Below are 909,014 nucleotides of genomic sequence, written 5' to 3'. Positions count from 1 at the left end.
TCCTGCACAGCCCGTACACCGTGCTGCTGCGCGGCGAAACCGGCACCGGCAAGGAAGTAGTCGCACGGGCGATTCACGACTGCGGCCCGCGCCGTTCCCAGGCGTTCATCGTGCAGAACTGCGCGGCGTTCCCCGAGAACCTGCTGGAAAGCGAACTGTTCGGCTACCGCAAAGGTGCGTTCACCGGTGCTGATCGCGACCGTGCCGGGCTGTTCGATGCGGCCAACGGCGGCACCTTGTTGCTCGATGAAATCGGCGACATGCCGCTGTCCCTGCAAGCCAAGCTGCTGCGCGTGTTGCAGGAAGGCGAGATTCGTCCGCTGGGTTCCAACGACACCCACAAGATCGACGTGCGCATCATCGCCGCGACGCACCGGGATTTGTCGGTGCTGGTCAGCGAAGGCAAATTCCGCGAGGACTTGTACTACCGCCTCGCGCAATTCCCGATCGAGTTGCCGGCCCTGCGTCAGCGCGAAGGCGACATCCTCGACCTGGCCCGCCACTTCGCCGACAAGGCCTGCTCGTTCTTGCAGCGCGATGCGGTGCGCTGGTCCGATGCGGCGCTGGATCACCTGTCCGGTTATGCCTTTCCCGGCAACGTGCGCGAACTCAAAGGCCTGGTCGAACGTGCTGTTCTGCTGTGCGAGGGCGGCGAGTTGCTGGCCGAACATTTCTCCCTGCGCATGGAAGCCATGCCGGAAGACAACAGCCTGAACCTGCGCGAACGCCTGGAGCAGGTCGAGCGCAGCCTGCTGCTCGATTGCCTGCGCAAAAACGACGGCAACCAGACCCTCGCCGCCCGCGAACTCGGCCTGCCGCGCCGCACGCTGCTGTATCGCCTCGGGCGCTTGAATATCAACCTGGGTGATTTCGATGGGTAGGCAAATGACCGTCGATTTCACCTCATCCGCTTCTAACAGCGCCGCCCAACCGGGTCGGCGCTTTGTGCTTTGTCTACCCATGGAGACCCTCTGATGCCTGTTCGTCACTGGCAAGCCGTCCTGCTGACCCTCGTCGTTCTATGCGGCCTCGGCGGCTGTAGCGGCAATTACAAATTCAACGACAACACCTATCGCCCCTTGGGTGATCCGCAGGCGGTCAATCGCGGCAAGTGACCGCAAGGAGTATCACCATGGAACTGGTTTTCGAAATGCTGAACACCAAGCAGTTCGTGCCCACGGATTTGTGCCAGAAGACCTTCAAACAGGCCGGTGGCGTGATCGGGCGGGGCGAGGACTGCGACTGGATCATTCCCGACCGCAAGCGTCACCTGTCCAACCACCACGCGGTGATCAGCTACCGCGAAGGCACGTTTTTCCTGACCGATACCAGCAGCAACGGTATCCAGGACAGCGAAAGCGGCGCGCGCCTGCGCAAGGGCGAAGCGATGCGCATCGAACACGGCAGCGTGTACGTGCTGGGTGATTTCGAGATCCGTGCGCGTCTGGTGCGCGACCCGGCGACCTTCGACGTGGAAGTCGGCCGTCCGCAAGCGGCCGGCAGCATCATTCCGGACGATGCGTTCCTCGACCTCGATCCGCTGAACGCCCTCGATCAGCAGGAGCGCGTGTACTCGGAAATCGACGAGCTGATCTCGCCAAACAACGCTCCACAGGACACCCGTCAGCGCGCCGATTACGCCCGCATCGACATGGAAAGCCTGATGGTCCCGGAGCTGATCAACGCCCCGGCAGAACCGGAGCCAGCACCGGCACCGAAAGCGGTCGAGCGTCAGAGCGACGGTTTCTGGGAGCACTTCGGCGCGGCACTGGGCGTGGACCTCAAAGGCCTCGACCACGACGCCCGCGAAGCCCTGGCGCTGAACGCGGCACGCCTGCTCAAGCAGAGCGTCGGCGGTTTGCAGCAGAGCCTGCGTACCCGCAGCGAACTGAAAAACGAACTGCGCCTGGCCCAGACCATCGTTCAAGGCACAAACAAAAACCCGCTGAAATTCGCCGTTGATGCCGGTGAAGCGCTGGGCATTTTGTTGCAGCCGAACAAGCCGGGCCAGTTGCCGGCCGAGCAGGCGATCTCTCGCTCGTTCCGTGATTTGCAGGCGCATCAGGTGGCCTTGCTCACCGCCAGCCGCGCCGCCGTTCGCGGCACGCTGGAACACTTCTCGCCAGAGCAATTGACCCTGCGTTTCGAGCGCGACAACAAGCCGATCATGGCCACGTCCGGCAGCCGCTGGAGAGCGTACGGCCGTTATCACCAGGCTCTGCGCCAGGACGATGACTGGAGCGAACGCTTGCTGGCACGCGACTTTGCCCAGGCTTACGAAGAACAGATCCGCCTGATTTCCACCCTTCACACCGACCACCAAGGATGATGCGCATGTCTCGCTGCTCGACCGCTTTTTTCAAGACGCTGACGGCGTTCGCGGCCCTGGTGCTGCTGGCCGGCTGCTCGTCGTTGTCGCCGTATTCCCACGTTACCAAGCTCAACCTGAAGCTCACCGCCAGCGATCAGCTGAACCCGGACCTCAACGGGCGTCCGTCGCCGATTGTCGTGCGTCTGTTCGAGCTCAAGCACCCGGTGACCTTCGAGAACGCCGACTTCTTCAGCCTGTACGAGCGCGCCAAGGAATCCCTGGCCCCGGACCTGGTGGCCAGCGAAGAACTCGAGCTGCGCCCGGGTGAAACCGTCGAGCTCAAGCTCAGCGTGGAGGAGGGCAGCCGCTACGTCGGCATCCTCGCCGCCTACCGCGACCTGCCGGAAACCAAGTGGCGCTACACGGTGCAGATCACTCCGGTGGAAGTCACCGACGCAGACCTGACCCTCGATCAGGCCGGTATTCGCAACAGCAACGAAACGCTCGCCAAGGCGGATGACTGAACATGAATTCCCATAAAGTCATTTGGCAGGAAGGCATGCTGCTGCGTCCGCAGCACTTCCAGCATAACGACCGCTATTACGACCACCAGATGAAGACCCGCACCCAGTTGCTGGGCAGCTACACCTGGGGCTTCCTGAACCTGGACATCGACTTGCAGTTCCTCAACATGGGCAAACTGGTGATCAGCCAGGCCTCGGGGATTCTGCCGGACGGCAGCCTTTTTGAACTCGGCGGCAACACCGAGCCGCTGGCCCTCGACGTACCGCCGAACACCGGTAACACGCCGATCTACCTGGCGCTGCCGCTGGTCACCGGCAACCACATCGAGGCCCGTCGCCCGGAGCAATCCGACGTGCTGGCGCGCTACACCGCGTACGAAGCGGAAGTGGCCGACTCCAACGCCGGCGACGATTCGGCCAGCCAGGTCAGCTGTGGTCGCCCGGACTTCAAACTGTTGCTCGGCGAGCAGCAGAGCGACCAGGCCTACGTGAAGCTGAAAGTCTGCGACGTGCTCGACACCACGCCCGATGGCGTGATCAGCCTCGATCCGGATTTCGTGCCGACCTACATTCAGGCGCATGCCTCCAGCTACTTGCTGTCGTGTCTGAAAGAAGTGATCAGCATGCTCGGTCACCGGGGCGACACCATCGCCGAGCGCATCCGTTCCAACGGCAAGGTCGGTGGTGCGGAAGTCGGCGACTTCATGATGCTGCAACTGATCAACCGCACCGAACTGCTGCTGCGCCATTACCTCGGCCTGGAGCAGGTTCACCCGGAAGAGTTGTACCGCACGCTGCTGACCATGCTCGGCGATCTGGCGACCTTCTCCAGCGACAGCAAACGCCCGCGTCTGGACAGCCGTTACCAGCACAGCGACCAGGGCGCGAGCTTCCGCAAACTGATGGAAGCGATTCGTCAGGTGCTGTCGATGGTGCTCGAACAGCACGCCATCGAACTGGTTCTGCAAGCGCGTCAGTACGGCATCATTGTTTCGCCGTTGCACGACCACAAACTGCTGGGCTCGGCCTCGTTCGTGCTCGCCGCCAGTGCCAACTGCGACTCCGAAGAACTGCGCCATCGCTTGCCGGCGCACCTCAAGGTCGGCCCGGTGGAGCGCATCCGCCAACTGGTCAACCTGCATCTGCCGGGCATCAAGGTCAAACCGTTGCCGGTGGCGCCTCGGCAGATCGCGTTCCACTCCAACAAAACCTATTTCATTCTCGAACTCAGTTCCGAAGACCTGGCACAACTCGAGCGCTCCGGCGGCTTCGCGTTCCACGTGTCCGGCGAATTCGCCGAGCTTGAACTGAAATTCTGGGCCATCAGGAACTGACCGACATGATCAAGGACATGGAACACAACCAGGACGATAAAACCGTCCTGCTCGACCGCCAGGGCCACGGCCCGGCGCAGAGTCCGCTCACCGATTTCGCTGCACCGCCGCGTTTCGAACAGCTTGAAGAACGGATGATCTACGCCGCGCGATTGCGCCCGGCGGAATCCTTCAACATCAGCCTCAATTCGCTGGTGGCTGCCGCGTCCGATCTGTTGTCGGAAGTGGTACGCCTCAAGCACAGCGACACCCGCGAAGACATGTACGCGCTCAACGAGCGACTGACCGCCGGGCTGAAACTGTTTGAAGTGCGCGCGCTGCACAACGGCGCCGAAAGCAGCCAGGTGATGGCCGCGCGTTACGTGCTCTGCACCGTGGTCGACGAAGCCGTCGTGACCACGCCGTGGGGCAACGAAAGCGAGTGGTCGCAGATGAGCCTGCTCAGCAGCTTCCACAACGAAACCTTCGGCGGCGAGAAGTTCTTCCAGCTGCTGGATCGCCTGTCGAAAAACCCGGTCAAGCACCTGCCGATGCTGGAGCTGATGTACCTGTGCCTGTCCCTCGGTTTCGAAGGCAAGTACCGCGTGCAAGCCCGCGGCATGCTCGAACTCGAAGGCATCCGCGACGCCTTGTATCGCCAGATTCGTCAGTTGCGCGGCGACGTGCCTCGCGAATTGTCGCCGCACTGGGAAGGCTTGAACGATCAGCGCCGCAGCCTGGTGCGCATCGTGCCGGCGTGGATGGTGGTGCTGTTCACCGTGGTCTGCCTGGTGGTGATGTATTCGGGTTTCGCCTGGGTGTTGGGCGAGCAACGCGAAACCGTTCTGCAACCTTTTCAGCAGCTAGATCCGGCCGCGGTCCAGCCGCAGTCGCAGCCGTAAACAGGGACGTGTGATGAAAAAGTTTTTCAAGAAAGTCGGCGCATTCTTGCGCAAGACCTGGGTCTGGACCTTGTTGGTGGTGCTGTTTCTGGCGCTGTTGGTGTGGTTCGTCGGGCCGCTGCTGGCGGTGGATGACTACAAGTTCTGGGAAGGTTCGACCTCCCGTCTGCTGACCATCAGTGTGCTGTTCCTGATCTGGGGCCTGACGATGGTCTTCGTCAGCTGGCGCGCTGGCGTACGCAAGAAAGCCATCGAAGACACCGAAGACGGCCAGGATCGTATCCGCCGTGACGAGCTGATCGACGAAGAGCAGAAAGAGCTTCGCGTGCGCTTCAAGGATGCGTTGAAAACCCTGAAGACCTCCAGCCTGTATCGTGGTCGCAGCGAGCGCTGGCGCAGTGACTTGCCGTGGTACTTGCTGATCGGCCCGCAGAGCAGCGGCAAGACCAGCCTGCTGGACTTCTCGGGCCTTGAGTTTCCGATCAACAAGATCGACCGCAAACTGACCCGCGACACTCTCGGCACCCGTCATTGCGACTGGTATTTCGCCGACCACGGTGTGCTGATCGACACCGCCGGGCGCTACTTGACCCAGCCGGATGCCGAAGTCGATGGCAGCGCCTGGAGCACCTTGCTCGACCTGCTGCGCAAGCGTCGTCGCAACCGCCCGTTGAACGGCGTGCTGGTGACCATCCCGGTTGAATTGCTGCTGGGCAACACCGAACAGGATCTCGACACCCTGGCTCGCCAAGTGCGTGCGCGTCTGCAAGACGTGCATCAGAAACTGCACGTCGATGTGCCGGTGTATCTGGTGCTGAGCAAGGCCGACAAGCTGCTCGGTTTCGACGAGTTCTTCGATCAGCTGACCCGCGAAGAAAGCGATCAGGTGCTCGGCACCAGCTTCCGCAAAGAGCAGAGCGGCACCGACGTCGCCGTCCTGCGCGCCGAGTTCGAAGAGCTGCTGCGTCGCCTCAACAGCCAAGTCATCATGCGCATGCACCAAGAGCGCGACACCCAGCGCCGTGGCCGCATCCTCGACTTCCCGCATCAACTGGGGCAGATCGGCGAGCGCCTGTGCCTGTTCGTCGACATGGCGTTCACCGGCAACCGCTACCAGCGTGTCAGCCAGCTGCGCGGTTTCTACCTGACCAGCGCTCCGCACCTGACTCAAGAGATGGACCAGACCACCGCCGGCATCGGCGCCAGTCTGGGCATGAGCGCCGGCATGCTGCCGACCTTGCGCAGTGGCCGCTCGCGGTTCATTCACCATTTGCTCAGCCGGGTGATTTTCCCCGAGGCCGACCTGGCCGGTCTGGACAAGCGCGAACGCAGCCGCATCCATTGGGGCCAACGTGCGCTGTACGTCGGCGCTCTGGCGGCACTGGCGTTGTTCGGCATGCTCTGGGCGGGCGGTTTCTCTGCCAACTACGAGCGTCTGGAAAACCTGCGCAACCTGGCCACTAACTGGACGCAGCAACGCTCGGCCCTGACCGCGCGTGATGATTCCATGGCGGTGCTCAAACCCCTCGATAGCAGCTACGCGGCGACCCAGGTCTTCCCGAAAAAAGGTGACGTGTCGTACCACGAGCGCGGCGGCCTGTACCAAGGTGAAGAGGTCAACCCGGTGGTCAGGGACGCGTACGAGCGTGAGCTCGAAGCGCAATTGCTGCCGAAAGTCGCGACGCTGCTGGAAGGGCAGATCCGCGCCAACATGAAGGACCGCGAACGCCTGATCAACAGCCTGCGCGCGTACCTGATGCTGAACATGAAGGATCGCCGCGACGGTCCGTGGCTCAAGGATTGGGTCGCCACCGAATGGTCCCAGCGCTACGCCGGCAACACCGCGGTGCAGAACGGTTTGAACACGCACTTCGAGCGTTTGCTCAAGCAGCCGTTTATCTACCCGCTGAACGATCAACTGGTGGCGCAGGCGCGTCAGGTGCTGCGCAGTGAGTCTCTGGCCAACGTGGTTTACCGGATGCTGCGCGAGCAGGCCCGCAACCTGCCGGAATACCGTCTGAGCCAACACATGGGGCCGCAGGCTTCACTGTTTGTCGGCACTGATTACGTGATCCCGGGCTTCTACACCCAACAGGGTTATCAGCAGTATTTCTCGGTCCAGGGCAGTGCGCTGGTCACCGATATCCTGCGTGACAACTGGGTGCTGGGCGAAGGCGCGGGCATCAGCGGCATGGACTTGCGCCGCCTGATGGTCGAGCTGGAGCAACTGTACTTCCGCGACTACGCCAACTTCTGGAGTGAAGCGGTCGGCCAGGTGGCCCTGCCACCGATCAACGATGCGGGCGAGGGCGCCGAGCAACTGGCGGGCCTGACTTCTGCCAATTCCCCGGTGCTGCAACTGCTGGTGGAAGTGCGCGAGAACACCCGGTTCCCGGCAGACGCCGAACCGGTTGATCAAGCCGCTGACGCCGCAGCAGCGCTGGGCGAGCAGAAAGGCAAGCTGGGCAAGCTGGGCAAACTGGCGTCTGCTGCAGCGGACCAGGCTGCGGACATGGCAGCGATGAAAAACCTGCCGGACACCGCGAAGAAATCCCTGCAACGTCGCTTCGAACCGCTGCACCGTCTGCTGGATGACAACAACGGCCCGGCCGCTGATTTGACCCCGGCACTCGCCGCGCTCAACGACCTGCAACTGCAACTGGCGAGCCTCGCGCGTGCCAGTTCCCCGGATCAGGCCGCGTTCGAAATGGCCAAGACCCGCATGAGCGGCCAGCGTGATGCGCTGAGCGCCCTGCGCAATGCTTCCAATCGTCTGCCGCGTCCGGTCAGCGTGTGGTTCAACGTGTTGGCCGAAGACACCTGGCGACTGGTGCTCAACGATTCCTACCAGTACCTGAACCAGCGTTATCAGAGCGAGCTGTACAGCTTCTACGGCAAGGCGATCAACAAGCGTTATCCGTTCAGCGCCCACAGCACCAGCGACGTCGCGATCAGCGATTTCCGCGAGTTCTTCAAGGCGCAGGGCATCAACGATCGCTTCTTCGAGACCTACATGCGTCCGTTCGTCAGTGGCGACCCAGGCAACTACCGCCTGCGCACCATCGACGGTCACAGCATGCCGATCTCCAAGGTCTACCTCGACCAGATGGCCGCCGCCCAAGTGATCCGCCAGAGCTTCTTCTCGGTCAACCCGGCCGAGCCGCAAGTGCAGTTCAAACTGGAGCCGTACACCCTCGACCCGGCCGTCAGCCGTTCCGAGTTCAAGTTTGGCGACAAGACCATCGAGTACCGCCACGGCCCGATCGTGCCGGTGTCGTTCAAATGGCCGACCGACGCTGAAGACGGTCGCACCAGCCTGGTCCTCGACAAAATGGCCGGCCGCCCGATCGGTATCGAAAAGAACACTGGCCCCTGGTCGCTGTTCCGTCTGTTCGACCTGATGCAGACCGAGTACCTGAGCGGTCGCGACGTGCTGGTGCTGAAAGCTGACGTGGGTGGCCTGCGCGCCAATTACCTGCTCAGCAGTCAGCGCACGCCGAACCCGTTCGACATGGGCGTGCTGCGCACCTTCCGTATGCCGGTGCAGCTCTGATGCTGGTTGCCAGTCCCTGGCGCAGCGCTGCGCGTACCGATGCCGGCAAGGTTCGGGCGCGCAACGAAGATGCTTTTCTCGACTGTCCACAGCAGGGGCTGTGGGTGGTCGCGGACGGCATGGGCGGTCATCAGGGTGGCGACATCGCAAGCCAGTTGATCGTCGCCAGCCTGGCGGAATTGCCGGTGCAGGATGACTTCGACGAACGACTCAAAGGCATTCGCCAGTGCCTGCACTGGTTGAATCGCCGCCTGGGTCAGGAGTTGACCGTCACCGCCGGGCGCCACGACAGCATCATGGGCAGCACCGTGGTGGCGCTGCTGGTGGAAGGCAACCGCGCGGCCTGCATCTGGGCCGGCGACAGCCGTTGCTACCTGTGGCGCGGCCAGCGTTTGTATCAGCTGTCCAAGGACCATTCGCTGCAACAGCAACTGATCGACGAGCAAAACATGAGCATCGAAGACGCCCGTGCGCATCCATCGGCCCATGCCCTGACCCGTGCGGTCGGCGCGGCTGATGTGTTGACGCTGGACGTGCTCGAACTCGAGGTTTACCCCGGCGATACGTTTCTGTTGTGCAGCGACGGTTTGTACCAAGGGCTCAGCAGCGATGCCTTGGGCAATGCCCTGAGCCTGACCGCGCCGCACGTTGCGCTGGAGCGTCTGTTCGACGGCGCCCTGCGTGGCTCGGCCCGGGACAACCTGACTGCCGTGGTGATCCGACAATGAACCAACTCATGCCGCCGCTCGACGACCTGCTGGTGACCGACGAGGAAGCCAATAACCTGACTTACTTTGCGTTTGCCAAATCTCATCAGGCGGAACCTGCACTGGCGCCAACCAAGGCCAGCATCGGCGCAATGCCCGACGTGCTTGCAGGCCGTTATCGCATCGAGCGTCTGCTCGGTGCCGGTGGCATGGGTGCGGTCTACCGCGCACGGGACTTGCTGAGCGAACAGTTCGGCGATCCCGATCCTTACATCGCGCTGAAAATCCTCAGCGAAGAATTTGCCGAATCGCCGGATGCCAGCGCCTTGCTCTACAGCGAGTTCGCCCTGACCCGACGCTTGCGCCACGACAACGTGCTGCGCTTTCACACCTTTGAAGTGGACACCGACTGCCAGCGCGCCTTCATCACCATGGAACTCATGCGTGGGCTGACCCTGGATAAATTACTCTGCGAGCGGCCCTTGGGCCTGCCGTGGAAAGAACTGCGCGACATCGCGCTGCCGCTGCTCGACGCGCTGGCCTACGCCCACGCTCGCGGCGTGCTGCACGGTGACATGAAGCCGAGCAACGTGATGCTCAGCGAAGAAGGCGTGCGCCTGTTCGACTTCGGCCTCGGCCAGGCCGAAGAAGGCATCTTGCCTGGCCTGCCACACCTGAGCCGCGACCGCTTCAACGCCTGGACCCCGGGCTACGCCGCCGCGGAACTGCTCGAAGGCCAACCGCTGTCGGCCAGTGCCGATGTGTACGGCGTGGCCTGTGTGCTCTACGAGTTGGCGGGCGGCAAACACCCGTTCCGCCGCTTGTCGTCGATCGAGGCCCGCGACGCGCACCTCGACCGCGAGCTCCACGCGCCACGGAATCTACCGAAACACTGCTGGCCAGCCCTGCGAACGGCGCTGGCTTTCGATGCGGCCAAGCGCACCATCACCGCCGCCCAACTGCGTGACGCCTTGGGCGCCACTTCGTCTTTGCTGCAACGCCTGCGACTGCGGGCGTAACGGATGACTACCGAACAGGGAGCAAGCAATGTTCAACTCCGCTAACGAAACGCATTTCAGCCTCACAGTCGAAGACTATGCCGGCGACCTGCAAGTGCTGTCGTTCACCGGCACCGAAGGCATCAGCCAGCCGTATCGCTTCGACCTCGAACTGGTCAGCGAAAACCCCGATCTGGACCTGGAAAAACTCCTGCACAAACAGGCGTTCCTGGCGTTCGATCCGCAGGGCTCCGGCATCCACGGCCAGATCTACCGCGTCGCCCAAGGCGATGCCGGCAAACGCCTGACCCGCTACAAAGTCTCCCTGGTGCCGCAACTGCAATACCTGCATCACCGCACCAACCAGCGCATCTACCAACAGATGTCCGCGCCGAAAATCATCGCGCTGATCCTCGACGAGCACGGCATCAAGGGCAACGCCTACCGCTTCCAGCTCAGCCAGCCCTGCCCGGACCGCGACTACTGCGTGCAATACGACGAAACCGACCTGCACTTCGTCCAGCGCCTGTGCGAAGAGGAAGGCATTCACTACCACTTCCAGCACAGCGCCAAAGGTCATCTACTGGTCTTCGGCGACGACCAAACGGTGTTCCCGAAACTAGGCCAGCCAACGGCGTACGTGCAAGGCAGCGGCATGGTCGCCGACGAACCCGTCATCAAAGGCTTCAAACTGCGCCTCGAAACCCGCACCGGCCGCGTCACCCGCCGCGACTACGACTTCGAAAAACCACGCCTGCAACTCGAAGCGGCGTACAAACCCGACGGCGAAAGCACCGAACCGGATCTGGAAGATTACGACTACCCCGGCCGCTTCCTCGACCGCGCGCGCGGCAAATTCCTCAGCCAGCGCGCGCTCGAACGCCACCGCGCCGACTACCAGCAAGCCGAAGGCCACGGCGACCAGACCAGGCTGATCAGCGGCCACTTCCTGGAAATGTCCGACCACCCGCGTACCGAGTGGAACGACCTCTGGCTGCTCACCGAAATCGTCCACGAAGGCAAACAACCGCAAGTCCTCGAAGAGTCCGTGACCAGCGACACCACCGACAACAAAGACGACTTCCACCAGGGCTACCGCAACCGCTTCCTCGCCACCCCGTGGACCGTGTTCTACCGCCCCGCGTTGCAACACCCCAAACCCCGCGTCCTCGGCAGCCAGACCGCCATGGTCACCGGCCCCAAAGGCGAAGAAATCCACTGCGACCAATACGGCCGCATCAAAGTGCAATTCCACTGGGACCGCGAAGGCTTGGCGGATGACAAAACCAGCTGCTGGATGCGCGTGTCTTCGAGTTGGGCCGGGGATCGGTATGGCGCAATTGTCATTCCGCGTATCGGCATGGAAGTGCTGGTGACGTTCCTTGAAGGCGACCCCGATCAGCCACTGGTGACCGGTTGCCTGTACCACAAGGAAAACCGGGTTCCCTACGAACTGCCGGCGAACAAGACTCGCACCGTTTTCAAAACCCTGAGTTCACCGGGGGGCGGCGGGTTCAATGAACTGCGCATTGAAGACAAGAAAGGGGCGGAGCAGATCTTTATTCATGCCCAGCGGGATTGGGATGAAAACATTGAGCATGATCAGAAAATTCGCGTCGGCAATGAGCGGCATGACACGGTGGTGAAGAACACCTACACCGAGCTCAAGGCTGAAGAACATCGCACGACGATTGCTGATCGTAAGGTTGAAACGCGGCTGGATGATCACCTGACAATTGGGCAGAGCCAGCATGTGAAGCTGGGGACTGCGCAGCTGACCAGCGTTGGGAAAGAGATTCATCTGAAGGCTGGGGCGAAGATTGTTATCGAGGCTGGCAGCGAACTCACCATTTTGGGTGGCGGGAGTTTTATCAAGCTGGATGCGGGTGGGGTGACGGTTGTTGGGCCGGTGGTGAAGATTAATGCGGGTGGATCGGCGGGGAATGGGGCGGGGATCGGGATTAAGCCACCGGTGTTGCCGGGGGCTGCGGATAAGGATAAGGCGGGGAGTTTGATGGATCAGGCGTTGGGGAATGCGGTGCCTGAGCAGGTTAAACCGAAGGCTTTTTTTGTGTTTTCTGAGTAAGAAAAAATTAAATCAAGGGTTTAAAAAATGAAAGCTCAGCAACGTTTCAGTTTTTTTATTTTGGCCATAGTGCTTGGTTTGTTCTCCGTCAGTGTTCAGGCGGCTAGCAGTGGTGCAACTTTATGCCCCTCAAGGGAATTCACTCAATTTTTAGCTGCATTTGCTGAGAGCTCTTCAGTTCAGGAAGAGTTTACCAATTTACCGCTTAAGAAAATTATCACTGTAGATGCGGAGCCCGAGCCTAAACAAGAAGCCATACTCATTGAAAAGACAAAAATGGTATTTCCTGTAATGCCTGACAAGAAACGCCAGGAGGCGAGTGGTCTTGAATTGCAGGTTCTAGATAGTACAAGTGAAGTGGCCACAGTAAAATTAGAAAAGCCTGATACAGACTACCAGGTCATTTACGTATTTAAGCTCAGCTCGTGTTGGTTTTTGGACGAAGTCAAAGATTATTCACTTTGATTGCCATTTGAAAAGGAAGTTTTATGTCTTTCGCTGAAGTGATGCTTCGTGTTTTACCACCCGTAAATGGTCAGCAACCACATATAACGGGTCATTATGGTGAACAACGCCCTAGTGGCCCCCATGGTGGTACCGATTTTAATTATATCGGCGGGCAGGCCGGTATAAATTTGCAGTATCCGAAGGTCTATGCACCAATAGCTGGTGTAGTCACATTTACAGGCGGAACATACGGCACGATTAAAATCAAGGATGCAGAGGGTAATAGCCACGAGATCCTGCATACAAGCAGCCACATAGTAAGCGTGGGCGCAACTGTTGCTGCGGGGGATGAAATTGGCGCTATGGGTGGGCAAGGGCCAAATGGTGCTGCCCAGTACCCTCGTCACGTTCATTATCAAATGAAAAGTCCCACCAACGCGTTGATTAGTCCTGAAATATGGTGGAATGAACAGTCGGTCCCACCGACCACCCCCACAACTGCTCCTGGACCAGTTACATTCAGCCCTTTGAATTTTCAGTTTCCAATACGAAAAACAGGCGGCGCTCAGTATAAAGATGTAGACGAAATTTTTACTGCCATCCAAGCTGAAAATTCTGGGCACTATCTACTGGGGAATCACAAGTTTTGGCACGGTGGAATACATATAAGCAATTTAAGCGCTCCCCAATGCATTAGTGATGAACCGGTCCGATGCATGGCTGATGGTGTCGTCGTGGCCTATAGATTGAATAAAGACTATCTGGAATCGACATTCGAAGGTGGTGGCGGTGCAGAAGTGCTTAAGTATTCAAGCTCTTTTTGCTTGGTGCGACATGACTACAAATCCCCACCCAACACTCAGGTGACTCCGAATACGAGTAATACACTGACTTTTTATAGTTTATATATGCATTTGCTGCCATTTAATCGCTACCCCCTCGAACCCGGTGACGGAACGAAAGCTCGGTCAAGGCCTGGCTATTGGCAGGGCAAAGTACGGGCAAAAGTAGTTGGTAGTGGATTAACGCTTAGAAATGCTCCAGCGAGTTTGACTCATGGAGCTAATGCAGGAACAAAAAAAGGTAGTTCTATGGTCCTGTGCACCAATAGTATTATCGAGTTCGATAGCGCGAAGGTGCTCAATCTAAAGTTAAACGGCAAATTGCTCCGAATGGCGGAGTGTATATTCATTCCGAGTTCTTCAAATCCGCCAACGGGGCTCAAGAACCTAAATACGCCAGTACCATCTTCATTTTGGGCTTGCGTAGAGGATGTGAGCCCTAACCGAGTAGTTGAATGGCAAGAGTTAATACCTGCAAGTTTTGATATCGTCGTCCCAATGAACATGAAGATTAAAGCGGGCGACACAGTGGGGTATTTGGGTCTAAACGAAGTCCTGGCTACCCCCAATGGAGGAGTGGTCCGTAAGCATCAAGTGCATCTAGAGATTTTTACAACAGATCAAAAAATCAACGACTTTCTGATAAACCATGCTGGTGTGAAAAAAGGTAAGCGATATCTCTATTTAGCGAGCGGAACACTATTGACGAAAAAAGCTCCAGAGACAGGAGAAGTGGCACTGTCGGCAGACCACAGTGTTGAATTAAGCAAAGCTCCAATATTCAAAAACCCTACTGAATGGTATGAGGTCTCTGTAAAGGAAAACAATCAGACAATCACCGGGTTAGTAAAAAAAACGGAATCTAAAATTATCAGTCAGCATGATTGGGAAAAATTGGGTTTTCGTATAGTTAAAGAAGTAAATCCTAACGCCGATGGTTTTTTAGATCCGGATGATATGCCGCCTTTCTTTAAAAAACTATATGATGATTTGGACGCGTTGGGCAACCATGATCAAACAGTAACACCTGAAGATTTTCCAGAGGCTTTGAAGGACGTAGAATTCAGAGATCACTGGTCAAAACTAATTGCGTTTCATCCTACAGAATGGAAGGAAAAATCAAATTCGACTAAGTGGAGTCGACTAAGTCAAATTCTTGAGAGCTCTCCGGTTGTTCTTAAGCATGAAAAAGATCGAATTGATAAGCTTGTTTTTTGGGAGGATCCTGTAATTCAAGATGCAGGGCTGGGCGACGGCAATATTTGGCACTTCCATCCAGTTGCTATGGTCGGTAATTTTTTGGCCAAGGAGTCGTCGAAAGCGGGGCAAATAACTTACGACGCAGAAGGCAATGATATTCCGGGGTCGCCTTATTTTAGTCGTCATATCCATTGGCCAGGAAATGACTTATCAGGTGTTACTTTAGGTCGCGGTTACGATATGGGCTCAAGAACCGAAACAGAAATATACAATCATATGATTGCCGCTGGAGTTGACTCGGCTCAGGCAACGAAGATATCCAAAGCGCATGGATTAAAGGGGTCTAGTGCTAGTAACTTTGTAACGCATAATCGTGCCGATATTGGAAATATTACGCTTGACCAGCAAGAGGCGTTATTTGACTTAATTTATCCGGACTATGTTGCTAAAGCGATTGTCAATTACAATCACTGGACAGCTTCTCTTTCTGAACGTCTGGAATGGGATGCCTTGAGTTCTATCGTTAAAGATATTTTGGTGGATTTTGTGTACCAAGGGTTCACAAAAGGCGCAAATCCTATGAAGGCGGGAATGAAGGACGATGTCGATCAATTGATTAGCTATATCGAAAATACTCCCGCTATAAGCCAATATGAGCAGGGTAGAAAACGGGCTGCATACTTGAGAAAAAATCGCTAGGAGATAAGCATGAAACAATTTCTATTGCTGGTTGCTCTGTTAATCCCTCTGTCAGTAGTTGCAGCACAAAATGATTGCGGAAACATTTCTACAAGTCGACAAGTGGATGCTTGCGCAAAACTGGCAAAAGAGTCAGCAGATGCTAACCTTAATGCTAGTTATAAGCAGCTAATAAGTAGAGTGAAATCTCAGTACCAAGCCGATCCAGCTCTTGGCGAAAATTTCATGGCTAAGCTTAAAGACTCTCAGCGTGCTTGGTTGAAGTTGCGTGATGCGAACTGTGCTCTCGAAGCATTTGAGATTGACGTAGGGCAACCCGCCTATTTGACTACAGTGAATAATTGTATCGCGCGAATGAGCTTGGAGCGTTCAGGTTATTTAGATAAGACACTACCAGATCTTTAAAGAAAATGGGGCGGATTTATTTAAGGTGGATTAGGTTTTGGTAAATGAGTCTGTCCCCATTTTCTGAATAAGCGGTGTTGTAAACGAGAAGACTAGAATAGCCATTGAGCATTGGTTGGATAATGATTACAGGTGCCCAGTTGTGTTTGAAGCATGGGCGATGAGTCAGAGTGTAAGAAGTAACTTGGCCCAGGCGGGGTGTAATATATGGGCTCATGATAGTTTCACTCCCGGAGCGCCCATAATTCTAGTTAGAGATTTTTCAGATTATTTCGAGTTTCCTGCCGAGCGAACTCAAGTCGATTATCAGTCCGTAGGGTATTACCAGTCAGGTAGCTTTGGCGGACCCAATGCTACTAAGGCACATAGTTGGTCCCCTGAAGCTGATATGTCGGTTAAAAATATAACGGGCGCAGCAATCAACCCTTCTCAGCTTAATACTCCTGCGTTATCAACATATCGCACGACCCGAGTGGTAGCAGAGGCAGAATGCTTTGGACGTTTTGATGTGTTGAACGCGTGGGATAATGCTTTGATCTCCGCAGGGCCATGCCACTGGACTATGGGGCTTTTTAACAATGGAAAGTATGGGAAAGGGGAGTTTGTTGGATTTATTGCGTATTTAAAGCATAAAAGCAACGAGACGTTCAATAAGGTTTTTGGAAATTTTGGCTTGTATCCGATATATGATTGGGGCGACTCCAGATTGTACGCGGATGATTTGAAGACTTATTCTGGGTGGGTTAAGCTGACGAATGACACTTTTGTTCAGGCCCAACAAAGTCATGCAGATACAGAGTTTGATGAATTGTTGAAAACCAAGGAAGAAGCACATTATTTAAAAACATGGCACTGGTTTTATAGAATGGGCATGGCCGGCAGAACATTACAAGATTACAAAACCACTATGTGGTCGATGGCCAGGGTCAGGGTTGCAGATATCATGAAAAAAGAAATCACTTTTCATGTTGGAGCCGCGACCGTAACCAGTACCTTAGGTAAAGTCTTTACTTCGGAGAAATCGGTAGCAATTCTTCTAAGGTGGCATGTCTATCGCCCATCTCATGTCGTAAATGATGACTATGAGAAAATCACGCCAATCGTACAGCAGGCGGTAAATGGAACAGTCGGTGTAAACTGGCAGTCTGCGGTGGCTAGTTGGGGGGACGCGCATGAGGTGGCGCTGACAGAAAAATTGTTGTCGGCTGCTGCTGCCATCAACTCGACGATTACCACAAGTATCGCTTTTGGTGCAACTCAGCCTCAGGGCTCAGTTAGAACTGGTAGAAATACCTTTGTCTTGGAAGTTTAACTATGAAATACATTTTTGCTTTTGTAGTGTTTTCTCCTTTGGCTAGCGCCGCCACTGTAGATGTTTGTGATACGTCTGGAGGGGCGAAGCACTTTATTTCAAAATGGTCCGAAGACGGGGATTCGATCGACACGTTATCGAGGCTGACCGGCGATAAATTTTCAGTTCAAGAAGGAGAAGTAGTTTACAACGGTGATCTCAACGGCGATGGCATAAAAGATTTTATCTTTACTTCCTATGGTAGTGAAGGCTCTAGCAAAGATAAAACATACGGCTTTCTAATTCAGTGCAAAGGTTATTTGAAGTTTGTGGGTGGCGACTATTTTGCTAAAGTTGAGGTTTTAGACAAATCTCCTGAAACTATAAGTGGTTTCAAAGATATAAAAGTTTACTCCTATCAGAGAGATGGTGATGGGAATGTTCGTTATAAGGGAAAAGACGCTTTGACCTCGCCTCACAAGTGGAGCTTTAATCCGGAATCAAAAAAGTATGAGGGGGAGTCCGAGTAAGCTATTTCGAAGAGGGATGGATTTAATTATTTGGCGCATTCGCTATCGATAAATAAATCTGTCCCCTTTTCACTTTATGAGGAGGACGAAGCCGAAGAGTATTCGTATTTGTATAAAGAAGGTACTGCACGCTACAAAGCTATGTTTATCGGGCCAAACAAACCGATATCGGGGCAGGAAAGTATTGTTGCGCTGTTTGATGATCAGGTTCATGACTCTCGTGCATGGTTTATGAATACCTCTGCTATTGGTCCGCGCGAGCCATTTACTGACTACTTCCGTATTCGCTTGGTGCACTTCGACAACGAGTCCAACAAGCAGCTGTCCCTGCTAGCAACTGCCGGTCGAGTTATCGGAGTTGGCATCGCCTTGGCCAGCGTTGGATTGAGTATTAAGAAAAAAGACCCACGTATGCTATTGGGGCTGTTCCTACCATCGTTAGCTCGTCCTGTACTCAGCGGAAAAGTTGGGCTTCCAGAAATCAGTGCCTTCGATCCGATCACGGGTATAGCACTACCGATGCTCAACAACCTCGATTCTCTGAGGACATTCACCAAAGAACCAGGCGACTTGGTGGCCAAAGCCGCTGCCTTACCACCGCTGAAGCCATTGACTGCAGCCACCGCTAACACCCCGGCTCTGCAGAAAATTCTGGTAGCCCATCAGGCGCTTGAAGCAGTGGAAGCTGCTCGCAAGAAGGATGCTGGTGCTTTGGCCAGTATGGTGGCGAAAGCGGCTAACGATGAGGACAAGCCCGGTGGTTGGCTTGACTTGGTGGCCGATCAGGCGAGTAACTTGAAGTCTTCTGAAAAGAACGTGTAACTGCAAAACGATAAAAGGGCGGCTCTGAATGAGCCGCCCTTTTTCGTGCGCTACACCTTCGCCCGATGCTCCGCCGGATCCGGCGAATCAATGTGATCCAGCGCTCGCTCCACCAACAACCGAACCCCATCCGCCAGTCTGCTTAGTGCCAAGGCTAAGGAACGTCGTGCGCCGTCCACGTCGTCGGCCAGGTTGGCGGCGATGGCGCTGATGGACAGCAGGTCTTCAGAGGCGTTGGCCAGGAGGGCTTCGGTGTCGATATCGGGGGAGACGGCGAAGAGGTTGCCTTTGCGAGGCTTGGGTTTATCGCCGGGTGGTGGGGCGAAATGGTGGTTGAGCGCGCGTTCGGCGGCTTCGTGGAGTTTCTTCGAATCTAGGGATTCGTAGGGGGATGTGGCTTCGTTTTGTGGTGGATTGGGTGTTGGCTTGATCATAAGTGTTATCCCGTAATTATGGTGCCGACACCGTTTCGCTTGCACTTCGAAAGAGGTGGCAGCTGTGCATAGGTGTGCAAGACCGGCGGGATTACCCGGCAGACCCGAAGGTCTCCCATACACAACTGCCATAACGGTTCGCGAGCATAGGAAAATGCTCGATGAATTGCCATAACCATTGTGTATCCCGCCGGACTTGCACGTCCGTGTCACCGATTTTGCGGCGACGAACAAAGACTATCGGCGAAGCCAAAGGCTGCCTAGTTCACGAACAGCACCGCGTGTTGAAGGAAATCTCCGATGGGGTTGAGTGTAGAAAGATCAAAAGATCGCAGCCTCGTTTCACTCGACAGCTCCTACAGGGGTGGGGTTTGTTTCACAGATTGCATTCCAATGGGAGCATCTGGATTGCGTGACTTGGTAGTCATTGGCGTCAAAAAGATGGGCATCTTCTTCTATCGCTGCACAACAGTGGCGTTCTCGCTTGAAGCCGCTACACTGCGCCGGCCGTTCACTTTTCTCTTGAGGCTGTGCGCATGAAATTTCGTTTTCTTCTGTGGATGCTGGGTTTGTTGATGGGTAAGGCCAGTCGGACTAATCCTGCGTTTCAGCAGCAGTTGGGTGACAAGGAATTGGTGTTCCAGCTACAGACCCTGGACGGGAAAGTGGCGCGGCATTTCTTTGTGAAGGATCAGCGCATTACCAGTAAGTCGGGCGTGTATGCCGAGCCGGCGTTCGCGATTGCGTTCAAGGATGCGGCGTATGGCTTTGCCACGATGCAGGCGAAGAACAAGCAGTTGGCGTTTATGACGGGGATTCAGGACAAGTCGATTCAGATCAAGGGCAATCCGGCGCTGGTGATCTGGTTTCAGGGGTTGACCAAGTATTTGAAGCCGCGGAAGGCGAAGGCTAAAGCCAAGGTTTGAAGTCTTTCAGGTAGACCGAGTTGGATTCATCGCGAGCAGGCTCGCTCCTACAGGGATCACTTAAACCCTGTGGGAGCGAGCCTGCTCGCGATTGCTTTTAGGCCTGGCTGAACTGTGAAGCCAGTTCGCGCAGCAGCACTTCAGCCTCAAGCACTTTGCTGACGACGTCGTTGGCTTTCTCGCGGGTCAAGCCTACACGCTCCAGCAAGGCGTCGGGGATGTCTTCGTCGGGGCCGGAGCCGATGCCGCGGCTGCGCAGCAGGCGTACGGCCAGGCAGACGAGGTTCGGGTACTCGGCATAGGCACCGTCGTAGGTTGGGTCGTGCTGGAAGCGCAGCGCGGTGGCGAGTTCGTCGGGCATGTCCCAGTAGCGCATCAGCCAGGAGCCGATCTGTTCGCGGCTGATGCCGAGCAGGTGTTGCTCGACGTAGCTGTGGCACAGGTGCGGGTTAACTTCCAGGTGACGGCAGATCAGCGAGAAGTGCGGCGGGAACACGTGGGCCAGCAGCAGGTAGCCGAAGTTGTGCAGCAGGCCGGCGAGGTAGGTCAGGCCGGCTTCCGGGCGCTGGGCGCGGGGCATGGCGCGGGTCAGGCCTTCGATGACGGCGGCGGTGTAGATCGATTGCTGCCAGTACGGCGTGGTGTGTTGCGGGTGGTCTTTGGGCAGGCTCAGGGTTTTGCCCAGGGCCAGGCCCAACGCGAGGTTGATCACCAGGTCGAAACCCAGCACGCGCACGATCGCGTCTTCCACTGAACGGATCTTGCCCGGCGACGCGTAGTACGGCGACGCCGCCCAGCTGACGACTTGAGCGGCCAGCGCCGGGTCGGTTTCGACCACACCGGTGATGTCGTCGATGGTGGCGTTGGGGTCGACACGCAGTTTGATGATTTTCTGCGCGGTCTCGGCCAGAGGCGGAATTTCGATGGTCGCTTCCAGGCGTTGCTGGATGCGTCGCGCGGTGAACGCCTGGACGGCCTGGGTGATTTCCTCGCGGTCATCGTCGGGGCGGTCGAGGTTCGGGCGGATGCTGGTCAGGTTCTCGCCGAAGTTGGCGGCGCTGGCCTTGGTCAGCATGGTCTTGAAATCTTCGCTGGTGATTTCCAGCAGCAGGCCCGGCTCGCCCGAGTTGATCAGCAACTTCGGTTCGCGCAGCAGGCTTTCTTCGTACAGGCACGGCGAACTGGTCAGCGCCGGCAGGCCGGGCAGCAGGCTCAGGTTGTGCTTGCCGAGCATTTTGATCAGGCGTTCGGTGGGCACGGCGGTGAGGCGGCGACCGGTCAGTTCGGCGAGTCGATTAAGGTCCAGCAACTGGCTTTGCGGGAATAGCACCATCAAGGCGCCGACCGCGTCGTCCACCAGCACCGCCTGCACTTTGCGCGAGGCGTTGAGGCCGTGGTGATCGAGCACTTCTTCGTAGGCAATGCCCAATTTGCCCAGCAGCAGCCGAATAACAGACGGAGCGTGCAGGGTGTCGGGGGCGAGGGCAGCTTCTGTCATGGTCTGTATCCGTATTCAAACAATTGCAGGAGTATAACCAGCTTGTTTAAAAGCATCGCCGACAAACTGCGACGGTGCTCACACTTGGCCGTATTGCTGCCCATGGCGCAGCCAGCGGTCCAGCAACGGGCTGACGTGATCCGGCCAGCGCTCCAGCAACGCCTGGGCGGCGTCGCGCACGGCGGGCAGCAAATCGGCATCGCGCATCAGGTCGGCGACCTTGAATTGCAGTAGGCCGGTCTGGCGCGTGCCAAGCATTTCGCCGGGGCCGCGCAGTTCGAGGTCTTTTTCGGCGATGACAAAACCGTCGTTGGTTTCGCGCATGATGCCCAGGCGCTGACGGCCAATCTGCGACAGCGGCGGATGGTAGAGCAGCACGCAATGGCTGGCGGCGCTGCCTCGACCGACACGGCCGCGCAATTGGTGCAGCTGCGCGAGGCCGAGGCGTTCGGGGTTTTCGATAATCATCAGGCTGGCGTTCGGGACGTCAACGCCGACTTCGATCACCGTGGTGGCGACCAGCAGTTGCAGATTGCCGGCCTTGAATTCAGCCATGACGGCGGCTTTTTCGGCGGGCTTCATACGGCCGTGAATCAAGCCGACCTTCAACTCGCCGAGCGCGGCGGTGAGGTCTTCGTAAGTGGTTTCGGCGGCCTGGCAAGTCAGCTCTTCTGACTCTTCAATCAGCGTGCACACCCAATAGGCCTGACGCCCTTCGGCACAGGCACCGCGTACGCGTTCGATGACTTCAACGCGCCGTGTATCAGTGACCAATACCGTGTTGACCGGGGTTCGGCCGGGCGGCAGTTCGTCGAGGATCGAGGTGTCGAGGTCGGCGTAAGCGCTCATGGCCAGCGTCCGCGGAATCGGCGTGGCGGTCATGATCAGCTGATGCGGACACATCCGCCCGCCGACGCCTTTCTGCCGCAATGCCAAGCGCTGCTGCACGCCAAAGCGGTGCTGTTCATCGATGATCGCCAGTGCGAGGTTTTTGAACTTCACTTCGTCCTGGAACAGCGCGTGCGTGCCGACCACCATCGGAGCGCCGTTGGCGATCTGTTCAAGCGCGGCCACGCGGTTCTTGCCCTTGAGCTTGCCGGCCAGCCACGCGACTTCGATGCCCAGCGGTTCGAGCCAGCGTTTGAAGGTGATGAAGTGCTGCTCGGCGAGGATTTCCGTGGGCGCCATCAGCGCGACCTGATAACCGGCCTCCAGCGCCTGAAGCGCGGCAAGGGCAGCGACCACAGTTTTTCCTGCGCCGACGTCACCCTGAATCAGGCGCAACATCGGTTCGTGCTGGCTGAGGTCGTAGGCGATTTCGTTGCCGACCCGTTGCTGTGCGCCGGTTGGCGTAAAGCCCAGATTGGCCAGGTATTGCGCCGGCAGTTTGGTGGCTTTGGGCATCGCCGGCGCGCGCAGGGAACGCATGCTCTCGCGCAGACGCTGCTGGGACAGCTGATGGGTCAGCAGTTCTTCGAAGGCCAAACGGTGCTGCGCCCAGTGATGACCGAGGGCGAGTTCGTCGACGTCGGCATCGGCGGGCGGGTGATGCAGGTAGCGGATCGCATCGGCCAGCGGCGCGAGTTGATAGTCCCGGGCCAGTTCGGTCGGCAGCCAGTCGGGCAGGCTGGTCGGGCCGAGCATCGTCAGGGTTTGCATGCACAACTGGCGCAAGCGCTGCTGGGTCAGGCCTTCGGTGAGCGGGTAGACCGGGGTCAGGGTTTCATCCACGGGCGGCGGTTCGTCACCGGTGATGGCGCGGTATTCCGGGTGGTAGATTTCAAGTCCGGAAGCACCGGGCCGCGCTTCGCCGTAGCAGCGAATCCGCGTGCCGCGTTTGAGGCCTTCTTTCTGGGCGTTGCTGAAATGGTAGAAGCGCAGGCTGAGCCCGCCGGTGCCGTCCTGCAGACGCACGACGAGGCTGCGGCGACGGCCCATGACCACGTCGGCGCCGCTGACGGTGCCTTCGATCACGGCGTCTTGCCCCGGTCGCAAATGGCCGATCGGGACTACACGAGTGCGGTCCTGATACCGCAGCGGCAGGTGAAACAGCACGTCCTGGAGATTCTCCAGGCCGACCTTGGCCAGTTTCTCGGCCATGGCCTCGCCGACACCCTTGAGTGCCGTGACCGACACTTGCGACAACTCGGTCATGACAGCAACTTACGCTGCAACCACCGGCACCGGCGGCTTGGCCACCGAGCACAGGCGAATGGAGTCAGCGAGGATTTCAATTGCCTTCGGCCGCGGGAAGCTCGCACGCCACGCAATGGCCACGGTGCGGAATGGCACCGGCGGCGACAGCGGGCGCACTTCGATCACGCCGGGGGCGTAGTGATGGCTGTCGACGGCCGACAGCGGCAGGATCGAAATGCCGAGGCCGGACGCGACCATGTGGCGGATGGTTTCCAGCGAGCTGGATTCCACCGTCGTGTGCTTGGCGCCGTCGTTGCCTTTGGCCAGGGTCGGGCAGGCTTCCAGCACTTGATCGCGGAAGCAGTGGCCTTCGCCGAGCAGCAGCAGGCTCTTGTCGTTGAGCAGGGCGGCGTCGATGGATTCTTTTTGCGTCCACGGGTGCTGGGCCGGCATCAGGACGTAGAACGGCTCGTCGTAGAGCTGCAGGGTCAGGACGTCGGCTTCGTTGAACGGCAGGGCGATGATGATCGCGTCGAGCTCGCCGTTGCGCAGTTTGTCGCGCAGCACGTGGGTGAAGTTTTCTTCGATGTACAACGGCATCTGCGGGGCGACCCGGTGCAGTTGCGGAATCAGGTGCGGAAACAGGTACGGGCCGACGGTGTAGATCGCGCCGACTTTCAGCGGGGCGGTCAGCTGGTTTTTGCCAGCCTGGGCCAGTTCGCGAATGCCTTGGGCCTGTTCCAGGACTTTCTGTGCCTGGGCAACGATGCCTTCGCCAACCGGAGTCAGGCGCACGGCACTCTTGCTGCGCTCGAAAATCAGCACACCGAGTTCGTCTTCAAGCTTTTTCACACCCACCGACAGGGTCGGCTGGCTGACATGGCAACGCTCGGCCGCGTGGCCGAAATGCTGCTCTTGGGCGAGGGTAACGATGTAGCGTAATTCTGTGAGAGTCATAGCAAGCGTCCATGAAGTTGCGAGCCAAGCATACCGGCTGCAATCGATAGACGCACGTTATCAGACTGCATGTGTTGAGTGACACCGGGTAATGCCGGTTTGCCGCTGGCGGATACGCAAAAGGCACCTTTCGGCGCCTCTTTGGCTGGAATCTTCCGGCTGGTGGATTACCTTGTGGGAGCGGGCTTGCTCGCGAATAGGGTGTGTCAGTCAAAGTTGTGGCGACTGTCACACCGCTTTCGCGAGCAAGCCCGCTCCCACAGGTGGTTTTGTGTGCGAGCTAGCGGCGGCGTTTTTCCAGGGAATAGAGGAACGGCGCCGTGATTTCGATGGTGCCATTGGTCAGCATGTCGGCCGGCGGCTTGGGCAGCGGTTGGGCGCGGCGGATCATTTCCAGGGTGGCCCGGTCCAGATCGGCAGTGCCGGAGCGGCCCACCAGTTCGAACGACAGCACATTGCCTTCGGCATCAACGACGAAGCGCAGACGGTTGGTGCCTTCCTTGCCCCGATTCTGCGCGCTCGCCGGATACTTCTTGTACTTGCCCAAGTGCGCGAGCAGGGTGCCTTCCCAACTGGCTTTGGCCGCCTGTTGCGCGGGCGATGGACCTGGTGCCGGTTGCGCGGATTTCTCCGTCGGCGCCTGGGTCGGTTGCGCGTCGCTAGGCTTCTCCTCGGACGGCTTCTCCTTCGGCGGCTCCGGCTTTTTCTCCACAGGCTTGGGCGGTTGCGGCTTCGGCTTGGGTTTGACCGGTTTCGGCACAACGATCTCGGCCTTCGGCACTTCAGCCAGTTTCGGGATCGGCAGTTCTTCCACCGGGGCCGGTGGCTGTGGCGGCGTTATCACCTTCGGCGGGGCCGGCGGTGGCGGGGCCGGAACCGGTGCCAGCTCGACCATCATCGCCTGCGGAGGCAGCTCGATGGGTGGGCGCGCGGTCCAGTTCATCGCCAGCGCAATGGCCAGCGCATGGACGCCCAGCACCACGGCCAGGCTCCCGCTGTAACGCGTCAGCTTATGGCGCGTCGTGATCATTTCTTGACTGCCGTCTCGAGCCCGACCAGACCGACCTTCAGGTAACCGGCGGAGCGCAGGTTGTCCATCACGCTCATCAGGTCGCCGTAATCCACGCCTTTGTCGGCCTGGAAGAAGATCGTCGTGTCTTTCTTGCCCTGAGTCCTGGCGTCGAGGGTGGCGCCGAGTGCTTCGGCCTTCACTTCTTCTTCACCGAGGTACAGGCGCTGGTCAGCCTTGACGCTGAGGAACACCGGTTTCTCTGGCCGCGGCGCCGGTTTGGCGCTGGAGGCGGGCAGGTCGACCTTGATGTCCACGGTGGCCAACGGAGCGGCCACCATAAAGATGATCAACAGCACCAGCATCACGTCGATGAACGGCGTGACGTTGATTTCGTGGTTCTCGGCCAGATCGTCGTCTGCGCCTTCTTTCAAATGCAAGCCCATGGCTGATTACCCTACTTTGACCACGTGGGGTTGCGCAGAGCGCTCGGCGGTCGGCAGGTGATCGAGGTCACGGCTGACCAGCAGCAGGACTTCAGCCGAAGCATCGGACACTTGCGCCTTGTAGCCGGCGATGGAGCGAGCGAAGACGTTGTAGATCACAACAGCAGGAATCGCCGCAACCAGACCCAGCGCGGTCGCCAGCAGGGCTTCGGCGATGCCGGGCGCTACGACGGCGAGGTTGGTGGTCTGGGTTTTGGCGATGCCGATGAAGCTGTTCATGATGCCCCACACGGTGCCGAACAGGCCCACGAACGGCGCGGTGGAACCGATGGTGGCGAGGACGCCGGTGCCGCTGCTCATGTTGCGACCGCAGGCAGCCACCAGGCGCTCGAGACGGAAGGCAACACGTTCCTTGATGCCTTCTTTTTCGCGGCTGTTGACCGACAGACGCATCTCTTCCAGGGCGTCATGCACCAGCAGGTTGGCGAGGGTGCCTTGCTTGGTCGCCGTCGCGCTGGCTTCTTTAAGGGTGGTGGCTTTTTTCAGGTGGACGATTTCAGTGCGCAGACGACGCTTGGCGCCCATCAGCTCGAAGCCCTTGGCGATCCAGATGGTCCAGGTGATGATCGAGGCGATGGCCAGACCGATCATCACGATTTTCACGATGATGTCGGCGTTCTGGTACATGCCCCAAGGCGACAGGTCGTGGGCCATGCCCAGGGTATTGTCGGCTTCGAGAACTTCAGGAACGTCTTCAGCGTCTACTGCCTGGGCCGGGTCGGTTGCGGCTGGCGCTACGGCGGGGGCGGCATGATCAGCCGGGGCTGGCGCAGCGGCAGCGGCCGGAGTAGTTGGTGTGGCTGGCGCTTGTGCGTCAGCGAAAGCGGCGGTTGGTGCCAGCATCAGGCTGAACAGCAGGGCGGCCACTGCGCTCCAGGCGCGAGGTCGTTTGGTTGGCGAAGCGGGGAATTGATTGCGTGTCATGCTGGCCGGACCTGAAATAGAAAAACGGTAAATGCTCTTCCAGGCCTCGTAAGGCCGAGAACAAAAGTGGCGTGCATTATTGCAAGTAATTCTTGTTAACAAAAGTAATAGAGTATCTTTTTTTCCTTCATTGCTAGCCGCTCGTCCATTGCCGGCGCTAGTCTGTGCCTTTCTGATGGGAGTTTTCTGATGTCTGCGCCTTCTGTTTTGATTGCCGGTTGTGGTGATGTCGGCAGTCGTCTGGCCACGCAATTGGTGGCTTCCGGGTGGGAAGTTCATGGCCTGAGGCGTGACGTTTCGCGCCTGCCCGAGGGAGTCATTGGCGTTGCCGGCGACTTGTTCAATAAGGACTGTCCTGAGACGTGGCCCATCGGTGCGGTGGATTACCTCGTGTATTGCGCGGCCGCTACCGATCATGATGAAGCCGGTTATCGCGCTGCTTATGTCGAGGGCTTGCAGCATGTATTGGAATGGCTGAACGACTATGGCCAGGTGCCCAATCGCTTGCTGTTCGTTTCCAGCAGCAGTGTGTATGGGCAGCAGGAGGGTGAGTGGGTCGACGAGACTTCGCCGACCATTGCATCAGGCTATTCGGGCCGATTGATGCTCGAGGCCGAGCAAGTGGCACTCCAGAGCGGCATCCCGGCGAGCATCGTGCGTTTGACCGGCATTTACGGCCCCGGCCGCGAATGGCTGCTGACCCAAGTGCGTCGCGGCTATCGCGTGGCCGTTGACCCGCCGCTGTATGGCAACCGTATCCACGCTGACGATGCGGCGGGGCTGATGGCGTTTCTGCTTGAAGCGGATCGGCGCGGCGTGGCGCTGGATGACGTCTATATCGGTGTCGACGACGCGCCCGCGCCGCTGGCCGAAGTGGTGGGCTGGTTGCGCGAGTATCTGGGTGTCACTGAATGGGCTGAAGATCAGAGCGTGCGTCGCACGGGTAGCAAGCAATGCAGCAATGCCCGGGCAAAGGCCTTGGGCTGGACGCTGAAGTACCCGACCTATCGCGAAGGCTACGCCGCGATTCTCGAAGGCCGCGGCTGACTTCCATACACCCAAAACAACTGTAGGAGCGAGGCTTGCCCGCGAAGGCGTCATAACTTTCAACATCTCTGTTGACTGTTACGTTGCCTTCGCGGGCAAGCCTCGCTCCTACAATTGGTTTTGTGTTGGCTTTTAAAAGCGGGTTACTGCTTTTCCAGTAACCACTTACGCTCGCCCGGCGTGAACTGAGGCATCTCGTCCGCCTGAGCCGTGTTCACCGCCTGCACAATCTCCAGTTCCTTGCCCTTGCGCGCAAAGATCCAGGTATTGCCCTGGCCGTTCACTTGCAGCCACATATTGTCATTGCCGCCGCTCATCGACGCGCAATCGCCCGCCAGGCACAGGGCATAACGATCGGCCCCCGGCAAACCGGCAACCTGGCCATCGGCCTGGAATTGCACGGAATTGCCTTCGCCCGGACCGCTGACAATTTTCCAGCTGCCGCCCATGTAGGCGGTGTACAGCGCGCGTTCGAAGCTCGCGCCAATCGGTGCGCCGTCCGGCACTGGAATCAGCGCGCGGTCAAAGACCTGCTCCGGCTCGTTTTCGCTGGCAGCCTGGCTCAGTTGTTTGCCGTCACGCTTCAGCTCACTGGCGGAGCTGCCATAAAAGTCGACTTTCCAGGCGCCGGACTCTTCGCCCAGCAGCTTGCCGTCCACGTTTTCAAAACCGTTGGTGTAGCGGGCCTGGCCGGCCTTGGTGTTGACGTCCCATTCCAGGTTCGGGCCGTAAGCCTGGAGCGCTTCACGCAGGGGGCCGCCTTTGGACGCAGCGTCGATCGCCACCTGATTGATCCAGGTGCCGCTGATATCACGATCGGCAGGGTTGCTGGCACAACCGCCCAAGAGAAGGGCGACCAGCGAGAGAGCTAGCGCATGGCGCATGGTGGAATCCTTTCAGAACGAAGTCGGCGCAGCCTCGAAAAGCTGCGCCGGATGTATTACTCGATGACCAGGATGGCATCCATTTCAACCTGCGAACCCTTTGGCAGGGCAGCTACGCCGATGGCGGCGCGGGCAGGGTATGGCTGGTCAAAGTACTTGCCCATGATCTCGTTGACCTTGGCGAAGTGGCTCAGGTCGGTGAGGAAGATGTTCAGTTTGACGATGTCCTTGAACGAACCGCCAGCCGCTTCGGCGACGGCTTTGAGGTTCTCGAACACCTGGACGGTCTGGGCTTCGAAGCCTTCAACCAGTTCCATGGTTTTTGGGTCCAGAGGAATCTGACCCGACATGTAGACGGTGTTGCCAGCCTTGATCGCCTGGGAATAAGTACCGATAGCGGCCGGGGCCTTGTCGCTGGTAATAACAGTCTTGGTCATGAATGACTCCTTGTAAGGGTGGGCTTAGGCGCGCATGCGGGTGATGCGAATCACCCCGGTCAGTGCGCGCAGTTTCTTGATCACGCGGGCCAGGTGCACACGGTCGTGCACGCTGACCACCAGTTGGACCACGCTGATGCGACCATCGCGCTCGTCCATGCTGATTTTCTCGATATTGCCGTCGGCCGCGTTGACGCTGCTGGCCAGCAGGGCGATCAGGCCGCGCTGGTGTTCCAGTTCGACGCGCAGCTCGACGTTGAATTCGCCGGTGACATCCTTGGCCCACGAGAGCTGGATGCATTTTTCCGGGTTGTGACGGATTTCGCTGATGTTGCGGCAGTTGTCCAGGTGCACAACCATGCCTTTGCCCGCCGAAAGGTGACCGACAATCGGGTCGCCCGGGATCGGTGTGCAGCACTTGGCGTAGCTGAGGACCAGGCCTTCGGTGCCACGAATCGCCAGCGGGCCTTCCGGACTGGGCAGCTGTTCGCCTTCGCCGAGCAGGCGGCGGGCGACCACGTAGGCCATGCGATTGCCCAGGCCGATGTCTTCCAGCAAGTCTTCAATCAGTTCGAGACGGTATTCGGTGAGCATCGCCTTGACGCGGTCGCCCGGTACTTTTTCCAGCGAGCTGTCGAAACCGTTGAGCACTTTGTTCAGCAGGCGTTCGCCGAGGCTGATGGATTCGGAGCGGCGTTGCAGTTTCAGCGCATGGCGGATGTGGGTCCGCGCCTTGCCGGTGACCACGAAGTTGAGCCACGCCGGGTTCGGACGCGCACCGGGAGCGCTGACGATCTCGACCGTGGAGCCGCTTTGCAGCGGTTCGGACAGCGGTGCGAGACGACGATTGATCCGGCAGGCGATGCAGCTGTTGCCCACGTCGGTGTGTACCGCGTAGGCGAAGTCGACCGCCGTGGAGCCTTTGGGCAGCTCCATGATTCGGCCTTTGGGCGTGAATACGTAGACCTCGTCCGGGAACAGGTCGATCTTCACGCTCTCGATGAATTCCAGCGAGTTGCCGGCGCGTTGCTGCATCTCCAGCACGCCTTTGACCCACTGGCGCGCGCGGGCGTGGGTGCCTTTTGGCTGCTCGTCGCCGCTGGATTTGTACAGCCAATGGGCGGCGATGCCGTTGTTGGCCATCTCTTCCATTTCACGGGTGCGGATCTGGATCTCGATCGGAACACCGTGCATGCCGAACAGCGTGGTGTGCAGCGACTGGTAGCCGTTGGCCTTGGGGATCGCGATGTAATCCTTGAAGCGTCCCGGCAACGGTTTGTACAAATTATGCACAGCACCCAGCACGCGGTAGCAGGTATCGACCTTGTCGACGATGATCCGGAACGCGTAGACGTCCATGATCTCGTTGAAGGCCCGACGCTTGCCGCGCATTTTCTTGTAGATGCCGTAGAGGTGTTTCTGGCGACCGCTGACCTCGCCCTGAATGCCATCGATGGCCAGGCAGTGGCTGAGGGACTCTTCGATCTTGTTGACGATTTCCTTGCGATTGCCCCGGGCGCGCTTGACCGCCTGGTTGATCCGCGCGGAACGCATCGGGTGCATGGCCTTGAAGCCGAGGTCTTCGAATTCTATGCGGATGGCGTGCATGCCCAGCCGGTTGGCGATGGGCGCATAGATTTCCAGGGTTTCCTTGGCGATCCGCCGGCGCTTTTCACCGGACAGGACTTCCAGCGTGCGCATGTTGTGCAGGCGGTCGGCGAGCTTGACCAGGATCACGCGAATGTCGCGCGCCATGGCCATGGCCATTTTCTGGAAGTTTTCGGCTTGGGCTTCGGCTTTGGTCTCGAAGTTCATCTGGGTCAGTTTGCTGACCCCGTCGACCAGCTCGGCCACGGTTTCGCCGAACTGCGCTTGCAGCGCTTCCTTGGCAATGCCGGTGTCTTCGATCACGTCATGCAGCATTGCAGCCATCAGGCTCTGATGGTCCATGTGCATGTCGGCAAGAATATTCGCCACTGCAAGAGGATGCGTGACGTACGCCTCACCGCTGCGGCGGCGTTGGCCGTCGTGGGCTTGTTCGGCGTAGAAGTACGCTCGGCGGACCAGGTTAACCTGGTCTTTGCCGAGGTAGGTCGATAAGCGATCGGCGAGGGCGTCTATGCTCGGCATGATGACTCCTGCCGTTCGCTGTGACCCCGCGCCGTGCTACGTCGACCAGGCATAGGCTTAGACGGCCTCGTTGGACTCGTCCTCGAACGCTGCGAACAGCGGTTCGTCTTCGACGATTTCAGCATTGGCGATGAACTCGTAGCTCATCAGGCCTTCAGCGATTTCACGCAAGGCTACAACGGTAGGCTTGTCGTTTTCCCACTGTACCAGTGGCTCTTTGCCGCCGGTGGCCAGTTGACGGGCACGCTTGGTGGACAGCATGACCAGCTCAAAACGGTTTTCCACGTGGTTCAGGCAGTCTTCAACGGTTACGCGGGCCATGGTATTCCTCGGAGCGAATGCAATATGCGCGCTGCCCGGGTGGGCGAGCGGACTCAACAGTTTAAAAAATCACCAGCGATTAGGGAAGCGCTGATTTTTTGACCAAGCCCTTCAACGCGCTGCAAGTGCCAATGTAAAGCCCTTGCAGCGGTTTTGGGAAGGGCTCTTTAGCCGAGCAATTCAGCCAAAAGTTTTCCGTTACGCTGCTGCTGACGCTTCTGATGCAGCTGATTGGCACGGAAAATCGCCTGCAAATCCTTCAGCGCGTGGGCGAAATCGTCGTTGATGATCAGGTAGTCGTAGTCGACGTAGTGGCTCATTTCGCTGACGGCTTCGCGCATCCGGCCTTCAATGACTTCGTCGCTGTCCTGGCCGCGATTGTTCAGGCGCTGGTGCAAGGCTTGCAACGACGGCGGCAGAATGAAGATCGAGCGAGCCTGGGGCATCAACTTGCGCACCTGCTCGGCGCCCTGCCAGTCGATTTCCAGAATCAGGTCGTGGCCTTCATCCAGAGTCTGCTGCAGGTGGCTTTGCGAGGTGCCGTAGAGGTTGCCGAACACTTCGGCGCGCTCAAGGAAATCCCCGTGCTCGATCATCTTCACGAATTCGCCGCGTTCGACGAAGTGATAGTTCACGCCGTTCACTTCACCGGGACGCATGGCGCGGGTGGTGTGGGAGACCGAGACGCGGATCTCCTGATCAGCGTCGGTCAGGGCCTTGACCAGGCTGCTCTTGCCCGCGCCCGAGGGGGCGGAAATGATGTACAGGGTGCCGGTGCTGTGGGTCATGTCAGGTTTGCCTTACTCAATATTCTGCACTTGTTCGCGCATCTGCTCGATCAACACTTTGAGGTTGACCGCTGCCTGGGTGCTGCGCGGGTCGAAGGCTTTGGAGCCCAGTGTGTTGGCTTCGCGGTTGAGTTCCTGCATCAGGAAGTCCAGGCGCCTACCGGCAGCACCACCGGATTTGAGCACCCGGCGAACTTCAATGATGTGAGTGCTCAAGCGATCCAGTTCTTCGGCGACGTCGCTCTTTTGCGCGAGCATGACCATTTCCTGTTCCAGGCGCTGCGGGTCCATCTCGGCTTTCATGTCGGCAAACCGATCGAGGACTTTCTGGCGCTGGGTGGCGAGCATCTGCGGGACCAGTTCGCGCAGGGTCACTACGTCTTCTTCAATGGAGGTCAGGCGATCGTTGATCAACCGCGCCAGCTCCGCGCCTTCGCGCTCGCGGCCGGCCTTGAGTTCTTTCAAGCCTTCATTGAACAGCGCCAGTGCTTCGGCATTCAGGGCTTGCGGATCGGTGGCGTCGCCCACCAGCACGCCGGGCCAGGCCAGGACTTCCAGCGGGTTCAGCGCAGCCGGATTCTTGATCAGGCTGGCGATGGTCTCGGCGGCAGCAACCAATTGCGCGGCGCGCTCGCGGTCCACTTGCAGGGGTTTGTCGGTGTTTTCTTCGGTGAAGCGCAGGGTGCATTCGAGCTTGCCCCGGGAGATCCCCTGGCGCAGCGCTTCGCGGACCGCACCTTCGAGGTCGCGAAACGACTCCGGCAGGCGCAGGTGGGGTTCCAGGTAGCGGCTGTTGACCGAGCGCAATTCCCAGCTCAGGGTGCCTTGGGCGCCGGCTTTTTCAACGCGGGCGAAGGCGGTCATGCTGTGCACCATGGAGGTACCTCGCAATTCAGGTTTGCGTTACCAAAGGTTTCGCGGGACCTGATATCTGTGAATTAAAGCCGACAGGCAGCAAAGGCGCAGGATTGTAGCGCAGTGGGGCGGATGCGCCCAAACACACGGTGTGACAAAGGGCTGCAGGCCGTCGGTAAAGCGCTGTTCTAAGCTCTAGTCAGCGCCTTCAATCGTCGGGTGGATTTTTTAGAAGTGCCCAGTCTTGGCGCGCGGCTCTATAATGCTCGGCAGTTTTCCGTCCCCCGTACAGGTATTCCCTATGAAACGTCCAAGTGGTCGCGCTGCCGATCAGCTCCGCTCGATCCGCATTACCCGCAACTACACCAAACACGCCGAGGGATCCGTACTGGTCGAGTTCGGTGATACCAAAGTCATCTGCACCGTCAGCGTCGAGAACGGCGTGCCGCGTTTCCTGAAAGGCCAGGGCCAGGGCTGGTTGACCGCCGAATACGGCATGCTGCCGCGTGCCACTGGCGAGCGTAACCAGCGTGAAGCGAGCCGCGGCAAGCAAGGCGGTCGCACTCTGGAAATCCAGCGTCTGATCGGTCGTTCCCTGCGTGCTTCGCTGGACATGTCCAAGCTGGGCGACGTCACCCTGTACGTCGACTGCGACGTGATCCAGGCTGACGGCGGCACCCGCACCGCGTCCATCACCGGCGCCATGGTTGCACTGGTCGATGCCTTGAAAGTGATCAAGAAGCGTGGCGGCCTGAAAGGCGGCGACCCGCTCAAGCAAATGATCGCTGCTGTTTCCGTTGGCATGTACCAGGGCGAGCCGGTGCTCGACCTCGACTACCTGGAAGACTCGGCTGCCGAGACGGACCTGAACGTGGTGATGACCAGCACTGGCGGCTTCATCGAAGTTCAGGGCACGGCCGAAGGCGCACCATTCCAGCCGGAAGAGCTGAACGCTATGCTTGAACTGGCGAAGAAAGGCATGACCGAGATCTTCGAACTGCAAAAGGCCGCACTGGCCGACTGATCGGATGTTCCACGCAAGGAGGACACCATGAGTGACGAGCAGCAGTTACTTCCCATCCCGAGCAAAGAGGTTCGGCAATGGGCAATGTTTTGTCACTTGTCCGCCTTGCTGGGGATATGGATTCCGTTCGGCACGTTGATCGGCCCGCTGATCCTCTGGCAGATGAAGCGCGAGATGGACCCGTTTGTCGATGCGCAGGGCAAGGAGGCGCTGAATTTTCAGATCACCGTCGCCATTGCCTCTGCGATCTGCTTCTTGTTGATGGTAGTGATTGTCGGGTTCTTCCTGTTTGGTCTGGTGGCGATTGGTGCGTTGGTGCTGACGATCATCGGTGGCGTGAAAGCCAATGAAGGGGTGCCTTACCGGTATCCGTTCACCTGGCGCTTGATCAAATAAACACCGCGTCCCTGTAGGAGCGAGGCTTGCCCGCGAAGAGGCCGGCACATTCAGCATCCGTGTTGGCTGTTAGATCGCTTTCGCGGGCAAGCCTCGCTCCTACAGAAAATCATTGCGCACAAAAAAGCCGACAGCGATGTCGGCTTTTTTGTGTCTGCGAAAAGACGCTTAGATGGTTAGCGTCCAGTCGTAGTCCACGATCAGCGGTGCGTGTTGCGAGAACCGTGGCTGGCGTGGCAGGCGTGCGCTGCGAACAAAGCGGCGCAGGCCTGGGGTCAGCAACTGGTAGTCGAAACGCCAACCGAGGTTGAGCATTTCCGCCTGTTCGTTGTCCGGCCACCAGCTGTACTGGTCGCCTTCACGGCTGACTTCACGCAGGGCATCGACATAACCCATGTTGCCGACAATCTCGTCCATCCAGGCACGTTCAGGTGCCAGGAAGCCCGGGGATTGCTGGCTGTCGCGCCAGTTCTTGATATCCAGCTTCTGTTGCGCCACGTACAGCGAGCCACAGTAAATGTACTCGCGACGTTTGCGTCGCTGTTTATCCAGATAACGGGCGAAATCGTCCATTAGCTTGAACTTCTGGTTCAAGTCTTCATCGCCGTTCTGCCCCGAAGGGAGCAGCAAGGTCGCGATGCTGACCTTGTCGAAATCGGCTTGCAGGTAGCGCCCGTAGCGGTCGGCCGTCTCGAAGCCGAGACCGCTGATGACTGCCTTCGGTTGCAACCGCGAATACAAAGCCACGCCACCCTGGGCGGGAACTTCGGCTTCGCAGGCATAAAGGAAGTAGCCATCCAGTTGGAAGGCTGGATCGTCCAGTTCAAAGGCGGAGGCGCGGGTGTCCTGCAGGCAGATGACGTCGGCATTCTGTGCTTGCAGCCAACTGAGCAAACCTCGCTCCACTGCAGCCTGAATACCATTGACGTTCACACTGATGATCCGCATAAATGGCCCCAAAAATCGCGTGCGTGTATGATACACGGCGTCAACCTAATTAGCTAAATCCGTGGTATTTGGGGTTTTTTTCATGCAAGCGTATCAGCGCGATTTCATTCGTTTTGCCATCGATCGCGGCGTTTTGCGCTTCGGCGAGTTCACCCTGAAGTCCGGGCGCACCAGTCCTTACTTCTTTAATGCCGGGCTGTTCAACTCGGGTTCGGCCCTTGCGCAGCTGGGTCGTTTCTACGCGGCAGCCATCGTCGAGAGCGGTATTTCGTTCGACGTTCTGTTTGGCCCTGCGTACAAAGGCATCCCGTTGGCGGCAACCACTGCAGTGGCCCTGGCCGAACATCACGACCGTGACCTGCCGTGGTGCTTCAACCGCAAGGAAGCCAAGGCCCACGGCGAAGGCGGCAGTCTCGTTGGCGCGCCGTTGACCGGCGAAGTGCTGATCATCGACGACGTGATCACCGCTGGCACCGCCATCCGCGAAGTGATGCAGATCATCGCTTCCCAGGACGGTGCCAAGGCCGCAGGCGTGCTGATTGCCTTGAACCGTCAGGAGCGCGGCAACGGTGAGTTGTCGGCGATCCAGGAAGTGGAGCGTGACTTCGGCATTCCGGTGATCAGCATCGTTTCGTTGAACCAGGTGCTGGAATTCCTGGCTGACGATCCGCAGCTCAAGCAGCATCTGCCTGCCGTAGAAGCCTACCGCGCCCAGTTCGGCGTCTGAAGAAAAGGCCCTGTGAAAACAGGGCCTTTTTTGTGAGTGTCGGTGTCAAGGTGACCGTTACTCCCGAAGGTGCAAGGCGCGCAATAAGGCATCAATCTGCCCGAAAGCGTCTTGTTGCCACTGATCTGCTGTGCGATCTCCCAGGATTTGGCTGTCTTCGACGAAACGTCTTACTGAGGTCGGGCCGTAGCCCTCGACGATATCAAACTTGTCGCAAATAAACTGAAAACCCTGTTCGCCACTTCCCGTTTCAAGTACTGGCCGACACTCTTCTGCAAGCGCTTCTATGCCTCCGGGATAATTACGAACGCAATAGTAGATGTCGTAGGCGTCCTTCTGTTTATGCCTCCCGTTCAGGGCATATCCCTTCATTGCAAGCAGTGCGGGGACCGAGCACACAGCGACCTCGACACGATTTTTGCCGCCCGTAGGCATGGGGCCTTCAATCGCAACCATCTGATAGAAACGCGTGGCCAAGTCGGCACCGTCGGCGCGTTGAACTGCAAAGTCGTTGAGAATGGGTGGCTTGTTTTGGATTATTTCAGCGTCGCGTGGCATTAAGAAGTCCACGATCACATCTATTGCAGCTCCACCATCCTGTACGGGAACCTGACGAACGAGTTGGAATCGCCGAAGTTCTCCTCTTTGCTCGTATCCATTGCCCATCAGTGCTTCGATCAATGTCGCGTATTCGCCATCACCGAGAGCCTCTGCGTCCAGGCTCAAATCGACATCAAGGGTACCAACGTGTTGCATATCGTCATTCGCAAGCAGAAGCCACGGCACCGCTCCACCAATCACTGCAAATTTGCCTCTGAAGGAGCCTAAAATTTGACCCATTTCGATTAATACCGCTTTCACTGCATTCGTCGTTCTGTCGTCATAATCTGAAGCGGATTGAGGGTCTAGCGGAGCCATGTCAATTTTTCCTGTCGTAGATACTCGGCGGCTTCCTTTCCGCGCTCCCCTGCAACCGATAGATCCAGATAGGTCTGAACTGGACTGGTGCATATGGCGCCTGGCGCTGCTTCAACGGTATCCAATAGAAGTCCTTCGTCCTTGGGTAAAGTGATCACTACGTTTTCTCCCTTTGATGCGGGAACCAACTGTAATGCTTTGACCAATTTATCTAGACCTTGAATGTCCGCATAAAAGTAATTCGTGCTGACTCGAGCATAGGGCGCGAGCCATTGAGCGGCAGAAAATGACGAAAAAAGCGCGTGTCCGTTGCTACTTTCTCCGATAGCGTTCCGCGCCGCATTTTCCAATGCGCTGCCATGTAAGGTGGTATAGAACTTTTTACGGTCCCCTGATGGAGATTCGTATGTTTCGGCCCATGCATCCAAAAGGGCTTGAGGATCGGATAGACATACACCCTCGTTTGTTGCTCTTGCCCACTCTCGATTCAGCAGCGCTGTACGGACATTGCTGACTTGACCCAGACTCGCTCCGGCAGCTTCGGAAAGTTCCATCACCCGCCAAGCTCGGTCCGGCTCCCGAAGCATCATACGAATGATCTGAGCTGATTTTGGTTTGAAGAGAGACTTCAGCTCCCTGTTCTCCGAGGGAGGCCTGTCAGCAACTTGGTGGTCAATGAATATGCCATCGAATGAAATCCAGGAATTACCCTCCAGGTCCAGATATCCCACACCTTTTTCCCGGCACGCTTGTCTGGCAACGGGTGAAAGATAAGGTGCGACCACGATAGGCGTAGCCTCGGTGTTCCGCTCGTTCACGTAGTCGCGAAGCTGCAGTATGGCTGCGTTTATGAATCTGGGCTGGCCACTAGCTTTCACCTCGCAGACCAGAGAGTGCGATTTTCCTGATGTGTTTACCTCGACAATGAAGTCGGGAGTCCAGGCTTTTGAAAGCGGTGCGGATTTCAGGCTTTTAATTTCGAGGATCGGTATTTTACCCAGGAGGTTTCGCAGTGCGTCTCTTGAGTGAATTTCGAGCTCTTTCATTGATTAGACCCTTTTCAGCGAATGCTGAAAATAACTATTCTGGTGAAAGCTGTCGAGGAATTTTCACCCAATATGATGATTTCAACGAATGTTGAAAATTGGGTAAATATTGAAATATGTAAAACGGATGTGCTGCTAGCCCAGCTTCCGCCATTTATTGATGAGCCGCGCAGCGAGCCAAACATTGAAGAGCGCAAACAGCAGCAACGCCAGGACGACGAACACATAAAGCGTGCGATCGACGTCGAAATCCCACAAATCCAGCGTGCTGCTGCCCAAGATTTTCACAGCGGCAGGCAAGTTGACGTAAAACAGCGCCAGGAAGGCGCTGGTCAGAGGGAGGGCGCAGGCGAACAAAACGTTCATTACCTTCTTCCGGCTACGTTTTCTGGCGAGCGGACCTGCCTGCTTTTCATCCAGCTCCAGCGCTTCATCCAACTTGGGCCAGGCCAGATTGAACATGAAGGTGGTCAGGGTCAGCAGCAAGCCACTGACCGCGACGATGTCACTGAACGGCATTCAGGCCCAGTGTCCGGCACAACAGCGCGTGGGAGTCTTCGCTGATCTCGAATTGCCCGGCACTGCCTTTGCGTTTGGTGATGGGTTTGAAGGTCGGCTCGTTCTGTGTGATCAGCATGTTCAGTTCATCGCGGATGACATCCGAGCTGATTACCACCAGATACACGGTCTGAGCGTGTTCCGCAGACTCGATCACGGCTCGCATGCTATGTCGCAAGATCTCGTCCAACTGGTTGCGAAAGCGTGAAACCGTGTTTTTCAGCAAGGTTTTGCTTTGGCTTTGGGTCAGCTGGAAAATCGTCGAAATCTGCGATTCAGTCGGCAACGTTTGCCCGAAGTAGCTTTGAATCAGGTACAGCAAGCGATCTTGCTTGGCCTCATCCGCTCTGCTGGGCATGCCACCTTCGACCAGCATTTTTAGATATTCGGTCAGACTCGCCTTGGCTATTCGCTGTAGGGCGTGAGCGATTTCGTTGTCGGAAATCCTCAAGGTCTTTTTGACCGGTTCCTTTTGCTCCTGCTCGAAAGCCTGGGCGTCGATCGTGAACGAGATCTGCATGGCTCAGTCCTCCGGCGCTATTTTTTGCTGGCAGGGCTGGAGGTTTCGACCTGTTTGATCCCGGCGGGTTTGTCGGTTTTCTTCGGGTATGGATCGATCACGGCGTCGCCCTGGCCGGTCAGAACTTTCCAGCCTTTGCGCGTGTGCGTGTCTTTTTTGAAATAGGGGCAGGGCGGGATCGAGGTTTTTGCCTGATTCGAATACGGATGTCCGCAGTCCACGCATTCAAAGGTGCCTGCTGAAACATCGCTGCCGTAAGGGACGTAGTCTTTTTGCATGAGGTCTTTCTCCTGTGGATACAGGGAAGATCCTAAGCGGATGGATGCCGGCAGGATGTCGGACGTTTCGCTGAGTCAGGTCGGACGTTTCCTGCGCGCATAAAAAAGATCGCAGACTTCGTCAGCTCCTACAGAATTTTCGTACATTCGTAGGTGCCGGCGAAGGCTGCGATCTTTTGCCGTGCTTGAATCAGTGACGCTTGCGATTGCTGATCAAAGTACCCACACCGGTGTCGGTGAAGATCTCCAGCAGAATCGCATTTGGTACGCGACCATCAATGATCAGCGAGCTGCCGACGCCGCCCTGAACCGCTTCCAGTGCGCAACGGATCTTCGGCAGCATGCCGCCGTAGATGGTGCCGTCAGCGATCAGGTCGTCGACCTGTTGAGTCGTCAGGCCGGTGAGGACCGTTCCTGACTTGTCCATCAGGCCGGCGATGTTGGTCAGCAGCATCAGCTTTTCGGCTTTCAGTGCTTCGGCCACTTTACCGGCCACCAGGTCGGCGTTGATGTTGTACGACTCACCGTTGGCGCCGACGCCGATTGGCGCGATCACCGGGATGAAATCGCCTTTGACCAGCAGGTTCAGCAGGTCGGTGTTGATGCCGACCACTTCGCCCACCTGGCCGATGTCGATGATTTCCGGCTGGGTCATCTCCGGCGTCTGGCGGGTCACGGTGAGCTTCTTCGCACGAATCAGCTCGGCGTCTTTACCGGTCAGGCCGATGGCGCTGCCGCCATGACGGTTGATCAGGTTGACGATGTCCTTGTTGACCTGGCCGCCGAGGACCATTTCCACCACGTCCATGGTCTGCGCATCAGTGACGCGCATGCCGTCGATGAAGTGGCTCTCGATCGACAGACGCTTGAGCAGGTCGCCGATTTGCGGGCCGCCGCCGTGAACCACCACCGGGTTGATGCCGACAGCTTTCATCAGCACGATGTCGCGGGCGAAGCCGGTTTTCAGCTCCTCGCTTTCCATCGCGTTGCCGCCGTATTTAATCACCAGCGTCTTGCCGACATAGCGGCGGATGTAAGGCAACGCTTCGGAAAGGACCTTGGCGGTGTTGGCGGCGGCTTCGCGTTCGAGGGTCATTCAGGGCTCCGGCACTTCGATAAAAGGCGCTTCAATAAATCAAAACGGTAGTTGGAGATCAGGTGCAACACGCTTCAACTGGACTTTGAACACGTCCTTGATGCGCTGCAATTCCGCCTCGTCATCAGCCTCGAAGCGCAGCACCAGCACCGGTGTGGTGTTGGACGCGCGCACCAGGCCCCAGCCTTTGGCGTAGTCGACTCGCACGCCGTCAATGGTGGTCAGGTCGGCGCCTTCGCCCCACTTCGCGTCGTGCAATGCATCAATGATGCTGAATTTGCTCTCTTCGGTCACATGGATATTGATTTCCGGCGTAGAAATATCGTTCGGGAAGGTCGCAAACAGCTCTTCCGCGGTGGATTTTTCTTTGCTGAGGATCTCCAGCAGACGCGCAGCGCTGTAAATGCCGTCGTCAAAACCGAACCAGCGCTCCTTGAAGAAGATGTGCCCGCTCATTTCGCCGGCCAACAGGGCGCCGGTTTGTTTCATTTTCTTTTTGATCAACGAATGACCGGTCTTCCACATTAGCGGACGGCCGCCGTATTCCTTGATCAGCGGTGTCAGGCGACGGGTGCATTTGACGTCGAAGATGATTTCCGCGTCAGCGTTGCGCGCCAGTACGTCGCGGGCGAACAGCATCAGCAGGCGGTCCGGGTAGACGATGCTGCCGGTGTTGGTCACCACGCCGACGCGGTCGCCGTCGCCGTCGAAGGCCAGGCCGAGGTCAGCGTTGGTTTCCTTGACCTTGGCGATCAGGTCCACGAGGTTTTCAGGCTTGCCCGGATCCGGGTGGTGGTTCGGGAAGTTGCCGTCGACGTCGCAGAACAGCGGGATGACTTCGCAGTTCAATGCTTCGATCAGTTGCGGAGCGATCACGCCGGCCGCGCCGTTGCCGCAGTCGACCACGACTTTGAGGCGGCGAGCCAGTTTGATGTCCTGGACAATTTCGGTGTTGTAGCGGTCGAGGATCTCGACCTGGGTGACGCTGCCCTTGCCGCTGCTCAGGTTGTTGGTCTTGAGGCGGTCGTGCAGGGCCTGGATCTGTTCGTTGGCCAGGGTGTCGCCGGCGATCACGATCTTGAAACCGTTGTAGTTCGACGGGTTGTGGCTACCGGTCAGCATCACGCCGGATTTGCCGGCCAGGACGTTGGCGGCGTAGTACAAGGCCGGGGTTGGCACCAGGCCGACGTCGCTGACGTGGCAACCGCTGTCGGCCAGACCTTTGATCAGTTGCTCGACCAGTTCCGGGCCGGAGAGTCGGCCGTCGCGGCCAACGGAAACGTTCGGTTCGTCCTGGGCCAGGCTCTGGGCACCGATGGCGCGACCGAGCCAATAAGCGGTTTCAGCGTTCAAGAATTCCGGGACGGTGCCGCGAATGTCATAGGCGCGGAAAATGCTGTCGGGGAACTTGGGTGCGACTTGGGCTGGGGTGCTCATTACTGGAAATGCTCCATCTCGAAGGTGGCTGGACCTGTCTGCGAAGAACTCGTCAGCAGGCGCAAACTGAAGGGTATGACGGCGTTTTCCACTGAGAGTTCGTGGTGTGTAAAGGCCATGACCCCGGTTTCAGCGAGCATTTGGCCGGCCAATCCCCTGATTTTCGAAGCTAAAACGATCGCTGATGCTGACGCAATTTTTGTGGCAAGAGAGCGTCCCCTGTAGGAGCTGCCGAAGGCTGCGATCTTTTGATCTTGAAATCGAAAATCAAAAGATCGCAGCCTTCGGCAGCTCCTACAGGGAGGACATCTATCGGATCAATGGCTGCCGGAATGCCCGAAACCACCCGCGCCGCGTTCGGTTTCTACGAACTCTTCGACCATCTCGAAGTGCGCTTGAACCACCGGCACCAGCACCAGCTGGGCCAAACGTTCGCCAACGACCATGGTGAATTCGGTCTGGCCACGGTTCCAGCACGAGACCATCAGCGGGCCCTGGTAATCCGAGTCGATCAAACCGACCAGATTGCCCAGCACGATGCCGTGTTTATGGCCCAGGCCGGAGCGCGGCAGGATCAGCGCGGCCAGACCCGGATCGCCAATGTAGACGGACAGGCCGGTCGGGATCAGCACGGTTTCACCCGGTTTGATGACAGTGTCTTTTTCCAGCATGGCGCGCAGGTCGAGGCCGGCGGAGCCTGGCGTGGCGTACTGCGGCAGCGGGAATTCGGTACCGATGCGGGGATCGAGGATCTTGGCTTGCAAAGCGTGCATGTAAATTAAACCTGGTTCAGACGTTCGGCGATAAAAGTGATCAGCTGGCGAGCGATTTTGCTCTTGCTGGTCTGGGCGAAAAGTGTGGCGTGCAGTTCACGGTCGATCACGCTGCAGGCGTTTTCTTCGCTGTTGAAGCCAATGCTCGGGTTCGCAACGTCGTTGGCGACGATCAAATCGAGGTTCTTGTCTTTCAACTTGCGTGCAGCGTAGTCGAGCAGATGTTCGGTTTCGGCGGCGAAACCGACACTGAACGGACGGTCGGGGCGTGTGGCGATGGTGGCCAGGATGTCCGGGTTGCGCACCATCTGTAGCAACAAGCCGTCGCCGTTCGTAGGGTCTTTCTTGAGTTTCTGTGGGGCGACGACTTCCGGGCGGTAGTCCGCGACCGCTGCCGAGGCGATGAACAGGTCGCAGGGGATCGCGGCTTCGCAGGCGGCGAGCATGTCGCGGGCGCTGACCACGTCGATGCGCGTGACGCGATCCGGAGTCGGCAGGTGCACCGGGCCGGTGATCAGGGTTACGCGGGCGCCGGCTTCCACCGCGGCTTCGGCCAGGGCAAAGCCCATTTTCCCGGAGCTGTGGTTGGTGATGTAGCGCACCGGGTCGATGTTTTCCTGGGTCGGGCCGGCGGTGATCAGTACGTGTTTGCCGGTCAATGCCTGACGCTTGAAGCAGTCCGCCGCGCATTGGGCGAGTTCGACGGCTTCGAGCATGCGGCCCAGGCCGACGTCACCGCAGGCTTGGCTGCCGGAGGCCGGGCCGAAGGCTTTGATGTCGCGGCTTTCGAGGATTTGCAGGTTGGCCTGGGTCGCCGGGTCGCGCCACATGGCCTGGTTCATCGCCGGGGCAACGGCGACCACGGCATCGGTGGCCAGCACCAGCGTGGTCAGCAGATCGTCGGCAATGCCCTGGGCCAGACGGGCGATCAGGTCCGCCGTAGCAGGAGCGATCAGCACCATGTCGGCCCACTTGGCCAGCTCGATATGGCCCATGGCAGCTTCAGCCGCCGGGTCCAGCAGGTCGAGGTGGACCGGGTGCCCGGACAAGGCCTGCATGGTCAGCGGGGTAATGAACTCGCTGCCGCCACGGGTCATGACCACGCGCACTTCGGCGCCTTGGTCGATCAGGCGGCGAACCAGGTCGGCGCTCTTGTAGGCAGCAATGCCGCCGCCGACGCCCAGAACGATGCGTTTCCGATACAGCCGCTGCATAGGTCTGCCTTTCATTTCGTTGATGACTGCGTGGCGATACCCCCTCCCCAGGAGTGAAATCGCTCGCAAAAAAGATGGGCTACGATATCACAGCGACCGCTATGGAACAGCGGCGCCCACAGACCATGGAGGTGCTATGAGTATTCGGGATTGGCCGGCGGCGGAACGGCCGCGGGAGAGGTTGCTTGAGTTGGGCTCGGGGAGCCTCTCGGACGCCGAGTTGCTGGCGATTTTTTTACGAACCGGCGTGGCGGGTAAAAGCGCGGTGGATCTGGCGCGGCACCTGTTGAATCAGTTTGGCAGCCTGCGTTCATTACTTGAGGCCGATCAAGCCGCGTTCAGCAGTCAGTTGGGGCTCGGGCCCGCGAAATTTGCGCAGTTGCAAGCGGCCCAGGAAATGGGCCGACGGCATTTGGCCGAGCGTGCGCGGCAAAAATCGGCGCTGGAAAATCCACAGGCCGTTCGGGATTACCTGAAATCAATGTTGCGCCACGAGCCTCACGAGGTGTTCGGCTGTCTGTTTCTGGATTCAAAGCATCAAGTACTGACCTTTGAAGTGCTGTTTCGCGGCTCCATCGACAATACCAGTGTCTACCCGAGGCAAGTGGTCAAACGGGCATTGGCCCACAACGCTGCAGCGTTGATCCTCTGTCACAACCATCCGTCGGGTAATACCAACCCCAGTCAAGCCGACCGAACGCTGACCAAGCGCCTGCAAGAAGCGCTGGATCTGATCGATGTGCGAGTGCTTGACCATTTCATCATCGGTGATGGCGATCCGCTGTCGATGGCCGAGTATGGGTGGATGTAGCGGGGCGAACACAAATCCACTGTGGGAGCGGGCTTGCTCGCGAAGGGGCAGTGTCAGTCGACATCAATGTTGAATGTCACACCGCATTCGCGAGCAAGCCCGCTCCCACAGGTTTTGTGTAGGGCGGGCTACTTGAGGTTTACCTTGGAGTAGTCCTGGCGGCCGAATGGGCTCACCGAGTAACCCTCGACGTCTTTACGCGTCAGCGCAAAAGCAGTCGGATGCGCCAGCGGCAGCCACAACGCCTGCTGCTGGATCTGCGCCTGGGCTTGTTCATAGAGCTTGGTGCGCACCCCTTGCTCGCCGGTGGTCTTGCCGGCGCTGATCAGCTTGTCCAGCTCCTGGTTGCAGTAGCGGGCGAAGTTGGTGCCGGATTTAACTGCGGCGCAGGAAAACTGCGGCGTGAGGAAGTTGTCCGGGTCGCCGTTGTCACCGGCCCAGCCCATGAACAGCAGGTCGTGCTCGCCGGCCTTGGCGCGGCGGATCAGTTCGCCCCATTCGATCACCCGGATTTCAGCCTGAATGCCGATTTCCGCGAGGTCGGCTTGCAGCATCTGCGCGCTGAGGCTCGGGTTCGGGTTGAGCAGGCTGCCGGAAGGTCGGGTCCAGATGGTGGTCTGGAAACCGTCCTTGAGCCCGGCCTTGGCCATCAAGGCTTTGGCTTTTTCAACGTCATGGGGGTAGCCCGGCAAGCCTTTGGCGTAGCTCCAGGTGTTCGGCGGGTACGGGCCGTTGGCGGGCTCGGCGGTGTCTTCGAACACGGCTTTGACGTAGTTGGTCTTGTCGAACGCGAGGTTGATGGCCTGCCGCACTTCGGGTTTATCCAGCGGTGGGTGCTGGCTGTTGATGCCGACGAACGCGGTCATGAAGGCGTCAGTCTTTTCCACTTTCAGGGTCGGTTCTTTCAGTGCTGCCTGTACGTCCAGAGGTTTGGGTGACAGGGCAATCTGGCACTCGTTGCGGCGCAATTTCTGCAAGCGCACGTTGGCATCCGGGGTAATAGCGAAGATCAGCGGGTCCACCGACGGTTTGCCACGGAAGTAGTCCGGGTTGGCCTTGTAGCGAATCGACGCGTCTTTCTGGAAGCGCGTGAACACGAACGGGCCACTGCCGATCGGCTGGCTGTTGAGCTTCTCGGGCGTGCCGGCCTTCAACAGCTTGTCGGCGTATTCGGCTGAATAGATCGAGGCGAAGCCCATGCTCAGGGTCGCGAGGAAGGTCGAGTCCGGGTGATCGAGGGTGAAACGCACGGTCAGCGGGTCCAGGGCGTCGATCTTCTTGATCAGCGCCGGCAACTGCATCGACTGAGCGTGCGGGAAGCCGCTCTGGGCGACTTTGTGCCAAGGGTGAGCCGGGTCAAGCATACGGTCGAAGCTGAATTTCACGTCTTCGGCGGTCAGTTCACGCGTCGGGCTGAAATACTCAGTGCGATGGAATTTCACCTGCGGGTGCAGCTTGAACACGTAGGTCAGGCCGTCGGGCGTAACTTCCCAGCTGTCCGCGAGGCCGGCGACCACTTTGCCGCTGGCCGTGTCGAAGTCCACCAAACGGTTCATCAGCACATCGGCTGAGGCGTTGGTGGTGGTCAGCGAGTTGTATTGCACCACGTCGAACCCTTCCGGGCTGGCCTCAGTGCAGACGGTCAGGCCGGCGGCATGGGCCATCGGGCTCAGCAGTAGTGGGGCAAGCAACAGCGGTAGGGCAGCGAGGCGCATGGTCGGATTCCTTTACACATCGAAGGCCCATCTGCAAGTGCAGTCTGGAAAAGGCTTACCCTAGTGGGCTCTTTTGCAAATGACTATCCCCTTTTTCATTTTAAGGGGACTATGTGCGCTTGTTTTCGGTGATGCGGGCCGAAGAAAACCCGGAATCGGTCGATTGGCCGATTCTCTGCGACGAGCGGTCTTAATCGACGACAGCCTTTATCCAAGGCGCTCGGCGCCGGAAAAACGGGGAATTTATCAAGTCCGCGCACACGGAATGTTGTTGCTCTTCAGTCTTTCTGGTATAAAGCAGCGCTCTTTTCTAGGGGCCCGGTTCCTTCACTGTAGGTGTAGCCGGTAAGACCTCTAAAGAAACGCGGCGCCTGGCGCCAAATGACTGAGAGATTAAGCGGCCAACCCATGCCGGGTTGGGCATGTGGTTTTAGAGGGCTGAGGCATGTCGAGAGTATGTCAAGTTACCGGTAAGGGTCCGGTGACTGGGAATAACATTTCCCACGCAAACAACAAAACCCGTCGTCGTTTCCTGCCGAACCTGCAGCATCACCGCTTCTGGGTTGAAGAAGAGAAACGTTTCGTGCGTCTGCGCGTATCTGCCAAAGGCATGCGTATCATCGACAAGCGTGGCATCACTGTCGTGCTGGCCGAAATCCGCAAAGCCGGCAAGATCTAAGGGAGCTAATCATGCGTGAATTGATTCGTTTGATTTCGAGCGCCGGTACTGGTCACTTCTACACTACCGACAAGAACAAGCGTACTACCCCGGACAAAATCGAGATCAAGAAATTTGATCCGGTTGTTCGCAAGCACGTGATCTACAAAGAAGGCAAAATCAAGTAATTGATTTTTCCTCCTTACGAAAAAGGCCCGTATCGCGAGATACGGGCCTTTTTTGTTGCCTGCGATTTGTGTTGCCTTCCAGGACGCCTTCGCGGGCAAGCCTCGCTCCTACAGGATGGACGCAATCCACTGTAGGAGCGAGGCTTGCCCGCGAAGAGGCCGGCCCGGCTGATACAAATCCTCAGGCCTTCTGTTCAAACGCCACATAAATCTTGCGGCACGTTTCCAGCACTTCCCAGGTGCCGCGGAACCCGGCCGGAATCACGAAGCGATCGCCTGCGCGCAAGGTCTTGCCGTTGCCTTCGTTGTCGCGCAGTACTGAAACGCCCTGAATGATTTCGCAGTACTCATGCTCGGTGAAGTTCACGTGCCACTGGCCAACAGCGCCTTCCCACACGCCCGCATTCAACTGGCCGCAAGGGCTGTTGTAGTGGTTGTAAACGACTTGTTCGGGATCGCCCTTCAGGATTTTCGCCTGATCCGGTTTGTAGCGCTCGGGCTCGGTAGTGGCGAGGCTGAAGTCGACGACATCCTGGATATTCATTGTTGTAATTCCCCGTGATTGCGGCGCGATGGCTGAAAAGACCCAAAGTCTATGTTTATTAAAATGAACATCGCAAGGCCGTTTGCCGGCCTTGTGTCAAATATATTGAAACTACACCGGCCGCTGGTTTAGGGTGGCGGTTGCCTTGGGCCGAAAAATCAGGCTGGCTGGGCAGAATTCCTGACAGCGCCCGCGAAGACCGCGGGGCGCTCGTATTCAATAAGAGGAGGACACTCGAATGACCACCCTGACTCGTGCCGATTGGGAACAACGGGCTCGCGATCTGAAGATCGAAGGCCGCGCCTACATCAATGGTGAATACACCGATGCCGTCTCCGCCGAGACCTTCGAGTGCATCAGCCCGGTCGATGGCCGTCTGCTGGGCAAGATCGCCAGCTGTGACGCCGCCGACGCCCAGCGCGCTGTTGAAAACGCCCGCGCCACGTTCAATTCCGGCGTCTGGTCGCGCCTGGCGCCGACCAAACGCAAAGCCACCATGATCCGTTTCGCCGGCCTGCTGAAGCAGCACGCCGAAGAGCTGGCCCTGCTTGAAACCCTGGACATGGGCAAGCCGATCAGCGATTCCCTGTACATCGACGTTCCTGGCGCGGCGCAAGCCCTGAGCTGGAGCGGTGAAGCCATCGATAAGATCTACGACGAAGTCGCCGCGACCCCGCACGATCAGCTGGGTCTGGTGACTCGCGAGCCGGTTGGTGTTGTCGGCGCCATCGTGCCGTGGAACTTCCCGTTGATGATGGCCTGCTGGAAACTCGGCCCGGCGCTGTCCACCGGTAACTCGGTGATCCTCAAGCCGTCCGAAAAATCCCCGCTAACGGCTATCCGCATCGCCGCACTGGCCGTTGAAGCCGGCATCCCGAAAGGCGTGCTCAACGTTCTGCCGGGTTACGGTCACACCGTCGGCAAGGCCCTGGCCCTGCACAACGATGTCGACACACTGGTGTTCACCGGTTCGACCAAGATCGCCAAACAACTGCTGATCTACTCCGGCGAATCGAACATGAAGCGCGTCTGGCTCGAAGCCGGCGGCAAGAGCCCGAACATCGTGTTCGCCGATGCCCCGGACCTGCAAGCCGCAGCCGAAGCGGCGGCGGGTGCCATCGCCTTCAACCAGGGCGAAGTCTGCACCGCCGGTTCGCGTCTGCTGGTCGAGCGTTCGATCAAGGACACCTTCCTGCCGCTGGTGATCGAAGCGCTGAAAACCTGGAAGCCGGGCAACCCGCTGGACCCTGCGACCAACGTCGGCGCACTGGTGGATACCCAGCAGATGAACACCGTGCTGTCCTACATCGAATCCGGCCATACCGATGGCGCCAAACTGGTGGCTGGCGGCAAGCGCACGCTCCAGGAATCTGGTGGCACCTACGTTGAGCCAACGATTTTCGACGGCGTGACCAACGCGATGAAAATCGCCCAGGAAGAGATCTTTGGCCCAGTGCTGTCGGTGATTACTTTCGACACCGCCGAAGAGGCCGTTGCGATTGCCAACGACACGCCATACGGCCTGGCCGCTGCGGTGTGGACCAAGGACATCTCCAAGGCGCACCTGACTGCTCGCGCGTTGCGTGCCGGTAGCGTTTGGGTCAATCAATACGATGGCGGCGACATGACCGCACCGTTTGGCGGCTTCAAGCAGTCGGGTAACGGCCGCGACAAGTCGCTGCATGCGTTCGACAAGTACACCGAGCTGAAGGCGACCTGGATCAAGTTGTAAGCCAGTGACGGAGCCCGGTAACCAACCGGGCTCCTGAGCGACGCAGATCCCCTGTGGGAGCGGGCTTGCTCGCGAAGGCGCCGTAACAGCCAACGATGATGTTGGATGTGATGGCCTCTTCGCGAGCAAGCCCGCTCCCACATTTGTTTTGTGTCATCTGTGAAAAAAATATCCACAGGAGCGTGGGAAATGCGTTGGGCGACTTATTTCGCCGTGTTGGCGTCGGTCTTGAGTGTCGGCCTGGCCCTGGGTGTCAGCATGCCGCTGGTGTCGTTTCGCCTGGAAGGCTGGGGTTACGGTTCGTTTGCCATCGGCGTAATGGCTGCCATGCCAGCGATTGGCGTATTGCTGGGGGCGAAGATCTCCAGCCATCTGGCCTCGCGTCTTGGCACGGCCAATCTGATGCGCCTGTGTCTGTGGGCCGGGGCGGTGTCGATCGGTTTGCTGGCGCTGTTGCCGAGTTACCCGATCTGGCTGCTGTTGCGCCTGATGATCGGGGTGATCCTGACCCTGGTTTTCATCCTCGGCGAAAGCTGGATCAACCAACTTGTGGTCGAACAATGGCGCGGGCGTTTGGTGGCGCTGTACGGCAGCAGCTATGCGCTGAGTCAGCTCGCCGGGCCGTTGTTGCTGGGCGTTGTGGGCACCGAGCACGATTACGGCTTCTGGGTTGGCGTGGGTTTGCTCACGGCGGCACCGTTCCTGTTGCTGGGCCGTAGCGGCGCACCGTCCAGTGAGGCTGCCGGTGTGACCTTCAGCGACTTGTGGAGCTTCTGCCGAGGTCTGCCGGCGATTGCCTGGGCGGTGTCGCTGTTCGCGGCGTTCGAAGCGATGATCCTGACCTTGTTGCCGGTTTACTGCCTGCGCCAAGGCTTCACCACGGAAATCGCGCTGGCGATGGTCAGCACCGTGGTGGTGGGGGATGCCTTGCTGCAACTGCCGATTGGCGCCTTGGCGGATCGCTTGTCGCGTCGCACGCTGTTCACCGGTTGTGCGGTGGTGTTGCTGGTCTCGAGCCTGGCAATCCCGTTGCTCATCGACACGTTGTTGATCTGGCCGTTGTGGGTGCTGTTTGGCGCCAGCGCCGGAGGGTTGTTCACCTTGTCGCTGATCCTGATCGGCGAACGCTATCGCGACGATGCGCTGGTGCGAGCCAACGCGCACATTGCGCAGCTGTGGGGCATTGGTTGCCTGATCGGGCCGTTGGCTGCGGGTGCCGGCAGCCAGTGGATCAGCGGGCATGCGTTGCCGCTGCTGATGGCGGCGGGGGCGTTCGGGTTGGTGATTCTGCTGATGCGTCAGGGCGCGTTTGGCACGGTTGCTGAACCTGCTTAAATCCAAACTGCCAACCAACCACATACCCCCTGTGGGAGCGGGCTTGCTCGCGAAAGCGGTGCATCATCCGACGATGATGTCGACTGACCCACCGCTTTCGCGAGCAAGCCCGCTCCCACAGGGGATATATGGCGGGTATTACAACATCCGCTCCAGGCCGACCGCCGTGCTGAACCAGGAATTGAAGCGGCGCCACAGGCTCCCGGGCTCCTTGGTCAGCACGTGCATTTTGCCGTTGTCTTCGGTCTCCCAGACGATCCGGTCATTTTCCAGTTTCACCTGATAACTCAAGGGTGGCGCCATACCCTCCATCGCCGCTCTGCGCACATGCGCGGCGAGTTCGGGGCTGTCGACCAGAACCCCGACTTCGGTGTTCCACAGCACCGAGCGCGGGTCGAAGTTGAACGAGCCGATGAAGGATTTCTGCTGGTCGAAGATCATCGCCTTGCTGTGCAGGCTGGAATCGGAACCCCGGTAAGACTTGCTGTAGAAAATATGCGGCCCGCTGCCGCCACCTTCGCCGGGTTGGCGGCGCAATTCGTACAACTTCACGCCATGTTCCAGCAGCGCCCGGCGATAAGGCGCATAACCACCGTGCACCGCCGGCACGTCCGTGGCTTCCAGCGAGTTGGTCAACAAACTCACCGACACCCCGGCGTCGGCCCGGCCGGTGAGGTACACCAGCCCCGGCTGCCCCGGTACGAAGTAAGCCGAGATCATGATCAGTTCTTTACTGACGCCGGTGAGCTCAGGCGCCAGTTGCGTGGTCAGCAGCAGATGCGGGTCTGGTTCGCCGTCCGACAAGACCTTGCTCGGCGCATCCCACAACGCCTGGTTCCACGCCCAGATCAGCTCCCGGCGCCAGATGTCCAGGCGTGGCCTGGTGGTGTAAGTCATCAACTGCTGATACAGCGCGTGATTCTGCTTGCGCGTCTCTTCCAGCGATTCTTCCAGGCGCGTGCGGGTGTTTTGCAGGTCCTTTTGCGTCGGTTTGCTCGACAGGAATTCGTCGATCGGCTTGCTCAGCGCGCTGTTCCAGTACTGGTCGAAGCTGTGGCCAAGCTGCTCGGCCACCGGCCCGACGCTGAGCATGTCGATGTCGGTGAAATTCAGGTTGGGCTCGGCATCGAAGTATTCGTCTCCCAGATTACGACCGCCGACGATGGCTGCGCTGTTGTCTGCCAGCCACAGCTTGTTGTGCATGCGCCGGTGTTGCAGCGACAGGTTGAACAAGCGGCCCATGGTACGCGTCACGCCGGTGGCGCGGCCCAAGTGCAGTGGGTTGAACAGGCGGATCTGGATCTGCGGGTGTGCGGCGAGGGTAGCGATGATCCAGTCCAGGCCGTCGCTGGTGGTGTCATCGAGCAGGATTCTCACCCGCACGCCGCGATCCGCCGCTTTGAGCAATTCGTCCACCAGCATCCGCGTGCTGATGCCGTCGTGCACGATGTAGTACTGCAAGTCGAGGCTGCTTTGGGCGTTGCGGATCAGCTCGGCGCGGGCCATGAAGGCTTCGCTGCTATTAGACAGCAATCGAAAGCCGGATTTGCCCTCATGGGGCGCGGCCTGGGCCTGGATTGAACGACCGAAGGCCGAGTCGCTGGCGGGCAGCGCCTGGCTCGGTTCGCGCTGAACATCGAAGTTGGCGCAACCGCCGAGGAACGAGGCGAGTAGCAGAAGAGCGAGCAGGGGCTGTCTGACTCTCACGTGGGATCGTTCCGATTGGCGGCAAATGTCGGCATATGGACGCTGGATTCCTGAGAAAGGTCAGTCGGTGCTGTAATCCGATTCCGCCAGCAGTTTGATCGCCGCGGCGCCGACTTTGCGCACCGCCTCTTCGATCAGCGGTGTTGGCTTGGCAGCGTAGTTCATCCGTAGGCAGTTACGGTACTTGCCCGAGGCGGAAAAAATGCTGCCGACGGCAATCTGTACGCCTTGGTCGTGCAGGGCGCGATTCAGTTTCAAGGTGTCGAAGCCGTCCGGCAGTTCAACCCACAGCATGAAGCTGCCTTGCGGGCGGCTGGCGCGGGTGCCGGCGGGGAAGTAGCGCGTGACCCAGTCAATCATCAGGTCGCGACTGCGCTGGTATTGCGTGCGCATCCGTCGCAAATGCGGTTCGAAATGCCCGGCCTTGAGGAATTCGGCGATCGCAATTTGCGGTTGCGGCGCCGTGGAGCCGGTGCTGATGTATTTCATGTGCAGCACCCGTTCCAGATAACGTCCCGGCGCGACCCAGCCAATGCGCAGGCCAGGCGCCAGGGTCTTGGAAAAGGAACTGCACAGCAGGACGCGGCCGTCTTCGTCGAAGGATTTGATCGTGCGCGGGCGCGGGTAGCTGTAGGAAAGTTCGCCATACACATCGTCTTCGATAATCGCCACGTCGAAACGCTGTGCCAGCGTCAACAACGCGCGTTTGCGCGATTCCGGCATGATGTAGCCCAGCGGGTTGTTGCAGTTGGGCGTCAACTGTATGGCCTTGATCGGCCACTGCTCCAGGGCCAGTTCGAGTGCGTCGAGGCTGATCCCGGTGATCGGGTCGGTAGGGATTTCCAGTGCTTTCATGCCCAGGCCCTTGAGGGTCTGCATGGCGCCGTGAAAGCTCGGCGAGTCCACCGCCACGATATCCCCCGGCTCGCAGATGGCACGAATGCTGGTGGACAGCGCTTCGTGGCAACCGGTGGTCACCACCAGATCGTGGGCCGTCAATTGGCAACCGGAATCGAGCATCAGGCGGGCAATCTGTTCGCGCAGTTCAAGGGTGCCGTAGATGTTGTCGTAATACAGGCCGGGCATGTCCTGCCGACGGCTGATCCGCGCCAAGTTGCGCAGCAGCGGTTTCATGGTCGGCGTGGTGATGTCTGGCATGCCGCGCCCGAGTTGCACGACATCTTTGCGTGGGACGGCTCGGATCAGCTCCAGCACTTGATCCCACTGGGAAATATCGACTGGGCGCTGGGCCGGGCGGCCAATAGCCGGCAGCTCCGGCAGTTCGCGACCCACCGGCACGAAGTAGCCGGACTTGGGTTTGGGCGTCGCCAGCCCACTGTCTTCCAGCACGCGATACGCTTGCTGCACCGTGCTCAGGCTGACTCCGTGCTCGACACTCAACGCCCGTACCGACGGCAGCCGGTCACCGGGGCGATAGAAGCCCTGTTCGATACGCGTGCCGAGCAATTCGGCGAGGTTGACGTAAAGGGTCATGGCGCAGCCTCGGTGTGGGTGATTCAGTTAACCAATACAGATCGGGCGTAATTATAGGATTCAGACGCTAAATCGGTAAATCTGTATGGAGTTAATACAGTCTCGTTGAATCTGTAATGCTTTTTGCCGTCCGCGCATCATGAAAGCTCTGGCTACCCAAGTAAACAGGAGCAATCAAAATGAACGGCTTGAGCGATGTGCGGCTGACGATACACAGTCAGGAACTGGCGGCAGGGCAAATCAACGGCGCACGCGAGGCGGTCATGCGCAACGCACCGACCGGCCTGAGTCGCTGGGGTCTGTTCTGGCATCGTCTGCACACGCGCAAGGCGTTGCTGACGCTCACGCCGGAGCAGCTCAGGGATGTCGGATTGAGTCGGGAGCAGGCGCGGGAGGAGGGGCTCAAGCCTTTCTGGCGGATCTGAGTCTTGTGGTGTTTTTGCGGGCCTCTTCGCGGGCAAGCCTCGCTCCTACAGGGTTAGCGTTGATTTTCCGACCGACACTTGTAGGAGCGAGGCTTGCCCGCGAAGGCGTCCGCAAGACCGCAACAAATACCTCAGACCAACTCTTTAAGCCGATGCCAAAGCATCCCCAACGCCAGCAACGGCGAACGCAAATGCTTGCCCCCGGGGAAGGTGATATGCGGGACCTTGGCAAACAGATCAAACCCGCCTCCCTGCTGCCCGCTGATCGCCTCGGCCAGCAACTTGCCCGCCAGATGCGTGGCATTCACGCCATGACCGGAATAAGCCTGGGCGTAATACACATTCGGCTGATCCTTTAACCGCCCGATCTGCGGCAGGCGATTAGCGCCGATGCCGATCATCCCGCCCCATTGATAGTCAATCTTCACCCCGCCCAGTTGCGGGAAGACTTCCAGCATCTTCGGCCGCATGTACGCGCCGATGTCCTTCGGGTCGCGACCTGAATAGTGGCAAGCGCCGCCAAACAGCAAGCGTCGATCCGCCGAAAGTCGGTAGTAATCCAGGGCCACCCGTTGATCGCAGGCCGCCATGTTCTGCGGCAGCAGTGAGTGCGCCAGTTCTTCACTCAAGGGTTCGGTGGCAATGATGTAGCTGCCGGCGGGCAGCACTTTGCCGCTGAGCTCGGGGTTGAGTTCGTTGAGGTAGGCGTTGCAGCCCAGCACCAGCGTCTTGGCGCGAACCGAGCCTTGGGCGGTATGGACGGTGACTTCGGTGCCGTAGTCGATGCGAGTTACCGCTGATTGTTCGAACAGCTTCGCCCCCAACTGCTGCGCGGCGGCGGCTTCGCCCAGGGCCAGGTTAAGCGGGTGAAGATGGCCCGAACCCATGTCGATCAGGCCGCCGACGTAGCGGTCCGACCCCACCACCGTGTGCATTTCACTGGCTTGAAGCAGTCGGGTTTCGTAGCGGTAACCGAGGCCGCGCAGCTCTTCGGCATCTTCAGCGAAACCTTCGAGGTCGCTGGGCTTGTTCGCCAGGTCGCAGTAACCCCAGGTCAGGTCGCACGGGATTTGAAAACGCTCAACGCGCTGGCGGACGATTTCTACCGCTTCCAGGCCCATGAATTTCATCTGGCGCACGCCGTCCGCACCGATCACGTTGGTGAATTGATCGAGGCCGTGGCCGACACCGCGAATCAACTGCCCGCCGTTGCGACCGCTGGCACCCCAGCCAATCTTGTGCGCTTCCAGCAGCACCACGCTGAAACCGCGTTCGGCCAGCTCCAGCGCGGTGTTCAACCCGGAAAACCCGCCGCCGACCACGCACACGTCCGCCACCAGGTCGCCTTGCAGCACCGGATGGTCGGGCTGCGACAGGCTGCTGGCGGCGTAGTAAGAGGCGGTGTGCTGGGCACGGGCATTCATGTGAGCGTCCCTGATTCGTGTGTCTGGAAAATGTGACGGAGCATAAGCCGGACCTTCCGGCACGGGCAACATTGGTCGGTTGATGCTGTCTGGATCGCGGCTTTTGCGTCAGACTCCCGGTCTATTCCGCTTTTGGTTACCGCTTCGATGAGCTGCAACAGTCAGAAAATCCGCACGTTGCGCCAGCAGATCCCCTCGTTCGAGTGCGTGCCCGGCTGCCATGACTGCTGTGGGCCGGTGACCACCTCCCCGGAAGAAATGTCGCGCCTGCCGCGCAAGACCCGGGCCGAGCAGGATGCGGCGATGGACGAGCTCAACTGTGTGCACCTTGGGCCCAACGGCTGCACGGTGTATGACGAGCGGCCGCTGATCTGTCGGCTGTTTGGCACCACCAAGACCTTGCCATGCCCCAATGGGCGGGGGCCGGTGGAGCTGATTCATCCGCGGGTGGAGAAGCAGATTCATGAGTACATGGCCAGTACTCGGCAGGTGTTGGTCTAGAGGTGTTGATTCAGGTGGACCGAGTCGCGGCCTTCGCGAGCAAGCCCGCTCCCACATTTGAGCTTCAGTGAACATAACTCCTGCGTAACGGAGATCCCCTGTGGGAGCGGGCTTGCTCGCGAAGAGGCCAGCACAGGCAACAAATATCTCAATCCGGAATCGGCAGGCACAAACTCTCCTTCACCTCTTCCATCACGATATAGCTCTTGGATTCCCGCACATGCGGCAGCTTGAGCAAAATGTCGCCCAGCAACTTGCGGTACGACGCCATCTCGGAAATCCGTGCCTTCACCAGGTAGTCGAAATCCCCTGACACCAAATGGCACTCCAGCACGTGGGGCAGTTTCAGGACCGCGCGTCGGAACTCTTCGAAAGTATCGCCGGATTTGTAGTCGAGGCTGATCTCGACGAACACCAGGAGACTACCCTTGAGGTGCTGCGGATTTAGCCGGGCGTTGTAGCCCATGATGATCCCTTCGCGCTCCAGGCGCCGGACCCGCTCGGTACACGGCGTGGTCGAGAGCCCGACCTTTTCCCCAAGCTCGGTGAAGGAGATACGCCCGTCCGCTTGCAGGATCCGCAGGATGTTGCGGTCAATCTTGTCCAGCTCACGTTTGGTCTGAGTGTTGGTACGCATAGGGGATGCGCCTCCGTGAAAAGGGTTTTTGCCGAGAATTCTCGCCAAATATAAGCAGTTATATAGTGAAAAGCACTGCCTAATCTTTTTTACACTGCGCACATCAGTGCTCTACAACTACGAACGTCAGCGGCGAGCCGCGATGAGGGATATGAAAATGCGCGTTATGGTCTTGGGTAGCGGCGTCATCGGTACCACCAGTGCTTATTATCTGGCGCGTGCCGGGTTCGAAGTGGTGGTGGTGGACCGTCAGCCAGCCGCTGCCATGGAGACCAGTTTCGCCAACGCCGGGCAGGTATCGCCGGGTTATGCCTCGCCGTGGGCCGCGCCAGGTGTGCCGCTCAAGGCCATCAAGTGGCTGCTGCAGCGCCACGCACCGCTGGCGATCAAGGCCACCGCCGACATCGACCAGTACCTGTGGATGGCGCAGATGCTGCGCAACTGCACCGCCAGCCGTTACGCCGTGAACAAGGAGCGCATGGTCCGTCTGTCCGAGTACAGCCGTGACTGCCTCGACGAATTGCGCGCTGAAACCGGCATTGCCTACGAAGGCCGCAGCCTCGGTACTACCCAACTGTTCCGCACCCAGGCTCAGCTGGACGGCGCCGCGAAAGACATTTCCGTACTGAAAGAGTCCGGCGTGCCGTTCGAACTGCTCGACCGCGCCGGCATTGCCCGCGTTGAGCCGGCCCTGGCCAGCGTCACCGATATCCTCGCCGGCGCCCTGCGCCTGCCGAATGACCAGACTGGCGACTGCCAGATGTTCACCGTTCGCCTGGCCGAAATGGCCGTGAAACTGGGCGTGGAATTCCGCTTCGGTCAGGACATTCAGAAACTCGACTACGCCGGTGATCGCATCAACGGCGTGTGGATCGACGGCAAGCTGGAAACCGCTGACCGCTACGTGCTGGCCCTCGGCAGCTATTCGCCGCAACTGCTCAAGCCGCTGGGCATCAAGGCCCCGGTGTATCCGCTCAAGGGTTACTCCCTGACCGTGCCAATCACCAACCCGGCGATGGCTCCGACTTCGACCATTCTCGACGAGACCTACAAGGTCGCGATCACCCGTTTCGACAACCGCATCCGCGTCGGCGGCATGGCTGAGATAGCCGGTTTTGACCTGTCGCTGAACCCGCGTCGGCGCGAAACCCTGGAGATGATCGTCAACGACCTTTATCCTCAGGGCGGCGATCTGGCCCAGGCGAGCTTCTGGACCGGTCTGCGTCCGACCACCCCGGACGGTACGCCAATCGTTGGCGCTACGCCGTTCAGCAACCTGTTCCTGAACACCGGTCACGGCACGCTCGGCTGGACCATGGCGTGCGGCTCCGGCCGTTTGCTGGCGGACCTGATGGCGAAGAAAACGCCGCAAATCAGCGCCGAAGGCCTCGATATTTCCCGTTACGGCACCAAACTTCAGGAGTCCGCAAAACATGTCAATCCAGCGCCAGCTCACCAATGAGCGCATGAGCCAGATCGTTGTCCACAGCGGCACCGTTTATCTGGCAGGGCAAGTCGGCGACGACATGAGTGCCGGGATTGAACAGCAGACCCGCGAAACCCTGGCCAATATCGAGCGTTTGCTCGATCTGGCAGGCACCGACAAGAGCCGTTTGCTGTCGGTGACGATTTACCTGAAAGACATCGACGCGCATTTCGAAGGCATGAACGCGGTGTGGGACAAGTGGCTGCCAAAAGGCGTCGCCCCGGCCCGCGCAACCGTTGAGTCGAAACTGTGCGAACCGGAAATCCTGGTTGAGCTGTCGGTTGTAGCCGCTCTGCCATAAGCCTGTCAGAAAGATCCCTCTCCCGGTGCTGTTGGCGGTTCACGCCGTCAGCCAGCGCCGGTTTTTATTCCCATGACCGCCTAGAAGTCTGCCGCCATGCGTCCAGCCCGTGCCCTGATCGACCTTCAAGCCCTGCGTCACAACTACCAGATCGCCCGTGAAGTGACGGGGGCCAAGGCCCTCGCCGTTATCAAGGCCGATGCCTACGGCCATGGCGCGGTGCGTTGCGCCCAGGCGCTGGAAGCCGAGGCGGACGGGTTTGCCGTCGCCTGTATCGAAGAGGCTTTGGAGCTGCGGGCCGCCGGTATTCGTGCGCCGGTGTTGTTGCTGGAAGGTTTTTTCGAGGCCGATGAGCTGTCGCTGATCGTCGAGCATGATTTCTGGTGCGTGGTGCATTCGTTGTGGCAGCTCGAAGTCATCGAGCAAGCCGCATTGAGCAAGCCGATCACGGTCTGGCTCAAACTCGATTCGGGCATGCACCGGGTGGGTCTGCATCCAAAGGATTACCAGGCGGCCTATCAACGGCTGCTGGCCAGCGGCAAAGTCGCGAAGATTGTCTTGATGAGCCACTTCGCCCGCGCTGATGAGCTGCACGATCAGAGCAGTGCCGAGCAGGTCGCTGTTTTTGAAGCGGCACGTAAAGGTTTGTCCGCCGAGATCAGTCTGCGCAATTCGCCGGCAGTACTGGGTTGGCCACAGATCCCGAGTGATTGGGTGCGCCCGGGCATCATGCTCTACGGCGCCACGCCGTTTGAAGAGGCCAACGCCGTGGCTTCCCGTCTGCAACCGGTGATGACCCTGGAATCGAAAGTGATTTGCGTGCGTGAACTGCCGGCCGGCGAGCCGATCGGTTACGGCGCCAGGTTCATCACTCCCAAGCCAATGCGCGTTGGCGTGGTGGCCATGGGTTACGCCGATGGCTACCCGCGTCAGGCACCGACCGGCACGCCAGTGTTGGTCGCCGGGCAGCGCAGCCAGTTGATCGGCCGCGTGTCGATGGACATGCTCTGCATCGATCTGACCGATGTGCCGCAGGCTGGCCTGGGTTCGACCGTCGAGTTGTGGGGCAAGAACATCCTCGCCAGCGAGGTGGCTGCCGCCGCTGACACGATTCCCTATCAGATCTTCTGCAACCTGCGCCGGGTGCCAAAGCTCTATTCCGAGGGTTAGCGGTCAGCGGTCCGTGCCGGAAGTCGCCTGGCTGAACAGGATTCAGGCCAAAGTGTTGTAAATACTGAACGCTGTCGCCATGATAACGCTCAATATTTCTACAACCTGAATCCCTGGAGGCTCCAGCATTGGACGTCGGTGAACGACTGCAATCCATCCGTAAGCTCAAAGGTCTTTCCCAGCGTGAGCTCGCCAAGCGCGCGGGCGTCACCAACAGCACGATTTCCATGATCGAGAAGAACAGCGTCAGCCCCTCGATCAGTTCGCTGAGGAAGGTACTGGGCGGGATTCCCATGTCCATGGTCGAGTTCTTTTCCGAAGAAATCCTGCAGGAAAAACCGACGCAGATCGTCTACAAAGCCAACGAGCTGATCGATATTTCCGATGGCGCAGTGACCATGAAACTGGTCGGCCGGGCGCACCCGAGCCGGGCTATCGCATTCCTCAATGAAATCTACCCGCCTGGCGCCGACACCGGTGACGAGATGCTCACCCATGAGGGCGAGGAAACCGGCATTTTGGTGGAAGGACGACTGGAACTGGTGGTCGGGCTCGAAACTTTTGTGCTCGAAGCCGGCGACAGCTACTACTTTGAAAGTACCAAGCCACACCGTTTCCGTAATCCGTTCGATGCGCCGGCGCGACTAATCAGCGCAGCCACGCCCGCGAATTTCTAAGAGAAGAGGCGTCCTGCCAGCACGGCAGCGGCACCCGAAGCGTTTTTCCGCCGCGCAACAAGACCCCTTCGACTTTGGGGTTGTTTCAGTGCGGCGGGCTTACCGTTATACTTGCGCCCGCCTGCGAACCGTGGCCGTGGGCGTGACTAGCCACCATTGAGGGTGAACGCGTGAATCTAATTATGAAAATGCTGGCTGCACCAGCAACCGTATTGGCCCTATGGGCTGTCAGCGCTCAAGCTGCGACGAACGACGATATTGCAAAACGCCTTGAGCCCGTCGGCCAGGTCTGTGTGACGGGTCAAGAGTGCAAGGGGATGGAAGTCGCTGCTTCGGCGGGTGGCGGTGATGCCAAGACCCCTGACTCTGTGATTGCCAAACATTGCAACGCTTGCCACGGTACCGGCCTGCTGGGCGCGCCGAAAATCGGTGATGGCGCTGCGTGGGGCGAGCGTTCCAAGAAGGAAGGTGGTGTTGACGGTCTGCTCGCCAAGGCGATCTCCGGCATCAACGCCATGCCGCCGAAAGGCACCTGTGCCGATTGCACCGACGCCGATCTCAAAGGCGCCATCCAGAAGATGTCCGGCCTGAAATAAGCCTGCATCTCCAGCGAAAAAGCCGCTTGCGAGCGGCTTTTTTGTGCCTGCGATTTGCCCCGTGGGACTATTCTTTGCAGCAAAGGCCCGGCAAGCTCGGTCCAACCCCAATTCACGGAATGTAAGGGAGGATCAGATGGTGCAGCTGTGTTCTATCGAGCAAGCGGTCGATGACGTATTGGCGCGGTTGCCGGCGCATATCCACATGGGCTTGCCCCTCGGCCTGGGCAAACCCAACCACTTCGTCAACGCGTTGTTCCAGCGCATCGCGCAATTGCCCGAACGGCAGCTGACGATTTACACCGCCCTGTGCCTGGGCCGTCCAGCCTTGGGCGATGGTTTGCAAAAGCGCTTTCTCGAACCCTTTATCGAGCGGGTCTTTGGCGATTATCCGGAACTGGATTTCCTCGCCGGCCTGCACAAGGACAGCCTGCCGGCGAACATCCATATCCAGCAATTTTTCATGCAGCCCGGCAGCCTGCTTCACAGCGCGTCGGCCCAGCAGGATTACGTGAGCAGCAACTACAGCCACGCCGCGCGGGACATCAATGCCGCTGGCTTGAATATCGTGGCGCAACTGGTGGCCAGCCACTCCGAGCATCCGGATCGACTGAGCCTGAGTTGCAACCCGGACATCACCCTCGACCTGTTTCCGATGATCGCCAAACGGCGGGCGGCGGGGGAGACGATCCTGTTGGTGGGCCAAGTCCACAACGACTTGCCCTACATGCCCGGTGACGCCGAAATCGGCATCGATGCGTTCGACCTGCTGATCGACGAAAAGGACAACACCACGCTGTTCTCCACGCCGAACATGCCGGTGGGTTTCCAGGATCACTTCATCGGCCTGCACGCCAGTACGCTGGTGCGCGACGGCGGCACCTTGCAGATCGGCATCGGCGCCATGGGCGATGCCCTGACCGCCGCGTTGCTGGCGCGCCAGGCCGACAATGACGGTTACAAGGCGTTGCTGGCGGAGATCAATCTCAGCCAGTGGGCGCAGTTGATTGACCGCGAAGGCGGCATCGAACCGTTCGCCAAGGGCCTTTACGGTTGCAGCGAGATGTTCGTCAACGGCTTGCTGGTGCTGGCCGACGCCGGGATCATTCGGCGCAAGGTCTACCCGGACGTGCCGACCCAGCAACAGGCGAATGCCGGCACCCTCGACGAAGCCGCGCAAACCGACGGCATCAGCGTGCATGGCGGGTTTTTCCTTGGGCCGCGCAGTTTCTACGAGCGCCTGCGCGAGCTGCCGCAAAGCAAGCGCCTCGAGTTCAACATGACCCGCATCAGCTACATCAACGAGCTCTACGGTCAGGAAGAACTCAAACGCTTGCAGCGCCTGGATGCGCGCTTCATCAACACCGTGTTCACCATGACCCTGCTCGGTGCGGGCGTGGCCGATCAGCTGGAGAGCGGGCGGGTACTCAGCGGCGTTGGCGGGCAATACAACTTCGTCGCCCAGGGCCATGCCCTGGAAGGCGCGCGGTCGGTGCTGCTGCTGCGCAGCTGGCGCGAGGCGGGCGGTGAGGTCAGTTCGAACATCGTCTGGGAGTACGGCCACTGCACGATCCCGCGGCATTTGCGCGATATCGTGGTCACCGAATACGGCATCGCCGATCTGCGCGGCAAGACCGACGCGGCAGTGATCGAGGCGTTGCTGAACATCAGCGACTCACGGTTCCAGTCGGGGCTGATCGAGCAGGCGCAGAACGCTGGCAAGTTGCCGAAGAATTTCCGCATCGATCCGCGTTTTGCCGACAACAGCCCGGAGCGCTTGCAGGCGATTCAGGCGCGGCATGCGAAGTTGTTTCCGGAGTATCCGCTGGGGTGTGATTTCACCGCTGAAGAGCGGGACTTGTTGCGGGCGCTGAACTGGTTGAAGAGCAAGTTCAAGCTGACGGAGATTCTGGAGCTGGGCAAGGCCGCGCTGGACGCGCCCGAGGCTTCGGAGTTTCCCGAGCATTTGGAACGCATGCAGCTGACCAACCCTGAGGGGTTGAAAGAGGATCTGTTTCAGCGCTTGTTGCTCACCGGCCTCAAGGCCACCGCTATTTAACCGCCAACAGAGATCAAATGTGGGAGCGGGCTTGCTCGCGAAGGCGGTGTGTCAGTCGACATCATCATTGACTGACACACCGTATTCGCGAGCAAGCCCGCTCCCACAGTGGTATTGCGGTGTGGCTTTATTCGATGAACGTCACAACGCCGCCAACCAGCGACTGCACCCGAGCCAACGACTCAACCCGATAACCCTGCGCATCCAGCTCGGCACGCCCGCCCTGGAACGACTTCTCGATCACGATCCCCAAACCAGCCACGGTCGCACCGGCCTGTTTGATGATCGAGATCAGCGCTTGCGACGCCTTACCGTTGGCCAGGAAGTCATCGATGATCAGCACGCGGTCGCTGCTGGTCAGGTGGCGCGGGGAAATGGCCACGGTGCTTTCGGTCTGCTTGGTGAACGAGTAAACGGTCGCCGACAGCAGGTTTTCAGTCAGGGTCAGGGACTGATGCTTGCGCGCGAAGATCACCGGTACGCCGAGGTTCAGGCCGGTCATGATCGCCGGGGCGATGCCCGAGGCTTCGATGGTGACGATCTTGGTGATGCCCGAGTCCTTGAACAACGCAGCGAACTCGTCGCCGATCAGCTTCATCAGGGCCGGGTCGATCTGGTGGTTCAAAAAGGCGTCGACCTTCAGGACCTGATCGGAAAGCACGATGCCTTGTTCGCGGATTTTCTGGTGCAGTGCTTCCATGAAGCGTTCCTCTACTGACGCCTTATGCGCCTAGCTTGTCAAAAATGCTTGGTTAGAAAGTATTCGGTTAAAAAGTGCTCAATTCTAGCGCTTTAACATCGCCCGTATATCGGCCAATGCGGTATTGCCGCGAACGGCTTTGACTTCAACAGGCGTGTCGTCGGTGCCTTCCCACGCCAGGTCGTCCGGCGGCAGCTCGTCAAGGAAGCGGCTCGGGGCGCAATCGATGCTCTCGCCGTATTGCTTGCGCTTGGCGGCGAAGGTAAAGGCCAGGGTCTGACGCGCCCGGGTAATCCCGACGTAGGCCAGCCGGCGTTCTTCTTCGATGGTGTCGGCTTCGATGCTGGAACGGTGCGGGAGGATTTCCTCTTCCATGCCCATGATGAACACGTAGGGGAATTCCAGGCCCTTGGAGGCGTGCAAGGTCATCATCTGCACGCCTTCGGCGCCGTCTTCCTCTTCCTGCTGACGTTCCAGCATGTCGCGCAAAACGAGTTTGCCGATGGCGTCTTCGACGGTCATCTCGCCTTCTTCGTCTTTTTCGAGGGTGTTTTTCAATGCCTCGATCAGAAACCACACGTTGCCCATGCGGTAATCGGCAGCCTTGTCGCTGGAGCTGTTGGTGCGCAGCCAGTTCTCGTAGTCGATGTCCATGACCATGCTGCGCAGCGCGGAGATCGGGTCTTCGCCGGCGCACTGCTCGCGGACCTTGTCCATGAAGCGCTTGAAGCGCGACAAGCGATCGGTGAAGCGTGCATCCAGGTGCTCGCCCAGGCCGATTTCGTCGGTGGCGGCGTACATCGAGATTTTGCGCTCGGTGGCGTAGTTGCCCAGCTTCTCCAGCGTGGTCGAACCAATCTCCCGGCGTGGGACGTTGATTACGCGCAGGAAGGCGTTGTCGTCGTCAGGGTTCACGATCAGGCGGAAGTAGGCCATCAGGTCTTTCACTTCCTGACGTCCGAAGAAGCTGTTGCCGCCGGACAAGCGATACGGAATCTGGTGGTGCTGCAGCTTCAGCTCGATCAACTTGGCCTGGTAGTTACCGCGATACAGGATCGCGAAATCGCTGTACGGCCGGTCGGTGCGCAAGTGCAGGGTCAGCAGTTCCACGGCCACGCGCTCGGCTTCGGCGTCTTCGTTGCGGCAGCGGATCACGCGGATTTCGTCACCGTGGCCCATCTCGCTCCACAGCTGCTTCTCGAATTCGTGCGGGTTGTTCGAGATCAGCACGTTGGCGCAGCGCAGGATGCGGCTGGTGGAGCGGTAGTTTTGCTCGAGCATGACGACTTTCAGGGACGGGTAATCGTCCTTGAGCAGCATCAGGTTTTCCGGACGGGCGCCACGCCAGGCGTAGATCGACTGGTCATCGTCGCCCACCACGGTGAACTGGTTGCGCGTGCCGATCAGCAACTTCACCAGCAAATACTGGCTGGCGTTGGTGTCCTGGTATTCGTCCACCAGCAAATAGCGGACCTTGTTCTGCCACTTTTCGAGGATGTCGGCGTGTTCCTGGAACAGCTTCACCGGCAGCAGGATCAGGTCGTCGAAGTCGACCGCGTTGAACGCCTTGAGCGTGCGCTGATAGTGGGTGTAGACGATGGCGGCGGTCTGTTCCTTGGGGTTGCGCGCATTTTCCAGGGCTTCGGGCGGAAGGATCAGGTCGTTCTTCCACGAGCCGATCATGTTCTTGATCTCGTCGACGCCATCGTCGCCCGAGTATTCCTTCTGCATGATGTCGGTCATCAGGGCTTTGACGTCGGTTTCGTCAAAGATCGAAAAACCCGGTTTGTAACCCAGGCGAACATGTTCCTTGCGGATGATGTTCAAGCCCAGGTTGTGGAAGGTGCACACCGTCAGGCCACGGCCTTCGCCGCCCTTGAGCAGGGTGCCGACCCGTTCCTTCATCTCGCGCGCGGCCTTGTTGGTAAAGGTCATGGCGACGATGTACTGGGCGCGGATGCCGCAGTTTTGGATCAGGTGCGCGATTTTGCGGGTGATCACGCTGGTCTTGCCGGAGCCTGCACCGGCGAGCACCAAAAGAGGGCCGCCGACGTAGCTCACGGCTTCTTGCTGCCGGGGATTGAGTCGGGACATACGAAATCAGGGAGTCATTTGTGAAATGGGCCGGCATTTTAACAGGCTCAGCGAATTGTGCTGCTCTCTCCGACTTGTGACGCAACACGCTATCTCTAATTGCCGGTTTTGATACTTTCAAGCAGGATGCGCGGTGAATGTGCGGCTAATGTTCGTATTCCAGACACAAAGCCACATCTGATAACTGATGTCATTTGGTCATTGGTTGATGGCGCGGCATAATGCCTGCCGCCTACATCTTTGCAGAGTCTAGGGAGCTAGCTTGTCTACGCCTGTCGAACCCTTGCGTTTGCTGCTACTGGCTGAAGAGCCGGCGTGGACAGCGTTGTTGCGCGAGTGTCTGGCTCCGATGGGGAGCTCGGCCGTGCTCATCAGCGCGCCGAGCTGGGAGTCGGTCAGCAGTCTGTTCGATGACAACCGCAGCGCGGTGTTGTTGACGATTCCTGCGCTTCAGCCGCTTCCTGGTCGTTGCAGCTTGCCGACGGTGTTGCTGCTGGAGTACGAGCCACTGGCGCCGCCCGATGGCGTGAGCGACTGGCTGGTGCGCGATCATCTCGATCCCGGCATGCTGCGCCGCTGCCTGCGCCATGTGCGCGAACGCGGCTTGCTGGAACACACTCTGCAACGCCTGGCCGAGCAAGATCCGCTGACCGGCATCGCTAACCGCCAGGGTTTCCAGACCTTGCTCGCCGCGCGCCTGGCGGAAAACGACGGTCGCGGACTGGCCCTCGGTCACCTGGACCTCGACAACTTCCGTCACGCCAACGATGCCCTCGGCCACCAGGCTGGCGACCGCTTGATCCTGCAAGTGGTCGCGCGCCTGAAAAGCCAGCTTGAGGCCGGCGATCAACTGGCGCGTCTGGGCAGCGATGAATTCGCCCTGCTGATCGACACCCGCCGTGCGCCTCAACGCGCCGAATGGATGGCTGAACGCATCACCGAAGCCCTGGCCGAGCCTTACTGGGTCGACGGTGAAAGCCTGTTGATCGGTTCCAGCCTTGGCATTGCGCACGCCCGGGCCCAGGCCGGCGCCGACCCGCTGATGTGGCACGCGCACATCGCCATGCAGCAAGCCAAAAGCACTCAAGGCTGCACCTTTCACATCTTCAACGAACGTATCAACCGCAATGCCCGCAGCATGGCTGATCTCGAAAGCGAGCTGCGCCGGGCTTTGCGCCGTGATGAACTGGAGTTGCATTACCAGCCACGCCTGAACCTTGAAGACGGCCAGATCGTCGGCCTCGAAGCCCTGGTGCGCTGGCGGCATGCCGAACGCGGCTTGCTGGCGCCCAGCGAGTTCGTGCCACTGGCCGAGCAAAGCGGCTTGATCGTGCCGCTCGGCTACTGGGTGATTTCCCGGGCCTTGCGGGACATGCAGGCGCTGCGCGAACGCGGTTTGCCGGCGCTGCACATGGCGATCAACTTGTCGTTCCGGCAGTTTCAGGACAGCCAATTGCTGTCGACCCTGAGCCGGCTGATTGCCGAGCGCGGTGTCGAGGCGCAATGGTTGGAATTCGAGCTGACCGAAACCGCCGTGATGCGCCGCAGCGACCTGGTGAAGCAGACCATGGACGCCCTCGGGCGCCTGGGCGTGCGCTTCTCGCTGGATGACTTCGGCACCGGGTTCTCATCCTTCGTGCACCTCAACAGCCTGCCGATTGCCTTGCTGAAGGTCGACAAGAGCTTTGTCGGCGGCATGGAAGAGCGCGAAGAGAATCGCAAACTGGTGCACGCGATGATCAACCTGGCGCACAACCTCAATCTTGAGGTGGTGGCTGAAGGCGTGGAGACGGCGGAGCAACTGGATTTGTTGCGCGGGTTTGGCTGCGATCAGGTGCAGGGGTATCTGATCAGCAAGCCGTTGCCGTTGACGGAGTTGGTTGAGTATCTGACGTTTGGCAGCAACCAGCAGCCTTCACTGGAAGTCGTGGTTTAAGACGGTTTGCACAAAACCTGTGGGAGCGGGCTTGCTCGCGAAAGCGGTGTGTCAGTTAACGTAGATGTCGACTGACACGGCCCCTTCGCGAGCAAGCCCGCTCCCACAAGGGGATCTCAGTCTGGCTGTGCGATTTGGAAACTTGTTCCTGACGCCGGCTCCCGCCGAATCATCCGCTTCATTTTCCACTCAAACGCCAGCGTCAAACTCACCGCCGCGCACGCCAGCCCCAGCGCCAACCCCCACCAGACGCCCGTCGGCCCCCAGTTCAGGTTGAACGCCATCCACCACGCCGCCGGCGCGCCGATCAGCCAATAGCAAGCCAGCCCGACCAGGAACGTGGTCTTGGCGTCCTTGAGCCCGCGAATGCAGCCCATGGCGATGGTTTGCGTGCCGTCGAACAGCTCGAACCACGCCGCCACCGCCAGCAGGCTCACAGCCAGGTTGATGACCTCTCGAAACGCCGGATCGTTATGGTCGAGGAACAAGCCGATCAGCTGATTCGGCAGGAACCAGAAGACCATCGCAAAACCCAGCATCGCCGCCGCGCCAAAGGCAATCCCGACCCGTCCGGCCAACCGCGCATCCAGCAACTGCCCGGCGCCGTAATGCTGGCCGATGCGCATGGTGATCGCATAGGAAATGCCCGCCGGGATCATGAACGCCACCGAAACAATCTGCAGGGCGATCTGGTGCGCCGCCAGTTGCGTACTGCCCATGGTGCCCATGCACAGCGCGGCGAACGCAAACAAGCCGACTTCCACCGCGTAGGTGCCGCCGATGGGCAGGCCGAGGCGCCACAGCTCTTTCAGGTACTGACGGTTTGGCCGCGACAGACCCTGGCGCAGCGGATACGCGTCGTACGCCGGATGCCGACGGATGTGCAACGCCAGCGCCACCGCCATCAGGTTGGCGACAATCGCCGTGACCAGCCCGATGCCCACCAAGCCCATTTTCGGCAGGCCGAACATCCCGGTGATCAACGCATAGTTGAGCAGGAAGTTGGCCACGGTGCCGCCGAGGCTGATGACCATCACCGGGGTCGCCCGGCCGATGGCGCTGGTGAAGCCGCGCAGGGCCATGAAACTCAGATAGCCGGGCAGGGCGAACGGCAGGATCAGCAGGAACTGTCCGGCGGCCTGGACGTTGGTTTCGGTCTGGCCAAACAGCAGCAGCACCGGTTTGAGGTTCCACAGCAGCAGGCCGGCCACCAGCGCCATCAACCACGCCAGCCATAACCCGGCCTGGGTCAGCCTGGCGGCGCCGACGATATCGCCCGCGCCCTGACGGATCGCCACCAGGGTGCCGACCGCCGCGATCACGCCGATGCAGAAGATCGACACGAACGAATACGTCGCCGCGCCCAGGCCGCCACCGGCCAGTGCTTCCGGGCTCAGGCGCGCCATCATCAAGGTGTCGGTGAGGACCATCAGCATGTGCGCCAACTGCGAGGCAATCAACGGCCCCGCCAGCCGCAGGATGGCCCAGAGTTCGGTACGCGCTGGATGCTGCATGGTCATCACGCCTCGATTTCAGTGTTAACAGGAGAGAGCCGATTCTCGGCGCTCTGCGGGCTTTTCACAAAGGGATAAAAAGGATGGGTGGCATGAGTCAAACTCATGCTGGCGAGTTTCTGCTACCGTGGCGTGACCGCGCTATAGGAGCTTTCCGAATGTCTCGTCGTCTTCCTCCCTTGTATGCCCTGCGCGCATTCGAAGCGGCGGCGCGGCATAGCTCGTTTACCCGCGCCGCTGAAGAATTGTCGATCACCCAGAGCGCGGTCAGCCGACACATTCGTACCCTCGAAGAGCATTTTGCCTGCCGACTGTTTCACCGCAGCGGGCGCAACCTGCAACTCACCGAGTCGGCGCGGCTGATTCTGCCCGGCATCCGTGAAGGTTTCACCGCGCTCGAACGCGCCTGCAATACGTTACGCGCCGAAGACGACATCCTGCGCATGAAAGCCCCGTCGACGTTGACCATGCGCTGGCTGTTGGCGCGCCTGAGCCGCTTCCGCCACTTGCAACCGGGCAACGAAGTGCAATTGACCAGTGCCTGGATGGACATCGACACCGTGGACTTCAACCACGAACCCTTCGACTGCGCCGTCATCCTCAGCAACGGGCATTTCCCGCCGGATTGGGAGGCGACGCTGTTGTTTCCAGAGGAGCTGATTCCAGTGGGCGCGCCGAACCTGCTGAAGGATCAGCCGTGGGACGTGGCGCGTCTGGCGAGTACCGAACTGCTGCACCCGACGCCGGACCGCCGGGATTGGCGAACATGGCTGGCGCGCATGGGGCTGGACGATCAGGTGTCGCTCAAGGGTGGCCAGGTGTTCGACACGCTGGAGCTGGGCATGATTGCCGCTGCGCGGGGCTACGGCGTGTCCATGGGCGATTTGCTGATGGTCGCGGAGGATGTCGCGCAGGGTCGCCTGAGTTTGCCGTGGCCGACGGCTGTCGCCAGCGGAGAGCATTATTACCTCGTCTGGCCGAAAACCCGTCCGGGAGGTGAACGTTTGCGCCGTCTCAGCGATTTCCTGCAAGGCGAGGTCCGGGTCATGGAATTACCGGATGTCGAGCGCTTGAGCTGAATCGTTAGAGCCCCTGCAATAGAGGCCTTGCGCCATATCCCCGCTAATTACTCAAGTATTCAGGTTTGCCGCCGAAAATCTGCAGGTGGAACCTTCGTGCAGGTTCGTCGCAATTCCCATTTGAATTTTTGCCGAGTGCGCATCGTGATCAGGATGATCCGGTCACTCGGCCAGGAGCTGTCATGTCTCAACCTCGTGCCCGGATCGCCTCACAGCTTGGTCTTGCGCTTGCCGTGATACTGGCGATTGTCATCACTGGCAGTACCGTGTTCGCCCTGCGTTCGCTGGATACCGCCAACCTCGCCACCCGCGAAGAGCACCTGGCCAGTGAAGCCCGGCTGCTGGCCGATCAGTTGAGCACCTTTCACGGCACGTTGCGTGAAAGCACCCAGCGCCTGGCCGGCCTGTTCGAGAAGCGCTTCAGCGCGGGCCTGAGCGTGCATCCGGACGAACCGGTGGCCGTGGCCGGCACCCAGACCCCGGGCCTGCACCTGGGCAGCGAAGTGCTGAACAACAACTTCAAGGAAGTGGACGAGTTCAAGCAAATGACCGCGGGCGTTGCGACGGTGTTTGTGCGCAGTGGCGAAGACTTCGTGCGGGTCAGTACTTCCCTGACCAAGCAGGATGGCAACCGTGCCATCGGCACCTTGCTGGATCACGCTAACCCGGCCTACTCGCGCTTGATGGCGGGGCAGAGCTATGTCGGCCGCGCCTTGCTGTTCGATCGCTCCTACATGACGCAGTACACGCCTGTACGCGACAGCAGCGGCAAGGTGATTGCCGTGTTGTTCGTGGGATTCGATTACACCGACGCGCAGAACGCTCAGTTCGAGAATCTCAAGCGCTTCCGCATCGGCCAGACCGGCTCGCTTGCGTTGCTGGATGAACAGCGCAAATGGCTGGTGCCGATCGCCGGCGTACAAGCGCTGGATCAAGCAGTCCCGGCCATCGTCGATCTGGCGAAAACCCCGGGCAAGGGCGATTTCTGGAGCGACAAGTCCGAAGACTTCTACAGCGTGGCCGTGCCGTTCGATGGCGGCCCGTGGTCGGTGGTGGCGAGCATGCCAAAAGCCGAAATCAGCGCCGTGACCTGGAGTGTCGGCATTCAGTTGGCAATCGGCAGCCTGCTGGCGATGTTGATTGCGGTCGGTTCGGCAGTTTGGCTGCTGCGCAGCAAACTTGCGCCGCTGGGTGATCTGGTGCGTCAAGCAGAAGCCTTGGGTGCCGGTGATTTGAGCGTGCGCCTGAGCGTGTCGAGCAATGATGAAATCGGTCAGTTGGCCCGCGCCTTCAACCAGATGAGCCAGGCCTTGTCGACCATGGTCGAGCACATCCGCAAGGCCTCGGGCGAGGTCAACAGCCGCGCTCAGGCGTTGTCCGGCCTGTCCGGTGGTGCCTATGAAGGGATGGAGCAGCAGTCGGGCGAAATCACCAGCATGGCCGGCGCCGTGGAAGAATTCAGCGCGACCTCGCTGAACATTGCCGACAACATGGGCAGCACCCAGCGCCTGGCGCAGGAAAACGCACAGCAAACCCAGATCGGTCGTACGTCGATGGACGAGGCTTCCTCGTCGCTGGAGCAAATCGCTGGCGCCTTGAACAGCACGGCAACAGTGATCAATACCCTGGGTCAGCGCTCCCAGGAAATCGGCGGCATCGTCGGGGTGATTACTTCGATCGCCGATCAAACCAACTTGCTGGCGCTCAACGCGGCCATCGAAGCGGCCCGTGCCGGTGAGCAGGGTCGTGGTTTTGCGGTGGTCGCCGATGAGGTGCGTAACCTGGCTTCGCGCACGCGTCAGGCCACTGACGAAATCTCCGGGATGATTCAAAGCATCCAGCAGGAAACCGGCAACGCCATCAGCACCATGGAACAGGGCAATGTGCTGATGCAGGAAGGCTTGTCGCGTAATGCCAATGTGGCCTCGGCCCTGGCGCGGATCGATGAGCAGAGCCGTTCGGCGGGCCAGCAATTTGCGGCGATCACCACCGCGACTCAGGAGCAGAGCAGCACCGCGACGTTGCTCAGTAGCAACCTGCAAAGCATTGCGTTGGCGAACAGTGAGCAGCGGGAAGTGGTGTCGAACCTGGCCGTGACCGCCAAAGAGCTGGAGAAGCTGGCGGCGGACTTGCGCCAAGAGGTTGACCGGTTTCGTTGAGTCGTCGCTGAAATAGCTTTCGCGGGCAAGCCTCGCTCCTACAGGTTTTGTGTCGTTCACAAAAGAGTGGAATGACACAAAACTTGTAGGAGCGAGGCTTGCCCGCGATGGGCTCACCTCAATTTCTGATCAGACGATCAGTCGCACTTGGCATTGCTCGACACTTCCTTGCTCGCCAGTTTCAACTGCTTGCCCAATTCCGCCGCGTTGGTGCTGCTGTAAACCCGGCCGCCGGTGTTTTCCGCGATGCAGCGTGACGGGCCACCGGCGCCGATTTTCACCACGTTGACCCGCAGGCGCGGTTGGTCTCTGGCGATTTGACGGGAGACTGCGCACACGTCTTTCTGGCAACCGTCCTCACCGTCGACGAACATCACGATCACCGCATCGTTATTGCGCCCGTCCACGGTGCTTGCCGCGTGGGCCAGGCTGTCGGCCAGCGGTGTGCCGTCGTTGGGCACCAGGCCTCGAATCCCGTTGATAAGCCGCTGACGGTCGCCAAACTTGAACACGCCCTGGTCCGGTGTGGCGTTGCAGCCAGCGAAGGTGATGAGGCGCGTGTCGATCTTCGGGTCCAGCCCGTTGATCATGCCGGCCAGCGAGTCCTTGGCGACGTCCATGCGGCTGGGCTTGGCGAAGATCTGCATGGTGCGGTTCGCGTCCAGGTACTTGTTCAGCTCATTGCCGAAGAACCAGTCCTCATCGGCTTTCACGGACTTGATGTTCAAATCCATCGAGCCCGAGGTGTCGAGCACCACCACGAATTGCGGGATCTCTGCGTTTGGCGCTTTTTTACGGCACGCGAAGTTGTCCAGCGTCGGCGCCGGTGGCGGGGCGACGACCACAGGTTTTGGTGGCGGGACTGGTTTGGGTTCCGGCACTGGCACCGGTTCTGGCACGGGTTCCGGTTCTGGTTCTGGAACGGGTTCAGGTTCCACGACAGGCTCGGGCACCGGCTCAACCGGTTTCTCGATCGGTGTTACAACGGGCGCGACAGGCGGAACCACGACGACGGGTTCACGGTGCATGAACCACCAGTAAGCCCAAAGCGCCAGAAGCAGCAACAGCAACGCCAGCAAGGCCGCGGCGATCCACCAGCCACGGCGCGACGGCGGTACGACCGGCACCACCGGAACAACCGGCGGCACGATCGGTTTCGGCGGACGCTGATTCCAGCGCACCACCAGCGGCTCGCCGTTGAGGCTGTAGAGTTTGTCCAGCTCGGGCGTGCCGAGCAGGCTGCGCAGGTCATCCGCTACTGTGGGCTGACCGCGTTTTTGCAGTTCGTCCGCCAGCTGTCCGAGGGACGTCTGACGCACTTCATAGGTTTCCAGCAAACGTCGCTGCGCGTCCTCATTGAGGTCGGCATAGGGCGTGGGTTGGCCACCCAGTTCGGTCCACCATTCCAGCACGTCACCGCTGCCCATTCGCGGGATCGCGAAGAGGCTGGCGACGGTCGGCGGAAAGTGTTTCTGGATGAGGGCGACTTTGGCTTGCAGCGCACTCATCCCCTCCGGTGTGGCTTGCGCATCCCTGATAACCCGCTGCATGACGACGATTCCTGAAAAGGGTGCGGGCCTCCATCGGGAGGCCTGCGGGGTGAAAAGTTACTCTTCGTAACCGAGGCTGAATTGCAGCTGATTCACTTTCTTCTGCAAGGCCTTCAGTTGTTCCTGCTTGGCAGCCAGCGTCGCTGGAGACGCCTTGGTCACGGGCGCCGCCTGCGAGGCCTTGAGCTGCTGCTCAAGCCCGGCAATCTGCTTCTGCACTTGGCTTTGATTGCCATGTCGGGCCTTGAGCGAGGACAGCAACTGACTCAGCGACTGGTTCAGCGCCGCCTGGGATTTCTGCTGGCTGGCCAGGTCGGTTTTGGTGCTGAGCTGCTGGGCCTGAATGTTCTCGTACACCTGGCGGAACATCGCGTTTTCCTGACGGGACGCGGTCAGGGCCAATTCCTTTTGCTTGACCTGATCGCTGTAACCACCGGAGTAGTCACAGTTCATCTTGGTCAACATGCTGCTGTCGCGATTGGTCGCATCGCATTCGCCGGGCTTGGTCGCGCAACCGCTCAAGGCCAGGACGGCGGTGAGGACCGCAAGCGTTCGTAGAGTCATGTGCTTAGCCCAGGGTGATCGCGGAGCGCTGGCTGTACAGACCGTCGACTTCCTTCTGCAGGGCGGCGACTTTCTGGTTCATTTTCATAATGTTCATGTCCACCTGCTTGATCTCGGCACCGGCGGCACCTTGGGCGCGCTCGGCATCGGCCACTTTGGTGTACTCGGTGACCTTGGTGCGCATGTTGCCCAGGTCTTTACGCAGGCGCGCGATGTTCTGGTCGATCTCGGCGATTTGCACTTGGGCCTTGGCTTTGTCGACCTTCTTGTTGGCGATGTCTTTCTTGATCTGGGCGATCTGCGCCTGATCATCATTGATCACTTGCTGAGCGGTCGCGGTACGGGCGATCACGTTCTGGGTGTCTTGCTCGACGTCGCTGTTCATCTTCGCCAGGCGGGTGGTGGTGTCGGAGTATTCGCTGCGACGCTGATCCAGATAGTAGTTCGCGCCCATGGCCACGCCACACGCGGTAATACCGGCGGCGATGGCGCACACGGCCTTGTTGCTGCTGTTGGACAGCGCGCAACCAAGGATGCCGACACCGGCACCGACCGCGCAGGCCTGGTAGCCGGACTTGCTGAAGAACTCCGCGTCATTACCCTGGGTCAGGCGCGGGTCGGCACCTTCGCTGCCACCGAGCATCGAGCTGCCGGTGTTGGCGCAACCGGTCAGCAACAGGCTGCCGGCGACGACGAATGCGATCTGTAGCTTGAAGCGAGTCCAAAGGCTGCGCGACATGGTGAAACTCCTTGGTGACGGTGTTGGCTGTTTTTGTTGAGGTGAGTTATTGAGTGACGGTTTTGCAACTGGTCAGCCAGGCCTCAGTGTCGATCTTCTGTTTTTGCAGGAAGGTCTTCTGATTCGCCCAGTGAGTGCGCAAATAGGGTTTGAGTTCTTGCAGCTGTTTGTTGCGGGTGATGATTTCTTCCATCACCGGCACCTGCGCTTCCAGCAGTGGCTGACCGTACAAAGTTGCGGACTCCACCAGGCTGCTGGCGTAGTAACGGCTGAGTTTGTGCAGGCGATCCTTCTGCTCGTCGAGCTTGCCTTTGCGCATGTCGCAGCTGGCGTCTTTTTCTGCGCTTTCGCAGTTGAGCTTGTAGTTCTTTTGCAGGAAGTCCACGTACTGGCCGTCGTCGAGCATCTTGGTGCAGAGGAACGCACCGAGGTTGAGGCTGGCGCGAATCGCCTGATCGCGGGTTTCTTCCTGCTGCTGGTTGCTGGCGCGCAATTGGTTTTCCAACGCCTGAAGCTTTTCCTTGAGGGCTTTGTCTTCGACACCCGAGGCCAACGTGCTCAGGGATTGCACCGTGCCTTTGTCGGCAGATTCGGTTTCCTTGCTGCCGGTGCCGAGTTTCTTCCAGCTGCTTTCAATGCTGGCGACACGTTCGCGTGAAGTCAGGGTCGGCGAGACCAGGACCAGTCGCATACCGGTGGTTTTGTTTTTCACCTGGCCTTCGGCGTTGTAGTACGGCTCTTCCTTGCGCAGCGCGGTGCGCAGGTCGGCTTGAGCGGTCAGGTAGTTGCCGCCACGGACCACGTAGCCGCCGGCCTGGCCGTGCTGGCGGTCGAGTTTGTTCAGGCGAAACGGCTCGAACATCATCTCGTCGACGTTGCCGAGCATGTCGTGCAAGCCCAGCGGGTTGGGTTTTTGCAGGCCGGACAATTGCAGCTTGCCGTTGGACGATTGCGCCCCCGCGAACCATTCGTAAGCGTTGATGCCCTCGGCCATCGGATAACGCGTGTCGCGGAATTCCGCCGCGCCGACTTCCAGGCCACCGCGCGCTGCGAACTCCCACTCGACTTCCGTCGGCAGGCGCAGGAAGCCCAGCGCGCCGTCTTCTTTCGGCAGCTTGGCCGCGGCATTTTTGCGCAGCCACAGGTTGTACTTGTCAGCCGCTTCGACGGCTTGCACCCAGCTCACGGACACTTGCGGCAGGCGCATTTTTGTCGCGGCAGTGGGGCAGGTTTCGTCGGTCAACGCCGCGTATTGGAGCTGACTCATCTCGTACTTTGCCATCAAGTAGTAGCGGGATTTGTCGTTCTTCGCGCCGGTGAAACTGCCTGCAATGAACGTCGGTCGAGTCTGTTCGACATAGCCGTATTCCGCGCCGTCCTGACCGATGTTGATCGGATAGTCGTCAAGCGGCCCGGCGACCGGAATGAACACCTTGCGAAACACCATCGAGCCTTCGCAGGGCATCGGCAACACAACGTCGCTGGCCTCGGGCATCGGGTTGTAATACTTCTCTTCCCAGCCCGCCGCCGAGGCGTCGAGCAGGTAGCCGAGGCTCAGGGGCAACAGCAAGCCCAAACGTTTATAGCTCACGCAGACTCTCCGCAGGTTGGATGTTGATCGCTCGCACAGCGCCGATCACGGCCACCAGTGCAGCGACCAGAAAGGTCAGGAGCAGGGCGGCGAGGCCGTGCCAGAGTGTGATGTGGCAGACAAAGGTGCCGGTGGCCTGGCTGCTGCCGAGCAGGTAGTCGAACAAATGACTGCCGACGGCATAAAACCCCAACCCGCCGAGGTAGCCGGCGAGGCTCAGCACCAGCGCTTGCAGGACCACGAAACCGCCGACCGCCGTGCGTTTGAAACCCAGCAAACGCAGGACCGCGAGGCTTTTGCGCTTGCGGTCGATGTTGGCCAGGAACGCACCGACCATCGACGCCACACAACCGATCAGCGCCGCCAGGGCAATCACCCCGAAGATCAGCCCCAGCACATGGTTGATGGCTTTGACGTTGTCGATGTCGGCCAGTCGGCTTGAGGTCTCGATGTGTTGTTCGTTGAGCCAGCGTTCCAGCGGTGCAACCTGGTCGATGTCACGGGCATAGAGGCGGGCGCGGGCGTACAGCGGTTGCAGATCGCCCAGAGGCTTGCCGGTTTCAATGCCGAATGCGCTGACCTGATAACCGTCGCGAAAGCGCTCCAGGTCCAGCAACAACGGTGGGGCGACGAACCCGGCCGCGCGACCGAAACGTGCACCATCGAGGACCGCCAACACCGTCAGCGTCATCTCGCCACGCTCATTGACGCCCTCCAGACGGCGCAATACGCGCATTTGCACGCGGTCGCCGACCTTGGCCTGCAAGCGTTGCGCGGCGCGCTCGCTGAGTATCACTTGGTTGCCGGTGGGATTGAGTTGCGGCAGGTTCAGTTGCGGGTCGCCGGGTTCGGTGGCGATGATTTCCGCACCTTCGACAAACCGTTGCATGCCGATCAACAAATCGGCCTGAGTGTTGAGCGAGCGGGTCTGGCCGAGAGCAAAACCGGTCTCGGGACGCTGGCGCACACGTTCGATCCAGGCGCTGTCGTAGTTGCCGTTGCTGAGCATCTTCACTTCAAGGTTGCGCGGGTCGCGCAGCAATTCGTCCTGCAACTGGCTGACCACGCCGTGCTTGAGGCCGAACAACAGCAACAGCGGCGCGATCACCGCCACCAGCGAGGCGGCGATGCACAACGACACCTTGCGGTCGTGCCAGAGGTCTTGCAGGGCCAGCGTTCCGAGCAGGCTCAAGCGGTCAGTCCATCGGTTCAAACAGAGTCTCTCCCTGACGGCTGATAGCGCCGAGTCGCGGCAAGCCGAAATCCTTCAGCAAGGCCCAGTCATGGGAGACCACCAAGGCACTCAGGCCCATGTTGGATACCAGACTCAGCAGCAATTCGAACAAACGCCGGGCGCTGTGCGGATCGAGCGCTGCGGTTGGCTCGTCGGCCAACAGCAGCAGTGGTTCATGGGCAATCGCCCGAACGCAGGCAACGCGCTGGCGTTCGCCGATCGACAGCGCCTGCGGTTGTTTGTCCAGCAAGCCTTGCAGGCGCAGCACCTCGACCGCGTGATCGACATGCGCGCTCTTGACCGGCATGCCGAGCAAGCGACGCGGCAGGCTGATGTTGTCGCGCACGCTCAGAAACGGCAGCAACCCGCCGCTCTGCAAAATGAACCCCAAGTGCCGCGAACGCACCGCCGCCAAGGCGTGCTGGTCGTCGCTGGCAAGCAGTTGGGCGATGTCCTGATCCTGCGCTGCACCCAGCCGAAAGCGCTCGAGTTCGACCGGCGCGAGCAACAGGCCGATGGCTTCGAGCAACGTGCTTTTACCGCTGCCGCTCTCGCCCGTGATGGCGAGGATTTCCCCAGCACCGACCTGCAAGCGCGGCAGGCGCACGTGATGGGCCAGCGCGCCTTCACCACGGCGCACCAGCAGGTTCTTGATATCGAGCATCGGCGTCTCGTTAAGGCATCATTTCCAGTGGCACGGGATAGACGTTGTCCCGTGCATCGCTGTCCTTGGCTAAAGCCACCCAGCGGTCGACGTCAGCGTTGTAACGCTGGTAGTGCCGCAGTTTGGTATTGAGCGTGCGGATGAATTTCTCCTGCGCCAGGCCATCCCAGCTCTTCCAGGTTTCTTCGTCCAGGTTCAGCACTTCGCTCTGGTACGGCAGGTCTTCGAGGTACTCGCCGAGTACGCCCATGTCCGCCAGTTTGGCGTTGCCGTTCTGCTTGAGCTGGTTCGGGTCGGCGCCCATGGTCGCGGCCACCGAGCGCAGGCGCTCGAACATTTCCGTCGGCGAGATCAGGCCTTCGTTGGCCGCGTCGAGGATCTTCTTCATCACGTCGCTCAAGTCACTGAGCTGGGACTTGGTCAGCAGCACCCGCACATCGGTGGTCGGGATGTTCTGCTTGATCAGGTCACGGTCGGTGATCCACGCCTTGAATACCGGCGGGGCCTTGCTGTTGGTCTTCTCGCCCAGATAAGCGAGCTGCATCGCGTGGCCGATCAGTGCCGCGTCTTCGAGCATTTTCTTCTCGGCCGGGTCCTGCTTGGCGTTCACCGCGCTGCCGATGGCGTCTTCGCCCATGTAGGCGGCTTTCACCTGGGAGGTGATTGCGGTGGCCAGGGAGTCAACCTTGCGCCCGAACTCCTGAATGTCGCCCGCGTTCACCGGGTAATACAGTGAAGTGTTGGTGCCCGGGTAGGTCGACAGGTCCTGGTACTGCGCTTCGGCCTTGGCGTGGTCCTTGGCCCCGGCTGGGGTTTTCAAGTGCAGGGTGTAAATCGCCACGCCCGGGTTGGCGGCTTCCATACGCACCTGCGCGGCGCTCAAGCCCGTCTTTGACAGCTTGTCGTCGCCTTCGATGGCGCCCGCATCGGTGATCAACACCACGTAACGCGCGCCGAACTGGCTCCAGTCGACCTTGTCGATGCTGTCCATGACGCCGGCAAACGAGTCTTCATCGAAGCTGCTGCTGGAGACTTTGGCTTGTTTGAGGTCAGCGATCTTGGCGAAAAAGTCGGCGCTGTCTTTCACCTTGGTAGGGTCGGCGTACATCTTGGTGGTGTATTCCAACCCCGGCACCGCTTGGGTGTTGGAGCGGAAAGCGACCATGCCGAACTTGACCTGCTTGCCGAGGTTCTGCGATTCGATCTGCTGATAGACCTTGCGGATCGCCTCACGGGTGCGGTCGATGTACGGGTCCATCGAGATCGTCGAGTCGATGACAAACACCACCGCCGCGCTGAATTCCTTCAGCTGGCTGGCCGCTTTGTCTTCGGCTGCCTTGCTGCCTGCCGCGCCGCTTGCAGCACCGCCCTTGGCATTCTTGTCATCGGGCTTGCTGACCGACGCGACGTTGAGCAACCGCGTGCGGAAACCGCCTTCGGTCATCACTTCTTCGCCGCTCAGTACCGGCAGCAGGTAGAACTGCTTTTGCAGGTCGACGAAGTATTCAGGTTCTTCGGCGAGCACGCCGGGGGCTTGCTTGCCCTTTTTCAGCGTGGCACGCAGCGGCGCGACCTTACTGACCGGGTCCGGCGCATCGAGGATGCCTTCGACCGTGGCGCGTTCCTTGAAGAACAGCAGTCGGTCGCGGTTGGCCGGGTTGGTGAAGGCCAGTGTCAGCTGCATTTTCCAGTCGGTGGTGCAGCTCGCCGGCAACCAGCCAATGGTTTTGCCAAAACTGTCCGGGCCGACTTTCAGCCATTCGGCATTAGCCGCTTGCGCGCGTTCGTACACATAGAAGCGGCTGAACACCGGTTGCTCATCGCCTGCGGCGCCACCCGCTGTCGGGCTGATCTTGCAGCCCGGGGTGGTCAGCACGCGCTGGAACAAGGTTTTTTTACCGGCCTGGATCAGCGGCTTGTCATCGGCCTGGGACAACGGGCTGATGCACAGCGCCAACAGCGCGGCGCCGCTCAGCAGGAAACGACTCACGGAAGAGCGCATCACTTCTGCAACTCCTCAAACCGCTGCTTGGCTTCGGCGTTGTTCGGGTCCTGGGTCAGGATCGTTTCATACCAGTAGGCGGCGGTGGCGTTGTCCGCAGTCGGGAAGCACTCGCTGGCCTTCAGGTATTTAGGGTCGTATTCGCGGGCGTAGGCGTTGGCGATCAACGCGTCACCGGCCTGGGCACGGTTGGCGTACAGGCGCTGGGCGACACCGCAATGCTTGCCGGCCTTGGCTTCGTTGATGATTTCCAGCAGCTTGGCGCTGTCCGGCGCGGCCTTGATGCAGGTCTGGACGAAGGTCAGCTCGGGCAGGCTGTTCATGCTGTCGAGTGTGCAGGCTTGGGCGTCGGCACCGGCCGGTGCGGCGGCAGCAACCGCCGGGACAGGCGCCGGAGTGCGTTTGTAAAACCAGAATCCGGCCGCTGCGGCCACCAGCAACAGCACGACCAGTGCGAGGCCGATGAGGCCTTTGTTGCTTTTCTTCACCGGAGGCGGAGGAGGGGTGTAGGCGGGTTCGTTGGGCACCGATTCCAGTTCGATTTCTGGCTCGGCGGTGTTCAGGACCAATTCCGGCAGCTCTGGAATTTCGGGTTCCGGTGCAGCAGGTGCGGTCAGCTCCGCGCCACCGTAAGTCGAACGCGTCTGGCCCCCCGCAGTCGACGGCAACAGGCCCACGCCGGGGCGAACCACGCCTTTATCGCTATGATCGAGGCTTTGCTCACGCAGTTCGATCTGGAATTGCGAATTGGCGCCGCCTTCGAGCAACGGATCGACCACTTCCGGGCCGACCTGGGCTTCAAGGGCTTCACCACTGGCTGCAACGCTGAAGCGCGAAACCTTGAACCAGAACGGATTGTTGCTCCAGGCCTTCTGGTCCTGGAGGTAGAAACCGTCCTGGTTACGCTGAATGGAGAACTCCAGCTGTTCTTCGCCACCCTGCCATTTCTTCACAGTGAGGCACGCCTGGCCGGGCACGTTGGGTTCTAAGGCGAGCAGGTCGACACGAATTGGCATTGCTTATCTCGCTGTGAAGGCTGTGAGCACATGGCCCAGCCGTTCATTCTGTTCAGGGGTGATTTCGCGACCGGCACCATGGCCGGCGTTGTCCTGCGTGATGTACGCCAGGCCCGAAAGCCAGTCGCCCAGATACCGCTGCGCCTGGTTCGCCGGTTGCGGCGGCAGCACCGGCACTTGTCCCGGACCGATGTCGGTGTAGAACGAGAACAACGGCGCCTTGGCACCCGCACGACTATTCGGGCGCTCGTTGACCGGTTTCTGCAGGTAGCCGAACCAGGACACGAAATCGCGCAGCACGCGTTGCACTTCCAGCACTTGGCGCTCGACCAATTGATCGCGCCGCGCGCCACTTTGCGCACGCTTGAGCACCGCGCGGCTCAGTTGGCCGGGCAAGTCCTGGCGGTAACCGGCGGTGATCAGTTCGTCGACCACGGCTTCGATCAACGCCTTCTCCAGCCCCAACAGGTTGAGCAGGCTTTGCCGGGTGGTCAGCTCGCGCAGGTGCGCAATCCAGGCCTTGAACGCGGCTTTGGCAAAACGGTGTTCGTTGCTTTGCAGTTCCGGCACCGGGGTGTTGGTTTTGCTGCTGACCGGCGCTTCGTGGCTTAGGTCGTCGCCGAAATCGAAGTCGAAACCGGCGTCGTTGCCGTACAGGCTCTGACTCGGTGTCGGGGCGGCTGGCTCATCGCTGGCGGCGGGCGCGTCATCGGTTTCGTACACACCGCTGAGGTACAGGTCGCGCACCGATTCGCTCGGCATGTCGAGTTCATCGATGAACTCGCCGAGTACGGCCGGGCGACGGCCCAGACCGGTCAGAATCATCTGCGCCTGAGCTTTCTTGGCGGCTGCGGCGCCGTCACCGTCGGCGTGATACCAGGTGCTCAGGCCGTGAGTGGTCAGGCCTTCAAGGCATTCGTTCAGCTGCTCGCGGATGCGTTGCAGTTTGAATTCGATGTTGGCCACGCCTTTGAAGCTGCCGCTGAAGTGGCTGATGCCACCGTCATCGTTGCGCAGCATTTCTTTCCAGGCATTGGCAGGACTGTTGATGTGTTTGCACACCAGCTCGTTGCCGGCAAAGCTTGCGCCCAGGGCGTCGACGCGCTCCTGGTAGCTGGCGTTGAGGCCGGTTTCGGCGCCGCTGGCGTCTTGCACGATGAACGCCGCATCCATGCGCGGTTTGCGCACCAGGAAGGTGTTCTGGAACGGCGTGCCGGCCCAGTCGTTCATCCAGCTCAGGCTGCCAAAGCGCTCGAGCATGGTCAGCTTGACCATACCGTTCCAGCTCTCGTCGTACTGATCAGGCGTCAGGCTCAGGGAGTTGGTGATGCGCAGGTCGAGCATGGTCAGCGCCCAGATCAGGCCGGTGTCGCGTTTGCTGCGGGCGGCCGCGTCGGCGCCCTGGGTCTTTTCGATCCAGCGCGTCAGCACCGGGCCGACGTCATTGACGTCGCTCTGTTTGGTCGAGCCGGTGCAGACCACCAGCGCGTTCATTTCCTGGTTGTCGGTGTAGCGTTCGAACAGGTACGCGACCTTGCCGCGCAGGATCAGCTGCGAGACGGAGTTGTCCTTGGTGGCGGATTCCGGGTCGCTGGAATTGGCGATCTCGTGCAGTTTTTTGCGTCCGCGATAACCGGGGAAGTCGAGCAAGTCGACTTGATTGACGATGTCGTCCGCCGGGGCTTCGATCAGGCCGAAGGTCATCTCGGCAGTCAGTGCCGCCAGTTGCGCGACCGGGATACCCTGACTGTTTTGCAGGCGTCCGTCGACCTGGGGCCGCACGTCGATCGGCAGATCACGCGGGCTGCCGAAGCGCTCGAGGATGTCGACGTTCATGATGCTGTCGCGCTGGCTGTAGGTGTCGTTTTCGAAACTCACCAACGCTTGCAATGGCGCGAACACGGTCTCGGGCAAGCCGAGCTTGTGCAGTGCGCCGGCCAGTTGCTGGTACACGCGCGTCAGCTCGCCTTGCTCACCCCACAGAATGGAAAACAGCTCGGCACGTTCCTGGAAATTCAGGCGCGGCGCCAGTTGCAACGCTGTCGGCCAATACAGGTGTTCGAGTTTCTTCACCGAGTTGCGGAAGTTGTCACGCAGGTAATCCCACAGCGACACCAGATCATCGGCGCTGACGCCCGGTTGCATCGGCCCGGTCTCGCGGCCTTCAAACGGTTTCAGCACGCGCTGGATGCGCTCTTCGTCGATCTCGTAGGAGATCCGTTCAAGGTCGAAGTCCTTGAACCAGGAGTTGGCGAGAATCTTCGCCAGCTCGATTTCCTTGAACAGCGTCAGCTCGACCGGGAACTGCGGATCCTGGCTCGGCGTGGCGCGGCGACTGAAGCGCGTCACCAGGCCGGTGGCCTCCTTGCCGCCACCCACCGGATTGATGTGCTTGATGAAGTCCAGGCGCTGGCCACCGAAATCGGTTTCCAGTTTGCCGTTCTGACCCGCCGCAAGCGCCGAAATCAGATAGGACTTGCCGGCCTGTGACAGGCCGAAAAAGCCAATGGTCATCGGCGTGCAGGCCACGCGACCGAGGCTGTGAGCCAGGTTGCGGGCGCGGTGCAGGCGAATGTTCAGGTTGTCGGCTTCGCTGTCCAGACGTGGCGCGTTGCCGCGCGTCTGGCCAATCCATTCCAGCGCCTGACCGGCACCTTCATAAACAGCGGCCCAACTGGCGGATAGCTGAGTTTGTTCGGGGGTCAGGTCATTCATTTGCGTTTCACACTTCCACTGTCGAGCCAGTACTTGGTCTCGCTCAGGCCGGCGTCGAGCATGGTGTTGAGTTCCAGCTCGAGGTCGCTGCGCGGGTTGAAGTTGACGTTGTTACTGTTGGATTCGATATCGCGTACCGAGAGACGGTCGCTGACCAGATCCTGTTTGCGCGTGTACTTGTCGGCTGCTTTCACCTCGAAGCGCACCTTGAGCAGCGGCGCACTGCCGTTTTCACCGATCGCACGGGAGAACTTCTCCCGACCGGCCTTGGTAAACCGCAGGGTGTACAGCGGCGAGGCAGCCCAGCGATCGGCCGCCAACTGGCGGAAACCGAGGCGCAGGTCGCCGCGCATTTCCAGTTGCGGCGTGTCGGCGTCATCGCCGGTGCCGATTTCCGGCAGCTTGATTTTGTAGTCTTCGGACTGGATGTCGCGGTACAGCACGTCGGCATCCTTGATCACGTTGTTCAGGTCGATCACGCCGATGTGCTTGACCGTCGAATACGGCTTGAGCGCCGAAGAGCGGAAATAGAAGTTCGGCACGCTGTGGTTGGCGCACAACAGGCACAGCATCGCACCCACCGAAGCGGTGCTTTTCGGGTCGTCGATGCGGCCATTCTTGTGGAACGGATACCAGCCGCCGGTGCGGTAGTTTTGCAGCGCCAGAATGCGTCCCGGTGGCAGCGGCAGCACCTTGCGAATGAACGCCTGGATGCCGGGCAGGCGCGAAGGGCGGCCGGTCAGCAGCAGAACGTCACACGGGTAATGCGCGACCACTTCACACAACGCGCCGAGGATCTTGGTGATGTTGATCTGGTCGTTGAGGAACGCGGCGTGGAGCTTTTGCAGGTCGAAGCCGATCTGCGCTTCGTACAGGTCGAAACCGCTCTGGCCACCGACATCGCGGCGCACGGCGGCGTTGACGTAGTCGAGCACGGTCTGGCTGATCGCATTGTCGCCCAGCAACTGGCGATAGCTTTGCGGGCTGACTTCCTGCGGGACTTGCGGGTCGTAATGTTCGTAAGCCTTGAGCAGCGCCAGGCCCAGTGGTGCGAACACCTGCAGGTTCAATTGCTGGCGCAGGATCATGTCCTGGGCGCTGACCGATTCATCGCCGCACAGCCGCGACATCAGCGAATCCGGGGCTTTCACCCCGGCGTTCTGCAAGGCTTTCTCGAAGCTTGGCAGGATGAAGTCCTGAATCACGTCCAGCAGGATGTCGTCGCCGGCCACTTTGAAGCCATCGCGAAAACGCTGCTCGGGCACGATGTGCACGTTGCTGCCGCTGCCGGTGTTGCCGGCGCGGTCGAGGCGATAGTCAGTGATGACCAGGTCGGTGGTGCCGCCGCCGATGTCGATGGTCGCCAGGGTGATGCGTTCGCGGTCGGTTTTGTCCGGCCGGGCGATGGTGTCGAAAAACTCTTCCGGGTGGCCGGCAAAGTTCTCGTTGACCTCGGTGTACAAGTACACCAACTGGCCGCAGGAGGCTTCGTCCCATTCCACGCGAATGCTCGGAATCGGCGTGCGCGGGCTGACAGCCTGGTCCTGATGCGGATCTTCCTCACCGGCATGCCAGCCGAGGCTTTTCCACACCAGGCCGATGGCTTGCTGCATGCGTTCGTTGAGAATGCTGCGCTCGGCCTGGGGCATGCCCGGCGGCACGGTCAGGGTGATGCTGTTGAGCTGGCGCGGCACGCGGGTGTGACCCTGACGCGAACGCTGGGCCGGGCTGTTGATTTGTGACAGTGCCTGGGCCAGCACCTCAGCGAGCATGAAGGTCATCAGCGAGCTGCGCGAGTAACGCGGCATGAACACGGGCAGACGATCGTCTTCTTCGAGGCTGTAAAGCGCCTCGCCGGTTTCATTGATCAGGTGCGAGAACGGCGCGGCGGTGGCGTACGGCTCGTTGTCGGTCTTGATGTAGGAGCAGTTGAAACGCCAGCCGTGGCCGTAGGCGTTTTCATCCCACAGGTAACGTTTCGGGCTGGACAAGCCAGTGGAGCCTTCGGTGCCGCGACGACGGCTGGCCAAGCGGCTGGCCTCGTTGCCGACGCGGGCAATCGTTGCCCACTGGAAGGCATCGTGACGACCGCTCTTGACCGAGCAGTGGTCCTTGCCGAAATACGCCTGGGCGAATTCGACGCGGCTTTCGAAGGGCAGGTTGTAGGTGTGTTCGGGGGTGATCAGGTCGCGCAGTTCCAGCACGTAGTTCTGCTTCAGCCCGGAGCCGGCCTGACCGTGGTTTTCGATCAGGATGCCGCAGGTGCGCGAGTTGCCGACGTCCAGCACCAGGTCCACCGGAATCGGTTTGACCAGGCCATTGCTGTCGTTGGCGACCACTTTCAGTTCAGGGATTTCTACCTTGGGCCGGGCGGTCGACTGCGCTGCCGCCGACGGCGTACTCAACAGACTCAGCAGGTTGAGGTAGTGCGCCAGGTGATGGTTGGCGCGGATGTCGATGTCCAGCTCTTCGCGCGAACGATGGCTATTGCCCTCGTTGAACACTTCCAGCAGCCATTCATTGACCCATGGCTGGGCGAGGAACCAACGGGTTTCGCTGGCCTTGGTCGCCAGTTTGAAGGACACGCCGGAGCTGATGTCCTCTTCGTTCGGCGCCAGGTAGGCGGTGCCGTCACGCTTGGGCATGACGCGGCTGTCGAACGCCATCGTCAGGCGGTGGGTGTTGCCGTCGATGTCTGGCGTGGCCAGTTTCACCAGGCGCATGCGCGACCAGTTGGTCGGGCCTTCGTCGAAGCGGTGCGGCGGCATGAAACGGAAAAACGGCGTCGGCAGCCAGACACCGTCCAGCAGTTCGAGGCTGCTTTTCATGTCGACGCTGAACGCCGGCTTGGCCTTCTCGACCTTTTCCGGTTCCGGCTCGTAGAAGTAGAAGTCTTTCTCTTCGTTGTACATCAGCCGGCAGATCAGCCCGCTGATCATCGGCGCGAACTCGCCCGCCGCTTCCTTGCGGGGATCCAGGCGCAGGGCGAAATCCATGAACTGGATACCGGTGTCACTGACGAGCGTGACGGTGTCTTCGAATTGGGTGACTTCAGGCAACATGTCGGGTTATTCCAGTCTTATTCGCCCATCTGCCGCATGGACATGGGGAATTGATCTTTTCCGTAACCGCCGGTGCAGTCCGCGACCGTGGTCGCCCCTTTGCGGCAGTTGACCTTGGGCATGTCGTACGTGCTGCCATCGCCGCACACGGCCTGGCCCTGGCTGTCGATGGCGAGGCTGCCGCCCTTCATGGTGGCGCTGACCGGGCCGCTGCATTTCGAGCCGTCGGCCTGATGCACGGTGACTTCGCCTTTGCCGTCCTTCAACTGGTATTCCAGACGCAGCGGCTTGCCGGTCCGGCGATCCTGAATGCCGGCACCGGCGCGGTACTGGCCGTCGAGGAACTTGGCGGCGCCGTCGGCGGCGTCAGGTGGAATGCTCAGGGCCGGGCCCGGTTTTGTGGCTGCGGCTGCGGACTTTTGTGCGTCGGGTGGAGTGACGGCAGGCGCCTCGGTTTTGTTTTCGGGTGGAGCGGTTGGCGTAGTTGGCGCGTTGGGTGATTCGGCGGCCGGGTCTTGGGTGACGTCGGCGGTCGCGGCGTCCGCTTCGTTACCGGCAACGGCTGGGGCTTCTACACCATGAGTGCCGGTTACGGCTGCGCCAGTGGTGGAACCTGCGACGGTACCGGTCACTGGAACGCCATTCAGTGTTGTGGCATTGCCGGTCAGTTGCGGTTCTTCCAGGTGGTTTTCCACCGGCACGATGCCCTCAGGCAGCAAGTCCACCGCGACTAGAGGAATCGGCACGCAACCGCGCAGGCCGAGCAACAGCCACAACAGCAGCAACAGGAACGGCAGCAGCAACAGCCACCACCAGCGCCGCCACCACGGACGAGCCACCACCGGCACGACGGGTGCCACAACCGGTTCTTCGACCACGGGTGGCAGCGTGAATACGGGCGGAACCTGATAAAGGCAGTGCAGGGGATCGCGATTGCCGGTGCCGGCGTGCTCGAAACCCCAGAAGGTCAGGACCGGTTTGCCTTGCACCAGGTAGACGAAGTTTTCGTCAGGGAAATGAATGACGCGCTTGAGCAGCTTGCCGAACACGGCTTTGTCGCCTTGCTGCTGTTCGCCCGGATCCGTGCCCAGGAAACGCTGGCTCAATTCTTCGAGCGCAGTCTTCAGGGCTTCAAGTTGGCGACGGGCCGGCGCGCGTTCTTCTTCGGTCGCGCTGCTCCACGGGATGACATCGCCGTCGAGGCCGCTGTACCAATCGATCTGGTTGCCAAGTTCGTCGCTTTGAGGAATGGCCAGGTGATCGACCATGTCGGGGTTCTTGCGGCGAATGGCTTCGCGCAATTGCAGGGCAGCCCGGTAGACCGGTTGACCTGTTTCGCCCAGGGCTGTGAATGACCCGCTCTTACCGCTGCGTAATAGTGCCCCGCGCATCCAAACTCCATATGATCCGTTGCGCAAATGACAGGCAAAAGTGCCTGTTCTTGCTCCTGCATTTAGCTGGCGACCTTAATGTCATAATGATGTCGCCGTCAATCGGCCGTTAGGCCAAAACCGTATGAGATTAGCGTAACAAAGCGGGCGTTGCTTGGGGTCGTTGAGTATTTGCGAGGGACGGTTGGTGCGTGTGCATTTTTTAATCTTGCTGAAACGTTTCATCAGCGCTATAAAAAAAGCACAACTCCAAGAAAGGCTTCCCTCATGACCCCGCTCAAACTCGTCATCGCCCTCGGCGCGCTGACCACTGCCTCTCACGCCATGGCCTGGGATTATGTGCTGCTCGACACCGACAAGGCCGCCCAGAACTGGCGGATCACCAGCCAGCAACTCGGCGTGAAAACCGACAAACCTTTCTCCGTGACCCTGCGCACCTTGCACGGCGGCAGGCAGGAGGGCGTCAGCATTGTCGACATCGATAACGGCACAATGAAACTCTCGGTGGTGCCGACTCGCGGGATGAACGTCCTGCAGGCGTCGGTCGGTGATGTGCGCATGGGCTGGGATTCGCCGGTCAAGGACGTGGTCAATCCGTCCTTCATCGAACTCAACGGTCGTGGCGGACTGGGCTGGCTCGAAGGCTTCAACGAACTGGTCGCCCGCTGCGGCTACGAATGGGTCGGCCACCCCGGCATGGACAACGGCGAACTGCTGACCCTGCACGGCCGCGCCGCCAACATCCCGGCCAGCAAAGTCACCCTGCACATCGACGAAAAACCGCCTTACGCCATCAGCCTGCGCGGCGAGCTTAAAGAGCAGGCGTTCAAGAAAGTCGACTTCTCGGTGGTGACCGAACTGGTCACTGAGCCCGGCAGCGTAGCGTTTGCCCTGAACGACACATTGACCAACAACGGCGACTATCCGAAGGAATACCAGGCGCTGTACCACAGCAACTTCAGCACGCCATTCCTGGAGCAGGGCGCGCGTTTTGCGGCGCCGGTTAAACAGGTGTCGCCGTTCAACGACAAGGCCAAAGGTGACTTGCCGGATTGGCAGACCTACCGTGCGCCGACCAAGGACTACGACGAAACGGTTTACAACGTCGTCCCTTATGGCGATGCCAAGGGCGATACGCTGACCGTGCTGCATAACAAGGCCGGGAGCCTTGGGGTGTCGGTCGGATTCAATACGCAGCAGTTGCCGGTGTTTTCGTTGTGGAAGAACACGGATACGCAAGGGCAGGGGTATGTGACCGGGTTGGAGCCGGGGACAAGTTTTTCCTACAACCGTCGGTATCAGCGGCCGATTGGATTGGTGCCGATGATTGGGGTTAAAGAGCAGAAGCAGTTTCAGATCCATTACAGTTTGCTGGCGGATAAAGGGGCTGTGGATAAGGCTTTGAAGCGGGTTAGTGAGATTCAGGGTGGGCGGGAGACTGAGGTAAGGCAGGCGCCGTTGGTGGATTTGACCAAGGAGTAGTCCATCGACAATGCGAGATGAGCAGTGGACGTTTGCGTTCACCGCTCATCAAAAGGCTAAAAAGGAAGTCTCATTTCTGAGGCTTGTGCCGCATCAAACAGACGCCGGATGAAATCGAAGTCGTTCCAGGTTTGGTTGGTATAAAACCGATGCTCCTTATTTCCGATCTCATCGATGTAATAGATAACGTACTCCGCATATTTCTCGTCGGCGTTGAAGCTGTAACGCAATGAAAGAGAAAAGTCATTTTCCTTAAGTTTCACAAAAGAGTTGTTGTCGTCATAACTCCAAGAGAATTCGCCTCTCTCCGTTCTCGCGGTGAGTGCTTTGATGAAATCGAGAAATCTAGGCGGTAGCATATTGACGCCCTCTGGCCTCTTAATAGTGATCTGAATGATTTGCTGTGATGGTCATCAATTACGCTGAGGCCGGCCGATATTGCAGCGCTTCCGCCAAATGCTCGCGTGTAATTGCATTTACCTGTTCAAGGTCTGCCAATGTGCGGGCAACCTTGAGCAGTCGGTGGGCCGACCGGAGTGACAAGGTCAAACGCTCGCAAGCAGTTTCCAGCCACGCCTCGTCGGTTGTGGATAACTTGCAGTGTCGACGCAGCCCTGGCAAATCAAGGAAGGCATTGGCGCAACCTTGACGTTTGTGTTGCCGCTCCCGGGCGTCGGCGACCAGCACCGCAGCAGTGGCAGTGTCATCACCGGGTTTGAGCGCAGGATTCAACGCCGTGGCTTCCCGAGCGACGGTCAGATGCAGATCGATCCGATCCAGCAGTGGCCCCGACAATTTGTTGCGATAACGTTGAACCATGTCCGGTGTACAACTGCATTTACCGCTGGGTTCGCCAAGATATCCACAGGGACACGGGTTCATCGCGGCCACCAATTGAAAGCGCGCCGGAAACCTCACGCGATCCTTGGCGCGAGAAATCACGATGTGGCCGGACTCCAGTGGTTCCCTTAAAACCTCCAATACCTTGCGATCGAATTCCGGGAGTTCGTCGAGGAACAGCACACCATGATGGGCGAGGGTGATTTCGCCGGGTTGTGGCTTTGAACCACCACCCACCAACGCCGGGCCGGAGGCCGAGTGATGGGGCTGGCGGAATGGTCGTTGCGGCCAGTGGCTCAAGGGCACGCAACTGGTGACGGATTGAATGGCGGCGACTTCCAGCGCCTCGTTTTCGGCGAGCGGTGGAAGCAAACCCGGCAAACGGCTCGCCAACAACGTTTTTCCGGTCCCCGGCGGTCCGCTAAATAGCAAGTTATGAGCCCCAGCCGCCGCAATCAGCAATGCGCGCTTGGCCGAGATTTGCCCCTGCACCTCATTCAAGTCCGGATAGGGTTTGCTGGCGTAGAGCAAGCCATTGGAAACGTAGGGTTCAACCGGTGTATGTCCATTGAAGTGCGCAACGGCTTCCAGCAAGTGATCCACGGCAAACACCTTCAGCCCCGACGCCAGGCAGGCTTCCTCGGCATTCGCCCGCGGCACCATCAGCGAGCGCCCGGCCTTGCGCGCGGCCAGCGCAGCCGGCAACACGCCTCTCACGGCACGTACCGCGCCTGACAGCGCCAATTCTCCAAGGCATTCAATGTCATCCAGCGTCAACGTCGGCACCTGCACGCTGGCGGACAGAATCCCCAGGGCAATCGCCAGATCAAACCGGCCGCCGTCCTTCGGTAAGTCAGCGGGAGCGAGATTCAGCGTGATACGCCGCGCCGGAAATTGCAGGCCTGAATTGATGATCGCGCTGCGTACCCGGTCCTTGCTTTCCTTCACTGCCGCCTCGGGTAAGCCGACCATCGTCAATGACGGCAGACCGTTGGCCAGATGGACTTCTACGGTAACGGCGGGCGCATCCACGCCAATCTGGGCGCGGCTGTGAACGATGGAGAGGGACATGGTCGTTCCTTGAGCTAAACGAGAGGCCGCTTCCTGCGGGTTTTTTAAGGGTAGACGGGGAGAGGAAATTGGTAGGGCGGTTACGCGAGCAAACTTTCGCGGGATGTTACGGCTACGAACAAGAGCATCGGCGAGGTACAAAAAAACCGCCACTAGACGGTTTCTTTCTCGAAAAAATTCAGCTTCGTCCACCGGCCAACCAACCGCTTGGCTCAAGTTCTTTGCCATACGCGATGGCGACTTCAATAAAGCGTCGTTGATTGGCCGATAAATTTCCAGCCAAGCGACGTGCTTCGGCGTGAAACTCGGCAATTTGTAACAGCTTCGCCTTTCGCTTTTTCGGGCTCATTAGCACCTCCTGGGATTGGATGTTTGTTTGGCGGAAAGCGTAGAGGAACGGGTGCGAACTATTAAATCAGGCTGGAGAGCTGCTTTTTGTAGGACCGTGCCTAAAAAGTTGAAGGACGACGGTGAAAGAGCGTGGATGGTCTTGCGATCAGAAGGTTGCTGCTTATGATCTCGCTGAAACAGCCGTGGAAGACGCGAATGAAAAGGAATGGAATGCGCCCGATTCATCCAGGTGAAATTCTCAGCGAAGAGTTTTTGAAGCCGCTGCATATAGCAACCGAGGTTTTGGCTCGATTGCTGAACGAGCCAGAGGCGGAAATAGGCGATGTTGTGAGTCAGCAGGTCGGTGTCAGTGCAGGTCTGGCGAAGACGCTATCCATCCACCTGAACACCACGCCCGAGTTCTGGCTGAACTTGCAATCGACTTACGATCTGCGTAAAGCCGAAATCGAACGTGGTAGTGATTTAAGTACTTAAAGCGATTGCAGCACCTGTGACGCGCGCTTCCACCACGGCGTATTGACCGCTCGCTTTGGCCGTTCACCATCCGCAAGCATGTGCGGAACATCCTGCAACCGAATCCACGGCTGATTATTCCAGTGCAGCAAACTCAATGACATCTCCGGCCAGTTCAACAGACTCAGGACCGGGCGTTCGCTTGACGTCGGTTGTTGGGCGTCTCTGAGGGCTGGCACTACGTCGTGTGTTAGCCACTCGCGCAGACCTCGGTATTCGGGGCAGTAGTGGTAGACCAGCAGGGCGTAGACGCCGGATTCGCTGATCAGCAGGGTGTTTTCGAGGGTGCCGTGGATGACGACTCGCGCGGATTGATGTTGATCGGGATCGAGTTTTCGGACGGCGCGTTCGTCGAGGAAAAGGCGAAGCAGACGGCCCAGGTCTCGGGCGCTGAACCAAGGCTGGTTTTCGATCAACAGCGCGTGGAGGTGGAGTTTGTGGCGGGTGAAGACGTGAGGGATTAGATAGTTTTCATTCATGGTGCATTCTCGGGGTCGAGTGAAGAAAACTGCTTCTGATCGTCGCCAAACGAAAAGGGTGGCAGCTATGCGCGGGTTGGCGAACCGGTGACACCCGAGAACCGGCAGACCCGAGGGTCTCCCACGCATAGCCGCCATAATTCGTGATGGGAATAAATTCCTCGGTCGAATGTGGTCGCGGTGCGTCGGGGTCTTCCAGGTCGCCAAACCCAGTGCTGAATATTCAGCTGGGGATGAGCTTAGGAACCTAGGCTTCGCGGCGCTATCGGACGGCGGTGGTGATCTTTGTAGGACGTTGCCGAGATGGTGGCGGGGCGGAAGATCAAAAGATCGCAGCCTGCGGCAGCTCCTACAGGGGAGTGGTCTGTCCAGTGTGGGATGGCTGGACGACCGAGGTGACTTCATTCGCGAGCAAGCCCGCTCCCACATTGGATCCGGTTTCAAAGTGGGAATTGCGGGGTTACTCGGTGGGCGGGTTCAGCTTCGCTTCCAGCTCGGCGACCTTTGCTTCGAGGCTTTCCAGCCGTGCCCGGGTCCGTGCGAGGACAACCATCTGGCTATCAAACTCTTCACGACTCACCAGGTCCAGCTTGCTGAAGCCGCTCTGCAGCAGCGCCTTGAACTGGCTTTCGATTTCGCTTTTCGGCAATGGGGTTTCGCCGCTGAAGAGGCGGGAGGCGGTGCCGGTCAGGGCGTCGAGGAAATCTTTGGGTGCGAGCATGGGAAATGTCCTGTCAACAATGGCGGGCAGTGTATCACGCAGTGTCTATAGTCAATTCCGACAGCAGGGATGCACGCTTTTCGCGCATGTGGGTGGACGGCCGCGCACTGTTGTTGTGCGTAACCGTCGGGCCGTTTGAGGGAAGTGGCTGTCGGAATCGGTCAAGGGATTGAATTCAGTGGGTTTTGGCGAGATGGCAAGCTTTCTGCTTAGTCGGTAGTGACCCATGCACTGATGCAGTCGCTGTGACGAATGCAGTGCGCCAAGCGGAACGGGGGAAGTGTTTCGTGCGGAGTGGTAGCAGGCGTCGGACGGGCAATCAAAGGCCGACGATGCGTTACAAAGCCAGGCACTGCGCTTAGACTTGAGACGGGTTTGTTTTCCTGGGGCAAGTCCACCAATTCGGGAGAGAGTTTTCATGAAGCTAGTCACTGCCATCATCAAGCCGTTCAAGTTGGACGACGTGCGCGAGTCGCTGTCCGAGATCGGCGTGCAGGGCATTACCGTTACTGAAGTCAAAGGCTTCGGTCGGCAGAAGGGTCACACCGAGCTGTATCGCGGCGCGGAGTACGTGGTCGATTTTCTGCCCAAGGTGAAGATCGATGTCGCCATTGACGACAAGGATCTGGACCGGGTTATCGAGGCGATAACCAAGGCTGCCAACACCGGCAAGATCGGTGACGGCAAGATCTTCGTGGTCAATCTGGAACAGGCGATTCGCATCCGTACCGGCGAAACCGATACCGACGCGATTTAAACGCCGCCACAAACCCAACGCCCCAGGAGAAAACAATATGACTCTGCGTAAATTCGCAGGGCTAGGAGCCCTGTTGTCCCTCGTAATGCCCAGCCTGGCTATGGCGGCAGACGAAGTGGCGGCCCCAGTCCTCAATTCCGGCGATACCGCCTGGATGCTGACCTCGACAGCCCTCGTGCTGTTCATGACCATTCCCGGCCTCGCGCTGTTCTACGGCGGCATGGTTCGCTCCAAAAACATTCTTTCCGTGATGATGCAGTGCTTCGCCATTACCGGTCTGATCAGCATTCTGTGGGTCATTTATGGCTACAGCATCGCGTTCGACACCACCGGCATGGAGCAGGGCGTCGTCAACTTCAACTCGTTCTTCGGCGGCATGGGCAAGGCATTCCTCGCCGGTGTCACGCCTTCGAGCCTGACCGGCCCCGCGGCGCTGTTCCCTGAGGCGGTGTTCATCACCTTCCAGATGACCTTCGCCATCATCACCCCTGCGCTGATCGTCGGTGCCTTCGCCGAGCGGATGAAGTTCTCCGCCATGCTGATCTTCATGGGCGTGTGGTTCACACTGGTTTACGCACCGATTGCGCACATGGTCTGGTCCGGCAACGGCGGCCTGATGTGGGACTGGGGCGTGCTCGACTTCGCTGGTGGCACCGTGGTGCACATCAACGCCGGTGTGGCCGGTCTGGTTGCGTGCATCGTGCTCGGCAAGCGCAAAGGCTTCCCGACCACGCCGATGGCGCCGCACAACCTCGGTTACACCCTGATGGGCGCCGCAATGCTGTGGGTGGGCTGGTTCGGTTTCAACGCCGGTTCCGCTGCTGCGGCCAACGGCACCGCCGGTATGGCGATGCTGGTCACCCAGATCGCAACCGCCGCTGCTGCACTGGGCTGGATGTTCGCCGAGTGGATCACCCACGGCAAACCAAGTGCACTGGGTATCGCTTCGGGTGTCGTGGCCGGTCTGGTCGCCATCACCCCGGCCGCTGGCACCGTGGGCCCGATGGGCGCGCTGGTCATCGGCCTGGCAGCGGGCGTGGTGTGCTTCTTCTGCGCCACCACCCTGAAACGCAAACTCGGCTATGACGATTCCCTGGACGCCTTCGGTGTGCACGGTATCGGCGGTATCCTCGGCGCGATCCTGACCGGTGTGTTCGCCGCACCGTCCCTGGGTGGCTTCGGCACCGTTACCGACATCGCCGCTCAAGTCTGGATTCAGTGCAAAGGTGTGGGCTTCACGGTGATCTACACCGCGATCGTCACCTACGTCATTCTCAAGGTCCTGGACGCTGTCATGGGCTTGCGTATCACGGAAGAAGAAGAGGCCGTCGGTATCGACCTGGCACTCCACAACGAACGCGGCTACAACTTGTAAGCACGCGCATAAAAAACTTGCCCGGCTTGCCGGGCATTTTTTTGTCTGGAGTTTGTCAGTGAAGCGACTGCTGAAAGGTTTTTTCGTACACGTTTAGTGGCGTTTACGACGGGCGTTTTTCTACGGCCAATGGCTTACATGATTGAAGGAATATTAGGGCCTTTGTTTTTTCCCAGAGCGCGCTAGAATGCGCCCCGAACGTGCGGAGAACTGTATGTGGCAACAGACTCTGATTACCCTGCGGGCAAGGCCCCGGGGCTTTCATCTGGTAACGGACGAGTTACTCGCCGGCCTGCCTGAACTCAAGGCGTGTCGGGTCGGTCTGTTGCATCTGTGGCTGCAGCATACCTCGGCGTCGTTGACCATCAACGAGAACGCCGATCCGGCGGTACGTCGCGACTTCGAACGATTTTTCAATCGTCTGATCCCACAAGGAGCAGACGGCTATGAGCATAACGACGAAGGCCTGGACGACCTCCCGGCGCACTTCAAGGCCAGCGTGCTTGGCTGTCAGCTCAGTTTGCCGATTTCGGCAGGCCGACTTGCGCTGGGGACCTGGCAAGGCGTTTATCTGGGCGAGCACCGTGATTTTGGCGGTGCCCGTAAAGTCCTCGCCACCGTGCACGGTGAAGAGGCATGAACCGCTGGTCACCAGTGGTTATTGAATTTTTCCGGCAGCTGTCGACAGACGGTAAAGCTGGGCTATAACTAATCTGCTTTTCGCAAGTCATGAGGTAGAACATGAGCGACGATGATCTGGAAAACGACGACCTCGAAGTAGGCGACGAAGACGAGGCTGAAGAAGGTCTGGAAGCAGCAGCGGAAGACGTTGCTGACGACGATGGCGGTGAAACGCCCGTTCCGACCGCCAAAGGTAAAGCCAAGGCTGCGGTGTCGGTTGACGAGCTGCCGAGCGTCGAAGCCAAGAACAAGGAACGCGACGCCCTGGCTAAGGCCATGGAAGAGTTTCTGGCACGGGGCGGCAAGGTGCAGGAAGTGGAGGCCAATGTGGTCGCCGATCCTCCCAAGAAGCCTGACAACAAGTACGGCAGCCGGCCTATCTAAGCGTCTGCCCTTGCTTGCTGAAAAAGCCCGCCGTCGCTGCGGGCTTTTTCATGGCAGAAATAAAAGTCTGGGGCGTGACGCGATTCAATGTGGGAGCGGGCTTGCTCGCGAAAGCGTAGTGTCAGTCGACATCAATGCTGTCTGACACGCCCCCTTCGCGAGCAAGCCCGCTCCCACAGGGTTTTTGTGTGTTCTCAGGATCAGTGTCGGGAATTCCACCGCGCCAACAACGCCGGCAATTCGGTCAGGCTGCGAATCTCGGCATCCGGCGCCTTCTGCGCTTCCCACAATTTACCTTGCGGGTTAAACCAGATCGCGCGCAACCCAGCCTGCTGCGCCCCGGCAATGTCATCCCCCGGATGATCGCCGATATGCACCGCTGTCTCCGCTGTCGCCCCGCCACGTTGCAATGCCTCATGAAACAGCCGCGCATCGGGCTTGGCGATGCCGATGTCTTCGGCGCACAACGCAAACTTGAAGTAATCCGCCAGCCCCAGCCGGCGTACATCGGCGTTGCCGTTAGTGACCACGCCCAAGGCGTAATGCTTGGCCAGTGTCTCCAGCGTCGGTTCGACTTCGGGGAACACTTCGATTTGATGCCGCGCGTGCAGAAACACTTCAAAACCCTTGTCAGCCAGGTCTGAAGCCTCGCCATGGTCGTAACCGGATTCTTCAAGCGCCTGGAAAAGCACCCGGCGCCGCAGCGCGCTGATGCGGTGCTTGAGGCTCGGTTCGCTGGTCAGGATCCGCTCACGAATGGCCCACAGATGCTCCACCGGCACCGCGCCCAGGTTCGGTGCATGCTCGGTCAGCCATTCACGCAGTATGGCTTCGGCGCTGACGATCACCGGGGCGGTATCCCACAGGGTGTCGTCGAGGTCGAAGGTGATCAATTGGATGGTCATGAATCATCGCCCTTAATGCGTTTGGCCCGTGGATGGGCGCTGTCGTAGACCGTGGCCAGGTGCTGGAAGTCCAGGTGGGTGTAGATCTGGGTGGTCTTGATGTCCGAGTGGCCGAGCAATTCCTGGACGGCGCGCAAGTCTTGTGAGGATTCCAGCAAATGGCTGGCAAAGGAGTGTCGCAGCATGTGCGGGTGCAGGTTCTGCCCCAGCTCACGCTCGCCAGCGGCCTTGACCCGCACCTGAATTGCCCGGGGGCCAAGGCGCCGGCCTTGCTGGCTGACAAACACCGCGTCATCCGCCGGGTTGGTCATGGCCCGCAGCGGCAGCCACAGTTCCAAGGCTTCGCGGGCCTTTTTGCCCACCGGCAGCAGTCGAGTCTTGCTGCCCTTGCCGAGTACTTGGACCATGCCGTCGGCCAGGTCCAGCTGATCCAGATTGAGTCCGGTCAGCTCCGAAAGACGCAAGCCCGAGGAATAGAACAGCTCCAGAATCGCCTGATCCCGACGCGCCAGGAAATCATCCTCCACCGCGCCTTCCAGCAGTTGCAGCGCACGGTCGGTGTCGAGGGTTTTTGGCAGTCGACGTTCGCCCTTCGGCGGCGCCAGGCCATTGGCCGGATCGTGATCGCACAGGCCTTCGCGGTTCAGATAGTGATAAAGCCCGCGCACTGCTGACAGCAGGCGCGCCAGGCTACGGGACGATTGACCCTGTGAATGCAGGCGTGCGATCAGGCTGCGCAGGCGCTGGATATCAAGCGCGGCCCAGCTGCTGATGTTCTGTTTGACGCACCAGCCCAGCACTTTGTCGAGGTCGCGGCGGTAGGCGTACAGCGTGTGGGGCGACACCTGCCGCTCACTGCGCAGGTGTTCGCAGTAAGCGTCCAGTTGCCGTTCCATGGTCAGCGTACCGAGCGCAGGGAGTTGTTGACCCGTGGCAATACCCGGCCCATGACTTCGGCGATGTAGCTAAGGAACAGGGTGCCGACCGAGCTCTTGTAGTGCTGCGGGTCGCGACTGGCGATGGCCAGGACGCCGTGGATGCCTTGAAAGCTGATGGCGACGACGGCGGTGGAGCCGATCTGCTTGCGCTGTTCTTCGCCGAACAGGAAGTCCAGCTCATGCTCACGCAGGCTGCCGCTGACGCTTTTGTCTTCCGAGAGCAAGCCGCCAATGGCTGTTTGCGCCTCGGCATGGGTGACCCAGCGACCGACCGGCATCGGGTTGTCGCCCAGTAGGATGAGGCTGACGAAAGGCACCTGGAAGTCCTGGCGCAGACTGTCTTCGACGCTGATCACCACGTCTTCCAGGCTGTTGGCATCCATCAGCGCGAGAATCAGGCGGCGGGTCTTGTCGAAAAGGCGGTCGTTGTCGCGGGCCACGTCCATCAAATGCGAAAGGCGATGACGCAACTCGATGTTGCGGTCGCGCAGGATCTTCATCTGACGCTCGACCAGCGAGACGGTATCGCCGCGCTGGTGCGGAATGCGCAAGGCCGGGAGCAGTTCTTCGTGTTCGACGAAGAAATCCGGATGAGCCTCCAGGTACGCGGCAATCGCCGCCGCCTCAAGGCTTTCGGAAGGGGATTCGTCGGGCTGTGGGGCGGGAACCTGGGGCTTATCTTTCATGGATTCGACTCTCTCAAAGACGCACTTGTCCTTCATAAACGCGTACTGCCGGACCGGTCATCATGACCGGGTGGCCAGGGCCTGCCCATTCAATGGACAGACGCCCGCCGGGCAGGTCGATCAATAGCGGCGAATCCATCCACCCCTGGCTGATCGCGGCCACTGCGGCAGCGCACGCGCCGGTGCCGCAGGCCTGGGTTTCCCCGGCACCACGTTCCCAGACGCGCAACTGCGCACGGTTCCGGTCGATGACCTGGAGAAAACCGACATTGACCCGCGCCGGGAAGCGCGGGTGATGTTCGATTTTCGGCCCCAGTTCATGCACCGGTGCGTTGTTGATGTCGCTGACCCGCAGCACGGCATGGGGGTTGCCCATGGACACGGCGGCCAGTTCGACCGGGGTGCCATCGACGTCGAGCGTATAGCTCAAGGCCTGTTCTGGCGCCTCGAATGGAATCTCGGTCGGCATCAGACGCGGAGCGCCCATGTTGACGCCGATCTGGCCGTCGCTGCGGATATCCAGTTCGATGATGCCGCTTTTGGTCTCGACGCGAATCTGCCGCTTGGCGGTCAGGCGCTTGTCGAGTACGAAGCGGGCGAAACAGCGCGCACCGTTGCCGCACTGTTCCACTTCGGAACCGTCGGAGTTGAAGATCCGGTAACGGAAATCCACGTCCGGGTTGCTCGGCGCTTCGACGATCAGCAACTGGTCGAAACCGATGCCGGTGTGCCGATCGCCCCATTGCTTGGCATGTTTGGGCAGGATGTGCGCGTGCTGGCTGACCAGGTCGAGGACCATGAAGTCATTGCCCAGGCCGTGCATCTTGGTAAAACGCAGCAGCATGGGATTACTCCGGCAGCAGGCTTTCGCCAGCAAACAACTCGGCTACCGTCTCACGGCGACGCACTTCAAATGCCTGATCACCGTCCACCAACACTTCAGCGGCGCGGCCGCGGGTGTTGTAGTTGGAACTCATGACAAACCCATAGGCGCCGGCCGAATGCACGGCCAGCAGGTCGCCTTCTTCCAGAGCCAGTTCACGATCCTTGGCCAGGAAGTCGCCGGTTTCGCAGATCGGGCCGACGATGTCGTAGGCGCGAGCGGCGGTAGTGCGCGGGCGCACGGCGGTGACGTCCATCCAGGCCTGGTACAGCGCCGGGCGGATCAAGTCGTTCATGGCCGCATCGACGATGGCGAAGTCTTTGTGTTCGGTGTGCTTGAGGTACTCGACCTGGGTCAGCAGCACGCCGGCGTTGGCGACGATGAAGCGGCCCGGCTCGAACACCAGCGCCAGGTCACGACCGTCGAGACGCTCGCGCACGGCTTTGATGTAGTCGGCAGCCAATGGCGGCTCTTCATCGCGATAACGCACGCCCAAACCACCACCGAGATCGATGTGGCGCAGGTAAATGCCGCAATCGCCGAGGCGGTCGACCAGGCCCAGCAGACGGTCGAGGGCATCAATGAACGGCGGCAGGGTGGTCAGTTGCGAACCGATGTGGCAATCGACGCCGACCACTTCCAGGTTTGGCAGCTGCGCGGCGCGGATGTACACGTCTTCGGCGTCGGCGATGGCGATACCGAACTTGTTCTCTTTGAGACCGGTGGAAATGTACGGGTGCGTGCCGGCATCGACGTCCGGGTTCACGCGCAGCGAGATCGGTGCGCGAACGCCCAGCTCGGCGGCGACCACTTGCAGGCGTTCCAGCTCATCGGTGGATTCGACGTTGAAGCAATGGACGCCAACTTCCAGGGCGCGACGCATGTCGTCACGGGTCTTGCCGACACCGGAGAACACAATCTTGTCGGCGCTGCCGCCAGCGGCCAGTACGCGTTCCAGCTCGCCACGGGAAACGATGTCAAAACCGGCGCCGAGACGCGCCAGGACATTCAATACACCCAGGTTGGAGTTGGCCTTGACCGCAAAGCACACCAGATGCGGCATGCCGGCCAGCGCATCGGCGTAAGCCAGGTACTGGGCTTCGATGTGGGCGCGTGAGTAGACGTAAGTCGGTGTGCCAAAGCGCTCGGCGATGGCGGACAGGGCAACCCCTTCCGCGAACAGCTCACCGTCACGGTAGTTAAAAGCGTCCATGGCGTTCCCTTATTGGTAGACGTCGTGCTTGTGAGCTTTGGACGGCTGCTTTTGCGAGGACTGGGCCTGCTCGGCAGGGTCCTGGGAATCGTCAGGCAGGTACAACGGGCCTTTTTGACCACAAGCCGACACAAGACAGGCAACCGCGAGGAGCGCGGCAAGGGAAGAGATCAGGCGCTTCATGGCGAAATCCTTGAAAATGCGTTAATTGCGCCGGAGTATACCGGCCACCCGGCGGATTGCCTATGCGACGGGGCTCCCGTCCGGCGGGGCTTGGCTCGATGCCAGTCGGTTATGTGCAATCCACTGTGGGAGCGGGCTTGCTCGCGAAAGCGGTGTGTCATTCGACATTAATGCTGACTGACACACCGTTTTCGCGAGCAAGCCCGCTCCCACAGGTGTACCTATATCGATGCCTGATCGTTATCCTTTGCAATCACCGGGGCTCGCCCGTATCTTGCGGCGCTTGAGCGTGAACAGACACTTTTTGAGGTTGCCGCAATGAGTTTGACCGAAGCCCGTTTCCACGACCTGGTCGATGCCACCCAGCAAACGCTGGAAGATGTTTTCGATGACAGCGACCTGGATATTGATCTGGAGAGCTCGGCCGGTGTGCTCACCGTCAAGTTCGAAAACGGCAGCCAGTTGATCTTCAGTCGCCAGGAGCCGCTGCGTCAGCTGTGGCTCGCGGCCGTCTCGGGTGGTTTCCACTTCGATTACGACGCCGAGAGCGAGCGCTGGATGTGCGACAAGAGCGAAGAGCAGTTGGGCGAAATGCTTGAGCGCATCGTCAAGCAGCAGGCTGGCGTCGAACTCGATTTCGAAGGTCTGTGAGATCGTGACGCAACCTGCGCCTGCTCGTGCGCCCAAACCGCTCTACAGCAACGTCAGCCCGGCGGTGCCTTCGCCGTGCAGCGGTGTGTGTCGGCTGGACGAGCAGAAAGTCTGCCTCGGGTGTTTTCGCCATGTCGAAGACATCCGCGAATGGCGCTCGGCCGACGATGATCGCCGCCGTGTGATCTGCGCCCAGGCAGTCCAGCGCAAAACCTTGGCCTGATACACAAACCTGTAGGAGCAGAGCTTGCTCGCGAAAGCGGCGTGTCAGTCGATTCCCATGTTGATTGACACACCGCCTTCGCGAGCAAGCTTTGCTCCTACAGGTTTCATCGGAGTTACCGAAAGTCGGGTCCGTCGCCCCTGACTTGTATATTTATTGAGCTGTGATAGTGTCCAGAAACGCCTCAACCCATCGAGGCTCGTGAAAACCCCGCCTTTTTCTGGCGGGGTTTTGCTTTTTCTGTGCAGAAGAAAGGAGTCTGCCTCTATCATGACCGCACCTTCCATCACCCTTACCCGTCTGGACGTGCAACGTCTGGAGCGCCTGATCGACAGCCTGGATGACACGCTGCCGGGCGTTATCGCGCTGCAAACCGAACTGGATCGCGCCGATACCCTGGTCGGTCACGATGAAGTGCCCGCCGACGTCGTCACCATGAATTCCCGTGTGCATTGCCGCGAAGAAGGCAGTGGCAAGGACTATCACCTGACGCTGGTTTACCCCAAGGATGCCAACGCCGACGAAGGCAAGATTTCCATTCTGGCGCCGGTCGGCAGTGCGTTGCTCGGTCTGAAAGTCGGCCAGCACATCGACTGGCCGGCCCCGGGCGGCAAAACCCTCAAACTGACCCTGCTGGAAGTCGAATCGCAGCCGGCCGAGGGCGGCCACTTTCCGGAATAAACCGCTTAGACCTGCTCGAGCGCCTCATTCAACGCGCGCTCCAGGTCGGCCTTGTAGCGCAAATACAGATTGCTTGAACTCTGACCATCACCGAGCAGGCCCGACAGGTCCAGGTCGGTGATGTAGCAGCGATAGCGCTCGGTTTCCCGGCGCTGCTCGACGATCTCCTGAGCGACCACGCTGAACAACTGGTCGCCATGTTCCAGCTCTGAAAACTCCCGCTGATTGCAATACAACGTGACCTGCACCTGTCCCGGCGCGGCTTTGCCGATGATCGCCTGCACGTCGTAGAACGGTTTGTTGATCGGGGTTTGTGGCGCCGGCCGGGGTTCGACCCGACGCGCCCGGCCGGAACCTGACGGCAATAGCTGGTAATACAACGTGTCCAGGTTCAGCGGCTGGGTGGTGTTCATCGGCAGCAAGGCGTCGCGTCGGTACTGGATCGATTGCAGGAACCGTTGCAGCGGCACCAGCAGGCTTTGCTCGTCGTGATAGGGCAAACGCTGCTGCCACAGGGCATTGAACTCATCGAGCACGTACAGATCCGCCTGCTGTTCGGTGATGCGATAGAACACCTGGATGCATTCGGGCTGGCCCATGGGCAGGAGCAGCGCCAGGTCGTGGTCTTCCAGCGCCATCGGGTCCAGGTGCAGCGGGCTGTAGCTCGCCAGTTCTTCACCCAGGTAATCGAATAACGCAGGCAGCGTGGCGAGGGCGACGTGATTGACGTGGCCGGGTACCAGCTCCAACACGTGATAATGCTGCTGGACCTGAACCAGGTAGCGATGATTGAGCTTGCTCAGCAGCAGGTTCTGCGCGGTATCGAGGACCTCTTCGACTCGCCGGGCGATGAATTGCGCGCGGTTGTGGCAGAAACAGCGAACCCGCAGCTTGGGCTGTTGGGCGCCGCTCGGCAGGTTGTTGAGGTAATCGCGCAGGCAGTCGAGCAAGGCGTGCGGGCCGTCGTAGCGGTTGACCAGCACTTCGTTCCAGCTGTTGAGCGTGACCTGGTCCAGGGTCAGCACCAGGTTTTCCCGCACCCCGGCGTAACTCAGGGAATCGGTGCGCTCGGTGGTCATCAGGATGTTCAGGTCGCGATGGTGCTTGAGCGGATCGACGCCGACGTTCACCAGAATCAGCACTTCACTTGGCACACTGGCGCGCAGCAACGGCTCTTCAGCGACGGTCGTCAACGGCAGGGCGATGCTTTGTTGCAGGCTGCCGAGCAGGTTGAACAGTTCAAATTCGCTCAAGTCGCTGGTGCCGGGGTGCAAGGCGAGGCGGGTGCTGCTGTCGATCACGCCGTTGCGGTGGCACCAGGTCAGCAGTTCCAGCAATTGGCGGCTGCGCTTGATCGGCGCGAAATGCTCCCACTCGTGGGCCGTCAGGCTGCCGTTGTACAAGCCCCACTGAGTTTGCCCGGGTTCTTTCTTGTTCGGCGCTTGCACCAGAGTCAGGGTGTCTTCGGCCAGATCCGGGGCGATGCCGGGGTTGATGAACTCGACTTTGTCCGCTTTGCGCTCAAAGGCTGCATACAGCCGTCGACCCAGGACGTTGAGGTCGCGTTTGTTGATCAGGCTGACGGTTTGCTCGTTGCGGGCGAACTGGGTCAGGAACCGGTAGCTGTGATTAAGCTCGTTGACCAAGGCTCGGCGTTCGGTACTGACCTGGCGGACTTTCCATTGGCTGCGGCTGTCGAGCAGCGCCAGTTGCCGCGGATCCCAGTTCCATTCGTGAGCCAGCCGCTCGAGCAGTGAACGTTGCCAGCTCTGGGTGCGGCTGCTGCCGGTGAGCTTGCGGTTGACCTTCAGGTACAACGCGCGGCGCACCAGCTCCAGGCGCTCTGGCTCGCCACGCGCGGTGAGGTATTCCTCAATGCGTCGGTAAACCACGATGTAGGGGTCGAGCTCGTCGAGGTCCAGTTGATTGGCAAACACCGCTTGCTTGAAGCGCAAGCTCAGGCAATGAACCTTCGGATGTTCGCTGGCGTAAACCTCGATCAGCAGGAGTTTGAGTACGGACTTGTAAGGCGACTCGATGCCCTTGAACAACTGCCAGAGCCCGGCGCCGATGAATTCGCCGGGCGGGATGTAGGCCAGATGCCCCAGGTCCAGCGCCTCGTCAGCGCGGATGAAGCGCTTGGACAGCAGCGTGTGGGTGTAACGGTCGTAGGCGGCTTCTTCGTAGACCGGCACCAGCCACCAGATCGGCGTGCGACCGGCCAGCCAGATCGCGGTGCGGTAGAACTCATCCAGCAGCAGGTAGTGCTGGGTGGTGCCACAGTCTTCAGAGCTCAATTGCGTATCGCGTTCACCGAGCACGAAGCGGGCCGGGTCGATCAGGAAAAAATGCGCTTCGGCGCCCTGGCTGGCGGCCCAGACCTCGAGCAACTGGCACTTTTTACGCAGCTCGGCGAGTTCGGTCTCGCTCAAGTCCGGCCTGTGACAGACCCACACATCCATGTCGCTTTGATCAGCCTGGGCCAGCGTGCCGAGGCTGCCCATCAGGAACAGGCCGTGAATCGGTCGCGGTGGATTGCTGCCGTGGCGCGGCTTGTAGGAGAACGATCGGGTCAGGCGCTGGGCTTCGGCGAGGGCGTTGGCGTCGGGCTCGAAATTCGACAGCCCGGCCGGCGTGCTGCCCGACACATAGCCGGGCAACAGCGGGTGATTCACGTGGAAAAACAGCGGCAGCAGCGTCAACACTGTTTGCTGGCGGGTCGACAGCCCCTCCATGGCACGGGCCATGCGGCCTTCGTTGAGCTTGAGAAAACGTGCGCGCAGCTGGCCGAGAACCTTGCGGTCGATTCCCTCGTCCAGATCGGGGCGGATTTCATGGGTGCGGGTCATGTCAGCTCAAACCGGCTCGCGAGGCTCGGACGTGGGGTCTGCGGATGAGGGGCAGTTTAGCGCCTCGGGCCCGGGACTTTTAAGCTGATTTTGTTTTTTGACGCCAGATTTCTACCGTGCGGCGACCGCAGGTCACAAAGTGTGCCCGCGGAAATCCCGTAGCAGGGGTTTCCGTGGGCGATGCACTGATACTCAGGCTGTTTCCTGGACGCTCAGAATCGTCAGAACGGTTTGTACATTTTGCGCGGCGTCACGACCCAGACTGGTCAGATAACCGCCATCGGGCTGGTCGATCAGGTCTTTTTCGAAAAGGCGTTTGGCGGCGGCGATGTGTTTCGGGGCAGCGGTCTGATGAATTTTCAAACCTTCCTGGGAACTGTCCAGGTTGAAGAGTGCGAGGACTTCCAGTTCGGCAACCAACTCAGGGGTAAGCGACATAAGGACTCCAGACTTTCTAGGAATTGGACGACAGCGCCCCTAAGGTGAGCCGACTCGTGCGGCATGTCCAGTGCCTGCATCAGGGTTTTTTCACCACGGGATGCGTTCCCCGGCGGGAGGTGCGGCAGCGGGGTGCGTAGGAGCGAGGCTGCCCGCGAAGAACGATGACACGGTTTGTATGGAAAAACCTCAGTGCGCCCTTCGCGGGCAAGCCTCGCTCCTACGGATCGGGGTTATTTCTTTTCCGGCGGCAGCTCTGGCAGCGCACGCAACGCTGTTTCGTACCACTCGGTGTTGAACGCGCGGTCTTCTTCGAGGATCGCGTCGATTTCTACCGCCAACACGTGGGCCATCAGGTTGAGGATTTCTTCACGCTCGTAACCCACCAGGGTCAGCTTGTTGAACGTCGCCTTGGCCGCAGGCGGGTTGTCGCTTTCGATCTGGTTTTCGATGGCTTCAATCAGGGTGGTTTCGGTGAATTCTTCTTCGTCGCTATCGATGTCGGTTGGCTCGCTCATGGCAGGCTCCTCAAGTTTAAGGCGGCCAGTTTACCTGCATTCAGCGCTGTGATGCTGCTGGCAGGAATCGCCCCGGCGTTCTATAAACAGGCACTGCCAACCCCGCACGGCCTGGAGGCTATGTGATGCTCAAGCTTTATGGATTTTCCGTCAGTAACTACTACAACATGGTGAAACTGTCGCTGCTCGAGAAGGGCGTGCCGTTCGAAGAAGTACCGTTTTACGCCGGTACAAGCCCGGAGGCGTTGGCCATCAGCCCACGCGGCAAGGTGCCGGTGCTGGGCGTCGAACAAGGCTTTATCAACGAAACCGCCGTGATTCTTGAGTACATCGAGCAAAGCCAGAAAGGCACGCCGCTATTGCCGAGCGATCCATTTGAGCGGGCGCAGGTGTTGGCGCTGGCCAAGGAAATCGAGCTGTACATCGAGTTGCCGGCTCGCGCCTGTTATCCCCAGGCATTTTTCGGCATGCAGGTGCCGGACGCGATCAAGGACAAGACCAAGGCTGAACTGTTGCTGGGGTTTGCGGCCCTGGGCAGGCACGGCAAGTTCTCCCCTTATGTGGCGGGGGACAGTCTGAGCATTGCGGATTTGTATTTCCTGTACAGCGTGCCGTTAGCCTGTGCGGTGGCGCAGAAGCTGTTCGACCTGGACTTGCTGGCAGAAATGCCGGCGGCCAAGGCGCTGTTGGAGCGTCTGGAGCAGAATCCGAACGTGCAGCGGATTGCAGCGGACAAGGACGCGGCGATGCCGGCGTTTATGGCGATGGTCGCGTCCAAGAAGTAGGGTTTTATAGCGTTCTTGAGTCAGTCTTCGCGGGCAAGCCTCGCTCCTACGGGATCTGTGTCGTTCGAATTGCAGGACGACACATAACCTGTAGGAGCGAGGCTTGCTCGCGAAGCTTTTAACGGCTGGCGAGCAATGCCTGACCGCGCGCCACAGCCTGCTTGACCTGCGCCGGCGCAGTCCCGCCGATATGGTCACGGGCGTTCACCGAGCCTTCCAGGGTCAGCACGGCAAACACGTCCTGATCGATCTGGTCGCTGAACTTGCGCAGCTCTTCCAGGCTCATTTCCGCCAGGTCCTTGCCGCTTTCCACGCCGTACTTCACGGCATGGCCAACGATTTCGTGGCAGTCGCGGAATGGCAGGCCACGGCGTACCAGATAGTCAGCCAGGTCGGTCGCGGTGGAGAAACCCCGCAGCGCCGCTTCGCGCATCATCGCGTGCTTGGGCTTGATCGCCGGGATCATGTCGGCAAAGGCACGCAGCGAATCGCGCAAGGTGTCGGCGGCGTCGAACAGCGGTTCCTTGTCTTCCTGATTGTCCTTGTTGTAGGCCAGTGGCTGGCCTTTCATCAAGGTCAGCAGGCCCATCAGCGCGCCGAAGACGCGGCCGGTCTTGCCGCGAACCAGCTCGGGCACGTCCGGGTTTTTCTTTTGCGGCATGATCGAGCTGCCGGTGCAGAAACGGTCCGGCAGATCGATGAACTGGAACTGCGCGCTGGTCCACAGCACCAGCTCCTCGGAGAAGCGCGACAAGTGCATCATCGCGATGCTCGCGGCCGAGCAGAATTCGATGGCGAAGTCGCGATCGGACACGTTGTCCAGCGAGTTGCCGCCGACGGCGTCGAAGCCCAGCAGCTGCGCGGTGAATTCGCGGTCGATCGGGTAGGTGGTGCCCGCCAGTGCGGCGCTGCCCAGTGGCATGCGGTTGGTGCGCTTGCGGCAGTCGACCAGACGCTCGTAGTCGCGGCTGAGCATTTCGAACCAGGCCAGCATGTGGTGCCCGAAGGTCACCGGCTGCGCGGTCTGCAGGTGGGTGAAGCCCGGCATGATGCTGCCGGCTTCGCGCTCGGCCTGTTCCAGCAAGCCTTTTTGCAGGCGGGTGATTTCGCCCAGGATCAGGTCGATCTCGTCACGCAGCCACAGGCGGATGTCGGTGGCGACCTGGTCGTTACGGCTGCGGCCGGTGTGGAGCTTTTTACCGGTCACGCCGATGCGGTCGGTCAGACGCGCCTCGATGTTCATGTGCACGTCTTCGAGGTCGATGCGCCAGTCGAACTGGCCGGCCTCGATTTCACCCTGGATGGTCTTCAGGCCATCGGTGATGCTGTCGCGTTCGGCGTCGGTCAGCACGCCGACCTTGGCCAGCATAGTGGCGTGTGCGATCGAGCCCATGATGTCGTGGCGATACAGGCGCTGGTCGAAAGTGACGGAGGCGGTGAAGCGGGCGACGAAGGCGTCGACGGGTTCACTGAAGCGGCCGCCCCAGGACTGATTGGTCTTGTCAGTGCTCATGAATTCGCTCGTGTCGGCTGAAGAAAAAATGACGGTGGAAGCTGTCGCGGATAATAACAGGGTTGCCAATCCTGTCGCTGACGCTGGTCGACAGGTTTTTTTCGCGGGGCGCGGTCCATACTCAGGACATGCCTTGTGGGGAAATTGCGCAACGATATTTTTCAATTGAGCAATATCGTCCCGGCAACCGTCTACAGTTGGACAGTAGGATCAGCGCACTTCCTGGCGCTGCGGCTGACTATAAGAAGAGGGGGTGTTCATATTGTGTATCGGCAAACCCTATGGCGATACCTCGCTTACGCGGGCCAGAGCCTCCAATCACTCGGCAGATGAAAATTTAGCCGCCGGTCTCGCGGCACTTTTTGGCCCTCGCGCTAGTCTTAGCGTGGATCGCGGTGACGGACGTCACTTCACCTGTCTACGCTATCCTTGTGCGAGACTCACGCAGGAATCCAGCGCAATATGAATGTCCTGATCGTTGATGACGAACCCCTAGCCCGCGAGCGCCTGAGCCGAATGGTTGGCGAACTCGAGGGATACAGTGTCCTGGAGCCCAGCGCCACGAACGGCGAAGAGGCGTTGGCGCTGATCGACAGCCACAAGCCGGATATCGTGTTACTCGATATCGGTATGCCAGGCCTTGATGGCCTGCAAGTGGCTGCCCGGTTGTGCGAACGCGAAACCCCGCCCGCCGTGGTGTTTTGCACCGGGCCCGATGAATTTGCCGTGGAAGCCCTGCAGGCCAGCGCCGTGGGCTATCTGGTGAAGCCTGTGCGAACTGAACATTTACATGATGCATTGAAAAAAGCTGAGCGGCCCAACCGCGTCCAGCTCGCCGCCCTGACCCGTCCCGCCGCCGAAAGCGGCAGCGGCCCACGCAGCCACATCAGTGCCCGAACACGTAAAGGCATTGAGCTGATCCCGTTGGGTCAGGTGGTGTATTTCATTGCCGATCACAAATACGTGACCTTGCGCCATGAAGGCGGCGAAGTGCTGCTGGATGAACCGCTAAAGGCCCTCGAAGATGAATTCGGCGACCGTTTCGTGCGCATCCACCGCAACGCTCTGGTCGCGCGCGAACGCATCGAACGTCTGCAACGTACGCCTCTGGGGCATTTTCAGCTGTTCCTCAAAGGCCTCAATGGCGACGCCCTGATCGTCAGCCGTCGCCACGTAGCCGGCGTGCGCAAGATGATGCAACAGCTTTGATTCGCTGATTACAGGCGAACTTCACCCCCGTTTGCTGGACGTTCGAGGCCAGGGAGGCCACGCGGTTTCTGATACAAGTCAAAGTGGATTTGGCTGAGCTGTTATTATCCGCCGTATCTATTCAGTACGGATTGATCCATGTCCTCTCGCGAAATCCGCATCGCCACCCGCAAAAGTGCTCTCGCCCTGTGGCAGGCCGAATACGTCAAGACCCGTCTGGAACAGGCCCATCCGGGTCTTCTCGTGACGCTGGTGCCCATGGTCAGTCGTGGCGACAAGCTGCTCGACTCACCCCTGTCGAAAATCGGTGGCAAGGGCCTGTTCGTCAAGGAACTGGAAACCGCGCTGCTGGAAAACGAAGCCGACATCGCCGTGCACTCGATGAAAGACGTGCCGATGGACTTCCCTGAAGGTCTCGGTCTGTTTTGCATCTGCGAGCGCGAAGATCCGCGCGATGCCTTCGTTTCCAATACCTACACCAGCCTGGATGAGTTGCCCCAAGGCAGCATCGTCGGCACGTCCAGCCTGCGCCGTCAGGCTCAGTTGTTGACCCGTCGTCCGGACCTCGAAATCCGCTTCCTGCGCGGCAATGTCAACACGCGCCTGGCCAAGCTTGATGCCGGCGAATACGACGCCATCATCCTCGCTGCCGCCGGCCTGATTCGTCTGGGTTTTGAAGATCGCATCACCTCGGCAATCAGCGTCGACGACAGCCTGCCGGCTGGTGGCCAAGGCGCAGTCGGCATCGAATGTCGCAGCGTTGACAGCGAAATTCACGCGCTGCTGGCGCCGTTGCATCACCAGGACACCGCCACCCGCGTGACCGCCGAACGCTCCCTCAACAAACACCTGAATGGCGGCTGCCAAGTGCCGATCGCCTGCTACGCCGTGCTTGAAGGCGAGCAGATCTGGTTGCGCGGTCTGGTGGGCGATCCGAGCGGCGGCTTGCTGCTCAGCGCCGAGGCCCGTGCGCCACGGGGCGATGCAGAAGCCTTGGGCGTGCAAGTGGCTGAAGACCTGCTGAGCCAGGGCGCCAACGATATTCTCAAGGCAGTCTATGGCGAGGCAGGTCACGAGTGACGGGCTGGCGCCTGCTGCTGACGCGCCCTGCGGATGAGTCAGCGGCGTTGAGCGGTGTTTTGTCGCAAGCGGGGATTTTCAGCAGCAGCTTGCCGCTTTTGGAGATCGAGCCGATTGCAGCCTCTGACACAATGCGCGAGGTGATTCAGGGCCTGGATCATTACTGTGCGGTGATTGTGGTCAGTAAACCGGCCGCCAGAATCGGCGTGGACCTGCTCAATCAGCATTGGCCGCAGCCACCATCCACACGCTGGTTCAGCGTGGGGGCGGCGACTGCGCAGATCCTCGCGGATAACGGACTGAACGTGAGTTTCCCCGCAGAGGGCGATGACAGCGAAGCATTGCTTGAGCTTCCCTCGTTGCGCGAGGCTGTTGCCCGACCCGATCCGCGGGTGTTGATCCTGCGCGGGGAGGGCGGGCGCGAGTTGCTGGCTGAGCGTTTGCGCGAGCTAGGTGCTAGTGTCGAGTATCTGGAGTTATACCGTCGCGGCCTGCCTCAATACCCGTCGACGGTGCTGCCTGAGCGGATCGAAGCGGAACGCTTGAACGGGCTGGTGGTCAGCAGTGGACAGGGTTTCGAGCACCTGCGCCAATTGGCGGGCGATGCCTGGCCTGCGCTTGCGCAGTTGCCGTTGTTTGTTCCAAGCCCCAGGGTCGCCGAGTTGGCACGTGCCGCCGGGGCCCAAACAGTTGTGGATTGTCGTGGCGCCAGTGCCGCGGCTTTGCTGACGGCGTTACGGGAGCATCCCGAACCCGTTCTCTAATGCAAAGGATGGATACGTGAGCGAAACAGCCTTGCCAAAAGAAGACGTGCTGCCGGTGCTTGAAGCGCCGGTTGAAACTCCACCCGCTGTTGAAGTGCAGCGCCGAGGTAATGGGCTGGCAATCGTCGCGCTGCTGTTGGGCGCCGCCGGTGTTGCCGTCGGCGGTTGGGGTGTCTGGCAGGTGCGTCACCTGCAAGCCAACAACCAGCAGCAGTTGAGTCAGGTCCAGGCGTTGAACGATCAGGCGCAAAGTCTGAAGCTTAACGAACAGCGTCTTAGCGCGCGCCTCGAGCAAATGCCTGCGGCTGAAGAACTGGACGCTCGCAGCCGTTTGGTGACGCAGTTGCAAGGCGATCAGCAACGCTTGAATCAGCGTCTGGAAACTGTCCTCGGCGCGAGCCGCAAGGACTGGCGCCTGGCCGAAGCCGAGCATTTGTTGCGTCTGGCCAGCCTGCGCCTTTCTGCGTTGCAGGACATCAGCAGTGCTCAGGCCCTGGTGCAGGGCGCCGATGAAATTCTGCGCGAACAGAACGACCCGGGTTCCTTTGCCGCTCGCGAGCAAGTGGCCAAAACCCTGGTGGCGCTGCGCAGCACTGAACAACCGGATCGCACCGGGTTGTTCCTGCGCCTGGGTGCCTTGCGCGATCAGGTCATCAACCTCACCGAACTGGCGCCCGAGTACAAGGATCGCGGCGAATCGCTGTTGGGCCTGACGGCCGACGGTGACGGTGCCAGCCGTTGGGCGCAGTGGTGGGACCAGATTTCGCGCTACATCCGCATCGATTTCAATGCTGACAAGAATGTGCGCCCATTGCTGGCGGGGCAGAGCTTGAGCCAAGTGCGTCTGGCCCTGAGCCTCGCTTTGGAGCAGGCGCAATGGGCCGCGCTTAATGGTCAGGCGGCGGTTTACACCCAGGCGCTGGCGGAGGCGCGGGATGTACTGACGGGCAACTTCAACCCGGACAACCCTCAGAGCAAAGTCATGCTTGAGCAGGTGGGCGAGTTGAGCAAGCAGCCGGTGACGGTAGTCACGCCGGACCTGACCGGCACATTGAGTGCGGTTCAGGGGTATCTGGAGCGGCGTAACGTCAACGCCGAAGACTCGATCAAACCCATGGCAAAACCGGCCGCGAACACCGTGCAGGAGGCCACGCCATGAAACGCCTCTATGTGATCGTGTTCCTGGTCATCGCCGCGGCCGCCGCATTGGGCCTGGCGATTGCCGAGCATTCCGGTTACGTGCTGATCGCCTACAAGACGTTCCGTTATGAAGCGAGCCTGTGGGCCACCCTGGCGTTGGTCGCGGTGCTCTGGCTGGTGTTCTGGGGCATCAAGGCGTTGATCGAGCTGGTGACGACGTCCAGTGGCGTGGTCAATCCCTGGTCGCGGCGCAATCGCAGCCGCCGGGTGCAAGTGGCGATCGAACACGGTCAGCTGGACCTGGCGGAGGGTCGCTGGGCCAGTGCGCAGCGTCACCTGCATCGCGCTGCCGAAGCCGAGCGCCAGCCACTGCTCTACTACCTCGGCGCTGCGCGCGCCGCGAATGAACAGGGTCACTACGAGGAATGCGACAACTTGCTGGAGCGCGCCCTCGAGCGCCAGCCCCAGGCCGAGTTGGCGATTGCCTTGAGTCACGCTCAATTGCAGAACGACCGTGGCGACACGGAAGGCGCCCTGGTGACGCTGCAAGCCATGCATGAGCGTCATCCTCATAACGTCCAGACCTTGCGCCAGTTGCAGCGTCTGCATCAGCAGCGCGGCGACTGGTCGGCCGTGATTCGCCTGCTGCCGGAGCTGCGCAAGGATAAAGTCTTGCCGCCCGCCGAGCTGGCCGATCTGGAACGCCGGGCGTGGGGTGAAAACCTTTCCCTGGCGGCGCATCAGGAAGCCGATGGCACGGTCGGTTTGCAGTCGCTCAATCGCGCCTGGCAGCAACTCACCTCGGCTCAGCGCCAGGAACCTCAGCTGGTGCTGGCCTATGCCGAGCAGCTGCGGCAACTGGGCGCGCAGGTTGAAGCGGAAGAAGTGCTGCGCACCGCGCTCAAGCGCAAGTACGACAGTCATCTGGCGCGTCTCTACGGACTGGTGCGCGGTAGCGATCCGGCTCGTCAACTGCAAACGGCCGAGGGTTGGCTCAAGGATCATCCGGCGGACCCAAGCCTTTTGCTGACACTGGGCCGTCTGTGCCTGCAAAGCAGTCTGTGGGGCAAGGCGCGGGACTATCTGGAAAGCAGCTTGCGGGTGCAGCGCAATCCGGAAGCCTGTGCGGAACTGGCGCGGTTGCTCGCGCAGCTCGGCGACACAGAGCGCAGCAATCAGTTGTTCCAGGAAGGTCTGGGGCTGCTGGACGAGCGCCTGCTGGCGGCCCCACTCCCAGCACCCGTTTACGCCTGACGCGCTGCTTTTGTAGCAGCGGGCGCAGCCTGCGGCTACAGGGGCGGGAGCCGTTCCTGAGCGCGATCCGGCCGCTCGAATTTCGTTGAATGTTTAGCGTTGTAGTCCCTGATCGGCTTTGTCCTACAGGGGACTACATCAAGTCCTCTCGACGCTGTCGGGAATTCCCTACACTTCTGGTGAAGTGTCCGTGCCGGCCTGCCTTGAAAGGCTGGCGCGCTTTCCTCTACCGTAACCGCCTGTCTCCACTGTTACGGATAAGCCATGTTTTTGGCCTGCTCACGCTCTTTGTTTTTCATGGCTTTTATTGCAGGTGCCCTCGCCTTGGGCGTTTCCTATTACCTGGAATATGCAGTCGGCCTCAAGCCTTGCGGGTTATGCCTGCTGCAGCGAGTCTGCCTGGCGTTGTTTGCCGGAGTCTGCCTGACGGCTTCGGTGCATGGCCCCGGCCGCTTCGGGACTTTTCTTTATTGGCTGCTCGGTCTGTCATGCAGTCTCGCGGGTATGGTCATGGCGTGGCGGCAGGTCTTGTTGCAAAGCGATCCGGCGCATCAGCTATCGACCTGCTCAGCCCATCCGGAGGCTTTGTACGAGAACCTGCCCTGGCTGTGCCAGGTGACGCGGATGTTCAAAGGGGACGAAGACTGCGCAGAAATTTCCTGGACGCTGTTCGACCTGAGCCTCCCGGAATGGAGTCTGCTGCTCTTCGTGGCGCTGACGATTCTGGGTGTTTATCAGCTGCTGCGCGTTGTCTGGCTGGCGTGCGAGCGACCGCTCAGCGGCGTGTCGTCGCACCGGGGGCTGGCGGGTGATTAAACACTTGTATGAACTTTATCTCCTGCGTACCTTGAAGCCATTGTCGCGCGGGCATAATCTGGCCCGCACGTGTCATTGGAATTATGTTGCTCGATGACGCTCTGCCTGGCCGATTCTTGGTTTTCAAGTCTGCGACAGGTGTAGGGCAGCATGACCCACAAGGGAAGAGAGATCACCATGCTCGAAAGTTGTCAGAATGCTCAGGAACGTTGGGGTGGAGTGCATCTGCTGATCGATCGCTGGTTGCAGGAGCGTCACGAACTGGTTCGGGCCTATGATGATCTCGGCGCCAAGCCTGAGTCTCTGGGCGAGAACCGCAAGCCGTTGCAGGAATTCTGCGGCGTGCTGGTCGATTACGTGTCTGCGGGGCACTTCGAGATCTACGAACAGCTGACCGGCGAAGCCAAGGCTTTTGGCGATACTCGCGGGCTGGAGCTGGCGGAGACGATTTACCCGCGCATCGACGTCATCACCGAGAAGCTGCTGGCGTTCAACGACCTGTGTGATGCAGGCAAGTGCGTCGCGGAGAAGTTCAAGGAGTTGGGCGGGTTGTTGCACGAACGTTTCGAACTGGAAGATTGCCTGATCGAAGTGCTGCACACGGCTCACAAGGAAGAGGATTCGGTTCAGGCCTGAACCTCTCCTGCAAGACTAAAAAACGGTGCGCTTTGCGCGCCGTTTTTCGTTTCCGGTTTTCAGCTGGTGGCACCACGCAATTCGACTTCGAACACCAGCGGCGTGAACGGGGCGATCAGGTCGCCGGCACCGTCCGCGCCATAGGCTTGAGACGATGGAATCACCAGGCGCCATTTCGCACCGACCGGCATGTTTTGCAATGCGCTGCGCCAGCCACTGATCACGCTGTCGAGACTGAACCACTGCGGCTTGCTGTTCTGATCGAACACGGTGCCGTCGGGAAGGCGTCCGACATACAAAACTTCGACCTTGCCATTAGGGCCTGCCTTGGCACCCGTACCCGGTGCCAACTCGGTCAGCAGAATTCCATCTGCCAATTCTCGAACACCCGGTTTGGCTTTTTCCTCGGTGAGAAAACGCTGCTCTTTTTCCAGCGCGACTTCACTTTGCGCGATAGCGGGTTGCTCGGCGACCTGGGCTTCGTGCTCGGCCAGAATCTGTTCGATCTGCTCGTCTTTCAGGGCCAGTGGCTTGCCTTGATAGGCTTGTTGCAAACCTTCGAGCAATGCCTGGAGTTCCAGGTCCGGCACTTCCTGACGCAAGCGTTCACCCAGGCTCGCGCCCAGGCTGTAAGCAAGATCGTGAGCCTCATTTGGGGTGGTTTTTTCGGCGGCCTGAGCCACGGAAAAACACACACACAACGATAAAAAAAAGTAGCGCGACATGGGCACACTCCGATCTGAGATGCGGTGGATTATGCCAGTGTGGATGCGCTCAAAGGTGAACTGGTTTTGCGCCAGCGCAGAAGAATTTCAATCTGTTGCAACGCAGCGCTTTCGATACTGTCAACATGCGCTAGCGGCGGTGTCAGCAGAGGTCTAGTATGAGCCGCACCCACGTCAGCCAGGAGGTAAACCATGTCGGCCACCAAGAAGCCTGTAAATACCCCGTTGCACTTACTCCAACAACTCTCGGGCAGCCTGCTCGAGCATTTGGAAAACGCTTGTTCGCAAGCCTTGGCTGATGCTGAAAAACTGCTCGCCAAACTGGAAAAACAGCGCGGAAAAGCGCAGGAAAAATTGCACAAGTCCCGTACCAAATTGCAGGACGCTGCGGCAGCCGGTAAAGCCAAGGCACAAACCAAAGCGAAGGGTGCGGTGAAAGAACTTGAGGACTTGCTCGATGCCCTCAAGGATCGTCAATCCGAAACGCGCAGCTACATTCTGCAACTCAAGCGCGACGCTCAAGAAAGCCTGAAACTGGCCCAGGGTGTCGGTCGTGTACAAGAGGCTGTCGGCAAGGCGTTGTCCCTGCGTTCGGCCAAGCCTGCTGCGGCTCCAGCCAAGAAAGCCGCTGCCAAACCGGCTGCTGCAAAAGCACCGGCCAAGCCTGCTGCCAAGGCTCCAGTGAAAGCTGCCGCCAAGCCTGTCGCCAAACCTGCAGCGAAAAAACCGGTTGCTGCCAGCGCTGCAAAACCGGCGGCTAAAACGACGGCTGCCAAGCCTGCCGCCAAGCCAGTTGCTGCAAGAACAGCGGCCGCTAAACCTGCTGCAAAAACCGCTGCTGCGAAACCGGCTGTGGCGAAAACCACAGCGGCAAAACCCGCTGCAAAATCGGCAGCAAAACCAGCTGCTAAAACGGCCGCTGCAAAACCTGCTGCCAAGCCAGCTGCAAAACCTGCCGCTGCAAAAACCGCTGCAGCCAAGCCAGCTGCAAAACCTGCCGCTGCTAAAGCCGCTGCCGCCAAACCAGCCGCAAAACCCGCTGCAAAAGCTGCGGCGAAACCAGCTGCTAAACCCGCTGCCAAAACTGCCGCCGCGAAACCTGCTGCCGCCGCGAAGCCAGCCGCTGCCGCCAAAGCAGCTGCAGCGAAACCAGCAGCCAAACCAGCCGCAGCCAAACCTGCTGCCGCGAAGCCAGCTGCAAAACCTGCTGCCAAGCCAGCCGTGAAAAAACCGGCCGCTACTGCCAAGCCAGCGACTGCACCCGTTGCCAAGCCAGCGACTCCAACTCCGTCGCCAGCTGCATCGGCTTCGCCTGCTCCAGCAGCCACCACCTCGACCCCATCGTCTGCGCCAACGCCAGCCGCATCGTCGAGCACCAGCACCACCCCAACCAGCGCTTCCTAAGTGCCGGTTGCCGCGACGCGCAGCTGATGCAGCGCGTCGCGGTCCAAGTGGGCGGCGCCTGCCGCCACACCTTCCAGCCAGGCCGTTGAGTCGGTCACCTCACACTGCGGCCAACTCTGCGCCGATCGCTCCAGCCGCAACAACAGATGTCGCTCGGCTTCCAGCTCAAGCTTCTTCACTTGTTCGCGCAACGTCTTCAATTCGGCGTCCTCAGTCGCGACGGCTTTCCATTGCATGCGCAATGCGCGCAACGGTCGCACGACATCGGCATCCCAAGGCTCGGCCACGTCGCGAAGCAGCTGCAAGCGTTGCTCATTGCAGGTGACGCCTCGGTCTCCCAGCCATAACCCACAGAGCAGCAGGCACACATTCACGCCTGCCGACTGCAATTGCAGGCAGGCATCCTCAACGCCAGGACGCGCGTAGGTGGTAAGGGAAAAGCTCCACAGGTCAGAGGACATAGTGCTACTCGCGCCAGTTGCGAGCGAAGCTGGTAGACTCCGCCGCCATTATGATTCGACTTCAGAACCTGACTTTACAGCGTGGCCCTCAACGTCTGCTAGAAGACGCTGAGCTGACCCTGCACGCCGGCCACAAAGCCGGCCTCATCGGTGCCAACGGCGCCGGCAAATCGAGCCTGTTCGCCTTGATCCGTGGCGAACTGCACCCGGACTCGGGTGACTGCTTCCTGCCGGCCGACTGGCGCATCGCCCACATGCGCCAGGAAATCGAGACCCTCGAACGCCTGGCGGTCGACTACGTGCTCGATGGTGACCTGCGCCTGCGTGAGGTGCAACGCGACCTCGCCGCAGCCGAAGCGGCGCATGACGGTGCGGCTCAGGCCCGCCTGCACTCGGAACTCGACAGCGCCGACGGTTACACCGCCGACGCCCGCGCCCGCAAGTTGCTGGCCGGCCTTGGGTTCACCAACGAGCAGATGGATCGTCCGGTAGGAGATTTCTCTGGTGGCTGGAGGATGCGTCTGAATCTGGCGCAGGCTTTGATGTGCCCCTCGGACCTGTTGCTGCTCGATGAACCGACCAACCACTTGGACCTCGACGCCATCATCTGGCTCGAAGAGTGGCTGAAAAGCTATCCGGGCACCTTGTTGCTGATTTCCCACGACCGGGACTTCCTCGATGCTGTGGTCGATCACGTGGCCCACGTCGATCAGCGCAAGATCACCCTGTACCGCGGTGGTTACAGCGCCTTCGAACGCGCGCGTGCCGAACGTCTGGCCCAGCAACAACAGGCCTACGAGAAGCAGCAGGCGCAACGTGCGCACATGGAAAGCTACATCGCCCGTTTCAAGGCCCAGGCCACCAAGGCCCGTCAGGCCCAGAGCCGGATCAAGGCGCTGGAGCGGATGGAAGAGCTGTCTGCCGCCCACGTCGACTCGCCGTTCGACTTCGTCTTCCGCGAATCGCAGAAAATCTCCAGCCCGCTGATCGATCTGTCAGACGCTCGTCTGGGTTACGGCGACAAAGCCGTGCTGGAGAAGGTCAAGCTGCAACTGACCCCTGGCGCGCGGATCGGTTTGCTCGGCCCGAACGGCGCCGGTAAATCGACCCTGATCAAAAACCTCGCCGGTGAACTGTCGCCGCTGGCCGGTCGCCTGACCCGTGGCGAGAACACCGTCGTGGGCTATTTTGCCCAGCATCAGCTGGACTCCCTGGATTCCAAGGCCAGCCCGTTGCTGCACTTGCAGCGCCTGGCACCGACCGAGCGCGAGCAGACTCTGCGCGACTTCCTTGGCGGTTTCGACTTCCGTGGCGCGCGTATCGATGAGCCGGTACTGAATTTCTCCGGTGGCGAAAAGGCCCGCCTGGCCCTGGCGTTGATTGCCTGGGACCGGCCGAACCTGTTGCTGCTCGACGAACCGACCAACCACCTCGACCTGGAAATGCGCCTGGCGCTGACCATGGCCCTGCAGGAATTCAGTGGCGCTGTGCTGGTGGTCTCCCACGATCGTCATCTGCTCAAAAGCACCACTGACAATTTCTATCTGGTGGCGGACGGCAAGGTCGAGGAGTTCGACGGCGACCTCGAAGACTATGCCCGTTGGCTGGTCGACTACCGTCAGCGCAATGCCCCGGTCAGCAACACCCCGGTCAATCCGGACAAGACCGACAAGAAGGCCCAGCGCCAGGCCGCTGCTGCGTTGCGTCAGCAACTGGCACCGCACAAGCGTGAGGCGGACAAGCTCGAAGCCGAGTTGGGCAAGCTGCACGAGAAACTGGCGAAGATCGATACCAGCCTCGGCGACAGCGACATTTACGAACCGATGCGCAAGAACGATTTGCGTGATCTGCTGGCTGAACAGGCCAAGCTGAAGGTGCGTGAGGCCGAACTCGAAGAAGCGTGGATGGAAGCTCTGGAACTGCTCGAAAGCATGCAGGCGGAGCTGGAGGCGCTGTCCTGATGGAAGCGTTCAAGCTACCGCTGCCGGCAGGGTGGGGCGAGCCGATCTGGTTCGCCGCGCAAATCCTGCTGATCCTGTTGGCCGGTTACTTCGCCCAACGCTTCGTTGCCAAATGCCTGACTCGCCTGGGCGAGCGCTATCCGTTTCCACCGCAGCTGCTGATGCCGCTGCGTGGCGGTTTGCGCTGGCTGATCATGGGCAGTGCGCTGATTTTCGTGCTGGAACGCCTCGGCGTCTCGGCCACCGTACTCTGGACCGCGTTGTCCGGTTTTGTCGCGGTGGCGGCCGTGGCGTTCTTCGCCATGTGGAGCGTGCTCTCCAATCTGCTCTGCGCGATTCTGATCTTCACCGTCGGCCCGTTCCGCATCGGTGACGTCGTGGAGTTGGTGGACACCACCGACAAGCCCGGCGTCAAAGGTCGGGTGGTGGCGATTAATCTGCTTTACACCACGTTGATCGAAGCGGAAGAACTCGGGACCGGCAGTGCGATGGTGCAGGTGCCCAATAGCCTGTTCTTCCAGCGCTCGGTTCGACGCTGGCGCGGCACGGATGTGTTTCCGTTGAGCGGGATCGAAAAGTAAGCCCTCTTTCGCCTGGCAGTCCGCCTTCGCGAGCAAGCCCGCTCCCACAGTAGACCGAGTCTCTCAACAAGAACCCGGTCACCTGTGGGAGCGGGCTTGCTCGCGAAGGGGCCCTAAAGTCATAAAACGCTGGTCGGCAGTCGCTCTGTCCGACAAAAAACCAGTAGTCATGCGCCCAAAGCCGCATTAGCTTAGACGTCTGTCACGAATCTGAGTCGAGGTGTGCAATGGAGCTTCAAACATGGCTGGCGTTTTTTGCCGCCTGCTGGGTGATCAGCCTGTCTCCCGGTGCCGGCGCCATTGCGTCGATGTCCAGTGGTCTGCAATACGGTTTCTGGCGCGGTTACTGGAACGCCCTGGGCCTGCAATTGGGCCTGGCGGTACAGATCGCGATTGTCGGCGCCGGTGTGGGCGCGATTCTCACGGCATCGGCCACGGCTTTCTACGCGATCAAATGGTTCGGCGTGGCGTACCTGGTTTACCTCGCGATCAAGCAATGGCGTGCGCTGCCCAGCGACATGAGCGACGACGCCGCCGTGCGTCAAATCGGCAAGCCGATGGCTTTGGTGTTCCGCGGGTTCCTGGTCAACATCAGCAACCCCAAGGCCCTGGTGTTCATGCTGGCGGTGTTGCCGCAGTTCATTGATCCACACGCGCCGTTGCTGGCCCAGTACCTGATCATTGGCGTGACCATGGTCTGCGTCGACCTGATCGTCATGGCCGGCTACACCGGGTTGGCGTCGAAGGTGCTGCGTCTGTTGCGCACGCCCAAGCAGCAAAAACGCATGAACCGCACGTTTGCCGGGCTGTTCATCGGTGCTGCGGCGTTTATGGCGACATTGCGCAAAGCCGCAGCGTAAAAACGGTCAGGCACAAAAAAGGCGACCTTTGCAGGTCGCCTTTTTCGTTTCAGGGGTCAGCGCAAGATGACCGGCGCGGTATCCGGCGGCAGGTCGTTGCGCGGCTGCGGTTGTCCTGACGGCACATAACTGCCATCCCCGAGCTGTTCGCTCAGCTGACGCGCCACGTCCTCGCCCAACGACCTCGACACGTCCCGCACCACCCGTGGCCGGTTCAATGAAACGTGGATATCACGATCATTCACCAGTTTGGTGTCCTGAGCTTCGCCCATGGCCGTGAACGCCGAGGTGATCTCGTAGGTCTTGGTGTTGATCAGGCTGAAGTCCGCCACCAGCGTCAGTGCCAGCACCGCCGAGTAGCTGTCGGTGTTGGCCAGCTCATTCATGTCCTGGGTGAAATCGATGTCCGACAGCGTGCCGAACAGCACATAGTCGGCACCTTTGAAGTGGCCAGCCTTGATGCGTTTTATCACGTCGTACACATCGCTTTTGGCGCTGGCGGTGTAGGGCGTGCCCTGAATCAGTTGGAACATGCCGGTCTTGAGCATCTGTCCTTTGATGTCACCACTGAAACGGCGAATTTCGGTCTGCTCCAGGTAGCTGTTCTGCGTCGTGTATTCATCATAACTGGACGAGCCACTGGCGCCGTAATAGTCCTGCTGATGATTGTCCCGGGCCGAAATTACGTGAACGTATTGATCCACGCTGGCCTCGTAGGCAAGGTCGGTGACGGCGATTTTCGGGGCCGCCTGCACGCCAACGGCGCAGGCCAGGGTCAAGATGCCAATCCATGCACGCATTGCTCAGCGCTCCGTAGTCTTGCGGATTTCTTTCTCGTCCATCCACTCGGCCAGCCCGCTTTCGACATCGACCAACTGCAGGCTGAATTTGTAGAAGACGTCCTTGTAATCGTTGCTGCGCTTGACGATGGAGCTGATCGAACCTTCCAGGCGATAACGCGCGGCGATCATGTTGCCGGTCTTGGCCACCGTGCTTTTCTTGTACAGGCCGCTCTGGTTTTGCAGCTTGAGGTGGTCAACCTGGCTCTGCATGTCGGTGTTGTCGCTGGCAAAGCGCGCGGTGCCGGTGCGCATCAGTTGGGTCTTGATCGACGTAGTGATCTCGCGGGTGTCGATGTACTCGCTGGTCTTGTTCATCACGTCGTACACCTGAACCACCGGACGGCCTTTCAGAACGCCGGACTGGGCGAGGGAGCGGGTCATGCTTTCCGCGATCATCTGCAGGTCGGTCGAACCGAATTCGTTGGTGACCAGTTCCACGGCTTTCGGGTCGCCATAGCTGATGTTGCCGCTGCCCAATACCGGCGAGCGATTTTCGGCGCAGCCACCCATCAGCAGCGTAGCCAGGGCAAGGAACGAAACGCGTGCAAACATGGGCAAAGTCTCAAGTGGGCGGTTCACGGCGTATTGATCTCCAGGCGGAAATCCACGGCTTGGGGCACGGGAGCGATGGCCGGCAGAAAACTCGTCTGCTCGGCATACAGGGTCAGGTTTTTCCAGGTGTCGGCTTCGGCCACGGGGAAGCCTTCCGGTCCCAGCCACAGATAGCGGTAGTAGAGCGTTCGGTTGTGGGTGTCGGTGTTGCTCAGCTGCGTGTTGACCGTCAGGAAACCGTTTTCCCTGGCCATGCGCATCGGGCCGATGGCCACGTTCTCGATCGGTCCGGTGGCCAGGACTTTGCTGGCGGCACTGCCCGGTTCTGGCGGAGGTGGCGGGGTGGCGCAACCGGCCAACAAGGCCAGCGCGACAACGGCGAAGCATTTCAATCCCATGAAAATCTCCGTTCAGGGTTGGGCAGGGCTGATTGCAGCCTGCGGTGCGGGAACAGTGTCGAGTTGCAGGGCGACATCGGCGGCGAATCGGCGGTCACCCACGGCGCGCAGGCTGAAGGCCTGATGGGTCTGATCCACCTTGAACCTGACCGGTGCTGCGTCCGGCGCGTTGGGCAGCGTCACTTGGTGCTGGCCTTTCTTGAGCCGTATGCGGGCAACCAGCGTCTTGTCCGGCAAGGTACGCCAGACGCGGGTATCGGCATCCTCGCGTTGAAGTTGCTGCAGGATCGTTTCCTCAAGCTTCTCGGGTCTGTGCTTTTTCAGATAGGCCAGGTATTCGACATTGGACCGGGCGCGATGGAGCGTGCGCTGGATGATACCCGGCATGTCATCACGCAAAGTGCGCCGCGACATGTCGCCAAAGCTGTTGAGCAACGTCAGTTTCTGTTTTTTGCCATCCACCATGACGAAGTCCACTGGTGGCGTGGACGTGTCGGGGATGAGGATCGGGAACGACATATTGGTGATGTAGGTTTCACCTTCGACGTCCACCGAAATCGGCACGCGCACTGAACTGCGCGCCGGCGCCAGGCCGGTTTGCACGATCAGCAAAACGTCGACCTCGCCGGCCTTCAGCGGGGATTTGGCGAGGTTGCGCAAGGCTTGTTCGAGCAGTGGCGTATTGGGGCGCAGTTCGATGGCCTGGCGATAGCCCGGCGCGGCGAGGTCTTTCTCGTTCAGCGATTCATAAATGAAACCAGCGAGGTAATGGCTGAACGCACTCTGGTAGCTGTTCTTCAGGGCGATCACTTCGGGGGCGTCGAGGGTCGCTACCGGGTAGCCCTGAAGGTCCTGGAATTTCATCGCGACCCCTTCGTCCTTCGCCTGGTTTTCCAGTTCCAGGTATTGCTTGTCACGCTTGTCGGCAATGGTTGCTTCGCGCTCGTGGGTTTTCTTGATCATCACGCGCGCCAGTTCCGTTTCAGAGCCGGACAGCAGCATCAGGGCCATTTGCGTGGTCAGGGCGACTCTCTCGAAGTCGTAGCCATCGTATAAGCGCACCTTGTCGTTGGCGCTGTAACTGTTGAACTCGGTAAATTTTTTGAAGGGGACGAACAGGGGCGAATTGTCCCACCCTTCGATCAGCCGGTCGGCGTAGTCCCAATGTTGATAACTGTCGGGGAAATTACCTGTGAGGCGCAGCAATTCGCCTTTTTCGAAGTGGTAAAGGAGGTCGCCCGGGGGAATAGGGTTGTTGCGGTCGAGTACGGCAACCGCGCCGTCGAGCTGCCCGGCCTTGAAATAGTCGAGTGTCTCGTTCAACTCCGCGTTGTAGTCACGCATCGTGGGACAGCCGCTCAGTAGCAGGCATGCACTGAGTACAAAAATGAAGCGCAGGCGGGTGGCCATTTGCTGTGTGTCTTCCTTGAAAATAAGCCGCCATGAGGCGGCAATTTATAGACTTGGATGATGGCACTTTGTTCCTGTGCTCCAGCGGCCTTCGCAGACAAAGCTTGAGTGAACGTCACTGGAAGTGAACAATGTGTTACTTCGTATTTCCAATTGAGATTCATTCATGACTGCCCCGTCCCGTTTCCTGGCCTGGCTGGTGTTGCCGCTGTTTGCCTTGTGCAGTTTCAATCTGCTGGCCGACACCGTGGAAGGCGCGCCGCAAGCCCTGCATTTGCTCGACTACATCGGCGCGGACTACCCGCAAACGGTGCAAGGGGGCAAGGTCATCGACGAGTCCGAATACCGCGAGCAGCTGGAATTCATCAAGGTGTTGCAAGGCTTGATCGCCGCAATGCCGGCCAAACTGGAAAAAGCCGGGTTGGAGCAGGGCGTCAGCACGTTGCGCAACGCCATCGCTGCCCGTCAGGACGGCGCGGACGTGGCCCGTCAGGCGCGGCAACTCGGCGCGAAACTGGCCGTGACTTATGAAGTCAGCCAGGCGCCGATCATTACCCCGGACCCGACTCGTGGTGCGCCGCTGTACGCCCAGCATTGCTCGGTTTGCCATGGCGATACGGGGGCCGGCGACGGCCCGGCGGGTGTCGGTCTGACGCCGCCGCCGGCCAACCTGCGTGACACGGCGCGTCTGGATCACCTGAGCCTCTACGCGATCTACAGCACCTTGGGCCTGGGCGTCGAAGGCACGGACATGCCGGCCTTCGCCGATCAGCTGGATGATCGTCAGCGTTGGGACCTGGCGACCTACATCGCCAGTTTCAGCGCCGACCCGGCCGCAGCCACCTCCGAAAAGACCTACAACATCGCCGACCTGGCGCGTCAGACGCCGGCCGAAGTGCAGGCCGCCGATGGCCCGCAAGCCGCCGCGACGTTCCGTGCGCAGCGGGCGCAACCGCCGCAGGTCAAGCGCGGCCCGGCGCAGTTGCTCGACTACACCGCTGCAACCCTGGACAAGAGCATCGCCGCCTACCGGGCCGGCGATCACGATCAAGCCTATGACTTGTCGGTGGCGGCCTATCTGGAAGGCTTCGAACTCGTCGAGAGTTCGCTGGACAACGTCGACGCCAACGTGCGCAAGGACACCGAAAAATCCCTGATGGCTTACCGTCAGTCGTTGCAGGACAGCCTGCCGGTGGCCCAGGCCCAGGAACGCCTGGACGCGGCCAAGGCCAAGTTGAAAGAGTCCGCCGGGTTGCTGGGCAGCGATGGCTTGAGCTGGTCCTTGAGCTACATCTCCGGATTGCTGATTTTGCTGCGCGAAGGCCTGGAAGCGATTCTGGTGCTGGCGGCGATCCTGGCGTTCCTGCGCAACACCGGCCAGCAGTCGGCGGTGCGCAGCGTCAACGTCGGTTGGGGCCTGGCGTTGTTGGCCGGTCTGGCAACCTGGGGTTTGGCGGCGTATGTGATCGATGTCAGCGGTTCGCAACGTGAACTGCTGGAAGGTGCGACGGCACTGTTTGCCGCGGTCATGGTGCTTTGGCTTGGCGTGTGGATGCACGATCGTCGCCATGCGGCGGTGTGGCAGGATTACATCAAGAGCAGCCTGGTGGGCGGCGGTGGACGCTTCGGCTTTGCGACACTGGCGTTTTTCTCGGTGTATCGCGAGTTGTTTGAAGTGATTCTGTTCTACGAAACCCTGTGGCTGCAGGCAGGTCCTGCGGGGCATAACGCGGTGTTGGCCGGTGGTGCCACGGCGCTGGTGTTGCTGGTCGGGTTGGCGTGGGTGATCCTGCGCGGCTCGCAGAAACTGCCGCTGTCGTTGTTCTTCAGCATCAACGCCGGTCTGCTGTGCGCGTTGTCGGTGGTGTTCGCCGGACATGGCGTGAAGGCGTTGCAGGAAGCCGGGATCTTCGGCACGCGGCCGGTGCCGTTCTTTGACTTCGACTGGCTGGGGATTCACGCGGATGCGTATTCGCTGAGTGCACAGGCGGTGGCGATCATTGCGATTATTGTGTTGTATGGCCGTAGCTGGATCGCAGAGAAGCGGCGGGTGCAGGTTTCTTAAGAGCATTCGCTACGCTCATATTCGCGGGCAAGCCTCGCTCCTACAGGTTATACGCGGCCCCATATAACGCGCGAATCCTGTAGGAGCGAGGCTTGCCCGCGAAGCTTTTAACGGAGGGAAACACAATGCGTGTCTGGATCGATGCCGACGCTTGCCCACGGGCGGCCAAGGATCTGGTGGTGAAGTTCGCCCTCAAGCGCCAGTTCGAAGTGGTGCTGGTGGCTGGGCAACCGCAGATCAAACCGGGGCTGGCCCTGGTGAAGCTGATCGTGGTGCCCAGCGGTCCGGATGCCGCTGATGATTACCTGGTGGAGCACGCGGTGCCGGGTGAGCTGGTGATTTGCAGCGATGTGCCGCTGGCCGATCGGCTGGTGAAGAAGGGCGTTGCCGCGCTGGACCCACGGGGCAAGGAGTTCGATGCGCAAAACATGGGCGATCGCTTGGCGGTGCGAAACCTGTTCACCGATCTGCGTGAACAGGGCCAGATGAGCGGCGGGCCGGCGCCGTTTGGTGAGCGCGAGAAGCAGGCGTTTGCCAATGCGCTGGACCGGATACTCACGCGGCTGACCCGCAAAGCCTGAGCCTTGCATAGAACCCTGTGGGAGCGGGCTTGCTCGCGAAGGCGGTGTGTCATTCAGCATTAATGTCGATTGATACACCGCCTTCGCGAGCAAGCCCGCTCCCACATTAGTCAGTGTCAGGCGTCGTTTTCGTGGGTCAGTTCGAGCACGCGGTCGACCAGTTTGTTGATCCCCGATGCAGCCTCACTGATGCTCTGCGCCAGCATGTAAGCCGGGGTGCAGACCAGTTTGCGCGCCTTGTCTTCGACGATGTCGCTCACCGCGCAATCCTGGTGGGTGGCGCCCATCTTGTTCATGGCGGCGGCGGTATCGGCGTCGTTGCCGATGGTGCAGGTCACGCCCGGTCCATAGATTTTCGCCGCCAGTGCCGGCGAAATGCAGATCAACCCCACCGGTTTGCCCGCTTCGGCAAACGCTTCGGTCAGCGCCAGGACGTCCGGTTGAACCGTGCAGCCGGCGCCTTCGATGGCGAAGTTCGACAGGTTCTTGGCCGCGCCGAAACCGCCGGGCACGATCAGGGCGTCGAAGTCTTCGACGCTGGCCTCACGAATATCCTTGATGTTGCCGCGGGCGATCCGCGCCGATTCCACCAGCACATTACGTGACTCGGGCATTTCGTCGCCGGTCAGGTGATTGATCACATGCAATTGCGCGATGTTGGGGGCAAAGCACTGCACCTCGGCGCCACGCTGGTCCAGACGCAGCAAGGTAATCACACTTTCGTGGATCTCGGCGCCGTCATACACGCCACAGCCGGAAAGGATCACTGCAATTTTTTTGCTCATGGGTTTTTCTCCAGATTCATGGCGTTAAATGTCCACTAATTTGTCACTCGTTGCCATAGGGTTAATTCGCGGCTACACCTAGCATCTGTCCTCAAGATTCCGATCCGGGCGCGTCAATGGACTTCATTCTGTATGCGGTGCCGTTTTTCTTTGCGCTGATTGCCGTCGAGCTGCTGGCTGACCGTTGGCGCGGGGTCAGAAATTATCGGGTGGCGGACGCGATCAACAGCATCAGCACCGGGGTGTTGTCGACCACCACGGGCCTGCTGACCAAAGGCGTCGGCCTGGTGACCTATGCCTTTGCCCTCAAGCATGTGTCGCTGTTCGAGCTGTCGGCCGACAGCGTCTGGGTCTGGGTGTTTGCCTTCGTCCTCTATGACTTTTGCTACTACTGGCTGCATCGCATGGGCCACGAGCGCAACATCCTTTGGGCCGCGCATTCGGTGCATCACCAGAGCGAGGACTACAACCTCTCCACGGCCCTGCGCCAGACCAGCACCGGCTTCCTGCTGAGCTGGATTTTCTACCTGCCGATGGCGGTACTCGGCGTGCCGCTGCTGGTGTTCATCAGCGTCGCCGCGCTGAACCTGCTGTATCAATTCTGGGTGCATACCCGGCACATTCCCAAGCTCGGCTGGTTCGAGTGGTTCTTTGTCACGCCGTCCAATCATCGGGCTCACCATGCACAGAACGCTCTCTACATGGATCGCAACTACGGCGGGGTGTTCATTATTTGGGACCGTCTATTTGGCTCGTTCCAGGAAGAGGACGACAACGAGCCGGTGATTTTCGGCGTGACGACACCGTTGGCGAGCTGGAATCCGTTGTGGGCGAACGTGCAGTTTTACGCACAGCTGTGGGATGACGCGCGGCGGGCTGAAAGCAAATGGGACAAGCTGCGGATCTGGTTCATGCGCACCGGTTGGCGGCCGGCGGACGTGGCGGCCAAGTACCCGATGAACAAACCGGACCTGAGTCAGTTCCGCAAATTCGAGGTGCCGCTGGACGGACGCCAGCAGTTGTACGTGGCGTTGCAGTTCTGCGTCTACATTGCGCTGGGCAGCTACTTGATGAACCTGGAATCGCGTTTGCCGAGCGCCGCGCTGGTGTTGGGTTGGGGCGCGGTAGCGTTGGGCTTGTTCACGTTGGGCATGGCCCTGGAGAATCGCCCGCAGGCATTGAAGCTGGAGCTGCTGCGGCTGGCATCGAATGTGCCGCTGGTGTGGCTGGCGCCGGTGGTCGGGCTGTGGCCGGCCAGCGCGGTGGGCTGGATCGGCCTGCTCAGTTACAGCCTGCTGAGTGGCATCGGTCTCTACTGTTGCAGGGACCGTTTCACTCGATTGGCGTCTTAGTCTCGGCGGCCTTGGCCAGTTCGGCTTGCTCGTCGGCGTAGATCTTCTTCGCCAGACGAGCATTCTTGAAGCGCCGACGCAGCCACAGGCCCAGGCCCAGTATCAGCAGGGCGCCGAGCACCCACAGCTCGTACTTCTTGACGCTGCCCAGCATGCCCTCGAGCACCGCGCCAAAGTGATACGCCGCCGCAGCCAGTGCGGCCGCCCAGATCGCGGCACCAATCCCGTTCAGCAGCAAATAACGTCCCGGCGGATAACCCGACAGGCCGATCGCCACCGGCATGACCGTGCGCAACCCATAGACGAAGCGGAAGCTCAGCACCCAGATGTCCGGGTGTTTGCGGATGTGTTCCAGCGCCCGATCACCCATCAATTGCCAGCGCGGTTTGCGCGCGAGCAATTTGCGGCCGTGTTTGCGCCCGAGGAAATACCACAGCTGATCGCCGGCATAACTGCCGCAGAACGCCACGATCGTGACGATCTTGATGTCCATGTATCCGCGGAACGCGAGGAAGCCTGCGAGCACCAGGATGGTTTCGCCTTCGAAGAACGTGCCGAGAAAGAGGGCGAAGTAGCCGAATTCCTGAAGAAATTGTTGGAGCATTGTCTGGATGCTGGCGAAATGAACGCGCAGCCTAACCCTTCGAGCACATTCATGAAAGTGTCCAAATGTGTCTCGACGTGAACAATTCCTACAAGGACAATGGAATGCGGCTACGTGTCACAGGGCTAAGCACAACTGTCATCTGTTCGTCATAATGGCCGCTTATAACTGTCACGCTCGCCTGCCAGCGCGGGCTCAGGAGTCTGCCGTGAGCTTTACCCCCGCCAACCGTTTGTTTCCTGCAACCCGCCTGCGTCGTAACCGCCGTGATGATTTCTCGCGTCGACTGGTCCGTGAAAACGTTCTGACCGTCGATGACTTGATCCTGCCGGTGTTCGTGCTGGACGGTGAAAACCGTCGCGAAGCGGTGGCGTCGATGCCGGGCGTAGAGCGCCTGACCATCGATCTGTTGCTCGAAGAAGCGGCCAAGTGGGTCGAACTGGGGATTCCAGCGTTGGCACTGTTCCCGGTGACGCCGCCGGAGCTCAAGTCCCTGGACGCCGCTGAAGCCTGGAACCCGAACGGCATCGCCCAGCGCGCCACCCGCGCCTTGCGTGCGCAGTTCCCTGAACTGGGGGTGATCACCGACGTCGCCCTGGACCCGTTCACCACCCACGGTCAGGACGGTATCCTCGACGAAGAAGGCTACGTGCAGAACGACATTACCGTCGACGCACTGGTCAAGCAGGCCTTGTCCCACGCCGAGGCCGGCGCTCAGGTGGTGGCCCCGTCGGACATGATGGACGGTCGCATCCAGGCGATCCGCGAAGCGTTGGAGCTGGCCGATCACGTCAACGTGCGGATCATGGCCTACTCGGCCAAGTACGCCAGCGCCTATTACGGCCCGTTCCGCGACGCGGTGGGTTCGGCGCTGAACCTGGGCAAGGCCAACAAGGCCTCCTATCAGATGGACCCGGCCAACAGCAACGAAGCCCTGCACGAAGTGGCGGCGGACTTGTCAGAAGGCGCGGACATGGTCATGGTCAAGCCAGGCATGCCGTATCTGGACATCCTTTACCGGGTCAAAGAAGAATTTAAAGTGCCGACCTTTGTTTATCAGGTCAGCGGTGAATACGCCATGCACATGGCGGCCATCCAGAATGGCTGGTTGAGTGAAGGGGTTATCCTCGAATCCCTGACCGCTTTTAAACGTGCAGGGGCCGATGGCATCCTGACTTACTTTGCCGTGCGTGCCGCTCAATTGTTACGAGAGCAGAAATAGCCCTCCCAGGAACATTCCATGAATACCGAAGGACTCACTGAAGTTGCCGTAAAAGAAGCTCAACCCGTGGTCGAGCAAATCGCCGAGACCCCGCCGGAGCTGGAGCCCGCTCCACCTGCGGCGGTCACCGAACCCGCGACAGCGGCGCCGGCGATTGCCATTCCCGGCCTGGATGACAGCAGCCTGTATATCCATCGCGAGCTATCGCAACTGCAGTTCAACATTCGCGTGCTGGAGCAGGCGCTGGATGAGTCCTACCCGTTGCTGGAGCGGCTGAAGTTTCTGCTGATCTTCTCCAGCAACCTGGACGAGTTCTTCGAAATTCGCGTGGCCGGCCTGAAGAAGCAGATCACCTTCGCCCGTGAACAGGCCGGCGCCGATGGCCTGCAACCGCATCAGGCCCTGGCCCGCATCAGCGAGCTGGTGCACGGTCACGTCGACCGCCAGTACGCGATCCTCAATGACATTCTGTTGCCGGAACTGGAAAAACATCAGGTCCGCTTCATCCGTCGGCGTCACTGGACCACCAAGATCAAAACCTGGGTGCGCCGCTATTTCCGCGACGAGATCGCGCCGATCATCACCCCGATCGGCCTCGACCCGACGCACCCGTTCCCGTTGCTGGTGAACAAGAGCCTGAACTTCATCGTCGAGCTCGAAGGCATTGACGCCTTCGGTCGCGATTCCGGTCTGGCGATCATCCCGGCGCCACGCCTGTTGCCGCGCGTCATCAAGTTGCCGGAAGAAGTGGGCGGCGCGGGCGACAACTATGTGTTCCTGTCGTCGATGATCCACGCGCACGCCGATGACCTGTTCCAGGGCATGAAGGTCAAGGGCTGCTACCAGTTCCGCCTGACCCGAAACGCCGACCTCGCGGTCGATACCGAAGACGTGGAAGACCTGGCTCGCGCCCTGCGCGGCGAGTTGTTCTCCCGTCGCTACGGGGACGCGGTGCGTCTGGAAGTCGCCGACACGTGCCCGAAACACTTGTCCGACTACTTGCTCAAGCAGTTCAACCTGCACGAGACCGAGCTGTATCAGGTCAACGGCCCGGTCAACTTGACTCGCCTGTTCAGCATTACCGGCCTGGACAGTCAGCGCGCGCTGCAATACATGCCGTTCACGCCGCAGATCCCGAAACTGCTGCAGAACAGCGAGAACATCTTCAGCGTGATCAGCAAGCAGGACATCCTGCTGCTGCACCCGTTCGAGTCGTTTACCCCGGTGGTCGACCTGCTGCGCCAGGCCGCGAAGGACCCGCATGTCTTGGCGGTCCGCCAGACGTTGTACCGCTCCGGCGCCAACTCGGAAATCGTCGATGCGCTGGTCGATGCCGCGCGTAACGGCAAGGAAGTCACTGCGGTGATCGAATTGCGCGCGCGGTTCGATGAAGAGTCCAACCTGCAACTGGCCAGCCGTCTGCAAGCGGCCGGTGCGGTGGTGATTTACGGCGTGGTCGGCTTCAAGACCCACGCCAAGATGATGCTGATTCTGCGTCGCGAGGCCGGCGAGATCGTGCGTTACGCGCATTTGGGCACGGGCAACTACCACGCGGCCAACGCCCGCCTGTACACCGACTACAGCTTGCTGACCTCGGACGACGCCTTGTGCGAAGACGTCGGCAAACTGTTCAGCCAGCTGATCGGCATGGGTAAAACCCTGCGCATGAAGAAGCTGCTGCACGCGCCGTTCACGTTGAAGAAGGGCATGCTCGACATGATTGCCCGCGAAACCCAGTTCGCCCTCGACGGCAAACCGGCGCACATCATCGCCAAGTTCAACTCGCTGACCGATCCGAAGATCATCCGCGCGCTGTACAAGGCCAGCCAGTCTGGCGTGCGCATTGATCTGGTGGTGCGCGGCATGTGCTGCCTGCGGCCGGGCATCGCCGGGGTTTCGCACAATATCCATGTGCGCTCGATCATCGGTCGCTTCCTGGAACACACCCGGGTCTTCTACTTCCTCAATGGCGGCGAAGAGCAGATGTTCCTGTCCAGTGCCGACTGGATGGAGCGCAACCTCGACAAGCGTGTCGAGACTTGCTTCCCGGTCGAAGGCAAGAAGCTGATCATGCGGGTCAAGAAAGAGCTGGAGCTGTATCTGACCGACAACACTCACAGCTGGAGCCTGCAGGCGGACGGTCGCTACATCCGCAACACCCCGACCGGCAACCAGAACCCGCGCAGTGCGCAGGCGACGTTGCTGGAGCGGTTGGGTAGCCCGATTTTGACAGTTCGTTAACGCAGATTCGGCTGGGCAAAAAAAGGGCGATCCATATGGATCGCCCTTTTTTTCATGTCGAACCGCGTTCCCTGTAGGAGCTGTCGAGTGAAACGAGGCTGCGATCTTTTGATCTTGTTCTTTATAAAAGCAAGATCAAAAGATCGCAGCCTCGTTTCACTCGACAGCTCCTACAGGTGACTTAGCGGACGTTTAGCACAAAGCCGACGCGAGTCAGCCATTCCGCCTCGAGGGCGAAGTCGGCCTGGGTCAGTTGGTTTTCGTCCAGCCAGTTTTCCGGGAACAACACATCGAGGCTGTCGCGGCTGGCGTGCAATACCACCTGCGGCATTTCCTGGGTGCCACGGATGTGATGGAACAGGATCGCAAAGCGCAGCAGCACGCACAGGCGGATCAGCTTGACGCCTTCATCGCCAAAATCGGCAAACCGGTCCTTGGGAATATTGCGCCGGTGACCACGCACCAGCAGCGCGAGCATCAGTTGGTCTTCCCGGGAGAACCCGGCCAGGTCCGAGTGTTCGATCAGGTAGGATCCGTGCTTGTGGTACTGATAGTGAGCGATGTCCAGGCCCACTTCATGGACCTTGGCAGCCCAGCCGAGCAGTTCGCGCCAGACGCCGTCGTCCAGATCCCAATCCTTGGCCACTTGATCGAAGGCATGCAGGGCTTTGCGCTCGACGCGTGCCGCTTGTTCCAGATCGACGTGGTAACGCTCCATCAGCGAGCTGAGGGTGCGCTCACGGACGTCTTCATGATGATGACGGCCGAGCAGGTCATAGAGCACGCCTTCGCGCAGGGCGCCTTCACAGTGGTCCATGCGTTGCAGTTCGAGGGCGTCGAAGATCGCTTCGAGAATCGCCAGGCCAGCGGGGAAGATCGCGCGGCGGTCGGGCTTGATGCCCTCGAAGTCGATTTTCTCGACATCGCCCAGCTTCATCAGTTTGCGCTTGAGCCAGGCCAGGCCTTCGGCATTCACCTCGCCCGCGCCATGACCGCCGGCCTTCAGCGCCAGACCGATGGCGCGGATGGTGCCCGAAGAGCCGATGGCTTCATCCCAGGTCAGGCGATGCAGGGCGTGTTCGATGCTCATGATCTCCAGCCGCGCCGCGGTGTACGCCTGGGCGTAGCGGGCCGGGGTGATCTTGCCGTCCTTGAAATAACGCTGGGTGTAGCTGACGCAGCCCATCTGCAGGCTTTCGCGCAGCAGCGGTTCGAAGCGCTGGCCGATGATGAATTCGGTACTGCCGCCGCCGATGTCGGCTACCAGGCGTTTGCCCGGGGTGTCGGCGAGGGTGTGGGAGACACCGAGGTAGATCAGGCGCGCTTCTTCACGGCCGGAGATGACTTCCACCGGGTGGCCAAGGATTTCTTCGGCGCGGCGGATGAATTCGTTGCGATTGCGGGCTTCACGCAGGGCGTTGGTGCCGACGATCCGTACGGCGCCGGATGGCATACCGTTGATCAGTTGGGCAAAACGCTTCAGGCAATCGAGCCCGCGCTGCATGGATTCTTCGTTGAGCTTGCGCTCTTCGTCGATGCCGGCGGCCAGCTGAACCTTCTCCCCGAGACGTTCGAGAATACGGATTTCGCCGTTCTGGGCCTTGGCCACGACCATGTGAAAGCTGTTGGAGCCCAGGTCGATTGCGGCGATCAAGGACAGATTCTTGGCTTGGGATTGCGGCATGGTCATGGGGTCTCGGTCGATAACCTCGACATCGTGCCACGATCAAACGCTGACGCCAACGCGCAGGAGCTGTCGAAGGCTGCGATCTTCTGCCGCGGGAATGTTTGCGGTGCTGCTGATGGCCTCTTCGCGAGCAAGCCCGCTCCCACATTTAACCGCGTACCTCAGTAACGACGCGGTCAACTGTGGGAGCGGGCTTGCTCGCGAAGGCGGCCTTCCGGTCAACAAAGATCTATCAGACCGCCGCTTCTACCGTCCCGATGAAATTCGCCAACTCCGCCGTCTGCGGATTCGCAAACAAAACCTTCGGATCCCCCACCTCATGCACCTTGCCCTGATGCATGAACACCAACTTATCCCCAACCTCCCGGGCAAAGCGCATTTCATGGGTGACCATGATCAGCGTCATGCCTTCTTTGGCCAGTTGCCGAACCACGCTCAGCACTTCATTGACCAGTTCCGGGTCCAGCGCCGAGGTGATCTCGTCGCACAGCAAGACTTTGGGCGACATCGCCAACGCCCGGGCAATCGCCACGCGCTGTTGCTGTCCGCCTGACAATCGATCCGGGAAGGCATCAAACTTCTCGCCCAGCCCGACCCGTTCCAGCATCTCCCGCGCCAGCTCGACCGCTTTGGCCTTCGGCACTTTCTGCACCACTTGCGGCGCGAGCATCACGTTCTCGCCGACGGTCAGGTGCGGGAACAGGTTGAACTGCTGGAACACCATCCCGACTTTCTGCCGCAGGCTGCGCAAGTCAGCGCGGGCGGCGTCGAGGTATTCGCCGTCGACTTCGATCACGCCGTCGTTGATCGACTCCAGGCCATTGAGGGTGCGCAGCAAAGTGGATTTACCCGAGCCGCTGCGGCCGATGATCGCCACCACCTGGCCTTCCTCGACGCTCAGGTCGATGCCTTTGAGTACGTGGTGGTCGCCGTAATATTTATGCAGGGCGGAAATTCTAAGCAGAGGCATGCAGTCTCCTTTCCAGGTAGCGCGCGCTGAGGGACAAGGGGTAGCAGAGCAGGAAGTAACCGAGGGCGACGAGGCCGTAGACCATGAACGGTTCGAAGGTCGCGTTGGCGAGCATGCCGCCGGTCTTGGTCAGTTCGGTGAAGCCGATGATCGAAGTCACGGCGGTGCCTTTGACCACTTGCACCGAGAAGCCCACGGTCGGCGCCACGGCAATCCGCAGCGCTTGCGGCAGGATCACGTAGCGCAGCTGCTCCAGCGGATTCAGCGCCAGGCTCGACGAGGCTTCCCACTGGCCGTTGGGAATTGAATCGACGCAGCCGCGCCAGATCTCCGCCAGATAGGCGCTGGTGAACAGCGTCAGCGCCAGCGCTGCGGCCATCCACGGCGAAATCTCCACGCCAGCCAATGCCACGCCGAAGAACACCAGAAACAGCTGCATCAACAGCGGCGTACCCTGGAACAGCTCGATGTAGGTACGGGCAAGGTTGCGCGGCAGGGGCTTTTTCGAGATGCGCATGACCATGATCAGCAAACCGATCAACCCGCCACCGATAAACGCCACCAGCGACAGCGCCAGCGTCCATTGCAGGCCGGTGAGCAGGTTGCGCACCACGTCCCAGAACGTGAAATCGCTCATTGGCTGCTCCTCGAAATGTAGCGGCGACCGATCCAGTTCAACAACTGGCGGATCAGCAACGCCATGCACAGATAAAGCAGCGTGGTCAGCGCATAGGTTTCAAAGGCGCGGAAGTTGCGCGACTGAATGAAGTTGGCGGCAAAGCTCAGCTCTTCGGTGGCGATCTGCGAGCAGACCGCCGAGCCGAGCATGACGATGATGATCTGGCTGCTCAGGGCCGGCCAGACCTTGCCCAGCGCCGGCAGCAGGATCACGTGGCGGAACGCTTCGAATCGGCTCATCGCCAAGGCTGCTGCGGCTTCCAGCTGTCCTCGGGGAATTGCCTGGATGCCGGCGCGGATGATTTCAGTCGAGTAGGCGCCGAGGTTGATCACCATCGCCAGCACCGCCGCCTGCCATTCGGAAATCTGCACGCCCAGCGACGGCAAGCCAAAGAAGATGAAAAACAGCTGCACGAGGAACGGCGTATTGCGGATCAACTCGACGTAGACCCCGAAAATCGCCGAGAACGGACGAATGTTCCACGCCCGCACCAGCGCCCCGACAATGCCCAGACCCACGCCGAGTACGGCGCCGATGGCCGTCAGTTCAAGGGTGAACAGCGCCCCGCGCAGCAGCAGGTCAGTGTTTTGCACCACCGGCAGAAAGTCGAACTGATAGGCCATATCAAGTCTCCCGGGCGACGATCAGAGATCGGCCGGCAATGGCTCTTTCAGCCAGGTCTGGGAGTTTTTTTCCAGCGCACCGTCGGTCTTGGCGGTGGCGAGGATCTGATTGACCTTGCCCAGCAGCGCCGGCTCGTTCTTGTTCACGCCGACATAGACCGGCGAGTCCTTGAGCTTCACTTTCAGCGCAGGCACGCGTTTCGGGTTTTTCTCGCTGATCGCCACCATCACCACGTTGCCGCTGGCGATCAGGTCGACTTGCCCGGCGAGGTACGCGGCGATGGTCGAGTTGTTGTCTTCGAAGCGTTTGATGGTCACGCCTTCGAGCGCGACTTTGGTCAGCTCGATGTCTTCAATGGCGCCCCGGGTGACGCTGACGGTTTTGCCCTTGAGGTCGTCCAGGCCTTTGATGTCGGCGTCTGGTGGACCGAAAACAGCGAGGTAGAACGGCGCATAAGCGCTGGAGAAGTCGATGACTTTCTCGCGCTCGGGGTTCTTGCCCAGGCTGGAGATCACCAGGTCAACCTTGCCGGTGGTCAGGAACGGGATGCGGTTGGTGCTGTTGACCGGGGTCAGTTCGAGTTTGACCTTGAGCTGGTCGGCCAGCAGTTTGGCGGTGTCGATATCGAGGCCGCGAGGTTTCATGTCCGGGCCGACCGAGCCGAACGGCGGAAAGTCTTGAGGCACGGCCACCTTGAGGACGCCGCGTTTGACCACCTCCTCCAGGCCGTCGGCGTGAGCGGGCGCCTGGGTCAGCATCAGGCTGGCAAACAGGGCGGTGAGAAGGGCGCTGTAACGCAGGGTCATGGCGAATCTCCGGATCGGCGAGGAATGAATGCTGCGGATCGACAGAGCATGGGCCATGCCAAGAAGCGGTTTTGGATGGTGCAGGCCCCGGTTTTACTGGGTCCGTTCGGTCTTACTGGTCTGAACAGTGGCGGGACGTTTCGCACCCTCATGGCGCATCTGTGAAGGGTGCCGAACCCCCATGGGGCACGACTTGCCGGGCGCTGCGAATAGCTTTACAACTAGCCGCTCATTGTCCTGGTTCGTCTGAAAAACCATGAATTCGATCTCTCGTGCCGTACCTGAAGTGGCGCTGCAAGCCATCCGTAAACTGATCACCGAGCAGGGTTTTGCGCCGGGCGATGCCTTGCCATCGCAGCGGGATCTGGCGGTGCAATTGGGGGTCAGTCGGGCATCGCTGCGTGAGGCGCTGTCGTCGTTGAGTGCGCTGGGCGTGATCAGCATCCAGCCGGGCAAGGGCGTGTTCGTGCAGTCGCCGGTCGATTTGCCGCGCGGCGATGGGGCGCTGAGCTGGCCATTCGCGGCCCAGGCATCGCCGTTGGATATTTTCCAGTTGCGCTACGCCCTGGAAGGCTTTGCCGCCGGTTTGGCCGCGGTCACTCTGAGCACGCACGAGCTCGATACGCTGGAAGACAATGTGGCCGCCATGCGCAATGAATTGAAGGCGGGCGACTTCGAAGCGGCGGCGCGACTGGATTTCGATTTTCACCGACGCATCCTGCTGGCCAGCGGCAATCAGGCGATGCTGAGCATCCTCACGGCCAGCGCCGACATCTTTCTGGAGAGCCAGAAGCTACCGTTCATCCGGGCCGAACGCGCCATGGAAACCTGGCAGGAACACCGCAAGATCCTCCGCGCGCTGGCCCGTCGCTCGTCCGGTGCGGCGCAGAAGGCCTTGCAGGAACATGTGCGCAACGCGGCCCTTCGTACTGGAATTGCCTTCGTCGCTCCCGCCACCCCGTGACTTGAGCTATACCCAAACTCATGCGGCACCATAGCGAGACTCAATCAACTGCACCTTCCTGAACGAGGGAAGGGCGGCTATGATGGGCCACGTTTTTTTGCTTACAACCTGGAGACTTCCATGAGCAGCGATCTTATCAAACACGTCACCGACGCTAGCTTCGACGTCGACGTCCTCAAGGCCGAAGGCGCTGTACTGGTCGACTACTGGGCTGAATGGTGCGGCCCTTGCAAAATGATCGCTCCTGTCCTGGACGAAATTGCTGAAACCTACAAAGGCAAACTGACCGTTGCCAAGCTGAACATCGACGAGAACCAGGAAACCCCGGCCAAGCATGGCGTGCGTGGTATCCCGACTCTGATGCTGTTCAAGAACGGCAACGTTGAAGCGACCAAGGTCGGCGCACTGTCGAAGTCGCAACTGGCTGCTTTCCTCGACGCCAACATTTAAGCGTTGTTATAAAGCGTCATGAAAAGGCCCCGCATATTGCGGGGCCTTTTCGTTATTGAGGGCTAGACGCTCCGAAACTCAGGTGGTACATTCGGCCCCGCACTGGTTTCTCCATTGCCCCCTGCTAGCCGTCGCCGACGCACTCCTTTTCGAATAAGTACGCGATCCTGTCGCCTTCTCTGCGGCGCGGCCTCATTAAGCCAAAAGCTTAATTTCCCCCCCTCCATAAATGATTACGTCATTCCTATATGAATCTGACTGAACTCAAGCAAAAGCCGATTACCGAACTGCTCGAATTGGCCGAACAGATGGGCATAGAAAATATGGCCCGTTCGCGCAAGCAGGACGTGATTTTCTCCCTGCTCAAAAAGCACGCGAAAAGCGGCGAGGAAATCTCCGGTGATGGCGTGCTGGAGATTCTCCAGGACGGCTTCGGCTTCCTGCGCTCCGCTGACGCTTCCTATCTCGCCGGCCCGGACGATATCTACGTCTCGCCGAGCCAGATCCGCCGATTCAACTTGCGCACCGGTGACACCATCGTTGGCAAGATCCGCCCTCCGAAGGAAGGCGAGCGTTATTTCGCGCTGCTCAAGGTCGACACGATCAACTACGATCGTCCCGAGAACGCGAAAAACAAGATTCTCTTCGAGAACCTGACCCCGCTGTTCCCGACCGTGCGCATGAAGATGGAAGCCGGCAACGGTTCCACCGAAGACTTGACCGGTCGTGTCATCGACCTGTGCGCCCCGATCGGCAAAGGCCAGCGCGGTCTGATCGTTGCACCGCCGAAAGCCGGCAAGACGATCATGCTGCAAAACATCGCAGCCAACATCGCGCGTAACAACCCTGAAGTTCATCTGATCGTATTGCTGATCGATGAGCGTCCGGAAGAAGTAACCGAAATGCAGCGCACCGTGCGCGGCGAAGTGGTTGCCTCGACGTTCGACGAGCCGCCAACCCGCCACGTGCAGGTTGCCGAAATGGTGATCGAGAAGGCCAAGCGCCTGGTCGAACACAAGAAAGACGTGGTGATCCTGCTCGACTCCATCACCCGTCTGGCTCGCGCCTACAACACCGTGATCCCGAGCTCCGGCAAAGTACTCACCGGTGGTGTCGATGCCCACGCCCTGGAGAAACCGAAACGTTTCTTCGGCGCCGCGCGGAACATCGAAGAAGGCGGTTCGCTGACCATCATCGCCACCGCGCTGGTTGAAACCGGCTCGAAGATGGACGAAGTGATCTACGAAGAATTCAAAGGCACCGGCAACATGGAACTGCCTCTGGACCGTCGTATCGCTGAAAAACGCGTCTTCCCGGCCATCAACATCAACCGTTCCGGCACCCGCCGCGAAGAGTTGCTGACCGCCGATGACGAGTTGCAGCGCATGTGGATCCTGCGCAAGCTGCTGCACCCGATGGATGAAATCGCTGCCATCGAGTTCCTGGTCGACAAGCTGAAAACGACCAAGACCAACGACGAGTTCTTCTTGTCGATGAAGCGTAAGTAAGACGGTTTTCAAACCGCTAAAAATGGCGTCCTTCGGGGCGCCATTTTTTTTGCGTAAAAAAAATGGAAGGTTTGAGATTAATTCCGGTCAGTTAGAAAACAAAAAACGATCGTAAAAACAATCAACTGACTGGCCATACTGTTTATGAGCACGCTTGCTTATCGAAGGGACATTGACGGCTTACGCGCAATCGCCGTGATTGCCGTGGTGCTGTTCCATTTTGGTGTTCCGGGGTTTACCGGCGGATTCGTCGGCGTAGACATTTTCTTTGTGATTTCCGGCTACCTGATCACCTCGATCATCTGGAACCAGCGTCAGGCCGGGCGCTTCAGCTTTGTCGATTTCTGGGCCCGTCGCGCCCGGCGCATTCTCCCCGCGCTGTTTGCGATGATCATTGCCGTGCTGGCGGTGGGCTGGTTCCTGCTGGCACCCAAGGACTATGAAGAGCTGGGGCGCTCGGTGCGTTACCAGGTGATGTTTGTTTCCAACATCCTGTTCATGCGTCAGGACGGCTACTTCGACGTTGCTTCCGATCTCAAGCCGTTGCTGCATACCTGGTCACTGGCGGTTGAAGAGCAGTTCTATATCGTCTTCCCGCTGTTGCTGACGCTGTTGTCGAGCCGCCTCAAGCATTGGCGTCTGGCGCTGTTCGCGGTGTTGCTGGTGTCCTTCGGGCTCAGCGTCTGGGCCGTTGCGCATCACCCTGAGAAAGCGTTTTTCCTGTTGCCGATGCGTGCCTGGGAGCTGTTGGCCGGCGCGATGCTGGCTGTTGCGCCCAGAAGCCAATGGCGCCTGACCACCGCTGGCGCACAAATGGTCAGCCTGGCCGGGTTCGGGATGATCTTGCTGGCGGTCGTGGGCTACGACAGAAGCACGCCATTCCCCGGTGCAGCCGCGTTGCTGCCGACCCTGGGCGTGGTTGCGTTGATCTGGGCCAACGGCCATCGGCAGACCCTGGTGGGTGGGCTGCTGGCCAGTCGCGTGCTGGTCGGCCTCGGGCTGATTTCCTATTCCTGGTACCTGTGGCATTGGCCGGTGTTTGTTTTTTCCAGTTACGCCAGTGTCGAGGAGCCTGGTCCGTTTGATATTGCCGGCTTGATTCTGCTCAGCCTGGTGCTGGGTTACTTGTCGTGGAAGTTCGTCGAGACGCCGTTCCGCGAGCGGCGGCTGTTGGCGGGGCGTCGGCAGATTCTGCTGGCGGCAGGTGTCGGGGTGGTGGTGTTGGGGCTGGCCGGTCAAGCGCTCCGCTGGACCGATGGCTTGCCCTCGCGCCTGTCCGATCAAGCGTTGCAGTACGCCAAGGCGAAGGAATGGCGACCGGAACTGATGCGTTGCCTGGCGGACGACAAGACCCCTGACGACAAACTTTTCTGTCATTACGGGGCGCCAGCACTGTCGTCACGGGTGCTGGTCTGGGGCGACAGTCATGCCACCGCGCTGATCCCGGTGTTCGATGACGGGGCGCAAAAGCATGGCGTCAGCGTCATTCTCACCAGTTCCCCGGGCTGCATTCCGGTGGAAGGGCTTGAGCACGATCAACGGTGCGTCCGTTTCAATCGTCGGGTCGAGCAGGCCTTGAAGCCACAAGCGGTGGGCGACGTGGTGCTGGTCGCGCGCTGGAGCCTGTATCTCTATGGCGATGCGAAGGGTGATCTCGGGCATGCCCTGAAGGATTCCCGCGGACATTACGACCGGGCCAACGCTGAGCAGCAACTCGCCGAAGGATTACAGGCGACCGTCCAGCAATTGCGCAATGGCGGGCACCGCGTCTGGTTGATCAAGGAAGCGCCGCTGCAACAGTTCAGCACGCCGTACCGTCTCAGCCGCCTGGCCATGATGCATCGCCCGACCGATGACGTCGGGCTGGCAGTAGCTGAGCACTTCAAGCGCCAGGCCTTCATCAGCCAACTGTTTGCGAAAATAGCGGCCGCCAACCCGGGCGTGACCGTGGTGGATCCGGCGCCTTTGCTGTGCGATCAAGCGGGCCTGTGCCGCGCCGAACTCGACGGCCACTCGCTGTATACCGACGACAATCACCTGTCGGAGGTCGGTGCGCGCTTCATCGCGCCGGTGCTTGAGCCGCTGTTCAACCACTTGCAAGCCCGGACGACACTGGGCAATGGCAACGTAAATGCGGCCAAGTAAGCAGCGATAAGCTGCCAGCGGACGGCAGAGCAGGTAGGATGTACGCCTATTTTAGGGGTGCCATCGTCAATGAAATTCAAGGATCTTCGGGATTTCGTGCAGCAGCTTGAGCAGCGCGGAGAGTTGAAACGCATCCAGATCCCCGTCTCTCCAGTGCTGGAGATGACCGAGGTCTGTGATCGCACGCTGCGGGCAAAGGGCCCGGCGCTGCTGTTCGAAAACCCGACCGGCTACGACATTCCGGTACTCGGCAACCTGTTCGGCACCCCCGAGCGGGTTGCCATGGGCATGGGCGCCGAGGCGGTCAGCGAACTGCGCGAGATCGGCAAGCTGCTGGCCTTCCTCAAAGAGCCTGAGCCGCCGAAGGGCTTGAAAGACGCCTGGTCCAAGCTGCCGATCTTCCGCAAGATCATTGCGATGGCCCCCAAAGTCGTCAAAGACGCGGTGTGCCAGGAAGTGGTCATCGAAGGTGACGATGTCGACCTGGCGATGTTGCCGGTGCAAACCTGCTGGCCCGGCGACGTCGGCCCGCTGATCACCTGGGGCCTGACCGTCACCAAAGGTCCGAACAAGGACCGCCAGAACCTCGGCATCTACCGTCAGCAAGTGATTGGCCGCAATAAAGTCATCATGCGCTGGCTGAGCCACCGTGGCGGCGCGCTGGATTATCGCGAATGGTGCGAGAAGCATCCTGGCCAGCCGTTCCCGGTCTCCGTGGCATTGGGTGCTGATCCGGCGACCATTCTTGGCGCCGTGACGCCGGTACCGGACAGCCTCTCCGAATACGCCTTCGCCGGTCTGCTGCGCGGCAACCGCACCGAGCTGGTGAAATGCCGCGGCAACGACCTGCAAGTGCCGGCCACTGCCGAGATCATCCTTGAAGGCGTGATTCATCCGGGCGAAATGGCTGATGAAGGCCCGTACGGCGACCATACCGGTTACTACAACGAAGTCGACAGCTTCCCGGTGTTCACCGTCGAGCGCATCACCCACCGGATCAAACCGATCTACCACAGCACCTACACCGGCCGTCCGCCGGATGAGCCGGCGATTCTCGGCGTGGCGCTGAACGAAGTGTTCGTGCCGATCCTGCAGAAGCAGTTCCCGGAAATCACCGACTTCTACCTGCCGCCGGAAGGTTGCTCGTACCGCATGGCCATCGTGACCATGAAGAAGTCGTATCCGGGCCACGCCAAGCGGGTAATGCTTGGTGTGTGGTCGTTTTTGCGACAGTTCATGTACACCAAGTTCGTTATCGTCACTGACGACGATATCAATGCGCGGGACTGGAACGACGTGATCTGGGCCATCACCACGCGCATGGACCCCAAGCGCGACACGGTGATGATCGACAACACGCCGATCGACTACCTCGACTTCGCCTCGCCGGTCTCCGGCCTAGGCTCGAAGATGGGCCTGGATGCCACGCATAAATGGCCCGGCGAAACCACTCGCGAGTGGGGCCGGGTGATCGTCAAGGACGACGCCGTGACCCAGCGGATCGATGCCATCTGGAATCAGTTAGGAATAGATTGATGCGTGTAACCTTGCAGCCGTCCGGAGCAGTGCTAGAGATTCTGCCCGGCGAGCGGATTCTCGATGGCGCGCGGCGTCTGGGCTTTGAATGCCCGCAAAGCTGCCGCAACGGTAACTGCCACGTGTGCGCGGCGTTGCTGGTGGAAGGTCGGGTCGAACAGGCCGGGCATGTGCGCGACCATGGCGAGTTCTACACTTGCATAGCAGAGCCGCTGGAAGACTGCATCGTGCTGTGGGATGGCGTGCTCGCGCTGGGAGAATTGCCGGTGCGCAGCTTGTCGTGTCAGGTCATTGAATGCAGGGACGTGGGCGGCGATACCTTTCGCGTGCATCTGCGAGCGCCGGCCGGCAAGCCGCCGCGTTATCACGCCGGCCAGTATTTGATGATCGAACGCGAGAACGGCGAGAAATCCGCCTTCTCCCTGGCCTCGGCACCCCATGCCGGGCGCGACCTGGAAATCCATGTGCTGGCGCGCGAAAGCAGTGCGCTAAACCTGATCGAGCAACTGCAGCGCAACCCGATGGTGCGCATCGAGATGCCGTTCGGCGATACCCATCTGGCGGAACTGCCGGACGGTCCGCTGGTGCTGATCGCCGCGGGTACGGGCATGGGTCAGATCCACAGCCTGATCGAACATTGCCGGGCGACCGGGTTCAAGCATCCGGTGCATCTGTATTGGGGCGTGCGTCGGCCGGAAGACTTTTATGAAATCGAGCATTGGGATGAATGGCTGAAACTGCCCAATCTGTTCCTGCATAAGGTCGTCAGCGATCAATGCGGCTGGCAGGGGCGTTGCGGGATGCTGCATGAGGCGGTGTGTGAGGATTTCCCGGATCTGAAATCCTTGCATGTGTATGCCAGCGGCTCACCGGCCATGGTCTACGGCACGCTGGATGCGCTTGTTGAAGCAGGGATGGATGCTCATCAGATGCGTGCGGATGTGTTTGCGTACGCGCCGCGCTCTTAATCGTTATAACTTCCCATATAGCCGATCGGTATTTATAAATTTATATAAATGCCGGTAGGTTATATCTCAACAAGGCAATTATTTAAGAACTGTGCCATGGCACTTAAATTGCCTTAAAACATATGTGCCTTATTGTTACAGCGGTGCGTTCTATTAAGTAATTCTTTATCCGCGGGGAGCTGAACGCTATTCGCCATGAGCGCCATTGAATCTGCAATTTTGAATCTGGCTTACCCTCCGCGGCTCGATCTGGGGCCGCAGCTTACGCACGAACAATTGCTCAGCTCGATGCAGTCGACCATGGCGCGTCACAAGGGCGGGCCGGTCTGGTTGTTCGCTTATGGTTCGCTGATCTGGCGCCCTGAATGCCCGGCGGTGGAGCGAGTGCGCGGTCGCGTGCATGGTTACCATCGCGGCTTGTACCTGTGGTCCCACGAACATCGCGGCACGCCGGAAGTCCCTGGTCTGGTCTTTGGCCTGGATCGCGGCGGTTCTTGCAGCGGTTTCGCCTATCGATTGCCCGAAGAACAACTGGAAGCTTCGCTGTATGCGCTTTGGCAGCGCGAAATGCCGTTCCCGTCCTATCGCCCACACTGGCTCAACTGCCGTCTCGAAGACGGAAGCCAGGTTCAGGCATTGGGATTTGTCCTGGAGCGGCACCTGCCCAGCTATGCCGGCAACTTGCCGGATCATGTGCTGAGCCATGTGTTCGAAAACGCTTGCGGGCGTTACGGCACCACTCGCGATTATGTCGAGCAGACCGCCAACGCCCTGCGTAGCCACGCCATGCCAGACCGGAATCTGGAGGCGCGGCTCAAGCGCTGCCAATCAAAAGACGATCAGGCGATCGCTTCGCGGCTCTGACTGGCGACGTTCTTGTGACCCAGCGTGGGTGCCAGGAACGCCATCGCCAGCAGGCAGGCAACGACCAGCAGGATGAAACCGCCATCCCAGCCGAAATAGTCCACGGTGTAACCCATCAGGGCACTGGCCGCGACTGAACCACCCAGATAACCGAACAGACCGGTAAAGCCCGCGGCGGTACCGGCGGCTTTCTTCGGTACCAGCTCCAGCGCCTGCAAGCCCACCAGCATCACCGGGCCGTAGATCAGGAAGCCGATCGCGAACAGCGAGATCATGTCGACCATCGGGTTGCCCGGCGGATTCAGCCAGTACACGATCGTCGCAACGGTCACCAACGCCATGAACACCATGCCGGTCAGGCCACGATTGCCGCGGAAGATCTTGTCCGACATCCAGCCGCACAGCAGCGTGCCGGGAATGCCCGCCCACTCGTACAGGAAGTACGCCCACGACGTCTTGTCGAAGTCGAAGTGCTTGACCTCTTTGAGGTAGGTCGGCGCCCAATCCAGAATGCCGTAGCGCAGCAAGTAGACGAAGACGTTTGCCAGGGCGATGAACCAGAGCATTTTGTTGCGCAGCACGTATTTGACGAAGATGTCCTTGGCGCTGAATTCTTCTTCGTGGCTGGCGTCGTAGCCTTCCGGGTAATCGTTTTTGTACTTCTCGATCGGCGGCAGGCCGGTCGATTGCGGCGTGTCGCGCATCACAATGAACGCAAAGACAGCGACCAGCAGCGCCACGGCGGCAGGGACGTAGAACTTGCTGTGCCAGTCGTTGAACCAGCCCATGCCGAGAATCGCCAACGGGCCGATCAAGCCACCGCCGACGTTATGCGCGGTGTTCCAGACCGACACCACACCGCCGCGTTCTTTCTGCGACCACCAGTGCACCATGGTCCGGCCACTTGGCGGCCAGCCCATGCCTTGTGCCCAACCGTTGATGAACAACAGGATGAACATCATGGTCACGCTGGACGTCGCCCATGGCGCGAAACCGAACACGAACATCACCCCGGCGGAGACCACCAGGCCGAAGGGCAGGAAGTAGCGCGGATTGGAGCGGTCGGACACGATGCCCATCAGGAACTTGGACAGACCGTAGGCGATGGCAATCGCCGACATGGCCACACCCAGTTGACCCTTTGTATAGCCTTGGGCGATCAGATCGGGGAACGCCAGGGTGAAGTTCTTGCGCAGCAGGTAGTAACCCGCGTAGCCAATGAAAATACCGGCGAAGATCTGCCAACGGAGTCGTCGGTAGGTGCTGTCTATTTTTTCTTCAGGCAATGGAGCCTGATGTGCGGCAGGACGAAAGAAAGCAAACATTCAAGAGCTCCAGATTTCTTGTTTTGACTGCGGATGCGAATGTTACAGTTTCGTTACCGAAAATAGCACCGGTTCGCATCGACCAAACAGCGGAAATGTGGGAGATCGCGTGTTCCTTTATGAACATGTCGCACAGGTATAAGTGAAGGGCGTTGTGGGAAACGTCCCGAGTGGTCATTGATGACGCATTTAGGTCCGAGGTAGGACGCGGCTTTGGGAAATGTCCTGCGAATGAATGGGAAGGGGCGACGTTCTGTTTTGAGTCGCTGATCCATAACCTGTGTGCAGGTGCCAGGCCTGGCATTTCGAAAGCAGCGGGGAGTGGGTATGCGGTGGGTTGCGTTGGTGTTTTTGCTGGTTGCGTCTGTCTGTGTATGGGCGGAGGAGGTGTTTCTGATACCCGAAAATAATCCGAAGCCGATCTACCCCAGCAAGCTTTTCAGGGAAGGGATTACCGGTGAAGTTCGGGTCAGGTTCACCGTGAGTGCCGATGGTTCGGTCAACAAGGTGAGCATTCTGCAAAGCGACCATCCTGATCTGGCCGAAGCGTCCCGGGAGGCAATCGCGCAGTGGCGTTTCAAACCGTGGGTGGTCGAAGGTGGCCTGCCCGCCGAGCAGGAGGTGACGGCCCCCATAGTTTTCCGGCTGGATCTGGACACGCCCATTCACGCTAACCAGTGGCTCAAGAGGTTGAGGTGCCGGGACGTCAATGAGGCGATGGGCGACACCCCGGAACACTCATGGGTTGATGCAGCCTTGTTTGCTTACACGCGGGCCTATTTGTCGAACGTGATTTATACGGAGCAGTTGGAAAATGAGCAGCGCCTGGCGCTGATCGCAAAACTCAACAAGCGAGTGCCGAGAATAGTCAGGGAGTGTCGGGCGGGCCCGGTTCGCAAATACATAAGCGTACTGCCGGAAGAGATTCGCAAGTTGATTTGACTCCGGACAATAAAAAAGCGGCCTGGATAATCCAGACCGCTTTTTTTTCAGGCTCAGCGAACCTGAACCACCACTTTCCCGACCGCCTTGCGCTGGCCAAGATCATTGATCGCCTGTGCCGCATTGTTTAGCGGATACACCTGCGACACGAGCGGCTTCAACTTGCCTTCGGCAAACCAGCCAAACAATTGCTGGAAGTTTGATGCGTTGTCTTGAGGCTGACGCTGGGCGAACGAGCCCCAGAACACACCGACCACTGCCGCCCCTTTGAGCAGAGCGAGGTTCACCGGCAGTTCCGGAATGCGTCCACTGGCGAACCCGACCACCAGCAAGCGGCCGTTCCAGGCGATGGCGCGGACGGCCTGGTCGAACAGATCACCGCCGACCGGGTCGTAAATCACGTCGGCACCCTGGCCGTCGGTCAGGCGTTTGATCTCGTCCTTGAGGCTGGTTTCGCTGTAGTTGATCAGTTCATCGGCGCCGGCCGCCTTGGCCACGGCGAGTTTTTCGGCGCTGCTGGCGGCGGCGATGACGCGGGCGCCCATGGCTTTGCCGATTTCCACCGCGGCCAGGCCGACGCCGCCGGAAGCGCCCAGCACCAGCAGGGTTTCGCCCGGTTGCAGGTTGCCCCGTTGCTTGAGTGCGTGCATCGACGTGCCGTAGGTCATGCTGAACGCGGCGGCGGTGTTGAAGTCCATCGATGGCGGGATCGGCAGCACGTTGTAGCCCGGGACCGCGACCTGTTCGGCAAAACTGCCCCAGCCGGTCAGGGCCATGACCCGGTCTCCGACCTTGAGGTGGCTGACCTTTTCACCCACCGCACTGACCACGCCGGCCGCTTCGCCGCCCGGAGAAAACGGGAAGGGCGGCTTGAACTGGTATTTGCCCTCGATGATCAGCGTGTCAGGGAAATTCACCCCGGCGGCATGCACGTCCAGCAGGATTTCATTCTTCTTCGCGACAGGACTGGCGACGTCTTCCAGCACCAGCGATTCGGCAGGGCCGAAGGCTTTGCACAGCACGGCTTTCATCAGGGCTATTCCTTTGGGAGTGATGGCCGATAAGTGTAGGTGTGTGAGTCGATGGGTCAACGAGCATGCCCGACCCTGATAGCCAGCCATAAGCTTGTGCTTGAGCGGCGGGTCGTTATGCTAGGCCGCAAACCGGATAAGGAGCGAATTGTGAAAGCGTGGATCATGTTGTTGCTGGCCCTCTCTCTGCCCGTGGCAGCGATGGCCGAAGAAGCCAAAGAAGGTGAAGCTCCGAAGGTCAATTACATCACCCTGAGCCCGCCATTCGTGGGCAACTACGGGCTGGACGGCACGCCCAAGCTCAAGGTCTACAAGGCCGATGTGGCATTGCGTGTGACCGGTGACGAGGCGACCAAAGCGGTGAAGGCCAACGAGCCGTTGATCCGTAATCAGCTGGTGGCGTTGTTTGCGCAGCAGACGACCGAAACCATGAGCAACGTTGAAGCCAAGGAAAAGCTGCGTCAGGAAGCCCTGAAACAGACCCAGCAAGTGATGAACGATGAGACCGGCAAGCCGGTGGTTGAGGATTTGTTGTTCAACAACCTCATCATTCAATAAGATTTTTGTTGGCCGCAATGGCCCCTTCGCGAGCAAGCCCGCTCCCACATTTGATCTCGGTCTAATGAGGGAGCGGGCTTGCTCGCGAAGGCGGACTTTCAGGCACCGCATGGCTCAAGGCCTCAGTGCAATCACCGCCGCCCACTGCTCAGCAGTAACCGGCATCACCGAAAGCCGCGACCCCTTCTGCACCAACGGCATCTCGGCCAACGCCGTCTGCTGCTTCAAATAATCCAGCTTCAATACCTTCGCAAACGTCTCGACATGCGCCACATCAATCGCGCTCCAGGCGTTTTTCTCCGCTGTGGCCTTTGGATCGTAGTAATGACTTTCCGGCTCCAGGGCCGTCGGGTCCGGATACGCCGCTTCAACAATTTTTCCAATCCCGGCAATCCCGGGCTCAGGGCAGCTGGAGTGATAGAAGAAGAACTCGTCGCCCACCGCCATCGCCCGCAAAAAGTTACGTGCCTGATAGTTGCGAACCCCGTCCCAGCGCGCTTTGCCAAGCTTCGCAAGGTCTTTGATCGAGAGTTCATCGGGCTCGGATTTCATCAGCCAATAGGCCATGGTTTTTGCTCCTTGCGAGGTGAGTGGGCAAGTTGTCGGGCAATTTTATGACAAACCGACAGTCGGTTGACGCCAGCGTTTGCGTGTCAGTTCACGTTGTCGCAAAATGCCGGCCTTCTAAGCTTGACGCTGCTGCACGGCCTACACCTACAACGGAAACCGCTGCTGTCATCGTGTTGATGTGCCTTTGGGGGGCAATCGATGAAACGCAAACCGGATTTACTATGGATTTTGGTTATTTTGTTCGGCCTCGGCGTCGTGACCACCGGCTATGCCCAAAGCCTGTGGAACAACAAGACCGACGCGCCGATCGAAATCGCGCAGCAACAACAGCCGTCGGCCTTCAAGCGCTGATCCTGGCTTTCGGACGCCGCTGATTGCGGTGGCGTCTAACCTGCGAAATACCACGCCTTGTCTGTAACCGTTCCTTGCAACGGCACATCCCAGCTCGCCTGAGCCAATCGTTCTACTTTCTGACATTCATGGGCCAGCCCCAGCAACGTCGGCTTGCGCCAGTTTTTTCGGCGCGCCAGGTAGGCGAGGCTTCGATCGTAGAAACCGCCGCCCATTCCCAGGCGTCCGCCGACATCGTCAAACCCCACCAATGGCAACAGCACCAGGTCCAGCGCCCAGACTTTGCGCTGGCGGGCGAGGTTATGCCGGGGTTCGAGAATACGAAAGCGGTTGGGTTTCAGCTTTTCACCGGGACGAATCCGTTGGAACACCATCTTGGTTCGCGGCCAGGCACTGAGCACCGGTAGATACGTCGCCTTGCCCCGACGTTGCGCCGCGCGCAGCAAAACACGCGGGTCGATTTCACCGTCGGTGGGCAGATAAAGAGAAATGTGTTTTGCCCGGCGGAACAGCGGCTGCTGGGCCAATTGCTTGTATAGCCCGCGAGCAGCCTGGCGCTGTTGACTGGGTGTCAATGCGCGGCGTGCCTTGCGCAGCATGCGTCGAAGTTGCGGGCGGGGCAGCAGCGCAGGTTCGGTCATGGATTCAGGCTTCGACAGGACGGATACATAAAGCGTACCCGTAAAAAAGCCGATGCCGGTATTTAAACCCTCATCGGACTGGAATCAGGCTCCCCGGATGAACCGCTGCTGACTTAGCCCTTGAACCCGAAAGTTCAAGGTGGAAGATGCAGTAGGCTTTAAGGCTTTCCGTCTAGCGGACATGCACACCAGCCCAACGTGCAGCCTCCAGGGTAGTGCGAATCGGCTCAGGGACGTGGTCAACTGGCAAGCACCCCAGGGAGTGTTGCGAGTATACCCCAAGCGGTTTCGTGTTTCAGCCCTTGGTGACGTCCGGATCGGTAGCGAGTACCAGATCGACGCGATCCAGCAGGTCGCGAACCTGCTCGCGCGTCGAGCCGCTGGCCTGCACATCCGGGCGTTCTTCCTTGTGCAGAAGATCGTGGGTGATGTTCAGCGCGGCCATCACGGCGATACGGTCGGCACCGATGACTTTGCCGCTGCTGCGGATCTCGCGCATCTTGCCGTCCAGGTAACGGGCGGCGCTCACCAGGTTGCTGCGCTCTTCCTGGGGGCAGATGATCGAATACTCTTTATCGAGGATCTGCACGGTAACGCTATTGCTTGAACTCATGAGTCTTGCTCCAGGGCCTTGAGGCGCGAAATCATTGATTCGACCTTACGCCGGGCGATTTCGTTCTTTTCAATGAGGTGAGCGCGTTCCTCGCGCCAGGTTTTTTCCTGAGCTAATAGGAGTCCGTTTTGACTCTTAAGTTGCTCGACTCGGCTAATTAGCAGTTCGAGTCTGGCCATCAGCGCTTGCAGGTCGGTGTCTTCCATTATGTCCACTGAAAATTGAGTCTGATGAGTGGTAGCTGGCGGACAGCCTTTAATAGTCTTGGCGAGTCTGTCGATGTAGGATACAAGGCCTTCATTCTAGACATAGCGCCGTCTGGCGCCTAGCTGCCCATGCCCATTCAGAATTCCCCGTACCAAGCTTTCGCCACCCTGCTGACTTCCAGCGGTCATAACGTCTCGCCTGCCGAACTGCATGGCCTGCTGCTCGGCCGCAGTTGCGCCGGTGCCGGCTTCACTGCAGAAGAATGGTTGATCGATGCCGCCGAGCTGCTCGAAACCGAGCCACAGGATAATGTCCGCAACGCCTTGATCGGCTTGCAGGAGATGGTCAAGGGCGAGCTCACCGGCGACGACGTGACCGTCGTTCTGCTGCTGCCGACCGATGACGAGCCACTGGCTGACCGTGCCGCCGCACTGGGCCAATGGTGCCAGGGTTTCCTCAGCGGTTTCGGCCTGAACTGCCGTGACAGCAGCATGCTGAGCACCGAAGCCACCGAAGTGTTGCAGGATCTGGCCGCTATTTCCCAGGTGCAAGACGCCCTGGAAGAGTCCGAAGACGGCGAAAGCGACTACATGGAAGTGATGGAATACCTGCGCGTTGCGCCGCTGCTGCTGTTCTCCGAAACCAAAAAAGCAGATGCGCCGGCTGCGGCCAAGCCGTCGCTGCATTAATCGTTTGCCAGGGAAAGCCATCTGCCCATGATTCATATCCCGAAATCGGAATACAGCCGTCGCCGCAAGGCCCTGATGGCGCAGATGGAACCCAACAGCATCGCCATCCTGCCCGCCGCCGCGGTCGCCATTCGCAACCGTGACGTCGAGCACGTCTACCGCCAGGACAGCGATTTCCAGTACCTGAGCGGCTTCCCCGAACCGCAAGCCGTCATCGTGCTGATGCCCGGTCGCGAACATGGCGAATACATTCTGTTCTGCCGTGAGCGCAATGCCGAGCGCGAGTTGTGGGACGGCCTGCGCGCCGGCCAGGAAGGTGCGATCCGCGACTTCGGCGCCGACGATGCGTTTCCGATCACCGACATCGACGACATCCTGCCGGGCCTGATCGAAGGCCGCGATCGGGTGTATTCGGCCATGGGCAGCAACCCGGAATTCGACCGGCACCTGATGGAGTGGATCAACGTGATCCGCTCTAAAGCGCACCTCGGCGCCCAGCCGCCGAACGAATACGTTGCTCTGGATCATCTGCTGCACGACATGCGTCTGTATAAATCGGCGGCAGAAGTGAAGGTGATGCGCGAGGCCGCGCGGATTTCCGCCCAGGCGCACATCCGCGCGATGCAGGCCAGCCGGGCCGGGTTGCACGAATTCAGCCTCGAAGCCGAACTCGACTACGAGTTCCGCAAGGGCGGGGCGAAGATGCCGGCTTACGGTTCGATCGTCGCCGCCGGGCGCAACAGCTGCATCCTGCATTACCAGCAGAATGACGCGGTGCTCAAGGACGGCGACCTGGTGTTGATTGACGCCGGTTGCGAGATCGACTGCTACGCCAGCGACATCACCCGCACCTGGCCGGTCAACGGCAAATATTCAGCGGAGCAGAAAGCGATTTACGAGTTGGTGCTGGCCTCGCAAGAAGCCGCATTCGCCGAAATCGCCCCGAACAAACACTGGAATCAGGCGCACGAAGCCACGGTCCGGGTGATTACCACCGGGCTGGTGAAGTTGGGCCTGTTGCAGGGCGACGTCGACGAGTTGATCGCCAGCGAAGCCTATAAGGCGTTTTACATGCACCGCGCCGGCCATTGGCTGGGCATGGATGTGCATGACGTCGGCGAATACAAGGTTGGCGGCGAATGGCGTGTGCTGGAGGTCGGCATGGCGCTGACTGTCGAACCGGGGATCTACATCTCCCCGGACAACCAGAACGTAGCGAAGAAATGGCGCGGCATTGGCGTGCGCATTGAGGACGACGTGGTGGTCACCAAAACCGGTTGTGAAATCCTGACCCAAGGCGTGCCGAAAACGGTCGCCGAGATCGAGGCCTTGATGGCCGCCGCGCGGACACAAGCGGCATGAGTCGAGTCAATCTGGCCATTATTGGTGGCGGTCTGGTCGGTGCCAGCCTGGCATTGGCGTTGCAAGCCGGGGCCAAGGCTCGTGGCTGGAAGATCGTGTTGATCGAACCGTTTGCCCCCGGCCACACCTATCAACCGAGCTACGATGCCCGTTCTTCGGCGTTGTCCTACGGTGCCAAGCAGATTTATCAACGGTTGGGCGTGTGGCAGGAGATCTCCCGTCGTGCCGAGCCGATCAAGCAGATTCATGTCTCCGACCGTGGACGTTTCTCCACCGCGCGATTGTCGGCGATGGAAGAGGGCGTTCCGGCGCTGGGTTATGTGGTGGAAAACGCCTGGCTTGGCCAATCTCTCTGGCAAGGCCTGGACAAGGATGTAGTCACATGGCGTTGCCCGGCGGAAGTCACGCGCATGGAGCCGCTGACCGATGGCTATCGCCTGACCCTCAACGACGAAACCACCCTGGAGTGCGACCTTGCGGTACTCGCCGATGGCGGCCGATCCGGTCTGCGCGAGCAATTGGGCATCGGCATCATAAAGCGTCCGTACAACCAGAGCGCCTTGATCGCGAACATCACCCCGAGCGAAGCGCACAACGGCATGGCCTTCGAGCGCTTCACCGACGACGGCCCGATGGCGTTGTTGCCGCTGCCGGAAAACCGCTGCGCCCTGGTCTGGACCCGACTGGGCATGGACGCGCAACGGCTGGCGGCACTGGATGAACGCAGCTTCCTCAGCGAGTTGCAGGGCGTGTTCGGTTATCGCCTTGGCACCCTGAAACAAGTGGGCGCGCGGCATCTTTACCCGTTGACGCTGATCGAAGCCGAAGAGCAAGTGCGACCGCATCTGGCGATTCTCGGCAACGCAGCCCACAGCCTGCACCCGATTGCCGGCCAGGGTTTCAACCTGTCGTTGCGTGATGCACAGGCTCTGGCCGATGCGCTGCTGGCGAGCGAGACCTCGCCCGGCGATTTCGCGACCTTGCAGGCCTATCGCGAACGTCAGCGCATGGATCAGAACCTGACCGTGGGCTTCTCCGATCAGGTCACCCGTTTGTTCGGCAGCACGCAGCCACTGGTTTCGCTGGGCCGCAACATTGGCCTGCTCGGCCTCGATCTGTTGCCGCCGGCCAAGCGCTGGTTCGCCCGACAGGCCATGGGACTGGGTACGCGTCCCGATGCTTAAGTGGCTGGTTGGCACGTTCGGCAAAGCGCGGTTGATGCGTTGGTTCATGTCCTTCTATCCGCCGTACTTCGGTGCCGGGGTTCGGGTGCGGCACATCAGCGATGACTTCCGGGACATCCAGGTGTCCATGGGCCTGAGCTGGTACAACCGCAATTACGTCGGCACCCAGTTTGGCGGCAGCCTGTATTCGATGGTCGACCCGTTCTACATGCTGATGCTGATGGAAAACCTCGGGCGTCGATACATCGTCTGGGACAAGGCCGCTGACATCGATTTCATCGCGCCGGGCAAAGGCCCGGTGTTCGCCCGTTTCAGCATCGACGAGACTTTGCTCGACGAGATCCGCCGGCAGACAGCAAACGGCGAAAAATACCTGCCGCAGTTGCAGGTCGATGTTCATGACGGTGCCGGCGCCTTGGTGGCGCGGGTGCGGAAAACCCTTTACGTGCGGCTCAAGCCGCAAGCGAGACAGGCTTAAAGCATGGAATTGCGCGCAGATCTGCTGATTGTCGGGGCCGGAATGGTCGGCAGCGCCCTGGCGCTGGCGTTGCAGGACAGCGGGCTGGAAGTCCTGTTGCTGGACGGCAGCCCGATGAGCGTCAAACCCTTCGATGGCCAGGCGCCGTTCGAGCCGCGGGTGAGCGCGCTGTCGGCCGCCAGCCAGCGGATTCTCGAGCGCCTCGGCGTGTGGGACGGCATCGCCAATCGGCGCAGCAGCCCTTACACCGAAATGCAGGTCTGGGACGGCAGCGGCACGGGGCAGATCCATTTCTCGGCGGCCAGTGTGCATGCCGATGTGCTGGGCCATATCGTCGAGAACCGCGTGGTACAGGATGCCTTGCTCGACCGCTTGCACGACTGTGACCTGGGGATGTTGGCCAATGCGCGCCTGGAGCAGATGCGGCGCTCCGGCGATGACTGGCTGCTGACCCTGGCCGATGGCCGCACCTTGCGCGCGCCGCTGGTGATTGCGGCGGATGGCGCCAACTCGGCGGTGCGGCGTCTGACCGGCGTGGCCACGCGCGAGTGGGATTATCTGCACCACGCGATCGTCACCAGCGTGCGCAGTGCCAAACCTCATCAAATGACTGCTTGGCAGCGCTTTACCGACAACGGTCCACTGGCATTCCTGCCGCTGGAACGCGACGGTCAGCAGGATTGGTGTTCGATCGTCTGGTCGACCACGCCAAGCGAAGCCGAACGGCTGATGGCGCTGGACGACGCCGGTTTTTGTCTCGAATTGGAGCGCGCCTTTGAAGGCCGGCTCGGCACGGTGCTCAGCGCCGATCCGCGCGTGTGTGTGCCACTGCGTCAGCGCCATGCCAAGCGTTATGTGGCGGAAGGCCTGGCGTTAATCGGCGATGCGGCGCACACCATTCACCCGTTGGCCGGGCAGGGCGTGAACCTGGGTTTCCTCGATGCTGCCGTGCTGGCCGAAGTGTTGCTGCAAGCGGCGGAGCGCGGTGAGCGGTTGGCGGACGTGAAGGTGCTCAGTCGTTATGAGCGTCGGCGCATGCCGCACAACCTGGCGTTGATGGCGGCGATGGAAGGTTTCGAGCGCTTGTTCCAGGCCGATCCGTTGCCGGTGCGCTGGTTGCGTAATGCCGGGTTGAAGATGGTCGACCAGATGCCGGAGGCCAAAGCGTTGTTCGTGCGCGAGGCGTTGGGGTTGATCGGGGATTTGCCGGCGCTCGCCAAGGCCTGAATTTTGCGGTGAGGCTTAAGGCCTCTTCGCGGGCAAGCCTCGCTCCTACAGGTTTAGTGTCATTCTCTAATGTTGCGATTGACTCCATACCTGTAGGAGCGAGTCTTGCCCGCGAAGGGGCCGGTACATCCGCCACATATCTCACACTGTGCAACATCTGGTAACTCCTCCGCCAACTGATCGATTGAGATGGTAAATGTGAGTCCTTATCATTTGGCCTCACTTTTTCAATCGAGAGACCGCTCCCATGTTGGCACCGAAGCGTCTACTGACCGCACTCGCCCTGACCCTGATCGGCAGCACCGCTGCCCAGGCCGCCGACGAGGTGGTGGTTTACTCCTCGCGTATCGACGAGCTGATCAAACCGGTCTTCGATGCCTACACCGCCAAAACCGGCGTGCAGGTGAAGTTCATCACCGACAAGGAAGCGCCGCTGATGCAGCGGATCAAGGCCGAGGGCGAAAACGCCACCGCCGATCTGCTGCTGACCGTCGATGCCGGCAACCTCTGGCAGGCCGAGCAGATGGGCATCCTGCAACCGTTCACCTCCAAGGTGATCGACGCCAACATCCCGCTGCAATACCGCTCCTCCGCTCACGCCTGGACGGGCCTGAGCCTGCGGGCGCGGACCATCGCCTACTCCACCGACCGGGTGAAGCCGGGCGAGCTGACCACCTATGAAGGGCTGGCTGATAAAAACTGGGAAGGTCGCCTGTGCCTGCGCACCGCGAAGAAGGTCTACAACCAGTCCCTCACCGCCACCATGATCGAAGTGCACGGCGCTGACAAAACCGAGAAGATCCTCAAGGGCTGGGTGAATAACCTGTCCACCGATGTGTTCTCCGATGACATCGCGGTACTGGAAGCGATCAACGCCGGTCAATGCGACGTGGGCATCGTCAACACTTACTACTATGGCCGCCTGCACAAGCAGAAGCCTGACCTGGCGGTGAAGCTGTTCTGGCCGAACCAGGGCGACCGTGGCGTACACGTCAACCTGTCGGGCATCGGTTTGACCAAGCATGCACCGCACCCGGAAGCGGCCAAGGCCCTGGTTGAATGGATGACCACCCCTGAAGCGCAGAAGATCTTCGCTGACGTGAACCAGGAGTTCCCGGCCAACCCTGCGGTTCAGCCGTCTGCTGAAGTGGCGAGTTGGGGCAAGTTTGTGGCGGATACATTGCCGGTGGAGATTGCCGGCAAGCGTCAGGCTGAAGCGATTCGCATGATGGATCGCGCTGGCTGGAACTGAAGATCAAAAGATCGCAGCCTCGTTTCACGACAGCTCCTACAGGGGGCCAATGTAGGAGCTGTCGAGTGAAACGAGGCTGCGATCTTTTTGCGTTTTCCCTAAACTTCACGATTTTTCCGTGAGAGACCTTTCTTGGCCCACCCCGCCCAACGCCGCTGGTATCCCCTGGTCTTCGCCATCGCCGCGCTGGTCCTGCTGCCCCTGAGCGTTCTGTTTTTCTCCTGGCAAACCATCGATCACCAAATCTGGTCCCACCTCTGGGACACCCAGATGCCGCGCCTGCTGGGCAACACGCTGACGTTGGTACTCGGCGTCGGTATCGGCGTCACGCTTCTGGGCGTGAGCCTCGCCTGGCTGACCAGCCTCTGCGAATTCCCCGGTCGGCGCTGGCTGGACTGGGCGCTGATGCTGCCGTTCGCCATTCCCGCCTACGTGCTGGCCTTCGTCTTCGTCGGTCTGCTGGATTTCGCTGGCCCCGTGCAAACCCTGCTGCGCGAATGGTTCGGCAGCGGCCTCAGGTTGCCGAGAGTGCGTTCCACCGGCGGCGTCATCCTGGTTCTGGTGCTGGTGTTCTATCCCTACGTTTACCTGTTGGCACGCACCGCGTTCCTGGCCCAGGGCAAAGGCCTGATGGAAGCGGCGCGCGTGCTGGGGCAATCGCCGTGGCAGGCGTTCTGGCGCGTTGCCTTGCCGATGGCGCGGCCGGCGATTGGTGCCGGTGTGGCGTTGGCGCTGATGGAAACTCTGGCGGATTTCGGTGCGGTGTCGGTGTTCAACTTCGACACGTTCACCACGGCCATCTACAAAACCTGGTACGGATTTTTCAGCCTCTCCACCGCCGCGCAACTGGCCAGCCTGTTGCTGCTGGTGGTGATGGTCGTGTTGTACGGCGAACGTCGTGCGCGCGGGGCCAACCGCACGAGCAATGAGCGACCCCGGGTCAAGGCGCTTTATCACCTGCGGGGGTTCAAGGCGTTGGCGGCCATGAGTTGGTGTGGGCTAGTGTTCGCCTGTGCCTTTGTCATTCCGATGCTGCAACTGGTGGTGTGGTTCTGGCAGCGTGGACGCTTCGATCTGGATGAGCGTTACGCCGGGCTGATCGTCCACACCCTTTACCTGGGCGGCATGGCGGCCTTGATCACCGTCGGCGTTGCCCTGGTGCTGGCGTTTGCCCGGCGACTGGCGCCGACCCGGGCGATCCGTTCCGGTGTCAGCCTGGCCAATCTCGGCTACGCCCTGCCGGGTTCGGTGCTGGCGGTGTCGATCATGCTGGCGTTCAGTTATCTGGATCGCGAGCTGGTCATCCCGTTGTCGGGCTGGCTCGGCGGCGCGGGCAAGCCATTGCTGCTGGGCAGTCTGTCGGCGTTGTTGCTGGCCTATCTGGTGCGTTTCATCGCAGTGGCTTACGGGCCGCTGGAAAGCAGCCTGGCGCGAATACGGCCTTCTTTGCCCGAAGCGGCACGTAGCCTTGGCGTCAGTGGGCCACGACTGTTTTTCAAAGTGTATCTGCCGTTATTGCTGCCCGGCACGTTGAGCGCCGCGTTGCTGGTGTTCGTCGATGTGCTCAAGGAAATGCCCGCAACCCTGCTGATGCGCCCGTTTGGCTGGGACACGCTGGCCGTACGGATCTTTGAAATGACCAGCGAAGGCGAGTGGGCGAGGGCCTCGCTGCCGGCCCTGACTCTGGTTTTAGTCGGACTATTACCGGTCATCGGATTGATTCGACGTTCGGCGCATCGAAACGCCTAGGTGTCAGTCCTACACCTTGAGGCTACAATGCGCGGCATTCGGTGCGGTCCGTCCTACGGACTCGGTAGCTGAAAGCGGCTGTAAGCCTTCTATATCAAGGCTTTCACCCGTGAAGCACTTGCCCGCACCTTCGCCACGCCCGGAAGGAGAAACCCATGGGACAGCGTACGCCTCTGTATGACCTTCATCTCGCCCTCGGCGCGAAGATGGTCGATTTTGGCGGTTGGGATATGCCTCTGCATTACGGCTCGCAGGTCGAGGAACACCATCAGGTGCGCCGCGATTGCGGGGTTTTCGATGTATCCCACATGACCGTGATCGATGTCAGCGGCCCTCAGGCGAAAGCCTGGCTCCAGCATTTGCTGGCCAATGACGTCGAGCGCCTGCACAGCCCCGGCCGTGCCTTGTACAGCACCATGCTCAACGAGCGCGGCGGCATCGTCGACGACATGATCGTCTACCGTCTCGAGGAAGGATATCGGCTGGTGGTCAACGCCTCCACACGCAATCAGGACCTCGCCTGGATGCAGGCCCACATCGATGGTTTCGATGTGCAGCTCAACGAGCGCTCCGAACTGGCGATGCTGGCGATTCAAGGCCCGCATGCCCGGCACAAGATTTCCGAACTGGTGACCCAGTCCCGCGGCAACCTGATCCAGATGCTCAAGCCTTTTGAAGGCCAGCCTGACGGCGACTGGTTCATCGCGCGCACCGGTTATACCGGTGAAGATGGCCTGGAAATCGTGCTGCCGGCCAATCAGGCCCCAGGGTTTTTCAACGACCTGGTGGGCGCGGGCATTTCTCCTATCGGCCTGGGCGCCCGGGATACCTTGCGTGTCGAAGCCGGCATGAACCTGTACGGCCAGGACATTCACCAAGACGTTTCACCACTGGCCTCGAACATGGCCTGGAGCATTGCCTGGGAACCGGCCACTCGCCAGTTCATCGGTCGCAGCGCCCTGGAAGCCGAGCGGGCGGGTGGTGTGCAGCACAAACTGGTCGGTCTGGTCCTTGAGGAGCGTGGGGTTTTGCGCGCTCATCAAGTGGTCCGGATCGCCAATGTTGGCGAAGGAGAGATCACCAGTGGTAGTTTCTCTCCTACGCTTAGCAAGTCGATAGCACTGGCGCGCGTGCCGATGGCGACAGCCGACCGCGCAGAAGTGGAAATCCGTGGCAAGTGGTACCCGGTCCGAGTGGTCAAACCGACCTTCGTACGCCATGGCAAAACCTTGATCTAACCTTTTTGGCGGGCAACGACCGCTGACAATTCTCTTGAGGACACAGAACATGAGCGATATTCCTGCCGACCTGCGTTTTGCCGAAAGTCACGAATGGGCCCGCCTGGAAGCCGATGGCACCGTCACCGTGGGCATCAGCGATCACGCTCAGGAAGCCTTGGGCGATGTGGTGTTCGTTGAGCTGACCGAAGTCGGAAAAGTCTTCGCTGCCGGTGATCAATCCGGTGTCGTTGAGTCGGTTAAAGCCGCTTCCGACATTTATTCCCCGGTTTCCGGTGAAGTGATCGCGATCAACGAAGACCTGGGCGCTTCGCCTGAGCTGCTCAACACCGACCCGTACGGCGCGTGGATCTTCAAGCTCAAGCCAAGCAACCCGGCCGAGCTGGACAAGCTGCTTGATGCAGCTGGTTACAAGGCCGCCATCGGCGAGTAAGCCTTAAGCTTCATCCCAAAGCCCCGACTTGTCGGGGCTTTTTATTGCCCGATGATAATCCCTGTAGGAGCGAGGCTTACCCGCGAAGGCGGTGTGTCAGTCGATAGCTGATTGGCTGACACGCCGCCTTCGCGGGCAAGCCTCGCTCCTACAAGGGATCGCTGTCGGCAGCGGCTGCTATGCTGGTTTGACCGTGTTGCATCGACGTTGAGCGCCAGTCAAGAGAGAGCCCGTCATGTCCCAGTTGCCGTCCTTGAGCCAGTTACGCGACCCCAATGCCTTTCTTCGCCGCCACCTCGGGCCCGATGCCGCCGAGCAGCAGGCGATGCTCGACAGCCTCGGCCTCGGCAGTCGGGTTGAGCTGATCGAGCAGACAGTGCCGCCGGGAATCCGCCTGAACCGGGCGCTCGATTTACCACCCGCCCTTGACGAAGAAGCCGCGCTGGCCAAGCTGCGTGGGTACGCCGAGCAGAACCAGGTCTGGACCAGCCTGATCGGCATGGGCTACCACGGCACGCTCACACCGACCGTCATTCTGCGCAACGTGCTGGAAAATCCCGGTTGGTACACCGCCTACACGCCTTATCAACCGGAGATCGCCCAAGGCCGGCTCGAAGCACTGCTGAATTTCCAACAATTGACCATCGACCTGACAGGTCTGGAGCTGGCCAACGCATCGCTGCTCGATGAAGCCACGGCGGCGGCGGAAGCCATGGCGTTGGCCAAGCGGGTCGCCAAGTCCAGAAGCAATCTGTTCTTCGTCGATGAGAACTGCCATCCACAAACCATTTCCGTGGTGCAGACCCGCGCTGAAGGCTTCGGTTTCGAGCTGATTATCGACGCTGTGGATAACTTGAAGCAGCACCAGGTGTTTGGCGCGTTGCTGCAGTATCCCGACACACACGGCGAGATCCGCGATCTGCGCCCATTGATCGATCACCTGCATGCCCAGCAAGCGCTGGCCTGTGTCGCGACGGATCTGCTGAGCCTACTGTTGTTGACCCCGCCGGGGGAGCTGGGCGCCGACGTGGTGTTCGGCTCATCCCAGCGTTTTGGCGTGCCGATGGGTTACGGCGGACCGCACGCGGCGTTTTTTGCCAGCCGCGATGAGTACAAACGGGCGATTCCCGGGCGGATCATCGGCGTCTCGAAAGACGCTCGCGGCAACACCGCGTTGCGCATGGCCCTGCAAACCCGCGAACAACATATCCGCCGGGAGAAGGCCAACTCGAACATCTGCACCGCCCAAGTGTTGCTGGCCAACATCGCCAGTTTCTATGCGGTCTACCACGGTCCGGAAGGGTTGAAGCAGATTGCCCAGCGCGTCCATCGACTGACCTGCATCCTCGCCACTGGCCTGGAGCGTCACGGCATCACCCGCCTCAACACACACTTTTTCGACACGCTGACGCTGGAGGTCGGTGGCACACAGACGGCAATCATCGAAAGTGCCCAGGCCGCACAGATCAATTTGCGCATTCTCGGGCGCGGGAAACTGGGGCTGAGCCTCGACGAAACCTCCGACGAAACCACGGTGGCGAAACTGTTCGATGTGTTCCTCGGTTCCGATCATGGGCTGAACGTCGACGAACTGGATGCTGAAGTGCTGTCTTCCGGCATTCCCGCAGGTCTGCTGCGCACCTCGCCTTATCTGCGTCATCCGGTGTTCAGCGCCCATCACAGCGAAACCGAGATGCTGCGCTACCTCAAGCAACTGGAAAACAAGGACCTGGCGCTCAATCAATCGATGATCCCGCTGGGCTCCTGCACCATGAAACTCAATGCCACCAGCGAGATGATCCCCATTACCTGGCCGCAATTCGCCCATCTGCACCCGTTTGTGCCAAAAGAGCAGGCGGTGGGTTATTCACTGATGATCGAGGAGCTGGAGCGCTGGCTCTGCGCGATTACCGGTTTTGACGCGATCTGCATGCAACCCAACTCCGGCGCGCAAGGCGAGTACGCCGGGTTGCTGGCGATCCGCAAATACCACGAGAGCCGTCATGAAGGGGCGCGAGACATCTGCCTGATCCCGTCCTCGGCCCACGGCACCAACCCGGCCTCGGCGCAGATGGCCGGGATGCGCGTGGTGATCGTCGAGTGCGATGAGGCGGGCAACGTCGATCTGGATGACCTCAAAGGCAAGGCTGCGGACGCGGGCGACAAACTCGCGTGTCTGATGGCGACGTATCCGTCGACTCACGGCGTGTATGAAGAAGGCATCAGCGAAATCTGTGAAGTTATCCACAGCCACGGCGGCCAGGTGTACATGGATGGCGCCAACCTCAACGCGCAAGTCGGATTGGCGCGGCCGGCGGATATTGGCGCCGACGTGTCCCACATGAACCTGCACAAGACCTTCTGCATTCCCCATGGCGGCGGAGGGCCGGGCATGGGCCCGATTGGTGTGCGTGCGCACTTGGCGCCGTTCGTCGCCAATCATCCGGTGATGCCGATTGAAGGACCGCTGGCACAAAACGGCGCAGTCAGTGCGGCGCCTTGGGGCAGCGCGAGTATTTTGCCAATCAGCTGGATGTACATCGCGATGATGGGGCCGCAATTGGCGGATGCCAGCGAGGTGGCGATCCTCGCCGCTAATTACCTCGCGCAGCATTTATCCGGGGCGTTCCCCGTGCTCTATACCGGGCGCAACGAGCGGGTAGCGCACGAATGCATTCTGGATTTGCGACCACTCAAGGCGCTGACCGGGATCAGTGAAGAAGACGTGGCCAAGCGCCTGATGGATTACGGTTTCCATGCGCCGACCATGTCATTCCCGGTGCCGGGTACGCTGATGGTCGAGCCGACCGAGAGTGAGTCAAAGGCCGAGCTGGACCGGTTTATCGGCGCAATGCTGAGCATTCGCGCGGAAATCACCGAGGTGCAGAACGGTAACTGGCCAGCTGAGGACAACCCGCTGAAGCGAGCGCCGCATACCCTGGCCGACATCACCGGGATTTGGGAACGGCCTTACAGCATCGAGCAAGCAGTGACGCCGGATGCGCACACCAAGGCGCACAAGTATTGGCCGGTGGTGAATCGGGTGGATAACGTCTATGGCGACCGGAACCTGTTCTGCGCCTGCGTGCCGGTCGACGATTACCGCTAATAATACCGACCCCTGTAGGAGCGAGGCTTGCCCGCGAAAGCAGTGTGTCAGTTGACGTAAATGTTGAGTGTTAAATCGCTTTCGCGGGCAAGCCTCGCTCCTACAGGGGTTTTGTGTTGGGCGAAAAAATACCGCTCATGTGAGCGGCATTTTTTGTTCGGCTGAAATGCTTACTCCGAAGCCACGGCGTTCTTCGCCAGGATCGCATTCGCCAGTTCCATGTCCGTCGCCTGCAGGCCCGGATTGTCGGCGCGGACTTTCTGCATTGCTGCTTCCAGGTAAGGGCCGCGAATGCCGCCGTCACTGGCGACGAAGCTGCCGGCATCGTCCTGCGCGGCAACGATCAGCTTGTGATCCTTGAAGGTCAGGTAGGTCGAACCGGTGGTCGCACCGGACGAAATGACGTTACGCCAAAAGCTATCGGCCATCGCCGAACCGACTGGAAGGGACAACAAGGCGATGGTAGCGACAGCAAGTTTGAGACGCATGATGGGTGACTCCACTGGTTAACTACGGGGTTGGATCGCCATTTCCCCAATCCAGTTCCATGACGGCCGCGCCTACTTTTGTTCGCTCTGCGGCGTTACTCGCAATACCTCCTCGATCGTCGTCAACCCGGCGGCCACTTTCTGCGCCCCCGACAACCGCAAACTGCGCATGCCTTCCTTGAACGCCTGACGCCGCACCGCGAGCAAATCGGTGTCGGGGTTGATCAGTGCTTTGACCCCATCCGTCAGCTGCATGATTTCGTAGACCCCGGCGCGGCCGCGATAGCCGGTGTCGCGACATTCCAGGCAACCGATGGCGCGCTGGGCATTGGTGGGCAGCGGCGCTTGCCAGGGTTTGGTCAGGGTTTGCCAGTCTTCTTCACCCAACGTCAGCGGTGCCTTGCAGTGCGGGCACAAAGTCCGGACGAGGCGCTGGGCCATGACGCCGAGCACCGTGGCCTTGATCAGGTAATGCGGCACGCCGAGTTCCAGCAGGCGGCTGATGGCGCTGGGCGCATCGTTGGTGTGCAGCGTCGATAGCACCAAGTGACCGGTGAGCGCAGCCTGAATCGCCATTTCGGCGGTTTCGAGGTCGCGGATCTCGCCGATCATGATGATGTCCGGATCCTGTCGCATCAGCGCGCGCACGCCGGCGGCGAAAGTCAGGTCGATGTTGTGCTGGACCTGCATCTGGTTGAACGCCGGTTCGACCATTTCAATCGGGTCTTCGATGGTGCAGAGGTTGACCTCCGGCGTCGCCAGTTTCTTGAGCGTGGTGTACAGCGTGGTGGTTTTGCCGGAACCGGTCGGCCCTGTCACCAGAATGATGCCGTTGGGCTGGCGGGTCATGTCCTGCCAGCGGCGCAGGTCTTCGGCGGAGAAACCCAGCTGGTCGAAGTCCTTGAGCAGTACTTCCGGGTCGAAGATCCGCATGACCATTTTTTCGCCGAACGCCGTCGGCAAGGTCGACAGCCGCAACTCGACTTCGCCGCCGTCCGGGGTCTTGGTCTTTACCCGGCCGTCCTGGGGTTTGCGTTTTTCCGCGACGTTCATCCGCCCGAGGCTTTTCAGGCGGCTGACGATGGCCATCGTCACTTGCGGCGGGAATTGATAGACGTTGTGCAGCACGCCGTCGATGCGAAAGCGCACTGTGCCTTGCTCGCGTCGGGGTTCGATGTGGATATCACTGGCGCGCTGCTGGAAGGCGTACTGGAACAACCAGTCGACGATGTTGACGATGTGCGCGTCGTTGGCGTCCGGTTCCTGGTCGCTGGCGCCGAGGTTGAGCAGTTGCTCGAAGTTGCCCAGGGAGCTGGTTTGCTGATCGGCATTGGTCGCACCGCTGACCGATTTGGCCAGGCGGAAAAACTCGACGCTGAAGCGCTGAATGTCCACCGGGTTGGCCACTACGCGTTTGATTGGCAGCTTCAACACGTGGGTCAGGTCAGCTTCCCAGCCGTTGACGTAAGGCTGGGCGCTGGCCACGGTCACCGCGTCGCGGTCGATGGACACCGCCAGGATCTTGTGGCGCTGGGCGAAGGCGTAGGACATCAGCGGGGTGATGGCCGCGACGTTGATTTTCAGCGGATCGATGCGCAAGTAAGGCTGACCGGCCTGTTGTGACAGCCACAGGGTCAGGCTTTCCAGGTCGAGGTGTTTGCCCGGACGGCTGAGGTCGTCCAGGTGCTGGCTGGCGATGAACTCCAGGGGATGCATCTGGCCATTGGCGGCATGCCGGCGGCGGGCATTGAGCGCGTGTTCGGCCGAGTCCTGGCTGATAAAGCCTTGGGCGACCAGTTCACGCAGCAAATCATTGAGATCCAGCCAGCGGTCCTGAATGGCAAGTTGAACGGACATGCGGGCTCCTTATGAACAACAGTTCGCAAAGGATAGTCGCGGACCCGCCGACCGTTGGGCCACTACCCGACGAAGCCGTGTCGAGGTTTGTCAGCCAGCCGCCTGAGCCGGCTCATTCCATGCCGAATCAGCGGCTTGCAGCTCGACCGAGCACACGCTGATCAGGTTACGTAATTTGTCCGCAATCACTTCGGCGCGATGCCAGCTCAGCCCTTCCATGACGATGTCGATCGACATCAAATCGTCCATCCGCTGCGCATTGACCCGTTGCGGCGTCAGTAACTGTAAAGCGAAAAAGTTGAGCGCCCGGCACAGCAGGTCCGGCTCTGCTTCGGCCAGCAGTTGGTAATGAACGCGGCAGTGCGCGTTGCCGGCGCTCCAGACATCGGCGCGGGTGGGCGAGGTGTTCACGGCTTCCAGGTGCGGCATGGTCGGTCTCCAAATCAATGGAGAAATTTTTACATTCGGTGCGGGGCATTTCTTATCTATGATTGGGCTTATTGGCTGTTTTTCGAATTGTTTGATTCGGTTGGTTATTAATCACGGGTTTATTTATGCACAACGAGCTGGATGGCTACGACCGCAAGATTCTCGCGTTGCTTCAAGAAGACTCTTCGCTCTCCAGCGCGCAGATCGCCGAGCAGGTGGGGCTGTCCCAATCGCCATGCTGGCGACGGATTCAGCGAATGAAGGAGGAGGGGATTATTCGGGGGCAGGTGACGTTGCTTGACCGGAAGAAGATTGGCCTTAACACGCAGATCTTTGCCGAGATCAAACTCAACGCGCACGGGCGCTCGAACTTCACCGAATTCACCGAGGCGATTCGTGGTTTTCCCGAAGTACTGGAATGTTATGTGTTGATGGGGTCAGTGGATTTCTTGCTGCGGATTGTTACGGCGGACATCGAGGCGTATGAGCGGTTTTTCTTTGAGAAGCTGTCGATGGTGCCGGGGATTCAGGAAGTGAACTCGATTGTGGCGTTGTCGGAGATCAAGTCGACGACGAGTTTGCCGGTCTAGGGTATACGGTGAATGTGCGGGCCTCTTCGCGGGCAAGCCTCGCTCCTACAGGGATTGCATAAAACCTGTAGGAGCGAGGCTTGCCCGCGAAGGCGTCATCACATACGCAGCAGCATTTTCCAGGCACGATTCTGATAAACCGCAATCGCCTGCTGCTTGCGCGCATCCAGCGATTCATCGGTGATCGGTTCGTTAGCCAATTGCGCCAGTTGCTTCAGCTCGCCGTACAGGCGATCCATTTCCGGGATGTCCAGCACGCCACGGGCATGGTGCAGCCAGGCCTGGATGCGCTCGATGCGCGGCAGTTGCTCGGCCAAATCTTCCGGCTGTTGCTGATAACGCTGCAATTGCAGGGACGTCGCTTCTTCACCCAGCAAACGCGGCAACCAACTACCCAACTGCGCAGCGCCCTGGCGATTGCCACGAACGTTGCGATCAGCCGCCCAGGTGCGGGCCAGCAACCAACGGGAAGTGTTCAGCGAGAACAAGCCCCAACGCGGGTCTTCCAGTTCTTCGAGGAACTGCTCCGGCGCGGCTTTGCGTACGTCTTCGTCGTCGATACCGGCTTGCACCAGCGGACGCCAGTCTTCGAGCAAGGCATCCAGTGCGACGCGCAGATCGTGAGTCGACTGACGCGGTGCGGCTTGACCCAGGCTACTGAGCAAGGCGCGCAACTCAGCGAGGTTCTCGACCCAGTCCAGCAACAGGCGCCAGTGGCCGTTGAAGCGATACTGCTCGGCCAGACGCTGGCTGCTGCTCAGCAAATGCCAGCTCAGCGCGGCGAATGCGTCATCCAGCGGCGTCTCAGCGGTGATTTGTGGCGCCGGCAGGCTCAACGAATAGCTGTTGGCGTCGTACAAACGATAACCACGCTCGGCCTTGCTGATGTCACACGGCATCAGGGCCAGGGTCGCGGCCAGTTCGGCGGCCAGTTCCAGCAGGGCAGCCGGCTCGCCTTCGCGCAGTTCCAGTTCCAGCTCGCAGATTTCTTCTTTCTGCTTGCCGACCACCACGTGGCCCAGGTCCAGCGCGGCTTCGATGACCACTTTGGTCTTGCCACGGCCCCAGGCGATTTCGGCGCGTTCGCGAACGAAATCGGTGGTGAAGATCGGTTTCAGGGTCTTCTTGTCCAGCTCGGCCAATTCTTCTGGCCAGCATTCGCCGTCGAGTTTTTTCACGTCGAGCTTGGCTTTGGGCAGGTTCCAGTCGTATTCGTTACGCTCGGACAGACCGGCGACGCTCTGGCCGCGGGTCTTCAGCGTTTGAATCACTTCTTCGCCATCCTTGCGCAGGCGCAGGGCAACCTTGGCGCGGGCCAGGTCGCGCTCAGGCGTGTCGAAGTATTGGTTCATCAACTCACGGCGTTCCCAGCCACTTTTGTTGCGTTTTTTCAGGAGCGGGTGCTCGCGCAGGGCAGCGAGGGTTTCGCGGCTGACGCGGAGTTTGATTTCGGTTTCTTTCTGCATGGCCGGAAAATCCAAGATCGGGAGCGCAGCCGGGGGGAATGTGTGGCTGCCAAGGTCGTGCAGTGTACAGGACTGGCCGACTCTACGCGCCGCAGCGGTTTATTCCTGTCGCCAGATGGTTCTATGATGGTCTTCAATTCGCGAGTGGGAGTCAGCGATGCCTTTGCCGTCCATGAAAGATCAGTTCGCTGCGCTGATTGCCGCGCCATCGGTCAGCTGCACCCAGCCCAGCCTTGATCAATCCAATCGTCCGGTCATCGACTTGCTGGCGACGTGGCTCGGTGATCTGGGTTTTTCCTGCGACATCCAGCAGGTCAGCCCCGGCAAGTTCAACTTGCTCGCCAGTTTCGGTTCCGGCCCCGGTGGCCTGGTTCTGGCCGGTCATAGCGATACGGTGCCGTTCGATGAGGCGCTGTGGCAGACCGATCCGCTGAAACTGACCGAAGTCGATGGCCGCTGGGTGGGCCTGGGCAGTTGCGACATGAAAGGCTTTTTCGCCCTGGCCATCGAAGCGGTGATTCCGTTGCTGGATCAGCCGTTCAAACAGCCGCTGCTGATCCTCGCCACCTGCGATGAAGAAAGCTCGATGTCCGGTGCTCGTGCTCTGGCAGAAGCCGGCCGACCGCTGGGGCGTGCGGCAGTGATTGGCGAACCGACCGGGCTGAAGCCGATCCGCATGCACAAAGGCATCATGATGGAGCGCATCGACATCCTCGGGCAGAGCGGCCATTCCTCGGACCCACGCCTGGGCCACAGCGCCCTCGAAGCCATGCACGATGCCATCGGCGAACTGCGTGGCCTGCGCCTGTTGTGGCAGCGCGAATTCCGCAATCCACAGTTTGGTGTGCCGACGCCGACCATGAACTTCGGCTGCATCCATGGCGGCGACAACCCCAACCGCATCTGCGGCCAATGTTCGCTGGAGTTCGACTTGCGGCCGTTGCCGGGCATGGACCCCAAGGCGCTGCGTGCCGAGATTCTGCAGAGGCTCAAGCCGGTTGCCGAACGCCATCAGGTGAAGATCAATTACGCGCCGCTGTTCCCCGAAGTGCCGCCGTTCGAGCAAGACGAGGACGCCGAACTGGTCCGGGTTGCTGAAAAGCTGACCGGGCATCTTGCCGAAGCAGTGGCGTTCGGCACCGAAGCGCCTTATCTTCAGCGTCTTGGCTGCGAAACACTGGTGCTGGGCCCGGGCGATATCGCCTGTGCGCACCAACCGGGGGAATACCTCGAAATGTCACGTTTGCAGCCTACCGTGCATCTATTACGACAATTGATTGAACATTACTGCCTGACACCGGCCAAACCGCCAATGCCAGTCGGTTAAGACGCAGAACCCTGTGGGAGCGGGCTTGCTCGCGATGAGGCCAGATCAGTCAACATTGATGTTGAATGTAAGACCGCTTTCGCGAGCAAGCCCGCTCCCACAGGTTCTGTGTATTGGCTGACTAAACGGTTTAAATCGTCAGTGTCCCAACCCGTATTCATGAGGAGAGCGCGCGTGTCGCCAAGCCTGTTCCGACGATAACCATCAGCCCGCTGTGCGTTTTCAGTTTCGCCCATTTTTTGGCTGCTATTTATTACAGGCCCAGGTTCATGCCCGAATACGTTAATTGGCTTCGTCACGCTTCGCCGTACATCAATGCCCACCGCGATTGCACCTTTGTCGTCATGCTGCCCGGCGACGGCGTTGAGCACCCGAATTTCGGCAATATCGTCCACGACCTGGTGCTGTTGCACAGCCTCGGCGTGCGGCTGGTGCTGGTTCACGGTTCCCGTCCGCAAATCGAAACCCGCCTCGCGGCGCGCGGCCTGACCCCGCATTACCACCACGGCATGCGCATCACCGATGCCGCGACCCTGGAGTGTGTGATCGATGCGGTCGGCCAACTGCGCATCGCCATCGAAGCGCGGTTGTCGATGGACATGGCCTCGTCGCCAATGCAGGGCTCGCGCCTGCGTGTTGCCGGCGGCAACCTGGTGACGGCACGGCCGATCGGCGTGCTGGAAGGCGTCGATTATCACCACACCGGCGAAGTGCGCCGGGTCGACCGCAAAGGCATCAATCGCCTGCTGGACGAGCGCTCCATCGTGCTGCTGTCGCCGTTGGGTTACTCGCCGACCGGTGAGATCTTCAACCTCGCCTGCGAAGACGTCGCCACGCGCGCGGCCATCGACTTGGGCGCGGACAAACTGCTGCTGTTCGGCGCGGACCTGGGCTTGATCGATGAAAACGGTCGACTGGTGCGTGAGCTGCGTCCGCAACAAGTGCCGGCGCATCTGCAGCGTCTGGGCAGCAACTATCAGGCGGAACTGCTGGATGCGGCGGCTGAAGCCTGCCGGGGCGGCGTGGCGCGCAGCCATATCGTCAGCTACGCCGAAGACGGCGCGCTGCTGACCGAACTGTTCACCCGTGACGGTGGCGGTACGCTGGTGGCCCAGGAACAATTCGAGATCGTGCGCGAAGCGGCCATTGAAGACGTCGGTGGTTTGCTGGACTTGATCAGCCCGCTGGAAGAGCAGGGCATTCTGGTGCGTCGTTCCCGCGAGGTATTGGAGCGTGAGATCGAGCAGTTCAGCGTGGTTGAGCGCGAAGGCATGATCATCGCCTGTGCGGCGCTGTATCAGATTGCCGATTCGGACGCTGGCGAGCTGGCCTGTCTGGCGGTGAATCCGGAGTATCGCCATGGCGGTCGCGGTGACGAGCTGCTGGAGCGCATCGAGACCCGCGCCAAGGCGCAGGGCCTGAAAACCTTGTTCGTGCTGACGACCCGGACCGCTCACTGGTTCCGCGAGCGTGGGTTCGTACCGAGCAGCGTTGAACGCCTGCCATCGGCGCGAGCGTCGCTGTACAACTATCAGCGTAATTCGAAGATCTTCGAAAAAGCTCTGTAAGCGGAGTGCTTCCTGCAGAAGCTGTGTAGGAGCTGTCGAGTGAAACGAGGCTGCGATCTTTTGATCTTGATCCTTAAAAAAGCAAGATCAAAAGATCGCAGCCTCGTTTCACTCGACAGCTCCTACAGGGGTTTTGAGTGTTACTGCTGTACGAATTTCGCGCTGACATACGGCGAATAATCCGGCAGCACTGTCTCTACCTTCCCTTGCTCCTTCAAGAACTTCGCCGTCTCGCCAATCGCCTTGGCCGTGCCGCCGTCCAGCAGCGCGGTGGTCTGTTGGGCCTTGGCATCCGGGAACGCGGAACCGGCCAGTAATTCGGGCACGTCAGCGGCATTGGCACCGGTCAATTTGGCGATTTTCTGCACCGGCACCGAGTCCGCCGTCCAGCTGTCTTTATGCGCAGCATAGTCAGCGAACGAGTCCAAAGTGACCTTGGCGAATTTCGCCACCACGTCTGGATGCTTCTCCGCGTAATCCTTACGCGCCACCCATACCTCGAACGTCGGAGCGCCCCACTGACCCACTTGTGCGGCGTCGGTCAAGGTCTTGCCCGTCTTGCGTATTTCCCCCAGTGCCGGCGACCAGACAAACGCGCCATCGATGTCGCCGCGCTTCCAGGCAGCAGCGATTTCCGCCGGTTGCAGGTTCACCACTTTGACTTTCGAGGCGTCCAGGCCCCAGTGCTTCAGCGCGCCGAGCAAGCTGTAGTGGGAGGTTGAAACGAAGGGGGTGGCGATCGTCTTGCCGATCAGATCTTCCGGTTTATTGATGCCGCTGCCGTTACGCACTACCAGCGCTTCGGCGGCGTTGATCTGGGCGGAAACAATGAACGCCACGATCGGCAGATTGCGCGAAGCGGCGGCTGCCAGCGGGCTTGAGCCGAGGTTGCCGATCTGCACGTCGCCGGAGGCAATGGCCGTCACCACTTCCGGGCCGCTGTTGAAACGACGCCAGTCGATTTTCTCGCCGATGGTCTTTTCGTAAACGCCGTCAGCCTGAGGGACTTTGCTCGGATCGATGCCGGTTTGATAACCGACCGTGAGGTTCGCCGCTTGCGCGCTGAGGGAAAATAAAACCGATACACAAACTGTAACAATTGGTCTGGATAGTGCGCGTTTGGTCGTCATGGCATCGCATTCCGGTGGGGTTTGTTTCCGAATTGCGTCAAAGCTAATCGATCTAAAAAAAGGCTAGCAAATACCTTTTAGGAATTAGCTTATGAGCCAGCCGCTCTGGCACGGGACGGCAAATGGACCTGAGCTAAATTCCTAAAAGGTATGAAAAAAGAACTGAACAATTCTTTTTGGGTTTATGACGAACTCATGACCCCGCAAGGACCAAAAAACCGGGGATTAGACCATGGTCGTAGACACACATAGTTACGATTGACTTGTGGGTCACGGTCTGGCGCTAATCGCGCATCTTAGGATCCGAGGCAATTGACCCCGGACCAGGAACACAAGAATTAGAAACGATAGGAGCGAAGCAATGTACAAGTCCACCTTGGCTTTGGCCGTGGCTGTTGGGGTTTTGGCGCAGCAGGCAGGCGCCGCGGGTTTCATCGAAGACAGCAAGGCTTCTGTTAGTTCTCGTACCTTTTACTACGACGCCGACAACCGCGAAGGTGCCAAGACTCCTGCTAACCGGCAGCGAGAGGCTGCCGAGGGCCTGAAGTTCGATTACAAGTCGGGCTTCACTCAAGGTGTCGTAGGTTTCGGTATCGACGCCCAGGCAATGGTCGGTATCCATCTGGACGGTGGCAAGGGCCATCACCCGGACAATAACTCCTTCAGCCCTAGCGACTCCGATGGTTCGGCAGAGAGCTCGTGGACCCGTGCGGCGGGCAACGTCAAGGCACGATTCTCGAAGACAGAGGCCCACTACGGTGGCGCTCTGCAACCAAACATGCCGATCCTGATTGCGAACGATAGCCGCGTGCTGCCACAGACCTTTGAAGGTGGCACCATCACCTCGAAGGAAATCGACAACTTCACCTTTAACGTAGGTCAGTTGGAACACGCGACAGGTCGTGCATCCTCCAACAGCACTGGCCTGGCCGTGGCGGGTGGCACTGAGGACAGTAACCAGTTCCGCTACGCCGGTGTTGACTGGGCGGTCACCAAAGAGCTGACGCTGCAGTACTACTACGCGAACCTGGAAAACTACTACAAGCAGAATTTCCTCGGCCTGGTGCACGTCTACCCGATCGCTCCGAACCAGTCGTTCAAGACCGATCTTCGTTACTTCGACAGCAGCTCCGACGGCAAGAACGGCGACGCCGGCTACCAGTTCAACAACAACAGCGGCTACGCCAAGGAAAGGGGCGTGGTCGATAACAAGACCTGGAGCGCCACATTCACCTATACCCTGGGTGGCAGCGCGTTTCTGCTCGGGCATCAGCGTGTCAGCGATGACGGCGGCTTCGTTTTCCTGAACCAGGGCAACGTGGTTGATGGCAGAGGGCGCAACGAAGGTGCTGGCGGCGCCAGCTTCTACTCGTTCACCGACGCCACGGTCGGCAGCTTTATCCGTGCCGGTGAAAATACCTCGTATGGCCAGTATTCCTATGACTTCGCTTCGTTGGGTGTGCCAGGCTTGAAAGCTTCGGCTGCTTACTTGTATGGTCAGGACATCAAGGCCACCAGCGGTGTGGGTAAGGACCTGAACGAGCGCGAAACCGACCTGCGTGTGGATTACGTGATTCAAACGGGTCCGCTTAAAGGGTTTGGCACGACGCTGCGTCACGGTATGTATCGCGGCAACACCAGCACCCTTGATCAGGATCAGACCCGTCTGATCTTCAACTACACTTACAGCTTCATGTAACAAGTCGTCAGAAAAAGCCTTGCCGGCAGGCGAGGCTTTTTTTTTGTCTCTATATATTCCAAAAACAACAGTATTGATTATTTTTTATTCTTTTTAGTTTTTTTTGCCAGCGCCTAAAGTAGGCCCCGTCCGGTACTCAGCACGGAGCCCGGCGTTAAGCAAAATAATCCCCCGTTAGAAGAACAGGTTAAGGAATCGGCTTTTTAGCCGATACCTCGGATCTGTGCTGCCCAGGCATATTCCGTATCGCTATGAAAAAGAATCCCACAATTCTTTTTGGCTTTATGACGATGTATCCTGCGCGGCCAAAACGACCGGGCTAGAGAGTTCGGCAAAAATTGCGCGTCTTAGGATCCAGGGCATTCGACCCAGGACCAGGAACACAAGAATTAGAAACGATAGGAGCGAAACAAATGAACAAGTCCACCTTGGCCCTGGCTGTGGCCGTAGGGGTTTTGGCGCAGCAGGCAAGCGCCGCCGGTTTCATCGAAGACAGCAAGGCCACTCTGGGTCTGCGTAACTTCTACATCAACACCGATAACCGTGATGGTCCGGGCGCGAACAAGAACGAAGAATGGGGCCAAGGCTTCGATCTGCGCTTCATCTCCGGTTACACCCAAGGCACTGTCGGCTTCGGTATCGATGCCATCGGCCTGCTGGGCGTGCGTCTGGATTCGGGCGGCGGCACCAATGGTGCAGCCAACGGCGCGGCTTATGGCGGCACTGTGTTCCCAAGCAAATCGAACGGCGAAGCGGTTGATAACTTCTCCAGCCTGGGCCTGACTGCAAAAGCCAAGATCTCCCAGACTGAATTGAAGCTGGGTACTCTGCAGCCAAAAAACCCGGTCATCGTCACCAACGACGGTCGTCTGTTGCCACAAACATGGCAGGGTGGCCAGATCACTTCCGGCGAGATCAAGGACCTGACTCTGGTCGGTGGTCAGATCGAACACGTGAAAGGTCGTAACTCCAGCAACAACGAGCAACTGTCGATCGGTGGTGCAAACCCTCGTATCGCCAACAGCAACAAGTTCATCTACGCCGGTGGTGACTACAAAATCACCAAAGACCTGACTGCCCAGTACTACTACGGCAACCTGGAAGACTTCTACAAGCAGCACTTCCTGGGTCTGGTTCACAACTGGGCTATCGGCCCGGGCGTTCTCAAATCTGACCTGCGTTATTTCAACAGCTCGGATGACGGTGCCAACTCCAACACCGCTGCTTACTTCAGCAACGGTAACTACAGTGGCGTGCCAAGCGGTAAAGGCCAGGTCGACAACAATCTGTACAGCGGCCTGTTCCTGTACACCGTTGCCGGTCACACCTTCGGCGGCGGTTATCAGGTCAGCAATGGCAGCAGCGACTTCCCTTGGCTGAACCAGGGCGACGGTTCGTCGAACTACACCATCACCGACATGCAAATCCAGAAGTTCGGCCGTGCCGGCGAACGCACCTGGCAAGCACGCTACTCGTTTGACTTCGCCAAAGTCGGCGTTCCAGGCCTGACCGCAGGCATGGTTTACCTGCGTGGTGATGACATCGATACCGTTGGCACCCGTGGCGCACAAGTGGCTAACAACGCTTCCGAGTGGGAACGCGACCTGACTGTCGGTTACGTCGTACCGGAAGGCCCGTTGAAGAACGTTGGCTTCATGTGGAAGAACGCTACCTGGCGCACCAACATCCCGGGCGTTCGCTCCCAGGACGAAAACCGCCTGATCCTCAGCTACTCGATCCCGCTGTTGTAATAGCGCTCGCGTAACCGAGGTAAAAAAAGCCCCGCCCGGCATCTCGCCGGGCGGGGCTTTTGCGTTTTCAAGGCGGAGTCACCCCCGTAATCCCGCCTTGAACATTTCCCTCTTTGCAGCAACTCAAGGCCTTCTCGAACCTTGTCGGCGATGTTCGTCGTGATGGGCTCGCAGGTCCAGTGAACAGATATTTAATATTCACTTATGATCTAAACAAATCGATATTTATTCTTTTTAATCTATAAGGAACGCAGGCACAGTTGAGCTCAACAAGCACTCATCAGGAGCAGCACCATGAGCCTCAGACTGGGCGATATCGCCCCCGACTTCGAACAGGATTCCAGCGCCGGCACCATCCGTTTCCACGAATGGCTGGGCGATAGCTGGGGCGTGCTGTTTTCCCATCCGGCAGACTTCACGCCGGTGTGCACCACCGAACTGGGCTTCACCGCAAAGCTCAAGGATGAATTCGCCAATCGCGGTGTGAAAGCCATCGCCCTGTCCGTCGACCCGGTGGACTCGCACCACAAGTGGATCGAAGACATCAATGAAACCCAGAACGCGGTCGTCAATTTCCCGATCCTGGCGGATGCCGATCGCAAGGTCTCGGACCTCTACGACCTGATTCACCCGAACGCCAATGACACCCTGACCGTGCGCTCGCTATTCGTGATCGACCCGAACAAAAAGGTTCGGCTGACCATCACTTACCCGGCGAGTACCGGTCGTAATTTTCACGAGATCCTGCGGGTGATCGACTCGCTGCAACTCACCGACAACTACAAGGTGGCCACCCCGGCCAACTGGCAGGACGGCGATGAAGTGGTGATCGTGCCGTCGCTCAAGGACGAAGACGAAATCAAGAAACGCTTTCCCAAGGGTTATCGCGCGGTGAAGCCGTACCTGCGCCTGACGCCTCAGCCCAACCGTTGAGTGAAAACTGTTCCCTGTAGGAGCGAGGCTTGCCCGCGAAGAGGCCATCACATCCAACAATGATAGTGGCTGTGGCGTTGCCTTCGCGGGCAAGCCTCGCTCCTACAGGAGAGCGATGCAAATTCCATAAAGCAGGGGATTTCAGGCCGTTTCTACGGCCTTTTTTTTGTCTGGAAAAAGGCTTTTCGTATAGATCTACAAAGAATAACCAAATGAATAAATATGATTTATGGATATAACAATCACCTGTTAAGGTCACTTCCATCAAAGCGAGATCGCAAACCGCGAATCGCCAACACCGTTCAAGGAATCATCTGAATGCTGGTCGTCTCACTCGGTGGAAGTCCCAGCCAACGCTCCCGTTCCGGGGTGCTGCTGGAGCGCTCCCAACGCTGGTTGCAAGCGCAAGGTGTGGAAGTGGTGAGTTACCAGGTGCGGGACTTCCCGGCCGAAGACTTGCTGCACGCACGCTTCGACAGCCCGAAGGTGATTGACCTGCTGCAACAGATTGAAAACGCCGACGGCCTGCTGATCGCCACCCCGGTCTACAAGGCGTCGTTCTCCGGTGCGCTGAAAACCGTGCTGGACCTGCTGCCCGAGCGCGCGTTGGACCACAAGGTGGTTCTGCCCATGGCTACTGGCGGCAGCATCGCGCACATGCTGGCGGTGGATTACGCGCTCAAGCCGGTGCTGTCGGCGCTGAAAGCCCAAGAGATGTTGCATGGGATTTTCGCGGTAGACAGCCAGATCGCTTACGGCGAAGGCAGTGCCCAGGCGCAGTTGGCGCCGGAGCTGGAACAACGACTGAATGAATCGCTGGAGCTGTTTTTCAGCGCCATGGCTCGACGGCCCAAGCCGCTCGATCCAAACCTGTTGAATGAACGTTTGTTGAGTGCTCGCTGGAGCATTTAAGCCTCACCCGAATTAGCTTTACTCCACCTTACTCAGCCGCCAACGGCCAAGCAGGTGCAGCCAAAACCCAACTGCAAAAAGGAGAGCGCCATGCGCACTGTCATTTTGCGTCGTGGTCTGGTCGCTCTGTTTGCAGCGGCTGTCACCTTCGGCGCCATTACTCAAGCTCAAGCCGAGACTCTGCGAATCGGTTATCAGAAATACGGCACCCTGGTGTTGCTCAAAGCCAAAGGCACCCTCGAGAAACGCCTCGCCGCTCAAGGCGTGGATGTGCAATGGACTGAATTCCCCGGCGGCCCGCAGCTGCTCGAAGGCCTGAACGTCGGCTCCATCGACTTCGGTGTCACTGGCGAAACCCCGCCGGTATTCGCTCAAGCCGCCGGCGCCGATTTGCTCTACGTCGCCTACGAACCGCCAGCGCCGCACAGCGAAGCGATCCTGGTGCCGAAGGACTCGCCGATCAAATCGGTGCAGGACCTCAAGGGCAAAAAAGTCGTCCTGAACAAAGGCTCCAACGTTCACTACTTGCTGGTGCGCGCACTGGAAGACGCCGGCCTCAAATACACCGACATTCAGACCGTCTTCCTGCCGCCGGCCGATGCCCGCGCCGCGTTCGAACGTGGCAGCGTCGATGCCTGGGTCATCTGGGACCCGTACCAGGCTGCCGCCGAACAGCAACTGCAAGCGCGCACTCTGCGCGACGGGCAGGGCATCGTCGACAACCACCAGTTCTACCTCGCGACCAAGCCTTACGCACAGAAAAATCCTGAGGTGATCAAGACCCTCGTGGAAGAAGTGCGCGCCGTCGGCGAGTGGTCCAAAGCCAATCCTGAAGACGTGACCAAACAGGTTTCGCCACTGCTCGGCCTGCCAGCGGACATCACCCTGACGTCGGTGAAACGCCAAGGCTACGGCGCGCTGTTTCTAACGCCTGAAGTGGTCGCCGCCCAACAGAAAATCGCCGACAGCTTCTACCAGCTCAAGCTGATCCCGAAACAGCTGAGCATCAAAGACGTGATCTGGACGCCACCGGCAGCCGTTGCCAAAGCGCAGTAATTCGATTCCCCAAGGAGACCACTCCATGAGCCTCAACATTTTCTGGTTCCTGCCTACCCACGGCGACGGCCATTACCTTGGCACCGCCGAAGGCGCCCGCGCCGTCGACCACGGTTACCTGCAACAAATCGCCCAGGCGGCGGATCGCCTGGGCTTCGGCGGGGTGTTGATTCCCACCGGTCGTTCCTGCGAAGACTCGTGGTTGGTCGCTGCATCGCTGATCCCGGTGACCCAGCGTTTGAAATTCCTTGTCGCGCTGCGCCCCGGGATCATTTCCCCGACGGTGGCCGCGCGTCAGGCCGCGACCCTGGATCGACTGTCCGGCGGCCGTGCGCTGTTCAACCTGGTGACCGGCGGTGATCCGGAAGAATTGGCCGGCGACGGTTTGTTCCTGACCCACGAAGAACGCTATCAAGCCTCGGTGGAATTCACCCGCATCTGGCGCCGCGTGCTGGAAGGCGAAACCGTTGATTACGACGGTCAACACATCAGCGTGAAGGGTGCCAAGTTGCTCTATCCGCCGATCCAGCAACCGCGTCCGCCGCTGTACTTCGGTGGCTCGTCGGAAGCGGCGCAAGACCTCGCGGCAGAGCAGGTCGAAATGGTCCTGACCTGGGGCGAACCGCCGGCCGCCGTTGCCGAGAAGATTGAACAAGTGCGTGCCAAAGCCGCGAAGCTCGGTCGTACCGTGCGCTTCGGCATTCGCTTGCATGTGATCGTGCGCGAAACCAATGACGAAGCCTGGCAAGCAGCGGATCGGCTGATCTCCCATCTCGACGACGAAACCATCGCCCGCGCCCAGGCGTCTCTGGCGCGCTTCGATTCGGTCGGCCAGCAACGCATGGCCGCGCTGCATGGCGGCAGCCGCGACAACCTGGAAGTCAGCCCCAATCTGTGGGCCGGTGTCGGCCTGGTGCGTGGCGGTGCCGGTACGGCGCTGGTGGGCGATGGTCCGACCGTGGCTGCTCGCGTGAAGGAATACGCAGACCTGGGCATCGATACTTTCATCTTCTCCGGTTATCCACACTTGGAAGAGTCGTACCGGGTTGCGGAATTGCTGTTCCCGCACCTCGACATCGAACGTCCGCAGCTGCCCCAAGGCGCCAATTACGTCAGTCCGTTTGGCGAGATGGTCGCCAACGATATTCTTCCCAAAGCTGCGTCCCAGAGCTGAGGCGCGCCATGAAGAGAATTATCCACACCCTCGCGCCCTGGGCGTTGCCGGTGTTGCTGCTGGCGGTGTGGCAGTTGTCGGTGTCGGCGGGCTGGTTGTCGACACGGATTCTGCCGGCGCCCATCGCCGTCATCGAGGCCGGCGTGAGCCTGGTGCGCAGCGGTGAAATCTGGACGCACCTGGCGATCAGCGGCTGGCGTGCCGCGTTGGGCTTCACCATCGGCGGCAGCATCGGCCTGGCGTTGGGCTTCATCACCGGGCTGTCGAAATGGGGCGAACGCCTGCTCGACAGTTCGGTGCAGATGATCCGTAACGTGCCGCACCTGGCGCTGATTCCACTGGTGATCCTGTGGTTCGGCATCGACGAGTCGGCGAAGATTTTCCTGGTGGCGCTGGGCACGTTGTTCCCGATCTACCTGAACACCTATCACGGCATCCGCAATGTCGACCCGGCGTTGGTGGAAATGTCGCGCAGTTATGGCTTGTCCGGTTTCAGCCTGTTTCGTCAGGTGATCCTGCCGGGTGCGTTGCCTTCGATTCTGGTCGGCGTGCGTTTCGCACTGGGCTTCATGTGGCTGACGCTGATCGTCGCGGAAACCATTTCCGCCAGCTCCGGCATTGGCTATCTGGCGATGAATGCCCGGGAATTCTTGCAGACTGACGTGGTGGTGCTGGCGATCCTGATGTACGCGGTGCTCGGCAAACTCGCCGACCTCGCGGCCCGTGGACTTGAACGGGTGTGGCTGCGCTGGCATCCGGCGTATCAGGTTGCCAAAGGAGGTGCCGCATGACCGCTCAACAACCTCCACGCCTGCTGCGCGGAATTCCGCTGGTGGTGCGCAAGCTGCAAAAGACCTTTGGTTCGCGGCAAGTTTTGCGTGAGATCGATCTGCACATTCCGGCGGGTCAGTTTGTTGCCGTGGTCGGTCGCAGTGGCTGTGGCAAAAGTACCTTGCTGCGCTTGCTCGCCGGTCTCGACAAACCCACCGGCGGTGAATTGCTCGCCGGCTCCGCGCCGCTGAGCGATGCTCGGGAAGACACCCGGTTGATGTTCCAGGAAGCGCGTTTGCTGCCATGGAAAAAGGTCATCGACAACGTCGGTCTCGGGCTCAAGGGCAACTGGCGGCCTCAAGCGCTGGAAGCCTTGGAATCGGTGGGCCTGGCGGATCGCGCCAACGAATGGCCGGCGGCCCTGTCCGGTGGCCAGAAGCAACGCGTAGCCCTGGCCCGCGCGCTGATCCATCAACCGCGCTTGCTGTTGCTCGACGAACCGCTGGGCGCGCTGGATGCCCTGACCCGAATTGAAATGCAGCAACTGATCGAACGGCTCTGGCAGAAGCACGGTTTCACCGTGTTGCTGGTGACCCACGACGTCAGTGAAGCGGTAGCGATTGCCGATCGGGTGATCCTGATCGAAGAGGGCGAAGTCGGCCTCGACTTGCACGTTGAGTTGCCACGCCCTCGGGTCCGTGGCTCCCATCGGCTGGCGGCGCTGGAAACCGAAGTACTCAATCGCGTACTCGCACTGCCCGGCCAACCGCCGGAGCCGGAACCTGTTTCACCCTTGCCTACGCAGTTGCGTTGGGCGCAATAACTCAAGCCTTATCCAACGACAGGAATCAACATCATGACTATCAAAGCCATCAACGTTCGTAACCAGTTCAAAGGCTCGATCAAGGAAATCGTATTGGGCGACGTGCTGTCGGAAATCGACGTTCAGACCGCTTCCGGCATCGTCACTTCGGTGATCACCACGCGTTCAGTGAAAGAGCTGGAACTGGTGGTCGGCAGCGAAGTGATTGCGTTTGTGAAATCCACCGAGGTGTCGATCGCCAAGTTGTAGTCAGTGACATCGGCGGTGCGGCCTTCGCGAGCAAGCCCGCTCCCACATTTAATCCTCAGTGAACACAGAAAGTGCGCACAAACGGGTCGAATGTGGGAGCGGGCTTGCTCGCGAAGAGGCCCGCACAGCCAATAAAGAAATCAGGCTGGAATGACGCGCTTGGGCAAATACGGCGGCAAGTACAGCCCCAGATACGCATCAAACACCCGCATGCCTTCCTCCGCCATGCGCGGCGTGATCTGCCCATGCTGCTGCACCGAACGCGCGTACACCCGATCCCCCAGCTCCATCGCCAGCGCAAAGACATCGACATCGCCCGGCAACTTCGGCAGCTCGAAGTGATGATCGAACAGCTTGTGCATCAGGTCACCAAGCTCGATGTCGTGCTGGCGGTCGGCCTGGGTGACTTCGGTCAGCCCGTGCTGGGCGAGGATCAGTTGACGGGCAGCGGCATCTTCGTCGTAGATGTCGAGCATGCGCTGCTCGACGATTCGCGACAGGTCGCGCCAGCCGCTGAGGGCGTTGTGGTCGATGGGTGCTTGCAGGCAGGCGCGGAACGCGGCGTGGACGTCGGCCGTCAGGGCTTCGAGCAGCGCAGGGACGCTGGCGAAGAAATGGTAGACGGAGGAGGGCGGGATCTCCGCGCGCTCGGCGACGCTGTAGATCGACAGACTGGCCACGCCTTCGGCAGCCAGCAGCGTGCGGGCGGCATCGAGTATCGAATCGATCCGGGCCTGGCTGCGGGCGCGGGGTTTGCGAACGGTGGCGGTGCGCGTCATTGGAGTCCTCCTGCGGGGCAGGGGGCATTGTACGAGCAGGGTTGTGTGTTGTCTTCTCGGCCGCCTTCGCGAGCAAGCCCGCTCCCACATTTGATTGGTGTCGAACACAAATTTTATGTTCACAGAAAATCCAGTGGAGCGGGCTTGCTCGCGAAGCAGTCGCCTCGGTCCAACTGAATGAACCCATAAAAAAACGCCGCAAGCTGTAAGGCTTGCGGCGTTTCTTTTTACTGCAACCGCTTAAACGGTATGCAGGTACCAGTTGTACTCAAGGTCGGAGATGGAGTGTTCAAACTCCTCCAGCTCGCTTTCCTTACAAGCCACGAAGATATCGATGTATTTCGGATCGATGTACTTGGCCATGACTTCGCTGTCGTCCAGCTCACGCAATGCATCGCGCAGATTGTTCGGCAGGCTTTGCTCGTTCTGCTCGTAGGAGTTGCCTTCCACGGGAGCGCCCGGCTCGATCTTGTTAGTCAGGCCGTGATGCACGCCTGCCAGAACCGAAGCCATCAGCAGATACGGGTTGGCGTCGGCGCCGGCCACACGGTGTTCGATGCGCACGGCATCGGCGGCACCGGTTGGAACGCGGATCGCCACGGTACGGTTGTCCAGGCCCCAGCACGGCGAGTTCGGCACGTAGAACTGTGCGCCGAAACGACGGTAGGAGTTGACGTTCGGGCAGAGGAAAGCCATCTGCGCCGGTAGGGTCTCGAGCACACCGCCGATCGCGTGACGCAGTGCGGCGTTCTGCTCGGGATCCTCGCTGGCAAAAATGTTTTTGCCTTCTTTATCAAGAATCGAAATGTGCACGTGCAGACCATTACCCGCCTGGCCTGGGTAAGGCTTGGCCATGAAGGTGGTGTCCATCTCATGGTCGTAGGCGATGTTCTTGATCAGGCGCTTGAGCAGGACCGCGTAGTCGCAGGCCTTGATCGGGTCGGCCACGTGGTGCAGGTTCACTTCGAACTGCGCCGGGGCACTTTCCTTGACGATTGCATCGGCAGGAATGCCTTGCTCCTTCGCACCTTCCAGAATGTCCTGGAGGCAGTCGACGTATTCGTCGAGGTCGTCGATCAGGTACACCTGAGTCGAATGCGGGCGTTTGCCGGACACCGGCGAGCGTGGCGGTTGCGGACGACCGTTCACGTTCTCCTGGTCGATCAGGTAGAACTCCAGTTCGAACGCGGCACAGATGGTCAGGCCCATCTCGTCGAACTTGCGAACCACATTGGCCAGCACTTCTCGCGGGTCGGCAAAGAACGGCTGGCCTTCGAGTTCGTGCATGGTCATCAGCAGTTGCGCAGTAGGGCGCTTCTGCCAGGGTTCATTGCACAGGGTGTCAGGGATTGGATAGCAGATTCGGTCAGCATCGCCGATGTCCAGGCCCAGGCCGGTGCTTTCCACCGTCGAGCCATTGATATCCAGAGCAAATAGAGAGGCCGGCAGGTTGATGCCTTTCTCGTAAACCTTGTGGAGACTGGTGCGTTCAATGCGCTTGCCGCGCACCACACCATTCATATCCGCAATCAGAAGGTCAACGTACAGAACCTCAGGATGTTCCTTAAGGAACGCGTTCGCTTCGTTAAGCTGAACGGCACGCGGGGGTACCGACATGATGCAACACCTTTGTTGTTAAAAATATCAATCATTGATCTCTTCGGGTTTCAGTCAACCCGAACGGCATGCCGAAGTCAAGCGAGGCCTTTTTTGCCCTAAAAAAGCGCTCGTAGGGCTTTTTTGAGGCAGTTTGGGGCGTTTTTATGCCTTTGAGCGCTTTAGCGCCCGCGGGCTTGAGCGGGCCGTGTTGTATTTTTTACGGGGGTGTTGTGTAAAAAAATGAACAAGGCTAAGCTCGATTCAAACCCATAACAGCAATAATACCGGGGTGCTTCATGTCTCGCCTGCCGTTAATCGGCGTCGCCATCTGCTCAAGGCAGATCGGTCTGCATGCTTATCCCATCAGTGGCGATCGTTGCGTTCACGCCAAGGCAAGCGTTGCCAACGGCGTGGCGTCGACTCTTCCTTCCCCGGTGAATCTGCTGTCCCCGTCCGATATTCTGGACGGTCTGCACGACATTCTCTTTACTGGCTCTCTTTCCAATATAGAACCGTTTCACCTTGGCAGCCCGACCAACGCGTCGGCTTCTGCTCATGATTCTGCACGTTCCACTACGCTCTCGCTGACCCGCGCCATTACCCGAGTGGGTAGTTGCGCGCGGCCATTGCAGTGGCAATCTGTATCACGCGACGCCCATGCGTCAAACAACGCCTGACTTACAAGAGTCAGGAAACTCAGCCTAAGAGGCATTTATGAGTAACAACCTCGACCAGCTCACCGATTGGTTGAAAGACCACAAGATCACAGAAGTCGAATGCATGATCGCCGACTTGACCGGGATCACCCGGGGCAAGATTTCGCCGACCAACAAGTTCATTGCCGAAAAAGGCATGCGCCTGCCCGAGAGCGTTCTGTTGCAGACCGTGACCGGCGACTATGTCGAAGACGACATCTATTACGAACTGCTCGACCCGGCCGACATCGACATGATCTGCCGCCCTGACCAGAACGCCGTTTACCTGGTGCCCTGGTCGATCGAGCCGACTGCCCAGGTGATCCACGACACCTACGACAAGCAGGGCAACCCGATCGAGCTGTCGCCACGCAACGTGCTCAAGAAGGTTCTGAAACTCTATGCCGACAAAGGCTGGCAGCCCATTGTGGCGCCGGAAATGGAGTTCTACCTGACCAAGCGCAGTGACGACCCGGACTACCCGTTGCAACCGCCGATTGGCCGTTCCGGGCGCCCGGAAATCGGTCGTCAGTCGTTCTCCATTGAAGCGGCGAACGAATTCGATCCGCTGTTCGAGGACGTCTACGACTGGTGCGAATTGCAGGAACTGGACCTCGACACGTTGATCCATGAGGACGGCACAGCGCAGATGGAAATCAACTTCCGTCACGGTGATGCCCTGTCCCTGGCCGACCAGATCCTGATCTTCAAACGCACCATGCGTGAAGCCGCACTCAAGCACGACGTGGCCGCCACTTTCATGGCCAAGCCTATGACCGGCGAGCCGGGCAGTGCGATGCACTTGCACCAGAGCATCATCGACATCGAAACCGGCAAGAACGTCTTCTCCAATGAAGACGGGACCATGAGCCAACTGTTCCTGCACCACATCGGTGGCCTGCAGAAGCTGATTCCCGAGTTGTTGCCGCTGTTCGCGCCCAACGTCAACTCGTTCCGCCGCTTCCTGCCGGACACCTCGGCGCCGGTGAACGTGGAATGGGGCGAAGAGAACCGCACCGTGGGCCTGCGGGTTCCGGATGCCGGGCCGCAAAACCGTCGGGTGGAAAACCGCCTGCCGGGCGCAGACGCCAACCCGTACCTGGCGATCGCCGCGAGCCTGCTCTGCGGTTACATCGGCATGGTCGAAGGCTTGAACCCGAGTGCGCCGGTGGTGGGGCGCGGCTATGAGCGCCGCAACCTGCGCCTGCCACTGACCATCGAAGACGCGCTGGAACGCATGGAAAACAGCGCGACCATCGAGAAATACCTGGGCAAGAAATTCATCACTGGCTACGTCGCGGTCAAGCGGGCCGAGCATGAAAACTTCAAGCGCGTGATCAGTTCGTGGGAGCGGGAATTCCTGCTCTTCGCCGTCTGATGCGCCGGGCGCTGCCGTTGTCGGGCGGCGTCCTCACCTGATTTTTTTAGGAGATTTGTATGACCAGCAACAATCCGCAAACCCGTGAATGGCAAACCCTGAGCAACGATCACCACCTGGCCCCGTTCAGCGACTTCAAGCAGCTGAAAGAGAAAGGCCCGCGGATCATCACCAGCGCCAAGGGCGTTTACCTCTGGGACAGCGAAGGCAACAAGATCCTCGACGGCATGGCCGGCCTGTGGTGCGTGGCGATCGGCTACGGTCGCGATGAACTGGCCGATGCCGCCAGCAAACAAATGCGCGAACTGCCTTACTACAACCTGTTCTTCCAGACCGCTCACCCGCCGGTACTCGAACTGGCCAAGGCCATCGCCGACATCGCACCGGAAGGCATGAACCACGTGTTCTTCACCGGTTCCGGTTCCGAAGGCAACGACACCATGCTGCGGATGGTCCGCCACTATTGGGCGATCAAGGGCCAACCGAAGAAGAAAGTCATCATCAGCCGCAAGAACGGCTATCACGGTTCCACCGTGGCCGGCGCGAGCCTGGGTGGCATGACCTACATGCACGAACAAGGCGACTTGCCGATCCCGGGCATCGTCCACATTGCCCAGCCGTACTGGTTCAGCGAAGGCGGCGACATGACACCGGAAGAGTTCGGCGTGTGGGCAGCGAATCAGCTGGAAGAGAAGATTCTGGAAATCGGCGTGGACAACGTCGGTGCCTTTATTGCCGAGCCGATCCAGGGCGCCGGCGGCGTGATCATTCCGCCAGACACCTACTGGCCGCGCATCAAGGAAATCCTCGCCAAGTACGACATCCTGTTCGTGGCGGACGAAGTGATCTGCGGTTTCGGCCGCACCGGTGAGTGGTTCGGTACCGATTTCTACGGCCTCAAGCCCGACATGATGACCATCGCCAAAGGCCTGACTTCCGGCTACATCCCGATGGGTGGCCTGATCGTGCGTGACGAAGTCGTCGCCGTGCTCAACGAAGGTGGCGATTTCAACCACGGTTTCACTTATTCGGGTCACCCGGTGGCCGCTGCGGTGGCGCTGGAAAACATCCGCATCCTGCGCGAAGAGAAAATTATCGAGCGCGTTCATGCCGAAACGGCACCGTATTTGCAGAAACGCTTACGGGAACTGAACGATCACCCGTTGGTGGGGGAAGTGCGTGGGGTCGGTCTGCTGGGGGCGATCGAACTGGTTCAGGACAAGGCCACTCGCAAGCGTTACGAAGGCAAGGGCGTCGGCATGATCTGCCGCACGTTCTGCTTCGACAACGGCCTGATCATGCGTGCCGTGGGGGACACCATGATCATTGCTCCGCCGCTGGTGATTACCAAGGCTGAAATCGATGAACTGGTGACCAAGGCACGCAAGTGCCTGGACCTGACCCTGAGTGCGTTGCAGGGCTAAGTGCTAGGCTCTGGGCGGGAGTCATGAAACTTTCGCTCAGAGCAGTTCTAAAGGGTGGCCTTTCCTTGAAAGACCGCCTCGGATCTTGCCAGACTAGCCGCGGTTCCAGTTGTCCGTGTTCGGCCGCTGAACAAAGTGGTTCAAAAAAGAAAAATTTGGAGCATTACGCATGAAGGCATTAGGAAAAAAGCTTGCTGGCAAGACACTTCTCGCCATGTCCCTGATGGGCATAATGGCGGGTGCGGTACAGGCGGACGACAAGGTGTTGCACGTCTATAACTGGTCCGACTACATCGCTCCGGACACCATCAAGAAGTTCGAAACCGAGTCCGGTATCAAAGTCGTCTACGACGTATTCGACAGTAACGAAACCCTGGAAGCCAAGTTGCTGGCAGGCAAGTCCGGCTACGACATCGTCGTGCCGTCGAACAACTTCCTGGCCAAGCAGATCAAGGCCGGCGTTTACCAGAAGCTGGACAAGTCCAAGCTGCCTAACTGGAAAAACCTGAACACTGACCTGCTTAAAGCAGTATCGGTGAGCGACCCGGGCAACGAACACGCTTTCCCTTACATGTGGGGTTCGATCGGTATCGGCTTCAACGCCGAGAAGGTCAAGGCTGCACTGGGTGCCGACGCGCCAACCAATTCCTGGGACCTGCTGTTCAAACCTGAAAACGCCGCCAAGTTGAAGTCGTGCGGTATCAGTTTCCTCGATTCGCCAACCGAGATGATTCCGGTGGCGTTGCACTACCTGGGCTATCCAACCGACAGCCAGGACAAAAAACAACTGGCCGAAGCCGAAGCACTGTTCCTGAAGATTCGTCCTTCGGTGGGCTACTTCCACTCGTCCAAGTACATCTCCGACCTGGCCAACGGCAACATCTGCGTAGCCGTGGGTTACTCGGGTGACATCTACCAGGCCAAGTCCCGCGCGGCTGAAGCCGGTGACAAGGTGAAAGTCAGCTACAACATTCCGAAAGAAGGTGCCGGCAGCTTCTACGACATGGTCGCCATCCCTAAAGATGCCGAAAACGTCGAAGGCGCCTACAAGTTCATGACCTTCCTGCAGAAGCCGGAAATCATGGCTGAAATCACCAACGCCGTACGCTTCCCGAACGGAAACCAGGCAGCCACCGCATTGGTTGATAAAGAAATCACCGCCGACCCGGGCATCTACCCGCCGGCAGACGTGCTGGCCAAGCTGTACGCGATTGCCGACTTGCCGGCCGCGACCCAGCGGATCATGACCCGCAGCTGGACCAAGATCAAATCGGGTAAATAAGCCGGTTTGAGGCAATAACCTGTTGCCGTTGCCTGCGCGGTGACGGCAACAGGTGTAATTAAATGACAGAAAGTTTTGCTGGAACGGTTTTTCGAGGGTAAGTTGCGCGCCGGTTTTGTTGCTGGGCAGCCATGCCTGTCATGTAACGCGGGGCAACTTGGGCCCAACTAATTTTAGAGGACCTCCACTTGCCTATTTTTTCTTTGTTGCGCAATGCCATGCTGGTCGGCGCCGGGCTGACACTCGCTGTCAGTGTCCAGGCCGCCGGCACTGTGCATATTTATAACTGGTCGGACTACATCGGTGCGACCACCCTGGCCGACTTCCAGAAAGAGACCGGCATCAAACCGGTTTACGACGTCTTCGACTCCAACGAAACCCTGGAAGGCAAGTTGCTGGCCGGGCGTACCGGTTACGACGTGGTCGTGCCGTCCAACCACTTCCTCGGCAAGCAGATCAAGGCCGGCGCTTTTCAGAAGCTCGACAAGAAGTTGCTGACCAACTATTCCAACCTCGATCCGGTATTGCTCAAGCGTCTTGAGCAAAACGATCCGGGTAATCAATACGCCGTGCCGTACCTGTGGGGCACCAACGGCATCGGTTACAACGTCGACAAGATCAAGGAAGTGCTGGGTGTCGACAAGATCGATTCCTGGAGCGCGGTGTTCGAACCGGAGAACATCAAGAAACTGCACGCTTGCGGCGTTGCATTCCTCGATTCCGCCGATGAAATGATGCCCACTGTCCTCAACTACATGGGCCTCAACGCCAACAGCACAGATCCCAAGGACTACGAAAAGGCCACGGCCAAGTTGCTCGCGGTGCGTCCGTACGTCACGTACTTCCATTCGTCCAAGTACATCGCGGACCTCGCCAATGGCGACATCTGCATCGCCATCGGTTTCTCCGGTGACATGTTCCAGGCCAAGGCCCGTGCGGAAGAAGCCGGCAAGGGCATGAACATCGCCTACTCGATTCCCAAAGAGGGCGGCGCGCTCTGGTTCGACATGTTGGCGATCCCCAAGGATGCGGCCAACGTCAAAGAGGCCCACGCCTTCATCAACTATCTGTTGAAACCCGAGGTGATCGCACAGGTCAGTGATTCTGTTGGCTATGCGAACCCCAACCCTGGCTCGGACAAGTTGATGGAGCAGTCCATCCGCACCGACGAGTCGGTTTATCCACCGCAAGCGGTACTCGACAAGACCTACGTATCCGTCGAATTACCACCAAACATTCAACGTTTGATGACCCGCAGCTGGACCAAGGTCAAGTCGGGTAAATAGCTTCAAGGCTCAAACTATCCAAGGTTGGCTCACCTTGAGCGAACTGCACTCTTTTTTCTGGGAGTTTCGTAAATGGCAGTTGCCTCCGGCGCCTATAAGAAAGCCCTCGAGGGCGACCAGACACCTAAACAGGTGCTGGTCAAAATCGACCGGGTCACGAAGAAGTTCGACGAGACGATTGCCGTGGACGATGTGTCCCTGGAAATCAAGAAAGGCGAGATTTTCGCCCTGCTCGGCGGTTCGGGATCGGGCAAATCCACGTTGCTGCGCATGCTCGCAGGCTTCGAACGGCCCACGGAGGGGCGCATTTTCCTCGATGGCGTAGACATCACTGACATGCCGCCCTACGAGCGGCCGATCAACATGATGTTCCAGTCCTACGCGTTGTTCCCGCACATGACCGTGGCGCAGAACATCGCCTTCGGCCTCAAGCAGGACAAGCTGCCCGCCGCTGAAGTCGATGCCCGCGTGGCGGACATGCTCAAGCTCGTTCAGATGAGCCAGTACGCCAAGCGCAAGCCGCATCAGTTGTCCGGTGGCCAGCGTCAGCGTGTGGCCCTGGCGCGGTCTTTGGCCAAGCGGCCGAAGCTGTTGCTGCTCGACGAGCCGATGGGTGCGTTGGACAAGAAGCTGCGTTCGCAAATGCAGCTGGAGCTGGTCGAGATCATCGAGCGCGTCGGCGTAACCTGCGTCATGGTGACCCACGACCAGGAAGAGGCCATGACCATGGCCGAGCGCATTGCGATCATGCACCTGGGCTGGATCGCCCAGATCGGCAGCCCGATCGACATCTACGAAACCCCGACCAGCCGCCTGGTCTGCGAATTCATAGGCAACGTCAACATCTTCGACGGTGAAGTGATCGACGACGCCGAAGGCCACGCGACCATCACCTGCAAGGACCTGGACCGTCAGATCTATGTGGGCCACGGCATCAGTACGTCGGTGCAGGACAAGTCCGTGACCTATGCGATCCGTCCGGAAAAACTGCTGGTGACGCCGACCATGCCGACCTGCGAATACAACTGGTCCAGCGGCAAGGTGCACGACATCGCCTACCTGGGCGGCCACTCGGTGTTCTACGTCGAGCTGCCGAGCGGCAAGATCGTCCAGTCGTTCGTCGCCAACGCCGAGCGTCGTGGCCAACGCCCAACCTGGGGTGATCAGGTTTACGTGTGGTGGGAAGACGACAGCGGCGTGGTACTTCGCTCATGAACATGCGCAAATTCAAACGCCGCCTCAATCGAATAATTCCCGGTGGCCGCCAACTGGTCATCGGGGTTCCGTTCATCTGGCTGTTCCTGTTCTTCATGTTGCCGTTCTTCATCGTCCTGAAGATCAGCTTCGCCGAAGCCGATGTGGCCATTCCGCCGTACACCGAGATCTACAGCTTCATCGACCAGAAGCTCCAGGTGCTGTTGAACCTGGGCAACTACGCGATGCTGGCCGGCGACGAGTTGTACATCGCCGCCTACCTTGGCTCGCTGAAGATGGCGCTGATCAGCACCATCCTCTGTCTGCTGATCGGCTATCCGATGGCCTACGCCATTGCCAGTGCCCGTAAAGAGCTGCAAACGGTGCTGGTGCTGCTGATCATGATGCCGACCTGGACCGCGATCCTGATCCGCGTGTATGCGTGGATGGGCATCCTCAGCAACAACGGTCTGCTCAATGGCTTCCTGATGACCATGGGCTGGATCGATGAACCGCTGCAGATCCTCAACACCAACCTCGCCGTCTACATTGGTGTCGTTTACTCCTATCTGCCGTTCATGATCCTGCCGCTGTACGCCAACCTGGTGAAACACGACAACAGCCTGCTGGAAGCCGCGTCCGACCTCGGTTCGAGCACCTTCAACAGCTTCTGGAAGATCACCATCCCGCTGTCCAAGAACGGCATCGTCGCCGGCTGCATGCTGGTGTTCATCCCGGTGGTTGGCGAGTTCGTGATCCCGGAACTGCTCGGCGGTCCGGAAACCCTGATGATCGGTAAAGTGCTCTGGCAAGAGTTCTTCAACAACCGTGACTGGCCGGTGGCGTCTGCCCTGGCGGTGGTGATGCTGGCGATCCTGATTGTGCCGATCATCCTGTTCAACCGTAGTCAGGCCAAGGAAATGGAGGGTAAAGAATGAAGCGCTTCCGTTTCTCGAGTTTCATGCTGATCGCGGGCTTGCTGTTCATCTACGCGCCGATGCTGATCCTGGTGATCTACTCGTTCAACGCCTCGAAACTGGTGACGGTGTGGGGCGGCTGGTCGATCAAGTGGTACGTCGGCCTGATGGACAACACGCAACTGATGGGCTCGGTGGTGCGCTCGCTGGAAATCGCCTGCTACACGGCGGTGGCGGCGGTGGCACTGGGTACGTTGGCGGCATTCGTCCTGACACGCATCACCCACTTCAAGGGTCGCACGCTGTTCGGTGGCCTGGTCACCGCGCCGCTGGTGATGCCCGAAGTGATCACCGGTCTGTCGCTGTTGCTGCTGTTCGTGGCGATGGCGCAGATGATCGGCTGGCCGCAGGAACGCGGCATCGTCACCATCTGGATCGCTCACACCACGTTCTGTGCGGCGTATGTGGCGGTGGTGGTGTCGGCGCGCTTGCGTGAGCTGGACTTGTCCATCGAAGAGGCGGCCATGGACCTCGGTGCGCGGCCGTGGAAGGTGTTCTTCCTGATCACCATCCCGATGATCGCGCCATCGTTGGGCGCGGGCGGCATGATGTCGTTCGCCTTGTCGCTGGATGACCTGGTGTTGGCGAGCTTCGTGTCGGGCCCGGGTTCCACGACCCTGCCGATGGAAGTGTTCTCGGCGGTGCGTCTGGGGGTTAAACCCGAGATCAACGCCGTGGCCAGCCTGATTCTGCTGGCGGTATCGCTGATGACCTTCCTGGTCTGGTTCTTCAGCCGCCGTGCCGAAGAAGCGCGCAAGCGTGCGATCCAGCAGGCGATCGAAGAAAGCGCTGCCGATTCCTGGAAACAACCGGACGTGCGTCGCGCCCAGGCGCCGGAAGCGGCTTAAAAGTTGTCCACGGATTCGTGGCCAACCCAAATCCCATGTGGGAGCGGGCTTGCTCGCGAAGAGGCCGTGTCAGTCGATAGAGATGTCGACTGACAGACCGCTTTCGCGAGCAAGCCCGCTCCCACAGGTTTTTTTGGTAGTCAGGAAACCCAAGGGGATTTGCGGATGATCTCGACGAAGTTCATCGGCTTGAACCCCGGCTCGCTGTCCACCAGCACATCGGCGTTCACCGTGCCGAACGTGGTGTCCGGTTTGTGTTTGAAGCCATTGGCGAACGCACACAGGATGCACTCCTTGAACCCTTCACCCCGTGGGTGCGCATGCACCACCGCCTCACGCTGCACGGTGGGGAATGCGGCGTAGTCGATACCCAGCACATCCATTTCCACACCGGCCGTGACCAGTGCCACGTTGGGCCGCAAGTGTTGCGGCACGCCCGGCGTGGTGTGCAGGGCAATCGACAGCCACACCTGCTCGATATCGCCATCCGACAAACCATACGGCTTGAGGAACGCCTTGGCGGCGTTGGCGCTGTCGACTTCGAAACGCTCGTCGTCGGTGCGATGACCTTCCACCAGGCCCAAGTCATGGAACATGGCGCCGACATAGAGCATTTCCGGATCGTAGGCCAACTGCTTGCGCTCACCGCTCAGGGCGCCGAACAGAAACACCCGGCGTGAGTGGTGGTAAAGCAGGTCGGACTCGGCGTCACGGATGTATTCAGTGGTGGCCCGGGCCAACGCGCTGTCAGGGATTTTGATACCGGCAATGATGCTGCTCATGGTGCTTTCCTCGTGGGGAACGCCGTGGCGGCGCTGATGGAACAAGTCTGTTCCCGCCTCCCAAACCGGACAATCGATCCATGGCTGCGATCCCGGCCAATGAGCATGCATATCGCGCCAACCTCGCTTGTTGCGCCTGGATTGGCTAGGGTTGACGCAGGTAACCCGGGTTGTATGCATGCCCTGTAGCAGCTGCCGAGCCTGCGAGGCTGCGTTCGGCTGCGAAGCAGTCGTAAACCCTGTATACGCGGTTCACCTGGATGATCGAGTTGCCTGATTTCACGACTGCTTCGCAGCCGAACGCAGCCTCGCAGGCTCGGCAGCTGCTACAGGTCGTGTGATGGCTCACAATTGAGGCGATTCCTGCCATGAGTAAAACCGTTGCCATCGTGGTATTCGCAGGCGTCCAGTCGCTGGACGTCACCGGTCCCATGGATGTGTTTTCCGAAGCCAATCGTTTCCTCGAGCCGCACGACCATTACCGGTTGGAGGTCATTGGTGTCGAGCGCGGGGTGATGCCGTGTTCCAACGGTTTGTCGCTCAACGCCCATCGGCATTTCAGTGAAGCGCTGGAGGCTTATGACTTGCTGCTGGTGGCCGGCGGGCCGCAGTTGCCGTTCCTGGATTTTGGCGCGGCCTTCGATGCCTGGTTGCGTGATGCCTGTGCGCGTTCGCAACGGTTTGGCTCGATTTGCAACGGCGCGTTCATGCTGGCCCGGGCCAGATTGCTCGAAGGGCGAACCGTCACCACCCACTGGGATGATGCAGCGGCGCTGGCTACGTTATGCCCGTCGACCCAGGTGGATGCCGATCGCCTCTACGTGCAGGACGGCGAGCTCTTTACCTCGGCCGGGGTGACGGCGGGGATCGATTTGTCGCTGTATCTGCTGGCGCAAGACCACGGGCCGGAAGTGGCGCTGAGCGTGGCCAAGCGCCTGGTGGTGTTCACCCAGCGTTCGGGCGGGCAATCGCAGTTCAGTCCGTTCCTCACGCCCCACGCCGAACCGACGTCGGCGGTGGCGTTGGTGCAGCTCTACGTCCTGGCCAACCTTACCGGCGACTTGACCATTGCCGATCTGGCGAACGCGGCCAACATGAGCGCGCGCAATTTTTCCCGGGTGTTCGCCAAGGAAGCGAAAATCACCCCAGCGGAATTCGTCGAGCGGGCGAGGGTGGATGCGGCGCGGGTGTTGCTGGAAAGCACTCATTCACCGCTCAAGACCGTGGCGTATCAATGCGGGTTTCGCGATGCCCAGCATATGCGCACGGTGTTCAATCGCCGGCTGGGGGTGACGCCGCAGCAGTTCAGGCAGAATTTTGCGGCGATGGTTTAGCTGACATTTGTGTTGCCTGTGAGGGCCTCTTCGCGAGCAAGCCCGCTCCCACATTGGAATGCATTTCAACTGTGGGAGCGGGCTTGCTCGCGAAGGCGTCAGCCCAGACAACAAAAATCTAAGGCGCAGCCCGCGCCGGCAAAAACTTCAACGTACTGCGCGTATTGGCCGTGACTTCTTCGTTATTGAAATGCGCCTCGTAGTAAATCCCTTCGACATACGCCTCAGCCTGGTCATCGTAATGGCTGTCGAACGGCACGCCGCTCTGGCCGACCGGGTTGATGGTCAGGCTGTGGGCCGGGTCGGCAAAGTCCACCAGGCGCCGGGTCGACGGGCCATACGTCACCGGCCACGGCGCCGGGCCGATCTTGGCCGAAAGATTGTTCGGCACTTCATGGGTGCCGGGCGCCGCGAACGGGCCGACGTTGAAGATCCGGTCCAGCGGCTTCTGCACGCCCAACGGGTGGCCGTGAGTCAGGGTGTGCGCCTTGCCCCACTGCCATTGCGCGAAATCAGCGCCAAGGGTGGTCTTGAGATGAGCGATGCTCGCTTGCCACGCCACCTTCACCGTGTCGGCGCGGGTTTCCTTGCCGAGGGTGTTGCGGTTGTCCCACCACGGCGAGTCGGCAGTCGCAGCGAGGCGCGGCAGCGCGGCGTCGATCACGCGAGTCGAGAGCAGGGTTTCGAAAAAGTCATCGCCCAGCTCATCGTGCATCGTCGCGTCGGCCAGGTTGAACAGGAACTGGTTGAACAGCGTGGCGCTGGTGGAATCCAGCGGGTAATCGCCTTTCCATTGCGCCAGTTGCTCGACCAGTTTCAGCTCGGCCGGATCGCTCACCACTTCACGCAATACCGGCAACAGCGGCGCCAACAGACGCGGGCCGTACGCGGTGGTGGTACCCAGTTGCAGCTTCTGGTTGGCCTCGTTGTCCCACTTCACATTCTTGTCGCTGAGCTGGCGATTGAGTTGCTGGCCGCGATCGGCAAGGTTGTAGTAACCGGGAATCTCCATGCCGGTCGGCGAGACAGGCTGGAAGTTGGCCGAAACGATGTAGCCGCGCGCCGGGTTCTCTTCCTGCGGGTTGGCGCTGAATGGGTAGAAACCTTCCTTGTCCGCCTGGTTGGTGCTGCCGTCGAGGATGAAGCCGGGCTTCACTCCGGCCGCGCGTTTGGGCAGCAGCGCCGAGGCCCACCAGCCGATGTCACCCTTGGCGTTGGCGTAGACGATATTCAAGCCCGGCGCCTGAACCTTGGCCGCTGCGGCGCGGGCCTTGGCCAGGGTGTCGGCGCGGTTGAGCTGGTAGAAGCCGTCGAGGATCGGGTTCGGCGTTTCCAGGAACGCCCACCACATGGCCACCGGCGTCTTGCCGGCGGCGGTGCCGAGTGCATCGTTGATGATCGGGCCGTGGGGCGACTGGCGCAGCGTCAGCGTGACTGGCGCCTGGCCCTTCACCGCGATCTGTTGCTCGGTGTTGAGCATGTCGACCCATTTGCCGCGATACCAGACCTGGTTCGGGTTGTCCGGATTGACCTTCTCGGCGATCAGGTCGAGGTCGTCGTTCTGGAACATCGTCAGGCTCCAGCCGAAATCCAGGTTGTGACCGAGAAAGGCAAACGGCACCAGCGCCTGATGGTGGCCGTAGAGCTCGAAGCCCGGCGCCGACAGTTGCGCCTCGTACCACACCGACGGCACCGAGAAGCGAATGTGCGGGTCACCGGCCAGCAGCGGCTTGGTACTTTTGCTGCGGCTACCGGAGATCACCCAGGCATTGCTGCCTTCGAATTGCGGCAGGCCGTTGTCGGCCAAGGCCTGTTCGCTCAAACGGGCGAGGGCGTTCAGGTCTTTCCAGTCACCGGCGGCGAGGGCGGGGCCAGGCGTTGAGCGCGTCTTGGCCAACACGCCTTTGGGCTGCCAGTCGAGTTCGAAAACGTTCAGGTACTCGGCGCCCAGTTGGTCGCGCACAAATGTCAGCAAAGGTTCGGTGCGAAACGCGGCGGCAAAGCTGTAAGCCATGTAACCGGCGACGCTGATGCTGTCTTCAGCCGTGAAAGGGCGCTTGTGGATGCCCAGCACGTCGAACTCCATGGGCGCCGCGTGAGTGTCCTGATATTGATTGATGCCATCCAGATAGGCTTCCAGCGCCTTCCACGCCGGTGACTGACGATCCAGCGCGGCCACGTAGCTCTCGGCGCGTTCACGGATGCGCAGGCTGCGGAACAGTTTGTCGGTGTCGATCAGTTTCGGTCCGAGGATTTCAGCCAGCTCACCCCGGGCGAGGCGGCGCATGGCTTCCATCTGGAACAAGCGGTCCTGGGCCTGCACGTAGCCGAGGGTGCGGTAGAGGTCGGTTTCGTTTTCGGCGCGGATGTGCGGCACGCCGCGCTCGTCGTAGCGCACGGTCACCGAGCCCTGGAGATGCTGCAACTCCACCTGGCCCTGGCGCGTCGGCTGCTTGATGTACACGTACCCGCCGACCCCGATGACGAGCGTGACGATCAGCAATACAAGTACGGTCAGGACGCGTTTCATGGTGACTCCTTGTTCTTCGGGATTGCCGCCCGTGCGGGCTGCAAACATGTAGCACAGACCTTCTGTGCCGGGCATCGCGGTCCTGGAAAAGTCAGGATTGCCTTACTTCACTTCCTCCGGCCAAGGGCAATAGCAACCGACCGCCAGCGTATGGGTGGCGCCCACCGCGCGACCTTCGCTGAGTGCTTGCAGGATGGGTTCAATGAAGCTGTTGTTCGAATTGCAGGTCAGGCCTTCACTGTACGGGCCGAAATACGCCAGTTTGCCGCTGCGGTCCCAGATCGCCACCGCCGGGCTGGCGGGGATCTGTTCGGAACCCGGAAGCACGGTGATGCTTTTCAGGCTGCTCAAGGTGCTGGGCAACTGACCGTGACTACCGGGTTTTTGAACCGCGTAAAATTCCACGCCCTGCGGTACGTAGTGCTCAACCAGTTCGGTCAGGTGTTGTTGGTTGCCGACATTGCACGGGCAGGCCGGGTCCCAGAAATGCACCAGGCGAATGGCGCCGGGGCCGGCGAGGTCGTCGGGCAGGCGCAGCGGATCGCCGGAAAATACCGCGGTGTGCGAACTGAAGGCGCGCAGGTAGCGACCCTGAAACCAGTCATACGCCGCCCACAACACGCCGGCACACACGAGGGCGAGCAGGCTGGCAAGCAGTGTGGTGCGGTAGGCCGGACGCATGGGTTTCAATCCTCGAAGGTCGGCTAGCTTGCCATGCTTGCCGCGACAGATGAATATCGCAGACCCATAAAGTCTGTTTAGCGCTCTGGAATCGTTCATGCCTGCCACTTTCGACCCCGATCATTTGCGTGCCAGCCTGCGGCCATTGGCCGAGTGGCAGCCGCTTTCGGTGGAGGCGCTGGCCTATCAGCGGTTCTACGGGCTGGATTTTCCGGGGCGAACGCAGCGCAGCGGGTTGGGGCGTTTCGAGGTCGATGGCTATGAGGTGGTCAGCCAGGTCTGGTGGCCCGAGCGGGCGAAGGCGACGCTGTTTCTGTTCCACGGTTTCTACGACCACACCGGGCTTTACCGGCATGTGATCGAGTGGGCGCTGGATCAGGGTTTCGCGGTGATTGCCTGCGACTTGCCGGGGCATGGTCTGTCCAGCGGCGAGCGGGCGAGCATCAAGGATTTCGCCGAGTATCAGCACACGCTGCAAGGGATGTTTGCCGAGGCGCAGTCGCTGGACCTTCCGCAGCCGTGGCACCTGTGCGGGCAGAGTACCGGCGGGGCGATTGTGATCGATCATGTGCTCAACCAGGGCGCGAACAGTCCAGCCCAGGGGCAGGTAATTCTGTTGTCACCGCTGGTTCGACCGCGCGCCTGGGGTTGGTCGCAGCTCAGTTATTACTTGCTCAAACCCTTCGTCAAAGCCATCGCCCGGCGCTTCAGCGAGAATTCCAACGACCCTGACTTCTTGCCGTTCCTGCAAGCTGATCCGCTGCAACCGCTGCGACTGCCAACGGCTTGGGTGGGTGCGCTGGCGCGGTGGATCAAGCGGATCGAGGCCGCACCGAACAGTCCACGGCGCCCGCTGATTGTGCAGGGGCAGGCGGACATGACGGTGGATTGGGAGCATAACCTTGAAGTGTTGAAAGCCAAGTTTGATCGGCCGCAGGTATTGATGCTGGCGGAGGCGCGGCATCATTTGGCGAATGAAACTCTGGCGATGCGGGAGGAGTATTTCGGGTTTTTGACGAAGCGGATCAAGGGTCGGAATCTTTAGCGGCAGATAGGGCCTCTTCGCGGGCAAGCCTCGCTCCTACACGGGTATGTGGTCATCTGTAGGAGCGAGGCTTGCCCGCGAAGGCGGTGTATCAGGTGCCGAAGATTACTGGCTGAGGCTCGCCGGATTCTGCCCCACCGCCAACCCCGCCCGAATCGCCGCCAACGCGGCCTGGTAGTACGCCTTGCCTTCAGTGGACTCGGCAAACGTGGCGAACTCTTCCAGTTCTTCATCCGACAAATCGCGATAGACATACAACAGCGTGTTGTTCAGATCGGCCCCGATCTGATCCATCAACCGCTGGCGCTGTCCGTTCAACATCCCCTGCGCCTGACCACCACCGAGCAAACCCGGAATCATCGAACTCAGGCTGTCGGCTGCGACGCCGGCAATCGCCAGGCTGACCTCGGCGCCGGCTTCGCGAGCGGGCAGGGCCTGGGCCAGGTGGCCGATGATCAGCATGCGGCTGTCGCTGGCTTGAATCTTCGGCAGGCCCTTGGCATTTTTCGCCAGCTGATCGCGACGGGTCGCCAGCAATTCGGCGGCGACGATTTTCTTGCCCAGGGGCGATTGAAAGAAAGTCAGTGCGGGTTTCGGATCGGCGAGGCTTTTGCGCAGTTGCGCTTCGGCGCGCTGGTCCACGGCCTGGGGGGCGAAGCGTTGATTGCTGTTGTTGACCAAGGCTTGAAACACCGCCGGTGGCAGGCTGTTCTGGTAACGCTGCTGAGCGGCTGAGAGGGCGTCGTTAAAATGCGCGCGCTGATCTGGCCAACCGGCGACCTTGTACAACTGGTCGTGGCCGTCTGCCCAAGCGGGCAACACACAGAGCATCAGCAATGAAAAAAGCAAACGGCGCATAGGGACTCCTGTCAGCAGGCGACTATTCTCCGTGCGGCTTGGGTACTTGTCGAGAATTCGTATCAGTAATCCGACAAATCCTCCGCCGCGCGGCTCTGTCGGATTTGCAGGCACAGGAATACTATGCGCGCCATGCAAATATCCTCTGATCACCCGCTGCTGTTACGTATCGTCGACGACCTGGCCGAGCGCGGCTGGTCGCAGCAGAATATTTTCCTGCCTCTGGGTCTGACCCGGGAACTGGCGGCTGAGTGCCGTAAACGTGCAGCCGAGGGTGAACTGGCCCCAGCGGCGGTGGGGCGCGGGCCGACGTCGGAGATTCGCGAGGGGATTCGCGGCGACCACATCCAGTGGCTCGAGCCCGGCCAGGCCGTGGCGTGCGACAGTTACCTGGGCTTGATGGACAGCCTGCGCGAGGCAATGAATCGCGGGCTCTTCCTGGGCCTGGAAGATTTCGAAAGCCATTTCGCCCTGTACCCGCCCGGTGCGTTTTACCTCAAGCATGTCGATCGTTTTCGTGATGATGACCGACGCATGGTCTCGGCAGTGATCTATCTCAATGACGCCTGGCTGCCCGAACACGGCGGCCAGTTGCGCATGTACCTGGAGGGCGGCGTCGAACACGATGTGGTGCCCACCGGCGGATGCCTGGTGGTGTTCCTGTCGGGCGAAGTGCCCCACGAAGTCCTGCCCGCGACCCGGGATCGCCTGTCGTTGACGGGTTGGTTCCGCCGTCGTGGTAACGAGCCGTTCTGATCATGCAGAAAATCCTGGTAAGCCGCTGCCTGCTGGGTCACCGCGTCCGCTACGACGGCGGGGCGAGCGGGCCGTTTGATCAGCTGCAACAGTGGCTCGATGAAGGTCGAGTGGTGCCGCTGTGCCCGGAAGTGGCCGGTGGCTTGCCGACACCCAGGGCCGCAGCGGAAATTCCGGGCGGGCAGGGGAGTGAAGTGCTGGATGGCCACGCCTCTGTGATCACCACCGAGGGTGAGGACGTCAGCGCCGAGTTTCTTTCGGGGGCTTATCAGGCGTTGGAACTGGTGCAAAAGCACGGCATCAGGATCGCCGTGCTCAAGGCTAACAGCCCTTCGTGCGGGAATCTGTTGACGTATGACGGGAGCTTCAGCGGCGTGAAGGTCAGTGGTGAAGGCGTCACCGCTGCGTTGCTCAAACGCAATGGCGTTCAAGTCTTCAGTGAGTTGGAGTTACCTCAAGCGGCAGCAGCATTGACCGCACAAGACTAACGCCCCCACACAAAACCCCTGTAGGAGCTGTCGAGTGAAACGAGGCTGCGATCTTTTGATTTTGCCTTTTAAAGACAAGATCAAAAGATCGCAGCCTCGTTTCACTCGACAGCTCCTACAGGGTTATTCATCAGTCTGGGATCAGGGTTTCGGCGCCGCACTCGCATCCGCCCCAAACCACTTCTGCTCCAGCGCCCCCAGTCGCCCATCCGCCTTGATCCGCTTCAACGCAGCTTCCAGGCTGGCGTGAAATGCCGGGTTACCCTTCTGAAACGGAATCGCCAGGTCCACGGCCGGGGCGGCTTTTGGCTTTTCTTCCGTCAGCGACTGCACCAGCAGGATCGAACGCGGCTCTTCTTCTTTCTGCGCGATCAATTGCGCGTTGGTGCGAGCGTAAGGCTCGGTGAAGTCGAAACGATCCTTCAGTTCCGGGGTCATTGCTATGTGGTTGATGGCGATGTCGTACTTGCCGGTTTCAACACCGGGCAACAGATCATTGGAATCAGTGACGACAAAGTCGGCCCGCACATCCAGCTCATTGGCCAGCAGTTGGCCTAATTCGACTTCGAAACCAGTGAGTTTGCCGTCGTCCTTGAAATTGAAGGGCGGTGTATTAGCCTCAAGAGCAATGCGCAATTCGCCGCGGTCGAAAACATCGTCAATCAGTTCGGCATGAGCCAAAGGGCTCAAAAGGGGTAGCAGGCAGATCAGGCCAGGCAAAAAACGCATGGTCACTCCTTTGAATTCATTATTGCGACGCGCTGGTTCAGGCTCGCTTTGCTATGGTTGTCGAGATCCTTCGACAACGAATGGCCGTGAAGTTGTCTCGGCCACGCGGATTTTACGGAAAAACTGGAGAAGAGAATGAAAACGTTTATGTCACGAGCAGCATTGGCTGGCCTATTGATGGGCGTTTCGGTACTGGCCAGTGCGGCTACGCCGGCACCCAAGGGTGCTGAAGTGTCCATTGTTTCTCCTGAAGATGGTGGGACTGTTCCGCAAACTTTCAAAGTCAAATTCGCTGTTGAGAACGTTGCGTTGGCGCCAGCAGGCGATGCCACCAAGAATACTGGCCACCACCATTTGCTGGTCGATGCCAAGGAAATAGTTGCGGCTGGGGCGGTCATCCCGGCAGATGCCAATCACGTTCATTTCGGCAAGGCGCAGACAGAAACCGAGCTGACGCTGACACCTGGCAAGCACACCTTGCAGTTGGAGTTGGGCGACATGAACCATATGGCCTTCGATCCACCGGTCGTCTCCGAAAAGATCACCGTCAACGTTAAGTAACGTTAGTAGCGCCCATGAAAAAGGGAGCCCTTAGGCTCCCTTTTTTTGTCGCTCAAGTCGCTATCAGAACAACACGCGGCAACGAATGGTGCCGTTGATGTGCTGCAGCTTCTCTTGGGCAATTTCCGAGTAATCGGCGTCGACGTCGATCACCACGTAGCCGACTTTCTCGTTGGTCTGCAGGAACTGACCGGAGATGTTGATGCCGTTTTCGGCGAAGACCTTGTTGATCTCGCTCATCACACCCGGGATGTTTTCGTGGATGTGCAGCAGGCGGTGCTTGCCAGGGTGAGCCGGCAGGGCCACTTCCGGGAAGTTCACGGACGATACCGACGTACCGTTGTCGCTGTACTTGACCAGTTTCTCTGCCACTTCCAGACCGATGTTGGCTTGCGCTTCAGCGGTGGAACCGCCGATGTGCGGGGTCAGGATCACGTTGTCCAGGCCACGCAGCGGGCTTTCGAACTCTTCGTCGTTGGAGCGAGGCTCTACCGGGAATACGTCGATGGCCGCGCCGATCAGGTGCTTGTCCTTGATCGCGTCCGCCAGAGCGTCCAGTTCGACCACAGTGCCGCGAGCCGCGTTGATCAGGATGCCGCCCTTCTTGATGGCGCGGATTTCCTTCTTGCCGATCATCCACTGGGTCGCCGCGGTTTCCGGAACGTGCAGGGTGACGATGTCGGACATGCCCAGCAGCTCGGTCAGGTTACCGACCTGAGTCGCGTTGCCCAATGGTAGCTTGGTCACGGTGTCGTAGAAGTACACCTGCATGCCCAGGCCTTCAGCCAGGACCGACAATTGAGTACCGATCGAGCCGTAACCGACGATGCCCAGCTTCTTGCCGCGGATCTCGAAGGAGTTGGCCGCGCTCTTGATCCAGCCGCCACGGTGGCAGGAAGCGTTTTTCTCAGGAATGCCGCGCAGCAACAGGATCGCTTCGGCCAGCACCAGCTCGGCAACGGAGCGAGTGTTGGAGTACGGAGCGTTGAACACCGCGATACCGCGTTCGCGAGCCGCGTTCAGGTCGACCTGGTTGGTGCCGATGCAGAAACAGCCGACAGCCACCAGTTTCTTCGCGTGATCGAAGATCTCTTCGGTCAGTTGAGTGCGGGAGCGAATGCCGATGAAGTGCGCATCAGCGATCTTTTCCTTCAGCTGGGCTTCCGGCAGAGAACCAGTGAGGTACTCGATGCTGGTGTAGCCCGCCGACTTGAGAACGTCGACAGCCGATTGGTGGACGCCTTCGAGAAGAAGGAACTTGATCTTGCTCTTATCGAGAGAAGTCTTGCTCATCTGCGTAAACCTGTATCCCGGAGAAAAATGGCAGGAAATGGTCAACAGACGCTGACCCCGACGGCAAGAAAGCCGTCGCCACAGAATAGCCGTTGGGCACTACCCTGCGGGGTCGGTATGCTAGCATACGCACCCCGCTAAACACTCATTCCTGCGACGTGAAGCGTTCTCAGGATGACCATGAATTGTTCGAGAGTTCTGTCGATGACCAATCCTGCCCTGATTGATGAGCTGAAGACCCTGGTTGAGCCTGGCAAGGTGCTGACCGACGCCGACTCCCTGAATGCTTATGGCAAGGATTGGACCAAGCATTTCGCCCCGGCTCCCACGGCCATCGTGTTTCCCAAGACCACCGAGCAGGTCCAGGCCATTGTTCGTTGGGCCAACACGCACAAGGTGGCGCTGGTGCCGTCCGGCGGTCGCACCGGACTGTCCGCCGCTGCCGTGGCGGCCAACGGCGAAGTGGTTGTGTCGTTCGACTACATGAACCAGATTCTCGACGTGAACCTCACCGACCGCACAGCCGTGTGCCAGCCAGGCGTGGTCACCGAGCATCTGCAGAACGTTGCCGAAGAAAAAGGCCTGTATTACCCGGTCGACTTCGCCTCTGCAGGTTCAAGCCAGATTGGCGGCAATATCGGCACCAATGCCGGCGGGATCAAGGTGATTCGCTACGGCATGACTCGCAACTGGGTGGCCGGCATGAAAGTCGTCACCGGCAAGGGCGACCTGCTGGAACTGAACCGCGACCTGATCAAGAACGCCACCGGCTACGACCTGCGTCAGCTGTTCATCGGCGCCGAAGGCACCCTCGGTTTTGTGGTCGAAGCGACCATGCGTCTGGATCGGGCGCCGAAAAACCTCACTGCGATGGTCCTCGGCACCGCCGATTTCGACTCGATCATGCCGGTGCTGCACGCATTCCAGAGCAAACTCGACCTGACCGCCTTCGAATTCTTCTCCGACAAAGCCCTCGCCAAGGTCATGGCCCGCGGTGACGTGCCGGCAGCGTTTGAAACCGATTGCCCGTTCTACGCGCTGCTGGAATTCGAAGCGACCACCGAAGAAGTGGCCAACCACGCCCTGGAAACCTTCGAACACTGCGTCGAGCAGGGCTGGGTGCTGGACGGCGTGATGAGCCAGAGCGAAACCCAGCTGCAGAATCTGTGGAAGCTGCGCGAATACATCTCCGAAACCATCTCCCACTGGACGCCGTACAAGAACGACATTTCGGTCACCGTATCGAAAGTCCCGGCGTTCCTGAAGGAAATTGACGCGATCGTCGGCGAACACTACCCGGACTTCGAAATCGTCTGGTTCGGCCACATCGGCGACGGCAATCTGCACTTGAACATCCTCAAGCCGGATAACCTGAGCAAGGACGAGTTCTTCGCCAAGTGCGCCACCGTCAACAAGTGGGTGTTCGAAACCGTCGAGAAGTACAACGGCTCGATTTCCGCCGAACATGGCGTGGGCATGACCAAACGTGATTACTTGACCTACAGCCGCTCGCCGGTCGAAATCGAGTACATGAAAGCGGTCAAAGCGGTGTTCGACCCGAACGGCATCATGAACCCGGGCAAAATCTTCGCTGTTTGACTTTCGAACTTACGAGCTACGAAACAGGAGTCGGAAATGAGCTATCAGCACCAGTATGTCGACGGTACGCGTATTCATTTCCCGCTGGGGAAAGTGGTGTGCATCGGCCGTAACTATGCCGAACACGCCAAGGAACTGGACAACCCGGTGCCTACAGAGCCGCTGCTGTTCATCAAGCCAGGCAGTTGCGTAGTGCCGCTGGAAGGCGGTTTCAGCATTCCGACCGAGCGCGGTTCGGTGCATTACGAAGCGGAAATCGCGGTGTTGATCGGCAAGCCGTTGTCGACCAAGCCAAGCCGTGAAGAAGTGCTGGATGCGATCTCCGGCTTCGCCCCGGCACTGGACCTGACCTTGCGCGATAAGCAGGCCGAGCTGAAATCCAAGGGCCTGCCGTGGGAAATCGCCAAGTCTTTCGACGGCGCGGCGGTGATTGCGCCGTTCGTGTCCGGCAGCACCTTTGCCGACCTGACCGACATCGGCATCCGCCTGACCATCAATGGCGAAGTGCGCCAGGACGGCAACAGCAGCGCGATGCTCAACCCGATCGTGCCGATGATCCAGCACATGGCCGGCTGCTTCTCGCTACAGGCCGGTGACGTGATCCTGACCGGCACGCCAGTGGGCGTCGGCCCGCTGAATGTCGGTGATGAACTGGTGATCGAATTGCCCGGCGCCAGCAGCTTCACCAGCAGCGTGCGCTAACCGCAACACCGCAAACCCTCTGTGGGAGCGGGCTTGCTCGCGAATTCGGTATGTCAGGCAACTCATACGTCGGCTGACACACCGCATTCGCGAGCAAGTCGAATCGTCGCACCGCCGCTCCCACATTTGTTTTGTGGTTTTCCGGAAGGGCAATCCCGCCATTTCCCGTTTTTTTCACATCTTGTCTGGATAATTCCGCGGATTCTGGCGTCTGAGCCGGTCCCAATTGTGCTATTACCCGTAGCCTGAATTTCTGGAACGCATCCTGAATGGCCACCCGACCGCTGCCCACTGTCAAAACTGCCCGTCGCTCGCGCTTCGTCATGCGTTGGTATTCCTGGCTTTTGCTGGTGGCGGCCGCCGCTTATGGCCTCGCCTTTGCGATGCATTGGGACGATCGTGGTGTGCTCTGGCTGCGTGAGCGTTTTGAAAGCCCGGCCGAGCGTCAGGAAAGTATCTGGCTGCCGGATTACCGCGCAGTGATCGACGCCAAGTTGCTGCCGGGCATGGAGAAGGACGAAGCGTCGGACCTGGCCTACGACCCGCAAACCAAAACCCTGTTTTCGGTCATGGGCAAGAACCCGTTCCTCGTTGAGCTGAGCTTGCAGGGCGACGTCCTGCGCAAAATGCCGCTGGTGGGCTGGAGCAACCCGGAAGGCCTGACCGTAATGGGCAATGGTCTGCTGGCCATCGTCGATGAGCGTGAACACATGCTTTCCATCGTCAAGGTCGATGCCGACACGCGCGAGCTGAACATCGCCAACTTCCCGAAATACGACCTCGGCCCTTCGAAAGACCAGAACAAGGCCTTCGAAGCCATCGTCTATGACCCGCGCAATCAGCAAATCCTCCTGGGTGAGGAGCGTCCGCCGGCGCTGTTCAGCTGGAAAAGCGACGGCAGCCAGATCCTCAAGGGGGACAAGCAGAAACTCGCCGATGATGAGCTGGACATCCGCAACCTGTCGGGGCTGGCCGTCGATCCGCGCACGGGCCATACCCTGGCGCTGTCCGCCGACTCCCACTTGTTGCTGGAGCTGGACGAGAAGGGCGAGCAGGTCAGCTTCATGACCTTGCTGGGCGGCTTCAACGGCTTGAAGAAGACCATTCCCCGTGCCGAAGGCGTGACCATGGACGATGCGGGCAACCTGTACATGGTGAGTGAGCCGAACCTGTTCTACCGTTTCGAAAAGCAGAAGTAGGCGCTCCGAATCCAGCAGTTGTGGTCAAAGGCAACTGGCCATTAAGCTTGAATTCATACAGGCGTGATATTTCATCCGCCTGTTTCTGTTTCCGAGCTCGCCTTAATGCGCCGACTTGCCCGTCCCAAACCCCTTATTTTGATCCTGACAGTGATTGCACTGGTCGTGCTGGTTGCGATCGGTCAATACATGCGTCTGTTCGAGCGCGCCTGGTTCAACCTGCACACCCTCTGGCAACCGTTAAGCAGCGAGTCCATCGGCCTGGACCAATATCGGGTGGAAATCGAAGCCCGGGTCATCGACGGGCTGAACGACGACGTTTCCGCGCTGACCTTCGATCCGGTGCGCAAAAGCCTGTTCACCGTCACCAACAAAAACGCCGAGCTGATCGAGCTGTCGCTGGACGGCCAGATCATTCGACGCATTCCGCTGGTGGGCTTCGGTGATCCTGAGGCGGTTGAGTTCATCAGCGCCGACACTTATGTGATTACCGATGAGCGCGAGCAGCGGCTGATCAAGATTCATCTGGAGAAGGACACAACCTTCCTCGACGCGGCGGATGCCGAGCAGATGACCCTCGGTGTGCACATGAGCGGCAACAAGGGTTTCGAAGGCCTGGCTTACGATTCGGTGGGCAAGCGCCTGTTTGTCGCCAAGGAGCGCGACCCGATGCTGATCTACGAAGTGCAGGGCTTCCCGCATTACAACCCGGAGAAATCCTACGCGGTGCACGTGGTCAACAACCCCAAGCGCGATGCCGGGATGTTCGTGCGAGACCTGTCGAGCCTGCAATACGACGAGCGCAGCGGCCATTTACTGGCACTGTCCGACGAGTCGCGGCTGATTCTGGAACTGGATGTGGACGGGCGACCGCTGAGCACCATGTCATTGAGCAAAGGGCGCCAAGGGTTGCAAAAGACTGTGCCGCAAGCGGAGGGCATCGCCATGGATGACGACGGCACGATGTACCTGGTCAGCGAACCCAACCTTTTCTACGTCTTCAAAAAACCAGCACAACCCTGACCAACACCGCAAAACCAATGTGGGAGCGGGCTTGCTCGCGAATGCGGTGTGTCAGTCGACATCTCTATCAACTGACACACCGCATTCGCGAGCAAGCCCGCTCCCACAGGTTTTGCGTTTGGCTTACTGAGCGCGCAGGGTTTTAACGCCTTCACTGGTGCCCAGCAGCAGCAAATCCGCCGGACGCGCCGCGAACAAGCCATTGGTGACCACGCCCACAATCGCGTTGATCTGCGTTTCCAGCTCCACCGGGTTGGTGATCTGCATGTTGAACACGTCGAGGATGATGTTGCCGTTGTCGGTCAGCACGCCTTCACGGTAAACCGGGTCGCCGCCCAGTTTCACCAGCTCGCGCGCCACGTGGCTGCGGGCCATCGGGATCACTTCGACCGGCAGCGGGAACGCGCCAAGTACTGGCACCAGCTTGCTGCCGTCAGCGATGCAGATGAAGGTCTTGGCCACGGCCGCGACAATCTTCTCGCGGGTCAGGGCCGCGCCGCCGCCCTTGATCAGGTTCAGGTGCTCGTCGCTTTCATCGGCGCCATCGACGTAGAACTCCAGATCGCTGACAGTGTTGAGCTCATACACCGGAATGCCGTGGCCCTTGAGGCGGGCGGCGGTGGCTTCGGAACTGGCGACTGCGCCATCGAATGCGCCTTTGTGCTTGGCCAGGGCGTCGATGAAGCAGTTGGCGGTGGAGCCGGTGCCGACCCCGACGACGCTCTTGTCGTCGAGTTTCGGGAGGATGAAGTCGACGGCGGCCTGAGCCACTGCCTGTTTGAGTTGATCCTGGGTCATGCGGGCTCCGAGGTGCCGAAGGAGGGAACGAAAGGCCGGCATTATAGGCTTCGGGGCAGGGAAGGTCATTGCCCGATTGGCAGGCTGTGACCGTTACCGGCACCCCCAACCGTGACCGTGACCCGTAGGAGCGAGGCTTGCCCGCGAAGAGGTCGTTACATGCAGCGTAAATGTTGGCAGTCAGATCGCTTTCGCGGGCAAGCCTCGCTCCTACAAGTGTGGTCGTCCGGCCGAAAGCCGGGTTAGACTCCTTGGCCCTGCCCAACCCGCTCAGTGATGCTTTCCGATGCTCGAACAGTACGTCAAAAAGATCCTCACCTCGCGCGTTTATGACGTTGCCGTGGAAACCCCATTGCAGACTGCCCGCCAGCTCTCCGAGCGGCTGGGCAACTCCATTTTGCTTAAGCGCGAAGACTTGCAGCCGGTGTTCTCGTTCAAGATTCGCGGCGCCTACAACAAGCTGACGCAGTTGAGCGATGAAGAGCGCGCTCGTGGCGTGGTCACCGCCTCGGCGGGCAACCACGCGCAGGGCCTGGCCCTGGCGGCGAAAGTGTTGGGAGTGAAAGCCACCATCGTCATGCCCAAGACCACCCCGGAAATCAAAGTCGAAGGCGTGCGTTCACGTGGCGGCAAAGTGGTGCTGCACGGGGATTCGTTCCCGGAAGCGCTGGCCTACTCGCTGAAACTGGTCGACGAAAAAGGCTACGTCTACATCCACCCCTACGACGATCCCCACACCATTGCCGGGCAGGGCACGGTGGCGATGGAGATTCTGCGCCAGCACCCGGGGCGTCTGGACGCGATCTTCGTTCCGGTGGGCGGCGGCGGGCTGATCGCCGGGATCGCGGCGTACGTGAAATACCTGCGCCCGGAAATCAAGATCATCGGCGTCGAGCCGGACGATTCCAACTGCCTGCAAGCAGCCATGGCGGCCGGCGAGCGCGTGGTGCTGCCGACCGTGGGCCTGTTCGCCGATGGCGTGGCGGTGGCGCAGATCGGTCAGCACACCTTCGACATCTGCAAAGACTACGTCGATGAAGTGATCACCGTGAGTACCGATGAAATCTGCGCGGCGATCAAGGACATCTACGACGATACCCGCTCGATCACCGAGCCTGCCGGCGCCTTGGGCGTGGCGGGGATCAAGAAGTACGTCGAGCAGCGCGGCGTCACCGGGCACACTTTTGTGGCCATCGACTCCGGCGCCAACGTCAACTTCGACCGCCTGCGCCATGTCGCCGAACGCGCCGAGCTGGGCGAAGGTCGCGAGGCGATCATCGCCGTGACCATCCCCGAGAAACCGGGCAGTTTCAAGGCGTTCTGCGAAGCCATCGGCAAACGCCAGATCACCGAATTCAACTATCGCTACAACACCGGCAGCGAAGCGCACATCTTCGTCGGCGTGCAGACGCATCCGGAAACCGACCCGCGCAGTGCGCTGATCGCCAGCCTCGGCGAGCAGGGTTTCCCGGTGCTGGACCTCACCGATAACGAACTGGCCAAGCTGCACATTCGCCACATGGTGGGCGGTCGCGCGGCCCACGTGGTCGATGAAGTGATTCTGCGCTTCGAATTCCCGGAGCGTCCGGGTGCGCTGTTCAACTTCCTCAACAAACTTGGCGGGCGCTGGAACATCTCGATGTTCCACTACCGCAACCACGGCGCAGCGGATGGCCGTGTGGTCGCGGGCCTGCAAGTGCCTCACGACGAACGTCATCTGGTTCCTGCAGCACTTGAGGAAATCGGCTACCCGTACTGGGATGAAAGCGACAACCCGGCCTATCAGCTGTTTCTTGGCTGAGCGGCTACGCTGATCGACAGGTCATAAGGAAATCGAACCATGGATACGTTAACCGCCCTGAAAATCTCACACATGGTGGCGACGGTCGTGTTGCTGGTGTGCGCGCTGGGTCTGGGTATCTGGGTGTGGCGCACGCGGCGTAATGGCGATGCGACGGCACCTGCCCGCACGTTACAGCGGCCGCGGGTGCTGATCTGGCTGTTGATGGGGCTGGCGCTGGTGAGCATGCCGTTCACGGGGTGGTGGATGGTGCATCTGGTGGGCTGGCCGCTCGGGCAGACGTGGTTGCTGGCGTCGAGTGTGCTTTACACCTTGGCGGCGTTGGCGTGGTTCTGGCTGTTGGTGCGGTTGAATCGGCTACGAACTGCTCCGGGAAGCAATGGCAAGTTCACCTTTGCCCTCGCACTGTTCAGCTTCGTCTGTTTCATCGCGATTGCCGGGTTGATGGGTGCCAAGCCGGTTTAAGGCGTTGGACCGCGTTGACCCATTCGCGGGCAAGCCTCGCTCCTACAGGATTTAGGTTATCCGTAGGAGCGAGGCTTGCCCGCGAAGGCGATATCAGTCGCGCAGAGTCATCACCGGCCAGCCACGCTTCTCGGCTTCGGCGCGCAAATTCGGATCAGGATCGACCGCCACCGGATTCGCCACTTGCTCCAGCAACGGCAAATCATTCATCGAGTCGCTGTAGAAATAGCTGTCCTCCAGCGAATACCCGGTCTCTTCCAGCCAACGATTCAACCGCGTGACCTTGCCTTCGCGAAAGCACGGAACATCGGTGCTGCGCCCGGTATACCGGCCGTCAACCATCTCGCATTCCGTGGCGATCAGGGTTTCAACCCCCAGACGCTGGGCAATCGGCCCGGTGACGAAGCGGTTGGTCGCGGTGATGATCACCAGTTTGTCGCCAGCTTCACGGTGCCTGGCCAGCAGTTCAATCGCCTTGGGCAGCACGATCGGCTCGATGCAATCGCGCATGTAATCGCGGTGCCATTGATCCAGCGTGGCCATCTCGGTGCGGCCGAGGACTTCCAGGCAGAAGTTCAGGTAAGCGTCGTTATCCAGCTTGCCGGCCAGGTAGTCCTGATAAAACTCGTCGTTGCGTGCCTTGTAGGCGACGGCGTCGAGGAAACCGCGCTCGCACAGGTAATCGCCCCAGGCGTGGTCACTGTCACCGCCCAAAAGCGTGTTGTCCAAGTCGAATAAAGCCAGCCGCATTGCAGTTACTCGCTGAAAAGTCTGTAGAAAGGCGTCCAGAATACGGACTTTTCACAAGAGTGCACATAAGGTAGGTCGGCTCGTTGCTGCCTTCACAACCTTTGTGGAACAATGCGGCGACATGCGTTTGCGAGGTTGTTGCCGTGATCGACCCCGATGGTTTCCGCCCCAATGTCGGGATCATTCTCACGAATGATGCCGGACAGGTGCTATGGGCTCGCCGTATCAATCAAGATGCCTGGCAGTTTCCACAGGGCGGGATCAACCCCCAGGAGACGCCGGAAGACGCCTTGTATCGCGAGTTGAACGAAGAAGTGGGTCTTGAGCGCGAAGATGTTGAAATTCTCGCCTGCACCCGGGGCTGGTTGCGCTATCGTTTGCCGCAACGTCTGGTCAGGACGCACAGCCAACCGCTGTGCATCGGCCAGAAACAGAAATGGTTTCTCCTGCGCCTGATCTCCAACGAGCAGCGGGTGCGGATGGATTTGACCGGTAAACCGGAGTTCGATGGCTGGCGCTGGGTCAGTTATTGGTATCCGTTGGGCCAGGTGGTGACATTCAAGCGCGAGGTGTATCGACGCGCTCTCAAAGAGCTTGCCCCGCGCCTTTTAACGCGCGACTGACGACGGAGTTCGACCCCGAGCCATGCTCAATACGCTGCGCAAGATCGTCCAGGAAGTTAACTCCGCCAAGGATCTCAAGGCGGCGTTGGGGATTATTGTGTTGCGCGTCAAAGAGGCCATGGGCAGCCAGGTCTGCTCGGTCTACCTGCTTGACCCTGAGACCAACCGCTTCGTGCTGATGGCCACCGAGGGCTTGAACAAGCGCTCGATCGGCAAAGTCAGCATGGCACCCAACGAAGGTCTGGTCGGCCTGGTCGGCACGCGTGAAGAACCCCTGAACCTCGAAAATGCCGCGGATCACCCGCGCTACCGTTACTTCGCCGAGACCGGTGAAGAACGCTACGCCTCCTTCCTCGGGGCGCCGATCATTCACCACCGCCGCGTTGTCGGCGTGTTGGTCATCCAGCAAAAAGAACGCCGTCAGTTCGATGAAGGTGAAGAAGCCTTCCTCGTGACCATGAGCGCGCAGCTTGCCGGCGTTATCGCCCACGCCGAAGCCACCGGTTCGATTCGTGGCCTGGGCCGTCAAGGCAAAGGCATCCAGGAAGCCAAGTTCGTCGGCGTACCGGGTTCGCCGGGCGCGGCGGTCGGGACCGCGGTGGTCATGCTGCCGCCGGCCGATCTGGACGTGGTGCCCGACAAGACCATCACCGACATCGAAGCCGAACTCGGCCTGTTCAAGACCGCCATCGAAGGCGTGCGCGCCGACATGCGCGCCCTGTCCGCCAAATTGGCCTCGCAGCTGCGGCCCGAAGAGCGGGCCTTGTTCGATGTCTATCTGATGATGCTCGCCGACGAGGCGCTGGGCAACGAAGTGACCACGGTGATCAAGACCGGCCAGTGGGCCCAGGGTGCGTTGCGCCAGGTGGTCACTGAGCACGTCAACCGTTTCGAACTGATGGACGACGCCTATCTGCGTGAGCGCGCCTCGGACGTCAAAGACCTCGGCCGCCGTTTGCTCGCCTATTTGCAGGAAGAGCGTCAGCAGAACCTGGTCTACCCGGAAAAAACCATTCTGGTCAGCGAAGAGCTGACGCCGGCGATGCTCGGCGAGGTGCCGGAAGGCACGCTGGTCGGTCTGGTCTCGGTCCTCGGTTCAGGCAACTCCCACGTCGCGATCCTCGCCCGGGCGATGGGCATCCCGACGGTGATGGGCCTGGTCGACTTGCCGTATGCCAAGGTCGACGGCATCGAACTGATCGTCGATGGTAATCGCGGCGAGGTCTACACCAACCCCAGCGACGTGCTGCGCAAGCAGTTCGCCGAAGTGGTGGAAGAAGAGAAACAACTGGCGCTCGGTCTCGACTCCTTGCGCGACCTGCCGTGCGTGACCCTCGATGGTCACCGCATGCCGCTGTGGGTCAACACCGGTCTGCTGGCGGACGTGGCGCGAGCGCAGAAGCGTGGCGCCGAAGGCGTCGGCCTGTACCGCACCGAAGTGCCGTTCATGATCAACCAGAGGTTCCCGAGCGAAAAGGAGCAGCTGGCGATTTATCGCGAGCAGCTCGCCGCGTTCCATCCTCAACCGGTCACCATGCGCAGCCTGGACATCGGCGGTGACAAGTCGCTGTCGTACTTCCCGATCAAGGAAGACAACCCGTTCCTCGGCTGGCGCGGCATTCGCGTCACCCTCGACCACCCGGAAATCTTCCTGGTGCAGACCCGCGCGATGCTCAAGGCCAGCGAAGGCCTTAACAATCTGCGGATTCTGTTGCCGATGATCTCCGGCACCCACGAACTCGAAGAAGCCCTGCACCTGATTCACCGGGCCTGGGGCGAAGTCCGCGACGAAGGCACCGACGTGCCGATGCCGCCGATTGGCGTGATGATCGAGATTCCGGCGGCTGTGTATCAGACCAAGGAACTGGCGCGGCAAGTGGACTTCCTGTCGGTCGGCTCCAACGACTTGACTCAGTACCTGTTGGCGGTGGACCGCAACAACCCGCGAGTGGCCGACCTTTACGACTACCTGCACCCGGCAGTGCTGCAAGCGTTGCAGAACGTGGTGCGTGATGCCCACGCCGAAGGCAAGCCTGTGAGTATCTGTGGTGAAATGGCCGGTGACCCGGCGGCAGCGGTGCTGTTGATGGCGATGGGCTTCGACAGCCTGTCGATGAACGCCACCAACCTGCCGAAAGTGAAGTGGATGCTGCGTCAGATCAACCTGAGCAAGGCCAAGGAATTGCTGGCCGAGCTGATGACCATCGACAACCCGCAAGTTATCCACAGCTCGCTGCAATTGGCGCTGAAGAACCTTGGGTTGGCGAAGATGGTCAATCCGGCTGTGGTCAAGGCGCTCTAAAAGGCTAATGGCCCCTTCGCGGGCAAGCCTCGCTCCTACAAGGGTCAGGTAATCCCTGTAGGAGCGAGGCTTGCCCGCGAAGACATCCTCAAACACCCCACAAATCTAAACCCTGATCTCCACTTCCCCAAGATGCCCGCCATACGGCCCGAAACTCCGTTCGACCATATGCCGCGTCCCGTCCGCCTGCACAATCAACGCCGTACTCGCCCGCGTCCCGTACGTGGGGCTGGCAATAAACACGCTCGACAACAACGTCTCGGTCGCCAGCCCGACCCCGGTGTCCGGCAACTCGGCAAACGGGGCGGTCTGCGGATCATTCAGCAACGCCAGTAATGCCTCCGGCTGCGGATCCTCCAACACTCCCTCCAGCGCCAACCGCGCCTTGAGCAGTTTTGGCCAGGGCGTATCCAGCCCTGCATTCGATAACCCGTAAACCCCGGGCGCCAGCATCACCGCCTCAGACTCCCGCGCATTGAAGTACCACAGTTCGTTGGTATTGCCGATCAGCAGATTAAAGCCGGCATATTCCAGCGAACGTCCGACAACGTCGCTCAAATAATCATCTATCGGCATGTCGCCTAAAAGAAAACCGGCCACCAGCTCACCCCGGGATTTTCGCGAAGGAGACTGGTGCGGATCACGAATGTTGGTCAGCGCCGCAAAGCGCCCGTTGGCCCCGATACCCAGCCAGGTGCCGCCCGCTTCCAGATCCCGGCCGGCGTAAACGTTCGGGGCGTGTGGCCATTGCGCCAGGGGCAGGCTGGGCCGGGCATAGAATTCGTCGCGGTTGGCCGCGACGATCAGCGGCTGGGCGTGGCCCGGTCGCCAGGCAAAAACAATCAGGCACATAAGGTGGTCCTTGTGTGTTTTTTGCCCACTCTACGCAGTCGTCGCCTGTCGATCCATCGCCTTGCACAGTGGAGCGCGAGCCCCTGCATCCGTTACCATGCGGCACTTATTTGGGGATGCGGTCATGGAATTTCTGCTCTATCTGGCGCTGGGCGCCTGCGCAGGCGTGCTGGCCGGGCTGTTCGGGGTTGGCGGCGGGATCATCATCGTCCCGGTGCTGGTGTTCAGTTTCACCTTGCAGGGCTTCGACGCTTCGATCCTGACCCACCTGGCGGTCGGCACATCCCTGGCGACGATTATCTTTACGTCGGTCAATGCGGTCCGCGAACATCACCGTCGCGGCGCCGTGCGTTGGCCGATTTTCGTGTGGATGACCGTGGGCATTCTGATGGGCGCCGGTTTTGGGGCGCTGACGGCCGAGGCGATTTCCGGGCCGAACCTGCAGAAAATCATTGGTGTATTTGCGCTGATCATTGCCGCGCAACTGGCGCTGGACGTCAAACCCAAGGCCAGCCGAACGGTGCCCGGCAAACTCGGTCTCACCGTGGCCGGCAGCGTGATTGGCTGGGCCTCGGCGATTTTCGGCATTGGCGGTGGCTCGTTGACCGTGCCGTTCCTGACCTGGCGCAGCGTGCCGATGCAGCAAGCCGTAGCGACTTCGTCGGCGTGCGGTCTGCCCATCGCCTTGGCCAGTGCATTAAGTTTCATGATTCTGGGCTGGCACGATCCGCTGCTGCCGGCCCATAGTCTCGGTTTTATCTATTTGCCGGCGTTGCTGGGGATTGCCCTGACCAGCATGGTGTTCGCCCGTCTCGGTGCGCGACTGGCCCACAGACTGTCGCCGAAGTTGCTGAAAAGGCTGTTTGCCGCTTTGCTGTTCTGCGTAGGCCTGAGCTTCCTTCTCTAGCCCGAAATGCTGGCTTAATCCTGAGGTGGCAGCGTCGCCCGGGAATTCTGGTTTCAACTTTTAACAAGGAGTCGCAATGCTGCCTTACCCGCAGATCGACCCGGTGGCCCTGGCCATCGGTCCGCTGAAAATCCACTGGTACGGTCTGATGTACCTGATCGGCATCGGCGGTGCGTGGCTGCTGGCATCGCGCCGGCTCAACCGTTTTGACCCGACCTGGACCAAGGAGAAACTCTCCGACATGGTCTTCTGGATGTCGATGGGCGTTATCGTCGGCGGACGCCTGGGCTATGTGCTGTTCTACGATCTGCACGCTTACCTGGCCAACCCGACGCTGATTTTCGAGGTGTGGAAGGGCGGCATGTCGTTCCACGGCGGCTTCATCGGCGTGATGCTGGCGGCGTTGTGGTTCGGCAAGAAGAACAACAAGTCGTTCTTCCAGCTGATGGACTTTGTTGCGCCGATGGTGCCGATCGGCCTAGGCGCCGGGCGCATCGGCAACTTCATCAACGCCGAGTTGTGGGGCAAGGCGACCGACGTGCCATGGGCCATGATCTTCCCGCCGTTCAGCGACCCGGCGCAGCTGCCGCGTCACCCGTCGCAGCTGTATCAGTTCGCCCTCGAAGGCGTGGCGCTGTTCGCCATTCTCTGGTTGTTCTCGCGCAAGCCGCGGCCGACCATGGCGGTGTCCGGGATGTTCGCGCTGTTCTACGGCATCTTCCGTTTCATCGTCGAATTCGTCCGCGTACCGGACGCGCAACTGGGCTATCTGGCCTGGAACTGGCTGACCATGGGTCAGGTACTTTGCGTACCGATGATCGTCGGCGGGCTGTTCCTGATCTGGCTGGCGTATCACCGCGCCCCGGCGACACCAGCGGCCGCCGTATAAATTCGAATCCCGGGGTGACGACCCCGGGTTCAAGGACACAGGTAACTCATGAAGCAATATCTCGAACTGGTCGCCCACGTCATCAAGAACGGCACCAAACAGGCCAACCGTACAGGCGTGAACACCATCAGCTTTCCGGGCGCGATGCTGCGTTATGACCTGAAAGAAGGTTTCCCGGCGATCACCACACGCAAGATGGCCTTCAAATCGGCCATCGGCGAAATGTGCGGTTTCCTGCGTGGCGTGAACAATGCCGCCGAATTCCGTGCGCTGGGCTGCAAGGTCTGGGATCAGAACGCCAACGAAAACGCCCAGTGGCTGGCCAACCCGTTCCGCCAGGGCGAAGACGACCTCGGCGAGATCTACGGCGTGCAATGGCGCAAATGGCCGGCGTACAAGCAGATCCCGGTCAGCAACAAAGCCGCCATCGAGCAGACCCTGAGCCAGGGTTATCGCCAGATCGCCGAAGGCGAAGAAGACGGTCAGGCCTACGTCGTTCTGTACAAGGCGATCGACCAGATCCGCCAGTGCGTCGACACCATCATCAAAGACCCAGGCAGCCGCCGCATCCTGTTCCACGGCTGGAACGTCGCCCAGCTCGATGAAATGGCCTTGCCGCCGTGCCATTTGCTGTACCAGTTCCACCCGAATGTAGAGACCAAAGAGATTTCTTTGACCCTCTACATCCGCTCCAACGACCTGGGCCTGGGCACACCGTTCAACCTCACCGAAGGCGCCGCGCTGCTGAGCCTGATCGGCCGCCTGACCGGTTACACACCGCGCTGGTTCACCTATTTCATCGGTGATGCCCACGTTTACGAGAACCACCTGGACATGCTGAACGAACAGCTCAAGCGCGAGCCGTTCCCGATGCCGAAGCTGGTGATCAGTGACCGAGTGCCGGAGTTTGCCAAGACCGGTGAGTATCAGCCGGAGTGGCTGGAGTTGATCGAGCCGAGCGATTTTTCGCTGGAAGGCTACGAGCATCACCCACCGATGACCGCGCCGATGGCGGTCTAAGCTCCACCGCCGGCCAACTGTGGGAGCGGGCTTGCTCGCGAAGAGGGAGTGTCAGTCGACAGAAGTGTTGTCTGACACACCGCATTCGCGAGCAAGCCCGCTCCCACATTGGGTTTTGGGGTGTGCTTAATGGCCGTGACTTCGGCCGACATGGGAATGCTCCACATCCGTCGCCACAACCCCGCCACTCACTTCCAGCCTTTGCAAAATCCCGCACTGCTCAATATCCGGCCCTTCGCCACAGCGTTGGCGCAGGTCGAGCAGTTGCGTCTGCAACGCCATCAGCCCATCGATCCGCGCTTTCACGTGATGAATGTGCTCGTCGATCAACGCATTCACGCTTTCACACTGATCCTGCGGACTGTCGCGCAGGGCCAGCAGGCTGCGGATCTCTTCGAGGGTCATGTCGAGGGTGCGGCAGTTGCGGATGAAGGTCAGGCGTTCGGCGTGGGCCTGGGTGTAGACGCGGTAGTTGCCGTCGCTGCGGGCCGGTTCCGGCAGCAGGTTTTCGCGTTCGTAGTAGCGGATGGTTTCGACGGCGCAGTCAGTGAGTTTCGCCAGTTCTCCGATCTTCATGACGACAATCTCCAAATAGGTGCTTGACCCTATAGTGGCTACAGGGTCTTTACTTGGCAACAGGCACCTTCATGGACGCAACCAATGAGCGATTCCCTTCACACCCACAAACCCGAGGCTGATCACGATCACGATCACGATCACGATCACAGCCACAAGCTGCAGCCTGTGCAAAAGCATGACCATGGCGGGCACGGCGATTCCTGCTGCTCCTCAAAAGTCGCAGCGCCTTCGCTGATCAAGTTGAGCGACAAGCCGACCGACGGCGCACGGCTGAGCAGTTTCCGCATCGACGCCATGGACTGCCCGACTGAGCAGACGCTGATCCAGAACAAACTGGGCAAGCTCGCGGGTGTGCAACAACTGGAATTCAACCTGATCAATCGGGTGCTGGGCGTGACCCATGACCTGCCGAGTACGGCGCCGATCATCGAGGCGATCAAGTCGTTGGGCATGGTGGCCGAGCCGATGGAGCAGGGCAGCGAAGCGCCAGCGCCGATCCCCGAGAAAAAACACTGGTGGCCCCTGGCGCTGTCCGGCGTAGGTGCGTTGGCCGCAGAAGTGATTCACTTCACCGACGCCGCACCGACGTGGGTGGTGGCAATCATCGCGCTGGTTTCGATCCTCAGTGGTGGCCTCACCACTTACAAGAAAGGCTGGATCGCACTCAAGAACCTCAACCTGAACATCAACGCGCTGATGAGCATCGCGGTGACTGGCGCGATCCTGATCGGCCAATGGCCGGAAGCGGCGATGGTGATGTTCCTGTTCACCGTGGCCGAGTTGATCGAAGCCAAGTCGCTGGACCGGGCGCGCAACGCCATTGGCGGCCTGATGCAGATGACCCCGGAACAGGCCACGGTGCAACTGGCTGACGGCAGCTGGGTCGAGCAAGACGTCAAAACCATCGAGCTCGGTGCGCGTGTACGGGTGCGTCCCGGCGAGCGGATTGGCCTGGACGGTGAAGTGGTGTCGGGCAGTTCGACCATCGATCAGGCGCCGATCACCGGCGAAAGCCTGCCGATCGAGAAGAGCGTGGGCGATAAAGTTTTCGCCGGCACCATCAACCAGGCGGGCTCGCTGGAATACACCGTGACCGCCGCGGCCAATAACTCGACCCTGGCGCGGATCATCCATGCCGTGGAACAGGCTCAGGGCGCACGGGCACCGACCCAGCGCTTCGTCGATCAGTTCTCGAAAATCTATACCCCGGCGGTGTTTCTGCTGGCCCTCGCCGTGGCCGTGATCCCGCCGCTGTTCATGGGCGCTGTCTGGTTTGACTGGATCTACCGGGCACTGGTCTTGCTGGTCGTCGCTTGCCCGTGTGCGTTGGTGATCTCCACCCCGGTGACCATCGTCAGCGGCCTTGCGGCAGCGGCGCGCAAAGGCATTCTGGTGAAGGGCGGTGTTTACCTGGAGGGCGGTTACAAGCTCGATTATCTGGCCCTGGACAAGACCGGCACCATCACCCACGGAAAACCGGTGCAGACCGATTATTTGTCGCTGGATCCCACCGCTGACGTAACGGCCCCGGCAATTGCGGCAGCGCTGGCCGGTCGCTCTGATCACCCGGTGTCACTGGCCATTGCCAATGCGGCTGTGGATAAACAATTCGCGCCGCGGGTTGTGGATAACTTCGAAGCCCTGGCCGGTCGCGGCGTTCGCGGTGACATCAACGGTCAGACCTACCACTTGGGCAACCATCGCCTGGTGGAAGATCTTGGCCTGTGTTCGCCGGCGCTGGAAGAGAAGCTGTTCGCGCTGGAAAAACAGGGTAAATCGGTGGTGTTGTTGCTCGACAAGACCGGCCCGTTGGCGCTGTTCGCCGTGGCCGACACGGTCAAGGAATCCAGCCGCGAAGCGATCCAGCAACTGCACGATCTGGGCATCAAAACCCTGATGCTGACCGGCGACAACGTCCACACCGCTCAGGCGATTGCTGCGCAAGTCGGCATCGACGAGGCCAAGGGCGACCTGCTGCCGACCGACAAGCTGCAGGCCATCGAAGCACTTTATGCACAGGGGCATCACGTCGGCATGGTCGGCGACGGCATCAACGATGCGCCGGCACTGGCCCGGGCCGAGATCGGTTTTGCGATGGCCGCCGCCGGCACCGATACCGCCATCGAGACCGCCGATGTCGCCCTGATGGACGACGATCTGCGCAAGATCCCTGCGTTCATCCGTCTGTCGCGGCAAACGTCGAGCATCCTCAAACAGAACATCGCCCTCGCTTTGGTCATCAAGGCGATCTTTCTTGGGGTAACCTTCGCCGGGATCGCCACCATGTGGATGGCGGTGTTTGCCGACATGGGCGTGAGCCTGTTGGTGGTGTTCAACGGTTTGCGCTTGTTGCGCAAATAGACGATGAGGGACGGGTGTGCTGAGTGCCGAGCTGAAGGCGTTTTACATGGTGGCCCGCTTGGGCAGCATTACCCTGGCGGCGAAAAAGCTCGGCCTGAGCCAGCCCACGGTGACCACGCAGATCCGCAATCTGGAAAGCCAGTACTCGGTTGAACTGTTCTACCGTGGCGGCCGCCGCCTCAGCGTCAGCGATGAAGGCGCGCGGTTGCTGCCGATGGTCAAGGCGCTGTTGCAGCAGGAAGCCGACATCGAGTTTTTCCTGCGCAACAGCGGCCAGGTCGAGGGCACATTGCGCATCGCCGCCACCGCGCCGTATTACATCCTCGACCTGGTGAAGACCTTTCGCGAGCGCTTGCCGCAGGTGGAAGTCTCGGTGGAAATTGGCAACTCCCAGCAGGTGCTGGAGGCGCTGGAGGATTACCGGGTGGATGTCGCGGCGTCATCGCAGTTGCTCGACGATGCGCGGCTGATTCGCCGGGTACTCGGCAGCGATCCGCTGGTGCTGGCGGTGCATCGCAATCATCCGCTGGCGGCGCATGACCATGTGCCGCTCAGCGCATTGGCCGGGCATACGTTGTTGATGCGCGAGTCGGGCTCGACCACACGCCGATTGACTGAGGAATTGCTGGCCAGCGCCGGGGTGAGTTTCGGGCCGTTGCTGGAAATTGGCAGCCGAGAATCGATTCGTGAGGCGGTGCTGCGCAACATTGGGATCAGCATCATTGCCAGGCAGGAAGTGCCGCATGATCCGCAGTTGCGGGTGCTGACGATTGAGAATGCCCCGCAGATTCCGGAGTATTTGTACTGCCTCAAGGAGCGCAAAGGCGCGCGGTTGCCGGCGGCGTTTCTGGGGTTGGCGCAGGAAATGGCGCCGGCCTGAGATTTGTGTTGAATGTGAGGGCACCTTCGCGGGCAAGCCTCGCTCCTACAGGTGATCGCATTCCCCTGTAGGAGCGAGGCTTGCCCGCGAAGGCGTCCGTCAGTGCACCAACGTATCCAACCCAAATCCCTGAATACCACTATCAGCCGTTTTTGCCTCACTGCCACATGACCGACGCATTACAAACCTAGGATGGCTCTCATCTGCTTGATGAGGTCTGTCCATGAACCACTCGATCGCAACTGCCCTGACCAACCCCGGCGCCCCGATGAAAGTGCGCGGCGTGCAGAAGCGCTTTGGCGCTTTCACCGCGCTGGATAATGTTTCCCTCGACGTGGCGGCCGGTGAACTGGTGTGCCTGCTGGGCCCGTCGGGTTGTGGCAAAACCACCTTGCTGCGCTGCATCGCCGGCCTGGAGAAACAAGACAGCGGCGAGTTGTACCTCGGCGATCGCGACGTTTCCCACCTGGCGCCTCAGGCACGGGACTACGGCATTCTCTTCCAGTCCTACGCGCTGTTCCCCAATCTCACCGTCGAAGCGAACATTGCCTACGGCCTTACCGGCAGTGGTCGCGATGAAGTGCGCAAGCGTGTGGGTCAGATGCTGGAACTGGTCGGCCTGACCGGCAGCGAGAAAAAGTACCCCGGCCAATTGTCCGGCGGCCAACAGCAACGTGTGGCACTGGCTCGCGCGTTGGCGCCGGCGCCATCGTTGTTGTTGCTGGACGAACCGATGTCGGCCCTCGACGCCCGGGTTCGCGAGCACCTGTGCACCGAGCTGCGTCAACTGCAACGCAACCTCGGCGTCACCACCCTGATGGTCACGCACAATCAGGACGAGGCCATGTTGATGGCCGACCGCATCGCCGTAATGAACAACGGCAAGGTCGAGCAGTACGCCACGCCGCAGGAAATCTACGACCGCCCGGCCACACCGTTTGTGGCGGAGTTTGTCGGCCAGGGCAACTGGCTGCCGTTCAGCCGCAGCAGCGACAGCCACGCCCAGGTCGGCGGGATGAGCATGCGCCTGGCGGATGGCAGCGCTAAAACCACGTCGGGTCGGCTGTTCTGCCGCCCCGAAGCGATCAACGTCAACCCGCCGGTACACGAAGAAAACCTGTTCCCGGCCAAGGTTCGCGAGATCACCTTCCTCGGCAACCGCTGCCGCATGAGTTTCGAACTCGATCAACTGCCGGGCCACGCTTTGCTGGCGGAACTGGCGCCGGAAGCCATGCCGCGCCTTGGCGCGCAGCAAATCATGGTCGCCTTGCCGCCACGCAGCCTGCAGGTGTTTGCCTGATGAGCGCGAACATCGCGCTGCCGATACCGCACAAGCAGGTTCGGCAGACCTCCCGTGCCGAGATCGGCGACCGGGTGTTCGTGGTTGGCGGCAAAGTCCTTTTGCTGGTGTTGCTCGCCATCGCGGTGCTGATGCCGTTGCTGGCGATCTTCTGGCGCGGTTTCAGTTCGGAGGCGGGGCAGGGCGGTGGCGTGGTCGCGGCTCGCGAACTGGTGACCAGTGCGAATTTCCACTGGTTGTTGGGCAATAGTTTGAAAGTTTCCCTCAGCGTCGCAGCGATTGTCGTACCGCTGGCCTACCTGTTTGCCTACGCGCTGCAACGCACGTTGATTCCCGGCAAAGGCATCTGGCGCGGCATGTCGCTATTGCCGTTGATGGCGCCGTCGATGTTGCCGGGCATTGCGCTGGTTTACCTGTTCGGCAATCAGGGCATGTTGCGCGGTTTGCTCTCGGACAATATCTACGGCTTCTGGGGCATTGTTCTGGGCGAGGTGATCTACACCTTCCCACACGCCTTGATGATTTTGCTGTCAGCCCTGTCCCTGGCGGATGCGCGGCTGTTCGATGCCGCCTCCAGCATGGGCGCCAGTCCGGCCAAAGCCTTTCGCAGCATCACCTGGCCGGCGACCCGTCAGGCGGTGTTCGCGGCGTTCTGTCTGGTGTTCACCCTGACCATCACCGACTTCGGTGTGCCCGTGGTGGTCGGTGGCGATTATCAAGTGCTGGCGCTGGAAGCTTACAAAGCGGTGGTCGGCCAACAACAGTTCGGTCGCGGCGCGTTGATCGGCATGGTGCTGTTGCTGCCGGCGCTGTTCAGTTTCGGGGTTGATGCCTGGCTGCGTCGGCGTCACGGCGATTCCATGAGCGGTCGGGCTCAGGTGTTTCAACCGGCACCGTCGAAACTGCGGGACGGTTGCTACCTGGCGATCGTGCTGCTGATCTGCGCGGTGTTGCTGCTGGTGTTCGGCATGGCGGTGTATTCGTCGCTGGTGAAATTCTGGCCGTACAACCTGTCGCTGTCGCTCAATCACTACCAGTTCAACGACACGGCGGGCGGTGGCTGGCTGGCCTACGGCAACAGCGTGAAGATGGCCTTGTGCACGGCGCTGATCGGCAGCGTGCTGATCTTCACCGGCGCCTACCTGATGGAAAAAACCAAGGGCCAGCGCGGACTGAACTTGACCCTGCGCATGCTCAGTTTTGTGCCGATGGCGGTGCCGGGTCTGGTGCTGGGCCTGGGTTATGTCTTCTTTTTCAACCTGACCGGCAACCCGCTGCATGTGCTGTACGGGACCATGACGCTGCTGGTGGTCTGCACCATTGCTCACTATTTGACCACCGCGCAAATGACCGCGACCACGGCATTGCGTCAACTCGACGCCGAGTTCGAAGCCGCCGCACTGTCGCTCAAGGCGCCGCTGTATCGGCATTACCTGCGGGTCACCGTGCCGATCTGCCTGCCGGCGTTGCTGGACATCGTGCGCTACCTGTTCGTCTCGGCCATGACCACCGTGTCGGCGGCGATCTTCCTCTACAGCCCCGACACCATCCTCGCGGCGGTGGCGGTGCTGAACATGGATGACGCCGGCAACGTGGGCGGTGCGGCGGCGATGTCGACCCTGATTCTGTTCACCTCGGCGGGCGTGTCCCTGCTGCTGGCCTGGGCTTCGCGCGGTTTGCTGCGCCGTTCCCAGGCCTGGCGGCAGACCGCGCCCGGCAACTGATTCTGTACACCCCCCTCAACTCACAACAGGAAAAGATCATGTTCAAGCCCCTGGCCCTGGCCGCTGCTGTCCTCACCGCTTTCAGCCTGAACGCCTTCGCGGCGCAAACCGAGTTGACGGTGTACACCGCCCTCGAAGCCGAGCAACTGAAGACCTACAAAGAAGCCTTCGAAAAAGCCAACCCGGACATCGAGATCAAGTGGGTGCGCGATTCCACCGGGATCATCACCGCCAAACTGCTGGCCGAAAAAGCCCGCCCGCAGGCTGACGCGGTTTGGGGCCTGGCGGCGTCGAGCCTGGCGATCCTCGATCAGCAAGGCATGCTGCAAAGCTACGCGCCGAAAGACCTGGGCAAGATCGGCGGCAACTACCGCGATGCCGCCAACCCGCCCGCCTGGGTTGGTATGGATGTCTGGGCCGCGACCATTTGCTTCAACACCGTCGAAGCCGAGAAGCAGGGGTTGACCAAACCCGTGAGCTGGCAGGACCTGACCAAGCCTGAGTACAGAGGCAAGATCGTCATGCCCAACCCAGCCTCGTCCGGCACCGGTTTCCTCGACGTCAGCGCCTGGCTGCAGACCTTCGGCGAGAAGCAGGGCTGGGCGTACATGGACGACCTGCACCAGAACATCGGCCAGTACGTTCACTCCGGTTCCAAGCCTTGCAAACTGGCGGCGGCGGGTGAGTTCCCGATCGGTATTTCCTTTGAATACCCGGCGGTTCAGCTGAAGCGCCAAGGCGCGCCGCTGGACATCATCCTGCCGAAGGAAGGCCTGGGCTGGGAGATTGAAGCGACGGCTGTGATCAAGGGCACACCGCATGAAGACGCGGCGAAGAAACTCGCTGACTTCTCGGCCAGCCCGGCGGCGATGGAGCTTTATAAAGAGAACTTCGCGGTGCTCGCGCAGCCGGGTATCGCCAAGCCGCAGACCGAATTGCCAGCGGATTATGAGCAGCGTTTGATCAAGAACGACTTTGCCTGGGCGTCGAAGAATCGCGACGAGATCCTGACCGAGTGGCGCAAGCGCTATGACGGCAAGTCCGAGAAAGTGGCTGCCAAGTAAGATCTTCATCCGCTGTGAGGGCCCCTTCGCGGGCAAGCCTCGCTCCTACAAGGAACGCGTATGCCTGTAGGAGCGAGGCTTGCCCGCGAAGGCGGCTTCGAATTCAGGACAAAACTCCATGACACAACACCAAGACATGCTCATCGTCGGCGCCGACATCCTGGGCCTGTCCCACGCCGCCGCCAGACGCGGTCACTGGCGTCGGCATGAGTGTCTGGCCGGCGATGGCCGAACGTAATGTCGCTTAACTGTTGGGGGAAAACTGATGGTGCGTCATGAACAAGTGATTGCCGAGGTGTTCGGTCTGTACGAGCGCTTTGGCGACAGTGATTACATCGGCGAGCCGGTGTCGCAGATCGAACACATGTCCCAGGCTGCCGAACTGGCCATGGCCGAAGGCTTTGATGATGAAGTGGTGCTGGCCGCGTTTTTCCACGACATCGGGCATATCTGCGGCGAGAGCGCCGAGAACATGGGTGGCTTCGGCGTGGTCAGCCACGAGCGTCTGGGCGCCGATTATTTGCGTCGGGCTGGTTTCAGCGAGCGCCTGGCGCGGCTGGTGGAATACCACGTTCAGGCCAAGCGTTATCTGACACTCAAAGAGCCCGGGTACTACGAGCGATTGAGCGAAGCCAGCCGCCGGACCCTGGAATATCAGGGTGGGGTGATGACGCCTGTCGAGGCTGAAGCTTTCGAGCAGGACCCTTTGTGTGAAGTCAGTTTGCGCATGCGGCAGTGGGATGAGCTGGCCAAGGAGCAGTGGGTGCCGGTGATGGATCTCGAGGTGTTGAAGCGCAAGGCGGCAAAGCTCTTGTCCGGCGAGTTGCGTTGAGTTGTCTCACAGGCAATAGCGAAATGGCGGATCGATTACCTTGCGGCAACAGCTCAGTCTGGGCTTTTGGCAAGGAAGCGCACGGATGCGTTATTTGGAAGTGATTGCACAGGATCGAAGCGGGGCTGGGGCGGCGGACACGGTTCGTTTCCGGTTTCATGAAGAGCAGCAGGTGCCGCGTGAGGCGACAGTGACTGACCGACAGCGTCTCAAGGCGTTGGGCAACACCTATTTGAAGTGCGCCTGGTTCAACGCCGGCGAGCGCGAGGATCGGCATCTGCGGATATTTGCTGAAAACACGACCGGCGACGGCACGCCGGAAACGGTACGGCTGCACTTTCATGACGGGCCGGTGATTGCCTATAAAGCCGCCGCCCGTGATCTGGATAACGACGGCGTGTTCGAGCTGATATTGGTTTCGGATGTGGACAATGATGGGCGGGCGGATCGCACGGATCGGCGACGAGTTGTGTCGCTGGCGAGGGAGTTTTTGAAGATCAGCGTATAACCGCGGAACCGAGTCGCGGCCTTCGCGAGCAAGCCCGCTCCCACAGGTTTTGTGGTGGACACAGATTTTGTGAACACCGCCGACCCTGTGGGAGCGAGCTTGCTCGCGATGGGGCCGCTTCCGACACCACAGAGCTAAAGCTGCTGCGCCAACGCCTCTATCTGCTCCTGCCTTTCTGCCTGACTCAACTTGGGATGCGGGTTCAGCGACGACCACTGCGGATGCGCCCGGGCCTTGTTCAGGGCTTCGGGCAGTTTGCCTTCGCGCCAGGTCTTGTCCTGCGGCGTGGCCACCTGGATGCTGTCCATCGCCGCATGCCCGCGCACGTTCAACGCTTGCAGCAACTGCCGCTGACGCAAGGCCAACAACCGCAGCACACTGTCGTCGACCGTCAATTCTCGCTGGCCTTTGATCTTGCCCATCAACCGGCTGCCATAACTGCGCGCGGTTTGCAGGGCGCCGCCGGCAATCGCGCCGGCCAGTGCCGCCGCGCCGAGGGTCAGGCCACCGACCAGCAAGTCGACCCCGGCACCGGCAGCCGCGCCAGCCGCGATACCGCCACCAACCCGAACACCGAGTTGCTTGAGGGTTTCCGGGTTGAACAAATCATCGCCCCAGCGGCCATCGAGCAGCGGCAGATCACTGGCCGCCGCGTCTTGTGGGCGGAAGGCATAAAGCTTGAGCAAGCCTTCAACGCAGCGCTGCTCACGTTGCCGAACGGCTTTGCGCAGCTCGCTGATGGCCTGCTGTTCCTGCGCCGCATCGCTGACCACGCTGCGCCGGCACGCGGCGCAATCGATCAGCAATTCGGCAATCAGCCGCGCTGCACTTTGCTGGCGAGCCAGGCGCTGGGCCTGTTGATCGGCGATCAAGCGCTCCAGTTGTTCGCGGGAGCTTTCCAGCAGCAAGGCGAGGCTTTCGTAGAGTCGACGCTCGCCATCCTCGGGCGGTGCAACGCTGTCGAAACGCACCAGGGCATGCAAGCCCAAGCGTGCCAGGGCTTCACGCCAATCCGGCTCGCGATGGTTGGCGCTGCTGACGAAATTCAGCACTGGCAGCAGCGGTTTGCCGCAGCTGGCCAGCACTTCCAGTTCGTCGCGGTACTTGGCCAGGACCGGCTCCCGGGCGTCGATCACATAGAGGCCGGCGTCCGAGGCGAGCAATTGCCGCAGCACTTTGGCTTCCTGTTCAAAGCGCTGCCGGGCTTCGCTGCTGTCGAGGAATCGGGCCAACCGCGCCGGACCGTCGAGGCGCTCGCCCGGACGTTCCAGGCGTTCGAGGTAGTCGAGCAGGGCGATGGCGTCTTCAAGGCCGGGCGTGTCGTAGAGATCGAGCAACGGCTCGCCGTCCACCGACAACCGCGCGCCTTCGACATGGCGGGTAGTGCTGGGGCGATGGGACACTTCGCCGAAACCGACATCGCGGGTGAGGGTGCGCAGCAACGAGGTTTTACCGACGTTGGTGTGGCCGACCACCGCCAGTTTCAAGGGCGCTTTCCAGGTATTAGTCATGGCCGGTCTCCAGCCAGTTCACGGGCACGCAATCGGCGAACGGCAGGTCCAGCTGTTGCAGCGCCACATGCCAGTCGCCGAGGCGTTCGGCATCCAGTGCTTCGCCGGGAGGCGCTTGCAGCAACCAGACACGGGTGGCGGCGGCATTGCGCGCCAGTTCGGCGATCAGCGCCAGGCTGCCACGGTCCGGTGAGCGTCGCGGATCGCAGGCAATCGCCAGGCGTGCCGGGGGGAAGCGACTCAGCTGTTCGAGCAGTTTGTTGCGCGACTCGCGACTGTCGAGAATGCCGGCGTTGTTCACGGTTTTCGGCAGTGGTGGCGGCCACGGGCGTTGATCGTCCAGCTCGATGGCCACCAGCAGCGCGCCGTCGCTTTGCTGTTCACTGACGCCGCTTTCGACACGATGCAGTTGCGCAGGTGCGGCATCGCTGATGCCGAGGCGTTCGCTGGTGGGCATCAGGCGCTCGCGCAACTGGGCATAACCGGGCAGGTTCAGATCCAGGCGCAAAGCCGCTTGGCCGGATGACCAGCGCCAGCGGCAGAACAGCGCCAGCAACAGGCGCGGCAATACGCCGTAGACCAACATCACACCCACCAGCCACGCGGCCCAGGCCTGACGGGCGCTTTCGATGTTCAGCGCGGCATCGCCACTGGCGCGGATCATCTCCACGCTCGGCACACTGAAACCGAGCAAGGCCGGCAGGGCACCAAGAGCCTGGGTCATGGCGACGAAGGTGTCGCCGCGCAGAATGGTGGTTTCCCAGACGAAGCCGTAACGCCGGGTGGCCATCAACGTCAGCAAGATTGCCAGGGCGCTGAGCATCGCCAGCAACCACAAGCCGTTGACCAGCACGCCGATTGCCCAGCGATTGAGTTTGCGGCGCTGCAATAACAGCAGCAGGGCCGGCGCCAGTTGTGCGGCTTTGGCATCGCGAGCGAGTTTTTCGCTGAGCCACAACCACAAGCGTCCGAGGCTGGCGCCGTGTTCACCGGCAAACACCAGGCCCAACGCCCAGCTCAACAACAGAATCAGATCGAGCCCCAGCAGACTGCCCAGGGCCCAGAACACATTCACCGGAGTCTGGCCGTCACCCAGTGCGGCAAACGCCAGGCCCGCGCCGCTGACGATGGCCAGCACCGCCATGACGATCAGCGCCAGTCGCGCGCCTTGCAGCCAATGTTTGAGGGCGTCGGCCAAGCCATCGCGCTCGGCCAGCCACACCGCCCGGCGCTGAATCCGTGTCGGCAGGTCGCCGCCTGCGCTGCGGGCCAGTCGGTTGGCTTCCAGATCATCCAGGGGGCCGGCGTGTTCTTCACGCAGGCGCACCGTCTCGGTCAGCCAGAGGTTTTGCAGTGGAGTCAGTTCCGTCACGCGGCATCCCGTCGCTCAATTGAGCTGTGAGCATAACCGCTGTGGCGCTTATCGGGGTACGGGAGGCTCTGGTATCCTCGCCGGCATGACTAAATCACTCCCCCTCAGCCTGATCGCAGCCCTCGGTGAAAACCGTGTGATCGGCGTCGACAACAGCATGCCCTGGCACTTGCCGGGGGACTTCAAATACTTCAAGGCCACCACCTTGGGCAAGCCGATCATCATGGGGCGCAAGACCTGGGATTCCCTCGGTCGTCCGCTGCCGGGCCGGTTGAACATCGTGGTCAGCCGTCAGGCGGATCTGGTGCTGGAAGGCGCGGAAGTTTATCCGTCGCTGGAGGCGGCCGTGGTTCGCGCGCAGGAATGGGCGAACGAGCAGGGCGTCGATGAGGTGATGCTGATTGGCGGCGCGCAGTTGTATGCGCAAGGGATGGCGCAGGCTGATCGGTTGTATTTGACGCGCGTGGCGTTGAGCCCGGAGGGGGATGCGTGGTTTCCGGAGTTTGATTTGAAACAGTGGAAACTGGTGTCGGAAGTGCCGAATCCTGCCGAAGGGGATAAGCCAGCGTACAGCTTCGAGATCTGGGAAAAAGCCTAAAAGCTTCGCGGGCAAGCCTCGCTCCTACAGGATTTGTGTCGATCGCGAAAATTGCGTGCGACACAAATCCTGTAGGAGCGAGGCTTGCCCGCGAAGAGGCCAGCTCAGACGCTAAAGAACTTAAGCGTGCGCCAACTCCGCATGCTCATCCGCCTCCAGCAGCTCTTTATCCGTCTGCTGCATCATCTGGCTGGTAATCGCCCCGGCCGTGATCGAACCACTCACGTTCAACGCCGTGCGGCCCATATCGATCAGCGGCTCAACCGAAATCAGCAACGCCACCAATGACACCGGCAAACCCATCGCCGGCAGCACGATCAACGCGGCAAACGTCGCGCCACCGCCCACGCCCGCCACACCGGCCGAACTCAAGGTCACAATCGCCACCAGCGTCGCGATCCACAGCGGGTCCAGCGGGTTGATGCCGACAGTCGGCGCCACCATCACCGCCAACATCGCCGGGTAAAGACCGGCACAGCCGTTCTGGCCAATGGTCGCGCCGAACGAAGCAGCGAAACTGGCGATGGACTGCGGGATGCCCAAACGGCTGGTCTGCGCTTCGATGCTCAGTGGAATCGTCGCCGCGCTCGAACGGCTGGTGAAGGCAAACGTCAGCACCGGCCAGATCTTGCGGAAGAACCGCAGCGGGTTGATCCCGGCCGCCGAGACCAGCAGGCCATGGACCACAAACATCAGGCCCAGACCGATGTAGGAAACCACCACAAAACTGCCGAGCTTGATGATGTCTTGCAGGTTGGAACCGGCGACCACTTTGGTCATCAGCGCCAGGACGCCGTACGGGGTCAACTTCATCACCAGACGCACCAGACGCATCACCCAGGCTTGCAGCGTGTCGATGGCGTTGATCACTTTCTGACCTTTCTCGACATCGTCCTTGAGCAGTTGCAGCGCCGCGACACCGAGGAACGCCGCGAAGATCACCACGCTGATGATCGAAGTCGGCTTGGCGCGAGCGAGGTCGGCGAACGGGTTTTGCGGAATGAACGACAGCAGCAACTGCGGCACATTCAGGTCAGCGACCTTGCCCGCATAGTCGTTCTGAATGGTTTGCAGACGGGCCATTTCCTGCGTCCCGGCGACCAGGCCTTCGGCGGTCAGGCCGAACAGGTTGGTCAAGCCGATGCCGATCAGCGCCGCGATGGCGGTGGTGAACAGCAGCGTGCCGATGGTCAGGAAGCTGATCTTGCCCAGCGACGACGCGTTGTGCAGACGGGCCACGGCGCTGAGGATCGAGGCGAACACCAGCGGGATGACGATCATTTGCAGTAACTGCACGTAACCGTTGCCCACCAGATCGAACCAGCCGATCGAGGCTTTCAGCACCGGGTTGCCGGCACCGTAAATCGTGTGCAGCGCCACACCGAACGCCACGCCCAACACCAGTGCGAGCAGAACTTTCTTAGCTAAGCTCCACGTCGTATGACGGGTTTGCGCCAAGCCAAAGAGCAGGGCGAGGAATACCAGCAGATTGAGGATCAGCGGCAGATTCATGTGAACTCCGAGAGAGACTTGTGCCAGCCACCTTCCGGGGCAGCTGCGAACCGGCAAGCCTAACAGCTTGAAAACTAATGAATTAATATCAAAAAAGTCTGTTAACTGTCGTTTTTGGAATAAGAGGGTGTCGTTGTCGGGGATGCAGCTGACGCGGAAGGGACGCGGGCGGTCGCAGGCAGACGAGGACTGTCACACTAATTTGATAGCGTCGATATCTTTGAATCAGGGAGAAATACAGATGAAGTTCGCACCAAAATTTCTGGTTGCTGCACTCTGTCTTGGCCTCGCCGGCCAGGTACTCGCCACGGATCTGAAGCATTGGCCCGCCGATCAGGCCAAGGCGCTGGACGCGATGATTGCGGCCAACGCCAACAAAGGTAACTACGCGGTGTTCGACATGGACAACACCAGTTACCGTTACGACCTCGAAGAGTCGTTGCTGCCGTACATGGAAAACAAGGGCCTGATCACCCGCGACAAGCTCGACCCCTCCCTGAAACTGATCCCGTTCAAAGACACCGCCGACCACAAGGAAAGCCTGTTCAGTTACTACTACCGCCTCTGCGAAATCGACGACATGGTGTGCTACCCATGGGTCGCGCAGGTGTTCTCCGGTTTCACCCTCCAGGAACTCAAAGGCTACGTTGATGAGCTGATGGCTTCGGGCAAACCGGTGCCGGCCACTTATTACGAAGGCGACGTGGTGAAGAACCTCGACGTCAATCCGCCGAAAATCTTCACTGGTCAGAAAGAGCTCTACAACAAACTGATGGAGAACGGCATCGAGGTCTACGTGATGACCGCTGCCTCCGAAGAGCTGGTGCGCATGGTCGCTTCCGATCCGAAGTACGGCTACAACGTCAAACCGCAAAACGTCATTGGCGTGAGCCTGTTGCTCAAGGACCCGAAATCCGGAGAACTGACCACGGCGCGCAAGCAAATCACCGCCGGCAAGTATGACGAGAAGGCCAACCTCGGCCTTGAGCTGACCCCGTACCTGTGGACCCCGGCGACCTGGATGGCGGGTAAACAAGCGGCGATCCTGACTTACATCGATGAATGGAAAAAACCGGTGCTCGTGGGCGGCGACACACCGACCAGCGACGGTTTCATGCTGTTCCACAGCGTCGACGTGGCCAAGGGCGGCATCCACTTGTGGGTCAACCGCAAGGACAAATACATGACCCAGATTAACGGCATGATGGCCAAGCACGCAGCGGCCCAGGCCAAGGAAGGGTTGCCGGTGACGGCGGACAAGAACTGGGTGATCGTCAAGCCTGAAGAGATTCAGTAACACCGAGGCGCATCAATCGCGGGCAAGCCTCGCTCCTACAGGATCACCGCTGACCCGTAGGAGCGAGGCTTGCCCGCGAATGCCATCACTCGATCCTTCAGAATAATCTCAGAAAAGATATCAATTGCGAATCACTCGCATCTTCTGCTAGCGTGCGCGCTCCTGAACGACCCCCGATCAAGGTAGTGCTGTGCCCTCCTGGAATACGCAGATTGCTCGCCTGTTCGCCGAACAAAAGAAAGCCCTGGAAGCGTTCGTCACCCGCCGCACCGGCAGCGCTCAGGTGGCGGCCGATCTGACCCAGGAGTCTTTCCTGCGCCTGGCGCGCCTTGAATCCGGCGAGAAAATCGACAACCTCCCCGCGTTTCTTTTCACCATCGCCAGCAATCTGGTGCGCGATCATCAGCGCCAGACCATTCGCCGCGAGCGCATGGAAATCGGCGAGCCCAGCGAAGATTTGCCTTGCTCCAGCCCGTCGGTGGTCGAGCAATTGTCTGCCTGTCAGGACGAATCCCTGATGCGCGATGCCATTTCGGCGTTGCCAGAGGCGACCCGCCAGATTTTCCTGCTCTATCATGTCGACGAACATTCCTACCGGGAGATTGCCGAGCGTCTGGCTATCAGCCCGCGTAGTGTCGAATACCAATTGCGTCGAGCGCTCATCGATTGCCGGGCCTTCATCCAGGTGCGGCTGGCGAGCGATGACCGAGGATCGCGGCCATGACTCGCGAACCCGTAGCCGTGGAACCCCTGATGATTGAACCCAATGCAACGGCCCCGGCCGATGACCTGTTCGCCGAGGCGTCCGGCTGGTATTTCCGCCTTCAGGCCGAAGACGTAAGTGCCGCTGAACTCGACGCATTCGCCACATGGCTGGCTCAGGGTCAGGCGCAGGACGATGCCTGGCAGGAAGTTCAGGCGCTGCTCGGTGCCTTGCGCCAACCCGCCCGGGCCGTACGCGAACTGGAACAGCAGCAGGCACGCTGGCGTAAATCGCGTACTCGCCAATGGCTGGAGTGGTCGTGTGCTGCTGCGATATTTTTGATGGTCGGGCTGGTGGCGCTGCAAACACCCTTGATCGATCGCTTGCGCGCCGACTATGCGACCGGCACCGGCGAAATGCGCCGGGTTGAACTGGCCGATGGATCACAACTGCAACTCAACACTGACACTGCCGTGCAGATCCGCATGAGCGCCGGCGAACGGCATGTGCGTCTGCTGCGGGGTGAGGCCTGGTTCGTGGTGACCAAGGATGCCGCGCGGCCGTTTATCGTCGAGTCTGGCGATGGGCAGGTGAAGGTAGTCGGTACGCAATTCAGTGTTGCTCAACGCAATGACCAGACACGCGTACAGGTCGCCGAAGGGCGCGTCGAAGTGAATGCCGGGAGCGGTGATCCGGTCTATCTGGAGCCCGGTCGAGCGGTCGAGTATCAGGATCGTACTTTAGCGGCGGTTCATGGTTTCGACCCGGCGGCCGGGTTTGCCTGGCGTCAGCGACAACTGGTGTTTCGCCAGCAACCGCTTTCCGAAGTGGTCGACGAGTTGAACCGCTACTGGCCTGGACGCACGGTGGTGTTGGGTGATGGCTTGCGCGATCGGCGTGTTTCCGGGGTGTTCGATATCGACAAACCCGACTCCGTGATCAAGGCGCTGGTCTACACCCTTCATCTGCGTGCCGACCATTACACCCCGTATTTGCGAGTCCTGCGCGAAGGCTGAGGGTGGTGTTTCGCAAGTAGCTGCAAATAATTCTCAAATAGTTTCAGGGTTTTCTCTTGGGTCGTCGTCCTTGAACACTGAGGCGTAAACAATAAGCACTCTCAAGTAGTGCCGCGCCGCAACACCGACTTCGATCATTGGGGAAACATCCATGGGACATCCGATTGCTGCCCGGCACCTGCCGACTGTGTTGACGCTGGCGCTCGGCCTGGCGGTGACGACTGCGCAGGTTCACGCGCAGACCGCGCCGGCCGCACAGGTCCAGACCTATCGCTTTGAAATTCCGGCCCAGTCGCTGGATGCCGCGCTCGCCGCGTTCTCGGCAGTGACCCGGGTTCAGGTGCTGGTCTCGGCGGACGTGACCCAGGGCGTGCAATCCCCCGGCCTGCGCGGCAGCTACGCCAAGGATGAAGCGCTGGCGCGGCTGCTGGCGGGCACGGGGCTGGAAGCGAGTTTCATCGACAGTGACAGCGTGACCGTGGAACGGCGCCTGGCCTCGGGTTCGGCGCTGGAATTGGGCGCCACCAATGTCAGTGCCCAGCGGTTGGGAACCACGACCGAGGGGACGGGCTCCTACACCACCGGCCTGGTCACCCTGGGCCGGGGAGAGCAAAAACTCAAAGACATTCCCCAGTCGGTCAGTGTGATGACCCGTCAGCAGATGGACGATCAGAACACCACCAAATTATCCGAAGTGGTGAAGCGCACCCCAGGCCTGACGGCCACCAAATCGCCGGGCCCCGGGATGTTTATTTACTCGCGCGGTTTTGAAGTCGGCACCTTGCAATACGATGGCGTGCCCATCCCGCGCAACACCTATGCGCTGGGCAGCTACCTGACGGAAAACATGGCGATTTACGACCGTGTCGAAACCCTGCGTGGCCCCGCCGCCCTGTTGCAAGGTGCAAACAGTCCGGGCGGCACGATGAACCTGGTGCGTAAACGCGGCCAGCAGACGCCCACCGTCACCCTCACCGGCAAGGCCGGTTCCTGGGATCATTACGGTACTCAGGTCGATGCCGGCGGCCCGCTCAATTCCGAAGGAACCCTGCGTGGCCGCGCCGTTGTCGACTACGACACCACCAACTCCTTCGTCGATTACGCCGGTGGCTGGAACCAGACTGTCTACGCGGCCGTCGATTACGACTTCACCCCAGATACCACCGTTGGCATCGGCATCAGTAACCAGAAAGGGCATTCGCGGCCCAACTTCATGTCGCTGCCGCGTTATGCCAGTGGCGCCGACATCGGCCTGCCGCGCTCCACGTTCGTCGGCGCGAGCTGGAACCGTAACGTCAACAACCAGACCATGGTCTTTGCCGATCTGGAACACCGTTTTAATGACGACTGGAAACTGAAAGCCGCCGCTATCTCGACGAGTGAACACAACGACGCCACCTATCAGGCGACATGGGATGAAATCCCTGACCCTGGCACCACAGGCAACGTGCGCTACGTGGATTGGGTGACTGACTTCAACACTGAAAGCCGCGGGCTGGATATCTACGTCAACGGTAAGTTCGAGGTGCTGAACTTCGAGCAGGAGTTGGTGCTGGGGGCTAACTATTCCAAGCTCACCACCGATGATTTGTATGCGCGGGATGCGACCGATGGCGCCGACATCTTCAACATTGACCACCACCGCGTACAGCGTGACAAAAACGAACTGCTGGCGGACGGAAGCGGTGCGAAATCCTGGTACGACATTCGCCAGAAAGGCATTTACGGCACCTGGCGGGTAAAGCTGCTCGACCCGTTGACCCTGATTCTCGGGGCGCGAACCAGTTGGTATGACTTTTCCTACAAGGACCAAAGCGGCTTCCAGGGTGTTTACGATCCGGTCACCGAAAGTACGACGCAGACCACCGGGCGCGTTACGCCCTACGCCGGTCTGGTCTATGCCCTTAATGATCAGTGGTCCGCGTATGCCAGTTACGCCGACGCTTTCGAACCTCAGACCAACATCACCGTCTCCGGGACGATGCTGAAGCCGATCGAAGGCAGCAATTACGAACTCGGCATCAAGGGTGAATTGGCCGATGGTCGCCTGAACACAGCCTTCGCGGTGTTCCGATATGACCAGGAAAACCGGGCGGCCCAGGACCTTCAAGGCGGCATGAATTGCAATGGCTGGTATTGCTCGGTGGCCTCGGGAAAGGTGCGTAGCCAGGGTTTCGAAGCTGAACTCAGCGGCGAGCTGCTGCCCGGCCTGCAAGTGGCTTCGAGCTATACCTACAACACCACCAAGTTCCTCAAGGATGACACCTACGAAGGCAAAGTCTTCAGTACCTGGACGCCCAAGCACATGGTGAAAGTCTGGGCCGATTACAAGCTGCCGGGTGACTGGGAACGCGTCAGCGTCGGTGGTGGCGTGACCAGCCAGAGCAGCACCGAGTCATACGACCGCAAATTCAGTGTGCCGGGCAATGCAATCTGGGATTCACGGGTGGCCTACAAGATCAGCGATGAAGTCACCGTCGCTGCGAACCTGAACAACGTGTTCGACAAAAAGTATTACATCCCTGCGTATAACGCGATCTGGGGCAGTAACTACTACGGCGATCCACGCAATGTGATGTTTAGCGTCACATACAAACCTGAATTCTGACGCGGTCCTGTGGGAGCGGGCTTGCTCGCGAATGGGGCATCACATTCACCATTGATGTTGAATGACACACCACTTTCGCGAGCAAGCCCGCTCCCACATTGACCGAGGTCGCCACAAAAAAAATGCCCCGCACTTGGCGGGGCATTTTTATTTCTGCGACTGACGCTTACAGCCCGTCGAGCATCGCCTTGTTACGCACAGCACCTTTATCGGCGCTGGTTGCCAGCAGGGCGTAGGCCTTCAGTGCGGTGGTCACTTTACGTGGACGTTTTTCCACAGGCTTCCAGCCTTTTTGGTCTTGCTCGACACGGCGGCCAGCCATTTCCTCGTCGCTGATCAACAGGTTGATCGAGCGGTTCGGAATGTCGATCAGCACTTTGTCGCCGTCCTGCACCAGACCAATCGCGCCGCCCGCTGCTGCTTCCGGGGAAGCGTGGCCGATGGACAGGCCGGAGGTGCCGCCGGAGAAACGGCCGTCGGTGAGCAGGGCGCAGGCTTTGCCCAGACCTTTGGATTTCAGGTACGACGTCGGGTAGAGCATTTCCTGCATGCCCGGGCCGCCTTTCGGGCCTTCGTAACGGATGATCACGATGTCGCCGGCCTTCACTTCGTCAGCGAGGATGCCGCGTACGGCACTGTCCTGGCTTTCGAAGATTTTTGCGTTGCCTTCAAACACGTGGATCGACTCGTCAACGCCCGCGGTTTTCACCACACAGCCGTCCAGCGCGATGTTGCCGTAGAGAACGGCCAGGCCGCCTTCTTTCGAGTAAGCGTGTTCGACACTGCGGATGCAGCCGTTTTCACGGTCGTCGTCCAGGGTTTCCCAACGGGTCGACTGGCTGAACGCGGTTTGCGTCGGGATGCCCGCAGGGCCGGCCTTGAAGAAGTGATGCACGGCTTCATCGTCGGTCTGGGTGATGTCCCACTTGGCGATGCCTTCGGCCAGGGTCTTGCTGTGCACGGTCGGCAGGTCAGTGTGCAGCAGACCGCCGCGAGCCAGGGAACCGAGGATGCTGAAGATCCCGCCGGCACGGTGCACGTCTTCCATGTGGTACTTCTGGATGTTCGGCGCGACTTTGCACAGTTGCGGTACGTGGCGGGAGAGACGGTCGATGTCGCGCAGGTCGAAATCGATCTCGGCTTCCTGGGCCGCGGCCAGCAAGTGCAGGATGGTGTTGGTGGAACCGCCCATGGCGATGTCCAGGGTCATGGCGTTTTCGAACGCCTTGAAGTTGGCGATGTTGCGCGGCAATACCGACTCGTCGTTCTCGGTGTAGTAACGCTTGCACAGCTCGACGATGGTGCGGCCAGCCTGCAGGAACAGCTGTTCGCGGTCGCTGTGGGTGGCGAGGGTCGAACCGTTGCCCGGCAATGCCAGACCCAGGGCTTCAACCAGGCAGTTCATCGAGTTGGCGGTGAACATGCCGGAGCACGAACCGCAGGTCGGGCAGGCGCTGCGCTCGTACTCAGCGACTTTCTCGTCAGAAGCGCTGGAGTCGGCGGCAATCACCATGGCGTCGACGAGGTCGAGACCGTGGCTGGCCAGTTTGGTCTTGCCGGCTTCCATCGGGCCGCCGGAGACGAAGATCACCGGGATGTTCAGGCGCAGGGACGCCATCAACATGCCAGGGGTGATCTTGTCGCAGTTGGAGATGCAGACAATGGCGTCGGCGCAGTGGGCGTTGACCATGTATTCGACGGAGTCGGCGATGATCTCGCGGCTCGGCAGCGAATAGAGCATGCCGTCGTGGCCCATGGCGATGCCGTCATCCACGGCAATGGTGTTGAATTCTTTCGCTACACCGCCGGCGCGTTCGATTTCGCGGGCGACCAGTTGGCCCAGGTCCTTGAGGTGGACGTGGCCCGGTACGAATTGGGTGAACGAGTTGGCGATGGCGATGATCGGCTTTTTGAAGTCGTCATCTTTCATCCCCGTGGCGCGCCACAGTGCGCGGGCGCCGGCCATGTTGCGGCCATGGGTGGATGTTTTCGAGCGGTAATCAGGCATGAAGCACTCCGGGCGGCTAATCAGGTATCAAAAGGGAAGTGAGCTTCTATTGACGTCTGGAACACCCAGAAATGGCCGTGTGTCCGGAAGTTGCCGATAACTTTGCGGGATCGCCGCGCGCTTCAGCTTGAGCTCATAAACCCGCCGGGGGATGACTGGCGATGAATGTCGCGATTCTACACGGCTGGCGTCAGGAGGGAATGCCGGGAAGCGTTGATCCAGCGCTGACACAACGTGCGGGATGACGACTGGCAGGTTTCATCCGGCACTCAGCGCCTGATGCCGACGGATGATCAGTACATTGAGGCCGGCGCCAAAGGTGCTCAATATCAGGAAACTTAATCCAAGCGTGATTTGCAAATGACTCCCGCTCAAATTGATGAGGGCACTGATAACCCCACCGAAGATAAACACCAGGGTGTTGCCGACGGAGGCCGACGTGCCAGCGTAGTCCGGGAATATATCCATGGCTTTGGAGGTGGCCACCGGGCGGGCGATGGTCGTGCCGGCGGTGCAGATGATCATCGGGACCAGCACCGTCAGGATTGAAAGCCCCATCAGGGTGGACAGCAACAGCATGACCAGCCCCGAAAAAAAGATCAGGCCCAGCCCCACGACAATTTGAGTGTCGGGCGTTACCCGGTTGGCGAGTAACCTGGCGACGACCCCACCAAAAAGGTAGGCCGCACCATAAGACAGCAGGGTCAGGGAGAATTCGTACGGCGACAGTTGCAACTGCTCCATGAAGATCAGGGGCGAGACGACAATGAAGGAGAAGTGGCAGGTGAAGGCAATGGCGGCGATCAGCCAATAGCCGAGGAAACCTGCGTCGCGACAGATCATCCGGTACGACTGGACGATGCCCAGGCGCGCAGCTGTAACAGGGCGCAGGTTTTCAAGAAAGAAACAGGCCTTCACAAACACCGCGGCGGCCAAGGCAATAAAGACAATAAAGCTGCCGGGCCAGTCCATGGCGTGTTGCAGCAACGTGCCCGCCAGTGGCGAAACCGAGATGAAAATCCCGCTGGCGGTGACCATCAGGATCCGCAATTGTTCGCGATCCTTGCCGTGGAACAGATCCTGGACCAGCGCCTGTGAGAGCACAAAACAGCCGCAGCCAATGGCCTGGATCACCCGGAACATCAGGAACCAGGCGTACTCGCTCGACAGGACACAACCTATGGCGCCGATCATCGAGACGGCCATGCCGGCCAACAGCAAACCCTTGCGCCCGATGGCATCCGACAGCGGCCCGATCAGCAACTGAGAAACGGAAATGCCGATGGCAAACAGGCTGATGGAGAACGCGATGTTGGCCGGTGTGGTCTGGAAGTGTTCGGCCAGGGCCGGGAAGGACGGCAGCAGGACATCAAGGGGAAAGACGCCGAGCAGCACCATCGTCATCAACAGAATCACCGCGGACTGACGTTTTTTGGCGTCGACTGCATTGTTTCCTTCATTCATCGAGAAGCCCTGCCCTGGAGAAAAGTTGCCGATTGGCAGGCAGATCGAAGAACCCGGCTTTTTTCATGGCGTCGAGCGTGGCGCCGGCACCCGACCGTGCACGCAGACGCTGTGCTTGCGGGCCGGTCAGGTCGCAAAGAATTTGCGCGACAGACGTTTCACTCAGGCCGGCGCTGCGCAGGCTTTCGCCAAGCCAGCGGTCATCGACTTCAAAGAAAATCAGCAGGATCTCCAGAAGCAATCTGGCGGTGAACGTGCGTTGGCCACAGCTCAGTTGCAGCCACAGGAAATGAAACACCTCGCAAAAGTAGCGACTGTGTCGGGCCTCGTCGGCAAGGTGATCCCTGAGCATTTCCTGAACGCTGCTCACCAATGTGTCGCGGCAAACGTCGAGCAATTCCTTGGCGATTATCGTCTCCGAGACGAAGCCGGCAAGAAACCACGCCAGTGCTTTGTGCCTGTCCGGTGTGCGATCGAGCAGGGCGTTCAGCCGGCTTATCCGCTGGGGCATCACCGGGCGATCAGTCATGCCGTAAATATCAGCAATCTGCTCGGCGAGGCTGTTGGAGAACAGCGCGTGATAAGCCTCGTCTGTGTAGAGCTGCAGCGCGGCGGTTTTCATCCGTTGAGGGATGGAAACACCCAGTTCGTTGTGGACGATGGTTTCCACGGATCGGTTGACGATACGGTGTTCGAGCAGGGTGGTGTAGTCGAGGAAATGCACCAAATGGTTGGCGGACAGGCGATGAACGATCGCTCTGCCTGCTGCCTTGATCGCCGGGTGATTCAGGTAAGGCAGAAAAGCCGGTGGAAACCAGTGGCGGGTTTCCAGTTGCCGTTGCAGGTCCGAAGACAATTGATAGGCGTGTTCGCTGCTGCGCACCGAGGCTCGGGTATTCCAGTCTCCAAGGGTGAAGCGATTGGCCCATGAAGCGGGGGCGGACGCAGTGTCGATGGGGGATTCGGTCATTGTTGCTGCCCCCGATTGCTCAGCAGCGCTTTCAGCTCCTTGCACATCACTTGCCCGTCACTCTGTCCGCAGCCGACAAAAAACAACGGTTGCTCTGCGCTGTCTTCCAGTCCCAACAGTGCTTCGACCCGATCATCCGTCAAGGCGCCGGTCAGCCAGGTGTTCAATCCCAGCGAAGTGGCCGCCAGTTGAAAGGTCTGGGAAATATGGCCGGCCTCGACGTAGGCCATTCGGTAGGCCCGGGAGTGTTCATATTTCCACCACAGCTTGTCGAATCGACTGGTGATGAACAGGCCTGCGGGCAGGTTATCGATGAAATGTTGCCCACACATCAATTGCCCCAAAGGCTCACTTGGCAACGGATTAACGAAACTCAGTGCGTGCCCGATGGGGTGATAGGCGTAGAGGCCGGGTTGCAGGCCGATGACGTTTTGCACCAGCAGAAAGCCTTCGCAGGCATTCAGTCCGCCCCCGGACGGGCTGCTTCGTCGGGCGCCGAGGCCTTCGACAATGCTGTCGTCGACGTCGTTTTCGCGTTCATGCAGGTAGCCGAGGGACAGGTACAGCAATGTACTGACCGCTTTGAGGGAAACCGCTTCACCCGTGAAGGTGCGGCAGGTTTTCCGGTTCACCAAGGCGTTTGCCAGGGAGCCTTGCGGCAGGCAGGACGGTTTTGGCAGGACAATCAGCTCGCCTTCCAGGCGTTCCGAGCGCCTGGCTTTCGGCGAGGGAGTACTCAGCACATCGGCGCAATGATCAAGATATTGTTTTGACCATTCATTAATATTTTGCGGAATGTGTTCGCAAGGAATGTTCTTGGTGCCGATATGAAATATCTTCGACAGTTCGTCCCAACCCCACTCAATATTGTCGGTTGTTGCTGTTGTCAGTATTCCAGCGCTCAGTAGCTGGGTGTCAATTGTATTGCGTTCGTTGAACTTGTCGGGGTTGTCGATAAGTTCGGCCAGGCGAGTGGAGTATTTGAGGTTCAGTTCAAACTGTTTGTGGTTCTTGTAATCCCAAACTATTTGACCGGGCGTACGAGGAAGTATGAATAGATGAGGGCTGATCTGCATGATGGGCGGTTCGCTCTGGGCAATGCCATGGAAAACGCTGGGTAGCCGGCACTCCCCAGCGCCTCATTTACTTAACGGGCTTTAGGGGCAACCAGAAAAGCCAGGTTCGCGATGTTGTTAGCTTCCAGAGTAATTGCTTTCATTTGGAACTCCTTGTAATTGAAAGTGAGTGTCACTTCGTTGTGACACGCTTAATCATAGAGTGAAACGAGCGCTTATCAAGGCGATATTGGGTAGGAAACTTCCAGTAATTTTGTCGGAACGATCTTTGGTATGAACAAGTTTTGTCAGTCGTATTCTTTTTAATAAGAAACACAGAGAAACGTCCTGCAAGTTCACAGGAACGCAAGCGTAGGAAGTTTGAAGGGGATTCAATAACAGATAATAAAACGGGGAGCCCATCGGCTCCCCGTCAAACCGGTGTCATCAGCTGTTTGGCAGCAACCGGCAGGTGATGCTCTTGATGTAGCGGGTTTCGGCGATGGCCGGGTGAACCGGGTGATCCGGGCCCTGACCGCCGCGTTCGAGCATCTGGATGTTGCGGTCCAGGTGACGGGCGCTGGTCAGCAGAATGTTCTGCAGATCGTCTTCCGGCAGGTGCATCGAGCACGATGCGCTGACCAGGATGCCGTCCTTGCTGAGCAGGCGCATGGCTTGCTCGTTCAGGCGACGGTAGGCGCCTTCACCGTTCTTCATGTCTTTCTTGCGTTTGATGAAGGCGGGCGGATCGGCAACGATCACGTCGAAGCGTTCTTCGCTGGCTTTCAGCTCTTTGAGGGCTTCGAACACGTCGCCTTCGATGCAGGTCATTTTCTCGGCAAAACCGTTCAGCGCGGCGTTGCGCTCGACGCCGTCGAGGGCGAAGGCCGACGCATCGACGCAAAACACTTCACTGGCGCCGAAAGCGGCAGCCTGCACACCCCAGCCGCCGATGTAGCTGTACAGATCCAGCACGCGTTTGCCTTTGGCGTAAGGGGCCAGGCGCGCGCGGTTCATGCGGTGGTCGTAGAACCAACCGGTTTTCTGACCCTGGATGACCGGTGCTTCGAATTTCACGCCGTTCTCTTCCAGCGCGACCCACTCCGGCACCAGGCCGAATACGGTTTCGACGTAGCGGTTGAGGCCTTCGGCATCACGGGCAGCGGAGTCGTTCTTGAACAGAATGCCGCTTGGCTTGAGCACTTGGGTCAGCGCGGCGATCACGTCTTCTTTATGGGCTTCCATGGTCGCCGAAGCGATCTGCACCACGAGGATGTCGCCGAAGCGGTCGACCACCAGGCCTGGCAGCAGGTCGGAGTCGCCGTAGACCAGGCGATAGAACGGCTTGTCGAACAGGCGATCGCGCAGGGACAGCGCAACGTTCAGGCGATGGACCAGCAGCGACTTGTCCAGCGGCAACTTGATGTCGCGCGACAGCAGGCGAGCGCAAATCAGGTTGTTCGGGCTCATGGCCACGATGCCCAGCGTCTTGCCGCCGGCGGCTTCGAGGATCGCCTGGTCGCCGGCTTGGAAACCGTGCAAAGGGGTCGCCGCTACATCGATTTCGTTGCTGTAGACCCACAAGTGGCCGTTTCGCAGGCGACGATCGGCGTTGGCTTTAAGGCGCAGGCTAGGCAGGGACATGACGTCGCTCCGGAAAAAAGAGCGGGAGTATAGCGTGTTGAGGGTTGTGGCGGGCCGGGCGGGCGATGAAACGCTGATGGCCTCTTCGCGGGCAAGCCTCGCTCCTGCCGGATCGTGTAAATCTGTAGGAGCGAGGCTTGCCCGCGAAAGCGATTTCGATGGCTATGCAGAAATGAAACTTTGGCCGATGTGCAGGCCGGTGTGTCGGATCCAACTTTATAAAGGTTAGAATCGCCACCTGGCCCAGAGTGTGTACTTATGTCCCAAGAGCTGACTTCCGAACAGATTCAACAGTCCCTGCAAGGCATCAGCGTGCCTGCTCAGCCGCAAATCATGGTGGATTTGCAGATGGAGCAGTACATGCCCGACCCGGACCTGGAAACGATCGCGAAGCTGATCTCCCAGGACCCGGGGCTCTCCGGCGCCTTGCTGAAGATCGTCAACTCGCCGTATTACGGCTTGAGCAACAAGATCGCCTCGATCCAGCGTGCGGTGAATCTGCTGGGCAGCCGTTCGATCATCAACTTGATCAATGCGCAGTCGATCAAGGGCGAGATGAACGACGACACCATCGTCACCTTGAACCGGTTCTGGGATACCGCTCAGGACGTGGCAATGACCTGCCTGACACTGGCCAAGCGCATCGGCGCCCAGGCCGGCGATGAAGCGTACGCGCTGGGGCTGTTCCACGACTGCGGCGTGCCGCTGATGTTGCAGCGTTTTCCCAACTACATGACCGTTCTGGAAGAGGCCTACGCCAACGCCAGCGCCGAATGCCGGGTGGTCGACACCGAGAACCGGGTGTTCAACACCAACCACGCGGTGGTCGGTTATTACACGGCCAAGTCCTGGCGCCTGCCGGAACACGTGACCGCCGCGATCGCCAATCACCACAACGCCCTGGCGATTTTCAGCGATGAGTCTTCGCGCAACGCTCAGCTCAAGAACCTGCTGGCGATCCTGAAAATGGCCGAGCACATTTGTGCGTCCTACCGGGTGCTGGGTAATCAGACCGAAGACCACGAATGGAACAGCATCGGGCATCTGGTGCTCGATTATGTCGGCCTTTCGGACTACGACTTCGAGACCCTCAAGCAAACGATTCGTGACCTCGGCGCTCATCGCTGAGTAGCGGCTGCTTCATTTATTCGAGAGCTCTGATTCGAGAACACCATGCCTGAACTGCCAGAAGTCGAAACCACCCGCCGCGGGATTGCGCCGCACCTGGAGGGCCAGCGCGTCAGCCGGGTGATCGTGCGTGACCGTCGCTTGCGCTGGCCGATTCCTGAAGACCTCGATGTGCGCCTGTCCGGCCAGCGCATCGTGCTGGTGGAGCGGCGCGCCAAGTACCTGTTGATCAATGCCGAAGTCGGCACGCTGATCAGCCATTTGGGCATGTCGGGCAACCTGCGGCTGGTGGAAGTCGGTATGCCGGCGGCCAAGCATGAGCATGTGGACATCGAACTCGAATCCGGCCTGGCCCTGCGCTATACCGACCCGCGTCGGTTTGGCGCGATGCTCTGGAGCCTCGACCCGCTCAACCACGAACTGCTGATTCGCCTGGGGCCGGAGCCGCTGACTGACCTGTTTGATGGCGATCGCTTGTTCCAGCAGTCCCGCGGGCGATCCATGGCAGTCAAGCCGTTCATCATGGATAACGCGGTGGTGGTTGGCGTCGGCAATATCTATGCGACCGAAGCCTTGTTCGCCGCCGGCATCGACCCGCGACGCGAGGCCAAGAGCATTTCCCGGGCGCGCTATTTGAAGCTGGCGATCGAGATCAAACGCATTCTGGCTGCCGCCATTGAACGTGGCGGCACGACATTGCGGGACTTTATCGGCGGTGACGGTCAGCCGGGGTATTTCCAGCAGGAATTGTTCGTCTACGGACGTGGCAGTCAACCGTGCAAAGTCTGTGGCACCGAGCTGCGGGAAGTGAAGCTGGGGCAGCGCGCCAGCGTCTTTTGCCCACGCTGCCAGAGCTGATACGTCCTACGGTCTATAGTCAGTGTTCTCACTGCCAGCCGAAGGACCGTGCCATGAATTCGTTTCGAACCCTTGTTGTTGCGCTGCTGCTGAGCGTCGGTGCGCCCGCGCTGGCGGCAAGCAGCGGCAGCGGTGACCCGCGCTACACCATCCAGAATCCCCCGGCCTACGCCATGCTCGGCGACTTGCTGATCGCCCGACCCTTGTTGGTCGTGGCGACGGTGATCGGTGCCGGGGCGTTTGTGGTGTCGTTGCCTTTTACTGCCTTGGGCGGCGGTATTGGCGATGCGGGTCAGGCGCTGGTGGTTGATCCAGCGAAAGCGGCGTTTGTGCGGTGCCTGGGGTGTATCGGGGAGGGGTTTGAGCAGCGGGAGTGAAGCCTTGAAAGCTTCGCGGGCAAGCCTCGCTCCTACAGGTTATGCGCCATTTGCACTAATCCTGTAGGAGCGAGGCTTGCCCGCGAAGGCGTCCTCACAGACGCCAAGGAATCAAGCCTTGCCGGTAATGATCCGATACTTCGCCATCAACTGCTCTTCGGTCTCCGGATGCGCTTCATCCAGCGGAATGCAATCCACCGGGCACACTTGCTGGCACTGAGGTTCGTCGTAGTGGCCGACACACTGCGTGCACAGGTTGGGGTCGATCACGTAGATCTCTTCGCCTTGGGAAATGGCGGCGTTCGGGCACTCGGGTTCGCAGACGTCGCAGTTGATGCAATCGTCGGTGATGATCAGGGACATGCTAACTCCAGCCGGGGCGCAAGGCCCGGGCGCAATAAACCAATGCGCGCAATTGTGCCGCATTGGCGCCCGCAGTGCACGCGGGCGCCGCTTGAGCGGTCGTTACTTCTTGAAGCGTTCGGTAAGGGCATCCGCCACCGCAGGGTGGACGAACTTGGTGATATCGCCGCTCAACGCTGCGATTTCACGGACCAGCGTCGAGGAAATGAACGAATAACGCTCGGACGGTGTAAGAAACAGACTTTCCACATCCGGCGCCAGTTGGCGGTTCATGTTGGCCAGCTGGAACTCGTATTCGAAGTCCGACACCGCGCGCAAACCACGCAGGAACACGTTGGCGTTCTTCTCTTTGGCAAAATGCGCCAGCAACGTCGAGAAGCCGACGACTTCCACGTTCGGCAGATGTTTAGTGACCTCGCGGGCCAGCGCCACACGTTGTTCCAGGGGAAACAACGGGTTTTTCTTCGGGCTGGCAGCGACGGCGATGATCACATGATCGAACAGGCGCGCGGCGCGTTCGACCAAGTCGCCATGGCCCTTTGTAATAGGGTCGAAGGTACCTGGGTACAACACTCGGTTCATCGCGTCGTCCTGGCGGGAGTCCGTTGGGGAGTCGGATGGTATCGCAGCCTTCCCGGTCGGCCAAGTCGCCTTTTGGGTAAGAAAGCACTATAGACGATAGGAATATTCTCGCTTTTCATGGGTTTTTCAAACGATCAGCGAGTGAAGTCGCCAGTTGCGCCGTCAGTCCGTAGACCGACAATTGCGGGTTTGCGCCAATGCTGGTGGGGAACAGCGAGCCATCGTGGATCGACAGGTTGCTGATCTGGTGATGCCTGCCGAGGCTGTCGGTCACGGCGTTTTTCGGGTCTTCACCCATGGCACAACCGCCCATCACATGAGCGCTGCCCAGGCGGGTGCGATACAACTCAAGGCTCAAGCCGTCGATCAACGTGCGCGCTTCGGCCAGGGTTTTCACATATCTCGCGTCGGCGTGCATCGGCATCACGGCCTTGGCGCCACCGGCGAACTGGATCTCGGCCATGCTGTGGAACGCCCGACGCAGGCCATCCCAGGCATAGGGTGACACCTGATAGTCGAGCACCGGCGTGTTGTCGCCGCGTAACTCGACACTGCCGCCGGGGCTGTCCGGGTGGAAACCGTCGCGCAACAACGCCAGCATTGCGTGGGTGTGGGGCAGATTTTCCATGTGCCCGGCGTTTTCCTGGCCGAAGCCCCCGAGCAGGGTCGTGGCCAGCGCCGGGTGCAGCGGCGGCACTTCGAGTTTGTAAGACATCTTGCCGGTGGTGCCGTCCTGCCATTGGAAATGGTCGGAGTAGATCGACTGCGGCGCGCCATAGAACGGGTTGATCACCTCGTCGAACAGCCCGGCGGACATGTTCACCAAGTGCAGGAACGTGCGCTTGCCCAGCCGCTGGTGCGGATCGGGCGCCTCCGAGCGCAGGAGCAGCGCCGGGCTGTTGATCCCGCCGCCCGCCAGCACGTAATGCCGTGCCTTGACCGTAATCGTCTTGCCCGTCGGAGCGACGCAACGGTCGTCCATCGCCACGCATTGCAGGCCCGTGACCTTACCGTCCTTGATCGAAAGCTTTTCGGCGCGGGCCAGATAAAGCAGCTCGCCACCTTTTTCCAGGGTCGCGGGAATGGTCGTGACCATCATCGATTGCTTGGCGTTGGTCGGGCAGCCCATGCCGCAATAGCCAAGGTTCCAGCAACCGCGCACGTTGCGCGGTATCACATGCCAGGAATATCCGAGTTTTTCGCAGCCTTTGCGGATCACGTCGTTGTTGGCGTTGGGCGGCACCATCCAGGGCGCGACGCCCAGGCGTTGTTCCATTTTCTCAAACCACGGCGCCATCTCGGCCGGGCTGTGGCCTTTGACGTCATGCTCCCTGGCCCAATGCTCGAGCGTCGGGTCGGGGGTGCGAAAGCTCGATGTCCAGTTGATCAGCGTGGTGCCACCCACTGCGCGGCCCTGGAGGATGGTGATCGCGCCGTCCTTGCTCATCCGACCGATACCCTCCTGATAGAGGCTGGTGTAGGCCTGGTCTTCGAGCATCTTGAAGTCGCTGCTGGTCTTGAGCGGGCCTTCTTCGATCAGCAGCACCTTGTAGCCGGCGGCGCTGAGGATTTCGGCGGTGGTGCCGCCGCCCGCGCCGCTGCCGATGATCGCCACGTCCGCTTCGAGGGTCAGGTCCTGGGTCAGTTGCGAGCCGTTGTGGGTTTTCCAGCCACGGGCCATGCCTTCGCGGAACGGGTCGGGTACGGGCATCTTCGGGTTCTCTTGTTGTTATGGTTTTGGATACGGTGGTGAGGCGGCTGACGTCTTCGCGGGCAAGCCTCGCTCCTACAGGATCGAGTAAGCCCTTGTAGGAGCGAGGCTTGCCCGCGAAGGGGGCGACTCGGTCTCAGACAGTAGGCGGCCCGGGATACCCGCAATGCGCCCACGATTCCGCCCGGCTGTACCACGCCATCATCACCAGTTGCAGCAACGAGCTATGCCCCATGCGCAACAGGCTCAACGAACTGTTTTCCCACCGATCGAGAAAATGCCGGATCTCATCGGCGCTGGCGTTTTCCCAGCTTCCCCAAATCCCGGTCAGCGGCCCACGGGTCACCGCCATCCCCAGCACGTCGAACAATTGCTGAGTGAGCTTGAGCATTTCCGGCGACAGGTGATTCAGGCTGTTATCCAGGCAGTGCAGGGTTTGATCGACGGCTGTCGGCATCTTTTCGGCCGCCACGGCGCCCTCGAGCATCACCGGGATCAGCGCCCGCAGAAACAGCAGATCGCCGCTGCGCAGAATCGCGAAACCACTGGCCGGAATGCTCGATGAGCAACCGCTGAGGCTCGCGCCCAATCCGGCCGTGGCCAGGAAAGCACTCGCGCCGAGGCTGAATTTAAGCAGGCCGCGCCGTGACAGCGCGGGTGTATCGGACAGGCTTGGGCTCATTATTGTTATTACCCGACGGTGTGATCGTTAGCGGATAAACAGCTTCTGGATCAGTTTCTGAATGGATTTTCCGTACGGCGGGTAAATCAGTTTCGCCGCGTTGAAGCGTTGCTTGATCAGCACGCCTTTGGCCTTGCTGAAGGTCAGGAAGCCCTCATGGCCGTGGTAATGGCCCATGCCCGAGGCGCCGATGCCGCCGAAAGGCATATCGTCCTGCGCCACGTGCAGCAAGGTGTCGTTGAGGCAAACGCCGCCGGAATGGGTTTCGTGAAGGACGCGGTTTTGTTCGCGCTTGTCGTAGCCGAAGTAATACAGCGCCAGCGGACGAGGTCGTTGATTGATGTAGGCAAACGCCTCATCAAGATTTTTGTACGGCACGATCGGCAGCAGCGGGCCGAAGATTTCGTCCTGCATCACCGTCATGTCGTCGCTGACGTTAAGCAGCACGCTATGACCCATGCGCCGGCCCTGGCCCTGATCGAACAGCGGAATCAGCAGCGCACCCTTGCTGGTGGCATCGCTGATGTAGTCATTGAGCCGCGCCAGTTGCCGGTCATTGATGATTGCCGTGTAGTCCGGGTTGTCGGCCAGTGTCGGATAGAACCCGCGAACCGCGTGGCGATAGGCTTCGACGAAAGCGCCTACGCGGTCTTCCGGCACCAGCACGTAGTCCGGGGCCACGCAGGTTTGTCCAGCATTGAGCGTCTTGCCGAAAGCGATGCGTTCGGCGGCGTCCTTGAGCGGTACGTCGAGGGACACGATGGCCGGGGATTTGCCGCCCAGCTCAAGGGTCACCGGCGTGAGGTTCTCGGCCGCCGCGCGCATCACGTGTTTGCCGATGCTGGTGGCGCCGGTGAACAGCAGGTGATCAAAGCGCAATCGGGAAAACGCGACACCGATATCCGCTTCGCCCAGCACCACGCAGACAAAGTCTTGCGGGAAGATCCGACCCAGCAACTCCTTGAGCAACAAACCGGTGGCGGGGGTCGACTCGCTGAGTTTGAGCATCACCCGATTGCCCGCCGACAACGCACCCACCAACGGCCCGATGGCCAGGTACAGCGGGTAGTTCCAGGGCACGATCACACCGACCACGCCCAGCGGTTGGTAAACCACTTTGGCCGACGCCGGCTGAAACGCGATACCGACCTTGCGCCGCGAGGCTTTCATCCAGCCTTTGAGGTGCTGACTGGCGTAGTGAATGCCGTGCAGGCTGGGCATCAGTTCGGCGAGCAGGGTTTCATCGGCGCTGCGGTGGCTGAAATCCTGGCTGATGGCATCGATCAAGGCCTGGCGTTCATTGCTCAGCAGATCCCGCAGGGCTTTGAGCCATTGCTGGCGCTGGGCGGCCGGTGGCATCGGGTTGGCTGCATACGCCGCACGCTGTGCATCGAACAGGTCCTGGAGCTCGTCCAGAGGCTGTTGCAGGTTCTGCAGGTAAGCGATGTCGGCGGTCATGATCGGCTCCGGTTTTTGTTGTATTGAGGCACTTTTTAGAGTCTATGCTCTAGAAAGTCAAATGGCATCCTGAGTACAGCATGGTTTTATCCACTCGCCGATAGGTCGTAAGATGCCCGCCAACGCACTCTGAATTAAAGCTCAAGCCATGGCCCCTCGGATCAAAACCAGCGAGCGCATCGTGCAGAACAGCCTGGAGCTGTTTAATCAACAGGGCGAGCGCAGCATCAGCACCAACCACATTGCTGCCCACATGGAGATTTCTCCGGGCAACCTGTACTACCACTTCCCCAACAAGCAGGCGATTATCGCCGTGCTGTTCAGTGAGTACGAAAGCCTGGTGGACAGCTTCCTGCGCCCGCCCCAGGGCCGCGCGTCCACGGTGGAAGACAAGCGCTTCTACCTTCAGGAATTGCTGGCGGCGATGTGGCGCTACCGGTTTTTGCATCGTGATCTTGAGCATTTGCTCGACAGCGACCCCGAGCTCGCCGCCCGTTATCGGCGTTTCTCCCAGCGCTGCCTGATCCATGGCACCCACATCTACGCCGCCTTCGTCGACGCTGGCATCCTGCAAATGGACAAGGTCCAGATCGAATCCCTGACGCTCAATGCCTGGATCATCCTGACGTCCTGGGTGCGTTTTCTGTGTACCACTCGGGAAAATTCCAATCACCTGAGCGAGCAGGCGATTAAACGCGGGGTGTATCAGGTGCTGGTGCTTGAGGCCGGTTTCGTCACGGACCAGTCTCGTGACGCGGTCAACGCGCTGTACGAAGAGTTTTACGTGCCACTGGCCCAGGCCCTCGAAGAAGTGCAGTAGGATTCAAGACCGACTTAATCACAGGAGCCCTTTATGCCCATTGCGCAACTGATCAGCCCGCAAGCGTTGGACCTGAAAAAGGATGTGCCCGGGCTGGTGATTCTGGATTGTCGTTTTGCCCTCGAAGACCCCGACTACGGCCAGCGCAGCTATGCCGAAGGGCATATCGCCGGGTCGAGCTTTGCCGACCTTGAGCGTGATTTGAGTGGAACCGTGGTCAAGGGCGTGACCGGGCGCCATCCGTTGCCTGAACCTGAAGACTTGATCGAGCGCCTGCAAGCCTGGGGCATCAACGCCGACAGCGAAGTGGTTTTGTACGATGACGGCCCCGGAGCCTACGCGGCGCGGGCCTGGTGGTTGCTGGCCTGGCTGGGCAAGCGAGACGGCGTGTTCATCCTCGATGGCGGGCTCAAGGCCTGGCACGCGGCCGGTTTGCCGCTGAGTCTGGATGCGTGCGACATCGAGCGTGGCACCTTCAGCGGCAAGCCGGACAACTCGCTGTTGTTGAGCGCCGAGCAACTGCAACAACGTCTCGGCCAGCCGGCGCTGACCTTGCTCGATGCCCGCGCCTTGCCGCGCTTCAAGGGCGAAGTCGAACCGATCGATCCAGTTGCCGGGCACATTCCCAGCGCGCAATGTGCGGCGTTCACCGAGAACCTGGGCAGTGACGGGCGTTTCCTGCCGGCTGAGCAACTCAAGCAGCGGTTTGCCGCGAAACTCGGCGATCGCTCGCCGACTGATCTGGTGGCGTATTGCGGTTCCGGCGTGACGGCTTGCCATAACCTGTTCGCACTGTGCCTCGCGGGTTATCCATTGGGCTCGTTGTACGCCGGGTCGTGGAGCGAGTGGATCAACGATCCTCAACGCGGCATCGCCACCGGCGAGTAAACGCTGATCCCCTGTGGGAGCGGGCTTGCTCGCGAATGCGGAGTGTCATTCAGCATTGATGTTGTCTGACACACCGCATTCGCGAGCAAGCCCGCTCCCACAGGGATCGCCGTCGTTATCAGGATTTATGTGAATGCCGGGCACTTCGATACGCCCCCGGACCCACCCCGTAAACCTGCTTGAACTGCCGACTCAGATGGCTCTGGTCGGCAAATCCCAGCTGCATCGCGACTTCCAGCGGCAAACAACCGTTCTGTAACAACGCCCGTGCCTGGGCGATGCGTTGCTGCATCAACCAGGTGTGCGGTGGCATGCCCGTGGCGCGGCGGAAAACCCGGGCGAAGTGGAACGGTGACAGGTTGACCGCTGCCGCCAATTCTTCCAGCGAAGGCGGCGCGGCCAACTGTGCTTGCAGCACATCCTTGGCCAGCGTCACCGCCCGGTGTTCCTTGCCGGGTTTGCCGGCAACCGGCACGGCGGCATGACGTTGCAGCAACAACAGCATCATCTCGCGCCAGACCGTCTGCTGTTGCAGGGCCGTGGACGGACTTTCCAGCAAGCGATGCAATTGACAGAAACCCTTCACCAGGTCCGGATCGCGATACAGCGTCGCGCCAAACCCCGGCAGGTTGCTGGTCGGCAGCTCCAGCTCGTCCAGCAGCGAGAGAATCTGCCCGCTGTCCGGATAAAACGCCCGGTACAACCAACCATCCTCCGTGCCTTTGTGGCCGGTGTGCAGCTCATCGGGGTTGATCAACACCAGCGTGCCGCTGCCGGCCAGGTGTTCGGCGCCGCGATAGCGATAACGCTGGGCGCCGGCCATGATCATGCCGATCACATAACCGTCATGCACGTGGGGCGCGAAGCGGTGTTCGATGTAGCGTGCGGACAATAACTCGACGCCGGCCAACGGTGCCGTTTGCCAGAAACGGATCGACTCGCCTTGGTCGGCGTCCATGGCTTACCTGCGACCCACGGCGCTCAGCCACTGCGGAATACGGCGTTCCAGGTAATAACCCGGTTGCCGGAACGAGCCATCGACAAAACCGACATGCCCACCCTTGGCTTGTAGCTCGAATTGCGTGGAGGCGGACAATTCCGACGCGTGCGGCAGGCTATGGGGGAATACGAAAGGATCGTCGGCCGCCTGGATGATCAGGGTCGGCGTACGGATCTCTCCGAGGAAATACCGGCTCGACGCGCGGCGATAGTAATCCTCGGCATCGACAAAACCATTGAGCGGCGCCGTGACCCGGCCATCGAAATCCCAGAAGGTGCGCATGTTCTCCAGCGAGCCCAGCGCCGCCAATGCCGCCAGTCCATCCTCGCGGCCGTCGTGCTGGAACTGGCGCTCTTTGTTCCTGATGTAGGCGACCATCTCGCGCATGAAATGCGCCTGATAGACCTTCGAGAAACCCTGGCCGATGCGATCGGCACATTGATCGAGGCGAAAGGGCACCGACACCGCCACCGCACCCGACACGCCGCTGTCACTGCCGGTTTCGCCCAAATGTTTAAGCAAGATATTGCCGCCCAGGGAATAGCCGACCACATACAGCGGTGCGAGAGGGCGCTTGGCCCGCAGGTGTTTGATGGCTTCGGCCAGGTCTTCGCTGGCGCCGGAATGGTAGCTGCGCGGCAACAAATTCGGCTCGCCCGAGCAGCCGCGCCAGTTCAACGCGACGCTGGCCCAGCCCTGGGCACCTAGCGCTTTCTGCACCCCGGCCACGTAAGGCGAGTTCGAAGAACCGGTCAACCCGTGCAACACCAGCACCAGCGGCGCATCAGCGGTGTGCGGGCCGTGCCAGTCCATGTCGAGAAAGTCGCCATCCTCAAGCCACAAGCGTTCGCGCTCGCGTTCGATGTGCGTGGTTTTGCGCCACAGCGGTCCCCACAAGGTTTGCAGGTGCGGGTTGCCGAGGCCGAAGGCGGGGGTGAAACGTTCTGACGGAAAGGACACGATTGCTCTCGATGCAGCGGTGCGCAACCGGTGCGCACCTTTTTCAGGCCGGTCGATTAACCGGCGATCTCTGCCATACGTTGCCACAACGCGTAATACACCCGCCCGGATTTCTGCTCCCGGTGCAGGCGCCAGTTGCCTGGCAAGCCAAGGCTCGACGGCGCGTTTTCGCTTTCAGTGTAGATCCAGGCTTCATTGGCCAGCCACTGACGCTCTTCAAGCAGCGTGCAGACGGTCGGCAACAGATCCTGGTTGAACGGAGGGTCGAGGAACACCAGGTCGTAAGCGGTCGCGGTCTGGGTTTCCAGGTAGCGCAGCGCATCGGCCGTCTGGATCTGGCCGGTGGTGCAGCGCAACGTGCCCAAGTGTTCCTTGATGCTGGCGACCGCGATGTTGCTGGCGTCCAGCGCCTGACCCATCGCCGCGCCACGGGACAGGGCCTCGAGGAACAACGCGCCGCTGCCGGCGAACGGGTCAAACACTTTGGCCCCGGCCACGTACGGCGCGAGCCAGTTGAACAGGGTTTCGCGCACCCGGTCCGGGGTCGGACGCAGGCCCGGGGCGTCCGGGAAGCTCAGCTTCCGGCTGCCCCATTCGCCGCCGATGATGCGCAGTTGGTTCACGCCGTTGTGTACGTTGTGAACGGGTTTTTTAGGACGAGTGGCCATTAATGCTCCGGAACCCCGAGCGGCTGCTCGGCAGGTTTATCAGTTGGGGCCGGTAACGGCTTTTGCGGCACGGTCGGGCCAGCGCTGACGATGACCATTTTGTCCGTGCTCAAGTGTTTGTTCAGTGCGGCTTTGACCTGCTCGACGGTCAGGCTCTGGGACTGGCGCATGAAGTCATCCAGGTAGGTCAGAGGCAGGTTGTAGAACCCCATCGCACCCAGTTGGCCGACGATATCGGCGTTGCTGGCGGTGGACAACGGGAAGCTGCCGGCCAGTTCACGCTTGGCGTCGTCGAGTTCTTTCTCGGTCGGGCCGGTTTTAAGGTAGTCGGCGAGGACGTCCTGCACCAGTTTCAGCGTGCCTTCGCTCATCTCGGCGCGGGTTTGCAGGTTGATCATGAACGGGCCGCGCGCCTGCATCGGGGTGAAGCCCGAATAAACGCCGTACGCCAGGCCACGCTTCTCGCGCACTTCGCTCATCAAGCGGGTGCCGAAACCACCGCCGCCGAGGATCTGGTTGCCCATGGACAGCGCCGCATAGTCCGGATCGTCACGGTCGATGCCCAGTTGCGCAAGCATCAGGTTGGTCTGCTTGGACGGGAACTCGATGTGGCCGATGCTGGCTTTCGGTTCTTCAGGCTGCGGGATCTTCGCCAGCGCCGGGCCTTTGGGCAGCGCGCTGGAGACTTGCGCGGCAATCGCCTCGGCTTCAGCGCGGGACAAATCGCCCACCAGCGCAATCACCACGTTGCCGGCGGCGTAGGCTTTCTCATGGAACGCCTTGAGTTGCGCTGCGGTAATCGCCGGAACGGTTTTCGCTGTGCCATCACTGGAATGCGCGTACGGATGATCGCCGTACAAGCGGTTCATCAGCTCCAGGCTCGCCAGTTTGCCCGGGTTCTGCTTCTGGTATTCGAAACCGGCGAGCATCTGGTTCTTGATGCGCGCAAAGGAGTCGGCAGGGAAGGTCGGCTTACCGACGACTTCAGAGAACAGCTTCAGCGCAGGTTCACGCTTGTCGGGGGCGCTCAGGCTGCGCAGCGAAGCCAGTGCCATGTCCTTGAACGCGCCGTTGCCGAAATCTGCGCCCAGGCCTTCGAAGCCTTGGGCGATGGCGCCAACATCTTTACCGGCCACACCTTCGTTTAGCATCGCGTTGGTCAGCATCGAGAGACCCGGAGCGTTACCGTCCTGGCTGCTGCCAGCGGCGAAGATCAGGCGCAGGTCGAACATCGGCAGCTCACGGGCTTCGACGAACATCACCTTGGCGCCTTCGGCGGTGTTCCAGGTCTGTACGTCGAGCGAACGGTGGCTCGGGGCCTTGCCGTCGAGTTCGGTCAGCGATTGCAGCTTCTGGCTGGACTTGGCCTTGTCGAGTGCTTCGCTGGCCTTGGAATCATCGCTTTTCGACAGATAAAACGCAGCGGAGCCAATCAATACGGCGGCGATCAGGCCGATCAGGGCCAGACGGGGTTTTTTACGCTCACTCATGAGTCGTCTCCAGTGGCAGTACATGGGCGACGCTGAGACGTTCGCGGGTGAAATACAGCTTGGCGGCTTTCTGGATGTCTTCCGGTGTCACGCTTTCGAGGTCGGCGAGTTCGGTGTCCATGAGCTTCCACGACAGACCGACAGTTTCCAGTTGGCCAATGGAGGTGGCCTGGCTGGTGATCGAGTCACGCTCGTAGACCAGGCCGGCGATGACCTGGGCGCGGACGCGTTCCAGCTCTTCGGCGGACGGCGCCGTGGTTTTCAGCTGTTCGAGCAGTTTCCACAGACCGGCTTCGGTCTGGGCCATGGTTTTCTTTTTCTGGATATTCGGCGTGGCCGACAAGGTGAACAGGCTGTCGCCGCGGGTGTAGGCGTCGTAACTCGACGAACCGCCGGACACCAGCTCTTCGCCGCGTTCCAGTTGCGTCGGGATGCGTCCGCTGTAGCCGCCGTCGAGCAGGGCCGAGATCAGGCGCAAAGCGTTCACCGAGCGTTTGTCTTCGGCGGTGGCGATGCTCGGCACGTTGAAGCCCAGCATCAGGCTCGGCAATTGGGTCTGCACGTGCAGGGTGATCTGGCGTTCGCCGGGCTCGGCCAGTTCCAGCGGGATTTTCGCCGGTGGCACGTCACGTTTGGCGATCGGGCCGAAATAGCGCTGGGCCAGGGTCTTGACCTCGTCCGGGGTCACGTCGCCGACCACCACCAGCGTGGCGTTGTTCGGCACGTACCAGGATTGGTACCAGTGGCGCAGCTCTTCGACTTTCATGCGGTCCAGGTCAGCCATCCAGCCGATGGTCGGCGTGTGGTAACCGCTGGCCGGGTAGGCCATGGCCTTGAAGCGTTCGTAGGCCTTGGACATTGGCTTGTCGTCAGTGCGCAGGCGACGTTCTTCTTTAATGACTTCGATCTCGCGAGCGAACTCGTCGGCCGGCAGGCGCAGGCTGGCCATGCGGTCGGCTTCCAGTTCGAAGGCCACGCCGAGGCGGTCGCGGGCCAGCACCTGGTAATAAGCGGTGAAGTCATCGCTGGTGAACGCGTTCTCTTCGGCGCCGAGGTCGCGCAGGATCAGCGAAGCTTCACCGGGGCCGACTTTCTCGCTGCCCTTGAACATCATGTGTTCCAGGGCGTGGGACAAACCGGTCTGGCCCGGCGTCTCGTAACTTGAGCCGACCTTGTACCAGACTTGGGAAACCACCACTGGCGCACGATGGTCTTCGCGCACAACGACCTTCAGGCCGTTATCCAGAGTGAATTCGTGGGTGGGTTGTGGATCGGCAGCCAGGGCCGAGAGGGGCAGACAAACTGTGCTGAGCAGCAGGCCTGCAGCGCGGCGGGCTAAAGCATTCATTCGTTTTTAAACCTTTGGGACTGCCCGCTAGGTCTTAGCGTCGGCGGGCGAGAGGGTGCTAGGATACTGGTCCGTTTTACTGGCGGCCACGCCTATCAGGCCTTTGATCGGCCGGAAGGTTGCATGGGTTACCTGCGGAAGCTTTGAGTTTGTCAGCTAAACTCTGCGTTTTCGCCGACGATGCCGTTCCAGTCCTTCGTATTAGTCAACCTTTGAGGTGCAGTTTGCACCTCGACAAAATGTTGCGCGTGAACAAGCTGGGTCAATCGCAGTCTGTTCTGCATTGAATATTTATTTGCCGGGGCGCCCTTAGGCGCGTCGCTACCGTGAGATAGCCGTCCTCCATGTTTGGTTCCAACGACGACAAGAAGACCCCAGCTGCGGCTGGCGAGAAGAAAAGCCTGTTCGGATGGCTGCGCAAAAAGCCGCAGGAACCCGTCGTCGAACAGCCACAACCACTTCCTGAGCCAATACCTGCGCCGGAAATAGAAGAAGAACCTGCGCCGGTTGTCCTGCCGATGGCCGAACCGGTGCTGCAACCGGTCGCTGAGGCTGAACCCGACGTTGTTGCCGAGCAACCGCTGGCACCCGCTCCAGAGCCTTGGCTGACGTTGCCGGTGGCGGAAGAGCCGGTGGCCTTGGTCGAAGATGAGCTGGCGCCGCATGTGACGCCGCCGATTCCTGCGCCGACTGCCTTTGCCTCTGAGCCCGTTCAAGCGCCGGTTATCGAGCCTGTCGTTGCACCAGTTGTCGTGGCCGAGCCTGAGCCGGTAGTTCCGGAACCTGTGATTCCTGCGTTCGTCGCTCCTGTGGTTGAAACGCCTGCGCCTGCTCCCGTGGTTGCTCCGGCAGTCGCTGCGCCCGTCGTTCCCGTCGCTCCTGTCATTCCCGTCGAAGCCCCGGTCGAGCCACCGCGTACCGAAGAAACCAAAGCCGGTTTCTTCGCCCGCCTGAAGCAAGGCCTGTCCAAGACCAGCGCCAGTATCGGCGAAGGCATGGCCAGCCTGTTCCTCGGCAAGAAAATCATCGATGACGAGCTGCTCGAAGACATCGAAACCCGTCTTCTTACCGCCGACGTTGGCGTCGAGGCGACCTCGGTAATCATCCAGCGCCTGACCCAGAAGGTCGCGCGCAAAGAGCTGGCCGACGCCGACGCGCTGTACAAATCCCTGCAGGCGGAACTCGCCGCGATGCTCAAGCCTGTCGAGCAGCCGCTGAAAATCACCTCGCAGAACAAGCCCTTCGTGATTCTGGTGGTTGGCGTCAACGGCGCCGGCAAGACCACCACCATCGGCAAACTGGCGAAGAAACTGCAACTCGAAGGCAAGAAAGTCATGCTGGCGGCCGGTGATACCTTCCGCGCCGCCGCTGTCGAGCAATTGCAGGTCTGGGGCGAGCGCAACAAGATCCCGGTCATCGCCCAGCACACCGGCGCCGACTCGGCTTCGGTTATCTTCGATGCCGTGCAAGCCGCCAAGGCCCGTGGCATTGACGTGCTGATCGCCGACACCGCCGGTCGCCTGCACACCAAAGACAACCTGATGGAAGAGTTGAAGAAGGTTCGCCGGGTCATCAGCAAGCTCGACGCCGACGCGCCGCACGAAGTGCTGCTGGTGCTTGATGCCGGTACTGGCCAGAACGCCATCAGCCAGGCCAAGCAATTCAACCAGACCGTCGAACTGACCGGCCTGGCGCTGACCAAGCTCGACGGCACCGCCAAGGGCGGGGTGATTTTCGCCCTGGCCAAGCAGTTTGGCCTGCCGATTCGCTACATCGGCGTCGGTGAAGGCATCGATGACTTGCGTACTTTTGAAGCAGAACCCTTTGTCCAGGCATTGTTTGCCGAGCGGGAGCGTTCATGATTCGTTTCGAACAGGTCGGTAAACGCTACCCGAACGGTCACGTCGGCTTGCATGAGCTGAGCTTTCGAGTCCGCCGGGGCGAGTTTTTGTTTGTCACCGGCCATTCCGGCGCCGGTAAAAGCACCTTGCTGCGCCTGCTGTTGGCGATGGAGCGTCCGACCACCGGCAAATTGCTGCTGGCCGGCCAGGACCTCGCCACCATCAGCAACGCGCAGATTCCTTACCTGCGCCGGCAGATCGGTGTGGTGTTCCAGAATCACCAGTTGCTGTTCGATCGCACGGTGTTCAACAACGTCGCGCTGCCGTTGCAGATTCTTGGTCTGTCGAAGGCCGAGATCGTCAAACGCGTGGATTCGGCGCTGGAGCGCGTGGCGCTGTCGGATAAAACCGATCTGTACCCCGGCGACCTGTCCACCGGTCAGCAACAGCGTGTCGGCATCGCCCGCGCCATCGTCCACCGTCCGGCCTTGCTGCTGGCGGACGAACCGACCGGTAACCTCGACCCGCGCCTGGCGGCCGAGATCATGGGCGTGTTCGAAGACATCAATCGTCTGGGCACCAGCGTGCTGATCGCCAGTCACGACCTGGCGCTGATCGCGCGCATGCGTCATCGCATGCTGACCCTGCAACGCGGCCGATTGATCGGTGACGGGGAGGCGGGCGTATGAGTGCGACGCGCAGCCCCAAGGTTTCCGAGCGAGTGGCGCCAAAAGCCGCCGATCCGCAACCACAGAAGAAAAAACGCGACGATGACGACGGTCCGGACTTCGCCACGCTATTCCGCGCCTGGGTTGAAAGCCATCGCGCCAGTTTGCTGGACAGTCTGCGTCGGTTGGGCAAACAGCCGATCGGCAGCTTTTTCACCTGCATGGTGATGGCGGTTGCCCTGAGTTTGCCGATGGGCCTGTCACTTTTGCTAAGCAACGTCGAACGTCTGGGTGGTTCGTGGCAACGTGCGGCGCAGATCTCCCTGTACTTGCAACTCGAGGCCAGCCCTGCTGAAGGCGAGTCGTTGCGCGAGCAGATCAAAGGCATGCCCGGTGTGGCTGATGCGGAATACGTGGGTCGTGATCAGGCGCTGGAAGAGTTCCAGCAGCAGTCCGGCCTGGGCGAGGCGCTCAAGGAGTTGCCGGAAAACCCGCTGCCAGGCGTGGTTCTGGTAACCCCGAACGAGGTCGACAAGCCTGCGCTTGAAGCATTACGACAAAAACTTTCCGAGCTGCCGAAGGTACAACAGGCGCAACTTGATCTAGTCTGGGTCGAGCGTCTGGCAGCGATCCTCAAGCTGGGTGACCGATTTGTCTTCGGTCTGACCGTGCTTCTGGTTTCTGCATTACTTTTGGTGATAGGCAATACCATTCGTCTTCATATTGAAAACCGCCGCACAGAGATAGAAGTGATTAAACTCGTCGGCGGCACGGACAGCTATGTGCGCAGGCCCTTTCTGTATATGGGCGCGTTGTATGGCTTCGGTGCGGGGATACTTTCCTGGGGCTTATTGGCGTTTGGCCTTGATTGGCTGAACGATGCAGTAGTCGGGCTGGCCGGTTTGTACGGCAGTGATTTCGCGCTGGCCGGAGTGCCAGTGGCCGATGGTCTGTCTCTCTTGCTTGGCGCGGTGCTGTTGGGGTATATCGGTGCATGGATTGCAGTCGCACGCCACCTGAGGGAGCTTGCGCCTAAGTAGTATCATTTTGCTCGTATTGACCTTTCAGCGTTTATGGGAACTTGTCTTTCGGTTTCCGGTCAATTTTCGCAGTGCTGAACTGCACGAGTTATGTAAGTCGGAGGTTTTTTCGTATGACCAATTCTTTGCAACCTGCATATGCTCTGGTCCCGGGTGCGAACCTGGAGGCCTATGTGCACACCGTGAACAGCATTCCATTGCTGACGCCGGAGCAGGAGCGTGAACTGGCCGAGAGTCTCTATTATGAGCAGGATTTGGGGGCGGCTCGGCAGATGGTGCTCGCCCACCTGCGTTTTGTCGTACATATCGCCCGTAGCTATTCCGGCTACGGCCTGGCTCAGGCTGACCTGATCCAGGAAGGCAACGTCGGCCTGATGAAAGCCGTGAAGCGCTTCAACCCGGAAATGGGTGTGCGTCTGGTTTCGTTCGCTGTGCACTGGATCAAGGCGGAAATTCACGAGTTCATCCTGCGCAACTGGCGCATTGTGAAAGTCGCGACCACCAAGGCCCAGCGCAAGCTGTTCTTCAACCTGCGCAGCCAGAAGAAACGCCTGGCGTGGCTGAACAACGAGGAAGTCCACCGTGTGGCGGAAAGCCTAGGCGTAGAGCCGCGGGAAGTGCGCGAGATGGAAAGTCGCCTGACCGGCCATGACATGGCCTTCGACCCGGCCGCGGAAGCGGACGACGACAGTGCTTTCCAGTCGCCGGCCAACTATCTGGAAGACCACCGGTATGACCCGGCCCGTCAACTGGAAGATGCTGACTGGAGCGACAACTCCAACCACAACCTGCACGAAGCGCTGGAAGTGCTGGACGACCGCAGCCGTGACATCCTTTACCAGCGCTGGCTGGCGGAAGAGAAGGCCACGCTGCACGACCTGGCGCAGAAGTACAACGTGTCGGCCGAGCGTATTCGTCAGCTCGAGAAGAGCGCGATGAACAAGCTCAAGTTGTCGATCGCTGCTTAACGCAGCGAACAGGCAATAAAAAACGCCCCGATCATTGATCGGGGCGTTTTTGTTTGTGCCCGCTTTTCCAGAATCACCATAAATCAATGTGGGAGCGGGCTTGCTCGCGAATGCGGTGTATCAGTCAACATCATTGCTGAATGACACACCGCATTCGCGAGCAAGCCCGCTCCCACAGGGGACCTTCAGTGATCAGACAATCGTGATCGGTTACTGGGACCAAGGCGCCCGGCGATCATTGATGCCAACCAGATAGCTATCGCCCCCCAATTGACTCATCTGCTGCCGAATCCACCCGGCCCGTCGCGCAACATAGTTGGTCGGATGACTCGCACTCCAAACCCGTGGGTTCGGTAATACGGCGGCCAGCAGGCTCGATTGTTGACGGCTGAGTCCTTTAGCGCTCACGCCAAAGTGATGCCGGGCCGCCGCTTCCGCGCCAAACACCCCTTCATCCCACTCGACGCTGTTCAGGTACACCTCAAGAATCCGCTGCTTGGGCCAGAGCACCTCGATCAACCCGGTGAACCAGGCTTCCAAGCCTTTACGCAGCCAGCTGCGCCCGGACCACAAAAACAGATTCTTCGAGACTTGTTGGCTCAATGTGCTGGCACCGCGAATCGAACCACCGAGTTCGTTATGGGCCAAGGCCTTCTGGATCGCCCCAAAGTCAAAACCCCAATGCTCCGGGAATTTCTGATCCTCGCCCGCAATCACCGCGACTTTCAGGTCGTCAGAGATTTCATCCCAGGGTTTCCAGGTGCGTTGCAGGTCAATCGGCTCGCCGTCGAACCAGGATTCGACCTTGCGCTCGACCATCAGCGCCGTTCCCGGTGGCGGGACCACGCGAAAAATCAGCACCAGCAATACGCTGCCGCCCGCGAACCAGAGCAGGGCCTTTGTGAATCGTCGCAAAAATATACGCAGCATAGAGATGGCTTGGCCGAACCCGTTGAGCGGGCCATTATACAGACCCTGTTGATCGAGTCTGACTGGAGTTCTTCATGCTGCGTGGCTTTCTGATGCTGGCCGCTTTCTTCGGCTTCACTGGCGTTGCCCTTGGCGCGTTCGCCGCCCACGGCCTGAAAAACCGTCTGACGCCCGAATACCTGGCAATTTTCCACACCGGCGTCACTTATCAACTGGTACACACCCTGGCGCTGCTGGGCGTGGCGCTGCTGGCCACGCAGATTCCGGGACGTCTGATGACGTGGGCCGGCGCCTCGTTTGCGATCGGCATCCTGCTGTTTTCCGGCAGTCTGTACCTGCTGACCCTGACCGGCATCAGCAAGCTCGGGATCGTCACACCCTTCGGCGGCCTGGCATTTCTGGTCGGCTGGTTCTGCCTGGGGCTTGCCGCCTGGCGGCTGTAGGAACGAGGCTTGCCCGCGAAGGCGTCAAGTCAGCCAGCATCTCCTTCGACTGACACTACGCGTTCGCGGGCAAGCTTCTCTCCTGCGGGGATCGTGTTTCAAGACGAATGGCTTGGGTCGCCAAGACTGATCGGGCTAGAATGCCAGCCCCTAAAAATGATGGCGGCTTCTTGCATGCGCATTCAGTTGAACGGCGAATCCCTTGAACTGCCCGACGGTGAAACCGTTGCGGCCCTGCTGACCCGTCTGGAACTGACCGGACGCCGGGTGGCGGTCGAACTCAATCTGGATATCGTCCCGCGCAGCCAGCATGCGGACACCACGCTGAACGACGGCGATTCCGTCGAAGTGGTTCACGCCATCGGCGGCGGCTAGTCGCCCGGCCCAGAAGGGCACAGAATTCTGCAAGAACCTCACCCCTACAGAGGATTTCCCATGAGCATCGTTCGTAGCGACAAGCCCTTCGTCCTGGCCGGTCGTACTTACCAGTCGCGTTTGCTGGTAGGCACCGGCAAGTACCGCGACATGGAAGAAACCCGTCTGGCCATCGAAGCCTCGGGTGCCGAGATCGTCACCTTTGCCGTGCGCCGCACCAACCTCGGCCAGAACCCGGGCGAACCGAACCTGCTCGAAGTCCTGTCGCCGGATCGCTACACCTTCCTGCCGAACACTGCCGGTTGCTTCGACGCGACCGAGGCCGTGCGCACCTGCCGCCTGGCCCGTGAGCTGCTCGGTGGCCACAACCTGGTGAAGCTGGAAGTGCTGGCGGACCAGAAGACCCTGTTCCCCAACGTGATCGAAACCCTCAAGGCCGCCGAAGTGCTGGTCAAGGAAGGCTTCGACGTGATGGTCTACACCAGCGATGACCCGATCATCGCCCGTCAACTGGCGGAGATCGGCGTTATCGCGGTCATGCCGCTGGCCGGTCTGATCGGCACGGGCCTGGGGATCTGCAACCCGTACAACCTGCAGATCATCCTCGAAGAAGCCAAGATTCCCGTATTGGTGGATGCCGGTGTCGGTACGGCTTCCGACGCCACCATCGCCATGGAGCTGGGTTGCGAAGCGGTACTGATGAACTCGGCCATCGCCCACGCCCAGCAGCCGATCATGATGGCTGAAGCCATGAAACATGCGATCGTCGCGGGCCGTCTGGCCTACCTCGCCGGCCGTATGCCGAAAAAACTCTATGCCAGCGCCTCTTCGCCGCTGGATGGTCTGATCAAGTAAGAGCCATTGATGACTGAATCAAACGACACGCCAATCCAGACGGAAGAAGGCGACGAGCGCCAACACCGCCGCATCAAGAGTTTCGTGATGCGCGCCGGGCGCATGACCGAAGGCCAGCAACGCGGCCTGGACCAGGGCACGCCGCTGTTCGTGCTGCCATTGGCCGACGCGCCGGTGGACTTCGACCAGGTGTTCGGTCGCTCGGCACCGCGCTCGCTGGAAATCGGTTTCGGCATGGGCCATTCGCTGCTGGAAATGGCCGCGGCCTCGCCGGAGCAGGATTTCATTGGCGTGGAAGTGCACCGTCCGGGTGTCGGCGCGCTGCTCAATGGCGTGCTGACACAGGGCCTGACCAACCTGCGGGTCTACGATTGCGACGCGATCGAAGTGCTCAACCGTTGCGTGGCCGACAACAGCCTCGATCGCCTGATGCTGTTTTTCCCGGACCCGTGGCACAAGAGCCGTCACCACAAGCGCCGTATCGTTCAAGCATCGTTTGCTGAACTGGTGCGCAGCAAGTTGAAGGTCGGCGGCATCCTGCACATGGCCACCGACTGGGAACCGTACGCCGAGTACATGCTGGAAGTCATGAACGTCGCACCGGGTTATCGCAACCTGGCCGAAGACGGCAAATGCGTCCCGCGCCCGACCGAGCGCCCGATCACCAAGTTCGAACGCCGCGGCGAACGTCTTGGGCATGGCGTGTGGGACCTGAAGTTCGAAAAACAGTCCTGATCGACCCGAAACCTGTAGGAGCGAGGCTTGCCCGCGAAGGCGTCATATCAGTCACCATCATCGTTGACTGACACGACGCCTTCGCGGGCAAGCCTCGCTCCTACGGGTTTTTTTGTGCCTGTGATTCAGCGGCGGTCGGCGACTACGCCGATCAGCACCAGCACCACCAACAACACCGGCGCCAGGCTGTAGTTGTTGAACTGGCTCAGGCCTTTGATGATCCATGGCGTGGCGTAGATCAGTGCCACGCCGCTGCCGATCATGCACACCAGAGCGAGCAACGGCACGCGCAGGGCGCCGGCGATGCTGCCCAGGCGTTGGTCGACCCAGCCTTTGATATCGGCGCCAAACAGCACCAGCAGACAGCCCACCAGTGCCAGAGAAATCTCCGACAGGTTGCTGCGGCTCCAGCGGGAGACGGTGGCGAGCAGGTCGAGTATCAAATCCATTCGTTTTCCCCTAAAGCTGAAATCAGCTCAAAAATGTTTGCAGCAAGTCGTTGAGAAACAGCTGTCCGCGATCGGTTGCCGCCAGACGTGACGGTTCGACCTGCAACAGGCCGCTTTGTTCGGCTTCCCGGCGGCCTTCGGCGAGGCTGTCCAGGCTCAGCCCGGTGCGTTCCGGGTACAGCCGCGACTCGACGCCCTCGGTCAGGCGCAAGGCATTCATCAGGAATTCGAACGGCAGCTCTTCGTTGGTCAGCGCTTTCTCGCCGGCCTTGAAGCTTTTCGCCGGGTTCAGGTAATCCTTCGGCAGACGCGTCTTCCAGGTGCGCACGATGCGCCCGTCCGGATGACTGAGCTTGCCGTGGGCGCCGGCACCGATGCCGATGAAGTCGCCGAAACTCCAGTAATTGAGGTTGTGCCGCGCCGGGCGACCCGGTTGCGCATAGGCTGAGACTTCGTATTGCGCGTAACCGTGTTCGGCGAGCAGCGCCTGGCCGGCTTCCTGAATGTCCCACAGGGTGTCGTCTTCTGGCAGCGTCGGCGGCTGGTTCCAGAACACCGTGTTTGGCTCCAGCGTCAGCTGATACCAGGACAGATGTGTCGGCTTCAGGGCGATGGCCTGGCGCAGGTCACTCAACGCATCGTCCAGCGACTGATCCGGCAAGCCGTGCATCAAGTCCAGGTTGAAGTTATCGAACCCGGCCTGACGCGCCATGCCGGCGGCTCGCACCGCTTCGTCGCCGTTGTGAATCCGCCCCAGGGCCTTGAGTTTCTCTTCCTGGAAACTCTGGATGCCAATCGACAGGCGATTGATGCCCAGCGCGCGGTAGGCGATGAATTTCTCTTGCTCGAACGTGCCCGGATTGGCTTCCAGGGTGATTTCGATGTCGCTGGCAAACGGAATGCGTTGCTCGACGCCTTTGAGCAAACGGCCCAAGGCCTCGGCGCTGAACAGGCTTGGCGTGCCGCCACCAAAAAAGATCGAGCTCAGCTCGCGACCGTAAACGGCGTGCAGGTCCTGATCGAGGTCGGCCAGCAACGCGTCGACGTACTCCTCTTCCGGCAGCACCGGGCTGGCGGTGTGGGAGTTGAAGTCGCAATAAGGGCATTTGCGCACACACCACGGGATGTGGATGTACAGCGCCAGGGGCGGCAGCATGGGGAGCGCGGCCCGAGGCGATGAGGCGGCACCGCCGAAGATCAGCGGTGACGCGGATGATTCAAGGGTCATATCAGGCCTAGACGCTGGCGCAGCAGATCCATTGCACGGGCGCGGTGGCTGATGAGGTTCTTCTCGCTCGGGCTCAACTCGGCGCTGGAGCAATCACGCGACGGCACCCAGAACAGCGGATCGTAGCCGAACCCGTGCTCACCACTGGCGGCATGCAGAATTCGTCCGTGCCACAGGCCTTCGCAGAGGATCGGCAGCGGATCGTCGGCATGACGCACCAACGCCAGCACACAAACGAACTGTGCGCCGCGCTCGGCTTCCGGCACGTCTTTCATGGCGTCGAGCAGCTTGGCGTTGTTCGCCGCATCGCCCTGGCCATCCGCGTAGCGGGCCGAGTAGATGCCCGGCGCACCGCCAAGGAAATCCACCGCCAGCCCGGAATCGTCGGCCAGCGCCGGCAGGCCGGAGATGCGCGCGGCATTGCGGGCCTTGAGGATGGCGTTTTCGACGAACGACAGGCCGGTTTCTTCAGGCTCGACGCTGCTGAACTCGCCGATCGAGCGCAGTGTCGCCGACCCGCCGAGCATGGCCTGGAGTTCCTTGAGTTTGCCGGCGTTGTGGCTGGCGAGTACGAGTTGCGTGAAGTTGTTCATTCGCCGGGGAAAAGCTCTTGGTTGAAATTGATGGTGTTGGTTTTGTCGCCGCTCTGCACCTTGATCTCGAAGGTGCGGACTTCTTGCTGATCGACCGGGAACTGGGCGATGTAGTAGATCGCGCCTTGTTCGGTGATCTGTTTGAATTTCAGCGGCACGCTTTGGCTGGTCAGGTCTTTGACCGTACCGCTGACTTGAGCCATCAGTGGCTTGCCTTCCTTGATCACCGAAACGTTGATCACGCCTTGGTTCTTGCTGCGGGTGAGCTCCGCGGCTTTAGCGATATCAGGGGTCAGGAAGGTGGAGTTGAAGGTGTTGTAATGCACCGTCACATCGCCAAACTTTTCCTGACGATCACCTTTGATGACGTCGGCGGCCATCGCAGTAACGCTCAGGCAGGCAGTAAGTACAAACAGCGCTAGACGACCCATGATCGTTCTCCTTGGAATGTCGTGGTTCAGACCGCGATCTTGTGATCCTGCAGCCCGGGGCTGCTGACGCGGTAAATACCGATTTCACCTAATAGATTAGGCCATAGCTTACTGGCCCACCCGTGGCGGTGCTGTTGATCCACGGCAAGCCGATCAATGACCTTCGCTTCACGTTCGCGGCACAACGCTTCAAAGTCTTCGAAGGTGCAAAAGTGGATGTTCGGCGTGTTGTACCAGGTGTACGGCAGAAAATCGGATACCGGCATCCGGCCCTTGCTCGCCAGGTACCAGCGGCAGCGCCAGTGACCGAAGTTGGGGAAGGTGATGATGCATTGGCGGCCGACCCGCAGCATTTCGTCGAGGATCTTGTCCGGGTAGTGCACGGCTTGCAGCGCCTGGGTCATGACCACGACGTCGAAGCTGTTGCTGGCAAAGTTGCCCAGGCCCTTGTCCAGGTCCTGCTCAATGACGTTGATGCCCTTGGCCACGCATTCGGCGATGTTGTCCGGGTCATTTTCCAGGCCATAGCCGGTGACTTGCTTGTGGTCGCGCAACCAGGTCAGCAACTCGCCATCGCCGCAACCGAGGTCGAGCACGCGGCTGCCGGCGGGGATCCATTCCTGGATGATTTCCAGATCAGCTCTCATGGCTTTCTCACAACGTAATGCGGTTCATGTAATTGCTGAAGGCCTGCAGGTAACGCGGGATCGGAATCAGGAAGGCGTCGTGGCCTTGCGGAGCATCGATCTCGAGGTAGCAGACGTCTTTCTTGGCTGCCATCAACGCGTCCACCAATTCCCGCGAGCGGGCAGGGGAGAAGCGCCAGTCGGTGGTGAACGACATCACGCAGAACTTGGCTTGGGCGTTGGCGAAGGTTTTCGCCAGGTCATCGTCAAAGTTCGCCGCCGGATCGAAGTAATCCAGCGCCTTGGTCATCAGCAGGTACGTGTTGGCGTCGAAACGCCCGGAGAACTCCTCGCCCTGATAACGCAGGTAGCTTTCAACCTGAAACTCGACGCTGTGGAAGTCGTAGTTGAGCTTTTCGCTCTTGAGGCCACGGCCGAATTTTTCGCCCATCGAGTCATCGGACAGGTAGGTGATGTGCCCGACCATCCGCGCCAGCATCAAGCCGCGCTTGGGGATCACGCCCGCTTCCTGGAAGGAGCCGCCGTGGAATTCCGGGTCGGTGAGGATCGCCTGGCGCGCCACTTCGTTGAAGGCAATGTTCTGCGCCGACAGCTTGGGGGCCGATGCGATGGCCAGGCAATGGCGAATTCGATCAGGGTAGGTGATGCTCCATTGCATCGCTTGCATGCCGCCGAGACTGCCGCCGATCACGGCGGCCCATTGGTTGATGCCGAGCAGGTCAGCCAGACGCGCCTGGCTGTGCACCCAATCTTCCACGGTCAGCACCGGGAAGTCGGCGCCGAAGGGCTTGCCGGTCTCCGGGTTGACGCTGCTCGGGCCGGTGGAGCCGTTGCAGCCGCCGAGGTTGTTCAGGCTGACCACGAAGAACTTGTGGGTGTCGATCGGCTTGCCGGGGCCGATGCAGCTGTCCCACCAACCGGGTTTGCGGTCGTCGGGGCTGTGGAAGCCGGCAGCGTGATGGTGACCCGACAAGGCGTGGCAGATCAGCACGGCGTTGCTCGCCGTGGCGTTCAGCGTGCCGTAGGTTTCGTAAATGAGGTCATAAGCTGGGAGCGAACGGCCGCAGGCCAGGGCCAGGGGTTCACTGAAGTGCGCCACTTGCGGCGTCACCAGACCAACAGAATCGGCGGGAAAGGCAGTTGGCATCGACCCTGCTCTCGTTGAAATGAGGCGTAAGTCTAAAGACCGGTGGGGTTAGCGGCAAGCAAAGGGCGGGGCTGATTTCATTCAGCTGGACCGAGGTGCGGCATTCGCGGGCAAGCCTCGCTCCTACAGGGATTTCGTAATCTTGTAGGAGCGAGGCTTGCCCGCGAAGAACGATGACGCGGTGAGCGTGCCGATCAGATCAGGCCGAGCAGCCCCATTGGCATGAGGGCGAGGTTCGCAAGGCGCGGGATCAGCCAGCTTTGCAGCAACTGGATCACGATGAACGCGAAGATCGGCGAGATATCGAGGCCGCCCAGGTTCGGAATGATCCGACGGAACGGCGCGAGTACCGGTTCAGTGATCTGCGCGACCAGCTCTGCACCCGGATTGTGGCTCCCCGGGGCAACCCAGGACAGGATCACGCTGATGATCATCGCCCAGAAAATGATATTCAAAAACAGCGAAAAGAGCGCGATCAGCGCCCACGGCACCAGGAACAGCCAGTCGACCATGAAGCCTTTGAGCAGCAGGATCACCGCAATCAGCAGCATCTGAATGATCAGCGCCAATACCAGTGACGACATGTCCAGCCCGAACATGCTCGGGATGACCCGGCGCAGCGGCTTGAGCAGCGGTTGAGTGGCTTTCACGATGAACTGGCAGAGCGGGTTGTAAAAATTCGCCCGAACCAGTTGCAGGATGAAGCGCATCAGCACGATCAGCAGGTACAGGCTGCCCAGGGTTTTGATGATGAAAATGGCAGCGTCATTGAGTCCAAGCATCATTGATTCCTTTGTAAGAGCTGATTAGCGGCCAAGTTGCTCAGCCATCTCGGCCGAGCGGTGCGCAGCGGCGCCGAGTGCTTTTTCGACCAGCGCTTCGAAGCCGCCGGCCTGGAACGATTTGATTGCCGCTTCCGTGGTGCCCGCAGGGGACGTCACGCGACGACGCAATTCAGCCGCGTCGACATCGCTGGCAACCGCCATGTGTGCGGCGCCCAATGCGGTTTGCACTGTCAGTTGGGCGGCGATGTCCGCTGGCAGGCCGAGCTTCACGCCAGCAGCGGTCATGGCTTCGATCAGCAGAAAGAAGTACGCCGGGCCGGAGCCGGAGACGGCGGTGACCGCGTCCAGTTGTTGCTCTTCGTTCAGCCACAGGGCAATGCCGACAGCCGACAACAGCTCTTCAGCTTGCTGGCGTTGCTCAGCGTTCACTTCGGCCGTGGCAAACAAACCGCTCACGCCCTGACGCAGCAGCGCCGGGGTGTTGGGCATGCAGCGCACGATCGGCTGGGCGCCGAGCCAGTTGTTCATGCTGGCGCAGGTGATGCCGGCCGCAATCGAAACCACCAGTTGATTCGGTTTCAGGCTCGGGCGAATCGCTTCGCACACGGCTTTCATCGCTTGGGGTTTGACTGCCAGCACAACGACGTCTGCACCTTGAATGGCATCGGCGTTGTCGGCGAATACTTCAATGCCGTGTTCGGCCTGCACCTTGGCGCGGGTTTCGGCGCCGGGGTCGCTGGCGCGGATCTGTGCAGCGTCCAGGCCTTTGGCGCGCAGGCCGCCGATCAGGCTGGCAGCCATGTTTCCGGCACCGATAAAGGCAATGCGTGTCTTGCTCATGTCAGGTCCTTATAGAGAGGTGTGTCAGCCATGGCTCAAGGCTGACTGTAGTCGCGAGCGCCGAAAAGGGCCGTACCGATGCGGACCCAAGTGGCGCCCATGGCAATGGCCGACTCGAGGTCGTGGCTCATGCCCATGGAAAGTGTGTCGAGCGGCAGGTTCAGGCTGGCTTGCAGGCTTTGCACGGCAGCAAAAGCGGCGTCCTGGGCGGCGCGATCTTCAGTCGGCTCAGGGATCGCCATCAACCCGCGCAGCTTGATGCGCGGCAATTCGCTGATGGCCTTGGCCAGGGCCGGCAGGTCGGCCGGGGTGCAGCCGGATTTACTGGCTTCACCGCTGACGTTGACCTGGATGCAGATGTTCAAGGGAGGCAGATCGGCAGGACGTTGTTCGGACAGGCGTTGTGCGATTTTCAAGCGATCCACGGAGTGCACCCAGGCGAAGTGCTCGGCGATAGCACGAGTCTTGTTCGATTGAATGGGGCCGATGAAGTGCCAGATCAAGGGCAGGTCGGCCAATTCGAGCTGTTTGCCCAAGGCTTCCTGCAAGTAATTCTCGCCAAAATCGCGCACGCCGGCGGCATACGCTTCGCGCACGGCCTCGGCAGGCTTGGTCTTGCTCACCGCCAGCAGTTGAACGCTGTGTTCGTCGCGGTGGGCGGCGAGGGCGGCAGCACGGATGCGCGAACTAACCAGTGCAATGTTGTCTGCTATCGTGGACATTCAAGAGGCGCCAGCGGTTCTGAGGTTGGCGGCATTCTACTGGAATTGAGGAGCGCTATGGATATCACTGAGCTGCTGGCCTTCAGCGCTAAACAGGGCGCGTCCGACTTGCACCTGTCTGCCGGCCTGCCCCCGATGATTCGCGTTGACGGCGATGTGCGGCGCATCAACCTGCCGGCCCTGGACCACAAACAGGTGCATGAGCTGATCTACGACATCATGAACGACACCCAACGGGTGGACTTCGAGAAACACCTGGAAACTGATTTTTCCTTCGAAGTGCCCGGTGTGGCGCGCTTTCGGGTCAACGCGTTCAATCAGAACCGGGGGGCGGGCGCGGTGTTCCGGACCATTCCGTCGAAGGTCCTGAGCATGGACGACCTCGGCATGGGCGAGGTGTTTCGCAAGATCACCGAGGCCCCGCGCGGCCTGGTGCTGGTGACGGGCCCGACCGGTTCCGGCAAGTCCACCACCCTGGCGGCGATGATCGATTACCTGAACAACCATCGCCATCACCACATCCTCACCATCGAAGACCCGATCGAATTCGTCCACGAATCGCGCAAATGCCTGATCAACCAGCGCGAAGTCCATCGCGACACCCGCAGCTTCGCCACGGCCCTGCGCTCGGCGCTGCGGGAAGACCCGGACGTGATTCTGGTGGGGGAGATGCGCGACCTGGAGACCATTCGCCTGGCGCTGACCGCCGCCGAGACGGGTCACCTGGTGTTCGGTACGCTGCACACCACGTCGGCGGCAAAGACCATCGACCGGGTGGTGGACGTGTTTCCGGGGGACGAGAAGTCGATGGTGCGTTCGATGCTGTCCGAGTCGTTACTGGCGGTGGTATCGCAGACACTGATCAAGAAGATCGGCGGCGGGCGGATTGCGGCGCACGAGATCATGCTCGGCACGTCGGCGATCCGTAACCTGATCCGCGAAGACAAGGTCGCGCAGATGTATTCGTCGATTCAGACCGGGGGCAACCTGGGGATGCAGACGCTGGACATGTGCTTGAAGGACTTGGTGACCAAGGGCTTGATCAGTCGGGAGCATGCGCGGGAGAAAGCGCGGTCGCCGGATAATTTCTGACTGCTTCAGAAATGTCTTCGCGGGCAAGCCTCGCTCCTACAGGTCATGCGCCATTTTTGCGGCACATGCTTAACCTGTAGGAGCGAGGCTTGCCCGCGAAGGGGACTTCAAATCAGCGCTGAACCACCTGAAGGGTGTTCTTCTCTTTCGGCAGAACCCGCTTGGCAACCACGTAGTGGCTTTCCCAGTACGGTTTCTTCAGGGTGTCGATGGTCACCGACTTGCCACGACGCGGTGCGTGGATAAAGCGGTCGTTGCCCAGGTAGATGGCAACGTGATTGACCCGACGGCTCTTGATGTTGAAGAAAATCAGGTCGCCCGGCTTCAGATCCTTGCGATCGACTTTCTCGCCATGACCGCTGGCCATCGCGTTGGACGTGCGTGGCAGGTCAAACGTGGCGTCGTTGAACGCGTATTTCACCAGGCCGCTGCAATCGAACCCTTTACTTGGGCTGCTGCCGCCCCAACGGTAAGGTGTACCGAGGACGTTGACGGCGCGACTTAGCACGTTGCTGCTTTCCTTGGTCGCCATCGGCGGAACAAGGCTGCTTTTGCTAGCCAGCTGTGGAACACGTTTTTCGGATTTCTTGTTTTTGCTCGTAGGAGCAGAAACATGGGATTTTTGGGTGTAACCATTAACGTTTGGAAGACGTTGCTCACGATTGGTGGCGTGGGCGGCCAGTGGCATCAAAAGGCAAATGGTTAGCCATGTCTTGAAAAATGGACGCATTAGGCAAGGCTCATATGGGTTAGCGCGCAACTTTATAACAGAGTTTTTTGCCCTTCCGAGGCCGTTGGTCGATTCAAGTTGTGGTCAACGGAACCAAATAAGCGGCAAATGGACGCAATTGTCGGACAGAACACAGGTGGTATAAGGCTTTGACGGAACCCACGTTAACATTTGCCATACGTCGGCAACCTGTAAAAAAGTCACAAAGAATTCAAGAATATTTATCTATCGCGTGAATCGAGGACCCTCATGAACACCTATCAACAGGCTGGCCAGCAGCAAGACACGCACAGCAAAGTGATCGGCTACCTGCTGTGGATTTTTGGTTTTACCGGGGCTCACCGCTTCTATTACGGCAAGCCGGTGACCGGGACGATCTGGTTTTTCACCTTTGGATTGTTGGGTATTGGCTGGCTGATCGACGTCTTCCTGATCCCGGCCATGGACCGTGAAGCGGACCTGCGTTTTACCGCCGGGCCTATCGAGTACAACGTGGCGTGGATTCTGCTGACGTTTCTCGGGGTATTCGGCGTACACCGGATGTATCAGGGGAAGTGGATCAGCGGATTACTGTACCTGGTGACGGGCGGGTTGTTCTTTCTGGGGGTTTTGTATGACTTCTGGACGCTGAATGACCAAGTGTGTGTGCGCAACGCTCAGAATCGCGGCACCTTCCAGTAAGTCTTCGCGAGCAAGCCCGCTCCCACATTTGACCGAGTTCCCTCCAGAGGAATGCGGTCGAATGTGGGAGCGGGCTTGCTCGCGAATGCAGGCGACGCGGCTTTACGCCTGGTGGCTAATCCGCCCATCCACCAGGGTGTAGCGCACGACGCCCGGCAGGGTATGCCCAATAAACGGGCAGTTCTCACCTTTGGACAGCCAGGTCTCACCGGCCACGGTCGAAGCCGCCGGATCAAACAGCACGATATCCGCCGGTCCGCCTACGGCCAGCTTACCGGCCGGCAGGCGCAGCGCCTCGGCAGGCCCTGTGCTGAGTCGAGCCAACAACGTCGGCAGATCCAGCAACCCATCCTCCACCAGCGTCATCGCCAGCGGCAGCAGCAGTTCAACACTGCTGATGCCCGGCTCGGTTGCGCCAAACGGCGCCAGTTTGGCGTCCCGCTCGTGCGGCTGGTGATGGCTGGAGATAGACGAGACCACGCCCGACTTCACCGCCGCACGCAAGCCATCGCGGTCGGCGCGGGTGCGCAGTGGCGGCTGGACGTGATAGAGGCTGCTGAAGTCGATCAGCGCTTCGTCGGTCAGGATCAGTTGATACAACGCCACATCGGCGGTGACGGGCAGGCCGCGAGCCTGAGCTTGAGCGATCAACGCCACGCCGCGAGCGCTGGTGAGCTGGCTGAAGTGCGCACGCACGCCGCTTTGCTCGACCAGCAACAGGTCCCGGGCCAACGCCACGGTTTCAGCGGTTTCCGGAATGCCCGGCAAGCCGAGGAAACTCGCGGTCGGGCCTTCGTGGGCCAAGCCACCTTCGGCTAGGTCATGGTCCTGCGAATTGAAAATCACCGTCAGGTCGAAGGTCGCCGCGTATTCCAGCGCCCGGCACAGCGTGCGGGTGTTGCGGAAGCTCTCCAGACCGTTGCCGAAGGCCACGCAGCCGGCATCGCGCAAGGCGACCAACTCAGCCAGCTGTTCACCGTCCAGGCCTTTGCTCAGGGCGCCGATCGGAAAAACCTTGGTGTTGCCGGCCTCGCGGGCGCGGTCGAGGATCAGCTCGGCCACGGCCGAGGTGTCCAGCACCGGTTTGGTTTTCGGCGGGCAGCACAGGCTGGTCACGCCACCAGCTGCAGCGGCGCGGGTTTCACTGACGATCGAGCCTTTGCGGCTATAACCTGGTTCGCGCAGGGCGACGTTCAGGTCAACCAGGCCAGGGGCGGCCACCAGGCCTTTGGCGTCGAGGGTGTCGACGGGTACAAAACCGGCGGGCGCGGCGCCAAGGGCAACGACCTTGCAGGCTTCAATATGAATGTCGGTAACTTTATCCAGGCCGCTGGCTGGATCGATAACGCGTGCGCCGAGAATGCTGAGCTTCACTGGGCGTTCTCCTGCTCGAATTGACGTTGCGCAGTCTGCCCGCTCATGGCCATGGACAACACAGCCATACGAATGGCGATGCCGTAAGTGACCTGGTTGAGGATCACCGAATGCGGTCCGTCGGCCACCGCCGACTCAATTTCCACTCCACGGTTGATCGGCCCCGGGTGCATGACGATGCAATCGGGTTTGGCCCCGGCCAGACGCGCGGTGGTCAGGCCGAACAGGCGGTAGAACTCACCCTCGCTCGGCAGCAGGCCGCCGGTCATGCGTTCGCGTTGCAGGCGCAGCATGATCACCACATCGACGTCTTTCAGGCCTTCGGTCATGTCGGTGTAAACCTTCACGCCGTATTGCTCGATGCCGATCGGCAGCAGGGTTTTCGGCGCGATGACGCGGATGTCCGGGCAGCCGAGGGTTTTCAGCGCGAGCATGTTCGACCGCGCGACCCGCGAGTGCAGGATGTCGCCGACGATGGCCACCGAGAGGTTTTCGAAGCCGCCCTTGTGCCGACGGATCGTCAGCATGTCGAGCATGCCTTGGGTCGGGTGCGCGTGACGGCCGTCGCCGCCGTTGATGATCGCCACTTGCGGGCAGACATGTTCGGCGATGAAGTGTGCTGCGCCGGAATCACCGTGACGCACGACGAACATGTCGGCGGCCATGGCTTCCAGGTTGCGCAGGGTGTCGAGCAGGGTTTCTCCCTTGCTCGCCGACGATGTCGACACGTTCAGCGTGATCACGTCGGCCGACAGGCGCTGGGCCGCCAGTTCGAAGGTGGTGCGGGTGCGGGTGGAGTTCTCGAAGAACACGTTGCACACGGTCTTGCCGCGCAGCAGCGGGACTTTCTTCACCGCCCGGGCGCCGACTTCGAGGAACGAGTCGGCGGTGTCGAGGATTTCCGTCAGCAACTCGCGGCGCAAACCGTCGAGCGAGAGGAAGTGGCGCAGCTGGCCCTGATCATTGAGCTGCAGCGGGCGCTTGGTTTCTAGAGGCGTCATCGCGAGGGGGACTCTCAATAGGGCGAATTAAAGGGCGAGGTCTTGCAGTTCGAGCTTGAGCTCCGGGCCGGACAGCTTCACCCGTTCGTGGGCAGCCAGTTCCAGCGTCGCGCCGACCACGTTCGGGCGGATCGGCAGCTCACCGGCATCCAGGTCCAGCAGGCAAACCAGCGTCACGCTGGCCGGGCGGCCGTAGTCGAACAGTTCATTCATGGCGGCGCGGATGGTCCGACCGCTCATCAGCACGTCGTCGATCAGCACCAGGTGCTGGCCTTCGATTTCGAATGGCAGGGCGGACGGGCGCACTTGCGGGTGCAGGCCGTTCTGGCTGAAATCGTCGCGGTAGAAGGACACGTCCAGGGTGCCGAGCGGCGAGTCGCTGCCCAGCTCCTCGAGCAACGCCTGGGCGACCCAGACGCCGCCGGTACGAATGCCGATGTAGCGCGGTTCGCTGATGCCACGGTGTTCCAGATGTGCCTTGAGACGGATCGCCATCTGGCTGATCAGTTCGGCGGGATTGGGCAGGCTCATGGTTGCTCCTTCTTGGGCCCGAGCCCTGCCTTTGAGTAAGGCTGCGGGGTTTGGCTCGGGTTGTAGCTAAGAGAGACGCTATGACGGCTCTTCAGGATTCGAACAGTGCGGTGTTTTCGTCGAGCCAGCCTTGCAGCAGCAGGGCGGCGGCGATGGCGTCGACCGGGTTGTCGCGGTAGCTGCCCTTTTGTCCGCCACGATCACGCCGTTCACCCTTGGCTTCGAAGGTGGTCAGGCGTTCGTCATGGGTATAGAAGGGCAGGTTGTAGCGGCCATTGAGGCGACGGGCGAATTTCTCTGCGCGCAGGCACATGTCGCTTGGCGTGCCATCCATGTTCAGCGGCAGGCCGACCACCACCGCGTCGGGCTTCCACTCTTTAATGAGGGCTTCAACCTGATTCCAGTCAGGAACACCGTTTTGCGCTTTCAAGGTACACAGCTCGCGGGCCTGGCCGGTAATCACCTGGCCGACCGCAACGCCGATCTGTTTGGTGCCGTAGTCAAAACCCAGAATCAGTCGCAGGGCCATCAGGCGTGGCCCGCCTGGCTGGTCAGCAGGCTGAGATTGACCCCGAGGTGCTTGGCCGCCGCTTCCAGGCGCAGTTCGCTGCTGGTGTTGAACAGGATGTCGGCGTCGAACGGGCAGGTCAGCCAGGCGTTCTGCGCCAATTCGGCTTCGAGCTGCCCGGCTTCCCAGCCAGCGTAACCGAGGGCGATCACGCTTTTGGCCGGGCCGACGCCGTCGGCGATGGCGAACAGCACATCCTGGGAGGTGGACAAGGAAAGGTCGCCTTCCAGATCAACGGTGGCCTGAAAGGTCTTGCCCGAGGGGTGCAGGACAAAACCGCGATCAGTCTGCACCGGGCCGCCGATAAAGATCGGCACATGCTGGCAGAGCACGGGCGGTTCGATGTCGGGGCGCAATTGCTCGAGGATATCGGCCAGATTCAGGTCTTGCGGGCGGTTGACCACCAGCCCCATGGCACCATTGGCCGTGTGCTCGACGATGTAGGTCAAGGTGTGCGCAAAGTTCGGGTCGGCCATGTGAGGCATGGCGATCAGGAAGTGATGCTTGAGGTAGCTGGGGCTGACGTTCTTCATGAGCGCTAGTGTGGCGTTGGAGGGGCGAACTGACAAGCTGGGGATGCCGCAATTTGCCAGTCGACACAGTTCAAATGTGGGAGCGGGCTTGCTCGCGAAAGCGGTTAATCATTCAACATTGATGTTGACTGACACGACGCCTTCGCGAGCAAGCCCGCTCCCACAGGGGATTTGTGGGGTGTCAGTTGCTGGAAAGTCTGTCGCCGCGGGCGAATTTCCAGGTGCGGATGATTTCCAGCCGGTCAATGTCCGACAAATCCCCGGTAAACGGTGAAAACGGTGCCGCCAGTCGCACAATGCGCTGCGCCGCCTGATCCAGCAGCGGTTGCCCGGACGATTCCAGCACCAACACCTCGTACAGCGAGCCATCGCGGTTGATCGAGACCATCAGGCGCAAATTGCCGTAGATCTGCTTGCGCCGCGCTTCGTCGGGGTAATTCAGGTTGCCGATGCGCTCGACCTTCTTGCGCCACTCGTCCTTATACCAGGCGCCCTTGTCTTTCATGGTCGAAGCAGCGCTCAGGCGGTGGATGCGCGGGCGCTTGGCGTACAGCTGTTGTTCGTTGGCCAGTTCCGCTTCCAGGCTGGCGATGTCGCTGGACAGCTGCTCAGTGTCGAACGTCGGCGCCGCCACGGCGGGTTTGGTGATTGGTTTGACCTCTTCGTTCTTGGCCGGGGCTTTTTTCGGCTTCGGCGCAACGGTGGTCACGGCAGCCTTGGGCGCGGCTTCCGGCACTGGCGGCTTGGCGGCCGGCGGTGGCGTGACTTTCTGCACCTTGTTGTCCTGGAACGGCGCGACCTCGGTGGTCTTGGGAATCGCCTTTTTATCCAGGGTGCCGCTGCCTTCCTGATTTTCCTGGGCGAGGAAATCAGCTTTCGCAGGCTTCTTTTCGCTCTTGAAGGTGGCGAGGGTGATTTCCAGGGTTTTGCTGATCTGCTGGGGTTCGACCATCGTGAACCCGACGCCCAACAGCAAGGCCAGGTGAATCAACGCCGCCAGAAACAGGGTAAATCCGAGGCGATCGGCCGGGCGCACGCCACGATGGGCGAGTTCAGCGGGCAAATCGGACGGGAGCGTCATGACAAAAAAACCAACATCGCGTTTTTCACAGGCCGCGGATGATAACGCAATGTTGGTCGTTTCTTGGCTGTTCTATATCAACGAGCCTTTAGCTTCTGATCGATGGCATCCATCAGCAGGCCGCCGATGTCGGTGCCGAACGCATTATCAATCTCGCGAATGCAGGTCGGGCTGGTGACGTTGATTTCCGTCAGGTGCTCGCCGATCACGTCCAGGCCTACGAACAACAGGCCTTTTTCACGCAGTGTCGGGCCGACTTGTGCCGCGATCCAGCGATCCTTGTCGCTCAGCGGACGGGCTTCGCCACGACCACCGGCCGCGAGGTTGCCACGGGTTTCACCGGCAGCCGGGATCCGCGCCAGGCAATAATCCACCGGCTCGCCGTCGATCATCAGGATGCGTTTGTCGCCGTCCTTGATCGCCGGCAGGTAGGCCTGGCCCATGATCTGCTGGGTGCCCAGCGCGGTCAGGGTTTCCAGAATCACCGACAGGTTCGGATCGCCCGCGCGATGACGGAAAATCGAAGTGCCACCCATGCCGTCCAGCGGCTTGAGGATCACGTCACCGTGCTTGTCGGCGAATTCACGCAGCACGTCGGCACGGCGGCTGACCACGGTCGGCGGCGTGCACTGCGGGAACAGCGTGGCAAACAGTTTTTCGTTGCAGTCACGCAGGCTTTGCGGCTTGTTGACCACCAGCACGCCCGCGCGCTCGGCTTGTTCCAGCAGGTACGTGGAGTAGACGAACTCCATGTCGAACGGCGGATCCTTGCGCATCAGGATCACGTCCAGATCGCTCAGCAGCGTGTCGGTCTCGGCTTCCAGCTCAAACCATTTTTCCGGGTTGGCGAACACTTTCAGTGGACGCATCCGCGCCCGGGCTTCGCCTTCGCCCTGATACAAATCGCGCTGTTCCATATAGAACAGTTCCCAGCCGCGCTTCTGTGCGGCCAGCAGCATGGCCAGCGAGCTATCCTTTTTATAGGAAATGCTGGCAATAGGATCCATGACAATCCCGACGCGAACGCTCATGGGTTTTTCCTCGAATTTGGGGGCCGGAGCGGCTTTTAAAAAGTGGCGTCAGAGTGGCGCTGAGTGTGTTCCCGGTCAAGGAAAAACCACTGCACCAGTCGCCCGATAGATTGGTTTTAGAGACTGTGCTAAAAAGGCTGCCATATCGTTCTGGCCCTTAAACATCAAGGGTTTCGAGCCTCCGGTTATCGGAAATGGACAATTTGATTCGCAAAGGCGACGGCAGAGCATTTATGGACCAGCATTCCAGCGCCTTGAAGGTCATGGTGATCGACGATTCGAAGACGATTCGCCGCACCGCCGAAACGCTGTTGAAGAACGTGGGGTGTGAAGTCATCACGGCCATCGACGGTTTCGATGCCCTGGCGAAGATTGCCGACAATCACCCCGGGATCATCTTTGTCGACATCATGATGCCGCGCCTGGATGGCTATCAGACCTGCGCGTTGATCAAGAACCACAGTGCGTTCAAGTCCACGCCAGTGATTATGCTGTCGTCCAAGGACGGGCTGTTCGACAAGGCCAAGGGGCGCATCGTCGGCTCCGACCAGTTTTTGACCAAGCCTTTCAGCAAGGAAGAACTGCTGAACGCGATCCAGGCCCATGTACCGGGCTTCGCCGCCGTTTTGCCGCAGTAGGACACGCACAGTGACGCTCGGCCAGCGGGCCCGGCGTCGACAAGAATGGGGAAGACCATGGCACGTATTCTGATCGTCGATGACTCGCCGACCGAAATGTACAAACTGACCGGCATGCTGGAAAAGCACGGTCATGAAGTGTTGAAAGCCGAAAACGGCGCCGACGGCGTGGCCCTGGCCCGCCAGGAAAAACCCGACGCCGTGCTGATGGACATCGTCATGCCTGGCCTCAACGGTTTCCAGGCGACCCGCCAGCTGACCAAAGACCCGGACACCGGGCACATCCCGGTGATCATCATCACCACCAAGGATCAGGAAACCGACAAGGTCTGGGGCACGCGCCAGGGCGCCAAGGATTACCTGACCAAACCGGTCGATGAAGAAACCCTGATCAAGACCCTGAACACCGTGCTGGCCGGTTGATCGTCCGGCCATGACCGAGTCGCTGACGGCTTTCGAACTGCTGCTGCAGATCGACCAGCGCTGTCGTCTGCTGGCGGCGGATCTGCCGTCCCAGCCGACCCGGCAGGATCGCTGGAGCGGCATCGGTTTTCGCCTGGGCGAGCACTGGTACGTCGCGCCCATGGGCGAAGTCAGCGAGGTCCTGCACGAACCGCGCTTCACTCAGTTGCCGGGCGTCAAACCCTGGGTCAAGGGCGTGGCCAACCTGCGTGGGCGATTGCTGCCGATCATGGATTTGTGCAGTTTCTTCGGTCATGAACAGTCGACCCTGCGCAAACAGCGGCGGGTGTTGGTGGTGGAGCACAACGAGGTGTTTGCCGGGTTGATGGTCGATGAAGTCTTTGGCTTGCAGCACTTTGCCCAGGACAGTCTGGAACCGGTGTCGACGGCCGATCTGCATGGGCCGATTGCAGCGTTCGTCCAGGGCCGGTTTCAGCGTGAGCAGACGTGGCAAATATTCAGCCCGTTCACGCTGGCGCAGTCACAAAGCTTCATGCATGTAGCGCTGTAATCAAGGCAACGCCGCAATCCTGTAGGAGCGAGGCTTGCCCGCGAAGAACGAAAACGCGGTGTTCCTGTAAGACCGTAGCGCCTGCTTCGCGGGCAAGCCTCGCTCCTACAAGGGCGTCGTTGAATTGGGCAGTACAGGCGAGGACCGATGATAAAAACTAAAACAGGCAAGCCGGAAGGATCGCGCAGCCGTTCGCAGATCATCGTGCTGTTTATCGCGCTGATCATCTTCATCATGCTGCTGTTCGCCAACTTCGCTTACCTCAACACCCAAGCCACGTACGACAAACAGTACATCGGCCACGCCGGCGAGCTGCGCGTGCTGTCCCAGCGCATCGCCAAAAACGCCACCGAAGCCGCTGCCGGCAAGGCTGCCGCGTTCAAGCTGCTGAGCGATGCGCGCAACGATTTCGCCCAGCGCTGGGGTTACCTGAAGAAAGGCGACCCGGCCACCGGTCTGCCGCCGGCGCCGTCCACCGTGCGCCCGGAAATGCGCGCGGTGCAGCTGGACTGGGAACGCCTGCTGAAAAACACCGACGCGATTCTCTCCAGTGAGCAGACCGTTTTGTCGCTGCATCAGGTCGCCGCAACCCTGGCTGAAACCGTGCCGCAGTTGCAGGTCGAATACGAAAAAGTCGTCGAGATCCTCTTGCAGCGTGGCGCCCCTGCCGCTCAGGTCGCCATGGCCCAGCGTCAGTCGCTGCTGGCCGAACGCATCCTGGGCGCGGTGAACACCGTGTTGTCCGGCGATGAAAACTCGCAACAGGCCGCCGACGCGTTTGGTCGTGACGCCGCGCGGTTCGGTCAGGTGCTCAACGGCATGCTCCAGGGCAATACGTCGCTGCGGGTCAGCCAGGTCGAAGACCGCGATGCGCGTGCTCGGTTGACCGAGATTTCCGAGCTGTTCGAATTCGTCTCCGGCTCTGTGGATGAAATCCTCGAAACCTCGCCCGAACTGTTCAAGGTTCGCGAATCGGCGACCAACATTTTCACCCTGTCGCAAACCCTGCTCGACGAAGCCTCACACCTGGCCACCGGGTTCGAAAATCTTGCCGGCGGGCGCGACACCGACACCATCGGCGGCTATGTGCTGGGCCTGCTGGCGTTGATGTCGATCATCCTCATCGGCCTGGTGATGGTGCGCGAAACCAATCGCCAGCTGCGTGAAACCGCCGAGAAGAACGAGCGCAACCAGAACGCGATCATGCGCCTGCTCGACGAGATCGAAGATCTGGCCGACGGTGACCTCACCGTGACCGCTTCGGTGACCGAAGACTTCACCGGGACCATCGCCGACTCGATCAACTATTCCGTCGACCAACTGCGCGACCTGGTGGCAACCATCAACCTCACCGCCGGCCAGGTTGCCGCCGCCGTGCAGGAAACCCAGGCCACCGCGATGCACCTGGCGCAGGCTTCGGAGCATCAGGCGCAACAGATCAGCGAAGCCTCCACCGCGATCAACGACATGGCCCAATCCATTGACCAAGTGTCCGCCAACGCCGCCGAATCTTCGGCGGTGGCCGAACGTTCGGTGGAAATTGCCAACAAGGGCAACGAGGTGGTGCACAACACCATCCACGGCATGGACAACATTCGTGAGCAGATCCAGGACACGGCCAAGCGCATCAAGCGCCTGGGCGAGTCTTCTCAGGAAATCGGCGACATAGTCAGCCTGATCGATGACATTGCCGACCAGACCAACATCCTCGCCCTCAACGCGGCCATTCAGGCCTCGATGGCTGGTGACGCCGGGCGCGGTTTTGCGGTGGTAGCTGACGAGGTGCAGCGTCTGGCCGAACGTTCGTCCGCCGCCACCCGGCAGATCGAAACCCTGGTGCGGGCGATCCAGACCGACACCAACGAAGCCGTGATTTCCATGGAACAGACCACCACCGAAGTGGTGCGCGGCGCGCGTCTGGCGCAGGATGCCGGAGTGGCCCTGGAAGAAATCGAAGGCGTGTCGAAGACCCTGGCGGCGCTGATCCAGAGCATTTCCAACGCCGCGCAGCAGCAGACGTCTTCGGCCGGTCAGATTTCTCTGACGATGAACGTGATCCAGCAGATCACCACGCAGACTTCATCGGGCTCCACCGCCACCGCCGAGAGCATCGGCAACCTGGCGAAAATGGCCAGCCAGCTGCGGCGTTCGGTGTCCGGTTTCACCTTGCCGGCGGCCAAGGCGCAGGCGGCGGATAAAGTGTGAAGCGCCCGCAGGCGTACGGGTTTTTTTGAGTAGAGCAGTGATTTGGAGTGGTTATGGGTGATCGGCACGACTATGTGGCCCTCGAGTGGGTCAAAGGCGAGATTGCCGAAACGCTGAAAGTGGCTCATCAAGCAATCGAAACCCTGCTTGATGACCCCCAGGCGACGCACGCCCTCAGCGAATGCCTGGCGTGCATCCATCAGGTTCACGGCAGTTTGCAGATGGTCGAATTCTACGGCGCGGCCCTGCTCGCCGAAGAAATGGAACACCTGGCCACCGCCTTGCAACAGAACCGCGTCAGCCATCGCGACGAGGCGCTTCACCTGTTGCTGCAAGCCCTCGGGCAACTGCCGATCTACCTCGACCGGGTGCAAGGCGCGCGCCGTGACCTACCCTTGGTGGTGCTGCCGTTGATCAACGATTTGCGCAGTGCCCGCGGCGACAGCCTGTTGTCGGAAACCAGCCTGTTCAGTCCGCAATTGCTCGACCTTCCGGCGCTGGACGAAGAATCGCTGGCCCTGCTTGAACCGACGGATTTACCCAATGTGCTGCGCAAGCTGCGGCAGATGCTGCAAATGGCATTGGTCGGGTTGCTGCGCGAACAGGATGACGACACTAACCTGGGTTATCTGACCAAGGTTTTTTCACGCCTTGAAGGGTTGTGCGGCAATGCGCCCCTGAGCCCGTTGTGGCAAGTCGCCTCGGCGCTGGTCGAAGGCATGCGCGGTGGCTCGATTGCCAACAGCCCGGCGCTACGCAGCCTGTTCAAGGACGCCGACAAAGAACTCAAACGCCTGCTCGAACAGGGCATTCGCGGCATCAATCAGCCGGCACCGCCGGAGTTGCTCAAGAGTTTGCTGTTCTACATTGCCAAGGCCGAACATCCCACCGGGCAGATGCTGACCATGAAAGATCGTTACTCACTGGACGACGCGCTGCCTGACAGCGCAATGGTCGACGAAGAACGCGCCCGCCTGGCCGGCCCCGACCGTGACGCCATGCGCTCGGTGCTGGCCGCGCTCTGTGAAGAACTGGTGCGGGTCAAGGAGCGCCTCGACCTGTTCGTACGCAGTGACCGCCAGCACACCTCGGACCTCGAAACCCTGCTGGCGCCGCTGCGGCAAATCGCCGACACCCTCGCGGTGCTGGGTTTCGGCCAGCCGCGCAAAGTCATCATCGATCAACTGGCGGTGGTGCTGAGCCTTGCCCAGGGCCAGCGCGAACCCAACGACGCCATTCTGATGGACGTCGCCGGGGCCTTGCTCTACGTCGAAGCGACGCTGGCCGGCATGGTCGGCACCGTGGAGCCGGAGAGCCAGGAAGAAAGCCACCTGCCGACCACCGACCTGACGCAGATCCATCAGATCGTGATCAAGGAAGCGCGCATCTGCCTGCAACAGGCCAAGGACATGGTCGTCGACTACATCGACGCCGACTGGGATCGCCAGCATTTGCAGGCCTTGCCGGCGTTGCTGACCCAGGTGCGCGGCGCGCTGTCGATGATTCCGTTGAACCGTGCGGCGAGCCTGATCGAAACCTGCAACCACTTCATTCGCGAGCATCTGTTGCTCGATCCGGGCCAGCCCGGCTGGCAGGAACTGGACAACCTGGCCGACGTCATCACCAGCATCGAATATTACCTGGAGCGCCTCAGCGACGACCCCGAGGCACCGGGCGAACAATTGCTCGACGTGGCGGAAAAGAGCCTGGCGACACTCGGGTTTTTCCCCAGCGAACAGCATGTGCCGATGCTCGAGGATGTGCTCAGCCCGAGCGAAGCCCAGGTGATGCAAGACCTGCAGGAACTCGATGACCCGGACACCGTGCAGTCGCTGGCCGACGTGTTGGCCAGCCCGGTGTCTTCGGTCAATCCGCCGGCCTTGACCACCCCGGGCAGCCTGTTGCCACCACCCGCCGATGAAGAACCGGTGGACGATGAGCTGCGGGAAGTCTTCCTCGAAGAAACCGATGAAGTTCTGGAAATCCTCCGCGAATACTTGCCGCGCTGGACGGCCAATCCGGACGATAAAGCCGCGTTGAGTGAACTGCGCCGAGCGTTCCACACCTTGAAAGGCAGTGGCCGGATGGTCCGCGCGCTGGTGCTGGGTGAGTTGGCGTGGGCCGTAGAAAACCTGCTCAATCGCGTGCTGGAACACAGCGTTGCGCCTGGGGCGGCGGTGCAACAATTGCTCCGCGAAGCACTGGACCTGCTGCCGGGACTGGTGGCTGAATTTGCCGCCAATGCCCAGCGCCAATGCAACCAGGTCGACCAACTGGCCGCTCGCGCCCATGCCCTCGCCAAGGGTGATTTACCGGCCAGCGATGAAGACACCCAGGACGTCGCGGCCCTCGATCCGCTGTTGCTGGAGATCTTCCGCAAGGAGGCCGAGACCCATCTCGCCAGCCTCAACCGTTTCCTCGATCAAGCTGCCGAGCATGTGCCGTTGCAGGCCAGTGACGAGTTGCAGCGGGCATTGCACACCTTGAAGGGCAGCGCCTCGATGGCCGGCGTGTTGCCAATCGCCGAGCTGGCGACGCCACTGGATCAACTCGCCCGCGAATACAAGGCACACCTGATCGCCCTCGACCTCGACGAAGTCGAACTGCTGCTGGAAGCCGAAGGTCTGTTCCGTCTCGGGCTGCGGCAACTCAAGGATGATCCGCTGGCTGAGATACCGGATGCTGATTTGCTGATCGAGCGCACCAAGGCGCTGCTCGCCGAGCGTCTCGACTCGCTGCTGAAAGCGCCGAACACCGCGCTGCGAATCAAGCGTGATCCGCAGCTGATCAACAACTTCCTGGCCCAGGGCATGGACATCCTGCTCGACGCCGAAAGTCTGTTGCAGCGCTGGCAGCAGCACCCGGGCGAGCGTCAGGAACTCAGCGCGTTGCTGGATGAGTTGACCACTCTGGGCGAAGGCGCGCACCTCGCCGATCTGCACCCGGTGGATGAACTCTGCGAAGCGTTGCTCGACTTGTATGGCGCGGTGGAAGAAAGCAGTCTGGCGGTCAGCGACCGGTTTTTCCATGAAGCGCAAAGTGCCCACGAAGCGCTGATCAACATGCTCGACGAACTGGCTGCCGGCCAGGAAGTCAGCCCGCAACCGGAACGCATCCGGGCCTTGCGTGGCTTGCTCGATGAAAGCCTGGATCCGTCGTCCATGGGCCTGATTCGCAGCGACGGCAGCCGCACCCTGAGCATCCGCGAGCTGGGCAGCGCCACCGCGGAACTGGAGCAGACTGCGACTCAGGTCGAGCTCGACGATGAAATCGTTTCGATCTTCCTCGAAGAAGCGGTGGATATTCTCGAGAGCGCCGGCCAGGCCTTGCAGCGCTGGCTGAGCGACCCGGACAACGCCGCGCCGCTGTCGTCCTTGCAGCGCGATTTGCACACGCTCAAGGGCGGCGCGCGGATGGCCGAGGTCGAGCCGGTCGGCGACCTCGCCCATGAATTGGAAAGTCTTTACGAAGGTCTGGTGGACCGCCGTTACAGCCACAGCGAAACCCTGGCGCAGCTGCTGCAACAGAGCCATGACCGCCTCGCGGTGCTGCTTGAACAGTTGCAGAACCAGCACGCCCTGAGTGCCCCGAACGAGTTGATCGAAGCGATTCGCGAGTTCCGCCAGGGCAACACCCACACCGTCGAAGCGGCAGAACCCGTGCCGGCCAATGATTCGCCGGGCCATGACCCCGAGCTGCTGGACATCTTCCTTGAGGAAGGTTTCGACATCATCGAAAACTCCGGCGCGGCCCTTGTGCGCTGGCAAGCCGAGCCGTCGAACCGTCAGGAAGTGGAAACCCTGCTGCGCGACCTGCACACGCTCAAGGGCGGCGCGCGGATGGTGGAAATCGCCCCCATCGGCGACCTCGCCCATGAGCTGGAATTTCTCTACGAAGGCTTGTCAGCGGGCGTGCTGCAACCGACCCCGGCGCTGTTCGCGCTGCTGCAAAGCAGTCACGACCGACTGGCGCAAATGCTCGATGCCAGCCGCGCAGGCCAGCCGTTGCCGTCGGCCGATCGCTTGATCGACGCGATCAAGAATTTCAGTCATCCATCGGTTCCCGATACGCCGGTGGTGGTGCCCGCCACGCCGAAACCCGACACCGCGGCGCCGCAAGTCGAAGTGGGCGCCGACATGGTCAAGGTCTCGGCGGAACTGCTCGACGATCTAGTCAACCTGGCCGGCGAAACGTCGATCTTCCGTGGCCGTATCGAGCAACAGGTCAACGATGCGCAGGTGGCCCTGAGCGAGATGGAAACCACCATCGAACGCATGCGCGATCAGTTGCGCCGGCTCGACACCGAAACCCAGGGGCGGATTCTCAGCCGCCAGCAAGTCGACGCCGAGCGCCTCGGTTACGAAGAATTCGATCCGCTGGAAATGGACCGTCACTCGCAGTTGCAGCAGTTGTCGCGGGCGCTGTTCGAGTCCGCCTCCGACCTGCTCGACCTCAAGGAAACCCTCGACCGGCGTAATCAGGACGCGGAAAACCTGCTGCAACAGCAGGGCCGCATCAACACCGAATTGCAGGAAGGCCTGATGCGTACGCGCATGGTGCCGTTCGAGCGCATGCTGCCGCGCTTGAAACGCATCGTCCGCCAGGTCTCCAGTGAGCTGGGCAAAGACGTCGAGTTCGTGGTCGGCAACGCCGAAGGCGAGATGGATCGCAACGTGCTTGAGCGCATGGCGGCTCCGCTGGAACACATGTTGCGCAACGCTGTGGACCATGGCCTGGAATCGACCGAGGTGCGTATCGCGGCGGGCAAACCGGCTCAAGGGCGGATCACCCTCGACCTGTCCCGCGAGGGCGGCGACATCATTTTCGACATCCGCGACGACGGCGCGGGCGTGCCGCTGGAAGCGGTGCGGCGCAAGGCGATCAAGCGCGGCTTGCTGGCCCCGGACGCCGACATCAGCGACCGCGACGTGCTGCAATTCATCCTGCAACCGGGGTTCTCCACCGCCGAGAAAATCACCCAGATTTCCGGGCGTGGCGTGGGCATGGACGTGGTTCACGAAGAGGTCCGGCAGCTCGGCGGCACCATGGTCATCGACTCGGTGCCGGGGCAGGGCGTGCACTTCCGGATCCGCTTGCCATTCACCGTGTCGGTCAACCGCGCGCTGATGGTGCAGTGCCTGGAGGATCAATACGCGATACCGCTGAACACCATCGATGGCATCGTTCGCGTGCTGCCCAACGAACTTGAAGGGCATTACCGGCTCGATCCGCCGACCTACGAATACGCCGGGCAGCGTTATGAGCTGTGTTATCTGGGCGAGTTGCTCAAAACCAGCACCCGTCCGAAACTGTTGGGTCAGAGCCTGCCGCTGCCGGTCTTGCTGGTGCAATGCAACGAGCGGCACATTGCCGTGCAAGTCGATTCGATGGCCGGCACCCGCGAGATTGTGGTCAAAAGCCTCGGTCCGCAGTTTGCGTCGGTGCAGGGATTGTCCGGGGCGACGATTCTGGGCGATGGCCGGGTGGTGCTGATTCTCGATTTGCTCGCGCCGATCCGCGCCATGCAGGCCCGTGTACCGCAACAGCCGGCGACACAGGACGTTGAGGTCGAGCCGCATAAACCGCTGCTGGTGCTGGTGGTCGACGATTCGGTCACCGTGCGCAAGGTCACCAGCCGTCTGCTGGAGCGCCACGGCATGAACGTGCTGACCGCCAAGGATGGGGTCGACGCCATGCTGCTGCTTGAAGACCACCTGCCCGACGTGATGCTGCTGGACATCGAAATGCCGCGCATGGACGGCTTCGAAGTGGCGACTCAAGTGCGCAGCGACGAACGTTTGCAGCACTTGCCGATCATCATGATCACCTCCCGCACCGGCCAGAAACACCGCGACCGCGCCATGGCCATCGGCGTCAACGACTACCTCGGCAAGCCGTACCAGGAATCGGTGCTGCTCGACAGCATCGCGTTGTGGAGCAAAACCCATGCTTGAGCATCGCACCAGTAACCTCACCGGCCTGCTGCTGCCCCTGGCCGACCGCAACCTGATCCTGCCCAACGTCGCGGTCGCGGAGCTGATTGACTATCAACCGGGTGCGTTCGATCTGGATACGCCACCGTGGTACCTGGGGCTGGTAACGTGGCGGGACCGGCAGATTCCGTTGCTGAGTTTCGAATCGGCGTGCGGCCAGAAGATCGTCATCGGTGAGCGGGCGCGGATCGTCATTCTCAATGCCCTTGGCGGGCGACCGGAGCTGAAGTTCATTGCGCTGCTGGTGCAGGGGATTCCTCGCTCCTACAAGCTCGACAGTCAGTTGAGTTACGTCGATGTGCCGTTGTGTCCGCTGGAGCAGGCGGCGGTGCAGGTGGGGGAGCAGGTGGCGAAGGTGCCGGATTTGCTCGCGTTGGAGGAGTTGTTGGTGAGTGCCGGGCTAGTCTGACGGGCCCCTTCGCGGGCAAGCCTCGCTCCTACAGGTTTCGCGTGGTCCTTGTAGGAGCGAGGCTTGCCCGCGAAGGCGGCCTTCAATTCACCGCAAAACGAACGGCTAAACCTTGGCCTGAGCCCGCAACTGCATCTGCAACGCCTCGTTATGATCCAGCGCCCGCTCCACCAACAACTGCACGCCATCAGCCATTCGGCTGAGCGCCAAGGCGACCGAACGGCGTGAGCCTTCCACATCGTCCGCCAGATCGGCCGCAATGGCGCTGATGGAAAGCAAATCTTCGGAGGCGTTGGCCAGAAGGGCTTCGGTGTCAATATCGGGGGAGACGGTGAAGAGAGGGTGTTTACGGCGTTTGGCCGGTTTTTCCTGGGCTGGCGGGAAGTAATGGGCGAAGGCGCGGTCGGCAGCTTCCTTGAGTTTTTCGGCTTCGAGAGATGCGTCGGAGTCGGCGTCGGTTTCCGGGGGATTGGGAGTGGCTTTGAACATTGTGAATCTCCGTACAGGGGTGAAGCTGACCCATTCGGTTTCCGAGCGAATGGTGGCAGCTGTACGCGGTTGGAAACCCGGGGTACGGCCCGGCAGACCCTAAGGTCTTCCGCGCACAGCCGCCATAACGGAATGCACACTTTGAAGGTGCGCAAGCATACGTTATGAAGGACGCTTTTGCGCCCCGTACTCATGGGGTTTCCAGCCCCGGTCGCTGAATTGTCAGCGACCCCCAAACAATAAAGCTCAGCACAAAACCCCACCAGTCAGCGGCTTCCGGCATTGCTGTAGGTGGCGACGTCACACCGTGTAGCCTTTCACCCTTGCAGCGGACAAACTTTTAAACACAAACCTCCAATCGGCTGGCGAAGGTTGAAGATTCCCAAAAAGGGACCTATCGTTCCCTTTTTGGGACTCATCGGTTGTCACTGTGAAAAACCTCTCCCTCAGCGAAGCCTTGTTCACCACCACTCAGCAAAAAGTGCTGGGCTTGTTGTTCGGTAAACCCGATCGAAGTTTTTACGCCAACGAAATCGCCCGCTGGGCTCAAGTGGGTAAAGGCAGCCTCATGCGCGAGCTGGATCGATTGCAACAGGCAGGCGTGTTGACCCTGAGCCGCCAGGGCAACCAGACCCACTATCAAGCCAATCCGCAGTGCCCGATCTATGCCGAGCTGTTGGGCATCGCCCGCAAAACCTTTGGCATCGCCGAGCCTCTGCGTCAGGCTCTCCACCCCTTTGTCGAGCAGATCACCTGGGCATTTGTGTACGGTTCAATCGCCAAGGATTCGGCAAGCGCATCCAGTGACATTGATCTCATGCTGATCGGCGAAGGCCTGCACTACAGTGAAGTGATGGAGCGGCTTATGCCTCTGGAAGAGCAATTGGGCCGCGTCCTCAACCCGACGCTCTACACCCCCGACGACTGGGCCGCAAAACTGGCGGCTGAAAACAGCTTCGTCGTGCGGGTAGCGCAGCAGGACAAGATCAACCTGATGGGGGGAAACCCTTTGGAGTTCAAGGATGGGCAGCGTGTGCAGCAGATAGCCGGGCCGCAATTCCCTCATTAAGAACTGCGGTGATCGATCTGGCCCCTTCGCGAGCAAGCCCGCTCCCACATTGATTTTCTGTCGTCCATAAATGTTGTGTTCACTGAATTCTAATGTGGGAGCGGGCTTGCTCGCGAAGGGGCCGGTACAGTCACTGCAACTCTTCGCGACCATTACCCTGACCGTAACGATCCGTCTCTCTGCTTGATTGATGCCCCCCACCCAACGCTCCTAAGGTGACTCCCACGACAGCGAACCCGTGGAGTGGTCATGACAACAACAATATCCCCCGACTCGCGATGGACGCGGCGGCGCAGCGAAAAGCAGCGGCGTCTCGAACTGGTGCGAGGCCTGGCCGACGGTGTGGTGCTGCCCACCGACAACATCGTCGCGGCGCTGGAGGCCTTGATCCTGCCTGGCGACCGCGTGGTGCTGGAAGGCAACAACCAGAAGCAGGCGGATTTCCTCTCCCGTTCCCTGGCCAAGGCCGATCCCGCCAAGCTGCATGACTTGCACATGATCATGCCCAGCGTCGGCCGTTCCGAGCACCTGGACCTGTTCGAACGCGGCATCGCCCGCAAGCTCGACTTCTCCTTCGCCGGCACCCAGAGCCTGCGCATCAGCCAATTGCTGGAAGACGGTCTGCTGGAAATCGGCGCGATCCACACCTACATCGAGCTCTATGCACGGCTGGTGGTCGACCTGATTCCCAACGTCGTGCTCTCGGCCGGTTTCATGGCCGACCGCGCCGGCAACATCTACACCGGCCCCAGCACCGAAGACACCCCCGCATTGATCGAACCGGCCGCGTTCAGCGACGGCATCGTCATCGTCCAGGTCAATCAACTGGTGGACGATGTCAGCGACCTGCCACGCGTCGACATCCCCGCGTCCTGGGTCGATTTCGTGGTGGTGGCCGACAAGCCGTTCTACATCGAACCGCTGTTCACCCGCGACCCGCGTCATATCAAGCCTGTGCACGTGTTGATGGCGATGATGGCGATCCGCGGGATCTACGAGAAACACAACGTCCAGTCCTTGAACCACGGCATTGGTTTCAACACCGCCGCCATCGAATTGATCCTGCCGACCTACGGCGAATCCCTCGGCCTCAAAGGCAAGATCTGCCGCAACTGGACGCTCAATCCGCACCCGACCTTGATCCCCGCGATTGAAAGCGGTTGGGTCGAAAGCGTGCATTGCTTCGGCACCGAACTGGGCATGGAAAACTACATCGCCGCGCGGCCGGACGTGTTCTTCACCGGGCGCGACGGATCACTGCGTTCCAACCGAATGTTCTGCCAGCTCGCCGGGCAATACGCGGTGGACCTGTTCATCGGCGCGACCCTGCAAGTCGATGGCGATGGCCATTCTTCCACCGTAACTCGCGGACGCCTCGCCGGTTTCGGCGGCGCGCCGAACATGGGCCACGACCCGCGCGGTCGCCGGCACAGCACGCCAGCCTGGCTCGACATGCGCCATGACGATGCACCCGAAGCCTTGCTCGAACGCGGCAAAAAACTCGTGGTGCAAATGGTCGAGACCTTCCAGGAGGGCGGAAAACCGACCTTCGTCGAAACCCTCGACGCCATAGAGGTGGCGAAGAAAAGCGGCATGCCGCTGGCGCCGATCATGGTCTACGGCGATGACGTCACCCACCTGCTGACTGAAGAAGGCATCGCCTATCTGTACAAGGCCCGTTCGATGGAAGAACGTCAGGCGATGATCGCCGCCGTCGCCGGAGTGACCGCCATCGGGTTGCGCCACAACCCGAAAGACACCGCACGCATGCGCCGCGAAGGCCTGATCGCCTTGCCCGAAGACCTGGGCATCCGTCGCACCGACGCCACCCGCGAATTGCTCGCCGCCAAAAGCGTGGCCGATCTGGTCGAGTGGTCCGGTGGCCTCTACAACCCGCCCGCCAAGTTCAGGAGCTGGTAATGCACGCATTCAACCTGCAACCGAAAACCCTGTCCCTGGCTGAACGGCTGGCGGACCTGGCCGTGGACGCGCTGATCGACGAAGCGGACCTGTCGCCGAAACCGGCGCTGGTCGACCGTCGTGGCAACGGCGCGCATACCGATTTGCACCTGGGGCTGATGCACGCCTCGGCGCTGTCCCTTTGGCCTGCGTTCAAGGAAATGGCGGAAGCGGCCATTGAGTGTGGCGAAGTCGGCGTGCCGTTGCGCGAAGCCATCGGGCGCATTGGTCGGGAAGGGGAGCAAGCGATGCTCGCCACCACTGGCGGCGTGAATACGCATCGCGGGGCGATCTGGGCCTTGGGGCTTTTGGTCACTGCCTGCGCGCTTGAGCCTGAATCCAGTGCCGCAGGCTCAATGGCTTTGCGCGCAGCACGCCTCGCGTTACTCGAAGACCGTTACGCGCCACGTCCACTCAGTCACGGTGCCCAAGTTGCCCAACGCTACGGCGCTCGCGGCGCCCGTGAAGAAGCCCAACTGGGTTTTCCTTCGGTGCTGCAACGCGCGCTGCCACAACTCAAGCGCAGCCGCGCCGTTGGCCATGGCGAGCAGAACGCCCGGCTCGATGCCTTGCTGGCGATCATGACGAACCTGGCGGACACCTGCGTTCTGTACCGCGCTGGCGAACAAGGCTTGCAGACCATGCAACTCGGCGCCCAAGCGGTACTCGACGCGGGCGGCAGTGCCAGCCTCGCCGGTCGCCGCCGTTTGCACGAGCTGGACGAACAATTAATCGCATTGAATGCGTCGCCCGGCGGTGCTGCGGATTTGCTCGCCGCCTGCCTGTTTATCGACCGCATCGAGTCCGGAGCTTTCTGATGGAAACCTTATCCTTTGAATTTCCCGCCGGGCAGCCGCCCCGGGGCCGTACGCTGGTGGGCTGTGTCGGCTCGGGCGATCTGGAAGTGCTGATCGAACCGGGTCAGGCCGGCAAACTGACGATCAAGGTGCAGACCTCGGTCAATGGCGCCGAGCAACGCTGGCAGCATCTGTTTGCACGGATGTTCGACGGCCAGACTCCGCCAGCGATGGCCATCGATATCCACGATTTCGGCGCGACACCGGGCGTGGTGCGCTTGCGTCTGGAACAAGGCTTTGAGGAGATCGGCCATGACTGATCTCCTCAAGAAACATAGTTTCGTCGAACTCGGCGCCCGGCAACGGGCGAAAGCCTTGCTCGACGCCGGCACCTTCCGCGAATTGCTCGACCCGTTTCAACGCGTCATGTCGCCGTGGCTGTCGCGTCAGGGCGTGGTGCCGCAAGCCGATGACGGCGTGGTGATCGCCAAGGGCAGCATCGGTGGGTTGCCGGTGGTCATCGCCGCCATTGAAGGTGCGTTTCAGGGCGGCAGCCTCGGCGAAGTCGGCGGGGCGAAAATGGCCGGCGCGCTGGAACTGGCCGCGGAAGATAACCGCAACGGTATCCCGACCCGCGCCGTGTTGCTGCTGGAAACCGGCGGCGTACGTTTGCAGGAAGCCAACCTCGGGCTGGCGGCGATTGCCGATATTCATGCGGCGATTGTCGATCTGCGCCAATACCAGCCGGTGGTTGGCGTCGTGGCCGGCAGCGTGGGTTGCTTTGGCGGGATGTCGATTGCCGCCGGGTTGTGCAGCTATTTGCTGGTGACCCAGGAAGCACGGCTTGGCCTGAACGGTCCGCAAGTGATCGAGCAGGAAGCAGGGCTTGAGGAATACGACTCCCGTGATCGTCCTTTCATCTGGAGCCTGACCGGTGGTGAGCAGCGTTTCGCCAGCGGTTTGGTGGACCGTTACGTTGCCGATGATGTGGCGCAGATTCAGCAGCAGGTCGGCGAATTGCTCAAGCAAGGTTTGCCGGAACAACAACGCAGCCGTCAGGCCGATCTGTTCCTGCAACGGCTCGCCCGATTGGACGCCGAGCCGCAAATCGAGCCGTCAGTGGTTCGCGATCTGTATCAAGGAGAGCGCTCATGAGCACGTATTCCCTGAGAGGTTTGAACTGGTTCAACGCCTTGAGCGCGGGCGCGAAACCGGTCGAAAGTTTGCCCGCTTCATTGAAAGTAGCCGACGGTGTATTGGGTGATCAGCCGGCGCGGTTTATCGCTGTGGTGGCTGATCCCGACAACCGTTTCGTCCGCGCCCGCAATGGCGAAGTCGGTTTGCTGGAAGGCTGGGGTCTGGCCAAGGCTGTGGATGAAGTCATCGCCGCCGATCTGGATAAACCGCACAAGCGCGCCTTGATCGCCATCGTCGATGTGCCGAGTCAGGCTTATGGTCGGCGCGAAGAAGCGCTCGGCATTCATCAGGCTCTGGCCGGTGCGGCGGACAGTTATGCCCGCGCCCGGTTGGCCGGCCATGCGGTGATTGGTTTGCTGGTGGGCAAGGCGATGTCCGGGGCGTTTCTGGCTCATGGGTATCAGGCCAATCGCTTGATTGCCCTGCGTGATCCCGGCGTGATGGTGCATGCGATGGGCAAGGCGTCGGCGGCGCGGGTGACGTTGCGCAGTGTCGAGGAGCTTGAAGCTTTGGCCGCCAGCGTGCCGCCGATGGCCTATGACATCGACAGCTACGCGAGCCTGGGATTGCTGTGGGAAACCTTGTCGGTCGAGCAGATTGAACGGCCAACCGCAGCCGACCTGGCGCGAGTCACTGAATGCCTGAATCAGGCAATCGGCGATGTTGCCGCGACGGGGCGCGACCTGAGCGGCCGGTTGGGCGCGAGCAACCGCGCAGCATCGAGCAAGGTGCGTGAACTGCTGAGAGCGCAGTGGTGAATACCTTTCTGGCCCACGACCTGCTCTGGGGCATGACGCCAGAGCAGCTGCCGGTGGACGCGCCTGCGTGGGTGATCGAGTCGATCAGTGCAGGGCAACCGGTGGTGGTTCGGCGTGCGTTGAGTGCGCCGGATCACATCGCGGTCGGGGTGCGTGGGCGGTTGCGTGAACAGCGCTTTGCAACGGTGATGTCGATCGATGCGATTTCGCGTCGCGTAACACCCGAAGAGCTTTGTCATGTCTCGATTGACCGGGATTTGCCGGCAGTCCACGCCCTCAATCAACTGCGGCCAATGCTTGATGATTGTGGTTGGGTGTGGGGTGTCAGCGGCAGTGCCGGGTTCGAATTGGGCAGCGGTTTTCAGGCGTTGCACGAGGGCAGTGATCTCGACTTGATCCTGCGCATGCCGCAACCGCTGGATCGATTGAAAGCGCAGGCGCTGGTGAAGATTCTGGACACGGCTGCCTGCCAGGTAGACATGCAATTGCAGACACCTTTCGGCGCCGTCGCCCTGCGCGAATGGGCCGGTCCTGTCCGTCGGGTTTTGCTGAAAAACGCCCGTGAAGCCTGCCTGGTCATTGATCCTTGGGAGCAAGCAGCGTGAGCAGCTTGCTGGTGTTCCCAGGGCAAGGCGCGCAGCAGCCGGGCATGCTCCATCGTTTGCCTCGCGAAACCGTCATCGAGGCGAGTGATGTGCTGGGTGAAGATACTTTGCTGCTGGATTCCGCCGAGGCGTTGAAATCGACACGGGCCGTTCAGCTTTGCCTGCTGATTGCCGGCGTCGCGGCTTCACGCCAGTTATCAATGGCGCCGGATTACGTGGCGGGATTGTCCATCGGCGCCTACCCGGCCGCGGTGGTGGCGGGTGCGCTGGGCTTCAGCGATGCGCTGCATCTGGTCAGCCTGCGTGGCGAGCTGATGCAACAAGCTTATCCACAGGGCTACGGCATGACCGCGATCATCGGCCTGGAGCTGGCGACGGTGGAAGGGTTGTTGGCGCAGGTTCACAGCGTCGATACGCCGGTTTATCTGGCCAATATCAATGCCGATAACCAGATGGTCATCGCTGGCAGCGATGCGGCGATGAAAGCCGTCGCTGAGCTGGCTCGAGGCTGCGGTGCCGGGTTGGCCAAACGCCTGGCCGTCAGCGTGCCGTCGCACTGTCCTTTATTGGAAGCCCCCGCTAAAACCCTGGCCGAAGCCTTCGCCAAGGTGCAACTGAAAACACCGACGTTGGGTTACCTGAGCGGCAGTCGCGCCCGGCCCATCATCAACACCGAAGCCTTGCGCGACGACCTGGCGTTCAACATGTGCCGCGTGGTGGATTGGCGCGGCACGGTGCAAAGCGCCTACGAGCGTGGCGTACGTCTACAGATCGAACTGCCGCCCGGTGCGGTGCTGACCGGGCTGGCGCGCCGGGTGTTCGAGCAGGGCACCGTCATTGCCTTCGACGGTGCGCGACTCGACACCTTGCAGGCGCTGTTGCGTGAGGAGGGAAGCCGCCAACCCTAGACCACCGACTCAGGCCTTCGAACAACAAAAACAACATTCGACGATGCACTTTGAGGACAACAACAATGATTATTTACGGTGTGGCGCTGTTGGCGATCTGTACGCTGGCAGGGGTGATCATGGGTGACATGCTCGGCGTGTTGCTGGGGGTGAAATCCAACGTCGGCGGGGTCGGGATCGCGATGATCCTGCTGATCTGCGCGCGGTTGTGGATGCACAGGCGCGGCGGCATGACCAAGGAGTGCGAGATGGGCGTCGGCTTCTGGGGCGCGATGTACATTCCGGTGGTGGTCGCAATGGCCGCGCAACAGAACGTCGTGACGGCGCTGCACGGTGGCCCGGTGGCGGTGCTGGCGGCGATTGGTTCGGTGGTGATCTGCGGCTGCACGATTGCGCTGATCAGCCGCACTCACAAAGGCGAACCCTTGCCCGATGAGCCCGAGGAAATCACGCCAGTCGGCACGCCAGTAGGAGGTCGCTGATATGTGGGATCTCATCGAGAAAGGCCTGGAACATAACGGCTTGGTTACGGCGTTCGCCTTTGTTGGCGTGATCATGTGGGTGTCGGTGGTGTTGTCCAAACGGCTGACGTACGGGCGGATTCACGGCTCGGCGATTGCCATTGTCATCGGGCTTGTTCTGGCCTGGGTCGGCGGCACCATGACTGGCGGGCAAAAAGGCCTGGCGGATTTGTCGCTGTTCTCTGGCATCGGCTTGATGGGCGGCGCGATGCTGCGGGACTTCGCCATCGTTGCCACGGCGTTCGAAGTGCAGGCCACCGAAGCGAAAAAGGCTGGTTTGATTGGCGTGATTGCGCTGCTGCTGGGCACGATCCTGCCGTTCATTGTCGGTGCGAGCATGGCTTGGGTATTCGGTTATCGCGATGCGATCAGCATGACCACCATCGGTGCGGGTGCAGTGACGTACATCGTCGGGCCGGTGACCGGGGCGGCGATTGGTGCGAGTTCGGATGTGGTGGCGTTGTCGATTGCCACCGGGTTGATCAAGGCGATTTTCGTGATGGTCGGCACGCCGATGGCCGCGAAATGGATGGGCCTGGATAACCCGCGCTCGGCGATGGTGTTTGGCGGGTTGGCCGGCACTGTCAGCGGTGTGACCGCCGGGTTGGCGGCGACGGATCGGCGGTTGGTGCCTTATGGCGCGTTGACCGCGACGTTCCACACCGGGCTTGGGTGTCTGCTGGGGCCTTCGTTGTTGTACTTCATTGTTCGCGGGATTGTGGGTTAAGCCGCGGGATCTTCGCTGGCTGTTCTGGCGCTTTCGCGGGCAAGCCTCGCTCCTACAGGATTTGTGTCGTGGCCCAATCCATGGCGCACGCACATCCTGTAGGAGCGAGGCTTGCCCGCGAAGGGCGCGGCGCGGTATCAGGCCTGGCGATTGGCATACATCCGACACTCCGCCAGCAACGCCAACAGATTCGGATCGCGCTCCTTGGCCTTCAAAAACACCACGCCAATGTGCTGCTGCAACCGATACTTTTCCTGCAACGGGATCAGCTTCACCCGGTTCTCATACACCGCCGCAATCCGCCCCGGCAGCAGCGCATAACCCACCCCCGAGCTGACCATGCTCAGCAGGGTGAAGATGTCGTTGACCTGCATCGCCACCTTCGGCTCGAACCCCGCCTGCTTGAACACCCGATTGCCGTCCTGGTGCGTGGCGAAGCCTTGGGTCAGGGTGATGAAGGTTTCGTCGCGCACTTCGGCCAGGTCAACTTCCGCCCGTTGGGCAAACTTCGAATCTGCCGGCGTGGCCAGGAAAATGTCATCGGAAAACAGCGGAATCTGCTCGCAGTCCGGGTCGTTGACGCTGTCGTCGAGAGACACCAGGATCGCGTCGACTTCCATGTTCTTGAGCTTGTACAGAAGGTCGAAATTCGAACCGAGGATCAGGTCGATGTTCAGTTCGCTGCGGCGGATCTTCAGGCCCATGATCAACTGCGGTACGGTCTTCACCGTCAGCGAATACAGCGAGCCGAGCTTGAAGCGTTCAGCCGAGAACCCGGCCGCTTCACGGGTCAGGCGCACGGTTTCGACCACGTCCTGAATCAGCTTCTGCGCGCGTTCTTCCAGCACATAGGCGCTCTCCAGCGGTGTCAGATTGCGGCCTTCGTGTTTGAACAGCGGGCAGCGCAGGGCGCTTTCCAGGGAGTGAATGGCACGGTGCACGCTGACGTTGCTGGTCTGCAACTCGGCAGCCGCCCGGGCCAGGTTGCCGGTGCGCATGAAGGCGAGGAACACCTCGAGCTTTTTCAGGGTCAACTCTTCGTCGATCAGCATGGCGTGGACTCTTATTCGAATGGCTCGATTGTGCACGCATGCAGGTACGTGTGGGAGCTGTGTAGGAGCTGTCGAGTGAAACGAGGCTGCGATCTTTTGATCTTGCTCTTAAAAACAACATCAAAAGATCGCAGCCTCGTTTCACTCGACAGCTCCTACAGGGGGATTTGTGGTTTGAAACATTGCGCTTTTACACTCGAGGCCTGAGCCTTGCGCGATGTTGCAGTGAATTTTGAGGTGGGCACTACATGTATCACGGGGAAAGATTGAACGCCTGGACGCATCTGGTCGGGGCAGTGGCGGCGACGGTCGGGGTGGTGTGGATGCTGGTGATCGCCAGCATGGACGGCAGCCCGTGGAAGATCGTCAGCGTGGCGATTTACGGATTTACCTTGATGGTGCTGTACAGCGCGTCGACCGTGTACCACAGCGTGCGCGGGCGCAAGAAAGCGATCATGCAGAAGGTCGATCACTTTTCGATCTACCTGCTGATTGCCGGCAGCTACACGCCGTTTTGCCTGGTGACCCTGCGCGGGCCGTGGGGCTGGACGCTGTTCGGGATTGTCTGGGGGCTGGCGCTGATCGGCATCCTGCAAGAGATCAAGCCGCGGTCGGAAGCGCGGGTTCTGTCGATCGTGATTTATGCGGTGATGGGCTGGATCGTGCTGGTGGCGGTCAAGCCACTGCTCGCGGCGCTGGGCAGCACCGGTTTTGCCTGGCTGGCGTCAGGTGGGGTGTTGTACACCGTGGGGATTGTCTTTTTTGCCCTGGATCATCGGCTGCGGCATGCGCACGGGATCTGGCATCTGTTCGTGATCGCGGGGAGTTTGCTGCACTTTGTGGCGATTTTGTTTTATGTCTTGTGAGGCGGAAGATCAAAAGATCGCAGCCTCGTTTTACTCGACAGCTCCTACATTGAAATGCGATCTCCTGTAGGAGCTGTCGAGTGAAACGAGGCTGCGATCTTTCAAGATTTAGAAGTCACCCCAAAGCTGCTGGGCCACCGCCAACGCCACAACCGGCGCAGTCTCGGTGCGTAACACCCGCGGGCCGAGGCGGGCGGCGTGGAAGCCACTGGCCTTGGCCTGATCGACTTCGGCATCCGACAACCCACCCTCAGGCCCGATCAGAAACGCCAGCGTCGCCGGCTTCTCATGACTCACCAACGGCTCAGCCACCGGATGCAGCACCAACTTCAATTCCGCCTCGGTCTGCTTCAACCAGTCCGCCAGCAACAGCGGCGGATGAATCACCGGCACTCGTGAACGCCCGCATTGCTCGCACGCGCTGATCGCCACCTGGCGCCAGTGCATCAGACGCTTATCGGCGCGCTCGTCCTTCAGGCGGACTTCACAACGGTCACTGAAGATCGGGGTGATTTCAGTGACGCCCAATTCAGTGGCTTTCTGAATCGCCCAATCCATGCGCTCGCCACGGGACAAGCCTTGGCCGAGATGGATCGCCAGCGGCGATTCGACCTGCCCGGCGAAGCTTTCGTCGATCTGCACGACAACGCGCTTCTTGCCGACCTCCACCAGCGTGGCGCGAAACTCATGGCCCGAGCCGTCGAACAGTTGCAGCGCATCGCCCTCGGCCATGCGCAGCACGCGGCTGATGTAATGGGCCTGGGCCTCGGGCAACTCGTGTTCGCCGGTGCTCAAGGGGGCGTCGATAAAGAAGCGGGACAGTCTCATGCGGGTTCTCTTTGATTTGATCGTTCCCACGCTCTGCGTGGGAATGCCTCACCGGACGCTCTGCGTCCGCTTTTGGGACGCGGAGCGTCCCGGGCTGCATTCCCACGCGGAGCGTGGGAGCGAGCACTATACAATCAGCCCGGATCGCGGAAGCCGGGGTGGAAGTCTTTCGGCACCGACACGCTGACGCTGTCACGGGTCGCGATGTCGATGCCTTCACTGGCCACTTTCGCCAGAAAATCGATCTGCTCCGGCGTAATCACATACGGCGGCAGGAAATACACGACGCTGCCCAACGGTCGAAGTAAAGCACCGCGCTCCAACGCATGCTGGAACACCTTCAAACCGCGACGTTCCTGCCACGGATAAGCTTCCTTGGTGGCCTTGTCCTTGACCATCTCGATGGCCAGCACCATGCCGGTCTGGCGCACTTCCGAAACGTTCGGGTGATCGACCAGGTGCGCGGTGGCGCTGGCCATGCGCTGCGCCAGGGCCTTGTTGTTTTCGATGACGTTGTCTTCTTCGAAGATATCCAGCGTCGCCAAGGCTGCCGCGCACGCCAGCGGGTTGCCGGTGTAGCTGTGCGAGTGCAGGAAGGCGCGCAGGGTCGGGTAGTCGTCGTAGAAAGCGCTGTAGACATCTTCGGTCGTCACGCAGGCCGCCAGCGGCAGGTAGCCGCCGGTCAGGGCCTTGGACAGGCAGAGGAAGTCCGGGCGGATGCCGGCCTGTTCACAGGCGAACATCGTCCCGGTGCGGCCGAAGCCGACGGCGATTTCGTCGTGGATCAGGTGCACGCCGTAGCGGTCGCAGGCTTCACGCAGCAATTTGAGATACACCGGGTGATACATGCGCATGCCGCCAGCGCCCTGGATCAGCGGCTCGACAATCACTGCCGCGACGGTGTCGTGATTCTCGGCCAGGGTCTGTTCCATGGCAGCGAACATGTTGCGCGAGTGTTCCTCCCAGCTCATGCCTTCCGGGCGCAGGTAGCAATCGGGGCTCGGCACCTTGATGGTGTCCAGCAGCAGCGCCTTGTAGGTTTCGGTAAACAGCGGCACGTCGCCCACCGACATCGCCGCCATGGTTTCGCCGTGGTAGCTGTTGGTCAGGGTGACGAAGCGCTTCTTGTTCGGCTGGCCGCGGTTGAGCCAGTAGTGAAAGCTCATCTTCAGCGCGACTTCGATGCAGGACGAACCGTTATCGGCGTAGAAGCACCGCGTCAGGCCTTCCGGCGTCATCTTCACCAGACGCTCGGACAACTCGATCACCGGTTGATGGCTGAACCCGGCGAGGATCACGTGCTCCAGTTGATCAACCTGGTCCTTGATGCGCTGGTTGATGCGCGGATTAGCGTGACCGAACACGTTGACCCACCAGGAGCTGACGGCGTCGAGGTAGCGTTTGCCTTCGAAGTCTTCAAGCCAAACGCCTTCACCGCGCTTGATCGGAATCAGCGGCAGCTGTTCGTGGTCTTTCATCTGGGTGCAGGGATGCCATAACACCGCGAGATCGCGTTGCATCCACTGGTTATTCAGGCCCATGTTCAGTCTCCTCGAGGCGGCTCGCTGGTTTCGCGGGCAAACAATCGCGCAAGCCTATGCAATGCATCGCACCGGGACAACCCATTGTGTCGATTGAGCTACTTTGTATAGGTCGATAGACGTTGCTGGCGGCCTTTTGATGGCTGACGTATTCTTCGCGGTTCTTTGAGTCGTCTGACTCGTGAAACCGCTATTTCCTCGTGTATTTCCGGAGTTCGCTGAATGTCTGCTGGTTGGCTGCGCGCCTGTGCGCTGGTGATGTTGGGGCTGTTCAGCGTGTCTGCGCTGGCCAAGGATAAAACGGCGATCGTGATCGGCGGCGGGCTCTCGGGCCTGACAGCGGCTTACGAACTGCAGAACAAAGGCTGGCAGGTCACTCTGCTGGAAGCCAAACCGAGCCTGGGCGGTCGCTCCGGCATGGCCACCAGTGAGTGGATCGGCAACGACAAGACCCAGCCGGTGCTGAACAAATACGTCTCGACCTTCAAGCTGAGCACCACGCCAGCTCCTGAATTCGTGCGTGTCCCGAGCTACCTGATCGATGGCGTGTATTACACCGCTGCCGATCTGGCCACCAAGGAACCGGCCACCGCCGAAGCGCTCAAGCGTTACGAAAAGACCGTGGATGACTTGGCGCGATCGATCGAAGATCCACTGAACCCGGCGGCCAACAACACGCTGCATGCTCTGGATCAGATCAACGTCTCCAACTGGCTCGACCGTCTGAGCCTGCCGGCCACTGCACGTCAGTTGGTGAACCAGCAGATTCGTACCCGCTACGACGAACCTTCGCGCCTGTCGCTGCTGTACTTCGCACAGCAGAGCCGTGTTTACCGTGGCGTTTCCGACCGTGACCTGCGCGCTTCGCGCCTGCTCGGCGGTAGCCCGGTGCTGGCCCAGGCCTTCGTCAAACAGCTGAAAACCATCAAGACCAGTTCCCCGGTGTCGTCCATCACCCAGGACAAGGACGGCGTGACCGTCAAAGTCGGCAGCGTGGGCTATCAGGCTGACTACGTGGTTGTCGCGGTGCCGTTGCGCGCACTGAACAAGATTGTCATGACCCCGTCCCTGGATGCCCAGCACATGGGCGCGATCAAAGGCACCAACTACGGCTGGCGTGACCAGATCATGCTGAAGTTCAAGACGCCGGTATGGGAAAGCAAGGCGCGCATGTCCGGCGAGATCTACAGCAACACCGGCCTGGGCATGTTGTGGGTCGAGCCGGCACTGAAGGGCGGCGCCAACGTGGTGATCAACCTGTCCGGCGACAACGCACGCGTCATGCAGGCATTCGGCGACAAGCAGATGGTCGATCAGGTGCTGATTCGTCTGCACGCGTTTTATCCACAGGCGCGCGGCTCGTTCACCGGTTATGAAATCCGCCGCTACAGCACCGACCCTTCGATGGGCGGCGCTTACCTGGCGTTCGGCCCGGGCCAGATCAGCAAATACTGGCGCCTGTGGGAACGTCCGCTGCAGCGCGTGGCGTTCGCTGGCGAACACACCGACACCTTGTACCCGGGCACCCTGGAAGGCGCATTGCGCACCGGTCAGCGCGCGGCCAGCCAGGTTGAAGACCTGGCAGCGGGCAAATCGTTTGAACCGGCGAAGGTTGTACCGGCAGCGACCGCTGTAGCGGCCGGTGCAGTGGCGGCGAAGAAAGGTAACTTCTTCACCAACCTGTTCGGTGGTTCGTCCGATGACGACAAGAAACCGGAACCGGTCAAGGCACCAGAACCCGCGGCTCCGGTAGCACCGGTTCCTGCTCCAGCGCCAACTCCGGCCCCTGCACCGGTTGAAGCGCCGAAGCCAGTGGTTCCGGTGAAAGCCGAGCCGGCCAAGAAAGCCCCGGTGAAAAAGCCTGCTGCCAAGACCGAAGCCAAAAAAGCGCCGGCCAAAGCCCCGGCTAAGAAAGCTGAACCGGCGAAAAAAGCTGCGGCCAAACCCGCTGCGACCCCGGCAACGGAAACCAAAGCGCAGTAAGCTTTTGGCACTCAAAGAAACGCGGCAGAAATGCCGCGTTTTTTTATGCCTGGAAGAAACCCGTATCAAGCATCGAATAAATCCTGTGGCGCAGGTGTTCCTTGTTTGGGCTTCATTTTTTCTCACACATTGGTCTTTAATCTTTCCTTAACGGATCCATTTCAGACTCTTGATCGTATTTCTCGATATTTCAAAGCAAAATTTTCCGCTTTAATTCGATAGATAAGTGGATAGTCTTGGTCGCAGTTCTCACAGGATTTGGGCAATGCAGCTACGTAACTCTTCTTCCCGCTACGGTTGGGTCAGCATCTTCATGCATTGGGGCGTGGCGCTGGCGGTCTTTGGTTTGTTCGCGCTGGGCTTGTGGATGGTCGGTCTCGACTACTACAGCACCTGGCGCAAAGACGCGCCGGAATTGCACAAGAGCATTGGCCTGGTGTTGTTGGCCGTCATGGTGCTGCGGGTGCTGTGGCGCGTTGTCAGCCCGCCACCGCCGGCACTGGATACGTACAGCCGCATGACGCGGCTAGGCGCCAAGTTCGGTCATTCGTTCCTGTACTTCGGTCTGTTTGCTGTGATGATTGCCGGATACCTGATTTCCACCGCAGACGGTGTCGGGATTTCGGTGTTTGGCCTGTTTGAAGTTCCTGCGCTGCTTTCCGGACTACCGGACCAGGCAGACACCGCCGGTGTGATCCATCTGTATCTGGCGTGGGTGCTGGTAATTTTTTCCGGTCTCCATGCGTTGGCAGCATTGAAGCACCACTTTATCGATCGTGATGCGACCCTCACTCGTATGCTGGGCCGCAAAGCCTGAAGTTCAACCTCGACTCCAAAGGAATAGAAAGCATGTTGAAAAAAACACTCGCTGCTCTGGCAATCGGTTCGGCTCTGCTGTCCGCCAACGTGATGGCGGCTGACTACGTCGTCGACAAAGAAGGCCAACATGCCTTCGTTGACTTCAAGATCAGCCACCTGGGCTACAGCTACATCACCGGTACCTTCAAGGACATCGACGGCAAGTTCAGCTTCGACGCTGCCAAGCCAGAAGACAGCAAGATCTCGTTCAACGTGAACACCGCCAGCGTGTTTACCAACAACGCTGAGCGCGACAAGCACATCTCCAGCAAAGACTTCCTGAACGGGTCTAAAGCCACGTTCGTTTCCACCAGCGTCAAATCCACCGGCAAAAACGCGGCTGGCAAAGACACTGCTGACGTGACCGGCGACCTGACTATCCTGGGCGTGACCAAGCCAGTGGTGGTCAAGGCTACCTTCCTGGGCGAAGGCAAGGATCCATGGGGCGGCTACCGTGCCGGCTTCGAAGGCACCACCAGCATCAAGCGCTCCGATTTCGGCAAGCAGAAAGACCTGGGCCCATCGTCCGACGCGGTCGAGCTGTACGTGACGTTTGAAGGTGTGAAAGCGAAATAATTTTCGCGCCTGACACAAAACGCCCCCGGCCTCACGGTCGGGGGCGTTTTTTATTGCCGAACATAATCTTCATGGGCGCCACAAACCCCCTGTAGGAGCGAGGCTTGCCCGCGAAGGCTTCACCTCGGTTTCCGTGGTGTCGCAGATGACGCTTTCGCGGGCAAGCCTCGCTCCTACAGGAATTGTGGTGAAGCATAAAAAATGCCCCGGATCGTGAGATCAGGGGCATTTTTCATTGCAGCGCTAAATCAGCGATTGCGTGTCAGCAACGCTGGCTTCTCACCGCGTGGACGGCCTGGCAATTGATCCAGTTGCTCAGGAGTCGGGAACCGATCGGTTTTCGACTCTTTATGGATAATCTTCGGTGCCGGACCGCGCGGGTTCTGCACGGCAGGTTCCGAACGCGGCTGGTCGTCGGTGCGAGCCGGACGACGGTTGCGCGACTCTTCGCGACGGGCCTGGCCGTCACGTGGAGCACCGTTGCGTGGACCGCTGCGCTTGGCTGGCGGTGTGCCGGTGGTGGCGCCATCGCTGCTGCGTGGACCGCTTTGGCGACCCTGAGGCTTGCCGCCGGTGCGCGGAGCACCAGCACCAGCGCCAGCGCCCGCTGCCGTGCCTTGTGCCGGAGCACCCGGACGGCGGCCACGGCCCTGGGCCGGTTTGGCTTGAGGCACGTAGTCGACGCGGTTACCGAAGTTGTCGATATCGTCGTCCAGGAACTCGTCTGGAGCACGATCAGCGGCAGCGCGTGGCGCCGGGCGCTGTTGCTCGCGAGCCGGGGTGCCTTCGCGTGGCTTGTGTTCACGGGCCGGGCGATCACCACGGCCAGTGGCAGGCGCTTTTTCCTTGCCGCCCTTGTCCTTGCCCTTGTCTTTACGACCGCCGCCTCCGCCAGTGCCGTTCGGACCGTCGCCGCGTGGGCCGCGTGGGTTGCGCGGGTTACGCACATCCGGACGCTCGCGGACTTCTGGTTTCTCGGCTTCTACAGCGCTGGAGTCGAAGCCCATCAGGTTGCCATCGGCAATCTTCTGCTTGGTCATGCGCTCGATGCTTTTCAGCAGCTTTTCTTCGTCCGGAGCGACCAGCGAGATCGCCTCGCCCGAACGACCGGCGCGGCCGGTACGACCGATACGGTGCACGTAATCTTCGTCGACGTTCGGCAGTTCGAAGTTGACCACGTGTGGCAACTGGTCGATGTCGAGGCCGCGAGCGGCGATGTCGGTGGCGACGAGGATGCGCACTTCACCGGCCTTGAAGTCGGCGAGGGCTTTGGTGCGGGCGTTCTGGCTCTTGTTGCCGTGGATCGCGACGGCGCTGAGGCCGTGTTTGTCCAGGTACTCGGCCAGGCGGTTGGCGCCGTGCTTGGTGCGGGTGAACACCAGGACCTGTTCCCAGGCGCCAGCGGTGATCAAATGCGCCAGCAGCGAACGCTTGTGGTTGGCTGGCAGGCGGAAGACGCGTTGCTCGATACGCTCGACCGTGGTGTTCGGCGGCGTGACTTCGATGCGTTCCGGATTGTGCAGCAGCTTGCCGGCAAGGTCGGTGATGTCTTTGGAGAAGGTCGCCGAGAACAGCAGGTTCTGACGTTTGCTCGGCAGACGAGCCAGGACCTTCTTCACGTCATGGACAAAGCCCATGTCGAGCATGCGGTCGGCTTCGTCCAGCACGAGGATTTCCACGTGGGACAGATCGACGCTGCCTTGGCCGGCGAGATCGAGCAGGCGGCCGGGGCAGGCCACCAGCACGTCAACACCGCGGGACATGGCCTGAACCTGAGGGTTCATGCCGACGCCGCCGAAGATGCAGGCACTGACGAACTTCAGGTCACGAGCGTAGACCTTGAAGCTTTCGTGGACTTGAGCCGCGAGTTCGCGAGTAGGGGTCAGGACCAGTACGCGCGGTTGGCGCGGGCCGTGACGCTGGGATTTGTCCGGGTGACCGTTAGGGAACAACCGCTCCAGAATCGGAAGGGCGAAGCCGCCGGTTTTACCAGTACCTGTCTGTGCCGCGACCATCAGGTCGCGACCTTGCAACACGGCGGGAATAGCCCGCTGTTGCACCGGAGTAGGCTCGGTATAGCCCGCTGCCTCGATGGCGCGGACTAAAGCCTCGGAGAGACCGAGGGAAGCAAAGGACATGAGTAATCCTGTTTTAGTTAGGGCTTGGCCCAATGGGAGTCTTGCCTGGCGCGAATGGCGTTTAAGAGGAACGCAATCCCGTCCGGTCCTGCTGGGCCTTGAAAGCTCGTCTGGAGTGCTCGCGCGGGCTGAAAAGCTGCGCTGTAGCGGATCGAGATGCCTTGAACAAGTCCGAGCGTCCGGGCGTGAGCCTGGCGGGAACGCCGGAGTATAACAGAGCAATCACTGCGCGCCGCTTTCCTGCTGCTCAACGGTTTTTACCGTGGCGGTGGTGGCGGTGGTGGGTTGCCCTCCGGTGCCGGGACCCGCGCCATACCGGGCGCTGAGTTCAGCGTAGGCGGGCTCGCGCTTGAAGCGCTTGAGTTCGGCACCGAAGCGCTGCACCAGTAAATCCATGCCGGCATTGCGCCGTACCGCCAAATACTGGCTCTGATGGCTGATGACGGTGGGGTTTTCGGTGATCTTGTCGCGGATGCCTAATTCGTCGAGCAAATGCTGACCGACCCGGCGATCGGTGATCAGCAGGTCGATCCGTCCGCGCACCAGTTTGCCGAAGTTGGCTTCATGGGTCGGCGCCGGCTCGCGGGTGAACTGGGTCGATTCGCTGAAATCCTTGCTGTAGAGATAGCCCGGCGAGGTGCCGACGGTCAGGCCTTTCAGGTCTTGCAGCGTGCGGAAGGGATGGGGGCGTTCGTTGGCGTAAAACATCACGAACTCGACTTCCGACAGCGGTTCGCTGGGGTAGAGCAAAGTGGCGTCGCGTTCATCGCTGTGAAAAATGTCCAGCGCGCCATCCGCCTGGCCTGTTTCAAGCATCGACAGACAGCGTTTCCATGGCAGGAACTGCCAGTCCACTTCGATCCCGAGGCGCTTGAACACGATCGCCGTGGTTTCGTAATCCAGGCCCAGGGATTTGCCGTTTTCCTCATAGACATAAGGCGCCCACGGCTCGGTGACAATGCGCAGCTTCTCGCCCCGGGCGGCGAAGCTCAGGCAAGAGAAAAGAAACACGGTGAGTAACTGTGCGATCAGAGGCATGGCTTGAGATTACGACGAGATGTCATAAAGAGCCAGAAACCGGGTCCAGAAGCTCTGGTTCGGGCGTTAAACGCAAGAGATCGCAGCCTCGTTTCACTCGACAGCTCCTACATAAATCTTTGTAGGAGCTGTCGAGTGAAACGAGGCTGCGATCTCTTGATCCTGCTTTTAACGAGGCAACTTCAGGTTGTTCCACACCGCCAGGCTCGCTTCAGCCTGATTCAGTGTGTAGAAGTGCAGCCCCGGTGCGCCACCTTGCAGCAGGCGTTCGCACATTTCGGTGATGACTTGCTCACCAAAGCCTTGAATGCTCTGGGTGTCGTCGCCGTAGGCTTCCAGCTGCTTGCGGATCCAGCGCGGGATTTCCGCACCGCAGGCGTCGGAGAAGCGCGCGAGCTTGCTGTAGTTGGTGATCGGCATGATGCCGGGCACGATCGGGATGTTCACGCCCATCGCCCGTACACGCTCGACGAAGTAGAAGTAGCTGTCGGCGTTGAAGAAGTACTGGGTGATCGCACTGTTGGCGCCAGCATTGGCCTTGCGCACGAAGTTGTTCAGATCGTCTTCGAAATTGCGCGCTTGCGGATGCATCTCCGGATAAGCGGCGACTTCGATGTGGAAATGATCGCCGGTTTCTTCACGAATGAATTGAACCAGGTCGTTGGCGTGGCGCAACTCACCGCTGGCCATGCCCATGCCCGAAGGCAGGTCACCGCGCAGGGCAACGATACGCTTGATGCCGGCTGCCTTGTATTGAGTCAGCAGGCCGCGCAGGTCGTCCTTGCTGTCGCCAACGCAGGACAGATGCGGTGCAGCCGGAACTTTGACTTCGCTTTCGAGCTGCAACACGGTGTTGAGCGTGCGATCACGGGTCGAACCACCAGCGCCGTAGGTGCAGGAGAAGAAATCGGGGTTGTACGTAGCCAGCTGACGGGCAGTGGCGAGCAGCTTTTCATGCCCAGCGTCGGTCTTCGTAGGGAAGAACTCGAAGCTGTAGCGACGGTCTTGGGACATGGGAATACCCTTGAAAACGCGTAAGCCTTGCAATCGTCACGCTGACTGTAGGAGCGAAGCTCACTCGCGAAGAGCGCGACGCAGTGCTTCAGAAACAGCGCGGTGTCGCGTTCGCGAGCAAGCTTCGCTCCTACAGGAGAGCGTGGGTTCTGCATAAGTCCGCTCCCATGGGGAGCGGACAGCAGGTCAATCAGTAGCGGTAAGCGTGCGGCTTGAACGGGCCTTCGACGGTCACGCCGATGTAGTCGGCCTGGGTCTTGGTCAGTTGAGTCACAACGCCGCCGAAACCGCGGACCATTTCCAGGGCCACTTCTTCGTCGAGTTTCTTCGGCAGTACTTCAACAGTCAGGCGCTCGGCTTTCTGGGCTGGCGACAGGTCGGCGTACTTCTGGCCGAACAGGAAGATCTGCGCCAGCACCTGGTTGGCGAACGAACCGTCCATGATGCGGCTTGGGTGACCGGTGGCGTTACCCAGGTTAACCAGACGGCCTTCGGCCAGCAGGATCAGGTAGTCGTCATTCTGGGCATCGAATGCGCCAGGACCGGTACGGTGGATCTTGTGAACCTGTGGCTTCACTTCTTCCCATGCCCAGTTCTTGCGCATGAAAGCAGTGTCGATTTCGTTGTCGAAGTGGCCGATGTTGCAGACAACAGCGCGCTTCTTCAGGGCTTTGAGCATGTTTGCGTCGCAAACATTGACGTTACCGGTGGTGGTCACGATCAGGTCGATCTTGCCCAGCAGGGCTTTGTCGATGCTCGCTTCGGTGCCGTCGTTGATGCCGTCGATGAACGGCGAAACCAGCTCGTAGCCGTCCATGCAGGCTTGCATGGCGCAGATCGGGTCGACTTCGGAAACTTTAACGATCATGCCTTCCTGACGCAGGGACTGAGCGGAGCCCTTGCCCACGTCACCGTAACCGATGACCAGCGCTTGCTTGCCGGACAACAGGTGGTCGGTACCGCGCTTGATCGCGTCGTTCAGGCTGTGACGGCAGCCGTACTTGTTGTCGTTCTTGCTCTTGGTCACCGAGTCGTTGACGTTGATGGCCGGGATTTTCAGCTCGCCCTTGGCCAGCATGTCCAGCAGGCGGTGAACGCCAGTGGTGGTTTCTTCGGTGACGCCGTGGACGCGGTCCAGGATCGCCGGGTATTTCTTGTGCAGCAGCTCGGTCAGGTCGCCGCCGTCGTCGAGGATCATGTTGGCATCCCAAGGCGCGCCATCTTTCAGGATGGTTTGCTCCAGGCACCACTCGTACTCTTCTTCAGTCTCGCCTTTCCAGGCGAAAACCGGGATACCGGCAGCGGCGATAGCGGCAGCGGCCTGGTCTTGAGTCGAGAAGATGTTGCAGGACGACCAGCGCACTTCGGCACCCAGGGCAACCAGGGTTTCGATCAGCACGGCAGTCTGAATGGTCATGTGGATGCAGCCGAGGATTTTCGCGCCTTTGAGTGGCTGCTCACCGGCGTACTTGCGGCGCAGACCCATCAGGGCTGGCATTTCGGATTCGGCGATGATGGTTTCGCGACGGCCCCAGGCAGCCAGGGACATGTCGGCCACTTTGTAATCGTTAAAATCTGCAGGCGTGATAACAGCGCTCATGAAGAGCCTCCATTCGTAATGTATGCGAATGGGCGCCGTTGTGCGTTTAGTGTCCGGCCGATCTTGGCCAGTCAACGCCCCATCCGAGCCTGACAGGTCGAACCTGCTGCAGCGCCCCTCGGACAGGTGGCGGGAAAACGGTATCAATCGAAGATGACCGTTTTGAAACGGTGGCGATTATAGCGGGCTATTCTTATCTTCCAAAGCGTTTCTGTTGATGAATGTCCGAACGGTAATCGAGGCCATAGTCGATGCCCAATAGAGCTCTAGGCCGGGCTCTGCCATGATGCCCCCCATCATTCGGCAAGACGCTCAGGAGTGAATATGAATTTCCACACCCGCAAATGGGTAAAACCCGAAGACCTCAACCCCAACGGCACACTGTTCGGCGGCAGCCTGCTGCGCTGGCTCGACGAAGAAGCGGCGATCTATGCCATCGTTCAATTGGGCAATCAGCGTGTGGTCACCAAGTACATTTCCGAGATCAACTTCGTCAGCGCCTCGCGCCAGGGCGACATCATCGAACTGGGCATCACCGCCACCGAGTTCGGTCGCACCTCGATCACCCTGAAGTGCGAAGTGCGCAACAAGATCACTCGCAAAAGCATCCTGACGGTCGACAAGATTGTCTTCGTCAATCTGGGTGAAGACGGCTTGCCTGCGCCGCATGGCCAGACCGAGATCAAGTACGTCAAAGACCAGTTCAAGGATGATATCGCCAGCGAGTAGTTCGAGCCCCGTAGGAGCGAAGCTTGCTCGCGAAGGCGTCATTTGCGTCACCACCAACACCGAGGTGAACCCTTCGCGGGCAAGCCTCGCTCCTACAGACCCGGTTTCGTTTTAACGGGTCAGTGAACAGCTCCGAACGGCGCGTGTCGTACCTACATGACACACCACCGGTTCCGGAGCTTTATGGACGCCAAGAAAGAAGGCAAGACCCCAAACCTGTCGCCGGAAGAACAGCACGACGTCGACAAGAACCAGCCACCGCGCGCCGCGGTGCTGCACGAAATCATCCGCACCCAGGGCGATCAGGAACTCGAGCGCAGTGTCGCCGCCTTGTGGTGGTCGGCCTTGGCCGCCGGCCTGACCATGGGCTTGTCGCTGATGGCCATGGGTCTGCTCAATTCCCGACTGCCGGACGGTGAAGGCTTCAAGGTCATCGCCAGTTTCGGCTACTGCGCAGGTTTTCTCGCGGTGATCCTCGCCCGTCAGCAGTTGTTCACCGAGAACACCCTGACGGCCGTGCTGCCGATCATGACCAAACCGACACTGAACAACTTCGGCCGGTTGCTGCGGCTGTGGTCGGTGGTGCTCATCGGCAACCTCTGCGGCACATTGCTGGTGGCCTACGTCATGTTGAATCTGCCGATCTTCGACAGCAAGACCGACCTGGCCTTCCTCGACATCGGCCGCAAGATCATGGAGAACGATGCCAGCCAGATGTTCGCCAAAGGCATCGTTTCAGGCTGGATGATCGCCACCATGGTCTGGATGATCCCGTCCATGGAGAGCGCCAAGATGTGGATCATCATCCTCATCACCTACCTGATGGCGCTGGGGGATTTCACTCACATCGTGGTCGGTTCGGCCGAGGTCTCGTACCTGGTGTTTGCCGGCGAGTTGCCGTGGAAGGATTTCTGGCTGGTGTTCGCCGGGCCGACGCTGGCGGGGAACATCATCGGCGGCAGCTTCATCTTCGCGCTGATCAGCCATGCGCAGATCCGCAGCGAGAGCGGGCCGCCGAAGAAGTCGGCGGATCAGGGTTCGGAACCCGATCCGCAGAAGAGCAAAAAATAATCAGTGATGCTCAGCCTGTGCCGCTGGCGCAGGCTCATCCCGGGTCACGTGCTTGACCAGTTTGCCGATGCTCAGACCCTGCAACAGGATCGAGGACAGCACCACGATGTAGGTGATGCTCAGTAGCAAGTCACGCTCCGGGCCCAGCGGCAGGGCCAGGGCCAGCGCCACCGAAACACCGCCGCGCAAACCACCCCAGGTCAGAATCCGGATCGTCCCGCGCGGGACTGTGCGCCAGCGCCGCAGGAGCAGGATGGCCGGTGCGACTGTCAGCAGGCGCGAAAGCAGAATCGCCAGTGCCAGCAAACTCGCCGCCAGCACGTGCAGCCAGTTGAACGGCAGGAGCAACAGCTCCATGCCGATCAGCGCGAACAGCAGGGCGTTGAGCATGTCGTCGAGCAGTTCCCAGAAACCGTCTAGGTACTTTCGGGTCATGTCGTTCATCGCCAGGTTGCGGCCCAGGTTGCCGATGATCAGACCGGCCACGACCATCGCGATCGGTGCGGAGACGTGCAGCTCCGACGCCATGGCCGAGCCGCCGATCACCAGCGCCAGGGTCAGCATGACCTCGATCTGATGCTGCTCGATGCTCTTGATCATCAGGTACACCAGATAACCGATCAGCCCGCCAAACAGCACGCCGCCAATCGCCTCGTGGGCGAACAGCATGGCAGTGGCGCCAACGGTCGGGGTTTCGCCGAGTTGCGCGATGCCCAGCAAAACGGTGAAGACCACCACGGCCGTGCCGTCGTTGAACAGCGACTCACCGACGATAGTGGTTTTCAACGGCTTGGAGGCATTGGCAGTCCGCAGCACGCCGAGGACCGCGATCGGGTCGGTGGGGGATATCAGCGCGCCGAAGAGCAGGCAATAGAGGAAGCTCACGTGCCAGCCGAACAGGGCAAAAATGTACCAGGCGAGGCTGCCGATCACCGCGGTCGCGATCAATACGCCGACAGTCGCCAGCAGGCCGATGGGCCAGCGATAGCTGCGCAGGTCATTCAGGTTGACGTGCAGGGCGCCGGCGAACAGCAGAAAGGACAGCATCCAGTTCATCAGCAGGTCGCCGAAGTCGATCTGGCCGATCAGCTGTTGGATACGTTCTTCGAGGCCGGGGTAGCCGAGGAAGCTCAGGCCTTGCAGCAGCAGGGAAAACATCAGCGCCGTGACCATGACCCCGATGGTCGGGGGCAGGCCGATGAAACGGAAATTTACGTAGGTGAGGAGGGTGGTGAGGCAGATAAAGGCAGCGACAAGTTCGAGCATCCGGGGTCCTTGGATGGAGAGGTGGGGAACGGGAGTTCAGTGTTGGGCAGTTACACCGCGTCAACTTCTTCGCGAGCAAGCCCGCTCCCACAGGGATCTGTAAACGACGCAAATCCAATGTGGGAGCGGGCTTGCTCGCGAATGCGTTTTCATGAGCGACACAGCAACTCAGCCGGACACATTGACCGCAGCCGCGCCGCGACGTTGCAGATAGATGAAGAACAGCGCCGTCAGCACCGTCAGGCCACTGACCAGTGCACCGGTCCACGGCAGGTGCGCCAGATCGGCACCGCTGGCAACCACCAACCCGCCAATCCACGCACCGGCCGCGTTGCCGAGGTTGAAGGCGCTCTGGTTCAACGTCGAACCGAGGTTCGGCGCTTCATGCGCCTGATCGATGATCAGTAGTTGCAGGATCGGGCACAGGGCAAACGCGAAAATCCCCCACAGCACCAGCGTGATCGCCGCCGGAATTACCGAGTGACTGGTCTGGCTGAACGCAGCCAATACCACCGCGACGGCCAGCGCCATGCCGACCAGGGAAGGCAACAAACGGCTGTCCGCCAGACGACCACCGAGCATGCTGCCTGCCGTCAGGCCGACGCCAAACAACAGCAGCATGATCGTCACGCCATGCGGGCTGACACCGGTGATGTCCTGCAGGATCGGCGCGATGTAGGTGAACACGCTGAACAGGCTGGTCGACGCCAGCACGCTCATGCCCAACGCCAACAGCACATTGACCTTGCCCAGAACCTTGAACTCGCTGGCGAGGTTGGCCTTGTCCATCGCGATGTCCTTCGGCAGCCAAAGCCACTGTGCGAGTGCTGCAATGACGCCGATCACCGACACCGCCCAGAACGTCGAACGCCAACCGGCGTATTGCCCGAGCGCGGTGCCCAACGGCACGCCGAGCACGTTGGCCAGCGTCAGGCCGGTGAACATCATGGCAATGGCCTGCGCCCGTTTGTTCGGTGCGACCAGCCCGGCAGCGACCACCGAGCCGATGCCGAAGAACGCGCCATGGCACAGCGCGGTGACCACTCGCGCGGCCATCAACGTGGCGTAGTTTGGCGCCAGTGCGCACAGCACGTTGCCGAGGATGAACATCAGCGTCATGCCCAGCAATGTGGCTTTGCGCGGCATGTTGGCGGTGCCGATCGCGAGGATCGGCGCGCCGAACACCACGCCCAGGGCGTAGCCGGTGATTAGCAGGCCGGCGTGGGGAATGCTCACGGAGAGGTCGCGGGCGACGTCGGGCAGCAAGCCCATGATGACGAATTCAGTGGTGCCGATGCCGAACGCGGCAACAGCGAGGGCAAGCAAAGCGAGTGGCATGCGCAAGGTCTCTGTCGGTAGTCTTGACGCTCTGATCAGGCATACGCATGCCGATGACCGCGCTCGATGAGTGCGGGCAGGGCAGAAATTATTGGAATTAGTCTGTGCGCAACTGAGTGCGGCGTGGTCGCTTGCAGTATAAACAGCTGCTGACCTATGGCGAATCAATTATCCCGCCGGATTCTGTAGCCGGATTCTGTAGGAGCTGTCGAGTGAAACGAGGCTGCGATCTTTTGACTTTGATCTTTTAAAAAGCAAGATCAAAAGATCGCAGCCTCGTTTCACTCGACAGCTCCTACACAGCTCCTACAGGGAGGCGGGACAAAATAAGGAGTGTGCCGTGCTTGCGACGGCTCTGGTGTTGGTGGCGGCGCTGTTGCATGCGGCGTGGAATACCCTGATCAAGTTCAGCGCAGAACGGCTGCTGGTGGTGGCCTGCATGGACAGCGTCGCGATGCTGTTTGTCGCCCTGATGCTGCCATTCGTGGCGCTGCCGCCGACTGAAATCTGGCCGTGGATCCTGGCGTCGGCGGCGTTCGAATTGCTCTATCGCTATCTGCTGATCCAGGCCTATCGGGTCGGCGACCTCGGGTTGGTCTATCCGCTGATGCGTGGGTTGTCGCCACTGGTGGTGCTGGCGCTGACGCTGATCTTCGCCGGGGAAGTGCTGACGAACCAGCAGATCTTCGGAATCCTGTTGATCCCGTTTGGCATGCTGTGCCTGCTCTGGCAGGGCGGCGGCGGGGCGCGCCTGCCGTGGTCGATGTTGCCGGTGGTGGCGCTGATCGGCCTGTGCATCGGCTGCTACACCTTCATCGATGGCCAGGCGTTACGGCGCTGGTCGCACCCACTGGACTATCTGGTCTGGGTCACGTTGCTCAGCGCCTGGCCGTTCCCGTTGCTGGCGCTGGTGCGCAAACGCCCGGCGTTCATGCTGTTCTGGCGTGAACAGTGGCGGCTGGGGCTGGCGGTCGGATTCTGCGTGTTGTTCAGCTACGCTCTGGTGCTGTGGGCGATGCAGCTGGGGTCGATTGCCGAAGCGGCGGCGTTGCGCGAGATCAGCGTGATCCTGGTGGTGCTGTTCGGCATGCGGTTCCTGAAAGAACCTTTCGGCCGGCCAAGGCTCTTAGCCTGTGGGTTGGTGCTGGTCGGTATCTTGGTAATGAAGTTCTGACGGGTATTCAACATTCTAAAACTGAAGAAAGGACTGCTTTATGACGGTTGCTCTGTGGTGCATTTTGATCGCGCTTTTCCTGCCTTATCTCTGCACCGGCATCGCCAAGGCCAGTGGCGGGTACCGTCTGAAAGACAACCATGACCCGCGGGACTTTCTCGAATCGCTGAATGGTTTGGCTCGACGCGCGCATGCGGCGCAACTGAACAGTTTTGAAGTGACCCCGGCGTTCGCGGCGGCGGTGATTGTGGCGCACCTGGTGGGCACGGCGCAGTTGGTGACGGTCAACGTGCTGGCGGTGCTGTTTATCACCAGTCGGCTGCTGTACATCATTTGCTACCTGGCGGACTGGGCGATTTTGCGTTCGTTGGTGTGGTTTGTGGGGATGGGCTTGATTGTCAGTTTCTTTGTGGTGTCGGTCTGAAAATTCTTCGGTGATTGTGCTGGCCCCTTCGCGAGCAAGCCCGCTCCCACATTTGATCTTCAGTGCACATTTGATTGGTGTGCAACCTGTATTAAATGTGGGAGCGGGCTTGCTCGCGAAGGCTATGCATCAGCCACCGCAGAATTCAAGGTTTGTCTTTAACCGCATCGGCAACTTGAGGTACCTGCGGCAACGCCGCGCCTTTAGGCCAGAGCATCCAGATCTGCCCTTGCTGCTTCATGTCCCCGGCCAATTGCCCGGCCGCCTCGCCGGTGCCCCAGAACAGATCCGCACGCACTTCGCCGGCAATTGCGCCGCCGGTGTCTTGCGCCGCCACGGGTCGTACCAGCGCGGTGCCGTCCGGTTTAGTGGTGGATAACCACAGCAGACTGCCCAGCGGAATCACCTTGCGGTCCACTGCTGCGCTGTAACCGGCCGTCAGCGGAACGTTCAGCGAGCCGCGTGGCCCTTCGTTGCTGTCCGGGTTGCGGGTGAAGAACACATAACTCGGGTTGCTGCCCAGCAGTTCCGGAATGCGCGACGGGTTGGCCTTGGCCCACGAGCTGATGGCGCCCATGGTCACGTCTTCTTTCTTCAGCTCGCCTTGCTCCACCAGCCAGCGCCCGATTGGCCGATACGGATGGCCGTTCTGGTCGGCGTAAGCGATGCGCAGCTGGCGGCCGTCGTCGAGCTGGATGCGACCCGAACCCTGGATTTGCAGGAATTGCAGGTTCATCGGATCGGTCAGCCAGGCAACCACTGGCGCCTTGACCCCTTTGGTCTCGATTGTTGCCGCATCGTCGTAAGGCTTGAGCACGCGACCTTCGAGGCGGCCGCGCAGGCGTTTGCCTTTGAGTTCCGGGTAGAGGCTGTCCAGGGAGACGATGATCATGTCCTCGGGCACGCCGTACACCGGAATGTTCGCCACTTCGGTCTGGGTCAGGCTGCCGGGGTAGACCGGCTCGTAATAGCCGGTAATCAAGCCGTTGGGATTGTCATTGGCGGCGCGCAGGCCATAGACGTCGAGGTTCTGTTTGAGGAAGCCGCGGATGTCATTGGCGGTTTGCGGCACATTGGCCGAAGCCGCGCAGGTCGAACCCCAGACCGGGTCAGCCTTGAGTCGGGTGCAGGCGCTGCGCCACGAACCGAAGCCGGCGACCAGATCGTCGTCGGACACGGCCGGCAACGCTTCCCAGGTGGCGCTGGAGTAGGTCGCCAGTGCGTGGGTTTTAGGCGTGTTTTTATCGCCGCCGGTGCAGCCTGCGAGCAGGGCCACCATTGGAAGAGTCCACACGAGGGGGTGACGCCATGCCTTGAAACGGCTGTTCATGGAGTAATTCCTTTGCCGGTTGCCTGAGTGCTCCATGCGCTCAAACAACCCGTATTGATAATAGGGCTATTGGTCTTTGCCGATGACGCGAGGATACTGGCCGCCGTTTCCCGTGACCTGAAGCCACCATGACTCTTAAAAGACTTTCTGTTGTATTGCTGGCCTGCCTGACCTTGTCTGCCTGCGGTGGTGTCGACCCGAATTCGCCGCTGGGCCAACGCAAGGCGATCTTCAAACAGATGCTCAAGACTGGCGAAGACCTGGGCGGCATGTTGCGTGGTCGTATCCCGTTCGACGGTCCGAAATTCGAGGAAGGCGCCGTGAAACTCGACACCTTGTCCCGTGAGCCGTGGAAACATTTTCCACAGGTGCGCGAAGAGGATCACACCAGCGCCAAGGACAATGTGTGGCAGCAGCAGACACGCTTCCAGGAAATGGCCCGCACCCTTGAAGCCGCCACCGGTGAATTGGTGATTGCCAGCAAGGTTCAGCCTTACAAGGCCAGTAACCTCGGCCCGGCGGTGCAGAAAGTCGAAGATGCCTGCAGTGCCTGCCATAAAGAGTTTCGGGATCATTGATTGGAGGTGCTCTGGCTGACGCTTTCGCGAGCAAGCCCGCTCCCACAATGGAATGAGGTCAAATGTGGGAGCGGGCTTGCTCGCGATGGCTGCCTCAAGATCAACACAAATCCTGGGCTTTTACCTTTTCTTACTTATCCAGCTCATCGAGCGCGTCCTGCAATTCCTTGCGGGACTCGGCGAGTTTGTCTTTGCGCTTGTTGATCTTCTCCGGATCGCCTTTCTTCATGGCTTTGTCCAGATCGGCCTGACGCTTGCTGACTTCATGCTTGGCGTCGAGCACCTTGTTTTCCCGTTCTTTCTTCAGCGAGGCGTCGGTGCAATGGGTGGTGACTTCGCTCAGGGCCGTTTCGAGGCCGGCCTGCTGTTCGGCGTTGCCGTGGGATTTGGCCAGTTCGATCTGATTGATGATCCCCTGTTTCTTGGCGGCGCAGCCGGTCAGTTCCGGGGCTTCTTCGGCGGCCATCAGGGGAGCGGCCATCACGCTGCAAAGGGTCAGCAAGGCGAGCGGTGAAAGAAATTTCATAAAAGCTCCATGTGCAAAGACAATCGGGTCGATGTGGCGATGGGCGTTTGAGCCCGTCGGCACCTTTGGGTTCCCGGGCTGCCGGGTGTCTCGGCGTTTAAAAGCCGTCAATCCCGGCCATGCGTAATGTTTGGCTCAGAGCCAGGACGTGCGGGTCGCGAAAAAAGGCGTTCAGTTGCGCCGCGCGTCCTGGGCCGATACCTGCTTCTGCCTGCCATTGTTCGGTGTTTCGATTCGCCAGTTCCTGCCATGAATCGGCAAGCCGTGCCTGGCCGGTCGGTGGTAACCCCAAGGCTTTGAGCCAGCGAGCGAAAGGGCGTTGCCGGGCGCTATTGAAGCTGTTTAACAAACGAGCCGCGCTGCGTTCGCCGAAGCCATCAATGTTAGCAAGCTCTTGAGCATCGAGGGTCAACCAATCCAGCAGGCTGTTGAGGTGGCCTGTTTCGAAAAGTTTCTCCCAGGTGCCTGGGCCGAGATGGGGTAAAGCCAGTCCCTGCTTGCTGCTGAGCCAGGTCAGGCGTGCAAGGAATTGGCTCTCGCAGCCTGTTGTCGGTTGCCAGCAACTCAATTGATGAAAGTCTGCCGCCGACGGCACGTTCAATTCAGTGCGTTCGGTACTGCGCAGCACGACGCCATCGAGCCTCGGAATGGTCAGGCCCGCCAGGCTGATGGACACCTGATCCCCGGGGCGGATATCCAGCGCCTCCCAGCGTCGTAGGGAGCTGACGCTCACACGCTTGATCTGCCGGTCATCGAGCTTCACTGGCGTTAGATCCAGCACCGGTGTAATCCGGCCCGTGCGGCCGATTTTGAAATGGACCTTGCGCACTTCGGCCAGTGCCTGGGCGAAGGGGTACTTCCAGGCAACACTCCAGAATGACGGACGCGCCTGCCAGCGCTCGGCCGGTGGACGTTGGCTCTGACGCAAAACCACGCCATCACTGGCAAAGGGCAAGGGCGTGCGATACCAGTGATCGCGCCATCGTTGCGCGTCGGCGAATCCCTTGATCGGCTGACTGTAAGGTGCCGTACTCGGGAAGCCCATTTCTTCGAGCGCCGCCACCCGGGCCGGCAGACTTGCCGGGCCTTGCGGCCAATCCCAGACAAACAACCCGATACCACCGGCCTGTTCGGCATTCAGCTCCTTGCGGGCCATCAGCCCGGCTACCGTGGAGCGGGCGTTGAGGCTGCCTGCTTTGCTTTGCACATGGTCGGTCAGGCGCCAATAGAGTTCGCCTTGCACCAGTAAATCCAGTGGTTGTGGCAGTTGCCGGGGGATGGAATCGATCAGTCGGGCTGAAGTGGTCCAGTCCTGGCCGTTTACTCCGTCGCCTCGACTGATCGCCTGATGCAGGACGCCGTTGCGATAGGTCAACGTCACGGCCACACCGTCGACCTTGGGTTGTATCCAGAGGTCATTGCGCTCGCGTAGCCAATCCTCGACCGCCGGACCATCACGCAGTTTTTCCAGGCCGGTGTGGGCGATGGGGTGGGCAATCTTGCCGCCCGCCGTGCGCAAGGGGGCTGGCGCCAGGCTCAAATCAAAACACTCACGCCATTCGCTCAATCGCGCGCGGGATTGATCATAGATTTCGTCGGCGATCAGTGAGCGGCCGTTGCGGTGATAGTGGTCGTCCCAGAAATCGATCTGTTGTTGCAGGGCCGTGATTTCGTCCAGGGCTCGGGCGGGTGACCAGTCGGGGCAGTCGTTGGCCGTTGAGTTCAGGCAAAACAAGGTCAGGCACAAAGCGGAAAACAGGCGCAGCAGCATCGTGAGCGTCCTTGCTCGGGGGGAATGCTTTGAAGGGTAGTCAGCTTTCGGGCGTCGGATGCGAGGATGTTTTTCGGTGTGTTTCTGGATGGGAAGATCAAAAGATCGCAGCCTCGTGTCACTCGACAGCTCCTACATTGGAATGCGTATTCCTGTAGGAGCTGTCGAGTGACACGAGGCTGCGATCTTTTGATCTTCGGGCAATAAAAAGCCCCGCACGGCGAACCGTGCGGGGCTTTTGGTACCGCCAGGAAAGTCTTACAGGCCGGCTGCAGTACGCAGGTCGTCGGCGCGGTCGGTCTTTTCCCAGGTGAAGGTGGTGAAAGTATCTTCGCCCACAGTCTTGGTCGCCGGGGTGCGACCGAAGTGGCCGTACGCAGCGGTTTCCTGGTACATCGGGTGCAGCAGGTCGAGCATGGTGGTGATTGCGTATGGACGCAGGTCGAAAATTTCGCGAACCAGTTTGACGATCTTGTCGTCGCTGATCTTGCCGGTGCCGAAGGTGTTCAAAGAGATCGACGTAGGCTGGGCAACACCGATGGCGTACGAAACCTGGATCTCGCAGCGCTCGGCCAGGCCGGCAGCAACGATGTTCTTGGCCACGTAACGACCGGCGTAGGCTGCCGAACGGTCAACCTTCGATGGATCTTTACCGGAGAACGCGCCGCCGCCGTGACGGGCCATGCCGCCGTAGCTGTCGACGATGATCTTGCGACCGGTCAGGCCGCAGTCGCCAACCGGGCCACCGATGATGAACTGGCCAGTCGGGTTGATGTGGAACTGGGTGTCTTTGGTCAGCAGTTCGGCAGGCAGCACGTGCTTGACGATCAGCTCCATCACACCTTCGCGCAGGTCTTTGTACGACACTTCAGGGTTGTGCTGGGTCGACAGAACAACAGCGTCGATACCGACAACCTTGCCGCCTTCGTAACGGCAAGTCACTTGCGACTTGGCATCCGGGCGCAGCCAAGGCAGCAGGCCGGATTTACGGGCTTCGGCCTGGCGCTGCACCAGCTGGTGCGAGAAGGTGATCGGTGCTGGCATCAGCACGTCGGTTTCGTTGCTGGCGTAGCCGAACATCAGGCCCTGGTCGCCGGCGCCCTGATCTTCAGGCTTGGCACGGTCGACACCCTGGTTGATGTCAGGGGATTGCTTGCCGATGATGTTCATCACGCCGCAAGTGGCACCGTCGAAGCCGACATCGGAGCTGTTGTAGCCGATGTCCAGAATGACGTTACGCACGATTTCTTCCAAGTCGACCCAGGCCGACGTGGTGACTTCACCTGCAATGATTGCCACGCCGGTTTTAACCAGGGTTTCGCACGCTACGCGGGCGAACTTGTCTTCAGCAATGATGGCGTCCAGCACCGCATCGGAAATCTGGTCGGCGATTTTGTCCGGATGCCCTTCGGACACGGACTCGGAGGTGAAGAGGGAGTATTCGCTCATCTCGATTTTTTCCTGAATTTACCGATGGTGAGTGTCGCCAGCCGGTCGCTGAAAATGGCGGACCTGGATCTGGAAACCATTACGTAAGCCTACATAGAGGCTTTCCCCGGGAACGAGTCCCGCAGCGGTGGCCCAACGGGCCAAATCGTCCTGTTCAAACCCCAACCACAGATCACCGCAGGCCTCCCTGGCCCAACTCTGGTTGTGGCTACATAACTCTGTCACGAGCAGGCTACCGCCCGGTTGCAGCAAGTCGGCCATGTGCTTGAGCGCTTCGGCCGGCGCGGCGAAATGATGCAGCACCATGTTCAGTACAACGCAATCGGCCTGAAGGCTCACACCATTCAATGCATCGGCCAGTTGCAGGCTGACGTTAGCCAGCGTTTCACGTTCGCAGACCTGGCGCGCCAGTTCGAGCATCGCCGGGCTGTTGTCCAGCGCCGTCACCTGAGTGAAGCGGCGCGCCAGTTCCGGCAGGAATTCACCGTCGCCGGGGCCGACTTCGATGGCTGTCGCGCCGTCACTGAAACTCAGCTTGTCGAGCAGCGCCACCACGCTTTCGCGGTATTGCGGCAGGCCGGCGATCAAGTCTTGCTGGGCGCGAAATTTCTCCGCCACCCGTGAGAAAAAGTCCTGGCTGGCCGCCGCTCGTTGCCCGTGGACCTGAGCGATCCGCGACTGCACATCGGCCGGAAGGGTCAGGTTGTCCACTTCTTCAAGCAAGGCGGCGTGCAGCTTGCCGCCCAGCTGGTCGGTGTGGGGCAGGGCGCGACGGTAGAAAATCGCGTTGCCTTCACGGCGGGTCGCCACCAGGTCGGCCTGGGCCAATACCTTGAGGTGGTGACTCATGCCCGACTGACCCATCCCGAAGATCTGCGCCAGTTCCAGTACGCCAAACGAATCGTTGGCCAGTGCGCGCAATACATTCAGCCGCAGAGGATCGCCGCCGGCTTTGCACAGGGCCGCCAGCTCATCGCAATCGTCATGTTGAATGGAAGGCACGCGTAAATTCATAAGGCCAGCAGTCTAGTGACGGTCAGAAATCACCGCAAGAGCAATATCAAAAAGTTTTGATATTGGTCGATAGATGGCACTTCCAGACGTTAGGTTCAGTCAACAAACGAACTGCAGAAAGGTTTCATCAGTCGAAACCGCTGTTAACAATTGGAAAAACGCCTCCAGATGACTATCTGTCATTGCCCCGAGGCGGCCCGGTGAGGGAAAATGCTCGCCTTTTTTCCGTTTCGTTTTATTCAAACCCTAGGAGATCAGCGATGCCCAGCCGTCGTGAGCGTGCCAACGCCATTCGTGCCCTCAGCATGGATGCCGTGCAAAAAGCCAACAGCGGCCATCCCGGTGCCCCGATGGGTATGGCGGATATCGCCGAAGTACTTTGGCGTGACTACCTGAAGCACAACCCGAGCAATCCATCGTTCGCCGACCGTGACCGCTTCGTGCTGTCCAACGGTCACGGCTCGATGTTGATCTACTCGCTGCTGCACCTGACCGGCTACGACCTGTCGATCGATGACCTGAAAAACTTCCGCCAGCTGCACAGCCGCACCCCGGGCCACCCGGAATTCGGTTACACCCCGGGCGTTGAAACCACCACCGGTCCTCTGGGCCAAGGCCTGGCCAACGCCGTAGGTTTCGCCCTGGCTGAAAAAGTCCTGGCGGCGCAGTTCAACCGTCCAGGCCACAACGTTGTCGATCACCACACCTACGTGTTCCTGGGTGATGGCTGCATGATGGAAGGCATTTCCCACGAAGTCGGCTCCCTGGCCGGTACGTTGGGCCTGGGCAAACTGATCGCCTTCTACGATGACAACGGCATCTCCATCGACGGCGAAGTCGAAGGCTGGTTCACCGATGACACCCCGAAGCGTTTCGAAGCCTACAACTGGCAAGTGATCCGCAACGTCGACGGTCACGACCCGGAAGAGATCAAGACTGCAATCGAAACCGCGCGCAAAAGCGATCAGCCAACCCTGATCTGCTGCAAGACCACCATCGGTTTCGGTTCGCCGAACAAGCAAGGTAAAGAAGACTGCCACGGCGCCCCACTGGGCGACGCTGAAATCGCGCTGACCCGTGCTGCGCTGAAATGGAGCCACGGTCCGTTCGAAATCCCGGCTGACATCTATGCCGAGTGGGACGCCAAGGAAGCCGGCCGCGCCGCCGAAGCCGAGTGGGATCAGCGTTTCGCTGCCTATTCCGCGGCTTTCCCTGAGCTGGCCAATGAACTGGTCCGTCGCCTGGGCGGCGACCTGCCGGAAGACTTCGCCGAAAAAGCCTCGGCTTATATCGCTGAAGTCGCGGCCAAGGGCGAAACCATCGCCAGCCGTAAAGCCAGCCAGAACGCACTGAATGCCTACGGCCCGCTGCTGCCTGAACTGCTGGGCGGCTCCGCTGACCTGGCCGGTTCCAACCTGACCCTGTGGAAAGGTTGCAAAGGTGTTTCGGCTGAAGACGCCAGCGGCAACTACATGTACTACGGCGTTCGCGAATTCGGCATGAGCGCGATCATGAACGGCGTGGCCTTGCACGGCGGTCTGGTGCCTTACGGCGCGACCTTCCTGATGTTCATGGAATACGCCCGCAACGCCGTGCGCATGGCCTCGCTGATGAAGAAGCGCGTGGTGTTCGTCTACACCCACGACTCCATCGGCCTGGGCGAAGACGGCCCGACTCACCAGCCGATCGAGCAACTGACCAGCCTGCGCAGCACGCCGAACCTCGACACCTGGCGTCCAGCCGATGCCGTCGAATCGGCGGTTTGCTGGAAAGCAGCCATCGAGCGCAAGGACGGCCCTTCGGCGCTGATCTTCTCGCGTCAGAACCTGCAGCATCAGGACCGCAGCGCGCTGCAGATCGCCGACATCGCCCGTGGCGGTTACGTGTTGAAGGATTGCGAAGGCGAGCCTGAGCTGATCCTGATCTCTACCGGTTCGGAAGTGGGCCTGGCGGTTCAGGCTTACGACAAGCTGACCGAGCAAGGCCGCAAGGTTCGCGTCGTTTCGATGCCGTGCACCAGCGTGTTCGATGCCCAGGACGCCGGCTACAAGCAAGCGGTTCTGCCGTTGCAGGTCAGTGCCCGTATCGCCATCGAAGCCGCACACGCGGACTACTGGTACAAGTACGTGGGCCTGGAAGGCCGCGTGATCGGCATGACCACCTACGGCGAGTCGGCGCCTGCGCCAGCCTTGTTCGAAGAGTTCGGCTTCACCCTGGAAAACATCCTGGGTCAGGCTGAAGAGCTGCTGGAAGACTGATCCAGAAGTTGCGCCATCGGGGCTGACGTCTTCGCGGGCAAGCCTCGCTCCTACAAGGGATTGCGTTGTTTTGGAGGATTGGGATTACCCCGATTCCCTAAACAACCGAAGACCTGTAGGAGCGAGGCTTGCCCGCGAAGGCGGCAGACCTGGCGACTACATTCCCAAGCTGCATCGAGAACCCCATGCCTCAACCGCGTCCTTACAAAGTTGCACTCAACGGCTACGGCCGGATTGGTCGTTGCGTCTTGCGTGCGTTGTTTGAGCGAGGCTCGGCGGCCGGGTTTGAAATTGTCGCGATCAACGATCTGGCTGACATGGCCAGCATCGAATACCTGACACGCTTCGACTCCACTCACGGGCGTTTTCCCGGTGAAGTGAAGGTCGACGGCGATTGTCTGCATATTAATGGCGACTGCGTGAAGGTCCTGCGCAGTGCCACCCCCGAAGGCATTGATTGGGCGTCGCTGGGCGTCGATCTGGTGCTGGAATGCTCCGGCGCTTACCACACGCGTGCCGATGGCCAGCGGTTCCTCGACGCCGGCGCGCCCCGTGTGCTGTTTTCCCAGCCGATGGCCAGCGAGGCGGATGTCGACGCCACCATCGTCTATGGCGTGAACCAGGATTGCCTGACCGGCGACGAGTTGCTGGTGTCCAACGCGTCCTGCACCACCAACTGCGGCGTGCCGCTGTTGCGCCTGCTGGATCAGGCCATTGGTCTGGAATACGTGTCGATCACCACCATTCACTCGGCCATGAACGATCAGCCGGTCATCGACGCCTATCATCACGAAGACCTGCGCCGCACGCGTTCGGCATTCCAGTCGGTGATTCCGGTGTCCACTGGTCTGGCGCGAGGCATCGAACGCCTGCTGCCGGAACTTGCCGGGCGAATTCAGGCCAAAGCCGTGCGGGTGCCGACGGTTAACGTGTCGTGCCTCGACATTACGATGCAGACCGTCAGCGACACCGACGCCACCGAGGTCAACCGGATTCTGCGTGAGGCCGCCACCAGCGGCCCGCTCAAAGGCCTTCTGGCCTACACCGAGCTTCCCCATGCAAGCTGTGATTTCAACCATGACCCACATTCGGCCATCGTCGATGCCAGTCAGACCCGAGTTTCCGGCCCACGGCTGGTGAACATCCTGGCCTGGTTCGACAACGAATGGGGTTTTGCCAACCGAATGCTGGATGTTGCTGCACACTATCTGCAGTCAGCTGGCTCTCCAAAACACTGCTCCCAAAAACAGTAGGAAATGCGACCCATGACCGTGTTGAAGATGACCGACCTCGATCTGCAAGGTAAGCGCGTACTGATCCGCGAAGACCTCAACGTCCCAGTCAAGGACGGTGTAGTCACCAGCGATGCGCGAATCCTGGCCTCGCTGCCGACCATCAAGCTGGCCCTGGAAAAAGGCGCGGCCGTGATGGTCTGCTCGCACCTTGGCCGTCCGACCGAAGGCGAGTTCTCGGCCGAGAACAGCCTCAAGCCTGTTGCTGACTACCTGAGCAAGGCCCTGGGCCGTGAAGTGCCGCTGGTCGCCGATTACCTGGGCGGCGTCGACGTGAAAGCGGGCGACATCGTGCTGTTCGAAAACGTGCGCTTCAACAAAGGCGAGAAAAAGAACGCTGACGAACTGGCCCAGCAATACGCTGCCCTGTGCGACGTGTTCGTGATGGACGCCTTCGGCACCGCTCACCGCGCCGAGGGTTCGACCCATGGCGTGGCCAAGTTCGCCAAAGTCGCCGCTGCCGGCCCGCTGCTGGCCGCTGAACTGGACGCATTGGGCAAAGCGCTCGGCGCCCCGGCCCAGCCAATGGCTGCCATCGTTGCCGGCTCCAAGGTCTCGACCAAACTCGACGTACTGAACAGCCTGAGCCAGATCTGCAACCAACTGATCGTTGGCGGCGGCATTGCCAACACCTTCCTGGCCGCTGCCGGTCACCCGGTCGGCAAGTCCCTGTACGAACCGGACCTGCTGGACACCGCGCGCGAAATCGCTGCGAAAGTCAGCGTGCCATTGCCGGTGGACGTTGTGGTTGCCAAGGAATTCGCTGAAAGCGCGACCGCTACCGTCAAGCTGATTGCTGACGTGGCCGCCGACGACATGATCCTGGACATCGGCCCGCAGACCGCGGCGAATTTCGCCGAGCTGCTGAAGTCGTCCAAGACCATCCTGTGGAACGGCCCGGTCGGCGTGTTCGAGTTCGACCAGTTCGGTAACGGCACCAAAGTCCTGGCCCAGGCCATCGCGGAAAGCTCGGCGTTCTCGATCGCTGGCGGCGGCGACACCCTGGCGGCCATCGATAAATATGGCGTTGCCGATCAGATCTCCTACATTTCTACCGGTGGCGGTGCGTTCCTCGAGTTCGTGGAAGGCAAAGTGTTGCCAGCCGTTGAAGTCCTGGAAAGCCGGGCCAAGGCTTGAGGTCGTCCATTTGACCACGCAACGGAGTGTTCCCATGGTCAAGACGTTAGCGCTGTTGATCGCTGCGGGTATGCTGGTGGCTTGCGGGAGTAACCCGAAAGCCAAGCCGGAACCTGCGCCGCAGTCGGTGGAAAAAGGCTGCTACCAGGCCGACTGGCAAGCGGAAACCAACCCGGTGATCAACAAGCGTTCCGGGCCTGATGGCCTGGAGAAATACGAGACACAGACACCGGCCAAGGAACATGGTTGCCCTTGACGGGTCTGACACATTACTCAGGGCTGGCGGCGTGCGCCGTCAGTCGAGGAACATGGATGAAAGGTTTTATCGCCGTTATGGCGTTGGCACTGCTGGCAGGTTGCTCGAATTTCAACCTGTTCAAGCCTGCCGAATCGACGGACAACTGGACCACCTGGACCTGCGACAGCCAGGCAAAAGTGCTCTGGCGCTACACCGACGACACCCGCAAGGAAGTCGACGTGCGCCTCGGCGGGGCCGATCAGGTCTACCGCTTGAAGCTTGAACCGGGCGCCGAAGGTTCGCTGTACAGCAACGACATGCTGGCGTTTCACGTAAAAGGTGAGGAAGGCCTGGTTTACTGGGTCGCCACCAATGATTTGATTGGCCGCGGTTGTAAAGCGCAGTAATTGAAGGCTTGTGCGAAACCTGTAGGAGCGAAGCTTGCTCGCGAAGACGTCATCACATTCAACACATGTGTTGCCCGTAAAACCGCTTTCGCGAGCAAGCTTCGCTCCTACGGGAATTCGATGGCTTATAGAGATTTTGGCAACACCGAATTCGCAGCCCGGGCCAACCCCCGATCTGCAATAACTTGAATAGCCGCCGCCGCTACGGCAGGCTGGCACGATTAACGACCCAAACCGGGAGAGAGACACACAATGGCACTTATCAGCATGCGCCAGATGCTGGACCACGCAGCCGAGTTCGGCTACGGCGTTCCAGCCTTCAACGTCAACAACCTTGAGCAGATGCGCGCCATCATGGAAGCCGCTGACAAGACTGACTCCCCGGTGATCGTCCAGGCTTCGGCCGGTGCTCGCAAATACGCCGGTGCACCGTTCCTGCGTCACCTGATCCTGGCCGCCATCGAAGAATTCCCGCACATCCCGGTGTGCATGCACCAGGACCACGGCACCAGCCCTGATGTCTGCCAGCGCTCCATCCAACTGGGCTTCAGCTCGGTGATGATGGACGGTTCCCTGGGCGAAGACGGCAAGACCCCGACCGACTACGACTACAACGTGCGTGTCACCCAACAAACCGTGGCCATGGCTCACGCCTGCGGCGTCTCGGTAGAAGGCGAGCTGGGCTGCCTGGGTTCGCTGGAAACCGGCATGGCCGGTGAAGAAGACGGCATCGGCGCCGAAGGCGTTCTGGATCACAGCCAAATGCTGACCGACCCGGAAGAAGCCGCTGACTTCGTCAAACGCACCCAGGTCGACGCCCTGGCCATCGCCATCGGCACCAGCCACGGCGCGTACAAGTTCACCAAGCCACCTACCGGCGACGTGCTGGCCATCGACCGCATCAAAGAGATCCACAAACGCATTCCGAACACCCACCTGGTGATGCACGGTTCGTCTTCGGTTCCGCAAGACTGGCTGGCGATCATCAACCAGTACGGCGGCGACATCAAAGAAACCTACGGCGTTCCGGTTGAAGAGATTGTCGAAGGCATCAAGCACGGCGTGCGCAAGGTCAACATCGACACTGACCTGCGTCTGGCATCCACCGGTGCGATGCGTCGCCTGATGGCCACCAACCCAAGCGAGTTCGACCCGCGTAAATTCTTCGGCGCGACTGTGACGGCGATGCGTGATGTGTGTATCGCTCGTTATGAGGCTTTCGGTACTGCCGGTAATGCTTCGAAGATCAAGCCGATCTCGCTGGAAGGGATGTATCAGCGTTATTTGAAGGGTGAGTTGAACGCTAAGGTTAACTAAGTTTTCAGCGTTTTAGTCGCATAAAAAACCCGCCGAGAGGCGGGTTTTTTTGTGGGCGATCATTTCAGACTGCTCCCATGCTCTGGATAAATAAATCTGTCCTCTTTGTTCCAACACGCCATTCTGGGCATTTAGCTTCCTGCTTACTTGTAGTAAAGGGTGAAGCATAGTAGTAGGCAATCGATTAAATAAATCTGCCTCAATTTTAGACAATATTTTTTCGAAAAAACTGTATTTTTATAGCGAAAAGATATTGATGACTGTCATTTATTACAGGTGACCGTTTACATTTATCGAGCTAGCCTTGTCTACGAAAAACAAAAAAAGAATAGAGACCATAAATAAATCTGTCCCCTTTTTTCTTTTTTCGCTTTATTAAATAAACCTGTCTCAATCCACCAGAAAGGGAATTACACATCATGTCTGCAACCATCGACTTAGTCAAAAGTAGCCCGGGCGCGATCATTGTATCTGGACGAGCTTCTAAAGGGTATAGAGTGTATTTACACAAAGCGCATACAGGCGAACAGCTTGGTTCTGGCGTCGCTGACGGCACGGGGAAGTATGACTTTGTCACGTACGAACAGATTATCCAAAACTTCAAAGATCAAGTAATTCCGGTTTGCGTGCGACAAACACTAGACAATATGACGTATTCCGATTGGAGCCTTGCAAAAGATGTATATATCCACCCGCCTACCGGTATCCATGATGCATAATCAAGGATCAAATTGTGGCGTGGGTCAAGTATAATTGTCTGATCTTTTCTCTGTTTTTTCGTTTGTTGCGCTAGTCGCTGGCGGATCTGTTTGATCAATAGATCCGTCACTTTTTGTTGGACGCTTTTTTCGTGAGTGAATGACAAAAGGGGAATTTATTTAATCGTCCTCCTTTAGTGCCTACATTCGGTTTACTTCGCAGGCCGGCCTCGCGTGCGATGCGATATTCGCGTCCCAGTGATTTGTTCTATCTCATCTGTGAATCGTGGGCTCCCCGTCAATTGTCCGCGCTGAAGGGCGCCTCTGATTAACTGCGTTCGGAGGAAATAATCGTTTGTTCCAGAAAAAGGTGCAGCGGGCAAGGCGCCAGGTATGGTTCCTTTGGTTATCAAATTATCGCGAAAATGTATTAAAAACTGTCATGTTTTACAGGTGAGCTTTTGAGTTCTACAGCCTATCGTTTATCGCATGGCGGGAAGATGGAGAGGATATGTCGATAAATGGATTTGTTCCTCTTCTTTTTCTTTTTTTTCAGTCTCGCGTTATAAGAGTGAGAGGGTTATATATTATGAGTAATGCGATATCTCAGCGGATAGAAGAATCAACTATTGGAAAGCCTATATATGTGAAGGCTAACGTTTATGATTCAGATTTAAATAGCTATGTGCTTCGAGAGTTTAACAGCATACTTCGATCGGTAGATGCGTCAATGATTACAATCTCTACCGAGGAAAATCCCTATGAGCTGAATATTCTTCGTCGGAATATTTTGAGTCTAAAAGGGACCCGGACTACGGTGTTTGGCGTGGAGTGTATTCACATCGAGCTTCATGGTGGGGAGGTATTTGATGTGTTCGCTGATTCCTCGGACTCCATTGAGAATATAAAGTCGAAGATACAAGATAAAAAGGGATTTCCGCCTGATAAGATTAGATTGATTTATGAAGGCAAACAGCTTGAGGACGGGAGGACATTGTCGGATTACGGCGTTGGAGACCACTCAACCATACACCTTGAAATGAGGTCGGTATAGAAGTGGATTTCTAGAGTACTGGCACATTAGAGTCGATATTGGGTCAGTGCGAAAATTAGAAAGTGGGCAGATTTGTTTAATCATCCTTAATAAAACCCGCATTGCTGCGGGTTTTTATTGCCTGTCTGTGAATCGGCTATTGAGCTTTCGTTACGTCAAACCCACGCTGCTCAATCACTCCAAACACGTCAGCAATGTCCTGAACCATGATCCGGGCGATGTTGGTGACGGTGTTGATGTCGTTCTCAGCGTAGTCCGGCAGGCTGGTGCAGGCCATGAGGTTCAGATATTTGAGGACGGCGTTGAGGCGTTCGCTGAGGCAGTTGTGCAGTTCGCGGATCGGGGCGTCGCTGTCGATGAGCAGGACGGGGTAATCGGTGGCGAATTGGGACATTGGGGTGAAGCGGCGTGGCGGATTGTTCATTGGCATTAGTAAATCTTCCTCGTATCTGAAAGAAGAGCTACTACCGTTCGCTGCGAAACGATTGGGGTGGTAGCTATGTGCGGGTTCGCAGACCAGGGATACGAGGAACCCGGCAGACCCGAAGGTCTCCCACACACAGCCACCATGAAAAGGAGGACGGGTGCTGATGCACCTCTCTTTTTCGAGGCGCTAGGTTACTACACGTATCACGAGGGCTGCGAAACCCTATCGCCGACGGTGTCAGCGACAGGCCAACTTTAGGCAGCGATTCGGGTAGCCGCAACCGGGCTGTAGGACGTGCAGGTGGGCATTGTGGCGAGGTAGCTCGCTATCGTTCGGCGGCGCAGGCGCCGTAAATCGGGGGTGTGGTGTGTCTATGGGAATCGGGTGGCAGGATTTTGGGCTACTTCGTAGCCCTGCGGGAGCAAACCCCCTCACCATGGTCGGAGGCGTCCTACGCGTTTTTAGGACGCTGTAGCAGCTGTCGAGCCTGCGAGGCTGCGTCCGGCCGCGAAGCGGTCGCAATCCGGTAAACACGTTGTTCCTGAAGAAACGCGTCAGCCGGTTTGCGACTGCTGTGCAGTCGGACGCAGCCTCGCGCTGCTCGTCAGCTGCTACAGAGGTTGCGGGCTGCGGGGGTTACTTATCGTGATCAATATCCAGCTTGCTGAACGTCACTTTCCCACCTTCACTCTTGTACCCGGTGTGGTCCTGCACATAAACCCCAGCCTTGAAGTACAGCGGCTTGTCGCGCCAGGTCTTGCTGATGTCGGTGTCCCACTGATAACCCGCCGCGCTGATGCCCAATGCACCGCCAGGGCTCAGGTGGATGAGGTAGGAAAACTCGCGGTCAAGTTTCACCCCAGTGGCGATGGTGATGACCCGACCTTCGCCGTCATCCGGGTGCATGCGCACCTTGGCGACGATGTTGCCGGTAGAGGTGCTGGTCTTGTACTGGTATTCGAGCTTCACCAAGGGTTTCTGGCTTTCATAGGCGTGGATCTGGCCGATGACGATTTTGCCTGAACTTGGTACCTGGTTGACCGCGAGGGTGGCGCGCAGGGAGTTGTCGGCGTCCGGGTAGAGCCAGTTTTTCAGGGTGCCGTTGCTGTAGGTTTCGCGAAGTTCGGTGCGGGGGTATTTTGCATTTTCAGTTTTGGAACCGGTGACCGGAGCCCAGAAAAACAGAGTGCCGGTGTCGGAGTGGAAGTATTGATCCTTGAAGCCTTTCACCAGTTTGGCGGTTTCAACGGTGTAAGGCGGGTTGCCGACAGGAACACTGAGGTTCCAGGTTGCGAGATCAATCATAGACAAAAGCTTCCACGTTTTTTTACTGCACGCACGTTCCAGAAGCTCTGGCACGCGCCTTGGGGCCATCCTTATAAGCGCAGAAGTTCAATTTGTTAATGAGTAAATGACAAACGGATGGCGTCAAAATCCTGTTAAAAGGCCATCTTTCCCGGTTTCAGGGGGCTGTAGAAGCGACCGTTAGTCGGCAAATGTACGTGATGGTTAAATGATGGCGCACGGACAGCTTCTGCTTTTGTGGATCCCGGTCTAGAGTGAAGTCTCAGTATTTGTCCGGTTTTCACGAGAAACCGGCCTGACGCCCCGAATAAGAGAAGCAGCATGGAATGCGCGCAACCCACGCCAGCCGAAGGCAGCTCGATCCTTTTAATTGTCGATGATTACCCTGAAAACCTGATCAGCATGCGCGCCTTGCTCCAGCGCCAGGATTGGCAGGTCATTACTGCGGCGTCCGGTTTTGAAGCCCTCAGTCTTTTACTCGAACACGACGTCGACCTGGTGCTGCTGGACGTGCAGATGCCGGGCATGGACGGTTTCGAAGTCGCACGCCTGATGCGCGGCAGTCAGCGAACCCGTCTCACACCGATTATTTTCCTCACCGCCAACGAACAGTCCCAGGACGCCGTGATCAAGGGCTATGCCAGTGGCGCGGTGGATTACCTGTTCAAGCCGTTCGACCCGCAAATCCTCAAGCCCAAAGTCCAGGCGTTGCTCGAGCATCAGCGCAATCGCCGTGCGTTGCAGCGCCTGAGCCGCGATCTGGAGGTCGCTCGCGCGTTTAACGCCTCGGTGCTGGACAACGCCGCCGAAGGCATCCTGGTGGTGGGTGAGGACGGCCTGATCCGCTTTGCCAACCCGGCGATGTCGCGGTTGCTCAACGCCACGGTGAAGGACCTGCAAGGCAGAGAGTTTCTGGATTTCCTGCAAAAGCCACATATCCCGGTCTGGGCGGATTCTGACCTTTACACCGGTTACAAACGTGGCGAAACCCTGCGACTGCACGACGCGCTGCTGCGAACGGCGCCCGGCCAGCAAGTGCCGGTGGCGCTGTCTTGCGCGCCGTTGCCCAGCGAGCAACATGCGATGGTGGTGACGGTGCTGGACATGTCGGTGGTGCGCCATCTGCATCAGCAACTGGAATTCCAGGCGGTGACGGATCCGCTGACCGGGCTGCTCAACCGTCGTGGTTTTTATCAGACGGTTGAAAATCTGCTGCTGCGCGGCGAACGCTCTGACAGTGCCTGGGTGCTGTTGTACCTGGACCTCGACGGCTTCAAGCGCGTCAACGATTCCCTCGGTCACGATGCCGGCGATCGGGTGCTGCGCTGGGTGTCCGAGCAATTGAAAGCCTGTCTGCGGCCCTTCGACATTCTGGCGCGCATGGGCGGCGACGAGTTCACGGCGCTGCTGGATCTGGAATTCCCGGAGCAAGCGGCGAAGATTGCCGAGAAGCTCATTGAGCGCGTGTCGATCTGTCAGCAGATTGATGGCCTGGATATCGCCTTGGGCGCCAGCATCGGCATCGCCACGTACCCGGATTGCGGCTCAAATCTCGATGGCTTGCTGCGTGCCTCGGACATCGCCATGTACGAAGCCAAGCGTGCGGGCCGGCAACAATATCGTTTCTACGACCACGACATGAATGGTCGGGCGCGCTCGCGGCTGATGCTCGAAGAAAGCGTGCGTGCCGCCATTGAGAACCGTGATTTCAACCTCGTGTATCAGCCGCAGGTGGCCATTGGCAGCGGGCAGATTCGTGGCTTTGAAGCGTTGCTGCGCTGGCAGCACCCGAGCGTCGGCGACGTACCGCCGGGGCTGTTTTTGCCATTGCTGGAAGAGGCGCGGCTGATCAGTCGTCTGGGCAGCTGGATTTACCACCGCGGGGCGGGCCAGCGCAAAGCCTGGGAAACTTTGTTCGCCGAGGATCTGGTGCTGGGCGTCAGTTTGAGCAGCACCCAGTTCGGCATGCCCAATCTGGTCACTGAATTGCGTCAGGTGCTGGAACGTCACGGTTTGCAGCCGCGTCATCTGGAAGTCGAAGTGACGGAAGAAGCGTTGATGCAAAACCCCGAAGAAACCCGCAAGACCCTGCGCCTGCTGCGCAATCTCGGGGTGCGGGTAGCGCTGGATGATTTCGGTTCCGGGCCGTGCTCACTGGCGCATCTGCGCGACCTGGAGCTGGACACGCTCAAGCTTGATCGGCATCTGATCGCCCGATTGCCGGAGTCCGCACGGGATGCGGCACTGGTGCGCAATGTGATCGACCTGTGCAAGCAATACGGCATGCTGGTGATTGCCGAAGGGGTCGAAACCGTCTCGCAATATGAATGGCTGCAAGCCAATGGTTGCCAGTACGTACAAGGTTTTCTGGTGGGGCGGCCGATGATGGCCGAGGACGCTGGCGACTTTGTGGAGCCGTTTGACTGGAGCGCGCTGACCGGCTGAATTCGCTACACTGGCGACCTTTTCCGTGATTGTGTTGCCGCCCCTGATGACCGCGTTGAAATACCTCCAGGCCTATCCCGCTGCGTTGCAAGACCAGGTGCGCCAGTTGATCGTCGAAGATCGGCTCGGCGACTACCTGAGCCAGCGCTACCCGGAAAAACACGCGGTGCAGAGCGACAAGGCGCTGTACACCTACGCGCTGGACCTCAAGCAGGAATACCTGCGCAATGCGCCGGCCATCGACAAGGTGCTGTTCGACAACCGTCTCGACCTGACCCATCGCGCCCTCGGTTTGCACACGACGATCTCGCGGGTGCAGGGCGGAAAGCTCAAGTCGAAAAAAGAAATCCGCGTGGCCTCGCTGTTCAAGGAAGCGCCTTCCGAGTTTCTGAAAATGATCGTGGTGCATGAGTTGGCGCATTTTAAGGAATCGGATCACAACAAAGCGTTCTACAAACTCTGCGAACACATGTTGCCGGGGTATCACCAGGTGGAGTTTGATCTTCGGGTGTACCTGACGTGGCGGGATATGCAGTAAAGGGAGTGTCTGGATGGATGTCAGCAAGACCAAGAGCAGTTTCTATCGCCGGTTGTACGTGGCGTACTTGATCGACAGCGGGTTGGCGAGCAGCGTCCCGGCGCTGACCGACGTGACGGGCATGCCCCGGCGCACGGCGCAGGACACGATTGCGGCGTTGGCGGACCTGGACATCATTTGCGAGTTCGAACAGGAAGAGGGCGCGCGCAATCATGCGGGGCGCTATCGGATTCGTGAGTGGGGGGCGATTGATCGGGGGTGGATCGAGCGCAATTTGCGGCAGATAAAAGCGGTGTTGGAATACCCGTGATTTGTGGCGATGCAGCTGACGCCTTCGAGGGCAAGCCTCGCGCCTACAGGTGCGGTGAAATCCCTGTAGGAGCGAGGCTTGCCCGCGAAGAGGCTCTCAGGAACGACGCATCCCGATATGCGGAATGTCATCCTCCAGAAACTCCTCTCCCGACACCACAAACCCGTACCGCCCGTAATACCCCTGCAAATGCGATTGCGCCGAGAGATAGATCGGCATTTCGGGCCAATGCTTCCCGGCCTGCTTCAATGCCTGGGCCATCAACTCATGTCCCAGCCCGGTGCCGCGGGCGCCAGGGGCAATAATCACGCGCCCGATCACCACGTCGCCGCCCTGCGTTTCCGGGTCGAGCAAACGCAGGTAGGCCACCAGCCGATCCCCGTCCCACGCCATCAAATGGCAGGTGTCACCTTCCAGATCCTGGCCATCGACATCCTGATAAGCGCATTTCTGTTCGACGACGAACACTTCCGCGCGCAACTGCAGAATGGCGTACAGCTGCTCTTTCCCCAGATCGCTGTGGTGTTTGCAGACCCAATCGATTGTCATCTTCACTTTCCTTGAGCAACGTCGTTCCGATACTAAGCGTCCCGGCGGTATATGTCTTTATGGCGAAGAAATCTGTGACAAAGGCCAAAATGCCACCATTCATTTCGCGCGGCGCTGTCTTCTTTGTGTAATCTGCGATGAAGCGCTGTGCAGTGGCTCCAATGAGCTAATGTTGAGTACCTGAGTGTCGGTACATGGTTCTTGGAGTTTTGGCAGAAAAATACGCCGGGCAGCCCGCCCGCTAAGGATTTTCTAGCATGCCGCGATTGCATCGAGCGTTTGCTTTGATTGGATTGCTGTTGCTGACACAGAGCGCGGCAGCAGAAAGGCTGCGTCTGGTCGCCGACGCCTGGCCACCCTTTACCGACGCCACGCTGGTCAATGGCGGGCTGGCCACGGACATCGTCAGCACCGCGCTGGCCCGGGCCGGTTACGCCAGCGATTTTGAACAAGTGCCGTGGGCGCGAGCGTTGCTCGGGGTGGGCGAGGGCCGTTACGACGTGCTGGTCAACGCCTGGTACACCGAGGAACGCACAAAACTGGGCCAGTTCTCCGGCGAGTATCTGCTCAATCGCGTGCGCTTTCTCAAGCGCAAAGACGCGCCCATCGAATACAACAACTTGCAGCAATTGCACACTTACCCGATTGCGGTGGTGCGCGGTTATGCCTATTCATCGGAATTCGATGAAGACGTGTCGTTGCAGAAAGTCCCTGTGCATAACTTCGCGATGGCCGTGCGCATGGTTGCGGCGGATCGGGTCAAGTTGACGCTGGAAGACGAATACGTCGCCCGTTATTACCTGGCTCGGGAATCTTCCAAGGTGCGTAATTCAGTGGAGTTCCTGCCCAAGGCGTTGAGTGAGAACAGCCTGCACATATTGGTCAGCCTGAAAAATCCGCAGCATGAACAGATCGTCGCCAGTTTCGATCGCGAGATTGCGGAGATGAAGGCTGATGGGAGTTATGAGCGGTTGATGAAGCAGCATGGGATGTGATGGTCGGTTTTTGTGGTGAGGCGGATGGCCCCTTCGCGAGCAAGCCCGCTCCCACATTTGATCGCGGTCCCCTGTGGGAGCGGGCTTGCCCGCGAAGAGGCCCGCCCAGCCACCACAGATCTCAGGCCTCGCTGGTGTCCTTGATCAGATGCGCCGCCAACGTCCGCAACGGCCCCAACTGCCGGCAAATCAACGCCAACTGCGTCTGCACCAGCCGCTGCCCTTCATCGATCTCATCCGGCATCTGCTCAAGCGTATTGGCCAGCGCCTCTTCCGCATCGCTCTGAATCGCAATCGGCTGTTTGCTCGCCAGCCCTTGGGCGATCTCGTCGATGCTGGCCGCCAGGCTCACGCCCGCGCCGTCGATCAAATGCTCGCGCACATCCGCCGGTAGCTGGGTTTCACGGTGTGCACCCAGGCCCGACAAGTAGCTGAGCAAGGTGTGCGACAGCACCAGGAAACGAAACCCGACATCCGCTTCCTTACGGAAATGCCCCGGCTCCATAAGCATGTTGGCCAGGGTCGTCGACAATGCCGCGTCAGCGTTGTGCGCGTTGCGTCGGGCCAGGCGATAGGCGAGGTCGTCGCTTTTGCCGGCGGCGTATTGCTGCATGATCTGGCGCAGGTAAATGCTGTTGCAGGTCAGGGTGTTCGCCAGCACTTTGTTCAGGCGTCGGCCCTGCCAGTCCGGCAGGAACAGGAACACCGCCAACCCGGCGATCAGGCTGCCGAGCAAGGTATCGAACAGCCGCGGCAGGAACAGTCCGTAACCATCCCCGACCTGATTGAAGCAGAACAGCACCATCAGGGTGATCGCGGCCGTGGCCAAGGTGTAACGGGTGGTGCGGTTGATAAAGAACACCACGCCGGCAGCAATCGCGAAGCACGACTGGACCAGCGGATTGGGAAACAGATCGAACAACGCCCACGCCACCGTCAGGCCAATCGCGGTGCCGATGATCCGCTGGCCGAGTTTGCGCCGAGTGGCGCCGTAGTTCGGCTGGCAAACGAAGAGCGTGGTAAGGATGATCCAGTAACCCTGCGACGGGTGAATCAAATGCACCATGCCGTAGCCGATGCTCAGCGCCAGGGGCAGGCGCAGTGCATGACGGAACAGCAGCGAGGTCGGCGTCAGCTGCGTGCGCAAGCGAATCCACACATCCTTGAGGTTGCGCGGCGAGCGGTCGAGCAGGCTGCTGTCGGTGGCGTCGGCGAGGGCGTCGGGGTTGCTGGCGTCGCTGAGCAAGCGGTCGAGGGTGCCGAGGTTGGCGGCCAAGGCTCGTAAGGAACGCAGCAAGCCGCGCCAGGCCGGGTTGCTCTGGAAGCGCAGGTGTTCGATGGACGCGTGCAGGTCGCTCAATGCTTCGGCGAAGCTGGCGTCATAGATGAACGGCTGGCGCATCTGGATCGATTCCGCCAGCGCCCGGCAAGCCTTGCCTTGCTGTCGCAGCAGGCGCTGACAGCGGAAGAGTACGTCGCTGTGGAAGAACGCCTCGGCCAGTGCGTTATAAGGGTAGTGCGAAGAGCTGGCGCGCTCGTGGATGTCCTGGGCGAGGAAATACAGCTTGAGGTAGCGGCTGACTTTCGAGCCCGGCCGACCGTTGCCGACCCGGTGCAGGATGATTTCCTTGGCGGCGTTGAGTGCCGCCACCACCCGACCGTTTTGCTGGGCCAGTTCCAGGCGGCGCGCTTCTACGTCCATCTGCCGGATCGGCTCGAACAGCGATGCTTTGAGTTTCAGGTAATAACCCAACTCGCGGAACAACCGCGCCAGGCTCTGCTGCACCGGCTGGTTGGAAAACATCGCCTGCCACAGCACCGAGAGCAAGCCGTACCAGGCCGCACCGGCCACCAGCAGCACCGGTTCGTGCCAGAAATCGGTGACTGCGCCGCCGCGCTGGTCCACGCCGATCATGGTATAGACCGACAGAATCAACGTCGCCGAGGCAATCGCGCCATAACGTTCGCCGAGGGCGCCGAGCATGGTCAGGCAGAAGGCGGCGAGGGCGAAGGCGATGATGAAAAAGACGGGATAAGGGAACAGCAATTCGACCGACAGCGCCGCGACCAGAAAACACACCAGCGTCACGGCCAGCGCGTTGAGGCGGCCCTGCCAACTGTCGTCGGTCTCGGCCAGGGCGCTGGCGATGATCCCGAGGAACAACGGGATCAGCAGTCCCATTTCATCCTGATACCAACAGACGGCCATGCTGCCGGTCAGGGCGATGAACACCCGCACGCTGTAGCTGAATTTATCCAGCGCCCAGAGACGGCGCAAAGACTGACGAAATGAGGTCGATGACATGAAGTGCGAAGGCCTTCCGAGGCAATGCCGCTAAATTGAGCCAGTAATGACGCCGACGCAATGGCGCCGATCACATCTGACAGCAAAATCTGTTCCTTCCCTGGCGAACATCACCTTGAAATGTATTCCCCTGTAGGAGCTGTCGAGTGAAGCGAGGCTGCGATCTTTTGATCTTGTTTTTTGGCAATTTCAAAATTGCCGAAGATCAAAAGATCGCAGCCTCGTTTCACTCGACAGCTCCTACAGGGAGCGGGGTTAGGCAAATTGTGCAGCCGCGTAACCCGAGGCCCAGGCCCACTGGAAGTTGAAACCGCCCAGATGCCCGGTGACATCGAGGACTTCGCCGATGAAGTACAAGCCAGGGCTTTTCAGCGATTCCATGGTCTTGGACGACACTTCCCGTGTATCCACGCCGCCCAGGGTTACTTCAGCGGTGCGATAGCCTTCAGTGCCGGCAGGAACCACTTTCCAGCTCGCCAGTTTTTCGCCGATGTCGGCGATTTCCGCGTGGGTGTATTGCTTCATCGGCTTGGAGACGAACCAGTTGTCCGCCAGCAGGTTGGCCATCTTCTTGGTGAAGATTTCACCGAGCAGGGTTTTCAACTCGCTGTTCGGGCGGTCGGCTTGCTGTTGTTGCAGCCAGCTCGGCACGTCGTGGTCCGGCATCAGGTTGATCTCGACGGTGTCGCCGGATTCCCAGAACGAGGAAATCTGCAAAATCGCCGGACCGCTGAGGCCGCGGTGGGTGAACAGGATGTTTTCGCGAAAGCTCTGATCGTTGCAGCTGACCAGGCAATCCACCGAGGTGCCGGACAGCTCGGTGCACAATTCCTTGAGCTGATCGGTGATGGTGAACGGCACAAGGCCGGCGCGGGTCGGCAGCAAGTCGTGGCCGAACTGCTTGGCCACTTGATAACCAAAACCGGTGGCGCCCAGGGTCGGGATCGACAGACCGCCGGTGGCGATCACCAGGGATTCACAGGTGATCTGGCCCAGCGTGGTGTCGAGCAAGTAACCGCTTTCGAGCTTCTCGATGGTCTGGATCGAGGTGTCCAGGTGCAGGCTCACGCCGACCTGATCGCACTCATTGAGTAGCATCTCGAGGATGTCGCTGGATTTGTTATCGCAGAACAACTGGCCGAGTTTCTTCTCGTGGTACGGCACGCCATGCTTGGCGACCATGCCGATGAAATCCCACTGGGTGTAGCGCGCCAGTGCGGATTTGCAGAAGTGTTCGTTTTGCGAGAGAAAATTGCCCGGTTCGGTGTACATGTTGGTGAAATTGCAGCGGCCACCGCCCGACATCAGGATTTTCTTGCCGGCCTTGTTCGCATGGTCGAGCAACATCACCTTGCGCCCACGCCCGGCGGCGGTCAGCGCACACATCAACCCTGCGGCGCCAGCGCCAATGATCACGACTTCGGTAGAGCGCAAAACGGTGTCCTCACACAAATCTCAGGGTTTACCCCGATCCCTGTAGGAGCGAGGCTTGCCCGCGAAGCTTTTGGCGGCCTCGCGGTCCCCTTCGCGGGCAAGCCTCGCTCCTACGGGGGGCAGCGGTGTTCTTACAGGATACGCACGCGCAGCGAACGGCCTTTGATCTTGCCGTCGTTCAGGCGCTGCAAGGCTTGCTTGGCGATCCCGCGTTCCACGGCCACATAGGCCTGGAAGTCGAAAATCGCGATCTTGCCGACCTGAGCGCCCGGAATACCGGCATCGCCCGTGAGTGCACCCAGAATGTCGCCCGGACGAACCTTGTCTTTACGGCCGGCGCCGATGACCAGCGTGCTCATCACCGGCAGCAGCGGTGCGCCGCCCTGGGACTTGAGGTTTTCCAGCTGATCCCAGCTCAACGGCGAGTTCTGCAGTAGCTCGATGGCTTGGGCGCGGTGGGCTTCGGACGGTGCGACCAGGCTGATCGCAATCCCTTTCTCGCCCGCACGACCGGTACGGCCGACACGGTGGATGTGGATTTCCGAATCACGGGCCAGTTCGACGTTGATCACCATGTCCAGCGCATCGATGTCCAGACCGCGCGCGGCGACGTCGGTGGCAACCAGCACCGAGGTGCTGCGGTTGGCGAACATGGCCAGTACCTGGTCACGGTCACGCTGTTCCAGATCGCCGTGCAGGCCGACGGCGGAGATGCCTTTGGAGGTCAGGTGGTCGACGGTTTCCTGAACCTGCTGCTTGGTGAAGCAGAAGGCGACGCAGGACGCCGGACGATGATGTGCGAGGACTTTGACCACGGCGTCCATGCGCTCTTCCGGGGAAATCTCGTAGAAACGCTGTTCGATCTGCGTGTCGTCGTGGAACGCCTCGGCCTTCACGATCTGAGGGTTGCGCATGAACTTCGCGGCCAACTGCTTGATGCCCGTCGGGTAGGTGGCGGAGAACAGCAGGGTCTGGCGACGCTCCGGGCACTGGGCGATGATTTCTTCGATGGAATCGTAGAAGCCCATGTCGAGCATGCGGTCGGCTTCGTCGAGGATCAGCGTGTTCAGGCCATGGAGCACCAGCGAACCTTTGCGCAAATGCTGCTGAAGGCGGCCCGGGGTGCCGACGATGATGTGCGCGCCGTGCTCCAGAGAGCCGATCTGTGGGCCGAAGGACACGCCGCCGCACAGTGTCAGGATCTTGATGTTGTCTTCGGCGCGGGCCAGACGACGGAGTTCCTTGGCGACCTGGTCGGCCAGCTCACGCGTCGGGCAGATGACCAGCGCCTGGCAACCAAAGAAGCGCGGATTGATCGGGTTCAGCAGGCCGATACCGAAGGCCGCGGTCTTGCCGCTGCCGGTCTTGGCCTGGGCGATCAGGTCCATCCCTTTCAGGATCACCGGCAAGCTTTGCGCCTGGATCGGCGTCATCTGGGCATAACCGAGGGAGTCGAGGTTAGCCAGCATGGCGGCGGACAGCGGCAAAGTATTAAAAGCGGTGGCGATGGTGGTCACGGGACTGGCCTGCAAAACAAAATGTCGCGCAGTGTATCAGTCCCGTGGCCATTCGCCCGTAGTTTCCAGACGAGAAGTCGCCGAGCGAAGGCCAGGCAAGGCGAAAACAGGCGAGCAAGCGGAGTTGGCTTTAGCCAATGAGCATTGCGAGCCTGTTTTCAACGCAGCATGGTCGAGCGCAGGCACTTATCGTCTGGAAACTAAGGTTCTATGTGTTCTTCCGGACTTCTGACGCGCCGTCCGTCTTCCTTTGAAAGCTGCGAGAAGATCGTCGCGGCCAGCATCGCCATGATCCCGACCGTCACAAAGGTCAGCTGGAACGCGCCCAGCACCGTGTCCACACCGTCGTTGCCGATCTCTGCGGTAAAGCCGCCGAGCAAGGCGCCGGCGCAGGCAACGCCGAGGCTCAGGGACAATTGCGCAACCACCGACAGCAGGCTGTTGCCGCTGCTGGCGCTGGCGTCGTCGAGGTCGATCAGGGTCACGGTGTTCATGGCGGTGAACTGCAAGGAGTTGATCGCCCCCAGAATCGACAGCATCACCAACAGCAGCCAGTACGGCGTCTGCTCGCTGACCAGGCCCATACTCGCGAGCATCAGCCCCAGCGCCAACGTGTTGCCGGTCAGCACGATGCGATAGCCCAGACGCTCAATCAGCGGGCGCGCCACCGACTTGGCGACCATTGCCGCAGCCGCCAGCGGCAACATGCTCATCCCGGCCTGGGACGGTGAATAACCCAGCGCCACTTGCAGCAGCAACGGCACGAGAAACGGCAGGGCGCCGCTGCCAAGTCGGGCGAACAGGTTGCCGAGGATGCCCACGGCAAATGTCCGGGTCTTGAACAACGACGGCGCAAACAACGGATTATCGATGTGCCCGGCCCGCAACCAATACGCCGCCAGGCAGGCCATGCCGCCGAACAGCAGCAACATCACGCGCAAGTGCGGCAGGTGCAGTTCGCCGAGGCCTTCCATGGCGATGGTGATCAGCACCATCGCCGCGCCAAACAGCAAGAAGCCGAGGCTGTCGAAACGCGTGCGTTCGCTGCCACGCAGGTCGGGGATGAACCGCCACACGGCGTAGCAACCGATGGCGCCCACCGGCAGGTTGATCAGGAAGATCCAGTGCCAGGTCAGGTATTCGACCATCCAGCCGCCCATGGTCGGGCCGATCAACGGGCCGAGCAGGCCGGGAATGGTGATGAAGCCCATGATCCGCACCAGCTCCGAGCGCGGGTAGGCGCGCAGCACCACCAGTCGCCCGACCGGCAGCATCAGCGCACCGCCCAGGCCCTGAATCACCCGGGCACCGATCAGCATGCTCAAGGTGCTGGACAAGGCGCAGAGCAACGAGCCGAGGCTGAACAGCAGGATCGCGCCGAAGAAAATCTTCTTGGTGCCGAAGCGGTCGGCGATCCAGCCCGAGGCGGGGATCAGCAAGGCGACGGTGAGCATGTAGGCAATGATCACGCCCTGCATGCGCAGCGGATCTTCGGCCAGGTCGCGGGCCATGGCGGGCAGGGCGGTGTTGAGGATGGTCCCGTCGAGGGATTGCATGAAGAAAGCGATGGCGACGACCCACGGCACCCAGCGGGCGGTGACAGCGTCGAGAGGCGGGCGGTTGGGCATGGGACCTCTTGTCAGTGTGCGTCAGATAATCCGTGGTGACTTTCTTCGCGGGCAAGCCGCGCTCCTACAGGTTCAGCATCGGCCGAGAAACCTGCGGCAATCCCCGATCCCGTAGGAGCGAGGCTTGCCCGCGAAGCTTTTATAGGGTCAAGGTCAGCTTGCTGACGAGCGCACCCGGCAACAACGCCGAGGCCGTGGCCCGCTGGCTATAGGTGCTGGCCGACAGCATCAACTCACGCTCCTCGGTCAACGCTTCCAGCTGCGAACCAAGCAAGCTGTAAGCGCTGTCATCAAAGCGCATGGTGCTCACCGGCGCCTGAATCTCGCCGTTCTCGACCCAGAACGTCGCAAACCGCGTCATGCCGGTCAGGCGCGCTGCCGGTTGGTCCGAGTAGTTCAGGTACCAGAGGTTGCTGATGTACAGGCCCGTGCCCAGTTGCTTGAGAATCTCTGCGTCAGGCAACGTACCGGCCGCCATGTTCACGGCACTCGGCATTTCACCGCCGCTGGCGCCGTTGGCGGTCAAGCCGTACTCGGCTGCGCTGCGCGAGCTGACCATCTGCGCGCCCGCCTTGCCTTCGACGATCAAGCCAAGATCGCTGCGTGGATAACCTTCGCCGGAAAACGCCGGGCTCAATGAGCCACTGACTTTTTCATCGACCGACACCAGCGCGCTGAACGAACTGTCGCCCGCATACAGCTTCTGCAGCGGACTGTGTTTGCTGGCAATCGACTGCGCCGAGAAACCGCCCCAGCCCAGCATATCCATGATTTCCCCCAGCGCTGCCGGCGCCAGGTAGGCGCGGTACTGACCCGGCGCCAGAGTGCGTTGCGGTCGGCCGAGGAACGCCAACTGCTCGCGCGCCTGTGCAAAGCGTTTGGCAAACCCTTCGCTGCTCCAGTCGTGCCCGGCGTAGCTGGCTTTTACCGCTTGGCCATTGTCATGGAACAGGCTGAAATCGAAATTGAAGCTGTTGGCCTGATGCCAGCCAAACGCGCCCGAAGAACTGGCGAAGCCACGACTGATCGGCCCGGCGGCGTAGAAACCCACCAGATCCAGACCCTCGGCCGCCTGAGTGATTTCGGCCACCACCTGCTCGGTGTCCGGCAGCGGATGCGCCTGCACGTTTTTGCTCTGCCAGCCATTGTGGTTGAGCAGCAGGTACGGATCCTGGGGCAGCAGCGGCAAGGTTTCGCGCAGCTGTTGCAGGCCTTCGGCCAACCGCTGACGGTCGACTTCCGGGTCACCGGCCAGCGTGATGTTGAGGTCGGCATGCCGGCCTTCGTTGATCAGTTTGAAACCGACGCTCGCTTGTTGCACCTGACCGGCCTGACGCACCTTGGCGTGATTGAAACGCACGAAGGCCGACGACTCGGCGGCGTAGCTGAGGGTGAATTGCTCCGGCTCGCGAATCGCATCGCGCAGCCAGTTGACCAAAGCCTTGAACGACTCGGCCTGAGTGTTTGAAGTACTCATCAGGCGTCTCCCCCAAATACATCGACGTTGCTGAACACGCAGGCCGGCGAGGCATGGCCGACGCGGATCACCTGATTCGGTTCGCCCTTGCCGCAGTTCGGCGTGCCCAAGACCTTGAAGGTGCTGGCATCGCCGACGGCGCTGAGGCTCTTCCAGAAGTGCGCGGAAATCGCCCGGTAGTTAGGGTTTTTCACCACGCCTTTAAGCTCGCCGTTTTCGATCAACTGCGCCCATTCGCAACCGAACTGGAATTTGTTGCGCGCATCGTCGATGGACCACGAGCGGTTGGTCGACATCATGATGCCGTGCTCGATGTTGCCGATCAGTTGTGCCAGCGGTTGATCGCCGGGCTCGATATTCAGGTTGGCCATGCGGTCGATTGGCGGACGGTTCCAGCCGCAGGCGCGGCTGTTGGCGACGCCATCCATGCCTGCACGAAATTGCGACAGCGCGCCGCCCAATGGACGCAGCAGCAGGCCTTCTTTGATCAGGAATTGCTTGCTCGCGGCAGTGCCGTCGTCGTCATGGCCGTAGCTGGCGAGCTGTTCCGGGATGTCCGGGTCGAAGGTCACGTTGAGCAGTTTCGAGCCGTATTGCAGATGACCGAAGTCTTCTGCCTTGACGAAACTGGTGCCAGCGTAATTGCGCTCGTCGCCGAGGATGCGGTCCAGTTCCAGCGGGTGACCGATGGATTCGTGGATCTGCAGCATCATCTGATCCGGCATCAGCAACAGGTCGCGCGGCCCTTGCGGGGTGTTCGGCGCCAGCAGCAATTGCAGCGCTTGATCGGCGACTTTTGGGCCGGCACCGACCAGACCGCAGCGGCTGATGACGTCGGCACTGCCTTGCTGTCCGAAGTTCTCGCGGCCCAGGCTGCGGGTCTGGCTGTCGCTGCCGTCGTAGGCGGTGACGTCGAGGCCAGGGTAGACGAAACGTTGGGCCTGACGCAGTTCCGCGCCGGCGCTGTTGAGGTAGATCTGCTCGACGTGGGTGATGCCGATGCTCACCTGCCAGTTCACCAGGCGCTCGTCCTTGGGCACGGACGCGGATTCGGCGCCGAGCAGTTGATAGCAATCGCTCAGGGACGGGAAGGGCTGGTCGAGGTTTGGCGAAAAGTAGTCGGCGCGGTCGCTGGAGACGGCTTGCTCGCGCAGGTCGAGTAGCGCGTGGGGCTTGAGTCGACGGGCTTGTTGCTCGGCTCGTTCCAGCGCGGCTTGCAGGCCTTGTTGCGACAGGTCGTTGGTCGCGGCGTAGGCTTCGACGCCGTTGACGCGCACGGTCAGCATCGCGCCTTCGTCACGGCTCAGGCTTGGAGGTTCGGCGACATTCTTGCGCACCGACAGGTACTGGCCGGACTCGCGCACATAACGCAGCGAAAAGAATTCAGCGCCCGTGCGCAAGGCAGCGAAGCGCTGCTTGAGCTGGGGGTGGAAATCGAACATTCGGGAACCTCCTTGGTCTGGAGTGGCGGTGCAGCGGTGTTGCGAAGGGGGGGTGAAACGATTGCGTGGCGCTAGATTAGGCCTGCGCGGGGGGTAGGATCAAGCTTGGATCGGTGTAGGAAGGGATTGCCGGGGTGTGTCAGAAAGAGATGTGTTGTTGGGTCGGGCCTCTTCGCGAGCAAGCCCGCTCCCACAATGGATCTTCAGTGAACACAAACTTTGTGCACACCTGAGATCCAATGTGGGAGCGGGCTTGCTCGCGAAGGCAGCACCGCGGTGTTACGACTTACTGAGCGGTAAGGCTCACATCCCGCAACGGCTTGCCACGCACCGGCGCATCGCCGGCCACGAAGTAATCAGCCGTGCTACGCGGCAATGGCTGGCGACCACGGATCTTGTCGGCGATTTTCTCGGCGATCATGATCGTTGGCGCGTTCAGGTTGCCGGTGGTGATGATCGGCATGATCGAAGCATCGACCACGCGCAGGGCTTGCATGCCGTGCACACGACCTTCGCCATCGACCACGGCCATTTCGTCGGTGCCCATCTTGCACGAGCAGGACGGGTGGAACGCGGTTTCGGCGTGCTCGCGGATGAACTTGTCGAGCTGCTCATCGGTTTGCACGTCGATGCCCGGGCTGATTTCGCGGCCACGGAAAGCGTCCAGTGCAGGCTGTTGCATGATTTCACGGGTCAGGCGGATGCCGTCGCGGAATTCCTGCCAGTCCTGCTCGGTGGCCATGTAGTTGAACAGGATGCTTGGGTACTCGCGCGGATCCTTGGACTTGGCCTGGATGCGACCACGGCTCGGCGAACGCATGGAACCCATGTGCGCCTGGAAACCGTGCTCTTTCACGCCGTTGCTGCCGTTGTAGTTAATCGCGACCGGCAGGAAGTGGTACTGGATGTTCGGCCAATCAAATTCTTCGCGGGTACGGATGAAACCGCCGGCCTCGAACTGGTTGCTGGCGCCGATGCCGGTGCCGTTGAACAGCCATTCGGCACCGATGGCCGGCTGGTTGTACCAGAGCAGCGACGGGTACAGCGAGACCGGTTGGGTGCAAGCGTATTGCAGGTACAACTCGAGGTGATCCTGCAGGTTTTCGCCGACGCCTGGCAGGTCATGGACCACCGGGATGTCGAGCTTGTTCAGCAGTTCGGCCGGGCCGACACCGGAGCGTTGCAGAATCTGCGGCGAAGCGATGGCGCCGGAGCACAGCAGCACTTCTTTGCGGGCACGGGCTTCAACGCGCTCTTCAGCGGCGCCAATCAGGTAACGCACGCCAACGGCACGCTTGCCTTCGAACAGGATCTTGTCGGTCAGGGCGTGGGTGACGATGGTCAGGGTCGAACGCTTCTTGGCGACGTCCAGGTAACCGCGAGCGGTGCTGGCGCGACGACCGTTCGGCGTCACGGTACGGTCCATCGGGCCGAAGCCTTCTTGCTGGTAACCGTTCAAGTCTTCGGTGCGCGGGTAACCGGCTTGCACGCCTGCCTCAACCATCGCGTGGAACAGCGGGTTGTTACCGGCTTTCGGCGTGGTCACGCTGACCGGACCGTCGCCACCGTGGTAGTCGTTCGGGCCGATGTCGCGGGTTTCGGCCTTGCGGAAATACGGCAGGCAGTTCAGGTAATCCCAGTCTTCAAGACCCGGAAGCTTGGCCCAGTTGTCGTAGTCCATCGCGTTGCCGCGGATGTAGCACATGCCGTTGATCAGCGATGAACCGCCGAGGCCTTTGCCGCGACCGCATTCCATCCGGCGACCGTCCATGTGTGGCTCTGGATCGGTTTCGTAGGCCCAGTTGTAGCGACGACCTTGCAGCGGGAACGCCAAAGCGGCCGGCATTTGCGTGCGGAAGTCCAGACGGTAGTCCGGGCCGCCTGCTTCGAGCAGCAGGACGGTGACGCCTTCGTCTTCAGTCAGACGGGTCGCCAGGGTGTTACCGGCCGAGCCGGCACCGATGATGATGTAATCGAATTCTTGGGACATTGAATGCACCCTCTTTGAAAGTGGTCAGGTCATGGCCATCGCGAGTGCTACGCACTCGATTCGCGGGCAAGCCTCGCTCCTACAGGTTCGGCGTCGTGCACAAAATCTGCGGCAAACCCCGATCCTGTAGGAGCGAGGCTTGCCCGCGAAGACGGCCTCGCGGGCAATTCAAGGCTCGCGCTTAGAACACCGAGGCGTAATCGCCCAGTTCGACCTGTACCGATTTGATGCGTGTGAAGTTGTTCAGCGAGCTGATGCCGTTCTCACGGCCCACGCCCGACTGCTTGTAGCCGCCGACCGGCATCTTGGCGTCGGATTCGCCCCAGGCGTTGATCCAGCAGATACCGGCTTCCAGTTGATGAATCACGCGGTGAGCGCGGTTCAGGTCCTTGGTGACGATACCGGCAGCCAGGCCGAAGTCGGTGTCGTTGGCACGACGGATCACTTCTTCTTCGGTGTCGTAAGTCAGGATCGCCATGACCGGGCCGAAGATTTCTTCGCGAACGATGGTCATCTCGTCGGTGCAGTCGGTGAACACAGTCGGTGCCACGAACGCGCCTTTGGCGAATTCGCCGTCGGTCAGACGACCGCCGCCGCACAGCACGCGAGCGCCTTCTTCCTTACCTTTGGCGATGTAGCCCAGCACGCTTTCCATGTGGGCGAAGCTGACCAGCGGGCCGAAGTTGGTGTTCTCGTCTTCCGGGTTGCCGATGCGGATGCGCGCAACGCGCTCAGCGATCTTGGCTTCGAAAGCGGCTTTCAGGTGAGTCGGTACGAACACGCGAGTGCCGTTGGTGCAGACCTGACCGGAGCTGTAGAAGTTGGCCATCATCGCGGTGTCGGCGGCGCGATCGAGGTCGGCGTCATCGAAGATGATCAGCGGGGATTTGCCGCCCAGTTCCATGGTCACGTCTTTGAGCGACGAAGCGGAGGCGCTGGCCATGACCTTCTTGCCGGTGTCGGTGCCGCCGGTGAAGGAGATTTTTTCGATGCGCGGGTGCTCGGTCAACCAGGTGCCGACTTCACGGCCGCTGCCGGTCAGTACGTTGAACACGCCGGCTGGCAGGCCTGCTTCGGTGTAGATCTCGGCCAGTTTCAGCGTGGTCAGGGAAGTGACTTCGCTTGGCTTGAAGATCATCGCGTTACCGGCCGCCAGGGCAGGAGCGGATTTCCACAGGGCGATCTGGATCGGGTAGTTCCACGCGCCGATACCGGCGACGACGCCCAGCGGCTCGCGACGGGTGTAGACGAACGACGTGGTGCGCAGCGGGATCTGCTCGCCTTCGATGGCCGGAACCAGACCTGCGTAGTATTCCAGCACGTCAGCGCCGGTGACGATGTCGACGTACTTGGTTTCGGAGAACGATTTGCCGGTGTCCAGGGTTTCCAGGGCGGCCAGTTCATCGTTGCGCTCGCGCAGGATGTCGACGGCGCGACGCAGGATGCGCGAACGCTCCATGGCGGTCATCGCGGCCCAGATTTTCTGGCCCTTTTCTGCACTGACCACAGCGCGTTCGACGTCTTCCTTGGTCGCACGTTGTACTTTTGCGAGGACTTCACCGTTAGCCGGGTTGATGGCTTCGAAAGTGGCGTCGCTGCTGGCGTCGGAGTAGCCGCCATCGATGTAGAGTTTTTGCAGTTCGAAACGGGCCATAAAGTCCTCGCAAGTGCATAAGTGGTTGGCGTTGACCACTGCGGTGAAGCCATATAGGTGTGGCAACACCGATCAGTAGCAGTTCAGGGGTTGAGCGGTTATGTGTGCTCTAACTCACCTGCTTGGCCAATTGGAAATCCATGTATTCGTAAGCGATGCGGTGCGCTTGCTCAGTGTCGAAAGCATCTCCCGACAGCGCGCCGCGCAACCACAAACCGTCAATGAGGGCTGCCAGGCCTCGTGCTGCGCTGCGTGCATCATCCAGCGGCAGTACACGGCGGAACTGGCAGCACAGGTTGGAATACAGGCGGTGATCGTTGATCCGCTGCAACCTGTGCAAAGACGGGTGGTGCATGCTGGTGGCCCAGAAGGCCAGCCAGGTTTTCATTGCCGGGCCATTGACCTGGCTGGCGTCGAAGTTGCCTTCGATGATCACCTGCAGATGCGCCCGTGGGCTGTCATCTGTCAGCGCCTGACGGCGCGCGGTGACGTTCTCGCTGAGGACGCTCATCAGATACTGCGCCGTGGCAGCAATCAGGCCGTTCTTGTCCTGAAAATAGTGACTGATGATGCCATTCGAGACACCGGCCAAACGGGCGATCAGCGCAATGCTGGCGTCCCCCATTCCGACCTGATCTACGGCCTGCAATGTGGCTTCGATCAACTGCTGGCGGCGGATGGGTTGCATACCGACCTTGGGCATCTTGCACATCTCCTTAGGCCTTCCGATGGACGTCAAACGTCTATCGGATTGAAGGCCAGTCTATTTTGTTTTGATTGAACGTTCAATCAACAAAGAATAAGATCTGCGACAAATCGTCGCTGCCTACAGGTTTTTCCTACGTGTAGTTGGCGGAAAAACGACATCCGAAAACGCTCGAAACCCACGCGCACTGGCGCTCCCGGGCTTCGGGCTTTTTTCGGGGTGTCTTTATATCACCCGTCGGTCGGCTGCCAACTAACCGATTAGTCGGGTAACGCGTTGCCTTGTGTTCTTCTCTCGCACTGCCTGGAGCATCTGTGCCATGAGTTCTGCCTCTCTTATAAAGACCCCACCCGAGAAGGTGACGGTCAACGGTTGGGTGTTCTACACCTCTACCGCGTTGATTCTGTTGTTGACCGCCATTCTGATCATCGCCCCGCAAGAGGCCGGCAGATTGCTCGGCATCGCCCAGGCCTGGTTGTCCCGCAGCTTCGGCTGGTACTACATGGTGGTGATCGCCGCCTATCTGGTATTCGTCGTTGGCCTGGCGTTTTCGTCCTACGGCAAACTCAAGCTCGGCAGCAAGGACGACACTCCGGACTTCAGCTACGGCGCCTGGGCGGGGATGCTGTTCTCGTCGGGTATCGGCATTTCGTTGCTGTATTTCGGTGCTTCCGAGCCGCTGGACCACTACTTCAATCCGCCGGAAGGCGTGGCCGCCAGCAACATGGCCGCGCGTCAGGCGGTGCAGCTGACATTCCTGCACTGGGGCCTGCATGGCTGGGCGATCTATGCCTTGGTCGGCCTGGCCGTTGCGTACTTTGCCTACCGTCATAACCAACCGCTGGCGTTGCGTTCGGCGCTGTATCCGCTGGTCGGTGAGCGTTGGGTCAAAGGCGCGGCCGGTCACGCGGTGGACGGCTTCGGCATGTTCGTGACCCTGCTGGGTCTGGTGACGAACCTGGGGATTGGTTCGCTGCAAGTGTCGTCGGGGCTGGAAAACCTGTTCGGCATGGAACACAGCAACACCAACCTGCTGATCGTGATCATCGTCATGAGCACCGTGGCGACCATCGCCGCCGTGTCCGGCGTGGAAAACGGCATTCGTCGTCTGTCCAACCTGAACATCGTGCTGTTCAGCGGCCTGCTGATTTTCGTGCTGCTGTTCGGCCCGACATTGCATCTGCTGAACGGTTTCGTGCAGAACGTCGGCGACTACCTGAACGGTGTGGTGCTGAAGACCTTCGACCTCTACGTGTACGAAGGCGACAGTGAGAAGTCTGACCGCTGGTTGGGCCTGTGGACCCTGTTCTACTGGGCGTGGTGGATTTCCTGGGCCCCATTCGTGGGCATGTTCATCGCGCGTATTTCCCGTGGTCGCACGGTGCGTGAACTGGTAGCTGGCGTGCTGCTGATCCCGCTGGGTTTCACCCTGGCGTGGCTGTCGATCTTCGGTAACTCGGCCCTGGACCTGGTGATGAACCATGGGGCGGTGGAGCTCGGCAAGACGGCGCTCGAACAGCCGTCGATGGCGATCTACCAGCTGCTTGAGCATTACCCGGCGTCGAAAATCGTGATCGGCGTGTCGATCTTCGTCGGTTTCGTGCTGTTCCTGACCCCGGCGGATTCCGGCGCGGTGATGATGGCCAACCTTTCCTGCAAGGGCGGCAACGTCGACGAAGACGCCCCGCACTGGCTGCGGATCTTCTGGTCGGCGGTGATCACCCTGGTGACCATCGGCCTGCTGTTCGCCGGTAACTTCGAAGCCATGCAAACCATGGTGGTGCTGGCCGGTCTGCCGTTCTCGGTGGTGCTGGTGTTCTTCATGTTCGGCTTGCACAAGGCCATGCGCCAGGACGTGCAGATCGAACAGGAGCAGGCGGAACTCGCCGCGCGCGGTCGTCGTGGTTTCAGTGAGCGTCTGACGCAGCTGGACCTGCAACCGAACCAGTCGATCGTTCAGCGTTTCATGGACAAGCAAGTCAGCCCGGCGCTGGAAGAGGCGGCGGTGCAATTGCGCGGTCAAGGCCTGGAAGTGCAAACGCTGTTGGGTAAATCCAAGCGCTGCATGGGCGTGCGCATCGAGATGGAAGAGGGCAACCCTTTTGTCTACGAAGTGAGCCTGGACGGCTATCTGGCGGCGGCGAGCGACACGGTCTCGGCTGAAAGTGCTGATGAACCGCGTGCGCGTTATTACCGCGCCGAGGTGTACCTGCACAACGGCAGCCAGGACTATGACTTGATGGGCTTCACTCAAGATCAGATCACCCGTGACGTGCTCGATCAGTTTGAAAGCCATCGGCAACTCCTTGGCCGGGTTTATAGCTAAATGCTGAGGGCGCGGTGCATCAGATGCACCGCGTTGCATTCTTCGCGGGCAAGCCTCGCTCCTACAGGTTTCGCGTTGTCCTTGTAGGAGCGAGGCTTGCCCGCGAAGGGGCCATCCGCCGCAACACTGAATGACCCGATATCCGCGTAAACAAAAACGCCGCGATCCTCTCGCGGCGTTTTTGTGTCTGCTGTCTTAGCCCAGGTTCTTGCCGAGCAGCGCGTGATACAGCTCGCTGTCGCCCAGAATCCCGACAACCTTGTTGTTGTCGTGCAGCACAAGCTTGTTGCCCGTCTGATAACGAATCTGCAGCGCATCGCGCATGCCGATGTTGGAGTCCACCAGCGTTGGCCGACGACCCAGGCCCTCAACTGCTTGCCCGGGAATCCAGTTCTGCAGGTCCAGGCTCGCACCGTTCTGGCGGGCGCCTTTGATGGTGTTGCCTTCGGCCAGGTCCAGCCACGAATCGCCGCCCGGATCGAGGCACACCGAACCGTTGATGCGTTTGCAGTTGTCCAGGGTGCGCATCAGGCTGCGACCGCACAGAACGTTCAGCGGATTGGTGTGCGCGACGAAGGTCCGCACATAGTCGTCCGCCGGGTTCAGCACGATTTCTTCAGGCTTGCTGTACTGTACAATCCGACCGTCTTTCATGATCGCGATACGGCTGCCGAGCTTCAGGGCTTCATCGAGGTCGTGGCTCACGAACACGATGGTTTTGTTCAGCTTGCTTTGCAGCTCCAGCAGTTCGTCTTGCAGGCCTTGGCGGATCAGCGGGTCGAGTGCCGAGAACGGTTCGTCCATCAGCAGAATGTCGGCGTCCATCGCCAGCGCACGGGCCAGGCCCACACGTTGCTGCATACCGCCGGAGAGTTCGTCGGGCTTCTTGTTGCGCCACTGGGTCAGGCCCACCAGCTCAAGCTTGTCGTCCACCAGTTTGCGTCGTTCCTTTTCCGGGCGACCCTGCATTTCCAGACCGAAACTGATGTTCTCGCGCACCGTCAGCCAAGGCATCAGGGCGAACTTCTGGAACACCATCGCAATGCGCTTGGTGCGCATCATTTTCAGCTCTGCCGGGGTGCAGGAAGCGATATCGATCTGCCGGCCTTCGTGCTCGACGAACAGCTTGCCGCGACTGACGGTGTTGAGGCCGTTGATGCAGCGCAGCAGGCTGGATTTACCGGAGCCGGACAACCCCATCAAAACGCAGATTTCACCTTTTTCGACGTCCAGGCTGGCTTTTTCAACGCCAACAATCTGCCCGGTCTTTTTCAGGATCTGGTCGCGGGTCATGCCCTGGTCTAGAAGCTTGAGCGCTTCACGCGGGTCTTTGGAAAAGATTACGTCGACGTCTTCGAAGCGAATAATGCTCATGCGTCACCCCCTACTTTAGCGTCGGGTTGTTTGCAGATACGGTCGAGCATGATCGCCAGCAATACGATCGCCAGGCCGGCTTCGAAGCCCAGGGCGATATCAGCAGTGTTCAGTGCGTTGACCACGGGTTTGCCCAGGCCGTCGGCGCCCACCAGTGCCGCGATCACCACCATCGACAGCGACAGCATGATGCACTGGGTGATACCGGCCGCGATGCTTGGCATGGCGTAGGGCAGTTCGATGCGTGCGAGCAGTTGACGGCGCGAGCAGCCGAAGGCTTTGCCGGCGTCCATCAATTCTGCGGGAACATCGCGGATACCCAGGTAGGTCAGGCGGATAGGCGCGGCAATCGCGAACACTACCGTGGAGATCAGGCCCGGGACCACACCCAGACCGAAGAGGGTCAGGGTAGGAATGAGGTACACGAAGGTCGGCACGGTCTGCATCAGATCGAGCACCGGCCGCATCAGTGTGTAGAACATCGGTTTGTGCGCGGCGACGATGCCCAACGGCACGCCGATGACCACGCAGACCAGGGTGGCGAACAACACCTGGGCAAGGGTTTCCATGGTTTCCTGCCAGTACCCCAGATTGAGGATCAGCAGGAAGGAGGCGATGACAAAAACGGTCAGCCCCCACTTTCGTTGAATGAAGTGTGCCAGTAGCGCGATGAGGCCGATCAATGCCAGCGGGTTGAACCAGGTCAGCGCAAAAGTCACGCCGTGGATCATCGTTTCCAGTGACACGGCGATTGCGTCGAAGGTGTTGGCGCCGTGTTGCGTCAACCATTCAACGAAGCCCGCGATGTACTGGCCTAGAGGTATTTTCTGATCAATCAGCATGGTAGTGAACGTCCGCATGCAAGGAAATAAACAGCCCGGGCGAGCAAGCTCGCCCGGCGTAAGCGATTACTGCGCGAGCTTGGCTTTCACGGCCTCCAGGCCTGGTTTACCGTCAATGGTGGTCACGCCAGCGAGCCAGGTATCGAGCACCTGTGGATTCTTTTTCAGCCAGGCCTTGGCGGCCGCGTCAGGCTTCATTTTGTCGTCCAGGACGTTGCCCATCAGCGTGCTTTCCATGTCGAGGGTGAACACCAGGTTTTTCAGCAACTGACCCACGTTGCTGCATTCCTGCGCGTAGCCCTTGCGGGTGTTGGTGAAGATGGTCGCCTGACCGAAGTTCGGGCCGAAAAAGTCGTCGCCGCCCGTCAGGTACTTCATCTTGAAACGTGTGTTCATCGGGTGCGGTTCCCAGCCCAGGAACACCACGGCGGTGTTGCGGCGCTGGGCGCGATCGACTTGCGAGAGCATGCCTGCCTCGCTGGACTCGACCACCTTGAAGCCGGCGTCTTTCAAGCCGAAGGCGTTCTTGTCGATCATGCTCTGGATCAGGCGGTTGCCGTCGTTGCCTGGTTCGATGCCGTAGATCTTGCCGTCGAGTTCTTTCTTGAACTTGGCGATGTCGGCGAAATCCTTCAGACCCTTGTTATACAACTCTTCGGGCACGGCGAGTGTGTATTTTGCGTTTTCGAGGTTGGCGCGCAGGGTGTCCACGGTGCCGGCATCGCGGTAGGCCTTGATGTCGTTTTCCATGGTCGGCATCCAGTTACCCAGGAACACGTCCATGTTCTTGCCGTCGGCCAGGGACTTGTAGGTCACCGGAACGGAAATCATCGTGGTTTTGGTTTTGTAGCCCAGGGCATCGAGAACGACGCTGGTGGTGGCGGTGGTGACGGTAATGTCAGTCCAGCCGACATCGGAGAAGTTTACGGTGCTGCACTGAGCGGGTTCTGCGGCTTGAGCCAGTAACGGCAGACTCAGCATGGCGGCCAACAACAACGACGGGGAACCTTTCATGGATGGACTCCTTGGTGTTTTTTTTGGCAGTGTTCCGACTGGACCACCGCACTTATAGGTTGCGGTTGGATGGCGTTTTGGAGACAGCTCTACCACGGCGCCTTGCAATCGAGTCGATACGATCATGTACCAGTGAAAATCTGACGCCTACAGGGTGCGTCGTAACCAGTACAGGGATGGTCGCATCCAGTGTCGGTGACGTCGTTTACAGCTTTTTTCAGCCCCCTTTACCCCTCTGATCCGCAAAAAAACGGCGAAAACGCAGCGTAAAACGCCCGCGGCGTTGGTGAGCATGAGTGCGTCGGTGTGAGACGTCGAACGACACGGCAAAAGCCTGATGATGCGGCCATCTCGGCGGATTGCAGCTTGAGCGTAGCAGCTCCGTCACTGGGCGCTTTTGCGCCCGGAGTTGGCACATCCAGGAGTTCGGCAGTAATGGCTATCAGTGTTTTCGACCTGTTCAAAATCGGCATCGGCCCTTCCAGTTCGCACACCGTGGGGCCTATGCGGGCCGCCGCGTTGTTCGTGCAAGGTTTGCGTGAGCAGGGTCTTTTGGAACAAGTGCGGCGCGTCGAAGTTCAGCTTTATGGGTCGCTGTCGGCCACCGGCATCGGTCACGGCAGCGACAACGCAGTGATCATGGGCCTGATGGGCGAGTGGCCGGATGCGATCGATCCGTCGCAAATCGGCATCCGTATCGCCACCTTGCGCGAGACCCACACGCTGTTGCTCGACGGTCGACTGTCGGTGCCGTTTATCTGGGCTCGCGACATGCGCCTGATCGACGAAAACCTGCCTTTCCACCCCAACGCCATGACCCTGGTTGCCGAAGGCGATAACGGCGAGCTGCATCGCGACACCTACTATTCCATCGGCGGCGGTTTTGTCGTGGACGAAGCCCAGGCTTCAAGCGGCGTGGTCGATCTGGATCGCACCGTGTTGCCGTACGACTTCTCCAGCGCTGTCGAACTGCTCAGCCTCTGCAAGCAGCACAACCTGCGCGTCGCCGAATTGATGATGGCTAACGAGAAGGTCTGGCGCAGCGAGGATGAAATCCGCAGCGGCCTGATGAAGCTCTGGCGCGCCATGCAGGATTGCGTCGACCAGGGCCTGAAACACGAAGGCATCCTGCCCGGCGGGCTGAATGTGCGTCGTCGTGCGGCCAAGTTGCACCGCAGCTTGCAGGAACTGGGCAAACCCAACGTCATCGGCTCGACCTTGAGCGCCATGGAATGGGTCAACCTGTTCGCCCTGGCGGTCAACGAAGAGAACGCTGCCGGCGGGCGCATGGTCACGGCACCGACCAACGGTGCGGCGGGGATCATTCCGGCGGTGTTGCACTACTTCATGAAGTTCAGCGAGGCGGTGACAGACGCCAACGTGGTCGACTATTTCCTCAGTGCCGCGGCGGTGGGGATTCTGTGCAAGAAGAACGCTTCGATTTCCGGTGCGGAAGTCGGTTGTCAGGGCGAAGTCGGTTCAGCCTGCGCGATGGCGGCGGCCGGGTTGGCGGAGATCCTTGGCGCCACGCCCGAGCAGCTGTGCAACGCGGCGGAAATCGGTCTGGAACATAACCTCGGCCTGACCTGCGACCCGGTGGGCGGGCTGGTTCAAGTGCCGTGCATCGAGCGCAATGCGATTGCGGCGGTGAAAGCGATCAACGCGGCGCAGATGGCGTTGCGCGGGGATGGTCAGCACTTTATCTCGCTGGATCGGGTGATCCGCACCATGCGTGATACCGGCGCGGACATGCATGACAAATACAAAGAGACTTCGCGGGGTGGGTTGGCGGTTAGCGCGGTTGAGTGTTGAAACCGAGTTGACCCCGTTCGCGGGCAAGCCTCGCTCCTACAGAATCACGCGATCCCTGTAGGAGCGAGGCTTGCTCGCGAAGGCGCCAGACCAGTCAAAACTGCGCGCTAAGTGAACACATAATCCCAAACGCGCCACCTTTTAGCGCGTCGCTTACAGATAAGCGACTCCACCCGGATCAGGGATCCAACCTGGCCATTACCGCCTGTCACCTGTGCTTGCGGTGACACTCTCCATCAGGTCGCCGTAGCCCTGTTCCCACAAGTGCTACCGATTTGCTCAAGCCCAACGAGGCAGAGCGCCTCCAGCCGATCATGGCACTTATAACCCCTACTCGCGGCACGGCTTATATAGACACGCCGCGACGTCGTTTTCAGGAGTTATTGAATGACCATTCAACTTTAGGCATGGCAATTGCTCTGTCATTACAAAGCCCGTCTCCCACGCGAGAACGATGGCAATAACAAGAGCCTCCGCCTGAGGCCATCACCCGCTTTGTGTGAGGAGATACCGCGATGACGACGTTCAACTCCGGGGCCCAACCCCAGAACCGTGCGCCTCAATCCATCGGCTTTTTGCTGCTGGACAATTTCACGCTTATTTCTCTGGCCTCCGCAGTAGAACCCCTGCGCATGGCCAACCAATTGTCCGGTCGCGAGCTGTATCGCTGGACTACGCTCACCGTCGACGGCGGTCAGGTCTGGGCCAGTGACGGCCTGCAGATCACCCCCGATTGCTCCATGCACAAAGCCCCTCCAATGGACACCATCATTGTCTGCGGCGGCATCGGCATCCAGCGCACCGTTACCCGCGAACACGTGTCGTGGCTGCAAAGCCAGGCGCGTCAGTCCCGCCGTCTCGGCGCGGTCTGCACCGGCAGCTGGGCCCTGGCCTGCGCCGGCCTGCTGGACGGTTTTGATTGCAGCGTGCACTGGGAATGCCTGGCCTCGATGCAGGAAGCGTTTCCGCGTGTGGCCATGAGCACTCGCCTGTTCACCCTCGACCGTAACCGTTTCACCAGCTCCGGCGGCACCGCGCCGCTGGACATGATGCTGCACCTGATCAGCCGCGATCATGGCCGTGAACTGTCGGCTGCGATCTCGGAAATGTTCGTCTACGAGCGCATCCGCAACGAGCAGGACCACCAGCGCGTGCCGCTCAAGCACATGCTCGGCACCAACCAGCCGAAGTTGCAGGAAATCGTCGCGCTGATGGAAGCCAATCTGGAAGAGCCGATCGACCTCGACGAACTGGCGGTGTACGTCGCCGTTTCCCGTCGTCAGCTGGAGCGCCTGTTCCAGAAATACCTGCACTGCTCGCCGTCGCGTTACTACCTGAAACTACGGCTGATCCGTGCCCGGCAGTTGCTCAAGCAAACGCCGATGTCGATCATCGAAGTGGCGTCGGTGTGTGGCTTCGTGTCCACGCCGCACTTTTCCAAGTGCTACCGCGAATACTTCGGCATTCCGCCGCGTGACGAACGCGTAGGTTCCAACACCACACAACAGGTGGCGATGATGCCGCTGCCGCAAGCGCTGGTGCTGTCGCCGCTGTCCGGGCCGTTGTCGGCGCTGAGTCAGGCACGTAATGAGTCGACGTTCGCTAGCGTAAGGCTCTAGACCGAGGCGCTCCATTCGCGAGCAAGCCCGCTCCCACATTCGACCGAGCTCTCTCAGGGGAACGCGGTCGAATGTGGGAGCGGGCTTGCTCGCGAAGGCGATTTATCAGGCGCTACGGCTCTGCTGATACTCCGCAAGCGCGGGCAGCAATTGCCTGTCGATGGCCTGGCGCACCGCCGGCAGGATGGTCGCGCTGCTGGTGTACATCTGCTTGACCATCGTGCGCAGTTCCGTTGCCCGTTCGTTGTTCAAACCCCGTACCGCGCATTCGCACGCCTGCTCGGCGGTTGCACCGGGAGGCACGGCAAATCCCAACGCCTTGAGCTGGCCCAACAGGTCTTCCTGGTCAATCAAATCGGCGTACATCATGACGCAATCCTTCTTCAGGGAACGGTGTCGTGGCTCGATTCTCGTAGGGGTACGGAATGGCGGCAAGGACGATTTGTCGCAATGGCCGCGATACCTATGAACAGGTCGTTTTCGGCTAACTTGCCAGAGGGGAGAGTGGGCACACTGGATTCAGCTGGCTTCACGAAGGTTTGGTCACCCTCGCGCAACGGCTCCTCAACAGTACCCTCCTCAGCTCCGATCTTGTCACGGCTTGATCGGGGTTTTTTTTGCCTGTGAATCAGGGAGGGGGTAGGTGTCTGGGCTGATGCTTTCGCGGGCAAGCCTCGCTCCTACAGAGGTATACGATCCCCTGTAGGAGCGAGGCTTGCCCGCGATGAACGATGACGCGGTTTACCGTTGCAATACCAAAATCCGCGACAGCAATTCATCCCGATCGACATAGCAACCCTGAAAATGCCGGGCGCCGCTGGCGGGGTCGAAAGCGTTGCGGGCGTGAAGGGTGCGGCGGTTGTCGAAGCACCACAACTCGCCGGGATTGAGCCGCGTCATCAGCCGAAACCGCGCTTCACGGGTCATCGCAATAAACCGTCGATAAGCCCGGTATAGCGTGGGCATGTCTTCGATCGACGCATCAAACGGCCCGCGCAGAAAGTTTGCCATGCGGATCTCCGATACCTGCCCCAACGCATCCAGGGCAATGATCGGTGCCAGGCAACGGTAATCGCTGTGGCGGTCCTTGTTGCGAAACTCCACGGGGATTTCACACAGCGCTTTGAACGACTCGGGATCTTCCTCCCGCAACGCGTGGGCGATGGCAAAGCCGTCGACAAAAATACTCTCGCCACCGTCCGCGTCATTGACCAGGCAATGCAGAAATTGCAGCCCCGGTTGCAACTCTCGGGTCGGCAAATCGCTGTGCAGCGGCAGGTTGAACGCGGTGTAGGCATTGCTGTCCGCATCGGCCTTGGATTGCACGTTGAACAGCACGCCGAAATTGCTCTCGCGGATGAAGGAAATGCGCTGGGCAATCAGCTTCAGCGAACCGGGTTCGGTGGGCACGCCACGCACTTGCGACAGGCCGATATCGCGCACCGCCAGCAGCCATCGCAGCAAGGCGTCGTTGTCGTTCATCAGCGCCTGGTAGTCGAATACCGGCAGCTGCAAGTCGCTTTTCCACAACCTGGATTTTGGCTTGCCGGCCCGGCGTTCGGCGCGGGATTCATCGTCATAGGCGTGAGCCCGCAGCCAGCCCGGATCGAAGCGGCTGAGGTGGCCGTCCTGCCATTCGACGCTGAGGCAACCTTCGGCATCGACGTTTGCCGCTGTCGGCGCCAAGTCTTCTGCGACGTCGACGATTTCCAGCACTTGCTCGCGGGTCACGGTGTAGACGCATTGCGGGCACGGGCAGTTGTCGCGAAGCCATTGATGATGAAACGGGCTGACCCGGCCGTCAGCCCACTGCACTTGAATGCGATCCGCCAGGGTTTGCACGGCGGTCAACGCGCTGATCAACGGGTAGGTACGGAAGTCGGCAAAAGCGGCGGTGTTCAATGGCGATCTCCTTGTTATTTTTTAGGGGGTAATGCGATCACTCGGCCAATGTACTCGGGGGCGGGCAGGTCGGTTTGCTCGGCGACGATGGCTTGCAGCTTGCTCAGGGTGTCTTCGCTGAACGGTGCGGAGCGAGGGCCGGCGAGGTCGACGTGCAGGAGCATTTGTTCGTTGCCCGCCAGTTCCTTGTCGTCGCCGACCAGATGCAGGCTGTGATAGAGGTGCAGGCGTTTGCTGTCGTGGCCGATGATGTGGGTGCGCACTTCAACGTCGGCGTCGAGCTTCACTTCGTGCAGGTAATTGAGGTGCAGTTCGAGGGTGAACAGTGAATTGCCGCTGGCTTCGCGGTTGTTGCTGTCCATGCCCAGGCGATCCATCAGCGCGTCCGTGGCGTAGCTGAAAATCAGCAGGTAGAAGGCATCGCGCAGGTGGCCGTTGTAGTCGACCCAGTCGGGGATGATTTTGGTTTGGTAGGTGGTTAGAGCGGGCATGTCGTCACATCCGAAATGGTTGAGGCCTGTAGGAGCGAGGCTTGCCCGCGAAGAGGCCGGTACATTCGACGGATCTCTTGCGGCAGGGAAATCGCCTTCGCGGGCAAGCCTCGCTCCTAAAGGGGGTGGGGTGTTTAGTCAGCGAACGCCATCCCATGCTTCTCTTTGGTGGTCTTCACCGCTTCGAGCACTGCCAGCAAGCAATCATCACGATAGCGCTCCAGCGCGGAAATGCTGTGCTTGCCGAGCTGATCACTGGTCCCGTCCACCACATCATCGATCAACTTGTCGGTCAGTTCCGGCGCTGGCAGGTAAGTCCACGGCAACTGCAACGCCGGACCGAACTGCGCCATGAAGTGGCGCATCCCCGCATCGCCACCCGCCAGGGTGTAGGTCAGGAACGTGCCCATGAATGACCAGCGCAGACCTGCACCAAAGCGGATTGCATCGTCGATCTCGCCAGTAGTCGCCACACCGTCGTTGACCAGGTGCAGCGCCTCGCGCCACAGCGCTTCGAGCAAGCGGTCGGCGATAAACCCCGGCACTTCCTTGCGCACATGCAGCGGACGCATGCCCAGGGATTCATACACTTTCATTGCCGCTTGAACCGCTTCAGGCGCGGTGTTTTTGCCACCGACCACTTCCACCAATGGCAGCAAGTAAACCGGGTTGAACGGGTGCCCGACCACGCAGCGTTCCGGGTGGGTCGAGCTCTCGTAAAACTCGCTCGGCAACAGGCCGGAAGTGCTGGAGCCGATCAAGGCATTGGGCTTGGCTGCCGCGCTGATTTTGCTGTGCAGTTCCAGTTTCAGATCGAGGCGCTCGGGGGCGCTTTCCTGAATGAAATCTGCGTCGCGCACGCACTCTTCAATCGTCGCGACGAAGCGCAACCGGTCCTGCGAGGCGCCGGGCGCCAGGCCTTGTTTCTCCAGCGCACCCCAAGCGTTGGCAACTCGCTTGCGCAGCGCGGCTTCTGCACCGGGCGCGGGGTCCCAGGCGACAACGTCGAGGCCGTGGGCCAGGGCCCGGGACACCCAACCGCTGCCGATGACACCGCTGCCCAGTGCGGCGAAGGTTTTGATATCAGTGATAAAGCTCATGGCGACTTCCTGAATGAATTCGGTGATCCCCTGTGGGAGCGGGCTTGCTCGCGAAAGCGGAGTTTCAGTCGACAGAGATGTCGGATGTAACGGCCTCTTCGCGAGCAAGCCCGCTCCCACAGTTGGAAAGAGTTGTCAGCAGTTAACCGCGCTTGGTCAGGCCCATTTTTGCCCGGCCTTCCGCTGGGGTCAGGACACGGGCGCCGAGGCGGCTGAGGATTTCCGAGGCGCGTTCGACCAGTTGGCCGTTGGTCGCCAGCACACCCTTGTCCAGCCAGATGTTGTCTTCCAGACCGACCCGCACATTGCCGCCGAGCAGCACTGCTTGCGCCGCCATCGGCATTTGCATGCGACCGATGCCGAACCCGGCCCACACGGCATTGGCCGGCAGGTTGTCGACCATGGCTTTCATGGTGGTGGTGTCGGCCGGTGCGCCCCACGGGATGCCCAGGCAGAGCTGGAACAGCGGGTCGTCGAGCAGGCCTTCCTTGATCAACTGTTTGGCAAACCACAGGTGACCGGTGTCGAAGATTTCCAGCTCGGCCTTCACGCCCAGCTCTTGAATGCGTTTGGCGCCAGCGCGCAGCTGCGCCGGGGTGGACACGTAAATGGTGTCGCCGTCGCCGAAGTTCAGGGTGCCGCAATCGAGGGTGCAGATTTCCGGCAGCAGTTCTTCAACGTGCGCCAGACGGGTCAGCGGGCCGACCAGGTCAGTGTTCGGGCCGAACTCCATCGGGTTCTCGCCTGCGCCGATTTCCAGGTCGCCGCCCATGCCGGCGGTGAGGTTGACGATGATGTCGACGTCGGCCTCGCGGATACGCTCCATCACTTCGCGGTACAGCGCCACGTCACGGCTGAACTTGCCGGTTTCAGGGTTGCGAACGTGGCAGTGAACGACAGTGGCGCCGGCCTTGGCGGCTTCGACGGCGGCAGCGGCGATTTGTTTCGGGGTGACCGGCACGTGCGGGCTCTTGCTGGTCGTGTCGCCAGCACCGGTAAGTGCGCAGGTGATGATGACGTCGTGGTTCATGAGGCGGGTTCCTTGCAGGCGTGATGATTCCGTTCGCAGCCCGGTCGGGCTGCGAGTCGGTGGTTCAATCGGGGTTTATTTGCTGGTCAGTTTCAAATTGTCAGCGGCCGGTTTGCCATCGAAGGTGGTCACGCCTTCGAGCCAGCGTTGCTTGTCTTGCGGGTGATCTTTCAGCCATTGCTTGGCCGATTCGAAAGCGTCTTTGTGATCGAGCAGCGGTTGCATCATCCGGCTCTCGTCTTCGGCGGTGTAGGTCAGGTTGCTCAGCAACTTGCCGATGTTCGGGCATTGCTCGGCGTATTTCGGCGCGGTGACGGTCCAGACCGTGGCCATGCCTTCGTTCGGGCCGAGAGCATCTTCGCTGCCGGTAAGGTAAGTCATCTGCACGTTGACGTTCATCGGGTGTGGCGCCCAGCCGAAGAACACCACGGCTTCCTTGCGGCGCACGGCGCGATCCACCGCCGCGAGCATGCCGGCCTCGCTGGATTCGACCAGCTGGAACTTGCCGAGGCCAAACTGGTTCTTGGCGATCATCGCCTTGATCTGGGTGTTGGCGCCCGAGCCTGGCTCGATGCCGTAGATCTTGCCGCCCAGTTCTTTTTCGAACTTGGCGATGTCGGCGAAGGTTTTCAGACCCTTGTTGGCGAGGTAGGTCGGTACGGCGAGAGTGGCGCGGGCGTCTTTCAGGCTTGGCGCTTCAAGCACCTTGACCTGATTGGCGTCGACGAAAGGCGTGATGGTCTGGGTCATCAGCGGGTTCCAGTAACCCAGGAACAAGTCCAGGCGCTGGTCGCGGATGCCGGCGAAGATAATTTGCTGGGACGCACTGGTTTGTTTGGTGTTGTAGCCGAGGCCATCGAGCAGGACTTGGGTCATGGCGCTGGTGGCGATCACGTCGGTCCAGTTCACGACGCCCATGCGCACGTTCTGGCATGAAGCAGGTTCGGCCGCCATGACACTGGCGCTCAGGAAAGCGGTACCGCTGAGTGCAAGAACACAGCTGCTGATCAGTCGTTTCATCTCAGGTTTCCTCGGCAGTTCGTTATTGTGGGTCCGGGCGTCTTCGTGCGCCGGTGATGCCAAGTTACGCAGCTTGAGGCCCGTCAAAGCGCACTACGGCGACCAGCTCTTGCACTGCAGCGACCTGACCTCTTGAATGCTATCGGCAAGTGGCGTATCAACGTCCACACGCTACCCGCCCTCACGTTACCCGCCAATCGAGTGCGCTCCATGTCCCAGGATTTCTACTTCATGTTGATGCCGGGTTTCTCGGCCATCGGGTTCATCTCGGCGATCGAGCCGCTGCGGGTCGCCAATCGCTTTCGCGGCGAGTTGTATCGCTGGCACGTGCTGAGTGCCGATGGTGGGGCGGTTCTGGCCAGTAATGGCATGTCGGTCAACGCCGACGCGGCGCTGGAACCGTTGAAGAAAGGTGCAACCCTGTTGGTGGTCGCCGGTTTCGAACCGTTGAAATTCGCCACGCCCGCGCTGGAACACTGGCTGCGCCGCCTGGACAACGAAGGCGTGACCCTCGGCGCCATCGACACCGGCAGCTTCGTCCTCGCCGAAGCCGGCCTGCTCGAGGGCCATCGCCTGACCCTGCATTGGGAAGCCATCGACGCTTTCAAGGAATCCTATCCACAGCTCAGCGTCACCCAGGAGCTGTTCGAGATCGATCGCCGCCGCATCACCTCAGCCGGCGGCACCGCGTCCATCGACCTGATGCTCGACCTCATCGCCCAATCCCACGGCCCGGAACTGGCGATCCAGGTCAGCGAACAATTCGTACTCGGGCGCATCCGCCCGCGCAAAGACCACCAGCGCATGGAAGTCGCCACGCGGTATGGCATCAGCAACAAGAAACTTGTTCATGTGATTGGCGAGATGGAACAACACAGCGAGCCGCCCCTGAGTACGCTGGAACTGGCGGAATCGATCAAGGTGACACGGCGGCAGCTGGAGCGATTGTTTCGGTTGCACCTGAACGACACACCGAGCAATTTCTATCTGCGATTACGGCTGGAGAAGGCACGGCAGTTACTGCGGCAGACGGACATGAGCGTGCTGGAAGTGAGCATTGCGTGCGGGTTTGAATCGCCGTCGTATTTCACCCGCAGTTATCGGGCACGGTTCGAGCGGTGTCCGCGGGAAGATCGCCGACTAACCCAGAAGGCCTGAGCGAAACCGTACCTGTAGGAGCGAGGCTTGCCCGCGAATGCGGTGTGTCAGGCAACTGTAATTTTGAATGTGCCGGCCTCTTCGCGGGCAAGCCTCGCTCCTACAAGTGGTATGCCGTTACTTCTTCATCAGGGCGGAACATGCCGCTTTGTATGCCTCATGCTGATACTTGTTCAGCGTCTCCGGCAGTGCAAAATCAAACTTCTTGTTCTGCGCATTGATCGTCTGCGGTGACAGCAATGTCACCTCGCAACTCTCCAGCAACTGAAAAACGCCCTCGATCTTGAACGTGGTCGGCCCGCCGGCAAACTCACCTTTCTTGCTGCGCTTCTTGATCGCGATCCTGTCGACGGAATTCTCACGCACAAACGACGCCACCTGAGCGGCAAACACTTTGACGTTCGCGGCCTCGTCGTCATCGTCGAGGGCGATTTTCTTGGTGGCCAGGGCGACGTGGCTCAGCGTCTGGCCGTCCAGCGAGGCCACGGCGATGATCGCTTCGCTGCCTTTGATTTCAATGCCGCAGATTTTCATGTGAATTCCTTAACTGGCTGATGGCGTGCAGCTTACAGCTCAAAACGACTGGCGTTCGCCTTCACTCCTGCCCAATCGACTCCAAAAACTCCGACCGCTCATCACTCATCCGCGCCACGCAATCATTCTGCGCGATGGTGAACGCCTTGCTACCGCTGGTCGCCGGGAACGCTTCAACCGCGCAATCCGCATCCCGGGTCTTCAGCCATTGCTGCTGCGCGGCTTTGAGCTTGGCGGTGATGTCGGTCAGTTGCGCCGGGTTCTTGCCGTAGGCGGTTTGCATGCGCTCGTTCAGGCTTTGGTAGTTGTCTTTGAGCAGGTCTTCGGCGGTGGTTCTGCTGTAGGCGGAGCATTCCAGGGTCTGGACGTCGTTTTCGACCTTGTCACAGGGGTTGTCGTCGGCCTCTTCAGCCGCGTGTACGCCGGTCGCTATCAGTGCCAAAGCCAGGAAGATCGTTCTCATTGCGACGCAGCCCCTATTTTTCAGTGCCTATTCGGTAATGCAGCGAATTCTGGCCCAAGCGGCGGCCCTTGAACAGGTGGGCGATTGCGTCCATCAACGACCCTTTGTCGCGGATTGACGCTTTCGGCAAACCCCCTGTCGTTTTTGCACCCGGCTACCCCGTCCCTCAGGCATATGCTGGCCCCAAAGCGCCGGCACACGATTCGGCGCATGAATCGCTAATAGGGGACAGCCTGATGAGCCCAGCCGAATTGCACGCCGACAGCATCGTTATCGACGGGCTGATTATTGCCAAGTGGAACCGTGAGCTGTTCGAAGACATGCGCAAGGGCGGTCTGACCGCGGCCAACTGCACCGTGTCGGTGTGGGAGGGCTTCCAGGCCACCGTCAACAATATCGCTGCCAGCCAGAAACTGATCCGCGAGAACAGCGACCTGGTAATTCCGGTGCGCACCACCGCCGACATTCGCAAAGCCAAGGAGCAGGGCAAGACCGGCATCCTCTTCGGTTTCCAGAATGCTCATGCGTTTGAAGACCAGATCGGCTATGTCGAAGTGTTCAAGCAGCTGGGCGTCGGTATCGTGCAGATGTGCTACAACACCCAGAACCTGGTGGGCACCGGTTGCTACGAGCGCGATGGCGGCCTGTCGGGTTTCGGTCGTGAAATCGTCGCCGAGATGAACCGCGTCGGCGTCATGTGCGACCTGTCCCACGTTGGCTCCAAGACTTCCGAAGAAGTCATCCTCGAATCGAAGAAACCGGTGTGCTACTCCCATTGCCTGCCGTCGGGCCTGAAAATTCACCCGCGCAACAAGTCCGATGAAGAACTGAAGTTCATCGCCGACCACGGCGGTTTCGTCGGCGTGACCATGTTTGCGCCATTCCTGGCCAAGGGCATCGATTCGACCATCGACGATTACGCCGAAGCCATCGAATACACCATGAACATTGTCGGCGAAGACGCCATCGGCATCGGCACCGACTTCACCCAGGGCCATGGCCAGGACTTCTTCGAATACCTGACCCATGACAAAGGCTACGCCCGCCGCCTGACCAGCTTCGGCAAGATCATCAACCCGCTGGGCATCCGCACCGTCGGCGAGTTCCCGAACCTGACCGAAACCCTGCTCAAACGCGGCCATTCCGAGCGCGTGGTCCGCAAGATCATGGGCGAGAACTGGGTCAACGTCTTGAAAGACGTTTGGGGCGAATAAGCCGCCGCACCTGATGAATCTTTTCCCCCGGCCGTCCGCGCCGGGGGCAACACCCAAAATTTTCTGGAGTTAAGTTTCCATGGCCAAGATCGCCCCGCAATTGCCAATCGAAGTCGACAGCGAAACCGGTGTCTGGACCTCCGACGCCCTGCCAATGCTGTACGTGCCGCGTCACTTCTTCGTCAACAACCACATGGGCATCGAAGAGGTTTTGGGCGCCGAAGCCTACGCCGAAATCCTCTACAAGGCCGGCTACAAATCCGCCTGGCACTGGTGTGAAAAAGAAGCCGAATGCCACGGCCTGGAAGGCGTTGCAGTGTTCGAACACTACATGAAGCGTCTGTCGCAACGCGGCTGGGGCCTGTTCAAGATCCAGGACATCGACCTCGACAAAGGCACCGCCAGCGTCAAGCTCGAACACTCGGCGTTCGTCTACGTGTACGGCAAAGTCGGGCGCAAGGTCGACTACATGTTCACTGGCTGGTTTGCCGGTGCCATGGACCAGATTCTGCAGGCCCGCGGCAGCAAGATCCGCACCGTTGCCGAACAGGTTTACGGTGGCTCCGAAGAAGGCCACGACGACGGTTTGTTCACCGTCAAGCCGTTGTAAGTCGAGGAACCCGCCATGGCTTTCGAAGCAATGTTCCAGCCGATCCAGATCGGCAAACTGACCATCCGCAACCGCGTGCTCAGCACCGCGCACGCCGAGGTCTACGCGACCGACGGCGGCATGACCACCGACCGGTACGTCAAGTATTACGAAGAGAAAGCCAAGGGCGGGATCGGCCTGGCGATTTGCGGCGGTTCCTCCAGCGTGGCCATCGACAGCCCGCAAGGCTGGTGGAAGTCGGTCAACCTGGCCGACGACCGGATCATTCCGCACTTCCAGAACCTGGCCGATGCCATGCACAAGCATGGCGCCAAGATCATGATCCAGATTACCCACATGGGCCGTCGTTCCCGCTGGGACGGCGAGCACTGGCCAACCCTGCTGTCGCCGTCGGGCATCCGTGAACCGGTGCACCGCGCGACCTGCAAAACCATCGAGCCGGAAGAAATCTGGCGGGTGATCGGCAACTACGCCAGCGCCGCCGCGCGAGCCAAGGCCGGTGGCCTGGACGGCGTCGAGCTGTCCGCCGTGCACCAGCACATGATCGACCAGTTCTGGAGCCCGCGCGTCAACAAACGTACCGACGAATGGGGCGGCAGCTTCGAGAACCGCATGCGTTTCGGCCTGGAAGTGATCAAGGCTGTGCGGGCTGAAGTCGGCCCCGATTTCTGCGTCGGCATCCGTCTGTGCGGTGACGAGTTCCACCCGGATGGCTTGTCTCACGAAGACATGAAGCAGATCGCCAAGTACTACGACGACACCGGCATGATCGACTTCATCGGCGTGGTCGGCTCGGGTTGCGACACCCACAACACCCTGGCCAACGTTATCCCGAACATGAGTTATCCACCGGAGCCATTCCTGCACTTGGCCGCCGGTATCAAGGAAGTGGTGAAGGCCCCGGTTTTGCACGCGCAGAACATCAAGGACCCGAATCAGGCGACCCGTATTCTGGAAGGCGGTTACGTGGACATGGTCGGCATGACCCGCGCCCACATCGCCGACCCGCACCTGATCGCCAAGATCAAAATGGGCCAGGTTGACCAGATCAAACAATGCGTCGGCGCCAACTATTGCATCGACCGTCAGTACCAAGGTCTGGACGTGCTGTGCATCCAGAACGCCGCGACGTCCCGTGAATACATGGGGGTGCCGCACATCATCGAGAAGTCGACCGGTGTGAAGCGCAAGGTAGTTGTTGTCGGAGCCGGCCCTGCCGGGATGGAAGCCGCTCGCGTCTCCGCCGAACGTGGCCACGACGTGACCCTGTTCGAGAAGAAAGAATTCATCGGCGGGCAAATCACCACCGCGTCGAAAGCCCCACAACGGGACCAGATCGCCGGTATCACCCGCTGGTTCCAGCTGGAACTGGCACGTCTGAAAGTCGACCTGCGCCTGGGCGTGGCGGCCGATGCGGCAACCATTCTCGACCTGCGTCCGGACGTGGTGGTACTCGCCGTTGGCGGTCATCCATTCCTGGAGCAGAACGAGCACTGGGGTGCGGCTGAAGGCCTCGTCGTCAGTAGCTGGGACATCCTCGACGGCAAGGTTGCGCCGGGCAAGAACGTGCTGGTCTACGACACCATTTGCGAGTTCACCGGGATGTCGACTGCGGACTTCCTCGCCGACAAGGGCAGCCAGGTCGAGATCGTCACCGACGACATCAAGCCAGGCGTAGCGATTGGCGGCACCTCGTTCCCGACTTACTACCGCAGCATGTACCCGAAAGAAGTGATCATGACCGGGGACATGATGCTGGAGAAGGTTTACCGCGAAGGCGACAAGCTGGTGGCGGTGCTGGAAAACGAATACACCGGCGCCAAAGAGGAGCGGGTGGTGGACCAGGTCGTCGTCGAAAACGGCGTGCGTCCGGACGAAGAAATCTACTACGCCATGAAGGAAGGCTCGCGCAACAAAGGCCAGATGGACATCGAGGCCCTGTTCGCAATCAAGCCGCAACCTTCGCTGAGCCAGGCGGGCGACGGCTACTTGCTGTTCCGCATCGGCGACTGCGTGGCGCAGCGCAACACCCACGCGGCGATCTATGACGCGTTGCGGTTGTGCAAGGATTTCTAAGAGCTTGTGGATAACCCCTGTAGGAGCGAGGCTTGCCCGCGAAGGCGTCCTGACATTCAACATTGATGTCGGCTGATCCATCGCCTTCGCGGGCAAGCCTCGCTCCTACAGGGAATCGAGCAAGGCATCCAGGTAGTTTGGCCTGCAAGACCCTGCGGTCTTTGGGAGCTCCACCATGTTGAACACCCTTCTTCCAATCCTGTTGTTCGCAGCCCTGGGCCTTGCTGTCCTGGGCGCGTTGCGGCGGGTGGCTATGTGGCGCCGAGGTCGAGCCTCCAAGGTCGACCTGATCGGCGGCCTGTTCGCCATGCCCAAGCGCTACATGGTCGACTTGCACCACGTCGTCGCGCGGGACAAATACATCGCCAACACCCACGTGGCCACGGCTGGTGGTGCGGTGGCGTCCATTGTGCTGGCGATTCTGGTGCACGGTTTTGGCCTGCATAACCGCATCCTCGGCTATGCACTGCTGTTGATGACGGTGGTGATGTTCGTCGGCGCGATTTTCGTTTACCTGCGTCGTCGCAACCCACCGGCTCGCCTGTCCAAAGGGCCGTGGATGCGCCTGCCAAAAAGCCTGTTGGCGTTCTCGGCGAGTTTCTTCCTGTTGACCCTGCCGGTCGCCGGCATCCTTCCGGAAAATTTCGGTGGTTGGGTGGTGGCAGCGATCCTCGGCGTCGGCGTGCTGTGGGGCGTCTCGGAATTGTTCTTCGGCATGACCTGGGGCGGGCCGATGAAGCACGCCTTCGCTGGTGCCTTGCACCTGGCTTGGCACCGTCGCGCCGAGCGCTTTGGCGGCGGCCGCTCCACCGGTTTGAAACCGCTGGACCTGAACGATCCGACTGCGCCACTGGGCGTGGAAAAACCCAAGGATTTCACCTGGAACCAACTGCTCGGCTTCGACGCCTGCGTCCAGTGCGGTAAATGCGAAGCTGCGTGCCCGGCGTTCGCCGCCGGCCAGCCGCTGAACCCGAAAAAACTGATTCAGGACATGGTCGTCGGCCTGGCCGGTGGCACCGACGCCAAGTTCGCCGGCAGCCCCTATCCGGGCAAGGCGATTGGTGAACACGCGGGTAATCCTCATCAACCAATCGTCAACGGTCTGGTCGACGCCGAGACCCTGTGGTCCTGCACCACTTGCCGTGCCTGCGTCGAGGAGTGCCCGATGATGATCGAGCACGTCGATGCCATCGTCGACATGCGCCGCCATCTGACCCTGGAAAAAGGCGCGACCCCGAACAAGGGTGCCGAAGTCCTGGAAAACCTGATCGCCACCGACAACCCGGGCGGCTTTGCGCCGGGTGGACGGATGAACTGGGCGGCAGATTTGAACCTCAATCTGATGAGCGAGAAGAAGTCGGTCGACGTGCTGTTCTGGGTCGGCGACGGCGCCTTCGACATGCGCAACCAGCGCACCTTGCGCGCGTTCGTCAAAGTGCTGAAAGCGGCCAAGGTCGACTTCGCGGTACTGGGCCTGGAAGAACGCGACAGCGGTGACGTGGCCCGACGCCTGGGCGACGAAGCCACCTTCCAGCTGTTGGCCAAACGCAACATCCAGACCCTGGCCAAGTACAGCTTCAACCGCATCGTCACCTGCGACCCGCACAGCTTCCATGTGCTGAAAAACGAGTACGGCGCCTTCGACGGCAACTACCTCGTGCAGCACCACAGCACCTACATGGCGGAAATCATCGGCGCTGGCGCCCTGAACCTCGGCCAGCACAAAGGCAGCAGCGTGACTTATCACGATCCGTGCTACCTCGGCCGCTACAACGGCGAATACGAGGCGCCGCGTGAAGTGCTGCGCGCCCTCGGCATTGAAGTCAAAGAGATGCAACGATCCGGTTTCCGCTCGCGCTGCTGCGGCGGCGGCGGCGGTGCGCCGATCACCGACATTCCGGGCAAGCAACGGATCCCCGACATGCGCATGGAAGACATCCGCGAAACCGGCGCCGAACTGGTGGCTGTGGGTTGTCCACAGTGCACCGCTATGCTCGAAGGCGTGGTCGAACCGCGACCGCTGATCAAGGACATCGCCGAATTGGTGGCCGACGCGTTGCTCGAAGACGCCGCCCCAAGCAAGCCGACCACACCGGCCCAACGTGAACCTGCGGAGGCTCACTGATGAGCGACATTATCCGCCGCGACCCTCGCGCTGAATGGATCGCCCGTAACCGCTTGCACCCGCTTCACGCGGCCATGCAACCGGCACAACACAGTTGGATGGGCCCCAACGGCGTCATCCGCAAGAATCTGCACGGCATCGGTTTTATCGGCCCCAACGGCATCAAGCGCATCGACCGCAGCGGTGCTCAACAGGGCGGGGCGACCAAACGTTCGGCAGCTGTTGAAGTGCAATTGCCGCTGCATCAAGTGCCTGCACCTGCGTTTTACATCAGCGTGGTGCCGGACATGGTCGGCGGCCGCTTGAGCAGCCACGACCGCGACTTGCTCGGTCTGGCGCATCAACTGGCCGGCAAGGATGGCGCGGTGTTGGCCGTGGTTTTCGGCGAACACAAGGAAAACGCTTTCGCCACTGCGGGCGTCGATCGCTTGCTGGTCCTGGAAGGCGAGGAATTCAGCGGTTATGCACCGGAACAAAGAGTCCAGGGCCTGCGGGCTGTGGATAACCAGTTCAGCCCGCGTCACTGGTTGCTGCCGGACAGCCGCAGCGGCGGTGGTGAACTCGGTCGGCGCTTTGCCGCCGCACTGGGCGAACGCCCGGCCACGCGGGTCTGGCAGGTCAAGGATCAGGATTGTATCGGCCGCGCCGGCGCTGGGTTACAAGACCTTGCGCGCCCGGTTGCTCGCTTGATTCTGGCCGCCGTCGAATGCGCCGAACCGGTGAGCGAAACCCGTCACGAAGCCTTGCCGGTGGAGTTATCCACAGCCGTCGCGCGCAGCTTGTCGCGCATCGAAGATTTGGGTGCAGTGGCGGTCGATCCGGCGGCGATTCCGATGGCCGAAGCCGAGTTCATCTTCTCCGGCGGTAACGGCGTCAAGGACTGGGGACTTTTCCACAGGACCGCCGAAGCGTTGGGCGCCACCGAAGGCGCCTCCCGGGTGGCGGTGGACGATGGCTTCATGGCCCGCGACCGTCAGGTCGGTGCATCCGGCACCTGGGTCACCGCGCGGGTTTACGTGGCGGTGGGGATTTCCGGGGCGATCCAGCACCTGCAAGGCATCGGCGCCTGCGACAAGGTGGTGGCGATCAACCTTGACCCTGGCTGCGACATGATCAAACGGGCTGACTTGTCGGTGATCGGCGAGAGCGCCGAGATTCTTCAAGCCTTGATCGCGGCGGTAGAGGCTTACCGCAACGAAGCCAAGCGCGATGCGGCTTAAGGAAAGGAAAGGGTTATGAGCACGAAAATCATCAGCCTGGTGTCCATCGGCGCCCACCCGACCTCCGGCCGGCCACGTCGCGCGGAGCAGGATGCGCGGGCGGTGGAACTGGGCCTGCAACTCGCTGGGGATAACTTGCAAGTGCTGCATGCCGGCGATGTTGCGGAACCGGCGCTGCGCGCTTATCTGGGCATGGGCCTGGAACAACTGCATGTGCTCGAACAACCGGAAGGCGCCGATGCCTTGCCGGCGTTGACCGCGTATCTGCGTGACGCCGGGGCTCAGGTCGTACTGACCGGCAGTCAGGCGGAAACCGGTGAAGGCTCGGGCATGTTGCCGTTCCTGCTGGCGGAAAGCCTCGGCTGGCCGCTGGTGGTCGGGCTGGCTCAGGTGGAATCCATCGATGGCAGTTCGGCGCTGGTGCTGCAGGCGTTGCCTCGTGGTCAACGTCGTCGCTTGAAAGTGCGCCTGCCGTTTCTCGCCACTGTGGATAACGCGGCACCGAAGCCTCGGCAGAGCGCTTACGGCCCGGCACGGCGCGGTGTGCTGCAGGCCGATGAAGTCGAAGTGATCGACGATGAGCTGCTGGCCGTCGCCACCCTGCAACCGGCCAAGCCACGGCCCAAACGCTTGAAGGTGATCAAGGCCAAGAGCGGCGCCGACCGGATGAAAGCCGCAACGGCCAAGGCCAGTGGCGGGGGTGGGCAAGTGCTCAAAGGCGTGACGGCGCAGGCCGGTGCCGAAGCCATTCTCAAGTTACTGATCGAAGAAGGCGTGGTCCGCTAATTCAATTTCACCACTATCCACTGTGGGAGCGGGCTTGCTCGCGAATGCAATCTGTCAGTCGGTACATAGGCTGACTGATGCACCGCCTTCGTCGGAACGCCGCCCGGAGCAAGCCCGCTCCCACAGGACGTTCGTGTCACCAACATTTACGGGGAAACAATGGCCGTTGAATTTCGTTCGGCAGTGCGCGCCGATGCGCGGGAGATTGCGCGTCTGTTTCAAATCACATCGGAAGGAGCTGCTGATTATATCTGGAGCCAACTGGCGCAACCCGGTCAGGATCTGCTGGACGTCGGCGCCGTTCGTTACGCCCGTGACGACGTGGATTTCTCCTGGCAGAACTGCCTGATTGCCGAAGCCGATGGCAACGTCATCGGCATGATGCACAGCTACGTCATGCGTCACGATCCGCTGGCAGAGCCGACGACCGATCCGGTCCTGGCGCCCTACGCGACGATGGAAATCCCCGACACCCTCTACATCTCCAGCCTCGCGCTGCATGAAGGCTGGCGCAACCTGGGCCTGGGCAAGCAATTCCTCGCCTACGCCTACGACCGCGCCAACCAGCTCGGGCTCAATGGCTTGAGCCTGATCGACTACGCCGCCAACACTGGCGCTCGGCGGTTTTACGAACGCCACGGCTTCCGTATCGTCGACACCTGCCAGATCACGCCCCACCCGATGATTCGGGTCACGGGGGAGGCCTACCTGATGTATCGGCCCTAGTGAGCTACATTTCTCTATGAGCGGCCCAACGTGGCAGCAGCGCTAATTCATACAACGCGTTTTCAACAATGGGTTGAACATGAACGCGGTCAGTCGGCGTGAGACATGTCTGATCTGTGCCGTGATGGTGTTGTTGGCGGTGTCCACGTTTTCAACGGCTGATACCAGCAAAGAACCGGATTTTTACCAGTGGCTGGCGTCAGAACCGGGACGAAAAGCCTCTTTAGCGCAAATGCAGCAGCAGTGCGACAAGGTGCTGGCGGCTGATGACAACCTCAATTGCTCAGTGACCGTGCTTGCCCGAATCTTCGAGCTGAAAGCCGCCAACCAGCTTCCCGATTACTACCTGGCGATCAAGCGTCGTCATGCCCGCGCCATCGCGAGCGACCCTGAACTCAACGTGTTGTTTTCCATGTTCGGCAGCCAGTCGATCGCGACTTTGCGCACGGTCGCCGATTTTTCCGTGGAAAGGACCAGGCGCCGCGAAGTCCTCGCGATTTACCCCTACACCACTGACGATGTCGTGATTGACGAAGTGCTGCCCTATATCGATGTCACCGCGGCCAACGGCGTCTCGTCACGCTTCATTCTGGATACCGGAGCCCCGCAAACCCGGGTCAATACCGTCACCGCGAAGCAGATGGGGATCAAGCTGTTAACCGACTCCCACTATGGTTACAGCACGTTTTACGGTGAGCGCGACCTGTCGGCCAAACTCGGGATCCTCAAGTCGTTGAAGATCGGCGCAAGCGAATTCAGGAATGTGCTGGTGTTTGTCAGCGACCGGGACAACCTCTTGGGGCTGGACCTGATCGGCAAGTTGGGGCGCCTGAAAGTCACGAAGAAAACCCTGGAGCTCAACGCCCGACCTCCCGCCCGATGCGATTCACCGATCACCTATACGCGCATGGACATCAATCAACGATTGACCATTGCCGCACGGCTGGATCGTCGGGCAACCCTGGGGATTATCGACACCGGCAATGTGGATTACCTGACGTCCGCGGCGCCGGGCAGCGCTCCCGTTCACGTCGCCGCCAAGCCTGACTACCAAACCTTCCAGGGCGAGTTGAATCTCTCGGGTCATACCGCGCCGGTCACTTATAAACACTACCCGAGCTTTACGATTCCGCCGTCGTTACTGGCGGGGCGGTACGTGCCTTCGATTTTGTTCGGGTGGCGCGCATTTGATGACTATGAGCTCAATCTGGACATTGACGCTGGCTTGTCGTGTTTCAACAGGCGCTGATCGGTTTTACCCACAATCCCTGTTAGCGCTTCTGTGGATAACATGTTCGCGCTTCGCTACACCCCATACAAAACAAGCCCTGCAACCCTTCGTACAAAAAACAACCAGGCTAACTTGCGGTTTTTTCACGCTTTTTCCAGAGGATAACTTTGTACGCGCGCCAATACTTGCCCCCAATCTCTGTTAGCGCATCTGTGGATAAGATGTTTGCTGTCCTCTACAGGCTATATAAACCGGGCTTATCCGGTATTTGATCAAAAAACGATCAAATCAGCGTTTTGGCGCGACAAACTGGCCGTAAACCTTGATTTACCGTGGTTTGCGCGGGTTTTCCACAGATCCGTGAAAGTTGCCCCCAAAGTCTGTTGGCGCTTCTGTGGATAAGGTGTTCGCCATCCTCTGTACGCCACGTATAACGTGCCTTTCAGGCTTTCGATCAAAAAACAGCCAATCGCTGTTCAAAACCCTGCTTCTGGATAAGTCACGGTTTTTATTCACTTTGTGAGACGAAAGTTTTCCGTAAAAACAGACTTGTCCCCATTAGCTGTGGGTGGAGGTGTGGATAAGTTGTTTGCGGAAGGCTGGGAGCCACGTCGCGCATAGGCCTGAACGGAATAGATCATATTTCGTACAGTTATGAAAGGAGGGAGTTAAGCAGAGAGAAATGTTGTGTCGGGGAGGGCGCTTTCGCGAGCAAGCCCGCTCCCACACTTGAGCGTGGTGTTCACAAGGTCTGTGAACGCCGTCGATCTAATGTGGGAGCGGGCTTGCTCGCGAAGCTTTTGACGTCAGCCTTGAACCGGCACGCCTTTGAGGTAAGGCGCAGGCTCGGCACCGAGGTTGTTCAGCAGACGCTCGCTGTACCAGTCCACAAAATTCACCACGCCAAACTCATAGGTCTTGGAGTAAGGCCCAGGCTGGTACGCCGTGGAGTTGATCCCGCGCTGGTTCTCTTCGGCCAGGCGACGGTCCTGGTCGTTGGTAGCGTCCCAGACCTGACGCATGCGATCCACGTCGTAGTCCACGCCTTCAACCGCATCCTTGTGGACGATCCACTTGGTGGTGACCATGGTTTCCTGAGCGCTGATCGGCCACACGGTGAAGACGATGATGTGGTCGCCCATGCAGTGGTTCCACGAGTGCGGCAGGTGCAGGATGCGCATCGAACCGAGGTCCGGGTTCTTGATGCGGCCCATGAGTTTGGCGCAGCCCTGTTTGCCGTCCAGGGTCATCGACACGGTGCCCTTGAGCAGCGGCATGCGCACGATGCGGTTACGCAGGCCGAAGCTGGCGTGGGCGTATGGAATCTTCTCGGCTTCCCAGGCAGCGGCGGAGGCGGCGACGTGGTCCTTGAAGGCCTGGTCGGCGCGCGGGTCGGTGACGTCGTCCCATTCCAGCAGGGTTTTCAACAATTCCGGGTGCGACGCGTTGCAGTGGTAGCACTCGCGGTTGTTTTCCAGCACCAGTTTCCAGTTGGCCTTTTCCATCAAGGTGGTGGTAATCGCCACCTTGGTGTTCTCCATGTCGTACGGTTCCATGTAATGGTTCAGCGTCGACAGGAAGTCATCAATGGCTGGCGGATTCTCCGACAGACTGATGAAGATGTAGCCGCCGGCGGTCTTCACGTTCACCGGTTTGAGGCCGTACTGCTTCATGTCGAAATCGGCGCCCATCTCGGTGCCGGCGAACAGCAGGCGACCGTCCAGCTCGTAGGTCCACTGGTGGTAGTGGCAGACCAGCTTGGCAACCTTGCCTTTTTCGCTGGTGCACAGCCGCGAACCGCGGTGACGGCAGACGTTGTGGAACGCATGGATCACGCCTTCGGCGCCGCGGATCACGATGATCGGGTTCTTGCCGACTTGCAGGGTCAGGTAGTTGCCCTTGGTCGGGATTTCGCAGGCCATGCCGGCGATCAACCACTCTTTCTGGAAGATTTCCTGCATGTCGATATCAAACAGCCGCTCGTCAGAGTAAAACGGCTGCGGCAGCGAGAAAGTGCGCTCGCGCTCTTGCAGCATCTGCGCGGTGGCCTTGCGTGCGGGTTCCAGCGGATCGCCCAGGCTGATTTTTGCGGTGACGTCCATCGATTTGATCCTCAAGGCCTTTCTGTGAGGCCGGCGAAAAGTGGCTAATCAGGTTTGCTACGCAAGGTGTAAAGAATTTGTCGTTGTGTGGAGCGAGTGTGGGGCCGGCGCACGCCAGAACCTTATCCATGGGCGACATGGCCCAATCTGTTCCCGACGCGCAACCCCCGGTAGTTGGGGGCTGGTCGCGATAAGTATGTGAATGTCGCAGATAGGTAAATGGGTGGCTCGCGCTATACGCAGAATCGCCAACATAAGGCCGACCATCGGCGGTGGAGAACAGCATGTCCAACAGCTTCCTGAATCCGGTAACCACCCAGACCTGGGCCAACGGTCGACACATCGTCCGTTGCGTCAAAGTCATCCAGGAAACCTGGGATGTGCGCACCTTCTGCTTTATGGCTGACCAGCCAATCCTGTTCTTCTTTAAACCGGGGCAGTTCGTCACCCTGGAGCTGGAAATCGAAGGCGTGCCGATCATGCGCTCCTACACCATTTCCAGCTCGCCGTCGGTGCCGTACAGCTTCTCGGTAACGATCAAACGTGTGCCGGGCGGCAAGGTGTCGAACTGGTTGCACGACACGCTGCATGAAGGCCAGGAGCTGGCGGTGCACGGGCCGGTCGGGCTGTTCAACGCCATGGACTTCACCGCGCCGAAGGTTTTGTACCTCAGTGGCGGCGTCGGTATCACGCCGGTCATGTCGATGGCGCGTTGGTTTTACGACACCAACGGCAACGTCGACATGGTGTTTATCCACAGCGCCCGTTCGCCAAAAGACATCATTTACCATCGCGAGCTGGAACACATGGCGTCGCGGATCGATAACTTCAGCCTGCACCTGATCTGCGAGAAGCATGGTCTGGGCGAGCCGTGGGCCGGTTATCGCGGCTACCTGAACCACAAGATGCTCGAACTGATGTCCCCAGACTTCATGGAGCGCGAAGTGTTCTGCTGCGGCCCGACGCCGTACATGAACGCGGTCAAGCGCATGCTCGAAGCGGTCGGCTTCGACATGTCGCGTTATCACGAGGAATCGTTCGGTGCCACACCGCCGGAAGCCCGCGCGGATGCGGTGGAGCAGGCCGAAATTGCTGCGGATGCGCCGGAAGTCGATCTGGCGGACCTGCATCAAGTCGAATTTATCTCCTCCGGCAAGAGCATTCGCGTGGCCCCGGGTGAAACCGTGCATGCGGCGGCGGCCAAGCTCGGCCTGCTGATTCCGAAGGCCTGCGGGATGGGTATTTGCGGCACGTGCAAAGTTCTGAAGCTGGGGGGCGAGGTCGACATGGACCACAACGGCGGGATTACCGAGGAAGACGAAGCCGAGGGCTACATCCTGTCGTGCTGCAGCGTGCCGAAGGGCGACGTGCGGATCGAGTTCTAACGGCTACCCAATAACCCTGCAATCCTGCAATCCTGTAGGAGCTGTCGAGTGAAACGAGGCTGCGATCTTTTGATCTTGCTTTTAAAAGATCACGATCAAAAGATCACAGCCTCGTTTCACTCGACAGCTCCTACAGGGGTTGTGGGTGACTCAATCGATAAACAAGTCCGGCATCAGTTTGTCGGTTGAGTCGGGCTCGAAGCGGTAATGATCGAATTCGGTCATGCCATGCTCCCGCAGAATCTCCTCATCAATCAGCAACCGCCCGGTAATGCGGCGACCGCTGCTGTCCAGAATGACGTGAGCCGCATCCGCCATGATCGCGGGCGTGCGCGCATGCTTGAACGACTCCCGTGACCCCAGCTGAAACTCGATGGCCGCCGTGGCAATCATCGTCTGCGGCCACAGCGAGTTGACGCTGATACCGTAACTGGCAAATTCCTCGCTCATGCCCACCGTCAGCATGCTCATGCCGTATTTGGTCACGGTATAGGGGCTGTACTGGGCGAACCATTTGCTCGCCAGATTCAGGGGTGGCGACAGGTTGAGGATGTGGCCGCTGCTCTTCTTCAGGTAAGGCAGCGCAGCCTGGCTGCACAGCAATACGGCGCGGGTGTTGATCTGATGCATCAGGTCGAAGCGCTTGAGCTCAATGTGTTGCACCCCGGTCAACTTGATCGCCCCGGCATTGTTGATCAGCGCATCGATACCGCCGAAATGTTCGTTGGCCTGGGCCAGTGCGTCACGCACCGCGACCTCATCGCGCACATCCACCTGCAAAGCCAGCGCCTTGCCGCCCGCCGCTTCAACTTCCTGCGCCACGCTGAAAATCGTCCCCGGCAATTTGGGGTGGGGCGCAGCGCTTTTCGCGGCAATCACAATATTGGCCCCGTCCCGCGCGGCCCGCAGCGCGATCTCACGACCAATCCCACGGCTGGCGCCGGTGATAAACAGGGTTTTTCCTTTCAGTGACATGCGTGCGCTCCTGATTATTGTTTTCTGAGCGGAGGCTCGACACACACTGTAGACGTGTAGGAGCTGTCGAGTGAAACGAGGCTGCGATCTTTTGATTTTGTTTTTAAAGCAAGATCAAAAGATCGCAGCCTCGTTTCTCTCGACAGCTCCTACAGGGGCAGGATCAGGCGCTCATGACTTCGCGGATATCCCGCGCCAGTTCCCGGACGCGTTCTTCTTCGGTGTCCCACGAGCACATGAAGCGTGCGCCGCCGTTGCCGATGAAGGTGTAGAAGCGCCAGCCCTTGGCCGTCAGTGCGGCGATGGCCGGTTCCGAGAGTTGCAGGAACACGCCGTTGGCCTGCACCGGGAACATCAGTTCCACGCCTGGAATGTCGCTCACCAGCTCAGCGAGCAGCTGCGCGCAATGGTTGGCGTGGCGGGCGTATTTGAGCCAGGCGTCGTTTTCCAGGATCCCGACCCATGGCGCGGAGAGGAAGCGCATTTTCGAGGCGAGTTGCCCGGCCTGTTTGCAGCGGTAGTCGAAGTCTTCGGCCAGTTTGTGGTTGAAGAACAGAATCGCTTCACCCACCGCCATGCCGTTTTTCGTGCCGCCGAAGCACAGCACGTCGACGCCGGCCTTCCAGGTCAGGTCTGCCGGCGAGCAGCCGAGGAACGCGCAAGCGTTGGAGAAGCGCGCGCCGTCCATGTGCAGGTTCAGGCCCAGCTCTTTGCAGGTGGCGCTGATGGCGCGGATTTCTTCCGGGGTGTAGACGCTGCCGACTTCGGTCGCCTGGGTCAGGGTCACCACACGAGGTTTCGGGTAGTGGATGTCCTGGCGCTTGAGGGCGACTTCGCGGATCGATTCCGGGGTCAGCTTGCCGTTTTCGGTGCGGGCAATCAGCAGCTTGGAACCGTTGGAGAAGAATTCCGGTGCGCCGCATTCGTCGGTTTCGACGTGGGCGGTTTCCGAGCAGATCACGCTGTGGTAACTCTGGCACAGCGACGACAGCGCCAGCGAGTTGGCCGCGGTGCCGTTGAAGGCGAAGAACACTTCGCAGTCGGTTTCAAACAGTTTGCGGAAATCATCGGACGCGCGAGCGGTCCATTCATCGTCGCCGTAAGCGCGTTGGTGGCCGTGGTTGGCCTGTTCCATGGCAGCCCAGGCTTCAGGGCAGATACCGGAATAGTTGTCGCTGGCGAATTGTTGGCTCTTATCGGTCATGGCCCTGCTTTCCGTGGTCGGGACGCTTATGGTGAAGCGCCTCGTGGTCAATGATGGTGCGCACTGTACCGAAGATCATCCGGTGAACACACGCGCTGTGTCTGACAGAAAAATACAAAGAAGACGGGCAATTATGCACATGACGCAAAGGGATGGGGCACTGGATCTGCTCAAGTGGCTGGCGCTATTGAGCATGGTGCTCGATCACCTGCGATATGTCGGTTATTCCGTTGATCTGCTGTATGTGCCGGGACGACTGGCGTTCCCGTGGTTCTGCCTGGCGATGGCGGCAAATCTGTCACGCGCCCGGACAGTGTCGACCGACGGCCAGTGGCGTTATCTGGGCTGGTTGCTGTTGTTCAGCGCCATCAGTGAAATTCCGTACCGGCTGTTCATTCCTGATCCCGACACGTTGAACGTGATGCCCACACTGGCGCTTGGGTTGTTGGTCGCGCGTGGCTGGCAGGATCGAAGCCTGCAATCGCGACTGCTTGCGGTTGGCGCCCTGGTGCTGGCGGCGCTGTTTGCGCAGTGGCTGATGTTCGGTTTCTTCGGCGTGCTGCTGCCGCTGGTGATGTTGCTGGTGATCACGCGGCCCTGGTATTTCAGCGTGTTGCCGGGGCTGGTGTGCCTGGCGGCGAATCAATGGGAGGTGCTGTTTTACTCCGCTCGGTTCGGTAATGGAGCCGCCATCCTTGGCATCGCCGCTTGTCTGATTGCGCCATTGCTGGGGCTGGTCTTGTTGCGACATGCCAGACACCTAAAGCCACCGCCGATGCGGCGCTGGGCGTATGCGCTCTATCCGCTGCATTTTTGCCTGCTGTTACTCGTCCGGCATATCGCCGCCTAACCCTGTGGGAGCAGGCTTGCTCGCGAATGCGGTGTGTCATTCAGCATTGTTGTCGACTGGCACACCGCATTCGCGAGCAAGCCCGCTCCCACAAGGGATCCCTGCTGGTTTCGAGATCGTGTCCGGTCAGCCATTTCGCGCCATGTCGTAAACGCACCTTTGCGTGGCGTCCGTAGGCATTTGGCCTGTCTGCGCCGGTCATACCATCGCATCAAAGGGCACTGTCGAAACACCGGTGCCTTACCGAGACGAATGGCGCATAGATGCCGCTGGGAGAGACGCGATGTTCAGCAAGCAAGACCAGATCCAGGGTTACGACGATGCACTGCTGGCGGCGATGAATGCCGAGGAGCAACGCCAGGAAGATCACATCGAGCTGATCGCGTCAGAGAACTACACCAGCAAACGCGTCATGGAAGCGCAAGGCAGTGGCCTGACCAACAAATACGCCGAAGGTTATCCGGGCAAGCGCTACTACGGTGGCTGCGAGCACGTCGACAAGGTTGAAGCCCTGGCCATCGAACGCGCCAAGCAACTGTTCGGCGCCGACTACGCCAACGTTCAGCCGCACTCCGGTTCTTCGGCCAACAGCGCCGTGTATCTGGCCCTGATCCAGCCTGGCGACACCATTCTCGGCATGAGCCTGGCCCACGGTGGTCACCTGACCCACGGTGCCAAAGTGTCGTCCTCGGGCAAGCTGTACAACGCCGTTCAGTACGGCATCGACACCAAGACCGGGCTGATCGACTACGACGAAGTCGAGCGTCTGGCGGTCGAATGCAAGCCGAAGATGATCGTCGCCGGCTTCTCGGCTTACTCCAAGACCCTCGACTTCCCGCGTTTCCGTCAGATCGCCGACAAGGTCGGTGCGCTGCTGTTCGTCGACATGGCTCACGTTGCCGGTCTGGTTGCTGCCGGCCTGTATCCGAATCCGCTGCCGTACGCCGATGTGGTCACCACCACCACTCACAAGACCCTGCGCGGTCCGCGTGGCGGCCTGATCCTGGCCAAGGCCAACGAAGAAATCGAGAAAAAGCTCAACGCCGCCGTGTTCCCGGGTGCCCAGGGCGGCCCGCTGATGCACGTCATCGCGGGTAAAGCGGTGTGCTTCAAGGAGGCGCTGGAGCCGAGCTTCAAGGCTTACCAACAACAAGTGATCGACAACGCCCAGGCCATGGCCGGCGTGTTTATCAAACGCGGCTACGATGTAGTGTCCGGCGGCACCGATAACCACCTGTTCCTGGTCAGCCTGATCCGTCAGGGCCTTACCGGCAAAGAGGCGGATGCAGCACTCGGTCGCGCCCACATCACCGTGAACAAGAACGCTGTCCCGAACGATCCACAGTCGCCGTTCGTCACCTCCGGCCTGCGCATCGGCACCCCGGCGGTGACCACCCGCGGCTTCAAGGTTACCCAGTGCGTCACGCTGGCCGGCTGGATCTGCGACATCCTCGACAACCTCGGCGACGCCGACGTGGAAGCGAATGTTGCCCAGCAAGTGTCGGCACTGTGCGCGGACTTCCCGGTTTATCGCTGAGCGCGGTTTTGGAGTAAATGACTATGCAACGCTACTCAGGCTTCGGCCTCTTCAAACACTCCCTCAGCCATCACGAAAACTGGCAGAAAATGTGGCGCACGCCGACCCCTAAAAAGGTCTATGACGTGGTCATCGTCGGCGGTGGCGGGCATGGTCTGGCGACCGCCTACTACCTGGCCAAGGAACACGGCATCACCAACGTGGCCGTGGTCGAGAAAGGCTGGCTGGGCGGCGGTAACACCGCGCGCAACACCACCATCGTTCGCTCCAACTACCTGTGGGACGAGTCGGCGCACCTGTACGAACACGCGATGAAATTGTGGGAAGGCCTGTCCCAGGACCTGAACTACAACGTGATGTTCTCCCAGCGTGGCGTTTACAACCTGTGCCACACCCTGCAAGACATCCGTGATTCCGAGCGTCGGGTCAGCGCCAACCGCCTCAACGGCGTGGACGGCGAACTGCTCGATGCCAAGCAGGTTGCCGACGAGATTCCGTACCTCGACTGCTCCAAGAACACCCGCTACCCGGTGATGGGCGCAACCGTCCAGCGTCGCGGCGGCGTGGCCCGTCACGATGCCGTGGCCTGGGGCTTTGCCCGTGCTGCTGACGCACTGGGCGTAGACCTGATCCAACAGACCGAAGTGATCGGTTTCCGCAAGGAAAACGGCGTGTGCATCGGTGTTGAAACCAACAAGGGCTTCATCGGCGCCAAGCGCGTCGGTGTGGTGACCGCCGGTAACTCCGGGCACATGGCCAAACTCGCCGGTTTCCGTCTGCCGATCGAATCCCACCCGCTGCAAGCGCTGGTGTCCGAGCCGATCAAGCCGATTATCGACAGCGTGATCATGTCCAACGCCGTACACGGTTACATCAGCCAGTCCGACAAGGGCGACCTGGTGATCGGCGCCGGTATCGACGGCTACAACGGCTACGGCCAGCGTGGTTCGTACCCGGTGATCGAACACACCATCCAGGCCATCGTCGAGATGTTCCCGGTGCTGTCCCGCGTACGCATGAACCGTCAGTGGGGCGGCATCGTCGACACCACGCCGGATGCCTGCCCGATCATCTCGAAAACCCCGGTCCCGAACATGTTCTTCAACTGCGGTTGGGGCACCGGCGGCTTCAAGGCAACACCTGGCTCGGGCAACGTGTTTGCCGCAAGCCTGGCCAAGGGTGAAATGCACCCACTGGCCGCACCCTTCTCCATCGACCGTTTCCACAACGGTGCGTTGATCGATGAACACGGCGCTGCTGCGGTTGCCCACTAACAGGAGAAATCCCCATGTTGCATATCTTCTGTCCTCACTGCGGCGAACTGCGCTCCGAAGAGGAATTCCACGCATCCGGCCAGGCGCACATCCCGCGTCCACTGGATCCGAACACCTGCACCGACGAGGAGTGGGGCGACTATATGTTCTTCCGCGATAACCCTCGCGGTCTGCACCACGAGTTGTGGGATCACGTCGCCGGTTGCCGTCAGTATTTCAACGCCACCCGCGACACCGTGACCTACGAGATTCTCGAGACCTACAAGATCGGCACCAAGCCGCAGTTCACCGACAAGACCGATAGCCCGAAAGCGGCCACGACGGCTCTGGGAGAGAAGGTATGAGCCAGATCAATCGCCTGTCCAACGGTGGACGGATCGACCGCAACAAAGTGCTGAGCTTCACCTTCAACGGCCAGGTCTACAAAGGCTTCGAAGGTGACTCGCTGGCCGCTGCCCTGCTGGCCAACGGTGTCGACATCATCGGTCGCAGCTTCAAGTATTCCCGCCCGCGCGGCATCTTTGCCGCAGGTGCTGAAGAGCCGAACGCCGTGCTGCAGATCGGCGCGACCGAAGCCACCCAGATTCCGAACGTCCGCGCCACGCAACAAGCGCTGTATCAAGGCCTGGTCGCCACCAGCACCAATGGCTGGCCGAGCGTGAACAACGACATGATGGGGATTCTCGGCAAGGTCGGCGGCAAGCTGATGCCGCCGGGTTTCTACTACAAAACCTTTATGTACCCACAATCGTTCTGGATGACTTACGAGAAGTACATTCGTAAGGCTGCCGGACTTGGCCGCTCGCCGACCGAGAACGATCCGGACACCTACGACTACATGAACCAGCACTGCGACGTGCTGATCGTCGGCGGTGGTCCTGCTGGCCTGGCCGCTGCATTGGCCGCTGCGCGCAGCGGTGCTCGTGTAATTCTCGCCGATGAGCAGGAAGAGTTCGGCGGCAGCCTGCTCGACTCCCGCGAAAGCCTCGACGGCAAACCGGCCGCTGAATGGGTCGCCAGCGTCATCGCCGAACTGAAAGACACCCCGGACGTGCTGCTGTTGCCGCGCGCCACGGTCAACGGTTACCACGACCATAACTTCCTGACCATTCACGAGCGCCTGACCGATCACCTCGGCGACCGCGCACCGATTGGCCAGGTGCGTCAGCGTATCCACCGGGTCCGCGCCAAGCGTGTAGTTCTGGCGACCGGCGCTCACGAGCGTCCATTGGTCTACGGCAACAACGACGTGCCGGGCAACATGCTCGCCGGCGCTGTGTCGACTTACGTTCGCCGTTACGGCGTGGCACCGGGCAAAAAACTGGTGCTGTCGACCAACAACGATCACGCCTACCGCGTAGCGCTGGATTGGCTCGATGCCAGCCTGCAAGTCGTGGCCATCGCCGACGCCCGCAGCAATCCGCGTGGTGCGCTGGTTGAAGAAGCACGCGCCAAAGGCATCCGCATCCTGACCGGCAGCGCCGTGATCGAGGCCCGTGGCAGCAAGCACGTGACCGCCGCTCGCGTTGCCGCGATCGATGTCAAAGCACACGCCGTGACCAGTCCTGGCGAGTGGCTCGATTGCGATTTGATCGCCAGTTCCGGCGGTTACAGCCCGGTGGTTCACTTGGCTTCGCACTTGGGTGGCAAGCCGACCTGGCGTGAAGACATCCTCGGTTTCGTGCCGGGCGAAGCACCGCAGAAACGCGTGTGCGTCGGTGGCATCAACGGCGTCTATGGCCTTGGCGATTCGTTGGCCGATGGTTTTGAAGGCGGCGCTCGCGCAGCCAGCGAAGCCGGTTTCAGTGTGGTCGAAGGCACGTTGCCGAAAGCCTTGAGCCGTCTCGAGGAGCCAACCCTGGCGCTGTTCCAGGTGCCGCACGAAAAAGGCACCTCACGCGGGCCGAAGCAATTCGTCGACCTGCAAAACGACGTCACCGCCGCCGCCATCGAACTGGCGACCCGCGAAGGCTTCGAGTCGGTCGAGCACGTCAAACGCTACACCGCACTGGGCTTCGGTACGGACCAGGGCAAACTCGGCAACGTCAACGGTCTGGCCATCGCTGCCCGCTCGCTGAACGTGACCATCCCGCAGATGGGCACCACCATGTTCCGTCCGAACTACACGCCGGTAACTTTCGGCGCCGTGGCCGGCCGTCACTGTGGGCACATTTTCGAACCTGTCCGCCACACCGCGCTGCATCACTGGCACGTGAAAAACGGCGCCGAGTTTGAAGACGTCGGTCAGTGGAAGCGTCCTTGGTACTTCCCGAAAAACGGTGAAGACATTCACGCTGCCGTAAAACGCGAATGCAAAGCCGTGCGCGACAGCGTCGGCCTGCTGGACGCCTCGACCCTGGGCAAGATCGACATCCAGGGCCCGGACACCCGCGAGTTCCTCAACCGCATCTACACCAACGCCTGGACCAAGCTCGATGTGGGCAAGGCCCGCTACGGCCTGATGTGTAAAGAAGACGGCATGGTCTTCGACGACGGCGTAACTGCCTGTCTCGCCGACAACCATTTCGTGATGACCACCACCACCGGCGGCGCTGCACGCGTGCTGCAATGGCTGGAAATCTACCATCAGACCGAATGGCCAGACTTGAAGGTGTACTTCACGTCCGTGACGGATCACTGGGCAACCATGACCCTGTCCGGGCCGAACAGCCGCAAGCTGCTCAGCGAAGTGACCGACGCCGATCTGAGCAACGAAGCCTTCCCGTTCATGACCTGGAAAGAAGCGCTGGTCGGCGGTGTGCCGGCGCGGATTTTCCGGATTTCGTTTACCGGTGAACTGTCGTACGAAGTCAACGTGCAAGCCGACTATGCGATGGGCGTTCTCGAGAAAATCGTCGAGGCCGGCAAGCAGTACAACCTGACCCCGTACGGCACCGAAACCATGCACATTCTGCGGGCCGAGAAAGGCTTCATCATCGTCGGTCAAGACACCGACGGCTCGATGACCCCGGACGACCTGAACATGGGCTGGTGTGTCGGTCGCACCAAACCGTTCTCATGGATCGGCCAGCGTGGCATGAACCGCGAAGACTGCGTGCGTGATCAGCGCAAACAGTTGGTCGGCCTGAAGCCGATTGATCCGACCAAATGGCTGCCGGAAGGCGCGCAACTGGTGTTCAACACCAAGCAGACGATTCCGATGACGATGGTCGGTCACGTCACTTCCAGCTACTTGCACAACTCCCTCGGCTATTCGTTTGCCATGGGCGTAGTGAAGGGCGGCTTGAAGCGCATCGGTGAGCGGGTGTTCGCACCGCTGGCGGATGGCAGCGTGATCGAGGCGGAAATCGTTTCTTCGGTGTTCTTCGATCCGAAGGGTGATCGCCAGAACATCTAGTGGCCCTAGATCTTGTGGATGGGCAATGACACCGCGTCGGCCCATTCGCGAGCAAGCCCGCTCCCACAGGGGAACGCGGTCTAAATGTGGGAGCGGGCTTGCTCGCGAAGGCGCCAGACCAGCCACCACGAAGGCCGGAACATACAGAATTCAGGAACAGGTGCTTTATGACCGCAGCCAATGTGTACCAACAACGCCCAACCACCGGGGCCAAGGCCGAGTCGTCGCTGCATCATGCCGACCTCGCCAGCCTGGTGGGCAAGGGCCGCAAAAGCGCCGGCGTGATCGTGCGTGAGAAAAAACTCCTCGGCCACCTGACCATTCGTGGCGATGGCCACGATGCGGCTTTCGCTGCCGGTGTGCACAAGGCCCTCGGCATCGAGCTGCCGGCTGCGTTGACCGTCGTCGTCAAAGGCGAAACCAGCCTGCAATGGATGGGGCCGGATGAATGGCTGCTGATCGTGCCTACCGGTGAAGAATTCGCCGCCGAGCAAAAACTGCGCGAAGCGCTGGGCGATCTGCACATCGCGATCACCAACGTCAGCGGCGGCCAGCAGCTCCTCGAACTGAGCGGCCCGAACGTGCGTCAGGTGCTGATGAAATCCACCAGCTACGACGTGCACCCCAACAGCTTCCCGGTGGGCAAGGCCGTTGGCACCGTGTTCGCCAAGTCGCAACTGGTGATCCGCCACACCGCCGAAGACACTTGGGAGCTGCTGATCCGTCGCAGCTTCTCGGATTACTGGTGGTTGTGGTTGCAGGATGCAGCGGCCGAGTACGGGCTTAGCGTCCAGGCTTGAGATTGCCTTCGCGGGCAAGCCTCGCTCCTACAGAGGAATGTATTCCAAATGTAGGCGCGAGGCTTGCCCGCGATCAACCGCGTAGCGGTTGCCCATAACAACAGGAGTCACCGCACTATGAGCCGCGCCCCAGACACATGGATTCTGACCGCCGACTGCCCAAGCGTTCTCGGCACCGTGGACGCGGTGACCCGCTTTTTGTTCGAGCAGGGCTGCTACGTCACCGAGCACCATTCCTTCGATGATCGGCTTTCGGGCCGTTTCTTCATTCGCGTGGAATTCCGCCAGCCCGATGGCTTCGACGAACAAGCCTTCCGCGCTGGATTGGCGGAACGCGGTCAAGCCTTCGGCATGGTCTTCGAGCTGACCGAGCCGAACTACCGGCCAAAAGTGGTGATCATGGTCTCGAAGGCCGATCACTGCCTCAACGATTTGCTCTACCGCCAGCGCATCGGCCAATTGTCGATGGACGTCGCCGCTGTGGTCTCCAACCACCCGGACCTCAAGCCGTTGGCAGACTGGCACCAGATTCCGTACTACCACTTCCCGCTGGACCCGAACGACAAGCCGTCGCAAGAGCGTCAGGTCTGGCAGGTGATCGAAGAGTCCGGCGCCGAACTGGTGATTCTTGCCCGCTACATGCAAGTCCTGTCGCCGGAGCTGTGCCGCAAACTCGACGGCAAGGCGATCAATATCCATCACTCCCTGCTGCCGGGTTTCAAGGGCGCCAAGCCTTATCACCAGGCCTACAACAAGGGCGTGAAACTGGTCGGCGCCACGGCGCACTACATCAACAACGACCTGGACGAAGGCCCGATCATTGCCCAGGGCGTAGAGGCCGTGGACCACAGTCATTACCCGGAAGACTTGATCGCCAAGGGGCGGGATATCGAGGGGCTGACGTTGGCGCGGGCGGTTGGATATCACATTGAAAGACGCGTGTTCCTCAACGCCAATCGCACCGTCGTTCTTTAGATCGCTTTCGCGGGCAAGCCTCGCTCCTACAAGTGATCGAGTACCTCTGTAGGAGCGAGGCTTGCCCGCGAAGAGGCCCTGACAAACAACGCAAAAAGACACAGGCAATAACCCGAGCAATCAACGCGCCGCCGCTCCATGGCGACGCGACCGCTACATAAAAACAACAGCGAGGTGAAAGCATGTCTGGCAATCGTGGTGTGGTGTATCTCGGCAATGGCAAGGTCGAAATACAGAAAATCGACTATCCGAAAATGCAGGATCCGCGCGGCAGGAAGATTAATCACGCTGTCATCCTGCGCGTGGTTTCCACCAACATCTGTGGTTCCGACCAGCACATGGTGCGCGGTCGTACCACCGCTCAGACCGGTCTGGTGCTGGGCCACGAGATCACTGGCGAAGTGATCGAGAAGGGCAGCGACGTCGAAAACCTGCAAATCGGCGACCTGGTATCCGTTCCATTTAACGTGGCTTGCGGGCGCTGCCGTTCCTGCAAAGAGATGCACACCGGTGTCTGCCTGAGCGTTAACCCGGCGCGTCCGGGCGGTGCTTACGGTTATGTCGACATGGGCGACTGGACCGGCGGCCAGGCCGAATACGCGATGGTGCCGTACGCCGACTTCAACCTGCTGAAACTGCCTGATCGCGATCGCGCGATGGAAAAAATCCGCGACCTGACCTGCCTTTCCGACATCTTGCCTACCGGTTACCACGGCGCAGTCACCGCCGGCGTTGGCCCAGGCAGCACCGTGTACATCGCAGGTGCCGGCCCGGTTGGCCTGGCCGCTGCCGCTTCCGCTCGCCTGTTGGGCGCTGCGGTAGTGATCATCGGCGACGTCAACACCGTTCGCCTGGCACACGCCAAGGCGCAGGGTTTCGAAATCGCCGACCTGTCCCTGGACACCCCGCTGCACGAACAAATCGCTGCGTTGCTGGGCGAGCCAGAAGTGGATTGCGCCGTCGACGCCGTAGGCTTCGAAGCGCGCGGCCACGGGCATGACGGCGTGAAACACGAGGCCCCGGCCACCGTGCTCAACTCGCTGATGGGTGTTGTGCGGGTTGCCGGCAAAATCGGTATCCCGGGCCTGTACGTGACCGAAGATCCAGGTGCCGTCGATGCCGCCGCAAAAATGGGCAGCCTGAGCATCCGCTTCGGCCTGGGCTGGGCCAAATCCCACAGCTTCCACACTGGCCAGACGCCTGTGATGAAGTACAACCGCCAGCTGATGCAGGCGATCATGTGGGACCGCATCCATATTGCCGACATCGTGGGCGTGGAAGTCATCAGCCTGGATGATGCGCCACGCGGGTATGGCGAGTTCGATGCGGGCGTGCCGAAGAAATTTGTGATCGATCCGCACAAACTGTTCAGCGCGGCGTAAGCCTTCAAGCAATACAAAACGGCGACCCAAGGGTCGCCGTTTTTGTTTATGTTTCACATCAAGCCTGTGGCGAGGGAGCTTGCTCCCGTTGGGCTGCGCAGCGGCCCCAAACGCTGCGATTTCGATCTGTAAGACACAACGTGTCTGGCGATTTCGCGAGGGCTTACCCGCCAAACGGGGACGAACCCCTCGCCACAGGTGCGTGAACGGCGTAAAAATGCCTGCCTCAGCAAGGAACAACACCCACCAAACCCCGGTCAAACCGGCAGTTTCCCCGCCCCCTCACGGGCGGTTTTCATGGCGCTAGAGGATGTCTGGATGAAGATTTCACGCGGTTTTGTACTGGCTTCGCTGATGACCCTCGCGGCCAGCCCGGTCTTCGCCGGTTTCAGCCTGGATGATGTGACCAAAGCGGCCTCGAGCATGCAGGGCGGTAATGCAGCCACTGCCGCCGCACCGACGAACGAAACCGCCGCGCTGCTAGGCACACTGACTTCGCAGTTGAACGTCAAACCCGAGCAAGCCGTCGGTGGCACCGCGGCGATGCTGGGGTTGGCCAAGAATCAGTTGAGCTCGACTGACTATTCGGAATTGGCGAAAAGCGTACCGGGTATCGACAAGCTTTCCGGCGGCGGTCAACTGGGTGCCCTCGCTGGTTTGCTCGGCTCGTCCGGCAAGTCGGCCGGTCTGGAAAACGCGCTGGGCAATGTGAAGAACACCAACGATCTGAACAACGCTTTCAGCGCGTTGGGCATGGACAGCGGGATGATCGGTCAGTTTGCCCCGGTGCTTTTGCAATACCTGGGGCAGCAGGGCGTCGGCGGTTCGCTGCTGGAAAGCCTGGGCGGGATCTGGGGTGCCGGCACCGGTAGTTGATTCAGTGGCGTTCGGCGCGCAAGGCGTCGATGCGTTGATCCTTCTCGATCCAGAGCTGGTTGACCCAGTTCTGGATCGTTTCGCGAAACACCGGATCGTTCTCGTAATCGCCTTGCCACAGGGCCGGGTCGAGTTCGCGGGTCTTGATATCGATGATGACCCTTGGCACGTTGCCGCTGATCAAATCCCAAAAACCCGGAATCTGCTGCTGCGGATACACCACCGTCACATCGAGAACGGCGTCCAGCTGTTCGCCCATCGCCGCCAGTACAAACGCCACGCCGCCAGCCTTGGGCTTGAGCAGGTGAGTGAACGGTGACTGCTGCTGAGCGCTTTTCGCCGCCGTGTATCGGGTGCCTTCCAGGTAATTGACCACGGTGACCGGCTGACGCTTGTACAACTCGCACGCCGCTTTGGTGATTTCCAGATCCTTGCCGGCCAGCTCCGGGTGTTTAGCCAGGAATGCCTTGGTGTAGCGCTTCATGAACGGGTAGTCCAGCGCCCACCACGCCAGCCCCAGAAACGGCACCCAGATCAGTTCTCTCTTGAGGAAGAACTTGAAGAACGGTGTACGGCGATTCAAGGTCTGGATCAGCGCCGGGATATCGACCCAGGATTGATGGTTGCTGATCACCAGGTATGAGGTGTCGCGGCGCAGGTCATCGCCGCCGCGGATGTCCCATTGGGTGGGGATGCACAGGCGGAAAATCAGCTTGTCGATTTCGGCCCAGGTTTCGGCGATCCACATGACGGCCCATGAGGCATCGTCGCGAAAGCGCCCGGGCAGGATCAGTTTGAGCAGGGCAAACACCATCAGCGGCCCGAACAGGACCAGGGTGTTGAGCAACAGCAGCAGGGTAACGAAACAGCCGGTGAGCAGGCGGCGCATAAGTAACTCTTGAAAGCCTTTGGGCGCGCCATGATATGCAGCTTCGGGCGACAGGCCAAATCGGCGGTGACGAATGTTTCACTTTTGCAGCGCTATGCTTGTGCGAATTTGAACTTGTCAGGCTCTTGTGGTGATTGATTTGGCCTCTTCGCGGGCAAGCCTCGCTCCTACAGAGGATTGAGGTGTACTCAAGGTTTGTGAACGACACGAAACCCTGTGGGAGCGTGGCTTGCCCGCGATGCGATTTCAAGAACGAACGAATTGCTCACTGACGGTCTAAAATCCCGCTGCCCACTCCTTATGGATGCCCATTACGTGAAATCCCTCCTTGCACTGCTTTCCCTCGTGGCCTTGCCCGTCCTGGCCGCTGAGCCGACGCTGTACGGGCGTTACGAATACATCGCGCTGCCGGAAATCGGCGGCGAAGTGCTCAAGGCCAAAATGGACACCGGTGCCCTGACGGCATCGCTGTCGGCCAAGGACATCGAAACCTTCACCCGCGACGGCGACGAGTGGGTACGTTTCCGCCTCGCCACCAAAGACGCGAGCAACAAGGTCTACGAGCACAAGGTCGCGCGGATCAGCAAGATCAAGACCCGCTCCGAAGAAGACGAAGATGACAAGGAAGCCATCGAGCCGACAAAGCGCCCGGTGGTCGATCTGGAACTGTGCCTGGGCAACGTCAAGCGCACCGTTGAGGTCAACCTGACCGACCGCAGCAGCTTCAATTACCCACTGTTGATCGGTGCCAAAGCCTTGCGTGAATTCGGCGCAGCGGTGAACCCGGCGCGACGATTCACCGCTGACAAACCCGACTGCTGATTGACGGAATGTGAGGCTTGGGGCACCGTTCGCCCACTTAACTGCCGGGCTCGGACGCCATGCCTCATATCCTGATTGTCGAAGACGAAGCGGCGATTGCCGACACCCTGATATTCGCGTTGCAGGGCGAGGGGTTCACCACCACCTGGTTGAGCCTCGGCGCGGTGGCGCTGGAGCATCAGCGCCAGACCCCGGCCGACCTGATCATTCTCGACATCGGCCTGCCGGACATCAGCGGCTTCGAGACCTGCAAGCAACTGCGGCGTTTCAGCGAAGTGCCGGTGATCTTCCTCAGCGCCCGTGATGCGGAAATCGACCGCGTGGTGGGCCTGGAAATCGGTGCCGACGACTACGTGGTCAAACCGTTCAGCCCACGGGAAGTCGCGGCGAGGGTCCGGGCGATTCTCAAACGTATGGCGCCGCGACCGGTGACTGACGTCTCGACGGCGTTGTTTCGGATCGACAGCGAACGCGTGCAGATTAACTATCGCAATCAGCCATTGAGCCTCACACGGCACGAATTCCGTCTGCTGCAATGCCTGCTGGAACAACCCGAACGGGTCTTCAGTCGCGAGCAACTGCTTGATGCGCTGGGTGTTGCGGCCGATGCCGGTTACGAGCGCAGCATCGACAGCCACATCAAAAGCGTGCGCGCCAAATTGCGTCTGGTGAAGGCCGACGCCGAGCCGATCCAGACTCATCGCGGCCTCGGTTACAGCTACAGCCCGGGGCACAGCTGATGCCGTTGGGGATCCGGATCTTCCTGGTCTACGTGCTGTTCATCGGCCTGACCGGTTACTTCGTACTCAACACGGTGATGGAAGAAATCCGTCCCGGGGTGCGTCAGTCCACCGAAGAAACGTTGGTGGACACCGCCAACCTGATGGCCGAGATCCTGCGCGACGACTTCAAGGCCGGCACCCTCAATCAGAACCGCTGGCCCGAACTGCTCAAGGCCTACGGCGAACGGCAGCCGAAGGCGAGCATCTGGGGCTTGCCGAAGAACCAGGTCAACCACCGTATCTACGTCAGCGACGCCAAAGGCATTGTGGTGCTGGACTCCAGTGGCGCAGCGATGGGGCAGGATTACTCGCGCTGGAACGACGTCTACCTGACGCTACGCGGTGAATACGGCGCGCGTTCCACCCGCAGCGATCCGAACGATGCGACCTCCTCGGTGATGCACGTCGGCGCGCCGATTCGCGACAACGGCCGGATCATCGGCGTGGTCACCGTGGCCAAGCCCAACAGTTCGTTGCAGCCTTATGTGGATCGTACTGAACGACGATTGCTCGCCTATGGCGCCGGCCTGATCGGCCTGGGTCTGCTGTTCGGCGCGCTATTGTCGTGGTGGTTGAGCGCGGCTTTGCGACGGTTGACGGCTTATGCGCAGGCAGTGAGTGAAGGGCGGCGCGTCGAGGTGCCGCATTATCGCGGCGGTGAGCTGGAGCAACTGGCGACGGCAGTGGAACAGATGCGAACGCAGCTGGAAGGCAAAGCCTACGTCGAGCGTTATGTGCACACGTTGACCCATGAATTGAAGAGCCCGCTGGCGGCGATTCGCGGAGCGGCGGAGTTGCTGCAAGGTGAAATGCCGTTGGCTCAGCGCCGGCGTTTTGTCAGCAACATCGACAGCGAAAGTGTGCGCATGCAGCAGTTGATTGAGCGGCTGCTGAACCTGGCCCAGGTTGAACAGCGCCAAGGGCTGGAAGAGCGGGTGGCGGTGCCGTTGGCGGATTTGGTGGAGGAGTTGCTCAACGCCCAGGCCGCGCGGATCGAAGGCAAAAAGTTACGCGTGGAACAGCAGATTGCCCCGGACATGAACCTGCATGGCGAGCCGTTTCTGTTGCGTCAGGCGTTGGGGAATCTGCTGGAGAATGCGCTGGATTTCACTGCGCCTCAGGGTGTGCTGCGATTCAGCGCCGAGAGGGTCGGTGAGCAGATCGAGTTCAGGCTGTTCAACCAGGCCGAGGCGATTCCTGACTATGCGTTGCCGCGTTTGAGTGAGCGTTTCTATTCCTTGCCGCGCCCGGACAGTGGGCGCAAGAGCACCGGGTTGGGGCTTAACTTTGTGGAAGAAGTGGTCAAGTTGCATGGCGGGTCGTTGAGCATTGGCAATGTCGAGGGTGGGGTGGAAGTCGTGTTGCGTCTGGCTTAGGACCGAGTTGCGGCCTTCGCGAGCAAGCCCGCTCCCACAGGAGATTGCGGTCTAATGTGGGAGCGGGCTTGCTCGCGAAGAGGCCGGCCCAGACTCCACACAAACTCCATATTCGCCCCATAAAGCCCCCACATACCCATTCCAGACTCTGCCCATCCAAACAGGGAGAGTCCCATGAACCGCAGCCTGACCATAAAACTCGGGGCCATTGCCCTTCTGATTCTGTTATTGCTCATCCCGTTGCTGATGATCAACGGCGTCATCCAGGACCGTCAGCAATTACGCGACGGTGTGCTCGAAGACATCGCCCGCAGTTCCAGCTACAGCCAGCAACTCAGCGGGCCGCTGATGGTGGTGCCCTATCGCAAAGTGGTGCGCACCTGGAAACTCAACGAGAAAACCAACGAGCGCTACCAGGAAGTCGGTGAAGAACGCGGTCGTTTGTATTTCCTCCCGGAGCGCTTCGAACTCGACGGCCAGGTGCAGACCGAGCTGCGTTCCCGAGGCATTTACGAGGCGCGACTGTTCCACGCCGACAACCGCATCAGCGGGCATTTCTCCGTCCCGGCGCAACTGGGCATCAAGGAAGACTTCGCCGATTACCAGTTCGACCAGCCGTTCCTGGCCGTCGGCATCAGCGATATTCGCGGTATCGAAAACGCCCTGAAACTCGAACTCAATGACCAGCGTCTGGACTTTGTTCCCGGCACCCAGGTGGGCTGGTTAGGCGAAGGTGTCCACGTGACGTTGCCGGCGCTGGATGCGAAGCAAGCCACGGAGTTGACCTTCGGTTTCGACTTGCGGCTGCAAGGCACCGGTCAGTTGCAAATCCTTCCGGTGGGCAAGACCAGCAAAGTGTCGTTGAGCGCCAACTGGCCGCACCCAAGCTTCATCGGCAACTACCTGCCGGCCCAGCGTGAGGTTACCGATCAAGGGTTTACCGCCAATTGGCAGACCTCGTTTTTCTCCACCAACCTGCAGGAAGCGCTGAGCAGTTGTGTGTCCGGCGGTGGTTGTGAGGCGTACAACGGCCGCAGCTTTGGCGTGAGTTTCATCGATCCGGTAGACCAATACCTGAAGAGTGATCGGGCGATCAAATACGCACTGTTGTTCATCGTGCTGACCTTCGCCGGATTCTTCCTCTTCGAAGTGCTGAAAAGCCTGGCGGTGCACCCGGTGCAATATGCATTGGTGGGCGTGGCGCTGGCGTTCTTCTATCTGTTGCTGCTGTCGTTGTCGGAGCACATTGGTTTTGCCTTGGCCTATCTGTTGTCGGCGGGCGGCTGTGTGTTGCTGATCGGCTTCTATGTTTGCCATGTACTGCGCAGCGTGCGTCACGGCTTGAGCTTTTCGGCGGGGTTGGCAGCGTTGTATGGCTTGCTCTACGGTTTGTTGAGTGCCGAGGATTACGCGCTGTTGATGGGCTCGTTGTTGCTGTTCGGCTTGCTCGGTGTATTCATGGTGCTGACCCGCAAGCTGGATTGGTACGGGATCGGGCAGAAGTCGGCCAAGCCGCTGGCGTTTGATATCGGGGCAGTGGAATGAGCCGGTCGCTGGGGTTGCGTGAGGATCAGCGGGAAGGGGAGGTGTTGGCGACGCTGATTGCGGTGTTGTTTTCTGTTGATCCGGTGGGGTGCATTCGCGAGCAAGTCGAATCGTCGCACCGCCGCTCCCACAGGGGATCTCCAGTGGACGCAAAATATGTATGCATCACAGATCAAAGTGTGGGAGCGGGCTTGCTCGCGAAGAGGCCGGAACAGTCAGCGAAGATCTAAACCTTCGGCATAGTCGCCACCATCGAAGGCCGCTGGCTCACTTCAAAATACCAGGCCGCCAACTGCGGATTCGCCTCGCGCCAGTCCAGATCCGGATGGCGCAAGTCGAGGTAACCCAACGCGCACGCCACGCTGATCGCCGCCACATCAAAATGGCTGGTCAGCTCGGCGATCGCGTCCTTCTCCAACAGTGCCAGCGCACGACGAATCTTGTCGCGCTGGCCATCGAGCCATTCGTCCCAATGCTTCTCGGGGGCGCGCAGGGCCACTTCATACCGAACCATCACCGAGGCATCCATGATCCCGTCGGCCAGGGAGGCCAGGGTCAAACGGCGCCAGCGGGCAGAGCCATCGCGGGGGATCAGCGGGTTGCCGACGTGTTGATGGTCGAGGTAATCGAGGATCACCCGGCTGTCATGGATGACGTTGCCGTCGGCCAGGCGCAGGGCCGGGATCTTGCCCAGCGGGTTGTCTTCGTTGAGCGCTTGATCCGGGTTCACTGGCGTGAGCACGCAGTCTTGCAGCGCCACGCGGTCGGTCTGACCGGTTTCGTGCAACAGCACCATGACTTTGCGAACGAAGGGCGATAACGAATTGTGGAACAGGGTCATGCTGGGGGCGGACATGGCAGCGTCTCGGTCGGTGGCAGTGTCGGGCAGCATAGCGTGTTGGTCCGATTGCTCAAGCCAGGGTTTAACTGTGGGAGCGGGCTTGCTCTCGAATGCGGTGTGTCAGTAACGTAAATGCCATCTGACACACCGCATTCGCGAGCAAGCCCGCTCCCACATGGGTTCAGGTTCAGGCGGCCGGTTGCAATGCGGCTTGCGACTCCGGAGCAGTCTGTTGTGGCTTCAGCTCACGCGCCACGGTCCAGACGATGAACGCGGCCACGATGTCGAAAATCGCCAGCACCACGAACAGCGGGCTGTAACCGATCTTGGTCACCATCACGCCAAACACCAGGGTGAAAGCCGCAGCGCCCAGGTAACCGAACATCCCGCCCATGCCGGTGGCCGTGGCCACTTCATTCTTGCCGAACGAGTCGGAGGTGATCGCATACAACGCACCCGACAATGTCTGGTGTGCGAAGCCGCCAATGCACAGCAGCGCGATCGCCGTGTACGGACTGGCCACGAGGCCGATGCAGGCCGGGCCGATCATGCACGAGGCGCCGAACAACAGGACCATTTTGCGCGAGGTGAACAGCGACACTTTGCAATGTTTGTGGAAGAACGGACTCAGGTAACCGCCGAGTACGCAGCCGAGGTCGGCGGCCAGAAACGGCAGCCACGCGAACATCGCGATCTCTTTGATGTTCATGTGCCGTTCGGTCATCAGGTACAGCGGAATCCAGGCATTGAAGGTCTGCCAGGCAGGCTCGGAGAGCATCCGCGCACTGGCGATGGCGTAGAAGTTGCGGCTGCCGATGATCTTCTTCCAGCTGCCCTTTTTCGGCGTCGGGTCTTTGAAGTGGTCTTCCTGGCCGCTGAGGATGTAGTCGCGTTCTTCATCGCTCAGGCGCTTTTGATCGCGAGGGTGTTTGTAGAGGATCAGCCAGAGGAAGCTCCAGACAATGCCCAGCCCCCCGACGATCAGGAACGCCAGTTCCCAGCCACTGTTTAGAATCGCCCAGACCACCAGCGGAGGTGCCAGCAGCGCACCGATTGATGAGCCGATGTTGAACCAGCCGATCGCGACCGAACGTTCCTTGGCCGGAAACCATTCGGTGGAGGCTTTGACCGCCGCCGGCAAACCGGCCGCTTCCGTCAGACCCAACAGGCCCCGAACGAACGCCAGCCCTTGCCAGCCTGACGCCATTGCCGCTGCCGCACAGGCAATCGACCAGGCGAAGGCGAAGATCGCAAAGCCCATTTTTGTGCCGATGGCATCGATGATGTAGCCCGCCACCGGTTGCATCAGCGCGTAGCAAACCTGCCACGCGACCACGATGTGCGAATACTGCTCGGTGGAGATGTTCATTTCGCTCATCAGGGTCGGAGCGGCCACTGACAGGGTATTGCGAGCCAGGTAGTTGACCATCAGCCCGGCCGTCACCAGGCCGACCATCCACCAGCGGATGCCTTTGACTTTCATTGTTTCACCATGATTATTTTTGGAGTTTGGTGTCGAACAGGTTTGTTGTAGGTTGTCGTACAACATGCGCCTTTATAGAAGTGCAAGGGCAAAACTGTCAATAAATATGTCAGGGAATTTGCAGGGTGAGGCGACGGGCGGGAGGGGGTGTCGTCGTATGACTCCTGAGCGTAGGAACTGTCGAGTGAAACGAGGCTGCGATCTTTTGACTTTGATTTTTTAAAAACAAGATCAAAAGATCGCAGCCTCGTTTCACTCGACAGCTCCTACGGAGGGGAGGTGGCGATTCATATGGGATCAGTGGCGTGGCAGCAGGCCGCGCAGGGCAAGGATGGCGGGAACGCCCAGGCCCAGCCAGCTCAAGGCATCCCACACGCCATCGCCCAGCAACGCGGCGAACAATCCCGCAGCGCTGAGCAGGGCGATCACGGTGGGCGTGGCGAAGACCTTCCAGAAGTTCGACTGTCGCGGCCTCATGCTTGAGCCTCCGCTTGCTCGAGCACCGGTTTTTTCGCCGCCCTGCGCCGCACTACCCACAGATAAACCCCGCTGCCCAGCACGATGATGGTCAGCACATCGAGGGTCGCCCAGAGGATTTTCATCGGCATGCCGCCGTAATCACCGAAGTGCAGGGGTTGCGACATGCCCATGGCGTCCATGTACCACGGTCGTTCGGCCACCGCGGTGACTTGCAGGGTACTGGCGTCGATCAGCACCGGGGTCAGCAGGTGCGACGTCAGGTGGGTGCTGCCCTTCATGAACACCGCGTAATGATGTTCGCTGGAAAACCGTGTGCCGGGGAAGGCGATGAAATCCGGTTGCATGCCCGGCGCGACTTCCTTGGCGATGTCGAGCAAACGGGTCGCCGGCGCCAGTTGCGTCAGCGGTGGCGCGTCGCGGTATGGCGCGATCATCGCGCTCAAGGCGTCGTTGCGCCATGCGGCGATCAGTAGGTCGGCGCAGGCACTGATCACGCCAGTGACACCGACCACCAGCGCCCAGGTCAGGGTGACCACGCCGATCAGGTTGTGCAGGTCGAGCCAGCGCAGACGGGTGGATTTGTCCTGGCGCACGGTGGCGAATTTCAAGCGGCGCATGAACGGCAGGTACAGCACCGTCCCGGAAACAATCGCCACGACAAACATCAACCCCATGAACGCCAGCAGTAATTTGCCTGGCAGACCGGCAAACATGTCCACGTGCAGGCGCAGCATCACCATCATGAAACCGCCGTTGGCCGACGGCATCTCCAGTGCTTCACCGGTGCGGGCATCGAGCATGAAGGTGTGCGACGAGTTCGGCTCGGTGCCGGCGGTGGCCGCCATGATGGCGATCGCGGCGTTGGGCTCTTCTTCGTCGAAGCCGAAATACTGCATGACTTCACCGGGGCGATGTTTTTCAGCCGCCTGCACCAACTGCTGCAAATTCAGCTGCGGGGTGTCCGCCGGCATCTGCTTCAACTCGGCGGCATCGCCCAGCAGATGGTCGATCTCGTGGTGAAAGATCAGCGGCAGGCCGGTCAGTGCCAGCATCAGCAGAAACACCGTGCAGATCAGGCTGGTCCAGGTGTGGACGCACGACCAGCGGCGAATTGTTTTACTTTTCATTTCATGGCCCTTAGAAATACCAAAGCCGTCCTCGAGGGACGGCTTGGGTCTTGGAGCGTTTCAGCTCAGGCAATTACCACTTGTAAGTTGCACTGGCGACGACGCTGCGCTGGTCGCCGTAGTAGCAGTAGAAACTGTCACAGGTGGAAATGTAGTCCTTGTCCAGCAGGTTGGTCGCGTTGAGCTGCAGGGATGCACCTTTCAGGCTGTTGTCCAGACGGCCGAGGTCGTAATGGACCGCCGCGTCGAACACGGTGTAGGCATCGGCCTTGCCCAGCCAAGTGTTGCCCTGATCGCCGTAGGTGTTGCCGGTGTAGCGAGCGCCGGCGCCAATGCCGAAGCCGTCCAGCACGCCGGCGTGCCAGGTGTAATCGGCCCACAGCGAAGCCTGTTGGTTAGGCATCAATTGCAGACGGTTGCCCTTGTTGTCGCCTTTCTGCACTTCGGATTTGGCCAAGGTGTAGGCGGCGATGATTTTCAGGTTTTCGGTAACGTCGGACACCGCTTCCAGCTCCAGGCCCTTGACCTTCACTTCGCCGGTCTGGCTGGTGATCGGTGTGGCGCCGACGGTGGTGGTGACCGAGACGTTTTTCTGGGTCAGGTCATACACCGCCGCGCTGAGCAGGGTGTTGCTGCCCGGTGGCTGGTACTTGATGCCCAATTCCCACTGCTTGCCTTCGGTCGGCTTGAACGAGTCGGTGGCCGTGGCCGAAGCACCCATGGTTGGCTGGAAGGATTCGGCGTACGACAGGTACGGCACGAAGCCCGAATCAAACACATAGCTGATCGCCGCGTTGCCGCTGAAGTTCTTGTCGCGCTGGGTGTTGGTGGCGTCGCCCTTGTTGAAGAACTCGGTGCTGGTGTGGACCCAATCCTCACGTCCGCCGACGGTCAGGCGCCATTGGTCGAGGGCCATCTGGTCCTGCACGTACAGGCCGGTCTGGTAGGTCTTCTGGTTGTAGTCGTAGAACGCGGTGGAGCGCGGCGGACGAACGATCGGCTGGCCATAGATCGGGTTGTTGACGTTGGTGGTCAGCCCGTCGCCGAAAATCGAGGTGTAGTTGGTGTTGCTGCGCTGGTGGTCGAGGCCCAGCAGCACGGTGTGACGGACATCGCCGGTGGCGAAGTCGGCCTGGAAATTGTTGTCCACGGCGAACTGGCTGATGTCTTCATCGACGATGGTGCTGGTGCGCCCGACGTTGCCTTCGTTATCCACCTGGGTGAACGGATACGAGCCGACCGTGAGCCCCTGGAACGACAGGTCGGATTTGGTGTAACGCAGGTTCTGCTTGAACTGCCAGACATCGTTCAAACGGTGTTCGAACGCATAACCCAGCGCGTAGTAGGTGCGGTCGTAGTATTCCCAGTCCGGGTCGCCGAGGTTTTTGTGATGGGAAACCTTGCCGAACGGCATGTCGATCTTGGTGCCCTGCACCGGCAGGAACTGGCTGGTGATGCCGGTATCGTCGCGGGTGAATTGCGTGAGCAAGGTGAACGAGGTGTCGTCGTTGATGTTCCAGGTCAGGCTCGGTGCGATGTTGTAGCGCTTGTTGTCGACGTGGTCGATCTGCGTGCCGCTGTCGCGCACCACGCCGCTCAGGCTGTAGAGAAACTGGCCTTCATCATCGATCTTGCCGGTGCTGGCGAAGTTGATCTGGCGCTGGTTGTCGCTGCCGTATTGCAGCTGGATCTCGTGGCTGTCTTCAGCGGTAGGACGGCGGCTGACCATATCCAGCAGGCCGCCCGGCGGGGTCTGGCCGTAGACCGACGACGCCGGGCCACGCAGCAGGGAGAGGCGATCGAGGTTCCAGGTTTCCTGTTTCGGGTTGGCATAGGTGCCTTTCGGCAGCGGCAGGCCATCGAGGAACTGGGTCGGTTCAAAACCCCGTACCCGCAGCCAGTCGGCGCGGGTGTCGCTGCCGTAGCTGCTGGCGACGATGCCGGGCATGTAGCGCACGGCGTCGTCGAGGTTCTGCACATTGCGATCCTCCATTTGCTGGCGGGTCGCGACCGAAATCGAGCGTGGCACTTCGACCAGCGCGGTGTCGGTCTTGGTGCCGGCAGCGGTGCGCTTGGCGACGTAGCCTTCCACCGGGCCCCAGGCGCTTTCAGTATTTTCGACACCGATGACGGCGGTTTCCGGCAGGGCCAGCGTGCCTTCGGGAATGGCGACCAGGCTGTAGGTGCCGGCGCTGCTTTGTTCCAGTTGCAGACCGGTGCCGCGCAAGGCTTCACGCAGGGCGCCGGCGGCGTCGAACTGACCCTTGACCGGGGACGAGGTTTTCCCGGCCGCCAGCGAAGGATTCAACGCCAGCGCGAGGCCCGCCTGGCTGGCGATTTGGTTCAGGGTGCTGGCCAGCGGTGCCGCCGGCAGGTTGTAGGCGCGAACGCTGGACGCTTGTTCAGCGGCGATCAGCTGAGTGCTGGCCAAGGGCGTGCAAAGGGCAATGGCGACTGCCAGCAAGCTGGGGCGCAACAAGGTGTCTAGCGAACGGGACATACAGCGGCTCCTGAATGGAAATATTTCTCAATTGCCTAGGTGCCGAACGAGAATCCAAAAGTGATAGGGCTGGATGAAAATAATTTAGATTCAGATTGGTGGGTGCTCTGTAGGAGCGGTGTAGGAGCTGTCGAGTGAAACGAGGCTGCGATCTTTTGACTTTGTTTTTTTACAATCAAGATCAAAAGATCGCAGCCTCGTTTCACTCGACAGCTCCTACACCGCGCCTATTCGGGCTTGGTGTCGGCCTTCGCCACGGTCACCCACCACGGCGTGTGCTGTTCGATCTGCACGGGCAGGGTTGGCAGCAGCGCACTCAAGGCCTTGTCGGTGTCGTGCAGCGGGAAGCTGCCGGTGATCCGCAGGTCAGCAACCTCCAGCGCAACACCCAGATGCCCGCGTCGATAGCGACCGAGTTCGTGCACCAGGTCTTCCAGTCGAGCGTTGTCCACCACCAGCATGCCGCGGGTCCAGGCATCGGCGCCGAGGTTCAGCGCGAGGATTGGGCCCAGGCCATTGCTGCGCATCAGCACTTGCTGGCCTTCACGCAGGATCTGTTCCTCAGGACTCGACTGCGGATGGGCGGCGACAGCGGACTGCAACACGCTCAGTCGCGTGCCGTCCTCCTCGCGCTTGACCAGGAACCGCGTACCCAGCGCGCGCATGCTGCCTTCACGGGTTTCGACGATAAACGGCCGGGCATCGCCATGACCGGTTTCGACGAGGATTTCCCCTTCCTGAAGGATGATCAGCCGTTGCTTCTCATCGAAGCGCACGTCTACGGCGCTGTGGGTGTTGAGGTTGATCAGCGTGCCGTCGGTCAGGCGCAGGGTGCGCTGCTCTCCGGTGGCAGTGCGCTGGTCGGCCAGCCAATAGTCGATGGGCAGATAACGATCACCGGCAAACAGCGCCAGCCCGATCACCGCGACGACACTGGCCAGGCCACTGCCGAGCTTGCGTACCCGCCGGCGAATGCTTTCGCGCGATTTCAGTAATGCCGTGCGCGCGGGGCCGCTGGCGACGCTGAAACGCTGGTCGAGCATGCCCAGTTGGCGCCAGGCCCGGGCGTGTTCTTCGTGGGCGGCGTGCCATTTGGCGAATTCTTCGCGTTCCACCGGGTTGCCGGAATCCAGCGACAATTGCCAGGCAATCGCGGCATCCAGCACGTGGGCGGATACCGGTTTGGAGCTGACCGGGCTCATACCGGCTCACCGTACAGCGCGACGTAGCACTGACGAATGCCTTGGGCCAGGTACTGGCGAACCCGGGGCACCGACACGCCCAGGCGCTCGGCGATTTCCGCATGGCCGAGGCCGTCGAGACGGTTATAGAGAAACGCCGTCCGGGCCTTGGTTGAAAGCTTGCCCAGCAGGCGGTCGATGTTTTTCAGGTCTTCGAGGATCAGTTGCTGTTCTTCCAGCGACGGTTGTTCGCCTTCGGGGATCAGCATCAGTTCGGTGAGGTAGGCCTGTTCCAGCGCTGCACGGCGGAAATAGTCGAACAGCAAGCCTTTGGCGATCGCCACCAGAAACGCCCGCGGTTCGCGAGGCTCCTTCAGCTCACCACGGCCCAGCAAGCGCACGAAGGTGTCCTGACTCAGGTCTTCGGCCCGTTGCGGGCAGGCCACATTACGTCGCAGCCAAGCCAATAGCCAACCGCGATGGTCGCGATACAACGCACCAACGAGCTCACTTTGGGGGCTTTGGACTGACGACACGCAGCATCACCGATTGGGAAGTGTTAACTAACGAGAATTGTTCGCGATTGTGGCAGAGGCGGGGGAGGTAAGCAATTGGCCACTGGTCAGGTGGTTTTTGATGGGGGGGCTTCGGTTCGACCGCGTTATCGTTCTTCGCGGGCAAGCCTCGCTCCTACAGGTTTTGTGCCGATCTGTGGAACGACGACATCCTGTAGGAGCGAGGCTTGCCCGCGAAGAGGACAGAACAGCCACCGAAAATCTAAAAGGACGGCGCCCGCTGCCTGCGTTTCCACTGGCTCACCCGCTGTTGCAGGTTCAATGGACTGTGAATCTGCTGCTGCCGCGCGCGGCTGAACAGAATCAACGCCAGCTCTGCCGTGGCCAACGCATCGGCGCTGGCGTTGTGGCGTTCGAACACCTCCAGCTTGAACCAGTCGATCCACTCATCCAGCCCGGCTTCGCGAATGTGCGCCTGCGGACACAGCAGCGGTGCGATGTCGGCCACATCCAGGAATGGATGCTGCAATTTGTAGCCCAGATGATCTTTCAATGAGCGCCCAAGCATGTGCTGATCGAACGGCGCATGAAACGCCAGCACCGGACTGTCACCCACGAATTCCATGAAATCGAGCAGCGCCAGCCCCGGATCGCTGCCGGCGGCAATCGCACTTGGCCCCAAGCCATGAATCAACACGCTGGGCCCCACCTTCATATCGACGCATTGCAGCGTGCGTTCGAACTGCTGGCTGAAATCGATCGCGCCGTCCTCGATCACCACCGCACCGATGGACAGCACCCGGTCCTTGTTCAGGTTCAGGCCGGTGGTTTCCAGATCGAGCACCACCCAACGCTGTTCACGCAGGCTGCATTCGCTCAGCTCTGCCGCCGAGGGCAAGCGTTGCAGACGTTGCTGGAGTTCGCCGGTCAGGCTTGGGCCTGCCGGGCGCAGCCATGAAAACAGGCTCATAGCTGATACCGCAGGGCCAGGCTGCTTTGCAGGCGTTGAGCCTGGCGCAGGGATTCACGCAAGATCCGTCGATCCAGGTGATTGAGGCTGTCCGGATCGACCCGGTTGGAGTAGGGCAAGTTCTCCCGGGTCTGTAGCTGATGTTGCTGCATGCGGGTTTGCTGGATGAAGTGATACGCCTCTTCATACGCGGCGCCATCCAGCCGTTCAATGACGTCTTTGGCCACCAGTTCGCGAAAGCGCTCCAGGGTGTTGTTGGACTCGATGCCATGGGCCAGGGCCAGCAATCGGGCGCCGTCGACGAAAGGCGTCAGCCCCTGAACCTTGAGATCCAGCGTGGCCTTCTCGCCATTCTTGCGCGCCAGCACGAACTCACGGAAACGTCCTACGGGCGGACGGTTGCGCAAGGCGTTTTCGGCCATCATCCGCTGAAACAGCCGGTTGTCGTTCACCTGATCGAGAATGCCTTGGCGCAGCTGATCGCAGCCTTGTTCGTCACCCCAGACCACGCGCAGGTCGAAATAAATGCTCGAACCCAGCAGATTCTCCGGCGTTGCCTCACGAATAAACGCCGCAAAACGCCGTGCCCATTCGCCCCGGGACAAACACAGTTCGGGGTTGCCGGCCATGATGTTGCCCTTGCACAGCGTGAAACCGCAGAGCGCCAGGCTCTGGTTGATGTGCTGGGCGATGGGCAGTAATCGACCACGGATTTCAGCGGCATGCGCCGCGTCCCGGGCTTCGAACAGAATGCCGTTGTCCTGATCGGTGTGCAGCGTCTGTTCGCGGCGGCCTTCGCTACCGAAGCACAGCCAGCTGAATGGAATGCCGGGATCACCTTTTTCGGCGAGGGTCAGTTCGATCACCCGGCACACCGTGTGATCGTTGAGCAGGGTGATGATGTGGGTGATCTGGGTCGAAGAGGCTCCGTGCGCCAGCATGCGCTCGACCAGTTGACCGATCTCGCCGCGCATCGCCACCAGGTTTTCCAGTTTCTGGGCGCTGCGAATGGTCCGCGCCAGGTGCACCAGATCGACCCGTTGCAGGGAAAACAGATCCCGCTCGGACACCACGCCACACAGACGATGGTCTTTGACCAGGCAGACGTGAGCGATGTGGCGCTCGGTCATGGCGATCGCCGCATCGAAGGCGCTGTGGTCCGGTGACAGGAAAAACGGCGCCTGGGTCATGTGGCTTTCGATGGCTTCGTTGAAGTCGTCAGTGCCTTCGGCCACCACATGGCGCAGGTCGCGCAGGGTGAAAATGCCCAGCGGGGCTTTGTGTTCGTCGACGATCACGATGCTGCCGACCTGCTGCTCATGCATCAGGGTCACGGCTTCACGCAATGGCGTGGCGGGGCTGCAAGTCACCGGATGGCGCATGGCCAATTCGCCCAGCCGCGTGTTCAGCGAGTATTGGGTGCCGAGGGTTTCCACGGCTTTTTGCTGGACTTGCTGATTGACTTGATCCAGCAGGCTGCTGACACCGCGTAGGGCAAAGTCGCGAAACGTGGTGGAAAGTGCGAACAACTTGATGAACGCCAGCTTGTTCAGCTGTAGGCAAAAGGTGTCTTCGGCGGCCAGGTGCTCGGTGCGGGTCGCACGCTCACCCAGCAGCGCGGCGAGGGGGAAACACTCGCCAGTGGTGATTTCGAAGGTGGTTTCGGTGCCGCCCTTGGCCGTATGCGGGCGTTCGCCCACGACCCGACCTTGCTTGACGATGTAGAAGTGCTCAACCGGCCCATCGGCGGGTTTGATAATGCTTTCGCCAGGGGCGTAGAAACGCATCTGGCATTGTTCAACCAGGTACGCCAGGTGCGCGTGTTCCATTTGATTGAAGGGCGGGAAGCGCTGAAGGAATTGCAAAGTGCCCTGGATGTTCTGCAACACCGCGGTTTTCCCTGCCTGTGTGAAGGCGTCCGCTTTACTCATAACCATGACCGCAGTCTTTTTTTGAATTGTTGTTGTCGGATGACCCGGTCATGGTCGGCCCCTGCGGGCGGGGTGCCCATTGGACGTAAGTCTAGGTCGGGCGTTGCAGGCGTCGGAAGTTAGGAAATGTCTGACGCAAATGCGGGAAAAACCTCCTACATTGGCTATAGGAAAAGTTTCCGACGAAGTGCACATTGAAGGTCTGCTTAGCGATGTCTGACGAAAGTGCTAGGGGATTGAATAGAAAACGTAGAGAAAGCCATGTCCGACCACGATATTTTGAGTGACGCCGAGCGCGAGGCGCTGAGTGCCGTCATGCTGGAACCTGACTTGCCGCCGCAGCGGGTGCTGATCGTCGATGACGATAAAGACGCGCGGGAGCTGTTGTCGGAGATTCTTGCGTTGGACGGTATTCGTTGCATGACCGCGGCCAGTGGTGAAACCGCACTCAAAATGGTGATCGAGAAACCAACGATTGGCCTGGTGATTACCGATTTGCGAATGGGCCACATCGATGGCCTGGACCTGATCCGCCAGGTGCGCGAGTCGGTCAGGGCGGCAATGCCGTTCATCATCGTTTCCGGCGATGCCGACGTGAAAGATGCAATCGCCGCGATGCATCTAAGCGTGGTCGACTTCTTGCTCAAACCTGTCGATACCGGCAAGTTGTTGGAGCTGGTCAAGCATGAGTTGGGAATAATGGATGAGCAAAACCCGATTTGAAACAAAAAGGCCCTGATCTTTCGATCAGGGCCTTTTTTTGTCCGGCGTCAGCGCTCAGTTACAGGCCATTGGCAGCCTTGAACTCGCGACGACGACGGTGCAGAACCGGCTCGGTGTAGCCGTTCGGCTGTTTGGTGCCCTCAACCACCAGTTCGACCGCCGCCTGGAAGGCGATGTTGCTGTCGAAGTTCGGTGCCAGCGGGCGATACAACGCGTCGTTGGCGTTCTGACGGTCAACCACTGGCGCCATGCGCTTGAGGCTTTCCATCACTTGCTCTTCGGTGACGATGCCATGACGCAGCCAGTTGGCGATGTGCTGGCTGGAAATACGCAGCGTCGCACGGTCTTCCATCAGGCCGATGTCATTGATGTCCGGCACCTTCGAGCAACCCACGCCCTGGTCGATCCAGCGCACTACGTAACCGAGAATGCCCTGGGCGTTGTTGTCCAGTTCGTTCTTGATCTGTTCCGCGGTCCAGCTCGGATTCACGGCCAGCGGGATAGCCAGGATGTCGTCCACCGACGCACGCGCCCGTTTGGCCAGCTCGGCCTGGCGGGCGAATACGTCGACCTTGTGATAATGCAGCGCGTGCAGCGCAGCGGCGGTCGGCGATGGAACCCAGGCGGTGTTGGCGCCGGCCAGAGGGTGAGCGATCTTCTGTTCGAGCATCGCGGCCATCAGGTCGGGCATCGCCCACATGCCTTTACCGATCTGGGCGCGACCTTGCAGGCCGGTGCTCAAGCCGATATCGACGTTCCAGTTCTCGTAGGCGCCGATCCACTTCTCAGCCTTCATGTCGGCCTTGCGCACCATCGGGCCGGCTTCCATGGAGGTGTGGATTTCATCGCCGGTGCGGTCGAGGAAACCGGTGTTGATGAACACCACACGTTCGCTGGCGGCCTTGATGCAAGCCTTGAGGTTGACCGTGGTCCGGCGCTCCTCGTCCATGATCCCGACTTTCAGCGTGTTGCGCGGCAAACCGAGGACTTCTTCGATGCGGCCGAACAGCTCGTTGGTGAACGCGGCTTCTTCCGGACCGTGCATCTTCGGCTTCACGATGTAGACCGAACCGGTGCGGCTGTTCTTGCGCGAGCTGTTGCCGTTGAGGCTGTGGATCGCGGCGAGGCTGGTAATCAGGCCATCGAGAATGCCTTCCGGCACTTCGTTGCCGTCTTTGTCGATGATCGCATCGATGGTCATCAGGTGACCGACGTTGCGCACGAACAACAGCGAGCGACCGTGCAGGCTCAGCTCTTTACCGTCGACACCGGTGTAGGTGCGATCAGCGTTCATGGTGCGGGTAAAGGTCTGACCGCCCTTGGAGACTTCTTCCGACAGGTCGCCCTTCATCAGGCCGAGCCAGTTGCGGTAGATCACCACTTTGTCATCGGCATCGACAGCGGCGACGGAGTCTTCGCAGTCCATGATGGTGGTCAGCGCGGCTTCCATCAGGATGTCTTTGATGCCGGCAGCGTCGGTCTGGCCGACCGGGGTACTGGCGTCGACCTGGATTTCGAAATGCAGGCCATTGTTCTTCAACAGGATCGCGGTCGGTGCAGCCGCATCGCCGTGGAAACCGATCAGCTGAGCGTCATTGCGCAGGCCGGTGTTGCTGCCGCCTTTAAGGGCGACCACCAGTTTGCCGTCGACGATCTTGTAGCCGGTGGAGTCGACGTGAGTGCCGGCCGCCAAGGGCGCGGCTTCGTCGAGGAAGGCGCGGGCGAAGGCAATGACCTTGTCGCCACGGACCTTGTTGTAGCCTTTGCCTTTTTCCGCGCCGTCGGCTTCGCTGATGGCGTCGGTGCCGTAGAGCGCGTCGTACAGCGAACCCCAGCGGGCGTTCGAGGCGTTGAGCGCGAAGCGGGCATTCATCACCGGCACCACGAGTTGTGGGCCGGCCATGCGGGCGATTTCGTCATCGACGTTTTGCGTCGTTGCCTGGAAATCGGCCGCTTCTGGCAGCAGATAACCGATGTCTTGCAAGAAGGCTTTATAAGCCACGGCATCGTGCGCCAGGCCGGCACGGGATTGGTGCCAGCCATCGATACGAGCCTGGAAATCATCGCGTTTGGCGAGTAGGGCTTTGTTCTTCGGCGCCAGGTCATGAATGACCTTGTCGGCACCGGCCCAGAACTTATCGGCTGTGAGGCCGGTACCGGGAATGGCTTCGTTGTTCACGAAGTCGAACAGGACTTTGGCGACCTGCAGGCCACCGACTTGAACGTGTTCAGTCATTGCTTGCCTCACTCTGCTCAGCTATTTCGCTTTTCAGCTCTTCAAATTAACAATGAAGCCTCTGGCTATTTAAACCACAAACCCCCTCCACCAGTACATGCCATTTCGGGCGGCTGGAATGGAACCGATCAACGGCGTTGAGGCCTTGCTGATAGGGCTTTCAGGGCTGCGACTGTGCCGGTGGCAGACATCGATCCAACGTTATGTAGTGCGCGCTGCGGCATACTACATGATGAATTGCGCTTGTGAAAATTAGACTAATTACGTCGTTCTGCGACCCCATGACGCATTGCAGTCACGTCGGGGATCCGGATGTTCTCAAAAAAGTATGAGATTGTTCCAGTTAAATATATGAAGTTGTACACGATTTGTTGTTCGCAGGTTCGTCGGTGGTGCTCCATTCGCGGGCAAGCCTCGCTCCTACAGGGGTTGCGTGGTTCCTTGCAGGAGCGAGGCTTGCCCGCGAAGCCGTCAGTCGATTCAGCGCAGGATCAACCCTTGCCTATACTTGCTTTTCTATAACAAAAGTCATGACTAGAGGGCTGCGCCATGGACCACCTCGTACTCACTGTTTTCGCTCCGGACAAGCCAGGGCAGGTCGAGCGCATTGCCCAATGCATTGCCGAGCATGGCGGAAACTGGCTGGAGAGCCGCATGTCGCGCATGGCGGGGCAGTTCGCGGGGATTCTTCGGGTGGGCGTGCCGGCCGAGGCTTACGATGAACTGGTCGATGCCCTGAAAGCGTTGTCCGCTCACGGCATTCGCGTGCTGATTGCCGAAAGTGGCATCGAGCAATCCTGCACCTGGAAGCCGATTGCGATGGAGTTGGTGGGCAATGACCGCCCTGGGATTGTCCGCGACATCACCCGCCTGCTGAGTGAGCAAGGGGTGAACCTGGAACGACTGGTGACTGAAGTGCGTCCGGCGCCAATGAGCAGCGAGCCGCTGTTTCACGCCGAAGCGATTCTGGCGGTACCGCTTACTCTTTCTCTGGACGTATTGCAGTCACGACTGGAAACACTGGCCGACGATCTGATGGTGGAGTTGGTGCTGCGCAGCGAACCCTGACAGGGTTATCCAAGTTATACGTGCACCTGCCTGTGGATAACCTGTAGAGACAGCCCGCCAGCCCACGCCGGCCGGGCTTCTTCAGGATCTGATCAAAAAACCATCAGTTTCAACAAGTTGCGCACAAACGGCGGGGATCACGCTGTGGATAACCTTGGGAAGGATCAACGCAGGCCACGAAGGGCGTGGCCTGTAGAGGTTTGTATGTTTTTTGATCAGCTGCGGCGGCGCATGCTGATCACCGCATCGACGCTGTAAATCGCCAAGCCGGCCCAGATAAAGATAAACGCGACCAGCGTGCTGGAAGACAAGTGCTCGCCAAACAGCAGCACGGCTTGCAACAGCACCAGCGTCGGCGCCAGGTACTGGAGAAATCCCAGCGTCGTGTAGGGCAAATGCCGTGCGGCGGCGTTGAAACACACCAGCGGCACCAGCGTCACCGGACCGGCCGCCACCAGCCACCAGGCTTCGGACGTGGTCCAGAATTCGGGCTGAGCGCTCATGGCCGTCTGATTGAAAAGCAGCCAGGCTATGGCAATCGGCACCAGCATCCAGGTTTCCACTACAAGACCGGGCAGTGCTTTTACGGGCGCTTGCTTGCGGATCAAGCCGTAGAAGCCAAACGTCAGCGCCAGCACCAGCGACACCCACGGCAGACTGCCGACTTGCCACACCTGTTGCGCCACGCCGACCGCCGCCAGTCCCACTGCGATCCACTGCATGCGCCGTAGCCGTTCGCCGAGGATCAACATCCCCAGCAGCACATTCACCAAGGGGTTGATGTAGTAACCGAGGCTCGCTTCGAGCATGCGTCCGTTATTCACCGACCAGACGTAAGTCAGCCAGTTGGCCGCAATCAGCGTGCCGCTCAGGGCCAGAATCGCCAGCCGTTTCGGGTTGTCACGCAACTCACGCCACCAGCCCGGATGCTTCCACACCATGAGCAGCAAGGCACCGAACAGCGCCGACCACAGCACGCGGTGGATGATGATCTCCACGGAGGGCACGTTGGCGATGGCTTTGAAGTAGATCGGGAACAGGCCCCAGATGATGTAGGCACTCAGGCCCAGGATGTACCCGCGACGCGGGTTGGCAGCTTGCATGCAGAATCCTTGCTTAGGCAGCTAACAAAGAGGCAATTGTAAGGAGATTTTTTGGAATGGTCTCGGAGCAATGTGGGAGCGGGCTTGCTCGCGAATGCGGTGGGTCAGTCAACATATTTGCCGAATGACCCACCGCATTCGCGAGCAAGCCCGCTCCCACAGGGGGATTGGGGGTGTCAGAAAAGTTTCAGGGGTTCTTCGTTTAGCGCCGCCAATTGCTCACGCAATGCCAAGACTTGATCCCCCCAATACCGCTCACTGCCGAACCACGGAAAACTGTGCGGGAACGCCGGGTCGTCCCAGCGGCGGGCGAGCCAGGCGCTGTAGTGCATCAGGCGCAAGGCGCGCAGCGGTTCGATCAGCGCCAGTTCCCGCGGGTCGAAGTCGTGGAATTCGTTGTAGCCGTCCATCAATTCCGACAACTGACCGAGGCATTCCTGGCGATCGCCCGCCAGCATCATCCAGATGTCCTGAACGGCCGGACCCATGCGACAGTCATCGAGGTCGACGATGTGGAACATCTCGTCGCGGCACATCATGTTGCCGGGGTGGCAATCGCCGTGCATGCGGATGTTCTGGTGCGGCGTGGCCTTGTAGACCTCCTCCACGCGTTTGAGCAGGTCGCGGGCCACAGACTCGTAGGCCGGCAGCAGGCTTTTGGGCACGAAGTTGCCTTCAAGCAAAGTGGTCAGCGAATCGTGACCGAAGTTCTTCACGCCCAACGCTTCACGGTGTTCGAACGGCTTGGTCGCACCGACGGCGTGCAGACGACCCAGCAACTGGCCGAGGCGATACAACTGGTCGAGATTGCCCGGCTCCGGCGCACGGCCGCCACGGCGGGGGAACAGGGTGAAACGGAATCCGGCGTGTTCGTGCAGGCTGGCACCGTTGTGAATCATCGGCGCGACCACCGGCACGTCGCATTCGGCGAGTTCGAAGGTGAACTGGTGTTCTTCGAGAATCGCTTCGTTGGTCCAGCGCTGCGGGCGATAGAACTTGGCGATCAGCGGCTCGGAGTCTTCGATGCCGACTTGGTAGACGCGGTTCTCGTAGCTGTTGAGCGCCAGAATGCGCGCGTCGCTGAGAAAGCCGATGCTTTCAACGGCATCGAGCACGAGGTCTGGGGTGAGGGTTGCAAACGGGTGGGCCATGCTGACTCCTGCGCGCAGCAGGCTGCCGCGTCCGGCCAAGCATGGTAGCGCAGACGGGGCGTCTTTAGTGTTTGGGCTTGAGATCAGTGTTGTCTGGACTGACGCTTTCGCGAGCAAGCCCGCTCCCACATTGGATCTCCAGTGTGTCACAGGTAGTGTGAACACCAACGATCCAGTGTGGGAGCGGGCTTGCTCGCGAAGAGGGCTTGTCAGGCGCCGACGATCCCGCCGTCTTCCCGGGAAATCGCCATCACCGACGACCGCGGCTTGCCATTCGGCAGATGCTCAGGGAACGTCGATCCCCCGTTCTCCCCCGGATGCTGAATCCCGACAAACAAGGTCTTCTGATCCGGCGAAAAGCTGATCCCCGTGACTTCGCAACCCACCGGCCCGACCATGAACCGACGAATCTCCCCGGTCACCGGGTCGGCGCAGAGCATCTGGTTGTTGCCCATGCCGGCAAAATCCCCGGCATTGCTCGAATCACCATCGGTGAGAATCCACAACCGCCCGGCCTTGTCGAAGCCTAGGCCATCCGGGCTGTTGAACATGTTCTGCGGCGTGATGTTCGACGAGCCGCCCTTCGGCGTACCGGCGTGGACACCCGGATTGCCGGCGACCACAAACAGGTCCCAGGCAAAGCTTTTCGAGCCGTGATCGTCGCGGTCGGTGCGCCAGCGCAGAATTTGCCCGTAGACGTTCTTCTCGCGCGGGTTCGGCCCGCCCACGGGTTGGCCGTCTTCGCCGCGTTTGGCGTTGTTGGTCAGCGTGCAATAAACCTGTCCATCCTTGGGGCTGACGACGATCCATTCCGGACGGTCCATACGCGTGGCTTTCACCACGCTGGCCGCGAGGCGCGCGTGAATCAACACTTCGGCCTGGTCGGCAAAACCGCTGCTGGCGTCGATGCCGTTTTTACCGTGGGTCAGTTCGATCCACTCGCCATGGCCTTTCGGGTGATCGGCGTTGCTGTCGCCCGCATCGAAGCGCGCCACGTACAAGGTGCCGTGGTCCAGCAGGTCGCGGTTGGCCTTGGGGTTTTTGTGATTGATCTTGTCGCGGCTGACGAATTTGTAGATGAACTCTCCGCGCTCATCGTCGCCCATGTACACCACGGCGTGGCCGTCATTGGTTTCGGCCAGGGCCGCGTTTTCATGTTTGAAACGGCCCAGGGCCGTGCGCTTGACCGGTGTGGATTGCGGATCGAACGGGTCGATTTCCACCACCCAACCGTGACGGTTGAGTTCGTTCGGATTCTTCGCCAGGTCGAATCGCTCATCGTGTTGATGCCAGTTGATCTCTTTGCTGGCAGCCACTGCGCCGTAGCGTTTTTGCGCGGCGTCGAACTTCAGCTCGGCGTTGCTGCTGCCAAAACAGTCGGTGAAGTTCTCTTCGCACGTCAGGTAAGTGCCCCACGGCGTTTTACCGTTGGCGCAGTTCTGGAAGGTGCCGAGGACATGCTTGCCCTGCGGGTCGGCGCTGGTTTTGACCAGAGCATGACCGGCGGCCGGGCCGCTCAGGTTGATCGGTGCGTTGCCGTGGATGCGGCGGTTGTAGCGCGAGCCCTGGACGAATTGCCATTGGCCGTTCTTGCGCTGCACTTCGATCACCGACACGCCTTCGCAGGCCAGTGCCTTGTGCACCTCTTGCGCCGATTGCGGCATGCCGCCGTGCGGATAGAGGTAGCGATAGTTGGTGTATTCGTTGTTGATCGCCATCAACGCCCGATCTTTTTCACCGGGAAATTCAAACAGGCTCATGCCGTCGTTGTTGTCGCCGAACTGGACTTCCTGCTGCTCGGCGGTGCCGTTGCCGCTCGGGTCGAACGCCGGACCATTCTTTTGCAGAGGCTGGCCCCAGCTGATCAGTACCGAGGATTTGTAACCCGGCGGCAGGGTAATGGCGTCGCTGGTGGCGGCGGGGATGCTGTCAAAGCCCAACAGTTTGCTGGAGCCTGCACTGACACTCGCGGCCAGCACGCTGCGGCTCAGCAGGTTACCGCCAAGGAACATGGCCGCACCGCAAAGGGCGCCGGCGCTGATGAAGCCACGACGGCTGAGGCCGACCATTTTCTCGAGGTCGGTGGACTGTTTTTCTTCTAATAGGCTCACATCAGGCTCCCTGCTGGTTTTTGCAGCCACCTTAAAGAGCATCGATGAAGCTTTTGTTGCAGCGTTCGTCGTGGACCCCGTATCTGTGTAGGGGCGGTGTAGGAGCTGTCGAGTGAAACGAGGCTGCGATCTTTTGATCTTGATCTTTTTAAAAGCAAGATCAAAAGATCGCAGCCTCGTTTCACTCGACAGCTCCTACAGGGATACGGGGTGTCTGGGTTAAAGCGGTGTGCCGAGTAAAACGTTGGACGGTGCGAACTGCACCCGCACCGGTTTGTCAGAGGCAAGGCCGAGGGTTCGCAAGTGCAGCGGCTCGGCCAGTGCGCAGAGGGTCTGGCCGTTGGGAAGGCCAATGCGCACTTCGCTCGGACCGTCTTCGGCGTCGAGAATGGCTTCGATTTGGCCCTTGAGGCAGTTGTTGCCGGGAGTTGCTTGTTGATCGATGCCCAGCAACTCCAGCCAACCGGCCTTGATCAGGGCCACGACTTCGGTGCCGGTCTCCAGCTCCAGGCGCAGGGTGCTGTCGTGAGTGATCTGTGCATCGAGGGTCAAGCCTTCGGCCAGTTCCAGGCGGACTCTATCGTTGTGCCCCTGGCTGTCGATCGCCACGACCTTGCCGTGCAATTGATTGCGCGCGCTGGTTCTGAGCATCAGCCGACCGAGCAGGTCAAGGTCGCTTGCATCCTCGGCCGCCTCCAGCACCTGGGCCTGCAAGGCTTGCAGCTTCTGATACAGGCGCAGCACGCGCTCACCTTCGCTGGACAGTTTGGCGCCACCGCCGCCCTTGCCGCCGACGCTGCGTTCCACCAGCGGTTTCTGCGCGAGGTTGTTCAACTCATCGATGGCGTCCCACGCCGCCTTGTAACTCAGCCCCGCGCTTTTCGCGGCGCGGGTGATCGAGCCCTGTTCGGCGATGTGCTGCAGCAACGCGATGCGCTGCGGGCGACGGACAATGTGCTGGGACAATAATGTGGGCAAGGACATGGCAAGGTGCTTTGGGTGGTGACAATGGTGAAGACGTTGGCGGCTTGGAGCCCGGGAGTCAAGCCAGGCCACAATCCCTGTGGGAGCGGGCTTGCTCGCGAAAGCGATTCAACTGTCGACATTTATGTTGAATGTGAATGCCTCTTCGCGAGCAAGCCCGCTCCCACAGGTTTTGTGTCATTGGGTCAAACCGCGTCGCCGGGTTTTGGCGTGCGGGCCAGGCAATAGACGTCGACCCGCGCGGCGCCAGCATCCATCAACAGGCGAGCCAAAGCCTGGGCGGTGGCGCCTGTAGTCAGTACGTCGTCTACCAGCGCCAGGTGCCGGCCTTTGATGGATGCTCCAGGCACCAAGGCAAACGCATTGCGCAGATTCTTCTTGCGAGCGTCGGCGTTCAGGTCCTGTTGCGCGCTGGTGTCCTGAGTCCTCAGCAGCAGTTTTTCATCGCAAGGAATGTTGAGGCTGTCACTGAGCCAGCGAGCAAGCATCGCGGCCTGGTTGAAGCCGCGTTGGCGCAGGCGTTTGGCGGCCAGCGGGACCGGCACCAGCGCGTCGGGGGGATCAAGGTCCTCATCGAAGCGATGTTGCAGGAACTGCGCGAGAAGTTCGCCGAGCAGGCGGCCAAACGGCCACTTGGCGCTGTGCTTGAAGCGCGTGATCAACGTGTCCACGGGGAAACTGTACGTCCAAGGCGCGGCGACCCGCTCGAAAGCCGGCGGCAGTTTTAAACATGGCCCACACGTCAGGCCCGATGCGGGCAAGGGCAGGGCGCAGGTCTGGCAGTGATCGCCCAGCCAGGGCAGGTCGGTTTCGCAGGCCATGCAGATGGGTCTGACTTCTTCGGTGGCTTCGCTACAGAGCAGACAGTGTTGGTTATTGTTTAACCAGATGTAAACCGGTCCTACGTATCGTGGTTGACAGCGCATCGCTCTTCCTTAAATATGCCGAACATCCGTGTCGCGTCTGTGGGTATTCCATTCCCCAGCCGCTTGCCAAGCATAACCAAGGAAACGCCCATGAGCGCCAGCACCTCTGCAACCCTGCGTCATGACTGGTCTTTGGCCGAAGTCAAAGCACTCTTCGTTCAGCCATTCAACGACCTGTTGTTCCAGGCGCAAACGGTGCACCGCGCGCATTTCGACGCCAACCGCGTCCAGGTTTCCACCCTGCTGTCGATCAAAACAGGCGCCTGCCCGGAAGATTGCAAATATTGTCCGCAGTCCGGTCACTACAACACCGGTCTGGAAAAAGAAAAACTGATGGAAGTGCAGAAGGTCCTCGAAGAGGCCGCTCGCGCCAAGGCCATCGGTTCGACCCGTTTCTGCATGGGCGCGGCGTGGAAACACCCGTCGGCCAAAGACATGCCGTATGTGTTGGAAATGGTCAAAGGCGTGAAAGCCATGGGCCTGGAAACCTGCATGACCCTGGGTCGCCTGGATCAGGACCAGACCGAAGCGCTGGCCCAGGCCGGTCTCGATTACTACAACCACAACCTCGATACTTCGCCGGAGTTCTACGGCAGCATCATCACCACCCGCACCTACAGCGAGCGCTTGCAAACGCTGGCCTACGTGCGTGATTCGGGGATGAAGATCTGCTCCGGCGGCATTCTCGGCATGGGCGAGTCCCTCGATGACCGCGCCAATCTGCTGATCCAGCTGGCCAACCTGCCAGAGCATCCGGAGTCGGTGCCGATCAACATGCTGGTGAAAGTCGCCGGTACGCCGCTGGAAAATGCCGAAGACATCGACCCGTTCGACTTCATCCGCATGCTTGCCGTTGCGCGCATCCTGATGCCGCAATCCCACGTGCGCCTGTCCGCCGGCCGCGAAGCGATGAACGAGCAGATGCAGGCCCTGGCCTTCTTCGCCGGCGCCAACTCGATTTTCTACGGCGAGAAACTACTGACCACCGCCAACCCGCAGGCCGACAAGGACATGCAACTGTTCTCGCGCCTGGGGATCCTGCCGGAAGCGCGCGAAGAACACGCGGACGAAGTGCATCAGGCCGCGATCGAACAGGCGCTGGTGGAGCAGAAGAGCAGCGAGCAGTTCTATAACGCGGCTGTCTGACCCGCCACAAATCCAATGTGGGAGCGGGCTTGCTCGCGAATGCGGAGTTTCAGTCACCATCCATGTTGGATGTGACGGCCCCTTCGCGAGCAAGCCCGCTCCCACACTGGGATTGGGTGCATACCCATATTGATCTTCGAGGCCTGCATGTCTTTCGATCTCGCCGCACGCCTTGCTGCCCGTCGTGCCGAAAACCTCTACCGCCAGCGCCCCTTGCTCGAAAGCCCTCAAGGCCCGGAAGTAGTGGTCGACGGCCAGCCGTTGCTGGCGTTCTGTAACAACGACTATCTGGGCCTGGCCAATCACCCGCAAGTGATCGAAGCCTGGCGCGCCGGGGCTGCCCGTTGGGGCGTTGGTGGCGGGGCCTCGCACTTGGTCATCGGCCACAGCACGCCACACCATGAGCTGGAGGAAGCGTTGGCCGACCTGACCGGTCGTCCGCGTGCGCTGTTGTTCACCACCGGTTACATGGCCAACCTCGGCGCGGTCACCGCGTTGATCGGGCAGGGCGATACGGTGCTGGAAGACCGCCTCAATCATGCCTCGTTGCTGGATGCCGGTTTGTTGTCCGGCGCGCGTTTCAATCGTTACCTGCACAACGACGCGGCCAGTCTGGCCAAGCGTCTGGAGAAGGCCACCGGCAATACGCTGGTAGTCACCGACGGCGTGTTCAGCATGGACGGCGATATCGCCAACCTGCCGGCGCTGGCCCGGGAAGCCAAGGCCAAAGGCGCGTGGTTGATGGTCGATGACGCCCATGGCTTCGGTCCGCTGGGCGCCAATGGCGGTGGGATCGTCGAACACTTCGGCCTGAGCCAGGAAGACGTGCCGGTACTGGTTGGCACCCTCGGTAAGGCGTTCGGTACGGCAGGTGCCTTTGTGGCCGGCAGCGAAGAGCTGATCGAAAGCCTGATCCAGTTTGCCCGCCCGTACATTTACACCACCAGCCAACCGCCGGCCTTGGCCTGCGCGACGCTGAAAAGCCTCGAGTTGCTGCGCACTGAACATTGGCGACGCGAGCATCTGAACGTCTTGATCCGCCAGTTCCGTCATGGCGCCGAGCAGATCGGCCTCGAGTTGATGGACAGCTTCACGCCGATCCAGCCGATCATGATTGGCGATGCCGGGCGTGCGGTTCGACTGTCGCAGATGCTGCGCGAGCGCGGGCTGATGGTCACGGCGATTCGTCCGCCCACCGTGCCCGCCGGCAGCGCCCGTCTGCGCGTGACCCTGACCGCCGCCCACAGCGAGGCGCAGGTGCAGCTATTGTTGAATGGACTGGCCGATTGTTTCCAACAACTTGGACCGGAGCCAAACCATGCGTGATCGACTGATTCTGCTGCCCGGTTGGGGCCTCGGAATTTCACCGCTGGAACCGTTGGCGGCCGCGTTGCAGGGGCTGGATGAGCATCTGCGGGTCGAGATCGAGCCGTTGCCGGAACTTGAATCGAGCGAGCTCCAAGAATGGCTCGATGAGCTGGATTCGACGATCCCGCAGGACGTCTGGCTCGGTGGCTGGTCCCTCGGCGGCATGCTTGCGTCTGAGCTGTCGGCGCGTCGGGGTGATCGTTGCTGCGGCTTGCTGACCCTGGCGAGCAACCCTTCTTTTGTCGCCCATGAGCAATGGCCGAGCGCGATGCCCGGCGAAACCTTCGACGCGTTTCTCGCCGGTTGCAAGGCTGATCCGCGGATGACGTTGAAGCGTTTTTCACTCCTTTGCGCTCAAGGCTCGGAAGATCCTCGCGGGCTGTCGCGGTTGTTGCTCGGTGGGGCGCCGCATACCTCTGAAGCGGTGCTGATGAGCGGATTGGAAGTGCTCGCACAACTGGATACCCGTCAAGCCTTGCAGGCATTTCGTGGTCCGCAACTGCATTTGTTCGCCGGCCTCGACGGGCTGGTCCCGGCCGAAGCGGCCGGAGAACTTCTGGCCTTGCTGCCGGATGTCGAAATCGGTCTGATTGAACAGGCCAGCCATGCGTTTCTTCTGGAAGACCCCCACGGTGTGGCGGGGGCGATTCAGGCCTTTTTGCACGAGTCCGGTGATGACTGATTTATCCCTTCCCAATTTGCCCGGCGGCTTGCCCGACAAGCGTCAGGTGGCGGCCTCCTTTTCCCGCGCGGCGGCGAGTTACGACAGCGTGGCCGAATTGCAGCGCGATGTCGGCAGCCAATTGTTGAGCCGTTTGCCGGGTGAATGTGTGCCGGGTGTCTGGCTGGATCTGGGCTGCGGCACCGGGCATTTCAGCCGGGCATTGGGCGAGCGATTTCCTGCAGGTCACGGACTGGCAATGGACATCGCCGAAGGCATGCTCAACCACGCTCGGCCATTGGGCGGCGCCACGGATTTCATCGCCGGGGATGCGGAGCGTTTGCCGCTGCAGGATTCGACCTGTGATTTGATCTTTTCCAGCCTGGCGGTGCAGTGGTGCGCGGATTTCGAGTCGGTGCTCAGTGAGGCGTATCGGGCCCTGAAACCGGGCGGGATTTTCGCGTTTGCTAGTCTTTGCGTAGGGACGTTGTTTGAGTTGCGTGACAGCTGGCGTCAAGTGGATGGCATGGTGCACGTCAATCGCTTCCGCGAGTTGGGCGTTTATCAACATTTGTGCGCGTCCAGTGGCTTGAAGGTGGTCAGCCTGCAAACCCGTGCGCATGTGTTGCATTACCCGGACGTGCGCAGCCTGACGCATGAACTCAAGGCGTTGGGCGCGCACAACTTGAACCCTGGTCGCCCAGGTGGTTTGACCGGTCGGGCGCGGATCCTCGGCTTGATCGAGGCGTATGAGCAGTTTCGTCAGGCCGAGGGATTGCCGGCGACTTATCAGGTGGTCTATGCCGTGTTGGAGAAACCCGTATGAGCGCTGCCTATTTCATCACCGGCACGGACACTGATGTCGGCAAGACCACCATTGCTGCGGGCTTGTTGCATGCCGCGCGGTCGGCGGGCATGAGTACGGCGGCAGGCAAGCCGGTCGCTTCCGGCTGTGATGTGACGCCCAAGGGGTTGCGTAATGCCGATGCGTTGGCGCTGCTGGCCGAGTGTTCGTTGCCTTTGACTTATGCCCAGGTCAACCCGGTGGCGTTCGAGCCGCCGATCGCTCCGCACCTGGCCGCGCGGGAAGCAGGTGTGGCGCTGACGGTGCAATCGCTGTTGACGCCGATGCTCGACATTCTCGACATGCAGGCGGATTTCACCCTGATCGAAGGCGCCGGCGGCTGGCGCGTGCCGTTGGCGGATCAGGACAATCTGTCGGATCTGGCGAGGGCGCTGGGCCTGCCGGTGATCCTCGTGGTCGGCGTGCGCCTGGGTTGCATCAATCATGCGTTGCTGACGGCCGAGGCGATCGCCCAGGACGGTTTGCAGCTGGCGGGATGGGTGGCCAATATCATCGATCCGAAGACCTCGCGCCTGGAGGAGAACCTTGCGACTCTTGCCGAGCGGATTCCCGCGCCTTGTCTTGGACGAGTGCCGAAACTCAAAGCGGTGACAGCAGAAGCGGTGGCGGAACATTTGCAGCTGGATTTGCTGGATTGAGGTTTTGCCTATGACAAGGCACTGTGCCATTAGTGTTTTTGTCGGGCATTTTGCCATCAGGTCTGGTTCAATGGCCGCCATTGACCCTTTGTAGGACGAGTTCCCCTATGGAAATCTCAGGAAACACCGCTTTTTATGCCGGTCTGAGTACTATTCAGACAGGGCAGAACCGTGTTGATCAAGCTTCTGGCCAGATCGCCAGCAGCACCATCGAGCGTTCGGTGACCAGCCAGTCTTCCGAAGTTCAGGTCGATCGTCTGCGTTCGGTCGATCGCAGTCAGCAATCGGACCTGGCCAGCAACATGGTCGAGATGGCCCAGGGCAAGTTTCAGGTCGAGGCCGGCGCCAAAGTCGCCAAGGCTTCCGATGAAGTGCTTGGCACGTTGATCGATACCTTCGTTTGATCCCCCGCTGAATCCGCACTACCCAAACGCCGCGACTATTCGCGGCGTTTTTGTGCGTAAGTCCTTCTCCCTCAACTAATCTTTCCTGCATGGCCGCTTGCGTTACCGACGGCGGCAGCGCGGCTGTGTGTCCGGCATTTGCGCGCGTGATGACGAATGGCAAAAGATCGGCGCTTGACAAGATTTGGTCGTAAACGTATGTTTCAAACAACTGTTTGACCGTCACAACAAATCAACACGGTCGTTCATTCCCGGTTACATCAGCAGAGGTTTATCGCTATGCCTGACTACAAGGCCCCCTTGCGTGATATTCGCTTCGTTCGTGACGAACTGCTCGGCTACGAAGCGCACTATCAGAGCCTTCCGGCTTGTGCAGACGCAACTCCTGACATGGTTAGCGCCATTCTCGAAGAAGGCGCCAAGTTTTGTGAGCAGGTACTGGCTCCGCTGAACCGCGTGGGTGACACCGAAGGCTGCACCTGGAGCGAGTCCGGCGTTAAAACCCCGACTGGCTTCAAAGAAGCCTACAAGCAATTCGTTGAAGGCGGCTGGCCAAGCCTGGCTCACGACGTAGAACACGGCGGCCAGGGCCTGCCGGAGTCTCTGGGTCTGGCGGTCAGCGAAATGGTTGGCGAAGCCAACTGGTCGTGGGGCATGTACCCAGGCCTGTCGCACGGCGCGATGAACACCATCAGCGAACACGGCACGCCTGAGCAGCAAGAGGCTTACCTGACCAAGCTGGTATCCGGCGAATGGACCGGCACCATGTGCCTGACCGAACCGCACTGCGGCACCGACCTGGGCATGCTGCGCACCAAGGCCGAACCTCAGGCCGACGGTTCCTACAAAGTCTCCGGCACCAAGATCTTCATCTCGGCCGGTGAACACGACATGGCCGACAACATCGTCCACATCGTGCTGGCACGTCTGCCGGATGCACCGGCTGGCACCAAAGGCATTTCGCTGTTCATCGTTCCCAAGTTCATGCCGAACGCTGACGGCTCGATCGGTGCACGCAACGCCGTGACCTGTGGTTCCCTGGAACACAAGATGGGCATCCACGGCAACGCCACCTGCGTGATGAACTTCGACGCGGCCACCGGTTACCTGATCGGCCCGGCGAACAAAGGCCTGAACTGCATGTTCACCTTCATGAACACCGCACGTCTGGGCACCGCGCTGCAAGGTCTGGCCCACGCCGAGATCGGCTTCCAGGGCGGCCTGAAATACGCTCGTGATCGCCTGCAAATGCGCTCGCTGACTGGCCCGAAAGCGCCGGAAAAAGCCGCTGACCCGATCATCGTTCACCCTGACGTACGTCGCATGCTGTTGACCATGAAAGCGTTCGCCGAAGGCAACCGCGCGATGGTTTACTTCACCGCCAAGCAAGTCGACATCGTTAAATACGGCGTGGACGAAGAGGAGAAGAAGAAAGCCGACGCACTGCTGGCCTTCATGACTCCAATCGCCAAAGCTTTCATGACTGAAGTCGGCTTCGAATCCGCCAACCACGGCGTGCAAATCTACGGCGGCCACGGCTTCATCGCTGAGTGGGGCATGGAGCAGAACGTTCGCGACAGCCGCATTTCGATGCTGTACGAAGGCACCACCGGTATCCAGGCACTCGACCTGCTGGGCCGTAAAGTGCTGATGACTCAAGGCGAGGCCCTGAAAGGCTTCACCAAGATCGTCCACAAGTTCTGCCAGACCAACGAAGGCAACGAAGCCGTTCAGGAATTCGTCACTCCGCTGGCTGCAATCAACAAGGAATGGGGCGAGCTGACCATGAAGGTCGGTATGGCGGCCATGAAGGATCGCGAAGAAGTCGGCGCGGCCTCGGTGGACTACCTGATGTACTCCGGTTACGCCTGCCTGGCCTACTTCTGGGCTGACATGGCGCGCCTGGCGGCCGAGAAACTGGCTGCCGGCACTTCCGAAGAGGCGTTCTACACCGCCAAGCTGCAGACTGCGCGCTTCTACTTCCAGCGCATTCTGCCGCGTACCCGCACTCACGTTGCAACCATGCTGTCGGGTGCCAACAACTTGATGGACATGAAAGAAGAAGACTTCGCGCTGGGCTACTAAGCCTTAACGAAGTTCTTTATGAAAAGCCGCTACGCCTTCGGGGGTAGCGGCTTTTTTGTTTTAAAGAATAATAAAATAGCCGCCCACCACTAAGTAAGAACACCGTTGTTAGTGAACTAAAGGTTGAACTTTTGTTTTGCCGTTTCTCTATGTGAAGCCGGCTAATACCTTGTTTGCAATTCTGCTGCCAAGACGCAAGAGCTGCTGTGAGTGCCGATTTTACGGGGTTTTATCCCTTGTGTTGCTGGGTTGCATGCCCGAAGTTGGGGGATCTTCACCAAAGTTGAGGGGGGAAGTAACGGGGAAAAATTTATTTGTATTTCGGCTGTTGAAATCTTTTGTTACGACTACAGTTCAGTCAAGCGCCTGCCACGGTGCCTCCCATTGGCGTTCCAACTTGTCAACGACAAAGAGATTACTTTGTCCGATGAATACGCCTCATGTCCGGCAACTCCACTATTAGAACGGGAGTGTCATCATGGTGAACTTGAGTGTCTTTCGAACTATCCGCCTGGCCTGCGCGCTCACGCTCGGCCTGGTGACCATCAGCCTGCCCTTCATCAACGCTTTCGCGGCTGCCGCGCCAGAAGTTGATCTCCCCGTGCCGGAAGTACCATCCCTGCAATCGCTGCGCGGCATGATACCGCCCGACCCGTCGGGTACCGAAGGCGGACGCAAAGTCGATCTGATGACCGACTACGTACTCAATCGCAGCGCGGCGGTTCTGTTGGGCAAGGCACTGTTCTGGGACATGGAGATTGGCAGTGACGGCGCTACAGCGTGCGCGTCGTGCCACTTCCACGCTGGCGTCGATCACCGGATCACCAATCAGATCAACCCGGGCCAGGCTCATACCAACGCAAACGTTGCGTCGATCTTCAACAAACCGTTCATAGCGTCGGACATCCCTGGCGACGTGGCTTCCTACGCAACCCTGTCCGGTGGCAAAGGCGGCCCGAACTACACACTCAAGAAAACCGATTTCCCGACCCATGTGCTGGCCGATCCACTGGATCGCAACTCGCCGATCCTCTACTCGACCGACGATGTGGTTGGCTCACAAGGTGTGTTCGACGCCAACTTCGTCAAGCCGCGTCAGCCGCGCTTCGACAAGTGCACGCAGCAGCCGGACGGTCTGTTCCAGGTCGGTGGCATCAATGTGCGTCGCAGTACCGGGCGCAACGCACCGACAGTGATCAATGCCGTTTTCAACGTACGAAATTTCTGGGATGGTCGCGCGAATAACGTCTTCAACGGCTTCTCGCCGTTCGGCAATCGCGACCCCGATGCCGGGATTTTCGTCACCAGCGATCGCAGCGGGGTAGCGACCAAAGTGCGGCTGGCGCTCAACGATGCTTCTGCCGCCTCGCAGGCCGTGGGCCCTCCGGGCAGTCCGGTGGAAATGTCCTGCGGCGGACGTACGTTTGCGGACATCGGTCGACGCATGCTCGATACGCTGATGCTCAAGCAACAGCGGATTTCATCGACCGACTCTGTCCTGGCCCCTGTTTCCGGTGCCCGTCGTCCGACCTACCGTGAACTGATCAAGGCTGCTTTCCAGCCACGGCTGTGGAACGCCACGCAACAGGTTTCACTGGGCGGCGCGCCGTATACGCAGATGGAGGCCAATTTCCCGTTGTTCTTCGGCCTGGCGATTCAAATGTACGAAGCGACCCTGGTCTCGGATCAGGCGCCGCTGGACGCTTACTTGCAAGGCAATCAACAGGCAATGAACGCCCAGCAAGTCCAGGGTATGAATCTGTTTCTCGGCAAGGGCAAATGCGTCAATTGTCACGGCGGCGCGGAACTGACCAACGCCGCCAGCCGTTTGCTGTTCCATCCCCGTGAGCGCGTCGAGCGCATGTTGATGGCTGACAATCTGACCGCGCTTTACGACAACGGCTTCTACAACACGGGCGTACGCCCGACGTCAGAAGACCTGGCGCTCGGTGGGACGGATGCCTGGGGCAACCCGCTGTCATTCACCCGTGAATACAACACCCAACTGCAGGGCGGCAATGTGCCCGATCCGCTGGACGTCGACGTCTGCACGTTTGAAGCGCTCTTGAGCGCGGGACTGCCGTGCGACTCGACGCTCAAGCCCAATGTAGGTTTCCACGATGCCATCGACGGTGCTTTCAAGACGCCGACGTTGCGCAACATCGCGCTGACCGGACCCTATTTCCACAATGGCAGCCGGTCGACGCTCAAGCAGGTGATGGAGTTCTACAACCGCGGCGGCGACCGGCGCGGCTCGGAGGCGAACAACACCAGCGGGTTCGATCATTCAAGTGTGAACCAGCACAACACCTCCAACCTCGATCCGGACATGACCGCGCTGAACCTGACGCCCGATGAAGTGGATGCCCTGGTCAAATTCATGGAGGTCGGCTTGACCGATCCGCGAGTCGCTTGGGAGCAGGCGCCGTTCGATCACCCTTCGCTGGTCATACCCCAAGGCCATATAGGTGACGAAAACGCCGTGACGTTAAAACCTGTCAGTCCAAAAATAACCACCCGGCAAGCGGCGGACGCACTGATTACGCTCAAGCCCGTCGGCGCCGAAGGTCGCAGAGTCGAAGAAGGACCGTTGCTGCCGTTCTACAACGATCTTTGATGACATAACCGTCACTGGTCGCCCGAATGCGGCCAGTGACGCAGGTACAAAAAAACCTGACAAATCGCTCAGTAAGTCGACATTTCTGCCGTTACAGTAGGTGGGCACAATGCCATCTATTGTCATGACGGACGGAGCTTTACCCTTGCCGCGTTCTTCCGCTGTACGTTTCAGCCATTTCCTACCGTCGTTACTGCTTTTACTTGCGGGGCTTGCGGCTGCCTACATCAAGGAACTCAACGTCTTTTTCACTTCGCTGTTCAACGTGCTGCCTACTTTGGTGCTGTTGCTCGGCGGCGCGTACTGCGCGGTTTACCGACGTCAGCGCGAGCTGTTTCTGATGGTCACGGTGTACATCGCCTACTTTTTGCTCGATACCCAGACCGACTATTACCGCGACAACGGTAAGGTCCGTGATGACGCGGCCGTGGTCTTCCATCTGTGTTGCCTGTTGCTGCCGCTGTTGTTCGGCGTGTTTGCAGCCTGGCAGGAACGCACTCACTTGTTTCAAGACATGGTGGCGCGTTTCGCGGTGTTGCTGGCTGTCGGCAGTGTCGCGTTGGGGCTGGAGCAAAGTTATCCCCAGGCCTTGCTGATGTGGTTGTCGGAAATCCGCTGGCCGGCGCTGCATGGCGCCTGGATGAGCCTGATCCAGCTGTCCTATCCCGTATTCATCGCTTCGTTCCTGCTGCTGAGCTGGCAATACTGGCGTAACCCGAGACCCTTGCACGCCGCACAACTGGTGGGTTTGCTCGGGTTGTTCTGGGCGCTGCCGAAAACCTTCATCCTGCCGTTTACCCTGAACATCATGTGCAGCCAGGTGATGTTGATGATTGCCGCCGCGGTTGCCCACGAAGCCTATCAAATGGCCTTCCGCGACGAACTGACCGGCCTGCCGGGTCGCCGCGCCTTGAACGAGCGGATGCAGCGATTGGGGCGCAATTACGTGCTGGCCATGAGCGACGTCGATCACTTCAAGAAATTCAACGACACCCACGGTCACGATGTCGGCGACCAAGTCCTGCGACTGGTCGCCAGCAAGCTGTCAAAAATCGGCGGAGGCGGTAGGGCGTATCGCTACGGCGGGGAGGAATTTGCCCTGGTGTTCGCGGGCAAGACCCTCGAAGAGTGCATGCCGCACCTGGAAGTCATCCGCGAGTCCATCGCCACGTACAACATTCAACTGCGCAACCAGGACGCCCGTCCGCAGGACGACCAACAGGGGCGCCAGCGTCGGGCGGGGCCGGGCGCTTCAAGTGTGTCGGTCACCGTGAGCATCGGCGTCGCAGAGCGCGTGGAGCAGCGAACTCCGGAAAAAGTGCTCAAGTCCGCGGACGAAGCGCTCTACAGCGCCAAGGGCGCCGGGCGAAATTGTGTGGTGGCCTTCGGTCAGACTCGCCGTGGCGCGGTGCGCATGGACGCCGCTGCGGGTTGAGTGATGATGGCGCATTCAGCGTCTGGACTGTGATTGTGAGGCAGGGTTGGCGGCAGTAGGTTTGAGGAATCTGCTGACGGAGAAACGACCATGCCCGAGTACAAAGCTCCCCTGCGCGACATGCGCTTTCTGATCGACCACGTCTTCGACTTCCACACCAACTACGCCGCGCTGGGCGCCACGGATGCCAGCCCGGACATGGTCAATGCAATCCTCGAAGAAGGCGCGAAGTTCTGTGAGAACGTTCTGGCGCCGCTGAATCGCAGCGGCGACGAAGAAGGCTGCCATTTCGACAATGGCGTGGTGACAACGCCTACAGGCTTCAAGCAAGCCTTCGCACAATACGTGGAAGGCGGCTGGCACGGTCTGGCGGCTGATCCGGCGTATGGCGGCCAGGGTTTGCCAAGCTCCCTGGGCCTGGTCATCAGTGAAATGGTCGGCTCCAGCAATACGTCGTGGGGCATGTACCCCGGCCTGACCCACGGCGCGATGTCGGCCATCCACGCTCACGGCACCGAAGCGCAGAAAAACACCTACCTGAGCAAACTCACCGCAGGCCAATGGACCGGCACCATGTGCCTGACCGAGGCCCATTGCGGCACGGACCTGGGCATCATCAAAACCCGCGCCGTCCCTTCGGCCGACGGCAGCTACGCGATTTCCGGCAGCAAGATCTTCATCTCGGCCGGCGAACACGACATGAGCGACAACATCATTCATCTGGTGTTGGCGAAACTGCCGGACGCTCCGGCAGGCACCAAGGGCATTTCCCTGTTCATCGTTCCTAAATTCCTACCTGATGCCGAGGGAGAAGCGGGCGAGCGCAACGGCGTTTCCTGCGGTTCGATTGAACACAAAATGGGCATCAAGGCCTCGGCCACCTGCGTGCTGAACTTCGACGAGGCCAAGGGCTTCCTGATCGGCGAGCCGAACAAGGGCCTGAACTGCATGTTCACCATGATGAACCACGCACGGCTCGGCACCGGTATGCAGGGGCTGTGTCTGGGGGAGGCGAGCTTCCAGGGCGCGATCAAGTACGCCAACGATCGCCTGCAAATGCGTTCGCTCACCGGCCCGAAAGCGCCGGAAAAAGCCGCCGACCCGATCATCGTTCATCCTGACGTGCGCCGGATGTTGCTGACCATGAAAGCCTTCAACGAAGGCAACCGCGCGCTGACCTATTTCACCGCGCAGCTGCTGGACGCGGCACACCTGAGCCCGGATGCAACGGTGCGCCAGGACGCCGAAGACCTGTTGGCGTTCCTCACGCCGATCTGCAAAGCCTTCATGACTGACACCGGGCTGGAGGTGACCAACCACGGCATGCAGGTGTTTGGCGGTCACGGCTTCATCCGTGAATGGGGCATGGAGCAGTTGGTTCGCGACTGCCGGATTGCGCCGATCTACGAAGGCACCAACGGCATTCAGGCGCTGGATTTGCTGGGACGCAAAGTGCTCGGCAGCCAAGGCAAATTGCTGCGCGGCTTCACCAAAATCGTCCACAAATTCTGTGCGGCGAATGCCGAGCATCCACAACTGGCCAGCTTTGTGGCGCAACTCAATGGCCTGAATCAGCAGTGGGGCGAATTGACCACCCAGGTTGGCATGGCTGCGATGAAGAATCCGGATGAAGTAGGTGCGGCGTCGGTGGATTACTTGATGTACAGCGGTTACATCATCCTCGGCTATCTGTGGCTGCGCATGGCGCTGGTGGCTCAGGCGCAACTCGACGCGGGCAGCGGCGATGCTGATTACTGCCGGGGCAAACTGGTTACCAGCGAGTTTTACTTCAAGCGATTGTTGCCGCGCACTGCCGCTCATCGGGCGGCCATCGAAGCGGGCAGCGATTGCCTGATGAAGTTACCGGCGGAGTTTTTTGCGCTCTGAGGATTGTTAAAAGCTTCGCGGGCAAGCCTCGCTCCTACTGGTTAAGTGTCGTTTGCACCACATGTGCACAACAAGGACTGGTAGGAGCGAGGCTTGCCCGCGAATGCGTTCTGGCGGGCGAGAACTTCACAGCTGAAATGTTGCTGACTAAAAATTACAAAACGGTCACGGCCTGACCCTATGTGTCGCAAAAGTTGTTGGGTTACACTCGGACCCAACGAAAACACCATTCCCACGAATCACCTGTTTAGATCTTGCGAGGTTTGCCATGGCTGACTACAAAGCGCCCCTGCGCGATATGCGCTTCGTCCTCAATGAAGTCTTCGAGGTCGCCAAACTCTGGGCCGAGTTGCCTGCGCTGGCCGAGACCGTCGATGCGGAAACCGTCGAAGCCATTCTCGAAGAAGCCGGCAAGGTCACCAGCAAAAGCATCGCGCCTCTGAGCCGAGCGGCTGACGAAGAAGGTTGCCATTGGGCGGACGGTGCCGTCACCACGCCGGCAGGTTTCCCACAGGCTTATCAGACGTATGCCGAAGGCGGCTGGGTTGGCGTCGGTGGCGATCCAACCTACGGCGGCATGGGCATGCCCAAGGCCGTTTCGGCGCAAGTCGAAGAAATGGTCAACTCCGCCAGTCTGTCCTTCGGTCTGTACCCGATGCTGACTGCCGGCGCCTGCCTGTCGATCAACGCCCATGCCAGTGAAGAGCTGAAAGCCGCTTACCTGCCGAACATGTACGCCGGCGTCTGGGCCGGTTCCATGTGCCTGACCGAGCCGCACGCCGGTACGGACCTGGGGATCATCCGCACCAAGGCAGAGCCTCAGGCAGACGGTTCCTACAAAGTCAGCGGCACCAAGATCTTCATCACCGGCGGCGAACACGACCTGACCGAAAACATCATCCACCTGGTGCTGGCCAAACTGCCGGACGCACCGGCTGGGCCGAAAGGCATTTCGCTGTTCCTGGTGCCGAAGTTCATGGTCAATGCCGATGGCAGCCTGGGCGCGCGCAACCCGGCGAACTGCGGTTCGATCGAACACAAGATGGGCATCCAGGCGTCCGCGACCTGCGTGATGAACTTCGACGAAGCCGTGGGTTACCTGGTCGGCGAGCCAAACAAAGGCCTGGCGGCGATGTTCACCATGATGAACTACGAGCGTCTGGGCGTCGGTATCCAGGGCTTGGCCACTGGCGAGCGCTCGTACCAGAACGCCGTCGAATACGCCCGCGACCGTCTGCAAAGCCGTTCGCCGACCGGCGCGCAGAACAAGGACAAGGTCGCTGACCCGATCATCGTCCACCCGGACGTGCGGCGCATGCTGCTGACCATGAAAGCCTCGAACGAAGGCGGTCGCGCGTTCTCCACTTACGTGGCCATGCAACTGGACACGGCCAAGTTCAGCGAAGACGCGACCACCCGCAAACGTGCGGAAGATCTGGTCGCTCTGCTGACCCCGGTGGCCAAGGCGTTCCTGACCGACCTCGGTCTGGAAACCACCGTTCACGGCCAGCAGGTGTTCGGCGGCCACGGCTACATCCGTGAGTGGGGCCAGGAACAACTGGTTCGTGATGTGCGCATCACCCAGATTTACGAAGGCACCAACGGCATTCAGGCGCTGGACCTTGTAGGACGCAAGATCGTCGGCACCGGCGGGGCGTTCTATAACTTGTTCGCGGACGAGATTCGTCATTTCACCGCCACTGCCAGCGCTGACCTTGCCGAGTTCACCAAGCCGCTCAACGATGCCGTGACCACCCTCGACGAACTGACCTCGTGGTTGCTGGACCGGGCGAAAAACAACCCGAACGAAATCGGTGCCGCTTCGGTCGAGTACTTGCAAACTTTCGGTTACGTGGCGTACGCCTACATGTGGGCGCTCATGGCCAAGGCAGCCCTCGGCAAAGAAGCGCAGGACGATTTCTACGCGAGTAAGTTGGGCACGGCGCGGTTCTATTTCGCACGTCTGTTGCCGCGTATTCACTCGTTGAGCGCGTCGGTGAAGGCGGGGAGCGAGTCGCTGTTCCTGCTGGACGCTGCACAGTTCTGACAAAGTCGCGTCATGTAAGCATTCTCTTACATGACGTGCTGCTGTTCTCCCATAGGCGTAGATTGGATCCACAGCTAATCTACTTCACATGGACGTCGCGCAGGAAGCGCAAAGCAACAACACGGACACGTAGGATTCTGCCAGGACGGCGGAGTGAAATGGATGTCAGGGAAACAGTCTGCAAAGCCCCGCTTCGGCGGGGTTTTCTTTTGCCTCGAGAAAAGTATTCAGCTCAGCCCGTCGAGCGCGGTCGAGCTGTTCAAGCGGTCGTCCGGCCGGTTCATCACTTCCTCCAATAGCGTACGCAACAGGGCCAGCGAAGCTTGTTGCCGTTGCACGTCCCGACACACCAAACCGACTTTCAGCGGCACTCGCGGCTCGGTCAGCGGTTTCCACAGCAGTTCGTTATTGTCCAGCGCCTTTTGCGAGCGCCCGGGCAGAACGGTGGCCAGCCGGGTGTGGGGCAGACTGTCGAGAATCCCCGCCATGTTGTTCAGTTCTGCCTGCACCTGCGCGCGTCGTCCCAGATTGGCCAGTTGCGTCTGCCAGATCTGCCGCACCTGAAACTCTTCACCCAGCAACAGCATGGGCAACTCGGCGGCCTGGCTCATCGAGACTTTCTTGAATTCGCGCAGCGGGTGATCCGCCGGAATGACCAGGGTCAGTTCATCTTCGTACAGCAAGACGCCATGCAAACCCGGCTGACGGGGCGGCAGATAGCTGATGCCGATGTCGAGCGAGCCATTGAGCAGCCGCCGTTCAATCTCCAGGCCAGTCAGCTCATAGATCTGCACCACCAGATGCGGCTGCGCCTTGCGCACGCGTTCGAGCATCTGCGGCACCAGGCTGGTGTGAACCGTCTGCAACACGCCTATAGCCAATGTGCGTAAAGCCTGGCCCTTGAAATTGCCCAAGGCCTCGCGCGCCCGCTGCAAGCCATCGAGCAAGGGCACGGCGTGGTTGTACAAAGTGTGGGCGGCCAGGGTGGGCAGCAGACGCTTGCTGCTGCGTTCGAACAGGCTCACATCGAGGTTCTGTTCGAGCTGGCGGATCTGCTGCGACAGTGCCGGCTGGGAGATCGACAGTCGCTCGGCCGCCCGGCCCACGTGACCTTCTTCGTAGACCGCGACGAAATAACGCAGTTGCTTGAAATCCATAAGGTGCGCTTATCGAAAATGCTGGGAAATCGAAATGGCTCAACGCCGTACCTGGGCCTAGTCTAACCGCATTCACAAGGCTTACAGGGCCAGAGCGCACGATGAATACCGTTTACGTCGATGGTGTTTACATAGGTAAGGCAAAAAACCTCAAGCGAGGTTTGAACCAATGAATTTGTTCAGCTTGCGTCGCAATCCTCCGAGTCTCGATGACTTGGTCGCAGATACCTTCCAGTCGTCCAGAAGCGACAACCTTTCCAGCGAGTACCTGATGCCCAGTGTCGAACGGCCGAAACAGATTTTCGTCCGCGGCCAGGGCTCATGGTTGTGGGACAGCGATGACCGCGCGTACCTGGATTTCTCGCAGGGTGACGGCGCCAATAGCCTGGGCCACAGCCCTTCGGTGCTGGTAAACGCGATCTCGGAACAGGCTCAATCGCTGATCAACCCCGGGTTTGCTCTGCATAACCGCGGCATGCTCAACCTTGCCGAGCGACTCTGTACACGCACCGGCAGTGATCAGGCGTACCTGCTCAACAGCGGCGGCGAAGCCTGTGAAGCAGCGATTCAACTGGCACGAAAATGGGGTCAACGACATCGTGGCGGGGCTTCACGGATCATCGTTGCGAGTAACGGCTGCCATGGGCGTAGTCCCGTGACGATTTCAGCGTCGGACTTTCACTACGTTCCCTTCAATGATCTTGCGGCGATTCACGCGGCGGTCGATGCCCGGACCGTGGCCATCCTGCTCGAACCGATCCAGAGCGACGCCGGGGTGATTCCGGCCACCGAGCATTACCTCAAGGGTGTCGAACGCCTGTGCCGGGAACTGGGTATTTTGTTGATCCTCGACGAAGTGCAAACCGGTATCGGTCGCTGCGGCACCTTGCTTACCGAACAGTCCTACGGCGTTCGAGCCGATATCGTCGTCCTTGGCAAAGGGCTTGGCGGCGGCGTGCCACTGGCCGCGTTGTTGGCGCGAGGCAAGGCTTGCTGCTTCGAGGTGGGCGAACTAAGTGGAACTCATCATGGCAATGCCCTGATGACGGCGGCCGGTCTTGCCGTGCTCAACACGATCCAGGACAAGGGTTTTCTCGATCATGTGGGCGAAACCGGCCAGCACCTGCGCGAAGGACTGAGTCGGTTGTCCCACCGCTACGGTCACGGCGAATTGCGCGGGCAAGGGCTGCTCTGGGGGCTGACCCTGTCCGACGATTCGGCTGATGCCGTAGTCAAATCAGCCTTGTACGAAGGCTTGTTGCTCGACGCCCCGCAACCTGATTGCCTGCGCTTTACCCCGGCCCTCACCGTCAGCAAAGGCAACATCGACGAAATGCTCCTGCGCCTGTCCCGCGCCTTTTCCCGCGTACGCACCGCACAACTGCAGTGCCGCAAGGGGATTGCGGTCTGATCAGACTTTTCCTGCACGAATTCACGAACCGTCTCGCGGTAATAACGCATCGCCCCACGTTGGATCTTTTCGCGTGGGGCGTTTTTTTGTCTCCGCGTTTTGCCAAATGCCAATCGGAGCTTGAGCAATAGCGGGATCAATGGCTTTTTAGAGCGCATCGGCATGGAGTGCCGATGCCCGACATTGTCGTGGGGATGGTTTTGATTTCTATACCACTGAGTGGTATGTTTTTGCGGAAGGGATGCCGATGTTACCCAGGTTGTTCAAGACCAAACGTCTTGCGGTGCAGGCTGGTAAAGCCTGGATTTGTGATGATGCGCTTCGTGTAGCGTTCACCGAGATGCTCAATGGCCAGGCTGAAAGTCTTGGCGGCGGGGTCTGGAAGAAGCGCCTGAATGCCAATCGACACCGCACGATTGTCGTGGCCAAAGGTGGTCGATACTGGGTTTATCAATTTCTGTACGCCAAGAAAGATCAAAGCAATATCAGTCCGGCCGATCTGATCGGTTTTCGGAAAGTGGCGAAGACCTACGAAGGACTGACAGATCTGGAAGTCCAGCACCTACTGGATAGCAGAGAGTTTTTGGAGATATTCATGAACAAGAAGTTTAAAAGTGAAGCCTTGGAATCGGTACATGAATCCGCCACTGCCTTGTATGCCATCGGTGCCATCAGCAAGGCAACCATGCGCGAATTCGACGAATCCTGTCTTGCAACTGTTCCGGACGCGATGCGGGCTGAGCAAATCAAAGCCCTGCGTGAGCGCAACAACGTAAGCCAGCCAGTATTTGCGCGTTATCTAAACACCAGCGCATCGACGGTTAAGCAATGGGAGGCGGGTGACAAACATCCCAGTGGCATGGCGCTCAAGTTGCTGAGCATCGTTCAGAAACACGGTCTGGAAATACTTGCGTGAAGAACCGCGCTGAACCCTGACGAACGGCGCATGTCGATTAGCTGTAGGGCTTTCATGAGCCCACTTCAAATCAGGAGCTGCCCCATGGATTTCATTCGCATCATCATTGCCATTCTGTTGCCACCACTGGGTGTGTTTCTGCAAGTCGGTTTCGCCGGCGCGTTCTGGCTGAATATTCTGTTGACGTTGTGCGGCTACATTCCGGGGATCGTGCATGCGGTGTACATCATCGCCAAGCGCTGAGTTCTGCGACGTCAGATAGATCGCCTTCGCGAGCAAGCCCGCTCCCACATTGGATCTTCAGCGACCACAGAATGTGTGTGCAATGGAGATCCAGTGTGGGAGCGGGCTTGCTCGCGAATGAGGCGCTACAATTTTCTGCACGAATCGCAGAAATTCAGTCCGCCAACTCCATCACCCGCCGATAAAACAACCACTCCTGCTCCAGCGCATGGGCCTGGTTACCGGCCTTGCGAAAGCCATGACGTTCATCTGCGTAGTAATGCGCTTCAACCAGAATGCCGTTGTCCTGTAGCGCCGTGACCATGTCGCGGGTCTGTTGCGGCACCACCACGGCGTCCAGCTCGCCCTGAAAGAAAATCACCGGAACACGGATGTTGCTCGCATGCAGCAGCGGCGTGCGTGCGGCATAGCGTTGGGCATCCTCTTGCGGATCACCAATCAGCCAATCCAGATAATCGCCTTCGAACTTGTGGGTCGCCCGGCCCAGTGCAACAGGATCGCTGACACCGTAAAGGCTGGCGCCAGCGCGGAAGACGTTGTGAAAGGCCAACGCACAAAGCGTGGTGTAACCGCCGGCACTGCCACCGCGAATAAACGCCTTGTTACCGTCGATCAATCCTCGTTCGGCAAGATGAGCGACTACAGCGCAGGCATCCTCTACATCGACTTCGCCCCAACTCAAATGCAGCGCCTGGCGATATGCCCGGCCATAGCCACTGCTGCCACGGTAATTGAGGTCGGCCACGGCGAAGCCGCGCTGCGCCCAGTATTGAATACGTGGATCGAGCATCGGGTAGCAGGCCGAGGTCGGGCCGCCGTGGATGAACACCACCAGCGGTGGTTTCGCCTCGTCGGTCATCGCCGGATAGAAAAAACCGTGGGCCTCACCCGAACCGCTCGCGTAGCGCAGTGTTTGCGGGACGCTGACGTGCTCGGCGGGCAGCGGTGCAATTCCGCCAGCCAATACCTTGACCCGTCGGGTATCGCGGTCGATGGCAATCACCGCCGACGAACTCACCGGCGACGCCGCGATGCAGTAGATGAATTGCTCATCCAGTGCGAGATGGCGAAAGCGGCTGTAATCACCGGTGAAATCTTCAGCGGCGTCACCGCAAATGCCCAGTTTGCCAAACCCGCCTTCGGTCCAGCTGGCCAGGTAGCGGCCTTCGTCCAGCGGCAACCAGGTGCTGCCACCCAGTTGCCACGGCGCCGGCCCATGATCGGCGGCGGCACTCGGCAACGGGCTCAGGCCCTCTGCGGATTCCACCCAAGGCTGCCAGTAGCCGGCGCGATCCGTCAGGCAAAACAGACGGCCGCCGCTGTCGAAACGGGGTTGTTGCAGCGACTCCTGAACACCTTCGCCCGCCACACAACGCGGTTGAGCAAAGCCCCCATCATTCTGGCGCTCGGCAACCATCAGCCGAGTCGCGGTCCATGGCTGATCCGGTCGGCTCCATTCGATCCATGCCAATCGTTGCGCGTCAGGGCTCAATGTCGGCGCAGCATAGAAGTCGGCGCCCTCGGCCAGCAGATGACGCCGGCCGTCAGCTACATCGATCGCGATTAGACGATGGCGGTCATGGTTCTCTTCAACCGCGAGTACCTGGCCATTGGCAAACTGCAGATCGCCGTAACGGCATTCACTCGAGGTCAGCACTTCAGGCGTCTCGCCCGCCAACGATTGTCGATAAAGTTGTTGGTCCGCCTCGTTGACGAAAACAATCCCGTCATCGGTCAGACAAAACGCGCCACCGCCGTATTCGTACACCCGACTGCGCACGCTGAAACCTGCTGGCGTCAGGCAACGGGCCTGGCCGTCGCGCCAATGCCAGATCCTGCAGGCGGCATCTTCGGGGCGGTATTCGTTCCAGAACAGGCCATGCTGGCCGACCAGCAATTCGGCGAAGTCGATACCGGCCGCGACGGCCCGGGAGGCGCTGAAGGGTTCAGCTTTTGGCGATGAGGCGTGAGTTTCGTTCATTGCGAAAGGCCAGTTGTTCGATGGTCTGGGTCGCGTGCTCGGCTTCTTCGCGGGCCTTGAGGATCACGCCGTGATGTTCCGACTTGCTGCACACCGGGTCGGCGTTGCTCGCGTCACCCGTGAGCATGAACGCCTGGCAGCGGCAGCCGCCGAAGTCTTTTTCTTTCTCGTCGCAGGAGCGGCACGGCTCGGGCATCCAGTCGTAACCGCGAAAGCGGTTGAAGCCGAACGAGTCATACCAGATGTGCTGCATGCTGTGGTCGCGCACGTTGGGAAATTGCACCGGCATCTGTCGGGCACCGTGACAGGGCAGTGCGGTTCCGTCCGGCGTGACTGTCAGAAAGATGCTGCCCCAGCCGTTCATGCAGGCTTTCGGTCGTTCTTCGTAGTAGTCCGGCGTGACGAAAATCAGCTTGCACGGATGCCCTTCGGCTTCGAGTTTGGCGCGGTATTCGTTGGTGATGCGTTCGGCGCGGACCAATTGCTCTTTGGTAGGCAGCAGGCCGACCCGATTGAGCTGCGCCCAACCGTAAAACTGGCACGTCGCGAGTTCGACGAAGTCGGCCTCAAGGGCGATGCACAGCTCGATGATCCGGTCGATCTTGTCGATGTTGTGCCGATGGGTGACGAAGTTCAGCACCATCGGATAACCGTGGGCCTTCACCGCTCGCGCCATTTCCAGCTTCTGCGCGAAGGCCTTTTTCGAACCGGCCAGCAAATTGTTCACTTGCTCGTCGCTGGCCTGAAAACTGATCTGGATATGGTCCAGGCCAGCCTTTTTGAAATCGCTGATTTTCTGTTCGGTGAGGCCGATGCCGGAGGTGATCAGGTTGGTGTAGAAACCCAGTTTGCGCGCCTCGGCGATCAGCTCGGCGAGGTCCTGGCGCACCAGCGGCTCACCGCCGGAAAAGCCCAGTTGCGCAGCGCCCATTTCCCGGGCTTCACGGAACACTTTGATCCACTGTTCGGTGCTCAACTCTTTGCCTTGCTCGGCGAAGTCCAGCGGATTGGAGCAGTACGGGCATTGCAGCGGGCACCGATAGGTCAGCTCGGCCAGCAGCCACAGCGGCAAGCCGATTTCAGGTTTGGGCGGTAACGTGCCTGACACGGAATCAGGCAAGTTCGATCCAGTGCTGAGCACGGGCGACCTCCATGAACTGTTCGATGTCCTCAGCGAGCTCAGGCACGCCGGGGAACTGCGCGTCCAGTTCGGCAATGATTGCCGCGACATCACGCTGGCCATCGATCAAACCGCCAATCAGTGCGGCACTTTCATTGAGTTTGATCATGCCTTCCGGGTAGAGCAGCACATGGCCTTTCTGCGCCGGTTCGTACTGGTAGCGGTAACCCTGGCGCCAGGTCGGGATCTTGCTGCGATCAAAACTCATAAAGTGATTCCTTTATGCCAGACCCGCTGGTCGGTCACGCTGTGATACGGCGGGCGGTTCAATTCGTAGGCCATGCTCATGGCATCGAGCATGCTCCAAAGGATGTCCAGTTTGAACTGGAGAATTTCCAGCATGCGCTCCTGGCCTTCCCGCGTCGTGTAGTGCTGCAACGTGATGGCCAGACCGTGTTCGACATCCCGGCGTGCCTGGCCGAGGCGCGTGCGGAAATATTCGTAACCGGTCGGGTCGATCCACGGGTAATGCTGCGGCCAACTGTCCAGGCGCGACTGGTGGATCTGCGGGGCGAACAACTCGGTCAGCGAGCTGCTGGCGGCTTCCTGCCAACTGGCCCGGCGGGCGAAGTTGACGTAGGCGTCCACGGCGAAACGCACGCCGGGCAGCACCAGTTCCTGCGAGCGCAGTTGATCCGGGTCGAGGCCGACGGCCTGGCCCAGACGCAACCAGGCTTCGATGCCGCCGTCTTCGCCGGGGGCGCCGTCGTGATCCAGCAGGCGCTGAATCCACTCGCGACGGATCTCGCGGTCCGGGCAGTTGGCGAGGATGGCGGCGTCCTTCAGGGGAATGTTCACCTGATAGTAGAAACGGTTGGCGACCCAACCCTGGATCTGCTCGCGGGTCGCCCGGCCTTCATACATCGCCACGTGGTACGGGTGATAGATGTGGTAATAGGCGCCCTTGGCGCGCAGGGCCGCTTCGAATTCGGCGGGGGACATGGGGGTGTCAGTCATTTCGGTTCTCCGGGGATGACCGGTGGATTCTCTGGTGTCTGGTCCGACGCCTTCGCGAGCAAGCCTCGCTCCTACAGGGGCACGCGATCACTGTAGGAGCGAGGCTTGCCCGCGAAGAGGCCATCCGCTACAACACAATACTCATGCCGTCATACGCCACTTCAACATTGCGCCGAGCCAGTTCTGCACGCTCCGGTGAATCCTCATCAAGAATCGGGTTGGTGTTGTTGATGTGGATAAGTACCTTGCGCTGCTTGGGCAACTGTTCCAGCACTTCGAGCATGCCGCCGGGGCCGTTTTGCGCCAGATGGCCCATCTCCCGTCCGGTGCGCGTGCCGACGCCACGGCGCTGCATTTCGTCGTCATCCCACATCGTGCCATCCACCAGCAGGCAATCGCTACCGGCCATGATTTCCAGCAGCGGCGCATCGACTTTGCCCAGGCCTGGCGCATAGAACAGCTTGCCGCCGGTTTTCAGGTCTTCGACGATCAGGCCGATGTTGTCGCCCGGGTGCGGGTCGAAGCGGTGCGGCGAGTAGGGCGGCGCCGCGCTACGCAGAGGCAGCGGGGTGAAGCGCAGGCTCGGGCAGGCCGGGATGGTGAAGCCGCGGTCGAGCTCGATGCGGTTCCAGTTCAGCCCGCCATTCCAGTGCTTGAGCATGTTGAACAGCGGGAACCCGGTGCTCAGGTCTTCGTGGACCATGTCGGTGCACCAGACTTGGTGCGGGCAACCTTCGCGCAGGCTGAGCAGGCCGGTGGTGTGGTCGATCTGGCTGTCCATCAGGATGATCGCGCTGATTCCGGTATCGCGCAGGGCGCGGCCCGGTTGCATCGGGGTGTAGCTCTGGAGTTGGGCACGAATGTCCGGCGAGGCGTTGCACAGGATCCAGTTCACGCCGTCATCGGAAATGGCGATGGACGACTGGGTACGCGCCTTGGCGTTCAGGCTGCCGTTGCGAAAACCTGCGCAGTTCACGCAGTTGCAGTTCCACTGGGGGAAACCGCCGCCGGCGGCGGAACCTAGGATCTGGACAAACATGGGCGCTCCATCATTTCAACGCTGAAAATAAAAACGCCCCGGTAAACCGAGGCGTTGCCTTTCGATACAACCTTAGCGGCTTGCGAAGTACATGGTGACTTCAAAGCCGATACGCAGGTCGGTGTAAGCAGGTTTGGACCAGGACATGGGAGCGCTCCTTCAGGTGATAAGACAGTTGAGACCTATACATATAGTCCACCTCCAGCCGGAGATGTTCAGATAGTTAGGTGGCTATGTTACTCAAAATTACAGAGCGATTGGCCGCGAATCTTTGAGAAAGCTAATTGCAGCGTCGGTAATGATCATTTTGTCACTTGCCAAGGCTCCTTCGGTTCCGAACTGCTGGCCAGGCACCGCCAGCCACCTTCGGCGTTCTTTAGCCGATGGGCGGCGGCGAGCAGGTTGGGGGGCTCGATGGCCAGAATCGCCAAGGGCAGCTGCGTCAGATAATCCGACGAGTGGCCAGCTTGTTTGGCATGCCAAAGCAGCTCGGCTGCTTGAAAGAGGGGGAGCGCGTCCATTTCGAATTGATCGGCCAATGCCCGGCGCTGAGCGATGAACACCGCTTCGTCGATGCCCTCGATCAAACCGGGCAGATCGCTCATGAAGCGTTCCATGTGTTCCAGCAACTGCAAAGGCGCGGAGCCCGGCGACTGCACACCAAACAGGATCCCGGTCTGGCCATGGATCTGGCGCAGGGCGCTGAACACCGCGTAACCCAACTGCAGCTCCACGCGCAGGCGCTGATAGATCGGCGTCTGACAGACAAGCGCCAACAGGCGCCAGGTGGCTTCGTCGGAGATGTCCTGGGTAGCCGTCGGACAGAACAACAGCAGCGCGTGTTCGCTGGATTCTATGTCGAGCGTTGTCCACAGGCGCTGAGAGTTGATCGAGGACGGCGGGGACGGTTGGCTGTCCGCTGCGCCGGGCACTCGGCTCAGGGCCAGCCCCATCGCCGCTTGAGTCTGTGCCGACAGGCCGATGGCCAAACCTTCCCAGCGCGCACTCGACCACAGCGGCTGCAAGTCATCGCAGACAGACACATGCTCAAGGCAAAGATCGGGCAGCGCCTTGAGTAGTTGTTTGATCGGTATCAGCGCAGGGCCGTTCGGCTCTTCCTGTGAGAAGCCACCGTCAGTCGTCAGTTCTTTCAGCACATGTTCGAGAACGGTCGGCATCGGCTCCTGCAGCCCCGTCATCCTCAGCAGCCATTCATTGCCTGAAGCGCTGAAAGACACGTCAACGCCGGCCTGCCGTGCATCTTCGCGCAACAACTGCAGGCGGTTTTCCAAGTGGTATTGGAGGCGGGTATGAGGTTTGAACTCGAGCCGCCAGCGCAGATAAATCGCGCCTTGCGCTGTGTTATCCGGCAAGGCCTGGCTGAATTGCATTGGCGAGTTTTCGCGACGGCTGCGCGAACGATCCTGTGCGAATGTTCGAAGGCCACGGTGCTTGCTGGTTTGCCCGCGAATCAGTCCGGCATTTTGAGGCGGCGCTTCGACGCGCAAGAACGGATTCGATGGCGGCAGGTGCCATTCATCGCTGAAGTTATCCACAGCGCCGATTTTCTCCAGGATGTCCTTGAGTGCGACAACGCCTTGCTCGGATAGCCCGGTTTCAAGCTGTTCGCTGTCGAGTCGGGCCAGTTGCAGCGCATGGCTGACCTGTTGCTGGCGCTCAAGCGTGGCGGCGTACTCTTCGCGCAAACGGACCCAGTCTTGCCGAGAGGCAAAAAAGCCCAGCCAATCCAGGAGCTTCTCGCGAATCACGTTCGCGGGTGCAGTCGTGGTGAAATGGATGTGCAGCACCGCTTGCCCCGCAAACTGATACAGCGGCTTGGCGATCAGATGCTCGGCCAGACAGCTCGAGCGTAATTGAGCCAACAGACCACCGGGTTTTGCGGCGTTCAACCCATGGCACAGGAACGCCAACGCTTCGGCCGACGAAGGGAGTAACGATTCGAAAGCAAACAGCAGGTCGAGCCTACGTTCATTCACCTGTTGATAACTTGACTCAGAAGATGTCATCAGCGGCACAGGGGCTGCTTGCGGGACGTTTTCTCCAGCAGGAATCACCGCGCCGAAACTCAGCGCCATGTCTTTCAGTTCTTCAATGCTTTGCGGCCCGACCAGGCTCAGCGTCATCTGCCCGGTCTGATAAAACTGCTGATGGAAGTCCTTGAGCGCTTGCTGAAAATCCGCTTGCTGCACCGGCAGGCTGTCGCGATTGCCAGCATGAAAGCCGCGCAACGGATGACTCGGCGAAAGCCCATCGAACAGCGCCAACTGCTGTTGCGTCGCCTCATCCTGAGACCAGGCGACAAATTCTGCATGCAGCACTTCCCGTTCCCGCTGCTGATCGTCCGGATTCATACGCGGATGAGCGAGCATGTCTGACAGACGCTCCAGCCCACCGGCAAATGCCCGCGGCGGCAGTTCGAAGAAGAAGTCGGTCGTGCGTTCGCTGGTTCGCGCATTCACCGGCCCTCCATGACCTTGCACATACGCCATCAACCCTTGATCCGCAGGAAAACGCTCGGTGCCGAGAAACAACAGGTGCTCAAGAAAGTGCGCGAGGCCGGGCCACGCCAGCGGCACATCATGACTGCCCGCCGCGACCCGCAGGGCGGCAGCACAGCGCTTCAAATCCGGGGCATGACGCAGCGTCACCCGCAGGCCGTTGGCCAGGGTTTCGGTGTGGGGGCGAGGGTGATTCAGCGCAGGCATGAGCACTTCCAGAACAGAGAAGCGCTAATGCTAGCGGATAACGATGGATCAGCGCTTGTTAAGGTCGCCGTAAAGCTCGGGGCGGCGATCGATCAAGTAACGATTGGCAGCGCGGGAATCGACCATCAACTGACGGTCCAGCTCGCCGACAATCAGTGCTTCATCCAGGCCAGCCTGGGCGATGCGGCTGCCATCCGGCGCGGCGATGCTGCTCTGGCCGCAGTAATTGATCTCGCCTTCCTGCCCGCAGTAGTTGGCGTAGGCCACATAACACTGGTTTTCGAAGGCACGGGAACGAACGGTCACATCGGCAACGAAGTCGAAGGGAATCATGTTCGCCGTCGGCACCAGGATCAGCTCGGCACCGGCCAAGGCCAAGCGTCGGGCATTTTCCGGGAACTCGAGGTCGTAGCAAATCAGAAAGCCGAGCTTCCAGCCATTGAGTTCCACCAGCGGAAACTCATCCTGCCCGGCGCTGAACATCGAGTGATCGAGGTCGCCGAACAGGTGAGTCTTGCGGTAGTTGCACAGGCGCTCACCGTTGGCGTCGATCAACTGCACGGCGTTGTAGATCTGCCCGTCCTCGGTGCGCTCGGGATAGCCATACAAAATGGCGATCCCGGCCGTCTTGGCGATGCGCGCGATTTGTTGCGCCGATTCACCGTTGTGCACCTCCGCCAGTACGCTGACGGCATCGATGCCGATGTTGTAGCCGGTCAGGAACATCTCCGGCAGCACCAGCAAATCCGCGCCCTTGGCCTCCAGCGCCAATTGATGCAGACGTTGCAGATTACCTGCGACATCCAGGGGCAGCGGTGGACATTGGTAAAGGGCTACGCGCATTCGGGATTCCTCTTACTCGGGCAAGGCGATCGGACCGATCTCGTTGAACACATCCCCTGGACCCGGATTCTCGGCGTGAGTTTCACCGCCGAAGTGTTTCATGATGCCCCACACCGCGTTAAGCGAGGTCTGCACCGCGCCTTCGACCCACGCCGGCGTCCACGAAACGTCGTCGCCGGCGATGAAAATCCCGCGCTGTTCGGCCGGCATGTCGTCCTGCATGAAGTGCGCGTACATGCGCTGGTTGTAGCGGTAGTGGCCGGGCAGGGCGCCTTTGAAGGCACCGAGGAAATGCGGGTCGGCTTCCCACGACACGGTGATCGGATCGCCAATGATGCGCGCGGCGATGTCGACTTTCGGGTAGATCTTTTTCAACGAATCCAGCGCCAGTTTCACGCGTTTCTCCACCGGGTGCGGGAGCATCTTCAGCGCGTCGCTCATCCACGAGTACGACAGGCAAATCACCCCCGGCTTGTCGTCGCCGTTATCGAAGAGGTAGGTGCCGCGGGTCAGGCGATCGGTGAGCGTCATGCTCATCAGGTCGCGGCCGGTTTCCGGATCCTTGTCCTTCCAGAACGGCCGGTCGACCATCACGAAGGTTTTCGACGACTGCATGTAGCGCGTGCGGTCGAGCGCCATCCACATCTTTTGCGAGAACAGGGTTTCGTCGCATTCGATCTGGGTGGTCAGCAGCCAGCTCTGGCAGGTGGTCAGCACCGCGGCGTATTCACGGGTGTCGCCGTTGTTATCGGTGACCGCAAAACGGCCGTCCGGGGCGTGAGCGATTTTTTTAACCCCGGAGCGTGGCGCGCCTCTGTGCAGCGACTTGAGGCTGGTGCCTTCGGGCCAGTGCACGCAACGTTCCGGCACATGACGCCAGATACCTTGTGGCACTTGTTCGACGCCGCCGACGACCAGATGTTGGTGATCGTCGCAGTTGGTCATCACGACGCGGAAGATTTCCAGCATCGAGTTCGGGAAGTCCGAGTCCCAGCCGCCGGTGCCGAAACCGACCTGGCCGAAGACTTCGCGGTGATGGAACGAGAGCTTGGCGAAGGCTTCGGAGGTGGCGACGAAGTCATAGAAGGTTCTGTCATCCCACAGCGGAACCAGGGTGTTCCACAGCTCTTTAAGGCGCGGCACATCGCGGTCGCGAATCGCTTGCTGGATATCGGCGAACTGCGAGCCAGCCTCCAGTGCATCCGCCCACGCGTCAGCCACTTCCTGGAACAGTGCAGGAAGATCCGTCAGCTTCTGTGCGTAGTGGGTTTTGCCTTCCAGGTCGATCACGGTGCTGCCAGAGGCTGGCGTCAGCGGATTGGGAAAGGGTTTGGTCTCGAGACCGAGCTTGTCGACATAGTGGTAAAACGCCGTGGACGACACCGGGAAGCGCATGCCGCCCAGTTCGGCGACGATGCCATCGGTCCCATTGAACGCTTGGGAACGCAGACGACCGCCCATCTTCGAGGCTTCATAGACGACGGGTTTGAGGCCCAGTTTCATCAGCTCGTAAGCCGCCACCAGACCGGCGATACCCGCACCGACAATCGCCACTTCAGCGCCATGATTGTGCGCCGGAATGCTGCCCAGGCCGGCCGGGTGCTCGATCCAGTCGTCAAAGGCGAAAGGAAAGTCCGGGCCGAAAATGGTGACTGGTTTTTTACCGTCTGCAGGATGGCGATTGTTCTTGTTCATGACTGACCTTACTGGCGACCCGACGCGGAATGCGCATCTGAGTATAGGAAAAGATGGCAGCCATTCTAGAGAGCGTAGAACACGTTAATAAGACGCAATGTGTCGTCGTTTTGCCAATTACTTAATCATTATGACGAACTATCGCTACACACTGACCAGTGTGGGAGCGGGCTTGCTCGCGAATGCGGTGGGCCAGACAGCAGAGATGTCTACTGACACGCACCCTTCGCGAGCAAGCCCGCTCCCACCCTGGACCGCGTTTAAACCGGCTGCCCCCGATCAATCTTGCTACTCAAGATGATCGAAGTCGTCGTCTTCTCCACCCCATCCACACTGCCAATCTGATCCAGCAACTGATCCAGTTGCTCCGGCGATTCCGTGCGCAACCACGCCACATAATCAAATTCGCCACTCACCGCGCACAACTGCTGCACCTGCGCCATGGCGCTGAGCCGACGCAGCACCTCCTTGCCCGAGCGCGGTTGCACCGTGATCCCGACGTACGCCTGCAATCCACCGTCCACCACCCGTTGACCCAAGCGCACGCCGTAACCGGTGATGACTTTGGCCTTTTCCAGCCGCGCCAGGCGTGAAGTCACCGTGGTCCGTGCGATCCCCAATTGGCGAGCGAGCATGGCCACGCTTTCGCGGGCATTGATCTGCAAGGCCGCGATCAATTGGCGGTCGATTTCGTCAAGAACGGGTGGGCGGGTGTCAGGCAAGGGTCGTCTCCGGCAACACAAATCAGTGAGTCGGCATGTTACAGCACGGCTCGCACAGCGGATGTTTGATCTCGCGCCAGTACCGTTCGGGACATTTTTGCAGGCGACAAATTGCCATAAGTAACTAGGTAGTACATCATTCCGCGCTTGTCACAAATGGGGAAAATTTCCGACATGAATAATTCTGGGGCTGCCACCGGCGGCAAATGGTTGCTGTTGGGGCTGGGTGTCCTGATTGCGTTGATCGGGCTCGGCCTGGCTGGTGGCGGTGGTTATCTGGTGGCGCTCGGCGGGAGCTGGTACTTCCTGCTGATGGGCCTGGCGATGCTGGTGTCCGGGCTGATGATTGCCCGTCACAAGCCGCAAGGCGCGTGGCTGTATGGCGTGGCGTTGGTCCTGACGGCGATCTGGGCGGTGTGGGACAGCGGTTTTGAATACTGGCCGCTGGTGTCGCGAGTGCTGACCTTCACCGTGATCGGCTTGGTCATCGCGTTGATGTATCCAACGTTGGTGCGCGCTTCCGGAGCGACGGCGGGCCGTAGGGCTTATGGCCTCGCGGGCATTTTGGGCGTCGGCGTGGTTGCAACCATGGCCTATATGTTCGTGCCGACCCACGTAGTCAAAGCTACGACTGAGCCAGCCGTAACACCCGTCACGCCGGGCTCCGAGCAAAAAGACTGGGCTCACTGGGGCAACACCACCGCTGGCAACCGCTTTGCCGCGCTGGATCAGATCAACAAAGACAACATCGACCAGTTGCAGGTGGCGTGGACTTTCCGCACCGGCGACATCCCGCAAAGCACCGGCGCCGGTGCCGAAGACCAGAACACGCCGCTGCAAATCGGCGACACCGTCTACACCTGCACCGCCTACGGCAAAGTCTTCGCCCTGGACGCTGACACTGGCGCCCAACGCTGGAAGTTCGACCCGCAAGGCACCGCGCCGAACTGGCAGCGCTGCCGCGGCCTGGGCTACTCCGAAACCCCGGCGTCCTCGGACCATCAGCCGACTGCCTGTACGAAACGTCTGTTTCTGCCGACAGGCGATGCACGCCTGATCGCCATCAATGCCGACACCGGCAAGCCGTGTGAAGAGTTTGGCAACAACGGCACGGTCGATCTGACCACCGACATGGGCGAAGTGAAACCCGGTTACTACCAGCAAACCTCGACCCCGTTGGTCGCGGGTGATGTGGTGATCGTCGGTGGCCGCGTGGCCGATAACTATTCCACCGGCGAACCGCCAGGTGTGGTCCGCGCCTACGATGTGCGCAGCGGCGAACTGGTGTGGGCGTGGGATCCGGGCAACCCGAACACCACCAAACGCCCGCCCGCCGGCGAGACGTATACCCGTGGCACGCCGAACGTCTGGTCGGCCATGTCCTACGACGCCAAACTCGGTCTGGTGTACCTGCCCACCGGCAACGCCACCCCGGACTTCTTCGGCGGTCAGCGCACCGAGTTCGACGACAAGTGGAACTCATCCATCGTCGCCATCGACGTGAAAACCGGTCAGGTGCGCTGGCACTTCCAGACCACTCACCACGACCTGTGGGACTTCGACCTGCCGGCGCAACCGCTGCTGTACGACGTGCCGGACGACAAGGGCGCAATGCAGCCAGCCCTGGCGCAAGTCACCAAACAGGGCGAGATCTTCCTGCTCAACCGCGAGACCGGCGTGCCGATCGCCCGCGTCGAAGAGCGTCCGGTGCCGCAGGGCAATGTGCCCGGCGAACGCTACTCGCCGACCCAGCCGTTCTCGGTGGACATGCCGTCAATCGGCAATAAAACCCTGACCGAATCCGACATGTGGGGCGCCACGCCGTTCGACCAGTTGATGTGCCGCATCCAGTTCAAAGGCATGCGCCACGAAGGCGTCTACACCCCGCCGGGCATGGACCGCGCGCTGCAATTTCCGGGCTCGCTGGGCGGCATGAACTGGGGCAGCGTCTCCGTGGACCCGAACACGAACTACATGTTCGTCAACGACATGCGCCTGGGCCTGGCCAACTACATGATCCCGCGCGACAAGATCGCCGCCGGGGCCAGCGGTATCGAAATGGGCGTGGTGCCGCAGGAAGGCACACCGTTCGGTGCGATGCGCGAACGCTTCCTCTCGGCGGCCGGCATTCCGTGCCAGAAACCGCCGTTTGGCACCATGTCGGCCATCGACCTCAAGACTCACAAGCTGATGTGGCAAGTGCCGGTTGGCACTGTGCAAGACACCGGCCCGCTGGGCATCCGCATGCACCTGCCGATTCCAATCGGCATGCCGACCCTCGGCGCGTCGCTGGCCACTCAGTCGGGCCTGTTGTTCTTCGCGGGCACTCAGGATTTTTACCTGCGCGCTTTCGATACCGGCAACGGTAATGAGATCTGGAAAGCACGTTTGCCGGTCGGTAGTCAGTCTGGCCCGATGACTTACGTTTCGCCGAAAACCGGTAAGCAGTACATCCTGCTGACGGTGGGTGGCGCACGTCAGTCGCCGGATCGTGGGGACTACGTGATTGCGTATGCGTTGCCTAAGTAAGGTCTGAATCGCAGGTACGAAAAAGCCGCGCCATTGCGCGGCTTTTTCTATTGAGTTTAGCTTTGCACGATCTCGGCGAATGTCTCCCGAAATCGTTTCATGTCTGCAGCTGTTCCTACGCTGACCCGAATCCAGGTTGGCCAGTCTTTCCACACCCGTCCCACCATGACGCCACGCTTGGCGAGCGCATCCACAACCTCTTCGGCCGGGCGCTTGACGTCGACCATGAAACAGTTGGCTTGTGACTGCGTGCAGCGAAAGCCGCGTGCTTTCAGCCAGGCGATGGTTTTGTCGCGTAGTCGGGCATTGTTTTGCTTTCGCTGGGGCAGCAGATCTTTGTCTTCAAGGCTGGCTATCCCGCCGAGCAATGACGAGGTCGCCGGCACGTTGTAACCGCCGAAGACTTCCATTCGCTCAAGCAGGCCGGGGTGACCGACCGCAATGCCCAGCCGGGCGCCGGCCATGCCGTAGATTTTCGAGAAGGTGCGCAGCACCAACAGGTCCGGATGATCCTTGACCAGTGGAATGCAGGTCGGTGCATCCGAAAAATCGATGTAGGCCTCGTCCACCAACAGGATCGAACCCTTGGGCTTATCGGCCAGTGCCTGTTCGATGTCCCGGCGCGGGGTGACAGTGCCTGTCGGATTATTCGGATTGCATACGTAGATCAGTCCGGCGTGCGGGTCGGCGGCGAGCATTCCGCGAATATCGTGAGCGTGGTCAGCATTGAGCGGCACTTCGTGCACCGGGACTTTTCGACCGCGCGCGGCCTCCGCTGGGTCTTCATAAGAGGGTGTGGCCATCACCAGGCTGCCATTTTGTGTGAAGGCGTGCACCGCGTGTTGCAACACCGCTTTGGAGCCGCAGTAAGCCTGCACGTATTCCTCCGGCACACCTTGCTGCCGGGCGAATAGCTCAACAAGTTGGTACTGGATTTTGTAGGGGTAACGCCCGCACAGGGCGATCCCTTGCTGCATCGCCAGACGCGCAGATGGCGCCGGCCCCCATGGACTTTCATTGAAATTGATCAACACATCATCGGACGGTGCGGGCACAGAGACAGTCGTCGTTTGTGCCTGCCCCCACGGCGCATGCGCCAGAAACGGCAGGGCCGCAGCAAAACCCATGATCGAACGGCGCGTGACATCAACCATACAAATTCCCTTTTCAGAACGTCAGATGCGCCATCGGCTTTGGATGGCCTGGACACTGATGTAACGAAACGGTTAATGGCTGATTTAAGCGAGGGGAGAGCTGTCCACAGGATGGACAGCGACCGTCAGTCATAGTCGAATGCGAAATCGAGGGATGCGAGGTGATCAAAATGACGAAGAAGATGCCTCCCGCTGTCCGGGATCACGCCGTGCAAATTGCCAATCACGAAATGGGTCACTACGTCGTTGCCCGGGCCCTGGGATTTGTAACGGGCGGCGTGAGCCTGACCGTCACCATGGATTTGAGGCATCACGCCGGCGCCTCCATTACCTTGGCGCGTTCAACTTCCTCGATTGAGGCAATGAAGGAGCATCTGGAAGCCCGGATGATGGTCCTCTTTGCTGGCGCGATGGCGCAGTCATTGGTCTCAAAACATTCATCCGGGAAACGCGTCGATAAGTCGAAAGCGACCGCCATCCTGAGGGGCGAACTCGGGGCGGAACAGGACTACGCAAAAATAAGGGAATTACGGCACCTGCTGCGCAACATCACCTACCCCGATACGGATCCGGATTCGTCTGAACGCGTAACGGCCGAGCTGAAAGAGATTACGGATCGCCTGTGGTTGCGGACTCAAACAATCGTGGAGGCTTTGGCCGATACGATTACCGGATTGGGTGAAGCGTTGGTAGATGGCATGGGTATCGTGGAGCAATGGGGCAGAGCAGCGGATACGTATGAAGGGGTGTTGACGAGGGAGGTGCTTGAACGGATGGGGGTGGTGCAGGCGATTCCGATGTTGAGTGCCGGGGCAGGCAGCTGTAGTGATGCCGGTCCATTCAGGAAGTAACGACATTGCGGGCGCGCATTGCACGCCCGATCACGATTCGGAAGCCCCGAATAATCGGGGCTTCTTTCAAGGGGAAAAGCCGCGCTATTACTCGGACTCCGTCGCTGTCCGGGGAGGCCTTGGTGTCAGAACTTTAACCACATCATCAATCACCGCCTTACCCATCGCCGTCAGATAGTGCGCGGCCCAGGCGTGGCGGTCGGTGTCTCTTGCGTAGGCTGCGTCCTCGGCAAATGATTTGGCGAGGAACAGCAGATCGGAGGCTTGTGACAATGCATCAACGATGGGGACACCGGCTCGGACGTTGAACAACGCCTGATCCGAGCAGTAGATGAGTGGGGTGAAACCGATGGTTTTCAGGTCTGATGGTGCGGACGGATTTGCTTTGCTCATTGTTTCGCTCCTTAAAACGAGGAGCTGCCGCATTCGTTACCACACGAATGGGTGGCAGCTGTACGCAGGGTGGTAAACCGGGAGAGCAAAGAAACCGGCAGACCCGAAGGTCTCCCACGCACAGCCGCCATAACTCGGGATTACAGGCGAAAAAACGCATGGAATCGTGATGGGAGCACTGTTGCACTTTGCCTCGCCGGGTTACCACACCCGATCACTGCATTTGCAGCGACGTCCGGAGAGTATCCCGTCGAAGAGAACGCCAACAAGGCGGCAAAGTGCCCAAACGCACCCACTACGCAATTCTCGGAGTTTGCCTACAAGGTCCGCGGGCGTCATCTCATATTGCGACAATCTCAGCAAATAAAGCCGGAGCTCCAGGTACAAAAAAACGGTGCTTCGCGCGGCAATCCCACTTGGCCTGCCTAACCCTGGAAGCAGATGTAGATCTATTTCAGGATGAGTGTTGAACATCATTTTCGGAAGCGTCTGACATACACGCCAGCGGTCTCTTGTCGATCATTGACACTTTCTCGTGGCGTCGGGCCTTGGTTCGAGGTTGGCGGAATGGAGACCGAAGTGACCGCCTATTTTCCAACTTTGACCATTAGCAGTCAGACCTACCATTTTGCTCACCTTGAACCATTTAATTTCACGATCACGAGTCAGTTGGCCAATCGTGATTTGCGCGTGCATGTCACTTTTTCTAGCCACTGTTTTAGCCAGGGCTATGACACGGCGACGCACCCAGACGGGGAACCGATCATTCTCGACGGTGCTGGGCGCCCACGCACGTTTTGTGCAGTCCGTTATCGACTGTCATTGGGGTTGCCAGCTGTAATTCTGGGGTTGAACCAGCCCCAGTCCAAGGTCCGTGAGACTGCAGCGCGGCGCAATTGGGCCTACTCGATGACAGTTCAGGACCCGGCCGGGCCTTACCACGTGTTCTTTGAAATACGTCGAGCCGCTAAGGAAAAGCCGCAGGATCTTAATCTCGTCGTTGAGAGTGCTTACCACCAAACCGGGCAGCCGCCCAGGTTGCTAGGTAAGATGGGCTTTGTGCTGCTGTGCAGTAAGGTCTACATGCGGCAACCGAGCTCTACCAAACGCTAGGAGCAGAAACGAAAAAAGACGCCATAGGCGTCTTCTTCGATTTGGTAAAGCAGATCCGGACACCACTTGCGAACCGCCTTGCGCGGTTACGGCTTTCGCCGCTGGGAAGCGCTCAATCTCATCCGGTCAGTCGCTTCGACAGCTCGAATCTAATGAAAGTCGATATTCACGTCAATCATTAGGTCTGAAGAAAGCCGCGCATCAGCGCGGCTTTCTTGTTTGGTGGGCCCACACGGATTTGAACCGTGGACCAAAGGATTATGAGTCAGAAAACATGTCGTCTGGCTGTGTCCGCTAGTGTTTTAAAGTCTAAGAAAAACCCTTCCAAATCAATTGTTCGGGTCTATCCTTTGATAGTACCTGTTCGCTTGTGTGCACCAGTGACCGGGGCCTATATAGACACGATGCAGACACGGGAGAAACGGCCATGGGTACTTTCACCAACAAGACCATCGAGTCAGCAACTCGTAAGGCCAAGCTACTCGGCAGCGACGTGTGGGTCACAGAAGACGGCGCACGCGGTGAAGGTCGTCTACGCCTGCGCGCTTCCTCACAGGGGGGGATTGCGTACTACTTCCGCTACTCCCTCGACGGCAAACAGGCCCAGCTACGCATCGACCGGGACAGCCTTGCCGAAGCCAGAGCCAAAGCAGCCGAGTACACCGACTTGTACAGGGCGGGACACCGTGACCTGCATACCTACCTTGCGCAAATGCAGGGTGAAGACGACGCCCGCCGCGAAGCTGCCCATCGCGAGCGTGAAGCGAAGGCCCGGCAAGGCACCTTCGGCCAGTTGCTCAACGGCTACACCGACGACATGGAGCGGCGCGGCAAGACCAGCGCCAAGGAAGTGCGTGGCTCGCTGAAGCTGAACGTGATGAACGCCTTCCCCGCGCTGGTGGCCAAGCCAGCCAAGGACATCACTCCTTACGACGTGTCCGAAATCCTACGCCACTGCCTGACCCGTCCTGTCGCCAGCAAGGGGCGCGGTGTGCGTCTCACCAAGGCAAACGCCACCAACGGCAAAAAGCGGCAGGCCGACAAGCTGCGCGCCTACCTGCAAGCCGCGTACGCTTTTGGGCTGGGCTTCGACCTGAACCCGTTGCGTGCGGCCGACGCGGTGCTGTTCGGCCTGACCGCGAATCCGGTGCGGGATGTGCCGACCATCGAGGGTGCCAACCGGGCCGAAACATGGGCGTTGGACAAGGCGGAACTGAAGGCGGTGTTGCGGGCCGTCGAGGATCTGCCGGAGCGCCGCCGCTCGATTGCCAAGGCCATGCTGTATCTGGCCGGCCAGCGCGCCGAAATGCTCTGCCGCATCACCTGGGCGGACCTGTACGACGGTGGGGAGCATGGCGCGGTGATGCAGTTGTTGGACCTCAAAGGCGGCAAGGGCACTCCGCCGCGTATCCACCTGCTACCGATGACCGAACGCCTGAGCGGGATCATGGCGCCGCTGCTGGCGCTGCAAGGAACTGATGCGCCGGGCCCATTCTCGCTGCGCGGCAAGATGGCGATTACACCCGGTACGGCGTTGGGGATTTTTCAGGAAATGGGCGACACCTTATCGGCAGCCGGCAAGACCCGGCGTTTCACGTGGCGCAACCTGCGCGCCACCATCGAGACGCATCTGGCTTCGCTCGGTGTGGATCAGGAACGTAGGGCGTGGCTGCTGTCGCACGGGCGGTCTGGTGTGCAGGCCAAGCACTACGACCGTTACAGCTATCTGCCAGAAAAACGCCAGGACTTGGAGAAGTGGGCGCGCTATCTGGATCAACTGGCCAGCGGGGAAACAGCCAAAATAGTGCAACTTCACGGGTGAAATTGGAAGGGACACAAGCAACCCCAACTGGCCTTGACCAGACCCCAACTGGGGCGCAGTATCTTAATCACAGGTAGCGCACCGCCCAGCAATGGACGGCCTTTCAAATGCGTATCGGCAAGCCGCAATATTCGAGGGGCTTTAACTTTCCTTATGGAGTTAAAGCCATGACCTCGACTCTCGAAATCACCCCACTCTTATTGGCACCCAATGCGGTCGCAAAAGCGCTCGGCATCGGTCGCAGTTCCGTTTATCAGTTGATGAAAAATGGCGACTTGGCCTGGGTTCAGTTTGGTGCGGATCGCCGGATTCCGATAACAGAAGTCCAGCGTCTCGCCACTGAAGGCGTTCCGTGTCTCACCAAAGACGCTCGCCGCGCTAAATTGTTGTAAGGGGGTGGTTAATGACCAGCATGAAAAAGCCCCCAGCCGGTGACGCGGCAAAGGGGGCTAGGGGAAGCACACACAATAATCCTACCGCCGCAGGTAGTACCAAGCAAGCGCTTGGTATTGCCTGCGGCGAACTGACCAATCGCCGGATATGGGCGCCACACGGTAAGTCCAAAGCTCCTCAGGAACTGGCGGGGGGCTTAATCAAAGGTATGGACGACTGGGAAAAAACGGACAAATGGATGACGCTGCCCGAGGCGCAAGCATTGGTGGAAGCAAATCCTCTGCTGCTTACCGGCGTCGGCATATTCATCAACAGCAACTTTCCCTTGGACGGATGGCGCCTGATCGCACTCGACGTGGACAAGATTGCGGGCACGTATGAAGAAGTAGACGACAAAAAAGTTCTCGATCCCGCCAACGCCCCCGCTGCACTCGCAGCTTTCAGCCTGCTGAACCAGATCCCCACCTATTGGGAAGTTTCGCCATCGGGGATGGGCCTACACGCCTTCGCGTGGGTACCGGAAAAGTGGGCGGTGAAATATGAGAACACCGGCAAGGCGTACCCTGGCGGTTGTGACCATGCCGAGGTCTACATCGGCGATAAACCGACCTTTATAACCGTGACTGGCGCACTGCTGGGAGCCTGCACCACCATTACTCAACTCGACGAAACCGTCCTGGGGCAGCTCGGAAAGCTGACGCGGGTTGCTGGCAGCCCGCAGCAGGCTACGCCCATGCCGGACATACCAAACGGCGGCTCGCCTATAGACCTGGCAGCACTCCCATGGCTCAGCACCGATCAGCGCTACCTCATAGACGGCACCGGCAAGATTGACCGTTCCAATGTCCTGCAAGGCCTGCTTATCAGGCTGATCGATGGCAACCATCCTCTGGAACGCATCTTTGCTTCCATGGTTGCCAAACCCGCGCTATGGCAAGTCTGCTGCGATCATTGGAAGAGCAATCCAGAGGGCTACGCCCGGCGTGAAATTAAGCGGGCCTATGACAAGAGCCAGACCGGCATGAAGGCGAAGCTGGTGGGATTCAACCCGGCTTGGAAGCCGGTCGAGCCAAAAGAAATCATCGCCTTTCCGGCACCCTACCCTGGCCCGATGGCTGACGCGGTTGCTGCTGGCCTGGAAGCGGCGCACAAGCCCCAGCCAGAGCTGACCACCATGGCGGTGCTGTCGTCTATGGCGGCTGCATGCGGCAGTTTTTACAGGCAATGCGACGGTAGCCGGTTGAACCTGTATTTCCTGGGGATCGCCAAGACTGGCACGGGTAAAGACGTGCCGCTGAGACTCGCCAAACAGATAGGCCGCCTCGGCAATGCGAAGCTGATCGGCGCGCCTGGTTCCGGTCAGGGATTGGAAGACGCACTGGTTAGCAATATCGCGACCTACTGCGCAGTAGATGAAATTGCGCACTTCTTTTCCGCGATGAACGATGCCAGAGCTTCAAATTACGAGCGGGCGAACGGCCGCAAACTGTTGGAGCTGTTCAGCGCATCCGGCGATGAATACGAAACCCGCGCCCTGGCTGGCAAGGAAGCACGCATCATCCAGAAACCGGCATTCAATTTGATCGGATTCACCACACCAGAAAAGCTGGGCACCGCCTTTAATCCAGACGATTTCGCGGATGGACTGGCTGGGCGGATTTTGTTCGTGTTCACCAGCAGCAATCCGCCTGCGCGACGGGTGCGCAAGCCTATAGAACTGCCTGTCTCGGTCCAGCGGACCGCCATGCATGTCGAGAACGGGTTGGTTTACATGCACAGCATGGGTGGGATCGTTATCGACACCACCAACGACGCCGAACGAATGCTCGACGCGCTACTTACGGAATTCGACCAGCGCGGCAGGGCTATCGATTCGCCTTGGGAAAGCGCGTTGTGCGTCCGCAGTCTGGAAAAGGTAGAGCGGATTGCTGGTGTTCTGGCCGTGTGGGACAACCCAGCTAAGCCGGTGGTTACCCTCGGACATATCGAATGGGCGGCGCAGTTCGTGCGCGCTTCCAATGCGGCCGTGCTGAGTTTCGTTAAAGAGTTCATGCACAGCGGTGATGAACAAAAGAATGCCGCCGCGCTGATGGTGATGCTGATGGATGGGAAGACCAAACCGAAGCCAGATCGAAAAGGGGAAATCGCGGCCAGTGATGCGGGGTGGGTACCCCGGTCGGCCCTGATGCGTAGGTCGGATCTATGTAAAAAGGATTTCGACGCTGCGATTGCCTATCTGCTGGCGCGGGATGAAATAGCGGCAGGTTCATTCGGCGACAAGGACTTGCAGGTTATAGGGTTGAAGGGCGATGACTAGGGGGGGCTCTCACCGGGGGTATGTTCGGGGTGTTCGGGCGTGTTCGGGGAACACCGAAACCCGCAGCACACAAGGGCTAGAGGTGTATTTATATATGTGTTCCTTCTATATACCTCTCACCCTAAATCCCCCCACGGTGAAAATTACCACCGGTGTATTTGTCCTCTCTGTTTGTGTGTTGTGCGGGGAACACCCGAACACAGGCCGAAAATACCCTTGCAGCCCCTGTACAGCGCGGGTTTCGGTGTTCGGGGGAACATGTAGTGTTCGGAGGCGAACGCCACTTTAGGAGGCGAAAATGAGTCTGCTGGTGCATCCATCCCAAGCCAGGACGATCAGCTCACCTGATGAAGTTGAAAGGCTGCTTGCCCTCGGCTGGGTGCTTGCCGCACCGAAACCCAAGACCAAGATGGCATCACGCATGCGGACACTACGAGATCGTCGCAGGGCAGAAGGCTGGGCATCCTTGCTGCTGTGGGTGAATGCCGAGCAGCAGGCTGCTATTTCGGCCGCTAAAAATCCAGGCGAAACCTATGTGGCGCTGCTTATGCGCCTAGTTAAAAAACAGAGTTTGTTGTGATGAAAGTCCATGGTGGACGCACACAATTAGAAAACTCGCACCAGCACTCACTGGCGCTTCTATTGCAGCCATGGGTAGTGAAAAACAAAGGATCAAAGGATTTAAGATCACCAGCTTTCATATGTAAGAGTGCAGCTCTCAGCGGTATTGCAATGAGAAAAGAAGATTTCGTGTCTGCAACGTACCTGTTTAGGGATATCGAGGGCCTGAAAATTGATAGATGAACTGATGCAGGACTTTGTGAAAGCTCAGACCGACACGTCGTTCGCCAACTGGCGCGCCTGGGCAATCGACCACGGCCAGCGGCACGGATCGTACAGCGAGTTCATAGGCCGTCTGAAACGGTGCCAGCAGGCGCAACAGCGAAGGCACTAAGAACCATTGCCAAGACGCTTAAACGTCCCATACGCAGCCACGCGAAGCCACGTTGGTGATTTGAGGGGAATTTGTGATGAAAACCACAGCAGGATCAACTTTTGAATACCAAAGCGGCCTGGAGTGGTCGGTCCCGTCCCGTTGGCAGCCTCGCCTGTTCGATGATCTTGACCGCTTGCAAGCGTATGACGTAGCCAACAAACCAGATCCTGACAAAGCCAAGATCGCCAGAGCGCAGCATGCCCGTGAAGCCAAGGCAGAACGCAAGCATGCGGTACTAACCGCTGGCATCGAGCGCTATCGACCGCAGTTGATATCATGGACCGGCACCGATACCGCCCGCGCCAAGTGGCTGGTGAAGCTGTTAGGCCCGGATGCACCACACTGGCGCTATGTGTACGATCATTTAAAAACAATGCAAATCTAACTTTAGATCCGCATTGTATTTCCTTTTCGGGCCGTACAACGACCGCACTTCGCAGTATGTTTACTCCAACAAATAACCCTGTTGGAGTTCCATCACATGTCGCGTTCCGACGTTGCTACAGAATCAAACCGTTTGCCTTACTCTTTGAGTCAGCAAGATGTTAAGTTGCGTGAGTCAGCAGGTAATGAGTTTCGCATTGTCTATCCGGCTGGCACTCCACCAGAAAGGCTCGGCGAATCAAGTTTTTATGCCACCGTCGCGCACTTGTTTCAGCCCTATGACGAGTTGATCTTAATTGATACGGGCCGCACTGTTTACCATCGCCGACTCGTACTCCAAAGCGGCCACGGGTATTGTGAAACTCACCCACTCTACAGCGTCCAGCTTCCAGCTCTTATGTGCGCAGTCGGTGAACGGCTTCCAAGTAACCATAAGATTGTCTGGACTGGTCCTGAAACTGGATGGAGTGCCATTCGCAACAGCGATGGCATTGTTATTGTCTCCCTGGCTATCAGCCAAGAGGCTTGCCTCCAAGAACTGTTGAATCACGCGAGCCTGACCAAATGAACGCGCCAGTGCTGAACCGGGCCATTCAAGAAGTCTCGATAAGGTTTATCTCTTATCGCGGTGACATAAACGCGATGGCTACTTTCGTCGCGCACGCCATTGGTGTAGCAGCACCAGATCTGGAAACTATTACGCACTATATGCGCAAGGAAGAAACTCACGTTGAGTTATTGACCTACGACGTAGCCCTGTGGCGTAACACGATTGGTGACTGGAGTTTAGTGTCACTGGCCACACCGCCGACCATAGAAAATATGAAATACCGTCTCGACCACTTTCCACCGTCGAATACGTGTTGCCGGTGGTGTGGTCAGGATTCCCGGCGCTTGGCTCACCTTGATCTTATTCCTGAAAAGGATGTGTACGGTTTACCCGTGCATAACTCGCGACTGCATAAACACTGCATGAAACCGTGGCTCGTGATGCGCAATCAAGTGGCCCGCGCCGACGCAGCACCAATCAAGAAGGAAAGTTTATTGTGATTACTCTACTGCAAACATTGATCGACGCTGCCCCGCATATCACCCGCCAATTGCTGGAGTCCAAAACAATGACCGCATGCAAACAAATCACTGATGCCCTTCGCCAGATTACCGACAGCGAACCTTTTGGTTTTTATACGGGCCGTGAGTGCCAACTTATCGAACGTCTGCTAGAAATTACATCAGGGCAGATGAACTCCGCCGGAGTTGCTGATGTAAAAGCTAAATTGCACGGCGCTGTGTTTGATAAAAGTCTAGGTGTTGAAGTCGTCAAAAATGGCGGTTTCATTTCCGTGTTCGGCCCCGGAGTTTTGAAACATGTCTAACGAACTCGACACCCTAAGCGCCGGTGACATTCAACCGTATAATCCCGGCCCGCCTCTGCAACCGATCCAGCCTGACAGCTGGGACCGTACTGACGTTGATGAAGTACGGCATGCGCCGTCTAGCGGGACCCTGTTTGGTGAACCCACCCAGGCCACATCCGGCCAGGTAGAAGCCATGCTGGGCCAGTTGGGTGGCGCTTTCATGCATGACTTTAGTTCACTCGGCTACCCGGCGCATATGGTTAATGCGGCCATTCAATTTGTGACGGCTAATGCCACGAAGGCACCTAATCAGGTGCAGAGGATTCACAACTTTAACTTGCATTCAGAAGCTGGGGATTGGCTCGCCGAATCCTTCGGCAACATGGTGCATAAACTTTCAGGTTCGCCTCGGGCCAAACAACAATTTGTCACCGCCTGCCTGCAATGGCTGGCCAAAGCCTCGAAACAGTTAAATTCCCAACAAGTTACGCAGGCACAAGGAAGTGCACCCCCTACTTCCAAAGATCCGACCGACAACCTGACGGATCAGCAATATCAAGAACTGGTGAACCACAATAACGCTGTGATGGCGCAGACAATGGCAACCTTGCAACAGCGCTGGGGCTCATGTTTTAAAATCAACATCGAACTCGCTCAGGCTCAGCTGAGTAAACAGACACCGGCTGAACTGGCTCACCTTGATCGCTTTACTGGCAGTTGGCCGTGGACGCATATGTTTAACACGGTGGAACTGTTGACCGCCATGTATGAGATGGCCATTGGCGCAAATAGCATTGGCGCATCAGGTGCTGATATCAATAAGGAAATAGCTCAATTCGAAGCCATGTTAAAAGTACCGAGTGAACGCCAGAAATATATGCGTGATCCGGCTATGCAGGCGCGCCTTCGTGAACTTTATGCGCGTAGGGGGTAAATCAAAATGCCTAATAGAGCAGAGCCTGTTGGCCCGAGGCCGCTACCAACTTCAAGCGAAGGTATCGCCGCCGAGATTCGTGAGATTGAAAGCTTGATCGCGACGGACCGGAAAACATACAACAAGAGTCCGATGATTCAGTCCCGTTTAAGGCGCTTGTATGAGATGAACCAAAGAGGGTAAATGAAATGGCTAACGTATTAAGACCTCGACCAAGTAACAGAACCAGCGCGACCGTATCATTAAGCACCGCTGCTGACGGCGCGTCCGAGCAAATAAATATCACCGGGCTCTCTTTGTCTGGCATTTTAATGCCCGCAAGTTGGACCGATTCACGTATCGGACTGCAATGCAGTATTGACGGCTCTACTTTTGCCCCGGTGTACAATACGGCTGGCGATCATCTTACTTTTTTGACCTCGGCTAACCGCGTGATGACCTTCGACAACACCGACAACTTTGCCGGGCTGCAATTGATTAAAATTATCTCTGAGACAACAGCCGGCGTTGCTGTAGCACAAGCTGCGGTGCGTACACTTAAACTTGTGCTGTCCGAGGCTTAATAAATGAACACCATACTCACCGGCTCAAACGAACTTTTACTGGATGCCCGCGAAGCTCGCGACAAGTTGGCGTTGAAAGGCGGCCACGAAAAACTACTTGCGAAGTTGGATGATCTTTTAAACAAGGCATCCGGCTCAGGGCTGCACGGCGGGGAAGCTTTGAAACTTCAAAATCTGCTGAAACAGGCGAAAGCGCTATGAACCCGAAGCTCGCAATACTCGAACGCCAGATGCTCCGCAAAACGCCGGAACAAGCGCCTGCGCCTGAAGGTGGCCACGGCCTCGGTGCTGCCATCGAAAAGCTGATCGCTGATGAAGTCGAACGGCGTATAGGTGAAGCGGTGGAACGTAAACCCTCGCCACGTGTTCGTGACTTGTTCAACGTCCCTGCGCCAGTCAGCGACTACCGCCAGCTTCCCCCGGTGCAAAGAACAGCAGCGCCTACAAACATGAACGTGCAGGTATTCCGCGACGGCGCAGGCCTGATGCGCTGGATCACAGTGAATGAAGCCAAATTTGAAATCCAGCGTGATGGTGCTGACCGAATTGTCAGCATGCGCCAAGTGAACGAATCCCCTGTGCTGCCAGCGCTGGACATCGCTGTTAAAGCCGAGGCCCGAGAATATAAGGAGGGTGTGTGATGGCCGTCGTCGTGTTTTCTGGTATCAATCAACAGGCCGAGGCCCAGGCCGTTATTGCCACGCTGACCATGTGGCTGCGCGAGCTACCAGAGCAGCCACCACGGCCAGCAAGCGCCAAGTTCATCTATGGCTCCAACGGTGTCGCCCGCTTGGTCGTCGAAGTCGAGCCGGCAGCAGTGGATGAAGAAAAATGACCGCCCGAATTGGTGCGCCAAAAACCGGTGGACGCCGGAAAGGCTCGCTGGATAAAGGCGAGCGCCAGGTTGTCACGGCTGAAATGGCCGCAGACCTGCTTGCCGTCTACCAAAGGCTTGGAGGAGTTAAATGGCTGCTTAAATTCGCCCAAGACAATCCCAAGGATTTTCTACAGCAAGGTCTGAGCCGATTGTTTCCGGCAGCTGCAAAAGATGACCCCGACGTGGTAAATAACACCATCAACGTAAACGGCATGTCCGAGATTGAGGCTGCAACCCGAGTCGCGTTCGCGCTCAGCAAAGCCATTTACCCCGACCCGTCGCTTACACCTGTGAGAACCGTCGAGCGTTTGCCTACGCCCGAGCAGGAATACATTAACCCGAACCAGTGGACGCCCCCAGTCGATGCGCCGGACATGCCTGACCCGGTGGACGAAGAAAGGGCCAGATGGATCGAGGAACTGCCACTTACACCCCAAGAACGCCTGGACAACGCCGCCATTCGCGAGACGCGTGAAGCCGACATTACGAACTATCACGGCAGCGGTGCCGAGCAGGGTTATGGTCCAGTCCAGCGCCAATCCGCCGAGCGTGACCCGAGAGCGGCGCAACGTGATCGAATGCTGGCGGCGCGGCGCCAGAAGCTGCTATGAAAAAGGTGGTTTAGCCTGGGTACTTAAGAGCTCCCCGACTCAGCAGAAGTCTCGGCACTATTCGGTGGGAACTTGCACGATCCATTTTTCAATGCAAGTTCAACGGCTATTAGCTTTTGCCCTTCCTTATCGCTTGGCCAGTCGATAAGAACCGCATGCTCGTAGAACCCATCCTCCGGGGCTGAGATACACGATAGTGATTGATCGATGGCATAGGTCACAAAAAAGTCCGCACGGGCTTTCAGCGTTTTGTCCGCCCGCCGCGTCGCAGCCAAGTGCCACACCCGGTTGTCTGCGCATCCGTCCAGATGACACACTGATGTTTCGTGTCGCTCTTGGAAGTATTCAGGCAAGAATGCCCCAGGTTTTGGTTTGCCTGTGTTCTTATACATCTGACTCGAATCGTAAATGAATCGAGATACAGAAGAAGGTGGAACAATTCGAGGCGGTGGGTCAGGCAGGAGAGTGCCGGAAACTCCCGAGCGCTTCACCAAGCGAAGAAGACGGCCAACCAGCCAGCGGAACCGTGTCAGAGGTAGGAAGATTTTCCAGCCGCGCAGCATAAGTCAATCTCCCTGTGCTTCCAATGCTGACCGAGAGCAGGCCGTCTTCTTTGACCCAGTCAAACGCCAGCTCTCCATCGGGATCGATGGACACCTCAGGCAGCGCCACATCAGAAGGCAGGGTGGCAGCGAACTCCAGTGCTTTCACTAACGTAGCACCAGACACCTCATCAACGCTCTCCGCGACGAGCGACATTAGCTCACTATAGATGGCAGATACGCCGGCAGTAGTTGCCTTCACTTTGTAGAATGCTACGGCATGGTTCTGCTCGACTTTTCTGGCTTCGTTACTAGCACCGGGCGTTTCAGCTAAAGACAGTGTGTCTTGATAAGCGATTGCCACACTCATGTGTACTGCTCCAGTGTCTTCTCTTCGAGAAAGCCGAAAAATGCATCGTTCTTGAAAGTTCTGAGCCGATCAAGTACTTCTTTAATCTTGTCGGTTTCGTGCCCGTCTAGCGTGCACAGATGTGAAACATCAATATCGAGCAAGATGCTTAACGCGTTGCCTTCTGGGGTCATGCCTTCCAGCACTTGGGTGACGACCCCAACGTCGCCGTTTTCTGGGACGGCGATCCCCACCCGACTCAGGAAACTGGCCAACCCCTGGGGGAGTTCAGAGGGGATTTGTGGAGGGCAAGTTAGATAGTCTTTGAATGTCGCCACAGGAAGCGGAATTTGTAAGGTATTTATGTACCGTACCGCCAAGCGTACAACGTGTTCAGGACGGACAGCGGCGAGATAGCGAAACCCTATATTAAGGGCATGCTCGCTCATCGCCTCCCATGTCTCGTATGGGGGTAGGCGGCTAAAGGTGAAGCCGGTTGTGCGAAGCTGCAATACATGGTTCAAGCCTGGGAAGTCAATTCGTTTTCCGACGCAGGTGCCCGTGTTGGATTGCTGTGCCCCATCGACCCCTATCGTCAGTTCTAGTGTCGTTTCCCAAAGATCGGAGATGCTACCCAAAAGACCCGCAGCTTCATGCGCAAATGCGGCAACACTCTCCAGATCCGCTGCTGGCGAAAACTGGATGTCGATGAGCGCTTCGCGGATGGGCGCTCGTGAGAGGTGCCTAGGCTTAGCCATGATGTGGTGACGCAAGCCGTCGAGAAGGGGCAGTTACGGACAGTCGGTGTTTTGAGCCTATCCCACTCCTATTAACTGTCATGAAGTCCTCCCTTCAATCTGCGATGAGCAAGGCGACCACCGTCGAGCACAACTATAGCCTATAGCAACACGATGAGAGGACTAGAAAGGAAGGCGCTTTTCAGAGCCGTCGCGCATTGCGGACCCTTAGTGCCTGTTTCCCTGCGTGCCCAGCGTCTTATAGACTTCATACAGGTACGAAAATCAGCGCCCAACAAAAAAGGCCTACGTCGATTAGACGTAAGCCTCTGATTTGTTTGGTGGGCCCACACGGATTTGAACCGTGGACCAAAGGATTATGAGTCCTCTGCTCTAACCAACTGAGCTATAGGCCCTCAGTAGGCCGCGGATTATAGCGATGGTTTCTCGGCTGTGCTATCCGAAAAATCCGATACGGCTATACGAAGAAACGTCGCGGCGAATTCGTCGGGGGGAAGGGGCAGGCTGACGATGTAGCCCTGGATCTGTTCGCAGCCTTCTTCGGCCAGGAATTGTTGCTGTGCCAGGGTCTCGACGCCCTCCGCAATGATGGTGAATTGCATGCTGCGTCCCAACGCGATGATGGCGCGGACAATGGCAGCATCGTGGGGATCGTCAGGCAGGCCGCGGACGAAAGACTGGTCGATCTTGAGGATGTCCAGTGGCAGGCGCTTGAGGTAGCTCAGGGACGAGTAGCCCGTCCCGAAGTCGTCGATCGCCAATTGCACACCCAGTTGTTTGAGTTGGTGCAGCACGGCCAGCGCTTCTTCGGCCTGGCTCATGATGAAGTTTTCGGTAATTTCCAGTTGCAGAAAACCGGGTGCCAAGCCGTTGTCCTTGAGCAGTTGCTCGATCCGTCCGAGCAGGTTCGGCTGGCGCAGTTGAGCGCCCGCGAGGTTGACCGATAGCGGGCCGAGGCACTCGTAGACCTGATTCCACTCGAACATCTGCCGGCAGGCGGTCTCCAGTACCCAGTCGCCGATTTGCAGGATCATGCCGTTTTCTTCTGCCAGAGGAATGAAGTGTTCCGGCGGCACCGCACCGAAGGTCGGGTGATGCCAGCGAATGAGCGCTTCGGCGCCGACCAGTCGATGGTCGGCGAGGCTGATTTTCGGCTGATAGTAGAGAAACAGCTCATTGCGCTCGATGGCGCGGCGCAGTTCATGTTCCAACGCCACGCGTTCGCTGGCCTGGGCGGTGAGGTCGCGGGTGTAGCTTTCCACCCGGTTGCGGCCCTTGGCCTTGGAGCGATACATCGCGGCATCGGCGTTCTTGACCAGTGTGGCGACGTCGCAGCCGTCCTTGGGATACAGGCTGGTGCCGATGCTGGCGCTGATGAAAAACTCGTGTTCGCCGGCCTGGAACGGTGCGGCGAAGCAATTGAGCAGTTTGGTCGCAATGTTGTCGGCATCGCTGCATTGTTGCAGGCCGGGCAGCAGGATGATGAATTCGTCGCCACCCAGGCGCGCAACGGTATCGATATCGCGCAACTGCTCTTTGAGGCGCACGGCGATGCCTTTGAGCAGCAGGTCACCGACCGGGTGACCAAGGCTGTCATTGATGTGTTTGAAGCGGTCCAGGTCGAGGAACAGCACCGCGCCTTGGCCGCCGTTTTCCTGTTGGGTGTTGAGTGCGGTCAGCAATCGGCTTTCGAACAGCGTGCGGTTTGGCAGGCCGGTCAGCGGGTCGTGGTGCGCTTGGTAGTCGAGTTTGGCCTGCGCGTGTTTGAGGCTGGAAATGTCGGCGAACACTGCCACGAAGTGGGTGACAAATTTTTCCCGGTTGCGCACGGCGCTGATGGTCAGCCAGCTCGGGTAGAGCTCGCCGTTCTTGCGTCGGTTGGAAATCTCGCCTTGCCAGTGACCTTCGTCCGTCAGCTGATGCCACATCGCCGCATAGAACGCGCTGTCGTGCAGGCCCGAGGCGAGCAGGCGAGGGGTGTGGCCCAGTGCCTCGCTCTCGCTGTAACCGGTTATCTCGGTGAACGCACGGTTGACCGCGCTGATGTGCTGTTGGGTGTCGGTGATCAACACCCCTTCGGCGGTGCTTTCGAACACCGTGGCGGCCTGTTGCAGTTTTTCCTGCATCAGATGCCGCTCGGTAATGTCCCGGGCAATGGTCAACATGCAGTCTTCGTCGCCAATGGGCAGCGGACGGCTGGACACCTCGCAGAGACGGATCTGCCCGTCACTGCGGCGGATGTGGCAACTGAAGTCGCGAACGAAGCCATCCCGGTGCAGCAGATCGAGCATCTGTTTGCGTTCGTTGAGATTGACCCAGACCCCCAGTTCCAGGGCCGAACGATCCACCGACATCGCGCTGTTGAAGCCTGTGATGCGGCTGAAACCCTCGTTGACCTCCAGCAGCAACCCGTCGCTCTGCCGCGACAGCAACAGGCCGTCCGGGGAGGCGTGGAAGGCCTTGGCGAACTTTTCTTCGGAGGTTTGCAGTTGTTGCTGGGTTTCCTTGAGCTGACTGATGTCGCGCACAACGACGACCAGGGCAGGGGTCGTGTCGAGGTCGAAAGGCTCGGCGGAAATCAGGCCGGTAAACACCTGGCCATTGTTGCGGCGAAAGGGCATCTCCAGGTTGCGAATGCTGCCGGCCTGCAGGCGTTGCAGCAATCCCGGGCCAACGCCGGGAATGCCCCAGATATTCAAGTCGGTGGCGGTCTGGCCAATGACGTCTTCGGCCTTGAGACCAATTTGTTCTTCGAACGCTTTGTTGACTTCCAGCAGGCAGCCATCTGAAAGCCGCGCAATCACCAGGATGTCCGGGCATTGCTGAAACACGGAGGCGAATTTTTGCTCGGAGAGGCTCAATGCCTCTTCAGTGCGCTTGGCGTCGCTGATGTCGATCATCAAGCCGCGCATCACGGGCTCATGCCCGTGCTCGATCAGGCTGACGATATCGCGCACCCACAGGCAACGGCCATCGGCGGTGATCACCCTGTAATCGACGCTGTGATCGCGCCCGGCCAACACTTCGTGATCGCAGAACGTCTGGGCCCGGGTCAGGTCCGCAGGGTGGATGATGTTGCGCCAGAAGCCCGGAATCAGCCAGTGGGACAGGGGATAGCCCAAGAGTTCTTCGGCATGCGGTGACACATAGCTGTAGGTGAAATCGCTGATCCGCGCTTCCCAGGCAATTGCGGAAAGGCTCTCCACCAGGCCGCGATAATGGTATTCGCTGCTGCGTAGCTCTTGTTCCAGATCGACCCGTCGAGCAATTTCCGAACTGAGTCGGCGGTTAATCCGGATGACCACTGCCAGCATGATCATCAGAAACAGCAGCCCGGGGAGGCCGTAAACCAGCAAATCCGACCAGAAGGTTCGATGATCCAGGACATTGCCGACCCAATGTTCCTGAATGGCGTTGATTTCACTTGAGGTCATGTCCGCCAGGACTTTATCCAGAATGCCGACCAGCATTTTGTTGTTGGGAGGCACGGCCATCGCCAATTGATAGCGATAGGGCGTTTCACCGCTGACATACAAACCGTCGAGCTTGAGTTGACGCAGGCTCCAGACGCTGGAGGCGAGATCACCCACGACTGCGTCCACTTCATCGGTGGCCAGCGCCTGCAGGGCAGAACTGACATTGGGCATCGCCACCAGATTCAGGTCGGGGTGGTGCGTGCGCAACAGTTCATGGGGCGCATAGTTTTCCACCACGGCGATCTTCAGCCCGTAGAGGTCTTCGAGCTTGCGCGGTTGGGGGCCTCCGACATGGGCGAGGATGACAATCGGAAAGTCGAGGTAAGGGCGAGTGAACGACAGGTACGACTGGCGTTCCGGGGTCGACATGATGCCCGGCAACACGTCCAGCTTGCCTTGCTTGGCCTGCTGCAGGACTTCGGTCCAGCTGATCGGTTCGATGGGCGTCAGTTTGACCGCCAGCCGTTGGCGGATCACGTTGATGTAGTCCGCCGCCAGGCCCTGATAACGGCCCTGGTCGTCACGAAATTCGAACGGCGGCCATGACGCGTCGACGCCCAGACGCAGGTCCGGGTGAGCCGCCAGCCAGCTACGTTCTTCGTCGGTCAGAGTCAGCGCGCCAGCCGTTGCGGTCCAGGTCATCAGCGACAGCAAAAAAAGCACGGTCGGCAGTCTGGGCATAACGGTCTCGTTATGGCTCGGGGGAATGTTTCGAGTGTAGACGGGCAATTCGGCGGGGGGGAGGTAGGGGGGATTTAATCTGTAGAAAGCAAAACCCCCGGCCTGGGCCGGGGGTTCTGTGATCACTCGTCGAGGAAGGAGCGTAGATGCTCGCTTCTCGTCGGGTGGCGCAGCTTGCGCAGCGCCTTGGCTTCGATCTGACGAATCCGTTCACGGGTCACGTCGAACTGCTTACCAACCTCCTCGAGGGTGTGGTCGGTATTCATGTCGATACCGAAGCGCATGCGCAGAACCTTGGCTTCACGGGCAGTGAGGCCGGACAGAACTTCGCGAGTCGCTTCTTTAAGGCTCTCAACGGTTGCTACATCGATTGGCGACTGCATGGTCGAGTCTTCGATGAAGTCACCCAGATGGGAGTCTTCGTCATCACCGATCGGGGTTTCCATGGAGATCGGCTCTTTAGCGATCTTCAATACCTTGCGGATCTTGTCCTCAGGCATTTCCATGCGTTCGCCCAGCTCTTCCGGGGTCGGTTCGCGACCCATTTCCTGCAACATCTGCCGGGAAATACGGTTGAGCTTGTTGATCGTCTCGATCATGTGCACCGGAATACGGATGGTGCGGGCCTGGTCGGCGATCGAGCGAGTGATCGCCTGACGGATCCACCAGGTGGCATAAGTCGAGAATTTGTAGCCGCGGCGGTATTCGAACTTGTCTACCGCTTTCATCAAACCGATGTTGCCTTCCTGGATCAAATCGAGGAATTGCAGGCCACGGTTGGTGTACTTCTTGGCGATGGAGATCACCAGACGCAAGTTCGCTTCAACCATCTCTTTCTTCGCGCGGCGGGCCTTGGCCTCACCGATCGACATGCGACGGTTGATGTCCTTGATCTCGGCGATCGTCAAACCGGTTTCGGTTTCCAGCGCGGTCAGCTTTTGCTGGCAACGAATGATGTCCGGTTGCAGGCGACCAATGGCTTCAGCGTATTTGCTTTTGCCTTTGGCCAGTGCATCGGTCCAGCTTTCGTCAACTTCGTTGCCCGGGAACTGGCGCAGGAAGTCGGCACGCGGCATGCGGGCATCACGAACGCAAAGTTGCATGATCGCGCGCTCTTGCTGACGCAGACGATCCAGGGCACTGCGAACACGCTCGACCAGGCCTTCGAATTGCTTCGGAACCAGTTTGATCGGCATGAACAGCTCAGCCAGCAGCACCAGCTCGGCAATTGCCAGCTTGTTGCCACGACCGTGCTTTTTCAGCGCCTTGCGGGTGACTTCCATCTGATCGGAGACAGCGCCAAAGCGCTGAGCTGCGATGACCGGATCCGGACCGCTTTCGGCTTCTTCTTCGTCGTCGGTGCTGGCTTCAGCTTCGTCGTCGTCGGTATCGTCGTCCGCTTTCACGGCTTTCGGGTCGACAGGCGGCGGCACTTCTGCAGCAGGCGGCGCAATGCCATCGTCCGGGTCGATATAACCGCTCAGGACGTCGGACAGGCGGCCACCTTCGGTGGTGACGCGAGTGTACTCGGAGAGAATGTGGTCAACCGTGCCAGGGAAGTGCGCGATTGCGCCCATCACTTCACGGATACCCTCCTCAATACGTTTGGCGATTTCGATTTCGCCTTCACGTGTGAGGAGCTCTACCGTACCCATTTCACGCATGTACATGCGCACTGGGTCGGTGGTGCGACCAATGTCGGTCTCGACCGCTGCCAACGCTGCTGCTGCCTCTTCGGCCGCGGCTTCGTCAGTATCGGCGTCGGCCAGCATAAGGGAATCCTTATCTGGCGCAACCTCGAATACGTTGATCCCCATGTCATTGATCATGCGGATGATGTCTTCCACCTGTTCCGGATCTGAAATATCCTCCGGCAGGTGGTCGTTGACCTCCGCGTAAGTCAGGTAACCCTGCTCACGACCAAGTGTGATCAACTCTTTGATACGAGACTGCTGTTGCGCTTTTCCGGACATAACACCCTATCCACTGAAGGTCTTGGCGGGCAAAAAACAAGCCGAGGATTATACCTGAGCTATGACCTCACGCGCCAGTTGAGGTCGGGGTTGATACAGCCATATTGCGTTTTAATAGGTCGCGCATCTGATTTGCGATCTGAATTGCTTCCTCCGCGGTCAATCCTGGCTGCCTTGCTTTCCTGATTAGTACTTCCAGGCTATCCGTGTGTTGACTTGCCGATAACCTAGTAATGGTGTCTAAAAACTGTTGTTCAAGGTTGTCACCGTCAATCAGCCACTCCTTTTCCGCCAAAGCCTTGAGCAGACGCCCCTGTTCAGTCCCATGCCAGCGGGCCATTAACTGAATAGAGTTTAGCTTAGGATTTTTCTGCACCGCCCCGATGAGGGCCACCAGCAGTTGCGCGTACGTGTTGCTCTCATTCGCGAAGTGATCGGCAGTTTCTACCTTGCCCGCCAGTTCCGGATGATGAATAAGGGTGCGCAGGGCGATCAGTGTTGGCGCTTCGACCGCGATCGGTGTGCGTGGGGCGCTGTGCTGGTCGCGATCACCGCCGCGCTTGCCATTCTTGTCCCACGGTTTCTTGTCCCATTTCTTGCCGCCTGCGCCGGGTTTCTTGGGCGTCCATTCCTGCTGCGGCACATACATCTCTTGTGCCTGCGGCTGATGGTAGTCGCTGTAATCCGGCATGGCGTCGTAATCGATGCCCGGGTCGTACGCCGGTGGCGCGTCCTGGGGTGCACTTTGCACCAGTTGGCTCACGGCTTCACCGCTCAGACCGGTGATTTCGGTCAGGCGCTGACGCATCAGGATGCGCAGGTTCGCTCCCGGGACCTTGTCGATCAGCGGCGCGGCGAGAGTGGCCATGTGGGCCTTGCCTTCAAGCGAGCGCGGGTCCGATTCCTCGGTCAGTTGCTGAAAGAAATAATCCGCCAATGGCTGGGCGTGCTGGTTGATCCGCGCGCGGAAAGCGTCGGTGCCTTCGGAGCGGACCAGCGTGTCCGGGTCTTCGCCTTCAGGCAGGAACAAAAAGCGTGCGCGCCGACCGTCTTGCAGGCAAGGCAGGGTAGCCTCCAATGCCCGCCACGCGGCGTTGCGCCCCGCCTGGTCGCCGTCGAAGCAGAACAGGACGTTGGGCACGACGCGATAAAGCCGCTTCATGTGCTCTTCGCTGGTAGCGGTGCCCAAGGTCGCGACGGCATTGCGCAAGCCTTGCTGGGCGAGGGCGATGACGTCCATGTAGCCTTCGACGACGATGATTTCGTCGAGGTTGCGGTTGTTCTTGCGGGCTTCATAAAGGCCGTAGAGTTCCTGGCCTTTATGGAATACCGGGGTTTCCGGTGAGTTCAGGTATTTCGGCTTGTCGTCGCCCAGTACCCGGCCACCGAAAGCGATGATGCGCCCACGGCTGTCGCGGATCGGGAACATCACGCGATCGCGAAAGCGGTCATAGCGTTTGCCGGATTCGGCGTTCTCGATCAGCAGGCCGGCGTCGACCATGGCTTTCTGTTGCAGGGTGTCGCTGCTCAAGTGCTTGAACAGATTGTCCCAGCCTGGCGGGGCGAAGCCGAGGCCAAAGTCCCGGGCGATTTCGCCGGTCAGGCCGCGACCTTTCAAATAATCCACAGCCGCTTTGCGCGATGGATGGCTTTTCAGGGCCTGGCGGTAAAAGTCGGCGGCAGCAGTCAGCAACGGGTACAGCGGCGAATCGGTCGGTTGCCGCGGTTTGTGCGGACGACCGCTTTCTTCGCGGGGGATTTCCATGCCGGCGGCTTTGGCCAGTTCTTCGACAGCCTGGACGAAATCCAGGTTGTCGTGGTCCATCATGAAGCCGAGGGCGTTGCCGCCAGCGCCGCAGCCGAAGCAATAATAGAACTGCTTGTCGGGGCTGACGCTGAAGGACGGGGTTTTCTCTTTATGAAAAGGGCAGCAGGCGGTGTAGTTCTTGCCGGCCTTTTTCATTTGCAGGCGAGAGCTGACCACATCGACGATGTCGGTGCGGTTCAGAAGGTCGTCAATGAAGCTCTGGGGAATTAGCCCGGCCATGGCGTTCTCGTCATCTGCGCTGAAATGGACCCAAAACGAAGAGCGGCCGAACGCGGGTCGTTGTTTGAGGCGCGCAAAATGTGCGGCTCGACCGGTGTCGTCTGCGTAATCGCTGTCGGGAAGTGTATCTGCCGAAAATCCACTGACGTTAGTACCAATCAGTATTCGACTATTTGAAAGTGTTGCGCTGAAATCCGCTGCGGCCAGTCGAGGGCCTCGGATAGCTCAATAAGCGGGCACGCATGAAGGTGCCTTGGGCTGATCGTCGTGAGAGGAATCAGTGGGTGTGCTCGTCAGTAGCCTTGGAAGGCTCGTCAGAAAAGACGTGCACCGCTGGCAAAAGAGCCAGGTCTGACGCTGTGAAGCAGGTTTGTCTCGGTCGCGTCTGCGGCTTTGACGGTGAAGCATCAAGCGTTTTCCGCAAATGCCATAAGCCCGGCTGAGGGCCGGGCTTGGCAGAAGCTTGCTACGAACGTCTGTGTATTAGTACAGACGAACGGCGCGGCGCTGTTCGCGCTGAACTTTCTTCGCGTGACGCTTAACAGCGGCTGCTGCTTTGCGCTTACGCTCGGAAGTAGGCTTCTCGTAGAATTCGCGGCTACGAACTTCAGCCAGTACACCGGCTTTTTCGCAGGAGCGCTTGAAACGACGCAGAGCTACGTCGAAGGGTTCGTTCTCTTTTACTTTGACGGCTGGCATCCAGAGCTACCTTCATTCATTACCGGGGTCAACATCCTCGCGGCAAAAGAGCACTTGAAGACGTCGGTTTTTAAGGGTTGCGGATGTTAACTCCTCATCGACCGGAATGCAAAGCCTCTGATCGAAAACCGCTAGTCGGGGCATCCCATGGCGACTATTATGCGCGCCTTCGAATTCAGCCTAAACAAGGCGCAAACCCATGCTAGTACTGGGATTAGAAACCTCCTGCGACGAAACCGGTGTCGCATTATATGACAGTGAACGCGGCCTGCTGGCCGACGCGCTGTTCAGCCAGATCGACCTGCACCGCGCCTATGGCGGCGTGGTGCCGGAGCTGGCCTCGCGCGACCACGTCAAACGCATGCTGCCCTTGATCCGTCAGGTGTTGGCCGAAGCTGACTGCGTGCCGACCGAGATCGACGCCATCGCTTATACCGCGGGTCCTGGCCTGGTCGGTGCCTTGCTGGTGGGCGCCTCCTGCGCTCAGGCGCTGGCCTTCGCCTGGGGCATTCCGGCCTTGGGTGTTCACCACATGGAAGGCCACTTGCTGGCGCCGATGCTGGAGCCGCAACCGCCACAATTCCCGTTCGTCGCTTTGTTGGTGTCGGGTGGTCATACGCAGCTCGTTCAGGTCGACGGAATCGGCCACTACACGCTGTTGGGCGAGACCCTCGACGATGCCGCCGGTGAAGCGTTCGACAAGACCGCGAAGATGATGGGCCTCAATTATCCGGGCGGTCCGGAAATCGCCAAACTGGCTGAGCGTGGCGTTTCAGGCCGTTTCACCTTTCCGCGTCCGATGTGCGACCGTCCGGGCCTGGCTTTCAGCTTCAGCGGCTTGAAAACCTTTGCCCTGAACACCTGGCAGCAGAGTGTCAGCGCCGGGGACGACAGCGAGCAAGCCCGTTGCGACATCTCTCTGGCGTTCCAGCAGGCCGTGGTGGAGACTTTGACCATCAAGTGCAAGCGTGCCCTGAAACAGGCGGGTATGAAGCGTCTGGTGATCGCAGGGGGCGTCAGTGCCAACAAGGCGCTGCGCACTTCACTGGAGAAGATGCTCGGTGACATGAAGGGCGATGTGTTTTATGCCCGTCCGGAGTTCTGCACCGACAATGGCGCGATGATCGCGTTTGCCGGTTGCCAGCGCTTGCAGGCTGGTCAGCACGAAAGCCTGGCGATCAGCGTTCAGGCGCGCTGGCCGATGGAGCAACTGTCGGCGCTGTGATGAGCGGCGCTCACGTGCGGTATTTAAAAATGCCGTTCGCGCCCGGCAAACAGGTCGCGTAGATTGCCGCGATGACGCCAGACGATCAGCCCCGTGAGTGCGCTCATGGGCAGCAACGCCGCCGGCTCTTGCCAGGCAAGTAATGGCAGGGTCAACGGCGTGGCGATCAGCGCCGCCAGTGAGCTGGTGCGGGTCAGGTAGAACGTCAGCAACCAGGCACAGACCGCCAGCAATGCAGCGGGCGGATACAGGCCCAGCAGCATGCCGGCCGCGGTGGCGACACCCTTGCCACCGCGAAAGCGGAAGTACAGCGGGAACAGGTGGCCGATGACGGCACAAACGCCGATCCAGGCCTGTTCTTGCAGGGAAAGACCCGCAACACCGGCGATCAGCACCGGCAGCAGGCCTTTGCAGAGGTCGCCGATCAAGGTCAGGATGGCGAGTTTCTTGCCAGCCAGGCGCAACATGTTGGTGGCGCCGGCATTACCCGAGCCACTCATTCGCGGATCGGGGTTACCCGTCAGGCGGCTGAGCAAAATGGCGAAGGACAGAGAGCCGAGCAGGTAGGCGAGGGTCGCCAATAACCAAAACATGCTAACTATTCCGGGCGAGGACGCCCTGATTCTAACGGCGCATTGCGCCCTTGTCGTGCAGCGGAGAAAAGTGCTTGGACAGAGTGTTTATCGAGGGCCTGGAAGTCGACACCGTGATTGGTGCCTACGACTGGGAACGAGGCATCCGACAGTGCCTGAGACTTGATCTGAGCTTCGCCTGGGACAATCGCCCGGCCGCTGCCGGGGATGACCTGACCCTGGCGCTCGACTACGCGAGCGTTTCGTCGCGCATCCAGGCCTTTGCCGAGCAGGCGCAGTTCCAGCTGGTCGAGACTTTTGCCGAACGTCTGGTGGAAGTGTTGATGAGCGAATTCAAGATCACCTGGATGCGCCTCAAACTGACCAAACCTGGCGCCGTCCCGGCGGCCACCGGTGGTGTGGGCGTGGAGATCGAGCGCGGATGTCGCTGACTCAGGTGTATCTCGGGCTCGGTAGCAATATCGAGCGCGAAACCCATTTGCAGGCTGGGCTCGAAGCTCTGGCGGGTTTCCTGGTGGATATCCGTTGCTCGGCGGTGTTCGAAAGCCAGCCAGTGGGGATCAAGAGCGGGCCGTTCTTCAATTTCGTGGTCTCGGCCTACACCGATCTGCCGCTGATGGAGCTGGACCGTCGATTGAAATTCATCGAGGCGGACAATGGCCGTTACGCGCCAGACCGCAAGGGTCTGCCGCTGGATATCGACGTGCTGCTGTTTGGCGATCTGGTGGGTAATTTCGATGGGTTGATCCTGCCGCGGGCAGAGATTCTGAAAAATGCCTTTGTGTTGTGGCCGTTGTCGCTGATTGCGCCGGATCGAGTGCATCCGAGCGTAGGAAAAAGCTTCGCGACGTTGTGGGGCGAGGCGCAGATTGATCAGGTGCTGGCGCCGGTGGCGTTCGAGTGGCGCGGTGAGCAGCTGACGCCTTCGCATTTGTTGTGAGGCGGATGACGTCTTCGCGGGCAAGCCTCGCTCCTACAGATGCAAGTCATTTGCCGATGGGCAAGCGACGCAGAACTTGTAGGAGCGAGGCTTGCCCGCGAAGCTTTTCAGGCAGACGCCGCCTCCTTGTAAACTTTTAACGCCTTAAGCCGTTCCCGCTTGATCGCCTCGCCCAACTCCGGCCCCTTGAATCCCTTCTCCAGCAACGGCTGAACCGCCACGCTCCGGGCCGCAGTCGCCGCCCCGCGCAAATAATCCGCCTGTGGATAACTTCTCTGCTCCAACCCTTTGCGGCCACGCGCGTCCATCTCGCACGCGGCAATGAACTCTTCAAACCGTTGAGGCCGGCGATAAACATCAAAGCTCTGCAGCAACTCCAGCAACGTCGAGGGTTTCAGCTCCAGGGCGCGATGGCCGTGAGTGTGATATTGGCCCACCAGCAATGCCAATTCCTGGCAATCCTTCGGTGCCTTGAAGCGTTCGTTGACCGCTTTGATCAGCTTCAGGCCCGTATGTTCGTGGGCGATATGCCTTGGCCATTCTTCCTCGGGCGTCAATCCTTTGCCCAGGTCGTGCAGCAGGCACGCCCAGCGCACGGTCAACGGTTGTTTATGCAGCGCCGCTTGTTCGAGCACGCTGAGGGTGTGCACGCCCGTGTCGATTTCCGGGTGATGGGCTTCCGGTTGTGGCACGCCAAACAGAGCGTCGACTTCCGGCATCAACACCTTGAGCGCGCCACATTTGCGCAGCACCTCGATGAACACCTGTGGCTGATCTTCCATCAGCGCACGGGAAATCTCTTTCCAGCTGCGTTCGGCAGTCAACGCCTCCAGTTCGCCTGAATGACTGAGTTGACGCATGAGCGCCAGAGTTTCAGGCGCAACGGTGAAACCCAGTTCGGCGTAACGGGCTGCGAAGCGGGCAACGCGCAGAACACGGAGCGGATCTTCGGCGAACGCGGGGGACACGTGACGCAGCACGCGAGCTTCGAGATCGCGCTGGCCGTGATACGGGTCGGTCAGGTTCTGCTGATCGTCTTCGGCCATGGCGTTGATCGTCAGGTCGCGACGGATCAAGTCTTCTTCGAGGGTGACTTCGGGGCTGGCGTGAAAGGTGAAGCCGCCGTAGCCGCGTCCGCTTTTGCGTTCGGTACGGGCGAGGGCGTATTCCTCACCGCTCTTGGGGTGAAGAAATACCGGGAAGTCAGCGCCTACCGGGCGAAAGCCCTTGGCGAGCATTTCTTCGGTGGTGGCGCCGACCACGACCCAGTCGATATCGGTGACAGGCTTGCCCAGCAGGCGATCACGTACCGCACCGCCGACTTTATAAATCCGCATAAAAAACCTCCGTTAGCTCGACAGAATAACCTTTGCGTCGAACTTCCGGAGGCAGAAACAGGATCAAAGATGAATGACGGCCAGGTCCAGCCGGCCGTAATCCCCCTCGCTGTGCTCGCCTCTGGGCGGGACATGGTGAACTTTCATGACTTGGTCGCCTTGCAGCGTTTCCAGGTGAATGTCGAAGCCCCACAGCCGATGCAGGTGCTTGAGCACTTCCTCGGTGGACTCGCCCAGCGGTTTGCGGTCGTGCTGCTGGTGACGCAAGGTCAGGGAGCGGTCGCCGCGCCGGTCGATGCTGTAGATCTGAATGTTGGGCTCGCGATTACCCAGGTTGTACTGCGCGGCCAGGGTTTCGCGAATGATGCGGTAGCCCCCTTCGTCGTGAATCGCCGGGACCAGCAGATCGTCCTTTTGGTCATCATCGAGAATGCTGAACAACTTGAGGTCGCGGATCACCTGGGGTGACAGGTACTGCAGGATGAAGCTTTCATCCTTGAAGCTGCTCATGGCGAACTTGATGCTCGACAGCCAGTCGGTGCCGGCAATCTCAGGGAACCAGCGGTAATCCTCTTCGGTCGGGTGTTCACACATGCGACGGATGTCCCGGTACATGGCAAAACCCAGGGTGTAGGGGTTGATGCCGTTGTAGTAGGGGCTGTCGAAGCCGGGTTGGTAGACCACGCTGGTGTGGGACGTCAAAAACTCCATCATGAAACCGTCGGTGACGAGGCCTTCGTCATACAGGTCATTCATCAGCGTGTAGTGCCAGAACGTCGCCCAACCTTCGTTCATCACCTGGGTCTGGCGTTGCGGGTAGAAATACTGGGCAATCTTGCGCACGATCCGCACGATTTCCCGCTGCCAGGGCTCCAGCAGCGGCGCGTGTTTTTCGATGAAGTAGAGGATGTTTTCCTGAGGTTCGGCGGGGAAGCGTGCGTTGTCCTTGTCGCTGTACTTGTCCGCACCTTTTGGAATGGTCCGCCACAGATCGTTGATCTGCTTCTGCAAATGCTCTTCCCGATCCTTCTGCCGACGGCGTTCTTCTTCCGCCGAAATCGGATACGGGCGTTTGTAGCGATCGACTCCGTAGTTCATCAGCGCGTGGCAGGAATCCAGCAGGTCCTCCACCGCGTCGATGCCGTGGCGTTCTTCGCATTGCATGATGTACTGCTTGGCAAAGACCAGGTAATCGATGATCGAACTGGCGTCCGTCCAGGTGCGGAACAGGTAGTTGCCCTTGAAGAAGCTGTTGTGGCCGTAGCACGCGTGAGCGACCACCAGGGCCTGCATGCAGATCGTGTTTTCTTCCATCAGGTACGCGATGCAGGGGTCCGAGTTGATCACAATCTCGTAGGCCAGTCCCATCTGCCCGCGGCTGTAGGATTTCTCGGTGCTGAGGAAGTGTTTGCCGTAGGACCAATGGTGATAACCCAGCGGCATGCCGACGGAGGCGTAGGCGTCCATCATCTGCTCGGCGGTGATCACTTCGATCTGGTTGGGGTAGGTATCCAAGGCATAACGGGCTGCCAGGCGACTGATTTCCTTGTCATAGGCCTGGATCAGCTCGAATGTCCATTCGGAGCCGGTGGAAATGGGTTGGCGCTTCTGCTCTTTGGCGGTCATGTCACTAACCTGCGCTGGAAGAGTTCACGGAAGACCGGATAGATATCCCCGGCCGAGACCAGTTGCTGCTGGGCAAAAGTGTCAGAGAAGGCTTCGGCAATGCGTTCGTACTCGAACCACAAGGCCTGATGTTCGCGCGGGGTAATCTCAACGTAAGTGTAGTACTGCACGAACGGCATGATCTGGTTGATCAGGATGTCGCGACAGATCGGCGAGTCGTCATTCCAGTTGTCGCCGTCGGAGGCCTGGGCCGCGTAGATGTTCCACTCATTGCTCGGATAACGCTCGGCCATGATCTCCTGCATCAGCTTCAAGGCGCTGGAGACGATGGTGCCGCCGGTTTCCCGGGAGTAGAAGAACTCTTCCTCATCCACTTCGCGGGCACTGGTGTGGTGGCGGATGAACACGACGTCGATCTTGTCGTAGTTACGCTTGAGAAACAGGTACAGCAGGATGAAGAAGCGCTTGGCGATGTCCTTGGTCGCCTGGGTCATCGAGCCGGACACGTCCATCAGGCAGAACATCACCGCTTTGGAGCTGGGGTTCGGCTGCTTGATGAGCAGGTTGTACTTGAGGTCGAAGGTGTCGAGAAAGGGCACGCGATGAATGCGCGCGCTGAGTTTTTCGATTTCTGCCTCGATTTCCTGAATATCGCCGAAGTTATCCGGTTCATCCCGCTTGAGTCGCAGCAACTCCTCTTTGGCTTCGCGCAATTTTGCCCGGCTGCTGCCAGACAGGGCGATTCGCCGAGCATGGGCTGAACGCAAGGTACGGATGATGTTGATCCGTGACGGGTTGCCTTCGTTGCTGATGCCCGCACGAACGGTCTTGAAGGTGTCGGTGCCGGTCAGGTTGCGTTTGACCAGGTTCGGCAGTTCGAGGTCCTCGAACATGAATTCGAGAAATTCCTCCTGGGTGATCTGGAAGACGAATTCGTCCATCCCTTCACCCGAGTTGCCCGCTTTGCCCGGGCCCCGGCCGCCGCCACCGCCGGGTGGGCGGGCGATGTGTTCGCCACTGGTGAATTCCTTGTTGCCGGGGTGCACGACCGTTTGTTTGCCGCCGCGTCCGTGGTGAAGCACCGGCTCGTCGATGTCGCGGCCGGGGATGCTGATCTGTTCGCCGTGTTCCATATCGGTAATGGAACGCCGACTGACCGCCTCTTCGACGGCCTTCTTGATGTGGTCACGATAGCGCCGCAGAAACCGCTGACGGTTCACCGTGCTCTTGTTCTTGCCATTGAGACGTCGGTCGATCACATAGCTCATGACTGCTCCTTAGAAGCTGTCCTGAAAGGGGCGAGCGGTTATGCAGCATCGTACCGAGTGCCAAGGGATGTTCACGCTCCCCCAAGCGCTTTGGATGCTGCCTGAACCTCGCTACCGACTTTCGAACACCTTCCAGAGGCCTGTGTAACAGAAAAAGCGCACACAGGTCTCTGGCTGACGACAACCGGTCTGACCGGCAGCGGGTTACTGTGATTTTCTGACCCGCAGGTACCACTCGGACAGCAGTCGTACCTGTTTGTCGGTGTAGCCCCGCTCGACCATCCGTGTGACGAAGTCGTTGTGCTTTTGCTGGTCCTCTTTGCTGGCCTTGGCATTGAAGCTGATGACCGGCAGCAGGTCCTCGGTGTTGGAGAACATTTTCTTCTCGATGACCACCCGCAGTTTTTCGTAGCTGAGCCAGGTCGGGTTCTTGCCATTGTTGTTGGCCCGTGCGCGCAGTACGAAGTTGACGATTTCGTTGCGGAAATCCTTCGGATTGCTGATGCCGGCCGGTTTTTCGATTTTCTCCAGTTCTTCGTTCAGCGCGACGCGGTTGAGGATCTCGCCGGTTTCCGGGTCGCGGTATTCCTGGTCCTGGATCCAGAAGTCGGCGTACAGCACGTAGCGATCGAAGATGTTCTGGCCGTACTCGCTGTAAGACTCGAGGTAGGCGGTCTGGATCTCCTTGCCGATGAATTCGATATAACGCGGAGCCAGGTATTCCTTGAGGAAGCGCAGATAGCGTTCGCGGGTCTCGGCCTGGAATTGTTCCTGTTCGATCTGCTGTTCCAGCACATAGAGCAAGTGCACCGGGTTGGCGGCGATTTCGTGCGGGTCAAAGTTGAAGACCTTGGACAGGATCTTGAACGCAAACCGGGTCGACAGACCGTTCATGCCTTCGTCTACACCGGCATTGTCGCGGTATTCCTGGATCGACTTGGCTTTTGGATCCGTGTCCTTGAGATTCTCGCCGTCATACACGCGCATCTTGGAGTAGATGTTGGAGTTTTCCGGCTCCTTGAGGCGTGACAGCACGGTGAACTGGGCGAGCATTTTCAGGGTGTCTGGCGCGCAATGGGCCTTGGCCAGGGAGCTGTTGAACAGAAGCTTGTCGTAGATCTTCACTTCGTCACTGACCCGCAGGCAGTACGGCACTTTGACGATGTAGATCCGGTCGATGAAGGCTTCGTTGTTCTTGTTGTTACGGAAGGTGTGCCATTCCGATTCGTTGGAGTGAGCCAGCAGGATCCCGGTAAACGGAATCGCCCCGAGGCCTTCGGTACTGTTGTAGTTGCCTTCCTGAGTGGCGGTCAGCAATGGGTGCAGCACCTTGATCGGTGCCTTGAACATTTCGACAAATTCCATCAGGCCCTGGTTGGCCCGGCACAGTGCGCCCGAATAGCTGTAGGCGTCGGCGTCGTTCTGTGGGTATTCCTCGAGTTTGCGGATATCGACCTTGCCCACCAACGCCGAGATGTCCTGGTTGTTTTCATCGCCCGGTTCGGTTTTGGCCACCGCGATCTGATTCAGGATCGACGGATAGAGTTTCACCACGCGGAACTGGCTGATGTCGCCGCCGAATTCGGCCAGGCGTTTGGTCGCCCATGGCGACATGATGGTGTTGAGATACCGCCGTGGGATGCCAAAATCTTCCTCGAGGATCGCGCCATCTTCGGTGGCGTTGAACAGACCCAGTGGCGACTCGAATACCGGCGAGCCCTTGATCGCGTAGAAGGGCACTTTCTCGATCAGTTGTTTGAGCTTCTCGGCCAGGGACGATTTACCGCCACCGACGGGGCCGAGCAGATAGAGGATTTGTTTCTTCTCTTCCAGGCCCTGAGCGGCATGGCGGAAATACGACACGATCTGGTCAATGCATTCTTCCATCCCGTGGAAGTCTTCAAAGGCCGGATAGCGGCGGATCACCTTGTTGGAGAAGATTCGCGACAGTCTCGAATTGGTCGAGGTGTCGAGCAGCTCCGGTTCTCCGATAGCCAGCAATAGACGCTCGGCGGCGGAGGCGTAGGCGCTGCGGTCCTGTTTGCACAGCTCAAGATACTCTTGCAGCGAGAGTTCTTCCTGGCGTGTGGACTCGAAGCGTTGTTGGAAGTGGCTAAAGATACTCATGACGTCACCTCGCTCGATACGTGGAGCCGACGCCGGATCATTCAGTCGATGCTGGCAGCAACCGGATATGCAGTTGCTGTTTACCCCCCAGAACTCCTTCGGAGCTGACTACCCCGAAAGCTACTCCCGATGACCCGCGCGCCGGTGTACCGGCTCTCCCCTGTTTTGGATGGCCTGCGCTTAAGGATAGTTGGGAATTCGAGAGGTAAAGGGTCGATACGTAATTAGTTGTGGCAGACCGTTCGTCTGCCACCGTGCGAGCCCGCGGGGGCCGGGGCTTGCACGTTGCAAAAAAATTATTCGGACGTGCCTTGCGCCGTTTCCGCAGGATAAGTCGTACGCCACAGCTCAAAACCGCCATCCATGCTGTACACGTCGGAAAAGCCCTGGCTGATCAGGTACGCGGCGGCGCCCTGGCTGGAATTGCCGTGGTAGCAGACCACTACGGTCGGTGCGTCCAGATCGGCCGCCTGGATAAAGGCGTGCAACGAATGATTGTCCAGATGCTTCGAGCCGCTGATGTGCAACGCGGCAAAAGTAGCAGGATCACGGACATCAACCACCACTGCGCCTTGTTCGCGCAGGGCCTGTGCCTGTTCTGGGGGGATGCGTTTGAATTCGCTCATGGCGGGCTCCTGTGGCTCGGCTGAAAGCGCAGTCTAGCGCTGGGCGCTGGCTGGCGTTTGTTCGGGGATAGAGGGGGCGACTGGCGGCAGGGTGTGGCCATGTTCGTCGCATTTGCACTGCAGGCGTTCACCGGTATCGACATTCATCAAGGTCATGGCGCCGCCCCAGACACACCCGGTGTCGAGTGCGAAGATGCCCGGCTCATCACAGCGCCCTTCGAGCGCAGCCCAATGACCGAAGATAATCTTCACGTCCTTGGTCTTGCGCTCCTTGTGCTTGAACCAAGGTGCGTAACCCGGCGGCGCGGTGTCGATGCCTTCCTTGCCCTTGAGGTCGAGTTTGCCTTCGCTGGTACAAAAACGCATGCGGGTGAAATAGTTGGTGATCACGCGCAGGCGGGTCACGCCTTTGAGGTCGTTGTCCCATTTCACCGGTTCATTGCCGTACATGCCGTCAAGGTAGGCCGGGAAACGGTTGTCGTCGCGCAGGGCTTCTTCGACCTCTGCGGCGCACTTCAATGCTTTGCGCAGCGACCACTGGGGCGGGATGCCGGCATGGACGAGGGCGATGTTGCGCTGTTCGTCGTAGTGCATGAGCTTTTGCCCGCGCACCCACTCCAGCAGTTCCGCAGCATCGGGTGCCTGGAGGATCTCGCGCAGGGTGTCAGCTTTCTTCAGGCGTTCAATGTTCTGCCCGGCCGCCAGCAAGTGCAGGTCATGGTTGCCGAGCACGCACACCAGCGAGTCGCGCAAGCTATAAAGGAAGCGCAAGGTCGCCAGAGACTGCGGGCCACGGTTGACCAGATCGCCCACCAGCCACAAACGATCCTTTGCAGGGTCGAAGGCGACTTGTTTGAGCAGGCATTGCAGCGGCTCAAGGCAGCCTTGAAGGTCACCGACGGCGTACGTCGCCATCAGTGCAGGGCTCCGGGCACCGCCAGGCGGAATGGCGCGATGGTGGCGTCGAAGTGTTTGCCGTCGTCGGCAACCATCTCATAAGTGCCTTGCATCGTGCCGACCTTGGAGGTCATGACGGTGCCGCTGCTGTAGGTATGGCTTTTGCCCGGTTCGATCAATGGTTGCTGGCCAACAACGCCCGCACCACGGACCTCTTCGACATGCCCGTCGCCATCGGTGATGACCCAGTGCCGTGACAGTAACTTGGCTGCAAGCTCGCCGTTGTTCTGCACGGTGATGGTATAGGCGAAGGCAAAGCGGTCGTGCTCGGGTTGCGATTGTTCTGCCAGATAGCGGGTGACGACGCTGACGTCGACCTGATAACGAGGATCGGACATGCAAGAGGCCTTAAAAACGAAGCGGGACGCGGGGCGTAGCTGATTGAACTCAGTCTAGGCCAAGTATCGGGTAGTAAACCAGACATGGGCGCTGGTGTCCTACCCGATAACGTTCGTCGCTTGTCAGTCGACGGCGGGGGATGGCAGGACCTGTTCGCTGAGCTTGTCGGCCAGGCGCACGAAAGCGGCGAGGTCGAGCTGCTCTGGACGAAGGCTGCCGTCGACGCCGGCTGCGGTGATTTCGTCGTTGCTCAGCAGCAACTTGAGGGTGTTGCGCAGGGTCTTGCGGCGCTGGTTGAAGGCTTCGCGCACCACACGTTCCAGCAGCTTGTGATCCTTGGCCGGGTGCGGTAGCACCGCGTGAGGCACCAGGCGCACGATGGCCGAATCGACTTTCGGTGGCGGGTTGAACGCCCCGGGGCCGACGTTGAACAGGTGCTCAACCCGGCAGTGATACTGAACCATGATCGACAGGCGACCCCAGTCACCGCCACCAGGGCCCGCCGCCATACGCTCGACCACTTCCTTTTGCAGCATGAAGTGCATGTCGCGGATCAGGCTGGCGTTATGCAGCAGGTGAAAAATCAGCGGCGTCGAGATGTTGTACGGCAGGTTACCGACAACCCGAAGGCTGCCCGGTGCGGCGTTCAGGCTGTTGAAGTCGAACTTCAGCGCGTCGCCCTGATGCAGGTTGAAGTTGCTCTTGCCAGCGAACTGCTGATTGAGGATCGGGATCAGGTCCTTGTCCAGTTCCACCACGTCCAGTTGCGCGCCACTGCCCAACAGGCCTTGGGTCAGCGCACCCTGGCCCGGGCCGATTTCCAGCAGGCGGTCTTCAGGCTTGGCGTGGATGGAGCGCAGGATGCGGTCGATAACGCCGGCATCGTGCAGGAAGTTCTGGCCGAAACGCTTGCGCGCCCGGTGTTGGTAATGCTCGGTCATAAACGGGTCTCGGCCATCTGGTAGGCGGTTTCCAGGGCGACTTGCAGGCTGCCGGTGTCGATGTTGCCGCTGCCGGCCAGATCCAGGGCAGTGCCATGGTCGACCGACGTGCGGATGATCGGCAAGCCCAGGGTCACGTTGACTGCCGCGCCGAAGCCTTTGTATTTCAGCACGGGCAGGCCCTGGTCGTGGTACATCGCCAGCACCGCGTCGCAGTGCTCCAGATATTTGGGGGTAAACAGAGTGTCGGCGGGCAGGGGGCCGCGAAGGTCCATGCCCTCACCGCGCAAGCGCTCTAATGTAGGTTCGATGATGTCGATTTCTTCATGGCCCAGGTGTCCGCCTTCACCGGCGTGCGGGTTTAACCCGCAGACCAGGATGCGTGGCCGGGCAATGCCGAACTTTTGTTGCAGGTCTGTGTGCAGAATCCGTGTGACCCGTTCCAGCCGCTCCGGCGTGATTGCATCGGCAATCTCCCGAAGGGGCAGGTGAGTGGTGACCAGTGCCACGCGCAAACCGCGGGTGGCGAGCATCATCACCACTTGTGCGGTATGGGTCAGGTCGGCAAGAAATTCGGTGTGCCCGGAGAAGGCAATCCCGGACTCATTGATCACGCCTTTGTGCACAGGGGCGGTGATCATGCCGGCGAAATGCCCGTCGAGGCAGCCTTGGCCCGCACGGGTCAGGGTTTCCAGGACGAAAGCAGCATTGGCCTTGTCCAGTTGCCCGGCGGTGACCGGTGCATTCAGCGGGGTGTCCCAGACATACAGGCTGTTGGCGGGTGCCGGAGCATCCGGCCAGCTGCCCGGCGCGACCGGGAGCAGATCGACGACCACGCCCAGCTGCGCAGCCCGCTCGAGGAGCAGGTCGCGGCTGGTAATGGCAATCAGGGGATGTGGCTGGGCTTGCGAGGCAAGCAGCAGGCACAGGTCGGGACCTATGCCGGCTGGTTCGCCGGGTGTCAGCGCGAAACGCTTGGGTTTCACTGCGCTGCCTGGTCTGCACCAGGGAGTTTGATCTCTACGTACGCTTCGTCACGGATCTGACGCAGCCAGGTTTGCAGCTCTTCGTCGTATTTGCGGTTACGCAGTACGGTCATCGCTTGCTGCTCACGGGCCTGGGTAGTGCTGTCGGTGGCGCGACGGCCAAGGACTTCCAGAACGTGCCAGCCGTATTGGGTCTGGAACGGCTTGGACAGCTGACCTTGTGGGGTCTTGGCCATCACTTCGCGGAACTCAGGCACCAACGCATTCGGGTCGATCCAGTTCAGGTCGCCACCGTTGAGGGCGGAACCCGGATCTTCCGAGAAGCTTTTCGCCAGCTCGCCGAAATCTTCGCCCGCTTCGATTCGGGTGTAGAGCGATTCAGCCAAGGCCTTGGTTTTTACTTCGTCGCGGATCGGGCTAGGTTTGACCAGGATATGACGTACATGCACTTCGTCACGCGTCTGGGTCTCACCGCCACGCTTGTCGAGGATCTTCAGGATGATGAAGCCGCCCGGCGTACGCATTGGCTGGGTAATGTCGCCAACCGTCATGGTGCTCAGCATGCGATCGAACGGAGGTGGCAGTTGAGCGGCTTTACGCCAGCCCATGTCGCCGCCTTCCAGTGCGGTTTCGCTGGCGGATTTGGCGATTGCCAACTGACCGAAGTCCGCGCCTTGCTTGAGTTGCTGGTAAACCGCATCAGCCTGCTTGGCCGCATTCTGAATCGCTTCGGAGTTAGCGCTTTCCGGTGTAGGAATCAGGATGTTGGCCAGACGGAATTCTTCGGACAGCTGCATTTTGCCGAGGTCGGAAGCGAGGAAGTTCTTCACTTCCTGCTCAGAAACCTGGATGCGTTCGGCCACACGACGCTGACGCACACGGCTGATGATCATTTCGCGGCGAATCTGCTCCCGAGCGTCCTCGTAAGAGAGGCCGTCGCGAGTCAGGGCGGCACGGAACTGATCAATAGACATGTTATTGCGCTGGGCAATGGTGCCGACAGCCTGGTTCAGTTCTTCATCGGTAATGCGGATGCCGGAACGCTCGCCGATCTGCAGTTGCAGGTTTTCGACGATCAGGCGCTCAAGCACCTGCTGGTCCAACACGCCGGCCGGCGGCACTGCAGCGCCGCGTTTGGCGATGGTTTGCTGAACTTCGTGAACACGCTGGTCCAGTTGGCTCTGCATGACCACGTCGTTGTCGACGATGGCCACCACTTTATCGATGGACTGCACCGCGGCGTTGGCCGCGGTACCCAGGAACAGCGCGCCCAGCACTAGCGGGCGCAGACAATCAGAAAGCTTGGTCTTCACGTTCACGATAACCTTGGATGCCTTTGTCGAGGAAGCTCTCTACTTTGGCGCCGGTGAGGCCGCCGAGTCCCTTCAGAACAACTTGTAGGAAGATGCCGTGGTCGCCTTTTTCGTTTTCCGGGGCGTTCTGACTGAATTCGTCATACGAAACCCAGTAACGATTGATCAGGCGCAGTTTCCAGCAGCAGTTGTCGTACTCGAAACCACCGAAGGCTTCCAGGGTACGGTTGCGGTTGTAGTCATACTGCCAGCGGCTGATAGCGTTCCATTGCGGCACGATCGGCCAGATCACCGAGAAGTCGTGCTGTTGGATTTTGTAGTAGTCCTTCACATAGCCAGGTTGGCCAGGGGTGCCGTAGTCACCGCCGAACTGCCACTTACCGGTGTTCTGATTGTAGATAACCTGATCGTTACGATAGCGATAGCCGGCGTTGATAACCTTGTTCGGGTTGTCTTCAGGCTGGTAGTGGAACATCGCGCTACCCGAGCGAGGGCTGCGGCTGTCCGGGTCCCAGTTGTAGTCAGCGGTGGTGCTCCAGTCGTTGTTCCAGCGATACACGTATTCCAGTGCGTACGGCGAAACATTGGCTTGAGCATCGGCGCGATCTCTTGGATTGATACCCGGCAACTGAACTTCACGGTCCTTGAAGTACATGGCCTGGCCTACGCTGATGCGTTGACGTTCGAAACCGCTGTCTTCGATCCAGCGGTTAGTGATGCCCAGCGACAGTTTGTTCTCGTCCCCGATACGGTCGGAGCCAGAGAACCGGTTGTCACGGAACAGCGATGCGTAGCTGAATGTGTATTCGCTGGTATCGAACGCCGGAATATCTTCCTGGTTCTCCTCCGGTACGTAGAGGTAGAACAGGCGTGGTTCAAGGGTCTGGCGGTAGTTCTTGCCGAACCATTGGGTGTCGCGATCGAAGTACAGGCCGCTGTCGATGCTGGCGATTGGAACGCCACGGTTCTGGCTGCTGCCGAAATCGCCGTTGAAATTTCTTGTTCCGGCTGCAGCTGCAGCTTGATCCTGAGCCACGATCTGGTTCTTGCCAATGCTGTCCAGATCCAGCTGGTACTGGGTGTACTGATACTTGAGCTTCGGCTTCAGGAAGCCGTAGGTCCAATCCAGCGGAAGGCTGACGGCTGGCGCCAGGTTGAGGCGATCGCCAGTGGCTCGCGCAAGACCTTGAATGTTAGTGTCAAGGCGCGGACTTACAGTGCCGTCTTCATTGGTAAAGTTGCCGTTTTTCAGGTCGCGATCAAACCGCACCACTTCAGATTCATAAGTGAAATCCAATCCGCCCGGATGTTCCGGCAGCGCGCCGTTGAAAGTGATCTGCGGCAGACGATCATACGGTGTGAGGTTGGCAACAGTCGCCAGCTGATAAGCCTGGGCGTTGATGCGAGCGGTGTAGTTGTCGCCACGATAGCTGACAGAACCCTGCTGGTTAACGTAGTCAGCGCTTTTCACACCAATCTGGTCAGTCTGCAGATCCTGGAAGTAATACGGATCGCTGATCTTGGTGTAATCGACTTGCGTGAAAACGCGCGAGTCGAGGCCACCTTTATGCTGCCAGTTATACATGTAGCGGTTTTTCTGGTAATCGGTCTGCTTGCTGCGTTCGGTGTCTTCGTCGTTGAGGTACGCAGCACCGAACTGACCTTCGCTGGACTTGGTCAGGTAGCGGAATTCACCTTCCATCAGCAAGCCATGCTTGCTCATGTAACGCGGATACAACGTGGCATCGTAATTCGGTGCCAGGTTGAAGTAGTACGGTGTGACCAGCATGAAGCCGGTATCGCTGCCCGTGCCGATAGTCGGCGGCAGGAAGCCGGACTGGCGACGGTCGTCGATCGGGAAATAGATGTACGGCGTGTACAGGACAGGAATGTCCTTGACCCGCAGTGTCACGTTGGTCGCGGTACCGAAACCGGTCGCCGGGTTCAAGGTGATGTTGTTGCCCTTGAGCTGCCAGGCGTTGCTGTTCGGTTCGCACGTGGTGTACGTACCATCCTTGAGGCGGATGATCGCGTTTTCGGCACGTTTGGCGTACAGCGCGTTACCGCGGATACGGGATTTGTGCATCACGTATTCGGCGTTATCGACCTTGGCTTCACCGGTATCGAGCTGCACGTCGGCGTGGTCGCCCACGATCAGCGCGCCGTTGTCGCGAATGCGCACGTTGCCGCTCAGTTCGCCACGGCTCTCGGCCTGGTACAGGTTCGCTTCGTCAGCTTCGACCTGCATGCTGCCCTGACGCATGACGACGTCACCGGCCAGGGTCGCGACTTGCTCTTCCTGCTTATAGCGGGAGGCCTTCGCGCCGATAAAGGTCGGGGCGTCACTTTTATTCGTCTTGTCATTCATGCCAGGACGAATCGGTTCGATATAGGAACCAGAGCAGTAAGGACCGGTTTCAGCCAGTTGCGCCGCCGTGAGGTTCTCGCGCGGAACCCAGTCGAGGTGACTGTAGTCTGCACTACGCGACTTCAGGCCGCGGCCCTTGGACTCGGTAACCAGCACAGGCTTGGCGCCGGTGTCTTCGCTGGTGCCACTCTCGGTCGCAGGTTCGCCCGTGGCGGAAACTGCGCTGCCTTCATGGACGGGACGCGGTGGCAATGCCGCCGCTGGCGCTTTTGGCGCACAGTCCCAGGCACCCGAAGCAGAGACTGAGCAGTCATACTGTTCCGCGGCGACCACGAATGAGGTGGCTAGGGGTTGCAGGGCCAGCAGACTGCCGGTAACCAACAACGGAAATTTTTTACGAAACGCGGGGGATTTCAATGCCATCTTATTAGTCCGGGCTTCCTGCGTGCCATCTGCCCGCGGTGTGGGCCGCACGCCTCTCGATGGTCTGAAAAAGATGCTGGATAATAAAGCATGACCCGCTTGACGGCTAGCGCCGTCGGAGACCCTTGCAATGCCTGACCAAGATGTACGTTTGCAACACCTGAAAGTTTGGCTCGATGAGCAGTTGGCAATCCTCTTTGCAGAACAAGGCTGGGGCGCCGTACCCCCGGCCACATTGACTGCGGCCAGTAGTGATGCGAGTTTTCGACGCTATTTCCGCTGGGAAGGCGAGGGCAGAAGTTTCGTCGTAATGGACGCGCCACCGCCCCAGGAAAACTGCAAACCCTTCGTGGATATCGCTTTTTTGCTGGCGAAATCCGGAATAAATGTGCCGAAAATTTATGCCGAAGACCTCGATCGCGGTTTTCTTTTGCTCAATGACCTGGGCAACAAGACTTATCTGGATGTGATCGATGGCGAAAACGCTGACGATTTATTCGAGGATGCCTTGCAAGCGTTGTTGGCTTTTCAGCAATTGCCGATGGTCGCGCCGTTGCCAAGTTATGACGTGGCATTGTTGCGTCGCGAACTGGAACTGTTCCCCGAGTGGTACGTGAAACGCGAGCTGGGCATCGAGTTTGACCCGGCGCAGCAAATGCTCTGGCAGAACGTAACGGAGTTGCTGATCGACAGCGCCCTGGCCCAGCCAAAAGTGCTGGTGCACCGCGACTACATGCCACGCAACCTGATGCTCAGCGAGCCGAACCCTGGCGTGCTGGATTTTCAGGACGCGGTCTATGGGCCGGTGACCTATGACGTAACCTGTCTGTTCAAGGACGCCTTCCTCAGTTGGCCCGAGGAACGTGTACGCGGCTGGCTGGAAAATTACTGGCAGCAAGCGGGTGCGCTCGGCATTCCCGTACAACCTGATCTCGAAGATTTCCTGCGAGCCAGCGACTTGATGGGCGTGCAGCGTCACCTGAAAGTGATCGGCATCTTCGCCCGTATCTGTCATCGCGACGGCAAGCCGCGTTACCTGGCCGACGTGCCGCGTTTCTTTGCTTATATAGACGCGGTGATTGCCCGCCGTCCTGAACTGGCCGAACTGGATGTGTTGCTGCTGAGTCTGCGTGCTGGAGCCTCTGCATGAAGGCAATGATTCTGGCCGCCGGCAAAGGCGAGCGCATGCGCCCGCTGACCCTGACCACGCCCAAACCGCTGGTTCGTGCCGGCGGCGTGCCTCTGATCGAGTACCACTTGAAAGCCCTGGCGATCGCCGGGTTTACCGAGATCGTGATCAATCACGCCTGGCTCGGTCAGCAAATCGAAAGTTACCTGGGGGACGGCTCGCAATACGGCTTGCGTATTCAGTACTCGCCGGAAGGTGAGCCGCTGGAAACCGGCGGCGGCATCTTCCGCGCATTGCCGTTGCTGGGCGATGACGCGTTCCTGGTGGTCAACGGTGATATCTGGACCGACTACGACTTCAGCGTGTTGCATCAACCCATCGCCGGGTTGGCGCATCTGGTGCTGGCGGACAACCCGGCCCATCACCCGACCGGCGATTTCACGCTGGTGGACGGGCAAGTGCGCGACGGTCAGCCGGGCAGCGACACCCTGACCTACAGCGGCATTGCCGTGCTGCATCCGCACTTGTTCGACGGTTGCTCGGCGGGCGCCTTCAAACTGGCACCGCTGCTGCGCAAAGCCATGGCCGATGGACAGGTCAGCGGCGAACGCCTGAACGGGCACTGGGTGGATGTCGGTACGCACGAACGCCTGTCTGAAGTTGAAACCCTGATAGAAGCGAGACGCTGAGATGCTGTGGCCAGGGACTCTGATTGGAGCCGGAGCAGGCTTTGCCATAGCCAGCATTCCGGGGGCCATGCTCGGCGCTTTGTTGGGACAGGCGCTGGATCGGCGTTTGCACCTGCAAAGCTGGGGGCACTTGCGGGAAAAGCTCGGCGGCCGTCCGATGCTGCGCAACGATGAGCTGCTGTTCGTGTTGCTGGGGCGGTTGGCCAAGAGCGATGGGCGAGTGGTGGATGGTCACATCCAGCAGGCCCGTCAGGAAATGCGCTCGCTGGAGATGACCGAACCGGCGCAGCGTCGTGCCATTGCCGCGTTCAATCGTGGCAAATCGGGCAATGACCGCTTGCGCGGGTATCTACGGCGCTTGAGTGCCCAGCCTCACGCGGCGGAAGGTGTCTTGCGCGCTTGTTGGCGGATGGTCTGGGCCGATGGGCGTGCGGGAAACAATGAGCGCGAACTGCTGGCCCAGTGGGGCAAGTGGCTGGGCTGGACGCCGCAGCAAGTACTGGCGCTGGCGGCTGACTACGATCAGCACAAGCGACCGCAAGTCAGCAGCACCCTGACTTATCAGGATGCCTTGCAGCTGTTGGGGGTGTCGGCGACCAGCGAGCCGGCGCAGATCAAGCGTGCCTATCGACGCCTGCTCAGTCGCCATCACCCGGACAAGATTGCCGGCAGCGGTGCGACGGCGTTGCAGGTGCGTGAGGCGACGGACAAGACTCGCGAATTGCATACGGCCTACACGTTGATTCGTGAACGGCGGGATTTTCGGTAGCTGGAAAGATTCGTGTCGCCAGGGATACCGTCTTCGCGGGCAAGCCTCGCTCCTACAGGTTTCGCGTCATACAACACAGAACCTGTAGGAGCGAGGCTTGCCCGCGAATGGTGCGACGCGGTCTGTCAGTCTGCCGCCTTCTGCGGATTCAACCAGCCGCGCACCCGGCGCACCAGTTGCTCTTGCTCGGCCTTGGCATCACCGGGCAACGCCTTGAGCGATACCTGGGTGAACGCCGAAGACTTCAACCGCTTGCTGGCCTGCATCCGCGCCAGCGCTGCGTTGCGATCCAGCGGTTTATCCTTATAGAAGATGTCTGCCGTCGGCAGCTTCAGGGTCGGCGTCAGTTCGACCAGCTCGGGTTTTGCCGCGGCAGGCGTCTGCGCCGCGACCATCACAAATTTTTCCACTTGCGACGGCTGCTTCTCGCTCAGATAACGCGCGGCCCAGTAAGCGCCGGTGCCATGGCCCAACACGACGATGCTGCGAGCGCTTTGCTGCTCGGCATAGGCAATGGCCGCATCAATGCGCGCAAAGATACGTTCGGCATCAGCCTTGGCTTGCTCCTCGGTGGTTTCGGCGATGGCCTTGTCGGCTACTTCCACTTCACCACCGGCCGCTTGCTCAATCGGGGCTGCCGTGGTCGAGTCCTTGCTGCCGGTTTCCGGCGCCTTGAGCGTTGGCGGCATTTCCGCGACGCGGGGCGCAATGGCATCGCTTTGCATGTCCGGCAAGGTGATACTCAGGCTGCTCCACTTCGCGTCGGGCAATTTGTTGCGCAACGGGCCGATTGCTTGCGGCCAGTCAACGGTTTCACCGGCACCGGGGATGATAATCACCGCACCTTTGGGCTCGGCGGTATTGGCCGGTTTCCACAAGGCAAGAAAGGTGTCGGCACCGGCTTGCAGTTGTTGCTGTTCCTGCGCAGGGATTTGTCGCTCGAGTGCTGTCGCTTCTTCCTGACTACGCTCAAGCAGAGGCTGGCGTTCGACCGGTTTCTCTTCTGCGGGTTTTTCCGCAGCGGCAGGTGCCGGGTCGGCCGCCTCGACGGAAAAGGCGCAAGGCAGGATCAGCGACAGGCACAATGCTGGCAGTGCCAGGCGGTAGACAGGGGGCATCGGATATTCCAGGCCAGAAGTTATTCCGGCAGCCTAATGGGTTGGTCAGTATTTGTCAGTGTGTGAGACTTCGATGATGCGTTTTCGCTGCCTGTGGGTTATCGGCTGTTTGTGGTTTCCCTTGATGAGTTGGGCGGCTTCCGCGCCACCGGCGCACGTCGCGCCCTTGTCGCCCAAGCAACAACAGTGGCTGGCCGCGCACGGGGAATTGCGCGTGGGGCTGGTGTTACAGGCGCCTTACGCGCAATACGATCGCCGCTTGCAGCGCCTGTCCGGGGTCAACGTCGAGTTGATGAAATGGCTGGCCAAGGCCCTCAAGGTCGAGCTGAGCTGGCGTAATTTTCCCGACCTTGCGCAACTGGAAGCCGCGGCGCGCGAAGGTGAAATCGACATCGCCCCAGGACTGACCCAAACCCCCGCCGGACTGCGGTTCTGGCAATTCTCCGACCCGTACATGCGGGTGCCGCAACTGGTGGTCAGCGACCAGAAAAGCACCGGTGTGGTGGAGCTGGAAAAACTCGACAGCCAGACCCGCGTCGCGGTGCGCATGCCCAGTGCGACGGCCGATTACCTGCGTGGCAACTATCCCCATCTGAACCTGCAAGGCGTCCCGATGGAGCGCCAGGCATTGCAGCTGTTGCTGAGCCAGCAGGCCGGTTACGCCGTGGTTGATGAAGCACAGCTGGGACGTTTATCCGTCGAGCCTGAGTTCGCCGGGCTGGTCGTAGTGGGCGACATCGGTTTGCCGCAATTGCTGCGAGTCGCCACACGGCGGGACCAGCCGGAACTGGCCGGCATTGTCGAAAGTGCGCTGCGGGCGATCCCGGCCAAGGACCTGGAGCAACTGCACAATCAATGGCTGCAACCCAAATACCCGCGTCTGACCGAGTCCCCGGGCTTCTGGCAAAACCTCTGCCTGCTGATGGTGGTGTTGATGCTGAGCAGCATGGCCATCGTGTTCTGGCAGCGCCGCCAGCAGCACAGTCTGGAGCAGCGTCTATTGGCGGCGCGCGAGGACATTGCCCTGCGCGAGGCCAGTGAAGAGGCATTGCGCCTGACGCAGTTTTCCATCGATCAAAGCACCGTCGGCATCCTCTGGGTCAACTGGGACAGCCACGTGCGCTACGCCAACCGCGCGGCTGAAACCATGCTTGGCTATCCGGCTGGCGGAATCATTGATCGGCCGCTGATCGACTTCGAGCCGGGCCTGCACATGGACCGCTGGCTGAACCTGTGGAAGCGCGCCCGGGCCAGTGAAGAAGGGCCGCAAAGTTTCGAAACCAACTGTGTACGAGCCGATGGCAGCATTCTGCCGACCGATGTTTCGTTGAGCTTTCTGCGCTTTCGCGAGGGTGAATACCTGGTGGTCTACCTCAACGACGTCACCGAACGTCGGCGCGCCCTGGCCGCGTTGCAGGAAAGCGAAGCGCGGTTGCAGGGGATTGCCGCCAACGTGCCGGGATTGGTCTTTCGCCTGGAGCGGGCGCCGGTGACAGGGCAGATCGATTTTGCCTACATCAGTGAAGGCAGCGAGAGTCTGGTGGGCTACTCGCCGGCGACTCTGGCCCATCGCGACAAAGGCCTGCGCAGTCTGGTGCATCCGGACGACAAGGCCAGTTATCACCAGACTCAGGACCATGCGCTGGATACGGACAGTGACTGGTCGTGGCAAGGGCGGATTCTTACCCGTTCAGGCGAACAGCGCTGGGCCGAGATCAAAGCCATCACCCGTCGACTCGAGGACGGCGCGTATGTCTGGGACGGAATTGTCTGGGACATCAGCGAGAGCAAGCGTATCGAACTGGAATTGGCCAGCTCCCGCGAGCAACTGCGTGAGCTGTCCGCTCACCTGGAGAGCGTGCGCGAAGAAGAAAAGGCCCGCATCGCCCGGGAAGTTCACGACGAGTTGGGTCAGATGTTGACCGTGCTCAAGCTGGAAACCTCCATGTGCGAATTGGCCTACGCCCAGCTCGACCCCGGTCTGAATGAGCGCTTGAACAGCATGAAACGCCTGATTGCGCAGCTGTTCCAACTGGTGCGCGATGTAGCAACCGCGTTGCGGCCGCCGATTCTCGATGCCGGGATCGCGTCCGCTATCGAGTGGCAGGCCCGGCGCTTCGAGGCGCGCACGCAGATTCCGTGTCTGGTGCAGGTGCCGGAGAATCTGCCGGTGCTCAGTGATGCCAAGGCCATTGGCCTGTTCCGGATTCTTCAGGAAGCGCTGACCAATGTCATGCGGCATGCCCAGGCGCATACTGTTGAACTGACACTGGCGCTGGAAGGCGACGAGTTGTGTCTGACGGTTAGCGATGATGGCGTAGGATTTGTCCCCGCTACCGGCAGGGCGACGTCCTTCGGGGTGGTCGGCATGCGTGAGCGGGTGTTGATCATGGGCGGGCAGTTGTCGCTGGAGAGTGAGCCGGGGGAGGGCACGACGTTGAGTGTGCGTGTTCCATTGGATAACGCCTGATGGTTTTGTGTTGTTTGAACTGGCGCCTTCGCGAGCAAGCCCGCTCCCACAGGGGTTTTGTGAACGCCGCAGATCCAATGTGTGAGCGGGCTTGCCCGCGATAGATCTTGGCTCTTACATAAAAAGAATGGAGAAGACTGTGATCCGTGTACTGGTAGCCGAAGACCACACCATCGTCCGTGAAGGCATCAAGCAGTTGATTGGCCTGGCCAAGGACTTGCTGGTGGTAGGGGAGGCGAGCAATGGCGAGCAGTTGCTCGAAACCTTGCGCCATGTGCCCTGCGAAGTGGTGTTGCTGGACATTTCCATGCCGGGCGTCAACGGTCTGGAAGCGATCCCGCGGATTCGCGCGCTGAACAATCCGCCGGCCATCCTGGTGCTGTCGATGCACGACGAAGCGCAAATGGCTGCCCGGGCGTTGAAGGTCGGCGCGGCCGGTTACGCAACCAAGGACAGCGATCCGGCGCTGTTGCTGACGGCGATTCGCAAAGTCGCGGCGGGCGGTCGTTACATCGACCCTGACCTGGCCGACCGCATGGTCTTCGAAGTCGGCCTGACCGATTCGCGGCCGTTGCACTCATTGCTCTCGGAGCGTGAATTCTCAGTGTTCGAACGCCTGGCCCAGGGTGCCAACGTCAACGACATCGCTCAGCAACTGGCCTTGAGCAGCAAAACCATCAGCACCCACAAGGCGCGGCTGATGCAGAAACTCAACATCACCTCCCTGGCGGAATTGGTGAAGTACGCGATGGAGCACAAACTCCTCTAAAACCCACCGCAATCCCTGTAGGAGCTGTCGAGTGAAACGAGGCTGCGATCTTTTGATCTTGCTTTTAAAAAGATCAAGATCAAAAGATCGCAGCCTCGTTTCACTCGACAGCTCCTACAGGGGATTTCGTCGGCATATCCATTTGCGACACAACTTGAAAGCCGTATTTGCCCATCCATGCGGCTTGCAGCTTCAAACCGCCGCTGTCTCTATCCATCCCCGCCATCCTTGTAGGGCAATCCCTACCCCCAACCTTCCATCCCGCTGAGGCGATTCTCTCCTGCGCCCCGATTTGCGCGCTCCCCACCGTCCACTAGGCTTAGTCCACAGCAGTCATCAACAAAAAAGGTGTGGGTATGAGCCAGGTCGATTCAAACGCAGGGGCCAGTGACATTCTGGTCAGCTTTCGTGGAGTGCAGAAAAGCTACGACGGCGAGAACCTGATCGTCAAAGACCTCAACCTGGAGATTCGCAAAGGCGAATTCCTCACCTTGCTCGGGCCGTCCGGCTCCGGCAAGACCACCAGCCTGATGATGCTCGCCGGTTTCGAAACACCGACCGCCGGCGAAATCCAGCTGGCCGGGCGCTCCATCAACAACGTGCCGCCGCACAAGCGCGACATCGGCATGGTGTTCCAGAACTACGCGTTGTTCCCGCACATGACCGTCGCCGAGAACCTGGCGTTCCCGCTGACCGTGCGCGGTTTGAACAAGAGCGACGTCAGCGACAAGGTCAAAAAAGTCCTGAGCATGGTTCAGCTCGACGCCTTCGCCCAGCGCTATCCGGCGCAACTGTCCGGCGGTCAGCAACAACGTGTGGCCCTGGCCCGCGCCCTGGTGTTCGAACCGCAACTGGTGCTGATGGACGAACCCCTCGGCGCACTGGACAAACAACTGCGCGAACACATGCAGATGGAAATCAAACACCTGCACCAGCGCCTCGGCGTGACCGTGGTCTACGTGACTCACGACCAGGGCGAAGCCCTGACCATGTCCGACCGTGTGGCGGTGTTCCATCAGGGCGAGATTCAGCAGATCGCCGCGCCGCGCACCCTCTATGAAGAGCCGAAAAACACCTTCGTCGCCAACTTCATCGGCGAGAACAACCGCCTCAATGGCCGCTTGCACAGCCAGACCGGCGACCGCTGCATCGTCGAACTCGGTCGCGGTGAAAAGGTTGAAGCGCTGGCGGTCAACGTTGGCAAAACCGGCGAACCGGTCACGCTGTCGATTCGTCCGGAACGCGTGAGCCTCAACGGCTCCAGCGAATCCTGCGTCAACCGCTTTTCAGGGCGGGTGGCGGAATTCATCTATCTGGGCGACCACGTCCGGGTTCGCCTGGAAGTCTGCGGCAAGACCGACTTCTTCGTGAAACAACCGATTGCCGAGCTCGATCCCGCGCTCGCCGTCGGTGATGTGGTACCGCTTGGCTGGCAGGTCGAACACGTTCGCGCGCTCGACCCACTTCTAGAGGCGCATTGATCGCCCCCTGCTTCAACAACACCAACCCTGCACGTGGAGAGAACAATAAATGTTGAGATCCCTGAAATTCACCGCTTTGGTCATGGGCATGATCGGTGCGGCACACGCGATGGCGGCGGGCCCGGATTTGACCGTGGTGTCCTTCGGCGGGGCGAACAAGGCAGCGCAGGTCAAAGCCTTCTACGCACCGTGGGAAGCGGCAGGCAACGGCAAGATCGTGGCGGGCGAATACAACGGTGAGATGGCCAAGGTCAAAGCCATGGTCGACACCAAGAGCGTGTCCTGGGACCTGGTGGAAGTTGAATCGCCAGAGCTGTCTCGCGGTTGCGACGAAGACATGTTCGAGCAACTTGACCCTGCGCTGTTCGGCAAATCCGAAGATTACGTCAAGGGCGCTATCCAGCCTTGCGGCGTAGGTTTCTTCGTGTGGTCGACCGTGTTGGCCTACAACGCCGACAAACTGGCCTCCGCACCGACCAGTTGGGTGGATTTCTGGGACACCAAGAAATTCCCGGGCAAACGTGGCCTGCGCAAAGGCGCCAAGTACACCCTGGAATTCGCACTGATGGCCGACGGCGTTGCGCCGAAAGACGTCTACAAAGTGCTGGCCGGCAAGGACGGTCAGGACCGCGCATTCAAGAAACTCGATGAGCTGAAACCAAGCATTCAGTGGTGGGAAGCCGGCGCACAACCGCCGCAGTACCTTGCGTCCGGTGACGTGGTCATGAGCTCGGCCTACAACGGCCGGATCGCCGCCGTGCAGAAAGAGAGCAACCTGAAAGTCGTGTGGAACGGCGGTATCTACGACTTCGACGCTTGGGCGATTCCAAAAGGTCTGGACGCCAAGCGTGCCGAAGCGGCGAAGAAATTCATCGCGTTCTCGGTGGCTCCGCAGCAGCAGAAGACCTACTCGGAAAACATCGCTTACGGCCCGGCCAACATTCAGGCCGTTCCGTTGCTGGCCAAGGATGTCCTGAAAGACATGCCGACCACCCCGGAAAACATCGCCAACCAGGTGCAGATCGACGTCAGCTTCTGGGCTGACAACGGCGAGCAACTGGAACAGCGCTTCAATTCCTGGGCTGCCAAATAAGCCCACCTGTGGGCTTGCCCCCTGTAGGAGCGAGGCTTGCCCGCGAAGACGTCAGCACATTCAACATCAATGTTGACTGACACGCCGCCTTCGCGGGCAAGCCTCGCTCCTACAGGGGTGATGTGTAGTTATCAAGAACAGAGGTGGCCTTGCGGTTACGGAATGCCGCCTCTGTAACGATCAAAGATTTCCGGAGTACGCCATGGCCACCGCCATTCCCCTGAACGCGGGCACTGACCCCACCTTGAAGCAGCGGCTCAAGCACGCCGAGCGGATCAACCGCTGGAAAGCACAAGCCTTGATCGCGCCCCTGGTGCTGTTTCTGCTGCTGGTGTTCCTGGTGCCGATCGTGGCGCTGCTCTACAAAAGCGTGGGTAACCCGGAAGTGGTCGGCGGCATGCCGCGCACCGTGACGGCCATCGCCAGTTGGGACGGCCGAGGCCTGCCCGCTGAACCTGTCTACAAAGCGGCCAGCGAAGACCTCGCTGAAGCGCGCAAGAATCAGACCTTGGGCGATCTGTCCAAGCGCTTGAACATGGAGTTGGCCGGCTACCGCAGCCTGCTGACCAAAACCGCCCGCGCCTTGCCGTTCGCCACTGAACCGGCCTCTTATAAAGAAGCGCTGGAAGGCCTCGACGAGCGCTGGGGCGACCCGGCCTATTGGCAAGCGGTGCGTCGCAACACCAGCAGCATCACGCCTTACTACTTGCTGGCGGCGGTCGATCACCGCATCGACGACCTCGGCGAAATCGCCCCGGCCACCCCGGACCAGGCGATCTACCTCGACATCTTCGCCCGCACGTTCTGGATGGGCCTGATCATCACCGTGATCTGCCTGCTGCTGGCTTATCCGTTGGCCTACCTGCTGGCGAACTTGCCGTCACGGCAAAGCAACCTGCTGATGATTCTGGTGCTGCTGCCGTTCTGGACCTCGATCCTGGTGCGAGTGGCCGCGTGGATCGTGTTGCTGCAATCGGGCGGGCTGATCAACAGCGGCCTCATGGCCATGGGCATCATCGATAAACCGCTGGAGCTGGTGTTCAACCGCACCGGGGTTTACATCTCCATGGTGCACATCCTGTTGCCGTTCATGATCCTGCCGATCTACAGCGTGATGAAAGGCATCTCGCCGACCTACATGCGTGCGGCAATTTCCCTCGGCTGCCACCCGTTCGCCAGTTTCTGGCGGGTGTACTTCCCGCAGACCTATGCCGGTGTCGGCGCCGGTTGCCTGTTGGTGTTCATCCTCGCCATTGGTTACTACATCACCCCGGCGTTGCTGGGCAGCCCGAACGATCAGATGGTCAGTTACTTCGTCGCCTTCTACACCAACACCAGCATCAACTGGGGCATGGCGACCGCACTCGGTGGGCTGCTGCTGTTGGCGACCGTGGTGCTTTATCTGATTTACAGCTGGCTGGTGGGCGCCAGTCGCCTGCGCCTGAGCTAAGGGGAGAATGAAATGCTGAGTCCTTATATGTCGCCCATCGAGCGGGTGTGGTTCTACAGCTTGCGGATTCTCTGCGGCTTGATTCTGTTGTTCCTGATTCTGCCGGTGCTGGTGATCATTCCGCTGTCGTTCAACTCGGGCAGTTTCCTGGTCTATCCGCTGCAGGGCTTCTCGCTGCACTGGTATCAGGACTTCTTCGCCTCGGCGGAATGGATGCGTGCGCTGAAGAACAGCATCATCGTTGCCCCGGCGGCGACGGTGCTGGCGATGATCTTCGGTACGCTGGCAGCGATCGGCCTGACCCGGGGCGACTTCCCGGGCAAGGCACTGGTGATGGCGCTGGTGATTTCGCCGATGGTGGTGCCGGTGGTGATTATCGGTGTGGCGAGCTATCTGTTCTTTGCGCCGCTGGGCCTGGGCAACAGTTTCTTCTCGCTGATTGTGGTGCATGCGGTGTTGGGCGTGCCGTTTGTAATCATTACCGTGTCGGCGACCTTGCAGGGGTTCAACCATAACCTGGTGCGTGCCGCTGCCAGCCTGGGGGCTTCGCCGCTGACGGCGTTCCGCCGGGTCACGTTGCCGCTGATTGCGCCGGGTGTGATCTCCGGTGCGCTGTTTGCCTTCGCGACGTCGTTTGATGAAGTGGTGGTGACGCTGTTCCTCGCGGGTCCCGAACAAGCGACCTTGCCTCGGCAGATGTTCAGCGGTATCCGCGAAAACCTCAGCCCGACGATTGCTGCTGCAGCGACGTTGCTGATCGCCTTCTCGGTGATCCTGTTGCTGACCCTCGAATGGCTGCGCGGCCGCAGCGAAAAACTGCGCACCGCCCAGGTCTGACGCAGACCCCTGTAGGAGCTGTCGAGTGAAACGAGGCTGCGATCTTTTGACTTTGTTTTTTTACAAGCAAGATCAAAAGATCGCAGCCTCGTTTCACTCGACAGCTCCTACAGGGGTTTTGTGTGGTTTTCGGGATAGTTGGTCATTCACAGGCTGAATAGCAGACAAACCCCAATCCCCAGCTACTATTGTGCCCAGCTCCCCTATTTATAAGAGGCTGCGCACGATGAGTCTTTCCTCTTTCAAAATCGCTCACAAACTGATCACCGGCGCAGGTGCCATCGAGCAACTGGCCGCCGAGCTCACCCGCCTGGATGTCGACAACCCGCTGATCGTCACCGACGCGGCGCTGGTCAAGTCCGGCACGGTCGAGCTGGCGCTGGCGCAACTGGGCGATCGATCCTACGAGATTTTCGACCGTGTGCTGCCAGACCCGGAAATCGCCATTGTCGAAGACTGCATGCGGGTTTACCGCGAGGGCGGGCATGACGGTCTGATTGGCCTCGGCGGTGGCAGCGCCATCGACATCGCCAAAAGTGTCGCGGCCTACGCCGGTTACCACGGTGCGCTGGAGGATTTGTTCGGCGTCGATCAGGTGCCGCGCAAAGGCCCGCCGTTGATCGCCATCCCGACCACGGCCGGCACCGGTTCAGAGGTGACCAACGTCGCCATCCTCTCCGACAAGATCGCGCAGCTGAAGAAGGGCATTGTCAGCGACTATCTATTGCCAGACGTGGCGCTGGTCAGTCCGCAAATGACCCTGACCTGCCCGCGCAGTGTCACCGCCGCCAGTGGCGTCGATGCGCTGGTGCATGCCATCGAATCCTACCTGTCGGTCAACGCCTCGCCGATCACCGACGCCCTGGCCATTGGCGCCATCAAGCTGATCGCCAAAGCATTGCCCAAGGCCTACGCCAACCCGTCCAACCTGCAAGCCCGGGAAGACATGGCCACCGCCAGCCTGATGGCCGGCATGGCCTTCGGCAATGCCGGGGTCGGTGCGGTGCATGCGCTGGCGTATCCGCTGGGCGGGCGTTTCAACATTGCCCATGGCGTCAGCAACGCCTTGCTGCTGCCGTATGTCATGACCTGGAACAAGATGGCTTGCATCGAGCGCATGCAGGATATTGCCGAAGCCATGGGGGTCAAGACCGCTCACCTGAGCGCCAATGAAGCGGCGGACAAAGCCGTGGAGGCGATGACCGCGTTGTGCGCCGCGGTAGAGATCCCGCCAGGTCTGCGCAGCTTCGGTGTTCCGGAGGATGCGATCCCGGCCATGGCCGTGGAAGCCGCGGGGATCGAGCGCCTGATGCGCAACAATCCACGCAAATTGAGCGCCATCGATATCGAGAAGATCTACCGAGCGGCGTTCTAGAGCCTGCGACGACTTATTGATCGAAGGCAGGCCCAATCATCGCGGTCACAGTGCGCGCGTCAAAGCATGAGGTATACAATGCGCGCCATCGTGATTCTGCTCAAAAAAGGTGCGTCATGCAGCCCTTCGTCATTGCTCCGTCGATTCTCTCCGCCGACTTCGCCCGCCTGGGTGAGGAAGTGGACAACGTCCTGGCCGCCGGCGCCGACTTCGTGCACTTCGATGTCATGGACAACCACTACGTACCAAACCTGACCATCGGCCCGATGGTCTGCGCCGCGCTGCGCAAGTACGGCGTGACCGCGCCGATCGACGCTCACCTGATGGTCAGCCCGGTGGACCGCATCGTCGGTGACTTCATCGAGGCCGGCGCGACTTACATCACGTTCCACCCGGAAGCCACTCAGCACGTCGACCGTTCCCTGCAACTGATCCGCGAGGGCGGCTGCAAGTCGGGCCTGGTGTTCAATCCGGCGACCCCGCTGGACGTGCTCAAGTACGTGATGGACAAGGTCGACATGATCTTGCTGATGAGCGTCAACCCGGGCTTCGGCGGGCAGAAGTTCATCCCCGGCACCCTCGACAAACTGCGTGAAGCGCGCGCGCTGATCGATGCCTCCGGTCGTGACATTCGCCTGGAAATCGACGGCGGCGTGAACGTGAACAACATTCGTGAAATCGCAGCGGCTGGCGCCGACACCTTCGTCGCCGGCTCGGCGATCTTCAATGCACCGAACTACCAAGAGGTGATTGAAAAGATGCGTTCCGAACTGGCGTTGGCTCGTCCATGAGTGGCTTTGAGCAGCTGTTCCCGGGGCGTCTGCCGCGGCTGGTGATGTTCGATCTGGATGGCACGCTGATCGATTCGGTCCCCGACCTCGCCTTGGCTGTGGATAACATGTTGCTCAAACTCGGGCGCCAACCTGCCGGCCTCGAGTCGGTGCGCGAGTGGGTCGGCAACGGCGCGCCGGTGCTGGTTCGCCGTGCGCTGGCCGGTGGCATCGACCATTCGACGGTCGACGACGGTGAAGCCGAGGGCGCACTGGAGATTTTCATGGAGGCTTACAGCGAGAGCCATGATCTGACTGTGGTCTATCCCGGCGTGCGCGATACCCTCAAATGGCTGCACAAGCAAGGTGTCGAGATGGCGCTGATCACCAACAAGCCGGAGCGCTTCGTCGCGCCGCTGCTGGATCAGATGAAAATCGGCCGTTACTTTAAGTGGATCATCGGCGGCGACACCCTGCCGCAGAAGAAACCTGACCCGGCCGCGCTGTTTTTCGTGATGAAAATGGCCAACATTCCAGCCTCGCAATCGTTGTTTGTCGGCGATTCGCGCAGCGACGTGCTGGCGGCGAAAGCGGCGGGGGTCAAGTGCGTGGCCCTCAGCTACGGCTACAACCATGGCCGGCCGATTTCGGAAGAGTCGCCGGCGCTGGTAATCGACGATCTGCGCAAGCTAATTCCCGGTTGCCTGGATCCAGCCGCTGAGATAACGTTGCCCGACGTTGCTCAATCCCCTTCTGGAAACGCCATCGTGGTGGTCACTCGCAAACTCTGGATGAAAGTCATCAAGGCCCTGGCCCGCTGGCGTTGGCGCGCCTGACTCGATTCTGGCCGGCTTTCCGGCGCGTTTGCATACCTGACTGTTAGCACCTCAAGCCACGAGGCTACCCCATGATCCGCGAAGAATTCCTGCGTTTGGCCGCTGCCGGCTATAACCGTATCCCGTTGGCCTGCGAAACCCTGGCCGACTTCGATACGCCGCTGTCGATCTACCTGAAACTGGCCGACGAGCCGAACTCCTACCTGCTGGAATCGGTGCAGGGCGGGGAGAAGTGGGGTCGTTATTCGATCATCGGCCTGCCGTGCCGCACCGTGCTGCGGGTTCACGATCATCACGTCAGCGTGACCCACGACGGCGTCGAGATCGAAAGCCACGAGGCCGAAGATCCACTGGCCTTTGTCGAAGCCTTCAAAGCTCGCTACAACGTGCCGACCATCCCTGGCCTGCCGCGCTTCAATGGCGGTCTGGTGGGTTATTTCGGTTACGACTGCGTGCGCTATGTGGAGAAGCGTCTGGGCAAGTGCCCGAACCCGGATCCGCTGGGCGTGCCGGACATTCTGCTGATGGTTTCCGACGCAGTGGTGGTGTTCGACAACCTCGCCGGCAAGATGCACGCGATTGTGCTGGCTGATCCGTCTCAGGAAGACGCCTTCGAGCAAGGTCAGGCCCGCCTGGAAGAGTTGCTGGAAAAACTCCGTCAGCCGATCACCCCGCGCCGTGGCCTGGATTTCAGCAAGCAACAGTCGGCTGATCCGGTGTTCCGCTCCAGTTTCACCCAGGACGATTACGAAAAAGCCGTCGACACCATCAAGGAATACATCCTGGCCGGCGACTGCATGCAGGTCGTGCCGTCCCAGCGCATGTCGATCGACTTCAAGGCTGCGCCGATCGATCTGTACCGGGCGCTGCGTTGCTTCAATCCGACGCCTTATATGTACTTCTTCAACTTCGGCGACTTCCATGTCGTCGGCAGTTCGCCGGAAGTGCTGGTGCGGGTCGAAGACAACCTGATCACCGTGCGCCCGATTGCTGGCACTCGCCCACGCGGGGCCAACGAAGAAGCCGATCTGGCGCTGGAAAAAGACCTGCTGTCGGACGACAAGGAAATCGCCGAGCACTTGATGCTGATCGACCTGGGCCGTAACGACACCGGTCGGGTGTCGGAGATCGGCTCGGTGAAACTCACCGAGAAGATGGTCATCGAGCGTTATTCCAACGTGATGCACATCGTGTCCAACGTCACTGGCCAATTGAAGGCCGGGCTGACGGCGATGGATGCACTGCGGGCGATCCTGCCGGCGGGCACCTTGTCTGGCGCGCCGAAGATTCGCGCGATGGAAATCATCGACGAACTGGAACCGGTCAAGCGTGGCGTCTACGGCGGGGCGGTGGGCTACTTTGCGTGGAACGGCAACATGGACACGGCGATTGCGATCCGCACCGCGGTGATCAAGAACGGCGAACTGCATGTACAGGCCGGTGGCGGCATCGTCGCTGACTCGGTGCCGGCGCTGGAATGGGAAGAAACCCTGAACAAGCGCCGCGCGATGTTCCGCGCCGTGGCCCTGGCCGAGCAAACCCCGGACACTTGAACTCCCACAAAACCCTGTGGGAGCGGGCTTGCTCGCGAATGCGGTGTGTCATTCAACATTGATGCCGACTGACACTCCCTCTTCGCGAGCAAGTCGAATCGTCGCACCGCCGCTCCCACACGGATTTCACCAGCACAAAAAAAACGCGGCGCCTGTGAGGGCGCCGCGTTTTTTATTGCCTGAGTTTAGAAGTCCAGCGCAACCCCGACATTAATACCCTGCTGGGTAAAGTCGTCATCCTTGCGAATGTCATAACTGGCGCGCAATGCCAAGTCCTTGGTGAGGTTGTGGCTTACCCCCAGGTTCAAGCGGTTCAGGTGGGATTGCGGGGTGTAGCCGGCCAGGGAGTAGCTGTTGTTCGGCAGGCTGTTGAGGTTCATCGTCACATCCTGGGTGTCGTCGTTGTACTCGCGCTCGTGGGCCAGTTCGCCGAACACCTGGGTCTGCGAAGTGATCTGGTACTTGCCCTGGATGCCGAGACCAAGACGCCGGGAAATACGCGACTGGTCGTCGAAGGTCAGTGCAGTGGAATCGGCGCCATCTTCCGAGTAACCGTCGACCTCAACCTTGGCGAAATCAGCGCTCACGAACGGCGACAGGTGCCACGGGCTGCTGGCCTCTGGCGCGATGTCATAACCCAGGCGGCCGCTGATGGCGACCAGGTAACCGTCGGTGTCGCCTTTCTCTGCGCGTTCGTTGACCCCCAACTGGAATTTGCGTTTGAGGCTGTCGTAGTCCAGATGTCCGGCGGTCACTGCCGCGTCACCCCACCAGCGGTTTTGCTGGTACTGGGCGAACGCCGTCCCCATGTAAGTGTTGAGCTTGTAGTCGGAGTCGTTGTCGCCGGCTTCAAGTTTCTGGTTATAGAAGCCGGCCGCCAACCCGACGCGCCATGCGTCATTGAGCCGGTAGCTGCCGCCGATGTTCACGTTGGCGCCGTTGCCGTCAGCACTGGCGCCACTGCGCTGGCTATCGAAATCCTGGTGTTGGCCGCCGCCAGCGACAATCGCCCGCCATTGGCCCACGCCTTGCCAGTTTTCCCAATCGGCCAGCCACTGGTTGCGCAACTCATCCTGATGAGAACGCAACGTACCCTGGGCCATTTGTGGCAACAGGGTGGCTTCCCATGGCGCGGACAGCAACGAGTAAGCGTAATCGGCAATCAGGCGTTGCCCGGCTTCGGTCGGGTGCACCGCGTCGTTGTAGATCAGCTTGGTCGGGTCCGGCGTAGCACTGTTGATGCCGTAACGGGCGTTTTCGGTGCAACTGTCGCCGCTGAAGCAGGTGGCGCTCAGGTTCTGATCGGTTGCCAGGCCGAACTGCCCCGGGTTGGCAAACGTCTCTTTGAGCAATACCGGAATGTTCAGCGGGATGACGTTGGCGTTGACGCTCTGCAGCTGGCTTACCAGTTCGGTGTTGAACTGGGTGCTGAGCTGGGACGTAAACGCTTGTAGCGGGGTGCCATTGAAGGCCGGAGTAAAGCCAATGTCCGGCAACAACCAGACCATGATGTAGCGGGCGCCGGCCTGTTGCAGGGTTTGCACGCTGCTGACCAGGCGATCGGCGGCGGCGCTGGCCTGGGGCAGGCTGGTCACGCGACCCTGAAGGAAGTCATTGCCACCACCCGACAGGTAATACAGCGCATTCGGGTCGGCGCGGAAGTTGTTCGACGGCAGATAGCCTGCACGGGTACGTTCGCCGGTGGCGGAGGTGCTGGTGATCGAGTCGAGAATCTGGTCGGTGCGATAACCTCCGACGGCCCAGTTGTTACCATCGGGCTGGCCATTGTTGGCGCGTACCGCTGAGGACGATGACGCCGTCTGGTCCGCGGAGAACCCCAGTTTTCCCCCCAGTATCTGCGTTGAGTTGAGCGAGCGGACTTCGCCGCTGCCATCCAGGTAAACCGGCCCCGTCCGGTTGGTAAAGCGCTCAGTCGAGCCCGCTGGCCCGCCCGTGTCGGCAAACGTACCGGCATCGTTGAGACTGTCGCCGAAGACGACGAAATTGGAGTAAGGATTAGGCGCGGCAATCGCCTGAGCGCAGGCCATGGCGAGCAAGCATCCTGCGAGCGGTACAAACAACGTCTGTTTGATCATGAGCAAGTCCGTTTATTTATTGTTGTAGTGAACGAAACGACAGTACCAAAAACTTCCGGCCTTTTGCCATCGGTCGCGAACCCTTCAATTGTTTCGCAGCCAGTCGCCCCGGCGATATTGCACGCTCTGCCCAGCTAAGTTACTGTGCCGAGACGTATGAATGAGACCTTCCCCGTGTTGATCATCAGCAAACTCCTGGATCAAGTCATCAAGGCACACGCCCGCTGGCGTTGGCGCGCCTGAATTCTTTTGCCGGCCCCGCCGGACCTGTACCGCTTTGCCTTCTTCACCCGTATGACATACCGCTTTGCTGGCGCACCCGGCGACTGACAAAGCGCAGGACGCTGCGGGTAACCATTCGAAGGCTGTCTTAAAAGTCAGTGAATTCAAGAGGTTCCAACCGCCATGTTGCTGATGATCGATAACTACGACTCTTTTACCTACAACGTTGTGCAATACCTCGGTGAGCTCGGCTCCCAGGTCAAAGTCGTGCGCAACGATGAACTCACCGTTGCCGAAATCGAAGCGCTCAACCCTGAGCGCATCGTTGTGTCCCCCGGTCCTTGCACCCCGACCGAAGCCGGTGTCTCGATCGACGTGATCAAGCATTTCGCCGGCAAACTGCCGATTCTCGGTGTCTGCCTCGGCCACCAGTCCATCGGTCAGGCCTTTGGCGGCGATGTGGTCCGCGCCCGGCAAGTCATGCACGGTAAGACTAGCCCGGTATTCCACGAGGACAAGGGTGTATTCGAAGGCCTGAATCGTCCGCTGACGGTGACGCGCTATCACTCGCTGATCGTCAAGCGCGAAACCCTGCCGGATTGCCTCGAACTGACCGCCTGGACCCAGCTGGAAGACGGCTCGGTCGACGAAATCATGGGCCTGCGCCACAAGACATTGAACATCGAGGGTGTGCAGTTCCACCCCGAGTCTATTCTCACCGAGCAGGGCCACGAGCTGTTCGCTAACTTCCTCAAACAAACCGGCGGCACGCGCTAAGGACTTTTCATGAATATCAAGACAGCCCTGAGCCGTATCGTCGATCACCTCGACCTCAGCACCGATGAGATGCGCGATGTGATGCGCGAAATCATGACCGGGCAATGCACGGATGCGCAGATCGGCGCGTTCATGATGGCCATGCGCATGAAGAGCGAAAGCATCGACGAGATCGTCGGCGCGGTGTCGGTCATGCGCGAGCTGGCAGACAAGGTCGAACTCAAGACCCTCGACGGCGTCGTCGATGTGGTTGGCACCGGCGGTGACGGTGCGAACATCTTTAACGTCTCGACCGCTTCCTCTTTCGTGGTGGCAGCGGCCGGATGCACCGTGGCCAAGCACGGTAACCGTGCGGTGTCGGGCAAAAGCGGTAGCGCCGACCTGCTGGAGGCGGCCGGTATCTACCTGAACCTGACCCCGGTCCAGGTGGCGCGCTGCATCGACAACGTCGGCATCGGCTTCATGTTTGCCCAGACCCATCACAGTGCGATGAAGTACGCCGCCGGCCCGCGCAAGGAGCTTGGCCTGCGTACCCTGTTCAACATGCTCGGCCCGCTTACGAATCCGGCCGGCGTGAAACATCAGGTGGTGGGCGTGTTCAGCCAGGCGTTGTGCCGGCCATTGGCCGAAGTCTTGCAACGGCTGGGCAGCAAGCATGTGTTGGTGGTGCACTCGAAGGATGGCCTGGACGAATTCAGTCTCGCGGCGCCGACCTATGTGGCCGAACTGAAGAATGACCAGATCACCGAATATTGGGTCGAACCAGAAGACCTGGGTATGAAGAGCCAGAGCCTGCACGGTCTGGCGGTGGAAAGTCCGGCGGCGTCCCTCGAGTTGATTCGCGATGCTCTGGGCAAGCGCAAGACCGAAAGCGGTCAGAAAGCTGCCGAGATGATTGTGCTCAATGCCGGTGCGGCGCTGTACGCCGCCGACCTGGCGACCAGTTTGAAAGAAGGCGTTGCCCTGGCGCACGATGCGCTGCACACAGGCCTCGCTCGGGAAAAACTTGAGGAGTTGGGTGCATTTACCGCGGTATTCAAAGTGGAGAATGAGGGATGAGTGTACCGACGGTTCTGGAAAACATTCTGGCCCGCAAAGTCCAGGAAGTTGCCGAGCGTAGCGCCCGTGTGAGTCTGGCGGAGCTGGAAAGTCTGGCCAAGGCGGCCGATGCACCCCGTGGTTTTGCCAAGGCACTGATTGCTCAGGCCAAGTTGAAACAGCCGGCTGTCATTGCCGAAATCAAGAAAGCCTCGCCGAGCAAAGGCGTGATCCGCGAGCACTTCGTTCCTGCCGAGATCGCCAAAAGCTATGAGAAGGGCGGCGCGACGTGCTTGTCCGTGCTGACGGATATCGATTACTTCCAGGGCGCCGACGCGTATCTGCAACAGGCACGGGCGGCGTGCAACCTGCCGGTGATCCGCAAGGATTTCATGATCGATCCTTACCAGATCGTCGAAGCCCGTGCCTTGGGCGCTGACTGTGTGCTGCTGATTGTCTCCGCGCTGGATGACGTAAAAATGGCCGAGCTGGCGGCCGTGGCCAAAAGCGTCGGCCTCGATGTGCTGGTGGAAGTCCACGATGGCGACGAGCTGGAGCGGGCCTTGAAAACCCTCGACACGCCGCTGGTCGGCGTGAACAACCGCAACCTGCACACCTTCGACGTCAGCCTGGAAACCACGCTCGACCTGTTGCCACGCATCCCGCGTGATCGCCTGGTGATCACCGAAAGCGGCATTCTCAACCGGGCCGATGTGGAGCTGATGGAAATCAGCGACGTGTACGCGTTCCTGGTCGGCGAGGCATTCATGCGCGCCGAAAGCCCGGGCACCGAATTGCAGCGCCTGTTCTTTCCTGAGCGCGGCGGCCCGGTCAGCGGTTCGACGCTCGACTGAGTGCAGTCAGGAAAACCGATGCGCGCCCTTCGCGAGCAAGCCCGCTCCCACATTGGATCTGTGTACACAATCCTGATGTGGGAGCGGGCTTGCTCGCGAAGAGGCCCTCAAATACCCCAAAGACTTTATGCCGAGTGGAGTAGCCCATGACTCAGCCGACCAGTCTGACCGTCGAAGCCGGCCTACAGGCCGAGCAAGATTTGTTGGCCCATGTCTGCACTGGCGATTCGGATTTCGGCCTGCTGTTCTGGCAGCCCAATGATCGGGCATTGGTCATGCCCCGACGCCTGAATCGCCTGACAGGCTTCGAAGCTGCCTGTGAAGTGTCAGCCGCCGCCGGTTGGCCAGTGCTGCTGCGTGAAACCGGCGGTGAGCCTGTGCCGCAATCGGCTTCCACGATCAATATCGCGCTGGTCTACGCACCTCCGCGCAGCGAAGGTGATCAGAACCGGATCGAAACCGCTTATCGCCGTCTCTGCGACCCTATCTGTCAGTTACTCGATGAGCTGGGCGGTGTTTCGTCATTGGGCGAAGTCGACGGTGCGTTCTGCGATGGCCGTTTCAACGTCAACCTCGACGGGCGCAAGATGGTTGGCACCGCTCAACGCTGGCGTCAGAGCAAGGGTGGTCAGCGCCCGGTGGGATTGGTGCACGGTGCGTTGTTGCTGGATAACGAGCGTGAATCGATGGTCGCTGCAGTCAATCGCTTCAATGAAGCGTGCGGTCTTGAGCAGCGGGTGCGCGCCGAAAGCCACATTGCCCTGCATGAGAAGTTTGCCGCGCCCGATGCACTCGGGCGGCTTGATGCGCTTTATCGCCAGTTGCTGGCAGACATGCTCGGGGCTTGAGTTCTCGAGCCTAGCGCGTACCGAAGACCACCATGGTCTTGCCTTTGACGTCCACCAGGTTGCGTTCTTCCAGATCCTTGAGCACGCGACCGACCATCTCCCGTGAACAACCGACAATCCGCCCGATTTCCTGACGGGTCACTTTGATCTGCATGCCGTCCGGGTGGGTCATGGCGTCCGGCTGTTTGCACAGTTCCAACAGGCAACGGGCGACGCGGCCGGTGACGTCGAAGAATGCCAGGTCGCCGACCTTGCGCGTGGTGTTGCGCAGACGCTGTGCGATTTGTCCGCTGAGCACGTAAAGAATGTCTGGATCCTGCTGGGACAACTCGCGGAATTTCGCGTAGCTGATTTCCGCTACTTCACACTCGATCTTCGCACGCACCCAGGCGCTGCGTTCCTGTTCGAGCCCGGCTTGTTCAAACAAACCCAACTCACCAAAAAAGTCCCCGGAGTTCAGGTAGGCGATGATCATTTCGCGGCCGTCGTCATCCTCGATCAGGATCGTGACCGAACCCTTGATGATGAAGAACAACGTTTCCGAGCGGTCACCGGCGCAAATGATGTTGCTCTTGGCCGCATAACGACGGCGCTGGCAATGCATCAGCAGCTTGTCGAGGTTCTTGATTTTGGGGGTTGGGGCACTAGCAACCATGGTTGTATCCCGAAAAAGACTTCACGGTGTGTTTGATTTTTTATGAGTCGATGACGACGGATGCTGCAAAGCTGGCTATGCGCCAGCGAATTGGCGCCAGCTTAACAGACACTTCTCGCAATATTCGAGAAATTACCTACAGTTCGGAAGGTTATGCCCTACAAACGCAAGGCACTGTCAATCCGGGGCCCTGTGCTAAGCTGGCGACCCTTTTTTATGCAGTGGAGTCTGGCGATGAAGGCACGCATCCAATGGGCTGGCGAAGCCATGTTCCTCGGTGAGTCCGGCAGCGGTCACGTCGTGGTCATGGACGGTCCGCCCGATGCCGGCGGTCGCAACCTGGGTGTCCGGCCGATGGAAATGCTCCTGCTGGGTGTCGGCGGTTGCAGCAATTTCGACGTGGTCAGCATCCTCAAGAAATCCCGTCAGGCGGTCGAAAGCTGTGAAGCCTTCCTCGAAGCCGAGCGTGCGACCGAAGATCCGAAAGTCTTCACCAAGATCCACATGCACTTCGTGGTCAAGGGCCGCGGGTTGAAAGAAGCCCAGGTCAAACGCGCCATCGAACTGTCAGCAGAGAAGTATTGCTCGGCGTCGATCATGCTCGGCGCGGCCGGCGTGGCCATTACCCACGACTACGAGATCATCGAACTCGGTTGAATCGACATTCAACTATCATAAAAGCAGTGCAGACTCTGGCGATCCCAAGCTGACGTCTGCATAATGCGCCACTTTTTTCAGGGTAGTGGTCCGTCTTCGACAGGCTGCGAATCCGAACAGACAACCAAAATCGCCATCGCGAAGAGGTGTTAACCGTCCTACGCAGCTGCGTTGTTCGCATCTGACGGGCATGCTTGATCACGCGGCCCGGGCCGCAATACATAGAGAGTTTTTAACGGTGAAAAGCAAACTCAAGCTCCACGGGTTCAATAACCTGACTAAGACCTTGAGCTTCAACATCTATGACATCTGCTACGCGGAAACCCCGCAAGACCAACAGGCTTACGTCGAGTACATCAATGAAGAGTACAACGCGAAGCGCCTGACGCAGATCCTCACAGAAGTTGTCGATATCATTGGTGCCAACATCCTGAACATTGCCAGTCAGGACTACGACCCACAAGGCGCCAGCGTTACGATTCTGATCTCGGAAGAGCCGGTAACCCCGACTGAAAGCCAGATCGAAGAGTCCCCGGGCCCGCTGCCTGAAATTATCCTGGCCCACCTCGACAAGAGCCACATCACGGTGCACACCTACCCGGAAATCCATCCGGACGACGGCATTGCGACCTTCCGTGTGGACATTGACGTGTCGACCTGTGGCGTCATTTCACCGCTCAAGGCGCTCAACTTCCTGATTCACCAGTTCGATTCGGACATCGTGACCGTGGATTATCGCGTGCGCGGTTTCACCCGTGACGTGGAAGGCAATAAGCACTTCATCGATCACGAGATCAACTCGATTCAGAACTACCTCTCCGACGACACCCGCGACGCGTACCAGATGACCGACGTGAACGTGTACCAGGAAAACCTGTTCCACACCAAGATGCTGTTGAAGAACTTCGAACTGGACAACTACCTGTTCGGCGACGCCACCAATAGCCTGTCCTCCGAGCAGCGAGCTCAGGTGACCGACCGTGTGAAACACGAAATGCTGGAAATCTTCTACGCGCGCAACATGCCTAACTAAGATTTTCGAGCAGAAAAAAAGGCGACTCCCTCACGGCAGTCGCCTTTTTCATGCCTGTCTCAAAACCCTGTGGGAGCGGGCTTGCTCGCGAAAGCGGAGTATCAGTCGACATCAATATTGAATGACGGACCGCCTTCGCGAGCAAGCCCGCTCCCACAGGTCAGATCCGGTAAGTACTCTTGGTCATCACCTTGGCCATTAAACTCATTCCGAACTTCACCGGCGCCGGAAAGCGAAAGCCGCCCGCTTCCAGTGCACTTTCAGCGTGATGTTCTTCATCGATGCGCATCTGCTCAAGAATCGCCCGGGACTTTTCGTCTTCCGCCGGCAATTGCTCAAGGTGCTCGTTCAAGTGCTTGCACACCTGATCCTCGGTCGCCGCAACGAACCCCAGGCTGACTTTATCGCTGATCAACCCGGCCACCGCGCCAATCCCGAACGACATGCCGTAAAAGAGCGGATTGAGAATGCTGGTGTGGCTACCCAACTGTTTGATGCGTTGCTCGCACCAGACCAGGTGATCGATTTCTTCTTCGGCAGCATGTTCCATGGCCGCGCGCACATGCGGCAGCTTGGCAGTCAGGGCCTGACCCTGATACAGCGCCTGAGCGCAGACTTCGCCGGTATGGTTGATACGCATCAAACCGGCTACGTGGCGAGTGTCTTCGTCACTCATTTGCGTATCCGGTTGCACGATAGCGGGCGACGGACGGTACGGCTGGCCACTGAAGGGCAGCAACGTCCGCATCGCGGCATCGGCTTGCAGCAGAAGGCGGTCAATCGGCGAGTAGTGACGCTGGGTAGTCATGCTGACCTCCGGGAAGAATCTCGGCGGCCAGTTTAACCCAATCGGCCGGGGAAGGTTTGCGCTGGGTCATCCGGATGTCGCCGTGATCTGTAGGAGCGAGGCTTGCCCGCGAAAGCGGTTTATCAGACGACATTCATGCTGACTGTCAGATCGCTTTCGCGGGCAAGCCTCGCTCCTGCAGGGCGGGGCGGTGGATCAGCCCGGCGGCCAGTGCATCTGGCGCTGGCCGAGCACATGCATATGAATGTGATAGACCGTCTGTCCACCCAGTTCATTGCAGTTCATGACCACACGGAAACCTTCCTCGCAGCCCAGTTCCAGGGCAAGACGCTGGGCGGTGAACAGAATATGCCCGGCCAATGCCTTGTCGTCCTCGGTGAGGTCGTTGAGGGTGCGCACCGCTTTTTTCGGAATAACCAGAAAATGCACCGGTGCCTGTGGGGCGATGTCGTGGAAGGCCAGTACCTGGTCGTCCTCGTAAATGATCTTTGCCGGGATTTCCCGGTTGATGATCTTGGTGAACAGAGTATCCACAGCTGTTTTCTCCGTTGTTGAGGCTGGCCTGAGTGTACTCATGGGTTATCCCCGAGCCCAGCCTTTTACCTTGAGGGCTGGTCAGCGCGGGCAGTAGGCCTTGTTGACCATGCCTGCGATTGTCCGGTTGAGCCAGCGAGAGCCGAGCCGCGGCAGCAAGGCACGCCAGCGGTTCCCTCTGCCCGGAATGATGATTGCGCGATTTTTCTCCAGGGCCCGAACGGTATACAGCGCCACTTCTTCAGGGCTCATCAGCAGGTTGCTGTCGGCCAGTTTGCTGGCGTCCAGTTGTGCCGTGCGGAAGAACCCGGTGCGCGTCGGGCCGGGGCAGAGTACCGAAACCTTGACCGCGCACTTCTTCAGTTCGACGCGCAGCCCTTCGGAAAAATGCAGGACATAGGCTTTGCTGGCGTAGTAAGTGCTCATCCACGGGCCGGGATGGAACGCCGCCATTGAAGCGACATTCAGAATCTGCCCGCCACCCTGCAGCGCCATGCTGTTGCCGATGGCATGGCATAAGCGGGTGAGTGCCAGGATGTTCACTTCGATCAAGTCCTGCTCGGTCATCCAGTCCTGGGCCAGGAATGGTCCGCAGGTGCCGATGCCGGCGCAGTTGACCAGCAGATCGATTTGCCGGTCACCTTCTTCCAGTTCCAGCAGGAACCCGGACAGCCGTAACGGCTCGCCGAGGTCGCAGGCGCGGAACAAGACTTCCACGCCAAACCGTTGGGTCAGTTCGATTGCAATACTTTCCAGCTGATCACGTTGTCGGGCCACCAGAATCAGGCTGCGGCCCCGGCGGGCCAGCGCTTCGGCCATCGCCAGGCCAATGCCGCTGGAGGCACCAGTGATCAGAGCGTAACGGGTCATGCAGTTCTCCATCGCAACAGCTCCGCGCCGGCGACGCGGGTGTCACGGGCGGGGAGCGCTGTTCATTCTTTCGCAGAGTCTACAGGGACCGGGGCTTATTCGGCTTCTTCCTCTGCGGTATCCGCTGCTTGCTCCGCCTCTTGCGCCGGCTCGACTTCAACTTCTTCGGTGGTCACCGAACTGCTGTCGTAGCTGGTTTCGGCAGCACTTTCGTATTCCTGCTGGATGGCAGTAATGCCGCCAGCCAGTGCGCCAATGAAAACGATCGCGATGAACACGACCCACAGCGAAGACAGCACTTTGACCGCGGTGGTATTAGGTGGAGGTGGCGCGCCGTATTGATTGGCGATGTTGGTGCCTGGCACGACCATGATCACCAGCGGGAAGAAGCTGCCCACGAACGGCACAAGGTTCAACAGCCAGAGCCAGCCGGACCAGCCGATGTCATGCAGGCGCTGAACGCTGAACTGAATGCTGACGACTGCAAGAGCAATGAACAGGATGAATGCAACCAGGCCACCGAGAATCAGGCCAGCAGTCGAGTCGGCACTGATGATGGCGAAGGCGAAAATGGCCAATACCGAACCGACGGCCAGCGTGACCAGCGTCAGGGCCATCGTCCACGCCAGATAGCGCAAACGTCCTATACGTCCTTCGACGCTGAATGGCTTGAGCGTGGCGTACGCGGGCAGGCTTTCGCCGACAGTGGCCCGGGGCGGTGCGTAAGGGGATGCGGGGTCGGCAAATACCGGTTGGCTGGCGACAGGCCTGTGTTCGTGGGCGTCGGCCAGATTCAGCTCAATGGACGATTCGCTTTCGATGCGAGCATCGATACCGGTTTTCGTCAGCGCCTGAAGGTAGGTTTGCGCGTCAGTCTGCGACAGGCCTTGTTTGAGCGTAACCGTCTTGCCAGTGAACAGCCGTTCGACGGCAGCGACTTCGCTTTTGTATAGCTCGGCCAGCTTCTGTTTGGCGGTGGTGACGTCAACGCCTGGCAGCAGAGCGCCGTCGAACACGATCTTGAAACGGTTGTCGCTCATTGCGAGGCATCCTTGTCGCGAGAATTTGTAATAGGGTGTGTTTCAAGTGTGGAGTGTAAGGCCAGCCGGGGCGGGCTGGCCAAACTTTCATCTCAACGCGGCCAGCGTTTGGGCAGCTGTGCCGCCAGCTCCAGCGCCTTGCGGTATTCCGCGTCCAGCCGGGCGACCAATTGATCGACGCTCGGCAAATCATCGATTTCCCCGACACCCTGGCCCGCCGACCAAACGGTTTTCCAGGCTTTGGCTTCATCGCTGATCGGCTTGAGTTTGGAGCCGAAGTCGACCTCGCCCTTGCCTTGCAGTGTCGCCATGTCGAAGCCGGCAGCTTCCAGGCTTTGACGCATGAAACTCGCCGGTACGCCCGACACCGCTGGCGTATGGACGATGTCCGCGGCTCTGGATGTCAGCAACATCTCTTTGTAGGCGTCAGGCGCATGACTTTCGGTGGTGCCGATAAATCGTGTGCCGAAGTAGGCCAGATCCGCGCCCAGCAATTGCGCAGCAAGAATCTCGTGGCCATGGTTGAGGCAGCCGGCCAGCAGCAGGGTTTTGTCGAAGAACTGGCGGATCTCGGCAATCAGCGAGAACGGGCTCCAGGTCCCCGCGTGTCCACCGGCGCCTGCGGCCACGGCGATCAAACCGTCCACACCGGCCTCGGCGGCTTTCTCGGCATGGCGACGGGTCGTCACGTCATGGAATACCAGGCCGCCGTAGCTGTGGACGGCATCGACCACTTCTTTCACGGCGCCGAGGCTGGTGATGACGATTGGCACTTTGTGTTCGATGCAGATCGCAAGGTCTGCCTGGAGTCGTGGATTGGTGTTGTGGACGATCAGGTTGACCGCGTAAGGCGCAGGGTTCTCCAGTGCCGCCAATCCTGCCTCGATTTCTTCCAGCCAGGCCTTGAAGCCGCTGCTCTCACGCTGGTTCAGCGCGGGAAAGCTGCCGACCACGCCGTTACGGCAGCAGGCGAGCACCAATTGCGGATTGGAAATCAGGAACATCGGCGCAGCCACTACGGGCAGGCGCAAACGTTGTTCGAGCAAAGCGGGCAGCGACATTGGAAGTACCCCGGTGAGTTGTGCTTATTAGAACGGCCGAACGACGACCAGAATTACGATAGCCAGCAATATCAGAACCGGCACTTCATTGAACCAGCGATAAAAGACATGGCTGCGGGTGTTTTCGCCACGGGCAAAACGTTTCACCTGTGCGCCGCACATGTGGTGGTAGCCGATCAGGAGTACCACCAGCGTCAGCTTGGCGTGAATCCAGGCACCCTGACTGAAGATGCTTGGGTTAAGCCAGATCAGCGCAATACCGAAAATCAGGGTGGCGATCATCGCCGGTCCCATGATGCCGCGGTACAGCTTGCGCTCCATGAGGCTGAAGCGCTCCTTGCTGACGGTGTCCTCGCTTTGGGCGTGATAAACGAACAGCCGGGGCAGGTAGAACAGGCCGGCAAACCAGCAGACCATGCTGATGATGTGAAAAGCTTTGAGCCATAGATAAAGCATTTTTTAGTTATTCCCAGGTTCACGGTAGGCTGGATAGTAGAGGCTTGAGCCGCCGCACGTCACCTTGCCGGTTGTCGCAGGACGATACGGGCCCTATTATCGACGGCTTTCCAGTGGGTTCGTTGAGGGCAGGTTTATGGTCAAGGTCGGAATCGTCGGCGGCACGGGTTACACCGGTGTCGAACTGCTGCGTCTGTTGGCACAGCATCCGCAAGCTGAAGTGGTCGTGATCACTTCCCGATCCGAGGCCGGCCTGGCCGTGGCTGACATGTACCCGAACCTGCGAGGCCACTACGACGGCCTGGCATTCAGCGTTCCGGACATCAAGACACTGGGCGCCTGCGATGTGGTGTTCTTCGCCACGCCGCACGGTGTTGCTCATGCGCTGGCCGGCGAATTGCTGGCGGCCGGGACCAAGGTCATCGACCTGTCGGCGGACTTCCGTCTGCAAGACTCTGTTGAATGGGCCAAGTGGTACGGTCAGCCGCACGGTGCACCTGAGCTGCTGGAGGAGGCGGTCTACGGTCTGCCGGAAGTCAATCGCGAGCAGATCAAGGATGCTCGCCTGATTGCCGTGCCGGGTTGCTATCCAACCGCTACGCAGTTGGGTTTCCTGCCGTTGCTCGAAGCCGGTCTGGCCGATACCACACGTTTGATCGCTGACTGCAAATCCGGTGTCAGCGGTGCGGGCCGTGGCGCTTCGGTCGGTTCGTTGTACTCCGAGACGTCGGAAAGCATGAAAGCCTACTCCGTCAAAGGTCACCGTCACTTGCCGGAAATCCGCCAAGGCTTGCGTCGTGCAGCGGGCAAGGACGTCGGTCTGACCTTCGTTCCGCACCTGACGCCAATGATTCGCGGCATTCACTCGACGCTGTACGCGACCGTCGTGGATCGCTCGGTGGATCTGCAGGCGTTGTTTGAAAAGCGTTACGCCAACGAACCGTTCGTCGACGTGATGCCAGCGGGCAGCCATCCGGAAACGCGTAGTGTGCGCGGTGCCAACGTCTGCCGTATCGCCGTGCATCGTCCGCAGGACGGTGATCTGGTGGTGGTGCTGTCGGTGATCGATAACCTGGTCAAAGGTGCGTCGGGTCAGGCGGTGCAGAACCTGAACATTCTGTTCGGGCTGGATGAGCGTCTGGGCCTGTCCCACGCCGGCATGCTGCCGTAAGGCTTTATCCCGCTCAGCAAAAAGGCCCGTCTGACGGGCCTTTTTGCATTTCGTACCGGCAATCGGGTTTATTGATATACCGTAACAATAGTTGACCAATTTTCTAGGAGAAGCGGATAATGCGCGTCATCACGCATTATGGCGGCGTAACGCCGGGAGATAGTCAGCATGAGCGTCGAATCCTTCACCCCCACCGCTTTGCAATTCACCCACGGTGCCGCGCACAAGGTGAAGAGCCTGGTCGATGAAGAGGGGAATGATCGCTTGAAGCTGCGCGTATTCGTTACGGGCGGCGGTTGTTCAGGTTTTCAGTACGGCTTCACCTTTGATGAAGAAGTGGCCGATGACGACACCATCGTCGAGCGCGAAGGTGTGAGTCTGGTCGTAGACCCGATGAGCTTCCAGTACCTGGCCGGTGCCGAGGTGGATTATCAGGAAGGTCTGGAAGGTTCGCGTTTCGTGATCAAGAATCCGAACGCCAGCACCACGTGTGGTTGCGGGTCTTCATTCTCGATCTGATCGCGCTTCACCGCATTACCAAACGCCGCATGGCTTCAGGGCTTTGCGGCGTTTTGTTGTGTGGGATTTGATGGATAGTCAGGCCGGGTAGATGGCGCCGAGTACGCGCAAGCCGCGGGCGCCGGTGACGCTCGGGCGGTTGGCGGCGATGCCTTCCAGGCAGCAATGGGCCAGCCAGGCGAAGGCCATGGCTTCGACCCAGTCCGGGTCCACACCATAAGCGGCGGTGCTGCTGACTGTCGCGTTCGGCAGCAGGCTGGCCAAACGTTTCATCAGTGTGGCGTTGTGCGCGCCGCCACCGCAGACCAGCAATTCCTGGGTATTCGATTGGGCGTGCTGCAGTGACTCGATAATGGTCAGTGCGGTCAGCTCAAGCAGGGTTGCTTGCACGTCTTCAGCGGCGAAGGTCGGCAGCGTCGATAGATGCTGTGTCAGCCATGGCAGGTTGAACACTTCGCGACCGGTGCTTTTCGGGCCCTTGGTCACGAAGAACGGATCGCTCAGCAATTCATTCAGCAGAACCGGTTCAACCTTGCCGCTGGCCGCCCATTGGCCGTCGCGATCAAAGTTGTCGCCACGTTGCTGATGAATCCACGCATCCAGCAGGACGTTGCCCGGGCCGCAGTCGAAACCGGCGACAGGCTTGCCGGGCTCGATCAGGCTGAGGTTGCTGAATCCGCCAACATTCAATACCGCACGATGACCGGCACGTTCTTCAAACAACGCTTCGTGAAAGGCTGGAACCAGCGGTGCGCCTTGCCCGCCAGCGGCCACGTCACGGCTGCGGAAGTCGCTGACCACGGTGATGCCGGTCAGCTCGGTGAGCAAGGCAGGGTTGCCGATCTGTACCGTGAAACCGCGCGCCGGTTCGTGGCGGATGGTCTGGCCATGGCTGCCAATCGCGCGAATGTCTTCGGGTTTCAGGTTGTGTTGTTGGAGGAGAGCGTTAATGCCCTGAGCGGCCAGTTTCACCCAGTTCTGCTGAGCGATGGCGGAGCGGGCAATCTCGTCCGGGCCGCTGGCGCACAAGCCAAGCAGCTCGGCGCGCAGGGAGTCAGGCATGGGGGTGTAGTGCGTGGCTATCAGTTTGATCGCCGGGGTCAGCTCGATCAGCGCAATGTCCAGACCATCGAGGCTGGTCCCGGACATCACACCTATATAGAACGTCATGATTTAGCGCTTCGAAGCCAGCATTGTGGCTTTCTCTTGGTCCATGCGGGCCATCAACGGCTGACTCTGCGCGAGGAAGCGCGCGCGCTCCCCTTTGGAGATTGGGTCGGCCATCGCAACCTTCTGGCCCAGTGGGTCGACGTGCACGCCATTGACCTGGAACTCGTAGTGCAAGTGCGGGCCGGTGGAGAGCCCGGTTGTGCCGATGTAACCGATCACTTGGCCTTGTTTGACGCTGCCGCCAGTCTTGATGCCTTTGGCAAAGCCTTGCATGTGGCCGTACAGCGTCCGGTAGGTGTTGCCATGTTGGATGATCACAGTATTGCCGTAGCCGCCACGGCGACCGGCCAGCAAGACTTTGCCGTCACCGGCCGCTTTGATCGGCGTGCCGCGTGGCGCTGCGTAATCGACACCTTTGTGAGCGCGGATCTTGTTCAGGATCGGGTGTTTGCGGCCCATGGAGAATTTCGAGCTGATGCGGGCGAAGTCTACCGGTGTGCGGATAAACGCCTTGCGCATGCTGTTGCCGTCAGCGGTGTAGTAGCTGCTGTTGCCTTGCTTGTTCGTGTAACGCACGGCGGTGTAGGTCTTGCCGCGGCTGGTGAAGCGCGCAGAAAGGATCGGACCGTTGCCGACAGACTTGCCGTTGACGACTTTCTGCTCATAGATCACATCAAACTCGTCACCCTGGCGAATATCCTGGGCGAAGTCGACGTCATAGCCAAACACGCTGGCCATGTCCATGGTCAGGCTGTGGGACAGGCCGGCACGCGCGGCAGACTGCGACAGCGAGCTGTTGATCACGCCATGGGCATAGGCAGAGCGCACGGTAGGTTTGGCGGTAATGCGGTTGAACGTATAACCCTTGTCATTTTTGGTCAGGGTGATGCTTTCGAGGTCGCTGACCTTGCTGTGCAAGTTGGTCAACTGGCCGTCGGGGGTCAGTTCGAATTCGAGTTTCTGGCCGTGTTTGAGTTGGCTGAATTGCTTGGCCTGTTTGTCGCTGGCCAGTACTTCATGCACCGAAGTGGCAGGTAGGCCGACTTTCTCAAACAGCGTGGACAGCGTGTCGCCTTTGGAAACGATCACTTCCCTGTGGTTTGGCGCCTTCTTTTCTTCGACGACCGGCGCAGCTGCAGGCGCGGCCTGAGCGGTTTCCTGAGTCTCTTCGGCGCTGTTTTCGATCTGCGCGAAAGGGGAGGCCGCTGGTTCATTTGTGGCTTGAACGGCTTCAGCAGCGTCTTGATCTTGTGTCAGTTGTTCAGCAGGGCTTTCCAGTTCAAGACTCAGCGTGGTCTTTTTGGCTTCTACATCACTGGAAGGAAATACCAGAAGCGCCAGGCTCAGAAGAGCGGCGATACCACTTGCTGCGAGCAGGTGGGTCTTCGGGTAAAGCGGTGGCGCTTTAGACGATTCTTTGGTCATAGGTAATTTTTGACTTTGAAAAAGATGAATTGGAAAAGATGAATGACATGATGAAGATGAAATAACTGTATAAAATATAACCAAATCATCTCTGAAGCAAGTCCGTGGTCACTCTGCCAGCGGATTGGCGTCATTGCGCCGGCCAAACTTTGTATTTGACGCGTGATCTTGTATGGTTGGTTCCCTTTGAATTCGAGCCTTGCGGGTCTGTTATGAAGTCGGTTGAAGAGCAGCTAGCGCTGATTAAACGTGGTGCGGAAGAACTGTTGGTCGAGTCCGAGCTGATCGAAAAGCTCAAGCGTGGCCAGCCGCTACGTATTAAGGCAGGCTTCGATCCGACTGCGCCGGATTTGCACCTGGGTCATACCGTTCTTATTAATAAGCTTCGCCAGTTCCAGGAGCTGGGGCATCAGGTGATCTTCCTTATAGGTGACTTCACCGGGATGATTGGTGATCCGAGCGGCAAGAGTGCGACGCGTCCTCCGCTCACCCGTGAGCAGGTTCTCGAGAATGCCGAGACCTACAAAACTCAAGTCTTCAAGATTCTTGATCCGGCCAAGACGGAAGTAGCGTTCAACTCCACCTGGATGGATCAGATGGGGCCGGCGGACTTCATTCGTCTGACTTCGCAGTACACCGTGGCTCGCATGCTTGAGCGCGACGACTTCGACAAACGCTACACAACTAATCAGCCAATCGCTATTCACGAGTTCCTCTATCCGTTGGTTCAAGGGTATGACTCGGTTGCCTTGCGCGCGGATGTCGAGTTGGGTGGTACCGATCAGAAGTTCAACCTGCTGATGGGGCGAGAGCTGCAGCGTGGTTATGGTCAAGAGGCCCAATGCATTCTGACCATGCCACTGCTCGAAGGTCTGGATGGCGTGAAGAAGATGTCCAAGTCCTTGGGCAACTACGTCGGTATCCAGGAAGCGCCGGGTGTCATGTACGGCAAGCTGGTCTCTATTCCGGATGCGCTGATGTGGCGCTACTTCGAATTGCTCAGCTTCCGCTCCATGGATGAGATCAATGCATTCCGTGCTGATGTTGAGGCGGGCGCCAATCCGCGTGATATCAAGATCAAGCTGGCCGAAGAAATCGTTGCGCGTTTCCATGGTGAAGAGGCTGCGGCCAATGCTCACCGTGCGGCGGGTAACCGTATGAAGGAAGGCGAGCTGCCGGACGATCTGCCGGAGATCGAATTGACTGCTACTGAGGACATGCCGATCGCGGCCGTCCTTAATAAGGCGGGCCTGGTCAAGAACTCGGCTGTCGCACGAGACCTGCTGGGTTCTGGTGGTGTACGTATAGATGGTGAGGTTGTCGATCGCACCTTTATATACGTACTGGGCGCGACCCATGTTTGCCAGGCCGGAAAGAAGGCATTTGCGCGTATTACGCTGAAATCCGAATAAAGCTGAAATTAGGGGTTGACGGCAGATTCTGGAAGTCTATAATTCGCCCCACTTCCGGCGCAGTCGAAACGGAAAACTCCTTGGTAAACAAAGAGTTACGCAGTTTTCGACAGCGAGTTGCTTCAGGTCATCGAAGCCCAGAAGGAGTCGGTAAGGCAGGTGGGTTTGGCCTTATAGACGTTTCGATCTTCTCGGTCGAAAGCGGAGAAAAAGAGGTGTTGACAGCAGCGAGTAACGCTGTAGAATTCGCCTCCCGCTAACGAGAGATCGAAAGCGCAAGTGGTTGAAGTTGCAAAGGAAACTTTGAAAACTTCTGAAAATAACCACTTGACAGCAACAGAGGCTGCTGTAGAATGCGCGCCTCGGTTGAGACGAAAGATCTTAACCAACCGCTCTTTAACAACTGAATCAAGCAATTCGTGTGGGTGCTTGTGGAGTCAGACTGATAGTCAACAAGATTATCAGCATCACAAGTTACTCCGCGAGAAATCAAAGATGTAACCAACGATTGCTGAGCCAAGTTTAGGGTTTCTTAAAAACCCAAAGATGTTTGAACTGAAGAGTTTGATCATGGCTCAGATTGAACGCTGGCGGCAGGCCTAACACATGCAAGTCGAGCGGCAGCACGGGTACTTGTACCTGGTGGCGAGCGGCGGACGGGTGAGTAATGCCTAGGAATCTGCCTGGTAGTGGGGGATAACGCTCGGAAACGGACGCTAATACCGCATACGTCCTACGGGAGAAAGCAGGGGACCTTCGGGCCTTGCGCTATCAGATGAGCCTAGGTCGGATTAGCTAGTTGGTGAGGTAATGGCTCACCAAGGCGACGATCCGTAACTGGTCTGAGAGGATGATCAGTCACACTGGAACTGAGACACGGTCCAGACTCCTACGGGAGGCAGCAGTGGGGAATATTGGACAATGGGCGAAAGCCTGATCCAGCCATGCCGCGTGTGTGAAGAAGGTCTTCGGATTGTAAAGCACTTTAAGTTGGGAGGAAGGGCATTTACCTAATACGTAAGTGTTTTGACGTTACCGACAGAATAAGCACCGGCTAACTCTGTGCCAGCAGCCGCGGTAATACAGAGGGTGCAAGCGTTAATCGGAATTACTGGGCGTAAAGCGCGCGTAGGTGGTTTGTTAAGTTGGATGTGAAATCCCCGGGCTCAACCTGGGAACTGCATTCAAAACTGACAAGCTAGAGTATGGTAGAGGGTGGTGGAATTTCCTGTGTAGCGGTGAAATGCGTAGATATAGGAAGGAACACCAGTGGCGAAGGCGACCACCTGGACTGATACTGACACTGAGGTGCGAAAGCGTGGGGAGCAAACAGGATTAGATACCCTGGTAGTCCACGCCGTAAACGATGTCAACTAGCCGTTGGGAGCCTTGAGCTCTTAGTGGCGCAGCTAACGCATTAAGTTGACCGCCTGGGGAGTACGGCCGCAAGGTTAAAACTCAAATGAATTGACGGGGGCCCGCACAAGCGGTGGAGCATGTGGTTTAATTCGAAGCAACGCGAAGAACCTTACCAGGCCTTGACATCCAATGAACTTTCCAGAGATGGATTGGTGCCTTCGGGAACATTGAGACAGGTGCTGCATGGCTGTCGTCAGCTCGTGTCGTGAGATGTTGGGTTAAGTCCCGTAACGAGCGCAACCCTTGTCCTTAGTTACCAGCACGTCATGGTGGGCACTCTAAGGAGACTGCCGGTGACAAACCGGAGGAAGGTGGGGATGACGTCAAGTCATCATGGCCCTTACGGCCTGGGCTACACACGTGCTACAATGGTCGGTACAGAGGGTTGCCAAGCCGCGAGGTGGAGCTAATCCCAGAAAACCGATCGTAGTCCGGATCGCAGTCTGCAACTCGACTGCGTGAAGTCGGAATCGCTAGTAATCGCGAATCAGAATGTCGCGGTGAATACGTTCCCGGGCCTTGTACACACCGCCCGTCACACCATGGGAGTGGGTTGCACCAGAAGTAGCTAGTCTAACCTTCGGGAGGACGGTTACCACGGTGTGATTCATGACTGGGGTGAAGTCGTAACAAGGTAGCCGTAGGGGAACCTGCGGCTGGATCACCTCCTTAATCGACGACATCAGCTGCTCCATAAGTTCCCACACGAATTGCTTGATTCATTGAAGAAGACGATAAGAAGCAGCCCGAAATTGGGTCTGTAGCTCAGTTGGTTAGAGCGCACCCCTGATAAGGGTGAGGTCGGCAGTTCGAATCTGCCCAGACCCACCAATTTTTGTGTGGGAACCTGTAGCAATACGGGGCCATAGCTCAGCTGGGAGAGCGCCTGCCTTGCACGCAGGAGGTCAACGGTTCGATCCCGTTTGGCTCCACCACTACTGCTTCTGTTTGTTGAAAGCTTAGAAATGAGCATTCCATCGTGATGATGGTGAATGTTGATTTCTAGTCTTTGGCTAGATCGTTCTTTAAAAATTTGGGTATGTGATAGAAAGATAGACTGAACGTTACTTTCACTGGTAACGGATCAGGCTAAGGTAAAATTTGTGAGTGGCTCTTAATTGAGCGTGATCGAATTTTCGGCGAATGTCGTCTTCACAGTATAACCAGATTGCTTGGGGTTATATGGTCAAGTGAAGAAGCGCATACGGTGGATGCCTTGGCAGTCAGAGGCGATGAAAGACGTGGTAGCCTGCGAAAAGCTTCGGGGAGTCGGCAAACAGACTTTGATCCGGAGATGTCTGAATGGGGGAACCCAGCCATCATAAGATGGTTATCTTAAGCTGAATACATAGGCTTAAGAGGCGAACCAGGGGAACTGAAACATCTAAGTACCCTGAGGAAAAGAAATCAACCGAGATTCCCTTAGTAGTGGCGAGCGAACGGGGACTAGCCCTTAAGTGGCTTTGAGATTAGCGGAACGCTCTGGAAAGTGCGGCCATAGTGGGTGATAGCCCTGTACGCGAAAATCTCTTAGTCATGAAATCGAGTAGGACGGAGCACGAGAAACTTTGTCTGAATATGGGGGGACCATCCTCCAAGGCTAAATACTACTGACTGACCGATAGTGAACTAGTACCGTGAGGGAAAGGCGAAAAGAACCCCGGAGAGGGGAGTGAAATAGATCCTGAAACCGTATGCGTACAAGCAGTGGGAGCCCACTTTGTTGGGTGACTGCGTACCTTTTGTATAATGGGTCAGCGACTTATTTTCAGTGGCGAGCTTAACCGAATAGGGGAGGCGTAGCGAAAGCGAGTCTTAATAGGGCGTCTAGTCGCTGGGAATAGACCCGAAACCGGGCGATCTATCCATGGGCAGGTTGAAGGTTGGGTAACACTAACTGGAGGACCGAACCGACTACCGTTGAAAAGTTAGCGGATGACCTGTGGATCGGAGTGAAAGGCTAATCAAGCTCGGAGATAGCTGGTTCTCCTCGAAAGCTATTTAGGTAGCGCCTCATGTATCACTGTAGGGGGTAGAGCACTGTTTCGGCTAGGGGGTCATCCCGACTTACCAAACCGATGCAAACTCCGAATACCTACAAGTGCCGAGCATGGGAGACACACGGCGGGTGCTAACGTCCGTCGTGAAAAGGGAAACAACCCAGACCGTCAGCTAAGGTCCCAAAGTTATGGTTAAGTGGGAAACGATGTGGGAAGGCTTAGACAGCTAGGAGGTTGGCTTAGAAGCAGCCACCCTTTAAAGAAAGCGTAATAGCTCACTAGTCGAGTCGGCCTGCGCGGAAGATGTAACGGGGCTCAAACCATACACCGAAGCTACGGGTATCACTTAGGTGATGCGGTAGAGGAGCGTTCTGTAAGCCTGTGAAGGTGAGTTGAGAAGCTTGCTGGAGGTATCAGAAGTGCGAATGCTGACATGAGTAACGACAATGGGTGTGAAAAACACCCACGCCGAAAGACCAAGGTTTCCTGCGCAACGTTAATCGACGCAGGGTTAGTCGGTCCCTAAGGCGAGGCTGAAAAGCGTAGTCGATGGAAAACAGGTTAATATTCCTGTACTTCTGGTTATTGCGATGGAGGGACGGAGAAGGCTAGGCCAGCTTGGCGTTGGTTGTCCAAGTTTAAGGTGGTAGGCTGGAATCTTAGGTAAATCCGGGATTCTAAGGCCGAGAGCTGATGACGAGTGTTCTTTTAGAACACGAAGTGGTTGATGCCATGCTTCCAAGAAAAGCTTCTAAGCTTCAGGTAACCAGGAACCGTACCCCAAACCGACACAGGTGGTTGGGTAGAGAATACCAAGGCGCTTGAGAGAACTCGGGTGAAGGAACTAGGCAAAATGGCACCGTAACTTCGGGAGAAGGTGCGCCGGTGAGGGTGAAGCATTTACTGCGTAAGCCCATGCCGGTCGAAGATACCAGGCCGCTGCGACTGTTTATTAAAAACACAGCACTCTGCAAACACGAAAGTGGACGTATAGGGTGTGACGCCTGCCCGGTGCCGGAAGGTTAATTGATGGGGTTAGCTAACGCGAAGCTCTTGATCGAAGCCCCGGTAAACGGCGGCCGTAACTATAACGGTCCTAAGGTAGCGAAATTCCTTGTCGGGTAAGTTCCGACCTGCACGAATGGCGTAACGATGGCGGCGCTGTCTCCACCCGAGACTCAGTGAAATTGAAATCGCTGTGAAGATGCAGTGTATCCGCGGCTAGACGGAAAGACCCCGTGAACCTTTACTATAGCTTTGCACTGGACTTTGAATTTGCTTGTGTAGGATAGGTGGGAGGCTTTGAAGCGTGGACGCCAGTTCGCGTGGAGCCAACCTTGAAATACCACCCTGGCAACTTTGAGGTTCTAACTCAGGTCCGTTATCCGGATCGAGGACAGTGTATGGTGGGTAGTTTGACTGGGGCGGTCTCCTCCTAAAGAGTAACGGAGGAGTACGAAGGTGCGCTCAGACCGGTCGGAAATCGGTCGTAGAGTATAAAGGCAAAAGCGCGCTTGACTGCGAGACAGACACGTCGAGCAGGTACGAAAGTAGGTCTTAGTGATCCGGTGGTTCTGTATGGAAGGGCCATCGCTCAACGGATAAAAGGTACTCCGGGGATAACAGGCTGATACCGCCCAAGAGTTCATATCGACGGCGGTGTTTGGCACCTCGATGTCGGCTCATCACATCCTGGGGCTGAAGCCGGTCCCAAGGGTATGGCTGTTCGCCATTTAAAGTGGTACGCGAGCTGGGTTTAGAACGTCGTGAGACAGTTCGGTCCCTATCTGCCGTGGACGTTTGAGATTTGAGAGGGGCTGCTCCTAGTACGAGAGGACCGGAGTGGACGAACCTCTGGTGTTCCGGTTGTCACGCCAGTGGCATTGCCGGGTAGCTATGTTCGGAATAGATAACCGCTGAAAGCATCTAAGCGGGAAACTAGCCTCAAGATGAGATCTCACTGGGACCTTGAGTCCCCTGAAGGGCCGTCGAAGACTACGACGTTGATAGGTTGGGTGTGTAAGCGCTGTGAGGCGTTGAGCTAACCAATACTAATTGCCCGTGAGGCTTGACCATATAACACCCAAGCAATTTGCTTGCTTCGAGCCCAAAAGCGAAAGAGCACCAGATTGCGGTGTGTGAAGACGAAACGAACCGAAAGTTCGAGAGCTCACAAAACACCCGATCTATCACATACCCATTCGCTGGAGCGTGAACCCGCAAGGGCCCACGACCTGGCTACCGAATTTCTTGACGACCATAGAGCATTGGAACCACCTGATCCCATCCCGAACTCAGCAGTGAAACGATGCATCGCCGATGGTAGTGTGGGGTTTCCCCATGTGAGAGTAGGTCATCGTCAAGATTAAATTCCGAAACCCCAATTGCGAAAGCAGTTGGGGTTTTGTTTTTGTCCGCAGGAAAATCTGGCGCTCGGGGTTTCTATGCAACGGCTCGGGGCATGGCTATCATGCGGGCCTCATTGTGAGGCGAGACTTGCATGCTGACGTTGTTAAAGCTTCTTAAGGATGGCAAGTTCCATTCGGGTCAGGCCCTGGGCATCGCCTTGGGGATCAGTCGTAGTGCGGTATGGAAGCAGCTACAGCATTTAGAAGCTGAGCTCGGCTTGTCCATCCACAAGGTGCGCGGTCGTGGCTATCAACTGGCTTCGCCATTGACGCTGCTTGATCCTGCCGACATAAAAGAACAGGCGCCCTCGTGCGACTGGCCTATTCTGCTCTTCGACTCAATTGACTCTACTAACGCTGAAGCCTTGCGCGCAATTGAGCGTGGTCAGGCTGCGCCATTTCTGGTGCTCTCCGAGCGTCAGACTGCGGGACGCGGCCGACGCGGTCGCAATTGGGCGAGTCCTTTCGCGGAAAACATCTATTACAGCCTCGTATTGCGCATCGAGGGTGGCATGCGTCAGCTCGAAGGCTTGAGCCTTGTGGTTGGACTTGCTGTCATGCAGGCGTTGCGAGATCTCGGTATTCCGGGCGCGGGCTTAAAGTGGCCCAACGATGTTTTGGTTGGCCAGAAAAAGATTGCCGGAATATTGCTCGAGTTGGTGGGGGATCCCGCTGATGTGTGTCACGTGGTGTTGGGTGTTGGAATTAATGTGAACATGCAGTCGACCGATGAAATTGATCAGCAATGGACATCCGTGCGGCTAGAGTCGGGCAGGGTGTTTGATCGCAATCACCTTGTCGCGCAGTTAGGCTTGATGCTTCAGCGGTATCTGGCTCGCCACCAGATCGATGGGTTTTCCGCCATCCAGCGGGAATGGGAGCAGAACCATCTTTGGCAAGGGCGGGCAGTTTCGTTGATTGCAGGCGTTAACCGGATAGATGGCGAAGTGTTGGGTATCGACAGTCAGGGTGCCTTGCGCTTGAAGGTAAATGGTGTGGAAAAAGTATTTAGTGGTGGTGAGCTGAGCCTGAGGTTGCGTGATGATTCTTGAGCTCGACTGCGGAAACAGTTTCATAAAGTGGCGGGTTCTCCATGCAGATGCCAAGCGGGTGTTTGGTGAGGGCGTGGTGGATTCGGATCTCGCATTGCTGGAAAGCCTGAATGGGCTCAAAGGGCTCGCCCTCAAGCAGTGCCGACTCGTCAGTGTCAGAACGACCGAAGAGACTGCTGCGTTGACATCTCTGCTGGCGAAAGCGTTCTCTGTGTCCGCGATGTGCGTGGCGCCGGCGCGTGAAATGGCTGGCGTTCGAAATGGATATGAGGACTTCGAGCGGTTGGGGCTTGATCGCTGGCTGGCGATGCTTGGTGGATTTAGCCTGGCCTCAGGAGCATGCCTGGTGCTCGATTTCGGCACCGCAGTGACCGCTGATTTCATTGCGGGAGATGGAGAGCATCTTGGTGGGTTTATTTGCCCTGGAATGCCTTTGATGCGCAACCAGTTACGAACCCATACCCGCAAGATTCGCTATGGCGATATTGCTGCCGAGCGCGCGCTGGAAAGCCTTGCACCTGGCCGCACAACAGTCGAGGCGGTTGAGCGAGGGTGTTCGCTTATGTTGAGGGGGTTCGTCCTGACTCAGCTGGAAGTGGCCCGTAGCTACTGGGGAGAAGATTTTGCTGTATTCCTAACCGGAGGTGATGCAGCGCTCGTCTCTGAAATCGTGCCCGATGCCAGGCTGGTTCCAGACCTGGTGTTCGTAGGTCTGGCGATGGCATGTCCTTTGTCTTGAGGTTTTTATGCGTTGGTTGTTCCTGCTGCTGTTTGTGCTCAATGTCTTCTATTACATCTGGCATCAACAAGAGGCGCCGCTGCGTGCGAAAGATGTAACGCCCTTGAGTCTGTACCGAGGATCGCAGCAGGACATCCGCTTGTTGAGCGAGGCGACTGACACGGCTCGTGAGAAAGGAAAGTCGGCATCTGCGGACAGCGGGTGTCTCTATTTGGGTGGCTTCACTCGTCAAGAGACCGCCCTGGCCGCTGAGCGGCGATTGGGTGGGATGGATATCAAGTTTCAATCCTTGCCAAGAGACTCTTCTGATTCTGCTGGCTACTGGGTCCGCGTAGCGCCCGAAAGCCGGCGTTTAGTGGACGATCTTCAGCTGCTTAACCTTTCCAAAGATTTCAATGAGTTAAAACATAAAATAATGCCCTGCGAGGGGGTTGCGCCTGCGGAATAGTTTGCATAGAATGGCGCCCGCTTCGCAGTGAAGACCTTTAACGGCCGACAGTGCAAAGCGATGTCAACGCAGCTAACCTCAGGTTTTTAATGAGAAAATGCTTGACAGAAGGTCGGCATGATATAGAATGCCGGCTCGCTTAGGAGGGGTTCCCGAGCGGCCAAAGGGATCAGACTGTAAATCTGACGTCTACGACTTCGAAGGTTCGAATCCTTCCCCCTCCACCATTTTTAGCGAGAGCTGCAAGCTCCGCGGGTATAGTTTAGTGGTAGAACCTCAGCCTTCCAAGCTGATGATGCGGGTTCGATTCCCGCTACCCGCTCCAAGTTTGCAGGTCCTGCAAAAAGCGTTACGCTCTTGTAGCTCAGTTGGTAGAGCACACCCTTGGTAAGGGTGAGGTCAGCGGTTCAAATCCGCTCAAGAGCTCCATATAACAAGGCAGATATGAAAATATCTGCCTTTGTTTTAATGGTTGCGATCGCGTCTTGTTGTTTTTTTGCTAGGCGGTCGTGCGCTGGCTTTGGTGTTGTAGTCAAGGCTGTCGAGTAAGTTGTTGTAATGTCTTTTTCGGGCCGGCATAATGGTCGGCCTGATTTTGTTTTAGGTCAGTAGCTCAATTGGCAGAGCGACGGTCTCCAAAACCGTAGGTTGGGGGTTCGATTCCCTCCTGACCTGCCAGATTCACCTGGTGTGTCTGGCTTTCTTTTCACAGGATCTTCATAGATGACTCCTAAAGCTGAAGCTCAAGGCTCTCGCTTCGATCTGCTCAAGTGGCTTGTAGTAGTCGCTTTGGTGGTTGTTGGCGTTGTTGGTAATCAGTATTACTCTGCTTCGCCGATCCTGTATCGCGTACTTGCATTGCTTGCCATTGCTGCTGTAGCTGCCTTTGTAGGCCTGCAGACAGTCAAGGGCAAGTCTTTCTTTGTACTGGTCAAGGAAGCTCGCACCGAAATTCGTAAAGTCGTATGGCCAACTCGCCAAGAAACCACGCAGACCACGCTGATTGTTGTGGCTGTTGTTCTGGTTATGGCGTTGCTGTTGTGGGGGCTTGATTCCCTGCTCGGCTGGCTTGTTTCCTTGATTGTCGGCTAAGGGTGTCCCGTGGCTAAGCGTTGGTACGTTGTGCATGCTTACTCCGGTTACGAGAAGCATGTCATGCGCTCGTTAGTAGAGCGCGTAAAGCTGGCTGGCATGGAAGATGGCTTCGGCGAAATTCTGGTTCCCACTGAAGAAGTGGTTGAAATGCGTAATGGCCAGAAACGCAAAAGCGAGCGCAAGTTCTTCCCAGGTTACGTGCTGGTTCAGATGGACATGAATGAGGGTACTTGGCACTTGGTCAAGGATACTCCTCGGGTGATGGGTTTCATCGGCGGTACCGCTGATAAGCCTGCGCCGATCACAGATAAAGAGGCAGAAGCGATTCTGCGTCGCGTCGCTGATGGTAGTGACAAGCCGAAGCCGAAGACATTGTTCGAGCCAGGCGAGTCGGTACGCGTCAATGACGGTCCGTTTGCCGATTTCACCGGCACGGTCGAAGAAGTTAACTACGAAAAGAGCCGGATCCAAGTGGCAGTGCTCATTTTCGGTCGCTCTACTCCGGTAGAGTTAGAGTTCAGTCAGGTCGAAAAGGTCTAGCTGAGCAAGCATCCCAACCCCGCAGCCCTAGGCTGTGGGGTTTTGTCGTCACTGGGATAAACGCGCAAGTAACCGGGGAGCCTTTCGAGGCGTTCGAACCCGTAATTGGAGTGCCTCATGGCCAAGAAGATTACCGCTTACATCAAGCTGCAAGTGAAGGCCGCTCAGGCTAACCCAAGCCCACCTGTTGGTCCTGCTTTGGGTCAGCACGGCGTGAACATCATGGAATTCTGCAAGGCTTTCAACGCCCGTACTCAGGGTATTGAACCAGGTCTGCCGACTCCAGTGATCATCACTGTCTACAGCGACCGTAGCTTCACTTTCGAAACCAAATCCACCCCTGCTTCGGTTCTGCTGAAGAAGGCGGCCGGTCTGACTAGCGGTTCCGCTCGTCCGAACACTGTTAAGGTTGGCACCGTGACCCGTGCTCAGCTGGAAGAAATCGCGAAAACCAAAAACGCGGATCTGACTGCAGCTGATATGGACGCAGCCGTGCGTACTATCGCCGGTTCTGCTCGTAGCATGGGCCTTAACGTGGAGGGTGTGTAATGGCTAAGTTGACCAAGCGTCAAAAGGCTATCGCCGGCAAAATCGAAGCAGGCAAGTCCTACAACTTTGTAGACGCTGCTGCTCTGCTGGCTGAGCTGTCGACTGTCAAGTTCAGCGAGTCGTTCGACGTTGCTGTGAACCTGGGTGTTGACCCGCGTAAATCTGACCAGGTTGTTCGTAGCGCTACTGTGCTGCCACACGGCACTGGCAAGACTGTTCGCGTAGCTGTGTTCACCCAGGGTCCAGCTGCTGAGGCCGCTCTGGCTGCCGGCGCTGACCGTGTAGGTATGGACGACCTGGCTGCCGAAATGAAAGGCGGCGACCTGAACTATGACGTCGTAATCGCATCCCCGGATGCCATGCGCGTTGTGGGTCAGTTGGGTCAGATCCTGGGCCCGCGCGGCCTGATGCCTAACCCTAAAGTCGGCACCGTAACTCCAGACGTAGCTACCGCGGTTAAGAACGCCAAGGCTGGTCAGGTTCGTTATCGCACCGACAAAAACGGCATCATTCACACCTCCGTTGGCAAAGTCGGCTTTGATGCCGTCAAGCTGAAGGAAAACGTTGAAGCCCTGATCGCTGATCTGAAGCGTATCAAGCCAGCTTCCTCGAAAGGCATTTACGTCAAGCGCGTTACCCTGAGCACCACCATGGGTCCAGGTCTGGTCATCGACCAAGGCTCGCTCGACGCGTAAGACACAGATTGGCGCAAGCGATTGCGTCAATTGAAAGATTGGGGTCCCTGCCTGGCGGGGGCTATCCAAGACCGTAGGCGACGCAAGTCTTAAACCTCAAGCCTACGCAGATGGTGCTCCCGGTTCCTTACCGAATCAGACACCAAAACGACATCTGGCCTCGGTTGGATGAAACGGTAACAAGCAGGAGTTTTTCCCGTGGCAATTAAACTTGAAGACAAGAAGGCCATCGTCGCTGAAGTCAACAAGGCTGCCCAAGTTGCTCTGTCCGCTGTCGTGGCTGATGCCCGTGGCGTAACAGTAGGCGCTATGACCGGACTCCGTAAAGAGGCTCGTGAAGCTGGCGTTTACGTACGTGTTGTACGTAACACCCTGCTCAAGCGCGCCGTTGCTGGCACTCAATATGACGTGCTCAACGACGTGTTCACTGGCCCGACCTTGATTGCATTCTCCAAAGATCATCCGGGTGCTGCTGCCCGTATCTTCAAAGAGTTCGCAAAAGGTCAGGATAAGTTCGAGATCAAGGCAGCTGCGTTCGAGGGCAAGTTCCTCGCGGCTAATCAGATCGACGTACTGGCAAGCCTGCCGACCCGTGACGAAGCAATTTCTCAGCTGATGAGCGTGATTCAAGGCGCAACCAGCAAATTGGCTCGTACTCTGGCGGCTCTTCGCGACCAGAAAGAAGCTGCTGCAGCCTAAGGCTGAGCGTCTCCTTTCAGCGTTTATTGTTTATTTCGATGGCCGCGTAGGCTGTCACCCCAATACAGGAATTTATAGTCATGTCTCTGACTAACGACCAAATCATCGAAGCAATCGGCGAAAAATCCGTTCTGGAAATCGTTGAGCTGATCAAGGCCATGGAAGAGAAGTTCGGCGTTTCCGCTGCCGCTGCTTCCGCTGGTCCAGCTGCTGTCGCTGCTGTTGTTGAAGAACAAACTGAATTCAACGTCATGCTGCTGGAAGCTGGCGAGAAGAAAGTTAACGTGATCAAGGCAGTACGTGAACTGACCGGTCTGGGCCTGAAAGAAGCCAAGGCAGTAGTTGACGGCGCTCCTGGCATGGTTCTGGAAGCTGTTTCGAAAGACGCAGCTGACAAAGCCAAAGCCACTCTGGAAGAAGCAGGCGCTAAAGTCGAGCTGAAGTAAGCATCGACTTTGCTCCTCCAGCCCGAGCGTTAAGCGAAAGGCTGATGGCTGGTGGCTCTTGCCACCGGCCTTTTTCCGTTATTGGCAGCCGACTGGGTCGGTGCTGGTAACGAGCTGTAACCACCCGATGCGGTGGCGCAAACCATGGGGTTTGCACGATTTTCTGGCTGCTCCCGTCGGGAGGGGCCAAACAAGCAGGTGACCAAGCTGGGGAACGCTGATGGCTTACTCATATACTGAGAAAAAACGTATCCGCAAGGACTTTAGCAAGTTGCCGGACGTCATGGATGTGCCGTACCTCCTGGCCATCCAGCTGGATTCGTATCGTGAATTCTTGCAAGCGGGAGCGACTAAAGATCAGTTCCGCGACGTGGGCCTGCATGCGGCCTTCAAATCCGTTTTCCCGATCATCAGCTACTCCGGCAATGCTGCGCTGGAGTACGTCGGTTATCGCCTGGGCGAACCGGCATTTGATGTCAAAGAATGCGTATTGCGCGGTGTGACTTACGCCGTACCTTTGCGGGTAAAAGTGCGCCTGATCATTTTCGACAAAGAATCGTCGAACAAAGCGATCAAGGACATTAAAGAGCAAGAAGTCTACATGGGTGAAATCCCCCTGATGACTGAAAACGGTACCTTCGTAATCAACGGTACCGAGCGTGTAATCGTTTCCCAGCTGCACCGTTCCCCGGGCGTGTTCTTCGACCACGACCGTGGCAAGACGCACAGCTCCGGTAAACTGCTGTACTCCGCGCGCATCATTCCTTACCGCGGTTCGTGGCTGGACTTCGAGTTCGACCCGAAAGACTGCGTGTTCGTGCGTATCGACCGTCGTCGCAAGCTGCCTGCATCGGTACTGCTGCGCGCGCTCGGCTATACCACTGAAGAAGTGCTCGACGCGTTCTACACCACCAACGTTTTCCACCTGAGCGGCGAAACCCTCAGCCTGGAACTGATTGCTTCGCGTCTGCGTGGTGAAATCGCTGTACTTGATATTCAGGACGAGAAGGGCAAGGTCATCGTTGAGGCTGGTCGCCGTATTACTGCGCGCCACATCAACCAGATCGAAAAAGCCGGTCTCAAGACCCTGGAAGTGCCTCTGGACTACGTCCTGGGTCGCACTACCGCCAAGGCCATCGTGCATCCGGCAACCGGCGAAATCCTGGCAGAGTGCAACACCGAGCTGAACACCGAAATCCTGGCGAAAATCGCCAAGGCCCAGGTTGTTCGCATCGAAACTCTGTACACCAACGACATCGACTGCGGTCCGTTCGTCTCCGACACCCTGAAGATCGACTCCACCAGCAACCAATTGGAAGCGCTGGTCGAGATCTATCGCATGATGCGTCCAGGCGAGCCGCCAACCAAAGACGCTGCCGAGACTCTGTTCAACAACCTGTTCTTCAGCCCTGAGCGCTACGACCTGTCTGCGGTCGGCCGGATGAAGTTCAACCGTCGTATCGGTCGTACCGAAATCGAAGGTTCGGGCGTGTTGTGCAAGGAAGACATCGTCGCGGTACTGAAGACTCTGGTCGACATCCGTAACGGTAAAGGCATCGTCGATGACATCGACCACTTGGGTAACCGTCGTGTTCGCTGCGTAGGCGAAATGGCCGAGAACCAGTTCCGCGTTGGCCTGGTACGTGTTGAGCGTGCGGTCAAAGAGCGTCTGTCGATGGCTGAAAGCGAAGGCCTGATGCCGCAAGACCTGATCAACGCCAAGCCAGTGGCTGCGGCGGTGAAAGAGTTCTTCGGTTCCAGCCAGCTTTCCCAGTTCATGGACCAGAACAACCCGCTGTCCGAAATCACCCACAAGCGTCGTGTGTCTGCACTCGGCCCTGGCGGTTTGACTCGTGAGCGTGCTGGCTTCGAAGTTCGTGACGTACACCCGACTCACTACGGTCGTGTATGCCCGATTGAAACGCCGGAAGGTCCGAACATCGGTCTGATCAACTCCCTGGCCGCTTATGCGCGCACCAACCAGTACGGCTTCCTCGAGAGCCCGTACCGTGTGGTGAAAGACGCTCTGGTCACCGACGAGATCGTGTTCCTGTCCGCCATCGAAGAAGCTGATCACGTAATCGCTCAGGCTTCGGCCACGATGAACGACAAGAAAGTCCTGATCGACGAGCTGGTAGCTGTTCGTCACTTGAACGAGTTCACCGTCAAGGCGCCGGAAGACGTCACCTTGATGGACGTATCGCCGAAGCAGGTAGTTTCGGTTGCAGCGTCGCTGATCCCGTTCCTCGAGCACGACGACGCCAACCGTGCGTTGATGGGTTCGAACATGCAGCGTCAAGCTGTACCAACCCTGCGCGCTGACAAGCCGCTGGTCGGTACCGGCATGGAGCGTAACGTAGCCCGTGACTCCGGCGTTTGCGTCGTGGCTCGTCGTGGTGGCGTGATCGATTCCGTCGACGCCAGCCGTATCGTGGTTCGTGTTGCTGATGACGAAGTTGAAACCGGCGAAGCTGGTGTCGACATCTACAACCTGACCAAGTACACCCGCTCCAACCAGAACACCTGCATCAACCAGCGTCCGCTGGTGCGTAAAGGTGATCGGGTTCAGCGCAGCGACATCATGGCTGACGGTCCATCCACCGATATGGGTGAACTGGCTCTGGGTCAGAACATGCGCATCGCGTTCATGGCATGGAACGGCTTCAACTTCGAAGACTCCATCTGCCTGTCCGAGCGTGTGGTTCAGGAAGATCGCTTCACCACGATCCACATTCAGGAACTGACCTGTGTGGCACGTGACACCAAGCTTGGGCCAGAGGAAATCACTGCAGACATCCCGAACGTGGGTGAAGCTGCACTGAACAAACTGGACGAAGCCGGTATCGTTTATGTAGGTGCTGAAGTAGGCGCAGGCGACATCCTGGTAGGTAAGGTCACTCCGAAAGGCGAGACCCAACTGACTCCGGAAGAAAAACTGCTGCGTGCCATCTTCGGTGAAAAAGCCAGCGACGTTAAAGACACCTCCCTGCGCGTGCCTACCGGCACCAAGGGTACCGTCATCGACGTACAGGTCTTCACCCGCGACGGCGTTGAGCGTGATGCTCGTGCACTGTCGATCGAGAAGACTCAACTCGACGAGATCCGTAAGGACCTGAACGAAGAGTTCCGTATCGTTGAAGGCGCCACTTTCGAACGTCTGCGTTCCGCTCTGGTCGGCCACAAAGCCGAAGGCGGCGCCGGTCTGAAGAAAGGTCAGGACATCACCGACGAAGTTCTCGACGGTCTTGAGCATGGTCAGTGGTTCAAACTGCGCATGGCTGAAGATGCTCTGAACGAGCAGCTCGAGAAGGCTCAGGCCTACATCGTTGATCGCCGCCGTCTGCTGGACGACAAGTTCGAAGACAAGAAGCGCAAACTGCAGCAGGGCGATGACCTGGCTCCAGGCGTGCTGAAAATCGTCAAGGTTTACCTGGCAATCCGTCGCCGCATCCAGCCGGGCGACAAGATGGCCGGTCGTCACGGTAACAAAGGTGTGGTCTCCGTGATCATGCCGGTTGAAGACATGCCGCACGATGCCAATGGCACCCCGGTCGACGTCGTCCTCAACCCGTTGGGCGTACCTTCGCGTATGAACGTTGGTCAGATCCTTGAAACCCACCTCGGCCTCGCGGCTAAAGGTCTGGGCGAGAAGATCAACCGGATGATCGAAGAGCAGCGCAAAGTTGCTGAGCTTCGTAAATTCCTCGACGAGATCTACAACCAGATCGGCGGTCGTAACGAAGATCTGGATAGCTTCTCCGACCAGGAAATCCTGGATCTGGCGAAGAACCTGCGTGGCGGCGTTCCAATGGCCACTCCAGTGTTCGACGGTGCCAAGGAAAGCGAAATCAAGGCCATGCTGAAACTGGCAGACCTGCCAGAAAGCGGCCAGATGCAGCTGACCGACGGCCGTACCGGCAACAAGTTCGAGCGCCCGGTTACTGTTGGCTACATGTACATGCTGAAGCTGAACCACTTGGTAGACGACAAGATGCACGCTCGTTCTACCGGTTCGTACAGCCTGGTTACCCAGCAGCCGCTGGGTGGTAAGGCGCAGTTCGGTGGTCAGCGTTTCGGGGAGATGGAGGTCTGGGCACTGGAAGCATACGGTGCTGCTTACACTCTGCAAGAAATGCTCACAGTGAAGTCGGACGATGTGAACGGCCGTACCAAGATGTACAAAAACATCGTGGATGGCGATCACCGTATGGAGCCGGGCATGCCCGAGTCTTTCAACGTGTTGATCAAGGAAATTCGTTCCCTCGGCATCGATATCGATCTGGAAACCGAATAACACGTGACGCGAATCGAGAGCGGGGCAGGATTGCCCGCTCTCTGCTCCGCCAGGAGGAAAGGCCTTGAAAGACCTACTGAATTTGCTGAAAAACCAGGGTCAAGTCGAAGAGTTCGACGCCATCCGTATTGGATTGGCATCGCCTGAGATGATCCGTTCGTGGTCGTTCGGTGAAGTTAAAAAGCCGGAAACCATCAACTACCGTACGTTCAAACCTGAGCGTGACGGCCTGTTCTGCGCCAAGATCTTTGGCCCGGTAAAGGATTACGAGTGCCTGTGCGGTAAGTACAAGCGCTTGAAGCACCGTGGTGTGATCTGCGAGAAGTGCGGCGTTGAAGTCGCGCTGGCCAAAGTTCGTCGTGAGCGCATGGCGCACATCGAACTGGCCTCGCCAGTTGCCCACATCTGGTTCCTGAAATCGCTGCCGTCGCGTATCGGCTTGCTGATGGACATGACCCTGCGTGATATCGAACGCGTTCTCTACTTCGAGAGCTATGTCGTTATCGATCCAGGCATGACCACCCTTGAAAAAGGTCAGCTGCTGAACGACGAGCAGTACTTCGAAGCGCTGGAAGAGTTCGGCGACGATTTCGATGCCCGCATGGGTGCCGAGGCTGTCCGCGAACTGCTGCACGCTATCGACCTGGAACACGAGATTGGCCGCCTGCGTGAAGAAATTCCGCAAACCAACTCCGAAACCAAAATCAAGAAGCTGTCCAAGCGTCTGAAGTTGATGGAAGCCTTCCAGGGTTCCGGCAACCTTCCAGAATGGATGGTGCTGACCGTTCTGCCGGTTCTGCCGCCAGATCTGCGTCCACTGGTCCCGCTGGATGGCGGTCGCTTCGCGACTTCCGACCTCAACGATCTGTATCGTCGAGTGATCAACCGTAACAACCGCTTGAAGCGCCTGCTTGATCTGTCCGCTCCGGACATCATCGTGCGCAACGAAAAGCGTATGTTGCAGGAAGCCGTCGACGCACTGCTCGACAACGGTCGTCGTGGCCGCGCTATCACCGGTTCGAACAAGCGTCCTCTGAAATCCCTGGCTGACATGATCAAGGGTAAACAAGGTCGTTTCCGTCAGAACTTGCTCGGTAAGCGTGTTGACTACTCCGGTCGTTCGGTAATTACCGTAGGTCCGACCCTGCGTCTGCACCAGTGCGGTCTGCCGAAGAAAATGGCTCTCGAGCTGTTCAAGCCGTTCATTTTCGGCAAGCTGGAAATGCGTGGTCTCGCGACCACCATCAAAGCCGCCAAGAAAATGGTCGAGCGCGAGCTGCCAGAGGTTTGGGACGTTCTCGCTGAAGTGATCCGTGAACACCCGGTTCTCCTCAACCGTGCACCGACCCTTCACCGTCTGGGTATCCAGGCGTTTGAACCGGTACTGATCGAAGGCAAGGCTATCCAGCTGCACCCTCTGGTCTGTGCTGCGTACAACGCCGACTTCGACGGCGACCAAATGGCCGTGCACGTACCGCTGACACTGGAAGCCCAGCTGGAAGCGCGTGCGTTGATGATGTCGACCAACAACATTCTGTCGCCAGCCAACGGTGAGCCAATCATCGTTCCGTCGCAGGACGTTGTATTGGGTCTGTACTACATGACTCGTGAAGCGATCAACGCCAAGGGCGAAGGTCGTGTGTTCGCGGATCTGCAGGAAGTTGACCGTGTGTTCCGTGCCGGCGAAGCCGCACTGCACGCCAAGGTCAAAGTGCGGATCAACGAAACCGTCAACGATCGTGATGGTGGCAGCGTCAAGAACACCCGTATCGTCGACACCACTGTCGGCCGTGCGCTGTTGTTCCAGGTTGTTCCACCTGGCCTGTCGTACGACGTCGTCAACCAGCCGATGAAGAAAAAGGCGATCTCCAAGCTGATCAACCAGTGCTACCGCGTGGTTGGTTTGAAAGAGACCGTGATCTTCGCTGACCAGTTGATGTACACCGGTTTTGCCTATTCGACCATTTCCGGCGTTTCCATCGGTGTTAACGACTTCGTTATCCCGGATGAAAAAGCCCGCATCATCGGTGCTGCTACCGACGAAGTGAAAGAGATCGAAAGTCAGTACGCCTCCGGCCTGGTAACCCAGGGCGAGAAGTACAACAAAGTGATCGACCTTTGGTCCAAGGCGAACGACGAAGTTTCCAAGGCGATGATGGCCAACCTCTCGAAAGAGAAAGTCATCGACCGTCATGGCGTCGAAGTCGACCAAGAGTCCTTCAACTCGATGTACATGATGGCCGACTCGGGCGCACGGGGTTCTGCTGCGCAGATCCGTCAGCTCGCCGGTATGCGTGGCCTGATGGCCAAGCCGGACGGTTCCATCATCGAAACGCCGATTACTGCGAACTTCCGTGAAGGTTTGAGCGTACTTCAGTACTTCATCTCCACTCACGGTGCTCGTAAAGGTTTGGCGGATACCGCGTTGAAAACTGCGAACTCCGGTTACCTGACTCGTCGTCTGGTAGACGTGGCGCAGGATCTGGTTGTGACCGAGATCGATTGCGGCACCGAACATGGCCTGGTAATGACTCCGCACATTGAAGGCGGTGACGTTGTTGAGCCGTTGGGTGAGCGCGTATTGGGTCGTGTCATTGCCCGTGACGTGTTCAAGCCAGGTACCGAAGAAATCATCGTTCCTGCCGGTACGCTGGTAGACGAGAAGTGGGTCGAGTTCATCGAGCTGAACAGCATCGACGAAGTGATCGTGCGTTCGCCGATCAGCTGCGAAACCCGCTACGGCATCTGCGCCAAGTGCTACGGCCGTGACTTGGCTCGTGGTCACCAGGTGAACATCGGTGAAGCGGTCGGCGTTATCGCTGCCCAGTCCATCGGTGAGCCGGGTACCCAGCTGACCATGCGTACGTTCCACATCGGTGGTGCGGCAAGCCGGACCTCCGCTGCGGACAGCGTTCAGGTGAAGAATGGCGGTACCGTTCGTCTGCACAACTTGAAGCACGTTGAGCGAGTGGATGGCTGCCTGGTTGCTGTGTCCCGTTCCGGTGAGCTGGCAATCGCTGATGACTTCGGTCGTGAGCGCGAGCGCTACAAGCTGCCGTACGGTGCTGTTATTTCGGTTAAAGAAGGTGACAAGGTCGACGCTGGCGCAATCGTGGCCAAGTGGGATCCGCACACTCACCCAATCGTTACCGAAATGAAAGGTACCGTGACCTACGTGGGCATGGAAGAAGGCATCACGATCAAGCGTCAGACTGACGAATTGACCGGTATGACCAACATTGAAGTACTCGACGCCAAAGACCGTCCAGCTGCCGGTAAAGATATCCGTCCTGCTGTGAAGATGGTTGATGACAACGGCAAGGATCTGTTGCTGCCAGGCACTGACGTTATCGCTCAGTACTTCCTGCCAGCCAACGCCCTCGTCGGTGTTGCGGATGGTGCGAAAATCGCGATCGGTGATGTTATCGCTCGTATTCCGCAAGAGACTTCGAAGACCCGTGACATCACCGGTGGTCTGCCGCGTGTTGCCGACTTGTTCGAAGCCCGTCGTCCGAAAGAAGCCTCGATTCTGGCTGAAGTCAGCGGCACCATCGCGTTCGGTAAAGAGACCAAAGGCAAGCGCCGTCTGGTTATCACCCCGAACGACGGTAGCGATCCGTACGAAGAGCTGATTCCGAAGTGGCGTCACCTGAACGTCTTCGAAGGCGAACAGGTAAACCGCGGCGAAGTTATCTCCGACGGCCCGAGCGATCCACACGACATCCTGCGTTTGCTGGGTGTGAGTGCGCTGGCCAAGTACATCGTGAACGAGATCCAGGACGTTTACCGTCTGCAAGGCGTGAAGATCAACGACAAGCACATCGAGACCATCCTGCGTCAGATGCTGCGTAAAGTTGAAATCGCTGAATCCGGCGATTCCAGTTTCATCAAGGGCGACCAGATGGAATTGACTCACGTTCTGGTAGAGAACGAGCGTCTGGCTGGCGACGAGAAATTCGTTTCCAAGTTCACTCGCGTGCTGTTGGGTATCACCAAGGCGTCGTTGTCCACCGAATCGTTCATCTCGGCGGCTTCCTTCCAGGAAACCACTCGCGTACTGACCGAAGCGGCGGTAACCGGCAAGCGCGATTACCTGCGCGGCCTGAAAGAAAACGTGGTCGTGGGTCGTCTGATCCCGGCTGGTACCGGTCTGGCTTACCACAGCGAGCGCAAGCGCCGCCGTGATGCTGACAAACCGTTGCGCGTAAGCGCCAGTGAAGTGGAAGCTGCACTGACCGAAGCGCTGAACTCGAGCGGTAACTGAGTTCTGCGGTAAATGAGCGTAAGGCCCTGGCCGCTCCGTTCATCGAATCGAGACAATTTGTCGAGGTTGGATGAGCGGGGAGGTCGGGGCCTTGCCTTGACTGGGGACAAGATCCTCTTTAGACTCTTGTACCCCTAAATTTGGCGGGAATTCGTTCCTGCCATTTTGCTTTTCTTGCAAGACAATAGCGTCGCAAGACAACAGTGGAGCTAGTAGATGGCAACTATCAACCAGCTGGTACGTCAGCCGCGTAAGCGTATCGTCGAGAAATCCGACGTGCCTGCGCTGCAGAACTGCCCGCAACGTCGTGGCGTATGCACCCGTGTGTATACCACCACGCCGAAAAAACCTAACTCGGCACTGCGTAAAGTATGCCGTGTGCGTCTGACCAACGGTTTCGAGGTTTCCTCGTACATCGGCGGTGAAGGCCACAACCTGCAAGAGCACAGCGTCGTACTGATCCGTGGCGGCCGTGTAAAAGACTTGCCAGGTGTTCGTTACCACACCGTTCGCGGCTCTTTGGATACTTCCGGCGTTAAAGGTCGTAACCAAGGTCGTTCGAAGTACGGTACCAAGAAGCCTAAGTAGTAGTGGCTTTTTGTAAGAACTGATTTTCTATTTTTCTGAGTCGATAAGAGTAAGGTCGGAGGCGTCCCGAAAGGGCACCGATTCCGAGCGAACCTGAAGACCGTTTGAGGGCTTATCCATGCCAAGAAGACGCGTAGCAGCCAAGCGCGAAGTGCTTGACGATCCAAAATACGGCAGCCAGATCCTGGCCAAGTTCATGAACCACGTGATGGAAAGCGGCAAGAAAGCCGTTGCCGAGCGTATCGTTTATGGCGCGCTGGAAAAGGTTAAAGAACGCAAGAACAGCGATCCCCTGGAAATCTTCGAGAAAGCTCTCGACGCCATCGCTCCGCTGGTCGAAGTAAAGTCGCGCCGTGTAGGCGGTGCTACTTACCAGGTTCCGGTCGAAGTTCGTCCGTCCCGTCGTAACGCTCTGGCAATGCGCTGGTTGGTAGACTTCGCCCGCAAGCGCGGCGAGAAGTCTATGGCTCTGCGTTTGGCTGGCGAACTGTTGGACGCTGCTGAAGGCAAAGGTGCTGCAGTTAAGAAGCGTGAAGACGTGCACCGTATGGCTGAAGCCAACAAGGCTTTCTCGCACTACCGCTTCTAATTTTAGCGTCACTAATTTTGCGAGGGCTTTATGGCTCGTACTACACCGATTAATCGCTACCGTAACATTGGTATCGTTGCTCACGTGGATGCTGGTAAAACCACCACCACCGAGCGCGTCCTTTTTTACACTGGCAAAAGTCACAAAATGGGCGAGGTGCATGACGGCGCCGCGACCACAGACTGGATGGTTCAGGAGCAGGAGCGTGGTATTACCATTACTTCTGCTGCCATTACCGCCTTCTGGCAGGGTTCCGAGAAGCAGCACAAGGACCAATACCGCTTCAACGTCATCGACACCCCGGGCCACGTTGACTTCACTATTGAAGTTGAACGTTCCCTGCGTGTTCTCGACGGCGCGGTCGTTGTGTTCTGCGGCACCTCGGGTGTTGAGCCTCAGTCGGAAACCGTATGGCGTCAAGCCAACAAATACGGCGTTCCACGTCTTGTTTACGTAAACAAGATGGACCGTGCTGGTGCGAACTTCCTGCGCGTGATCGGTCAGATCAAGCAGCGTCTGGGTCACACCCCGGTTCCAATCCAGTTGGCTATCGGTTCCGAAGACAACTTCCAGGGTCAGATCGACCTGATGTCCATGGAAGCTGTTTACTGGAACGACGCTGACAAAGGCATGGTTCCAGTTCGCAAGCCTATCCCTGCTGAACTGCAGGAACTGGCTGACGAGTGGCGCGGCAACATGGTTGAGGCTGCGGCCGAAGCCAGCGAAGAGCTGATGAACAAGTACCTCGAAGGTGAAGAACTCACCAACGCGGAAATCAAGGCCGCTCTGCGTCAGCGTACTATCGCTGGTGAGATCGTTCTGGCTGTTTGCGGTTCTTCCTTCAAGAACAAGGGCGTTCCCCTGGTTCTCGACGCCGTTATCGACTACCTGCCTGCGCCTGTTGATATTCCTGCCATCAAGGGTACTGACCCGGATGACGAGACTATCGATCTGGAGCGTCATGCAGACGACAACGAACCGTTCTCCGCTCTGGCATTCAAAATTGCCACCGACCCATTCGTGGGTACCTTGACCTTTGTTCGAGTTTACTCGGGCGTGTTGGCCTCCGGCGACGGTGTGATCAACTCGGTTAAAGGCAAGAAAGAGCGCGTGGGTCGTATGGTGCAAATGCACGCAAACGCCCGTGAAGAAATCAAGGAAGTACGCGCTGGTGACATCGCGGCCTTGATCGGCATGAAGGACGTCACCACTGGTGAGACTTTGTGCAACGCTGACAAGCCAATCATCCTGGTTCGCATGGACTTCCCGGAGCCGGTTATCTCGGTTGCCGTAGAGCCTAAGACCAAGGATGACCAGGAAAAAATGGGTATCGCACTGGGCAAACTTGCTCAGGAAGACCCGTCTTTCCGCGTCAAAACTGATGAAGAGACTGGTCAAACGATCATCTCCGGCATGGGCGAGTTGCACTTGGACATCCTGGTTGACCGGATGCGCCGTGAGTTCAACGTCGAAGCCAACATCGGTAAGCCTCAAGTTTCGTACCGTGAGCGCATCACGAAGAGTTGCGAAATCGAAGGCAAGTTCGTTCGTCAGTCCGGCGGTCGTGGCCAGTTCGGTCATTGCTGGATTCGTTTTGCTCCTGCTGACGAAGGTCAGGAAGGTCTGCAATTCCTGAACGAAGTGGTGGGTGGTGTGGTTCCTAAGGAATACATCCCGGCTATCCAGAAGGGTATCGAAGAGCAGATGAAGAACGGCGTTGTTGCCGGCTATCCGCTGATCGGCCTGAAGGCTACCGTGTTTGATGGTTCCTACCATGACGTCGACTCCAACGAGATGGCGTTTAAGGTGGCTGCTTCCATGGCGACCAAGCAACTGGCCCAGAAGGGCGGTGGTGAGTTGCTCGAGCCGATCATGGCGGTAGAGGTTGTTACACCTGAAGACTATATGGGTGACGTGATGGGCGACCTTAACCGTCGTCGCGGCATGATCCTGGGTATGGAAGACACGGTCTCCGGCAAAGTAATTCGTGCCGAAGTTCCGCTGGGCGAGATGTTCGGTTATGCAACTGACGTCCGTTCCATGTCCCAAGGTCGCGCAAGCTACTCTATGGAATTCAAAAAATACAATACGGCTCCGTCGCACATCGTCGAAACCGTTACCAAAAAACAAGGCTGATTCAGCCCCTTTAGGCTAGGAGTTAATTGTCGTGGCTAAAGAAAAATTTGACCGTACCCTCCCGCACGTCAACGTTGGCACCATCGGTCACGTCGACCACGGTAAAACCACGCTGACCGCTGCTCTGACTCGCGTCTGCTCCGAAGTTTTCGGTTCGGCCGTTGTTGCTTTCGACAAGATCGACAGCGCTCCGGAAGAAAAGGCTCGTGGTATCACCATCAACACCGCGCACGTTGAATACAACTCGCTGATCCGTCACTACGCTCACGTTGACTGCCCAGGTCACGCTGACTATGTGAAGAACATGATCACCGGTGCTGCTCAGATGGACGGCGCTATTCTGGTTTGCTCGGCCGCTGATGGTCCGATGCCACAAACCCGTGAGCACATCCTGCTGTCCCGTCAGGTTGGCGTTCCGTACATCGTTGTCTTCCTGAACAAGGCTGACATGGTTGACGACGCTGAGCTGCTGGAACTGGTTGAGATGGAAGTGCGCGATCTGCTGAGCACTTACGACTTCCCAGGTGACGACACTCCGATCATCATCGGTTCGGCTCTGATGGCTCTGAACGGCCAAGACGACAACGAAATGGGCACCACTGCCGTTCGTAAACTGGTTGAGACTCTGGACAGCTACATTCCAGATCCAGTTCGTGTTATCGACAAGCCGTTCCTGATGCCAATCGAAGACGTATTCTCGATCTCCGGTCGCGGTACTGTTGTAACTGGCCGTATCGAGCGCGGTATCGTCAAGGTTCAGGATCCACTGGAAATCGTTGGTCTGCGTGACACTACCGTCACCACCTGCACCGGTGTTGAAATGTTCCGTAAGCTGCTCGACGAAGGTCGTGCTGGCGAGAACTGCGGCGTTCTGCTGCGTGGTACCAAGCGTGACGACGTTGAGCGTGGCCAGGTTCTGGTTAAGCCAGGTTCGGTTAAGCCGCACACCAAGTTCGAAGCTGAAGTCTACGTTCTGAGCAAAGAAGAAGGCGGTCGTCACACTCCGTTCTTCAAAGGCTACCGTCCACAGTTCTACTTCCGTACTACTGACGTGACTGGTAACTGCGAACTGCCGGAAGGCGTTGAAATGGTAATGCCAGGCGACAACATCAAAATGGTTGTCACCCTGATCAAAACCATCGCAATGGAAGACGGTCTGCGTTTCGCTATCCGTGAAGGCGGTCGTACCGTCGGCGCTGGCGTCGTAGCCAAAATCATCGAGTAAGCTCTTTTTGAGTAAGCTTTGATGAATTGAAGAAGCCCCCGCTTAGCGGGGGCTTTTTTATTGGGTTGACACCTATATGGGGCGTCTATAGAATTGCGCCTCCTTTTAACGGGCGTATTGCGCTCGGTGGGAATAGCAGCCGGAGTCTGAAATCCAATGCAAAATCAGCAAATCCGTATCAGGTTGAAGGCTTTTGACCATCGCCTGATCGACCAATCCACCCAGGAAATCGTGGAAACCGCGAAACGTACTGGTGCTCAAGTGCGTGGTCCAATTCCACTGCCTACCCGTAAAGAGCGGTTCACCGTTCTGGTCTCCCCGCACGTCAACAAAGACGCGCGTGACCAGTACGAGATCCGTACTCATAAGCGCGTTCTGGACATCGTCCAGCCAACGGATAAAACCGTTGATGCTCTTATGAAGCTTGATCTTGCGGCCGGTGTGGAAGTACAGATCAGCCTCGGCTAAGACTCGGTCTTAGTCGTGTAACGCTCTGAAATGGGCGGCCATAGCGGGTGAAAGCCCCGTACACTCATGAGGTTTACAACATGACTATTGGTGTAGTCGGTCGTAAATGCGGTATGACCCGTATTTTCACCGAAGAAGGTGTCTCCATTCCGGTCACGGTCATTGAGATCGAGCCGAATCGCGTCACCCAGTTCAAAACTGAAGAGACCGATGGCTATCGTGCAGTGCAAGTCACTGTAGGCGAGCGTCGTGCTTCGCGTGTTACAGCTGCTCAAGCTGGCCACTTCGCTAAAGCGAACGTTGCCGCTGGTCGTACCGTAATGGAATTCCGCCTTGAAGAAGGCGAGTACCAGGCCGGCGATCTGATCAACGCTGAAATCTTCGCCGCTGGTCAACTGGTTGATGTAACCGGTCAGTCCAAGGGTAAAGGCTTCCAGGGTACGATCAAGCGTTGGAACTTCCGCGGGCAAGATAATACCCACGGTAACTCCGTGTCCCACCGCGTTCCAGGCTCTATCGGCCAGTGCCAGACTCCTGGTCGTGTATTCAAGGGCAAAAAAATGTCCGGTCATATGGGCGCTGAGCGCGTGACCGTGCAGTCCCTCGAAGTAGTGCGCGTGGACGCTGAACGCAATCTGTTGTTGGTCAAGGGCGCTGTTCCTGGCGCTACTGGCGGCAACTTGGTTGTACGTCCAGCAGCCAAGGCTCGCGGTTAAGGGGAAGCTGACATGCAATTAAATGTAAATGACGCTCAAGCGATCGAAGTTTCCGAACTGACATTTGGCGGCGAATTCAACGAGACGCTGGTTCACCAAGCAGTCGTGGCCTACATGGCCGGCGGCCGTCAAGGTAGCAAGCAGCAAAAGACCCGTTCCGACGTTCGTGGTGGCGGTAAGCGCCCATGGCGTCAGAAAGGTACTGGCCGTGCTCGTGCCGGTACTATCCGTAGCCCAATCTGGCGTGGCGGCGGTACCACTTTCGCAGCTCGTCCTCAGGATCACACCCAGAAGCTGAACAAGAAGATGTATCGCGCAGCAATGCGTTCCATCCTTGCTGAGCTGGTGCGTACTGATCGTCTGGTTGTGGTTCAGGACTTCGCTGTTGATGCACCGAAGACCAAAGATCTGCTGAACAAACTGACCGGCATGGGCCTGACTGACGTCTTGATCGTGTCTGAAGTAGTTGATCAGAACCTGTACCTGGCTGCTCGCAACCTGCCACACGTTGATGTACGTGACGTGCAAGGTTCCGATCCAGTTAGTCTGATCGCATACGACAAGGTGTTGATCACCGTGTCGGCCGTGAAGAAATTCGAGGAGCTGCTGGGATGAACCAGGAACGCGTATTTAAAGTTCTGCTTGGCCCGCACGTTTCCGAGAAGGCTACGGTTCTGGCTGACAAGAAAGGCCAGTTCGTTTTCAAGGTTGCAACTGACGCAACCAAGCTGGAAATCAAGAAGGCCGTCGAAAGCCTGTTCAGCGTGAAAGTAGAGCGTGTTACTACCCTGAATGTTCTGGGTAAGAGCAAGCGCACTGCTCGCGGTCTGGGCAAGCGTAATGACTGGAAGAAGGCAGTTATCTCCCTTCAGCCAGGCCAAGATCTCGATTTCAGCAGCAGTGCTGAGTAAGGAAGGGGTGCATCATGGCAATCGTTAAATGCAAACCGACTTCCCCTGGCCGCCGTTTTGTGGTCAAGGTGGTCAACCAGGAGCTGCATAAAGGCGCTCCTCACGCACCGCTGCTCGAGAAAAAATCGAAGACTGGTGGTCGTAACAACAATGGTCGCATTACCACTCGTCACATCGGTGGTGGCCATAAGCAGCATTATCGTCTGGTCGATTTCCGTCGCAACGACAAAGATGGCATCTCTGCCACTGTCGAGCGTATTGAATACGATCCAAACCGTACTGCTCACATCGCTCTGCTGCTGTACGCAGATGGCGAGCGTCGCTACATCATCGCCCCTAAAGGCGTGAGTGCTGGTGACCAGCTGATCGCAGGTGCCTTGGCGCCGATCAAGCCGGGCAACGCTCTGCAACTGCGTAACATTCCAGTTGGTAGCACCGTACACGGCATCGAATTGAAGCCAGGTAAAGGCGCACAGATCGCTCGTTCCGCTGGTGCTTCGGCTCAGCTGATCGCTCGTGAAGGTGTCTACGTGACCCTGCGTCTGCGTTCTGGTGAGATGCGTAAAGTGCTGGCTGAATGCCGCGCGACCCTGGGCGAAGTCTCGAACTCCGAGCACAGCCTGCGTTCGCTGGGTAAAGCTGGTGCCAAACGCTGGCGTGGCGTTCGCCCAACCGTTCGTGGTGTTGCCATGAACCCGGTTGACCACCCACATGGTGGTGGTGAAGGTCGTACCTCTGGTGGTCGTCATCCGGTATCGCCATGGGGCTTCCCGACTAAGGGCGCGAAGACTCGTGGTAATAAGCGTACCGACAAAATGATCGTCCGTCGTCGCAAGTAAATAGAGGGATACGACAGTGCCACGTTCTCTGAAAAAAGGTCCTTTTATTGATCTTCACCTACTGAAGAAGATCGAAGTGGCGGCGGAAAAGAACGATCGCAAACCAGTTAAAACCTGGTCGCGTCGTTCGATGATCCTGCCACAAATGGTCGGTCTGACCATCGCAGTTCATAACGGTCGTCAACATGTTCCAGTTCTCGTGAACGAAGACATGGTCGGCCACAAACTAGGCGAGTTTGCCGGTACCCGCACATATCGTGGGCACGTGGCAGACAAGAAAGCCAAGCGTTAAGGGGTAAGGAACGATGGAAGTAGCCGCTAAGTTGTCGGGCGCTCGAATCTCCGCCCAGAAAGCCCGCTTGGTCGCCGACCAGATCCGCGGGAAGAAGGTGGGCGAAGCGCTCAACCTGTTGGCTTTCAGCAGTAAGAAAGCCGCCGAGATCATGAAGAAAGTGCTGGAGTCGGCCGTAGCCAACGCCGAGCATAACGAAGGCGCAGACGTTGATGACCTCAAAGTCAGTACCGTTTTCGTCAACGAAGGGCGTTCGCTGAAGCGAATCATGCCACGTGCCAAAGGCCGTGCTGATCGCATCGTCAAGCGGTCTTGCCATATCACTGTCAAGGTTGCTGACAAGTAACGGAGTCGAAGAGATGGGTCAGAAAGTACATCCCATTGGCATTCGCCTGGGAATCGTCAAGGAACACACCTCCGTCTGGTACGCAGACGGCCGGACTTATGCGGACTATTTGTTCGCTGATCTGAAGGTGCGTGAGTATCTCCAAGACAAACTAAAAAGCGCGTCCGTAAGCCGTATCGATATCCATCGTCCGGCTCAAACTGCACGTATCACCATCCACACCGCTCGTCCAGGTATCGTTATCGGGAAGAAAGGTGAAGATGTTGAGAAACTGCGTCAGGACCTGACCAAACAAATGGGTGTGCCTGTGCACATCAATATCGAAGAAATCCGCAAGCCGGAACTCGACGGTATGTTGGTTGCGCAGAGCGTAGCTCAGCAGCTGGAGCGTCGCGTAATGTTCCGTCGCGCTATGAAGCGCGCTGTACAGAACGCCATGCGCATTGGTGCCAAAGGCATCAAAATCCAAGTGAGCGGTCGTCTCGGCGGTGCTGAAATCGCACGTACTGAATGGTATCGCGAAGGTCGTGTGCCACTGCACACCCTGCGTGCCGACATCGACTATGCCAACTACGAAGCTCACACCACTTACGGTGTGATCGGTGTAAAGGTTTGGATCTTCAAAGGCGAAGTAATTGGTGGTCGCCAAGAAGAACTGAAACCACAAGCACCAGCGCCTCGTAAAAAAGCTGCTAAGTAAGGGGTACGCCAAATGTTGCAACCAAAGCGTACGAAGTTCCGCAAGCAGATGACAGGCCACAACCGTGGTCTGGCTCAGCGCGGTAGCAAAGTCAGCTTCGGCGAGTTCGCGCTGAAGTCTGTAGCTCGTGGTCGTCTCACCGCTCGTCAGATCGAGTCAGCGCGTCGTGCACTGACCCGTCACGTAAAACGTGGCGGCAAGATCTGGATCCGTGTATTCCCGGACAAGCCTATTTCCAAAAAGCCACTCGAAGTTCGGATGGGTAAAGGTAAGGGTAGTGTGGAGTACTGGGTTGCCCAGATTCAGCCAGGCAAAGTCCTGTATGAAATCGAGGGTGTTTCTGAAGAGCTGGCGCGTGAGGCTTTTGCCCTGGCTGCTGCAAAGCTGCCGCTCGCCACCGCCTTTGTTAAACGGACGGTGATGTGATGAAAGCGAATGAACTTCGTGAAAAATCCGCACAGCAGCTGAACGAGCAACTGCTCGGCTTGCTGCGCGACCAGTTCAATCTGCGTATGCAGAAAGCAACTGGCCAGTTGGGGCAGTCTCATCTGCTCTCGCAAGTTAAGCGTGACATCGCTCGCGTGAAGACTGTGCTCAACCAGCAGGCAGGTAAGTAATCATGGCTGAAGCCGAAAAAACTGTCCGTACGCTGACTGGCCGTGTTGTCAGCGACAAGATGGACAAAACCATCACCGTTCTGATCGAGCGTCGCGTAAAGCACCCGATCTACGGTAAATACGTTAAGCGTTCGACTAAGCTGCACGCGCACGACGAAACCAATCAGTGCCACATCGGCGACAAAGTCACTATTCGTGAAACTCGTCCTTTGGCCAAGACCAAGTCTTGGGCGCTGGTTGATGTTCTCGAACGCGCTGTGGAAGTCTAAGGACTAGGGGTCGGAGAAATTATATGATTCAGACTCAATCCATGCTCGATGTGGCCGATAACAGCGGCGCTCGCCGTGTTATGTGCATCAAGGTGCTGGGTGGCTCCCATCGTCGTTACGCTGGTATCGGTGACATCATCAAAGTTACCGTGAAGGAAGCAATTCCTCGCGGTAAAGTGAAAAAAGGCCAAGTGATGACTGCTGTTGTAGTCCGCACTCGTCACGGCGTACGTCGTGCTGATGGCTCCATTATCCGCTTTGATGGCAACGCTGCTGTTCTTCTGAACAACAAGCAAGAGCCGATCGGCACCCGTATCTTTGGGCCAGTGACCCGTGAACTTCGTACTGAGAAGTTCATGAAGATCGTCTCGCTCGCCCCAGAAGTGCTGTAAGGAGATCCGACATGCAAAAGATTCGTCGTGACGACGAGATCATCGTGATCGCCGGCAAAGACAAAGGTAAGCGCGGTAAGGTGCTTAAGGTTCTCGCTAATAACCGTCTGGTTATCGGCGGTCTGAACCTGGTTAAGCGTCATACCAAGCCTAACCCGATGTCGGGCGTACAAGGCGGTATCGTCGAAAAAGAAGCTCCACTGGACGCTTCTAACGTCGCCATTTTCAACGGCGAAACCAACAAGGCTGATCGCGTTGGTTTCAAAGTAGAAGACGGCAAGAAAATTCGTGTCTTCAAGTCGACCCAAAAAGCGGTTGATGCTTGAACACTGCTAGGTAGAAGACCATGGCACGACTAAAAGAGATTTACTGGAAGGAAATCGCACCGAAGCTTAAGGAAGAACTTAAGCTTTCGAACGTGATGGAAGTTCCACGCGTTACCAAAATCACCCTGAACATGGGTCTGGGCGAAGCTGTCGGTGACAAAAAAGTCATCGAGCACGCTGTTGCCGACCTGGAAAAGATCACCGGTCAGAAAGTCGTTGTGACTTACGCTCGGAAATCCATCGCTGGCTTTAAAGTCCGTGAAGGTTGGCCGATCGGCGTCAAAGTGACTCTGCGCCGTGAGCGTATGTACGAGTTCCTGGATCGTCTGCTGTCGATCTCCCTGCCTCGGGTTCGCGACTTCCGCGGCCTGAATGCCAAGTCCTTCGATGGTCGTGGTAACTACAGCATGGGCGTTAAAGAGCAGATCATCTTCCCGGAAATCGACTACGACAAGATCGATGCTCTCCGCGGTCTGGACATTACCCTGACCACCACTGCCAAGAACGATGATGAAGGTCGCGCTCTGCTGCGTGCTTTCAAATTCCCGTTCCGCAACTGATTGGAGTAGGAAAATGGCCAAGATGAGCATGAAAAACCGCGAGCTGAAACGTCAGCTCACGGTTGCCAAGTACGCCAAAAAGCGTGCAGCACTGAAAGCTATCATCGTTGATCTGAACGCAAGTCCAGAAGCACGTTGGGAAGCTACAGTAGCTCTGCAAAAGCAGCCACGTGACGCAAGCGCCTCGCGCATGCGTAACCGCTGCCGCCTGACCGGTCGTCCACACGGCGTTTACCGCAAGTTCGGCCTCGGCCGTAACAAACTGCGTGAAGCTGCAATGCGTGGTGACGTACCTGGTCTGGTTAAAGCCAGCTGGTAAGCACTATCAAAGTCTCGGTGGCTGGAATCGCAAGATCCTGACCACCGGTGACCTTGAACTTGAATCAAGCCCCTTTTGGGGCTTGATTCATTTGTGGGGTGTGTCTAGAATACCCGGCTCGCCTGAGCCCGTGCTTTTTTCGCATGGATGTCCTCGGCGACAAGTAGTAGCCGCAAGGCTAATTTTTTTGTATTAGGAGCGTCTAGCCCATGAGTATGCAGGACCCGTTAGCGGACATGCTAACTCGAATCCGTAATGCCCAGATGGCTGAAAAGTCCGTCGTAAGCATGCCATCTTCTACTTTGAAGGTAGCTGTTGCCAAAGTCCTGAAGGACGAAGGTTACATTGCGGGTTATCAGATCAGCAGCGAAATCAAACCACTGCTGTCCATCGAGCTGAAGTACTTCGAAGGCCGTCCGGTCATCGAGGAAGTGAAGCGCGTTAGCCGTCCAGGCCTGCGTCAGTACAAGTCCGTCGATGATCTGCCAAAAGTTCGTGGCGGTCTCGGTGTGTCTATCGTCTCCACCAACAAAGGTGTGATGACGGATCGTGCTGCGCGCGCTGCCGGTGTCGGCGGCGAAGTTCTTTGCACTGTGTTCTAAGGGGGGATAAGCATGTCACGCGTCGCTAAGAACCCCGTTAAGCTGCCAGCCGGTGTCGAAGTAAAATTCGCAGGCCAACAGCTTTCGGTGAAGGGTGCCAAGGGCACTCTCGAACTGAACATCCATTCGTCCGTTGAGATCGTTGAAGAAGCTGGTGAGCTGCGTTTCGCTGCTCGCAATGGCGATCAACAAACTCGCGCAATGGCTGGTACCACTCGTGCGTTGGTAAACAACATGGTCCAAGGCGTAAGCCAAGGCTTCGAGCGCAAGCTCCAGCTGGTCGGTGTTGGTTACAAAGCGCAAGCAAAAGGCACAGTGCTGAACCTGGCTCTTGGCTTCTCGCACCCAGTGGATTATGAACTGCCGGAAGGCATCACCGCTGAGACTCCTAGCCAGACCGATATCCTGATCAAGGGCATCGATAAGCAGCTGGTAGGTCAAGTGGCCGCCGAGATCCGCGACTTCCGTCCACCAGAGCCGTACAAAGGCAAAGGTGTGCGCTACGCGGACGAAGTCGTCCGTCGTAAAGAAGCCAAGAAGAAGTAGGGCATAGCAAATGACCGACAAAAAAGTTACTCGACTGCGTCGCGCTCGCAAAGCACGCCTGAAAATGCACGAACTCGAAGTCGTGCGTCTCTGCGTGTTCCGCTCGTCGCAGCACATCTACGCCCAGGTCATTTCGGCCGACGGCAACAAAGTCCTGGCATCTGCCTCGACTTTGGATAAAGAACTGCGTGATGGCGCCACTGGCAACATCGACGCGGCCACTAAGGTTGGCCAGCTGGTCGCTACGCGTGCTAAAGCCGCTGGCGTCTCGCAGGTGGCTTTCGACCGCTCTGGCTTCAAGTACCACGGCCGCGTCAAGGCGCTGGCTGATGCTGCTCGTGAAGCTGGGCTGGAGTTCTAAGTTATGTCAAATAACGACCAAAAGCGCGACGAAGGCTACATTGAGAAGCTGGTTCAAGTTAACCGCGTAGCCAAAACCGTTAAAGGCGGCCGTATCTTCACTTTCACCGCGTTGACCGTGGTTGGTGATGGTAAAGGGCGCGTTGGCTTCGGCCGTGGCAAGTCACGTGAAGTGCCTGCTGCGATCCAGAAGGCAATGGAAGCTGCTCGCCGCAACATGATCCAAGTTGATCTGAACGGCACCACTCTGCAGTACGCAATGAAGTCCGGTCACGGCGCTTCGAAGGTGTACATGCAGCCTGCTTCTGAAGGTACCGGTATCATCGCTGGCGGCGCTATGCGTGCTGTCCTCGAAGTTGCTGGCGTTCAGAACGTTCTGGCCAAGTGCTACGGCTCGACTAACCCGGTAAACGTGGTTCACGCCACTTTCAAAGGTTTGAAAGCTATGCAGTCTCCTGAATCCATTGCCGCCAAGCGTGGCAAAAGCGTCAAGGAGATCTTCTGATCATGGCTACCGTTAAAGTTACGCTGATCAAAAGCATGACCGGCCGCATCCCTAACCACAAACTGTGCGTTAAGGGTTTGGGTCTGCGTCGCATCGGTCACACTGTAGAAGTGCTTGATACTCCCGAGAATCGCGGGATGATCAACAAGGCTTACTACATGCTGCGTGTCGAGGGTTAATCGATGAAACTCAATGATCTGAGTCCAGCGCCGGGTTCCCGTCGCGAAAAGCATCGTCCGGGCCGTGGTATCGGTAGTGGTTTGGGCAAGACCGGTGGCCGTGGCCACAAAGGTCAGTCCTCCCGCTCCGGTGGCACCATTGCTCCAGGCTTTGAAGGCGGTCAACAGCCGCTGCATCGTCGCCTGCCGAAGTTCGGTTTCGTTTCCCTGAAAGCCATGGATCGCGCAGAAGTGCGTTTGTCCGAGCTGGCTAAAGTGGAAGGCGACATCGTCACCGTGCAGTCCCTGAAAGATGCCAACGTGATCAACGTCAACGTACAGCGTGTGAAAATCATGCTGTCCGGCGAAGTTACTCGCGCTGTTACCATCGGAAAGGGAATCGGCGCCACCAAAGGTGCGCGTGCGGCTATCGAAGCAGCTGGCGGCAAGTTCGAGGAATAAATGGCTAAGCAAGGTGCTCTCTCTGCGCTCGGCAAAGGCGGTATGTCTGAACTCTGGGCTCGTCTGCGTTTTCTGTTCCTGGCGATTATCGTCTACCGAATAGGCGCACACATCCCGGTTCCAGGTATCAACCCGGACCGACTCGCGGACCTGTTTCGACAGAATGAGGGGACCATTCTTAGCTTGTTCAACATGTTTTCCGGCGGCGCGCTGGAGCGGATGAGCATCTTTGCACTGGGGATCATGCCGTACATTTCGGCATCGATCATCATGCAGCTGATGACCGCCGTCAGCCCGCAGCTGGAGCAGTTGAAGAAGGAAGGTGAAGCTGGCCGTCGCAAGATCAGCCAGTACACCCGCTACGGCACTGTCATCCTCGCTCTCGTTCAAGCTATTGGCATGTCCATTGGCTTGGCAGGGCAGGGTGTTGCGTTCACTGGTGACTTTGGCTTCCATTTCGTCGCGGTATCCACTTTTGTGGCTGGTGCGATGTTCATGATGTGGCTGGGTGAGCAGATTACTGAGCGTGGTGTTGGCAACGGTATCTCGATGTTGATTTTTTCGGGTATCGTCGCCGGTCTTCCGAGAGCGATCGGGCAGTCTTTCGAGTCTGCACGTCAGGGTGATATCAACATCTTCGCCCTGGTTGCCATCGGTTTGCTGGCAGTAGCGATTATCGGTTTCGTGGTGTTCATTGAGCGTGGTCAGCGTCGTATTGCTGTTCACTACGCCAAGCGTCAGCAGGGCCGCAAGGTCTTCGCTGCGCAGACTAGCCACTTGCCGCTGAAGGTGAACATGGCCGGTGTTATTCCGGCCATTTTCGCGAGCAGCATTTTGCTGTTCCCGGCTTCGTTGGGTGCCTGGTTCGGTCAGTCTGAAGGTATGGGCTGGTTGCAGGACATCTCGCAGTCGATCGCTCCTGGTCAGCCGTTGAATATTCTGCTGTTTAGTGCAGGGATTATTTTCTTCTGCTTCTTCTATACGGCGTTGATGTTCAATCCGAAAGACGTAGCGGAAAACCTGAAGAAGTCCGGTGCCTTTATTCCGGGCATCCGTCCAGGTGAGCAGTCTGCGCGCTACATTGATGGCGTTCTGACTCGCTTGACCATGTTCGGTGCTCTTTACATGACGGCCGTGTGTCTGTTGCCCCAGTTCCTGGTGGTTGCAGCAAACGTACCGTTCTACCTTGGCGGGACCTCGTTGCTGATCGTCGTCGTGGTTGTGATGGACTTCATGTCCCAAGTACAATCGCACCTCGTTTCGCACCAGTACGAATCCCTGATGAAGAAAGCCAACCTGAAGGGTTACGGCAGCGGCATGTTGCGCTGAGTACCCATAAGGTTCGAGGAGTTGGTGATGAAAGTTCGTGCATCGGTGAAAAAGCTGTGCCGTAACTGCAAGATTATTCGCCGCGAAGGTGTTGTTCGAGTAATTTGCAGCGCGGAACCGCGTCACAAACAGCGCCAAGGCTGAGTGTGATTGTGCTTCAAGCCCGGTAGCTAGTGCGCTACCGGGTTGATTATTTGTTATTACAGCGATATTATCTCGCGCCCTATTTCTTGGCTTCCGGGGCGTAGGTAGCTGTCAATTGGAGTCCCACTGAATGGCCCGTATTGCAGGCGTTAACATTCCAGATAACAAGCATACTGTTATCTCGCTGACCTACATCTATGGTGTTGGTCGCACTACTGCACAGAAGATCTGTGCAGTGACTGGGGTAAACCCAGCCGCAAAGATCAAGGATCTGAGCGACGAGCAGATTGAACAGCTGCGTGGCGAAGTGGCGAAGTTCACCACTGAAGGTGACCTGCGTCGCGAAATCAACATGAAAATCAAGCGTTTGATGGACCTCGGTTGCTATCGCGGTCTGCGTCATCGTCGTGGTCTTCCAGTGCGCGGTCAGCGTACCAAGACTAACGCGCGTACCCGTAAAGGTCCGCGTAAGCCGATCCGCAAGTAATCGCCCCAGCGAATCGACAGGAAATTAATCATGGCTAAACCTGCTGCTCGTCCTCGTAAAAAAGTTAAAAAGACAGTGGTTGATGGCATTGCCCACATCCATGCTTCTTTTAACAACACAATCGTGACCATCACCGACCGTCAAGGCAACGCTCTTTCCTGGGCTACCTCCGGTGGTTCGGGTTTCCGCGGTTCCCGCAAGTCCACCCCGTTTGCTGCTCAAGTAGCTGCTGAACGTGCTGGTCAAGCTGCGCTGGAATACGGTCTGAAAAACCTCGACGTTAACGTCAAAGGTCCAGGCCCAGGTCGTGAATCTGCAGTCCGCGCTTTGAACGGCTGTGGCTACAAGATCGCCAGCATCACCGACGTGACGCCAATCCCGCACAACGGGTGCCGTCCGCCGAAGAAGCGCCGCGTGTAATCCAGGAGATTGTAAAGAATGGCTCGTTACATTGGTCCAAAATGCAAACTCGCTCGTCGCGAAGGCACCGATCTCTTTCTGAAGAGCGGCGTGCGCGCGATCGAATCGAAGTGCAACATCGAAGCAGCACCTGGTATCCACGGCCAACGCCGCGGTCGCCAGTCCGATTACGGCACCCAACTGCGTGAAAAGCAGAAGGTCCGTCGTATCTACGGCGTTCTCGAGCGTCAATTCAGCGGCTACTACAAAGAAGCTGCTGGCAAGAAAGGTGCAACCGGTGAAAACCTGCTGCAACTGCTCGAATGCCGTCTGGACAACGTTGTATACCGTATGGGTTTTGGCTCTACTCGTGCCGAATCCCGTCAGCTGGTATCGCACAAATCCGTCAGCGTTAACGGTCAGACCGTAAACGTACCGTCCTACCAGGTTCGTGCTGGTGACGTGGTCGCGATTCGCGAGAAAGCAAAGAACCAACTTCGCATTGTCCAAGCTCTCGATCTGTGTGCCCAACGTGGCCGCGTAGAATGGGTAGAAGTAGACACTGAGAAGAAGTCGGGCGTTTTCAAGAACGTTCCTGCTCGCAGTGATCTGTCCGCCGACATCAACGAAAGCCTGATTGTCGAGCTCTACTCCAAGTAAGGGCTAGAAAATAGGTGCATCCATGCAGATTTCGGTAAATGAGTTCCTGACACCCCGCCATATTGATGTGCAGGTTGTCAGTCCAACCCGCGCCAAGATCACTCTCGAGCCTCTCGAGCGTGGTTTCGGCCACACCCTGGGCAACGCGCTGCGACGCATCCTGTTGTCCTCAATGCCCGGCTGTGCAGTAGTCGAGGCCGAGATTGACGGTGTGCTCCATGAGTACAGCGCCATCGAAGGCGTACAGGAAGACGTAATTGAAATCCTGTTGAACCTTAAAGGTCTGGCTATCAAGCTGCACGGTCGTGACGAAGTTACGCTGACCTTGTCGAAGAAGGGTTCGGGGGTGGTTACCGCTGCCGATATTCAGCTGGATCATGATGTCGAGATCGTTAACCCCGATCACGTAATCGCTAACCTGGCGTCTAACGGCGCCCTGAACATGAAGCTCACCGTAGCTCGTGGTCGTGGTTATGAACCGGCAGACTCGCGTCAGAGCGATGAAGACGAAAGCCGCAGCATCGGTCGCTTGCAGCTTGACTCTTCGTTCAGCCCGGTTCGCCGTATCGCATACGTGGTGGAAAACGCCCGTGTCGAGCAGCGTACTAACCTGGACAAGCTGGTTATTGATCTGGAAACCAACGGTACTCTGGATCCTGAAGAGGCTATCCGCCGCGCTGCAACCATTCTGCAACAGCAGTTGGCTGCGTTCGTCGACCTCAAAGGTGACAGTGAGCCAGTGGTTGTTGAGCAGGAAGACGAGATCGATCCGATCCTGCTTCGCCCGGTTGACGATCTGGAACTGACTGTACGTTCGGCTAACTGCCTTAAGGCGGAAAACATCTACTACATCGGTGACCTGATTCAGCGTACCGAAGTAGAGCTGTTGAAGACTCCGAACCTTGGCAAGAAATCCTTGACTGAAATCAAGGACGTTCTGGCCTCCCGCGGTCTGTCCCTCGGCATGCGCCTCGACAACTGGCCGCCTGCAAGTCTTAAGAAGGACGACAAGGCGACTGCCTGATCGTCGTAATCACCGAACGTTGTGTTTGGTAAGGAATGAACCATGCGTCATCGTAAAAGTGGTCGTCACCTGAGCCGCACTAGCTCGCACCGCAAGGCCATGTTTCAAAACATGGCAGTGTCGCTGTTCGAGCACGAGCTGATCAAAACTACACTGCCGAAAGCTAAAGAACTGCGTCGCGTTGCTGAGCCGCTGATCACTTTGGCCAAGACAGACAGCCTGGCTAACCGCCGTCTGGCTTTCGACCGTACTCGTTCGAAAGCTATCGTTGGTAAGCTCTTCAACGACCTGGGCAAGCGTTACGCTACCCGTGAGGGTGGCTACCTGCGCATCCTCAAGTGCGGCTTCCGCACTGGCGACAACGCGCCTATGGCGTATGTCGAGTTGGTTGACCGTCCTGCCGGTGGTGAAGCTGTATCCGCTGAGTAAGACGTCAGTCTGAAACGAAAAACCGGGCCTAGTGCCCGGTTTTTTGTGCCTGAAATAAACCTATGTCTGATTGTTCATGCATGCCCATTATTAATATCGTCACCCTCCGAAAGGGAGGGGTGTTAGTAATTTTCTATTGATGATCGCGAGTTAATGAATTAGTCAGTGTAACGTTCGTGATCGATACTCCCTCTCAGCCGATAGCCGGCAGTTAAAGACTGACAGAGGAAGAGATCGCATGAGTCAAAATAAAACGCTGACCACCGCCAGTGGCGCTCCTGTCGCCGACAACCAGAATTCCCGTTCCGCTGGCCCTCGTGGCCCGCTGCTGCTCGACGACTTCCATCTGATCGAGAAGCTTGCCCACTTCAACCGTGAGAACATCCCTGAGCGTCGTGTACACGCCAAAGGCTCGGGCGCTTACGGTACGTTTACCGTTACTCGCGACATCACCGAATACACCAGCGCCAAACTGTTTGAATCTGTCGGCAAACAAACGCCGACGTTCCTGCGGTTTTCCACGGTGGGCGGCGAACGAGGTTCGGCTGATACCGAGCGCGATCCACGTGGCTTTGCCCTGAAGTTCTACACCGAAGAAGGTAACTGGGACATCGTCGGCAACAACACGCCCGTGTTCTTCATCCGTGATCCGCTGAAATTCCCCGACTTTATCCACACCCAAAAGCGCCTGCCGCAAAGCAACCTGAAAAGCGCGCAGATGATGTGGGACTTCTGGTCGCACTCGCCTGAGGCGCTGCACCAGGTCACCATTTTGTTCTCCGACCGCGGCATTCCTGACGGCTACCGTCACATGCACGGCTTCGGCAGCCACACCTACAGCCTGATCAACGCCAGTGGCGAGCGGCACTGGGTGAAGTGGCACTACAAGACACAGCAGGGGATCAAGAACCTGGCGCCGGCAGATGCAGCACGTCTGGCCGGTACCGATCCGGATTACGCGCAGCGTGACCTGTTCGGAGCAATTGAGCGCGGTGACTTCCCGAAATGGCGTGTGTGCATCCAGATCATGACTGAGGCCCAGGCCGCTGCGCACTACGAGAACCCGTTCGATGTGACCAAAACCTGGTCGCAGAAGGAGTTTCCGCTGATCGAAGTCGGAGAGCTTGAGCTCAACCGCAATCCGCAGAATTACTTCGCCGAAGTTGAGCAGGCGGCATTCGGTCCGAGCAACATGGTCCCGGGTGTTGGTCTGTCGCCGGATCGCATGCTCCAGGGCCGCGTGTTCGCTTACGCCGACGCTCACCGCTACCGCATTGGCACCAACCATCAGCAGCTGCCGGTGAACGCACCTCGCAGTCCGGTGAATAGCTATCAGCGCGATGGTTCGATGGCGTTCGGGAGCAATGGCGGTGCGGCACCGAACTATGAGCCGAACAGCTACGTCGATTCGCCGAAACAAGCGCCTCGCTATGCTGAGCCGGCTTTGGCACTGAGCGGTGCGGCGGATCGTTACGATCATCGCGAAGACACTGACTACTACAGCCACGCCGGTGCGCTGTTTCGACTCATGAATGACGAGCAGAAAACGCTGTTGGTCAACAACATTGCCGGCGCAATGGCCGGTGTTTCCAGTGATGTGATTGATCGTCAGTTGCAGCATTTCTTCAAAGCCGACCCGGCGTATGGAGAAGCAATCGCAAAGGCACTCAACGTACAGCTTAACGAAGTCTAAACGAGAAGCAGAACCGCCCTCATTTGGGCGGTTTTTGCGTTATTTAAACCACTTTTCTCAGAATATCTTCGCTTTTATCGCGCAATCAGAGTGACCAAACAGTCTGCTTGGTTCAAACTACAGACTTTCAAGCAGGGAGATGTAGGGCGATGCAAGGCCACCCAGACGTAATCGATTACCTCAACACGTTGCTGACCGGCGAACTGGCCGCGCGTGACCAATATTTCGTTCACTCGCGGATGTATGAGGACTGGGGATTCACCAAGCTCTACGAACGAATCAACCACGAGATGGAAGAAGAAGCGGGGCACGCCGATGCCCTGATGCGTCGTATCCTGATGCTGGAAGGCACGCCGCGCATGCGTCCGGACGATCTCGACGTCGGCACCACGGTGCCTGACATGCTCGCTGCCGACCTGCGACTGGAATACAAAGTCCGCGCCGCACTCTGCAAGGGCATCGCGCTCTGCGAGCAGCACAAAGACTACGTCAGCCGCGAGATGCTGCGCATTCAGCTGAACGACACCGAAGAAGATCACACCTACTGGCTCGAGAAGCAGTTGGGTCTGATCAAGTTGATCGGTCTCGAGAATTACCTGCAATCCCACGCCTGATTGCTCCCGATACAAAAAAGCCCCTGTCACTGATGAAGTGACGGGGGCTTTTTCGTGGGCCCGAATCAGGCCTTGTCGCGGGCCAGCAACGGCTTGAGATAGAAGCCGGTGTGAGACTGCTTCATCTCCGACACTTCTTCTGGCGTGCCGACAGCAATGATCTGTCCGCCCTTGGAGCCGCCTTCCGGTCCCAGGTCCACCAGCCAGTCAGCCGTCTTGATTACGTCCAGGTTGTGCTCGATCACCACCACGGTGTTGCCGTGGTCGCGCAGTCGATGCAGTACGTCCAGCAGTTGCTGAATATCCGCGAAGTGTAGGCCGGTGGTCGGCTCGTCGAGGATGTACAGGGTCTTGCCGGTATCGCGCTTGGACAGCTCGCGGGACAGTTTCACCCGCTGGGCTTCACCTCCCGACAGCGTCGTCGCCGATTGCCCCAGCTTGATGTAGGACAGACCCACATCCATCAACGTCTGAAGCTTGCGCGCCAGAGCCGGAACCGCGTCGAAGAACACCCGCGCTTCCTCGATGGTCATCTCGAGGGTTTCGTGGATGCTCTTGCCCTTGTACTTGATCTCCAGGGTTTCGCGGTTGTAGCGCTTGCTCTTGCAGACGTCGCACGGGACATAGATGTCCGGCAGGAAGTGCATTTCCACCTTGATCAGGCCATCGCCCTGACACGCTTCGCAGCGTCCACCCTTCACGTTGAAGGAGAAGCGGCCCGGGCCGTAACCACGGGAGCGAGACTCCGGCACACCGGCGAACAATTCACGAATCGGCGTGAAGAGCCCGGTGTAGGTCGCCGGGTTGGAGCGCGGCGTACGACCGATCGGGCTCTGGTCAATGTCGACGACCTTATCCAGATGCTCCAGGCCCTTGATGCTGTCGTGAGCGGCAGCCTCAAGCGTCGTTGCGCCGTTGAGTGCCGTAGCGCTCAAGGGAAACAGCGTGTTGTTGATCAGCGTGGACTTGCCCGAACCGGACACACCGGTCACACACGTCAACAGACCAATCGGAATGTCCAGGTCGACATTGCGCAAGTTGTTGCCGCGAGCGCCCTTGAGGGATAGCGACAGCTTCTTGTTGCGCGGTGTGCGTTTGGCCGGAACGGCAATCTTCACCCGGCCCGACAGGTACTTGCCGGTCAACGAATCAGGATGAGCCATGACCTCGGCCGGCGTACCTTCGGCGACGATATGCCCACCGTGGACACCCGCGCCCGGTCCGATGTCGACCACGTAATCCGCGAGGCGAATGGCATCTTCGTCGTGTTCGACCACGATCACCGTGTTGCCGATATCGCGCAGGTGCTTGAGCGTGCCCAGCAAACGATCGTTATCACGTTGATGCAGACCAATTGACGGCTCATCGAGGATGTACAGAACCCCCACCAGGCCGGCGCCAATCTGACTGGCCAGGCGAATCCGCTGAGCTTCACCGCCGGACAACGTGTCGGCACTGCGGTCCAGCGAAAGATAGTCGAGACCCACGTTGACCAGGAACTGCAGGCGCTCGCGAATTTCCTTGAGAATCTTGTCGGCAATTTCGCCGCGACGACCCGTAAGTTTCAGCACGCCGAAATACTCACAAGCATCGCCAATTGGCAGATTGGTCACCGCCGGCAGCGTCTTCTCGCCCACCCAGACGTGCCGCGCCTCACGACGCAAACGCGTGCCACGGCAATCCGGGCAAGGCTGGGTGCTAAGGAACTTGGCCAGCTCTTCACGCACCGATGCAGACTCGGTTTCGCGGTAGCGGCGTTCCAGGTTCGGCACGATGCCTTCGAACGGGTGCGAGCGTTTGACGATATCGCCGCGGTCGTTCAGGTATTTGAAGTCGACGTTCTGCGATCCGCTGCCGTGCAGGATGAATTTCTGCTGATCGGCCGGCAGATCGTTGAACGGCACTTCCAGGCTGAACTTGTAGTGCGAGGCCAGCGACCCGAGCATCTGGAAGTAATAGACGTTACGCCTGTCCCAACCGCGAATCGCGCCCTCGGCCAATGTCAGCTCGCCGTTCACCAGACGTTTGATGTCGAAGAACTGCTTCACGCCCAGACCATCGCACGTCGGGCAAGCGCCCGCCGGGTTGTTGAAGGAAAACAGCTTGGGTTCCAGCTCGCTGATGGCATGGCCGCAGATCGGGCAGGCGAAGCGCGCGGAGAAGATGATTTCTTCGCCGGGCTCGTCGTCCATCGGCGCGACCAAGGCAATGCCGTCGGCCAGCTTCAGCGCGGTCTCGAACGACTCGGCCAGGCGCTGTTGCAGATCGGCGCGGACCTTGAAGCGGTCGACCACCACATCGATCGAGTGCTTCTTCTGTTTATCCAGCTTCGGCAACTCGTCCAGCTCGCAGAGCCGGCCGTTGACCCGCGCCCGGACAAAACCCTGGGCGCGCAGTTCTTCGAAGACCGACAGATGCTCGCCTTTGCGCTCGCGAATCACCGGCGCTAACAGCATAAGCTTGCTGCCTTCCGGTTGGGCGAGGACCAGGTCGACCATCTGGCTGACGGTCTGCGCTTCCAGCGGAATATCGTGGTCCGGGCAGCGCGGAATACCCACGCGTGCATAAAGCAGGCGCAGGTAGTCGTAGATTTCGGTGATGGTGCCGACCGTCGAGCGCGGGTTGTGCGAGGTCGACTTCTGTTCGATGGAAATGGCTGGCGACAAACCTTCGATGGTGTCGACGTCAGGTTTTTCCATCATCGACAAAAACTGCCGGGCATAGGCCGACAGCGATTCGACGTAGCGGCGCTGGCCTTCGGCGTACAGCGTGTCGAACGCCAGGGACGATTTGCCGGATCCGGACAGGCCGGTGATGACGATCAGTTTGTCCCGTGGCAGGGTCAGGTCGATGTTCTTCAGGTTGTGGGTTCGGGCCCCACGAATCAGGATCTTGTCCAAAGTGGCCTCGCTTGGCGGGCGTCGAAAACGTAGGAGTATACGGCCAAATACTGGATGGATGCACACTATCAAACGAGCGGATTTGTGTCTTACATGAAGAGTCTGTCAGCGGAGCGCGTCAAAGCGTCGCGATATACCCCGTCAATCGATGGGACTGGTAGAATCGCCGCCGGTTCACATGAGGTTTTTCCATGCACGATCCCCACAGCGAACGCATGAGTGGCAGTGAGACACGCGCAGCAAGCGGTCTGGCCCTGGTGTTCGCCTTCCGTATGCTTGGCATGTTCATGGTGTTGCCGGTACTGGCGACCTATGGGATGGATCTGGCAGGAGCGACCCCAGCCCTCATCGGACTGGCGATCGGCGCTTACGGCCTGACCCAGGCGATCTTCCAGATTCCTTTCGGCTTCATTTCCGACCGCATCGGCCGCCGTCCGGTGATCTATCTCGGGCTGATCATCTTCGCCCTCGGCAGCGTGCTGGCGGCCAATGCCGATTCGATCTGGGGCGTCATCGCCGGACGCATCCTGCAAGGCGCCGGGGCGATTTCCGCGGCGGTGATGGCGTTGCTGTCAGACCTGACCCGCGAACAGCATCGGACCAAAGCCATGGCCATGATCGGCATGACGATCGGTCTGTCGTTCGCTGTCGCGATGGTGGTAGGGCCGTTGCTGACCCGCGCCTTTGGCCTGTCCGGGTTGTTCCTCGCCACGGGCGGCATGGCGCTGTTCGGCATCGTGATCGTCATGTTCATGGTGCCGCGCTCCACTGGCCCGTTGCAGCACCGTGAATCCGGCGTCGCGCGTTCGGCGCTGATGCCGACGCTCAAGCATCCGGACCTGTTGCGCCTGGACCTGGGCATTTTTGTGTTGCACGCGATGTTGATGTCGAGCTTCGTTGCCTTGCCCCTGGCCCTGGTCGAAAAAGCCGGGCTGCCTAAAGAACAGCACTGGTGGGTCTACTTGACCGCGCTGCTGATCTCCTTCTTCGCCATGATCCCGTTCATTATCTACGGCGAGAAGAAACGCAAAATGAAACGAGTTTTATTGGGCGCGGTGCTGACGCTGATGCTCACTGAGCTATTCTTCTGGCAGTTCGGCGATAGCCTGCGGGCTCTGGTGATTGGCACGGTGGTGTTCTTTACCGCGTTCAATTTGCTGGAAGCTTCGTTGCCATCGCTGATCAGCAAGGTTTCGCCGGCAGGCGGCAAAGGCACGGCGATGGGGGTTTATTCCACCAGCCAGTTCCTCGGTTCGGCGCTGGGCGGGATCCTCGGCGGCTGGATGTTTCAGCACGGCGGTTTGTCGGTTGTATTCCTCGGATGCGCCGGCCTGGCTGCCCTCTGGCTGGCCTTTGCTGTTACCATGCGCGAACCACCTTATGTCACGAGCCTGCGCTTGCCGTTGTCGCCCGAGGCCATCCGCGAAGCGGGTCTGGTTGAGCGCCTGAAGGCCGTCGTAGGGGTAACAGATGCGGTGATCGTTGCTGATGAAGCGGCGATTTACATCAAATTGGACACAGAACTATTGGATCGCACCACCCTCGAGCGCCTGGTGAACAACCCGCCCGAGGCAGCGTGCGTAGCCTAGGAGAACGTTATGGCCCGTGGGGTTAACAAAGTCATATTGGTCGGCACTTGCGGCCAGGATCCCGAAGTTCGCTACTTGCCTAACGGTAACGCCGTGACCAACCTGAGTCTGGCGACCAGCGAACAGTGGACCGACAAGCAAACCGGTCAGAAGGTCGAGAAGACCGAATGGCACCGTGTGTCGATGTTCGGCAAGGTTGCCGAAATTGCCGGCGAATACCTGCGTAAAGGTTCGCAGGTGTACATCGAAGGCAAGCTGCAGACCCGCGAGTGGGAAAAAGACGGTATCAAGCGTTACACCACTGAAATCGTGGTCGACATGCAAGGCACCATGCAACTGCTCGGCGGCCGTCCACAACAGGGCGACCAACAAGGCGGGGGCAACAACTACCAGCAGTCCGCCCCAGCTCCACGCCAGCAGGCTCCGCGTCCGCAGCAGTCGGCACCGCAACAGTCGCGTCAGGCTCCAGCTCCACAGCAGGCAGCTCCGCAACCGGCTCCGGATTTCGACAGCTTTGATGACGATATCCCGTTCTAAGAAGCAGATGCTCGATAAGTGACACAAAAAAAAAGCGAAGCCATTAACCCGGCTTCGCTTTTTTTGTGGGCGCTGTTAACGGGATGCCGTCGTGACGTTGGCCCGCGCCGTATGCAGCTTTTTGTAGCTCTCGATCAGGCGCAGGTGCCTGTCGAGCCCCTCCAGTTTCATGCTGGTCGGCGTCAAGCCATGGAAACGCACGCTGCCGTCCACTGAGCCGATCGCTGCATCCGTACGCTCGTTGCCGAACATCCGGCGGAAATTGGCTTCGTAGTCTTCCAGTTCCAGGTCTTCGTCCAGCTTCATCTCCAGCACCACATTGACGGCCTGGTAGAACAAGCCGCGCTCAACCGTGTTGTCGTTGTACTGGAGGAACATTTCCACCGCCTCTTTCGCTTCTTCATATTGCTGCAAGGCGAGATAAATCAGCAGTTTCAACTCCAGGATCGTCAGCTGACCCCAGGCCGTGTTGTCGTCAAATTCGATGCCGATCAAGGAGGTGATGTCGGTGTAGTCGTCCAGCTCGCTTTCCACCAGGCGCTCAACCAGCCCTTGCAGCTCCTCTTCGTCCAGGCGATGCAGGTTCAGGATGTCGGCGCGGAAGAACAGCGCTTTGTTGGTGTTATCCCAGATCAGATCGTCCGCAGGATAGATTTCCGAATAGTCCGGCACCAAGATGCGGCAGGCGGTTGCACCAATGTGCTCATACACCGCCATATACGCTTCTTTGCCCATGCTCTCGAGAATGCCGAACAGCGTTGCGGCTTCGTCGGTGTTCGAGTTTTCACCGTGGCCGGAGAAGTCCCACTCGACGAATTCGTAATCGGACTGGGAGCTGAAGAAGCGCCACGACACCACGCCGCTGGAGTCGATGAAGTGCTCGACGAAGTTATTCGGCTCGGTCACCGCATGGCCTTCAAACGTCGGTTGTGGCAAGTCGTTGAGACCTTCGAAGCTGCGGCCCTGAAGCAGTTCGGTCAGGCTGCGTTCCAGCGCCACTTCCAGGCTCGGGTGCGCGCCGAACGAGGCGAACACACCGCCGGTACGCGGGTTCATCAACGTGACGCACATCACCGGGAATTCACCGCCCAGGGACGCATCCTTCACCAGCACGGGGAAACCCTGTTCTTCCAGCGCCTGAATACCGGCCAGTATCCCGGGGTACTTCGCCAGCACATCGGCCGGCACGTCCGGCAGTGCAAATTCACCTTCGATGATTTCGCGTTTGACCGCGCGCTCGAAGATCTCCGACAGGCATTGCACCTGGGCTTCGGCCAGCGTGTTACCGGCACTCATGCCGTTGCTCAGGAACAGGTTTTCGATCAGGTTGGACGGGAAATAAACCACCTCGCCGTCGGACTGGCGCACGAAGGGCAGCGAGCAGATGCCGCGTTCTTCATTGCCCGAGTTGGTGTCGATCAGATGGGAACCGCGCAACTCGCCGTCGCGGTTGTAAATCTTCAGGCAGTACGCGTCGAGAATTTCCGTCGGCAGTTCATCTTTACGGCCAGGCTTGAACCAGCGTTCGTCCGGGTAATGCACAAACGCCGCATTGGCGATGTCTTCGCCCCAGAACTGATCGTTGTAGAAGAAGTTGCAGTTGAGTCGCTCGATAAACTCGCCCAACGCCGACGCCAGAGCGCTTTCCTTGGTCGCACCCTTGCCGTTGGTAAAGCACATCGGCGAGTGCGCATCGCGGATATGCAGCGACCAGACGTTGGGCACGATATTGCGCCACGAGGCGATTTCAATCTTCATGCCCAGGTCCGCCAGAATGGCCGACATATTGGCGATGGTTTGCTCGAGCGGAAGATCCTTGCCCGCGATGTAAGTGCTCGCCTCTGAACTGGAAGCAGGCATCAGCAATGCCTGGGCATCGGCGTCGAGGTTGTCCACTTCTTCGATTACAAACTCAGGCCCGGCCTGCACCACTTTTTTCACGGTGCAACGGTCAATGGAACGCAGGATGCCCTGGCGGTCCTTGTCCGAGATGTCCGCCGGCAACTCGACCTGGATCTTGAAAATCTGGTTGTAGCGGTTTTCGGGGTCAACAATGTTGTTCTGCGACAGCCGAATGTTATCCGTCGGGATATTGCGCGTGCTGCAATACAGCTTCACAAAGTACGCAGCGCACAACGCCGACGAGGCCAGGAAGTAGTCGAACGGACCCGGTGCCGAGCCATCGCCCTTGTAGCGGATAGGTTGATCGGCCACCACCGTGAAGTCATCGAACTTGGCTTCAAGTCGAAGGTTGTCGAGAAAGTTGACCTTGATTTCCATGGGGGATTACCAGAATAGCGGCTAGACGAATGGCCGCCATTATCCGGCATTTCAGCCGTAAGTCTTGCGAGCGTCTTGCGATATGTCCCCAACGGGCCTTTTTTAGTGGTCAGTCGAGTATCAGATGCGGCAAGAACCGGCTCGAGTCCTTGGTAATCAAACTGTTGTCTTCCCGCACGCCAATGCCGGCGGCCTGATCGCCAATCACCCAGGAACCGATCAACGTATAGCTGTCACCAAACTGCGGCAGCGGCGCGAACTCCTGAAGGATAAACGGCGCGTCGGTGTAGGGCCCATCCTCTTTTACGATCAGACCGTCTGCGGTTTGCAACTCGATATTGGCACCTTCCCGCGAGAAGAACGGCTTGCGCACCCAGCCTTTCGGCACGGCTTTGCCCGGATCGGTATCGAGGTGGGCCGCGAGCAGGTTCGGGTGACCTTTATTGAATTCCCACAACAGCGGCAGGATGCCTTTGTTGGAGATGATGGATTTCCACGCCGGCTCGAAAAACTGCGTATCACTCTGGGCAATCGCTGCACCAAAGGGCTCGTGGAAGATGAACTCCCAGGCGTGCAGCTTGAACAGGTGAGGAATCCAGCGATCCTCGAGGTCGACGAAACGTCCGTCGCTGGTCAGGCCGATGTCTTCGATGTCGATGTGGCGTGATTCGATGCCGACCTTTTCCGCCACCAGCCGCAGGTAGTCGGTGGTGCCCTTGTCTTCGACCGAGTCTTTCATCGAGGCGAAGTAGAAGGGCTGCTTGAGCTGCAATTGAGCGAAGGCCTGATGCAGTTTGGTGTCGATGCTGTTGAACTGGTCGGCATGCTTGGGCAGCACACCGCGTTCGATGCATTGCTCCAGCCAGCCCCACTGAAACGCCGCGGCCTCATACAGGCTGGTCGGCGTGTCGTAATTGAGTTCGAGCAACTTGGCGGGACCGGTGCCGTTGTAGGAGAAGTCCATGCGCCCGTACAGGTGTGGATGACCTTCAAGCCATGAGGTGCGAACCATATCGAAGAATGGCACAGGAATGCTCAGGCGCTCCAGCAACTCCTCGCTTTGCACCACGCGGGCGACCAGATCCATGCACATCTCATGGATCTCGGTGGTCGGGTCTTCGAGGTCGTTCTCGATCTGCTTGAGCGAGAACTGGTAATACGCGCTCTCGTCCCAGTAAGGTTCGTTGTCGATGGTGTGGAACAGGAAACCGAGATTCTCGGCCGTCTGTTTCCAGTCAGGACGTTCTGCGCATTGGATCTTCTTCATGGCCCGGTTTCCTTAACTGCTCGATCCGCCGCCGCCCCAGCCGCTGCGTGCGCTGGCCTTGCTGCCGAAGCCGCCACGGGAGGTGGACGAGGCGACGGAAACCGGCTTGCTGGTAGAAGAACGGACCGAGTCGGCGTAGTTGCTGCTGCCGTACCGCGCCTGATTGGACTTGGTAAAGGTCGAGCCCTTGGCAATCCGCTGGCTGAGCGTCGAGTTCGAGTAGCTGCCGCGATCATCGCGATAGCGGTACACCGGCTCCGAGTAATAGCTGTTGCGGTTGCTGCTCAGCATGTTGCCGATCAGCAGGCCGGTCAGCAGGCTGCTGGTGGAGAAGCCCGAGCCACCCGTGTTCGCCGTTTCCGAGGCGGGTAATTGCGCCTTGGCCGCGTCCACCTGGGATTGCGTCACCTGGCCATCGGCGGTCAGTTCGAAACCGCCGAGCTTGGGGATGAACTTGCCGGCGGAATCCTGCTGGCACCAGTCGGCGACAAAGTCGGCATCGCAATCGGCCTGGCTGTCGTACACCGGCGCAATGCGGCGATGTTCGGCCATGGCGGTCATGTAGGCGTCCGAGCAGACGTCAACCGGAAGCTTTTCATCGGCACACTGTTGAACGGACTGGAAGTTGTACTTCTTCTGCACCGCGTAGGTTTTTTCCGTCGGCCCGCAGCCGGATATCGCCATGGCGACCGACGCTGCCAGCGAAAGCTGAACGTACTTGCTTCGTTTCATCGGGAGCTCCGGGCGCAATCAGTTCTGGGAAGGAGTCATGCACGCGGCGTTCAGCATGCCGACGCTGATGGCCACGGCTGCGACGTAGATGCCGGCCGCGATTTCACCTTTCTTGATGCGCTCCGAAGTGCCTTTGAGCACCAGGCTGGTCACCATGAATGCCAGCAGTTGAACGAGGGCTGCGATGACTGCCCAGACAACGAAGTCGAGGATGCTGATCGAGTACGCAATCACGTTGCTCGCTGGAATGGCGAAACCGATGATGGCGCCGCCCAGGGCGATGGCGGCGGCCACGTTGCCCGAACGGATCAGTTCGAATTCCTTGTGCGGGGTGATGCGGGTGTAGATGAACTGGAACAGCGCGAACAGCACGGCGGCGCCGAGGATGTACGAAACAAACCCGAACACGGCGGCTTTGTTCAGGGAGATGGAGAGTGCTTCTAGCATGGACTTCTTCCTTTTTAGAACGTATTCAGGTCGGTTGTGTACAGCGAGATGCCCAGCGACGTACTCAAGCTGATGGTGCCTTCGGCGTCTTCTTCGACGGAAAACAGCAGGAATTCCCGGCGATCGGTCAGGCCGGTTTCGCGGGCGTAGAGCATGGAACGGTGCTCGATGCCGTAGGACTCGTCCGGATTTTTCAGCTGTTCACTCAACGCCACCAATTCTGTCTGGGCATTCTCGGTGCCCCATTCGCGGGTGTATTCGACGCCGTTATGGGTGTAGGTCGGCAGCCCGATCAGGCTTTGCGGACCGGCCAATCGGCGCAGTTCGGCTTCACTGCTGATGGTGATGTAGCTGAGATAGTTGAACAGGATCACCGACTCAACCTGCCCGGCAATTTCGCCGGTGGTGTGCACCTGCAGCCAGTAGTCTTCGTCGTTCATGTAATAGCGCGACAGCCAGGTCGATTGCCCGAGATCGATGGTGCCGTTGCTCCAGATCTGCTGGGAACCCGGGATGGTCACCGTGGTGTTGCCGTCGAGCAACAATCTCAGGGAGGTGTCGAACATCACGCCCTTGCCCAATCCGAGACCCAATGGGCCGGTGGCTGGTGGCGGGGTTTCGTTGGCGGTCCATTTCGACTCTGGCGTCGCGTTCGGGGCCTCAAGCCCCATCAACTGTTTAAACCAACCCATTGGAGATTTCCTTGAGGCGAGTGGAGGCGATGTAGAAGAGTTCGCCGCCCTCAACGCGTGTGGCGCTGGGCGGGTTGATCGACGGTTGTGTGGCACCTTTGGCGCGATAGCCGATGAGCGTGGCGTTGTGGTGTTCTTTCATTCGGGAGTACAGATCGCCGAAGGTGGCTTCGAACGCCTCGGGCAGTTTCATCAGGTATTGGGTGGCGCCTTGGCCGACGCACAGCAGTTCGTTGATGACCACTGACGAGCCCGGATCCTGAGAAGCGCGCACCAGCATCTCGATGGCCATGCTGGAGGTGCATTCCAGGCTGGGCGCGTAGGCGCTGGCGAGTGCGGCGATTTCACTGTCATTGAAATGGGCGACCACATGCCCGACAGGCTTCAGTTGATTGACCGCCAGCACGGTGGCCAGGGTCAGGTCGTCTGAATGGGTTCGCACCAGAACCCGTTCGGCACCGGGAACGCCAGCGCGCAACAACAACGCCACAGAAGAGAGGCTTTCACCTTTGATGAAGCTGGCTTTGCCCGGCATCGGGTTTTCTTCAAGGGTGCAATCGCAGATGACGATCAGGTTGTCGTTCGAGGTTTCGTCCTGAAGCAGCAATTCAATGACCCGTTCGCTGGACGCGCCTTCCCAGCCGATGAGAACCGTGTGGCCGACCTGACCGGTGAAATCGCCTTTGCCCTTCATGCCTTTTCTCCATGCATCGATGACGCTGCTGGTGGTTTTGCCGATGGCTGCCGTCAGCAGCGCAATGCCCCCGAGCATGACCCAGGTGGCCACGAAAATCCGTCCCGCCGCTGTCTGCGGCGCGAGATCGCCATAGCCGACGGTGAGTGTGGTGGTCAGATAGAAGTAAGTAAACGTCGCGGGGGCGGTGAGGTGTTGTTCGCCCAGAAGCACCAGGCCCACGTAAGCCGTGAACAAGTGGACGCCCAAGGCAACGACCAGACCGGCCCAGCCAAAGCGGTGGAAGAGGGACGAGGCGTACATGCGCAATAAAAGGAAAATCGACATTTCGTCCCTGACTCCGTGGGTACTCATTGCAGCGATCTGATCGCCGCTGCTTCTTGCGTTTATCCGGCGGCATTAAACCTGCTGCGCGGCGCAGAGAAAAGTACCTTGGCTGCAATAAATCCGGCGAACGCACCAAACAGATGACCTTCGAAGGAAACCCCCTGACGCGGAAGGAATCCGAAAATCATGCCGCCATAGAGAAGGGCCACGACACAGGCCGTGATCAGATTGCCCCAGCTCCTCTGGAACCACGCGCGTGCCAATAGGTAGGCCCACAACCCGAATACCCAGCCGCTGGCGCCGATGTGTACACCTGCAAAACCGAACAGCCAGACCAGCGCGCCGCCCAGCAGAATAATGATCGCGCTGACCGCAATGAACCGGTTGAGTCCTTCGATGATGACCAGGGTGCCCAGTATCAAAAAGGCAATCAGGTTCGCGCTCAGGTGCGCAAAGGACGCGTGCAGAAAAGGCGAGGTGATGATGCCGAACAGACCGTGCACGGTTCTCGGGACCAGGCCGAAGGCCATGAGGCTGTAGCCGGTCGCGACGTTGACCAGTTGCAACGCGACCATGAAGAGGGCCAGGCCTGCGATTGTCTTGAAACCCTTCAGGGCATCCATCCTTGTCCTCGACGTAAAAAAGAAGGGCAATGAATCAGCGCCGATCCATGTGGGAGCGGGCTTGCTCGCGAAGAGGGAGTGTCAGTCGACATAAATGTTGCCTGACACGCCGCCTTCGCGAGCAAGCCCGCTCCCACAGGTTATGCGTCCGGCAAAGTTACTCAGCCGATTTTTGCTTCAGGCGTTCCAGAATCGCATTGGCGCTGCCTTCGTTCGGCGTGATGCCGGCGTCGCGCAGTTTGCGTTCCAGGTCGGTACCGGTCGACGCATCGGCCAGTTGGTCCTGAGCTTCCAGTTCAGCCGCGCGTTGCTGCTGCTTGGCCTGCAGACGGTTCAGCGTACCGACGGCGGTTTCCAGCTTGCCGTTGGCGCCGCCACTGGCGATAGACGCGCTGACCTGGGCTTTCTGTACGCTTTCGCGCGCCTTGGCCATGTCCACTTGCTGGCGCAGGCTTTTGATGCGGTTTTCAGCCTTGGTTATGTCTTTGCGCATGTTGTCCGCGTAACCGCCGAACTCGGTGGCCTGCTTCTGCTCGACGTCCAGCTCATTGGTCAGGGTCGAAATGGCTTCGGCCACTTCCAGTGCCAGGTCTTCACGGTTGGCCTGAATCGCGGCCAGGGCCTTGGATTCCAGGTCCTTGATCTTGGCGTTGTACTCGCTGACGCGATCAGCCGACAGTTTGTGCTTGGCCATGATGGTGACCAGTTCACGCTTGGCGTTGGCCAGGGCGCTGTCCGCATCGCGGATTTCCTGGTCGAGGATGCGCAGGGCCTGTTGGTCGACGATCGATTCGCCGACTTCGTTGGCACCGCCACGCAGCGCGGTGAACAATTTGCTCCAGATGGACTGAGTCATTGGATATTTCCTGTTACCGAATAATTAATTGAAGAAACGTTCGAAGGCTTCGCTGGCGCGCTGGACGTTGTCGACGAGGGTTTTTACCTCGGTCACGATGTTCGTCAGGCTGGAGTCGGAGCTCAGGGCGCCAAACATGTTGTAGACAATCTGCCCGTTCGGCATGGACTCGATGCCGATCGAGGACAGCGGGAACATCTCCCGGCTGCGCAGCACGGCGTCGTTGAAGGCCGGTACGTCGTTGATGGACTCGACGTCGACCAGAACGGTATCGACGATGATCTGTTCACCCACCACTGCGATGTAAATCGGCAAGCCACCGAAATCGTTCATTTCCAGCTTGATGCTGGATTCGGAACCTTGAACGAGAGAAAGCGTAATGTCGTTCGAAACCACTTCGTCCAGGGCCTGAAGGGCGCTGAAGAGGCGATCGATGTTCCAGTTTGTACCTGCGCTCATGTAATTCTCCGACATGAATGAGCCAGCCAGAATCGGTTGGCGAAGCTGTTTCTCCATCTGCTTGAGCAGGCTTCGGTTTTCGGGAAGCACCCAAGTCTCGTGTTTCACATAACCGGCGGCACCCAGGCCCGCGCGCATCTGCTTCATGTAAAAGCTCGATGGTTTTTTCGCGGACGGTTTCGCGCGCTCTCCCTTGCGGCTTGCTGGATCGGTCTCGGGCCCGGTTGGGGGGCTCGATGGAGAGCTGCTTTTCATGGGGCTGACCTCGATGTGAAAAACTCACGCGTGGGAAACACTACAGGCAATTTTTGCCACTCTCAATAGCTCACGCGTGAGATTTTTTGCATTACTTTTTTCGGACAGCAAAAAGGGCCTGCAGCGTTCAAACGCGGCGGGCCCTTTTTGGAAGTTGATCAATAAGTTAGAAAGTTAGCGGCTGGCCGCCAGGAATTCGTCGGTGGAAATCACGCTCGCATAGGCGAAACCCAGGGCCGACATGAACGCGGCGTGGACGTGGGCGGCGGGCACCGTGACGCCGTTGAACTCCAGGTCGCGTGAGGCACAGGCGTCGTGGATCACGGTGACGGTGTAGCCGAAATCAGCCGCGGCGCGAGTGATGCCATCGACGCACATGTGGCTCATGCTGCCGACAACCACCAGTTCCTTGATGCCTTGCTCGTCGAGGATCGACTTCAGTTCGGTTTCACGGAACGAGTTGACGAAGTGCTTGAGCACCACCGGCTCGTCGGCGCGGTTGAGGACTTTGGGGTGCAGCTTCGCGCCTTCGGAGCCCGGGGTGAAGAACGGAGCTTCTTCGGAGGTGAATTCGTGACGGATGTGCACCACCGAATCACCGGCATCGCGAAAGGCCTTGAGCAAACGGACGGCGTTGTCGGCTGCAGCATCGGCGCCGACCAGCGGCCACTTGCCTTGGGGGAAGTAGTCGTTTTGGATATCGACTACGATGAGTGCTTGCTTGGCCATGGCTGTTTCCTCGAAATGTGTGTGTTGGATGTGGAACGAAGTATTGGCCCTGGCAGGCCGACCGGGGATTGGCCGCACCGACAATAGAAGGGGGAAAACTGACAATGGATGCACAAAGGGCAATCGCCGAACTCGGCGTGCTGATTTATCCCGGCGCGCAGATGGCGGCGGTGCACGGGTTGACCGACCTGTTCGGCGTGGCCAACCGGATCGCCGCCGAGCATCAGGCCGCGCAGTTGCCGGTGCTGCGGGTCAGTCATTGGCAGGTCAAGGGTGATCAGGCACCCGAGCGGGTCTACGACAGCCATCCCGGCCCCGACCGCGCTTTGTTGGCGGTGTTGATTCCGCCGTCTATTGCCGGATTTTCCGAAGGCCAGGCACCCCAGGCGTTGATCCACTGGATGCGTCAGCAACATGCCCAGGGCGCGACCCTCGGTGGCGTCTGCGTGGGCTCGATTCTGCTGGCGGAAAGCGGCTTGCTCGACGGCCGCAGCGCCACCACCCACTGGACCTCGGCCAAGACCTTCGCCGAGCGTTATCCGGCCATCAAGCTCAAGGCCGACACGCCCATTGTCGACGACGGCGATCTGATCACCACCGCCGGGCTGATGGCCTGGTCCGAGCTGGGGCTGCGCCTGGTAGACCGTCTGCTCGGCCCGAGCATCGCCACCGGCACCGCGCGTTTCCTGGTGGTGGAGCACAGCGACAGCGCGAGTGAATGCGGCAGCAATTTTTCACCGATTCTCAGCCATGGCGACGCGTCGATTCTCAAGGTTCAGCACTGGCTGCAAAGCACCGGCGCCACCGATGTATCGTTGACCGCGATGGCCGAGCGGGCGGGGCTGGAAGAACGCACGTTCCTGCGCCGCTTCCGCGCGGCCACCGGGTTGAAACCCACCGAATACTGCCAGCACCTGCGAGTCGGCAAGGCGCGGGAAATGCTCGAATTCACCAACGGCACCATCGATCACATCGCATGGACCGTGGGGTATCAAGACCCGGGGGCGTTCCGGGCGACTTTCAAGAAAATCACCGGGCTGGCGCCAAGTGATTACCGGTCGCGGTTTGGCGTGATGCCGGGTGCCGCCGCGACGCGCTAGTCGCATCAACATGGACTCCCTGTGGGAGCGGGCTTGCTCGCGAAAGCGGAGTGTCAGTCGACATTGATGCAGGCTGACACTCCGCTTTCGCGAGCAAGCCCGCTCCCACATTGGATTTGTGTCAGTCGTGCAAAATGCAGGAGTTTGAACCTTCGTCGTGCAGAATAAAGCAGGCCTGGTGATATCACTGTTTTCGCAGCCGGCTGATTTGAAACCCGTTTCACTCAAACCGCCCTTGGCTTGATCTCTGCACCCCTTCAACTACATTCATCAAACGCCGATTGAAGGGGGACGCATGACCCCAACAAGCCGAAAAAAACTGGTAATCGCCCACTCGGTCCGCCCCGAGGCGCCCCAGCACGAAGTCGAAACCAATCGCGCGCTGGCGCGTTGGCTGGCTCAAATCCTCGGGCTCAAGTTCGGTGGCAGTTACGACCCCGAACTTCACAACGGCCGGGACCTTTATCTCTTGCCGACCCAGACCCTGGTCGGCGCCGCTGCCGCCCGGGCATTGGGCGTCACGGGGCCGGAGGATATGTGGGGCGGCTACGTCGACCACGATTTCATCTGCACCAAAGCCATCAGCCACGGGTTGCGCAACAAAAATGCGCAGGCCCCGGAAGGCTGGTCTCCGTTGTTTTCCGAACGCGTACGCAGCGTGGTGCTCGATGGCCTCAGCGTGTTCTCGTTCGACGATGCGCGACCGGCGGCGGAGCATTTGCTCTATGCAGGTCCCATCCGTATCAAGCCGATTCATGCCTGCGCCGGACGTGGCCAGGAAGTGATCAAAAGCCTCGACCAGTTCGATGAGGTGCTGGCGCGCCCCGATGCCAAGGCACTGTTCAGCGAAGGCGTGGTGCTCGAGCAGGATCTCGACCAAGTGATCACCCACAGCGTCGGCCAGAGCTTTATCGGCGGCAGGGTGCTGAGTTATTGCGGCGATCAATACTTGACCGAAGACGGTCGGGGCGAGCAGGTTTATGGAGGTTCCAATCTGTTGGTGGTGCAGGGGGATTACGAAGACTTGCTGAAACTGGACCTGCCCGACGATGTGCGCCTGGCAATCCAGCAAGCGCAAGTGTTCGACAGTGCAGCAGACGAGGCCTACCCCGGTTTCTACGCCTCGCGCCGCAACTATGACATCGCCCAAGGCCTGGACAGTAACGGCAAACAGCGCAGCGGTGTGCTCGAACAGTCCTGGCGCATGGGCGGCGCCAGCAGTGCCGAAGTGGCCGCGTTGCAGAGCTTCGTCAACGACCCGGGGATGCGCGCGATTCGCGTGTCGTCGGTGGAAACCTACATCGACCAACCGCTGCCGGCGGACGCCATCGAGGTGTATCGCGGGCCGGCGGAAAACAGTGACTTTCTTCTCAAGTACGTAACGGTCAAATCCTATGACGGCTAGAAGCGAAACCATTCAGATCGACATCGACGATGAACAGATGAGCGGGACATTTCTGAGCCCCAAATCGAAAGTCCCCGGCGTGTTGTTTGTGCACGGTTGGGGCGGCAGCCAGGAGCGGGACCTGGAACGGGCCAAAGGCATCGCCGGCCTGGGGTGCGTGTGCCTGACGTTCGATTTGCGCGGACACACCGGCGGCACCGGCATTCCACTCACTCGCGTCACGCGCGAAGACAACCTGCGTGACTTGCTTGCGGCGTACGACCGCTTGCTCGCCCATCCTGCGCTCGACACTTCCGCCATTGCGGTGGTCGGCACCAGCTATGGCGGTTATCTGGCCTCGATCCTGACGTCGTTGCGCCCGGTGCGCTGGCTGGCGCTGCGAGTGCCTGCGCTGTATCGCGACGATGAATGGCATACGCCCAAGCGTGAATTGGACAAGGCGGATTTGCGCGATTACCGCAACACGCTGGTGCGCGCCGACAGCAATCGCGCCTTGCATGCCTGCTCGCAATTCACTGGGGATGTGCTGCTCGTGGAGTCAGAGACCGACGACTTCGTGCCGCACGCAACGATCATGAGCTACCGCGCCGCGTGCCAGCAGACGCATTCGCTGACGCACCGGATTATCGACGGTGCCGATCACGCGTTGAGCGAGCCGGTTTCACAGCAGGCGTATACGTCGATCCTGGTGGACTGGATTACCGAGATGGTGGTGGGTGAGCGGTTGAGCATTATTCAATCGAAATGAGATCGGCGTTGAATTCTTCGCGGGCAAGCCTCGCTCCTACGGATTTATGGGTGTCGCAATATTGTGGTCGACGCCCAACCTGTAGGAGCGAGGCTTGCCCGCGATGGCGTCCTCGAAATCAACCTGTCTCTTTGGGCTTTTTAGCAATTCGCAGCGACTTCGCCTTGGCCTCCACCACCAGATACATCACCAACGTAATCAACAACGGCAAGATGAAATAGATCGCCCGATACGCCAGCAAACCCGCCACCAGGCTCCCCCGCGACGCCTCATGCTGCAGCAACGCCACAAACACCGCCTCCAACACCCCAAGCCCGGCAGGAATGTGGGTAATCACCCCGGCAATCGCACTGATCAGCAACACGCCCAGCACCAACGGATAATCCAGCTTGCTCGGCAGCAACGTGAAGATCACCGCCGCCATTAGCGACCAGTTCAGCGCCCCGAGGGCCAGTTGCAGCACCGCCATGCGCAGCGAGGGCAGGTTGATTTCCACGCCGCGTATCGCCCATTCCCGACGCTTGGAGAACCGGCACGCCGCCAGATACCCCGCGCTCACCAGCAGCAACAACACGCCTACAGCTTGCAAGGCGCCGCTGCTGAGTTTCCAGCCCGGGGGCATTCTGACCAGTCCGCTGCTGAACACCGCGCCCGCAATCACCATGTAGCCGAACCAATTGGTCGCCAGGCTCAACCCGAGGATTTTCGCGATGTTGCTTTTGCTCACCCCGAGTCGCGAATACAGGCGATAACGCATGGCGATGCCGCCGACCCACGCGCTCAGGTTGAGGTTGAAGGCGTAGCTGATGATCCCCACCGGCAGGATCTGTTTCCAGGTCAGGTCCTGGCGGATGTAGGTGCGGCCGATCAGGTCGAAGCAGGCGTAGACCAGAAAACTCACCAGCGTCAGGCAGGACGCAATGATCAGCGTGCGCACCTTGAAATCGGCCAGGGTGTCGAAAACTTCGTTCCATTCGATGCGCTGGGCGAGCATCGTGAACAACACGATCAGCGCCAGGAAAAACAGCATCGTCAGCGGTTTTTTCCAGCGGCTCCAGCGGTTTTTTTTGACCGGGGCTGGCGCCGGGCTGTCAGCGTTGGTTGCCGAGTGCGCTTCAACGTTATTCATGGTTAGCGCTCTCGGCTGAATGGGTGAAGGGTTTCAGGCGCGGCTTGTGCGCCGGTAACCAACCAGCCCACGCCGGGAAATGGCGCAGGAAGTGAAACACCAGAAAGCCGACGGTCATGTGCCAGATCCGTCCGCGCGGGGACTTTTCCACTGACATGGCTTTGCAGTGGTTATTGCTCAGCACCTCAAGCCGGTCGAACAGGTCCTGATTGAAGGCGCGGTCGCGGATCAACACGTTGGCTTCCAGGTTCATGGACAGGCTCAACGGGTCGAGATTGCTCGAGCCGACGGTGCTCCAGTCCTCATCCACCAGCGCGACTTTGCCGTGCAGCGGGCGTTCGCAATATTCGTAGATCTGCACGCCGGACTTGAGCAGATAGTCGTAAGTCATGCGCGCGGCCAGTTTGGCCACCATCATGTCCGGTTGCCCCTGCAGAATCAGGCGCACGTCGACGCCACGACGCGCGGCGTTGCGGATCTCGCGCAGCAAGCGGTAACCCGGGAAAAAGTAGGCATTGGCGATCACGACGCGGCGCTGGGCACTGCGCAGCACTTGCCGGTAAACCTCTTCGATATCCGTCCGATGATCGCCGTTGTCGCGGTACACCAACCGAACCTGGCCGTCGTGGTCGCTGAACGCCAGTTCCGAACGCCGCTGCCGGCGGCGTTGCCACCAGTATTTGGCGCGCCCCGGACGGCCGCTTTGCAGCAGCGCGAAGTGATGGATGTCGGCCACCGCCGGGCCTTGCACTTCAACCGAGTAATCCTGCTTGGCCTCGGGGCCGAAGTCGGCCAGGTGGTCGGCGGAAAAGTTAATCCCTCCGATGAACGCAATCGTGCCGTCCACCACCACGATCTTGCGGTGTAGACGGCGGAACCAGTTGGTGCGGATGCCCAGGCGCTTGGGCGCCGGATCGAATATTTGCAGGCGCACGCCGGCCTGACTCAACGCCGCGAGATAGCCGTTGCTCAACTCGCCACAGCCAAACCCGTCGAGGCTGGCGGTGACCCGCACGCCGCGTTGGGCGGCTTCGATCAGCACCTCCGCCAGCTCATTGCCGACCTTGTCCTCGAACACAATGAAGGTTTCCAGGAGGATTTCGGTCTTGGCCTGGCGCATCGCCTCGAACACTCGCGGAAAATAGGCTTCGCCGTTTTCCAGCATTTCCACGAGGTTGTTGCCTTGCCAGCCGTATTCAACATCGACGACGCCGGGTTCACGCACCGGTGGCGTGGTTGGGATGTGTTCAACGGTGGCTTTTTCCATCGGTGCGCTGCTCATAGTTCGATCTCCACCGACAGCGGTGCGTGATCGGAAAGGTGTGACCAGGGGCGCGCCGCCAGCACTTGAGGACGGCTGGCCTTGAGGTTGCGCACATAGATTCGGTCCAGGCGTAACGCCGGCAACCGCGCCGGAAAACTGCGCGCCGGTTTGCCGTGGTGTTCGGCGAACACCTCGCGCAGACCACAGGGCTTGAGCAACGCATCGGCACGCAGGCGCCAATCGTTGAAGTCGCCGGCGACGATCACCGGGGCATCGTCGGGAAGGTCTTCGAGGCGCCGCGCCAGTAACTTGAGTTGTTCGGTACGGTGGCTTTCACGCAGTCCCAGATGCACGCAAATGGCGTGCACTTCCCGGCCATCGCCCGGCAGGCGCAGCACGCAATGCAGGATGCCGCGATTCTCATGGCCGCTGATCGAAACGTCGACGTTGTCATGGCGAATGATCTGGAATTTCGACAGCAGCGCATTGCCGTGATCGCCCTCCGGGTACACCGCGTTGCGGCCATAGGCAAACTGCGGCCACAGGGTGTCGGCGAGGAATTCGTACTGCGGCATCGTCGGCCAGTTGCTGTAGCGCTGGGGATGATGTTCGTGGGTGCCGTGCACTTCCTGCAAAAACACCACATCGGCGGAGACACTGCGCACCGCTTCGCGCAATTCCGGCAGGATGAAGCGCCGGTTGAGCGCGGTGAAACCCTTGTGAGTGTTGACCGTCAGCACGGTGAAGCGGCGCACGGCGGTGATGATCGGTTGCTGTTCGTCGGTGGTGCCGACCGGTTCGGAAATGCTCATGGCAGTACCCCTTCGGCAACAGGTTCGCCGGGGGCGGTGGCGAGGTTTTTGTCGAGGTGGAAGTGCTCAAGCAAGCGCCGGGCATCGAAAGGTGCGCGGACCTTGATGTCGTTGTCGAAGTAGCAAAAAACCTCGCGGGACTTGCGCGCTTTTGGCTTCTGCCGAGGTGCGATCAGCTGCGGATCTGCCGGTTGTTGGCCGTGGTTCCAGGCGTCGATGCGCTCGCCCCAGCGTTCCAGCGCCTCAGGGGTGTAGCCGCTGGCGTAGAGTTCTTCGGCGCCGTGCAAGCGCAGGTAAACGAAATCACTGGTGACGTCTTCGCGGTACGGCCATTTTCCGGCGGTGTCGGCGATGACCAGGGCAACGTTGTAGCGTTTGAGCAGGCGCACAAACGCCGGATCAACAAAGGTCTCGTTTCTGATTTCAACGGCATGGCGCAGCGGCTTTTTCTTGTACGCCTTCAGGCTGGCGGGGCCGTGCAGGTGCGAATCGTGCTGGCGGGCGAGGGCGGCCGCCTGTTGGGTGTCGTGGGGCAATTGCTCAAGGAAGCTTTCGAACAGCTCGACGTCGAATTTGAAATTGGGCGGGAACTGCCAGAGGATCGGCCCGAGTTTCTCTTTGAGCTCGAGGATCCCTGAGGCAAAGAAATTCGCCAGCGGCTTATGAATGTCCCGCAGGCGTTTGATATGGGTGATGAACCGCGGGGCTTTGACGCTGAACACGAAGTCCGCCGGGGTTTCGGCATACCACTGGGCGTAACGTTCAGGCCGTTGCAGGGCGTAAAACGATCCATTGATTTCGATGCTGTTGACCGCCCGAGACGCAAACTGCAATTCGCGCTTCTGGGTCAGCCCCTTCGGGTAGAAACCACCCCGCCAAGGTGTATAGCGCCAGCCTGAAATACCAATGTGAATCGCCGCCATGTCGCCTCCCGTCTGATGGTCCTCGGTTGCCCCGGTCTTTTGATGACCGTGGGGTAACCGAGAAAGTTTCGATGGGGCTACGGACGGTGCACAGCTTGAATAGACGCACGGACCTGCATCTCGGCATAGACCGGATCAAGTCGATCGATCCGGTGTGTTTGATTGATGGAGCGCAGTGTCGGGGTTTGGGTTGTGCGGAAAAATAGAGGGGTGGGCATTTGATATTTGCGTTCAGATCAAATATCAATCAATCAACACAAAACCCCTGTGGGAGCGGGCTTGCTCGCGAATTGGCCAGCAGCTTCACCTTCCTTGTTGACTGACACTCCGCTTTCGCGAGCAAGCCCGCTCCCACAGGGACCTGTGTTGTTGGTTATATGCGGGCAAAACCGAACTTGCCCGCCATTTCCCGATCAGTTCCTTACAGACCTTTCCCAAGGAGCTTCCCGTTTTGCTCAAGTTCAAGACCGCGATACTGCTGGGGGCGTTGCTGTTTCTGGGCAGCAACGAGCTGGAAGCCGCCGCGCTGCCGGGTGTTCCCGCCGCTGCCGAAGAACCCGCTGCGCCGGAACCGCTGGTCCAGGGCGGACTGCTCGGGGCCATCAGCTCCAGCATCGACGACGTTCAGGACAAGCTCGACCTCAACGAAGACCTGGTCGACGCCTGGCGCCTGCGGGCCGATCGGGCGGCGAACGAAGTGGACAAACTGGTCAATCGACCCTCGAGCCGTTCAGGCTGGAGCGTGATCGGCGATTTTCTGATGTTGTCCGGGATCTGGCTCGGCAGCTTTGCCTTGCTCACCGTGCTTGGCGGGATCCTCGCCAAACGCTTGAACCAGGGCCGCTGGCTGCGCACCCGCCAGCGCAGTCAGGACCTGCTCAATTATGTGTTGCCTTACACGCTACCGGCCCTGATCTGTCTGCCGCTGACCCTCTACGTCAGCCATTTCCTGCCGGCCTCGGTGGGCCGCGCGCTGGCGCTGTGTTTCGCCTACGCCACCAGCAGCGGTATTTTCTCGACCTCGATGCTGCTCTGCGTGATCGTCATGTTCAACACCGGCCACAAGCGCACGGCGGTGCAGATCATCCGTGATTACTGCCCTCGGCCGCTGTTCCTGATCGGCTTCCTCGCCGCGCTCAGCGATGCGTTGACCAGCCCGCAAATCGCCCGGCAACTGGGCGGCAACATCACCAGCAGCGCTGCCGTGCTCACCGGTTTTTTCGTCTCGATCATCTTCGGATTACTGGTGATTCGCCTAAGACGTCCGGTGGCGCATCTGATCCGTAACCGGCCGCTGGCCCAGCGTCTCAAACAGCCGTCGCTGCAAGAATCTTTGCGGATCTTTTCCGGGCTCTGGTACTGGCCGATCCTGCTGATGGTGATGGTATCGGCGATCAACCTGCTCGGTGTCGGCGATGACAATCAGAAGGCCCTGCGCTGTGCGTTGTTCACCACCATCCTGCTGATCGCCACGGTGTTTCTCAGCACGATTTTCCAGCACATGTTCAAGTCGCGGCAGGTCGCCGCGATCCAGCACAGCAGCGCGTACAAAGAGCGTTTTCTCAGCCTGCTGCACGCGTTGCTGCGGATCGTCATGGCCGTGGCCTTCATCGAAATCCTCGGGCGGATCTGGGGCGTGTCGCTGTTCGAATTTGCCGAGCAAAACTCGGTAGGGCGGGCGATCAGTGAGTCGTTGAGCAGCATGGGGCTGATCTTTCTGGTGACCTGGTTGCTGTGGGTGGTGCTCGATACGGCAATCCAGGAAGCGCTGAAACCGCCGGTCAACAAACGCACGGCGCAGCCGAGTACGCGGGTCAAAACCATCCTGCCGCTGTTGCGCAACGCGATCAAAATCATCCTGGTGGTGATCTGCGCAATCACCACCATGGCCAATCTCGGAATCAACGTTGCGCCGTTGCTGGCCGGTGCCGGGGTGGTCGGCCTGGCCATCGGTTTCGGTTCGCAGCAACTGGTGCAGGACGTGATCACCGGGTTGTTCATCATCATCGAAGACACGCTGTCGATCGGCGACTGGGTGGTGCTCGACTCCGGCCACGCCGGCACGGTCGAGGGCCTGACCATCCGCACCTTGCGCCTGCGTGACGGCAAGGGTTTTGTGCACTCGGTGCCGTTCGGTCAGATCAAGGCAGTGACCAACCAATCGCGGCAGTTTGCTTATGCGTTTTTCTCGGTGCAGTTCACCTACGACACTGATGTCGACAAGGCCATCGAGTTGATTCGCGAGGCGGGGGATTCGATCCGTGAGGACGCGTTTCTCAAGTACAACCTGCAAGGGCCGCTGGACGTGTTTGGCGTCGACAAAATGGACCTCAACGGCGTGGTGCTGACGGCGCAGTTCCGCACGGTGTCGGGTGGGCAATATGCGGTGAGCCGGGCGTTTAACCAGCGCTTGAAGAAGCTTGTGGATAACAGCCCGTGGGTGCATTTCGCGCAGACTTATCCACAGCAGGTTTTGATGCCGAAACATGCGATGACAGATGATGGGCCGGTGGCCGAAAATTCGCCGGTGATGTTGCCGGATCAGCCGCGCACTCAATAACACCGTGAACCCTGTAGGAGCGAGGCTTGCCCGCGAAGGGCGCACCGCGGTGTATCAGTAGAACCGTGTCTTCGTTCTTCGCGGGCAAGCCTCGCTCCTACAGGGGATTGTGGCGGGTCAGTTTGCTATGTAGCTCAGCCGCCGATTGCTGATCCATCTCCACCCAGTAAACCTGCTTGCCGGCAATCTCGGCCGCCACCGGCAACCCATCCCGATACACCAATCGATTACTCGCCAACGCCGGCACCTTCGCGCCAGGCAATAACGTCCCGGCAAGGTTTAGCGGATCAACCCCGCACACCGCGATCAAACTTCCGTCATGCGGCCGGCGCCGAACTTCGCGCAGCAACGGAATTGCCTCGGGCAACGCAAATTGCTCCCCGGCCAACCCACTGACAAACCGCCCACCACGAATCTCCCCCCGCGCCTCCAGCCGATGGAACGTGCGCAGCAATTCGCGCCAGCTCGGCAACCAATCCGCTTCCCGTTCCAGCAAACGCCAGAACACCACGCCGTAGCGCCGAAGCAAGGTCATGGCGATATGTTCCAGGGTGTCGCTCGGCGTCGGCGCCGGGCGTTTGTTATCCACAACTGGCGCGGCGGGACCGCGTCGCAGCAAAGCCCAGCGCCCGGCATCGTCCATCCCGCCGACAAACGCCCCGCGCCCGCGTCGGCTGCTGCGATTCTGCCGTTTGCTGGCCGGGGTGATCAGCGCTCGCAGGCCAGCGAAACTGTCGGCGTTCACCAGCCCGGCGCCGACCAGTTCCTGCAAGGCAATTTCCAGCTCGGCGCGCAGCAGATGCGCCTCGTGAATCAACTCATCAAAAAACAGCGCGCCGTGCTGGCTCAGGGCTTCGTAAACTTTTTGAGTTTTGGGCGAGAGTTCGCTGACCGGCGTCTGCTCGGTCAGGCTGCTCCACAACCCGACCTGGCTGCGCGGCAGCAACAGAATCGGCGTACTGCGCAACGCCGTGCTGGCGCTCTTGTTGCGCGCGGTGAGGCGCGTCCAGACCAGTTTTCCGCTACGGCACAGATCGTCCAGCCAACTCGCGGAATAGCCTTTGATCCGCATCGGCAGAATGTCGCTGTCCCAGGCTGACGCAGCGGCGGGGTAGCCTTCGAACTGCGCAACGATGGCGGGCAGCACCGCGTTGCCCTGGCCTTGAGTTGCGGTCGACAGATGCTGCCAGTCAAACAGAAAGCGCATGAAATCCTGCAACGCCACCGGCTCGATTTCCCGCCGCAGTCGCTTGACCGTGTAGCGGTGAATCCGCGCCAGCAGATGCCGTTCACACCATTCATCCTCACTGGCGCCCGGGGTGAATTGGCCGCGCAGCACATAACCTTCGCGCTCCAGTTGCGCTAGCGCTTGGGTGACTTCAATCACAGGCAATCCCAAGGGGGCGGCAATCGCTTCAAGCGGCAGTGGACCAAAGGCGCTGAGCCGTGCGCGAATCACTTCCAGCACCGCTTCTTCCGGCTCCCAGGCTTCATCGAACCCCGGCAGCGCTTCCAGCGATGGCAGCAACGTCGCCTGTGGATAAATCGTCCGCAGGCAGGTCAGACGCTCCAACGCCAGCCACAGCGATTGCCCGGCATTGAGTTGCAAACGGCTGGCGCGCCCGCTGTCGGCAAGTGCGTTCAGCCAATCCAGCCAATGCGCATTGGTCTGCGCCTCGGCATCGGAGATGCACGCCAGGCTCATCAAGGCCTCGTGCATTTCATCGACGCTGGTGGGGGCGGGCCAGGCTTCGTCGCGCACCGCTTGAATCGCTTCGGCGTCCAGCGCGCCGAGGTCGTCGGTGGACTGCGGATCGGTCCAGCGTCGGTTGAGTACCGCTTGGGTGCGGCGCTCTTCCAGCGGCGCATCGTCGAGAAAGGTGTAAGGCCGGGCGCTGAGAATTTCTGCTGCCAAGGGCGAGGGCGCCGGCAAATCGCGGCTGATCAGCTGGACATCGCCGCGTTCCATGCGCCGCAACAACGCCAGCCAGCCTTCGCTGTCCATGGCCTCGTGCAGGCAATCGTCGAGGGTTTGTTCCACCAGCGGATGCTCGGGCACTTCGCGTTCGCCGGCGAGGTTTTCCACGCAGGCAATCTGATCGGGAAACACGCTGGCGATCAGGTCTTCGCTTTTCATGCGCTGGATCTGCGGCGCGACTTTGCGCCCGCCCGTGTAGCGCGGCAACGCCAGGGCAACCCCGGCGTTCCAGCGCCAGCGCACGCCGAACAGCGGCGCATCGAGTATGGCCTGGATCAGCAGGTGTTCGGCGGTGTTGCTGTGCACATAGCGCCAGACGTCGTCGAGCTCGAAGCTGTGGCTGGTGGACAGCGACAACACGATCGCGTCTTCGCTGGCGGCGGCCTGCAATTCGAAGTTGAAGGTGCGGCAGAAACGCTTGCGCAAGGCCAGGCCCCAGGCGCGGTTGATGCGGCTGCCGAACGGCGTGTGGATGATCAGTTGTGTGCCGCCGGATTCGTCGAAAAACCGCTCCATCAGCAGCGTGTCCTGCGACGGCAGCGCGCCCAATGTCAGGCGCGCCCGGGCCAGGTAATCCACCAGTTGCTCGGCGCTGGCGAGGTTCAAGCTGAGGGTGTCGGTCAGCCAGTCGATGGCCGGCTGCAAGTCGCCCGGTGTGGCGCCCAGCAGGTCGTCGAGCTGCGCTTGCAGGCGCGCCACGGCGAATGACAGTTCGGCGCTGCGACCGGGCGCTTCGCCGAGCCAAAATGGAATGGTCGGCGGCTGGCCTTGGGCGTCTTCGACCCGGACCTTGCCGGTGTCGACGCGCAGGATTCGATACGAGGTATTGCCTAGCTGGAAGATGTCCCCGGCGATGCTCTCCACCGCAAAATCTTCGTTGACGCTGCCGATGTTCAGGCCTTGAGGTTCGAGCAGCACGCTGTAATCGGCGTTGTCCGGAATGGTCCCGCCGCTGGTCACAGCCGTCAGTTTGCTGCCTCGACGACCGCGCAATGTGCGGGTCACGGCGTCGCGGTGCAGGTAAGCGCTGCGGATGCCCTGACGACCGTTGTAGCCCTCGGCGAGCATGTGCAGCAGCGCTTGGTAATGTTTTTCGTCGAGTTCGGCGTAAGGCGAGGCTTTGCGGAACATCTCCAGTAGCGCCTGCTCCTGCCATTCCTGGCAACTGACTTCAGCGATGATCTGCTGCGCCAACACGTCCAACGGCGCCTTGGGAATCTGCAAGGTGTCGAGTTCTCCGCGACGCACGCAGTCGAGCAGGGCGGCGCATTCGATCAGGTCATCGCGGGTGGTGGCGAACAAACGGCCCTTGGGCGTGCCGCCGACCTGGTGCCCGGAGCGGCCGACCCGTTGCAGAAACCCGGCAATCGAGCGTGGCGAGGCGATCTGGCACACCAGGTCGACGTCGCCAATATCGATCCCCAGCTCCAGCGACGCCGTGGCGATCAGTACTTGCAGGTCGCCGCGCTTGAGCCGTTGCTCCGCGTCGAGACGAAATTCCTTGGCCAGGCTGCCGTGGTGCGCGGCGACGGCCTCTTTGCCGAGGCGTTCGCTCAAATGCCGGCTCAGGCGCTCGGCCAGGCGCCGGGTGTTGACGAAAATCAGCGTGGTGCGGTGTTCGCGGGCGAGGGCGGCGAGCCTGTCGTAGACCAATTCCCATACATCGTTGGCCATCACCGCGGACAGCGGCACTGGCGGTACTTCGATGTCCAGATCCCGCGGGCGAGCGTGGCCGATGTCGATGATTTCGCACTCGCGATCACGACCCACAAGGAAGCGCGAGACCGCTTCGATGGGTTTTTGCGTGGCGGACAGGCCGATGCGCATCAGCGGGGTCGCACACAGCGCCTGCAATCGTTCGAGGCTCAAGGCCAAATGGCTGCCGCGTTTGCTGGCGGCGATGGCGTGGATTTCGTCGACGATCACCGTGCGCGTGGTGCCGAGCATCTGCCGGCCGGAGTCGGAACCGAGCAGCACGTAAAGGGATTCCGGGGTGGTCACGAGAATGTGCGGCGCAGTTTTGCGCATCGCCGAGCGCTCTTTTTGCGGCGTATCGCCGGTGCGCACGGCGGTGTTGATCTGCAATGGGGGCAGGCCCATGACGCGCAATTGCTCGGTGATGCCGGCCAGCGGGTTTTGCAGGTTGATCTGGATGTCGTTGGACAGGGCTTTGAGCGGCGAGACGTAGACCACCAGGGTTTCGTCGGGCAGCCCGCCCTCGTTTTCCAGTCCGCGATGGACCAGGTCGTCGATGACCGCGAGAAATGCCGTGAGGGTTTTGCCGGAGCCGGTGGGCGCGGCGATCAGGGTCGAGCGGTGCTGGCGGATCAACGGCCACGCCCGGGCCTGGGCGGCGGTGACCGTCGGGAAGGTGTTGCTGAACCAGGCGCTGACGGCGGGGTGGAAGCCTGCCAGGGCCGCGTCCGTGGGGATGGGCAGATTCATGGGTAATTTATGCGGGTGGGGTGGGGAAGATGCAAGTACCGCTGGGGATTTGTGCCGATGCTGAGGGCCTCTTCGCGGGCAAGCCTCGCTCCTACAGGGGATCGCATGCTCTTGTAGGAGCGAGGCTTGCCCGCGATGGGGCCGGCACAGGCACCACAAATCCTCGGGATCTACACTTTACGGATGACGGTTGCGCACTAAACCCGCAAAATGCAACGATTCCGGCAACTATCAACGACATCGCCCGTGGGCGCTGTCGATAAAGCCATCGTTCCAATCAGACTGGGCCTGCTGACTCTATGCGAATGCGCCTTATGTTACTGGGCGGCGGAAATGCCCTTGGGCAGGCGCTGATTCGCCTCGGTGCGGAGGAAGACATCGGCTTCCTCGCCCCCCGCCCGCCGCAAGACGGCTGGGATGCCGCGAGCCTGACGCAACTGCTCGACGACACCCGCCCGGACGCGCTGATCAATCTCGCCTACTACTTCGACTGGTTTCAGGCGGAGACGGTCAGCGAGCAGCGTCTGGCCGGGCAGGAGCGGGCGATCGAGCGTCTGGCCGAACTGTGCCAGCATCACAACATCGTGCTGCTGCAACCGTCGAGCTATCGCGTGTTCGACGGCTCCCGGGCCACCGCCTACAGCGAAAAAGACGAACCGGTGCCGCTGGGCCTGCGCGGTCAGGCCTTGTGGCGGATCGAACAAAGTGTGCGCGCCACCTGCCCGCAACACGTGCTGCTGCGCTTCGGCTGGCTGCTCGATGACAGCCCCGACGGCACCCTCGGGCGTTTCCTCGGTCGCGCCGAGCAACCCGAAGAATTGCTGATGGCCGACGACCGCCGGGGCAACCCGACACCGGTCGACGATGCGGCGCGGGTGATCATTTCGGTGCTCAAGCAACTCGATTGTGCGGCGCCGCTGTGGGGCACCTATCATTACGCCGGGCATGAGGCGACCACGCCGCTGGCGCTGGGTCAGGCGATCCTGACCGAAGCACGCAGCCTGCATCCGCTGGCCATCGAAGCGCCGACCGCCCAGGCTCACGCCGCGCGACCGGACGCCGCCGAAGAGCCGCAACACGCGGTGCTGGCCTGCAAGAAAATTCTGCACACGTTCGGGATCAAGCCGCGCGCCTGGCGCGCGGCACTCCCGGGCTTACTGGATAGGTTCTATCGCCATGGCTGACGGCCCTGTTTTAATCACCGGCGGCGCCGGTTTCATCGGCTCGCACCTGACCGATGCCTTGCTCGCCAAGGGCCATTCGGTGCGCATTCTCGATGACCTGTCCACCGGCAAACGCAGCAACCTGCCGCTGGACAACCCCAAGGTCGAACTGATTGTGGGCGACGTCGCCGATGCTGCGCTGGTTGCCCAGGCCATGGTCGGCTGCAGCGCCGTGGCGCATCTGGCCGCGGTGGCCTCGGTGCAGGCCTCGGTGGACGATCCGGTGAAGACTCACCGGAGCAATTTCATCGGCTCGTTGAATGTCTGCGAAGCCATGCGCCAGGCCGGCGTCAAGCGTGTGCTGTACGCCTCCAGCGCGGCGGTCTACGGCAACAATGGCGAAGGCGAGTCGATCGATGAAGACACGCCCAAGGCGCCATTGACGCCGTATGCGTCGGACAAGTTGGCCAGCGAGTATTACTTCGATTTCTACCGTCGCCAGCATGATCTGGAACCGGTGATTTTCCGTTTCTTCAACATTTTCGGCCCGCGTCAGGACCCGTCCTCGCCGTATTCCGGCGTGATCAGTATCTTCAGCGAGCGCGCGCAGAACGGCCTGCCGATCACCGTGTTTGGCGATGGCGAGCAGACGCGTGATTTTGTGTACGTCGAGGATCTGGTGGACTTGCTGGTGCAAGCCATCGAGCAACCACAGGTCGAAGTGGGCGCGGTCAATGTCGGCTGGAACCAGGCAACTTCCCTCAAGCAGATGCTTGAAGCGCTGGCGGCGGTTGTCGGTCAGTTGCCACCGGTGAGTTATGGCCCGGCGCGTTCCGGTGATATCCGTCATTCGCGGGCGAACAATCGGCGGTTGCTGGAGCGGTTTACCTACCCTGAGCAGACGCCGATGAGTGTCGGGCTTGCTCGGTTGTTGGGACGCTGAGGTTTTTGCAGTCATGAAAAAGGCGCCTTTCGAGGCGCCTTTTTTGCTTTTGGATTGTTGTTGTCTGGGCTGACGTCTTCGCGAGCAAGCCCGCTCCCACAGGATTTAGGTAATCCCTGTGGGAGCGGGCTTGCCCGCGATGGCGGCTTAGAATTTGTAACCGAGCCCGACCATGTAGATGAACGGATCAACATCCACATCGACCTTGGCCCGAGTGCCCGGAGCCACCGCGTTGTTTTCCACGGTCGCCGTAGTATCGATGTCGATGTAGCGCACCTGGGCGTTGAGCATGATGTTGTCGGTGATCATGTAGTCAGCACCGACCTGAAACGCCATGCCCCAGGAATTATCCGCCTTGAAGTTGCTGAAGCCGTTGGCCTGCGCTTCGCTGCCGACGTGCTCGTCGTAGATCCAGGTGTAGTTGATGCCGGCACCAACGTACGGCTGGAACGCGGACTTGCCGTCCAGCGGGTAGTACACAACGCTCAAGGTCGGCGGCAGGTGTTTCAGGGTGCCGAGTTTGCCGTTGGCCGCGCCCAGGGCGGTGCCTTTGATTTTCACGTCATGTTCGAACGGCGAGGCGGCCAGCAGCTCGATCCCCCAGTGGCTGTCGATCATGTAGGCGAAGTTCAGACCCAGCTGCGTGTCGCTGCTCATGGTGGCCTTGCCACCCAGGTCGGCGCCAGCCAGCGGGCCTTGATCGACCTTGACGCTGGAACTGTCGGCTTTCGGGTTGACGGTGATTGCACCGGCACGAACGAGGATGTCGCCCGCTTCGTGGGCGTAGGCGAGCGGGGCTGCGAGCGCGAGGGCGAACAGCGAAGCGCTGAGCAAGGACTTGTGCATGGAGGCTCCAAAGGACGTTAAAAATGTTCGATGTCCAATGGTACGGAGGCGTCTGATACGGTCTTTTGATTCAGCTCAATGAAACAGTGATGGGCTGGGTTTTTGCGGAACCTTTGGGGCCTCTTCGCGGGCAAGCCTCGCTCCTACAGGTGCTGCGTTAACCCGTAGGAGCGAGGCTTGCCCGCGAAGGCGTCCTCTAAATCAACACATGACGGCCGGATTCACTCCGGCAGCTCATACACATAAATCTTGTCCGCCTCCATCTGATACCCCGCATCCGCCAGCTCACTGGTCGACGCTTTGACCTGCAACGCCCCCTCGATCCAGTACGGCTGATACAACTCGTCCAGCTTCACGCCCACTTCGCTTTTCACATGCACGATCTGGTTCGACGGCGGTGGCGGCACGTGGATGCAGGCGCCGAAATACGGCACCAGCAAAAACTCCGTGGTGCGTCCTTCCTCGCTCACTTCCAGCGGCACGATGTAGCCCGGCAAGCGAATGTTCTGACCGTCGAGGCTTTTCACCACGGGCGCGTTGGGCATGTCCTGCTTGGCGGCGGGTGCTGATTCCAGCGCGCTGCTCATTTGCGACAGGTCGTGCAGCGGTGTCATGTTCGGCACTTCCGGCATGGCGTCCGGCGGGATCATTTCCGACCAGGTCAGCTCTTTCGGCTCGGCCGCCCACAGTGGCAGGGCGACCAGCATCAACAGCGCAAGCAGAGCGCGGGGCATCATTAACGTCCTCATAGTCGGATCGACAGGCCATCGGCCAGGGATTGGCGATACGCGCGCCACGCCGGCACGCTACCCATCAGTAAAGCGGCGATCAGGATGCCACCGAGCAGCGTCCATTCATATTCACTGGGCCAGGCGAGCGGCAGGTACAAGCCGTAATTGGCTTGCACATTACCCTGGGCCAGGGCGATGCCCACGTACAAAAGCCCCACTCCGGCAATCACCCCCGACAACGCCAGGGCAAACGCCTCCAGCACCAGCAACGTCGCGATGTGCCACGGCCGGGCGCCGACCGAGCGCAGAATCGCCATCTCGCGGCGACGTTCGTTGAGGCTGGTGAGAATCGCCGTGAGCATGCCGATCAAACCGGTCAGCACCACAAACAGCGAAACCACGAACAAGGCTTTTTCCGCCGTGCTCATCAGACTCCACAGCTCTTGCAGCGCCACGCCGGGCAGGATCGCCAGCATCGGCTCGCCACGGAATTCGTTGATCTCGCGCTGCACGGCGAAGGTCGAAATCTTGCTGTTGAGGCCAAGCATGAACGCGGTGATCGCTTGCGGCGTCAGGTCCATGTTGCGTGCCTGATCGGCGCTGATCCGGCCTTTGCCCTGGGCTGGCACACCGTTGTGCCAGTCGACGTGAATCGCTTCCATGCCGCCGAGGCTGATGTGCAACGTGCGGTCCACCGGGGTGCCGGTGCGTTTGAGAATGCCGACCACGGTGAACGGTTTGTCGTCGTGCTTGACCAGGCTGATCACCGCCACGCCGTGGGCCAGCACCAGTTTGTCGCCGAGCTTGTAGTGCAGCGCGTCGGCTACTTCGGCACCGAGCACCACCTCGAACGGATCGCTGGCGAAGGCGCGGCCATCGGCCAGTTCCAGGTGTTGTTGATGACCGTATTGGTAGTGTTCGAAGTACGCCTCGGTGGTGCCCATCACCCGATAACCGCGATGGGAATCGCCGAGGGACATCGGGATCGCCCACTTCACTTTCGGGTTGTTGGCGAAGTGTTCGAAGCTGTCCCAGCGGATGTTGTTGGTGGCGTTGCCGATGCGGAACACCGAGTACAGCAACAGGTTCACTGAGCCGGAGCGGGCACCGACGATCAGGTCGGTGCCGCTGATGGTGCTGGCGAAACTGGCCTTGGCTTCGGTGCGCACCCGTTCCACGGCCAACAGCAGGCAGACCGACAGGGCGATGGCGAACGCGGTGAGAATCGCGGTGAAGCGGCGGTTAGCCAGGCTGGCCATGGCTAGACGAAACAAATACATCTCAGACCTCGAACGGGGTGGCGGCGCGATTGAGATCGGCCAGCGACAAGTGGCGATCGAACAGCGGCGCGAGGCTTTGGTCGTGGCTGACAAACAACAGGCTCGAACCGGCTTCACGGCATTCGGCGAACAGCAGGCGAATGAAGTTTTCGCGAGCGTCGTAGTCCAGCGCCGAGGTCGGTTCGTCTGCGATCACCAGTTCCGGCTGACCAATCAATGCGCGCGCGGCGGCGACCCGTTGCTGTTGGCCGATGGACAGCGAATCGGCGCGGCGGCTGAGGATGCTTTCATCCTTCAAACCCAAGTGGGCGAGCAGGGTGGCGGCGGCCTGGTCGACGCTGCCGTGGCGCTGTTTCGCCCGTTCGGCGCGCAGCCTGGAGAAGTGGCAGGGCAATTCGACGTTCTCGCGCACCGAGAGAAACGGCAGCAGGTTGAACTGCTGGAAGATGTAACCGGTGTGGTCGACGCGAAAACGGTCACGCGCGCCGGCGCCGAGTTCGGTCAGCTCCTGGCCCAGCAGGCGAATGCTGCCGCGATCGGGTTTCTGCACGCCACCGAGCAGGCCGAGCAGGGTGGTCTTGCCACTGCCGCTGGGGCCTTTGAGGAACAGCGTTTCACCGGGTTCCAGGCGAAACGCCGGGATGTCCAGCAGCGGCGGGTGACCGGGCCAACTGAAGCCCAGGTCGGACAGTTCGATGAGTGCTTGGGTCATGGCGCCGATTTCATGGTTTTGATGACCTGTAGGAGCTGTCGAGTGAAACGAGGCTGCGATCTTTTGATCTTGCTCTTTGAAAAACAAGATCAAAAGATCGCAGCCTCGTTTCACTCGACAGCTCCTACAGTCCTACAAGGGATCAGAATTTGAGGGCGGCAGCCTTGGCCGTCACTTCAACGCCTTGCTGGCCGCTCGGGCTAATCAGTTGTACCTGAATCTTCTGGGTGGCCGGGAACGTGTTGAAGAGGTTCGCCAGGTCCAGGGTTTTCAGCGCGCCGGGTGCCGAGCAGGTGAATTGGTAGTGCGCGTGGATTTCGCTGTGGTCGTGGTGATGTTCGTCTTTGGCATCTTCATCATCAGCGTCTGGCTTGTCACCGAACAGCGGGCTTTCCAGTTCCTGGGTCGCCACCACGCAACCGGCAGCTTTCGGCAGGTTGAACAACGCCAGCGGTTTTTCCAGCTGTGCACGAGCAGCGGCGACCTTGGCTTTATCGGCGTCGGAGGTGGCAACGTGTTCGAAACCCACCAGATTCATCGCCGGGCTTTCTAGTTCCAGCTCCAGGGTCTGACCGTCCAGCGCCGCGTTCAGGCGACCGACGCCATGTTCGTGGGCACTGAGGCTGCCGTGTTCATGGTCGTGATCATGTTCTTCAGCAGAATGGGCGACGGCCAGCGGCAACAGGGCAAACGGCAGAGCGAGAAGCAGACGGCGCATGGTGGGTCTCCGAAAAGCAAAATGAAGAATTTGTTATGTAATCTTATAACGAAAGTGCGGGGAGTTTGACCGCCTGCTTGGCGTTGCGCAAGTCACATGGGAGCATGCAAGTCAGAAATGTGCAGGAGCGGACTTATGTTGCGTATACGCGGAAGCATCGGCGACTGGCCGGTGGATTTGACGTTGGAGATGGACGACAGCGATTGGGCACGGCTCGGCGCGCAGTTGCAGGTGAGCAAGCCCGAGGCCAATGCGGTCAGTGCTGCCCCGGCCAAGCCGATGAATCAGGATGATGCGCTGTGGCAGATCGCCAAGGACTTGCTGCGCAAGGCCGGGCAGTTGAGCGGGCCGGATTTGCTGGAGCAATTGGAAGGACTGACCGGCAGCGCGGGATCGGGCAAACGCCTGCTGGTGCGCTTGCGCCATTGCGCGGATGTGAAGGTGACGAGCGGTGGGGATACGCCGCTCTATAGCTGGATCGAGTAAACCGCAAAAGATCGCAGCCTCGTTTCACTCGACAGCTCCTACACGGGATTTGTCTTCATCCTGTAGGCGCTGTCGAGTGCAACGAGGCTGCGATCTTTTGATCTTTCAATAAAGCGCAGCAAACAACTTGCGGCGGTACGTGGTCACCAGCGGATGATCATTGCCCAGCAGTTCGAACACCTGTAGCAAAGTCTTGTGCGGCAAGCCTTCGCTGTAGCTGCGATTGCGCACGAACAGTTTCAGCAACGCATCCAGCGCGGCGTCGTATTGCTGGCGGGCCAATTGCTGGATAGCCAATTGATACACCGCTTCATCGTCCTGCGGGTTTTTCGCCAAGCGTGCTTTCAAGTCGGCGGCGTCCGGCAGATCCTTGGCCTGGCCCAAGAACTGGATCTGCGCCTTGGCACCGGCCAACGCAGCTTTGTGCTCATCGCTTTTCACCGCGTCGAGCACGGTTTGCGCTTCGCCCAGTTCGCCACGCTCAGTCAGGCAACGGGCGTAGAGGATCAAGGCGCCAGCGTTGGTGTTGTCTTCGCCCAGCAGCACTTTGAGCGCGGCTTCGGCGTCGGCAAAACGGCTGTCGTCAAACAGGGCCTGGGCCTGTTCGAACGGATCAGCCGCTGCGGGTGGCGGCATTTGTACGTGAGGCTCGAGCATCGCTCGCACGGCGGATTCCGGTTGTGCACCGGCAAAACCGTCCACCGGCTGACCGTCCTTGAACAACACCACCGTCGGCAAGCTGCGAATGCCGAAACGGGCGACGATGTCTTGTTCGAGATCGCAATTGACCTTGGCCAGCAGCAACTCGCCCTGATAGCTCTCGGCGATGGTCTGCAACATCGGCATCAGCACTTTGCAGGGCGCACACCATTCGGCCCAGAAATCCACCAGCACCGGTTTGTGGAAAGAGTTCTCGATCACCGACTGGTCGAAGTCGGCGGTCGTGGCGTCGAAGATGTACGGCGTTTCCTGACTCATGGGGGATCTCTTGGAAGCGTGAATGGGGCAACTATACGGCTTGGCAGGGTGTCGCTGAAAGTGTGAGCGATCTGACAGGGCGCCTTCGCGGGCAAGCCTCGCTCCTACAGGTCCGGCGCGGTTTTTCAAATCGGTGCGAACCTGTAGGAGCGAGGCTTGCCCGCGAAGCTTTCAGGCGCGCCGCGCATGGTACAGGCTGACATGCCTGAACTCTTCAGGCTCGGCCAGATCCGGCAAGGTCATCGCTTCCAGCATCTCGATGCGTTGATAGAGCGGATGCCTGAAATCTCTTACGCGCGAATCCGCCACCAACGCTTCCTGGCCACGGCTCAAAAACTCATCGAGCAATGGCAGATTCGCCCGGTCATACAAAACATCCGCCACCAGAATCAGATCAAAGCGATCCGCCTCGGCGAAAAAGTCCGTCGAGTAATTAAGCTGGACGTCGTTGAGTTCAGCATTCGCCCGACACGCGGCAATCGCCAGCGGGTCCAAGTCACAGGCCACCACCTCCAGCGCGCCGGCCTTGACTGCCGCAATCCCAGCCACCCCGGAACCGGCGCCAAAATCCAGCACCCGCTTGCCTTTGACCCACTCTGGAAATTCAGCGAGATAACGGGCCACCGCCAAACCGCTGGCCCAGCAGAAACTCCAGTACGGCGGCTCATGCAGAATCCGCCGGGTTTCTTCCGGGCTGAACGCGCGGTCCATGTTGTCGCCGTCGATCAGCCAGAGCTTCAGCTCGGTATCGGGTAACGGGACGGGCACCAGCTGCGCATCACCAAGCAGTTCACCCAACGCCTGTTGCAGGTCGAGCGGTGCAATCATGGCGCTTTGACGAATTGCAACTGACCCAGGGCTTGGGTCGTCGGCTGGGTAATGACCTGCGACGGCAAGTGCAAAATCAACTGGCCGGACTGGCTGGCGCGACCGCGCAATTCAACGCGCACGCCGGCCGGGAACGATTCCGGGTTGAAGCGCAGGTGAAACGGCAGAATCTGATTGGTGCCGATCAGGCTCGAACTGGCGAGCAATTGTTGCGGGCGGTCCTGGGCATCGATCACCAGCAGCGCCAGTTCGACTTCGGCACCGGCCGGCACGCCTTGCAGGGTGCCGCTCAACTCACGTTGATAAGCGGGCAGCGGGCCGAGGTTGGCCGATTCCTTGGCTTTTTTCTGCGCCGCCTGTGGGGCGGGGCCCGGCGTTGGCGGCTGGGGCTTGGGCGCATCGCTGCTGCAGGCCACCAGCAGGCTGAAAAGACTGAGCAAGACGAGCGGTCTTAGGGACATTTGCGGCTCCAGCAAGGTGAAATCCATGGATCAAGCTCTATAGCCAGTCTGTATACCGCAAACCCTATGGCTTGTCTTGCCACGGGGATGCGCTACCATGGCCCTCCCTTTTTTTGTTGCCTGCCACCATGCACTGTCCCTTCTGCGGTGCCAACGACACCAAGGTCATCGACTCGCGTCTGGTCGCCGAGGGCGAACAGGTGCGCCGCCGGCGTGAATGCCTGGCCTGCGGCGAGCGTTTCACGACGTTCGAGACTGCCGAACTGGTGTTGCCGCGCCTGATCAAAACCGACGGTAGCCGTCAGCCCTTCGACGAAGAAAAACTTCGCGCCGGCATGCAGCGTGCGCTGGAGAAGCGCCCGGTGAGTGTCGAGCGCCTCGAATCGTCGCTGGTGCACATCAAACACAAACTGCGCGCCACCGGTGAACGCGAGGTCAAATCCCTCGTGGTCGGTGAACTGGTGATGGCCGAGCTGCAAAAGCTCGACGAAGTCGCCTACATTCGTTTCGCCTCCGTGTATCGGCGCTTCCAGGACCTCAACGAGTTCCGCGAAGAGATCGATCGCCTGGCCCGTGAGCCGGTGAAAGAATGACCACCTCCCCAGAACAAGCCATCCTCGACGCCCATTACATGGCCCGCGCCCTGGAACTGGCGCGCAAAGGTCATTACACGACCCACCCCAACCCTAGGGTTGGCTGCGTGATCGTGCGTGACGGGCAGATTGTCGGCGAAGGCTGGCACGTGCGCACCGGCGAACCCCACGCGGAAGTCCACGCCCTGCGCGCCGCTGGCGACAAGGCCCGGGGCGCCACCGCTTACGTGACCCTGGAACCGTGCAGCCATCACGGCCACACGCCGCCCTGCGCCGACGCGCTGGTGAATGCCGGCCTCGCACGGGTCGTCGCGGCGATGCAGGACCCGAACCCGTCAGTGGCCGGTCGCGGCATGCAGCGCCTGGCCCAGGCTGGCATCGCTATCGAAAGCGGCGTGCTGGAAGGCGAGGCGCGCAAGCTCAACGAAGGCTTCCTTAAACGCATGGAACACGGCTTGCCATTCGTGCGGGTCAAGCTGGCCATGAGCCTGGACGGTCGCACGGCGATGGAAAGCGGCGAAAGCCAATGGATCACCGGCCCGGCGGCGCGTTCGGCGGTGCAACGCCTGCGCGCCCAGGCCAGCGTGGTGCTGACCGGCGCCGACACGGTGCTGGCGGACCACGCCCGTTTGACCGTGCGTGCTGACGAGTTGGGCCTGGACGCCGAGCAAACCGCTCTGGCCATGAGTCGTCCGCCACTGCGTGTGCTGATCGACGGCCGTTTGCGCGTGCCGCTGGATGCACCGTTCTTCAAGGCCGGTCCGGCGTTGGTCGCCACCTGCATGGCGATTGAAGAACAATACGCCAACGGTCCGGAATGCCTGATCGTGGCCGGTGATGATGGCTTGGTCGACCTGCGCAAGCTGCTGGTCGAACTCGCCGCCCGTGGCGTCAATGAAGTGTTGGTCGAAGCGGGGCCGCGTCTGGCCGGGGCTTTCGCCCAGCAAGGTCTGGTGGACGAATTCCAGATTTTCATCGCCGGCAAGTTCCTCGGCTCCTCGGCTCGCCCATTACTGGACTGGCCGCTCGCGCAAATGAACGATGCGCCCGAGCTCAAAATCACCGAAATTCGCGCGGTTGGCGATGACTGGCGAGTCATCGCCATTCCTGCGCCGGCGGCGAGCGTATAATTCCCGGCCTGCGCCACGCGACGGCTTTGTTCTCGAGGAGGACTCCATGTTTACCGGCATCATCGAATCCATCGGCAGTATTCGTGCATTGACCCCAAAAGGCGGAGATGTGCGGGTCCATGTAGAAACCGGCAAGCTCGACCTGAGCGACGTCAAACTGGGCGACAGCATCGCGGTCAACGGCGTGTGCCTGACGGCGGTTGAATTGCCAGGCAACGGCTTTGCGGCTGACGTCAGCCGCGAAACCCTCGACTGCACCGCGATGAATGATCTGAAAAGCGGCAGCCCGGTGAACCTGGAAAAGGCCCTGACCCCGACCACTCGCCTCGGCGGGCATCTGGTCAGCGGTCACGTCGATGGCGTGGGCGAAGTGGTTGCCCGCACCGAAAATGCCCGCGCTGTGGAATTCCGCATCCGTGCGCCGAAGGACCTGGCCAAGTACATCGCCCATAAAGGCTCGATCACCGTCGACGGCACCAGCCTGACCGTGAACGCGGTCGATGGCGCCGAGTTCATGCTGACGATCATTCCGCACACCCTGAGCGAAACCATCATGGCGTCGTACCAGCCAGGTCGCCGGGTGAACCTCGAAGTCGACTTGCTTGCCCGTTATCTGGAGCGCCTGCTGTTGGGCGACAAGGCCGCAGAGTCGGACTCTTCGCAAAGGCCGTCCAGTAACATCACCGAAAGCTTTCTGGCCGCCAACGGCTACCTCAAATCCTGACTCAAGGGGGTGCCTTGTGGCGCTCAATAGCATCGAAGAACTGGTTGAAGACATCCGCCAAGGCAAGATGGTCATCCTCATGGATGACGAAGACCGCGAGAACGAAGGCGACCTGATCATGGCCGCCGAGTGCTGCAAGGCCGAACACATCAACTTCATGGCCAAGCACGCCCGTGGCCTGATCTGCATGCCGATGAGCCGCGAGCGCTGCGAGTTGCTCAAGCTGCCCTTGATGGCCCCGCGCAACGGTTCCGGCTTCGGCACCAAATTCACCGTGTCCATCGAAGCGGCCGAAGGCGTGACCACCGGCATCTCCGCTGCCGACCGCGCGCGCACCGTGCAAGCGGCTGCGGCGAAAGACGCCAAGGCTGAAGACATCGTCAGCCCCGGCCACATCTTCCCGCTGATGGCTCAGGCCGGCGGCACCCTCGCTCGCGCTGGCCACACCGAAGCGGCCTGCGACCTGGCGCGCATGGCCGGTTTCGAGCCGAGCGGCGTGATCTGCGAAGTGATGAACGACGACGGCACCATGTCCCGTCGCACGGAACTCGAAGCGTTTGCGGCTGAACACAACATCAAGATCGGCACCATTGCCGACCTGATTCACTACCGGATGATCCACGAACGTACCGTTCAGCGGATTGCCGAGCAGCCTTTGGACAGCGAACTGGGCCAGTTCAACCTGGTGACCTATCGTGATTCCGTGGAAGGCGACGTGCACATGGCCCTGACCCTGGGCACCGTGTGCGCTGAAGAGCCGACGCTGGTTCGCGTGCACAACATGGACCCGCTGCGCGACCTGTTGATGGTCAAGCAACCGGGGCGCTGGAGCCTGCGCGCCGCCATGGCCGCGGTGGCCGAGGCGGGCAGCGGCGTGGTGCTGTTGCTCGGTCACCCGCTCGATGGCGACGTGTTGCTGGCGCACATCCGTGAAACTGCGGATCAGACCGCGGTGAAAAAACCGACCACCTACAGCATCGTCGGTGCCGGTTCGCAGATCCTTCGGGACCTGGGCGTACGCAAAATGCGCTTGATGTCGGCGCCAATGAAATTTAATGCGATATCCGGTTTCGATCTGGAAGTTGTAGAATACGTGCCCTCCGAATAATGACCGGTTGTTTCCAGTCCTTGATTCGCGGCTAACACATCACCGAGGGACGCGTAGAAAACGCGTCCCGGCTCTTTAAGAGATCTAACGAATGACCCTGAAGACCATCGAAGGTACCTTCATCGCCCCTAAAGGCCGCTACGCTTTGGTAGTGGGCCGTTTTAACAGCTTCGTCGTTGAAAGCCTGGTCAGCGGTGCAGTTGATGCCCTGGTTCGCCACGGCGTAAGCGAAAGCGACATCACCATCATCCGCGCGCCTGGCGCCTTCGAAATCCCGCTGGTTGCGCAGAAAGTCGCTCAGAAGGGCGAGTACGCGGCAATCATCGCCCTGGGCGCGGTCATTCGTGGCGGTACTCCGCACTTCGAATACGTGGCGGGCGAATGCACCAAGGGCCTGGCCCAGGTGTCCATGGAGTTCGGCGTTCCAGTCGCTTTCGGCGTCCTGACCGTTGATTCCATCGAGCAAGCCATCGAACGTTCCGGCACCAAGGCCGGTAACAAAGGTGCCGAAGCTGCCCTGTCCGCTCTGGAAATGGTCAGCCTGCTGGCGCAGTTGGAGGCCAAGTGATTAGCGACGAAAGCGATCGTTTCAACCCGCGCGAACCGCGTCCAACGGACGCCGGCAAGCCTTCGAAAAGTGAAAAGCGCCGCGCTGCCCGTCAGTTGGCGACTCAAGCGTTGTATCAGCGCCACATGGCCAGTACTTCGCTGAACGAAATCGAAGCGCAGTTTCGCGTCGACAACGATTTCACCTTCGCCGATGCCAGCTACTTCCACGACATCCTGCACGGTGTCCCGGCCAGTCTGACCGAGATCGACACTGCGTTGGCGCCGTGCCTGGACCTGACCATCGAAGAGCTGGATCCGGTTGAACTGTGCGTACTGCGCCTGTCCACCTGGGAACTGCTCAAGCGCGTCGACGTGCCGTACCGCGTTGTGATCAACGAAGGGATCGAACTGGCGAAAGTCTACGGTTCCACCGATGGCCACAAATTCGTCAACGGTGTACTCGACAAGCTGGCCCCGCGTCTGCGTGAAGCTGAAGTGAAGGCGTTCAAGCGCTAATCGGCGCTTGCAATCGCTATGGGTGAGTTTGAGCTGATCCGCAATTTCTTCGCCGCCGCGCCTTGTGCGCAAGGCGGCGAAGGCGTTGCCCTCGGGATCGGCGATGACTGCGCCTTGCTGGCTGTTTCCCCCGGGGAGCAGTTGGCCATTTCCACCGACACACTCGTTGCCGGTGTGCATTTCGCAGATCCTTGCGACCCGTTTCTGCTCGGTCAGCGTTCGCTGGCTGTCGCTGTCAGTGATCTGGCTGCCATGGGCGCCACCCCCGTTGCCTTTACCCTTGCCCTGACCTTGCCGACGGTAACCGCCGATTGGCTGGACGCTTACGCCCGTGGTTTGAACGCCATGGCGCAGAGCTGTGGGGTGGCGCTGGTGGGCGGTGATACCACGCGGGGGCCGCTGAGCCTGACCATGACCGTGTTCGGTCGTGTGCCGGCCGGCAAGGCGTTGACCCGCCGCGGTGCGCAGCCTGGCGATTTGCTCTGCGTGGGCGGTGAGTTGGGCAATGCGGCGGGTGCCTTGCCGTTGGTATTGGGGCAGCGTACGGCTGACGCCGCCATCGCCGATCCATTGCTGGCCCATTACTGGTCGCCGCAGCCGCAACTGGCGTTGGGTCAGGCGCTGCGTGGCAAAGCCACCTCGGCACTGGACATCTCCGACGGCCTGCTCGCGGACTGCGGGCATATCGCCCTGGCGTCGAATGTCGGCATTCAGGTTGAACGCGACCGCTTACCGCTGTCGAACGCTTTAGTCGCCTTCCTCGGTCAGTCGGGTGCTGAAGACGCGGCCCTGAGTGGTGGCGACGACTATGTACTGGCCTTCACCCTACCGTCCGTCGAGTTGCCCGCGTTGCTGGCCGTCGGCTGGCCGATCCATGTGGTCGGACGTGTGGTGGCCGGGCAGGGCGTTGTGCTGCTGGATGGCACTGGGCAAGACATCACCCCGCAAACCCGGGGCTATCAACATTTTCGGGAGACACCGTGACAGATCATCCCAAACAGGTCCCGGCGGAGTTCGTACCGCCTTCGGTCTGGCGCAATCCCTGGCATTTCCTGGCGTTCGGCTTCGGTTCGGGCACCTTGCCAAAGGCACCGGGCACCTGGGGTTCGTTAGTTGCGCTACCCTTTATCCCGTTGTGGCAGATGCTTCCCGACTGGGGTTACTGGCTGATGCTCGGCGTCACCATGCTGTTCGGGTTCTGGCTGTGCGGCAAGGTCGCCGACGATCTGCGGGTACACGACCACGAAGGCATCGTCTGGGACGAAATGGTCGGGATGTGGATCACCCTGTGGCTGGTGCCGGAAGGTTGGTACTGGTTGCTGGCGGGGTTCCTGGTGTTCCGCTTCTTCGACATTCTCAAGCCCTGGCCGATTCACTGGATCGACCGGCATGTGCACGGTGGCGTCGGGATCATGCTCGATGACGTATTGGCAGGTGTGTTTGCGTGGTTGGCGATGCAAGGGCTGGTATGGATTTTCGCCTGACGGGCGAGACAGGGGACTAAGGATGGCTTGGCGCTGGTTGACTGCGATGGTGTTCGCCGCGTTTTGCTCGTTCGTCCAAGCGGGCGATGCCGCGACGACGCCCTCCGTGATTCATCTGGCCAGCGAGGAATGGGAAGACTATACCGCCGCTGACGGGCATGGCCTGGGGTGGGACGTGTTGCGAGCAGTCTTCGAGCCGGCCGGGATCAAACTGGACTTTCGTACCGAACCCTACACCCGCGCCGTGGGCCTGGCTCAACGTGGTGAGGTGGATGCCTGTGTTGGTTCTTATCGAGACGAGGCCAGCGATGTGCTTTATCCACGCTGGAATTACGATACCGATCACATCTACGCCCTGGGCCTGGCCAGTAATCCGGCGCCGACCCCGGAGACGCTGGGCAACTATCGACTGGCCTGGGTCCGCGGTTACGAGTACCAGAAATACCTGCCCGGCGTGCAGCGCTATAACGAGGTCGTGCGACGCACCGGCATTCTGTCGATGCTGACCCGTAACCGTGCCGACTACTACATCGATGCGCTGACTGAAATCGACTACATCCTGAAGTGGGCCAAGGATCCGTCGCAGTTTCGCCGAACACACATCGCGGAATTGCCGCTGTACCTGTGCTTCGCCGATACGCCCAAGGCCCGCGCATTGATGGCGCTGTTCGATGAGCGCATGGAGTTGCTGGTGAAAAGCGGCAAGCTGAAACCGATCTTCGAGCGCTGGAAACAGCCGTATCCGTTCAACCCGAACTGAACACACATCCCTGTGGGAGCGGGCTTGCTCGCGAAAGCGGTGGTTCAGTCAACATTTCAGTCGACTGACAGTCCGCATTCGCGAGCAAGCCCGCTCCCACAGGGGTTGATGCCGGCGCAGAGATCTAACTTTTTGATCGTTATGCCCCATAATTCAGCCTAAGCGTCTGCAGGAACCTGCTGTTACAATGCCGCCTCTGCGAATCTCCAGTACTTATTGATCAGGAGCACACCGGTGCCTGTCGTTTTTGTCGCCGCTTCCAAGCTGCCAACGCCTTTTGCGCAATTCACCATGCACGGCTTTCTCGATGAAGAAAACGGGCGCGAGCACGTGGTGCTGAGCCTGGGTGAGTTCGCCGACGGTGCCCCGGTACTCGGCCGGTTGCACTCCGAATGCCTGACGGGCGATGCCTTGTTCAGCCAGCGATGCGACTGCGGCTCGCAACTTGAGGCCGCTTTGCAAGCCATCGCCCGTGAAGGCCGTGGCGTGTTGTTGTACCTGCGTCAGGAAGGCCGGGGCATTGGCCTGCTGAACAAAATCCGCGCCTATGAGTTGCAGGACGGTGGTGCCGACACCGTTGAAGCCAACGAACGTCTTGGTTTTGCCGCCGACCAGCGTGACTACGCCATGTGCCTGCCGATGCTGGAACACCTGGGCGTGAAATCCCTGCGCCTGATGACCAACAACCCGCGCAAGGTCAAAGCCTTGACCGACATGGGCATCGTGGTCGCCGAGCGTGTGCCGCTGCACACCGGTCACAACCCGCACAACAAACTCTACCTTGCCACGAAAGCCAGCAAACTCGACCACATGATGGGCAACGAGCATCAGGGCGAGGCAGACCGGGCGTGACGCGCGGTCAAGTACGGCGGCGATTGTCCTTCAACTGGTGGCAATACCTGGCCTTGGCCCTGCTGCCGCTGTTCGTGATCAATGGTGTGTTCGGTCAGGGCGAGGCGATCTTGCCGGTGTTGGCGATGCCGTTGTTCATCGCCGGTGTCGCCTCGATGTTTGTCAGTCTGAAGTTTTTCGGCGGCTACAAGCACGCGTTGATCGCCACCCAGAAAGCCCTCGACACCCCTGAAGAACCCGCCGCCTGGATCACCCTGGCCGCCAAGCGCCGCACGGCGTTCCTGGCCGCCGGCCTGCCGGCCTGGATCGGCGCGCTGGCGGTGTTCGTCGGCCTTGAAGCGGTGCCATTGGTGCTGCTGGCGCTGTCGACCACGGTGCTGTTCTACCTCTACCGTATCCCGCGTCAACTCGCCTGATGTTTCGCTTCTGGCTGGCGGTGATGCTGCTGGCCGGCAGCGGCATGGCCTCTGCTGTCGAGCGCGTTGTCAGCCTCGCGCCGTCTCTGTCTGAAATCGTGGTTGAACTGGGTTCTGCGGACCTTCTGGTCGGCGTGCTGGATGCCGGTGAGCGTCCTGCCGAACTCAAAAGCCTTCCATCGGTTGGCCGCTACGGCCAGTTGGACATGGAGCAACTGCTCAGTCTGAAACCCGATTTGCTGCTGCTCTGGCCCGGCAGCGTTGGCCCGGGCCAGCGGGAGCAGCTCAAGCGATTGAACATCCCCACGTATGTCGCCGAACCTCACAACCTCAAACAACTGACCGCGCAGATCGAAGCGATTGCCACGCAACTCGGTCGGCCTGAGCGTGGCGTTTCATTGGCTGCGCAGTTACGTCAGCGACTGGATGCGCTGCGCCAGCGTTATCGCCGGGATGAGCCGTTGCGGGTGTTTTATCAGGTCTGGGATCGGCCGCTGTACACCGTTGGCGGCGGGCAGATCATCAGTGATGCGCTGGAAGTGTGCGGGGCTCGGAATGTATTTGCGGATCTGACATTGCCGGCGCCTCAGGTCAGTGTGGAGGCGGTATTGCAGCGAAATCCCGAGGTGATTCTGGCCAGTGATCAGGCGCAGCTGGAGGCGTGGAAAGCCTGGCCGCAGGTGGCGGCGGTGGCGCTGGGGCGGTTGTTGTTGGTGGCGGATAAGGGGCTGGAGCGGCCGAGTGGGCAGATGATCGAGGCGACGGCCAAGTTGTGCCAGGTGATTGCGCCTGACAGGTGAGACCGAGGTGTGGCCTTCGCGGGCAAGCCTCGCTCCTACAGGTCCGGTGTGATCCTTGTAGGAGCGAGGCTTGCCCGCGAAGAGGCCCGCCCGAACACCACACATTTCAGATCAGATTTCCGGCGTCCAGGTCACCCCGAACATCCACGCCCGACCTTCCTCGCGATACCCATACTGACTGCCCTCATGGCTGTACAACGCCCGGCTGTACCCCTTGTCCAGCAGGTTATCGACCTTCAGCTCAAGCGTGATCTCACGATTCAATTCCCAGCTGCTGCGCAACCCGAGCAACGCATACCCGCCCAGCGGCTGCAGATTGTTCTCGTCGTCATAGCTGCTGCTCACCGCCTGCCAGCTGGCGCCGAGGCCGAGGCGGTCGAACTGTCGATCCAGATCCAGGCTCAACGTCCGCCGCGCACGTCGCGCCAGGGTGTGGCCGCTGTCGCGATCCCTCGGGTCAATGATCGCCACGCCGAGGTTGCTCTGCCAGCCGAACAGTTCCTGTTTAAGAGCCGCTTCGAACCCGTTGATGCGTGCCGAGGCGACGTTCTGCGGGCGTGAGTTGCTGCCGAAGATAATCGCGTCTTCAAGGTCCGTGCGGTATAGCGAAGCTTCGAGGCGACTGGTCTCGGTCAACTGGCTGCGCCATTGCAGCTCGTAACTTTTCGAGGTCTCAGGCTTCAGGTCCGGATTGCTGAAATCCGGGTAGTACAAGTCATTGAAGGTCGGTGCGCGAAAGCCTTCGCTGTAAGTCAGCAGCACGTCGTTGTCCGTGTTCAGCGGCAGGGTGAAGGTGCCGCTCCAGCTGTTCTGGCCACCGAACTGCTGATTCTGGTCCCGGCGCAAACCCAGCTCCGTGGAAAAGCTGTCCGCCTGATAGCGATGCTGGATAAACGCCGCGCGGTTCCAGCGGCTGTCCTCGTCGAACGGGGTGCTGCTGTTGATCCGGTCTTCGTACCAGTCGCCGCCGAGAATCAGGCTGTTGCGCTCGTTGAGCGTCAGGTCGTTCTGCCAGTTCACCGAATCACGGTAGGTGTTGAACACGCTGTGCTCATCGCTGAGCTTGTCCAGGGTCTTCTCGCGGTTTTCGCTGTGGCCGAATTCGACGCGGGTTTTCCAGAGGTCGTTGACCCGGGCATCGACATAACTGCTGACGCTGCTCACGGCAAAGTCGCTGTAAGGCTGCTGCTGGAGCGATTCGAAGGTGGTCGTGTCGAAGCGCCCGAACGGGTTGTCGAACTCGCTTTTGCCGCGGTTATCGAGAACATTGGCTCCGATTTCGAGGTCATCGGTGAGGGCGTGGCTCAAGCTCAGACTTACCGATTTATTGCGGTACTCATCGTGATCACCGTCGCTGGGATATGACTCGTGGGTGCGATTGATCCCGGCGGTTTCATCGAGGCTGGCGCCGAGGTTGAAGCGGGTTTTCTCGTCACCGCCGGATAGCCCCAGGCTACGTTCCCACGTCTGGTTGCTGCCAAAGCCAACGTGCAGACGTGGTTGCAGGCCTTGTTCGCCGCCACGTCGGGTGAAAATCTGGATAACACCGCCAATCGCATCGCTGCCATAAATCACCGAACGGGAGCCGCGCAGCACTTCCACGCGCTCGACCTGTTCGATATTGATGTGTTGCAGGTTGCTGTCGCCGGAGGTCGAGTTGCCGATGCGTTGACCGTCCACCAACACCAGGCTCTGTGCCGACTTGGTCCCACGAATGTAAATCCCCGGCAGACTGCCGCGCCCGCCGGTCTGCCCGACTTGTACACCTGGCACCCGACTCAGCAAGTCCGTGACGCTACTCGGTTGCAGGCGGTCGATGTCGTCGCGGGTGAAGACGGTGTTGGCGGCGCTGCTGTCGTTACGCGCTTCGACCTGACGGTTGGCGCTGATCAGCACTTCGGGGAGTTTCAGGGCTTGATCGCGTTCGAAGGTGTCAGCCAGGAGTTGGCCGGCTGGCAGCAGGGTCAGCGTAAGGGCGAGGCGGGAGAAATTCATGATGTATTCGTAAGATCGAAAAAAAACGCGGTCCTTGTAGGAGCGAGGCTTGCCCGCGAAGGCTATTTAACAGACAACATGAATGTTGAATGTTAGGGCCTCTTCGCGGGCAAGCCTCGCTCCTACAGGTCGGGGTTACTTGGCCAGTAACTGCAGGCGCTCACGCACCGAAGCCTCGATCCCCGCTTCATCCAGCCCACACTCGGCCAGCATCTGCGCAGGCTTCGCATGCTCGACGTAGCTGTCCGGCAAGCCCAGGTGCAGCATCGACTTGAGGATGTTTTCACGCGCCAGGAACTCGCTGACAGCGCCACCGGCACCGCCCATGATCGCGTTCTCTTCGATGGTCACCAGCAACTCGTGGCTGCCAGCGACTTCGCGAACCAGATCTTCGTCCAGCGGTTTGACGAAGCGCATGTCGACCACGGTCGCATCCAGCTTCTCGGCGACTTTCAGCGCCTCGACCAGTTGCACGCCGAACACCAGCAGGGCGACTTTGCTGCCCTGGCGACGAACCACGCCTTTGCCGATTTCGATCGGTTGCAGGTCTTTTTCGATGGTCGCGTTCGGACCGGAGCCGCGCGGGTAACGCACCGCCGCCGGGCCGTTGAACAAGTGGCCGGTGGTGAGCATTTTGCGCAGTTCGTTTTCGTCGCTCGGGGTCATCACCAGCATGCCGGGGATGCAACGCAGGAACGACAGGTCGAAACTGCCCGCGTGCGTGGGGCCGTCTTCGCCCACCAGACCTGCTCGGTCGATGGCGAACAGCACATCGAGGTTTTGCACCGCGACGTCATGAATCAGTTGGTCGTAACCACGTTGCAGGAACGTCGAGTAGATCGCCACCACCGGTTTCGCGCCTTCGCAGGCCATGCCGGCCGCCAGGGTCACGGCGTGTTGCTCGGCAATCGCCACGTCGAAGTAGCGCAGCGGGAAACGTTCGCTGAACGCCACCAGGTCGGAGCCTTCCTTCATCGCCGGGGTGATGCCCACCAGGCGCGGATCAGACGCGGCCATGTCGCACAGCCATTCGCCGAACACACCGGAATACTTTGGCCCGCCAGCTTTCTTTGGCGCGGCGGCCGGCGCATCGACCGGTTCAAGCTTGGTGATGGCGTGGTAACCGATCGGGTCGACTTCTGCCGGGGCGAAGCCTTTGCCTTTCTTGGTGACGACGTGCAGGAACTGCGGGCCTTTGAGATCGCGCATGTTGCGCAGGGTGGCGATCAGGGTCGGCAGGTCGTGGCCATCGATCGGGCCGATGTAGTTCCAGCCCAGCTCTTCAAACAGCGTGCCGGGAACCAGCATGCCTTTTGCGTATTCTTCGGTGCGACGGGCGATTTCCCAGGCGCCGGGCAGGCGCGACAGGACCTTTTTGCTGCCTTCACGCATGCTCGCGTAAGTGCGGCTGGAAAGGATTTTCGCGAGATAGTTCGACAGCCCGCCGACGTTGCGCGAGATCGACATGTCGTTGTCGTTGAGGATCACCAGCATGTTGGCGTTCACTTCCGGCGCATGGTTCAGCGCTTCGAACGCCATGCCGGCGGTCAGTGCGCCGTCGCCGATCACGGCAATGGCCTTGCGATCACTGTTCTGCAGGCGGGCGGCAATGGCCATGCCCAGCGCTGCGCTGATCGACGTGCTGGAGTGGCCGACGCCAAAGGTGTCGTACTCGCTCTCGGAGCGACGCGGGAAGGCGGCGACGCCGTCCTTCTGGCGCAGGGTGCCCATGCGCTCGCGACGGCCGGTGAGGATTTTGTGCGGATAGGCCTGATGACCCACGTCCCACACCAGCCGGTCGTCCGGGGTGTCGAAGACGTAATGCAACGCGATGGTCAGCTCGATGACGCCCAGGCCGGCACCGAAATGCCCGCCGGTCTGTCCGACCGTATAGAGCAATTCCAGGCGCAACTCATCGGCCAGGGTTTCCAGCTCGGCTTCGCCTAACCGGCGCAGGCCGTCCGGCGTGTTGGCACGGTCGAGCAGGGGCGTGGTCGGGCGCTTGCGGGGAATCTCATGAAACGTCGTGGGCATCAGGCGAATCGTTATAGGTATAAAAGATGCGGCAGTTTACCTGATGCATCGCCCCCTGCCCACGCGTTGCTCTTTTTTGGCGGATACGCTGTCAGCTGCGCCGTTCGACGATGTAGCGGGCCAGATCGCGCAACGGCTCGGCAGCCGCGTCAAACGGTCGCAGCGCGTGCAGGGCCTGATCGCGCAGTTCCAGGGCGTAGGCCTTGGCCGCGTCGAGGCCGAGCAGGGCCGGGTAGGTCGGCTTGTCGCGGGCGATGTCGGCGCCCTGGCGTTTGCCGAGGGTTTCGGTATCGCTCTCGACGTCGAGGATGTCGTCCTGCACCTGGAAAGCGAGGCCAATGGCCTGTGCATAAGTCTGCAAGGACTTCAGTTCATCCTTCTCCGCGCGGCCGCTGGCGAGGGCGCCGAGTTTGACGCTGACCTCGATCAGCGCGCCGGTTTTGTGCCGGTGCATGGTTTCGAGGGCTTTTTGATCGAGTTTCAGACCGACCGAGCCGAGGTCGATGGCTTGGCCGCCGACCATGCCCGCCGGGCCTGCTGCCAATGCCAAAGCGCTGACCATTTGCAGGCGGATCTCGGCGTCAGAGTTGCTCAGGCGCGGGTCGAGCAGGGCGCTGAACGCCAGGCTCTGCAAACCGTCACCGGCCAGAATCGCGCAGGCTTCATCGAATTTCTTGTGCGTGGTCGGCTGGCCGCGACGCAGATCGTCGTCGTCCATGGCCGGCAAGTCGTCATGCACCAGGGAATAAGCGTGAATCAGCTCCACCGCGCAAGCCGCGCCGTTGGCTTGCTCAGCCTTGCCGCCCAGCGCTTCGCACGCGGCGTAGGCCAGCAGCGGGCGGACCCGTTTGCCGCCATTCATCACGCTGTAGCGCATGGCTTCGTACAAGCGCGCGAGTTCAGGGCTCGGCGCGTTGAACAGGGTTTCCAGCGCTGCGTTGACGCGAGCCTGGCTGGTCGCCGAATACGCTGCAATCATTCTGGCTGATCCGCGTCGAAGGGTTCCTCGGCCAGCTCGCCATCACGCTCGAGCAGCACTTGAACCTTTTGCTCGGCCTGGGCCAGCGCCGCCTGGCAATCGCGGGTCAGACCGATGCCCTGCTCGAAAGCTGTCAGCGAGTCTTCCAGCGACAATTCGCCGTTCTCCAGACGCTCCACCAGCGTTTGCAGGTCAGCGAGAGATTGTTCGAAATCCAGTGCAGCTTTTTTGCGGGCCATGGCGGCTATTTCCGGTTGACGTTAAACCGGCGCGACACTAGCAGACATGGGGGTTATGGGCAAATGAGGGCATTGTCTGCTGCGACCTGTCGAGGGGTGAAAAGCGCGCCTGCACCCACCCTCTGTAGGAGCTGTCGAGTGAAACGAGGCTGCGATCTTTTGATCTTGATCTGGATCTGTTGCCCGTCTCCCTTAGGCGAATGCACGTATTGCGCAGGTCGGGCAAAGCAACGGCAAGATCAAAAGATCGCAGCCTCGTTTCACTCGACAGCTCCTACACAGGACGAGTGCGCTTGAGCTCAGGCAGGCTGCTTCGCTTTGGATTCGGCTCATTTCGTGAGCCGAATAACCTCTCTATTCGGCTCACGTCCAAAAAACACCGTGATTCCTGCCGCAAATATAGATGTATCCGATTGTTAAAAAACCGCCAAATGGCTAACCTTCGCGCCTTCTACGACCCAATAGTCACGGGTCTTTCTGACGAAACGCAGTTTTTGGATCTGTAACGCGCCGAGGATCAGGCGCAAGGTTTCGTTATGCATGGCAGGAGGCGTCACATGCGTTCATTTCTTCTAGTGTTGATGGGGTGGGTCTGCGCGACCGCGGCCTGGGCCGAGCCGACGGCTGAGCTGTCGGAACCGGTCGGCGGCTGGCGCTACAACGGCCTGCTCGATCGCAGCGAATACCCTCAAGTCGCCTACCCCACACCGCCCATCGACCGGGGCGTGCAGCGCAATCGCACGATGATCGAAGGCCAGCTCAAGGCCATCGGCACGCAGCGCGGGCCGCACACGCTGGCGGTCAACGGCAATCCCCTCAATCTGTACACCGACGACCAAGGGCGTTTCGCTCGGCCGTATGCGTTCGGAGCGGGCTCCAACAGCGTCGAAGTGCGCAGTGCCGAAGGCAAATCCCTCAAACGCGTTCAATTCTATGAAGCCAACAACCTGCGCACCCCGGCACGGATCCGTGTGGTGCTGGGCTGGGACGATCCGAAAGCCGAACTCGATCTGCACATCGTGACCCCCGACGGCCAGCATGCGTTCTGGGCTCGCCCGGCGATGAGCAACGGCGGCGGTCTGGACCCGGACGGCGTCGATGGCCCCGGACCGGAAATGTTCACCATGACCGCGCCGATGCACGGCACCTATCTGGTTTACGTGAACTATTGGGGCAACTTCGGCAGCGGCGGCTATAACTTCGATGAGACCAGCAACCAGAACGAGGTCATCACCTCGCAGATCAACCTGGTGCTCAACGAAAACACCGTCGACGAAAAACGCGAGACCTTCATCGTGCCCCTGCGGGCCATCGGTGACCTGCTGCTGGTCAAGACTTTCAACTATTAAGCATCCCGCTCCACGGATGACATCGGGTTTTGTGAACATGAGCGATAACACTGTTTCTCCGGCCGCCGAAACGCCTGCAGCCAAACCTTCCCGGCGCTGGCCGGCTGTGCTGATCGGGTTGTGCCTGGTGGCCGGCGTCGCGGCCGGCCTGGGCTGGTTCATGCACAAACCCAAGGCGCCACCGGCAGAGTTGGCCAGTGACAAACTGGGCATGAGCCGCCCGGACGGTCTGCTCGAAACCCATTCTCTGAGCCAGTTGCCCAAGGACTTGCTGGCCGTGCCGTTCCTCAAGGAAACCCTGACCGAAGATTTCGTCTTCTATTACGAGGCGCATGCCGATCGCCTCGGCTTGATCGGCAGCCTGCGGCGGATCATTTACGAGCATGACCTGAAGTTGCAGGACAGCCTGATCGAGCAGCTCTTCGATCAACCGGCGGATGTGGCGCTGTGGCGCGGGGCGGACGGTCGGCTCAAAGATTTCCTGTTGGTGATGGATCGCGGCGGTCTGGCCAAGGTGCTGGAGCCGCTGGCCAAGGTTGCGCTGGATGATTCGCAACTGACCCAGGTCGGTGCCGTGAAAGTCGGTGCCGACGACGTTGCGCTTTATCAACTGACTTACAACGCCAGCAAGGCGCTGTTGTTCGCTTCCCATGGCGACAAGCTGGTGGTGCTGTCCAACCCGACCAAACTCTACGACCCGGAAGTCGGAGCCTCGGAAGAGCCGGGCAGCGTCTCGACCCAGTCCATCGCCGCGTTGCTCAACGGCGACAAACTGTTCCCCGAAGCCTTCGGCCTGCCACCGCGTGCGCCTGAGGTGAAACAACGCCTGTCGGTCAACGCCAGCGTTCTGGCCATGGGGTACCAGCGTTTCATCCCGAACTTCGCCGGCCTGCGCTTCGACATGGATGACAAGGGCTGGCACAGCTTCCTCGCCATGGACGAACTGGACAACCAGCCGGACTTCGATTTCAAACCGATCTGGCAAGCCATGCCGATGGGCGCGAGCGCCTGTGTGGCCCTGCCGCTCGCCGCCGAACAACAGAAACCGCTGCTGGTGAAGCTTGGCGCCGACGAAACCGTGGCCCAGTCCCTGACCGAACACATGGCCGGTGCTGCCGGGCTGTGCTGGTACGCCGATTCGCGGCTGTACACGCCGTTGCTGGTGGCCAGCCTGAACGATGATGACAGCGCCAAACTCGACGGCGACCTGGGCACTCTGTTCGGCTCGATGGTCGGCGCCTACGAAGGCAACGTCGAAGAACACGCATTCCCGGTCGTGGAAAAACAAGAAGGGCAAAGTCATCAGTGGCTGCGTCAGGTCAGCTCCAACTTCGGTCCTTACAAGGCCAAGGATGCTGAGAATCCTGATGCAATCACCGGCAAGGCGTTCATGAAAGTCAGCCTGGCGCGTCACGGTTCAACCTTGCTGTTCTCCCTCGACGACAAGCTCGTGGACAAGGCCCTCGGCACCCTCGACAAACGCTTCCCGCCGATGGCCGACGTGGTGCCGAAAGACCTGCTGATGCCGGTCTACTTCGGCCCGGACTCCATGGCGCAGCTGATGCAACAGGAAACCCTCGACAGCCTGCCGCAGGACATGGAGCCGGTGTTCTACAACGCCGCGCAAACCTACCTGATCCCGAAATTGCGCAAGCTCGGCGGTTACGGCAAGTACGCCCTGACCTTGCCCGAAGGCAGCGAGCCTGACGGCCATTGGCAGTGGCTGCCGCTGGAATGGAAAGCCCTGTGACCGCACTCATCCGAGGCCTCGGCCTGCTGGCGATGTTGCTGGGCAGTCGCGCATTTGCCAGCGAAGCGGCAGCGCTGGATCCGCAGCAATCCCAGGTGTTTCGCGCCTGGTTCGTGCGCATCGCCCAGGAACAGCTGACCCAAGGCCCGAGCCCGCGCTGGTATCAGCAGGACTGTGCCGGGCTGGTGCGCTTCGCCGCCAACGAAGCGCTGAAAGTCCATGACGACAAATGGCTGCGCAGCAATGGCCTGTCCAATCGCTACCTGCCGCCGGAGCTGCCATTGAGCGAGGCCCAGCGCGGTCTCGCCCAGCAATGGCAGCAGGGCGGCGGCAAGGTCGGGCCCTACGTCAACGCGATCAAACTGATTCAGTTCAACAGCCATCTGGTGGGCCGGGATCTGGCGCAAGCCCGGCCCGGCGACCTGATGTTTTTCGATCAGGGCGACGACCAGCACCTGATGATCTGGATGGGCCGCTACATCGCCTATCACACCGGCACCACCACCCCCACTGACAACGGCATGCGTTCCGCGAGCCTGCAGCAACTCATGACATGGAAGGACACCCGATGGATACCCGACGCAGCCAACCCCAACTTCATCGGCGTCTATCGACTGAACTTTCTCTCCCAATGATCGGTGCCCGCATGTTGCGTTTACTGCCTTTGCTGTTGGTTTTGGTGCTGCCTGTTTCGGCGGTGAACGCCGAAGACACCGTCGAGCCAAGCGGCTACACGCCGGTGGCCGGTGAAAGCTTTTTCTTGCTGGCCGACAGCAGTTTCGCCAGTGACGAACTGGCGATGGTGCGCCTCGAAGCACCGGGCCGGGACTATCGCCGGTTCCGCATGGAGCCTTACGGCGGCGCCGACATCCGCGTGTATCGCATCGACAAACCGCTGGATTTCCTCAAGCGCCAGAAGAACCTGCACCGCGTGGTCAGCGACGGCCAGTTCAAGGGCGAAGGCCTGTCGAACACCCTCGCGTACCTGTGGGACAACTGGTACCGAAAATCTCGTCGCGTGATGCAGCGGGCGTTTTCCTTCGAGTCGCGTAAACAAGTCACCGAGGAAGTGCCGGAATTGAAGATGGGCAGCGCGATTGCTGCGCCAACGCCTTACGACGCACAACCGCAATTCGCACTGATTCCGGGCCTGCCGGTGGTCAGTCAGTTCCGTTATCCGCTGTGGCAAGCCAAGCCGATTCAACCGCCTGAGGGCGTGAACCTGGCCGGTTCTTCCAGTGAATTCGTTACTGTCGCACCGGGCAACGTGTACATCCCGTTGGGCAACCTGAAACCGGGTCTGTACCTGGTGGAAGCGCTGATCGGCAAGTACCGCGCGACCACCATGGTCTTCGTCTCCAACACCGTGGCCGTGAGCAAGATTACCGGTGATGAATTGCTGGTGTGGGCCGCGCGCAAACACGAAGGCAGTTCGGTGCCGAAGGTGAATGTGCTGTGGACCGATGGCCTCGGCGTGATGAGCAGCGGCGCCACCGATACCGATGGTTTGCTGCGTCTGAAACACGTCAGCCCCGAGCGTTCGTTCGTGATCGGCGAGGACGAAGAGGGCGGGGTGTTTGTCTCCGAGAACTTCTATTACGACAGTGAAATCTACGACACCAAGCTCTATGCGTTCACTGACCGACCGCTGTATCGGCCGGGGGATTGGGTCTCGCTGAAGATCGTCGGCCGCGAGTTCAAGAACGCCCGGGATTCGGTGCAGCCGACCGCTGCCGACGTCAACGTCACCGTGCTTGATGCCACCGGCACCGCGCTGCAATCGCTGGCGTTGAAACTCGACTCCAAGGCCGGCACCCAAGGTCGTTTCCAGCTGCCGGACAATGCGGTGGCGGGCGGTTATGAACTGCGTTTCAGCTACAAGGATCAGGCTTACAGCAGCGCTTTCCGCGTCGCCGAATACATCAAGCCGCACTTCGAAATTTCGCTGAACCTGGCCAAGCAGGATTACCGCACGGGCGAACCGGTGAAGGGCAATCTGGTGCTGCTGTACCCGGACGGCAAACCGGTGGCGAACGCCAAATTGAGCCTGAGCCTGCGCGCCCAGCAATTGTCGATGGTCGACAACGAACTGCAATACCTCGGGCAATTCCCGGTGGAGCTGACCAGCACCGAACTGACCACCGATTCGAAGGGCAACGCGACCCTCGACCTGCCGGCCGCCGAGAAACCGAGCCGTTACATGCTCACCGTGTTTGCTAGCGATGGCGCGGCGTATCGGGTCAAGACTACCAAGGAAATCCTCATCGACCGTGGCGCCGCGAGTTTCCGCTTGAGCGCCCCGCAGCGCTTCAGTGCAGTAGGCGACAAGGTTGCGTTCAGCTACGCCAACGAAGGCGGCAGCGAGGAGAGCAAAGCGGTTACGCCGGGCAGCTACAGCTGGGTGCGTCTGGAGGATCAAACCACCGGCGACGGCAAGCTCGCCGCAACCGATAAAGGTTTTACGTTGGCCTTCGACCGTCCGGGTACCTACAACCTGACGTTGAAGGATGACCATGGTCGCGTCGTCGGCGCGACTGGCCATTCGGTGACCGGCGATGGCGTCAAAGCCGTGCCCGGCACCGTGGAAATTGTCCTCGACAAACCCGAGTACAAGGCGGGCGATGAAGCCCTGGCGCTGATCACTTTCCCTGAGCCCGTGAGCGATGCGTTGCTGTCGCTTGAGCGCGACAAGGTCGAGGCCACGGCGTTGCTGTCCAAGGGCGGCGACTGGCTGAAAATGGAAAAACTCAGCGACACCCAATACCGCGCGCGCATTCCGGTGAAGGACAATTTCGCGCCGAACCTGACGTTCTCGGTGCTGTACACCAAGGGCGGTCAGTACAGCTTCCAGAACGCGGGCATCAAGGTGATCGCGCCGCAAATCGACGTCGCCATTGCCACTGATAAAGAGTCGTACCAGCCGGGCGATACTGTGTCGGTCGACCTGACCACCCAATTCGCCGGCAAGCCGATTCCGGCACACCTGACGGTCAGCGTGGTCGATGAAATGGTCTACGCGCTGCAACCGGAAGTCGCGCCGACCATCGACCAGTTCTTCTACCACCCGCGCCGCAACAACGTGCGCACCAGCGCCAGTCTGTCGTTCATCAGCTACGACGTTGCGCTGCCGGGCAGCCCGGGTGCACCGGGCAAAGCCAACCGCAGCGAGCGCGGCGTGAAAGTACTGGAGCGGCCGCGTCGCGAAGACGTCGACACCGCCGCGTGGGAACCTGAGTTGATCACCGACGCCAACGGCAAAATCCGCTTCACCTTCAAGATGCCGGACTCGTTGACCCGCTGGCGCATCACTGCGCGGGCGATCGCCGATGACGGTCAGGTCGGGCAGAAGAAGCAATTCTTACGCTCGGAAAAGCCGCTGTATCTGAAATGGAGCGGCCCGACCAGATTCCGCAATGGCGACAAGCCGGATCTCGGTGTGTTCGCCTTCAGCCAAGCCGAAAAACCGGTCAAGGCTGAGCTGGTCATCCATTACGGCGGCACCGAGCAGCGCGTGCCGGTGACACTCAACAACGGCATCAACTACATCGCACTGCCGGCGTTCGCGCTGGCTTCCGGCGAATGGACCGCCGAGCTGGTGCAGGACGGCAAAACCGCCGACGCCCTGGCCGTGCGCCTGACCGCGACCGGCGAAGGCTGGCAGGTCACGCAAAACCAAAGCCTGGATGTGGCCAGCGGTGACACGCCGCTGACCTTGCCGACGGACGCGACGGACATTCGCCTGCGTCTGGATGACAGTCCGCAAGCATTGTTCCGTTCGGCACTCGATGATTTGCTGAGCTATCCGTATGGCGGCGTCGAACAGACGGCCAGCCGTTTGCTGCCATTGAGCATTGCGTATCCGACCTTGTCGTCGAACCCGCAGATCCGTGATCGCTTGCGCCTGATCATGCAAAACAGCCGTCTGCGTCTGGTGCAAATGGCCGGGCCTTCCGCGAGTTTCACTTGGTGGGGCATGGACGGTGAGCCGGATGCGTTCCTCACTGCCTACGCCTATTACGCCGACTGGCACGCCAGCAAAGCGCTGGAACTGAGCCTGCCGCCGGAGCATTGGCAGCGGGTGCTGGAGGTCTATTCCAAGCAGGCCAAGAACACGCCGTTGTTGCAGCGGGCGCTGATTCTGTCGTTCGCTAAACAGATGCAATTGCCGGTGAGCACGTTGCTCAGTGGCTTGATGGATGACTTGGCCAAGGCGGGCGAGGGCAATGCCGCGAATCTGATGGAGGATGGCGAGGACAGCCTTGTCATGAGCGATCCGGATTCGGCGCTTGGGTTGGCGGCGGCGCGCACGTTGACCGCTTCTTTGGCGAAGCAATCGAAGGTGAATCTACCGGATGCTTTCAACCGCCAACTGCCCGACGCGCAACAGCGTCTGGCCGTCAGTTCTCAGCCATTTGCCGAAGCCTTGAACCTGTCGCTACAAACCTTCGATCAGGCTCACGCGCAAGCGTTGTTGCAGCGTTTGCTGCCACAGCAATCGACACTGGAACGCGCGTTGGCGCTGACCTGGTTGCAACGCAGCATCGAGCAAGCCTCACCGACGATTGCACTGGCACCGGGTGAAGGCTGGAAAAAACAACACAGTGCTACCGGCGAGATGTATTGGACGTGGCAGGGTGCCTCGCCTGTGCCCGCCATGTTGGCGCTGACCGGAACGCAGGAACGTCCGTTGCGCGCCGCGCTGAGCTTCCAGACCAAGCAACCGCCGGTTGAGCCGATGGCGGTGACCATCACCCGTCGCCTGTCTCGATTGGTGCCCGGTGACGAAGCGTTCCAATTCAAGCTTGAAGCGGTGGGCAACAAACCGTTGTCCAGCGACGCCCTGTATCTGGACGAAGTGATCATCACCAGCAAAGCCGCCAAGCCGCTGCGCTACGGGATGATCGAAGTGCCGCTGCCACCGGGTGCTGATGTCGAGCGCACAACCTGGGGCATCAAGCTCATGGGCAAGGCCGGCACGGAACCGACCGCGCTGGAGAAAGCGCGTTTCGAACCGGGCCAGATGGCTTACGCGATTCCGGTCGATGCCTTGAGCGGCGAACTGCGCCTGCGTCACTTGGTGCGCTTCTCGCAGAAAGGCCAGTTCAACCTGCCGCCGGTGCGATTCACTCAGGTCTACGCGCCACAACATCAGGCCCAGGAACAGAAACCGGCCCTCGGTCAGGTCACGGTCAACTGACATGACCCGAGCGCTGGTCTGGTGGCTGCTGTGTTTGATTCCTGCGCTGGCGACAGCGCAGGACGAGCCGCTGCGACTGGGCTTCAAGGGTGAATTGATTTCGCTGAGCCGGACTCAGGTGATTTCCCGCGAGCCGTTGCCTGCTGATGTGCAGGCGCCGTTGGGCAGTTTGTGGAAATTATTTGTGTACGGCTGGCTGGTGGATACCGGCGCCCGAGAGCCGGCGTATGAGTGTCGCGGGCAGTCGAAAGAGGAAGTTTATTGCTGCACCGCGGGCGGCAAGATCGAGCGCGATCAGGCGCTGGTGAAGTCGTGTGGTTTGTACTTTGAGCCTGCACGATTGGGTATTTCCGATGCTGGCTGGCGGGAATATTGGCAGGCACGGCAGGCTCCGGAATGGTTACTGAACTTGTCTTCGTTGCAGCCTGCTACGCGAGTGTCGGTGGCGGAATTGCTGAAGGTGCTGGCCATGATGCCGGCGCAGGATCAGGCGCGCCGGGTGTTGCTCGATGTGGTGTTGAACGCCGCTGACGGCAACGTTGTCGGCGAACTCGGTGGCCGGTTGCGGGTGAAAACCTGGAGTTGGCTGGGGGATCAGGGTCCGTCGTCGCGCCAGGGTGGGTTTGCCGGTTGGACGACGGACGGCACGCCGATCTGGGCGGGCGGGCGCGGGACCAGTCAGATGGTACTTCGTCATTACGGTGCTGCGTTGGCTACGGTGTTGCCGGTGGATTGGCCTGTGGATGCGGGACGTTGCGTCGAGGTCGGTCTGTTTTCCCGTTATCCGATCGGGCGTGTTCTGGCCGGGAATGACGTTGTGGCTTCCGGGCCTTTGCAAGGCGATTACCGCGTCGAATTCGCCAATGGCAATCAACTCGATATCCACAGCGATGGCGAACTGTTTCTGTTGAAGGACAAGCTCGTCGCCCGTCTGGATCGCGAAGAGTACGTCGCGCGTGTCCTCCAGCGCGAAGCCAAACCAGAACCTGCCGAAGCCGCCAAGGCCCTGGCCGTCGCCATCCGCACCTACTTGCTGCAAAACGCTACCCGCAACGGCGATTGCCTGAGCATCGACGACAGCAGCAGCCGCCAACGCGTCGCCCCACGCCCGGCCACCGCCGAATCACGCAATATCGCGGCCTGGACCAGCGACCTGGTCCTCGCCGGCAGCACCGTCACCTACCACTCCGACCAACCCGGCCCGGACAAACTGTCCTGGCAGCACGCCGTCGAACAAGCCAACGCCGGTCAGCGCTACGACGCCATCCTGCTGCACGCCTACCCACGCGCCAGCCTCAGCCGCTGGGATAACCCCGTCGCCTCCTGCGAAGCACTGCCCGCCGCCCAAGACTGGCTACAAAAGCAACGCCGCGGCTGGCGTCCAAGGTTGGAAAGCGAAGTCGGCTACAACGAAGTCAGCACCTTCGCCGTCTGCCGTCTTGCATTCGGCCGCCCCTATGTCGACCGCGAACGCCAGCGCATCTATGTGCGCGGCGTGCAGTCGCTGCAGGATCGCCTCGACCTGACCCACGAATACCTGCACCTGGCCTTCGAAGCACACCCCAACGGCCAGGATGAAACCTACATCGAAGGGCTCGCCCGCCACCTCTTGCTGGAATAGGCCATGAAACTCCGTTATCCACAGGTCTTCCTGTTCCTTTGTACTTTTTGTGTATTGCCGACAGTTTTTGCGGCCGAGAGCGGCGTGAAACTCGATACGCCCGTTGGCGGCTGGCGCACCGGTGCGGCCGAGGGAGAAGGCGAAAACTTTCGTCAGATTGTTAACTACCCGGCTTCGTCGGTGAACACACCGGTAGGGCAGGCCAATACGGCGCGTATCACGGGTCAGATCAAAGCTGCACCCAAGTCAGGCGAACCGGGACGGTTGATCGTCAACGGCGTCAGCATGCCACTGAAGATTGATCCCGCTGGACGCTTCGATCGACCCTTCTCGTTTCCCAATGGCAGCAACAGCGTTGAAGTCCGCAGCCCGGATGGGCAGCAACGGCATCGCACGCAGTTTCTCAATGCCAGCGGCGGCGCTACACCGGCGAAGTTGCGGGTGCTGTTGGCGTGGGACAGTGACGGCACCGACCTCGATTTGCACCTCATCACCCCCGACGGTGCGCACATCTGGTACGGCGATCGGGTAGCACCGAATGGCGCGGCGCTGGATGTCGACGTGACGACGGGGTATGGCCCGGAGATCTTCGCCATGCCGGCGCCGATCAAAGGGCAGTATCTGGTGTATGTGAATTACTTCGGGGGCGGGTATCGGAGTGATGAGGAAGGGCAGGAGGAGGCGGTTCAGCCACTGACGACTGCGCAGGTGACGGTGATTACGGAAGAAGGGACGCCTAGCGAGAAGATGGAGACGTTCCTGGTGCCGATGCGGGCGGTGGGGGAGTTGACGTTGGTTAAGGGGTTTAGTTATCCGTGAGGGCGAAGTCGTAGCAGTGCTGTGGCTGTGAAATTGTGCAGCGGCTTGCTGCACAATTGCGGGAATGGTGCTCGTGTAATCGGTCAGCAGCTTGCTGACCAGTATCAGAGTGCTCAGGCGTGTCGTGAACCCGACGTTAAAAAGTCGAGTAATGACTTTCTTAACAGGCATTAAAAAGCCGGCTTGTGGCCGGCTTCTCGGGGACTGGCTTGGTTCATTTTTGGTAAACCTCGCCAGCCTTCAAAACGTACACCCGGATCTTGCGTCCGGCTGTGGGACTCGGCGAGAAAATCATCTGCCTTGTCGGTGCGATCAGAGCCGCGGGGCGGGGTGATGCGCAAATGTGGGGCGCAGCATACTGATTTTTTTGGGGGATTCCCAGTGTGGTGTGCGTCTTAGAGCTATCGGAGGCTCGGGATCAGGTAATCCATTCGATTTTTTGGGTGAATGTTCCATCGCCTTCGCAGGCAAGCCCGCTCCCACAGGGATTGTGTGATGCCTGTGGAAGTGGGCTTACCTGTAAAATGCCCGCCCGTTACAAAAACGGCACCGCCGGCCGCCGTTTGTTCAGCGTCGACCACCAGAACACCCATCCCAGTACCCTGATGTTCTGCTTTTCAATCTGCTCGGCATTGAAGATCTCATCGGGATGCTCAGCCTTGTTGTAGCTGCGCAACCGCAGGGCATTGCCCGGCATCCGGTGCAGGTATTTGATGCGCAGCATGCCGTCGTGCTCGATGGCGTAGATTTCGCCGTCAATCACTTTGGTCAGCCCGCGGTCGATGGCGAGTGTGGAGCCGTCCTCGATCCTTGCTCCCATGCCGTTGCCGATCATGTGGACGCAGAACACATCCGTGTATTTGATTTCCAAGGAGTCGAGGTGGGTTTTGGGCAGGCGGATGAATTGGCCGGGGTCTTCGACGACGTGAGTTTTGAAGGAGCCCGGGGCGATGGGTATTTCCGTGTAGAGGGGCAGTTCGACATCGGTGGGTTCGACCACCGTGTAGATGCCGCGAATGGCCTGGGCGTCGAAGGCATTGCCGGACTCGTCGAGCAGGCGCAGGTGTTTGGAGTCTTTTGGGCCTTCACCCGTTTTCAGCCAGTCGCTGTTTACCGAGAGTAGTCTGGAGACCTCTTCCATGCGGTAGGCGGGCACACCGCGGGTGTACCAGTTGTGGATATTTTGCGGCTCCGTGTCGAAGAAAGCGGCAAAACCTGTCGTCGTTATTTTCGCTTTTTCGAGGAGCGCTTTAAACCGTGGGCCGCTAGTGTTCTTTTTCATAAACACGAGTCTACGGGCGCTGGGCCGGGCTTTGAATAAACGAACCGTTCAAATTTCGAGGGAAATTTACGACCGGATGTAAGACGTATTTGGAACAAATTAAACAAGAAAAAACCGAAGCGGCCAGAAGATAAACGGCCTGTTTAAAAGTCGCTTTATGGCCGCCCACAAAAAACCCCGGATCAACCGGGGTTTTCTTCAAGTCGTCACAGGCGCGAGGCCAATGGCGTCTCAGCCTTTATAGGCCGCAGCCGACTTGGTGATCGCTTCGCGAGCGGCATCTGCGCCGGCCCAGCCTTCGATCTTCACCCATTTGCCTTTTTCGAGATCTTTGTAGTTCGCGAAGAAGTGCTCGATCTGCTGGATCAGCAGCGGTGGCAGGTCGGTGTATTCCTTCACGTCGACGTACAGCTGGGACAGCTTGTCGTGTGGGACTGCAATGACTTTGGCATCGCCGCCGCCGTCGTCGGTCATGTTCAGGATGCCGACTGGACGAGCGCGGATTACCGAACCTGGCGCAACCGGGTAAGGGGTCACGACCAGCACGTCGAGGGGGTCACCGTCGTCAGCCAGGGTGTTCGGGATGTAACCGTAGTTGGCCGGGTAGAACATCGGGGTGGCCATGAAACGGTCAACGAACAGGCAATCGCTGTCTTTGTCGATTTCGTATTTGATCGGCGCGTGGTTGGCCGGAATCTCGATCGCGACGTAGATGTCGTTCGGCAGGTCTTTGCCAGCCGGAATCTTGCTGTAGCTCATTGGGCGGTGCCCCCGTTAGTTGACCAAAAACACTTGGCCGGATTGACCAAAAAGTGGCGGCGATTATAGGCATATTCCGCCACCGTTGCTATGTGCCAGAGGTCGTGTAGACCTTAGTCGTGTGCCTGATAGACCGGGTTCTCGGCCAGAAGTTGCCGCAGTCGGGCCAGCGGGTCCTGACGGTAAAACAGCTTCAACTGCTCATAGACCTGAGGATACGCCTCGTGCAGCAAATCCGGGGCGCTGAAGAAGTATTCGCTGGTGACGGCAAAGAACTCGGCGGGGTTTTCTGCTGCATACGGATCGATGGCTGTTTCAGCGTCCGGATTGCGGTCAAGGTGCTTGTTCAGGTCGTCGTAGGCGTGCTGCATGACCTTGGCCCATTCGCTGACCCGCATGTCGGGGTGCAGCGGCGGCAGGCCGTTGGCGTCGCCATTGAGCATGTCGAGCTTGTGCGCGAGTTCGTGGATCACCAGGTTGTAGCCTTCCCAGCCACCGCTGGCCATTACGCCGGGCCAGGCGAGGATGATCGGGCCTTGTTGCCACGCTTCGCCGCTGTGTTCGCCGTCCCACTCGTGTTCGACGCCGCTGGCATCGCGATGCCGTTGGGGGCTGAGGAAGTCGTCGGGGTAGAGGACGATTTCGTGGAAACCCTGATACCAGTTCAGGTCGCCCAGGTGCAGCAGCGGCAATTGCGCTTGAGCGGCGAGCAGCAGGCGTTGCTCCTGATGGAGTTCGACGCCGGGCAGGGCGGTCAGGTGTTTATCTTCCAGAAACAGCACGCAGGCTTCACGCAGCCATTGATCTTCGGCGGCGCTGAGGCCATCGAGAAAACTCAAGTGATGACGCACCCGTTGCCACAGATCGTCGGCAATCGGGTGTCTGGCCAGGATGCGCCGGCGACGCCAGGCGCTCAGGGACCACATCGCGAGTCAGCGCGATTGGGCTTTGGACGCAGCGTTGCCGAAGCGGCTGCGGACGACGCCGATGATCATCGGCACCAGCGACAGCAGGATGATGCCCACCACCAGCAGCGACAGATTGGACTTGATGAACGGTACGTTGCCGAAGAAGAAACCCAGGGTCACCAGGCCGCCGACCCACAGAATGGTGCCGAGGACGCTGAAGGCGAAGAACCGTGGGTAAGGCATTTTGGCGACACCGGCGACGAACGGTGCAAAGGTGCGGATGATCGGCAGGAAGCGCGCCAGGGTCACAGTCTTGCCACCGTGCTTGTCATAGAAGTCGTGGGTTTGCTGCAGGTAGTCACGACGGAAGATTTTCGAGTTCGGATTGCTGAAAAGCTTCTCGCCAGCCGTTCGGCCGACGACGTAGTTGGTGCTGTCGCCGAGGATCGCCGCCAGCATCAGCAGACCACCCAGCAATACCGGATCCATACCGCCGCCGGCCGCTACGGCACCCGCGATGAACAACAGGGAGTCGCCCGGCAGGAATGGCATCACCACCAGACCGGTTTCGCAGAAGATCACCAGAAACAGGATGGCGTAGATCCATGGCCCGTAGTTGTTCACCAGCAAGTCGAGGTAAACATCGAGATGCAGGATAAGGTCGATCGGGTTGAAATCCATGGAGGGGCACCTGTGGTGACGGCCAGACTCTGCGGGCCTGTGCGGATGACTTCGCGAAAGCCTACAGACGAGTGTAGTTTTTCTTACAAGCCGAAAAGGCCGGCATTATACGGGCTGAGTGGTGAAACGCGCGTCGAGATTGTAGCGGGGGATGTCGATGATGCGACCGGAAGTCTGGTGACAATAAATAACCCTTCTGTGATGAGGGCGTACGCTCCCTCATCACAGAAGTCGGCAAGCATCAGAGCTCGTCGCTGATCGGCAACACGTAGTTCTTGAACTCGGTGTCTTCCTTGAATCCGATGGATTCGTAGGTTTTCTGCGCGATTTCGTTGTCGCTGCTGGTGGATACGCGCATGCGCACGGCATTGGTTTCCTTGGCCATTTTTTTCGCGGTGCGCATCAGATTGTCTGCGACTAACTGACGGCGGGCATCTTCGGCGACATAGATGTCGTTGAGGATCCACACGCGTTTGAGCGAAAGCGACGAAAAGCTCGGGTACAACTGACAGAAACCCATCAGTTTGTCGTCGGAGTCGGCCAGCGCCAGGTAAATCACCGATTCCTTGCGTCGCAGGCGTTTTTCAAGGAATGCCCGGGAGGAGTCCGGATACGCCAGTGAGCCATAAAACTCGCGATATTTGACGAACAACGGGGTCAGCAGGTCCAGGTGTTCGAGGGTCGCTTGAATAATCCGCATCGATAGGTCTCGTCTTCAAGTGGCTGTCTTCACGTGCTCTGACGGCGAACGGTTCTTCACTCGGGCAGCCGTGCATCGATCCTGCCTGAAAGCGGAACAGAAACGCAATGCGGAAACGGTTCAGGTATTCGACGGGCTCAGTAGGAAGTTGCCTTTCATGTCTGCACCTGCGTCCGACTCCAGCGTCTGAACCTGCGCTTCGTCCTTCAGATTGACTCCGGACAACTGTCGCCTGCACGCCTCGCGCATCAGGTACAACAAGCGGTGTGCCGCCATTCCGTAGCTGAGGCCCTCAAGCCGGACATTGGAGATGCAATTGCGGTAGGCGTCCGTCAGCCCGACCTTTGGATTGTAGGTGAAATATAACCCCAGGCTGTCTGGCGAACTGAGGCCTGGGCGCTCGCCGATCAGGATTACCACCATTTTTGCGCCGAGCAATTCACCAATCTCGTCGGCCACCGCGACCCGGCCTTGCTCCACCAGCACCACCGGCGCAACAGACCAGCCTTCCTCCACGATCTGTTCTTGCATCCGCGCCAGAAACGGCAAGGTATGGCGATGAACAGCCAGTGCCGACAAGCCGTCAGCGACGACAATAACCAGATCCACGCCGCCCGGATGAGCCAGCGCGTAATCACGCAGGGTCTGCGCCGACTGATCACTCAACTTTCGCCCCAGGTCGGGGCGCTGCAAGTAAGTGTTTCGATCTGCTGCGGCGCTGTGCAGCAGCAAACTCACGCGCCCGACATCGGCCAATTCCGCGCTTAGCCCGGCATGGTCAAACGGCAAATGCACCGCGTCTCGTGCCTGAGCGTGGGCGTACTGGAAATCCAGTTGCGCGCTGGTCGGCATGCTGGTGCCGGTGCGACCCAGGGCAATACGCGCCGGGGTCAGGCGACGCAGTTCCAGCAACGGATTCTCTGGATCAACAGGTGGTTTATCCATTTCAACACTCATCCCAGTTGCGCCATCGCTTGGCGGAAGGCTGGCGGCAGGCTGTCGCCGAAGTGAATCTTGCCGTCCGCCTGGGTCAGGATGCCCATTTTCGCCAGCCATTGTTCGTACTCCGGCGCCGGTTTCAAGCCCAGGGTCTGACGGGCGTAAAGGGCGTCGTGGAACGAGGTGGTCTGATAATTGAGCATGATGTCGTCGGAGCCCGGGATGCCCATGATGAAGTTGATCCCGGCCACGCCCAGCAGGGTCAGCAGGGTGTCCATGTCGTCCTGATCGGCTTCGGCGTGGTTGGTGTAACAGATGTCGCAGCCCATCGGCACGCCCAACAGCTTGCCGCAGAAGTGATCTTCGAGGCCGGCGCGGATGATCTGTTTGCCGTTGTAGAGGTATTCCGGGCCGATAAATCCTACGACGGTGTTGACCAAAAACGGTTTGAAATGGCGCGCCACGGCGTAGGCACGGGTCTCGCAGGTCTGTTGATCGATGCCGTGGTGGGCGTTGGCTGACAGGGCGCTGCCCTGACCGGTCTCGAAATACATCAGGTTCTGGCCCAGCGTGCCGCGATTCAGGCTCAGGCCGGCGTCATAACCTTCCTGCAGGACGTTCAGGTTGATACCGAAACTGGCATTGGCCGCTTCGGTCCCGGCGATCGACTGGAACACCAGATCCAGTGGAACGCCACGATTGATCGCTTCGATGGACGTGGTGACGTGGGTTAAAACGCAAGCCTGTGTAGGAATCTCGTAGCGCTGGATGATCGCGTCGAGCATTTCCAGAATGGCGCAGATCGAGGCGATGCTGTCGGTGGCCGGGTTGATGCCGATCATCGCGTCACCGTTACCGTAAAGCAGGCCGTCGAGAATACTCGCGGCGATACCGGCCGGTTCGTCGGTGGGGTGATTGGGTTGCAGGCGGGTGGATAGCCGACCGCGCAGTCCCATCGTGCCGCGGAATTTTGTAACAACACGGATTTTCTGCGCCACCAGCACCAGATCCTGCACGCGCATGATCTTCGACACGGCGGCGGCCATTTCCGGGGTCAGGCCGGGCGCAAGGGCGCGCAGGCTCTGTTCGTCGGCGGCATCGCTGAGCAGCCAGTCGCGAAAGCCGCCGACAGTGAGGTGGCTGACGGCCGCGAACGCGTGTTTGTCGTGGGTGTCGATGATCAGTCGGGTGACTTCATCGGTCTCGTAAGGAATCAGTACTTCCTGCAGGAAGTGAGTCAGGGGAATGTCAGCCAGGGCCATTTGCGCGGCGACGCGCTCGCCATCGTTGAGGGCGGCGACGCCGGCCAGGAAATCCCCGGAGCGCGCCGGACTGGCCTTGGCCATGACGTCCCTGAGGCTCGCAAAGCGGTAGGTCTCGGCGCCGACGGAATGGGCAAATTGGGCCACGGTGTCCTCCTGATCTGTATAAGTCTTGATAACACTGAATATCCCCTGTGGGAGCGGGCTTGCTCGCGAAGACGGATTGTCAGTCGACATAGATGGTGAGTGTCAGTCCGCCTTCGCGAGCAAGCCCGCTCCCACATTGAGAACTGTGTGCACTTCAATATGGCAGGCGCCGGGCAACAGGCCCGGCGCCGGTGCAACTCAGACGCCTTCGAGCATCGCATCCGCCGGTGCGTCGAAACGCTGTTTGGCGGTCAATTGGAAATACAAATAGCCAGCGGCCATGAACCCGAGGAACACGCACCCGATCAGCGGGTTGAACCACGCCATCGCCACCAGGCACACCACGGCCAGAAACAGCGCAATCCCCGGGACGATCGGATAGCCCGGTGCACGGAAGCTGCGCTCCAGGTTCGGCTCGGTTTTACGCAATCTGAAAAGGCTCAGCATACTGATGATGTACATCACGATGGCGCCGAATACCGACATGGTGATCATTGCAGCCGTCAGGGTCATGCCTTGCAGGTTGACCAGGCCGTCGCTGTAGATCGCTGCGATGCCGATCACGCCGCCAGCGAGGATGGCGCGGTGCGGGGTCTGGAAACGCGAGAGCTTGGCCAGCGAACGAGGCAGGTAACCGGCACGCGCCAGGGCGAAGAACTGACGCGAGTAGCCGAGGATGATGCCGTGGAAACTCGCCACCAGACCGAACAGGCCGATCCAGACCAGCATGTGCATCCAGCTCGAATTGTTGCCGACCACCGCTTTCATCGCCTGAGGCAGTGGATCGTTGATGTTCGACAGTTGACGCCAGTCGCCAACGCCGCCCGCCATCACCATCACGCCGATGGCCAGGAATACCAGGGTCAGGATGCCGCTGACGTAGGCCTTGGGAATCGTACGTTTCGGGTCTTTGGCCTCTTCGGCCGCCATGGCCGCGCCTTCAATGGCGAGGAAAAACCAGATCGCAAAGGGAATGGCCGCAAAGATGCCCGGGATCGACGCGATGGTGAACTCGTTGGAGCCCGACCAGCCATTGAGTACGAAGTTACTGAAGCTGAAGCCCGGCGCGACGACGCCCATGAACACCAGCAACTCGGCGACGGCCAGCACGGTGACCACCAATTCGAAGGTGGCGGCAATGCTGACGCCGAGAATGTTCAGGCCCATGAAGACGAAATAGGCGCCAACGGCCGCGAGCTTGGGATCAAGTTCGGGGTATTGCACGTTGAGATAAGCACCGATGGCCATGGCGATGGCCGGGGGCGCAAAGACAAATTCGATCAGGGTGGCGATGCCGGCGATCAATCCGCCTTTCTCACCAAAGGCCCGCCGGCTGTAGGCAAACGGCCCGCCCGCGTGAGGAATGGCGGTGGTCAATTCGGTGAAACTGAAGATGAAACAGGTGTACATCGTCGCCACCATCAGTGCGGTGACGAGGAAACCCAGCGTGCCCGCGGTGCCCCAGCCGTAACTCCAGCCGAAGTACTCGCCGGAAATCACCAGGCCGACGGCAATACCCCATAGATGCAGGGTGCCGAGTGTGGGTTTGAGCTGTGTGGAAGAAGTCATAAGTCCTCGCTGTCTTTTTTATTGTTTGATCTGTTGGACTTTCGGTACGACGTTTACGTGTGGAGCGGGCACGCAAAGCCCGTGCCAGAGGGGCAGGGCGATATTGTGTGTGTCATTGAGGGCGCCTTCGCTGGCAAGCCATGCTCCTACAGGTACACATGGTCCTGTAGGAGCGAGGCTTGCCCGCGAAAGCCGTTACGCGGTATCGCGCCGGGTTAGAAGAATCCCAACGGATTGATGTCGTAGCTCACCAGCAGGTTTTTGGTCTGCTGATAGTGATCGAGCATCATCTTGTGGGTTTCACGCCCGACGCCGGACTTCTTGTACCCGCCAAACGCGGCATGCGCCGGGTACAGGTGGTAGCAGTTGGTCCAGACGCGACCGGCCTTGATCGCGCGGCCCATGCGATAGGCGCGGTTGATGTCGCGGGTCCAGAGGCCGGCGCCGAGGCCGAACTCGGTGTCGTTGGCGATGGCCAGGGCCTCGGCTTCGTCCTTGAAGGTGGTGATGCTCACCACCGGGCCAAAGATTTCTTCCTGGAACACGCGCATTTTGTTGGTGCCCTTGAGCAGGGTCGGCTGGATGTAATACCCGGTCGCCAGGTTGCCCTCGAGTTTTTCCACCTTGCCGCCGGTCAGCAGCTCGGCGCCTTCGCCCTTGGCGATTTCCAGGTACGAAAGGATCTTGTCGAATTGCTGCTCGGACGCCTGGGCGCCGACCATGGTGTCGGTGTCCAGCGGGTCGCCACGTTTGATCGACAGGACTTTTTTCATCACCACTTTCATGAAGTCGTCGTAGATCGACTCTTGCACCAGTGCGCGGGAAGGGCAGGTGCAGACTTCGCCCTGGTTGAAGAACGCCAGCACCAGGCCTTCGGCGGCTTTTTCGATGAAGGTTTCTTCAGCTTGCATGATGTCGGCGAAGAAGATGTTCGGCGACTTGCCACCCAGCTCCACGGTGGACGGAATGATGTTTTCGGCCGCGCATTTCATGATGTGCGAGCCGACCGGGGTCGAGCCGGTGAAGGCGATTTTGGCGATGCGTTTGCTGGTGGCCAGCGCTTCGCCGGCTTCTTTGCCGAAACCTTGCACGACGTTGAGCACGCCTGGCGGCAGCAGGTCGCCGATCAGCTCCATGAGTACGGTAATGCCCAGTGGCGTTTGTTCGGCAGGCTTGAGCACCACGCAGTTACCGGCGGCGAGGGCCGGGGCGAGTTTCCATGCCGCCATCAGGATCGGGAAGTTCCACGGGATGATCTGCCCGACCACGCCCAGCGGTTCGTGGATGTGATAGGCCACGGTGTTGCCGTCGATCTCGGCGGCGCTGCCTTCCTGGGCGCGGATGCAACCGGCGAAGTAGCGGAAATGGTCGGCGGCCAGCGGGATGTCGGCGTTGAGGGTTTCACGCACGGCTTTGCCGTTGTCCCAGGATTCGGTGATTGCCAGGACTTCGAGGTTCTGTTCGATTCGGTCGGCGATTTTCAGCAGCACCAGCGAACGTGCCTGGGCGGACGTGGCGCCCCAGGCATCGGCAGCGGCGTGGGCGGCGTCCAGGGCTTTGTCGATGTCTTCGGCCGTGGAGCGCGGGAATTCGGCAATCGGTTGGCCATTTACTGGCGAGGTATTGGTGAAGTACTGACCTTTGACAGGCGCGACGAACTCGCCGCCGATGTAGTTACCGTATTTGCTCTTGAACGAAACGATAGCGCCTTCAGTACCGGGGTGAGCGTAACGCATAGTGATTTCTCCTTGGCTTTTGTACTTATAAGAGAGAGCGCATGTGCGCTTGCTATAAGCGTAGAGCAAAGGTCGGGCCACTGCCCTGCAGGTCAGGCAAATCAAGGCCTTGCGTGGTTTTTGTCGGACAGGCGGATCGCGCCTGTGACGCTTTCGGTACAGCCCCTGTGACACTTTGTACCGCTTGTGGCACAACCTGTGACCAAGCGGTCTTGCCAGCATTGCAATGCAAGCCAGGCTGGAGGATGCTCGCTACTGCCGCCTACTCCTGTAGGAGCTGTCGAGTGAAACGAGGCTGCGATCTTTTGATTTTGTTTTTAAAAAGAAAAGTCAAAAGATCGCAGCCTCGTTTCACTCGACAGCTCCTACAGGGGTGGGGGCGGTGTAAACCGCTCGGGGAGAATAATAAGAAATGCACGACAACCATTTGAGTCGCCATGCCCAGCAGGTCTTGACCGTCACTCAGGGCAAATCCCACCTGCACGGTCCCGGCAGCGATCCGTCGATTGCCCGTTCCTGGCTGCGCTGTCTTGAGGACTATCACCTCGACCCGGCCCTGACGATGGCGCCGACGGTGCTGGAACATGGGCGGGTGCTGGAAAGTCGTGAGCGCTTGCAGCAAGTGCTGCACATCGCCGGCAATGAAATGACCAGCCTGCATCAGCAACTCTCCGGCGCCGGTCATGCCGTGCTGCTGACCGACGCGCGCGGGGTGATCCTCAACTGTGTCACTGCACCCGCCGAACGGAAAATCTTCGAACGCGCAGGCCTGTGGCTCGGCGCCGACTGGAGTGAAGCCTGCGAAGGTACCAATGGCATCGGCACCTGCCTGGTGGAACGCCAGTCGCTGACCATTCACCAGGATGAACACTTCCGCGGCCGCCACACCGGCCTGACCTGCTCGGCGAGCCCGGTGTTCGACCCTCACGGCGAGTTGCTGGCAGTGCTCGACGTGTCATCGGCGCGTCACGACGTCTCGCGTCAGAGTCAATTCCACACCATGGCCCTGGTCAATCTGTCGGCGAAGATGATCGAGAGCTGCTATTTCCTGCGTTACTTTGACAATCAATGGTTGCTGCGCTTTCACCTGCAGGCTGAGTCCGTCGGGCTGTTCAGCGAAGGCTTGCTGGCGTTCGACGGCGAAGGGCGCATCAGTGCGGTCAACCAGAGTGCGTTGAACCTGCTGGGGCATGTTCGCGGCGGATTGTTGGGCAAACCGGTCGAGGCGTTTTTTGATTGTTCGCTGGACGACTTGCTCGGCCGCGCCAGTGTCAACGCCAGCGCCAGTTGGCCATTGCGCACCCGCGACGGGCGGAGCCTGTTTGCCCTGTTGCGCGGGCAGCCTCGCAGCATTCCGGTGCCGGTGGTGCCAGGCCCGGCCATTGCCGAGCGTCCGCGTCTGTCGGGCATCTGTCTGGGCGATGCCGCGTTGCAGGAAGATTTCCGCAAATCCTTGAGAGTCTTCGAGCGAGACGTGCCGCTGCTGATCAATGGCGAAACCGGTTCCGGCAAAGAGGCCTTTGCCAAAGCCGTGCATCAGGCCAGCCAGCGAGCGGAAAAAGCCTTCGTCGCCCTGAACTGCGCGGCGATCCCTGAAAGCCTGATCGAGAGTGAACTGTTTGGTTATCGCGGCGGCAGCTTTACCGGCGCGCGCAAGGAAGGCATGCGCGGCAAGTTGCAGCAGGCGGATGGTGGCACGCTGTTCCTCGATGAAATCGGCGACATGCCTCTGGCTTTGCAAACCCGACTATTAAGGGTGCTGGAAGATCGTCAGGTGGTGCCGATTGGCGGCGAACCGGAAGCGGTCAATGTGCGGATCATCAGCGCCACTCACCGTAATTTGCTGGAGCGGGTACAGGACAGCAGCTTCCGCGAGGATTTGTATTACCGGCTCAATGGGCTGGAGGTTGCGTTGCCGGCGCTGCGTGAGCGCAGTGACAAATCGCAGTTGCTTGATTTTCTGCTGGCCGAGGAGGTGGGCGGTGAGACGGTGCTGATCGATGAGCCGGCTCGGCAAGCTTTGCTGGGCTTTGCGTGGCCGGGAAACGTGCGCCAGTTGCGCAATGTGCTGCGCACCCTGGCGGCGTTGTGTGACGGCGGGCGGATCGGGCTGGAGGATTTGCCGGCGATGATTCGTCAAGCTCGGCCGGTGCCGGTTGTGGCGGTTGAAGAGCCTTCTGAACACCCGCTGGACGATGCAGAGCGGTTGGCGTTGCTCAATGCACTGGAACAGACGCGCTGGCACATGACCCATACCGCGGCACAGCTTGGTGTCAGCCGTAACACCCTCTACAGAAAATTACGCAAACACGGGATTGCCCGCTAGGCACGCCGTACCACTGTAGGAGCGAGGCTTGCCCGCGAAGAACGATTACGCAGTGCGTCAGCGGAACCGTGTTATGGCATTCGCGGGCAAGCCTCGCTCCTACGGGTTTTGCGTTGACCCGAAACAAAGGTGCGATTTTCCCCTCCCTACGCTAACCTGCGGCCATGTTTTACGAGGTCGACTATGCACATTCATATTCTTGGTATCTGCGGCACTTTCATGGGTTCGATGGCGGTTCTGGCCAAAGAGCTGGGCCATCACGTGACGGGCTCCGATGCCAACGTCTATCCGCCGATGAGCACTCAGCTCGAAGCGCAGGGGATTGAGTTGACCCAGGGCTATGACCCCGCCCAACTCGATCCGGCGCCGGATCTGGTGGTGGTCGGCAATGCCATGTCCCGCGGCAATCCGGCCGTCGAATACGTGCTGAACAAAGGTCTGCCTTACGTCTCCGGCCCGCAATGGCTGGCCGACCACGTACTGCAAGGTCGCTGGGTTCTGGCTGTCGCCGGCACCCATGGCAAAACCACCACCAGCAGCATGCTCGCCTGGGTCCTGGAACACGCGGGCATGAGCCCGGGCTTCCTGATCGGCGGCGTGCCGCAAAACTTCTCGGTGTCGGCGCGTCTGGGCGGCACGCCGTTCTTCGTGATCGAAGCCGACGAGTACGACAGCGCGTTCTTCGACAAACGCTCCAAGTTCGTTCACTACCGCCCGCGCACGGCGATCCTGAACAATCTGGAATACGATCACGCCGACATCTTCCCCGATCTGCCGGCCATCGAGCGGCAGTTCCACCATTTGGTGCGGACCATCCCTAGCGAAGGCCTGGTGATCCACCCGACCACCGAGCCTGCCTTGCAGCGTGTCATCGAGATGGGCTGCTGGACGCCGGTGCAAACCACCGGTGCCGGCGGTCAGTGGCAGGTCAAACTGCTCAGCGAAGACGGTTCGAAATTCGAAGTGATGTTCGAAGGCGTCGCCCAAGGCGTCGTCGATTGGGACATGACCGGTCAGCACAACGTCGCTAACGCCCTGGCCACACTGGCGGCGGCTCGCCATGTTGGCGTCGTACCGTCGATGGGCATCGCCGCGTTGAGCGCCTTCAAAAGCGTGAAACGCCGGATGGAGAAGGTCGCCGAGGTTCGCGGCATCACCATCTACGACGACTTCGCTCACCACCCGACGGCGATTGCGACGACCCTCGACGGCCTGCGCAAACGCATCGGTGATGCGCCGTTGATTGCGATCATCGAGCCGCGCTCCAATTCCATGAAGCTCGGCGCGCACCGTGACGGTTTGCCGGAAAGCGTGGTCGATGCCGATCAAGTGATCTGGTACGCCCCCGCCAACCTCGGTTGGGACCTCGGTGCGACCGCCGCGTTGTGCACGGTGCCATCGATTGTCAGCGATTCTTTGGAAGGCATCATCGAGCGCGTGAAGAGCCAGGCCCAACCCGGCACCCACGTGGTGATCATGAGCAACGGCGGCTTCGGCGGCCTGCACGGCAAACTCGCCGAGGCGCTGCAATGAATAACGGCCCGGAACGCATCACCCTCGCGATGACCGGCGCTTCGGGCGCCCAGTACGGTTTGCGCCTGCTTGACTGCCTGATCCGCGAAGATCGCGAGGTGCATTTCCTGATCTCGAAGGCTGCGCAACTGGTGATGGCCACCGAGACTGACGTCACGCTGCCGGCCAAGCCGCAGACGATGCAGGCCTTCCTCACTGAATACACCGGCGCGGCAGCCGGGCAGATCAAGGTGTACGGCAAGGAAGACTGGATGTCGCCGGTGGCCTCGGGCTCCGGTGCGCCCGCGGCGATGGTGGTGGTGCCTTGTTCCACCGGGACCTTGTCGGCGATCGCGACCGGTGCCTGCAACAACTTGATCGAGCGTGCTGCGGATGTGACGTTGAAAGAGCGTCGCCAGTTGATTCTGGTGCCGCGCGAGGCACCGTATTCGAGCATTCATCTGGAGCACATGCTCAAGTTGTCGAACATGGGCGTGACGATTTTGCCGGCATCCCCTGGCTTCTATCACCAGCCACAGACCATCGATGACCTGATCGACTTCGTCGTGGCGCGGATTCTCAACCTGTTGAACATTCCGCAAGACATGCTGCCGCGCTGGGGCGAGCACCATTTGAGCAGCGATGAATAAGCTGCTGATTATTCTGCTGGCGCTGCAACTGACGGGCTGCGCCACGGCACGCACGCTGGACGCCGCCAAGCCGGGAGCGCTAGTGGTGTACGCGGGGACGCGTCTGGATTTGTACGCCATGAACGGTGGGTGCTGCGCCATGGACCGGTTCGGCGCCAAAGCGCCGAGCTACCCCGGCGTCGACCTGCCGGCCAGCGCGTTGCTCGACACGCTGCTGTTGCCGTTGTCATTGCTGACGGTAATCGGGGTGAGTTTTCAGGCGACTGGTGGATTGTAGCGTTCGACTTTGAGTCTGTGTCGCGCCCTTCGCGGGCAAGCCTCGCTCCTACACAGGCAACGGAGAACCGGTAGGCGCGAGGCTTGCCCGCGAAGGCGCCCTCTCAGGCGCCACAGGATTATTTGCCTAACTTGCGCAACTCATCCGACTCGACAATCCGCACCCCATCCTGTTCTTCCAGCGCCAGCCGCCACATCGCCCGCGCCAGTTGGCAGGCTTCGATGCCGCGGTATTTGCCGGGGATCAAACGCGACAACGGCCCGACGAATTGCTCGGCGGTACGCGGTTCGAGTCGCTCGCCCAGCAGCACCGAAGGTCGGCAAATGGTCAGCTGTGGCCAGTCCTGCGCGCGCAATGCGTATTCCATCTCGCCTTTGACCCGGTTGTAGAAAACCGAAGACCTGCGATCAGCGCCCAAGGCACTGATCACGATCAGGTGCCGGGCACCCATTTCCCGCGCACGTTTGGCAAACGCCACCACCATGTCCAGGTCCACCGCGCGAAACGCCTGTTCCGAGCCGGCCTGTTTGATCGTGGTGCCGAGGCAGCAGTAGGCGATGTCGACGCGACCGTTCAGTTGCGGCAGAAACGCCGCCGGGTCGCCGACCGGGTTTTCCAGATGGGGATGCTCGGCCAGTGGCCGGCGTGAGGGGGCCAATACCCTTGAAATCGTTGGCTCATTGAGCAGGCGATCAAGCAGGTGTTCACCGGTTAACCCGGTAGCTCCGGCAAGCAATACATGCTGAGGCGTCAAGTACATAGTGTTTCCCCCTTGATACTGTTCAGCTTAGTTGCTCTTTGCATCCTTGCTGCTGATAGAGACACTTTGTAGTGCTTTTCGTGCCTGCTGTTTGCGTAAAAGCTGCCAGTGTGAGAGGACCGTTTTCGGCGCCCAGAGCTGCGGTTCAGAGGCTTCGAAGCCGTCGGCCAGTTCGCGCTCCGCGACAGTGGCCTTGGCCAGCTTGAAGGCTTGCTCCAGATCGTCGGTCTGGTTCAGTGCCTGGGCAAAAAGCGCATCGCCGAAGTAGGTGAAGTTGGCTTCTTCCGAGCAACCGAAGGACACCCGGTCCGCGCGCGAGGCGGTCATGATCAGCGTGCGTTCGTCCTTGAGGGCAGGGATGAACCCGCCGGAGTAGCAGGATGAAATCACCACGATCTTGTCGCGATTCTTCAGCGGTGCGAGGACGGCGGCGAGCTCGTCGGCCGGCAGGTCGGCCAGCTCCATGCGCGGCTGGTCGAGCACCAGTTCATGTTCGCTGCTGCCGTGGCTGGTCAGGTAGATGAAGATCAAGTCTTCCGGGCCACTGCGTTCGGCCAGGGTCAGCGCGGCGCGGCGCAGGTTTTCCCGGGTGGCCATCGGCCGGTCGACGAGGTGGTCGCGATGGTTCACCAGGCGGATCTGGCCGAATGCACCGAAGCGGCTGCTGAGCATGTTGCTGACGTAATCGGATTCACGCAGGAACACGCTCTGCTTGCCGTCACCGCCCAAGGTCAGGGTGTACAGCTCGACCGTGGGGGTCGAGGCCGGCACGGCGGACAGGGCGTCATCGAGCAGTCGGCCCTGGGCCAGCAAGCCGAGTTCGAGGGTGTCGGGCAGCAACTTGCCATCGGCGTCGCGAACACGCTGGCCGTTGATCCACGTCCCGCTTTGCACCGTGCCGTCGGTGAGCACCAGGGTGCCGCGCCCCGAATAGCTGTCACTGTCGAACTGGCCGATGTAGAAGCTGCCGTCGGGCAGGTTCAATCGACCCTGGCCGGTAAAGCGCCAGTCGCTGAACTGGCCGATGTAATGGCTGCCGTCAGCACCGATCAACTCGCCCTTGCCGTTCAGCGAGCCTTCCTTGAACTGGCCCAGCCAGACATCGCCATCGGCGTTCTCGTAGCGACCCTTGCCGTGCAGTTGATTGTTCTTGAAGCCACCGACATAGATGTCACCGTCGGCGCTGTTGAAAGTCCCGTTGCCTTCCAGCTGACCGTCCTTGAAGTGCCCGGTGAACTGATTGCCACTGCCATCGCCGCGCTGGCCTTCACCGTTGGGTTTGCCGTGGGCGAACTGGCCCTGGTAGGAGCTGCCGTCATCGAGTTCGAGACGACCGAGCCCTGAATACTGATCGGCCTTGAATTCACCGCGATAGGTCATCGCGTTTTCTTTGAGCGTGCCTTCGCCATCACGGCGGCCGAGTTTGAATCCGCCGGTGTAGCTGCTGCCGTTGGTGGTCAGTGTGCCCTGGCCGTCGAACAGCCCTTGATTGAATTGCCCGCGATAAATCTCGGCGTTGCTGCCATGCCATTCGCCCTGGCCATGCCATTGGCCCTTGTCGAACTCGCCGGCATACCAGCTGCCGTTGGGGTAGTCGATGCGGCCCTGGCCTTGCAGCAAACCGTTGACCAGATCACCGCGATAGCGCCCGCCGTCCGGCAAGCGGGCATCCGGGGGCAGCAGCGATTCGCCATCGCCGCAAGCGGTGAGCAACAGGGTCAAGGCGAGGAGGGCAAGTGAGCGCATAGCGGGATCCGGGCAATTATGCGACGGAGTATGCCGCAGCTATGTGTCGCATTTATAGAGACACGGCAGAGACACGGCGCGAAACAGCGTGAGCTGTTTCGCAATCAGGCCTGTGTCAGACGAAACAGAGGGACAGCGGTTCGGCGATATACGCCGGTTTGTCCGATCCTTCGATTTCAAGTGTGGCGGTGGCTTTGAGCAGCCATTGGCCGGGTTTCTTCTCGATGACTTCGTTCATGTCGACTTTGAGCCGAACCCTGGAGTTGACCTTCACGGGCTGGATGAAACGCACGCTGTCCAGACCATAGTTGACCACCATCTTCGCCCCTTGAGGGAGGATCAGGATGTCTTCCATCAGTTTCGGGATCAACGACAGCGACAGGAATCCGTGTGCAATGGTGCTGCCAAATGGCGTTTGCGCGGCTTTGACCGGGTCGACGTGAATAAACTGATAATCACCTGTGGCTTCTGCGAACAGGTTGATGCGCTCCTGATCGATGGTGAGCCATTCGGAACGTCCGAGTTCCTTGCCGACATAATCTTTGAGCTCTGCAACGGGAACATAGGGCATTGAGACTCTCCTTGGGTTTCATCGGATTTATAGTTTTTCGAGTGGGGGGATTTGACCTCCCTGTGAACCACTTTAGATCAACATGGCAAATTGCTCCGGTCAACTGACCATGCTTTTGGCGAATGCCGATCCATAGCGTTGACGTGCTTATAATGCCCGGCCCCTGTTTGGTGGGGAGTGCGTGCGGGAGATGCTGGATGTTGTTACGTGGCCTGACCTGGCTGGTGCTGTTCCAATTGCTGGGCACAGCCATCAACCATTTGTTTTTGCCGGTACTGCCCGGGCCGATTGTCGGCCTGCTGCTGTTACTGGTGTACCTGATTTCACGCGGGCAAGTCAGTGAGCCGCTGAACCTGGCGGCCAGTAGCCTGCTGCGTTATTTGCCCCTGCTGCTGGTGCCGCCGGCCGTGGGCGTGATGGTGTATGCCAAGGACATCGCCGCAGACTTCTGGGCCATCGTCGGCGCATTGGTGCTGTCGTTGGTGTTGTCGATGGCGTTTGCCGGGATGCTGATGCAGCGCATGGTCAAGCGTCATGCCCATCGCGGAGATCGACCATGATCCTTGACTGGCACGGCGCGCTGGACTCGGTGATCCATCATCCGTTGTTCGGCATCGGCATTACGCTGGGCGCTTATCAGTTGGTGCTGGCAGCCTTCGAGAAGACCCGCTGGATCTTTCTGCAACCGGTGCTGGTCTCCATGCTGTTGGTGATCGGCGTGCTGACGGTGTGTGGCATCACCTTTATCGAGTACCGCAAGAGCACCGAGATCCTCAGTATCTTGCTCGGGCCTGCGACCGTTGCGCTGGCGGTGCCGCTGTACCTCAATCTGCGACGTATTCGGCAGTTGTTCTGGCCGATATTTACTACGCTGGTGATAGGCGGCGTGGTTGCCACGGGGATGGGCGTGTTGCTGGGCTGGTGGTTTGGCGCCGAACACATGATCCTGATGACCATGGCGCCGAAGTCGGTGACGTCGCCGATTGCCATGTTGGTGGCCGAGCAGATTGGTGGTGTCGCGGCATTGGCTGCGGTGTTCGTGTTGATCACCGGCGTGATCGGTGCGATCTTCGGGCCGAGTATGCTGACTCGGCTTGGTGTGCACAGCCCTGAAGCGCGAGGCATGGCGCTGGGCATGACCGCCCACGCGGTCGGCACCTCGGTGGCCTTGCAGGAAAGTGAAGAATGCGGCGCTTTCGCGGCGCTGGCGATGAGTCTGATGGGCGTGGCCACGGCGGTGTTCCTGCCGTTGGCGGTGTCGATGGTGGTGTAAGGAAATGTCTATGAGCTTGCCGCTTTTCCCGTTGAACACGGTGCTGTTCCCTGGTTGCATCCTCGACTTGCAGATCTTCGAGGCGCGCTACCTGGACATGATCGGCCGCTGCATGAAACAGGGCGGCGGCTTCGGCGTGGTGTGCATTCTCGACGGCGAAGAAGTCGGCATCGCTCCGGCCGGCTATGCGCTGGTGGGTTGCGAAGCGTTGATCACCGATTTCAAGCAGCAGGACAATGGCCTGCTGGGCATTCGGGTGCAGGGTGGACGGCGTTTTCATGTATTGCGCACCGAGGTGCAGCGCGATCAGTTGACCGTCGCTGACGTCGAGTGGCTGGAAGACGAGCCTGAGCAACCGCTGCAGGATGAGGACGCCGATCTGGTCGCGCTGCTCAAGGCACTGGCCGAACACCCGATGGTCGAGGCGCTGAACATGGGCACCGAAGCAACCGGGCAACAGTCGCTGGCGAATCAGCTGGCGTACCTGCTGCCGTTTGCCGAGCTGGACAAGATCGACCTGCTGCAACTCGATGATCCCCAGCAGCGACTGGATGCGATTCAGGCGCTGCTGGATGAGTTGCAGGGTGAATTGTTCGCCTGATCAGTAGGCATACCGCAACATCGCATGCGGTAAATGCCGCAACGCAAAGAATCCGAACAACGCCACCAACGCTGGCAATACCAGCCACCAGACTTTTGGTGGCATGGCGTTGAGTGGCGTCTGACGCTGGCTCAGCCACAAACTCGCGGCACAGACGCACGCTGCCAGCATCGCGCCGGCCAGTACATCTGTTGGCCAATGCGCGCCCAGGTAAACCCGCGACAGGGCAATCGCCAGCGCTGGCAAGCAACCCAGCAGCAACCAGGTCAGGCGCATCCGTGGTGGCTGGCCGCGACCGGCCAGCACGGCAAGAGTCAGGAACAACGCGAAGGACCCCGAGGCGTGGCCGCTGGGCATGCTGTAGCTGGTCAGCGGATCGCTCAGCACTTCCGGGCGCACGCGGGCGAAAAACTGCTTGGTGAACGTGTTGCCCAGTGCGGTGAAGAGCAGGGTGCCGCCGGCGAAAATCGCCTGGCGCCACTGTCGGGTGAGCAGCAGCAGACCCGTGAGCAGGGCGCTGAACACCAGCATGTTGCGGAACTCGCCGATCAGCGTGAAGGTGACGGCCACTTCATCGAGCATCGGGCTGCGGTGTTCCTGCACCAGCGCCATCACGCCTTGATCGAGCGCGGTGAGGTGCGGGTAGCCGATAAACAGCCCCGCCAGAATCAACAGACCGAGGCCGGCTATATACGCGGTGGCGTGGCGATGGCGGCGCAGACTGCTGGTCACGCTCAAGCCGATCATTAGCGCAATGCTGCCGGCGACAATCCCTGCTTCAGGCCAGAAACCGTCGGGTAACGGCAAGCGAATCGCCGCGCCCGTGGCCCAGCCGGGCAACAGGTACGCGATGCTCCAGCCTGCGGCGGCCAGCAAACTGACGGCAGCGAAGCGTGGGAAGGGCATGTCGAACATCCCGGCGACCATCGGCAGCATCGGGCGCAGCGGGCCGATAAAGCGTCCGACCAGCAGGCTGGCGATGCCGTAGCGCTGGAAATACGCCTCGGCGCCAGCGATCCATTCCGGATGGTGGCGCAACCCCGGCAGGCGCCGGATGTTCTGGTGGAAATGTCGTCCGATGAAGTACGAAACGATGTCGCCCAGCACGCCGGCGACGAACCCCAGCAGCAGCGTTTCGCTCAATGACAACGCACCGCTGCCGGCCAACACCGCCACGGCGAACAGCAACACCGTGCCGGGCACGATCAACCCGGCAATCGCCAGGCATTCCACGAACGCCACGATGAACACCGCCGCGGCCAGCCATTGCGGGTTAGCCGCCAGCCAACCGGTCACGCTATCGAGCCATGGGCCCATAAAAACAACTCCATCTGATGTTCATTGGTCCCATGGGACGAACGCAATCTTCAAAACACTACAAGCCCTATGTGGGAGAGGGCTTGCTCGCGAAAGCGGCCGACCAGTCAATACTAATGTCGCCTGACACTCCGCTTTCGCGAGCAAGCCCGCTCCCACAAGGGGGGATGTTCATTATTCAGGTCAGCAAAAAATAATCGCGACCTTCGACCTGCCCCCGTCGCAGCGGGTTCCGCGTGCAATACGGCGCGTAAGCCGCGTCGACGAAGCGGTACATCAAATGCTCATCACGCCCATGGGGGATGCCCAGGCGCGTGGTCTGAATAATGTGCGCAGGCGCCGGGCCGACGTCTTCGACCAGCAACACTTCATGGTCAAAACGCTTGGCATCCCACACTGGCACTTTCAAGCCCAGTGACTTGCACAACAATGTCTGCCCGGCACAGAGCTTCTGCGACGGGCGAGGTCGGCCCTGGGCGTCGGGGTTGTTCAGCAGCATCTGCGCCAGGCTCGCCGGCCCGCTCAATTCATCGACCCATGGATAGGCGGATTTGATCAGTACCGCGTTGCCCGGCCCTTGGGCGCTGAAATTCAGGGAATCGCCACCGCGGGCGTAATACATGTAGATGTGCCCACCATCCAGAAACAAAGCCTTACGCTTTTCTGTGTAGCCGAGGGACGCATGGCTGCCTTTTTCTTCGCAGTAATAGGCCTCGGTCTCGATAATCCGGGCGCTGAGCCACAGGTCGCCGACCCGGTGGCGGATGACCTTGCCAAGTAAATCCCGGGCCAGGGTTTGCGCGTCGCGGTCGAAAAACGCGTCCGGGAGCCCCGTGGGCAGGCGTGCAGCGGACGCTCGAACAGTCAGGTTGGACATGATGAACGGTGTTTATCAAGGCTGATTGAGTCGGGATGATAACAATTTGCAGCTTAATCCCGGCTGAACGTCGGCAAATTGCCCTCCATTTCGACCATCCGCCCGTCACCGCTGTTAGTCCCGGGACGCGACAGCTATAATCTGCCGCTTTACTCTTTACCAAGACCTTAGCAAAGACCACCACAGACAATGACTGAGTCCGTTCTTGAGTACATGACCCGTCTGGGTCGCGCCGCCCGCGAGGCTTCTCGCGTCATTGGCCGTGCCAGCACTGCGCAGAAAAACCGCGCGTTGCAGGCGGCTGCCAATGCGCTGGACGCTGCACGCGCCGAGCTGACGGCGGCCAACGAACTGGATTTGGCCGCGGGTCGCGCCAATGGTCTTGAGCCGGCATTGCTTGAGCGTCTGGCGCTGACCCCGGAGCGCATCGACGGCATGATCGTCGGTTTGCGTCAGGTGGCGGCACTGCCGGACCCGGTCGGCGCGATCCGCGACATGAGCTTCCGTCCGTCGGGCATTCAGGTCGGCAAGATGCGCGTGCCGTTGGGCGTGATCGGGATCATTTACGAATCCCGGCCCAACGTGACCATTGATGCCGCGAGCCTGTGCCTGAAGTCCGGCAACGCAACCATCCTGCGTGGCGGTTCCGAGGCAATCAATTCCAATCGTGCCATCGCTGCCTGCATTCAACGCGGCCTGGCCGAGGCAGAATTGCCCGCCGCCGTGGTGCAGGTAGTCGAAACCACGGATCGTGCCGCCGTTGGCGCGCTGATCACCATGCCTGAATACGTCGACGTCATCGTGCCTCGTGGTGGCCGTGGCTTGATCGAACGCGTCAGCCGCGATGCCCGCGTGCCGGTGATCAAACACCTGGACGGCATCTGCCACGTCTACGTCGGTGCCCACGCCGATCTGCCGAAAGCCCGGCGCATCGCCTTCAATGCCAAGACTTACCGTTATGGCATCTGTGGCGCGATGGAAACGCTGCTGGTGGATCAAGCCGTCGCCAAGGATTTCCTGCCGTCGATGGCCGCACAGTTCCGCGAAAAAGGCGTCGAACTGCGCGGTTGCGAACGCACCCGGGCGATCATCGAGGCTGTCGCTGCAACAGAAGAAGACTGGAACACCGAATACCTGGCGCCGATTCTGTCGATCCGCGTCGTTGACGGGCTGGACCAGGCGATCGAGCACATCAATCAGTACGGCTCGCATCACACCGACTCGATCGTCAGCGAAAACCTCGCCGACACCCGGCGTTTTGTGGCGGAAGTCGATTCCTCGTCGGTGATGATCAACACGCCGACCTGCTTCGCCGATGGCTTCGAATACGGATTGGGTGCCGAGATTGGCATTTCTACTGATAAGCTGCACGCCCGCGGCCCGGTGGGCCTCGAAGGTCTGACCTGCGAGAAGTACATCGTGGTCGGTGATGGCCAGTTGCGCGGCCAGGCGTCGGTCTGACTTGGGCGACCTCAAACCGTCAGCCGCGCAAATCGCCAGCGAGCCTGCACCTCGACGCATTGGCGTGCTGGGCGGGACGTTCGACCCGGTGCACATCGGCCATTTGCGCGGTGCGCTGGAAGTCGCCGAATCGCTGGCGCTCGATGAGTTACGCCTGACACCCAGTGCCCGCCCGCCACATCGCGGTACGCCGCAGGTGTCGGCAGAGGACCGTCTGGCGATGGTCGAGTGCGCGGTGGCCGGTGTGGCGCCGTTGGTGGTGGACGCCCGCGAATTGCAGCGGGACAAACCGTCCTACACCATCGACACCCTGGAACTGATGCGCGCCGAATTGGCCGCCTCTGACCAGGTTTTTCTACTTTTGGGCTGGGACGCATTTTGCGGCCTGCCCACTTGGCACCGCTGGGAAGAGTTGCTCCAGCATTGCCACATCCTGGTGCTGCAACGCCCGGATGCCGACAGCGAACCGCCGGATGCCTTGCGCAATCTGTTGGCGGCACGCTCGGTGAGCGACCCGCTGGCCCTCAAAGGGCCGAGCGGACAGATTGCATTCGTCTGGCAGACGCCGCTCGCGGTATCCGCCACCCAGATCCGTCAACTGCTGGCCAGCGGTAAGTCGGTACGTTTCCTGGTGCCCGACGCGGTCCTGGCCTACATCGATGCGCACGGACTCTACCGTGCGTCGAACTGAAAAAGGGAGCGCTTCAAAACACGTGAACGCGTGTACCGAAGCGCCCGAACATACGAGCAAAACGAGTTTTATATGACGAACAAAGACGTAACTAAAGTAAAGCGCAAAGGCACGTTCAAGAGCGCTCCGCTGCCTGAGCCGGTTCTCACCACCGAGCCGCTGAAGGGTGATGAGCTGGTCAAGGTTGCCGTAGCAGCCCTGGAAGACGTGAAGGGCCAGGACATCCAGGTCATCGACGTTCGTGAAAAGCAGAGCATCACTGACTACATGATCATCGCCACCGGTACCTCCAACCGCCAGATCGGCGCGATGCTGGACAAGGTTCGCGAAGCGGTCAAAGCCCTGGGCGTCAAGCCACTGGGTGAAGAAGGCAAGGGCGACAGCGATTGGGTGCTGCTGGACATGGATGACGTCATCGTTCACATGATGACGGCTTCGGCTCGTCAGTTTTACGACCTCGAGCGTCTGTGGTCCGGTGCGGAACAGAGCCGTGCTCTGAACGCGGCTCACCACAGCCCGGAAAACACCCATGAGCATTTCATCAAGCTCAACAAAGACCAGCAATAAGGGACCGCTGTGCGACTGCGACTGATCGCCGTCGGTTCACGCATGCCCAAATGGGTGGAAGAAGGCTGGCATGAATATGCCAAGCGTCTTCCGCCCGAGCTGGCGCTGGAACTGGTGGAAATACCGCTCAACACCCGTGGCAAGAACGCCGACGTGGCACGCTTCATCCGTCAGGAAGGCGAAGCCATGCTGGCCAAGGTCGGGCCGAATGAGCGTGTTGTGACCCTCGAAGTCCACGGCAAGCCCTGGAGCACCGAGCAGTTGGCGGTCGAACTCGATCGCTGGCGGCTGGACTCACGCACGGTCAATTTCATGGTCGGCGGCCCCGAAGGGCTGGCGCCGGAAGTGTGTGCGCGAGCCGATCAGCGCTGGTCGTTGTCGCCGTTGACGTTGCCGCACCCGCTGGTGCGGATTCTGATCGGCGAACAGCTGTATCGTGCCTGGACAGTCTTGTCCGGCCACCCTTACCACAAGTAGTTCTGCCCTCATGCCCCAGCCGATACGCATCAAGGACCACGAAAAAGACGCCCGTCTGGTGCGTGGCCGCGTCGTGTTCGGGGCCATTGCGGTGGTGTTGCTGATCTGCGTGCTGATCGCGCGGCTGTATTTCCTGCAGGTGATCCAGTACGAGTACCACTCGACCCTGTCGGAAAACAACCGCGTCCATGTGCAGCCGATTCCGCCGACCCGTGGGCTGATCTTCGACCGCAACGGCGTGGTCGTGGCCGATAACCGGCCCAGCTTCAGCCTGAGCATGACCCGCGAACGGTCTGGCGACTGGCAGCAAGTACTCGACGTGATCGTCGAAGTGCTGGAGCTGACGCCCGAGGACCGGGTGATCTTCGAGAAACGCATGCGTCAGGGGCGTCGGCCGTTCGAGCCGGTGCCGATCCTGTTCGAGCTGACTGAAGAGCAGATCGCCCGGATCGCGGTGAATCAGTTCCGTCTGCCGGGCGTGGAAGTGGTCGCGCAGCTGGTGCGTCACTACCCGCAGGGCCCGCACTTTGCGCACTCGGTGGGCTACATGGGGCGGATCAACGAGAAAGAGCTGAAGTCCCTCGATCCGGTCAATTACAGCGGCACCCACCACATCGGCAAAACCGGGATCGAGCGTTTCTACGAGCCCGAGCTGCACGGTCAGGTGGGTTACGAAGAAGTCGAAACCAACGCTCGTGGCCGCGTCTTGCGCGTACTCAAGCGTACCGATCCGATTCCCGGCAAGGACATCGTCCTGAGCCTGGACATCAAATTGCAGGAAGCCGCCGAAGCGGCACTCGGCGGTCGTCGTGGCGCGGTGGTGGCACTCGATCCGAAAACCGGCGAAGTGCTGGCGATGGTCAGTGCGCCGAGTTTCGATCCGAACCTGTTCGTCACCGGCATCAGCTTCAAGGCCTATGCCGAGCTGCGCGATTCGATCGACCGGCCGCTGTTCAACCGCGTGCTGCGCGGCTTGTACCCGCCGGGTTCGACCATCAAGCCGGCGGTGGCGATTGCCGGCCTGGATGCCGGTGTCGTGACCGCGTCGAGCCGGGTGTACGACCCCGGCTACTACCAGCTGCCCAACTACGATCACAAATACCGTAACTGGAACCGTACCGGTGACGGCTACGTGGACTTGGACACGGCGATCATGCGGTCCAACGACACCTATTTCTACGACCTGGCACACAAGCTGGGAATCGATCGGCTGTCGGCGTACATGACCAAGTTCGGTATCGGCCAGAAGGTCTCGCTGGATATGTTCGAAGAGTCTCCGGGGCTGATGCCGACACGTGAGTGGAAGCGTGCGACCCGACGCCAAGCCTGGTTCCCGGGCGAAACGCTGATTCTCGGGATCGGCCAGGGCTACATGCAGTCGACGCCGCTGCAACTGGCCCAGGCGACTGCGCTGGTGGCCAACAAAGGCATCTGGAACCGTCCGCACCTGGCCAAGACTGTCGAAGGCGAGCGGCCCAAGGATGAAAACCCGATGCCGGACATCGTCCTGCGCGACCCGTCCGACTGGACCAAGGTCAACCATGGCATGCAGCAGGTAATGCACGGTGCCCGGGGCACGGCGCGCAAAGCGGCGATCGGTTCGCAATACCGCATCGCGGGTAAAAGTGGTACGGCCCAGGTGGTCGCGATCAAGCAGGGCGAGAAGTACGACCGCTCCAAGGTTCAGGAACGCCACCGCGACCACGCCTTGTTCGTTGGCTTCGCGCCGGCCGACAACCCGCAAATCGTGGTGTCGGTGATGGTCGAGAACGGCGAGTCCGGTTCCGGCGTCGCCGCGCCTGTGGTGCGCCAAGTCATGGACGCCTGGCTTCTGGACCAGGACGGTCGGTTGAAGGCCGAATACGCCAGCCCTATCAGTGCGGAGGCTACGGCCCGTGAAGAGTAATTTCGATCGCATCCTCTCCAGTGAGGATGTGATGCGTCGCCGTGCGACGCTGTTGCAACGCATGCACATCGACGGCCCGTTGCTGATCCTGCTGCTGACCCTCGCCGCCGGCAGCCTGTTCGTGCTGTATTCGGCCAGTGGCAAGAGCTGGGACCTGCTGGCCAAGCAAGCCACTTCGTTCGGCATCGGGCTGGTGTCGATGATCGTCATCGCCCAGTTCGAGCCGCGCTTCATGGCCCGTTGGGTGCCGGTCGGTTATGTGATCGGCGTGCTGTTGCTGGTGGTGGTGGACGTCATGGGCCACAACGCCATGGGCGCTACGCGCTGGATCAACATTCCGGGGGTGATCCGCTTCCAGCCTTCGGAGTTCATGAAGATCCTGATGCCGGCGACTATCGCCTGGTACTTGTCCAAGCGCACCTTGCCGCCGCAGCTCAAGCATGTGGGTGTCAGCCTGTTCCTGATCGGCTTGCCCTTCATCCTGATCGTGCGGCAGCCGGACCTTGGCACCTCGCTGCTGATTCTTGCCGGCGGCGCTTTCGTCTTGTTCATGGGCGGGTTGCGCTGGCGCTGGATCGTCAGCGTGCTGGCCGCCGCCGTGCCGGTGGCCGTGGCGATGTGGTTCTTCATCATGCACGACTACCAGAAGCAGCGAATCCTGACGTTCCTTGACCCGGAGAGCGATCCGCTCGGCACCGGCTGGAACATCATTCAGTCGAAAGCGGCCATCGGTTCCGGCGGCGTGTTCGGCAAAGGCTGGTTGCTCGGCACCCAGTCGCACCTGGACTTCCTGCCGGAAAGCCACACTGACTTCATTATTGCGGTGATGGGCGAAGAATTCGGCCTGGTGGGCATTTGCGCGCTGCTGCTGATTTATCTGTTATTGATCGGTCGTGGGCTGGTGATAACCGCCCAGGCCCAGACATTGTTCGGCAAATTGCTCGCGGGCGCCCTGACCATGACGTTTTTTGTTTACGTTTTCGTCAACATCGGTATGGTCAGTGGCCTGTTGCCGGTCGTGGGGGTGCCGTTGCCGTTCATTAGCTACGGAGGAACTTCGCTGGTAACGCTGCTGTCAGCGTTTGGGGTTTTGATGTCGATCCATACCCATCGTAAGTGGATCGCACAGGTTTGAATAAGGTGAAGATGTCAATGCAAGTAATGCGTGGCTGGGCGACTCGATACGCGCCGTGGGTCGGCCTGGTAAGCATCCTTGGCACAACGCAGGACGCGTTGGCCGGCGATTACGAAGGCTCACCCCAGGTGGCCGAATTCGTCGGTGAAATGACCCGCGACTACGGTTTTGCCGGTGAACAGCTGATGGGCGTGTTCCGCGAAGCCGAGCGCAAGCAGTCGATTCTGGACGCGATCTCGAAGCCTGCCGAACGGGTCAAGCAATGGAACGAATATCGTCCGATGTTCATCACCGACGCGCGCATCGCCCGTGGTGTGGACTTCTGGCGTCAGCACGAAGCGGTACTGGCCCGTGCCGAGCAGGAATACGGTGTGCCGGCGCAGGTGATTGTCTCGATCATCGGCGTTGAGACCTTTTTCGGTCGCAATACCGGCAATTTCCGGGTGATCGACGCGTTGTCGACCCTGGGTTTCGACTATCCTCCCCGTGCCGAATTCTTCCGCAAGGAATTGCGCGAGTTTCTGTTGCTGGCCCGTGAGGAACAGGTCGATCCGCTGACCCTCAAAGGCTCCTACGCCGGTGCCATGGGCTTGCCGCAGTTCATGCCGAGCAGCTTTCGCGCCTATGCGGTGGACTTCGACGGTGACGGCCACATTAATATCTGGACCAATCCGGACGATGCCATTGGCAGCGTCGCCAGTTATTTCAAGCGTCACGGCTGGGTTGCCGGCGAGCCGGTGGTCAGCCGCGCCGATGTGCGTGGCGAGCACGTGGATGAAGGTTTGACGACGGGCATCGAGCCGACTAAAACGGTCGGGGAGTTGCGAGCCTTGGGCTGGTCGAGTCATGATGCGCTGCGCGATGATATGCCGGTCACGGCTTTCCGCCTGGAAGGTGACAATGGCCCGGAATACTGGATGGGCCTGAAGAATTTTTACGCAATCACGCGTTATAACCGCAGCGTGATGTACGCCATGGCGGTACATCAACTGTCTGAACAGCTGGTCCAAGCACGGGGCGTCAAGTAATGCGGGCATTGCCTATGAATAAACCCCTGAAGCTCATGGCTTTCGCCGCGTTGGCGGTGCTGGTCGCCAGTTGCTCGACCAGCCGCGCGCCGGCTCAGAAATCTTCATCCACCGCCGTGCGTTCGACGCCAGGCCTGGACATCAACCGCGCCCACAAAGACGGCGCGCCGTGGTGGGACGTCGACGTATCGCGCATCCCGGATGCCACGCCGACCCTGCACTCGGGCCCTTATAAAGCCAACCCGTACACCGTGCTGGGCAAGACTTACTTTCCGCTGCAAGAATCCAAGACCTATGTCGCCTCGGGCACGGCGTCCTGGTACGGCACCAAATTCCATGGCCAGAACACCGCCAATGGCGAGGTGTATGACCTGTACGGCATGAGTGCCGCGCACAAGACATTGCCACTGCCGAGTTACGTTCGGGTGACCAACCTGGACAACAACAAGAGCGTGATCCTGCGGGTCAACGACCGCGGGCCGTTCTATTCGGACCGCATCATCGACCTGTCCTACGCCGCCGCGAAAAAACTCGGTTACGCCGAAACGGGCACGGCGCGGGTCAAGGTCGAGGGCATCGATCCGCAACAGTGGTGGGCACAAAAGGGCCGTCCGGCGCCTTTGATGCTCAACGAGCCGCAAGTAGCGCAAAATGCCGCGCCGACGATTACCGCTTCGGCCGGCACCGTCGAGCAATGGACGCCACCGCCGCAGCAACACGCGGCGGCCGTGGTGCCCGTGCAGATTGATGCAAAAAAAAACGCTTCTGTACCAGCCTCTGGCCAGTATCTGCAGGTGGGCGCGTTCGCCAACCCGGACGCTGCAGAACTCCTGAGATCGAAGCTCAGCGGGATGGTGAGCGCTCCGGTGTTCATCAGCTCGATCGTGCGCAATCAACAGACGCTGCATCGGGTGCGCCTGGGGCCGATCGGTTCGCCGGGTGAAATCCAGCAAGTGCAGAACAGCGTGCGCCTGGCCAATCTCGGTTCGCCGAGCGTGGTCACCGCCGAATAATACGTAGTACTTGATTGACGGTTCGCTTGCGGTTCGGGGGGTGGACCTGGTTGTTGGCTCTTGAAGAACAAAAGCCCGGCAAGGGTTCTGAGTGAACAACTGAACACGCGACAGCTCGTTAGAAAGCTGTCTGATTAGTTTTGCCCGTCAGGGCAGTTTCCATTAGCGATTTCGAGAGACGGATGAACATCACCACCTTTGCCAAACGCCTGTGTCTGCTAGTCCCGCTGCTCCTCTCGCCTGCCGCGTTCGCGGTCGAGATGATGCCGTCGCCACCACAACTGGCTGCTAAATCCTATGTGCTCATGGATGCCAGCAGCGGCAACGTGCTGGTCGAGAACAACGGTGACCAGCGTCTGCCGCCGGCCAGCCTGACCAAGCTGATGACCGCGTACATCGCGACCCTGGAAATCCGTCGTGGCCAGATCGGTGAAAACGATCCGGTGACCGTCAGCGAAAACGCCTGGCGTACCGGCGGTTCGCGGATGTTCATCAAGGTCGGCTCGCAAGTCACTGTCAGCGACCTGCTGCACGGCATCATCATTCAGTCGGGTAACGACGCCAGTGTTGCGCTCTCCGAGCACATCGCCGGCAGCGAAGACGCATTCGCCGACATGATGAACAAAACCGTGGCCGACCTGGGCATGACCAACAGCCACTTCATGAACCCGACCGGTCTGCCGAACCCAGAGCATTACTCGTCGGCTCACGACATGGCCGTACTGGCTCGCGCGATCATCCATGAAGACCCGGCTCACTATGCGATCTACTCGCAGAAAGAGTTCTTCTGGAACGGCATCAAGCAACCTAACCGCAACTTGCTGCTGTGGCGCGACAAGACCGTCGACGGTCTGAAAACCGGTCACACCGACGAAGCCGGCTACTGCATGGTGTCTTCGGCTGTACGTGACGGCATGCGCCTGATCGCCGTGGTGTTCGGCACCAACAGCGAAGTGGCTCGTGCTTCCGAAACCCAAAAGCTGCTGACTTACGGTTTCCGCTTCTTCGAAACCCAGACCTTCTATCAGAAAGGCGCCGAGCTGGCTCAGGCCCCTGTCTGGAAAGGCAGCACCAATCAAGTCAAGGCCGGCCTGGCTGAAGACCTGACCATGACCCTGCCAAAGGGCCAGCTGAAAAAGCTCGCCGCGAGCATGACCATGAACCCGCAGCTGGTTGCGCCAATCGCCAAGGGCGACGTAATCGGTAAAGTCGAAGTGAAACTGGACGACAAGGTGGTGCACAGCGCCGACCTGATCGCCCTGGACGCTGTCGAGGAGGGTGGTATCTTCCGCCGCATGTGGGATAGCATCCGTCTATTCTTCTACGGCTTGTTCAACTGAATTAGTGTGGACTTGCATGGCCCCGATCCAATCCGGAGCGGGGCCATGTCCGTTGCCACGGCTTACGAGGCCGTTACGCCATGACAGATACCGAAGTAAAGGCGCCAAAGATCGAATTCCCAGCCAATGACTATCCGATCAAAGTGATCGGCGACACCATTGTGGACATCAAGCAAAAGATCATCGATATCGTTAAGAAGCACGCAACGATCAACGATGAGAAGGTGGACGAACGCCAGAGCAGCAACGGCAAGTACACCACCATCCAGCTGCACATTATCGCCACCGGTCAAGACCAGCTGTACGACATCAACAGCGAACTGCGGGCTACCGGTTTCGTGCACATGGTGCTGTGATGTCTGGCACGCTGGGCTTTCGCGAACTCGGCCAGATGGCTTACGAGCCGGTCTGGCATGCCATGCAGCGCTTCACCAACGAACGCGGCAGCGATGCCGCGGACGAGATCTGGCTGGTCGAGCACCCACCGGTGTTCACCCAGGGGCAGGCCGGCAAGGCCGAACACTTGCTGCTGCCGGGGGATATCCCGGTGGTGCAGGTTGATCGCGGTGGCCAGGTGACTTACCACGGCCCCGGCCAGTTGGTGGCCTACCTATTGCTCGATGTGCGCAAGCTGGGTTTCGGTGTGCGTGACCTGGTCACCCGCATGGAACACTGCCTGATCGAGCTGCTGGCCAGCTACGGCGTGACCGCAGCGGCCAAGCCCGATGCGCCAGGTGTCTACGTCAACGGGGCGAAAATCGCGTCCCTGGGTCTGCGGATCCGCCACGGTTGCTCCTTTCATGGACTGGCCCTGAACGTGGACATGAACCTGGAACCGTTTCGACGGATTAATCCCTGCGGTTACGCCGGGCTGGCAATGACTCAGCTCCGCGATCACGCAGGATCGATTGAATTTGCCGAGGTAAGTGCCCGGCTGCGCGCGCAGCTCGTCAAACACCTCGACTATGCTGAGCAGACGACCCTAACGGGCGGAATCGACTGATATGACTACTGATGCAGTGCAAACCATGATCCCGACGCTTGATGTAACCGAGCGTCCGGCCCCGCGTGCCAAGGTTGAAGCCGGCGTCAAGCTGCGCGGCGCCGAGAAGGTTGCACGCATCCCGGTCAAGATCATTCCGACCACCGAACTGCCGAAGAAACCTGACTGGATCCGCGTGCGCATCCCGGTTTCGCCGGAAGTCGATCGCATCAAGGCCCTGCTGCGCAAACACAAGCTACACAGCGTGTGCGAAGAAGCGTCCTGCCCGAACCTGGGCGAGTGCTTCTCCGGCGGCACCGCGACCTTCATGATCATGGGCGACATCTGCACCCGTCGCTGCCCGTTCTGCGACGTGGGCCACGGTCGTCCGAAGCCACTGGACACCAATGAGCCGGAAAGCCTGGCCATCGCCATCGCCGACCTGAAACTCAAGTACGTGGTGATCACCTCGGTTGACCGCGACGACCTGCGTGACGGCGGTGCCCAGCACTTTGCCGACTGCATCCGCGAGATCCGCAAACTGTCGCCGAATGTACAGCTCGAAACCCTGGTCCCGGATTACCGTGGCCGCATGGACGTCGCGCTGGAAATCACTGCTGCCGAGCCGCCGGATGTGTTCAACCACAACCTGGAAACCGTGCCGCGCCTGTACAAGGCTGCGCGTCCGGGTTCGGATTACCAGTGGTCGCTGACCCTGCTGCAACGCTTCAAGCAGATGATGCCGCACATTCCGACCAAATCCGGCCTGATGCTGGGTCTGGGCGAAACCGACGAAGAAGTCATCGAAGTCATGAAGCGCATGCGCGAACACGACATCGACATGCTGACCCTGGGCCAGTACCTGCAACCGTCGCGCAGCCACTTGCCGGTCCAGCGTTTCGTGCACCCGGACGTGTTCGCCTGGTTCGCCGAGGAAGGTTACAAGATGGGCTTCAAGAACGTCGCTTCCGGCCCGCTGGTACGTTCCTCGTATCACGCCGACGAGCAGGCGAAGCTGGTCAAAGCTGAATTGATGTCGTCTCTGTAATAAAACGCCCGCAAGGTTTTTCAGCCTTGCGGGCGTTTTTGTTGGCCGTGCCTACGGCCGCTACCGTCTTTTCCTGCAACCTGCGGGGCGATTGACCCTCTTCTGTTTGTCCCCGTTCCTGACTACTGTGTGCTGAAGCTTTTCGCGCAGGGAGATTCATGGATGACCGTTCGACCCACTCACACGCTGTTTCCTCACTCACCTGTTCCGGCCTTGCCCCCGGAAGGGCTGATCGGCGTGATTGCGCCCGCCGGTCCGGCCGGGCTGGACACCGACAAAGCTGTTGCCTGGATGCGCGCTCGCGGTTATGCGCTGCGGATCTTTCCCGGGGTGTACGAGCAGGACGGCTACCTGGCCGGCAGCGACGACGTGCGGCTCAATGACTTGCACGCGGCGTTCGCCGACACCGAAGTCGATGCGATCATCTGTCTGCGTGGCGGTTACGGTACGCCGCGTCTGCTCGATCGCATCGATTTCGAGTTGCTGCAAAACAACGCCAAGCCGTTCATCGGCTACAGCGACATCACTGCGCTGCACGTGGCGATCAGCCGTTACGCCGGTTTCGTGACCTTTCACGGCCCGTTGCTCAATGCCGATTTGCTGGGCGAGAAGCAAAAGCCGACCGAGTCTTCGTTTTTCAACATGCTCAGAGGGCAGGTGAAGGCGGGCAGTGTGCTTTCGCACCCGGTGGCTTACCCGCTGACCACAATCGAGCCCGGCATCGCTCACGGGCGTTTGCTGGGGGGCAATCTGTCGATGATTGCCGCGACCATGGGCACGCCGTATGAGTTGGAGGCTGAAGGCGTCATTCTTTTTATCGAGGACATCAACGAGCCGTTGTATCGCATCGACCGCTTGCTGACTCATCTGCGTCTGGCCGGCACGCTGGGCAAATTGCGCGGGGTTCTGGTGGGGGATGTGGCGGGGGTTGATTCGGTGGCGCTGGAGCGATTGTTCAAGCAGACGTTCGAGCCGTTTCGGATTCCGGTGCTGGCCGGGTGGCGCAGCGGGCATTGCGATCCGAACCTGACATTGCCGATGGGCGCGTTGGTTCGATTGGATGCGGGGAAGAAGGAACTGGTGTTGGAGCAGGATGTGGTGGTCAAACGGTAGGTAGTTGTCGCCTGGCAGTCAGTCTTCGCGAGCAAGCTTCGCTCCTACAGGATGGTGTGATCCTGTAGGAGCGAGGCTTGCCCGCGAAGCTTTTAGCGGTTACGCAGGCCTTCGAGCAGCTTGTGCGTCGGATACCCATCCGCCGGCCAGCCAAACGACTGCTGTGCACTACGGATCGCCTTGCGGGTGTTGGCACCGATAATCCCGTCGGCAGTGCCCGCATCGTAGTTCTGCGCGCTCAGCAGGCTTTGCAGTTCGATCCGCTCGGTGCGGCTTAACGGCAGATCATCTTTCGGCCAGGTGCCGTTGATCAGGCCCCCACCATTGAAGCGCTCGGACAACAAGCTCACTGCCAACGCATAAGACGACGAGTTGTTGTACTTGAGGATTGCGCGGAAGTTGTCGAGCACCAGGAACGCCGGGCCACGATAACCGGCCGGCAGCAGCAGGGCAGCGGACAGGTGTTCGGAGCCCGCCGGAACCTGGGCGCCATTGGGCAGCGAGACACCCAGCTGTTGCCATTCAGCGACGCTCTTGCGGATCGTGCCGTCGGCCAGAACGTAGTTGAAGCTACCTGGCAACTGCACTTCAAAGCCCCATGGCTGACCTTTCTGCCAGCCTGAACTTTGCAGATAGTGCGCCGTCGAGGCCAGGGCATCGGCCGGGCTGTTCCAGATGTCGCGGCGGCCGTCACCGTCGAAGTCCACGGCGTGGGTGTTGTAGGTGGTCGGGATGAATTGGGTCTGGCCCATGGCACCGGCCCAGGACCCGAGCATTTTCTCTGGCTCGATATCGCCTTGTTGCAGGATCTGCAGGGCGGCGATCAGTTGCGCATGAGCAAAGCCGGGACGCCGGCCTTCGTAGGCCAGGGTCGCCAGGGAGTTGATCACTGACTTGTTGCCCTGGAACTGACCGAAGTTACTCTCCATGCCCCACACCGACACCAGTGCCTGGCGATCGACGCCGTAGCGCTGTTCGATGCTTTGCAGGATGTCGGCGTATTGGCTGACCAGCGCCTGACCTTTGCGTACCCGCAGTGGCGACAGCGCACCATCGAGGTATTCCCATACCGGGCGGGAAAACTCGGGTTGGCTGCGATCGGCGCGGATCACGCTGTTGTCCAGGCTGACATTGGCGAAGGCGCGGTCAAACAGATCGGCACGGATGCCGGCGGCCAGCGCATCTTTGCGGAAACCTGCCTGCCATTCGGCGAAGGTCTGGGTGGGCTGGATGTCGAGGTTTTCACCGGTCGGCACCACAGGCGGAATGACCGCAGGAGCTGTCGCGACGGGAAGGGTCTGAAGCGGCTGGGCGTCGGCGGCGGTCGGTTTTTCCGCGCAGGCGACAAGCAAGATGAGGCTGGAGGCAGCGATCAGTTGGCGCAGCGGCCAACGACGGGAAATACAAAGGGGCATGCACAGGTCCAGGGAATACGAATCAGGTGCAGACCTTAACATGTTGAGCGATGGCTTGCCTTTCAGGCCGCCAGAAAGTAAGAAGCCTCCCAGCTATTAGACTGGAAGGCTTCGCGGCGGTAGCTGCCTTTGCCCTTGCCGGCTCGTTCCTGACGGCTGCGGAACAGTGGCTGGGCGATGATGGATTTGGCCTTGTTGGGGCCATGCCTGGATGGCTTTTTGCTCATGATCAGATCTCTTGATTGAGTGGGTTTTGCGGGGGGAAATATTCTGCCGAAGTTGGGGTTCTGTCTATAGGGCAAATGGATGTGTTTTGTGTAGGAAAAGCAGAATCAAAAGATCGCAGCCTCGTTGCACTCGACAGCTCCTACATTGGAATGCGTCCGCTGTAGGAGCTGTCGAGTGCAACGAGGCTGCGATCTTTTGACCTTACTCAGCAGGCAACGACAATCTCTGCCCAGCCATCAACAACGACAACCGACTCAAGCTCATCCACGGCGACCCAGCCGCCTGACCCTTGATCTGCGCATCAATGCGCTGCGCCTCCAGCAACAACTGCGCCCAGCGTTGCGCCGGGTAGCGTTGCAGGGCTTTGCTCATCAGCGGTTTGCGCTTGTCCCAGACCGGCGGTCGGGCAGAGCTGAAGGCTTTGTCCAGCGGTACGCCCTGACTGTATTGCAGCGACAGATTAGCCAGCAGACGCAGTTCCCGGGCCAGCGCCCAGAGAATCACCGGCGGTTCGACGCCTTCACCGCGCAGCCCTTCAAGGATACGCAGGGCATGGGCGGCTTCGCCGTTGAGAATCGCGTCGGTCAGGCCAAAGACATCAAATCGCGCACTGTCGGCCACTGCCGCTTGCACGGTTTCGACGGTGATCTGGCCACCTTCGGCCATCAGCTTGAGCTTTTCGATTTCCTGGGCGGCGGCCAGCAAATTGCCTTCGACCCGCGCGGCAATCAGTTCCACGGCGTCCTGACTGGCGGAAAGCCCGGCCTGAGACAGCCGTTGACGAATCCAGCTCGGCAACTGGTTGGCATCCACCGGCCAGATCTGCACGAACTGCGTCTGCTGTCCTTCGACCAGCGCCTTGCCCCACTTGGTTTTCTGCGCACTGCCATCCAGCTTGGGCAGGCTGATCAGCAGCACCGTGTCTTCGGCCGGGCGCGAGCAGTACTCGATGAACGCGGCGGCACCTTTGTCACCGGGTTTGCCGGATGGCAAGCGCAGCTCCAGCAGGCGCTTTTCAGCGAACAGCGACATGCTCGCGCCGGCTTGCAACAACGTCCCCCAGTCGAAACTGGCGTCGGCGGCGAAGACCTGGCGTTCGTCAAAGCCCTGTTGGCGAGCGGCGGCACGAATGGCATCGGCGGCTTCCTGGCACAGCAGCGGGTCATCGCCGCTGATGACGTAGACCGGCGCGAGGGCACCTTGCAGGTGTTTAGCGAGTTGGGCGGGGGCGAGTTTCATAAGAGAGGGCGAACGGGGCGCCTGAGCGCCCCGTAAGTCTTATTGCTGCGGAATTTCGATAGGCGACTGACGCGGGGTTTCCGCTTCAGCTTTCTGCGCTGCGTCCAATGCCTGGGCTTCGGCTTTTTCCTTGGCGTCGGCGTTCTGTTGCAGTTGCTCCAACTGAGTCGGAGAGATCTGTGACAGACGCAGCATCATGCGTTGAACCAGCTCGCGACGGCTCTCTACGCGAGCAGTAGCGGCTTCCTGGTCGGACCCCACCAGGTTGTTGCCGTCGTGGATAAAGATCTTCTGCACCTGGAGCTTGTCGCTCAGCAATGGCACGCCTCGCGCACCAAGGATGTCGAAGTTCAGCACGGTAGTTACCTGATACTCGCCAGTGCGGCCGGCACCGGCGTAGCTGAGGATGCGCTGGTTTTCCTGCTCATCGGTCAACACCAGTTTGTACGGCGCGCCGGTGTAAACCTTGACGCCACTGCTTTGCAGCACCTGACGCAATTGCGTCACGGTTTCGCCGTAGGCGTTGCGGGCGCTCAGATCGAGCTCCTTGATCGCCAGTTCATTGGTGCCGGTGCCGCGCAGCTGGAAACCGCAGGCGCTCAACAGGACCGCAAGGCCCATCACCAGCAAATTGCGTTTGATCATCTTGTTGCTCCCCTTGAAACCATGTGGGCCGATCGTGCGGCCCGAAAGGTTTTACTCGGCGCCAGGCTCACCTGGCGCCTGATCCAATTTTAGCTGGCGACGATATTGACCAGTTTCCCGGGCACTACAATCACTTTACGAATAGTCAGGCCGTCGACGAAGCGCAGCACGTTCTCGTTGATACGAGCAGCGGCTTCGACTTCTTCGCGAGTCGCGCTGGCCGGCATTTCGATCTGGCCGCGCAGCTTGCCGTTGACCTGGATGACCAGTGTCAGGCTGTCCTGCACCAGCGCGGTTTCGTCCACCACCGGCCAGCCGGCGTCGATCACCGGGCCAGCGTGACCCAGTTGATGCCACAGCTCGTGGCTGATGTGCGGGGTGATCGGAGCCAGCAGCAACGTCACGGCTTCCAGACCTTCGTGAACCAGCGCGCGATCCTGTTCGGTGCCTTGCGCGGCTTTTTCCAGCACGTTCATCAGCGTCATCACCTGGGCGATGGCGGTGTTGAATTTGTGGTTCTGGCCGACGTCGTGGCTGGCCTGCTTGATGGCCAGGTGGATCGAACGGCGAATGGCTTTCTGCTCGTCGTTCAGGCTGGCGACGTCCAGTTTGCCCGGCAGGCCCTGAGCGACGTGGGCTTGCGCCAGACGCCAGACGCGCTTGAGGAAACGGTGCGAACCTTCGACGCCGGAGTCGGACCATTCCGCGCTCATGTCGGGTGGCGAGGCGAACATCATGAACAGGCGGCAGGTGTCGGCGCCGAACTGGTCGATCATCGACTGTGGGTCGACGCCGTTGTTCTTCGACTTGGCCATCTTCTCGGTGCCGCCGATTTCCACCGGCAGACCGTCCGCGATCAGCTTGGCGCTGATTACCTTGGCCTTGCTGTCGCGTTCGAGTTCGACGTCCGCCGGGTTGAACCAGGTGTAAGCACCGTTGGCTTCGCGACGATAGTAAGTCTCGGCGATCACCATGCCTTGGGTCAGCAGGTTCTTGAATGGTTCGTTGGAACTCACCAGGCCTTCGTCGCGCATCAGCTTGTGGAAGAAGCGCGCGTAGAGCAGGTGAAGAATGGCGTGTTCGATACCGCCGATGTATTGATCCACCGGCAGCCAGTGGTCAGCGGCCGATTTTTCCACCAGGCCGCCTTCATAGTGTGGCGAGGCGTAGCGGGCGTAGTACCACGAGGACTCGACGAAGGTGTCCATGGTGTCGGTTTCACGCTTGGCCGGTGCGCCGCATTTCGGGCAAGCACACTCGTAGAACTCAGGCATGCGCGCCAATGGCGAACCGGCGCCATCCGGCACCACGTCTTCGGGCAGTACGACAGGCAGTTGATCTTCCGGGACCGGAACATCACCGCAAGTGGTGCAGTGGATGATCGGGATCGGGCAGCCCCAGTAGCGCTGACGGCTGATGCCCCAGTCGCGCAGGCGGAACTGGGTGCGCGAGGCACCGAGGTTTTTCTTGATCAGCGCGACTTCAATGGCGTCGAACGCGCCGGCAAAGTCGAGGCCGTCGAATTCGCCGGAGTTGATCAGCGTGCCGTGCTCGCCGTAAGCGTCCTGCCACGGAGCCGGGTTGGTGTCACCGGAACTTGTGCGCACCACGGACTTGATCGGCAGGTCGTATTTGGTGGCGAACTCGAAATCACGTTCGTCGTGAGCCGGTACAGCCATCACCGCGCCATCGCCGTAGTGCATCAGCACATAGTTGGCGACCCACACCGGGAGTTTCTCACCGGTCAGCGGGTGCTCGACGAACAGCGAGGTCGGCAGGCCTTTTTTCTCTTGGGTGGCGACGTCGGCTTCGGCAACGCTGCCGCCCTTGCATTCGGCGATGAACGCTTGCAGCTCAGGGTTGTTTTGCGCGGCCAGGGTGGCCAGCGGGTGTTCGGCGGCCACGGCAACGTAGGTCGCGCCCATTAAAGTGTCCGGACGGGTGGTGAAGACTTTCAGCGCGCCGGCTTCGCCGATGGAGTCGACGTTGTACGGGAATTGCACTTCCATGCCGCGGGATTTGCCGATCCAGTTGCGCTGCATGGTCTTGACCTGTTCAGGCCAGCCAGTCAGTTCGTCGAGGCTCTCCAGCAGCTCATCCGCGTAGGCGGTGATCTTGAAGTAGTACATCGGGATTTCGCGTTTTTCGATCAGCGCGCCGGAACGCCAGCCGCGACCGTCGATCACCTGTTCGTTGGCCAGGACGGTCTGGTCGACCGGGTCCCAGTTCACGGTGCCGCTTTTCTTGTAGATCACGCCTTTTTCGAACAGGCGAGTGAACAGCCATTGTTCCCAGCGGTAGTAATCAGGCTTGCAGGTGGTCACTTCACGCGACCAGTCCACCGCCAGGCCCAGGCTGCGCAGCTGGGTTTTCATGTAGGCGATGTTTTCGTAGGTCCACTTGGCGGGCGCTACGTTGTTCTTCATCGCGGCGTTTTCCGCCGGCATGCCGAAGGCGTCCCAACCCATGGGTTGCAGGACGTTCTTGCCTTGCATGCGCTGGTAGCGGGAGATCACGTCACCGATGGTGTAGTTGCGCACGTGCCCCATGTGTAGCTTGCCGCTGGGGTAAGGGAACATCGACAGGCAGTAGAAAGTCTCCTTGCCTGGCTGTTCACTGACTTCAAAGGACTTTTGCTCGTCCCAGAACGACTGGGCGGCGGCTTCGATTTCACGGGGCTGATATTGTTCGTGCATGGCTACTTTTGAACTGAATAGGGGTGGCCTAATCCTCTTCAATGCAACGCTGGACAGTGACGACGCCAAATCGGCGTTTCGGTGCCCAGACGAGCTGGAAGTGGAGTTACAGGAAGCGCCGTAGCATACATGACCGCACTCTACCGAGGGAAACCCTGATTACTGCCGCGCGTCTTGCGAAAACCGCCGCGAGGGCCGTTGGTCGCGGCATCCAGCCGGTTTGTTCATGGAAGCTAAGCTCTAAATGGGGAGCGAGTCTTATCTTCAATGAGGTGAGGGATGGTTGAGTCACAGCAAAAAGTCACGAAACCGCAGCTGTATGAAAGACTGATCGATCGTCTGGGGATGGCCCTGGACGCAGCAAAAACCGCTGACCGGCTACGCGATGAGCGTCCCCTGGAGCTGGAGCTGCGTGGGTTGAGCCCCGCAGAGTTTGCACTGGTCAAAGCCTATCTGGACCGCAGTGAACGTGAGACGCACGGATGCTTGTCCGCAGCAGTGAAGCAACTCGACGCACCACGTTCGGCCAAGATCATCTGGCTCAAGGACAAGGCACCTGGCAGGGACGCGGAAAAGGTCCGGTCTCTGCAATTCAAATAACGGCTGCAAGCCATGACCCATGGTTTTTTAAAGCATAGTCCTTCCGCATTTGTTGTCGCATTGCGTCAACCCACTTAGGCTTCGGGCATCTTATGGAGATGCTCGATGCCTTTTCGTTATTTCGTGAAACAACTTCTCTTGCCGCCCGGCATTCTTCTGCTGTTGCTGATGCTTGCCTGGTGGTTGCGCCGCTCAAGGCCAAGGCTTGCGGGGGTGTGCTTTGCCTTGGGTTTCGGCGGCTTCTTGTTAATGAGTTTGCCGGTGGTGGTGCAGTGGGGTGCCAAAGCCCTGGAGAGTGAACCGCCGCTGGCGCGGGAGGAATGGGCCACCCTGAGCCAGCGCGCGGATGCGATTGTGCTGCTGGGTTCCGGGCGTGAGCGTGGCGATATTGCCTGGGGCACTGATCAGCCGACGGGCATAGGTCTGGAGCGCGAACGTTTTGCCGCACGCCTGGCCAAGGCGTCCGGGTTGCCGGTCCTCACCAGTGGCGGCCTGCATTACGGCACGCCGCCTTCTGAAGCGAAGTTGATGGCGGATTCGTTGCTCGATGATTTCGGCGTCACCGTGCGCTGGCAGGAAGGGCGCAGCCGCACGACGTGGGAGAACGCGCAGTTCAGCGCTGAGGTGCTGTTGCCGCAGGGCATCAAGCGGGTGGTGGTGGTTACTCATGCTTGGCACATGCCGCGATCGGTCTGGAGTTTTGAGCAGGCAGGATTTGAAGTGGTGCCGGCGCCGGTAGGGTTTTTAGGCGTGGACAATGCCCGGCCACTGGGTGGTTGGATGCCGGAATTCAAGTCGATTTGGCAGAGCGGGCAGTTGTTGAATGAGGCGGTGGGGCAGATCGGGTATTCGCTGTTTTACCGCTGAAAATCAAAAGATCGCAGCCTCGTTTCACTCGACAGCACCTACAGAGTACGCAATCCCTTGTAGGAGCTGTCGAGTGAAACGAGGCTGCGATCTTTTACTGGCCCACAAATCCTCAGACGGTTTTAGCCATCCGGTTCGCCACCAGCGCCCAGCCAAACAGCAACACACTCATGATGATCAACGGCCACGAACGCCATTGCAGGTAAGGCGTCAGGTTGTGCATCGGCACGACTTCGCCGTACAGGATGCCGCGTTCGAACTGTGGGATCTGCGCCGTGATCTGCCCGAACGGGTTGATCAGGCCGGTCACGCCGTTGTTGGTGGCACGGATCATCCAGCGGCCCGCCTCAAGCGCCCGCATTTGTGCCATCTGCAGGTGTTGCAGCGGACCGATGGAGGTGCCGAACCAGGTGTCGTTGCTGATGGTCAGCAGCAAATCGCTGCGAGCCGCCAGGCTGGCGGCGAATTCCGGGTAGACCACTTCGTAGCAGATGAACGGTGCAATCTGGTAGCCCTTGGCTTGCAGCATGGCCTGGTCAGCCGGGCCACGGGCAAAGTCGGACATCGGCAGGTCGAAGAACGCGATCAGCCCGCGCAGCACGTCCTGCAACGGAACGTATTCGCCAAACGGCACCAGCTTTTGCTTGAGGTAGGTGCCATCGCCTTCACCGAGTACGGTGATGCCGTTGAAGAAGCGCTTCTCGTGGCGGACTTCCTGGCGGATCGGTACGCCGGTAATCAGCGCAGATTTACGCTCTGCGGCGAAATTCCCCATCATGTTTAGGTAGCCCTCGGCGGACTCCTTGAGCACCGGGACGGCTGTTTCCGGCCAGATCAACAGGTCGACCCGTTTTGAGCTCAAGCTCATGTCGCGGTACAGCGCCAGCTGCGCGTTGAGCTGCGCCGGGTCCCACTTCATGCTTTGTTCGATATTGCCCTGAATGGCGGCGACGCTCAGCGCCGGGCCTGCCGGGCTGGTCCAGGCATGCTCTTTCAACGCCATGCCGGCCACCCAAGGGCCGATCAGCAGCAAAACGCCGGTGGCGATGAAACCTTTACGACCCGTGCGCACCAGGCGCAAAGCGTTGTAGATCAGCGCAGCCGTCAGGGCCAGGGTGAAGGAAATCAGCCACATCCCGCCCACGGGGGCGAGCCCGGCCAACGGGCCGTCGAGCTGGCTGTAACCGGAGTAGAGCCACGGGAAACCGGTGAGGAACCAGCCACGAAAGGCTTCCTGGCCGACCCAAAGCGCTGCGAACGCCAAGGCATCCGCCAGCGGTGCTTCGTTGCGACGCAGCCAGCGCGCCCAGATCCAGGCGGGCAGGGCGAAGAACCAGGCAATCGCCGCCGTGAAGATCAGCATCAGGAAACCGGCCAGCAGCACCGAAGCGCCGCCGAAGTGGTGGATGCTGTAATAGATCCAGCTGGTGCCGGCGCCAAACAGGCCGAAACCGAAACACCAGCCACGGCCCAAGGCCTGACGGGGGCTCAGTTCGCGCAAACCGGCATAAAAGAAGCCGACCGCCAGCAATGCCAACGGCCAGATATCGAACGGTGCCAGGGCCAGGGTGGTGAGTGCACCGGCCGCCACGGCCAGCAGGTTACCGGGCCAGCCGGGGCGGGTTATCCAGCGCATTTCTATCCTTAGTGTTTACCGAGCAATAGGCGTCAGGCGAAGCAAGTGAATCCGACGGCTGTCGGCGTTCAGGATGCGGAAGCGATAAGGGCCGATTTCAGTGATTTCGTTGCGTTTTGGCAAGTGCCCGAACGCGCTCATCACCAGGCCGCCAACGGTGTCGAACTCGTCGTTGGAGAATTCGCTGTCGAAGAACTCGTTGAAGTTCTCGATCGGTGTCAGGGCCTTGATCAGGAAGTCACCGCTTGGAAGCGGCTTGATGTAGCTGTCTTCCTCGACGTCGTGCTCGTCTTCGATGTCGCCGACGATCTGTTCCAGCACGTCTTCGATGGTCACCAGACCCGCCACGCCGCCGTATTCGTCAATGACGATGGCCATGTGGTTGTGGTTGGCGCGGAATTCACGCAGCAGCACGTTCAGGCGCTTGGACTCGGGCACGAAGGTGGCCGGGCGCAGCAAATCCTTGATGTTGAAGCTGTCGCCATTCTCCTTGAGGATCAATGGCAGCAAGTCCTTGGCCAGCAACACGCCCATCACGTCGTCGTGGCTTTCGCCAATGACCGGGTAGCGGGAGTGGGCCGAGTCGACCACGGCAGGCAGGAACTCGCGAGGTGTCTGGGTCGCCTTGATGCTGATCATCTGCGAGCGCGGAACCATGATGTCCCGTACTTGCAGGTCAGCGACCTGGATGGCGCCTTCGACGATGGCCAGCGCTTCGCTGTCCAGCAACTTGTTTTGGTGTGCGTCGCGCAGCAGCTCCAGCAGCTCCTGGCGGTTCTTCGGCTCGTGGGCAAAAGCCTGGGTGAGCTTACCCAGCCAAGACTTTTGCCCGTTGCTCGATCGATCTTCGCTCATAGCGATTACTCTGAATCCTTTGTTGTCACGATGGGGGTTGTGTCTGTTTCGTCATCCGCATAAGGGTCGGGATAGCCCAACTCGGCAAGCAACGTTCGTTCCAGTGCTTCCATTTCTTCGGCTTCCTCGTCATCTATGTGGTCGTAACCCAACAGATGCAAGCAACCGTGAATGACCAGATGCGCCCAATGGGCCTTTAGTTCCTTGCCTTGCTCGACGGCTTCGCGTTCGACCACGGCCACGCAGATCACCAGATCGCCCAGCAGCGGGATGTCGAGAAACTCATCGGGCACATCGGCAGGAAACGACAGGACGTTAGTGGCGTAATCCTTTTGCCGCCAGGTGTGGTTCAGCTCGCGGGCTTCTTCTTCATCGACCAAACGGATGGTCATTTCAGAATCGGCGGTGCGCTGGCGCAGGGCCAGTTCGCACCATCGGCGGAATTCGGCTTCGCTGGGGGCAGACGCTTGGGTAGCCAGTTGCAGATCAAGCTCAAGCATCGCGGCGACTGTCCTTTGGCGTTTCATCTGCCACGCGATTCTCGAAGCGCTCGTACGCTTCGACGATGCGTTGCACCAGCGGATGGCGCACAACGTCCTTGGGCATGAAATGGGTGAAGCTGATGCCCGGCACGTCTTTGAGCACTTCAATCACATGGTGCAGCCCGGACTTGGTGCCTTTCGGCAGGTCGACCTGGGTGATGTCACCGGTGATGACGGCTGTGGAGCCGAAGCCGATCCGGGTCAGGAACATCTTCATCTGTTCGACGGTGGTGTTCTGGCTTTCGTCGAGGATGATGAAACTGTTGTTCAGCGTGCGACCGCGCATGTAGGCCAGCGGTGCCACTTCGATCACCTGGCGCTCGATCAGCTTGGCGACGTGTTCAAAGCCGAGCATCTCGTAGAGTGCGTCGTAGAGCGGGCGCAGGTACGGGTCGATCTTCTGCGACAGGTCGCCGGGCAGGAAGCCGAGCTTTTCGCCCGCTTCAACCGCCGGGCGCACCAGCAGGATGCGACGGATCTGCTCGCGTTCCAGCGCATCGACCGCGCAGGCAACGGCCAGATAGGTCTTGCCGGTACCGGCCGGGCCGATGCCGAAATTGATGTCGTTACCGAGGATTTCCTTCACGTAGCGCAGCTGATTCAAGCCACGAGGGCGAATCATGCCTTTTTTGGTGCGCAGGGCCACGGGGGGTTCGGACGGGGAGACGTTGTCCAGCTCTTGGACGGCCGATTCCTGCAGGAACAGGTGAACCATGTCCGGCGACAGCTCGGTACCCTTGGTTTCCCGGTACAGACGGCGCAGGAGGTTTTCCGCGGAGGTGGTGTGTTTGGGGTCGCCGATCAGCTCGAACTGGTTTCCGCGGTTGCGGATCTCGATGGTCAGGCGTTGCTCGATCAGGCGCAGGTGCTCGTCGAACATCCCGCACAGATTGGCGAAGCGACGGGCCTCAAAGGGCTCGAGGATAAAACGATGTGGTTCTATGGGTGCGTTCAAGGTCGTATTTAGCCGCCCTGGGGCAATTAAGATGAAATCAAGGATAACGCCAGTGGGCTGGGTGCGAAAGCTCTTAAATAATCCAGCGCCAAACACCGTCCCTGTAGGAGCGAAGCTTGCTCGCGAAGGCGGTATTTCAGACGACTCATGTGGTGAGTGTCAGTCCGCCTTCGCGGGCAAGCCTCGCTCCTACAAGTTTTGCAGTGTTACGAAATCAGCGAGCCCCGCAGCGAGTGCGGCTGTGCGGCATCGATGTGCACGTCGGCGAACTGGCCAATCAGCGTTGGATTGTCGCAGCGGAAGTTGACGATCCGGTTATTCTCGGTCCGGCCTTGCAGCTCGCCGGGGTCTTTTTTCGAATAATCGGTGACCAGGATCCGCTGGATTGACCCGACCATTTGTCGGCTGATCTCGAAACCTTGCTGGTTCAAGCGATGTTGCAGCGCGTTGAGGCGTTCTTTTTTCAGTTCTTCCGGCGTCTCGTCGGCCAGATCGGCGGCCGGAGTGCCCGGGCGCTGGCTATAGACGAACGAGTAGGAAAAGTCGAAACCGACGTCTTCGATCAGCTTCATGGTCTGTTCGAAGTCTTTCTCGGTCTCGCCCGGGAAGCCGACGATGAAGTCCGAGCTGATGCAGATCCCCGGCACGGCGGCGCGCAGCTTGCGCAGTTTGGATTTGTATTCCAGCGCGGTGTGGTTGCGCTTCATCGCCGAGAGAATGCGGTCCGAACCCGATTGCACCGGCAAGTGCAGGTGTTTCACCAGCTCCGGCACATCGGCGTGGGCCTGGATCAGGCTGTCGGAGAATTCCAGCGGGTGTGAGGTGGTGTAGCGGATCCGGTCGATGCCATCGACGGCGGCCACCACGCGGATCAGCTCGGCGAGATCGGCCAGGCGTCCGTCGTGGGTGGTCCCGCGATAGCCGTTCACGTTCTGTCCCAGCAGCGTCACTTCGCGCACGCCGTTTTCGGCCAGGTGCATGATCTCGGCAATCACGTCGTCGAACGGGCGGCTGACTTCTTCGCCACGGGTGTAAGGCACCACGCAGAACGTGCAGTATTTGCTGCAGCCTTCCATGACCGACACATAAGCGCTCGGGCCATCGATGCGCGGCTCGGGCAGGTGGTCGAATTTTTCGATTTCCGGGAACGAGACGTCGACTTGCGGCAACTTGGTGGCGCGCGCGGCGTCGATCATTTCCGGCAGGCGGTGCAGGGTTTGCGGGCCGAAGACCACATCCACGTACGGCGCGCGATCGCGGATGGCGGCACCTTCCTGGCTGGCCACACAACCGCCGACGGCGATCACCATGTCCGGGTTGGCCAGTTTCAGTTCACGCCAGCGGCCGAGCTGGGAATACACCCGATCCTGTGCGCGTTCGCGAATAGAGCAGGTGTTGAGCAGGATCACGTCGGCGTCTTCAGCGCGAGCGGTGACTTCCAGGGCCTGATGTTCACCCAGCAGATCGACCATGCGCGAGCTGTCGTACTCGTTCATCTGGCAACCGTGGGTTTCGATGTAAAGCTTCTTGGCCATGGATACAGTCATCACGTGATTCAAAGAACCGCGCATTATAGGGAACATGTCCCAAGGTTCCTACCGCTGTGCGTCCGGCGGCTATGCTATAGTTCGCGCCCTCATTTTTATCCCCTTATGTGTTGCCCGCCCACCATGACCAAACGTGAAGCCCCAATCTACAAGGTGATTTTCCTCAACCAGGGCCAGGTGTACGAAATGTATGCCAAGCAGATCTATCAAAGTGATCTGTGGGGCTTCCTGGAAGTGGAAGAGTTCGTCTTTGGCGAGCGCACGCAAGTGGTCGTCGACCCGAGCGAAGAGAAGCTCAAGGCTCAGTTCGAAGGCGTTGTGCGCAGTTTTGTGCCGATGCATTCGATTGTGCGCATCGACGAAGTGGAACGCCTCGGCACACCGAAAATCAGCGAAGCCCGCGGCGCGGTCGGCAATGTCATGCCGTTTCCGATGCCGATGCCTGATAAGTAAGACGGAGTCGCTCCCTTCGCGGGCAAGCCTCGCTCCTACAGGTATGCGTCGTTTTCACGGCTTGCATGAAACCTGTAGGAGCGAGGCTTGCCCGCGAAGAGGCCAGAAAGATCGACGCTGAAAATTAAGGCAACGGCGAAAACGGCGTACGCCCATCCGCGCTTTGCAATTCCATCAGGTATTTGCGAAAGATTTGCCCAAGCACCTGGGTCGCGACTTCCAGATCTTCGCGCGGCATCTTCTCGGCCACTTCATCCGCCGTGTCCAGCGCATCTTCAGCACCGTTGACCGCGGCCATTTTCAGCACGATATACGCCTGAACGTTATTGGCCGGCACGCCTTCGCCGTGAAAGAACATGGTGCCGAGCTTGAATTGCGCCTGGGCGTGGCCTTGCAGCGAGGCCTTTTCGAAGTAGCCCAGGGCTATCTTGAGGTCGCGCGGGGTGTTTTTGCCGTCGTAGTAGAACTCACCCAACTCGTATTGCGCTTGCGCATCCCCTTCATCCGACGCTTTCTGGCAGGCGGCCAGCGCTTGCGTCAGGTCTTGCGGCTGAGTATTGAGGGTGCAGCGACCCATCGCTGGGATTAACAACGAGTTGCCGCCTGCTTGTGCGAGCGCGAGCAGGGGCTGAAGGAGCAACAGGCAGCCCAGTGAAAGGGCGCGGCCGGTGCGGTTCATGGGAATCGACTTACCTCTGAAGGGCGCGCGGACCCATCGAGGGGATCCAATAAGCGCGCATTATGAAATAAGCAGGGCCAACCTTACAAAGTCTTTACTCGTTTTTCTGCTGCGCGGGGAATATATCGCCCCATTTGCGGGAGATTATTAGCAGAAGCACAGGAATAAGGGGCAAATCCAGTTGAAAGCTGACGCTGGCAGTCGCCAACGTCAGCGGCACAACGTTTATTTCAATGCGGCGAATGCACGCTCGGCGGCATCCAGGGTCAGTTTCAACTCGGTTTCGCCATGAGCGATCGAGGTGAAGCCGGCTTCGAAAGCGCTCGGTGCGAGGTACACGCCGCCTTCGAGCATCAAGTGGAAGAAACGACCGAACAGCTTGGCGTCGCTGGCCATCACGTCATCGAAGGTCACGATGTCGTCGGCACCGCTGAAGTACAGACCAAACATGCCGCCGGCCTGCGTGGTCACGAACGGAATGCCCGCGGCATCGGCGCGCTGTTGCAGGCCATCGAGCAAGCGGCTGGTGTAGTCGGTCAGTTCGTCGTGGAAACCGGGACGGCTGATCAGACGCAACGTGGTCAGGCCCGCAGCCATCGCCAGTGGGTTACCCGACAAGGTGCCAGCCTGATACACCGGGCCCAGTGGCGCGATGTGCGACATGATTTCGCGCTTGCCGCCGAAGCAGCCGACCGGCATGCCGCCACCGATGATCTTGCCGAAGGTGCTCAGGTCCGGCGTCACGCCGAAGTGCGCCTGGGCGCCGCCGAGGGCAACACGGAAACCGGTCATCACTTCGTCGAAAATCAGCACCACGCCGTGCTTGTCGCACAGGGTCCGCAAGCCTTCGAGGAAACCTGGCGCCGGTGGTACGCAATTCATGTTGCCAGCCACCGGCTCGACGATGATGCAGGCCACGTCCTGGCCGACATCGGCGAGCATGGCTTCGACGGCGTCGATGTCGTTGAACGGCAGGGTCAGGGTGTGCTTGGCGAAATCCGCCGGCACGCCTGCCGAACTCGGCACGCCTTGGGTCAGGGCGCCGGAACCGGCCTTGACCAGCAGGCTGTCGGAGTGGCCGTGGTAGCAGCCTTCGAACTTGATGATGTTGTCGCGGCCGGTGAAACCACGGGCCAGACGGATGGCGCTCATGGTCGCTTCGGTGCCGGAGCTGACCATACGCACCATTTCCATCGACGGCACGATCGAGCAGACCAGGTCGGCCATCTCGGTTTCCATCGCGGTCGGGGCGCCGTAGGACAGGCCGTGTTCCAGTTGTTTACGCACCGCGTCCAGTACGTCCGGATGGCTGTGGCCGAGAATCATCGGGCCCCAGGAGCCAACGTAATCCACATAACGCTTGTCGTCTTCGTCGGTGACGTAGGCGCCTTCGGCGTGTTTAAAGAACAACGGCGTGCCGCCCACGCTTTTGAATGCGCGAACTGGCGAGTTCACGCCACCGGGAATGTGTTTCTGGGCATTGGCAAACAGGGTTTCGGAACGAGACATGATCGGGCTCTCAAATCAGATTTTCAGTAATTCATTAAAGGCGCGGGCACGACGGGTCACTTCAGCCGTGCTCTCGGCGCCAAACAGGCCATGCACCACCGCCAGCAAGTCGACCCCATGGGCTACCAGCGGCGCGGCGTTGTCCAGGGTGATGCCGCCAATCGCGCAGATCGGCAGGTGCAGTTTGCTGCGGGCCTGGTCGAGCAGGTCGATGCTGCAGGTCGGGGCGCCGGGTTTGGTGTTGGAGTTGAAGAAGCGACCGAAGGCGACATAACTGGCGCCTTCTTTGGCTGCTTGTTCGGCGAGTTCGAGTTGTGCGTGGCAGGTTGAACCGATGATCGCCTGACGGCCAAGCAACGCGCGGGCTGGCGTCAGCGGGCCATCGGTCTGGCCCAGGTGAACGCCGACGTTCAAGCGAGCGGCCAGTTCGGCGTCGTCGTTGATGATCAGATGAGTCTTGTAGCGATCGCACAAATCGCGCAGGGCTTCGGCCTCACGTAAACGTCGGGCCTCGTCACTGCTCTTGTCGCGGTATTGCAGCAGGGTGACGCCGCCTTCCAGCGCCGCCTCCACGTACGAGAGAAATTTACCGGCCAGCAACTGGCTGTCGGTAATGGCGTACAGGCCACGTAGTTTCATCGGACAAGCCTCACCGCAGTGCGAATAGAAAGTTACGAACAGAAATCCAGCGGCAGGCGACGCGGCACGAACTGGCCTTTGCCCAACTGCTCTGCATCTCGCAGGGTACGCCAAGTGTAGTTAAGCGCGGTCTGCACGGCGCTGGCGAGGTGTTCACCCTGGGCCAGTCGACCGGCCAAGGCGCTGGCCAAGGTGCAACCGGAACCGTGATAACTGCCGGGCAGGCGCTGGCAGGTATAGGTTTCGCGCAGGCCGTCGCGGCTGTACAGGCGGTTGTGAATTTCGTGTTCGTCGCCATGGCCGCCTGTGATCAGCAGGTGTTTGACGAACGGCAGGAGTTTTTCAGCGCACTCGTCCGCGGTGCCCTCGGGCAGTTCGGCGAGGATGCGGGCTTCGGGAAGGTTGGGGGTGGCGATGATGGACAGGGGCAGCAGGCGTTCGCGCATGGCGTAGCCGACTTCATCCTTGCCCAGGCGTCCGCCGCCGCCGGCGCGCAGCACCGGGTCGCAGACCACCGGCAAATGCGGGTGCGCCGAGAGCAGTTCGACGACGGTGTCGACCATCTCCAGGGAACCGAGCATGCCCAGTTTCACGGCAGCGACTTCGGAGTCGTTGAGCACGGCATTGGCCTGGGCCAGCACCCACTCGCGGTCGAGCACGCGAAAGTCAGTGACGTTGACCGTGTCTTGCACGGTCAGGGCGGTGACGGCCGGGGCCGCATGACAACCCTGGGCGAGCAGGGCTTCGATATCTGCCTGCAAGCCGGCGCCACCACTTGGGTCGTGGCCGGAGAGACAGAGGACAACGGGGCGAGAGCTGTAGATATTCATGGTGCGCGAGCTTACCACCAGTCGACCAACGAGTCATGAGAGTGACTTGTAGCAGCTACCGAGCAGCGCGAGGCTGCGTTCGGCGGCAAAGCCGTCGTGAAATCAGGCGATGCGGTCTGTCAGATAGACCGCGTATTCAGGATTTACGACTGCTTCGCAGCCGAACGCAGGCTTCGCCAACTGCTACAGGAATGAGTGAAACGGCCGATGCATTGTCACAGGCTGGTCGTATAAACAAATCGGCTTCAATCGCGCCGCTGGAACGCCCGTACTAGAGCCTTTGCAGGAAAAATTTCAATGGTGCTCAATGGCCATCAACGGCTATGCTAGAGTGGATCCAAACCAATAACAGGTAATACCGGTTTTACGTCTACTCAAAGGGAATGAGGGGCTTCCTGAGATAACCGGACAGGCCACGCTGGGGCTTAAATGCGCTATTTGCTGATGTTGCTGTTGTGCTTGCCCCTCATGGCGAGCGCCGTCGAATTCGATGAGTTCACCCAGAGCCTTCCCCTGGGCCGAGCCCTGCAGGTGTACGAAGACGCGGGCGGTCAGGCGACCATCGCCGATGTTCGTGCGCAAGCTGCGGCTGGAAACTTCAAACCCCACGATAAAGCCACCCTCAACGCCGGTTACTCGCGCTCGGTGTTCTGGCTGAAAATCGATCTGCATTACCGCCCGACCAACCCGGAAGCGCAGCGGACCTGGCTGCTGGAACTGGCCTATCCGCCCCTCGATCACCTCGATCTCTATTTGCCCGATGCGGGCGGTGACTTTCGATTGGCCCGGCAAACAGGCGATGCGTTGCCGTTCGCCAGTCGCGAACTCCGCCAGAACAACTACCTGTTCGATCTGAATTTCACCCCTGACCAGGCGCAAACCGTGTACCTGCGCCTGCAAAGCGAAGGCTCCATCCAGGCGCCGGTCACCTTGTGGTCGAGCACCGCTTATCTTGAAGAGCAGCCGGTTCGCCTTTATGTGCTGGGGCTGATCTACGGCGTGCTGTTGGGGATGCTGGTCTACAACCTGTTCATTTACCTCAGCGTGCGCGACACCAGCTACCTCTATTACATCTTCTACATCGCTTCGTTTGGCCTGTATCAGCTCTCGGTGAACGGCGCGGCCGTGGAATATTTCTGGCCGGACAACCCGTGGTGGGCCAACGCCGCGACACCGTTTTTCATCGGTTGCGCCGGACTGTTCGGCAGCCAGTTCGCCCGCAGCTTCTTGCAGACAGGCAGCCACAGTCGCTGGCTCGACCGTTTGCTGTTGGCGCTAGTGGCGTTCAGTGCGGTGGTGATCGGGTTGTCATTGATGGCCAGCTACGCCCTGGCCTTGCGTCTGGCGACAGCCTTGGCGCTGGTCTTCACCGTGGTGATTTTCATCGCCGGGCTGTGCGCCTGGTTGCGTGGCCTGCGAGTGGCGCGGTATTTCATCATTGCCTGGTCGGCCTTCCTGCTCGGCGGCATCGTCAACACCCTGATGGTGTTGGGTTACCTGCCCAACGTGTTCCTGACCATGTATTCCAGCCAGATCGGTTCGGCCATCGAAGTCGCGTTGCTGTCCCTGGCTCTCGCCGACCGCATCAACGCCATGCGCGAACAGCAGGCGCAGACGCTGTTCGATGCCGGTCAGAAACTCGAAGTGCTGAACCAGCAACTGGCCCACAGTAACAAGCTCAAGGACGAATTCCTCGCCACCCTGACCCACGAATTGCGCACGCCCATGAACGGCGTGATCGGTTCACTGGAACTGATGCAAACCGTGGAAATGGACCCGGAGCTGGAGCAATACCAGCAAACCGCCGCCGGCTCCGCGCGGGACATGATGCGCATGGTCAACGGCATCCTGACCCTGACCGAGTTGCAGGCCGGCAAGCTCAAGGTCAGCCCGAATACATTCAGTCTGCGCGGCGTGGTCGAGACCTTGCACGCGCAGTTCGAGGGCAATGCTTCAAGCAAGTCGCTGGACTTCAAGGTCGAAGTGACGCCGGGTCTGCCGGATCGCTTGAATGGCGACAGCGCCAAGCTGGCGCAATGCCTGGAATGCCTGCTGGACAACGCCATCAAATTCACCCGGATCGGCGGGCTGGCTCTGCGCGTGACAGGAAAACCGGTGGAAAGCGGTCGGGTGTCGTTGTCGTTTGCGGTGATCGACACCGGTATCGGCTTCACCGATCTGGGCGAGGCGACGATGTATCAGCGCTTCTTCCAGCTCGACGGATCCATGACCCGCGAATACGGAGGCCTGGGCGTTGGCCTGGCGATCTGTCGCCAACTGGTCGAATTGCTCGGCGGGCGCCTGACCCATCGTTCCGAGCCCGGCAGCGGTAGTCGTTTCCAGTTGGACGTCGAGTTCGAACTGCCTGTGGTCGAGCGGCCGGCGGTGCCTATAACGGCACGCGAGTTTCCGCGTCTACGTTTGCCACAGGACTGCACGGTGCTGCTGGTGGATGACAACAGCATCAATCAATTGGTGATGCGCGGCATGTTGCTCAAGCTCGGGTTCCGGGTGCGCGCCACCGACAGCAGCGCTGCCGCGCTCGATCTCTTGCAGAGAGAAACCTTCGACGCGGTACTGCTCGATTGTCAGATGCCGACGCAGGGCGGCACCTCCCTGTGCTGCCAGATCCGCGCCTTGCCAGGCTGCGCCGACTTGCCGGTGTTCGTGGTTGCCGTGAGTGCCGATCGGGAGCGCTGCCCGACTGGAGCCTTGATCGATTACCTGAGCAAACCGGTGAAATTCGAGGATCTGCAAGCGGCGCTGTACCGACGGGTACTCTGCTCGGGACAAGGCGAAAGCGCCGACATTTAGGCAGGTATGACACTTTGTTCGGCCAGGGGGCGGTGCTTAACTGAATCCCTTGGCTGACCAAAGGAGCCCCGTCATGAACCTGCATCAGTTCGCCGAAACCCACGAAGTCACCAACCAGCCACCGTCGCTGGACGGCACCAACCTCTATCGCATCGACCTGCCGTTGCAAGAGTGGTCGCGGCGCTTCGGGGCGGGGTGGGCCGAGTCGCGGATCGACGCGTATGGCGCATTGGCCGGCGGGCCGTTGATGGAAGCAGGGTTCCTGGCCAATCAGAACAAACCGGTGTTCGTCAGCCATGACCGTTACGGCCATCGCATCGACCTGGTGGAATTTCACCCGGCGTATCACGAGCTGATGCGCACGGCGGTCGAGCACGGTTTGACCTCGTTGCCCTGGGCGCATCCGCAGTCCGGCGCGCATGTGGCGCGCGCGTCCATGACCTATTTGCACAGCCAAGCGGAAGCCGGTAGTGGTTGCCCGCTGACCATGACCTTCGCCAGCGTCCCGGCGATGCGCCTGCAACCGGATCTGGCCGAGCAGTGGCTGCCGAAAATCCTCTCGACCGAATACGACCCGCGCAATGTCGGCATGGCCCACAAGGCCGGTGTCACCATCGGCATGGCGATGACCGAGAAACAGGGCGGCACCGACGTGCGGGCCAACACCACCAAGGCCTATCCGGTCGGCGCCAGTGGTCCGGGCCAGGCCTATGAGTTGGTCGGTCACAAGTGGTTCTGTTCCGCGCCGATGTGCGATGCCTTCCTGACCCTGGCGCAGACCGACAAGGGGTTGACCTGTTTCCTGCTGCCGCGCCACCGCCCGGACGACACGCGCAATCAGTTCTACATCCAGCGCCTGAAGAACAAACTCGGCAACTGCTCCAATGCGTCCAGCGAGGTGGAATTTCGCGGTGCATTGGCGTGGATGGTCGGCGAAGAAGGTCGCGGGGTTCCGACCATCATCGAGATGGTCGCCATGACTCGTTTCGATTGCATGGTCGGTTCCAGTTCGCTGATGCGCCAGGCGCTGACTCAGGCCAGTCATCACTGCGCGCACCGCATGGTCGGCGGCAAGCTGCTGAGCGAACAGCCGTTGATGCAGAACGTACTGGCCGATCTGGCGCTGGAAAGCGAAGCGGCTCTGGCCTTGAGCCTGCGCATGGGCAAGGCGCTGGATCATCTGGATGACAACCATGAAGCCAAATTCGCCCGGCTGGTGACGGCGGTGGGCAAATACTGGATCTGCAAGCGCGCGCCGGCAATGATCAACGAAGCCGCCGAATGCATGGGCGGCGCAGGGTATGTCGAAGAAAGCATCCTGCCGCGCCTGTACCGAGAGGCACCGGTCAATTCGACGTGGGAAGGTTCCGGCAACGTGCAATGCCTGGACGTGCTGCGAGCGTTGTCGAAAGAGCCGGGTGTGCTTGATGTGCTGTTCAGCGAGTTGGGCGATGGGCACGGCGATAAACGGTTGGCTGCGCACATCAGCCAGTTGCAGGCCGCGTTCAAGGACACCAGCGACATTCAATACCGTGCGCGGCAGCTCACTGAAGACATTGCGTTGGGGCTACAGGCCAAGCTGTTGCTGGAGGCCGGCAACTCGGCGGTCAGCGATGCGTTCATCGCCAGCCGACTTGGTTCCGCCGGTCGGGTGTATGGCGCGCTGCCGCGTGGGCTGGAGGTGGAAGCGATTGTCGCCCGCTCGACACCACAGGGCTTTCGATGAAGAGAGCAAGGAAGCTGCATTGACTTCCTTGCTCTGTCAGTTGACTAGTGCGTCAAGATGCGAGCGATAACACCCATGCGGCCGTCGTATGACGCTCCGCACACCATCGCATTGCCGTCGTCAAGCAACTGAAACCCGACCTGAACAATGCCGGAATCAAATTCCAAGTGCAGCAGCCCATCGTTACCGAAACTTTCATCGGGAGTGCCTGCGTGATCTAGCATAAGTAAGGCCCCTGCAGACGAGCCTACCCCGTGAAGCCAAATCAGGATTTTTTTATCAGCAAGCGTCGCGACTCCCCGGGCGTGAAATTTTCCGGCTTCCACGACGGTACCATTATTGAAATACGGATCCAGTTCACCATTTGAATCGAGGCGAGCTATAAGAGCCAATGAGCCTAAAGGGTTCCCCATGTTTCCCTTGAAAATGTATCCGGCTGCCAGGGTTCGATCTTCTTTTTGCTCCGCCGCAAATAGCTCGACATGCATACCACCGGTTCCGTCAACGAGCACATAGCCTTTGTTAAAGCGATCGTAGTCCAGATCAGGCGCCCCGTTACGGGTGTAGCGCGCTACAAGCCCACCCTTCTCGCGTATTCCGGTAACAAGTACTTTGCCGTCGTTTTGAGCCACTACACTTTGAAATGATGACAAACCGTCGCTGTACGCTGCTCCCAGGTGACCGAAACCCGCCTCGGGTACTCCATCCCTGCTAAGCGAAATCAGCACGCCGCTTCTATCAAAGGAGTCGCCAACATCTAGCTCGAGTGCAGCCACAATACTGTTGTCGTTCCTGGCAATGAGGCCTGATCGTCGACGAGAATTTTCAATTCTATGATGTTCGGGCATTTCGATTATCGTCAGACCCAGCTCACTGGTACCGAATGTACTGTCCAGGCTGCCATCCGGCTGTAGTCGAGCAAATAGCGCCTTATTACCTGAGTCCAGTGCACCGATTATTACCACACGACCATCGTTTTGAATCAGGGCATTACTTAACGAAAAGTCCACGCCGCTGACGAGCGTCAGAATGACCAGGCCAAATGCCTCATCGCGAATGCCGTTCTTGTTGTGCTTGAGCACAGCAATACTGTCTATCGGAGTCGTAGACCCGAGCGAAATGAATGATTGATCGGGCAAAACTCTTGAGAAGCCGCGGTAACCAGACTGCACTTCAAACGTTGCAATACCTGCTTTCCCAAAATCCGGGTCAAGTCTCCCATTACGGTTCATCACGGCGTCCTCCATTTAGGTCTGGAGTGCAAATGTCTCCACAGACGATGAGGACATTAGGGAAGTTCTTGCGAGCCGTATAGCTGTCAACTCTGACAGCTATCAATGCGTCTGTTTTGATAGATAACCTATCCAGGTTCGGTATACGGATGCGTTTACGGACCTCTGCGATGCCAGACATTGGGTTCTGCGCTAGTGCCTTTGCCAAGCGATGCAGGCAAGATGAAGCTCTGCAAGTCAGAACACAGGATGCTGATCGTGACCGAAGCTTTTATTGTCGTTCAAACCGCCGAGCAAGCCGTGGACCGGCTTGCGCTCTTGCACAATCGTGCAACCACCGCGCTGAACCAGGCGCTCAAGCGTTATCTCAAGGACCGAGTTGAACCGGACGCCGAACAGCGTGCGATGTTTCGTTATCCCGAGCTGCGTCTGACCTACCACTGCCAGGGCGAAGTCCCACAGACCACGCGCGCCTATGCCAAGGTTCAGTTGCCCGGAACCTACAGCGTCACCGTCACTCATCCGGCGGCTTTCCGCAAATATCTGCTGGAGCAACTCGTGCCGTTGATGCACGACTTCACCGTGACCGTGGAAGTCGGCATCAGCCAGCAAAACATTCCTTATCCGTACGTGGTCGAGCAGGGCGATGAGCTGGCCGGTTCCGGCGTCACCGCTGCCGTGCTGGCGCGGGTGTTTCCGAGTACCGACCTGTCGGCCGCGACCGACGGCATTGCCGATGGTTTGTACGATTGGGAAAACACCGACCCGCTGCCACTGGCCCTGTTCGATGCCGCGCGGGTCGATTTCTCGCTGCGCCGTCTGGTGCATTACACCGGCAGCGACTGGCGTCATGTGCAGCCGTGGATTCTGCTGACCAACTACCACCGTTACGTTGACCAGTTCATCGTCCATGGCCTGGAGCAATTGCGCAGCGACCCGCGTTTTGTGCGCATGGTCTTGCCGGGCAACGTGATCATCGAAAAGAGCATGGACCACGGTGAAGCGTCGGCGATTGCCGCCGGTGTGGTGTGGCACCGCTATCAGATGCCGGCCTATCACCTGATCGCCAGCGATGGCCATGGCGTGACCCTGGTGAACATTGGCGTCGGCCCGTCCAACGCCAAGAACATCACCGACCACCTCGCCGTGCTGCGTCCGCATTGCTGGCTGATGATCGGTCACTGCGGCGGCTTGCGTCAGTCGCAGACCATTGGCGATTACGTACTGGCGCACGCTTACATGCGTCGCGACGGGATTCTCGACCGAGTCGTGCCGCCGAACATTCCGATCCCGGCCCTCGCCGAAGTGCAGATGGCCTTGCAGCAAGCGGCCGCCAACATCACCGGAGAGAAGGGCGACGAGCTGAAGAAACGCCTGCGCACCGGCACCGTGCTGACCTACGACGACCGTAACTGGGAATTGCGCTGGGCTCAGGAACGTCCGCTGATCAACCTGTCTCGCGCCGTGGCGGTGGACATGGAAAGCGGCACCATCGCGGCCCAGGGTTATCGCTTGCGGGTGCCGTACGGCACGTTGCTCTGCGTCTCGGACAAACCGCTGCACAGCGAAATCAAGCTGCCGGGTTCGGCCAACGCCTTCTATGAGCGCGCGGTCAGCCAGCACTTGAAGATCGGCATCGAGGCGGTGGATCTGTTGCGCACCGAACTCAACTCGCTGCACTCGCGCAAACTGCGCAGCTTCGACGAGCCGCCGTTCCGCTAACGGTTTGTCGTGGTCATTTGGCGGTCGGGGCACTAGCATTAGCAGCCCTGACCGTTAGATGTTGTTTTCCCCATGTCCCGTCCACCGCGTCCTCCTTCCCGTCGTCCAGGCGCGAAGCCAGCTCCATCAGCCCCGCGCCGTGTCGCCAAAGCGCCACCGGCCGAACCGAAGCTGATTCTGTTCAATAAGCCGTTCGATGTGCTGACGCAGTTCAGCGACGAAGGAGGGCGGGCGACGCTCAAGGATTACATCGAGATTCCAGGGATTTACCCGGCAGGGCGGCTGGACCGTGACAGCGAGGGCTTGCTGCTGCTGACCAACGATGGCCAGCTTCAGGCGCGAATCGCCGATCCGAAACACAAATTGGCCAAGACCTATTGGGTGCAAGTGGAGGGCGAGCCGAGCGCCGAGCAGTTGCAGCGTTTGCGTGACGGCGTCGAACTCAACGACGGCATGACCTTGCCCGCGGAAGCGCGGCAACTGGATGAGCCTGAACTGTGGCCACGCAATCCGCCGGTGCGCTTTCGCAAGAGTGTGCCGACCAGTTGGCTGGAATTGGTGATTCGCGAAGGGCGCAACCGTCAGGTACGGCGCATGACGGCGGCGGTCGGCTTGCCGACGTTGCGCCTGGTACGGGTCCGGATTGGCGACTGGACGATCGAAGGGCTCGATCAGGGCCAGTGGAAGGAAGTGCCGGCGCGCTTATAACGTGCCGGATTCGATCAGGCCGATGACCACGCTTTTGATCACGAACGCAGCGACGCCCAGACCCAGCACGAAGAACAGGATGAACGAGCCAAAGCGGCCAGCCTTGGATTTCTTCGCCAGATCCCAGACGATGAAACCCATGAAAATGATCAGGATGCTGACCAGTCCGGTCATCATCCACTCTTCGAATACGGCAGGATCCATTGAATTTCTCCAGCGCGGGCGGGGCTAAAAGGCGCTGGAGTATACGGCATGGGGGAGTGGTGGAGGATTGACCTGCGGCAGTGTGTCGCAGCTATTCGTCGCCCGGTCCGCCTTAGCGGAGCGGTGTAAGACTGTAGGAGCTGTGTAGGAGCTGTCGAGTGAAACGAGGCTGCGATCTTTTGATCTTGATCTTTTTAAAAGAAAGATCAAAAGATCGCAGCCTCGTTTCACTCGACAGCTCCTACAGTCCTACACAGCTCCTACAAAAGCCAGGTTCAGCTGCGCAGATGAGTCAGCGGCAACTCGGTGCTATTGAGCACCTGGTTCAACACAAAACTCGAACGAACGCTGGTCACTCCTTCAATCCGGGTCAAATGCCCCAGCAGCAGTTTCTGGTAGTGATCCATGTCCGGCACCACAACCTTGAGCTGATAATCCGCATCCATCCCCGTGACCAAACTGCATTCCAGCACCTGCGGCAACGTTCGAATCGCGGCTTCAAAGTTTTCGAAACGCTCCGGCGTATGTCGGTCCATGCCGATCAGCACGTAGGCCGTGAGGCTCAATCCGAGCATCTTGCGGTCCAGCAGCGCCACCTGGCGGGTGATGTAGCCGTCGTCTTCCAGTTGCTTGACCCGGCGTGAGCAAGGCGAAGGCGACAGGCCGATGCGTTCGGCCAGCTCCTGGTTGGAGATGCGCGCGTCACGCTGCAATTCCGCCAAAATGCTCAAGTCGTATCGGTCGAGTTTGCTCATCAATCAGGCCTTTGTCATAACTATTGCGGCAGATTATCTATCCAGGGTTAAAAATTGCGCAAGTGATGTTTAATTGAGCAATCTTCGCAATCCTCTGCCGGGGCCCGCGGCCTATTCTTATCACCAGAATCACTGCTCGGACAAACAGTCCACAGCCGCTCGCCGAATCAGGCCGGCGGCGGCCGCCACCCCCACAGGGGATGTGCCGGCTCCCGAGCTACACACTGTCCAGAAGACGGCGTGAGGTGAGCCGACGTCATAAGCGTCGAGCACGGACGAAGTTCTCAAAGGGAGGCCGACGGGTCTCCCTTTTCTTTTGCCTGGAATTTGAGAGCAGCCCTCAATAAATAAGTTGCGCGACTGATAACCTGTTGCAGAACCGCCCTGTACTTTCCCAGTCTTACGTACAGGCCCTAACCCGCAGTGAGGAAAAGCATGAAGTCGCGCATCTGGCGTTTGGCCGGTGTTGGTTTGCTGTGTATCAGTGTCACTGCGCAATCGCTGGCCGACGATCAGCAAAACCGTGGCCCCGATGGCGGGCAACGTGGGTCGGATGGCCATCCGGGCAACAATCAGGGGCATGGCGGCAATAATCAGCCGCACCCGCAGAACAACGACATCATTCGTGGCGACAACAGCCGCCAGTTCGAGCAAAACGGCCAGAATCAGAACAACGGCCAGTGGCAGAACCGTCAGCCGCCCAACTACAACAACCCGGTTCGTTCACCGCCGCCGCCACCTCAGCTGCCAGCCAATGACCTGCCGATCCAGAATCGCCCCGACACCGTGCGCCAGACCCAGCAGCCGCAGCGTGGCTACTATCAGGACGTTCCGCGGCGCAACGATTACAACCAGCCATGGCAGAACAATGGTCCGCGTCCCGATGATCGCCATTGGGCTGGTCGTCCGGACGGGCACGGTAATGGCTGGGGCCCCGGCCCGCAGTATCGCCCGGGTCATGTGATCGACCGCTTCCCGGACCGTGACTACCGCGTGCCTTATGGTGGTCGCGACTATTTCTATTCCGGCGGCTACTGGTATCGCCCGCAAGGCCCGCGTTATGTGGTGGTTCAACCGCCGCGCGGGATTCGGGTCAGCTACTTGCCCGATTACGCGCGTGAGGTGTGGATCGGCGGGGCGCTGTTGTTCCTGGCGGCGGGTTCGTATTACGCCTATCAGGAAAACACCCAGGATTACGTAGTGGTCGAACCGCCGGTGCAAATGCAGCCGCAGCCGCAGCCGCAGCCGGTCAGCAACAGTTATGACGTGGAGGCCTATCCGGCCAACGGCCAGTCGCCGGAGCAGGTCAATCAGGACGGTTACGAGTGCTATCAATACGCGGTGCAGCAGAGCGGCTTCAATCCACGGACGGCCACCTACCAGCCTGATCCGTCGGTGGTGCAAGCCTACCGACAGGCTCAAGGTAACTGCCTGAGCAGTCGCGGCTATCAGGTTTCCTTCTGAGTCCTGGCCGCCAGTACGACTTCTTGCGGGTCGGCGTGCACCAGCACTTCGGCTCGCGGGTAGGCGGCGTGAATCGCATCGGCGGCCTGATCGCTGATGCCATGGGCGACTGACAGGGTCAGATCCCCCGGCAATTCCAGGTGCAATTGCACGAACCACTGATTGCCGGAAATTCGTGTGCGCAGGTCATGCGCGCCCAACACCCCCGGTACGCTGCAGGCCAGTTCAAGCATGTGCTGGCTGACATCCGGCGGCAGCTCCTCATCCATCAGCACCGTAAAACTTTCCCGGGCGATCTGAATGGCGCTCCAGAGAATGTAGGCAGCGATTCCGAGACCGAACCAGGGGTCGACCTGATGCCAGCCAAACCCGGCCAACACCAGCGCCACCAGAATGCTGCCATTGAGCAGCATGTCCGAGCGGTAGTGCAGGGAGTCGGCGCGCACCGCGTTGGAGCCGGTGGCCTTGACCACCCGATGTTGCAACATCAGCAACGCCAGGGTCAGCGCCAGGGAAAACACAATCACCCCGATGCTGATCCACGGCGCGCCCACCGGTTCCGGATGTTTCAGCCGCTCGATCGCCTGCAAAGAAATCAGCACAGCACTGCCGCCAATGAACAACGCCTGAGCCATGCCTGCCAGCGACTCGGCTTTGCCGTGCCCGTAACGGTGATCGTCATCGGCAGGACGCAAGGCGTAATGCACCGCCAGCAAGTTGAGCAAGGACGTGACGCCGTCGAGTGCCGAGTCGGTCAACCCGGCGAGCATGCTCACCGAACCGCTCAACCACCAGGCGATGGCTTTGGCGACGATCAGCGTACACGCCACCGCCACCGAGGCGCGGGTCGCCAGGCGCAGCAGGCGGGCGTGTTCGGAACTGGAGATCATAGGTGCGGCTATTCCTTTGAATGCACGGGTTACGCGGCAGGTTGCAGGCCGAACATGGCCAGTTGCTGGGTGCTGCCCTTGTGTTGAATCAGGCGTGGGTCGTCCAGCGGGAAGCTGCGGCCCAATTCGGTTTCGAGAATGGTCTGCAACTTGTGGTTATCCACCTTGCCGTCGGCGCCGATGGCTTCCTTGAGTTTTTCCGGCGCCACCTGAGCGGTATGGCCAGGCTCGAAGTAAATCGCCCCAGTGGCGAAGTCCACGGCAAACGCGATCAGGCCGGGGATGATGTAGAACAGCAGCCCCACGGCATCCAGCGCCGCAATGGCCGGGTCGATCTTGCCGTCAATCTGCCCACGGCGATCGGGGTAGAAAATCGATCCGCACGCGGTCACCTGGGTGAGCAACGTCGCGACCAATAAACCGCCAATCAAGCGAAAGGGAACACGCATATGAAATCTCCTGAGTCATCTGGAAAACGAAGCGTCGTCGATATGAATTAGGACAGCAACGAGCGACAAGCAGTTCGCCGTTATACTCGCGCCTCTGTTTGGGAGCCAGCATGATTTCTTTGCCGATTGATGAAGTTTTACCCGCGCTGCGTGAAGCCTTGGCGACACGCCTTGAACATGTACACGGCGTGCACTGAGCTTAAGCCTTGGTAACGCAATTATTGAACAGTAACGTGCTGCCTGTTACTGTGCTGAAAGTGTGTTATCGGGTGGCAAAATGACGACCAGCAGACAAGAGATTCAAGATTACTTCGAATTGATTTTCGGGATTAAACCCGAGATCAAGCGCTGGGGGAAAACCAAGGGTTTACCCTTTTATCTCCTCGACGAATACGCCTTCGACATCGTGACGCTCTACGACCGGCAATGCCTCGTATTGCTTGCTCACGAGCCTTTCGAAAACGTTGCGACGATCCGCAAACACATCGAAATTCTGCAAAAAATGGTGGATCACCCGATCCTCTATGCGACCGGTGCACTCAAATCATATGAAAGAAAACGTCTCATCGAGTCGGGCGTTCAATTTGTAGTGCCGGGCAATCAACTCTTCGCGCCACAGTTGGGCATGGATCTGCGTGAGTTTTTCCGCAGCAGGCAGGTCGAGAAACAAGTCATGAGCCCGGCAAGCCAGGCATTGCTTGTAGCGGCCATCAGCCAAGGGTGGGACAAGGACTTTACCTTTCGAGGCGCAGACCTGATGGGAGGGGAGGTGTACTCGAAAATGACAATGTCCAGAGCGATGAAAGAGTTTCAATCGTTTGGATTGATAGAGCCCGCCTCGAATGACAAACCACCTCGCTGGCGCTTTGTAGCGGCACCTGAAGTCATCTGGAAAAAGGCCCTTCCAGCGTTGCAAAACCCGGTGAAACGGGTGACCTACGCTGATTGGTCCCCTTTGGTGCAGAGAGCGGCTGGTCTGTCTGCACTCAGCAAAGTGTCGATGCTCGGCGAACCTGCCATTCCGGTCGTCGCGTTTTCCAAAGAAGAATGGGAATTAGAGGTCAAGGGTTCTGGCCGCAAAGAAGTCGGTCGATTCGATGATCCCGCGTTTGAGATCGAAATCTGGAGTTACTCTCCGGATCACATTCTTGGCGAAACTTGTGTTCCAGTGTCGAGCGAAAGTGTGGACCCCCTGTCTCTCTACCTCAGCTTGAAGGATGACGGTGACGACAGAGTCCAGATCAGCCTGGATGAAATGATGGAGAAGATCGAATGGTAAAAGGACTGGATACCTTTCGCGGAGCCTTCGCCGGCCATGTGGATCGTTATGTACTCATCGGCGGCGTTGCAGCCAGCCTGACCCTTGAAGACGCGGGCATCACGTTCCGGGCAACCCGGGATCTGGATATCGTCCTGATCATCGAAGCATTGGATGACGTGTTCGGTAGCGAGTTCTGGGAGTTCGTAAAGCGCGGCGGCTACACGGAGCGTCACGAGCTTGATGGGCCGACCAGGCGTTATAGATTTGGTAATCCCACCGATGAAAACTACCCCGTGCTTCTAGAATTGTTCTCACGGGCTCCCGAAGGTTTATTGCTGCCAGAGGGCGCTCATCTGACGCCTGTCCCTGTAGACGGTGAAGTTTCCGATCTGTCTGCAATTCTGCTCGACGAGGCGTACTACACGTTCATAGTCGAAGGGCGCAACGACACTGCAGACCTTTCCTATATCGGCGTCGATCGATTAATCCCGCTCAAAGCACAGGCATGGACCAACCTCAGTCGCCCGGAGTGCACAGAGCCGAATGCTGGCCGTAAGAGCAGTAAACACTTGAAGGACATCGTTGTGCTGTCCCGTCTTCTTTCTGCGGACTCGGCGTTTGATCTGCCCGAAAGCATCGCAGAGGATTTGCGGCAGTTTCTGGACGTCATGCCCTCACTGGATGTGGACATGAAAACCATCGGGCTTCGCGCAGTGACTATGGCTGAAGTCGCGGAGCGCGTACGGACAGCGTTCAAAATCTAGATTCTGATCGTCCGGTTGCAGTGGGCTGGAAGCTTCGTCGTTATACTTCCCGGCTTGTTTTGGAGCCAGCATGATTTCTTTGCCGATTGATGAAGTTTTACCCGCGCTGCGTGAAGCCTTGGCGACACGCCATGAAGCCGTGCTCGAAGCACCGCCCGGTGCCGGTAAGACCACCCGTGTTCCGCTGGCCTTGCTCAACGAGCCATGGCTGGCCGGGCAGACCATTCTGATGCTGGAACCGCGCCGTCTGGCGGCGCGGGCGGCGGCGGAGCGGTTGGCCAGTGAGCTGGGGGAGAAGGTCGGGGAAACGGTCGGTTACCGCATTCGCCTCGACAGCAAAGTCGGCCCCAGGACCCGTATCGAAGTGGTCACCGAAGGCATTCTCACCCGACGTTTGCAGGATGACCCGGCACTCGAAGGTGTGGGCCTGCTGATCTTCGACGAGTTCCACGAGCGCAGCCTCGACGCGGATCTGGCATTGGCCTTGAGTCTGAATGGCCGAGAGCTGTTTCGCGACGATCAGCCGTTGAAAATTCTTTTGATGTCCGCAACCCTGGAGGGCGAACGCCTGGCCGGGTTGCTCGATGATGCGCCGATCCTGCGCAGTGAAGGCCGCATGTACCCGGTGGCGATGCGCTGGGGCCGGCCGTTCCAGCCTGGTGAATTCATCGAGCCGCGTCTGGTGCAGACGATTCTCGAAGCCTTGAATGACGAGACCGGCAGCGTGCTGGTGTTCCTGCCGGGGCAGGCGGAAATTCGGCGTGTGCATCAGCAATTGGCGGATGCGCTGGGCGAGAGCACGCCGGTGTTGCTCTGCCCGTTGCACGGTGAACTGGACCTCGCGGCGCAACGCGCGGCAATCGATCCGGCCCCGGCGGGCAAACGCAAAGTGGTGCTGGCGACCAACATCGCCGAGACCAGCCTGACCATCGACGGCGTGCGCGTGGTGATCGATGCCGGGTTGGCGCGGGTGCCGCGTTTCGATCCGGGCAGCGGCATGACCCGACTCGACACCCAGCGTATTTCCAAGGCCAGCGCCACTCAACGCGCCGGCCGGGCCGGGCGCCTGGAACCGGGCGTGTGTTATCGGTTGTGGTCGCAGGATCAGCACGAGCAACTGGCGGCCTATGCCAGCGCGGAAATTCTCTCGGCGGACCTAGCCGGTCTGGCCTTGCAGCTCGGTCGCTGGGGCGTGACCCCGACGCAATTGGTGTGGCTCGACGTGCCGCCCGCCGCCGCTTATGCACAGGCTCAGGATCTGCTTGATCGTCTGGGTGCATTGGATGGCGAAGCGCTGACCCGTCACGGTCAGGCCATGGCCGAACTGCCGGCGCATCCGCGCATCGCCCATTTGCTGTTGCGCGGTCAGGCGCTTGGTTTGGCCGACATGGCGTGCGATGTCGCGGCATTGCTCGGTGAACGGGATATTTTGCGTGGCGCCGGAGCGGATCTGCACAGCCGATTGGTGCTGTTGTCCGGCGAAGAGCGGGCCGCACGCGGCGCTCAGGGTGGCGTGCAACGTGCCCGGCAACTGGCGCGGCAGTATCGCGGTTATCTGCGGGGCAAGGCGTCGGAACCGGTCAGCGATCCCGATCATCCGCGCTGGCTTGGTGCGCTGCTGGCGTTGGCTTATCCCGACCGTGTCGCCCAGCAACGTCGGGCCGGTGGCGCGGAATATCGCCTGGCGAACGGCCGTGCGGCGTTGTTCGCTGAAGCGGACAGTTTGATGAAGCAAGCGTGGTTGGTGATTGCAGATCTGGGCAGTCGCCAGGGCCAGCGTGAGGAACGGATTTACCTGGCGGCGGATTTTGATCCGGCGCTGTTCGATTCGGTGCTGGCCGAACAAGTGCGCGTGGTCGATCAACTGGATTGGGACGAGCGCGAAGGCGTGTTGCGCGCCGAGCGTCAGCGCAAGGTTGGTGAGTTGATCCTCAGCCGTGAACCGCTGACGGGCCTCGACGAAACCGCTCGCAGCCAGGCGCTGGTGAATCTGGTTCGGCGCAAAGGCTTGGAGCTGTTGCCGTGGACCCCGGAGCTGCGTCAGTGGCAGGCGCGAGTGGCGTTGTTGCGCCAATTGGACCTTGGCAGCAAGAGCGAAAGTGAGTGGCCGGATGTCAGTGACGCCGCACTGCTGAAAAACCTCGAGCACTGGTTGATGCCGTATCTGGGCAAGGTTTCGCGGCTCAGTCATTTCGCCAATCTGGACCTGTCGAGCATCGTCCACAACCAGCTGCCATGGCCGCTGCCGCAACGTCTGGATGAGCAGGCACCGCATCATCTGAGCGTGCCGTCGGGTTCGTCGATTCGTCTGGATTACAGCGAGCAGCCGCCGATTCTGGCGGTGCGGTTGCAGGAGCTGTTCGGCCTGTCCGATACCCCGCGCATTGCCGGGGGCCGGCAAGTGGTGAAGCTGCATCTGCTGTCCCCGGCTCGGCGGCCGGTGCAGGTGACCCAGGATCTGGCGAACTTCTGGCGCAGCACGTATGCCGAGGTGAAGAAGGATTTGAAGGGGCGGTATCCGAAGCATTATTGGCCGGATGATCCGTTGGTGGCCGAGGCGACGGCGCGGATCAAGCCGCGTAAAAGCTGAGAATCAAAAGATCGCAGCCTCGTTGCACTCGACAGCTCCTACAAGGGATCGCATTCCAATGTAGGAGCTGTCGAGTGAAACGAGGCTGCGATCTTTTGATCGTTCAAGAGGCGGCTTTAGCCGTCAACTGCTCCCGACAATAATCAGCAAACAACTGCGCCGGCTTGGTCAACTGCCCACGCTTCAACCACGCCGCCACCAACCCAGAGCCAGTGACCTCCTCAACAATATCCACGCACACCACTTTCTTGCCGTCGTAAGTGCATTCCGAATGCGGGCGCGTCACCAGGATCGAGAAGCCGAACCCTTGCCCGACCATGCCCCGGACCATCTCGATCGACGGTGAGCTGAAGGCAATGTTCGGTGACAGGTTCAGTTCTTCAAACAGGCTGACGAAGTAGGTCCGGCTCGGTTGCACGTCCAGCAGAATCATCGGCTCCAGGCACAAATCCCGCAGCGACACTTGCTTGAGCTGGGCGAAGCGATGGTCCGCCGGCAGCAACGCATAAGGCCGTTGCGCCGGCATCAGCGGTTCGGTCTGAATGGTGGCGTCGAGTTCGTGTTCATAGAGGATCGCCAGGTCAAACGTGCCCGAGGTCAGGCCTTGCACCAGCTCTTGCTGCTCGCCGTCGCGGATGCGGATTTTCACCCCTGGGTACAGCGCCGAGAACCCGGCAATCAACTGCGGCAGGTACAGCGGCGCGACCGTTTCGAAGCAGCCAATGTCGATTTGCCCGGCCACCACGTCGTTGTCGGCCAGGGCGTTCTGTTCGAACTCCTTGGCCATGCGCAGCAGTTCCTGGGCCTTGCGATAGAAGCGCGCGCCGCTCGGCGTCAGGGACACACCCTGGGCGTGATGGCGTATCAGCAATTGCACGCCGAAGCTGTCTTCCAGGCCTTTGATCGCCGTGGAGATCGCCGGTTGGGCGATGTACAGCTTGCGCGAAGCCTCGGCGACGCTGCCGCATTCGACGGTGGTGATGAAGTATTTCAATTGACGCAGGTTGTAGGCAGCCACGGCAAACCTCGGGGTGGATGGACTCGACATCCAGGCAATTTTTGCGCCGACTGCATCCGTTCTGACGACGGTGTTGTTGTGTTTGAACAATAACCACATCCCACGCAACCGGGGAGATTGGCTGCCCAGTTTTTTCATGGTCTGCGAAGACATTTTTACTATTTTTACTGGACTCGGGCCTGGGCCACCATCCAAACACAAGAAAAGCCCATGGAGCATCTGAACGTGTTCGAGCTTGCATATTGGCAAAACAAAGCCGCTGCACTGCGGTTTCCCGATCTGGCGGTGATCGACGGCAAACCCCGTTCGGCGCAGTCGGGGCAAACCTTCGCGGCGATCAACCCCGCCACTGGCCAGCGCTTGGCTAACGTCACCGCTTGCGGTGATGAAGAGGTGGACGCGGCGGTACGCAATGCGCGGCGAGTGTTCGAGGCCGGCACCTGGTCGGCGCGTTCACCGAGTGAGCGCAAGCACGTGTTGCTGCGCCTGGCGGAGCTGATCATGACCCACCGCGAAGAGCTGGCGCTGCTCGACTCGCTGAACATGGGCAAACCGGTGATGGACGCCTACAACATCGACGTGCCGGGCGCCGCCGGGGTGTTTCGCTGGTACGCCGAAAGCCTCGATAAACTCTACGACCAGATCGCCCCGAGTGCGCAAAACGTGCTGGCGACCATCACCCGCGAAGCGCTGGGTGTAGTCGCCGCCGTGGTGCCGTGGAATTTTCCGCTGGACATGGCCGCATGGAAACTCGCACCCGCGTTGGCGGCGGGCAATTCGGTGATTCTCAAACCCGCCGAACAATCACCGTTTTCCGCATTACGTCTGGCCGAGCTGGCGCTGGAAGCCGGTCTGCCACCCGGCGTGCTGAACGTGCTGCCGGGCCTCGGCGAGCAGACCGGCAAGGCCCTCGGTTTGCACCCGGACATCGATTGCCTGGTGTTCACCGGCTCCACCGAAGTCGGCAAATATTTCATGCAGTATTCGGCGCAATCGAACCTGAAACAGGTGTGGCTGGAGTGCGGTGGCAAGAGCGCCAATCTGGTGTTCGCCGATTGCCAGGACCTGGACCTCGCTGCCGAGAAAGCCGCGTTCGGGATCTTCTTCAATCAGGGTGAAGTCTGCTCGGCGAACTCGCGGTTGCTGGTGCAGCGTTCGATTCATGATGAGTTCGTCGAGCGCCTCAAGGTGCAGGCCGAGCGCTGGTTGCCGGGAGATCCGCTGGACCCGTCGAGCCGCGCCGGGGCGATCGTCGACAGCCGCCAGACCGCGCGCATCATGAAGTTCATCCAGCAGGCCGAACGCCTCGGCGCGACCAAGGTGTGCGGTGGCCGGCAGTCGATTTTCAACGGCTCCGACAACTTCATTCAGCCGACGATTTTCACTGGCGTTACGCCGGACATGCCGCTGTTTCGCGACGAAGTGTTCGGCCCGGTGCTGGCGGTCACCGCTTTCGATGACGAGGCCCACGCCTTGCAGCTGGCCAACGACAGCGTCTACGGTCTGGCGGCCTCGCTGTGGACCGACGACCTCAACCGCGCCCACCGTGTGGCGCGGCAATTGCGAGCGGGCACGGTATCGGTCAACAGCGTCGATGCACTGGACGTGACCGTGCCATTCGGTGGCGGCAAACAATCCGGTTTCGGCCGCGACCTGTCGCTGCACTCATTCGATAAATACACCCAGTTGAAGACCACCTGGTTTCAGCTGCGCTAATAACAAAACGGAGAACTGGCGATGACCACACCACGTGAAACCCGCGACTACCAGGCCGCCGACGCTGCGCATCACATCCACGCATTCGTCGATCAAAAAGCGCTCAACGACGAAGGGCCGCGAGTGATGGTCCGCGGCGAGCGCCTGCACCTGTGGGACAACGATGGTCGGCGTTACCTCGACGGCATGTCCGGGTTGTGGTGCACCAACCTCGGCTACGGGCGCAAGGACCTGGCGGCTGCGGCCACCCGGCAGCTCGAGCAGTTGCCGTACTACAACATGTTTTTCCACACCACTCACCCGCAGGTGATCGAGCTTTCGGAGCTGCTGTTCAGCCTGTTGCCGGGGCACTACAGCCACGCGATCTACACCAACTCCGGCTCTGAAGCCAATGAGGTGCTGATCCGCACTGTGCGGCGTTACTGGACGATCCTCGGCAAGCCCGAGAAGAAAATCATGATCGGCCGCTGGAACGGTTACCACGGTTCGACCCTGGCGGCGACGGCGCTGGGCGGCATGAAGTTCATGCACGAAATGGGCGGCATGCTGCCGGACATCGAGCACATCGACGAGCCGTACTTTTTCGCCCACGAGGGCAACCTGACCCCGGCAGAATTTGGCCTGCGGGCGGCGCAGCAACTGGAAGCGAAGATTCTCGAACTAGGCGCGGACAAGGTCGCCGGGTTTATCGCCGAACCGTTCCAGGGCGCGGGCGGGATGATCTTCCCGCCTGAAAGTTACTGGCCGGAGATTCAGCGGATCTGCCGCAAGTACGACGTGCTGTTGTGCGCCGACGAAGTGATTGGCGGCTTCGGTCGTACCGGCGAATGGTTCGCCCACGAGCACTTCGGTTTCGAGCCGGACACGCTGTCGATCGCCAAGGGTTTGACCTCGGGTTACATCCCCATGGGCGGGCTGATCCTGTCGAAGAAAATGGCTCAGGTGCTGGTGGAGCAGGGCGGGGTGTTTGCCCACGGCCTGACCTATTCCGGGCACCCGGTGGCGGCGGCAGTGGCCATCGCCAACCTCAAGGCGTTGCGCGATGAAGGGGTGGTGGCGCGGGTCAAGGATGACATCGGTCCGTACCTGCAACAGTGCCTGCGCGAGGTGTTCGGCAATCACCCGTTGGTGGGGGATATCCAGGGTGTCGGCATGGTGGCGGCGCTGCAATTGGCGGAGGACAAGAGCAGCCGCAAGCGCTTTGCCAATGAGAACGACATCGCCTGGCGCTGCCGCACGATTGGCTTTGAGGAAGGGGTGATTATTCGTTCGACGCTGGGGCGGATGATTATGGCGCCAGCGTTGATTGCCAGTCGGGAGGAGGTGGATGAGTTGGTTGGCAAGACCCTGAAAGCTATTGATCGTACGGCGCAGGAATACGGCCGACTTTGAACTTGTAGCGCTCTTGCAGTCCTCTTCGCGGGCAAGCCTCGCTCCTACAGGTTATGTGTCGTGCCCGATTCCGAGGCCGGCATAAACCCTGTAGGAGCGAGGCTTGCCCGCGAATGCGATGGCCGATTCAACACCCATTTCATGTTTTGCACCCACCCCGTGCACCCCCGCGAACCCCGCCCTTTTACGGCGCACGCTACCCAGTTTTTTCATCACTCCCAACGACATATTTCCTGATTTTCCTATTCCCGCCCCTGGTCCAACATCGACTTCGCCAGTCAGCCGAATGCTGCCCACCAAAACGTCCACCAGAGACCGCAGGTGGCAGCTCACCCAAGGCCGCTGGCCGTACTGCCCATGACAAAACTAAATCAACAGCTTTGGGAGTGCTCCATGATCAAGTCCTTGCTTAACCGCGTCGCTCATCCACTGGCGGTCACCGCCATCGCCGCCACGGTCGCCACCAGCGCCCAGGCCGGCACCCTGTCCATCGGCCACACCACGTGGGTCGGCTACGGCACCCTCTATCTTGCTCAGGACCTGGGCTACTTCAAGGAAGGCGGTTTGACCGTCGAGTTGCCCGTCGTCGAAGAAGCCTCGATGTACATGGCCGCCCAGGCCTCGGGCGAGTTGTCGGGCTCGGCGTCGACCATCGACGAAGTGCTCAAGTACCGTCCGCAATTCTGTTTCAAAGCCGTAGCGGCGCTGGATGACAGCCATGGTGGCGACGGCGTGCTCGTGGGCAAGGACATCAAGAGTCTGCAAGAGCTGAAAGGCAAAGCCGTGGCGGTAAACGAAGGCTCGACCTCGCAGTTCTGGCTGTCGTACTTGCTGAAAAAACACGGCATGAGCATGAGCGACATCACCGTGCAGAACATGACGGCTGACGATGCCGCCACTGCGTTCATCGCCGGTCGCGTGCCGGCGGCCGTAACGTGGGAGCCGCACCTGTCGATGGTCCGTAGCAAACAACAAGGCAAGGTGCTGATCGACAGCAGTAGCACACCGGGGGTGATTGTCGATGTGGTCGCGCTCAACTGCACCGTCATCGAGAAGCAACCGGAAGACGTCAAGGCTTTGGTCGCCGGTCTCTACAAAGCCGTGCAATACACCAAGGACCATCCGCAAGAGGCCTACAAAATCATGGCCAAAGGCGTCGGCGGTTACCTCGCCGATCCGAAGGAACTGGCCGCCGCCGCGCAAGGCGTGCGCTTCTACGATCAGGCCATGAGCGAAAAACTCCTCGGCTCCCCCGGCAAGCCGGGCGACAGCGAACCGCTGATCAAACTGGCCAACGAAACCGCCAGCGAATTGCAGGGCAAACCCTACAACGTCAGCAATGACGACCTGATCGACAACCGCTTCGTCAGCCCGCTGTAGGAGGTCCGCATGTTCAAGCGCAATTCATGGCTGAGCCGCTGCATCACGCCCAAGACTGGCCTGCCGGTGCAGGTGATCTGGAGCGCGAGCGGCCTGGCCTGGGTGTTGTTGATCGGCCTGTGGGCCGGGTTGTCTTATGGTGGTGTGGTGCCGGGCATGTTCCTGCCGACACCGGGCGCGGTGGCCGAAGCCGCCGTACGCCTGAGCCGCGACGGCACCCTCGGCCTTCATGTATGGGCCAGTCTTGAAGTGGTGATGGTCGGTTTCATTGTCTCGTCCCTGGTGGCGGTGCCGCTGGGGTTGTTGATGGGCAGTTTCCGCATCGTCCAGGCCTTCCTTGAGCCGATGGTGAATTTCATCCGCTACCTGCCGGTCACCTCGTTCGTGCCGCTGTTCATCTTGTGGATTGGCATCGGTCTGGAGCAGCGGGTGTCGGTGATTATCTTCGGCGTGTTTTTCCAGCAGTTGGTGATGATCGCGGACGTGTCCAAAGGCATCTCCAAAGACCTGATCAACGCGTCCTACACCTTGGGCTCGACTCGCCGCGATGCGGTGCTGCATGTGATCGCGCCGGCATCGTTGCCGGGTGTGCTCGATACCTTGCGCGTGACCATGGGCTGGGCGTGGACCTATCTGGTGGTCGCCGAGCTGGTCGCCGCGTCCAGTGGCCTGGGTTACCTGAGCCTGAAAGCCATGCGCGGTTTTCAAGTGGATGTGATTTTCCTGGCCATCGCGATCATCGGCCTGCTGGGCCTGGTCACCGATCAACTGTTCCGATTTCTCCGTCTGAGGATTGCCGCATGGGCTCAGTAAGCGCCGTCAACCCGCGTTTCGTCACACCCACGGCCGCCCCGGTGCAGGCCGCGCCACGGCTGCAAGTGGACAAGGTCAGCCTGCGCTATCAGAAACCTGACGGCGGCATGTTCACCGCGCTGGAGCAGGTGTCGTTCGAAGTGCCGGATCAACAATTCGCCGTGCTGGTCGGGCCGTCGGGCTGCGGCAAATCGAGTTTGCTGTACCTCACGGCCGGCCTGAACGAGCCCACGGAAGGCGAAATCTACGTCGGTGGCCAACAAGTGCAAGGGCCCGGCGCAGATCGCGGCATGGTGTTCCAGAGCTATACGCTGTTCCCGTGGCTGACCGTGCGGCAGAACGTCGAGTTCGGCCTCAAGCGGCGCGGCATGGCGGCGGCTCAGCGCAAGGAGATCGTCGACTATTACGTCAATGAAGTGGGCCTGACCGGCTTCGCCGACAACTACGCCAAGCAGTTGTCCGGCGGCATGATGCAGCGCGTCGCCATCGCTCGGGCGTTGGCCAACGACCCGCAGATCCTGCTGATGGACGAACCCTTCGGCGCGCTCGACAGCCAGACGCGCCTGCAAATGCAGCAGCTGTTGCTGCGGGTCTGGGGCAACAGCAAAAAGACTGTGTTGTTCGTGACCCACGATATCGACGAGGCGATTCTGCTGGGGGATCGGGTTTATGTGATGGGTGCGCGGCCTGGGCGGATCAAGCAGATTCTGGACGTGCCGATCGAGCGTCCACGAACGCTGGACATGGTCATGGAACGCTCGTTTATCGACATGAAGCGCAGGATTTTCGGGCTGTTGCATGACGACTTGGAGGAGGTGCATTGACCTTGCACAAATCCCTGTGGGAGCGGGCTTGCTCGCGAAAGCGATTTGTCATTCAACATTGATGTCGACTGATCCACCGCCTTCGCGAGCAAGCCCGCTCCCACAGGTTTTGCGTTTAACCGGAGTTAGGGGGCTGCCGGCAGGAGAAACCGCGCAATCACCGGCAAATGATCGGAGATCCGCAAGGTATCGTCCTGCCTCACCATCGCCTCGACCCGTTTGATTCGAGGGCTGTAGAACATGTAATCCACCGTCCGGTCCGGGCCGTTCAGGCCTGGATCGTTCGGGTAGTGGGTCAGCCACCGCGCCCGATCGACACCGCTTGCTTCGTTGTTGGTCGGGATCATCGGGTATTTGTCCCACAGCACATGCAGCGCGCTGTCGGCGGAGTAGGGCGTGCGTTGTTCGTCGGGCAGACGTCGATACTGGCCCAGCGGCAACAGGTTGAAGTCGCCCCCGATCAACCAGGGCGTGCCGCGGCTTTCAAGCTTGTCGAGCACCTTGGCCACGGCGGTCACCTGGGCTTGCAGTGTTTCATCAGGCTGGATGACGCGATCCAGATGGGTATTGAGTACCGCAATCTGCCCTCCGTCGCTCAACGGCAGGTAAGTCGCCAGCAAGGCGTTTTTCGGTTTGAACTGACGGCTGATGATGTTCGCCGACGCGACCGGCAATTGCAGGCGTTCGGCGTGTTCGATCTGAAAGCGGCTGAGGGTGGCGAGTTGCCGGCCGACGCTGCCGAAGATGTGCGGCAGCGGCACGAAATCGGCTTTCCAGTCGAAGGCGTGAGCGCTGCACGGATAAAGGTCGGCGACCCGTTCCTGGAGCAACTTGAACTGGTTCTGGTAATCGCTGGCCTTGGCGTTGTCATCCAGTTCCTGCAACAGCACGATGTCCGGTTGCTCGTCGCGAATCACCCGCGCCACTTCATCGAGGCTGAAGGCCATGTCTTCGGCAGTGGGATTTTCGTCGTCGCCTTCGGCCAGGTCATTCCAGAACACGTAGCGTTTACCCGCCAGGTACTGGACGTTCCAGGTCATGACTTTCAGCGCCTGGCCGGGTACCAGCGTGGGCGCCTGAGTGCTGCAGCTGACCGGTAATGCTTCCTTGGCTTCGGGACGCCAGGTCAGGCTGTAGATCAGCAAGGCAATCAGGCCTGCCGCGATCAGCAGGCTCAGCAGGGTGTAGCGCAGTAGACGGGTCATGGCTCGGCTTATAGCGTTACAAAAGATGAGCCCGAGCATAACCGAGCGTCGGGCTTAAGCCCATGGGTCAGAGCGGTCGATCAATTTTCTCGGGTGCATCGGCAATCAGCATGAACAAGCGGAACAACACCACGCTGGTGAACAGTTGCAGGAAGCTGTGCGCACTGTCGATCAGCAGCGAAATCACCGGGTTCTGCGGCTCTGGGTAAATCGCGAGGGTTGCGCCCTTGAGTACCCACAACGGGCCCATCACGCACAGGATGCACACCAGAATGCGCAGGAAATGACCGCGGGTCAGGCGCAGGCTTTCCTTCATCGCCGCCAACGGCGCCAGGCCGCGCAGCACCAGCAGGTACTCGCCAAACGCCAGAGTCACCATCAGCCAGATGCCCGGCAGGAAGTACAGCGACAGGCCGATCAGGATCAGCAAGGTATTGAGGGCGGTGAGCAGGGCGAAGCGCGGCCACAGGTAGGCCGACCTCGACAGCAGCTCACGGTTGCTCGGCGATTCTCCACGGCTGCGGGCATCGAGAAACAGGATCAGTGCGGCGGTGTACAGCGGATAGACCAGCAAGCCGACCATCACGCTGATACCGGGAAAGCTGTCCGGCTCGGTGGACCGATCAACCACTTGTTGCAGAAACGCTTCGAAGATCACCAGCGGCAGGCACAGCCGCACAATCTGGCCCAGATTGCGCTTGAAGAAATACAGAGAGTCACGCAGCACATCGAACGAATTCATCAGTCGGTATCGCAGGTTGAAAGCAGTGGCCCACTTTAACCGATGATGCGCTGTCGCAAGCAAACGTAAACGTTCGGTAAAGGTCATTGAAACAACTTGTTTCAGCCTCCATTAAGGTCGGGCACCTTATCCTCTTTGGTAAAGGTCACCGATTTCTCCGGCAATCTACGAGGTCGCCATGAACAGCGAAGAACAAACCCTGATCGATGGACTGTTTTCCCGGCTGCAACAGGCCGAAACGGACTCAGCCCCGCGCGACGCCCAGGCCGAGGCGCGGATCAAGGAACACCTGACTCGCCAACCCGCGGCAGGTTATTTCATGACCCAGGCGATTCTGGTTCAAGAGGCCGCCCTCAAAAGCCTCGACGCACAGAACAAGCAACTCGCTCAGCAAGTCCAGCAATTGCAGGCCGAACTGCAATCGGCCAAGGCTCAGACGGCGGCGCCCGCCAGCGGTGGTTTCCTGTCGAGCATTTTTGGTGGCGGTTCCCGTGATCCGCAGCCCGCACCGACGCAAAGCGCGCCGTCGTCCAATGGCGGATGGCGTGAGCCGGGGCGGCCGTCGTTCAACTCGCAGCCGCCACAGCAACAGAACTTTGGTGCTGCACCGCCTCAGCAGAATTACGCACCGCAGCAGCAAGCCCCAGGGATTGGCAGTGGTTTCCTTGGCGGCGCACTGAAAACCGCCGCCGGTGTGGCCGGTGGCGTGATGCTGGCGCAAGGCATCAGCAGCCTGTTCCAGCACAATCAGCAGCCGGAAGTGGTGGAAGTCATCAAGGAAGAGCCGGCTCAGGTCAACGATCAGAGCGACGGCGGCAACGGCTGGGGCGACGACCAGCGCGTGGCGGACAACAACGGCGGCGATCAGGGCGGCTTCACCGACGCCGACTACAGCGATGACAGCTCGTCGTTCTTTGGCGGCGACGACGATTCCTTCGTCTGATTCACCGGTGGCGAGGGCCTTGCTCCCTCGCCACATAGCCGATTATTCGCGGAACAATCCTTCAGGCTGGCATACTGGGCCACTTTTCGGGCCTGGTGCCTGACCCAGCCTGCGCGCGACTGCGCCAACGAGGATGCACGGTGAAAAAAATCGCAGTGTTCGCCGATGTCCAGAACCTCTATTACACCGTGCGTCAGGCCTATGGTTGCCATTTCAACTACGCCGCGCTGTGGGCTGATATCAGCAAACAGGGCGAGATCGTCGAAGCCTATGCCTACGCGATCGATCGCGGCGACAGCAAGCAGCAGCAATTCCAGCAGATCCTGCGCAACCTCGGTTTCATCGTAAAGCTCAAGCCCTACATCCAGCGCAGCGATGGCTCGGCCAAGGGCGACTGGGACGTGGGCATCACCCTCGACATTATGGATGCCGCCGATCACGTCGACGAAGTGGTGCTGGCCTCCGGCGACGGTGATTTCGACATGCTGCTGGAGCGCATCATTACCAAGCACGGCGTGCAGGCCGTGGCCTACGGCGTGCCGGGCCTGACCGCCAACTCGCTGATCCGCGCCGCCAGTCGCTACGTGCCGATCGAAGGCGCGTTGCTGCTCAAGAATTGATTTTTACGGAGTTGAAACAGGTTTGGAACGCATAGCAGTCATCGACTTTGAAACCACCGGGATCTCCCCGAGCAGCAGCTGCCGGGCCACGGAAATTGCCGTGGTGATCCTTGAACAGGGGCGTATCGTCGAGCGTTACCAGAGCCTGATGAATGCCGGCGTGCGCGTGCCAGCCTTCATCGAACAACTCACCGGCATCAGCAACGCCATGCTGCGCACCGCGCCCTCGGCCGAGCAGGTGATGAACGAGGTCAACGAATTCGTCGGCATCACGCCGTTGCTGGCGCACAACGCCGCGTTCGACCAGAAGTTCTGGGATTTTGAGTTGGGGCGGATCAAACGCACCCGCTTGCAGAACTTCGCCTGCTCGCTACTCCTCGCCCGCCGCCTGATGCCCGCCGCGCCGAACCACAAACTCGGCACCCTCACGACTTTCGCCAGCCTGCCCAACACCGGCAAGGCTCACCGGGCCATGGCCGATGCCGAGATGGCGGCCAACCTGACGGGGCATCTGCTTCAGGAACTGCAGCAGAAGCATGGGTTGCGCGAGTTGTCGCATGATCTGCTGGTGAGCTTGCAGAAAGTGCCGGCGGCGAAGATCAATGAGCATCTCAAGCGGCATCGCGGGTTCTGAAAGCACCGCAAATCCCCTGTGGGAGCGGGCTTGCTCGCGAAGGCGGTGTGTCAATCAACAATGATGTCGACTGATACCCCGCCTTCGCGAGCAAGCCCGCTCCCACATTGGTTCTGCTGTGGTTCTTTGATTACGCAGGTTTCGCGAAATCTCGGCTACTGACCCTGCTCACGGGCATGAAACCTGTTGTCTTCTTGAAATTCATCGTATGCACGAAATTCTTCATCGAATCTGATGGATCGATGCTCTGCATGTTCAGTCTGAATAGCGTCTGACGCGAGATCGCTACGCTCAGGATTGGCTGTTCTTCCATATGGCCGGTCGCAGAGTTAAGCAACGTATCGATGGCTGTAACGATGACAATATCGTCGGGCAGAATGCTCAGCAACTCCTGCCCTACCCGCAAAACGCAGCTGCACACGTAGTCCTGCAGCAATTCATTGAATTTGCTGGTCGGCATTTTTTTTACGGAAAGCTTGCCGCTCTGTAGTAGTGATTTTATTTCTTGAGGGATTACTTTTTCGCCGTGAACCGCGAGCGTGCACTCAAGAATGCCGTCGCCAGCGATTGAGATGACTATCGCGGTGCCGAGATGTGAAATATCGGTAAAAGGGTCTATCCGCTTGATGGCTTCAATTTTGGACTGGCCGTTACCATTCAGTATTCCTTGAGCTAACTCGAACTCTTCTTTCCAGTCGTTATTTTTTGATTCCCACTCTGATAACTCTTGGTCCAGCTGCTGTTTGTCTTTGATCACTGCGGTTTGAACCGCCTCTGCCAACTTACGGCGCTTTCTGGTCTCCAGCTTCAACGAGCGAGCGATGAAGCCAGGCTTGTAGCTTGTTTCGTTTTTTCTGGCCTGGTTTTCCAAGGTGTTCAGCGCGACGGGTTTGAGTGGTGCAGGTCGTTGCACAAACTCGTTCCAATCGATTTCCTCTCCAGAATCCTTATGCATCGATAACAGCAGTTCGATGTGATTTTCATAGACTTCAACTTCGTAGGCTGCTTGCTCACGAGCTTCCATCTTTGCGTATTCTTTTTCCTGCACTTGAAGCTCGCGTTGACGACGCTTCGAATTACGTTCAGCCCGTCTAGCTGACGCTTGCATCGAGCGAAGGGTTCCTTTCCATGTCATCTCAGAGATCCTCTCATTCAAATTGCTTTTTGTTTTCGGGGGAGGGCGCCTGGCCGTCACTCAAACGACAGTATCTGTTGCTTTTCCTGGCGTCCATCGTGCAGCGGAGGCTTCGCGTTTGCCCAGTGAGTTGATGTGTTTAACGGCGACTCCGGTTTGATGATCGGTCCTACCGAATAATAGGGAATGTCTGTCTTGCCCCTCATCTGTGGCATCGATAACCTTTTGACTGTCGCTGCCAATTCAGCGACCGGGTCTGCAAGCCCGCCGACAGTTTGTTATGAGACCACCGGCGCACCTATAATCGCGTCGCTTTAATGAGCGACCATCGATTTATGGTAGCTGTGTGCGGGAGACCTTCGGGTCTGCCGGGGTGGTCTCCTACTCGGTCTTGCAGACCCGTACATAGCTGCCACCCATCATCTGCAAGTGATGCTGGCAGCTCCGACATTCTCAGGAGATTCGCCATGATCAAAGTTACCCCCAATCCCCCCGAAGACTCTGCGCAACCCGCCACGCACGAGGGGCACTTCATCCCCAAAACATTCATCCGTCATCACATCCAGCTGCGAGCACTGTTACTGCACGCAGAGCCCTGGTTCTGTGCCCGCGATATCGGTCGATTGATGGGTGTGGACATAAATGAAAGGCAAGTGCTCAAGCTGGATGCGGATCAGAAACAACTGATGTGTCTGTCCGGAAATGATGACCTCGAAGAGACCTTGATGCTGAGTGAGTCGGGCGTATACGCGATGTTGGTGTATCACTACTGCCCGGAAAACCGCCATTTACGACGTTGGCTGACCCACGACGTGGTGCCGATGTTGCGGGAGGAAGTCGGGTCCATTTCGAATCAAGCGCCGCATATGCGGGCGATGGAATGGGCGGGCGGAACGCTGCGACTGCTGCATTGGCGCAAGGAACCTTGGGTGCGTCTACGGGATATGCCGGGTTTGTTGCCTGCCAGTTACAGCGGCGCCTGACAGATCGCTTCGCGGGCAAGCCCGCTCCCACCGGAATGAGATACACCTGTGGGAACGGGCTATTGAAGGCCCACGGGAACATGGCCGATGCTGAAATGGCGGCCAACCTGACGGCGCATCTGGCCTCAAGCGCCATCGCGGATTCTGAAAACATCGCAAATCCCCTGTAGGAGCTGTCGAGTGAAACGAGGCTGCGATCTTTTGATCTTGATTTTTTAAGATCAAAAGATCGCAGCCTCGTTTCACTCGACAGCTCCTACAGGGGGGTTATTTGCCGTTGGCTTCCAGCTGCCCCAACGGCACGCGCTTTTCGATGGCGCTCGACAGCACGATTGAGGTCTTGCTGAACCCGAACTTGGCAATCCGGTTGATCAACTCCTCCAACTCCGGCATCGAACCCACCGCCGCTTGCATGATCACGCACGGGTCGCCCGTCACCCGGTGGCACTCCGTCAGTTGTGGGATTTTGATCAGGTCGTCGTAGGCCTTCTGGTTGCCGTGCTGGTTCAGGCGCAGTTCGATCACGCACTGGATCGGCAACCCCAGCTTGGCCATGTCGACTTTTGCCTGGTAACCGGTAATCACCCCGCAGGCTTCGAGTTTGGCCACGCGTTCGGCGACAGCCGGGGCGGACAGGTTGACCTTGCGCGCCAGGTCGGCGTAGGACGCACGACCGTTTTCCAGCAGGGCGCTGAGGAGCATGCGGTCGTATTTATCCATGGTCGTCTTCCTGAAAAATGACTGACTTTCGAAAACACGGTTTATAGCGCCGATCTCCGTGTTTTGAAAAGTGTACCGGCGCTATAAACAGGTTTTGTAACTTATTTTTCGCCGTTGGCCTTTCTAGAATAGCTGTTCACATTGTCCTGCCGTCGAGCTGCCCATGCGCCGTTTCCCGTTACCGTTGATCGCCGCTTTCTTCGCCCTGTACGTGATTTGGGGCTCGACCTACCTGGTGATCCGCATCGGCGTGGAGTATTGGCCGCCATTGCTGCTCGCCGGTATCCGCTTCGTGATCGCCGGGACGCTGATGTACGCCTTCCTGCGCTGGCGCGGGGCCCCGGCACCGACCTGGGCGCAGTGGAAAGCCGCCGGGATCATCGGGATTTTGCTGCTCGCTTGCGGTAATGGCGGGGTCAGCGTGGCCGAGCACATGGGGGTGGCTTCCGGCGTCGCGGCATTGGCGGTGGCGACGGTGCCGCTGTTTACCTTGCTCTGCGGCTATTTCTGGGGCGCGCGTAATACCCGTCTCGAATGGGCCGGGATTGTGCTCGGGCTGATCGGTATCGCCATGCTCAACCTCGGTTCGAACCTGCAATCGAGCCCGTTGGGTGCGCTATTGCTGGTGTTCGCGGCGGCTTCCTGGGCCTTTGGTTCGGTGTGGAGCAAACACTTGCCGCTGCCCCAAGGTGCCATGGCCAGTGCCGTGGAAATGCTGGTCGGCGGCGTGGTGCTTCTGATCGGCAGTGCGCTGAGCGGTGAGCAACTGCAAGCCATGCCGCCGATTGAAGGCTGGGCAGCCCTGGCCTATTTGACCTTCTTCGGTTCGATCATCGCTTTCAACGCCTACATGTACCTGTTGAAAAACGTGCGTCCGGCGGCAGCGACCAGTTATGCCTACGTCAACCCGGCGGTCGCGGTGTTGCTGGGGATCGTGTTTGTCGGCGAGACCATCGGCATCGAGGAAGGGCTGGCGATGATGGTGATCATCAGTGCCGTGGTGTTGATCGGATTGCCGCAATGGCGGCGGGCGCCTGTTCAGCCCGCTGTAGCGGTGCCGACAGAATCCCGTGTGAATTAGGGTAAACTGCGCGCCATTGCACACTCGTTTTGCACAACTGCGCTGAATTTTCCTACGGTAATCCCATGACTTTCGCCACCCTTGGCCTGATCGAACCCTTGCTGCGCTCTCTCGAGACGCTCGGCTACCAGACCCCGACGCCGGTTCAGGCGCAAGCCATTCCGGCGGTGCTGGCCGGTCGCGACCTGATGGCCGCCGCCCAGACCGGCACCGGCAAGACCGCCGGTTTCGCGCTGCCGCTGCTGCAATTGCTGGCCATGGAAGGGCCGAAAGTCACCGCCAACTCGGTGCGCGCACTGATCCTGGTGCCGACCCGCGAACTGGCCGAACAGGTTCACGAAGCCGTGCGTCAGTACGCCGAGAACCTGCCGTTGAGCACTTACGCGGTGTATGGCGGCGTCAGCATCAACCCGCAAATGATGAAGCTGCGCAAAGGTGTCGACCTGTTGGTGGCGACGCCGGGCCGTCTGCTCGACCTGTTCCGTCAGAACGCTCTCAAGTTCAACCAGCTGCAAACCCTGGTGCTGGACGAAGCCGATCGCATGCTCGACCTGGGCTTTTCCGAGGAGCTGGGGAACATTTACAAGGCGCTGCCGAAGAAACGTCAGACGCTGTTGTTCTCCGCGACCTTCTCCGATGCGATCCGCACCCTGGCCGGACAAATGCTCAACGATCCGCTGAGCATCGAAGTCAGCCCGCGCAACGTCGCTGCCAACACTGTTAAACAGTGGGTGGTGACGGTGGACAAGAAGCGCAAGCCGGAGCTGTTCGTTCACTTGATGCGCAAGGGCAAGTGGAAGCAGGTGCTGGTGTTCGCCAAGACCCGCAATGGCGTGGACGCGCTGGTGGAAAAACTCCAGGGCCTGGGCATCAACGCCGACGGCATCCACGGCGACAAACCGCAGGCAACCCGCCAGCGTGCGCTGGACCGGTTCAAGGCCAGTGAAGTGCAGATTCTGGTGGCCACCGACGTTGCGGCCCGAGGTCTGGACATCGAAGATCTGCCGCTGGTGGTCAACTTCGACCTGCCGATCGTGGCTGAGGACTACATCCACCGCATCGGTCGTACCGGCCGTGCGGGCGCGACCGGGCAGGCTATTTCGCTGGTCTGTGCCGATGAAGTGAATCTGCTGTCGGCCATCGAGACGTTGACCCGTCAGACATTGCCGCGGCAGATGGAACATGATTTCGAACCTGAGCACCGGGTACCGGATACCGATGCCAGCGGTCAGGTGGTGAAGAAGCCGAAAAAACCGAAGAAGCCAAAGACGTCCGGTGGCGGTAAACGCAACCTGGGCAAATGGGTGGAGAGTGGTGATGCTTCGGCGCCGGAGCCTTCGATCAAGCCAGTGCGCAAAGTGCCGGTGTTCAACACCGGGCCGCGTAAGAAGAAGCCTTGATCTACTGCGGCGCCTGATAAGCCGCCTTCGCGAGCAAGCCCGCTCCCACAGGTGACCGAGTTCTTCCAGAAAGGATGCGGTCAATGTGGGAGCGGGCTTGCTCGCGAAGGGCGCACCTCGGTCTTCAAGCTTTGCGGTTGAGCCACTCCACCATCCCCAACCCCGCCGCACGCCCACTGGCGAAACACGCGGTCAGCAGATAGCCACCCGTCGGCGCTTCCCAATCGAGCATCTCTCCCGCGCAAAACACGCCTGGCAATTGCTTGAGCATCAATCGTTCATCCATCGACTCGAACATCACGCCACCGGCGCTGCTGATGGCTTCGTCCAGTGGGCGGGTTTTCACCAGCGTCAGGGGCAATGCCTTGATCGCCTTGGCCAGTAGCGCCGGATCAGCAAAGCTTTCGTTCGGCGTGAGTTCGCGTAACAGCGCCGCTTTCACCCCATCAATCCCGAGCTGGCTGTGCAGGTGTTTGGACATGGAGCGCGAACCGCGCGGTTTGCTCAACGCCGCCTGAACTTTATCCACAGGCCGGCCCGGCAACAGGTCGAGATGAATGGTCGCCGAGCCGTGTTGATTGATGGCTTCGCGGATCGGTGCCGAGAGGGCGTAGATCAAACTGCCTTCAATCCCGGTCGCGGTGATCACACATTCGCCCAAGCGCGGCACGTCGTCATTGAGGCCGATGGCGATGTTTTTCAGCGGTGCGCCGGCGAATTTGCTGACCATCAAGTCGCTCCAGGCCTGCACCTCGAAGCCGCAATTGCTGGGTTGCAGCGGCATCAATCCTACGCCGCGCTGTTCCAGTGGCAACATCCACGCGCCGTCCGAACCGAGGCGTGACCAACTGCCACCACCAAGGGCCAGCAAGGTGGCGTCGGGCTTGATGGTTGTTTCGCCCTCGGGGCTGTCGATGCGCAATCCACCGTTGTCATCCCAACCGAGCCAGCGGTGGCGGGTGTGGATAACGACACCGGCCTCTCGCAGGCGTTTGAGCCAGGCGCGCAACAGGGGCGCGGCTTTCATGTCGGTTGGAAACACCCGGCCGGAGCTGCCGACAAAGGTTTCAATGCCCAGGTCATGAATCCATTGGCACAACGCATCCGCGCCGAATGAGCGAAGCAGCGGCGCAATCTGCGGTGCGCGTTCGGCGTAGCGCGAGAGAAACGCCGGGTAGGCCTCGGAATGGGTGATGTTCATGCCGCCGACACCGGCCAGCAGAAATTTCCGCCCTACAGATGGCATGCCGTCGTACAAGTCGACTTTGATTCCTGCCTGGCTCAACACTTCGGCCGCCATCAGGCCGGCGGGGCCGCCGCCGATGATGGCGACGTGTGAAGGGGAGGAGGTCGAGGGCTGAGTCATGATGAGCGCTGCGGTGTGGCGGAATAAGCCGGGCATTCTATCAGCACAGTTATCTGTGAGAGCGGGCTTGCTTGCGAAAGCGATTGAACATTCAATATTGATGTCGACAGATACACCGCTTTCGCGAGCAAGCCCGCTCCCACATTTGATCAGCGGTGTTTTCAGATGGTTGATCAAAAAATAACCGCCCTTTTGCAGGCTATAACCAGCATGGCCTGCAGGCCCTTTCACTCAGGTTATCCACAGGCAGTTCCACAGGCATTGTGGGTAAAGATTCATACCTCAATGACAACCTGATGACGTCCAGACCCGTTGCGCGCTGTGATGCAGGATGCCGTGGCGGCGCGCCAGGGCCTTGCGGTCCTTGCTGTAGCCGCCGCCAATCACCCCGACCACCGGAATATCCCGCCCCAGGCAATGGCGCATCACGCTTTCATCGCGTGCGGCCACGCCTTCGTCTGTCAGCTTCAGGTAACCGAGCGCGTCGTCCTTATGCACATCGACGCCGGCGTCGTACAACACCAGGTCCGGTTGGTAGAGCGGCAACAAATAATTCAGCGCGTCGTCCACCACCTTCAGGTAATCGGCATCGCCCATGCCTTTGGGCAACGGGATGTCCCAGTCGCTTTCGGCCTTGCGTGCAGGAAAATTCTTTTCGCAGTGCAGGGAAACGGTTATCGCGTCCGGGGTGTTGTGCAGAATCCGTGCAGTCCCGTCGCCCTGGTGCACGTCGCAATCGAAGATCAGCACCCGATTCACACGACCACTTTCCAGCAGGAAATGGCTGATCACCGCCAGGTCATTGAAGATGCAGAAACCCGCCGGATAGTCGTAATGCGCATGATGCGTGCCACCGGCCAGATGACAGGCCAGCCCGTGTTCCAGCGCCTGTTCCGCCGCCAGCAACGAACCGCCGACCGCCCGCACCGTGCGCCGGGCCAGTGCTTCGCTCCAGGGCAGGCCAAGACGCCGCTGGTCTTCGCGGGACAACTCGCCGCTCATGTAGCGTTCGATATAGGCAGCGTCATGGGCGAGGGCAAGAATCTCCGGGGGGCAGAGTTCCGGGCGCAGCAGGTCGGCGTCCCGGGTCAGGCCACTGTCCACCAGGTGATCGCGCAGCAGGCGAAACTTGTCCATGGGGAAGCGGTGATCCGCCGGGAATTCGGGGCTGTAGTCTTCGTGGTAGATCAGCGGCAGCGGCATAACGAATTCAGGTAGGAATGAGTGAAGGATCCTACCAGCGTTGTAGACTTGCGGCATGGAAAGGGGAGGACACGATGGAGCCGATACTGGAACTCGAGAGCGCGCGATTGTTGTTGCGGCAGTGGTGCGATGAGGATTTGCCGGAGTTTGCGGCGATGTGCGCCGATCCCCAGGTCATGCGTTATTTTCCGGCGCCGTTGAGTCGCCTGGACAGTGCGTCACTGATCGGACGGATTCGCGGGCATTTTGCCGAGCATGGCTTCGGCCTCTGGGCGCTGGAGCGCAAGGACACCGGGGCATTTATCGGCTTCACCGGCCTCGGTGTGGTCGGTTTCGACGCGCCGTTCACCCCGGCGACCGAAATCGGCTGGCGTCTGGCGCGCGAACATTGGGGCCTGGGTTATGCCAGTGAAGCGGCGTGGACCGCTCTGCGCTGCGGCTTTGATCGGTTGGCGCTACAGGAAGTCGTGTCGTTTACCGCCAAAGACAACCTGCCTTCGGAAAAAGTCATGCAGGCCATCGGCATGCACCATGATTCAGCCGATGATTTTGAACACCCCAAGCTCGCGACCGATCATCCTCTGCGTCACCATGTGCTGTACCGCATCTCCCGTGAACAATGGCTGCAAACCTTGCATGGATAAGCAGGCACGGACGTTTACAATGGCTCCCATGTTGGCCCGGGCCATAAACTGAATCGACCGCCGCAGCCAAGACTGCGCGGCATGCTTTGTGTGAGGAGAGTCTGAATGAGCCAAGTGTTGGATGATCTGGTCGACTTGCTGACCCTGGAACCGATCGAAGAAAACCTGTTTCGTGGCCGCAGTCAGGACCTGGGTTTTCGTCAGTTGTTCGGCGGTCAGGTGATCGGTCAGTCCTTGTCGGCGGCCAGTCAGACGGTCGAGGAAACGCGCCACGTGCATTCGATGCACGGTTATTTCTTGCGCCCGGGCGATTCCGCGTTGCCCGTGGTGTATCAGGTTGACCGGGTGCGTGATGGCGGCAGTTTCAGCACGCGTCGTGTTACTGCCATCCAGAAGGGCAACCCGATTTTCACCTGCAGCGCCTCGTTCCAGTACGACGAAAAAGGTTTCGAGCACCAGGCCGAAATGCCGATTGTGGTCGGCCCGGAAAACCTGCCGTCGGAGCTGGAACTGACTCAGCAGCGTGCGCACCTGATTCCTGAGCACATGCGCGAAAAATTCCTGTGCCCCAAACCGATCGAATTCCGACCGATCACCGAGAAAGATCCCTACAACCCGCAACCGTCCGATCCGGTCAAGTACGTCTGGTTTCGCGCCGACGGTGCCTTGGCGGATTCTCCGGCGCTGCATAAATACCTGCTGGCCTACGCCTCGGATTTCGGTCTGCTGACCACCTCGATGCAGCCACACGGCAAATCGGTCTGGCAGAAAGACATGCAGGTCGCCAGCCTCGATCACGCGCTGTGGTTCCATGCGGATCTGCGCGCCGATGACTGGTTGCTGTACGCGATGGACAGCCCATGGGCCGGCAATTCTCGCGGGTTCACCCGTGGCAGCGTGTTCAACCGTGCCGGGCAACTGGTAGCTTCGGTGACTCAAGAAGGCTTGATCCGTCACCGCAAGGATTGGGCATGAGCCTGGCCGAGGTGCGGCACTGGGTGTTCGACATGGACGGCACCCTGACGGTGGCCGTGCATGACTTCGCGGCGATTCGCGTGGCCTTGGCGATCCCGGCCGAAGACGACATCCTGACCCACCTCGCGGCGCTGCCGGCTGATGAAGCGGCCGCCAAACATGCGTGGTTGTTGGAACACGAGCGGGATCTGGCGCTGGGTTCGAAAGCGGCGCCGGGCGCGGTAGAACTGGTGCGTGAGTTGGCCGGCCGCGGTTATCGCTTGGGCATCCTCACGCGCAATGCCCGGGAGCTGGCGCACGTGACACTGGAGGCGATCGGCCTGGCAGACTGTTTTGCGGTGGAGGATGTGCTGGGGCGTGATGAAGCGCCGCCTAAACCGCATCCCGGTGGTTTGCTGAAACTGGCCGAAGCCTGGAACGTGCCGGCGAGCGAGATGGTGATGGTCGGTGATTACCGGTTTGATCTGGATTGCGGTCGAGCGGCGGGCGCGCGGACGGTGTTGGTGAATCTGCCGGATAATCCCTGGCCGGAGCTGACGGATTGGCATGCGGCGGATTGCCTGGTGTTGCGGGAAATGTTGTCCGCTTGAGGGCCTCTTCGCGGGCAAGCCTCGCTCCTACAGGGTGGCGCGCTGCCCTTGTAGGAGCGAGGCTTGCCCGCGAAGTCGTCAGATCAGGCCATACAAAACTCACTGACCAAACAACACCTTCTGCCCCTCCGGCGACGTCAACATTCCCGCCCCGTTATGCCCGACCCCCGGCACTTCAACCAGCCGCTGATTAACCCCTTTCGGGTTGCGCCGCAGCAGGTAATTGAAAAAATTCTGCCCGCGAACAAGACGATAAGCCCCCTGGGCTTCGGCCTCGCAACCTTTGTCCAGCGCCGGATGCTGCGGGTCGGTGTCTTGCTGCCCAAGCAGATAAGTCACGTCCCGTTTAACGTAGTTGCCTTCAATCTGCAGTGCCGTTTGCCCACTGGCATAAACGGGTAAATCCGTCAGCCCATACTTCCAGCGATTGAACCCCGGGCAGGCTGCGTGGTTGAACGCCACGGGCCGGCGCTCATCGAAATACGCGTACGAAGAAGGGTTGGCGACGACGTAGCGCAGCTTCACGCCAGCGGCCGTCAGGGCCGGTTGCTCACGCGCCAGCAGCGCATAGCGTTGAACCACCTGAGCGCCACCGGAGTGGCCGGCGATGATGATTTGCTTCACGTCCGGAAACTGCCGACGGTCGCTGACTCGCTCGATGATTTGATCGAGGGCCGCGAAAGAACTCAGCGCAAACGGAGCGGTGGATAAACCACCGGCCATCCAGTCATTGCCCTGCCAGCGCAACACGGTGTCCGCCACCGGATGCTGCGCGATGTCGGTTTCGTTGAGGAATTGCGGGGCGATCACCAGGGTGTTCGCACTTTGTCCGGCCAGTTCCGTCGCACGTTCGGCGCTCTGGCGATAGGTTTCAGCGTTGCGTAGCCGACCATGGATGATGATCAGCACGCGTTCGATTTTCGTGGGCGCCGGGCCGAGGCTCACCGCCATCTCGCCTTCTTTCAACAGCAGCCGCCCGGGGCTGAGTTCCTTGACGCCATGCTCCGCAGCCTGAGTGCTTGCGCACGTGAACAACACAATCAACAGCCAATTTTTCATTTACAGGTTTTTCGCCGCAAAGGTATCGCACTGGCCCACCTGGCCTTGCGCAAATCCGGTTTTGAACCAGCGCACCCTTTGCGCCGATGTGCCATGGGTAAACGAGTCCGGAACCACGCGGCCCTGACCCTGTTGTTGCAAACGGTCATCGCCGATGGCGTTGGCCGCGTTCAAGGCTTCTTCGATGTCACCCGGCTCCAGCCAGTTCAGGCGCTGCTGCGCGTTGTTGGCCCAGACACCGGCCAGGCAATCGGCCTGCAACTCCTGACGCACCAACAAACCGCCATCACCTTCCATCTGCCGGCCTTGCTGGCGGGCTGCCTGAATTTTCGCAGAAACCCCGAGCAACGTCTGAACGTGGTGTCCGACTTCGTGAGCGATCACGTAGGCCTGAGCGAAGTCGCCGGCTGCAGAAAAGCGTTGCGACATTTCCTGGAAAAAAGCCATGTCCAGGTAGACCTTCTGGTCGGCCGGGCAATAGAACGGCCCGGTTGCCGATGTTGCCAGGCCGCACGCCGAGTTCACCCGGTTGCTGAACAGCACCAGGGTCGGGTTTTTATACTGCCGACCGGCCTGTTGGAAAATCTGGCCCCAGGTGTCTTCGGTATCGCCGAGGATCGAGCGCACGAATTCGGCGCCTTCGTCATTGGCCGGCGGCGCCTTGCGGCTCTGGTTGGTGGCCGGTGCCGATTGCTCGGTCATCTGACCGGTCAATTGTCCGAGGATTTGCATCGGATCCTGGCCGGTCAGCCAGCCGATCCCCACAATCAGGACGATCGCGGTCAGGCTCAGGCCTTTGCCGCCACCGAAACGCATCCCGCCGCCACCGCCGCCGACACTGTCACCACGGGCGTCGACCACGTTGTCGCTGCGTCGGCCTTTTTTCCATAGCATGTGGGAATCCTCTGATTGTCCGTGGTGATGAGTGTTGCTGGTGTGTGGGGGCGGCGCCAGTCCGGCTGTCCGGCTTTTCGTTCGCTGGCCGAGAGCCTTGCTGACAGTAGGAACATGGATCACCCATTGAATTCCGTCAGGGGACGGGTTTTTATCGAGCCGGCAAGTCGCCGGGTCTATCGAGGTTCGGGTTCCAGATTTCGCATTACACGGTTCATCTTCTAGAATCAGGCAAATTGTAGGTGGAACCTCCCATGGCCGGCAGTCAGATCGAACGTGTCTTCAACGTGCTCGAAAGCCTCACCAGTGATCCTCGCGGTCTGCCGATGCAGATGCTCGCGGAGCAACTCGACATCCCTAAAAGTGCCACTCACCGTCTGCTCGCCGAGCTGATTCGGCTGGGGTATGTGCGGCAGAATCCGGAGAGCCTGCGGTATCACTTGTCGACCAAACTGGTGGCGATGGGGTTTCGTTATTTGTCGGGCAGTGGTGCGGATATCGTTCAGCCGGTGCTGGATCGCCTCGCTCAGGAAACCGGAGAGCTGGTGCGTCTTGGGGTAATTGAAGGCGAGCGGCAGGTCTGGATCGCCAAGTCTCAGGGCGCCCGTTCCGGCTTGCGTTACGACCCGGAGATGGGCCGCGATGCGCCGTTGTTCTATACCGCGTCGGGCCATGCGTGGCTGGCGTGCATGAGCGATGCCGAGGCGTTGTCGCTGGTGGAACGCCAGGGCGGCGAGCGGCCTAAAGATCTCGGGCCGAACGCTCCGCGCTCCAACATTGAATTGCTCGAACGCCTGCGTCTGGCGCGAGAGCAGGGCTACGCCTGGGTCGAGGAAAGTTCGGCGGTGGGCACCTCGGCGATTGCGGCGGTGGTGCGGCACCCGAGCGAGGGGCGAGTGATCGGTGTGCTGAGCATCGCCGGGCCGAGTGCGCGCATGCCGGGCGCGCGGTTGCATGAGTTGGCGCCGCTTCTTTTGAGGTATACCGAGGAATTGGCGGCGGCGAGTCTGGCGTCGGAGTTGTTCAGTTAACCTCGGTGCGCCGCCAGCCTATTGTGGGAGCGGGCTTGCTCGCGAAAGCGGTGGGTCAGTCAACTTGGATTTGACTGGCATACCGCTTTCGCGAGCAAGCCCGCTCCCATAGTGGATTTTTGTAGGTCGCAAAACCGTGCGGTGTTCGAACACTTTCGGCCTATGCTTGTGTTGGAATCTGGAACCAGGTTCTAAATTATTGGAACTCGCCGTCGCGACACGTTTCACTTCGCAAGGGATACCCATGACAGCCAGCACACCGCTCTCCGGCGTAAACCAGCCCTTCAAAGGGATCCTGCTGATTGTCGTTGCGACGTTCCTGTTTTCCAGCCATGACGCGTTTTCGAAATACCTCTCGGGCTTCTATCCGATTGTGATGGTGGTCTGGGCTCGTTATGTGGTGCACACCTTGCTGATGGCGGGGATTTTTCTTCCGCAATCGGGGCTACGCGTCCTACGGACCAAACGGCCGATGTTGCAGTTGGTGCGGGCGTTGTGCCTGTTGGGCACCAGTCTGTTTTTTACCACCGGCCTGCAATACATCCCGTTGGCCGAAGCCACGGCGGTCAACTTTCTTGCGCCGGTTCTGGTGACTGCGCTGTCGGTGCCGCTGCTCGGTGAGCGCGTCACCCGTGGCCAATGGATCGCGGTGATTTGCGGATTCATCGGCGTGTTGATCATCGTCCATCCCGGTGGCGATCTGTTCACGCCAGCGGTGCTGCTGCCGCTCTGTTCGGCGCTGTTTTTCTGCTTCTATCAGTTGCTCACCCGCAAGCTCAGCAACATCGACAGCCCGACCACCAGCAACTTCTTCGCCGGCTTGTGCAACACCTTGGTGATGAGCGCACTGGTGCCGTTCTTCTGGCAAGTGCCGACTCTTGGGCATGGCTTCATGATGGTGGCGCTGGGGACCTGCGGGATGACCGCGCATTTGTTTCTGACCCAGGCCTTCCGTCACGCCGCGCCCGCGTTGTTGGCGCCGTTCGGTTATTGCCAGATCGTTTTCGCCGGTTTGCTCGGCTGGCTGCTGTTCTCCCACACACCGACCCTGACCACGGTGATCGGGATCGCGGTGATTTGCTGCAGCGGGTTGGCGGCGGCGTGGCAGCAGAGTCGTCGGTAAAAGGTGAACGAACTGTGGGAGCGGGCTTGCTCGCGAATGCGGTGTGTCAGTCACCATCAAAGTTGAATGACACACCGCATTCGCGAGCAAGCCCGCTCCCACAGGGGGATTGCGTTGCAGTTTTACTCGGTAACAGTAGGAATCTTGCGCGGCGCCATGAAGTACATCCAGGTCAGGGCAATGAAGTACATCGCCGGAATCAGGGTGAACAGCACGGTGTAGTTGTTGTTGGTGACCGTCAGGATGTGGCCGACCAACTGGGTCATGAACATCCCGCCGATAGCCGCGCACATGCCGCCGAAGCCGAACACCGTACTCATCATGTGTTTAGGCGTGTAGTCCATCACCAGGCTCCAGATGTTCGCGGTCCAGGCCTGGTGCGCGCCGATGGCCAGGGAGATGGCGAACACGGCGACCCACAGGCTGCTCGAACCCGCCGCCATGATCACGCCGACGATGCAGCAGGCAAACAGGAACATGGACAGCAGTCGTGCCTTGATCGGGTTCATGCCGCGGCCGATCAGGAACGAAGAGAGGATGCCGCCGCCGACGCTGCCGAAGTCGGCAGTCAGGTAAATGATGATCAGCGGGATGCCCATCTGGGTCACGTTGATCCCCAGGTTGTATTGCTGATTGAGAAACGGCGGCAGCCAATACAGGTAGAACCAGAACACCGGCGCGGTCATGGAGTAGGCGAGGGCAAAGGCCCAGGTGCCACGCATGCGCAGGATTTTCGAGAACGGCACGCGGGCCTGTTCCGGTTCGACTTCCTTCTGGATGTAGTCCAGTTCCGATTGTTTGACGCTCGGATGATCTTCCGGGTTGAAGTACTTCAAGCCCCAGAAACACAACCAGATCCCGCCCAGTGACGCCATGCACAGGAACGCGGCTTGCCAGCCCCACACGTGCAGGATCAGCGGCAGCAGCATCGGTGTGAACATCGCGCCGACGTTGGTGCCGGCGTTGAAGATGCCGGTGGCCACGGCGCGTTCGCCGGCCGGGAACCACAACCGCGTGGTTTTCACGCAGGCCGGGTAGTTGGCGGCTTCGGTCAATCCGAGAATGAACCGGCAAACCATGAAGCCGACCGCCGAAGTGGCCAGGCCGTGGGCGCCGGTCGCCAGGCTCCAGAGCAACACCGCGCAGAAGAACACGCGCTTCACGCCGACCCGGTCGATCAGCCGGCCTTGCAGGACGAAACCGATGGCGTAGCCGACCTGAAACCAGAAGTTGATGTTGGCGTAGTCCATCGCCGTCCAGCTCATTTCCTTGGCGAGGATGGGCTGCATGACGCCCAGTGCGGCGCGGTCGATGTAGTTGAGCGTGGTGGCGAAAAACACCAGCGCCAGCATGCCCCAACGGGTTTTTCCTACCGCCATGGCGCCGCGAATCTTGTCGCCGATGCCACCGCTGGCAGAAGTCATGGAGGAACGCTCCACGGGAGAGCTTTGAGAAGGAGTCATGTAGGCCACCGATTATTTTTATGTGGTGTTCTGGTTCTTTGGTCACCGAGGCCGATGCGTGTGACCGGGCTCAATGTGTCGTCGATGTTGGGCAGTGGACGAAAAATCGTCAATTCACCAACGGCCATTGTGTTCGATAATCGCACGCAAAACTAACCGGGTAGTACACTTTGAATTGCTGTGTGACGGAGGCAAGCCAATAATCCAACCAAAGAAAAACGCGATCCCTGTAGGAGCTGTCGAGTGAAACGAGGCTGCGATCTTTTGACTTTGATTGTTAAAAAACAAAATCAAAAGATCGCAGCCTCGTTTCACTCGACAGCTCCTACATAAAAGCGAACGCGTGCAATGTCGATAACAAGATAGCCCCCACCACCGGGAGTCGAATTATGCAGCGTTCCATTGCCACCGTTTCCTTGAGCGGTACCCTGCCGGAAAAACTCGAAGCCATTGCCGCCGCCGGTTTCGACGGGGTGGAGATTTTCGAAAACGACCTTCTCTACTACGACGGCAGCCCGAGGGAAATTAAACAGATGTGTGCCGATCTGGGGATCGCGATCACGCTGTTTCAACCGTTCCGCGACTTCGAAGGCTGCCGTCGCGACCGTTTGCATCGCAACCTGGAACGGGCCGAACGCAAGTTCGACCTGATGCAGGAGCTGGGCACTGACCTGGTGCTGGTGTGCAGCAACGCTTCCGCCGATTCCATCGGTGATGAAAATATCCTCATCGACGACTTGCGCCTGCTGGCCGAACACGCCGGCGCACGCGGGCTGCGGATCGGCTACGAAGCTCTGGCCTGGGGCCGGCATGTGAACACTTGGCAACAGGTGTGGAACATCGTCCGTCAGGCCGATCATCCAAGCCTCGGCGTGCTGCTGGACAGCTTTCACACGCTGTCGCTCAAAGGGGATCCGAATGCGATCGCCGAGATTCCCGGTGACAAGATCTTCTTCGTGCAAATGGCCGACGCGCCGATCCTGGCGATGGACGTTCTGGAGTGGAGTCGGCATTTCCGCTGTTTTCCGGGGCAGGGCGAATTCGATTTGCCGGGCTTCCTGGCACCGATCATCAAGAGTGGTTACACCGGGCCGCTGTCGCTGGAAATCTTCAACGATGGTTTCCGCGCCGCACCGCCTCGGGCCAATGCAGCCGACGGTTTGCGTTCGTTGCTGTATCTGGAGGAGAAAACCCGCCAGCGTCTGGCGCAGGAAACGACTCCGGCGGCCAGCCTCGACATTCTGTTCGAGACGCCCAAGGCCAGCGAATACAACGGCATCGAGTTTCTCGAATTCGCAGTGGACGAAAGCCTGGGCGCCAAGCTCGCCCATTGGCTGGAACGCCTGGGTTTCGTCAAGGCCGGGCAACATCGCTCCAAGAGTGTGAGCCTGTTGCGCCAGGGCGATATCAATCTGATTCTCAATTCCGAACCGTACTCGTTCGCCCACAGCTTTTTCGAAGCCCACGGGCCTTCGCTGTGCGCCACCGCCGTGCGGGTCAAGGACAGCGCCAGTGCGCTGGCCCGGGCCGTGGCCTACAAAGGTCAACCGTATCGCGGGCTGGTCGGTCCCAATGAACTTGAACTGGCCGCCGTGCGCGCACCGGATGGCAGCCTGATTTATCTGGTGGACCAGGACGCTGATGTCTATGGCACCGACTTCAATCTGCAACCGGCTACGGTGACCGGTGGCGGCCTCAAACGCATCGACCACATGGCGATGGCGCTGCCGGCCGACAGCCTCGACAGTTGGGTGCTGTTCTACAAGAGCCTGCTGGATTTTGAAGCCGACGACGAAGTGGTGCTGCCGGACCCGTACGGTTTGGTGAAAAGTCGAGCGTTGCGCAGCCGCGACAGTTCGATTCGCTTGCCGCTGAACATTTCCGAGAACCGCAACACCGCAATCTCACACGCGCTGTCGAGTTATCGCGGCTCCGGGGTGCATCACATCGCGTTTGACTGCGATGACATCTTTGCCGAAGTCAGCCGTGCCAAGGAGGCGGGCGTGCCACTGCTGGATATTCCACTCAATTACTACGATGACCTCGCCGCACGGTTCGACTTCGACGACGAATTCCTCAGCGAACTGGCGTATTTCAACGTGCTTTATGACCGTGATGCCCAGGGCGGCGAGCTGTTCCACGTTTATACCGAGCCGTTCGAAGGGCGGTTCTTCTTTGAAATCATCCAGCGCAAAAATGGCTACGCCGGTTACGGCGCGGCCAACGTGGCGGTGCGCCTGGCGGCCATGGCCAAATCCCGAAGCGGTGCCGTACGTCAGGCAAAGTTGTAGGAAAATCGTAAACACGGCGACAAACCGTCGCCGCGCGGCTTCCTTCACTGTGCGGCGCGGCCCATAATCGCCAGCCTGTGCAGTGATGGCCGTGAGCCCGCAATGACGATAACTTCAGAACTCTCCGCAGCGCCCGCCGAACCCATTGCGGAGCCGCGCAAGAGTCGCAAGAACAACCCGGAAAAGACCCGCGAGAACATCCTTCAAGAGGCGATTGTCGAGTTCGTCCAGCAGGGGCTTTCCGGTGCTCGCGTCGATGCAATCGCCGAGCGCATCCACACCTCCAAACGCATGATCTATTACTACTTCGGCAGTAAGGAGCAGCTCTACGTCGAGGTACTGGAAAAACTCTACGGCGACATCCGCAATACGGAAAATCACCTGCACCTGGCCGAACTGGCGCCGGTGGAGGCGATTCGACGGCTGGTGGAGTTCACCTTCGATCACCATGATCGCAACGTCGATTTCGTGCGGATCGTCAGCATCGAGAACATCCACAACGCTGAATACGTGAAGCGCTCCGACGCGATCAAGGCGATGAACAACACCATCCTCGATTCACTGGGCGTGATTTTGCGTCGCGGGGCCGAAGAGGGTGTGTTCCGTTCGGGGCTTGAGCCGTTGGATGTGCATCTGCTGATCAGCTCGTTCTGCTTTTATCGCGTGTCGAACCGCCATACCTTCGGTGAGATCTTTCAGATCGATTTGCCGGATGAAAGCATCAAGCAGCGTCATCGGGAGATGATCTGCGAGTCGGTTTTGCGGTATTTGCAGGCCTGACGCCTTCGCGGGCAAGCCTCGCTCCAACAAAGGCAACAAAGAACCCGTAGGAGCGAGGCTTGCCCGCGAGGCTTTTCAACCATTCATGCTCTGAAAATGCGCCAACATACGCTGCACATCCGGCACCACACCGCTAAACAACTCAAACGCCTTCACCGCCTGAAACACCGCCATATTGCCGCCATCCAGCGTCCGGCAACCCAAGGCGCGGGCATTGCGTAGCAGCTCCGTTTCCAGCGGAAAATAGACAATCTCCGCCACCCACAACTCAGCCCGAAGCAACGCCACCGGCACCGGCATGCCCGGCAGTTTTTTCATGCCCATGGGCGTGGTGTTCACCAAACCATCCGCCTGGGCCAACGTGCTCGGTAAATCATGCCCGGCCACGGCCCGGCCAGCGCCGAAGTGTTGATTGAGGTTGTCCGCCAAGGCTTGAGCGCGGCTGATCTCCACATCAAAAATGCTCAGCAGTTGTACGCCTTCGCTCAACAGCGCGTGGGCCACCGCCGCACCTGCACCGCCAGCGCCCATCTGGACCACACGCTCGCGGGCAACGTCCTTCAATCCCCGGCGAAAACCCTCGGCAAATCCCAAACAATCGGTGTTGTGGCCGATGCGTTTGCCGTCCTTCAGCACCACGGTGTTCACCGCTCCGATGCCACGCGCTTCCGGCGACAACTCGTCGAGCAACGGGATGATCGCCTGCTTGCACGGGAAGGTGATGTTCAGGCCGGTGAAGTTCATGCGCTCGGCGGCCATCAACAGATCGGGCAGGGCGCTGCTGTCGAGTTTCAGCTGATCGAGGTCGATCAAACGATAGAGATAACGCAATCCCTGGGCATCGCCTTCATGCTCGTGCAGCGCCGGGGTACGGGAAGCCTGGATGCCGGCGCCGATCAGCCCGGCCAATACCGCGTTGTTCTGAGTCACGGCGTTACCCCTTCAAGCGTTGGCTGAAGTAATCCAGCGCCAGGCGATAACCATGGCTGCCGAAACCTGCCATCACCGCAGTGGCGATGGCTGAAACGAAGGAGTGATGCCGGAAGGGCTCGCGGGCGTGGACGTTGGACAGGTGGACTTCGACCACCGGCAATTCGCTGGCAATCAAGGCATCGCGGATCGCCACGGAAGTGTGTGTCCAGGCCGCCGGATTGATGACGATCCCGGCGCAGCGTCCGCGGGCTGCGTGAATCCAGTCGAGTAACTCGCCTTCATGGTTGGTCTGGCGAAATTCCACCGCCAAGCCGAATTCTTCGGCGGCGCGTCCGCACAGCGCCGAAATGTCTGACAGGGTTTCGTGACCGTAAGTCGCCGGTTCACGGGTACCGAGCAGGTTCAGATTCGGGCCGTTAAGCACCAGAACGATAGGGGACATCGTGGTCTCTCCACTTATTATTTTTGGAATCGGCCGGGGTGTTCAGCCTGTGGAGATAAATTGTACTAGCTGGTTACTTTGGTCAATTGAAGAGAGGTTCCATTGAGGTTTTGTGTGCGGTGATCGGACAGTCTCACTGTTTATCGCGGCAGATGTTCAACCAGGAAATCGGTGAAAGCCCGCAGTCTCAGCGGCATATGACGGCTCTGTGGATAAAGCAATGTGAAGGGCCTGGAGCGTCCGCCATAAGGTTTGAGCACCTCCACCAACGATCCATCAGCCAGTTCGTTTTCGACAATAAACCGGTAAGTCTGAAACAACCCCGCGCCGTTTTTGGCCAGGGTCACGCCGCCGAGTACATCGTCAGAACAACTGAAGCTGCCCTCGGCAAGAATCTCCCGCGGTGCGCCGTTGTCGCTGAACAGCCAGGCAATCCGCCGACCGCTGCTGGGCAGTTCGTATTGAATGCATTCGTGTTGCGCAAGGTCGTCCAGGCTTTGCGGGGTTCCCGCGCGCTTTAAGTAATCGGGACTGGCGATCATCACCAGCTCGGCGTCCTCAAGGTGACGGGCGATGAGGCCGGAATCCGGAATAGCCCGTACGCGGATTGCCATGTCATAGCCTTCGCCGACGAAATCGATGTTGCGATTGCTGATGTGCGACTCGACCTTCACGTCTGGAAAGCGCGCCCGGAATGCCGGCAACAACGGCAAGATCCGGTGGTGCGCATACGTCGTGGGAATACTGATGCGCAGCGTGCCGGACGGTTGCTGTTGCTGGCCCATGACCTCGCGCTGAGCCTCCACCAACTGCGCCAGTGCCTGACGGCATTCCTCGTAATAGCGGCGACCACTGTCGGTCAGCTTGACGCTGCGGGTGGTGCGCGCAAACAGCCGCACACCGAGGCGTTCTTCCATGCGCGACACCGACCGACTCACGGCGGCCGGTGTTACGCCGGCCACCAACGCGGCCGCCGTAAAGCTGCCGGCCTCGGCCGCCAGGCAAAACAGTTCGATGCTGCCCAACTGAAGATCGTCGAATACTCGCTGCATGATGGATGACACCAAGGATCAAATGAGGGACTGCGCCACTGTAGATGAAATCGCCGCAGCAGTGCTTTACTTGACCGGCCTCTCATTGGATAACCGGACAGGAGCAGCATCATGCCTTTCGTCAGCGTACGAATCACCCGTGACGGCGTCACCCGGGAGCAGAAAGCCCAGGTCATCGCCGAAATCACCGACACCTTGAAACGCGTTCTCGGCAAGCCACCGGAACTGACCCACATCGTGATCGAGGAAGTCGATACCGATAACTGGGGGTACGCGGGCATCACTACCACCGAGTATCGAAAAAATCAGCCGGGATGATTGTGTGCCAAGCCAGGAAAGCCGTCCTCGTGACGGCTTTTTTGTGGGCTAGGGGAAAGGATTGCTTACTATTTTGCGCAGGTATCCACCGACTCGAGGCGAGGCTTGACGCTAGTCTCAGAGGCGTGAAGACGATTTGGTGCAGAGCCTATTGTCGGATTTTCCAGGGAGTGTCGGGCCTTTGGGCTCATTAACCTAACGGATGGGTTAGTATGCGATTGTTCAGCTACAAAGGGTTTTCAATGGTGATCATGTTGCGCGATGAGCATTGCCCGCCGCACGCGCATGTAGATGCCGGAAGCTGGAGTGCACGCTTCAAGTTCTGTTTTTGGCACAACAGTATCGAGCTGTGGGATGTGGTTCCTCATTCAAACCGGCCATCTGTGGCAGTGCTGGAAGGATTGCGTCACGCACTCGGACAACCCGCGCACTTGCGTCGCGCCCGGGCCATCTGGTGGGACAAGCTGCAAACGGTCTGTCTCGATCATCAGAAATGGGACTGGCAGACCAGCGAAGTCGTGGTGGTCAAAAGGATTGCGAGTACGACCTGGATGATTGGCTCGGCTTGCTACGAACCCAAGACTAATAAGACTCTTCTGGCGCTGATCGGTGTACCGGAAGGTGTGGAGATTCAACTATGAAAACGATTCAGGCAGGAATGCTGGCCGATCGGCCTGTCACCGAGGCCGTGCTGGATGAAGCCATCCAGCGCGGGCAAGTGCGCCAGAAAAACGGATTGCAGGCGACTTCGGTAAGGTTTGTGGAACCTTGTCTGGCGGTCGGCTTCATTGATGGCAGCGGCGTGCTGCTGCCTGTGCAGCACTATCCGGAATTCGATGATTTCGACATTGAGGATTTCGCAGACCTGAAAGTCGGCTTTTCCGGCACCGCTTTATGTCATGAAGGCAAGGATCTGAACGTGTCCATCGCCGGGATGATTTCAGCGAGCAAGCCGTTGATGGACATGGCTGCTTCGGTCATTGCCTCGCGCAACGGTCGCCAAAGCAGCGCCGCCAAAGCCGAGGCTGCGCGGGCCAATGGCCGTAAAGGCGGGCGTCCGCGTAAGGCAGAGGTCACCGATTGATCACCCACAAAAAAGCCGTCGTACTGACGGCTGTTTTGTAGGGCGGGCTGCAATCAACGACGGGTCAACAACACCCCGGATTCCATGTGATGTGTCCACGGAAACTGGTCGAACATCGCGCACTGGGTGATGCGATGGGTGTCGTGCAACTGGGCGATGTTGGCCGCCAGGGTTTCCGGGTTGCAGGAGATGTAGAGGATGTTGTCGAAGCGCCGGGTCAGCTCGCAGGTGTCCGGGTCCATGCCGGCGCGAGGCGGGTCGACGAAGACGCTGCCGAACTCGTAGCTCTTCAGGTCGATGCCGTGCAGGCGACGGAACGGGCGGACTTCGTTCAGGGCTTCGGTCAGCTCTTCAGCGGACAAACGCACCAGGGTGACGTTATCCACAGCGTTTTCGCTGAGGTTGCTCAGTGCGGCGTTCACCGAAGTCTTGCTGATTTCCGTGGCCAGCACTTTGCGCACACGGGTCGCCAGCGGCAGGGTGAAGTTGCCGTTGCCGCAATACAGCTCCAGCAAATCGTCCGGGCGATCGCCGAGGGCATCGTAAGCCCAGTTGAGCATCTTCTGGTTCACGGTGCCGTTGGGCTGGGTGAACGCGCCTTCGGGCTGGCGGTAGCTGAACGTGCGGCCACCGACGTCCAGTTTCTCGACCACGTAATCCAGGCCAATCACTTCGCGTTTGCCTTTCGAGCGACCAATGATGCTCACGTTCAGGTCGGCGGCCAGTTTCGTCGCCGCCGCGTGCCAGTGTTCATCCAGCGGGCGGTGATAGCACAAGGTGATCATCGCATCGCCGGCCAGGGTGGTCAGGAACTCCACCTGAAACAGCTTGTGGCTTAGCGCCGCGCTGGCCTTCCATGCCGCCTTGAGCTGCGGCATCAATTCATTGATGCGCAGGCTGGCGATCGGGAACTCTTCGATCAGGATCGGCGTGCGTTTGTCTTCCTGGGAAAACATCGCGTAATGACGATCGCCGCCTTCGCGCCACAGGCGGAATTCGGCGCGCAGGCGGAAATTTTTCAGCGGCGAGTCAAACACCGCAGGTTCCGGTGCATCGAACGGGGCCAGCAGGTCGCGCAGGCGCGTGACCTTGTCTTCGAGCTGGACGGCGTAGGCCTGGGAATCAAAAGTCATGCGTTGAACCAACCCAACTTGATCACGAACAGAATCGACAGAATCACCAGCGCCGCGTTCAGCTCACGGCCGCGGCCGGACAGCAACTTGATCGCGGTCCAGGAGATGAAACCGAAGGCGATGCCGTTGGCGATGGAATACGTGAATGGCATGGCCAGGGCGGTGACCACGACCGGTGCGGCAACGGTGATGTCGTCCCAGTCTATTTCGGCCAGGCCGGATGTCATCAACACCGCGACGAACAGCAGCGCCGGTGCGGTGGCGAATGCCGGAACGCTGGCGGCCAATGGCGAGAAGAACAGCGCCAGCAGGAACAGAATCGCCACGACAACGGCGGTCAGGCCGGTGCGGCCACCGGCACTCACGCCAGCGGCGGATTCGATATAGCTGGTGGTGGTCGAGGTGCCCAGCAGCGAACCGGCCATGGCCGCGGTGCTGTCGGCGATCAGGGCGCGGCCCATTTTCGGCATGTGGCCGTCCTTGCCCATCAGGCCGGCGCGCTTGGCGACGCCGATCAGGGTGCCGGAGTTGTCGAACAGGTCAACGAACAGGAAGGCGAAGATCACGCTGACCAGACCGATGTCCAGTGCACCTTTGATGTCCAGCTGCAGGAAGGTCGGCGCCAGGGACGGTGGCATCGACATCACGCCGCCGAACGGGGTGAAGCCCAATGCGATGGACGCGATGGTCACCACCAGAATGCCGATCAGCACCGCGCCGCGTACGGCGAGCGCTTCGAGGGCGACGATCAGGGCGAAACCAAGGGTGGCGAGGATCGGTGCCGGTTGTTTCAGGTCGCCGAGGCCAACCATGGTCGCCGGGTTGCTGACCACGATGCCGGCGTTATGCAGGGCGATCAGCGCCAGGAACAGGCCGATACCGGCGGCAATCGCCGAGCGCAGCGGCAGCGGGATGCTGTTGATGATCCATTCACGGATGCGGAAGATCGACAGCAGGAAGAAGCACACCGCCGAGATGAACACCGCACCCAGCGCCACTTGCCAGGTGTGGCCCATGTGCAGGACTACGGTGTAGGTAAAGAAGGCGTTCAGGCCCATGCCCGGCGCAAGCGCGATCGGGTAGTTGGCGATCAGGCCCATTACGGTGGAGCCGATTGCTGCTGCCAGACAGGTCGCGACAAACACCGCGCCCTTGTCCATGCCGGTCTCGCCGAGGATGCTCGGGTTGACGAACAGAATGTAGGCCATGGCCAAGAAGGTCGTGACGCCCGCCAGAATCTCGGTCCGCACGTTGGTGTTGTGTGCCTTGAGTTGAAACAGCCTTTCCAGCATGTCTGCTCCCCGTGGCGCGCCCGGCGCCGTGAATGTATCGACCTCAACAGCAAAGCACAGACCGCTGCAGGCGCCTGGTAATTTTCTGTGGGTCGGAAAAAGCCGCGCATCATACCAGCAGCGTGGGGCTGTGGCTGCTTATGGCTGCGATCGTCGCCGATGTTTTGCGCAAAAGCGAAGTGAGCCATACTGCGCGCTGGTTTTGGGGGGCGATATGCATTGCATTAAAAAGTGTGGGGTTGCGGTGATTGGCGTCGCGATGGCGTTGTGGCTGGGGGGGCAAACCGCCTCGGCGGCGATGGCGCCACGATTGAGCCAGTTGAAGGTGGTCAAGGTTGAATCACCGACCTGTGGTTTTGAGAACATTGCCGAAGGGCAGACCGAGACGAGTTGCGACCACAGTGGGCCGAGCATCAAGGTCTACGTGCTGGAAGTCGGTTACGGTAGCCCCAGTCCGTATGTCACGCTGGATGGTTTTGAAGTGGATGGCACCCGGACACCGGTGTGCGCCTTTCAAACCGGCAACCTGAAGGATTGCACGCCAGGTGAAAAAACCGTCGGCTATCTTTACATCTTCAATCTTGCAGGCAAGCAGGACGGGATCTTCACGTTCAGCAACACCTCGATCAACGCCCCTGGCGATAAGCTGTCGACCCAGCTTTACATCAAGTAACGGCTGCACTCGAACAAGGGTCAGGAAAGCTGACTACGCTTTAAAGATCATTCTGTGGACCAAACCCATGACCTTTAGAGCTTTGATTACCCTCGCCGAGGGCATCGATGACCTGCAAACCGTGACCCTGATCGACGTGCTGCGCCGCGCCAAGGTTGAAGTGGTGGTGGCGAGCATCGAGGGCCGACGCATGATCACCTGCGCCCGCGGTACCCGCTTGACCGCCGACGCTATGCTGGTGGATTTGCTGGCCCAGCCGTTCGACCTTCTCGCACTGCCCGGCGGAGAGGTGGGCTCACAGCACCTCGCCGCACATCAACCCCTGCAACAGTTGATCAAGGACCAGGCCGCCGCCGGGCGTCTGTTCGCCGGCATCGGTGAATCCCCAGCGCTGGCGCTGCAAGCCTTTGGCGTCTTGCGTCAGCGACGCATGACCTGCCTGCCATCAGCCAGCCATCAATTGTCGGGCTGTAATTTTGTCGACCAGCCCGTGGTGGTCGACGGCAATTGCATCACTGCCCAAGGCTCGGGAGCTGCTCTGGAGTTTGCCCTGACGCTGGTGGAACAACTCTGCGGTAAAGCCACGCGAGCTGCCGTGGCGGCGGAGTTGGTGGTTTGAAACATGTCATGCGTGACTGGCAATGGGTTGGATAATCGGTTGCTCACGATGCTCCGCTTGCCAGAGATCGTAGTCGGTCTGGACGCCTAACCACATGCGCGCCTTGCCAATACCGGCGCGCTCGAGACGCACAGCCAAATCCGGACTGATTGGCGCGTGGCCATGCAGTACACGCGAAAGATGCGGACGAGCGAATCCCAGGTGACGTGCCAGCTCTGTGACACTGATGCCTAGCTCGGGCAATACATCCGTTAACAGCGTTTCGCCAGGGTGCGGCGGGTTGTGCATGGGCATGTCCTGCCTCCTGTGAGTGTATGCATTGACCCTGTTTCAACCATTTTCCACGCCCATCAATTCCCTTGAACGCTCATCCCACCCCGAAGTCGTACCCCTTAAGACGACGGTTTGCCAAAACGCCGCGAACGTACGACCAACCGTGAGGTGTTTATGAGTGCGACCACTCCCGAGGCGGCTCAGCCGTCCTTCGTCCGTCATCCGTTACGCCTGAGGCTCAACGGTCAGGAGCGTCAGCTCGACGTCTTGCCCTGGACCACGCTGCTGGATCTGCTGCGTGAGCAGTTGGACCTGATCGGCACAAAAAAAGGCTGCGACCACGGACAGTGCGGCGCCTGCACGGTGTTGCTCAACGGCAAACGGGTGAACGCCTGCCTGACGCTGGCGGTGATGTGTGACGGGACGGAGCTGGTCACCATTGAGGGGTTGGCGAATGGCGACGAATTGCACCCCATGCAGCAAGCCTTTATCAAGCACGATGCTTTTCAGTGCGGCTATTGCACGCCGGGGCAGATCTGCTCGGCGGTCGGCCTGGTCAATGAAGGGCGGGCGCAAACCACCGCAGACATTCAAGAACTGATGAGCGGCAACCTCTGCCGTTGTGGTGCCTACAACAATATTCGCGACGCCATCGAAGAAGTGCTTCCCGCCTGCCGCAAACCTGAGCAAGGGGATGGCCAATGAATCCTTTCCACTACAGCAAACCCGATTCGGTACAGGCCGCTGTACATCTCGCCGGCCCGGCATCGCGCTTCATTGCCGGTGGTACGAACCTGCTGGATTTGATGAAGGAAAATGTCACTTGTCCGGAGCACTTGATCGACATTACCGGGCTGCCCTTGCGCGATGTCACTGAAACGGACCAAGGGGGGCTGATGATCGGTGCACTGGTCAGCAATGCCGATCTGGCCTGGCACTCGTTGATCGAGCAGCGCTACCCGCTGTTGTCCCAGGCGATTCTGGCCGGCGCGTCACCACAACTGCGCAACATGGCCAGCACCGGCGGCAACCTGCTGCAACGCACGCGCTGCTATTACTTCTATGACGCTGGCGTGCCATGCAACAAGCGGGAACCCGGAAGCGGGTGTCCGGCGCGGGACGGGCTGAACCGGATTCATGCCATTTTCGGCGCCAGTGAATCGTGCGTCGCTACCCACCCTTCAGACATGTGTGTGGCCTTGGCCGCGCTGGAGGCCGTGGTTCACGTGCAAGGCACCAGCGGTGCGCGGACCATCGAGTTCGCTGATTTCCACCGTCTGCCGGGCGATGCTCCCGAACGTGACAACCAGCTCGCCAACGATGAACTGATCACCGCCATCGAATTACCCGCCACCGGTTTTGCCGAACACAGCCATTACCTGAAAATTCGTGATCGCGCGTCGTATGCCTTTGCATTGGTCTCGGTCGCCGCAGCGCTCGATTTGTCCGGATCGATCATTCGCAAGGCGCGACTGGCCCTGGGCGGCGTGGCGCACAAACCCTGGCGCGACAAGGCCGTGGAAGACTGGCTGGTTGGCAAAGAGGTCAGCCGCGAAACCTTCACCGCCGCCGCCGATGCTTTGCTGCAAAACGCCGAGCCGCTCGAACACAACGCTTTCAAAGTGAAACTGGCGCGCCGGGCAATCGTGCGCGCACTGAGCGATGCCGCGCAGGGAGGGGAAGCCCGATGAAGACTTACACGCAACCCATGGGGCAGCCGCTCGACCGGGTCGACGGCCAGCTCAAAGTGACGGGACAGGCGCGCTACGCCGGCGAGTTTCCCGAGGACGGCCTGCTTCACGGCAGTGTTGTTTCCAGCACCATCGCTTGCGGACGGGTGATTCGCATTGATGCATCGAAGGCCTTGGCGTTGCCTGGGGTCGTAGCGGTGATCGATCACAACAACCGCCCGAAGATCGCCAGCTACGACGAAGACTATGAGGATGCCGATTCGGCCGAAGGCTCACCGTTCCGTCCGTTGTATAACGATCATGTCCTGTACAGCGGGCAACCGTTGGCACTGGTTGTCGCGGACAACCTTGAGCTGGCGCGCCATGCCGGTTCATTGATCGAAATTGAATACGAAACCGACGCCCATCAGACCGATCTGTTATCGCTGCAAGGCGAAGCCCATCCAGCACCTGCCGAACTGCCCAAGCCGCGTGGGAACTTTCAGGCCGAGTTCGCTGGCGCGGCCATGAGCCTGGACCTGAACTACAGCACGCCGATCGAGCATCACAATCCAATGGAGCCGCACGCCAGCACGGTGCTGTATCAGGCCGACGGCAGCTTGCACATCCATGACAAGACCCAAGGCCCGCAGAACTGTCAGTCGTATGTGCAAAAGGTGTTCGGACTTGAGAAAGAGCAGGTCAGAATCTTCGCCGCGTATGTCGGCGGGGCATTCGGTTCGGGCTTGCGTCCGCAGTATCAACTGCCTTTGGCGGTCATGGCGGCGCTGCAACTCAAGCGTTCAGTGCGCGTGACGTTGACGCGCCAGCAGATGTTCACCTTCGGCTACCGTCCCCGCACCTTGCAGCGTTTGCAACTAGGCGCTGCGGCAAACGGCCGCCTGCTCGCCGTCGCTCACACCGCCATTGGCCAGACTTCGCGGTTCGAGGATTTCACCGAGCATGTGGTGGAGTGGAGCGGGATGCTCTATCACTGCGATCACGTGCAATTGACCTACAAACTCGTGCCGCTGGATGTGTTCACGCCGCTCGACATGCGAGCGCCGGGCGCGGCGTTGGGGCTGATTGGCCTTGAATGTGCGATGGACGAACTGGCGTGTGCGTTGGCAATCGATCCGGTGCAGTTGCGTTTGATCAACTACGCCGAGCGCAATCAGAACGAAGACAAGCCGTACTCCAGTAAAGAGCTGCGCGAATGTTACGCCCAGGGGGGCAAGCGTTTTGGCTGGCATCAGCGCGATCCAGAACCGCGAAGCATGCGCCAGGGACGACAGTTGGTGGGTTGGGGCATGGCCGGTGGCGTCTGGGAGGCGATGCAGCAGAAAGCCAGTGCCAAGGCTTCGCTCGATCACAACGGCCATTTGACCGTCAGCAGCGCCACCACCGACATCGGCACCGGGACCTACACGGTCATGACGCAAATTGCTGCACAGGCGACAGGCGTTTCTGTAGAGGATGTCACTTTCGTCCTCGGCGACTCTTCATTGCCGACTGCGCCGTTGCAGGGCGGATCATTTACCGTGTCATCAGTCGGCACTGCCGTTCAGCAGGCCTGTGAGGCGTTAAAGGAAAAACTGCTCGCCGTGGCTCGGCAGACTTCGCCCGCGTTCGCAGGCGTGACCGCTGACCAAGCCATTTTTGAAGATGGGCATCTTTCATTGGGTGAGGCGCGACTAAAACTGGCCGACCTTGCTCGGGACTGTGGCGAAGAAACGATCGAGGCCCAGGTCGACGCCGAGCCGGACAAGAAGCGCGAAGCCTACGCCACCGCTACCCATTCAGCCGTGTTCGTTGAAGTGCTGGTCGATGAGGAACTGGGTACGGTGAAGGTTAACCGTGTCGTCAGCGCGATTGCGGCGGGTCGGGTGGTCAATCCGAAAATGGCGCGCAGCCAGATTCTCGGGGGCGTGGTGTGGGGTATTGGCATGGCATTGCACGAGGAGACGCAAACCGACCATGCGCTGGGGCGTCACATGAACCACAGCCTGGCCGAGTATCACATCCCGGTAAATGCCGATATCGGCGAAATAGACGTGCTTTTCGTCGAAGAAAACGATGAGATCGTCAACGCTCTTGGTTCAAAGGGTGTTGGCGAAATCGGCATCGTTGGGGTCGCGGCGGCTGTGGCCAATGCCATCTACCACGCCACCGGCAAGCGGGTGCGGGACTTTCCCATCACCCTCGACAAGCTGCTTTAGACCTTGGCTTCTTCCACCGGCACATGCATGCGGTCGCGGTTGGCCAGGGTTGGGAACAGTTTGATCCACGCCCCGGTCACCACCAAGGTGCCAATCCCGCCCATGACCACCGCCGGCACGGTGCCGAACCAGTGGGCGGTGAGGCCGGATTCGAATTCGCCCAACTGGTTCGACGCGCCGATGAACAGGCCGTTGACGGCGCTGACCCTGCCGCGCATTTCGTCCGGGGTTTCGAGTTGCACGAAAGAGGCGCGGATCACCATGCTGATCATGTCCGCCGCGCCCAGCACTACCAACACCGCCAGGGAAAACCAGAACGAGGTCGAGAGGCCGAACGCGATGGTCGCGACGCCGAATACACCGACCGCGGTGAACATTACGCGCCCGACTTTGCGCTCCACGGCAAATCGCGCCAGGTACAGCGACATCAACAGCGCACCGACGGCCGGGGCTGAACGCAACAGGCCCAGGCCCCAGGGGCCGGTCAACAGGATGTCCTTGGCGAACACCGGCAGCAGCGCCGTTGCACCACCGAGCAATACCGCAAACAGATCCAGGGAAATCGCCCCGAGAATGTCCGGGCGACTGCGAATGAAACGGATGCCTGCGAGCAATGAATCCAGGGTCGCCTTGCCCTTGTTCAGCGGTGTTTGCCGGGCCGGCAGGTTGAGCATCAACAAGCAGGCAATGAGGTAGAGGATCACCGTCGGGCCATACACCCAGACGCTGCCGAAGGCATAGAGCAAACCGCCTACGGCCGGGGCGACGATGGTGGCCGATTGTTGAGCCGACTGCGCGGCGGCGACGGCGCGGGGGAACAGCGCGCTGGGCACGATGCTGGGCAGCAAGGCCTGGGTGGTCGGCATCTCGAAGGAGCGCGCGGCGCCGAGCAGGAACGCGAGGATGAAAATCATCTCCCGGGTGACATGGTCGGTCGCGCTGCCGATGGCCAGGGACAAGGCGATCAACGCTTGCAGGGACTGACAGATCGCCGCGACCTTGCGCCGGTCATAGCGATCCGCGACATGCCCGGTGTGCAGCATGAACAGCACCCGTGGGGCAAATTCCACCAGCCCCACCAGACCCAGGTCCAGCACATTGCCGGTCAGTTGATACAGGTTCCAGCCGATGGCCACGGTGAGCATCTGAAAACCGCTGGCGGTGAACACCCGAGCCAGCCAGAACGCGATAAAAGGGCGGTGATGACGTAACAGCAAGGGCGCTTGGCTGGGCATCTGAGGGCAGGTCTTGAGCGAGGGGAGGGTCGAGATTATCACCAACCTGTAACCAGAAGTTGCAGGCTGGGAAAATTTAGTTAGCTAGACACCGATCTCCAAAAACACCGACATCCCCCTGTGGGAGCGGGCTTGCTCGCGAAGGCGTCGGCACATTCACCATAAAGGTGACAGACAGATCGCTTTCGCGAGCAGGCTCACTCCCACAGGTAATGTGTTTCAGTTCATGAGCAGAGCCGTGAGGCAACCTGTCACGCGGCAAAAGACCACACCGTCCATCGTCAAAAATGGGACTACTCTTTTAACCATTGCTTGATCCAGATCAAGACCCTTGTGGAAATGATCCGGCGGCCAGATGGCCAGACTCCCTACGTTGTGATGTTTGTAAAAAAAGAACGAATGCAAATTCGCCACACTCCATATCCGTGGGGGCAGTGGGTGCAGGCCGCAAGCCTTCAGCCGGTATTACCTGACAGAGGAAGACTTATGTTCGGTTTGGAGGCGCTTGATCTCGCCCGAATTCAGTTCGCGTTCACCATCTCGTTCCACATCCTTTTTCCAGCCATCACCATTGGCCTGGCGAGTTACCTGGCGGTACTCGAAGGTCTGTGGCTGAAGACGAACAACGACACTTACCGCGATCTGTACCATTTCTGGTCAAAGATCTTTGCCGTCAACTTCGGCATGGGCGTGGTGTCCGGGTTGGTCATGGCCTATCAGTTCGGCACCAACTGGAGCCGCTTCTCGGACTTCGCCGGTTCCGTGACCGGGCCGTTGCTGACGTACGAAGTCCTGACAGCGTTCTTCCTTGAGGCCGGTTTCCTCGGTGTCATGCTGTTCGGCTGGAACAAGGTGGGGCGCAACCTGCACTTCTTCGCCACGGTCATGGTCGCCATCGGCACGCTGATCTCGACCTTCTGGATTCTTGCCTCCAACAGCTGGATGCAGACCCCGCAAGGTTTCGAAATCATCAATGGCCAAGTCATTCCAACCGACTGGTTCGCCGTAATCTTCAACCCGTCATTCCCGTACCGCCTGATGCACATGGCCACGGCCGCGTTCGTCGCCACTGCTTTCTTCGTCGGCTCTTCGGCGGCCTGGCACTTGCTACGCGGCAAGGACAACCCGGCGATCCGCACCATGCTTTCGATGGCGATGTGGATGGCGTTGATCGTGGCGCCGATTCAGGCCGTTATCGGTGACTTCCACGGGCTCAACACGCTCAAGCACCAGCCGGCGAAAATCGCCGCAATCGAAGGTCACTGGGAAAATCACGGCGATGAGCCGACCCCGCTGATCCTGTTCGGCTGGCCGGACATGAACGAGGAGCGGACCAAGTACGCGGTGGAAATTCCGTACCTGGGCAGCTTGATCCTGACGCATTCCCTGGACAAGCAAGTGCCGGCGCTCAAGGAGTTCCCGCCTGAAGACCGGCCGAATTCGACCATCGTGTTCTGGTCGTTCCGGATCATGGTCGGTCTGGGCATGCTGATGATTTTCACCGGTCTGTGGAGTCTGTGGCTGCGCAAGAGCGACAGGTTGTACACCTCGCGACCGTTCCTCTACCTGGCTTTGTGGATGGGCCCGTCCGGCCTGATCGCGATCCTCGCCGGTTGGTTCACCACTGAAATCGGCCGTCAACCGTGGGTGGTCTATGGCCTGATGCGCACGGCGGACGCGTCCTCCAATCACAGCTTCATGCAGATGAGCATCACGCTGATCCTGTTCGTGGTGGTGTATTTCGCGCTGTTCGGTGCGGGCCTGGGCTACATGATGCGCCTGGTGCGCAAAGGGCCGAAGATCGACGAAGGCAAGGAAACGCCCGAGGGTGGTCCAGGCAAGAAACGCACGCCAGCCCGTCCGCTCTCCGCTGCCGACGATGACGCCGACGCTGATAGCAGCCCCAGCCTGACCAAGGAGATTTGAGTCATGGGTATTGATCTTCCGCTGATCTGGGCCGTGATCATCATCTTCGGCATCATGATGTATGTGGTCATGGACGGCTTCGACCTGGGGATCGGGATTCTCTTCCCGTTCATCCCGGGCAAGACCGACCGTGACGTGATGATGAACACCGTCGCCCCGGTCTGGGACGGCAACGAAACCTGGCTGGTGCTGGGCGGCGCAGCGTTGTTCGGTGCGTTCCCGCTGGCCTATTCGGTGGTGCTCTCGGCGTTGTACCTGCCGCTGATTTTCATGCTGATCGGGCTGATATTCCGTGGCGTGGCGTTTGAGTTCCGCTTCAAGGCCAAGGACGACAAGCGCCACCTGTGGGACAAGGCCTTCATCGGTGGCTCGATTGCCGCAACCTTCTTTCAGGGGGTGGCGCTGGGTGCATTCATCGATGGGCTGCCGGTGGTCAATCGTCAGTTTGCCGGTGGTTCACTGGACTGGCTGACGCCGTTCACCCTGTTCTGCGGCCTCGCGTTAGTGGTGGCTTATGCGCTGCTGGGTTGCACCTGGCTGATCATGAAGACCGAAGGCAAGTTGCAGGAGCAGATGCACAATCTGGCACGGCCATTGGCGTTCGTGGTGTTGGCGGTGATCGGTATCGTCAGTATCTGGACCCCGCTGGCTCACGCTGAAATCGCCGCTCGCTGGTTCACGCTGCCGAATCTTTTCTGGTTCCTGCCTGTGCCGATCCTGGTGCTGGTGACCATGTACGGTCTGATTCGCGCCGTGGCTCGCAATGCGAACTACACGCCGTTCCTGCTGACCCTGGTGCTGATCTTCCTCGGCTATAGCGGTTTGGGCATCAGCTTGTGGCCCAACATCGTGCCGCCGTCGATCTCGATCTGGGACGCCGCTGCACCGCCGCAAAGCCAGGGCTTCATGCTGGTCGGTACGCTGTTCATCATCCCGTTCATCCTGGGTTATACCTTCTGGAGCTACTACGTGTTCCGCGGCAAGGTGACCCACGAAGACGGTTATCACTAGAACACGCGACTACGGCGCAGGGCCCAATCCTGTGCCGTTTCAGAGGAGCTCACGATGATGGCTGGCAAACATTCCCTGGAGGACATCAAGGCAGCAGAGAAGAAGCCGCTATGGCAGCGGCTTGGTTGGCTGGCCTTGATCTGGGTCGGTAGCGTGGGGGCCCTGTTTATCGTGGCCAGCCTGATGCGCATGTTCATGAACGCCGCAGGTCTGTCCACGCACTGAAACACTCGACATTCCCATCCCGTTGCCTTGCGGCACGGATTCAAACCCTCCTGTCATGGAGGGTTTTTTTTACCTGCAATTATTTGCGGGCTTTGAGAATGACGAATTTTGGCGTGGCCGCTACTTGCTCAACACCACGGAACAACCGCGCGAGCTTGCTGTGGTAACCCAGATGACGGTTGCCGACGATATACAGCGCACCGCCAACCACCAGGGCTTCGCGCGCCTGCTGGAACATCCGCCAGGCGAGAAAGTCGCCAACGACCTGTTGCTGGTGAAACGGCGGATTGCACAGCACCACGTCCAGCGATTGCGGCTCTTGCCCGGCCAGGCCATCGCCGGCCCGCACGATCACCTCACGATCACCCAACGCAGCGCGCCAGTTTTCAGTGGCCGATTGCACGGCCATGAACGATTCGTCTACCAGCGTGTATTGGGCATCAGGGTTTTGCAGAGCGCTGGCGATTGCCAATACACCATTACCACAACCAAGGTCGGCGACTCGCGCTGTGCCGAGGTTCTGCGGCAAGTGTGGAAGGAATGCTCGTGTGCCGATGTCCAGACCTTCGCGGCAGAACACATTGGCGTGGTTCAGCAGTTCGATCGCCGGTGTGTCGAGTTGGTAGCGTGAAGGGTAGGGGGACACGGCCGGGGTTTTGGCTTCAGGCGATGCGATCAGCAACCGGGCTTTTTTCACCGCCAACGAGGCTTGCACCGGGCCAATGTAACGTTCCAGCAGATCTCCCGCAGCGCGAGGCAGATGCTTGACCATCGCTGCTGCAATCACCTGAGCGCCTGGAGCCAGTTGGCCCTGCAGGCGAATCAGTTGCTCTTCCAGCAAGGCCAGGGTTTTCGGCACGCGGATCAATACACGGTCAAACGGCCCCACAAAGGCTTCGCTGGCCGGGACGCTCGGCACGGCATCGAATGCCTGACCGTTGCGGATCAGGTTCTTTTCCAGGCCCTGGAAGGCCAGGAACGAGTCGCCGCTGCTGGTCACCAGGACGTTTCCTGCCAGGCTCGCGGCCAATGCGCCGAAGCTATCGTTGAGCACCAGCACCCGGGTGTCCGCGGTCGGTTGCTGCTCGGCCAGATGATTGAGCAGGTATTCGTCTGCGGCATCAAAAGCTTGCAGCGGTTCGTTCTGCTGTTCTGGCTGACGGATCAGATCGAGTTGGGCGAAGGGTGTTTCGAGCAGGGGCATGAGGCGGGGCTCTGGGTAGTCAACGGGTGTGATGTCCCGCTGCCTGAGGCGTTGTCGCGGGCGGGGCCGTCCGAGTGGACTACGACGTGATGTTTCACTCGTCATCACTCTGGAGGAACCGCAAATGGTACGTTTTTTTCTTTCGAAATACTCGCGGGTTTTTCCCCCTCGGTATTCGAGTGTACTGCTCAGATCATGCAGGCCCTGGCTGCCGCGATCACGGCTGCAATCTTGTTGTTGACGCCCAGTTTCTGGATTGCACTGTGGACATGGAAGTTTACGGTGCGTTCGGTGCGCCCCAGAATTACTCCGATTTCGAACGAAGTCTTGCCATCAGCCGACAGCTTCAGCACTTCGATTTCCCGTGCTGATAAATGAGGTTTGCAGGGATCCTTGACCCGTACAGGCAGTTTTTTCGCGATGAGCCCATGCAATTGGTGGCTGATGAAAATCGTGTAGCCAAGTTTTTCATACCATTCATAGGGGCTGATGGCGTCGTTGCTTCTGGCCAGGCTCAACATGCTGCAGAGTCCGTTGTCGTCATGGAGCGACTGCGACCAGCCATGTTGCAAACCCAGTTCTTTTTGAGCTTGCCACAGCTCGGGTGTTGTCGAATAGACCTCGTCTCCCCATAGAATTGGCAGCGTTGACTGATTGCAATGAGCCAGTATCGGATCTTCATCGCTGAAATGACTTTGTTCATATTTCAGGTTCCACTCGCTTGGGTAATTATTGATATTTACCCTCTCGAAGAGCGGCCCTCGCAAATGTGAGGTTATTGAAAAGGCACAAAATTTAAAGCCAAGACCTTGAACGAGATCAAGTGACATTTCGTAGGCAGACTCAATATTTCGTGCGTTCGTTATCTGTCTTAATTGTGACTCCTTCCACATTTCCATCGGTTTAACTCCATGTGGGTTACTCGGGGGGTGCACATTGGATCCGAAATCCGGCACGCCACGAGTGTAGGAGTATTCCTACACACATGCTGCAATTTTTTTGCTCTTAAAAGTTTAAAAACTATCTAACTGGTTCTTAGGTGGAAAATAGTGAAGTTTGATGTTGCTCGTCATTCAATTATTAAAATCCTGTTTTTGTAAACTGTTATTAGAGTGGAGCGAGATTCATTTTCAAATACATGGGTGAAGGCAAAATAATGGCGTTTTGTCTAAAGCCACTACAAATCAGCGGTGTTTACATCGCCTGCTTTGCGGGACACTGGGGCATCTGTTGAATGGAGCATCTTATGACCGCCAGTGCAGAAAAATTCACTCGCCAGACCCTGACCGATGTTCAGCCGTTGACCCCCAACCTGTTCACGTTGCGGGCCACCAGAGACCCGGGCTTTCGTTTTCGGGCGGGGCAATTCGCCCGGCTGGGCGTAACGAAAGCCGACGGCAGCACCGTGTGGCGCGCCTATTCAATGGTCTCTTCGCCCTATGACGAATTCCTCGAGTTCTTTTCCATCGTTGTACCCGACGGAGAATTCACCAGTGAATTGAGTCGGCTGGAGGTCGGCGATACGCTGCTGGTCGACCGACAGGCCTTTGGATACCTGACGCCGGACCGTTTCGTCGATGGCCGGGATCTCTGGTTGTTATCCACAGGGACGGGCGTGGCACCGTTTCTGTCGATCCTGCAGGACTTCGAGGTGTGGGAGAAATTCGAGCGGATCATCCTCGTCTACAGTGTGCGCGAAGCCCGTGAGCTGGCTTATCAGGAGCTGATTGCGGGGCTGGCGAAGCGTGATTATCTGGCCGAATACGCGCACAAGCTGCAGTTCATCGCGACCGTCACGCGCGAGCAGCATCCCGGCGCCCTGAACGGGCGAATCACCACGCTGATCGAAAATGGCGAACTGGAGCGGGTGGCAGGCGTCGAGCTTACGCCCGAGCACTCGCGGGTCATGCTCTGCGGCAACCCTGAGATGATCGATGACATGCGCAAGTTGCTCAAACAGCGGAACATGCACTTGAGCCTCAGTCGACGACCCGGCCAGGTGGCGGTGGAAAACTTCTGGTAAAAAAAACGGCGCCCCGAAGGCGCCGTTTCTGCATGCAACCAGCCTTCAGGGCTGATTGTTCTGGGCTTTGAGCAGATCACGGATCTCGCTCAACAGCTCTTCTTCCTTGGTTGGAACCGGCGGCAGGGTTGGCGCAACGGCCTCTTCGCGTTTCAGACGGTTGATGGCTTTGACGCCCATGAAGATCGCAAAAGCGACGATGATGAAGTCGATCAGGCTCTGGATGAACTTGCCATAGGCCAGCACCACCGCCGGGACATCGCCGTTGGCTGCCTTGAGGGTAACGGCCAGGTCACTGAAGTCCACCCCACCGATCAACAGGCCGATTGGCGGCATCACCACGTCGCCGACAAACGATGAAACAATCTTGCCGAACGCGGCGCCGATGATAATACCGACGGCCATGTCGACCACATTACCTTTGACCGCGAAGGCCTTGAACTCACTTATCACGCCCATAGGTTATTTCCTTGTTACAGATGAGGTTGGTGAACGCAGTGTAAATCAGCAAATCCTGTCCTGCTCGAAACGCCTTCTTACAAAGCCCGTGTTTATCGACATATTTGCAGGCATTTAGTTTTCAAAGTGCCACCAATCGCGCGGGAACTACGCGCTAACAAGCTGATTAGCCACACAATTTTCTGAATCATCGCATTACGTTCTTTCTATTTATGTTCTGCGGTCCGGGCCTCTAGCCTCTGGGCAGCGCACTTGGAGTGCGCCTAGAAAACAGAGGAACCTGATATGACTTCGACCATTGGCCTCGGGGCTTTTCCCCATCGGCGTACCCTTGGCGTGTTAACCGCCAGCCTGCTGTCCTTCACCGTCCACGCTGCGCCCCTGACCCGCGATAACGGTGCTGCGGTGGGCGACAACCAGAACTCGCAGACCGCCGGGGCCAACGGCCCGGTGCTGCTTCAGGACGTACAGCTGATCCAGAAACTCCAACGCTTTGACCGCGAGCGAATTCCCGAGCGCGTCGTGCATGCCCGTGGCACTGGAGCCCACGGCACCTTCACTGTGACGGACGACCTGAGTGACCTGACCAAAGCCAAGGTATTCGCCGGCGGTCAGAGCACCCCGGTGTTTGTGCGTTTCTCGGCGGTCGTTCACGGCAACCATTCGCCAGAAACCCTGCGTGACCCCCGGGGCTTCGCGACCAAGTTCTACACGGCGGACGGCAACTGGGACCTGGTTGGCAACAATTTCCCGACCTTCTTCATTCGTGATGCCATCAAGTTCCCGGACATGGTCCACGCTTTCAAGCCGGACCCGCGTACCAACCTGGACAATGATGCCCGCCGCTTCGATTTCTTCTCTCACGTCCCCGAAGCCACTCGCACCCTGACGGAGTTGTATTCCAACTCCGGTACGCCGGCCAGTTATCGGGAAATGGACGGTAACGGTGTTCATGCTTACAAGTTAGTGAATGCCAGGGGTGAAGTTCACTATGTGAAGTTCCACTGGAGAAGTCTGCAAGGGATTAATAATCTCGATCCAAAAGCAGTAACTAAAGTTCAAGGTCAAGACTACAGTCATATGACCAATGATTTGGTCACTCATATTAACAAGGGTGACTTTCCGAAATGGGACTTGTACGTCCAGGTGTTAAATCCTCAAGACTTGTACAAGTTTGATTTCGATCCATTGGATGCAACCAAAATATGGCCCGGTGTTCCTGAGCGAAAAGTTGGACAAATGGTGCTGAACCGTAATCCGGCAAATGTCTTCCAGGAAACGGAACAAGTTGCCATGGCACCGGCCAATCTTGTTCCAGGTATCGAGCCTTCGGAAGATCGCTTATTACAGGGGCGAGTGTTCTCTTATGCCGATACTCAACTATATCGCCTGGGCGCCAATGCACTGCAATTGCCGATCAATGCCCCCAAGGTCGCCGTGAACAACGGTAATCAGGATGGCGCGATGAACATCGGCCACAGCACCAGCGGTGTGAATTATCAGCCGAGCCGTTTGCTGCCGCGTGACGAGCCGAAAACCGCGCGTTACAGCCAGTCGGCCCTGTCGGGCAGCACGCAGCAGGCGAAGATCCAGCGTGAGCAGAACTTCAAGCAGGCCGGTGATCTGTATCGCTCGTTCAGCAAGAAAGAGCGCAAAGACTTGATCGAGAGCTTCGGCGGGTCACTGGCCACCACCGATGACGAGAGCAAGCACATCATCCTGTCCTTCCTTTACAAGGCCGACCCGGAATACGGGAGCGGCGTGACCAAGGTGGCCAAGGGCGATCTGAGCCGGGTCAAGGCGCTGGCGGCCAAGCTGGCCGACTGATCGCGTTTGCCTGAACAGCGGGGCCTCTGAGGAGGTCCCGTCAGACCAAGGAGCTTGCCATGCGTTTTTGTCTATCGCTGTTTCTGGCGTGCGTTTCATTCAGCGTCTTCGCAGGGTCGGCCGAAGATCCCGCCGCGCTGAAGGCTCAACTGCAGGATTACTACTTCGACGCCGCTCGCCGAGGTGATGTGCCGATGCTCGAGACTTTCATTGAGGCCGGTTACTCCCTCGATACCCGCGACAGCAAGGGTTATACCGCGCTGATACTGGCCGCCTATCACGGCCAGACAGGCGCGGTGGACCGTTTGCTCGCGGCCGGGGCCGACGCCTGCGCGCAGGATCAACGCGGCAACACCGCCCTGATGGGCGCTATTTTCAAGGGCGAAATCCAGGTCGCCAAAACCCTGTTGGCCGCCCATTGCAGCCCCGACCAACGTAACGACGCCGGCCAGACCGCCGCGATGTACGCCGGACTGTTCAAACGGGTCGAATTGCTGGATGAACTCAAGGCCAAGGGCGCCGACCTGAACGCCGAAGATCCGTTGGGCAACAGCGCCGCGCGTCTGGCCAAGGGAGAAATCCGCACTGCGGTGCCGCGCTGATCCGCGTCAGCTGAGCTATCATCGCGGTTTTTGCCGGGAGTTCTGATGGCCAAGGCCAAGCGCATGTACGGCTGCACCGAGTGCGGCTCAACCTTCCCCAAGTGGGCCGGCCAATGCGGCGAGTGCGGGGCCTGGAACACGCTGACCGAAACCATGGTCGAGAGCGGCGGTGCCGCGCCACCCAGCGGTCGCACCGGCTGGACCGGCCAGCAGGCGCAGATCAAGACCCTGGCGGAAGTCAGCGTCGAAGAGATTCCGCGCTTCTCCACCGCGTCCAGCGAGCTCGACCGAGTGTTGGGTGGTGGGCTGGTGGATGGTTCGGTGGTGCTGATCGGCGGTGACCCGGGCATCGGCAAGTCGACCATTCTCCTGCAAACCTTGTGCAACCTCGCCAAAGTCATGCCGGCGTTGTACGTCACCGGCGAAGAATCCCAGCAGCAAGTGGCCATGCGTGCGCGCCGTCTCGGTTTGCCTCAGGACCAACTGCGGGTGATGACCGAAACCTGCATCGAAACCATCATCGCCACCGCCCGGGTCGAAAAGCCCAAGGTCATGGTGATCGACTCGATCCAGACGATCTTCACCGAACAGCTGCAATCGGCACCGGGCGGCGTGTCGCAGGTTCGGGAAAGTGCGGCGTTGCTGGTGCGTTATGCCAAGCAGAGCGGCACCGCGATTTTCCTCGTCGGCCACGTGACAAAAGAAGGCGCCCTGGCCGGGCCGCGCGTGCTGGAGCACATGGTCGATACAGTTTTGTATTTCGAAGGCGAGTCCGATGGGCGCCTGCGATTGCTGCGTGCGGTGAAAAACCGTTTCGGTGCCGTTAACGAATTGGGCGTGTTCGGCATGACTGACAAGGGGTTGAAAGAAGTCTCCAACCCTTCGGCGATTTTTCTCACCCGTGCCCAGGAAGAAGTCCCGGGCAGTGTGGTCATGGCGACGTGGGAAGGGACGCGGCCGATGCTGGTGGAAGTCCAGGCGCTGGTGGATGACAGCCATCTGGCGAACCCGCGTCGGGTCACGCTGGGGCTGGATCAGAATCGCCTGGCGATGTTGCTGGCGGTGCTGCATCGTCACGGCGGGATTCCGACTCACGACCAGGACGTATTCCTCAACGTGGTTGGCGGGGTGAAGGTGCTGGAAACGGCCTCTGACCTGGCGTTGATGGCGGCGGTCATGTCCAGTTTGCGTAACCGGCCGTTGCCGCACGATTTGCTGGTGTTCGGTGAAGTCGGGCTGTCGGGCGAAGTGCGCCCGGTGCCGAGTGGCCAGGAACGTTTGAAGGAAGCCGCCAAGCACGGCTTCAAACGCGCCATCGTGCCCAAGGGCAATGCTCCCAAGGAAGCGCCGCCGGGGTTGCAGATTATTGCGGTGACCCGCCTGGAACAGGCACTCGACGCTCTGTTCGAATAGCCTTCCAGACAGAACACGACCCATGTGGGAGCGGGCTTGCTCGCGAAGGCGGACTGACATTCAGTAATGATGTTGTCTGACACACCGCCTTCGCGAGCAAGCCCGCTCCCACATTGGATTAGTGTTGAGTCTTTAGATTTCGATCAAGGCGCCCAACTCGCGCTCCAATTCCTCGGGATCCCCCAGGTTGAACTCAATCAACCGCCGCAGCCGCTCAATCGATTCCAGGCTGATGTGCTTGCAGACAAACCCGAGCTGGCCATGGTCATCGTGGGTCAACATCACGTCCATCTTGATCTCGACGTCTTCGGTCAGATGAATATCGACCAGGAAATGCCAGTCCGGATTGCCCAGCCACGGCTCGGGTTTCTCGATCAGCAGCCCCTTGAGTGACAGGTCAATCAGCTTCACCGGCCAGATGAATTCCCCTTGGCTCAGTTCGGTTTTGGCATCGAACGCAATACGTTTGAAGCGGCGGCGATCGGCAGGGTGTTCGCTCATGGCGCAATCCTCTGGTTGTGCGCTGACTATAGACCCGCTGGGTCAAAGCCTGCCAGTCAGGACAGGCCTCTAGACCTATGTCGGGGTATGGCCTTTGCCGTCAGGCGAGCTAAACTCGGGGTGGCTGTCTTTCTTGTCCACCCTGGCTGGAATCATAAAATGAAAAATAATAATAGCCTGCTACGCCATCTACCCTGGCTGCTGCTGGCAATCGTAGGGGCGTGCGCTCTTGGTGTCGTGGCATTGCGCCGAGGTGAGGCGATCAACGCCTTGTGGATTGTGGTCGCGGCCGTGGCCATTTATCTGGTTGCCTACCGCTACTACAGTCTGTTCATCGCCAACAATGTGATGCAACTCGACCCGCGACGGGCCACCCCCGCCGTACTCAACAATGACGGTCTGGACTACGTCCCCACCAACAAACACATCCTCTTTGGTCACCACTTCGCGGCCATCGCTGGCGCGGGGCCGCTGGTCGGTCCGGTCCTGGCGGCGCAGATGGGTTATCTGCCCGGCACGCTGTGGCTGATTGCCGGTGTGGTGCTGGCCGGTGCGGTTCAGGACTTCATGGTCCTGTTCATGTCCACCCGTCGCAACGGCCGCTCCCTGGGCGACATGGTCCGTGAAGAAATGGGCCGTATCCCTGGCACCATTGCGCTGTTCGGCTGTTTCCTGATCATGATCATCATCCTCGCGGTGCTGGCGCTGATCGTCGTGAAAGCCCTGGCCGAGAGCCCATGGGGGATTTTCACGGTGATGGCGACCATCCCGATCGCGATGTTCATGGGCATCTACATGCGCTACATCCGCCCGGGCCGCATTGGTGAAATCTCCGTGGTCGGCGTGTTGCTGCTGCTCGGTTCGATCTGGCTGGGCGGGCAAATTGCCGCTGATCCGGTCTGGGCCAAAGCGTTCAGCTTCACTGGCGTGCAGATTACGTGGATGCTGGTCGGTTACGGTTTCGTGGCCGCCTCGCTGCCGGTCTGGCTGATTCTGGCGCCGCGTGACTATCTGTCGACCTTTCTGAAAATCGGCACCATCGTGGCGCTGGCGATCGGCATCCTGGTCACCATGCCCGAGCTGAAAATGCCGGCATTGACCCAGTTCGTCGACGGCACCGGGCCTGTGTGGAAGGGCGGTCTGTTCCCGTTCCTGTTCATCACCATCGCCTGTGGCGCGGTCTCCGGTTTCCACGCGCTGATCTCCTCCGGCACCACGCCGAAACTGCTGGATAACGAAGTCAACGCCCGTTACATCGGTTACGGCGCCATGCTGATGGAATCCTTCGTGGCCATCATGGCGATGGTCGCAGCTTCGGTGATCGAGCCAGGCGTGTACTTCGCCATGAACAGCCCGGCGGCTGTCGTTGGCGGTGACGTGGTGGCAGTGGCTCAAACGGTCACCAGCTGGGGTTTTGCAATCACTCCGGAAGCGCTGCAAGCGGTGGCCAAGGACATCGGTGAAACCACGATCCTGGCCCGTGCCGGCGGTGCGCCGACCCTGGCGGTCGGTATTGCGCAGATCCTGCACAGTGTCCTGCCGGGTGAAAACACCATGGCGTTCTGGTACCACTTCGCGATCCTGTTCGAAGCGCTGTTCATCCTGACCGCAGTCGACGCCGGCACCCGTGCCGGACGGTTCATGCTGCAGGACTTGCTGGGTTCCTTCGTGCCGGCGCTGAAACGCACCGAATCCTGGACCGCCAACCTGATCGCCACCGCCGGCTGCGTGGCGATGTGGGGCTGGTTGCTGTACCAGGGCGTGATCGATCCACTGGGCGGCATCAATACCTTGTGGCCATTGTTCGGCATCTCCAACCAGATGCTGGCCGGTATCGCCCTGATGCTCGGCACCGTTGTGCTGATCAAAATGAAACGCCAACGCTACGTCTGGGTGACCATGCTGCCAGCGGTCTGGCTGCTGGTCTGCACCACCACCGCGGGCTTCATCAAGCTGTTCGACGCCAACCCGGCGATCGGCTTCCTGTCGCTGGCGAAAAAATACAGCGATGCCCTGGCCAACGGTCAGATCCTCGCCCCGGCCAAGGACATCACTCAGATGCAGCACGTGATCTTCAACGCTTACACCAACGCAACGCTCACCGCGCTGTTCCTGTTCGTGGTCTTCAGCATCCTGTTCTATGCGCTCAAGGTCGGTATTTCCGCCTGGGGCAGCAAAGAACGTACGGATAAAGAAGCACCGTTCCAGGTGCTGCCGGATGCGTAATCGAGGAATGCACGATGTTCAATGACCTGAGTCGCCTCGGTAAATACCTCGGTCAGGCCGCGCGCCTGATGGTCGGCATGCCCGACTACGACAACTACGTCGAGCATATGCAAACCAAACACCCGGACAAACCGGTGATGACTTACGAGATGTTCTTCAGGGAACGTCAGGAAGCGCGTTACGGTGGCAAGGGTGGGCCGAAGTGCTGTTGATGCAACAGCCGGCTTGATGCAATCCCTGTGGGAGCGGGCTTGCTCGCGAATGCGATCCGTCATTCAACATTTGTGCTGACTGACACACCGCTTTCGCGAGCAAGCCCGCTCCCACATTTGTTTTTGTGTTGAATTCTCATTTTGTGAACAGGAGACTCCAGTTGTCCTCTCCCATCCCCGTCACGATCCTCAGCGGCTTCCTCGGCGCCGGCAAGACCACGCTGCTGCGCCACCTGCTCAAAGCCGAGCACGGCCTGAAAATCGCCGTGATCGAGAACGAATTCAGTGAAGCCGGTATCGACACCCAGCTGTTGGGCGACGAGCCGGTGCAAGTGATGACGCTGTCCAACGGCTGCGTCTGCTGCACCATCCACACCGACCTGACCAAAGCCCTGTACCTGCTGCTCGAACGCCTGGACAGCGGCGAAATCGCCTTTGACCGTCTGGTGATCGAATGCACCGGCCTGGCCGATCCGGCGCCAGTGGCACAAACCTTTTTCATCGATGAAGAGCTGCGCGAGCGTTACATCCTCGATGGCATCATCACCCTGGTCGACGCGGCTCATGCCGACACGCACCTGACCCAGACCATCGCCCAGGCGCAGATCGGTTTTGCCGACCGCTTGCTGGTGAGCAAGCGCGATCTGGTGGACGAAGCGACGTTTACCGCGCTGAGCGAGCGCCTGACCCGCATCAACCGCCGCGCGCCGATTCGCGTGGTCGAACACGGCAAGATCGACCTGGCTGAATTGCTCGACGTACGTGGTTTCAACCTGAATGCCGACCTCGGCGGCATCAGCCTGCGCCCCGTGGGCAAGGCGCCCTCCATCGACCGCATTTCCAGCCTGGTGCTGCGCACCGACAAGCCGCTGGATATCGACAAACTCAGCGAGTTCATGAACGAGCTGCTGGAAGACCATGGCAAGCAGTTGCTGCGCTACAAGGGCGTGTTGAGCATCGTTGGCGAGCCGCGGCGGATGGTGTTTCAGGGGGTGTTGAAACTGTACGGATTCGACTGGGATACGGAGTGGGCGGATGACGAAGCGCGTGAAAGCGTGATCGTGTTTATTGCCGATGATTTGCCGGAAGAGAAGATTCGGGAAGGGTTTGCGCGGGTGGCGGCGGATTGAAAGATTGTGTTCATCAATGATGATGCCTTCGCGGGCAAGCCTCGCTCCTACAAGGGTTACGCGGAACCTGTAGGAGCGAGGCTTGCCCGCGAAGGCGATCTAACCGGCAACACGATTTCTGCCAGGAAGCGATACCGTATCAAGCAACATCTGTTCAAGATTATCCAGATGCCGGTTCAGCAATTCTTCGGCAGTCACGGCATCACCACGCTCCACCGCATTGACTATGCCCTCATGCCCCCCGCAATAACCCTCCACCTGCGCATCAAACTGCGCAATCGCCAGCGAAGTCAGCGGCACCAGACTGCCGAGAAAATGCGCCAATGGGGCATTCCCCGCCATCTCTGCCAACTGCAAATGAAACTCCCCTGACAACCGAATCGCCGGGCCACGCGCCGTACAGCTACGCTCGTTCTCGATTAGGGCACGCAGACGATTCAAGTCTTGCGCACGAGGTTGCCGGCAGGCCAGTCGCACCAAGGTGATTTCGGTCAGCCGGCGGGCATGCAGCGTCTGCCGGGTCTGCTCGGCATTCAGCGCGGCAACGCGAGGCCGGTGGTTCGGGCGAAGGACGATGATCTGCTGGTGGGACAGTCGCGTCAGTACGCCACGAACGTCACTGCGTCGAACATTGAACATCTGCGCCAGGCTTTCTTCGGTAAAGCGGCTGGACGCAGTGAGGCGCTGTTCGAGAATGGCGTCGAAGAGCCGCGAATAGAGATCGTCCGCCCGCGCGGGAAAGGGCAGGGCAGTGAGTGTCTGCGGTGAAGCGAAGCTGTTCATGGCCTGTCTCCAGTTCGAAGCAGTTTTAGCTGCCGAGGTTGTCGTCCGGAATATTCAGTTCGATGCCCATCCGCTGGCCTTCCCGAAGAATGTGCCGACGCATCTCGGCGCTGGCCTGGGCGCTGTTTTTGCTGCGGATCGCGCGCACCACGGCTTCGTTTTCCTCCAGGCGTTCTGCCAGATGCTCGGGGGAGTTGCGCAACACCTCGGCGCTTTGCTTGAGGGCATTGCTGGTCTGCTGCACCACGCTCTGGAAAATCGGGTTCGAGGTCAACGTGAACAGTTCTTCGTGGAAGGCGATGTAGGCGTTCACCCCGGCCTCGCTGTCGTTGGCCTCCAGCGCTTCGCGCATGTCCATCAGGGTCAGGCGCAGTTGCCCGACTTCCTTGCTGCTGATCGACTGCGCAACCAGGCCGACGATGAACGGCTCGAGGGTGTATCGCAGTTGCAGCACGTCTTCCAGGCTGGCGCCGGCCACCGCGCTGTCGTGGCTTTGGCTGTCGCTCAGATTGGCCTCCAGCACCACCACGCCTTTGCCGGGCATGGAGCGCACCAGCCCGAGGGTTTCCAGGACGATCACCGCTTCGCGCAGGCTCGGGCGGCTGATGCCCAGTTGTTCGGCCAGTTCACGTTGCCCCGGCAGCATTTCGCCGGAGCGCCACTGACCACGGGCCAAAGCGGCCCGAAGTTTTTCTACGACTGAGTTCACAACGGTCGACGAGGTAATCACTGTTCGCTCCATGAGCATCCAAAACGGTTGATGACCGTGCCTGCCCGGAGGCAGGCACGGCGGTTATTCAGAATTCCTGCTGATGCGCCGGGGCGACCGGTTTTCTCGGCTGGAAGGAATACCCCACCTGGCCGGAAAGCACCTTGTTGGCCCGTTGAATATCGATGTCCTTCTCCCAGCGGGCGATGGCCACGGTGGCGACGCAGTTGCCGATCAGGTTGGTCAGCGCCCGGCCGATGCCCATGAACCAGTCCACCGCCAACACCAGCACCAGGCCGACCACTGGAATTGCCGGGATCGCCGTGAGGGTCGCCGCCAGAATCACCAGCGCCGAGCCGGGAATCCCGTGGGCACCTTTGGAGGTGATCAGCGACACCAGCAGAATCGTCAGCAGGTCGGTCATGGCCAGCGGCGTGCCGGTGGCATTGGCGATGAAGACGATGGCGAGGGTCAGGTAGATCGAGAAACCGTCGAGGTTGAACGAGTAACCGGTAGGAATCACCAACCCGACCGTCGAGCTGCCGATGCCCAGATGCTCAAGCTTGCGCATGATCTGTGGCAGCACGGCGTCGGAAGAAGCGGTGCCCATCACGATCAGCAGTTCTTCGCGCAGGTACTTGAGCAGCGGCCACATCTTCAGGCCGGAAAGGCGCATCACCAGGCCGAGAATCAGCGACACGAACGCTACGCACGTCAGGTAAAACAGGCCGACCAGACTGCCCAGATGCTGCAGCGAATCCAGGCCATATTTGCTGGTGGTGAAAGCGATGGCGCCGAACACGCCGATCGGCGCCAGACGCACAATCATGCCCATGATGCGAAAGATCACGTGGCTCAGCTCGTTGATCAATCGCGAAATGCCGGAAGCCGCTTCGCCCACCAGGTTCAACGCGCTGCCGAACAGCACTGAAAACAGCAGCACCTGCAGAATGTTGTTCTCCGCGAAGGCGCCGATCACCGAGGTCGGGATCAGGTTCATCAGGAACTGGGAGGTGGTTTGCATGTGCTGACCGCGCTGGGCGATGTCGCCCATGTCGGCAGCGGAAAGCTGATCCAGATGAATGTTCGCGCCGCTGCCGATGCCGGTGGTGAACGCGAACACCAGACCAATCACCAGGGCGATGGTGGTGAGGATTTCGAAATAGATCACCGATTTCAGGCCGATGCGTCCGACCTTCTTCAGGTCGCCGGCACCACTGATGCCGCTGACCACCACGCAGAACACGATCAGGCCGATGAGCATCTTGATCAGTTTGATGAAACCGTCGCCGAGCGGTTTGAGCTGGGCCGAGTATTCAGGAAGGGTCAGCCCGCAGACGATGCCGAGCACCAGTCCGAGAACCACTTGGAGGAAGATTGAACGCGAGCACCATCTGAGCATGGGAGGAATCCTGGTCGGTGTCCTGGCTGCCGTGCGCTTGAGGGGCGCATCAGATTCAGGACTTAATTATTGTGGTCTTACCGGTATGTCCAGTGCAGGCGCAGTCTACGCTCGGTTTTTTGCCGATGACAAGTGGAAACAACAAAATTGGCATGACCGGTCTGACCAGTGGTGCCGACACGATTCTTGTAGGAGCTGTCGAGTGCAACGAGGCTGCGATCTTTTGATCTTCCAACAGACGAAAAAAAACCGGCCATCACTGGCCGGTTTTTTTATCGCTGCGGTTCAGCGGTGCAATTAAGCGCCGTACACCGGCAGCTTCTTGCAGATGGCCTTGACCTTCTCACGAACGGCGTCGATCACCGCTTCGTTGTTCAGGTCAGCCAGGATGTCGCAGATCCAGCCGGCCAGCTCTTTGCACTCTGCTTCCTTGAAGCCACGAGTGGTCACAGCCGGAGTGCCGAAGCGCAGGCCGGAGGTGACGAACGGGGAGCGTGGATCGTTTGGCACGGAGTTCTTGTTCACGGTGATGAACGCTTTGCCCAGAGCGGCGTCGGCGTCTTTACCGGAGATTTCCTGCTTGATCAGCGACAGCAGGAACAGGTGGTTTTCAGTACCGCCGGACACCACGTCAAAACCGCGCTCGATGAAGACGCTGGCCATGGCCTGGGCGTTTTTCACCACTTGTTGCTGGTAGGTCTTGAACTCAGGCTGCAGCGCTTCCTTGAAGCAGATCGCTTTGGCGGCGATCACGTGCTCCAGCGGGCCACCCTGGGCGCCCGGGAAAACGGCGGAGTTGAGCTTCTTCTCGATGTCGGCGTTGGCGCGGGCCAGGATCAGGCCGCCACGTGGACCGCGCAGAGTCTTGTGCGTGGTGGTGGTCACGACGTCAGCGAATGGAACCGGGTTCGGGTAGACGCCAGCGGCGACCAGACCGGCCACGTGAGCCATGTCGACGAACAGGTAGGCGCCAACCTTGTCAGCGATTTCGCGGAAGCGCGGGAAGTCGAGGATCTGCGAGTAGGCAGAGAAACCGGCCACGATCATTTTCGGCTTGTGCTCAACGGCCAGGCGCTCGACTTCGTCGTAGTCGATCAGGCCATTGGCGTCGATGCCGTACTGAACGGCGTTGTACAGCTTGCCGGAGGAAGAAACGCTGGCGCCGTGGGTCAGGTGACCGCCGTGGGCCAGGCTCATGCCCAGGATGGTGTCGCCTGCTTGCAGCAGAGCCAGGTAAACGGCGCTGTTGGCTTGGGAACCGGCGTGCGGTTGAACGTTGGCGTAATCGGCGCCGAACAGCTCTTTTGCACGGTCGATAGCCAGTTGCTCAACCACGTCGACGAACTCGCAACCACCGTAGTAGCGCTTGCCCGGGTAGCCTTCGGCGTACTTGTTGGTCAGTACCGAGCCTTGAGCTTCCATCACCGCTGGGCTGGTGTAGTTTTCCGAAGCGATCAGCTCGATGTGTTCTTCCTGGCGCTGAGCTTCTTGCTCCATGGCGGCAAAAAGATCGGCGTCGTACTTGGCAATAGTCAAATCACGGCTGAACATGGCGGTCCTCAAGGATCGGGGCAGAAAAGGGGGGCATTCTAACCCAATGGGTTTTAGATGGCATATGAAAGGACATCATGTCGCAGACAAGTGGGCTTCATGACGGGATCAGCGGTGATCGTGCCGGCCTCATCGCGGGCAAGCCTCGCTCCTACAGGGGGCGAAGAGCCCACAAATATTGTGTACGCCCCAAAACCCGTAGGAGCGAGGCTTGCCCGCGAAGGCGCCAGTGGCCACTCAACAGAATTTCAGTCGAACATGAACAACGCATCATTGCTGAACTGCGCTTCAAACCGGCTCGCCGGCATTGGCCGCCCGAACAGATACCCCTGAACCTCATCACACCCATGCTCACGCAGGAAATCGAGCTGCTCATGGGTTTCCACGCCTTCGGCGATCACGGCCAGATTGAGGCTATGGGCCATGGCAATGATCGCCCGGGCAATCTGCGCATCCTGTTCACCTGACGGCAGGCCATCAACGAAGGTACGGTCGATTTTCAGCACGTCGATCGGGAATTGCTTGAGGTAGTTGAGCGATGAATAGCCGGTGCCGAAGTCATCGACCGCAATGCTCAGGCCGAGGTTTTTCAGCCCGGCGAGGATCTGCATCGCTTCGCTGACTTCGCGCATCAGGATACTTTCGGTCAGCTCCAGCTCCAGGCACGCCGGCGGCAGGCCGGTTTCCTTGAGAATGGTGGCGATCCGCGTCCCGAGCTGGCCGTCGGAGAACTGCCGGGCCGAGATGTTCACCGACACCTTCGGCACTCGCACCTTGGCCTGATGCCAGGTCTTGAGCTGGCGACAGGCTTCGCTGATCACCCAGTCACCGACATCCACCACCAGCCCGAGCTCTTCGAGTACCGGAATGAAATCCCCCGGCGGCACCAGGCCGCGACGCGGATGACGCCAGCGCAGCAGCGCTTCGGCACCGGTCAGGCGTTTGCCGTCGCCGCTGAACTGCGGCTGGTAGTACAGAACGAATTCGTTTTGTTCCAGGGCATGGCGCAAGTCGCTTTCCAGTTCCAGGCGCTCCAGGGCGCTGGCGTTCATGTCCGCCTGATAGAACTGGAAGTTGTTTTTGCCGCGTTCCTTGGCGTGGTACATCGCGGTGTCGGCGTTTTTCATCAGCTGGCTGAGCTCGTTGCCATCCTGCGGGCTCAGGGCGATGCCGATGCTGGCGGTGACGAAGAACTCGCGGCCTTCCAGCACGAACGGTTTCACCAGGCTGGCGAGAATCTGCTCGGCCACATGAATCGCCCGGTTCAAGGCGATTTCACGGTTGATGCGCGATTGCAGCAGCAAGGTGAATTCATCGCCGCCCATGCGCGCCACGGTGTCGTCATCGTCGACGCAACCGAGCAGGCGTGTGGCCATTTCCTTGAGCATACGGTCGCCGGCAGCGTGACCGAGGGAGTCATTGATCGGCTTGAAACGGTCGAGGTCGAGGAACATCAGCACCACCCAGGACTTCTGCCGCTCGGCCGATTGCAGCGCCGTGTGCAGACGGTCCTGGAACAGCGTGCGGTTGGGCAGGTGAGTCAGGGCGTCGTAGTAGGCGAGGCGGTGGATCCGCTGCTCACTGGCCTTGCGCTCACTGATGTCGCTGAAGAAGCACACGTAACTGGCCAGATCACCTTCATCGTCGAGTACGGCGGTGATGCCGACCCACGCCGGATAGTGTTCGCCATTACGCCGCTTGAGCCAGACTTCACCTTCCCAGGTGCTGTTCAGATGCAGTTGCTTGAGCACATAACGCAGATGAGCTTCCTGCTGCTCGTCGACGGTCAGCATGTTCGGCAACTGATCGAGCACTTGCTCCACCGCATAGCCGCTGACGCGACTGAACGCTTCGTTGGCCTGGACGATGTAGCCCGCTGGGTCGGTGATCAGGATCGCCGAGGTCGAATGCTCGAAGACCGTGGCCGCCATGCGCAGGTCTTTCTCGGCCCGGCGTTGCTGGCTGATGTCGCGACCGACGCCCAGCACGCCTTCGAATGCTCCGTGTTCGTCCCAGACCAGCACCAGCCGCAGCTCGATCGGGATCTTGCGCCCGTCGGCGCGCAAGCAATCGAACAGGAACAGTTGGGTCTGTACCTGGCTGCGCAAAAGCGCCAATTGCTCGGGTTTATCCAGAGCTTTGCTGACCCGGTCCATCAGGCCATAAATCCCCGTCAGTTGTTGCGGGTTGGCGATGGTCGATTGCCAGCCATTCTGGAAGATCCACTCGACGTCGTAGCCCAGCACGGCTTGCACCGACGGGCTGACGTAGTTGAGCTTCATCTTGCTGTCGGTGGAGAAAATCACGTCGCTGATGCTTTCGGCGAGCATCCGATAACGTTGCTCGCTGTCGCGCAGGGATTCACTGGCTTCGATCTGATCAGTGATGTCCTTGGCCACGCCGATGATCCGCGTGACTTGATCGTGTTTGTCCCGCGCCAAGGCCTGTTCGCGAATCTCGAAACGTCGCCACTTGCCGTCGCGATGACGGAACCGCAGCTGGCATTGCAGCAATTGGGCGTAACCCGCGTGGCGCTGGGTCTGGCGCGAACGGTGGTAATAATCGGCATCTTCGGGGTGCAGGAGGATTTCCCAGAAGTACTCGCCCATCTGTTGCAGCTCGGTACGGTTGTAACCGAGGGTCTGGCCCAGGTGATGGTTGCTGAAAATCATCCGCTGGCTGATCACGTCCTGCACATACAGGTGATCCGGCACGGTGCGCACCACGTCGGACCAGAACCCTTCACGTTCCAGCAGCGACAGCTCGATGAGTTTGCGGCTGGTGATGTCGGTGATGCTCAGGATCACCGCTTTATAGTCGGCGTGATCTTCCGGCAGGCGCAGCACCAGCCACAGGTGCTGGTCGCGGCCACTGGCATCCTGGAGTTTGATTTCCAGCTCGAGCTGTCTCTGCTGGTTGAGCACTGTTTCGAGTACTTGATGGCCGATGGCGGTGCCGTCCAGCGGGCAGCCGTCAATCAACAGTTTCCAGGCCTGGGCGCAGGAGTTGACGTTCAGCAGTTGCAGGGCGACCTGGTTGACCTCGGTAATGCGCAGTTCCTGAAGCAGTTGCTGGCGTTGCTCCGGTACGTCGAGCCAGGCCTTGAGTTGCTCGTTGCTGTGCAACTGGGCCTTGTCGAAAAAGCTCTTGAGCCCCGAGACATCCAGCACGCACAGGGCGACGCCAGTGCCTTCGAAAATATCGTGATAGCGCCGGCGGCCTTCATGCAGCTGGCGTTGACGGCGGCGAATGTTCAGCAGCGCGATGAACGGCAGCAAGGAGAAGGCCAGGCCCAACAGGCATTTGCCGATGAACGCCGGCAACAGGTGTTCGAGCACTTGCTGGCGATCGAACAGCCCGCGCATTTGCCAGTCGCTGCTGCTCAGGGGAACGGTCAGCACGCTGTTGGCCAGATCGTCCGGGGTCACGGCGCCGGGGTTGACTGAAGGCACCCCTTCATCGCGGCTGACAATCTGATGATTGACCCGGTTTTCCACCAGCCACAACGGACGGATGCCGGCTTCGTTCTGTTTTGTCAGTGACGAGAAAAAAGTCGGCGTCAGACGCAGGGCCCAGTAACCGCGGGTGCTGCCGCTGGCCTGATGCAGCAGCAGGTGCACCACCGAGCCGTCGTCGGCGTTGCTGAAATAGTGGGCCTGGGCACGACTGCGCCGGACCAGATCGCTCAGGTAATCGGCGTCCTGGCTGTCAGTGGCGCTGTCGCTGAGGACTTTGCCGGAAGGACTGAGCAACGCCAGGCTTTTCAGTTCGGGCAGCGACTGTTGCAGCTTGCGCAGCAAAGCCTGCTGTTCGTCGGCACTTTGCGGTTGTTCGACGATCGGTAGCAGATTGAGGGCGATCTGGGCGTTGAGCGCCATGTCCAGGCTGACTTGCGCGGCCAGGTCGGCGGTGTAGTCGATGGTGTATTGGCGCTGGTGTTTCTGGGTCTCGCGAAGCTGATCCAGCAACTGCCAGAACAGCAGTGCGAGCAGCAACAGCACGAGCGTCGCCAGCGCACCCTTCAAGGATCCGCGCAGGGGCGAGCCGGTCGCAGGATGGGGTGCGCTCACGGACGATGGCGGAGAGACATTAGACAAACTGTAATCCTGCGGTTTGGCTGGACTGGCGCGACGTGCACTATAAGCCGGACGCCCGAAGGGCGGCTAGCATGCCTTGAGTTGTGGCGAAGTGCCAGCCCCTCACGGCTGGACTGCCATCTGTCATTCAGGTAGCTTTGCCGGTTACGTGGGGGCGTTCCAGCTCCTAGAATCAGACTTTTTCAGCGCGCACGTATTGATAACCATCAAGCGGACGACGCGCACAGTCTGGCCGGGCTTCGCCTGCGCTCCAATCATTCATCTGTCACTGACCCAAGGTTCTCCATGGCTCAATACGTATTCACCATGCATCGGCTGGGCAAAGTTGTTCCGCCGAAGCGGGAAATCCTGAAAAATATTTCTCTGTCGTTCTTCCCCGGCGCCAAGATCGGCGTACTGGGCCTCAACGGTTCGGGTAAGTCCACGCTGCTGAAAATCATGGCAGGCGTTGACACCGAGTTCGAAGGCGAAGCCCGTCCGATGCCGGAGCTGAACATCGGCTACCTGCCGCAAGAGCCGATCCTGGACCCGACCAAGACTGTGCGTGAAGTGGTCGAGGAAGCGGTCAGCGTGATCAAGAACGCCCAGGCACGCCTGGACGAGGTCTACGCCGCTTACGCGGATGAAGATGCCGACTTCGACAAACTGGCCGCCGAACAAGCCAAACTCGAAGCCATCCTGCAAGCCAGCGACGGTCACAACCTTGATCGCCAACTGGAAGTCGCCGCTGATGCGCTGCGTCTGCCGGCGTGGGATGCCAAGATCGAATTCCTGTCCGGTGGTGAGAAGCGTCGTGTGGCCCTGTGCCGCTTGCTGTTGTCTGCACCGGACATGCTGCTGCTCGACGAACCGACCAACCACCTGGACGCCGATTCCGTCGCCTGGCTGGAGCATTTCCTGCACGATTTCCCGGGCACCGTGGTCGCGATCACGCACGACCGTTACTTCCTGGACAACGTTGCCGGCTGGATCCTCGAGCTCGACCGCGGCGCCGGTATCCCGTACGAGGGCAACTATTCGGGCTGGCTCGAAGCCAAGTCCGATCGTCTGGCTGCCGAATCCAAGCAGCAGTCGGCCCACGAAAAAGCCATGAAGGAAGAACTGGAGTGGGTGCGCAAAGGCGCCAAGGCCCGCCAGTCCAAATCCAAGGCTCGTCTGCAACGCTTCGAAGAAATGCAATCGCAGGAATTCCAGAAGCGCAGCGAAACCAACGAGATCTACATTCCGGCCGGTCCGCGCCTGGGTGACAAGGTCATCGAGTTCAAGAACGTTTCCAAAGGCTACGGCGATCGCGTGTTGATCGACAACCTGTCGTTCTCCATGCCTAAAGGCGCCATCGTTGGCGTGATCGGCGGTAACGGTGCCGGTAAGTCGACCCTGTTCCGCATGCTGATGGGCAAGGAAACACCGGATTCGGGCAGCATCGAAGTCGGCGAAACCGTGCAGCTTGCTTGTGTGGATCAGAGCCGCGAAGACCTGGACGGCAGCAAGACTGTGTTCCAGCAAATCTCCGACGGTTCCGATCAGATCCGCATCGGCAACTACGAGATTCCGTCGCGTACCTACGTCGGTCGCTTCAACTTCAAGGGCGGCGATCAGCAGAAGTTCGTCAAGGACCTGTCCGGTGGTGAGCGCGGTCGCTTGCACCTGGCCCTGACCCTGAAAGAGGGCGGCAACGTCTTGCTGCTCGATGAACCATCCAACGACCTCGACGTTGAAACCCTGCGTTCCCTGGAAGAGGCTCTGCTGGACTTCCCGGGCGCCGCCATTGTGATCTCTCACGATCGGTGGTTCCTTGACCGCGTCGCGACGCACATCCTGGCGTACGAAGACGACTCCCAAGCCGTGTTCTTCGAAGGCAACTACACCGAGTACGAAGCCGATCGCAAGAAACGCCTCGGCGAAGCGGCTTCCCAGCCGCACCGTGTACGGCACAAGAAACTGGCCTGATATCGGGTGGGTTGCATAAAAAACGGAGCCTTCGGGGCTCCGTTTTTTTATGGTTTTTCAGTTACACCGCGGTGCGGCCTTCGCGAGCAAGCCCGCTCCCACAGGGATTTGTGAGCGCCACAGATCCCATGTGGGAGCGGGCTTGCTCGCGAAGGCGTCCTCCTGATCACCCGATCTCTATGCTCAACACCTCAATCACCAAATCCCCCACCGGCCGCTTCCACACCACCTCATCCCCGACCTGCGCGCCCAACAACGCCCGCCCCAGCGGCGAGCCCCAGTTGATCAGCCCGCTCGCCGCCTCCGCCTGATCCTCACCCACCAACTGCACGCGTTGTTCGTTGCCGTGCTCATCGGCAAAGGTCACCCATGCGCCGATCTGCACTTTGTCGGTCGAGGAGGCCGGCACAACCAGCTGAGCGCTTTGCAGGCGTTGATTGAAATACCGCCAGTCTCGCTCAAGGTCGGCCTGGCGCTGTTTGTCCGCCAGTTCACCCTTCGCACTTTGTTCATTGAGCAGATTCTGAACCTCGGCGACTTTCGCCTGAAGCTGCGCAAGCCCGGCGGGCGTGACGTAATTGGGCTGCGCGCTGACCTGCCGTTCAACTGGCTGATCGGCTTGCGCGGCGGCGTTATCTTCATTGACGAAGGCGCGACTCATGGTTTTCTCCCGTTATAGGGTTTGGGCCATGGTTGCAGGCTATTAGTTTCGACGGATGTCTGTCAGCGACTCATTGCGAGCGATAGGCACGGGCGGCGCCCTGGTCCTTCTGTTGCTGCCAGTCTTTGTCTCGGTCGTCCCAATGGTGGCTGCGATAGTCCTCGCGATCTTCGCTTTCGCGCATGGCCTGGCACTGGCGAAAACCGTCGCTCCAGCCTTCGGCGTATTGCTTGTCCTTGAGATAACGCGGGACGTTCTTGCGAAATTCCCCGGTGATCGCCCCAGCGGCTTGCCGGCCACTGCTGCAACCGTCATCGAAACCGTCGGCGAACGCCGGTGGGTAACCCTTGGCGATCAAATCTTCGTGGGTGGTTTGGCAACCCGCAATCAACATCAACAACCCCAACACACCTGCGTAACGCCACATCTTGGACTCCCGGCCGTTGAACGGCCTATGAGGGAAGTCTAGGAGTGGAATCGTGAGGGGGATGTGCAAGGGCTGTGAAAAATCTATTGAACACCACAAAACTAATGTGGGAGCGGGCTTGCTCGCGAATGCGGTGTGTCTGTCGACATAATTGCTGGCTGACCCACCGCATTCGCGAGCAAGCCCGCTCCCACAGGGGAATAGCAGTGCGGCCGGTCAGTAGTGATACCACTTCATTTCAAGCATCACTTCGTTCTCGGGCGAGGCGAGGTGGCTGAATTCGCGTTGGGCGCTCAGGCGCAGGCCCAGGTTGCGTGACAATTCCCACTGCTGGTTCAGGCTCACGCTGCGGCGCACTTCACCATTGGTAAAGAAATCGCCCTTGGCTTCGAGGCTGAAATTGCCCAGCGGGTTTTTCCACAGCACACCGCTATTGAAGCCTGCCGCCGGTGCGATAAAGCCTGCGAAGTCGTTGTTGTGCTCAACGCGCACCGTGCCCAGTGCAAAGCCGAGCATGTCTTCGCCCAGTTGCCAGGTGCCGCCGCCACCGCCGTTGACGTGGCTGACCAACGTTTCATCGTCATGTTTGCCCGGCACGCGCTCCAGACCGCCAGTGACTTGCCACGAAAGCGGCTGCAACAGCTCATTGCGCGGTGTCAGGGAGCGGATGGTCGCCAAGTCCAGTTGCTGGAACTGCCACTCATTACCTTCGTACTGGCGCAGCTTCATCTGCAGGATTTCGATCTGCGCACCGAGCGGGAAGCTCTCGGCGTTGTCGTTGAGGTCGTGATAAGCCATGCGCAGGCCATATTCGCCGAAGGCCTTGTCGCCGCGGGTGCCGATGCCGGCCTGCCAGGTGCGGGATTCGTGTCCGTCCTCGGGCAATCCGGGCCGTGGGATGTCCAGCTCCGGCGCCGGGTTCTGGTTGATCGCCCGCAGCAATTCGAAACTGCGTTGCGCCCGCTCTGGATCGCGCTCCTGGCCGTTGGCGCGGTAACGCTCAAGTCGATAGGCCGCGTCGATAATCAGTGCCTGACGCGCGCGGGGTTGGGCCTTGAACGCAGGCGTCTGCAATTGCTTCTGGTCGGCGCTGACTTTCAGCACCCACTGCTGCTCTTCGTCAGTCAACGGCTCGGCGCGGCTCAGCAGTTCCCGTTCACGAGACGGACGATACTGAATGGACTCCACCAGCCCGGCTTCTTTCACCGCTTTGACGGTGTCGGTGGGAATCGCGGTCAGCGGGAACTGTTCGGTCAGGCGCAGGCTCGGTCGCGCCACTTGCAGCAGCTCAAGCAGGCGATAGGAGCAGTTTTCGTCGAAAAAGAAATAGTCGAACTGGATCTGCTTCAACTCCCAGACGTGTTCGACCATGCGCTCGGTTTCTGCCTGCGTCAGGTTCAGCCTGTATTCCCACAGGTCGCGGTTCTCAAGGCTGCGGTATTCCGAGAGTTTTTCCTGATACGGCACCAGCGCAAACAGCCCCGGATAGCCGCCCATCAGGCCTTTCCAGGCGTAGAGGATGCTGTTGTCAGAGCCTTCGATGTAAGCGCCGAAGTTGATCGCGTAACTGAGCAGTGCCGTGTGATCGCTCTGAACATCTGCCTGGTCGATACGCAGCAAGGTATGGCCGAACATCGACGACGGACTGTTCAGGTAAGCCGCCGGGAAAATCATCACCGCGCTGTGGGGCGAGACATCCTTGAACCATTGCTTGAATTCGCCGCAATCGAGGGCCGGCAAATCAGTCAGGTTGAGCTGCGCCTTCAGCCAGCGGGTGCGGGCCGGATAGACGCACTGGGCGTGTTTTTCGCCCGCACTGGCCGGGGCGTACAGCGCCTGCACGGTGGCTGCCAGTTCGCGGTCGGGGTGTTCGTTGCCATCCGGTGCGAGAAAGAATTTCTTGTCGCTGACATAGCTGCGCCAGCCGCCGAGCTTGGCGGTTTCGTAATGGCCCAGGGAAATCCAGAAGGGATCGTTGGCCAGTTGCTGCAAACGTTGATTGTCGACATGTGGCGCGGCGGACAGCGGGGCGCAGACACAGAGCGCCAGCCAGGCAAGGCGTTTGAGCATAGTGGGCAACTTAAGTCGAAAAAAAATAAAGACCCAGCGCGGTTGATGCCATTTCCTGTAGGAGCTGTCGAGTGAAACGAGGCTGCGATCTTTTGATCTTCAACAGCAACGATCGCAGCCTCGTTTCACTCGACAGCTTCTACAGTTCAATGACATGACCCAAAGAGGGGCAGGTCCAAAAAATAAAACCCGCTCCTCAAGAGGAGCGGGCAGGGTCGAGCTTAAGCTTGAGTGATGTACTTGGCCAGACGCGGATCGTTTTTCAGAACGGCCAAGGTGTTGGTATGCACGTCTTCAGCGGTCACGTCAGCCTTGCTGAAGATCTGCTGGAAGTGCTCATGAGTCACTGCGGCGAAGTGCGCACGGTCTTGCGGCGCTACACCCAGTACCACGGCGTAGGTCGTCAGCGCTTCGCCGTTACCTTTAGCCATGTCTTCGGACAGCTCGTTCATCATGCCATTCATGGCTAACCAGGATTTGCCGCCATAGGTCAGCGACGCATTTGTCGAGCAACCGTTGGTACCGGAAGTCATACCGAAGGTTGCGTTACCGGAAGTGCCGTTGGTGGTGGATGCCAGGAAGTGAGCCGGGGTGCCACGCTGACCTTCGAACAGCATGTTGCCCCAACCGCAATCCGGGCCGCCTGGCGCCTGTGCCATAGCGTTGATGGATACAGCGGTGAAGAGAGTACCGAGAAGAATCCGTTTCATAGCTTTGTTCTCTTTATGTGCATACCAATGGACAAGGGGTCTGGCCCAATCCGGCGCCAGTGGGCCAGTTATTAATCCAGCCGCGCAGTTTGGAGTTTAGGCACGTTCCCGTGGTTCCGTGATTTTTTGCAAAACATTCGTTGAAATCATTGATTTGCCCCCGGCAGGCCTGGAGATGACGGTTTGTCTATGCTTTGGCAAAAGGCGCGCCTTGCAAGTGAGGTATGGGCAGCGCCAGAATGCCGCTATCTGCCCCGCCTGATGTAAGGAAGCCCGATGCCTGATCCTGTTGCTGCCAGCTTGCGTCTAGCGCCTGAAGCGCTGACCCGTCCGTTTTCCGCTGAACAGTTCAGCTTCTCTACCACCAATGATCTGGAGCCCTTCCGCGGTGTGCTTGGCCAGGAACGTGCTGTCGAAGCCTTGCAGTTCGGCGTGGCCATGCCGCGCCCCGGTTACAACGTATTCGTCATGGGTGAGCCCGGCACCGGCCGGTTTTCGTTCGTCAAACGCTACCTGAAAGCCGAAGGCAAACGCCTGCAGACCCCGGCAGATTGGGTCTACGTCAATAATTTCGATGAACCTCGCGAGCCTCGCGCGCTGGAATTGCCATCGGGCACCGCTGGCGCCTTCATCGGTGATATCAACGGTCTGATCGACAACCTGCTGGCGACCTTTCCGGCGGTGTTCGAGCACCCGTCCTACCAGCAGAAAAAAAGCGCCATCGACCGCGCCTTCAACCAACGCTACGACAAGGCACTGGACGTGATCGAGCGCCTGGCGCTGGAGAAGGAAGTCGCGCTCTACCGCGACGCCAGCAACATCGCGTTCACGCCGATGGCCGAAGGCAAGGCCCTGGACGAAGCGGAATTCGCCCAGTTGCCGGAAGCCGATCGCGAGCGTTTCCACGACGATATTTCCGGCCTGGAGGAGCGACTGAACGAAGAACTCGCCAGCCTGCCGCAATGGAAGCGCGAGTCGAGTAATCAACTGCGCCACCTCAACGAAGAAACCATCACCCTGGCCTTGCAGCCGTTGCTGTCGCCGTTGTCGGAGAAGTACGCCGAGAACGCGGCCGTGTGCGGTTACCTGCAAGCCATGCAGGTCTATCTGCTCAAGACTGTGGTCGAGCAACTGGTAGACGACAGCAAGACCGACGCCATCGCCCGCAAGCTTTTGGAAGAACAATACGCCCCGAGTCTGGTGGTCGGTCATTCCGCCAGCGGCGGTGCGCCGGTGGTCTTCGAACCGCACCCGACTTACGAAAACCTGTTTGGCCGTATTGAATACAGCACCGATCAGGGCGCGCTTTACACCACGTATCGGCAACTGCGCCCGGGTGCGCTGCATCGCGCCAACGGCGGTTTCCTGATCCTTGAAGCGGAAAAAATGCTCAGCGAGCCGTTCGTGTGGGACGCGCTCAAGCGCGCCCTGCAATCGCGCAAGCTGAAAATGGAGTCGCCGCTGGGTGAGCTGGGCCGTCTGGCCACGGTGACCCTGACACCGCAACACATTCCGTTGCAGGTCAAAGTCGTCATCATCGGCGCGCGTCAGTTGTATTACACGCTGCAAGACCTCGATCCGGACTTCCAGGAGATGTTCCGCGTCCTGGTGGACTTCGACGAAGACATCCCGATGGTCGACGAGAGCCTGGAGCAGTTCGCCCAGTTGCTCAAAACCCGCACCTCCGAAGAAGGCATGGCGCCGCTGACCGCCGATGCCGTGGCACGCCTGGCGACGTACAGCGCGCGTCTGGCTGAACACCAGGGGCGTTTGTCCGCACGCATCGGTGATCTGTTCCAACTGGTCAGCGAGGCGGATTTCATTCGTCATCTGGCGGGTGACGAGATGACCGATGCCGGGCATATCGAGCGTGCGCTCAAGGCCAAGGCCACCCGCACCGGGCGCGTCTCGGCGCGGATTCTCGATGACATGCTGGCCGGGATCATCCTGATCGACACGGACGGTGCCGCCGTCGGCAAGTGCAACGGACTGACCGTGCTGGAAGTCGGCGACTCGGCGTTCGGTGTGCCGGCGCGGATTTCCGCCACGGTCTACCCGGGCGGCAGCGGCATTGTCGACATCGAGCGTGAGGTCAACCTCGGCCAGCCGATTCACTCCAAAGGCGTGATGATCCTCACCGGGTATCTGGGCAGCCGTTATGCCCAGGAATTCCCGCTGGCGATTTCCGCGAGTATCGCGCTGGAGCAGTCCTACGGTTACGTCGATGGTGACAGTGCGTCGCTGGGCGAGGCGTGCACGCTGATTTCGGCCTTGTCGAAAACGCCGCTCAAGCAGTGCTTTGCGATCACCGGCTCGATCAACCAGTTCGGTGAAGTGCAGGCGGTGGGCGGGGTCAACGAGAAGATCGAAGGCTTCTTCCGGCTCTGCGAAGCCCGCGGGCTGACCGGTGAGCAGGGGGCGATCATTCCTCAGGCCAACGTGGCTACGCTGATGCTCGACGAGAAGGTGTTGTCAGCCGTGCGAGCTGGGCAGTTCCATGTCTACGCCGTGCGCCAGGCCGACGAGGCGTTGAGCCTGCTGGTTGGTGAGCCAGCCGGTGCGCCGGATGCCGATGGCCAGTTCCCTGAAGGCAGCGTCAACGCGCGGGTGGTGGAGCGCTTGCGGGTGATCGCGGAAATGATCAGCGAAGAAGACCTCAAGGAAGCCGAGAAAGAAGCGGCGCTGGAAGCGCTGGTCGAAGCCAAACCGGCCTGATACATCTGGGGATCAAACCGATTCCCTGTGGGAGCGGGCTTGCTCGCGAATACGGTGGGTTAGTCAACATTGATGTCGACTGTCACCCCGCATTCGCGAGCAAGCCCGCTCCCACATTTGCATCAAGTGAACCTGGAGAAAGTGCCATCACTCTGGCGTCAACATTCACACAATGACCATTCGGCGCCTTCTGGTTCTACCTGACGTGCTAGTCAGACTTTTCTTCTATTCTCAGCTCAAGGATATCGACAGTAATCACTGGATCGAGACAGCCTTCTCGTGGGGGCTGAATACCGGATCTACCGAGGGTCGCCGCCATGTCGCGCAACCTCTGCCTCACCCGTCAATGTTTGGGTCTTGTGACCCGTATCGAATGTGCCATTCGCCCATTGGCGGGGGATACGGGCATGTGGACCTTGCTTTTTGCCGCCGGAATGGCCGGCGAACAACCTTCCGCCATCAAGGCGCAGGGCCCGTTTCATGGGCCTTTCGTGGCTGAATCCATCCTCGACACGATTGTCGAAAGCCTGACGCTGCATGGCTACGAGCTGGCCGACGACCCACAAATCTGGTGCCTGCACTTGCAAGCCCAGCTGCGGGAAATCAACGGCGGCCGTTGCCGCAACCTCGGCGGCTGAGTTTCAGCCCGGGCACTGACCCAGGCTATTGATCAAGGTGGGAGAGATCCGCCTTGGCCAGTTTGACCTCGAAACCATACTGGACCGTGGTGAGGGCGGTTCGCTGATAACTTTCCAGACGTGTTGGCTGGCCATAGAAGTAATGCACGGCAAATAACGCCGGGCCTTCTGCGCTCGCGTCGTGCGTGACCGAAAGAATCTCTTTCAGATAGTTTCCAGAATCGTCCTTGGCGAAAAATCGCCAGTCCTGGGCAGGGAACAACTTCGAGTCAACCACCAGCGCATTGCCTTTGAGTTCCAGGCCTTTGGGCAGCGAGTGGACGTCGAGCGTTTGCTTGTCGATCATTGCCAGGAACAACGGCATGGAGCCCACTGCGTAGGCCGGTGTTTCCGGAAACAGGTTCAGGTCATAAGTGATGGCGCCACGTAGCGGGTCGACCTCATAAGCCTCCGGCGGCAGTTCGATCGGCTCATCGCGTTTACCGCTGCCATCCTCCGTAAAGAACGTGACCGGGCTATCGCCAGCGCTGAATGATGTGCCGAGCAGCTCATCATTGAAGCTTTTGGCGTGATCGAACTCAATGCGCGCGGCGCTGGGGTCATCCACCGACTGACTGACGATGATGCCCTTCTTCAGCTGTTCCTCACTCAATGTCGCGCCCTTCAGCCAGGTCGGGGCCTGATCGTCATACACCACCACCGGCAGGGTCAGTGGCTGGATGGTTTTTTCCGTCGTGTGTGAATCGAAGCGGCGCACCGGCAGGTTCAGGTCCTTGCGGGTCACCGTGGCAGCCGAGAAATCCAGCACGCTGACTTCAACGGTGTCGACCGGCCCGTTGAAATACACTTTGCTGTAATGATTCTTCTGCTGCGCCTCGAAGCTGCGCTGTTCTTCATCGATCTGTTTTTCGAAGGTCTCGCTCCAGGCCTTCTGCTGCTGAATTTTCGCCAGCTGCTTTTGATAGAAGGCAATTTGCGCGGCGGTTTCATTGATCGACCCCGAGCGCGAGAGGAATTGCCCAGTGGTGTCCCTGGCCTGGACGATCAATGGATTCAGCGGTGTTTCGCTGACTTCGGGAGCCAGTGGCGCGCTGTTGTTGAATTCGATTTCGGCGTAGTTGTTGCCCAGTTTCAGCAAGGTGACGCTGAGGTTGTCGTTGGTGCGGGTCTGGCCAACGTCTTTTTTCGTCAGGTCGAAGGTGTAGAGCTTGCGCGGAGCGATGACCTCGACCTTGCCTTGCAGGCTGACCGGCTGGGGCTGGTGCTTGTTGTCCACGTCCAGGCCGTCGATGAAGGGATAGGTCACCGTCAGGTCATCGGGGTTGGTCAGGTTGGAACTCGACGGGCTCAACTGAATGCCGGGATCGGTTTCCGACCATTCCGGCTGGAACGCAATGACGCGCTTGTTGCTCAGGGTCACCGATTGCCATTCCAGTCCATGGGGAAAGAGAAACGCAGCCGGAATGCTGAAGTTGAAGGGGAACACCGGTTGCAGATCGGTCAGGTAGTCGGAGCTGGAATCCTTGTGCAGCACAAACAGACCGTTGATGTAGGTGTCGACCAGCGCCTGTGGCGTGAGGTAGTGCTTGAGCATGGCGAGAACGTCTTCGCCGTATTCGGTTTCCAGGGGTTTGCTGTCGAGTTTGAGTTGCGCACGCTCGAGCAACAACAGCGATCCGCCGAGTTCGGCAACCGCATCCTTGAGCTTCGGGTCCTGAATCGCATCCAGAGACTTCTCGAACTGCGCGGTCTTTTCCTCAAGGCTGGTCTGACGCTTCTCATCGTTGGGTGAGCAGCCGCTCAGCAGCAGAGCCAGGCAAATTCCGGCGCTCGTCAAAGGCAATCGCACATCCATTTCCAGTCTTCCTGTCCGATGTTGCTGAGCGGTCAATAGTCTGGACACTAGCAGAAAAACTTTGTGACACACGCGCAGGTTGCGGATTTCCCGACGGTTTCTGGCTGCTTCTGGGTATAGACAGGGGGCTGGTATACTCGCGGCCATTTTCAACCCCACGTGTGAGATTCAATGGAACGCTTTATCGAAAATGCAATGTACGCCTCCCGCTGGTTGCTGGCGCCGATCTACTTCGGTCTGTCCCTCGGGCTATTGGCGCTGGCGCTGAAATTCTTCCAGGAAGTCTTCCACGTCATTCCCAACGTATTCTCGATGGCCGAGTCGGACCTGATCCTGGTGCTGCTGTCGCTGATCGACATGGCGCTGGTGGGCGGCTTGCTGGTGATGGTGATGATTTCCGGTTACGAGAACTTCGTTTCCCAACTGGACATCGACGACCACAAGGAAAAGCTCAACTGGCTGGGCACCATGGATTCGTCTTCGCTGAAGATGAAAGTGGCGGCCTCCATCGTGGCAATTTCGTCGATCCACCTGCTGCGGATCTTCATGGACGCCAAGAACGTCGATCCCGAGCATTTGAAGTGGTACGTGATCATTCACATGACGTTCGTCGTGTCGGCGTTTGCCATGGGCTATCTGGACAAACTCACCAAGCACTGATTCGCACAAAATCCTGTAGGAGCGAGGCTTGCCCGCGAAGGGGCCGTGTCAGTCGACAAAAATGTTACCTGTCACACCGCCTTCGCGGGCAAGCCTCGCTCCTGCAGTCAGGTGCAAACAGACAGGCGGTGTCGTTTGTGGCTTGTACTTTGAGGTGCCGAGGCCTATGCATGTATTGATATTGGCTCGACACTGTCAGAGGTGCCTTCATGAACTTCGTTGAGTTGCGTGCGTATGCCATCGCCGGGAAAATCGATGAGCTGAACCTGATTTCCATGGAAGGCGGAATCTACCTGCTGGAGGCGCGCATGCACGGTGCGGCGTATCCCTTGAGTGATGCCCGCGGCGAGATGTTTCACCTGCGCTCGGTCGAGCATGCGCGCGAAGTGCTGCATGACTTCCCCTCACTATCGTTCAATCTTGTCCACACGTCTGTTCATGATGAGATGTGCGGGATGGGGTCCGGTGCAGAGGAAAGCCTGAAGGTGCCGATTGCCTTCCGTTGGCACCACTGACAGCGCTCATCAACGCAACGGCATCTGTGCTAGTCTGCTGGCCCTTTTGATTCCGGGCGCTCCCGGGACGCGCTGTGCACGCACGGCAAGTTCCAGGCCGTCCGCACAGCGGAGCAGTGTCATGTCCGAAGTAAATCTGTCCACCGACGAAACCCGCGTCAGCTACGGTATTGGCCGTCAGCTGGGCGACCAACTGCGCGACAACCCGCCGCCGGGTGTTAGCCTGGACGCGATCCTGGCTGGCCTGACCGACGCGTTCGCCGGTAAGCCAAGCCGTGTGGGTCAGGAAGAAATGTCCGCAAGCTTCAAGGTGATCCGCGAAATCATGCAAGCCGAAGCCGCTGCCAAAGCTGAAGCCGCTGCTGGCGAAGGCCTGGCTTTCCTGGCTGAAAACGCCAAGCGTGATGGCATCACCACCCTGGCTTCCGGCCTGCAATTTGAAGTGCTGACTCAGGGCGAAGGCGCCAAGCCAACCCGTGAAGATCAAGTGCGCACCCACTACCACGGCACCCTGATCGACGGCACTGTGTTCGACAGCTCCTACGATCGTGGCCAGCCAGCAGAATTCCCGGTCGGCGGCGTGATCGCTGGCTGGACCGAAGCTCTGCAACTGATGAATGCCGGTAGCAAATGGCGTCTGTACGTGCCGAGCGAACTGGCTTACGGCGCTCAAGGCGTTGGCAGCATTCCGCCGCACAGCGTTCTGGTATTCGACGTCGAGCTGCTCGACGTTCTGTAAGCTCTTGACCCTGTAGGAGCGAAGCTTGCTCGCGAATGCATCACCTCGGTTTCAAGTTGGGACCGAGTTGTCATTTTCGCGGGAAAGCCTCGCTCCTACGGGTTTTTCAGCGTTACTCATACTTCAATCTTGTGGTTCAGATCACTCGTCGGGCGCAACGCCCGGGCGTAGCAGAACAGAAACAGATTGCGCACCAGTTCCTTGAGCACCACCGGCTCGCTGGAACTCAAGCCATTGACGTCCAGATCACCCTGATCCTGCAGCTCGTTCAAGGCTTCTTCTTCAAGTACGGCACAGACTTCCCCGGTTTCCCGATGCAGGATCCTGAGGTAAGGGTGCGGGCGGTCCAGCCAGGCGTCGATCAAATAAGTCATGGGTCTCATCTCCATTGATTGGTTTCAATGAGAATAATTCTTATTCATCAAATAGCAAGGACCTATTGGTAGTTTGTGATTTTTTCCGGGTAAAGATTGCGTAAGGTCAAAACGGCTGGCGTTTGGCTATTGCGAGGAAATGCTGGGGGAAAACGGGGAGGGTGAAGCGCCATCCCACGCAGGGCGCGGGATGGAAGACAGCAGATTCAGACTTTTCTGACGAACTCGGATTTGAGCTTCATCGGGCCGATGCCGTCGATCTTGCAGTCGATGTCGTGATCGCCATCGCACAGGCGGATGTTCTTGACCTTGGTGCCGACCTTGACCACCAGTGACGTGCCTTTGACCTTCAGGTCCTTGATCACGGTAATGGTGTCGCCGTCCTGCAGGACGTTGCCGACCGAATCCTTTTTCACGGTGTCATCGGAAGCCGCTTCGGCTTCGCCGCTGGCGGACCACTCGTGGGCGCACTCGGGGCAGATCAGCTGCGCGCCGTCTTCATAGGTGTATTCGGAATTGCATTTTGGGCAGGGTGGCAACGTGCTCACTAAAGCTCCTTGGATTGAGGATCGCTAAAAAGCGCACATTATATAGGGTTTTTAGCGGGCGAGGGGCGACGCATGATTTGTAGGAGCGAGGCTTGCCCGCGAAGGCGATGTATCAGTCAGATGGGTGCCGACTGGTAGATCGCCTTCGCGAGCAAGCTCTGCTCCTACAGGGGGGGGGCGTGTCAGTGCGTACGGGCGACCGCAAATTCGCTCAATTCAACCAATGCATCGCGGTATTCGCTGGCTGGCAGCGCGTCGAGGCATTTGATCGCGCGGGCCACGTAATCACGGGCCAGATTTGCGGTGTAATCCAGCGAACCGGAGGCTTCCACGGCTTCGCGGATGCTTTCCAGGTCTTCGATGCCGCCTTTCTGGATCGCCTTGCGCACCAGGGCAGCCTGCTCCGGCGTGCCTTCACGCATGGTGTAGATCAGCGGCAGGGTCGGTTTGCCTTCGGCCAGATCGTCACCGACGTTCTTGCCCAGGGTTTCCGCGTCGCCCTTGTAGTCCAGCAGGTCGTCGACCAGTTGGAAGGCCACGCCCAGATGATCGCCAAACGTACGCAGGGCTTCTGCCTGTTCCGATGTCGCTTCGCAGAGCGCTGCAGCACTGTGTGTCGAGGCTTCGAAGAGCATCGCGGTCTTGCCGCGGATGACTTCCATGTAGGTTTCTTCGGTGGTGCTGGCGTCACGGACCTTCGACAACTGCAACACTTCGCCTTCGGCGATGATGCGCGTGGCCTGCGAAAGGATCTTCATCACCGGCATGGAGCCCAGTTCGACCATCATTTCAAAGGAACGCGAATACAGGAAGTCGCCCACCAGCACGCTCGGCGCGTTGCCCCACATGGCGTTGGCGGTCGAGCGGCCACGGCGCATGCCGGACATGTCGACCACGTCGTCGTGCAGCAGGGTGGCGGTGTGCAGGAACTCGATGGTTGCGGCCAGCAGGCGCAGGTCATCGCCTTCGCGACCCAGGGCCTTGCCACACAGCAACACTAATAGAGGACGCAGGCGTTTACCGCCAGCCGAGGTAATGTAATCGCCGATTTTCGATACCAGCGGCACTCGGGAAGTCAGCTGCTTCTTGATGATGCCGTCGACGGCGCTAAAATCGTCCGCCACCGCGCGGTAGAAAGCTTGGGGTTGCATCAGCGACAGTTGCTCCAGAAGGGTTGCGCGGCATGCTAGGACCCACGTCGGCGGGTGTCAAGGCACGATGGACGGCCTCTTGCATCACCCCGGCAGCTTGCGTACAATCGCGCACCCTGAACTTCCTGGGCAGCACCTGCCTTACGCAATTGCAAACAGGCCTTCCAGCCTTATGCAGCCATGCCAGCCAATACCTCTTCTTATAAAGAGCTGGGTGAGCAGGATTATCGGAGAAATACCATGTCGTACGCAGTAATTGTTACTGGTGGCAAGCAATACAAGGTCGCCCCAGGTGAATACCTGAAGATCGAAAAACTGGAAATCGCTACCGGCGAATCCGTTACTTTTGATCGCGTTCTGTTGGTCGCCAATGGCGATGACGTGAACATCGGCGCTCCAGTTGTTGCTGGCGCTACCGTTGTGGCTGAAGTGATCTCCCAAGGTCGTCACGATAAAGTCCGCATCATCAAGTTCCGTCGTCGTAAGCACCACATGAAGCGTATGGGCCACCGCCAGTGGTACACCGAGATCAAAATCACCGGTATTCAGGCTTAATTTCAGCCTAATTCCTCACTAGGAGAATTGACTCATGGCACACAAAAAAGCTGGTGGTAGTACCCGTAACGGTCGCGACTCAGAAGCCAAACGCCTTGGCGTGAAGATGTATGGCGGCCAGGTTATCATTCCGGGCAACATCATCGTGCGTCAGCGCGGCACCCAATTCCACGCCGGTTACGGTGTTGGCATGGGTAAAGATCACACTCTGTTCGCTAAAATCGACGGCGTGATCAAGTTCGAAGTAAAAGGCGCTTTCAATCGCCGTTACGTAAGCATTGTTCCGAAGACTGCAGTCGTCGCGGCATAATTACGTAGATGCTGGAAAAGCCCTGTCTCGCGACGGGGCTTTTTCGTTTGTGGGGTGAGTCTCTTGCAAAGCTGTTTGTGATGGGCTCCAGCGCTGGATTTGCGGTCGTTGATTGAGGTCGCTGCGCTCATTTTTGCAAGAGTCTTATGTCTGGATTTTTTCGGCTCGTCCGTATGACGAGAGGCGTTTTGTTATGAAGTTTGTTGATGAAGTATCTATTCGAGTAAAGGCCGGTGACGGCGGCAACGGTTGCATGAGCTTCCGTCGCGAGAAATTTATTGAAAACGGCGGCCCGAACGGCGGTGACGGTGGTGATGGCGGCTCGGTCTACATGATCGCCGACGAAAACCTCAACACCCTGGTGGACTACCGTTACACCCGGCACTTCGATGCCGAGCGCGGTTCCAACGGCGGCAGCACCGACTGCACCGGTAAAAAAGGTGAAGAGCTGGTGCTGCGTGTTCCGGTCGGCACCACCGTCATCGATTCCGCTACTCAGGAAGTGATCGGCGACCTGACCAAGGCTGGCCAGAAACTGCTGGTGGCTCATGGTGGCTGGCACGGTCTGGGCAACACCCGTTTCAAATCCAGTACCAACCGTGCTCCACGCCAGACCACTCCGGGTAAACCGGGTGAGGCGCGTGACCTCAAGCTGGAAATGAAGGTGTTGGCTGACGTCGGCCTGCTGGGCTTGCCGAACGCCGGTAAAAGTACCTTCATTCGCTCGGTATCGGCCGCCAAGCCGAAAGTCGCCGACTACCCGTTCACCACGCTGGTGCCGAACCTGGGTGTGGTCAGCGTCGATCGCTGGAAGAGCTTCGTGGTCGCGGACATTCCGGGTCTGATCGAAGGTGCTTCCGATGGCGCGGGCCTGGGGATTCGCTTCCTCAAGCACTTGTCGCGTACCCGTTTGCTGCTGCACCTCGTCGACATGGCGCCGCTGGATGATGCCAGCGCCCCGGATGCCGCTGAAGTGATCGTCAGCGAGCTGACCAAGTTCAGCCCGTCCCTGGCTGAGCGTGACCGTTGGCTGGTGCTGAACAAGTGCGACCAGATCCTTGAAGAAGAGCATGACGCTCGCGTCAAGGAAATCGTTGATCGCCTGGAATGGACCGGTCCGGTCTACGTGATCTCCGCCATCTCCAAGCTGGGCACCGAGCGTCTGTGCCACGACATCATGCGTTACATGGAAGATCGCGCTGACCGTCTGGCGAACGACCCTGTCTACAAAGAAGAGCTGGCCGAACTCGATCAGCGTATCGAAGATGAAGCCCGTGCCCAGCTGCAAGCGCTGGATGACCAGCGTGCCCTGCGTCGCAGCGGCGTGAAGTCGGTTCACGACATCGGCGACGATGATTGGGACGAAGAAGATGTGGATGACGAAGACGGTCCGGAAATCATTTACGTGCGTGACTGATCTGTTGCGATAAACTTGAACGCCGCTCCCTGGAGCGGCGTTTTGGTATCTGGAAATCGGTAGTCACATAACGTCACGGGCAGCGCTGGGTCGCGCTGTCCTCAAGCTAAGGTTGAAGATGATGCGGAGCAAGGTGACAGGTGCGCAGCGTTGGGTCGTGAAGATCGGCAGCGCTTTGCTGACGGCGGACGGCAAAGGCCTGGATCGCGCGGCAATGAGTGTCTGGGTCGAGCAGATGGTGGCTTTGCATGAGGCTGGCGTCGAACTGGTGCTGGTGTCTTCCGGGGCAGTGGCGGCGGGGATGAGTCGCCTGGGCTGGAGCGTACGACCCAGTGCGATGCATGAGCTCCAGGCGGCCGCTGCTATCGGTCAGATGGGGTTGGTGCAGGCTTGGGAATCGAGCTTTGCCGAGCATGGTCGGCATACCGCGCAGATTCTCCTGACTCACGACGACTTGTCTGACCGCAAACGCTACCTGAACGCCCGCAGCACTTTGCGTGCGCTGGTCGAGTTGAAAGTGATCCCGGTGATCAACGAAAACGACACCGTGGTCACTGATGAGATCCGGTTCGGCGACAACGACACCCTGGCGGCACTGGTGGCCAACCTGGTCGAGGCTGACTTGCTGGTGATCCTCACCGATCGCGATGGCATGTTCGACGCTGACCCGCGCAACAACCCTGATGCGAACCTGATTTACGAAGCGCGCGCCGATGATCCGGCGCTGGATGCTGTCGCTGGCGGTACCGGTGGTGCGTTGGGTCGTGGCGGCATGCAGACCAAATTGCGCGCTGCGCGCCTGGCAGCGCGTTCTGGTGCGCACACCATCATCGTCGGCGGGCGCATTGAGCGCGTGCTGGATCGTCTGAAGGCGGGCGAGCGCATCGGCACCCTGTTGTCGCCTGAGCGCGGCATGCTGGCGGCGCGCAAGCAATGGCTGGCCGGGCACCTGCAAACCCGCGGCACGCTGGTGCTGGATGCGGGTGCTGTGACGGCACTGTCCCAGGGCAACAAAAGTTTGCTGCCGGTTGGCGTCAAGCTGGTTCAGGGCAGTTTTCGCCGTGGCGAAATGGTGGTGTGCGTGGCGCCGGACGGTCGTGAGATCGCCCGCGGCCTGGCCAACTACAGCGCGCTGGAAGCACAAAAAATCATCGGTCAGTCGTCTGAGGCGATTGTCGGTCTGTTGGGTTACATGGCGGAGCCGGAACTGGTTCACCGCGATAACCTGATCCTGGTCTGAAGGAATATTTGAATGCGTGTGGCAAAAGGATTGTTGGGTCTGCTGTTGGCAATGCCGCTGCTGGCCTCGGCCGAGGAGATTGGCCAGGTATCGACGGTGTTCAAATTCGTCGGCCCGAACGACCGTATCGTCGTAGAGGCGTTTGATGATCCAAAAGTCGAAGGCGTGACCTGCTACCTGTCGCGAGCCAAGACAGGCGGCGTGAAGGGCGGTTTGGGCTTGGCTGAAGATCGCGCCGAAGCGTCGATTGCGTGCCGTCAGGTAGGCCCGATCAGCTTCAAGGGTGAGCTGAAGGATGGTGACGAGGTGTTCAAGGAGCGCACGTCGCTGGTGTTCAAGACCATGCAGGTGGTGCGCTTCCTCGACAAGAAGCGTAATACGCTGGTGTACCTGGTCTATAGCGATCGCTTGATCGAAGGCAGCCCGCAAAATGCGGTCACCGCCATCCCGATTCTGCCGTGGACGCACGCTCAATAAACTAACAAAGATCCAAAATGTGGGGGCGGGCTTGCTCGCGAAGAGGGAATGTCAGTCGACATGGATGTCGACTGATGCACCGCATTCGCGAGCAAGCCCGCTTGTATGTTTAGACTTGAAGGGGTGGGCGGGACTAAAAGCTCGATTCCGACTCTTGCCAGTACGGACCGTGGGAGACTTCTCGTCCCGCCCTTTCTACCCAAAGCGCCGATAAGGAATTCATCGGTACAACCGACGATAGAGGCAAGCCAGCGCAAGGGTAAACCCCGACAAGCACCTAAACCCTAGCTCCGAGGATTCGTCATGACAATCCTTACTTCACCAACGGTGATTGGTATCGATGTGGCCAAGGCCGAAATCGTGGCTTACCGCGAAGACCTGAAAACCACTCAACACATCAACAACGACCGTGAGGCTCTTGGCCGTTGGCTCAAAATGCTGCCTGCGCAAAGCTCAATTGCCCTGGAAGCCACCAGCATTTACCACTTGGACACGGTTGAACTGGCCCATGAAATGGGGCACCGGGTTTACGTGGTGGATGCTTATCGGCTGAGCCATTACCGCGAAAGCATTGGCCAGCGGGCGAAAACCGACCCTTGTGACGCGCGCCTTCTGGCGCGTTACCTGAGCAGTGAACAGCAGCGGCTGCGCGTCTGGAGTCCACCTCCGCAGGACTACAAGGTGTTGAAAAGTCTGCTGCATCGACGCGCAGAACTGGTCAACTTGCGTGTGAGTCTCACGCTGAGCTGGTCGAGCGAACTGCTCTTGAACGATGAGCTGGCCCGGCTGTTGAAGTCCCTCAAACAATCTGAACAGGCCATTCAGAAGTTACTGTTCAAAGTCAGTAAAAGGGCCGGCATTACCGAAAACATCAAGCGCTGCAAAGCCATTGAGGGGATTGGTGATCTGACGGCTATCGGCTTGGCGACCGCTTTCATGCGCGGCCACTTCGCCAGCGGCGATGCGTTCATTGCCTTTTTGGGAATGGACTTGAGGCCCAAAGACTCCGGGAAAAAGAACAGCCCCCGTCGCCTGAGCAAAAAAGGCGATACAGAGTTACGGCGTCTGGCTCACAACGCGGCAATGGCGGCTTGCAGGTCTCTCACCTGGAAACCGTTCTATGAATCCTATCTGGCCAGAGGCCTGGCCAAAACCCAAGCCCTGGTCATCCTCGCTCGCAAGCTGTGCCGGGTGGCATTCGCGCTCATGAAAAACCAGAGCGAATACCAGCCGAATTTGAGGCAGCAGGGTTCCCCTGCAACATAGAATCTCCCACATTTTTTTTGCGTCGCGGTTACCAAATCGCAGGCAATAAAAAACCGACCCTGGGGTCGGTTTTTCAACAAGCTTATCGCTTATGCGGCAACAGCAAGGTTCAGAGCCTTGACGTGACCGTTCAGGCGGCTCTTATGACGAGCTGCCTTGTTCTTGTGGATGATGCCTTTATCGGCCATACGGTCGATAACTGGCACAGCCAGAACGTAAGCTGCTTGAGCTTTTTCAGCGTCTTTTGCGTCGATGGCCTTAACTACATTCTTGATGTAGGTACGAACCATGGAACGCAGGCTGGCGTTGTGGCTGCGACGCTTCTCAGCCTGTTTTGCACGTTTTTTGGCGGAAGGTGTGTTGGCCACCGTCGAGCTCCTCGAAAGACTTTTTAGGAAATAGCAAACAAAATAGGCCGCGAATCATGCCGATGAGTTGATGTCTTGTCAAGGGCGGTTGAGACGTTCCGCTAAGTGGTAGGTATAAAGAGGCGGGATATTTATTTCCGGCGCTTGACCTGTAAACTCGCGAGCTTTGGCTCTGTGCTGCTGCGGCGCGGAGTATCGCATAAGTAGGCGCTTTGTTCGCCTGCTGTTTATCGACAGGCACAAACTCTTTCAATGAATCTGCTCAAATCGTTGGCCGCCGTCAGCTCTATCACGATGCTTTCCCGGGTTCTAGGGTTCGTTCGTGACACCCTCATCGCACGCACATTTGGCGCCGGGATGGCGACTGACGCATTCTTCATCGCCTTCAAACTGCCCAATCTGTTGCGAAGAATCTTCGCCGAAGGGGCTTTTTCCCAGGCATTCGTGCCGATTCTTGCCGAATATAAAAGCCAGAAGGGCGAAGAGGCGACGCGAACCTTCATTGCTTACGTTTCCGGCCTGCTGACGCTGGTGCTGGCCTTGGTCACCGCGCTGGGCATTCTCGCTGCGCCGTGGGTCATCTGGGCCACAGCGCCAGGTTTTACCGACACCCCGGAAAAATTCGAGCTGACCTCCAACCTGTTGCGGGTGACTTTTCCTTATATATTGCTGATCTCCCTGTCTTCATTGGCCGGTGCGATCCTCAATACGTACAACCGCTTCTCCGTGCCGGCCTTCGTGCCGACCTTGCTCAACGTCAGCATGATTATCTTTTCGGTGTTCCTGACGCCGTACTTCGATCCTCCCGTCATGGCCCTGGGCTGGGCGGTGCTGGTGGGTGGCCTGGCGCAATTGCTCTATCAGCTGCCGCACCTGAAAAAGATCGGCATGCTCGTGCTGCCACGCCTGAATCTGCGCGACAGCGGCGTCTGGCGGGTGATGAAGCAGATGCTGCCAGCGATTCTCGGTGTGTCCGTGAGCCAGATTTCGCTGATCATCAACACCATATTCGCCTCGTTCCTGGTCGCCGGCTCCGTGTCGTGGATGTATTACGCCGACCGCCTGATGGAATTACCGTCCGGCGTGCTGGGCGTGGCATTGGGCACTATTCTGCTGCCGACGTTGGCCAAGACCTACGCCAGCAAGGATCGTCAGGAATACTCGCGCATCCTCGATTGGGGCCTGCGCCTATGCTTCGTGCTGGTGTTGCCGTGTTCGCTGGCACTGGGGATTCTGGCCGAGCCGCTGACCGTTTCGCTGTTCCAGTACGGGCAATTCAGTGCGTTTGATGCTTCCATGACCCAGCGGGCGCTGATCGCCTATTCCGTCGGTTTGCTCGGGATTATCGTGATCAAAGTGCTGGCGCCAGGCTTCTATGCGCAACAAAACATCCGCACTCCGGTAAAAATCGCGATTTTCACCCTGATCGTTACCCAGTTGTTCAACCTGGTGCTGATCGGTCCGCTGGCTCACGCCGGTCTGGCCTTGGCCATCAGCATCGGTGCCTGCATCAACGCCGGGCTATTGTTTTATCAGCTGCGCAAGCAGCAGATGTATCAGCCGCAACCGGGCTGGGCCAAGTTCGGCGCCAAGCTTGTGATTGCGGTGTTGGTGATGTCGGCTGTGCTGCTGGCCGGGATGCATTTCATGCCAGCCTGGGATCAGGGGCATATGCTGGAGCGGTTCCTGCGCCTGGGCGCATTGGTCGCTGCCGGCGTGGTCGCTTATTTCGGCATGCTGCTGTTGATGGGCTTTCGTTTGCGCGACTTCAATCGCAAGGCGTTGAGCTGAGGCTTTGGCCTCGATAAACATGGGCGAACCGGCAGTTTTGTCGGCTCGATTACTTTGGGTTACGGTGTTGCCTGTCGTCGGCCGCCGGGTGTGGTTATAATCGACCACTTTATGAGCAAGAAGCGCGTTATGCAGCTGGTTCGAGGCCTCCACAACCTGCGCCCCCAGCATCGGGGCTGTGTCGCCACTATTGGCAACTTTGACGGTGTTCACCGTGGCCACCAGGCTATCCTGGCGAGGCTGCGTGAGCGCGCTATCGAGTTGGGCGTGCCCAGCTGCGTGGTGATTTTCGAGCCGCAGCCGCGAGAATTCTTCGCCCCGGACACGGCCCCGGCCCGTCTGGCCCGGCTGCGGGACAAACTGCAGCTTCTGGCCGACGAAGGTGTCGACCGAGTCCTGTGCCTGGCCTTCAATCATCGTCTGAGCAAGCTCAGCGCCAGTGAGTTCGTCGAAACCATTCTGGTCGACGGCCTCGGCGTGCAGCACCTGGAGGTCGGTGACGACTTCCGGTTCGGCTGTGATCGGGTAGGGGATTTCGATTTCCTGCAACAGGCCGGCATCGTTCACGGTTTTACCGTCGAAGCGGCGCAAACCGTCGAGCTGGACGGCATTCGTGTCAGCAGCACCCAAGTGCGTAATGCATTGGCTGCTGCCGACTTTGCCTTGGCCGAGCGGTTGCTCGGGCGCCCGTTCCAGATCACCGGGCGGGTCCTGCATGGCCAGAAGCTGGCGCGCCAACTGGGTACGCCAACCGCCAACATTCAACTCAAGCGTCGCCGTGTGCCGCTGACCGGGGTCTACCTGGTCAATGTCGACATCGACGGCAAGACCTGGCCAGGCGTCGCCAATATCGGCGTGCGGCCCACGGTTCAAGGGGATGGCAAAGCCCACCTCGAAGTACACCTTTTAGATTTTGCCGGCGATCTGTATGACCGGCGTTTGACGGTGGTTTTCCACCACAAGCTGCGTGAAGAGCAGCGTTTCGCCTCTCTGGAGGCGCTTAAGACGGCGATCAATGCGGATGTTGCCGCCGCCCGTGCCCTGTCGCACCTAGCGCCAATCGCTAATGAAGAGCCTTAAATGACCGACTATAAAGCCACGCTAAACCTTCCGGACACCGCCTTCCCAATGAAGGCCGGCCTGCCTCAGCGCGAACCGCAGATTCTGCAGCGCTGGGACAGCATTGGCCTGTACGGTAAGTTGCGCGAGATTGGCAAGGATCGTCCGAAGTTCGTTCTGCACGACGGTCCTCCGTACGCCAACGGCACGATCCACATCGGTCATGCGTTGAACAAGATTCTCAAGGACATGATCATCCGCTCGAAAACCCTGTCGGGTTTCGACGCGCCTTATGTTCCGGGCTGGGACTGCCACGGCCTGCCGATCGAGCACAAAGTCGAAGTGACCCACGGTAAAAACCTGGGCGCGGACAAGACCCGCGAACTGTGCCGTGCCTACGCCACCGAGCAGATCGAAGGGCAGAAATCCGAATTCATCCGTCTGGGCGTGCTGGGCGATTTCGCCAACCCGTACAAGACCATGGATTTCAAGAACGAAGCCGGTGAAATCCGCGCTTTGGCCGAAATCGTCAAGGGCGGTTTCGTGTTCAAGGGCCTGAAGCCCGTGAACTGGTGCTTCGACTGCGGTTCAGCCCTGGCTGAAGCGGAAGTCGAATACGAAAACAAAAAGTCCTCGACCATCGACGTGGCGTTCCCGATTGCCGACGAAGCCAAGCTGGCTGCCGCTTTCGGTCTGGCGTCCCTGGCCAAACCTGCCTCGATCGTGATCTGGACCACCACCCCGTGGACCATCCCGGCCAACCAGGCGCTGAACGTTCACCCGGAATTCAACTACGCCCTGGTCGACGTCGGCGACAAACTGCTGGTGCTGGCTGAAGAGCTGGTCGAGTCGTGCCTGGCCCGTTACAGCCTGGAAGGCTCGGTCATCGCGACCACCACCGGTAAAGAACTGGAACTGATCAACTTCCGTCACCCGTTCTACGATCGTCTGTCGCCGGTTTACCTGGCCGACTACGTTGAACTGGGCGCTGGCACCGGCGTGGTTCACTCCGCTCCGGCCTACGGCGTGGACGACTTCGTGACCTGCAAGAAATACGGCATGGTCAACGACGACATCCTCAACCCGGTACAGAGCAACGGCGTTTACGTGCCGTCGCTGGAGTTCTTCGGCGGCCAGTTCATCTGGAAGGCCAACCCGGCCATCGTCGACAAGCTGACCGAAGTCGGTGCGCTGCTGCACACCACCATCATCGAACACAGCTACATGCACTGCTGGCGTCACAAGACCCCGCTGATCTACCGCGCCACCGCGCAGTGGTTCATCGGCATGGACAAAGAGCCTGTCAGCGGCGACACCCTGCGCAAGCGCGCGCTCAAAGCCATCGAAGAGACTCAGTTCGTTCCGGCCTGGGGCCAGGCGCGCCTGCACTCGATGATCGCCAACCGTCCGGACTGGTGCATCTCCCGTCAGCGCAACTGGGGCGTGCCGATCCCGTTCTTCCTGAACAAGGAAAGCGGCGAGCTGCACCCACGTACCGCCGAGCTGATGGAAGAAGTCGCCAAGCGCGTCGAAGTCGAAGGCATCGAAGCCTGGTTCAAGATGGACGCCGCCGAGTTGCTCGGAGACGAAGCGCCGCAGTACGACAAGATCAGTGACACCCTGGACGTCTGGTTCGACTCGGGCACCACGCACTGGCACGTCCTGCGCGGTTCGCACCCGATGGGCCACGAAACCGGCCCGCGTGCCGACCTGTATCTGGAAGGCTCGGACCAACACCGTGGCTGGTTCCACTCGTCCTTGCTGACCGGTTGCGCCATCGACAACCACGCGCCGTACCGCGAGCTGCTGACCCACGGCTTCACCGTGGATGAGTCCGGCCGCAAGATGTCCAAGTCCCTGGGCAACGTGATCGCGCCGCAAAAAGTCAACGACACCCTCGGCGCCGACATCATGCGTCTGTGGGTGGCTTCCACCGATTACTCGGGTGAAATGGCGGTTTCCGAGCAGATCCTGCAACGCAGTGCGGACGCCTACCGGCGTATCCGTAACACCGCGCGCTTCCTGCTCTCCAACCTGACCGGTTTCAACCCGGCCACCGACATCCTGCCGGCCGAAGAAATGCTCGCGCTGGACCGTTGGGCCGTGGATCGTACCCTGCTGCTGCAACGCGAGTTGCAAGAGCACTACGGCGAATACCGTTTCTGGAACGTCTACTCCAAGATCCACAACTTCTGCGTGCAGGAGCTGGGCGGTTTCTACCTCGACATCATCAAGGACCGTCAGTACACCACTGGCGCCAACAGCAAGGCACGCCGTTCGGCGCAAACCGCGCTGTACCACATCTCCGAAGCGCTGGTGCGCTGGATCGCACCGATCCTCGCTTTCACTGCCGACGAGCTGTGGGAATACCTGCCGGGCGAGCGCAACGAATCGGTGATGCTCAACACCTGGTACGAAGGTCTGACCGAACTGCCGGACAACGTCGAACTGGGCCGCGCCTACTGGGAGCGGATCATGGCGGTGAAGGTCGCGGTCAACAAGGAAATGGAAATCCAGCGCGCGGCCAAGGCCGTCGGTGGCAACCTGCAAGCCGAAGTGACGCTGTTTGCCGAAGACTCGCTGAGCGCCGACCTGGCCCAGCTGAGCAACGAACTACGCTTCGTACTGATCACCTCGACCGCCAGCGTGGCGCCTTTTGTTCAGGCACCTGCGGACGCAGTAGTCACCGAAGTCAGCGGCCTGAAGTTGAAAATCGTCAAGTCGGCCTTCGCCAAGTGCGCCCGTTGCTGGCACTGCCGTGAAGACGTCGGCGTGAACCCGGAGCATCCGGAAATCTGCGGTCGTTGCGTCGATAACATCAGCGGCGCGGGCGAGGTTCGTCACTATGCCTAATGCCGTTGGCCGTTTCGGACGGTTGAGCTGGCTCTGGTTGAGTTTGCTGGTCCTGGTCATCGACCAGGCCAGCAAGTTCTACTTCGAAAACAAGCTCGAAATGTTCCAACAGATCGTGATCATTCCCGATCTGTTCAGTTGGACCCTGGCCTACAACACCGGCGCTGCCTTCAGCTTCCTGGCTGACAGCTCAGGCTGGCAGCGCTGGTTGTTTGCCCTGATCGCCATTGTGGTGAGTGCGGTGCTGGTGGTCTGGCTCAAGCGTCTGGGGCGCAACGAAACCTGGCTGGCCGTCGCGTTGGCGCTGGTGCTGGGCGGGGCGCTGGGTAACCTGTATGACCGCATTGCCCTGGGCCATGTGATCGATTTCATTCTGGTGCATTGGCAGAACCGCTGGTACTTCCCGGCGTTCAACTTCGCCGACAGTGCAATTACCGTCGGTGCCGTGATGCTTGCGCTGGATATGTTTAAAAGCAAGAAAACCGGAGAAGCCGTTCATGACTGAACAGGTATTGGCTGAGCAACGCATCCGCCAGAACACGGAAGTCACTTTGCACTTTGCACTGCGCCTGGAGAACGGCGACACGGTCGACAGCACCTTCGACAAAGCCCCGGCGACCTTCAAGGTCGGCGATGGCAACCTGTTGCCAGGTTTCGAAGCAGCGCTGTTCGGCTTCAAGGCCGGCGACAAGCGCACGCTGACGATTCAGCCGGAAAACGCTTTCGGCCAGCCGAACCCGCAGAACGTGCAGATCATCCCGCGTTCGCAGTTCAAGGACATGGACCTGTCGCCGGGTTTGCTGGTGATCTTCAACGATGCGGCCAATACTGAGTTGCCGGGCGTTGTGAAGGAATTCGATGACGAGCAAGTGACCATCGACTTCAACCACCCGCTGGCTGGCAAGACATTGACGTTTGACGTCGAGATCATCGACGTCAAATCGCTGTAACTGACCGAACTCGGTCAATTGCAGGAGCGAAGCTTGCTCGCGAAGGCTTCATAACATTCAACATCAATGTTGAATCACATACCGCTTTCGCGAGCAAGCTTCGCTCCTACAGGTTGTAATGATCTAACTTCTTGCGCGCAAGACACGAGGCACAGCATGCAAATCAAACTCGCCAACCCCCGTGGCTTCTGCGCCGGTGTGGACCGGGCGATCGAAATCGTCAACCGCGCCCTGGAAGTTTTCGGGCCGCCGATCTATGTGCGCCACGAAGTGGTCCACAACAAATTCGTCGTCGAAGACCTGCGTGCTCGCGGGGCGATCTTCGTCGAAGAACTGGATCAGGTGCCGGACGACGTCATCGTGATCTTCAGTGCCCACGGCGTTTCCCAGGCCGTGCGTACCGAAGCCGCTGGCCGTGGCCTGAAAGTGTTCGACGCGACCTGCCCGCTGGTGACCAAGGTGCACATCGAAGTCGCGCGCTATAGCCGTGACGGTCGTGAATGCATCCTCATCGGCCACGCCGGCCACCCGGAGGTCGAAGGCACCATGGGCCAGTACGATGGCAGCAATGGTGGCGCGATCTATCTGGTTGAAGACGAGAAAGACGTTGCCTCGTTGCAGGTGGTCAACCCCGACAAACTGGCGTTCGTGACCCAGACCACCCTGTCCATGGACGACACCAGCCGCGTGATCGACGCTCTGCGTGCACGCTTCCCGGCGATCGGTGGCCCGCGCAAGGACGACATCTGCTACGCCACGCAAAACCGTCAGGACGCCGTCAAGCAACTGGCCGACGAATGCGACGTGGTGCTGGTGGTCGGCAGCCCGAACAGTTCCAACTCCAACCGCTTGCGTGAACTCGCCGAACGCATGGCCACCCCGGCCTACCTGATCGACGGCGCCGAAGACCTGCAAAAGAGCTGGTTCGACGGTGTCGAGCGTATCGGCATCACCGCTGGCGCCTCTGCGCCTGAAGTGCTGGTGCGTGGCGTGATCCAGCAGTTGCAGGCCTGGGGGGCTACTGGCGCCGATGAACTGGCCGGTCGCGAGGAGAACATCACGTTCTCCATGCCTAAAGAGTTACGGGTCCGCTCGCTGCTCTGAGTTTTTTCCTCTCTCGCATAACGCCTGTGCAGTTTTTTTGCTGCGCAGGCTGACGCGACCGCTCGAGGCCAGCACCACCTGGAACTGACTCACCGGTTCGTGGGCTACGCAAATGTGTAACGTCCCCGATTGAAAACCGCCGTGCAGCGGTTCCCCCAGATGACTGAAACGTACAGAAGTCTGGATATGCTGATTGCCGAAAATCGGCACCCGAGTGCTGCTCTGGTGCTCAACCAGCATCGGATTACTGCTGTCTTCCTGCCCTTTGCCGTTTACGTCCAGAATGATCCGCCAGCCTTGGCTCCAGTCGTCGTTTATTCCGTGAATGACGGTAGGCTGATTGCGCGTTATCGCTTCGCTCCTGGCGCTGCGAATACCACCGGCAAGAGACTTCGCCGCCTCCTCTCGATGATTCGATTCTGTAAGGGCCGCGAACGCCGGACTGACCAACAGCAGAACAATCCCGGCAATTGTCAGTCCCATAAGCAGTTCGATCAGGCTGAAACCTCGCTGATGCATGTCATCTCCCTCCCTGGAGTGCTGCGGCCCGCGCAATCCGTGCGCGAGTAAGGGCAAATCAACCGCACGCCGGTCGGTCGAATGTTCTAGCGTGTAGAAGCAGGTATAGCCGACGGCAACGGAGGGCACCGATGGATCATCGTACAAAAGGTTTCACGCTGATCGAGCTGTTGGTCTCGCTCGCGGTTTTCCTGATCCTGATCACCCTGGCCGTGCCGGCATTTACCCGGTCGGTGCAAGGCACCAAGGCCGACACCGAAATCGGCGACCTGCAACGCGGACTCAACTTCGCACGACTTGAGGCCATCGACCGGGGCGTCGCCATCCGGCTTCGTCCAACCGCGGGTGGCAGCGTCTGGACCGGTGAGTTGGCGGTCTATGACAGTACGAACACGCCGGCCAATGTATTGCGGGTTGTTCCAGCGATGAGCAGCGGCGCGACTCTGACGCTACCCTCAGGAGTGACCGCCATCGATTTCAACAACCTGGGTGGTTTGTCGGCGCCGTCCACACCCGTTGCGATCAGCTATGTATTGGGGGCGCAAAGCAGGACGCTGAATGTGTGTTTGAACGGACGAATTCTACTGGGTGGAAATTGCGGATGAGGGGACGGAGCAAACATGCACAGGAGGGCATGACGCTGATCGAGGTGCTGGTCGCGTTGGTGATTCTGACCGTGGGGCTGCTGGGCGCGGCGGCGATTCAGCTCAATGCGCTGAAATACACCGACAGCTCGCGGATGACCAGCCAGGCGAGTTTTATCGCCTACGACATGATGGACCGTATCCGCGCCAACTCCGGCGCCGACTACACCGTGACGCCACCGGCGTCGGGCAACCTGAACGTCGCCCGGGATCAGGACCTCTTCGATTTCACCACCAATATCGTCAATTTTGGCGGCGCGACGGCCACCGGCACCGTCACGCTGAACCAGCGTGTGTACACCATCACCATCACCTGGGATGACTCGCGCGCCGCCAATACCGCCAACTCGCGTCGCAGCTTTGTCCTGACCAGTCGCGCCACGGTCGACCCGGTGGCAACACCATGAGGCGGTCCAACAGAGGTTTCGGGCTGATCGAAATGTTGATTGCCCTCGCGTTGAGCCTGATTGTGGTGCTGGGCGTGGTGCAGGTTTTCATCGCTGCCAAGAACACCTACGTCAGCCAGAACACCGCCGCCGCCATGCAGGAAGATGCGCGTTTCGTGCTGAGCAAGATGATTCAGGAAATCCGCATGGTCGGCATGTTTGGCTGCCTGGGGACGATCACTGACTCCAGTACCGCGGGCGACTTCAACGCCAGTCAGATAACGCCGATCAGTTGGGATAACGCCAACCTCAAACTGACCCTGGTAACTGCGGATATCGGCGGTAGTAGCGGGGCGCCGGCCTGGACAGTGATCTCCGACTGTCGAAACACGGCGACGGCCTACACGGGTGCGAGGGTACCGGCCTCGGGGTTTCTGGCGTTTCCCATCCGGCGTCTGATCTACAGCTACAGCAACAACAAAATCATGTTGGGCTCTGGTACGGGCACGCCGACCCAGTTTGTGCTGATCGATAACGTCAGTGCCTTCAGCGTGAGCTTTGGCCTCGCCAATTCTGCCACTGACGTCGCCGCGTCCAGCTACAGCCCTAACCCGTCCGACCCCGCACGAATTCGCAGCGTCCGCCTGAGCCTGACACTCACCGACCCGAACAATCGGGTGCGCAATCAAACGTTCAACGTGGTTGCCGCCTTGCGCAACAGGTTGCAATGAAGGGGGCTGCCATGAAGTATCAAGCCCAGCGCGGTATGGCGTTGCTGGTCAGTCTGGTGTTCCTGCTGTTGCTGACGTTGATCGGCCTTTCATCGATGCAGAACGCCACCCTGCAGGAAAAAATGGCCGGCAGCGTGAGCTTGCGCAATCAGTCGTTCCAGGGCGCCGAAGCGGCGTTACGTGTGGGCGAAAGCGCGGTGCAGCTGGACAGCTATTCATTGCCGGTCTGCAGCCAGTGCACACCACCGGCGGACGCGGTGACGGTCACTGCTGCCGGCGCGGGCTCCTCCGGCGTAACCTGGATCGCCACGGGCAGGGGCTTTTACGGGGTGCAGAACATCGGCACCACGGTCAACGCCGTGAATGTGCCGAGCAACACCTCGGCGACGCTTTACCGGGTGACCGCCGTTGGCATCGCGGGCAACTCGCGCAGCGTCGTGGAGAGTATTTATGCGAAGTACTGAAAGGCGCCGTGGCGTGTGGCAGCTGATTTGCGGCGTGGTATTGGGGCTTTACCTGTCCGCACCGGCTTACGCGTTCACGCCGTCAGATTCACCGCTGTTAAGCGCGGCAGCGGTCGTGCCGAACGTGATTTTGCTGATCGACGATTCGGGGAGCATGAACAGCATCCTCTATGCCCCCGGGTTCGATCCGACGGTCACGGGGCGCACACCGGCCAGGGAATGCAATTTTTTCCTGGGCCTGTGCTTGAGCAGCAGCGACATCATCGGTGATTCGATCTTCCTTTCCAGCCTTGCGCAGTCCGGTTGCTCCGGTGGGGCCTACGCGTTTTACAACAACAGCCTGGCGCCGCTGTGCCTTAAATTGCCGGACCCGGTCGGAGGCGAAAATACCCGGTACACCGACGATTATCTGTCGTACCTGGTGGGGCTGGCGAATGGCAGCAACCGTGACTTCACCAATGGCTCGATCCCCAACGATTACCGCATGAACGTGGCGCGCAACGTGTCCACGGCATTGGTGGCCAGCAACCGGGCGTTGCGCATCGGCCTTGCGACGTTCAATCCGGCCAACAGCAACAACTCCGGGAACGGCGGCTTTATCGCCCGTTCGATCAGCGATCTGTCTCAGGTGAGCGGCAGTGTTTCCCAAGCCCAGGCCGATACCAACTACAACAATCTGATTGCCTCAATCAACGGATTGAGTGCCGTGGCCAACACGCCGCTGGCAGAGACCTACTACGAAATCAGCCGCTATTTCCGCGGGCTGACGCCGTACTACAACTCGACCCCAGCGACGTATACCAGCCCGATCCAGTACCGCTGCCAGAAGAACTACGGCGTGGTGATTACCGATGGCTTGCCGACGTACGACCGGACCTTCCCGACCAACGATCCATTGGGCACCGGCCGGCTCCCGAACTGGGACGGCGTGAACAATGATGGCAACAACCTCAACGGCGATGGAGAAGGCGACACTCTTTACCTGGATGACATCGCCAAGTTCGCCTTCGACATCGACATGCGCTCCACAGGCACCGACGCGGCAGGCAAAAGCTGGAACGCCGTAGACTTCCCGAAGCAGAACATCAACACCTACACCGTGGGCTTTACCGCCGCGAACCAGATGTTGTCGGACGCGGCCAGCTACGGACAGGGCAAGTACTATCAGGCGACCGACAGCGCCGGGCTCAACAGTGCATTGTCCTCGGCGCTGAGCGACATCACCTCCAAGGCTGGTTCCGGCGGTAGCGGCGTCACCAGCGGCACCACCCTGGCCAGCAATTCAAGTTACTTCCAGACCAGTTATGACCCGAAGGACTGGCGCGGCACCATCAAATCCTTCGGCTTCACCACGGCCGGTGCGGTGAACACCACTGCAGCGCTGTGGACCACCGACACCACCATCGTTCCCGGTGCCACAGCGCCGACTTACCAGTCCTGGAACACCCTGACCAACGCTGCCGTCACTTTGGCCTATGCCAGTTTCTCCCCGGCGCAGCAGACCTCCCTCAGCCAAGGCTTGCCGACCGGCATCACCGGCAGCGATCTGGTGGAATGGAGCAAGGGCACCAACAAAGCCGGGCTCAAGGTGCGCAGCGTGCTGCTCGGCGACATCATCAATTCGCCCCTTGTGCTGGCGTCACCCACGGACAAAACCGCCTCCGATCTGGTGGGCGACACCACCTACAGCACCTACCTGACCACCAAGGCCTCCACCATGAGCGCCAGTCTGGTGGTGAATGCCAACGACGGCTTTGTGAATGTCATCAACTCGGCCAATGGCGCCCGGCGTTATGCCTACATGCCTTCCAGCGTGTTGCCATCGTTGCGCTACATCGCCGACCCGACCTACATCAACGGTGTGAGCCACAAGTTTCTGGTCGACGGTCAGCTCGGGGTGTTCGATGCCCAGTTCGGCAGCGCCTGGAAAACCCTGGCCATTGGCGGAACCGGGGCCGGCGGCAGGACTTTTTATGCGTTACAGCTGTTCGATGCATCGGCGGGCAACGTGTTCAAGGCGCTGTGGGAATTCAGTGCGCCGGCCACGCCGAACCCCGCGAACGTTTTCAATGATCTGGGTTATGCCTATGCACGACCGGAAGTGGCACGCTTGGCCGACGGTCGCTGGGCTGCGTTCATTTCCAACGGCTATGGCAGCAACTCCGGGGTGGCGGCGTTGTACGTGGTGGATGTTCGTGACGGCTCGTTGATCAAGAAAATCGTGGTCGACAGCACCGACACCACCAACGGTCTGTCGTCGGTGAAGCTGCGGGTCAACTCGCAGAATGTGGTGCAGGCCGCCTATGGTGGCGACTTGAAAGGGCGGTTATGGAAGTTCGATTTGAGCGCAACGGCCCCCGACACCTGGGGCGTGGCGTTTGCCGGTAAACCGCTATTTACCACGGCGGGTGGCGCCACTCAGCCGATTACCGTGCAGCCGCTGCTGGCGGACAATTCACTGGGCGGCAAGGAAGTATTTTTCGGCACCGGCAAATTCAACGAGACAGCCGACAAGACCAACAAGGATTTGCAGGCGTTCTACGCCGTGTGGGATGCGGAAGGCGGCGCGGGTCAGATCACCGTGTCCAGTTTGCAGGCGCAAGCGGTGACCGGCGTGTTCTCGGGCAGTACCGGGCAATTCATCACCACCAGCCAGAACGACGTGACCTATCCGGGGGAAAAGGGCTGGTACTTGCCGCTGGTGTACAACAGCGTGTTGACGGGCGAACGGGTGATCAATCAGGCCAATCTGGTGCTGGGGCGGATCGTTTTTACCACGGCGAGTGTGGACACCACTGACCCATGTGCCAGCTTCGGCACCGGCAAACTGGTCGAACTGGAGGCGTTCAGCGGTAAGATGCTCAACTACGCGGTGCTCGACACCAATAACGACGGGACGGTCGACAGCACGGACACGGTGTCCAGCGGCGTGATTTTCACCGGCGGCATCCCGACCCTGAACGCCATCGTCAACGGCGCGACCCGCAAGATCGTGAACGATTCCAGTGGCGGCATCAGCACCCTGGTGGAAAAATCCGGCGGCGGCAGCCGTCGCATCATGTGGCGACAAATACAGTAAGTGAGAGTTTAGGAATGCGCAGATCCAACCGAGGTTTTACCCTGATCGAAATCATGATCGTGATTGCGATCATCGGTATCGTCATGACCATTGCCGCCCCAAGCCTCACGGAGTACGTGAAAAAGGGTCGCCGCACCGAAGTGGCCGGGTTGCTCTCCGAGCAGGCGCAAATTCTTGAGCGGTTCTACTCGAAGAACAACGTCTATACCGCAGCCACCGGACTGAGCGCCGGCAACGACTTTTACACCATCACCCCGACCCTGACCGATCAAACCTTCCTGCTGACAGCAACGCGCAAGACCGGCGCTGCGATGGCGACCGACAAGTGCGGGGATTTCACCCTCACCAACACCGGCGTCAGAAGTATGGTCAATGCGACGTCCGGGCTCGTCACCAAAGACTGCTGGGGTCGCTGAGTTTCTTTTTCGGGCGCCTTTTTGCGCCCTCTGTCTATTTATCGGTTGGATCAGAACATGAGCAGGCAACAGCAAGTGGTGATTGTCGGCGGCGGCGTGATTGGGCTGCTGACGGCGTTCAATCTCGCGTCCGAAGTGCAAAGTGTCGTGTTGCTGGATCGTTCGAACGTGGGTCAGGAATCGTCATGGGCTGGTGGCGGGATTGTTTCGCCGCTCTATCCGTGGCGCTACAGCCCGGCCGTCACCGCGCTGGCGCATTGGTCCCAGGATTTTTATCCACAGCTCGGTGAGCGACTGTTCGCCGCGACCGGGGTTGATCCTGAAGTGCACACTACCGGCCTGTACTGGCTGGATCTGGATGACGAGGCCGAGGCGCTGGCCTGGGCGAAGCGGGAAAACCGTCCGCTGCGGGCGGTGGATATCTCGGCGGCACATGATGCCGTACCGGTGTTGGGCGCCGGATTTTCCCGGGCGATCTACATGGCCGATGTGGCCAACGTGCGTAATCCGCGCCTGGTGAAATCCCTCAAGGCTGCGTTGCTGGCGCTGCCGAACGTGACGATTCGTGAGCAGTGTGAAGTCAGCGGGTTTGTTCGTGAAGGCGACAGAGTCGTCGGCGTGCAGACCTCGGCGGGCCCTGTTCACGGTGATCAGGTCGTCCTGACGGCGGGCGCCTGGAGCGGTGACTTGCTCAAGAGTCTGGACCTGGAGCTGCCGGTCGAGCCGGTCAAAGGGCAGATGATTTTGTACAAGTGCGCGGCGGACTTCCTGCCGAGCATGGTGCTGGCCAAGGGGCGTTACGCGATTCCCCGGCGCGACGGGCACATTCTGATTGGCAGTACGCTGGAACATGAAGGCTACGACAAGACGCCGACCGATTCGGCGCTGGAGAGCCTGAAAGCATCGGCGGTGGAACTGATTCCAGCGCTGGCGGATGCCGAAGTGGTGGGGCATTGGGCTGGACTGCGACCGGGCTCGCCGGAGGGGATTCCCTATATTGGCCGAGTGCCGGGGTTCGAAGGGCTCTGGCTCAATTGCGGGCATTACCGTAACGGGCTGGTGCTGGCGCCGGCGTCGTGCCAGTTGTTCGTGGATGTGATGCTGGGGCGAGCGCCGATTATCGATCCGGCGCCGTATGCGCCGACCGGGCGGATCTGACGGCAAGATTTTTTATTGCCTGCCAGATCGCTTTCGCGGGCAAGCCTCGCTCCCACAGGTTTGAGTCGATCAATACATTTGCGACGACACAACCCTTGTAGGAGCGAGGCTTGCCCGCGAAGAGGCCCTCAATCCAACCCCAATTTCTTGAGCCGATAACGCATCGACCTGAACGACAAATTCAACCGCTGAGCCGCCGCCGTGCGGTTCCAGCGGGTTTCCTCCAATGCCTGGAGGATGAGTTTGCGTTCGACGTTTTCCAGATAGTCTTCCAGGTTGTCGATCTGCGTCAGGTCCGGCGCGCCGTTCTCTGCCGTGCAGTTACCTTCGGCCAGTCGCAGGTCGCTGGCTTCGATCTGTTTGTTCTCGCACAGGGTGTAAGCCCGCTCCAGCACGTTCTCCAGCTCCCGCACGTTGCCCGGAAAGCGGTAACTTTTCAGCGCATCGAGGGCGAGCGGGTGGAGTTTTGCCGCGGGTTGGCCACTACCGGCGGCCAGCCGCTTGAGCACATGGCTGGCCAGCGGCTCGATGTCGTCACGGCGCTCGCGCAGAGGCGGAACGCGGAGTTCGATCACGTTCAACCGATAGTACAAATCCTGGCGAAAGCGTTCGGCGCTGACTTCGGCGTCGAGGTCTTTGTGGGTGGCGCACAGGATGCGCACGTCGACCACCACCTCTTGCTGACCGCCGACGCTGCGAATGGCTTTCTCCTGAATGGCCCGCAGCAGTTTGACCTGCATCGCCAAGGGCAAATCAGCCACTTCGTCGAGAAACAGCGTGCCGCCATGGGCCGCTTGAAACAGCCCGGGTTTGTCTTCGATGGCACCACTGAAACTGCCTTTGCGATGGCCGAAGAATTCGCTTTCCATCAATTCCGACGGAATCGCCCCACAATTGACCGGGACGAACGGTTGAGCGGCACGCGGGCCTTGCTCGTGAATCAGCCGGGCGACCAATTCCTTGCCGCTGCCGGATTCGCCGCTGATATAGACCGGCGCCTGGCTGCGGGCGAGTTTGTCGATTTGTTTGCGCAGGTCGCGCATCGGCAGTGAATCGCCCAGCAACCGGCGATCGATCGCCGTACTGGCGCCGCCCGGAGCCGTCAGGCGCAGGGCGCTGGTGACCAGTTCGCGCAGGCGTGTCAGGTCGACCGGTTTGGTCAGGAAGTCGAAGGCGCCTGCCTTGAGGGCGTTGATCGCCGTTTCGAGGCTGCCATAGGCGGTGATCATCGCCACCGGCACTTGCGAGTAACGTTGCTGGATGTATTGCACCAGCTCAAGACCGGTGCCGTCGGGCAGGCGCATGTCGGTCAGGCACAGGTCGAATGTCTCCCGCGTCAACAAGGCCTGGGCTTCGCCAAGGTTGCGGGCACTGTAGGTATCGAGTTTCATCCGTCCCAGGGTGATTTCCAGGAGTTCGCGGATATCCGGTTCGTCGTCGACGATCAGGACTTTTGGCCGTGGGCTCATGTTCAACTTTGTTTCCGTCCGTGAGCAAAAGTGATGCGAAAGCAGCCGCCGCCTTGGCGTGGATTGAAGTCTAGGCGGGCCTGGTTGCTTTCGCACAGCTCACGGGACAGATAAAGCCCCAGGCCTGTGCCCTGGCTACTGGTGGTGAAGAAGGGTTCGAACAAATGCGTCTGTTGGTCCGGCGCCACGCCTGGGCCGTTGTCCCTGACCTCAAGCGTCGGCAACTGGCTGTCGGGCTCGACAAACAACTCGAGCCAGACCTGCGCCAGGTCGTGATTCAGCGCGCTATGGCGCCAGGCATTGCGCAACAGATTGTCGAGAATCTGGGTCAGCTGATTCGGGTCCATCAGGGTTTTGAAGTCGCCCGGGCCGATATGCAGGTGAATCAACTGGTGCTCGGTCGCCCCTTCACGGGTTTCGGCGACGAAGTGCTCCAGCCACGGCTTCAGATCAAGCCGTTGCGGCACGGTTTGCTGGCGGCGGGACAGTTGCAGGACGTTTTCGATAACCCGATTCATTCGCTGAGAGTGGTCTTGGATAATCTGCGTCAGACGCCGATCCGCGCCGTTCAGTTCCTCGGATTCCTGCAATAGCTGCGCGGCATGACTAATGGCACCCAGTGGATTGCGGATTTCATGGGCAATGCCGGCCGTCAGGCGACCGAGTGCGGCGAGTTTCAGTTGCTGTGCTTGTTGCGCGATCTGGGCAAGGTCCTCGAGAAACACCAGGGTCTGGTGATTCGGGCTTTGGTCCAGGGCAATGAAGCTGGGTTGCAGTTCCAGGCCATTGCCGGCGATTTTCAGGCTTTGCGGACGCAACGACGGATTGTTGAACCACAGCTGCAGGCGTTCGACCAATGTCGGCGAATAGTCGTCGATCAACTGACCATCGAGGTCTGTCTGCCCCAGCAAGATCAAGGCGCTGTGATTGGCCAGTTGCACCCGCCGCTGGTCATCGAGCACCAGAATGCCCGTGCGCATGCGGTGCAGGATCAATGCGTTGAGCGCTTCCAGGCCAACCACTTCACTGGCGCGCTGCTGGGCGAGGTGTTCGCTGACTTCCAGTCGATTGATCAGGCCTTGCACCAGCAATGCCGCGGCAAAACACAGCGCGCCGAGGGTGCCGACTTGCAGGTAGTCGCTGGGGCTGATGGGGTGACTGAAGCTCAGGAGGAAACTGAAGCCGATGATGCCAAGGGCAGCAACCGCCGCGATCAGCAGGCCGATACGCCCGCGCAACAAGGTGTTGCTGATGGCCACCGAGACGATGAGCAGGTTGCCGATAGCGCTCGCCAAACCGCCTGCGGCGTAGAACAAGCCGCACAGCAGCAGGACGTCGACCAGGGCGAGGCTGAAAAGCTGGGCCGGCCGTCGGGTGTTCTCCCAGAAGACCACCAGCAGGATGTTCAGCACCAGATACAACCAACTGCCACTGCGCAGCAGGTCGTCCTTGGCGAAGGCCAGCAACTGGTTGTCCATGTTGCTGGAGATCAACAGCACCAGGGTGATGCCGACGCTTAAACGGTAGAGATGATAAAGACGCAGCAGTCGCTGGGCCTGTTTGCCGCCGGGACTGGACGTCTCAGCGACCACTTGAGCCCGGGCCTTGCTCAAGGTGAGCCTGGCTGCAATACCACTGTTGTTGAAGGCTCAGCGCGCGGTCGCGGGGCAGGTGAACGCCGCAATGCGCGCAGCGGACCATGGGCGCAGCATCCAGCTCGGCGGAGGACCTGGGCGCGGAAGTCGAAGCCTTGAACTTGCGCCAGAACCATACCGCAGCGGCAATCAGGGCGATCCAGAACAGTAAACGAAGCATGGTGAGCAGCTTTATTGGCTAATGAACAGGCAGTTTAGCCAAGGACCTGACCCGCGCACAGCGCAATAAAAAAGGGAGACTCACGAGTCTCCCTTTTTTGCACAACCGGACGTGTCAGTCGAACACGCCGAAGGTCATGTAGCTGAACCACGAGCGGTCTTCGTTGTTGGCTTCGGACTCGTGTTCCTCTTCTTCGATCACGTCGCCATTTTCATCTTTAGGCTTGAGATCGCTTGGAATCGCGTCCTTGGCATCCTGGAACTGCTTCTGCACGTCCTGGTTGGCGCGGGTTTCGCCCGGCGGCAACGGCGGACGGGATTCGATCAGGCCCAAGGTAGCCTTGCTCAACCACGAGCGGTTGTCGGCTTCGTCGACCGAAGGCTTGAACTGACCGTCCACCAGGCTTGGGTGGTTCGGGTAGTTGAGCTTCAGGGTTTCGAGGCTGGTGGCTGCCAGGTCGTCCAGGTGCAGACGCTGGTAGGCTTCGGTCATCACCGCCAGGCCGTCACCGACCGATGGGGTTTCCTGGAAGTTTTCCACCACGTAACGGCCACGGTTCGCGGCGGCGACATAGGCCTGACGGGTCAGGTAGTAGTCGGCGACGTGAATCTCGTAGGAGGCCAGCAGGTTGCGCAGATAAATCATGCGCTGCTTGGCATCCGGCGAGTAGCGGCTGTTCGGGAAGCGGCTGGTCAGCTGGGCGAACTCGTTGTACGAGTCGCGGGCAGCGCCCGGGTCACGCTTGGTCATGTCCAGCGGCAGGAAGCGCGCCAGCAGGCCGACGTCCTGGTCGAAGGAGGTCAGACCCTTGAGGTAATACGCGTAGTCCACGTTCGGATGCTGTGGGTGCAAACGAATGAAACGCTCGGCGGCAGACTTCGCAGCCTCAGGCTCGGTGTTCTTGTAGTTGGCGTAGATGAGCTCGAGTTGAGCCTGATCGGCGTAGCGACCGAACGGATAACGCGACTCCAGCGCCTTCAGCTTGGCTGTGGCGGCGGTGTAGCTATTGTTGTCCAGATCGTGCTGAGCCTGCTGGTACAGCTCGACTTCGCTCAGGTTTTCGTCTACGACTTCCTTCGATGAGCAAGCAGCGGTCAATGCGAGGATGGCGATCAGCAGCAGGTGTTTCACTTGCATGGCGGCTTGCGTCCCTATGACGGCCGCTGTCTTGGGCGGGGCCGTCCTGTTATGATGAGCGCCCCGTTGAATAGCCTCGGGGCAAAAGACGCCGTATTTAACCACAAGCGCGCAGCCGAAACCAAAGGCTGTGCCGACGCCTAGTCTGAGCATGTCCGATAAAATTGAACTTCGCGCAGAGGTGCCGTCCGAATTGGGCGGCCAACGCCTCGATCAAGTCGCCGCACAATTATTCGCTGAGCACTCGCGCTCGCGCCTTTCCGCCTGGATCAAAGACGGCCGCCTGACTGTGGATGGGGCGGTTATCCGCCCGCGAGACATCGTTCATGGTGGCGCCATTCTTGAGCTGACTGCCGAGCAGGAAGCTCAGGGCGAATGGATCGCTCAAGACATCGAGCTGGACATCGTCTATGAAGACGACGACATCCTGGTGATCAACAAACCTGCGGGCCTGGTGGTGCATCCTGCCGCCGGTCACGCCGATGGCACCTTGCTCAACGCCTTGCTGCACCACGTGCCGGACATTATCAATGTGCCCCGCGCCGGTATCGTGCATCGCCTCGACAAGGACACCACCGGTCTGATGGTGGTGGCCAAGACCATTCAGGCGCAGACACAGCTTGTCACGCAATTGCAGAGCCGCAGCGTAAGCCGGATTTACGAATGCATCGTGATCGGTGTGGTGACCGCTGGCGGCAAGATCAACGCGCCGATCGGTCGTCACGGCCAGCAACGCCAGCGCATGGCCGTGATGGAAGGGGGCAAGCAAGCCGTCAGCCATTACCGCGTGCTCGAGCGTTTCCGCTCCCACACGCATGTGCGGGTGAAGCTGGAAACCGGTCGTACGCACCAGATTCGTGTGCACATGGCCCACATCAACTACCCGTTGGTCGGAGATCCTGCCTACGGCGGTCGCTTCCGCATTCCACCGGCAGCCAGTGTGACCATGGTCGAATCGTTGAAGGCGTTCCCGCGTCAGGCCCTGCATGCGCGGTTCCTGGAGCTGGATCACCCGACCACCGGTAAACGCATGAGCTGGGAATCGCCATTGCCGGATGACTTCGTCTGGTTGCTGACCCTGCTCAAGCAAGACCGTGAGGCGTTCATCGGATGAGTGACTGGCTGATTCCCGACTGGCCTGCGCCTGCCGGGGTGAAAGCCTGTGTGACCACCCGTGCGGGCGGCGTCAGTCTGGCGCCGTTCGACAGCCTCAACCTCGGCGATCACGTCGACGACAGCCCTGAAGCTGTTGCCGAAAATCGCCGTCGCCTTACCGATCATTTTTCTATTCAGCCGGCCTGGTTAAAGCAGGTTCACGGCATTGTCGTGGCCCACGCGGACCCAGGCATCACGGCCACCGCCGACGCCAGCTGGACTTCAACGCCCGGAATCGCCTGCGCGGCGATGACCGCCGATTGCCTGCCCGCATTGTTCTGCGACCGTGCCGGCACTCGCGTCGCGGCGGCCCATGCCGGTTGGCGCGGATTGGCGGCGGGTGTGCTCGAAGCCACCCTCGACAGCCTCGCCGTGCCAGCCGATGACATCCTCGTGTGGCTTGGCCCGGCCATCGGTCCGCAAGCCTTTGAAGTCGGCCCGGAAGTACGAGAAACCTTCGTCGAGCAACTGCCCGAATCGGCCAAAGCCTTTGTTCCGAGCCAAAATGCTGGCAAGTTCATGGCTGACATCTACGAGCTGGCGCGTTTGCGTCTGGCTGCGCGCGGTGTCACCGCTGTCTATGGTGGCGGTTTCTGCACCGTGACCGATCCACGCTTCTTTTCCTACCGCCGTAGTCCTCGCACCGGTCGGTTTGCCTCCCTTATCTGGCTCGAACGCTAGACTTCTCTGATCTGCATCAACTGTACGAAGCTTGAATCTCCCAGAATCGACCACATCTAGTGAGGTATCTGGCAGGTTTCTTCATTCAGGATGTTTTATAGGTCCGGCCTGCTCAAAAGGAAGGTGACCCATGCGTATAGATCGTTTAACCAGCAAATTGCAGTTAGCTCTATCCGACGCCCAATCGCTGGCCGTCGGCCTTGACCACCCCGGCATCGAGCCGGCGCACTTGATGCAGGCCATGCTTGAACAGCAGGGTGGTTCGATCAAACCCCTGCTGATGCAGGTCGGTTTTGACGTCAACAGCCTGCGTAAAGAGCTGACCAAAGAGCTCGACCAGCTCCCGAAAATCCAGAACCCGACCGGCGACGTGAACATGTCGCAGGATCTGGCGCGCCTGCTCAACCAGGCCGATCGCCTGGCCCAGCAGAAGGGCGATCAGTTCATCTCCAGTGAGCTGGTGCTGCTTGCCGCCATGGACGAGAACAGCAAGCTCGGCAAGTTGCTGCTCGGCCAAGGCGTCAGCAAGAAAGCCCTGGAAAACGCGATCAACAACCTGCGTGGCGGCGAAGCCGTCAACGACGCCAACCACGAAGAGTCGCGCCAGGCGCTGGATAAATACACCGTCGACCTGACCAAGCGCGCCGAAGAAGGCAAACTCGACCCGGTGATCGGCCGTGACGATGAAATTCGCCGGACCATCCAGGTGCTGCAACGCCGCACCAAGAACAACCCGGTGCTGATCGGTGAGCCTGGTGTGGGTAAAACTGCCATCGCCGAAGGCCTGGCCCAGCGCATCATCAACGGTGAAGTGCCGGATGGTCTGAAGGGCAAGCGCCTGTTGTCTCTGGACATGGGGGCGTTGATTGCCGGCGCCAAGTACCGCGGCGAGTTCGAAGAGCGCCTCAAATCCTTGCTCAATGAGCTGTCGAAGCAGGAAGGGCAGATCATTCTGTTCATCGACGAACTGCACACCATGGTCGGCGCCGGTAAAGGCGAAGGCTCGATGGATGCGGGCAACATGCTCAAGCCAGCGTTGGCGCGCGGCGAGCTGCATTGCGTCGGCGCGACCACGCTCAACGAGTACCGCCAATATATAGAGAAGGATGCGGCCCTCGAACGACGCTTCCAGAAAGTCCTGGTGGACGAGCCTAGCGAAGAGGACACCATCGCGATTCTGCGTGGCCTGAAAGAGCGTTATGAGGTTCACCACAAAGTGGCGATCACTGACGGCGCTATTATTGCCGCGGCCAAACTCAGCCATCGCTACATCACTGACCGTCAGTTGCCGGACAAGGCCATCGACCTGATCGACGAAGCGGCCAGCCGCATCCGCATGGAAATCGATTCCAAGCCGGAAGTACTGGATCGTCTGGAGCGTCGTCTGATTCAGCTGAAGGTGGAATCCCAGGCGCTGAAGAAAGAAAGCGATGACGCGGCGAAGAAACGTCTGGAAAAACTCCAGGAAGAAATCGTTCGCCACGAACGTGAGTACTCGGACCTCGAAGAAATCTGGAACTCGGAAAAAGCCGAGGTACAGGGTTCTGCGCAGATCCAGCAGAAAATCGAACAGTCCCGCCAGGAACTGGAAGCCGCGCGCCGTAAGGGCGACCTGAACCGCATGGCCGAGCTGCAATACGGGGTGATCCCGGACCTGGAGCGCAGCCTGCAAATGGTCGATCAGCACGGCAAAAGCGAGAACCAGCTGCTGCGCAGCAAGGTGACCGAGGAAGAGATCGCCGAAGTCGTCTCGAAGTGGACCGGCATTCCGGTGTCGAAAATGCTCGAAGGCGAGCGCGACAAGCTGATGAAGATGGAAAGCCTGTTGCACCAACGCGTGATCGGCCAGGACGAAGCGGTGATCGCGGTTTCCAACGCGGTGCGGCGTTCCCGGGCCGGGTTGTCCGACCCGAATCGCCCGAGTGGTTCGTTCATGTTCCTCGGCCCGACCGGTGTCGGTAAAACCGAGCTGTGCAAGGCGCTGGCCGAGTTCCTCTTTGATACCGAAGAGGCGATGGTGCGGATCGACATGTCCGAGTTCATGGAGAAACATTCCGTGGCTCGACTGATCGGGGCGCCACCGGGCTATGTGGGCTATGAAGAGGGCGGTTACCTGACCGAGGCGGTGCGTCGCAAGCCTTACTCGGTGATCCTTCTGGACGAGGTCGAGAAGGCTCACCCGGATGTGTTCAACATCTTGCTCCAAGTGCTGGAAGATGGGCGCCTGACCGACAGCCATGGCCGCACGGTGGATTTCAAGAACACCGTGATCGTCATGACCTCCAACCTGGGCTCGGTACAGATCCAGGAACTGGTCGGTGATCGCGAGGCGCAACGTGCGGCGGTGATGGATGCGATTTCCACGCACTTCCGGCCGGAGTTCATCAACCGGGTCGACGAAGTGGTGATCTTCGAGCCATTGGCGCGGGATCAGATCGCGGGCATTACCGAGATCCAGTTGGGTCGTCTGCGCAGTCGTTTGACCGAGCGCGAGCTGAAACTGGAGCTGAGTCCAGAGGCCATGGACAAGCTGATCGCGGTGGGTTACGACCCGGTGTACGGCGCGCGGCCGCTCAAACGGGCGATCCAGCGCTGGATCGAGAACCCGCTGGCGCAGTTGATTCTGTCGGGGCGTTTCATGGCTGGCGATACCGCTGTCGGCACGGTGGAAAACGACGAAATCGTATTTGCCTGACCCGTTACGGCAGTGAAATAAACAAGGCCTCGCATCGCGAGGCCTTTTTTTCGTCAGGTTGTTGAACTGAAAGGAAAAGGCTTGTAAAGTGCGCCCCGCAGTAAGTCACCCGTAAGGGTTTCTGCTCCCCAAGCAGGAATCTGAAATAAGTTGCAAATCATTAACTTGAATGCAATTTAAGGGGTTGACAGAGGTGCTTAAGATTGTAGAATAGCGCGCCTCAGACACACGAACGCAGCGATGCGAACGGGTCGAAGAGGTGAAGCAAGCTTCACAGTTGTAAATTGAAATATCAGTAGTAATTGAAATTTATAGTTCCGTGATAGCTCAGTCGGTAGAGCAAATGACTGTTAATCATTGGGTCCCAGGTTCGAGTCCTGGTCACGGAGCCAATTTCAAACCGGGGTATAGCGCAGTCCGGTAGCGCGCCTGCTTTGGGAGCAGGATGTCAGGAGTTCGAATCCCCTTACCCCGACCATTTTTGGGTCGTTAGCTCAGTTGGTAGAGCAGTTGGCTTTTAACCAATTGGTCGTAGGTTCGAATCCCACACGACCCACCATTTTTGAAACCAGTTAACGCTGGAATCAGATCTTAAGATCAGACGCCAAAAGCTCTGTTCGCAGAAGGCGCCTTTAAAAGGTGCCTTTTTTTTACCGGGGTATAGCGCAGTCCGGTAGCGCGCCTGCTTTGGGAGCAGGATGTCAGGAGTTCGAATCCCCTTACCCCGACCATATTAAAAATCCTCGTATCGAAAGATACGGGGATTTTTTTTGTCTTCGATTTTTTGTTTTCGAGAAGCAACACTTCAGTCATCGTACAACCTGCCGATAACGAGGCGACGGGGTACTGCCGAAACAACGCCCCTTATCCAAGCCACTACAAGAATAGGGCGTTCGTTATGTTGCTTCGTCAGTTGAATATTGCTCCTCGGGCCGCCTTGGGGTTTGCCTTGATTGCCGTATTGGTTGCCTTGCTCGGGGTTTTCGCACTGGGGCAGATGTCGAGCATTCGCGACAGCGAAGTGGCCGTGGAAAAACAATGGCTGCCGAGTATCCGTGGCGGCGACGAGATCCGCGAGATCATGCTGCGCATCCGCACCATTTCCCTGCGCATGGCCCTCGATCAGGACCCGAAGAACATTCCTGTGTATCGCGGCCAGATGGACACCCGCGACAAGGAGCTGAGCGAAAAGATTGCCGCCTACGACCAGTTGGTCAACACCGTCGAAGGCAAGGCGTTGTATGACCAGTTCAAAACCACCTTCGCGGCGTATCGCGCCGGCATTGCCCAGTCGTTCTCACTGGCGGAGCAGGGGCGTCGCGACGAACTGACCAAGCTGCTGCTGATCGACATGAAAACCGTGGTTGATGGTTCCGGTAAGCAGCTCAATGACCTGGCCGATCTGTTCGCCAGACAAGTCGCCGCCGAAAGCCAGAAATCAGAAGCGCATTACGAAACATCGCGAATGATCGTCAGCCTGTTCATCGCCCTCGCAGCCTTGGCCACCGTTGGCCTGGCCATGCTGCTGACCCGTAGCATCGTCAAACCGCTGGGCGAAGCCTTGCACGCCGCAGAAAACGTAGCCCGAGGCGATCTGACTCGCCCCATCGAAACCCATGGCAACGACGAAGTGAGCCGCTTGCTCAAGGCCCTCGCGACCATGCAACAGAACCTGCGGGAAACCCTGCAAGGTATCAGCGGCTCGGCGGCGCAACTGGCCACGGCAGCTGATGAGTTGAACGCGGTCACCCTCGACGGCACGCAAACCCTGCAACAACAGAACAACGAAATTGAACAAGCCGCCACTGCCGTCACTGAAATGACCACCGCCGTGGAGGAGGTTGCGCGCAACGCCGTGTCGACCTCCGACGCCACGCGCCAATCCAGCGAGTCCGCACACGTCGGCCAGGAGCGCGTCAGCGAAACCGTCACCGCCATCAGCGCACTCGCCAGCGATGTGCAGATCACCGGCGGTTTGGTGCAATCCCTGGCCAACCAGTCGCAGGACATCGGCAAGGTGCTGGATGTGATTCGGGCGATTGCCGAGCAAACCAATCTGCTGGCGCTCAACGCGGCCATTGAAGCAGCGCGGGCCGGGGAAAGTGGTCGAGGGTTTGCGGTGGTGGCCGATGAAGTGCGTGCGCTGGCCTATCGCACCCAGCAATCGACTCAGGAAATCGAGCAAATGGTCCAGGGCATGCGTAGCGGCTCAACCCAGGCGCTGGAGTCCATGCAGGCGAGCTCGACCCGTGCAGCCAGCACCTTGGCCTTGGCTGAGCGTGCGGGCGAGGCGTTGCAGACCATCACGGCGTCGGTTCATCAGATCCACGAACGAAACCTGGTGATCGCCAGCGCGGCTGAAGAACAGGCGCAAGTGGCGCGGGAAGTCGATCGCAACCTGGTGAACATCCGCGACCTGTCGGTGCGCTCTGCTGCTGGTGCGGATCAGACCAGCGCGTCCAGCCATGAGCTTTCACAGCTGGCCAATTCCTTGCGCACCATGGTCCAGCGCTTCCAGGTGTAAATCCGCCAGGCGAAAAAAAACCGCGCTTCCCGAAGGAAAAGCGCGGTTTTGTGCTTGAAGGCTTAGGCGCCGTCTTGGTCTTTCAGGTGCTCGAACAGACCTTTTGGCATTTTCTTGCCGTTGGCTTCGAAGTTGGCTTTCACGTTGTCGTAAGCCTCTTGCTCGTCGATGAAGCCGTCATGGTTGGTGTCGATCTTGTCGAAGTTGGACTTCGGCGCGACTTTCTGGAATTCGGCGCGGGAAACTTTGCCGTCGCCATCCGTATCGGTCTTCGCCATCGACGCATCGCCACACTTGCCTTCGCCACACTTGCCTTCAGGGGTTTTCACCACTTGTTCAGCCGAGGCCAGCAGGTAGCCCTGGGTCAACGGCTGCGCAGCGAACACGGAACCGGACAACATCATGCCGCCGGCCAGAACAGCGCCGAGCAGACCAATAGTGTTTTTGGTAGTACGGGACATTTCAATACTCCTGGGTTGCACGACACAACCGTTCGATAAAGGACGCCACGTGAGTGCGGCGATAACCGGAGCGGGCGAGTTGCCTTGCTCGGATGTGGCCATTTAAAGGGCGGGGTGTATCGCTACTGTGTCGCGCAAGGGGGGAGTTTGTAAGCGAAGGGGTGAAATTGTGGCGGGAGATACAGTGAGACACACGAGTGTCAGATGGTGGGACCGAGGTGCCTCATTCGCGGGCAAGCCTCGCTCCTACAGATGGCTGGTGACTGTAGGAGCGAGGCTCGCCCGCGAAGAGGCCCTAATGGACGCTGAAGAACTTAATGCAGTTTGAGTCGCGGCTCGGTCCCGCGCCCGATCTTGCTGCCCAACATCAACATCGCCGTACGAAACGCGCCATACAGCGCCATCTGGTGCATGCGATACAGCGACACGTAAAACATCCGCGCCAGCCAGCCCTCGAGCATCACGCTCCCGGTCAGGTTGCCCATCAAGTTACCCACAGCCGAAAAACGCGACAGCGAGATCAGCGAGCCGTAGTCGGTGTATTTGTACTCCGGCAACGCCTTGCCTTCGATCCGCAGTTTCAGCGATTTGGCCAGCAACGAAGCCTGCTGATGCGCGGCCTGGGCGCGTGGCGGTACGTTGCGGTCGGTGCCTGGTTGTGGGCAGGCCGCGCAGTCACCGAAGGCGAAGATGTTCTCGTCGCGGGTGGTTTGCAGGGTCGGCAGCACTTGCAGCTGATTGATGCGGTTGGTTTCCAGGCCATCGATGTCCTTGAGAAAACCCGGCGCACGAATGCCGGCGGCCCAGACTTTCAGGCTGGCGTTGATCACTTTGCCGTCGGCGGTGATCAAGCTGTCGGCGGTCACTTCGCTGACTGCCGCATTGGTCATCACATTGACCCCGAGTTTCTCCAGGGTTTTATGCACAGGCCCGCCGATGCGTTCCGGCAGGGCTGGCAGCACCCGTGGGCCGGCTTCGATCAGGGTGATGTGCATGTTTTCCGGTTTGATCCGGTCCAGGCCGTAAGCCGCCAATTCATGCGCGGCGTTGTGCAGCTCGGCGGCCAGTTCAACCCCGGTGGCACCCGCGCCGACGATGGCGACGCTGATCTGCTCGACCTTGTCGGTCTGCCCGGCATGGGCGCGCAGATAGTGATTGAGCAGTTGCTGATGGAAGCGTTCGGCCTGCTTGCGGGTGTCGAGGAACAGGCAATGCTGCGCCGCGCCCTGCGTGCCGAAATCATTGGTGGTGCTGCCGACGGCAATCACCAGCGAGTCGTAAGCCACTTCACGCGCCGGCACAAGTTCCAGGCCGGCTTCGTCGTAAGTGGCGGCCAGCTGGATTTTTTTCTGCGCGCGATCGAGCCCGCTCATGCGCCCCAGCTGGAACTCGAAGTGGTTCCATTTCGCCTGGGCAACATAGTTGAGTTCGTCTTCGGAGGAGTTCAGCGACCCGGCCGCCACTTCGTGCAACAACGGCTTCCAGATGTGGGTCAGGTTCGCGTCGACCAGCATCACACTGGCCGTGCCACGCTTGCCCAGAGTCTTACCCAGACGGGTAGCCAACTCCAGGCCGCCGGCGCCGCCGCCAACGATGACAATACGATGAGTCATGGGGATATCTCGCAAGGCTAAAAGAAATCGGTGCAATTACCCGAGCGAGCGCGATGCAGCTCATAGCGTCAGGTAACTGATAAATCGGCTCAACAGGCCTAAACCAATGGTCACTGCCAACACCACCACCAGGAGCATCCACGGCCGGAAAGGCCGGCGCTCGACTCGGTGCTGGGACAGGTGCAGGTACTCTTCGACATGCTTCTGGTCGTCGGGGTTCAGGCGGCTGGTCATATTGGGCCTCGTCAGGTAGACGTTGCTGAATGTGTAGAAGCTACAGGCTGATTCAACGAACGTTGAACGGAGCATAGCCGCTGGCTGGAACAGGCTCGACGCTCACCGTATCGTCCAGGCGAATGATTCCACCTTGTAACACCCGGGCGGTGATTCCGCCATGTCCGCGAACCGCCTGAAACGTCCCGGGGCCGAGGTTGTTTTGCAGGCGCGCGCACGGCTGGCACCAACCGGTGGTTTCGAAAATTGCCTGGCCGATGCGGAAGCGCCGTCCCTTGAGGCTGAACAGGTTGATACCGCTGATAACGAGGTTGCGCCGCAAATCATTAGGCAATACCGGTTTATCGTCCGGGCGGCCCATCAGCGAACTGATCACGGCCAAGTGTTCCCACTGAATTAACGTCACCTGACGCGCGTTACGTACGCCGGGACGGGCTCGATCGCCGGTCAGGCCGGCTTCAAGTCGTGCTTCCACGGCGTCTAGTTCGATCATCGGCACATGGGGTTCGGGGCGCACGCCGATCCAGCGCACGCGGCCGGTTTGCGGGACTTCGGCGATTAATTCCTGCAAAGGGCTCACAGGCTGATCCCGACGTCGAAGACGATGCTGCGGCCCAGGTTGTTGCGCAGGAAGTCCGGGGCTTCCGGGTGGGCAAACAGCACACGGGCGAAGGTCGGGCCGACCAGCGACAGCGAACGCCAGCCCTGACGCAGGTATTCGGTCGGCGGCGGGAAATGGCTGTTGAGGTCCAGCACTTCGCGCTTGAGGCTGGCGAACGCGATGATGTCCAGTTCCCCCAGGTCCATGCCGCGCTCTTTGTAGTTGTGTGCTTTTTTACGCAAGGTCGGCGCCAGTCTCAGCAAAAACTCATTGGCCGGGATGCGCCGGGGCTTGGCTTCGCGACGCACCAGTTGGCTCAGGGAAAACGCGCTGCGCCGACGTTGCAGCTCATCACGCCATTCGTCATTGAGGCGCCGGCCTTCGTCGAGAACGAAGAACACCTCGAAACTGGCGTCACGAAACAGCACGTCCGGCGGCTCGCCGGCAGGGGCGAACTCGTCGGCGCGATAGGGAATGTTCAGGCCTTGCAGCAGGCGCTGGCAAACCCAACGCTCACGCTCCCATTTGCGGGCATTGGACAGGAACGCGTTGGCTTGCTCGGCCGCGATGGTCAGCAGGCGTAAATAATCTGAGTCATCCATAGGCCCAAGCTTAGCGTTCATTTGCGACAAGCTGAAAGCGTGAAACGGTAAACAGTAGAACAGGTGGCTTGGAACGGGCGGTGTAGACTGATGGCCAATGCGCCTAGGCGCTCGAACGAGGAGTGGAACGTGAAATACTGGCCCGTGTTGTTGTTCAGTTTCCTGCCTCTTTGGGCGCAAGCGCTGGAGGTGGGTGAGCGGCTGGCGCCGTGGACCCTGCTAGATCAGTTCGATCAGGCTTATACGCTCGATAACCAGACGCAGACGCTGCTGGTAGCGCGCAGCATGGACGCCGCCAAACTGGTCGACGCCGCTCTGCAGGGCCAGCCCAAGGGCTACCTGGAGGCTCGGCACGCCATATTCGTCGCGGACATCCAGCGCATGCCTCGATTGATCGCAAAAATGTTCGCGGTGCCGGCCATGCGCGATTATTCCTATCGAGTGATGCTTGACCGTGATGGTCGAGTGGTACCGCGTTACCCAGGGGCCGTGGATAAAGTGCTGTGGCTGCAACTCAGGAACGGTCAATTGGTGGGTCAGTCCGAATACGCCACGGCTGCGCAATTGCATGAGGCGCTGGAGAAGACCCTGCCTTGATTGACACAGGGCTGCCGTGACCGCAAAGGCTGACATCGGGTTATCCACAGGGCTGCGCTTGGCGTAGGCAGTCCATCGCAGAGGTTCCGACCTGCCGGATTTACCACCTGAAATCCCCGCAACACTCCTCATCCCCCGCCCGGCTCAGGGCAACGCACAAAACGGATAGCGATCTGCGCAAAGCGGATATTGCCCCGTGCCTGTCACCTTTACCCTCGGCTGTACGGACGTTCGCCGCGTTACCGACGCTCTTAAAAAAACAACAACAAGAGATCAATGCCATGCGCAAGATTGACGTACATGAGGTTATCGACAACGCACGATTCAACCGCTTCCACTGGATGGTGCTGTTCTGGTGTGCCCTGATTATCATTTTCGACGGTTACGATCTGGTGATCTACGGCGTGGTGTTGCCGATGCTGATGAAAGAGTGGGGGCTCAGTCCCCTGCAAGCAGGCGCACTGGGCAGTTACGCACTGTTCGGCATGATGTTCGGTGCGCTGTTTTTCGGGCCGCTGTCGGACAAGATCGGTCGCAAGAAAGCCATCACGATCTGCGTGATGCTGTTCAGCGGGTTTACCGTGCTCAATGGTTTTGCCCGCAACCCCACTGAATTTGGCCTCTGCCGGTTCATTGCCGGGCTCGGCATCGGCGGGGTGATGCCCAACGTCGTCGCGCTGATGAACGAATACGCCCCGAAGAAAATCCGCAGCACGCTGGTAGCGATCATGTTCAGCGGCTATTCGGTGGGCGGCATGCTCTCGGCGGGGCTCGGTATCGTGCTGATCCCGAGTTTCGGCTGGCAATCGGTCTTCTACGTGGCGGTGCTGCCGTTGCTGTTGTTGCCGCTGATCATGTACTTCCTGCCCGAATCGGTGGGTTTCATGCTGCGTCAGGGGCGCGATGCAGAGGCGCGCCACATTCTGCAAAGGATCGATCCGGCTTACGTCGCCCACGCCAGCGATTCGCTGCACATGAGCGAAGTGAAGGGCACCGGCACCCCGGTGTTGCAACTTTTTCGCGAAGGTCGTGCGCTACGCACATTGATGCTGTGGCTGGCGTTTTTCTGCTGCCTGCTGATGGTCTACGCCTTGAGTTCCTGGCTGCCAAAACTGATGGCCAATGCCGGTTACAGCCTGGGCTCGAGTCTGTCGTTCCTGCTGGTGCTCAACTTCGGCGCCATTTTCGGCGCGGTCGGCGGCGGTGTGCTGGGGGACAAACTCAACCTGCCACGGGTGTTGGCGGTGTTCTTCGCGGTGGCTGCGGTGTCGATCACCTTGCTGGGTTTCAACAGCCCGATGCCGCTGTTGTACCTGCTGATCGCGATTGCCGGCGCCACCACCATTGGTTCGCAAATCCTGTTGTACGCCTGCGCCGCACAGTTCTACTCCATGACCATTCGTTCCACCGGTCTGGGCTGGGCCTCGGGTATCGGGCGCAACGGCGCCATCGTCGGCCCACTGCTGGGCGGTGCGTTACTCGGGATCAGCCTGCCGCTGCAACTGAACTTCATGGCCTTTGCCTTGCCCGGTGCGGTGGCCGCGATTGCCATGACCGTGTTCGCCATCAGCAGTCGGCGCAGTGCCCGACAAACGTTACCGGGTTTGCACGAATCGCCTGACGGGGCTGTCGGCGAAGCTTCATGAAAAGGTTATTCCAGGACTTTTCCCTGTCAGCGGCCGTCGCCGGATTTATCGCCACGGTGATTTCCTACGCCGGGCCGCTGGTGATCATCTTTCAGGCCGCCGAGACGGCGCATCTCTCGCGGGAGGTGTTGTCGTCATGGGTCTGGGCGATTTCCATCGGCAGCGCCGTGCTCGGCATCGGCTTGAGCCTGCGTTACCGCGTCCCGGTGATTATCGCGTGGTCGGCGCCGGGCTCGGCGTTGCTGGTGGCGTTGTTGCCGGGGATTTCCATGCCGGAGGCGGTGGGGGCCTATCTGGTCAGCAGCCTGATTATTTTCCTGGTCGGGGTGTCGGGGGCGTTTGACCGGATCATCAGCAAACTGCCCGCGGCGATTGCAGCAGCGATGCTGGCGGGGATTCTGTTCAGCTTCGGCACCGGTTTGTTCGTGTCGCTGCAGGGCAAGCCGTTGCTGGTGCTGGCGATGTTTGCCACGTACCTGATCTGCAAACGGCTGATGCCGCGTTATGCGGTGGTGATGGTGCTGCTGGTGGGCTGCTCGATTGCATTTCTTTCCGGTGATTTGCACAGCGAAGCCTTGGTGATCGGTTTGGCCACGCCGGTGTGGATCACGCCCGTGTTCAGCCTGAGCGCGACGCTGAATATCGCCTTGCCACTGGTGATGGTGGCGCTGACCGGGCAGTTCGTGCCCGGCATGACGGTGTTGCGTGCCAGCGGCTATCAAACGCCGGCCAGCCCGATCATCGCCAGCAGTGCGCTGGGCACGGCGTTGTTGGCGCCGTTCGGTTGTCACGGGCTGAATCTGGCGGCGATCACCGCGGCCATTTGTACCGGGCGCGAGGCACATGAAGACCCCGGCAGACGCTATGTGGCCGGGGTGGTCGGCGGCCTGTGTTACCTGGTGCTGGGGATCTTCGGCGCCACCCTGGTTTCGCTGTTTTCGGCGTTCCCCAAAGAACTGATCGCCGCCCTGGCCGGGCTGGCGCTGTTCGCCGCGATTGCCGGGGCATTGGCCGGCGCAATGGCCGTGCCGAGTGATCGCGAAGCCGCGCTGGTGACCTTTCTGACCACTGCCTCTGGCATGTCGTTGCTGGGTTTGTCCGCCGCTTTTTGGGGGCTGATTTTCGGCATGGTCACGCACCTGTTGTTAAACGCCCGCCGTCCCGTTCCTCGCCGCGAATCCACTGCGGCTGAAGCACTTCAACCTGTCGATCAATAACAATAAGAGAAAAACGATGAAACAGATTCTTCCAACAACCGGTTCGGTGTTGTCCATGGCGGTCGTCTCGGGTTTGTCCTCCGGTGCGATGGCGGCGGAGGGCGGCTTCATCGAAGACACCACGGCCACCTTGCAAGCACGCAATTACTATTTCAGCCGGGACTTTTCCGACATCGTCGGGGCCAACAAACAGTCGAAGGCTGAAGAGTGGGCGCAGGGCTTCATCCTCAACGTCAAATCCGGTTACACCCAGGGTCCCGTCGGTTTTGGTGTGGATGTCATTGGCCTGCTCGGCCTCAAACTCGACAGCAGCCCGGACCGGGTCAATACCGGTTTGCTGCCGGTAAAGGATGACGGGCGCGCGGCGGATAATTACAGCCGTCTGGAGGGCGCATTGAAAGTGCGTTTCTCCAAAACCGAACTGAAGGTGGGCGAGTTGCAACCGAACCTGCCGGTATTGGCCTTCAGCGACATCCGTTTGCTGCCGCCCAGCTATCAGGGCGCAAGCATCAGCTCAAACGAGATCAATGGCCTGACGGTGCAAGGAGGGCATTTGAACTCGACCAGCCTGCGCAACGAGGCCGGCGACGAAAAGATGCAAGCCATGCTTGGTCATGTACCGCAGCGACAAGTCAGCAGCGACGGCTTCAACTTTGCTGGCGCCGATTACGCCTTCAACGATAAACGCAGCTCGGTCAGCGTCTGGTTCGGGCAACTGGAAGATATCTACAACCAGCGTTTTCTCGGCCTCAAGCACAGCGAACCGTTGGGTAACTGGATTCTGGGCGCCAACCTTGGTTATTACGATTCGCGCGAAGACGGCAAAAAATTGCTCGGCAACATCGACAACCAGGCGTTCTTCTCCTTGTTGTCGGCCAAGCGTGGCGGGCACACGTTTTATCTCGGCTATCAGGGCATGTTCGGCGACAGCGCCTTCCCGCGAGTGTTTGCCAACATCTCACCGCTGGGCAACGAGGTGCCGACCTACGAGTTCGCCTACACCGACGAGCGTTCATGGCAGGCGCGTTACGACTACGATTTCGCAGCCCTCGGCGTGCCGGGGCTGACCAGCACCGTGCGCTACATCACCGGCAACAATGTCGATACCGGCCAAGGGTTCGAGGGCAAGGACCGCGAACGCGATCTGGACATCGGCTATGTGCTGCAGAGCGGCAGCCTCAAAGGCCTCGGGATTCGCGTGCGCAATGCGATGGCGCGCTCTAACTACCGCAGCGATATCGACGAGAACCGGCTGATCCTCACCTATACGTGGACGCTGCTATGAGGCGCCGATCACAGGCTGCTGATGCAGTTACCCATCACCTGATACGTCACGCGATGAGTCTGGCCCTGATGGTCGATGTAGACCATGGACGCTGGCACCACCTCACAAGCCGTGGCGGTGTCTGTCACTGAAACCACTTCGGCGATGTCCAGCGGCTGGCCCGGGTTGTAAGGGGTGGTGGCTGGCTCGGTGCCGGCGGCCATGGCCGAGGTGGCGGCAACGGTCAGAAACAGGCTGATCAGGGTTTTCATTGTTCCGTGCTCCGTGTTGATTCCGATACTTGAATTCTAGACTTTGCCCACGACCAATAAAGGGGCGCGCGCCTGATGCAGCCTTACATGAAACGTAACAGTCACCGCCCCTGGAGGGCCTATGGATCTGCTCAATAACTTGCGGGTGTTCGTCCGCGTGGTGGACTGCGGCAGTTTTACCGCTGCCGCCGATGCGCTGGACCTGTCGACCGCGCAAGTGTCGCGACTGGTGGCGGACTTGGAGCAGCATGTGCAAGCACGCTTGCTGCAACGCACCACCCGGCGATTGAGCCTGACCGAGGCCGGTGAACGTTTCCTGCTGCGCAGCCGGCAAATACTCGAACACATGGAGGAGGCCACCGCTGAGGCCCGCGGCGCCCATCTCAAACCGAGTGGACGCTTGCGGGTGCACAGCATGAGCGGGCTGGGCGTGCTGATAACGCCGTTGATCGCCCGCTACAGCGAGCTTTACCCCGACGTGGTGTTCGAGCTGACTCTGTCGCAGCGCAACCCCGATCCGCTGGAGGACGGGCACGATGTGGTGATTTCGATTGCCCATGAACTGGCCGATTCGCAATTGGTAGCCCAGGCCGTCGGGCAGATTTACAGCGTGCCCTGCGCCTCCCCGCACTACCTGCAACGGCGTGGTGTGCCGACTACGCCGGTGGCGCTTAACGATCATCAGTGCCTGCGCATGCTCGACCCGTTGTACAGCGACGAGTGGGTGTTCCAGGACGAGGAGGGCGAGCAGGCCGTCAGCCCGGCCCAGACCTTTCAGTGCAACGTCGCCGAGTCGATGGTCAAGGCGTCGGAGGCCGGCATGGGGATCAGCCTGATTCCGTTCTACGCCGCAACGCGCTCCTTGAGCGATGGCACCTTGTTGCGCTTGCTGCCGGCCTGGCGCCCGCGTGAACGCAATGTCTATGCGGTGTACCCGTCGCGGCGTTTTCTCGATGCCAAGGTGCGGACCTGGGTGGACTTTCTCAAGGTCGAATTACCCAAGCTATTTGCTGAACACGAGGCGGTGATGAACGATCCACGGCATTGGGCCTGAAGTCGAAGGGCGTACGAAGGGCGGTGTAGACTGAGGACCTGTTCTCTTTCGGCAAGACAAAGGAGTGTGCCCAGCCATGATCGGCGCCGAGTTACTGTCACCTGAAACCCTCGCGGCAGGGTGGTTGATCTACCTACCGGTGCTGATCTGGGCTATTGCGCGAGCGCCGTGGGTCGAACTGTTCAGCGACCGGCGCCGCCAGCATCTGCTGTTTGGCACGGTGTTCGCGCTGTTCATGCTCTGGCTGGTGCGTCGAGATTTCGATACCGGCGTGTCCTACCACTTCATCGGCATGACCGCGGTGACGCTGTTGCTCGACTGGCCGCTGGCGATTGTCGGCGGGTTGGTCGCGCAAGCGGGTTTGGTGCTGCTGGGGCGTCAGGACCTGCTGGCGATGGGGGTCAACGGCGCGCTGTTTATTCTGCTGCCGGTGCTGGTCACCGAGTGCTGCGCGATCCTGGTGGAGCGCGCTCAGCCGCGTAATCCCTTCGTGTATATCTTCGTTTCCGGTTTCTCCGCCGCGGCGCTTTCGGCGTTGTTGTGCCTGGTATTTGCGCTAACGTTGCTCTGGTATGACGAGCGTTTCGCCATGCCTTATTGGCTCGAGGATTTTGTCGGCTATCTGTGGCTGATCATTTTTCCGGAGGCGTTCATCAACGGCATGGTGGTCAGTGCGCTGGTGGTGTTCTGCCCCGAGTGGCTGGAGACCTTCAACCGCACACGCTACCTTTCGGCGCCCTGGAAAGACGACGATCCCAAGTCTTGATCCACATTCAGCAGAGCAAGGTCGTGCGCAGTATCCTGACGTCCGATGGGCAGATCAAAATCAAAAGCTGCAGGCGAGCTAACGCTCGGCCTGATGATTGGTGAACAGCGCGCACCCCTTCCTGTAGGAGCTGTCGAGTGAAACGAGGCTGCGATCTTTTGATCTTGCTTTTGCTTTCGCGGTTTCCTCGCCCCCTATCGACACGAGGCTTAAGTCTTGCGCGTTGGCGACGCGAAGCTTGGGAGCGATTAAAAGCAACGGCAAGATCAAAAGATCGCAGCCTCGTTTCACTCGACAGCTCCTACAGAGGAATACGAACACGTACGCCACAGCCAGGCCGGCCGGTAGGCCGCCTCGCGTTGCTTTTGCGGTGCACGCCGCCTCGAGAGGCCGAGTGGAGGTTCTGCGCAGTGGGCAACCCGGCAAGGATGCCGGGTTAGCCGCCCCCGGCCATGGATGGCCGATGGCGGCGGGCCCACGGAGCAGGACCGGAGCGAGGGCATGCCGAGCCAGGGCGAGGCACCGAACGTCAGGGGCAAGAGCCCTTGGTTACTTGGGGCTTTTCCAAGTGACCCGCTGTAAGAGCGGAACCAATAGCCGCCATTACCGCAGAAACGGATATGTACCCAACCCCAACCCCAAATTCCCTTAAGTAAACAGCATTACGATGACCGCCAGGTGCACGGCCTTGAGGCTCAGTGCCGAGGCTCGAAATCTTCGCTGAACATATCGTCTTCGGCGTCCGGGCTGACCGGAATCTTGTGTTCTTCCGACGCCCAGGCGCCCAGGTCGATCAGTTTGCAACGGTCCGAACAAAACGGCCGGAACGTGCTCTCGGCGCTCCATTCAACGGGGGCGCCACAGGTTGGGCATTCGACGGTTGGGGTCTGGCTCATGATTGGCCTCCACGCAAAGTAAGGTAAAAGTGATGCAGGCGTTCGACCTCGCTGTGCAGCCAGGCGAGGTCGCGGTCGTTAACCACCACATCGTCGGCGTGGCTCACGCGGTCCTGACGGCTGGATTGCGCCTTGAGGATCGCCTGGACCTGTTGCTCGCTGGTCTGGTCACGCTGCAAGGTGCGTTCGATCTGTAGCTGTTCCGGGGCGTCGATCACCAGCACCCGTTGGGTCATGGCGTACTGCCCGGACTCGATCAGCAACGGCGAAACCAGAATCGCGTAAGGCGATTGTGCCTTGGCCAGGTGATCGGCGATTTCCTTGGCGATCAGCGGATGCAGCAGCGCTTCGAGCCAGCGGCGTTCCTCCGGCACTTCAAAGATCAGCTTACGTAGCGCTGCGCGATCCAGTTGACCGTCGGCCTGCAACACGCCGGGGCCAAAGTGTTCAGCGATTTGCGCCAGCGCCGGACGGCCCGGTTCCACCACCCAGCGTGCCGCGTGATCGGCGTCCACCACGTGCACACCGAGGTCGATGAAATGCTGGGCAGCTGCACTTTTGCCGCTGCCGATGCCGCCGGTCAGGCCGAGAATCCAGGGTTTTTCCACAGGGGTATTCATTTCAAACCGACAAACTGCCAATAGAAGCCGGTTATTTGACCACCCCAGAGCAAGGCAATCCAGCCGGCAATCGCCAGAAAGGGTCCGAAGGGGATCGGTGTTGAAGTTTTTGCGTGGCGCAGGCGCAGCAAAATCACGCCGATGATGGCCCCCACCAGCGATGACAGGAGGAGAGTCAGGGGCAATATCTGCCAGCCGCCCCAGGCCCCGATCATGGCCAGCAGCTTGAAATCGCCGTGACCGATGCCGTCCTTGCCGGTGAGCAGCTTGAACAGCCAGAACACCGTCCACAACGTCATGTAACCGGCCACCGCGCCCCACAACGCCTCGTGCAATGACACGAACAACCCGAAACTGTTGACGATCAACCCCAGCCACAGCAGCGGCAGCACCAGCACATCCGGCAGCAGTTGATGTTCGGCGTCGATCAGGCTCATGGCCAGCAAGCCCCAGGTCAGCACCAGCACCATGCAGGCCTGCCAGCCAAACCCGAAATGCCAGGCGATAAACGCCGAGAGCAACCCACAGGCCAGCTCGGTCAGCGGATAACGTTTGCTGATCGGCGCCGCGCAGTTCGAGCATCGACCCCGTAGAAACAGATAACTGAGCAGCGGAATGTTTTCCCAGGCGCGGATTCGGTGGTCGCAATGCGGGCATTGGGAATGAGGCAGCATCAAGTTGTAGACCGGGCCCGGCGCTTCGGGCGGTACGCCCAGCACCTCATGGGCTTGCAGCCGCCATTCGCGGTGGAGCATTTTCGGCAGGCGCCAGACCACCACGTTGAGAAAACTGCCGATCAGCAGGCCAACCGCCAGGGCAATGACCACGAAGATCAGCGGATAAAGGGTCAGGATGTCGTTCAAGGGCATGTCAGATCGCTGAGCCGAGTTGGAAGATGGGCAGGTACATCGCAACCACCAGGCCACCGACAATAACACCCAGCACCACCATGATGAACGGCTCCATCAGGCTGGTGAGGTTGTCGACCATATTGTCCACTTCATCCTCATAGAAACTCGCGACCTTATCGAGCATGTCGTCCAGTGCGCCGGATTCTTCGCCAATGGCCGTCAGCTGGATCGCCATGCTGGGAAAGATGCCGGAGGTGCGCATGGAAAAATTCAGCTGCATGCCGGTCGACACGTCCTGCTTGATGCGCAGCACCGCCCGTTTGAACACGATGTTGCCGGTCGCGCCCGCCACTGAATCCAGGGCTTCGACCAACGGCACACCGGCAGCGAACGTGGTCGACAAGGTGCGGGCGTAACGGGCCACGGCGGACTTGTACATCAACGTGCCAATCAGCGGCAGTTTCAGCAGCCAGGTGTCCATCCGGTCCCGAAAGCCCTGGGATGTTTTAAAGGCGTGGCGCGCACCGAAGAAGGCGGCGATCAACACGCCGAGCATCATCCACCACCAGGCCTGCATGAACTCCGACAAGCCGATGACCATCACGGTGAAGGCTGGCAATTCGGCGCCAAAGCCCTTGAACACCGACTCGAACTGCGGCACCACCTTGACCAGCAGAATCCCCGTCACAATGATCGCCACGAAGACCACGGCCATCGGGTAAGTCATGGCTTTCTTGATCTTGGCTTTCAGGCTTTCGCTCTTTTCCTTGTAGGTCGCCACCCGCTCCAGCAGGGTGTCCAGCGCCCCGGCCTGTTCACCGGCATCGACGAGGTTGCAGTACAGCTCATCGAAATACTGCGGCTTTTTGCGCAGGGACGCGGCGAAGCTGTTACCCGCCGCGACTTCCTGTTTCACCTCGTCCACCAGTTTGCGCATGGCCGGGTTGTCGAAGCCTTCGCCGATGATGTCGAACGACTGCAGCAGTGGCACACCGGCTTTCATCATGGTCGCCATCTGCCGGGTAAACAGGGCAATTTCCTGAGCCTTGATGCGTTTGCCGAAGCTGAAAATCGAGGCGGATTTCTTGCGCACCCTTCCGGGGTTGATCCCCTGCTTGCGCAACTGAGCCTTGATCAACGCCGGGTTGAGGCCGCTCAACTCTCCGGTCATTTTGGAGCCTTTGCGGTCCGTGCCTTCCCAGGCGTAGACGCTGATTTTTGCTGCTTTGACCGCCATGTTCAGTCCTTGGTGACCCGGTTGATTTCTTCAAGGCTGGTGACGCCTTGCATGGCCTTGATCAAGCCCGAGGTGCGCAAGTCATTAAAGCCGTCCTTGCGCATCTGGATGTCGATTTCCAGTGAATTGCCTTCGGCCATGATCAGCCGTTGCAGGTCCGGTGTGTTCTTCACCACTTCATAAATCCCCACTCGCCCTTTGTAACCGCCATTGCACTGATCGCAACCGACCGGCTCATAGATCGTGAACGAGCCGATGCGTTCCTCGGGGAAGCCTTCCTTGAGCAATGCCTCGCGGGGAATATCGATGGGTTTCTTGCAATGGCTGCACAGTTTGCGCGCCAGCCGCTGGGCAATGATCAGGGTCACCGAGGTGGCAATGTTGAAGCCCTGAATGCCCATGTTGTGCAAACGGGTCAGGGTTTCCGCCGCGCTGTTGGTGTGCAGGGTGGACAGCACCATGTGACCGGTCTGGGCGGCCTTGATGGCGATCTCGGCGGTTTCGAGGTCACGGATTTCACCGACCATGATCACGTCCGGGTCCTGACGCAGGAACGAGCGCAGTGCCTGGGCGAAATCCAGCCCTTGCTTGGGATTGACGTTGACCTGGTTGATGCCTTCCATGTTGATCTCCACCGGGTCTTCGGCAGTGGAGATGTTGATGTCCACGGTGTTGAGGATATTCAGCCCGGTGTAGAGCGACACGGTCTTGCCCGAACCGGTCGGCCCGGTGACCAGAATCATGCCCTGTGGCTGCTTCAGCGCGGCCATGTACAAGGCTTTCTGTTCAGGCTCATAGCCGAGGGCGTCGATGCCCATTTGCGCGCTGGACGGGTCGAGGATCCGGATCACCACTTTTTCGCCCCACAAGGTCGGCAGGGTGTTGACCCGGAAGTCGATGGACTTGGTCTTCGACAGGCGCATCTTGATCCGCCCGTCCTGGGGTTTGCGCCGCTCGGAGATGTCGAGGCTGGCCATGACTTTCAGCCGCGCCGCAATGCGATTGGCCAGTTGGCTCGGCGGCTTGGCGACTTCGCGCAGCATGCCGTCGGTGCGCATCCGCACCCGGTAGGTTTTTTCGTAGGGCTCGAAATGCAGGTCGGACGAGCCGCTCTTGATCGCATCGAGCAACATCTTGTGGACGAAGCGCACCACCGGCGCGTCATCGGCATCCTGGCCGGCGATGGAGTCCCTTTTGCTGTCATCGACCGATTCGATGTCCACACCATCGAGGTCAACATCGGCCATGTCTTCCAGGCCGGTGGCATGGCTGTCGAAGAACTTCTCGATGGCGTCGCTGAGTTTGTCGTCCTCCACCAGGATGGCTTCGGTGTTCAGCCCGGTGCTGAACTGGATGTCATTGATGGCTTGATGGTTGGTCGGATCGGAAACCCCCACGAACAGCTTGTTGCCGCGTCGCCAGAGGGGCAGGGCGTGGTGTTGACGGATCAGTTTCTCGCTGACCAGGCCTCGGGGCTGGGTTTCCTTGTCCAGGCAATTGAGGTCGAGCAGCGGCATGCCGAAATGCTCCGACGCAATCTCGGCGACCTGTCGGCTCTTCACCAGCCTGTTCTGCACCAGGTAACTGACCAGGGAAATTTTGCTGCGTTGAGCTTGCTGATACGCCTGTTGCGCGCTTTGGTCAGTGAGCAGTTCGGCCAGGACCAATTGCTTGGCCAGACCGCTAAGGGCGATGTCATTCATTGGGATACCGGACGCAGACAGTTCATGACTTATAGCCTAGTCAAGGAGCTGAGCCAAACCAGCGGCCGTCAGGTGACAAATAGTGTCAGATAGTGCGGATCCTGGGGGTAGGAAAGGTCCATGCCTTGGCTTCGTGCCCCGAAAACAGGGGGCGCAGCGCTTGGCACGGGGTGTGCTGAAGCTCCTTCAGATCATGAGATTTCGACTCATGCATGGAGCCTGTCTATGAATACTCAAAAAGGTTTTACCCTGATCGAGCTGCTGATCGTGGTGGCGATCATCGGGATTCTGGCGACGTTTGCGTTGCCGATGTACTCCAAATATCAAGCGAAGGCCAAAGTCACGGCGGGCCTGGCAGAGATTTCGGCGTTGAAAGTGCCCTTTGAAGAACTGATGAATAACGGGACCAGTCCGGCGAATGTGGCGGCAGTTGGTGGGACTAGCCCGACTTCAAACTGCACGCTGACAGCGTCCGGTACAGCCTCTGATGGTACCGGGACCATTGTTTGTACGATCGTTAACGCGCCTGCACCGGTTCTAAGCAAGACGATCACTCTGACACGCTCGACGACTGGCTGGGTTTGCACCAGCACTGCTCAGCAGGACTTCTTGCCTAAAGGCTGCACCGGTTCCGCGACATAACGCTGAGCAATTCTCTTGAAAGCCAAAGCCCCGCCCTGAAAAGCGGGGCTTTTTGTTGGAACGACACCCTCGAATTTCGAAAAACGAGAAAATCTTGACAATTCATGGCCTTAGGCCCACGTCAAAACCCGCAACTTGCATGTAGAGAATCTCGAAGTCATGCATTTTGCATGATTCCGAAAATCGGGTGATTTCATAAGTTATTGTTTTAAAAGGATTTATTGACTGTCTCAAAGTTGGCACACCGTTCGCAATATACCCAGTAACCCTGCTGAGAAGACACGCAGCAGACTTTCTAGAAAAACAGGAGTTACTCGTATGAAGAAGTTCGCTATCGCTGCCGCTGCTGCTACCGCGCTGACCCTGACCATGGCCAACGCTGCATTCGCTCAAACCCAGGCTACCCAGGCTCCAATGGTCCTGGCTGCCGGTGAAGTGACCCAAGCTAAAGAAGCTACCTCCGACACCTGGATCACCACCAAAGTCAAAGCAGACCTGGTAACCGAAAAAGGCATTCCTGGTACCGACATCAAGGTTGAGACCAACAAAGGTGTTGTTTCCCTGTCGTCCACTACTGCCGTGACTGATTCGCAGAAAGACGTTGCAGTAGCCATCGCCAAGAAAATCAAAGGCGTCAAAGCGGTCTCCGCTGACGGCCTGAAAGCCGAGTAAGGCAAGACTTCTCGCCTGGACTGGGAGAAGGCGCGGCGGGCGGGCCGAGCAATACGCCAGCCGCATCTGGAGAGTTCATGCGAAAGGCCACAAGGATGTGGTCATTACAGGCCTCCGACATTCGTGTCGGGGGCCTGTTCTATTGTGGATTGCGTGGACCCGGAAAGATCGCAGCCTCGTTTCACTCGACAGCTCCTACAGGTTTACGCGGAACCTCTGTAGGAGCTGTCGAGTGAAACGAGGCTGCGATCTTTTGATCTTAGTTCCCGCGCTTACTGGTGATCTGTCTCAGTCGATTACCTTCAAACCGCAAATACTGATACATCCCGCCATTGGGCCCGTAGGTCCATTCCTCGACCTGAAACTCTTCCCGGCGGTTGGCACTGCGCTTGTACCCCAGCAGATCGCGGCTGACCGGTTCACCGCACTTCTGCAGCACTTCACTGGACCGGTCGCCGACGCTGACCAATTGACTGCCGCAGCGCAGGGTATCGGCCGCTGAGGCTTGACTGGCCGCGAGTGCCAGGGTCAGGCTCAGCAGCAATCGTCTGACCATCACTCGGCATCCAGGTGCATCGGCGTCACTACCCGACCGTCACTTTCCGCTTCGCCCAGTTGGGCGTCGATGAAGTAGACACGTTCGTCGGCCATCTGCGCCTTGTCCACTAGGTAATCCTTGATGCTGCTGGCGCGTTCCTGACCCAGTTGGCGCAGCAGCACATCGCTGGAGCTCCAGAACTTGATCACGTCTGCGCGCATTTTTGCGGTGCGTTCTTCCTTGCCCAGATCCTTCCATTCGGCGGGTGGCTGGGTCTTGAGGCGCGTGCGATAGATCCCTTCCAGCAGCGGACCTTTCTCACCGTCCGGCACCTGCACCAAGGAAGCCTGGGCCGGAACCTTGTCCCCGCGTCGCTGGAGCATTTTGTAGTAGTTGTACTGGTATTCGCGCTCAAGCCGTTGCTCGGCAATCAGCGGGCCGTCGCTGCTGGCGGCTGCGGTGCCTTCGATTTCCAGGCGCAGGGCCGGACGCTCCTTGAGAGCCTGGGACAGTTTGATCAACGAACCTTCGGCGTCCTTGCTCAGCTCGCTGGAGCCCGGCGCAAACGAGACGGTGCCCAAATCTTGCGAACCACCGCCACTGACCAGCCCGCCAATCATTTTGAACGGGGCGGCAGCGGCCTTGACGATCAGGTTGCGCAAGGTCTGCCAGACAATCGGCATGACGCTGAACTGTGGATTGTTCAAGTCGCCGGTCACCGGCAGCTCGATGGAAATCTTGCCGTCGACGTCCTTGAGCAAGGCGATCGCCAGTTTCAGCGGCAGGCTGACAGCGTCCGGACTGTCGACTTTCTCACCCAGTTGCAGCTGCTCCACCACCACTTTGTTTTCGGCCTTGAGCTGGCCCTTGACGATGATGTAGTGCAGGTCGAGGTTGAGTCGGCCCTTGCGGATGCGGTAACCGGCGAACTTTCCGGAGTAGGGCGTCAGCGTGGTCAGTTCCACACGTTTGAAACTGGTGGCGATGTCGAGACTGGCCATCGGGTCGAACGGGTTGACCGAACCCTTGATGGTCACGGGCGCATAGCGATCAACCTTGCCTTTGATATCGACGGTGGCCGGTTTTGCCTGACGGCTGTCGATGGTGCCGATCTGGCCGTTGAGCTGTTGCACGGCCGTGGCGAAGTTCGGCGTCAGGCTGAAGTCGGCGAAGTTTGCCGAACCGTCATTGATGGCAATGCCGCCAACGTGAATGCCCAGCGGCTTGTCCTTGCTGGCGGGTTTGGCAGCGGCGGTCTTGGCAACCCCGGTGTCGGCCGGTTGCGGGATCAGCAGGTCATCGATGTTGGTGGTGCGGTCATCGTTGATCATGAAACGCACGTAAGGCTGGAACAGGTTGACCTTGTCGATCGACAGGCTGTCGCCGTGTTGATAGTTCAGGCCTTCGAGCACCAACTGCTGCCACTTGAGGAAGTCGCGGGTCTTGAGAGTGTCGAGGGTATGCAGTTGATCGACCTGCGCTTTGCCGGTGACGCTGAACGCCAATGGCTCGGTACTTTTCAGGTCGACGGCCAGATCACTGCCGAGCATGCCGCTGCGCAGTTCCAGGCGAATGAACGGGTTGATGTAGGACTGGGCGACACGCAGGTCGATGTCCTTGGTCTGCACGTTCAATTTGGCGCTGACTGGCGCCAGATTGACCACGCCGTCGGCCATGAGTTTGCCCTGCTTGCCCACGCCCGTGTCGAGCTTGAGGTTGAAAGGCGAGCCGTTCAGGCTGTCGAAATTCTGCAGGTCCAGGTTCAGGGGGCCGACATCCAGCGCCACGACGGGTTGTGCCTTGCGATCGGCCAGATGCACCTGGTAATTGCGCAGTTGCACGTCTTTGAGGAGTACCTGCCACGGTTTGCTGGGTGGCACGGGTTCAGGTTTTGGTGAATCGGCGGCGGCTGGCGTGCTGGTCGGTTCGGCGTTGGCTTTGACCGTCGCCTTGGAAGGCTGACTGGCGAACAGTTTCTGCCAGTCGAGTTGGCCATCCGCTTCCAGAGCCGCCCAGGTTTCCAGTTTATTACTGCGGATCTTGCCGACCACCACTTGCTGCTTCGCCAGGTCCACAGTGGTTTCGCTGATGTCCAGACGTTCGAGTTTCGCCAGCGGTCGACCGTCAGGAGCCTTGATGGCGAAGGGCGCGACGCTGACGGCGACGTTACTCAGCAGCAGTTCGGTTTCCTTGGACAAGTTGAGCTTGTAGTCGGTACTCAAGTTGACGACGCCGTCTTCCAGCACCAGTGGCAATGCGTCACGCACGTAGGGCCAAAAGGCTTTCATCTTGCCGTCGGTGATCTTCAACTTACCTTCGGAGGCAATCGGGATCAGGCTGAAATTGCCGGTCCAGTCGATCTGCCCGCCTGCCGGGCCGACCGCCACCAGGGTCATGTCGGCGTTATCTTCCGGCAGGGTGCTGAGGTTCTTCAGCTCGAAGTCGAGTTTGTCGTAGAGAAATTCGATGGGCTCGCTGGGCCGTGCGTCCTGGAAGTGCACGAAGCCGTCAGCCAGTTTGATCCGCTCGATGCGCATCGGAAACGGCTTGGCGTCCGGATCGGCCGGGGTGGGTGCACTGGCGGGAATCTTGAACAGACCCAGCAGATTGAGTTTGCCGTCCTTGCCAAAAAGGATTTCAGTCTTGGGTTTGTCGATTTCGATATCGGACAGGTGCAGCGCCTTTGTCCACAGGCTGTCGATCTGCAAATTGGCATACAGACGCTCAAAACCAACCTGTTCCTTGCCCGGCTCGCCGATGATGAGGCCCCAGAGGGTCACTTCCAGGCTGAAAGGGTTGAGTTCGATGCGGGATATCGTGGCGGGCATCGTCGCGTAACTGGCCAATTGCTGGTTGGCAATCCGCAGCGCGATGCCTGGTAAAATCAGAAACCCCAGCAGGCTATAAAGGGCCAGAGCAGTCAACAAAGCGCCAATAGCGCGAATCAATCCTTTGGGCATGTGCGGCTTCATCTGTCTGAATCGGAGTGCGTTGGAGTATGGCACGCGTTTCCGGTTCCGAAGTGATCGCACTCTTCAGCTTTTTCAGAAAGAGGCGTAGGAAATTTCCTGGGTGATCAGAGTTGAAGAATCAACGTTTTCAGCGGCGGCTGTTGATCCATCGAAGGAAAATCCGCGCCTGGTTTCATCACTGTCCATTCACGAACCGGGCGCCCGGCTTTCTCGGCGCAACGCAAAACCTGTTCGCGCCAGTCGTCCATGCTGACTTTTGCCAGGTTGTTGCAGCAGATCAGCACGCCGTTGTCGGCGGTGGTCAGCAGCGCCGGTTTGAGCAGGCTCTGATAGTCGCGCAGCAGGTCGACCGTGCCAAACGCGCTCTTGGCCCAGGCCGGCGGGTCGAGCAGCACCAGGTCGTACTGACGCTGTTCCAGACGTTGGTAGCTCGGCAGTTTCTGCCCGCGCCGTTGACTGATCGGCAGGCCCGCCAGTTGGCGAATGGCCGGGAAGTAATCGGACTGGATGAACTCCATGGCTGGCAACTGCGGATTGAGCAGACCGTTCTCACGGCCGACCGCCAGATTGCCCTCGGCGAAATCCAGGTTGCACACCTCGCTCGCCCCACCGGCCGCAGCGCTCAGGCCGACACCGCAGGTGTAGGCGAACAGGTTGAGCACGCTTTTGTGTTTGCTGTGTTCCTTGACCCAGCCGCGGGTATTGCGCAGGTCGAGGAACAGCAGCGGATCCTGGCCGGCATGACGCCCGCGAACCCGGTAGTTCAGGCCCCATTCGTGTCCGATCAAGTCTTGCAGGGCAGCCTCGTCGGCGCGGTAGACAGTGTCTTCGCGGTCGATGCGCGAGTTGCCACGGGAGCGGTCGTTGTAGACCAGCAGCGTTTCGAGGCCCAGGTGTTGATTGATGGTCTCGTGCAGTTGCAGCAGTGCGTCACGCTCCAGCGCCTGGTGGAAGCTTTGCACCAGCAGTTGCGGGCCGTAGCGGTCGATGGTCAGGCCACCGGCGCCTTCCTGGCTGCCATGGAACAGGCGATAGCAATCGGTGCCTTGCTGATGCAGCTCGGCAAGCATGTCCTGGCGATGATCGAGGGCGGCGCGCAGCGCCTGATTCAAGGAAGACATGCTGGGCGCCTTGCAGGAGGGAATTTGGCGCGGGAGTTTAACAGCTTGGGCCGGACCGAGGTGATGCCATCGCGAGCAAGCTCTTAGACTTTTTTCAGTTCAACAACCCCATCCGCCGCTTGGCCCGCTGGACCGAGCCATTGCGCATTGCCCAACGCAGCATTGGCGCACTGCGCTTGACGCTGGCGCGGATCAGTTGGCGTTGCAACGGGTTCTGATTGACGCCGAGCATGTCACTGGCCCAGTCCGGCAGCAGATCGATCCCGGCCTGCATCATCAAACCGCCAAACGGTTTGGCCAGGCGACTCGGGGCGGGCGCGTTCAACAGCAGTCGCAACACCTCGCGACTGCGTTGGTCGCACAGCAATTGCGGGCGGATTCGTTCAAGGTAATCTGCGATTTCCTTGCGGCTGCGCGGCACATCGCGGGCGCCCAGGCGTTCGGCAACCAGTGCGATTTCACCGTAGTAACGGTCCTGATCAATCAATGAAAGGTGCGGGTTGCGATAACGCAGATGCGCGGCGAGGAAGTTGCTGACCTCGGCCACGTGCACCCAGGTCAACAAGTCGGGATCGCTGGCGGCGTAAGGTCGGCCATCTGGTGCAATGCCGACCACTTGCAGGTGAATGGTGCGAACCTTTTCGATCAGCCAGTCGGCGTCCTTGCTCGAGCCGAACGTCGTCCCGGAGATGAACTGACTGGTGCGGCGCAATCGGCCGATCATGTCTTCGCGAAAATTCGAGTGATCCCAAACCCCGGCCAGGGCCAGTGGATGCAGCGCTTGCAGCATCAGTGCGCTGATGCCGCCAATGAGCATGCTGCTGAAATCACCATGGACTTGCCAGCTCACCGAGTCGGGGCCGAACAGACCGGGATCGCCCTTGGGGTTTTCCAGGTCGAGTTTGCCCAAGGACAGACCGGTCAAGCTCATGAGCTGGCTTTCAATGCGGGTACGGATGAATTCCATGGCAACTCAGTGGTGAAAATAAAACGCGGCCATCACTGACCGCGCAGGGCTTATTGGTTCAGGCGTTTATCGACCAACTCTTGCACCACGCTCGGGTCGGCCAGGGTCGAAGTGTCACCGAGGCTGTCCAGTTCGTTGCAGGCGATCTTGCGCAGGATGCGCCGCATGATCTTGCCTGAACGGGTTTTCGGCAAGGCCGGCGCCCATTGGATCAAGTCCGGTTTGGCGAAGCTGCCGATTTCCTTGCTGACGTGGGCCAGCAGTTCTTTCTTCAGTTCGTCATTGGCCTCGGTGCCGTTCATGGGCGTGACGAAGGCATAGATGCCCTGGCCTTTGACGTCGTGGGGATAACCGACCACGGCGGCCTCGGCGATGCTGTCGTGCAGCACCAGGGCGCTTTCCACTTCGGCAGTGCCGATGCGGTGCCCGGAAACGTTGATCACGTCGTCGATGCGCCCGGTGATCCAGTAATCGCCATCCTCATCACGCCGCGCGCCGTCGCCGGTGAAATAGTAGCCGGGGTAGGGTTTGAAGTAGGTATCGACCATGCGTTGCGGGTCGCCGTAGACACTGCGGATCTGCGCCGGCCAGCTGGACTTGATCGCCAGCACGCCGCTGCCGGCGCCCTGGATTTCCTTGCCTGTTTCATCCAGCAACACCGGTTGCACGCCGAACATCGGTTGGGTGGCGCAGCCCGGTTTGATCCGTTGCGCGCTGACCAGCGGGCTGAGCATGATGCCGCCGGTTTCGGTCTGCCACCAGGTGTCGACGATCGGGCAACGCTGTTCGCCGACGACGTTGAAGTACCAGTCCCACGCTTCCGGGTTGATCGGCTCACCGACGCTGCCGAGTAGTCTGAGGCTCTGGCGAGACGTTTCCTTCAACGGTTCCGGACCTTCGCGCATCAGCGAACGCAGCGCAGTCGGGGCGGTGTAGAAAATATTGACGTGGTGTTTGTCGATCACCTGCCAGAAGCGCGAACTGCTCGGGTAGCTCGGCACGCCTTCGAAGATCAGCGTGGTCGCGCCGTTGGCCAGCGGGCCATAGACGATGTAGCTGTGGCCGGTGACCCAGCCGACGTCGGCGGTGCACCAGAAGACTTCGCCGTCGCGGTAGTCGAGCACGTACTTGAAGGTCATTGCCGCTTGCAGCAGGTAGCCGCCGGTGGTGTGCAGCACGCCTTTGGGTTTGCCGGTGCTGCCGGAGGTGTAGAGGATGAACAGCGGGTCTTCGGCGTCCATCGGTTCTGGCGGGCAATCGTCGCTGACGTCGCGCAGCGCCTGGTGATACCAGAGGTCGCGGCCTTCAACCCAGTCCACTTCGCCCTGGGTGCGCTCGACGACGATGACGGTGCTGACGTTCGGGCAACTTTGCAGCGCCTGGTCGACTTTCTGTTTGAGCGGCACGAATTTTCCGCCGCGCACGCCCTCGTCGGCGGTGATCACCGTGCGGCAGTCGGCGTCGAGAATCCGGTCACGCACAGAGTCTGGAGAGAAGCCACCGAACACCACCGAATGCACCGCGCCAATCCGCGTGCAGGCAAGCATGGCGTAGGCTGCTTCGGGAATCATCGGCATGTAGATGCACACGCGGTCACCCTTTTTCACGCCACGGCTTTTGAGCACGTTGGCCAGGCGACAGACGTTGTGATGGAGTTTTTTGTAGGTGATCTGTGCGGATTCGGCGGGGTCGTCGCCTTCCCAGAGAATGGCGATCTGATCGCCGCGTTTTTCCAGATGACGGTCGATGCAGTTGTAACTGACGTTCAGTTTGCCACCGGCAAACCAGCTGGCCTCGCCGGTTTTCAGGTTATAGCGCTGGACGGTGTCCCACGGCGTACTCCAGTCGAGAAAGCGGGTGGCCTGCTCGGCCCAGAAGGTGCTGGGGTGTTCGATGGATTGGCGGTAGAGGCGGTGGTAGTCGTCTTGACTTAGGTTTGCAGCCCGGCGGACGGCATCGGCTTTGGGGAATGTGCTGATATCGAACATGACGGTTCCTTATTCTTGTTTTGCGACAAGAACTAAAGATGCGCCGAGTAGCGAAAGGGTTCAAGCCAGACACAAAACAACTGTGGGAGCGGGCTTGCTCGCGAATGCGGTGTGTCAGTCAACATTTAAGCTGAATGACACACCGCATTCGCGAGCAAGCCCGCTCCCACAGGTTATTGTGTTGCCCACAGACATTTTGTTTCAACCCTGTGGGCGGGGCGTCAGGTCAGCCGCGGTGACGACCGCGGAAGTAGTTGATCAGGCCCTGGGTGGAAGCATCGTCAGCCGGTGTTTCTTCGCTGCCGACCAGGCGGTTGTAGACGCCTTTGCCCAATTCCTTACCCAACTCCACACCCCACTGGTCGAAGGCGTTGATGCCCCAGACCACGCTTTGCACGAAGACTTTGTGTTCGTACATTGCCACCAGCGCACCGAGACGACGCGGGCTGATGCGCTCGACCACAAGGGTGTTGCTCGGACGGTTGCCCGGGATCACCTTGTGCGGCGCGAGTTTATGCACCTCTTCTTCGCTCATGCCCTTGTCGCGCAGTTCGGCTTCGGCTTCCGGCAGGGTCTTGCCCAGCATCAGCGCCTGGCTCTGCGACAGGCAGTTGGCGTACAGCCACTGGTGGTGGTCGGACACCGGGTTGAAGCTGACAATCGGCACGATGAAATCGGCCGGAATCAGTTGGGTGCCCTGGTGCAGCAACTGGTGATACGCGTGCTGACCGTTGCAACCCACGCCGCCCCAGATTACCGGGCCTGTGTCGGTGGACACTGGCGTGCCGTCCTGGCGCACGCTCTTGCCGTTGGATTCCATGTCCAGCTGTTGCAAATGCTTGGTGATGTTACGCAGATAGTGGTCGTACGGCAGGATCGCGTGGCTTTGCGCGCCCCAGAAGTTGCCGTACCAGACGCCGAGCAAGGCCAGCAGCACTGGCATGTTCTGCTCGAATGGTGCGCTCTGGAAGTGCTGGTCCATGGTGTAAGCACCGGACAGCAGTTCCTTGAAATTCGACATGCCGATGGCCAGGGCAATCGGCAAACCGATGGCCGACCACAGCGAGTAACGGCCGCCGACCCAGTCCCACATCGGGAAGATGTTTTCTTCGCGGATACCAAACGCCACGGCTGCCGCGTTGTTGCTGGAAACGGCGATGAAGTGACGATACAGCTCGGCTTCCGAACCACCCTGAGCCAAGTACCAGGCGCGCGCGGCCTGGGCATTCTTCAGGGTTTCGAGGGTGTTGAAGGATTTCGACGAAACGATGAACAGCGTGGTCTCGGCGCGCAGCTTCATGGTCAGTTCGTGGAATTCACTGCCATCGATGTTCGCCAGGTAATGGCAGCGCACGCCTTTATGGGCGTAGGACAGCAGCGCTTCAGAGACCAGCTCAGGGCCGAGGAACGAGCCACCGATGCCGATGTTCACCACGTCAGTGATCGGCTTCTCGGTGTAACCGCGCCACAGACCGTCGTGGATGCGACCGACGAGGTCGGTGATCTGGTTCAGCACCTTGTGCACTTCTGGCATCACGTTGACGCCGTTCACCGACAGCTTGTCGCCGACCGGGCGGCGCAGGGCGGTGTGCAGGGCTGGACGACCTTCCGACGAGTTGACGATTTCGCCGTCGAAGAGCGATTTGATCGCGCCCTTGAGGTCGACTTCATTGGCCAGGCCCACCAGCAGATTGCGGGTCTCGGCGTTGATCAGATTCTTCGAGTAATCGAGAAACAGGCCGCAGCTGCTGAGGGTGAATTGAGTAAAGCGCTGCGGATCGGCATTGAAGGCTTCGCGCATGCTGAAATCCTGCATGGCTTGGCGGTGGTCATTCAACGCTTGCCAGGCGGGCAGAGCGGTAACGTCATGAGGAGTGCGGTAGTACGCCATCGCTGCGGGTTTCCTTTTTACTTGAACGGCTTTTTTGAACACTGAAAATCCCGGCGCGCCGTGGGCGGGCGTCCGGTCAACTGCGTCGACACGATTTCAATGACACAGGGCGAATACAGTAAACCTCGCGCTGCGATCTGTCTTGACTTTGTCTAACACGTTCCCGGTACTTTTTTATACACAAGGCAGGGAACGTTTCGACAAGCGGGAGGGGCGTCGGTTCGATCAGGCGACCTGAACCGGAATGGCGTTGCTGGTGTGGCTCAGCTCATTGCCCGGCGCCATGTAAAGCATGCGCGGCTTGAAGTTGAGCAACTCGGCTTCGCTGTAATGCGCGTAAGCGCAGATGATCACCCGGTCACCGACCTTGGCCTTGTGCGCGGCAGCGCCGTTGACCGAGATCATGCGCGAGCCTTCTTCGCCACGAATCGCGTAGGTGGTGAAGCGTTCGCCATTGTCGACGTTATAAATCTGGATCTGTTCGTATTCACGGATACCGGACAAGTCCAGCCATTCGCCGTCGATGGCGCAAGAACCTTCGTAATCGAGAACTGCATGAGTGACTTCGGCGCGATGCAGCTTGGCTTTGAGCATGATGGCGTGCATGAGTGTTTTCCCAGGTCGGAATCGAACGGCGGGCAGTTTGCCCGAAGGCTTCAGAGGCAGCAATACAGTGTGGGATCAGGCGCAGATCCACTGTGGGAGCGGGCTTGCTCGCGAATGCGGTGGATCAGCCAACATCAATGCTGACTGACACACCGCATTCGCGAGCAAGCCCGCTCCCACAGGGTAATTGCGGTGCTTAGGCGGGGGCGTCGAGGTTCAGGTGCAGGTTGTCGATCAACCGCGTGGTGCCCAGGAACGCCGCCACCAGGATCACCAGATCCCGATCTTCCGGAGTCGCCGGGCGCAAGGTTTGCGCGTGGCGAATCTCCAGGTAATCGGGGCGTAATCCCGCCGCTTCGAGCTGCTTGATCTGTGCGTCGATCAGCGCCGGGAAATCCCGGTCGCCCTGTTTGATCGCCTCGGCAATCTGGCTCAGGCCGCGATACACCACCGGCGCAACGGCCCGTTGCTCTTCGCTGAGAAAACCATTGCGCGACGACAGCGCCAGGCCATCGGCCGCACGCACCGTCGGCTCGCCAATGATCTGCACCGACATGTTCAGGTCATGGACCAGGGATTTGATCACCGCCAGTTGCTGGAAGTCTTTCTGGCCGAAGATCGCCAGGTCCGGCTGGACCATGTTGAACAGCTTGCTGACCACCGTCGCCACCCCTTCGAAATGCCCGGGACGGCTGGCGCCGCACAGGCCTTCGGAGAGTTGCGGGACGCTGACGCGGGTCTGGCCGGCCATGCCGTCGGGGTACATCTCTTCGACGGTAGGCGCAAACAGCAAGTGGCATCCGGCCTGGAGCAGTTTCTCCTGGTCAGCCGCCAGGGTCCGCGGGTACTTGTCGAGGTCTTCGCCGGCGCCGAATTGCAGCGGGTTGACGAAGATGCTCGCGACCACGAAATCCACCCGTTGGGTCGCTTTGGTAATCAGCGCGATATGACCGCTGTGCAGGTTGCCCATGGTCGGCACGAAGCCGATGCGCTTGCCTTCGCTGCGGGCGCGGGCCACGGCGGCCCGGAGTTCGCGTACGGTTTTTACGGTGTTCATGCAGAGAATCCGTGTTCGATCCCAGGGAAAGTGGCTGCCTTGACTTCAGACACGTAGGCGCTCAAAGCAGCGTGAATGCTGGTCTGGCCGTTCATGAAGTTCTTTACGAATTTGGGTACGCGGCCGGTAATCGACAGGCCCAGCATGTCGTGCAGGACCAGGACCTGGCCATCGGTGTCACTGCCGGCACCGATGCCGATCACTGGAATGCCCACTGCCTGAGTGATTTCCTGGGCCAGTTCGCTCGGTACGCATTCGAGCAACAGCATGGCTGCGCCGGCCTGCTCCAGGGCGATGGCGTCGGCACGCATCTGCCGCGCCTGGTTCTCGCTGCGGCCCTGGACTTTGTAACCGCCCAGAATGTTCACCGATTGCGGCGTCAGGCCCATGTGCGCGCACACCGGGATGCCACGTTCGGCGAGCAGGCGAATCGACTCGGCGAGCCACAAGGCCCCTTCGACCTTGACCATGTGCGCACCGGCCTGCATCAACAGGGCGCTGTTGGTCATGGCTTGTTCGGTGGTGGCGTAGGCCATGAAGGGCAGGTCGGCGAGGATCAGCGCATCGGCGTTGCCGCGTTTGACGGCTGCCACGTGGTACGCCATTTCTGCGGTGGTCACCGGCAGGGTGCTGTCGTGACCTTGCAAAACCATGCCGAGGGAGTCGCCCACCAGCAGCACTTCGACGCCAGCCTGATTGCAGGCGTGGGCGAAGGTCGCGTCATAGCAGGTCAGCATGGTGATTTTTTCACCTTTTTGCTTGAGACCTTGCAGAGTGGTCAGGGTGATGGCTGGCATGAAAAGTTCCTCATTCAGGCGCTTGGAAACTACTGCGAGTAACGCGCGTGATTCTTCGTTAAATACAGGCGCACGCTCTGATGTCGTGCTTTTAAGGCCTGGATTGCGCCCTTCAATGCCGTGTTGGCGGCAGCGGGACGCCTATAGTCGTGAGGAGAACTCGGGAAGTCAATTGCATGTGTTACCGCATTGTTACGCGGTCGGTGTTACCGGGGTAACTGATGCGTTTCAGCAGCTGCAATCCAGCAGTGCGCTGGATTTTTGTAGGAGCGAAGCTTGCTCGCGAAAGCGGTGGGACAGTCGACATAAATATTGAATGTCAGTCCGCTTTCGCGAGCAAGCTTCGCTCCTACAGGGGGATTGTGGAGGTCAGGAGAGACGTTCCAGGCCGACGAACGGGCAGGCGGCGAGCAAATCACTCAGGCTGCGGCCATCGGCCAGACGCAAATCCGCAGGCGCCAGCTCGGCCAGTGGATACAGAACGAAGGCCCGTTCCTGCAGGTGGTAGTGCGGAACCTTGAGGCGCGGTTCGTCGATCAGCCTATCGCCAAACAGCACGATGTCGAGGTCCAGCGTGCGGGGTCCCCAACGTTCAAGACGCTCGCGGCCCTGTCCATTCTCGATGGCTTGCAGCGCATCAAGCAGGTCCAGCGGCGCGAGTGTGCTGTCGAGGGCGGCAACCGCGTTGGTGTAACGCGGTTGGCCGGGCAGGAGTGAGTCGCTTTGATAAAACGCGGACACCCCGACCAGTTCGGTCTGCGGTAACTGCGCCAGCGCCTCGACGGCGGTGCGCAATTGTTCGGTGGGGTCAGCCAGATTGCTGCCCATGCCGATGTAGATGCGTTCCATGGATTACTCGCCCGTGGCACTCGGTGCGCCGGCCGCGCGTTTGCGCTTGGCGCCACCGCTGCGACGACGTTTGCGTGGTGCGCCGGTGCCTTCATCCTTGCCGCTGAGGTCGCGGATCATGTCCCGACGTTCGCTGTCGTTGGCGTCCTGATAGTCAGTCCACCATTCGCCCAGGCCGTCGGTCTGCTCGCCAGCGCTTTCGCGCAGCAGCAGGAAGTCGTAACCGGCGCGGAACCGCGGGTTGTCCAGCAACAGGTCGGCGCGTTTGCCGCTGCGGCGTGGAAGACGCTCCTGCATGTCCCAGATCTCGCGGATCGGCATGGTGAAACGTTTCGGAATCGCGATCCGCTGGCACTGTTCGGCAATCAGCTCGTGAGCCGCTTCCTGCATTGCCGGAATCGGTGGCATGCCACGTTCTTGCAGACGCAGTACGCGAGCCGGCAGGGCAGGCCACAACAGGGCTGCAAACAGGAACGCCGGGGTTACCGGTTTGTTCTGCTTGATCCGCAGGTCGGTGTTGATCAGCGCTTCGCTGATCAAGGTGTGGGTGTACGTCGGGTTGTATTCCAGCGCTTCGGCACTGGCCGGGAACAGCGGATCGAACAGCTGCAGGTCGACCAGCATCTCGAAGGTGTCCGCGGCATGGCCGGAAAGGAACAGCTTGAGCACTTCTTCGAACAGGCGGGCTGACGGGATCTCGCGCAGCATCGGCGCCAGGTCGCGGATCGGCAGGGCGCTGTGTTTTTCGATGCCGAAGTTCAGCTTGGCGGCGAAACGCACGGCCCGCAGCATCCGTACCGGGTCTTCCTGGTAACGTTGCTTCGGATCGCCGATCAGGCGGATCAAGTGATTGCGAATGTCGTGCACGCCATTGGCGTAATCGAGAATGCGCTCGCTGACCGGATCGTAATACAAGGCGTTGATGGTGAAGTCGCGACGTTGCGCGTCTTCTTCCAGCGTGCCGTAGACGTTGTCGCGCAAGATGCGCCCGCTCTCGTTGCGGGAAGACTGGTTGCTGTCTTCTTCCTCGTCGTTTTGCGGGTGATTGGCGCGGAAGGTCGCGACTTCGATGATTTCGCGGCCAAAGTGGATATGCACCAGTTTGAAGCGACGACCGATGATCCGCGCGTTGCGGAACTCGGCTCTTACCTGTTCAGGCGTGGCGCTGGTGGCGACGTCGAAATCCTTCGGCGTAATGCCCAGGAGCATGTCGCGCACACAGCCGCCAACCAGGTAAGCCTGGTAGCCGGCGTTCTGCAGGCGTTCGACGATGTTCACCGCATAACGGCTGAATTGGGCCTTTTGCAGCGAATGTTGGCCGCTGTTGAGCACTTCAGGCGTACTGCGAATGTGTTGCGTATGACGCTTGGGAGAACGGAATGACTGGAACAACTTCTTCAGCATGGGATGCACTGTTTGAAGGAATGTTCGGCCATAACGAAGAATGACCGCATGATGGGCGGGGATTCTAGCATTTAGTCGGGGGATGGTGTAGGAAGCTGCGCAAGCACTTGAGGGAGAGGTCTGAGCCAGGCCAAACGCCAGAAACTACAAGGGGAGCCGAAGCTCCCCAAGAAAGTAGTTGCATGCTCTTTTTTTATTGTTGAGTCGGGCTTTTTGTTTTTATTAAGTGCCCTCGCCATGAAGTTTTTCCTTCATGACCCTCCCAATCGGGAGCCAAGAGCAAACGGATTGCTTTGGTCGCTGTGTTGCAGTGATCTTGCGATCCAACCAGTTCAGGCACTGTCTTAGGACAGTTTTTTATTATTCTCGGCCTGGTCGTGGGGCAAGCCCCAAATACAACGCCTCTCCAAAAGAATCAGTTAGCTGCGCCTCTCGCCGTCTTGTTTTTATTGTGCGTGAGTCGATTCGTCTTATTTTTATTGTCTTGTGCATTGCTTGTTATTGTTCTTGTACTGAACATATAGCAGGGTGCGTGCCAACTTTTGCGAGGTCCAGCAAAACAAGGGGTTAGGCTGGATGGTGGGGTTTTTCGAGGCCCAAAAAAACCGGGGCTTCGTTACCGTAAGCCCCGGCTTCTGTTACGTGAAAAGACTGAGGTAACAGTTTTTTCACAAAGTCACGTGTTACCCGCACACCTGACAGGTGACGTTCAGCTCTCGCTAGCCACCCCGGTCTTGCGACGCGGAATGCCCAGGCGCTGACGACGTTCCCACAGGCATTTGCGACTCACCCCGAGTTTGCGCGCCAGTTCGGTTTCCGTCATGTGGTCCTGATGCTCAAGCACGAAGTGCTGGAAGTAGTCCTCCAGCGACAGGTCTTCGGTCGGCTCATGATTGTTGTTGCTGGCACCGTTGCCCTGTTGCGGGGGCAGGCCGATGAAATCGTCGTCTTCCAGATCGCTCAGCTCGATGTCGATCCCCAGCAGCTCGGCAGAAATCTCCGGGCTCTCGCACAGGATGACAGCGCGCTCGACAGCGTTTTCCAGTTCACGAACGTTACCTGGCCAGGAGTAGTGACGAATCGCCTGTTCGGCATCCGCCGCAAACTTCAGGTCGGTGCGGTTGACCCGCGCGCTCTGCCGCGCCAGGAAGGCATTGGCGATCTCGTTGACGTCGGCACCGCGCTCGCGCAGGGCTGGCAGTTTCAGGGCGATCACGTGGAGGCGGTAATACAAGTCTTCACGGAACTGGCCGATCTTCGCCAGGCTCTTGAGGTCCCGGTGAGTCGCGGCGATCAACCGTACATCGACCTTCTGCGACTGCACCGAGCCTACCCGGCGGATTTCACCTTCCTGCAACACGCGCAGCAAGCGAGCCTGGGCTTCCAGTGGCAGTTCGCCGATTTCGTCGAGGAACAAGGTGCCGCCATCGGCCGCTTCCACCAGGCCGGCACGTCCGGCGCTGGCGCCAGTGAACGCGCCTTTCTCGTGGCCGAACAGTTCGGACTCGATCAGGCTTTCCGGAATGGCCGCGCAGTTCACCGAAATCATCGGCGCCTTGGCGCGTCGGGACAGGTTGTGCAGGGCGCGGGCCACCAGTTCTTTACCGGTGCCGGATTCGCCCTGGATCAGGACATTGGAATCGGTCGGCGCGACTTTGCGGATCTTGCTGTACAGGTCCTGCATCGGCGGACACGAGCCGATGATGCCGATTTCGCCGTTGCTGTTATCGACACCCGGTTTCGCCGCGCCATTGCCGGCTTTGCCGCTGACCGGTTCGCCGCTGGCTGGCAGCGATTGGCGGTCACGCAGGATGCGCGCGACGGCCTGGAGCATTTCGTCATGGTCAAAAGGCTTGGCGATGTAATCCACCGCGCCCATCTTCATCGAGTCGACGGCCGATCGCAGGCTGGCGTAGCTGGTCATGATCAGCACCGGGGTGCCCTGGCCGAGTTTGATCAACTCGGTGCCCGGAGCGCCCGGCAGACGCAAGTCGCTAACGATCAGGTCGAACGTGGGAATGGTGAAGCGTTCTTGTGCTTCCTGCACTGAACCGGCTTCGCTGACCTGGTACTGGTTACGTTCCAGCAGGCGGCGCAAGGCGGAGCGGATAATTGTTTCGTCTTCGACGATCAAAATGTGCGGCATTGATTCGATACTCTCGACGGTCTCAGTTCACAGCGGACGTCGCTTCGACATGACGCGGCAAGGTCACCCGGATACGGGTGCCGCGTTGGCTTTGTACATCAGCCGGGCTGTCGATGGTGATTTGTCCATAATGCTCTTCAACGATGGAATAGACCAGTGCAAGGCCCAGACCGGTGCCTTCGCCAGGATCCTTGGTGGTGAAGAAAGGTTCGAACAATCTGTCCATGATGTTCTTCGGAATACCGCTGCCTTCGTCTTCCACGATCAAGTCGACCGTGTGTTCGCCGGCTTCGCTTTTGACCCGCACCGCACTGCCGGGAGGCGAGGCGTCACGGGCGTTTGAGAGCAAGTTGATCAGTACTTGTGCGAGCCGCTGCGGATCGCCTTCGCACCAGTGGTCGGGGTCGCACAGGTTGTAGAACTGCACTTCGAAATTGCGTCGGTTCAGGGCCAGCAAACCGATGGCATCCTGAGCCACTTCGGCCAGACAGACGGGCTCGTCGCTGTGCTGATGACTGCCGGCGTGGGCGAAGCTCATCAGCGACTGCACGATGCGTGACACCCGTTTGGTCTGCTCGAGGATCTGCCCGCTGATTTCCTTCAGCTCGCCATCGTCTTCACGCTCTTCGCGCAGGTTCTGCGCCAGGCACGCGATGCCGGTGATCGGGTTGCCGATTTCATGGGCCACGCCGGCGGCGAGTCTGCCGATGCTGGCCAGGCGCTCGGAGTGCACCAGTTTGTCTTCGAGCATCTGGGTTTCGGTCAGATCTTCCACCAGCAATACCAGGCCACTGTTACCCGGCGCGAGCGGTTCATCGATCGCCGCTTTGTGCAGGTTCAGCCAGCGGGTCTGGCCATCGAGGGCCAGATGCTGCTTGTGCAAATGCTCGTCCGGCAGATTGATGAAGCCTTGCAGCAGTTCTTTCCATGGATCGGCAATGGTGCTCAAGCGCGAGCCGACCACACGCTGCGCGGCGATTCCGGTCAGCTCCTCCATGGCTTTGTTCCACATGAGGATTTCCTGATCCTTGGCCAGCGAGCACACGCCCATCGGCAATTCCTGCAAGGTCTGGCGGTGATAGCGGCGCAGGGCATCGAGTTCGGCGGCAAGGCCGGTGAGGCGCGAGTGGTAGTCTTCGAGGCGGCTTTCGATGAAGTGGATGTCTTCGGTGACGTAGTTTTCGCCGCCGGCCTTGTACGGCAGGAAGGTTTCGACCATGTCCTGGGCGACGCTCGGGCCCATCAGGCCGGAAAGGTTGGCTTCGATACGGTCACGCAAGCGGCGCAAGGCATAAGGACGGCGCTCGTCGAACGGCAGATAAAGATCGCGCAGGGCTTGCTCGACTTCTTTCTGGGCAGCCTTGGCCCCCAAGGGTTTGGCCAGTTGTGTGGCGAACTCTTGAGGAGAGGCGGCATGCAGCTCGCGGCGTTGCGGGCGGCGCACGTTGTCCACGGCGCAGGCTTCGGCGGCGCTGGCTTCTTCTGGGCTGGCGTTGGTGAACAGCGAGATCAGGGTGAACATCAGCACGTTGGCGGCCAGCGATGCAATCGCGGCCATGTGCCAACTGGTGTCGTCCAGCACGTAGATCATGTTCAACAGCGGAATGTAGAAGCCCTGCAGATTGCCGACCAGCGGCAACAGCATGGTCACCAGCCACACCAGAATCCCGGCCAGCAAACCGGCGATGAAGCCGCGGCGGTTGGCGGTCGGCCAGTACAGGACCGACAGCACGCCCGGAAGGAATTGCAGCGTGGCCACAAACGCGACGATGCCGAGGTTGGCCAGATCCTGCTCGGCACCCAGCAACAGGTAGAAACCATAACCGGCCATGATGATCGCAACGATCAGCGCGCGGCGGGTCCATTTCAGCCAGCGATAGATGTTGCCTTCAGCCGGCGGTTGATAAAGCGGCAGCACCAAGTGGTTCAGCGCCATCCCGGACAGCGCCAGGGTCGTGACGATGATCAGCCCGCTGGCTGCCGACAATCCGCCGACATAGGCCAGCAACGCCAGCGCCTTGCTATTCGCGGCGATACCGATACCGAGCGTGAAGTACTCCGGATTGGTCGTGGCGCCGAGTTTCAGTCCCGCCCAGAGAATCAGCGGCACCGCCAGGCTCATCAACAGCAGGAACAGTGGCAAGCCCCAGCTCGCGCTGACCAGCGAGCGTGGGTTGAGGTTTTCGGTAAAGGTCATGTGGTACATGTGCGGCATCACGATCGCCGAGGCGAAGAACACCAGCAGCAATGTGCGCCAAGGGCCTTCCTGCAAAGGCGTGTGCAAAGCAGCGAGGGCGGTCTGGTTTTGCAACAGCCACAACTCCAGCTGCTGCGGACCGTCGAACACGCCGTAAAGGGCATAGAGGCCGACGCCGCCAATGGCGATCAGCTTGATCACCGACTCAAAGGCAATCGCGAACACCAGGCCTTCATGTTTTTCGCGGGTCGCGATGTGGCGCGAGCCGAAGAAAATCGTGAACAAGGTAATCAGTGCGCAAAAGCTCAGCGCCACGCGGTGCTGCACCGGCTCGCGGGTGAGGATGCCGATGGAGTCGGCCACCGCCTGAATCTGCAACGCCAGCAACGGCAACACGCCGATCAGCATGAAAATCGTCGTCAGCGCCCCGGCCCACGTACTGCGGAAACGGAAGGCAAACAAGTCGGCCAGTGACGACAGTTGATAAGTACGGGTAATTTTCAGGATCGGATACAGCAACACCGGCGCCAGCAAAAACGCCCCGGAGACCCCGAGGTAACTGGACAGAAAGCCGTAGCCATACTGATAGGCCAGGCCCACCGTGCCGTAAAAGGCCCAGGCGCTGGCATACACGCCCAGCGACAGGGTGTACGTCAGCGGGTGGCGAATGATCGCCCGGGGGATCATGCCCCGTTCGCTGATCCACGCGACGCCGAACAGCACCGCCAGGTACGCGGCGCTGATCAGGATCATCTGGGTCAGGCTAAAGCTCATCGGCATCTTTTTGGCTCTGCAGGATGAAGGTCACGACGATCAGAATCAGCCAGAGCAAATAAGGGCGATACCAGGCGCCAGTGGCGTCGATCCACCAATCCATGATGGCCGGGGAGAACAGATAAATCCCCACTACCAGGAGCAGGACCAAGCGATAGATGTACATCCCGGCCTCTCTTTTTTATGCGCGTGCCCGAAAACGTGCGGCGATGGTAACGGATGGGCGCGCCACTGCAAGTGTGATCACTGTAGTTGCGCTTCGGGCAGGGTGAGTGTGCGCGGGATTAATGAGGCATCCCAGTGGGCGATGCCCCAATCCAGCACTTCCCGTGGTGTCGCATAGGCCAGTTCCTTGCCCGGGTTTTGCCCGAGTGCGCGCAACGCACGCAGTAACAACGGCGTGGCCTGGTCTGCGGTCAGCGGCGGCGAGCGGTAGGACTTGCCGAGTTTGTTGCCATCGGGCTGGGTAATCAGCGGGATGTGCAGGTAGCGCGGTTGCCGCAGGCCGAGCAGTTCTTGCAGGTAGAGCTGGCGCGGCGTGGAGTCCAGCAGGTCAGCGCCACGGACGATGTCGGTGATGCCTTGCCAGGCATCGTCCAGCACCACCGCCAGTTGATAGGCGTAGAGCCCGTCGCGGCGGCGGATCACGAAATCACCGACTTCCCGGCCCAGATGCTGGCGGAACTCGCCTTGAACGCGGTCGATGAAGTGGTAGTCCAGCTCCGGCACGCGCAGGCGAATCGCGGCGTCTTCAGTGCCATGGCCGGCATTTCGGCACAGGCCCGGGTAAATGCCGTGGTACGGCTCAAGCTGTTTTCGCGAACAGGTGCAGGCGTAGGCCAGACCGTGATTGAACAGGCGATTGAGGACTTCGGCGTACGCCTCGTGCCGGTCGCTCTGGCGGACCATTTCACTGTCCCACTCGAAACCGTAGCTTTCCAGGGCTTTCAAGATGGCGGTCTGAGCGCCAGGTTCTTCCCGTGGCGGATCGAGATCCTCCATGCGCATCAACCAGCGACCGCCCACCGCACGCGCGTCGAGGTACGAGGCCAGCGCTGCGACCAGCGAACCGAAATGCAAGTGGCCGCTGGGCGTGGGGGCGAAGCGGCCGATGTAGGCGGAAGGGGTGATGGCGGTCATAAGGCGATGTCAGGCTGTCCAATCGTTTCGAGCATGGCTTGAGGCCGTCTTCGCGAGCAAGCTTCGCTCCTACAGAAGATCGCGCCAGCCTTTGTAGGAGCGAAGCTTGCTCGCGAAGGCAATGCCGAAGACGCAACAAATATCAGAAACAAAAACGGAGCGTTCGCACGCTCCGTTCTTCGTTCAAGCCGACATTACTTGCCGACTTGCTTTTCCTTGATTTCCGCCAGGGTCTTGCAGTCAACGCACATGTCGGCGGTAGGGCGGGCTTCCAGTCGCTTGACGCCGATCTCGACGCCGCAGGACTCGCACCAGCCATATTCTTCGTCTTCGATCAGCTGCAGCGTCTTGTCGATCTTCTTGATCAACTTGCGCTCGCGATCGCGGGCTCGCAGTTCAAGGCTGAACTCTTCTTCCTGGCTGGCACGGTCTGCCGGGTCAGGGAAGTTGGCCGCTTCGTCTTTCATGTGATCAACCGTACGGTCGACTTCCTGCATCAAGTCCTGTTTCCACTTATTCAGGATCTTGGTGAAGTGAGCGCGCATGGGTTTGCCCATGTACTCCTCGCCCTTAACTTCTTTGTAGGGTTCGAAGCCGCTGATCGACGTATTTTGCTGCTTTGCTTGGGTGGGCATGAAATGGACCGCCTCTACTCTTGTAATCCATTGCGCAGGATTGCTCCATCACCGACACCTGCCGGCCCTGCGGCTGCAAGCGGGCGAACTTACCAGATCAAATCGGGGCGCGCTACTCCCGGATGTCGAGGTAGTGGCCCCAAGGGCTTGCAAATGATTGCAAAGCCTTGTCTGGCGGCGTTGGAGGCCTGATCAATTATTGATTTTAGTCAAACCTGGGGTACACGCTTGAGTCGTTTGTGGCCAGGGATATAACGGCTCTGACCGCTTTAGGTTCTCGCTCGTTCCGACGCTTGGGTAGAATCGATTCTTTTCTCCGTTGTAAGGAAAGCTAATGGCTCAGTCCTACAGTGCCCGCAGTCGCGCGATCGAACCTTTCCATGTCATGGCGTTGCTGGCGCGGGCCAATGAACTGCAGGCTGCGGGTCACGATGTGATCCACCTGGAAATCGGCGAACCGGACTTCACCACCGCCGAGCCGATCATCCAGGCCGGGCAGGCCGCACTGACGGCGGGGAAGACCCGTTACACCGCTGCGCGCGGCATCCCCGAGCTGCGCGAAGCGATCTCGAATTTCTATCAACAACGTTACAGTTTGAACATTGATCCGCAGCGAATCCTCATCACGCCCGGCGGTTCCGGCGCGCTGTTGCTGGCCAGCGCCTTGCTGGTTGACCCGGGCAAACACTGGCTGCTGGCAGACCCGGGTTACCCATGCAACCGGCATTTCCTGCGGTTGGTCGAAGGCGCTGCGCAACTGGTGCCGGTCGGTCCGGACGTGCGTTATCAGCTGACGCCGGACCTGGTGGCTCGCCATTGGGATCAAGACAGCGTCGGCGCCTTGGTGGCCTCGCCGGCCAACCCGACCGGCACCATCCTGACCCGCGATGAACTGGCCGGCTTGTCGGCGGCGATCAAGGAGCGCCACGGTCATCTGGTGGTGGACGAGATCTACCACGGCCTGACTTACGGCACCGATGCCGCCAGTGTGCTGGAAGTCGATGACAGCGCTTTCGTTCTTAATAGTTTTTCCAAGTATTTCGGCATGACCGGCTGGCGGCTGGGGTGGCTGGTCGCGCCTGAAGCAGCGGTCGGTGAGCTGGAAAAGCTCGCGCAAAACCTCTACATCAGCGCTCCGAGCATGGCTCAGCATGCCGCACTGGCCTGCTTCGAGCCGGCCACGATCAGCATTCTGGAAGAGCGTCGCGCCGAATTCGGTCGTCGTCGGGATTTCTTGTTGCCGGCCCTTCGGGAGCTGGGTTTCGGGATCGCCGTCGAGCCGGAAGGCGCTTTCTACTTGTACGCCGATATCAGCAAGTTCGGCGGCGATGCCTTCGCGTTCTGCCGCCATTTCCTCGAAACCGAACATGTGGCAATTACCCCTGGCCTGGACTTTGGGCGCTATCAGGCCGGCCATCACGTGCGTTTTGCCTACACCCAAAGCCTGCCGCGCCTGGAAGAAGCGGTCGAGCGGATCGCCCGTGGATTGCGGAGCTGGCAAGGCTGATGCGTTTTCATCCTCCCCTCGAAGAAGGTCGTCTGATCCGACGTTACAAGCGTTTTCTCGCCGATATTGAAACCGTTGGCGGCGAGTTGCTGACTATTCACTGTCCCAACACCGGCTCGATGCTCAATTGCCAGGTAGAAGGCGGACAAGCCTGGTTCAGTCGCTCCAACGACCCGAAACGCAAATTGCCCGGCACATGGGAAATCGGTGAAACCCCACAGGGCCGGCAGTTTTGCGTGAACACCGGGCGCGCCAACGGACTGATAGAAGAAGCGTTGCGGGCGGGTGTGATTACCGAACTGAACGGATTTACCGAGTTGAAGCGCGAAGTGGCTTACGGACAGGAAAGCAGCCGCATCGATTTCCGCCTCGATTACCCGAGCGGGCCGGCGTATGTGGAAGTCAAAAGCGTGACCCTGGGCTTCGACGGTTCATCGGTGGCCGCTTTTCCCGATGCGGTGACACAACGGGGTGCCAAGCATTTGCGGGAACTGGCTCACCTGGCTCGGGACGGAATACGCGCCGTGCAGCTGTATTGCGTCAATCTCACCGGGATCGACGCGGTGCGTCCGGCAGAAGAGATCGATTCGGCCTACGCGGCGGCCTTGCGTGAGGCGGTGGCGTGCGGAGTCGAAGTGCTGGCCTATGGCGTGCGATTGACCCACGAAGAAATGGTGGTCGATCGACGTCTGGAAGTGCTGCTGAATGTCTAAAGGCTGATCCAGATCCCTTGCTCGTCTTCGCGGCTGGCAACGGTAGTCAGGGATTGCCCGGCGCACGGGCCGGCGACGCATTCACCGTCCTCGATCAGGAACAGTGCGCCGTGAGTGGCGCACTGGATCAGGCTGTTGCTGGGGTCGAGAAACTGGTCGGGTTTCCATTCCAGTCCGACGCCCCGGTGTGGGCAGCGGTTGATGTAGACATACGCCTGACCGCCCCGGCGCACGGCGAAGAGTTTCTGACCGTCGACGTCGAAACCGCGACTGCTGTTGTCAGCCAAATCGGCAGCGGTGCAAAGCAACTTCATGTCTATCCTCAATTCCGGCGGCTCGTGACCGGATATGTCCGAGCTTGACGTTCAAATGCAAACAATTATCAAATGGCCGCTTCGCCCGTCGGGTGCAGGTGCCGAATGCCGAGGATACTTGGCCTGTCATCTCGATGCCTGGGAAAACTTAAAAGGAAGCTGTTTATGCGCCTGAGTACCCGCGTTGCTGCGCTGTGTGTCGGACTCCTCGTCAGCCACCACGCCGCAGCGGCCGAGTTGCCACAGCGTTGGGTCAGTGCCGGTGGCGCCCTGTCAGAGTGGGTGAGCGCGCTGGGCGGTGAGTCGAAACTGGTTGGCGTCGATACCACCAGTCAGCATCCGGAGTCGTTGAAGGCGCTGCCGAGCATCGGTTATCAGCGGCAACTGTCGGCGGAGGGCATCTTGAGCTTACGCCCGCAGATTCTGGTCGGCACCGAAGAAATGGGGCCGCCGCCGGTGCTTTCGCAGATTCGTAGCGCGGGCGTGCAGGTCGAGCTGTTCTCGGCCCAGCCCGATCTGCCGACGTTGCAGGGCAACCTGGCGCATCTGGGCAAGTTGCTCGGTGCTGAAGATAAGGCTGCGCAATTGCTCCAGACCTATCGGCAGCAACTGGATCAGCAAAAGGTTCGGGTCACTCGCGCGCAGTTGAAGGAAAAATCACCAGGGGTGCTGTTGCTGCTCGGCCATGCGGGCGGCAAGCCGCTGATCGCCGGCAAGGACACCGCCGCCGATTGGTTGATCCAGCAGGCGGGTGGGCACAATCTGGCAACGCATACCGGTTACAAACCCTTTTCTGTCGAATCGCTGGTCAGTCTCGACCCTGACGTACTGTTGTTTGCGGACCGAGCGCTGACCGGCGATGCCGCACGGGCCGCGTTATTCAAGGAAAACCCGATCCTGTCCTCGACCCGCGCGGCCAGGGACAAGCGCGTCATGGAACTCGATCCGACCTTGTTGGTGGGTGGATTGGGGCCACGGTTGCCCGATGCGTTGAAAAAGCTGTCTGACGGTTTCTACCCCGGCACTGCGGCCCAATGACCGTTCTGGTTAAACCCCGTGCCTTGTTTATTGGCCTGAGCCTGCTGTGTTTGCTGGCGATCTGGTTGTCCTTGGCGCTGGGGCCGGTGAGCCTGCCTTTATTGGATACCCTGCGCGCGGCGTTGCGCATGATCGGCGTGCCCATTGCGCCCGACGGGCTGGAACAGGCCGAGTTGATCCTCGGGCAAATCCGCCTGCCTCGAACCTTGCTGGGCCTGGCGGTTGGGGGCGTGCTGGCGCTGTCCGGCGTGGCGATGCAGGGATTGTTTCGCAACCCTCTGGCTGACCCGGGGTTGGTGGGCGTGTCCAGCGGTGCTGCGCTGGGCGCTGCTATCGCGATTGTCGGTGGTTCGGTGTTTGGCGGCCTGCCTGAATCGTTCGGACCTTATCTGTTGTCCGCGTGTGCGTTTCTTGGCGGCCTGGGCGTGACGGCGCTGGTGTATCGACTGGGGCGGCGCAACGGGCAGACGAACGTGGCGACCATGCTGCTGGCCGGCATTGCGTTGACTGCACTGGCGGGTTCAGCGGTCGGCTTGTTCACCTATCTGGCCGACGATGCGACCTTGCGCACGCTGACGTTCTGGAACCTGGGCAGCCTGAACGGCGCCAGTTATTCGCGGCTCTGGCCGTTACTGCTGGTGACCGCTGGTGTGGCGCTCTGGCTGCCGCGCCGGGCCAAGGCCTTGAACGCATTGTTGCTGGGGGAGTCGGAGGCCGGTCACTTGGGCATCGACGTCGAACGGCTCAAGCGCGAGTTGGTGTTCTGTACCGCGCTGGGGGTTGGCGCGGCCGTGGCGGCGGCGGGAATGATCGGGTTTGTCGGTCTGGTGGTGCCGCATCTGGTGCGGCTGCTGGCCGGTCCCGATCATCGCGTGTTGTTGCCGGCCTCGGTGCTGGCGGGTGCCAGTCTTCTGCTGTTTGCCGATCTGGTGGCGCGGCTCGCCCTGGCGCCGGCGGAGTTGCCGATCGGGATTGTCACGGCCTTCATCGGCGCGCCGTTCTTTCTGTATTTACTGCTAAGAGGGCGTGCCTGATGTTGCGAACCCAGAGCCTGCAAATCCGTCGAGGCACAAAGATTGTGCTGACGGACATCACGCTTGAGCTCAAACCCGGCGAAGTCCTCGGCGTGCTGGGCCCCAACGGTGCCGGCAAAAGCACTTTGCTCGGCGCCTTGTGTGGCGAGTTGAAGGCTGATCACGGCAGCGTCTGGCTCGATGAGCGTGAGTTGAGTCATTGGACCGGCGCGCAACGAGCCCAGCGACTGGCGGTATTGCCGCAGGTGTCGACCCTGGACTTCGCCTTTCGTGTCGAAGAAGTGGTCGGTATGGGGCGTTTGCCTTATCAAAGCGGGCTAGTCCGGGATGACGAGATCGTCGCCGCCGCCTTGCGCGCTGCCGATGCGGAACACCTTAGTGGTCGCAGTTATCTGGCCCTGTCCGGTGGCGAGCGTCAGCGAGTGCATCTGGCGCGGGTGCTGGCGCAACTATGGCCGGGCGAAGCGGGGCAGACGCTGTTGCTCGATGAACCGACGTCGATGCTCGATCCGCTGCACCAGCACACCACCCTGCAAGCGGTGCGCGAATTCGCCGATCATGGCGCAGCGGTGCTGGTGATCCTGCATGATCTGAACCTGGCGGCGCGCTATTGTGATCGCTTGTTGCTGCTCGAAGGTGGGCGGCCGGTAGCGCTTGATACACCGGAGCAGGTCTTGCGTCCGGAACCCCTCAAGGCCGTGTTCGGGCTGGAGGTTTTGGTGCAGCAGCACCCGGAACGTGGGCATCCGCTGATCATCGCCCGCTGAGAATGACATCGAGGTGAGCATGCGGGGGATTTTGTTACTGGTGGTATTGTTGTTGAGTGCCTGCCAGCACGTCTCGGCACCGCCTCCGGTCGTCGGTGAGATTCAGGACCTGCGCAGTGGCCAGATCCTGACGCCTCAGGAGTTGGTCGAACGGCTGGTCGAGCCGACGCGTCTGATCGTCGGCGAGCAGCATGACAACCCTGATCACCATCAACTTCAATTGTGGTTGTTGCAGGCGCTGGGCGAGCGTCGACCCCAGGGCAGTCTGCTGCTGGAAATGCTGACGCCGGATCAACAATCGCGCATCGACGACGTGCGTCGTGCCTCGACGCTTCCCGCAGATTTGCCCGGCGCGTTGAACTGGCAATCGGGGTGGGACTGGAATCTTTACGGGCCGATCGTGCGCTTTGTGCTGACTCAACCCTACCCGCTGCTGGCGGCCAATCTGGACGCGCTTGAAGTCCGTACTGTTTATGGCAAGCCGCCGACATTAGACGGTTCGCGTTCCAACGCTCCATCGGTCAAGGATGAGTTGCTGGCGCAGATCAACGACTCCCATTGCGGCCTGCTGCCGACATCACAAATGCCCGCGATGCTGGCAGTCCAGCAGCAACGTGATCGACGAATGGCCGAGCGCTTGCTGGCCGCACCGTCGCCTTCGCTGCTGTTTGCCGGCGCCTATCACGCGCGCAAGGACGTTGGTGTGCCGATCCACGTACTTGATCTTGGAGAGCCTGAAGCCCCCACGGTTTTGATGCTGGCGGAGCAGGGCGGTGAGATCACGCCGGCCATGGCTGATTACGTCTGGTACACGCCTGCCACACCGGCTCAGGATTACTGTGCCGAAATGCGTAAACAGTTCGGTAAGTAATCAGGCGACTTTTCCGCAGGCAAAAAAAGACCCGGCAAGAGCCGGGTCAAATAACCGTGATTAGCCTGATGAGGAGATATCTGAGAGTCCGAACCAAGGGCTTTTCAAATATCGACCAGTCTCGCGACCAGTTGTGATAATCATAGCGATTCTCATTACCAAGTCAACCGCTGTTTTTTGATTTCTTTGAAATCCTCTGTCGTCTGGTGCAAAAGCCCTGTAATCATTGGGCTTCAGGCGGTTTTCCTGGGGTGATACCTGCCCGTTCAATTCTTGTGGCGTGACGAGATGGCTTCCAGTTGTTTGTTCAAGGCTTCTTTGCGATCCGCAGGAATGTCATTCCAGTGCACGTCCATCAGTGCGCCTTCGATCGCATACAACAACACCTTGGACGCCCGGAACCCGCGCGTGCGCACGGCCCGATAAGCATCCACCGCTCCCAGGCGGCGCAAGTCCGAGGCGCTGTGGATGCCCACGGCATGCAGCCACTGTGCCGACGTCTTGCCAAGATTTTTCAGGTGTTGCAGTTCATCATTCATCAAGCCTCCTTGCGACGGCCGAACGGTGCGTGGGCGAGCCTCTCAGGAGTGTAGCCATCAGTAGGAAAAGCGTGATTGTTTGGTCGGTTTCGACGCAAAAGCTTCTAAGAAGCGTGCGCTTGGCACTTAAGGAATGTCTGCAAATGCAGAAGAGGTGGCAGCACGGACAACGGTGGGAGCGGGCTTGCTCGCGAAGACGTAGTGTCAGTCGACATCAATGTTGAATGTTAAACCGCTTTCGCGAGCAAGCCCGCTCCCACAGAGGCTGCGTCGTTTCAGAGAGGAAATGCGGGTGTTAGCGGGTGCGGTAACGCAGGCGAGTACCGAAATTCATCGACATCAGAATCTCGTCAGCACTCAGCTCTGGCGGAAAGTAGGCGCCGGAGATCTGTGCGTGAGCCAGGCTCGCGCCTTCCAGGCATGAATTGCGGAAATCGATGCCGCGTAAATCGGCGGAGCGGAAATAGGCATCGGTGAAGTCGACGCCATCGGCGTTCAGCTCGCGCAGGTCCAGGCCACGGAAATCGCCGCCGACCATGTCGACAGAGGCATGACTGGCGCGTTCGGCATTGAAGCCTGTGATGTCGTCTTTGTGCAGCAAGGCATAAAGCGGGGTGTCGAGAAGTTTCGGCTGGCTCATGTCGCATCACCTGATGGTTTTATGACGCCAGTATAGTGCCACTATTTGGCAGCCGTGAAGCCGGCGATGGCTCCACGGCTGAAATAGTTTTTTACAGGCCCGGCATGCGCTGGCGGATCTGCGCAACGACAGTATCGAGCGTCCCGCTTTCATTGGTCTGGACGCGTTTGCTGCACAGAATTTCTGCTGGCGTCAGGGGCTCACGGCTCGTCTGCTGGGCTGCGATAACGGCCAGGTTGGCGTCGGACGGGTCCTTTTTGTCTGCCTGACGCAACGCCAGCCAGCTCTCGATGACCGCTTGTGGCGCATTGCAATCGAGGATCAGAAACGGTGCACCGGTAGCCTCGGCGATTTTCGCTGCGCCGTCGCGCTGGTCGCGCTTGAGGTACGTTGCATCGATGACCACCGGGAAACCGGCGCGCAGGATGACGGCGGCAATCTCATGCAGGCGGCTGTAAGTGGCGGCGCTCGCGTCGGCACTATAAATACCGGCCTGTGGATCATTCGGGACGGTCTGCTCGCCGAACAGGCGCTTGCGTTCAACATCGGAACGCAGGCGAATGGCGCCCAACGCTTCCACCAGACGCATGGCCACGTGGCTCTTGCCGACAGCGGATACGCCGTGAGTAATCGCCATGAAGCGCGAAGGAATGGTGCTGTAGCTTTCCGCCAGGTTGGCGTAGTTGCGGTACTGGCGCAGGGTGGTGGCGCGCTGCACCGGGTCGGCCTCGGCCGGCATGCTGAACAGGCTGACCTTGGCGCGAACCAGGGCGCGGTAGGCTTTATAGAAGTTCAGCAGCTCAAGGCCCTGATAGTCACCGGTCAATTCCAGGTACTGGCTGATGAAACGACGCGCCAGGCTTTTCAGACCGCGGTCTTCCAGGTCCATGGCCAGGAAACCGGTGTCGGCGTAAACGTCGGTGAAGCGGAACGGTTCGTTGAACTCGATGCAGTCGAAGATCACGACCTTGCCGTCGATGACGGTGGCGTTGCCCAAGTGGATGTCGCCGTGGCATTCGCGGATGAACCCTTCAGCCTTGCGCTGGGCAAACAGCGGCTTGAGGCGTTCGAAGCTGCTTTCGGCCCAGGCTTGCAGGGCATCAAGTTGCAGCAGATCGGCCTTGTCGCTGAGGAACGGGCGGATCTGTTCGAAGTTCTGGCGTACCGGCGCCATTACGCTGTCCGGGGTGCCGGCTTCGTGTTCGCCAGGCACTTTCGGCGCAGTGAGGTGGAATTGGGCGATCTGCGCGGCCATCTCGTCGATGTGCGCGGTGGTCAATTCGCCGTTGGCTTGCAAGGTGCTGAGCAACTGGCTCTGTGGGAATTGACGCATTTTCAGCGCGAAATCGACCACCGGACCTTCGCCGCCCAGTTGCGGGGCTTCTTCGCTGCCGGTGATCGGCAACACTTCCAGATACAAATCGTTGGTCAGGCGCTGGTTGAGGCGCAGCTCTTCGCCGCAGAAATGCTCACGCGCATCGAGGCTGGTGAAGTCGAGGAAGCCGAAATTCACCGGCTTCTTCACTTTATAAGCAAAGGGGCCTGTGAGGATGACCCAGGAAATATGGGTCTCGATGACCTGGAACCCGTCTACAGGATGCGGGTAGAGGGCCGGGTTTTGCAGGGCGGCGATCAGGGACTGGCTCACAGGCGATCCTTCAAAGTCTGGGGAAATTTCACGGCCGCCATTATGGCTGCAAGTCCGCCTGACGCAAACCTCGGAGGGCTCCTGTTGAGTATGAATAAAGTGCGTATAATCCGCCGCCATGACTCGTACTCGATCCCCCCGTACCCCAAAAAAACCACCTTCCAAGGGCTTGAGCCCCTGGCTGGGCTGGGCCCTTAAACTCAGTCTGGTCGGCCTCGTGGTGCTCGCCGGGTTCGCGGTTTACCTCGACGCCGTGGTCCAGGAGAAGTTCTCCGGCAAGCGCTGGACGATCCCGGCCAAGGTGTATGCGCGCCCGCTTGAGCTGTTCACTGGCCAGAAGCTGAGCAAGGAAGACTTCCTGACCGAGCTCGACGCCTTGGGCTATCGCCGCGAAGCCGTGAGCAACGGCCCCGGCGCTGCGGCGGTCAACGGCAACACCGTCGACTTGAATACCCGTGGCTTCCAGTTTTATGAAGGCATGGAGAATGCTCAGCCGGTGCGCGTGCGGTTCTCCGGCGACTATGTGGCCGAACTTTCGGCGACCAACGGTTCGAAGCTTTCGGTCGTTCGATTGGAGCCGCTGCTGATCGGCGGGATTTATCCGAAAAACCTCGAAGATCGCATTCTGATCAAAATCGATCAGGTCCCGCCGTACCTGCTGGAAACCCTGGTGGCGGTCGAAGACCGGGATTTCTATAGCCACTGGGGCGTTTCGCCCAAGTCGATTGCCCGCGCCGTGTGGGTCAACACCTCCGGCGGCAAGATGACCCAGGGCGGCAGTACGCTGACCCAACAGTTGGTAAAGAATTTCTACCTGACCAGCGAACGCAGCCTGACCCGAAAACTCACCGAAGCCATGATGGCGATGCTGCTTGAGCTGCATTACGACAAACGTGAAATTCTTGAGGCGTACCTCAATGAAGTGTTCGTCGGTCAGGATGGCCAGCGCGCGGTGCACGGTTTCGGCCTGGCCAGCCAGTTCTTCTTCGGGCAGCCATTGTCCGAGCTGAAACTGCATCAAGTCGCAATGCTGGTGGGGATGGTCAAGGGGCCGTCTTATTACAATCCGCGTCGCAACCCGGAACGGGCGATGGAGCGCCGCAATCTGGTGCTCGATGTGCTTGAGCAGCAAGGCGTTGCCACAGCCGAGCAGGTCGCCGCGGCGAAGAAAATGCCTCTGGGCGTGACGACGCGCGGCAAGCTGGCGGACAGTTCTTTCCCGGGCTTCCTCGACCTGGTTAAACGCCAGTTGCGTGAAGACTATCGCGACGAAGACTTGACCGAAGAAGGCCTGCGGATTTTCACCAGTTTCGACCCGATCCTGCAGATGAAAGCCGAAGCGTCGGTCAACGACACCTTTAAACGCCTGGCCGGGCGCAAGGGTTCCGATGAGGTTGAAGCGGCGATGGTCGTGACCAACCCGGAAACCGGTGAGGTTCAGGCCATGATCGGCAGTCGTCAGGCGAGTTTTGCCGGCTTCAACCGGGCGCTGGATGCGGTGCGCCCGATCGGTTCGTTGATCAAGCCGGCGGTTTATCTGACAGCCTTGGAGAAGCCCAGCCAGTACACGCTGACCAGTTGGCTGTCGGACGAATCCTTCTCGGTCAAAGGCGCGGACGGTCAGGTCTGGAAACCCCAGAACTATGATCGCCGTTCTCACGGTACGGTTTTCCTGTATCAGGGCCTGGCCCATTCCTACAACCTGTCGACGGCACGTCTCGGGTTGGCGGTCGGCGTACCGAATGTCCTGAAGACACTGGCGCGTCTGGGTGTCAGTCGCGAGTTTCCGGCGTTCCCTTCGATGTTGCTGGGGGCCGGTGGCCTGACGCCGATCGAAGTGGCGACCATGTACCAGACGCTGGCCAACGGTGGTTTCAATACGCCGATGCGCGGGATTCGTAGCGTACTGACTGCCGAAGGCGAGCCGCTCAAGCGTTATCCGTTCCAGATCGAGCAGCGTTTCGACCCGGCGTCCATTTACCTGATCCAGAGCGCCATGCAGCGGGTCATGCGTGAAGGTACCGGCAGTTCGGTTTATAACGTGCTGCCGAAAACCCTGACGCTGGCGGGTAAAACCGGTACCAGTAACGACTCGCGAGACAGCTGGTTCGCCGGTTTCAGCCAGGACTTGCTGGCGGTGGTGTGGCTTGGCCGCGATGACAACGGCAAGACGCCGTTCACCGGTGCGACCGGTGCGTTGCAGGTCTGGACCAGTTTCATGCGCAAGGCCGATCCGCTGCCGCTGGACATGCCGCAGCCGGACAACATTGTTCAGGCGTGGGTTGATTCGCGGACCGGGCAAGGTTCCGAAGGCAGCTGCCCAGGCGCTGTGCAGATGCCGTATATTCGCGGCAGCGAACCGCCTCCCGGCGCTGCGTGCGGTGGCGAAAGCCCGGCATCCGGCGAAACGGTGATGGATTGGGTCAAGGGCTGGATGAATTAAGCAAAGAGGGTTTCAAGTGAACAAGTGGTTGATTCCAGCGGTTACCGCCGTGGCTTTGCTCAGCGGTTGCTCCTCCGTACAGCGCGGTTCGATCCCGGTTGTGGATTCCGGCAGCGCTGTCTCCAACAGTGAGCGAGTGTCGGCAAACGGCGGTTTCCGTCAGACGACATCAAAACGCCCTTTGCAAGCCCAGACTCAGGCGATTCCACAAGGTGACACCGGTGTCGTCGTGATGGTCCCGGGTGGCGCAGTGGCATCGGCACCGATCAGCACCGGGTCGATTACGCCTGGCCCGATTACCCCGGGGCCGATCGACACCTCGCCGGTGCAGTCGGCACCAGTCAATCAGGGCAGCTACAGCATGCCGTCGACGCCGAGCGGGATTCCTTCGGCGAGCTCCGGTGGCTTGTCTGCCGATGAGCAGCTGGACGGTCCGGTACTGGCGCTATTGACCACGGCTCAGCAGCAACAGGCCGGCGGCGACCTCAACGGTGCGTCCTCCAGTCTGGAGCGCGCCCAACGTGTTGCACCGCGTGAACCGCAAGTGCTTTATCGACTGGCTCAGGTTCGTATGGCCCAAGGCGATGCACCTCAGGCTGAACAATTCGCCCGTCGTGGCCTGACGTTCGCCAATGGTCGTCCGGCGCTTCAGGCCAGCCTGTGGGAATTGATCGCCCAGGCGCGTGAGAAACAGGGTGATTCCGCAGGTGCGTCACTGGCCCGTCAGAAGGCCAAGGTTTCGCTGTGATGGACGCACGTTTTCCGAAGATTGCCGAGCAACTGTTGTTGATCGAGCGTGAGCTGCGGGTTCAGGGTTGGTGGGACGAGGTTTCGCCCTCCGCTGAAGCGTTATCCAGCGTCGAACCGTTTTCGGTGGATACGCTGGATTTCGAACAGTGGCTGCAATGGATCTTCCTGCCGCGGATGAAGATCATCCTCGAGCAGGATCTGCCGCTGCCCAACGCATCGGGCATTCAGGAGATGGCCGAGATGGTCTTCGCCGCCCGCAATGTCCAGGGTCGGGATCGACAGTTGCAGGTCTTGCTCAAAGAGTTCGACCTGCTGATCACCGCCTCTCGCTGACTCCGATCCGTTGCAGGCGCTGTACAGGAGCCCTGTAGGAGCTGTGTAGGAGCTGTCGAGTGAAACGAGGCTGCGATCTTTTGATCTTGATCTTTTTAAAAGCAAGATCAAAAGATCGCAGCCTCGTTTCACTCGACAGCTCCTACAGGTGCCTACTGGCAGTTAGCTGCAATCTGTTTCTGTGCTTCGGTTGTGCGTTCCTGACGTTGCTCATCAGTCAGGCGGCGCATCTCACCGTCTATCTCCTCCCGCAATCGCGGATTGTTCTGTAGCTGGGCCAGGTTCGTGCGCGCCTGTTCGCAGAATACCTTTAGCTGGGCTTGCTGCTCGGCGACCTGCTTTTTCACTGTGTTGTCGATGGCTTGTTGATCGCCAATCGCTGTGCTGCGCGTTGGCGCGGCGGGTTTGCCGGCGGGAGGGGAGGGCGTTTGCACCGTAATGGCCTCCTGGCCTTGGGGTGGTTGCGCGTCGAAGTGGGTCACGCCTTGGGCGTCGACCCATTTATAGATCTGACCGGCCATGCACAAAGGGCTGACCAGCAGACTCACCATCAAGAACGTTCGCATGCCATTTCCTTGCCAGAGTTGCGCAATTGAAGCTAACACAGTTGCTGTTTAGCGGTTTTTTCTTGCTTTCTCATGTGCTTACTTCAATAAAGCACATAGACGGCTTGACTTGCAGGGGACGAAACAGAAGAATCCAAAGTCCGCTGTAGAGGGACTGCCAGAAGCAGGCCCACTCAGCAGATCATGAGGCGCACATCCGCGCCGACCTGTTACACCCGCAACGCGTTACCTCGCGCTGGGTGGGAAAGGCCCGCAACACTTGGGACGATCCCAATACTTGCTCAGTCAGTGCTGACGTAGTCGGCGACCACCGTCGCTCATGCTCTGCTGAGAAGTAAACCTATTAAGACCCGTCCCCGTTTATGTGGGCGGTATTCTGGCGTTTTAGAGGTGAACAACGTGGAGCTTTTATCTGGCGGTGAGATGCTCGTCCGCTTTTTGCGTGACGAAGGCGTTAAATATATCTATGGGTACCCGGGTGGTGCCGCATTGCATATCTATGACGCGCTGTTCAAAGAACCAGCCGTTCAACATATTCTCGTTCGTCATGAGCAGGCTGCCACTCACATGGCAGACGGCTATGCGCGCGCCACCGGCAAGGCCGGCGTCGTACTGGTGACCTCCGGTCCCGGCGCGACCAACGTCATTACCGGTATTGCTACGGCGTACATGGACTCGATTCCGATGGTGATCCTGACCGCCCAGGTGCCTAGCACCATGGTCGGTACCGATGCCTTCCAGGAAACCGACATGATCGGTATCTCCAGGCCGATCGTGAAACACAGTTTCATGATCAAGCATGCTTCGGAAATCCCGGAGATCATGAAAAAGGCGTTCTACCTCGCGCAATCCGGTCGTCCTGGTCCTGTCGTTGTCGACATCCCGAAAGACATGACCAACCCGGCCGAGAAGTTCGAATACATCTTCCCGAAAAAAGCCAAGCTGCGTTCCTACAGCCCGGCGGTTCGTGGTCACTCGGGCCAGATCCGCAAAGCGGTGGAAATGCTGTTGGCGGCCAAGCGGCCGATCATCTATGCCGGCGGCGGCGTCATTCTGGGCAACGGCTCCGCGCCGTTGACCGAACTCGCACAACTGCTGAATGTGCCGGTCACCAATACCTTGATGGGCCTCGGCGCCTATCCGGGCAGCGACCGTCAGTTCCTCGGCATGCTCGGTATGCACGGCAGCTACACCGCCAACCTGGCGATGCACCATGCGGACGTGATCATGGCCGTGGGCGCGCGTTTCGATGACCGTGTTATCAACGGCGCGTCGAAGTTCTGCCCAAGCGCGAAGATCATCCACATCGATATCGACCCGGCTTCGATCTCCAAGACCATCAAGGCCGACGTTCCTATCGTAGGCCCAGTGGAAAGCGTATTGACCGAAATGGTCGCTACCTTCAAGGAAATCGGCGAAACCCCGAACAAGGATTCGGTTGCTGCCTGGTGGAAGCAGGTTGAAGAATGGCGCGGTGATCGCGACATGTTCCCTTACAACAAAGGGGACGGCAGCATCATCAAGCCGCAAACCGTTATCGAAACCCTGCACGAAGTGACCAAGGGCGACGCCTACATTGCGTCTGACGTGGGTCAGCACCAGATGTTCGCGGCGCAGTACTACCGCTTCAACAAGCCTAATCGCTGGATCAACTCCGGTGGCCTGGGCACGATGGGCTTCGGTTTCCCGGCAGCAATGGGCGTGAAACTGAGCTTCCCGGAAGCCGACGTGGCTTGCGTGACCGGTGAAGGCAGCATCCAGATGAACATCCAGGAGCTGTCCACTTGCCTGCAACATGATCTGCCGGTGAAGATCATTCTGCTCAACAACGGCGTGCTCGGCATGGTCCGTCAGTGGCAGGACATGAGCTACGGCGCACGTCACTCGCACTCCTACATGGAATCGTTGCCGGACTTCGTCAAGTTGGCCGAAGCCTACGGTCATGTGGGGATGCGCATCACGGACTTGAAGGATTTGAAGCCGATGATGGAGCAAGCGTTCGCGATGAAGGATCGTCTGGTGTTCATCGACATCAAGGTCGACGCCGGTGAGCACGTCTACCCGATGCAGATCAAAGACGGCTCCATGCGCGATATGTGGCTGAGCAAGACGGAGCGTACTTAATCATGCGACATATTATTTCCCTGCTTCTGGAAAACGAACCCGGCGCTCTGTCTCGTGTAGTCGGCCTGTTCTCGCAGCGCAACTACAACATCGAAAGCCTGACGGTGGCCCCAACCGAAGACCCGACCTTGTCGCGTCTGACGCTGACCACCGTTGGCCACGATGAAATCATCGAGCAGATCACCAAGAACCTGAACAAGCTGATCGAAGTGGTCAAACTGGTCGACCTGTCGGAGAGTGCTCACATCGAGCGCGAACTGATGCTGGTCAAGGTCAAGGCCACCGGCGCCCAGCGCGCCGAGATCAAGCGCACCACCGATATTTACCGTGGGCAGATCGTTGATGTCAGCGCTAGCGTGTATACCGTTCAATTGACCGGTACCAGCGACAAGCTCGACAGCTTCATTCAGTCCATTGGCACCGCCTCGATCCTGGAAACCGTCCGTAGCGGCGTAACCGGTATCGCTCGCGGCGACAAAGTACTCAGCATCTAAACCAAATTAGCGAACGGCCTGAACGGCCTGGATATATAGGGGAATTTCATGAAAGTTTATTACGAAAAAGACTGCGACCTGTCGATCATCCAGGGCAAGAAAGTTGCCATCATCGGTTACGGTTCCCAGGGCCACGCTCAAGCGTGCAACCTGAAAGACTCCGGCGTTGACGTGACTGTCGGTCTGCGCAAAGGTTCGGCCACTGTTGCCAAAGCCGAAGCCCACGGCCTGAAAGTGACCGACGTTGCTTCCGCTGTTGCTGCTGCCGACCTGGTCATGATCCTGACCCCGGACGAATTCCAGTCTGCCCTGTACAAGAACGAAATCGAGCCGAACATCAAGAAAGGCGCCACCCTGGCCTTCTCCCACGGCTTCGCGATCCACTACAACCAGGTTGTTCCGCGCGCTGACCTCGACGTGATCATGATCGCGCCGAAAGCACCGGGCCACACCGTGCGTTCCGAGTTCGTCAAAGGCGGCGGTATCCCTGACCTGATCGCTATCTATCAGGATGCTTCGGGCAACGCCAAAAACGTTGCACTGTCCTACGCCGCGGGCGTTGGCGGCGGTCGTACCGGCATCATCGAAACCACCTTCAAGGACGAGACCGAAACCGACCTGTTCGGCGAACAAGCCGTTCTGTGCGGCGGTACCGTTGAACTGGTCAAAGCCGGTTTCGAAACTCTGGTTGAAGCTGGCTACGCGCCGGAAATGGCTTACTTCGAATGCCTGCACGAACTGAAGCTGATCGTTGACCTCATGTACGAAGGCGGTATCGCCAACATGAACTACTCGATCTCCAACAACGCTGAATACGGCGAGTACGTGACTGGTCCGGAAGTGATCAACGCCGAATCCCGTCAGGCCATGCGCAACGCCCTGAAACGTATCCAGGACGGCGAATACGCCAAGATGTTCATTAGCGAAGGCGCGACCGGCTATCCTTCGATGACCGCCAAGCGTCGTAACAACGCCGCTCACGGTATCGAAATCATCGGCGAGCAACTGCGCTCCATGATGCCGTGGATCGGTGCCAACAAGATCGTCGACAAAGCTAAAAACTAAGTCGCGCACTTGTATGAAAAACGCGGCTTAGGCCGCGTTTTTTCGTTTGGGTGGCCGGTTCTGGTATAAAGCTGCATCGTTTGCGGCCGAACCGTCGTCCCAGACACCTGTCGAAACTTTCCACCCCGTTGCAAGGTAATGTCCATGAGCGAACGTCCCGAAGAGCCAAACAAGGCTTCTGACGCCGAAAGCCTGCTGCCCATCGATGAGCACATCGAGGAAGGGCATGACGCTGAAGGTCGTAAAGTCCGGCATCGTGGTATCTATCTTCTGCCGAATCTGTTCACCACCGCGAACCTGTTCGCAGGGTTTTATTCCATCATCAGCTCGATGAGCGCCCAGAGCGCATTGAGTGCCGGTGATTCTATTGGCGCGAGCAAGTATTTCGCGTTTGCCGCGATCGCAATTTTCGTCGCCATGGTGCTCGACGGCCTCGATGGTCGAGTCGCCCGCATGACCAATACCCAGAGTGCCTTCGGTGCCGAGTATGACTCGCTGTCGGACATGGTCGCCTTTGGTGTTGCGCCGGCATTGCTGGCGTTTGGTTGGGCCTTGGGCGACATGGGCAAGGTTGGCTGGATGGTTGCTTTCATCTATGTCGCGGGTGCGGCGCTGCGTCTGGCGCGCTTCAATACGCAAGTCGGCACCGCAGATAAACGCTACTTCATCGGTCTGGCCAGCCCGGCTGCCGCGGGTGTGGTGGCGGGGATTGTCTGGGCGTTCAGCGATTACGGCATTCAGGGTTCCAAGATGTCCTTCCTGGTTGCGCTGATGGTGGCTGCCGCCGGCATGCTGATGGTCAGCAACATCAAGTACAACAGCTTCAAGGAGCTGGACCTGAAGGGGCGAGTGCCCTTTGTCGCGATTCTGGCGGTGGTGCTGGTGTTTGCCGTGGTCTTCAGTGATCCGCCGCGCATCCTGCTGCTGGTTTTCCTCGCTTACGCGGCGTCTGGTCCGGTGCAATACCTGTTGCATCTTCGTCGGCACAAAAACGCCGAGTGATGTAATTTCCCTCATACTCCGCAGTCTATTGGTGCATCTGTCCTCCAATGCTGCGGAGTTGCCATGCTGATCAAAGTCCCCAAAGCGTCTGACTGCCATGAGTCTGACGTCACGCCTGAAGCCTTCTATCTTTCTCGACGCAATCTACTGGGTGCTGCCGTTGCCGGTCTGGCGGTGAGCAGTCTGCCGCGCTGGGCCAGTGCTGATGAAGCCGCTCGTTACACAGATGTCGAGCCTGGCAAGGCGCCTTCCTGGTTTGCCGAGAAGCTTCCTTCTACCAAGTGGGGGGCGGTCAACGTCAAGGATGAGGCGATCACGCCATTCAAGGATGCGACCCACTACAACAACTTCTATGAGTTCGGCGCTGATAAAGGCGACCCGGCTGCCAATGCGGGTTCGTTGAAGACTGAGCCTTGGACCGTGGTAGTAGACGGGGAGGTGGGTAAGCCGGGGCGGTATGCGCTGGAAGACTTCATGAAGCCTTATCAATTGGAGGAGCGGATCTATCGTCTTCGCTGTGTTGAGGCATGGTCGATGGTCATTCCGTGGATCGGTTTTCCTCTCTCGGCTTTGCTCAAGGAGGTCGAGCCGACGTCGAAGGCTAAATTCATCCGTTTCGAAACGCTGCAGGATCCCAAGAGCATGCCGGGGCAGCGCTCCGGATTTGCCTTGATCGAGTGGCCCTATGTAGAGGGGTTGCGCCTGGATGAGGCGATGAATCCGTTGGCGATTCTTGCGGTGGGCATGTATGGGCGCGAATTGCCGAATCAGAACGGGGCGCCGCTGCGGTTGGTGGTGCCTTGGAAGTACGGCTTCAAGAGCGTCAAATCCATCGTGCGGATCAGTCTGGTCAGCGAACAGCCGAAAACCACCTGGCAGAGCATTGCCGCGGATGAATATGGCTTCTACGCGAACGTGAACCCTACGGTCGATCACCCGCGCTGGACCCAGGCGCGGGAGCGTCGGTTGCCGAGCGGCCTGTTCAAGCCGAATGTGCGGGACACGCAGATGTTCAACGGCTACTCGGATGAAGTTGCTTCTCTCTATACAGGGCTCGATCTGCGGAAGAATTACTGATGCGTTTTCCATTCTGGCGAATTGGCGTCTTTATAGCAGCGGCGGTCTGGCCGCTGCTTTGGTTGTATCAGGCCTGGCAGGATGTGCTGGGGCCTGACCCGGGCAAGGTGTTGGTTGACCGGCTCGGGTTGGGGACGCTTGTCCTGCTATTGATAACGTTAAGCATGACGCCTCTGCAGAAGCTCACCGGTTGGGCGGGGTGGATTGCTGTACGCCGGCAACTGGGGTTGTGGTGTTTCGCTTATGTGGTTCTGCATCTGAGCGGCTATACAGCGTTCATCCTTGGATTTGATTGGTCGCAGCTGGGTGTCGAGCTGCGCAAGCGGCCTTACATTATTGTCGGGACGTTGGGGTTTCTCTGTTTGTTGGCGTTGGCGGTGACTTCCAATCGTTATAGTCAACGACGCCTGGGTGTACGTTGGAAGAAACTGCATCGGCTGGTTTACGTGATTCTCGGGCTTGGATTGCTGCATATGTTGTGGATCGTGCGTGCCGATCTGAAGGAGTGGGCTATCTATGCCTCTATAGGTGCGCTGCTATTAGTGCTGCGCCTTCCCCCTGTTGTCCGTCGAATCCCGCGTTTAATAGCTAAAAAGGCACCTTCTGCAAGAAAAGCGTAATTAGGGGTTGACGGCAGATTCTGGAAGTCTATAATTCGCCCCACTTCCGGCGCAGTCGAAACGGAAAACTCCTTGGTAAACAAAGAGTTACGCAGTTTTCGACAGCGAGTTGCTTCAGGTCATCGAAGCCCAGAAGGAGTCGGTAAGGCAGGTTGGTTTGGCCTTATAGACGTTTCGATCTTCTCGGTCGAAAGCGGAGAAAAAGAGGTGTTGACAGCAGCGAGTAACGCTGTAGAATTCGCCTCCCGCTAACGAGAGATCGGAAGCGCAAGTGGTTGAAGTTGCAAAGGAAACTTTGAAAACTTCTGAAAATAACCACTTGACAGCAACAGAGGCTGCTGTAGAATGCGCGCCTCGGTTGAGATGAAAGATCTTAACCAACCGCTCTTTAACAACTGAATCAAGCAATTCGTGTGGGTGCTTGTGGAGTCAGACTGATAGTCAACAAGATTATCAGCATCACAAGTTACTCCGCGAGAAATCAAAGATGTAACCAACGATTGCTGAGCCAAGTTTAGGGTTTCTTAAAAACCCAAAGATGTTTGAACTGAAGAGTTTGATCATGGCTCAGATTGAACGCTGGCGGCAGGCCTAACACATGCAAGTCGAGCGGCAGCACGGGTACTTGTACCTGGTGGCGAGCGGCGGACGGGTGAGTAATGCCTAGGAATCTGCCTGGTAGTGGGGGATAACGCTCGGAAACGGACGCTAATACCGCATACGTCCTACGGGAGAAAGCAGGGGACCTTCGGGCCTTGCGCTATCAGATGAGCCTAGGTCGGATTAGCTAGTTGGTGAGGTAATGGCTCACCAAGGCGACGATCCGTAACTGGTCTGAGAGGATGATCAGTCACACTGGAACTGAGACACGGTCCAGACTCCTACGGGAGGCAGCAGTGGGGAATATTGGACAATGGGCGAAAGCCTGATCCAGCCATGCCGCGTGTGTGAAGAAGGTCTTCGGATTGTAAAGCACTTTAAGTTGGGAGGAAGGGCATTTACCTAATACGTAAGTGTTTTGACGTTACCGACAGAATAAGCACCGGCTAACTCTGTGCCAGCAGCCGCGGTAATACAGAGGGTGCAAGCGTTAATCGGAATTACTGGGCGTAAAGCGCGCGTAGGTGGTTTGTTAAGTTGGATGTGAAATCCCCGGGCTCAACCTGGGAACTGCATTCAAAACTGACAAGCTAGAGTATGGTAGAGGGTGGTGGAATTTCCTGTGTAGCGGTGAAATGCGTAGATATAGGAAGGAACACCAGTGGCGAAGGCGACCACCTGGACTGATACTGACACTGAGGTGCGAAAGCGTGGGGAGCAAACAGGATTAGATACCCTGGTAGTCCACGCCGTAAACGATGTCAACTAGCCGTTGGGAGCCTTGAGCTCTTAGTGGCGCAGCTAACGCATTAAGTTGACCGCCTGGGGAGTACGGCCGCAAGGTTAAAACTCAAATGAATTGACGGGGGCCCGCACAAGCGGTGGAGCATGTGGTTTAATTCGAAGCAACGCGAAGAACCTTACCAGGCCTTGACATCCAATGAACTTTCCAGAGATGGATTGGTGCCTTCGGGAACATTGAGACAGGTGCTGCATGGCTGTCGTCAGCTCGTGTCGTGAGATGTTGGGTTAAGTCCCGTAACGAGCGCAACCCTTGTCCTTAGTTACCAGCACGTCATGGTGGGCACTCTAAGGAGACTGCCGGTGACAAACCGGAGGAAGGTGGGGATGACGTCAAGTCATCATGGCCCTTACGGCCTGGGCTACACACGTGCTACAATGGTCGGTACAGAGGGTTGCCAAGCCGCGAGGTGGAGCTAATCCCAGAAAACCGATCGTAGTCCGGATCGCAGTCTGCAACTCGACTGCGTGAAGTCGGAATCGCTAGTAATCGCGAATCAGAATGTCGCGGTGAATACGTTCCCGGGCCTTGTACACACCGCCCGTCACACCATGGGAGTGGGTTGCACCAGAAGTAGCTAGTCTAACCTTCGGGAGGACGGTTACCACGGTGTGATTCATGACTGGGGTGAAGTCGTAACAAGGTAGCCGTAGGGGAACCTGCGGCTGGATCACCTCCTTAATCGACGACATCAGCTGCTCCATAAGTTCCCACACGAATTGCTTGATTCATTGAAGAAGACGATAAGAAGCAGCCCGAAATTGGGTCTGTAGCTCAGTTGGTTAGAGCGCACCCCTGATAAGGGTGAGGTCGGCAGTTCGAATCTGCCCAGACCCACCAATTTTTGTGTGGGAACCTGTAGCAATACGGGGCCATAGCTCAGCTGGGAGAGCGCCTGCCTTGCACGCAGGAGGTCAACGGTTCGATCCCGTTTGGCTCCACCACTACTGCTTCTGTTTGTTGAAAGCTTAGAAATGAGCATTCCATCGTGATGATGGTGAATGTTGATTTCTAGTCTTTGGCTAGATCGTTCTTTAAAAATTTGGGTATGTGATAGAAAGATAGACTGAACGTTACTTTCACTGGTAACGGATCAGGCTAAGGTAAAATTTGTGAGTGGCTCTTAATTGAGCGTGATCGAATTTTCGGCGAATGTCGTCTTCACAGTATAACCAGATTGCTTGGGGTTATATGGTCAAGTGAAGAAGCGCATACGGTGGATGCCTTGGCAGTCAGAGGCGATGAAAGACGTGGTAGCCTGCGAAAAGCTTCGGGGAGTCGGCAAACAGACTTTGATCCGGAGATGTCTGAATGGGGGAACCCAGCCATCATAAGATGGTTATCTTAAGCTGAATACATAGGCTTAAGAGGCGAACCAGGGGAACTGAAACATCTAAGTACCCTGAGGAAAAGAAATCAACCGAGATTCCCTTAGTAGTGGCGAGCGAACGGGGACTAGCCCTTAAGTGGCTTTGAGATTAGCGGAACGCTCTGGAAAGTGCGGCCATAGTGGGTGATAGCCCTGTACGCGAAAATCTCTTAGTCATGAAATCGAGTAGGACGGAGCACGAGAAACTTTGTCTGAATATGGGGGGACCATCCTCCAAGGCTAAATACTACTGACTGACCGATAGTGAACTAGTACCGTGAGGGAAAGGCGAAAAGAACCCCGGAGAGGGGAGTGAAATAGATCCTGAAACCGTATGCGTACAAGCAGTGGGAGCCCACTTTGTTGGGTGACTGCGTACCTTTTGTATAATGGGTCAGCGACTTATTTTCAGTGGCGAGCTTAACCGAATAGGGGAGGCGTAGCGAAAGCGAGTCTTAATAGGGCGTCTAGTCGCTGGGAATAGACCCGAAACCGGGCGATCTATCCATGGGCAGGTTGAAGGTTGGGTAACACTAACTGGAGGACCGAACCGACTACCGTTGAAAAGTTAGCGGATGACCTGTGGATCGGAGTGAAAGGCTAATCAAGCTCGGAGATAGCTGGTTCTCCTCGAAAGCTATTTAGGTAGCGCCTCATGTATCACTGTAGGGGGTAGAGCACTGTTTCGGCTAGGGGGTCATCCCGACTTACCAAACCGATGCAAACTCCGAATACCTACAAGTGCCGAGCATGGGAGACACACGGCGGGTGCTAACGTCCGTCGTGAAAAGGGAAACAACCCAGACCGTCAGCTAAGGTCCCAAAGTTATGGTTAAGTGGGAAACGATGTGGGAAGGCTTAGACAGCTAGGAGGTTGGCTTAGAAGCAGCCACCCTTTAAAGAAAGCGTAATAGCTCACTAGTCGAGTCGGCCTGCGCGGAAGATGTAACGGGGCTCAAACCATACACCGAAGCTACGGGTATCACTTAGGTGATGCGGTAGAGGAGCGTTCTGTAAGCCTGTGAAGGTGAGTTGAGAAGCTTGCTGGAGGTATCAGAAGTGCGAATGCTGACATGAGTAACGACAATGGGTGTGAAAAACACCCACGCCGAAAGACCAAGGTTTCCTGCGCAACGTTAATCGACGCAGGGTTAGTCGGTCCCTAAGGCGAGGCTGAAAAGCGTAGTCGATGGAAAACAGGTTAATATTCCTGTACTTCTGGTTATTGCGATGGAGGGACGGAGAAGGCTAGGCCAGCTTGGCGTTGGTTGTCCAAGTTTAAGGTGGTAGGCTGGAATCTTAGGTAAATCCGGGATTCTAAGGCCGAGAGCTGATGACGAGTGTTCTTTTAGAACACGAAGTGGTTGATGCCATGCTTCCAAGAAAAGCTTCTAAGCTTCAGGTAACCAGGAACCGTACCCCAAACCGACACAGGTGGTTGGGTAGAGAATACCAAGGCGCTTGAGAGAACTCGGGTGAAGGAACTAGGCAAAATGGCACCGTAACTTCGGGAGAAGGTGCGCCGGTGAGGGTGAAGCATTTACTGCGTAAGCCCATGCCGGTCGAAGATACCAGGCCGCTGCGACTGTTTATTAAAAACACAGCACTCTGCAAACACGAAAGTGGACGTATAGGGTGTGACGCCTGCCCGGTGCCGGAAGGTTAATTGATGGGGTTAGCTAACGCGAAGCTCTTGATCGAAGCCCCGGTAAACGGCGGCCGTAACTATAACGGTCCTAAGGTAGCGAAATTCCTTGTCGGGTAAGTTCCGACCTGCACGAATGGCGTAACGATGGCGGCGCTGTCTCCACCCGAGACTCAGTGAAATTGAAATCGCTGTGAAGATGCAGTGTATCCGCGGCTAGACGGAAAGACCCCGTGAACCTTTACTATAGCTTTGCACTGGACTTTGAATTTGCTTGTGTAGGATAGGTGGGAGGCTTTGAAGCGTGGACGCCAGTTCGCGTGGAGCCAACCTTGAAATACCACCCTGGCAACTTTGAGGTTCTAACTCAGGTCCGTTATCCGGATCGAGGACAGTGTATGGTGGGTAGTTTGACTGGGGCGGTCTCCTCCTAAAGAGTAACGGAGGAGTACGAAGGTGCGCTCAGACCGGTCGGAAATCGGTCGTAGAGTATAAAGGCAAAAGCGCGCTTGACTGCGAGACAGACACGTCGAGCAGGTACGAAAGTAGGTCTTAGTGATCCGGTGGTTCTGTATGGAAGGGCCATCGCTCAACGGATAAAAGGTACTCCGGGGATAACAGGCTGATACCGCCCAAGAGTTCATATCGACGGCGGTGTTTGGCACCTCGATGTCGGCTCATCACATCCTGGGGCTGAAGCCGGTCCCAAGGGTATGGCTGTTCGCCATTTAAAGTGGTACGCGAGCTGGGTTTAGAACGTCGTGAGACAGTTCGGTCCCTATCTGCCGTGGACGTTTGAGATTTGAGAGGGGCTGCTCCTAGTACGAGAGGACCGGAGTGGACGAACCTCTGGTGTTCCGGTTGTCACGCCAGTGGCATTGCCGGGTAGCTATGTTCGGAATAGATAACCGCTGAAAGCATCTAAGCGGGAAACTAGCCTCAAGATGAGATCTCACTGGGACCTTGAGTCCCCTGAAGGGCCGTCGAAGACTACGACGTTGATAGGTTGGGTGTGTAAGCGCTGTGAGGCGTTGAGCTAACCAATACTAATTGCCCGTGAGGCTTGACCATATAACACCCAAGCAATTTGCTTGCTTCGAGCCCAAAAGCGAAAGAGCACCAGATTGCGGTGTGTGAAGACGAAACGAACCGAAAGTTCGAGAGCTCACAAAACACCCGATCTATCACATACCCATTCGCTGGAGCGTGAACCCGCAAGGGCCCACGAACTGGCTACCGAATTTCTTGACGACCATAGAGCATTGGAACCACCTGATCCCATCCCGAACTCAGCAGTGAAACGATGCATCGCCGATGGTAGTGTGGGGTTTCCCCATGTGAGAGTAGGTCATCGTCAAGATTAAATTCCGAAACCCCAATTGCGAAAGCAGTTGGGGTTTTGTTTTGCCCGCAGGAAAGTACCTCTCCAACTACAGCACAAATTTGCACAGTTATTTTCGGGCCATGACACTAGAATAGGTCCAACTTTTTCGGAGTCAGAGCCTTTATGCCAGATCCGGTTGACGCCCCCGGGCTGTCAGAATTACCGCTGGACGACTTGGTGGCGTGCCATGAGTGTGACTTGCTGATGCGCAAGCCCGAACTCGCCCATGGCGAGAAAGCCCTATGCCCGCGCTGCGGTTACGAGCTCTATGCCCATCGACACAACGTGGTGCAGCGCAGCCTCGCGTTGGTCATCGCCGCTCTGTTGTTGTATGTCCCGGCGAACTTTTTACCCATCATGGAGCTCAATCTACTCGGGCAGTCGTCGCAAGACACCGTCTGGACCGGCGTTGTCGGTCTGTTCGATACCGGCATGCAAGGCGTCTCGGTGATTGTGTTCTTGTGCAGCATGGGCATTCCGTTGCTCAAGTTGCTCTGCCAGTTGGTCGTGCTGTTGAGCATCCGCTTTAATATCGGACGCAGTTACGGCTTGCTGCTCTACCGTATTTACCACCATCTACGGGACTGGGGGATGCTCGAGGTTTACCTCATGGGCGTACTGGTGGCGATCGTGAAACTGGCAGATATGGCAGCCATTACCGTAGGTCTTGGTTTGGCCTGCTTTATCAGTTTGTTGTTGGTCCAGGTCTGGCTGGAGGTTGTGATGTCGCCTCATCAGATCTGGCAGGCTTTGTCAGGAGAGGATGCCCATGCGGGCGATTGATGCAGGCATTCTGATTTGTACCGAATGCCATGAATTGAACAAGCAGGAAGCTGACACCGACGAACAAGTCTGTACCCGTTGTGGTGCCGTGGTGCACGCCCGTCGTCCGAACAGTCTGGTGCGTACCTGGGCGCTGCTCATCACTGCAGCGATTCTCTATATCCCGGCCAACGTGCTGCCGATCATGACCGTCAGCTCACTGGGGCAGGGCGATCCCAGCACCATCATGTCCGGTGTCATCCAACTGGTTCAGCACGGCATGATTCCGATCGCTGCCGTGGTTTTTATCGCCAGTATTCTGGTACCGACGTTCAAATTGGTGGGCATCGCGCTGCTGCTGTTTTCAGTACAGCGCCGCCAGCCACTCTCGGCACGCCAACGGATCTGGATGTATCGCTTTATCGAGTTCATCGGCCGCTGGTCGATGCTGGACATCTTTGTGATCGCCATCCTGGTGGCGGTCGTGAATTTCGGACGGCTTGCCAGCGTCGAAGCCAATCTTGGCGCCATCGCTTTCGCCAGTGTGGTGATTCTGACGATGCTTGCCGCAGTTACTTTCGATCCCCGACTGATTTGGGATAACACGGAGTCGGACGACGACCATGACTGATTTGCCTACAGCTAAAACCCGACCGGCCTCGAACTGGTCTGCCATCTGGGTGTTGCCTCTGATCGCCTTGATCATCGGCGGCTGGCTCGGCTGGCGTGCCTACAGCGAAACCGGCATCGAGATTCAAGTGCGTTTCGAAAGCGGTGAAGGCATTCAGGCCAACAAGACTGAAGTCGTCTACAAAGGCATGTCCGTCGGCAAGGTGAAAACCCTCAAACTCGATGATGAAGGCAGCTCCAAAGGAGTGATCGCCACGGTCGAGATGAACAAAGACGTGGAGCAATACCTCAAGACCAGCACCCGTTTCTGGCTGGTCAAACCCAGCGTGACCCTGGCCGGTATCACCGGGCTGGAAACATTGGTGTCCGGCAACTACGTGGCCATCAGCCCCGGCGAGGGCGAGCCGACACGCAAGTTCAAGGCCCTGGCCGAAGAGCCGCCGCTGTCGGATTCCCAGCCCGGTCTGCACCTCACCATCAAGGCTGATCGTCTCGGTTCACTGAATCGCGGCAGCCCGGTGTTCTACAAGCAGATCAAAGTCGGCCAGGTCAAAAGCTACTTGTTGTCGGAAGACCAAAGCACGGTCGAGCTCAAAGTCTTCATCGAGCCCACCTACGCCAATCTGGTGCGCAAACACACACGTTTCTGGAACGCCAGCGGCATCAGCATCGACGCCAACCTGTCCGGTGTGAAAGTGCGCAGCGAATCGCTCGCCAGCATCGTCGCCGGCGGTATTGCCTTCGCCACGCCGGAGAACCGCAAGGACAGCCCGCCCACCGATCCGAGCCTGCCGTTCCGTCTCTACGAGGACTTCGATGCCGCTGCTGCCGGTATCCGGGTCAAGGTCAAACTCAGCGATTTCGAAGGTCTGCAGGCCGGCCGTACACCGGTCATGTACAAAGGCATTCAGGTCGGCAACCTGAAAGCGCTGAAGGTCGATGCGGACCTGAATGCCGCCACCGCCGAATTGACGCTTGATCCACTGGCTGAGGATTACCTGGTCGAAGGCACTCAGTTCTGGGTGGTCAAACCGTCGATTTCCCTCGCGGGCATCACCGGCCTGGAAGCCTTGGTCAAAGGTAACTACATTGCCGTGCGACCGGGCGACAAAGGCGCCGCGCCGCAACGTGAGTTCGTGGCCAGGCCCAAGGCGCCGCCGCTGGACCTGCGTTCGCCCGGGCTGCACCTGGTGTTGTTCACCGAAAACCTGGGATCGCTGGAAGTCGGCAGTCCGATTCTCTACAAGCAGGTCAAGGTCGGTTCGGTGCAGAGCTATCAGTTCTCCAAGAAGAAGAAACAACTGGTGATCGGTGTCCACATCGAGAAGGAATACGAAGGGCTGGTCAACGCGTCGACTCGCTTCTGGAACGCTAGTGGCATCACGCTCACCGGCGGATTGACTGGCGGAATACAGGTCAAAAGCGAGTCGCTGCAAAGCCTGATGGCCGGCGGTATCGCTTTCGAAACCCCGGAAGCCAAGGCGCCGTTGCAGAAGCGCATTCCACGTTTCCGCCTGTTCGCCAGCCATGAGGAGGCCAATCAGAAAGGCACCGTGGTCACGATCAAGGTCGATCGCGCCGATGGTTTGCACAGCGGCACCCCCGTGAGATTCAAAGGCCTGGATGTCGGTAAAATTGAAGACGTCGACCTCAGTGATGACCTGCAGTCGGTGATGCTCACCGCGCGCATCACCGAAGTGCCGGAGCGCATTGCCAGGGTTGGCAGTCAGTTCTGGGTGGTCAAGCCCGAGCTGGGTCTGATCAAGACTTCGAACCTGGAAACCCTGGTCACCGGCCAATACATTGAAGTGCAGCCGGCACCGAAGAACCTCGGTCCGCAGAAGAACTTTGTCGCCTTGGCCACTGCGCCGGAATCGGCCAAACAGGAAGCCGGTTTGAGTCTGGTTCTGAGCGCCGCTCGCCGTGGTTCACTGAAAACCGGTGTGCCGGTGACGTATCGCGAAGTCACCGTGGGCAAAGTGACGGGCTATGAATTGGGCCAGACCGCTGACCGTGTGTTGGTGCACATTCTGATCGAGCCGAAGTACGCGCCGTTGGTGCGCAGTGGAACGCGTTTCTGGAACACCAGCGGTTTCGGTTTTGATTACGGCTTGTTCAAAGGCGCGACGGTCAGAACTGAATCCCTGGAAACGTTGATTCAGGGTGGCATCGCCTTCGCTACGCCGGACGGTGATCGCATGGGCAGCCCGGCGCGGCCTGAGCAGACGTTCCCGTTGTTCGACAAGTTTGAAGATGAGTGGCTGACCTGGGCGCCGAAGATTTCACTCGGTAAATAGCAAGAACTTGATTGGGCGTCTGTGAGGCCGCCTTCGCGGGCAAGCCCGCTCCCACAGGGATTTATGGTGTTGCATAAGCTGCATTAACACCGCAAATCCCGTGGGAGCGGGCTTGCCCGCGAAGAGGCCCTGAAGTCCACTACACATGCCATAAAAAAGGCCGCGATCCAGTGGATCGCGGCCTTTTTATTGCCTTCGATTTAACGCCAAATCAAACCGCATCCAGCTCCGGCTCATCAGCTTCAACGTTAACCACAGCCTTCACCTCATCGTGACGGCGAATGTACTTCCAGTCCGCCTCGTCGATGTAGATCCCGTTCGGCCCGCTGCCACCTTCCAGGTCAATCGCGACACTGGCGCAGACCTGCGGCTTCACACTCGCCAGGATCGGCACGAAGCCCAGTTGCAGGCTGGTTTCCAGCAACGCTGCCTGGTTCTTCTCGTCGATGTCCGCCGCCTCGTCGAGGTAGTACGGCAGGCGCACGCGACCGGCCTGGTCGCGGTCCATCAGGTGCAGCAACAAGTACATGTTGGTCAGCGCCTTGATGGTCATCGTCGTGCCGTTGGACGCTGCGCCGTCGATGTCGGTGTGGATCACCGGTTGACCGTTGACCTTGGTGATCTCGAACGCCAGTTCGAACAAGTCCTTGAGGCCGAGCTGGTTGTGGTTCGCCGCCACCAGACGCGCCAGGTATTCCTTGGCTTCTTCGTTCTTGTTGTCCTGATCGGCACTTTGGCTCAGGTCGAAGACGGAGAGGGTTTCGCCTTCTTCGTACTGGCCGGCGCTGTGGATGATCTGGTCGATGTGCTTGAGCGCTTCCTTGTTCGGCGCGAGCACGATGCGGAAGCTCTGCAGGTTGGAGACCTGACGCTTGTTGATCTCGCGGTTGAACAGCGCCAGTTGATGCTCAAGGCTGTCGTAGTCGCTGCGGATGTTGCGCAGGGTCCGGGCGATGTCGGTGACCGCCGCACGACGTGCCTTGCCGAGGGTCAGCGCTTCGTCGGTGCGGTGTGCGTAAGCGTTGATCAGCAGTTGCAGGCGACGCTCCATATCGTCTTCGCTGTCGAACTTGGCCACGCCCTTGAGGCGGACCTGAGCGTACAGCGCCTCGATCTGACCGTCGCTGCGCTGCAAACCCTGCCAGCTGTCCTGATAGTCATTGAGCAGCGGCAGCAGGTTGTCCATGGAATCGTCGATCGGGTCCATGAACGGCGTGCCGAACGGCAGGTCTGCCGGCAACAGCTGACGGCGGCGCAGGGCGTCGTCGAGGGTGCGTTGCTTGGCTTCCATGTCGCCGATCTGGCGGCCGACCAGTTGCAGCTTGGCCGACAGCTGCTGGACACGTTCGGTGAAGGCATCGCTGGAGCGCTTCAATTCGTCCTGCGCCGCTTCCATCTGCGCCAGTTGCTCAAGCTTGTCGCCTTCCTCGGCGCTCAGGGTCTGCGCGCGGCGGAAATCCTCCAGGGCTTTCTGCGCGTCCAGCACTTGCTGGTACAGCGCTTCGGTCTGGGTCTTGCTCGCGGCGCGGTCGGCGGCCACGGCTTGCTGGGTTTTCAGTTGCTTGAGTTCTTTGTCCAGACGCTCTTTCTGATCGCGCAATGCTGCGCGGTCAGCCAGGGCTTGCAGGGCTGGCGGCTCGATGTGCGAGATGTCGATGGACAGGCCCGGCACTTCGAAACGCTCACCTTTGAAGCCGTCGAGGATCAGCTCCATGGATTTGACCCACTGACCGTCCTCGTCCAGCGTAATGCCGTGTTCGCCCAGCGGCAGGCTGAACAGTGCGCTGTTGAACAAGCGCATCAGGCGCTCGACGTCCTGTTGCGAGAATTCCTCGCGCAGACGGGCGTAGCTGTTGTTGTCGGCGTGATCGAGTTGTTGCTTCACCGACTTCAGGCGTTTTTCCAGATCCCGCAGACGTTCTTCCAGGTCTTCGGCGCTGAACTGTCGCGACTGGGCCAGTGCACCGGCCAGTTCGTCGTGCGCGTCCTTGGCCGCGAGCAGTTGCTGCTCCAGCACTTTGACGTCATCGACCAACGCGAACCGATTCTTCAGCGCCGAGAGCTCGCCGAGCCAGCGCTGAATGCCGGTGATTTCCCGCTCCAGACGCATCAGCTCCTGAGTGCCGCCGCGCTGATCGTTTTGCAGCGCGTCCTGCTCGTTGCGGTAGTGCTCGGCCTGAATCGTCAGCTCTTCCTTGCGCGCACTGGCGTAGTCCGACCAGGTGCCGAGCAAGGAGTCGAGCAGCGGCGAGATCCGGTGCAGCTTGCCGCGCAGGATATTGCGCTGGGTCACGCCAGCGGCTAGGGCTTCAACCAGCGGGCCGGCGGTGACCAGCGAGTTGTAGTCCTGTTCCATGCGACGTACATCGCGGAACGCTTCTTCGCACGCGGCGATGTAATCGACGCTGCCAGAACGCAGGCTGTGTTCAAACGCATCGAGGAACAGCTGCTTGAGCTTGGCCGCGGTGATTTCGCGCATGTGCAGCAAGTTGATGAACAGCGCGCGGAAGGTCTTCAGGCTCTGCTCGCTGGTGGAGCGCAGCGGGATCAGCGTCAGGTCCAGCGGGATCGAGGTGTGGCCGCCAACCAGCAAACGGCGCAGTTCATCCGGTTTCAGCTCGTAGGCTTTCAGGCCTTCGCGTTCAAGGTTGGTGAACAGCTCTTTCTGGCGCAGGCAGGTGTCGTTCTTCTGGTAATGCGCCAGGTCCAGTTTGCCGGCATAGGCAAAGAACTGGTGACCGAAACCACCGCCCGGGCCGCGACCGACCACGCCGATCACGTGCGGACCGTGGGGCAGCGAGACTTCAACGAGGATGTAACTGGTGTCCGAGGCGAAGTAGAAACGCCGGGATTGTTCCAGGCTGTACTTGCCGAAACTCATGTCCGACATGCGCGCCAGGATCGGGAACTGCAAGGCGTTGATCGATGCGGATTTACCAAGGTTGTTCGCGCCGTAAACCGACAACGGTTCTTCCAGCGGGAACAGGCCGAGGCTGTAACCGGCGGTGTTCAAAAGGGCAAAGCGGCGAATGCCGTAGCGTTCCTTGCTCATGCGTCGGTCTCCTGTTCTTCGGCAATGGCGCGGGCCATGGCGTCTTCTTCGCTTTCTTCTTCGAAGTCACTCAAATCCAGCGGGTCATCGGTTTCCAACAGCTTTTCGTCGCTGTCGTCATCGATCAGCACCGGCACTGGCAGAGGCAAGACGCTGTGCAGGCTGGCCGCCAGATCACGGTCCTGTTGAACCGACAGGCAGACATCGAGGAAACGGTGCATCGGCGGCAGGAAACGGTAGACGCCGTTTTCTTCGCCGGCAAAACCCAGCTGGGTCATGCGGCGCATGATTTTTTCTTCGAGTTCTTCGACGGTCTGTACTTCGGCCTGGATAAACAGGTCGCGGTACTTTTCCAGCAAGGACGGCAATTCATCGCGGCCAAGGCTGCCACCATCCAGCACGGCGACCGGGTCTCGGCCCTGATCCGCCAGATGCTCGACGAGGATGAAGGTGAACAGTGCCAGACGCTGCGCAGTCTTGTTCACCGCCGCAGCGGCCAGGTCCGGCACGAAGTAGTAGAAACCGCGAGTGTCGCAGACCAGCTCATAGCCCAGCGCCCGGAACAGCGTGCGGTACTGGTCCTGGAAGTTCGACAGTTGCGCGTACAGCTCCGGATCGCGGCGGCTGACGTGGTAGCCCTTGAACAGTTCGCGGAAGATCGGCGCAAGCTGGGACAGTTCGGATAGATCAAGATGCATTTGGGATGCTCGCAGAATCCTCGGCGGCGGTGTCGCGGGCCGAGAGCAGGGCGAAGGAGCGCAGGCTGACCTGATGCTCGTGAGTGTGGTAATCGCGGCGTTCCAGACGCTCGCGCTTGAAGCGTTTTTCCCGCGACAGGCGCGAGAACCAGTAAAGCAATTCGTCGGTGGCGCCGTCCGGTTCCTGCTCCAGGAGCCAGGTCATCAGGTCCGGCATCGGCAGGGCGTCTTCGCAGCGTTCGAGCATTTCCCGAACCGTGCGTGGCGCGCGCGGTGCTTCGCCTTTCTGGGTCTTGTGGGCCTTGGGGAAGCGTGCCGGTTTCGGCTCGAAACGGGCCAGCGCGTAAACGTAGGCTTCGACTTGACTGGCGCTGCCGAGGAAGGTGCTTTGCGGCCGGGTGAACATCGGCATCGCTGCTTGCGGCACCGCATCGATGCCTTTACGGCGAATGGCCGACAGGGCCAACGCGGCGCCACGGGTCACGGCGTTGTGACGACGGGCTTCTTCACGCAATGGCAGCAGCAGTTCGCGGGCATGACGCAGGGTCAACTGGGCGCTGGTCTGCATTTCGAGGATGCGCGCGTGTGTGCGCAGCAGCATGTCGTCGTCGACCAGATGCCCGAGGCGTTGCTGTTCGGTGAGCATCTTCAGCAAGACGTTTTCGACCTTGCGTACACCTTGCTCGAAAGCGCCGTCGGCGTTGACCAACTGAATCATCGGCTCGACGTATTCGTCCCAGGTTGCCAGCACTTCAGCGTAACGCTGACGCAGCGGGATCTGCCGGTCGCTGGTTTTAGCGCGTTCGGCGACGGCCACCAGGGCCTGTTCGTCGTTGGCCAGTTTCTTCAGAACGTCACGCACGCGCATGTCGAGCAGACGCAACTGGCGCGCCAGGTCGTGGCCGTCGCGGATGTCGAAGGCGTCCTGGATATAACCGGCCAGGCGTTCGAGGTGGCGCAGATAGGCTTCGATTTCCAGGCACAGGCCCAGACGGTGCTCACGGCGCAGGTAAGCGAGGAAGTCGTGGATCTGCGCGTTGAGCTCGAAACGGTTCGGGCTTTTCGCCACGGGAACCAGAATGTCGAGGCGGATCCACACATCCAGCAGGCTGGTGATGTCCTGCGGCGTACTGTCGAGTTGCTGGGCGGCCAACTGTGAACGCAGTTCGTTGAGGCTCAAGGTGCCCTGGTCGAAGTGCTCGCACAGTGGCTCCAGAAGTGCCCAGTGTTCAGCGAGGGCGCGCAAGACGCGCTTGGGTTCGATCATCGGAATGGCCGGCTGGTTGGCGATTAAAAGCCGCGATTGTACTGCATCGGGACCGATGCGATTCACTCTCGGGACGGGCTGTAGCTGTTTCTAAGGGAAAGAGTATCGATCAAGCGCGGGCGATCTTGAGCGAAGGGCGGTAGAATCACCGCACTTTAGTTATCCACAAGTGGCCGACCTTTGCTAATCGAGTCCCGTCGCCGCGCTTATTTGACCGCCATGCAGGTGGTCAACTGGCTGCCGCGCACCGAACTGCCCTTTGCCGCGCCTTCGCGTCCCGAGTTGCTGGAGATGCCGGAGCCTTTGGTCGTTGCGCCGGTGGTGCCTGCCTCTGCGCCAGCCCCTGCCGTCAAGGTAGCCGCTGCGCCGGTTGCAGCGCCGACGGAGCGGGTCAAGATCGAGGTGCCGCGCCCCTCGTTGGCCAGCACACGCACGAACGCCAAGGTCGAAGAAGAGGTCGCGCCGGTCGTCGCCAAGGCGCCGGTTGTGCCGCCACCGCGTTTTTCCCTGCAATTGCTGCGCGCCGGTCGCTGCCTGCTGTTGGTCGAGTTACCCACAGGCGAACCGTTCCAGACCCGCGATCCTGCCTATCTGCTGCTCAAGGACATGCTGCGCGCCGCCGGTCTGCCAGACAGCCCGCAGATCATCGGCGAGCCGGTTCGCTGGCCTCTGCTGGCCCGGGGCACCATGGATCAGGGCCCGGAAGCCGCTCGGGACTTCGTGCAAGGTTTCCTCTCGGCCCGACTGGAAGACGCACCGTGCGTTTGCGTCTGGCTGATCGGCCTGCCGGCCGTGCGTTTTGCCGGTGAAGCGAATGCCGAATCCTTCAATCGCGAACTCCAGGTCGAAGGCTTGGGCTCGGTCTGGGCCCTGCCGGGTCTGGAATTATTAATGGAAGAGCCACAGCGTAAGGCTGATGTCTGGCAAGCCATGCGTCGGCTGATGGCGCGCTGGAAAGAATCAAATGAGTGACGCTGTATCGTTCCGCCCGATGACCGAGGCGGACCTGGACGCTGTACTGAAAATCGAATACGCGGCGTACAGCCACCCCTGGACCCGCGGGATTTTCCTGGATGGGCTGGGCAAGTACCAGATCTGGCTGATGTTCGAAGGGCAGCAGCAGGTCGGTCATGGCGTGGTACAGATCATTCTGGATGAAGCGCATCTGCTCAACATCACCGTCAAACCGGAGAATCAGGGCCGTGGACTGGGTTTGACGCTGCTGGAGCATTTGATGTCCCGGGCGTATGACGCCAAGGCGCGGGAGTGTTTCCTGGAAGTGCGCGACAGCAACCGTGGGGCGTTCAAGTTGTATGAGCGGTACGGGTTTAACGAGATTGGCCGTCGTCGGGATTACTACCCGGCGGTGGGTGGGCGGGAAGATGCGGTGGTCATGGCCTGCACGCTGGTTGACTGAGCCTTTTTGAAAGCTTCGCGGGCAAGCCTCGCTCCTACAGGATTGGTGGCGTGACCACTAATCCTGTAGGAGCGAGGCTTGCCCGCGAAGGCGTCCTGATTGACATCAACGATCAACGATTACCATCCATCGGATCCCGCCGCGCCAGCTCCTCTTCATCCAAACCATTACCCCCGCCAATATCGTCCTCATCGACAATGCTCAAATCCCAATCCGCCTGATCGCCTTCACCGGCCTCATGGGCATCCCGCGCGCCGTCTTCAAGAATCAATGTTTCCGGGCTCATGTCATCATCGGTAGACTCATGGTCGTCGGTCGAAGCCCCCGTCATACCTGCTTCACGCACGCGTTCGCGAGGCATCAGGCGCTCGCGCTCGGCTTCCGGCAGTTCGTCGCCGATTTTCGCGCTGGGCTCTTCCTCGTCGAAATCCAGCTCGTTCATCGAGCCCATGCGGTCTTCGTTGTCATCGATGGGCTCGGGCTGCACCGCATCGTACGGACGTCGTGAATCAGTCATGGCAATTCCTCATACTGTGGGCCTTACTAGGGTGGACCCACTGAACTCCTGAGAATTCCACCGGCCATACTTGCATCAAGCGCGTGACCCCGACGGGCGGTTGTCTGTCAAACCAGCGCATCATTCTTGAGGCTTTACAGCATGAACGAATTACAAGATCTGATTGATAACAACGAACGCTGGGCCGAGGCGATCAAGCAGGAAGATCCGGACTTCTTCTCCAAGCTGGCCCGTCAACAAACGCCGGAATACTTGTGGATTGGCTGTTCCGACGCCCGGGTGCCGGCCAACGAGATCGTCGGCATGCTGCCCGGCGACCTGTTCGTCCACCGCAACGTCGCCAACGTGGTGCTGCACACCGACCTCAACTGCCTGTCGGTGATTCAGTACGCGGTCGACGTGCTCAAGGTCAAACACATCCTCGTGACCGGCCACTATGGCTGCGGTGGTGTGCGCGCCTCGATGCAGGACCGTCAGTTGGGCCTGATCGACGGCTGGCTGCGCTCGATTCGTGACCTCTATTACGAAAAGCGCGAAGAACTGGCCGAGTTGCCGACCGAAGAAGAACGGGTCGACCGTCTCTGCGAGCTCAACGTGATTCAGCAAGTGGCCAACGTCGGCCATACCAGCATTGTGCAAAACGCCTGGCATCGCGGGCAGAACCTGTCGATCCACGGTTGCATCTATGGCATCAAGGACGGTCGCTGGAAAAGCCTGAACACGACGATCAGCGGTTTTGAGCAATTGCCGCCGCAGTACCGACTGCGTCCGGTCGAGACGCAGTAACGCCGTTCAGCAAAGACTGCGCCGACGCCAGTGGTGGAAATACAACTGGCCGTCGGCGTTTGGCGGTTCGTCGTAGCCGCAGATCCACTCTCGGCATTCGGGACAGCCACAACAGCAGGCGAACTGGCGCAGCAACTTGTCTTCGGTTGTGGCGAAGTCCATGGTCAGGTGATCGCCTTTGCGGATGTCCTTCAGCGCCCATAGCCACAGCTCGCTCATGTCGAAAAAGACGTTGGGGCCGCAGGAGTGTTCCAGCAGTCCGCTGAAATGCGGGTCGTAGATGTGAATGCCCGGCGCCAGCTGCCGGGTATGCGGATTGCGGTAAGGCAGTAAATGCCCCGACACGCGACAGATTCGGCTGATCCGTGGGAAATCGCGCAGGGCCGCAATGGCCGCCGCCGATCCACTGGCGTTGTAGATAATCTCGAAATCGTCCCGGGCAGGAAATCCAAGGCTCAGCGCAAGCTCTGCGAATGGATAGATTCCATCGGGAGGTTGCGCAACGGTCTCGGGCAGGGAGGCAGGTTTCATAACGATCCTTGTCGGCAGCGCGTTGCGACTTCCGAAGCCGACGATCATGTCAGCCCTGCAACACAGAGGTTTACCTCAAGATCTCGCAAATGAAACGAGGGGTCTACTGTCAGAACTGACAGGAGCAAAGTGCGCTTTTGCGCGTCAGCCATCGCTCACGCGCAAAAGTGCAAGGACGACTACAGCGCAGGCGCCGGAGCCGCCGTCACAGGTGCCGGGGCTTGCAGCTGTTTAAGCTGCGACTGGATCGGCGTGGTCGCGCACTTGGCCACGGCTTGTTCCGGCGTCAGGTTGCGGATCGAGGTGTAGAACAGCTCGCAGGTTTTCGCTTTCTGGGTCACTTGCCACGTCTGCGTGCAGCTTTTCAGCTGAACGGTCGGGTCGGTCCCGGGCTTGCTGCCCATGCCGGCCTGCCAGCAGGCGGCGCTCAAATCCTGGCCCATGACTTTCAGTCCCGCCGCATCAGCCTTGGCCTGAGCATCGTCGCCGGTGTAGCTCTCCGGGTTGGCGGCGTACCAGATGTAGCTCGGGTGGTTGGAACCCAGCACGGGCACCTTCACCCCGGCGCTCGGGCTGATGGTGGCCAGGCCCAGTACATCAACGGTTGGCCCGTATTGCTGCTTGATCCAGTTACGCACCGGCGCGCCGAACGCGACCATCGGCAACGCGGCACCGCGGGCGTTCTGGCTGACTTCCTTGACCATGGTGGTCTGGTAATCCTTGAAGTAGCCGTAGACCCCTTCCAGATCCTTGCCAGCACTGGCCGGCGCCGCAATCGGCGCAATGTCGATGATGGTCTGGTAGCCCGGCGTCTGATCGGCGGGGATACCGTTGTCCGTCAGCAGCGTGGCCCAGCGATCCGTGGTGGCGGAACGCAGGTAATCCTGGGCCTGCGTCAGGGAGTAATCCGGCGGAAAATGCAGCAGTTCGACGCTCTTGCGGTTTTCCAGGGCCATGCCCAACGGCAGGAACAGATACCAGCTGTAAGCCCACTTGCCATCAACGTTGAGTTTTTTGGCGCCCGTGTAGGCCAGATCACCGGCATTGAGCAGCGCGGCCAACGGTTTTTCGTAACCCTTCGGCACACCGCTGATGTCGGCATAGAGCTGACCGTTATCGGTTTTTACCCGCACTTTCGCGGCGCTGTAACCATCGCGCTGCACGCTTTGGGTCAGGTAGTGCTCGACGGTCTGCTCAAGCGTCCAGTTGCGGAAACAGACGACGTTGCAGTTGTTGGGGTAGGCGAACAGCCGCGTGACGCGTTCGGTGCTGCCCAGTTTCAGATCGACATTGGCGTGGGCCGCGGCACTCAGGGTGAGGGCCGCGAGGGTAAGTCCTGTCAGTTTGAACATGCTCAGATCCTTTTCAGCGTGGGACCGCGTTGATCGCGGGCGATAGTTACTTAAGCAGATCGGCCGACAATCGCTCACCTGAACATCAAATGCGTCAGGTGATACTCCGGGAAATACATCCGGCACACGAAGATGAAGCCGACCATCACCAGCAAAAACACCAGCTGCAACGGACTGAAGTGCGCCCAATGCAGCGCGGTCAGCCATGGACGCCGAGCGGCCAGTTCAGGATCGAGCTGACCGATACGGCGCTTGTGCAAGAGACCGATCAGCATGAAACCGACATAAGTCGCCATGCCCGGCCACCCCAACAGAAGCCCGAACAGCAGCGTGAGGACAGCTTGCGGAACACCGTGTCGGATCACCAGCCAGCGGGTATCGGGATTCCAGTGGCGGGGGACCAGGCCTTCGGTCAGCCAAAGGTCCTGGACAATGACATGCGAGATGATCGGCACCCACCAGCTCATGGCGAAACGGAGGAACCAGACCGGCACGCAGGCGAATACCAAAGAGGTGAATATCATCGGGATGCTGATGCTGAAGCCGTGGGATTTGTACTGGGCCGGGAAACAAAACAAAAACAGCGCCAGTGCGATGCCCGCCCAGACACGCACCCACGTTTCATCGGTGATGGGGCGCGGCAGGAAACGTCGCCAGTGGAAAACATCGGCGTGGGGCAACCGCAAGCGCAGTTCCGGGTAACGCCACTTGAGGGTTTGCGCGAGGTCATGACAGGCCTGCCATTCGTTCCGGCCAAAGCCGTCGATCATTTTCTTCTGTTGCCCGGGCTTCATCGGGTTCATCAGCAGATGCGCGGCCTGAACGTCTGCGGCCCAGGTCCGGTTGTCTTGTGCCTTGGCCTGCAAGCTTGCGTAGAAGCTTTCCTGATTGCAGCGCTCGATCAGTGCCTGCCAGAGCGAGGCCGGTTCAGGATGAATGCCTTTTTTATCGTCCCAGCCAAACACCTGACCGACGCGGTCGAACAGAGGCAGGCTCCATGTGGTGTCGTTGAACAGTTGCAGGAGGACTCGCTGCCATTCCTGACGTCGATCGAACACCTGCAGCCAGGGTTGTGCGGTGTAATTTTTGAGCTGCGTAAGGAATTCTCGCTCCTTGCCGCCTTCGAGCAGTTCCTGCAATGCCTGCCGATAATCCTGCAGCAAACCGCTGGCGAGCGCGTCTCGCTGCCAATCAGTCATTTCGACGTTTTGCCAGGGTGCGAGCCAATCGAGGTGCTGGACCGCCCAGGCGTCAATCGAGTTGCGCAAGCCCGGATGATCGAAGCACAACGCCAGCAGCAATCTCTCAAACGCCTCTGCGCAGTGCTGTTGTTGCGCTTGCGTCCAGCGCTCGGTCAGATTTTGCTCCGAGAGCCCGTCAAGCAAGGCCCGCGCCGCCAGCTCGTCCGGCGCAATGATTGGTTCGGGCTGGGGCTGGGGCTGGGGATTGGACGGTGCAAGGTTCAGTGAGTGAAGGGGAGTCGGACTTTCAAGGTTCAGCGGACGCAGCTCGAACACATCGGACCACGCCTGGAGGTTGGCGTGATTCGGCTGTTCAACGACATCGACCGTTGCGACTTCACATTCTTCGGCGGCGTATTCGGCCCGCCATTGCGCCACGCTCAACGCTTGCTCATAGGCCTCACGCAAGCGCTGAAAGCCTTCTGGATCTTCATCGGGCCGGAAGGTTTTCAGCAGTCGCGCATAGCTTCGCTTGATGGTGCGCGCGTCGGCGTCTTCGGGCAGTTCCAGCACAGACCAGCAATCCATGTTGCTGCTCCTTACTGCCAGAGGCCGTTGTCCAGCGTGGCCAGTTGCCGGGTCAGTTCGCTGCGCGCTTCACGGATCCGGCGTTCGTCCTGAGAATCGAGTACGTGCTGAAACTGTTTGGCCCAATGACCGATCTGTTCACGCATCTGCCCCAGGCTTTCCTGATAGAGACGTTCAAGGCGTGCAGTCAACACCGTGTTGACCTGCTGATCGCGCGGATGAATTTTCAACAGCGCCAGGCCCTCCAGGCGTTGCTGAATCTCTTCGGGTGTGAGCACGCCGGGATTGTTTTCGATGACCAGCGAATGCTTGTCGCCCGTCAGCGGGATGACCACCTGGGCTTCGAGCAAACCGTTGTTGTCGTAGGTGAAGCGCACATCGAGGGCGACTTCGCCGGCCTTGCGTTTTGGCACCTTGATGTCCAGCTCGCCCAGCGCGACGTTGTCTTTGACCAGGCGGCTTTCGCCCTGAAAGATCTTCAGCAGCACGTGCTCCTGATTATCTTGCAGCGTGTACACCGTCTTGACCCGACTCACCGGCACGATGCTGTTGCGCTCGATGATCGGCAGGTAATGCCCGCTTTCGTATTGCTGGCCGATCTGGGTCGAAGTCTCGATACCCAAGGTGTAGGAACAGACGTCCGTCAGCACCACTTCTTCCAGCGCAGCGGAGCGTGCTTTCAACGCCGCTTGAATCGCCGCACCGTGGGCCACGACTTCGTCCGGATCGAGAGTGATCGAAGGAAAACGCCCAAACAGGCCGGCTGCGAGTTTGCGAACCAGTGGCATGCGCGTCGTACCGCCCACCAGCAGGATTTCGTCGAGATCGCTGACGCGAATCCGCGCGTCTCTCAAGGCCCGTTCAATGGGTGTTCGCAAGCGTTCGAGCAACGGCGTGTAGAGCGTCGCCAGTTGCGATTGGGTGATGGTTTGTGTCCATTGCTGACCATCGACGCGCAGGCTGAACTCGGCGCTGCTGTCCTGGCCCAGGGCTTTGCGCACGCGCTCGGCCTCGCGGCGCAGTGGCTGGATGATGCTGGCGCGGTCAGGAAAGTTGTCGGTGTTGCGATGGTGTTCGACAAAGTGTTCCAGCAGCACGCTGTCGAAATCTTCGCCGCCCAGGAAGTTGTCGCCCGCACTGGCGCGTACTTCCATGACCCCGTCGAAGAGCTCCAGGATCGACACGTCGAAGGTGCCGCCACCGAGGTCGAACACCAGGAAAGAGGTTTCCTTGTCCCTTTGGTGCAACCCATAGGCCAGCGCCGCAGCGGTCGGCTCGTTGATCAGTTTTTCAACCTTCAGACCCGCCAGTTCACCGGCAATGCGCGTGGCCTTGCGCTGGGCATCGCTGAAGTAGGCCGGCACGCTGATCACCGCTTCATGCACGGTTTCACCGAAAGCCCGTTCGACGTCTTCTTTCAAGCTTTTGAGCACCAGCGCCGAAAGCTCCTCCGGACGGAATGACCGGTCTCCCAGTCGCACTTCCGTGGCGCTGCCCATGTGCCGCTTGAACAGCGAAGTGGTCTGGCGCGGGTGAGTGTGCAAACGCTCGCGGGCGGCCTGACCGACCAACACGCGGCCCTGATCATCGAGACCCACCACGCTAGGGGTGAGGAACTGGCCCAAGGCATTGGGCACCAACTCGCTGGACTCCCCACGCCAGACGGCGACGAGGCTGTTGGTGGTCCCCAGGTCAATCCCTACGATCATTGCGATGAACTCCCTTTCCGGCCTGCAAAAAGTTGAAACAGATAATATTCGGGCAAGGATATTACCGGAGCAGCGGGGCGGTAAAGGAAAGTAGTGGCACTGAGCTATTATTTGCGACGGGACGCAGTAGCCCTTAGGCAAAGACGGACTACTGCTTTGAATACAGTGGGATTCTCAATGTGGGAGCGGGCTTGCTCGCGAAAGCGGTGTGACAGTCAACATCATTAGTGACTGATACGCCGCTTTCGCGAGCAAGCCCGCTCCCACATTGGTTTTGCGGTGTTCTTGAGAGGGTTTACGGCATCACCGGCGCCGTATACGTCAGCGTCGTCCCCAGCGCCCACAGCAAAAACAGCACCAGCGGCGTGTGCACCAGCAATTGCACGAACGAAAAGCCGATCAAGTCCCGCGCCTTCAACCCGAGTACGCCCAGCAGCGGCAGCATGTAGAACGGGTTGATCAGGTTCGGCAGGGCTTCCGCCGCGTTGTAGATCTGCACGGCCCAACCCAGGTGGTAATTCAGGTCGGTGGCCACTTGCATGACGTACGGCGCTTCGATGATCCAT

832 protein-coding genes, 13 tRNA genes, 6 rRNA genes, 1 other RNA gene, 5 pseudogenes and 1 riboswitch (2 of these 858 cut by a window edge) are annotated in these 909,014 nt (G+C 59.6%); of the genes and pseudogenes, 485 read left to right on the top strand and 372 right to left on the bottom strand.

All coding sequences use genetic code 11. The features are described from left to right. The 16 genes from ACA049_RS30135 to ACA049_RS30060 all read left to right on the top strand — a co-directional run. Positions 1-881, top strand: partial view of a sigma-54 interaction domain-containing protein gene (locus ACA049_RS30135; RefSeq protein WP_109626768.1) — the 3' portion only. 637 nt of this gene lie to the left of the window's left edge; only the last 881 of its 1,518 coding nucleotides appear in the window; its start codon lies beyond the left edge, outside the window; its stop codon occupies positions 879-881. Between the two features lie 93 nt (positions 882-974). After that, a complete protein-coding gene (locus ACA049_RS30130) occupies positions 975-1,115 on the top strand; it encodes a type VI secretion protein (protein ID WP_092276060.1) in 141 nt (46 codons plus the stop codon). Positions 1,116-1,132: 17 nt separating this feature from the next. Next, positions 1,133-2,329, top strand: a complete 1,197-nt coding sequence (tagH, locus tag ACA049_RS30125) for a type VI secretion system-associated FHA domain protein TagH (RefSeq protein ID WP_497331960.1) — start codon at positions 1,133-1,135, stop codon at positions 2,327-2,329. A gap of 5 nt (positions 2,330-2,334) precedes the next feature. Continuing rightward, positions 2,335-2,835: a type VI secretion system lipoprotein TssJ gene (gene tssJ, locus ACA049_RS30120; RefSeq protein WP_010465266.1), complete on the top strand. Its 501-nt coding sequence runs from the start codon at positions 2,335-2,337 to the stop codon at positions 2,833-2,835. Between the two features lie 2 nt (positions 2,836-2,837). Then, positions 2,838-4,169, top strand: coding sequence for a type VI secretion system baseplate subunit TssK (gene tssK, locus ACA049_RS30115; RefSeq protein WP_497331958.1), 1,332 nt, complete (start codon positions 2,838-2,840; stop codon positions 4,167-4,169). Positions 4,170-4,174: 5 nt separating this feature from the next. Next, positions 4,175-5,050 (top strand): type IVB secretion system protein IcmH/DotU, encoded by an 876-nt coding sequence (gene icmH / locus ACA049_RS30110; RefSeq protein WP_461977899.1) that lies wholly within the window; start codon positions 4,175-4,177, stop codon positions 5,048-5,050. A gap of 13 nt (positions 5,051-5,063) precedes the next feature. Continuing rightward, positions 5,064-8,603: a type VI secretion system membrane subunit TssM gene (tssM, locus tag ACA049_RS30105; RefSeq protein WP_497331956.1), complete on the top strand. Its 3,540-nt coding sequence runs from the start codon at positions 5,064-5,066 to the stop codon at positions 8,601-8,603. Then, positions 8,603-9,331, top strand: a complete 729-nt coding sequence (locus tag ACA049_RS30100) for a PP2C family protein-serine/threonine phosphatase (protein WP_497331954.1) — start codon at positions 8,603-8,605, stop codon at positions 9,329-9,331. Before tssM ends, ACA049_RS30100 begins: the two co-directional genes overlap by 1 nt. Beyond that, on the top strand, positions 9,328-10,329 hold the full coding sequence (locus ACA049_RS30095; protein WP_497331952.1) for a serine/threonine-protein kinase: 1,002 nt from the start codon (positions 9,328-9,330) through the stop codon (positions 10,327-10,329). Before ACA049_RS30100 ends, ACA049_RS30095 begins: the two co-directional genes overlap by 4 nt. Positions 10,330-10,357: 28 nt before the next feature. Further along, on the top strand, positions 10,358-12,394 hold the full coding sequence (locus ACA049_RS30090; RefSeq protein WP_497331950.1) for a type VI secretion system Vgr family protein: 2,037 nt from the start codon (positions 10,358-10,360) through the stop codon (positions 12,392-12,394). Between the two features lie 27 nt (positions 12,395-12,421). Continuing rightward, on the top strand, positions 12,422-12,859 hold the full coding sequence (locus tag ACA049_RS30085) for a hypothetical protein (protein WP_348133213.1): 438 nt from the start codon (positions 12,422-12,424) through the stop codon (positions 12,857-12,859). A 23-nt stretch (positions 12,860-12,882) separates the two neighbouring features. Next, positions 12,883-15,582 (top strand): DUF8812 domain-containing protein, encoded by a 2,700-nt coding sequence (locus tag ACA049_RS30080; RefSeq protein WP_497331948.1) that lies wholly within the window; start codon positions 12,883-12,885, stop codon positions 15,580-15,582. A 9-nt stretch (positions 15,583-15,591) separates the two neighbouring features. Continuing rightward, on the top strand, positions 15,592-15,987 hold the full coding sequence (locus ACA049_RS30075; protein WP_497331946.1) for a lysozyme inhibitor LprI family protein: 396 nt from the start codon (positions 15,592-15,594) through the stop codon (positions 15,985-15,987). A gap of 142 nt (positions 15,988-16,129) precedes the next feature. After that, positions 16,130-17,299 carry a hypothetical protein gene (locus tag ACA049_RS30070; RefSeq protein ID WP_497331944.1) on the top strand — a complete coding sequence of 390 codons (1,170 nt, stop codon included), beginning with the start codon at positions 16,130-16,132 and terminating at the stop codon, positions 17,297-17,299. Positions 17,300-17,301: 2 nt separating this feature from the next. Next, positions 17,302-17,808, top strand: coding sequence for a hypothetical protein (locus ACA049_RS30065; protein ID WP_497331942.1), 507 nt, complete (start codon positions 17,302-17,304; stop codon positions 17,806-17,808). 30 nt (positions 17,809-17,838) lie between these two features. After that, complete coding sequence (locus tag ACA049_RS30060; RefSeq protein ID WP_497331940.1) at positions 17,839-18,630, top strand: T6SS phospholipase effector Tle1-like catalytic domain-containing protein; 792 nt, start codon at positions 17,839-17,841, stop codon at positions 18,628-18,630. A gap of 50 nt (positions 18,631-18,680) precedes the next feature. On the opposite strand, the gene ACA049_RS30055 is transcribed toward ACA049_RS30060, so the two are convergent. Next, on the bottom strand, positions 18,681-19,064 hold the full coding sequence (locus ACA049_RS30055; RefSeq protein WP_497331938.1) for a DUF6124 family protein: 384 nt from the start codon (positions 19,062-19,064) through the stop codon (positions 18,681-18,683). 536 nt (positions 19,065-19,600) lie between these two features. Between ACA049_RS30055 and ACA049_RS30050 the strand changes: the two genes are divergently transcribed. Continuing rightward, a complete protein-coding gene (locus ACA049_RS30050) occupies positions 19,601-19,990 on the top strand; it encodes a hypothetical protein (RefSeq protein WP_008030620.1) in 390 nt (129 codons plus the stop codon). 97 nt (positions 19,991-20,087) lie between these two features. Here ACA049_RS30050 and ACA049_RS30045 read toward each other — a convergent pair whose 3' ends face one another. From ACA049_RS30045 to exbB, 6 genes are all read right to left on the bottom strand, one after another. Continuing rightward, a complete protein-coding gene (locus ACA049_RS30045; RefSeq protein ID WP_497331936.1) occupies positions 20,088-21,488 on the bottom strand; it encodes an aminoacyl-tRNA deacylase and HDOD domain-containing protein in 1,401 nt (466 codons plus the stop codon). Positions 21,489-21,566: 78 nt separating this feature from the next. Next, entirely contained in the window at positions 21,567-23,642 is a 2,076-nt protein-coding gene (gene recG, locus ACA049_RS30040) for an ATP-dependent DNA helicase RecG (protein WP_497331934.1), read from the bottom strand. A gap of 9 nt (positions 23,643-23,651) precedes the next feature. Further along, on the bottom strand, positions 23,652-24,581 hold the full coding sequence (locus ACA049_RS30035) for a hydrogen peroxide-inducible genes activator (protein ID WP_109626744.1): 930 nt from the start codon (positions 24,579-24,581) through the stop codon (positions 23,652-23,654). Positions 24,582-24,861: 280 nt separating this feature from the next. Next, a complete protein-coding gene (locus ACA049_RS30030) occupies positions 24,862-25,611 on the bottom strand; it encodes an energy transducer TonB family protein (protein ID WP_497331932.1) in 750 nt (249 codons plus the stop codon). Continuing rightward, entirely contained in the window at positions 25,608-26,036 is a 429-nt protein-coding gene (exbD, locus tag ACA049_RS30025; protein ID WP_109626740.1) for a TonB system transport protein ExbD, read from the bottom strand. The genes ACA049_RS30030 and exbD overlap by 4 nt, the downstream gene beginning before the upstream one ends. A 6-nt stretch (positions 26,037-26,042) precedes the next feature. Then, on the bottom strand, positions 26,043-27,020 hold the full coding sequence (gene exbB / locus ACA049_RS30020) for a tonB-system energizer ExbB (protein WP_497331930.1): 978 nt from the start codon (positions 27,018-27,020) through the stop codon (positions 26,043-26,045). Between the two features lie 189 nt (positions 27,021-27,209). Here exbB and ACA049_RS30015 point away from each other — a divergent pair, with 189 nt between their 5' ends. After that, positions 27,210-28,067, top strand: coding sequence for an SDR family oxidoreductase (locus tag ACA049_RS30015; RefSeq protein WP_497331928.1), 858 nt, complete (start codon positions 27,210-27,212; stop codon positions 28,065-28,067). A 143-nt stretch (positions 28,068-28,210) separates the two neighbouring features. Here ACA049_RS30015 and ACA049_RS30010 read toward each other — a convergent pair whose 3' ends face one another. From ACA049_RS30010 to ACA049_RS29985, 6 genes are all read right to left on the bottom strand, one after another. After that, positions 28,211-28,951, bottom strand: coding sequence for a hypothetical protein (locus ACA049_RS30010; protein ID WP_497331926.1), 741 nt, complete (start codon positions 28,949-28,951; stop codon positions 28,211-28,213). Between the two features lie 56 nt (positions 28,952-29,007). Then, a complete protein-coding gene (locus tag ACA049_RS30005; protein WP_003229509.1) occupies positions 29,008-29,388 on the bottom strand; it encodes a RidA family protein in 381 nt (126 codons plus the stop codon). A 24-nt stretch (positions 29,389-29,412) separates the two neighbouring features. Continuing rightward, a complete protein-coding gene (gene spoT / locus ACA049_RS30000) occupies positions 29,413-31,518 on the bottom strand; it encodes a bifunctional GTP diphosphokinase/guanosine-3',5'-bis pyrophosphate 3'-pyrophosphohydrolase (protein ID WP_497331924.1) in 2,106 nt (701 codons plus the stop codon). Positions 31,519-31,575: 57 nt separating this feature from the next. Beyond that, positions 31,576-31,839, bottom strand: coding sequence for a DNA-directed RNA polymerase subunit omega (rpoZ, locus tag ACA049_RS29995; RefSeq protein ID WP_007894670.1), 264 nt, complete (start codon positions 31,837-31,839; stop codon positions 31,576-31,578). 167 nt (positions 31,840-32,006) lie between these two features. Continuing rightward, a complete protein-coding gene (gene gmk / locus ACA049_RS29990; RefSeq protein ID WP_010465215.1) occupies positions 32,007-32,627 on the bottom strand; it encodes a guanylate kinase in 621 nt (206 codons plus the stop codon). A gap of 12 nt (positions 32,628-32,639) precedes the next feature. Continuing rightward, on the bottom strand, positions 32,640-33,503 hold the full coding sequence (locus ACA049_RS29985; protein WP_033059347.1) for a YicC/YloC family endoribonuclease: 864 nt from the start codon (positions 33,501-33,503) through the stop codon (positions 32,640-32,642). 280 nt (positions 33,504-33,783) lie between these two features. Here ACA049_RS29985 and rph point away from each other — a divergent pair, with 280 nt between their 5' ends. Both rph and ACA049_RS29975 read left to right on the top strand, forming a co-directional pair. Then, positions 33,784-34,506, top strand: a complete 723-nt coding sequence (gene rph / locus ACA049_RS29980; RefSeq protein WP_010465211.1) for a ribonuclease PH — start codon at positions 33,784-33,786, stop codon at positions 34,504-34,506. Between the two features lie 27 nt (positions 34,507-34,533). Beyond that, positions 34,534-34,902: a DUF4870 domain-containing protein gene (locus ACA049_RS29975; protein ID WP_497331922.1), complete on the top strand. Its 369-nt coding sequence runs from the start codon at positions 34,534-34,536 to the stop codon at positions 34,900-34,902. A gap of 168 nt (positions 34,903-35,070) precedes the next feature. On the opposite strand, the gene crc is transcribed toward ACA049_RS29975, so the two are convergent. Next, positions 35,071-35,850 (bottom strand): catabolite repression control protein Crc, encoded by a 780-nt coding sequence (gene crc, locus ACA049_RS29970; protein WP_007934608.1) that lies wholly within the window; start codon positions 35,848-35,850, stop codon positions 35,071-35,073. A gap of 82 nt (positions 35,851-35,932) precedes the next feature. On the opposite strand from crc, the gene pyrE reads away from it, so the two are divergent. Further along, on the top strand, positions 35,933-36,577 hold the full coding sequence (gene pyrE / locus ACA049_RS29965; protein ID WP_497331920.1) for an orotate phosphoribosyltransferase: 645 nt from the start codon (positions 35,933-35,935) through the stop codon (positions 36,575-36,577). Between the two features lie 57 nt (positions 36,578-36,634). On the opposite strand, the gene ACA049_RS29960 is transcribed toward pyrE, so the two are convergent. The 9 genes and pseudogenes from ACA049_RS29960 to coaBC all read right to left on the bottom strand — a co-directional run bounded on the left by ACA049_RS29960 (position 36,635) and on the right by coaBC (position 44,417). Next, the gene (locus ACA049_RS29960; RefSeq protein WP_497331918.1) at positions 36,635-37,495 is read right to left on the bottom strand and encodes a hypothetical protein; all 861 of its coding nucleotides are present in this window, start codon (positions 37,493-37,495) and stop codon (positions 36,635-36,637) included. Then, positions 37,483-38,541 carry a type IV toxin-antitoxin system AbiEi family antitoxin gene (locus tag ACA049_RS29955; RefSeq protein ID WP_497331916.1) on the bottom strand — a complete coding sequence of 353 codons (1,059 nt, stop codon included), beginning with the start codon at positions 38,539-38,541 and terminating at the stop codon, positions 37,483-37,485. The genes ACA049_RS29960 and ACA049_RS29955 overlap by 13 nt, the downstream gene beginning before the upstream one ends. 135 nt (positions 38,542-38,676) lie before the next feature. Further along, the gene (locus ACA049_RS29950; protein ID WP_497331914.1) at positions 38,677-39,060 is read right to left on the bottom strand and encodes a hypothetical protein; all 384 of its coding nucleotides are present in this window, start codon (positions 39,058-39,060) and stop codon (positions 38,677-38,679) included. After that, the gene (locus tag ACA049_RS29945; protein WP_497331912.1) at positions 39,047-39,619 is read right to left on the bottom strand and encodes a hypothetical protein; all 573 of its coding nucleotides are present in this window, start codon (positions 39,617-39,619) and stop codon (positions 39,047-39,049) included. Before ACA049_RS29945 ends, ACA049_RS29950 begins: the two co-directional genes overlap by 14 nt. Positions 39,620-39,636: 17 nt before the next feature. Further along, positions 39,637-39,897 (bottom strand): hypothetical protein, encoded by a 261-nt coding sequence (locus ACA049_RS29940; RefSeq protein WP_497331910.1) that lies wholly within the window; start codon positions 39,895-39,897, stop codon positions 39,637-39,639. A 190-nt stretch (positions 39,898-40,087) separates the two neighbouring features. Beyond that, a complete protein-coding gene (gene argB / locus ACA049_RS29935) occupies positions 40,088-40,993 on the bottom strand; it encodes an acetylglutamate kinase (protein WP_008007602.1) in 906 nt (301 codons plus the stop codon). 39 nt (positions 40,994-41,032) lie between these two features. Continuing rightward, positions 41,033-42,436, bottom strand: a pseudogene (locus tag ACA049_RS29930) (phosphomannomutase/phosphoglucomutase); the annotation flags it as partial. 311 nt (positions 42,437-42,747) lie between these two features. Then, positions 42,748-43,203, bottom strand: a complete 456-nt coding sequence (dut, locus tag ACA049_RS29925) for a dUTP diphosphatase (RefSeq protein WP_497331908.1) — start codon at positions 43,201-43,203, stop codon at positions 42,748-42,750. Between the two features lie 5 nt (positions 43,204-43,208). Next, positions 43,209-44,417, bottom strand: a complete 1,209-nt coding sequence (gene coaBC, locus ACA049_RS29920) for a bifunctional phosphopantothenoylcysteine decarboxylase/phosphopantothenate--cysteine ligase CoaBC (protein ID WP_109626718.1) — start codon at positions 44,415-44,417, stop codon at positions 43,209-43,211. Positions 44,418-44,553: 136 nt separating this feature from the next. Here coaBC and radC point away from each other — a divergent pair, with 136 nt between their 5' ends. Continuing rightward, positions 44,554-45,228, top strand: coding sequence for a RadC family protein (gene radC / locus ACA049_RS29915; protein WP_497331906.1), 675 nt, complete (start codon positions 44,554-44,556; stop codon positions 45,226-45,228). Between the two features lie 128 nt (positions 45,229-45,356). On the opposite strand, the gene ACA049_RS29910 is transcribed toward radC, so the two are convergent. After that, positions 45,357-46,943, bottom strand: coding sequence for an ABC transporter substrate-binding protein (locus tag ACA049_RS29910; protein WP_497331904.1), 1,587 nt, complete (start codon positions 46,941-46,943; stop codon positions 45,357-45,359). 445 nt (positions 46,944-47,388) lie between these two features. On the opposite strand from ACA049_RS29910, the gene rpmB reads away from it, so the two are divergent. Both rpmB and rpmG read left to right on the top strand, forming a co-directional pair. Next, on the top strand, positions 47,389-47,622 hold the full coding sequence (gene rpmB, locus ACA049_RS29905) for a 50S ribosomal protein L28 (protein WP_007894701.1): 234 nt from the start codon (positions 47,389-47,391) through the stop codon (positions 47,620-47,622). A gap of 11 nt (positions 47,623-47,633) precedes the next feature. Then, positions 47,634-47,789, top strand: a complete 156-nt coding sequence (rpmG, locus tag ACA049_RS29900; protein ID WP_007894709.1) for a 50S ribosomal protein L33 — start codon at positions 47,634-47,636, stop codon at positions 47,787-47,789. Positions 47,790-47,970: 181 nt separating this feature from the next. Here the strand turns inward: rpmG and ACA049_RS29895 are convergent, their stop codons facing one another. Beyond that, on the bottom strand, positions 47,971-48,333 hold the full coding sequence (locus ACA049_RS29895) for a cupin domain-containing protein (protein WP_109626712.1): 363 nt from the start codon (positions 48,331-48,333) through the stop codon (positions 47,971-47,973). Between the two features lie 238 nt (positions 48,334-48,571). Here ACA049_RS29895 and ACA049_RS29890 point away from each other — a divergent pair, with 238 nt between their 5' ends. Next, the gene (locus ACA049_RS29890; protein WP_497331902.1) at positions 48,572-50,065 is read left to right on the top strand and encodes an aldehyde dehydrogenase; all 1,494 of its coding nucleotides are present in this window, start codon (positions 48,572-48,574) and stop codon (positions 50,063-50,065) included. A gap of 189 nt (positions 50,066-50,254) precedes the next feature. After that, complete coding sequence (locus tag ACA049_RS29885) at positions 50,255-51,400, top strand: MFS transporter (protein WP_497331900.1); 1,146 nt, start codon at positions 50,255-50,257, stop codon at positions 51,398-51,400. 138 nt (positions 51,401-51,538) lie between these two features. Here the strand turns inward: ACA049_RS29885 and ACA049_RS29880 are convergent, their stop codons facing one another. Together ACA049_RS29880 and ACA049_RS29875 are read right to left on the bottom strand one after the other, a co-directional pair. Then, a complete protein-coding gene (locus tag ACA049_RS29880; RefSeq protein WP_497331898.1) occupies positions 51,539-53,107 on the bottom strand; it encodes a phospholipase D family protein in 1,569 nt (522 codons plus the stop codon). A 60-nt stretch (positions 53,108-53,167) separates the two neighbouring features. Further along, complete coding sequence (locus ACA049_RS29875) at positions 53,168-54,601, bottom strand: aminotransferase-like domain-containing protein (RefSeq protein ID WP_497331896.1); 1,434 nt, start codon at positions 54,599-54,601, stop codon at positions 53,168-53,170. Between the two features lie 179 nt (positions 54,602-54,780). On the opposite strand from ACA049_RS29875, the gene ACA049_RS29870 reads away from it, so the two are divergent. Beyond that, positions 54,781-55,026, top strand: coding sequence for a DUF1127 domain-containing protein (locus ACA049_RS29870; RefSeq protein WP_497331894.1), 246 nt, complete (start codon positions 54,781-54,783; stop codon positions 55,024-55,026). Between the two features lie 131 nt (positions 55,027-55,157). On the opposite strand, the gene ACA049_RS29865 is transcribed toward ACA049_RS29870, so the two are convergent. Beyond that, on the bottom strand, positions 55,158-56,450 hold the full coding sequence (locus tag ACA049_RS29865) for an NAD(P)/FAD-dependent oxidoreductase (protein ID WP_497331892.1): 1,293 nt from the start codon (positions 56,448-56,450) through the stop codon (positions 55,158-55,160). Positions 56,451-56,597: 147 nt separating this feature from the next. Here ACA049_RS29865 and ACA049_RS29860 point away from each other — a divergent pair, with 147 nt between their 5' ends. Then, entirely contained in the window at positions 56,598-56,951 is a 354-nt protein-coding gene (locus ACA049_RS29860; protein WP_007947437.1) for a YkgJ family cysteine cluster protein, read from the top strand. Positions 56,952-57,099: 148 nt separating this feature from the next. Here ACA049_RS29860 and ACA049_RS29855 read toward each other — a convergent pair whose 3' ends face one another. Beyond that, a complete protein-coding gene (locus tag ACA049_RS29855) occupies positions 57,100-57,588 on the bottom strand; it encodes an Lrp/AsnC ligand binding domain-containing protein (RefSeq protein ID WP_010465173.1) in 489 nt (162 codons plus the stop codon). 157 nt (positions 57,589-57,745) lie between these two features. Between ACA049_RS29855 and dadA the strand changes: the two genes are divergently transcribed. The 6 genes from dadA to ACA049_RS29825 all read left to right on the top strand — a co-directional run bounded on the left by dadA (position 57,746) and on the right by ACA049_RS29825 (position 63,877). Continuing rightward, positions 57,746-59,050 carry a D-amino acid dehydrogenase gene (dadA, locus tag ACA049_RS29850; RefSeq protein ID WP_497331890.1) on the top strand — a complete coding sequence of 435 codons (1,305 nt, stop codon included), beginning with the start codon at positions 57,746-57,748 and terminating at the stop codon, positions 59,048-59,050. Further along, complete coding sequence (locus tag ACA049_RS29845; RefSeq protein WP_109626698.1) at positions 59,022-59,375, top strand: RidA family protein; 354 nt, start codon at positions 59,022-59,024, stop codon at positions 59,373-59,375. Before dadA ends, ACA049_RS29845 begins: the two co-directional genes overlap by 29 nt. Positions 59,376-59,471: 96 nt before the next feature. Next, a complete protein-coding gene (gene alr, locus ACA049_RS29840) occupies positions 59,472-60,545 on the top strand; it encodes an alanine racemase (protein WP_497331888.1) in 1,074 nt (357 codons plus the stop codon). Between the two features lie 128 nt (positions 60,546-60,673). Beyond that, positions 60,674-61,222, top strand: a complete 549-nt coding sequence (locus ACA049_RS29835) for a cupin domain-containing protein (RefSeq protein ID WP_007947433.1) — start codon at positions 60,674-60,676, stop codon at positions 61,220-61,222. A 170-nt stretch (positions 61,223-61,392) separates the two neighbouring features. After that, the gene (locus ACA049_RS29830) at positions 61,393-61,818 is read left to right on the top strand and encodes a c-type cytochrome (RefSeq protein WP_497331886.1); all 426 of its coding nucleotides are present in this window, start codon (positions 61,393-61,395) and stop codon (positions 61,816-61,818) included. A gap of 136 nt (positions 61,819-61,954) precedes the next feature. Continuing rightward, on the top strand, positions 61,955-63,877 hold the full coding sequence (locus ACA049_RS29825) for an acetyl-CoA hydrolase/transferase C-terminal domain-containing protein (protein ID WP_497331884.1): 1,923 nt from the start codon (positions 61,955-61,957) through the stop codon (positions 63,875-63,877). Positions 63,878-64,004: 127 nt separating this feature from the next. On the opposite strand, the gene ACA049_RS29820 is transcribed toward ACA049_RS29825, so the two are convergent. Both ACA049_RS29820 and rep read right to left on the bottom strand, forming a co-directional pair. Beyond that, positions 64,005-64,577, bottom strand: coding sequence for a xanthine phosphoribosyltransferase (locus ACA049_RS29820; RefSeq protein ID WP_497331882.1), 573 nt, complete (start codon positions 64,575-64,577; stop codon positions 64,005-64,007). An 84-nt stretch (positions 64,578-64,661) separates the two neighbouring features. Beyond that, on the bottom strand, positions 64,662-66,671 hold the full coding sequence (gene rep, locus ACA049_RS29815) for a DNA helicase Rep (RefSeq protein WP_497331880.1): 2,010 nt from the start codon (positions 66,669-66,671) through the stop codon (positions 64,662-64,664). A 262-nt stretch (positions 66,672-66,933) separates the two neighbouring features. On the opposite strand from rep, the gene ACA049_RS29810 reads away from it, so the two are divergent. Continuing rightward, positions 66,934-68,607 carry a putative bifunctional diguanylate cyclase/phosphodiesterase gene (locus ACA049_RS29810; RefSeq protein WP_497331878.1) on the top strand — a complete coding sequence of 558 codons (1,674 nt, stop codon included), beginning with the start codon at positions 66,934-66,936 and terminating at the stop codon, positions 68,605-68,607. A 116-nt stretch (positions 68,608-68,723) separates the two neighbouring features. Here the strand turns inward: ACA049_RS29810 and ACA049_RS29805 are convergent, their stop codons facing one another. Next, positions 68,724-70,121 (bottom strand): NorM family multidrug efflux MATE transporter, encoded by a 1,398-nt coding sequence (locus ACA049_RS29805; protein ID WP_497331876.1) that lies wholly within the window; start codon positions 70,119-70,121, stop codon positions 68,724-68,726. 158 nt (positions 70,122-70,279) lie between these two features. Here ACA049_RS29805 and ACA049_RS29800 point away from each other — a divergent pair, with 158 nt between their 5' ends. After that, a complete protein-coding gene (locus tag ACA049_RS29800) occupies positions 70,280-71,200 on the top strand; it encodes a LysR substrate-binding domain-containing protein (RefSeq protein ID WP_497331874.1) in 921 nt (306 codons plus the stop codon). Positions 71,201-71,382: 182 nt separating this feature from the next. Then, on the top strand, positions 71,383-73,359 hold the full coding sequence (locus ACA049_RS29795) for a methyl-accepting chemotaxis protein (RefSeq protein WP_497331872.1): 1,977 nt from the start codon (positions 71,383-71,385) through the stop codon (positions 73,357-73,359). A gap of 137 nt (positions 73,360-73,496) precedes the next feature. Here ACA049_RS29795 and ACA049_RS29790 read toward each other — a convergent pair whose 3' ends face one another. From ACA049_RS29790 to ACA049_RS29740, 11 genes are read right to left on the bottom strand one after another with little or no spacing between them, the layout of a single operon-like run. After that, positions 73,497-74,909: a vWA domain-containing protein gene (locus tag ACA049_RS29790; protein WP_497331870.1), complete on the bottom strand. Its 1,413-nt coding sequence runs from the start codon at positions 74,907-74,909 to the stop codon at positions 73,497-73,499. Positions 74,910-74,966: 57 nt separating this feature from the next. Further along, positions 74,967-75,473 carry a hypothetical protein gene (locus tag ACA049_RS29785; RefSeq protein WP_497331868.1) on the bottom strand — a complete coding sequence of 169 codons (507 nt, stop codon included), beginning with the start codon at positions 75,471-75,473 and terminating at the stop codon, positions 74,967-74,969. 4 nt (positions 75,474-75,477) lie between these two features. Then, positions 75,478-76,212: a hypothetical protein gene (locus ACA049_RS29780; RefSeq protein ID WP_497331866.1), complete on the bottom strand. Its 735-nt coding sequence runs from the start codon at positions 76,210-76,212 to the stop codon at positions 75,478-75,480. A 46-nt stretch (positions 76,213-76,258) separates the two neighbouring features. Further along, entirely contained in the window at positions 76,259-77,803 is a 1,545-nt protein-coding gene (locus ACA049_RS29775; protein WP_497331864.1) for an SUMF1/EgtB/PvdO family nonheme iron enzyme, read from the bottom strand. Beyond that, positions 77,793-79,016 (bottom strand): ABC transporter permease, encoded by a 1,224-nt coding sequence (locus ACA049_RS29770; protein WP_497331862.1) that lies wholly within the window; start codon positions 79,014-79,016, stop codon positions 77,793-77,795. Before ACA049_RS29770 ends, ACA049_RS29775 begins: the two co-directional genes overlap by 11 nt. Continuing rightward, entirely contained in the window at positions 79,000-79,701 is a 702-nt protein-coding gene (locus ACA049_RS29765; protein ID WP_497331860.1) for an ABC transporter ATP-binding protein, read from the bottom strand. The genes ACA049_RS29770 and ACA049_RS29765 overlap by 17 nt, the downstream gene beginning before the upstream one ends. A 10-nt stretch (positions 79,702-79,711) precedes the next feature. Beyond that, positions 79,712-81,703, bottom strand: a complete 1,992-nt coding sequence (locus ACA049_RS29760; protein ID WP_497331858.1) for a vWA domain-containing protein — start codon at positions 81,701-81,703, stop codon at positions 79,712-79,714. Beyond that, a complete protein-coding gene (locus ACA049_RS29755; protein ID WP_497331856.1) occupies positions 81,703-82,719 on the bottom strand; it encodes a hypothetical protein in 1,017 nt (338 codons plus the stop codon). The genes ACA049_RS29760 and ACA049_RS29755 overlap by 1 nt, the downstream gene beginning before the upstream one ends. Before the next feature lie 3 nt (positions 82,720-82,722). After that, a complete protein-coding gene (locus ACA049_RS29750) occupies positions 82,723-85,434 on the bottom strand; it encodes a putative virulence factor (protein ID WP_497331854.1) in 2,712 nt (903 codons plus the stop codon). Beyond that, the gene (locus ACA049_RS29745) at positions 85,431-88,496 is read right to left on the bottom strand and encodes a virulence factor SrfB (RefSeq protein ID WP_497331852.1); all 3,066 of its coding nucleotides are present in this window, start codon (positions 88,494-88,496) and stop codon (positions 85,431-85,433) included. Before ACA049_RS29745 ends, ACA049_RS29750 begins: the two co-directional genes overlap by 4 nt. Before the next feature lie 17 nt (positions 88,497-88,513). Beyond that, positions 88,514-89,887, bottom strand: coding sequence for an SrfA family protein (locus tag ACA049_RS29740; RefSeq protein ID WP_497331850.1), 1,374 nt, complete (start codon positions 89,885-89,887; stop codon positions 88,514-88,516). Between the two features lie 267 nt (positions 89,888-90,154). On the opposite strand from ACA049_RS29740, the gene ACA049_RS29735 reads away from it, so the two are divergent. Then, positions 90,155-91,369 carry an aldose 1-epimerase family protein gene (locus ACA049_RS29735; protein WP_497331848.1) on the top strand — a complete coding sequence of 405 codons (1,215 nt, stop codon included), beginning with the start codon at positions 90,155-90,157 and terminating at the stop codon, positions 91,367-91,369. Positions 91,370-91,786: 417 nt separating this feature from the next. Here ACA049_RS29735 and ACA049_RS29730 read toward each other — a convergent pair whose 3' ends face one another. Together ACA049_RS29730 and ACA049_RS29725 are read right to left on the bottom strand one after the other, a co-directional pair. Beyond that, on the bottom strand, positions 91,787-93,280 hold the full coding sequence (locus tag ACA049_RS29730) for a YifB family Mg chelatase-like AAA ATPase (RefSeq protein ID WP_497331846.1): 1,494 nt from the start codon (positions 93,278-93,280) through the stop codon (positions 91,787-91,789). Between the two features lie 178 nt (positions 93,281-93,458). Next, positions 93,459-93,629: a hypothetical protein gene (locus tag ACA049_RS29725; protein WP_497331844.1), complete on the bottom strand. Its 171-nt coding sequence runs from the start codon at positions 93,627-93,629 to the stop codon at positions 93,459-93,461. A gap of 197 nt (positions 93,630-93,826) precedes the next feature. Here ACA049_RS29725 and ACA049_RS29720 point away from each other — a divergent pair, with 197 nt between their 5' ends. Continuing rightward, positions 93,827-94,105, top strand: coding sequence for a HigA family addiction module antitoxin (locus ACA049_RS29720; RefSeq protein WP_497337012.1), 279 nt, complete (start codon positions 93,827-93,829; stop codon positions 94,103-94,105). Here ACA049_RS29720 and ACA049_RS29715 read toward each other — a convergent pair. After that, positions 94,102-94,623 (bottom strand): BRO-N domain-containing protein, encoded by a 522-nt coding sequence (locus tag ACA049_RS29715; RefSeq protein WP_497331842.1) that lies wholly within the window; start codon positions 94,621-94,623, stop codon positions 94,102-94,104. The genes ACA049_RS29720 and ACA049_RS29715 overlap by 4 nt on opposite strands. A gap of 460 nt (positions 94,624-95,083) precedes the next feature. Further along, a complete protein-coding gene (locus tag ACA049_RS29710) occupies positions 95,084-95,344 on the bottom strand; it encodes an accessory factor UbiK family protein (protein ID WP_033060695.1) in 261 nt (86 codons plus the stop codon). Positions 95,345-95,762: 418 nt separating this feature from the next. Here ACA049_RS29710 and glnK point away from each other — a divergent pair, with 418 nt between their 5' ends. The 4 genes from glnK (at position 95,763) to sutA (ending at position 98,541) form a co-directional block, all read left to right on the top strand. Further along, positions 95,763-96,101, top strand: coding sequence for a P-II family nitrogen regulator (gene glnK / locus ACA049_RS29705; protein WP_002555808.1), 339 nt, complete (start codon positions 95,763-95,765; stop codon positions 96,099-96,101). Positions 96,102-96,138: 37 nt separating this feature from the next. Further along, positions 96,139-97,476 (top strand): ammonium transporter, encoded by a 1,338-nt coding sequence (locus ACA049_RS29700; protein ID WP_497331840.1) that lies wholly within the window; start codon positions 96,139-96,141, stop codon positions 97,474-97,476. 214 nt (positions 97,477-97,690) lie between these two features. Further along, a complete protein-coding gene (locus tag ACA049_RS29695) occupies positions 97,691-98,116 on the top strand; it encodes a secondary thiamine-phosphate synthase enzyme YjbQ (RefSeq protein WP_111448318.1) in 426 nt (141 codons plus the stop codon). Between the two features lie 101 nt (positions 98,117-98,217). After that, entirely contained in the window at positions 98,218-98,541 is a 324-nt protein-coding gene (gene sutA, locus ACA049_RS29690) for a dormancy-specific transcriptional regulator SutA (RefSeq protein WP_109635832.1), read from the top strand. Between the two features lie 200 nt (positions 98,542-98,741). Here sutA and ACA049_RS29685 read toward each other — a convergent pair whose 3' ends face one another. The 6 genes from ACA049_RS29685 to lptM are packed head-to-tail and all read right to left on the bottom strand — an operon-like array spanning position 98,742 to position 103,349. After that, complete coding sequence (locus tag ACA049_RS29685) at positions 98,742-99,446, bottom strand: HAD family hydrolase (RefSeq protein ID WP_497331838.1); 705 nt, start codon at positions 99,444-99,446, stop codon at positions 98,742-98,744. Further along, entirely contained in the window at positions 99,443-100,342 is a 900-nt protein-coding gene (gene xerC, locus ACA049_RS29680; RefSeq protein WP_090178141.1) for a tyrosine recombinase XerC, read from the bottom strand. The genes ACA049_RS29685 and xerC overlap by 4 nt, the downstream gene beginning before the upstream one ends. Before the next feature lie 2 nt (positions 100,343-100,344). Further along, the gene (locus tag ACA049_RS29675) at positions 100,345-101,070 is read right to left on the bottom strand and encodes a DUF484 family protein (RefSeq protein ID WP_497331836.1); all 726 of its coding nucleotides are present in this window, start codon (positions 101,068-101,070) and stop codon (positions 100,345-100,347) included. Between the two features lie 13 nt (positions 101,071-101,083). Beyond that, a complete protein-coding gene (gene dapF, locus ACA049_RS29670; protein WP_497331834.1) occupies positions 101,084-101,914 on the bottom strand; it encodes a diaminopimelate epimerase in 831 nt (276 codons plus the stop codon). Positions 101,915-101,918: 4 nt separating this feature from the next. Further along, positions 101,919-103,166, bottom strand: a complete 1,248-nt coding sequence (gene lysA / locus ACA049_RS29665; RefSeq protein WP_046045084.1) for a diaminopimelate decarboxylase — start codon at positions 103,164-103,166, stop codon at positions 101,919-101,921. A 9-nt stretch (positions 103,167-103,175) separates the two neighbouring features. Beyond that, positions 103,176-103,349 (bottom strand): LPS translocon maturation chaperone LptM, encoded by a 174-nt coding sequence (lptM, locus tag ACA049_RS29660; RefSeq protein ID WP_075946461.1) that lies wholly within the window; start codon positions 103,347-103,349, stop codon positions 103,176-103,178. Between the two features lie 318 nt (positions 103,350-103,667). Between lptM and cyaY the strand changes: the two genes are divergently transcribed. The 3 genes from cyaY to rnk all read left to right on the top strand — a co-directional run bounded on the left by cyaY (position 103,668) and on the right by rnk (position 104,904). Further along, on the top strand, positions 103,668-104,000 hold the full coding sequence (gene cyaY / locus ACA049_RS29655) for an iron donor protein CyaY (RefSeq protein ID WP_497331832.1): 333 nt from the start codon (positions 103,668-103,670) through the stop codon (positions 103,998-104,000). A gap of 4 nt (positions 104,001-104,004) precedes the next feature. Further along, positions 104,005-104,223 carry a DUF1289 domain-containing protein gene (locus tag ACA049_RS29650; RefSeq protein ID WP_497331830.1) on the top strand — a complete coding sequence of 73 codons (219 nt, stop codon included), beginning with the start codon at positions 104,005-104,007 and terminating at the stop codon, positions 104,221-104,223. Between the two features lie 270 nt (positions 104,224-104,493). Next, entirely contained in the window at positions 104,494-104,904 is a 411-nt protein-coding gene (rnk, locus tag ACA049_RS29645) for a nucleoside diphosphate kinase regulator (protein WP_046045088.1), read from the top strand. A gap of 5 nt (positions 104,905-104,909) precedes the next feature. Here rnk and ACA049_RS29640 read toward each other — a convergent pair whose 3' ends face one another. From ACA049_RS29640 to ACA049_RS29630, 3 genes are all read right to left on the bottom strand, one after another. Further along, positions 104,910-107,753, bottom strand: a complete 2,844-nt coding sequence (locus ACA049_RS29640; protein ID WP_497331828.1) for a class I adenylate cyclase — start codon at positions 107,751-107,753, stop codon at positions 104,910-104,912. A gap of 192 nt (positions 107,754-107,945) precedes the next feature. Next, on the bottom strand, positions 107,946-108,191 hold the full coding sequence (locus ACA049_RS29635) for a TIGR02647 family protein (protein WP_090178166.1): 246 nt from the start codon (positions 108,189-108,191) through the stop codon (positions 107,946-107,948). 233 nt (positions 108,192-108,424) lie between these two features. After that, positions 108,425-108,709: a hypothetical protein gene (locus ACA049_RS29630; RefSeq protein ID WP_010465083.1), complete on the bottom strand. Its 285-nt coding sequence runs from the start codon at positions 108,707-108,709 to the stop codon at positions 108,425-108,427. A gap of 125 nt (positions 108,710-108,834) precedes the next feature. Here ACA049_RS29630 and ACA049_RS29625 point away from each other — a divergent pair, with 125 nt between their 5' ends. Continuing rightward, entirely contained in the window at positions 108,835-109,494 is a 660-nt protein-coding gene (locus ACA049_RS29625) for a glutathione S-transferase family protein (RefSeq protein ID WP_497331826.1), read from the top strand. Positions 109,495-109,612: 118 nt separating this feature from the next. On the opposite strand, the gene argH is transcribed toward ACA049_RS29625, so the two are convergent. Then, positions 109,613-111,007: an argininosuccinate lyase gene (gene argH, locus ACA049_RS29620; protein ID WP_497331824.1), complete on the bottom strand. Its 1,395-nt coding sequence runs from the start codon at positions 111,005-111,007 to the stop codon at positions 109,613-109,615. Positions 111,008-111,150: 143 nt separating this feature from the next. Here argH and ACA049_RS29615 point away from each other — a divergent pair. From ACA049_RS29615 to rsd, 8 genes and pseudogenes are all read left to right on the top strand, one after another. Beyond that, positions 111,151-111,473: pseudogene (locus ACA049_RS29615) on the top strand (sensor histidine kinase); the annotation flags it as partial. Beyond that, the gene (locus tag ACA049_RS29610; RefSeq protein ID WP_497331822.1) at positions 111,470-112,216 is read left to right on the top strand and encodes a LytR/AlgR family response regulator transcription factor; all 747 of its coding nucleotides are present in this window, start codon (positions 111,470-111,472) and stop codon (positions 112,214-112,216) included. The pseudogene ACA049_RS29615 and the gene ACA049_RS29610, both read left to right, overlap by 4 nt. 138 nt (positions 112,217-112,354) lie before the next feature. Further along, positions 112,355-113,296 carry a hydroxymethylbilane synthase gene (hemC, locus tag ACA049_RS29605; RefSeq protein WP_497331820.1) on the top strand — a complete coding sequence of 314 codons (942 nt, stop codon included), beginning with the start codon at positions 112,355-112,357 and terminating at the stop codon, positions 113,294-113,296. Further along, the gene (locus ACA049_RS29600) at positions 113,293-114,060 is read left to right on the top strand and encodes a uroporphyrinogen-III synthase (protein WP_497331818.1); all 768 of its coding nucleotides are present in this window, start codon (positions 113,293-113,295) and stop codon (positions 114,058-114,060) included. Before hemC ends, ACA049_RS29600 begins: the two co-directional genes overlap by 4 nt. Before the next feature lie 16 nt (positions 114,061-114,076). Further along, the gene (locus ACA049_RS29595) at positions 114,077-115,219 is read left to right on the top strand and encodes a uroporphyrinogen-III C-methyltransferase (protein WP_497331816.1); all 1,143 of its coding nucleotides are present in this window, start codon (positions 114,077-114,079) and stop codon (positions 115,217-115,219) included. Continuing rightward, positions 115,216-116,454 carry a heme biosynthesis protein HemY gene (locus tag ACA049_RS29590; protein ID WP_497331815.1) on the top strand — a complete coding sequence of 413 codons (1,239 nt, stop codon included), beginning with the start codon at positions 115,216-115,218 and terminating at the stop codon, positions 116,452-116,454. The genes ACA049_RS29595 and ACA049_RS29590 overlap by 4 nt, the downstream gene beginning before the upstream one ends. Positions 116,455-116,718: 264 nt before the next feature. After that, a complete protein-coding gene (locus tag ACA049_RS29585) occupies positions 116,719-117,270 on the top strand; it encodes a disulfide bond formation protein B (protein ID WP_497331813.1) in 552 nt (183 codons plus the stop codon). A gap of 177 nt (positions 117,271-117,447) precedes the next feature. Next, positions 117,448-117,906: a sigma D regulator gene (rsd, locus tag ACA049_RS29580; protein WP_461982645.1), complete on the top strand. Its 459-nt coding sequence runs from the start codon at positions 117,448-117,450 to the stop codon at positions 117,904-117,906. Positions 117,907-117,965: 59 nt separating this feature from the next. On the opposite strand, the gene ACA049_RS29575 is transcribed toward rsd, so the two are convergent. Next, positions 117,966-118,631, bottom strand: a complete 666-nt coding sequence (locus ACA049_RS29575; protein WP_497331811.1) for an FKBP-type peptidyl-prolyl cis-trans isomerase — start codon at positions 118,629-118,631, stop codon at positions 117,966-117,968. A 192-nt stretch (positions 118,632-118,823) separates the two neighbouring features. Between ACA049_RS29575 and ACA049_RS29570 the strand changes: the two genes are divergently transcribed. Next, positions 118,824-120,035, top strand: a complete 1,212-nt coding sequence (locus tag ACA049_RS29570; RefSeq protein WP_497331809.1) for an AlgP family protein — start codon at positions 118,824-118,826, stop codon at positions 120,033-120,035. Here ACA049_RS29570 and ACA049_RS29565 read toward each other — a convergent pair. Beyond that, positions 120,032-120,496: a TIGR02444 family protein gene (locus tag ACA049_RS29565; RefSeq protein WP_497331807.1), complete on the bottom strand. Its 465-nt coding sequence runs from the start codon at positions 120,494-120,496 to the stop codon at positions 120,032-120,034. The two genes, ACA049_RS29570 and ACA049_RS29565, sit on opposite strands and share 4 nt — an antisense overlap. A gap of 50 nt (positions 120,497-120,546) precedes the next feature. Here ACA049_RS29565 and ACA049_RS29560 point away from each other — a divergent pair, with 50 nt between their 5' ends. The 3 genes from ACA049_RS29560 (at position 120,547) to rhtB (ending at position 123,898) form a co-directional block, all read left to right on the top strand. Continuing rightward, positions 120,547-122,457: an ATP-binding cassette domain-containing protein gene (locus ACA049_RS29560; RefSeq protein WP_497331805.1), complete on the top strand. Its 1,911-nt coding sequence runs from the start codon at positions 120,547-120,549 to the stop codon at positions 122,455-122,457. Continuing rightward, a complete protein-coding gene (locus ACA049_RS29555) occupies positions 122,457-123,038 on the top strand; it encodes a mechanosensitive ion channel family protein (RefSeq protein WP_172791907.1) in 582 nt (193 codons plus the stop codon). Before ACA049_RS29560 ends, ACA049_RS29555 begins: the two co-directional genes overlap by 1 nt. Before the next feature lie 227 nt (positions 123,039-123,265). Then, the gene (rhtB, locus tag ACA049_RS29550) at positions 123,266-123,898 is read left to right on the top strand and encodes a homoserine/homoserine lactone efflux protein (protein WP_461956249.1); all 633 of its coding nucleotides are present in this window, start codon (positions 123,266-123,268) and stop codon (positions 123,896-123,898) included. A 56-nt stretch (positions 123,899-123,954) separates the two neighbouring features. Here rhtB and ACA049_RS29545 read toward each other — a convergent pair whose 3' ends face one another. The 4 genes from ACA049_RS29545 to ACA049_RS29530 are packed head-to-tail and all read right to left on the bottom strand — an operon-like array spanning position 123,955 to position 127,100. Next, positions 123,955-124,698 carry a penicillin-binding protein activator LpoB gene (locus ACA049_RS29545; RefSeq protein ID WP_497331803.1) on the bottom strand — a complete coding sequence of 248 codons (744 nt, stop codon included), beginning with the start codon at positions 124,696-124,698 and terminating at the stop codon, positions 123,955-123,957. Positions 124,699-124,701: 3 nt separating this feature from the next. Beyond that, positions 124,702-125,292, bottom strand: coding sequence for a penicillin-binding protein activator LpoB (gene lpoB / locus ACA049_RS29540; protein ID WP_497331801.1), 591 nt, complete (start codon positions 125,290-125,292; stop codon positions 124,702-124,704). A gap of 23 nt (positions 125,293-125,315) precedes the next feature. Next, on the bottom strand, positions 125,316-125,690 hold the full coding sequence (locus ACA049_RS29535; protein WP_497331799.1) for a YcfL family putative periplasmic lipoprotein: 375 nt from the start codon (positions 125,688-125,690) through the stop codon (positions 125,316-125,318). Between the two features lie 12 nt (positions 125,691-125,702). After that, positions 125,703-127,100, bottom strand: a complete 1,398-nt coding sequence (locus ACA049_RS29530) for a COG3014 family protein (RefSeq protein WP_497331797.1) — start codon at positions 127,098-127,100, stop codon at positions 125,703-125,705. 166 nt (positions 127,101-127,266) lie between these two features. On the opposite strand from ACA049_RS29530, the gene ACA049_RS29525 reads away from it, so the two are divergent. Further along, positions 127,267-129,165: an FTR1 family protein gene (locus tag ACA049_RS29525; RefSeq protein WP_497331795.1), complete on the top strand. Its 1,899-nt coding sequence runs from the start codon at positions 127,267-127,269 to the stop codon at positions 129,163-129,165. A gap of 125 nt (positions 129,166-129,290) precedes the next feature. Then, positions 129,291-129,746 (top strand): YaiI/YqxD family protein, encoded by a 456-nt coding sequence (locus ACA049_RS29520; protein WP_150653930.1) that lies wholly within the window; start codon positions 129,291-129,293, stop codon positions 129,744-129,746. Positions 129,747-129,862: 116 nt separating this feature from the next. Here the strand turns inward: ACA049_RS29520 and elbB are convergent, their stop codons facing one another. Continuing rightward, positions 129,863-130,531: an isoprenoid biosynthesis glyoxalase ElbB gene (gene elbB / locus ACA049_RS29515; RefSeq protein ID WP_497331793.1), complete on the bottom strand. Its 669-nt coding sequence runs from the start codon at positions 130,529-130,531 to the stop codon at positions 129,863-129,865. A 116-nt stretch (positions 130,532-130,647) separates the two neighbouring features. Here elbB and ACA049_RS29510 point away from each other — a divergent pair, with 116 nt between their 5' ends. Further along, on the top strand, positions 130,648-131,883 hold the full coding sequence (locus ACA049_RS29510) for a sterol desaturase family protein (RefSeq protein WP_497331791.1): 1,236 nt from the start codon (positions 130,648-130,650) through the stop codon (positions 131,881-131,883). Here the strand turns inward: ACA049_RS29510 and ACA049_RS29505 are convergent. Continuing rightward, positions 131,864-132,487, bottom strand: a complete 624-nt coding sequence (locus ACA049_RS29505) for a DedA family protein (RefSeq protein WP_497331789.1) — start codon at positions 132,485-132,487, stop codon at positions 131,864-131,866. The genes ACA049_RS29510 and ACA049_RS29505 overlap by 20 nt on opposite strands. 208 nt (positions 132,488-132,695) lie before the next feature. Between ACA049_RS29505 and hemB the strand changes: the two genes are divergently transcribed. Next, positions 132,696-133,709, top strand: a complete 1,014-nt coding sequence (gene hemB / locus ACA049_RS29500) for a porphobilinogen synthase (RefSeq protein WP_008150323.1) — start codon at positions 132,696-132,698, stop codon at positions 133,707-133,709. 18 nt (positions 133,710-133,727) lie between these two features. Next, positions 133,728-135,950 carry a polyphosphate kinase 1 gene (gene ppk1, locus ACA049_RS29495; protein WP_497331787.1) on the top strand — a complete coding sequence of 741 codons (2,223 nt, stop codon included), beginning with the start codon at positions 133,728-133,730 and terminating at the stop codon, positions 135,948-135,950. 181 nt (positions 135,951-136,131) lie between these two features. Here the strand turns inward: ppk1 and ppx are convergent, their stop codons facing one another. The 5 genes from ppx to ACA049_RS29470 form a co-directional block, all read right to left on the bottom strand. Continuing rightward, positions 136,132-137,634: an exopolyphosphatase gene (gene ppx / locus ACA049_RS29490; protein WP_497337010.1), complete on the bottom strand. Its 1,503-nt coding sequence runs from the start codon at positions 137,632-137,634 to the stop codon at positions 136,132-136,134. Between the two features lie 235 nt (positions 137,635-137,869). Beyond that, positions 137,870-138,607: an amino acid ABC transporter ATP-binding protein gene (locus tag ACA049_RS29485; protein WP_497331785.1), complete on the bottom strand. Its 738-nt coding sequence runs from the start codon at positions 138,605-138,607 to the stop codon at positions 137,870-137,872. Beyond that, positions 138,594-139,244 (bottom strand): amino acid ABC transporter permease, encoded by a 651-nt coding sequence (locus tag ACA049_RS29480; RefSeq protein ID WP_497331783.1) that lies wholly within the window; start codon positions 139,242-139,244, stop codon positions 138,594-138,596. Before ACA049_RS29480 ends, ACA049_RS29485 begins: the two co-directional genes overlap by 14 nt. Next, positions 139,241-139,909 (bottom strand): amino acid ABC transporter permease, encoded by a 669-nt coding sequence (locus ACA049_RS29475; RefSeq protein ID WP_497296577.1) that lies wholly within the window; start codon positions 139,907-139,909, stop codon positions 139,241-139,243. The genes ACA049_RS29480 and ACA049_RS29475 overlap by 4 nt, the downstream gene beginning before the upstream one ends. Before the next feature lie 21 nt (positions 139,910-139,930). Next, positions 139,931-140,716, bottom strand: coding sequence for a transporter substrate-binding domain-containing protein (locus tag ACA049_RS29470; protein ID WP_497331781.1), 786 nt, complete (start codon positions 140,714-140,716; stop codon positions 139,931-139,933). Positions 140,717-140,972: 256 nt separating this feature from the next. Here ACA049_RS29470 and ACA049_RS29465 point away from each other — a divergent pair, with 256 nt between their 5' ends. The 7 genes from ACA049_RS29465 to ACA049_RS29435 all read left to right on the top strand — a co-directional run bounded on the left by ACA049_RS29465 (position 140,973) and on the right by ACA049_RS29435 (position 149,151). After that, on the top strand, positions 140,973-141,680 hold the full coding sequence (locus ACA049_RS29465) for a FadR/GntR family transcriptional regulator (RefSeq protein WP_497331779.1): 708 nt from the start codon (positions 140,973-140,975) through the stop codon (positions 141,678-141,680). 120 nt (positions 141,681-141,800) lie between these two features. Beyond that, entirely contained in the window at positions 141,801-142,130 is a 330-nt protein-coding gene (gene trxA / locus ACA049_RS29460; RefSeq protein WP_008150340.1) for a thioredoxin TrxA, read from the top strand. Positions 142,131-142,378: 248 nt separating this feature from the next. Then, complete coding sequence (gene rho, locus ACA049_RS29455) at positions 142,379-143,638, top strand: transcription termination factor Rho (protein ID WP_007942421.1); 1,260 nt, start codon at positions 142,379-142,381, stop codon at positions 143,636-143,638. Between the two features lie 144 nt (positions 143,639-143,782). Further along, positions 143,783-145,783 carry an acyltransferase family protein gene (locus ACA049_RS29450; RefSeq protein ID WP_497331777.1) on the top strand — a complete coding sequence of 667 codons (2,001 nt, stop codon included), beginning with the start codon at positions 143,783-143,785 and terminating at the stop codon, positions 145,781-145,783. A 69-nt stretch (positions 145,784-145,852) separates the two neighbouring features. Beyond that, a complete protein-coding gene (gene ubiD, locus ACA049_RS29445) occupies positions 145,853-147,319 on the top strand; it encodes a 4-hydroxy-3-polyprenylbenzoate decarboxylase (RefSeq protein ID WP_007942423.1) in 1,467 nt (488 codons plus the stop codon). After that, the gene (locus ACA049_RS29440) at positions 147,319-148,287 is read left to right on the top strand and encodes a CDP-6-deoxy-delta-3,4-glucoseen reductase (RefSeq protein WP_497331775.1); all 969 of its coding nucleotides are present in this window, start codon (positions 147,319-147,321) and stop codon (positions 148,285-148,287) included. The genes ubiD and ACA049_RS29440 overlap by 1 nt, the downstream gene beginning before the upstream one ends. Positions 148,288-148,482: 195 nt before the next feature. Continuing rightward, positions 148,483-149,151, top strand: coding sequence for a gamma-glutamylcyclotransferase (locus tag ACA049_RS29435; RefSeq protein ID WP_497331773.1), 669 nt, complete (start codon positions 148,483-148,485; stop codon positions 149,149-149,151). Here ACA049_RS29435 and glpT read toward each other — a convergent pair. Next, positions 149,127-150,476 (bottom strand): glycerol-3-phosphate transporter, encoded by a 1,350-nt coding sequence (glpT, locus tag ACA049_RS29430; protein ID WP_497331771.1) that lies wholly within the window; start codon positions 150,474-150,476, stop codon positions 149,127-149,129. The genes ACA049_RS29435 and glpT overlap by 25 nt on opposite strands. A 327-nt stretch (positions 150,477-150,803) precedes the next feature. Here glpT and ACA049_RS29425 point away from each other — a divergent pair, with 327 nt between their 5' ends. Beyond that, the gene (locus ACA049_RS29425) at positions 150,804-151,418 is read left to right on the top strand and encodes an energy transducer TonB (RefSeq protein WP_497331769.1); all 615 of its coding nucleotides are present in this window, start codon (positions 150,804-150,806) and stop codon (positions 151,416-151,418) included. A 53-nt stretch (positions 151,419-151,471) separates the two neighbouring features. Here the strand turns inward: ACA049_RS29425 and ACA049_RS29420 are convergent, their stop codons facing one another. Then, positions 151,472-152,449, bottom strand: a complete 978-nt coding sequence (locus tag ACA049_RS29420; RefSeq protein WP_497331767.1) for an NADPH:quinone oxidoreductase family protein — start codon at positions 152,447-152,449, stop codon at positions 151,472-151,474. A 150-nt stretch (positions 152,450-152,599) separates the two neighbouring features. Between ACA049_RS29420 and ACA049_RS29415 the strand changes: the two genes are divergently transcribed. After that, entirely contained in the window at positions 152,600-153,007 is a 408-nt protein-coding gene (locus tag ACA049_RS29415; RefSeq protein WP_497331765.1) for a flagellar basal body-associated protein FliL, read from the top strand. Positions 153,008-153,121: 114 nt separating this feature from the next. On the opposite strand, the gene ACA049_RS29410 is transcribed toward ACA049_RS29415, so the two are convergent. After that, positions 153,122-153,574 (bottom strand): EVE domain-containing protein, encoded by a 453-nt coding sequence (locus tag ACA049_RS29410; protein WP_497331763.1) that lies wholly within the window; start codon positions 153,572-153,574, stop codon positions 153,122-153,124. Between the two features lie 201 nt (positions 153,575-153,775). Between ACA049_RS29410 and ACA049_RS29405 the strand changes: the two genes are divergently transcribed. Then, positions 153,776-153,928, top strand: a complete 153-nt coding sequence (locus ACA049_RS29405; protein WP_007942433.1) for a hypothetical protein — start codon at positions 153,776-153,778, stop codon at positions 153,926-153,928. 35 nt (positions 153,929-153,963) lie between these two features. Here the strand turns inward: ACA049_RS29405 and ACA049_RS29400 are convergent, their stop codons facing one another. From ACA049_RS29400 to ACA049_RS29385, 4 genes are all read right to left on the bottom strand, one after another. Then, positions 153,964-154,569 (bottom strand): 5-formyltetrahydrofolate cyclo-ligase, encoded by a 606-nt coding sequence (locus ACA049_RS29400; protein WP_046045124.1) that lies wholly within the window; start codon positions 154,567-154,569, stop codon positions 153,964-153,966. Positions 154,570-154,655: 86 nt separating this feature from the next. Next, a non-coding RNA gene (gene ssrS / locus ACA049_RS29395) (6S RNA) lies at positions 154,656-154,834 on the bottom strand. Positions 154,835-154,864: 30 nt separating this feature from the next. Next, on the bottom strand, positions 154,865-155,182 hold the full coding sequence (locus tag ACA049_RS29390; RefSeq protein WP_007942435.1) for a cell division protein ZapA: 318 nt from the start codon (positions 155,180-155,182) through the stop codon (positions 154,865-154,867). Then, positions 155,179-155,388 carry a TIGR02449 family protein gene (locus ACA049_RS29385; protein ID WP_007942437.1) on the bottom strand — a complete coding sequence of 70 codons (210 nt, stop codon included), beginning with the start codon at positions 155,386-155,388 and terminating at the stop codon, positions 155,179-155,181. Before ACA049_RS29385 ends, ACA049_RS29390 begins: the two co-directional genes overlap by 4 nt. Positions 155,389-155,517: 129 nt before the next feature. Between ACA049_RS29385 and ACA049_RS29380 the strand changes: the two genes are divergently transcribed. From ACA049_RS29380 to gcvP, 10 genes are all read left to right on the top strand, one after another. Beyond that, complete coding sequence (locus tag ACA049_RS29380; RefSeq protein ID WP_497331761.1) at positions 155,518-156,078, top strand: YecA/YgfB family protein; 561 nt, start codon at positions 155,518-155,520, stop codon at positions 156,076-156,078. Between the two features lie 27 nt (positions 156,079-156,105). Then, on the top strand, positions 156,106-157,440 hold the full coding sequence (gene pepP / locus ACA049_RS29375; protein ID WP_497331759.1) for a Xaa-Pro aminopeptidase: 1,335 nt from the start codon (positions 156,106-156,108) through the stop codon (positions 157,438-157,440). Next, on the top strand, positions 157,437-158,624 hold the full coding sequence (gene ubiH / locus ACA049_RS29370; protein ID WP_497331757.1) for a 2-octaprenyl-6-methoxyphenyl hydroxylase: 1,188 nt from the start codon (positions 157,437-157,439) through the stop codon (positions 158,622-158,624). Before pepP ends, ubiH begins: the two co-directional genes overlap by 4 nt. Next, the gene (locus ACA049_RS29365) at positions 158,617-159,102 is read left to right on the top strand and encodes a DUF4442 domain-containing protein (RefSeq protein WP_497331755.1); all 486 of its coding nucleotides are present in this window, start codon (positions 158,617-158,619) and stop codon (positions 159,100-159,102) included. Before ubiH ends, ACA049_RS29365 begins: the two co-directional genes overlap by 8 nt. A 9-nt stretch (positions 159,103-159,111) precedes the next feature. Further along, positions 159,112-160,329 carry a 2-octaprenyl-3-methyl-6-methoxy-1,4-benzoquinol hydroxylase gene (locus ACA049_RS29360; RefSeq protein ID WP_497337008.1) on the top strand — a complete coding sequence of 406 codons (1,218 nt, stop codon included), beginning with the start codon at positions 159,112-159,114 and terminating at the stop codon, positions 160,327-160,329. 247 nt (positions 160,330-160,576) lie between these two features. After that, the gene (locus tag ACA049_RS29355) at positions 160,577-161,581 is read left to right on the top strand and encodes an extracellular solute-binding protein (RefSeq protein WP_111448362.1); all 1,005 of its coding nucleotides are present in this window, start codon (positions 160,577-160,579) and stop codon (positions 161,579-161,581) included. 132 nt (positions 161,582-161,713) lie between these two features. Beyond that, positions 161,714-163,330 carry an ABC transporter permease gene (locus ACA049_RS29350; RefSeq protein ID WP_497331753.1) on the top strand — a complete coding sequence of 539 codons (1,617 nt, stop codon included), beginning with the start codon at positions 161,714-161,716 and terminating at the stop codon, positions 163,328-163,330. A 155-nt stretch (positions 163,331-163,485) separates the two neighbouring features. Continuing rightward, complete coding sequence (gene gcvT / locus ACA049_RS29345) at positions 163,486-164,568, top strand: glycine cleavage system aminomethyltransferase GcvT (RefSeq protein ID WP_497331751.1); 1,083 nt, start codon at positions 163,486-163,488, stop codon at positions 164,566-164,568. 49 nt (positions 164,569-164,617) lie between these two features. Beyond that, positions 164,618-165,001 (top strand): glycine cleavage system protein GcvH, encoded by a 384-nt coding sequence (gene gcvH, locus ACA049_RS29340; protein WP_497331749.1) that lies wholly within the window; start codon positions 164,618-164,620, stop codon positions 164,999-165,001. 235 nt (positions 165,002-165,236) lie between these two features. After that, complete coding sequence (gene gcvP, locus ACA049_RS29335) at positions 165,237-168,110, top strand: aminomethyl-transferring glycine dehydrogenase (protein WP_497331747.1); 2,874 nt, start codon at positions 165,237-165,239, stop codon at positions 168,108-168,110. A 170-nt stretch (positions 168,111-168,280) separates the two neighbouring features. On the opposite strand, the gene ACA049_RS29330 is transcribed toward gcvP, so the two are convergent. The 3 genes from ACA049_RS29330 to ACA049_RS29320 form a co-directional block, all read right to left on the bottom strand. Next, complete coding sequence (locus ACA049_RS29330) at positions 168,281-168,601, bottom strand: DUF2388 domain-containing protein (protein ID WP_169857239.1); 321 nt, start codon at positions 168,599-168,601, stop codon at positions 168,281-168,283. Between the two features lie 69 nt (positions 168,602-168,670). Further along, complete coding sequence (gene tfpB, locus ACA049_RS29325; RefSeq protein ID WP_497296552.1) at positions 168,671-170,455, bottom strand: type IV pilus assembly ATPase TfpB; 1,785 nt, start codon at positions 170,453-170,455, stop codon at positions 168,671-168,673. Between the two features lie 90 nt (positions 170,456-170,545). Then, positions 170,546-170,884, bottom strand: coding sequence for an ACT-like domain-containing protein (locus ACA049_RS29320; RefSeq protein WP_497331745.1), 339 nt, complete (start codon positions 170,882-170,884; stop codon positions 170,546-170,548). Positions 170,885-171,009: 125 nt separating this feature from the next. Here ACA049_RS29320 and ACA049_RS29315 point away from each other — a divergent pair, with 125 nt between their 5' ends. Continuing rightward, on the top strand, positions 171,010-171,474 hold the full coding sequence (locus tag ACA049_RS29315) for an Lrp/AsnC family transcriptional regulator (protein WP_497331743.1): 465 nt from the start codon (positions 171,010-171,012) through the stop codon (positions 171,472-171,474). A gap of 98 nt (positions 171,475-171,572) precedes the next feature. Here ACA049_RS29315 and ACA049_RS29310 read toward each other — a convergent pair whose 3' ends face one another. After that, positions 171,573-172,940, bottom strand: a complete 1,368-nt coding sequence (locus ACA049_RS29310) for a CYTH domain-containing protein (protein ID WP_497331741.1) — start codon at positions 172,938-172,940, stop codon at positions 171,573-171,575. 157 nt (positions 172,941-173,097) lie between these two features. On the opposite strand from ACA049_RS29310, the gene argE reads away from it, so the two are divergent. Both argE and argA read left to right on the top strand, forming a co-directional pair. Continuing rightward, a complete protein-coding gene (gene argE, locus ACA049_RS29305; protein WP_497331739.1) occupies positions 173,098-174,267 on the top strand; it encodes an acetylornithine deacetylase in 1,170 nt (389 codons plus the stop codon). 269 nt (positions 174,268-174,536) lie between these two features. Further along, positions 174,537-175,835 carry an amino-acid N-acetyltransferase gene (gene argA / locus ACA049_RS29300; protein ID WP_497331737.1) on the top strand — a complete coding sequence of 433 codons (1,299 nt, stop codon included), beginning with the start codon at positions 174,537-174,539 and terminating at the stop codon, positions 175,833-175,835. A gap of 140 nt (positions 175,836-175,975) precedes the next feature. Here the strand turns inward: argA and tauA are convergent, their stop codons facing one another. Further along, positions 175,976-176,965: a taurine ABC transporter substrate-binding protein gene (gene tauA, locus ACA049_RS29295; protein WP_497331735.1), complete on the bottom strand. Its 990-nt coding sequence runs from the start codon at positions 176,963-176,965 to the stop codon at positions 175,976-175,978. Positions 176,966-177,326: 361 nt separating this feature from the next. Here tauA and ACA049_RS29290 point away from each other — a divergent pair, with 361 nt between their 5' ends. From ACA049_RS29290 to ACA049_RS29250, 9 genes are all read left to right on the top strand, one after another. Continuing rightward, positions 177,327-178,664, top strand: a complete 1,338-nt coding sequence (locus ACA049_RS29290; protein WP_497331733.1) for an OprD family outer membrane porin — start codon at positions 177,327-177,329, stop codon at positions 178,662-178,664. 413 nt (positions 178,665-179,077) lie between these two features. After that, on the top strand, positions 179,078-180,415 hold the full coding sequence (locus ACA049_RS29285; RefSeq protein ID WP_497331731.1) for an OprD family porin: 1,338 nt from the start codon (positions 179,078-179,080) through the stop codon (positions 180,413-180,415). Between the two features lie 294 nt (positions 180,416-180,709). Further along, positions 180,710-181,348, top strand: a complete 639-nt coding sequence (locus tag ACA049_RS29280) for a peroxiredoxin (protein WP_403107612.1) — start codon at positions 180,710-180,712, stop codon at positions 181,346-181,348. A 318-nt stretch (positions 181,349-181,666) separates the two neighbouring features. Beyond that, the gene (gene ssuE, locus ACA049_RS29275) at positions 181,667-182,260 is read left to right on the top strand and encodes an NADPH-dependent FMN reductase (protein ID WP_497331729.1); all 594 of its coding nucleotides are present in this window, start codon (positions 181,667-181,669) and stop codon (positions 182,258-182,260) included. A 90-nt stretch (positions 182,261-182,350) separates the two neighbouring features. Next, on the top strand, positions 182,351-183,316 hold the full coding sequence (locus ACA049_RS29270) for a sulfonate ABC transporter substrate-binding protein (protein WP_497306242.1): 966 nt from the start codon (positions 182,351-182,353) through the stop codon (positions 183,314-183,316). A gap of 25 nt (positions 183,317-183,341) precedes the next feature. Next, on the top strand, positions 183,342-184,490 hold the full coding sequence (gene ssuD / locus ACA049_RS29265; RefSeq protein ID WP_497331727.1) for an FMNH2-dependent alkanesulfonate monooxygenase: 1,149 nt from the start codon (positions 183,342-183,344) through the stop codon (positions 184,488-184,490). 8 nt (positions 184,491-184,498) lie between these two features. After that, a complete protein-coding gene (ssuC, locus tag ACA049_RS29260) occupies positions 184,499-185,281 on the top strand; it encodes an aliphatic sulfonate ABC transporter permease SsuC (protein WP_497331725.1) in 783 nt (260 codons plus the stop codon). Continuing rightward, on the top strand, positions 185,278-186,084 hold the full coding sequence (gene ssuB / locus ACA049_RS29255; protein WP_109635717.1) for an aliphatic sulfonates ABC transporter ATP-binding protein: 807 nt from the start codon (positions 185,278-185,280) through the stop codon (positions 186,082-186,084). The genes ssuC and ssuB overlap by 4 nt, the downstream gene beginning before the upstream one ends. 33 nt (positions 186,085-186,117) lie before the next feature. After that, entirely contained in the window at positions 186,118-186,333 is a 216-nt protein-coding gene (locus ACA049_RS29250) for a TOBE domain-containing protein (protein ID WP_003229256.1), read from the top strand. Positions 186,334-186,473: 140 nt separating this feature from the next. Here the strand turns inward: ACA049_RS29250 and ACA049_RS29245 are convergent, their stop codons facing one another. Further along, positions 186,474-187,112 (bottom strand): TetR/AcrR family transcriptional regulator, encoded by a 639-nt coding sequence (locus ACA049_RS29245; protein WP_497331723.1) that lies wholly within the window; start codon positions 187,110-187,112, stop codon positions 186,474-186,476. A 240-nt stretch (positions 187,113-187,352) separates the two neighbouring features. Then, positions 187,353-188,729 carry a glutamine synthetase family protein gene (locus ACA049_RS29240; RefSeq protein WP_109635714.1) on the bottom strand — a complete coding sequence of 459 codons (1,377 nt, stop codon included), beginning with the start codon at positions 188,727-188,729 and terminating at the stop codon, positions 187,353-187,355. Positions 188,730-189,007: 278 nt separating this feature from the next. Between ACA049_RS29240 and ACA049_RS29235 the strand changes: the two genes are divergently transcribed. From ACA049_RS29235 to ACA049_RS29200, 8 genes are all read left to right on the top strand, one after another. Further along, positions 189,008-189,388: a gamma-glutamyl-gamma-aminobutyrate hydrolase family protein gene (locus tag ACA049_RS29235; protein WP_497331721.1), complete on the top strand. Its 381-nt coding sequence runs from the start codon at positions 189,008-189,010 to the stop codon at positions 189,386-189,388. A gap of 37 nt (positions 189,389-189,425) precedes the next feature. Then, complete coding sequence (locus ACA049_RS29230; protein ID WP_017341357.1) at positions 189,426-190,784, top strand: glutamine synthetase family protein; 1,359 nt, start codon at positions 189,426-189,428, stop codon at positions 190,782-190,784. 59 nt (positions 190,785-190,843) lie between these two features. Continuing rightward, positions 190,844-192,208, top strand: a complete 1,365-nt coding sequence (locus ACA049_RS29225) for an aspartate aminotransferase family protein (protein WP_497331719.1) — start codon at positions 190,844-190,846, stop codon at positions 192,206-192,208. A 169-nt stretch (positions 192,209-192,377) separates the two neighbouring features. Continuing rightward, positions 192,378-193,490: a polyamine ABC transporter substrate-binding protein gene (locus tag ACA049_RS29220; RefSeq protein ID WP_497331717.1), complete on the top strand. Its 1,113-nt coding sequence runs from the start codon at positions 192,378-192,380 to the stop codon at positions 193,488-193,490. 188 nt (positions 193,491-193,678) lie between these two features. Then, complete coding sequence (locus ACA049_RS29215; RefSeq protein ID WP_497331715.1) at positions 193,679-194,776, top strand: polyamine ABC transporter substrate-binding protein; 1,098 nt, start codon at positions 193,679-193,681, stop codon at positions 194,774-194,776. Positions 194,777-194,848: 72 nt separating this feature from the next. Then, complete coding sequence (locus ACA049_RS29210; RefSeq protein ID WP_497331713.1) at positions 194,849-195,991, top strand: ABC transporter ATP-binding protein; 1,143 nt, start codon at positions 194,849-194,851, stop codon at positions 195,989-195,991. A gap of 35 nt (positions 195,992-196,026) precedes the next feature. After that, positions 196,027-196,908 carry an ABC transporter permease subunit gene (locus tag ACA049_RS29205; protein ID WP_497337006.1) on the top strand — a complete coding sequence of 294 codons (882 nt, stop codon included), beginning with the start codon at positions 196,027-196,029 and terminating at the stop codon, positions 196,906-196,908. Next, positions 196,905-197,795 (top strand): ABC transporter permease subunit, encoded by an 891-nt coding sequence (locus ACA049_RS29200; protein WP_403107591.1) that lies wholly within the window; start codon positions 196,905-196,907, stop codon positions 197,793-197,795. The genes ACA049_RS29205 and ACA049_RS29200 overlap by 4 nt, the downstream gene beginning before the upstream one ends. A gap of 140 nt (positions 197,796-197,935) precedes the next feature. On the opposite strand, the gene ACA049_RS29195 is transcribed toward ACA049_RS29200, so the two are convergent. Beyond that, a complete protein-coding gene (locus ACA049_RS29195) occupies positions 197,936-198,577 on the bottom strand; it encodes an HD domain-containing protein (RefSeq protein ID WP_497314356.1) in 642 nt (213 codons plus the stop codon). 368 nt (positions 198,578-198,945) lie between these two features. Here ACA049_RS29195 and ACA049_RS29190 point away from each other — a divergent pair, with 368 nt between their 5' ends. Continuing rightward, on the top strand, positions 198,946-199,911 hold the full coding sequence (locus ACA049_RS29190) for a GlxA family transcriptional regulator (RefSeq protein WP_497331711.1): 966 nt from the start codon (positions 198,946-198,948) through the stop codon (positions 199,909-199,911). A 118-nt stretch (positions 199,912-200,029) separates the two neighbouring features. Here the strand turns inward: ACA049_RS29190 and ACA049_RS29185 are convergent, their stop codons facing one another. Continuing rightward, on the bottom strand, positions 200,030-202,441 hold the full coding sequence (locus ACA049_RS29185) for a penicillin acylase family protein (RefSeq protein ID WP_497331709.1): 2,412 nt from the start codon (positions 202,439-202,441) through the stop codon (positions 200,030-200,032). A gap of 102 nt (positions 202,442-202,543) precedes the next feature. Further along, positions 202,544-203,122: a DUF6436 domain-containing protein gene (locus ACA049_RS29180; RefSeq protein ID WP_497331707.1), complete on the bottom strand. Its 579-nt coding sequence runs from the start codon at positions 203,120-203,122 to the stop codon at positions 202,544-202,546. A 97-nt stretch (positions 203,123-203,219) separates the two neighbouring features. Between ACA049_RS29180 and bipL the strand changes: the two genes are divergently transcribed. After that, positions 203,220-204,167: a phospholipase BipL gene (gene bipL, locus ACA049_RS29175; RefSeq protein WP_497331705.1), complete on the top strand. Its 948-nt coding sequence runs from the start codon at positions 203,220-203,222 to the stop codon at positions 204,165-204,167. 105 nt (positions 204,168-204,272) lie between these two features. Here bipL and ACA049_RS29170 read toward each other — a convergent pair whose 3' ends face one another. Beyond that, positions 204,273-205,025, bottom strand: coding sequence for a DUF2059 domain-containing protein (locus tag ACA049_RS29170; protein WP_497331703.1), 753 nt, complete (start codon positions 205,023-205,025; stop codon positions 204,273-204,275). 123 nt (positions 205,026-205,148) lie between these two features. On the opposite strand from ACA049_RS29170, the gene ACA049_RS29165 reads away from it, so the two are divergent. Further along, a complete protein-coding gene (locus ACA049_RS29165; protein WP_497331701.1) occupies positions 205,149-205,781 on the top strand; it encodes a 2OG-Fe(II) oxygenase in 633 nt (210 codons plus the stop codon). A 2-nt stretch (positions 205,782-205,783) separates the two neighbouring features. Further along, on the top strand, positions 205,784-206,269 hold the full coding sequence (locus tag ACA049_RS29160; protein WP_497331699.1) for a 2-thiouracil desulfurase family protein: 486 nt from the start codon (positions 205,784-205,786) through the stop codon (positions 206,267-206,269). 141 nt (positions 206,270-206,410) lie between these two features. Here the strand turns inward: ACA049_RS29160 and ACA049_RS29155 are convergent, their stop codons facing one another. Beyond that, a complete protein-coding gene (locus ACA049_RS29155) occupies positions 206,411-206,998 on the bottom strand; it encodes a transporter substrate-binding domain-containing protein (protein WP_497331697.1) in 588 nt (195 codons plus the stop codon). 135 nt (positions 206,999-207,133) lie between these two features. Between ACA049_RS29155 and ACA049_RS29150 the strand changes: the two genes are divergently transcribed. After that, on the top strand, positions 207,134-207,559 hold the full coding sequence (locus ACA049_RS29150) for a DUF4399 domain-containing protein (RefSeq protein WP_497331695.1): 426 nt from the start codon (positions 207,134-207,136) through the stop codon (positions 207,557-207,559). Positions 207,560-207,622: 63 nt separating this feature from the next. On the opposite strand, the gene serA is transcribed toward ACA049_RS29150, so the two are convergent. Next, entirely contained in the window at positions 207,623-208,852 is a 1,230-nt protein-coding gene (serA, locus tag ACA049_RS29145; RefSeq protein WP_497331693.1) for a phosphoglycerate dehydrogenase, read from the bottom strand. 204 nt (positions 208,853-209,056) lie between these two features. Here serA and ACA049_RS29140 point away from each other — a divergent pair, with 204 nt between their 5' ends. From ACA049_RS29140 to ACA049_RS29125, 4 genes are all read left to right on the top strand, one after another. Further along, positions 209,057-210,451: a D-2-hydroxyglutarate dehydrogenase gene (locus tag ACA049_RS29140; protein WP_497331691.1), complete on the top strand. Its 1,395-nt coding sequence runs from the start codon at positions 209,057-209,059 to the stop codon at positions 210,449-210,451. Positions 210,452-210,487: 36 nt separating this feature from the next. After that, complete coding sequence (locus tag ACA049_RS29135) at positions 210,488-211,153, top strand: fumarylacetoacetate hydrolase family protein (RefSeq protein WP_084320379.1); 666 nt, start codon at positions 210,488-210,490, stop codon at positions 211,151-211,153. 269 nt (positions 211,154-211,422) lie between these two features. Then, entirely contained in the window at positions 211,423-212,352 is a 930-nt protein-coding gene (locus ACA049_RS29130) for an SdiA-regulated domain-containing protein (protein WP_497331689.1), read from the top strand. A gap of 105 nt (positions 212,353-212,457) precedes the next feature. Continuing rightward, entirely contained in the window at positions 212,458-213,375 is a 918-nt protein-coding gene (locus ACA049_RS29125) for an SdiA-regulated domain-containing protein (RefSeq protein ID WP_497331687.1), read from the top strand. Positions 213,376-213,498: 123 nt separating this feature from the next. Here ACA049_RS29125 and rpiA read toward each other — a convergent pair whose 3' ends face one another. Further along, positions 213,499-214,173: a ribose-5-phosphate isomerase RpiA gene (gene rpiA / locus ACA049_RS29120; protein ID WP_497331685.1), complete on the bottom strand. Its 675-nt coding sequence runs from the start codon at positions 214,171-214,173 to the stop codon at positions 213,499-213,501. A 286-nt stretch (positions 214,174-214,459) separates the two neighbouring features. On the opposite strand from rpiA, the gene ilvA reads away from it, so the two are divergent. Then, positions 214,460-215,974 (top strand): threonine ammonia-lyase, biosynthetic, encoded by a 1,515-nt coding sequence (gene ilvA / locus ACA049_RS29115; protein WP_497331683.1) that lies wholly within the window; start codon positions 214,460-214,462, stop codon positions 215,972-215,974. Positions 215,975-216,013: 39 nt separating this feature from the next. Beyond that, a complete protein-coding gene (locus ACA049_RS29110) occupies positions 216,014-216,439 on the top strand; it encodes a DUF2269 domain-containing protein (RefSeq protein ID WP_497331681.1) in 426 nt (141 codons plus the stop codon). A 93-nt stretch (positions 216,440-216,532) separates the two neighbouring features. On the opposite strand, the gene ACA049_RS29105 is transcribed toward ACA049_RS29110, so the two are convergent. Further along, the gene (locus tag ACA049_RS29105) at positions 216,533-217,189 is read right to left on the bottom strand and encodes a histidinol-phosphatase (RefSeq protein ID WP_497331679.1); all 657 of its coding nucleotides are present in this window, start codon (positions 217,187-217,189) and stop codon (positions 216,533-216,535) included. Positions 217,190-217,332: 143 nt separating this feature from the next. Between ACA049_RS29105 and ACA049_RS29100 the strand changes: the two genes are divergently transcribed. Continuing rightward, entirely contained in the window at positions 217,333-217,812 is a 480-nt protein-coding gene (locus ACA049_RS29100) for an RNA pyrophosphohydrolase (RefSeq protein WP_007945562.1), read from the top strand. Positions 217,813-217,834: 22 nt separating this feature from the next. Further along, complete coding sequence (ptsP, locus tag ACA049_RS29095) at positions 217,835-220,114, top strand: phosphoenolpyruvate--protein phosphotransferase (protein ID WP_497331677.1); 2,280 nt, start codon at positions 217,835-217,837, stop codon at positions 220,112-220,114. A 105-nt stretch (positions 220,115-220,219) separates the two neighbouring features. On the opposite strand, the gene ACA049_RS29090 is transcribed toward ptsP, so the two are convergent. After that, a complete protein-coding gene (locus ACA049_RS29090; protein WP_497331675.1) occupies positions 220,220-220,966 on the bottom strand; it encodes an NRDE family protein in 747 nt (248 codons plus the stop codon). Positions 220,967-221,090: 124 nt separating this feature from the next. Between ACA049_RS29090 and ACA049_RS29085 the strand changes: the two genes are divergently transcribed. From ACA049_RS29085 to ACA049_RS29075, 3 genes are all read left to right on the top strand, one after another. Continuing rightward, positions 221,091-221,873: a sulfite exporter TauE/SafE family protein gene (locus ACA049_RS29085; RefSeq protein WP_497331673.1), complete on the top strand. Its 783-nt coding sequence runs from the start codon at positions 221,091-221,093 to the stop codon at positions 221,871-221,873. A gap of 76 nt (positions 221,874-221,949) precedes the next feature. Beyond that, entirely contained in the window at positions 221,950-222,762 is an 813-nt protein-coding gene (lgt, locus tag ACA049_RS29080; protein ID WP_109635668.1) for a prolipoprotein diacylglyceryl transferase, read from the top strand. A gap of 48 nt (positions 222,763-222,810) precedes the next feature. Continuing rightward, on the top strand, positions 222,811-223,782 hold the full coding sequence (locus ACA049_RS29075; protein WP_497331671.1) for a thymidylate synthase: 972 nt from the start codon (positions 222,811-222,813) through the stop codon (positions 223,780-223,782). A 126-nt stretch (positions 223,783-223,908) separates the two neighbouring features. Here ACA049_RS29075 and cadR read toward each other — a convergent pair whose 3' ends face one another. After that, positions 223,909-224,358 carry a Cd(II)/Pb(II)-responsive transcriptional regulator gene (cadR, locus tag ACA049_RS29070; protein WP_497331669.1) on the bottom strand — a complete coding sequence of 150 codons (450 nt, stop codon included), beginning with the start codon at positions 224,356-224,358 and terminating at the stop codon, positions 223,909-223,911. A gap of 84 nt (positions 224,359-224,442) precedes the next feature. On the opposite strand from cadR, the gene ACA049_RS29065 reads away from it, so the two are divergent. The 7 genes from ACA049_RS29065 to ACA049_RS29035 all read left to right on the top strand — a co-directional run bounded on the left by ACA049_RS29065 (position 224,443) and on the right by ACA049_RS29035 (position 233,030). Next, on the top strand, positions 224,443-226,722 hold the full coding sequence (locus ACA049_RS29065; protein ID WP_497331667.1) for a heavy metal translocating P-type ATPase: 2,280 nt from the start codon (positions 224,443-224,445) through the stop codon (positions 226,720-226,722). Between the two features lie 16 nt (positions 226,723-226,738). Further along, positions 226,739-227,602 (top strand): LysR family transcriptional regulator, encoded by an 864-nt coding sequence (locus ACA049_RS29060; RefSeq protein ID WP_497331665.1) that lies wholly within the window; start codon positions 226,739-226,741, stop codon positions 227,600-227,602. Positions 227,603-227,825: 223 nt separating this feature from the next. Further along, positions 227,826-228,902 carry a putative 2-aminoethylphosphonate ABC transporter ATP-binding protein gene (locus ACA049_RS29055; protein WP_497331663.1) on the top strand — a complete coding sequence of 359 codons (1,077 nt, stop codon included), beginning with the start codon at positions 227,826-227,828 and terminating at the stop codon, positions 228,900-228,902. Continuing rightward, on the top strand, positions 228,902-230,626 hold the full coding sequence (locus ACA049_RS29050) for a putative 2-aminoethylphosphonate ABC transporter permease subunit (RefSeq protein ID WP_497331661.1): 1,725 nt from the start codon (positions 228,902-228,904) through the stop codon (positions 230,624-230,626). Before ACA049_RS29055 ends, ACA049_RS29050 begins: the two co-directional genes overlap by 1 nt. 38 nt (positions 230,627-230,664) lie before the next feature. Continuing rightward, a complete protein-coding gene (locus ACA049_RS29045) occupies positions 230,665-231,690 on the top strand; it encodes a putative 2-aminoethylphosphonate ABC transporter substrate-binding protein (protein ID WP_497331659.1) in 1,026 nt (341 codons plus the stop codon). A gap of 265 nt (positions 231,691-231,955) precedes the next feature. Continuing rightward, entirely contained in the window at positions 231,956-232,522 is a 567-nt protein-coding gene (locus tag ACA049_RS29040) for a phosphonate degradation HD-domain oxygenase (protein ID WP_497331657.1), read from the top strand. A gap of 85 nt (positions 232,523-232,607) precedes the next feature. Then, positions 232,608-233,030, top strand: coding sequence for a hypothetical protein (locus tag ACA049_RS29035; RefSeq protein ID WP_497331655.1), 423 nt, complete (start codon positions 232,608-232,610; stop codon positions 233,028-233,030). A gap of 134 nt (positions 233,031-233,164) precedes the next feature. On the opposite strand, the gene ACA049_RS29030 is transcribed toward ACA049_RS29035, so the two are convergent. Both ACA049_RS29030 and ACA049_RS29025 read right to left on the bottom strand, forming a co-directional pair. Further along, on the bottom strand, positions 233,165-234,541 hold the full coding sequence (locus tag ACA049_RS29030; protein ID WP_497331653.1) for a GTPase/DUF3482 domain-containing protein: 1,377 nt from the start codon (positions 234,539-234,541) through the stop codon (positions 233,165-233,167). Continuing rightward, the gene (locus ACA049_RS29025) at positions 234,534-235,913 is read right to left on the bottom strand and encodes a DUF2868 domain-containing protein (protein ID WP_497331651.1); all 1,380 of its coding nucleotides are present in this window, start codon (positions 235,911-235,913) and stop codon (positions 234,534-234,536) included. Before ACA049_RS29025 ends, ACA049_RS29030 begins: the two co-directional genes overlap by 8 nt. An 85-nt stretch (positions 235,914-235,998) precedes the next feature. Between ACA049_RS29025 and ACA049_RS29020 the strand changes: the two genes are divergently transcribed. Next, complete coding sequence (locus ACA049_RS29020) at positions 235,999-236,511, top strand: dihydrofolate reductase (RefSeq protein WP_497331649.1); 513 nt, start codon at positions 235,999-236,001, stop codon at positions 236,509-236,511. A gap of 120 nt (positions 236,512-236,631) precedes the next feature. Here the strand turns inward: ACA049_RS29020 and ACA049_RS29015 are convergent, their stop codons facing one another. Further along, a complete protein-coding gene (locus tag ACA049_RS29015; RefSeq protein ID WP_497331647.1) occupies positions 236,632-238,023 on the bottom strand; it encodes an L-cystine transporter in 1,392 nt (463 codons plus the stop codon). A 241-nt stretch (positions 238,024-238,264) separates the two neighbouring features. Here ACA049_RS29015 and ACA049_RS29010 point away from each other — a divergent pair, with 241 nt between their 5' ends. From ACA049_RS29010 to ACA049_RS28995, 4 genes are all read left to right on the top strand, one after another. After that, a complete protein-coding gene (locus ACA049_RS29010; protein ID WP_497331645.1) occupies positions 238,265-239,320 on the top strand; it encodes an HAD family hydrolase in 1,056 nt (351 codons plus the stop codon). Positions 239,321-239,510: 190 nt separating this feature from the next. Next, positions 239,511-240,044: an RNA polymerase sigma factor gene (locus ACA049_RS29005; protein WP_497331643.1), complete on the top strand. Its 534-nt coding sequence runs from the start codon at positions 239,511-239,513 to the stop codon at positions 240,042-240,044. After that, the gene (locus tag ACA049_RS29000) at positions 240,041-241,039 is read left to right on the top strand and encodes a FecR family protein (RefSeq protein WP_497331641.1); all 999 of its coding nucleotides are present in this window, start codon (positions 240,041-240,043) and stop codon (positions 241,037-241,039) included. Before ACA049_RS29005 ends, ACA049_RS29000 begins: the two co-directional genes overlap by 4 nt. 151 nt (positions 241,040-241,190) lie before the next feature. Next, on the top strand, positions 241,191-243,647 hold the full coding sequence (locus ACA049_RS28995) for a TonB-dependent siderophore receptor (RefSeq protein ID WP_497331639.1): 2,457 nt from the start codon (positions 241,191-241,193) through the stop codon (positions 243,645-243,647). A gap of 166 nt (positions 243,648-243,813) precedes the next feature. On the opposite strand, the gene ilvD is transcribed toward ACA049_RS28995, so the two are convergent. The 5 genes from ilvD to ACA049_RS28970 form a co-directional block, all read right to left on the bottom strand. Further along, positions 243,814-245,655: a dihydroxy-acid dehydratase gene (gene ilvD, locus ACA049_RS28990; RefSeq protein WP_497331637.1), complete on the bottom strand. Its 1,842-nt coding sequence runs from the start codon at positions 245,653-245,655 to the stop codon at positions 243,814-243,816. A 258-nt stretch (positions 245,656-245,913) separates the two neighbouring features. After that, the gene (locus ACA049_RS28985; RefSeq protein WP_497331635.1) at positions 245,914-247,119 is read right to left on the bottom strand and encodes an MFS transporter; all 1,206 of its coding nucleotides are present in this window, start codon (positions 247,117-247,119) and stop codon (positions 245,914-245,916) included. After that, complete coding sequence (locus ACA049_RS28980; protein WP_497331633.1) at positions 247,112-248,089, bottom strand: diiron oxygenase; 978 nt, start codon at positions 248,087-248,089, stop codon at positions 247,112-247,114. Before ACA049_RS28980 ends, ACA049_RS28985 begins: the two co-directional genes overlap by 8 nt. Then, positions 248,086-249,165 carry a SagB family peptide dehydrogenase gene (locus ACA049_RS28975; RefSeq protein ID WP_497331631.1) on the bottom strand — a complete coding sequence of 360 codons (1,080 nt, stop codon included), beginning with the start codon at positions 249,163-249,165 and terminating at the stop codon, positions 248,086-248,088. Before ACA049_RS28975 ends, ACA049_RS28980 begins: the two co-directional genes overlap by 4 nt. Positions 249,166-249,591: 426 nt before the next feature. Then, complete coding sequence (locus tag ACA049_RS28970; protein ID WP_003195152.1) at positions 249,592-250,788, bottom strand: class I SAM-dependent rRNA methyltransferase; 1,197 nt, start codon at positions 250,786-250,788, stop codon at positions 249,592-249,594. A 312-nt stretch (positions 250,789-251,100) separates the two neighbouring features. On the opposite strand from ACA049_RS28970, the gene ACA049_RS28965 reads away from it, so the two are divergent. From ACA049_RS28965 to ACA049_RS28955, 3 genes are read left to right on the top strand one after another with little or no spacing between them, the layout of a single operon-like run. Beyond that, positions 251,101-251,916, top strand: a complete 816-nt coding sequence (locus tag ACA049_RS28965) for an HDOD domain-containing protein (protein ID WP_497337004.1) — start codon at positions 251,101-251,103, stop codon at positions 251,914-251,916. Between the two features lie 45 nt (positions 251,917-251,961). Further along, on the top strand, positions 251,962-252,774 hold the full coding sequence (mutM, locus tag ACA049_RS28960; protein ID WP_109635635.1) for a bifunctional DNA-formamidopyrimidine glycosylase/DNA-(apurinic or apyrimidinic site) lyase: 813 nt from the start codon (positions 251,962-251,964) through the stop codon (positions 252,772-252,774). A 53-nt stretch (positions 252,775-252,827) separates the two neighbouring features. Beyond that, the gene (locus ACA049_RS28955; protein WP_010466790.1) at positions 252,828-253,151 is read left to right on the top strand and encodes a multidrug transporter; all 324 of its coding nucleotides are present in this window, start codon (positions 252,828-252,830) and stop codon (positions 253,149-253,151) included. 111 nt (positions 253,152-253,262) lie between these two features. On the opposite strand, the gene ACA049_RS28950 is transcribed toward ACA049_RS28955, so the two are convergent. From ACA049_RS28950 to ACA049_RS28930, 5 genes are all read right to left on the bottom strand, one after another. Further along, positions 253,263-253,514 (bottom strand): YfhL family 4Fe-4S dicluster ferredoxin, encoded by a 252-nt coding sequence (locus ACA049_RS28950; RefSeq protein ID WP_010466792.1) that lies wholly within the window; start codon positions 253,512-253,514, stop codon positions 253,263-253,265. A gap of 102 nt (positions 253,515-253,616) precedes the next feature. Then, positions 253,617-254,096, bottom strand: a complete 480-nt coding sequence (gene coaD, locus ACA049_RS28945) for a pantetheine-phosphate adenylyltransferase (protein WP_497331628.1) — start codon at positions 254,094-254,096, stop codon at positions 253,617-253,619. Positions 254,097-254,211: 115 nt separating this feature from the next. Next, positions 254,212-255,807, bottom strand: a complete 1,596-nt coding sequence (locus ACA049_RS28940; protein WP_497331626.1) for a GMC family oxidoreductase — start codon at positions 255,805-255,807, stop codon at positions 254,212-254,214. A gap of 136 nt (positions 255,808-255,943) precedes the next feature. After that, a complete protein-coding gene (locus tag ACA049_RS28935; RefSeq protein ID WP_497331624.1) occupies positions 255,944-256,489 on the bottom strand; it encodes a twin-arginine translocation pathway signal protein in 546 nt (181 codons plus the stop codon). A gap of 27 nt (positions 256,490-256,516) precedes the next feature. Continuing rightward, positions 256,517-257,947, bottom strand: coding sequence for a coniferyl aldehyde dehydrogenase (locus tag ACA049_RS28930; RefSeq protein WP_497331622.1), 1,431 nt, complete (start codon positions 257,945-257,947; stop codon positions 256,517-256,519). A gap of 148 nt (positions 257,948-258,095) precedes the next feature. Between ACA049_RS28930 and ACA049_RS28925 the strand changes: the two genes are divergently transcribed. Together ACA049_RS28925 and ACA049_RS28920 are read left to right on the top strand one after the other, a co-directional pair. After that, positions 258,096-258,767 carry a TetR/AcrR family transcriptional regulator gene (locus ACA049_RS28925; protein WP_109635625.1) on the top strand — a complete coding sequence of 224 codons (672 nt, stop codon included), beginning with the start codon at positions 258,096-258,098 and terminating at the stop codon, positions 258,765-258,767. A 33-nt stretch (positions 258,768-258,800) separates the two neighbouring features. Then, a complete protein-coding gene (locus ACA049_RS28920) occupies positions 258,801-259,655 on the top strand; it encodes a sulfurtransferase (protein ID WP_497331620.1) in 855 nt (284 codons plus the stop codon). Between the two features lie 118 nt (positions 259,656-259,773). Here the strand turns inward: ACA049_RS28920 and ACA049_RS28915 are convergent, their stop codons facing one another. The 5 genes from ACA049_RS28915 to ACA049_RS28895 are packed head-to-tail and all read right to left on the bottom strand — an operon-like array spanning position 259,774 to position 265,121. Next, positions 259,774-260,613 (bottom strand): AraC family transcriptional regulator, encoded by an 840-nt coding sequence (locus tag ACA049_RS28915; RefSeq protein WP_497331618.1) that lies wholly within the window; start codon positions 260,611-260,613, stop codon positions 259,774-259,776. Positions 260,614-260,616: 3 nt separating this feature from the next. Next, positions 260,617-261,615: a hydrolase gene (locus ACA049_RS28910; RefSeq protein WP_497331616.1), complete on the bottom strand. Its 999-nt coding sequence runs from the start codon at positions 261,613-261,615 to the stop codon at positions 260,617-260,619. Between the two features lie 56 nt (positions 261,616-261,671). Further along, positions 261,672-262,283, bottom strand: coding sequence for a 16S rRNA (guanine(966)-N(2))-methyltransferase RsmD (rsmD, locus tag ACA049_RS28905; protein ID WP_109635619.1), 612 nt, complete (start codon positions 262,281-262,283; stop codon positions 261,672-261,674). Continuing rightward, positions 262,283-263,773 (bottom strand): M16 family metallopeptidase, encoded by a 1,491-nt coding sequence (locus tag ACA049_RS28900; protein WP_497331614.1) that lies wholly within the window; start codon positions 263,771-263,773, stop codon positions 262,283-262,285. The genes rsmD and ACA049_RS28900 overlap by 1 nt, the downstream gene beginning before the upstream one ends. Next, a complete protein-coding gene (locus ACA049_RS28895; RefSeq protein WP_403102288.1) occupies positions 263,766-265,121 on the bottom strand; it encodes a M16 family metallopeptidase in 1,356 nt (451 codons plus the stop codon). The genes ACA049_RS28900 and ACA049_RS28895 overlap by 8 nt, the downstream gene beginning before the upstream one ends. Before the next feature lie 344 nt (positions 265,122-265,465). On the opposite strand from ACA049_RS28895, the gene ftsY reads away from it, so the two are divergent. From ftsY to rpoH, 4 genes are all read left to right on the top strand, one after another. Continuing rightward, a complete protein-coding gene (ftsY, locus tag ACA049_RS28890; protein ID WP_497331612.1) occupies positions 265,466-266,983 on the top strand; it encodes a signal recognition particle-docking protein FtsY in 1,518 nt (505 codons plus the stop codon). Then, on the top strand, positions 266,980-267,651 hold the full coding sequence (gene ftsE / locus ACA049_RS28885) for a cell division ATP-binding protein FtsE (protein ID WP_010466809.1): 672 nt from the start codon (positions 266,980-266,982) through the stop codon (positions 267,649-267,651). The genes ftsY and ftsE overlap by 4 nt, the downstream gene beginning before the upstream one ends. Continuing rightward, positions 267,648-268,670 (top strand): permease-like cell division protein FtsX, encoded by a 1,023-nt coding sequence (gene ftsX / locus ACA049_RS28880; protein WP_497331610.1) that lies wholly within the window; start codon positions 267,648-267,650, stop codon positions 268,668-268,670. The genes ftsE and ftsX overlap by 4 nt, the downstream gene beginning before the upstream one ends. A 113-nt stretch (positions 268,671-268,783) precedes the next feature. Then, positions 268,784-269,638 carry an RNA polymerase sigma factor RpoH gene (rpoH, locus tag ACA049_RS28875; RefSeq protein ID WP_007897890.1) on the top strand — a complete coding sequence of 285 codons (855 nt, stop codon included), beginning with the start codon at positions 268,784-268,786 and terminating at the stop codon, positions 269,636-269,638. A 210-nt stretch (positions 269,639-269,848) separates the two neighbouring features. On the opposite strand, the gene mtgA is transcribed toward rpoH, so the two are convergent. Further along, on the bottom strand, positions 269,849-270,568 hold the full coding sequence (gene mtgA, locus ACA049_RS28870; protein ID WP_497331608.1) for a monofunctional biosynthetic peptidoglycan transglycosylase: 720 nt from the start codon (positions 270,566-270,568) through the stop codon (positions 269,849-269,851). 74 nt (positions 270,569-270,642) lie between these two features. Here mtgA and ACA049_RS28865 point away from each other — a divergent pair, with 74 nt between their 5' ends. The 4 genes from ACA049_RS28865 to trmB all read left to right on the top strand — a co-directional run bounded on the left by ACA049_RS28865 (position 270,643) and on the right by trmB (position 272,976). Beyond that, positions 270,643-271,011, top strand: a complete 369-nt coding sequence (locus ACA049_RS28865) for a DUF423 domain-containing protein (protein ID WP_497331606.1) — start codon at positions 270,643-270,645, stop codon at positions 271,009-271,011. Between the two features lie 174 nt (positions 271,012-271,185). Next, positions 271,186-271,386 carry a sulfur carrier protein ThiS gene (thiS, locus tag ACA049_RS28860; RefSeq protein WP_008026157.1) on the top strand — a complete coding sequence of 67 codons (201 nt, stop codon included), beginning with the start codon at positions 271,186-271,188 and terminating at the stop codon, positions 271,384-271,386. A 60-nt stretch (positions 271,387-271,446) separates the two neighbouring features. After that, positions 271,447-272,241, top strand: coding sequence for a thiazole synthase (locus ACA049_RS28855; RefSeq protein ID WP_008068101.1), 795 nt, complete (start codon positions 271,447-271,449; stop codon positions 272,239-272,241). A gap of 9 nt (positions 272,242-272,250) precedes the next feature. After that, on the top strand, positions 272,251-272,976 hold the full coding sequence (gene trmB / locus ACA049_RS28850; protein WP_083375541.1) for a tRNA (guanosine(46)-N7)-methyltransferase TrmB: 726 nt from the start codon (positions 272,251-272,253) through the stop codon (positions 272,974-272,976). A 125-nt stretch (positions 272,977-273,101) separates the two neighbouring features. Here trmB and ACA049_RS28845 read toward each other — a convergent pair whose 3' ends face one another. The 9 genes from ACA049_RS28845 to ACA049_RS28805 form a co-directional block, all read right to left on the bottom strand. After that, a complete protein-coding gene (locus tag ACA049_RS28845; RefSeq protein ID WP_131061120.1) occupies positions 273,102-273,425 on the bottom strand; it encodes a DUF3392 domain-containing protein in 324 nt (107 codons plus the stop codon). A 22-nt stretch (positions 273,426-273,447) separates the two neighbouring features. Further along, entirely contained in the window at positions 273,448-274,581 is a 1,134-nt protein-coding gene (gene hemW, locus ACA049_RS28840) for a radical SAM family heme chaperone HemW (protein ID WP_497337002.1), read from the bottom strand. Positions 274,582-274,649: 68 nt separating this feature from the next. Further along, positions 274,650-275,246, bottom strand: a complete 597-nt coding sequence (gene rdgB, locus ACA049_RS28835) for an RdgB/HAM1 family non-canonical purine NTP pyrophosphatase (protein WP_497331604.1) — start codon at positions 275,244-275,246, stop codon at positions 274,650-274,652. After that, the gene (locus tag ACA049_RS28830; RefSeq protein WP_497331602.1) at positions 275,243-275,677 is read right to left on the bottom strand and encodes a DUF4426 domain-containing protein; all 435 of its coding nucleotides are present in this window, start codon (positions 275,675-275,677) and stop codon (positions 275,243-275,245) included. The genes rdgB and ACA049_RS28830 overlap by 4 nt, the downstream gene beginning before the upstream one ends. Positions 275,678-275,703: 26 nt before the next feature. After that, positions 275,704-276,324, bottom strand: coding sequence for a methionine biosynthesis protein MetW (gene metW, locus ACA049_RS28825; RefSeq protein WP_461956136.1), 621 nt, complete (start codon positions 276,322-276,324; stop codon positions 275,704-275,706). Between the two features lie 7 nt (positions 276,325-276,331). Next, a complete protein-coding gene (gene metX / locus ACA049_RS28820) occupies positions 276,332-277,471 on the bottom strand; it encodes a homoserine O-succinyltransferase MetX (RefSeq protein ID WP_497331600.1) in 1,140 nt (379 codons plus the stop codon). 194 nt (positions 277,472-277,665) lie between these two features. After that, positions 277,666-278,253: a YggT family protein gene (locus tag ACA049_RS28815; RefSeq protein ID WP_497331598.1), complete on the bottom strand. Its 588-nt coding sequence runs from the start codon at positions 278,251-278,253 to the stop codon at positions 277,666-277,668. Between the two features lie 24 nt (positions 278,254-278,277). Beyond that, a complete protein-coding gene (gene proC / locus ACA049_RS28810; RefSeq protein ID WP_438658917.1) occupies positions 278,278-279,096 on the bottom strand; it encodes a pyrroline-5-carboxylate reductase in 819 nt (272 codons plus the stop codon). Between the two features lie 35 nt (positions 279,097-279,131). Next, complete coding sequence (locus ACA049_RS28805) at positions 279,132-279,818, bottom strand: YggS family pyridoxal phosphate-dependent enzyme (protein WP_497331595.1); 687 nt, start codon at positions 279,816-279,818, stop codon at positions 279,132-279,134. Positions 279,819-279,875: 57 nt separating this feature from the next. Here ACA049_RS28805 and ACA049_RS28800 point away from each other — a divergent pair, with 57 nt between their 5' ends. Then, entirely contained in the window at positions 279,876-280,910 is a 1,035-nt protein-coding gene (locus ACA049_RS28800) for a type IV pilus twitching motility protein PilT (RefSeq protein WP_109635591.1), read from the top strand. Positions 280,911-281,022: 112 nt separating this feature from the next. On the opposite strand, the gene ACA049_RS28795 is transcribed toward ACA049_RS28800, so the two are convergent. Continuing rightward, entirely contained in the window at positions 281,023-281,640 is a 618-nt protein-coding gene (locus tag ACA049_RS28795; protein WP_497331593.1) for a C40 family peptidase, read from the bottom strand. Positions 281,641-281,889: 249 nt separating this feature from the next. Here ACA049_RS28795 and ACA049_RS28790 point away from each other — a divergent pair, with 249 nt between their 5' ends. Beyond that, positions 281,890-282,321 carry an NINE protein gene (locus ACA049_RS28790; RefSeq protein ID WP_497331591.1) on the top strand — a complete coding sequence of 144 codons (432 nt, stop codon included), beginning with the start codon at positions 281,890-281,892 and terminating at the stop codon, positions 282,319-282,321. Positions 282,322-282,423: 102 nt separating this feature from the next. On the opposite strand, the gene ACA049_RS28785 is transcribed toward ACA049_RS28790, so the two are convergent. The 7 genes from ACA049_RS28785 to gshB all read right to left on the bottom strand — a co-directional run bounded on the left by ACA049_RS28785 (position 282,424) and on the right by gshB (position 288,440). Next, positions 282,424-283,695 (bottom strand): dihydroorotase, encoded by a 1,272-nt coding sequence (locus tag ACA049_RS28785; RefSeq protein ID WP_497331589.1) that lies wholly within the window; start codon positions 283,693-283,695, stop codon positions 282,424-282,426. Then, positions 283,692-284,696, bottom strand: a complete 1,005-nt coding sequence (locus ACA049_RS28780; protein WP_007897943.1) for an aspartate carbamoyltransferase catalytic subunit — start codon at positions 284,694-284,696, stop codon at positions 283,692-283,694. Before ACA049_RS28780 ends, ACA049_RS28785 begins: the two co-directional genes overlap by 4 nt. A gap of 27 nt (positions 284,697-284,723) precedes the next feature. Next, positions 284,724-285,227, bottom strand: a complete 504-nt coding sequence (gene pyrR, locus ACA049_RS28775) for a bifunctional pyr operon transcriptional regulator/uracil phosphoribosyltransferase PyrR (RefSeq protein ID WP_462029647.1) — start codon at positions 285,225-285,227, stop codon at positions 284,724-284,726. 91 nt (positions 285,228-285,318) lie between these two features. After that, positions 285,319-285,756 (bottom strand): Holliday junction resolvase RuvX, encoded by a 438-nt coding sequence (gene ruvX / locus ACA049_RS28770; RefSeq protein ID WP_003195067.1) that lies wholly within the window; start codon positions 285,754-285,756, stop codon positions 285,319-285,321. Beyond that, positions 285,756-286,328, bottom strand: a complete 573-nt coding sequence (locus tag ACA049_RS28765; protein ID WP_497331587.1) for a YqgE/AlgH family protein — start codon at positions 286,326-286,328, stop codon at positions 285,756-285,758. Before ACA049_RS28765 ends, ruvX begins: the two co-directional genes overlap by 1 nt. A gap of 181 nt (positions 286,329-286,509) precedes the next feature. Beyond that, entirely contained in the window at positions 286,510-287,409 is a 900-nt protein-coding gene (locus ACA049_RS28760; RefSeq protein WP_497331585.1) for an energy transducer TonB, read from the bottom strand. 77 nt (positions 287,410-287,486) lie between these two features. Next, entirely contained in the window at positions 287,487-288,440 is a 954-nt protein-coding gene (gshB, locus tag ACA049_RS28755; protein WP_497331583.1) for a glutathione synthase, read from the bottom strand. A 233-nt stretch (positions 288,441-288,673) separates the two neighbouring features. On the opposite strand from gshB, the gene pilG reads away from it, so the two are divergent. The 6 genes from pilG (at position 288,674) to ACA049_RS28725 (ending at position 298,658) form a co-directional block, all read left to right on the top strand. Continuing rightward, the gene (gene pilG, locus ACA049_RS28750; RefSeq protein ID WP_219095115.1) at positions 288,674-289,078 is read left to right on the top strand and encodes a twitching motility response regulator PilG; all 405 of its coding nucleotides are present in this window, start codon (positions 288,674-288,676) and stop codon (positions 289,076-289,078) included. 57 nt (positions 289,079-289,135) lie between these two features. Continuing rightward, complete coding sequence (gene pilH, locus ACA049_RS28745; protein ID WP_497331581.1) at positions 289,136-289,501, top strand: twitching motility response regulator PilH; 366 nt, start codon at positions 289,136-289,138, stop codon at positions 289,499-289,501. Positions 289,502-289,511: 10 nt separating this feature from the next. Beyond that, positions 289,512-290,051, top strand: a complete 540-nt coding sequence (locus ACA049_RS28740; protein ID WP_497331579.1) for a chemotaxis protein CheW — start codon at positions 289,512-289,514, stop codon at positions 290,049-290,051. 147 nt (positions 290,052-290,198) lie between these two features. Beyond that, positions 290,199-292,256, top strand: coding sequence for a methyl-accepting chemotaxis protein (locus ACA049_RS28735; protein ID WP_497331577.1), 2,058 nt, complete (start codon positions 290,199-290,201; stop codon positions 292,254-292,256). Between the two features lie 53 nt (positions 292,257-292,309). Beyond that, positions 292,310-298,210: an Hpt domain-containing protein gene (locus ACA049_RS28730; protein ID WP_497331575.1), complete on the top strand. Its 5,901-nt coding sequence runs from the start codon at positions 292,310-292,312 to the stop codon at positions 298,208-298,210. Beyond that, positions 298,203-298,658, top strand: coding sequence for a chemotaxis protein CheW (locus ACA049_RS28725; RefSeq protein WP_497331573.1), 456 nt, complete (start codon positions 298,203-298,205; stop codon positions 298,656-298,658). The genes ACA049_RS28730 and ACA049_RS28725 overlap by 8 nt, the downstream gene beginning before the upstream one ends. Before the next feature lie 105 nt (positions 298,659-298,763). Here the strand turns inward: ACA049_RS28725 and ACA049_RS28720 are convergent, their stop codons facing one another. After that, positions 298,764-299,147 (bottom strand): DUF6124 family protein, encoded by a 384-nt coding sequence (locus tag ACA049_RS28720; protein ID WP_497331571.1) that lies wholly within the window; start codon positions 299,145-299,147, stop codon positions 298,764-298,766. Between the two features lie 430 nt (positions 299,148-299,577). On the opposite strand from ACA049_RS28720, the gene ACA049_RS28715 reads away from it, so the two are divergent. The 10 genes from ACA049_RS28715 to madM all read left to right on the top strand — a co-directional run bounded on the left by ACA049_RS28715 (position 299,578) and on the right by madM (position 307,688). Continuing rightward, positions 299,578-300,216 (top strand): transcriptional regulator, encoded by a 639-nt coding sequence (locus ACA049_RS28715; protein WP_497331569.1) that lies wholly within the window; start codon positions 299,578-299,580, stop codon positions 300,214-300,216. A 249-nt stretch (positions 300,217-300,465) separates the two neighbouring features. Then, the gene (gene mdcA / locus ACA049_RS28710) at positions 300,466-302,136 is read left to right on the top strand and encodes a malonate decarboxylase subunit alpha (RefSeq protein ID WP_497331567.1); all 1,671 of its coding nucleotides are present in this window, start codon (positions 300,466-300,468) and stop codon (positions 302,134-302,136) included. Then, on the top strand, positions 302,136-302,993 hold the full coding sequence (locus ACA049_RS28705; protein ID WP_497331565.1) for a triphosphoribosyl-dephospho-CoA synthase: 858 nt from the start codon (positions 302,136-302,138) through the stop codon (positions 302,991-302,993). The genes mdcA and ACA049_RS28705 overlap by 1 nt, the downstream gene beginning before the upstream one ends. After that, positions 302,993-303,292: a malonate decarboxylase subunit delta gene (locus ACA049_RS28700; protein WP_008026217.1), complete on the top strand. Its 300-nt coding sequence runs from the start codon at positions 302,993-302,995 to the stop codon at positions 303,290-303,292. The genes ACA049_RS28705 and ACA049_RS28700 overlap by 1 nt, the downstream gene beginning before the upstream one ends. After that, on the top strand, positions 303,285-304,127 hold the full coding sequence (locus tag ACA049_RS28695) for a biotin-independent malonate decarboxylase subunit beta (protein ID WP_497331563.1): 843 nt from the start codon (positions 303,285-303,287) through the stop codon (positions 304,125-304,127). Before ACA049_RS28700 ends, ACA049_RS28695 begins: the two co-directional genes overlap by 8 nt. Next, a complete protein-coding gene (gene mdcE / locus ACA049_RS28690; RefSeq protein WP_497331561.1) occupies positions 304,124-304,927 on the top strand; it encodes a biotin-independent malonate decarboxylase subunit gamma in 804 nt (267 codons plus the stop codon). Before ACA049_RS28695 ends, mdcE begins: the two co-directional genes overlap by 4 nt. Then, positions 304,921-305,532 carry a malonate decarboxylase holo-ACP synthase gene (locus ACA049_RS28685; RefSeq protein ID WP_497331559.1) on the top strand — a complete coding sequence of 204 codons (612 nt, stop codon included), beginning with the start codon at positions 304,921-304,923 and terminating at the stop codon, positions 305,530-305,532. Before mdcE ends, ACA049_RS28685 begins: the two co-directional genes overlap by 7 nt. Then, positions 305,529-306,440 (top strand): malonate decarboxylase subunit epsilon, encoded by a 912-nt coding sequence (mdcH, locus tag ACA049_RS28680; RefSeq protein WP_497331557.1) that lies wholly within the window; start codon positions 305,529-305,531, stop codon positions 306,438-306,440. Before ACA049_RS28685 ends, mdcH begins: the two co-directional genes overlap by 4 nt. 65 nt (positions 306,441-306,505) lie before the next feature. Continuing rightward, positions 306,506-306,922, top strand: a complete 417-nt coding sequence (gene madL / locus ACA049_RS28675) for a malonate transporter subunit MadL (RefSeq protein WP_497331555.1) — start codon at positions 306,506-306,508, stop codon at positions 306,920-306,922. A 1-nt stretch (position 306,923) separates the two neighbouring features. After that, complete coding sequence (gene madM, locus ACA049_RS28670) at positions 306,924-307,688, top strand: malonate transporter subunit MadM (protein WP_033060438.1); 765 nt, start codon at positions 306,924-306,926, stop codon at positions 307,686-307,688. 137 nt (positions 307,689-307,825) lie between these two features. On the opposite strand, the gene ACA049_RS28665 is transcribed toward madM, so the two are convergent. Next, positions 307,826-308,740, bottom strand: coding sequence for a LysR family transcriptional regulator (locus ACA049_RS28665; RefSeq protein WP_077747236.1), 915 nt, complete (start codon positions 308,738-308,740; stop codon positions 307,826-307,828). A 248-nt stretch (positions 308,741-308,988) separates the two neighbouring features. Between ACA049_RS28665 and trhA the strand changes: the two genes are divergently transcribed. Beyond that, positions 308,989-309,606 (top strand): PAQR family membrane homeostasis protein TrhA, encoded by a 618-nt coding sequence (gene trhA / locus ACA049_RS28660; protein WP_497331553.1) that lies wholly within the window; start codon positions 308,989-308,991, stop codon positions 309,604-309,606. A 108-nt stretch (positions 309,607-309,714) separates the two neighbouring features. Here trhA and ACA049_RS28655 read toward each other — a convergent pair whose 3' ends face one another. After that, on the bottom strand, positions 309,715-310,434 hold the full coding sequence (locus tag ACA049_RS28655) for a 16S rRNA (uracil(1498)-N(3))-methyltransferase (protein WP_497331551.1): 720 nt from the start codon (positions 310,432-310,434) through the stop codon (positions 309,715-309,717). Between the two features lie 134 nt (positions 310,435-310,568). Then, a complete protein-coding gene (locus ACA049_RS28650) occupies positions 310,569-311,975 on the bottom strand; it encodes an adenosylmethionine--8-amino-7-oxononanoate transaminase (RefSeq protein ID WP_497331549.1) in 1,407 nt (468 codons plus the stop codon). 222 nt (positions 311,976-312,197) lie between these two features. Here ACA049_RS28650 and ACA049_RS28645 point away from each other — a divergent pair, with 222 nt between their 5' ends. The 3 genes from ACA049_RS28645 to ACA049_RS28635 all read left to right on the top strand — a co-directional run bounded on the left by ACA049_RS28645 (position 312,198) and on the right by ACA049_RS28635 (position 315,392). After that, complete coding sequence (locus ACA049_RS28645; RefSeq protein WP_497331547.1) at positions 312,198-313,958, top strand: flavin monoamine oxidase family protein; 1,761 nt, start codon at positions 312,198-312,200, stop codon at positions 313,956-313,958. A gap of 265 nt (positions 313,959-314,223) precedes the next feature. Next, positions 314,224-314,775 (top strand): cytochrome b, encoded by a 552-nt coding sequence (locus tag ACA049_RS28640; RefSeq protein ID WP_497331545.1) that lies wholly within the window; start codon positions 314,224-314,226, stop codon positions 314,773-314,775. Between the two features lie 32 nt (positions 314,776-314,807). Further along, on the top strand, positions 314,808-315,392 hold the full coding sequence (locus ACA049_RS28635; protein ID WP_497331543.1) for a YceI family protein: 585 nt from the start codon (positions 314,808-314,810) through the stop codon (positions 315,390-315,392). 248 nt (positions 315,393-315,640) lie between these two features. Here ACA049_RS28635 and rhlE2 read toward each other — a convergent pair whose 3' ends face one another. The 4 genes from rhlE2 to ahcY all read right to left on the bottom strand — a co-directional run bounded on the left by rhlE2 (position 315,641) and on the right by ahcY (position 321,182). After that, positions 315,641-317,530, bottom strand: coding sequence for an RNA helicase RhlE2 (gene rhlE2, locus ACA049_RS28630; protein WP_497331541.1), 1,890 nt, complete (start codon positions 317,528-317,530; stop codon positions 315,641-315,643). A 222-nt stretch (positions 317,531-317,752) separates the two neighbouring features. After that, positions 317,753-318,568 carry a substrate-binding periplasmic protein gene (locus tag ACA049_RS28625; RefSeq protein ID WP_497331539.1) on the bottom strand — a complete coding sequence of 272 codons (816 nt, stop codon included), beginning with the start codon at positions 318,566-318,568 and terminating at the stop codon, positions 317,753-317,755. Between the two features lie 168 nt (positions 318,569-318,736). Then, positions 318,737-319,582 carry a methylenetetrahydrofolate reductase [NAD(P)H] gene (metF, locus tag ACA049_RS28620; protein ID WP_131060594.1) on the bottom strand — a complete coding sequence of 282 codons (846 nt, stop codon included), beginning with the start codon at positions 319,580-319,582 and terminating at the stop codon, positions 318,737-318,739. Positions 319,583-319,772: 190 nt separating this feature from the next. After that, positions 319,773-321,182, bottom strand: a complete 1,410-nt coding sequence (gene ahcY / locus ACA049_RS28615; RefSeq protein ID WP_497331537.1) for an adenosylhomocysteinase — start codon at positions 321,180-321,182, stop codon at positions 319,773-319,775. A gap of 23 nt (positions 321,183-321,205) precedes the next feature. Continuing rightward, a riboswitch (S-adenosyl-L-homocysteine riboswitch) is annotated at positions 321,206-321,308 on the bottom strand. Between the two features lie 198 nt (positions 321,309-321,506). Here ahcY and ACA049_RS28610 point away from each other — a divergent pair. Together ACA049_RS28610 and ACA049_RS28605 are read left to right on the top strand one after the other, a co-directional pair. Then, entirely contained in the window at positions 321,507-321,911 is a 405-nt protein-coding gene (locus ACA049_RS28610) for an acyl-CoA thioesterase (protein WP_109635529.1), read from the top strand. 183 nt (positions 321,912-322,094) lie between these two features. Continuing rightward, a complete protein-coding gene (locus ACA049_RS28605; protein ID WP_497331535.1) occupies positions 322,095-322,982 on the top strand; it encodes a formate/nitrite transporter family protein in 888 nt (295 codons plus the stop codon). Here ACA049_RS28605 and ACA049_RS28600 read toward each other — a convergent pair whose 3' ends face one another. Both ACA049_RS28600 and ACA049_RS28595 read right to left on the bottom strand, forming a co-directional pair. Continuing rightward, positions 322,983-324,248: a cation:proton antiporter gene (locus ACA049_RS28600; protein WP_497331533.1), complete on the bottom strand. Its 1,266-nt coding sequence runs from the start codon at positions 324,246-324,248 to the stop codon at positions 322,983-322,985. Positions 324,249-324,416: 168 nt separating this feature from the next. Next, a complete protein-coding gene (locus tag ACA049_RS28595; protein ID WP_497331531.1) occupies positions 324,417-325,586 on the bottom strand; it encodes an MFS transporter in 1,170 nt (389 codons plus the stop codon). Positions 325,587-325,926: 340 nt separating this feature from the next. Here ACA049_RS28595 and ACA049_RS28590 point away from each other — a divergent pair, with 340 nt between their 5' ends. After that, the gene (locus ACA049_RS28590; protein WP_497331529.1) at positions 325,927-326,760 is read left to right on the top strand and encodes an EamA family transporter; all 834 of its coding nucleotides are present in this window, start codon (positions 325,927-325,929) and stop codon (positions 326,758-326,760) included. Between the two features lie 40 nt (positions 326,761-326,800). Continuing rightward, positions 326,801-327,184, top strand: coding sequence for an MAPEG family protein (locus ACA049_RS28585; protein ID WP_497331527.1), 384 nt, complete (start codon positions 326,801-326,803; stop codon positions 327,182-327,184). 145 nt (positions 327,185-327,329) lie between these two features. Here the strand turns inward: ACA049_RS28585 and mltA are convergent, their stop codons facing one another. Then, a complete protein-coding gene (gene mltA, locus ACA049_RS28580) occupies positions 327,330-328,514 on the bottom strand; it encodes a murein transglycosylase A (RefSeq protein ID WP_497331525.1) in 1,185 nt (394 codons plus the stop codon). A 128-nt stretch (positions 328,515-328,642) separates the two neighbouring features. Between mltA and ACA049_RS28575 the strand changes: the two genes are divergently transcribed. Continuing rightward, a complete protein-coding gene (locus ACA049_RS28575) occupies positions 328,643-329,092 on the top strand; it encodes a c-type cytochrome (protein WP_497331523.1) in 450 nt (149 codons plus the stop codon). Positions 329,093-329,222: 130 nt separating this feature from the next. Here ACA049_RS28575 and ACA049_RS28570 read toward each other — a convergent pair whose 3' ends face one another. From ACA049_RS28570 to ACA049_RS28555, 4 genes are all read right to left on the bottom strand, one after another. After that, on the bottom strand, positions 329,223-329,618 hold the full coding sequence (locus ACA049_RS28570; protein WP_497331521.1) for a DUF1090 domain-containing protein: 396 nt from the start codon (positions 329,616-329,618) through the stop codon (positions 329,223-329,225). A gap of 97 nt (positions 329,619-329,715) precedes the next feature. Beyond that, positions 329,716-331,389 (bottom strand): NAD-dependent DNA ligase LigB, encoded by a 1,674-nt coding sequence (gene ligB / locus ACA049_RS28565; protein WP_497331519.1) that lies wholly within the window; start codon positions 331,387-331,389, stop codon positions 329,716-329,718. 258 nt (positions 331,390-331,647) lie between these two features. Further along, positions 331,648-332,838, bottom strand: coding sequence for a methionine adenosyltransferase (metK, locus tag ACA049_RS28560; protein WP_010466931.1), 1,191 nt, complete (start codon positions 332,836-332,838; stop codon positions 331,648-331,650). Between the two features lie 18 nt (positions 332,839-332,856). Continuing rightward, positions 332,857-333,852: an ArsR/SmtB family transcription factor gene (locus tag ACA049_RS28555; RefSeq protein WP_497331517.1), complete on the bottom strand. Its 996-nt coding sequence runs from the start codon at positions 333,850-333,852 to the stop codon at positions 332,857-332,859. Between the two features lie 260 nt (positions 333,853-334,112). On the opposite strand from ACA049_RS28555, the gene tkt reads away from it, so the two are divergent. From tkt to ACA049_RS28515, 8 genes are all read left to right on the top strand, one after another. Further along, positions 334,113-336,110, top strand: a complete 1,998-nt coding sequence (gene tkt, locus ACA049_RS28550) for a transketolase (protein ID WP_497331515.1) — start codon at positions 334,113-334,115, stop codon at positions 336,108-336,110. 185 nt (positions 336,111-336,295) lie between these two features. After that, positions 336,296-337,363: an erythrose-4-phosphate dehydrogenase gene (gene epd, locus ACA049_RS28545; RefSeq protein WP_497331514.1), complete on the top strand. Its 1,068-nt coding sequence runs from the start codon at positions 336,296-336,298 to the stop codon at positions 337,361-337,363. 12 nt (positions 337,364-337,375) lie between these two features. After that, positions 337,376-338,539 carry a phosphoglycerate kinase gene (locus ACA049_RS28540; RefSeq protein WP_150633739.1) on the top strand — a complete coding sequence of 388 codons (1,164 nt, stop codon included), beginning with the start codon at positions 337,376-337,378 and terminating at the stop codon, positions 338,537-338,539. 34 nt (positions 338,540-338,573) lie between these two features. After that, entirely contained in the window at positions 338,574-338,795 is a 222-nt protein-coding gene (locus ACA049_RS28535) for a hypothetical protein (RefSeq protein ID WP_497331512.1), read from the top strand. Positions 338,796-338,851: 56 nt separating this feature from the next. Further along, complete coding sequence (locus ACA049_RS28530) at positions 338,852-339,184, top strand: MliC family protein (RefSeq protein WP_497331510.1); 333 nt, start codon at positions 338,852-338,854, stop codon at positions 339,182-339,184. 252 nt (positions 339,185-339,436) lie between these two features. Then, positions 339,437-340,501, top strand: coding sequence for a class II fructose-bisphosphate aldolase (gene fba / locus ACA049_RS28525; RefSeq protein ID WP_109635505.1), 1,065 nt, complete (start codon positions 339,437-339,439; stop codon positions 340,499-340,501). Positions 340,502-340,920: 419 nt separating this feature from the next. Then, a complete protein-coding gene (locus tag ACA049_RS28520) occupies positions 340,921-341,220 on the top strand; it encodes a hypothetical protein (RefSeq protein ID WP_497331508.1) in 300 nt (99 codons plus the stop codon). Positions 341,221-341,710: 490 nt separating this feature from the next. Beyond that, on the top strand, positions 341,711-342,253 hold the full coding sequence (locus ACA049_RS28515) for a ubiquitin-like protein (protein WP_497331506.1): 543 nt from the start codon (positions 341,711-341,713) through the stop codon (positions 342,251-342,253). Positions 342,254-342,389: 136 nt separating this feature from the next. Here the strand turns inward: ACA049_RS28515 and ACA049_RS28510 are convergent, their stop codons facing one another. After that, positions 342,390-342,683 (bottom strand): fructose-bisphosphate aldolase, encoded by a 294-nt coding sequence (locus tag ACA049_RS28510; RefSeq protein WP_497331504.1) that lies wholly within the window; start codon positions 342,681-342,683, stop codon positions 342,390-342,392. 633 nt (positions 342,684-343,316) lie between these two features. Next, a complete protein-coding gene (locus ACA049_RS28505) occupies positions 343,317-343,985 on the bottom strand; it encodes a polysaccharide lyase family 7 protein (RefSeq protein WP_497331502.1) in 669 nt (222 codons plus the stop codon). Between the two features lie 321 nt (positions 343,986-344,306). Here ACA049_RS28505 and ACA049_RS28500 point away from each other — a divergent pair, with 321 nt between their 5' ends. The 3 genes from ACA049_RS28500 to ACA049_RS28490 are packed head-to-tail and all read left to right on the top strand — an operon-like array spanning position 344,307 to position 347,278. Beyond that, positions 344,307-346,430: a putative bifunctional diguanylate cyclase/phosphodiesterase gene (locus ACA049_RS28500; RefSeq protein ID WP_497331500.1), complete on the top strand. Its 2,124-nt coding sequence runs from the start codon at positions 344,307-344,309 to the stop codon at positions 346,428-346,430. A gap of 46 nt (positions 346,431-346,476) precedes the next feature. Continuing rightward, positions 346,477-346,968 (top strand): M48 metallopeptidase family protein, encoded by a 492-nt coding sequence (locus ACA049_RS28495; protein WP_109636241.1) that lies wholly within the window; start codon positions 346,477-346,479, stop codon positions 346,966-346,968. 13 nt (positions 346,969-346,981) lie between these two features. Then, on the top strand, positions 346,982-347,278 hold the full coding sequence (locus ACA049_RS28490; protein ID WP_102672284.1) for a winged helix-turn-helix domain-containing protein: 297 nt from the start codon (positions 346,982-346,984) through the stop codon (positions 347,276-347,278). A gap of 96 nt (positions 347,279-347,374) precedes the next feature. Here the strand turns inward: ACA049_RS28490 and ACA049_RS28485 are convergent, their stop codons facing one another. Beyond that, positions 347,375-347,827 (bottom strand): GNAT family N-acetyltransferase, encoded by a 453-nt coding sequence (locus ACA049_RS28485; RefSeq protein WP_497331498.1) that lies wholly within the window; start codon positions 347,825-347,827, stop codon positions 347,375-347,377. A gap of 257 nt (positions 347,828-348,084) precedes the next feature. On the opposite strand from ACA049_RS28485, the gene ACA049_RS28480 reads away from it, so the two are divergent. Next, a complete protein-coding gene (locus ACA049_RS28480) occupies positions 348,085-348,822 on the top strand; it encodes a substrate-binding periplasmic protein (RefSeq protein ID WP_497331496.1) in 738 nt (245 codons plus the stop codon). A 121-nt stretch (positions 348,823-348,943) separates the two neighbouring features. Here ACA049_RS28480 and yccS read toward each other — a convergent pair whose 3' ends face one another. The 9 genes from yccS to betI form a co-directional block, all read right to left on the bottom strand. Further along, the gene (yccS, locus tag ACA049_RS28475; RefSeq protein ID WP_497331494.1) at positions 348,944-351,127 is read right to left on the bottom strand and encodes a YccS family putative transporter; all 2,184 of its coding nucleotides are present in this window, start codon (positions 351,125-351,127) and stop codon (positions 348,944-348,946) included. A 255-nt stretch (positions 351,128-351,382) separates the two neighbouring features. Further along, positions 351,383-352,561 (bottom strand): BaiN/RdsA family NAD(P)/FAD-dependent oxidoreductase, encoded by a 1,179-nt coding sequence (locus ACA049_RS28470; RefSeq protein ID WP_497331492.1) that lies wholly within the window; start codon positions 352,559-352,561, stop codon positions 351,383-351,385. A gap of 131 nt (positions 352,562-352,692) precedes the next feature. Further along, on the bottom strand, positions 352,693-354,078 hold the full coding sequence (gene dbpA, locus ACA049_RS28465; protein ID WP_497331490.1) for an ATP-dependent RNA helicase DbpA: 1,386 nt from the start codon (positions 354,076-354,078) through the stop codon (positions 352,693-352,695). 200 nt (positions 354,079-354,278) lie between these two features. Next, positions 354,279-355,706: a multidrug transporter subunit MdtD gene (mdtD, locus tag ACA049_RS28460; protein WP_497331488.1), complete on the bottom strand. Its 1,428-nt coding sequence runs from the start codon at positions 355,704-355,706 to the stop codon at positions 354,279-354,281. Between the two features lie 139 nt (positions 355,707-355,845). Continuing rightward, a complete protein-coding gene (locus tag ACA049_RS28455; protein ID WP_497331486.1) occupies positions 355,846-357,183 on the bottom strand; it encodes a TldD/PmbA family protein in 1,338 nt (445 codons plus the stop codon). Next, complete coding sequence (locus ACA049_RS28450) at positions 357,183-358,625, bottom strand: TldD/PmbA family protein (RefSeq protein ID WP_497331484.1); 1,443 nt, start codon at positions 358,623-358,625, stop codon at positions 357,183-357,185. The genes ACA049_RS28455 and ACA049_RS28450 overlap by 1 nt, the downstream gene beginning before the upstream one ends. Positions 358,626-358,911: 286 nt before the next feature. After that, positions 358,912-360,615 (bottom strand): choline dehydrogenase, encoded by a 1,704-nt coding sequence (gene betA, locus ACA049_RS28445; RefSeq protein WP_497331482.1) that lies wholly within the window; start codon positions 360,613-360,615, stop codon positions 358,912-358,914. Between the two features lie 181 nt (positions 360,616-360,796). Beyond that, positions 360,797-362,269, bottom strand: coding sequence for a betaine-aldehyde dehydrogenase (betB, locus tag ACA049_RS28440; protein WP_497331480.1), 1,473 nt, complete (start codon positions 362,267-362,269; stop codon positions 360,797-360,799). A gap of 109 nt (positions 362,270-362,378) precedes the next feature. Then, positions 362,379-362,972 carry a transcriptional regulator BetI gene (gene betI, locus ACA049_RS28435; RefSeq protein WP_150711219.1) on the bottom strand — a complete coding sequence of 198 codons (594 nt, stop codon included), beginning with the start codon at positions 362,970-362,972 and terminating at the stop codon, positions 362,379-362,381. A gap of 379 nt (positions 362,973-363,351) precedes the next feature. Here betI and ACA049_RS28430 point away from each other — a divergent pair, with 379 nt between their 5' ends. Then, positions 363,352-365,301 (top strand): BCCT family transporter, encoded by a 1,950-nt coding sequence (locus ACA049_RS28430; RefSeq protein ID WP_497337000.1) that lies wholly within the window; start codon positions 363,352-363,354, stop codon positions 365,299-365,301. Positions 365,302-365,496: 195 nt separating this feature from the next. Here the strand turns inward: ACA049_RS28430 and choV are convergent, their stop codons facing one another. The 3 genes from choV to ACA049_RS28415 all read right to left on the bottom strand — a co-directional run bounded on the left by choV (position 365,497) and on the right by ACA049_RS28415 (position 368,531). Then, on the bottom strand, positions 365,497-366,675 hold the full coding sequence (choV, locus tag ACA049_RS28425; RefSeq protein ID WP_109635477.1) for a choline ABC transporter ATP-binding protein: 1,179 nt from the start codon (positions 366,673-366,675) through the stop codon (positions 365,497-365,499). After that, complete coding sequence (choW, locus tag ACA049_RS28420; protein ID WP_109635476.1) at positions 366,672-367,517, bottom strand: choline ABC transporter permease subunit; 846 nt, start codon at positions 367,515-367,517, stop codon at positions 366,672-366,674. The genes choV and choW overlap by 4 nt, the downstream gene beginning before the upstream one ends. A gap of 66 nt (positions 367,518-367,583) precedes the next feature. Continuing rightward, a complete protein-coding gene (locus ACA049_RS28415) occupies positions 367,584-368,531 on the bottom strand; it encodes a choline ABC transporter substrate-binding protein (protein ID WP_438658980.1) in 948 nt (315 codons plus the stop codon). Between the two features lie 435 nt (positions 368,532-368,966). Here ACA049_RS28415 and ACA049_RS28410 point away from each other — a divergent pair, with 435 nt between their 5' ends. After that, the gene (locus tag ACA049_RS28410) at positions 368,967-370,343 is read left to right on the top strand and encodes an L-serine ammonia-lyase (RefSeq protein WP_497314185.1); all 1,377 of its coding nucleotides are present in this window, start codon (positions 368,967-368,969) and stop codon (positions 370,341-370,343) included. A 515-nt stretch (positions 370,344-370,858) separates the two neighbouring features. Beyond that, complete coding sequence (gene gbdR, locus ACA049_RS28405; protein WP_497331477.1) at positions 370,859-371,962, top strand: choline metabolism transcriptional regulator GbdR; 1,104 nt, start codon at positions 370,859-370,861, stop codon at positions 371,960-371,962. Between the two features lie 105 nt (positions 371,963-372,067). Here the strand turns inward: gbdR and ACA049_RS28400 are convergent, their stop codons facing one another. From ACA049_RS28400 to choX, 6 genes are all read right to left on the bottom strand, one after another. Then, a complete protein-coding gene (locus ACA049_RS28400; RefSeq protein WP_149416450.1) occupies positions 372,068-372,331 on the bottom strand; it encodes a hypothetical protein in 264 nt (87 codons plus the stop codon). Between the two features lie 372 nt (positions 372,332-372,703). Then, the gene (locus ACA049_RS28395) at positions 372,704-373,864 is read right to left on the bottom strand and encodes a gamma-butyrobetaine dioxygenase (protein WP_497331475.1); all 1,161 of its coding nucleotides are present in this window, start codon (positions 373,862-373,864) and stop codon (positions 372,704-372,706) included. Between the two features lie 14 nt (positions 373,865-373,878). Continuing rightward, positions 373,879-374,355, bottom strand: coding sequence for a thioesterase family protein (locus ACA049_RS28390; protein ID WP_497331473.1), 477 nt, complete (start codon positions 374,353-374,355; stop codon positions 373,879-373,881). A 134-nt stretch (positions 374,356-374,489) separates the two neighbouring features. After that, the gene (locus ACA049_RS28385) at positions 374,490-375,455 is read right to left on the bottom strand and encodes an L-carnitine dehydrogenase (RefSeq protein ID WP_497331471.1); all 966 of its coding nucleotides are present in this window, start codon (positions 375,453-375,455) and stop codon (positions 374,490-374,492) included. Between the two features lie 142 nt (positions 375,456-375,597). Then, positions 375,598-376,485 (bottom strand): 3-dehydrocarnitine:acetyl-CoA trimethylamine transferase CdhC, encoded by an 888-nt coding sequence (gene cdhC / locus ACA049_RS28380; protein ID WP_017341199.1) that lies wholly within the window; start codon positions 376,483-376,485, stop codon positions 375,598-375,600. A gap of 75 nt (positions 376,486-376,560) precedes the next feature. Beyond that, complete coding sequence (gene choX / locus ACA049_RS28375; protein WP_497331469.1) at positions 376,561-377,505, bottom strand: choline ABC transporter substrate-binding protein; 945 nt, start codon at positions 377,503-377,505, stop codon at positions 376,561-376,563. Positions 377,506-377,715: 210 nt separating this feature from the next. Here choX and ACA049_RS28370 point away from each other — a divergent pair, with 210 nt between their 5' ends. Further along, the gene (locus tag ACA049_RS28370) at positions 377,716-378,663 is read left to right on the top strand and encodes a GlxA family transcriptional regulator (protein ID WP_497331467.1); all 948 of its coding nucleotides are present in this window, start codon (positions 377,716-377,718) and stop codon (positions 378,661-378,663) included. A gap of 117 nt (positions 378,664-378,780) precedes the next feature. Here ACA049_RS28370 and ACA049_RS28365 read toward each other — a convergent pair whose 3' ends face one another. Further along, positions 378,781-379,197, bottom strand: a complete 417-nt coding sequence (locus ACA049_RS28365; protein ID WP_219097010.1) for a DUF3010 family protein — start codon at positions 379,195-379,197, stop codon at positions 378,781-378,783. 61 nt (positions 379,198-379,258) lie between these two features. After that, entirely contained in the window at positions 379,259-379,660 is a 402-nt protein-coding gene (locus ACA049_RS28360) for a lysozyme inhibitor LprI family protein (protein ID WP_094470273.1), read from the bottom strand. 236 nt (positions 379,661-379,896) lie between these two features. Between ACA049_RS28360 and ACA049_RS28355 the strand changes: the two genes are divergently transcribed. The 8 genes from ACA049_RS28355 to ACA049_RS28320 all read left to right on the top strand — a co-directional run bounded on the left by ACA049_RS28355 (position 379,897) and on the right by ACA049_RS28320 (position 389,666). Continuing rightward, on the top strand, positions 379,897-380,874 hold the full coding sequence (locus tag ACA049_RS28355; RefSeq protein ID WP_008033250.1) for a dipeptidase: 978 nt from the start codon (positions 379,897-379,899) through the stop codon (positions 380,872-380,874). Positions 380,875-380,953: 79 nt separating this feature from the next. After that, positions 380,954-381,484, top strand: coding sequence for a DUF5943 domain-containing protein (locus ACA049_RS28350; protein ID WP_007947752.1), 531 nt, complete (start codon positions 380,954-380,956; stop codon positions 381,482-381,484). 15 nt (positions 381,485-381,499) lie between these two features. Continuing rightward, entirely contained in the window at positions 381,500-383,560 is a 2,061-nt protein-coding gene (gene dgcA / locus ACA049_RS28345; protein WP_008151900.1) for a dimethylglycine demethylation protein DgcA, read from the top strand. A gap of 175 nt (positions 383,561-383,735) precedes the next feature. Further along, positions 383,736-385,685 (top strand): dimethylglycine demethylation protein DgcB, encoded by a 1,950-nt coding sequence (dgcB, locus tag ACA049_RS28340; protein WP_497331464.1) that lies wholly within the window; start codon positions 383,736-383,738, stop codon positions 385,683-385,685. After that, on the top strand, positions 385,685-386,905 hold the full coding sequence (etfA, locus tag ACA049_RS28335) for an electron transfer flavoprotein subunit alpha (RefSeq protein WP_497331462.1): 1,221 nt from the start codon (positions 385,685-385,687) through the stop codon (positions 386,903-386,905). The genes dgcB and etfA overlap by 1 nt, the downstream gene beginning before the upstream one ends. A 15-nt stretch (positions 386,906-386,920) precedes the next feature. Next, positions 386,921-387,691, top strand: a complete 771-nt coding sequence (etfB, locus tag ACA049_RS28330) for an electron transfer flavoprotein subunit beta (protein ID WP_109635441.1) — start codon at positions 386,921-386,923, stop codon at positions 387,689-387,691. A 159-nt stretch (positions 387,692-387,850) separates the two neighbouring features. Further along, a complete protein-coding gene (locus tag ACA049_RS28325) occupies positions 387,851-388,417 on the top strand; it encodes a GNAT family N-acetyltransferase (RefSeq protein WP_497331460.1) in 567 nt (188 codons plus the stop codon). 79 nt (positions 388,418-388,496) lie between these two features. Continuing rightward, positions 388,497-389,666, top strand: coding sequence for a retropepsin-like aspartic protease (locus ACA049_RS28320; protein WP_497331458.1), 1,170 nt, complete (start codon positions 388,497-388,499; stop codon positions 389,664-389,666). A gap of 788 nt (positions 389,667-390,454) precedes the next feature. Here ACA049_RS28320 and gbca read toward each other — a convergent pair. Continuing rightward, on the bottom strand, positions 390,455-391,750 hold the full coding sequence (gbca, locus tag ACA049_RS28315) for a glycine betaine monooxygenase oxygenase subunit (protein ID WP_109635436.1): 1,296 nt from the start codon (positions 391,748-391,750) through the stop codon (positions 390,455-390,457). Between the two features lie 284 nt (positions 391,751-392,034). On the opposite strand from gbca, the gene gbcB reads away from it, so the two are divergent. Continuing rightward, complete coding sequence (gene gbcB / locus ACA049_RS28310) at positions 392,035-393,135, top strand: glycine betaine monooxygenase reductase subunit (protein ID WP_497331456.1); 1,101 nt, start codon at positions 392,035-392,037, stop codon at positions 393,133-393,135. 150 nt (positions 393,136-393,285) lie between these two features. Here gbcB and ACA049_RS28305 read toward each other — a convergent pair whose 3' ends face one another. Further along, positions 393,286-394,110, bottom strand: a complete 825-nt coding sequence (locus ACA049_RS28305; RefSeq protein ID WP_497331454.1) for an SDR family oxidoreductase — start codon at positions 394,108-394,110, stop codon at positions 393,286-393,288. 163 nt (positions 394,111-394,273) lie between these two features. After that, positions 394,274-395,314 (bottom strand): threonine aldolase family protein, encoded by a 1,041-nt coding sequence (locus tag ACA049_RS28300; protein ID WP_497331452.1) that lies wholly within the window; start codon positions 395,312-395,314, stop codon positions 394,274-394,276. Between the two features lie 133 nt (positions 395,315-395,447). Here ACA049_RS28300 and ACA049_RS28295 point away from each other — a divergent pair, with 133 nt between their 5' ends. From ACA049_RS28295 to ACA049_RS28255, 9 genes are all read left to right on the top strand, one after another. After that, entirely contained in the window at positions 395,448-396,164 is a 717-nt protein-coding gene (locus ACA049_RS28295) for a TraX family protein (protein WP_497331450.1), read from the top strand. A 283-nt stretch (positions 396,165-396,447) separates the two neighbouring features. After that, positions 396,448-397,701, top strand: coding sequence for a serine hydroxymethyltransferase (gene glyA / locus ACA049_RS28290; RefSeq protein WP_497331448.1), 1,254 nt, complete (start codon positions 396,448-396,450; stop codon positions 397,699-397,701). Between the two features lie 23 nt (positions 397,702-397,724). Continuing rightward, positions 397,725-398,975 (top strand): sarcosine oxidase subunit beta, encoded by a 1,251-nt coding sequence (locus tag ACA049_RS28285; RefSeq protein ID WP_007947735.1) that lies wholly within the window; start codon positions 397,725-397,727, stop codon positions 398,973-398,975. Between the two features lie 14 nt (positions 398,976-398,989). Further along, positions 398,990-399,319: a sarcosine oxidase subunit delta gene (locus tag ACA049_RS28280; RefSeq protein WP_480418592.1), complete on the top strand. Its 330-nt coding sequence runs from the start codon at positions 398,990-398,992 to the stop codon at positions 399,317-399,319. Further along, the gene (locus tag ACA049_RS28275; RefSeq protein ID WP_154502002.1) at positions 399,316-402,333 is read left to right on the top strand and encodes a sarcosine oxidase subunit alpha; all 3,018 of its coding nucleotides are present in this window, start codon (positions 399,316-399,318) and stop codon (positions 402,331-402,333) included. Before ACA049_RS28280 ends, ACA049_RS28275 begins: the two co-directional genes overlap by 4 nt. A 167-nt stretch (positions 402,334-402,500) precedes the next feature. Continuing rightward, complete coding sequence (locus tag ACA049_RS28270; protein WP_497296381.1) at positions 402,501-403,133, top strand: sarcosine oxidase subunit gamma; 633 nt, start codon at positions 402,501-402,503, stop codon at positions 403,131-403,133. A 117-nt stretch (positions 403,134-403,250) separates the two neighbouring features. After that, positions 403,251-404,108 (top strand): formyltetrahydrofolate deformylase, encoded by an 858-nt coding sequence (gene purU / locus ACA049_RS28265; protein ID WP_109635419.1) that lies wholly within the window; start codon positions 403,251-403,253, stop codon positions 404,106-404,108. 182 nt (positions 404,109-404,290) lie between these two features. Further along, positions 404,291-405,490, top strand: a complete 1,200-nt coding sequence (fdhA, locus tag ACA049_RS28260; RefSeq protein WP_007947729.1) for a formaldehyde dehydrogenase, glutathione-independent — start codon at positions 404,291-404,293, stop codon at positions 405,488-405,490. A 318-nt stretch (positions 405,491-405,808) separates the two neighbouring features. Further along, positions 405,809-406,366, top strand: a complete 558-nt coding sequence (locus ACA049_RS28255) for a DUF2780 domain-containing protein (protein ID WP_497331446.1) — start codon at positions 405,809-405,811, stop codon at positions 406,364-406,366. A gap of 1 nt (position 406,367) precedes the next feature. Here ACA049_RS28255 and yihG read toward each other — a convergent pair whose 3' ends face one another. Continuing rightward, a complete protein-coding gene (gene yihG, locus ACA049_RS28250) occupies positions 406,368-407,255 on the bottom strand; it encodes a 1-acylglycerol-3-phosphate O-acyltransferase, YihG family (RefSeq protein WP_497331444.1) in 888 nt (295 codons plus the stop codon). A gap of 315 nt (positions 407,256-407,570) precedes the next feature. On the opposite strand from yihG, the gene rloA2 reads away from it, so the two are divergent. From rloA2 to creD, 4 genes are all read left to right on the top strand, one after another. Then, entirely contained in the window at positions 407,571-408,077 is a 507-nt protein-coding gene (rloA2, locus tag ACA049_RS28245; RefSeq protein WP_176457736.1) for a retropepsin-like aspartic peptidase RloA2, read from the top strand. A gap of 59 nt (positions 408,078-408,136) precedes the next feature. Beyond that, positions 408,137-408,817: a two-component system response regulator CreB gene (gene creB, locus ACA049_RS28240; RefSeq protein WP_497331442.1), complete on the top strand. Its 681-nt coding sequence runs from the start codon at positions 408,137-408,139 to the stop codon at positions 408,815-408,817. Next, positions 408,817-410,235, top strand: a complete 1,419-nt coding sequence (creC, locus tag ACA049_RS28235) for a two-component system sensor histidine kinase CreC (protein ID WP_497331440.1) — start codon at positions 408,817-408,819, stop codon at positions 410,233-410,235. Before creB ends, creC begins: the two co-directional genes overlap by 1 nt. A 174-nt stretch (positions 410,236-410,409) precedes the next feature. Continuing rightward, complete coding sequence (gene creD / locus ACA049_RS28230) at positions 410,410-411,780, top strand: cell envelope integrity protein CreD (RefSeq protein WP_497331438.1); 1,371 nt, start codon at positions 410,410-410,412, stop codon at positions 411,778-411,780. A 226-nt stretch (positions 411,781-412,006) separates the two neighbouring features. Here the strand turns inward: creD and ACA049_RS28225 are convergent, their stop codons facing one another. From ACA049_RS28225 to ACA049_RS28185, 9 genes are all read right to left on the bottom strand, one after another. After that, the gene (locus ACA049_RS28225) at positions 412,007-412,636 is read right to left on the bottom strand and encodes a glutathione S-transferase (protein ID WP_497331436.1); all 630 of its coding nucleotides are present in this window, start codon (positions 412,634-412,636) and stop codon (positions 412,007-412,009) included. 172 nt (positions 412,637-412,808) lie between these two features. Beyond that, positions 412,809-414,104 (bottom strand): MFS transporter, encoded by a 1,296-nt coding sequence (locus ACA049_RS28220; RefSeq protein WP_497331434.1) that lies wholly within the window; start codon positions 414,102-414,104, stop codon positions 412,809-412,811. Positions 414,105-414,401: 297 nt separating this feature from the next. Next, positions 414,402-414,581, bottom strand: a complete 180-nt coding sequence (locus tag ACA049_RS28215; protein ID WP_497331432.1) for a hypothetical protein — start codon at positions 414,579-414,581, stop codon at positions 414,402-414,404. Continuing rightward, entirely contained in the window at positions 414,578-415,711 is a 1,134-nt protein-coding gene (locus ACA049_RS28210; protein ID WP_497331430.1) for a PepSY-associated TM helix domain-containing protein, read from the bottom strand. The genes ACA049_RS28215 and ACA049_RS28210 overlap by 4 nt, the downstream gene beginning before the upstream one ends. A 73-nt stretch (positions 415,712-415,784) precedes the next feature. Beyond that, a complete protein-coding gene (locus ACA049_RS28205; protein ID WP_497331428.1) occupies positions 415,785-418,211 on the bottom strand; it encodes a TonB-dependent siderophore receptor in 2,427 nt (808 codons plus the stop codon). A 227-nt stretch (positions 418,212-418,438) separates the two neighbouring features. Continuing rightward, positions 418,439-419,413 carry a FecR domain-containing protein gene (locus ACA049_RS28200; protein WP_497331426.1) on the bottom strand — a complete coding sequence of 325 codons (975 nt, stop codon included), beginning with the start codon at positions 419,411-419,413 and terminating at the stop codon, positions 418,439-418,441. Beyond that, the gene (locus tag ACA049_RS28195; protein ID WP_497331425.1) at positions 419,410-419,928 is read right to left on the bottom strand and encodes an RNA polymerase sigma factor; all 519 of its coding nucleotides are present in this window, start codon (positions 419,926-419,928) and stop codon (positions 419,410-419,412) included. The genes ACA049_RS28200 and ACA049_RS28195 overlap by 4 nt, the downstream gene beginning before the upstream one ends. Positions 419,929-420,169: 241 nt before the next feature. Beyond that, on the bottom strand, positions 420,170-420,877 hold the full coding sequence (locus ACA049_RS28190) for a 3'-5' exonuclease (RefSeq protein WP_497331424.1): 708 nt from the start codon (positions 420,875-420,877) through the stop codon (positions 420,170-420,172). After that, positions 420,874-422,814: a putative nucleotidyltransferase substrate binding domain-containing protein gene (locus ACA049_RS28185; protein WP_497331423.1), complete on the bottom strand. Its 1,941-nt coding sequence runs from the start codon at positions 422,812-422,814 to the stop codon at positions 420,874-420,876. Before ACA049_RS28185 ends, ACA049_RS28190 begins: the two co-directional genes overlap by 4 nt. A 255-nt stretch (positions 422,815-423,069) precedes the next feature. Here ACA049_RS28185 and ACA049_RS28180 point away from each other — a divergent pair, with 255 nt between their 5' ends. Further along, positions 423,070-423,531 (top strand): response regulator, encoded by a 462-nt coding sequence (locus tag ACA049_RS28180; RefSeq protein ID WP_497331422.1) that lies wholly within the window; start codon positions 423,070-423,072, stop codon positions 423,529-423,531. A 58-nt stretch (positions 423,532-423,589) separates the two neighbouring features. On the opposite strand, the gene ACA049_RS28175 is transcribed toward ACA049_RS28180, so the two are convergent. Beyond that, positions 423,590-425,767, bottom strand: coding sequence for a malate synthase G (locus ACA049_RS28175; protein WP_497331421.1), 2,178 nt, complete (start codon positions 425,765-425,767; stop codon positions 423,590-423,592). A gap of 549 nt (positions 425,768-426,316) precedes the next feature. Here ACA049_RS28175 and ACA049_RS28170 point away from each other — a divergent pair. Then, positions 426,317-426,835 carry a glycine cleavage system transcriptional repressor gene (locus tag ACA049_RS28170; protein WP_094470306.1) on the top strand — a complete coding sequence of 173 codons (519 nt, stop codon included), beginning with the start codon at positions 426,317-426,319 and terminating at the stop codon, positions 426,833-426,835. A gap of 215 nt (positions 426,836-427,050) precedes the next feature. Here the strand turns inward: ACA049_RS28170 and rarD are convergent, their stop codons facing one another. From rarD to ACA049_RS28145, 5 genes are all read right to left on the bottom strand, one after another. Then, positions 427,051-427,938, bottom strand: a complete 888-nt coding sequence (rarD, locus tag ACA049_RS28165; RefSeq protein WP_109635386.1) for an EamA family transporter RarD — start codon at positions 427,936-427,938, stop codon at positions 427,051-427,053. 176 nt (positions 427,939-428,114) lie between these two features. Then, positions 428,115-429,089: a serine/threonine protein kinase gene (locus tag ACA049_RS28160; protein ID WP_109635384.1), complete on the bottom strand. Its 975-nt coding sequence runs from the start codon at positions 429,087-429,089 to the stop codon at positions 428,115-428,117. Between the two features lie 209 nt (positions 429,090-429,298). Beyond that, the gene (locus ACA049_RS28155; protein WP_497331420.1) at positions 429,299-431,200 is read right to left on the bottom strand and encodes a PhoX family protein; all 1,902 of its coding nucleotides are present in this window, start codon (positions 431,198-431,200) and stop codon (positions 429,299-429,301) included. 219 nt (positions 431,201-431,419) lie between these two features. After that, positions 431,420-432,184, bottom strand: a complete 765-nt coding sequence (locus tag ACA049_RS28150) for a TOBE domain-containing protein (RefSeq protein ID WP_497331419.1) — start codon at positions 432,182-432,184, stop codon at positions 431,420-431,422. A 185-nt stretch (positions 432,185-432,369) separates the two neighbouring features. Next, positions 432,370-433,110: a ComF family protein gene (locus ACA049_RS28145; RefSeq protein ID WP_497331418.1), complete on the bottom strand. Its 741-nt coding sequence runs from the start codon at positions 433,108-433,110 to the stop codon at positions 432,370-432,372. Between the two features lie 90 nt (positions 433,111-433,200). Here ACA049_RS28145 and bioB point away from each other — a divergent pair, with 90 nt between their 5' ends. The 11 genes from bioB (at position 433,201) to ACA049_RS28090 (ending at position 448,263) form a co-directional block, all read left to right on the top strand. Further along, a complete protein-coding gene (bioB, locus tag ACA049_RS28140; protein WP_477792397.1) occupies positions 433,201-434,256 on the top strand; it encodes a biotin synthase BioB in 1,056 nt (351 codons plus the stop codon). 147 nt (positions 434,257-434,403) lie between these two features. After that, positions 434,404-435,582 carry an 8-amino-7-oxononanoate synthase gene (gene bioF, locus ACA049_RS28135; RefSeq protein ID WP_497331416.1) on the top strand — a complete coding sequence of 393 codons (1,179 nt, stop codon included), beginning with the start codon at positions 434,404-434,406 and terminating at the stop codon, positions 435,580-435,582. Next, complete coding sequence (locus ACA049_RS28130) at positions 435,575-436,306, top strand: alpha/beta fold hydrolase (RefSeq protein WP_497331414.1); 732 nt, start codon at positions 435,575-435,577, stop codon at positions 436,304-436,306. The genes bioF and ACA049_RS28130 overlap by 8 nt, the downstream gene beginning before the upstream one ends. Further along, on the top strand, positions 436,299-437,111 hold the full coding sequence (bioC, locus tag ACA049_RS28125) for a malonyl-ACP O-methyltransferase BioC (RefSeq protein ID WP_497331412.1): 813 nt from the start codon (positions 436,299-436,301) through the stop codon (positions 437,109-437,111). Before ACA049_RS28130 ends, bioC begins: the two co-directional genes overlap by 8 nt. Further along, a complete protein-coding gene (gene bioD, locus ACA049_RS28120) occupies positions 437,108-437,788 on the top strand; it encodes a dethiobiotin synthase (RefSeq protein WP_497331410.1) in 681 nt (226 codons plus the stop codon). The genes bioC and bioD overlap by 4 nt, the downstream gene beginning before the upstream one ends. Positions 437,789-437,895: 107 nt before the next feature. Next, a complete protein-coding gene (locus ACA049_RS28115; RefSeq protein ID WP_497331408.1) occupies positions 437,896-438,192 on the top strand; it encodes a pyrroloquinoline quinone biosynthesis protein PqqE in 297 nt (98 codons plus the stop codon). Positions 438,193-438,471: 279 nt separating this feature from the next. Beyond that, the gene (locus tag ACA049_RS28110; RefSeq protein WP_497331406.1) at positions 438,472-440,277 is read left to right on the top strand and encodes a phenylacyl-CoA dehydrogenase; all 1,806 of its coding nucleotides are present in this window, start codon (positions 438,472-438,474) and stop codon (positions 440,275-440,277) included. A gap of 478 nt (positions 440,278-440,755) precedes the next feature. Continuing rightward, on the top strand, positions 440,756-442,894 hold the full coding sequence (locus ACA049_RS28105; RefSeq protein WP_497331404.1) for a cytochrome-c peroxidase: 2,139 nt from the start codon (positions 440,756-440,758) through the stop codon (positions 442,892-442,894). Positions 442,895-443,039: 145 nt separating this feature from the next. Next, positions 443,040-444,329, top strand: a complete 1,290-nt coding sequence (locus ACA049_RS28100; RefSeq protein ID WP_497331402.1) for a GGDEF domain-containing protein — start codon at positions 443,040-443,042, stop codon at positions 444,327-444,329. 90 nt (positions 444,330-444,419) lie between these two features. Beyond that, complete coding sequence (locus tag ACA049_RS28095; protein WP_497331400.1) at positions 444,420-446,216, top strand: acyl-CoA dehydrogenase C-terminal domain-containing protein; 1,797 nt, start codon at positions 444,420-444,422, stop codon at positions 446,214-446,216. Positions 446,217-446,484: 268 nt separating this feature from the next. Beyond that, positions 446,485-448,263 (top strand): acyl-CoA dehydrogenase C-terminal domain-containing protein, encoded by a 1,779-nt coding sequence (locus ACA049_RS28090; RefSeq protein ID WP_497331398.1) that lies wholly within the window; start codon positions 446,485-446,487, stop codon positions 448,261-448,263. A 227-nt stretch (positions 448,264-448,490) separates the two neighbouring features. On the opposite strand, the gene ACA049_RS28085 is transcribed toward ACA049_RS28090, so the two are convergent. Continuing rightward, a complete protein-coding gene (locus tag ACA049_RS28085; protein WP_497331396.1) occupies positions 448,491-449,420 on the bottom strand; it encodes a LysR family transcriptional regulator in 930 nt (309 codons plus the stop codon). Between the two features lie 169 nt (positions 449,421-449,589). Here ACA049_RS28085 and ACA049_RS28080 point away from each other — a divergent pair, with 169 nt between their 5' ends. The 4 genes and pseudogenes from ACA049_RS28080 (at position 449,590) to ACA049_RS28065 (ending at position 451,990) form a co-directional block, all read left to right on the top strand. Next, positions 449,590-450,831: an aspartate aminotransferase family protein gene (locus ACA049_RS28080; RefSeq protein ID WP_497331394.1), complete on the top strand. Its 1,242-nt coding sequence runs from the start codon at positions 449,590-449,592 to the stop codon at positions 450,829-450,831. Positions 450,832-451,078: 247 nt separating this feature from the next. Continuing rightward, positions 451,079-451,443 (top strand): annotated as a pseudogene (locus ACA049_RS28075) (type II toxin-antitoxin system RelE/ParE family toxin). After that, complete coding sequence (locus tag ACA049_RS28070; RefSeq protein WP_219097020.1) at positions 451,427-451,747, top strand: helix-turn-helix domain-containing protein; 321 nt, start codon at positions 451,427-451,429, stop codon at positions 451,745-451,747. Before ACA049_RS28075 ends, ACA049_RS28070 begins: the two are co-directional and overlap by 17 nt. An 84-nt stretch (positions 451,748-451,831) precedes the next feature. Further along, positions 451,832-451,990, top strand: a complete 159-nt coding sequence (locus ACA049_RS28065; protein WP_007904205.1) for a YqaE/Pmp3 family membrane protein — start codon at positions 451,832-451,834, stop codon at positions 451,988-451,990. Positions 451,991-452,144: 154 nt separating this feature from the next. On the opposite strand, the gene ACA049_RS28060 is transcribed toward ACA049_RS28065, so the two are convergent. The 10 genes from ACA049_RS28060 to ACA049_RS28015 form a co-directional block, all read right to left on the bottom strand. Beyond that, positions 452,145-453,971, bottom strand: coding sequence for a S9 family peptidase (locus ACA049_RS28060; protein WP_497331392.1), 1,827 nt, complete (start codon positions 453,969-453,971; stop codon positions 452,145-452,147). Beyond that, the gene (pqqE, locus tag ACA049_RS28055; RefSeq protein WP_167362294.1) at positions 453,937-455,079 is read right to left on the bottom strand and encodes a pyrroloquinoline quinone biosynthesis protein PqqE; all 1,143 of its coding nucleotides are present in this window, start codon (positions 455,077-455,079) and stop codon (positions 453,937-453,939) included. The genes ACA049_RS28060 and pqqE overlap by 35 nt, the downstream gene beginning before the upstream one ends. Positions 455,080-455,083: 4 nt before the next feature. Then, on the bottom strand, positions 455,084-455,359 hold the full coding sequence (gene pqqD, locus ACA049_RS28050; RefSeq protein WP_497331390.1) for a pyrroloquinoline quinone biosynthesis peptide chaperone PqqD: 276 nt from the start codon (positions 455,357-455,359) through the stop codon (positions 455,084-455,086). Beyond that, on the bottom strand, positions 455,356-456,108 hold the full coding sequence (gene pqqC, locus ACA049_RS28045; protein ID WP_497331388.1) for a pyrroloquinoline-quinone synthase PqqC: 753 nt from the start codon (positions 456,106-456,108) through the stop codon (positions 455,356-455,358). Before pqqC ends, pqqD begins: the two co-directional genes overlap by 4 nt. Before the next feature lie 127 nt (positions 456,109-456,235). Then, positions 456,236-457,147, bottom strand: a complete 912-nt coding sequence (gene pqqB / locus ACA049_RS28040) for a pyrroloquinoline quinone biosynthesis protein PqqB (protein ID WP_497331386.1) — start codon at positions 457,145-457,147, stop codon at positions 456,236-456,238. A 72-nt stretch (positions 457,148-457,219) separates the two neighbouring features. Next, a complete protein-coding gene (pqqA, locus tag ACA049_RS28035) occupies positions 457,220-457,294 on the bottom strand; it encodes a pyrroloquinoline quinone precursor peptide PqqA (protein ID WP_009045898.1) in 75 nt (24 codons plus the stop codon). Positions 457,295-457,449: 155 nt separating this feature from the next. After that, positions 457,450-459,873, bottom strand: coding sequence for a pyrroloquinoline quinone biosynthesis protein PqqF (pqqF, locus tag ACA049_RS28030; protein ID WP_497331384.1), 2,424 nt, complete (start codon positions 459,871-459,873; stop codon positions 457,450-457,452). Between the two features lie 48 nt (positions 459,874-459,921). Then, positions 459,922-460,716 carry a carbon-nitrogen hydrolase family protein gene (locus ACA049_RS28025; protein WP_497331382.1) on the bottom strand — a complete coding sequence of 265 codons (795 nt, stop codon included), beginning with the start codon at positions 460,714-460,716 and terminating at the stop codon, positions 459,922-459,924. Between the two features lie 12 nt (positions 460,717-460,728). Further along, complete coding sequence (locus tag ACA049_RS28020) at positions 460,729-462,411, bottom strand: flavin monoamine oxidase family protein (RefSeq protein ID WP_497331380.1); 1,683 nt, start codon at positions 462,409-462,411, stop codon at positions 460,729-460,731. A 260-nt stretch (positions 462,412-462,671) separates the two neighbouring features. Continuing rightward, positions 462,672-463,133 (bottom strand): Lrp/AsnC family transcriptional regulator, encoded by a 462-nt coding sequence (locus tag ACA049_RS28015; protein WP_109635345.1) that lies wholly within the window; start codon positions 463,131-463,133, stop codon positions 462,672-462,674. A 174-nt stretch (positions 463,134-463,307) separates the two neighbouring features. Between ACA049_RS28015 and ACA049_RS28010 the strand changes: the two genes are divergently transcribed. After that, the gene (locus ACA049_RS28010; RefSeq protein WP_497331378.1) at positions 463,308-465,662 is read left to right on the top strand and encodes a glucose/quinate/shikimate family membrane-bound PQQ-dependent dehydrogenase; all 2,355 of its coding nucleotides are present in this window, start codon (positions 463,308-463,310) and stop codon (positions 465,660-465,662) included. A 56-nt stretch (positions 465,663-465,718) separates the two neighbouring features. Here the strand turns inward: ACA049_RS28010 and ptaA are convergent, their stop codons facing one another. Next, positions 465,719-466,816, bottom strand: a complete 1,098-nt coding sequence (gene ptaA, locus ACA049_RS28005; RefSeq protein WP_497331376.1) for a pyoverdine biosynthesis transaminase PtaA — start codon at positions 466,814-466,816, stop codon at positions 465,719-465,721. A gap of 170 nt (positions 466,817-466,986) precedes the next feature. On the opposite strand from ptaA, the gene ACA049_RS28000 reads away from it, so the two are divergent. Then, positions 466,987-467,667: a peptidase M41 gene (locus ACA049_RS28000; protein ID WP_497331374.1), complete on the top strand. Its 681-nt coding sequence runs from the start codon at positions 466,987-466,989 to the stop codon at positions 467,665-467,667. Positions 467,668-467,754: 87 nt separating this feature from the next. On the opposite strand, the gene ACA049_RS27995 is transcribed toward ACA049_RS28000, so the two are convergent. Beyond that, positions 467,755-468,060: a DUF3077 domain-containing protein gene (locus tag ACA049_RS27995; protein ID WP_497331372.1), complete on the bottom strand. Its 306-nt coding sequence runs from the start codon at positions 468,058-468,060 to the stop codon at positions 467,755-467,757. A 567-nt stretch (positions 468,061-468,627) separates the two neighbouring features. Here ACA049_RS27995 and ACA049_RS27990 point away from each other — a divergent pair. The 15 genes from ACA049_RS27990 to ACA049_RS27920 all read left to right on the top strand — a co-directional run bounded on the left by ACA049_RS27990 (position 468,628) and on the right by ACA049_RS27920 (position 479,429). Next, the gene (locus ACA049_RS27990; protein ID WP_497331370.1) at positions 468,628-469,173 is read left to right on the top strand and encodes a YjaZ family protein; all 546 of its coding nucleotides are present in this window, start codon (positions 468,628-468,630) and stop codon (positions 469,171-469,173) included. A 427-nt stretch (positions 469,174-469,600) separates the two neighbouring features. Beyond that, positions 469,601-470,995: a tyrosine-type recombinase/integrase gene (locus tag ACA049_RS27985; protein ID WP_497331368.1), complete on the top strand. Its 1,395-nt coding sequence runs from the start codon at positions 469,601-469,603 to the stop codon at positions 470,993-470,995. A 107-nt stretch (positions 470,996-471,102) separates the two neighbouring features. Continuing rightward, the gene (locus tag ACA049_RS27980; RefSeq protein WP_497331366.1) at positions 471,103-471,387 is read left to right on the top strand and encodes a helix-turn-helix domain-containing protein; all 285 of its coding nucleotides are present in this window, start codon (positions 471,103-471,105) and stop codon (positions 471,385-471,387) included. 11 nt (positions 471,388-471,398) lie between these two features. Further along, positions 471,399-473,705, top strand: a complete 2,307-nt coding sequence (locus ACA049_RS27975; RefSeq protein WP_497331365.1) for a DUF3987 domain-containing protein — start codon at positions 471,399-471,401, stop codon at positions 473,703-473,705. 298 nt (positions 473,706-474,003) lie between these two features. After that, complete coding sequence (locus ACA049_RS27970; protein ID WP_497331364.1) at positions 474,004-474,285, top strand: hypothetical protein; 282 nt, start codon at positions 474,004-474,006, stop codon at positions 474,283-474,285. Positions 474,286-474,736: 451 nt separating this feature from the next. After that, positions 474,737-475,087, top strand: a complete 351-nt coding sequence (locus ACA049_RS27965) for a hypothetical protein (protein ID WP_497331363.1) — start codon at positions 474,737-474,739, stop codon at positions 475,085-475,087. A 96-nt stretch (positions 475,088-475,183) separates the two neighbouring features. Then, a complete protein-coding gene (locus tag ACA049_RS27960; RefSeq protein WP_497331361.1) occupies positions 475,184-475,654 on the top strand; it encodes a hypothetical protein in 471 nt (156 codons plus the stop codon). Then, positions 475,651-476,136, top strand: coding sequence for a hypothetical protein (locus tag ACA049_RS27955; RefSeq protein ID WP_497331359.1), 486 nt, complete (start codon positions 475,651-475,653; stop codon positions 476,134-476,136). The genes ACA049_RS27960 and ACA049_RS27955 overlap by 4 nt, the downstream gene beginning before the upstream one ends. Beyond that, on the top strand, positions 476,133-476,462 hold the full coding sequence (locus ACA049_RS27950; RefSeq protein ID WP_497331357.1) for a hypothetical protein: 330 nt from the start codon (positions 476,133-476,135) through the stop codon (positions 476,460-476,462). Before ACA049_RS27955 ends, ACA049_RS27950 begins: the two co-directional genes overlap by 4 nt. After that, the gene (locus tag ACA049_RS27945) at positions 476,455-477,378 is read left to right on the top strand and encodes a hypothetical protein (protein ID WP_497331355.1); all 924 of its coding nucleotides are present in this window, start codon (positions 476,455-476,457) and stop codon (positions 477,376-477,378) included. Before ACA049_RS27950 ends, ACA049_RS27945 begins: the two co-directional genes overlap by 8 nt. Before the next feature lie 188 nt (positions 477,379-477,566). Next, positions 477,567-477,941 carry a hypothetical protein gene (locus ACA049_RS27940; protein WP_497331353.1) on the top strand — a complete coding sequence of 125 codons (375 nt, stop codon included), beginning with the start codon at positions 477,567-477,569 and terminating at the stop codon, positions 477,939-477,941. Positions 477,942-477,944: 3 nt separating this feature from the next. Next, positions 477,945-478,142 carry a hypothetical protein gene (locus tag ACA049_RS27935; protein WP_497331351.1) on the top strand — a complete coding sequence of 66 codons (198 nt, stop codon included), beginning with the start codon at positions 477,945-477,947 and terminating at the stop codon, positions 478,140-478,142. Continuing rightward, entirely contained in the window at positions 478,139-478,582 is a 444-nt protein-coding gene (locus ACA049_RS27930) for a hypothetical protein (RefSeq protein WP_497331349.1), read from the top strand. Before ACA049_RS27935 ends, ACA049_RS27930 begins: the two co-directional genes overlap by 4 nt. After that, a complete protein-coding gene (locus ACA049_RS27925) occupies positions 478,582-478,776 on the top strand; it encodes a hypothetical protein (RefSeq protein WP_497331347.1) in 195 nt (64 codons plus the stop codon). The genes ACA049_RS27930 and ACA049_RS27925 overlap by 1 nt, the downstream gene beginning before the upstream one ends. After that, positions 478,773-479,429 carry a hypothetical protein gene (locus tag ACA049_RS27920; protein ID WP_497331345.1) on the top strand — a complete coding sequence of 219 codons (657 nt, stop codon included), beginning with the start codon at positions 478,773-478,775 and terminating at the stop codon, positions 479,427-479,429. The genes ACA049_RS27925 and ACA049_RS27920 overlap by 4 nt, the downstream gene beginning before the upstream one ends. A gap of 453 nt (positions 479,430-479,882) precedes the next feature. On the opposite strand, the gene ACA049_RS27915 is transcribed toward ACA049_RS27920, so the two are convergent. The 7 genes from ACA049_RS27915 to rpsU form a co-directional block, all read right to left on the bottom strand. After that, complete coding sequence (locus ACA049_RS27915; protein WP_497331343.1) at positions 479,883-480,341, bottom strand: hypothetical protein; 459 nt, start codon at positions 480,339-480,341, stop codon at positions 479,883-479,885. Continuing rightward, positions 480,338-481,078, bottom strand: a complete 741-nt coding sequence (locus tag ACA049_RS27910; protein WP_497331341.1) for a TIGR04255 family protein — start codon at positions 481,076-481,078, stop codon at positions 480,338-480,340. Before ACA049_RS27910 ends, ACA049_RS27915 begins: the two co-directional genes overlap by 4 nt. Before the next feature lie 318 nt (positions 481,079-481,396). Further along, a tRNA-Ile gene (locus ACA049_RS27905) sits at positions 481,397-481,473 on the bottom strand. Between the two features lie 15 nt (positions 481,474-481,488). Beyond that, on the bottom strand, positions 481,489-485,235 hold the full coding sequence (locus ACA049_RS27900; RefSeq protein WP_497331339.1) for a bifunctional diguanylate cyclase/phosphodiesterase: 3,747 nt from the start codon (positions 485,233-485,235) through the stop codon (positions 481,489-481,491). A 122-nt stretch (positions 485,236-485,357) separates the two neighbouring features. Continuing rightward, positions 485,358-487,208: an RNA polymerase sigma factor RpoD gene (rpoD, locus tag ACA049_RS27895; RefSeq protein ID WP_497331337.1), complete on the bottom strand. Its 1,851-nt coding sequence runs from the start codon at positions 487,206-487,208 to the stop codon at positions 485,358-485,360. 67 nt (positions 487,209-487,275) lie between these two features. Continuing rightward, positions 487,276-489,255 (bottom strand): DNA primase, encoded by a 1,980-nt coding sequence (gene dnaG / locus ACA049_RS27890; RefSeq protein WP_497331335.1) that lies wholly within the window; start codon positions 489,253-489,255, stop codon positions 487,276-487,278. Between the two features lie 483 nt (positions 489,256-489,738). After that, complete coding sequence (rpsU, locus tag ACA049_RS27885) at positions 489,739-489,954, bottom strand: 30S ribosomal protein S21 (RefSeq protein WP_002551877.1); 216 nt, start codon at positions 489,952-489,954, stop codon at positions 489,739-489,741. Between the two features lie 199 nt (positions 489,955-490,153). Here rpsU and tsaD point away from each other — a divergent pair, with 199 nt between their 5' ends. Next, positions 490,154-491,179 (top strand): tRNA (adenosine(37)-N6)-threonylcarbamoyltransferase complex transferase subunit TsaD, encoded by a 1,026-nt coding sequence (tsaD, locus tag ACA049_RS27880; RefSeq protein WP_010467153.1) that lies wholly within the window; start codon positions 490,154-490,156, stop codon positions 491,177-491,179. Between the two features lie 23 nt (positions 491,180-491,202). Here the strand turns inward: tsaD and plsY are convergent, their stop codons facing one another. After that, positions 491,203-491,772, bottom strand: coding sequence for a glycerol-3-phosphate 1-O-acyltransferase PlsY (gene plsY, locus ACA049_RS27875; protein ID WP_150654008.1), 570 nt, complete (start codon positions 491,770-491,772; stop codon positions 491,203-491,205). Between the two features lie 74 nt (positions 491,773-491,846). On the opposite strand from plsY, the gene folB reads away from it, so the two are divergent. Together folB and folK (ACA049_RS27865) are read left to right on the top strand one after the other, a co-directional pair. Next, a complete protein-coding gene (gene folB / locus ACA049_RS27870) occupies positions 491,847-492,203 on the top strand; it encodes a dihydroneopterin aldolase (protein WP_008051601.1) in 357 nt (118 codons plus the stop codon). After that, entirely contained in the window at positions 492,194-492,712 is a 519-nt protein-coding gene (folK, locus tag ACA049_RS27865; protein ID WP_497331333.1) for a 2-amino-4-hydroxy-6-hydroxymethyldihydropteridine diphosphokinase, read from the top strand. The genes folB and folK (ACA049_RS27865) overlap by 10 nt, the downstream gene beginning before the upstream one ends. Before the next feature lie 107 nt (positions 492,713-492,819). On the opposite strand, the gene ACA049_RS27860 is transcribed toward folK (ACA049_RS27865), so the two are convergent. From ACA049_RS27860 to ACA049_RS27810, 11 genes are all read right to left on the bottom strand, one after another. Next, the gene (locus ACA049_RS27860) at positions 492,820-494,049 is read right to left on the bottom strand and encodes a multifunctional CCA addition/repair protein (RefSeq protein ID WP_497331331.1); all 1,230 of its coding nucleotides are present in this window, start codon (positions 494,047-494,049) and stop codon (positions 492,820-492,822) included. Between the two features lie 63 nt (positions 494,050-494,112). Beyond that, on the bottom strand, positions 494,113-495,675 hold the full coding sequence (locus tag ACA049_RS27855) for a SpoVR family protein (RefSeq protein ID WP_497331329.1): 1,563 nt from the start codon (positions 495,673-495,675) through the stop codon (positions 494,113-494,115). Beyond that, positions 495,672-496,943: a YeaH/YhbH family protein gene (locus tag ACA049_RS27850; RefSeq protein WP_010467159.1), complete on the bottom strand. Its 1,272-nt coding sequence runs from the start codon at positions 496,941-496,943 to the stop codon at positions 495,672-495,674. Before ACA049_RS27850 ends, ACA049_RS27855 begins: the two co-directional genes overlap by 4 nt. 204 nt (positions 496,944-497,147) lie before the next feature. After that, complete coding sequence (locus tag ACA049_RS27845) at positions 497,148-499,070, bottom strand: PrkA family serine protein kinase (RefSeq protein WP_010467160.1); 1,923 nt, start codon at positions 499,068-499,070, stop codon at positions 497,148-497,150. 296 nt (positions 499,071-499,366) lie between these two features. Next, positions 499,367-499,696: a thiosulfate sulfurtransferase GlpE gene (glpE, locus tag ACA049_RS27840; protein ID WP_109635326.1), complete on the bottom strand. Its 330-nt coding sequence runs from the start codon at positions 499,694-499,696 to the stop codon at positions 499,367-499,369. A 33-nt stretch (positions 499,697-499,729) separates the two neighbouring features. Then, a complete protein-coding gene (locus ACA049_RS27835) occupies positions 499,730-500,611 on the bottom strand; it encodes a symmetrical bis(5'-nucleosyl)-tetraphosphatase (RefSeq protein ID WP_497331327.1) in 882 nt (293 codons plus the stop codon). After that, positions 500,611-500,991, bottom strand: a complete 381-nt coding sequence (apaG, locus tag ACA049_RS27830; protein WP_497331325.1) for a Co2+/Mg2+ efflux facilitator ApaG/CorD — start codon at positions 500,989-500,991, stop codon at positions 500,611-500,613. The genes ACA049_RS27835 and apaG overlap by 1 nt, the downstream gene beginning before the upstream one ends. 123 nt (positions 500,992-501,114) lie before the next feature. Next, positions 501,115-501,933, bottom strand: coding sequence for a 16S rRNA (adenine(1518)-N(6)/adenine(1519)-N(6))-dimethyltransferase RsmA (gene rsmA / locus ACA049_RS27825; protein ID WP_497331323.1), 819 nt, complete (start codon positions 501,931-501,933; stop codon positions 501,115-501,117). Further along, positions 501,930-502,919 (bottom strand): 4-hydroxythreonine-4-phosphate dehydrogenase PdxA, encoded by a 990-nt coding sequence (pdxA, locus tag ACA049_RS27820; RefSeq protein WP_497331321.1) that lies wholly within the window; start codon positions 502,917-502,919, stop codon positions 501,930-501,932. Before pdxA ends, rsmA begins: the two co-directional genes overlap by 4 nt. Next, a complete protein-coding gene (surA, locus tag ACA049_RS27815; RefSeq protein WP_497331319.1) occupies positions 502,916-504,232 on the bottom strand; it encodes a peptidylprolyl isomerase SurA in 1,317 nt (438 codons plus the stop codon). The genes pdxA and surA overlap by 4 nt, the downstream gene beginning before the upstream one ends. Continuing rightward, positions 504,213-507,023 (bottom strand): LPS-assembly protein LptD, encoded by a 2,811-nt coding sequence (locus ACA049_RS27810; protein ID WP_497331317.1) that lies wholly within the window; start codon positions 507,021-507,023, stop codon positions 504,213-504,215. Before ACA049_RS27810 ends, surA begins: the two co-directional genes overlap by 20 nt. Positions 507,024-507,153: 130 nt before the next feature. Between ACA049_RS27810 and ACA049_RS27805 the strand changes: the two genes are divergently transcribed. The 3 genes from ACA049_RS27805 to ACA049_RS27795 are packed head-to-tail and all read left to right on the top strand — an operon-like array spanning position 507,154 to position 509,610. After that, entirely contained in the window at positions 507,154-508,173 is a 1,020-nt protein-coding gene (locus ACA049_RS27805; protein ID WP_497331315.1) for an aminoglycoside phosphotransferase family protein, read from the top strand. Beyond that, on the top strand, positions 508,170-508,841 hold the full coding sequence (gene murU / locus ACA049_RS27800; protein WP_497331313.1) for an N-acetylmuramate alpha-1-phosphate uridylyltransferase MurU: 672 nt from the start codon (positions 508,170-508,172) through the stop codon (positions 508,839-508,841). The genes ACA049_RS27805 and murU overlap by 4 nt, the downstream gene beginning before the upstream one ends. Before the next feature lies 1 nt (position 508,842). Continuing rightward, positions 508,843-509,610, top strand: a complete 768-nt coding sequence (locus tag ACA049_RS27795) for a TerB family tellurite resistance protein (protein ID WP_497331311.1) — start codon at positions 508,843-508,845, stop codon at positions 509,608-509,610. Between the two features lie 125 nt (positions 509,611-509,735). On the opposite strand, the gene ACA049_RS27790 is transcribed toward ACA049_RS27795, so the two are convergent. Next, the gene (locus ACA049_RS27790) at positions 509,736-510,728 is read right to left on the bottom strand and encodes an alpha/beta hydrolase family protein (RefSeq protein ID WP_497331309.1); all 993 of its coding nucleotides are present in this window, start codon (positions 510,726-510,728) and stop codon (positions 509,736-509,738) included. 73 nt (positions 510,729-510,801) lie between these two features. Between ACA049_RS27790 and ACA049_RS27785 the strand changes: the two genes are divergently transcribed. The 10 genes from ACA049_RS27785 to trpE all read left to right on the top strand — a co-directional run bounded on the left by ACA049_RS27785 (position 510,802) and on the right by trpE (position 523,362). Continuing rightward, a complete protein-coding gene (locus ACA049_RS27785) occupies positions 510,802-513,198 on the top strand; it encodes a PAS domain-containing sensor histidine kinase (protein ID WP_497331307.1) in 2,397 nt (798 codons plus the stop codon). Positions 513,199-513,337: 139 nt separating this feature from the next. Continuing rightward, positions 513,338-513,967 carry a response regulator gene (locus tag ACA049_RS27780; RefSeq protein WP_003210977.1) on the top strand — a complete coding sequence of 210 codons (630 nt, stop codon included), beginning with the start codon at positions 513,338-513,340 and terminating at the stop codon, positions 513,965-513,967. Positions 513,968-514,323: 356 nt separating this feature from the next. Continuing rightward, positions 514,324-515,448, top strand: coding sequence for an ABC transporter ATP-binding protein (locus ACA049_RS27775; protein WP_438658468.1), 1,125 nt, complete (start codon positions 514,324-514,326; stop codon positions 515,446-515,448). A 49-nt stretch (positions 515,449-515,497) separates the two neighbouring features. Next, positions 515,498-516,541: an ABC transporter substrate-binding protein gene (locus ACA049_RS27770; RefSeq protein ID WP_010467181.1), complete on the top strand. Its 1,044-nt coding sequence runs from the start codon at positions 515,498-515,500 to the stop codon at positions 516,539-516,541. 202 nt (positions 516,542-516,743) lie between these two features. After that, the gene (locus ACA049_RS27765) at positions 516,744-517,991 is read left to right on the top strand and encodes an ABC transporter permease (protein ID WP_462048237.1); all 1,248 of its coding nucleotides are present in this window, start codon (positions 516,744-516,746) and stop codon (positions 517,989-517,991) included. Between the two features lie 12 nt (positions 517,992-518,003). Next, complete coding sequence (locus ACA049_RS27760) at positions 518,004-518,828, top strand: ABC transporter permease (protein WP_064119279.1); 825 nt, start codon at positions 518,004-518,006, stop codon at positions 518,826-518,828. A gap of 226 nt (positions 518,829-519,054) precedes the next feature. After that, a complete protein-coding gene (locus ACA049_RS27755; protein ID WP_497331304.1) occupies positions 519,055-520,203 on the top strand; it encodes an iron-containing alcohol dehydrogenase in 1,149 nt (382 codons plus the stop codon). Positions 520,204-520,319: 116 nt separating this feature from the next. After that, positions 520,320-520,994 (top strand): ribulose-phosphate 3-epimerase, encoded by a 675-nt coding sequence (gene rpe, locus ACA049_RS27750; protein ID WP_008035979.1) that lies wholly within the window; start codon positions 520,320-520,322, stop codon positions 520,992-520,994. Continuing rightward, positions 520,991-521,809, top strand: a complete 819-nt coding sequence (locus ACA049_RS27745) for a phosphoglycolate phosphatase (protein WP_438658473.1) — start codon at positions 520,991-520,993, stop codon at positions 521,807-521,809. Before rpe ends, ACA049_RS27745 begins: the two co-directional genes overlap by 4 nt. Positions 521,810-521,880: 71 nt before the next feature. Continuing rightward, on the top strand, positions 521,881-523,362 hold the full coding sequence (gene trpE / locus ACA049_RS27740) for an anthranilate synthase component I (protein WP_497331302.1): 1,482 nt from the start codon (positions 521,881-521,883) through the stop codon (positions 523,360-523,362). Positions 523,363-523,547: 185 nt separating this feature from the next. Here the strand turns inward: trpE and estP are convergent, their stop codons facing one another. Next, positions 523,548-525,458: an esterase EstP gene (gene estP / locus ACA049_RS27735; RefSeq protein ID WP_497331300.1), complete on the bottom strand. Its 1,911-nt coding sequence runs from the start codon at positions 525,456-525,458 to the stop codon at positions 523,548-523,550. A gap of 405 nt (positions 525,459-525,863) precedes the next feature. On the opposite strand from estP, the gene ACA049_RS27730 reads away from it, so the two are divergent. From ACA049_RS27730 to ACA049_RS27715, 4 genes are all read left to right on the top strand, one after another. Next, on the top strand, positions 525,864-526,457 hold the full coding sequence (locus tag ACA049_RS27730) for an aminodeoxychorismate/anthranilate synthase component II (protein WP_109635289.1): 594 nt from the start codon (positions 525,864-525,866) through the stop codon (positions 526,455-526,457). Between the two features lie 9 nt (positions 526,458-526,466). Further along, positions 526,467-527,516 carry an anthranilate phosphoribosyltransferase gene (trpD, locus tag ACA049_RS27725; RefSeq protein WP_497331298.1) on the top strand — a complete coding sequence of 350 codons (1,050 nt, stop codon included), beginning with the start codon at positions 526,467-526,469 and terminating at the stop codon, positions 527,514-527,516. Further along, positions 527,513-528,349, top strand: a complete 837-nt coding sequence (gene trpC, locus ACA049_RS27720; RefSeq protein ID WP_497331296.1) for an indole-3-glycerol phosphate synthase TrpC — start codon at positions 527,513-527,515, stop codon at positions 528,347-528,349. Before trpD ends, trpC begins: the two co-directional genes overlap by 4 nt. A 146-nt stretch (positions 528,350-528,495) precedes the next feature. Further along, positions 528,496-529,197 (top strand): lipoate--protein ligase family protein, encoded by a 702-nt coding sequence (locus ACA049_RS27715; RefSeq protein ID WP_497331294.1) that lies wholly within the window; start codon positions 528,496-528,498, stop codon positions 529,195-529,197. 10 nt (positions 529,198-529,207) lie between these two features. Here ACA049_RS27715 and crp read toward each other — a convergent pair whose 3' ends face one another. Beyond that, a complete protein-coding gene (crp, locus tag ACA049_RS27710; RefSeq protein WP_497331292.1) occupies positions 529,208-529,852 on the bottom strand; it encodes a cAMP-activated global transcriptional regulator CRP in 645 nt (214 codons plus the stop codon). 234 nt (positions 529,853-530,086) lie between these two features. Here crp and ACA049_RS27705 point away from each other — a divergent pair, with 234 nt between their 5' ends. Further along, on the top strand, positions 530,087-530,509 hold the full coding sequence (locus ACA049_RS27705) for an OsmC family protein (protein WP_007941657.1): 423 nt from the start codon (positions 530,087-530,089) through the stop codon (positions 530,507-530,509). A 238-nt stretch (positions 530,510-530,747) separates the two neighbouring features. Further along, a complete protein-coding gene (gene speD, locus ACA049_RS27700) occupies positions 530,748-531,542 on the top strand; it encodes an adenosylmethionine decarboxylase (RefSeq protein WP_497331290.1) in 795 nt (264 codons plus the stop codon). A 160-nt stretch (positions 531,543-531,702) separates the two neighbouring features. Here the strand turns inward: speD and coq7 are convergent, their stop codons facing one another. The 6 genes from coq7 to hemJ all read right to left on the bottom strand — a co-directional run bounded on the left by coq7 (position 531,703) and on the right by hemJ (position 536,311). Further along, entirely contained in the window at positions 531,703-532,350 is a 648-nt protein-coding gene (gene coq7, locus ACA049_RS27695) for a 2-polyprenyl-3-methyl-6-methoxy-1,4-benzoquinone monooxygenase (RefSeq protein WP_266008931.1), read from the bottom strand. Positions 532,351-532,545: 195 nt separating this feature from the next. Further along, positions 532,546-532,884, bottom strand: a complete 339-nt coding sequence (locus ACA049_RS27690; protein WP_094470373.1) for a histidine triad nucleotide-binding protein — start codon at positions 532,882-532,884, stop codon at positions 532,546-532,548. Positions 532,885-532,965: 81 nt separating this feature from the next. Further along, positions 532,966-533,754, bottom strand: a complete 789-nt coding sequence (locus ACA049_RS27685) for an SDR family NAD(P)-dependent oxidoreductase (protein WP_497331288.1) — start codon at positions 533,752-533,754, stop codon at positions 532,966-532,968. A 95-nt stretch (positions 533,755-533,849) separates the two neighbouring features. Further along, entirely contained in the window at positions 533,850-534,794 is a 945-nt protein-coding gene (locus tag ACA049_RS27680; RefSeq protein ID WP_497331286.1) for a DUF805 domain-containing protein, read from the bottom strand. Between the two features lie 92 nt (positions 534,795-534,886). Next, positions 534,887-535,855, bottom strand: a complete 969-nt coding sequence (locus ACA049_RS27675) for an NAD(P)H-dependent flavin oxidoreductase (protein WP_497331284.1) — start codon at positions 535,853-535,855, stop codon at positions 534,887-534,889. A 27-nt stretch (positions 535,856-535,882) separates the two neighbouring features. After that, entirely contained in the window at positions 535,883-536,311 is a 429-nt protein-coding gene (gene hemJ / locus ACA049_RS27670) for a protoporphyrinogen oxidase HemJ (protein ID WP_497331282.1), read from the bottom strand. A gap of 136 nt (positions 536,312-536,447) precedes the next feature. Between hemJ and argC the strand changes: the two genes are divergently transcribed. Both argC and erpA read left to right on the top strand, forming a co-directional pair. Further along, complete coding sequence (gene argC, locus ACA049_RS27665; RefSeq protein WP_109635271.1) at positions 536,448-537,482, top strand: N-acetyl-gamma-glutamyl-phosphate reductase; 1,035 nt, start codon at positions 536,448-536,450, stop codon at positions 537,480-537,482. Positions 537,483-537,650: 168 nt separating this feature from the next. Beyond that, a complete protein-coding gene (gene erpA / locus ACA049_RS27660) occupies positions 537,651-538,001 on the top strand; it encodes an iron-sulfur cluster insertion protein ErpA (protein WP_007947969.1) in 351 nt (116 codons plus the stop codon). Positions 538,002-538,079: 78 nt separating this feature from the next. Here erpA and ACA049_RS27655 read toward each other — a convergent pair whose 3' ends face one another. Both ACA049_RS27655 and ACA049_RS27650 read right to left on the bottom strand, forming a co-directional pair. Next, positions 538,080-539,171 (bottom strand): anhydro-N-acetylmuramic acid kinase, encoded by a 1,092-nt coding sequence (locus ACA049_RS27655; RefSeq protein ID WP_497331280.1) that lies wholly within the window; start codon positions 539,169-539,171, stop codon positions 538,080-538,082. 3 nt (positions 539,172-539,174) lie between these two features. After that, positions 539,175-540,596, bottom strand: a complete 1,422-nt coding sequence (locus ACA049_RS27650) for a peptidoglycan DD-metalloendopeptidase family protein (protein WP_497331278.1) — start codon at positions 540,594-540,596, stop codon at positions 539,175-539,177. Positions 540,597-540,808: 212 nt separating this feature from the next. Here ACA049_RS27650 and tyrS point away from each other — a divergent pair, with 212 nt between their 5' ends. The 55 genes from tyrS to bfr all read left to right on the top strand — a co-directional run bounded on the left by tyrS (position 540,809) and on the right by bfr (position 583,361). Next, the gene (gene tyrS / locus ACA049_RS27645) at positions 540,809-542,008 is read left to right on the top strand and encodes a tyrosine--tRNA ligase (protein WP_201185166.1); all 1,200 of its coding nucleotides are present in this window, start codon (positions 540,809-540,811) and stop codon (positions 542,006-542,008) included. Between the two features lie 552 nt (positions 542,009-542,560). Continuing rightward, positions 542,561-544,099: ribosomal RNA gene (locus tag ACA049_RS27640) — 16S ribosomal RNA — on the top strand. Positions 544,100-544,181: 82 nt separating this feature from the next. Further along, a tRNA-Ile gene (locus ACA049_RS27635) sits at positions 544,182-544,258 on the top strand. A gap of 28 nt (positions 544,259-544,286) precedes the next feature. Continuing rightward, positions 544,287-544,362, top strand: a tRNA-Ala gene (locus tag ACA049_RS27630). A 249-nt stretch (positions 544,363-544,611) separates the two neighbouring features. Beyond that, positions 544,612-547,503, top strand: a 23S ribosomal RNA gene (locus ACA049_RS27625). A 173-nt stretch (positions 547,504-547,676) separates the two neighbouring features. After that, a 5S ribosomal RNA gene (gene rrf, locus ACA049_RS27620) occupies positions 547,677-547,792 on the top strand. The 16S, 23S and 5S rRNA genes sit together here with 2 tRNA genes alongside, the layout of an rRNA operon. A gap of 135 nt (positions 547,793-547,927) precedes the next feature. Further along, complete coding sequence (birA, locus tag ACA049_RS27615) at positions 547,928-548,887, top strand: bifunctional biotin--[acetyl-CoA-carboxylase] ligase/biotin operon repressor BirA (protein WP_497331276.1); 960 nt, start codon at positions 547,928-547,930, stop codon at positions 548,885-548,887. Next, entirely contained in the window at positions 548,877-549,626 is a 750-nt protein-coding gene (locus ACA049_RS27610; RefSeq protein ID WP_497331274.1) for a pantothenate kinase, read from the top strand. Before birA ends, ACA049_RS27610 begins: the two co-directional genes overlap by 11 nt. A 7-nt stretch (positions 549,627-549,633) precedes the next feature. Beyond that, a complete protein-coding gene (locus tag ACA049_RS27605; RefSeq protein ID WP_497331272.1) occupies positions 549,634-550,074 on the top strand; it encodes a hypothetical protein in 441 nt (146 codons plus the stop codon). Between the two features lie 142 nt (positions 550,075-550,216). Continuing rightward, positions 550,217-550,301, top strand: a tRNA-Tyr gene (locus tag ACA049_RS27600). Positions 550,302-550,325: 24 nt separating this feature from the next. Further along, positions 550,326-550,399 (top strand) — tRNA-Gly (locus ACA049_RS27595). A 28-nt stretch (positions 550,400-550,427) separates the two neighbouring features. Then, positions 550,428-550,503: transfer RNA gene (locus ACA049_RS27590), tRNA-Thr, on the top strand. Between the two features lie 173 nt (positions 550,504-550,676). Further along, positions 550,677-550,752, top strand: a tRNA-Trp gene (locus ACA049_RS27585). A gap of 45 nt (positions 550,753-550,797) precedes the next feature. Further along, positions 550,798-551,166: a preprotein translocase subunit SecE gene (secE, locus tag ACA049_RS27580; protein ID WP_008145488.1), complete on the top strand. Its 369-nt coding sequence runs from the start codon at positions 550,798-550,800 to the stop codon at positions 551,164-551,166. Between the two features lie 9 nt (positions 551,167-551,175). Then, the gene (gene nusG / locus ACA049_RS27575; protein WP_007896622.1) at positions 551,176-551,709 is read left to right on the top strand and encodes a transcription termination/antitermination protein NusG; all 534 of its coding nucleotides are present in this window, start codon (positions 551,176-551,178) and stop codon (positions 551,707-551,709) included. 117 nt (positions 551,710-551,826) lie between these two features. Beyond that, positions 551,827-552,258, top strand: coding sequence for a 50S ribosomal protein L11 (gene rplK / locus ACA049_RS27570; protein WP_003210097.1), 432 nt, complete (start codon positions 551,827-551,829; stop codon positions 552,256-552,258). Then, positions 552,258-552,953 (top strand): 50S ribosomal protein L1, encoded by a 696-nt coding sequence (rplA, locus tag ACA049_RS27565; RefSeq protein ID WP_007896626.1) that lies wholly within the window; start codon positions 552,258-552,260, stop codon positions 552,951-552,953. Before rplK ends, rplA begins: the two co-directional genes overlap by 1 nt. A gap of 198 nt (positions 552,954-553,151) precedes the next feature. Continuing rightward, positions 553,152-553,652 carry a 50S ribosomal protein L10 gene (gene rplJ, locus ACA049_RS27560; protein ID WP_008145489.1) on the top strand — a complete coding sequence of 167 codons (501 nt, stop codon included), beginning with the start codon at positions 553,152-553,154 and terminating at the stop codon, positions 553,650-553,652. A gap of 80 nt (positions 553,653-553,732) precedes the next feature. Further along, complete coding sequence (rplL, locus tag ACA049_RS27555) at positions 553,733-554,098, top strand: 50S ribosomal protein L7/L12 (protein WP_010467258.1); 366 nt, start codon at positions 553,733-553,735, stop codon at positions 554,096-554,098. A 220-nt stretch (positions 554,099-554,318) separates the two neighbouring features. Beyond that, complete coding sequence (rpoB, locus tag ACA049_RS27550; RefSeq protein ID WP_010467260.1) at positions 554,319-558,392, top strand: DNA-directed RNA polymerase subunit beta; 4,074 nt, start codon at positions 554,319-554,321, stop codon at positions 558,390-558,392. A 64-nt stretch (positions 558,393-558,456) separates the two neighbouring features. Beyond that, positions 558,457-562,656, top strand: coding sequence for a DNA-directed RNA polymerase subunit beta' (gene rpoC / locus ACA049_RS27545; protein WP_007896632.1), 4,200 nt, complete (start codon positions 558,457-558,459; stop codon positions 562,654-562,656). A 216-nt stretch (positions 562,657-562,872) separates the two neighbouring features. Next, positions 562,873-563,244 carry a 30S ribosomal protein S12 gene (gene rpsL, locus ACA049_RS27540; RefSeq protein WP_002555494.1) on the top strand — a complete coding sequence of 124 codons (372 nt, stop codon included), beginning with the start codon at positions 562,873-562,875 and terminating at the stop codon, positions 563,242-563,244. Between the two features lie 118 nt (positions 563,245-563,362). Next, positions 563,363-563,833: a 30S ribosomal protein S7 gene (rpsG, locus tag ACA049_RS27535; protein ID WP_002555493.1), complete on the top strand. Its 471-nt coding sequence runs from the start codon at positions 563,363-563,365 to the stop codon at positions 563,831-563,833. Between the two features lie 30 nt (positions 563,834-563,863). After that, positions 563,864-565,969, top strand: coding sequence for an elongation factor G (fusA, locus tag ACA049_RS27530; RefSeq protein WP_438662389.1), 2,106 nt, complete (start codon positions 563,864-563,866; stop codon positions 565,967-565,969). 31 nt (positions 565,970-566,000) lie between these two features. Beyond that, positions 566,001-567,194, top strand: coding sequence for an elongation factor Tu (gene tuf / locus ACA049_RS27525; RefSeq protein WP_007896660.1), 1,194 nt, complete (start codon positions 566,001-566,003; stop codon positions 567,192-567,194). Between the two features lie 156 nt (positions 567,195-567,350). Beyond that, positions 567,351-567,662, top strand: coding sequence for a 30S ribosomal protein S10 (rpsJ, locus tag ACA049_RS27520; protein ID WP_003186070.1), 312 nt, complete (start codon positions 567,351-567,353; stop codon positions 567,660-567,662). A gap of 80 nt (positions 567,663-567,742) precedes the next feature. Further along, positions 567,743-568,378: a 50S ribosomal protein L3 gene (rplC, locus tag ACA049_RS27515; protein WP_003186059.1), complete on the top strand. Its 636-nt coding sequence runs from the start codon at positions 567,743-567,745 to the stop codon at positions 568,376-568,378. Positions 568,379-568,390: 12 nt separating this feature from the next. Further along, positions 568,391-568,993: a 50S ribosomal protein L4 gene (rplD, locus tag ACA049_RS27510; RefSeq protein ID WP_007896707.1), complete on the top strand. Its 603-nt coding sequence runs from the start codon at positions 568,391-568,393 to the stop codon at positions 568,991-568,993. Next, entirely contained in the window at positions 568,990-569,289 is a 300-nt protein-coding gene (gene rplW, locus ACA049_RS27505) for a 50S ribosomal protein L23 (protein WP_002555488.1), read from the top strand. Before rplD ends, rplW begins: the two co-directional genes overlap by 4 nt. A 14-nt stretch (positions 569,290-569,303) precedes the next feature. Beyond that, positions 569,304-570,128, top strand: a complete 825-nt coding sequence (rplB, locus tag ACA049_RS27500; RefSeq protein WP_003176423.1) for a 50S ribosomal protein L2 — start codon at positions 569,304-569,306, stop codon at positions 570,126-570,128. Positions 570,129-570,144: 16 nt separating this feature from the next. Next, on the top strand, positions 570,145-570,420 hold the full coding sequence (rpsS, locus tag ACA049_RS27495; protein WP_002555486.1) for a 30S ribosomal protein S19: 276 nt from the start codon (positions 570,145-570,147) through the stop codon (positions 570,418-570,420). A gap of 13 nt (positions 570,421-570,433) precedes the next feature. After that, complete coding sequence (rplV, locus tag ACA049_RS27490; protein ID WP_003103908.1) at positions 570,434-570,766, top strand: 50S ribosomal protein L22; 333 nt, start codon at positions 570,434-570,436, stop codon at positions 570,764-570,766. Positions 570,767-570,779: 13 nt separating this feature from the next. Further along, the gene (gene rpsC, locus ACA049_RS27485) at positions 570,780-571,466 is read left to right on the top strand and encodes a 30S ribosomal protein S3 (protein WP_003176422.1); all 687 of its coding nucleotides are present in this window, start codon (positions 570,780-570,782) and stop codon (positions 571,464-571,466) included. Positions 571,467-571,478: 12 nt separating this feature from the next. Further along, positions 571,479-571,892 carry a 50S ribosomal protein L16 gene (gene rplP / locus ACA049_RS27480; RefSeq protein WP_007896757.1) on the top strand — a complete coding sequence of 138 codons (414 nt, stop codon included), beginning with the start codon at positions 571,479-571,481 and terminating at the stop codon, positions 571,890-571,892. Beyond that, on the top strand, positions 571,892-572,083 hold the full coding sequence (gene rpmC / locus ACA049_RS27475; RefSeq protein WP_002555481.1) for a 50S ribosomal protein L29: 192 nt from the start codon (positions 571,892-571,894) through the stop codon (positions 572,081-572,083). Before rplP ends, rpmC begins: the two co-directional genes overlap by 1 nt. Before the next feature lie 2 nt (positions 572,084-572,085). After that, positions 572,086-572,352: a 30S ribosomal protein S17 gene (gene rpsQ / locus ACA049_RS27470; RefSeq protein WP_003176419.1), complete on the top strand. Its 267-nt coding sequence runs from the start codon at positions 572,086-572,088 to the stop codon at positions 572,350-572,352. Positions 572,353-572,375: 23 nt separating this feature from the next. Beyond that, the gene (gene rplN, locus ACA049_RS27465; RefSeq protein ID WP_002555479.1) at positions 572,376-572,744 is read left to right on the top strand and encodes a 50S ribosomal protein L14; all 369 of its coding nucleotides are present in this window, start codon (positions 572,376-572,378) and stop codon (positions 572,742-572,744) included. 11 nt (positions 572,745-572,755) lie between these two features. Beyond that, the gene (gene rplX, locus ACA049_RS27460) at positions 572,756-573,070 is read left to right on the top strand and encodes a 50S ribosomal protein L24 (protein WP_003176416.1); all 315 of its coding nucleotides are present in this window, start codon (positions 572,756-572,758) and stop codon (positions 573,068-573,070) included. 20 nt (positions 573,071-573,090) lie between these two features. Next, the gene (gene rplE / locus ACA049_RS27455) at positions 573,091-573,630 is read left to right on the top strand and encodes a 50S ribosomal protein L5 (RefSeq protein ID WP_003176415.1); all 540 of its coding nucleotides are present in this window, start codon (positions 573,091-573,093) and stop codon (positions 573,628-573,630) included. Between the two features lie 13 nt (positions 573,631-573,643). Then, the gene (rpsN, locus tag ACA049_RS27450; protein WP_003176414.1) at positions 573,644-573,949 is read left to right on the top strand and encodes a 30S ribosomal protein S14; all 306 of its coding nucleotides are present in this window, start codon (positions 573,644-573,646) and stop codon (positions 573,947-573,949) included. Between the two features lie 209 nt (positions 573,950-574,158). Then, on the top strand, positions 574,159-574,551 hold the full coding sequence (gene rpsH / locus ACA049_RS27445) for a 30S ribosomal protein S8 (protein ID WP_003186040.1): 393 nt from the start codon (positions 574,159-574,161) through the stop codon (positions 574,549-574,551). Between the two features lie 12 nt (positions 574,552-574,563). After that, entirely contained in the window at positions 574,564-575,097 is a 534-nt protein-coding gene (gene rplF / locus ACA049_RS27440) for a 50S ribosomal protein L6 (RefSeq protein ID WP_003176412.1), read from the top strand. A 10-nt stretch (positions 575,098-575,107) separates the two neighbouring features. Beyond that, the gene (gene rplR / locus ACA049_RS27435) at positions 575,108-575,458 is read left to right on the top strand and encodes a 50S ribosomal protein L18 (protein WP_003186037.1); all 351 of its coding nucleotides are present in this window, start codon (positions 575,108-575,110) and stop codon (positions 575,456-575,458) included. A 3-nt stretch (positions 575,459-575,461) separates the two neighbouring features. Next, on the top strand, positions 575,462-575,962 hold the full coding sequence (gene rpsE / locus ACA049_RS27430; protein ID WP_007943782.1) for a 30S ribosomal protein S5: 501 nt from the start codon (positions 575,462-575,464) through the stop codon (positions 575,960-575,962). Between the two features lie 2 nt (positions 575,963-575,964). Further along, positions 575,965-576,141, top strand: coding sequence for a 50S ribosomal protein L30 (gene rpmD, locus ACA049_RS27425; protein WP_003186033.1), 177 nt, complete (start codon positions 575,965-575,967; stop codon positions 576,139-576,141). A gap of 3 nt (positions 576,142-576,144) precedes the next feature. Further along, a complete protein-coding gene (rplO, locus tag ACA049_RS27420) occupies positions 576,145-576,582 on the top strand; it encodes a 50S ribosomal protein L15 (RefSeq protein WP_007896782.1) in 438 nt (145 codons plus the stop codon). Continuing rightward, on the top strand, positions 576,583-577,911 hold the full coding sequence (gene secY / locus ACA049_RS27415; RefSeq protein WP_077574735.1) for a preprotein translocase subunit SecY: 1,329 nt from the start codon (positions 576,583-576,585) through the stop codon (positions 577,909-577,911). Positions 577,912-577,938: 27 nt separating this feature from the next. Continuing rightward, entirely contained in the window at positions 577,939-578,055 is a 117-nt protein-coding gene (rpmJ, locus tag ACA049_RS27410; RefSeq protein WP_002555468.1) for a 50S ribosomal protein L36, read from the top strand. 130 nt (positions 578,056-578,185) lie between these two features. Continuing rightward, a complete protein-coding gene (rpsM, locus tag ACA049_RS27405) occupies positions 578,186-578,542 on the top strand; it encodes a 30S ribosomal protein S13 (protein ID WP_003186020.1) in 357 nt (118 codons plus the stop codon). A 30-nt stretch (positions 578,543-578,572) separates the two neighbouring features. Next, positions 578,573-578,962 (top strand): 30S ribosomal protein S11, encoded by a 390-nt coding sequence (gene rpsK / locus ACA049_RS27400; RefSeq protein ID WP_002555466.1) that lies wholly within the window; start codon positions 578,573-578,575, stop codon positions 578,960-578,962. 18 nt (positions 578,963-578,980) lie between these two features. Next, complete coding sequence (rpsD, locus tag ACA049_RS27395) at positions 578,981-579,601, top strand: 30S ribosomal protein S4 (RefSeq protein ID WP_003210056.1); 621 nt, start codon at positions 578,981-578,983, stop codon at positions 579,599-579,601. A 22-nt stretch (positions 579,602-579,623) separates the two neighbouring features. Next, on the top strand, positions 579,624-580,625 hold the full coding sequence (locus ACA049_RS27390) for a DNA-directed RNA polymerase subunit alpha (protein WP_003186012.1): 1,002 nt from the start codon (positions 579,624-579,626) through the stop codon (positions 580,623-580,625). Positions 580,626-580,667: 42 nt separating this feature from the next. Continuing rightward, on the top strand, positions 580,668-581,054 hold the full coding sequence (gene rplQ, locus ACA049_RS27385) for a 50S ribosomal protein L17 (RefSeq protein WP_008145500.1): 387 nt from the start codon (positions 580,668-580,670) through the stop codon (positions 581,052-581,054). A gap of 238 nt (positions 581,055-581,292) precedes the next feature. Beyond that, on the top strand, positions 581,293-582,747 hold the full coding sequence (locus tag ACA049_RS27380) for a catalase (protein WP_497331269.1): 1,455 nt from the start codon (positions 581,293-581,295) through the stop codon (positions 582,745-582,747). Positions 582,748-582,896: 149 nt separating this feature from the next. Next, positions 582,897-583,361 carry a bacterioferritin gene (bfr, locus tag ACA049_RS27375; RefSeq protein WP_150711086.1) on the top strand — a complete coding sequence of 155 codons (465 nt, stop codon included), beginning with the start codon at positions 582,897-582,899 and terminating at the stop codon, positions 583,359-583,361. A gap of 65 nt (positions 583,362-583,426) precedes the next feature. Here bfr and uvrA read toward each other — a convergent pair whose 3' ends face one another. Then, positions 583,427-586,261: an excinuclease ABC subunit UvrA gene (gene uvrA, locus ACA049_RS27370; protein WP_497331267.1), complete on the bottom strand. Its 2,835-nt coding sequence runs from the start codon at positions 586,259-586,261 to the stop codon at positions 583,427-583,429. Positions 586,262-586,452: 191 nt separating this feature from the next. Here uvrA and ACA049_RS27365 point away from each other — a divergent pair, with 191 nt between their 5' ends. Together ACA049_RS27365 and ACA049_RS27360 are read left to right on the top strand one after the other, a co-directional pair. Continuing rightward, the gene (locus tag ACA049_RS27365; protein ID WP_497331266.1) at positions 586,453-587,850 is read left to right on the top strand and encodes an MFS transporter; all 1,398 of its coding nucleotides are present in this window, start codon (positions 586,453-586,455) and stop codon (positions 587,848-587,850) included. Between the two features lie 9 nt (positions 587,851-587,859). Beyond that, positions 587,860-588,387: a single-stranded DNA-binding protein gene (locus ACA049_RS27360; protein WP_016969466.1), complete on the top strand. Its 528-nt coding sequence runs from the start codon at positions 587,860-587,862 to the stop codon at positions 588,385-588,387. Positions 588,388-588,462: 75 nt separating this feature from the next. Here the strand turns inward: ACA049_RS27360 and ACA049_RS27355 are convergent, their stop codons facing one another. From ACA049_RS27355 to ACA049_RS27310, 10 genes are all read right to left on the bottom strand, one after another. Further along, positions 588,463-590,667, bottom strand: coding sequence for an OsmC domain/YcaO domain-containing protein (locus tag ACA049_RS27355; RefSeq protein ID WP_497331264.1), 2,205 nt, complete (start codon positions 590,665-590,667; stop codon positions 588,463-588,465). A 109-nt stretch (positions 590,668-590,776) separates the two neighbouring features. Then, the gene (locus ACA049_RS27350) at positions 590,777-591,934 is read right to left on the bottom strand and encodes a glutathionylspermidine synthase family protein (protein WP_497331262.1); all 1,158 of its coding nucleotides are present in this window, start codon (positions 591,932-591,934) and stop codon (positions 590,777-590,779) included. Between the two features lie 12 nt (positions 591,935-591,946). Then, a complete protein-coding gene (locus tag ACA049_RS27345; protein ID WP_438662382.1) occupies positions 591,947-592,666 on the bottom strand; it encodes a DUF1190 domain-containing protein in 720 nt (239 codons plus the stop codon). 18 nt (positions 592,667-592,684) lie between these two features. After that, entirely contained in the window at positions 592,685-593,113 is a 429-nt protein-coding gene (locus ACA049_RS27340; protein ID WP_219097501.1) for a DUF350 domain-containing protein, read from the bottom strand. A 14-nt stretch (positions 593,114-593,127) separates the two neighbouring features. After that, positions 593,128-593,805, bottom strand: coding sequence for a DUF2491 family protein (locus ACA049_RS27335; protein WP_497331259.1), 678 nt, complete (start codon positions 593,803-593,805; stop codon positions 593,128-593,130). Continuing rightward, positions 593,792-594,826 (bottom strand): ion channel, encoded by a 1,035-nt coding sequence (locus ACA049_RS27330; protein ID WP_497331257.1) that lies wholly within the window; start codon positions 594,824-594,826, stop codon positions 593,792-593,794. The genes ACA049_RS27335 and ACA049_RS27330 overlap by 14 nt, the downstream gene beginning before the upstream one ends. A gap of 59 nt (positions 594,827-594,885) precedes the next feature. Further along, positions 594,886-595,449, bottom strand: a complete 564-nt coding sequence (locus tag ACA049_RS27325; RefSeq protein ID WP_497331255.1) for a rhomboid family intramembrane serine protease — start codon at positions 595,447-595,449, stop codon at positions 594,886-594,888. A gap of 157 nt (positions 595,450-595,606) precedes the next feature. Then, positions 595,607-596,305, bottom strand: coding sequence for a PspA/IM30 family protein (locus ACA049_RS27320; RefSeq protein ID WP_497331253.1), 699 nt, complete (start codon positions 596,303-596,305; stop codon positions 595,607-595,609). 24 nt (positions 596,306-596,329) lie between these two features. After that, positions 596,330-596,911, bottom strand: a complete 582-nt coding sequence (locus ACA049_RS27315; RefSeq protein ID WP_219097496.1) for a YjfI family protein — start codon at positions 596,909-596,911, stop codon at positions 596,330-596,332. 282 nt (positions 596,912-597,193) lie between these two features. Next, a complete protein-coding gene (locus ACA049_RS27310; protein WP_497331251.1) occupies positions 597,194-597,748 on the bottom strand; it encodes a cysteine hydrolase family protein in 555 nt (184 codons plus the stop codon). A gap of 104 nt (positions 597,749-597,852) precedes the next feature. Between ACA049_RS27310 and ACA049_RS27305 the strand changes: the two genes are divergently transcribed. From ACA049_RS27305 to ACA049_RS27295, 3 genes are all read left to right on the top strand, one after another. After that, on the top strand, positions 597,853-598,848 hold the full coding sequence (locus ACA049_RS27305) for a GlxA family transcriptional regulator (RefSeq protein ID WP_497331249.1): 996 nt from the start codon (positions 597,853-597,855) through the stop codon (positions 598,846-598,848). Between the two features lie 295 nt (positions 598,849-599,143). Beyond that, entirely contained in the window at positions 599,144-600,253 is a 1,110-nt protein-coding gene (locus ACA049_RS27300; protein ID WP_497331247.1) for a DUF3182 family protein, read from the top strand. Continuing rightward, positions 600,243-601,001 (top strand): alpha/beta hydrolase family protein, encoded by a 759-nt coding sequence (locus ACA049_RS27295; RefSeq protein WP_109635233.1) that lies wholly within the window; start codon positions 600,243-600,245, stop codon positions 600,999-601,001. The genes ACA049_RS27300 and ACA049_RS27295 overlap by 11 nt, the downstream gene beginning before the upstream one ends. A gap of 118 nt (positions 601,002-601,119) precedes the next feature. Here ACA049_RS27295 and ACA049_RS27290 read toward each other — a convergent pair whose 3' ends face one another. The 4 genes from ACA049_RS27290 to ACA049_RS27275 are packed head-to-tail and all read right to left on the bottom strand — an operon-like array spanning position 601,120 to position 605,129. Continuing rightward, on the bottom strand, positions 601,120-602,130 hold the full coding sequence (locus ACA049_RS27290) for a lysylphosphatidylglycerol synthase domain-containing protein (RefSeq protein WP_497331245.1): 1,011 nt from the start codon (positions 602,128-602,130) through the stop codon (positions 601,120-601,122). Beyond that, positions 602,123-603,412, bottom strand: coding sequence for a cardiolipin synthase ClsB (gene clsB / locus ACA049_RS27285; RefSeq protein ID WP_497331243.1), 1,290 nt, complete (start codon positions 603,410-603,412; stop codon positions 602,123-602,125). The genes ACA049_RS27290 and clsB overlap by 8 nt, the downstream gene beginning before the upstream one ends. Next, a complete protein-coding gene (locus ACA049_RS27280) occupies positions 603,409-604,206 on the bottom strand; it encodes an endonuclease/exonuclease/phosphatase family protein (RefSeq protein ID WP_497331241.1) in 798 nt (265 codons plus the stop codon). Before ACA049_RS27280 ends, clsB begins: the two co-directional genes overlap by 4 nt. Beyond that, complete coding sequence (locus ACA049_RS27275) at positions 604,203-605,129, bottom strand: DUF72 domain-containing protein (RefSeq protein ID WP_497331239.1); 927 nt, start codon at positions 605,127-605,129, stop codon at positions 604,203-604,205. The genes ACA049_RS27280 and ACA049_RS27275 overlap by 4 nt, the downstream gene beginning before the upstream one ends. Before the next feature lie 451 nt (positions 605,130-605,580). Here ACA049_RS27275 and ACA049_RS27270 point away from each other — a divergent pair, with 451 nt between their 5' ends. Continuing rightward, the gene (locus tag ACA049_RS27270; RefSeq protein WP_497331237.1) at positions 605,581-607,689 is read left to right on the top strand and encodes a mechanosensitive ion channel family protein; all 2,109 of its coding nucleotides are present in this window, start codon (positions 605,581-605,583) and stop codon (positions 607,687-607,689) included. A gap of 97 nt (positions 607,690-607,786) precedes the next feature. Here ACA049_RS27270 and ACA049_RS27265 read toward each other — a convergent pair whose 3' ends face one another. Beyond that, positions 607,787-612,112: a DEAD/DEAH box helicase gene (locus ACA049_RS27265; protein WP_497331235.1), complete on the bottom strand. Its 4,326-nt coding sequence runs from the start codon at positions 612,110-612,112 to the stop codon at positions 607,787-607,789. A 299-nt stretch (positions 612,113-612,411) separates the two neighbouring features. On the opposite strand from ACA049_RS27265, the gene ACA049_RS27260 reads away from it, so the two are divergent. After that, the gene (locus ACA049_RS27260) at positions 612,412-613,296 is read left to right on the top strand and encodes a sugar nucleotide-binding protein (RefSeq protein WP_010467310.1); all 885 of its coding nucleotides are present in this window, start codon (positions 612,412-612,414) and stop codon (positions 613,294-613,296) included. After that, entirely contained in the window at positions 613,289-614,218 is a 930-nt protein-coding gene (gene pgnE, locus ACA049_RS27255; RefSeq protein ID WP_497331233.1) for a UDP-N-acetylglucosamine epimerase PgnE, read from the top strand. Before ACA049_RS27260 ends, pgnE begins: the two co-directional genes overlap by 8 nt. Positions 614,219-614,365: 147 nt before the next feature. Here pgnE and ACA049_RS27250 read toward each other — a convergent pair whose 3' ends face one another. From ACA049_RS27250 to ACA049_RS27230, 5 genes are all read right to left on the bottom strand, one after another. Continuing rightward, entirely contained in the window at positions 614,366-615,064 is a 699-nt protein-coding gene (locus tag ACA049_RS27250; protein WP_497331231.1) for an OmpW/AlkL family protein, read from the bottom strand. Between the two features lie 221 nt (positions 615,065-615,285). Further along, positions 615,286-615,798, bottom strand: coding sequence for a DUF3299 domain-containing protein (locus tag ACA049_RS27245; RefSeq protein WP_497313998.1), 513 nt, complete (start codon positions 615,796-615,798; stop codon positions 615,286-615,288). 11 nt (positions 615,799-615,809) lie between these two features. Beyond that, complete coding sequence (locus tag ACA049_RS27240) at positions 615,810-617,075, bottom strand: ABC transporter permease (protein ID WP_497331229.1); 1,266 nt, start codon at positions 617,073-617,075, stop codon at positions 615,810-615,812. A 1-nt stretch (position 617,076) separates the two neighbouring features. Further along, positions 617,077-617,787 carry an ABC transporter ATP-binding protein gene (locus ACA049_RS27235; RefSeq protein WP_109635212.1) on the bottom strand — a complete coding sequence of 237 codons (711 nt, stop codon included), beginning with the start codon at positions 617,785-617,787 and terminating at the stop codon, positions 617,077-617,079. 142 nt (positions 617,788-617,929) lie between these two features. Then, positions 617,930-618,505, bottom strand: a complete 576-nt coding sequence (locus ACA049_RS27230) for a DUF2796 domain-containing protein (protein WP_497331227.1) — start codon at positions 618,503-618,505, stop codon at positions 617,930-617,932. Between the two features lie 135 nt (positions 618,506-618,640). Here ACA049_RS27230 and ACA049_RS27225 point away from each other — a divergent pair, with 135 nt between their 5' ends. Beyond that, positions 618,641-618,991: a hypothetical protein gene (locus tag ACA049_RS27225; protein ID WP_497331225.1), complete on the top strand. Its 351-nt coding sequence runs from the start codon at positions 618,641-618,643 to the stop codon at positions 618,989-618,991. A 105-nt stretch (positions 618,992-619,096) separates the two neighbouring features. On the opposite strand, the gene trxA (ACA049_RS27220) is transcribed toward ACA049_RS27225, so the two are convergent. The 3 genes from trxA (ACA049_RS27220) to ACA049_RS27210 all read right to left on the bottom strand — a co-directional run bounded on the left by trxA (ACA049_RS27220) (position 619,097) and on the right by ACA049_RS27210 (position 621,258). After that, the gene (gene trxA, locus ACA049_RS27220; protein ID WP_461955918.1) at positions 619,097-619,969 is read right to left on the bottom strand and encodes a thioredoxin; all 873 of its coding nucleotides are present in this window, start codon (positions 619,967-619,969) and stop codon (positions 619,097-619,099) included. A 171-nt stretch (positions 619,970-620,140) separates the two neighbouring features. After that, the gene (locus tag ACA049_RS27215) at positions 620,141-620,797 is read right to left on the bottom strand and encodes a class I SAM-dependent methyltransferase (RefSeq protein WP_497331223.1); all 657 of its coding nucleotides are present in this window, start codon (positions 620,795-620,797) and stop codon (positions 620,141-620,143) included. Continuing rightward, the gene (locus ACA049_RS27210) at positions 620,794-621,258 is read right to left on the bottom strand and encodes a YbaY family lipoprotein (protein ID WP_438662749.1); all 465 of its coding nucleotides are present in this window, start codon (positions 621,256-621,258) and stop codon (positions 620,794-620,796) included. The genes ACA049_RS27215 and ACA049_RS27210 overlap by 4 nt, the downstream gene beginning before the upstream one ends. Before the next feature lie 128 nt (positions 621,259-621,386). Here ACA049_RS27210 and nrdR point away from each other — a divergent pair, with 128 nt between their 5' ends. The 12 genes from nrdR to ACA049_RS27150 all read left to right on the top strand — a co-directional run bounded on the left by nrdR (position 621,387) and on the right by ACA049_RS27150 (position 630,190). After that, a complete protein-coding gene (gene nrdR, locus ACA049_RS27205) occupies positions 621,387-621,851 on the top strand; it encodes a transcriptional regulator NrdR (RefSeq protein ID WP_003228656.1) in 465 nt (154 codons plus the stop codon). Beyond that, positions 621,848-622,981, top strand: coding sequence for a bifunctional diaminohydroxyphosphoribosylaminopyrimidine deaminase/5-amino-6-(5-phosphoribosylamino)uracil reductase RibD (gene ribD, locus ACA049_RS27200; RefSeq protein ID WP_497331221.1), 1,134 nt, complete (start codon positions 621,848-621,850; stop codon positions 622,979-622,981). The genes nrdR and ribD overlap by 4 nt, the downstream gene beginning before the upstream one ends. A 46-nt stretch (positions 622,982-623,027) precedes the next feature. After that, positions 623,028-623,705, top strand: coding sequence for a riboflavin synthase (locus ACA049_RS27195; protein ID WP_497331219.1), 678 nt, complete (start codon positions 623,028-623,030; stop codon positions 623,703-623,705). Between the two features lie 16 nt (positions 623,706-623,721). Continuing rightward, complete coding sequence (ribBA, locus tag ACA049_RS27190) at positions 623,722-624,813, top strand: bifunctional 3,4-dihydroxy-2-butanone-4-phosphate synthase/GTP cyclohydrolase II (RefSeq protein ID WP_109635198.1); 1,092 nt, start codon at positions 623,722-623,724, stop codon at positions 624,811-624,813. Between the two features lie 91 nt (positions 624,814-624,904). Next, positions 624,905-625,381: a 6,7-dimethyl-8-ribityllumazine synthase gene (gene ribH, locus ACA049_RS27185; RefSeq protein ID WP_003185938.1), complete on the top strand. Its 477-nt coding sequence runs from the start codon at positions 624,905-624,907 to the stop codon at positions 625,379-625,381. Continuing rightward, positions 625,378-625,878 (top strand): transcription antitermination factor NusB, encoded by a 501-nt coding sequence (nusB, locus tag ACA049_RS27180; protein WP_034153728.1) that lies wholly within the window; start codon positions 625,378-625,380, stop codon positions 625,876-625,878. The genes ribH and nusB overlap by 4 nt, the downstream gene beginning before the upstream one ends. 18 nt (positions 625,879-625,896) lie before the next feature. Then, entirely contained in the window at positions 625,897-626,862 is a 966-nt protein-coding gene (gene thiL, locus ACA049_RS27175; protein WP_497331217.1) for a thiamine-phosphate kinase, read from the top strand. After that, the gene (locus ACA049_RS27170; RefSeq protein ID WP_403102722.1) at positions 626,859-627,362 is read left to right on the top strand and encodes a phosphatidylglycerophosphatase A family protein; all 504 of its coding nucleotides are present in this window, start codon (positions 626,859-626,861) and stop codon (positions 627,360-627,362) included. Before thiL ends, ACA049_RS27170 begins: the two co-directional genes overlap by 4 nt. A 22-nt stretch (positions 627,363-627,384) precedes the next feature. Next, positions 627,385-628,122, top strand: coding sequence for a substrate-binding periplasmic protein (locus tag ACA049_RS27165; RefSeq protein WP_497331215.1), 738 nt, complete (start codon positions 627,385-627,387; stop codon positions 628,120-628,122). A gap of 234 nt (positions 628,123-628,356) precedes the next feature. Further along, on the top strand, positions 628,357-628,974 hold the full coding sequence (ribA, locus tag ACA049_RS27160; RefSeq protein WP_027924335.1) for a GTP cyclohydrolase II: 618 nt from the start codon (positions 628,357-628,359) through the stop codon (positions 628,972-628,974). Next, complete coding sequence (locus tag ACA049_RS27155; RefSeq protein WP_497331213.1) at positions 628,971-629,390, top strand: MFS transporter; 420 nt, start codon at positions 628,971-628,973, stop codon at positions 629,388-629,390. The genes ribA and ACA049_RS27155 overlap by 4 nt, the downstream gene beginning before the upstream one ends. Continuing rightward, positions 629,390-630,190, top strand: a complete 801-nt coding sequence (locus ACA049_RS27150) for a cobalamin-binding protein (protein ID WP_497331211.1) — start codon at positions 629,390-629,392, stop codon at positions 630,188-630,190. Before ACA049_RS27155 ends, ACA049_RS27150 begins: the two co-directional genes overlap by 1 nt. 111 nt (positions 630,191-630,301) lie before the next feature. On the opposite strand, the gene ACA049_RS27145 is transcribed toward ACA049_RS27150, so the two are convergent. The 4 genes from ACA049_RS27145 to ACA049_RS27130 all read right to left on the bottom strand — a co-directional run bounded on the left by ACA049_RS27145 (position 630,302) and on the right by ACA049_RS27130 (position 635,437). After that, the gene (locus ACA049_RS27145) at positions 630,302-632,185 is read right to left on the bottom strand and encodes a TonB-dependent receptor domain-containing protein (protein ID WP_497331209.1); all 1,884 of its coding nucleotides are present in this window, start codon (positions 632,183-632,185) and stop codon (positions 630,302-630,304) included. A 135-nt stretch (positions 632,186-632,320) separates the two neighbouring features. Continuing rightward, entirely contained in the window at positions 632,321-634,219 is a 1,899-nt protein-coding gene (dxs, locus tag ACA049_RS27140; protein ID WP_497331207.1) for a 1-deoxy-D-xylulose-5-phosphate synthase, read from the bottom strand. A gap of 91 nt (positions 634,220-634,310) precedes the next feature. Continuing rightward, positions 634,311-635,198, bottom strand: a complete 888-nt coding sequence (gene ispA, locus ACA049_RS27135) for a (2E,6E)-farnesyl diphosphate synthase (protein WP_461955908.1) — start codon at positions 635,196-635,198, stop codon at positions 634,311-634,313. Beyond that, on the bottom strand, positions 635,195-635,437 hold the full coding sequence (locus ACA049_RS27130) for an exodeoxyribonuclease VII small subunit (protein WP_007894317.1): 243 nt from the start codon (positions 635,435-635,437) through the stop codon (positions 635,195-635,197). The genes ispA and ACA049_RS27130 overlap by 4 nt, the downstream gene beginning before the upstream one ends. Positions 635,438-635,994: 557 nt before the next feature. On the opposite strand from ACA049_RS27130, the gene ACA049_RS27125 reads away from it, so the two are divergent. From ACA049_RS27125 to ACA049_RS27100, 6 genes are read left to right on the top strand one after another with little or no spacing between them, the layout of a single operon-like run. Beyond that, positions 635,995-636,786 (top strand): YfaP family protein, encoded by a 792-nt coding sequence (locus ACA049_RS27125; RefSeq protein ID WP_497331205.1) that lies wholly within the window; start codon positions 635,995-635,997, stop codon positions 636,784-636,786. A 37-nt stretch (positions 636,787-636,823) separates the two neighbouring features. Next, positions 636,824-638,536, top strand: coding sequence for a DUF2138 domain-containing protein (locus tag ACA049_RS27120; protein WP_497331203.1), 1,713 nt, complete (start codon positions 636,824-636,826; stop codon positions 638,534-638,536). Beyond that, positions 638,521-639,171, top strand: coding sequence for a DUF1175 domain-containing protein (locus ACA049_RS27115; protein ID WP_497331201.1), 651 nt, complete (start codon positions 638,521-638,523; stop codon positions 639,169-639,171). The genes ACA049_RS27120 and ACA049_RS27115 overlap by 16 nt, the downstream gene beginning before the upstream one ends. Next, positions 639,168-643,733: an alpha-2-macroglobulin family protein gene (locus ACA049_RS27110; RefSeq protein WP_497336998.1), complete on the top strand. Its 4,566-nt coding sequence runs from the start codon at positions 639,168-639,170 to the stop codon at positions 643,731-643,733. Before ACA049_RS27115 ends, ACA049_RS27110 begins: the two co-directional genes overlap by 4 nt. A gap of 1 nt (position 643,734) precedes the next feature. Then, positions 643,735-645,354, top strand: a complete 1,620-nt coding sequence (locus tag ACA049_RS27105) for a DUF2300 domain-containing protein (RefSeq protein WP_497331199.1) — start codon at positions 643,735-643,737, stop codon at positions 645,352-645,354. A gap of 3 nt (positions 645,355-645,357) precedes the next feature. Next, entirely contained in the window at positions 645,358-646,173 is an 816-nt protein-coding gene (locus ACA049_RS27100; RefSeq protein ID WP_497331197.1) for a YfaP family protein, read from the top strand. A 535-nt stretch (positions 646,174-646,708) separates the two neighbouring features. Here the strand turns inward: ACA049_RS27100 and ACA049_RS27095 are convergent. From ACA049_RS27095 to exaC, 9 genes are all read right to left on the bottom strand, one after another. Next, positions 646,709-647,455 carry a S24 family peptidase gene (locus ACA049_RS27095; protein WP_497331195.1) on the bottom strand — a complete coding sequence of 249 codons (747 nt, stop codon included), beginning with the start codon at positions 647,453-647,455 and terminating at the stop codon, positions 646,709-646,711. 231 nt (positions 647,456-647,686) lie between these two features. Then, on the bottom strand, positions 647,687-648,214 hold the full coding sequence (ppa, locus tag ACA049_RS27090) for an inorganic diphosphatase (protein ID WP_027924322.1): 528 nt from the start codon (positions 648,212-648,214) through the stop codon (positions 647,687-647,689). 113 nt (positions 648,215-648,327) lie between these two features. Beyond that, positions 648,328-649,140, bottom strand: a complete 813-nt coding sequence (locus tag ACA049_RS27085) for a M90 family metallopeptidase (protein ID WP_109635168.1) — start codon at positions 649,138-649,140, stop codon at positions 648,328-648,330. A 6-nt stretch (positions 649,141-649,146) separates the two neighbouring features. Beyond that, positions 649,147-649,803, bottom strand: a complete 657-nt coding sequence (locus tag ACA049_RS27080) for a DedA family protein (protein ID WP_497331193.1) — start codon at positions 649,801-649,803, stop codon at positions 649,147-649,149. Positions 649,804-650,044: 241 nt separating this feature from the next. Continuing rightward, on the bottom strand, positions 650,045-650,503 hold the full coding sequence (locus ACA049_RS27075) for a GNAT family N-acetyltransferase (RefSeq protein ID WP_438661326.1): 459 nt from the start codon (positions 650,501-650,503) through the stop codon (positions 650,045-650,047). A 120-nt stretch (positions 650,504-650,623) separates the two neighbouring features. Continuing rightward, positions 650,624-651,448, bottom strand: coding sequence for an ethanolamine ammonia-lyase subunit EutC (gene eutC / locus ACA049_RS27070; RefSeq protein WP_497331191.1), 825 nt, complete (start codon positions 651,446-651,448; stop codon positions 650,624-650,626). An 8-nt stretch (positions 651,449-651,456) separates the two neighbouring features. Continuing rightward, on the bottom strand, positions 651,457-652,851 hold the full coding sequence (locus ACA049_RS27065; RefSeq protein WP_497331189.1) for an ethanolamine ammonia-lyase subunit EutB: 1,395 nt from the start codon (positions 652,849-652,851) through the stop codon (positions 651,457-651,459). A gap of 198 nt (positions 652,852-653,049) precedes the next feature. Then, positions 653,050-654,420, bottom strand: coding sequence for an ethanolamine permease (eat, locus tag ACA049_RS27060; protein WP_497331187.1), 1,371 nt, complete (start codon positions 654,418-654,420; stop codon positions 653,050-653,052). A gap of 215 nt (positions 654,421-654,635) precedes the next feature. Further along, positions 654,636-656,156, bottom strand: coding sequence for an acetaldehyde dehydrogenase ExaC (exaC, locus tag ACA049_RS27055; protein WP_046055564.1), 1,521 nt, complete (start codon positions 656,154-656,156; stop codon positions 654,636-654,638). A 412-nt stretch (positions 656,157-656,568) separates the two neighbouring features. Here exaC and ACA049_RS27050 point away from each other — a divergent pair, with 412 nt between their 5' ends. From ACA049_RS27050 to ACA049_RS27035, 4 genes are all read left to right on the top strand, one after another. Next, positions 656,569-658,482, top strand: a complete 1,914-nt coding sequence (locus tag ACA049_RS27050; protein WP_497331185.1) for a sigma-54-dependent Fis family transcriptional regulator — start codon at positions 656,569-656,571, stop codon at positions 658,480-658,482. A 183-nt stretch (positions 658,483-658,665) separates the two neighbouring features. Then, positions 658,666-660,015 carry a UDP-N-acetylmuramate:L-alanyl-gamma-D-glutamyl-meso-diaminopimelate ligase gene (gene mpl / locus ACA049_RS27045; protein ID WP_497331183.1) on the top strand — a complete coding sequence of 450 codons (1,350 nt, stop codon included), beginning with the start codon at positions 658,666-658,668 and terminating at the stop codon, positions 660,013-660,015. After that, on the top strand, positions 660,012-660,644 hold the full coding sequence (ubiX, locus tag ACA049_RS27040) for a flavin prenyltransferase UbiX (RefSeq protein ID WP_010467349.1): 633 nt from the start codon (positions 660,012-660,014) through the stop codon (positions 660,642-660,644). Before mpl ends, ubiX begins: the two co-directional genes overlap by 4 nt. After that, complete coding sequence (locus ACA049_RS27035) at positions 660,637-660,921, top strand: YceK/YidQ family lipoprotein (RefSeq protein ID WP_497331181.1); 285 nt, start codon at positions 660,637-660,639, stop codon at positions 660,919-660,921. Before ubiX ends, ACA049_RS27035 begins: the two co-directional genes overlap by 8 nt. A gap of 118 nt (positions 660,922-661,039) precedes the next feature. Here ACA049_RS27035 and ACA049_RS27030 read toward each other — a convergent pair whose 3' ends face one another. The 3 genes from ACA049_RS27030 to ACA049_RS27020 all read right to left on the bottom strand — a co-directional run bounded on the left by ACA049_RS27030 (position 661,040) and on the right by ACA049_RS27020 (position 663,998). After that, positions 661,040-661,681, bottom strand: coding sequence for an oxidoreductase (locus ACA049_RS27030; RefSeq protein ID WP_497331179.1), 642 nt, complete (start codon positions 661,679-661,681; stop codon positions 661,040-661,042). Positions 661,682-661,708: 27 nt separating this feature from the next. Continuing rightward, entirely contained in the window at positions 661,709-663,427 is a 1,719-nt protein-coding gene (locus ACA049_RS27025; RefSeq protein ID WP_497331177.1) for a C13 family peptidase, read from the bottom strand. Between the two features lie 115 nt (positions 663,428-663,542). Then, positions 663,543-663,998, bottom strand: coding sequence for a MaoC family dehydratase (locus ACA049_RS27020; protein ID WP_010467353.1), 456 nt, complete (start codon positions 663,996-663,998; stop codon positions 663,543-663,545). A gap of 197 nt (positions 663,999-664,195) precedes the next feature. On the opposite strand from ACA049_RS27020, the gene ACA049_RS27015 reads away from it, so the two are divergent. Genes ACA049_RS27015 through ACA049_RS27005 form a run of 3 tightly spaced genes read left to right on the top strand, consistent with a single transcriptional unit; the run spans position 664,196 to position 665,872 of the window. Further along, the gene (locus ACA049_RS27015; protein WP_497331175.1) at positions 664,196-664,558 is read left to right on the top strand and encodes a CidA/LrgA family protein; all 363 of its coding nucleotides are present in this window, start codon (positions 664,196-664,198) and stop codon (positions 664,556-664,558) included. Further along, positions 664,555-665,271, top strand: a complete 717-nt coding sequence (locus ACA049_RS27010) for an LrgB family protein (RefSeq protein WP_497331173.1) — start codon at positions 664,555-664,557, stop codon at positions 665,269-665,271. Before ACA049_RS27015 ends, ACA049_RS27010 begins: the two co-directional genes overlap by 4 nt. Before the next feature lie 10 nt (positions 665,272-665,281). Continuing rightward, positions 665,282-665,872 (top strand): LON peptidase substrate-binding domain-containing protein, encoded by a 591-nt coding sequence (locus ACA049_RS27005; RefSeq protein WP_438661339.1) that lies wholly within the window; start codon positions 665,282-665,284, stop codon positions 665,870-665,872. On the opposite strand, the gene ACA049_RS27000 is transcribed toward ACA049_RS27005, so the two are convergent. Both ACA049_RS27000 and ACA049_RS26995 read right to left on the bottom strand, forming a co-directional pair. Continuing rightward, positions 665,873-667,189, bottom strand: a complete 1,317-nt coding sequence (locus ACA049_RS27000; protein WP_497331171.1) for a bifunctional DedA family/phosphatase PAP2 family protein — start codon at positions 667,187-667,189, stop codon at positions 665,873-665,875. 178 nt (positions 667,190-667,367) lie between these two features. Continuing rightward, positions 667,368-668,066, bottom strand: coding sequence for a DNA-3-methyladenine glycosylase (locus ACA049_RS26995; RefSeq protein WP_497331169.1), 699 nt, complete (start codon positions 668,064-668,066; stop codon positions 667,368-667,370). Positions 668,067-668,255: 189 nt separating this feature from the next. Between ACA049_RS26995 and ACA049_RS26990 the strand changes: the two genes are divergently transcribed. The 13 genes from ACA049_RS26990 to ACA049_RS26930 all read left to right on the top strand — a co-directional run bounded on the left by ACA049_RS26990 (position 668,256) and on the right by ACA049_RS26930 (position 680,827). Beyond that, positions 668,256-669,527: a glutamate-5-semialdehyde dehydrogenase gene (locus tag ACA049_RS26990; protein ID WP_497331168.1), complete on the top strand. Its 1,272-nt coding sequence runs from the start codon at positions 668,256-668,258 to the stop codon at positions 669,525-669,527. 1 nt (position 669,528) lies between these two features. Further along, positions 669,529-670,218 (top strand): nicotinate-nucleotide adenylyltransferase, encoded by a 690-nt coding sequence (gene nadD / locus ACA049_RS26985; protein ID WP_497331166.1) that lies wholly within the window; start codon positions 669,529-669,531, stop codon positions 670,216-670,218. Between the two features lie 72 nt (positions 670,219-670,290). Beyond that, positions 670,291-670,785: a ribosome silencing factor gene (rsfS, locus tag ACA049_RS26980; protein WP_131063098.1), complete on the top strand. Its 495-nt coding sequence runs from the start codon at positions 670,291-670,293 to the stop codon at positions 670,783-670,785. A 9-nt stretch (positions 670,786-670,794) separates the two neighbouring features. Further along, a complete protein-coding gene (gene rlmH, locus ACA049_RS26975) occupies positions 670,795-671,262 on the top strand; it encodes a 23S rRNA (pseudouridine(1915)-N(3))-methyltransferase RlmH (RefSeq protein ID WP_497331163.1) in 468 nt (155 codons plus the stop codon). 10 nt (positions 671,263-671,272) lie between these two features. Beyond that, positions 671,273-673,168 carry a penicillin-binding protein 2 gene (gene mrdA / locus ACA049_RS26970; RefSeq protein WP_497331161.1) on the top strand — a complete coding sequence of 632 codons (1,896 nt, stop codon included), beginning with the start codon at positions 671,273-671,275 and terminating at the stop codon, positions 673,166-673,168. Between the two features lie 31 nt (positions 673,169-673,199). Further along, the gene (gene rodA / locus ACA049_RS26965) at positions 673,200-674,303 is read left to right on the top strand and encodes a rod shape-determining protein RodA (RefSeq protein WP_497336996.1); all 1,104 of its coding nucleotides are present in this window, start codon (positions 673,200-673,202) and stop codon (positions 674,301-674,303) included. A 17-nt stretch (positions 674,304-674,320) separates the two neighbouring features. After that, positions 674,321-675,331, top strand: a complete 1,011-nt coding sequence (gene mltB, locus ACA049_RS26960; protein WP_497331159.1) for a lytic murein transglycosylase B — start codon at positions 674,321-674,323, stop codon at positions 675,329-675,331. Beyond that, positions 675,331-676,344, top strand: coding sequence for a septal ring lytic transglycosylase RlpA family protein (locus ACA049_RS26955; RefSeq protein ID WP_497313920.1), 1,014 nt, complete (start codon positions 675,331-675,333; stop codon positions 676,342-676,344). Before mltB ends, ACA049_RS26955 begins: the two co-directional genes overlap by 1 nt. 182 nt (positions 676,345-676,526) lie before the next feature. Then, complete coding sequence (locus ACA049_RS26950; RefSeq protein WP_219096032.1) at positions 676,527-677,684, top strand: D-alanyl-D-alanine carboxypeptidase family protein; 1,158 nt, start codon at positions 676,527-676,529, stop codon at positions 677,682-677,684. Positions 677,685-677,764: 80 nt separating this feature from the next. Further along, positions 677,765-678,040 carry a DUF493 domain-containing protein gene (locus tag ACA049_RS26945; protein ID WP_054052426.1) on the top strand — a complete coding sequence of 92 codons (276 nt, stop codon included), beginning with the start codon at positions 677,765-677,767 and terminating at the stop codon, positions 678,038-678,040. Continuing rightward, complete coding sequence (lipB, locus tag ACA049_RS26940; protein WP_497331157.1) at positions 678,040-678,687, top strand: lipoyl(octanoyl) transferase LipB; 648 nt, start codon at positions 678,040-678,042, stop codon at positions 678,685-678,687. Before ACA049_RS26945 ends, lipB begins: the two co-directional genes overlap by 1 nt. A gap of 1 nt (position 678,688) precedes the next feature. Next, positions 678,689-679,714 carry a lipoyl synthase gene (gene lipA / locus ACA049_RS26935; protein ID WP_374039725.1) on the top strand — a complete coding sequence of 342 codons (1,026 nt, stop codon included), beginning with the start codon at positions 678,689-678,691 and terminating at the stop codon, positions 679,712-679,714. Between the two features lie 162 nt (positions 679,715-679,876). Further along, positions 679,877-680,827 (top strand): S66 peptidase family protein, encoded by a 951-nt coding sequence (locus tag ACA049_RS26930; RefSeq protein WP_497331155.1) that lies wholly within the window; start codon positions 679,877-679,879, stop codon positions 680,825-680,827. A 92-nt stretch (positions 680,828-680,919) separates the two neighbouring features. Here the strand turns inward: ACA049_RS26930 and ACA049_RS26925 are convergent, their stop codons facing one another. From ACA049_RS26925 to leuS, 5 genes are all read right to left on the bottom strand, one after another. Next, the gene (locus ACA049_RS26925) at positions 680,920-682,242 is read right to left on the bottom strand and encodes a lytic murein transglycosylase (RefSeq protein WP_497331153.1); all 1,323 of its coding nucleotides are present in this window, start codon (positions 682,240-682,242) and stop codon (positions 680,920-680,922) included. Positions 682,243-682,304: 62 nt separating this feature from the next. Next, positions 682,305-682,469, bottom strand: coding sequence for an alternative ribosome rescue factor ArfA (arfA, locus tag ACA049_RS26920; RefSeq protein WP_065908951.1), 165 nt, complete (start codon positions 682,467-682,469; stop codon positions 682,305-682,307). A 202-nt stretch (positions 682,470-682,671) separates the two neighbouring features. Continuing rightward, positions 682,672-683,709: a DNA polymerase III subunit delta gene (gene holA / locus ACA049_RS26915; RefSeq protein WP_497331151.1), complete on the bottom strand. Its 1,038-nt coding sequence runs from the start codon at positions 683,707-683,709 to the stop codon at positions 682,672-682,674. 39 nt (positions 683,710-683,748) lie between these two features. After that, on the bottom strand, positions 683,749-684,354 hold the full coding sequence (locus tag ACA049_RS26910; RefSeq protein WP_497331149.1) for an LPS-assembly lipoprotein LptE: 606 nt from the start codon (positions 684,352-684,354) through the stop codon (positions 683,749-683,751). Positions 684,355-684,443: 89 nt separating this feature from the next. Further along, positions 684,444-687,050, bottom strand: coding sequence for a leucine--tRNA ligase (gene leuS, locus ACA049_RS26905; RefSeq protein WP_497331147.1), 2,607 nt, complete (start codon positions 687,048-687,050; stop codon positions 684,444-684,446). Between the two features lie 279 nt (positions 687,051-687,329). Between leuS and ACA049_RS26900 the strand changes: the two genes are divergently transcribed. Continuing rightward, a complete protein-coding gene (locus ACA049_RS26900; RefSeq protein WP_010467377.1) occupies positions 687,330-687,650 on the top strand; it encodes a hypothetical protein in 321 nt (106 codons plus the stop codon). Between the two features lie 105 nt (positions 687,651-687,755). After that, entirely contained in the window at positions 687,756-688,517 is a 762-nt protein-coding gene (locus tag ACA049_RS26895) for a YdcF family protein (RefSeq protein WP_497331145.1), read from the top strand. Positions 688,518-688,629: 112 nt separating this feature from the next. Here the strand turns inward: ACA049_RS26895 and lnt are convergent, their stop codons facing one another. From lnt to miaB, 5 genes are all read right to left on the bottom strand, one after another. Then, positions 688,630-690,153: an apolipoprotein N-acyltransferase gene (gene lnt / locus ACA049_RS26890; RefSeq protein WP_497331143.1), complete on the bottom strand. Its 1,524-nt coding sequence runs from the start codon at positions 690,151-690,153 to the stop codon at positions 688,630-688,632. A gap of 15 nt (positions 690,154-690,168) precedes the next feature. Next, positions 690,169-691,008: a CorC family transporter gene (locus ACA049_RS26885; protein ID WP_109635113.1), complete on the bottom strand. Its 840-nt coding sequence runs from the start codon at positions 691,006-691,008 to the stop codon at positions 690,169-690,171. Between the two features lie 5 nt (positions 691,009-691,013). Further along, positions 691,014-691,508, bottom strand: coding sequence for an rRNA maturation RNase YbeY (gene ybeY / locus ACA049_RS26880; RefSeq protein WP_497331141.1), 495 nt, complete (start codon positions 691,506-691,508; stop codon positions 691,014-691,016). Continuing rightward, positions 691,501-692,505: a PhoH family protein gene (locus tag ACA049_RS26875; protein ID WP_497331139.1), complete on the bottom strand. Its 1,005-nt coding sequence runs from the start codon at positions 692,503-692,505 to the stop codon at positions 691,501-691,503. Before ACA049_RS26875 ends, ybeY begins: the two co-directional genes overlap by 8 nt. A 206-nt stretch (positions 692,506-692,711) precedes the next feature. Then, positions 692,712-694,040: a tRNA (N6-isopentenyl adenosine(37)-C2)-methylthiotransferase MiaB gene (gene miaB / locus ACA049_RS26870; RefSeq protein WP_010467383.1), complete on the bottom strand. Its 1,329-nt coding sequence runs from the start codon at positions 694,038-694,040 to the stop codon at positions 692,712-692,714. Between the two features lie 135 nt (positions 694,041-694,175). Between miaB and ACA049_RS26865 the strand changes: the two genes are divergently transcribed. Continuing rightward, positions 694,176-694,505, top strand: a complete 330-nt coding sequence (locus ACA049_RS26865; RefSeq protein ID WP_045062075.1) for a DUF1820 family protein — start codon at positions 694,176-694,178, stop codon at positions 694,503-694,505. A 124-nt stretch (positions 694,506-694,629) separates the two neighbouring features. On the opposite strand, the gene ACA049_RS26860 is transcribed toward ACA049_RS26865, so the two are convergent. The 4 genes from ACA049_RS26860 to ACA049_RS26845 form a co-directional block, all read right to left on the bottom strand. Beyond that, positions 694,630-695,184: a tetratricopeptide repeat protein gene (locus tag ACA049_RS26860; protein WP_461955846.1), complete on the bottom strand. Its 555-nt coding sequence runs from the start codon at positions 695,182-695,184 to the stop codon at positions 694,630-694,632. Positions 695,185-695,409: 225 nt separating this feature from the next. Next, positions 695,410-696,693, bottom strand: a complete 1,284-nt coding sequence (gene hemL / locus ACA049_RS26855) for a glutamate-1-semialdehyde 2,1-aminomutase (protein ID WP_497331136.1) — start codon at positions 696,691-696,693, stop codon at positions 695,410-695,412. A 15-nt stretch (positions 696,694-696,708) separates the two neighbouring features. Further along, complete coding sequence (gene thiE, locus ACA049_RS26850) at positions 696,709-697,332, bottom strand: thiamine phosphate synthase (RefSeq protein ID WP_497331134.1); 624 nt, start codon at positions 697,330-697,332, stop codon at positions 696,709-696,711. Positions 697,333-697,364: 32 nt separating this feature from the next. Next, positions 697,365-698,162 carry a hydroxymethylpyrimidine/phosphomethylpyrimidine kinase gene (locus tag ACA049_RS26845; RefSeq protein WP_497331132.1) on the bottom strand — a complete coding sequence of 266 codons (798 nt, stop codon included), beginning with the start codon at positions 698,160-698,162 and terminating at the stop codon, positions 697,365-697,367. A gap of 429 nt (positions 698,163-698,591) precedes the next feature. Between ACA049_RS26845 and ACA049_RS26840 the strand changes: the two genes are divergently transcribed. Then, positions 698,592-700,976 carry a hybrid sensor histidine kinase/response regulator gene (locus ACA049_RS26840; protein WP_497331130.1) on the top strand — a complete coding sequence of 795 codons (2,385 nt, stop codon included), beginning with the start codon at positions 698,592-698,594 and terminating at the stop codon, positions 700,974-700,976. A gap of 73 nt (positions 700,977-701,049) precedes the next feature. Further along, positions 701,050-702,702 carry an acyl-CoA dehydrogenase family protein gene (locus tag ACA049_RS26835; RefSeq protein WP_497331128.1) on the top strand — a complete coding sequence of 551 codons (1,653 nt, stop codon included), beginning with the start codon at positions 701,050-701,052 and terminating at the stop codon, positions 702,700-702,702. Between the two features lie 44 nt (positions 702,703-702,746). Here the strand turns inward: ACA049_RS26835 and ACA049_RS26830 are convergent, their stop codons facing one another. After that, complete coding sequence (locus tag ACA049_RS26830) at positions 702,747-703,934, bottom strand: NHL repeat-containing protein (RefSeq protein WP_497336994.1); 1,188 nt, start codon at positions 703,932-703,934, stop codon at positions 702,747-702,749. Positions 703,935-704,156: 222 nt separating this feature from the next. On the opposite strand from ACA049_RS26830, the gene amn reads away from it, so the two are divergent. Together amn and ACA049_RS26820 are read left to right on the top strand one after the other, a co-directional pair. Then, positions 704,157-705,656: an AMP nucleosidase gene (amn, locus tag ACA049_RS26825; RefSeq protein WP_169858286.1), complete on the top strand. Its 1,500-nt coding sequence runs from the start codon at positions 704,157-704,159 to the stop codon at positions 705,654-705,656. A gap of 72 nt (positions 705,657-705,728) precedes the next feature. Continuing rightward, positions 705,729-706,364, top strand: coding sequence for a pseudouridine synthase (locus ACA049_RS26820; RefSeq protein ID WP_497331126.1), 636 nt, complete (start codon positions 705,729-705,731; stop codon positions 706,362-706,364). On the opposite strand, the gene ACA049_RS26815 is transcribed toward ACA049_RS26820, so the two are convergent. After that, entirely contained in the window at positions 706,359-706,568 is a 210-nt protein-coding gene (locus tag ACA049_RS26815) for a DUF2788 domain-containing protein (protein WP_007937369.1), read from the bottom strand. The genes ACA049_RS26820 and ACA049_RS26815 overlap by 6 nt on opposite strands. Before the next feature lie 275 nt (positions 706,569-706,843). Beyond that, the gene (locus ACA049_RS26810) at positions 706,844-707,323 is read right to left on the bottom strand and encodes an Lrp/AsnC family transcriptional regulator (protein ID WP_007894448.1); all 480 of its coding nucleotides are present in this window, start codon (positions 707,321-707,323) and stop codon (positions 706,844-706,846) included. Between the two features lie 435 nt (positions 707,324-707,758). Here ACA049_RS26810 and ACA049_RS26805 point away from each other — a divergent pair, with 435 nt between their 5' ends. Continuing rightward, positions 707,759-708,787 carry a DUF6515 family protein gene (locus ACA049_RS26805; RefSeq protein ID WP_497331124.1) on the top strand — a complete coding sequence of 343 codons (1,029 nt, stop codon included), beginning with the start codon at positions 707,759-707,761 and terminating at the stop codon, positions 708,785-708,787. On the opposite strand, the gene ACA049_RS26800 is transcribed toward ACA049_RS26805, so the two are convergent. Both ACA049_RS26800 and pmcY read right to left on the bottom strand, forming a co-directional pair. Further along, positions 708,772-709,677 carry a cation diffusion facilitator family transporter gene (locus ACA049_RS26800; RefSeq protein ID WP_497331122.1) on the bottom strand — a complete coding sequence of 302 codons (906 nt, stop codon included), beginning with the start codon at positions 709,675-709,677 and terminating at the stop codon, positions 708,772-708,774. The genes ACA049_RS26805 and ACA049_RS26800 overlap by 16 nt on opposite strands. A gap of 29 nt (positions 709,678-709,706) precedes the next feature. Continuing rightward, positions 709,707-710,126: a periplasmic Zn2+ metallochaperone PmcY gene (gene pmcY, locus ACA049_RS26795; RefSeq protein WP_497331120.1), complete on the bottom strand. Its 420-nt coding sequence runs from the start codon at positions 710,124-710,126 to the stop codon at positions 709,707-709,709. Between the two features lie 110 nt (positions 710,127-710,236). Here pmcY and ACA049_RS26790 point away from each other — a divergent pair. The 4 genes and pseudogenes from ACA049_RS26790 to hrpB form a co-directional block, all read left to right on the top strand. Next, positions 710,237-710,308: pseudogene (locus tag ACA049_RS26790) on the top strand (DEAD/DEAH box helicase); the annotation flags it as partial. Positions 710,309-710,403: 95 nt separating this feature from the next. Continuing rightward, complete coding sequence (locus ACA049_RS26785; RefSeq protein WP_497331118.1) at positions 710,404-711,405, top strand: hypothetical protein; 1,002 nt, start codon at positions 710,404-710,406, stop codon at positions 711,403-711,405. Beyond that, a complete protein-coding gene (locus ACA049_RS26780) occupies positions 711,399-712,151 on the top strand; it encodes a hypothetical protein (RefSeq protein WP_497331116.1) in 753 nt (250 codons plus the stop codon). The genes ACA049_RS26785 and ACA049_RS26780 overlap by 7 nt, the downstream gene beginning before the upstream one ends. A gap of 70 nt (positions 712,152-712,221) precedes the next feature. Further along, the gene (hrpB, locus tag ACA049_RS26775; RefSeq protein WP_497331114.1) at positions 712,222-714,741 is read left to right on the top strand and encodes an ATP-dependent helicase HrpB; all 2,520 of its coding nucleotides are present in this window, start codon (positions 712,222-712,224) and stop codon (positions 714,739-714,741) included. Between the two features lie 103 nt (positions 714,742-714,844). Here the strand turns inward: hrpB and ACA049_RS26770 are convergent, their stop codons facing one another. Next, positions 714,845-715,759, bottom strand: coding sequence for a LysR substrate-binding domain-containing protein (locus ACA049_RS26770; RefSeq protein ID WP_497336992.1), 915 nt, complete (start codon positions 715,757-715,759; stop codon positions 714,845-714,847). Between the two features lie 225 nt (positions 715,760-715,984). On the opposite strand from ACA049_RS26770, the gene ACA049_RS26765 reads away from it, so the two are divergent. From ACA049_RS26765 to ACA049_RS26745, 5 genes are all read left to right on the top strand, one after another. Next, positions 715,985-717,475: an aldehyde dehydrogenase gene (locus ACA049_RS26765; protein ID WP_497336990.1), complete on the top strand. Its 1,491-nt coding sequence runs from the start codon at positions 715,985-715,987 to the stop codon at positions 717,473-717,475. A 21-nt stretch (positions 717,476-717,496) separates the two neighbouring features. Further along, positions 717,497-718,867: an aspartate aminotransferase family protein gene (locus ACA049_RS26760; protein ID WP_497331112.1), complete on the top strand. Its 1,371-nt coding sequence runs from the start codon at positions 717,497-717,499 to the stop codon at positions 718,865-718,867. Positions 718,868-719,260: 393 nt separating this feature from the next. Next, positions 719,261-720,247, top strand: a complete 987-nt coding sequence (locus ACA049_RS26755; RefSeq protein WP_497331110.1) for an ABC transporter substrate-binding protein — start codon at positions 719,261-719,263, stop codon at positions 720,245-720,247. Positions 720,248-720,256: 9 nt separating this feature from the next. Further along, entirely contained in the window at positions 720,257-721,060 is an 804-nt protein-coding gene (locus ACA049_RS26750; RefSeq protein WP_010467403.1) for an ABC transporter permease, read from the top strand. Further along, positions 721,048-721,884, top strand: a complete 837-nt coding sequence (locus ACA049_RS26745) for an ABC transporter ATP-binding protein (protein ID WP_090179550.1) — start codon at positions 721,048-721,050, stop codon at positions 721,882-721,884. The genes ACA049_RS26750 and ACA049_RS26745 overlap by 13 nt, the downstream gene beginning before the upstream one ends. 125 nt (positions 721,885-722,009) lie before the next feature. Here the strand turns inward: ACA049_RS26745 and ACA049_RS26740 are convergent, their stop codons facing one another. Both ACA049_RS26740 and ACA049_RS26735 read right to left on the bottom strand, forming a co-directional pair. After that, the gene (locus tag ACA049_RS26740; RefSeq protein ID WP_497331108.1) at positions 722,010-723,089 is read right to left on the bottom strand and encodes an endonuclease/exonuclease/phosphatase family protein; all 1,080 of its coding nucleotides are present in this window, start codon (positions 723,087-723,089) and stop codon (positions 722,010-722,012) included. Between the two features lie 67 nt (positions 723,090-723,156). Beyond that, positions 723,157-723,831, bottom strand: a complete 675-nt coding sequence (locus tag ACA049_RS26735) for a YciC family protein (RefSeq protein ID WP_497331106.1) — start codon at positions 723,829-723,831, stop codon at positions 723,157-723,159. A 178-nt stretch (positions 723,832-724,009) separates the two neighbouring features. Here ACA049_RS26735 and ACA049_RS26730 point away from each other — a divergent pair, with 178 nt between their 5' ends. The 3 genes from ACA049_RS26730 to ACA049_RS26720 all read left to right on the top strand — a co-directional run bounded on the left by ACA049_RS26730 (position 724,010) and on the right by ACA049_RS26720 (position 726,028). Continuing rightward, a complete protein-coding gene (locus ACA049_RS26730) occupies positions 724,010-724,774 on the top strand; it encodes a DUF2076 domain-containing protein (protein ID WP_497331104.1) in 765 nt (254 codons plus the stop codon). 140 nt (positions 724,775-724,914) lie between these two features. Then, positions 724,915-725,394, top strand: a complete 480-nt coding sequence (locus ACA049_RS26725; protein ID WP_010467410.1) for a LabA-like NYN domain-containing protein — start codon at positions 724,915-724,917, stop codon at positions 725,392-725,394. A 22-nt stretch (positions 725,395-725,416) separates the two neighbouring features. Next, on the top strand, positions 725,417-726,028 hold the full coding sequence (locus ACA049_RS26720) for a 3'-5' exonuclease (protein WP_497331102.1): 612 nt from the start codon (positions 725,417-725,419) through the stop codon (positions 726,026-726,028). Positions 726,029-726,158: 130 nt separating this feature from the next. On the opposite strand, the gene ACA049_RS26715 is transcribed toward ACA049_RS26720, so the two are convergent. Then, entirely contained in the window at positions 726,159-727,163 is a 1,005-nt protein-coding gene (locus ACA049_RS26715) for a hypothetical protein (RefSeq protein ID WP_497331100.1), read from the bottom strand. Between the two features lie 467 nt (positions 727,164-727,630). Between ACA049_RS26715 and ACA049_RS26710 the strand changes: the two genes are divergently transcribed. Continuing rightward, positions 727,631-728,146: a BRO-N domain-containing protein gene (locus tag ACA049_RS26710; protein ID WP_497331098.1), complete on the top strand. Its 516-nt coding sequence runs from the start codon at positions 727,631-727,633 to the stop codon at positions 728,144-728,146. Between the two features lie 267 nt (positions 728,147-728,413). Here the strand turns inward: ACA049_RS26710 and ACA049_RS26705 are convergent, their stop codons facing one another. Next, a complete protein-coding gene (locus ACA049_RS26705) occupies positions 728,414-728,866 on the bottom strand; it encodes an Lrp/AsnC family transcriptional regulator (protein WP_497331096.1) in 453 nt (150 codons plus the stop codon). A 157-nt stretch (positions 728,867-729,023) separates the two neighbouring features. Here ACA049_RS26705 and yedA point away from each other — a divergent pair, with 157 nt between their 5' ends. Next, on the top strand, positions 729,024-729,947 hold the full coding sequence (yedA, locus tag ACA049_RS26700) for a drug/metabolite exporter YedA (protein WP_497336988.1): 924 nt from the start codon (positions 729,024-729,026) through the stop codon (positions 729,945-729,947). A gap of 65 nt (positions 729,948-730,012) precedes the next feature. After that, positions 730,013-731,347 (top strand): RNA helicase RhlE1, encoded by a 1,335-nt coding sequence (gene rhlE1 / locus ACA049_RS26695; RefSeq protein WP_497331094.1) that lies wholly within the window; start codon positions 730,013-730,015, stop codon positions 731,345-731,347. A gap of 124 nt (positions 731,348-731,471) precedes the next feature. Here rhlE1 and ACA049_RS26690 read toward each other — a convergent pair whose 3' ends face one another. Beyond that, positions 731,472-732,713, bottom strand: coding sequence for a TIGR03862 family flavoprotein (locus ACA049_RS26690; RefSeq protein ID WP_497331092.1), 1,242 nt, complete (start codon positions 732,711-732,713; stop codon positions 731,472-731,474). Positions 732,714-732,995: 282 nt separating this feature from the next. Further along, entirely contained in the window at positions 732,996-733,916 is a 921-nt protein-coding gene (locus ACA049_RS26685; protein ID WP_497331090.1) for a histone deacetylase family protein, read from the bottom strand. Positions 733,917-733,990: 74 nt separating this feature from the next. Here ACA049_RS26685 and ACA049_RS26680 point away from each other — a divergent pair, with 74 nt between their 5' ends. From ACA049_RS26680 to ACA049_RS26670, 3 genes are all read left to right on the top strand, one after another. Further along, positions 733,991-734,560, top strand: coding sequence for a GNAT family N-acetyltransferase (locus tag ACA049_RS26680; protein WP_497331088.1), 570 nt, complete (start codon positions 733,991-733,993; stop codon positions 734,558-734,560). 105 nt (positions 734,561-734,665) lie between these two features. Beyond that, positions 734,666-735,535, top strand: a complete 870-nt coding sequence (gene tesB / locus ACA049_RS26675) for an acyl-CoA thioesterase II (RefSeq protein WP_497331086.1) — start codon at positions 734,666-734,668, stop codon at positions 735,533-735,535. Beyond that, on the top strand, positions 735,532-736,125 hold the full coding sequence (locus ACA049_RS26670) for an HAD family hydrolase (RefSeq protein WP_497331084.1): 594 nt from the start codon (positions 735,532-735,534) through the stop codon (positions 736,123-736,125). Before tesB ends, ACA049_RS26670 begins: the two co-directional genes overlap by 4 nt. A 99-nt stretch (positions 736,126-736,224) precedes the next feature. Here the strand turns inward: ACA049_RS26670 and ACA049_RS26665 are convergent, their stop codons facing one another. Next, on the bottom strand, positions 736,225-737,184 hold the full coding sequence (locus ACA049_RS26665; RefSeq protein ID WP_497331082.1) for an alpha/beta fold hydrolase: 960 nt from the start codon (positions 737,182-737,184) through the stop codon (positions 736,225-736,227). Then, the gene (ypfJ, locus tag ACA049_RS26660) at positions 737,185-738,078 is read right to left on the bottom strand and encodes a KPN_02809 family neutral zinc metallopeptidase (RefSeq protein WP_497331080.1); all 894 of its coding nucleotides are present in this window, start codon (positions 738,076-738,078) and stop codon (positions 737,185-737,187) included. 254 nt (positions 738,079-738,332) lie between these two features. On the opposite strand from ypfJ, the gene ACA049_RS26655 reads away from it, so the two are divergent. Together ACA049_RS26655 and ACA049_RS26650 are read left to right on the top strand one after the other, a co-directional pair. After that, the gene (locus tag ACA049_RS26655) at positions 738,333-739,109 is read left to right on the top strand and encodes an IclR family transcriptional regulator (protein WP_497331078.1); all 777 of its coding nucleotides are present in this window, start codon (positions 738,333-738,335) and stop codon (positions 739,107-739,109) included. A 244-nt stretch (positions 739,110-739,353) separates the two neighbouring features. Next, the gene (locus ACA049_RS26650) at positions 739,354-740,232 is read left to right on the top strand and encodes a DMT family transporter (protein WP_172791678.1); all 879 of its coding nucleotides are present in this window, start codon (positions 739,354-739,356) and stop codon (positions 740,230-740,232) included. Positions 740,233-740,354: 122 nt separating this feature from the next. On the opposite strand, the gene ACA049_RS26645 is transcribed toward ACA049_RS26650, so the two are convergent. Beyond that, the gene (locus tag ACA049_RS26645; protein ID WP_497331076.1) at positions 740,355-741,656 is read right to left on the bottom strand and encodes an MFS transporter; all 1,302 of its coding nucleotides are present in this window, start codon (positions 741,654-741,656) and stop codon (positions 740,355-740,357) included. Between the two features lie 428 nt (positions 741,657-742,084). Here ACA049_RS26645 and quiC point away from each other — a divergent pair, with 428 nt between their 5' ends. Together quiC and ACA049_RS26635 are read left to right on the top strand one after the other, a co-directional pair. Next, positions 742,085-743,986, top strand: a complete 1,902-nt coding sequence (gene quiC / locus ACA049_RS26640; protein WP_497331074.1) for a 3-dehydroshikimate dehydratase QuiC — start codon at positions 742,085-742,087, stop codon at positions 743,984-743,986. 102 nt (positions 743,987-744,088) lie between these two features. Continuing rightward, positions 744,089-744,766 (top strand): TetR/AcrR family transcriptional regulator, encoded by a 678-nt coding sequence (locus ACA049_RS26635; protein WP_109635041.1) that lies wholly within the window; start codon positions 744,089-744,091, stop codon positions 744,764-744,766. A gap of 75 nt (positions 744,767-744,841) precedes the next feature. Here ACA049_RS26635 and ACA049_RS26630 read toward each other — a convergent pair whose 3' ends face one another. From ACA049_RS26630 to ACA049_RS26620, 3 genes are all read right to left on the bottom strand, one after another. Beyond that, a complete protein-coding gene (locus ACA049_RS26630; protein ID WP_497331072.1) occupies positions 744,842-745,696 on the bottom strand; it encodes a shikimate dehydrogenase in 855 nt (284 codons plus the stop codon). A gap of 4 nt (positions 745,697-745,700) precedes the next feature. Beyond that, a complete protein-coding gene (aroQ, locus tag ACA049_RS26625) occupies positions 745,701-746,141 on the bottom strand; it encodes a type II 3-dehydroquinate dehydratase (RefSeq protein WP_219096066.1) in 441 nt (146 codons plus the stop codon). Between the two features lie 140 nt (positions 746,142-746,281). After that, positions 746,282-747,193, bottom strand: a complete 912-nt coding sequence (locus ACA049_RS26620) for a LysR family transcriptional regulator (protein ID WP_497331070.1) — start codon at positions 747,191-747,193, stop codon at positions 746,282-746,284. Between the two features lie 111 nt (positions 747,194-747,304). Between ACA049_RS26620 and ACA049_RS26615 the strand changes: the two genes are divergently transcribed. From ACA049_RS26615 to ACA049_RS26605, 3 genes are all read left to right on the top strand, one after another. Continuing rightward, on the top strand, positions 747,305-747,511 hold the full coding sequence (locus tag ACA049_RS26615; RefSeq protein WP_059402046.1) for a tautomerase family protein: 207 nt from the start codon (positions 747,305-747,307) through the stop codon (positions 747,509-747,511). Positions 747,512-747,723: 212 nt separating this feature from the next. Continuing rightward, positions 747,724-748,152, top strand: coding sequence for a DUF4160 domain-containing protein (locus ACA049_RS26610; protein WP_497331068.1), 429 nt, complete (start codon positions 747,724-747,726; stop codon positions 748,150-748,152). Then, positions 748,149-748,595: a DUF2442 domain-containing protein gene (locus tag ACA049_RS26605; protein ID WP_497331066.1), complete on the top strand. Its 447-nt coding sequence runs from the start codon at positions 748,149-748,151 to the stop codon at positions 748,593-748,595. The genes ACA049_RS26610 and ACA049_RS26605 overlap by 4 nt, the downstream gene beginning before the upstream one ends. Before the next feature lie 53 nt (positions 748,596-748,648). Here the strand turns inward: ACA049_RS26605 and trmA are convergent, their stop codons facing one another. Together trmA and ACA049_RS26595 are read right to left on the bottom strand one after the other, a co-directional pair. Next, positions 748,649-749,728 (bottom strand): tRNA (uridine(54)-C5)-methyltransferase TrmA, encoded by a 1,080-nt coding sequence (gene trmA, locus ACA049_RS26600; protein WP_497331064.1) that lies wholly within the window; start codon positions 749,726-749,728, stop codon positions 748,649-748,651. After that, a complete protein-coding gene (locus tag ACA049_RS26595) occupies positions 749,725-751,020 on the bottom strand; it encodes an NCS2 family permease (RefSeq protein ID WP_497331062.1) in 1,296 nt (431 codons plus the stop codon). The genes trmA and ACA049_RS26595 overlap by 4 nt, the downstream gene beginning before the upstream one ends. 214 nt (positions 751,021-751,234) lie before the next feature. Here ACA049_RS26595 and ACA049_RS26590 point away from each other — a divergent pair, with 214 nt between their 5' ends. Then, positions 751,235-751,693 (top strand): DUF4879 domain-containing protein, encoded by a 459-nt coding sequence (locus ACA049_RS26590; protein ID WP_497331060.1) that lies wholly within the window; start codon positions 751,235-751,237, stop codon positions 751,691-751,693. A 67-nt stretch (positions 751,694-751,760) separates the two neighbouring features. Further along, on the top strand, positions 751,761-752,312 hold the full coding sequence (locus tag ACA049_RS26585; RefSeq protein WP_497331058.1) for a DJ-1 family glyoxalase III: 552 nt from the start codon (positions 751,761-751,763) through the stop codon (positions 752,310-752,312). A 6-nt stretch (positions 752,313-752,318) separates the two neighbouring features. Here ACA049_RS26585 and ACA049_RS26580 read toward each other — a convergent pair whose 3' ends face one another. Beyond that, positions 752,319-752,606, bottom strand: a complete 288-nt coding sequence (locus ACA049_RS26580) for a HigA family addiction module antitoxin (RefSeq protein ID WP_497331056.1) — start codon at positions 752,604-752,606, stop codon at positions 752,319-752,321. A gap of 153 nt (positions 752,607-752,759) precedes the next feature. On the opposite strand from ACA049_RS26580, the gene ACA049_RS26575 reads away from it, so the two are divergent. The 3 genes from ACA049_RS26575 to ACA049_RS26565 are packed head-to-tail and all read left to right on the top strand — an operon-like array spanning position 752,760 to position 756,474. After that, positions 752,760-753,290: a (2Fe-2S)-binding protein gene (locus tag ACA049_RS26575; protein ID WP_497331054.1), complete on the top strand. Its 531-nt coding sequence runs from the start codon at positions 752,760-752,762 to the stop codon at positions 753,288-753,290. Continuing rightward, on the top strand, positions 753,287-754,276 hold the full coding sequence (locus ACA049_RS26570) for an FAD binding domain-containing protein (protein WP_497331052.1): 990 nt from the start codon (positions 753,287-753,289) through the stop codon (positions 754,274-754,276). The genes ACA049_RS26575 and ACA049_RS26570 overlap by 4 nt, the downstream gene beginning before the upstream one ends. Next, positions 754,273-756,474: a xanthine dehydrogenase family protein molybdopterin-binding subunit gene (locus tag ACA049_RS26565; protein ID WP_497331050.1), complete on the top strand. Its 2,202-nt coding sequence runs from the start codon at positions 754,273-754,275 to the stop codon at positions 756,472-756,474. Before ACA049_RS26570 ends, ACA049_RS26565 begins: the two co-directional genes overlap by 4 nt. On the opposite strand, the gene ACA049_RS26560 is transcribed toward ACA049_RS26565, so the two are convergent. After that, complete coding sequence (locus tag ACA049_RS26560; RefSeq protein ID WP_497331048.1) at positions 756,471-757,709, bottom strand: MFS transporter; 1,239 nt, start codon at positions 757,707-757,709, stop codon at positions 756,471-756,473. The two genes, ACA049_RS26565 and ACA049_RS26560, sit on opposite strands and share 4 nt — an antisense overlap. Positions 757,710-758,195: 486 nt before the next feature. Between ACA049_RS26560 and ACA049_RS26555 the strand changes: the two genes are divergently transcribed. Genes ACA049_RS26555 through ACA049_RS26545 form a run of 3 tightly spaced genes read left to right on the top strand, consistent with a single transcriptional unit; the run spans position 758,196 to position 760,871 of the window. After that, positions 758,196-759,635 carry a cytochrome ubiquinol oxidase subunit I gene (locus tag ACA049_RS26555; protein ID WP_497331046.1) on the top strand — a complete coding sequence of 480 codons (1,440 nt, stop codon included), beginning with the start codon at positions 758,196-758,198 and terminating at the stop codon, positions 759,633-759,635. A 3-nt stretch (positions 759,636-759,638) separates the two neighbouring features. Continuing rightward, complete coding sequence (cydB, locus tag ACA049_RS26550; protein ID WP_497331044.1) at positions 759,639-760,646, top strand: cytochrome d ubiquinol oxidase subunit II; 1,008 nt, start codon at positions 759,639-759,641, stop codon at positions 760,644-760,646. Positions 760,647-760,703: 57 nt separating this feature from the next. Further along, the gene (locus ACA049_RS26545; protein WP_094470553.1) at positions 760,704-760,871 is read left to right on the top strand and encodes a DUF2474 domain-containing protein; all 168 of its coding nucleotides are present in this window, start codon (positions 760,704-760,706) and stop codon (positions 760,869-760,871) included. 79 nt (positions 760,872-760,950) lie between these two features. On the opposite strand, the gene ACA049_RS26540 is transcribed toward ACA049_RS26545, so the two are convergent. Together ACA049_RS26540 and ACA049_RS26535 are read right to left on the bottom strand one after the other, a co-directional pair. Then, positions 760,951-762,075 carry a methyltransferase gene (locus ACA049_RS26540; RefSeq protein WP_497331042.1) on the bottom strand — a complete coding sequence of 375 codons (1,125 nt, stop codon included), beginning with the start codon at positions 762,073-762,075 and terminating at the stop codon, positions 760,951-760,953. A gap of 188 nt (positions 762,076-762,263) precedes the next feature. Next, positions 762,264-762,974 (bottom strand): LuxR family transcriptional regulator, encoded by a 711-nt coding sequence (locus ACA049_RS26535; protein ID WP_497331040.1) that lies wholly within the window; start codon positions 762,972-762,974, stop codon positions 762,264-762,266. 347 nt (positions 762,975-763,321) lie between these two features. Between ACA049_RS26535 and ACA049_RS26530 the strand changes: the two genes are divergently transcribed. After that, positions 763,322-764,098 carry a ferredoxin--NADP reductase gene (locus ACA049_RS26530; protein WP_497331038.1) on the top strand — a complete coding sequence of 259 codons (777 nt, stop codon included), beginning with the start codon at positions 763,322-763,324 and terminating at the stop codon, positions 764,096-764,098. A 45-nt stretch (positions 764,099-764,143) separates the two neighbouring features. On the opposite strand, the gene mscL is transcribed toward ACA049_RS26530, so the two are convergent. Further along, positions 764,144-764,557, bottom strand: a complete 414-nt coding sequence (gene mscL, locus ACA049_RS26525) for a large-conductance mechanosensitive channel protein MscL (RefSeq protein WP_403102443.1) — start codon at positions 764,555-764,557, stop codon at positions 764,144-764,146. 285 nt (positions 764,558-764,842) lie between these two features. On the opposite strand from mscL, the gene katB reads away from it, so the two are divergent. The 3 genes from katB to radA are packed head-to-tail and all read left to right on the top strand — an operon-like array spanning position 764,843 to position 768,399. Then, positions 764,843-766,384, top strand: coding sequence for a catalase KatB (katB, locus tag ACA049_RS26520; RefSeq protein ID WP_497331036.1), 1,542 nt, complete (start codon positions 764,843-764,845; stop codon positions 766,382-766,384). A gap of 59 nt (positions 766,385-766,443) precedes the next feature. Continuing rightward, a complete protein-coding gene (locus ACA049_RS26515; RefSeq protein ID WP_497331034.1) occupies positions 766,444-766,986 on the top strand; it encodes an ankyrin repeat domain-containing protein in 543 nt (180 codons plus the stop codon). Positions 766,987-767,031: 45 nt separating this feature from the next. Next, positions 767,032-768,399: a DNA repair protein RadA gene (gene radA / locus ACA049_RS26510; RefSeq protein ID WP_109635008.1), complete on the top strand. Its 1,368-nt coding sequence runs from the start codon at positions 767,032-767,034 to the stop codon at positions 768,397-768,399. A 132-nt stretch (positions 768,400-768,531) separates the two neighbouring features. On the opposite strand, the gene ACA049_RS26505 is transcribed toward radA, so the two are convergent. Further along, complete coding sequence (locus ACA049_RS26505; protein ID WP_497331032.1) at positions 768,532-768,900, bottom strand: PilZ domain-containing protein; 369 nt, start codon at positions 768,898-768,900, stop codon at positions 768,532-768,534. Between the two features lie 159 nt (positions 768,901-769,059). On the opposite strand from ACA049_RS26505, the gene ACA049_RS26500 reads away from it, so the two are divergent. The 3 genes from ACA049_RS26500 to yjiA all read left to right on the top strand — a co-directional run bounded on the left by ACA049_RS26500 (position 769,060) and on the right by yjiA (position 772,468). After that, the gene (locus ACA049_RS26500) at positions 769,060-771,126 is read left to right on the top strand and encodes a carbon starvation CstA family protein (protein ID WP_497331030.1); all 2,067 of its coding nucleotides are present in this window, start codon (positions 769,060-769,062) and stop codon (positions 771,124-771,126) included. Positions 771,127-771,140: 14 nt separating this feature from the next. Then, positions 771,141-771,338, top strand: a complete 198-nt coding sequence (locus ACA049_RS26495) for a YbdD/YjiX family protein (protein WP_008154232.1) — start codon at positions 771,141-771,143, stop codon at positions 771,336-771,338. Positions 771,339-771,499: 161 nt separating this feature from the next. Next, on the top strand, positions 771,500-772,468 hold the full coding sequence (gene yjiA / locus ACA049_RS26490) for a GTPase (protein ID WP_497331028.1): 969 nt from the start codon (positions 771,500-771,502) through the stop codon (positions 772,466-772,468). 99 nt (positions 772,469-772,567) lie between these two features. On the opposite strand, the gene ACA049_RS26485 is transcribed toward yjiA, so the two are convergent. The 5 genes from ACA049_RS26485 to ACA049_RS26465 form a co-directional block, all read right to left on the bottom strand. Next, on the bottom strand, positions 772,568-773,251 hold the full coding sequence (locus ACA049_RS26485) for a GntR family transcriptional regulator (protein ID WP_497331026.1): 684 nt from the start codon (positions 773,249-773,251) through the stop codon (positions 772,568-772,570). 25 nt (positions 773,252-773,276) lie between these two features. After that, complete coding sequence (locus ACA049_RS26480) at positions 773,277-773,981, bottom strand: FadR/GntR family transcriptional regulator (protein WP_462019683.1); 705 nt, start codon at positions 773,979-773,981, stop codon at positions 773,277-773,279. Positions 773,982-774,048: 67 nt separating this feature from the next. Then, positions 774,049-775,362: a C4-dicarboxylate transporter DctA gene (locus ACA049_RS26475; RefSeq protein WP_497331024.1), complete on the bottom strand. Its 1,314-nt coding sequence runs from the start codon at positions 775,360-775,362 to the stop codon at positions 774,049-774,051. A gap of 297 nt (positions 775,363-775,659) precedes the next feature. Next, on the bottom strand, positions 775,660-776,913 hold the full coding sequence (gene glyA / locus ACA049_RS26470) for a serine hydroxymethyltransferase (protein WP_109634995.1): 1,254 nt from the start codon (positions 776,911-776,913) through the stop codon (positions 775,660-775,662). A 248-nt stretch (positions 776,914-777,161) separates the two neighbouring features. Then, a complete protein-coding gene (locus ACA049_RS26465) occupies positions 777,162-781,010 on the bottom strand; it encodes a sensor domain-containing protein (RefSeq protein ID WP_497331022.1) in 3,849 nt (1,282 codons plus the stop codon). Positions 781,011-781,295: 285 nt separating this feature from the next. Here ACA049_RS26465 and ettA point away from each other — a divergent pair, with 285 nt between their 5' ends. After that, positions 781,296-782,960 (top strand): energy-dependent translational throttle protein EttA, encoded by a 1,665-nt coding sequence (ettA, locus tag ACA049_RS26460; protein ID WP_010467508.1) that lies wholly within the window; start codon positions 781,296-781,298, stop codon positions 782,958-782,960. Between the two features lie 166 nt (positions 782,961-783,126). Here the strand turns inward: ettA and ACA049_RS26455 are convergent, their stop codons facing one another. The 4 genes from ACA049_RS26455 to ACA049_RS26440 form a co-directional block, all read right to left on the bottom strand. Continuing rightward, positions 783,127-783,621, bottom strand: a complete 495-nt coding sequence (locus ACA049_RS26455) for a GreA/GreB family elongation factor (RefSeq protein WP_497331020.1) — start codon at positions 783,619-783,621, stop codon at positions 783,127-783,129. Positions 783,622-783,691: 70 nt separating this feature from the next. Further along, entirely contained in the window at positions 783,692-784,048 is a 357-nt protein-coding gene (locus tag ACA049_RS26450; protein ID WP_497331018.1) for a hypothetical protein, read from the bottom strand. Between the two features lie 216 nt (positions 784,049-784,264). Next, complete coding sequence (locus ACA049_RS26445) at positions 784,265-786,118, bottom strand: Lnb N-terminal periplasmic domain-containing protein (RefSeq protein ID WP_497331016.1); 1,854 nt, start codon at positions 786,116-786,118, stop codon at positions 784,265-784,267. A 221-nt stretch (positions 786,119-786,339) separates the two neighbouring features. Then, the gene (locus tag ACA049_RS26440) at positions 786,340-786,828 is read right to left on the bottom strand and encodes a DUF3015 domain-containing protein (RefSeq protein ID WP_497331014.1); all 489 of its coding nucleotides are present in this window, start codon (positions 786,826-786,828) and stop codon (positions 786,340-786,342) included. A gap of 276 nt (positions 786,829-787,104) precedes the next feature. Between ACA049_RS26440 and ACA049_RS26435 the strand changes: the two genes are divergently transcribed. Both ACA049_RS26435 and ACA049_RS26430 read left to right on the top strand, forming a co-directional pair. Next, on the top strand, positions 787,105-789,543 hold the full coding sequence (locus ACA049_RS26435) for a Lon protease family protein (RefSeq protein WP_497331012.1): 2,439 nt from the start codon (positions 787,105-787,107) through the stop codon (positions 789,541-789,543). A 317-nt stretch (positions 789,544-789,860) separates the two neighbouring features. Then, positions 789,861-790,200: pseudogene (locus ACA049_RS26430) on the top strand (PA4575 family protein). Positions 790,201-790,206: 6 nt separating this feature from the next. On the opposite strand, the gene ACA049_RS26425 reads toward ACA049_RS26430, so the two are convergent. Continuing rightward, entirely contained in the window at positions 790,207-792,036 is a 1,830-nt protein-coding gene (locus ACA049_RS26425) for a hypothetical protein (RefSeq protein ID WP_497331010.1), read from the bottom strand. 171 nt (positions 792,037-792,207) lie between these two features. On the opposite strand from ACA049_RS26425, the gene ACA049_RS26420 reads away from it, so the two are divergent. The 3 genes from ACA049_RS26420 to bamJ all read left to right on the top strand — a co-directional run bounded on the left by ACA049_RS26420 (position 792,208) and on the right by bamJ (position 793,950). Continuing rightward, positions 792,208-792,696 (top strand): TIGR00645 family protein, encoded by a 489-nt coding sequence (locus tag ACA049_RS26420; RefSeq protein WP_150734735.1) that lies wholly within the window; start codon positions 792,208-792,210, stop codon positions 792,694-792,696. A 209-nt stretch (positions 792,697-792,905) separates the two neighbouring features. After that, on the top strand, positions 792,906-793,211 hold the full coding sequence (locus ACA049_RS26415) for a DUF6482 family protein (protein ID WP_497331008.1): 306 nt from the start codon (positions 792,906-792,908) through the stop codon (positions 793,209-793,211). Positions 793,212-793,332: 121 nt separating this feature from the next. Then, on the top strand, positions 793,333-793,950 hold the full coding sequence (gene bamJ, locus ACA049_RS26410) for a BamJ family beta-barrel-assembly machinery protein (RefSeq protein WP_109634978.1): 618 nt from the start codon (positions 793,333-793,335) through the stop codon (positions 793,948-793,950). 116 nt (positions 793,951-794,066) lie between these two features. Here bamJ and ACA049_RS26405 read toward each other — a convergent pair whose 3' ends face one another. From ACA049_RS26405 to ACA049_RS26395, 3 genes are all read right to left on the bottom strand, one after another. After that, the gene (locus tag ACA049_RS26405; protein WP_084319505.1) at positions 794,067-794,324 is read right to left on the bottom strand and encodes a PA4570 family protein; all 258 of its coding nucleotides are present in this window, start codon (positions 794,322-794,324) and stop codon (positions 794,067-794,069) included. A gap of 206 nt (positions 794,325-794,530) precedes the next feature. After that, a complete protein-coding gene (locus ACA049_RS26400; protein WP_010467527.1) occupies positions 794,531-794,872 on the bottom strand; it encodes a zinc ribbon domain-containing protein YjdM in 342 nt (113 codons plus the stop codon). 182 nt (positions 794,873-795,054) lie between these two features. Continuing rightward, entirely contained in the window at positions 795,055-796,023 is a 969-nt protein-coding gene (locus ACA049_RS26395; protein WP_497331006.1) for a polyprenyl synthetase family protein, read from the bottom strand. A gap of 240 nt (positions 796,024-796,263) precedes the next feature. On the opposite strand from ACA049_RS26395, the gene rplU reads away from it, so the two are divergent. The 6 genes from rplU (at position 796,264) to ACA049_RS26365 (ending at position 801,288) form a co-directional block, all read left to right on the top strand. Further along, entirely contained in the window at positions 796,264-796,578 is a 315-nt protein-coding gene (rplU, locus tag ACA049_RS26390) for a 50S ribosomal protein L21 (protein ID WP_003176051.1), read from the top strand. Positions 796,579-796,612: 34 nt separating this feature from the next. Beyond that, complete coding sequence (gene rpmA, locus ACA049_RS26385) at positions 796,613-796,888, top strand: 50S ribosomal protein L27 (protein ID WP_046048788.1); 276 nt, start codon at positions 796,613-796,615, stop codon at positions 796,886-796,888. Positions 796,889-797,081: 193 nt separating this feature from the next. After that, a complete protein-coding gene (gene cgtA, locus ACA049_RS26380; protein ID WP_010467530.1) occupies positions 797,082-798,305 on the top strand; it encodes an Obg family GTPase CgtA in 1,224 nt (407 codons plus the stop codon). A 121-nt stretch (positions 798,306-798,426) separates the two neighbouring features. Continuing rightward, complete coding sequence (gene proB / locus ACA049_RS26375; RefSeq protein ID WP_219096089.1) at positions 798,427-799,545, top strand: glutamate 5-kinase; 1,119 nt, start codon at positions 798,427-798,429, stop codon at positions 799,543-799,545. A 12-nt stretch (positions 799,546-799,557) separates the two neighbouring features. Beyond that, positions 799,558-800,022, top strand: a complete 465-nt coding sequence (locus ACA049_RS26370) for a CreA family protein (protein ID WP_010467533.1) — start codon at positions 799,558-799,560, stop codon at positions 800,020-800,022. A 303-nt stretch (positions 800,023-800,325) separates the two neighbouring features. Further along, positions 800,326-801,288 (top strand): IS110 family transposase, encoded by a 963-nt coding sequence (locus tag ACA049_RS26365; protein WP_497331004.1) that lies wholly within the window; start codon positions 800,326-800,328, stop codon positions 801,286-801,288. 89 nt (positions 801,289-801,377) lie between these two features. Here the strand turns inward: ACA049_RS26365 and rpsT are convergent, their stop codons facing one another. Then, positions 801,378-801,656 (bottom strand): 30S ribosomal protein S20, encoded by a 279-nt coding sequence (gene rpsT / locus ACA049_RS26360; protein WP_008154937.1) that lies wholly within the window; start codon positions 801,654-801,656, stop codon positions 801,378-801,380. Positions 801,657-801,908: 252 nt separating this feature from the next. On the opposite strand from rpsT, the gene murJ reads away from it, so the two are divergent. From murJ to ispH, 6 genes are all read left to right on the top strand, one after another. Next, positions 801,909-803,447 (top strand): murein biosynthesis integral membrane protein MurJ, encoded by a 1,539-nt coding sequence (gene murJ, locus ACA049_RS26355; protein ID WP_497331002.1) that lies wholly within the window; start codon positions 801,909-801,911, stop codon positions 803,445-803,447. Between the two features lie 129 nt (positions 803,448-803,576). Continuing rightward, entirely contained in the window at positions 803,577-804,527 is a 951-nt protein-coding gene (ribF, locus tag ACA049_RS26350; RefSeq protein WP_497331000.1) for a bifunctional riboflavin kinase/FAD synthetase, read from the top strand. Then, on the top strand, positions 804,528-807,359 hold the full coding sequence (gene ileS, locus ACA049_RS26345) for an isoleucine--tRNA ligase (RefSeq protein WP_497330998.1): 2,832 nt from the start codon (positions 804,528-804,530) through the stop codon (positions 807,357-807,359). Next, a complete protein-coding gene (gene lspA, locus ACA049_RS26340) occupies positions 807,352-807,864 on the top strand; it encodes a signal peptidase II (protein WP_219096094.1) in 513 nt (170 codons plus the stop codon). Before ileS ends, lspA begins: the two co-directional genes overlap by 8 nt. Positions 807,865-807,871: 7 nt before the next feature. Continuing rightward, positions 807,872-808,309: an FKBP-type peptidyl-prolyl cis-trans isomerase gene (gene fkpB / locus ACA049_RS26335; protein ID WP_392893750.1), complete on the top strand. Its 438-nt coding sequence runs from the start codon at positions 807,872-807,874 to the stop codon at positions 808,307-808,309. 156 nt (positions 808,310-808,465) lie between these two features. Then, positions 808,466-809,413, top strand: a complete 948-nt coding sequence (gene ispH / locus ACA049_RS26330; protein ID WP_109634961.1) for a 4-hydroxy-3-methylbut-2-enyl diphosphate reductase — start codon at positions 808,466-808,468, stop codon at positions 809,411-809,413. Here ispH and ACA049_RS26325 read toward each other — a convergent pair. Beyond that, positions 809,390-809,932 (bottom strand): GspH/FimT family pseudopilin, encoded by a 543-nt coding sequence (locus ACA049_RS26325; protein ID WP_497330996.1) that lies wholly within the window; start codon positions 809,930-809,932, stop codon positions 809,390-809,392. The genes ispH and ACA049_RS26325 overlap by 24 nt on opposite strands. Before the next feature lie 131 nt (positions 809,933-810,063). Between ACA049_RS26325 and ACA049_RS26320 the strand changes: the two genes are divergently transcribed. Genes ACA049_RS26320 through thiO form a run of 7 tightly spaced genes read left to right on the top strand, consistent with a single transcriptional unit; the run spans position 810,064 to position 816,810 of the window. Continuing rightward, the gene (locus ACA049_RS26320; RefSeq protein ID WP_497330994.1) at positions 810,064-810,537 is read left to right on the top strand and encodes a GspH/FimT family pseudopilin; all 474 of its coding nucleotides are present in this window, start codon (positions 810,064-810,066) and stop codon (positions 810,535-810,537) included. Continuing rightward, positions 810,534-810,983, top strand: coding sequence for a type IV pilus modification protein PilV (pilV, locus tag ACA049_RS26315; RefSeq protein WP_497330992.1), 450 nt, complete (start codon positions 810,534-810,536; stop codon positions 810,981-810,983). The genes ACA049_RS26320 and pilV overlap by 4 nt, the downstream gene beginning before the upstream one ends. Next, complete coding sequence (locus ACA049_RS26310) at positions 810,980-811,693, top strand: PilW family protein (protein WP_497330990.1); 714 nt, start codon at positions 810,980-810,982, stop codon at positions 811,691-811,693. Before pilV ends, ACA049_RS26310 begins: the two co-directional genes overlap by 4 nt. Before the next feature lie 11 nt (positions 811,694-811,704). Continuing rightward, positions 811,705-812,157 carry a pilus assembly PilX family protein gene (locus tag ACA049_RS26305; RefSeq protein ID WP_497330988.1) on the top strand — a complete coding sequence of 151 codons (453 nt, stop codon included), beginning with the start codon at positions 811,705-811,707 and terminating at the stop codon, positions 812,155-812,157. Further along, positions 812,144-815,236 carry a pilus assembly protein gene (locus ACA049_RS26300; RefSeq protein ID WP_497330986.1) on the top strand — a complete coding sequence of 1,031 codons (3,093 nt, stop codon included), beginning with the start codon at positions 812,144-812,146 and terminating at the stop codon, positions 815,234-815,236. The genes ACA049_RS26305 and ACA049_RS26300 overlap by 14 nt, the downstream gene beginning before the upstream one ends. 14 nt (positions 815,237-815,250) lie before the next feature. Beyond that, a complete protein-coding gene (locus tag ACA049_RS26295; RefSeq protein ID WP_497330984.1) occupies positions 815,251-815,652 on the top strand; it encodes a type IV pilin protein in 402 nt (133 codons plus the stop codon). Positions 815,653-815,709: 57 nt separating this feature from the next. Further along, the gene (thiO, locus tag ACA049_RS26290; protein ID WP_497330982.1) at positions 815,710-816,810 is read left to right on the top strand and encodes a glycine oxidase ThiO; all 1,101 of its coding nucleotides are present in this window, start codon (positions 815,710-815,712) and stop codon (positions 816,808-816,810) included. Between the two features lie 128 nt (positions 816,811-816,938). Here thiO and ACA049_RS26285 read toward each other — a convergent pair whose 3' ends face one another. From ACA049_RS26285 to ACA049_RS26270, 4 genes are all read right to left on the bottom strand, one after another. Beyond that, positions 816,939-818,279, bottom strand: coding sequence for a sigma-54-dependent transcriptional regulator (locus ACA049_RS26285; RefSeq protein WP_497330980.1), 1,341 nt, complete (start codon positions 818,277-818,279; stop codon positions 816,939-816,941). Between the two features lie 2 nt (positions 818,280-818,281). Next, a complete protein-coding gene (locus ACA049_RS26280; RefSeq protein ID WP_497336985.1) occupies positions 818,282-819,871 on the bottom strand; it encodes a sensor histidine kinase in 1,590 nt (529 codons plus the stop codon). Next, complete coding sequence (locus ACA049_RS26275; protein WP_497330978.1) at positions 819,861-820,094, bottom strand: PP0621 family protein; 234 nt, start codon at positions 820,092-820,094, stop codon at positions 819,861-819,863. The genes ACA049_RS26280 and ACA049_RS26275 overlap by 11 nt, the downstream gene beginning before the upstream one ends. 114 nt (positions 820,095-820,208) lie before the next feature. Next, positions 820,209-821,231, bottom strand: coding sequence for an outer membrane protein assembly factor BamD (locus ACA049_RS26270; RefSeq protein ID WP_497330976.1), 1,023 nt, complete (start codon positions 821,229-821,231; stop codon positions 820,209-820,211). A gap of 151 nt (positions 821,232-821,382) precedes the next feature. Between ACA049_RS26270 and rluD the strand changes: the two genes are divergently transcribed. From rluD to ACA049_RS26230, 8 genes are all read left to right on the top strand, one after another. Further along, entirely contained in the window at positions 821,383-822,345 is a 963-nt protein-coding gene (rluD, locus tag ACA049_RS26265; RefSeq protein ID WP_007942311.1) for a 23S rRNA pseudouridine(1911/1915/1917) synthase RluD, read from the top strand. Beyond that, complete coding sequence (pgeF, locus tag ACA049_RS26260) at positions 822,342-823,067, top strand: peptidoglycan editing factor PgeF (protein WP_497330974.1); 726 nt, start codon at positions 822,342-822,344, stop codon at positions 823,065-823,067. Before rluD ends, pgeF begins: the two co-directional genes overlap by 4 nt. A gap of 130 nt (positions 823,068-823,197) precedes the next feature. Next, on the top strand, positions 823,198-825,762 hold the full coding sequence (gene clpB / locus ACA049_RS26255) for an ATP-dependent chaperone ClpB (protein ID WP_497330972.1): 2,565 nt from the start codon (positions 823,198-823,200) through the stop codon (positions 825,760-825,762). A gap of 316 nt (positions 825,763-826,078) precedes the next feature. Next, positions 826,079-826,154 (top strand) — tRNA-Asn (locus tag ACA049_RS26250). Between the two features lie 9 nt (positions 826,155-826,163). Next, a tRNA-Pro gene (locus tag ACA049_RS26245) sits at positions 826,164-826,240 on the top strand. 5 nt (positions 826,241-826,245) lie between these two features. Continuing rightward, positions 826,246-826,321 (top strand) — tRNA-Lys (locus ACA049_RS26240). 95 nt (positions 826,322-826,416) lie between these two features. Continuing rightward, positions 826,417-826,493, top strand: a tRNA-Pro gene (locus tag ACA049_RS26235). 167 nt (positions 826,494-826,660) lie between these two features. Continuing rightward, positions 826,661-828,286: a methyl-accepting chemotaxis protein gene (locus ACA049_RS26230; RefSeq protein WP_497330970.1), complete on the top strand. Its 1,626-nt coding sequence runs from the start codon at positions 826,661-826,663 to the stop codon at positions 828,284-828,286. A gap of 62 nt (positions 828,287-828,348) precedes the next feature. Here ACA049_RS26230 and ACA049_RS26225 read toward each other — a convergent pair whose 3' ends face one another. The 5 genes from ACA049_RS26225 to ACA049_RS26205 all read right to left on the bottom strand — a co-directional run bounded on the left by ACA049_RS26225 (position 828,349) and on the right by ACA049_RS26205 (position 831,797). Then, the gene (locus ACA049_RS26225) at positions 828,349-828,747 is read right to left on the bottom strand and encodes an HvfA family oxazolone/thioamide-modified RiPP metallophore (RefSeq protein WP_010467563.1); all 399 of its coding nucleotides are present in this window, start codon (positions 828,745-828,747) and stop codon (positions 828,349-828,351) included. A 314-nt stretch (positions 828,748-829,061) separates the two neighbouring features. After that, the gene (locus ACA049_RS26220; RefSeq protein WP_109634933.1) at positions 829,062-830,360 is read right to left on the bottom strand and encodes an NAD(P)/FAD-dependent oxidoreductase; all 1,299 of its coding nucleotides are present in this window, start codon (positions 830,358-830,360) and stop codon (positions 829,062-829,064) included. A gap of 60 nt (positions 830,361-830,420) precedes the next feature. Further along, the gene (locus ACA049_RS26215) at positions 830,421-830,594 is read right to left on the bottom strand and encodes a DUF3094 domain-containing protein (protein WP_008028730.1); all 174 of its coding nucleotides are present in this window, start codon (positions 830,592-830,594) and stop codon (positions 830,421-830,423) included. A 52-nt stretch (positions 830,595-830,646) separates the two neighbouring features. Further along, positions 830,647-831,174, bottom strand: a complete 528-nt coding sequence (locus tag ACA049_RS26210; RefSeq protein ID WP_497330968.1) for an MOSC domain-containing protein — start codon at positions 831,172-831,174, stop codon at positions 830,647-830,649. After that, positions 831,171-831,797 (bottom strand): DUF1780 domain-containing protein, encoded by a 627-nt coding sequence (locus ACA049_RS26205; RefSeq protein WP_419116713.1) that lies wholly within the window; start codon positions 831,795-831,797, stop codon positions 831,171-831,173. The genes ACA049_RS26210 and ACA049_RS26205 overlap by 4 nt, the downstream gene beginning before the upstream one ends. A 129-nt stretch (positions 831,798-831,926) precedes the next feature. Here ACA049_RS26205 and ACA049_RS26200 point away from each other — a divergent pair, with 129 nt between their 5' ends. The 4 genes from ACA049_RS26200 to ACA049_RS26185 all read left to right on the top strand — a co-directional run bounded on the left by ACA049_RS26200 (position 831,927) and on the right by ACA049_RS26185 (position 836,542). Next, a complete protein-coding gene (locus ACA049_RS26200; RefSeq protein ID WP_497330966.1) occupies positions 831,927-832,394 on the top strand; it encodes an FAD/FMN-containing dehydrogenase in 468 nt (155 codons plus the stop codon). A 281-nt stretch (positions 832,395-832,675) separates the two neighbouring features. Next, positions 832,676-834,040 (top strand): aromatic acid/H+ symport family MFS transporter, encoded by a 1,365-nt coding sequence (locus tag ACA049_RS26195; RefSeq protein ID WP_497330964.1) that lies wholly within the window; start codon positions 832,676-832,678, stop codon positions 834,038-834,040. Beyond that, on the top strand, positions 834,037-835,257 hold the full coding sequence (locus tag ACA049_RS26190; protein ID WP_497330962.1) for a benzoate/H(+) symporter BenE family transporter: 1,221 nt from the start codon (positions 834,037-834,039) through the stop codon (positions 835,255-835,257). The genes ACA049_RS26195 and ACA049_RS26190 overlap by 4 nt, the downstream gene beginning before the upstream one ends. Positions 835,258-835,273: 16 nt before the next feature. Continuing rightward, on the top strand, positions 835,274-836,542 hold the full coding sequence (locus ACA049_RS26185; RefSeq protein ID WP_497330960.1) for an OprD family porin: 1,269 nt from the start codon (positions 835,274-835,276) through the stop codon (positions 836,540-836,542). Positions 836,543-836,550: 8 nt separating this feature from the next. Here the strand turns inward: ACA049_RS26185 and ACA049_RS26180 are convergent, their stop codons facing one another. Continuing rightward, positions 836,551-836,793: a DUF2790 domain-containing protein gene (locus ACA049_RS26180; protein WP_497330958.1), complete on the bottom strand. Its 243-nt coding sequence runs from the start codon at positions 836,791-836,793 to the stop codon at positions 836,551-836,553. 121 nt (positions 836,794-836,914) lie between these two features. Between ACA049_RS26180 and ACA049_RS26175 the strand changes: the two genes are divergently transcribed. After that, positions 836,915-837,847: a LysR family transcriptional regulator gene (locus ACA049_RS26175; RefSeq protein WP_497330956.1), complete on the top strand. Its 933-nt coding sequence runs from the start codon at positions 836,915-836,917 to the stop codon at positions 837,845-837,847. A 76-nt stretch (positions 837,848-837,923) separates the two neighbouring features. After that, positions 837,924-838,613, top strand: a complete 690-nt coding sequence (locus ACA049_RS26170) for an energy-coupling factor ABC transporter permease (protein ID WP_497330954.1) — start codon at positions 837,924-837,926, stop codon at positions 838,611-838,613. Positions 838,614-839,308: 695 nt separating this feature from the next. Here ACA049_RS26170 and yacG read toward each other — a convergent pair. Genes yacG through pilB form a run of 5 tightly spaced genes read right to left on the bottom strand, consistent with a single transcriptional unit; the run spans position 839,309 to position 843,920 of the window. Further along, the gene (gene yacG, locus ACA049_RS26165; protein WP_497330952.1) at positions 839,309-839,509 is read right to left on the bottom strand and encodes a DNA gyrase inhibitor YacG; all 201 of its coding nucleotides are present in this window, start codon (positions 839,507-839,509) and stop codon (positions 839,309-839,311) included. Continuing rightward, positions 839,506-840,129: a dephospho-CoA kinase gene (gene coaE / locus ACA049_RS26160; RefSeq protein WP_109634918.1), complete on the bottom strand. Its 624-nt coding sequence runs from the start codon at positions 840,127-840,129 to the stop codon at positions 839,506-839,508. The genes yacG and coaE overlap by 4 nt, the downstream gene beginning before the upstream one ends. Then, a complete protein-coding gene (locus tag ACA049_RS26155; RefSeq protein ID WP_497330949.1) occupies positions 840,126-840,998 on the bottom strand; it encodes a prepilin peptidase in 873 nt (290 codons plus the stop codon). Before ACA049_RS26155 ends, coaE begins: the two co-directional genes overlap by 4 nt. Position 840,999: 1 nt before the next feature. Beyond that, positions 841,000-842,217: a type II secretion system F family protein gene (locus ACA049_RS26150; RefSeq protein ID WP_497330947.1), complete on the bottom strand. Its 1,218-nt coding sequence runs from the start codon at positions 842,215-842,217 to the stop codon at positions 841,000-841,002. A 2-nt stretch (positions 842,218-842,219) separates the two neighbouring features. After that, positions 842,220-843,920 (bottom strand): type IV-A pilus assembly ATPase PilB, encoded by a 1,701-nt coding sequence (gene pilB, locus ACA049_RS26145; protein WP_497330945.1) that lies wholly within the window; start codon positions 843,918-843,920, stop codon positions 842,220-842,222. Positions 843,921-844,145: 225 nt separating this feature from the next. Here pilB and ACA049_RS26140 point away from each other — a divergent pair, with 225 nt between their 5' ends. Both ACA049_RS26140 and ACA049_RS26135 read left to right on the top strand, forming a co-directional pair. Next, on the top strand, positions 844,146-844,562 hold the full coding sequence (locus ACA049_RS26140; RefSeq protein WP_497330943.1) for a pilin: 417 nt from the start codon (positions 844,146-844,148) through the stop codon (positions 844,560-844,562). A 318-nt stretch (positions 844,563-844,880) separates the two neighbouring features. Then, a complete protein-coding gene (locus ACA049_RS26135; RefSeq protein ID WP_497330941.1) occupies positions 844,881-845,234 on the top strand; it encodes a BON domain-containing protein in 354 nt (117 codons plus the stop codon). 259 nt (positions 845,235-845,493) lie between these two features. Here the strand turns inward: ACA049_RS26135 and ACA049_RS26130 are convergent, their stop codons facing one another. From ACA049_RS26130 to dksA, 16 genes are all read right to left on the bottom strand, one after another. After that, on the bottom strand, positions 845,494-845,790 hold the full coding sequence (locus ACA049_RS26130) for a DUF2845 domain-containing protein (protein WP_497330939.1): 297 nt from the start codon (positions 845,788-845,790) through the stop codon (positions 845,494-845,496). Then, a complete protein-coding gene (locus ACA049_RS26125) occupies positions 845,790-848,744 on the bottom strand; it encodes a DUF748 domain-containing protein (RefSeq protein ID WP_497330937.1) in 2,955 nt (984 codons plus the stop codon). The genes ACA049_RS26130 and ACA049_RS26125 overlap by 1 nt, the downstream gene beginning before the upstream one ends. 104 nt (positions 848,745-848,848) lie before the next feature. Continuing rightward, the gene (locus tag ACA049_RS26120; protein ID WP_497330935.1) at positions 848,849-849,865 is read right to left on the bottom strand and encodes a class I SAM-dependent rRNA methyltransferase; all 1,017 of its coding nucleotides are present in this window, start codon (positions 849,863-849,865) and stop codon (positions 848,849-848,851) included. 94 nt (positions 849,866-849,959) lie between these two features. Continuing rightward, a complete protein-coding gene (locus tag ACA049_RS26115) occupies positions 849,960-850,832 on the bottom strand; it encodes an oxygenase MpaB family protein (protein WP_497330933.1) in 873 nt (290 codons plus the stop codon). A 50-nt stretch (positions 850,833-850,882) separates the two neighbouring features. Then, positions 850,883-852,820 carry an acetate--CoA ligase gene (acs, locus tag ACA049_RS26110; protein ID WP_497330931.1) on the bottom strand — a complete coding sequence of 646 codons (1,938 nt, stop codon included), beginning with the start codon at positions 852,818-852,820 and terminating at the stop codon, positions 850,883-850,885. 226 nt (positions 852,821-853,046) lie between these two features. Further along, positions 853,047-854,711: a glucose-6-phosphate isomerase gene (gene pgi / locus ACA049_RS26105; RefSeq protein ID WP_497330929.1), complete on the bottom strand. Its 1,665-nt coding sequence runs from the start codon at positions 854,709-854,711 to the stop codon at positions 853,047-853,049. A gap of 225 nt (positions 854,712-854,936) precedes the next feature. Beyond that, positions 854,937-855,317 carry an aspartate 1-decarboxylase gene (panD, locus tag ACA049_RS26100; protein WP_003228271.1) on the bottom strand — a complete coding sequence of 127 codons (381 nt, stop codon included), beginning with the start codon at positions 855,315-855,317 and terminating at the stop codon, positions 854,937-854,939. 196 nt (positions 855,318-855,513) lie between these two features. After that, positions 855,514-856,374: a pantoate--beta-alanine ligase gene (gene panC, locus ACA049_RS26095; RefSeq protein WP_497330927.1), complete on the bottom strand. Its 861-nt coding sequence runs from the start codon at positions 856,372-856,374 to the stop codon at positions 855,514-855,516. After that, entirely contained in the window at positions 856,371-857,171 is an 801-nt protein-coding gene (gene panB / locus ACA049_RS26090) for a 3-methyl-2-oxobutanoate hydroxymethyltransferase (RefSeq protein WP_497330925.1), read from the bottom strand. The genes panC and panB overlap by 4 nt, the downstream gene beginning before the upstream one ends. A 369-nt stretch (positions 857,172-857,540) precedes the next feature. Continuing rightward, a complete protein-coding gene (gene folK, locus ACA049_RS26085) occupies positions 857,541-858,020 on the bottom strand; it encodes a 2-amino-4-hydroxy-6-hydroxymethyldihydropteridine diphosphokinase (RefSeq protein WP_497330923.1) in 480 nt (159 codons plus the stop codon). Positions 858,021-858,023: 3 nt separating this feature from the next. Beyond that, complete coding sequence (locus ACA049_RS26080; protein WP_010467601.1) at positions 858,024-859,424, bottom strand: polynucleotide adenylyltransferase PcnB; 1,401 nt, start codon at positions 859,422-859,424, stop codon at positions 858,024-858,026. 709 nt (positions 859,425-860,133) lie between these two features. Beyond that, complete coding sequence (locus ACA049_RS26075; protein ID WP_497330921.1) at positions 860,134-861,570, bottom strand: sigma-54-dependent transcriptional regulator; 1,437 nt, start codon at positions 861,568-861,570, stop codon at positions 860,134-860,136. 22 nt (positions 861,571-861,592) lie between these two features. Beyond that, entirely contained in the window at positions 861,593-864,547 is a 2,955-nt protein-coding gene (locus ACA049_RS26070) for a sensor histidine kinase (RefSeq protein WP_219096111.1), read from the bottom strand. Beyond that, positions 864,531-864,707 (bottom strand): hypothetical protein, encoded by a 177-nt coding sequence (locus ACA049_RS26065; RefSeq protein ID WP_003176118.1) that lies wholly within the window; start codon positions 864,705-864,707, stop codon positions 864,531-864,533. Before ACA049_RS26065 ends, ACA049_RS26070 begins: the two co-directional genes overlap by 17 nt. A gap of 77 nt (positions 864,708-864,784) precedes the next feature. Continuing rightward, positions 864,785-865,681, bottom strand: coding sequence for a tRNA glutamyl-Q(34) synthetase GluQRS (gluQRS, locus tag ACA049_RS26060; RefSeq protein WP_497330919.1), 897 nt, complete (start codon positions 865,679-865,681; stop codon positions 864,785-864,787). A 194-nt stretch (positions 865,682-865,875) separates the two neighbouring features. Then, complete coding sequence (dksA, locus tag ACA049_RS26055) at positions 865,876-866,316, bottom strand: RNA polymerase-binding protein DksA (protein ID WP_109634884.1); 441 nt, start codon at positions 866,314-866,316, stop codon at positions 865,876-865,878. Between the two features lie 334 nt (positions 866,317-866,650). Between dksA and ACA049_RS26050 the strand changes: the two genes are divergently transcribed. Next, positions 866,651-867,823, top strand: a complete 1,173-nt coding sequence (locus ACA049_RS26050; RefSeq protein WP_438657618.1) for a pyridoxal phosphate-dependent aminotransferase — start codon at positions 866,651-866,653, stop codon at positions 867,821-867,823. After that, positions 867,823-868,536 carry a DNA/RNA nuclease SfsA gene (gene sfsA / locus ACA049_RS26045; protein ID WP_497330916.1) on the top strand — a complete coding sequence of 238 codons (714 nt, stop codon included), beginning with the start codon at positions 867,823-867,825 and terminating at the stop codon, positions 868,534-868,536. Before ACA049_RS26050 ends, sfsA begins: the two co-directional genes overlap by 1 nt. Here sfsA and ACA049_RS26040 read toward each other — a convergent pair. Continuing rightward, a complete protein-coding gene (locus ACA049_RS26040) occupies positions 868,533-868,850 on the bottom strand; it encodes a Rieske (2Fe-2S) protein (protein WP_497330914.1) in 318 nt (105 codons plus the stop codon). The two genes, sfsA and ACA049_RS26040, sit on opposite strands and share 4 nt — an antisense overlap. A 165-nt stretch (positions 868,851-869,015) precedes the next feature. On the opposite strand from ACA049_RS26040, the gene ACA049_RS26035 reads away from it, so the two are divergent. From ACA049_RS26035 to ACA049_RS26020, 4 genes are read left to right on the top strand one after another with little or no spacing between them, the layout of a single operon-like run. Next, positions 869,016-869,888, top strand: a complete 873-nt coding sequence (locus tag ACA049_RS26035) for a heme/hemin ABC transporter substrate-binding protein (RefSeq protein WP_497330912.1) — start codon at positions 869,016-869,018, stop codon at positions 869,886-869,888. Positions 869,889-869,938: 50 nt separating this feature from the next. Beyond that, positions 869,939-870,922, top strand: a complete 984-nt coding sequence (locus ACA049_RS26030; protein WP_497336983.1) for a FecCD family ABC transporter permease — start codon at positions 869,939-869,941, stop codon at positions 870,920-870,922. Then, the gene (locus ACA049_RS26025; RefSeq protein WP_497330910.1) at positions 870,922-871,689 is read left to right on the top strand and encodes a heme ABC transporter ATP-binding protein; all 768 of its coding nucleotides are present in this window, start codon (positions 870,922-870,924) and stop codon (positions 871,687-871,689) included. Before ACA049_RS26030 ends, ACA049_RS26025 begins: the two co-directional genes overlap by 1 nt. Positions 871,690-871,708: 19 nt before the next feature. Further along, positions 871,709-872,560 carry a ChaN family lipoprotein gene (locus ACA049_RS26020; protein WP_497330908.1) on the top strand — a complete coding sequence of 284 codons (852 nt, stop codon included), beginning with the start codon at positions 871,709-871,711 and terminating at the stop codon, positions 872,558-872,560. Between the two features lie 266 nt (positions 872,561-872,826). On the opposite strand, the gene ACA049_RS26015 is transcribed toward ACA049_RS26020, so the two are convergent. The 3 genes from ACA049_RS26015 to ACA049_RS26005 form a co-directional block, all read right to left on the bottom strand. Next, on the bottom strand, positions 872,827-873,099 hold the full coding sequence (locus ACA049_RS26015; RefSeq protein ID WP_010467623.1) for a TfoX/Sxy family protein: 273 nt from the start codon (positions 873,097-873,099) through the stop codon (positions 872,827-872,829). A 295-nt stretch (positions 873,100-873,394) separates the two neighbouring features. After that, positions 873,395-873,739, bottom strand: coding sequence for a pentapeptide repeat-containing protein (locus ACA049_RS26010; RefSeq protein ID WP_109634870.1), 345 nt, complete (start codon positions 873,737-873,739; stop codon positions 873,395-873,397). Between the two features lie 91 nt (positions 873,740-873,830). Further along, positions 873,831-875,387: a bifunctional aminoglycoside phosphotransferase/ATP-binding protein gene (locus tag ACA049_RS26005; protein ID WP_497330906.1), complete on the bottom strand. Its 1,557-nt coding sequence runs from the start codon at positions 875,385-875,387 to the stop codon at positions 873,831-873,833. 118 nt (positions 875,388-875,505) lie between these two features. Between ACA049_RS26005 and mrcB the strand changes: the two genes are divergently transcribed. From mrcB to ACA049_RS25990, 3 genes are read left to right on the top strand one after another with little or no spacing between them, the layout of a single operon-like run. After that, positions 875,506-877,830, top strand: a complete 2,325-nt coding sequence (gene mrcB / locus ACA049_RS26000; RefSeq protein ID WP_497330904.1) for a penicillin-binding protein 1B — start codon at positions 875,506-875,508, stop codon at positions 877,828-877,830. Positions 877,831-877,846: 16 nt separating this feature from the next. Then, entirely contained in the window at positions 877,847-878,578 is a 732-nt protein-coding gene (locus ACA049_RS25995; RefSeq protein WP_497330902.1) for a tetratricopeptide repeat protein, read from the top strand. After that, positions 878,578-878,913, top strand: coding sequence for a YqcC family protein (locus ACA049_RS25990; protein ID WP_497330900.1), 336 nt, complete (start codon positions 878,578-878,580; stop codon positions 878,911-878,913). The genes ACA049_RS25995 and ACA049_RS25990 overlap by 1 nt, the downstream gene beginning before the upstream one ends. Positions 878,914-879,065: 152 nt before the next feature. On the opposite strand, the gene ACA049_RS25985 is transcribed toward ACA049_RS25990, so the two are convergent. Then, the gene (locus ACA049_RS25985; protein WP_497330898.1) at positions 879,066-879,479 is read right to left on the bottom strand and encodes a DUF4124 domain-containing protein; all 414 of its coding nucleotides are present in this window, start codon (positions 879,477-879,479) and stop codon (positions 879,066-879,068) included. A 399-nt stretch (positions 879,480-879,878) separates the two neighbouring features. On the opposite strand from ACA049_RS25985, the gene ACA049_RS25980 reads away from it, so the two are divergent. From ACA049_RS25980 to ACA049_RS25915, 14 genes are all read left to right on the top strand, one after another. Further along, positions 879,879-881,603: an acetolactate synthase 3 large subunit gene (locus ACA049_RS25980; RefSeq protein WP_109636224.1), complete on the top strand. Its 1,725-nt coding sequence runs from the start codon at positions 879,879-879,881 to the stop codon at positions 881,601-881,603. A 2-nt stretch (positions 881,604-881,605) separates the two neighbouring features. After that, positions 881,606-882,097, top strand: coding sequence for an acetolactate synthase small subunit (gene ilvN / locus ACA049_RS25975; RefSeq protein WP_003205610.1), 492 nt, complete (start codon positions 881,606-881,608; stop codon positions 882,095-882,097). Positions 882,098-882,145: 48 nt separating this feature from the next. Then, entirely contained in the window at positions 882,146-883,162 is a 1,017-nt protein-coding gene (gene ilvC / locus ACA049_RS25970; RefSeq protein WP_007948647.1) for a ketol-acid reductoisomerase, read from the top strand. Between the two features lie 144 nt (positions 883,163-883,306). Beyond that, on the top strand, positions 883,307-884,164 hold the full coding sequence (pssA, locus tag ACA049_RS25965) for a CDP-diacylglycerol--serine O-phosphatidyltransferase (protein WP_010467638.1): 858 nt from the start codon (positions 883,307-883,309) through the stop codon (positions 884,162-884,164). A gap of 63 nt (positions 884,165-884,227) precedes the next feature. Continuing rightward, the gene (gene msrP, locus ACA049_RS25960; protein WP_497330896.1) at positions 884,228-885,241 is read left to right on the top strand and encodes a protein-methionine-sulfoxide reductase catalytic subunit MsrP; all 1,014 of its coding nucleotides are present in this window, start codon (positions 884,228-884,230) and stop codon (positions 885,239-885,241) included. Then, positions 885,241-885,861 (top strand): protein-methionine-sulfoxide reductase heme-binding subunit MsrQ, encoded by a 621-nt coding sequence (msrQ, locus tag ACA049_RS25955; protein ID WP_497330894.1) that lies wholly within the window; start codon positions 885,241-885,243, stop codon positions 885,859-885,861. Before msrP ends, msrQ begins: the two co-directional genes overlap by 1 nt. Before the next feature lie 544 nt (positions 885,862-886,405). Beyond that, positions 886,406-887,944: ribosomal RNA gene (locus ACA049_RS25950) — 16S ribosomal RNA — on the top strand. A gap of 82 nt (positions 887,945-888,026) precedes the next feature. Continuing rightward, a tRNA-Ile gene (locus ACA049_RS25945) sits at positions 888,027-888,103 on the top strand. A 28-nt stretch (positions 888,104-888,131) separates the two neighbouring features. After that, a tRNA-Ala gene (locus ACA049_RS25940) sits at positions 888,132-888,207 on the top strand. 249 nt (positions 888,208-888,456) lie between these two features. After that, positions 888,457-891,348 (top strand): 23S ribosomal RNA (locus ACA049_RS25935). A 173-nt stretch (positions 891,349-891,521) separates the two neighbouring features. Further along, a 5S ribosomal RNA gene (gene rrf, locus ACA049_RS25930) occupies positions 891,522-891,637 on the top strand. 147 nt (positions 891,638-891,784) lie between these two features. Beyond that, the gene (locus tag ACA049_RS25925; RefSeq protein ID WP_497330892.1) at positions 891,785-892,444 is read left to right on the top strand and encodes a paraquat-inducible protein A; all 660 of its coding nucleotides are present in this window, start codon (positions 891,785-891,787) and stop codon (positions 892,442-892,444) included. Beyond that, positions 892,431-893,054 (top strand): paraquat-inducible protein A, encoded by a 624-nt coding sequence (locus tag ACA049_RS25920; RefSeq protein ID WP_497330890.1) that lies wholly within the window; start codon positions 892,431-892,433, stop codon positions 893,052-893,054. The genes ACA049_RS25925 and ACA049_RS25920 overlap by 14 nt, the downstream gene beginning before the upstream one ends. Then, positions 893,047-895,350 (top strand): PqiB family protein, encoded by a 2,304-nt coding sequence (locus ACA049_RS25915; protein WP_497330888.1) that lies wholly within the window; start codon positions 893,047-893,049, stop codon positions 895,348-895,350. The genes ACA049_RS25920 and ACA049_RS25915 overlap by 8 nt, the downstream gene beginning before the upstream one ends. A 211-nt stretch (positions 895,351-895,561) precedes the next feature. Here ACA049_RS25915 and mksF read toward each other — a convergent pair whose 3' ends face one another. From mksF to mksB, 3 genes are read right to left on the bottom strand one after another with little or no spacing between them, the layout of a single operon-like run. Beyond that, positions 895,562-898,402 carry an Mks condensin complex protein MksF gene (gene mksF / locus ACA049_RS25910; protein WP_403108330.1) on the bottom strand — a complete coding sequence of 947 codons (2,841 nt, stop codon included), beginning with the start codon at positions 898,400-898,402 and terminating at the stop codon, positions 895,562-895,564. Then, positions 898,399-899,100 carry an Mks condensin complex protein MksE gene (gene mksE / locus ACA049_RS25905; protein WP_497330886.1) on the bottom strand — a complete coding sequence of 234 codons (702 nt, stop codon included), beginning with the start codon at positions 899,098-899,100 and terminating at the stop codon, positions 898,399-898,401. The genes mksF and mksE overlap by 4 nt, the downstream gene beginning before the upstream one ends. Then, the gene (mksB, locus tag ACA049_RS25900) at positions 899,090-900,367 is read right to left on the bottom strand and encodes an Mks condensin complex protein MksB (protein ID WP_429528436.1); all 1,278 of its coding nucleotides are present in this window, start codon (positions 900,365-900,367) and stop codon (positions 899,090-899,092) included. The genes mksE and mksB overlap by 11 nt, the downstream gene beginning before the upstream one ends. A 219-nt stretch (positions 900,368-900,586) precedes the next feature. Between mksB and ACA049_RS25895 the strand changes: the two genes are divergently transcribed. Next, positions 900,587-901,339: an energy transducer TonB gene (locus ACA049_RS25895; RefSeq protein ID WP_497336981.1), complete on the top strand. Its 753-nt coding sequence runs from the start codon at positions 900,587-900,589 to the stop codon at positions 901,337-901,339. Continuing rightward, positions 901,332-901,784 (top strand): ribosomal protein S18-alanine N-acetyltransferase, encoded by a 453-nt coding sequence (gene rimI / locus ACA049_RS25890; RefSeq protein ID WP_008145534.1) that lies wholly within the window; start codon positions 901,332-901,334, stop codon positions 901,782-901,784. Before ACA049_RS25895 ends, rimI begins: the two co-directional genes overlap by 8 nt. Positions 901,785-901,896: 112 nt before the next feature. Here rimI and ACA049_RS25885 read toward each other — a convergent pair whose 3' ends face one another. Further along, the gene (locus tag ACA049_RS25885) at positions 901,897-902,301 is read right to left on the bottom strand and encodes a serine kinase/phosphatase (RefSeq protein ID WP_497330884.1); all 405 of its coding nucleotides are present in this window, start codon (positions 902,299-902,301) and stop codon (positions 901,897-901,899) included. Between the two features lie 141 nt (positions 902,302-902,442). Between ACA049_RS25885 and can the strand changes: the two genes are divergently transcribed. Continuing rightward, a complete protein-coding gene (gene can, locus ACA049_RS25880) occupies positions 902,443-903,087 on the top strand; it encodes a carbonate dehydratase (RefSeq protein ID WP_497330882.1) in 645 nt (214 codons plus the stop codon). A gap of 6 nt (positions 903,088-903,093) precedes the next feature. Here the strand turns inward: can and ACA049_RS25875 are convergent, their stop codons facing one another. The 5 genes from ACA049_RS25875 to ACA049_RS25855 all read right to left on the bottom strand — a co-directional run. Continuing rightward, on the bottom strand, positions 903,094-903,618 hold the full coding sequence (locus tag ACA049_RS25875) for a lysine methyltransferase (protein WP_497330880.1): 525 nt from the start codon (positions 903,616-903,618) through the stop codon (positions 903,094-903,096). Positions 903,619-903,797: 179 nt separating this feature from the next. Next, positions 903,798-904,970: a hypothetical protein gene (locus tag ACA049_RS25870; protein ID WP_497330878.1), complete on the bottom strand. Its 1,173-nt coding sequence runs from the start codon at positions 904,968-904,970 to the stop codon at positions 903,798-903,800. A gap of 74 nt (positions 904,971-905,044) precedes the next feature. Next, the gene (locus ACA049_RS25865; RefSeq protein WP_497330876.1) at positions 905,045-906,739 is read right to left on the bottom strand and encodes a J domain-containing protein; all 1,695 of its coding nucleotides are present in this window, start codon (positions 906,737-906,739) and stop codon (positions 905,045-905,047) included. A gap of 11 nt (positions 906,740-906,750) precedes the next feature. After that, positions 906,751-908,448 carry a molecular chaperone HscC gene (locus ACA049_RS25860; RefSeq protein ID WP_497330874.1) on the bottom strand — a complete coding sequence of 566 codons (1,698 nt, stop codon included), beginning with the start codon at positions 908,446-908,448 and terminating at the stop codon, positions 906,751-906,753. 295 nt (positions 908,449-908,743) lie between these two features. Further along, a protein-coding gene (locus tag ACA049_RS25855; RefSeq protein WP_497330872.1) for a short-chain fatty acid transporter crosses the window boundary here: on the bottom strand, positions 908,744-909,014 show its end. It continues 1,148 nt past the right edge of the window; only the last 271 of its 1,419 coding nucleotides appear in the window; its start codon lies beyond the right edge, outside the window; it ends in the stop codon at positions 908,744-908,746.

The organism is Pseudomonas sp. LBUM1662, assembly GCF_059695915.1.
This window is presented reverse-complemented; position numbering and strand designations above follow the sequence as displayed.

What these genes read in the sequence shown, in the direction of transcription:
- ACA049_RS26535 (WP_497331040.1), bottom strand. Translation starts at nt 762,974, where the DNA reads ATGGAAATGTGGAAGGAGTCACAATTAAGACAGATAACGAACGCACGA.
- ACA049_RS26670 (WP_497331084.1), top strand. Translation starts at nt 735,532, where the DNA reads ATGAGCCTGGCCGAGGTGCGGCACTGGGTGTTCGACATGGACGGCACC.
- ACA049_RS28575 (WP_497331523.1), top strand. Translation starts at nt 328,643, where the DNA reads ATGACTCTTAAAAGACTTTCTGTTGTATTGCTGGCCTGCCTGACCTTG.
- ACA049_RS28320 (WP_497331458.1), top strand. Translation starts at nt 388,497, where the DNA reads ATGAACGCGGTCAGTCGGCGTGAGACATGTCTGATCTGTGCCGTGATG.
- ACA049_RS29290 (WP_497331733.1), top strand. Translation starts at nt 177,327, where the DNA reads ATGTACAAGTCCACCTTGGCTTTGGCCGTGGCTGTTGGGGTTTTGGCG.
- etfB (WP_109635441.1), top strand. Translation starts at nt 386,921, where the DNA reads ATGAGCACGAAAATCATCAGCCTGGTGTCCATCGGCGCCCACCCGACC.
- ACA049_RS27980 (WP_497331366.1), top strand. Translation starts at nt 471,103, where the DNA reads ATGCGTATCGGCAAGCCGCAATATTCGAGGGGCTTTAACTTTCCTTAT.
- ACA049_RS27110 (WP_497336998.1), top strand. Translation starts at nt 639,168, where the DNA reads ATGATCGGTGCCCGCATGTTGCGTTTACTGCCTTTGCTGTTGGTTTTG.
- pilG (WP_219095115.1), top strand. Translation starts at nt 288,674, where the DNA reads ATGGACCAGCATTCCAGCGCCTTGAAGGTCATGGTGATCGACGATTCG.
- ACA049_RS26070 (WP_219096111.1), bottom strand. Translation starts at nt 864,547, where the DNA reads ATGCCGATGAGCTTTAGCCTGACCCAGATGATCCTGATCAGCGCCGCG.
- ACA049_RS28555 (WP_497331517.1), bottom strand. Translation starts at nt 333,852, where the DNA reads ATGAATTTACGCGTGCCTTCCATTCAACATGACGATTGCGATGAGCTG.
- ACA049_RS29765 (WP_497331860.1), bottom strand. Translation starts at nt 79,701, where the DNA reads ATGCTCGATATCAAGAACCTGCTGGTGCGCCGTGGTGAAGGCGCGCTG.
- ACA049_RS26560 (WP_497331048.1), bottom strand. Translation starts at nt 757,709, where the DNA reads ATGCCCAGCCAAGCGCCCTTGCTGTTACGTCATCACCGCCCTTTTATC.
- ACA049_RS26715 (WP_497331100.1), bottom strand. Translation starts at nt 727,163, where the DNA reads ATGACATGGAAAGGAACCCTTCGCTCGATGCAAGCGTCAGCTAGACGG.
- ACA049_RS28920 (WP_497331620.1), top strand. Translation starts at nt 258,801, where the DNA reads ATGCCCATTGCGCAACTGATCAGCCCGCAAGCGTTGGACCTGAAAAAG.
- ptsP (WP_497331677.1), top strand. Translation starts at nt 217,835, where the DNA reads ATGCTCAATACGCTGCGCAAGATCGTCCAGGAAGTTAACTCCGCCAAG.
- trpD (WP_497331298.1), top strand. Translation starts at nt 526,467, where the DNA reads ATGAATATCAAGACAGCCCTGAGCCGTATCGTCGATCACCTCGACCTC.
- ACA049_RS26665 (WP_497331082.1), bottom strand. Translation starts at nt 737,184, where the DNA reads ATGAAAAATTGGCTGTTGATTGTGTTGTTCACGTGCGCAAGCACTCAG.
- gbca (WP_109635436.1), bottom strand. Translation starts at nt 391,750, where the DNA reads ATGGACGTCACCGCAAAAATCAGCCTGGGCGATCCGCTGGAACCCGCA.
- mltB (WP_497331159.1), top strand. Translation starts at nt 674,321, where the DNA reads ATGCAAGTAATGCGTGGCTGGGCGACTCGATACGCGCCGTGGGTCGGC.
- ACA049_RS27095 (WP_497331195.1), bottom strand. Translation starts at nt 647,455, where the DNA reads ATGAAAAAGAACACTAGCGGCCCACGGTTTAAAGCGCTCCTCGAAAAA.
- ACA049_RS28255 (WP_497331446.1), top strand. Translation starts at nt 405,809, where the DNA reads ATGAAGATTTCACGCGGTTTTGTACTGGCTTCGCTGATGACCCTCGCG.
- ACA049_RS29875 (WP_497331896.1), bottom strand. Translation starts at nt 54,601, where the DNA reads ATGACCCTTTACGTCAACCTCGCCGAATTGCTCGGCACGCGTATCGAA.
- pyrE (WP_497331920.1), top strand. Translation starts at nt 35,933, where the DNA reads ATGCAAGCGTATCAGCGCGATTTCATTCGTTTTGCCATCGATCGCGGC.
- secY (WP_077574735.1), top strand. Translation starts at nt 576,583, where the DNA reads ATGGCTAAGCAAGGTGCTCTCTCTGCGCTCGGCAAAGGCGGTATGTCT.
- icmH (WP_461977899.1), top strand. Translation starts at nt 4,175, where the DNA reads ATGATCAAGGACATGGAACACAACCAGGACGATAAAACCGTCCTGCTC.
- ACA049_RS29530 (WP_497331797.1), bottom strand. Translation starts at nt 127,100, where the DNA reads ATGGCCACCCGCCTGCGCTTCATTTTTGTACTCAGTGCATGCCTGCTA.
- birA (WP_497331276.1), top strand. Translation starts at nt 547,928, where the DNA reads ATGCTGACGTTGTTAAAGCTTCTTAAGGATGGCAAGTTCCATTCGGGT.
- pgeF (WP_497330974.1), top strand. Translation starts at nt 822,342, where the DNA reads ATGAGTGACTGGCTGATTCCCGACTGGCCTGCGCCTGCCGGGGTGAAA.
- ACA049_RS28650 (WP_497331549.1), bottom strand. Translation starts at nt 311,975, where the DNA reads ATGGGCCTGAATAACCAGTGGATGCAACGCGATCTCGCGGTGTTATGG.
- betA (WP_497331482.1), bottom strand. Translation starts at nt 360,615, where the DNA reads ATGTCCCAAGAATTCGATTACATCATCATCGGTGCCGGCTCGGCCGGT.
- ACA049_RS29110 (WP_497331681.1), top strand. Translation starts at nt 216,014, where the DNA reads ATGGATACGTTAACCGCCCTGAAAATCTCACACATGGTGGCGACGGTC.
- ACA049_RS26705 (WP_497331096.1), bottom strand. Translation starts at nt 728,866, where the DNA reads ATGGATAAATACGACCGCATGCTCCTCAGCGCCCTGCTGGAAAACGGT.
- rpoH (WP_007897890.1), top strand. Translation starts at nt 268,784, where the DNA reads ATGACCAATTCTTTGCAACCTGCATATGCTCTGGTCCCGGGTGCGAAC.
- ACA049_RS29230 (WP_017341357.1), top strand. Translation starts at nt 189,426, where the DNA reads ATGAGTAACAACCTCGACCAGCTCACCGATTGGTTGAAAGACCACAAG.
- ACA049_RS29720 (WP_497337012.1), top strand. Translation starts at nt 93,827, where the DNA reads ATGAAAAGGAATGGAATGCGCCCGATTCATCCAGGTGAAATTCTCAGC.
- ACA049_RS26690 (WP_497331092.1), bottom strand. Translation starts at nt 732,713, where the DNA reads ATGACTCAGCCCTCGACCTCCTCCCCTTCACACGTCGCCATCATCGGC.
- ACA049_RS28980 (WP_497331633.1), bottom strand. Translation starts at nt 248,089, where the DNA reads ATGACCGAATCCCCCATCGACACTGCGTCCGCCCCCGCTTCATGGGCC.
- rep (WP_497331880.1), bottom strand. Translation starts at nt 66,671, where the DNA reads ATGTCCCGACTCAATCCCCGGCAGCAAGAAGCCGTGAGCTACGTCGGC.
- ACA049_RS29890 (WP_497331902.1), top strand. Translation starts at nt 48,572, where the DNA reads ATGACCACCCTGACTCGTGCCGATTGGGAACAACGGGCTCGCGATCTG.
- ACA049_RS27760 (WP_064119279.1), top strand. Translation starts at nt 518,004, where the DNA reads ATGCTGAGTCCTTATATGTCGCCCATCGAGCGGGTGTGGTTCTACAGC.
- ACA049_RS28735 (WP_497331577.1), top strand. Translation starts at nt 290,199, where the DNA reads ATGATAAAAACTAAAACAGGCAAGCCGGAAGGATCGCGCAGCCGTTCG.
- pgi (WP_497330929.1), bottom strand. Translation starts at nt 854,711, where the DNA reads ATGGCGTACTACCGCACTCCTCATGACGTTACCGCTCTGCCCGCCTGG.
- ACA049_RS27010 (WP_497331173.1), top strand. Translation starts at nt 664,555, where the DNA reads ATGATCCTTGACTGGCACGGCGCGCTGGACTCGGTGATCCATCATCCG.
- ACA049_RS29055 (WP_497331663.1), top strand. Translation starts at nt 227,826, where the DNA reads ATGAACCACTCGATCGCAACTGCCCTGACCAACCCCGGCGCCCCGATG.
- ACA049_RS27795 (WP_497331311.1), top strand. Translation starts at nt 508,843, where the DNA reads ATGCTGTGGCCAGGGACTCTGATTGGAGCCGGAGCAGGCTTTGCCATA.
- ACA049_RS26740 (WP_497331108.1), bottom strand. Translation starts at nt 723,089, where the DNA reads ATGACCCGTCTACTGCGCTACACCCTGCTGAGCCTGCTGATCGCGGCA.
- ACA049_RS26040 (WP_497330914.1), bottom strand. Translation starts at nt 868,850, where the DNA reads ATGAAGTTGCTTTGCACCGCTGCCGATTTGGCTGACAACAGCAGTCGC.
- rsmA (WP_497331323.1), bottom strand. Translation starts at nt 501,933, where the DNA reads ATGACCGAGCATTACCAACACCGGGCGCGCAAGCGTTTCGGCCAGAAC.
- tyrS (WP_201185166.1), top strand. Translation starts at nt 540,809, where the DNA reads ATGAAGTCGGTTGAAGAGCAGCTAGCGCTGATTAAACGTGGTGCGGAA.
- ACA049_RS28385 (WP_497331471.1), bottom strand. Translation starts at nt 375,455, where the DNA reads ATGAGCTTTATCACTGATATCAAAACCTTCGCCGCACTGGGCAGCGGT.
- argA (WP_497331737.1), top strand. Translation starts at nt 174,537, where the DNA reads ATGCCCGAATACGTTAATTGGCTTCGTCACGCTTCGCCGTACATCAAT.
- fusA (WP_438662389.1), top strand. Translation starts at nt 563,864, where the DNA reads ATGGCTCGTACTACACCGATTAATCGCTACCGTAACATTGGTATCGTT.
- nrdR (WP_003228656.1), top strand. Translation starts at nt 621,387, where the DNA reads ATGCACTGTCCCTTCTGCGGTGCCAACGACACCAAGGTCATCGACTCG.
- ACA049_RS29405 (WP_007942433.1), top strand. Translation starts at nt 153,776, where the DNA reads ATGAAACGCAAACCGGATTTACTATGGATTTTGGTTATTTTGTTCGGC.
- ACA049_RS28865 (WP_497331606.1), top strand. Translation starts at nt 270,643, where the DNA reads ATGCTGCGTGGCTTTCTGATGCTGGCCGCTTTCTTCGGCTTCACTGGC.
- cgtA (WP_010467530.1), top strand. Translation starts at nt 797,082, where the DNA reads ATGAAGTTTGTTGATGAAGTATCTATTCGAGTAAAGGCCGGTGACGGC.
- thiE (WP_497331134.1), bottom strand. Translation starts at nt 697,332, where the DNA reads ATGAAACTACGTGGCCTGTACGCCATTACCGACAGCCAGTTGCTGGCC.
- acs (WP_497330931.1), bottom strand. Translation starts at nt 852,820, where the DNA reads ATGTTCGATATCAGCACATTCCCCAAAGCCGATGCCGTCCGCCGGGCT.
- metW (WP_461956136.1), bottom strand. Translation starts at nt 276,324, where the DNA reads ATGAGAGCTGATCTGGAAATCATCCAGGAATGGATCCCCGCCGGCAGC.
- pgnE (WP_497331233.1), top strand. Translation starts at nt 613,289, where the DNA reads ATGGCTGACGGCCCTGTTTTAATCACCGGCGGCGCCGGTTTCATCGGC.
- ACA049_RS26845 (WP_497331132.1), bottom strand. Translation starts at nt 698,162, where the DNA reads ATGAATATCTACAGCTCTCGCCCCGTTGTCCTCTGTCTCTCCGGCCAC.
- ACA049_RS30005 (WP_003229509.1), bottom strand. Translation starts at nt 29,388, where the DNA reads ATGACCAAGACTGTTATTACCAGCGACAAGGCCCCGGCCGCTATCGGT.
- ACA049_RS28940 (WP_497331626.1), bottom strand. Translation starts at nt 255,807, where the DNA reads ATGCCCGTACCCGACCCGTTCCGCGAAGGCATGGCCCGTGGCTGGAAA.
- ACA049_RS28995 (WP_497331639.1), top strand. Translation starts at nt 241,191, where the DNA reads ATGGGACATCCGATTGCTGCCCGGCACCTGCCGACTGTGTTGACGCTG.
- ACA049_RS26125 (WP_497330937.1), bottom strand. Translation starts at nt 848,744, where the DNA reads ATGAAGCCGCACATGCCCAAAGGATTGATTCGCGCTATTGGCGCTTTG.
- ubiX (WP_010467349.1), top strand. Translation starts at nt 660,012, where the DNA reads ATGAATAACGGCCCGGAACGCATCACCCTCGCGATGACCGGCGCTTCG.
- ACA049_RS25885 (WP_497330884.1), bottom strand. Translation starts at nt 902,301, where the DNA reads ATGACTGATTCACGACGTCCGTACGATGCGGTGCAGCCCGAGCCCATC.
- rplW (WP_002555488.1), top strand. Translation starts at nt 568,990, where the DNA reads ATGAACCAGGAACGCGTATTTAAAGTTCTGCTTGGCCCGCACGTTTCC.
- ACA049_RS28220 (WP_497331434.1), bottom strand. Translation starts at nt 414,104, where the DNA reads ATGAAAGTCAAAGGCATCCGCTGGTGGATGGTCGGCCTGGTGACGGCC.
- folK (WP_497330923.1), bottom strand. Translation starts at nt 858,020, where the DNA reads ATGGAACGCATCTACATCGGCATGGGCAGCAATCTGGCTGACCCCACC.
- panD (WP_003228271.1), bottom strand. Translation starts at nt 855,317, where the DNA reads ATGCACGCCATCATGCTCAAAGCCAAGCTGCATCGCGCCGAAGTCACT.
- ACA049_RS26810 (WP_007894448.1), bottom strand. Translation starts at nt 707,323, where the DNA reads ATGAGCAAACTCGACCGATACGACTTGAGCATTTTGGCGGAATTGCAG.
- rpmG (WP_007894709.1), top strand. Translation starts at nt 47,634, where the DNA reads ATGCGTGAATTGATTCGTTTGATTTCGAGCGCCGGTACTGGTCACTTC.
- ACA049_RS26505 (WP_497331032.1), bottom strand. Translation starts at nt 768,900, where the DNA reads ATGAGCGAACACCCTGCCGATCGCCGCCGCTTCAAACGTATTGCGTTC.
- ACA049_RS26540 (WP_497331042.1), bottom strand. Translation starts at nt 762,075, where the DNA reads ATGCCCCTGCTCGAAACACCCTTCGCCCAACTCGATCTGATCCGTCAG.
- ACA049_RS28150 (WP_497331419.1), bottom strand. Translation starts at nt 432,184, where the DNA reads ATGTCCTTGCCCACATTATTGTCCCAGCACATTGTCCGTCGCCCGCAG.
- ACA049_RS29755 (WP_497331856.1), bottom strand. Translation starts at nt 82,719, where the DNA reads ATGCCAATTCGTGTCGACCTGCTCGCCTTAGAACCCAACGTGCCCGGC.
- rplA (WP_007896626.1), top strand. Translation starts at nt 552,258, where the DNA reads ATGGCTAAGTTGACCAAGCGTCAAAAGGCTATCGCCGGCAAAATCGAA.
- rplO (WP_007896782.1), top strand. Translation starts at nt 576,145, where the DNA reads ATGAAACTCAATGATCTGAGTCCAGCGCCGGGTTCCCGTCGCGAAAAG.
- ACA049_RS27605 (WP_497331272.1), top strand. Translation starts at nt 549,634, where the DNA reads ATGCGTTGGTTGTTCCTGCTGCTGTTTGTGCTCAATGTCTTCTATTAC.
- ACA049_RS27230 (WP_497331227.1), bottom strand. Translation starts at nt 618,505, where the DNA reads ATGCGCCGTCTGCTTCTCGCTCTGCCGTTTGCCCTGTTGCCGCTGGCC.
- mtgA (WP_497331608.1), bottom strand. Translation starts at nt 270,568, where the DNA reads ATGCTGCGTATATTTTTGCGACGATTCACAAAGGCCCTGCTCTGGTTC.
- ACA049_RS26485 (WP_497331026.1), bottom strand. Translation starts at nt 773,251, where the DNA reads ATGAACAGCTTCGCTTCACCGCAGACACTCACTGCCCTGCCCTTTCCC.
- ACA049_RS25915 (WP_497330888.1), top strand. Translation starts at nt 893,047, where the DNA reads ATGACTGATTTGCCTACAGCTAAAACCCGACCGGCCTCGAACTGGTCT.
- ACA049_RS26820 (WP_497331126.1), top strand. Translation starts at nt 705,729, where the DNA reads ATGTCCCGTCCACCGCGTCCTCCTTCCCGTCGTCCAGGCGCGAAGCCA.
- ACA049_RS26225 (WP_010467563.1), bottom strand. Translation starts at nt 828,747, where the DNA reads ATGTCCCGTACTACCAAAAACACTATTGGTCTGCTCGGCGCTGTTCTG.
- panB (WP_497330925.1), bottom strand. Translation starts at nt 857,171, where the DNA reads ATGCCAGCCATCACCCTGACCACTCTGCAAGGTCTCAAGCAAAAAGGT.
- ACA049_RS27835 (WP_497331327.1), bottom strand. Translation starts at nt 500,611, where the DNA reads ATGGCGACGTACGCCGTCGGTGACCTTCAAGGCTGCCTTGAGCCGCTG.
- ACA049_RS26735 (WP_497331106.1), bottom strand. Translation starts at nt 723,831, where the DNA reads ATGAATTCGTTCGATGTGCTGCGTGACTCTCTGTATTTCTTCAAGCGC.
- ACA049_RS26645 (WP_497331076.1), bottom strand. Translation starts at nt 741,656, where the DNA reads ATGACTTCTGCCAGCGGTGGCATCGGCGACAAGATTCGCGGCGCCATG.
- rplP (WP_007896757.1), top strand. Translation starts at nt 571,479, where the DNA reads ATGTTGCAACCAAAGCGTACGAAGTTCCGCAAGCAGATGACAGGCCAC.
- rpmD (WP_003186033.1), top strand. Translation starts at nt 575,965, where the DNA reads ATGGCTACCGTTAAAGTTACGCTGATCAAAAGCATGACCGGCCGCATC.
- ACA049_RS28795 (WP_497331593.1), bottom strand. Translation starts at nt 281,640, where the DNA reads ATGCGTCCATTTTTCAAGACATGGCTAACCATTTGCCTTTTGATGCCA.
- ACA049_RS27355 (WP_497331264.1), bottom strand. Translation starts at nt 590,667, where the DNA reads ATGGAAATCAAGGTCAACTTTCTCGACAACCTTCGACTTGAAGCCAAG.
- ACA049_RS28160 (WP_109635384.1), bottom strand. Translation starts at nt 429,089, where the DNA reads ATGGCCCACCCGTTTGCAACCCTCACCCCAGACCTCGTGCTCGATGCC.
- ACA049_RS26500 (WP_497331030.1), top strand. Translation starts at nt 769,060, where the DNA reads ATGAAAAATAATAATAGCCTGCTACGCCATCTACCCTGGCTGCTGCTG.
- ypfJ (WP_497331080.1), bottom strand. Translation starts at nt 738,078, where the DNA reads ATGCTATGGAAAAAAGGCCGACGCAGCGACAACGTGGTCGACGCCCGT.
- pilV (WP_497330992.1), top strand. Translation starts at nt 810,534, where the DNA reads ATGAGGGGACGGAGCAAACATGCACAGGAGGGCATGACGCTGATCGAG.
- epd (WP_497331514.1), top strand. Translation starts at nt 336,296, where the DNA reads ATGCCTCAACCGCGTCCTTACAAAGTTGCACTCAACGGCTACGGCCGG.
- crc (WP_007934608.1), bottom strand. Translation starts at nt 35,850, where the DNA reads ATGCGGATCATCAGTGTGAACGTCAATGGTATTCAGGCTGCAGTGGAG.
- ACA049_RS26305 (WP_497330988.1), top strand. Translation starts at nt 811,705, where the DNA reads ATGAAGTATCAAGCCCAGCGCGGTATGGCGTTGCTGGTCAGTCTGGTG.
- ACA049_RS27025 (WP_497331177.1), bottom strand. Translation starts at nt 663,427, where the DNA reads ATGCGCTCACTTGCCCTCCTCGCCTTGACCCTGTTGCTCACCGCTTGC.
- ACA049_RS27935 (WP_497331351.1), top strand. Translation starts at nt 477,945, where the DNA reads ATGAACACCATACTCACCGGCTCAAACGAACTTTTACTGGATGCCCGC.
- ACA049_RS26285 (WP_497330980.1), bottom strand. Translation starts at nt 818,279, where the DNA reads ATGAGCCCACGGCCAAAAGTCCTGATCGTCGACGACGAACCGGATATC.
- ACA049_RS28645 (WP_497331547.1), top strand. Translation starts at nt 312,198, where the DNA reads ATGTCTGCTGGTTGGCTGCGCGCCTGTGCGCTGGTGATGTTGGGGCTG.
- ACA049_RS26450 (WP_497331018.1), bottom strand. Translation starts at nt 784,048, where the DNA reads ATGTGGCGTTACGCAGGTGTGTTGGGGTTGTTGATGTTGATTGCGGGT.
- ACA049_RS26425 (WP_497331010.1), bottom strand. Translation starts at nt 792,036, where the DNA reads ATGGATGTGCGATTGCCTTTGACGAGCGCCGGAATTTGCCTGGCTCTG.
- ACA049_RS29695 (WP_111448318.1), top strand. Translation starts at nt 97,691, where the DNA reads ATGTGGCAACAGACTCTGATTACCCTGCGGGCAAGGCCCCGGGGCTTT.
- ftsY (WP_497331612.1), top strand. Translation starts at nt 265,466, where the DNA reads ATGTTTGGTTCCAACGACGACAAGAAGACCCCAGCTGCGGCTGGCGAG.
- ACA049_RS29780 (WP_497331866.1), bottom strand. Translation starts at nt 76,212, where the DNA reads ATGTCGCGCAGCCTTTGGACTCGCTTCAAGCTACAGATCGCATTCGTC.
- ACA049_RS26230 (WP_497330970.1), top strand. Translation starts at nt 826,661, where the DNA reads ATGTTGCTTCGTCAGTTGAATATTGCTCCTCGGGCCGCCTTGGGGTTT.
- ACA049_RS26270 (WP_497330976.1), bottom strand. Translation starts at nt 821,231, where the DNA reads ATGCAAGTGAAACACCTGCTGCTGATCGCCATCCTCGCATTGACCGCT.
- ACA049_RS29150 (WP_497331695.1), top strand. Translation starts at nt 207,134, where the DNA reads ATGAAAACGTTTATGTCACGAGCAGCATTGGCTGGCCTATTGATGGGC.
- ACA049_RS26885 (WP_109635113.1), bottom strand. Translation starts at nt 691,008, where the DNA reads ATGAGCGAAGATCGATCGAGCAACGGGCAAAAGTCTTGGCTGGGTAAG.
- ACA049_RS27280 (WP_497331241.1), bottom strand. Translation starts at nt 604,206, where the DNA reads ATGAGCATTTCCGAACCGGTCGGCACCACCGACGAACAGCAACCGATC.
- ACA049_RS27165 (WP_497331215.1), top strand. Translation starts at nt 627,385, where the DNA reads ATGGCTTGGCGCTGGTTGACTGCGATGGTGTTCGCCGCGTTTTGCTCG.
- ACA049_RS28585 (WP_497331527.1), top strand. Translation starts at nt 326,801, where the DNA reads ATGACGGTTGCTCTGTGGTGCATTTTGATCGCGCTTTTCCTGCCTTAT.
- ACA049_RS29625 (WP_497331826.1), top strand. Translation starts at nt 108,835, where the DNA reads ATGCTCAAGCTTTATGGATTTTCCGTCAGTAACTACTACAACATGGTG.
- ACA049_RS29435 (WP_497331773.1), top strand. Translation starts at nt 148,483, where the DNA reads ATGAGCGCCATTGAATCTGCAATTTTGAATCTGGCTTACCCTCCGCGG.
- lnt (WP_497331143.1), bottom strand. Translation starts at nt 690,153, where the DNA reads ATGCGCTGGATAACCCGCCCCGGCTGGCCCGGTAACCTGCTGGCCGTG.
- ACA049_RS28625 (WP_497331539.1), bottom strand. Translation starts at nt 318,568, where the DNA reads ATGCCTCTGATCGCACAGTTACTCACCGTGTTTCTTTTCTCTTGCCTG.
- arfA (WP_065908951.1), bottom strand. Translation starts at nt 682,469, where the DNA reads ATGAGCAAAAAGCCATCCAGGCATGGCCCCAACAAGGCCAAATCCATC.
- ACA049_RS26365 (WP_497331004.1), top strand. Translation starts at nt 800,326, where the DNA reads ATGACAATCCTTACTTCACCAACGGTGATTGGTATCGATGTGGCCAAG.
- ACA049_RS29945 (WP_497331912.1), bottom strand. Translation starts at nt 39,619, where the DNA reads ATGCAGATCTCGTTCACGATCGACGCCCAGGCTTTCGAGCAGGAGCAA.
- ACA049_RS29270 (WP_497306242.1), top strand. Translation starts at nt 182,351, where the DNA reads ATGCGCACTGTCATTTTGCGTCGTGGTCTGGTCGCTCTGTTTGCAGCG.
- gshB (WP_497331583.1), bottom strand. Translation starts at nt 288,440, where the DNA reads ATGAGCGTTCGCGTCGGGATTGTCATGGATCCTATTGCCAGCATTTCC.
- ACA049_RS27315 (WP_219097496.1), bottom strand. Translation starts at nt 596,911, where the DNA reads ATGAAGCAGATGCGCGCGGGCCTGGGTGCCGCCGGTTATGTGAAACAC.
- dnaG (WP_497331335.1), bottom strand. Translation starts at nt 489,255, where the DNA reads ATGGCCGGGCTAATTCCCCAGAGCTTCATTGACGACCTTCTGAACCGC.
- rplK (WP_003210097.1), top strand. Translation starts at nt 551,827, where the DNA reads ATGGCCAAGAAGATTACCGCTTACATCAAGCTGCAAGTGAAGGCCGCT.
- rpsU (WP_002551877.1), bottom strand. Translation starts at nt 489,954, where the DNA reads ATGCCAGCCGTCAAAGTAAAAGAGAACGAACCCTTCGACGTAGCTCTG.
- ACA049_RS28205 (WP_497331428.1), bottom strand. Translation starts at nt 418,211, where the DNA reads ATGTCCCGTTCGCTAGACACCTTGTTGCGCCCCAGCTTGCTGGCAGTC.
- rplX (WP_003176416.1), top strand. Translation starts at nt 572,756, where the DNA reads ATGCAAAAGATTCGTCGTGACGACGAGATCATCGTGATCGCCGGCAAA.
- bipL (WP_497331705.1), top strand. Translation starts at nt 203,220, where the DNA reads ATGCCTGCCACTTTCGACCCCGATCATTTGCGTGCCAGCCTGCGGCCA.
- ACA049_RS26900 (WP_010467377.1), top strand. Translation starts at nt 687,330, where the DNA reads ATGGTTGAGTCACAGCAAAAAGTCACGAAACCGCAGCTGTATGAAAGA.
- ACA049_RS25875 (WP_497330880.1), bottom strand. Translation starts at nt 903,618, where the DNA reads ATGAAACCTGCCTCCCTGCCCGAGACCGTTGCGCAACCTCCCGATGGA.
- ACA049_RS29380 (WP_497331761.1), top strand. Translation starts at nt 155,518, where the DNA reads ATGCCCATTCAGAATTCCCCGTACCAAGCTTTCGCCACCCTGCTGACT.
- ACA049_RS30090 (WP_497331950.1), top strand. Translation starts at nt 10,358, where the DNA reads ATGTTCAACTCCGCTAACGAAACGCATTTCAGCCTCACAGTCGAAGAC.
- rpsC (WP_003176422.1), top strand. Translation starts at nt 570,780, where the DNA reads ATGGGTCAGAAAGTACATCCCATTGGCATTCGCCTGGGAATCGTCAAG.
- ACA049_RS27365 (WP_497331266.1), top strand. Translation starts at nt 586,453, where the DNA reads ATGCACGATCCCCACAGCGAACGCATGAGTGGCAGTGAGACACGCGCA.
- ACA049_RS29535 (WP_497331799.1), bottom strand. Translation starts at nt 125,690, where the DNA reads ATGGGATTGAAATGCTTCGCCGTTGTCGCGCTGGCCTTGTTGGCCGGT.
- ACA049_RS27240 (WP_497331229.1), bottom strand. Translation starts at nt 617,075, where the DNA reads ATGTATTTGTTTCGTCTAGCCATGGCCAGCCTGGCTAACCGCCGCTTC.
- ACA049_RS26445 (WP_497331016.1), bottom strand. Translation starts at nt 786,118, where the DNA reads ATGCTCAAACGCCTTGCCTGGCTGGCGCTCTGTGTCTGCGCCCCGCTG.
- rpsK (WP_002555466.1), top strand. Translation starts at nt 578,573, where the DNA reads ATGGCTAAACCTGCTGCTCGTCCTCGTAAAAAAGTTAAAAAGACAGTG.
- ACA049_RS29985 (WP_033059347.1), bottom strand. Translation starts at nt 33,503, where the DNA reads ATGGTGCACAGCATGACCGCCTTCGCCCGCGTTGAAAAAGCCGGCGCC.
- ACA049_RS29040 (WP_497331657.1), top strand. Translation starts at nt 231,956, where the DNA reads ATGGTGCGTCATGAACAAGTGATTGCCGAGGTGTTCGGTCTGTACGAG.
- rpoD (WP_497331337.1), bottom strand. Translation starts at nt 487,208, where the DNA reads ATGTCCGGAAAAGCGCAACAGCAGTCTCGTATCAAAGAGTTGATCACA.
- ACA049_RS29795 (WP_497331872.1), top strand. Translation starts at nt 71,383, where the DNA reads ATGTCTCAACCTCGTGCCCGGATCGCCTCACAGCTTGGTCTTGCGCTT.
- ACA049_RS29320 (WP_497331745.1), bottom strand. Translation starts at nt 170,884, where the DNA reads ATGCCGCACCTGGAAGCCGTGAACACCTCGCCCACCCGCGCCGATGTC.
- ACA049_RS26395 (WP_497331006.1), bottom strand. Translation starts at nt 796,023, where the DNA reads ATGCAACCCCAAGCTTTCTACCGCGCGGTGGCGGACGATTTTAGCGCC.
- ACA049_RS29250 (WP_003229256.1), top strand. Translation starts at nt 186,118, where the DNA reads ATGACTATCAAAGCCATCAACGTTCGTAACCAGTTCAAAGGCTCGATC.
- ACA049_RS27940 (WP_497331353.1), top strand. Translation starts at nt 477,567, where the DNA reads ATGGCTAACGTATTAAGACCTCGACCAAGTAACAGAACCAGCGCGACC.
- pssA (WP_010467638.1), top strand. Translation starts at nt 883,307, where the DNA reads ATGAGCGAACGTCCCGAAGAGCCAAACAAGGCTTCTGACGCCGAAAGC.
- ACA049_RS27970 (WP_497331364.1), top strand. Translation starts at nt 474,004, where the DNA reads ATGAGTCTGCTGGTGCATCCATCCCAAGCCAGGACGATCAGCTCACCT.
- ACA049_RS28190 (WP_497331424.1), bottom strand. Translation starts at nt 420,877, where the DNA reads ATGAGCCTGTTTTCATGGCTGCGCCCGGCAGGCCCAAGCCTGACCGGC.
- ACA049_RS30075 (WP_497331946.1), top strand. Translation starts at nt 15,592, where the DNA reads ATGAAACAATTTCTATTGCTGGTTGCTCTGTTAATCCCTCTGTCAGTA.
- rodA (WP_497336996.1), top strand. Translation starts at nt 673,200, where the DNA reads ATGCGTCGCCGTGCGACGCTGTTGCAACGCATGCACATCGACGGCCCG.
- erpA (WP_007947969.1), top strand. Translation starts at nt 537,651, where the DNA reads ATGAGCGTCGAATCCTTCACCCCCACCGCTTTGCAATTCACCCACGGT.
- mutM (WP_109635635.1), top strand. Translation starts at nt 251,962, where the DNA reads ATGCCTGAACTGCCAGAAGTCGAAACCACCCGCCGCGGGATTGCGCCG.
- ACA049_RS27745 (WP_438658473.1), top strand. Translation starts at nt 520,991, where the DNA reads ATGAGTGGCTTTGAGCAGCTGTTCCCGGGGCGTCTGCCGCGGCTGGTG.
- ACA049_RS26175 (WP_497330956.1), top strand. Translation starts at nt 836,915, where the DNA reads ATGGATCTGCTCAATAACTTGCGGGTGTTCGTCCGCGTGGTGGACTGC.
- ppx (WP_497337010.1), bottom strand. Translation starts at nt 137,634, where the DNA reads ATGCCGCAATCCCAAGCCAAGAATCTGTCCTTGATCGCCGCAATCGAC.
- ACA049_RS26555 (WP_497331046.1), top strand. Translation starts at nt 758,196, where the DNA reads ATGTTCGGTTTGGAGGCGCTTGATCTCGCCCGAATTCAGTTCGCGTTC.
- yacG (WP_497330952.1), bottom strand. Translation starts at nt 839,509, where the DNA reads ATGAGCCAGACCCCAACCGTCGAATGCCCAACCTGTGGCGCCCCCGTT.
- ACA049_RS29740 (WP_497331850.1), bottom strand. Translation starts at nt 89,887, where the DNA reads ATGCGCGGGGCACTATTACGCAGCGGTAAGAGCGGGTCATTCACAGCC.
- rpmB (WP_007894701.1), top strand. Translation starts at nt 47,389, where the DNA reads ATGTCGAGAGTATGTCAAGTTACCGGTAAGGGTCCGGTGACTGGGAAT.
- rpoB (WP_010467260.1), top strand. Translation starts at nt 554,319, where the DNA reads ATGGCTTACTCATATACTGAGAAAAAACGTATCCGCAAGGACTTTAGC.
- ACA049_RS26780 (WP_497331116.1), top strand. Translation starts at nt 711,399, where the DNA reads ATGGTAAAAGGACTGGATACCTTTCGCGGAGCCTTCGCCGGCCATGTG.
- purU (WP_109635419.1), top strand. Translation starts at nt 403,251, where the DNA reads ATGAGCCGCGCCCCAGACACATGGATTCTGACCGCCGACTGCCCAAGC.
- ACA049_RS27195 (WP_497331219.1), top strand. Translation starts at nt 623,028, where the DNA reads ATGTTTACCGGCATCATCGAATCCATCGGCAGTATTCGTGCATTGACC.
- ACA049_RS27390 (WP_003186012.1), top strand. Translation starts at nt 579,624, where the DNA reads ATGCAGATTTCGGTAAATGAGTTCCTGACACCCCGCCATATTGATGTG.
- ACA049_RS28915 (WP_497331618.1), bottom strand. Translation starts at nt 260,613, where the DNA reads ATGGACGCCGACCAAGGCGAGTCGATCCGTTTCTGGCAAACGGCACCG.
- ACA049_RS26760 (WP_497331112.1), top strand. Translation starts at nt 717,497, where the DNA reads ATGACCACACCACGTGAAACCCGCGACTACCAGGCCGCCGACGCTGCG.
- bioF (WP_497331416.1), top strand. Translation starts at nt 434,404, where the DNA reads ATGTCTTTCGATCTCGCCGCACGCCTTGCTGCCCGTCGTGCCGAAAAC.
- ACA049_RS29825 (WP_497331884.1), top strand. Translation starts at nt 61,955, where the DNA reads ATGGTGCAGCTGTGTTCTATCGAGCAAGCGGTCGATGACGTATTGGCG.
- ACA049_RS28610 (WP_109635529.1), top strand. Translation starts at nt 321,507, where the DNA reads ATGAATTTCCACACCCGCAAATGGGTAAAACCCGAAGACCTCAACCCC.
- ACA049_RS29710 (WP_033060695.1), bottom strand. Translation starts at nt 95,344, where the DNA reads ATGCTCGCACCCAAAGATTTCCTCGACGCCCTGACCGGCACCGCCTCC.
- rpsQ (WP_003176419.1), top strand. Translation starts at nt 572,086, where the DNA reads ATGGCTGAAGCCGAAAAAACTGTCCGTACGCTGACTGGCCGTGTTGTC.
- hemJ (WP_497331282.1), bottom strand. Translation starts at nt 536,311, where the DNA reads ATGCTTTATCTATGGCTCAAAGCTTTTCACATCATCAGCATGGTCTGC.
- ACA049_RS29555 (WP_172791907.1), top strand. Translation starts at nt 122,457, where the DNA reads ATGGAAGCGTTCAAGCTACCGCTGCCGGCAGGGTGGGGCGAGCCGATC.
- rarD (WP_109635386.1), bottom strand. Translation starts at nt 427,938, where the DNA reads ATGCAAGCTGCCAACCCGCGTCGCGGGTACATCCTGGGCCTGAGTGCC.
- ACA049_RS28065 (WP_007904205.1), top strand. Translation starts at nt 451,832, where the DNA reads ATGGATTTCATTCGCATCATCATTGCCATTCTGTTGCCACCACTGGGT.
- ispA (WP_461955908.1), bottom strand. Translation starts at nt 635,198, where the DNA reads ATGATTGCAGCGTATTCGGCGACCAGCCAGGCTCGCGTCAACGCAGCG.
- cyaY (WP_497331832.1), top strand. Translation starts at nt 103,668, where the DNA reads ATGAGTTTGACCGAAGCCCGTTTCCACGACCTGGTCGATGCCACCCAG.
- choV (WP_109635477.1), bottom strand. Translation starts at nt 366,675, where the DNA reads ATGAGCATTATTCGCTTCGAAGACGTCGACGTAATCTTTTCCAAAGAC.
- bfr (WP_150711086.1), top strand. Translation starts at nt 582,897, where the DNA reads ATGCAAGGCCACCCAGACGTAATCGATTACCTCAACACGTTGCTGACC.
- ACA049_RS27305 (WP_497331249.1), top strand. Translation starts at nt 597,853, where the DNA reads ATGGATGCACAAAGGGCAATCGCCGAACTCGGCGTGCTGATTTATCCC.
- ACA049_RS27715 (WP_497331294.1), top strand. Translation starts at nt 528,496, where the DNA reads ATGACTCAGCCGACCAGTCTGACCGTCGAAGCCGGCCTACAGGCCGAG.
- ACA049_RS29045 (WP_497331659.1), top strand. Translation starts at nt 230,665, where the DNA reads ATGTTCAAGCCCCTGGCCCTGGCCGCTGCTGTCCTCACCGCTTTCAGC.
- ACA049_RS28175 (WP_497331421.1), bottom strand. Translation starts at nt 425,767, where the DNA reads ATGACTGAACACGTTCAAGTCGGTGGCCTGCAGGTCGCCAAAGTCCTG.
- ACA049_RS29725 (WP_497331844.1), bottom strand. Translation starts at nt 93,629, where the DNA reads ATGAGCCCGAAAAAGCGAAAGGCGAAGCTGTTACAAATTGCCGAGTTT.
- ACA049_RS28740 (WP_497331579.1), top strand. Translation starts at nt 289,512, where the DNA reads ATGACCGAGTCGCTGACGGCTTTCGAACTGCTGCTGCAGATCGACCAG.
- mksB (WP_429528436.1), bottom strand. Translation starts at nt 900,367, where the DNA reads ATGATCGAACCCAAGCGCGTCTTGCGCGCCCTCGCTGAACACTGGGCA.
- ACA049_RS26995 (WP_497331169.1), bottom strand. Translation starts at nt 668,066, where the DNA reads ATGTCCAACCTGACTGTTCGAGCGTCCGCTGCACGCCTGCCCACGGGG.
- ACA049_RS29610 (WP_497331822.1), top strand. Translation starts at nt 111,470, where the DNA reads ATGAATGTCCTGATCGTTGATGACGAACCCCTAGCCCGCGAGCGCCTG.
- lgt (WP_109635668.1), top strand. Translation starts at nt 221,950, where the DNA reads ATGCTGCCTTACCCGCAGATCGACCCGGTGGCCCTGGCCATCGGTCCG.
- trmA (WP_497331064.1), bottom strand. Translation starts at nt 749,728, where the DNA reads ATGACTTTTGATTCCCAGGCCTACGCCGTCCAGCTCGAAGACAAGGTC.
- rpiA (WP_497331685.1), bottom strand. Translation starts at nt 214,173, where the DNA reads ATGACCCAGGATCAACTCAAACAGGCAGTGGCTCAGGCCGCCGTCGAC.
- lspA (WP_219096094.1), top strand. Translation starts at nt 807,352, where the DNA reads ATGCCTAATGCCGTTGGCCGTTTCGGACGGTTGAGCTGGCTCTGGTTG.
- bioC (WP_497331412.1), top strand. Translation starts at nt 436,299, where the DNA reads ATGACTGATTTATCCCTTCCCAATTTGCCCGGCGGCTTGCCCGACAAG.
- proB (WP_219096089.1), top strand. Translation starts at nt 798,427, where the DNA reads ATGCGGAGCAAGGTGACAGGTGCGCAGCGTTGGGTCGTGAAGATCGGC.
- ACA049_RS26950 (WP_219096032.1), top strand. Translation starts at nt 676,527, where the DNA reads ATGAACATCACCACCTTTGCCAAACGCCTGTGTCTGCTAGTCCCGCTG.
- ACA049_RS28985 (WP_497331635.1), bottom strand. Translation starts at nt 247,119, where the DNA reads ATGAATGAAGGAAACAATGCAGTCGACGCCAAAAAACGTCAGTCCGCG.
- estP (WP_497331300.1), bottom strand. Translation starts at nt 525,458, where the DNA reads ATGATCAAACAGACGTTGTTTGTACCGCTCGCAGGATGCTTGCTCGCC.
- ACA049_RS28600 (WP_497331533.1), bottom strand. Translation starts at nt 324,248, where the DNA reads ATGCTCGAACTTGTCGCTGCCTTTATCTGCCTCACCACCCTCCTCACC.
- ACA049_RS27360 (WP_016969466.1), top strand. Translation starts at nt 587,860, where the DNA reads ATGGCCCGTGGGGTTAACAAAGTCATATTGGTCGGCACTTGCGGCCAG.
- ACA049_RS28020 (WP_497331380.1), bottom strand. Translation starts at nt 462,411, where the DNA reads ATGAACAAGAACAATCGCCATCCTGCAGACGGTAAAAAACCAGTCACC.
- ACA049_RS29035 (WP_497331655.1), top strand. Translation starts at nt 232,608, where the DNA reads ATGCGTTATTTGGAAGTGATTGCACAGGATCGAAGCGGGGCTGGGGCG.
- ileS (WP_497330998.1), top strand. Translation starts at nt 804,528, where the DNA reads ATGACCGACTATAAAGCCACGCTAAACCTTCCGGACACCGCCTTCCCA.
- ACA049_RS29730 (WP_497331846.1), bottom strand. Translation starts at nt 93,280, where the DNA reads ATGTCCCTCTCCATCGTTCACAGCCGCGCCCAGATTGGCGTGGATGCG.
- ACA049_RS28185 (WP_497331423.1), bottom strand. Translation starts at nt 422,814, where the DNA reads ATGGTTATGAGTAAAGCGGACGCCTTCACACAGGCAGGGAAAACCGCG.
- rpe (WP_008035979.1), top strand. Translation starts at nt 520,320, where the DNA reads ATGCAGCCCTTCGTCATTGCTCCGTCGATTCTCTCCGCCGACTTCGCC.
- ACA049_RS25925 (WP_497330892.1), top strand. Translation starts at nt 891,785, where the DNA reads ATGCCAGATCCGGTTGACGCCCCCGGGCTGTCAGAATTACCGCTGGAC.
- dksA (WP_109634884.1), bottom strand. Translation starts at nt 866,316, where the DNA reads ATGCCCACCCAAGCAAAGCAGCAAAATACGTCGATCAGCGGCTTCGAA.
- ACA049_RS27005 (WP_438661339.1), top strand. Translation starts at nt 665,282, where the DNA reads ATGAGCTTGCCGCTTTTCCCGTTGAACACGGTGCTGTTCCCTGGTTGC.
- ACA049_RS26745 (WP_090179550.1), top strand. Translation starts at nt 721,048, where the DNA reads ATGGGCTCAGTAAGCGCCGTCAACCCGCGTTTCGTCACACCCACGGCC.
- ACA049_RS26585 (WP_497331058.1), top strand. Translation starts at nt 751,761, where the DNA reads ATGACCTTTAGAGCTTTGATTACCCTCGCCGAGGGCATCGATGACCTG.
- argE (WP_497331739.1), top strand. Translation starts at nt 173,098, where the DNA reads ATGCCTTTGCCGTCCATGAAAGATCAGTTCGCTGCGCTGATTGCCGCG.
- rho (WP_007942421.1), top strand. Translation starts at nt 142,379, where the DNA reads ATGAATCTGACTGAACTCAAGCAAAAGCCGATTACCGAACTGCTCGAA.
- ACA049_RS27320 (WP_497331253.1), bottom strand. Translation starts at nt 596,305, where the DNA reads ATGACTCAGTCCATCTGGAGCAAATTGTTCACCGCGCTGCGTGGCGGT.
- ACA049_RS28280 (WP_480418592.1), top strand. Translation starts at nt 398,990, where the DNA reads ATGTTGCATATCTTCTGTCCTCACTGCGGCGAACTGCGCTCCGAAGAG.
- ACA049_RS28790 (WP_497331591.1), top strand. Translation starts at nt 281,890, where the DNA reads ATGAACACCTATCAACAGGCTGGCCAGCAGCAAGACACGCACAGCAAA.
- dapF (WP_497331834.1), bottom strand. Translation starts at nt 101,914, where the DNA reads ATGCTGCTGCGTTTTACCAAGATGCACGGCCTGGGCAATGACTTCATG.
- ACA049_RS30100 (WP_497331954.1), top strand. Translation starts at nt 8,603, where the DNA reads ATGCTGGTTGCCAGTCCCTGGCGCAGCGCTGCGCGTACCGATGCCGGC.
- gbdR (WP_497331477.1), top strand. Translation starts at nt 370,859, where the DNA reads ATGACGACGTTCAACTCCGGGGCCCAACCCCAGAACCGTGCGCCTCAA.
- ACA049_RS28635 (WP_497331543.1), top strand. Translation starts at nt 314,808, where the DNA reads ATGTTGAAAAAAACACTCGCTGCTCTGGCAATCGGTTCGGCTCTGCTG.
- ACA049_RS30015 (WP_497331928.1), top strand. Translation starts at nt 27,210, where the DNA reads ATGTCTGCGCCTTCTGTTTTGATTGCCGGTTGTGGTGATGTCGGCAGT.
- ACA049_RS27380 (WP_497331269.1), top strand. Translation starts at nt 581,293, where the DNA reads ATGAGTCAAAATAAAACGCTGACCACCGCCAGTGGCGCTCCTGTCGCC.
- ACA049_RS25990 (WP_497330900.1), top strand. Translation starts at nt 878,578, where the DNA reads ATGGACGCACGTTTTCCGAAGATTGCCGAGCAACTGTTGTTGATCGAG.
- creD (WP_497331438.1), top strand. Translation starts at nt 410,410, where the DNA reads ATGAACCGCAGCCTGACCATAAAACTCGGGGCCATTGCCCTTCTGATT.
- ACA049_RS28900 (WP_497331614.1), bottom strand. Translation starts at nt 263,773, where the DNA reads ATGAGTGAGCGTAAAAAACCCCGTCTGGCCCTGATCGGCCTGATCGCC.
- gmk (WP_010465215.1), bottom strand. Translation starts at nt 32,627, where the DNA reads ATGACCCACAGCACCGGCACCCTGTACATCATTTCCGCCCCCTCGGGC.
- choW (WP_109635476.1), bottom strand. Translation starts at nt 367,517, where the DNA reads ATGCTGATTGATCAGAAAATACCTCTAGGCCAGTACATCGCGGGCTTC.
- ACA049_RS29480 (WP_497331783.1), bottom strand. Translation starts at nt 139,244, where the DNA reads ATGAGCGATTTCACGTTCTGGGACGTGGTGCGCAACCTGCTCACCGGC.
- ACA049_RS26565 (WP_497331050.1), top strand. Translation starts at nt 754,273, where the DNA reads ATGAAGACTTACACGCAACCCATGGGGCAGCCGCTCGACCGGGTCGAC.
- ACA049_RS28105 (WP_497331404.1), top strand. Translation starts at nt 440,756, where the DNA reads ATGGTGAACTTGAGTGTCTTTCGAACTATCCGCCTGGCCTGCGCGCTC.
- ACA049_RS27685 (WP_497331288.1), bottom strand. Translation starts at nt 533,754, where the DNA reads ATGACCCGTTACGCTCTGATCACTGGTGCCTCCAGCGGCATTGGCCTG.
- ACA049_RS29390 (WP_007942435.1), bottom strand. Translation starts at nt 155,182, where the DNA reads ATGAGTTCAAGCAATAGCGTTACCGTGCAGATCCTCGATAAAGAGTAT.
- ACA049_RS27100 (WP_497331197.1), top strand. Translation starts at nt 645,358, where the DNA reads ATGAAACTCCGTTATCCACAGGTCTTCCTGTTCCTTTGTACTTTTTGT.
- ACA049_RS27810 (WP_497331317.1), bottom strand. Translation starts at nt 507,023, where the DNA reads ATGGCATTGAAATCCCCCGCGTTTCGTAAAAAATTTCCGTTGTTGGTT.
- ACA049_RS30050 (WP_008030620.1), top strand. Translation starts at nt 19,601, where the DNA reads ATGAAATTTCGTTTTCTTCTGTGGATGCTGGGTTTGTTGATGGGTAAG.
- ACA049_RS27705 (WP_007941657.1), top strand. Translation starts at nt 530,087, where the DNA reads ATGAAGGCACGCATCCAATGGGCTGGCGAAGCCATGTTCCTCGGTGAG.
- ACA049_RS26840 (WP_497331130.1), top strand. Translation starts at nt 698,592, where the DNA reads ATGCGCTATTTGCTGATGTTGCTGTTGTGCTTGCCCCTCATGGCGAGC.
- ptaA (WP_497331376.1), bottom strand. Translation starts at nt 466,816, where the DNA reads ATGGTTGATGTCACGCGCCGTTCGATCATGGGTTTTGCTGCGGCCCTG.
- ACA049_RS29030 (WP_497331653.1), bottom strand. Translation starts at nt 234,541, where the DNA reads ATGACTAATACCTGGAAAGCGCCCTTGAAACTGGCGGTGGTCGGCCAC.
- ACA049_RS28540 (WP_150633739.1), top strand. Translation starts at nt 337,376, where the DNA reads ATGACCGTGTTGAAGATGACCGACCTCGATCTGCAAGGTAAGCGCGTA.
- ACA049_RS26420 (WP_150734735.1), top strand. Translation starts at nt 792,208, where the DNA reads ATGGAACGCTTTATCGAAAATGCAATGTACGCCTCCCGCTGGTTGCTG.
- quiC (WP_497331074.1), top strand. Translation starts at nt 742,085, where the DNA reads ATGCAGCGTTCCATTGCCACCGTTTCCTTGAGCGGTACCCTGCCGGAA.
- ACA049_RS27805 (WP_497331315.1), top strand. Translation starts at nt 507,154, where the DNA reads ATGCCTGACCAAGATGTACGTTTGCAACACCTGAAAGTTTGGCTCGAT.
- ACA049_RS26575 (WP_497331054.1), top strand. Translation starts at nt 752,760, where the DNA reads ATGAGTGCGACCACTCCCGAGGCGGCTCAGCCGTCCTTCGTCCGTCAT.
- ssuE (WP_497331729.1), top strand. Translation starts at nt 181,667, where the DNA reads ATGCTGGTCGTCTCACTCGGTGGAAGTCCCAGCCAACGCTCCCGTTCC.
- ACA049_RS27325 (WP_497331255.1), bottom strand. Translation starts at nt 595,449, where the DNA reads ATGGATGCCCTGAAGGGTTTCAAGACAATCGCAGGCCTGGCCCTCTTC.
- ACA049_RS27215 (WP_497331223.1), bottom strand. Translation starts at nt 620,797, where the DNA reads ATGATTGCACCGCTCGACCTGCAACAGGCGTTGGGTGAACTGCTTGGT.
- ACA049_RS26595 (WP_497331062.1), bottom strand. Translation starts at nt 751,020, where the DNA reads ATGCTGGAAAGGCTGTTTCAACTCAAGGCACACAACACCAACGTGCGG.
- ACA049_RS26415 (WP_497331008.1), top strand. Translation starts at nt 792,906, where the DNA reads ATGAACTTCGTTGAGTTGCGTGCGTATGCCATCGCCGGGAAAATCGAT.
- ACA049_RS29065 (WP_497331667.1), top strand. Translation starts at nt 224,443, where the DNA reads ATGAGCGATTCCCTTCACACCCACAAACCCGAGGCTGATCACGATCAC.
- ACA049_RS27000 (WP_497331171.1), bottom strand. Translation starts at nt 667,189, where the DNA reads ATGGGCCCATGGCTCGATAGCGTGACCGGTTGGCTGGCGGCTAACCCG.
- ACA049_RS28070 (WP_219097020.1), top strand. Translation starts at nt 451,427, where the DNA reads ATGAACAAGAAGTTTAAAAGTGAAGCCTTGGAATCGGTACATGAATCC.
- argB (WP_008007602.1), bottom strand. Translation starts at nt 40,993, where the DNA reads ATGACCCTCGAACGCGAAGCCGCCGCCAACACCGCCAAGGTCCTTTCC.
- ACA049_RS27960 (WP_497331361.1), top strand. Translation starts at nt 475,184, where the DNA reads ATGTCGCGTTCCGACGTTGCTACAGAATCAAACCGTTTGCCTTACTCT.
- madM (WP_033060438.1), top strand. Translation starts at nt 306,924, where the DNA reads ATGTGGGATCTCATCGAGAAAGGCCTGGAACATAACGGCTTGGTTACG.
- xerC (WP_090178141.1), bottom strand. Translation starts at nt 100,342, where the DNA reads ATGGAACGGCAACTGGACGCTTACTGCGAACACCTGCGCAGTGAGCGG.
- ACA049_RS26785 (WP_497331118.1), top strand. Translation starts at nt 710,404, where the DNA reads ATGACGACCAGCAGACAAGAGATTCAAGATTACTTCGAATTGATTTTC.
- glnK (WP_002555808.1), top strand. Translation starts at nt 95,763, where the DNA reads ATGAAGCTAGTCACTGCCATCATCAAGCCGTTCAAGTTGGACGACGTG.
- ACA049_RS27755 (WP_497331304.1), top strand. Translation starts at nt 519,055, where the DNA reads ATGAGTCTTTCCTCTTTCAAAATCGCTCACAAACTGATCACCGGCGCA.
- rpmC (WP_002555481.1), top strand. Translation starts at nt 571,892, where the DNA reads ATGAAAGCGAATGAACTTCGTGAAAAATCCGCACAGCAGCTGAACGAG.
- rluD (WP_007942311.1), top strand. Translation starts at nt 821,383, where the DNA reads ATGTCCGATAAAATTGAACTTCGCGCAGAGGTGCCGTCCGAATTGGGC.
- sutA (WP_109635832.1), top strand. Translation starts at nt 98,218, where the DNA reads ATGAGCGACGATGATCTGGAAAACGACGACCTCGAAGTAGGCGACGAA.
- ACA049_RS29075 (WP_497331671.1), top strand. Translation starts at nt 222,811, where the DNA reads ATGAAGCAATATCTCGAACTGGTCGCCCACGTCATCAAGAACGGCACC.
- ACA049_RS29960 (WP_497331918.1), bottom strand. Translation starts at nt 37,495, where the DNA reads ATGGCTCCGCTAGACCCTCAATCCGCTTCAGATTATGACGACAGAACG.
- rph (WP_010465211.1), top strand. Translation starts at nt 33,784, where the DNA reads ATGAAACGTCCAAGTGGTCGCGCTGCCGATCAGCTCCGCTCGATCCGC.
- ACA049_RS29245 (WP_497331723.1), bottom strand. Translation starts at nt 187,112, where the DNA reads ATGACGCGCACCGCCACCGTTCGCAAACCCCGCGCCCGCAGCCAGGCC.
- pqqD (WP_497331390.1), bottom strand. Translation starts at nt 455,359, where the DNA reads ATGAGTTTTGATCGCAGCAAGATCCCGACCTGGCGCCAGGGTTACCGC.
- trpE (WP_497331302.1), top strand. Translation starts at nt 521,881, where the DNA reads ATGATCCGCGAAGAATTCCTGCGTTTGGCCGCTGCCGGCTATAACCGT.
- ACA049_RS28215 (WP_497331432.1), bottom strand. Translation starts at nt 414,581, where the DNA reads ATGAGGCCGCGACAGTCGAACTTCTGGAAGGTCTTCGCCACGCCCACC.
- ACA049_RS30030 (WP_497331932.1), bottom strand. Translation starts at nt 25,611, where the DNA reads ATGATCACGACGCGCCATAAGCTGACGCGTTACAGCGGGAGCCTGGCC.
- ftsX (WP_497331610.1), top strand. Translation starts at nt 267,648, where the DNA reads ATGAGTGCGACGCGCAGCCCCAAGGTTTCCGAGCGAGTGGCGCCAAAA.
- ACA049_RS27655 (WP_497331280.1), bottom strand. Translation starts at nt 539,171, where the DNA reads ATGACGTTCTATATAGGTGTGATGTCCGGGACCAGCCTCGATGGTCTG.
- rpmJ (WP_002555468.1), top strand. Translation starts at nt 577,939, where the DNA reads ATGAAAGTTCGTGCATCGGTGAAAAAGCTGTGCCGTAACTGCAAGATT.
- ACA049_RS27080 (WP_497331193.1), bottom strand. Translation starts at nt 649,803, where the DNA reads ATGGATTTCAACCCGATCGACCTTATCCTGCATCTCGATGTTTACCTC.
- ACA049_RS26830 (WP_497336994.1), bottom strand. Translation starts at nt 703,934, where the DNA reads ATGAACCGTAATGGGAGACTTGACCCGGATTTTGGGAAAGCAGGTATT.
- ACA049_RS30045 (WP_497331936.1), bottom strand. Translation starts at nt 21,488, where the DNA reads ATGACAGAAGCTGCCCTCGCCCCCGACACCCTGCACGCTCCGTCTGTT.
- ilvC (WP_007948647.1), top strand. Translation starts at nt 882,146, where the DNA reads ATGAAAGTTTATTACGAAAAAGACTGCGACCTGTCGATCATCCAGGGC.
- ybeY (WP_497331141.1), bottom strand. Translation starts at nt 691,508, where the DNA reads ATGCTTGAGCTTGATCTGCAACTGGCTACCCAAGCGTCTGCCCCCAGC.
- ACA049_RS27920 (WP_497331345.1), top strand. Translation starts at nt 478,773, where the DNA reads ATGACCGCCCGAATTGGTGCGCCAAAAACCGGTGGACGCCGGAAAGGC.
- tssK (WP_497331958.1), top strand. Translation starts at nt 2,838, where the DNA reads ATGAATTCCCATAAAGTCATTTGGCAGGAAGGCATGCTGCTGCGTCCG.
- ACA049_RS27020 (WP_010467353.1), bottom strand. Translation starts at nt 663,998, where the DNA reads ATGCCCTATGTTCCCGTTGCAGAGCTCAAAGATTATGTCGGCAAGGAA.
- ACA049_RS28780 (WP_007897943.1), bottom strand. Translation starts at nt 284,696, where the DNA reads ATGACGCCTCTAGAAACCAAGCGCCCGCTGCAGCTCAATGATCAGGGC.
- ACA049_RS26140 (WP_497330943.1), top strand. Translation starts at nt 844,146, where the DNA reads ATGAATACTCAAAAAGGTTTTACCCTGATCGAGCTGCTGATCGTGGTG.
- cadR (WP_497331669.1), bottom strand. Translation starts at nt 224,358, where the DNA reads ATGAAGATCGGAGAACTGGCGAAACTCACTGACTGCGCCGTCGAAACC.
- rpsJ (WP_003186070.1), top strand. Translation starts at nt 567,351, where the DNA reads ATGCAAAATCAGCAAATCCGTATCAGGTTGAAGGCTTTTGACCATCGC.
- rplV (WP_003103908.1), top strand. Translation starts at nt 570,434, where the DNA reads ATGGAAGTAGCCGCTAAGTTGTCGGGCGCTCGAATCTCCGCCCAGAAA.
- ACA049_RS28705 (WP_497331565.1), top strand. Translation starts at nt 302,136, where the DNA reads ATGCACGCATTCAACCTGCAACCGAAAACCCTGTCCCTGGCTGAACGG.
- ACA049_RS27350 (WP_497331262.1), bottom strand. Translation starts at nt 591,934, where the DNA reads ATGAAGAAGATCCAATGCGCAGAACGTCCTGACTGGAAACAGACGGCC.
- ACA049_RS26590 (WP_497331060.1), top strand. Translation starts at nt 751,235, where the DNA reads ATGCATTGCATTAAAAAGTGTGGGGTTGCGGTGATTGGCGTCGCGATG.
- ACA049_RS27785 (WP_497331307.1), top strand. Translation starts at nt 510,802, where the DNA reads ATGATGCGTTTTCGCTGCCTGTGGGTTATCGGCTGTTTGTGGTTTCCC.
- ACA049_RS26320 (WP_497330994.1), top strand. Translation starts at nt 810,064, where the DNA reads ATGGATCATCGTACAAAAGGTTTCACGCTGATCGAGCTGTTGGTCTCG.
- ACA049_RS28170 (WP_094470306.1), top strand. Translation starts at nt 426,317, where the DNA reads ATGGACCACCTCGTACTCACTGTTTTCGCTCCGGACAAGCCAGGGCAG.
- ACA049_RS29510 (WP_497331791.1), top strand. Translation starts at nt 130,648, where the DNA reads ATGGACTTCATTCTGTATGCGGTGCCGTTTTTCTTTGCGCTGATTGCC.
- ACA049_RS29885 (WP_497331900.1), top strand. Translation starts at nt 50,255, where the DNA reads ATGCGTTGGGCGACTTATTTCGCCGTGTTGGCGTCGGTCTTGAGTGTC.
- ruvX (WP_003195067.1), bottom strand. Translation starts at nt 285,756, where the DNA reads ATGGCCCTGCGACTGATTCTGGGTTTTGACTACGGCACCAAACAGATC.
- ACA049_RS29520 (WP_150653930.1), top strand. Translation starts at nt 129,291, where the DNA reads ATGCGTGTCTGGATCGATGCCGACGCTTGCCCACGGGCGGCCAAGGAT.
- ACA049_RS28095 (WP_497331400.1), top strand. Translation starts at nt 444,420, where the DNA reads ATGCCCGAGTACAAAGCTCCCCTGCGCGACATGCGCTTTCTGATCGAC.
- ACA049_RS29000 (WP_497331641.1), top strand. Translation starts at nt 240,041, where the DNA reads ATGACTCGCGAACCCGTAGCCGTGGAACCCCTGATGATTGAACCCAAT.
- ACA049_RS29180 (WP_497331707.1), bottom strand. Translation starts at nt 203,122, where the DNA reads ATGCGTCCGGCCTACCGCACCACACTGCTTGCCAGCCTGCTCGCCCTC.
- ACA049_RS26895 (WP_497331145.1), top strand. Translation starts at nt 687,756, where the DNA reads ATGCCTTTTCGTTATTTCGTGAAACAACTTCTCTTGCCGCCCGGCATT.
- ACA049_RS29635 (WP_090178166.1), bottom strand. Translation starts at nt 108,191, where the DNA reads ATGTCGCTTACCCCTGAGTTGGTTGCCGAACTGGAAGTCCTCGCACTC.
- leuS (WP_497331147.1), bottom strand. Translation starts at nt 687,050, where the DNA reads ATGCACGAACAATATCAGCCCCGTGAAATCGAAGCCGCCGCCCAGTCG.
- clpB (WP_497330972.1), top strand. Translation starts at nt 823,198, where the DNA reads ATGCGTATAGATCGTTTAACCAGCAAATTGCAGTTAGCTCTATCCGAC.
- mdcE (WP_497331561.1), top strand. Translation starts at nt 304,124, where the DNA reads ATGAGCACGTATTCCCTGAGAGGTTTGAACTGGTTCAACGCCTTGAGC.
- ACA049_RS28295 (WP_497331450.1), top strand. Translation starts at nt 395,448, where the DNA reads ATGCACATGACGCAAAGGGATGGGGCACTGGATCTGCTCAAGTGGCTG.
- ACA049_RS26440 (WP_497331014.1), bottom strand. Translation starts at nt 786,828, where the DNA reads ATGAAACGGATTCTTCTCGGTACTCTCTTCACCGCTGTATCCATCAAC.
- ACA049_RS27965 (WP_497331363.1), top strand. Translation starts at nt 474,737, where the DNA reads ATGAAAACCACAGCAGGATCAACTTTTGAATACCAAAGCGGCCTGGAG.
- tssM (WP_497331956.1), top strand. Translation starts at nt 5,064, where the DNA reads ATGAAAAAGTTTTTCAAGAAAGTCGGCGCATTCTTGCGCAAGACCTGG.
- ACA049_RS27945 (WP_497331355.1), top strand. Translation starts at nt 476,455, where the DNA reads ATGTCTAACGAACTCGACACCCTAAGCGCCGGTGACATTCAACCGTAT.
- ACA049_RS28210 (WP_497331430.1), bottom strand. Translation starts at nt 415,711, where the DNA reads ATGAAAAGTAAAACAATTCGCCGCTGGTCGTGCGTCCACACCTGGACC.
- coaE (WP_109634918.1), bottom strand. Translation starts at nt 840,129, where the DNA reads ATGAATACCCCTGTGGAAAAACCCTGGATTCTCGGCCTGACCGGCGGC.
- ACA049_RS26515 (WP_497331034.1), top strand. Translation starts at nt 766,444, where the DNA reads ATGCGTTTTTGTCTATCGCTGTTTCTGGCGTGCGTTTCATTCAGCGTC.
- panC (WP_497330927.1), bottom strand. Translation starts at nt 856,374, where the DNA reads ATGAACACCGTAAAAACCGTACGCGAACTCCGGGCCGCCGTGGCCCGC.
- ACA049_RS26710 (WP_497331098.1), top strand. Translation starts at nt 727,631, where the DNA reads ATGATCAAAGTTACCCCCAATCCCCCCGAAGACTCTGCGCAACCCGCC.
- ACA049_RS29570 (WP_497331809.1), top strand. Translation starts at nt 118,824, where the DNA reads ATGTCGGCCACCAAGAAGCCTGTAAATACCCCGTTGCACTTACTCCAA.
- ACA049_RS26130 (WP_497330939.1), bottom strand. Translation starts at nt 845,790, where the DNA reads ATGGTCAGACGATTGCTGCTGAGCCTGACCCTGGCACTCGCGGCCAGT.
- ACA049_RS26295 (WP_497330984.1), top strand. Translation starts at nt 815,251, where the DNA reads ATGCGCAGATCCAACCGAGGTTTTACCCTGATCGAAATCATGATCGTG.
- ACA049_RS27250 (WP_497331231.1), bottom strand. Translation starts at nt 615,064, where the DNA reads ATGCACAAGTCCTTGCTCAGCGCTTCGCTGTTCGCCCTCGCGCTCGCA.
- ahcY (WP_497331537.1), bottom strand. Translation starts at nt 321,182, where the DNA reads ATGAGCGCTGTTATCACGCCTGCAGATTTTAACGATTACAAAGTGGCC.
- cdhC (WP_017341199.1), bottom strand. Translation starts at nt 376,485, where the DNA reads ATGAACCACGACGTCATCATCACCTGCGCACTTACCGGTGCTGGCGAC.
- ACA049_RS29185 (WP_497331709.1), bottom strand. Translation starts at nt 202,441, where the DNA reads ATGAAACGCGTCCTGACCGTACTTGTATTGCTGATCGTCACGCTCGTC.
- rpsE (WP_007943782.1), top strand. Translation starts at nt 575,462, where the DNA reads ATGTCAAATAACGACCAAAAGCGCGACGAAGGCTACATTGAGAAGCTG.
- ACA049_RS26275 (WP_497330978.1), bottom strand. Translation starts at nt 820,094, where the DNA reads ATGCTTCGTTTACTGTTCTGGATCGCCCTGATTGCCGCTGCGGTATGG.
- rplF (WP_003176412.1), top strand. Translation starts at nt 574,564, where the DNA reads ATGTCACGCGTCGCTAAGAACCCCGTTAAGCTGCCAGCCGGTGTCGAA.
- ACA049_RS30080 (WP_497331948.1), top strand. Translation starts at nt 12,883, where the DNA reads ATGTCTTTCGCTGAAGTGATGCTTCGTGTTTTACCACCCGTAAATGGT.
- tsaD (WP_010467153.1), top strand. Translation starts at nt 490,154, where the DNA reads ATGCTAGTACTGGGATTAGAAACCTCCTGCGACGAAACCGGTGTCGCA.
- ACA049_RS29020 (WP_497331649.1), top strand. Translation starts at nt 235,999, where the DNA reads ATGACTAAATCACTCCCCCTCAGCCTGATCGCAGCCCTCGGTGAAAAC.
- ACA049_RS29505 (WP_497331789.1), bottom strand. Translation starts at nt 132,487, where the DNA reads ATGCTCCAACAATTTCTTCAGGAATTCGGCTACTTCGCCCTCTTTCTC.
- ubiH (WP_497331757.1), top strand. Translation starts at nt 157,437, where the DNA reads ATGAGTCGAGTCAATCTGGCCATTATTGGTGGCGGTCTGGTCGGTGCC.
- ACA049_RS28355 (WP_008033250.1), top strand. Translation starts at nt 379,897, where the DNA reads ATGAGCCCAGCCGAATTGCACGCCGACAGCATCGTTATCGACGGGCTG.
- rpsL (WP_002555494.1), top strand. Translation starts at nt 562,873, where the DNA reads ATGGCAACTATCAACCAGCTGGTACGTCAGCCGCGTAAGCGTATCGTC.
- folK (WP_497331333.1), top strand. Translation starts at nt 492,194, where the DNA reads ATGTCGCTGACTCAGGTGTATCTCGGGCTCGGTAGCAATATCGAGCGC.
- ACA049_RS28760 (WP_497331585.1), bottom strand. Translation starts at nt 287,409, where the DNA reads ATGACGCTCCCGTCCGATTTGCCCGCTGAACTCGCCCATCGTGGCGTG.
- ACA049_RS28640 (WP_497331545.1), top strand. Translation starts at nt 314,224, where the DNA reads ATGCAGCTACGTAACTCTTCTTCCCGCTACGGTTGGGTCAGCATCTTC.
- rdgB (WP_497331604.1), bottom strand. Translation starts at nt 275,246, where the DNA reads ATGAACAACTTCACGCAACTCGTACTCGCCAGCCACAACGCCGGCAAA.
- gcvH (WP_497331749.1), top strand. Translation starts at nt 164,618, where the DNA reads ATGAGCGATATTCCTGCCGACCTGCGTTTTGCCGAAAGTCACGAATGG.
- ACA049_RS28275 (WP_154502002.1), top strand. Translation starts at nt 399,316, where the DNA reads ATGAGCCAGATCAATCGCCTGTCCAACGGTGGACGGATCGACCGCAAC.
- rpoZ (WP_007894670.1), bottom strand. Translation starts at nt 31,839, where the DNA reads ATGGCCCGCGTAACCGTTGAAGACTGCCTGAACCACGTGGAAAACCGT.
- ACA049_RS26035 (WP_497330912.1), top strand. Translation starts at nt 869,016, where the DNA reads ATGCGCCTGAGTACCCGCGTTGCTGCGCTGTGTGTCGGACTCCTCGTC.
- ACA049_RS27995 (WP_497331372.1), bottom strand. Translation starts at nt 468,060, where the DNA reads ATGAGCAAAGCAAATCCGTCCGCACCATCAGACCTGAAAACCATCGGT.
- thiL (WP_497331217.1), top strand. Translation starts at nt 625,897, where the DNA reads ATGGGTGAGTTTGAGCTGATCCGCAATTTCTTCGCCGCCGCGCCTTGT.
- ACA049_RS28085 (WP_497331396.1), bottom strand. Translation starts at nt 449,420, where the DNA reads ATGGATTTCAAGCAACTGCGTTATTTCGTCGCGGTCTACGAAGAAGGT.
- ACA049_RS26545 (WP_094470553.1), top strand. Translation starts at nt 760,704, where the DNA reads ATGGCTGGCAAACATTCCCTGGAGGACATCAAGGCAGCAGAGAAGAAG.
- pqqB (WP_497331386.1), bottom strand. Translation starts at nt 457,147, where the DNA reads ATGTTTGTCCAGATCCTAGGTTCCGCCGCCGGCGGCGGTTTCCCCCAG.
- ACA049_RS27990 (WP_497331370.1), top strand. Translation starts at nt 468,628, where the DNA reads ATGGAGACCGAAGTGACCGCCTATTTTCCAACTTTGACCATTAGCAGT.
- ACA049_RS26955 (WP_497313920.1), top strand. Translation starts at nt 675,331, where the DNA reads ATGCGGGCATTGCCTATGAATAAACCCCTGAAGCTCATGGCTTTCGCC.
- ACA049_RS27310 (WP_497331251.1), bottom strand. Translation starts at nt 597,748, where the DNA reads ATGGCCAAGCAAGCACTCATCGTAGTCGATATCCAAAACGACTACTTC.
- ACA049_RS29285 (WP_497331731.1), top strand. Translation starts at nt 179,078, where the DNA reads ATGAACAAGTCCACCTTGGCCCTGGCTGTGGCCGTAGGGGTTTTGGCG.
- ACA049_RS29355 (WP_111448362.1), top strand. Translation starts at nt 160,577, where the DNA reads ATGTTGGCACCGAAGCGTCTACTGACCGCACTCGCCCTGACCCTGATC.
- ACA049_RS29630 (WP_010465083.1), bottom strand. Translation starts at nt 108,709, where the DNA reads ATGAGCGAGCCAACCGACATCGATAGCGACGAAGAAGAATTCACCGAA.
- ispH (WP_109634961.1), top strand. Translation starts at nt 808,466, where the DNA reads ATGCAAATCAAACTCGCCAACCCCCGTGGCTTCTGCGCCGGTGTGGAC.
- tagH (WP_497331960.1), top strand. Translation starts at nt 1,133, where the DNA reads ATGGAACTGGTTTTCGAAATGCTGAACACCAAGCAGTTCGTGCCCACG.
- ACA049_RS26680 (WP_497331088.1), top strand. Translation starts at nt 733,991, where the DNA reads ATGGAGCCGATACTGGAACTCGAGAGCGCGCGATTGTTGTTGCGGCAG.
- cydB (WP_497331044.1), top strand. Translation starts at nt 759,639, where the DNA reads ATGGGTATTGATCTTCCGCTGATCTGGGCCGTGATCATCATCTTCGGC.
- ACA049_RS28130 (WP_497331414.1), top strand. Translation starts at nt 435,575, where the DNA reads ATGCGTGATCGACTGATTCTGCTGCCCGGTTGGGGCCTCGGAATTTCA.
- ACA049_RS28955 (WP_010466790.1), top strand. Translation starts at nt 252,828, where the DNA reads ATGAATTCGTTTCGAACCCTTGTTGTTGCGCTGCTGCTGAGCGTCGGT.
- eutC (WP_497331191.1), bottom strand. Translation starts at nt 651,448, where the DNA reads ATGGATAAACCACCTGTTGATCCAGAGAATCCGTTGCTGGAACTGCGT.
- ACA049_RS26475 (WP_497331024.1), bottom strand. Translation starts at nt 775,362, where the DNA reads ATGCTCAGATGGTGCTCGCGTTCAATCTTCCTCCAAGTGGTTCTCGGA.
- tauA (WP_497331735.1), bottom strand. Translation starts at nt 176,965, where the DNA reads ATGACGACCAAACGCGCACTATCCAGACCAATTGTTACAGTTTGTGTA.
- ACA049_RS27075 (WP_438661326.1), bottom strand. Translation starts at nt 650,503, where the DNA reads ATGCGGATTATTCAAGCGACCCTCGAACACCTGGACCTGCTGACCCCG.
- ACA049_RS28225 (WP_497331436.1), bottom strand. Translation starts at nt 412,636, where the DNA reads ATGTCCGCCCCCAGCATGACCCTGTTCCACAATTCGTTATCGCCCTTC.
- proC (WP_438658917.1), bottom strand. Translation starts at nt 279,096, where the DNA reads ATGAGCAAGACACGCATTGCCTTTATCGGTGCCGGAAACATGGCTGCC.
- ACA049_RS26020 (WP_497330908.1), top strand. Translation starts at nt 871,709, where the DNA reads ATGCGGGGGATTTTGTTACTGGTGGTATTGTTGTTGAGTGCCTGCCAG.
- trxA (WP_008150340.1), top strand. Translation starts at nt 141,801, where the DNA reads ATGAGCAGCGATCTTATCAAACACGTCACCGACGCTAGCTTCGACGTC.
- metX (WP_497331600.1), bottom strand. Translation starts at nt 277,471, where the DNA reads ATGCCAACTGCCTTTCCCGCCGATTCTGTTGGTCTGGTGACGCCGCAA.
- ACA049_RS30065 (WP_497331942.1), top strand. Translation starts at nt 17,302, where the DNA reads ATGAAATACATTTTTGCTTTTGTAGTGTTTTCTCCTTTGGCTAGCGCC.
- bioB (WP_477792397.1), top strand. Translation starts at nt 433,201, where the DNA reads ATGAGCGCCAGCACCTCTGCAACCCTGCGTCATGACTGGTCTTTGGCC.
- ACA049_RS26650 (WP_172791678.1), top strand. Translation starts at nt 739,354, where the DNA reads ATGACAGCCAGCACACCGCTCTCCGGCGTAAACCAGCCCTTCAAAGGG.
- mksE (WP_497330886.1), bottom strand. Translation starts at nt 899,100, where the DNA reads ATGCATCTTGATCTATCCGAACTGTCCCAGCTTGCGCCGATCTTCCGC.
- ftsE (WP_010466809.1), top strand. Translation starts at nt 266,980, where the DNA reads ATGATTCGTTTCGAACAGGTCGGTAAACGCTACCCGAACGGTCACGTC.
- ACA049_RS27115 (WP_497331201.1), top strand. Translation starts at nt 638,521, where the DNA reads ATGGAAAGCCCTGTGACCGCACTCATCCGAGGCCTCGGCCTGCTGGCG.
- ACA049_RS27105 (WP_497331199.1), top strand. Translation starts at nt 643,735, where the DNA reads ATGACCCGAGCGCTGGTCTGGTGGCTGCTGTGTTTGATTCCTGCGCTG.
- gluQRS (WP_497330919.1), bottom strand. Translation starts at nt 865,681, where the DNA reads ATGACCGCCATCACCCCTTCCGCCTACATCGGCCGCTTCGCCCCCACG.
- crp (WP_497331292.1), bottom strand. Translation starts at nt 529,852, where the DNA reads ATGGTTGCTAGTGCCCCAACCCCCAAAATCAAGAACCTCGACAAGCTG.
- ACA049_RS30055 (WP_497331938.1), bottom strand. Translation starts at nt 19,064, where the DNA reads ATGATCAAGCCAACACCCAATCCACCACAAAACGAAGCCACATCCCCC.
- ACA049_RS27765 (WP_462048237.1), top strand. Translation starts at nt 516,744, where the DNA reads ATGGCCACCGCCATTCCCCTGAACGCGGGCACTGACCCCACCTTGAAG.
- ACA049_RS28410 (WP_497314185.1), top strand. Translation starts at nt 368,967, where the DNA reads ATGGCTATCAGTGTTTTCGACCTGTTCAAAATCGGCATCGGCCCTTCC.
- rplL (WP_010467258.1), top strand. Translation starts at nt 553,733, where the DNA reads ATGTCTCTGACTAACGACCAAATCATCGAAGCAATCGGCGAAAAATCC.
- ACA049_RS26925 (WP_497331153.1), bottom strand. Translation starts at nt 682,242, where the DNA reads ATGCCCCTTTGTATTTCCCGTCGTTGGCCGCTGCGCCAACTGATCGCT.
- ACA049_RS28360 (WP_094470273.1), bottom strand. Translation starts at nt 379,660, where the DNA reads ATGAGAACGATCTTCCTGGCTTTGGCACTGATAGCGACCGGCGTACAC.
- ACA049_RS29200 (WP_403107591.1), top strand. Translation starts at nt 196,905, where the DNA reads ATGAAGCGCTTCCGTTTCTCGAGTTTCATGCTGATCGCGGGCTTGCTG.
- creB (WP_497331442.1), top strand. Translation starts at nt 408,137, where the DNA reads ATGCCTCATATCCTGATTGTCGAAGACGAAGCGGCGATTGCCGACACC.
- ACA049_RS26580 (WP_497331056.1), bottom strand. Translation starts at nt 752,606, where the DNA reads ATGCCCATGCACAACCCGCCGCACCCTGGCGAAACGCTGTTAACGGAT.
- ACA049_RS28025 (WP_497331382.1), bottom strand. Translation starts at nt 460,716, where the DNA reads ATGCGCGTAGCCCTTTACCAATGTCCACCGCTGCCCCTGGATGTCGCA.
- ribD (WP_497331221.1), top strand. Translation starts at nt 621,848, where the DNA reads ATGACCACCTCCCCAGAACAAGCCATCCTCGACGCCCATTACATGGCC.
- serA (WP_497331693.1), bottom strand. Translation starts at nt 208,852, where the DNA reads ATGAGCAAGACTTCTCTCGATAAGAGCAAGATCAAGTTCCTTCTTCTC.
- coaBC (WP_109626718.1), bottom strand. Translation starts at nt 44,417, where the DNA reads ATGCAGCGGCTGTATCGGAAACGCATCGTTCTGGGCGTCGGCGGCGGC.
- tssJ (WP_010465266.1), top strand. Translation starts at nt 2,335, where the DNA reads ATGTCTCGCTGCTCGACCGCTTTTTTCAAGACGCTGACGGCGTTCGCG.
- pilB (WP_497330945.1), bottom strand. Translation starts at nt 843,920, where the DNA reads ATGAATGACATCGCCCTTAGCGGTCTGGCCAAGCAATTGGTCCTGGCC.
- ACA049_RS26530 (WP_497331038.1), top strand. Translation starts at nt 763,322, where the DNA reads ATGACCGCCAGTGCAGAAAAATTCACTCGCCAGACCCTGACCGATGTT.
- ACA049_RS28270 (WP_497296381.1), top strand. Translation starts at nt 402,501, where the DNA reads ATGACCGCAGCCAATGTGTACCAACAACGCCCAACCACCGGGGCCAAG.
- ACA049_RS29895 (WP_109626712.1), bottom strand. Translation starts at nt 48,333, where the DNA reads ATGAATATCCAGGATGTCGTCGACTTCAGCCTCGCCACTACCGAGCCC.
- murU (WP_497331313.1), top strand. Translation starts at nt 508,170, where the DNA reads ATGAAGGCAATGATTCTGGCCGCCGGCAAAGGCGAGCGCATGCGCCCG.
- ACA049_RS29425 (WP_497331769.1), top strand. Translation starts at nt 150,804, where the DNA reads ATGCGGTGGGTTGCGTTGGTGTTTTTGCTGGTTGCGTCTGTCTGTGTA.
- ACA049_RS27985 (WP_497331368.1), top strand. Translation starts at nt 469,601, where the DNA reads ATGGGTACTTTCACCAACAAGACCATCGAGTCAGCAACTCGTAAGGCC.
- mdtD (WP_497331488.1), bottom strand. Translation starts at nt 355,706, where the DNA reads ATGCCCAACCGCCCGCCTCTCGACGCTGTCACCGCCCGCTGGGTGCCG.
- ACA049_RS26080 (WP_010467601.1), bottom strand. Translation starts at nt 859,424, where the DNA reads ATGCTGAAGAAGTTGTTCCAGTCATTCCGTTCTCCCAAGCGTCATACG.
- ACA049_RS27915 (WP_497331343.1), bottom strand. Translation starts at nt 480,341, where the DNA reads ATGAGTGTGGCAATCGCTTATCAAGACACACTGTCTTTAGCTGAAACG.
- ACA049_RS26155 (WP_497330949.1), bottom strand. Translation starts at nt 840,998, where the DNA reads ATGCCCTTGAACGACATCCTGACCCTTTATCCGCTGATCTTCGTGGTC.
- ACA049_RS26685 (WP_497331090.1), bottom strand. Translation starts at nt 733,916, where the DNA reads ATGCCGCTGCCGCTGATCTACCACGAAGACTACAGCCCCGAATTCCCG.
- ACA049_RS27850 (WP_010467159.1), bottom strand. Translation starts at nt 496,943, where the DNA reads ATGAGCTATGTGATCGACCGACGTCTCAATGGCAAGAACAAGAGCACG.
- ettA (WP_010467508.1), top strand. Translation starts at nt 781,296, where the DNA reads ATGGCTCAATACGTATTCACCATGCATCGGCTGGGCAAAGTTGTTCCG.
- ACA049_RS29130 (WP_497331689.1), top strand. Translation starts at nt 211,423, where the DNA reads ATGGCCACCCGACCGCTGCCCACTGTCAAAACTGCCCGTCGCTCGCGC.
- ACA049_RS27340 (WP_219097501.1), bottom strand. Translation starts at nt 593,113, where the DNA reads ATGCTAGAAGCACTCTCCATCTCCCTGAACAAAGCCGCCGTGTTCGGG.
- ACA049_RS29860 (WP_007947437.1), top strand. Translation starts at nt 56,598, where the DNA reads ATGAGCTGCAACAGTCAGAAAATCCGCACGTTGCGCCAGCAGATCCCC.
- ACA049_RS28370 (WP_497331467.1), top strand. Translation starts at nt 377,716, where the DNA reads ATGTCCCAGGATTTCTACTTCATGTTGATGCCGGGTTTCTCGGCCATC.
- can (WP_497330882.1), top strand. Translation starts at nt 902,443, where the DNA reads ATGAACGAATTACAAGATCTGATTGATAACAACGAACGCTGGGCCGAG.
- ACA049_RS26195 (WP_497330964.1), top strand. Translation starts at nt 832,676, where the DNA reads ATGCGCAAGATTGACGTACATGAGGTTATCGACAACGCACGATTCAAC.
- ACA049_RS29160 (WP_497331699.1), top strand. Translation starts at nt 205,784, where the DNA reads ATGCAGAAAATCCTGGTAAGCCGCTGCCTGCTGGGTCACCGCGTCCGC.
- ACA049_RS29675 (WP_497331836.1), bottom strand. Translation starts at nt 101,070, where the DNA reads ATGAAAGATAAGCCCCAGGTTCCCGCCCCACAGCCCGACGAATCCCCT.
- ACA049_RS29195 (WP_497314356.1), bottom strand. Translation starts at nt 198,577, where the DNA reads ATGAGCAGCATCATTGCCGGTATCAAAATCCCTGACAGCGCGTTGGCC.
- ACA049_RS26570 (WP_497331052.1), top strand. Translation starts at nt 753,287, where the DNA reads ATGAATCCTTTCCACTACAGCAAACCCGATTCGGTACAGGCCGCTGTA.
- ACA049_RS29210 (WP_497331713.1), top strand. Translation starts at nt 194,849, where the DNA reads ATGGCAGTTGCCTCCGGCGCCTATAAGAAAGCCCTCGAGGGCGACCAG.
- ACA049_RS26190 (WP_497330962.1), top strand. Translation starts at nt 834,037, where the DNA reads ATGAAAAGGTTATTCCAGGACTTTTCCCTGTCAGCGGCCGTCGCCGGA.
- ACA049_RS28415 (WP_438658980.1), bottom strand. Translation starts at nt 368,531, where the DNA reads ATGAAAGGTTCCCCGTCGTTGTTGTTGGCCGCCATGCTGAGTCTGCCG.
- ACA049_RS28300 (WP_497331452.1), bottom strand. Translation starts at nt 395,314, where the DNA reads ATGACCGATAAGAGCCAACAATTCGCCAGCGACAACTATTCCGGTATC.
- ACA049_RS28765 (WP_497331587.1), bottom strand. Translation starts at nt 286,328, where the DNA reads ATGAAGAACGTCAGCCCCAGCTACCTCAAGCATCACTTCCTGATCGCC.
- ACA049_RS29855 (WP_010465173.1), bottom strand. Translation starts at nt 57,588, where the DNA reads ATGCGTACCAACACTCAGACCAAACGTGAGCTGGACAAGATTGACCGC.
- ACA049_RS26050 (WP_438657618.1), top strand. Translation starts at nt 866,651, where the DNA reads ATGGCTCAGTCCTACAGTGCCCGCAGTCGCGCGATCGAACCTTTCCAT.
- ACA049_RS29310 (WP_497331741.1), bottom strand. Translation starts at nt 172,940, where the DNA reads ATGCAGAAAGAAACCGAAATCAAACTCCGCGTCAGCCGCGAAACCCTC.
- ACA049_RS29785 (WP_497331868.1), bottom strand. Translation starts at nt 75,473, where the DNA reads ATGACTCTACGAACGCTTGCGGTCCTCACCGCCGTCCTGGCCTTGAGC.
- ACA049_RS26605 (WP_497331066.1), top strand. Translation starts at nt 748,149, where the DNA reads ATGAAAACGATTCAGGCAGGAATGCTGGCCGATCGGCCTGTCACCGAG.
- ACA049_RS26170 (WP_497330954.1), top strand. Translation starts at nt 837,924, where the DNA reads ATGATCGGCGCCGAGTTACTGTCACCTGAAACCCTCGCGGCAGGGTGG.
- ACA049_RS27330 (WP_497331257.1), bottom strand. Translation starts at nt 594,826, where the DNA reads ATGTCGATTTTCCTTTTATTGCGCATGTACGCCTCGTCCCTCTTCCAC.
- rsd (WP_461982645.1), top strand. Translation starts at nt 117,448, where the DNA reads ATGCTCGAAAGTTGTCAGAATGCTCAGGAACGTTGGGGTGGAGTGCAT.
- ACA049_RS26620 (WP_497331070.1), bottom strand. Translation starts at nt 747,193, where the DNA reads ATGCAGCGAGTATTCGACGATCTTCAGTTGGGCAGCATCGAACTGTTT.
- ACA049_RS27955 (WP_497331359.1), top strand. Translation starts at nt 475,651, where the DNA reads ATGAACGCGCCAGTGCTGAACCGGGCCATTCAAGAAGTCTCGATAAGG.
- ACA049_RS28700 (WP_008026217.1), top strand. Translation starts at nt 302,993, where the DNA reads ATGGAAACCTTATCCTTTGAATTTCCCGCCGGGCAGCCGCCCCGGGGC.
- mrcB (WP_497330904.1), top strand. Translation starts at nt 875,506, where the DNA reads ATGACTCGTACTCGATCCCCCCGTACCCCAAAAAAACCACCTTCCAAG.
- ACA049_RS27235 (WP_109635212.1), bottom strand. Translation starts at nt 617,787, where the DNA reads ATGACCCAAGCACTCATCGAACTGTCCGACCTGGGCTTCAGTTGGCCC.
- argC (WP_109635271.1), top strand. Translation starts at nt 536,448, where the DNA reads ATGGTCAAGGTCGGAATCGTCGGCGGCACGGGTTACACCGGTGTCGAA.
- holA (WP_497331151.1), bottom strand. Translation starts at nt 683,709, where the DNA reads ATGAAACTCGCCCCCGCCCAACTCGCTAAACACCTGCAAGGTGCCCTC.
- ACA049_RS28665 (WP_077747236.1), bottom strand. Translation starts at nt 308,740, where the DNA reads ATGCTGATCGACGAAGAGTTGACCCTGAAAAAGCTCGAGGTGTTCCTC.
- ACA049_RS30085 (WP_348133213.1), top strand. Translation starts at nt 12,422, where the DNA reads ATGAAAGCTCAGCAACGTTTCAGTTTTTTTATTTTGGCCATAGTGCTT.
- ACA049_RS26220 (WP_109634933.1), bottom strand. Translation starts at nt 830,360, where the DNA reads ATGACTCATCGTATTGTCATCGTTGGCGGCGGCGCCGGCGGCCTGGAG.
- glpT (WP_497331771.1), bottom strand. Translation starts at nt 150,476, where the DNA reads ATGTTTGCTTTCTTTCGTCCTGCCGCACATCAGGCTCCATTGCCTGAA.
- pmcY (WP_497331120.1), bottom strand. Translation starts at nt 710,126, where the DNA reads ATGCGTGTTCCCTTTCGCTTGATTGGCGGTTTATTGGTCGCGACGTTG.
- madL (WP_497331555.1), top strand. Translation starts at nt 306,506, where the DNA reads ATGATTATTTACGGTGTGGCGCTGTTGGCGATCTGTACGCTGGCAGGG.
- rplE (WP_003176415.1), top strand. Translation starts at nt 573,091, where the DNA reads ATGGCACGACTAAAAGAGATTTACTGGAAGGAAATCGCACCGAAGCTT.
- ACA049_RS29365 (WP_497331755.1), top strand. Translation starts at nt 158,617, where the DNA reads ATGCTTAAGTGGCTGGTTGGCACGTTCGGCAAAGCGCGGTTGATGCGT.
- ACA049_RS29700 (WP_497331840.1), top strand. Translation starts at nt 96,139, where the DNA reads ATGACTCTGCGTAAATTCGCAGGGCTAGGAGCCCTGTTGTCCCTCGTA.
- ACA049_RS26910 (WP_497331149.1), bottom strand. Translation starts at nt 684,354, where the DNA reads ATGATCAAACGCAATTTGCTGGTGATGGGCCTTGCGGTCCTGTTGAGC.
- dgcB (WP_497331464.1), top strand. Translation starts at nt 383,736, where the DNA reads ATGTTGAACACCCTTCTTCCAATCCTGTTGTTCGCAGCCCTGGGCCTT.
- ilvD (WP_497331637.1), bottom strand. Translation starts at nt 245,655, where the DNA reads ATGCCTGATTACCGCTCGAAAACATCCACCCATGGCCGCAACATGGCC.
- ACA049_RS25895 (WP_497336981.1), top strand. Translation starts at nt 900,587, where the DNA reads ATGCAGGTGGTCAACTGGCTGCCGCGCACCGAACTGCCCTTTGCCGCG.
- ACA049_RS27050 (WP_497331185.1), top strand. Translation starts at nt 656,569, where the DNA reads ATGCACGACAACCATTTGAGTCGCCATGCCCAGCAGGTCTTGACCGTC.
- ACA049_RS27675 (WP_497331284.1), bottom strand. Translation starts at nt 535,855, where the DNA reads ATGTCGCTGCCCGCTTTGCTCGAACAACGTTTGCGCCTGCCCGTAGTG.
- ACA049_RS26945 (WP_054052426.1), top strand. Translation starts at nt 677,765, where the DNA reads ATGACAGATACCGAAGTAAAGGCGCCAAAGATCGAATTCCCAGCCAAT.
- ACA049_RS29010 (WP_497331645.1), top strand. Translation starts at nt 238,265, where the DNA reads ATGAAGTTCGCACCAAAATTTCTGGTTGCTGCACTCTGTCTTGGCCTC.
- thiS (WP_008026157.1), top strand. Translation starts at nt 271,186, where the DNA reads ATGCGCATTCAGTTGAACGGCGAATCCCTTGAACTGCCCGACGGTGAA.
- rplN (WP_002555479.1), top strand. Translation starts at nt 572,376, where the DNA reads ATGATTCAGACTCAATCCATGCTCGATGTGGCCGATAACAGCGGCGCT.
- trmB (WP_083375541.1), top strand. Translation starts at nt 272,251, where the DNA reads ATGACTGAATCAAACGACACGCCAATCCAGACGGAAGAAGGCGACGAG.
- rsfS (WP_131063098.1), top strand. Translation starts at nt 670,291, where the DNA reads ATGACGAACAAAGACGTAACTAAAGTAAAGCGCAAAGGCACGTTCAAG.
- eat (WP_497331187.1), bottom strand. Translation starts at nt 654,420, where the DNA reads ATGACTTCTTCCACACAGCTCAAACCCACACTCGGCACCCTGCATCTA.
- ACA049_RS28845 (WP_131061120.1), bottom strand. Translation starts at nt 273,425, where the DNA reads ATGGATTTGATACTCGACCTGCTCGCCACCGTCTCCCGCTGGAGCCGC.
- ACA049_RS26135 (WP_497330941.1), top strand. Translation starts at nt 844,881, where the DNA reads ATGAAGAAGTTCGCTATCGCTGCCGCTGCTGCTACCGCGCTGACCCTG.
- ACA049_RS27295 (WP_109635233.1), top strand. Translation starts at nt 600,243, where the DNA reads ATGACGGCTAGAAGCGAAACCATTCAGATCGACATCGACGATGAACAG.
- ACA049_RS29865 (WP_497331892.1), bottom strand. Translation starts at nt 56,450, where the DNA reads ATGAATGCCCGTGCCCAGCACACCGCCTCTTACTACGCCGCCAGCAGC.
- ACA049_RS28145 (WP_497331418.1), bottom strand. Translation starts at nt 433,110, where the DNA reads ATGCGCTGTCAACCACGATACGTAGGACCGGTTTACATCTGGTTAAAC.
- ACA049_RS27910 (WP_497331341.1), bottom strand. Translation starts at nt 481,078, where the DNA reads ATGGCTAAGCCTAGGCACCTCTCACGAGCGCCCATCCGCGAAGCGCTC.
- ssuD (WP_497331727.1), top strand. Translation starts at nt 183,342, where the DNA reads ATGAGCCTCAACATTTTCTGGTTCCTGCCTACCCACGGCGACGGCCAT.
- ACA049_RS26120 (WP_497330935.1), bottom strand. Translation starts at nt 849,865, where the DNA reads ATGTCTTCCTTGAATCAGGCGCTGCGCGCCGCCCTCGATCATCGCCAG.
- ACA049_RS28480 (WP_497331496.1), top strand. Translation starts at nt 348,085, where the DNA reads ATGCCGCGATTGCATCGAGCGTTTGCTTTGATTGGATTGCTGTTGCTG.
- ACA049_RS27125 (WP_497331205.1), top strand. Translation starts at nt 635,995, where the DNA reads ATGCGTTCATTTCTTCTAGTGTTGATGGGGTGGGTCTGCGCGACCGCG.
- gbcB (WP_497331456.1), top strand. Translation starts at nt 392,035, where the DNA reads ATGTCCAACAGCTTCCTGAATCCGGTAACCACCCAGACCTGGGCCAAC.
- gcvP (WP_497331747.1), top strand. Translation starts at nt 165,237, where the DNA reads ATGTCCCAGTTGCCGTCCTTGAGCCAGTTACGCGACCCCAATGCCTTT.
- ACA049_RS29220 (WP_497331717.1), top strand. Translation starts at nt 192,378, where the DNA reads ATGAAGGCATTAGGAAAAAAGCTTGCTGGCAAGACACTTCTCGCCATG.
- ACA049_RS27015 (WP_497331175.1), top strand. Translation starts at nt 664,196, where the DNA reads ATGTTGTTACGTGGCCTGACCTGGCTGGTGCTGTTCCAATTGCTGGGC.
- pepP (WP_497331759.1), top strand. Translation starts at nt 156,106, where the DNA reads ATGATTCATATCCCGAAATCGGAATACAGCCGTCGCCGCAAGGCCCTG.
- ACA049_RS29585 (WP_497331813.1), top strand. Translation starts at nt 116,719, where the DNA reads ATGTTTTTGGCCTGCTCACGCTCTTTGTTTTTCATGGCTTTTATTGCA.
- ACA049_RS29640 (WP_497331828.1), bottom strand. Translation starts at nt 107,753, where the DNA reads ATGACCCGCACCCATGAAATCCGCCCCGATCTGGACGAGGGAATCGAC.
- ACA049_RS29745 (WP_497331852.1), bottom strand. Translation starts at nt 88,496, where the DNA reads ATGTTGCCTGAAGTCACCCAATTCGAAGACACCGTCACGCTCGTCAGT.
- ACA049_RS29470 (WP_497331781.1), bottom strand. Translation starts at nt 140,716, where the DNA reads ATGACCCTGCGTTACAGCGCCCTTCTCACCGCCCTGTTTGCCAGCCTG.
- ACA049_RS26930 (WP_497331155.1), top strand. Translation starts at nt 679,877, where the DNA reads ATGACCGTTCGACCCACTCACACGCTGTTTCCTCACTCACCTGTTCCG.
- ACA049_RS27265 (WP_497331235.1), bottom strand. Translation starts at nt 612,112, where the DNA reads ATGAATCTGCCCATCCCCACGGACGCGGCCCTGGCAGGCTTCCACCCC.
- ACA049_RS28655 (WP_497331551.1), bottom strand. Translation starts at nt 310,434, where the DNA reads ATGAGACTGTCCCGCTTCTTTATCGACGCCCCCTTGAGCACCGGCGAA.
- ACA049_RS27030 (WP_497331179.1), bottom strand. Translation starts at nt 661,681, where the DNA reads ATGTACTTGACGCCTCAGCATGTATTGCTTGCCGGAGCTACCGGGTTA.
- ACA049_RS29975 (WP_497331922.1), top strand. Translation starts at nt 34,534, where the DNA reads ATGAGTGACGAGCAGCAGTTACTTCCCATCCCGAGCAAAGAGGTTCGG.
- ACA049_RS28090 (WP_497331398.1), top strand. Translation starts at nt 446,485, where the DNA reads ATGGCTGACTACAAAGCGCCCCTGCGCGATATGCGCTTCGTCCTCAAT.
- ACA049_RS28725 (WP_497331573.1), top strand. Translation starts at nt 298,203, where the DNA reads ATGCTTGAGCATCGCACCAGTAACCTCACCGGCCTGCTGCTGCCCCTG.
- ACA049_RS29105 (WP_497331679.1), bottom strand. Translation starts at nt 217,189, where the DNA reads ATGCGGCTGGCTTTATTCGACTTGGACAACACGCTTTTGGGCGGTGAC.
- ACA049_RS25920 (WP_497330890.1), top strand. Translation starts at nt 892,431, where the DNA reads ATGCGGGCGATTGATGCAGGCATTCTGATTTGTACCGAATGCCATGAA.
- ACA049_RS27275 (WP_497331239.1), bottom strand. Translation starts at nt 605,129, where the DNA reads ATGGCGGCGATTCACATTGGTATTTCAGGCTGGCGCTATACACCTTGG.
- exbD (WP_109626740.1), bottom strand. Translation starts at nt 26,036, where the DNA reads ATGGGCTTGCATTTGAAAGAAGGCGCAGACGACGATCTGGCCGAGAAC.
- glyA (WP_497331448.1), top strand. Translation starts at nt 396,448, where the DNA reads ATGTTCAGCAAGCAAGACCAGATCCAGGGTTACGACGATGCACTGCTG.
- aroQ (WP_219096066.1), bottom strand. Translation starts at nt 746,141, where the DNA reads ATGTCCCCTATCGTTCTGGTGCTTAACGGCCCGAATCTGAACCTGCTC.
- ACA049_RS29450 (WP_497331777.1), top strand. Translation starts at nt 143,783, where the DNA reads ATGAGCACGCTTGCTTATCGAAGGGACATTGACGGCTTACGCGCAATC.
- ACA049_RS29170 (WP_497331703.1), bottom strand. Translation starts at nt 205,025, where the DNA reads ATGCGCCGTTTGCTTTTTTCATTGCTGATGCTCTGTGTGTTGCCCGCT.
- ACA049_RS26185 (WP_497330960.1), top strand. Translation starts at nt 835,274, where the DNA reads ATGAAACAGATTCTTCCAACAACCGGTTCGGTGTTGTCCATGGCGGTC.
- ACA049_RS28830 (WP_497331602.1), bottom strand. Translation starts at nt 275,677, where the DNA reads ATGGGTCGTCTAGCGCTGTTTGTACTTACTGCCTGCCTGAGCGTTACT.
- ACA049_RS29525 (WP_497331795.1), top strand. Translation starts at nt 127,267, where the DNA reads ATGACTGCCCCGTCCCGTTTCCTGGCCTGGCTGGTGTTGCCGCTGTTT.
- argH (WP_497331824.1), bottom strand. Translation starts at nt 111,007, where the DNA reads ATGAGCACTGACAAGACCAATCAGTCCTGGGGCGGCCGCTTCAGTGAA.
- secE (WP_008145488.1), top strand. Translation starts at nt 550,798, where the DNA reads ATGACTCCTAAAGCTGAAGCTCAAGGCTCTCGCTTCGATCTGCTCAAG.
- ACA049_RS28505 (WP_497331502.1), bottom strand. Translation starts at nt 343,985, where the DNA reads ATGATTGATCTCGCAACCTGGAACCTCAGTGTTCCTGTCGGCAACCCG.
- ACA049_RS29315 (WP_497331743.1), top strand. Translation starts at nt 171,010, where the DNA reads ATGCACAACGAGCTGGATGGCTACGACCGCAAGATTCTCGCGTTGCTT.
- ACA049_RS28695 (WP_497331563.1), top strand. Translation starts at nt 303,285, where the DNA reads ATGACTGATCTCCTCAAGAAACATAGTTTCGTCGAACTCGGCGCCCGG.
- ACA049_RS29545 (WP_497331803.1), bottom strand. Translation starts at nt 124,698, where the DNA reads ATGCGTGCATGGATTGGCATCTTGACCCTGGCCTGCGCCGTTGGCGTG.
- ACA049_RS28800 (WP_109635591.1), top strand. Translation starts at nt 279,876, where the DNA reads ATGGATATCACTGAGCTGCTGGCCTTCAGCGCTAAACAGGGCGCGTCC.
- lipA (WP_374039725.1), top strand. Translation starts at nt 678,689, where the DNA reads ATGACTACTGATGCAGTGCAAACCATGATCCCGACGCTTGATGTAACC.
- ACA049_RS28730 (WP_497331575.1), top strand. Translation starts at nt 292,310, where the DNA reads ATGGGTGATCGGCACGACTATGTGGCCCTCGAGTGGGTCAAAGGCGAG.
- ACA049_RS27855 (WP_497331329.1), bottom strand. Translation starts at nt 495,675, where the DNA reads ATGACCGCCAAAGAGCAGAAGCGCCAACCCATTTCCACCGGCTCCGAA.
- mpl (WP_497331183.1), top strand. Translation starts at nt 658,666, where the DNA reads ATGCACATTCATATTCTTGGTATCTGCGGCACTTTCATGGGTTCGATG.
- ACA049_RS26610 (WP_497331068.1), top strand. Translation starts at nt 747,724, where the DNA reads ATGCGATTGTTCAGCTACAAAGGGTTTTCAATGGTGATCATGTTGCGC.
- ACA049_RS26730 (WP_497331104.1), top strand. Translation starts at nt 724,010, where the DNA reads ATGAACAGCGAAGAACAAACCCTGATCGATGGACTGTTTTCCCGGCTG.
- rhlE2 (WP_497331541.1), bottom strand. Translation starts at nt 317,530, where the DNA reads ATGTCCTTTGCTTCCCTCGGTCTCTCCGAGGCTTTAGTCCGCGCCATC.
- rnk (WP_046045088.1), top strand. Translation starts at nt 104,494, where the DNA reads ATGACCGCACCTTCCATCACCCTTACCCGTCTGGACGTGCAACGTCTG.
- ACA049_RS29385 (WP_007942437.1), bottom strand. Translation starts at nt 155,388, where the DNA reads ATGGAAGACACCGACCTGCAAGCGCTGATGGCCAGACTCGAACTGCTA.
- creC (WP_497331440.1), top strand. Translation starts at nt 408,817, where the DNA reads ATGCCGTTGGGGATCCGGATCTTCCTGGTCTACGTGCTGTTCATCGGC.
- ACA049_RS28510 (WP_497331504.1), bottom strand. Translation starts at nt 342,683, where the DNA reads ATGCCAATGAACAATCCGCCACGCCGCTTCACCCCAATGTCCCAATTC.
- ACA049_RS27930 (WP_497331349.1), top strand. Translation starts at nt 478,139, where the DNA reads ATGAACCCGAAGCTCGCAATACTCGAACGCCAGATGCTCCGCAAAACG.
- ACA049_RS28180 (WP_497331422.1), top strand. Translation starts at nt 423,070, where the DNA reads ATGTCCGACCACGATATTTTGAGTGACGCCGAGCGCGAGGCGCTGAGT.
- ACA049_RS27145 (WP_497331209.1), bottom strand. Translation starts at nt 632,185, where the DNA reads ATGAATTTCTCCCGCCTCGCCCTTACGCTGACCCTGCTGCCAGCCGGC.
- trhA (WP_497331553.1), top strand. Translation starts at nt 308,989, where the DNA reads ATGTATCACGGGGAAAGATTGAACGCCTGGACGCATCTGGTCGGGGCA.
- ACA049_RS28895 (WP_403102288.1), bottom strand. Translation starts at nt 265,121, where the DNA reads ATGAATGCTTTAGCCCGCCGCGCTGCAGGCCTGCTGCTCAGCACAGTT.
- ilvA (WP_497331683.1), top strand. Translation starts at nt 214,460, where the DNA reads ATGCTCGAACAGTACGTCAAAAAGATCCTCACCTCGCGCGTTTATGAC.
- ACA049_RS29400 (WP_046045124.1), bottom strand. Translation starts at nt 154,569, where the DNA reads ATGACCGAACCTGCGCTGCTGCCCCGCCCGCAACTTCGACGCATGCTG.
- ACA049_RS28115 (WP_497331408.1), top strand. Translation starts at nt 437,896, where the DNA reads ATGGAAATCTCAGGAAACACCGCTTTTTATGCCGGTCTGAGTACTATT.
- ACA049_RS27245 (WP_497313998.1), bottom strand. Translation starts at nt 615,798, where the DNA reads ATGCCCCGCGCTCTGCTTGCGCTGTTGATGCTGGTCGCCCTGCCACTG.
- ACA049_RS28350 (WP_007947752.1), top strand. Translation starts at nt 380,954, where the DNA reads ATGGCCAAGATCGCCCCGCAATTGCCAATCGAAGTCGACAGCGAAACC.
- ACA049_RS28400 (WP_149416450.1), bottom strand. Translation starts at nt 372,331, where the DNA reads ATGATGTACGCCGATTTGATTGACCAGGAAGACCTGTTGGGCCAGCTC.
- ACA049_RS27290 (WP_497331245.1), bottom strand. Translation starts at nt 602,130, where the DNA reads ATGAATAACGTTGAAGCGCACTCGGCAACCAACGCTGACAGCCCGGCG.
- exbB (WP_497331930.1), bottom strand. Translation starts at nt 27,020, where the DNA reads ATGACACGCAATCAATTCCCCGCTTCGCCAACCAAACGACCTCGCGCC.
- ACA049_RS29225 (WP_497331719.1), top strand. Translation starts at nt 190,844, where the DNA reads ATGACCAGCAACAATCCGCAAACCCGTGAATGGCAAACCCTGAGCAAC.
- yccS (WP_497331494.1), bottom strand. Translation starts at nt 351,127, where the DNA reads ATGTCATCGACCTCATTTCGTCAGTCTTTGCGCCGTCTCTGGGCGCTG.
- ACA049_RS29845 (WP_109626698.1), top strand. Translation starts at nt 59,022, where the DNA reads ATGTCAATCCAGCGCCAGCTCACCAATGAGCGCATGAGCCAGATCGTT.
- ACA049_RS27345 (WP_438662382.1), bottom strand. Translation starts at nt 592,666, where the DNA reads ATGAAACGAAGCAAGTACGTTCAGCTTTCGCTGGCAGCGTCGGTCGCC.
- ACA049_RS28970 (WP_003195152.1), bottom strand. Translation starts at nt 250,788, where the DNA reads ATGTCCCTGCCTAGCCTGCGCCTTAAAGCCAACGCCGATCGTCGCCTG.
- yihG (WP_497331444.1), bottom strand. Translation starts at nt 407,255, where the DNA reads ATGCGCCGCCTGCTCACCGGCTGTTTCGTTACCCTGCTGCTGTTGCTC.
- ACA049_RS27775 (WP_438658468.1), top strand. Translation starts at nt 514,324, where the DNA reads ATGAGCCAGGTCGATTCAAACGCAGGGGCCAGTGACATTCTGGTCAGC.
- ACA049_RS27925 (WP_497331347.1), top strand. Translation starts at nt 478,582, where the DNA reads ATGGCCGTCGTCGTGTTTTCTGGTATCAATCAACAGGCCGAGGCCCAG.
- ACA049_RS28950 (WP_010466792.1), bottom strand. Translation starts at nt 253,514, where the DNA reads ATGTCCCTGATCATCACCGACGATTGCATCAACTGCGACGTCTGCGAA.
- ACA049_RS30095 (WP_497331952.1), top strand. Translation starts at nt 9,328, where the DNA reads ATGAACCAACTCATGCCGCCGCTCGACGACCTGCTGGTGACCGACGAG.
- ACA049_RS26010 (WP_109634870.1), bottom strand. Translation starts at nt 873,739, where the DNA reads ATGAGCCAGCCGAAACTTCTCGACACCCCGCTTTATGCCTTGCTGCAC.
- ppa (WP_027924322.1), bottom strand. Translation starts at nt 648,214, where the DNA reads ATGAGCTACAGCAAGATTCCGGCTGGCAAAGACCTGCCGAACGACATC.
- ACA049_RS29125 (WP_497331687.1), top strand. Translation starts at nt 212,458, where the DNA reads ATGCGCCGACTTGCCCGTCCCAAACCCCTTATTTTGATCCTGACAGTG.
- gcvT (WP_497331751.1), top strand. Translation starts at nt 163,486, where the DNA reads ATGGGACAGCGTACGCCTCTGTATGACCTTCATCTCGCCCTCGGCGCG.
- ACA049_RS28815 (WP_497331598.1), bottom strand. Translation starts at nt 278,253, where the DNA reads ATGCTTGGACTCAATGACGCTGCCATTTTCATCATCAAAACCCTGGGC.
- ACA049_RS28390 (WP_497331473.1), bottom strand. Translation starts at nt 374,355, where the DNA reads ATGCCCGCTCTAACCACCTACCAAACCAAAATCATCCCCGACTGGGTC.
- tkt (WP_497331515.1), top strand. Translation starts at nt 334,113, where the DNA reads ATGCCCAGCCGTCGTGAGCGTGCCAACGCCATTCGTGCCCTCAGCATG.
- ACA049_RS29910 (WP_497331904.1), bottom strand. Translation starts at nt 46,943, where the DNA reads ATGCGCCTCGCTGCCCTACCGCTGTTGCTTGCCCCACTACTGCTGAGC.
- rpmA (WP_046048788.1), top strand. Translation starts at nt 796,613, where the DNA reads ATGGCACACAAAAAAGCTGGTGGTAGTACCCGTAACGGTCGCGACTCA.
- ACA049_RS26615 (WP_059402046.1), top strand. Translation starts at nt 747,305, where the DNA reads ATGCCTTTCGTCAGCGTACGAATCACCCGTGACGGCGTCACCCGGGAG.
- rplR (WP_003186037.1), top strand. Translation starts at nt 575,108, where the DNA reads ATGACCGACAAAAAAGTTACTCGACTGCGTCGCGCTCGCAAAGCACGC.
- ACA049_RS28450 (WP_497331484.1), bottom strand. Translation starts at nt 358,625, where the DNA reads ATGTTCGATTTCCACCCCCAGCTCAAGCAGCGCTTCGCTGCCTTGCGC.
- ACA049_RS27120 (WP_497331203.1), top strand. Translation starts at nt 636,824, where the DNA reads ATGAGCGATAACACTGTTTCTCCGGCCGCCGAAACGCCTGCAGCCAAA.
- radC (WP_497331906.1), top strand. Translation starts at nt 44,554, where the DNA reads ATGAGTATTCGGGATTGGCCGGCGGCGGAACGGCCGCGGGAGAGGTTG.
- ACA049_RS26405 (WP_084319505.1), bottom strand. Translation starts at nt 794,324, where the DNA reads ATGACTTATTTGATCGACGCCTGGCTGGACCGCCCGCACCCTTACCTC.
- pqqC (WP_497331388.1), bottom strand. Translation starts at nt 456,108, where the DNA reads ATGACTGACACCCCCATGTCCCCCGCCGAATTCGAAGCGGCCCTGCGC.
- ACA049_RS29940 (WP_497331910.1), bottom strand. Translation starts at nt 39,897, where the DNA reads ATGCAAAAAGACTACGTCCCTTACGGCAGCGATGTTTCAGCAGGCACC.
- ACA049_RS29820 (WP_497331882.1), bottom strand. Translation starts at nt 64,577, where the DNA reads ATGGAAGCACTGCACCAGAAAATCCGCGAACAAGGCATCGTGCTTTCC.
- ACA049_RS26205 (WP_419116713.1), bottom strand. Translation starts at nt 831,797, where the DNA reads ATGGATGACTCAGATTATTTACGCCTGCTGACCATCGCGGCCGAGCAA.
- ACA049_RS29280 (WP_403107612.1), top strand. Translation starts at nt 180,710, where the DNA reads ATGAGCCTCAGACTGGGCGATATCGCCCCCGACTTCGAACAGGATTCC.
- ACA049_RS29410 (WP_497331763.1), bottom strand. Translation starts at nt 153,574, where the DNA reads ATGGCCTATTGGCTGATGAAATCCGAGCCCGATGAACTCTCGATCAAA.
- ACA049_RS26635 (WP_109635041.1), top strand. Translation starts at nt 744,089, where the DNA reads ATGACGATAACTTCAGAACTCTCCGCAGCGCCCGCCGAACCCATTGCG.
- thiO (WP_497330982.1), top strand. Translation starts at nt 815,710, where the DNA reads ATGAGCAGGCAACAGCAAGTGGTGATTGTCGGCGGCGGCGTGATTGGG.
- rpsH (WP_003186040.1), top strand. Translation starts at nt 574,159, where the DNA reads ATGAGTATGCAGGACCCGTTAGCGGACATGCTAACTCGAATCCGTAAT.
- ACA049_RS29800 (WP_497331874.1), top strand. Translation starts at nt 70,280, where the DNA reads ATGTCTCGTCGTCTTCCTCCCTTGTATGCCCTGCGCGCATTCGAAGCG.
- pilH (WP_497331581.1), top strand. Translation starts at nt 289,136, where the DNA reads ATGGCACGTATTCTGATCGTCGATGACTCGCCGACCGAAATGTACAAA.
- ACA049_RS30035 (WP_109626744.1), bottom strand. Translation starts at nt 24,581, where the DNA reads ATGACTCTCACAGAATTACGCTACATCGTTACCCTCGCCCAAGAGCAG.
- ACA049_RS29085 (WP_497331673.1), top strand. Translation starts at nt 221,091, where the DNA reads ATGGAATTTCTGCTCTATCTGGCGCTGGGCGCCTGCGCAGGCGTGCTG.
- rplQ (WP_008145500.1), top strand. Translation starts at nt 580,668, where the DNA reads ATGCGTCATCGTAAAAGTGGTCGTCACCTGAGCCGCACTAGCTCGCAC.
- ACA049_RS28805 (WP_497331595.1), bottom strand. Translation starts at nt 279,818, where the DNA reads ATGTCCACGATAGCAGACAACATTGCACTGGTTAGTTCGCGCATCCGT.
- ACA049_RS29015 (WP_497331647.1), bottom strand. Translation starts at nt 238,023, where the DNA reads ATGAATCTGCCGCTGATCCTCAATCTGCTGGTATTCCTCGCCCTGCTC.
- ACA049_RS29190 (WP_497331711.1), top strand. Translation starts at nt 198,946, where the DNA reads ATGAGTAAAACCGTTGCCATCGTGGTATTCGCAGGCGTCCAGTCGCTG.
- ACA049_RS30130 (WP_092276060.1), top strand. Translation starts at nt 975, where the DNA reads ATGCCTGTTCGTCACTGGCAAGCCGTCCTGCTGACCCTCGTCGTTCTA.
- mrdA (WP_497331161.1), top strand. Translation starts at nt 671,273, where the DNA reads ATGCCCCAGCCGATACGCATCAAGGACCACGAAAAAGACGCCCGTCTG.
- ACA049_RS29485 (WP_497331785.1), bottom strand. Translation starts at nt 138,607, where the DNA reads ATGCCTCTGCTTAGAATTTCCGCCCTGCATAAATATTACGGCGACCAC.
- ACA049_RS29090 (WP_497331675.1), bottom strand. Translation starts at nt 220,966, where the DNA reads ATGTGCCTGATTGTTTTTGCCTGGCGACCGGGCCACGCCCAGCCGCTG.
- ACA049_RS28935 (WP_497331624.1), bottom strand. Translation starts at nt 256,489, where the DNA reads ATGAGCCCAAGCCTGTCCGATACACCCGCGCTGTCACGGCGCGGCCTG.
- ACA049_RS25865 (WP_497330876.1), bottom strand. Translation starts at nt 906,739, where the DNA reads ATGGATTGCTGGTCTGTGCTGGAACTGCCCGAAGACGCCGACGCGCGC.
- rpsG (WP_002555493.1), top strand. Translation starts at nt 563,363, where the DNA reads ATGCCAAGAAGACGCGTAGCAGCCAAGCGCGAAGTGCTTGACGATCCA.
- ACA049_RS29750 (WP_497331854.1), bottom strand. Translation starts at nt 85,434, where the DNA reads ATGAATGACCTGACCCCCGAACAAACTCAGCTATCCGCCAGTTGGGCC.
- spoT (WP_497331924.1), bottom strand. Translation starts at nt 31,518, where the DNA reads ATGCCGAGCATAGACGCCCTCGCCGATCGCTTATCGACCTACCTCGGC.
- coaD (WP_497331628.1), bottom strand. Translation starts at nt 254,096, where the DNA reads ATGAACCGAGTGTTGTACCCAGGTACCTTCGACCCTATTACAAAGGGC.
- amn (WP_169858286.1), top strand. Translation starts at nt 704,157, where the DNA reads ATGAAGCTCTGCAAGTCAGAACACAGGATGCTGATCGTGACCGAAGCT.
- glpE (WP_109635326.1), bottom strand. Translation starts at nt 499,696, where the DNA reads ATGAGCGAATTCAAACGCATCCCCCCAGAACAGGCACAGGCCCTGCGC.
- ACA049_RS26800 (WP_497331122.1), bottom strand. Translation starts at nt 709,677, where the DNA reads ATGATCTCCAGTTCCGAACACGCCCGCCTGCTGCGCCTGGCGACCCGC.
- ACA049_RS28110 (WP_497331406.1), top strand. Translation starts at nt 438,472, where the DNA reads ATGCCTGACTACAAGGCCCCCTTGCGTGATATTCGCTTCGTTCGTGAC.
- rplC (WP_003186059.1), top strand. Translation starts at nt 567,743, where the DNA reads ATGACTATTGGTGTAGTCGGTCGTAAATGCGGTATGACCCGTATTTTC.
- ACA049_RS28485 (WP_497331498.1), bottom strand. Translation starts at nt 347,827, where the DNA reads ATGACAATCGATTGGGTCTGCAAACACCACAGCGATCTGGGGAAAGAG.
- ACA049_RS27130 (WP_007894317.1), bottom strand. Translation starts at nt 635,437, where the DNA reads ATGGCCCGCAAAAAAGCTGCACTGGATTTCGAACAATCTCTCGCTGAC.
- elbB (WP_497331793.1), bottom strand. Translation starts at nt 130,531, where the DNA reads ATGAGCAAAAAAATTGCAGTGATCCTTTCCGGCTGTGGCGTGTATGAC.
- ACA049_RS28605 (WP_497331535.1), top strand. Translation starts at nt 322,095, where the DNA reads ATGGACGCCAAGAAAGAAGGCAAGACCCCAAACCTGTCGCCGGAAGAA.
- ACA049_RS29240 (WP_109635714.1), bottom strand. Translation starts at nt 188,729, where the DNA reads ATGTCGGTACCCCCGCGTGCCGTTCAGCTTAACGAAGCGAACGCGTTC.
- ACA049_RS28305 (WP_497331454.1), bottom strand. Translation starts at nt 394,110, where the DNA reads ATGTCACTGAAAGGAAAAACCCTGTTTATCACCGGCGCCAGCCGTGGG.
- ACA049_RS27610 (WP_497331274.1), top strand. Translation starts at nt 548,877, where the DNA reads ATGATTCTTGAGCTCGACTGCGGAAACAGTTTCATAAAGTGGCGGGTT.
- ACA049_RS27225 (WP_497331225.1), top strand. Translation starts at nt 618,641, where the DNA reads ATGTTGCGTATACGCGGAAGCATCGGCGACTGGCCGGTGGATTTGACG.
- ACA049_RS27680 (WP_497331286.1), bottom strand. Translation starts at nt 534,794, where the DNA reads ATGAGCGACAACCGTTTCAAGATCGTGTTCGACGGCGCTCTGCTGCCA.
- hemW (WP_497337002.1), bottom strand. Translation starts at nt 274,581, where the DNA reads ATGCTGCCGCCCCTGGCGCTGTACATCCACATCCCGTGGTGTGTGCGC.
- ssuC (WP_497331725.1), top strand. Translation starts at nt 184,499, where the DNA reads ATGAAGAGAATTATCCACACCCTCGCGCCCTGGGCGTTGCCGGTGTTG.
- ACA049_RS29805 (WP_497331876.1), bottom strand. Translation starts at nt 70,121, where the DNA reads ATGCAGCATCCAGCGCGTACCGAACTCTGGGCCATCCTGCGGCTGGCG.
- ACA049_RS27650 (WP_497331278.1), bottom strand. Translation starts at nt 540,596, where the DNA reads ATGACCAAAGAATCGTCTAAAGCGCCACCGCTTTACCCGAAGACCCAC.
- betB (WP_497331480.1), bottom strand. Translation starts at nt 362,269, where the DNA reads ATGGCCCGTTTCGAACTGCAAAAACTCTACATCGATGGCGGCTACTCC.
- ACA049_RS29440 (WP_497331775.1), top strand. Translation starts at nt 147,319, where the DNA reads ATGCGTGTAACCTTGCAGCCGTCCGGAGCAGTGCTAGAGATTCTGCCC.
- ACA049_RS27730 (WP_109635289.1), top strand. Translation starts at nt 525,864, where the DNA reads ATGTTGCTGATGATCGATAACTACGACTCTTTTACCTACAACGTTGTG.
- ACA049_RS26865 (WP_045062075.1), top strand. Translation starts at nt 694,176, where the DNA reads ATGACCAAACGTGAAGCCCCAATCTACAAGGTGATTTTCCTCAACCAG.
- choX (WP_497331469.1), bottom strand. Translation starts at nt 377,505, where the DNA reads ATGAAACGACTGATCAGCAGCTGTGTTCTTGCACTCAGCGGTACCGCT.
- ACA049_RS26655 (WP_497331078.1), top strand. Translation starts at nt 738,333, where the DNA reads ATGGCCGGCAGTCAGATCGAACGTGTCTTCAACGTGCTCGAAAGCCTC.
- exaC (WP_046055564.1), bottom strand. Translation starts at nt 656,156, where the DNA reads ATGCGTTACGCTCACCCCGGTACTGAAGGCGCTATCGTTTCGTTCAAG.
- ACA049_RS26310 (WP_497330990.1), top strand. Translation starts at nt 810,980, where the DNA reads ATGAGGCGGTCCAACAGAGGTTTCGGGCTGATCGAAATGTTGATTGCC.
- miaB (WP_010467383.1), bottom strand. Translation starts at nt 694,040, where the DNA reads ATGGCCAAGAAGCTTTACATCGAAACCCACGGTTGCCAGATGAACGAG.
- ACA049_RS29715 (WP_497331842.1), bottom strand. Translation starts at nt 94,623, where the DNA reads ATGAATGAAAACTATCTAATCCCTCACGTCTTCACCCGCCACAAACTC.
- radA (WP_109635008.1), top strand. Translation starts at nt 767,032, where the DNA reads ATGGCCAAGGCCAAGCGCATGTACGGCTGCACCGAGTGCGGCTCAACC.
- ACA049_RS27790 (WP_497331309.1), bottom strand. Translation starts at nt 510,728, where the DNA reads ATGCCCCCTGTCTACCGCCTGGCACTGCCAGCATTGTGCCTGTCGCTG.
- ACA049_RS28000 (WP_497331374.1), top strand. Translation starts at nt 466,987, where the DNA reads ATGACGAAGAAGATGCCTCCCGCTGTCCGGGATCACGCCGTGCAAATT.
- ACA049_RS27845 (WP_010467160.1), bottom strand. Translation starts at nt 499,070, where the DNA reads ATGAGTATCTTTAGCCACTTCCAACAACGCTTCGAGTCCACACGCCAG.
- ACA049_RS28720 (WP_497331571.1), bottom strand. Translation starts at nt 299,147, where the DNA reads ATGTTCAAAGCCACTCCCAATCCCCCGGAAACCGACGCCGACTCCGAC.
- trxA (WP_461955918.1), bottom strand. Translation starts at nt 619,969, where the DNA reads ATGAGTCAGGAAACGCCGTACATCTTCGACGCCACGACCGCCGACTTC.
- clsB (WP_497331243.1), bottom strand. Translation starts at nt 603,412, where the DNA reads ATGAGCAGCGCACCGATGGAAAAAGCCACCGTTGAACACATCCCAACC.
- trpC (WP_497331296.1), top strand. Translation starts at nt 527,513, where the DNA reads ATGAGTGTACCGACGGTTCTGGAAAACATTCTGGCCCGCAAAGTCCAG.
- ACA049_RS27860 (WP_497331331.1), bottom strand. Translation starts at nt 494,049, where the DNA reads ATGCGGATTTATAAAGTCGGCGGTGCGGTACGTGATCGCCTGCTGGGC.
- ACA049_RS26435 (WP_497331012.1), top strand. Translation starts at nt 787,105, where the DNA reads ATGCCTGATCCTGTTGCTGCCAGCTTGCGTCTAGCGCCTGAAGCGCTG.
- ACA049_RS27975 (WP_497331365.1), top strand. Translation starts at nt 471,399, where the DNA reads ATGACCAGCATGAAAAAGCCCCCAGCCGGTGACGCGGCAAAGGGGGCT.
- msrQ (WP_497330894.1), top strand. Translation starts at nt 885,241, where the DNA reads ATGCGTTTTCCATTCTGGCGAATTGGCGTCTTTATAGCAGCGGCGGTC.
- pyrR (WP_462029647.1), bottom strand. Translation starts at nt 285,227, where the DNA reads ATGAGCCTGCCCAATCCCGCCGAACTGATCAGCCAGATGGCGATCCGT.
- ACA049_RS29685 (WP_497331838.1), bottom strand. Translation starts at nt 99,446, where the DNA reads ATGACCATCCAATTGATCACCTTCGACCTCGACGACACCCTGTGGGAT.
- ACA049_RS26370 (WP_010467533.1), top strand. Translation starts at nt 799,558, where the DNA reads ATGCGTGTGGCAAAAGGATTGTTGGGTCTGCTGTTGGCAATGCCGCTG.
- mscL (WP_403102443.1), bottom strand. Translation starts at nt 764,557, where the DNA reads ATGGGCGTGATAAGTGAGTTCAAGGCCTTCGCGGTCAAAGGTAATGTG.
- msrP (WP_497330896.1), top strand. Translation starts at nt 884,228, where the DNA reads ATGCTGATCAAAGTCCCCAAAGCGTCTGACTGCCATGAGTCTGACGTC.
- ACA049_RS28925 (WP_109635625.1), top strand. Translation starts at nt 258,096, where the DNA reads ATGGCCCCTCGGATCAAAACCAGCGAGCGCATCGTGCAGAACAGCCTG.
- ACA049_RS28515 (WP_497331506.1), top strand. Translation starts at nt 341,711, where the DNA reads ATGTCGATAAATGGATTTGTTCCTCTTCTTTTTCTTTTTTTTCAGTCT.
- ACA049_RS27150 (WP_497331211.1), top strand. Translation starts at nt 629,390, where the DNA reads ATGTTTCGCTTCTGGCTGGCGGTGATGCTGCTGGCCGGCAGCGGCATG.
- betI (WP_150711219.1), bottom strand. Translation starts at nt 362,972, where the DNA reads ATGCCCAAGGTCGGTATGCAACCCATCCGCCGCCAGCAGTTGATCGAA.
- recG (WP_497331934.1), bottom strand. Translation starts at nt 23,642, where the DNA reads ATGACCGAGTTGTCGCAAGTGTCGGTCACGGCACTCAAGGGTGTCGGC.
- ACA049_RS25985 (WP_497330898.1), bottom strand. Translation starts at nt 879,479, where the DNA reads ATGCGAACGTTCTTGATGGTGAGTCTGCTGGTCAGCCCTTTGTGCATG.
- ACA049_RS28200 (WP_497331426.1), bottom strand. Translation starts at nt 419,413, where the DNA reads ATGAGCCCGGTCAGCTCCAAACCGGTATCCGCCCACGTGCTGGATGCC.
- ACA049_RS28325 (WP_497331460.1), top strand. Translation starts at nt 387,851, where the DNA reads ATGGCCGTTGAATTTCGTTCGGCAGTGCGCGCCGATGCGCGGGAGATT.
- rpsN (WP_003176414.1), top strand. Translation starts at nt 573,644, where the DNA reads ATGGCCAAGATGAGCATGAAAAACCGCGAGCTGAAACGTCAGCTCACG.
- fdhA (WP_007947729.1), top strand. Translation starts at nt 404,291, where the DNA reads ATGTCTGGCAATCGTGGTGTGGTGTATCTCGGCAATGGCAAGGTCGAA.
- ACA049_RS26325 (WP_497330996.1), bottom strand. Translation starts at nt 809,932, where the DNA reads ATGCATCAGCGAGGTTTCAGCCTGATCGAACTGCTTATGGGACTGACA.
- ACA049_RS29140 (WP_497331691.1), top strand. Translation starts at nt 209,057, where the DNA reads ATGACCAATCCTGCCCTGATTGATGAGCTGAAGACCCTGGTTGAGCCT.
- ACA049_RS27770 (WP_010467181.1), top strand. Translation starts at nt 515,498, where the DNA reads ATGTTGAGATCCCTGAAATTCACCGCTTTGGTCATGGGCATGATCGGT.
- ribF (WP_497331000.1), top strand. Translation starts at nt 803,577, where the DNA reads ATGCAGCTGGTTCGAGGCCTCCACAACCTGCGCCCCCAGCATCGGGGC.
- rhtB (WP_461956249.1), top strand. Translation starts at nt 123,266, where the DNA reads ATGGAGCTTCAAACATGGCTGGCGTTTTTTGCCGCCTGCTGGGTGATC.
- ACA049_RS28495 (WP_109636241.1), top strand. Translation starts at nt 346,477, where the DNA reads ATGACCGCGTTGAAATACCTCCAGGCCTATCCCGCTGCGTTGCAAGAC.
- ACA049_RS26815 (WP_007937369.1), bottom strand. Translation starts at nt 706,568, where the DNA reads ATGGATCCTGCCGTATTCGAAGAGTGGATGATGACCGGACTGGTCAGC.
- rplD (WP_007896707.1), top strand. Translation starts at nt 568,391, where the DNA reads ATGCAATTAAATGTAAATGACGCTCAAGCGATCGAAGTTTCCGAACTG.
- coq7 (WP_266008931.1), bottom strand. Translation starts at nt 532,350, where the DNA reads ATGACTACCCAGCGTCACTACTCGCCGATTGACCGCCTTCTGCTGCAA.
- rpsD (WP_003210056.1), top strand. Translation starts at nt 578,981, where the DNA reads ATGGCTCGTTACATTGGTCCAAAATGCAAACTCGCTCGTCGCGAAGGC.
- ACA049_RS26805 (WP_497331124.1), top strand. Translation starts at nt 707,759, where the DNA reads ATGAAGTCGCGCATCTGGCGTTTGGCCGGTGTTGGTTTGCTGTGTATC.
- ACA049_RS29155 (WP_497331697.1), bottom strand. Translation starts at nt 206,998, where the DNA reads ATGCGTTTTTTGCCTGGCCTGATCTGCCTGCTACCCCTTTTGAGCCCT.
- ACA049_RS26835 (WP_497331128.1), top strand. Translation starts at nt 701,050, where the DNA reads ATGAACCTGCATCAGTTCGCCGAAACCCACGAAGTCACCAACCAGCCA.
- ACA049_RS29420 (WP_497331767.1), bottom strand. Translation starts at nt 152,449, where the DNA reads ATGAAAGCCGTGCTGTGCAAAGCCTTCGGCCCTGCCGAATCGCTGGTG.
- etfA (WP_497331462.1), top strand. Translation starts at nt 385,685, where the DNA reads ATGAGCGACATTATCCGCCGCGACCCTCGCGCTGAATGGATCGCCCGT.
- ACA049_RS28490 (WP_102672284.1), top strand. Translation starts at nt 346,982, where the DNA reads ATGGATGTCAGCAAGACCAAGAGCAGTTTCTATCGCCGGTTGTACGTG.
- ubiD (WP_007942423.1), top strand. Translation starts at nt 145,853, where the DNA reads ATGAAATTCAAGGATCTTCGGGATTTCGTGCAGCAGCTTGAGCAGCGC.
- ACA049_RS28535 (WP_497331512.1), top strand. Translation starts at nt 338,574, where the DNA reads ATGGTCAAGACGTTAGCGCTGTTGATCGCTGCGGGTATGCTGGTGGCT.
- ACA049_RS26015 (WP_010467623.1), bottom strand. Translation starts at nt 873,099, where the DNA reads ATGAATGATGAACTGCAACACCTGAAAAATCTTGGCAAGACGTCGGCA.
- metK (WP_010466931.1), bottom strand. Translation starts at nt 332,838, where the DNA reads ATGAGCGAATACTCCCTCTTCACCTCCGAGTCCGTGTCCGAAGGGCAT.
- ACA049_RS27210 (WP_438662749.1), bottom strand. Translation starts at nt 621,258, where the DNA reads ATGTCCCTAAGACCGCTCGTCTTGCTCAGTCTTTTCAGCCTGCTGGTG.
- dut (WP_497331908.1), bottom strand. Translation starts at nt 43,203, where the DNA reads ATGCACGCTTTGCAAGCCAAGATCCTCGATCCCCGCATCGGTACCGAA.
- ACA049_RS29950 (WP_497331914.1), bottom strand. Translation starts at nt 39,060, where the DNA reads ATGCCGTTCAGTGACATCGTCGCGGTCAGTGGCTTGCTGCTGACCCTG.
- ACA049_RS29790 (WP_497331870.1), bottom strand. Translation starts at nt 74,909, where the DNA reads ATGCAGCGGGTTATCAGGGATGCGCAAGCCACACCGGAGGGGATGAGT.
- ACA049_RS28060 (WP_497331392.1), bottom strand. Translation starts at nt 453,971, where the DNA reads ATGAACGAAACTCACGCCTCATCGCCAAAAGCTGAACCCTTCAGCGCC.
- ACA049_RS29235 (WP_497331721.1), top strand. Translation starts at nt 189,008, where the DNA reads ATGTCTCGCCTGCCGTTAATCGGCGTCGCCATCTGCTCAAGGCAGATC.
- ACA049_RS28595 (WP_497331531.1), bottom strand. Translation starts at nt 325,586, where the DNA reads ATGCCACTCGCTTTGCTTGCCCTCGCTGTTGCCGCGTTCGGCATCGGC.
- ACA049_RS29575 (WP_497331811.1), bottom strand. Translation starts at nt 118,631, where the DNA reads ATGTCGCGCTACTTTTTTTTATCGTTGTGTGTGTGTTTTTCCGTGGCT.
- ACA049_RS30010 (WP_497331926.1), bottom strand. Translation starts at nt 28,951, where the DNA reads ATGCGCCATGCGCTAGCTCTCTCGCTGGTCGCCCTTCTCTTGGGCGGT.
- ACA049_RS27085 (WP_109635168.1), bottom strand. Translation starts at nt 649,140, where the DNA reads ATGTGGTCCCTGAGCGCCTGGCGTCGCCGGCGCATCCTGGCCAGACAC.
- ACA049_RS26860 (WP_461955846.1), bottom strand. Translation starts at nt 695,184, where the DNA reads ATGAACCGCACCGGCCGCGCCCTTTCACTGGGCTGCCTGTTGCTCCTT.
- ACA049_RS27335 (WP_497331259.1), bottom strand. Translation starts at nt 593,805, where the DNA reads ATGGGTTGGTTTAAACAGTTGATGGGGCTTGAGGCCCCGAACGCGACG.
- ACA049_RS29590 (WP_497331815.1), top strand. Translation starts at nt 115,216, where the DNA reads ATGAAACGCCTCTATGTGATCGTGTTCCTGGTCATCGCCGCGGCCGCC.
- hemC (WP_497331820.1), top strand. Translation starts at nt 112,355, where the DNA reads ATGTCCTCTCGCGAAATCCGCATCGCCACCCGCAAAAGTGCTCTCGCC.
- rhlE1 (WP_497331094.1), top strand. Translation starts at nt 730,013, where the DNA reads ATGACTTTCGCCACCCTTGGCCTGATCGAACCCTTGCTGCGCTCTCTC.
- ACA049_RS28500 (WP_497331500.1), top strand. Translation starts at nt 344,307, where the DNA reads ATGGAATGCGCGCAACCCACGCCAGCCGAAGGCAGCTCGATCCTTTTA.
- rpsM (WP_003186020.1), top strand. Translation starts at nt 578,186, where the DNA reads ATGGCCCGTATTGCAGGCGTTAACATTCCAGATAACAAGCATACTGTT.
- ACA049_RS26180 (WP_497330958.1), bottom strand. Translation starts at nt 836,793, where the DNA reads ATGAAAACCCTGATCAGCCTGTTTCTGACCGTTGCCGCCACCTCGGCC.
- rplB (WP_003176423.1), top strand. Translation starts at nt 569,304, where the DNA reads ATGGCAATCGTTAAATGCAAACCGACTTCCCCTGGCCGCCGTTTTGTG.
- ACA049_RS28975 (WP_497331631.1), bottom strand. Translation starts at nt 249,165, where the DNA reads ATGCAGATCAGCCCTCATCTATTCATACTTCCTCGTACGCCCGGTCAA.
- ACA049_RS26065 (WP_003176118.1), bottom strand. Translation starts at nt 864,707, where the DNA reads ATGTACATCTATCGCTTGGTCCTGCTCCTGGTAGTGGGGATTTATCTG.
- lipB (WP_497331157.1), top strand. Translation starts at nt 678,040, where the DNA reads ATGTCTGGCACGCTGGGCTTTCGCGAACTCGGCCAGATGGCTTACGAG.
- apaG (WP_497331325.1), bottom strand. Translation starts at nt 500,991, where the DNA reads ATGTCCGATCCTCGTTATCAGGTCGACGTCAGCGTCGTCACCCGCTAT.
- ACA049_RS29560 (WP_497331805.1), top strand. Translation starts at nt 120,547, where the DNA reads ATGATTCGACTTCAGAACCTGACTTTACAGCGTGGCCCTCAACGTCTG.
- rimI (WP_008145534.1), top strand. Translation starts at nt 901,332, where the DNA reads ATGAGTGACGCTGTATCGTTCCGCCCGATGACCGAGGCGGACCTGGAC.
- tfpB (WP_497296552.1), bottom strand. Translation starts at nt 170,455, where the DNA reads ATGTCCGTTCAACTTGCCATTCAGGACCGCTGGCTGGATCTCAATGAT.
- ACA049_RS29760 (WP_497331858.1), bottom strand. Translation starts at nt 81,703, where the DNA reads ATGCGCTCTTCCGTGAGTCGTTTCCTGCTGAGCGGCGCCGCGCTGTTG.
- metF (WP_131060594.1), bottom strand. Translation starts at nt 319,582, where the DNA reads ATGTCCCAAGACCGTCGCTACAGCTTCGAGTTCTTCCCTACGAAGACC.
- ACA049_RS28010 (WP_497331378.1), top strand. Translation starts at nt 463,308, where the DNA reads ATGAATAATTCTGGGGCTGCCACCGGCGGCAAATGGTTGCTGTTGGGG.
- rplU (WP_003176051.1), top strand. Translation starts at nt 796,264, where the DNA reads ATGTCGTACGCAGTAATTGTTACTGGTGGCAAGCAATACAAGGTCGCC.
- ACA049_RS29955 (WP_497331916.1), bottom strand. Translation starts at nt 38,541, where the DNA reads ATGAAAGAGCTCGAAATTCACTCAAGAGACGCACTGCGAAACCTCCTG.
- ACA049_RS29465 (WP_497331779.1), top strand. Translation starts at nt 140,973, where the DNA reads ATGAATTCGATCTCTCGTGCCGTACCTGAAGTGGCGCTGCAAGCCATC.
- murJ (WP_497331002.1), top strand. Translation starts at nt 801,909, where the DNA reads ATGAATCTGCTCAAATCGTTGGCCGCCGTCAGCTCTATCACGATGCTT.
- ACA049_RS28930 (WP_497331622.1), bottom strand. Translation starts at nt 257,947, where the DNA reads ATGACCGCCGACATCGCTTACCTGCAGAACCTGCAACAGCCTCTGGAC.
- plsY (WP_150654008.1), bottom strand. Translation starts at nt 491,772, where the DNA reads ATGTTTTGGTTATTGGCGACCCTCGCCTACCTGCTCGGCTCTCTGTCC.
- ACA049_RS26075 (WP_497330921.1), bottom strand. Translation starts at nt 861,570, where the DNA reads ATGCCGCACATTTTGATCGTCGAAGACGAAACAATTATCCGCTCCGCC.
- ACA049_RS28855 (WP_008068101.1), top strand. Translation starts at nt 271,447, where the DNA reads ATGAGCATCGTTCGTAGCGACAAGCCCTTCGTCCTGGCCGGTCGTACT.
- mksF (WP_403108330.1), bottom strand. Translation starts at nt 898,402, where the DNA reads ATGAGCAAGGAACGCTACGGCATTCGCCGCTTTGCCCTTTTGAACACC.
- lysA (WP_046045084.1), bottom strand. Translation starts at nt 103,166, where the DNA reads ATGGACGCTTTTAACTACCGTGACGGTGAGCTGTTCGCGGAAGGGGTT.
- ACA049_RS29050 (WP_497331661.1), top strand. Translation starts at nt 228,902, where the DNA reads ATGAGCGCGAACATCGCGCTGCCGATACCGCACAAGCAGGTTCGGCAG.
- ssuB (WP_109635717.1), top strand. Translation starts at nt 185,278, where the DNA reads ATGACCGCTCAACAACCTCCACGCCTGCTGCGCGGAATTCCGCTGGTG.
- lpoB (WP_497331801.1), bottom strand. Translation starts at nt 125,292, where the DNA reads ATGTTTGCACGCGTTTCGTTCCTTGCCCTGGCTACGCTGCTGATGGGT.
- ppk1 (WP_497331787.1), top strand. Translation starts at nt 133,728, where the DNA reads ATGAATACCGAAGGACTCACTGAAGTTGCCGTAAAAGAAGCTCAACCC.
- ACA049_RS28570 (WP_497331521.1), bottom strand. Translation starts at nt 329,618, where the DNA reads ATGAAATTTCTTTCACCGCTCGCCTTGCTGACCCTTTGCAGCGTGATG.
- ACA049_RS26495 (WP_008154232.1), top strand. Translation starts at nt 771,141, where the DNA reads ATGTTCAATGACCTGAGTCGCCTCGGTAAATACCTCGGTCAGGCCGCG.
- ACA049_RS26455 (WP_497331020.1), bottom strand. Translation starts at nt 783,621, where the DNA reads ATGAGTCGCGCCTTCGTCAATGAAGATAACGCCGCCGCGCAAGCCGAT.
- ACA049_RS27035 (WP_497331181.1), top strand. Translation starts at nt 660,637, where the DNA reads ATGAATAAGCTGCTGATTATTCTGCTGGCGCTGCAACTGACGGGCTGC.
- sfsA (WP_497330916.1), top strand. Translation starts at nt 867,823, where the DNA reads ATGCGTTTTCATCCTCCCCTCGAAGAAGGTCGTCTGATCCGACGTTAC.
- ACA049_RS26300 (WP_497330986.1), top strand. Translation starts at nt 812,144, where the DNA reads ATGCGAAGTACTGAAAGGCGCCGTGGCGTGTGGCAGCTGATTTGCGGC.
- ACA049_RS26990 (WP_497331168.1), top strand. Translation starts at nt 668,256, where the DNA reads ATGACTGAGTCCGTTCTTGAGTACATGACCCGTCTGGGTCGCGCCGCC.
- ACA049_RS25870 (WP_497330878.1), bottom strand. Translation starts at nt 904,970, where the DNA reads ATGTTCAAACTGACAGGACTTACCCTCGCGGCCCTCACCCTGAGTGCC.
- ACA049_RS25860 (WP_497330874.1), bottom strand. Translation starts at nt 908,448, where the DNA reads ATGATCGTAGGGATTGACCTGGGGACCACCAACAGCCTCGTCGCCGTC.
- glyA (WP_109634995.1), bottom strand. Translation starts at nt 776,913, where the DNA reads ATGTTCAGCCGTGATTTGACTATTGCCAAGTACGACGCCGATCTTTTT.
- hrpB (WP_497331114.1), top strand. Translation starts at nt 712,222, where the DNA reads ATGATTTCTTTGCCGATTGATGAAGTTTTACCCGCGCTGCGTGAAGCC.
- ACA049_RS26025 (WP_497330910.1), top strand. Translation starts at nt 870,922, where the DNA reads ATGTTGCGAACCCAGAGCCTGCAAATCCGTCGAGGCACAAAGATTGTG.
- katB (WP_497331036.1), top strand. Translation starts at nt 764,843, where the DNA reads ATGACTTCGACCATTGGCCTCGGGGCTTTTCCCCATCGGCGTACCCTT.
- ACA049_RS28285 (WP_007947735.1), top strand. Translation starts at nt 397,725, where the DNA reads ATGCAACGCTACTCAGGCTTCGGCCTCTTCAAACACTCCCTCAGCCAT.
- lptM (WP_075946461.1), bottom strand. Translation starts at nt 103,349, where the DNA reads ATGAAGCGCCTGATCTCTTCCCTTGCCGCGCTCCTCGCGGTTGCCTGT.
- ACA049_RS26755 (WP_497331110.1), top strand. Translation starts at nt 719,261, where the DNA reads ATGATCAAGTCCTTGCTTAACCGCGTCGCTCATCCACTGGCGGTCACC.
- ACA049_RS28520 (WP_497331508.1), top strand. Translation starts at nt 340,921, where the DNA reads ATGTCTGCAACCATCGACTTAGTCAAAAGTAGCCCGGGCGCGATCATT.
- ACA049_RS28455 (WP_497331486.1), bottom strand. Translation starts at nt 357,183, where the DNA reads ATGAGTACTTCAAACACTCAGGCCGAGTCGTTCAAGGCTTTGGTCAAC.
- ACA049_RS28365 (WP_219097010.1), bottom strand. Translation starts at nt 379,197, where the DNA reads ATGAAAATCTGCGGCATTGAAATCAAAGGCAGCGAAGCGATCATCGCC.
- tesB (WP_497331086.1), top strand. Translation starts at nt 734,666, where the DNA reads ATGAGCCAAGTGTTGGATGATCTGGTCGACTTGCTGACCCTGGAACCG.
- bioD (WP_497331410.1), top strand. Translation starts at nt 437,108, where the DNA reads ATGAGCGCTGCCTATTTCATCACCGGCACGGACACTGATGTCGGCAAG.
- ACA049_RS29870 (WP_497331894.1), top strand. Translation starts at nt 54,781, where the DNA reads ATGAACGGCTTGAGCGATGTGCGGCTGACGATACACAGTCAGGAACTG.
- ACA049_RS26750 (WP_010467403.1), top strand. Translation starts at nt 720,257, where the DNA reads ATGTTCAAGCGCAATTCATGGCTGAGCCGCTGCATCACGCCCAAGACT.
- fba (WP_109635505.1), top strand. Translation starts at nt 339,437, where the DNA reads ATGGCACTTATCAGCATGCGCCAGATGCTGGACCACGCAGCCGAGTTC.
- ACA049_RS29475 (WP_497296577.1), bottom strand. Translation starts at nt 139,909, where the DNA reads ATGGCCTATCAGTTCGACTTTCTGCCGGTGGTGCAAAACACTGACCTG.
- ACA049_RS26150 (WP_497330947.1), bottom strand. Translation starts at nt 842,217, where the DNA reads ATGGCGGTCAAAGCAGCAAAAATCAGCGTCTACGCCTGGGAAGGCACG.
- rsmD (WP_109635619.1), bottom strand. Translation starts at nt 262,283, where the DNA reads ATGGCCACTCGTCCTAAAAAACCCGTTCACAACGTACACAACGGCGTG.
- ribH (WP_003185938.1), top strand. Translation starts at nt 624,905, where the DNA reads ATGACCCTGAAGACCATCGAAGGTACCTTCATCGCCCCTAAAGGCCGC.
- ACA049_RS26115 (WP_497330933.1), bottom strand. Translation starts at nt 850,832, where the DNA reads ATGGAATTCATCCGTACCCGCATTGAAAGCCAGCTCATGAGCTTGACC.
- dgcA (WP_008151900.1), top strand. Translation starts at nt 381,500, where the DNA reads ATGGCTTTCGAAGCAATGTTCCAGCCGATCCAGATCGGCAAACTGACC.
- mltA (WP_497331525.1), bottom strand. Translation starts at nt 328,514, where the DNA reads ATGAACAGCCGTTTCAAGGCATGGCGTCACCCCCTCGTGTGGACTCTT.
- dxs (WP_497331207.1), bottom strand. Translation starts at nt 634,219, where the DNA reads ATGCCCACGACGTTTCATGAGATTCCCCGCAAGCGCCCGACCACGCCC.
- ACA049_RS27260 (WP_010467310.1), top strand. Translation starts at nt 612,412, where the DNA reads ATGCGAATGCGCCTTATGTTACTGGGCGGCGGAAATGCCCTTGGGCAG.
- pqqF (WP_497331384.1), bottom strand. Translation starts at nt 459,873, where the DNA reads ATGCCTGCGCTGAATCACCCTCGCCCCCACACCGAAACCCTGGCCAAC.
- ACA049_RS28080 (WP_497331394.1), top strand. Translation starts at nt 449,590, where the DNA reads ATGAATTTGTTCAGCTTGCGTCGCAATCCTCCGAGTCTCGATGACTTG.
- ACA049_RS29135 (WP_084320379.1), top strand. Translation starts at nt 210,488, where the DNA reads ATGAGCTATCAGCACCAGTATGTCGACGGTACGCGTATTCATTTCCCG.
- ACA049_RS26215 (WP_008028730.1), bottom strand. Translation starts at nt 830,594, where the DNA reads ATGACCAGCCGCCTGAACCCCGACGACCAGAAGCATGTCGAAGAGTAC.
- dadA (WP_497331890.1), top strand. Translation starts at nt 57,746, where the DNA reads ATGCGCGTTATGGTCTTGGGTAGCGGCGTCATCGGTACCACCAGTGCT.
- ACA049_RS29565 (WP_497331807.1), bottom strand. Translation starts at nt 120,496, where the DNA reads ATGTCCTCTGACCTGTGGAGCTTTTCCCTTACCACCTACGCGCGTCCT.
- ilvN (WP_003205610.1), top strand. Translation starts at nt 881,606, where the DNA reads ATGCGACATATTATTTCCCTGCTTCTGGAAAACGAACCCGGCGCTCTG.
- ACA049_RS29735 (WP_497331848.1), top strand. Translation starts at nt 90,155, where the DNA reads ATGACCCCGCTCAAACTCGTCATCGCCCTCGGCGCGCTGACCACTGCC.
- ACA049_RS27300 (WP_497331247.1), top strand. Translation starts at nt 599,144, where the DNA reads ATGACCCCAACAAGCCGAAAAAAACTGGTAATCGCCCACTCGGTCCGC.
- hemL (WP_497331136.1), bottom strand. Translation starts at nt 696,693, where the DNA reads ATGTCTCGTTCCGAAACCCTGTTTGCCAATGCCCAGAAACACATTCCC.
- ligB (WP_497331519.1), bottom strand. Translation starts at nt 331,389, where the DNA reads ATGCTGCTGCGCCTGTTTTCCGCTTTGTGCCTGACCTTGTTTTGCCTG.
- ACA049_RS29165 (WP_497331701.1), top strand. Translation starts at nt 205,149, where the DNA reads ATGCGCGCCATGCAAATATCCTCTGATCACCCGCTGCTGTTACGTATC.
- ACA049_RS27900 (WP_497331339.1), bottom strand. Translation starts at nt 485,235, where the DNA reads ATGCCCAGACTGCCGACCGTGCTTTTTTTGCTGTCGCTGATGACCTGG.
- mdcA (WP_497331567.1), top strand. Translation starts at nt 300,466, where the DNA reads ATGACAACAACAATATCCCCCGACTCGCGATGGACGCGGCGGCGCAGC.
- bamJ (WP_109634978.1), top strand. Translation starts at nt 793,333, where the DNA reads ATGTCCGAAGTAAATCTGTCCACCGACGAAACCCGCGTCAGCTACGGT.
- alr (WP_497331888.1), top strand. Translation starts at nt 59,472, where the DNA reads ATGCGTCCAGCCCGTGCCCTGATCGACCTTCAAGCCCTGCGTCACAAC.
- ACA049_RS28530 (WP_497331510.1), top strand. Translation starts at nt 338,852, where the DNA reads ATGAAAGGTTTTATCGCCGTTATGGCGTTGGCACTGCTGGCAGGTTGC.